The sequence below is a fragment of the Paenibacillus sp. FSL M7-0802 genome (genome assembly GCF_038004945.1).
Classification (GTDB): domain Bacteria; phylum Bacillota; class Bacilli; order Paenibacillales; family Paenibacillaceae; genus Paenibacillus; species Paenibacillus polymyxa_B.
Genome location: NZ_JBBOSD010000001.1, coordinates 4,638,529 through 5,561,274, shown reverse-complemented (window position 1 = coordinate 5,561,274; position 922,746 = coordinate 4,638,529). Strand labels below are relative to the sequence as shown.

The following is a 922,746-nucleotide window of genomic DNA, read 5'->3' as shown; positions in this document are numbered from 1 at the left end:
TCTGCACCCAATCCCCGTTCCTGCGCCTTATGTCTCAGTATCGCCTCCCCCATCGGAGAGCGGCAAATATTGCCCAAACATACAAACAAAACGTTAATCATTTCGTTCTCCTTCCTATTACACGTTACACTTCCTTTTTTCTGTTTCATTGTATCCGTGTCCTCCAAAATTGTGCAAGCCATATTTAACGCGGTATACTTAAAAACGATGGTATATATAGGATCGTATCAGAAAGAAAGGATGTTGATTATGACAAAAAAACGAGCGATTGTATTTTCAGGCGGTCGTCTTAATGAAGAAGATTTACATCAAATACAACCCGATGATTTTATTATAGGTGCAGATAAAGGTGCTCTTTTCCTGATCGAACACGGTATTACACCACATGTCTCTGTAGGAGATTTTGATTCGATCACACCAGAGGAAAAAGAAAAGGTAGAATTAGCAAGCCAACGTATGATTGCGTGTGATCCAGTACTTAAAGACTTAACAGATACTGAGCTTGCTTTGGAAATCGCTATGGACGAGCACGTAGATCATGTATTGTTGCTTGGTGTGACTGGCACCCGGATGGATCACACATTAGCTAATGTTCAAATATTGGTACGCGCAATGCAGCATCATATTAGCTGCGCTATTATGGACGCACATAATTATATTAAGCTCACCGGATCAACGCTTGAGATCCAGCCTATGGGCTATACATATACATCGCTGCTTCCTATGACTTCCGAAGTAACAGGTATACAACTGGAAGGATTTATGTATCCGCTACATAATGCCACCCTCAAAATGGGACAATCGCGTGCTGTCAGTAATAAGCTAACGGCTTCAAAAGGTACGATTTCCATCAAAAGCGGTCTACTACTCGTTATTCAAAGCAAGGATTAATTATGACATTGTTGTAACCATTGTTCAGATTGTTCTTTCACTCAAAACCCTTGATTAACAAGGGTTTTTCCGTTTATAGAGATCTATGAATCGATATATTTTTTACAAATTGTAATTTTTAATCGTTTTTTAATAAACGCTGTGTAAGTCTTGTCCCTCAAGCATTTGAGAGTTCTTTTCCAACTATTAGGCGGCTTCAAAACTGTTATACTCAACGCTGTCAGTTAGTTAGCAACTCAGCAAAATATTGCACAAATCAATTTCTGGAGGTACTTACAACATGAATATGCATAAAATCATAAAAAAGGTAATTATAGCAGGGGTCGCAGCCACTATCGGCTTTGGTACTTTTGCAATTGAGGGAACAAATACGGCACAAGCTGCCACTACTACTTCAGTAGGCCAAAAAGTAATTAACTACGGTGAAAAATATATGGGAACTCCTTATAAGTTTGGAGCTTCCACGAGCACTACACGTAATTTTGACTGTTCTTCTTTTATGAAGCACATATTCAAGAAATACGGAGTGGATTTGCCACGTACTTCTGTTCAACAGTCTAAAGTCGGACATGCCGTATCCAAGTCCAATTTGAAAAAAGGTGACTTAGTGTTCTTTTCAAGCGGTAGCCGTGCCACAGGACGCAACATTACCCACGTAGCAGTCTATATGGGCGGGGGGAAAATTTTACACACTTACGGCGGACCTGGCGTGACCATCTCCGATTTGAACTCCAGCAACTGGAAAAGAACATACATTAAAGCACGCCGCGTGCTGTAACTCATTTTGAAATATGCGAGCCGGGACGAAAAGTTCCGGCTTTTTTATATACCTTATGCTATTCTGATACGGTTGGTGTTCTGAGTGAATAACCAATACCTCGTTCCGTACGGATCATTTTAAACTTATACCCTTTATCTACTTTAACCCTCAAATGTCTGATATAGACGTCTACTACGTTCGTATCAACGATATAATCATGTTTCCAAACATCCTTCAGAATTTGCTGCCTGCTACAAACTTGGTTAAGATGTATCGCCAGATGAAGCAAAAGATCAAATTCTTTCGGAGTTAGTTCCAGCTTTTGTCCCCCTCTGCTCACCATTCTGCTTGCATTGTCTATATGTAAATCACCCGCTTCGATCGCCCTTTTCACATCACGTTCAATACCAAAAATCCGCAATAAATTAGCCACTCTTGCCTGAAAAACTCTAGGATAAAAGGGAAGAACGATCACATCATGTGCCCCTTGTTCAAAGCAGGAAACAATATGGTCCTCCTCATCTGATGAAGTCATTGCAAATAGCGGGACATGAGGATGGTTTTGCTGCAAAATGCGAATCAAGCCTTGTGTATCCGCCTGTTCATCTCCTATGTTCAGGAGTAGCAAATTCACCGGATTGTGGGCTGCATAAGAGCTTGCATCCGATGTATTGCTAACATGTACCACCTGATAACCTGCCTGCTCCAATGGAAGAACAATTACGGGAGACGCTTCATTTACATCCACAAGTAAAATTAACGGGCTCATCTTTTCACCCACCTGGTTTGGACATAGCATTACATTGGATACGAACAAGTTTGTTATAAGCCATTAAAGCATATTAATATTATTGTAACAAAAAAGCAGAAAATCATTCTCCAAAGAATGGCTTTCTGCTTTTATGGTTTAACCCAAATAGCGATGATACAGACTTCTTGCTTTTGCCACGTCCTTTGTCCCATGGATCAACGCTCTGCCATCTGCAAAAACAACCAAGCGATGCTCGCTTGTACTAAAGGAAACCAAAAACGGATTCTGCTCTACTTCTCCTTCTCCCAAAGAAGCAAATCTATCTGCTATTTCCGCAAGATTCAGATGTGTCGGGTTTGCTGGTCTAATTTGAACGGTATCCCTGCCGCACAAAACATCTGTTTTCTGCCGATGAGAGGCCGACAAGTAGGGATACGTCGGTTGGTTGCCGCAAGAAGGACAATTCTCCTTTTTAACGCTATCTACTGCTATCGCTACATACTCATTTTTCCACAAATCAAACGAAAGCAGCTTTCCTCTCAAATCTTCTGGATATCCACCCAGAAGTTTGAAAGCTTCCGTAGTTTGGTTAGCCGTGACCATCTGTACGGCCTGCGGAATAATCCCGGCGCTATCACAGGTTTCACCACCAAACGGCACAGTTCCCAGCAGACAGTGAAGACAAGGCGTTTGACCCGGTAAAATGGTGTAGGTTACACCATAGCTGCCCACACATCCCCCATAAATCCAAGGAATCCGATGCTTTAGTGCCATGTCATTCATAAGAAGTCGGGTATCGAAATTATCGGTTGCATCCATTATGAGATCTACCCCCTGGATCAACTCTTCCAGCTCTTCCACCCTAACATCCAGTACATGTGCATGTATACCCGTTTCCGAATTAATATCCTTTAATCTTCGCTGAGCAGCTACTGCTTTGGGACATCTTTGCGCAGCATCACTTTCCTGAAAAAGCTGTTGGCGCTGCAAATTGCTCCATTCCACATAGTCCCGGTCTACGAGGCTCACTGTACCTACGCCCCCGCGAACAAGTGTTTCCGCAATACCTGTGCCTAGCGCTCCAACACCTATGATTAATACGTGAGAGGAAGCAAGCCGACGTTGTCCTGTCGGTCCAAAGGGTGTGAATCTTTCTTGTCTGGAATAACGGTCACTTGGATGTGTTCCTCCTGCACCGGATTTGTCAGATACCTTCATGCCTGAATCATGCCTTCTGTCGGACTGCTCGCTGAAGCGTAACGTTTTACAGGAATCATCCCCGCCTCAAAACCATATCTTCCAGCACGAACAGCCAGTTTCATAGCCTCAGCCATTTTTACTGGGTTCTTCGCTCCTGATACGGCTGTGTTCAACAAAACAGCATCTGCCCCCAACTGCATCGCCATTGCCGCGTCACCGGGTGAGCGAATACCCGCATCGACAATAACCGGAACCTCCGCCTGTTCAATAATTAGTTCTAATGAAAACGGATTGAGCAAACCATGTCCTGTACCAATCGGTGAAGCTCCAGGCATAACGGCGTGTACTCCAAGCTCTTGTAGCCTCTTGGCTAGAATCACATCGTCCGATATGTAGGGCAGCACGATAAAGCCTTCTTCTAACAGCTTTTCACTAGCCTTCAACGTTTCAAAAGGGTCAGGCAGCAGTGTCTTGCTATCCCCAATGACTTCCACCTTAATCATATCGCACAAGCCGGAGGCTTTTGCCAATTGGGCAATACGAATGGCCTCCTCTGCTGTTGTAGCCCCTGCTGTGTTGGGAAGAAGTGTATATCGGCTCAAATCCAGCATATCGAGAAAATGCTGCTTATCCCGTTCCTCCAAGTTCAATCTCCGTACAGCAAACGTCAATATTTCCGTCTCAGCAGCCTCTACGGCTTGGGATTGGATATCTAGATCAGAGAATTTTCCTGTTCCCAACAACAACCTTGAGGTAAAAGATGCTTTTCCAATGGTTAACATGATCAACCGCCTCCCACAAAATGTACAATCTCTAGGCAATCTCCATCCTTCAGTACCGCTTCATCATGATCTTCACGGGTCAATATACGCCGATTCAGCTCTACCACTACGGTTTTCACCTTTACATCAAGCTCATGTAGCAATTGATCCACATGAGTGATTCGATTAGAAAAGGTCAGGCTCTGGCCGTTAATCGTCAGCTTCATAAGCTTTCCTCCTTGAGGAGCTCAGAAGAAAATCTACTTATCCCAAGTTCAGCTGCACCAGCCCCATTAAGCATAGCTGCCAGCGCACGCCCGGTAGCATCACTCAGCAGGACACCGTTGCGATAATGCCCGACGGCAGCATATACGCCCTCGACCCCAGGGACAGTGCCTATAAAAGGATGACCTGATGCGGCCTGCGGACGTAAGCCCGCCCAAGTGCGTATAAAAGAAGCTTCACGGACGCGCGGCAGCCAAGCAGAGGCACGTGCCAGCAACCCCTCCAAGCCTCCTACGGTCACCTCTTCATCATATTGATGCGGAAGGCTCGTTGCCCCAATCCAAAGCTCGTTATTCTGTTTAGGCACGAGGTAAATATCATCAGCATAAATGGTGTATTCTAACGGGTGATCCTTCAAGGAGACCGCTACCGCTTCACCCTTGACCGGATAAAGTGGATATTCAAATCCAACCTGCGCTAGCAATTTCATGCTATCCAAGCCTCCGGCAATAATGACCTGATCGCAGGAAAAAAAGCCACTATCTGTTCGAACACCGCAAACTCGACCATTCTGTATGACCAGTTGCTCTGCCTGTGTACCAGACCATACCGTTGCCCCCAGCACCGCAGCAGCACCTGCATAAGCATGGCAAAGCTGGACAGGAGCCACTTGTGTCTCCTTTGAACGATATATTGCCCCGATCGCTTGTTCATCCAAACCTGGAATTCGTCGGGCCAATTCCCTCGCATCCCACCAGATAGGACAATCATCCTCTCGCGTTTTAGCAGCTTTCCAGCGTTTTTGGCCTTCAGTTTCCGTACGGAAAGGAGTCACAAATCCTTCTGTACGGAATTCCACCGAAATACCTGACAAACGCTCCAGATCACAAACAAGCTCAGGGAATGCGTCTCGACTTATGCGAGCAAATCGTGCCAGCTCAGAGTCGGTGAACTCTTCACTTTCCGCTGCCAGCATTCCAACCGCTGCTCCTGAGGCTCCCTCACCCGGGATCAATCGTTCCAGCATGATCGTACTTCTTCCCTCCTTGGCCACATGATAAGCAATGGAACTGCCGATGACACCTCCACCTATGACCAAGCATTCAGCGTGTCCTATCGCTCTTGCCTCTATGTGTATCTTTGGCATTTGTTCCGTGTCTCCTCTCCATAAACCATTCTGCTTTCAGCTTGCCTCTACTCTCGTTTTCTCGCTACAGGTCGTGAACTACAAGATCTGCCATTCGCCTATATTCCAGCGCAGCTGCAACGGGCGACTCAGCCTCCCATATACCAGACATCACCGCAATTCCGCTTGCTCCGGCCCTATAAAGCTCCGGGATATGGTGCGGTTGTATGCCGCCCAGCGCGATCACCGGAATGTTCGACAGCCTGCAAATATGTTCAAGCTGAGCTAAACCCCGTGGTACAATACCGGGCTTACAATGGGTCTCATATATGTGACCATAAAGTACATAGTCCGCTCCTACCCGCTCGGCAGTCTGCGCCTCCTTCAAGGAATGCACAGATACTCCACAGCGTGTACCCTTTGGAAGTAGGCTTTTCACATCCGCTACAGGTAATCCATTAGCTGGTAGCTGGACGGCTCCAACCAAAGTAAGTAAAGCTACATCCACACGATCATTTACTACAATTTGTTGCAAAGGAACTCCCTGCTCCACCATGCTGCGAGTCAAAGATAGCAATGCAGAGGCACCATTCTGTTTTAAACGTGCGTGTACATAATGAACATACGGACAAATCACAGCAGCCACTTGGGCTGCTTGTGCAAAAGTGCCCTTTTCCATCGAAATTGCGTGTAATTCGATTTTGTCTTCACCTCACATTGGACTAAAAGATCTAAGCTTAGCCAGTCACGTCTACCAGCAGTAATGAAAGAGGATTGTATGTGAATCGTCTACGGAAGCTCGAACAACTTAAAGTGAACGAAACGCAAAAAAACCACTTCCCCAAGGAAGTGGTTTAACGAACGTCCAATAATCGAACGGACAATGATATCCGTATACGTGTATCGTCCCACGCACAAACAAAAATAAGATGGTGTTGCCTTGTTTGTACGGCGCTCACTTCCCTACGCTGGCATAACCCAGATCAGGTGCAAAGGGTCCGAAATCCATTTATTCCGTCTCAGCCGCATGGGCGGCTCCCCTAGTGTGACTATTTTATTGTATAAGCTAAAGATAGCTTAGCATATTTTCCTAATTCTGCAAACCCCACTTCGTGTGAAATATGCAGAATTGGATTTAGTTGATGTTAGTTAACTTTACTTGACCACTCTTCCACATTCCACGTTTTGGTTACCCAATCCTCGTAAAAGTCCGGTTCGTGAGATACAAGCAATACGGTCCCTTTGTATTCCTTCAAGGCACGTTTCAGCTCATCCTTAGCTTTAACATCCAAGTGGTTGGTAGGCTCATCGAACAGTACCCAGTTGCTTTCACGCATTAACAGTTTGCAAAGACGGACTTTAGCCTGTTCTCCACCACTGAGCGCAGATAGCGGACGCGTGATATGCTCATTCTTTAAACCGCAACGCGCCAAATGCGCTCGTACTTCATGCTGGTTCAAATGTGGGAATTCATTCCACACATCGTCAATCGGTGTAATTTTCTCCGCCTTTACTTCCTGCTCAAAATAAGCGGGCTGCAAAAAATCACCTTGATAGGTTTTTCCACTGATTGGCGGTATTTTTCCCAATATGGTTTTGAGCAATGTCGATTTACCGACACCGTTGTAGCCAACAATAGCAATCTTTTCGCCACGTTCAATCGTCATGGACATTTTAGGCAAAAGGGCATGCGTATAACCAATCTCAAAATCAATACCCTCAAATACCGTCTTTCCGCTTGCACGTGCTTCTTTGAATTGAAAGGTTGGCTTCGCAGCTTCTTCAGGCTTATCTATACGTTCGATCCGATCAAGTTGCTTTTCACGGCTCTTTGCTCGGCCTGATGTAGAGGCACGCGCTTTATTACGCTGAATAAAATCTTCCTGTTTCTTAATAAAGTCCTGTTGCTTCTCATAAGCATCAATATGCTGAGCTTTGTTCAGATCCGCCATTTCAAGAAACTTTTCATAGTTAGCTGAATAACGGGTCATCTTGGCAAATTCAAGATGGTAAATAACATTAACGACCTGGTTCATAAACTCAGTATCATGTGAAATAAGAATAAAAGCATAGGGATAATCCTTCAAATAGCGCGTAAGCCATTCAATATGCTCTACATCCAAATAGTTGGTAGGCTCATCCAGCAGCAGGACATTTGGCTTTTCCAACAGCAACTTAGCAAGAAGCACCTTTGTCCGTTGCCCACCGCTAAGTGCAGATACATCCCGGTCCAGTCCTATGGCCGACAGACCTAGTCCATTCGCCATTTCTTCAACCTTCACATCAATGAGGTAAAAATCCCCCATATCCAGTTGCTCCTGAATTTCACCCATCTGTTCCAGCAGCACTTCCAACTCTTCAGGAGAAGCATCCCCCATTTTGTCAGTAATCTGCATCATTTCCTTTTCCAATTCCAACAAAGGAAGAAAAGCGTCTTTCAAAACATCACGTACCGTTTTGCCCGGTGTCAGCTTGGTATGCTGATCCAGATAGCCGTAACGTACACGTGGAGTCCATTCCACTTTACCCTCATCCTTAAGCAATTTTCCAGTCAGAATGTTCATGAGTGTCGATTTACCGACACCGTTAGCTCCTACCAAACCTACACGTTCCCCCGCAAGCAATCGAAAGGAAACATTTTTAAATAATGCGCGGTCCCCAAAGTTGTGAGATACATTTTCTACAGTCAATAAACTCATAAGCTGTTTTTGGCTCCTTATTGTCATCGGCGCTGCCGACTGTTCTTATTTCATATGCATTTCGTTTCTTTCAAAGCTTTATTGTAGCACATTCTGCAACCATATCGGAATATGGAAAACAGCGATTTTTAAGGTTTTTGATATGGATCTGCCTAAAAAAAGAAAAACCACCCATGAAGGTGATTATTTTAAGCCATTATAACATTTGTACTCAAAGTATCCCGCAGCTGCTGCAGATTTTTCATCCGCAAAACGTTCACTCGCTTTAAAGGGAGCTGGACATGAATCTCTATAAAAATATTTCATCCCAGTATCTGGTTCTATGCCGCCTATAATGTCTTGCTTTCTAACGACTCTCCCACCACCAAATCCATAGTTATTGTAATACCTGTCTCCGACCGGAATGCCTTGGATAAACGCGATCAGACCCACATCATCTACTGTGTTGTACCACTCCTCTTGCGGAATGAGCGGTAGCGTGAACGTATAAGTTATGCCGTTACGTGCAGCTTTTTCGTTATGGACATTAATAATTCGCGCCAGGTCCTCTTGGACGCTGCGAACGATGGTGGAACGACGTATTTGCTCAAAAGTTTCTGAATTATTCAGTAAAGATATAGGGGTCTGGTCCTGAAGTTCCTTTTGAAAGCCCTCCACCCACCTGTGATTCCGCGCATCATATGCGTGCACATAATTATCCAAGGTGAACCCCACACTGTTGCCTACTGAATCAACATAGGCATATGGCTTTTTTTCGCTCCATTTGGGACCTATGGCAGCTTGTCCATGCTCGTCGGTATAGGCTTCTGAAGTGAACGCATAATAACCGTCATAATCTAGAATTACAATGGCTGGTATGTAATCCAATAATGCACGTTGTGCTACTATATCCCCATCAATGCCTACATTAAGAAAAAGGGTGTGCAGGAACGTGTGCAGCGCTGCTTCTTTATCTACACGAAAAAACTTATCCGATCCGTATCCGGCCTCGCGTTCTTGACGTTCATTCTGTGAGAGCATAACCCCCGCATCCTGAACTGCGGTACGGAGAGCCGACGTATATTTCATTTCTAGCTGCTGCACTTCACGCTGATTCTGGACCCGTAAGTCACTAACTACACCAAAGGGCAAAAACAAAAGTATAAATATGACTGCAAAATCAGTAATCTTCATTCAGAACCATGCCCCCGTAAGAAGCTGTAACTGCCGGCTTTCCGCTATCTGCCCCACCGAGAAGCCATGATTTGTACAAGTCCGCAGGAGTCCGATTCGTATTATGTAGCCGGACCGTAAAATAATCCCCGGCCATCAAGGTATACCGACGTGGCTGATCTGATTTTGGCTGCTGATTGTCAGGAAACAGTACAGGTAAGATTTGCGGATTATAGTACCCATCATATACAGTTTCATAATTGCCCAGAAAACTGTCTGGCTTCGCGGCATCTGCATAGTCCGGTACATACTTTTTGTGCATATGCTCCAAGTCAACTTTGTAGATATTGCCTGTCAATTCCAGATCACGCATAAAATCGTTATACATCGTCGGTGTAATGTAACCTTTGGTTCTTACCATATCAACAAAACGTACAGTTGAATGATATGTATTTAACCCGGATATATCTTCCTGCCGTTCAGCAGCTTGAGCTGCGGGTACGATGTACAAAAGCAATACAGCGATCAGCGCCCCCAACAGCTTGGATATTGTTTGAACCACTTCATTCCTCCCCCAATTTCTCAAAACGTACAGATGTTATGTCCCCATTCCCATTACGCTGTGGGTATATGGAATATAAAGAAGAAGCATCCAAGGTCGATACATCAGGCTCAAACGGTTCAGAATACGCATCGTACTCTGTCCCGTCGACATGAATCGAAATCCCCTCCTGTAAGTTCATGCGAATTGCCTGCATTACCTGAGTTCCTTTTATCCGTTCCGGCAACCCCACCCCAGCAGTACGGGCTATTCGCCCTTCAGAATGCTCTTCCTGCTGTGATCTTAATTCCAGTGCACCATCCAGCTGGCTGGACAAGTCTGCTGCCGTTACACATGCGGTTATGAACAGAATAACTGACACACCAAGCCGCAGCATGCTTGAAGCGTGATCAGACATACTCTCATCCCCCTTATGATTATTATCTTTACTGTAGTGCTTAGGACTGGGTAAACAACAATCCACGGACAACGTTCGATTTGTCCTTGACGATTTCAGCCTTGAATTTGCCACTTGGATTTACGTATTCATTCTCTTTCTCATTAAGCGTATTCGTGATTTTCCCAGTCTTATCACTGCCGCCATTCACGGCGCCATACTGTTCACTGTCTGGGCTAATGTTCAGAGCATTACCGTACCACTGGCCTGCCATATTTTTGCCGGTTTTAATCTGAATGCCGAATTGGTCCTTCCCCTGAAACTTCCGCAGCGCATTGGTCACCTGGGAACCGCTAATCGTTGTGCCGTCATATACCGTAAAAGAGGCCTGAGACAATTCGGTCTGGATATCAGCAAAATTGTTTTGTGCCGTTTTAGTCGCCTCCTGGGCTGAAATAAACAGTATAACTACAATCGTAATTAGAGCGATGGTCAAAAATATCCCAGCGGCTACCTTTAAAGCTGTTGATGCGTTATTCATTATTTTTCTCTCCTTAGCTTGTTATTTTGTATTAGTCATAATAGAACTTTTTCACTGAATTTTTTGTATTTGCTCATAATAGTTATCCATTTGAACAAAGCTCATACCGATCAACGGAATCACCAAATATAAAAAGATAAGACCATACATCGGGGCAAAACCAATCATCCTCCCCCAGATAGCCTTGCTGTCTATTATTTTTTCATACTCCTGTTTTCTTTGTTCGAAATAGTAGGACATATAGGATTCCAAATCATCGAAGGCCTCTCGAATCGTAATTTTACCCAAAGACAAATGGAGCTTGTCCACTAGACGTTGAAATTCCGGCAAAGGTGCCTCTTCTTTTAGCAAGTCGAGAGCTGCCTCTGGCCCGTGTTCATAATGAAGCAAACATTTTTGCAGAGGTCTTTTGAATATAACTGAAAATCTGTTCAGCCACTCCAATATCTCCTCGACAGACATTCGTTCCATAACCCGTAAAATGGAAATAACCGTTTGAAATTGATACACCTCATGCCTCATATCCAACCGACGCATTTTTCGTTGCAAATATAATAAAAGCATAGGCATTTGATAGGCTACATACCCAACAATCAAACTAATCAGTACTTCCCACCACTTGATGTATTCATCATTCCAATCTTTCAGCTTTTGGAGGATACGCCGAGTATTTGTGGATAGCTGTTCAGGAGTAGCAGTTCCATTAGCATTATGCTCTAAAACAACGTACGTTTGTTCGTATGTGCTGTTCGCCCTCATGTTCAGCGAATGCATGATTTTGCGATCAATCTCACTCTGCTTCGAAGCTTCTTTTTGCTCCACCGGACTTAAACGTCCAAACATTTGACCTGATTGTACTGGGGCGTGAAGGATATGCGTTTTCTCAGCTTCATGTAAAAAAAATATCGTACTGATGCTGAGCACCAATCCTACGATAAAAAGAGCCATTCTGCGTATGTAGAGCCACTCCAGCTTAACCTCCGCACCACTTTCCTTTAATAGACGGGTTATTTGGAAATAAGAAGACATATGCTGACGCGGAATTAAAGAATCCACCACATTACGAATGATGGGAAAACGGTATAGCTTCTGCTCCCAAACCCTCCGGCCTCTGCCCGCACGATATCCTGTCTCATCGGTCTGTTGCAGTTTCTGTAACAGGAAATAAGATACGATTATCACAATATAAACGGACAATTTCGTTATATAACCCAATTTTCCCTGATAAAACTCATCCATGGATGGAAAGCTGGATCTCGCCCATGTCTCGATTGGGGTCGTAAAGAAAACAGGTGCCAGTGCGATCACGTTTAGACTTTTTAACAGATAGTCCAGTTTATTTCTTCGCAGCAACTCCAACTGGATTTCGCGTGCGAGACTGCCGAGCCCCTTCAAATAAATGGAGCCCCCCTCATCAACCCGGTCACCAAACTCCATTACCATATATGAGATACCGGCAAAAGCTTTTAAAAATCGATTAGGAGCCGACTCATAGTATCTTTCCAATGCTTCGTGCGGATCAACATCTGTTAGCGCCTCATGGATGAGTCGTGCGTGTCTCCCAGCCTCTGCCTCCGCTAAATCGGCCGCTTCGGATATGGCTTCCTCCACCATACCGTGCTGATGGTAATAATGACGTACATTGGCGAATAATTCGATCATCTGTGCAAGTAGCCTTTTTTCCATCCGGCTAATGGCCATATCCAAAATAAGACTGTTGATTACCACTCCGCATAAAACAGCCAATATAGCAAACTCTATTCCTGGCTTCATCATGACCAGCACAACGCCACTGCAAGTAAAAGCCCCCCAGATGAACAGCGTCATCTTCATGGTCTGTAGGCGAAGCTTGTACTCATCGTAGGCATGCTGACCAGCTAGTCGCTTACGTACACTTGTGATGTATCCAGATAAAAAAGGCACCTTCATACACAGCGTGTACAACTTATGCAGTAAGGCTTGCAGCTCACGTTGAAGTACCGCTTTTCCTTTGCGACCTTCCTGAACAGAATGAATTCGTCCTCTGCGAACTGCATGACTACTTCGCTTACGCAACCCCCACAAAACTATATATAGAAGCGCAAAGCCCCCACCTGATATTAGTAAAATCCATAATAAAATTTCTTTAAGACTCATAGTCTTCCTCCCAATAGCGGGTCAAAAAACTGCGGAAATCTCTGGCATCCTTTACATTCATCTGCTCACACATTTCTTTTGCACTTTTGGCAGTAAGGGGCTCCATCGGTATATAGCTTCCGTTCCGATATTCCATAATGTGGCGATAACTATAGCTCGTTGAAACATTGGAGCCTGCATCCGTATGATCCGGGTCACGCGGCACACATTCTGTGATCCGTTCGATGTAGCGTCGCCCTTCCGCATCACGTTTGAGATGCACATCAAAGTTAATGACATGAACTACCTGTTCCTCAGCGATGCCTTCATGCTGAAATACTCCTGTTTTGAGCAATGAATTACGAAGTGAAAACACGAGATCACGAAATGTTTTGGCATGATGAGTAAAAATGGTGAACAGACTGGCAACCTGCGACATTTGAATCATCCAAGCAGCTACTTCATCACTTGCTACTTCGCCTAGGATATTAACGGTTCCATCTGTTTTTTTCTGCAAGTCAAGCCCTTGTTGTCCTGAAATATGGTCCGTTTCTCGAAAGGTAAGAATGTTACGGCGACTGTAAATGCTGCGTAGATGCAGTTCAAAGGCCATTTCTTGAACACGAAGCGTATACGAAGCATAAATATGCTTGACCATCGCCATTAACAACGTTGTCTTACCTGAACCCTGCGCGCCTGTAATAGCAGTAATCCGGCTGCCTTTCATTAAATAAGAAAGTAGCTGGATTGGAAAATCAGCATTCTGCCCCTTAATTAACTGTTCCAGCGATGCACTTTGAATATCGAATTTACGGATAAAGAAAGCCCACGATTCTGAGAAAGGAGGGCGCACCACCACTACCCGTGACCCATCCTTCATTTCGTTGACCTTATAACCATTCGCTTCGGAAAGCTGTCCCGGGTAATTGTATTTATAAATATTTTGGCACACCCTTTTAAGTTCACGCTCAGATCCGAAGGAAAGGAACGAAAGATGGATAGTTTTACCTTTATAAAAGATCCATACGCTCTCATAACCATTGGCAGTAGGCGCAGATGTTTGTTCAAATACATACCCATCCGAAGGCCAGTCTGATGATGCAGGAATCCCACCTTCCGGCATACCACTGACGCCCCCACTTACACCGTCGATCCGCTGGTCACGAATATCATCAATGACGGAAAAGCCTTTGTAATGCTGATAAATCCGCTGGACAATAATATCCACTTTCTCCAAAAAGGAAAGAGGGCGGTACTCACAGTCATAGATATAACGAATATCCTCTGCGGTAACGAGATAACTTCCATCTTCTTCACCTTGCTGTGAATACCTCATTTCGGCCAAGTCATAAGTATCCAGTAAACGTGATAGTGCATCAGCGCCAAACTTCTGCTGGTATTGGTAAAATATAATTTCGAATTGATCCTGTATGCTAAACAACTCAGGTCGGGAGAATGGCATAACAATATCGACAATTTTCTCGTTTAAGCCGTAACCGTTAATCAGAAGCTCAGCCATCAGATTTTTAACAAAACGTTTATCACCCATGCTGCCATTGGCACAGTCCTTTAACGCCCTGCGTAGTTCCGCCCTTTGATGGATACGCCGTCTATATTCCTCTTCATGCAATCCGGCATCCGCCATCTGGCTATGACTTAGTTCATGAAGTGCATTTTTGATATACTCTATTAATGTTTCGAATGTGGCATCTTCGTTCTTTTTTTCTACCCGAAGGGTTGAATGTCGCGAGTGAAGATTCCCTCGGTATTTAACAATAATCAGTACGATGCACATCAGTACTATACAGGTAAGAATCAATCCGTTGATCATTTGAGCGGACAGCATTTAAGCGCCCCTCTCCAAAGCCTTGAGCCGAAGATCGGACTCTGCCGCCTCCAGAATAGCTTTGCTGATATGCCGTATACTCTGCGCCCATCTCACGGGCATAAAAAGCTTGCGGTGCTGCTCTTTTCCACTTCGCACCTCACGCTGCACATGGCCGATCACATCCCTGCGGTTCCATGCGTCCATAAATCCGGTGCTATAAGGGACTGTATACAAAGCACCTTTGTAGCCATATCTCCTGCGAATATTCGTTTCATTCACTTGAGAATGCACATCATATTTCCCAAGTACAATCAATAAGGGTAACGATGAATAGGTAGATAACGGAGACACAGATTCAAAATAAGCGTCTAACTCTCGCATATTCTGAGTGAGTGAAAGAACGGCCAGTTTGGCTCGTGCACATGCTTCATGCTGTACAGCCCCCCACCCTGCTCCACTTCCTGCATCAATCAGCGTTAAATCATAATATTGATTCGCTGTATCTATTACTGCCCGTACAAGCCCTGGAGATAGTAACGGCGGTGCAGCTCCAAAGCTGGAGGTTCCCTCAAGTACATCCAAAGTATGTTCGAGTACAGGCGTCGTATAATTACGAATATTTTCTTTAGACAGTGTCCCTCGCAGAACTAAACGTGCGGCAGCATCCCAGCCCCCTTCCTGAAGCTGTAGGGTTGGATCGTCCATACCATACTCTTGTATAGGTAATCCTGATTCAATACCGGTATATTTACGACCCAAATGAGTCAATAATAGTCTTCCTCGATATAGATTGCCTATGGTAATTGCTATTGCTGCCGCCAAAGAGCTACTTCCACTAGCCCCCTTAATGGGGCTCCAAAACAAAATGGTACTCATGCTCTACTCCTTTCCGCACGCTTTAGCGCACGACGACTCACTTTTAATTCCCAACTCATCCATTCCCCAATACAACGGCATAATTGTTTCTTATACGTTCTGGATAGCGGTTTTAGTAGTAGCTGTTTTTTATGCTCATTTTCCAGTTTCAGAGCAAGCAGCCCCTCATCCCATGGCAGTACATATGGCTCTTGCTGCCAAAAAGCTGGGAAATGGTTCATGTATTCCCACAGGTACGGCTCCTCCACACCACAATCCACAGCCTGTAAAAAAAGCTTGTGAAATACAAGATCTTTAGGAAATTCAGGTTGACTGAATAAATGCTCAAGCCAATTCTGTCCGTTATGCATTAGCATGCGGCTATAATCACTGACCCAAACTCGGAGTTCTGCCCTTTTCCAAACAGAAATGGGGCAAAAATTAGGTAACTCTACATCCAAAATAACAATGTCATAAGCCTGCTCTGCCTTCTGATCAGCCGTCATACCTATATGCAGGTCTTCCCATGCTGTAAATCCAATTGCTACATCAAAACCACTAAACTGCGTAATGGGAAGTGGTTTGTCAAGCATCCCTATGCTATACCGATACCGTCCCCGCAGCGTAGCATCCACAAGCAGTACCTGTTGGCCGGAAGCTGCTAATATGCTGCTGATGTATAACAAGGTATCGCTTTTGTCACAAAGCCCGGCAAATATCCATGTTTTCATACTTCCGTTCCTTTTCTCTCATTTATTTGGCATACGGATCAGAGCTTCCGTCCTGCGTCAGAATCTTTGTTTGTTCTTGATGATCCTGCTCGTTCTCATATTCATTTCTTGTATCATCAATTCCGCTTGCTGGGTTTTCTATAGTAGCACCCGCATGCTGAGCTGCAATTTCCTCACTCAGACTCCTTTCCACAGGTGTTGAAATCACACTGTTTGATGAATTAATTGCATTTTCAAGGGAATCCCGCAGCTGCTTGGACAGCTTTTGTTCAGCAATGTGTATCAAATTTGGATCACTATTCATTAACGCTAACACCTGCGCATTAGGCGGATAGGTCGGGATTGCTTTGGGCTGAAATTGGGGATCGACATATGTCAGAGCATAAATGGATGCTTTATGCAGATAGGCATCAACAATCGCGCTCGAAAGCGATAATATTTCCTGCTCATTCAAAGTGACCCAGACAATTGGACCTTCCAGTCGGGAAATCTTCTTTTTAGATAATAGAATGTAATCCTGACCTGTTGGAAATTGAATGCGAATATCCACTTCGTCCCCCGACTTCAGGCTGTTGGGTAGTACCACCACCTTTAGCTCACGGTTGCGTAAATCTTTAGGTGTGGGTTCATCAGCAGTTATCATAGCCGATGTAAGCACAGATCCTTTTTTAAGCTCAATCTTGGCTGTGGTTCCGGAAACTTCACTTTTATCTGCCAGCAAATTTGATGGAGCCTGAGAACCGGGAACTTTAATTCCCTTCAAATCATTAGATGCAATCTGTTCACCTGGAGAAATGTCACGGACAACCACCCAGCCTTTTTTCGCGGTTCGTTGCTCCTGTTCATACACTTTCCATTTCAGTTCTGCCTCTACCTCAGCCTGTTTCCTGACCTCATTCATTTGATGGATATTAACCATAAGGTAGCCGGCAAAGATAATGCCAACAATCCCAGCGCCAATGCAACCGGCGTATAGTTTTTGTTTACTGCTTTTTCTTAGCTTAGACACACAACTTCTCCCCTGCCTCTTTTGATATATACCTTCTATCTAGCGCCGTCGCTTAAGGAATACGAAGCGTCTTCTCCGGGTATCTGGAATGACTCCGCGAAACAGTTCGTCCAACACCTGATCCATCTCATCATCCGGTTCGAAGGGGTCTGAGTGGAACGGTAGAGCAAATACTTTATTGTGATCCAGCTCCTTACGAAGCCTGCGGGCCGCCTCCGAGGTTGCCAATGGCAAGCAGTAATTCCATTTGTGCTGTGGATGGCGCTGAAGAGATCGGGCTAACCCTGCTATATCCTGAACTCTCCATTCGGCCCCTGAGCCAACGACGAGCGGATAATCGGCTCTCAAGAATTCTTCCAGTCGTTCATTGTCCTGCCCACTCCCCAGGTCCAGTACGATAAATCTATAGGAACCACCCAACAAAGAAATGACATCCGCACGAGATGTTTGTCGCCAGTAATGTACTCCATCGACTTCAAAACGCCGACTTGAACTCGATTGTCCAACAGATGTGCCTTCTACGACTTCTTGAAGTCGGGCAAATGCTTTGGCTGTGCTGTGCAGCTCAACCAAAGCTACGGAGCGGGACCTTCGAGCCAGATAGTGGCTCACCGCAATTGCTGTATGCGTAGCACCGGAGCCGGCAGATACACCCAGTACAGCCACTACCCTTGTACCTGCATAATCCAATGAGGCATCATTAACGGATATTCCTTGTTGAGCAGGCTGAAAATCAGCACTGTGCCGCAGTTCTCCAATGACCTCCCCGGCAGATTGAAATCGTTCCTCAGGATGCTGACGCAGCAGTTTTCGAATCACTGGGATCAAATGGCGGGGCAATTCTCCGCGAATATACCCTTCTACTCCCGCAGTCCACTCGCTATATTTGCCTCCTGTACAAAGATACAATAGCAGCGCTCCCAAACTGTATAAGTCTGAACGAGCATCCGTCTGACCAGCTCCATATTGCTCCGGAGCAGCGAAGCCCACTGTGCCCAGCTTTACCGTATCTTGATCCACCTCAGCCTTATAGCTCCTCGCTATTCCAAAATCAATCAGTATAAATTCCATTTCCGGTGTCAGCATAATATTCGTTGGTTTCAGATCCCGGTAAATGACTGGCGGTTGACGGGTATGCAAATAGTCCAACACATCCAGTACCTGCAAAGCGAATGGGACGATTTGCTCCTGTGGAATATAGCCTTGGTAGTCCTTCATGTATGCTTCCAGCGTAATTCCTTCGATGTAATCCATGACCAGATATACCGCACCAGATGGAGGATGCTCAAAAAAATCAACAATTCTCGGTAAACGTGGATGGCTTAGCGAAATCAGCATCTCTGCCTCCGTGCGTACAAGCTTCATCACTTGTGGCCCGGCAACCGACTCCTTCACCGCCCATTGCTTGCCTGGCAGTTTTAAATCCTCTGCCATGAACACGCGGCTCATTCCTCCCGAACCCAATGTGCGAACAATACGGTAACGCTCACCGATAATTGATCCGAATTCCAACTGTGATGGTTGCTTCATTATTCTCCTACCACCTTTCTCAAGCAGACAACGCAAAAAAGGGAAAGCTGCCGCAAAATCAAATTTCCATGTCGTCATGAAAACCGTTTTCGCGGGATGCTTTCCCTTGATTTAAACGTGATTATTATTTTTTAAGGAACAATTTGGATTTATTATATAGCATACCTGTATCCATTGTAAAGTATTATTTTCCATACTTGATCATGTACAGGGTGATCTCATCTCGGTTATGGAATAGCTGCTTAGCTCGTTGAATCTGCATGCCGGACTCTTCAAATGAAGCAATTACATCATGAATGAGCGCCAAAGGCTTTTTATGCATTAGCTTGACCGTAACGATAGCAGTACCACCACTTCGCAAACTATATAGTAAATCAGTAACGAGCCTTGCCATTTGCTTAGGACTCCAGCTCATATCACAAACCAGCAGATCGAACGAATTCTCTTTAAATTTGACTTCACTTGCATTTTTACGCAAAAAAGTCAGATTGGCGTACTTCATCAGTGATGGCTCCATCTTTGCCGGATCAACCGCTGTAACTTTCAGTCCCCGTTCCAGTAAGAAGGAAGTCCATCCACCCGGTGCTGCCCCAATATCCAGTCCCTGATGGAAAGCGGCAAAATCTATGCCGAACGTTGCTTCTGCTTCCAATAGCTTGAATTTGGCACGAGAAATTTGTCCATCTTCTTTTCGAAAACGAACCGCTCCTCCGCTCCAATCCGATAGATTGTCCTCAGGACGCGATACACCTGCATACCACGTATCTGTATCTGCAAAAACGGACACAATAAGATCGGCGCCTTGTACTGTCTGCTCCATAGGTAGATCACTTAATTGTTCACTCAAAGCCTGCTTGAGCGCACCTGCGCTTTCAATCCAACTGCTATTAGATCCTTTGCGCACTTGTAAAGAAACACGTTGATCCATCAGTTCCTTGCGGTTACGGATGAATGCAACCAGACGCTCCTGTACCTGAACCAGGTCCGTTCCTTCTTCCTGAAAATGAACAGGAAATAAGTGACGTAAAAACATCGGCGGCTGACCTGTAATTGTCCTCACTGCCTCAATTTCTTCCGCAGGTAGTGTAGCCAGAAAAATTTCACCAGGTAAAAGCATCGTGCTTTTAACAGAGCCAAATATTCTTCTAAGCTCCTCTTGAGCATAGGGTGCAAAACCGTGATTGGCTGTACAAACAAATCTTGATGATGACAAAGTAGATTCACTTTGTTCATCTGTACTGATATATAGTTCCTCCAAAATAACATTACCCTCCAGTGCACACCCGAATCCAGGGGCGTTCTCCATCCCAATCCAGCTCAACCGGAACTTCATATGTGTGCATAATCAATTCTTTCGTTAAAACTTCCTTTTTCGGGCCAGCTGCTGCGACCTTACCATCACGAATCAATGCAACATGCGTAAAGAGGGGGACAATCTCCTCAATGTGATGAGTCACATAGACCACTGATAACTCCCGCTTGCGGAGCCGATCAATCTCGACCAGCATTTTTTCCCGCTCAAATAGATCCAACCCGGCACAAGGCTCGTCCATAATTAGCAGACGAGGTTCTGCCATCAGTGAGCGGGCCAGCATCACCTTTTTACGTTCTCCTTGAGATAACGTCCCCAGCGGGTGATGAATCAAGTCGCCTAAATTCATACCCTCCAGCAAAGATATGGCCTTTTCTTTTGCCTCTGTCGGAATTTCCTGATAAAAGCGCAAAAAAGCATACGCACCTGTAGCGACCACTTCCCAAACGGGATCTTTTAGCGCCAGCTTTTCCAACAAAGTCTGGCTGATATATCCGATTTGTTTGCGAACTTCCCGCACATCACATTGACCATACATTTGCCCAAGGACTTCAACCGTACCACGACTTGGAAACATATACCCTGTCATCATTTCCAGCAATGTTGTTTTACCGGAACCATTGCGACCCAGAATAGCCCAATGTTCACCTTCTCGTATGTCCAGGCTTACATCGTCCAAAATCCGTCTTTCTTCCCGCTGCAACGTAATGCTCTTCATGGATATCATTCCATCACGCTCCTTATTTTGCTCAGCAAGTGTTCTACAGATTCCATTTTGTAGATGATTTCAGGATTTTTGTTTTCACCATTATATATAAGAAGCGCTGGAACACTGGATATCCGGTACTCCTGTACCAGTTCAGGAATATAGTTAATGTTGCTCTGCACCACTGCTTCTTCAGGGAGCAAATACTCTGCTACCTCCAGCATTTTACGGGCAGCCGCGCATGTTCCACACATGGGAGTGTACACAAACAAAGCCAGCTTGCATCCCTCCCATATGGCACGGCGCACCTCTTTTTGTCCGATCTCTTTCATCGTTCAGACCCTTTTCTGATCTCTCGCATACGTTCCTCTGGTATGGGCCCGTTATGCACGGTGACTCCCTCTGGCTTATTCGCATAGAGTAGCTCGTACATGGCTCGCCGCCCCTCTGGACTGGAGGAATGCAAGTAAATTTCAAGTGGATATAACCGTTTCCCTGCGATAGCAGCAGCCACATCCTTTCCCGTAGGCTGACCTGGACCCAAATCATAATCTAGCGATAGTATTGAAATAGGGTATTCATGAAGTAGCAGCAGACACTCATCCGCATCTCTTGCCAGCTTAAAGCCCGGAGGACAAGGCCGATAATCGTCCATAAACAAATACATCAACTTCTCCTCCTTTTTCCCATAAATGCAAGCTCACAAGCCTCAAAGATAGTTATTACCAATCAGACCGATTTACTCCCAGCTTAGAATCATTTGAATATCCTCCTGATGTGTCCCATCAGGTCCCGTCCCACTCTCCAAAACGATAGGAATACCTCTTACAGCCTCCTGATCTGTCATCCAACGCATTCCTTGAGTACCAATGTAGCCTTGGCCCACACGGGCATGTCTGTCTTTTTTAGAGCCATACGGGTATTTAGAATCGTTCAAATGAACTCCGCACAGAGCTGACCAATAGCCGAGACGATTCCCTTTTTCGATCAAAGCCTCGTCCATTCCACCGTTCCATAATCCCGCTGCATACGCATGACAAGTGTCAAAGCAAAAGCCGATACTGTCAGGATTCTGGCACAACTGACGGATTTGCACCAGTTCCTCAAGCGTGGTTCCCATGGGCCCGTGATCCCCCGCCTGATTTTCAATCAATATTTTAGCTTTTCCTTGCCAGCCTTCCAGCACATCATTAAAACAGTTAATAATGTTACGATAGCCCTCTAGTGGGTCTGACGAATGCAGATGCCCAAAATGAACGACGATCCCTTTTGACCCACAGGCTTCAGCAATATCCAGATCATTGCGTAATGAAGCAATCGTCAGCTCATAAAGTTCCTGACCACGCTCGGACCCATGAGCCGGATTAACAGGATATGGTGAATGAGCAATGGATTGAAGCTGGTGCTCTAAACAGTAAGCGTTGCAAGCAGCAGCATCAGTAGCACTCCATTCCTTCAGTCTAAGACTACGAGGATTTTTCGGGAAATATTGAAATGAACGTCCCCCCTGCTCTCGCGCACGCATAGCGGCTTTGGAAAAGCCACCACGCGTACTCACATGGGAGCCGATGAGCAATTTAGGCATCATGCTGCTGTACCGGGCAATAAAATGCTTTTTTCCCCGCCAGTTCAACCCTTACAATTTTTCCGCCACTTGGAGATTCTTCTCCTTCGCGGTCATATACTCGACACTGATGATCAAATCCACCTGTTAGCGTGTCCCCCTCCATTAGAGGCATTTCCATGTACCCGCCTTCCGCAGTAGCTTCACGTAGTACGGATTGAGTGGCATGATATAGCTTTTCCACTTTTTCTGGCGACTGCACAATGTTTTGTACTTTGGAACCCGGTGTAAATCCGGCGATATAAGCAATTTCGTCCGAATAACAATTGCCAATACCCGAAAAAATCTGCTGATTCACCAGCGTTGTTTTCAAAATCCCCCGGCGTCCCTTCAGCCGTGCTGTAAACTTTTCCAATGTCATGCGGCGGTCTAACGGATCAGGTCCCAGGTCTGACAAAGCCTCCTCTGTTTCTTTAGCCGTCAGCAAGTGCAGATAACCTAAGCGCAGTCCGATAAAATAAAGCTTTAATCCACTAAAATCTAATTCGATCTGAACTGTACGATCTGGACGCTGCTCCTCCGTTCCCAGATATAACAGTCCTCCCAACATCAGATGAAGTACGAGCCGCCCGCCCGTGTTTAAATGAAAAATCAAATGCTTGCCTCGACGCTCTAAATATACAACGGTCGTTCCCAGCAATTGCTTCTCAAACGTTTCCACTTCAGTATTAATGGACTTTTCACGACTAACCGTCACTCCAGTAATCGGAATGTCCAAAATTTGTTTTGATAATAAGATTCTGTAGTTTTCCATTTCAGGAAGTTCCGGCATATCAACATCTTTCCTTTCGTAGCTACATAGCTTTTAATTCTCGCAAGTTTTGTAAGACATATACTTTCTATTATTTCAGCTCTTCTTTCATCCAGTCCTGCAGTTCAGCGAGATTTTCAAACATCAGGTCAGGTTTCACTCCAACGGTACGCACATGTTCATCCATATTAGCGCGGGTCGTCACGCCCGACAGGATCAGAGCTGTTTTACAACCTGCTGCTGCACCTGCCGCAATATCTGTAAGCATATTATCGCCCACAACCAGAGCTTCATCCGCCCTAATGTTTAAGCGGTTCAGCGCATAGTTCATCAATACGCTTGAAGGCTTACCGATGACAATAGGCTTTACCTGTGAAGCCGCTTCAATTGCAGCTCCAATCGTACCTGCACCTGGCGTTAGCCCATCATGTGAAGGCAATTGGAGATCCGGGTTTGTCAAAATAAAAGTTGCTCCTTCCCGAATCCAACGCATGGCAGCGGCCAGCGCATCATATGTAAATTGACGATCTATCCCCTGCACCACATAATCAGGATGGTTCTCAACAAGCTGCAAACCGGCTCCTGTGAGTGCATCGCGTAATCCTGTTTCACCAATACAATAGACACGAGCTCCAGGACTTTGCTGTGCAACATATTGTGCAGCTGCTAACGCCGAAGTATATACTTCATGGCTGGCCGCTTCAATTCCCATACCAACCAAATGCTCAGCCACCGATTCGGGTGTACGTGAAGCATTGTTTGTAACATAAGCATAAGGTATCTGGTCTGTACGCAATCGGGATATGAACAGATCCGCACCCTTGATCATCCGATTTCCATGATAAAGTGTTCCATCCAGATCAATTAGTAACGATTTTATCGCAATCCCCTCCCCCACTTCAAATCCATTCACATCAGAGCATTGAAAATTATAATTCATCCCATGAACGATGTTCTCCTTCTTATTTAACCACCTTAATTATTCAGGTCATAAAATAATCGGCCGTCTCCATTCATCTCATCTATCTTAAGTCAAAAATGCTTATGAAGTCCATGAATTGCTGGTAAACCCTCCAAAATGGCGCCATTCCTCGCTAAAAGCCGTCGCTTTCACATGACATAAGTTCACTTCTTCGTCGAAATCCATCGAAGGAGCTATTTCCTCAAAGGAAATCTCCTGTATTTCCTGGTCATACTCAAGAAATAGAATCCTTTAAATTCGATATATAGAAACTCGAATATGACACGCCTCTATATGTGGTAGAACAAATTCATCCCCCACCACCGTGTACGGGTTCTCATCTCTTGTCGCATCCTGCGCTTTCCCGGAAAATAATTTGGGTGAAAAACAAAGGCACCGGGGCAAGCCCCGGCACCCATGAACATATCTTCTCCAATCGTTTATTAACCGATATCGGGTACCGGTAACAACACATGCTGCTCCGCAAGCAATGAATTGGGAAATATGCTTTGCGCTTCCTCCAGCAATGGCTGAAGCTGCTCCTGATCTTTATACCTAGAACTAAAATGCGTCATGATTAGCTGACCCGCACCTGCGGCTTTTGCAGCTTCCGCTGCTTGAAGCGCCGTACTATGATGATACTCGTATGCTGTATCTGACAGTTCATGCAGAAAAGTGGCTTCATGAACGACGACAGTTGCATCTTGAGCCAGCACTACCGTATTCGGACAAGGTCTCGTATCCCCTAAAATCGTGATAATACGCCCTTTTTTCGGCGAACCCAGTACATCCTGAGGATGCAAAATAACTCCACCTTCTACCTCCACGCTTTCCCCACGCTTTAACTTACCGTACACCGGGCCGGGCTTAATACCATATCGCTCCAACAGCTCTTGGTTAAGCTTACCGGGCTTATCCATCTCTACAACTCGGTAGCCATAGCTGTCGATCCGATGATCCAGCAAAGCTGACTCCACCCGGAATTGACCGTCATCAAACAGAACCCCGCCCGTATGCTCCACAATATGTAGTTGGTAATTGATACGCGATTGACTGATCCCTAAAGATAGCTCGATATATTGCTGGATTCCAGGCGGTCCATATACCGTCAGTGGTGTCGTTCCCCCCTGATACGCCCTGCTCGACAGCAGTCCCGGCAGACCGAAAAGATGATCCCCATGCAAATGGGTGATAAATATTTTTTCAAGTCTGCTTAGTTTGAGCGGCGAACGCAATACCTCTTGTTGAGTGCCTTCGCCACAGTCGAACAGCCACATGCTTCTTCGTTCTTCCAGCAAACGAAGAGCGATGGACGTTACATTTCGCTGAATCGTAGGCACCCCTGCATTTGTACCGAGAAAATAAAATTCCATAACATTAACCTTCTTCCTGCTGACCAGCAAAAAACCTCCGAAGCTCGGAGGATATTTGCTATCCTATCTGATAAAGGTGTTAAACCTTTTCGACGTTAAAATACTGCGCCTGAGGGTGGCTGAACACCATGGCTGATACAGAAGCCTCCGGTTCCATCATAAACCCTTCCGTCAGCTCAACGCCAATATCCTCAGGTTTTAACAACTGGAACAACGGCCCCTGATCCTCCAGATCTGGACATGCCGGATAGCCAAAGGATACCCGTATGCCTTGATATCTGGCACCGTGTCGCTGTTTCATTGTCATATCGGCAGGGTCTGGGAACCCCCAGCTATCCCTGATAATATGGTGAAGCCGTTCCGCTAACCCTTCTGCTACTTCGAGTGCTACCGCTTGAAGTGCATGCGAGCGCAGATAATCCCCTTTATCTTTCCACCGGGTAGATATCTGCTGAATCCCATGACCAGCTGTAACGACCATGAAACCTACATAGTCCATAACCCCGGATTCCACTGATTTCAAGAAATCAGCCAGACATAGATAAGGCTCTACCTGCTGGCGCGGGAATGTAAATGTGTGCAGTACCTTGCTCACATCCGACGGATCATAGATCAGAATTTGATTTCCTTGGGACTGCGCTGGAAAGAAACGATACATAGCATGTGCCTGGATGATTCCGTCCGTCACAGCTTCAAACATGATGCTGTCCACGGTTTCCTTCAACTGAATCGCTTTCGGATCTTCCGAAGCCAGCAGCTGCTCAACATTGCCTTTTAAACCAAGATGATGCCCCATTAGCATTTGCATATTCACGTAAGGCAAAATATAATTCAGTGGATAATTACGCAGTACATGACGATCCGTATCTGGTGGAATATAGACGGGCAGATCCTGAGCAATGTTAGAGCGCACAGCTCGAGTGAGCTTAGGGAGCGGCTTAGCTTCCACGACTATTGCCGCTTCAGCCTCCCGCTCAGCCTCCATGTCCTCAGCCATTTTTTTGCGGGACTCAGGATTCATAAGCTTGTTGGCAATATCCAGCCCATCCATAGCATCCTTTGCATAGGCAACCAGACCATCATACTCAGGACGGATACGATTTTTAGTGAACTTACGTGTTAAAGCAGCTCCACCAACCATTATTGGAATATCAATATTCGCATTTTTCAAATCCTGTGCGGTCAGCACCATTTGTTGTGCCGATTTAACAAGCAGTCCGGATAAGCCAATCATATCGGCCTTTTCTTCACGGTAAGCCTCAATAATGCGTTCTGGTGGTACTTTTATACCCAGATTCACGATATGGTAACCATTGTTGGATAGAATAATCTCCACCAGATTCTTACCAATGTCATGCACATCACCTTTGACTGTAGCCAACAAAATCTTACCTTTTACTGAGGATTCATTCTTCTCCATGAACGGCTCTAAATAGGCTACGGACGCCTTCATCACTTCAGCGCTTTGCAGCACCTCCGCAACAATCAGTTCATTATTGTTAAACAGTCGTCCTACTTCCTCCATCCCCTTCATCAGCGGGCCGTTAATAATCTCCAGCGAAGAATATTTCACGAGCGCTTGCTCCAGATCCGGAATGAGTCCCTCCTTACTTCCCTCGACTACATAGGAAGCCAGTCGTTCTTCGAGCGAAAGGTTTGATATCTTTTCTTTTTTCTCCACTTTCTTGTTACGGAAAGCTGCTACAAAAGCGGATAAAGTATCGTCATTTGTTTTATAGATCAAGTCTTCCGCAAGTTTCCGCTCATGCTCTGGAATGGATGCATAACGTTCAAGCTTCTCAGTGTTTACAATCGCATAGTCCAGACCTGCTTTGGTGCATTCATATAAATAGACGGAATTGAGCACTTCACGACCCGCTTCCGGCAAACCAAAAGATACGTTACTGATGCCCAGGATGGTATGCACCCCGGGAAGCGCTTCTTTAATAATGCGAATGCCCTCAATGGTTTCCTTAGCTGAACCGATATATTGCTCATCACCTGTTCCTACTGGGAATACGAGCGTATCAAAAATTAGATCCTCCGCTGCCAAACCGTAACGGTTCACCAACAGATCATAAGAACGTTTAGCTACCTCAAGCTTATCCTCACGTGAAATAGCCTGTCCGCGTTCATCAATTGTTCCAACAACAACAGCGGCGCCGTACTTATGAATAAGAGGAGCCATTTTCTCAAATTTCTCTTCACCATCCTCCAAATTAATGGAGTTAATTATTGCCTTGCCTTGCGAATATTGAAGTGCTTTATCAATGACTTTAATATCCGTGGTATCAATCACTAAAGGTACCTTTACCTTGTTTACAACCAGTTTCAAAAATGCTTCCATATCCGTCATTTCATCGCGATCCGGGTCCTGCACACAAATATCAATGACATGCGCTCCGCTTTTTACCTGAGCACGGGCAATTTCAGATGCCTCTTCATATTTGCCTTCCACGATCAAACGCTTGAATTTGCGGGAGCCCAGAACATTCGTTCGCTCACCAACCATATACGGACGATTGTCCTGTTCAATATATACAGGCTCAATGCCCGATACGGCAGGAGGATGATGACCTACCAGCGGACGCGGCTCAAACTGCGCCATACTTTCACTCATAACTCGAATATGCTCAGGCGTGGTACCACAACAACCCCCAGCAATATTCAACCAGCCTTTTTCAGCAAAAGCAGCCATTTTACGTGCTAATGAATCAGGCGATTCATGGTATTGGCCATTTTCATCGGGCAAGCCCGCATTTGGATAACAGCTAATAGCTGCAGAGGACATTTCAGACAGAGAGCGAATATGATCACGCATAAACTCTGGACCTGTAGCACAATTCAATCCAATCGAAATTGGGTGCAAGTGTTCCAGTGATATGCAAAAGGATTCGATATTTTGTCCGGCCAACGTCGTTCCCATAGGCTCAATCGTGCCTGAAATCATTAGCGGAAGCTCGATACCTGTCTGCTCAAAAGCTTGCCGAATTCCGATGCTTCCAGCTTTGACGTTAAGCGTATCCTGTGAGGTCTCCAAAAGGAGTACATCCACGCCGCCTTCAATAAGCGCCAAGGCCTGCTCTTGATAGCTTTCAATCAGCTCAGCAAATGTAACCCCACCTGTGACAGACAAGGTTTTCGTGGTTGGGCCCATAGCTCCTACTACAAAACGAGGCTTGTCCGCAGTGCTGTATTTATCCACCGCGTTACGCGCCAGTTTGGCCGCCACCAGATTAATTTCACGGGCACGTTCTGGTATATCGTAATCCGCCAAAACGACGGATGTTGCTCCAAATGTATTCGTTTCAATTAGATCTGCTCCGGCCTTCAAGTATGCTTCATGAATCCCTTGAATGACATCCGGTCTCGTTAAGACCAGCATTTCATTACAGCCCTCCAGCTCTTCCCCACCAAAATCATCGGGGGAAAGGTCTTCCTGTTGAATCATGGTGCCCATGGCCCCATCAAGAAGGAGTATTCTTCGTTGTAATGCATCCTGCAAGCTAACTTTATCCAAATTTCTTCACCCCCGCAAAACGTTAAATCCTAGTTTAGCAGAAACCGTATCATTTAGATAGATTGAAGTAAAAACATACGTTTTATACAGGTTGTTCTTTGTAAAAATGACTTCTCTTATCCATTTTTATAGTTTGTAGCATTATAGAGCGTACTTAACCCTGCATCCTTTAGCTATGGTCATTTGCATTATAAAATGTTGAAATCCTGTATTGTACAACGTTTCAAGACATGGTATTCTTTATACAACATTAATCCAAGTGGAAAAGAGGGAATATATATGGCCGAAATCTTAATACGTAATACGAATGAACGAATTAGCGGTGAAGAACAAGTACGTGAATTTCTGGAGAGTCACGAGATATTGTATGAACATTGGGATGCTTCCAAATTGTCTGGGGAGTTGCAAGAAAACTTTACCTTAACAGATAATCAAAAGGCCGCTGTTCTCAAAACATTTGAACCTGAAATCAAGGATTTAGCCGCACGTCGCGGATATAAAATATGGGACGTTATCACTTTATCTGAAGCAACGCCGAATTTGGACGAGCTGCTGGCCAAGTTTGAGCAAATTCACACCCACACCGAGGATGAAATCCGTGCCATTGTCGCTGGTAAAGGCATCTTCATCATTAAAGGCCCTGAAGAGATCGGCTATTTTAACGTAGAGCTTTCACCGGGGGACGTTATCTCTGTACCTGAAAATATACCTCACTTCTTCACTTTAATGGAGAATCAAAAGATCGTCGCAATCCGCTTGTTCATCGAAGAAAATGGCTGGATTGCCGAACCGTATGAAGATCCAACCTTCATTAAAGCATAATTACGAATTTATCCTTGTGTGAATAAAAAAACTCCCTCTGCTCTGTAACAATAGCGAAGGGAGTTTTCTTAATACTCGTTTCTAAAGACTATTGATTTCTTACTTTAACGATTGAATAATTCCGTCCAATTCAGACAGATGCTTGATTTGGAACTTCGGCTTGATCTCTGTGGTATTGGTTTTAGTGTTTCGGTTCACCCAGACCGAGTGTACACCTGCTGCCAACGCTCCTTGAATATCAGTCGTCAGTTTATCTCCTACCATTAAAGCATGTTCAGGCTCAATACCAAGAAGCCCCAAAGCATGCTGGAATATAGACGGATCAGGCTTGCCTCGACCAAATGAACCTGAAATGACAACATGATCAAAGAAAGGAGCTAATTGAGGAACTCCATCCAGTTTCTCCTGTTGTAGATCAGGGGAGCCATTTGTCAGCAATAACAGCTTGTAATGTCCCTTCAATTGTTCTAGAATCTCGAACGTTTCTTCATATACATGTGGACGCGCGCGTCTTTCCGAAGCAAATTGGGTAGCCAGCTTTTCCGCCAACTTCTCATTATCTATCCCTAGTTGCTGGAGTCCTCTGCGCCATGATTCCTTTCGATAAACAGGGGCCAACTGTTCCAATTGGCGGAATTCAGGTTGCTCACCTGCTGTAAAATTCGCCCACAATCCTTCAAACGGATTAATGCCGATCATTTGAGTAAAACTAAAGGTTTCATAGGATTCATACAAAGCGCGTGCTTCCTTACGTACGGCTTCCTCCAGAGTTTTTGGATCAACGCCTGCTTCACGGGAGCCTGTTTGACACGCTGCATCAAATGCCTCTTCTACACTACGTTCATCCCACAAAAGGGTATCATCAAGATCAAACATTACCGCCTGAATCGTCATCTGAATTATCCACTCTCTTTCCACAGTATATGTACGCCTATTTGCTTGATTAAGCATTTGAATCGTTATGTGTGCCCATATTAAGCAAGCGGCCGCAGCATGTTATATGAAATAACATCATACGGCCTTTGTTACAGAGCTACAGGCTAAATCAGTTATTTCTTGTCTACCTGTATCTGATTGGATAGCGCAAACTTCTCAAGTCGCTCTGCAATGGCATCCGTGTCATAGCGACCTAATGATTTTGTGAAAATAAAATTACCACCCTTACCTTTTCTTTCAACGGTTACGTAACCCTTTTCAATCTTGATGGCTTTCATGTCCCCTGCCGTCATTGGACGTTCTCTACCACCTTTCAGCATATAGAGAGTATCCTTTCCCACTTTCAAATAAGGACGACGGATGAAAAAGATAACAGCCAGCATCAAGTACAGGCCGAATACAAGCCAATCCATCCCTCGCATACCGGTCTTAGTCAAAAAGTAACTCATAAGCATGTACAATACAGAAAGACCAGCCAGCATAATTGGCACAGTAATGTTACGGCCACGGAAAATATCCATTGTAGAACCTGCGCCGCTAATGGTTTGAATGCCTTGCTTTTTGCGCGATTTATTTAAATGCGCTGTGTTTTTGCGTACTTTTCTTTCAAATGATCGGGCCATCTCTCAATTCCTTCCCAGATATATTACATTAAAACAATTGCCTCAAAGCTGATCTATATAGATACCATAAAAGGTACCTAAAACAAAAGGCAAATTGCAGGCTTGGGCACTTTAACAACATTAATGCTTCAGCCCGTCATTTCCTTTCGATGTATCATCGTCCACAAATTCAATCGTCTCAAGCTGCTGCCGAAAATTACGGCGAATGTTACCTAAATAAATTTCCCGAAGATTGGCGCGCTCTGTGGCTTCCTCTTCCGTCAAACCCTCGGATTTTGCTTTGCGCGCTAATTCATTAATGCGCTGTACCAAGCTGTCTATATCCAAATTGTGTCCCCTCCATAAAAGCAAAGATATAATACACTTTGACATGTAGAAAAGAGCTTGTCAAGGCTCCCGTATTACGCTCCCTGACAAGCTCTAATAGACTATAGATCAGAAGTTAGGAAGCTTGAGTACCTGACCTGCCTGCACTCCCCGATCCTCCAAACCGTTAATCCGCACAATTCCTTCTATATATACCCGTGTATCCATTCGTTCCGGTTTATGATTTGCGGCAATCTCCCACAACGTATCCCCAGGTTGTACGGTCAGTTTAGCCACTTCTTCCTTGGAAGCTGAAGGTGCCGCGAAAACTGTAAGTACACCTGCCCCTGCAATCCAAGCAACAATCACTATAATAAGAAGCTTAAGTAAAAGAGTATTGGTAATAATCTGCATAAAACGTGCCCTACCCTCTTTTCGAGTCTCCTGTAAATTTTCTAAATTCATCGGAAAAATACTTTGATAAGTGCTATATTTCATCATTGGCTGTGTCCTCCAAACGTTTGTTCTTATGTTTTCACAATATAACACGAACATTTGTTTTGTTCAATAGAAAAGAGAACAAAAGTTCGCAATTATTTTCAGGGATTATTTAGAACTTATGTTTGTACGAACGGAGGTTCTATGCTATAATTTTCCCAAACGTTACTAAATGGGGTTGATACGGTATGTCTAAGATTTCGAGCCGCCAGCAGGCCATTCTTGAATTTATCCGCAATGAAGTGCGTCTAAAGGGATACCCCCCTTCTGTACGCGAAATAGGCGAGGCTGTCGGATTAGCCTCCAGTTCTACGGTTCATGGTCATTTGGATCGTTTAGAGAAAAAAGGACTCATTCGCCGCGATCCTACAAAACCACGGGCTATTGAGTTACTCGGTCAAGACGAATCGGATAACAGCAACTTGATTAATTACTCCATTAGTCGTGTCCCCGTCGTCGGCAAAGTAACTGCTGGCCTTCCTATTACGGCGACAGAAAATATTGAAGATTACTTTCCTCTTCCCCAACACTTTGTTGGTGAGGATAAAATATTCATGTTATCTGTTGTAGGCGAAAGCATGATTGAAGCTGGTATTGCTAACGGAGACTATGTAATCGTACGTCAGCAGCAGACCGCTGATAATGGTGATATTGTTGTAGCTATGACAGATGAAGACGAAGCTACAGTTAAAACCTTCTACAAAGAAAAGGATCATATTCGGCTTCAACCTGAAAATCCAGCCTTTGAACCGCTTCGCCTGACACACGTCAGCATTTTGGGCAAGGTTGTAGGACTCTTCCGGGACTTCCACTGATTTCTCGTTCTTTCTTCCCCGTTATTCTATCCACTAATACAAAACCGGCTGCCTAGGGCAAGCCGGTTTTGTATTGCTATTATGTTTATTATGTATCTCACAACTATTTTTTCATTTCAGCAACCTATCCCTATTTTTTCTACTAAAAATCAGCCTCCTCATCTCAAATAATCCCCCACTGACCTTGAGCAGCTATACTGTCATGGGCAAAACTAATAGATCTTTCTTTGTTTTAGATAAATATGGTATATTAATTACTTATAGCTCTGTAGGAGGAATTAAATGAAAAAAATTATAATTTCAGCGTTTGTTGTGATATTTATCGCCATAAGCTGTGTAGTTCCAACAATGGATCATTTGTATGCAAAAGAGAACTCCCACATAACAACCTATGACCGTATTAAGTATATACAAATACTTATCCATTTCAGGTATTTAGAAAAGCAACTCGAAGCTGTAATTTTCGAAAGAAATAATTATCCAGAAGACAGCCAAGAATATAAACAGCTCTCTGAACAACTGAATCATATTCTTGCTCAAGAGGCGTACTACGAGAAGAAACTTAACACTCTTAATAGTAAATAATTTTCATACTAACTGCCTATTATCTTTATCTACACTATTAGACTCATGCCGACCTGCCTGTAACATTCTCCTGCAACGTAAAGTTGAAAAGGCGAAGACAGGTTCGCATGAGTTTTTTTATTATCCATTAGGAATATAGGTACTAGCTTCTTTTTGCTTTTAATAGATTTATGCTGATACATTACTATCACAATTGACATATGTATATAGCAGAACTAAGCAAAGGAGATATGCAGATGATCAGAAATAGAGTTAAAACGTATAAGCATCGCATCGGGAAAAACAGATATCTGGTCGTTAAAGTCTTTCAAGCCGCAGCTGCTAAAACAGGAAGCGGAAATGCACTAGCAACCAATGCCTTGAATATCAAAATTTCCAAGCGTAAGCATAAACGCCACTAAGATTTAACCGTACCTTCATTTCTTGAAGGGAGGTGATATTATGAGCAGAAGACATTGCAAACGTGATTTAAGAAGAAGAAGATTAAACATCCGTTCCACTCAAAGAGCCATTGCGCGTGCAAGAGGTAACGCACTGGCTGTTAATCTGTTTAGCGTAAATGATAGACAACGCAGACGTTAATAATCGTTTTCAAGCAAAAGCGGGAAGGATTCTTCCTGCTTTTTTTGTGTTAAACGATACACCCAACTCCTAAATCCCATAGAACTGCTAAATTCAGTTGCCTTCCTTTTAAATACCATACATATTCAACTATGCTTCCACTGGTTAAAACAGAAGCGAAATGGTACCCAGTCAAAAGCAGCAGCATTCTTGACTCAAATACTTTGTGTACAACTGACCACACCTATAGCCCTCAAACTTGCTTCAGCTTTTTTCACTTAAGTATTCCGGCTGTATATCCGTCCATGGTTTGTACGTTGCTGCATTGTTTGCTCAATTTTTTATTTTAAAACTTTATAAGGCCCCACTTGCCCACCACCGTATTCCACAAACTCCATCATATCCTACTCAACGGCTGGACTACAGATGCTCTTATCTGACTTAATGCAGCTGAAAACAATTCGATATTGGATCAACACTTCATATGTATGATTCATGTTGATCAACTCGACAATTCATTCTGGATAAGCGCTAAAAATCCTTCTCTAAATAATCATACCCTTACATGATTATTTAGAAAGCTAATATCCGACACATAAAGATAAAATACAACAAACAAAGACAAGAAAAAATTTCTCTTCACAACCAATGAACTATGTACAAATACATTACACATGTATAACATTAAATACAAATACTAGAAAGGTGGTAACAATTAATGAAAAAAGTATCTTTACTAGCATCAGTAGCAATGCTTATCTCATCTGTAGCTTTTGCTGCACCTTCTTTTGCAGATCAGGTCACAAGTGACACTTATAGTTCATTACAAGACTCAAATAGAAGTATAGAGTCTGTTACGCCTTTTGCTAATGTTGAATATGTCGTTACTGTAAATACGGCCAATCTCAAAGATGCCGGAACAGACTCGAACATCTCTATAACTCTGTATGGTTCTAATGGAGATTATGCTACCGCTACACTCAATGGTAGCTTTGAACAAGGAGATTCCGATACAACAAGAATCAGCACTAGTAACCTAGGTGACATCAGAAAAAATTACTATTAGAACTGATGGATCTGGGTATAAACCAGGTTGGAAAATCGCTAATGTCAAAATATCTGGAAACGAGAAAACTTTCTCATTTGCAGGTCCTAACCGTTGGCTTGGTGACGGCGGTTCCGCAGATTCCGAAACACTTTTTCCATCCTAAAACAAATATTCATACAAAAGACTCTGTCGATATTTGGATAGAGTCTTTTAGTTTTGGATGAATAATCCTACTAAAATTGTATCGCCGTAATTATAACCCCATCTCAAGAATCAATTTTAAGAATAAACTCACTAATGGGAAAATGTTATGTAATTTTGCTATATAAACAAAAGCTAAGAAATGGCCGCTGGAAAAATATATTGAATCTACTAAGAAAATCATAGCTTTAAAAAGAATTCAAGCATCAAATCACAACACCTAATTTTTTCGATTTAGCATGTCTCTTTTAGTCTCAATACTTTTAAGTTGATCATGTACATTTTCGAATATTGGATTATTATTTCCATCTACCTGACTTAGCGTAGCTGCGAACAGTTCGGTATTCTACTTTACCAATTTGTACTTATGATCAACAGTTACATTACTCTCTTGTATTTTCACAATAATCTCATCCCCAATAGCCGCCAGTGAAAGCAATTAACCCTCAAGCCAATTCTCTTATCATAGGATACCTCCAAAGTATAATAAATCTTCTAAATACTATACTGAAAGATGTGTCAAAGTATCGTGCGTATTATCGCAAATAAAAGACTCATACCAGTTATTGTTGCAAACTAATAAGGCCCTATCTGAGATTAAATTTAGGTATTAGGAAGGATTGTACCCATTCAATGAAACATTCCCCTTCTTACAAAATACAATAAGCGCAAATCTATTATGGCAGGAAATCCACCAAGTATTCGCCAAAAGAGAAGCGAATACTGTAGCTATTGCCAAATAGCTTATGCGCTCATTGAGTTCAACTATTTGCCATCCATGAGTGAAGTGGTATTATCCAACAGTTCTTTTCACGAATTAAACCCAAAGTGATTTAGTGATGATAACTAAGAGAATAAAGAGCACTAAAATTGCCGCTGTAGAAGTCCATACACCGCCGCCACCTGCACCTTCATATGCACCCATGTCTTAAACCTCCTTTATTTGTCGTTCACCTTAATATATGTATAAATACGTTCAGTGATAGGGCATGCAGGTAAACAAAACAAAGGCTCACACCCAGATAAACCGGTAGAGCCTAATAATCTTTATAAAAGAATTAATTTCAAGATGATTACCAACAAAATGAAGAGTGCCAAGACAGCAGCTATCGATGTCCAAATCTTCCCGGCCGTCTCTTCGTAACCTCTTTCTATTCCTCTCACACGTAACGCCTCCTTTGTTTACTCCACAGGCTATGCGAGGTCTTGTTTATGGGATGGACTTCTAGGAAAATAAAAACACTTTACCAGCGTATCCAGCAAGGTGCCACTGATGAAGAACTTTTACTATTGCCACAACTAAAGAACAACAAGAAGGACTCCTACAGCATTTAGCTGATAGAGTCCTTCTTTATATCTGCCTTAATTCAATTTAATTGCATTGAGTTATGGCTTCGAGTATATATTTTTCACTCCTCAAGACTCAATTAATGAATTCTACTATATTCCAAAACAATAAACATCCCGTCAGCGCATGCCAGTAGGGTATCACCCATTCTTTCGGATTATGCAACGGTTTGGTGATATTTCAAAAGAATTTATGTAAGGTCAAGCTACTCGCCTTACGATATTAAACGTTCTGTCCAGTTCCAAGTACCTTGGCTTGTTACTTTGATCTTATCCCCAACGATAAAAAAGGCCGTTTTTGTGGTGGAATCCCCGAAGAAGCCCTTGTACCACTCTTTGCCTGGCTAATCGATTAAACCCTTCGGCGCGTTCCAGTGCCACCCCACATATCTATATTTGCTCCTTCAAAAACTTCAAGAAAATTCCTCTTAACATTAGATGGAAAGTAGAACTAACGTTCCAGTTAGTTATAGGGTTCCCAGTTCGTATCGCGTATATCTTTATCTGAGGCTTTTCTCACAAACTCTATGCATTTTTCTTCGCAAGCGCCAAAAACTTTATAATTTTGCTGGCCCTGTCTTAAAGATACTATGTTTGCCCCGCCATCATAATCAGGATCTGCAAACTGAATACCATCATCTTCCCAAAAACAAATTTCACAAATATCATAGGTTCCAGGCGGTTCATCGTTTAAGGTTTTGTAACCACAGCAAGGACAAGTATATTTTCCCACCGCTATAAGACCTCTCCTTATTATGTATCTATTTTTTTGTTCCGTTAGCCAGTTAAGTGAGTCCTTCATTACTTGTAATTAAAGGAGATAGGAAGATATCTTTCGGATAAATCGCTTTAAACTTTAAACATCAATATATCGGTCTCTATATCCTGTCTGTATCTGTATCAATCACATAACCAACCTCTGTGTCATCTTCAAAACGCAATCGATTAAAATTATGAAGTCGACAAAATATATCAGGTAAATCTCTAATATTAAGAGTTATCATTTTTGCTTGTATATACTTTTGATATAGTTCTTCTTGTGTGCATTGGTGACCAGTAATCAAATTTTGAAAAAAGTAACCTTCAATTTTAATAATCATAAAATCACCACTGGTGGTTAACCATTTTTTATAAATTTAGAATACTTACATAACAATTACTCAACTAAAGCGCATATTAACTTAACCTTAGTGAACAAATTAAAGCTCCCTTTCTAACACATTTGCTATGATAACTTCTATTTTTCTATTAATTTATTGAATATTTCTCTATCTTTGGAAGTAAAGTCGGAAATCCGTTTCTTTTGCTCGTACGTGTTGGTACTTGAATCCAATTTAATGAAGCCATTCTCACCAACCACATATACGATATTTTTTTCTATTTTATAAGACAGAACGTTATCAATCACTGAATTTGGAGCTTCAATTTGATGAGTGTATAGTATTGGAGGCTCACCCGCTCCTCCTCCTCTGTAAATCTGAAAAGTCCCATCTCCAAAAAACTCTAACGTATCTTTGCCATATGGGTACTTCCTGATCGTGTCGTCTCCAGAATTTTCCAGAAAAATTAAAGTAGTAGCTATAACTAGTAGAGAGATCAAAATGTAGATGTATCTGCGCTTCATCTGCACTTCACACCTCACTTCCAAGCCTTTTTTGTATCAGTTACTGTAACATAAGATGTATACTCATTGAGTGTTCCCCATGATTCCATTAAATTTGTTAGGTTGGCCGCAGCCCAACCGAGCTTGTTGTCCCCAGTAAACATTTGTTTAAAATTATATTCAAAATTATATACATCATAATATATTGTAGTAATTTTCCATTGTCCTTTTACATATGTTCCATCTATTTTGTACTTCATTTTGTGAAAAGCGTTATACAAATCTCTGTCACTTTCAATTGCAATAGACCCCTCACTTGAAAAACTTTTAACTTTTTTGTCGTTAGCTTTTTGTACTGCTTTATCAATTACATACATATTATGTTCTTTGGATTTTTTAATTTGCTGCGCCTCATACGACCACTCATTAAAGTGTAAATGTCCTGGTTTGTAATCAAGTGAATGCTGAAGTAAATTTGCTGTGATGTCCCCGTACTTCTTTCGAGCTATAGGAACAGCTACTAATGTAAATGCTTTACGATCAGGATAATGTATTACAGTGTCTGTCGAATCTTTTACCTGCTCTACGCCTCGCACCCAAGTCTTTTCTAGTTCTACCATAGGATTTTCAAACGGAAAAGTATTATTTCCTGCATACACTAACATATTCTTACTATATGCGCCTTCTAGTATTTTTTGCGAGACATCAGGCTGATCCTGTTCTCTTGTTTCCTTAGGTTCTAACTGAGGAGTGTACTGAATTTTTCCCAATTGATCTTCTTTTTGTTTTAAAACAAGTTCAAACTCAAGAATCTTTTTGCTGGTATCAATCTGTTCTTGATACTTATCTACATAAGCGTGTGTAAACGTAATATCACGGATCGCGTTTTCATTTCTCACGACTTGGATGTTACATTTTCGATAGTAGCCCTCACTATCAGGTTTATATTCTGCGTTTGCCCATGTGTACAGCATGTTGGAATTATCCGCATTGTCTATAACTGAAGGAAGCGAATGAAGCGGAATTTTGCTTCGAATATGTGGCGAATGAGCCGAGTTTGTAGCCTTTGCTGAAAGGTTTATGGAACTATTATTCTTATAAGTAAAGCCAGTGATCTCACCCTTTACAAACTCGATTGGTTCAACACCGGATTTGCGTTCTATTCTTAATGAAATGCTCATTGAGATAATCTCCTCTATTAATTCAATCTATTTTCGCAGGAAAAATTTATGAAAAATAATTTCCAAATATTAATATATACGAAAAATATTAAATAGTAAACATATTTTAACTTGGTAAAGGACGTAAAAAAGACCCGGTTACCTAGGGCCTTTTATGTACTTGCAGAAATAATATCCTCCAACTTAATCCAGCTAAAATCATCCTCACCGCGTGACAGCCGTACGTGAGTTGTAGGAATCTATTAGCGCTTGCTCGATTAGCTGCACTTCCTGATCATCCAACTCTGGCTTGCCGCGCCGTTGACGGTCTTTCATGAGCTTTAGATACGCTTCCTTATGTTCCAGTATGAAGATGCAGCTGCTTTCCCATAATCCATTACCTTCGAGTCTTTTTGACATGTATGTAGCCTCCTGATGTGTTATGCACAAATTATATTCTGAGTACAAAAAATAAACTCCCGATCATTGGAGGTTTAATACCGTATAATGCCTATTTCCAGACGAGGAAAATGTAATGATCTTTTGGTCACCATCCCAGCCCTCTATGATTACAATATATAGCGCATATCGCTCTTGTTGTCCCCTTCTTCCCAAAGCCAGCAACCGCGCGCCTTTATGTCCACTACACTGCTACCTGTCTTTATCTCCAGTTCCATCATGTTGGGCACCCGTCTTCGCTCAGCAGAATTATTGTAGAGTATTGGAGTAGCGTTCGATATCAGGTAACAAAGCGTTCAACTTCTTTGTTACCCGGCGTTTCCGTATACTATACAGATCAGAACAATGAACGACGAAAGCGGACACAACTATTATGCAACAACAATAGCGGAATAGACGGTTGCCAAAGTTACACTAAACTTTTGCAGAAGTTTACGATGGCGCACGTAAAGCCATGGAAAGAATATGGGGGCGATATTCCTGAGCCAATAGGATAAGACAAGAACAGCAGTAAATTTAATGTGTGTATTCCTAAAAGCCTACTCGTCCATTGTCAAAAGGGGCTACTGCCGAAAATTCTCCATTGAACCAGCATTGCCTTTACAAATTGAGCAAATGAGGGATTTACAATAAAGTTCGGACCTCCCCCCCATTAACCCAGCCTAAACAGACGCATCGCAGTTCGTGCCAACCTCAAACGGCAGGTCATTCACCCCATTAGTGCCAAGATGCCAAAGGCTGAGGATAGCTGCGAGTTCCCAAAAAACAGTGTTCAATAAAGCGTACAATCGCAGCACGTTAGTTACAGTTAACTAATCAGGAAATTATCCAAGTAGGAGGAAATAACCATGGCATTTGAAGGTTATAGAGAAGACAAGCGAGAACATTGGTTTGACTGGCCATTCCCCTTGTCGGTATCAATACTGTATGTGGATGCGGATGTAGATCTAGATGTAGATGAAACAGAAACGAAATGGTACCTCATTGACGAACAAGAAAAACACTTGATCCGAATTAGGGATGAAAAACAAATTGAACTGCTTCATCACTGCATGTATGGAGTCTTGTTAAATGACGAGAAGATCAACTGGATTATTGATAAAAATGGCGGTAGATTTACCTATCATGATGGTGTGGAAGATTATATCAAATCCCAGAAAGAATACCTTGATACATTATAAGAGGCGTGAACAGTTAAAAGCTCTACCGACCAATTAAGGTTAGCAGAGCTTTTAAATTTATTTAGAATATTCACTTACTTCAAATGTTAGGATACGATCATATAGCATGTAATCCTTTCGGCTGCTGAATGGACCTTTATTATTATCGTGTTTATTAATGGCGTATGAAGCCTATCCAGAACCAGCCTGCTTGCCCTCATACCATGAGATAAAGTCATTGACCTCTTTCATGCTTAGGTCAAACTCCTTTTCCAAACCAGTTGTCATAGTAACCACCAGAATTGCACGGTCCCCAGTTGGTAGAGATGGATCAGTTGGTTCGGGAGTTGGTGCCGGCTCAGGTGTGGAACCGTCAATCTTCCCGAATATCTCTATAGTATTAACCGGAGAATTTGCCAATGTACTCTGACTTCCTCCAATAACGTAAATTTGTCCACCTAATGTTATAGCCCCTGCCCTACTTCTGGCTTGCTTTAAGCTAGCCTCAGGAGACCAGTTATTCTGTTCAAAATCAAAGGATTCTACTGCATTAAGTTCATAACTACGTCCACCTGCTTCAGTTTTTCCAGCAATAGCAAATATTTTATTGGAATAAATGACAGCTTGGGCCCCTCCACGTGCTGTCAAAAGATTGGGTTTAGTTGACCAGTTATCGTTATCAGGATCACATTCAAGAAATGTGTTTAGTGAGACATTTGAATTATTATCAATATGTCTACCTGCTACAAGATAGATTTTGTCCTTATGTACAACTGCAGAGGAACCATGAAGTGTATTCGGCATAGGTTTCTTCGTTGAACAGCTGTCGGAAGCCGGATCATATACTTGGACAGTAGCAACTGAACGCGTATTTGTTGTCATCCCACCAAACACATAAATCTTTTCCTTATACAAAACACTTGTCAACGAACCTAAAGCCAGCCTGCGGCATAGCTTTCCTAACACTCCATGTATCTGTCTGGGTATTGTAAACTTCAACATTATTTACTGAGGAGCCTCCTGTCCAGCTAAAGGCATTACCTGTATAGCCACCAATAACATAAATATCATTTCTATAAACAACGGAAGTTGCTGTAGAACGAGCCGTAGGCATGCTACTTCCTGAGGCCCATATATTATTTTTCGGCTCATAAATTTGAACATCCTAATATGGGTTTGATCCTGAAGAACCACCGAAAATATATATCTTGCCATTCAATTCAGAAACAGCACTTACCGCCTTAGGATTTTCTATAGTCGTTTTAATCGACCATTCATCGCTTACAGCTTCTGCTTTTACCTCTATAGCTGACATATTCAAGAACACTATCACTACAATTAAAATGCTCCATAATGCTTTAATTTTACTTATCACTCGATCTCCTCCTAGCAATATATTGAACTATTACCAATATAAATCATTCTTAAAAACCTGTCTAAACATAAACTTGCTGATCTATAAATATAATCTAAATATTTGCATATTTATTTTTTAATGGGTATAAAAAAGACTCATACCAGTTACCCAGTTGAGCCTTTCACATCTACTCTAATTCAAACTGGTCAACGAAAAATCTCTGCCGACCAATTGTGGTTAGCAGAGATTTCTGTTTTATTTGAGCATTCACTTACCTCAAACGTTAAGGATTTTTTAATATTTAATTATAGCTGATCCTGCTTTAGCCCACTCTTTTGATTCTAATTGAATCCATCCATATACTTTTGAATCAGAGTTGATCTTTTGTTTTATCAGAGAAAGGTTCTCATAGCTACTGGAACCGTAAAGACTCCCTGTTTTTGGTGCAATTTTTACTGATAACGTATTTTCTATACTCGGTGTATTTTCATCACTTGTCCAGACCAAACGATTATAATAATTAGCATTAAAAGGATTTTCCAAACCATTAATTGAAAATTTCACTCTTTTCCCTGTAACTGATACATCTGTATATGCCGTGTCATCTTTAAATATTACTGATTGTAATAAAACTATTTCTTGATTTGTGAAATTTTTGTAAGTGTCAAGCGTTACAGTTGCTGCATCTGCAGAAGCTGACAACGGAGCAATAACTGAAAACAAGAGAGCGATTGTGGAAAAACATAAAGTAGCTTTCCTTCCTAATTTCATTCTCATTTTTTTGTCCTCTCCTTCTTTTAATACTCATTAATAAACATACAGCTTAATGACTGTCAAAGTAAGGGGAGCTTTGTCTGACATGAAAAATACACATTTGATTAAGTCTCCTTTTTCGCGTCCACTCTAAATTCAAACTGCTCACGAAAGAAATAAGATCCGTTAATCTTAATTAACTCCGGTGTAATCTTCTCCAACTGCGCCGTAGTCCACAATATCTATCAAATCCTCGCCCAACGGTTGTATTACACCAAAGCCACTAAACTTGGTGATATAAACAAACAAATTCAATAAACAATATTTTTCACCCTAACTAAAGAAAAGAACATCAGTGTCTGATGCCCTTTCAATTTGCAGCAGTTTCAAAAATTTAAGATTATGCGGTCCATTACAGATAAAGTGATTATTTCTGAAAGTACTTTGTTCCATTACTCGCAATGACGTCTTTGTACCAATGAAAACTTTTCTTTCTAATTCTTCTAAGCGTGCCAGAACCGTCATTGTTTTTGTCCACATAGATGTAACCATACCGCTTCTTCATTTCGCCGGTACCGTTACTCACAAGATCAATCGGCCCCCAACTTGTGTACCCTATAATATCAACCCCATCTTTTATTGCTTCAGCAATCTCTGCAAAGTGAAGATCCAAATACGAGATGCGGTAATCGTCTTCAATGGTATCGTTGTCCATAAGAGTATCTTGCGCACCAAGTCCATTCTCAACGATAAACAATGGTTTGTTGTACCTTTCATGCAACTGGTTGCAGGTAATACGCATGCCTTTTGGATCAATCGTCCATCCCCACTCGGAAGTTTCCAAGTAAGGATTGATTACGGAACCAAACACATTCCCATCCGTAAAATTTTTCAGAATTTCAGGATCAGCACTGGTACAACGGCTCGAATAATAGCTGAAACCGATGTAATCCACAGTATATGTCTTCAAAATCTCCAAATCTTCAGACTCAAGCTCTAGCTGAATTCCATTCTCGATGAAAAAGCGTTTGGCATAACCGGGATACTCCCCTTTGGACTGCACATCAATCAAGAAGTATGAATCACGCTCCATTTTCATTACTTCCCAGTAATCTTCCGGATTGCTACTGTATGGATACACATTTCCAGCCGCCGACATACATCCCATCATGGCGTTAGGAATAATTTCATGACAAGCCTTGACTGCTAGTGCACTTGCAACCAGTTCATGATGCGCTGCTTGATACAGAACTTGTTGTTTGTCCTCGCCTTCTTCAAAAATAATGCCCGCTCCTGTATAAGGAAGATGCAATAACATATTAATTTCATTGAATGTCATCCAGTATTTCACTTTATTTTTATAGCGTTCAAACAGTGTTTTAGAGTATTTTTCAAATAGTTTAATCATGATTCGGTTTTTCCAGCCGCCATACGTTTTCGCCAAGTTCACGGGTAAATCAAAGTGACAAATCGTAACGACAGGCTCAATATTGTACTTCAGAAGTTCATCAAACACGTCATCGTAAAATTGCAATCCTGCTTCATTTGGAGTTATATCGTCACCATTGGGAAAGATACGGGCCCAGGAGATCGACATTCGAAATGATTTGAAACCCATTTCAGCAAAAAGCGCGATATCCTCTTTATAACGATGATAAAAATCGATAGCTTCATGTGAAGGATAAAACTCGCCTTCCTCGGGTACAAATGAATTTAAGTTGCCAGTCGAAACCTGATTACGTTTGGGCCCCGTCGGCATCAAATCAATGGTCGTCAGTCCCTTACCATCAGCCAGGTAAGCTCCCTCAATTTGATTCGCAGCTGTAGCTCCACCCCACCAGAAAATTATCCGGGAATTTAGTGATTTCATTAAACATTTCCACGTACCTCCCTATTTTTTATACATATACTTTGATTAAATGTTCTTTTTCATTAACCATGTCATTTTTGGTCCCTACAATGACATCACTGACCTGAACACGATCACCATCCTTAACAAATGCATTGAAATGCTGACCTTTTAACTGAACCGTATCTTGTCCGATATGAATGAGTATTTCTACCCCGTCATCACTAATGAGACCAATGGCATGTTTAGTACGGTAAATCGTTTGTACAATGCCGTTCACTGGGGAAACGACACGTCCATTCGTGGGGCGGATGGCTATCCCTTTCCCCATATGCTCTCCTGCAAAAGTCTCGTCTTTAATATCTTGGAGTCTAACAACAGTACCGGTCATCGGACTAACAATTTCAAATGGTTGGTCATTCAATTGACTTATGTTGGGAATGGGTTCTTGTTTGTCGCCCATATTTGTTGACATTGTTTCTGTTGGATCTTTAAAACCAATGAAGTAGGTCAAGACAATTGATACGTCCCAGATGTTTCAGTAATCCAACCGAAAGCAAAAACAGTTCATTGAATCCTTTAATCATTCCTGTCGCAGCCATTCCGTTTTGGACAATCCTTCGTCCTTCAATTGAAAGCGCAATCGTGTTACACAATGAATAACTATGGTAACGCTTTCAATACCGCCAACTCGAGACAAAATCTCCTTGGTCAACTGGTCATAATTCATGAATGCTCTTCCTCTCAGCTGTGACTTTGCATTAAAAAAAACTGAATAGCTGCCCCGTGCATAGATCTTAGGCAACATCACCATGCTGGAAGTTTAGCGATCCAGGTTTTGCCCTGCGACGGTTAAATCCTGTAAGGCTGTGTTAGCGATTTCCGATTTGTCACAGCCCTCAAATTTTGTGAAAGTTAGCTGAAGGTACGTCTTTTCTGGCCAGAAATGGTATTGCCTGATTGAACAGTCACAATCCAGTTGATGTACAAGCTCCCTTTGCGGACAATAATAAAACACTCTTTTTTGAAAATGCAAGGTTTTTTCCTCAGGAATTTAACTTGTAGAGAGAAATCCACATGAACATTCTTACATTTCACATATGAAGTAATTTTGGCCCAAATATTCAAAAAATAATTTGGGCTTGATTGCTATTTAATCACATTACTTTGTATTTAACTGTTACTGTCGCTTTGACCTACTTTAGATTTCATCCTGATTCTCTCCGAATCAGATTATTGACAAGAACAAACCTTTGCTTTTATACTGATACCGAAATGAACGAAATACTAAAACCCGATGGATGTGGATTTTTCTAGAGAGTCATCTCTATTTTCGCCACACGAATGCCTTTACGCATTTGTGTGGCTTTTTTGTATTCAAAAAAGGAGGATTGTTCATGAAGTTGTGGCATTATGCAGTTATTGTTTTCTTGGGAGGTTGTTGTTACGGCATACTTTCCACATTTGTTAAACTGGCATATAGCGCTGGTTTTTCAACACCAGAGGTAACTGGTGTGCAGTATTTCTTTGGTGCAGTTTTGAGCTGGATGTTTGTAATTTTTGTAAAAAAGAAAAACCTTACGTACAAGCAGGTTACAAAACTCCTTCTATCCGGAATTCCATTTGGACTGACAGGTATGTTTTATTATCAATCGCTACAGACCATAAATGCTTCCCTAGCTATCGTCCTTTTATTTCAGTTTGTTTGGATTGGGACACTATACGAATGGGTTCTCCAGAAGAAAAAACCAACCAGGGGTAAACTTATCTCGATTGGAATACTGCTCATCGGCTCGGTTTTGGCGGCAAACATTTTTTCTCAAGGTGATCTCTCACTCTCGTGGCAAGGAACGATTTGGGGGCTATTGGCTGCTTCAACATTCGCTTTATTTGTTTTCCTCAGTGGTGCTGTTGCGAAAGAAACTTCGCCCATACTGAAAAGCGCCCTTCTTTCAACCGGAGCTGTTACTACTGTTTTTGTGGTATTTCCGCCAACCTTCTTATTTAACCTCGATGTGCTGGCAGGATTGAGTCCTTTTGGATTAGTCCTCGGGGTGTTCGGAGTTGTGCTGCCTCCGCTTTTGTACTCCATAGGTATGCCACATATTGGTTCAGGAATGGGTACAATTATGACTGCATCTGAATTACCCATGGCCGTTATTATGTCTTCTCTTGTATTAGGAGAATTTGTAGGCTGGTCTCAATGGATCGGTGTTATCATCATTTTATGTGGCATCGCATTTAGCAACATAAGACACAGAGGATCAAAACCACAGACTTTAGTGAAGAAGAACACAGCATAACAAGATATCTATAATTTTAATAGGTTAGATGGACAATGATTTCAGAATAAGATTTGAAGCATTTACAACGCTGTGTAAAATGCGGGGGCTTATAACGCTCATCCCAGATTTCAAAATCATAGTCTTAGAAGATTCACCCGCTCTGTTCAAACAAAAAAGGACCTATCGGTCCTTTTTGAATATATGGCTAAACCTGTTTTTCATGTTTGAAAGGTTAAATTTTTTTTCGCAGGATTAGATTCCTCAGTTTCAAATATAGCTCCCCAAATTTTCCAAACTCGTATGTTTTCTGTTTTTATTATCAAGCATAATCAAATTATCTTTAGGCTGATTAAGCTCCTCTTTTAGACTCTTAGCCTCATTATTATGCTCAATGAAAGTTGCTTCGATGAAGTGAAGCTCGTTAAATATTTTGTTCTTGTCATTTTTGTAAACTTCAAAGATTTGTTCAATATTTGGAAAGTATACATCATCATTTTCTGTTAATCCGATAGTCCTTGGGATTCGCTTGTTTAAATCATGGATTGCTTCAGGTATACGCCAGATCCATGTATTCCTGCCGATCCCGGTTTCCTTTTCTAAGAGAAGATAAGTTAGTTAATGGTCTAGAGGAAAAACGAGGCAAAGCAAAAGGGCCAGGCATCGGCAGACCTCGAACACGACCCGAATATCCGGAGGTCAAGCTGAAACGCCTCGAAGCGAAAAATGAAATGCTAAAAAAGCTCTTGCAAATGTGAACGGAGGAATGGATGCTGTACCCAAGAGTAAAAAGTTTGCGGTGATCCAAGAATTGCTTAGTAAGGGACATAGCATCGTACTACTATGGCAAGAAAGTAGCCTACGTTGTTTCTGGCAATCATCTGAACCGGGAGTTTAAGACTGACCAGCCGAATCAAAAGTGGGTAACGGACATCACTTACCTCATGTTCAATGGACAGAGACTCTACCTTTCCGCGATTCAGGATCTTCTTAACAACGTAATGGTTGCCTACCAGATCAGCCGCAGAAAGATTTGAGCCTGGTGTTAGATACGGTGAAAAAGGCAAGGAAGCGACAGGACGCGCGAGGTGTTACTGCATAGCGACCAAGGATTTCAATATACCTCTCGCCTCAGCTCAACAGGTGGAGCATGCCATCCAGAAGTATATCCATTTCTACAACCATGAACGCTCTCATGAGAAACTAAACAACCTGACTCCTTATGAATACAGTACTCAGGCTGCTTAATTATTGCTTTTTGATAGCTGCCTGCTTGAAAGGGGTCACTTCATGATTGCGGAATTTGCGAAGAAACCAAGATCAGATAGCGACTTGACCTTCTTCGGCTTTTTATTTTCCACCTTACCACCGTGGAGAATGATTTCGAATTCCCGGTTTCTGTTCTTGGCCTTCTTTCGTCGTCAGGCTCATAATCTTCATCAGGTGGAAACGACTCCTTATAGAAATCGTTCTAAGAGGCCGTCCAACTCCTTAATGCCCTCTTCATCTACATTTTCGTATTCATCCTCCGTCAGTCCTTCTACCAACACAAGATTAAAGGCTTCCTTATGCAATGCCTAAACTTTAGGCCAATCGACCTCGGCCCGTTCTTCTGTAGCTTCCCATTTTTCGCGACCAATCGAAAAAGAAAATTTATATTGATTGCCGCTCATGAGTTGTCGTTTCTGACGGATCAAAGCAATAGTTCCTATTTTGTCACAACAAAAAAAGAAGGTAGGAAAAGTTTCCTGACCTTCTTAGCATCCATATTTCTATGTCTGAATAATATCATTGCTTTTTACCATGTTACTACGGATTTTCCATTTTAACTTTAAAGATAGGCTTTGGAGTAGTGGTAATGTTTAATGGATCTTATTACTACCACTACGTTCTCTTGCCATGCTACACAATCCCCCCCATAAATACGTCTGCTTACTATGAGTGTAATTAGACAAACTGACGATATGAAATCGTACAGTCTTTTCTAAAGCGGCTACATATAATGTTCTATATATCATTAAGAATGGCTTAAATAGTCAACTTTAATATAGTAAGAGTAGTATTGGTAAAGTTATGAAGTTGGGCTGGGGTTGCATTTGCATTTACTAATTGAATAGTTGTAGGAACGACCCCTACAGTAATAATGACTTCTGCCGAAGTTGGTCCGCCACCGTTACCCGTGAAAGGTACTGGGGTAACAGGGAATCCATTTACGGTAAGGTTAAAGTCAGCATTGCCTTGGTTATGAATTGTAAAATCTATTAGATAGCTCCCCGTTTCGTTGATTGTTATCGTTGGAGATGGAGGAGTAAAAGTAAATGCACCACCAACATTAGCCAAAACTCCAGTAAAGGTAATTGGTGAGTTACCCGGAACTGTGTCGGTTCCCGTACCAGGATCTGCTCGGAAAACACTTAAGAAGTCTGATATCCCGGCGCCAGCAGGCCCTGCTGCCCCCGTTGCTCCTGCTGGTCCTACCGTTCCCGCTGGTCCTGCTGGACCTATCGCTCCTGCCGGTCCCACTGGTCCTGCTGGACCTACTGCTCCTGCTGGTCCTGTTGGTCCAGGAATTCCTTGAAAACCTTGTAGCCCTTGCTGGCCTTGAGCGCCTGGAACTCCCTGTGGACCCGGCAGTCCCTGTGGTCCCTGAGGTCCTTGAGGTCCTTGAGGTCCTCGGATCCCTTTAACAATAACTTTCGGTAAAACTTTGACTTTTTTAACTACACATCTTCTAAATTTTCTCCGATGCATTTTCTTTTGCCAATAATAATGTCGAAACATATTTAATGATCACCTCCAAAGTCTAGTCAAAGTAGTTTATTGTGCAATTAACCAAAAAGATTGGGCTGTTGACTTCATCTTGGGAAAATAGGCATAGGTCTGACTCTATCGTGTTAGCATTATTACAGCTCATCCTTCTGAAGCTTATATCCAGTTCAATCAACCGATCCAGATTCTGCACTATCTGCATTTTTATATTTCTAGCCTGTAGGTCTTTGACCCACTGAGCTATACCAGCCTTAACAATCTTTCGGTACTATACCATTGATCAAGGATACCCTCTACGAACTCTATTTCGCGCTGTAGTAGTGTCTCTTGCTATTCGTTGTCTGTCCCATTGTCATTGGGGAGACGTTCACGCGTCTCCCTTTTTATTTATACTAGGCAGAATATACACAAACTTGTGAACCATCTGCGGTTACATTAATATAGTGAATGCTACGTTAAACAACGGTTTTATATATGGGGGAGAATAAATAACAATGGTTAACAAAGAAATATCTTCTGGTGACCAAAATTCTTGGACAGCATCTGATAAGATTCATACCGACCTGCTTGCCGCTAAAGTTTCAGTTTATAATCCATGCAATTTTAAATGTACTGGACCAATTCCAGAAAAACAAAACGCTGACTATGGGGCCTACTTCTTTAATTTAAATGCCCACTCTATACGATTCCGTATTGCAAAGACAACTCCAAAAAAGATCGGGCAATTTGTGACTATATATAAGAGAATTGGGGATGGACCAATACAACCCTATGACGTATCAGATCCAATCGACTTTTTGGTTATTAGTGCACGTAAAGACAGTAGCTTGGGGCAATTTGTATTCCCAAAATCCATTCTGATTAAACATAAAATATTATCTAACAAAGGTGAAGGTGGTAAAAGAGCAATACGTATTTATCCACCATGGGACACGCCTACAAGCCTTCAGGCTCAAAAAACTCAGACATGGCAGTTAAAGTATTTTCTTAACATACCTGTAAACGAACCAATAGACATTTCTCGTGCAAACGTACTTTACGATTTAGAATAATGTGTTGCAACATTAGAAAGACGTACCGGCTCCATGCCGGTTGCCTGCTGATATCGCATTTTAATCACATCACAAAATACCGGGTCCAGTTCCATGGTCCTGCAACAGCGGTCAAGCTAATCACAGGCCATAAGGGTAGAGCCGCTGCCGCCAAAGAAATTGACAACTACGCCACTAAGCTGGCTACTATTCATAATGGGAATAGCTAGTAGATCAAGGGGCATCTGAGTGGGGTGAACATACTTATTTACATTGCCCCGTGAAACTTCCCATACTGTCCTAGGCAGCGGTTCCTCAACAGGAAGACCAGCCTTCCATACCGTAGTCTGTGTTCCGATCACCGTATCGGGCTGGAGCCTTGCTTTTCAGATGAGCGTAAAAGATCGGCTCATGTTTAAAACGATACTGTGCCCAACCAAAGGAAGCAGCATTCATAGCATCCTCAAATTTTCTTTCTACAATAACAAAAGTATGTTTCTTAGTAGAAACAAAAGCCTGATGAACAAGTGTCATCAGGCTTTGCTAAAATCAGGACGGCTGCTTTGGTTTAAATAGAGAGCGGTATTATGGTAAAGAAATATTTGAAAAGTTAAAGACAGGAGAACATATTTATAAGGGTTTAACGTACATATTTTTAGAATATTAAAAAAAATATAAATCGCAAATATTGGATTTTGGTACACAACTTTATTGTATATCGCACAGGGGAAAATAATTGTAGTTGACTCGCTAGTACACAACTTTATTGTTCTAAGAAAACTCCATAAAATAAGTTTTAGACTGACCTTAGAAATTAGAACAGCGACAACCAAGGATGAAAAAATAAAGGTCCTAGACTGTCGCTGTTCCATTAAACTAACGTGTCCCGTTAGTTCAATACCAATCCCATTCCGAGTAATGGTGATTATTAGGCCCTGTTAGAGCCTCGCGAACGTGATGTAATCGACTTGGGCAGGCTCTGCCGATTCGATCCGAAGTGCCCGGTTGATCTGCCCCCGGTGATATTGCCCATGTAAGAGGACCTGCGACAGGATGTCCCGTACGGACGTTCGGAACGGAACCCCGCTCTGGTTCGCATAGTCGATCATCTCGTCCAACTCGGATTCCTCGAGCCCTTCGATATAGACGCGATATTGCTCGGCGTTTTCTTCGAACATCGTCCGGATCGCCTTCAGATCTTCCACTTCCTCCCACAACGAATATTGCGTGCTGCCCTTGCCCTGCAATCGGGACAGCCAGACTCGTTCCGCGACCGCGACGTGCCGAACCAGCTTCAGAAGGTCCTTGTTCTTCGTCTCACTCTCCTCAAGCACGTCCAAGATGCGCCCGTCCGCCCAGTACAGGTGGTCCATCATGCACTTGATCGTCTTCATTTCGGTTCCCCCCTCTTCGTTTCATCGATTACTTGAACCTACTGTTATTCGTTAGTTTAATCATTTGAATGAACTAAAACAACCTTTTTTGGATGAATTCCTTGTTGCTGTAACACTTCCAAGGAGAAACGTACATTTTCAAAGGTATTAGTTGCTTTATCTTCTTTAAGTAATGATTCTGAAGGTACTCCTAACGCTACCCCGACATTTTTTAGAAACTCCCATTCGGCTGTTTCTACATGAGGGATCGTACCACCAGAAGGTAGAATAAATTGAGCGATACCGCTATGGTACAATGTTGCAACTCTTTCCATTAATTGAGGATGACTTGCTCCTGGGAATTAATATAATGTCTGACTGTTCCAACTCTGTTTCGAAAAACATAAAATCACTAATACAATCAAAGGGGAATGACATATGTAGAACTCCTCAGTATTAACACCCTGGAATCCGGTATTTTCGAAGTATTCAAAGACTATCCATTCGCTATTTGGTTAAACTTTCCTGCCCGTTAGCTTCAGACTATTACTTTATTTTTCTGTCTAGAACTTTATTTTCTTCTGACACCTCAATAAAGACCGCAAAGGCTTAAGCCCTTACGGTCTAATTTACTTCTGGCATCCTAAGTCCGATTTCACCTTCCTTGTTGCGGCCCCGACCATAGTCAATAATCACAAAATCCAAAGTCCGATTAATTTTAAGACTGTTTGCTATATTTACAATCGCTCGTCGTCGTTTAACTGCAAATGTCGTAGCTGAGATACCAGGCACATCTTTTCTGTATCCCTTCTCCATATACTGCTGGGCCTTGAGGTATTTTTTACCGTCTATGAACAGCAGCTTAGCAGCAAGTCCCTCGTGTGGATCCCTCATGTTGTTTACGGCGAAGCGGACATTGTTTGTGATGAATTGATAGAATTTGTAATTCATATGCCCTTTGTCCTTTAGGATTACAGCGTTTGCTGTTACACCTGCCGTTAACTTCTGACCTGACTCTCGTTTTGCAATTGCCCCCTCGGCGGAAAGTAACTCATACGCAGACATTCCGTTTTCAATCTACTGGAGAGCAAACTCATAGTTTTTGATCACCTCGATCATATCAACATACTTACTAAGAAGCCACTTTGTTTTTCGAATATCTTCCTGCTCAATGTCCGAAAAAAAGTTTACCTGGATTATCTTTTGTGTATCAGAAGACTCATCTTCAAGACTATTAACTATACACATTTGATCGTCATTCATCGTTTATCATTCCTTTATATAATGTGATAATTTGGTGAAATCGTTATTTTTGGTAGATATATGTAAATCAAAACACTATAATTACCTTACACCATAGTTTGCATACGAAGAAAACAAACTAAGGAGGCTTTACTTTTGAGAAAATCTATTATTGCTTTGGCTGCTGGCACAGTTCTTCTTGGGGCATTGTCTGTACCGTCTTTAGGTTTTGCAGAACAAGCCCCAACTTCAGCAAATATTTCTTCTCAGTCACCATATGATCCGCCTCAAGGGAACAAAAAATGGGTAAGTGGCATCAGAGGTGCAACAGTTAAAGAGGATATGAAATCGACAGTTCCAACTCAAAAATTTTACATGACAGGAGGATTTGGAGGAAATATTAATTTATATAAATGGCAACAAAAAGGCAACAACAAAGTATGCCCATTATATCAAGGCTACATTTACAAAATATTCCCTTAATAATAAAACTAACTTTAAAGTAAGCACTTTTTTTCATAGGTGCTTACTTTTTTCATCGTTATTATTTTCCATATTTAATCCTCACCTCGCTTGCCGGCACAGTCTCAATCAACATATACCTATCTACTTGTACTACACCTATAAACAACAGTACAGCAGCTAATATAGTGGTATATGCGCGTATCATGTGGCATCCTCCTTGACCGCCGCATTCGCAAACACTTTAGATAACTCGATATTAATACACACTTTGCCCTCTGCGCTCGGTGCATTAAAATAATCAGTCCACAGCTGGAAGGCTTTCATGAGTGACCCGTTTAGTCTGGCTATCTCTGCATCCTTTGTTGTATTAGGGATTCAGATTCCTTTTGAGTATCGACGAGTACCTTTATGTTTCCTTTCAATAATTTCATTTTCGGTGTTCGAAAAATACAACCGTTTTTCTATATTATCTGCCCAACTTTTTTCTTTTTCGGCTTCCAGTATCCAGTAAACCATTCGCTTTTCCCAGTCTGGTTTATCTGTCATTGTTGTTCCTCCCCCAGCATTCGTCGTCTTCATCGTCTCCTATAAGACGTTCTGAGCAGCACGGACATAGACGATTGTAACAATCCTCGCATCGCCAAGTAGCCCGCGATTCAGGAGAATCCATCGCTTTTCACTCACTATAGGTTAATCTTCATCGCGATTGTTTCCCGTCGTATGAGTACCACAGTGTATGCATTCTCCTGTCACCCAATCGTCGTCTCGAAATTTCAGTTCTTCTTCTTTTCGATCAATCTCTATATGCAGTTCTGACCAAAAAAATCCTTCTGCCAAAATGCGAAAATCTTCTCCTTGCAAGTCTTCTGTGTCTTCTTGTTTTTCCTTTTCTGATTTGATCAAGTCCATGATCGAATATTCGTGTCCGTCTTGGAAGAAGCGACGCAGTCCGCTTCCTGCTCATTATTCACTACGATTTTCATCTATATATTCTCCCTTTGGTGCCGTGTGACCGACACCCTGTATAGGCTTAATATTCAAATCACGATATCTTATCCCATGTTCAATGGGGCTGCCTAATTCTTCATGTTCATCATCACATTCCCGACAGCAAGCAAACTCCCCATCGTATAACCTCCCTGTAAGTATTTCTCTAGCTTCGCTTATCGGCTTTCCGCAGTTGGCACATCTGGACTTACCATCTTGTTTAATAGCCGATATCGGCCACACATTCATATCTATCATCCTTCCAACGTTCCTGGGTGAGCGTATTGTATTGGTGGTTACTCCCTACCTCATCCACGTAAAACCGCTCTATGTAGCGTTTGAAGTGTATTACCCCACTGTGCTTATCGCTCATTATAGGTATATAGGGTAAGAGGCTGTTATGCCTCAATCCTCTTTGATTTGTCTAATATCTATGTCAATCAGTTCTAATCTCCCTAATTCTTATATTTCTTGTGGGGTTATGATCATATTGGGCTTTTCAGACCGAATCTGCGCTCCGATCTCACGCATTCTATTCCCTTCGTATTCTCCTAGATATACCAACTGTCTCACCGCTACTGTTTCATACACTTTGTATTTACTCACGGGTTATCTCTCCTTTGGTATAGGGGATGCATTGTGTCTCTCTCCTTTATGGAAAGTTGCCCCTCCTTCTTGTCCCCTATGGGTTCAAAACTTTTTAATGCAATGCTCCAAAATACTTTCATGGCATTGGCTTTGTATAAACGGTCTTCGCATCTTCATATGTCAGGCGAAAATATGCACTTTTCTCATCCCATCCGCCTCGTTTTGTAGCTAACCCTTTAGCAACAAGATCATTCCAAACCGATCGACCGTGTCACAGTAAAAATTGTTTTTGTCGGCTTCATGTTGTAGTTAAGCACAAAGCGTGCTCACACTCTCCAACTGTTTCTCGCTAAGTTCCATCTTGTATCCTTCCTCTCTACCCTTCGGGGCCGATAATGACGCAATACACCGCATTAGCTTAGAGGCATATCCACCAAGCCCTCAACACTGAATATCTTCTGCATAAACTATTAAAAAGGAGATGAGATAATGACTAGATTGTTAGATGCTCGAACATCTCAAAATGCAAGCTATGGTAATACAATCTCAATTCCCTTGCCAGCCAATACTCCTGTAGCCATCGCAGAGCTTGGCTTAGACGTGACGGGCGCTGGGGAAAATATGCGTGTACAATTATCAGGGATTGCTGAGCTTTCATTTCCCACTACTCCACCATTTGACTCCGTTATTGCTATTTCTATTGTTAGAGGCACTCTCGACTCTCCTGTTGCTTACGCCCTTTACTCTGTTAGTGTCTCCGAGGCAAATCCCAACGCTGTGCAGGTCGTCACCATTAATGCTTCCGATTACAATGTCCCTCTACCACCATCAAATGAATTGGTGTATACCTTATATCTATTTTGCACAGCGGATGCCACCCGAATAGGAATAGAAAGTTTTAACGCGGTTGCCTATTCAGATTAAAATTACACCTTCAGATGGAGGGCAAAGCCCTCTTATTTTTCTTCTATCCGTCCTTGAGGGACGATACTTTCCATCTGTCGTTCTTTTTTGGTATAGTTTACTTAAAGGGGCTGATCCAATGGGATTCATGCTTATTCTTATTGCGATTATTTTTTTCTCGCTTGGTATTTTAAGTAAACGAAATCCCACTTGGGGATGGCGTGCAAACGAAGCCTGGAAGATCAAAGGTGACTCAGAACCAAGTGATGCTTACATTGATGACATGAAATTTAGAGGCTCTGTATCGATTCTCTTTGGGTTCTTCTTTTTAACATGTGGACTTTTGGTTATATTCCTGTAAGTTCTACTATCTGTTTTCAATCCTCAAATTACCCACATCCATAAGGCACTTGCTGTTTGGCGGCGACTCCCAAAATGTCACTGCTCACGTTTTCAAAAACAGAAATCTGTCTCCTATCCATAGCTTTCAGCAATCGAACTTCCTTAATCTTCAAAGATCAGTCTGCCGCTGTAGTAAGTAGTAAAAATCATTTTTCTCGCATAGTAATTACTCATCTAACCAGCCACCTATAAGGAAGAACAATGTAGAAACTCGACTCGTCACTTTGGAGTGTGAGTAGCTTAGAAGAGCCAGTATACCCGAGTGTAATGACTTCATTTTCTAAGACTTTCAAGGCATCCAACACATATTTGCATTCAACGTTAGTTTGAAATTTTTTCACAGCCGACGTTTATGCACACTTCTACAAAAAAATAGAGATGAATAGCATGGAGAAATATGAGTCTTTTACCGGGAGTCTTCTTCAATAATATTTTTTTTATGGGGAGATTGTGGGGAGAACTAATTAGTCTCAAATGACGGATGGATTACACACACAAAAAAAAAAATCCCTCAACGCTTAGAGCGCCAAGGGATTCCCATTTTAGTAAAGAGTCAGATATTGATCACGTTCCCATTGATGCACTTGGGTGCGATACATATCCCATTCAATTTCCTTAAGCTCATAGAAGTAGGCCAGAGCATGGTCGCCCAGTGCGTCAGAGATAACTTCGCTCCGAATAAGCTCAGACAAAGCTTCTTTCAAGTCTGCAGGCAGACTTGGAATGCCTTCTTCAATCCGCTCTTCCTCAGACATCACGTAAATGTTACGATCAATCGGAGCTGGCAGAGCCAACTGACGTTTGATACCATCCAAACCGGCTCTCAGCATCACTGCCAAGGCCAAATAAGGATTCGCCGCCGGGTCAGGGTTACGAACTTCGACGCGAGTGCTCAGACCACGAGATGCGGGAATCCGAATCATTGGACTGCGATTGCTTGCAGACCAAGCCACATAACAAGGCGCTTCATAACCTGGTACGAGACGTTTGTAGGAATTTACCGTTGGATTCGTGATCGCTGCCATTGCACGTGCATGTTTAAGAATACCAGCCATATAGTGGCGGGCCGTCTGGCTTAATCCGAGTTCATCCGTTTCATCATAAAATACATTTTCATTATCCTTAAACAAGGATTGATTGCAGTGCATACCGGAGCCATTTACACCAAACAAAGGTTTTGGCATAAAGGTAGCATGCAAACCATGCTGACGAGCAATCGTCTTAACAACGAGCTTGAACGTTTGAATCTGGTCGGCAGCTTTAATTGCATCTGCATATTTAAAGTCAATCTCATGCTGACCAGGTGCAACTTCATGATGAGATGCTTCAATTTCGAAGCCCATCTCTTCAAGCTTAAGTACAATTTCACGACGGCAGTTTTCACCTAGATCCATCGGAGCCAGGTCAAAATACCCGCCTTGGTCATTCAGTTCTGTAGTTGGCTCGCCTTTTTCATCCGTTTTGAACAAGAAGAATTCAGGCTCTGGTCCGACATTCATCGAAGTATATCCCAACTCTTCTGCTTCCTTAAGTACACGTTTCAAGATACCCCGCGGGTCGCCTGCAAACGGAACTCCGTCCGGCTTGTAAATATCGCAGATCAAACGAGCTACACGATCCGAGGTTACCCAAGGGAATACAACCCAAGTGTCCAAATCCGGATATAAATACATATCAGATTCTTCAATACGCACATAACCTTCTATGGAAGAACCGTCAAACATCATTTTATTATCCAATGCTTTTTCCAGTTGACTAACCGGAATTTCAACGTTCTTAATAGTGCCCAGCAAATCTGTAAATTGCAAACGAATAAAACGAACATTTTCTTCTTTCGCAATCCGAAGGATATCTTCTCTGCTATAACTCACTCTAACCTCTCCCTTTCTGTAACGACTATATACGAATCGGCTGTTCTATAAATTACTTAAATGATGAGACCGGGTTTTAAAGTAAAGCGACCTTATACCAGGAGGTAAGTCAAAGCATTATCTCTTATTGAAGAACCGTGATAATTCGCCTTGGATCAGGGATACCTGTCCTGGTCTTTTGCCTGCAACAAGTTGTTGTTTCAGTAAGCGGTGAAGCTGAGTATCGGACATTTCACGGCGTTTGACTTCCGTATCTGCTGTAATAACCGTAGCTTCCTCCGATTCCTTGGTAACCGGATTCATGACTTGTTTAATTCCCGCAATGTTAACACCCTTCTCGATCAACGCCTTAATTTCAAGCAGACGCTCTACGTCATTAAAAGAAAAAAGACGTTGGTTTCCCGATGTACGGGCAGGAACTATCAAGTTATGCTGTTCATAATAACGAATCTGACGTGCTGACAAGTCCGTTAGCTTCATGACAATACCTATTGGAAATAAGGCCATATTTCTGCGAATTTCGTCGCCCATTTGTCATCAACCTTCCAGTGATCTATTATTCACCTTATTGTACATTTAGCTGATGCAAAGTGTCAATGACATGTTAGAAAAACTCACAATAATTTACGTTCTTTCATCGTTTGCAGAGCCATAAGCACTCCAAATTTAACATGAGAGTAGGTTAAGCCCCCTTGCATGTAACCAATATAAGGCTCACGAATCGGAGCATCCGCAGATAGTTCCAAACTTCCCCCTTGTATGAACGTACCTGCAGCCATGATAACTGGATGCTCATAACCCGGCATATCCCACGGCTCCGGCACCACATGGCTATCCACGGCAGCCGCACGCTGAATGCCCTGTACAAAAGCAATTAGATGCTCTGGTCCACTAAAAGAAATAGCCTGAATCAAATCTGTACGCTCTTCATGCCAGGCAGGTTTGGTCTCAAATCCCATCTCCTCAAAGACCGCAGCTGCGAATACGCTCCCTTTAACCGCTTGCCCAACCAGTGTTGGAGCAAGGAATAGTCCCTGAAATATGCCTCGTGTAGTACCTAGCATGGCACCTACTTCTCCACCGATTCCAGGTGCAGTTAATCGGTAGGCTGCTAGCTCTACATACTTTTGTTTGCCGGAGATATATCCACCCGTTTCTGCAATGCCACCACCGGGATTTTTAATCAACGAACCTGCCATCAAATCGACACCTACCTGAGTAGGTTCCAGCTTCTCGGTAAATTCACCGTAGCAATTGTCAACAAAGACAATGACGTCAGGTTTTATTTCCTTCACACGTGCTGTCATTTCTTCAATATCTGCTACACTAAACGAAGCTCTCCAATCATAACCGCGTGAACGCTGAATACCGATCACTTTGGTATTGGCATGGATCGCAGCCTCCACCGCTTCCCAGTCCACTTTACCTTCCTCTGTCAGTGCGGTTTCTCCATAAGTAACACCAAAATCCTGCAAAGATCCTGTTCCATCGCCGGGCTTACCAATCACTTTGTGGAGGGTATCATAAGGTCTCCCAGTAATGTACAACAGTTCATCCCCTGGACGCAGCACACCAAATAAAGCAGTGGCAATTGTATGAGTACCCGAGGCAAAATGCGGACGCACCAACGCTGCCTCCGCACCGAACACATCCGCATAGACTTCTTCCAGCACCTCACGTCCCCGGTCATTGTAAGCATATCCCGTAGAACCCGCAAAGTGAAAATCGCTCACTTGCTTCCGCTGGAATGCCTGAATTACCTTCCACTGATTTGAATCTACAATATGATCTATGTGCTGTATACGTTCTTGTATTTTATGTTCTGCCGTTTTCTGAATTTGCTGAATTTCTGGACTAAAAACTACCATTTACCTTCTTGACCCTCTCTCTTACGCAGCCTTAGGCTATTCATGTTATATTATTGTTCACTTTGAACGATGAGCATTATCATTTTATTGACCCAAAAACATCATTAGATGTTAACCTTCTGTGAACTCGCTGAGTGCATGACCGTACTTTTCGTACTCGCCTCTTTGAATCTCAACCTCATAAATGACATCATTGCCATCATACTCTGTCAGCAGTACATCTCCGATTCGATAAAGCACCGAGGTTAAATCTCCACGTTCCGCGGGAATGCGAAATCTCAGCGTATCCCCACTCAGATGCTCTTGAATCAGTTCACGAATGCGCAGCAAATCCCCTTCATCAAAAGCACTAATTTTCAAATAGCCCTCCCCAGAAGGAAGCATTTCCAGTTGCTCAGGGGTACAGGCATCTTTTTTGTTAAATAATACGATCTGAGGCTTGTCCGCAGCCCCTAGCTGCTGCAAGATCGTCTCTACAACTTTCATCTGTTCGTCTCGCATATCCGAGGAAGCGTCCACGACATGCAAAATGAGATGAGCCTCATTCGCCTCCTCCAAAGTAGCCCGGAAGGAAGCAACCAAATCATGAGGAAGATTTTGGATAAAACCGACCGTATCCGTAAGAATAATTTCTTTTCCACTCGGTAGCTCCATTGTTCTGGAGGTAGGATCCAGCGTCGCAAACAGTTGGTTCTCAATATATACATCGGCTGCTGTCAGTTGCTTCAACAGCGTCGATTTGCCCGCATTGGTATAGCCAACAAGTGCGACCTGAACAATACCACTCTTTTGTCTGCGCTCCCTGTGCAAATACCGGTGACGGGTCACTTCCTCCAGTTGGCGTTTCAGATCACTGATTCGGTCACGAATATGACGACGGTCTGTCTCCAGCTTGCTTTCACCAGGACCACGTGTTCCGATTCCGCCACCGAGACGCGAGAGATTTTTGCCATGTCCAGACAAACGGGGGAGTAAATATGACAACTGTGCCAGTTCAACCTGAATAATACCTTCCCGTGTTTTTGCACGTTGAGCAAAAATGTCCAGAATCAACTGTGTTCGGTCAATAATTTTGAGATCCAGACTTTCTTCCAGATTTCGTACCTGAGCTCCCGAGAGCTCCTGATCAAAAATAGCTGTATTCGCTCCCAATTCTTCAGCAACTGCACGCAATTCCTCTACTTTTCCTTTGCCAATAAACCATTTTGAATCCTTGGCTTCCTTATTCTGTGTCAGGACGCTCAGTACTTCAACTCCCGCTGTCTCAGCCAATTTCACCAGCTCATCCAACGAGTATTCCGTATTGATGCCAGATCGTTTGACTTCATCCGTAATCAGACTGACCAGTACCGCCTTGTCCTGCATTTCAGTTTGTGTATCATGAGTGGAGTTCGCCATATTGTTTGCTCCTTTATTTTCATGTCAACTCTCGAACAGAGACCGACCTGATGTTCAGGCCGGCCCCCGTTCGATGTCATACCATTCGATGTGATTCAGACTCCTATTATCGCCTATCTTTTGTCCATTTTCAAATCCTCTGGACGCAGCGTCATCAATTCCTGCTTGCCGGGTTGCCCGCTCCGGTACTGATTGAGCAACCTCACAGCTTGGTGCCGAATCGCTTTTTCAATCACGTTACGAACATAGCGTGCATTACTAAATGCATGAAGACTGTCATTACGCTCGTTTAGCAAATGCTCCTTCATTTTAATTATGGACTGAGGCATGAGAATATAATCCCGCTCCTTGGCCATCAGCTCGGAAATTTGGATAAGCTGATCTACAGTATAATCAGGAAAATCCAACTGGATTGGAAAGCGAGAAGGAAGACCAGGATTCGTTCGTAAAAAAAAGTCCATTTCCCCCGAGTATCCAGCGAGAATCAAAATAAATTGATTTTTTTGATCTTCCATGGACTTTACCAAGGTATCAATCGCTTCTTTTCCAAAATCCTTTTCCCCTCCGCGTGCCAAACTGTAAGCCTCATCAATGAACAACACGCCGCCAAGAGATTTCTTTACCAGATCTCGCGTTTTCTGTGCAGTGTGCCCAATATACTCACCGACCAGATCAGCCCTCTCCACCTCAATCAGATGACCTTTGCTCAGTACCCCCATTTTTTGCAGCATTTTAGCGATAATGCGGGCTACTGTCGTTTTCCCCGTACCTGGATTTCCTTTGAAAATCATGTGATATACGTGTGCATTGCTCAACAATCCCGCATCCGTGCGCATATGGGCGATTTGCAAAAAGGCATATACCTCAAATACCAGGTCTTTGATGTTATCCAAGCCGACGAGATGATCGAGTTCTTTCTGAATTTCCTGATAAAGACTGAGATACTGCGGTAGCGCCTGTGACTTGGTTGAAGCCACTGCTTCCGTCTCGTCCACAGTCACCGAAGCTATCGGCTCCGGGCTACGCAGCACGACATTAATTTGTCTGGAAGGTCTCTCCTCCGACCGCTTGCCCGCGGCGATTCCCCGTCCGTTCATGCATCCATCACCTCAACATTTCTTCAGGCACAGCTTACCCTATTAATGTATTCGGTCTGGCATGTCCTTATTAGCATAAAAGCAACGGGAACGTGCACAAAGCCTTTTCTTAAATTCAGGCAACCCAAGTTTGAGCGCTGATCCACCACCGTTGCAGCGTCCATTTAGCGTATGCCAATACTTCTCTTGATTGATGAATTGGCATATTGAGCACTTTGGATTCCGTCAGAGCCATCTGAGGATGATCAAAATTCAAGAATTGAGCAATCTCCATCGCCCGAGGGCCATGATAGCTATGTGTAATGATCACGGTGGAGGTCCATCCATATTCCTTCATAATGCGCTGGCTATAGAGCAGATTTTCGTAAGTACTGGTCGCATGGTTTTCCAACACAATATGCTGTACAGGGACCCCTTTATCTACCAAATAGCGTTGCATGCCCTCAGCCTCCGTATACGGAAAATCTGGTTTATCCAGTCCCCCACTTACAATTAGACGCTGTACCGTCCCGTTGCGGTATAAGTGCAGGGCTTCTTCCAGCCTTTCCTTCAATCCAGGACTGGGCTCAGCTCCCCACATAGAAGCACCTAGTACGATACCAATTTGCACTTGCTGGAGCGGAGTGGTAGAGGCAGCCGTATTCATGTTCCACACTCGGATACCTGCCCATACCAATCCGACCAAAATGAAAATCATCAAACAAAGTACAAGACGCTTGGATACCATAGATATTTTCTTAAGGCGACTCTGCCTGCTTTTCAACTCAGGACGTTTGGGCCCAGTGTCTTTAATCCACTGCAAAACTTTCACCGTTCTCTCTTGAAATCACCGTTGTGAAACCATTCTGCCCGGTGTTTCAGTGACATTTTAAAATAGGGGAACACGTGGGCATCTATCTGATGTAACACATCAGCCGCTGTACGGTTAGCCAATTCTGCCTCTTGCGTTGAGATATGCCCCCGTTGTAACGCCTCCTCCAATTCATCCTCATCCACTAGGAAGATTTCACCGTTTTTAAGCACCACAACATCTAAATACAAATCGTCAAACCAAGGGACTCCTTGATCGGTCACACCCTGATTTCGGCAGGTATCAATATACCATTCAACGATTTGCTCCCGATTATCAAACATAGCAGTCACCACGTAGTGCTCACCTTTTGGATAATATTGCAGCCAGGAATATCCTTTATCGGCTATGCAAAACGTATGACCACCGTAACTTTTCCATAACGGCTCCTTGAGACTCAAAATTGTATACAGGGTCACATATCCTGTAAACGCGTCACTTTCTACATACCGGCAAGCAAACTTGCGATTGGTGATTCTGCGCCAGTTGGCCCGGTCTCCGAATTTGCGCTTCATAAATGATGTTCCTCTCCAACATTGGTAAAACCAGCTTACCATATTTAAACTGTACACTCAAAAAGAACCCCTTTAAAACAGCAAAAAAGGTATTCTCAGACCAGTTCACGGACTGAGAATACCTTTGATTTGAAACAAATTCAACTTGCATAAAGCAATACTTGCTAATTCCGATTGTGACGTCCACGATTGGAGTTCGAATGACCGTTGGAATTGCCTTCTTGAGTTCCATCCGTTGTAACTTCAGTCGTAGATGCATCCGTGTTTTCTGGATTTACCATAGTATCTTCATCAGAAATGCCTGCATCCGGTGTAGTAGTCTGACCATTTCCCTGATTAGTATCGTTTCCATTGCCGGAATTTCCACTATTGTTACCTGTGCCGCCAGCACCATTCCCATTAGTATCCCCAGGAGATGCCGGAACCTGACCTGAGCCATTATTGTTATTGATACCGCCAGGAGATGTATTTCCCTGATCTGTACCGTTTTGTCCGTCTGTAGCCCCGCCATTATCCGGTAAGGTTCCATTCTCGTTTGGATCAGTCCCTGGCTGTGGATCAACCGGAGTAGTCTCTGCCGGAATTTCCACACGGATCGTATTAGAAGCCTCGGATTCTTTACCATCTGCCCCATAAGCTACTACATAATATTCATACGTGTTTCCAGCTATAGGAGACGTGTCTTCACCACTCGTGCCCTTCATGGCCTCCATGATTGCCGTAAAGCCTGTATCGGAAGTCCCCTTGCGATACACGCGGTATTGTACATTATCCCCCGTAGCCGCAGTCCAGGATAACGATACAATTTGGGTGTCCTGACTATAAGACCCGCTCAGTCCGCTCGGAGCGGTAGCCTGAACCGGCTCTTCTGGCTTCTGCTCAACTGGTGGTTCATATCCCTTCGGCTCGCTGAATTGCGTAACCGGGTGTCCCTTGAGAGCTTCACCCATGACCCTTCCGAAAAAGGCTGCCGACTGCCCACTGTAGTTTCTCAGCATATGCTTGCTGTCCGGCTTGTCATAACCCATCCATACCGCTCCGGTATATTCCGGTGTATAACCGACAAACCAGATGTCCCGGTTACCACTGTTACCGCTAATCCCACTTTGGGTCGTACCCGTTTTACCAGCTACAGGCCAGTCAATACGTGCTTTGCGACCTGTACCGCTATTGACTACATTTTGCATCATTTGTGTCATTTCATAAGCCGTTTTTTCACTCATTACAGATTTAGTTTCCTCTTCATGAGTATAAACAACTTGATCATCACTATTGTTAATTCGCTTAATAGAATAAGCTTTTTGGAATTGTCCTTTATTGGCAAAAGCGCTGTACGCCTGCGCCATTTCAAGGGTATTCGTTCCTTTGCTTAATCCACCCAATGCGATAGCAAGTGAGTGATCATTTTTGTCCATCGGAATTCCTACGCTCTCGGCAAATTGAACCCCTTTTTCCACACCGATTTGGTTCAGCAACCATACAGGCGGAATATTTTCAGATTTCGTAATGGCGTCGAGCATGCTGATGGTCGACGAGTAACCATGCAAGTTTTTCGGACTGTATCCGTTAAAACTCTGGCGTTCGTTACTCAAAGGGGTATCCATCGTAAACTTACCGGATTCAAGAGCTGGCGCATAGGCTACAATCGGCTTAAAGGCCGATCCTGGCTGTCTGCGGCTCTGTGTCGCACGATTGAAGGTTCCCTTTTTGTAATCCCGTCCGGGTGCCATCGCGGCAATTCCACCTGTCTGGTTGTTAATAATGACCATCGAGGCTTGAACAGGCTGATCGTCCGGACTTTTTTCGAACATGTCATCATCTGCCATCGCCTGATCCAGCGCATTTTGAGCCTGGGCATCCATTGTGGTATGAATTTTATAACCACCAATAATCAGATCATTACCGCTAACTCCTGGCAACGCATCCTCTGCCTCATCCATGACATATTCCATAAAATTTTGATACTTTTGAACTTTTTCCGGCTGTTTGTAATCGTAATTTACAGCTTTGGCCTCTTCCATCTCTTGCTTCCCAATCATCCCTTGCTCAAACATCAGCTGGAGAACCACAGCACGCCGGGCCTTTGAGTTTTCTGGGTTACTAATCGGATTATACTTGGATGGCCCTTTTGGAATAGCTGCCAGTGTAGCGACCTGCCACAATTTTAATTTATTCAAATCCGTTTGCCCAAAATAGCCTTCCGACGCTGCCTTAATTCCAGAATACGAGCGTCCAAACCAAATCCGGTTCAGGTAAAGTGTAATAATTTCATCTTTAGTCAAATTCCGCTCCAGCGCCATTGCGATGGATACCTCTGTCGCTTTACGGAAAAAGGTTTTGTCACGTGTCAAAAACAAGTTTTTGGCCAGCTGCTGAGTCAGCGTACTGCCGCCCTCCACTGCCGAACGGGCCACGATATCCTTAACGGCTGCCCGGCCGATAGACCAAATATCAACCCCTTGATGCTCCATAAAACGCTTATCCTCGGTTGCGATAAATGCTTTTTTGAGCAGCGGTGGAATTTCTTCACTTTTGACAGGATCGCTTTTTTGCACAGACAACTCACCCATGAGCACACCGTTGCGGTCATAAACCTTCGATGTCTCGTTCACTGTAATTTTGTCCTTGTTGGCTTTGTAAATTTTTTCGCCATTAACCATGACAAATAAGTATCCACCAAGTGCGCAAAATATGGCTAACGCCGCTGTAATAAATAGCGTCCACCCCACTCGCTTACCTGTTATTTTCTTTTTCTTGCCCTTCGGCTTCTCTTTAGATGTGTTTCTATTGCGATTGCCGGATCTGGACAATGAATCGTTTGGCATTCCCCTGACTCCCTTTCGCGAATAATCATATGATACCTAACATAAGCTTAAAGCTAGCTGTCGGCAGCATGAAAGTAAACGGAATGAAAAGAACAACCCTGATCAGGTTGCTCCCGGTCACATTCCTATACAGTTAGACGAGACGGGCGCCTGAAAAGTTTCATGAACCCGGGCGACCGTCAAGCCGTAATCAGTTATCGCTAGCGTTATCCTGTTGCTGTACAAGCGATACATTGCGTTGCGGTGTAAAGGTGGAGATGGCATGCTTGTAAATCAGCTGTTGCTTTCCATCCGAGTCGATAACAATCGTAAAATTGTCAAATGCTTTAATCGTCCCTCGCACCTGAAATCCATTGATGAGGTATACCGTTACAGGTATAGAATCCTTGCGCAATTGATTCAGAAACGTATCTTGGATATTAATGGACTTGTTCATTTTAGCCGTACCCCCAATAATCATTTGGATTGTTTTGAAGTATATTCAAGGTCTGTCCGGAACTTTCCTGCTATAATTTCGTGTATTCGGGCTGCATGAGCAGAAAAATTTCCGAAATCAGTGACATCTACCCACTGGATATCCTTCATATGGCGAAACCACGAGAGCTGTCGCTTCGCAAAATGACGCGTATCCCGTTTTAGCCAAGTCACCGCCTCTTCCAAAGACACTTCTCCCCGCAGGTAGGAGGATATCTCTTTATAGCCTAGACCTTGCATGGAGATGGCATCGCTTCGCACTCCCCGTTCCATTAAGGAGGTTACCTCAGCAACAAGCCCTTGATCGAGCATCCCGTCAATTCGGTCTTCAATACGTTTATATAGCATTTGCCTATCCATTGTCAAACCTACAATGCAGAGTTGGTAGGGAGATTCCTTTTTTTGACTGGCAAGTTGAGAGCTAAGTGTCGTTCCGCTAACATGGTAAATTTCGAGTGCCCGAACGACACGACGACGATCATTAGGATGCAAACGAAGTGCACTTTCGGGATCAACCGCCTGTAGTCGCGCATGAAGCGCCTCAGCTCCAAACTGTTCGGCATAGTCAAGCTGTTCCTGACGAAAAGCTTCGTCAGCCCCTACCTCGGAAAACTGGTATTCATAGCAGACTGATTCTACATATAAACCTGTTCCGCCTACGATAAACGGTAGCTTTCCTCTAGATTGAATATCAGGTATGAGACGACGACAGTCTTCCTGAAATTGGGCTACTGAATATGGGTATTCTGGCTCATGAATATCAATTAAATGGTGCTTGATTCCTTCCATTTCCTGTTCGGAAATTTTGGCGGTTCCAACGTCCATACGACGGTATACCTGCATGGAATCCCCGGAAATAATTTCTGCGTCAAATTGTCGAGCCATCTCGATGCTTAGTTTCGTCTTGCCAACCGCAGTCGGGCCAACAAGAACAAGTAGTTTAGGCTTAGGTGCCACTGTCAATATCAATCACTCCGTACACTGTTTTCGTTGTGCCCCGCTGCTCCACACGGAAGCCGAGGCGGGCAAATTCCCCGCTACCCCGTTTTTCTTTTAATACAATTGTTTTTCGTGCAATCCGTTTCGCATGAATAATACTTTCCTCACTCAACGCGTCTGGGTTAGCCAACCCTCTCAATGGACCGATTGCGCTGGAATCGAGCAACGGATCACGGAACATGGGGTCAAAATAAATAATATCTATACTGCGATCCGGCAAACTACGCAAATAGTCCAAATGATGACCAAAACGAACGTCAATGTTGGAAAAGGCCTGATCTACTTCAGCGTTGCCGGAACGGTAATGCCTCATTCCATCCTTGATTAAAGCGTAGACGGGGAAAGAACTCTCCACAGCAGTGACTTGTCCAGAGCTTCCCGTTCCAATTGAAAATAGAAGAGAATCCGTACCAAGTCCTGCGGTGCAATCCAGAACAGTATCACCCGGGACGATCCGGGCAGCCGTCAACATCGGGTCAGGTTCACCCTTTAATACCCGTTTGGCGCGAATGAAGCCCATACTCGGGTGAAAAACCATCGGTGATTGTTCTGGACTAATCAGCCTCACTTCGCTCTGCACCAGAACCAACGCTTGGCGGACTCTGTGAGCCGCAATTAGCTTAGCTACCGATATGCCACGACGAGGGGCGTACAGCACCCCTAACTCGGCTGCAAGCAGCTTCGCTCGCTCCATAACCTCAGCCGAAGGGGAATCCCCTGTCGTGACCAGTAATTCGACTTGCTTCTCCCGTAGCCTCGACCGCTCTTCTTCTTCATGGTTTTCCCGATCCTGCAACATATATATACTCCCTTACATTACTCTTTTAAACAGCTTCTCTAAATCATATGTGGAAAAGGAAACCACAATAGGTCGCCCATGAGGGCAAGTATATGGTTGTTTGCATGCTGCCAAACGCTCTAGCAGCACGATAGCCTGTCGGTCAGTCAGCTTCTGGTTTGCTTTAATCGAAGCCCGGCAGGAGCACATGATTGAGGCTGCTTCCCGCAGCTTAGCAAGATCAATGGCTCTTTCCTCCAGCACCCATCCGGCCATTTCCTCAATGACATCCGCTTCTTCCCCTTGGGGAAGCCAGTACGGGTAAGAGCTGACACGGAAGGTTTGACCGCCAAAATGCTCCAAATACACCCCTGCCTGTTCAAACCAGTGCAGCCTTGATTTCAACTTTTCCGTCTCGGAAGGCGTAAAATCCAGTGTAATTGGCAGTAGCAGTTCCTGCGATACTGACGCAGGATTGCCGAATTTTTCATAATAAAATTCATAATTCACCCGTTCATGCGCGGCATGTTGATCAATTAAATACAAGCCCTGGTCGTTCTGCGCAATCAGATATGTCCCATGGTGCTGACCGATTAAATTCAGTTCAGGAAAAGTGGGCAACTCTGGAACTTCTCCCGACACCGCTGCAAATTGCTCGGCATCTAGACGTTGCTGGCGCGGCTTCTGATCTGCGAAATGACGGGAGTCCATAGCGTGTCCCGCAATCGGCGGCATAGAAGATGGGTAAGCAGCAGAAGCAGCCGTTTCCCGTACCCCTCCACTGTATAAGGAAGATGTACCTATTGCGGCATTATCTCCTTCGGACGACTGTACAGTCGCTCCATCAGGGAGCGGCACGTCCCCTCTAACTTCACTCCCGCTGTTTTCTTCTACAAAATCTGCATCCAGTTCATCATCACTAATACTTTTACCTGAAAGGTTGTTTGCCCGTCCAATGACTGAGAGGCTATCCCTGCTCGGACGTTGCTCACGCTCCTGGCTACCTCTGTTATTCTCTTCGTTTCTGTTCAAGTAATTGGATTGGCGCGGTACCTGGCTCTCCGGCGAAGTCACGGAAAGTGGCAGTGCTCCCCCCCGGTCTTTGCCGGAAGGAGCATCCCCTTCCGCACCATTTCCCTTCGAGAAGTGAAACTGCTCCTGCACAAACGAGCCACTGTCCTTGCCACCGATCTCGCGCTTGACTGCCTTCGGAATCAGCACTTGCTGCCCTAAAACAGCTTTTACCGAATCTTCAACCAGCTGAAACAGTTCAGCTTCTTTGCTGAACCTTACCTCCAGCTTGGCAGGATGAACGTTAACATCCACCAAAGAAGGATGCATTTCCAGTTGGATCACAGCCAGCGGAAAACGATTGATCGGCAACAAGGTATGATACGCCTTGAGCAACGCCTGATTGAGCCCGTAGCTTCGCACAAAACGTCCATTCACTACCGTCGAGATCGCATTTCGATTTGATCTCGTCCACTCTGGACGGCTGACATAGCCGCTAATTCGATAATCGAGGCTCTCTCCTTCCAGCAGCAGCATGGATTTCGCCGCAGAAGTTCCGTAAATAGCAGCAATCACCTGCAGCAAATCACCATTACCCAGCGTTTGCAGCAATGTATTGCCATTATGCCGCAATGTGAAGGCTACTTCTGGATGCGAAAGCGCCATTCGATACAATACATCCGAAATGTGTCCCAGCTCGGTCTGGATTGTTTTCATATATTTCAGCCGTGCAGGTGTATTATAAAACAGCTCCCGTACGGTAAAATCCGTCCCTTGTCTACTAGCAGCATCCTCGTGAAGCAACAGCTTACCGCCCTCAATCACTAATTTACGGGCACGTCCGTCATCTCCGGCTGCTGTAAGCAACTCTACTTTCGATACAGCCGCAATACTTGGCAACGCCTCTCCTCGGAAGCCGAGACTTGTGATCTGAAACAGGTCGCGACCATGTCCAATTTTGCTTGTCGCGTGCCGATAGAATGCCGTCTCCACATCTTCAGGCTCAATGCCACTTCCATTATCCGTCACCCGGATACTTTGCAGGCCGCCCTCTTCTACCCATACGTCCACCCGCGTACCGCCTGCATCAATCGCATTTTCCACCAGCTCCTTCACGACGGAGGCTGGACGTTCTACGACCTCACCGGCAGCAATCTGGTTCGCAATATGTTCATCCAGTACCCGAATTTTAGACATCCTTTTAACCTCCTCCTGACTTCAAAGTGTGATGAAAAATAAGAATAATGTCACTTATTTTAACTACAGGCCATTGGCCTTGTTTTTAAGATCATTTAATAGCTGCATTGCCTGTAAAGGAGTCATATTCATGACATCAGCATTTTTCACCTTGCGCAAAATTTGGCGCACAATCGGATTAGCCTCTACTGTCTCTGCGTGTGGCTTGGAGGCGGCAAGCTCCTGCTCTCCGAAAATGGACAGCTGTACCACTTCGGTTGCTCCTTGCTCCAACGTGTTGGAAGTTTCCACCGTCTGCAGAGTATCTTCTTTTACCAGGGTGGCCTGCTGTGATAAAGACTGAGCTGATGATGCAGTTTCTCCGCTTTCTCGCAATGTCTGGCCTGAATTATATTCGGTCAAAGAAGAAATATTTTCTGTCCCTGAAACTGTACGAAGATCAGTCCCTTCCTTCCCTCCTACTACTGTCTCGGTACCTGCCGTTACTTGAGCCGCTGCCTGTTCAAAACCATTCAGCAGTCCATTCGCTCGCTCAATAATGTTATTGGGCAAGCCTGCAAGCCGAGCACAATAAATACCATAGCTACTGCTAGCCGCTCCCGGTATGAGCTTGCGCAAGAAATTCACCTTGTCGCCGCTTTCCTGCACGGCCATAGAGTAATTTCGCAGCGAAGACAGGCCTTGCTCCAAATGCGCCAGCTCATGGAAATGCGTGGATACCAGCGCCTTACAGCCGATCGTGTCATGGACAAATTCGATGACTGCCTGTGCAATTGCCATTCCTTCACTGGTGGATGTACCTCGTCCCAGTTCATCAATAATGATCAAGCTTCGCGGAGTTGCCTTGTCCGTCATTACTTGGATATCTGCCATTTCGACCATAAACGTACTCTGCCCGCCGATGAGATCATCCGCCGCGCCGATCCGTGTAAAAATACGATCCAGCATCGGCACCTTGGCACGTGCAGCAGGGACAAAGCAGCCAATTTGAGCCATAATTGCAATAAGTGCAGCCTGACGCATATACGTACTTTTCCCAGCCATATTCGGCCCAGTGATAAGTAGAATATGCGCATCGGCTTCCTCCAACACCGTGCTGTTTGCGATAAAACCGCCATCTTTCATTACGGCTTCCACCACGGGATGGCGCCCCTGCTCGACTACGAAATCATATCCTGTAGTCAGCTCAGGTTTCACAAATCCCCGTTCCGAGCTAACCGAAGCCAGCGACTGATACACGTCAATTTCAGCAACTTGTTCTGCCAGCTTTTGCAAACGTGGAATTTCAGCGTTCAGTTTACTGCGAAGCTCGGAGAAAAGCGTGTACTCCAGATCAACCATTTTATCCTCGGCTTCCAGAATTAGAGATTCCTTTTCCTTCAACTCCGGTGTAATATACCGTTCCGCATTCGCTAGCGTCTGTTTGCGTTCATATCGACCTTCTGGTAATGAAGCCAAATTGGATTTGGTCACTTCGATATAATAACCAAATACTTTGTTGTATCCAATCTTAAGTGACCGAATGCCGGTTGCTGCACGTTCCTTGGCCTCTAGCTCAGCGATCCAACGCTTACCGTTCACACTCGCCTCGCGCAGTTCGTCCAGACGCTGATGGTAGCCTTCCTTAATAAGACCTCCATCCCTTACGGAAATCGGCGGTTCATCCGCCACCGCTTCCTCAATCAACGCACACAGGTCTGTACAGCTATCCAGCGTTTGTGCAATTCGTCTCAGCGTCTTCGAAGGAGATTCAGCGCACAATTCGCGTAAAGACGGAATTCGGGCCAGCGACAGCTTGAGAGCGATCAGATCACGTGCATTAGCACTACCAAAGGCGATCCGCCCAACTAGACGCTCCAGATCGTAAATCTCTTTAAGCTGAGCACGTACATCCTCTCGGAAAATAAACTGGTGGTATAGCTTGTCCACCGCCTCCAAGCGCTCCTCAATAAGATTGCTGCTCAACAGCGGCTTGTCAATCCAACGACGCAACAGACGCGCTCCCATGGAAGTCTCTGTGCGATCCAACAGCCACAGCAGCGAGCCTTTCTTTGAGCGTTCACGTACCGTCTCCACCAGTTCCAGATTCCTGCGGGTAAATGGATCCAGAATCATAAAATGGTTTGGCTCATATACCGAGATTTGGGTCAATTGGCCTAACGATCTTTTTTGCGTTTCATTCAAATAGGAAATCAGGCGCGATACGCACCGTCTACGTTCCTCCGTAAGCCTTGCCCATGTGGCTTCGCCAAATTGATCCCGAACCAGATCATCCTTGGATTTGTCCCAAGCCGTATACACAACGCGCCGTCCAACGGGGGACATACGGGATGTCACAAAATCGAGCAGATGACCATCCCCCAACATTTCGGAAGGCTCATAAATGTTAATTTCATCTAGTAGCCATTCTTTCGAATCAGGCACAGAGGTCACATACAATTCACCTGTTGACAAGTCGCACGCCGCAAGTGCCAGCATCCCGTCCGTCTCTGTGACACATACCATATAGTTGTTGGATTTGTCACCCAGCACCTTGCCTTCCATTACCGTACCCGGGGTCACAACGCGGACAATATCCCGCCGCACCATCCCCTTCGTAGCTGAGGCTTCCTCCATTTGCTCACAGATGGCCACTTTATAACCCTTCTCAATGAGGCGCTGTATGTAATTTTCCGCTGAATGATAAGGCACGCCGCACATCGGAATTTTTTCCGTGGCGCCACCCTCACGACCCGTAAGTGTAATTTCCAGCTCCTTGGATGCAAGAATTGCATCATCGAAAAACATCTCGTAAAAATCTCCCAGGCGGAAAAACAAAAATGCATCTTTGGCCTGCTCTTTTATGGATAAATATTGCTCTATCATCGGTGTATATTTGGACATACCGTTTACTAACCCCCACACTTTGTTCCGTTTAAACTTATAATTATCTCTCATTATATCAAAAATGACAGTCGATAACATGAAACCATTCCTGGTGTCGACACTTGATTTTACGTAAGCTTCCAATACGGGCGCAAATCCCGTGATTCATCCCACTGTTTCCCCTTGCGGAGGCTGTCCAGCAATGGCGCTACATAAGCTTCATATTGCGAGTATATTTCCAGTGAAACCATGTCCAAAATAAGAGGTTCCATATACTCTTTAAGGACAAGTTGATTTCCTTCATAAAAGGCTCTGTGAGCCTCCTCCTCACCCAGCGGCCTACGTTGCAAACGCGGATATTGAGAGGCAATGAGAAACGCCATTCCAATCACACCTTTCGCCAGCTGTGGCGAGATAAGAAAACTGGGCAGTGTACGATATTCAAAGCCTCCATACGACTGACGGCGAAAATCACCTAAATTGCCATAATGCGGTCTGCGCCGAGTCGCACGCTTGTCTTCCAGTAGCGCCAAAGGCAGTGCCAAATAGTTATCTAGTGCCCGAAGCAAGGCACCGTTTAGCGAAACCCCGCTGAAATGCAGATGTCCGCCCAGCGGAAAACCCGGTTGTGGCATCCCCCCTGCCTGCCAGATGAGTGTGTGGTCGGCAATGCGCCGGGCTGCTGTTGCAAAAGCTTGACGCAGGTGCTTCAGCAGATGGGCCGGATCTCCACTCGGCGCAGGGCGAAGCTCAGCGACTGGATACAGTGTTCGTCCTCGACGAGTAACAGCATCGCAGCCGGCTATGCCGAGACGACCCAAATATCTTGAGGCCGGAACGACCCGTCCCTCGGGCATACGAACCAGCACAAATTCAGGGTCCATTCCGATGAGCAGTCGATCTCTTCCTCGTTGCGCTGAAAGATTCTCACTCTCAACATCCCCTTCGCGCGCAGCAATTTCATATAATGTGGCCAAACGTCTATCGTTCAGCCATGGCTGTGCCGAGATTTCGCGCACCTGACAGCTGCGCTCCCCCAGCGGCGTCAGTACCACCTCACCACTGTCCAAACCCAGTGTGTACAACGCTCGTACAGCCAGCCGCTCCATCCGGACATAGAGCGGTGAATGTTGATCTAGTTCAGACAGATCGTATGCGCGGACTTTGGAAGGGCCTTCGATGGCACGTCTACGAATTTCCAACACTCGCAGTAGATGGATTTGCACCGCGTAGCCTATCGCAAAATCTGCTATACTGCTATCCATCCACTGCACCGCTATGCCTGAACGCTCCAGTCTACGCTTTTTTTCATCATTTGGCATCTGTCTGAAGCGTATGAGCGCCTGTCCCGGCTGCTGCATCATATTCCCCCCTACGGACTACGTACGGATTTCAACCCAATTTCAACCCACAATAACAAAAAAGGAGGGCCTTTGCCCCCTGCGCAGAATCAGCCGGCGCAAAGAGTAAAGCGGCCCTCTTTTTGGTTACTTCTGTCAGAGCTCGTCGTCAATGAGGTCGGGGTCGAGCTCCTCATAGTCCCCCTCTTCCGCTCCAAAATCAAAGTCTTTGTCAAAATCATCGCTGCTACCATTCGGGAATACTTCTACAACAATCTTCGTTTCCGCCACCAGCTCCACCGCAAATTCCCGCTCGACCCGGATCATTACGCTGCCACCTCCAGAAGACACACTGGCCTCGACGCAACTCGGCTCCTGTGTAGCTTCGGCGGATACTTCCACTGTAGACGCCCGGTGCTTCGGATCAAGATACGAGAGCGGCACATTTTCCACGTACGACACCGTTTCCTTGGCCACATCGGTCTGCGAGTTTTTATCGTATGAGTACCAAATATTGATATCATACGTCCCGACGACCTCAATGCCGTCCCCCGCCGCCACAGCTTCATACTGGTGGTTAATAATCCATGCCCCTAAAATGCTCGTCGGATTATTCGGCGGAGTTACGGTATGGGTTACGGTAGAGAATCTGCGACCTTTACCACAGATCGCTTTGGTAATAATCTCTCTACGATTTTTATGACTTAATGCCATTCTTGAACCTCCTCCATACAATCAATCATTCCATACATATGTATGCAGGTTGTGGGCGAATGTTGAGTGAATAGGCGAAAAGGAAAAAATATTATTTGTATAAGCATATGCCGCGATGGCTTGAACTCATGCACGCCAATGTGTTACATGCTGCTCAACGATCTGTAAAAATTCACTAAGAGCCGGGGATTTCCACTTTTTCGTGTGATAGGCGACCTGAGTAGCCACCTGCTGTTCACTGTCATCCCAGGCTAAACGCGCCATTTTACCTTCTCGCAGCTCGTTTTGTACCGTTACCAGCGGAAGCAGCGCGATACCCAATCCAGCCATGACACACTGCTTGATGGCTTCAATACTCCAAAATTCCAGGCTAGGGTCTGAAAAAATACCGTGTTTATTCAAATACTGCTCAAAAAGGATACGGTACGTACATCCTGCCTCCGTATGCAAAATGGTTTCGTCCTTCAAGTCAGCAGGATCTACCCGGGTATAGGTAACCAGCGAATGCTTAAGTGGAGCAACCAAGGCCATCGGCTCATGAATAAGCGTGGTGACATTCAGTTCTCTATCCTCCGTCTCAGGCTGAAGCAAAAAAGCCAAATCCAGCTCACCGGAGCGGATCAAATCGCGTAATTCCCAGCATTCACCGGGTTTAAGGACAATTTTAACCTTCGGATACCGTTCTCTGTACTCACGGATCAGACTCGGTAGACGAAAAGCGGCCAGAGACTCTGGTGCTCCTATTTTCAGCGTGCCTGCCAATTCCGTTTCTGAACGAAGCGCATCCTTGGCCATAGCATGCATCTTGGAAATTTCCTGCGCATAGGGCAGCAAACGTCGTCCAGCATCCGTCAGCATGATTTTTTTGCCAATGCGATCAAAAAGCGGCGTACCCAACTCTGCCTCCAGCGTTTGAATTTGAGCAGTGATACTCGACTGTGCATAATCCAGTATACGCGCTGCTCGCGTAAAACTGCCTGCCTCAACTACATTTAAAAAGGTAAACAAATGCCGCGATTCCATAATCCGCTCCTTCAATCGGTTTTTCCGATGCAAGCAATCGTTATATTCCGTTTTTCCGATAGATTGATTATCTGATAAGCTGGAGAAAATAACAAGAGAAAGAAGGCTTTTCTGCATGACAAATGAAAGTAAACTTCAATCCACCATTGGTCTTCCACAGGCCATTGCACTCTATATCGGAGCTGTACTGGGTTCGGGGATATTGATTGTGCCTGGACTTGCCGCCCAAATGGCGGGACCGGCATCGCTGCTGGCATGGGGCTTTATGACCCTGCTCATCCTGCCAATGGCACTTTCCATGGGTCTTCTATCCGCCAAATTTCCGAATGCGGGAGGGGTATCGCATTTTGTCACGTTGGCCTTTTCACCACGTGCTGGTGCTTATATCGGGTGGTTTTTTCTCATGTCGGTTCCGATTGGGGCACCTGTTGCCGCACTCACTGGAGCTGGCTATATGACCGCAGCCATGGGGTGGGGAGAGGAAAGCCGCATGATGTTAGCCGCTGCTATGTTGGCGGTGGGCCTGATCATCAATTGGATCGGCATGAAGGTCGCGGGACGTATTCAGATCGTAGTCGTCATAGCTATCGTTGCCGTCCTTATATTCGCTATTGCCGCAGCACTTCCTCAGATGGAAACAGTCCATTTCACCCCGTTTGTTCCACATGGCTGGCTCTCCGTCGGTCAAGCGGCCGCGATTCTGTTTTGGTGTTTTATCGGTTGGGAGGCCGTGTCCCATATGTCAGAGGAATTCACCAATCCCCAGCGGGCGGCCGTTAGAGGTGTGACCATTGCAGCCGTCATTGTTGGTTTGCTTTATTTCTTAACTGCGCTGGCTACTGTGGGCACACAAAGTTACCTTGCAGGGGATTCGGATGCTTCGCTCGTATGGGTGATTAGTCGGGCTATCGGGCCATGGGGCGCGATAATTGCAGGCTTGACGGGTATCTTTATTTGTACCGCTACTATTATTGCTTATGTTGGTGCCGCTTCACGTGTCGCTTATGCTTTATCCCGGCAAGGACAGGCCTTTCGCTGGATGGGCATGTTATCCCAACGATTCCATACCCCTATTGGGGGCATTGCTTTTCTTAGCGTCTGCTTCGTGATCATTATGGTGTTGTACGGTAGTGGTACTGTTTCACTCACTAACCTGATCCAGTTCCCGAACGCCACCTTTATTCTGACCTATCTAGGCGGTTGTGCAGCAGGAATTAAGCTTCTGCGTGGTAGTCGCTGGGGCGTTGCCATTAGTTGGATATCGTTCATCTCTACGGCGATCGTTTTCCCCTTTGTCGGATGGGCTATGCTGTACCCTTGCCTGATCACCGCTGTCTTATGGATCACAGACCGAATTCGGCACAAACGGACTTTGAGTCATCCGACTTCTACCATCACTGAACAAGAAAAGGCTACTGTCCGTCATGGATAGTAGCCGCTTAAGGCCTTTACTCTAATTTTTCACTGGAGTAGGGGCCTTGTCCTTTTTCGCAATTTTCAAATACTGATGAAGCTCATGTGTAAGCTGCAATAATGCCGAACGAATCTCAAATTCCTCCCGGGTTGCGGGAAGCTCCATTGCTTTAAATTCTTCACGAACCTGCTCCAGCAGCTTCTCAGTCTGTCCCGTATAATGTCCAGCCAAAACGTCATTGCTAAGCTGGTCGAACAGCTCGGCCAGAAGCTTGGCCTGCGGCATATGCTGATACATTTGTGCGATCAACTGCATCATGTTTTGGATCGAATCCAGCTGCTCTTTTCGCATATAAAAATACACATTCCAGCCCTCTTGGGGACGAAGCATCTGATTTTCCAAGGAACGCCCCGCCTCAGTGACCCCTTTGGCTATCACGCTGTTCGCTTCAATAACTTCCTTGCCATCCCATATGTATGCTGGACTACGCAGCGTATTGGCCATATTTCTGAATATAACAGAAAATGTCCGATCCACTTCCTGCCGAATTTGTTGCATTGTATTATCAGAACCCGGCATATAGGCTAAATTGACAATCATCGCGGAACCCAGTCCAATCACTAGCAGAGCTAGCTGGGTCAGCAGTACCTCCATATCAATCACGCCGCCGCTGAATACACGAAAAACCACGACCGAGCCGGTGACGATCCCTTCTTTAAAGCCCACCCGTACAATGACTGGAAACGCCGTTAAAATATATAATGCTAGTACCCAATCATGAAATCCGAATACCACAAACAAAACACAAGCAAAAAGAAGCCCCACGACGGATGCAAAAAATCTCGCCGAAATGGTACGGAGACTTCTCTTGCGTGTGACATCCACCCCCAAAATCGCTAAAAGCCCTGCTGAGGTGGCTCCATGAATGCCAAAACCCTCCGCAATAAGTACGGCCATTAATGCGGCAATAGCCGTTTTAATCGTACGAAAGCCCATGAAAAAATTCTGTCCTCTCTAGATGAAATCTGTTTCCACATTTTCATAAATATTAAGTATTTCATTTTCATGGTACTTTATTTTCACGTTTTACACAAATGTTCAGAAATTTTATTATTACCGATGAGGACGACCGGAAAGCAGACGATGCTCCACATACACGACCGCCTGATACATCAGTGTAGCTACGACAGCAATGATCAACAAACTGGACATAACCAGCGTGAAATTGAACACCTGAAAACCATAGATAATCAAATAGCCTAAGCCGTTTTTGGCCACCAGAAATTCACCAACTATCACGCCAACCCATGCCATACCGACATTCACTTTCAGCGTAGAGACGATTGCAGGAAAGGATGCAGGTAAAATCACCTTTTGAAACGTATCCCGGCGTGATCCGCCAAACGTACGAACCACTTTGATCAGATTCGAATCAACTTCCTGAAAGCTGTTGTATACGACTAGTGTCGTAATAATGACCGTAATGGAGAGGGTTGTCATTAGGATAGCAGTAAATCCCGCCCCAAACATGACGATAAAAATTGGACCTAGCGCCACCTTAGGCATACTGTTGAACACGACCATATAGGGATCAAGCACCCTCGACAAAAACGGTGACCACCAAATAAGTACAGCCAGCAACGTACCTAACAGTGTACCGAGTAAAAACCCCGCCATCGTTTCTCCCACGGTGACACCTACATGTCCCCATAATTCACCACTGACCGCATCCTTACCGATCTGGGTGAAAATTTTGCTCGGATAGCTGAACAACAGTACATCAATCCACTTCAAACGGCCTGCAATTTCCCATAGCACAAACAAAAGCAGTAAAATAGCTGTCTGTACACCTGTCACTAACCATCGCTGCGAACGCCTGCTGCGTAAATACGCCTGATGTAGTCCTTGAATCCAACGTTGCTCAAGCTGATCCGCTTCGTCCTTCATACGTTAACTCACTCCTTTGCTCCCGAAGCCTCCAGTTCACCCCATATTTCATGAAAAAGCTCATTAAAACCCGGCTGCTCGCGTGCATAAAAAGGCTGAGCTTTTCGGATGCAATCCGGAATCTCGAAGGTACGTCGGACATGACCAGGATTTCGACCCATCACTATAATCCGGTCACTGACCGCAATGGCCTCGGCCAAATCATGTGTGACTAAAATAGCCGTCTTTCTCCGCTCGCGCAAGGTTTCCGCAATCAGATCTTCCAGCTGTAGCTTGGTTTGATAATCCAGCGCGGAGAAAGGCTCATCCAGCAGCAGCAGCCCCGGATTGGTCGCCAGCGTCCGTACCAGCGCCACGCGCTGACGCATTCCCCCAGACAGCTGGGACGGATGCAGATGCTCCTTCCCTCCTAGACCCATGCCTTCCAGCAACAGCCGTGTCCGCTCACGCGCAGCTTCATCCACTCTATTGCCTAGCTCCAAACCCAACAATGCGTTATCCATTATCGTCCGCCACGGGAACAGATAATCCTGCTGCAGCATGTAACCGACCTCTGGACTCGGACCACTTACCGGCTGACCTTGCAGCATGACTTGGCCTGCCGCTGGACGCAGTAGCCCCGCGATCATGGACAGGATCGTCGTTTTGCCGCAGCCGCTTGGACCAACCAAACTGACAAACTCCCCTGTCTCTACAGAAAAATCAATATTCTCAACCGCCAGCGAAGCTTCACGATCCGTTACATAGACATGCGTCACTTTCTCCATTCTCACCATCGGGATGGTCGCGTCCGAAGTGAGACCACTCCGTTCCTCCATCATGACGAACCTCCAGCATCGACACCTGCATCCGTAGATTCAGTTGTGTTCTTTTTCACAGGCGGTTCAGTATTCCCAGTAGAGTTTGATGAAATCGCTTGTTGTGCAAAGCTTGGGTTCACTAGCTTATCTAGTACAACGGGACTTTTAAGCTCCCCTGCCGAGGTCATGACATCCTGTAAGTTCTTCCATTCCTTTTCCTCAATCATCGGGTTCAAAGCATAGGTACTCTGTTCCTTATATCGTTTGATACTACTCGTCAAAACAGCTAAATCTGTATCTTTAAAATAGGGCGTGATTGCTTCAGCAATCTGTTCAGGTGAATGCGTAGCAATCCACTGTTGTGCCCGATATACAGCATTTGTAAATTTCTGTGCAGCCTCGCTATTTGTGTTCAGGTAGCTTTGCTTAGCCATATATACCGTATACGGCAACTCGCCGCTCTCCACACCGATAGAGGCAACTACCCGTCCACGGCCTTCCTTTTCAAAAATAGATGCCTGTGGCTCAAACAGCTGCACATAATCCCCTGTACCGGAGCCGAAAGCAGAGGCAACATTAGCAAAATCAATATTTTGAATCAGCTTCAGATCCTTATGAGGATCAATGCCGTGTTTGCGAAGCGTAAATTCAAGTGACATTTGCGGCATTCCGCCCTTGCGTTGCCCCAAAAAGTTTTGTCCTCTCAGCTTTTCCCATTCAAAGCTATCCTGCGTTTGACGGGCAAATAAAAAGGTACCATCCTTCTGTGTCAGTTGGGCAAAATTAATGATAGGGTCCTCTGCTCCTTGCTGATACACATAAATAGATGTTTCCGCGCCGATCAGCGCGATATCTGCCTGATTGGACAATAACGCCGTCATCGCCTTGTCACCCCCGGGAATCGTTGCGAGTTGGACATCCAGTCCCTCCTGAGCAAACATCCCCTGGCTCAAGGCTACATACTGCGGCGCATAAAAGACCGTACGGGCTACCTCGCCCAGTCTGATCTCAATCGTCTGCTCCCCTCCTTTAGGGGTGCACCCACTGAGCAACAGTAATCCGAGTAGTGCCGCAGCCACCACAGCCTTGAAACGAGCGCCGTTTTTCATCCTTGTTCCCTCCCCACCTTTTTACATCGGTTGACTTCATATATTGTTATGCGACTGTCGTTATAATGGTTAATCGCACAAAAAAAAACCGCGTTCGCCTAGGAACGCGGGGTAGATGCATATATGATTATTTTATAGTTTCTAAATTACAGCTTGTATATGGAGGTATATTTCTCTTCCAGATAGTCGGCGAGATAATCCGGGTTCAGCTCCTCACCTGTAATGGCTACAATCAACTCGGATGGCGTCCGACTCTTGCCGTAACGGTAAATACGTTCGGTCAGCCATTGCTTGATCGGCTCAAGTTCCCCAGCAGCAATTAATTCATCCAGATTGGGCAACTCTTTGCGTAATGTCGCCAAAATTTGCGCTGCATACATATTGCCAAGCGAGTAGGAAGCAAAATAACCAAAATCACCACCGGACCAGTGAACGTCTTGAAGTACGCCCAGTCCGTCATTCGGTGGTAGAAGCCCCAGGTAGTCCTTATATTTCGCATTCCACACCTCGGGGAGACGCTTCACATCCAGCTTTTCATTAAACAGCATTTTTTCAATTTCATAACGGATAATGATATGTAAATTATATGTTAGCTCATCCGCTTCAATACGAATCAGTGAATTTTCCACACGGTTGACTGCCCGGTAGAATTGCTCTGCCGTAACCTTCGCCAAACGATCAGGAAAATGCTGTTGCAAATCATCGTAATACCGATCCCAAAAAGCACGACTGCGTCCGATTTTATTTTCCCACAAGCGCGACTGGGATTCATGAATCCCCATAGAGGTTCCTCCAGACAGTAGTGATCCTGCCAGCTCTGGAGCAATATTTTGTTCGTACAGCGCATGGCCTCCTTCATGCAACGAACTGAAAATAGCGCTGGTTACATCATCTTGCAGATAATGAGTTGTTATACGCACATCACCTGGATTTAATCCTGTTGCGAAAGGATGTACACTCTCATCCAAACGACCTGCGTCAAAGTCATACCCCATCTGTCCTAAAATGAACAGGCTGAACTTCTCCTGCTGCTTCACATCAAACACACCATCTAAAAAGCTCTTATCCGGCTGGTTCGATGAAGCCTGAATTTTAGACAATAGGGGCACAAGGCGCTTTTTGAGACGATCAAACACAGCATCCAGCTTTTCAACCGTCATCCCCGGCTCATATTGATCCAAAAGCGTGTCATACTCTGTATCCTTAACACCCCAGTAGCCGATAAACTCACGCTTCATGTCGACGATTTTAGACAAGTACGGTTCAAATCCGGCAAAATCGCTATGTTCCTTTGCGTCCTCCCACTTGCTCTCTGCCTGTGCTGCAAGAATGCTATACTCCCGATATCGGTCTGCCGGAACCGAACGATTCAGTTCATAATTTTTACGGCATTCCTCCACCAATCTGCGATCATTATCCTCCAGTTGCTTCAGCTTGTCTTCTGGGGCAAAAAATTGCAGCAATTGTCCCATTTCATCCGAGATCATCAGCTTGAACATTTCAGTGGACAGCATACCTAACGTCTCCGACCGAATGTCAACGCCCTTTCGCGGGGCACCAGTCCGTAAATCCCAGTGCAGCAGACCTACTGCTTCGCCATAACTACTAATTTTGTGTGCAAGCTCCTTTAAAGCCGTCAATTGATCCAACGTCTGTTGCGCCATATTTGAGGTCACCTCTTTAACTTAAAATGGTTAAAACTTTACAATACCTATACTTGATGATACTTATATTAAAAAGTATAATCAACACACAACATGTACGACCAGCTCCTAAGACCTGAAATAAACGTTGGGCTGTACATATCAAACTTTATAAGAATCTGGAGGGAACAATCGTGGATCACATCAAAGACATTTTAGAGTACAATCGTGTTTTCGTAGAAAACAAAGAATACGAGGCCTATAGAACGGGCAAGTTCCCCAATAAAAAAATGGTCATTATCACCTGTATGGATACACGGCTAACAGAGTTACTCCCTAAAGCCATGAACCTGCGTAATGGTGATGTGAAAATCATCAAAAATGCGGGTGCGATTATTTCACAGCCCTTTGGAAGCGTAATGCGCAGTGTACTAGTCGCCCTGTATGAGCTGGGAGCAGACGAAGTAGTGGTCGTGGGCCATTATGAATGCGGCATGGCTGCATTAAATGCAGACCACATGGTCAATGAAATGCTCGATCGCGGAATTTCTCAGGAAGTGCTGAATACATTAGAAAATTCAGGAATTAAGCTAAATAAATGGTTGAAAGGTTTTGACAACATTGAAGAAGGGGTAAAAACTACCGTGAAGCTTATTAAAAATCACCCGCTTCTCCCCCCTAATGCCCCCGTTCACGGCATGGTTATTCATCCAGATACAGGAGCGTTAACGCTTGTCGTTGACGGGAATGAACAGTAAATAGGATACGCTTCGGCAGAAAGTTACCAGGTAGTTTAAGCTCGTACATACGAGCTTAAACTACCCTTTTTTATGAAAAAAAGCGCATATACGTGGAAAATGACAGGAGCCAATTTTGGCTAACCTGTGAACGACCTGTCTGAAAGTTGTCAAACCATACAGTTTCAGTGTACACTTTTCATGAAGCTGCAGAATACCTGCCGCAGTGCTGTTACAACCGTTACTATGATGGATGAAGGAGATAAGATCTATGAATTTACTATCGTATGGTCTGTTGGGGCTTCTCGCAAGAGAGGAATCCTCCGGCTATGATCTGATGTTGCGTATCCAGCCTTTTTGGCAGGCCAAGCACAGTCAGATCTATCCGCTACTGGCCCGTATGGAGGGCAAGGAACTACTAGCCTCCCGTTGGATTCAGCAGTCCGACAAGCCTGATAAGAAAATGTATACCATTACCGACAAGGGAATCCATATGCTTCAGCAATGGTCCCAGGAAGCGTTAGCTGCTCCGGTTACACGGGATGAATTAAGTCTTCGACTGTTCTGTCTTTGGTTGACAGACAAAAGTAGTGCCAATCGTATGCTGGAGGAACGCAAACGTCATTTTATTCAGAAAATCCAGCATCTAGAGGATATTCTGAACAACATTCCCGCAGAGAATTTACATTTTGGCAGTAAAAACTTTGGTGACTATATTTTAGTACAAAAAGGGCTTTTGAATGCTAAAGCAGGTCTGGAATGGTGCCAAATGGTTCTGCACATGCTGCTTGCCGGTGATGTCAGTGTGGACACTAATCCGTTTGCACTTAAGCCGCAAAGCTGAATGCTTTTGCTAATCCATGCATAGGATTTAAGGAACGTTATTATTTAATTTTTTAAAAATTAAAATTCTTTGAAACCCTTTTCCATGCCATTCGTATTACTAGTAAGCGGTTGTTTGACCTATAAAACAATTTACTAAGGGGGATTATATTTACATGAAAAAAACATTCACTTTGAAAAATATGATGATGCTGATGATGGCTTTTACCCTATTCATTGCTATGATCGCACCATCTACAGCTGACGCAAGGCGAGGCGGCGGGTTTAAATCCGGGCCTAAATCGTACCAATCTACACCAAGCAAGGCGAATGACAGCAATGGCATCAATAAGTCAGATAGCGGAACCAAGTCAGGGGCAACTGCTGGTAATACAAGCAGAACTGGTGGATTCCTTGGCGGTGGCGGCGGTTTCCTGAAAGGTATGATGCTGGGCGGATTGGCAGGTATGCTCTTCGGTGGATTGTTCGGCAACATGGGCGCATTGGGCAGCTTGCTTGGCCTTGCCGTTAACGTTCTCGCCATTTACGTCCTGATCATGGCCGGAGTAGGTATCTACCGTGCTATTAAAAATCGTCGCAGACCAGATGATTCCAGCGGAGGACGTTACTAAGCTATGATTTTGAGTATGGATGAGATTGTCAACGCTATTTGCTTGCATATGGCTGAACGCAAAGGTGTCCAGCCCACTGATGTGACAGTAGAATTAAGCTGGGAAGAGGATACAGGTTATTCAGCAGAAGTCCATGTACAGGGCCGCAGTCAATATCTGGTGGAAGCCAATATGATTGAAGCAATTCTGAGATACCTGCATTCCGAGTACAATATCCGTGCCTATCGCGAGCAGGTCAGACTGGATCTGGACGAAGAAATTACAGCCATTGTCCAGAACTAACTCTGCATTTCGCATAGATTAGTCGTGCTAAGCACGCTATACAACATCAGAACCGACCTTTGCTTGATGCAAGGGTCGGTTCTTTTTTTGACACCGTTTTTTGTTATAGCTTCTTCGAAATGTGGAAATATAGTGTGAAGTACGTAGCTCCAGTAAAGGCCCAGCCACATCCTTATTTATTGATCAGGCACTTAATGCGGTTGACACTTTAATTTAATTATTATATATTTCATTCAACGGACGGTTAATGAATATGAAAGAAGATGATGTATGTAGTGCATACTCCAAAAAACTCTCGACAGATCCAAGCTGCAGAAACACGTCGAAAAATTCTGCAACAAGCTAAAATACTGTTTTTTAGGGGAGGCTATCATAAAACTACAGTAAGAAGCATTCATAGAGCATTAAATATGGCAGATGGCATTTTGTATCATTATTTTCCTGGTGGGAAAAGAGAATTGCTGACTGTTCTTATTCAAGAAGGATTCGAAGAACAACTAGGAAAACTTAATTCATCTAATTCAGATTTAGAATCCCTTCCATTAAAGGAAGCATTGAAAAAGATATATGAATTGGGAAATGAATTGTTTACGGGGGACATAGAACTCATGCGTATTTTGTTCAGAGAAAGTGATGTGATGGAGCTTTCTGAAACCATTCACCTTTCAAATTTACTTCATGAGCGGCTCCAATGGTTCGCAGGTTTTTTGCAGAGAAGATATGAAAAAGGCGAAGTACGTAAAATGAACTTTGAAATCGCAGCTAGACAGTTCATGTCTATGAGTATACAGGATATTGTAAGCAAATTGATCAATATTGAATTATTAAGCGACCTTTCCAGAGATATTACCAGGGAACAAATTATTGATCATATGCTCGATTTATGGAACCCCTTGACATCATAATCGTGTCAAGGGGTTTAATAGGAAATTAAATTCAACAACCGGTTAATGAAATTTAAATTGCTGACGAAAGCTGAGGTTATTATAATGTCTGAAACGATTAAAATTCATGTACTGCACTGCGGCCAAGTTCAAACCGACATGGCTCTGCCATTTAACCAAAACACACTCAACCCTATTGCTTTTACAGGGATTTTCAGGTCAAAAAAATATCAGAATAAGCTGCCTGTTTCCGCTTATTTAATCGAACATCCTAAGGGCCTCGTATTAATTGATACCGGTTGGCACACCGATGTACGTAAAGATCAGCGCAAATACATGGGTAGAATTCATTACCAAATTAATAAAGCTATTCTTCCAGAAGGTCAGGCAATTGATGAACAACTTCAGAATTTGGGTGTGAAAATAAAGAATTTAGATTATGTCATTTTAAGCCATCTCGATATTGATCATGCGAGCGGTATTAAACTGGTAAGCAAAGCTAAGAATATTTTGACTAGTGACATTGAATGGGAAGCCGCGCCCAAAAGCAAACATCGCTACTTACAACATATGTGGGAAGGAGTCCCGATCAGGACCTTCTCTTTTAAACCATCAGAATATGGTCCACAACATCAGTCATTTGACTTATTTGGTGATGAATCTTTAATTTTTGTGCACACTCCTGGTCATTCCCATGGTTTGTCAGCTACTATTGTAAAAAATAACGGGAAATTTGTTCTCTTAACTAGCGATACAGGATATGCAAAAAAGTCTTGGGAGGAAATGATTCTTCAGGGTGTACTTGTTAATAAACAACAGGCCATTGAATCGTTGAAGTGGGTCAAACATATGAGTAATGAACCTAACTGTATAGAAGTGATCGCTAATCATGACCCAGACATTAAGCCGCATACGATTGTGTTATGATGAGTCATATCTTTGGGGGGCGTTAAGCAAAAGCCCATCCCGATGCCAATTGGAAATAAATCAACTTCCAAGCAATCGGTGATGGGCTCATTTGCATTAGTCAAATCGGTATACCACACTACAGTATTTTAGCTACCATTAGAAGTTTGAATTCATCTACCTTTGCGGCACCCTTTCGAGTAAGCCACTACCGTACATTTCCCGAAACGGCTGCTCTTCCATATGAATATAGCCTATATAGCAGCCGCATTCTTTCATTCGGCACGGACGTTTGCCACTCAGACCCTCAAGACCATCCCTGTATAAGTGTCCAAGCACCCGTCGATCCTGATAGCAGTGTTTTACTCTTCCGTCACCCTGGACATAAAATACATCTTCACCGGCGCGACATCCCCGCCCCTGACTGCTATAATCCTTTAAATTCCATTGAAAATAGTGGTCTATCGCAGTTAATTCAGCAACCTCAGCATCTGTATAATAATGTGGACGATCCTTGTAGGCGTTGATCCACAAATAAACATCCCTTGGAAGTTGCGATCGCAAGGAACGAATAGCCGGAAATGCCTGTCTTAACCCGACGGTACCGACACTATAGGAAATACCAAGTTCATATAGCTTTATAGCCTGCGATATAAAAACTTGCTCTTTCGTCTCTCCAGGGTGATATGTAGCCCACAGCGCAGCAGTCTCCGGGTTCAGTTCTTGCGTCCAATCCAGCTTAGTCGATAGATTCGTCTGTACCGCCACTTTTTCCACATGTGCCATGTGAGAAAACTCAATCATGGTCTTGCGATACCAGGAATGAATCAAGGCTTCTCCATACGGATTAAAAAAAATAGAGAGACGATGCCCCAAAGCGCCCTGTTCCCGTACCCAATCAGCAAAACGTTCCAACTGGGCCCGATCCTTGTTCAACGTTTCCCGACTATCAACGTTTTTACTGAACGGGCAGTAAGGGCAAGCATAGTTGCAAGAGGTCAACGAACCACGATAATATAAGGTCGCTCTCATGCGCCTACATATCCTTCCATGCGCTCACGTACTGACGTGGAGATCATCCAGTCCCCAATCGCATCGGAATAGGCCATTCCTTCCTCTGTAAGTCGCAGCGTACCCTCCTCGACGACAGCCATACCGGATTCCAGCAGCAACGACATTCCTGTAAAATCGTCCGACAGGGATACACCGAAGCGCTCTGCATAGGCCGATAGCTCCAAACCTTCACGATGAAGAAGCGCCTTTAAGATAAAGCGTCGCTTACTCTCATCCACATTTAAAATAAAGCCGTAGTCAGCCAGATCATGACGTTCCGCAGCAACATAATCTGCGATAATACTACGCGTAGCTGCTGCACTAACACCATAACGGCTAGCATAGTGGACATTGCGTGTATAGGAGCGTGCACCACACCCCAGACCGGCCATACCTTCCTCCTGACAACTGTAGGGCAAAAGCTCTTTGCTGGATATACCATCATTTTTAGCAAAACGGCGCATGGAATATTGTACATATCCTGCCTGTTTGAGCTGTTCACGCGCCACTTCATACAAAGTAAGGCGAATATCATGATCCAGCCCGGTGTAGCCTGGCTTTAAAATCGTATTTTCTCGAATATATAACGGGTAAAGAAAAATCTCTCCTGGCGAGTAAGACAGTGCTTCCTCTAAAGAATACAGCCAGGTTCCCACCGTTTGACCAGGCAGGCCATAGATCAGATCCACGTTCAGCAAAGGAAAGTTGTATTCCACCAGCCGCTCAAGTGCTTCTCTAACAAGTTTTGGCTTCTGAGGTCGGTATATGGCGGCACTTTCAGATTCCACAAAGCTCTGAATTCCCATGCTGACACGATCTGTCCCGCGGCGCTTGAGCACCTCCAACCTATCCTCAGTCACAGTATCGGGAGAGGTTTCCACCGAAATAGAAGCTCGTTTAGGGTCCAGTCCCATTATATTTTCCGCAATGTCAAACAAGCGCTCCACCAAAGGAGCCTCCAGTAAGGTCGGTGTACCGCCGCCAATCGCAAAACGCGAAAAAGGCCGACGGCCCATAATTGGTGCCCATTGCTTGGCTTGTCTTTCTAGCGCATCCACATACTCCTTATGTACATCCAGACGCTTGTCCGGCAAAGTGAAGAGGTTACAAAATCCACAGCGAGCCGCGCAAAATGGAATATGCATATACAAAAAATAGCTTTCTAACTCCTCCTTCTCCCACAACTCCTGCAATGAGAGCGGTGTATCAAACGGACGATAGGCCGTTTTATGTGGGTAAGAGTACAGATAGGAGCGATAGGGAGCTTCACGGATCGTGCGTGCCCATTCAACAGGAGTTTCAGGCCACTGAAACCTAGACGGTGTTAAGTTTGTATCTATCTCCGAGGCTGCCGCACCCGTTGGATGCGAGTGATTCAGATTCATGGCTTTCATTTCTGCTCCTCCCTCGCGCTGGATTGATTTCTTGATATTTTACCAGTGCAATCTATATTTCTATTTGCTCTATAATATAAATTCGCGGTAAGGCACATTCCAGACTACCTCATGCGCCAGACGATGTCCTTCATAGCCGTCTTCCCCATAAGCTGTACCATGATCGGAAAAAACCATACAAAACGTTTTACCCCGATTTCGTAAGGCATCAAACAAACGTCCAAGTTCACCATCCACATACCGTAAGGCTGCCCGTTGAGACTCCACTGAATCTTTAGCAGAGCCCTTCACAAAATAATGATTAGGCCCATGAATCGCTGATACATTCAGAAACAAAAACAAGCGCTGCGACGGGTCTGTATTCCCCAACAGTTTCAGAGCATGATTCACCTGATTCTCCGTCGAACGAGGGTTGGTAACGCCAAAGTTCATACGCCAGTAGCTTTCTTGAAAATATCCAGGCAGCACCTTCGCAAGCTTATTTTTCTTCGTGAAAAAAATAACGCCGCCGATACAGATGGTCCGATAACCTTCACCCTCTAGCCCGGACACAATATCTGGGGCATCGAACAGCCAGGTATGTGGATGCGTACGCAGTCCCGTATCCTTTGTGTGAAACAGTCGGATATGTGAAGTCTTATCCGTATTCGCCGGAGTCGGCAAAAATCCGCCAAAAAAAGCATGATGTGCAGCATAGGTAAAGCTACCCGGTGTATGGCGTTTTTCCCACGAGCCGGAGCCGCACAAATTCGGACAATTCTCTTCCTCCAGCTTTGCTACATCATAACGCAGGGTATCCAGCGTAATCATGACAATATCATGAGAGCCGACAATTTGGTTCATATCAGTCATATCTGTCTTTCCTTTCCCTAACCACGCTCCTATTAGCGAGGTGCTGCATTTCCCATTCATACGGATTCCAACCCTGATGTTCAACCCGGTACAGCAAATCACCGAACGGATTAACATCCAACACATAGGGACGACCCCCATGAGCCGGAACCAGCACATCCAGTCCAGCAACCATAGAGGCTGGAAAAACACTCATAGCAGCTTTCGCAGTAAGCTGGACCGATTCCACCGTACTCTGTGGTAATCCGGCTTCCTTCAGCGAGAGCCGCTCATTACGCAAATGCAAATTCGTAATGGGACTATGGCTCAAACGCAAAACCGCATGGCAAGCTTCTGATCCGCACACGAGTTGACGCACATCATAAACACGCCCGTTCAGGGTCGCTTTGGGAATCCAGCGCTCCACATGTACCCCTTCCAGGCATAGCCAGTTAAGGATAGCATGAATGTCCTGCTTATTCGTATAACGACGCAATCGTCCGGCATTATAATACACGCGCTGTCCGCGTATGATTTCCGTTCCAATCGTGGTCACCGCCAGTTCCCCGTGTGTATGGGGATGTACCTGATAGGCCATGACACCAGAAGCACCGGACCCACAAAATATTTTCACAAATACGCGGTGAAACCCGCTCTCCTTCATTGCCGTGTGCAGATCATCAACATCACGAAATGCACCACCTGAAGATGCAAGTACTGGCGGGACCCTTATGTCTGCCTTGCCTAAATCGGCGCTACAACGCCGTTTGTCGAACATTACGGCCACTTCCGCCGGATCATTCATCCAGTGTGACGAGGGCCAGAGCAGAGCCACTTCATCCCGCAGCCAGGCCAGCAGACGGCAATAGCCCCGGAACCATTGTGCCGGGTGCCAAATACGACCGTGCTGCTCCTGCAGACGTCGCGCTTCTGCCGCCGATATACCTGTGCCTCGTGTCCATTCGGGCCATGGCAACAGAGAATCGTCTCCCTCAACATCCGAGGCGCCCAGAGCAATCAACTCACGCTCTACCTCAAAGTTTTCGCCCGGTGCATCCAGACGAAGCAGCGGACCACTGTCCATCTGCCCCGCCAGTAACTGATCAATGCTCTCTTGCACAAAAGAACTGCCATTCACGCTATCCTGCGTAGCTCGTGCAGCTATTCGCAACATCAGCTCGCTCAGACCTTGTTTCTGCCGAATAGCTTCCAGCACATTCTTATAGGAAACCTCCAGAGCGGGCGGAAGCTTTAATCTGCTTCGCGCCTCCTGCAGCCCGGTAGTTCGACGATTCCCCGGATTACCGAACAAGATAAACGGCTCGCTGACATTACAGTCTGACATCCTAACCATAGAGCCGCCTCACTTTAGATCATTTTAATTTTGAAAACAGTCCGTTTTAGAAATCCATTTAACAAATTACTCAGTCAGTGATGGATAGCGCCAATCATCTTCCTCATCCGCTTCTTGTTGATCTTCCACGTTCACAGATAGACCCGAGCTTTTCCAACGTTGCATCATTTCACTAGACATATAATGATAGCTCAAATCCAGATGCTTCAGCCCTTTTATACTTTCACTAGCCAGCAGCGCTTCTGCACCTTTATCAGACAACGTACCTTGTGAGAGATCCAGCACTTCCAGCTGTCCAATCACAGGGGCATTAGCTGCTGCAATTGCAATTTCATCCTGTATTTCACTATCTTTGAGTCCCAAGTATGTAAGTTTGGGAAAAGGATTGCTGTCCAAGAACGGCAAAATATCATTGAGGTTACCGTCAAAACCATAGTCCTCGACACCCAAATACAGTTCCAGCTTGCGCAGTTCAGGCAGTTCGGCATTACGTATTTGCTGAAGAACCCTCGCAGGCAGGCCACCACAGATAATAACCAATTCCTGAAGATGGCTATGACGAAGCGGCTCCAAGCTCAGGTCCTGGCTTCCTTTGATATGAAAGGACTCCAATGCTGGAAACGCTTCTAACAACGGGGACAGATTCGTCTGGTTAATCCATGAAACCTCACACTCATCATATTCCATATCACCAATAAACAGTTTGCGTATCTTAGGGAATTGATCTTTGAGCTTCACTAACACTGGGATAAAATCCTCTGGTGAACTTTCATAGGCGCCGCCCCAATCTCCAATGATGAGATCAGTAATTTGCGCGCTCTCCGGCTTGGCTGCCAGTTCCTCAATAGATTTAGCCATCGTTTGGCCATTCTCATAAGCTTCATAATCCACTACCAATTTCACTTCCATCTTACAATTCCTCCGATCGCTTGTCTGAGATCTCGTAAACTATCTATTTCCAATTTAGTCTATCCTATTCTACCAATGTTCGTCAAAAATAGTCCTATATCGACATCAATCCTATGTAAAATGTGCTTAATGAAATAAAAACAAGACAGCCCGCTAAGCAGGCTGTCTTGCATATTCACAATAAACTTCTACTATTATATAGTACGTGAGTTTAGAGCCAAATTATTGGCTAATTGTAATCGGTGAGTTATCGGACAGCAATGCCAGATTATTCACGATCACATTCTCCTCATTGCTCAAACCACTGGTAACGAGTGTTTGGGAACCTGCCGTCTGAACAGTCTTCACTTCCTTGCGTTTCGCATGGTCTCCGTTTACAACATATACATATTCTTTACCTTGATCCTTTTGAACTGCCGCAGTAGGAACCACAATGCCTTCTTGTGCATTGGCAGCGACAAAGCTGATATCAGCCAACATACCGGATTTCAGTTTCGTGTCTGGATTCGCTACTGAGATTTTTACAGGATAGCCTTTTCCACTTGCATCCAACGGGCTTACATTTTTAACTGTACCTGTTGTTACAATGTTGGAAGCTGCAACACGAACCTGTACCTTGTCACCTGCTTTTACATTGTTGATCTGTTCGGCTGGAACATAGATCAAAGTATTGACTGTACTCAGATTAGCGATGACCAGTGCAGGAGACTGAGCGGATACCATTTCGCCCACTTCTGCATTTTTCGTACCCACAATACCATTGATCGGTGATGTAACAACGGTGTCATCCAATGCATCCTGAGCAATGTTCACATTCAGCTGAGCCTGCTTAAAAGATTGTTGGCTGGACTCGATAACCGCAGTATTTTGAGATACTTTGAGCTGATTTTGCGCATTACTGTAACCGCTATTGGCATTACTATAGCTATTTTTTGCTGAATCATAGCTGTTGCGAGCTGTAGTTAGGGCCTTCTGCGCAGCTACCAACTGATCTTGCGCATTAGCCTGAGCATTTTGTGCATTATTGTAAGCCGCTTCCGCATTCACAACTGCTGTTTTGGCTTGTTCTAATTGTGCTTGGGTACTCGCACCTGCATCAAATAGACTTTGTGTGCGTGTTACATTTTTCTGTGCATCTGCCAAAGCTTGCTGCGTTTGTTTCACCGTATTGGCTGCCGAGGAGACACCATGTGTTGCTTGTTCTACGGCTGTAGTGGCTTGATTAATAGCCCCCTGTGCCTGATTGATTGCGCTTTGGGATTGAATCACGCCGCTCTTGGACTGCACTAAGCCCGAGTTTGCTTGAACCATCGTAGATTCGTGGGATGCTTGAGCGGTGCTTACTCCGGCTGCTGCCGCAGCTGCTGCGGCGCGGGCTTTCGCAACATTATTCCGCATGTCCTTATCATCAAGCTTGAACAGTACTTGACCCTTTTTAACCTCGGTGCCAATATCCACAGGCAGTTCAACCACTTTGCCGCCCACTTTAGGCACGATGTTCACCGTCTCCGAAGGTGTTACGGTTCCTGTATAAATATTTCCCTGTCCGATAATTCCCTGCTGTGCTTGGCTGATTTTAACCGGAACGACCATATCCTGAGCCGCCCCGCTATTACTGGAGCAGCCTGCCAGCACTGCGCCGCCGAGCACTAAAGCCGCTAATGTACTTTCTACTCTCAATATTTTCATGATAATTCCCTTTCTTTCTGTCCGTGGAAATAATGTAAGCCATCCAGTCGTATTTTATAGTTCTTTGGTTATGCTTCCGGCTGTGTCTTTGCTTTCTTCCTCTGAATAAACAAAAAGATTAGTGGAATCGTGCAAAACAGCGGTATGGATGAAATGAGGAACGTATCCCCAATTCCTCTTGATGTAGCATCCAGTGTGATTAAACTACTTATGGATGACATCCATGAGCTGCCCAATGTCGCTTGTAGCGTATGAGCCGAGTCTGGTGTAATGGACTCCGAAATTTGCTGGGCATGAGCAGCCGAACGGCTTTGCATAATGGCGGTTAGCACCGCAATCGCCATAGATGCAGCCACAGTACGTACCAGATTGGACGCTGTAGACGCATTGGCTACCTTGCTCGGATGAACGGCATTCATGCCGACCGTGGACAATGGCATCATGCAAATACCAATTCCCAGACCCCGTAATGCCATTACGGTTTCCAACCAGGCATGCGAAGTATCTGGCGTAAGCTGGTGAAGATGATAGGTCATAAAGCTGGTTAGCGTCAGGCCCACAAGTCCCAAAGGCACAATGCCGAACTTATCGAACAGCTTCCCGGCAATAGGCATCATAGCCGCCATGGCAATGGCCTGTGGAATGAGGATAATACCGGTATCAATCGGTGACACACGCTGGATATTTTGCAAAAACAACGGTGTTAGGAACGTTCCTCCGTACATCCCCATCATGACCAGACTGGAAGCAATAACACTAATCGTATATTTTGAATTCTTGAATAATGAGATTTCAATTACCGCATTATCCTTCCCGCTTTCTACATAGATCAGAAAAACAAGTGCCCAGAAAGCAACAAACAGCAAGGATACAATTCCAAAAGAAGTCCAGCCATCACGCTGTCCGTTTGTCAGTGCGTACAAAAGTGTTCCGGCACAAGTTGCGGCCAGCAAAAAGCCCGGTAGATCAAACGGCTTCGGCTCTACTTTAGGCGGTTCTTTGATTAGAAGAATAACCATTAAAATTGCAAATAAAGCAACTGGCACACTGACAATAAACAAGAACCGCCAGTTAAACCACTCAATTAAATATCCGCTGAGCGTAGGCCCTACAGCCGGCGCTGCCATTGCGGCGATCCCCCATATACCAAGGGACATACCGATTTGTTCACGCGGCATAATTTTGTAAATAATCGTCATACTCAGCGGCATAATAACACCACCGCCCAGACCAGCCAGCACCCGTGCTGCGATCAGGGAAGAATCACTCCATGCAAAAATACATATTCCCGTTCCCAGCGAAAATACGCTGAGCGCAAGAATCAAAAACTTTTTGTATCCGAGGCGCTGCTCCATATATCCGGTAATCGGTACAATTACACCAGATGCAAGCGTGTAACCTGTAATAACCCACTGAATACGTGTCGTCGTAGATCCTAAATCCGTCGTCAATCTAGGAATGGCGACATTGATCAGACTGTTGTTCAGAATGGCGACAAAGGCGCCTAAAACGATAGCGAAAAAGGCAAGCCAGCGTTCTTTGGAAGAATCTGTCGAAGGAGCAGCAGCAATATCATTGGCAGCCACATGGACCCCTCCTTTTTAAGGTGTATGAATTTTTACTTCCACGTTCGTTCCAGGGATAAGCTTCATATCCTTCGGCTTGTTCACAGCAATCTCTACAGGCACACGCTGAGTCACCTTGTTAAAGTTACCACTTGTGTTCACTGCAGGAACGAGTGAGAACACGGCGTTGGAGGCTTCGCCCACTTTACGAACTTTACCCTGAATCACCTGGTCACCTGCTGCATCAAGCGTAATATCAACAAGCTGTCCTGGTTTAATACGGTTAATATCGGTTTCTTCAATGTTCGTGGATACGTACAAGCTGTTCATATCCACCATAGTTGCAACAGCACTACCCGGCGATCCGATTTCATGCTCTTTCGAATAAATCTTAATAACGGTTCCGTTGATCGGCGCGCGCAGTACGGACTTGCTGATCATACTCGCATCCAGCCCCGATACATCCTGCTCGGCAATCGGTTCATTACGCTGAACAACATCACCTTCTTCCACATCAATGTGGCTAATTTCTCCGGAGATTTGCGGCATTACCTTATATTGATCGGCTTGAATGCGCGCATCGTCACTTTTAACAAAGTGTGTTGCTTGATACCAATAATAGTAGCCAATAGCTCCACCGCTCAGAATGAGCAGTACAATGAGGATTGGCAATACAGTTTTCTTACTCACTTCTTCCACCCCTGTTGTCCAAAAAATTTTATTATTCAACGCTAATATTTTAAAATTGAAATATTAGGCCATTAAACCAAATAGAGAACGTAAATAAACACATGGCAACATTCCATGCAAAAGACAGGACTAACTTTATGTACATAGGACAATCTGATCCATGATCCACAAACCGTCTTTTTATATTTAAATATTTTCATATAACTATTGTACATTGAAATATTATAGATATATTTATCTATTCAGGCAACATAAATTTTCAGTTTTTTCATAATTTTTTTTCATAAAAAAGAGCCTTGTTTCCAAGGCTCTTTCACGAAAAGGGATAGTTTACAATTAAAGGGTTACACAGTAACGTTATGAGAAAGGTGTAGGTACAGCTGACCGTTGTTTGCAGTTTTTCGCCCCCTGCCCTTCCTTCGTGTTCCTATTCATTCTATTCCCTTGAGAAGCTTGCTTTTCCATGCAACCCCCGCAACGGCAGCGTTCTGTCGTCCCATGTACATCCTCTTTGGAATCCCGTAATAGCCGCACGTAATCCAGAGATTGCTGTAAAGAAGCAGGTCCCGGAATGAAACGGACCTTCTTGCCTTCTAGCAGACAATATACCTCAATAAGCTGAGGGAGAGCTCCAAATGCATAATAACAAAATGCATTTGTCATATGTTGGAACGTACTAATAACGTTAGGGTTATAGTCAACGATGTACTTTTGAATGAGCAGGGAATCTGCTTCTGCTGATAGTTGCCAAGCAGCCTGAACAATAAGCGAAATATTGACCTCTAACTCAGGCACAGACGTACAAAATTGTTCATACAGCATTACAGGTACCAGCAAGTCATTATTTAAGCCACAAATTTTTGACAACTCACCTGACACTTTATTTTTGACATCCCAATAATGGAACAAAGATTCAAAGTTGTCTGACTGCTTGGGCCACCATTTCTCCAGCACATACTGGACAGGGACTTCCCGCCGCACCTCTACTTCCATTCCAAAGTATTCGTTCAGCGCATGCCCTATTGCATATTGAACCCGTTGCCGCCAATTCCAACCCTCACGCCCTCTTTTCCTCTGTGATTGACGAATTGGCTGTGGAGTTCTCCACATCTCCTCAAGCTGATAGTCGTGCAGAAGAGGAAAGGCGCTTAAGCCATCGCTATTGCGCATACCTATCCCTCACTCTCTTCTCAGGACACCCCAATACCCGCCTGTGCAAATTGTCTTCCGTAAGCTCGGCAATTCTCCTTATCATCATCCAATGGATTAAATTCAATCTTCAGACTCTCCTGAATGACCGATGCGCCGCGTTCTTTGACTTTTTCCTCTACCAAGTCCACTGCGCCACAGAATTGCGTATAAGATGTATCTCCACTGCCAAATACTGCGGTCTTTTTACCAGACAAATCAAGCTCGTCTAGTTCCTCGTAAAAATCCAAAAATTCATCAGGAAGCTCACCATCTCCCCATGTATATACACCCAGTAGGAACCCGTCATATGCGAGCAGTTCTTGCGCGCTGCAATCATACGAAGCCTTCAACTCCGCCTCGTGCCCTGCCTGACGGACGCCCTCGGCGATCAATTCCGCGATTTCCTCTGTATTACCTGTCAAACTGGCATAAGCAATCATGATTTTACCCAAGTTCATCCCTCACCTTTATTTGAAATATGGGATGCTTTCACTCCCTGTTACTCAAATAATATTTGATAATGATTCTCATTGTCAAATGTTAATTTCAAAAACTAGGTTTAATCTTATGGAAATATACGCAAAACAGCCGCATTACATGCGGCTGTTGGCAGATAAACTCTATGGATAAACAAATTATTAGTTACAACATAGGTCATTACCTTATAATGCGCTCCGCCAACATGAATCCACGCTTCGGCAGAAGCTTCGAACGAAGGCTTCGTCTACCACAAAACGCTGGCTACAGGCAGTTTAGGCAGTTTGTGTTTAATTAAGTAGAACTTCAGCTGTGTTGATAAAAAAATATTATGTACGTACAATACAATCCGTTTTTCATTATTATGATAAAAAAAGGATGGTTGTACGTACAAGTGGGATTGATTTCATTTTAATATGGAAGCGCTATAATTACAAGTACATCCTAGAAAAAATATTTTGGACCATTTGACTACTTACTTATTTATGTAATCATTCGATTGTTGCTGAGGTTTGTTGTACAATAGACTCCATATGGGGATTTCTGTGCAGCTTGCTGCCTGAATCCTGAATTGACTGCTGAAGGATGGATTGTACATGTATGTAGCACAAGAATGGAAAGACTATGAAGTAATGGATACAGGCGGTGGTGAAAAACTGGAACGTTGGGGTGATATTGTCCTGCGTCGTCCCGATCCGCAAATCATATGGCCTTTGGCCCAGGAAACAGCCGAATGGCGTAATGTTCATGGACATTACCACCGTAGTTCCTCCGGTGGTGGCAACTGGGATATGAAAAAACCTATCCCCGAGCGCTGGACAATTAGCTATGGACCGCTTAAATTCCACATTAAACCGACCAGCTTCAAGCATACCGGTCTTTTTCCAGAGCAAGCAGCGAACTGGAGCTGGATGATGGATAAAATCAAAGGCGCAGGCAGACCAATTTCCGTACTGAACCTGTTTGCATACACGGGAGGAGCCACGACTGCTGCTGCGTATGCTGGAGCTAGTGTAGTTCACGTGGATGCCGCCAAAGGCATGGTGCAGTGGGCAAAGGAAAACGTTCAATTGTCCGGTCTGGCTGACCGTCCGGTACGCTTCATTACGGACGACGTATTCAAGTTCGTGCAACGAGAACAACGTCGGGGCAACCGTTATGATGCCATTATTATGGACCCTCCTTCTTACGGACGCGGACCAAACGGAGAAACTTGGAAGCTTGAAGAAAGCTTATACCCGTTTCTCGAATCCTGCATGAGCATTATTTCAGATCAACCGCTGTTCATGCTGATTAACTCTTATACTACAGGTATTTCGCCTACTGTATTGCGCAACATGCTGAGCATGACCATGCAACAAAAGTACGGCGGCCAAATTAGCGCTGGTGAAATTGGATTGCCGATCACACGCTCGGGATTGAATTTGCCTTGTGGTATTCTCGGACGCTGGGAGGCTTAAATTCCTCTTATGACTCAAAATGAACTTACCCGGCTTGAGCATGCACAGCCGAATATTCCTGTCCTCTATGAGGACAATCATGTTTTGGCGGTTGTAAAGCCTGTCAATGTTCCAACGCAAGAGGATGCCAGTGGTGATCCTGATCTGTTGTCTTTACTCAAGGAAGATCTAAAAATTAGACACAATAAGCCTGGTAACGTTTTTTTGGGTTTAGTTCACAGACTGGATCGGCCTGTAGGTGGAGCCATGATTTTTGCTAAGACGTCCAAAGCTGCTTCTCGCCTGTCTGAGTCGGTTCGAAGTCGTCATTTTCACAAACTGTATACAGCAGTTCTGAATGGCGTTCCTACGGCCCCACAGGGCCGTCTAACCCATTATCTGCTAAAGGATAGCCGTACCAACACGGTTCAAGCGGTTCGGCCTGGCACGGCTGGTGCGAAGGAAGCCATTTTGGAGTACCGCATGATCGGACAAGCAGATGGACTCAGTCTCGTGCAGATTAAGTTGCACACCGGACGCTCACACCAAATTCGTGTGCAAATGCAGGCGATCGGCTGTCCCCTCTACGGTGACCAAAAATATGGCGGTAATCTGAGCCGGCCCGGTCAACAGCTCGCGCTCTGGTCCTTACTCGCTGGAGCACCGCATCCGGTTAGCAAGGACGATATGAGATTTCACTCGTTACCTCCAGTCCAATTTCCATGGAATGAATGGCCCCGGTCGCTTTATGAGAACATGATTACGTCTGAAATTTGAACCGGAAAGCCCTGCCCTATCTGGATATCAACATCTTCAACCCCATTTGCACAAAGAACCTGCAACGCATGTAAACAAACATGCATTGCAGGTTCTTTTTTTTGCAGAAAATTAAATTAATGCGTCATCCCATCCTTTTATGACGAGGAAGCCACGGACTGCCCCTTCTTGCTGTTTACCAGCTGTTGACGGGGATGGGCGTTTTGTGCATTCGTATTTTTGATGAAAAACGCTAAAATCAGAGCGGCCACACTCAACACTGTTGCAATGATAAAAGCCGAGTTAATCCCATAAATTGTAGCTTGGTTGCCTGCAGCCAGCATCCCCGCTTTATCTGTCACGGTCAGTCCCTCAGATGTAACAATCGATGTCAAACGGTTGCTGCTCTGTGTTGACATCACTGTCACCAGAATTGCCGTCCCAATCGAGCCAGAAATCATACGCAGCGTGTTACTCATCGCCGTACCATGTGCATTCAATCGTTGCGGAAGCTGATTCAACCCGGCTGTTTGGATCGGCATCATCAGCAACGACATCCCGAACATCCGCACCGTATAATTAATTAACAGTGTCATATAGGTGGTTGTTTCGGTCAACCGTGTAAATTCCCAAGTCGTTATAGCCATGATCAGCAAGCCAATTACAGACAACCAGCGTGCTCCGATTCGGTCAAAAATAGCCCCCGTTACAGGAGACATGAGCCCCATCAGAATCGCTCCCGGTAACATTAGCATACCGGACTGGAGCGGTGTAAACCCCCGAATATTTTGCAAATAAATCGGAAGCAATATCATACCGGCGTACAAAGCCATCGTCACAATCACGTTAATGATTGTCGTCAAGCTGTACACATCGTATTTAAAGATACGGAACTCCAGCATAGGCTCATCTGCCTTCAGTTGGCGAACAATAAACAAAATAAGCGCAATAGTCCCAACGATAAGCGTAGACAGGACCGGAATACTTCCCCAACCCGATGTTCCTGCATCACTAAAGCCGTATAATATTCCACCGAAACCGAGCGTAGACAAAATGATGCCGGGAATGTCCAGCTTTGGCTTGGACTGCTCCGTTACATTTTTCAGAAAAATAAATCCGATCACAATCGAAATCACTGAAATCGGCAGGATGATCCAGAACAAAACCCGCCAGTCATAATGCTGTACTATATAACCGGATAAGGTTGGCCCAATGGCTGGAGCAAAACCCATCGCAATCCCCAAGGTTCCCATCGCCCGGCCACGACGCTCTATTGGGTAGATGTTCAAGATAACCACCATCATTAAGGGCATCATGATACCTGCTCCCGCGGCCTGAATAAGCCGACCGATCAGCAATATGCTGAAGCTTGGAGCTACAGCACATAACAGCGTGCCTATTGAAAAAATAGTCATCGCGCTAATAAACAATTTACGAGTGGAGAAACGGGCAATCAAGAACGCGGTCACCGGGATCAATACCCCATTCACGAGCATAAAGCCCGTACTAAGCCACTGAGCTATATTGGCATCTATATTCAAATCACTCATCATTTTCGGTAAAGCCACACTGATCAACGTCTGATTTAATATCGCTACAATCGCGCCAATCAACAGAGCGGCCACAATGGGTGCTCTGCGTACATTACCTGGTAGTGTCATTTGAGGACTGCTCAAGTTGATTCATTCCCTTCGGTGTTAATTTCATGATCATTTGTTTATGGATATCCAGGACCATCTCTAGCTGCTCCTTCGGGATGTCCAGAATGGGCAAGACGCGCTCCATCCACATGGCGTCTACTTTTTGCATGATATCTTTTCCTTCTGGCGTAAGCGTCAGCACTAAGGATCTACGGTCATGCTCATGCCGTCCGCGAGCAATATATCCCGCCTTGGTCAAGCGGTCAACTACCCCACTCATAGAGCTGCTTCCCACATGCGCTATGTCTGCCAGCTCGGATAATCCGATGTTGGGGCGTTTATTCAGAATTGCCAAAGCCATATGCTGAATGGCCGTCAGATCCAAATGCTGCTCCTCATTCCAGAAGGAATAAAATATCGTTTTGTTAACCTCCCTTACCGATTGAATAATCCGGTACACCTCAAGTCTGTCTTCCTCTCTATCACTCACTGGAACCATCCTTCTTTCTAATATCCAATTGACAATCCATATACATATACATATACATATACATATACATATACATATACATATACTAGAAACTATTTGCATACGAAATGTTATTTATTCATAACTATTATTTTATCATCTCTTATGTAAATGTCAACATTCACCCAAATATCACCTATACTTCAACACAAAAAAGCGCGGTATGAATACCACGATAGGTATTTACATCCGCGCACTCCTACTTACCTTAAAATGATAATCTGCTGCGTACAGCTACTTTTCATGTAGCCGCCATTCTAGTTATTCTGCTCGCTCTATTGGTTCCTTTACTCCCTCAGCCTCACTTGTCATTACTGAAGTTTTCGCCTTCGTTGTAATTTTCCCCAACAAATAAACCAGCAAATTTTGATTGTGCTGAGAAATTCGGTTTAGTGCAGAACCCAGAAAATCATCCCGGATTCGCAATCCACGCTCTACTTCTTCTCTCCCTTGATCCGAGATAACAATCCATACAATTCTACGATCCTTTACGTCTCTGAAACGGGTGACCAGTCGATTCCGCTCCATCCGATCCAGCAGCATCGTAACCGCGGCTGGTGTGGTGGCGAGATATGGGATTAGTTGAGACGGTTTCATACGGCCGTATTCGTTCAAAACCTCCAGCACCGTAAGTTGAGCTTCCGTTAGTGATGGAGCCAGCTGCTGCTCCATATGAACCTTATAATCCTTAGCCATTCTGGACCAGATTTTCGCAAATTCGGTCGTTTGCATTTTGCCTCACTCCTTTAAATAACAGGGTCAGTAAAAGCATCAAAGTTACCGTATGGGCCACCGTCCGGATTGTATTTCATCACATTAAATTTTCGCCATTCAGCCCCGGTTTCCTGCCGTTTTTGGAGCACGAAATGAAAAGGGGAAGGAAGTCTCACTTCGGTTTTGAAGGCTGGTCAGGGTTCGACAGCATGACAGCAAAAAGGTCCTCATTCGTGCCGGAATGGCACGAGAGGACCTCTCTTTTTCGAGCTAAAAAGCGCTTGACTTTCCTATTATTCTATGGACTGAGAAGCTTGCGGCTCACTACGCAGCAGCACATTCACAATTTCGTCCTTCTTCTCCACTGGAGCTAGCAGCTTGCCTGTATCCTTTCGGTCGGTCAAAGGGGCCTTTTCCGAAAGGAAGGACATCGTTTGTCCTTCTGCTGTGATTGCAAATAATTGAACAGCTTCACGGCAATAGAAGGCAGCCACGATTCGAGTTCCATTCGAACGTACTCGTTTGCCTTCCTTGAACTCAAAGGTGGTGATACCTTTGCCGCCTCTTCCCTGTGTAGGATAATCCAGCAGAAGCGTACGCTTACCATAACCGGACTCGGTCAGCACCAACACTTCTCCTTCATCCTCTTCTACCCACAACGCCGCGATAATTTCATCGCCTTCGGCTAGCTGTATACCTTTGACACCAGCCGAGACGCGCCCCATCGCATTAACCTCTTGCTCCTTGAAGCGTATACTCATACCCGCGCGGGTAATCAGCATAATATCCTGGGTACCCTCGCTTAACGTTACCGATAACACCTCATCGTCCCCTGCTACTTTGCAGGCGGCTACGGCACTGGAACGTTTTGTAGCATATTCTTTTAATTCTGTACGCTTTACTTGGCCCTTCTTTGTTACAAATACCAGGCTTTTTCCTATTTCCTCGATGTTTTTGAGCGGAATAACACTTACGATACGATCTTCCTTCGATAACGGAATAACGTTGACAATTGGTGTGCCCGGCTCTTTCCACTTATACTCTGGCACCTGATGTACAGGCAATAAAAAGTATTGTCCACGCTGGGTGAAGACGAGCAATATGTCCAGCGTATTCACATCAAGCAATTGGGTAACGTAATCCCCTTCTTTAACACCAGAACTTGAACGTTCCCCGCCTGAACGAGTGAATGACAACATACTTGTGCGTTTCACATAGCCATCTTTCGAGAGTGTCAGCAGCACATCCTCTGCTCCCACCATGACTTCCAGGTTCACCTTAATCTCTTCTACCTCGCCCTGGATATCTGAACGACGGTCAATGCCGTACTTTTCGCGAATTTCCAACAGTTCCTTGCGAATCAGGCTGACCAGCTTGCGATCACTTTCCAGAATAGAACGATATTGCGCGATTTTTTTCTGGATGTCCCCCAGTTCTTTTTCAAGCGTGGTGATTTCCAGATTGGTGAGACGGTACAACTGCAAAGTCAAAATAGAATCTGCCTGACGTTCGCTAAAACCAAACATCCATTGCAAATTATTTTGCGCGTCCTGGCGATTTTTGGAAGCTTTAATGGCTGCAATGACCTCATCCAGAATGTTCAGCGCCTTGACCAAACCTTCCAGCACATGGGCACGATCCTCTGCCTTTTCCAGTTCATACTGGATACGGTGAGTGACAACTTCGCGTTGATGGGCGATATACGCTTCCAAAATGGACTTTAGCCCAAGCTGATGTGGCGCTTTGTTCACAATAGCTACCATGTTGAAGTTATATGCCACCTGTAGGTCGGTTTTTTTCAGCAAATAAGCTAAAATCCCTTCCGCATCGGCTTCCTTCTTCAGCTCCACAACAATGCGCAAACCATTTCGTCCGCTTTCGTCACGAACCTCGGCAATCCCTTCCACCTTTTTCTCCAGACGGATATTCTCCATGGCGGTTACGAGCCTTGATTTGACGATCTGGTATGGGATTTCGGTAATGACTAGCTGCTGCTTACCTCCGCGCAAGGACTGAATTTCCGTTTTGGAACGAATATAAATACGTCCTTTTCCCGTACGGTAAGCGTCCTTGATGCCTTCGCCACCCATAATGAGTCCGCCAGTCGGGAAATCAGGACCTTTGATAAAGGTCATAATCTCTTCCAGCTCAATCTCTGGCTTTTCCATCACCGCAATGCTGGCATCAATAACTTCGCGTAAACTATGTGTAGGGATCTCTGTCGCAAATCCCGCCGAGATCCCACTGGAACCGTTCACCAACAAATTTGGATAACGAGACGGCAACACAACGGGCTCTTTGGCCGAGTTATCAAAATTGTCCTTGAACAAAACCGTACGCTTTTCAATATCGCGCAGCATTTCCATTGCGATCGGAGACAAGCGAGCCTCCGTATAACGCATAGCTGCCGCCGGATCATCATCCTGGGAGCCCCAGTTACCGTGACCGTCCACCAGCACGTGACTCATTTTCCAAGGCTGCGCCATCCGTACCATGCCGTCGTATATCGACGAGTCACCGTGGGGGTGGTAATTACCCATAACGTCCCCAACGGTTTTGGCCGATTTACGATATGCTTTATCCGGCGTATTGCCCGAATCGTACATTGCATAAAGAATACGACGTTGTACGGGTTTTAATCCGTCCCGTACGTCGGGTATCGCCCGATCCTGAATAATATATTTGGAATATCGGCCAAAGCGGTCACCGACCACTTCCTCCAGAAAAGCTGGCAAAAACTGCTCCGATAAGCTCATGTATACACCTCTTTTGATAGCACTACTCTACGTATTCCGTAAAATCTACGTTTTCCACGATCCAGCGCTTGCGCGGATCCACCTTATCACCCATCAAAGTGGACACCCTGCGTTCAGCCTTGGCTGCATCCTCTATCTGAACGCGTAGCAAGGTGCGTGAATCGGGATTCATCGTTGTTTCCCATAACTGATCAGGGTTCATTTCCCCAAGTCCTTTATAGCGCTGAAGCTCAAAATTTCGTCCAAATTCTTTTAAATAATTATCAAGCTGCTCGTCAGTCCAAGCATAACGCACCGTTTCGAGCTTACCCGACTTTCGAGTTATTTTATACAATGGCGGTTGAGCAATAAATATGCGTCCTGCATCAATAAGCTCTTTCATGTACCGATAAAAGAACGTCAACAACAGCACTTGAATGTGCGCACCATCTGTATCTGCATCGGTCATAATGATGATTTTGGAATAATTGCTGTCTTCCAGCGAAAACTCTGTTCCTACTCCCGCACCAATAGCTGCTGTAATAGCACGGTACTCATCATTCTTCATAATATCCGCCAGTTTGGATTTTTCCGGATTCATCGGCTTGCCCTTTAGCGGCAATATGGCCTGAATTTTGGAATCCCGTCCCTGCTTGGCTGATCCTCCAGCCGAATCGCCTTCCACAATAAACAACTCATTACGTGTAAAATCCTTGGACTGCGCAGGCGACAATTTACCATTCAAATTGGAACTTTCACTGCGTTTTTTGCCGGAACGCATTTCATCCCGAGCTTTACGTGCAGCTTCACGCGCTCTGGATGCTTGAACTGCCTTCTTGATCAAAGTTTGTGCTATCTGCGGATTTTCTTCCAAAAAACGCTGCATCTGCTCAGATACGATGGCATCCACTGTACTCCGTGCCGAAGCGCTTCCCAGCTGATCCTTTGTCTGGCCGACAAATTCAACTTCAGCCATCTTGACACTGATTACAGCCATCATGCCCTCACGTAGATCGTTGCCCTCCAAGTTTTTATCCTTTTCTTTCAACATCACCATTTTCCGGGCATAGTCGTTCATGACACGAGTGTAAGCGGTTTTGAATCCCGTTTCATGCGTACCTCCTCCACGTGTCGGAATGGAGTTAACGAACGAAGCAATCGTCTCTGTATAACCCGCATTGTACTGGATGGCAATCTCTACTTCAATGTCTTCTTTCTCGGCATTAAAGTGAATAACATCATGCAGCACATCCTTGCCCTCATTCAGAAAAGCAACAAACTGACTTGCGCCACCCTCATAAAAATACTCATCTGACTTTCCGCTGCGTTCGTCTTTAAGTTGAATACGAAGGCCCGAATTTAGAAAAGCAATTTCCTGAAGACGCTCAGCCAACGTATCGTAGTTAAAATGAATGCCTGCCTGAAAAACACGAATATCCGGTTTAAATGTAATTTTCGAGCCCGTCTTGTTAGTATTGCCCAGCACTTCAAGGCCTGTGGTCGGTTCCCCGACATGCTCCACGCCCTTCTTGTCCTGCCAATATTCAAACCGCTGACGGTGAATCTTGCCGTCCCGGTAAATTTCTACTTCAAGCCATTCCGAAAGAGCGTTCGTTACAGACGCACCTACACCGTGCAGACCCCCGGACTTTTTATATCCCGAACCGCCAAACTTACCTCCGGCGTGCAGAATGGTGAATACAACCTGAGGCGTAGGAATTCCCGTTTTGTGCATTCCTGTAGGAATACCGCGCCCGTTGTCTGATACTGTAACGGAACCGTCCTTATGCATTGTAATATCAATGCGAGAGCAAAACTTGGCGAGATGTTCATCCACCGCGTTGTCTACAATTTCCCATACCAAATGATGCAGCCCCGAAGAACTGGTGCTCCCGATGTACATGCCCGGCCGTTTGCGAACTGCCACAAGCCCTTCGAGCACTTGAATGTCGTCCGCGCCATATTCCGAAGCTCCGCTTTGTGTGCCGGACACTCCCGCAGACAAGTCGATTTTGTCGACCATTCATGCTCCCCCTTTGTCTAATCGTAACCGTGTTTTGCCTTATTCTTGATGATTTTCACCAAAAATGCAAACAGATGTTTTCTTTTACCTTGTCCATTTTAATTCAATATATCCCGTTTCGTAAAGACGGCGAATGAAACAATCAATGCCGCAGCCCCCCAAATGCCCAGTACAGCTAAAGAAAAGGGTAAGGTCATTCCCTCAATGGGGGCGGGGCTTCCAGATAAATAATCGGTTAATTCGAGGTTAACCATAAATAAATATTTAGCACTCTGCCAAGATGAAGCCATGTTTGTCAAAATAGTGCCCGAAATAAGTGCAGCCATCATGACCACGATACTTGCCGCCGTACTTCGTACCAGGACAGATACCATGAAGGCTAACGAAGCTACCACAAGACTGACGAACCAGATCAATCCGGCTTGCAGCATCAGATAATGCCATTGTGGAATCGCGTGTACAGCAGACAAATCCACCGTCGATCCAACAATTTGAAATCCGGTAAATACCGGAACATTAAAACCGCGAAAACCAAAAAACAAGCCTGATATCAGATAGCTAATTACAAATACAGCTAAAATGATGAGCGAGACGAACATATACAATGTCAGCAGCTTGCTCAGCAGTATTTTCCACCGCCTGACTGGGCGAGTCAGCAACATTTTTATCGTGCCTGTCGTCCGTTCTCCAGAAACCAAGTCGGAGGCAATGGCCATAATCAACAGCGGAACGAACAGATTAATGGAATTATCCATAAACTCTCTGGTAAAGGTGACACCACTCGGCTCATTAGGATTCACATCATTTTCCAAATAATATTGCATCTGCTGCACAAAGACCCGACGGTAGGTCTTCCATTCCTCGGGAACCCGGTCACTTCCCAGCGAGTTTTGATTATCGGTAATCGCCTGACGCAGTTCGAGTCGCCAATCATTGCCGAATTTTTCGCGATTGTTTTCTGCCACTTTCATCTGAGCGTACGTAAAAATCGGCACAAGCACAAGTAAAACAAGTAAAATGACATAAAATCGTTTCTTCTTGATAATTTTGAGCGTTTCATTTTGTACGAGCGGTAAAATGTTATTCAAGTATCTCACCTTCCGTCATTTTCAGGAATAGCTGCTCCAGTGTAGGATTGATTTTGGTTACACCTTTAACGGAAATACCGGAAGCCGTCATTTGTGTCACCAGCTCCGCAATATGCTCTTCATCCATTTCTGTAAAAATTGCATTGGCTCCGCTGCCTGCCACAATGCTGTCATCAATTAATTCATCGGCGTTCGTAATTATTTGCACATGCGGAGAATTTTGCAATATGGCAAGACCCTGATCACGAGGCTCCAGTTGCCATACGGCCATGTGCGAGTGCGTATCAACCAATTCCCGCACACCACCTACAGCTAGCACCTTTCCCCGACTTATAATTGCCACCCGATCACATAGCAGCTGGATTTCGCTGAGCAAATGGCTGGAAACAAATACAGCCATGCCTTCTGCCGCTAGCAAACGGATAAAAGCTCTCATTTCCTTGATCCCTTTGGGGTCTAACCCGTTCGTCGGTTCATCCAAAATGAGCAATTTCGGTCTACCAAGCAAGGCTTGGGCTATACCAAGACGCTGGCGCATTCCGAGAGAATACGTACTTACTTTATCATGGATACGGCGATCGAGCCGAACCAGCTCAACGACTTCGCGGATACGCGGCTCGTCTACACCAGGCTGCATACGGGCAAAATGCTCTAAATTCTCCCACCCTGTCAGGTAGCTGTACACCTCTGGATTTTCCACAATAGAACCAATATGCCGCAAAGCCTGCTCAGGGTCACGATTTACATTATGTCCACAGACAGTAATCGTCCCTTCCGTAGGCTTAATTAAATCGACCAGCATACGAATAGTCGTCGTTTTTCCAGCCCCATTAGGACCGAGAAATCCGAAAATTTCACCCGCACGAACGTCGAATGTTACATCATGAATGATCATTTTGCGTTTGATACGTTTCTTAACGTGCTGAACAGAGAGAACTGTTTCGTTATTGCTTCTGTCTCTGCCTGCGCTGCCAACCTGATTGGCGGAATGGAAACTGGACACTGCATCCCTTGATGTCGGATTTTGGGTTATTCCAGCCCCGGTCTTGTCAGCAGATTGGATGCTCATTACTTGTTCCCTCCCTTTTTCACTTCAGCGGGTTGGCTACTTGTAGACTGTTGTTCATTATCCACTTTATCGGCATCCTTCGTGGTTGCAACTGCAAACCCTTGCGCGATACGTTCAGCGATTGCCTGATAGCCCTGTCCGTTTGGATGAAAATGATCGGAAGATAAATAGACGGGCAAATTTTGCTGGAACAAATCGAAAGTTGGAACCAGAGTCATATTGCTGTTTTGGTTGGTAATTGCCATGGCAGCCAGATTCCATTCTGTGACCACAAGATTACCGGGAATTTTCATTTCCTGCAGATCACTGAATGGATTATATAATCCGACATAGATAATTTTAGCATTCGGATTGATTTTCCCTACCTTTGTCAGCACTTTTTGCAGACGTTTGGCGGCATCAGGCACAGCTTTACGCAAACCACTGAGTGTAGGCGGCTCTTTGCCAGTTTGGGCAGCCTGAGCCCCCTGAAATAAATCATTTCCGCCAATCGAGACAATAATGACGTTAGCCTTTTTTAACACATAAGAAACACCAGGCTCATCCAGCTTGGTCAATAGTCCTTGAGTCGTCAGTCCATTAATCCCCATATTATTTATGAGCTGTGCCTTATGGCCTTCCTGATTATTTAACAAGCTCACCGACCGACGCACAAAACCACTTCCGGAGTCATCCCCTGTGCCTTTGGCCAGCGAATCTCCAATGGCAGCTACCCGAAACTCTCCCGTCTGAGTAGTAGCTGATGGCGCAGTTTGTGTCTGCGATGAACCGGAATGTACAGGTTGAGTGCTAACCATTGGCTCTGGAGCCGTAATACTTTGTACTGCTGTAATAAATCCGTACAATAATAGCAATGTGGCGGCAATGGAAACGGAACCGACAGACCGCCAAATCCATTTTGATGAATTCACTCGTGTTCCCTCCTGATAGCTTAGTGAAATAAACATAAGGCTTCTCATATCATTTTGCAAATAAACCGTTCGGAATAAAAGCGCAATAAATGCTTAGAGTCACACATAATTTCCCATGAACATGCAAAAAAAGGATGGCAAATGGCCACCCTTATATTATACTTTCTTGTGCGAATAGTTTATCCTCACAACTCTAATCAGACGAACCAAACTATTTACTATCAGGGATGAAACTTTTGATCCATTGTCCAAAACTGCCCGGATTTCGACTTTGAATCAGTACCGTCCCTTCACCGCGAAAGCGGCATACAAGCGCTTCTCCACTCGTTACGCTGGACAACCAGCCTTTAGATGCTTTTTCAATTTTATAATCCATATAATCCGGCCATGCCACCAGATGAGCATTATCAATAATACGCTCCTCTCCTGGCGCGATGTAAATGGGATGAATGGCTCCATAAGAGGACAGGAATACCGTACCTCGACCACTGATTTCTACGATAAAAAAACCTTCACCGGAGAATAAACCTTTCATCAGGTTTTGCATTTTGGTGCTTACCTCAATGCCTTCCGTACAAGCCAGAAAACCGTCCTTTTGGACCAACAGTCTATACGTGCCATCCAGTTCCACCGCTTGTACATCACCTATACTGGCAGGGGCTAACAACACTTCAGCCGGTCCCCGGGCTGCCCTCAGTTCTTGAAAAAAGAATTTTTCTCCGCTCAGCATTCTGCCTAAACCACGTAACAGTCCACCGTCTACCGTCCCCTTTATATCTACACTGGAAGACATGGAAACCATCGCTCCCATTTCCGCTTTAATCATTTCCCCGGGGTTCAACTGCACCTTGAGCATAGCAAAGGCACCTTCATGCACGATTTCGTAGCTCATTTGTTCACCTGGCTTTCCATAAGTAGTCTGCAATCCATTCAACTTGCTGCTATCATACTATAAATACGTCCCTTATGTCTTTTCTGGTATAAAGCAATGGTTATGCCACTGGAGGAATAAGAGACACCAAAAGACCCGCTGAACGTGTCAGCGGGTCTCCAGATTAACGTCACATCACTATCTTTTCGTAGCAGCGACATAACGTTGGGAACGTATTTAATATATCTTAGTTACGTGTGAACTCTTGTACCCAATATCCATTGTAGTAAGCCACACCGATTTGTGTAAATTCTGCCTTCAAAATATTCTCACGATGTCCTTGGCTGTTCATCCAAGCTTTCATCACTTCTTGTGGCGTTTGTTGTCCCATAGCAATATTCTCACCCGCATACGTATAAGTTACACCGAATTTTTTCATCATATCAAATGGTGAGCCATAGGTCGGTGATGTATGGGAAAAGTAATTGTTCGTACTCATATCCTTCGCCTTGACTAAGGCAACTTCTGTAAGCTTCGCATTCGATGCGAGGGGCTTCAGACCTTTTTGGCTGCGCTCGTTATTTACAAGCTTTACAACCTCGGCTGCAAATTGGGACTTGCTCAGTTGTGCATCCGATCCTGCTGACTGGCCCGCGCCTGAGTTTGTGCTTTGTTTTTGGGTCTGTTGCTTGTTACTAGACTGCGAAGCCTTTTGGCTACCCTGTTTGGTTGTTGTTTGTTTACCGGATGAAGGATTTGCTGTTTTGTTTTTAGCCTTGTCCTTTTCAGAACCATCCTTAATTACGGTCTTTGTTATCGTAGTCGTCCCGTTGGACATATTGACGGTATATCCGTTATTTTGAAACCATTGTTGCAGTTGGGCAGTCAAATCGTCAGCTGGTGAAGCTGATGCCGGAACGATGAATCCTGCGGATAAAATGGCGCTTAGACTTCCCATCACCAGTGTTTTTTTCAACATATTCTTCATTTCGTCATCTCCTTGTTGTATAAATGCCTTGGTGTGAACGCGTCTGGTTACAACTTTGTAATCTTTACTCTAGCAGTATATCATGTTTTATAGCAGGATCAATGGTATAAAAGTTGGAAAAAAAATAGCCCCGCTCGGAATTGACCCATGCGGAACTAAGTTAAAAGTAGTGAGGCTTTAAGTATTAGATTGTCTTGTTATAGGCTGATTATCTAAGCTTTTTGCTGAAACGGTAGCCTTGCTTTTCAAAGCCGATTCGATTGTAGAATGCTCGGGCCTCTACTTGTTTGATGCGGTTATTCGCTCCGGTAATGAATAAATGATAGCATCCTTGCGCACGTCCCCACTCCTCACCACAAGCCACCAGGCGCTTGCCAATGCCCTCGCCGCGATACTCCCCGCTCACGACCAGCATGGTGATTTGTACGGCAGGATCAGGATAAGCCAAACTTTGAGCCGTATGCATGCCGATTACTCCGACAACACGACCATCCATTTCTGCAACCATCATATTCGCTTGACTGTCCTCCCGCGTTGTTCCCATAACTTCTTTCATTACACCACAAGTCATCGGGTACCCGACTTCTCTTAGTAGTCCAGTTACGGCTTCGCAATCGCCAAGCTCTACGGAACGAATTGTCAGTACTGGAATCATCACATTGTTAGACATGATTTACCTCCACTTTCAGCATATTAGCAGCTTCTTTGGCCGTCTTCCGTGCTGTTTCCACATCTTCTGCAGCGCTAAGCGCTACAGCCATCCGGCGTCCCGGCTTGGTTTCAGGCTTCCCGAACACTCGCACCTGTGTCCGGGGTAGCAATAATGCATCATGCAGACCGCTTATTACAAAATCCCGCGTAGCCACTTCTGCCTTCAAAGTAGCTGAAGCTCCTGGTGTAAGCAGCGTGACGGATGGCACCGGGAATCCGAGAATGGCCCGCACATGAAGCGCAAATTCCGACAAATCCTGCGTGATCATGGTCACCATTCCTGTATCATGCGGACGAGGGGATACTTCACTGAATATGACGCCATCAGCTGTTAAAAACAGCTCTACGCCAAACAATCCGTAACCACCCAGTTCATCCGTAATCGTACGGGCAATGTTCTCCGCCTCCGAAAGCTGCTTGTCCGTCATGCCATGAGGCTGCCAGGATTCGACATAATCCCCATCTTTCTGAATGTGGGCAATCGGTGGGCAAAAAGTCGTACCCGAAACCGATCTGACGGTCAATAAGGTAATTTCGCTCTCAAACGGGACAAAAGCTTCAACAATGACACGTGTTGTTTTGGCACGCGCGCCTTCCAGCGCCGTATTCCAGCAGGATTCTGCATCTTCGAGTGCCCGGCATACAGACTGCCCTTTACCCGACGAACTCATCAAAGGCTTGACCACACATGGCGTGCCCAGCTCATGAACCGCCGACCGCAACTGGTCAAAATTATCTGCAAAACGATAGGCAGCAGTCGGAAGCTGTAATTTCTCGGCAGCCAGCCTGCGGATACCTTCCCGGTCCATCGTAAGACGGGCGGCACGGGCCGTTGGTACTACGTAAAATCCTTCTTGCTCTAATTCTTCCAAAGCACCCGTAGCAATAGCTTCGATTTCAGGTACAATTATGTCGGGCTTTTCCTCACGAATTAGTGCCTTCAACGCCTCAGCATCCTGCATATCCAGACAGTGAGAGCGATGGGCCACCTGCATTGCTGGAGCCAGTTCATAGCGATCAACAGCAATACATTCCACGCCAAGCCGCTGAGCTTCAATAATGACTTCTTTTCCCAATTCGCCGCTACCCAGCAGCAGCATCTTCTTAGCTTTGGCAGAAAAAGGAGCACCCCACATCTTGAACTCTTCCCCCTCTGACGAAATTGCTCTGATCTCTTTTCATCTTTATTTTCAGGGTTTAGCTCCAAGAATGCAATAGTGCTCGGCATTTAAATTTACAAAAAACGCGATTTTTTGATCTTTTTTTTACAAAAATCTGAACTGTGCTTCCACCAGCCCCCGATATATTCCATGTTTTTTCATCAATTGTTCATGATTACCACTTTCTTGGATTTCCCCATGATCCAGTACAACGATATGATCAGCATTCCGGATGGTGGACAAACGGTGAGCGACCATAAACGAAGTTCTGCCTTCCAGTAAAACCTGAAGAGCCTCCTGAATTTTCAACTCCGTTTCCGTATCAATACTGGCTGTTGCTTCATCCAGGATAAGAATTCTCGGATTTGCCAGCAAGGCACGAGCAAAGGATAAGAGCTGTCGCTGGCCCATGGACAACATTCCCCCCCGCTCCTCTACCTCTGTTTCATAGCCAGCTGGCAAGTGAACAATGAATTCATGAGCATTGACCGCCTTCGCAGCCGCTTCAATTTCCTCATCCGTTGCATCCAAACGGCCAAATCGAATATTATCGCGAATCGTCCCCGAAAAAATAAATGTATCCTGAAGTACGATGCTAATCTGCCTACGCAAGCTCTCTACCGTGACATCACGCACATCATGACCATCAATCGTAAGCCGCCCTGACGTAATGTCATAAAAACGGCTTAGCAGATTAATAATTGTACTTTTACCTGATCCGGTATGACCCACAAGCGCTATAGATTGGCCCGCCTCGACAGAAAGATTAATACCTTTAAGCGCCTGACGTCCCTTTTCATATTCAAAAATGACCTTTTCAAATTGGATATCGCCCCGAATGGACGGCAAGGCTTTTGCTCCCGGTTTGTTTGCAATATTCGGCTGTTCATCCATAAACTCAAAAATTCGTTCTGACGAAGCCATCGCAACCAGTAACTGATTATACATTTGGCCCAGTCGATTAATCGGTTCCCAAAAGTTCCCAACATAGTTAGCAAACGCAACCAGTAATCCCACCGTAAGCTGATCTGTCTGAATTAAATGCGCTCCAAACCAGAACAGCACAAGCGTACCAAATCCTCCGGTAATATCAATAAGTGGGCCAAAGACCTGATTCATGGCAGAAGCCTTATCCCACGATTTTTTGCTAGAGCTGTTCATGTCGTCGAAATAAGCCATGTTTTCCTGCTCCTGCGTATACGCTTGTGTCACACGAATCCCCTGAATGGACTCATTCAAATGAGAGTTGATACGCGAGTTCTTCATACGGACTTCTTGCCAAGCGCGGCGGATACGTACGCGCAGCTTGGTCGAGATCAAAAACATGATCGGAACGGTCACAATTACCGCCAAACCGAGCTTCCAGTTAATAAGCAGCAAAATGACAATAATTCCGATAAGCTGTACGCAGTCAATCAGGACATTCACTGCACCGTTCGTAAAAAGATCCTGTAGCGAGTTAATGTCATTCGTCACGCGCACTAATACAGAACCTGCTGGTCTCTTATCAAAAAAGTTAAAGGATAGCTTTTGAATATGCTTGAATAAATCTTCACGCAAATCGTAAATAACCCGTTGACCGATAATATTGGTGAATTTAATGCGGTACGTGCTGGCTGCCCATTGAATTAAATATAACAAGAGCACGGCACCCGTGATGAGCAGCAGTAACTTTACGCTGGGCAGTGCAGGCCATGCGGGAGCAATTGCCTTATCAATGGCCAGACTGATCAAATAAGGAACGGTCAGCTTGGTAATGGTGCCGAGAATCATCATGACCAGAAGGATCGGCAGAATCTGACGGGCATAAGGCTTCATGTATGCCAGCAAACGTTTGAATTCTGACCAGTTAAACGGTTTGTCAATGACATCATCATCTTGATAGACAAAGCGTTCATTCGTTGGCTTTTTTAACGGTTTGACTTTTTCTGCGGGTATATTCATGGTCTCACCTGCCCTTCGGATACACCGTCTGGAGCCTGAGCTATGTAATCGGCGTATTGAATATGATACACATCCTGATATGGACCTGGAGTAGCAATGAGCTGTTCATGTGTTCCACGCTGGACGATTCGTCCTTCCTCAAGCACCACAATCTCATTGGCATGACGAAGTGAAGAGATTCGATGAGCAATTATAAATGTTGTTCGACCACGCATAACCTCTTGAAAACCGGTCTGTATTTCATGCTCTGTCTCCATATCAACCGCACTGGTAGCATCATCCAGTACCAGAATTTTCGGATTTTTGAGTAGTGCGCGCGCGATGGCGATCCGTTGTTTCTGCCCTCCGGACAGTCCCAATCCACGTTCTCCGACGACAGTGTCATATCCCAGCGGTAGTTCAGTTATGAATTCATGTGCCTGAGCCAGTTTGGAAACGCGTATGATGTCATCCATACTGACATGACTTAATCCATATGAAATATTGTTGCGTATAGAGGACGAAAACAAAAACGTCTCCTGAAACACGGAAGAAATTTGAGCACGTAAATCGCGAATCTTCAAGTGACGTATATCCTTGCCATCCAACTTGATACTTCCTGCATTCACATTATAAGCGCGCATGAGTAATTGAATAATGGTAGACTTCCCTGACCCCGTTCCGCCTAAAATTCCAATGACTGATCCCGGCGGTGCGTCTAAATTGATGTCAACAACAGCAGGGAGCTTATTTCCGTAAGCAAAGGTAACATGTTCAAACGTAACATGTCCTTCCACCTGATCGGCATCGAGTTTAAGTGCTCCGGCTCCATCGGTTACATCTATGGACTGATTTAGCAGTTCCAAGACCCTTTCACCAGAAGCTTTGGACTGCGTATAGTTATTGATATGAAAGCCAATGCTCCAGATGGGGCCGATAATATACCAAATTAAGCTAAAGAAAGCGACGAGCTGCCCCAAGGTCATTGACTTCTGAATGACCAGATACCCCCCCATGCCCAACAGCAGGACCACACTGACAGAAGCTATCAGTTCCATTGCGGGGAAAAACCGACTCCATAAGGAAGCAGCCTGAATTTGATTACTTTTGTATTGCTCATTACGTACTGAAAATTTCTCAACTTCATATGATTCGCGGGCAAAAGATTTGACGGTTCGCACACCTGTTATATTTTCTTGGACCGCTGTCGTCAAGGCGCTAAGGGCAATCCGCATTTCCTGAAAGGTGGGATGAATCCGGGATTCAAACTTGAATGTGACGAAGAGTAGCAATGGCATGCTGATCATCGTAATGAGGGTGAGCTGCCAGTTAATATACAGCATCATCATAGAGCCGAATACGACCATCAGTAGCACATTGAGGAGTTGGGCAAAACCAAACCCGATAAAGTTACGAATTGCCTCCAAATCACCAGTCAGTCGGGACATGAGATCCCCCGTTTTGGCAGTGTCATAATATCTGAAGGACAGAAATTGCAGCTTTTCGTAACAAGCATTGCGGAGTCGGTACGCCAAGTAGTTACCTAGCCGTCCACCAAAAAAACCATGTAAAAATTGCATGAACCCTTTGATGATGACTACTCCCAGCACAGTCAGAGCCAGCGCCGGGACTTTCCCGAAGTCACCGGGGATGATAGCGTTATCAATTAGCCTTTGGAGCAGGTTCGGATACACCAGTCCCAGGGCCGTCGCTATCGCAAGGCATAAAATAGAAAGAAACAGATAGTGTCTCCTCTCGCGAAAAAAAACTTGCAGTTGCCTGAGCACTTCCATGTCAATGTCCCTCCATTAGTTGCACGACGTTGTTATATGGCTTAGTGAAGTTTACCATTCGCTTTCCAAGGGGGCAAAGAGGATAACAAGCCGTATTCAGGCAGGTTATCAATTGGTGGGTGATTAGACAAATTAAATCGCTTTCTTATTATTGAATATGGCTATTTACTCAGTATTGCTTTCTTTTTGGAGCATGCATAAAACACCGGGTTGTCCCACAACCCGGTGTCCTGAACTTAAATAAATGGTGTACTTATTTATCTTTACTCCAAAGCCGCAATCTTGCCAGCAAGCTCTTCCCAAACCTGTGGCTGCTCACCGCCCATAAGGGCATGCTCCATGCCACGAGTCGTCTCCAGCATTTGCTCTCGAAGCTGAGCTTTCTGCCACATTTGTTCCTCCTGCATCAGCGTAACGTAAAAAGAAGACATTCGTTCTCGTTGCTGATCCACAGCTTCCCCGATTCGCTGGCGTAATATCGGCTCCAGTTTGGTTTGTAGATTCGCTCGCCCAGTTCCTTCAAAAAATAGCTTTGGATTTTTAAAGCTATTCCAATAGTCCTTCCAATGAATAGACTCCTGCAGGGAAATTTCATTCAGCTCGGGAACAGCCCAGTTTCTGGATTCAGGAATCGTACAATCTAGTCCTTGCAACTGGTGGTTCATGTGTTCTACGCACTGTTGTATAGTCTTGTGTACCAAAATTTGGCCCGTTTTTTCCAGCCGGAGTGTGGTTGCCAGCAATTCCTGAGACAGCTCCAGTTCGATTAAACGCATCAGCTCACGACCACAAGATGCAAAAGCCGAACGAAGATCACCTACTCCTTCACGCAGAACAGATGGATGAAAAGCCTCTGCCATAAATTCTCCAGTCCGATAGGACAGCCTTTGACGTACATGATACAGCAATTCATCGGTTTCACCCGATAACACAGATGCACCGTTGCTGTCAGTCAGGCCTAGGAGCATATGCTCCAATTCTCCACGGATGCGAGTTAATCGCTCTAATCGAATCTCACGTTCTTCCTCGCTATACCGGGCATCGGTTGCATGTTGCTCTATGCGGTTCCGCAGCCGACCCAGTTCCTGCATAGCAGAAGCAATGGACAAACCTGCCAGCTCTTCGGCTGCAAATGCTGAAAAATCATCTTCAAATGCATCAAAACGTGAAGCTGAACGCAGCGAAGCCTCTCCCTGTTCGGCAGCTTCCAACGCCAGCATACTGGAAAGCGGATAAATACGTGGTTTTCGGATTCCATTCGCCTGTAGTTGTTCCTGTACATGCCGGGTAACAGAATGCAGTTCTTCTTCAGAAGAAGCCAGATCTGATGCATTAACTATAAAAAACGTCTGATCCAGCGCCAAGGTCTCTTTAACTCGACCTAGTTGGTTCAGGAACTGGCGATCACCTTGCGTAAACGCATGGTTATAATAGGTGACAAATACAAGAGCGTCCGCATGCTTCATATAGTTGAAAGTCACGCCTGTGTGTCGTGCATTCACAGAATCCGCTCCTGGCGTATCCACTAGCACGATGCCCTGACGGGTCAGAGCGCAATCATAATAAAGGTCGATATGCTCCACAAAGCATGATTTGTGCTCAGACGCAACAAAATCCCGATACTGCTCTAAATCCACCTGAAGCTGTTCTCCCAGCAAGCTTTCAGCTTCTTCCCATCCGGCTGCAGCAGCCTTCAAAAAACTATAATGAGGCCTGCCCGCAGGATGGATGCCTTCCGGAGATAAAGCATGAACGGCTTCTTGCCAGCCCGCTGCCGCGGGTTCCCCCAATCCTAATAGCCGAAATGAGTATTTAAGATCTTCCCGCAACGCGTCCACTGATTTCATATGGACGTCGGCCGTGGCATGGCGCTCAGCACTTGCAGGCGCCATTATGCGGTTAATCGCCGCTGTCGTTGGATGCGGCGATACGGGCAACACAGCTTCACCCAGCAAAGCGTTGGCGAAGCTGGATTTCCCAGCGCTGAACGCTCCAAACAGCGCCAGCGTAAACTGCCCTCCCTCCAGCGCAGCGGCGCGGGCATGTAAACCCCGTACCGCCGCTTGCATGGCAGGGTACGGGCTTACCAGGGCAGCGGCAGCCTTCAATCGGGCCGCTGCTGCATCCAGCCGCGTGCGGCGGCCTCCGGCGGCAGGCTGTGCTGACGCCGTTCCTGCTAGCGGCTGCGCCGATGCGTTGCGCGGGCCAGCGATGTCAGAACGCGCAACGCCCGTTGGTGCCGCAGCTTGCGGGGCAGCAACGGCGGTATCGGACGCCGGTGCAGGCGCGTCCGCACGGGGCAAGCCGCCTGGCGCGGACGCCTGCGGCAGCAAGCTGCGCAGCAGGCTGGCGTGCGAAGCCGAGGCCTGCACGCGGGTGCTGTAGCGGCTCGCCGCGTCCGCCTGCGCCAGCAGCGCAGTGCGTGCATCCGCGAGAGCCGCGCGGCGGGCTTCGGCTCGCACTGCAAGCTGGGCCAGCAGGCGGTCTAGCAGCGTTAGCGCCTTACGGCGGCAATCGGCGGTCACAGCTGCGCGTAGATCCTTGCAATAGTTCAACGTATACTCCGGCGACAAGGCATTTTCCTTCACCGTTTGCTCTACCAGTTGCCGGTCCGTCACAGGGCGGATGTCATCCAGCTCCTGCTCCATCGCAGCGGACCACAAACCCTGACTGTCACCCCAAGACCTCAGTAGCTCCCGTACATGGGGAAGCAATTGTCCCTCCACCTGATCAGTCAGCATTCCTGTCAGCCGTTCCAAACGGCTTTCCTTTTCTCGCTCAGTCTTTCCTCCTGCAAACCATATTCCTGTTTTGAAGCCCGGCTTGCGGCTCTCTAAGTATTCGCCTGCGGCTTCACGTAGCTCCGCTGGCGTCAAATGTGCGTGTTCCAGTAAATGATCCAGCTCTTGACGCAGTCGTTTACGCTCCTGCTCCGGAAGCACCTTCCAGTGTTCATCTTCTTGCTGCAAGGTTTTCTGCTCTATATCCAGGCGCAAAATGGCTTCTTCTCCACCTGCTTCTTTTAACAGTGTGTTCAGTTCCTCTTCTTCAGCTGCCTGCACAGTCTCCACATGTTGCTCTACCAAATGATGCATAGAGGACACTAAACTGTATGCCAAAAGCTCTGTTTTTCGCTCCAGCAAATTCGGAATCAGGTACGTCAACTGTTTCCACTGGTTCCATGGATGATTCTGCTCCTTCAAGGAAGTAAAGAGGATATCCGTATAATGAACCTGCCAGGCATGAAAGCTGGTCTCCACCTCATTACGATAACGTGTAAATGAAAGCTCTCGCTCCCGGTGTTTATCGATTTGATTGATGATCAAATATAATGGCTTGCCCCAATCCGACAAACTTTTGGCAAAGGACAAATTATTTTCAGATTGGACATGATTGTAATCCATCACATAAAAAACAATATCTGCCCAATGTAAAGCAGAATGTGTCGCCAGCGCATGTCCGTGGTCTGTGGAATCTACGCCTGGTGTATCCAGCAGCACTCCTCCGCTAGATAATATCGGAACATCCTCCCACACTTGAACCGATTCATAGGCTCCACCATTTTTACAATACTCAGCAAGCTCGGACAGGGACGCTTCCATGCTTTCCGGCTCTGGATTTTCCGCTGATTTGGCTGGATGAATGAGCGCTCTCGGACGTCCATAACGGATGGACACTACATTAGCGCTCGTAGGCACCGGTCCAGACGGCAGCACAGTTTTACCACACAGGCTGTTAATCAAGCTCGATTTACCCGCTGAAAAATGTCCACAAAAGGCAATGGTCAGCTCCTGCGCATATGCTTTTTCCAGCAGATCACCTATCGCCTTCGCTCCCGCTTCATCCCCGGCTTTACGCAATGTACTCTGTATCTGTTCTATCGTATCCAACCACTTTCCCGCATCTCCTGTAATCGTTTGCATCATAAGCTACGGTTCCACTCCTTATCACTTGTCTGCACCAAATAGCTATATTGTAGCATTCCTAAGCCGTTGTGAGAATCATCACATCAAAAAAACTAAACAGCGCTCCCCGCCAGTACTTGGCATTAGGGAACGCTGTTTTCGTACATGATAATAATAAGTTCATTTTATTCTGTTCAAAACGGATCATTAAAAATAAATATTTAGGCAACCGAATGCAATTCATCAAAGCCCTCAAAGAGCACCGACGAAGCAAGATATGTATACAACGGGTGAGCCTGCTCATCACGTACATTCACCTTTTAGAACATGGGGAACGCGACACCATAATTCAGGGTCAAAATGTATGCACACTTCATTGGAACGAGGCTCTATCCATATCAGGATGGTCTGCAAGGTTCGTGTATATATGCGCCTTCGGGCTGGTTAAACCAGCCGAGCCGCCTACACCGGAACATGCAACGCATGTCGTCCGCGAATTGAACTTAATTGGCTGCAGTCTCAAGCACTGGCAGCAAAATTTCAAATACTTGACCATGCTGTAAAATCGTAATCCCACGGGATTTGTCCTTCATTACGACCACTTCTGGCTTTTGTGACATACGCTCCAGATAATGTTCAGGTACATCACCGGAATGACTAACTGTGATTCCCTCAAGCTCGCGCTCTTCGTTTTCAGCAAATTCTGTTGTTACAATTTGCTCAAAAATATCAGAGAACGCTTCAAAATTGTCTGTATATACCGAAATGCACTTCATACTCTTCATCCTTTTCTACACATAAATGGTTAAACCCTCTGTTACTCTGTGGGTCTTTAAGCTCTACGTTCCTTATCTTTTCTGATAAGAGACGTTTTCATACGTTTCTTGCCTTCCCTGCACACATCAAGTAACGGACATACCTGACATTGAGGATTTTGAGCTTTACAATGGTAGCGTCCGAAAAAAATAAGCCTGTGGTGGGTCAAAGACCATTCATCCCTAGGTACCCTCTTCATCAGCTTTTTTTCCACCTCAAGCACTGAATCATCCCACCCTGCAAAACCGAGCCGTTTGGAAATACGCTCTACATGCGTATCTACCGCAATAGCTGGTACATTAAAAGCAGTAGATACTACGACGTTAGCCGTCTTACGGCCAACACCCGGTAGCTTAACCAGTTGATCGTGCTCCGAAGGTATCTCTCCCCCGTACTGGTCTATTAAAATACGACAGAGGTTATGAATATGCTTGGCCTTGTTTCGGTACAAGCCGATTCTGCGAATATCCTGCTCCAGTTCCTCAAGAGGAACAGCCAAATAATCCTCAGGTGACTTGTATTTTTGAAACAGGTCTGCCGTTACTTTATTGACCATCTGATCGGAGCATTGAGCAGACAATAACACGGCGATCGTTAATTCAAAAGCATTGTCATGGTTCAACTCACAATGGGCATCCGGAAACATCGTACCGATGGTGTCCAATATATGACGTGCGGTTGCTGCATTCACGGAAATCCTACCTCCTACCAAAAAAAACGTCTTGATACGGGATAGCCCGCATCAAGACGGTCACTCTAAATAATCATCCGGAAAGAAACGAATACTATTTGTGCATGACTGCCTGCATAGGCGAGAAATACACTCCTATATTATCATTATCTGTCACAGATTGCACGTGAAAAGTGTGTAAATCTCCAAGAAATTTTCATACCGTCTGATCGGTTAGCGGCTCATGGGATGATCCAAATCTACATGTCCCATTAAGGACTCTAAAGATTGACCATCTACGAGCAAATCCAGCGTTTTGACTTCCTTGAATTGGAACATCGTTTTCTTCAAGGCATCGATAGCTAATTCCTCGCCGCCAGCTCCCAATCGAGCCTCGTCCGGCAGAGAAATATCAAAAGTCAATGCACCGTTATCTAATTTGATCTTATGCACGGAAATTTTCTCGGACCACAACGGGATAAGAGCAGAATCCCCACTCTTTTGCAGAGCTTCAAACGCTTTTTGCAATTTTTCCAGCTCGCTTGGATAGGTAATTTCCTTTTTCTGTTCTTTCAAGCCGTTCTCTTGTGTATCCGTATAGTACACCGTAATCTGCTGTGTTTGTCGATCTCCTGAATTTTCCGTGTCCGTCTTGGTCTTTGTAGGCTCTGTTGACGGAGATGCAGGTGTTTGACTCGCCCCATTATTTTCAGCAGATTGAGCCGAAGATTCAGGGGTCGTCTGTTCAGGTGTACTATTTTGTGCATTCGAAGTTTGTGTTTCCTGAGATGGAGTCGCAGGAGCCGTTGTTTGCTTAGAGGCACACCCTGCACCTGCAATGGCAAACAGTGCCAGCAGACCTGCAATTACGATTTTCTTGTTCATATGTCCCCCTCCTTGCTTGACGTTGACAAGCGATTTGTTGAAGATCTATTTTACGTCGAGATACTCTGTGATTCCATCTGCAATCCCTTGAGCTACCCGGTTTTGAAAATCTTCATCAAACAGTGTGGCTTCCTCTTTTGCATTACTCAGATATCCTACTTCAAGCAATACGGCTGGCATAGTCGTTTCCCGAATTACATGGAAATTGCCATAACGAATGCCTCGGTCTGTCAGACCCGTCGCAGGAGCAAAGTACTTATGCATAACGTTAGCGAACGCTTTGCTTGCACTACGCTGGTAATACGTCTCTGTACCGTTGGAAGCTGAGCTACCGCTGCTGTTAGCATGAATGGACACGAACACGTTAGCATTAAGGTTTTCAGCTACTTTTACGCGCTGTTTAAGCTCCAAGAATGTATCATCACTGCGTGTCAGCACAACCTCAAGCTTGGGGTTCTGCTTTAATATGCTTTCTACTTTCAGAGCCATAGCTAAGTTGAAGGTCTTTTCATAATTTTTTCTTGAAACACCAACTGCTCCAGAATCTTTTGCTCCATGGCCAGCATCAATAACAACGACCTTTTTACCATTGCTGTTAGTTGGTGATGTCTGCGTGTCATCCGGCTGTGAGCCATCTGGTAACGTTGCGTCTGGCGTGGTATTCACAGAATCTTTGGAAGCCAGATCGACGATAACACGATTCGAACCATCATTATATGCGGTATAATTCATGGCATGCTTCAAATCAATAACAACGCGCACCGTTGAAGGTTCCTTTTGGAATAAAGCATAACGGATACCGGACACATCCGCTTCATTCTCAATGTCCAGCGAACCATTTAAGTTGCTATCCAGCTTTTGCTGCTCTCCGAAATTGTCAGCAAACGCAGTCGCTGGCAAATCCACCACTACCCGATCAGGGCCTGCCATCGTAAACGCTTTCGGCTTGACGGCACTGGCTGTTGTGATGGTTAAACGGTTTTGGCTGAAACTAACTCCCTGCACCTGTGTAACACCTGAGTTCGCATTATTCGTTGGTGCAGTAACACTACCAGTACCTGTACTGTTATTTCCGGACTTGGGAGGTGTAAATTCCCCGTTTCCAGACCCGCTACTGCGGGTATATAATTTTACGGACTTGGAGCTGCTGTCCCATTTTACGTCCAGTCCCATTTGCTCGCCGATAAAACGAAGCGGTACAAGGGCATAATTGGAACGCAGCAGAGGCGAAGCATCCAGACTAATGTCGCTTCCATTGACAGTCGCCGTCTTACTTCCGATTATCATTCGGATCGAGGTACTGTCTTTCTCAATCGTTATGGTTCGCGCCTGCTGCTTCCATGTCACGTCATATCCCAAATTTTCAGAAATTACGCGTAGCGGGACCATTGTACTTCCGCCAATTACTTGTGCCTTAGCACCACTAGGGACACTTAACTGTTGATCGTCGAGATAGATTTGTGTTCCACTCGAAGCCGCATGTCCATAACCCGGAACCGCCCACATGAAGACAAATAATAACAACAAAAAACCAAATTTCTTCATTCGTCACCCTTCCATTCATAATTTTTTTGCCACATGCTCCGGTGCGGCGACCTGATATACGCGCTTATGTAATATCAGACAACCTTATAGACGTTATCTCACACCAAAAGTTGCGAATATATTCCATCATAACAGAAATATACGTGCCAAAGAACTATTTTTGTCGAATTTTGACTAAAAATATAGATCATTCGCTTTCCGTCAAAAGTCACAGCCAAAAAAACTAAAAAAGCTACTTTTCACCCCATGAATTTTCATTAAAAGGTGGAAAGTAGCTTTTATTGTAAACATCCTTAGTTAAGTGATTCAGTTGCTCCTGTGCCTGTTCCAAGATACTCCTTCAACCCATCGACAATACCTTCGGCGATCTTTTCCTGTGTTTCTTCTGTGAACATGGCTGCTTCATTTGATAGATTACTAAGGTAGCCACATTCCAGCAATACAGCGGGCATTTGTGATTTTCTCGTCACCACATGGTTTGCCACCCTGATGCCATTATCCTTAAATCCGGTAGCCGCTACAAGATATTTATGCATCGCCTTTGCCAGTGCCAAACTGTCCTGGCGTGCATAATAGGTTTCAGAGCCATTGGTTTTTCCTTTATCTGAAGCTAGCATACTATTACCATGAATGGATACAAACACGCTTGCCTGTTGACTATTAGCCAGTTGTGGTCGTTCATCCAGCGTGGGATACGTATCTCCATTGCGAGTCAATACGATTTGAATGTCAGGATCATTTTGTAGAAGCTGCTCGACCTTTAACGCTACCGCCAATGTAAATTCCTTTTCATGTCGCCCAGTCACACTACCTGCCCCAGGGTCCTTGCCACCATGTCCGGGATCAATGACGACGATTCGCCGTCCTTCGACATTCGTTGGTGTTACCACTACCGGATTCACACTACGCTCACGCAATTGAAGGGTGATATCGCCTAGGCCATTGGTTGAAAGATCGTAATCACGTGCTTGATTTAAAGCAATGACAATGCGTACACCCCCATTTTGTCCATCTGTGGGAGCAAATCTAATTTCCTGCACATCCTCGCCGTCACTATTCGTCAACGCCCGCGTGCCATCGGTGCGAATCGGGAACGGTTGAAGAAAATCAGTCGCCAGTGAAGCCCCGGGTAAATCTACAACAATACGATCATTCCCCGTCATTTTGGATACTTTAGGGGTAACATCTTTGTTCAGAGAAATCTTTAACGTTTCACCCTCAAAAGTAATATTTTGTACAAGCAACGCATTTGCTGTGGTCTGTTCTGTATTTTGCTGCTTGGCTGGTGAAGATGCGGCTTCAGTATGCTTGTCTGCTTCAACTGGATTTATTGTCGTCGCTGTTGCTGAAGACGTTTTATTGGTGCTTGTTGTACTCTGTGTTGACGTTTGCGACGATGGTTGGGATTGAGACTGTTTACTCGCTTGTTGAGTTACAGCCTTTTGACTGAGATTTACGGATTTACTTTTATTATTCCAATCTACTTTTAGCCCCATTTGCTCCCCAACAAAACGCAATGGGACCATGGTCGAGCTTCCCCGAAGCACAGGAGGTGCATCCAGACTAACTGTTTTTCCATTCACATCAGCCGATGTACGGCCTACATACATGGACATATCGGTACTATTTTTTTGAATTGAGATTTTATAGGATTGTGGTTCCCACTTGAATTGATATCCAAGCTGCTCCCCAACCACCCTTAGCGGTACCATGATTTTTCCATTGACCATTTCAGGCTTGGCATCTGCAGGCGCTTCCACCCTTTTGCCATCTAAAAACAAATCTGCTCCAGCCGCATTCGCATGAGGGGAGGACGGCCACAACCAAATCAAGATAGCCGCTAGTATCACCCAACCATATTTCTTCATTCTCATTCCCCTAACTTATATATGTATTTTTTGGTATTTCTCACAGACACAGTCCTTCAATCATTTTACATTTACAATACCATGCTGAGTCGAACCGTCAACCCCTTATTTTCCAATTTATTTTTTGAGCATGATAAAAGCCCGCAGGCAAAAGTAATGCCAGTACGGGCTTTCTGTCTAACAAATGAGCTAGCTATATGACTACGTATTGAAACTGAACTGGGAATTAACCCTATGCGCCTTGTTTCGCAGCACGTTTTTGTTCATAAGCCAGAATTTCAGATTCATGCTGGAGTGTCAGGCCAATATCGTCCAAGCCTTGCAGCAGGAACTGGCGGCGATGTTCATCCAAATCGAATTCAATTTTCAGACCATAATCGTCAGTGATCGTTTTATCATTCAGGTCGATGTTTAATTGGTAGTTATCATGCTGCGCCGTGCGCTGAAACAATTCCTCTACTTGCTCTTCAGACAGCTTGATCGGCAATATACCGTTTTTAAAACAGTTATTATAGAAGATATCCGCATAAGACGGAGCAATTACGCAACGAAACCCATAGTCCATAATCGCCCACGGCGCATGCTCACGTGAGGAGCCACAGCCAAAGTTAGCGCGAGAGATCAGCACAGACGCCCCTGCATAACGAGGCTTGTTCGGTTCAAATTCAGGATTGATATTGCCCGCTTCATCAAACCGCCACTCGTAGAACAGAAACTGTCCAAAGCCCGTACGTTCAATTCGTTTCAAAAACTGCTTAGGAATAATAGCATCTGTATCCACGTTCACCCGATCCACAGGTGCTACAATTCCTTTTAATGTTGTGAAAGCTTCCATCGTAATTCCTCCTCTGTATCCTAGCGGACTACTTCTTCCTGCTTGAATTTCCAATCCCGTACATCAACAAAATGTCCATGAATCGCCGCAGCGGCTGCCATTGCTGGAGATACCAGATGAGTCCGTCCTCCGCGTCCCTGACGACCTTCAAAGTTACGATTAGAAGTCGATGCACAACGCTGTCCCGGTTGCAGTACGTCTGGATTCATCGCAAGACACATACTGCATCCCGCTTCACGCCACTCAAATCCTGCTTCTGTAAAAATGACGTCCAGCCCTTCTTCTTCAGCCTGAATTTTCACACGCCCCGAACCTGGTACGACGATGGCCGTTACTTTGTCAGAAACCTTGTAACCTTTGGCAACCTCAGCGGCTGCACGCAAATCTTCAATCCGCCCATTGGTGCAGGAGCCGATAAACACATAATCAATCGCAATATCCGTAATCGGAGTACCTGGCTTCAAATCCATATATTCAAGCGCTTTTTCAGCTGCTTTACGTTCGTTTTCGGTTGGCAGTTCTGCCGGAATCGGTACAGTTGAGGAAATATCTGTACCCATCCCCGGGCTGGTGCCCCAGGTTACTTGCGGAATCAAAGCATCTACGTCAAACTCCAGCACGACATCAAACTCAGCGCCTTCATCTGTGACAAGCTCTTTCCACTCAGCAACCGCTTGCTCGAAAGCAGCTCCTTGTGCTACATGTTGACGTCCACGCAAGTAATTGAAGGTGGTTTCGTCCGGTGCAATCATTCCTGCTCTGGCTCCGCCTTCAATGGACATGTTACACACAGTCATGCGCTCTTCCATGCTCAATTCGCGGATAGATTCACCTGTGTACTCAATAACATAACCTGTGGCGAAATCTGTACCGTATTTGGCAATGACACCCAAAATCATGTCCTTTGCTGTCACACCAGGTTTGCGGCGGCCTACAAAGCGAACTTCCATCGTTTTGGCTTTAGCTTGCTGGAGACATTGTGTTGCCATTACGTGCTCTACCTCACTGGTTCCGATACCAAAAGCGAGTGCTCCGAACGCCCCGTGTGTGGAGGTATGGCTATCACCACAAACAATCGTTTTGCCCGGATGAGTCAGACCAAGTTCAGGCCCCATAACGTGAACGACACCTTGATCCACCGTATCCAGATCATACAGTGTAACACCGAAATCACGGCAATTTTGAGTTAATGTATCAATCTGCTGCTTGGAAATCGGGTCCGTAATATTGTAACGGTCCTTAGTCGGCACGTTATGATCCATCGTTGCAAACGTAAGCTCTGGACGACGCACCTGACGACCGCTAAGACGCAATCCTTCAAACGCCTGCGGCGATGTTACCTCATGTACGAGGTGAAGATCAATGTACAAAATACTCGGCTTTCCCGCTTCCTGATAGATGACATGGTTATCCCAAATTTTCTCGAACATGGTCTTTTTACTCATCATTATTCACCCCTGTGTTTTTCGAACCTAGTGGAGAGAAGCTAACGGCTCTCTCTTGAATGTCAATAATATACCACGGGATGTTTGATTGGTCTAAGATATGATATCTATAGAAGTGATAGGTTAAGGCTATAAGGATGGATACTATGAACTCTGTCGCCTTTTCTAAGGTACTGCCAGTTATTACATTAAGGATTTGTTTGAATATTCATACTGCGAAAGCTGAGTCAATTATATATTCTCAGATAATGTTGACAATATAAGGAATAAACTTGTACAATTAGGAAAATATTTTGTTTGGATTCCATTCTTCGTTGGTAACAAGGATATTGGAAATCGTAATAAGAATCATCTTAGCGATTGCTATAATGGTTCTTTTTTTCCTCTACTTTTGCAAAACTGTTCGTATTTGATTTTGTTAGCTCTCAATAACTATATAAAGTATAAAACGAAATATAGTTATATAATTTGATATAAATTACAGGCAATTAACAACGGAGCAAGAATTTTATGAATATCATCATGATGCGTTTTGTTGCAACAAATAGAAAACTGACTACGAGATTCAGCCGAAGATAACATTCACATCCTAAAAGGGAGTTGGAATGATGAAACAAAATGGAATATCCGTTGAAAACTACACTCCAATTTTGATTGTCGGTACGGGGATCTCAGGGCTTACTGCTGCTTATTATTTGTCGAAAAATAATATTAAGTACACGATTGTAACAAAAAAGAATGCACCCAAACAAAGCAACTCCTTTCTTTCAGCCGCAAATACTCGGGTTCCATCAGAGAATGAAGTTAACAATATTATTAATCTTACTATTGATAAATGTGGAGCAGATCGATCAGTAATTGAAGCGCTATATAGGAATTCCAACATAATTATAAATTTCTTCAAAGAATTAGGAATTCCTTATGAGAAAACATCCTTTGGTATCATGCCTGAATGTTTGATTAAATCACATGGGGGAAAGAAATTAATCAATTGTTTGTTACAACATATTGAACAACCGATGTGTAATAAAATTTTGATTCATTTGGAAAAGTACGATCAAGGAATTATCGCAATATTTTATGACACACAATCAGATCAATTTATCAGAATATTTACAAATTATTTGGTATTAGCTACGGGAGGATATGCAGGACAATTCTGTTTCAATGATAATTCGCCGGGTTCAACTGGTGAAACGCTTATCTTAGCTAAAAAAATAGGTGCAAGATTAAAGGGAATGTCTACAGTAATGTGTCATCCTTGGTCTATATATAACGGAAGGCAAATTTTATTGGGCGGGGTTGTATCTTTGAGTCAAGGGAAAATAATAGATGAGGATGGAGTTCAATTATTAAAAGATAAGTATATTTGTGATGCAATTGCTCGAGATGATTACCACGAAATGATTGATGAGATTTTAAAATTCCAACTTGAATGTATCAAACAAAAAAAAGACATGTACTTGGATATGAGCCATGCTGATGAAAATGTTTTAAATGAAAAATTCAAAAAATATGGATTTAGTCCTAAGGTAGTTAAAAATAAAAGAATTAAAATTACACCAACGATGCACTATTCTTCAGGAGGAATCGAAATCAATGCTAATGCTGAGGCTATAAACTTGAATCGTGTTTTTGCTACTGGAGAAGCTCAATTTAATGGTGATCTTGGTATAGGAAGAATCCCTGGGCAAGCATTCGCATCGGGGATCGTTTTTGGTAAATTAATTGCGGACAAAATAGCTAATGAAGGTGTTTTCAATACTCAATATCAAACTTCATTTAAAGATCCACCTGAAACGATGCATCTGTATTCAAAAGAAAATAATGACTTTCCGATTGAAGAGTTTCAGAAAAAGTTGTCAACTCTGATGATGGATTTGATCGCTTCCAATCCACCTGTGGTTTCTCTATCATTCCTTAGAAAAAAAATACAAGAAAGTCAAAACATCATATTAAGTAGAGCAAGAGGATCAGGAAAACGATACGAGGATATTTTAACATTGTCTTTTGGATATTTTGTTGCAATGGAAATTATAGAAGATCTTGAAGCAAAGTCAGGCTTGTTGAGTATCCAAAAATAGGATAAAAAGAGTCGCCTTTTTGGCTAATGGAAAGTACCACCCAACCATTCCAAAAAGAGGCGACCCTCATGGATTAGCCTAGGGCCGAACGGCGAACCTTATAGATTCCTCGGGAACTAATGTGGCTATGCTCAAGAAATTAAATTCAACACGCTTTAGTCATTATGACCAAAAGGATAAAAAGCACAGGGCTAAACAGCAATTCGAAAAAATGCCGGTGGAGCTTAAGAATCTTTATAAATGAATTAATTTTAAGATGATTACCAGCAAAATGAACAATGCCAATACAGCAGCTATCGATGTCCAAACTCTTCCGGTGATTCCCTCGTAGTCTCTTTTCATTTCCCCCACACGTAACGCCTCCTTTACTTTAGGGTACTATACTCCATAGGCTATGCGAGGTCTTGGTTAAAGGAAGGGCTTCTTAACAAAAAAAAGCTCCGCCGACCAATTAAGGTCAGCTGAGCTTTTTGATTTATTTAGAGTATTCACTTACATCGAACGTAAGGATACGATCAAACAGCATGTAGTCCTTGCGGCTGCTGAATGGGCCTTTATTGTTATCGTGCTTATTGATTGCGTATGAAGCTGATCCAGAACCAGCCTGTTTGTTTTCGTACCACGAGATAAAGTCATTAACCTCTTTCATGCTTAGGTCAAACTCTTTTTCCAAGCCTGTTGTCATAGTGACCACCAATATTGCACGATCTCCAGTAGTTGGCTCTGGATCAGGTTGACTGCCTCCTCCTCCTAGTGGAGTTGCTGAAGCTTCATTGGAGTATTCTGAATCCACACCATTTACTTTAGCACTCACAACAAAGTAGTATTTCGTTCCATTGGTCAGACTTGGAATGATGAAGTTTCCATAGGCATCTTTTGTTGCTGTAGCAGTTTCAGTGTATTTACCTGACTCCGTTCCGTATTTAACTGTATAGCTTTCTGCATTCTCTATTTGATCCCATTTTAAAGTAACCTTGCCGTCTCCAGCTTTTGCTGTAAGATTAGCGGCAGTATTAACATCTACTAATTTACCATTTTTATCAATATCAATTGCATCCAAATCATAGTGACCCCCGGTAAGCTGTGGTACAGTAATTGTTACATTATGTCTTCCTTCTGGTAGTCCTGTTTTTTCATATGATAGATTTTGTCTTAAAAGCGTTCCATTTTGAGAAAATACTTCATCAATATTATCTATTGTAATTTGCACATTAGTTGGTCTATCTAGGTATCTTGTACCAATCAGTCTCAGTTTTGTTCCATAGAATGAGAACTTAATCTGCGCTCCCGATTGGGTCGTATATTTTGAAGTGCTGTATAACAGATACTACGGTAATACATTCTTTAGAATGTGTCTAAACATAAACTTGCTAATCTATAAATATAATCAATATATTTGCATATTTATTTTTTATTGGGTATTAAAAAGGACTCATGCCAGCTTCTATACTGGTTGAGTCCTTGTTTTTTTTACAATAAACCTCACTTTAGTCCCGATCTTCATACTCATCTAACTGATGACTTACCCATGATCCTGCTCCCCGGTTATCACTAGGCTTTATGTATCTGATATCAGCACCTGCGCCACCTTCTGCACACATTGCCATTGGCGATTCATCGCGATCATATCCCTTTTTCGTCGGATAGCCCTTGAGCGATTCCTTCCTGTTTTCTTCGGCTCCATCCCGATCAATTGTACACACCGCAGAATGTCCGGCTGCTATTGCATCCCCTGTTTCTGGATAACGTGAGCTTGGGAACTCCAGCGTATACCCAACTGCTGCTTGTTGGTTGATTGCTGCCGGTTCAGCATAAACACCCTGTACGGAAAAGATAGCTGCCAGTAACAATACGATTAATCCTTTTGCGATTCCTTTTATCATACGACCCTCCATAGTATTTAATCTTCTCAATACTATATTGGGAGACATGTCGAAGTATCGCGTATATTGTCACATAATAAAAAGGACTCATACCAGTTTTCGGGCAGAGCTCATTACTCCAGAAATTAAAAACCACATTTAAACTTATTTTTGAATATATAGACATTAATGTTTAGACTCCCTTTTTCAATTTTGTATGATTACTGAGCAAATAAACAAAAAGGGGATTTATACATGAAAAGAAAGCTCAATTTAATTTTATGCTTCACTTTACTTATTACTATTTTCCTCCCATTGTCATCAGTGAGTGCCTATACGGGAGGTTATGCCAACGGAAAAAGTGTTGATGCAATGATACCTGACATATATTTTATAGGAAGACCCCATGCAAGCAAAGCAAGTACAACACTTATAACAGATAACAATGAAGAAACAAACTATTTACTTCCTAAAGATAAGATGGTTATGATTGATTTAGGTACAGATAGAACTATTGATTCTTACAAGCTTAAAAGTGATTCTAAAAATTTAAGAAATAGTTTCTACGACCGAGACACAGGTTATATAGGCATATTTGAAACCAACGTAGGAAATGGAGAACTGAAGAAGCTTCCAAATGAAAAAAAAGTAGAACGCGTTAGATTCGTCACTCTTTATTCACTTAGTGGTGAAGACATAAATATAAGCGAACTTGACTTTTTCAACAGTAAAGATACAGTACCAGCACCGGAACCTTCTCCAACACCAGATCCTAAACCGACACCTGAACCAACACCGACGCCAAATCCAACACCAAGTCCTGAGCCTAATCCGTCTGAACCTACTGAGCCGACCGAACCAGCACAACCAACTGGCGACCGAGCTATTCTGACTGTAACAATGGACAATGGATTTGATAAGGAATTCGATCTAAGTAAAAAAGAACTCAGTGCATTCATTGCTTGGTATGACGCTAAAGATGCTGGTAGAGGCCCTTCATTCTTTGCTATCGATAAACACAATAACAACAAAGGTCCATTCAGCAACCGTAAGGACTATGTAATATTCAATAAAATACTCACATTTGAAGTAAGCGAGTATTCAACAAAATAATAAACAACAAAGGACTTCATACTGGTTACATACCAGCGGAGTCCTTTTTCACATCTACTCTAAATTCAAATTGATTCGGAAGAAATAAGATTCGTTAATCGGAATCGATTCAGGTAAAAACTTCTCTACGGGGCCTCTATATAATCTAAAGTGTCATTTATGTTCTTCATTCGGTTGTTTTAGAACAAGTAAGAGTTTTTTAATCTCAATCAGTTCGCCTTCGATCCGATGAAGGTGGCTCTGCATATCGTCAATCTCTTGTTCGGCTTTGTAGTTGATCGCGAAGTCAATGATCGATTCATGCTTATCCCTTGCAGCTTGGCGGTTCTGACTCATCATAATGACCGGAGCCTGAAATGCTGCAATAAAGGACAAACACAAGTTCAACAAGATAAATGGAGGTTCATCGAAATGAAAGCGAGTAAACGGCAAGCTGTTCAAGAGTATCCAGAGGGTCAGAAAGATAGCGAAATAAGTAATAAATCTCCAGCTACCGCCGAATGATGCAATCCGATCTGCAAGACGATCTTGCCAGCTTGTCGTTCTTTGGTACGCTTCATCTAAATGAGAAAGAATGCTATTCTCGTAACTATCGACTAGCCGATCAATACGACGGGTATTTTCCTGATTCAATTCAATATCAAAGCCTTGAATATGAGCAGCACTTTTATTTTGCTGTTTTTTTTGAAAAAAATTCATTTTTGACATGTCAACTGCCTCCTTGTTTTAAGGCAGTCGGGCCCAATACTAACCCGTAGGGGAGGAATAGCAACCATACTCAATTATGGTATCTAGTTTTAACCCGACTGCCAATAGACTCCCTGGTTCTGGATCCGGTTCAGACGAACTTCGACTACTCATTGAATGGTTCAACCCCTCTCCCCTTAACATGTTGTGGGCTCCATATTTTACTGATCACACTGGAACCAAATCATTGCCAATACTACAACATTGAAATAAAAACGCCCCTCAGCTAACTGAAGGGCGTCGTTCTGCATGCAGGATAAAGCATACAAATATCCGATTCCCCCAAGTCGAGCTTTAGCACTATACGACGTAAAAGAACCAAAGTTCTTTAGCCACATTAAGAAGAGCCTTAATCCGGCAATTCCTGTTATACCCATTGGCATCTTTCGATGTTTCCGGGCAGTGGCTTATGTTCATATAGGAGCCTCACCTAACGAGGACATCAATATTTCCTTAGCAAGCATACTGCTGTCTAAATGTGCTGTCAAACCCAAATATATTTGCTATATTCCACATGTGTTTGTGCCTGGTGACAGCGACGCTGGCACTCCCCCTTATAACGCAAAAATAATAAGTCGTGGGGCCGCAGTTGCGGCAAACAGATGGTCTAAAACTTACATCATATCATCACCCAACGGTTTTACTACATATACTCTTACCTGGCTTAATGCAGCAGCAAATAGTTCTATATCCGACTTTAACACTTTATATGTATGGTTCAAGCTGATCACCTCAGATAGTTATTCTGCCGTGTGTGGTAATTCCTGCACTAAAGAAAGCTCTGCCGACCATCAGGTTAGCAGAGCTTTTTCTTTAAAATCCTCCAATGGTAACGTTAGGCTGAATACTATGGTGGTGGTTAAAGGCTTGGTCCGGCATAGTAACAATAAACAAAAAGCTAGCCGCGATGACTAAAAATACCATTTTTTTGAACATTGTTTTCCCACACCCTTTCAATAAAATTGAAATACTCAGCTTTAGTTTCAGGAACTGCATGGGCTTGAAAACGAACAAACAACCCCATACAGTTTATAAAGTAAGTTTCATTATTTATTATATGTGACTTTACCATTGCATTCATCAAATATTTAAAGCCATCAATGTACTTCCCTCGGTATAAATAATAAAAACCTAATTCGTAACCAAACCACGCGATATAATCCGGTATCACTTGTCGGGTATACATATCATCTGATGATGGTTGCTGTGAAAAAGTCGCAATTAGCGTTTCAAATCGTTTGAGTATATTGTCTACATCTATGCTAAACTGGTTTGCTGCGATTATAACATTCAGCAGTTTTGAAAGCTTTTCATTCTCGTTAGCGGCTGATGTTGTAGCAATATATTCAACATAATCGTTCAGCAGGCTTATTTCTCCTGACAACAGCTTATATACGTAAGTATTTCCTACCGCCCACTGACTGAACAGGTTTACCCAGTGTTTTGTATCCTCGTCATCCTCTTTAACCCAGTCTAAATCCGCATAGGCGTATGTATATTGTAGAGCTTGTTGATAATCGCCTTGGGCTTCACAAACACTAGCACACAACAAATCGGCGTAAGCAATGTATCCAAATAACGGATTTCTGGTTTCCTTTTCATGCTCCCTGTTCTTTCGATTCTTCTGCTGATGCTTTATGGAATATTGTACTTCAGCTTTCCCTCTCATTTGCCTTGCCATTTCCTCAACCTTGTCCCACTTACGCAAAGACCTGTACACATTAGCCAAATCCTTTAACGCATCAAGTTGTTCTAAATCATCTAGGCGCTCGACATAAGGCTCAAATAGTATAGCTGCCTTGTGGTTGCGGCTTTGGTCGTCACCAATCTGAATCGTGAATATACGATATTGACAGACTGCCAATCGTTCTGAATGTTGATATTTCTCCGCTTCAGCTACCCCCTCATAGAGCAGCAATGCAGCCGCATGTCTTCCCTGCGCCAACAATTCTTCTGCAATTTCAAATAGCTTGGGTGAATACAGTAGATTGTCCATGATGGCTCCCACCACTCGACGGATTGCATCCAACTTGTCCAACTCCGCACAGCGAAACAAAAATGGCTCGATTCGTCTCATATTCGGAGGATGGTCGATGATGTAGTTTTCTATGAACAAGACATAAAAGTGACCTTCCGGTAACCCCATAGCCTCGGTAATGCGATCTATCTGGTTAACAGACATAGATTTATTGCCTGACACTATGCTACTTACTATCCCCCTATTCATGCCCGCTATATGCCCAAACTCCATCATGCTCAAACCTTCTTGTTTTAGATATTGTTCCAATTCTGCTCTAATCGTGGGTGTAACTTTCATAGATAAACCACCCTCCATACAGAAGTACCAATATTTATATATTATTGCATTCTATTGTTGTCCATAATTTAACAGTTGTCAATAATTTTTATTTATTTGCATCGAATGTCGAAGTATATAAAATAAGCAGTTCCAAAGAGTCACTCTGCATTGAAGTCAAATAACCCTGCCACTGTTACCGGTGAGACTTATGTTAATGGAAATATAATCCTTCAAAAAGCAGACACTTACATTGATCTGACTGTACAAAAGTACGGAGGGTTACTTGCTGAGTGGGACTACAAATGATTGGTGATATTATGCTACTCTATAAATAAGCAAATAATTTAATCAAGAGGTGTAATAATGCGGTTTCATGAATTTTATATCGGACAAGTATTTAAAACCAAGTCTTTAAAATTAACTAAAGAGGATATTACCAGATTTGCAAGGGAGTTTGACCCGCAATATATGCATTTAGATGAAGAGAAAGCATTACAAGGTAGATTTAATGGAATTATCGCTTCAGGAATTCAAACATTAGCTGTTTCTTTTAAGCTTTGGGTTGAAACAGGCAGTTACGGTGATGAGGTTATTGCTGGAACTGCTATGAATAATATTAAATTTATTAAACCAGTATATCCAGGCGACGAATTGTACACCATTGTTGAAGTGATTGGAGTAAAAGAGATGAGGAATGGAACAGGACTCGTTACTGTATTGCTGTCGACTTTCAACAACAAAGAGGAGCAAGTTTTTGAAGGCGATTTATCCGTTCTGGTTAAACAGTAAAGTTTCATAAAAAATCAATTATTACAAGTTTGAAGAGGTCCATGCATTTTAGCACGAACCTCTTCTCTTTATTCTAACGTGGCTTGACTTGCGGCTTCATGTTCAGCCACACGTTGCAGTAATTCCTACTAAGTCTTCATTTGACGACCTTGACGTGCCCTTCTACAAACTGAATATCGCATAGATTCTACATCTTGAACCCGTACTTTTCCACCATTTTGGATAACATATCTATGCCTTCTGGAGTTCGACTAGCATTTCCGTCCAATGTAATAATAATAAATTGATATTGCAAATCATATAAATGAATAATTTACTATAAATCTCTGAGATTCGCACTGTGCTATTTTAGTATAGAGGGCTTTGAGAATGACATTTACTAATCTCAGCCCATAGTTTGTCATTCAACTGCTTTTGTATTGGATCTGGACAAACAACGCGATGGAACGAGAAGCATCATACAAACCATAGAGGTATAGTTGCTTCAAGAGCGGTCTAATCTATGTAAAATTTTGGTTCAGTGTAATGAATTTCACATCTTTCCGGGTCAACCTGTTCTACCATAGAAGGGTGATACGCCGTGCTGGGCAGACCACTTTGGTCGGGACGGTTACGTCTTGTTCTAAACCAGCTACACAGGCTGTCTGGCATGCGCGGCAAGTACGCCTTTATTTTGATTCGAAGCGGAGTGTCCAGATGTTGAATACCGAATTGGAATACCGTGAGCGCATCAGGAAGTTGGCCGTGTGTATTGTCAAGCACTACCGGGGAAAAGGACCGGACAACGTCAAGGTTTCACTGGATTCGCCGCTCCGGATTACGGTAGAAATTCGAGGTACATTGTCTAATTTGTCCGAAATTCTCGTTCATGAAGGGGCTGAGGACAAGGTCAGGGAATATTGGGACGTCCTTCGTCCCTATCTAGAAAAGGAGTTTATGAACGAAGCCGAAAAAACACTCGGCAGTCCCTTCACTTATACTTGGGAGGTCTGCCCCTCCGTCCATGGAGACGGACACATTATCATTACTCTAGAACTACAACACATACACCGGTTGGATTAGCGGGAAGGAGCTTGTCTCCTCGCTCGCGGATAAGCCAGTACAGGATGCAGCGTAAAGCGGCATTTTTGTATTGGCTTTTTTTATGTTACGAGTTTCATCTATTTCATATAAAAGAGGTGCTGCACTTATGGCAGACAAGGTATTGACCGTATGTCCCTACTGCGGGAGCGGTTGTCAGCTTCATTTGCTGGTGGAAAAAGGACAGGTAATTGGCGCAGAGCCGGCTGGTGGTCGTACGAATGAAGGAACACTGTGTCTGAAAGGACACTATGGATGGGATTTTTTGAATGACCCGCAAATTCTGACTGCACGCTTGCGCAAGCCCATGATTCGCAAAAATGGAGTTATGGAGGAAGTCGAGTGGAAGGAAGCCATTCAATATACTGCCGAACGGCTGTCAGCAATTAAGGAAAAATACGGACCCGACTCCATTATGGGAACGGGCTCCGCACGCGGTCCGGGTAATGAAGCCAATTATGTCATGCAAAAGTTCATGCGAGCGGTCATTGGCACGAACAATATTGACCATTGCGCTCGTGTATGCCACGGCCCTTCTGTAGCAGGTTTGACTTACTCGCTCGGAGATGGAGCTATGTCCAACTCTATTCCTGAAATTGAACACTCTGATCTCATTTTCGTGTTTGGATATAATGCACCCGAAACACATCCGATCGTCGCAAGACGCATTGTAGCTGCCAAGCAAAGAGGCGCCAAAATTATTGTATGCGATCCGCGCATGACCGAAACAGCTCGTATTTCGAATATGTGGCTACCCTTAAAGGGCGGTTCGAACATGGCTTTGGTGAACGCTTTTGGTCATGTACTTGTGCATGAAGGACTGTACGACAAACGATATGTTGAAGCAAACACAGAAGGCTTTGCCGAATACGTAGACAGCATTAAAAAATATACTCCCGAATATGCGGAAGGCATTACGGGGGTCAAGGCGGCCGATATCCGGGCGGCTATGAGGGAATATGCAAAGGCCCCTACCGCTACAATTTTGTACGGAATGGGCGTATGTCAATTTTCACAGGCCGTTGATGTGGTAAAGGGGCTCGCTTCCCTTGCACTGTTGACTGGAAATTTGGGCAAGCCGAATGTGGGTATCGGACCAGTACGGGGACAAAACAATGTACAGGGGTCCTGTGATATGGGCGCTTTGCCGAATGTGTATCCTGGCTATCAGGATGTAACAGATAACACAGCTCGCAAAAAGTTTGAAAAAGCATGGGGTGTTGAGCTGCCACGTAAAAAAGGCTATCCACTTACGGAGGTACCACACCTCATTCTGAAGGAGAACAAGCTGAAAGCTTATTACATTTTTGGCGAGGACCCTGTACAAAGCGATCCGAACGCCGCCGAGTTGCGTGAAGCCCTAGACCAATTGGAATTTGTCGTGGTTCAGGATATTTTCATGAACAAAACAGCGCTGCACGCCGATGTCATCCTCCCTTCTACTGCCTGGGGTGAGCATGACGGCGTATATTCTTCGGCAGATCGGGGCTTTCAGCGCATCCGTAAGGCCGTTGAGCCACAGGGTGATGTAAAGCCAGACTGGGCTATTATTAGCGAGGTTGCTACCGCCATGGGCTATCCTATGTCCTATGCAAACACAGAAGAAATTTGGGATGAAATGCGCAGTCTCAGCCCATTATTCTCCGGTGCCAGCTACCAAAAAATGGAGCAGCAAGGCGGCGTGCAATGGCCCTGCCCTACTGAGGATCATCCAGGTACACCGTATTTATATAAAGGAAATCAATTTTCGACACCTAGTGGCAAAGGCAGATTATTCGCCTGCGAATGGCGTCCACCACAAGAACAACCGGATGCAAAATACCCGCTTGTCTTGTCCACAGTCCGTGAGGTAGGTCACTATTCCGTTCGTACCATGACTGGCAATTGCCGCGCGCTGCGCCAGTTGTCTGATGAGCCTGGCTTTATTCAGATTAGCCCAGAAGACGGAGCAGATCTGAATATTCTGGATGGCGAAATTGTTGCTATATCCTCTCGCCGGGGACGCATCATGGCACGGGCACAAATCAGTGACCGTGTGCAACAAGGTGCGACCTACATGACCTATCACTGGTGGGTTGGAGCATGCAACGAGCTGACCGCTGATTTTCTCGATCCGGTATCCAAAACCCCGGAATTAAAATACTGTGCCATCCGTCTGGAACGGATCGCCGACCAAGCGCAGGCCGAACGTGATGTACATGAATCGTACCAACGGATTCGCAGACAGATGAACGTCCAGGAAGCTGTTTTGGCTAATAAGGTGACGAGATGAGCGGCACAGGGAATATGATGCACCGTCTGACAGATAACCGGTCAGCTTCGACGAGTAGAATGGGAGCAGCCAGTAGAACAAGCGCTGTTGCTTCTTCTTTTGTAGTCGCAGACGCCGGACAGTGCATCGGTTGCAAAGCCTGTGAACTGGCGTGCTTCGCCGTTCACAGTCAGGCTAACGGCATAGGAGCTTCGGTCGGAACCGTCAGCGTACCTGTTGTACCCAAGGTGTATGTTGTACGTACAGGGGAAATGTATGTGCCGGTGCAATGCCGGCATTGCGAAAATGCCCCCTGCGCACATGCTTGTCCGGTACAGGCCATTCGTCAGGAGGACGGCGTCGTCATGATAGATGAGGAACGATGTATCGGCTGTACCTCCTGTGTTTTGGCCTGCCCCTTCGGGGCAATTGAGGTGTCTCCGGTCTACCGGGCAGGACACGTTGTAACGCAGTCCGGCCTGACTCACCGTGCAAATCGAGTCGCCCTTCCCCGCACCGCAGCAAGCAAATGCGATCTGTGCGCGGAAACAGAGAACGGACAGCCTGCATGTGTAGAGGCCTGCCCGAATCATGTCCTACGGCTGGCCAAAGGTATATCCGACTCACCTCCAGAGCCTCGGCGGGAAGTCTTTTTCCCACGCCTATAAGGCCAAAATCAGCCGCAGAAAGGTAGAAAACCATGTCAACCACAATAGACAAGATCTCCTCGCCTCCTTGTATGAAGACGACTGATTGCACAGACCCTGTCATTCATATTGACCCTACGCTCTGCACAGGATGCAGACGTTGTGCTGGGGTTTGTCCAGTAGATGCCATAGAGGGATTGCCCGGAGAACCGCAAACCGTTAATGCAGACCGATGTGTTATTTGCGGTCAATGTGTACAAATATGCAGCGTATACGCATCTGACTGGGCAGGTTCATCTTCACAGGAAGGCGCCGCTAGACGGCTGGAACGTATCCAAGAACGCGATATGCCTGCCGACATCAGAGAGCCACTATTCGCTGCCTATTATAGCTACAACTTGAATAAGGTAGCCGATATGATGACCAAACCTGGACAGTTTCGGATCGTCCAATGTGCTCCAGCCATTCGTGTTTCACTCGCGGAGGAATTCGGAATGCCGTTCGGCACCTTGACGCCTGGGAAAATGGCTGCTGCTTTACGCCGCCTTGGCTTCGACCGGGTATACGACACCAACTTTGGAGCTGACGTGACCATCATGGAGGAAGGCACTGAATTGATTCGTCGCGTGACCGAAGGCGGTCCCTTACCCATGTTCACATCCTGCTGTCCAGCATGGGTCCGATTTGCAGAGATTGAATATCCCGATCTGCTAGACCATCTATCCAGCTGCAAATCTCCGATGCAAATGTTAGGAGCGCTAATCAAATCTTATGGCGCACAACTGGACGAGGTGGAACCTGCGAATATATACAGCGTTGCCATCATGCCCTGTACTTGTAAACAATTTGAATGCGATCGTCCCGAAATGGAATCTGACGGTTACCGTGATGTGGATGAGGTACTGACCACGCGTGAACTTGCATACTGGATCAAGCAGCGCGGAATTGATTTTGCGAACCTGCCTGATGAAGAATTCGATTCACCGTTAGGACAATATTCAGGTGCAGGCTCCATTTTTGGAGTCACTGGAGGAGTCATGGAAGCTGCCATCCGTACAGGTTACGAGCTGCTGACAAATGAAAAACTGCCGAAGCTCCAGCTCGATTTTGTACGTGGTGAGGAAGGCATTCGAGTAGCTGAGGTTCAGGTAGGCAAGCTGCAGCTCAAGGTAGCGGTCGTCGCCGGGCTACAACATGCCTATCAGCTACTGGATCGTGTCCAGGCGGGCGAATGTGATTATCATTTTATTGAGGTGATGGGCTGCCCTGCTGGATGTATCAGCGGAGGGGGACAACCTAAGCTCATGTTAGAAAAGCAACGAATTGAAGCTTATCGTGCACGTAAATCCTCCATTTATGGACATGATGCTGCACACCAGGTACGAAAATCGCATGAGAACCCTCACATCATCAAACTTTATGATGAATTTCTAGGTGAGCCGCTGGGTCATGTGTCGCATCATCTGCTGCACACCACCTTCCAACAACGGGGGCCCGGCAAGCAAAGCCGCAGCAACACTATTTCCACCAAAGGGGATGCGGATTACTCCATTCATTAATACATTAAGTTATTTTTATGCTGTATACATTATTTTTGTCGTAAGTTAGAGAGGAGTCGAATTGTATGAACCGTTTTGTTTTAGCTGATCCCGATCAATGTATCGGCTGTCGTACCTGTGAAATCGCATGTGTCATCGCACATTCAGCGGAGAACCCTTTTATCTCGCCGGATGATGAGTTTCATTTTCACCCTCGTCTGAAGGTTATCAAATCATTTGGGGTCACTGCACCCGTTCAGTGTCGTCACTGTGAGGATGCTCCATGCGCCAACGCTTGTCCGAACGGCTCTATTACGAACGCAGATGGCTGCATTCTCATTAATAGCGAAAGCTGCATTGGCTGTAAAACCTGCATGATCGCCTGCCCTTACGGCGCGATTAACATGGTACCCGAGTATCGAAACGGGCAGCCTGTCGTGCAGGATGGATTGTATACCAATATGTCAGGACGCTTGCAACCCAAAGAGCGCATGATTGCCAGCAAATGTGATTTATGCGAAGGCGTGGACGGCGGTCCGGCCTGTATTGGTAAATGTCCAACACAAGCCCTCAAGCTGGTCGAGCCAGATCTGGTTCATGCCCGGGTTGAAGAAAAACGCGCTGCAAGTGCACGTCAGCTACTGCATATGACACGCATTCCGGCAACGGGTCTATGACCGAAGGTTTCCCTCTGTCTACAAATACGCGAACCGAGCGGGATGCGCTAGGAGAGATGGAAATTCCCGCAGATGCCTTTTACGGTATTCACACCGCACGCGCGATGAACAATTTTGCGGTCAGTGGCAGACCCGTGAACCAAAACCTGATCCACGCTCTTGTGTTGGTAAAAAAAGTAGCCGCTCAAGTGAATGGTGAGCAGAAACGGCTCCCTGCCCAACGGGCCTCTGCCATTGTAAATGCCTGCGACGAAATACTCGCCGGGAGGCACCAACATATGTTTACCGTGGATGCCATGCAAGGCGGCGCAGGCACCAGTACCCATATGAATGTAAATGAGGTCATTGCTAATTTGGCCATCGTACAGCTAGGAGGCAGACCAGGGCAGTATGAGATTATACATCCTCTGGATGATGTGAACTGCTGCCAGTCTACGAATGATGTCTATCCCACAGCGCTACGAATTGCAGCAATACGGCTGCTTCGGCCTTTATGTGACACGATGTCTTCGTTACAGGATGCTTTACAGCACAAAGAAACGGAATATGCTGACCTGCTCAAACTAGGCCGCACTCAGCTAATGGATGCCCTGCCCATGATGGCCGGGCAGGGCTTTGGTGCCTACGCAAAGGCTATAGCGCGCGACCGCTGGCGTCTCTATAAAGCTGAAGAGCGGCTGCGGGAAATCCCTATTGGAGGCACGGCGATTGGCACAGGTATGAACGCGCCCCGCGCTTACAGCTATCGGATGGTCGAAAAGCTGGCGGATGAGACTGGTTTTGGACTGAGTCGCAGCGACCACCCGATGGACCCGATTCAAAATATGGATGTCTTTGTGGAGGTGTCCGGTCTACTCAAATCAGCCGCCGTGAATCTGTACAAAATATCTGGCGATTTTCGCCTACTGGCCTCTGGTCCTTTCGGTGGTATTGGCGAATACACGCTGCCTCCAGTTCAGGCCGGATCCTCTATTATGCCTGGCAAGGTCAATCCGGTAATAGCTGAAATGGCAGGACTAACAGCCATGCGTGTGATAGCCGAAGATGCGGCTATCACTATGGCCGCTGCCTCCGGTCAGTTGGAACTAAACGCATTCCTGCCGCTGATTGCCGAATCGCTGCTGGAATCGCTACATATTCTGAACAGCGCGGTTCGACTATTCGAGGAAAGATGCGTACGCGGCCTGATCGTGCGTGAGGAACGCTGCACTACAAATCTGCGTAACTCAGCCGTGATGGCTTCTGCGCTGGTCGCGGAGCTTGGCTATGATGAAGCTGCCTCCATTGCATCTGCAGCCATTGTGCAAGGTCGCACACCAGAGGATATTGCAGAAGATCGCGGCCTACTGACCCGTTCGAGGATTGACCAATTATGCCATCCCTATACAGTAACCAAACCCGGAATTCCGGGGCAGGAAGAAGGAACTCACCATGGGAATGAATGATACCCCTCGTAGCAACCGACCACATATTGTCCTGCTCGGTCGCCGCAACGCAGGCAAATCCAGCATTCTGAACACCCTGACGGGTCAGCCCGTCGCTGTGGTATCTCCTGTAGGAGGAACGACCACGGACCCCGTTTTCAAACCGATGGAGCTGCTCCCAGCGGGTCCCATTGTTCTGGTGGATACCGCCGGACTGGACGATGAGGGTGAGGTCGGGGAGCTGCGCCGCAACAAAACGCTAGAAATACTTAATAGTACAGACTTGGCCTTGCTCGTTATCGACGCCACCGTTGGAGTCGGACCATTCGAGCATGAGCTACTCGAAAAGCTCCGCAACAAAAAGATTCCTGTTATTGGGGTATTGAATAAGGTAGATACCCTTACTGAATCAGATAAAACGGCTACAAAGCTGGCAACTGAACTGGATCTCACCCTGATTCCTTTCAGTGCATCTTTGCTCCAGGGAGACACGGAACTGAAAAAATCTATCACTAATACACTCCCCCAAAATGAGGATCGTTTCCGTATCGTCGGTGACCTGTTGTCACCCGGCGATGTTGTTGTGCTGGTCGTTCCCATCGACAAAGCTGCACCAAAAGGCCGTTTGATCCTGCCACAGCAGCAAACAATCCGCGATACACTAGAGAGCGATGCCATCGCCGTTGTGACCAAAGAACATGAATTACGATTGACGCTGGAGAGATTGGGACGTAAGCCTCGCTTGGTCATTACCGATTCACAGGTTTTTATGAAAGTAGCGGCCGACACGCCCAAGGATGTGCCTCTTACCTCTTTTTCCATCCTGTTTGCCCGTCATAAAGGCGATCTGGACGAACTGGTACGAGGTGCAAGAGCCATTGATCGCCTCAAGGATGGAGACCGTGTACTCATTGCCGAAGCCTGCACTCACCAATGCCAATCTGACGATATTGGTCGAGTGAAAATTCCCCGCTGGCTCCGCCAAACGATAGGCAAACGTCTCATCATCGAGCATGCATCCGGCTCCAGCTTCCCTGATGATCTGAGCGAATATGCACTGGTTATTCATTGCGGTGCATGCATGCTCAATCGGCGTACGATGCTTCATCGAATGTCGGAAGCGAAAGCTGCCGGAGTGCCGATTGTGAACTATGGTATTTTCATCGCTTATGTACAGGGGGTCTTTCCCCGTGCTATTGAATGCTTCCCATCTGCTATGCTGGCATGGGAGCAAGCTGTAGAAGCCGGCAGTTATTCCTAAAAGACCTTATCTCGTCATTAATATTTTTTCCAGACACACAAAAGCAGTCGCGCTGATTCCAACGCGACTGCTTTTTATTTTCAAGTTCGATTATAAATCATGAGAATTTTCATAGCGTGAAATGATACTACGAATAATATAAATTGCTAAAAATACAAATCACGCTCGCCTGCTTCCAGTCGTTCCAGTCTGTCAAGCGTCAAACGGCGCGTCGATTCACGTGGTATACGCTCCAGATTCTCTCGCAGAGCGGCAGCTCCCAGTTCACGCGCCTCCTCATCCCCATAATCCAGCAGATATTCTTGGAAGGTCAGCAGCGAATTCGGCTGGCACACATTATGAATTTGTCCTGATTTGGCAAGCTCCATGAAACGATCTCCAGTTCGCCCCTCGCGGTAGCAAGCTGTGCAGTAGCTCGGCATATATCCGCCACGGCACAGACTTTTAATAATTTCCGATGGTGAGCGATGATCCCCCACCTCAAATTGAGGCTTATCATCAGTTTCCTGTTTTGCATATGCCCCTACGCCTGTAGCTGAACCTGCACTAATCTGCGACACACCTAGACCAATTACACGATCCCTATATTCCGGCTCCTCGCGTGTGGACAGGATCATACCAGCATAAGGAACAGCCAGTCGAAGAACGGATACAATTTTCATAAAATCCTCATCGTTGACCAGGTACGGATATCGCTCCAAGTCTACATTTTCAGCCGGACGCAATCGTGGAACTGAAACTGTATGAGGACCACAACCAAAGGCTTCTTCCAGGTGCTCGGCATGTTTCAGCATCGCTACGGTTTCATAGCGGAAATCATACAGACCGTACAACACACCAATCCCCACATCATCTATACCCGCACGCATGGCTCTGTCCATTGCGGTGGTGTGCCAATCAAAGTCCCGCTTTGGTCCCTGCAGGTGGAATTTACGATAGCTTTCCCGATGATACGTTTCCTGAAATAAAATATACGTACCAATGCCTACCTCTGCCAGCTTCCGATAGTCCTCCTCGGTTGTGGATGCAATATTCACATTGATCCGTCGAATGCTGCCGTTATCTACCTTGACCTCATAGATCTGGCGCAGACAATCGACGATATAGTCAATGGGACAATGGACTGGGTCTTCCCCCGCTTCCAGCACGAGCCGCTTGTGTCCCAGTTCTTGAAGCACTCTAACCTCCTGTACCAATTCCTCCGGTGTCAGACGGCTACGAGTAAAGCTGTCATTGGTATGTTTATAACCACAATATTCGCAGTTATTCACGCAGTGGTTGCTTACATATAAAGGGGCGAACAGTACAATTCGGTTGCCATAAATTTGTTCTTTGACTGCCCTCGAAGATTTGAACATCTCTTCCAATAATTCAGGATCATCCACATGCAAAAGAGCCGCCGCTTCACTCGCACTCAGTCCCCGGCAGGCTCTCCCCTTTTCTAAAATTTCTAAAATACGGTGTCGATCTGTTGCCTCTTGTTTCCCCTGCTCCACTGCTGCCATAATCTCTGCTTCATTAATAAAATCCGCCGACACTTTCTCCCGTACTCCACTCACGTATACCCATCTCCTTATTTATGGTTACTGCAATGTTTCCGTTATGGCCTCACAAAGTTTCCTGTCTCATAAGCTGTCGTTGCACCCTCAAACTATCGCCGCGCCCCATATCGACTTCAAATCCCGCTCCGCGAATCCGCAGCTCCAGGCAATGTCGACATTGGGCAGACTCATCGCCCAAACATATTTTATTCTCATAAATCGCATACTTAGGTCTCACCGCTAGTGGCGACAAATTGGGCATCACCACATTTGCCCCTGCCTGAAGCGCTTTCTCCCTGCCCTGGGGATGAATCGTTCCCATTGCCGTGGACGCCGGAATAAGAGCATCTGGAACGACCAATCGGGATAACGAAATAATATCGAGTGCCTTTTCCATGCTCCCCTGACGGGCATCCCGAAGCGGCGTGTTGCTATGCGGTAAAAAGGGGCCAATCCCGATCATATCTGGTGACAGGCTGTGCAGATAGACCAAATCGTCTGCTAATTCACTATTCGTTTGTCCTGGTAACCCCACCATACATCCGGCCCCGATCTGAAAGCCGATTCGTTGCAAAGCCAGCAGACGGCTGCGCCTGCTTTCCATCGTCATCGTCGGATGCAGCTTGGCGTACAAACGGGGGGAAGCTGTCTCATGCCGCAGCAAAAAACGGTCCGCGCCCGCCTCGTATAATTGCTCATAAGTTTCATCATCCCGTTCACCGATGGACAGTGTAACCGCCACATCCGCAAAACGGCTTTTAATTTCGCGAATCAATTTCGTCAGCCGTGCCGCTGTAAACCAGTAATCTTCCCCACTTTGCAGCACAAAGGTCCGATAACCGAGTTCATACCCCTCCGCACAACAGGCCAGAATTTCTTCTGGCTGCAAACGGTAACGATCTGCCTGTTTATTCGAAGCGCGCAGCCCACAGTACATGCAGTCCTGACGACATATACTGGAGAATTCAATTAATCCCCGTAAAAAAACACCTTTGCCATAGCGCTCCAATTTGGTGCGAGCTGCCAGGTGGCGCAGTTGAGCCCGAAGCGTTGGCTCATCATCCAGACGTGTCAGCAGCTCCATCATTTCCATATGCGTCCATTCCTTGCCGTCAGCCAGACGCAGTAATAATTCGTCCGTGACTCATCCCTTCTTCCCTCGTCCATCCGGACTTCACATCATCAGCGGCTTGTACCGTACATGTATTATTCTAGCAATATCGGAGAGGATGTAACGTGATTAGTTTCACAAAAAATCCCATTTTATAAAAACCTCCTCCAACTTCTGCCCCAAAAAATACACATTTATATCAACACACAAAAAAGCTGTCTCTTCCTCTAATGGAAGAAACAGCCCTTGTCGATGGTTCTGCTTATTACTGAATCAAATCAATCGCCTGCTGGGGTACAAAATAATCAACGCCGTTAAATACAACTACACCGTTGAGCGTGGTATTTTTACCATTCAGCGTAGCGACATTTTTGTATACCGGAAGCTCCAGCTTGTTACTGCCTTTGGTCACCGTAATGACTTTCGTGTCCGCAGTAAACTTGGCTCCTTTAGCTTCAAAAGCGGCTTTTGCAGGAACAAAAAGTTGCTTGCTGACCGTACCCAAATCCAGTCCAAGTACACGTGTCATATATTTATTAACATCTGTATTGTCGATTACACCGGTTGGACGGTCTCCGTTCGGCGCATACGTGTACAGCACGACATCGCCTCCTGTATGTCCGCCTGTAGTCCAGCCAATATTCGCACGTTTGCTAATGATCGGTCCAACAGCATAGTTCATGCTGCCTTCTTTGGCATCATTAATGGTTTTTACTTCTTCGTCTGTCAAATCGGTGATGCCAAAATATGTGGAAAGCACCTCTTTAATATTGCTGCGATCTGCATTCAGCTTGGCTTCCAAGCCCTCACCCGTCAGCTTCGCTTTTTTCAGCGGGCCTATAAAAGAAGCTAAAGGTGTTTTGTCATAATTGCTAGTTGTATCGCTGCTACCAATCGTCAATCCACCGTTTCCGTGGTCTGTCACTGCTACGACGACTGTATTTTGGTTTTGTTTGGCGTAATCCACAGCAACTTTCACTGCATCGTCAAACGAAAGCACGTCACTAATAATTCCGGTTGGATCATTTGCATGGGCGGCCCAATCCACCTTACTGCCTTCTACCATTAAGAAGAAGCCTTTATCGTTTTTGGACAACACATCAATGGCTTTCGATGTCATTTCTGCCAGACTAGGTTCCTTGGATGCATCGCGATCCAGGTTATACGCAAGGGCTTCAGGAGAAAAGCTGCCCCAGAGCTTGCTGGAGGTCGAATTTTTCAACCCTTCAGGTGTCGTGACAAAGTCATAACCCTGGTCTTTAATTTGGGCTACCAAATCTTGGCCATCTTTACGCCCTGCTGCGTCCAAAAACTTGCCGCCTCCACCTAACACTACATCAACCCCGTTGTAGGCTTGCTGCATGCTGAGTGCATCATAATTTTTACGATCAGGATAATGTGCGGTAAAATCAGCTGGTGTCGCATGCATAATCTCCGAAGTCGCAATAATTCCAGTCGATTTCCCTGCCAGCTTGGAAGCCTCAAGAATGGAAGCTACAGGCTTTTTGGCGTCACCCGCTGCAATGGGTTGTTGTCCGGGCATTGTCGCTTCATCAGGAAGGACACCTACATACCCAGTATGAGATTTATGTCCTGTGGCAAAAGCAGTACCCGCTGGAGCAGAATCGGCAATTGGAGCATCCGCAGAATGTGTACGCACCATGCCGCTTGCCATGCTGTCTAACGTTAAGGAAGATCCTTTGTACCATCTAGCCAGTGCAGTGGCGTCATTAGCCATACCGTCTGGAATCAAAATAATTACGTTTTTAATCGACGTGTCCTTTTCGACTGCCATCGCCGTCCCACCGCTTACTGCTAGCATCATAGCCGCTACGAGTGCTGCCACCGATTTTTTCGTATGTATCCCCCAACATTTTAGCATTCAATTTCCTCCCAGACACTTTATTGTACAATCAGAACTAAGTCTAATCATACTTTGTCAGGAGAATGTTAAGGGGATTGTCTAACTATATTAAAGATGCTCTCTGGAGTATTGGTCTCACTCAAATTGTCCCTGAATTACCGATACGATACTTTCACGGAGTGTTTTGGCGTTTTGTGACTTATACGGATCAGCATTAAAAAGGATTGTATCTGCTGTGTAGTTTTCTTTTATACGTCCCAATCTGTCCCCATATCCCAAAATTTCAGCGGCGAACTCCGTGGCAGCCTGCCAGGCCTCTTTTCGAGTTAATCCACAGTCTATGAGTGTGTCTAATTCCTCAAGGTTACGTCCATGTAACGAAGGTGTGGCAAAATCTGTACCGAACGCAATTCGTACGCCTGCTCTTTTGGCATAGCTAACGGCTTTAGGGTGGGCTTCGGCGGCGCGGGCGGCGCGATCACAAATTTCCCTATCGAGTGAAAGAACTCCAGAAGGGTCTGCAGCAATACGATAGATGGAAGCAGTAGGCACAAAGGCTGTCCTGGATTGCGCAAGCCGGTTGGCTTGATCCTCGGTCAAATACATTCCATGCTCTATAGATTCCACTCCAGCGTCAATAGACCAATCCACAGTAGGTCCACCCCAGGTGTGAACCATGACTTTTATGTTGCGTGCATGGGCGCTACGCACAATAAAAGAGAATTCTTCCTCAGAAAAAATCGGGTTCAGCACTGTATCTGGCGACGAGCCTAGTCCCCCCGTTGCAAGAATTTTAATCCAGCTTGCCCCGGAATCAATAATTTCTGTTACCCGCCGTTCCAAATGCTTAAGGCCTCGTGCGTCTCCGGCTCCAAGCATATCACCACTGGTATAAACTCTTAAAGGCTGGCTATAATGCTGACCTATATGCTTCACCGTACTTGGCAAAAGCCCACCTGCATCACGCACTGAAGTCACTCCAGCCTGGAAAGTAGCCTCAAAGGCTTGCGCCTGCATCACTTCGATCTCCAGTTCATCGCGCTTCTCCTGATCAGTATGATTAAAATCCGTCCATGCCAAATGCGTATGAAGATCAATTACGCCGGGGCTAATCCATAAGTCGCCATCTGGACCATTTTGTTGAGTATGCGAGGATAAGGACTCTGCAATGGACGAAAAACGACCATTGGTGATTGTTATATCGAATCGTTTCCCATCAATCCCCGCCACAAATATATTTTTATAGGTTAACTCTTTTTGAATTTTATTTTCCATCTTCATTCCCCCAAATTAACCTTTGGGCGGCAAGCGCATGATAAGGGTCTTGATGTACAAGCTCAGCAAGCGTTTGGATAGCTTCTTCAACGCTTTGTTGATTTGCCTTCGCCCCAAAATGGTTAATGCGTAAGAGTTTATTATGCAATTCTCCATCTCCGGGTGCGACAATGCCTATGGGCTGTTCGATATTGAAATTACCGCCTTGAGGAATCCGAACCGTTGTAGTCAACGTTGAGTAGCTATCTTTATTCCGCTGCCACGGTTCAAGGCCCAAGGCTTTAATGCCAGCAATTGCAGCAGATGTAGTTAAGCGATGGCGGCGGTTGACTGCTTCCAGACCTTCTTCTTCAATAAGCTTTAATGACTCTATAAGCGCACGGGCTTCCAAAACAGGGATGTTGGGAGGAACTCGCACGGGCGTCACATGATTAGGGGAACGCTTTAAGTCAAGCAAAGACAGTATGGAATTGCGCGGCGCATTTTTGTTGGAGGCCAGAAACTCCCAGCCACGGGGAGAAATCCCCACAGCGCTGATCCCGTTAGGCCCGGATAGTGCTTTTTGCGCCCCTACAGCTACAAAATCAATTCCCCACTCGTCCATGAGCACCGGTTCGCCCCCGATTGCAGAAACTGAATCTATCACGGTTATAATGTTTGATCTACGCGCAAGCTCCATGATTTCCCTTGTTGGATTAGAGCCTCCTGTGACCACTTCCGCCTGCACAAAAGAAAGCGCACATGGGTTATATCGCTCAATCGCTGCGGCGACTTCATCTACAGTTACCACATCATCAAAAGATGTTTTGAGTTCGATGACTTCTGCTCCGCCACGCGCAAGCCAGTTACCAAAAATCGTTCCATATGGACCTGTCACAATGTTTAGAATTTTACGGTCGGGCGCAGATATGCCTGCTGCTATGGCTTCAATTCCCAGGATCGCCTCGCCCGGTATGATTACCGGGGATTCTTGGGTGGACAGGAGTTTGGAGAGCAAGTTAGTTAGCGTATCAAACTCCGATATTGTAAGAGGTACAAATCCTTTATTATTTTGACTCATAAATACCTCCTGCAGAATGGGATATTGGCATTTTAGGAACAGCGGACAAAAGCTCACGGCTATAAGGCGTTTCAGGACGAGAAAAGAATTTCTCCTTGGGGTTGATCTCAACCAGCTTCCCCTGCCGCATTACAGCAACAATATCGCTTATGGCATTTATAACTCCCAAGTCATGAGAGATAAAAAGCATCGTAAGATTAAGCTCCGATTTGAGTGTGCTCAACAGTTCAAGCATACTCCGTTGTACCGAAACATCCAGTGCGCTCGTTGGTTCATCTGCGATAAGTATGCTTGGCTCAACGCTTAATGCGCGGGCAATTGCTATCCGCTGACGCTGACCGCCGGAAAATTCGTGAGGGAATCTGCCAAGGGCGCTTTCATCGATGTGAACACGTGTAAGCAGTTCCCTACATTTCTTGTCCACTTGAGCTCGGTCAACAATCTTGTGAAAAAGTAAGGCTTCGGCAAGGATTTGCCTGATCGTATGCTTTGGATTTAGCGAGGAATCCGGGTTTTGAAAAACCATTTGTATTCTTTTATGCTGCTCCCGGCTCCGTCGCTTGCCCAGAACCTGAGAACCCAGCATGATCCGGCCCTCATCCGGGGCGATCAGCCCGGCTATTACCCGCGCGAGGGTAGACTTTCCTGAACCCGATTCTCCCACAAGACCAAGCGTGGTACGCTCCTGCAGCTCCAGGCTTACTTGATCAAGCGCGGTGAACTTACCATAAGCAACCGTTATATTTTCTATCTGCAAGGCTGTTTTCATAAATCCGCGCTCCTTTCAAGATCCGGGAGAGGAAGCACTGAGCTTATCAGCAACTGTGTATACGGATTTTGCGGGTTTTGTAAAAGGGGCAAAGTGTCTCCCCGCTCTATGATTCTTCCCTCTTTCATAACGCAAAGCTTTGAGCACATCGAAGCAGCTACAGCAAGATTGTGCGTAACAAACACCATGGCAAAACCCAGCTCCTTTTGAAGACGTGAAATAACGTCAAGTATTTGCCGTTGAACCGTTACGTCAAGCGCAGTTGTTGGCTCATCACAAAGAAGGATGCCCGGCTTGCACGCCAAAGCCATCGCAATAACAACACGTTGACACTGGCCGCCTGAAAGCTGGCGGGGGTAACGGTCAGTATGCTTTAAGGAATCGGGAAGACCGAGCATTTCAAGCAGTTCCAAAGCTATTGTGCGCGCGACCTTCCGACTCACCTTCTGCCTGTAGTACACAACCTCGGCAAGCTGCCGGGCCACCGGGCAGAGAGGGTCAAGTGCCCTTATCGGGTCTTGAAAAATCATTGCGCATCTGCCATTGCTCCTAATATGCCCGCCAACTTGTTCAATACCGGAGGGAAGCAACCCTATGATGGAGCGAAGCGTGAGCGATTTTCCAGATCCGGATTCCCCCACAAGTCCTATACTTTCGCCCGCTTCAACTTTGAGACTCACATTGGTGACCAATTTATGATTCGATTGCGTCGCGAGCGACAAATTTTCCACTTCTAAAATTGGATTCATAGCATTCATTTTCTTCTCCATATATCTGCTAGCCCATCGCCCACAAGGGATAAGGCTATCCCTGTATATACTACCGCAAAGCCCGGGATTGCTGAAAGCCACCACTTAGTAGATATAAAGGGCTGCCCATCAGAAATCATAGTTCCCCAATCCGGAGTTGGCGGCGCAATGCCGATACCTAGATAGCCTAGCGTAACAATGGCTACAAGCAGAACAGCCATGTCCGTCATAAGCACTACCACCGCTTGCGGTAACACATTCGGCAGAAGATGGCGCAGTATGATTTTAATATCCGGGATTCCCAGAGTTTTTGCAGCGGCTATCCATTCCTGCTTGCGAAACGATGCGCTAAGACCCTTGACCACGCGCGCGTATACAATCCAGCCAACCAGGACAAATGTAATGTATATCCCCTGTTCACCCGTACCGCTTGCAAACGCCACTATAATTACAATCAAATAAAAAGGGAACGCAATAAACGTATCGGTCAAAAGCGTGATAACCGTATCTACCCATTTACCATAATACCCGGCAAGCATTCCCAGAAACACCCCCATACAAAAAGGGATGATCTCCGCCAGCACCATAATCTTCAAATCAGTCCGTGCGGCATAGATCAGCCGTGTAAACAAATCACGCCCCAGTTGATCGGTTCCCAGCCAGTGTTCGAAGGACGGGGGTTGTAAAGTTGCCGAAATATTTTGATCAGAAGGCTGGTAGGGGCTAATAACCGGTGCGAACACTGCAATACCTATGAGTAACGCAAACATAATACTGCCCCATAAAAGAGATGGAGTATTTAGTATTTTTCGCCAAGAGCGGTTGCTATGACCCGCCTTCTGAATCTGAAGATCTAATTGCGTGCGTTTCATTGTTCTCCTTTCGTCCTGGGATCAAGATACCCAGAAGCAACCTCAATCACGAAGCCGATGATGACCACAGATATCGCACAATAAAGAGCAATCCCCTGTATAACAGGAAAATCCCGGTTTGAAATGGCTGAAAATAACAGGCTTCCGATACCCTTGAGGCCAAAAACCTGTTCAATTACCAACGTGCCGCCCATCAGGTAGGCAATGTTTACGCCAAGCAGCATAAGAGCGGGAAGAGCGGAATTGCGCAGGACATGCTTTACCAATATAACCCGGTCGGGGATTCCCGCTGCCTTCAAGGTTACAACAAAATCAGATTCCAGCACTTCCAGCATCTGCGCTCTTAAAGAACGAACAAGCGAGGGAATTTGCGACAATCCGACAGTGATCGCAGGAAGGGCGAGACTGTACAAGATTCCAAGCCAGCCCTCGCCGACTCCCCCAACGGGGAACCAGCGAAGCCGAACGCTAAATACCAGAATCAGTAGCAGTCCAACCCAAAAAATCGGCATACCGAGCGTTACAGCAGGCAAGATGCGTATAATGTGGTCAAGCAGTCCGTCTTTATGTGTTGCCGCAAGGGTGGCCAGCACCAGCGAAACAATGATGGAAAAAAGACAGGTCATTGCAATGAGCAGCAGCGTCACAGGGGCCCGCTCTGCAATCAACTCTCTTGAAGAAGTCTCAAAAACAATCGAAACGCCGGTATCACCGTGTGTAAAGAAATTGTGCACAAAGCCTATAAACTGCTCCCAAAGAGAACGATCCAGCCCCAACCTATGGCGCATACTCTCAATAGCCTCAGCTGTGGCGTATTCCCCCAGAATCATTTTGGCGGGGTCTCCCGGCACCAGCCTTATGATGAAGAAGACTGCCACCACCACACAGATGACTACTGATGCCGCTCTTATCATAGCGCGCACAAGCCATTTGTGTGGGAAAGTTAGATTTGCAGACAATCCGGCAGACTTTTTAAATAAATTGTGGGCCGTCAAGGATCTAATTACCTTTCACACGTACATCTTCAAAACGAGCGCTGTTATTGGGAAGCACGACCAGGCCATCAATGGAAGAACGAACACCTTTCAGAATATCCGGATAATAAAGCGGGATGTAAGGTACCTCGTCTGCAAGGATTTGTTGAAGCTTGGCGTAAATTCCCGCACGTTCTTCCCCATCAGGTGTTTTTTGCCCCTCGTGCAGGAGCTTGGTAACTTCATTGTTCGTGTAATGAGTCCAGTACGACTTGCTAAAGCCTTCCGGATCTGTCTGGAAAGCGAGGATCGAGTTGGCTTCTGGAGAATCCGCCTGTCCGCTGTTGATCATTGCCGAAAAATCATAGACAAAGAAACGCTCGCGAAATGAGGCCAACTCAACAGATTCGATTTGAATGTCTATGCCGATCGTTTTGGCGGCCGCCTGAATAATCTGTGCCTCCTGAGTTCTTGAGTTGTTACCAGAGGCAATGAGCAATTTTGTAGAAAACCCATTAGGGAACTTTGATTTTGCAAGCTCTGCTTTGGCAGCGTTCGTATCAAAGCTGAGCGCTTTAATCGTATCGTTCGTGTTGTAGGGAATGGCTGGCGGCAAAAGCGAATTGGCTGGCTTTGCGAAACCAAAGGTAACCGCATTGGTCAATCCATTACGGTCAAGTGCCAACGCCAACGCACGGCGAACGTGCACATCCGAAAAATGCTCGTCCAGGGTATTGAAGAACAATTGCTCTGTCACCCAGCTTCCATTGGTTGCCACTTTGGTATCAGTTCCTTGTTTTAATTCATTTACATTTTCAAGAGCTACAGACTCAATAGCGTCTATCGCGCCAGCCTTCAGCTGGTTAATCGCTTGGCTGTCATCTTCAATGAGCTTGTAGACAAGTTCATCGATATATGGCTTGCCTTTCTGCCAATAGTATTTATTTTTGCTGAAAGTAAGATCACCGGCAAAATTCCATTTCTTAACGACGAAGGGACCGGTACCGACCGGATTCTTAAAGAATTCTTTTTCCGAGACACCGCCAAAATCCTTTGGAAGGATGCCATTGGAGAAATTCGAGAGTTCAGAAATAAACGGCGTATACGGCGCTTTAAGCTTAATTACAAGTGTTTTTTCATCTTGAGCCGAAAGCGAAGCCACCTGTGCCGCTATTGCAAGAGGACCTCCTACATTCAAATGACGCTGAATTGAAAAAACCGCGTCCTCGGCAGTAACTCCTTTGCCGTCTGAAAATTTCAAGCCATCGCGTAAAACAAAAGTATAGGTTAATCCATTCGCGCTAATATTGTGCGACGCCGCAAGCCAATCCACAATTTTTCCATCACCGTTAAAGGCAACCAGCGGCTCAAATACTTTGTCGATAGCAAAAGCATTATTTGATGTAATCTGATTATGCAAATCAAACGAGGTTACGGAAGCCGGGCGGCCATATGTAAAGGTTCCCCCTTCCGCGGGTTGATCAGCGGTTGTGCTTGGGTTAGTTGCGTTTGTATTTTTATCTGCATCATTTTTGGAGCCGGAGCATCCTGCCACGAGAACCAATAAAAGAAATGCTAAAGATCCAACCAAAAACGGTTTCCTAAAAGATACAATAAGTTTGGACATCCCATTTTCCCCTTTTCTCCAATAAAACATATTGTTTTAATATGAATAATATTATGGATGAACCCATTTGCCATGTCAAACAGAATTAAATACCATAATTTATAAAATCAAAGATAAAAGTAAACATAGGGATTTTCCAGCTTGTGAACACATGGAGTTCATATGGGATTGGGAATTTCATTATATTATTGTATAATCAGTCTATGAAGTAATAGGTAAAGCTTATAAGACGACAACCATTATAAAAGCGTATATAAAAGGGGTTTAAAACTCGATGGAATTCAGACAACTTCAATACACCCTGCAAATTGCAGCGGAAAAAAACTTCTCACGCGCAGCAGAAAAACTGCATATTGCTCAGCCCTCTTTGAGCCAACAATTGTCCAAACTGGAAAAAGAACTTGGGGTACTTCTATTTCAACGCAACACCAGCACGGTGGAATTAACACATGCAGGAGCAAGCTTTGTGGAAAAGGCAAAAAAAATAGTCGATGCAGTTGAGCAGCTCCGGCAGGAAATGGACGACATTTCTCAACTGCGAAAAGGGAAGGTTGTGGTTGGCAGTATGCCCATCACAGGTTCTCATTTGCTGCCGCATGTGCTGCCTGTATTCAAGAAAGCTCATCCGGACATTGAAATCGTGTTGGTCGAGGATTCATCCATGAATTTGGAGAAAAAAACTGCCAGTGGGGATACAGATCTCAGCCTGCTATCTCTTCCATTAGTAGAACCTACACTTTCCTATGTGCCGATCGGTGAAGAGTGGATTGATCTTGCCGTTCCTCCAGGTCACCCCCTAGCCCTGCGTAAAAACGGAGACCATCCGCAGCCTGTGCATATGGAAGAACTGAAAGATGAGCCTTTTGTCGTTCTGAAAAAAGGGCAAGGCTTTCGCAAGCTGACGATGGATTTGTGTCATCAAGCTGGCTTTGAACCCAATGTGGTGTTTGAGAGCACTAATATGGAGACGCTCCAATCGCTTGTAGCGACAGGTATGGGAGTGACACTCGTCCCCCGTTTTATCGCCCGGGCCGCCAGCAGCGAGTTTGTTCCAGCATTATTGCCACTCGCCGAACCTACCCCTAGCCGTACCCTAGCCATTGCCTACCGAAACGGACGTTATTTGTCTAAAGCTGCCGAAGCCTTTATTGATACCTTCCGAGAAACGGTCGAGCAACTTTCTCAAAAGTAGCTTCAAATGTGAAAAGGACCGTCTTCCTCCTCAGCCAAAGCCAGAGAAGAAGACGGTCCCGGGGCTTCGCCCCTATGCTTTCAATACTTCATTTATTTTACGGGTTCGATTACACTGTTGCGATGTTGCTTCCATCTGTCCTTAACGAACCACATTTCATGTTCATTTGAATTTCATGTCAGCCTCGCCTGATTACTTTACGCTTGCTCGGAAACTCCACTTTATCCATCCCGCATCACTTCTTTCCTTAAGGTCTCTAGCCTTGGTCTCCCAAGATGTCCTACCTCAGTTCCAATGTGCTGTGTGATCCCAAAGTGCCTGTCCTCGCCTTTTTGTGATCAGGGTCTCCCTAAATCTGGTGGACTTTTATCCTGATCATAGCCCATTTCATAATTGTTTCCGACAACCTGTCTATTTAAGCCTCTCGGCCGTGACAGGCCATCCCTATTCGCCAGTTCGGATCTACTTTGGTTATCCATCGTTATCAACCTCCTGGTGTCGGGATACTATTATAATACACCTATGGGCTGTATCTGAAACAGGTATCGGAAAACTTTTTTATTATCGAGAAGAACCAAATGCTTGCTGTACCTCGGCTTCACTCACTTGTGTTTTAAAGACCAATTTCGAAGGATCTTGAGGTGAATAAATGACCTCTATAATACTTCCCTGCTGCAGCTTGGATAGTTGGGAAGAAAAAACAACCTTTTGCGTGGTTACATTAAATGTATCGCCGTTGTTTTTCGTAACACTCAGCGTAAATTGAAGCTTAATTTTATTAGATCCTGCTTCCCCCATGGGTGTAACATCCAGCACCTTCGCATATGCCTGCTTACCGGTTTTGGCAATTTCCATCAGCTCAGGCGATACGCCCTGCTTGACCATTTGCTCATTCATTAACGCTTGCAAATCCGTCTGCGACACCTGCCCTTTCAGGTCAAGTCCTACTTTCAGTTTATCTTTCTCCGATACGACCAACGGAATGATCGAGCCTGGCTGAAATTGAGCCATGGAAGTCAAAGGAATAATCGTCGTCAAAGCAGTATCATATTTGTCTTCTCCATGTTTGGTTACGGTCAACCCGAGCTTTACCTGCGGCTGATTGTTTACATAAGTCCCTGTTAGCTGAACACTTGTAATAATCCCAACCCCAGGAACACCCTTCTTAACCTTACCGCCTTCAAAAAACACACCTAAAATTCCAGGTAGAAAAATAAGCGCAAAGCCTATATAAATTAACGGCCTATACCACGGGGCATCCATAATCACAAATGGATCATCCCATAAATAGTTAGCCAAAAATGGTGAGAAGCCTACACCAAACACCATAAGTACCCCGATAATACTCAAAAATCCTTTCATCCTCCAAAACCCCTTTTTCAATCATCTGTTCAAATTATATGTCAGCAAGAAAGGTGAAACGACCTGCTCATTTACACTGTCACCAGACCCATATAAATCAGCTCCGATGGATTTACCGGATTGCTCCCCAGACCCACCGTATCTCCAGGTCGCGGAATTTGCAGCTTGGATACGAGCGTTTCCAACGTTTTTGGATATCGATTACCGTTTACTTCTGTCACATCTAGCATTAGCACCACAATCGGATCAAAATTCACGAGCTTCCCGGTATCTGTTACCGAAATAACAACCGCAGTCGCTGCCATCGCCAAACCACCGTTAGCCGCCGTTTGAGCTTGTCTTGCCGAGTTTAGGCTTTGGTTAATCTGTTCCCGATGCTCTTTGGGTACCAAGCCTTTCATAAATAATCCTGACAGGCCTTTATTCATCAGTTGATCTGCTTGTTCTATCGCATCCTGCTGTTTTTTCTTATTCCCGAATAAGTTCATCATGTGGTTGCACCTCGTATTTTGTATTGTCGTTCCCTATGAATTCAGTATAAAAGAGGGTATATGGCATCACAATACGTTTTGGCGCATACAAAAAAACCGAAAAAACAGGAGCTTTAACCTGTACTTTTCCGGTTTATTTTGAACTCTGGGACGGTTTACACAAAATTTTGCACACTTTGGAGTATTCTTTCGCACGATCATCCGATAGTTTTGTGAAAAACGAGTGAATTCAGGCTATTTTTTACGCAAAAGATAGACCAATTTGCGATAATACGCCGATGATTCTTTATAACGACGACTGTCCTCGGACACAACTGCCAGCGTTTCATATAACTGTTCAAGCCGCGCTGGATGCTGGAGAGCTTCAAAATAAGGCAAGCATTGCAAGGCATGCATCCAAAAGGCGTCCTGATTCCCTTGGGCAAGCGCCAGTTGGCTTTCATAAAAATCAAGCCCCATTTGCTGATCTGTTGTCAGATTTGTTTTACGCAGTTGATCCAAATGCTGTGAGAGAAGCCCCCAATTTTTTCGCGCAAACGCAATCTCACAGCGATAAATTAGCGTAACGGGCAGCATCATCTGCTGCATTTCCTCCCGCTCCCGGCTCACCAGCGCTTCAAAACGCGCTACTTCTTCCAAAGCCTTGTCCAGCTCACCAATCGATGTCAGCATAATAATCCGGTTGTTCAGAATGGTCGTGAGCATATCTGCCGCATTTTCCAAATAGACCAAATTGGCCTCAGCCATAGACAACGTTAGCAGTGCTTCCTGTACAGAACCCATGGCAAAACAATATCCGCTGTAAGCCACATACAGGCCCGTCAAACGGTGAAAAAGCCGATCATCATATACTCTGCGCATCGTCTGCTCGAATACCTGCTTCGCCTGATCAAATTGCTTGACCTGAATACAGGCCTCCATCATAATGTTTTGCGCATTTAGCCAGTTTTCCGTCCCCTCTTCCACTAGACGGCTTAGCTGCGTAACGTTATTCAGCACATCATAATAATGATTTTTCGAGCGGAAATACTGGATTTTATAAAATAAAATTGCTTTTTTTAGCGGTGCGGGCAGCTCCACCTCATCCGAACGACCAAACTTCTCCAAATAAAAATTCAAATAGGTTTGATGTAAATATTCATAGGCCGTTGGGTCATTTAACTGCTGGTAATAAACGGCCTTCATCAAATAAGTCGTCATTTCCACCACAAGCGAATCGTTGCGATCCTCCAGTAGATCCACATAGCTTTCCGTGGCAGGATTAGCCAGCTTGGACAGCTCTGTGAAAATCTTATCCGCTGTAGTCAGCGTCTCTTCATCCTCTGCCGCTGCACGCAAGAGGTAGGAGGGATTTACACCTAAACGCCCAGCAATTTGCTCGGCCAAATCCTCTGCCAACGGGTAACGATCAGCCAGTATATTTGCAAAATGTGCGGGTGTCACCAGCCCGTCTACCAGCTCTTTACGGGACAGATTTTTCTTTTTACACAAAAATTCAATGCGTTCCTTAAGCATGGAGTATTCCTTTCTACACTGATTATCGGTCATACAGTGAGGGACGCCGATCTTCAAACACCGGAATACGACCACGTACGTCCTGCACCAAGGCAGACTCAATCGTTCCTGTGATGATCCCCTCCTGCTCTCCGCCCTCAGCAATGATTTCTCCCCATGGATCAATAATAAGCGAATGCCCGAAGAAATCAGTATCTCCGCTGCGACCTACCCGGTTACAAGCAATGACATACATTTGATTTTCTATAGCACGTGCGGTTAGCAAGGTGCGCCAGTGATGAAGCCGGGGATGAGGCCATTCTGCGGGTACGATCAGCAAATTTGCGCCCGACAGGGCCAAACTACGGGCTAGTTCAGGAAAACGAATATCATAGCAGATCGACGCACCTGCCCGAATCCCGCCATCCAGTGCGAATAAAACCTTTTCTTCGCCAGGCTGCAAATATTTTTCTTCATCCATAAGTCGGAATAGATGAATCTTGGAATACGAAGCAACCTCTCTGCCTGTTCGGTCAAAAACGAGCATCGTATTATACACATGACCGTCGCTTTTTCTCTCTGCGATCGACCCAGCTACTACGTTCACTTCATGGGTGGCAGCGAATGCTGCTATCCATGCCCGAGTCTCCGTCCCTTCCTTGTCCGCCAGTTCATGAATGCGATCTAAGGCATAGCCTGTGTTCCACATTTCCGGCAGGACAATCAGATCCGGCTTCAGTTCGACTTTCATCGCTTGTTCCATTAAAGCTCGGATATGACTGCGGTTTTCCGGGGGATTTCCTATCTCTATGTGAGCTTGTATGAGTGCAACACTGAACGGCTGAGCTTCCTGATACGTCAAAATCCTTCATCCTCCTTGTGAGCCAGAGCTTCCCGCGACCCATTGTCCGGTATTTTCCCCCATCATAGCCCGATCAGTCTGGATTACGCAACCATGCAAGCTTAATTCCCCCTATACAACTCGGTAAAATCGTGATAGATTATTTCTTAAACTATTCCAAAAGGTCGTGTGAATTGATGACTCATTTTTCTATTCCCTCCGCTGACGTCATGAAACAGTTACCCACTCAATTTTTTGCCACACTTGTACAAAATGTAAACCGTGAAATCGCGGCGGGGCATGATGTCATTAATCTCGGACAGGGGAACCCCGACACGCCCACTCCTTCTCATATTGTAAAAGCTTTGCAGGAATCAGCGGATAACCCGCTGTATCATAAATATTCGCCATTTCGCGGTTACAGCTTTCTTAAGGAAGCCGTTGCCCAGCGCTATCAGGAGGATTACGGTGTGACGCTCAACCCTGAAACCGAGGTCGCCATCCTGTTTGGCGGAAAAACGGGTTTGGTTCAGCTGCCGCAAGTCTTACTCAATCCCGGGGATGTGTGTCTCGTCCCTGATCCCGGCTACCCGGACTACTGGTCTGGTGTAGCCTTGGCTAAAGCGGAAATGTCTTTTCTCCCATTAAAAGAAGAGAACCGTTTTCTGCCCGATTATGAAGCCATTTCCGAGGAAGACCGCCGCCGCGCCAAGTTAATGTTCCTTAACTATCCGAATAATCCAACCTCGGCAACGGCTCCACTTTCCTTTTACGAGGATACAGTTGAATTCGCGCAACGTAACGGTATTGTAGTTGCCAGTGATTTCGCCTATGGCGCTATTGGATTTGATGGCGAACGTCCGGTAAGCTTCCTACAGGCTGAGGGTGCTAAAGAGGTGGGGATTGAGTTCTATACCTTGTCCAAAACGTACAATATGGCGGGCTGGCGTGTTGGTTTCGCGCTCGGTAATGCCGAAATCATCTCGATGATTAATCTCCTACAGGATCATATTTATGTAAGCTTGTTTGGCGGCATTCAGGCAGCGGCGGCGACAGCCTTGACGGCCTCGCAGAACTGCGTAGGCGAGCTGGTAGCCCGCTATGAATCACGCCGTAACGCTTTTTATGATGCACTTGGGCAAATAGGCTGGAAGGCGACGCGCCCAAGCGGCTCCTTTTTCAGTTGGTTGCCTGTGCCGCAGGGCTATACTTCCACTTCTTTTGCCGATCTGTTGTTGCGGGAAGCCAAGGTGGCTGTTGCTCCAGGGATCGGCTTCGGGAATGGCGGCGAAAGATATGTGCGAGCGGGACTGCTCAGCTCAGAAGCTCGACTGACCGAGGCGGCTGATCGAATTGGCAAGCTAAACCTGTTTGGTTAAGCCGTATTTTCCAGCTACAACTTCTTTGCCAAACCTGGTCTTTTCGTGGTATTCTGTATCCAATATCATTTAGCGCGTTGAAGGGACTATTAAGAGAGACTCGGTCCTGTTCAGAGAGTAAATTCCGATAGGCTGCAAGAATTTACCTGGACTCTCTCCCAACTCCTATCCCCGAGCGCCCTGCGCAATCAGGCGGTCCCTGCCGTTAACAGGTTTCAAGTGGGATGATCATGAATCATCAATGAAGGTGGTACCGCGGAAGCACAAACTTTCGTCCTTTGCATACAAAGGATGGAAGTTTTTTTGCATTAAAAAGAGTAAAATTAAGGAAGTGGACGTCTTGTCAACACGAATCGTCATTAAAATCGGAAGCAGCTCTCTAACTGGAGTGGAAGGTGGCTTGAATCGGGAAGCCATCGCTTATTTTGCCCGGGAAATCAGCTTGCTACGTGCAAAAGGTCATGAAGTGCTGCTGGTTACATCAGGTGCAGTAGCCGCCGGATTCAGAGAGATTGGGTACCCGTTTCGCCCTAAGCTATTACATGAAAAGCAAGCGGCAGCGGCTGTTGGCCAAGCCCTTCTCATGCAGGCCTATGAGCAGGCTTTTAAAGATTTTGACCTAGTGATCGCGCAGGTTCTACTGACCCGTAGTGACTTTTTGAGCCGCAAACGGATGAATAATGCCGGAATGACCGTAGAAGAATTGCTGCGCCAGCAGGTTATCCCGATCTTTAACGAAAATGATACTGTATCGATTGACGAATTGAAATTCGGCGATAATGATATGCTGTCCGCGCTGGTTGCCAATCTGGTCAAAGCTCAGCATCTAATTATCATTACGGACACCGATGGCGTATATACGGCAGATCCGCGCAAGCATCCGAATGCCGTACGTTTTGAACGTATCGAAGAAATTACAGAGGAGATTTATGCATTAGCTGGAGGTTCTGGATCGTCTGTAGGTACTGGCGGCATGCGATCCAAGATCGAAGCTGCCAAAGTCGCTACACGCGGCGGTGTGCCTGTATATGTGGGACGTGTAAGCGCGAATGGCGATCTAAACGCAGCCGTCGAAGGACACGGACCGGGAACTTATTTTGACACTCACCTCTCTTCACTTCCGATGAAAAAACAGTGGCTTGGATTTATGTCCACCCCTCTGGGCGCGGTGCATGTAGACGAAGGGGCCGAGGAAGCGTTGGTTCACGGAGGACACAGTCTACTTCCGGTTGGCGTACGACGTGTCGAAGGCAGCTTTCATGCCGGAGATGTCGTTGAGGTGCTCGGACCGGAAAATAAAGTTTTAGGACGCGGCATCGTCAATTATGACGATGAACAGCTCCGAATTGTACAAGGATTATCCAGCGGCGAGGTTGTGGGCAAAATCGGTCCCATTCACCGGCTTGAGGTGATCCACAGGGATGAATGGATTACATTATGTATGTAGGGAGGCCGTAACATGAGTGATTTAACGACTAACACAGCTACAACCGAGGAGAATCAGTTTAGCGAAGTACGAACCAAAGCCAATCTTGCCAAAAAAAGTGCCGGGGTCATGAACCGCCTGACTACAGCACAGAAAAACGAAGCATTGCTTGCTATGGCTGAAGCTCTAGTAAATCATACTGAAGAGCTGATTGCAGCAAACCATAATGACCTGAAACATGGACGGGAACAGGGAACATCCGAGTCGCTGCTCGACCGCCTCAAGCTGACCGAGGACCGAATCGGAGCTATTGCCGAAGGATTACGCCAAATTGTGGCACTGCCTGACCCGGTCGGCGACACCCTTGAGCAAATTGAACGTCCAAACGGTCTGAGAATTGAGAAGATACGTGTGCCGCTGGGTGTCATCGGCATTATATATGAAGCGCGTCCAAATGTAACCGTGGATGCCGCGGGCCTGTGCTTGAAAACAGGCAATCCGGTTGTGCTACGCGGTGGTTCGGCCGCCCTCTTCTCCAACCGCAAGATTATCGAAGTACTCCAGCAGGCACTAGACGCAACAGCTGTGCCACGCGAGGCGCTTCAACTTATTGAAGATTCAGACCGTGCCTCGGTCAACGAAATGCTCACCTTGAACGGCTTGCTGGATGTAATTATTCCACGCGGCGGGCGTTCACTCATTCAAAATGTTGTTCAGAACGCTACCGTACCTGTCATCGAAACCGGAGCTGGTGTATGCCATACCTTTTTGGACGCTACAGCGGATGCAGCAATGGCCGAAGCGATTACACTGAATGCCAAGGTGCAAAGACCGTCCGTGTGTAACTCGATGGAAACATTGCTCGTACACTCGGATTATGCAAAAGCACACTTAACAGGATTGGCAGAACGCTTTCGTGATGCGGGGGTTGAGCTACGCGGCTGTGCACGCACACGAGAATTGGCCCCTTGGGCTATTCCTGTTACAGAAGAGGATTACGGCACCGAGTATAATGATTACATTATGAACATCAAGGTCGTAAACAATTTGGACGAAGTACTAGAGCATATTGCCCGTTACGGTACGATGCATTCTGAGTGTATTGTCACCGAGGACAAAGCCCATGTCGAGCGTTTTCTGCAAGAAGTGGACGCGGCAGCCGTGTATCACAATGCATCCACTCGCTTCACGGATGGCTTCGAGTTTGGGTTTGGTGCCGAGATCGGAATCAGCACACAAAAATTACATGCCCGCGGCCCAATGGGATTGCCTGCCTTGACTTCAACCAAATATCGCGTGTACGGTACTGGACAAATCAGGGAATAATAACATAAATCAATCTGTATCCTTGGAGGTTATGAATCTATGTGTGAATCACAAACAAAGGTTTTAATTAATGAGCAAATTACATTTTTCGGGGCAGGATCAATGGCAGAGGCTATTATTCGCGGAATGACGGCTCGTTCTGTCGTCAAACGTAGTGGTATTACCGTCATCAACCGCAGTAATCAGGCTCGCCTTGAGGAACTTCAAAAGCAATATGGAGTCTTGTTCCAAACCGAGGATGCCGCCAAAACCGAGCTTCTGCGTCGTTCTCCGGTCATTGTGCTTGCCATGAAGCCCAAGGATGCTGCACAAGCACTTGGGCAACTCGGCCCACTTCTGTCTGATGAGCAGCTGATTATTTCGGTAATCGCAGGATTGTCCATTCGTACGATGCAAACGTTGCTGGGTCGCAAGCAGCCGATCGCACGGACGATGCCCAATACATCCAGCTCAATTGGGCTGGGAGCCACAGGCATTAGCTTTTCCAAGGAAATCAGCGAAAACCAGCGTAAAAACGTGCTTACGATGTTCGAATCTGTAGGGACGGTAACGGTTATAGAAGAAGAGAAAATGGATGTTTTGACCGGGATATCTGGAAGCGGCCCTGCTTATGTCTACTACCTGATGGAAGCCATGATTGCCGGGGGAATCCGTGGTGGCTTGACCCCTGAGCAAGCGCACGAACTAACGGTGCAAACCGCGCTTGGAGCGGCACGCATGGTGCAGCAAACCGGAGAGGAGCCTTCTGCCCTTCGCCACAAAATCATGTCTCCTAATGGCTCTACGGTAGCTGCATTGGAAATGCTGGACAAAGGTGACTTCTACGAAACGGTGATTGCGGCGGTGCAGCGGTGCGCTGAACGATCCCGCGAGATGGGAGCTGTACTCAAGGAGGGAATTGAATGAGCTATTGCTTGGCGACCTACCGGGTATACGATGACAAAGCCGATTTTAACCAAAAGGCCCAATCTATTGCCATCGGCATGACGGTGGGCAGCTGGACTGAGCTCCCGCAAGCCAAACGGGACGCGATGCAAAAGCATCTTGGCTCGGTTCATTCTGTGGATATTTACGATGGAGGTCCCGGTGAACGGTACGCGGACCTGACCATCGCTTACCCGGATGTCAACTTCAGCCGAGACATTCCTGCTCTGCTGGTCACAGTCTTCGGCAAAATTTCGATGGACGGCCGAATTAAGCTAACGAAGCTGGGTTTCTCGGAAGCATTCCGCTCTGCTTTTCCAGGACCGAAATTCGGTATCAGCGGCTTGCGCGAACAGCTTGGCGTGTATGATCGTCCCCTGCTCATGAGCATTTTCAAATCTGTAATTGGCCTCAATTTGGACGAACTTCGTGAACAGTTTACCCGGCAGGCTCTCGGTGGCGTTGATCTGATCAAGGACGACGAGATCTTGTTTGAAAACGCGCTGACGCCGATTGAAAAACGTGTCGAAGCCTGCATCAAAGCCGCCGAAGCGGCTGAGCGTGAAACCGGTAAAAAGCTGCTGTATGCCGCTAATTTAACGGGGCCGACCTCGCAGCTTAAGACGCAAGCTCTCAAGGCCATTGATGCGGGTGCCAACGCGTTACTGTTTAACGTGTTGGCCTACGGTTACGATGTGCTACATGAACTTAGTAGCGATCCTGCCGTCTCGGTGCCGATTGCAGCCCATCCTTCGTTGGCGGGAGCTGCTTATCCATCGCCGCATTATGGTATTTCGGCGTCCGTCCTACTCGGTCAGCTTATGCGGCTGGCTGGCGCTGACCTCGTCCTCTTCCCTTCTCCCTACGGCTCAGTGACGATGCCGCGTGAGGAAAACATGGCGATCCGCGATGAGCTGATCACCCCTGATCTACCGCTGAAGGCCAGTATGCCGGTCCCTTCCGCAGGGATTCACCCGGGCCTCGTGCCGTTAATTGTACGTGACTTTGGTACTGACGTTGTTGTCAACGCTGGGGGCGGGATTCACGGTCATCCGCTGGGTACAGACGCTGGTGGGCGCGCCTTTGTGCAGGCGATTGAAGCGGTACAGCAAAATGTCCCTCTGGCAGAATACGCCCGTACTCACCCCGAGCTGCAATCTGCGCTCGACACATGGGGAGGTGAACGATGAGCACAGCGAAGAAGCCCGTCATTTTTTGCGATTTTGACGGGACAATTACGAACAGCGACAATATTGTCGCCATTATGAAGCATTTTCAACCTACAGGCTGTGAGCCCATCATGCATCAGATCGTAAATGGGCATACATCCATTCGTGAAGGCGTAGGTGCGATGTTTGCCCTCATGCCTTCGGAGCAAAAGGACGAAATTATCTCATATGTACTTGGACAAGCTGGTATACGCGAGGGCTTTGCACGCTTTTTGGGCTATGTACGAGAGCAGCAGATTCAATTTTTCGTCACCAGTGGCGGCATTGATTTTTTTATTGATCCATTGCTAAAACCCTTCGATATTCCACACGACCACGTCTATTGCAACGGAGCGGATTTTTCCGGGGATCGCATCCAGATTACTTGGCCGCATCCATGTGAGGAACCGTGTACAAATGATTGTGGCATGTGTAAAACGACTGTGATTCGTCAATACCCTTCCGAACAATACGAACGGATTTTGATCGGCGACAGCCTGACCGATTTTGAAGGAGCTAAAATTGCCGATCTTGTGTACTCCCGTTCGCATCTGACTTTAAAGTGTCAAGAGCTTGGCGTACCACATGTACCCTTTGAAACATTTGATGACATTATCGAGGATTTAAAGCAAAAACAGGAGCAAGGGGTGCTGTAAATGAGTTTTAACTTGGCAGACATTTCATTGGAAGAAAAACGCCGCGCACTGGAAGAACTCGCTGATGTCAAAGAACTATTCGCATCTCGCAACTGGTTCCCCGGCACGAGCGGCAATTTGTCGATCCGAATTGGTGACTTTCATCCCGAACAATTTTATTTTGCAGTCACCGCCAGCGGCAAGGATAAAACCAAGCGTACTCCGGAAGATTTTCTATTCGTAGACCAGTACGGAAAAGCGGCAGAAGCGACAAACCTCAAGCCAAGCGCAGAGACGCTTATACATTGTGAAATTTACCGCCTAACAGGCTGCGGAGCCGTTTTTCATGTGCATACCGTGTTTAACAATCTGATTTCCGAATATTACGGTGAGCAAGGCGCTGTACCTATCCAAGGTATTGAGCTGATCAAGGCTTTTAACATTTGGAAAGAAAATGCTGCCATTGATATTCCTGTGCTGCCTAATTACGCGGATATTGCCTCGATTGCCAAGCTCGTACCTGGTGTGCTGAATGATCAGGTGCCTGGAATTTTATTGCGTAACCACGGCATTTATGCGTGGGGCCGTGATGTATTTGAGGCTAAAAAGCATTTGGAGGCGTTTGAATTTTTGTTTGAAACAACCTATCGCTCCCTGCTGCTGAAAACTTTGAAGTAAATAAACTCATAAATATCAAAGATGCGTATCCTTATTTGTAAAAGTGGTCATTGAATATCGAGAACGGAGCCTAAGCGATAGCACAGGAACGTTCTCTTTTTTTATAATAAGGGTATTTCTATTCTACTAGCGACATAAAAGGAAATATGATGAATAAGAATCCTCCTGATATAATTTTGGATATGCTGTAAAAAAACGCCCCCTATTGGGGACGCTCCAGCGTGAATTGCTCTCCTAGCTTCGCATAGTTGTTCCCAGCCAAACGACTTACTGGACGCAACTCCTTAGCAATCACATACGTATTTTGATACGCTTCCTCGGACAAATGATACTGCACTACGCGTCCGATTAACAGATCACAGGCAGGTGTGTCCTCCTGACCTCCCAACGGTATAACCTGTTCCAGAATACATTCCATACGTATTTTCGCTTCTGCCACACCGGGAACTTCGATTTTTGTACTTTTGACCGGGGTAAGGCCTGCCAGTGTAACCTCACTCTCCTGCGGCAACAGACGGGAAGCCGTCACATTCACCGCTCCCACATTGTCCTCGTCTGTGATATGTACGACAAAAGCCTTATGCTCCATCGCATTACGTGCTGTATCTTTGGGTACTCCATCAACACGTTGTACGGATACAGACAGCAGTGGCGGTTCAGAAGCTACGATGGAAAAATAACTGAACGGCGCACCATTCAGCACCCCTTCGCTGCTCAAAGTCGTTACAAAGGCTACCGGCCTTGGGATGATACTTCCGGTCAACAGCTTATAATTTTCACGCCCTGTAAGCGTGTCAGGATTCAACGAAATCATTTTTCTCCCTCATTTCCGATTACAATCGCTATTCGACTGCACATCATCAAGTTTCGCCTGATAAGCAAATGCACCATTAGTTAGCGACATGGATGACATCTCAGGCTTCCCTTTCAGTATCGCGTGAATGATACGAAATGTAAAGTTGGAGCCGGAAGATCTCCCTATTTTTCAATTATATTTCCTCGGCTATCGCGCACAGTAACCGTAATTCCCTCAGGTACAGCAATCGTAACATCAAGCTGCTGCTGAGTCTGCATAAACCGTGTCGGAATTTGACCCAGTAATACATACAAGGTATCGCCGATTTGCTTGGTCTGATATAAATCTTGCCCCTTTATTTCGTCCTCTTTGCCTGTGTATACATAACTCCCGAACACATGCACCTCCGGTGAGGTGGTTGCATCAATTTTGACCGCATAAGGATCTTCTCCCTGTACAATCACCTTGGTCACTCCGGCAGGCAGTTTTTCATGCCAGTCTGGGAGAAGCCTTGTTTCCTGAACCGAACTCATTATTTCTCTGACTTGCGGAGTGATCCCCAATGAACTGACCAAGGCAAATCCGATACAGCAAAAAACCAATACCGCCGTAATAAACATACTGAATAAATCATAACGAATGCGCTCACGCGTCCCTTTCCAAGCAGTATACATTAAAATTTCCAACCCCAGCAAAACAAAAACGACAGGCCACCAGGTCAAAGCCTGGTCCAGTATGCCCGCTCCCCAAAACTTGGAGGCAAACGTTATGCCCCCCAGCAGGACGAGGAAAAGTCCCATTGACAGCCTTCCGACTTTCCACACCCCTGCCGGAGCGTTTGACGCTTTAGAGGAACTATTTTTGTTAGACGATGTACCAAATATACCTGTGGAGCCTCCTCCATCGCCATGAGGATGATGGGCTCCCTTAAAGGGAGCCTCACTCTTTGAAAACTCAGTATCCATTCTATTGCTTCTCCTTTACTCGTTTAGATTTGGAATTCCCGATCATCATCCAAATACCACCGCCAATCAACAATAAGGATACGATAATCGTCCGTAGATACATGTCAACCAAATTATAAATCTCTCCATTCGGAAACAGACGATCCAGAGTAGGAACTAGTACGTTGATTAAGATGTAATAGGCGCCCAGCAATAGCAACCCCAAGCCCACCCAGCGGTGATATTGTGCAAACATACCGATCACAGGCTTGTCGATCAGCGGCTCCCGTCCATAACGGCTTACTTGCTGCAACGCATCAAAAAAGCTGTAAAACCAAACCACCGGAATCAGGAACAAAAAGAGTGAAAGATGTAGCACGTCCAGTACATAGATGCCTCCTAAAAACAGAAGCATAAGCTGGAGTCCACGCTTTTGCAAACCGATATACATATGTCCAGCACCGGGAAATACCGATAAAATGGTAGCCAGCATTTTACTCCGCCGTCCCTCGACTCTTCCATGCTCCAGTTCCTCAAACAAAGTCCGGTCCTGAAGCATTTCTCCCGCTTGTTTGCGATGTACATGCTGCACCGCATCAAACATGCAATACAGCCAAATGATCGGCAGCACGCCCGCAAACGCCAAAAATCCGGATTCGTTTGTAATGCTGGTAATAAAAACGAGGATCGCTCCAAAGCCAAAGAAAGATAGCAGAAAAGACAAACCACGCTGCATCAGCCCCAAATGAAGGTGTCCCAATCCAGGAATGAACGACAGCAAAATCGTAAAAAAGCGTTCATTCTCCGATCCTTTTTGAAAAGCAGGTGATCCTGCCATACCATAGTGTCCTTGTTGATAATGGTTATAGCCCGGGCCATATCCCATTCCTGCTCCCGGTGCATCCATATCCGCGTCTGTTGCCCCCTCCGGTACCTCTCCCGTTGAACCTGCATGTCCATAAGGCCCACTTTGCGAGTAATAACCATATGGATTGGGTCCTGCATGTGGGGGATATGGAACAGCACCTGCACGAGGATCATAACGTAATAAGCTAATAATGATATGCAGCATACTCAGCCCCCAAAAAAGAGCGGCAACAAACATACTGGCCAATAAAGGTAATTCGTCTCTTGAAACCACTGAAAAAAATAATCCTCCCGCCAGACATCCGAAAAACAAAATGGTGTATACAAACGCATTGGCTTTTCTGGTCCAGTAGTAGTGTCCCACACCGGGAATGATGTTCAATAGAAATGCCAAGAGCTTGCTTCTTTCCGCATAAGGCATCGCTACACTTCCTTTCTATTTATGGGATTTAATAAAGTCCCCATTTGAAGGTTGTTGTTTGAGTTTTTTCATCTCAGCCTTTATCCGATGATTTAGGGCTTTAATTTATCGAGCCAGGTTGTTGTAGCTCGCATGACCTCTTGACTGTAAGAAACGCGTTCTTTTGGAGGAATCGGCTTTTCATCTGTTTGCGGCATCATTTTGTCAAAGGCTCCACTGGACAACAAGATCAACGTTAGGCTTGCGGCGACAACGTAGTGAAACACAGGTTTTTCAAACCAGCGGCGTTTTTTAAACAGAACTTGATTCGGTTCAGCTTCTATCTCGGGAAGAACGGCCATTACCTGATCTGTGAAGCGCTCCGTATCCATCCAGGCAGAATAATCTTTCATAGTTGACTCCAGTTGCTCCAGTGCGACAAGATATAGCATCAGCGCCTGTTCGTCTTCCAGCAGGAGCTTTTCCAGCCGGGCAGACTCCTCTATCGTGCAAGTTCCTGCAATGTAAGCATGCCAGTCATTCGATTTCCCTTCAATCCACGGTTTATCCTGTTGGTCAGTCATTGCCATTCCTCCTCCTTCCAGTGGTTTCGAATCCATAGCCGCGCCCGATAGAGTCTCGACTCTACTGTTTTTAGAGCTACCTGCGTCTCTTCTGCAATTTGGTCGTAGGTTTTGCCCTGCATATAATAGGCTTGAATAATATCCCGATGTTGCTGGGGCAACTGGGCGATTTTTTGCGATAGTTCTTCAATTTGCTCCTCGCGGATGAGACGAGCCAGCACATCCTCATCCCGGGAAGGGAGCTGTACAAGGGATTGTGCGACGTCTATAAGCTCTGCGGGTCGTCTGTCCTGTTTGCGCTTAATATCCAGCGCTTTGTGGAGCGCAATTCGGCTCAGCCACGTTTTAAAACCTTCGTTCCGGTACTGGGGGAGAGACTTGTACACCTGAACGAATGCCTCCTGCGCGGCATCTTCTGCTTCCTTGCTGTCATGCAGTACCGAATAGGCGACATGAAATACATGCTTGCTGTACAACTCTACGATCTCACGGAACGCCTGCCGGTCACCGGACCGTATTCGTTCAATGATTCTCTCTATATCAATGACGCTCTCCCCCTTCCCAATACTATAGACGCCAGGAAATTTCCTTCCCCTGCATATTTCGAAAAAATATTTAAAAAGGACACACCCTCCTGACGGAATGGTGTGTCCTCTATCATTAAAGCCTATTTACTCGCTTTCATTTCGGCTTAGTTCACGCGCACAGGCGATATTCCAGATTGTTCTCATTGCACATTAGCCAATTTGCAGTGACAACCTCGATACATAAGTCTACTGCTTAGCCTAAAAGGCTTAGACCGATATATCAATTGCGTCCGCCACCACGGAATCGCTGGGCGTATTCTTTGGCATCCTGTGCATTACGAACACGGTTTCGGCTCCACTCCAGCAAAATACGGTCTATATACCGGAAATGAACCTTCCCTGCAAATACCGCTTCCTTCAAAGCCAGCAAAATCAGCTCCTCGGGATACCGATCCTGATCCACCCAGCTGGTGATCGTCTCGTATTCCATCGGTGATAATGGCCGCCCGAATTCTTTCTCAAAAATCGTAAACAAATTCCGTTCTTCTGTAAGCGGGGATTCTGATATTCCATTCAGTAAATCCGGCTTTCCGGCAAACAAAATGTCATCTTCATCATGCTGCTCGTTACGCTCGGCGATCATACATTCTGCCAACTTACGATACAGCCCCGTCAAATTGTAACGTTCGAATTGTACGGATGAACTGCGGTCTTCTACGGAATCGATTCTCAAAAATCCTTCTTTCATGAGCTTACTGAAATAGAGTGCGATTTCGTTCGCAGTACATCCGATACGGGTCTGCAATTGTTCCCATGTCGGAAATTCATTACGTTCCGCTTGTTTAAAGGCAAGCAACTGCATCAGTAGCAGCATTTCAGCATCTGTCAGCCGAAGTGTCCGATAATGCTTGAGCAGGGCATAGGGAATCTGGACCATTCCGGCTTCCATAGCAAAGGCTACTCCCTCCGCCCATTCTGCCGCTGATGTCTTGTCGAATGATCCGGTCATCGGTTACGGATACAAACGATACAGCATACGTGGGAACGGAATCGTTTCACGTACATGATCGAGTCCACAAATCCATGCTACTGTACGCTCCAGGCCCAGTCCAAAGCCGGAATGCGGAACGGTACCATAGGTGCGCAGGTCCATATACCATTGGTAGGCTTCACGAGCCAAGTTATGCTCGTTAAAACGTTCTTCCATCAATGCTGGATCATCAATCCGTTGGGAACCCCCGATAATTTCGCCATAGCCTTCAGGAGCGATCATATCGGCACACAGAACAACCTCTGGACGGGTTGGGTCTGGTTTCATATAGAATGCCTTAATGTGAGTTGGCCAATGTGTAATGAACACAGGTTTGTTATATCTTTCAGCAATCGCCGTTTCATGAGGAGCACCAAAGTCTTCGCCCCATGGGATATCGAAACCTTCACCTTGAAGGAAGGCAATCGCCTCATCATACGTAATACGTGGAAATTCGCCTTGAATTTGCTCCAGCTTCGAAACATCGCGTCCGATTGTTTCAAGCTCCTTCGCACAGTTTTTCAGAACAGATTGCACGATATGGCTTACAAACTGCTCCTGAACGCGCAAGGATTCTTCATGATCCACAAAAGCCATCTCAGGCTCGATCATCCAGAACTCAATCAGGTGACGACGTGTTTTGGACTTTTCCGCACGGAAAGTTGGACCAAAGGAATACACTTTGCCCAGCGCCATTGCCGCGGCTTCCATATACAACTGTCCGCTTTGTGTCAAATACGCATCTTCATCAAAATATTTAATGTGGAACAACTCTGTTGTACCTTCTGCAGAGGAAGGAGTCAAAATAGGTGGGTCCACCTTCGTAAAGCCGTTGCCGTTAAAGAATTCCTGTACAGCACGGATAATTTCCGCCCGTACGATCAGAACAGCACGTTGCTTGGCGGAACGCAGCCACAAGTGACGATGATCCATCAGGAAATCTACACCATGCTCTTTGGGTGTAATCGGGTAGTTTTCGGTCAAATGAATAATTTCAATGCCTGTAACCGTTAATTCAAAGCCCGATTGGCTACGCGGTTCTTCACGCACCACTCCAGTAACGTAAAGGGAGCTCTCTTGAGTCAAGGATTTGGCGTCATTCCAAATATCCTCGGACACTTCGCTTTTCACGATAACCCCTTGAATATACCCGCTACCATCGCGCAGTTGCAGGAACTGAATTTTACCACTAGATCGTTTATTGTTTACCCAAGCGCCGATTGTAACCGTTTCCCCTACATGGCGGCCCACTTGGGCAATCGTACTTTTATTCGTCATGACCGTCTCTCTCCTCTTAACCGAAAATCAAACAGCCCTTCCCCCTGGGTCAGGCTGTTTGCTCTCGCTGTTTGGTGCATGCGGAACTCAAACAATAGTCCGCATGCATAAAGTTTACACTTTCGAACCGAACTACTGAACCAAACGGAACGTGTCGCGGGCAATAACCAGTTCTTCGTTCGTTGGAATGATCAGTACTTCTACCTTTGAATTTGCAGTTGTAATCCGACGAGGCTCGCCAGAACGAATAGCATTCAACGATTCATCCAGCTCGATACCGAGGAATGTCAATTGCTCCAACACTCTCTTACGCAGAACGATGGAGTTCTCGCCTACACCTGCTGTAAATGCAATTACGTCTACTCCGTTCATTGCGGCAGCATACGATCCAATGTATTTGCGCAGACGGTATTCATACATTTCGAATGCCAATGTAGAATTAGCTTCGCCTTTTTCCATACCTTCTGTGATTTCACGCATGTCACTGCTGATACCGGAGATAGCTAAAAGTCCACTATGCTTGTTCAACATGGAATTGACTTCATTGACAGTCAATTCTTCTTTGTTCATGACATAAGGTACGATTGCTGGGTCCAAATCACCACTACGAGTACCCATCATAAGACCTTCCAATGGAGTCATACCCATGGAAGTATCAACAGACAAACCGCCTTGAACTGCTGTTACACTACCACCATTACCGATATGACAAGTGATAATCTTCAGGTCTTCCAAAGGACGACCAAGGAATTTGGCGGCTTCCTTACTTACAAAATCATGGGAAGTGCCGTGGGCACCGTAACGACGAACCTTATACTTATTGTACAACACTCTTGGAATGGCGTACATATAAGCTTTTTCAGGCATAGTTTGATGGAACGAGGTATCAAATACCACAACCTGTGGTACATCTGGCATATTCAATTCAGCCGCTTTAATCCCCATCATGGAAGCAGGGTTATGCAGTGGCGCCAGGTCAAACAAGCGACGGATTTCACTCTTCGCTTCAGGCGTTACAACTGCTGACTGTTTGAAGATTTCGCCTCCATGAACCACACGATGGCCCACAGCCTGAATTTCACTAGTACTGGAGATTACACCATGTTCAGCATCTGTGAGTACGTTCAGCACTTTACGGATGGCTGTAGTATGTTCCAAAATCTCGCTAACTTCAGTGTATTCTTCTTTATTGGTTGGCTTATGCGTCAGAATGGAGGAATCCATACCGATGCGCTCTACCAATCCTTTTGCCAGAACGGACTCGTCCGTCATATCATACAATTGGTATTTCAGGGAAGAACTCCCTGCATTGATTACGAGAATTTTCATATCCGGTCACCATCCTTGTCGTACTTAAAGAAGCCTTCGCCCGATTTCACGCCCAGATTACCTGCACGCACCATTTTCTTCAGTACGATGGACGGACGATATTTCAATTCGCCGAATTCACGGAACATACGCTCCAGAGCAGCCAAAACGGAATCCAGACCAAAGCGGTCAGCCATTTCCAAAGGGCCGCTTTGGAAGTTATATCCGATTCGCATAGCGTCATCGATATCATCAGCGGAAGCCACGCCTTCTTGAAGTACATGGGCCGCTTCGTTAATCAGCAGACAGATAATCCGGCTTGTTACGAATCCAGGAGATTCATAAATCATGACTCCTTTTTTCTCCACTATCTCTTCCACGAACATTTTAGTGTTTTCAAATGTATCGTCCGAAGTTTTCAAACCACGAATAATTTCTACAAGATCAATACGGGATACTGGATAAATAAAGTGCATACCAATAACACGCTCAGGATACTTGGTCGAGCTAGCAAGCTCGGTCAGGCTCAGCGTGGATGTATTACTTGCAAGAATAATATTGCTTGGACACACATGGTCTAGCTCTTGGAACACTGCTTTCTTCTCGTCCAGATTCTCTGTAATAGTCTCAATGACCATATCACAGCTGCCGAGCTCCGCTAAATGGATTACTTTTTGAATACGGGATAAGATCAATTTTTTCTCAGCTTGAGTAATTGCCCACTTTTCCAGTTGTTTGTCCAGACTCGTTTCAATCATATTGTAGGCGTAGTCTAGTTTCTCTGGTGTCTGCTCTACCAGCAGCACATCGATTCCTTTGGACGCGAGCATTTCAGAAATCCCCTGTCCCATGGTGCCGCCGCCGATGACGCCGATTTTTTTAAATTGCATGATTCTTTACTCCACCCTTTCCTGGTCACTCTCATATATTGTATCCTTCTTTGTCGAAAAATACATGTTTATGTCCCAATAGATAATAATATCTTAGCACGGACTAAAAGTAAAAAAAAATAACCAGCATAAAAAATTATGCTGGTAATAAAGCATTTTCACTAAATTGACATCTAAATTGGTCTCCAGACAGAGTTTCTTCCTTCATCAGGATGTCAAGTGAGTTGTCGAACACAGGACGATGCTTTTCCAGCAGCTCCAAAGTTCGGGTATGCAGGTCAGCCATTATCTCGCCATTTTCCCGCATGAGTTCTTCTTTGGTTACCATTTCCATGTTAATAATGCCAAGTGAAGTCAAACCGGAAGTCATCATCGTATGGACGATGTTCAGCGCCTGCTCAAAATCATTACTTGAGCCGGTACTGCGACCGCCATAGTACATTTCTTCCGCCGTAGCCCCTGCGAGCGAGATCATAATTTGCTCCTCCAGGAACTGCTTGGTGTATAAATAATGCTCTTGCTGTGGATTGTGGCGCACATAGCCAAGCGCTTTCCCACGAGGGCTAAGTGCTACCTGGCTTACGCTACCGGGACGAACAATTTCGGCCATAATAGCATGTCCTAGTTCATGAATCGCTACACGTTTTTTCTCTTCCAAGGTCGATTCTCGGTCTGTCTTTTCACCCATCATCACTTTGTCAATTGCCATCGACAGATGCTTCTGCGCAATCATTTTCTGATCCTGTCTCATCGCATAGATTGCTGCTTCATTCATCACGCTCTCCAGCTGTGCGCCGGAAAACCCGTAAGATTCCTCAGCAATTTTGTCCAGATTTGCATCTTCCTGAATCGGTTTGTTTTTGGCATGAATTTTTAGAATATGAAGACGGCCCTTCTTGTCAGGCAGATCCACTTGAATATGACGATCAAAACGCCCTGGACGCGTTAAGGCGCTGTCCAGCATTTCTTTACGGTTTGTTGCCGCAATGATCAAAATCCGCGGTGTATCTGCGGAATAAATACCATCCATTTCTGTCAGTAACTGATTCAAAGTCTGATCATATTCTCGTTGCTGTCCACCCTCACGTTTACCACCAATTACATCGATTTCGTCAATAAAAATAATTGCATTTTCCTTCTTTTCCTTGGCTGCACGAGTACGCGCCTCCCGAAACAACTCACGGACACGACCCGCTCCAACACCAACGTACATTTCAACAAATTCACTACCTGAGGCTGCAACAAATACAGAATTAGTGTAGTGTGCCGCTGCCTTCGCCATCAGCGTTTTTCCTGTTCCCGGAGGACCAGTGAGCAAAACGCCTTTTAATGGACGGATACCAAACTTGGAAATTTCATCATGTCGATTCAAAAAATCCAGGGCCTCGCGCAGTTCCTGCTTAGCGCTTTCTTGCCCACCGATTTCCTCAAAAGTCAGCTTGTCCGGACCATTTTTTTTACGTTTACGCTCTTGCCCAGCACCTACGGCCAAACCGCCACGCGCATGCATAAGCATTAACAAGCCGCTGAACATCACGCCAGCAACCAGAAGAGGGATAATATTTACCCCAATAAAAACGAGAAATATAATGGTTACCGGCACAATGCCGATTAATATTTCCTTAATCCATCTAGGCATTAGGCCATACCCCCATTTGCTGAGATTGACGTGGCAAAACGATAAACTTGGTCGCTTTACCTTCGCTGAGTCGGATATAGACATTGTTCGAATCCATATCGGTATCAGCTTTGATACCCGTCTTTTTCTTTTTCATCTGCTCAACTGTAGATGAAATTTGAGTATACTTTTTATTTTCCATCGCTTCGGCCACAGGAAACATAGCCTCAGACCACCATTGATTCAGTGCTGAATTGGAACGATCTGCGATATCCAACTTAATGGTGCGGCTGCCAATGATGGATTGTCCTTTTTGCTTAACCACATCGACCAATTTGGCCACATCCGCCTGCGGTTTGAGATCTAGTTTCAATACAACCTGATCCTGTTTAATATCTATTTGAGCGCTTGTCACGCCTGGATATTGAGATACCAGTTTTTCCAGAGGACTTTGCATTGTAACCTGACGGTAAATGAACCATCCCCCAAATAGCAGCAAAGCTGCCAAAACTGCCGCCACAACGATAGGAACTGCACGCAATTTCAAACAACATCCTCCTCTCAAAATGTAAAACTCAGAAGAAACGGGACGAATGTCAACAAACAACCAAATTGCATGATCTTATAGTGATCAGCAATTCTTTTTTCTATCATTTTTGTCTATCACTTATAAAATATAGTATATCATAACGTATATCTAATATCGAAGGCAATGTGTGGAGGAGTTGTGATGAGGCAAAATCTTTGGTTATGGTGGAGGCGAGACGCTGCGTGTAGGATTTGATCTTACGATCGCTGTTGCCCGCCATAAAGATGAATTTGACCTAGGAGAGAAGATGGATAGGTAAAGATGCTTCACTGGCTTTCAGCCAGCTTTACGGCATAGCAAAACTAAAAGACGTAAATACGATTTTTGTCGTATTTACGTCTTTTTCTTGAGTTTTTAATCATTTACTAGTCATTCATTCAACATTTGCCAATCCTCACACCAGCTCAGTTATTGGGCAAAGTATATTTCACACCCGTCGCTACCCCATCTGAGAAACGATAAAAGGTGTAGTAATGATGACTTCCATCATCGTAAAACAACTGCCACACATATTCGCCATTGAACACACTCGGCTGAAGCCTTACAATTTTTGCACCTGGAAGCTGCTGCTGAATTATTGCCGTCATTTTTTGCTCATCGACTCCGTTCTTCAGCAACTCGGTGTGAACACCGCTATTATCTGCGACAGGTACGTTAGGTTGTCCTTCCACTTTTTGAAAAGGAACCCACACCATTATATTTTCATTCTGTGCATTTTTCCCTTGAACCACCCAATATACCTGATCCCACACAGACTTCCATGTTTGAGTCGTGCTAACCAGACCACCTGATTGCTTGGCCTTAATGATAGCGGCATTTTTCTCAGCCACCTGGTCTTGAGTAACATAGGAATAATACCAGAAAATGCTGACCAGGATCAGTATCACGGCCAAAATGGCGACCGCTATCCATTTTTTCTTATTTTTCAAACCTGTGCTTCCTCTCTAAGGGGATGTGACACCTAAATTAGCGCGACAGCAGCCCTTCAAAGGCGGCTTGTGCCTCATGTTTGATACGTTCCTCGTCCATAGTCAGGCATTCGCCGTTTTTCACAACCTGGCGACCGTCTACCCACACATGAGCCACGTCCTTGGCGCTTGCAGAGTATACCGCATGGGAAATAAGATCTGTACGCGGCAAGAAATGTGCCTGATTCAGATCCAACGCGATAAAGTCAGCCTTGTTGCCTGCTGCCAACGCTCCTACTTCTTTTAAACCAATCGACTTTGCACCGTATTCTGTTGCCAGACGCAGCGCTTCACTTGCAGGAACTGCCGTAGGGTCACCGGATACACCCTTGTGAATAAGTGCCGCCAGACGCATTTCCTCGAACATATCCAGGTTATTATTGCTGGCAGGACCATCCGTTCCGAGAGAAACAGTAACCCCTGCACGCAGCAATTCAGGCACTCTGGCCACACCACTTGCCAGCTTCAAGTTGCTACCAGGATTATGTGAAACCGCTACACCACGTTCAGCCAGTAAAGCTATTTCTTCGTCGTTCAAATGAACGCCATGGGCAACAAGCGAAGGACGGGAGAAAAAGCCAAGCTTATCTAAGTGTGCAACTGGACGCAAACCGTAGTCGCGTACGTTTTGCTCCACTTCGGCGATCGTCTCAGACATGTGCGTATGCAGTGGCAAGTCCAGATCATGCGCAGCTTGTACGAATTTTTCAATAAACGCAGGTGGACATGTGTATGGCGCGTGCGGAGACATCATCGTTGTAATACGCCCGTCTGCTTTACCATGCCAGTTACGCGCAAAAGTCACGGCCTCAGCCAGCTTGATTCGCTGTTCTTCTTCCGAGCAAAGTCCAATTGCTCCACGCATCAGACTTGCACGAATACCTGACTCTTCAGCTACACGAGCCACCTCATCCATATGATCGTACATATCCAGGAAGGTCGTTGTTCCACCTTTCAGCATTTCCAGCACAGACAAGGACGTACCCCAGTACACGTCCGTAGATGTAAACTTGGCTTCCATAGGCCACATTTTCTCCTGAAGCCATACTTGAAGTGCCAAGTCATCTCCATGCCCACGCAGCAGAGACATCGCCGCATGACCATGAGTATTAATCAGACCAGGTAAAAACAATAGCCCCTTACCATCGATCGCTTCCGTCTCTTCCTCACCCGCAGGCAAAGTTTCGCCAATATAAGTAATACGGCTATCCTCCACAATCATAAAACCATGGACTACCCCAGCTTCTGATCCATTTACGGCAAAAGAGCCGTTTTTAATCATCCATTTATTCACTGTCATATTGTGTTTCTTCCTTTCCGTCCTCCAAATAATAAGCGAGGCTAAGCAAATCAGTTGTAAAGTCTGTGGCATGAATCCGAATGTTGGCCGGTGCCTTGAGAGTAGTCGGTGCAAAGTTCAGGATCGCTCCAATTCCGCTCTCAATAAGCCTGTCAGCCACGTGCTGTGCTTCAAAATCAGGTACGGTAATAATCCCGATTCGAATGTTTTTTTCTTTCACAGTCGCTTCCAGTTCATCCATCGGTTGAACGACCAATGTATTGATCTTGGTCCCTACCTTATCCGGAAACGCATCAAATACTGCGACAATCTTCATATTGTCTTTTAAATAAGCGTTATAATTCGAAAGGGCTTGCCCCAGATTACCCGCACCGACCAATACGACATTAATTTGCTGGTCGATTTTCAGGATATGGCGTATTTTCTCAATTAGATAAGAAACATCATAACCGATACCCTTCCGACCAAAATCTCCAAAATAGGCGAGATCTTTACGGATTTGGGCCGGGTTCAAATCTAGCCTCTGTCCCAACTCTTGAGAAGAGACCGTAGCCACCTCCCGTTTGTGAAGTGCATTCAGATAACGTAAATATACGGGTAACCTCCGTACGACAGCCTCTGAAATTTTATCTGATTTCATACTTGCTCCCCCTAATTGTAACGAACATACTTAGTGTCCGTCCGTTATGCCTCTGTCTCCGGGGCGGATTGGAGCCATTCGGCGATGCGGGGCACCATTTGCTCCGATGGCATATGCTCCATTTTTGGTCCCGGTAACGAGTACAAAAAGTGCTTTCCGTAATAGGATTCGATCACACGCGTATCGTAAACGATAACGACCCCGTGGTCGCTCGCTGTACGTACTAACCGACCAAATCCCTGTTTGAAGCGAATGACCGCTTGTGGTACAGACAGCTTCATAAATGGATTCTTCTTCTGCTGCTGAAGCAGCTCGCTTTTTGCCTCCAGCAACGGGTGATTCGGCGGTTGAAACGGCAAGCGAACAATGGCCAGACAAGTCAGAGCCTTTCCTGGAATATCGACGCCTTCCCAGAAGCTGCTGGTTCCCAGCAATACAGAAGCTTTGGCTTCCTGAAAACGGCGGGTTAGCTTGCTGCGACTCCCACTGTCCACACCTTGTCCCAGCACAGTAATTTCGCTGGATGCTAAGGCCTCTTTGAGCGGCTCATACACTTGCCGGAGCATCCGATAGGAAGTAAACAGAACGAGCATTCTCCCCCGCGTCGCCTGAGCAGTCGCTCCTAGAGAGCTAACGAGCATATCTACAAAATGTGCATCTCCTACACTGCCCTTCACACTTGGGAAATCCCGTGGAATGACCAGCAACACCTGATCCCTGTAATTAAAGGGTGACGGGAGCTGCGAAGTCATCAGCCGCTCTTGATCTGCGGCCTCCTGCAAGCCGAGCTGATCGATCATGTACTGAAACGACTTATCTACCGATAAGGTAGCAGACGTCAGAATAATGCTTCTTTTTTTGTCAAAAAACATTTCTTTCAACTGGCGGCTCACATCGACGGGCACCGCATAAAATTGCAATGATTTACTACGGAATTGCCCACTCGCTTCGAGCCAGTATACGGTTGTTTCATCATCGAGTCGGATAAAAAAGCGCAAATTTTCTCGGATTCCCGCCAAATCCTTGAGCAGACCCGTGATATCTGTAATAAGGCTATCTGCCGCATAATCGTCATGTTCTTCCTTGACGTCCAGCATCAGCTTGTCGCCCTTGCGCAAAATTTCGCTCATCGTTACATATAGCTGATTTTCCAAAGCCCCCGCCTGATCCCACTTTGCAGGCTTGGCCGAAGGTTTGAGACGGGAAGAAAACTGTCCTGTTTCACCCGGTGTCGCATCGCTTCGCTCTGGCAACATGCCAAACAGCTTGTCGCTTAGCAGGTCCCAAGTTTCCTTAACCTCTAACACGAGCGGATACAGCTGGTCGATGGTTGAGGCCCAATCCGCCGACTTCTCGTGCCCCGATTTCGCCAACTGTTGACGAAGTGAAGGCAGTTGTCCATTCTTGCTGTCTTTGAACAGTCGCGTCAGTGTATGCACGAGTGTGAAATATTTCATATGCATACCTAGGTGCTTACCAGCTACTTCCTCTAGGTGATGGGCTTCATCAATCACCAGATGTTCATAGCTCGGCAACAACTGGTGACTGGCTTTGACGTCTGTGAACAACTTAGAGTGATTCGTAATAACGACATCCGCTATTCCTGCTTCATGGCGTGCACGATGATAATAGCATTTGCGGAACCATGGACAAGAACGACCAAGACAGGACTCTGAATCACTCGCCACCGTTTCCCAGAAATCTCCTCCACGGTTGCTCAGATTCAGTTCTTCATCATCACCGGTTTCTGTTAGCGTCAACCAGACGATCATCTGAGCCGCTGTAATTAAGTCTTCCTTCGGTGTCGCGAAGTCTCTTCTGTTTATTTTATGTTCAAACTTACGCAGACACAAATAATGTCCCCGACCCTTGAAAATAGCAGCCCGGAACGGAAACGGAATCACCTTGGTCAGCATAGGAATGTCGCGCTCGCGTAATTGCTCCTGCAGGTTGATCGTATGTGTACTTACCATAACGCGCTGTCCTTTTTTTACACTGTGATACAGCGATGGGAGCAAATAACCGAGAGACTTTCCTGTTCCTGTACCTGCTTCGATCAGCAGATGCTTGTCTTCACTCAGTGCCTGATTTACACCCTCAATCATCTGTATCTGCGCCTCGCGCTCCTCATATTGGCTCAAGGATGAACGCAAATTGTCCCGCACATCATCCATGTACTCCTCAAAGGAAACACCTGAAAGTGGATTCGGGTCATCTTCTCTACGCGGTGCAGCTAGCTCCGTCCAATCTTCCACTTTTAGCGCAAGCTGACGAAAAAACTGATGTCCCTCCAAATCCTGAATAGGATCAAGCTCTTTCTCTTCACGCACCCCATCAAGAAACCATCCAAGGTCACTGTCTTCCTCTGCAAACAAATCACTAAGCCGCTGTATCGTTATCAGAGGTAATGCTTGAAGCTCACCCAGACACTTTAAAAACACCTCAGCCGTAGCCAACGCGTCGCTGTCTGCTTGGTGAGGGCGATCATGCGCCAGCCCGAACTCAGAAGACACAAAACCTAACTGATACGAAGATAGCGATGGAAACATAATTTTCAGAAAATCCATTGTATCCAAGATTCTTCCGCTAAACGGCAAATATCCGCACCGATCCAGAGCGTTTTGCAAAAAATTAAAATCAAACGCCACATTATGACCGACCAGCACAACATCGTCCAGCATAGGCACGAGCTCCATCATCATTTCTTCAAGTGCAGGAGCATCCTTGACGTCATCGTCTGTAATTCCGGTCAATCCAGTGATAAAAGGTGGAATAGATCTGCCAGGGTTCACATAAGAGCCGTAAACACGGGAAATGCTGTTATCATGATCTATAATTGCAAGTCCGACTTGAATGATGTCATCCGCGGACTGGGTGCCTGTCGTTTCAAAATCCAATACCGCAAATTTCATTCGGGCTTAATCCTTTCTTATGACACTTACAAAAATAATAACTCTATATATTAGCATAGCAGAAGATCGCCTGTTTGGAAATTAAGACAGCCAAAAAAGACGATGCACACGCCGCCTGAGGAGGTGGGCATGCATCGTCTTACTCGGTGTCTGACAACTACATCCAGGTCATCATGGAGCTGTCGTATCGAAGCATTTCGGTACCGGACAAACAGGCTTCCATATTGTGCAGCGGCTCGGGTAACGCAGGATCGAACTGATGTGCGAGAGCAAAACATTTTTGCGCCTCCTCTACGTCAGCCTGCTTTGCCAACAGACAGCCTAGCGCATTATAGATGACCGCCTTTAGTCCTGCCTGCTCAGTCAGGTCCAGCACCTTCTGAAAATGGCATACAGCCTCTGCTGGATCATCTAGTTGAAAATAGGCCATTCCCATATACATGCGACTCTGCCAGCTGTTCGGAAAATGCTGTAGTACCTGCTCAAATTGTTGGATCGCCTCAGGGTACATAAGTAATCGATAATACCCTTGCCCCCGATTAAAAGCTGGCAGCTCTTTTTCAGGCAGCTCAGTGTCAGACATATCGGTCTCTGCGGAAAATCCGGCCGCACGCAAGCAAACCATTTTTTCCTCAAAGGCCAGCCACTCATCCATAATTCCGTCACTCATTCTCCGCAGCAGACTCCAGTGCTGTAGCAGCTCCTGCCTGCGGGAGCCCTGGGCTGATGGGTAATGCTTCACGATATCATCTAACATGCTGTTCATTTCTGCGAATACATGCTGGAACATGTGCATCCCGCCCTTATGAAAGATGGATTAATACACTCACATTTTTCGCTTAAAAGACGGGTTTCATCCGCACTCCCATTCATTACATGATCGTCGCGTGCACTTCTTTGTTCATCGTTTGGGCTGGTTTATTATGTTCATCAACAAATACCACTGTTGGTTTGTATGTTTTGGCCTCTTCATTCGACATGGAAGCATAGGAAATAATAATGACTGTATCACCAGGCTGCACCAAACGGGCTGCCGCACCGTTGAGACAGATCACTCCGCTCCCACGCGGTCCGGGGATAACATAGGTTTCCAGTCGAGCTCCATTGTTATTGTTTACAATTTGAACCTTTTCATTCTCCAACAGATCCGATGTCTCCATGAGATCTTCATCTATAGTGATACTCCCCACATAGTTCAGGTTAGCTTCCGTAACGGTAGCGCGGTGAATTTTGGATTTCATCATGGTTCTAAACATGGGAAAGCACCTCCGCCTTCTGTATTCTTATATTGTCAATCAGTCGGGTATTGCCAAATTTCACAGCCAGCGCTACGATGACGTCTTCCTGAACATCACATAGCCGTTGCTCGGGAAGAAGGGGCTCCAGACCGGGAAAAGTTAATATTTCAATGTAATCAATGTCTGCTAAAGGAGAGGAAGTAATGGTGGACTCCACCATTTGATGTAGCTGACGAATCGTAATTGTGTTTGTTACAATATCTTCGCTCACTTCTTGCACCTTACGCAGTGACTGGGACAGCACCAACGCCTGCTCGCGCTGTTCTGCACTTAAATACACATTACGGGAGCTGAGGGCCAAACCATCCGCCTCTCTGACGATGGGACAAGGTACGATAGTCACGTTCATATTGAGATCAGTCACCATCTGCTGGAGCACAGCAACCTGCTGCGCGTCCTTCATTCCAAAAAAGGCCAAATCAGGACCTATCATGTTAAAAAGCTTGGCTACCACCGTAGTCACACCATCAAAATGGCCGGGACGGGAGGCACCGCACAAGCGATCTGTCAAAGCGGATACACGAATTTTGGTTTGGGTTGGTTGTGGATACATTTCTGCTACAGTTGGCAAAAATACAATATCCACGCCCTCGCGCCGTGCTACCTCCAAATCACGAGCTTCATCGCGGGGGTAGCTTTCCAGATCTTCATTCGGTCCAAATTGAATCGGATTTACGAAAATGCTAAGCACCACCGTATCTGCCATTTCACGCGCCTTGTGCATCAAGCTCGCATGTCCTTCATGCAGGTATCCCATTGTTGGTACAAAGCCGACTTTATGTTGCTGTAAAGAAGCAGAATCGTTTATTGTTTTTGCTCCGTTTGTCCCAAGCTGCCGACGTTCAGCAATAATCTTGCGCAGCTGAGCCACTTCTCTTACGATGATCATGACCGAGATTCCACCTTTTCCTTAGCTTGTTCCTGTGTCTGTCCTTTTGCCTTACCGTATAGGGATTCCACAACGCGGTCATCCGCGCTGAACACATGCTCTGCGGCCGGAAATGCCCGCCCTTTCACATCACTCACATACTGCTCAATGCTGCTGCGGATCAAGCCGCCTACATCGGCATAGGTTTTAACAAAGCGTTTGCTGAAATAAGGCGATGCGTACTGAATCAGATCGTGATAAACAAGTACCTGACCGTCACATCCACGTCCAGCACCAATTCCAATGGTTGGAATGGAAAGCTCTTTAGAAATCGCTGTTGCCACTTCCTCAGTTACCAATTCCAGTACAACGCCAAAAGCACCCGCCTGCTCCAGCGCCTTGGCGTCAGCCATCAACCGGCGTGCGTCCGCTTCGTCCTTGCCTTGAATGCGATAGCCGCCAATTTGATTAACCGATTGCGGAGTAAGCCCGATATGTCCCAATACAGGCACACCTGCCTGAACAGTTGCTTTTACGACATCGGCAATTTCAGCTCCGCCCTCCAATTTAACAGCATGCACATGTCCTTCCTGCATCAGACGGCGGATGCCCTGAAGACTTTCTGATACGCTGCTGTGATATGTCATAAAAGGCATGTCCGCTACGATAAATGTATGTTCCGCGCCTCTTGCGACTGCCCGGGAATGGTACACGATATCATCCAAGGTTACAGGGATGGTTGAATCGTAACCAAGAACTACGTTACCCAGCGAGTCACCTACGAGAATCATGTCAATTCCCGCCTCCTCGGCTATTTTAGCTGATGGATAATCATAGGCGGTCAGCATACTGAGCGGAATGCCCTCTTGCTTCATTTTTTTCATTTTCACAATATTCAGTGCTTGTTTTCCTGCCATTGCGAATGGCTCCCTTCCATCTTTTTTTGGCACAAAAAATAACCTTTTATGAACGCCTGTACATCTGCGTCATCAAAAGGTCCGAACAGCCAAAAAAGACACTCATTTTGAGATCGTCCCTTCTGTCTCGGTCCTGTTCGGCTCAGAGCAGAATCCAACGTAACCTTCAAATGAAGTTATGATGGTCTTACAAACTTGCTAAAGTAGAGCATGTGCCCCTGGAGTGCAGCTCGGACCGTCCGATGCCGCCTCCTGCACAGTATAACAAAAAACATCAGCTTTTTCACGTGAAGTTTTGCACAGAGAATAGAACGATTTCGGTCGTTTTCATAGCTAAGGTCGCTTCTATAATTGTATATCCCCTGAAATGACCTGAATTCGCTCTCCCTGATCCGTTTCTATCACGAGTGCCCCGGAAGGGTCCAAGCCAACAGCTGTACCTTCTACAGTTATCCCTTGTCCGGTATGTGCCCGTACACTACGGTTCATAGTCACGGACAAAGCCTCCCACAGCATGGCTATAGGCTGGAACCCCTGCTCGGCATACAACTTACTTAGCTGTTCCATCTCTTCCAGCACTGAGGCAATCAGCACAGTACGGTCAATTTCACGCCCTGCTTCTATTTTCAATGACGTTCCCACCTGCGATAACTCTTCCGGGTAATCTTCTTTATTCAAATTTACGTCAATGCCGATCCCTGCAATACAATAGCGAACCCGTTGATCCTCTGTTGCAGATTCCAACAGAATACCGGATACTTTGCGACCATGAATCAGCAGATCGTTTGGCCATTTGATACCAGCCTCCACACCCGTCAGCCGACGAATGGCTCTACACACTGCTACACCTGTAAGTAGCGTTAGCTGGGGGGTAAAAGCCAAAGGCTGGGTAGGGCGCAACACAATGCTCAACCAGACTCCTTTGCCACGAGGTGAATACCACTTCCGCCCCAGACGTCCCCGACCTGCCGTTTGTTCCTCTGCAAGCACTACTGTCCCCTCTGGCGCGCCCTCTTCTGCCAAACGCATGGCATCCTGCTGAGTGGATACCGTCGAATCCAGTACAACGATACGCTGGCCAAACGATTGGGTATTTAATATATCGGCCAATTTGGAGACTTCTAGCCGATCCGGTCGGGATATCAACCGATAGCCCCGACGCGAGGAGGCATCAATATTGTAGCCCAACTCACGCAGTTTGTTGATCTGCTTCCATACTGCTGTTCGGCTAACCGAGAGCCGTCGGCTGATTTCCTCCCCTGATACGTAATCGGATGTACCTTCCTCCAGTATGCCTAACAATCTTTCATGATTATTCACTACTCATCACCCGTTTCGCTTCCTGAAGCAATGTTTCTGTTTCATTCGGAATATCTCCACAGGCAACAGCTTGTAAAAGCTGTTCCATCATCTGACCCAGCCAAGGTCCGCCTGGTCGATTCATCGCCTGAACCAGTTCATTTCCTGTAATATTTAAATCTTTGATACGAACGACTACAGCCTGCTTTGTCCACAAGCTTGCCAGTTTGGCTGTTTTCGCCACATGCTTTTCTACCCATGGCGGTAATCCGCGGAATGAAGCAGGCAGTGTCTTGTAAAGATCAAGCCAGTCTGAAGCTGTATTCTTTCCCAGTCTAATTAGCAGTCGAATCCAGCTACGACGCAGTGCCTCATCGTTGATGATGTCAGACTCCTCCGTAACGGAGTCGCCAGCTATGACACCAGTACTGTAGATTAATTCGGTCTCCCATTCCAGCAAATGAACCAGCCGAAGCCGTACCGCATTGGAGAAGGTCCAAGCTCTTAGTAGCTCGTCCGCTACCTCTGAGGTAAGTCTACAAGACATTAAGAGCAGGCCCCACCGCAGTTCTTCTTGCAGTTGAACGATCCCCTTGAGCGCTTGTGCTTCACATTGCTCCCAGGGAACCGGAACCTTCGTACAGCCGAGCAATCCGCTACGCCCCAGCATCTCCAACCCACGTAAAGGGTCAGGGCCCGCCAGCATCTTTTCCAGCTCGACCCGCACACGTTCCATGGCTATGTAACGAAGTCCCTCTCTGCGCCGAATCATACCTTTCCAGGTGTTGAATGCAACGCGGAACCGAAAGACAGAGGCAAAACGGATGCAACGCAGCATCCGCAACCCGTCCTCCTCAAAGCGTTCCTCGGCTCGGCCTACACAACGAACGAGAGCAGCTCGTAAATCGGCTTCTCCCCCAAACGGGTCCACCCGCTCTCCGTGTTCTGCCATCGCAATCGCATTCATAGTAAAATCCCGTCGCATCAGATCCTCACGGATATCCTTCACGAAGGCAACTTCCGTTGGACGGCGGTGATCGGCATAACCGCTTTCCGTACGAAAAGTGGTCACCTCGAACGCATGACCACCCTGCATGACCGTAACCGTCCCATGCTGAATCCCTGTCGGAATGACGTGAGGGAATAGCGCTATGACCTGTTCAGGCTCAGCCGAAGTGGTCAAATCCATATCATGAATAGCTCGTCCTAATAGCTCATCCCGCACACAACCACCGACCCAGTAAGCTTCGTGTCCTGCTGCTGTTAGTGTATGTATGACCTCTCTACCATGAAGAGCCATCTCTTGGTCAGCATATTGCCAAGTATTTGTATTCACAGGGTTTCCCCCTTTGCAAGTATTCAATATAAAAAACGGACGCGAGTCCGCCCCCTTAAACGCTGATCGGTTTAAGATCCGGCACCTCGCGTCCCAACACACGGTAATATATCTCTTCATATTGACGGGTAATCAGCTTATCACAGAAAACGGTACGGGCGCGTGTCAGACACGCTTCACGGAAACGTTCCGCCATCGCTTCATCGGACAACAGCTCTACTGCATAATCAGCCATTGCCTCCGTATTACCGATTTCAGCAAGATACCCTGTAGTTCCATGCACAACGAGTTCAGGTACTCCCCCTGCCTGAGAACCGATTGTCGGCACTCCACAGGCCATTGCTTCCAGCGCAACCAGACCAAAACTTTCTTTTTCCGAGGGAAGCAGCAGTACATCCGCCATAGAAATCACTTCTGCGATCTGATCCTGCTTACCTAAAAAGAAGACCTTGTCTTGCAGACCTAAAGTCTCGATTTTGCAACGGATTTTTGGAAGATCCGGTCCTTCCCCCACCAACAGAAGCTTCGCAGGTACTTTACGTTGCACTCTTTCAAATATATCCAACACATCTCCCACCCTTTTGACAGGACGGAAATTGGAAATATGCATCATTATTTTTTCATGCGGTTGGGCAAAATCACTTCTAAGCGCAGCGGCATCTCGTGGATAATATACCCGTTTATCTACAAAATTGTAGGTTAAATCAATAGGCCGTGTAATTTCCAACGCATCTATCGTCTCCCGAATCAAATCCTTGGAAACTGCTGTCACAGCGTCACTTTTGTTAATAGCCAGCCGAATCAGGTCCTTCAACGACTCATCCTGTGCCAACACGGTAATGTCCGTACCATGCAAGGTGGTTACCACCTTCAGATGATCACCCACCATTTCCTTCGCCAAGTAAGCGCATACTGCATGTGGTACCGCATAATGAACATGGAGTACGTCCAAATTCTTCATTTGTGCGACTTGGGCCATTTTGGTCGCCAGTGACAAATCATATGGCGGATATCTAAACACGTAATAATCGTTAACTTCAACCTCATGATAAAAAATATTTTTTTGAAACGCCCCGCCTAATCTGAACGGAATGCTATTGGCAATAAAATGGACCTCGTGCCCTTTTTCTGCCAGCAACTTACCCAACTCAGTAGCCACTACGCCGGAGCCACCCAGCGACGGGTAACAGGTAATTCCAATTTTCAGTTTGTCATTCAAGCTAAGCTGCCTCCTTCCGCCCATCAGTGATAACTTTTCTGCCGATTTATTTTAACATTCTGCAAAATGCTCAAGTATAGAATTCTTATGTCAGGATTTTGCAAAATTCGATTCCAATCGCTCCGAAGTACAAGATATAGACAAACTAAACCATTTCGATCTATATCTTATCATTGGAAGTCGCTTATTGGATTTTTGCAAAATCCTTATGTGAATAGCTTAACCAGGTATGGCGTTTTGGACGCAAAGCCTTCTGCATACGAAATCAGTTTGCGCTGACCCAACAACGAGTCGCGAGCTTTTACGCGTTCTACATATCCCTGATTTAATGGTGTGGATACTGTATCCTTTCCAGGCGTTGCCTGAAATTGCGAAGCATAACTCAACAACGACTGTTCCTTGGCTTCATAATGCTCGGTAATATCCACAATCAAATCCGTTCTGCCAATATCATTAATAAAATAAAAATATAATTGCTCTACCTGTACCGCAGGATTTTCTGGCATAAAACGTCGCAACTTGGCGTTAAATACCGCTTCCTCCACCAACTTGCTGCACATGACATGGTCTGGATGCCGATCCTCCCAATAAGGAGCGAATACAACTTTCGGTGCATGGCGTCGAATTTCTGCTGTAACTGCAGCTACATGTTCAGGAGTCACATTTAATCCACGATCAGGCAGACCCAAATTCGTACGCACAGCAAGCCCGAGCACTTTCGAAGCATGTTCAGCTTCTGACATACGAGTATCCACATCACCATTGGATGACATTTCAGCCCGCGTCAAATCGCACACGCCCACCTTTAAACCAGCGGCTGTATGCTTGGCAATCGTGCCACCCATTCCTATTTCTGCATCGTCGGCATGGGCTCCGAAAATCAGGATGTCCAGCGTCATTTTACATCACCCTGCTGGTCAATGCCCGGTTTATATTTATGTACCAGCTCACGCCAAGCAAAATCGCCACGGTCTAGTGCTTTGACCAGTATTTCAGCAGTTGCAACGTTAGTTGCCAAAGGGATCCCCTGCACGTCACACAAACGTAACAAGGCGCTAATGTCCGGCTCATGCGGTTGTGCCATGAGCGGATCACGCAAGAATATAATCAAGTCCATGTCATTTTGCGCAACCATAGCCCCGATTTGCTGATCTCCTCCAAGCGGCCCGGACATGAAACGGTGAATTTGAAGCTTGGTTTGCTCCATAATGCGCAGACCTGTTGTACCTGTTGAAAATAATTGGTGATCTGTAAAAACATGCTCATAGGCCGTTATGAAATTCACCATTTCATCCTTTTTTCGGTCATGCGCTATAAATGCAATCTTTAACATTCAAAGTTCCTCCTGCCTCATTCTATAATTTCATTCGTCAAATCATTCGCGTATTCTTAATCGATGTAATGCTCAAATCCATATACAAGCCCTGGCTGCTCCATGACCTTCTGAATACCGATTTTAACACCAGGCATATAGCCCGCCCGTTCATAAGAATCCTGACGAATTTTCAGAGATTGTCCAAATCCTCCGAATATAACTTCTTGCTGTGCGAACACACCGGGAAGACGGACACTGTGGACACGGAACCCTTGATAGTAACCCCCCCGTGATCCTTCTAACGTTTCTTCCTCTTCCGGGTTACCCTGTCGTAGCTCTTCACGCTGTTCGGCGATCAGCTCTGCGGTCTTAATGGCTGTGCCCGATGGCGCGTCCAATTTTTGGTCACCATGATATTCGATGATTTCCAGATGTGGGAAGTATTTCGCTGCCTGAGCCGCAAAACGCATCATCAAAATGACCCCAATCGAAAAGTTTGGCGCGATCAGACCACCAATTTGCTGCTCACGACACTGCTTGTCCAGTTCATCAATCTGTTCGGGGGTAAACCCTGTCGTTCCGATAACCGGACGAACTCCATGCTTGATAGCAAGCGCTGTATGTGCGTACGCAAAACGCGGCCCCGTAAAATCGACCATGACATCCGCACGACTCTCCAGTAAAGCCTGCTCCACATCCTCCACAATAGCGATACCCGCTTCCGGTAGTCCGACGAGAAGGCCGGCATCACTGCCGGCATGTGTTCTGTTCACTGCGGCCACAAGCTGTAGTTCCTCATCCTGAAGAACCAATTTGATAACTTCACGGCCCATACGCCCTGCTGCTCCTACAACAGCCACTTTTATTGGTTCTGACATATCCCTACAACTCCTTATGCATCCATTTGTGTTAGATCTGTTTATTCATCTGCTGGCATAACTTCTTCATGAGGTTGGCAAGCTGCACATTGTGAGGAAACAGTGCAGCCGCCTCACGAGCAGCCTGCACAGCCAGCTTATACTCATTCAATTCGTCATAAATCAATGCAAGCAGCAAAAAAGCATCCCCACATAACGGATCGAGGGCTATTGCTCGTTCCAGTAGTAAAATCGCATCCTGACGCACCTGTGGCGTAGCTCTGTCAACATCCAGCATTTTTCTGGCCTTCTCCGTATGCTGCCTGGCTTCCTGCGCATGCAGATGGAGAATATATTCATCCTGCTGTGGAGCGAGACGAACCGCATGCTCTGCATATGCGAGAGCCTGCTCCAAACGACCACTGCGAGCATAGGTAACTGAGCACCGGAAATAATGCTCCGCATGATCAGGCTGGGCTGAAATTGCTTTTTCAAACCATTCCACGGCCTGCTCAAAATCGTTCTGCAAAATGCACTGATAAGCTTTCTGAACGTATTCCTCCGCCTTCATGACACTGCACCTCCGGGTAACCGGTTTGGTACAGCATATGTACAAAACGCCTAATCGGTGTCCTTTTTAGTCCAGCGATTCGCGTCACGCGTGTTAAATTTTTGCATGACCTTATCATGAGCCTCGGTCAAATTTATACCTAGTGAGTTCGCAAAGCAAACTGTGATGAACAAAATGTCCCCCAGCTCTAGCTCAATGGAATTGTCCGCCTCATCCGTTTTTTTCGGTTTCTCACCAAAGGAGTGATTGACTTCCCTCGCCAGTTCCCCGACTTCCTCAGACATCCGGGCCAACATCGCCAAAGGGCTAAAATACCCTTCCTTAAATTGAGATATATACTGGTCTACCTCACGTTGAATTTCATCTAATGATTTTTCCATGAAACACGCAATCCCCCCATGTGCAGGTTTATTCATATGTTATCGTAAAGCACATTTTAAAACAAATTTTTTTTAATTGTGTACTTATGATCCCAACTTACAGTCATCAGTCTTTTAAAGCTAGCGTAAAAAGGTATACTACATATAAGGAGCTGCGATTTAGCAAAATCAGCATGAAGTCGTTCTTCCTTAAACTGCTACTGCGAGGGATTATATGAAGATATCCAAGTCCATGGAACAGCTTAAAATGATTTTATCCATTGTGCTCGGGACCGCCATTTATGCATTCGGTCTGCTTTATTTTATTATACCCAGTAAACTGATGGAAGGTGGTATTACAGGGATCACCCTGCTGCTTAATTATGCTTTTTCGATTTCACCCTCTCTCTCCACATTACTTCTGAACATTCCTTTATTTTTAATTGGTTGGAAAATGCTTGGGGGCAAGCAAATTCTATATACAGGGGTAGGTATCGGGTCGCTCACTTTTTTTCTGTGGTTATTTGAAAAAATGATTCATTTCGGATGGATGGGAACGTTTCAGACTGAACACGATTTTATACTTTCTTCATTATATGCAGGGGTTACGCTTGGGGCCGGGTTAGGTATTGTGTTCCGCTTTGGCGGCACCACGGGCGGCTCGGATATTATCGCTCGTATTCTAAACCGGAAGTTTGGCTGGAGTATGGGAAGGATTCTGCTGGTCATTGATATTGTCATTATCGGTGCTTCACTACTTTACATACCAAAAGAAAAAATTCTATATACATTAGTCGCCGTGTTCATCGCGTCCAAGATTATTGATTTTATACAAGAAGGGGCCTATTCCGCCAGAGCCTTTATGATTATCAGCGACCACACGATGGACATTGCGGATATTATTATTAGGGACATGGATCGCGGAGTTACTATTATTCCGGCTGTAGGTGCATTTTCCAAGCAGGCCAAGCATGTTGCCTATTGTGTCGTGCCTCGTCAGGAAATACGACGTTTGCACCAAATTGTTAAATCGGTTGATCCACGGGCGTTTATTATCATACAGGATGTGCATGATGTACATGGAGAGGGGTTCAAAGAGGAATAGCCCGGAAATCCGGGCGATGGGCTAACCTATATGGATGGCTCAGCAGCCAACGACGCGAATGTTTGAATTTTGCATCGTTATCCAGAGAGACCAGCTCGATATTTACGATAACCTGCATAGACCAGCGCCAGCAGAACAATCATGCCGATTGCCAATTCTGCCCGGCGCTCACTTTCACGCGGGATAAATGGCGCCAGGGCAGTGGCGTCTTTTTCACGTCCAAACAAGGCATTAAACGTCGGATTCCCCTGATCCAACGCCCCTCTAATCGCTGAGGCATCTGCATTTTGCTGATCCCCCAAACCTTTGACGTAGGAAATCCATGAGTCAGCCCGGACAACTTCACTTGTTCTGCCATGAATCAATGCTGCTGTACGGATCGTCTCATAGTGGTCCTCCAGCACTGCGGCTCCAGCTTTGAAACCCTTCATGTTACCTTTAGCAAACTGGCTGTTCAAGCCACTAACATCTTCTTTTAAAATCTTATAATACTGCTGCCATAAAGGCTGACGCGGATGTGCAAGCGCATCGGTCGCAAGTCGTAAATTGGCCGCAGCCTTCACCCACTCATCCGGTGATGCTTGGACGGACTGTGTAGCTTGCTGCACCTCAAGGATGCTGCCGGACAAAGCATGAATGGCCTCTACAGATAACGCTGCCTGCACCTGTCCGGTGCCAAACCATCGACTCACCTCGGCTACATCCGCGCGCGCTTTTTCAATGTTCCCGTCCATGACATCCCGGTACAGTATCGCAGCTGCATGATCTAGTTCCTCAATTTCTTTTGTATTTCCTATGGGTTTTGACTGATCACGCGCTTCTGCCACACCTGGAGGGACGCAGACAGACAGCAGCAGGACCATAGATAAAACAACACTCGAAACAATACGTATCATAATTTGAAACGCCTGACCCCTAAACATGGGACATCCCTCCTCACCTTACTGTATGGCAAGGTTACCGGGACTAGAACTTGCTTTAGGACGAATCGTTTGAAGCCGGGTTATGCCCGGGACAAAATAGGAAACATTCGTTGGTTTTCTTTACATGTGTTTTGATCTTTAGTTTTATAAAATAGCGTCGTATCTTCCTGTTTCAACAGAGAAATATTGCAGCCTTCCTGTTCTCTTGGTGTAAAGCCAAAAACAACCTTCTTCGTTTCTTGTTTCGTTACCGCTGACAGTATGATATCCATAGGAATTTCGCCCGTTCCATAAATATCGTAACAATTCATCGTATCCCCTTCAAAATCTGCAACCACAATCGTATCGTATTGAGGTATATACCAAAATTTATCTTTAAAAAACGAGATGGCATAGAATAAGACCAGCCATTCACTACTTTTCGCAGCAAAAAGTGAATACGGATTTAATCTAGCACTTTTATTTTTGAGTAAATTTAAATCCGACTGCTCTTCCATGTTCAATTTCTCAACTTTAATGTCTACGTTGTTTGCGGTTACTTTCCGGTTTAATTGATATTCTTGTACCGAAACAAACCCGAATTTAGGGTAAAAATTCTTCACACTATCATTTGCGAACAAATACATAGCATCACAGTTGCCCTGCCAATCTTCTAATACACGTTCTATTAAAAACCGGCTCAACCCTTGATTTCTATAGTTGGTATCCGTCATTACAGTTCCGATTTGGATACACTTTCTCATTTCACTCGACAAACAAAAATCCATCAGACTTATAGATACATTAGCCACAACAACCTCCCCATCTAAAAGTACGTAAGGGATATATTTATCATTCCAAAAGCCCAATTGATACCAAGCCTCAAAATCAAAACCAAAGCTTTGTTTGGCTAATTGATTAAAGCTCTTTCTTATTTTAAGATCATCACGGATTCCTTTTTTAAATATATATTCTTTTTGGTTTATAACAATATTCATCTCTATTTCTCCACTTCTACTCCCTTTCGATTGCGCCCAAACATGGCAAGCCATGTCGCTATGATACTGACAAGGGTCAGCATATAGGTAAAAGCACGCACTTGCGGTACATCATCCGTTAGCGTCTTCGGAAGATACGGATATATGCCAAATGTATAATCCATCGTATCATTTAACAATGTCCAGAGTGCAGCTAGGCATAAAGCAGTCCATTTGCAGGTGAAAAAACGCACGAACAGTAACACTTCGACCGCCATTGCCGTGTGAGATGCCACCAGCATCCAATCCTGCCATATCATGTGTCCCCCCTGCGCGACTCCCCAAAAAATAATAGCCGAAGCCCAGATGCCATATTTTACACTCGTGACAACAGCCAACGCCTCCATGATCTGGCGAATGACCTTTAAGCTCTTGAGATGCGGAGAATAGAGCAAAAATGCTATAGAGATCGTAAAAAACAGACTCGCCGTCGGACTATCAGGCACAAATACAATCTGCCACAACGGGTGATAATTTAGTGTATATTCCAACTGCCCCCCATACCATATGTACCCATACACTGTTCCCACAAAATTACACCAGAACAGCAGCCACAAAAAAGGCCGGCTCGTCAAGAACGACCGGCTCCACAAATAAGATAACGACACGTCCTTCATCCTCCGTTCATACGACAGTTACCTTGTACAGGCTCCATCCTACAAAGACTATATCATATCCAAGCGTATCAAAAAAACCTGACCGCCGCTACAGTCAGGTTTGATGATTATAATCTCGAACTAACGATTTGTCTGAAATCCAACTTAGGGTTCCTAAAATTGTTCTAACTCATTGCTTTCAGCTCATCCGTAAGATGACGAAAAGCTACTTCATCTCCGGAGGCTAGCGCCTCATCAATATCCTTGTAGAGTTTTTCACTCCGGTGTTTACGTAATGCCTCGTCCAAAACCATCTCAGCAGACAGGCCCAACATTACTTCATAAGTAACCTTCATTTTATCCATAGGATGCACCTCCAACATGAGTTTAAGAGATCCTATATTCTTTTCCTTTCGCCACATAGCTGAGTGCCGTTCGTGACATCCGCTGCAAATCTGCATCTGTCAATTCGCGCACCACTTTGGCAGGTGTACCGAGAGAAAGAGTATAGGGTGGTATTTTGGTATTTTCCGTAACGACCGACCCTGCTCCTATTAAAGCATATTCACCAAGCTCCGCTCCGTTGAGTACAATGGCCCCCATACCGATTAAAGTGCCTTTGCCTACCGTACAACCGTGGATTATTGCAGCATGACCTACCGAAATGTCATCCGCCAGCAACAGGGGCTGATCCGTGTTCACATGTCCCACGACACCGTCCTGAATATTGCAGCGTTCACCGATGATGATAGGCGCCATATCTCCGCGCAGTACGGCATTAAACCATACAGAGGAATCTTGACCGATCGTTACTTTTCCGACAATTTTTGCTCCTTCTGCCACATAGACAGATGAATGGAGCTGTGGCATGTTTCCGTTATAGTGAATCAGCATCAACTTCACCCTCTCATTTTGGGTGAAATTCTATCAACATGTGTGCTGCTTGTCAATGGAGCCGTATACCCGAGTCGTTCCGCCCAATGCGGCACTCTCCCGCCAACTTCAGCCCCCAGGCCGTCATCTGTACAGATGGTCCTGTCGAATGTTCACCCTGACGAAGCATACCCAAGTGAAGCATCATTCGTATAATCCTCTGATCAAAGACCGAACGGGGCGTATCATAGTAAAACGGTCGAATCAGTGGGCCGATATGTACAAAAAGCGACTCTGAGGACGTCCAAGGCCTGGCACATTCTCCAATCCAGTAGACTAGAGAGAGCAAATTAGGAACGGCTCCTTTATACAATCTTAACCAAAACCTGAATAGCTGTATCATTTCCTGCTCAATTGTATGCTCCTGATGCGCTTCTCCCTTTGCCGTCAGCACAACTTGGTCCCCTTTCTCCTCAATGTACTTGGAGTGACGGGCATAATCATACAGTAGTGCCATTCGGTCTGGATAAAACTTAAAAGAGGAGCCATACCCGAAACGCCATCCTCCCTTACCCAAAAGCGGCTCCGCAATGTGCAAATGCTCCATCAGCTGCTGCTGATTGCGACGATACCAAGCTCCCTCGGGATTTAGCGGAACCTCATGCTGCCCCATGTATTGAAGGAAAAGCCGTAAATCCTCTGCCAGCAGATGCCCTTCATCCCGGTACGACGACGGTTCGCTCACCCGTGTCATTCCGCTTTGGAAGTCATGTACCATAACACGTCGAAAACGCTCCTTCATATCCAACGGAATTTGGAACAAATACCTCGTATTGTGCGTCGAACCATTGAACAACCAGCCACTAGAACGCAGACGGGTCACAATATCCCTTGGCCGCTCACCAGGACTTTCGTCCTCCTCAACAGACTGTTTGGCTATTGCAACCAATTCCTCCATGCTGAAATACGGTCGGTCATCGAACAGCAGCGCGTTCAAAAACCTTACCTCTGACAACCTCAGCTCCTTGACCTGCGTCTCAAAAAAACTACTGCTGCCGAGCTTCGTCAAAATCCCCTGGATCAACTCATGCTTGGAATTAGGTTTACAGTCACAATCGTAATACACCGCGATTCTGTTCAAATGCACAATATCCGCAAATGTCAGCATATCCGCCAGATTCATTGTTCCATCGCCTCGTCACTGGACTGTCATCCGGAATTGATTCTTACCTGTTGTACCCACAGCTTTGACGGATTGTTCAGACTCTAAACCTTTTTTTTGCAAAGCTATAATTAAAAAATAAAAAAGACCACGACTCCTACAATGAGTAGAAGCCATGGTCTTTTACTAACTTTTTGAGTTACAGTCACTTTTCTCTTGCAAATGCTTCGTGCAGTTATACAAAAGTGGTGCCCAATCCATATCCTCACGCTGGAGTACACTAAGTGACAAATTGCCGATTCGTTCCGTGAATTTTTCCTGATACAGAGCCTTATACAAATTAGCCAAAAAACCGCCGTGGGAAACGACCAGCAGATTCTTGTCCCGATTTCCCGTCCAAATGGCCTCCATAAAAGCTAGCCCACGAAGCTGAAGATCTGCATCGCTTTCCTGCCCGAGATCCAGCAGATGCCAGTCGACTCCCCACTTCTCTTCACGCTCGGCCTGCGTCATGCCCTCGACCTGACCATAAGCACGTTCTCTTAGTCGATCATCAGACTCTAACAACGGGAGATGCAGAGCAGAAGCAATAATCTCCCCGGTCTCTTTCGCTCTGGAGAGACTACTTGTAATAAGCCCGTCCCAATGATAAGGCTCTTCCTTTAATCGTTCTGCTAGCAAGCGTGCCTGTCGGCGCCCTTCCTCATTCAACGGAATATCACTGTGGCCCTGGATTTTCCCTACCGCATTCCAATCCGTCAATCCATGTCTGATCAAGCCAATAAGCATCGTGTCGTTTCCTCCGCTGTTTTGTTATTCAGTCATTGTTATGAATTCATATTGGACCAGCTGTCCTGCTAATTTCTGACCCTTCTCGCCCGATGGATCCAGCCCAGAGAAAATAAAGCAAGCGCAAGTGCCAATACAGACAACAGCATCCAGTATTGCGGATAAGTAGGAACAATGCTAGCAACCAGCGGGTCCATAATGCCACTATTCACATCTTTAATGTGGTATTGATATTGTGGAGATGTACTTGTAGTTTCCAACAGGCCTGTCGGTAAAATACCAGTGTCCATGACAGGAGCTGCTTGAGGGGGATTTTCCTGAGAGGAGCTTCCATTCCAGTTCAAAAACAAAAAGCTGCATAAAAATACGGCCAAGAAGCCGGCGATCCATACAGACATATACTTACGGGCTGCTGGGTTCACACGCGCACGTCGATGCTCGCCCGGAACAAGCCACGGTGATTCTTCATAAATTCGATCCATGACCCTGCGATTCATTGCCTCTAGCTTATCATCTGTTATTTCAAAGGAAATATCACGAATGGTGGATCGATTTTCTTTTGACAAATCCCACTCTTTTTCTTCCGAACCATGCTCCCACCCAGCAGACGAGCTTTTGGCCCGTCTGCGCTCCGAGTCTTGTTTCGATACATTTTTGCCTGTAGCGAACAAATCCTCAGTGTCCCTGGATTTCATTGGCTGCTCATCCCTTCGTTTTCCTCATAGAGAGGCTCAAAAAAATAAGGCTCCAACTGCGTCTTCACACTGGTTCTTGCCCGGAAAAGCAATGACTTCACCGCACTGACCGTCTGTCCTAAAATAGTCGCAATCTCCTGATAATCTAATTGCTCATATTCACGCAAAATCAGCGCAGATCGCTGCTTCTCAGGCAATCTATTGATCGCTTCACGAACCATCTCTACCTTCTCACCGCGAAGGACGGCCTGCTCCGGAATTACATCCGATGGAGCTACCGGTACATAACCGCTCTCCTCCAATGGAACCTGACCGCTACGGTGCTTGCGAAGCTCACTTAGCACCGTATTGCGTGCAATTGTATATAACCAAGTGGAGAACGATGCGTCTACCTCGCGAAAAGAGTGCAGGCTCCGATACGCTTTATAAAACGTCTCTGAGCATAAGTCCTCAGCAATCATTTCCAGGTTCGAACTTTTCAGCATATGATAAACAAAAGCTAAAATTTTACGTTGGTGCCGCCTCATTAATTCTGAATAAACCTCAACATTACCTTGTTTGATTTCCTGAATCATCTGGGAATCTGTCATCATCCGAGTGAGACCCTCCTCGCCCATACATGTGCTGTTTTCCCGTTCGATTCTGTCTATATATACCGAACAGGTCAAAAAAAGTTGCGCACTCTGCGCAAATGGATGAAACAGCATCATGGAACATTTGTTATTTTCTTACCCTATGTAGTGCCAACATTAACGGTGCTATCCCCAACAATATTCAACATCCAAAATGGACTTACCCATTGTACCACAAAATGACCGCCAGTAAAAAAGTCCAAAATCCCCACGATTTCCATCAATGCCTCCCTAACGCTGGCAACTAATTCATTTATACAGCTTTTCAATGGATTTTAAATTTTTTCAAGATTAAATGACTAACCGATTGAAAGTGTTCTTTTCAAATGCACCAATAAGGATAAATACACAAAAAGAAAACGCTTTAAAAAAATATTGACAAAATGAAAACGTATACATATAATAAAAGTACAGTATGGTTTCTCTCCACTCCTATCCTACTCAGCTACTTCACTAAAAGTAGCTACCACCCGGGGCTTTACCCGGGTGGTCTTTTTTTTATTCAAAAACAGGAGCTTTAAAAAAAGCGGACGAAGAAACCTTCGTCCGCTCTAGATCTTTTCTACTACTTCACTCCCAGAAAGTGTGTGTTGCTTTATAGGCGGTCAGTAGCGCAGAGGTTCATTTGAATCTGGAGAAGCGGAGCGTTCGCCTTTGCCGCCGGATTTTCCCATTAAAGAATCTGATCGAAAAAAATCCGGCGGCAACAGCGATCGTAAGATCAAATGAATCGCGAAGCGGCCTCCTTAACGAACATCTCACTTTCCTTCCTATACCACCACTTTATAGCCCATCGAATCCAGCAGAGTCTTAGCACGCTCCCAATCCTGCTCTTGACGGAAGGAAAGCCGCATGATGCCTGGGACATCCTCCCGGCTTTCAATGATTTGCATATTGCTCAGATTAATGCTGTGATTACCGAGTTCCATAGCAATTCGCCCGATAATCCCTGGGGTATCCGGTACATCAATATACAGATCAAACGTGGAGACGATGACTCCTTTGCGACGCTCTGGCAGTTCACTGCGGAAGTGCCCAGCTGTCAAAAACTCGTCAGCTATTCCCTCACCGTCTTGTATTCTCAGTAAATGGGTAAAACGCTCAATCTGTCCGTTCCATTCTTCCAACAGACCTAGTAAAACTTCACGATTGCTCAGTAAGATGTCCCGCCACACAACCGGATCACTAGAGGCTATCCGTGTAATATCACGGAACCCACCGGCGGCCAATGTACGGTACAACGGATTTTCATCATTGTGCTTTCGCACCTGATTCACCAGCGCCGCTGCAATAATGTGCGGAAGATGGCTAATCGCGCCGACAATGTCATCGTGCATATCAGGTTGGACACGCACAACATGAGCACTAGTATATTTTAACAAACGTTCCAGTGAACTGTATGCTTCCTCAGGCACACCCTCTGCCGGGGAAAGCACATAATATGCGTTTTCAAACAGCAACGCGGAAGCAGCCTTTACACCGGAACGCTCTGAACCGGCCATCGGATGACCACCGATAAAGTAAGCGTTGCGCAAAGAAATTTCTGATGCTTTCTTGGCAATTGCCGATTTCGTGCTGCCTACATCAGTGATAATACAACCCGCTTTAAGCGGTAACTTGCTTAACAGTTCGAGATAATGCTCCAGTAAGCCCACAGGTACGCATAAAAAAATAAAATCGGCATCCGCTGCCGCTTCTTCAACCGAGAGAGTCGCGGTGTCCACGACACCACGGCTTAACATCGGTTCCATCAGTTCAGGGAGATGAGCATGGCCGGCAACAGTAATATCTGGCTTCCCTTTAAAACAAAGTGCGAGGGACCCACCAATCAGTCCCACGCCGAAAATGGCAATCTTCATCAATTATCAAATCCCATCTGCGGAAATTATAGGCGTACTTTCGCCGCTTCCGCCCCCAGGACCTGTTCCAGCGCACGAATAAACAACTCATTTTGCGGCTGTGATCCAACCGACACCCTAATATATGTCGGATATTTGTGATGACCTGCGCGAATAATCACACCTTTACGAAGCAACTCCTGGAATACTTCACCGGATGGACGACGTACATCCAGCATAATAAAATTACCATGTGCCGGGAAAGACTCCAGTCCCAGACGCTTCAGCTCATTTTGCAAATAAGCTCTGCCCTCTGCATTACGATCCCGGCATTCTTGAACAAATTCCTGATCTTCCAAGGCAGCAATGGCCGCAGCCTGTGCTACCCGTGATGTATTAAACGGTTCACGAACCTGATTTATCAAGCGAATGATTGACTCAGCTCCCATACCATAACCAATGCGCAGCGAAGCAAGCCCATAGATTTTGGAGAAGGTGCGTAGTACAACCAGGTTTTCATACGCTGGCAACAAACGAATGCCGTCGGGATACGAGCGATCCGTCACAAACTCGGCGTAGGCTTCATCCAGTACAACCATGATATGCTTTGGTACTTGGTCCAAAAACGCAATCAGCTCTGCTTCGGGTACAATCGTGCCCGTCGGGTTATTTGGATTACAGATCCAAATAATTTTCGTACGGTCATTGATGTGGGACAGCATAGCATCCAGATCATGTACACCGTCACGCAAAGGCACCTCAACTGCAACCGCTCCCTCAATTTCTACGTTACTTTTGTATACGGAAAATGTCTGATCGGCCATAATGCTTTCTTCCCCGGGAAGGAGAAAAGCACGCGTAATCAACGCAATTATTTCGTCAGATCCGCAGCCATAGATAAACTGTTCCTCTTTTAAACCCGTCCGTTTAGCTAGTGCCTGTGTCAAAGCTACGGCACTTCCGTCAGGATATACACTAATGTTAGCAAACTCCTGCTGAATGGCCTGCAACACTTTGGGAGAGCTACCATACGGATTCTCGTTCGAGGCGAGCTTGATGACTTCATCGAGTCCCAGCTCACGTTTTACGTCTTCAATCGGTTTACCGGGCTGATATACTGGCAAATGTACAATATGCGGTTTAGGTTGCATGCCCCTACCTCCTCTATCCAATCAGAACATATTTATTACTTTCTATTTTGACAGCCATTACTGCTTTAATTGTGCCACAAAATTATGAATTTGCAAAAGACCTTCTTGCCTGCGCGCAGAATCATTCAGCAATGGAATGGCTTCTTCCACCTGACGTACAATAGCACTGCCGACCACAACTCCATCGCAAATGTTTGAAAACCGGGCTACCTGCTCTTGAGTAGAGATCCCAAAGCCGACCGCTACCGGAATATCCGTATGCCGTTTGACCTGCGCGATAAAGCCCTCTATACCTTCAAAAAAGGAAGCTCTTTCCCCGGTTACACCCAGCGAGGATACACAGTATACAAATCCTCGGGCCTGACGGACAATTCGCTCGATCCGCTGTTCAGAAGTTGGAGCCACCAGAGGAATCAGATGCACACCCACCTCTGCTGCCCGTCCTCCCAGCTCCTCCGCTTCCTCCAGCGGAAGGTCCGGAATAATCAGACCACTGATACCGTGCTCCTGCAAGCCTGCGAAGAAAGCATCCATACCCATCTGTAATACAGGGTTATAATACGTGAACAGAATAAAAGGCAGGCTTGAACCTGCCGCCCTAGCCAGAGAAGCTGTCTCCATGCACGTGCGGATGGAAATTTGCCGTTTCAGTGCACGCTCAGACGCGCGCTGAATTACAGGACCGTCAGCCAGCGGGTCGGAATAGGGTACACCCAGTTCCAATATGTCAGCTCCGGCCGACTCTAACTGCCGAATGATCTCTATTGTAGTATCCACATCCGGGTCACCTACCGTCAGAAAAGGAATTAATGCCGTTTTGCCTTCATTTTTAATGCGACCAAACGCCTGATCAATTAAATTCATGACGGATTTCCTCCCAAATACTTGATAATGGAGTCCACATCTTTATCCCCGCGTCCAGACAAACAAATGACGATAATATCATCTGCCGTCAACGTAGGTGCCAGCTTGACGACCTGTGCAACTGCATGTGCCGACTCTAATGCAGGAAGTATTCCTTCGGTACGGCAGAGAAGCTGAAGCGCATCCAGCGCTTCCTGATCGGTAATCGGAACATACTTGGCCCGCTCAATATCTTTCAGGTATGAATGCTCCGGTCCAACACCTGGATAATCCAGTCCAGCCGAGATGGAATGCGCAGGCTGCACTTGTCCGTACTCATCCTGAAGCAGATAACTCATAGAGCCTTGGAAGACCCCTTGTGTTCCCTTGGTCATCGTAGCTGCATGGAATTCCGTTTCGACACCTTTTCCAGCGGCCTCCACGCCAATCAAAGCGACACCCTGATCCTCAATAAAAGGATAAAACATGCCGATGGCATTGCTTCCGCCACCGATCGCTGCCACGATGACATCCGGAAGTCTGCCTTCCTTCTCTAGGATCTGGCGACGTGTTTCATCACCAATCACACGTTGGAAGTCCCGCACCATCATCGGATACGGATGCGGGCCGACAGCTGAACCCAAAATATAGAACGTATCATGGACATGGCTGACCCAGTAACGCAAAGCTTCATTCCCGGCATCCTTAAGTGTACGTGTACCCGATGTCACCGGAATGACCTCTGCACCCAAAAGCTGCATCCGAAAGACGTTCAGCTGCTGGCGCACAGTATCCTCTTCGCCCATAAACACCTTGCATTCCAATCCGAGCAACGCAGCCACAGTCGCTGTCGCGACACCATGCTGTCCTGCGCCTGTCTCAGCAATGACCTTCTGTTTACCCATACGCTTCGCCAACAAACCCTGAGCTAATGCATTATTGATTTTGTGGGCACCGGTATGATTTAAATCTTCGCGCTTCAAGTAAATTTTAGCCCCGCCCAAATGCTGACTCAGACGCTCCGCATGATAAAGTGGCGTTTCCCGACCAGAATAGTCCTTTAGGAGCCCGTTCAACTCTGCTTTAAACTCGGGATCATCCGCGTACTTACGGTAGGATTCCTCCAATTCAATCAGTGCGTTCATCAACGTTTCCGGTACAAAACGTCCTCCAAATGTTCCAAAACGTCCGTTGTTATCAGGTAATTGTGTCATGCCTGCTTCACCCTTTCTACGAATGCTGTGATTTTTGCAATGTCCTTGACTCCGTTCGTCTCTACACCGCTGGATACATCCAGCCCATCGGGATGATACTCATGAACTAGCTTTTCCGCATTATCGGCAGTCAGCCCGCCGGCTACAAACAAAGGGATTCCATGTTGATGAGTCCAAGCCTGATAGGCAGGAATTCGATCCCACGCAAACGTTTTTCCGGAGCCGCCACCATACAGGGGATCGTATGTATCCAGCAGTAAAGCGTCAATTGTCCCGACATAGGCATCCAATTCGTCCGCCGAGCGTTCTAGCTGCCCTTGACTGTCCACAGACCATGCCTTGAATACCTGTATACCAAAACGCTCCCTGATCTCCCGACAGCGCTGCGGACTTTCCTGCCCATGCAGCTGTATGACATCCAAGGGTGCTTTCTCCATCACATCATTTAACAGTGCATCACCAGGGTTCACAAATACACCCACGCTGCGCGGTCTGCTGCCTGAGGTCCATTCATCCAATACGCGAAGCAGCTCTCCAGCCTGTACGCCGTCAATCCGGCGCTTGCTGTCGGCAAACACAAAACCTATATAATCGACCGGTAAGTTTACCATAGATTTTAGCACTTCAACGCTTTGAAGTCCACAAATTTTTATGCCCGTTTTGTTCATGCTTTAACCCCGTCCATCAATTCGGCTACAGCCTGTCCTACATCTTCCTTGCGCATCAGATGCTCCCCGACCAGGATACCGTGTGCACCTACCGAATACAGATACTTAACATCTTCCGGTCCCGCAATTCCGCTCTCACTGATGAACGTAATCCCTTTAGGAATTAGTGAGATCAGCTCCTCTGTCGTCTGGAGACGAGTCTCGAATGTCCGCAGATTTCGGTTATTTACACCAATCAAGGTTGCTGTCCCCAGCTCCAGCACCGCTTTAAGCTCCTCGCTGTCATGCACCTCTACCAATGCGTCCAGCCCGAGGTCCTTGGCGATCTGTAAAAAGGACCCTAATACACGCGGTTCCAGGATAGCGGCAATCAACAGCACCGCATCCGCTCCCAGCAGACGAGCTTCATATATTTGCCGTTCATCAATGATAAAATCCTTTCGCAGCAGCGGAATCTTCACCTGATCGCGAATTTGCTGTAAATATTTAGGGCTCCCCTGAAAATACGTCACATCTGTCAGTACAGAAATGCAATCCGCTCCTGCTCCCTCATATGCACGTGCAATGTCCACAGGATGGAAATCCGGTCGAATCAACCCTTTGGATGGGGAAGCCTTCTTCACCTCAGCAATCAGTCCGAGCGGACGGTTGCGTCCGCTCGCGATCGCATTTTCGAATCCTCTCGTCGCAGGTAAATCAGCAATTAATCGTTCAGCTTCACTTATTTGAAAATGCTTCTTAAGCTGCTCCACTTCTTGTCGCTTCGTCACCACAATTTTATCAAGATACATATTGATATTCCCCCGTTGCCTGTATTAATTGATCCAGCTTGGAGAGTGCCAGTCCCGAGTCAATGGCTTCTGCCGCTCGTGCTACTCCGTCCGTCAAGGTGTCTGCTGCCCCTGATACATAAATGCACGCTCCTGCATTCGCTAGCACAACATCCCGATAAGCTCCATGCTCTCCGTTCAAAATTCGTCGTATGATATCTGCGTTAACCTGTGCGTCGCCACCCAGCACCTGATCGAGAGAATGCGTCTGCAAGCCCAGATCCGACGGATGAAGCTCGAACGTGTGAACCTTGCCGTCCTTCAACTCGGATACTCGTGTCGCAGCTGAAATACTAATTTCATCTAGCCCATCCAGACTACTGACAACCATGGCCCGTTTGGAGCCAAGCTGGTTCAATACCTCGGCAATGACTTCCGTTTTGTTGGCGTCATAAATGCCCAACAGCTGCCGATCCGCACCAGCCGGATTCGTCAATGGACCAAGCATATTAAATACCGTCCGTACACCCAGCTCGCGACGCGGCGCGGCGGCATGCTTCATAGACGGATGATACAGCTGCGCGAATAAAAAGCAGATGCCGATTCGGTCCAGACATGACCTAGCCTGATCACTCGTCAAATGAATGTTGACTCCCAATGCCTCCAGGACATCAGCGCTCCCAGCACGGCCACTTGCAGAACGATTGCCATGCTTTGCTACCCGCACTGACACCGAAGCTGCGATGATCGCGGATATCGTGGAAATATTAAACTTGTGAATACCCGAACCTCCAGTGCCACATGTGTCCAGCAAACGACCACTACCTTCTTCAGCTTGCACTGGACTAGCGTAGCTACGCATAGCCTCGGCAAAACCAGTGATTTCATCTACCGTTTCCCCTTTGAGGCGAAGAGCCGTCAGCAGCCCGCCAATTTGCGCCTGTGTAGCACTTCCACTCATAATCTGTTCCATTACGCTACGGGCCTCCGTACGCGAAAGATGCTGTCCCTCAATGATCCGGCTTAACCCCACTTGCATCATGTCATGTCGTTCCATTGTCGTCTCCTCCTCAAAATCAGATTTTTGTGTGTTACGGAGTATACAAATAATCCTGGTTGATGACGCTGTTATAGGGCTGTGTCGTTGCCGGGAACATCACTTCTGCCGTGCGGATTGCCTTCAGCAATGCCTTTGCTTTGTTTACCGTCTCCTGATACTCGCTTTCCGGAACCGAGTCCCACACAATTCCAGCGCCTGCCTGGACATAGGCCCGGTTCTTTTTAAACACAATCGTGCGAATCGTAATGCAAGCGTCCATATTGCCCGAGAAGCCCAAATATCCAATCGCCCCTGCATAGGGTCCGCGTGCTTCCCGCTCCAACTCAGCAATAATCTCCATGGCCCGTAGCTTCGGAGCCCCCGATACAGTGCCAGCTGGCAGACAAGACAGGAAGGCATCGAAGAAATCTTTGTCCTCACGTAGCTCACCCGACACATTGGAAACAATGTGCATGACATGGGAATAGCGTTCAATTTCCATAAACGTATCGCATTTGACTGTGCCAAACTGTGATACACGGCCCAAATCATTTCTTCCCAAATCGACCAGCATCAGATGTTCTGCACGCTCTTTTTCATCGTTTAACAGTTCTTCAGCAAGTGCCGCATCTTCTGTCTCCGTTACCCCACGTGGTCTCGTTCCTGCAATAGGACGGGTTTCTACCCGGCCGTTTTCCACCTTGACGAGTGCCTCAGGCGAGGTGCCTACGATGATCTCGTCATCCATTTTCAAATAATACATATATGGCGACGGGTTCATCGTGCGCAGCACGCGGTATACCTGTAAAGGAGAGGCCTCTGTATCAATGTGAAAACGCTGGGATAGTACAACCTGAAAAATATCACCGGAGCGGATATACTCCTTCGCCTGCTCTACGTTTGATATAAATTGTTCCTTCGTCATATTGGATTGGATCTCACCTAGTTCCACATCATCAGGAATGGAAGCCGATCCTAATCGCTCAGGCGGGGTCTGCTTGCGCAGATACTGCGCCGTTTCCTCCAACCTGCGTTCCACATCAGCATAAGCAGCACGAATGTCCTCATCGCGAAACCCTTCGCCTATATGAACATTGCCGACCAGCAAAATTTGCTGTTTCACATGATCAAAGACAATTACTTGATCGCAGAACATAAAACGAATATCATCCATATTCAAATCATCTACCGAATGCTCTGGCAGCTTTTCATAGTATTGAAGCAAGTCATATCCAAAAAATCCGATAGCCCCGCCTGTAAATGGAGGCATTTCTTTCAGTTTCGGACTACGGTATTTACGAAGCAATGCTTTGAGCGCTTCAATCGGCTTGTCGTTTAATATTTGCCGTTTACCGTGTTGCTCCAATATCAAACGTCCTTTTTTACCCGAGACCATTAGAAACGGGTCTGTACCGATGAATGAATGTCGCGCCCACTGTTCGCCTCCCTCAACACTCTCTAGCAGAAAGGCACGGTCCCGCTCGGCATACCGACGGAAAATCCGAATCGGCGTCTCCATATCAGCCAGCACTTTTTTGTACACAGGAATCAGGTTAAATTCACTCGCCATCGTTATCACTTGCTCCACATGCGGCGTTAACATGAGATCACTTCCTTTCCAAATTGGCGCAGAACCAAAGGAGAGAATATAAAAAAGCCTCTACCGGTAAGGTAGAGGCTGTCAGTTATCGAAATTATAAGAATGCTCCATATGTAAAATGACTACAGCAAATAGATAAGTATACACTCATCCCTTTTGTATAACCGCACAGGTTGCCTCAAATAAGCTTCTCTGTAGAAGAATATCTCTTCATAGACAAAAGCTTACCCGCTACCGCCGATCTCTGTAATCTCATATGGAATTGGCTAAGGCTGCACTCTTCTCATCTCAACTCTGTCTCTGGCTAACTCTACTCTACTTAACTCTGCTACACACACTATATCTCATGGGATGTTACTTTGGCAACCATCAACTTTAAAAACGGGCACTTATTTCCCTTGGGAAGCCAGATCCGGTCTTAACGCCTGTGCTCCGTTCAAATATACATGTTTAATTTCCCGCTGGGATTTATCGGTGTTCACCTGTACCATCAAACGGATGCACTTGGGTAAACTGCCTGCCACAGGAATTTCTAATGCACACATGAGCGGAACCATATCCCAGCCATCAAGCTGACGAATGGCCTTGGCTGGAAAGGCAGTATCCAGGTCATGGGTCACCGTAATCCATACGTTACTAATATCCTCCGGCTGAATTTCATTGTAGGATACAATTTCCTCCAGTAGTTGGCATGTTGCTTCCAAAATTTCGTTTTCTTCATTATTCACTACGGTCGTCGCGCCACGAATTCCCCGATTGTACATCGTTACGCCCCCTCTTTTAACTGTTCAATAACTCGTCGGATGTAAGAGACGGAAATATCCTTCACAACCTCCACGTGCCCGATGCTACGTGGGACGACAAAAGTAATGCTGCCTTCTTTGAACTTTTTGTCATGCATCATCGCGTCCAGCAGCCGATCTGTATCGAGATGTGACGGAAGGGAGGTCGGTAGCCGTAGCGAAGACAACATATCCTTCGTTTCATCTACCAAAGAAGGATCTGCCCCCAGCTTCACGCCCAAAAGTGCGGAGCCGACCATACCAATAGAAATGGCTTCCCCGTGTAAAAACTCACCATATCCCGCAATGGCTTCAATCGCATGACCAATCGTATGACCTAGGTTTAGAATAGCGCGTAAATCATTTTCTCGTTCATCGCGCGACACCACTTCGGCTTTTACGGAACATCCCTTTTCCAGACCGTACTCCAGAGCTGTCGCATCCAGCGCAAGTAAATCAGTCGCATGGTCACGGCACCACTGGGCGAAATCAGCATCCCAGATCAAACCATGCTTGATCATTTCAGCAAGCCCCGCAGATACCTCACGAGGAGGCAAGGTAGACAACGTATCTACGTCATATAACACAAGTTCCGGTTGATGGAAGGCTCCTATCATATTCTTCGCCAAAGGATGGTTGATGCCGACCTTACCACCCACGCTACTATCATGGGCAAGGATCGTAGTGGGGATCTGTACAAACTTGACACCTCTCATATAAGAAGCTGCCACAAATCCAGCCAAATCACCCACCACACCACCACCAAGTGCAATAACGGCTGAATTGCGATCCAAACCGCCCTCAATGGCTGCTGTTATGACCTGCTCAAATACAGCAAGCGACTTGGAGGTTTCACCTGGCTTAACGACAAAGGACACTGTCTTGTAGCCAGATGCCTGAAGATTGCTCTCCAATGTTGCCAAGTAGAATCCCGCTACATTTTCGTCAGAAACAATCAACAACGGGCTTTTTTGCGCAATTCCTCGTTCCTTCAACAACTCTCCGGCTCGATGTAACAGCCCTCGTCCGATATGAATAGGATAAGAACGTTCGCCAAGTTGTACCGTCAGCGTACTCATCTTAGTACCGCCCCAGTTGTTCTTCGTAGGATGCAATATTCGCGCGAATCTCTTCAATCGAATCCCCACCGAATTTTTCTAGCAAAGCTTTCGCAATCTCCCAAGCTACGACATGCTCCATGACTACGCTTGCCGCTGGCACTGCACATGCATCCGAACGCTCAACCTGTGCGGTGAACGCTTCCTTTGTATCAATGTCGACGCTTTGCAACGGCTTGTAGAGTGTGGGAATCGGCTTCATTACGCCACGAACCACAACTGGCATTCCATTCGTCATACCACCCTCAAAACCACCCAAACGATTGGTACGACGGTGATATCCACGTTCCTCATCATATAGAATCTCGTCATGCACCTGTGAACCGCGCAATTCCCCTGCTTCAAAGCCGATGCCAATCTCCACGCCTTTAAATGCATTAATCGACATGACGCCTTGTGCGATACGTGCATCCAGTTTCCGATCATACTGTACATGACTGCCCAGACCAATCGGAACACCTTCTACAATACACTCCACTACCCCACCGACTGAATCACCTTCTTGCTTGATCAGATCAATGTATGCTTCCATTTTCTTTTCGGTTTCTGGATCGGTTACTCTCACCGAGGAGGCTTCTGTCACGGCAATCAGCTCATCAATCGGCAAATCACGGTAAGGAGCTTCGATTTCCCCAATACGGATGACCTGACCTGCCACCTTGATTCCGAACTCAGCCAGCAATTGACGGGCCAAACCGCCGCATGCCACACGAATTGCTGTTTCACGTGCACTGGAGCGCTCCAGCACGTTACGAAGGTCCTTCAGGTTGTATTTCATTCCGCCATTCAAATCCGCATGACCCGGACGTGGCCGGTGAACCCGACGCTTGTCTTCATCACTGCCTTCAATAGGCTCAATATTCATAATGTTCTGCCAGTGCTTCCAATCGTTATTTTCCACAACCAGCGCAATCGGTGCACCTGTGGTATAGCCGTGACGTACGCCTCCGGCAATCTTCGCCGTATCTTTTTCAATCTGCATACGCCGACCCCGTCCATACCCTTTCTGACGACGGTGCAGCTGAAAATTCAATTCCTCAAAATCCAATTTTAAATTGCTCGGCATACCCTCTACAATGGCAGTTAGCTGGGGACCATGCGTTTCCCCCGCGGTTAAATAACGTAAACTCATGACGCGTTCCCCCTTTAAACTGTTAAACTGTGCATCGCTAAAATCTTTAACTGTGCTTCATTATAGTATACGCACCTTTCTTTGACAAGAAAAGCCACGTGTATGCAGATAAACAAAAACACGCCTCTTAGCCAAAGGGGCTAAAGGACGTGCTTTGCTGATAAGCCAACCATCAATTACTCAAGGATATAAATAAGTTCCTACAAACTTTGGATGATACATGCAGGCTTATGCTTTTTTGCGATAAAAAAAGGTTTCCGTCGATTCCAGACCATATTGGTTAGGAGAAAAGATTTGCTCTGTACTACCGACAAATAACACACCGCCGGGACGAAGACTGGCTGCAAACTTTTGATACAACGTATGTTTGGCCTCTTCTGTAAAATAAATCATTACATTTCGACAGATAATGAGATCATAACCATCCTCAAACCGATCCAGCAGCAAGTTTTGCTTTTGAAATTTCACGGCTTGTTTCAAACGGTCATCAATTCGATACATCGCACCATCCGGCTTAAAATATTTGCTAGCCACCTGCTCAGGTACATCCTTGAGCGAACGCTCCAAATATTTGCCTTCCTTGGCTTTTGCCAATGCACCGTCATCAATGTCGGAAGCTGTAATGGAACAATTCCCCAAAATCCCTTTACCGTCGAGAACCATAGCCAGGCTATAAGGCTCTTCACCAGTCGAGCAGGCAGCACTCCACAGCTTAAGCTTCTGCTTCCCCACAAGCAGCTGTGGCAAGATTGTATCTCGCAGCACTTCCCACCGATTGGGATTTCGCCAAAATTCCGAAACATTGATCGTCATTCGATCCAAAAATTCATAGAATAGAGGTTTTTCCTTCATCATGGCATCATAAAAAGAAACAAAACTGGGAAACCCGTTTTTGTTGCGAAGCGTAGTTAACCGCCTTTTCATCTGTGCTTCTTTGTATTGTGCAAGATCAATACCTGTGCTGTCCTTGATTTTGCGGATAAACGCTGTGTAATCGGGGTCCGTCTGACCCAGTTCCATATCCGTCATGCTACCATCCTTCTTCATACGTAATTTAACTTACATCCAGGTCGCCACACTTTTTTCATACCGAATGGATTCTTCCGGCATGAAAAAATTTGCAATCTCGCGCTCTGCGCTCTCCGGTGAATCTGAACCATGAATGAGGTTAAACGGTGTATGTGCTGCAAAGTCTCCACGAATTGTGCCCGGAAGAGCTTCAGTTACTTGTGTTTTACCAATCAACAAGCGGGAAAGCGTAACGATGTTATCCCCTTCCCATACCATAGCAAACACAGGGCTTGATGTGATAAAACCTACAAGCTCTTCAAAAAAAGGCTTGCCCACATGCTCCGCATAATGCCGTTCTGCCTGTTCTCTAGATACTTGCACAAGCTTGCCAGCCGTCATTTTGAAGCCTTTGTCTTCCAGTCGACTGATGATACGTCCAATCAATCCACGTTGTACACCATCCGGTTTAACCATCAAAAAAGTACGATCCATCGGCTCACTCCCAATCCAATCTAATGTATTTATACAGTACTAAACTGTATTGTAACAGAAAGCTTGGAACCGGTTAAAGCATTTTGTCACAGCAAACCCAAAACACAACTTTAGTAGGAGCGGCGTGTTACAAAATGAGCAATATCGCGTAGCGTCTTTTTTGTTTTGACATCTGGTAGTAAGTCCAGCGCGTTTAGCGCTTTATTAATATATCGGTCGGCGAGAATTTCAGCTTTAGCGATTCCTTCACTTTTTTTGATCATATCCACCGCTTTGCGTGCGTCTCCTTGCCCATCTCCATCCTGAATGCGGCGGATTTCAGCCAGTAGATCGGCACGCAACTCAGGCTGTTCAAGCGCATAAATCACCGGAAGCGTAATATTCCCCTGTCTCATATCGCTGCCCGGCGGCTTGCCAATCTTTTTTTCCGTGCCACACAGATCAAGCAGATCATCCTGAATTTGAAAAGCCATACCTACGTTATAGCCGTAGCTGTACAGCAGGGAATTGACACTTTCTCGTGCCCCTGCAGCCATAGCTCCCAGCTGGCAACTAACCGCAATCAACAATGCCGTTTTTCGCCGTATGCGAAGCAAATAATTCCGCACACTCTGATCCACATTAAAAAAATCACGAATTTGTTCCATTTCACCAATGGACATCTGCACCAGCGCTTTAGACAGTACCCGGTGAATGTCGGGATTCGGCAGTCCAGCAGCAATAGACAGCGCACGTGCATATATGTAGTCTCCGGTGTACATAGCCACCCGATTGTCCCATTTGGACTTCACGGTGGGTTGACCGCGTCTCATTTCCGCATCGTCAATCACATCGTCGTGAACGAGAGAGGCAGAATGAATCAGTTCCAGAGGTACCGCTATACGTTTGAGCTTGTCCAGATCATATTCCCCAAACTTGCCTCCCAGTAATACAAATACGGGACGCAAACGCTTGCCCCCTGCTTTAAGCAGATGAAGCGACGTATCATTAATCAACGGCTCCGTACTGTCGATACTGCGATACAACTCTTCTTCTATAAAGTTCATATCCTTCTTTAATAAACCGAACAAATCCAATCGTTTCATTCTTTCACCCGTGTCAGCGTATTGTCACTCCAGAGAAGCGGCTTCACTCGTCGGTCAAGCAGCCCCAGTTCATGCGCATACTGAAAATAAAGCTCTAAACCTTGTTGTTGCTTCTCTCCAAAATCATAACACAGATTAGTAAAGTAGCGCTCCCAATAATCTCGCAGACCTCCAATTTCCTCGCATGCTTCAGAAATAACAGGCGTCAGGTCCGACAGACTACGCTGCTTGCTTACGCGGAACGCACTTGCAATTTCAGCCACCGCCGCGGGATTTTGAGCAGCAACAGCACGTCGTACTGCCCATACAGCAAAAGTCATACTATAGCCCGTCCAGCGCTTCCACTCTTCTCCGAGGTCCGTAACATACAGACCTTCGCTTCGCCAAGATGCCTTAATCGCGTGATCTCCAATCAGCAGCCCTGCATCTGCCTGTTCCAGCATCAAGTCAAGATCCGGTTCACAGTCAAAATAGGAAGGCTGACCTTCCCATGCCTTTTGCATCAAAATTTTCAACAAATTCACGGATGTAGCAGACGTATTCGTTAGTGCAATGGTTCCGTTTTTGATTTCGTCAAGCGGCTTGCGTGAAAATAGTAAAATGGATTGCACAGGACCATCTGCACTGACGGATAAATCCGGCAACAATAGCATTTCCTCAGCACCCGATGCATACGCAAATGAGGACATCGCACTGATATCCAAACTCCCATTCAGCATACCTCGATTCAATTCAGCCGGAACTTTAGAAACCATCTCCGCCGAATGGAGAAGCTCAGAAGGATTAAAATAATGAAAAATAGGCCAAGCGTTTGTATATTTAATTTTTCCGATTGTGATTGTCTTGGTGTCCGGCGTCGGCATCGGAATCCCCCCATCTCGTAAACAGTTGATGTTCTATACGCAAGCTGTCCAATACTTTGCCTACGAGGAACAGCACAATATCATCCAGCGTCTTCGGATGAAAGTAAAAAGCCGGCATAGCCGGAATCATTTTGACGCCGAGTCTCGCAAGCTTAAGCATGTTTTCCAAATGAATGGCATGTAGAGGCGTTTCACGAGGCACAAGGATCAGCGGACGACCTTCCTTCATCATCACGTCCGCTGCTCTCGCCATGAGATTATCGGACGAACCGTGTGCTACTGCTGACAACGTCCCCATCGAGCATGGCATAATAATCATCGCATCCACCAAATAAGAGCCGCTCGCAATCGAAGCTCCAATATCTGTGAACGGATGGTATACAAGAGAACCGGGACGGCCTCCGAATTGTTCATTCAAAGCCCCTTCCCGGTCAGTCACATTCCAGCCCAACTCCTCTTTCAATACCCGCCAGCCAGCATTGGAAACGATCAGGTGAACTGTGTATTGCAAGTCCAGCAAAGTCTCTACCAGTCGCACACCATAAATGCTTCCGCTCGCGCCTGTAATGCCAATAACGATTCGTTTGCCTTGATGTCCGCTCACCTGATTATTCATTAGTATTGACGCACCACCAAATCAATCAGTGTAAAGGCAAACACGACAGTGCTAAGTACACCGTTCATAGTAAAGAATGCCGTCTGCAAACGACTCAAATCTTTTGGAGATACGATATAGTGTTCATAAAATAAAATAATGTACGAAATAATCATGCCCGCCAGATACCACCAGCTTAAATCTGCAATAAAGAACAGTACAATAAATCCGATTGCCGTAATGACGTGGAATGCCCGAGCGATGTTCAACGCACCTGCTACACCAAAACGGGCAGGAATAGAATAAACTCCTTCGTTTTGGTCAAAATCTATATCCTGACAAGCATAAATTACATCAAATCCCGCCGTCCAAAATGCAATCGTGAGATATAGTACGATAGCAGTCAAATCTATTTGTCCCGTTACTGCAACCCACGCGCCGAGTGGCGCCAAACCAATGGTCAGACCAAGCACAATATGGCAAAGCCAAGTGAAACGCTTGGTGTAAGAATAAAAAACGAGCATAAAAAAGGCCAGCGGGAACAGCTTGAACGCCAGCGGACTTAACTTGAATGATGCCCAGAATAACAACACCAAACTGACGATAATGAAAATCACCACTTCGCTCGATTTGAGCAACCCCGCCGGGATAGCGCGTCCTGCTGTGCGCGGATTTTTCCCGTCAATCACCCGGTCAATCATACGATTGAAGCCAAAAGCCGCGCTACGTGCGCCAACCATAGCTAGCAGAATCCAGCCGATCTGCGGCCAAGAGGGAAGGTTGCCTGTCACGATAACAGACCCCAATACAGCCCCCATGAATGCAAATGGGAGCGCAAATAACGTATGTTCAATTTTAATCATTTCCAAAAAAATAGCAATTTTCTTAAACATGCTGACTCTCCTTGATTCCAATGTGCAATGCCGCAATGCCTCCGGTGAGAGAATGAGCCTGAACATCCTTCAATCCGACTTCACGGAAGATGCCAGCCAACTCATCCCTTCCTGGAAAAAGCGCCAACGAATCAGGGAGCCATTTATACTGCTCATAACGTTTGGCGAACAATTTGCCGAGCATGGGCAAGATGTGTTGAAAATATGTGTAGTAAATTCCCTTGAACGGCTGCCAAGTAGGTTTGGACAATTCCAGACATACGACCTGCCCGCCAGGTTTGACGACTCGTTGCATCTCCTGTAACACGTGGCGCAGATCAGGCACGTTGCGCAGACCGAAACCAATCGTCGCATAATCAAATGAATTATCTTCAAAAGGTAGTTCCATCGCGTTGCCCTGAACAAGCTTAATTTGCTTTTCACGGGATTCTGATGTAATCTTACGCTCGCCAACATTGAGCATGTTCTGACTAAAATCGAGTCCTACGATGTGACCACTTTCACTTGCTCGTGCCATCGCAAGCGTCCAGTCACATGTACCACAGCAAAGATCAATTGCCGTATCGCCGCGATGCATGTTCATTTTTTTCATCGTAAATTTCCGCCAAGCCTTATGTCTGCGAAAGCTCAGTATATCGTTCATCAAATCGTATTTACCTGCTATGCTTTCAAACACGCCATGAACGAATTGCTCTTTCGGCTTGGTGTCGCTTGATCCCATCACGTTCACCTAACCTTCCCTCACAACTGGGTGCGGACTATTTAGCAGCTTCAGGAAAGGCTCAAGCATGCGTTCAAATTCCTCGATCCCCGTATTTTGATCATCTGACAGGATCTGCCGGATGTGTGTAACAGCCGTGCGAAGCTTGTCCAGTATCGCATCCTCGGCTTTGTATTTCAGAACAAGCTTACGCCATGCTTCAGTGTCAGTACCACTCTCTGAAAGCAATGCCTGCTCGTTCCGGTCCCCGTTACCATAAATATGCCAGAACATATATCCGAAACGGGACTTGTCCGGTTCTGTCCGCTTGCCCCATTCCTCCACCAAGGTGTCACAGAGGGCAAATTTGTTGAGAAGCTGCTTCCAAATTTCCTGATCCTGTTCTGCTACAAGTGAAGTGAATGATAAAAAAAGCTCCTTTTTGAAACGAACCATCTGAGTTAAATACTGAGTTGCATCCAATCGGAATTGCTTCATTCCCCAGTACAGATTCATTTTCCCTGCGTTCACTTCACATACAGCATCACTCAGCTTCGAAATGGCCGTGATGCGGCCTGCCAGTGCAAGCAGCTGATAAAAACGACTGCTAAAATAGTCCCCAGCTAACACTTTCAGCTGTCTGGAACGCATCTCCTCCGGGCTCCGTATACCGGATAAAGTATCAATCATATCATGCGTATCCAGCCCCATCTGCACAAGCGAGGTTACCAATGCGTACAGTTCGTCCTCACTGGCATGCAGCTCCTGCGCATTCCGGTTCAAAAACACAAACATCAAACGGGTACGGCTGTCAGGAAAAGCCGGCATTTCCGTATGTTGTTGAATCATGTCGTATTCCACATATTTCCTTGCTAATTGGGGTACGCGATACGGTTTCATCCTAAGCCTCCGAGACATGACTTTCTGCTATACTCAAATAATTGCAATGCCTTATATTATATCACAATTTAAAATGATTCGCGACTAAAGTACTGTAGGTCCACCGGCAGAAACATCTAATCTGTATATACACCGTTAAACCTGTTTTGCCACATGGGCGTTACCGTAATGCGGAAACGGGACCTCAAATCCTCTGGCAATTCCGCGCCTTCCCGGCTTCTCAGCTGTTCCAATGCCTCGTTCGTCCACTCGTTCCGGCGTATATCGGATGCAAGCAGCAAATGACGTTCTCCTGACCATTCATCCTGTGTCACCACCCGAAGCAGCAATTGCCGTACATTCGTCGTTCCGTAAAAGCTAAAAGCGGCAAGCTCCGCCATGTTTTGATAAATCTCTAGTGGGGCAGTTTCTTCCTTAGACAGCTTGACATCCAGGGTCAGGACTGAATGTTCCCAGCTTGCGCTTGCAATCGGTGTGGTCAACGGCAGCTCATTCAGCGTATCCACCAGATTGTCATCCGACAGCAGCACCCGTTGCTGAGGCGAAATCGTCGCCTGTGTCTCGCGAACTGCTGCGGTTCCTGAGTCCAGCACCTGTAAGGACGGCAGCAACACAGCTGCTGCGATGGTTATGAGAATGGAGCCACCGAATACAATCCAAGGTTTCATCAGAGCCTCCCCTGACCTCTACCTCATAATGTGGGTTTGCTACGGTAAAGGTCCTCACTCTCATTCTACAACAAAAAAAAGCAGGCTATGCCTGCATTTTAATCCTCCGTATCTACTACCCCGTGCTTGGTCATCACAACGGCTTTGCCGCGAATTTTAATAGCAGAAGTATGATCCGTAAATTGGACGATCAGTACTTCGCCCTTGTCCAATTTTTCTGAATGATGCAAGCGTGTATCCTGACCTCTGGTCAGACCAAAAACCTGACATCCGTTGCTTTTCGCTTTAATTACGACGTACTCACTACTACCCGTCACATTATCTTCCATGTCCTTTTCCTCCCTGAGAGCCGAAGCTATACTTTTTATGATGGAGATTCAAGCTTGTTTTGTCAACTACATGCTTCCTTCGCTACCTGCAACAATTAGCGTGTCCCGAGCCATACTATCCGTGCAGTCCCATCCATTAAAGAAAGGAACGGATCTGATGAAAAACTATCTTCCCGCCAATCTCAGTCCTGCCCAAATCGAACGACTTCAACAGCTGGAGCATGAATTTGCTGAGCTAACAGGTGAACCCCTAGTGCTGATCGCTTATGCCTCGCGAAACGGCAGAACAGCTTCCTCTTCTCCAGTCCATAGCACCTCTACCACGAAGTAAACAGGACAAAAAGAAAAGGCCGTGAATCAAATTCACGGTCTTTTCAGCGCATTGGGAATATGTAAGAAATCTTATTTAATTCCGTCTTTGAGCGCTTTACCCGGTTTAAATGCCGGAATTTTACTCGCAGGGATTTCGATTTCTTCTCCTGTTTGCGGGTTACGTCCTTTACGTGCGGAACGTTCACGAACCTCAAAGTTCCCGAAACCTACCAGTTGCACCTTATCTCCGCTTTGCAGCGCTCCAGAGATCGCCTCAAATACTGCATCGATTGCTTTGGTTACGTCCTTTTTGGACAATTCAGTGCTTTCAGAAACCTGATTGATCAAATCCGTTTTATTCATAATATTCACCTCCCAATTCAAGTGTAGTCCAGCATTAAGGTTATCGGTGTTAATGACCGATATGAGGTCGCCTGTATAAAATAACCCGGGCGGCGTACTGCCTTCCATAATGTTATCATCTGTTTCCGTTTCGTCGTTAAATATACATAGAATATACCTAACCTCCGCAATATAGGCCGAAACTGGCGTTTTATGGCACCCTTCTTGCGTGGAACAAGGTTTATAGTAATACAGTCCACAGACAATTTCAAGTACGACGACGGTTTAACACGTAAAAAGTAACGGCCAGCGCAAGTACCAGCACTACTCCTTTGACAATATCATGGGCAAAATATTGCACATTCATCATCGTTAGTCCATTAACCAACACACCGATCAACACTGCACCAATAAATGTACCAATGACATTGGGTTTACCAGCACCAAAGACCGAAAAACCGACGAATACTGCAGCTACCGCCTCCATGAGTAAGGGGGAACCCGCGTCAATTTGGCCTGAGCCTACTCGCGAGGCATACAAAATACCGGCAATCGCCGCAAATACGCCTGAAGCAACATAGGCCAGAGTACGGACTTTTTTTACCCGTATGCCCGACAGACGAGCAGCTTCCTCATTTCCACCCGTTACATACATTTGACGCCCATGCTTTGTATAGGTCAAGAAAACATGCACCGCTGCCACAGCCAGCAACAGTAAAATAACTGAAATCGGGATACCCAACCATTTACCTTGCCCCAGCAAAAGAAATGCAGGAGATATCTCCCCCGGCGCCTTGCTGCCATCGGGAAACTGCATATGATTGTATATGGTATAGCCCTGGGCGTACGTTTTGTGAATCCCGCTTACAATATACATGATTGCAAGGGTTGCGAGCAAATCAGGAATACGCAGTTTAATAATCAGTAATGAATTCAACAGTCCTACCAAAGCACCGACAACCAGAGACACAATAATGACCACCGCAACAGGCTGCTCATACCAGACCATCAAAGAAGCTGAAACGACCGTTGTCAAAGATACTGTAGCTCCCACCGATAGGTCAAAACCGTCCACAATAAGTGACAACGTCACACCAATGGCAACGAAAGTCACAATGGCAATTGAGCCAAGAATGTCCATTAAATTATCATACGTCCAGAAATAAGGTAATGTAGATGAAAAAAACGCTAACACACCTATAATGACAACTACGGCACCGTAACGAAATGAGACGTTTAACCATTTTTCCTTCATGAATGCACCTCTTCACCGCCGCTGGCATACAACAGAAGCTGTTCCTGTTCCACTTCGCCCCGCGCAAATTCCTTTATAATTTTGCCATCATACATCACTGCAATCCGATCACCAATACCAATCCCTTCAGCAAATTCACAGGTTAGATAAATGATCGCTTTTCCTTGCTCCGCCAACTCGCCAATGATACGGAAAATATCACTTTTTGCCCCTATATCTACACCTTTGGTTGGCTCGTCAAAAACAAATACATCCGCTCCAGAATGTAACCATTTTCCAATCGCAACTTTTTGCTGATTCCCACCACTTAAATATTTAACATTCTGGCGGAGCGATGGCGTCTTAATACCGAGAGAGGCGACAATCCCATTACCGTTATTTCGTTCTTTATGCCGACTGATGAAACCAAGGACACTCAGTTTGCCCAAAAGCGGAAGGCTGAGGTTTCTTTCCACACTCTCCTCAATTAGCACCCCCTGCTTACGCCGCTCCTCAGGTATCGACACAATTCCTTGAGCTACCGCGTCCGCTGGCTCTCTCAATCGAATGGAGCGACCTTTAAAGGTCAGCTCTCCCTTATCCGGCTTGTCTGCTCCTGTAAGAAGTCGTGACAGCTCTGTCTTGCCTGCACCAACCAAACCCACAATAGAGAGAATTTCACCACATCGGACCTGTAAATCAACGCCGTGCACTCGTAAGCCTTTGTAAAGCCCTTTCGCTTCCAATACCACTTCACCAATCGGTACCTCTGCTTTTGGGAACTCCTCTTCAAATGTTTTCCCAAGCATATGCGTAACGATATCGCCTACACTTAAATCAGAGGCAGGCCCCGTGAACACGCGCTCACCATCACGCATCACCGTAACATGGTCACTGTGTTCGATAACCTCCGGCAATCGGTGTGTGATGAGGATACATGCAACTCCCTCATCCTTGAGTGTATGGATTGTGCGGAACAAACGTCGCGTTTCTTCCTCGCTGAGCGGCGCCGTAGGCTCATCAAAAATGATGGTATTTGCTTGCTGTGTCAGAATGCGTGCAATAAGCACAAGCTGTTTTTCTGCCAACGTCAATTCAGACACATATCGTCTTACGTCAATATCTACCTCCAGACGTGCTAATGCCTCACGCGCTCGTCTGCGCATAGAACCCGGTGCAGCCCACCATCGACCATCAGGTGCAGATAAATCGTCCATTACAATATTTTCAGCGACACTTAACTGAGGTACAAGCGCTGAATCGACCTCCTGATACACACAGTGAATTCCCGCCCTTTTGGCCTCCCACGGTGAACTAATGTTCAGTTCCTTCCCACCAACTACGATAGCTCCCTGATCGGAACGATACGCACCGGACAAAATCTTCATCAATGTGCTTTTCCCTGCCCCGTTGGCGCCCAGCAGAGCGTGAATTTCGCCACCCTGCACCGTAAAATCCACAGCTCGCAGCGCATCTACACCAGCAAACTGTTTGCTGATTTTTTTCATTTCCAATGTATATACTTGTGAACTCATGGTGCCCCCTCACGCCTGCTTATGATAAAAGCGCGCCGAAGCGCGCCTTTGCGTTATGCAAACATTTTATTTGGACGTTTCATATTCCTTCATCCAATCCTTATAGCCCTGCTCGCTTTGGCCCCATCCCTTCACATATTGGGACAGCTCGGATGTGGAAATTTGCTTATCTGGCAGCGCTTCGCGTTGCACATATACAGCCTTCAGTACGACTTTCTCCTCCGGATTATCCCCATGCAGCTTCTGATATGCATAGCGCACTTGTACGCGCCCGATATCTGTTGGATCTACGGCTGCCGAGGCCACCCAAGGATTTTTCGGGTCCTGGATCATTTGCAAGTCCTCGTCGCTCATGTCAATGCCGTAGACTTTAATTTCCGTACGTCCCGCTTGTTGGATGGCACGGGCTGCACCTTTGGCAAACTCATCCCACGCCGCCCAGACGGCTGTAATTTCGCCCTTAGGATATTGCTTTAATACAGCTTCCATTTTGGCTTGCGTATCCAACGCAGGATTCTGAGCCGAACCAAAAGTCGCAATTTCTTTAATATCTGGATTGGATTTCAAAAATGCACCATAAGCAACCTGACGACGTTCCATCGGTGCAAATCCGGCAACCCATACTTTCACAATGTTGCCTTTGCCACCGATATCCTTTTTCATTTGCTCCAGCGTCAGCTCAGCCATGCTTTGGTCATCCTGTGAGAGCACTACCGCACCCGGAACATTGACGGCAGCATCGAACACGATAACCGGAATATTGCGGGAAATTGCTTTTTTCAGCCCTGTCTCCAGCAATGCATCACCATGATCAGTCAAAATGACATCAAACTGCTGGTTAATCGCACTATCAAGCAGAGAAGCCATTTTAGCCTTATCGTTATCTGCCACAAACTTAGTCAGCGTACCGCCGAATTTCTTAACTTCCTCTTCCACACCTTGAACATACTGTTGCGAAAATGTGCCCGTGTTAAACTCCATGATCAACGCAACCCGTTTACCCTTTAGATTTAAATTGTCCGGTTTTCCGTTTGTTGTATTCGATCCCTCAGTGCTTGTCCCTTGAGTGCCGCTCTCTGTTTTCGGCACGCCACATGCAGTGACCAGCAAAACCAGCACCAGTAGCATGATAGCCCCCAGCCCTAGCTTTTTGTTTCTTTGGAGCTCTTTTTGGATATTCATAATTTCATTTCCCCCTCGTTCAATCCACAAAATAATTCAAATTTGATACTTAATATATCGCTTTAAACCAAGTATGTAAATAGGTTTTATGAAATATTAAAAAAATCCCGACTACATATGACAAAATACGACAATTCCACAAAAAAAATTAAACAACCGCCCCGATTGAATAACGGGGAACGGTTGCTGCATAGAGGTGTCTTTTTAGTTCTCTACTTGACAGGGTACGCCACAGGGTCGATTTTTGCTTATGCTTAAAATGTGAACATCATGAGCGGAGACTAGCCTGGAGATACAATCTCCTTGTCATTTTCAATATGAGGACGCTCCCATCTAACTTATTTGGAGCACTGCTTTACCAGAAAACTTCCGATCTATCAGTTGTTGGGCAATAGTTCCAATTTCCTTCCACGATGCCTCCACTTCGATCCTTGGTACTAACTGGCCTTTTGAAACAAGCTCACCTAGTAATTTCAGATCTTCCGCTGGCGAATAGCGATTTATCTCCTCTCCTAGAAAGAAGCTGTACAAGGTCCTACCACCTAAGCCCCTGATATTAATCGTTGCGTAAGGTGAGGACGAATGTCCCATGGATACACAAATCCCTTCTGGCACAAGCTGAGGTAGTAATGCAGCTAGCGTATCACCACCTACTGAATCCAAAATTAGATGATAAGGTCCAAATGTATCAACCGATGAAATCGCCGTATCTCCAACGATAACCTCATTAGCACCAGCCTCTTGAACAAGTAGAGCTTTTTCCTTGGTTCTGGCTACACCTACTGTAAAAGCTCCTGATTGCGCTGCTAGCTGGTGTGCAAAAATCCCCACTCCGCCAGTCGAGCCAGTTACCAATATCCGCTTACCGAGCAGCATTCCTCCTTTTCTAAGCGTATAGAGCGCTGACAGACCGGCTACCGGTAAAGTAGCAGCCTGGGCGAAGGTAATATCATCGGGAAATTCAGCCAGTAATGAAGTAGGGGCAGCAACTTGTTCGGCCCATGCTCCCATTTGGAGAAGGCCTACCACACGGCTTCCTTGTTTCGGACCCGTGCCATCTTTGGCCTGCTCGATGACGATCCCAGCAAAATCCCAGCCTGGTCTGATCTGTCTTCCATTATTCCTTGCATCTACAACTTCACCCCGATTAAGAGAGAAGGCCTGTACTTGAACGATCGCTTCCCAAGGCTGGGCCTGTGGGGCGGCTACTTCCTTTATCGCGAAAAATCCTGAAGCAAACGGATCTGTTACAATTGCACGAACCATACGATCTCCTCCATGATTATCATTGAGAACCTCTTGTAAATAGCTCACCTTTTTCACAATGTAGTATACTGTAGGGAATCATCTGCACCAAGTGTAGAACTACACCTCATTATGAAAAGGATTGAAAAAGGATGACCATGCACAAGGACGAGGACTTCCAATATAAAACATTAAAAATCGTATTGGGAGAGATTGAAGCTGTTCGCATGAAACGTCAACGGGAATATACTGAGCTATCTCACCCGTTATTGAAACGATTTACTCAGCAGGAGCTTAATGATGAGGCATGTCCTACGTATAAAAATCTATTGGTTGGACGGTCTCGTCGAATACCGGATCGGCAAACGATGATCCATATTGCTGAGTATCTGGAGTGCACTTCAGATGAGCGCAATGATCTTCTTCTCGCCGCTGATTATCTTCCGATCCATTACGAATTGGAGGGACGGTCTCTGGAGCTGGCTCTGGAGCAAGCGCAGCAGATCATGAGTAATTTGCCATTTCCGGCAATGATCGTTACTCATACCTTAGATATCAAGGGGTTAAATGAGCCGTTTCGCCATTTATTTGATATCCCCTCCGATTCTTTTATGAATGGAAAACTGAATAAAGTTGATTTTCATTTTAACTCCGATTTTTCCATTCGTCCCCGTTCTACCTTCGATGCTGAGTCGTTCGAAGAGTGGGAGTCTCATGCTATTTACGGGATACAAGCTTTCAAAAGGTATAACATGTTTTCCCGATACGACCATTGGTATAAAAAGTTAATTGACAGATTTCGAAAATACGACGATCTTAATAAATATTGGAGTATGCAGCCAAAGGACTCATCAAATGAAGTTGAGCACTCTAAAATCATTTTGGCCAGAATGGGAGCCATGGCCGATTTAGCCCCCATTCGCTACAAGCAAATTCATCTTTCTGTAAGCAGCCACATGTATCCTGGAATTGAAGTGTACTTACCGATTGACGAACCTGGACGCAGAGTATTTGAATATTTGGGGTGTCCTGCCGAATGCCAGAACAACGCTTTTAATAAATAGCCAGTCAATTGCTATATCGATTATAAGAATCGTTCATTGCAAATTAAATAAGCCTCGGTGCTACGTTGAAAGAGACCAAATATGAAAATGACTACCAGGGTAATCACGTTGTGAAACTCATTAATCGGATTGTTACATTTGAACCTAAATCCCGCTAGGAGAAACGAAAAGCTCAATAAAAACAGAGGTAGTCTAGGACTTTATTTCGTATTATTAGGTCAACCAGAGATTTCTGGTTGGCCTTTTTTCTTAGGCGTCATATGATGGCGGTAGCCGAGAGAACGTGGACTTTATTGGGGTCAACCCCGTCGTGAAAACAGTTCTCTCACTGCCCCCAATGACCATGTTTGAGCTGGTTGAGACAGGGATCTCGTATCACAAGCGAAGCTATGGGTTTGGAACCATCGCGGGAGTGACGGCAACTTTAAAATTAGGGAGTGTGTTATGGAGCCGGTTGTAGGATTAGATGTGGCTAAAGGAGCCAGCGTCGTTCAGGCTTTTCTAGGAAGGAATGAACCTTACGGAATATTGGAGAGTATTACGCACGAGGAGAGCGGTTTTGAACGATTGGGAGAATTGCTTGATGAATTGAAGGTACTCTCGGGCAGGGAGCCCGTTATTATTTTGGAAGCAACCGGCCATTACCATCGAGGATTAGTTTCCTATTTAATACGTGAGGAGTACAAGTATTTTATAATCAATCCACTTCAATCTAAACGTGCGAGAAACACGCAACTGCGAAAAGTAAAAACCGACGCTGCAGATGCATGGCACTTGGCCGACATGTACTATCGGGGTGATGTAACGCCACATCGTACATGGGACGAGTTGTACACCGAGCTACAGCATGTGACGAGACAACATGAGTTTATAACCTCGATGTATGTTCAGGCAAAGCTAAACTCGAGAGCTTTACTGGATCAGGTATTTCCCGCGTTTGAGAAGGTGTTCAGTAATCTCTTCTCAGCTACTGCACTTAGAGTGCTGCAGAGTTGTCTGAACGACGAGTTTGAAAAGGTAGAATCTATCATTCAGGAACAAACCGGGAAGTCTCATTCGAAAGATTGGGTAGGAGAGAAGGCAAATCAGTTGAGACAAGCATTACTTGAATGGGCCAATAATAAAAGGAGCATAACGCAAAGCATGGCCCTTGTAGGGATGGTATCCCTCCTACTTGAGTTCCAGAAGCAATTAAGTAGGCTGGAAGAAACCCTGGAGGAAATTTCCGCGACATTACCAGAAGTGGAACTTTTAAAGACCATTCCGGGAATAGGCGACAAACTTGCTTCGGCGATCATAGCGGAGATCGGAGATGCCCGTCAATTTAGGAGTGCTAAACAGCTTGTTGCCTACGCAGGTCTTGATCCAAGTGTCTACAGTTCGGGTAAGTATACGGCCTCTAGAAATCGGATAACGAAGCGAGGATCCAAAAGACTTCGAAGAGCTCTATATTTAGCCGTTCAATGCGGACTACGTGGTGGAAGAAATAGCAGATTAAAGGATTATTATGATATGAAAAGAAAAGAGGGCAAGCCCTACAAGGTGGTTGTGATTGCTTGCGCCAACAAGCTACTCCATCACGTTTACGCCATCCTTAATAAAGACCAACCCTACCACATTTAATTCCCACAATTATCCACAACCCTTCACGCCAATGAAGGATTATTTGTTGTGCTCAAAAAAAAGTATATCAGTTTTTAAAATATTTTCCACACTGTAGCTTGACAACTATTAGCTGGTTTTCTCGTCCATGGCTACCCCTGTCTGGTTTTAGAGGTCAGTCTAATATTTTGTTTTTGCGAACCATAGAGAGCCAATTGCTCTCCACGGTATTTCTCTTATACATTTTTTTGGGTGTGGCTTAGCCTTAAAGAATAATAGCAATGAGACCGCCGGAGCCTTCATTAATGATACGCCCCAGCGTTTCCTGCAGCTTATAGCGTGCATTGTCCGGCATCATAGCGATTTTACCCTGAATGCCTTCCCGTACAATGGAATGCAGCGAACGTCCGAAAATGTCTGACTCCCAAATTTTGATTGGGTCATTCTCAAAATCCTGCATCAGATAGCGCATAAGCTCCTCACTTTGCTTCTCTGTTCCGATAATCGGAGCAAATTCCGATTCCACATCCACACGGATCATGTGTATGGAAGGTGCTGTTGCCTTGAGCCGCACACCAAACCTTGTGCCCTGACGAATCAACTGCGGATCGTCTAGTGCCATTTCGGACAATGACGGCGCTGCAATGCCATATCCCGTTGTCTTGACCATTTCCAGCGCCTCGGCGAAGCGGTCGTACTCCCGTTTGGCATGGGCAAAATCCTGCATCATTTGCAGCAAATGATCCTTGCCGCGAATCTCTACCCCGACGACTTCGACCAAAATCTGGTCATATAGCTCATCGGGAGCATACAGATCAATTTCAGCTACGCCCTGCCCCATATTCATCCCGCTCAATCCGGCCCTGTCGATGAATTCATATTCCATAAACTGGCCAACCACTCGATCTACATCACGCAGACGTCGAATATCTTTAACCGTATCGCGAACGGAATTTTCATAATTGCTACGCAGCCAGTGCTCTTCGTTCAGTACCATGACCCAGCTCGGCAGGTTTACATTCACCTCATGCACCGGAAATTCATACAATACTTCACGAAGTACGCCTGTAACATCATCTTCCGTCATAGTCGCCGCGCTGAGTGTCATAACTGGTATATCGTACTTGGCAGCCAGCTCACTGCGAAGCTGGAGTGTTTCATCACTGCGCGGATGCGTGGAGTTGATAACCAAAACAAATGGCTTGCCAACTTCCTTCAACTCCTCAATGACGCGTTCCTCCGACTCTACATAAGAGCTGCGAGGGATTTCCGCAATCGTGCCGTCTGTAGTGACTACCACACCGAGCGTCGAATGCTCCTGAATAACCTTGCGTGTACCAATTTCCGCCGCTTCCTGAAAAGGAATGGGTTCTTCGAACCATGGTGTGGAAATCATCCTCGGACCATTTTCATCCTCGTACCCTTTTGCTCCTTCTACTGCATATCCTACACAGTCAACCAGACGTACATTCACGTCCAGTCCTTCCGTTACTTTGATCTGGACGGCATTATTCGGTACGAATTTAGGCTCCGTCGTCATGATCGTCTTGCCTGCCGCACTTTGCGGCAACTCGTCTACGGCGCGGGCACGGTCCGCCTCACTTGTAATGTTCGGCAGAACAATCGTCTCCATAAACCGCTTGATAAACGTTGATTTTCCTGTTCGGACTGCGCCGACGACCCCAAGATAAATGTCTCCTCCGGTGCGTTCGGCAATGTCTTTAAAAATGTCCACTTTCTCCAATGAAATCCCCTCCTCAAAAGTCTCCGAAGGAAAAATGCTTAAAGAGCATCCGCTTCGTGTTCAACCAACTGCTTGATCCCAGATGCGGCAGAACAGCCTTTAAAATGCCCGGAAGTCGTCCGCCGCCGAGATTCAGGAGACTGATGGAATCGGCGAAACGGCGTAAACTCGTACATGCATTTGGACTGATACCATCATATGTATCCCCTCCGTAAAATATGTTTAGTTTTTTAAAAAATAGATTACGACACAGCGATCATTGCAGAAACGATATTTTACGTTTGGGTCCACTCACCTAATATATGCGGGGCAAGACTCTCCCATGACTTCGTCGCTAGATTAAATAAAAAAAGGATGTTTCTCCTGACCGTTTAGAGTCGTCGGAAACCATCCTTTTTTATTCTCCTGATATAATCGGCATTACCACAGTTCATCATCCATCGCCTGACGCTCCAGTTGCCGCCTGATAGCCGCCTTAAGCCTATCCTCCGGTACGGTTACCTGCATATCGCCTTGGACACGCGCCTGGCAGGATAAGCGTATTCCCTCATCCAGTAAAGGTCCCAGCTTACGCTGCTCTGCATCGCTGGGTTGGCCTGCGAATTCAGCCCATTCCGGTGATATCTGTACCTTACACATCAGACAGGCTGCTTTTCCGTCACAACGAGTGGGAATATATACACCCGCTTTACGGGCAGCCTGAAGCAATGACGTACCCTGACCGACCTGTACGCGCCTGCCTGACGGCTTGAACATAATCTGCACATTCATGAACGGTCCTCCAGTCGTCTTTCTCCTAACACACACAGCTTATACTTCATTGCCCATCAGGATGACGGAGTGCAACTCTGGCCAAGGCAGAAGTTCTGCAAGCTTGTCCAATTGCTCCTCATTCCAAATATTACTGACTAGTAGCTGCTTCAGTACAATGATATGACGTCGCGGGTCGCGCTTCATAACATCTGCAATCGCTTTATATCGGTCGGGTCGATTTCGCAATATATTGAATAAAAGTTCATGACTGAGCGGCATCAGACGCAGTGGAGCACTCCCCAGCTCAAGCTGAACCCCAGCCGACCAAAGTAGTCGCTCGATCTCTAAGCGGTATAACGCTCCGCCACATAATACCTCAAATCCCCCCACCAACTCGACTGGAAATCCCTCCAAGTCATAGTGGCTCAGCAATGAAACGTAAGAGCCGCTACGGTCAACCTGCTGTCGATCTATACTCATACCCAGGGGGTGCGCATGGAGCTGCTTTGCAGCATGAATATCCGCATAAATATCAATGTCCCGAGGCAGGCGATCCAGTTCAACTTCTTGCACAAGTAGTGAACAGCTCCCCCCCAGCATCCACGGAACCGACACTGTTGACCAGCTCTCAGCCAAGCTACTCAGCGCAACTGCCAGATTGTGAGGAAGCCTGTCTACTAACACTGATGATATTGCCTCCTTCAACATCGTTTCCTCCTTTGCTGTCTTTCCTTCCGTTTCCTGATGGGCATCATTATAACATGTTCGACAGGGCAGTTCGATATTTTGTGTACTGAAAAAGAGGTTAGCTGCTCCAAAATATAAAAAAAACCGCGAACCTTCCCGGTTCACGGTGAATAATACTAACCGGCGTGCGGCCAGCGGTCTATTTTTTCATCATCATTTTCATCAACGCTTCCATATTGGAAGGATTCATTCCGCTCTTTTTGACGGCACCAACGATATCCCTTACTGTATCTTCCGACACCGGAATGTTGGCCATCGCAGACACCTGCTTGATAAGCTGACGCAGTTGCGCTTCGCTTTGAAGCGTGTCCGCCTTTACCGTGCCTGCCAGCTTTTTCACTGCATTTTCGGATATGTTTTTGCCACCTTTTTTGTTAATGGCCTTCAATGCATCTTTCGGAAAGTTTTTATTCACAATCTCCCCTCCTCCGCCATTGCTCAACTCAGTCTATGAGTGGCGGAGACAAAAGGTGATTAAGCGTACATAAGACATGCCAAACGCCTAACTAAAAAAGGCTATCTCATTATAGAAAAAATCTACCATGAGACAGCCTTTATATTATTAAAGCTCATCCGACCCTTAAGAATGCCATTGCTCCCAAGTTTGAAGTGGCATGACTTCCATCTCGGTCTTAGGATCGCGACCCATCAGCGCCTCAACGGCCTTACGGACGTCACGTCCTTCAAACAGTACTCCATACAGCACCTCTGTAATAGGCATCTGAACACCTAATTTTTGAGAGATGGCGTATGCAGCTTTTGTCGTTCGAATACCTTCTACGACCATGCCCATCGATTCTAGCACAGCATCAAGCTGCTGGCCCTGTCCCAATAGGGACCCTGCACGCCAGTTGCGACTGTGACGACTCGTTGCAGTGACCACTAGATCGCCAATACCAGCCAGGCCGGCAAAGGTTAATGGATTAGCACCCATCTCAACTCCGGCACGGGTAATTTCAGCCAATCCACGAGTCAATAAAGCCGCTTTGGCATTATCACCGAAACCAAGTCCGTCTGACATTCCCGCACCCAATGCGATAATGTTTTTTAGCGCCCCGGACAGTTCCACGCCGAGCAAATCACGGTTTGTATAGACGCGGAAATAGGAGTTCATGAACAGCCCCTGTGCGGCCTGTGCAGCCTTCTCATTGGAGGAAGCTACAACGACCGTTGTAGGACACTTCTTCACCACTTCTTCCGCATGACTCGGACCAGACAGCACGGCAATATCGCCCTCCGCGACTTCCAGTTCTTCCGAGATCACCGTGGACATACGTTTAAGCGTTTCAGTTTCAAAACCTTTAATGGCATGCACTACCAGCATATCCTTGCTAAAATGAGCTTTCAGACTACGTGCTACCTGACGAGCAGCAGCCGAAGGAGATACGATAATCACTGCTCTAGCACCAGATACCGCAGTCTGCATGTCAGTTGTAGCTGAAATGCGATCAGACAAAATGGAGCCTGGTAAATAATGCTCATTCGTATGCTTCTCATTGATTTCAGCTGCTTGCTGCTCGTTTCTCGTCCAGACAGAGACATCGTTGTTATTGGCCGCAAGAACGGAAGCCAGGGCTGTTCCCCAACTCCCTGCGACCAGCACAGCTATTTTCTCAGACAAGACGATCTCCTCCTTTGGAGCCAAGCTTATTCTCATTCCCCCGTACCAGCTTGACTATGTTGGTACGGTGTCTCCACACAGCGAACAGACAAATGATTAGAGCCGTCCAGAATAACGGCCATGCATAACCAAGCACGAGTAATATCCAGGGGGTCAAAATGACAAAAATGAGCGATCCCAAGGATACGTAACGCGTCATTACGATTGCAAGTATCGCAATGATTCCGGCATATAGTGCGGGCAGTAAGGCAAGCGATGCCAATACACCAATAGCAGTCGCAATACCTTTTCCTCCACGGAAGTGAAAATATACCGGCCAGTTATGGCCCGCAATCGCCGCAATGCCGCACAAACCCGGTACCCAGGATGATTGTCCACCTAACCAGTGCCCTATTAGCACTGCAATAACCCCTTTAAGTACGTCCAGCAGCAGCACCAGAATAGCTGGGCCTTTTCCAAGCACACGCAGCGTATTCGTCGCACCGGCATTGCCGCTTCCATGCTGGCGAATGTCGATTCCTTTTAATTTTCCATACAGCAAACTAAAGCTGACAGAGCCAAGCAAGTAACTGAGTACGATGGCAACGATTTGTAAAATCAACCTATTCGCTCCTAACTTTCGTCAGACTTGCGCCGTGTAAAGATACGAATTGGAGTTCCTTCAAAATTGAAGGCGGCGCGAATTTTGTTCTCCAGATAACGCTCATATGAGAAGTGCATTATTTCTGGATCGTTTACGAATACAACCATCGTAGGCGGCTTAACAGCAACCTGGGTCACATAGTTAATGCGCAGACGACGTCCCTTGTCTGTTGGTGGAGGATTGATGGCAACCGCATCGGAAATTACATCATTCAGCAAATGTGTCTGAATACGCAACACATGCTGCTGCGCCACATGCTGTACAACAGGAAGCAGCTTTTGCAGGCGTTGCTTCGTTTTTGCAGACAAGAACACAATCGGAGCATATGTCATAAACAGAAAGTGATCGCGAATTTTCGTTTCAAACTGGTGCATCGTTTTATCGTCCTTGTCCACGACATCCCATTTGTTAACGACAAACAGCGATGCTTTACCCGCTTCATAAGCATAGCCAGCAATGTGCTTATCCTGCTCAATAATGCCTTCCTCGCCGTTAATAACGACCAGTACAACATCTGCACGCTCAATGGCACGCATGGCACGCATTACACTATATTTTTCGGTCGTTTCATAAACTTTACCACGTTTACGCATACCTGCCGTATCAATCAGCACATACTTTTGACCGTCTTTTTCAAAAGGTGTATCAATTGCATCACGCGTCGTGCCTGCAATGTCACTAACGATAACCCGTTCTTCTCCCAAAATGGCGTTAACCAGTGAAGATTTACCTACATTTGGGCGGCCGATCAAGGCAACACGAATAACGTCTTCATCATAGTGATCTTCTTCCAGCTCAGGCAAATTGGACGTAATGGCATCTAACAAGTCGCCTATCCCTGTTCCATGACTACCAGAAACAGCGATTGGATCACCAAATCCATAAGAATAAAACTCATAAATCAGATCGGCGCGACTGAGGTTGTCCACCTTGTTGACAGCTACGATGATCGGTTTACCCGAACGATATAGCATTTGAGCTACCTCTTCATCTGACTGTGTAATTCCTGCTTTCGCATCACTCATGAATACAATTACATCTGCTTCTTCTATTGCGAGTTCGGCCTGCATACGGATGGATTTTAAAATGACATCCTCACCATCAATCTCAATGCCGCCGGTGTCAATAATACTGAAGGATTTACCATTCCACTCCGATATACCGTATATACGGTCACGAGTGATTCCGGGTTTATCTTCCACGATGGACAAACGATCCCCGATAATCCGATTAAAAATAGTGGACTTACCCACATTCGGACGACCAACGATAGCCACAACGGGTCTTGCCATAAATTCACTCCTCCTGTCAATTCTTCCGCTATCATCATAGCAAAAAACATACCTATTGGCGATATGGTCACGTAACAACAATCGGCGAACCCTCTGGGTCCGCCGATGGTGTACGTTATGCTTATTATAAAATGTATTGATTTAAACTCATTTAAATTTGTTCAGCTTATCGCCAAAACGCTCGCCGAGCGTAATGCTCAGACCGGAATTATTGAGGGAAACGTTAGGATTATTCAGTTCCTCACGAGGTGCACGAGATGCACGTGGTGCTCTTTCTGCTTTAGGAGCAGCTTCAGGAGCTTCCTCAGTTTCTTTAATGCTCAGGCTAACACGTTTTTCGGAAGGATTCATTTCAAGAATTTTAACTTTCACTTCTTGTCCTTCTTCCAGAACTTCTTGTGGAGTTCCAATGTGTTTGTGGGAAATTTGGGAAATATGAACCAAACCTTCCACGCCAGGAGCGATTTCAACGAATGCGCCGAAGTTAACCAGACGTTTTACAACACCTGTTACGATGTCATTGTTGTTGAATTGTCCAGCAGCCGATTCCCAAGGACCAGGCTGTGCAGCTTTCATGCTCAAGCTGATTTTTCCTTTTTCAGGATCTACTTTCAAGACTTTCACTTTCACTTGATCTCCTTCAGAAACTGCATCAGAAGGCTTATCGACATGAGTCCAAGCAATTTCAGATACGTGAACCAGACCGTCCACGCCGCCAACATCTACGAAAGCACCGAACTGTGTAAGACGTTGAACCGTACCTACGATTTCTTGACCTTCTTTCAGCTCAGCCATTACTTTAAGCTTGTTGGCTTCGAATTCTGCTTCCAGAACGTCTTTTTGAGAAAGGATCACTTTGTTATTTTCACGATCCAGTTCTTTTACAACAACACGCAATGTGCGGCCTTTGTAATCACTGAAATCTTCAACGAAGTGACGTTCTACCATGGATGCAGGGATGAATCCGCGCAGACCTACGTCTACCACGATGCCACCTTTAACGACATCATTTACAACGACTTCAAATACTTCTTTGCTTTCGAACAGTTGCTCCAACTTTTCCCAAGCATTTTCACTGTCGATTGCACGTTTGGACAGAACAAGTTTTTCTTTGCCATCGTCGATGCTGATAATTCTAGCTTCAACCTCTTGGCCTACTTGTACTGCTTCTTCTGCGTTATCCAGACCAGAAGACAACTCGCGAATTGGAATAACTCCATCGTATTTATATCCAATGCTTACTACCGCTTGGTTATCTTCCAATTTCACGATTGTACCCTTAACGGTGTCACCTTTTTTCAGGGAGACGATTTGATCGAGCTCGTCTTGATTTGCCGCTTCAGCAGCTTCTTGATTTTTAATTTCTTCCGACATGTCAATACCCTCCTCAATTCAAAAAAAACCATTTATTTAAACCTGCGCATGGCAGAGTTCAAAACATAAATAAACTTTTGTTCTAGTTTTCCGAGCTTAGACACAATTCATGCAAGCCTTTCAGTTATTCGTAGGCTTACCCGTTTCCTTCATCGTGCGAATACGAGACATAATTGCTTCTGTTGCCAGTTCAAGCGGATCTCCTTCGATATCGGCACCCTTTTGGTAAGCGTCCAAATTGACAGGTTTACCGTATAACACTTTCGTTTTACGGAAAAGCTTGTAATCACCAATGATGGCGACCGGAACGGCAGCCGCTCCACTGCGTAGCGCAAAGCTTGCAGCACCCTTTTTACCGATTCCCCCAGCTCCTCTGGAGCCTTCGGGAAAGATCCCCATAACCTTACCGTCACGCAAAATGTTCAATGCCAGCTTAATGGATTCCTTACTTACACCACCGCGTTTGACTGGAAAAGCTCCCAGTTTCCCAATTAGCGGACCTAGTACAGGAACATTAAACAGCTCGGCTTTTGCCATAAAGTGAACCTTTCGCTTCAACAAAATACCGACTGTAGGAGGGTCAAGATTACTAATATGATTAGAACACAACAGTACTCCGCCCTCGGCAGGAACATTTTCCCTGCCTACCGCCTCAAGTCTAAACAGAACGCGGTAAATGAGACGCAAAATACTGGCGCATACAGTATATATCATTGGCTGATCTCTCCATCCTTCTCCGTTAAGCAATAAGATACGATCGTATCAACGACATCCTGAATGCCCATATGGGTCGTATCGAGCACGATGGCGTCCTCACTGCAACGAAGCGGGGATACCTCCCTCTCCTCGTCAAGCTTGTCACGTGCCGCAATGTCACGTTCTAGCTGCTCCAGAGTGATATCATCAGTTTCGCTCAGTTCTTTAAAACGGCGAGAGGCACGTTCCTGAACACTTGCGGTCATGAACACCTTGACTTCCGCATCGGGAAGTACAGTTGTTCCAATATCGCGACCATCCATAACGACACCCTTGCGTGCAGCCATTTCACGCTGGTTTTCAGTCAAACGTGTACGTAAACCAGCAATACTTGAATACTGTGACACGTTGCTAGTCACTTCCATCGAACGGATCACAGTGGTTACATCTTCCCCGTTACAATAAACCTTTTGGCCTGTGGGGTCCGGTACTAATTCAATCACCAGCTCAGGTACATGCTGAAGCACTTTTTGTACATTTTCTGCAGGAATTTCCTTACACATCATGTACCACGTTGCTGCTCGGTACATGGCGCCGGTATCTACATATACATAAGAAAGTGCTTTCGCCACCAGGCGGGCCACTGTACTTTTCCCTGCACCAGCAGGTCCATCAATGGCTACATTTATTTTGTTACTTGAAGATACATGTTGCCTTGCCAACAGGGAATTCCTCCTAACCTAACCTCAAGAAAAAAGCAGGCATTGCCTGCGACGTGAAAATTATACCACACATTTATAGGCGATGCAAAATAAGCGACAGGTTACTAAAAAAGAAAAATTTCGGATGATTAAGATTTTTCCCGGAATTCCAGCTGCCGTTCAAAACAATATTTAATCAGTTTTTGGCGCTCCTGATCAGCAATTTTCTCATATTTCAGCATAATGAGTCTGCGGCCGTTTTCCATCTGCTGAATACGTACAATTTCAGATTGGAACGGAACATGCTCTTGAGTTCCGTTTTTATAAGGGACCAAAATCCAGCAAGATAATGATTCTCCTTCTTCAAGATGATGAGCTCCCTGGGTCTGAAAAGAAACGCCTCCGCCTCCCACATCATGCGTCTCTGCTACAAATCTGGACTCGTTCTCACCATGCTTTACCGCAATTTCCAAGTTGGCCTTAACCCGAAGAAAGTTTCGGCGCTGAATTTTGCTGATGCTGTCTGGAGCAGGTTTGTGGATGCGAACCATCCGGAGGATATCCTCTTTAAAACCCGTAACGTGGGTATTGAAATAATTTTTAATACCTCCCTCGCTCATAAAAAATATAGACAGCTCTTCCCCTAGAAACAATTTTTTCAAGTGTCCACTTGTTTGTGACATAGGAATTTCAATTAGAAAGTTCTGTGACTCCTCTTCCGCAATACGAGACTTAAATTCAAAAATCTCGTCCTTATGGTCAGTACCAGCCACTTGTATGTATAACACATCATTAATTTTGGGAAACAAATGATCCACCATCCTTGTCCATTAAAAGCTCTAATTAAGGTATATAATACCACGACTTTATGCCTATATTAAGCATTATATTTGTTCGAGCTATGACTAAAGCACAAAAAACCTCCTTCATGAAGGAGGTTTAGAGTGACTATTGATTCATTTTCATGTAATCAACTACGCATTACTTGCAGTAACCTGAGGTTCATCTGAATCTTTAACCTCTTCAATCGTTTCTTCCATCCCTGTATTGGCGTTAATGTATATCCGGTAAACGGAACCATTGATTTTACCACCAAATTCATAACACAGAACTTCATTCGAAAGTTCATTTTCAATTAAGGCTTTACGGTGGTAAGTTTCACGAAACTCAGGATTCAATTTTGCTCGTGCTGCATTCAAATTCAATTTCGCTTGCGGAATGCGGCGGAGATGACTATGCTCATACACATAATCACTGGATTGAAAACCGATCACTTGTCCGTTATCAAGGCCTGATCTGACTGTGATTTTTTCTGGATAGATAATCACGTCCCCTTGTTGGCTCGCAAATGTAATGTTAGCTAAATTCCCGCTTTCATCATATGCAACTGGCTTCATTCCTTTGTAACCTTTTTGTTCAAGGTATTCACTAGCATAGCGAATCGCTTCATTACGTGTTGCTTTTTTAGGACCTACTGCCCTCATGTCATGATAAGAAATAAGCTTGCCGCCTTTTTTCGTGAAATCCATACTGGCCACGGGTTGCTTCTTATTTAGCAGGGTAGCTGTATAAGATGCCCATTCCGTTCCTTTACCGTTTTCGTTCACACGAATCTGACTTTCCGGTTTTCCTGTAAATTCAGCGGCATTTCGTTTAATTTGTTCTGCATTCACTGCCGGGAGACTCAATTTTTTCACAGAGCGTTTATCATAGATGCTGGCTACAGACGGTCCCCAATCCAGCTCCTTGTAGTTTTCCACCTTTTTGTCCACGGTTTTAAAGCCATCAATAATGGTATTGTCCTTCGGCCCAGTTTGAGAACCTGCCGCCATATCTACATCCATCCATCGCAAATTTTTGCTAAGGACCTTTTGCTGCACTTCCTGCATGTTTTTCGAAATTTCTTTGGAATTGTTATATAACGTTTTCAGGTTCGAAATTTCTTTCTCATTTAAAGGCTCGTGATCCAGATCACGAACAGCGGTCTGATACGAAAATGCAGATAGATGTGACAGCAAATCCTTGGCATGATTAAAAGGCATTACATTGAGAGGCAACTGATTAACCTCATTTTGGGCCTCACTTGCAATTCTCCACACGTTCATCAAACATTTGCGGTGCATCGAGTGTGAAGTGTTATGGACAGCAACCGCGTTACCGAGTTGAGAATGCAGCTGATCCATATGAAACGACAAATCGTGAAACGCACGCTGGTATTGATTTTCCGCTTTAATCGACATGTTATCTGCCTGAAGAGACACCTCTTTTCTCATCTGGCTTTGCTGATAACCCCACACAAATGCTCCTATCATCATCAGGGTAACCACCGGGAACAATACGGCACTAAGTCGCTTATACATATTGGGAGTCTCCTTTCTTCAAGTACACTACCGATAGTGTGACAAGAAGAAAGCTCTCTTATGCATGCTTTTCCATGACTTCAACAATAAACTCATAATTATCGCAAATGCAGCGTTTAAAGCCGGTCTGAATCTGTCCTTGCTCTATGCGTCCTCTTAGCACAAAGCGTTCCCCGCATCTTTTACAATGAATCCTTACTTTTATGCGCAAAAAAAGACACCTCTTTCTCTAACAGGTTTGTCAGATCAGTGTGTCCCATTTCGTTACATATTAACCTTTTCTTCCCGCTTTAACAAGCGAAAAGGAGAACGGTTATTGGCTCGACTAATCTTCGCCATTCCCCCATACCATAGAAATGCCATCAGTGGAATGATAAACCAGATCCAGTCATGCGAAAATTTCGTCAAAATCAAATCGTATACTCCGTGCCAGAACCATGGAAGCACCAATGACAGCAACAACATGTATTTGCTCCTCAAGCCCTTTGAAAACTTGGCCTTCCCCATGTAGTAGCCCATCATTACGCCAAACATCGCATGACCGGATACCGGTAGCAATGATCGCATCAGCATCATGCTAATCGAAGCATGCCCCGCCCAGGCATATAACAGATTTTCAACCGTTGCAAATCCGAGTGAGACTGCGGCTGCATACAAAATACCATCATAAGGCTCGTCGAACTCGGTATGATTATAGATGATGTGATACAACAGAAACCATTTAAAAAACTCTTCCACTCCGGCTGAAATGCCGAATACCTGGATTAACGTGTGATCCCCTAGCCAAAGCAGCAGCCCGCGTTGAAAAATCATGACAGGAAGAACCACCAAAAAGCCGAGCAAAAACACTTTAATAACCATGTGCAGTGGCTCCGAATCATACCTGTCCTTCAAGTAAAAATACATCAATAAGGCGAGACCCGGCGCTGTGGCTGCCGCTAAAACCGAAAACAGAAGCACCGATCATCATCCCTCCATAAAAATGAGTCGGCCCTGCTTTCAGCGCAGAGCCGACAAATTCACTTCGATATCACTTTCAATAGAACGAATCAAGAACGGCTGTCAAAATGAGTGCAGATGACAGCAACTGCCTGTTCAGGAATGACCAGCTTGCCGTACTCTTCCAACATAGCTGGTGTAACGGATGAGCCTTCTCCAAATTCAGCAAGAACCGCGATTAAAGCCGCAAGCTTGGACTCCTCTACTTCTTCTGGTTCCAAATGCAGAATCCATTTTCCTCTATAATGATACAGCTTACCTGCTTCCGTAGTGTTGCTACGAAGCATATGAGCCGCTTCTATGAGAACTTCGAAATCGCTAAACGCGTAAACGATGGAATCGCTATGCTCCAGCGTGACTTCCATTTCGTAGACTTCTTCTGGAAGCTCCTCATCGGGACCCGAACCATACTGTTGATGGTCATATTTTCCCCGGGTGACGATAACAACCATTCCTTGAGCAGGAAGCGCAAAGACTTCGACAGCTAACGGTCCCGTGGCGTCGAAGCCCAGTTCACTGTATGCCTGATCCATCATTTCGGTAAACAGCTCATGAACTCTTGGAATTTCTTGCCACATATCGTCTTTTTGAATACCGCGTTCGCTCAAATCGTCAAAGGTAAGGAAAATCCGTATCTTGTCCTGACTTAATCTTTCTATTTTCATACTGGACCCTCCTCCTGGCAGCCGAGTGTTATTAACAGATTATGATGCAATTATGATGCCTGTGATGAAAATGGTTCTATGTAATCATGTTATCATTTTATAATCGTAAATGCACGCAATAAAAAGATAAAAAAAAGAATCATTTGAACGGCTTTTACAAAAAAGCCGCAAAATGATTCGGAATAAAGGTTTCTGGGTTACAATCCCGGTACGGCTGTATGAGTTTCTTTCAAAATTTGCTCGACCTCACGTTTAACATCGGGACTTGTGCTGATGAAGTCTTTAATCAACTTCATATTCTCTTCTTTGTTCTTGGCAGTATGGGCGTTATGAGCGGTTTTATCTGTTTGTAAATGATGGTCTTGATCCTTATGGGTGTCTTCTTTATTGAGCGTTATCTCGCCCATTCCGGGAAATGCCGCGTCCATCATTTTAGTACGGGCTTTCTGCACTAAATTGCCGCCTTTTTTTCCACCCATGTCCATAGATAAGCCCAACATGTTGCGGTTGCGGGAGATCAAAGAGCTTGCGACAGCGCCCAAGACGATTCCCAGGAAAAATGAAGATGTTTTCACAATTAGAACCTCCCTTTGTGGTAGAATCAAGCATAGTGTTCGTCAGTAGTGACAAACTCATACGGTATAAAATACAGGAAGGTGAGATGAAATAATGGGTACAAAAACAGCAGCCATTTTGTTCACCGCATGTCTGCTGCTTAGTGCTTGCACTGCAACCAAGCCGGAATCTGCGGCAACAAGCAACCAGCAGGATTCGGCAGCGTCTGACTCAAGTAACAGCGCCAAAGATCAGAGCAACGTCTCTTCCCCAAAAAGCAGCAGTAAGCAAGCAGGCAGTGATGATCATAACTCAGCGGGTAAAACCAATGCACAAAATGATAAAACCAGCGAAAGCAACGAAACAGGAGCTGCGACATCTGCAACATCTGCAACTACCAATAACAAAATGTATCACTTGGACAAAGCCTACAATGTAATCCCTAACCAACAAGGTACCGAAAAAAAAGTCGTGTTACTGACCTTTGATGATGGTCCCAAGGAAGCAGCCATGATTAACAAAATCATAGATGTACTGGACAAACACAAAGCGAAAGCGATTTTCTTCGTAAACGGTTACCGTGTAAAAGAGCATCCTGAGTTACTCAAGCTTATCCATGACCGTGGGCAGCCCATCGGCAACCATAGCTGGGATCACATCGTGCTGAAGAATAAATCTGAGCCCGAGGTCAAAAAACAGATTGAAACAGTACAAAAAGCTGTTAAGGACATTACAGGGCAAGCCCCTGTATTCTTCCGTCCCCCTCATGGTGCAGGCGGAGACGTAGGTCGCAAGGTCGCTAAGGAAAACGGTCTCCTATACATGACATGGTCCGTCGGTTCTCTGGACTGGACAATGAAAAAGAATCAGCCTAATAAAACGGAGGCACTCCTCAAAAACGTAACAGAACAACTCCATCCAGGCAGCAATATTTTGATGCATGAACTGCCATGGACAGCTGAGGCTCTGGACAGTCTATTGACACGCCTTGAGCAAAAGGGTTATCAATTTGTCGATCCGCAAGGCATTGAGGTTCCTGCCAGCTAATAGACACTTGCGTATACTCCGGATTAACTATAGATGATGCAATAAAGGCCTCCATTCTCCGCTATTCATGCGGAGATGGAGGCCTTTACCGTATCATTACGCGCCTTGACCTAAGCACAGACGTCCATAATAACTTTATATTACCAAAGCATTTCACTGATGGGTGGTGCACCCTTGATGCCCCACCACAGTAACGCTGCAGTAATCAGCACAAAAAGAGTGCTCAAAAAATTTAAAAACCACTTGCTTACCCGAATACGGCGGGACGGAAACATTTCCGCCCGCGTTCGGTACTCACTGGCAGGAGTGTCATTCTCCATCGTCACAGCAACTTCTGGTGCAGCGGCAACGTGAGCCAATTCTGGCACGGGCCGTGAAGCACGGGAGCGAACTGGTTTAGATTTTGACCTGTCCTCCTCCTTGCCTTTGCGACCATTTCGACGGCTACCATAGGTCTGCACTCTGCTAAGTTCCTGATTCATTCTTCATACCTCCGAAAACGTAACGCTAAACCAGATATAAGGTCAATCACAAAATGACAAATGATCGGTGCCCACAGACTACCGGTCTGCACATATATGTAGCCCAATCCATAACTGCTAAGAAAAACCCAGCCAGTGGGAATCCAATGCCGTAAATATCGGATATGAATCACCGCAAACAAAATGCTTGTCCAATAAGGACCAAAGCTGTACTGAATCGCACCTCTGAACAAGAGTTCCTCACAGATGGAGACGATAGCTGCTATACAAATAATATGCCAAACCGGACGATTTTGAAACAGCATTTGGTTAATACCACCGTCATCCATAGCATCCTCAGGCATAATCCGGGATAGCAACAGATCCACAAGTAACATAGCGGCGGCCAAGCCCAATCCCCACCATAAGACGTGCAGAGTGTTCGGCAATGCAAATAGTTCTAACACATTTCTTTTCTGAAAAACAATCCAGATTGCACCAATCAGCAGGGTCAGCCCCTGAGTTAGATACAAATTGTAAAGCAGCAAGCGGTCATTCAATTCATGAATTTGCGCTCTTTTCCATTTCACTTTAAGCTTTTTCATAGTTAGTTAGTCCTCTGCATAGTCTTCTTTAGCATCATAGCCAAAAAGTCGGACGGATTCAAGAAGACTTAAATCTTAATTTTCCGCATTCTGTAGCTATATATCTAGCCGGCTATCCACACATGTCGCATGTCCTATTGACATGCCCATGTAAGCCATGATACATTATGAAAAAATTATTAGCGACAACAACAATGATGGAGAAAAGGTATTGATTTCGTCCTCAGAGAACCGGTGCTTGGGTGGAAGCCGGTGACGAAGTAACTACTTTCAGCGCTCCTGAGTTATTGCACCGAGGTCTGGGGAATATTTCCCGGCATTAGATGCAATCGGCAGAAAACCGTTATCCTTTCGGTCATTTTATGACCGCTGAAGGCAGTCCATTGCGAAATGGCTGCGAATTAGGGTGGTACCACGATAACTCTCGTCCCTTACTATGGAGATAGTATGTGATTCGGGAGTTTTTTTGATGCCCGAAAACCGCAAAGTGTCTCCGCATAAGACTTTTGGTCGTTAGTTTGGTGCATAATGCTATTCCATCCCTTTTCTGCGTCAATGCGTTATCACACTAGTATTTCACACCGCTCTCCTGTACTTTTAGAAGCATTTCAAGTTTTTTCATGTTCTTTATGGAATGTATTTCAGTTTGAAGTACATCCTGTCCATAAAAGAAGTTAACTTTGAGGAGGAAACCAAATGTTTAAAGTGTTAGTATCCGATCCGATCAGTGACCTGGGCATCCAGCAACTGATGGATGCAGACGATGTCACGGTGGACAAGAACACAGGTCTCAGCGAGGATGAATTGGTTCAAATTATTGGTGATTATGACGCGTTACTCGTTCGAAGCCAAACTCGGGTAACCGAACGCATCATGACGGCAGGTAAGAACCTCAAGGTTGTAGGGCGAGCTGGGGTCGGAGTGGACAATATCGACCTTGAAGCAGCAACACAGCGCGGGATTATCGTTATTAACGCCCCTGACGGCAACACGATTACGACATGTGAGCACACTTTTGCGATGATGATGGCTCTAGCACGTCATATTCCACAGGCGTATGCCAAAACCATTGGCGGTACATGGGATCGTAAAACATTCCTCGGTGTCGAACTGCGTAACAAAACACTTGGAGTCCTCGGCATGGGACGTATCGGCAGTGAGGTGGCTAAACGTGCCAAAGCATTTGGCATGAGCATCCTCGGCTATGATCCATTTCTAACGGAAGAACGCGCTGAGAAGCTGGGCATTAAGCTGGCGAGCGTGGACGAAATTATCCGCAACGCAGATTTTATGACCGTACACACACCATTAACACCAGAAACGAAACATATGATTGCTCGTCCACAGTTTGAAGTGATGAAAAAAGGAATGCGCATCATCAACTGTGCCCGGGGCGGAGTTATCGATGAAATGGCTCTTGTTGAAGCCATTGATGAAGGTATCGTTGCCGGTGCAGCCTTTGACGTATTCGAATCAGAGCCGCCAGCACAGGATCACCCATTCCTGAGTCATCCGAAAATTATCGTCACACCACATCTGGGTGCCTCAACTGTCGAAGCTCAGGAGAATGTAGCTATCGATGTGTCCGAGCAAGTGCTGCATATTTTGCGTGATGAGCCTTTTAAAAATGCGGTCAACATGCCTCCAGTACCATCCAACGTCATGACGCAATTGCAGCCATATTTCTCGCTTGGAGAGAAGCTGGGCAGCTTTGCCGCTCAGATCACGAATCAGGCTGTACGTGAAATTCAGGTAGATTACGCTGGTGATTTGTCCTCTGTGGATACACAGCCGCTGACACGTTATATTTTGAAAGGTGTACTTAGCCGTCATCTGGGCAGCGATGTGAACATTGTAAACTCTGTACATCTGGCCAAAACACGTGACATCCATCTTGTCGTGTCTCAGGCGCCCGCCACCAAGGGATTTACCAACCTGATTACCGTTACACTCAAAACCCAGAGCGGCGAAGAGCAACGTGTATCTGGCACCCTGCTGGCAGGCTATGGCGAACGTATTGTTCGGTTGAACCAGTTCCCAGTAGATGTGGCACCGGAAGCTCATTTCCTGCTCATCTCCCACAATGATAAACCAGGCATTATCGGTCGTGTCGGCACCTTGCTTGGGGAGAACGGCGTCAATATCGCTTCCATGCAAGTAGGGCGTAAAATTGTCGGCGGAGAAGCCATCATGATCTTGACCGTCGATAAAGCCGTGCCTAAAGATGTGCTGGTTCAACTCGTTGGTTTGCCAGAACTAAATACTGCCCAAGAAGTAGTGCTAGATTAGTTCCAGACAGTATTGAGAAGTCCAAGGTTTATAATAAAGAGAGGCGCCTGGCTACCCAGGCGTCTTTTTCTTATACCGTTATCTATCATGAGAGCAATTATCTTGAAACAGGATGTTCCACGTTGAACAAGATAAATGTTGATTTTTCAACAAAAAGCACCCTCTTCCGAGGATGCCTGCAAACCGGGGTATATCAGTTGGGGCTTATAAGCCTGTTACAGACCCAGCTTTGTTTTGTTGGAGATCGGCAGCAAAATAGTAAATTCCGTCCCTTCCCCCAATGCGCTGGCAGCAGAGACAGAGCCTCCGTGAGCCTCTACAATATTCTTGACAATAGCAAGCCCCAAACCAGTCCCTTTATCCTCACCACGTACTCTGGCCTTATCTGCCTTGTAGAAGCGGTCGAAAATATAAGGTAGATCCTCGCTGGCAATGCCTACACCTTCATCCTTAATCCGAATACGGATTAACTCATGCCGTTCTCCCAAAATTCGATCCGCCGCAATAGTAACCTTTTTCCCGCCGGGTGTATGTCTGAATGCATTATCCAGCAAATTGGTCAATACCTGCTCCAGTCGGTCTTCATCTGCCTCAGGCAGCAGCAAACGTTGGCCTTGCTCATGGTAATCGAGTGTCAGTCCCTGTTCCTTCGAACGTACCGTAAATTTACGATGAACACGCTCGATCAGCTCATTCACATCCACTTCCTGTCGGTGCATGTCTGTATGACCAGCCTCCATTCGGGCCAGATCAAGCAGATCTTTGACTAATCTTCCCATGCGTAATGATTCATCATGGATGACCTGTACCAGCTCCTCGGATTCTTCAGGTGAACCCGCCATACCATCCAGCAACGCCTCGCTGTAGCCCTGCATCATAGATAAAGGTGTACGGATTTCATGAGAGACGTTGGCCACAAAATCACTCCGCATCTTCTCAAGCTTCACTTCTTCCGTAATATCTCTAAGCACAGCTACTGCACCGCGGATTGCATTATCCGTATACAGAGGCGCCATCTGCACCGACCAGGAGCCCTTCTTGACATGGATATAGTCTCCGACATCCTCTCCCCTGTCCATAACGGTATGGAACAGAGACTGCAAAGGCTCAGGTACAGAAGCTCCAAACTCCTCCAGATCACGCTCCTGCCACTCCAGCTTTTTCCAGATATCCAACAGACTTTGTGCCGGCGGATTCGTCAAGATGATTTGTCCGCTTCTGTCGAAGGTGATTACTGCATCAGACATGCTTCGCAGTACACTGGATAAATGGTTTTTTTCCTCATTCAGACTGCGGATCGTTGCTTCCAGTTCCGTAGACATATGATTAAAAGTTTTCGCCAGTTCTCCAATTTCATCACTGGTCACCAGCGAAAGCCGAGTATCATACCTTCCCTCACGAATCGCATTCGCCGCCTGAATCAACAGCTGCATAGGCTGTGTGATTTTAGTAAAAAGGAATAGGGCAAAAAAGGTCGTCAATAAAAATCCGACAATGCATGTATAGGTGAACAAATGCTTGATTTCCGTCGATTCATACGCCGCAAAATTTCTGTTGATGTACGGCAATAAAAAAAGCCCTAGAAAAATAAGCACAGAGCCTACAAGACAAATGATGGTGATCCACAGCTTGCCTACCAGCGATCTCCAGAAGTTCACGTTATTTTGGAACCTCCAGCTTATAACCTACGCCCCACACGGTCGTAATCATAGCCGCTGCCTCTGGCGATACCTTATTCAGCTTTTCACGAAGCCGTTTCACATGCGTATCCACAGTGCGCAGATCACCAAAAAATTCGTAATTCCAAACGTCTTTCAGCAGTTCTTCGCGCGAGAAGACTTTATCTGGTGACACCGCCAAATAATGCAACAGCTCGTACTCTTTAGGCGTGAGACTGATTTCAATCCCGCCCGCAGTTACCCGGTGCGCATCATGCTCAATGATAAGATTCGGAAAAACAATACTATTGCTTGGTACCGCCTCTTTCGTTAAAAAGGCAGTTTCCGACGAACGGCGTAAAATCGCCTTCACCCGGTAAATGACTTCTCGCGGGCTAAAGGGCTTAACCACATAATCATCGGCCCCGACTTCAAAGCCTTGTACACGGTTCACTTCCTCACCTTTGGCAGTCAGCATAATCACAGGTGTAGCTTTGGTCTGACGCAGCCGTGTACATACCTCAATTCCATCCATCCCCGGAAGCATTACATCGAGCAAAATAATGCTGTAATCGCTTGCAGTCGCTTTTTGGAGGGCAATCTCACCATCCTCAGCTTCGTCAATTACATATCCTTCTTTTTCCAGATACATCCGCAGAAGGCGGCGAATGCGTTCTTCATCGTCTACAATTAATATGCGGTTGCTTTGTTCTGACATATTCCCAGCCCCTTCGCTAAAAAAAGCATTCTCTCTATTTTACTATTTTCCTGTGCTTGGTCAAACTTTACTCTCATCCAACAGTCTCTTTACACCAAAAAGGCCGGGGTTATGACCCCCGTCCTGTCCGTTTCTTTTTCGTGTTGTCTGATTTGGCAAGTTGAATGAGACGGTTGATTTCGTCCTTAGTTAGGGGTCTGGTCAGACCGCGCTTCAAGTTTTGTAGCAAAAGATCTCCGAAGGCAATCCGCTTGAGTCTGATGACTGGGTGTGAAATGGCCTCAAACATCCGTCTTACCTGGCGATTTCTGCCTTCATAAATGGTAATCTGGATCACAGACTCCTTACCATTCGGATCTACATCTTTATATTCTACCTCGGCTGGTGCAGTAATGCCATCTTCCAGCACGATTCCTTTTTTCAGCTTGTCCAGCTCAGTACCATGCGGAACGCCTTTGACTGTTGCCACATATGTCTTGGGCACATGATGCTTGGGATGGGTGAGCAGATTGGCGAACTCGCCATCATTGGTAAGCAACAGCAGCCCTTCGGTGTCGTAATCGAGACGTCCTACCGGATATACGCGTTCCTTAACGCCTTTCAGATAGTCTGACACGATTTTACGGCCTTCCGGATCGGAAGCACTCGTAATAACTCCTTTAGGTTTGTTCATCATCAGATAGATTTTTTTCTCGGTTTTGATCGGGCGTCCCTTTACCGTAATCATATCTTGATCAGGGTCTGCCTTCGTTCCCAGTTCAGTTACGATAACCCCGTTCACTTCCACGCTACCCGCCTGAATAAGCTCCTCACATTTACGTCTGGAAGCTACACCAGCTTGGGCCAATATTTTCTGCAATCTTTCCATGTTCGCTAATTCACCTCATGCTAATGATACCCATCCATGAGCAAAATCACAACCCCCGTTCAAAAAACGATGCAGAAATTAAAATATAAGCAGGCAAATCGCAATGGCTGCCACAAAACCAACCACATCTGAAAATAGTCCTACCTTCAAAGCATACCGTCCATTGCGGATACCTACCGCACCAAAATATACAGTTAGCACATACAGCGTCGTGTCTGTGCTGCCCTGAATCGTTGAAGCGATCCGACCGATCATGGAATCCGGGCCATAGGTGCGAATTAGATCCGTCGTAAACGCAAGTGAACCAGTGCCCGTCAATGGACGAAGCAAGCCTAAAGGCAATACCTCACCGGGGACGCCCCAGTGCTTAATCCATGGCGTTACCCAGGAGATCAAATAGTCCAAAGCGCCGGATGCTCGAAAAATGCTAATCGCCACCATCATGCCTACGAGATGAGGAATAATGCTGATGGCGGTAGAAAAGCCGTCTTTAGCTCCATCCACAAAAGAATCGTAGACAGGCACCTTTTTGGCATATGCATATAAAGGAATAAAAGCGAGAATAACCGGGATAGCCCAAGTTGATACGAGGTTAATAAAATAAAGCATGCCTCCCTCATCCTTTCCAAGTGGTGTCCCTGCCCTTGGCAGCCGTGATTCCCGTTCGCGGAACGGCAGGTGAAGATACGGACGACGTTGTTGAAGAGGCAGCAGATGTTGATGCTGGTGAGGTGAGTGGCGCCAAGGATGTCTGGGATGGCGGAATCGCTGGAGGACGGCGGCGCAATTCTCGACTACGGTACCAACGGTCCGCCGCAATTGCGGCAAAGGTGGCTATTGCGGTCGCTACCAGTGTTGTACCGACGATTTCTGCCGGATGTGCGGAATGAAAATTAAGCCGTATCGCGATCAACGTCGTAGGAATAAGCGTAATACTGGCTGTATTCAGGGCGAGCAGCGTACACATGGCTGGTGTGGCGGTTTGCTTATCTGGATTGAGCGTCTGCAACTCTTGCATCGCCTTGATTCCCATCGGTGTGGCTGCATTCCCCAGACCCAGCAGATTGGCGCTCATATTGGACAAAATGTAACCCATAGCGGGATGATTACGCGGAACATCAGGGAAGAGAAAGGCAACCAAAGGAGAAAGCAGCTTGGATATTTTCTGTAAGAGCCCGCCATCTTCAGCCAGCCTCATCATGCCCATCCAAAACACCAGCACACTTATCAGTCCAAAGCACACTGTAACCCCCGTAGTTGCCCCGTCAAAAGCCGCTTTCGTCACCACCTCAATATTTCCCTGCGCGGCAGCAAATACAAATCCAATACAAATCAAAGCCACCCATATGAGATGAATCATGGCTGATTCCTCCTTTACCCAATGATGTGACACGTGCAGCTCTATTTCCTGCTTGCCCTAGGCTCCAAACAAATTTTTAAGAATTTCGTTCCATCTGCTCGTCCAACCTCGTTGCTGAGTATTGTTCGCAGGATCTTGTGCAGTTGGAGCCTCCTGCCGTGGCCGTACGGTACTTTGAGCAGGCAGCTTACTCCCTTTTTCATACACAGGAACGGAACCAATAAGTTCACCATCCAATAGGAATTCGACCCGTCCTCGTAAGCCAAAAGATATGTCCGCTCTGTCTACAGAGGCGGAATTTTTATACAACACTAGTCTTTTGTGCAACTGGGTCTTCTCACTATCATGTAAAGGATATGCAAAGCTTGTACCTGTTAATAGTGGGTAACCATCGATAGGTTGCTGCTTGTCCGTAATCGGAATGAGCGGATAATATCGAAATCCGTAATCAAGCATACGGGCATGATCGTTCCAATCGTCCCCGTCATTCAAGGTAACAGCAGCGAGCTGGCGACCGTCCCGTGTGGCCGAACTGACCAGACAGCGAAACGCTTTTTTGGTAAAGCCTGTTTTCACCCCGTCAGCTCCCTCATACAGCCGCAGCATTTTGTTTTTGTTGTGCCATGAGTAGTCCCAAGAATCGTTGGGATTCGGTGCTTTTTTCAGTTCTGTTTTTACGATACGGGCAAAAGTTGGATTATGCAGCGCATAAGCAGTAAGCCGGGCCATATCATTGGCTGAGGAATAATGTCCCTCGGCATCCAGCCCGTGCGGATTAGCAAAATGTGTATGGCTTAGCCCAAGCTGAACCGCCTTGTCATTCATCAAATGGACAAATCCCTCTTCTGTCCCCCCCACATGCTCAGCAATGGCAGAAGCGGCATCATTACCAGAACGGAGCATTAAGCCGTACAGCATATTTTCCAGCGACATTTGTTCACCCATTTGTAGAAAAAGCGAGGACCCTTCTTTGGCATACGCCGTTGGACTCACCTTCACCCGGTCCTGCAAGCGTCCATGTTCAATGGCCACGATCGCTGTCATAATTTTGGTCAGGCTGGCAATACGTAGCTCCCGGTCACCCTCGGTAGAATAAATGATTCTTCCTGATGTGACATCAATTAAAGAAGCAGCCTGTGCATGGGTTCCTAATGCGGGCGGTGCTGCTTCTGTTTTTATCGCTCCCCGAACGGGCTGCGGACTTAGCAACGTAAGCGGCAATGACGAAATAAGCAGAAGTACCAGCGGCAAAACAAATGCGCGTGCCTTATTCAAGAAATGGCTGTGGTCCGCGTGGATGTGTTGCTTTTTTTTAAACATTTGGATTCCTCCGGTTTTGAGCAAGTCTTGTACCATTCTATGTCCAAGCTGTTCAAAGTATGTCCACCTTTATAACAGAAAATTCCTTTACAGGACAGCCATTAGCTGCTCCTTTTTCGCTTTCTTTCTACACAAACTAAGCAACATCCCTTCCTGAATACATATATATTAGTTACTAAACGTTAAATATGGATCGAGGGGTTATAACATGCAGCGACTACAGTTTGAAATGATTTTAAGATCGCGGATTGTAGAGTCCGCAGAAGCATTACACCGTAGTGGTGTATCCTTTGCCACGTTTTCTACCGCACGTTGCAACCAGCAATTTTGGGATTTAACGGAAAAAGGTGGCTTTCAGATCAAAGCAGGTGTCACACCGGCACAGGGGATCAGAGATATCTTTTTAAACGGACATCAATACGCTTTTGAATGTGCAACAGCTATGGTTATTGTGCTGTACAAAGGAGTGCTGGATTCCATTTTGGAAAGTGAGTTTAATCGGATTTTTGCAGATATGCTGCTGTATGACTGGCACTATGACAGCGACCTCAGGCTCATACAGCAGGAAGGAAGTCATAAAGCGGCTCCTGGCGATATTCTGTATTTCAACAATCCGGATGTGTCGTCTGAAACATTGGAATGGAAAGGAGAAAATGTCGTTAAGCTGAAGGAAGACTTGTTTTATGGACATGGGATTGGCATCTTGCCGGCGAAGGGTATAATCGATTCCCTGAATCAACATCGTCGACCGGAAGCCACGGTATCTGCTTATTTGACGGATGAAGTGATCTATCCGGACTTCATCTACCTATCCCAGTTTGCTGCCGAAGGAAATCGAAAAAATGAAATCTCGCTGCATACTTTGTATCAACAGGAATACAGTCACCATATACATACTGTCATTGGGAGAAGGCAGTATATTCGGGGATAGGGCCAAGTACAAGCAGAAAAGAAGGTATTCCTTAGCCTATACTCGGCTTTGGGATACCTTCCTGAGAGAACGCTTTTAATTTCAATAACTTTTACAAGTAAGCCGGGCCAGAATTACTGTGATCCGTAGCAACATCTACAGGTACCTGTGGGGGTGGAGTCTGCAAGTTGCCGCCTGCGTTCTGGAAGATAGACTGAACCTTATCAATCAGGTATGGCGTGGAGTCAATGAGCTTCTCAATCAGATGCGTTTGATTGTCCAATGGAACGATTTGTGCCCCCTGTTTGCCAACAACCAGAAAAGCAATGGGATGAATAGATACACCACCACCGCTACCGCCTCCAAAAGGATGCCCTTCCTTCCCGCTATGATTACCCGACGCCGAGGAAGTATGAAGTGCCTCTTCGTCTACGTTAAAATCACTTCCTCCGGCAGCGAAACCAAATCCTACCTTACTGATTGGCAAAATAACGGAACCATCGGGTGTTTCCACTGCGTCTCCTACAATCGTATTCACATCTACCATGGCTTTGATGTTTTCCATTGCGGTTTGCATGAGCCCTTGAATCGGGTGATCTGACATGATTTATTCCTCCTCTGCTTATCTCAAGCGTAGACTGCCTTTTCTTTCGCTATTGTGCGCAGGGGTTCAAGGAAATATGTATGTCATTCGATAGTTCAGAAAGGATTGAGTCTCACCTCACTCCACTGTTTAACTTTCACTGGTAGCTTGAGGATCCTCAGTTTTTTTGGAAAAAACCCGTTTCCACGCCTCCGGTCCACCCGGAACGCGCCATATGCGGTAAGCTAACATGAGCATAGAGAAAATCAAATAACCAAGCGACATATTTGCTTCACAGGTCAAGGTGGTAGTAAAACGCAAGCGATCCACCCAATAGGGCACGACAAACAGCTTCGGGATACAGTCCACACGTACAAAGCTGGTAGCAAAACCGATCAAGGTCGTTTTCAATCCCCATAAAATACCGGTTGAGGTAGCTGTATAAGCCGCATCAGCAAGACTTATATTGGTAGACCATTCCATTTTGGACAACGTCACATGCGCCAAGGTATGTCGCAACCATCGCTGTAAGGATTTCGTTCCCTTGAGCAAAACCCGGATATCATGTATAAATTGCTTGATTTTTTCTGTATCAATATTTCCGCTATCTACGGAAGCATCCGTTTTATGTATGTTTTTATTGCGGTCAAGCCGATAGAGAAGCCCTTTTTTTAAACCTGTTACGAGAATGGCCGGAATATCGTAATTCATTTTAATCATCCCGTATAGAAATCTGATCTCTAGATGCGCCCGATCATCATTGTCATGTTTGGCAATATCCAGCTTCAATCGAATACGAGAGAGCAGAATAGCCAGCACAAGTAATATAACGACGATGATGGCGATACTGATCCATTTCCACACTGGCGAGTCCTCCCTACCTTTTTGCTATAGATATCATGGCAAAAATAGTATGACCGTTCGCCGGAAAATCATGCATCTTAAAATACCAACAGCCAGCCCCCAACTACGTGAGGACTGGCTGTCTGTTTGAGCTTTACATAAGTGAGCCGCAAGATCCGGAGCAACTTTATTGGGATTCAAGATCTAGATCGTTGGCCGCAGGCTGGCTGCTCTCCAGACGCTCGAACAATAATTGAGTCTCTTCCTCCAAATTGTCCGAATCCTCGAACAACTCCGGTTGCGGTAGATCTGCCAAAGAGCCCAGACCGAAATAATCCAAAAATGATTTCGTCGTTCCGTACAATATTGGCCGTCCGATGGCTTCAGCTCGACCTTTCTCTTCAATGAGCTCCTTGTTGACCAGTGTATGTATGGCCCGCTCGGATTTGACACCCCGAATCTCTTCGATTTCAACTCTTGTAATGGGCTGGCGGTAGGCAACAATGGCCAGCGTCTCCAAAGCAGCTTGAGACAGTGAGGCACGTGCCGGAGAGTATGCGAGCTTTTCAAAGTAAGGTGCATGTTCGGATAAAGTTGCAAGCTGATAATGACCGGCAATACGGACAAGTTGCAAGCCCCTTACCCCCTGCTCCATGTCCTGCTTCATATCTTCCAAGCACTGTTCAACCAGCTCTTGCTGCTGCTCTACAATGTCGGCGATCTGCTTGGTGGACAACCCTTCCTCTCCTGCGAGAAACAGCAGTCCCTCAATAATTGATTTCAGCTTCAGATAATCCATTAACCCGTAAATCCCCTCTCCACTCCATTACAATATCATCGAAAAGCTTCTCCTGATAACAGAAAATTTGTTTCATTTTCATCAGTTCAAGGATAGCCAAAAAGGTCACAACCACCTCATGCCGATACATATCCTCATGCATCAGCTTGGAGAACAGCAGCCGTCCTCCGTTCCCCAGCATCTCTAACGCCCCGATAACTTGCCGGATACGGTCCTTGACTGAAATTTCGTCTCGATGAACACGGGTTACCGTCGTACGTCGTTCTGCTTTGCGCAAAGCACGCTGAAAGGCCGCGACCAAATCGCTTGCATGCAGCCCATGCACCGGATTTGCGGGTTCAGTGGGCAGGAATGCGCTTAGATCTTCTGGCTCCTTGCCATAAATTAGACTCCGCTCCCACTCACGTTCACTTAGATGGCGAGCAATCCCTTTATATTTACGATACTCCACCAGCTTGCGGACCAGTTCCTCACGTGGATCATAATCCTCTTCCTCATAAAAATCCAAATCGTCATATTCCATCACAGGTGGCTTGGGAAGCAACAATTTACTCTTAATAGATAAGAGCGTCGCCGCCATCACCAGAAACTCGCTCGTAATGTCCAGTTCCAGCTCCTGCATACTGTGCAAAAAAGCCATATACTGATCAGTAATATCGCTAATCGGGATATCCTGAATGTCGATCTCGGCTTTATCAATCAGATGCAACAGTAGATCCAGCGGACCCTCGAATGTTTCCAGCTTGTAGTTTACGACTGTCAATGTGCTTCCCCCTGCCTTACTCCAATCATCATTCAACAATACCTTTCCCTATAGCACTTATGCTCTACGTTATCAATCCCTCTTTCTGTAGTATATACGTCATCGCCTTGCTTAACAATCCAATCCCTTTTCACCTTGCAGTTTATACCGTTCTATTCAGCTATTCCTATAATTAAAATTGCTTGCCGAGATTGGCCATTTCAATCGCAGCCAATGCAGAATCCCAACCTTTATTACCAGCCTTCGTACCTGCTCGTTCAATAGCCTGTTCAATGTTTTCTGTCGTCACTACCCCAAAAATAACAGGTACTCCCGTTTTCAGACTGCTTGCTGCCACACCCTTGGCCACTTCATTGCAGACGATATCATAATGTGAAGTAGAACCACGGATGACCGTACCCAGCGTAATTACGGCATCATATTTGCCGCTTGCAGCCATTTTTTGTGCAATCAGTGAAATTTCAAATGCACCCGGAACCCAGGCTACATCAATTTCATCTTCCTGCGCACCATGTCGTTGAAGTGCGTCAATTGCGCCGCTTAACAGCTTGCTCGTAATAAACTCATTAAATCTGCCCACCACAATACCATATTTTAAACCGTTTGATACGAGATTACCTTCTAGAAAACGTGCCATGTTTAATCAACCTCTCATAGTTTAATTATTTAGGGACTTCGGATAATACTTCAGATTTACTTGGAACCGAGATGTATTTTTACAATGACAAACGACGACGGTAGTCCACCAAATGCTGAATACTGATCAGTTTCAATTGATGTCGCTTGGCGACCACTGCCAGATCAGGCAGGCGGGCCATTGAGCCATCTTCCTTTATAATTTCGCAAATGACCCCAGCAGGCTTGAAGCCACTGAGTCGGGCCAGATCAACAGCCGCTTCAGTGTGACCAGCACGCTGCAAGACACCACCATCGCGAGCAATCAGCGGGAACATGTGACCAGGCTTGCGGAAATCACTTCCTGTGACTGCTTCGTCTGCCAAGGCGCGTACAGTCAAGGAGCGCTCGGCCGCTGAAATACCCGTTGTTGTCTCCATATGATCTACCGATACCGTAAAGGCAGTACCGTGGAAATCTGTATTTTGCTCTACCATAGGATGCAATTCCAAAGCCTCAGCTCTTTGTCGTGTGATTGGCACACAGACCAACCCGCGACCTTCTGTAATCATGAAATTAATGACCTCAGGCGACGCTTTTTCAGCCAAAGCGATAAAATCGCCTTCATTTTCGCGCTGTTCATCATCCACTACAATAACGACTTTACCGTTTTTTAAATCCTCCAACGCTTCTTCGATGGAATCCAAACGAATCTCTTCGTCATGTTCCAACTCGCCATGCTCCATGACGTTTGCCATTGCACTTGTTTGGCTACCTCTATCCATAACACTTTCCTCCTTATGTCTTGTGCCACGAATGCTCCTAAACAGGCTTACCATTCAATATCAGGCAAAGCCGTGTTTCGCCAAATAGTCCAAACTGAGAGGAGCTTCTTCTACTCTCTCCGCCTCCGCTGCACCTCTGTAATTTAAAAGCTGTTCTACATATTTGCCCAAAATATCACATTCGATATTGACGGTATCCCCCTCACGTTTGGCTTGTAAGGCCGTTTCGGATAAAGTGTGGGGAATAATGGATACGGCAAAGGTATCTCCCGTACGCTGTGCGACTGTGAGGCTGATACCATCAATTGTGATTGACCCTTTGAGTAGAATATATTTAAATAATGTTTGATTTTTAGGCTCAACTTCGAACACAACTGCATTCTGGTCTGATGTCACCCCTCGAATCGTTCCCGTCCCGTCCACATGTCCTTGCACGATGTGTCCTCCGAACCTTCCACTCGCCGTCATCGCTCGCTCCAGATTGACTCTGCTGCCGGATCTCAACTCTTTCAGATTAGTGCTGCGAAAGGTTTCCGGCATCACATCAACCTTAAAGTCTTTCGAACCAATCCGTATCGCCGTCAGGCAAACGCCATTCACCGAGACACTGTCTCCTATTTTCAAATCGCCCAACACCACGGAACCCGAAATCCCCAGCACCATCGCTTCACCGCTTTTGGAAATAGTTTGAATGCGACCCACTTCCTCAACTAATCCGGTAAACATGCCTTCACTCCTTTCCACTACATTTCAGTTTATCCCTAATTCATCAGCTATAAGCGCAAAAAACCCCCAGTTCGGATTCAATCCGTCATGGGGGTGATGAGAGTCACATTTGTAGTATACAAGCGCAGTTCATATGCATCTTAAGACGACATGAAATCATAGGTTTGCCAATAGAAAGCATGACTGAGGATACAACCAAATACGCTCAGAACACCCATCAAAAAGAAAGCTTAAGAAAGCTATCGCACGATGCTATCCTACAACGAAATAAGTCGTACGCACAATTGGGTATGCTAAAAATCGGCACATGTCACGTCATGCACATGCGCTTCGTATCCTTCTCCCATCCAGACTATACTGTCGGTCCCGGATTTGCACCAGGTCCACCTTCTGCTGATCATTCAGCATCCGGGTCACGGACTAAGCCATGCTGTTTCTCACAAAAACGATCCACAAACATGTCATCACCGCCGGTGGGGAATTTCGCCCCGCCCCGAAGGATCTTGCTCTTATTTAATTGAATTAACATTAAACTTGTTACGTATATTAGCACCGACTTCTAAAAAAAGCAAGTTATCTAATAGAAGCTCCTGCTTTGGTTTTGACATATTGGCTGGAGAGTTCTTCAAACCAGGTTTTATCATTCATATGAAGCGCCAAGTCAATCAGATCGGCCAGCTCCTCGACTCCCAACTCTGTTGCATGATCAAAGGTAATTACGGCTGAAGCAACAGGTCCCCGCCCTTCCTCAGAACATGCTTCATAATCCAGTCGTACATCAACATGTCCGTCAATAAACTCGCATTTCAGAAAATAAATAATTTCGCACATTAAAATGGGGCGTACCTGTGTTTCTAACACGCAATCCATCACCTTGGCAGAATAGTGCTGGTTCGTCAGTGTGAATTTGTGTTCTGTCGCTGCCAGCGATGCCCGTCCAAAATCGTCCGTAAATTTTAGTTCTACTGGCTTGATGTTCATAACCTTAGGGATCTGCTTCTTTATAATTTCGATTATTTCAACTGTATTCAGCTTAATCATTACCTGCACCTCATTGCATCTTAAAATTCAGAAGAAAACTTTTTAACGTGCCTCTTATAGGCCTCCACTCCTATATCGGAAATCATTACCTGTTTTTTTATGCTTCAACCCATAAACGACAAAAAAGATTCTTTGCGCAATAAGCGCAAAGAATCTTGATCGAACCACTACAGTAACAGCGGCTAACAATGCTAATCGATGATTATGCAAAAAACAGAATTATAGCTCTGAAATTTCATGTTTCTTTTTCAGGGTAGTCCAGCGACGCTCAATCTCCTGCTCAAAGGTAGCCAGCGTAGCCTCCTCCTTGAGAAGATGCTTCGTTTTACCCATCAATTTCAACCATTCTGCAGCTGGAATCCGTTTTCCCTTGTCTTCCGGATTATACGTAATCGTCGTACTGCCTTGCTCTATTTCGTACAAAGGAAAGAAACAGGACTCGACTGCGGCGCCCACAATGCTGGTGCCCAGTCTGTCTTCGGATTTCCAATTCAGCGGGCAGGCGCACAGGATCTTACCATAGGCCGTACCCACGTTGTTCGCATACCATTGAGCCTTGGCTGCCTTGCGCAGCATATCCTGCGGATGACTTTCGGCTGCTGTAAAAGCATACGGAATGTTACAAGCAGCCATGATTTGTACGGTATCCTTGTGATGCCCTTGCTTTCCTTTTTGCATTTTCCCTACACCCGACGTACTGGTCATGTGACCGAGCGGAGTGGAGTACGATTGCTGTGAACCTGTATTCATGTACCCTTCGTTATCATATTCCAACATGATCAGCTTATGATTACGCAGAGCCGCACCAATCGCAGAACCCATACCAATATCCATCCCACCGTCACCACTGATCATGATAAAGGTCGGATCGTCCGACATCTCAATTTCATTGCGGCGCTTCATTTCCATATAAGCTTCCAGCGCTCCCGAAAGTGTAGCGGCCCCGTTTTGAAAAAGATTGTGGATCATCGGTTGTTTGTGTGATGTATATGGATACCCTGTCGTCGTCACATATACGCAGCCTGTCTGGAACAGCACGACAATATCCCCTTCAATACCTTTGAAAAACAGTTCCAGCGCAGACAATGCCCCACATCCTGGGCAAGCCCCGTGACCTGGTGTAAGACGGCGTGGTTTGGTTGTCAACGACCGCAGGGGTGGTACCTTGACTTTGAGCTTCCCGGTCGCCTCGTCCGGCGTAACCTGAATCAGACCCGTACGGTATGCATTGCCACGTGGCGGTTGCATAACTTGCGGCATCACCTTGTCCGGTGAACCCGGATTAATTCCGTAATAATCAAAGGGCTTCTCGGCTCGTCCGGCCTCTGCCGCCTCAATCGCAAGCTGGAAGAACGCCTCTGCATCTTCCGCATAAAAATCCTTGCCGCCCAAGCCAAATATACGACTCAACACGAGTGTCCGGTTCAGCGGGTCCTCCTGCAAGGCCGCTTTAATTTCATGCGTTAAATTACCGCCGTCTGCCCCATACGAATCTGCACGTTCACCTACCAGCAGCGCCTTGACATCGCGTAATGCTTCCCGCAGTTGTGCAGCTGGGAACGGTCTGATGATATTCGGACGTATCACACCAGCTTTAATCCCGCGCGCGCGGAGTTGATCCGCCACATCCTTGGCCGATTCAGCCGCCGAATTCAACAGGAATACCGCGACCTCAGCATCCTCCATATGATACAGATCCAAAATCGGGTATTCCCGACCGGATAAAGCGGCATATTCTGCTGCTACCTGCTCATATACTCCTTCTGACAGCTTCAGTGCTTCGGATAGCTGAACATGATTATTCGTCAGGTCATCACCGTTCATATGCGCACCCACGGTAACAGGATGATCAAAATCCGTAATATTCGGATAATTCAAGTTCGGGTTAGGACCTACAAAACCGCGCACGGTCTCAGCATCGGCAAAATATTGCACTTTACGTTTTTGATGGGACGTATAAAAACCGTCATATGCGACCATTACAGGCAGCCGAACATCGCTATGCTCTGCGATTTTTAGTGCCATGATGTTCATATCATACACAGCCTGTGGTGTACTTGCCGTCAAAATGACCCAGCCTGTATTCAAACCATAGTACAGGTCCGAATGATCCCCGCGAATATCCAGGGGACCACTAACAGCTCGTGTCACCAGATTCATAACCATTGGAAAACGGGTACCTGACTGAACAGGTAACTGCTCCAGCATGTACAGGAAACCTTGCGAACTAGTGGCGTTCACAACCCTCGCTCCCGCTGCGGCAGCTCCATAACAAATCCCTGCCGATCCGTGTTCTCCGTCTGCTGCAACCAGCTTAATATTATGCTGACCTCTCGTTCTCATCTGATCCAGATACTGCGCTACCTCGGTAGATGGAGTAATCGGGAAATATCCCATCATATGATAATTAATCTGCGCAGCCGCCGTAGCTGCCATTTCATTACCGGATTCGAACGTTGTCACTTGCGCGGCGCCTGTCTGTTTGAGTTCTTCCTCCAGTTTTACCATTACGCACGCCCTCCTTCATATGCCGGAAATTGGTGGGCAACTCGATTCTGTTCCGCCCATCCCCATTGTTCGCGACGCGAGCTTAATGCCCCCGACGGGCAAATATCTACACATTTCAGACATCCTTTGCAATACTGGTAATCAATTCCTTGCAAAAATGGCATCATTCTTCCGCGTTTGTCTGCTTGCTCTTCCCATACAAAACAGTAATCCGGGCAAATCGAATCACACTTGGCACAATGGGTACATTTATCAGCTTCATATTCAGGCACATACCCCTGACGTGAACCACTAACATCTCTCGTCATGCTGTTTCCCTGAGTTGCAATAACGCCCCCCAGTAGTTGGGTTTCGTATCCCAGCAATGGCTGCGGACGTTCAAAAACCCGATCCTCTGCGTTATCAGTAACTGGATATACGTGCAGTTCCATTTCATCATAACCACGGTTAAACGTACGCAGATTAGGTTCCACTAACAGTGGATTTTTCTTTTCAAAGGTACTGCGTATAACCGATCTCATCGCTTCCGGGTCCAGGAAATCACAGACACGGAACAAGGCACCGAGCATGGACGTATTTAGTTTGGTTCGCTCTTCCAGTGCGATGCCCATCGCATCCACCACCGCTAATGTACCGGATACCAGTCCCAAATCAGCCCGTATTTCTTCTGCTGGACGCGTGGAATTAACCACTACAATCCCATCCGCTGGCAGTCCGCTGATTACATTTACCGTTTTGTATAACGTTTCATGGAAAATGCCTACCACATGCGGTTGCTCAATCGGACTGTGATCCCGAATATCGACCTCCGGCTCACAGAAGCGGACGAAGCTTTTAACCGGAGTTCCCTTTTTTTCCGAACCATAGGACGAAAAATTTGAAGCATTCAGCCCCAGACCAAGCACCCCGGTTTCGGCCAACATTTTGCCAGCCAGATTAGCGCCGAGTCCACCAATGGATTCCAGCCGGATTTCAAAAAATCCGAGTCGATTTGTGCGCGTTAAAATAGACAATGTGATAAGCCCCCTTCTTTTCCAATCCTTACTGAGTTTGAATACTCATATAAAATAAATGGAAAATGCATTCTTATGAGAAGGCTATCACAACACTTACTTTTCGAATGTGATCTTACGCACTGTAATGCCTACGTGATTGCGAAAATCAATAAACCGTCAAACAAAAGACAACAAAAGCCGCCCTGTCCAAAGACAGAACGGCTTAGGTGCAACGCTATTTAAAAAAGATCATGTAATTAACGGTAAAATTACACGTCAAATACTTTAACCTCTTTCATTTTGTCGCCTTGTTTTACAGCATCAATGAATTCCATACCTTTGGTTACTTTACCAAATACAGTATGTACTCCATCTAAATGTGGTTGTGGAGCGTAGCAGATAAAGAATTGGCTGCCACCTGTGTTGCGACCTGCATGAGCCATGGACAGAACGCCTTTGGCATGCTTTGTTGTATTCGTAGCTGTTTCACAGTCAATCGTGTAACCAGGACCGCCTGTACCGTTACCGATTGGACAACCACCTTGAGCCACAAAGCCCGGAATGACACGGTGGAAGCTCAAACCGTTGTAATAACCGCTGTTTGCCAGCTTTTCAAAGTTAGCAACGGTGTTTGGAGCTTCTTCTGGGAAAAAGTCAATTTCGACGATACCGCCGTTTTCAAGATCTATTCTACCTTTTTTCATTGTTTGTATCTCCTTTTCAACCTGTTTTGAGAACTAAATAACATCAAGTTCCAGTTTACTATGAATTGCCGCGCTTAGCAAAGTCTTGTCCAAAAAAAAGGGCCATTGTCCCCGGTGTATTATTACCGACTCAATGGCCTGCTTGATCTTACAATGCTAAAATCAGGACGAAACCGTAATCTTGGCGTTAGGCTGAACCGCCGGACTGGCTTGATCACGAATCAAGCGCTGTGGCACAACATCGTTGCGTACGATATCCTCGTAGGTTTCCCGACGCACCACCAACTCGGCCTCACCGTTGTTGACAAATACAACTGCTGGTCGACGTATTCGGTTATAATTACTCGCCATGGAGTAATTGTAGGCTCCGGTTGAGGCAACAGCGAGCAAGTCGCCGCTATTTATACGAGGTAGTTCTACATCCCAAATAAGCATATCGCCGCTTTCGCAGCATTTGCCCGCAATGGACACCGTCTCTTCGTTCGTATCCTGCGCTCGATTAGCCAGCATCGCTTCATACTTGGCCTGATACAGTGCAGGACGTGGATTATCTGTCATCCCGCCATCTACCGAGACATATTTACGTACCTGCGGAATATCCTTGATGCTTCCTACCGTATATAAGGTCGTGCCTGAATCGCCTACAATACTGCGTCCCGGCTCAATCCAAATTTCTGGAAGTTCATCGTAAAGTCCTGAAAAATAGGTTTTCACCGCTTCGCCGATAGCCTGCACATAGGTGGATACTTTCAGCGGTGTGTCCTCCTCTGTGTAGCGAATGCCAAATCCCCCACCCAGATTAATCACTTTGAAAGAAAACTGAAGCTGTTCTTTAATTTCTCTGGAAAAAGCTGCAACCCGTTCAGCAGCCATTTGAAAGCCATTCACTTCGAAAATTTGCGAACCGATATGAGAATGTACCCCTAACAGGTTAAGATGGTCCAGCTCGATAGCCTGTTCCACTGCTTGGCGTGCTGTACCATTCCCAATGTCAAAGCCAAATTTCGAATCTTCTTGACCTGTGGCCATATATTCATGCGTATGCGCCTCAACCCCTGGTGTAACACGCAGTAAGATATTCACCTGCTGTTCTTTCTCGGAGGCAAGGGCCTGCAACAAATGCAACTCCATTTCGCTATCAACGACGAAGCAGCCAATTTGCGCATCTAACGCCATTTCAATTTCTTCCGGTGTTTTGTTATTGCCGTGAAAATGGATTCGCTCTGCCGGGAACCCTGCTTGTAGCGCAGTAAACAATTCTCCACTGGAAACTACGTCAAGCGACATTCCTTCTTCAGCAGCTAAAGCACACATCGCCATAACACAAAACGCTTTGCTTGCATAAGCAACTTGAAACTTCAATCCGGTTTCACGAAAAGCTTCTATGAATTCCCGGCAGCGCCGGCGGACTAACTGTTCGTCAACAATATATAGCGGCGTGCCAAAACGCTCTTTCAAAAGCGTTGTATCACAACCGCCGATCTCCAAATGTCCATTGCTGTTAATTTTACTGCTTCCATGCAAATACATGTTCTGGCGCCTCTCTTTCTGGAACAAGCTAGTCATATTCCATCGAATGTTTACACCAGTATAGCAAAAAAAACATCAAGAACAATGGATTTTTATGCAGATCATTTATATTAATGCTCCTGTCCATTGCCTGAGTTCGAATCTGTGTCGGCATCCGTATGGGGCATACGCGTATTGTCCCTCGTTTTGTTAGATGACGGGCGGTTAGGCGCATCTAGTACAGGCATACGGAACAAGATGGAAGCTAACGCTTTGGCATTAAAAGGAATGAACGGCCACAAATACGAAGAATTATATGACCGATGCAGCGTCAGCATCAAAATGATCAGTGTCGTACCCACGACAAAGCCCGGTACGTGAAAAATTGCAACAGCAACCAGCAGGAATAGTCGAATCAGTCTATTCGCTAACCCCAGCTCATAGCTCGGTGTTGCGAACATTCCTATGGCAGCGACAGCCATATACAGCACGACCTCATTCACGAAAAGTCCCGTCTTAACCGCTATATCACCGACCAGAATCGCTGCGATCAAGCCCATAGCGGAAGCCAGTGGTGTCGGAGTATGCACAGCCGCCATTCGCATTAGATCGACCCCTAGTTCTACAATGATAAACTGGGCAATCAGCGGAAGATGTGCTTCCTTTTGAGGACCAATAAAATCAAGAAACGCCGGTTTTAATTCTGGATTGATGACCATTAGCAGCCACATCGGAAGCAGAAACATCGAGGCGAATATACCTATAAAACGTACCCACCGCAAATAACTTCCCATAAAAGCGGTTTGCCGATTCTCTTCTGCATGCTGACACAAGTCAAAAAAAGTGGTAGGCAAAATCATCACGCTGGGTGAGGTATCGACGAAAATAACGAGCCTTCCTTCCATGATATGCGATGCCACGACATCTGGTCGCTCCGAATATCGTACTAATGGATATGGATTCCAACCTTTATTGATAATCGTCTCCTCTAATTGCTTGTCGGCCAGCGGAATACCATCCAAATTAACATTTTTAATTTTGTCTCGTACAGTATCCACCATCACCTTATCCACAATATCGTCAATGTAACCCAAACATACGTCTGTTCGGGTTCGACGTCCGACCTGCATAGCCTCAAATTTAAGCCCTGGGTCCCGCAAACGCCGGCGCACCAGACCTACATTTGTAAGCATTGTTTCAGTAAACCCGTCGCGAGCACCGCGCACAACCCGCTCCAAAGAAGGTTCCTCCGGATTACGCACCGGGTAATTACGAGTATCCAGAATAAGGGAAAAACGCTCGCCTTCCATGAAAAAGGCACTCAGTCCCGTCAGCACCTTGTTAATGACCACAGACATCTTATCCGTCTTCTCCACCTGAATATGTGGAATAAAATTTTCAAAATACGCTTGTAGTCCATCCGAAGAGAGATCATCCGGCGTCAGATAGGTGAGCCGCTTTAGCACTTCAAGCATGATCTGATCCTTCGCAAAGGAATTTAGGAACAGATATCCGGTATGACGCCCACCCAGTGTCATTTCCCTGAATACGACATCAAAGGTCTCCCCCAAACCTAATACTGTTTCAAGTGTATTCTTATTATCCTTCATCCTCGGCGATATATCATCTTCGGCCTGCCAGTAGCGAACGGACTCCTCTACGTTATCAGACCGCTCACTCTCTTTTTTGTGTTTAAAACGTGCTGATTCCTGCGCCTGCTTTTTCTGCCATGGACTCAACTCTTCTCCGCCGGTATGGTTTTCCTTTCCAATTCCCCCGTCTTCTTGATGCTGCTCCTGATGCTCTTGATCCGCTCTGTGATCCATATTCCTTGCCCCCTTCGCTTTCGTTGTTAACGGTTGTATACAAACCAGTCAAATAAGGAACCCGTCACCTTGCCAAGCACCATTGCCATCAACAGACCGAGCATATACACGGTCATGTGGAGTCGCTTGGCGAGTATAGGCAGGAGATTCAATACCTCCGTTAGAGCCGCGGCGAGCAAGCCAATAAACACTCCGCAAAATAACCCAGGTATCCATGTAAATATGCCCGGTAGTGGCAAGCAAATGTTCCAAAAATCGACCACAGTTCCCAGTACTGAGCCTACAATCATTGCCTTTTCGTATGCACGTGATTTTTTATACGTACGGGTGAGTTGTGCTAATCGCGGCATGATATCCAGCACAATAAAAAAAGCAATTACACCGCTACCCACCGCAAGGCCCCCAGCAATACCTAAAATAATCTGAAGTGCAGCCTGTACAAATATCATGGTTTCTTATCCTTTGTCTGCAGACGGGCCATCTTTTCATATTCCTCTGCCACAACATACTGATCCACATTTTCCTGGTACAGATACATCTCCACCTCCAGCGGCGTCGGCTCCTCGTTCCAATTTTTCTTGAACAAGTGATTAAAAAAAACGATCATGCCAAAGCCGATGCCGATCGAGTAAGCAATTTGAAACAGGTACGGATGCTCATCCTTACGTCCCGTAATCATCTCTACAATCCGAACCTGTACCTCCATCATGCTAACGTCAGCATGAAAATTCATAATTGTCAGCGCAGAGCCAAAAAACAGAAGCACCCATACCAAAACAAACAGTATTTTGGACGGCTTACGGGGTTTCTCCACAAGTTCCACAAGTACATGCGGCTTCCCGAGAGATTCAACTACGACCCCCGGAATATGATCTCTAATTTTTGCTATAATCTGCAGCATGTCTATCAGTATCAGATTACCGTCCTGGTGCTGCGGCCGCTTGAGAACAAGCTCAAGCAAATCCTTTTCCCATTCAGGATTAGTCAGCAGTTGGGCTACATCACCCAAATGTAAATCCTGCCCTTGTATCATGCGGACACGGCTGCGGAGCCGCAAGTAGACAATAGGAGCTACTGTAGGAGCCGGACTATGAGTCATCCGATCCCCTCCTTATCCTCGTAATTATCGATTAGTATGGAACGAAGCAAGGAAACCTATTCTGTGTATTGTCTTTTATCCCACGCAAAAAAGAGTACCCCTTGCCATTAAAATGGCTTTGGAATACCCTTTAGTAATACGTAAGCATAAGGATTTCACTAAGATCCTGACTGTTATTATTGGGCAATCTGATCGCGGATCAGTTGTAAAATCTTTTTTTCCAGCCGTGATACCTGCACCTGAGAAATACCAAGCCGACTTGCAACCTCTGATTGAGTCTGATCCCGGTAGTAGCGCAGGTACACAATCAACCGCTCCCGCTCAGATAGTCCGCCAATGGCCTCATTGAGTGCCAGCTTGTCGAACCATCTTTCCTGTGATTCGTCAGCAATCTGATCCATAAGTGTAATCGGATCACCGTCATTTTCGAAAACCGTTTCGTGAATTGAAGTAGGCGGCTTATTGGCCTCCTGCGCAAAAACAACATCCTCCGGTGTCACTCCCAGCTCATCAGCAACTTCCTTGACTGTAGGCAGGCGGTTGAGTCGTTTGGATAGCTCGTCCTTCATTTTGCGGACCTTATTGGCCGTTTCCTTCAAGGAACGGCTAACCTTGAGTGTACCGTCATCACGCAGAAACCGTTGAATCTCACCGATAATCATCGGTACTGCATATGTTGAAAATTTGACTTCGTAGCTGAGATCGAATTTATCCACCGATTTTAACAAGCCGATGCAACCAATTTGAAAAAGATCGTCAGGTTCATACCCCCGGTTCATAAAGCGCTGCACGACAGACCAGACGAGCCGGATATTACTATTGACCAGTGTCTCACGAGCCTCATTATCACCAGATTGACTCAGTGCAATAAGCCGCTTGACTTCCGCATCCTCCAAATAGCTGTGCGAAGTTTTTTTTCCTCCTGCTTCCATAGGATCAACTCCTAATTATATAAAGCTTTCTTGGATTCAATCCTTTTCTTCATCCGGACCGACGTGCCTCCGCCCGGCTCACTGACTGCTTCAAACTCATCCATGAAATTTTCCATAATCGTAAAGCCCATGCCGGAGCGTTCCAATTCAGGTTTGGACGTATATAGAGGTTGCTTGGCTAGCTCTATATCCTCAATTCCTCGCCCTGCGTCCTCAACAACCAACGTGATCACGTCCGCTTCAATCCCGACTTTGATCGTTACGACACCTGACGGATCGCTGTCATAACCGTGAATAATACTGTTTGTCACCGCTTCAGACACCACGGTTTTCAAATCGCTTAGCTCATCCATTGTGGGATCAAGCCTGGAAATAAAGGCCGCGACAGCCACACGAGCAAATGCTTCATTCTCCGATTTGGCAGCAAACTGCAAGCTCATGAAATTGTTTCCCGTGCCTTCTCTCATGACACAACCTCCAGTTCCGTGAGCGCATTTCCCTCGTTGTCATATATGGGCATGATTTTGAACAGCCCTGACATATCCAGCAGTCGGTGTACTGGCGGATTGACATCACAGACTGCCATTTTTCCGCCCTTTTGCTTGATCAGTTTGTACCGTCCCAAGATAACGCCAAGGCCGGAGCTATCCATAAACTGAAGATTCTTCAGGCTGAGCACAATATGCTCGCATTGCCGGCGCTGAATCGCCTCGTCCATTTGCATACGGACCATGTCCGACGTATGGTGATCAAGCTCACCAGACAGCCTTACAATCAGTACCCCCCGGTGATGCTCCATTTCAATTTGCAGGTTCATGCTTACTCACTCTCCTCCCGGTCTTGGACAAGGATTTCTACGTAGCCGCAGACGATTCCTGCCCTCCGACAAAACTAGAAGAAAACCCCGTAAAATCTACAAAGAAAATAGGTTCGACATGGTACGTTTAAACAATTTCCACCATCCGGCCTTTTCGATAGCCACAGGCGAAGTGATATTAAACTCCTTAAGCCGTTGTCCATCCTGATAGACGACCAGCTTACCGATTGGGTCACCAGCCCGGACAGGAGCTTTGAGGCTTGGGGCCAGTTGCAATTCATGACGCAACGTTTGTTTGTTGCCACCTTTTTTCACCAGTACACTGTAAGAACGGTCAGCCTGAATTTTCAGCTCTGGCAATACGCCTTTTTCAACTTTTACGCTGCCCAGCAATTCACCCGGCTTGTATATGGATTTCATTGTATATTGAGAAAATGCATAGTCGAACATGGAAGATACTTCATTGTTGCGTATCTTCGTATTTGGCTCCCCGAGCACCACAGCTACGACACGCAAGCCATCACGCTTCGCAGTAGCGGAAAGACAGAACTTTGCTTCTGCCGTATAGCCTGTTTTCAGCCCGTCTGCTCCAGTATAGAAACGGACAAGCTTATTCGTATTCACCAGCCAAAAGGGTTTGACTGAGGATTTGCGCAAATAGTCCTGATAGGCTCCCGTATATTTCGTAATTTGCGGGTATTTCAACAACTCTCGGCTCATAACCGCAATATCATGCGCAGAAGAATAGTGATTCTCTACGGGTAAACCGTTGCAATTGGCAAAATGCGTATCCTTGAGCCCGAGCTGCTGCACCTTCGCATTCATCATCTCGACAAAAGCCTGTTCAGATCCTGCAATTTTCTCAGCCATCGCCACAGAGGCGTCGTTGCCGGAAGCCATTGCAATTCCCTTCAGCATCTCATCGACCGTCATTTCTTCACCGGGCTCCAAGAAAATTTGCGAGCCTCCCATTGAAGACGCATATTCGCTGGCCCGAACTTTATCGGTCAGCTTGAGCTTGCCATCTTGAATAGCCTCCATTGTCAGCAACATCGTCATAATCTTGGTGATGCTCGCTGGAGGAAGCTTTTCACGACTGTTTTTTTCATAGATGACTGTGCCCGTATCTGCATCCATCAGGATCGCCGAGAGAGCCTCGGGAGCCAGCTCAGCCGCTGATCCCTCTTTGGTTTTGCCTTCAGGTCTGCTTTCTTCGGCCCAACCGCCGACAGGGACGGCAGTCAAGGCTACCAGACAAGCCAGGATGAACGCCACCACTTTTTTCTTCACAATCGGTTCCCTCCTCAACATATTGGCGTAAAGCACCGGAGCCCATTTACTTAACTCTCCGGCCTATTCGCGTGCTGCTAACCATTGTCGTCAGAATGAAAGAAAAATATTCCATATGAATAAAAACATCAAATAGCACCAAGCTGAGTCAGCATGGTGCGCATATTCCAATATATAAATGACAGAACATCTATCGTCTGTGAAATAATTGTTTAAATTCGGCTTATAGTGAGATATGTGATTCCTCCACCGGGTAGAATATCCATCGTATTTTGACTGAACACCCGTATATCAATAAAAGAATTCGCTTCCAATCTAAGTTCCATAGCTCCACTCAATGCACTATAGTTCAGTCCGCCAATTACCCTATCATCGAGATACGCATAGGCGGAACTTCCGGTAAGCTGCTCATCATTCAGGTGAAGTGCCAGCCGTGTGCGATTGCCATCCACTTGGGGATCGGTCGAAATGTAGACTTGTATTCTGTATTTCCCAGCTCGCTTGGCTCGCCATCGGCTATTCACCGCATCGAATTCGATCAGCTCATCATGGTTGATTTGATTAAACTTCACCTTCTGCCAGCTACCTGCGGGAAGATTTTGCCTTGCTCCCAGGTAGGCTTTAACAAAGGTTTCGTCCAAATGCTCAATCCCGTTGTTTGAGTATTTCTCGACAAGCAGCAAAGCCTGCCCTGTCCCATTATTCTCGTCATAACGATTATTGCTATAGCTAAAATCCAAATGTGAGCGAAGTGTCACCTGCTGTGTGGAAGAGCTACCAGAGAAAGAAATAAGCTTCTTTAGATTACGGGGATAACCTCCCACCTCGTCCACCAAAACTTTTTTGCCAATGACCACATCCACAAAATAGTTACATACGGATTGGGTGTCATCGAATTTGTCCGCTATCGCTAAAATAGAGTCACGCAAAGCCACATTTTTTGTTTCTTTGGTAGCCCCAATTTGAATAAAAGAAGGCACTGTCATCTTATGCTCTCTGCTTAGTCCCTCAAACCAGCAACCTATAAATTCAGCGTTCATAAAATCATTAATTAGAATGGGAATATCTTTGGAGCTTCCATCCTTAATGTGCTGGCTAGCCAAAAATCTGGCCCCATTGGAGCTATTCAGATCCAATGCCGTATCGTTCCCCAATGTAAAAAGCGCTATGCTAGTAAACTGTGAACTTCTGTTCTGCAAGTGAATCCCTGTTTTATTGTAATTAATCTCCGTGCATTTAAATAAATTCACATCACTTTCATAGCCCCAAAAAGCCGTTTCAAAATGCTCAATTAGGACGTTATCCAGGACAACTCCGCCACCCTTCCAATCCTGAATACCCAAAGTACCTTTGCCATAATATCCACGCTTCACTGACTGCGAAAACGGATTATTTAATGTGCCTATGTCAGCCCCCTCGTACCGGATCGATAAGTCATGAAACTGCACATTTTGATATCCGCTAAACGATGGTAAACTTTCATCTCCAATTTGAAAACAAGGACCCGTACCATAATATTCAATCGACGTAACACCTTTGCCTTGTCGGTATCTGCCCTTATGAATGCCAAAAATGCGCACACCCTGCTTGCGAATCTGTAAGGTAGAGGTTATTTTGTATCGTCCACTGGGGATGTGAAGAATGGAATAATCGGGGGTCTTATTAATCAATTCCTGCAAAGCTGCCGTGTCATCCTGAATACCATCACCAGCAGCTCCAAACCAGCTTACGTTTACACTGCGTTCAATGAATTCTTTTTCAATGGTTTTAAAATTTTCATTTAATTGCTGCGGCGTTAACTCTTTGCCCGTACCACTCAAATTCAACTTCAAACGGTCTGTAAAATGATCCGCCACCCGAACACCCCCATGTTTAAAAACGTAAATAGTTCCTTTTTTGACCAAGCCGAAGAATTCTTCATTTTCTTAGCATGGACTGAGTATATGCACAAGAGGGCTTGCTCTAGGCTTGAGAAAAATGAAAATAAATATTTTATTATTATTGTACAAGAAGATACGTTTTGTATATTATAGATACATAATGTATCCAGGTGGTGAAATCGTGAAACATGTACTTACAGTAGCTGGTTTACTGGCTTTTTCGATTCCTTATGCTTGTCAGGGTTTGTCCCCCAGAGTTATCACGATTTCCGTGCTTATCCTGTTGTTCAGCTATACCATGCTACTACCTTCACTCAAGTCATTGATCGCAACCTTAGCCGACAATCCGTTACTGACTCTACTCACGCTGTACATCGCTGCCTCCTGCTTATGGGCTGAACAAGAACAGACCTCTTCCTTGCTGATGGTTCTCAAATTCCTTGCCTTCTCTACCTTTGGGCTCTATTTGGTCACCCATTATACAACTCAGGGCTGCATTCGCCTCTTAGTCGTTACGTTAAGTATTTTGAGCATACTCAATCTACTCGCCGTTTTGCTCGTTCCCTCCTTTGCCATTCATGGTGGAGTAGAACATACTGGGCTATGGAAGGGCATCTCTGGTCATAAAAATACACTTGGAACTCTCTCTCTGTTAAGTTTTGTTTCACATGTCATTTATTTTTTCAGGGGTAAACGTAAAGTTTTGCATATTGGCTTTATCTTACTCAATGCCCTATTGCTCATCGAGTGCCAATCTACCACCTCTTTGGTACTGACATCTTCGCTCTTCGTATTTATATTGTTTATACTGCTATTCAAGAGAATCCGAAGCATTGCGTTGCGCGGTTTCTTCATTAGCTGTTCCTGCTTGCTCGTTCTTTTGGGTTTGGTACTCACCTTTACTTATGGAGATGCGATTGCGTCGGAATTCGGAAAAACAACGACCTTAACTGGAAGAACGGAAATCTGGCAGGGGATTGGTGGTGCTATTCAGAGCCATTACTGGTTCGGACATGGTTACGGCTCCTACTGGGCAGCCCGACCCAGTATCTATGCGAACGGCATCCGATTTGATCTGACAAGCAGCCATAGCGGTTTCCGTGATCTGTGGATCGATGTGGGCCTTACAGGACTACTGGCAACAATTACACTCGCCATAACAACTTTATTTAAATTCAGAATTGGCAAAGCAGATATGTATACATGGCTGACGGCAGTGGTTTTTTTCCTATTTATCGTATTGAACAATATAACGGACAGCCGTTTCCTGAACTCGCTAGCCATTTACTGGATCATTTTTATGGTTATTGTGATCAAGGTGCAAGAACGACATAAACTGGCTGTAGCAGAAAAGGCGAATTCAACTGCATTGAGCACACCCCCTCTTCATTAGGAGATCATACTCAGCTCAACCGTTGATGTAAAAAAGAACCCCATATCCACGCCATCAAAAGGCGATCGGATATGGGGTTCTTGGGATATATGTCCACCGCTTCGGTTGAACATGATCCCCAATCTACATTTGTGGAATAATCGCTAGCACAAGTTTTAAAAATTGCTCACGTACTTTCTCTGCCGTCTCCATCACTTCACCATGGGACAAAGGCTGATCCAGAATGCCTGCGGCCATATTCGTGATACAGGAGAAGCCCAGTACCTCAATACCTGCATGACGGGCTACAATAACCTCAGATACGGTCGACATACCCACCGCATCTGCACCCAGTGTACGCAGCATAACGATTTCAGCAGGCGTTTCATAGTTAGGCCCCAGCAATCCAGCATATACACCTTCTTGCAGACTGAAGCCCTGTTGGTTAGCCGTTTGCTTGGCAATTTCACGCAAGCGGCGGCTGTACGCCTCCGACATGTCTGGAAAACGAACGCCTAGACCAGCATCGTTCGGTCCGATCAATGGATTTTGTCCTGTCAGATTAAGATGATCCGAGATGACCATCAGATCGCCTGCTTCGTAGGAAGTGTTTACACCACCTGCTGCATTCGTCACCAGCAGACTTTGAATCCCCAATTGCTTCATCACCCGAACTGGGAAAGCCGTCAGCTGCGGGCCATATCCCTCATACATATGAAAGCGCCCTTTCATCATGACGACAGCGCGACCTTCAATCGTGCCTAACAGTAATTCTCCCTCGTGACCTTCTACCGTCGATACAGGAAAATGGGGAATATCCTGATAAGGAATACTAATTCCATCCTGAATTAAATCGGCCAGAATACCGAGACCTGATCCCAGAATAAGACCAATCTCTGGACGTATTCCGCTCTTGGCACGGATATAATCTGCTGCTTCCTGAATTGTAGATTGGTTGGCTGTTGACATTAATATCTCTCCTGACTTGTACAATCGTAAAGTTATAGTCATTATCACATTTTCTATGAAAGCAAAGTATCGTTACGTTCGATCTTTGCTTTCATGAGAAGTGCGGTTGCCGCCGTGCGGGTGATGCTTTTCATATACTTCCTTCATATTCCGTCTGGCCGTCTGCGCATATACCTGCGTCGTTGACAGATCAGCATGACCCAGCATTTCCTGTACAGAGCGTAAGTCCGCTCCGCCCTCCAGCATATGTACCGCAAAGGAATGCCGCAACGTGTGGGGCGTGATATCCTCGCTTATGCCTGCTTCCTGGCCGTACTTCTTAATCATTTTCCAGAAGCCCTGTCTACTGAGACGCTGACCAGATACGTTCAGGAACATGGCTTCCTGCTCTACCTGAGCTTCTTCACCCTGCCCGGATCTCAGCAATAGTAGACGCTGCTCGTCCATGTAGACTTGTGCCCACTGTGATGCCTCACGGCTGATCGGTACAACACGCTCCTTGCCTGCCTCGCCGCCACAGTGCACAAAGCGCAGATCGGTGCGGACATCACCCACGTTTAGGGCAATCAGCTCCGATACACGAATGCCCGTCGCATATAGCAACTCCAGCATCGCCTTGTCTCGCACCCCTTGCGGGGCAGTCACATCCGGCGCGTCCAGCAAACGCTCTATCTCATCCTGCGTTAGCACCGAGGGCTTCTTTTTAGTCGCTTTGGGCAGCTCCAGCAGAACGGACGGATCATGGATCGTAATTCCCTCCCGAATAAGAAAATGAAAAAAGGAGCGAATGGAGGCGACGCTACGTGATATCGTCGCCGCAGCTTTTCCCTGTTCCTTCAAACGGCCCAAATACAGTACCAGATGTGACCGTTGAACGTTATCCGGCTGCTCAATACCACAGCTTTCTGCAAACTCGGCAAACTGCTGTACGTCCCGTTGATACGCTTCCAATGTGCTGCGCGACAAGCCCTTTTCCTCTTCCATATATTGAACGAAAGGTTGAATGTACATTTTCATGAGTTCCAAAAGTCTCCTTGTTCTGCATACAGCGGTTCAGTCTCAGCCTCTGCTTCTTCGTGTGCTGCGTTCATATCATAAGCTCATCAAGACCGATTACTTAGACTATTCACCATACCAGTAAAAGAAACGTAAACGTTCCAACACTGCTATTCGATGCTCGGACCCTTCATTTACTTTTTGCCCGCCAAATACCTTAACTGCATGTCCTTCCGGTATTCGGTAATGATCTACAGGTGTTATCCAATCTGTAAACAGCCTGAGGCTATAAAAGAACATACATGCCAGCACCCCGAACAATATTACCAAACGCAGCCATTTTAGTCCTCTCCGCAACGATAGTACCATGTGAATCAGCCGCCTTTTCCCCAGAATATAGTCCCTATTAGGACTCTCTATGGAAGGGTATGACAAGCTATTCCTTTTTATACCACTTAATCTCGAACAACAGATTCCTAACCAAAAAAGCTCTCCCGAACGCATCTTCGTCGGTGAGAGCTTGGGTAGTCAGCTTTTAGTCCTGAGATTTGTGTTTTCTGGATTTGCCCAAAGATTTCTGAGCCGTCGTATCGTTCTTCGCCTTACAACGATAACAGATACCGTGGAAGTCCAAACGATGATCCACTACGGTAAAATTATATTCCCGTTCCAGACGCTCCTCCAATGGTCCAAGCCAATCTTCCAGTATTTCATCTACACTGCCACACTGCACACATATCAAATGGTGATGGTGATGTTTGGTTGTATCGCCGCGCAAATCATAACGCGCAACGCCATCACCAAAATTAATTTTCTCCACGACATGCAGTTCACTTAGCAGTTCTAGGGTACGGTATACGGTTGCCAGACCGATTTCGGGAGCTTTCTCTTTGACGAGCATAAATACATCTTCCGCACTCAGATGATCATCTTCGTTCTCAAGTAAAACTCTGACGGTGGCTTCCCGCTGAGGCGTTAGTTTGTAGCCCTGGGATTGCAGCTGCTGCTTAATTTTTTCGATCCGTGCTTCCATGTGTCTCCCTCCCCCTGCAAAGCTACTGCCTACTGCACTTTTTTCACTCCTATTATTATAGGGGGTCTATACAAATAAAGTCAAACATTTTGAAACGGATCAAGATGATACGGAAGCTGTCAGCATAGGAGTGACCCATTGCATCATAACCGGGGTGATCCAAGTTTCAAAGGACGCGCTACCGATAAGAAGCACCATCATCACAGCAGTCAATCCTGCATAAGACAGCAACGGACGCAGCATACCGTCTGACGGCCGGGTAGCGAGTATTTTGGTTTTGATCATATGGATGGAAAAAGTCATCGCAGCCACGCTGCAGACGAGCAGTACCGGAATGACGAGCAGGTTATGGGGAGCAACTGAAACCAAAGAAAATAGCAGTCCTTTCCACGAATATTGCCCCACCATATAACCTACTGAAAATCCGATTAGCACACCCTTGAGGAAATTCAATACAAGAATGCCCGGTAGACCAATAACCGAAAGGCCACACACCCAAATTAGGCCGACCCATTTCAGATGTAAAGATACGCTATCCCAAAAGGTCGAAGCCGCCTGCGAATCAGCGAAGCCCTGTTCGTTTTGATTGACTGTTACAAAAAAATCCTTCAGGTAACGGGACAAATCCTGTAACTGCTCCAGCGAGAGTGCGTTTACCATAAGTGCGCCAAAGACGACTCCCACCAGAAACAGCACAGCCAAGAAAACATAATACGGCGTCTGATCTTTTAACGTATGACGAAACCATTGCATCGGCGTCCTGCCCCTTTCATCTGCTTGTTTGTCCAAAAAACAACCGTAATCCGACGGCTGATGGCTAGAAATGGGGCAGCTTTCACTGCAGATCAAGCATCACGAATGATGTGCCAAGCCAGCGGCATAGATAATTTATGGTTATGAACAAGCAGACGCTGATATGCCTTTAGAGGGACAAGACTTTACTAGGACTTAGCTATTTTGCCGTATGTTCCACCACCACCGGATACAAGCGACAGTCTCCCCTCACGTGAAAGCACAATTTGCTCTGCCAGCACTTTTCCGACGACTGCTGCTAACTCCTCCTGTGTAACCTCATGTAAAATATTCATTTCTGTTCCAAATGCAGCCAATAGCTGGTTCAGCTTGGCTTTACCCAGACCTGGAATAAACTCCAGGGGAATCTGGTAAATGTACGGCGGACGATGGGAAGGAATCATAGGCTGTTCACGGTCAGCAATGCTCCATATTCGATCCAGCACACCTCTCACCAGCTTGGTATGACCACAGTCAGGACAACGTTCATCCGCCATCTGTTGCTCGTCAATAATCGTACCGCAGCTTTGACAGTAAGAACGATGGTATTTGCCCAGTTTCGGATTTAATCCGTAGTTGGCACGCACCCGTCGTCCTTCCCGCCGCTCCAAAGCCATTCTGAATTCATCAAAACACGGCTTTGCCAGTGATAATTTGTTGTATTCTCGTCCGATTTTCCCAAGTGAATGGGCATCTGAATTCGTGAGAAAGCTGAAGCGATCCAGTTCCGAAATCAAACCGGCCATAGATGAATCTGCGCTCAGCCCCAGCTCCACCCCGCTAACGAGCTCCATATCCAGCAGTTCCTCCATACGGGCCGCTGAGCTGCCGTATATGCCCTTATGAGGAGTAAACACGTGCGCAGGCACCATAATGCCTCCACGTCCGTAAATTTGCTGCTGCAACTCGCGTGGCGGCGCATAGATTCGTTGTGAGCTAAGATTAACATTTTTCATATGCCGGGCCAGCCATTGGGTAAAATCCTCCATCGCCGCCAGATCTGGAAAATAGGCCAGTACGTGCGCCTCAGGGCGACCTTCAGCACGTATTTCTAGCTCCGTGCCAAGGAGAATAACCGTATCCCGGTAAGCGATACCGCCGCCGCTGATTTCCTTCATTTCACCCGTATGTAAATAGGTACGAATATCCTCCTGTACATTAGGTGCATGGCAGTCAATGATACCGATCAGCCCAATTCCTTTACGACCGGAGGCTTCCTTAGCTATGTTAGCAAAGGTCAGATCGCGGCTGCCACTAATTTTGACCGGATTTCCCTTCTCTGTTCTGCCAATATGAATATGCAAGTCTGCAAAGTAGTCGTTAAGTTCTACTATATTTTCATCCATCCGATTAGAAGCTCCCTGTATGTTGGCGGTGTTGCCACGCATAGACGGCCAGAATCGTTTTGGCATCACTAATCCGTCCTTCACGAATGAGCGTCTGTGCTTCTTCCAGCGTCACCTCAAACAGCTCCAGAAATTCATCCTCATCCGGTTCCATCTCACCTAACTCCAGTTCTTCGGCCACATACAGATGGATGATTTCATCCGCAAAGCCAGGAGAGGTATAAAAGGAGTGCAGCAGCTTCAACGACTTGGCAGTATAACCTGTCTCTTCTCTCAGCTCACGCCCCGCTGCTTCCATCGGGTCTTCACCCCGCTCTAGCTTACCTGCAGGAATTTCTACCTCACAGCGCCCCATCGCCTGTCTGTACTGGTCCACGACCAGCATTTTCCCTTCATGTAGAGCCAAAACAGCCACCGCCCCTGGATGCTTTACGATCTCACGCTTTCCAGTGGAGCCGTCGGGAAGCTCTACCGTGTCTACCTGTAATGTAATGACCTTCCCCTCAAAGATAGGCTGTGTAGACACGGTCTTTTCCTCCAGCGCAGGATTGGAATAAGGCTTGCGATGTGCATCGTTTGTTGGTTTGTTTAATTGTCCGTTCGTTTGCTCGTTCATCGGTAAGTTTCCTCCTTCATATCTATCTTTCTTTATTAATTATCACCAAAGTTAGTCTAACTTGTCCACTTTGTACATATGCTGGTGGTAGAATAACAAACTTCCTGTCATGAGGAGATGCAGAAATGAAAAGCTACCATACTGAAAGCACCCTCCATATCGTTGGTAAAGCCTGGCAGATTCAAGCACTTTTGCGTCAGTGGCAAAAGGAACACGGACCTACCGCCACTATCGCTTCGCTAGCCGTTCCAAAAAAGGTTCAGATCTAAAGACGAAGGAACGCTGTTCCTGTCTTTAACCTGAACCTTTTTTCAGTATGTTGCAAGTGTATGATACAAGTTTATTTTGTGGTTTCTTGAATCAGAGCTATGACAACTTCAGCAACCTTCACGAGGTCATCGGCCTTAATCTTTTCCTCTGTTGTATGGATGTTCTGGTAGCCCACAGCCAAATTCACCGTTGGAATTCCAAGCCCGTTGAATACATTAGCATCTGAGCCACCACCGGAATGGAAGGTCGGCGTTGCCAGTCCCAGTCCTTGAATTGCACGCTGTGCAACCTGTACAACTTCGTCATGCTCCGTAAAGCTGAATGCCGGATAGATGACTTCACTGCGGAACTCTCCCTGTGCACCAAATTCGCGTGTGGTGGTTTCCAGCGCTTCACGCATATGCTGGATTTGATGATTAACCTTTTCCTGCACAATACTACGTGCCTCTGCACGGATCAATACAAAATCGCATACCACATTCGTCGCGCCGCCGCCCTCGAAACTGCCGATGTTAGCGGTCGTTTCCTTATCAATCCGTCCTAGTTTCATTTTAGAAATGGCTTTAGAAGCGACCTGAATGGCACTAATGCCATCTTCGGGATTTACCCCCGCATGAGCGGACTTCCCAGTTATCTTCATTTCAATACGTGCCTGCGTTGGGGCAGCTATACAAATAGAGCCAACTTCACCATTCGAATCCAAAGCATATCCGAAATCAGAATCTAGCACTTCTGGCTTCATCGCCCGTGCACCCATCAAACCAGATTCCTCGCCAGCCGTAATCACGAACTGGATTTGACCATGGGGAATATTCTGCTCGCGCACGACACGAATCGCCTCGAACAAAGCAGCAATTCCCGCCTTGTCGTCAGAACCCAGAATCGTTGAACCGTCACTACGAATCCAGCCATCCTCACCCAACTGTGGCTTAATGCCTTTACCCGGAGTAACGGTATCCATATGGCAGGTAAAAAATAATTTGGGTGCTTGCTCCACACCTTCCGCTTTCCAGGTGACGATCAGATTGCCTGAACCATGTCCGGTTCTTTCACGAGAATCGTCTTCCATTACTTCCAGCCCGAGTGCATTAAACTTTTCTTTTAGAACACGTGATATTTCCTGCTCATTTTTCGTTTCACTATCCACCTGTACGAGTTCCATAAATTCCTGTACAATTCGGTCTTTTACTACTTTTACTGTCATTAAACTTTCCTCTCTTTCCCGATTACGCTACAATACGGATAGATGTTCTTATCTATGACTTAAACCTATCCTAAAGGAGTTACACATGTCGAACAAAAAATGGGTTCGTTTTTTCGTCTACATTATGCTCGCAGCTATGATTGGTTCTACGCTGTTCATGGTAATTGAGCCGTTTATTATGCCACTATAATAACTATACCGCTCAAGGTATCCGGCTGCTCTAAGGCACTATTGAAGCCTTGAGTGGACGAGCTGTTACGTAAAGCAAACAGGCGGGCTTTCGTGTACATACACAATAGCCCGCCTTACCTTTATTGGAAAGAATGCGTTTGCCATTGCGCAGCAAATGAAAATTGCTGTTCAAAGAACGGTACAATTTCCTTCGCAATCTGCTCCACCGACATAGGCTTCTGTATGCAGTCCTCCAATGATGTCACACCGTATTCCTGAATTCCGCACGGGACAATGCCCTCAAAGCCCTCTTGCTGTATCCCTGATTTGATGTTAAAGGCAAAGCCATGGCTGGTTACGAAGCCCCGACGGTGCTTACACTTGTTGAATTTGACGCCAATGGCCGCAATTTTTAGATTCCCGATCCATACCCCCGTATATTCAGGCTTACGGCTTCCCTCAACCCCATAAGATGCCAACAACTGGATGATCACTTCTTCCAGACTTCGAAGGTATCCGTGCAGATTCAGCGCCTCCCGGTTGCCGAGCATAAGTAGAGGATATCCGACAAGCTGCCCCGGCCCATGATATGTAATGTCTCCCCCACGGTCAATCTGAAAGACGCTGATTCCCTGCTCCTTCAGTTGCTCTGGTGTGAGGAGCAAATGTTCAGGATGCCGCTGAGAACCAATCGTGTAGGTCGGTGGATGCTGGAGAAGCATAAGCGTTTCTCTTGCCTCTCCCGCATCCAGCTTTCCCACAATCTCCTTCTGGACATCCCATGCATGGGCATATTCCATCCTATTCGTATAGGTTACATCAAGCGGTCGTCTGTTCACGGCCTGTCACTTCCTCTCCGTACATTTCCCCCACTGTTCGGATGATTAGTACAGCTTCGTATCCAAAGTGTAGCCTTCTAGATTTTCTTTAACCCGTTGCAGGAATCGTCCGCAAATCACTCCGTCCAAAATGCGATGATCCAGCGACAAGCACAGATTAGCCATCGAGCGAACCGCAATCATATCATCAATAACCACTGGTCTTTTGACAATGGATTCAAAGGTAAGAATTGCAGCCTGCGGATAGTTAATTACCGGATAAGATAAAATCGAACCAAAGGAGCCTGTGTTGTTTACAGTGAACGTTCCGCCTTGCATGTCGTCCAGTTTGAGCGTGCCTTCCCGGGTTTTACGTGCCAAATCGTCAATTTCACGAGCTAATCCAGCAATATTTTTCTGGTCCGCTTTTTTAATAACAGGAGTAAGAACGGAGTCCTCTGTACCCACGGCTAGCGAAATATTGATATCTCTTTTGACGATAATTTTGTCCACAGCCCACACCGAATTCATGATCGGATATTCTTTGATTGCATTCACGACTGCTTTCATGAGGAAAGCCAGATACGTAATATTGATGCCTTCTTTTTGCTTGAACTCGTTTTTGATCTTGTTGCGGAGCATTACCAGGTTGGTCACATCCACCTCAATCGTCGTCCATGCATGTGGAATTTCGGAAACGCTTTGTCGCATATTGCGAGCAATTGCACTGCGAATGGGTGTAACATCAATAAAATACTCGGATCTGTTATTGTTGCCACCCTCAACTTCGATCACAGGAGCCTTTGGAGCCTCCGTCAAATGAATCCCACTGTTACGAACCGGAATAGCAGGGTCCATATTTTGAATCGGTGTGCTGTGCTGAGTGGCAGACTGCTGTCTTCCTGCAAAAGGAGAGCCTTGTCCTGATGTTGTCGCAGTCGGCTGTCCAGATACTCCAGTGGGAGCAGAGCCGCCCTGCTGCACATAATTCAGCACGTCTTTGCGGGTAATTCTTCCCCCCATGCCCGTGCCTGGTACTTGGCTTAAGTCGACATTATGCTCAGCAGCCAGGGTTTGCACCGCTGGGGAAAAACGTCCTCTCATGGACTGGTCCGATCCAGCACTCTGCTGAGATTGTGTTTGTACGGTACTTTGAGATGCTGGTGCAGCAGGTGTCGCTCCTGATGCCGCCGCAGGTGCAGCCGACTTCGTCTGGATACGGCAAATTAACTCGCCTACCGCTACTGTCTGACCTTCCTCTGCCAACAGATCACCCATAATGCCGTCCAATGTGGATGGGATTTCTGCATTCACTTTATCTGTAATAACCTCGCAAATCGGCTCGAATTGCTCTACCGTTTCACCAGGTTGTTTGAGCCATTTGGCAATTGTCGCCGATACGAGCGATTCTGCCAATTGTGGCATGGTCACGTCGTTCCATTGTGTTTGGTCTGACATTTTTTCAACTCCTTAACATCATAGGAGGGAGCGTTTTACCGCTGCCCCCGCTATACTTTTGGAATGCTTTCGTCCAATCTGCCTTTTATTAATACATTGCAAGACGGCGCATGGCTTCCTTAACTTTATCCTTGTTTAACATATAAAACTTCTCCATCGGTGGACTGATCGGCATGGCTGGTACATCAGGAGCACATAGACGCTCAATCGGCGCATCCAGCTCAAACAGACACTCCTCATTAATAATTGCCGATACCTCGGCACCGATGCCGCCCGTTTTGTTGTCCTCATGCACGATTAATACCTTACCTGTATGTCGTGCAGCCTCAATAATGGCTTCGCGGTCCAGCGGTTGGAGTGTGCGCAAATCCACAACATGTGCGGTAATGCCCTCTTCCTTCTCCAATTCCTCAGCAGCCTGCATGACAAAATGCAAAGGCTGGCTATATCCGATGACTGTAATATCGTCACCCTCACGTAATAGATTAGCCTTGCCAATCGGAACGATATAATCATCCTCAGGCACTTCACCCTTGATCAGCTTGTAGGATTTTTTATTTTCAAAAAACAGCACTGGATCAGGGTCACGAATGGCTGCTTTCAACAATCCTTTTGCGTCATAAGGTGTAAATGGAGCAACAATTTTCAAACCCGGCGTACCAAAAAAGATAGATTCTGGACACTGAGAGTGATACAAACCACCAAAGATACCACCACCGATTGGCGCGCGGATTACCACAGGACAGTTCCAATCGTTGTTAGAGCGGTAACGGATTTTAGCTGCTTCACTAATAATCTGATTCGTCGCCGGAAGCATGAAGTCCGAATATTGCATTTCGGCAATCGGCTTCATTCCGTACATGGCTGCACCAATCGCAACCCCGGCAATAGCCGACTCAGCTAATGGTGTATCCATGACACGTTGCTCACCGAATTGGTCCATAAGCCCCTTTGTCGTTGTAAAGACGCCGCCCTTCACCCCGACATCCTCACCTAATACAAAAACCGTTTCATCCTGCTCCATCTCTTCTTTCATGGCAAGACGAATCGCATCAATATATTCCATAATCGCCATCGTTACCGGCCCTCCCCATCGCTATCTGCATACACATGCAGCAGCGTATCTTCGGGCTTTGGAAAAGGCGCTTTATCTGCATATTCAATCGCTTCCTTGACTTCGAGCAGCAGCTCAGCCGACAGATCCGCATCCTTGGCCTCATCCCAAATGCCGCATTCAATCAAGTAGTTTTTCATACGGGCTACGCCATCCTTGGCCCAGTTCTCATCCACTTCCTCCTTGGTCCGGTAAGCCAGATCATTATCCGAGGTGGAGTGAGGAGACAGACGGTACATCATGGCTTCGATTAGTGTAGGACCTTCACCGCGGACAGCACGTTCCCGTGCTTCCTTCACCGCCGCATATACCGCCAACGCATCATTACCATCGACTCGAATCCCTGGAAAACCATATCCCAAAGCACGGTCGCTTACCTTGCCTGCCAACTGTTTATGAATCGGAACCGATATCGCATATTGATTGTTCTCGCACATAATGATGACTGGCAGCTTCTGTACACCAGCAAAGTTACAGCCTTCGTGAAAATCTCCCTGATTGCTGGAGCCTTCCCCAAACGTAACAAACGAAACAAAATCCTTTTTCTGCATTTTGGCAGCCAAAGCTACACCTACTGCATGCGGAACCTGTGTCGTTACTGGGCTGGAGCCTGTCACAATACGCAGCCGTTTACTACCAAAATGTCCTGGCATCTGGCGACCGCCGCTATTGGGATCATCTGCCTTGGCAAATGCCGACAGCATTAGTTCGCGCGGCGTCATTCCTACCGCAAGCACGAATCCATAATCCCGATAATAGGGAAGAAAATAGTCCTTTTCCCGGTCAAGGCCGAAAGCTGCACCTACTTGTGCCGCCTCCTGTCCAATGCCAGAAACGTGGAAATTAATTTTCCCTGCCCGTTGCAGGAGCATGTTGCGCTCGTCAAATCTTCTTGCGAGCAACATATATCTGTACATATCAATAACTTGTCCGTGAGTAAGTCCCAGCTGTTCATGTCTGAAGCCAGCGTCTACAGCGCCTTTAGAACTCATTGAGGCACCTCCTTAAGTGTCAAACATCCTACTTCCAGTACCTAGTACCATCTTGTCTTAAAACCTGGTACTAAACTCTGGCTAACCCCATTATAATCCTTTTCTCCCCAAAAAGAAAAGCACCGATTTATTTGAAACGTTTATATGCCAATCGCCTGTCCATCAACGGCCAACATCGCTTCTCCCAAAATCTCCGACAACGTCGGATGCGGATGAATAAGTTGTCCGACTTCCCATGGCGTAGCATCCAGCAGTTGCGCAAGAGCGGCCTCGCTGATCAGATCCGTCACATGCGTACCGATCATATGTACACCGAGAATATCATTGGTCTTCTCGTCGGCCACTACTTTGACGAAGCCGTCCCGACTGCCGTATACTAGCGATTTTCCGATAGCTTGAAAAGGGAACTTCCCTGTCTTCACCTGATGTCCACGCTCACGGGCTTCTTGCTCCGTTAAGCCGACGCTCGCGGCTTCAGGACGTGTATAAATACACCGCGGAATCAGATGGTTAGGTACACTGTGAAACTCTTCGCCCGCCATATGATGAACCGCCTGCAAACCTTCATGGCTCGCCGCATGCGCCAGTTGTAAGCCGCCGATGCAATCTCCAATGGCGTAAATATGCGGTTCATTCGTCTGCAAATGCTCATTAACCGAGATAAAGCCACGCTCTACGCGGATATCCGTATTTTCCAGCCCGATATTTTCCACATTTGCCTGACGCCCTACAGAAATGAGCAATTTGGAAGCGCTGAGGGTTTCGGTTTCTTCCCCTTTTTGCACGTCAATCTGTACGCCTTCCTCATCTTTGCCGTATGTTTTAGCCAGCACTTGTGAACCCGTCAGCACCTTGACACCACGCTTGGTTAACAAGCGCTGCATTTCACGCGAAACGTCTTCGTCTTCCGTGGGAATAAGTCGATTCGCGGCTTCTACCACCGTAACCTCCACGCCAAAATCATTTAGCATGGAAGCCCACTCTACGCCAATAACACCACCGCCCACGATAATCAGGGATGCTGGTAGCTCCTCCATAGTTAGCGCTTCGTCACTGCTCAGGATAAATTCGCCATCTGGCTCCAGTCCGGACAGCACACGCGGGCGTGATCCCGTTGCGATAATGAGATGTGTAGGAACAATCGTTTCCATCTCACCATTTTCTAGTTCCACAGCAACTGCCCCGCTTTTTGGAGAAAATATAGACGGCCCAATCACGCGTCCCTTACCGCTCAGCACCGTAATTTTATTTTTACGCATCAAAAATTGAACGCCTTGATGCAGTTGCTCCACAACGGCTTCCTTACGCTCCTGAACCTTAGGAAATACAAGCTGTGCTCCCGATGTCTCAATACCGTATTGTGCACTTTCCTTAATCGTCGCATATACTTCCGCACTGCGCAGCAAGGCTTTACTCGGAATGCAACCACGGTGCAGACAGGTTCCGCCAAGCTTGTCCTTTTCGATGATAACCACTTCCTTGCCTAGCTGGGCGGCACGAATGGCTGCTACATACCCCCCGGTTCCTCCACCCAAAATAGCGACATCACAATGTATAGTCATGTTTCTCCTCCATTAACAATTGATTATATATAGCTTATTGTACTCTCTTTATTTCACTGTACAAAATATAGCATTTAGGCATAGGCTACAAAAAAGATAACCCTTTAATCCAGATATCTTTCCATATCATTCATACAGCGCATCTCGTAATTTAGTAGACATCCTTGGACTTTGTGCTGATTTGGCTCGCAGCGCCTTGCGAAATGATTCATTTTGCTTGCGCAGAAAGTTCAGCTCTGTCTCCAGCTCAGTGATGAGTTCTAGAGCTTGCGGGCTGATCAGCCCTTGCTCCAGTAATGCTCCTTTTTTGGCACTATAATCCGTATTTTTTTCGTCCATGCCTTTCACTCTTCCCTTCATTCCACTACGCTTCACCATATCATGCCAGAGGCGGCAGAGCAATGACGACCACATTTACGTTTTAGGAATAGACATACAAAAACATGTCGAAAAACAATATATTTTCTCTAGTCTGTATGCGGCTGGTTATGGTAATCTATAATGGCGTTTTCTTTCGGAGAAGAAGTTTTACAGTGTTATGTACATGTTACAGAGAGGGGAATTCGCTTTGCCTACAGGACGAATTACGATTATTACAGGCCCCATGTTCAGTGAAAAATCCGGCGAATTGATTCGCCGCTGTCAAAAACTAATCCAATACGGGCATCGTAAAGTGGTCGCTTACAAACCCGCTGAAGATAACCGCTATGCCGAGGACGAAATAGTAAGCCGGATCGGATATCGGCTGCCCGCTATCTCTATCCCCAGAAAACTCACAGATGAGCTCGTTCAGCGTATTTTACAAGAAACAAAAGATGCCGACGTGGTTGCCTTTGACGAAGTCCAGTTTTTCAGTCGTCATATTATGTCGCTCGTACAAGAGTTAGCTTATTGCGGCAAGCATGTAATTGCCGATGGGCTGAATCTGGATTATCGGGGCAAGGAGTTCGGCTATGTCGGTGGTCTGCTCGCCATGGCGGATGACATCGAGAAGCTGACTTCCTTTTGCGCTGTATGCGGTAGCTCGGAAGCAGTATTTACGCAACGTATGGTAAATGGTAAACCTTCCACTGTAGGACCTATTGTGATGATCGGTGACTCTGAGGCTTATGAGCCTCGCTGTCGAAATTGCTTTATACCTCCTCATAAAGTGAACTGCGATTAGTAGACAGATAGATCGACAAGCTGCAATATGCCTACGTGAGTACCAGTTACTTTTTTCTTGCATTTTTTTGGAACGATTCGAACCATTGCCCCGTATATCCGGTTAAGCTGTACAAGTTTTTAGTTTTCGTTTGTATATCATGACCATGAGGTTATCTGGGGGGACGGAATAATGAGTTTTTTCAACAAAATCTTAGCAAGCGCAGGAATCGGTTCAGCTAAAGTCGATACACTGGTAGATCAAGCCGTATATGTGCCTGGGGAAGAACTTAGTGGCATCATGCGCATCAAAGGCGGCAAAATTGATCAGGAAATCGGCAAAATTGACATTGAGCTCAAGACTGAATATATCGTGGAGCACGATGATAAAAAAACTACCACCACCTGCTGCATTGCACGGATCAAGGTATCAGATGGCTTTCATCTACAGCAAGGACAGGAGCTTGAAATTCCTTTTTCCTTCAGATTGCCGTTGGAAACTCCTGTTACTCATGCCAAACAGCCCGTCTGGCTGGAAACAGCATTAGATATTGGCATGGCTTTGGACCCAACCGATCGTGATTCACTCAAAATCGAGCCACATCCCTATATGAATACAGTCTTTGAGGCGGTTCACCTGTTGGGCTTCCGATTCCGTTCCTCCACCTGCGAACGTCACCCTAAGCTGGGACGCGGTGTTCCGTACGTACAGGAATTTGAATTTACGCCCGGATCAGAGTATGCACGTGATATCGAGGAGCTGGAGCTGATTATGCAGTTGGAACCCGAGGGTGTGCATGTGCTTGTAGAAGTAGACCGCAGGGGCAGAGGGTTATCTGGTTGGCTGGAGACTGCCTTTGATATGGATGAGCGTCATGCCTGGTTGAGCTTAAGCCGGGAAGAGCTATCCTATGGACCAGATCACATAGCAGATGCGCTTGAGGAATTGATTGACAGGCAAATTAGATAACAATGTAAAGCACAAACAAAAAAACTCCTAACCAATTTACTGCATCGGTTGGGAGTTTTTATTAATTATAAGAATTTTTTAATGATGGTCCTCAATCGTCTGTATAGACTAAAGTGGCAACATATCCTGTCTTTCCGCCTTATGCTTACACTCTTTGCATACCCCATACAGCGATCCATTGTCATCCGCATAGAAGGTTAATTTGTCTTCTTTTTTACAAAAGGAGCATTTTTGCTTGCCTGTGCCCTGGATAGAGTCAGACAGTCCAAACCCAGTTTGCGCCTGAATACCTGCTGCTTTTTCATTCGCGCGTGAACCGGAAGACACTTTAGACTTAGATTCATTTCCTGTGCGGGATTGTCGAGCGGACTTACGAGGACGAAATTCAACGACATTACTGCCCCGCTGTTCATGCACTTGTTTGTTGCTGCTGCGACTACGCCTTGCTTTAACAATCCAACCCAACGCCACCAACAACACGCCGAAGAACACCCAAGTCAGACTATTCCACATGCTCTCATCCCCGCCTTTGCTTTAGAATCAATTGGGTTAATACCACTAGCCCGTTCAATGCGATGACTTAGCCTATAGCTTTATTCATTGAAATTATACCCGTTATACAGCCTCTGTGCTGTTCATCCGATTGTCTACCCATATAAAAAACGTACCCTCCAGTGCAATATCCGACTCGCCTCTAAGCAAGAAATTGAGCATATTAGGTAAATCATCTTTTCCTAAGGAGTACATTGCCCCGTTTTACAAATTGTACATCATCCTTTTGAAAAACGATAATATCCCCCCCATTGAATTCGTTCTCCTTATCAAAATGCTTACCTACTGCCCAATGGTGAGAACAAAAATGTCCCAGATGGCTACATTACTCCCCTTGATAATAAAAATCAATGAATCTTTTCGTCAAAGGATTAAACTTATCAAAGCGTTTGCGATGCGGTAAAAAGCCTGACTTATGTACTTGTTCTGCTAGTGTTTCTACATGTTCAAATCGCTTGAAAAAGGGCAACGCGAAAGTGTAGATATCTTCAATAATCTCTTGGATCACCCGTTCTCTTTCTGCTTCTGTGGACACAAGGTAATCCCTGTTTCCCGTATATTTCTTGGTGAGAGCAATCAGCTCACTGTGAAAACAAGCCCCAGTACTATACTTCTTTTTTATTCTTTTGGATTCCACGATAATATAAACTTTTAATGCACCATATTTCGTCGCACCAAAACAAATTCCAAATATAAATTCCTTGGTTTCTTTTTTCAAAACTTTTCTGCTTTTCAGATATTTAAAATCATTCAAAAATGGTGTAGCTATGATTTTTTCTATCGCTAACTGACGTAGGTCACTTGCTTTAAGTTCAGTCTTATAGTCCATGATGTCACTCCAACCCAAAGAATTTCCCACCATTATATCATATCTTTCCAATTACAGATTCCTCATATCTCCACCCTTTAATCACAATATATTAATAAAAAAAGAAAAAAGCCGCTCACAATAGAGCAGCTAGTTCCTCTGAAACATAAAAAGCAGTATACGAATTATACTTTGAATTTACCAATTTGCCCTTGCAGATCCTCTGCCATCGTAGACAGGTTTCTTGCAGATGAAGCAATTTCCTCCATGGACGCCAGCTGTTCCTGAGTTGCGGCAGATACGTGTTGTGTCCCTGCTGCGGCTTCCTCAGCAATCGCTGAAATTTGTCTGACAAAACCAACAATCTCATCTGTACTTGCAGACATTTGTTCTGATCCGGCAGAAACCTCTTCAATTTCACTGGCCACTTTATTTACGGTTTCCTGAATTAGTTCAAAGGATGCGCCTGCATTTTGTACAACTTCACGACCTGTCATGACATCCTTCCCGTTAGACGCTACCGCCTCAATAGCATGGGTAGTATCCTTTTGAATCAATCCCACTAGCTCCGTAATTTGTTGAGCTGAATGAGCCGATTGTTCAGCCAACTTGCGAACTTCGCCTGCAACTACAGCAAATCCGCGACCATGTTCTCCTGCACGGGCCGCTTCAATCGCAGCGTTCAAGGCAAGAAGGTTGGTCTGACTAGAAATATTGGTGATAACATCAATGATCTTGCCAATTTCGTCTGAGCGCTCTCCCAATCCAGCCATGAGATCTGCCAATCCATTCATCGAATCATTCACGGCATTCATCTGCGTAACTGCCTGTTGAATCATCTGGTTACCTTCAGCCGATTTATGGGCCGCATCTTGCGCAGATGCGAATACATTTTGCGCGCGGATGGCGATTTGCTCAACACCGATAGACATTTCCTCAATAGCTTGGGACGATTTCGTCACCATATCTACCTGGTCTCCTGTTCCAGTAGCTACTTCTTGCACCGTTTCGGTTATTTGTGCAGAAGCTTGGCTATTTTGCTCTGCGCTGGCCGTCAATTCTTCTGAGGAAGTGGTTACCAACTCAGTCGTCTTACTCACAGATTGAATCAGTTGACGAAGGTTCTCAACCATGACATTGAAGGAATGTGCCAACGTACTGATCTCGTCCTTGCCCTTCACAATGATAGCTTCACTTGTAAGATCACCCGATGCAATACTTTCAGCAGCACGACTGATCCGCAAGATAGGTTTAGAAATAATTTGGGCTATGATGATTGCCATGATCAATGCTAATATAACGGCTACTATACTCAAAACGATGACCAATTGTCTCCCTGAAATAAAATTGTCAACTGCTTCTTTCGTAGTCTGTTTAGATCCATCTGCATTCAATTTAATGAGCTGACTGATCATATCGTTTGAACTATACCACAACTTATAGGTCTCTTGATGAAGGATGCTTGATTGAGCATAATCATTGGCTTTACCTGCTTCGATCACTTCAGGCAACTTAGCCAAATACTCCGTATAATTTTTAGAGAATTCTTCGTACATTTCGCGTTCTTTAGGGGTAGCAATTAATTTTTCGTATGTTTTGCGGCCGTCCTCAACCTTTTTTAAAACCTTATCATATTCGGCCTGAACCTTCTCCATTTCCTCTGGGTCACGTTCTACAATAATGTTTAATGAAATCCGCTCTACATCAGATACATCACCATTTAGTGTTCCCAGTATGGTCACACTTGGCATCCAATGGCTATCAATTGCCATCGAAGTGTCACCTAGGTTTTTCATTTTTGAGATAGATACTGTACTAATCACGATCAAAAGGATTATTACCGCTAAAAAACCCAATATCAATTTTGTTCGAATGTTAAATTTCATATATACGCTCCTCAGTTCTCTTTATATTAGATACTATATCGACAAGAAACGACACTTTGTTTATATCAAAATTAAAGAGAATTTCAGAACTGTTTACAAAAGGAAAATTTCCCTTCGTGATGGTTGGTGCAACTGATTCAGGTTTATTTTATAACCTCGTGGAGAGCATTATGTTTTATAATCCCCAACAATTGTACCGTCATATAGGGAGGGAGATGCTGAAAATCTTTATTCACTTATTCCATCAAACTTATAAGTTTTAAAAAAAGGATACCCAGAAACGGGTATCCCTTTATGTTTTACTTCCTAGCAATCACCATAAATCGTTCTGAATTTGTCCTTATTCCTATTTCGGTTTGATTGTCTATAATAAATTGTTGGAGTATTTGAAAATCAATTTCTTTTTCTCCGAAGTTAGAAATAATCGGAGTGTGTTTCAAGAGGAATATTAAGTCAGCAGGAGTCTGATAATATTCGTTTGCATTGAATTCAAATGACTGTATATCGTTAAAGCCCGCATCACTTAATTCGGTAATATATTTAGCTTTTAACGAGTCTTTCTTAGCACCCCATGCCTGTCCTCTTCCAAACGCTTCTTTAATATTTAATTTGTCGTTTTCGCTTACTTGCTGTGTCAGGAACATGCCACCCTTTACTAACACCTTTGCTATTTCTTTTGCATAAAAACATGAATGTCGAGAAGAGATTACATTAAAGAAGTTCTCAGGAAAATTTAGATTTTCAGCATCCATCTGGAGAAAACGAACATTTGCTATGTCTGATTCAGCAGAATTCTTGGTTGCTGTTTCAATCATTCCGGTGGAATGGTCAATCCCAACTAGAAGTAATGCAGAATCTGCTATTGATAAAATTGCTTCCCCACCGCCAGTACCGATATCAAGCAATATATCCGACTTCTTGCATGTCTTCGCCACTTCATTGTAGAAGTCCCATTTTACTCCTTTGGAGATACATTTCACATTGCTGAAATCCCATCCGTTGATTTTTCCAACCTTATCATAAAACTCTTTATATTCTATTGAATTCATTTTTCTTCCACCTTCCAATTAAGGATAAAAACTACGAGTTAGCAGACCGATATCATTCAGAATTTTAGTTTTTGTAGCCAAAAGGATAGACTTCTCCCTTGACGGCTGGTACGCGTTTTTTCCAGCCCGGAAACTAAATACCTCGAACAATACGGAATGACATCCGATTCACCTCATTTGAAAGATTGTTTTAATTATATTTCTTATAGAGCTTGTCGATCAAGCAATAGTTCAATAACAATTCCAACTCTCTCCCTTGGTAGAACGACGACTGATAGCAATGAAATGACGATAATTGAAGAAAACTTTAAATTGTCCAGTTGAAATTGAAAATCGTTCATAAAAAATACCGCTCCTTTACTGGTTCTTGGAAGAACCAATAAAAAGGCGGTATTAGTTTTCTACTATTCAGAAGTTTATCGGTAATCTGGGCGGCTGTTTTGGAGATTAGAAGCCATCCCTGCAATTATCATTGATAAACAAAAATCCCTTGCTTCATCAATCATTCTGACTCTTTCAGGACACCTTATTTTCAATCCGCAGCTTATCTGCCACCATCGCTATGAACTCTGAATTAGTTGGTTTGGACTTGCTGATATTAATGGTGTAACCAAACAGATGTGAAATGCTGTCGATATTTCCTCGGGTCCATGCTACCTCGATAGCATGACGAATGGCGCGTTCTACGCGAGATGCCGTTGTTTTGAACTTTTCGGCGATTGCCGGATATAATGTTTTGGTGATGGCTCCCAAAATTTCGATATTATTGTACACCATCGTAATGGCTTCACGTAAATATTGATAGCCATTGATGTGAGCTGGTACACCAATTTCATGTATGATGGCTGTGATACTGGCATCCAGGTTTTTCGTCTTACCCATAGGTACTACGTTGGACCGCATGGATGAAATGGTCACCGGACTGCTGCTAACTAACTGCGGTCCCACCAATTGGCGAACACGGTTAGCCAGCACTTCCATGTCAAACGGCTTCAAAATATAATAAGATGCCCCGAGCTGTACGGCCCTTTGTGTAATATTTTCTTGACCGAATGCAGTCAGCATAATGATTTTCGGCTGTGGAGTCAGGTTCATTTCTCTCAAACGCTCCAACACACCGAGACCATCCAGGTGAGGCATAATAATATCTAAAATAAGTACATCAGGTATGTTGCGGGATTCTGCGATGCGTTGGAGCACTTCTTCGCCGTTATAGGCGATTCCTGTAACTTCCATATCCTCCTGATCGGAAATATATTCAGCAAGCAAATTCGTAAATTCCCGGTTGTCATCAGCCAACAATACCTCAATTTTTTGCAATGTACTTCCTCCTCATTGAGTGATATTCCATTGTGATATCTGTTTACAGTATATAAATATTTCTTGTCGGAGTATATGATTTCGACATCGAATTATGAATTCCTTCTGTCGAAAATTATTTTTATTTATTTTTTTTAGAGTTTCTATTATAATTGATTCTTTATCTTGCAATTATGAGTTATTCCCCTGCTTTTCGACAAAAAAATCTTAAGGCCACTAGCTCGCCTTAAGATTAGAAGATGATTTCAAGCTTACGTTATTCTGCATGATTCCAGCATCGCGCAGCATCCATTCGATAAAACAACCGTAACCTGATTTAGGATCATTCACAAATACATGTGTCACAGCCCCGATAAGCTTACCATTTTGGATGATCGGACTACCGCTCATTCCTTGCACGATTCCCCCGGTTTTATCCAGCAGTTTTGGATCTACAATGCGTATCACAAGTCCTTTGGTTGCCGGTTTGTCCTGCTGAGAAATGTGTACAATTTCCGCCTGAAACCGCTGAATTTGTTGACCTTCCAGTACAGTCAAAATTTCTGCAGGTCCTTCTTTTACTTCATTCGCAAGAGCCACCGGAATAGGAGTCGAATACAATCCATATTGCGGCTCATCTGACATTTTCCCAAAAATTCCGAAATTCGTATTTCGTTCAATATTTCCTAATACCCGATGATCTTTGAGAAAATGAGCGCGTTTTTCTCCTGGTTCCCCACTTTGGCTTTTCGCAATTGACGTCACATTGGACTGCACAATCTCTCCGCTCCCCACGACAATAGGGGTTTGGGTATTCATATCGGTAATTACGTGGCCCAAGGCCCCGTATACACCCTGGTCCGGTGCGTAAAACGTTAATGTACCTACACCTGCAGCCGAGTCTCTAATATACAACCCAAGCCGCCACGCTTTATCATCTTGATCATATGCTGGTGTTAACTTGGTGGAAATGGTCTGCTCCCCTCGACAAAGCGTGATGTCGAGCGGTTTTTTGTTCTTACCTGCTTCGTCTACTGCCTCAGCAACCCTTGCCAGGCTATTGAGTGGCTTGCCGTTCATGTGTGTAATTCGATCCCCTAGGCGAATCCCTGCTGTTTCACCAGGTGACACCTTACGATCATTACTTTCCTGAATGATATGGTGACCGACGACAAGCACTCCTGAAGATTTTACTTTGACCCCAATCGTCTGCCCCCCCGGGTATACTTTTAAATCGGGAACTACACTTTCTTGGGTTGTCCTCATGCTTTTAGAGCCGAACAAATCCAAAGAAGCTTGTGGAGGCAGCGCTGCTTGCACATACTGAGCGTTACCGATAGAACACATAAGAAAAACAAGCAAAAGACCGAGCAATTTGATCCTGGAGTAAAAATTCAATGGCTGTCACGCTCCCTTTGCTTCTTTCGCTTGACGAGTAAAGGTGGTCGCCAATTGCGTACCTATAAGGTAACCTTGCCCCCAGGCTTTTATAACTGTTAAACATTACGCCAGCCGCTCTTTTCAGGCTTTCTTTCCTTCCGCCAAATTCAGCATTTCCTGTGCGTGATGCAATGTTTTTTCGGTAATTTCCACGCCGCCCAGCATCCGTGCCAATTCCTTGACACGCCCGTCCTCCGTAAGTCCCTCAATTTGAGTCATGGTCCGTCCATCATGAACATTTTTCTCAATAAGGTACTGATGATCTGCCATACATGCCACCTGTGGCAAATGAGTAATGGAAAACACCTGACAAACGGAAGATAAACGATATAGCTTCTCGGCAATGGATTGAGCTGCACGACCACTCACCCCGGTATCCACCTCGTCAAAAATGAGTACTGGAATTTGATCATGACGCGCAAAAATACTTTTCATCGCCAACATGATACGTGATAGCTCACCGCCTGAAGCGATCTTACCAAGTGGACGTAGTGGCTCACCTGGATTGGGTGAAATAAGAAATTCCGCATTATCAATTCCTTGCTTGGTAGGCCTTACCTTCAGACCTTTATACTCATATCCGCGTGGATCTTCAATTGGATCAATGCGCACCTTGAGTGACGTTCTTTCCATCTGCAGGTCTTTTAACTCCTGCTCCACTTGCTCTGCAAGCTCTTCAGCACAAATTTCACGTGCTTCTGTAAGCTCTTCTGAAATCTCCAGCAAATCGGAAAGCAACTCATCCCGTTTTGCAATGAGCTGCTCCAGCCGCTCATCTTTATTTTCCAGCAGATCGGTTTCCTGCTCAATACGGCTATAGTATTCCAAAATCTGCTCTATACTATCACCATATTTTCGCTGTAATCCGGTAATTTGATTCAAACGTTGCTCCACTTCATGCAGCTTGCCTGGATTAAATTCAATATCCTCACGATAAGAACGTAATTGGAATGCTGCGTCCTCTAACTGGTAAAAAGCAGACTGAATCTGCTCCGCAATGGGCTGAAGGCTTTTGCTGTCATAGCTTTGGACATCGTTCAATCTAGACAATACGTTATTGATCGTATCCAGCCCACCTCTGCCGCTTAGCAGTTCGTATGCTCCTGATATCCCATCCATCATTTTCTCACTATGGGATAGCTTGACCCGTTCCTCTGCCAATAATTCATCTTCTCCCAATTTCAACTCCGCCGCAGCGATCTCTTCTAATTGAAATCGGTACATATCCAAAAGCTGATAAGCCTTTTGACTGGAGCTTTGCAGTTCTCTTACTTCTTTTTCCGCTTTGACAAAAGCATTGTAACGCTCACGGTAAAGCGTTTTGACTGGACCGATCACCGAATCACCGAACGTATCCAGCAGCGCCAGATGGCGATCTGCACGTAGCAGGCTTTGATGCTCATGTTGCCCGTGGATATTGACGAGCTGCTCACCTACCTCACGCAGCATCGTTAAATTAACCATCTGACCGTTAATTCGAGAAGAGCTTTTCCCCTGAACCGTAAGTTCGCGACGAATCAGCAAATGCTCCTCCGCATTGGCCTTAATCCCTTGTTCCTCAAGTGTTTTCCAAACTGGATGTTTTACCGGCAGCTCAAACAAGGCTTCCATCTCTGCTTTATCACAACCGTAACGCACTAGATCAGCAGAGCCCCTACCGCCTGCAATCAGGCCAAGCGCATCGATAATAATGGATTTACCAGCACCTGTTTCCCCGCTCAAGACATGAAACCCTTTATAAAAATGAACATCGACGGCCTCTACGACCGCCAAATTCCGTATAGACAAAGTGACCAGCATCGTTCTTTCACCTCTATGATGTACAAATTAAAACGCCTAATATGCGTAGCCATTATAATTAGGAAATGTAGCCCATAAGACGATTCACGATAGCTTCGCTGTTTTCTTCCGATCGGCAAATAATCAAAATGGTGTCATCTCCGCTAATCGTACCCATAATCTCGGACCATTCAATATTGTCCAATAAAGCAGCAATCGAGTTGGCTGTTCCCGGCAGACACTTCATCACAATCAGATTGGTTGTGTAGTCAATATGCAAAAAGTTATCGACCAACGTACGTTTCAGTTTCTGGGCCGGATTGTAGCGCTGATCTGAAGGCATTGAATATTTATATCTGCCATCGTCCATTGGAACCTTGATCAGCAGCAGCTCCTTGATATCACGCGATACGGTCGCCTGTGTGACCTGAAAACCAGCCTTACGCAATGCTTCAACCAGATCATCCTGCGTCTCAATCTCATGTTGTGAAATAATTTCCCTAATTTTAATATGTCGTTGACCCTTCATATAATCCTCCTATGGATTAACCTTCATATTCCTCTTCTTCGAGGTCTTCCACTAATGTAATAAGGCGAATACTTCGCTCGTCCGTATCAACGTACAATACACCCGCGCAACCCGGATAGAGCAACAAATACGGCATGAGCCTGTCCCGTAAATCAGGACCACTCCACTCCATTGGTTTCTTGCGGCGTGACGTTTTGACCATATATGTCGAACCGTTTCGTACAGCCACGTAGTCTAGAAACAAACGGCTATACACGGTATGTCCATTCACTTTAAAAGCAAGCGGTATTTTCATTTTCCCACCCACTACTTCATAACCTGCTTCTTCGAGTATATCTATAGCAGGCCCTTCATCCAAATCCTCGTTAATCGGTATTGTCTTTAGCACAAGCGGCCCTGGCTCCTTCAACCAGGCACGCAGGCTATATAAAGCCCATATCCCTAATATCACCCCGATTACAGCGATGATAATCGTATCATATCTTGTGTCCATGGACCGATCACCTCATGGACATATTCTAGGACAAGATGTAAAATTCCTTTTCCTTTGTACATCTCATTATAGGCGAACGTGAGTTCTATAATCAATCCCTCACACCAAAAAGAGGTTCCCTTAAGTTCACAGAACTCATGGAGAACCCCTGAATGTTACTTACGCGATGGACCATTATTAAAAGTCTGCCCTGCTTCCTGAACAGTACGTTCAATTAGTGGTCTGAAATCCATCTTCTCCAGCTGCGATTCTGCAGCAGGAAGCCCATCCAAACGCCAATGCGCTAAAAATTCAATATTGCCTTCTCCACCTGTAATAGGCGAATAAGCCAAACCTTGCAGCGTAAGTCCAAGCTCATGCGCAAACATCAGAATGGTCTGCAACACTTCTTTATGCGTAGCAGGATCACGGACCACACCGGATTTTCCGACCTTTTCGCGTCCAGCTTCGAATTGCGGCTTGATTAGAGCTACAATATCAGCAGGTTGATGCAATAAGGCAAGCAACGGGGGCAAAATAATACGTAATGAAATAAACGAAACGTCAATACTTGCGAAATTCGGGACAGAACCATTCAAATCCGCAGGTGTCATATATCTGAAATTCGTTTTTTCCATTACGCATACTCGTTCATCATTACGAAGCGACCAATCCAGCTGATTATAACCCACATCAATGGCGTATACGTATTCCGCTCCATGCTGAAGTGCACAATCCGTAAAACCTCCAGTGGACGAACCAATATCCAGCATTGTCCTGCCCTTCATATCCAGCTCAAATTGACGAATGGCCTTCTCTAGCTTTAATCCTCCACGGCTTACATACGGATGCACCGAACCCTTAACTTTAAGCTCGCTGGCGCGTGGTACCTTCATACCCGCTTTCTCTATCCGTTCGCTGTCCGCCAGCACTAGACCAGCCATAATCGCAGCTTTAGCTTTTTCACGGCTTTCAAAAAAGCCTTGTTCTACAAGTAATACATCAATGCGTTCCTTCGGAACAGACATGTTAATCTCCCTTTAGGCAGCCAGGCTGCTCTTGTCATACTTTTTATAAACGTCATGGTCTTCGCTTCAAGTTACCCTATACGGACTGTCCCATGCCATATGCTGGTTCAGCAGCCCATTTACGCAGCTTTAAGCATACATCTTCAATGGTAAGCCCTACTTCAGCACGCTGCTCTTTAATGGAGCCATGCTCCACGAACAGATCGGGAATCCCCATTAGGCGCACCTGCGCCTCTTGTATTTCGGCTTTGGCGTAAAATTCCAGTACAGCGCTACCCAAGCTTCCTGCTTCAGAAGCTTCTTCCAATACGATCAGCTTCGTATGCTGACGAGCCAGCTCACGCAACATATCCTCGTCCAAAGGCTTCAGGAAACGGGCATTCACTACGCCCACTTGCAACCCTTCACGTTTCATCGCCTCCGCAGCCTCTGTCGCCACCTGGAGCATCGGTCCTGATGCAATTACAGCAAAGCCCTCACCCTTACGCAGGAGCTCCCAACTGCCGATGGAAATAGCCTGTAATTCTTTATCCAACGGCACGCCAACCACATTAACACGCGGGTAACGATAAGCAATTGGACCGTCTTCATAATCGAGCGCTGTTTTCATCATATGGCGTAGCTCGTTCTCATCCTTTGGCATCATAAGCACAAGATTCGGGATATGACGTAAGAATGCCACATCAAACACGCCATGATGAGTTTCTCCGTCAGCCCCAACAAAACCTGCACGGTCAATCGCGAACATTACGTTCGCATTATGACGACAGATATCATGCACAATCTGGTCATAAGCACGCTGCATAAAAGTCGAATACACCGCAAACACCGGTTTCAGCCCTTCCATTGCCAACGCAGCACACATGGTAGCTGCATGCTGTTCAGCAATGCCGACGTCAATCATACGGCTAGGAAACTCTTTACTAAACGGTACCAGTCCTGATCCACCAGGCATAGCAGGCGTGACCGCAACGATGCGCTCATCCTGCTCAGCCAGCTCAATCAGCGTTCGGCCGAAAATTTCCGTATACATCGGATTACCTACAGCTTTGAGTACCTGACCCGATTCAATCTTGTAAGGGCTGATTCCGTGCCATTTGTGTGAATCTGCCTCTGCAGGTTTATAGCCCTTGCCCTTGGTGGTTACGACATGCACCAATACAGGGCCAGTGACATTATCAGCCTGCTGGAAGGTTTCGATTAGCTTCGGCAAATCATGCCCGTCCACTGGACCGAGATACGTAAGTCCCAGTTCCTCAAACAGTACACCAGGCACCATCATATATTTAAGACTGTCCTTGACACGGCCAGCCGATTTGGCAAGTTTACCGCCGATCGCGGGTATTTTTTTCAGCAAAACTTCCAGCTCATCTTTTGCTCGCAAATAATGACGGTCCGAGCGGATTTTACTCAAATAATTATGCATGGCCCCCACATTAGGTGCTATGGACATTTCGTTGTCATTCAGAATGACCATTAAATTTTTGCGCTCATGTCCGATATGATTCAACGCTTCGAAGGCCATCCCCCCAGTCAACGCGCCGTCTCCGATCATTGCAATGACTTTATTGTCCTCGCCCTTCAAATCTCGAGCCAAAGCCATTCCCATTGCGGCCGACAGAGAAGTGCTGCTATGACCGGCTTCCCAAACATCATGCTCACTCTCGCTTCTTTTTACAAAACCACAAAGTCCATCACGCTGACGAAGTGTATCAAAACGATCCATTCGCCCTGTCAATATTTTGTGTACGTAGGCTTGGTGCCCAACGTCATAAATCATCTTGTCCTTCGGACTGTTATAGCAATAATGCAGGGCGATCGTGAGCTCAACCACTCCCAGATTCGATGCCAGATGCCCCCCAGTCACGGACAGCTTCTCAATCAAAAAGCTCCTGATTTCCTCGGCCAGAGAAGCCAACTCCTCAACCGACAGTGATTTCAGATCGCCTGGTTGCTTTATGTGTGGAAGCAGCACGCATATCTCCCCGCTTTCCTTCAAGTTTGTGTGTAAAGTTAACAAGTATTATATCACACTTTTTGACTGTGCTTAAACGCAGACAAGTCAAAACAGCTCTAAGGCAACTAATGATCACGCTTCATCAGGTAATCGGCTATCTCCAGCAAACGAGAAGAATCGGGAATACCGCTCTCTGTTATCACTTTTTTAGCAGATGCGGTGAGTTTCTCCACCTGCTGCAAAGATGCGTCCATACCAATGAAATACGGATAGGTAACCTTCTCCTGTTCAACATCACTTTGCGTTTTCTTACCCATTTTGCTCTCATCGCCTATGAGGTCCAGTATATCGTCCTGTATCTGAAAAGCCAGCCCCAAGTCTCGTCCAAAACGGCGAAGCGCCTCTAATTGACTCTTGTCCGCCCCACCAATCCGTCCACCTGCCAAGAGCGAGAAAATAATCAAATCAGCAGTTTTATGAAGATGGATATATTCCAGTTCCTCGATCCCCGTCATTCCTTGCTCGCCTGACATATCGGCAACCTGTCCGCCTACCATGCCCCGCGCGCCACTCATTTCGGACAAATCCTCGACAATGGACAATAGCGCATCGGATGAAACACCGTGACGCCGTCCTGCTTGCACAATGCTGTAAAAGGCATGGGTCAACAAAGCATCACCCGCAAGGACAGCAACCGCCTCGCCGTATACCTTATGATTCGTCAGCTTACCTCGCCGATAATCATCATCATCCATGGCTGGCAAGTCGTCATGAATGAGGGAGTACGTATGTACCATTTCTACCGCACATGCCACTGGCAGCGCAGCTTCCCTACTTCCACCGAATGCTTCAGCAGCAGCGATCACAAGCAGAGGCCGCAGCCGTTTTCCGCCTGCGGTGAGTGAGTAATTCATGGATTCTCGAAGAACAGCGGGAATGTTCCAATCGACCGGGAACTGCTCGATCAGTGCGGATGAAACTACATCCGTCGTCCCGGTCAAATATTCCTTGAACGACGGTCTATTCAAGCCCTTCACCGCCGTTTTCATCCAATCCACCGCCAAAAGGCTTCTTGCGCAAATCTCCATCCTCTTCCACGATCATTTCAATTTTACGTTCAACCTGCTCCAGCTTCTGACTGCAAAGCTGAGACAGCTTCATCCCCCGCTGGAACAAATCAATGGCTTGCTCCAGAGGAACGTCTCCATGCTCCAGTTGTCCGACAATTTCTTCAAGAGCGGCCATAGCCGCTTCAAAATTCAATTCCGTTTCATTCGCCACCGTGCTTCGCGTCCTCCTTCATTCCCCATACTTGGCAGTCCAACTGCCCATCACTTACTTTAATCTTGATGGAATCTCCCGGCTGTACGTCTTTGAGCGACTTAATCAGCCGTTTCTCCTGCTCATCGTATACCAAGCTATAGCCTCGGGCCATGACTTTGAGTGGGCTCAGCGCATCCAGCTGACGAATTCCCGTGTGCAACTGCTGCCGTCCCGTTTTCGTAATAGCACGCATCGCAGACTCCAGCTGACGTTGCGCCATATCCGTCTGCTTGCGTGCCGAACGAATTTGTTCACGCGGATTAAACCGCTCTAGTACCTGACGCATACGTGCGTTCTTTTCTGCGTTCAAACGCGAACGGTTACCCGCTGCGCGAATCAGCCGCTGATGCAGCATGTCCATTCGCTCTGCATGCTGTAGCATATAACGGCGTGGGTGCAGCAGGACTGGCGAACGCTGAAGCCTCGCCAAGCGTTCACGGCTGGTTTCCAGCCGCTGCCGGAGGGCGTTGCGCAACCGTTGCTCACGTTGGAGCAGCTGATCCCGTAGCTCTGCCTGATTAGGCACAGCCAACTCGGCTGCTGCGGTTGGCGTTGCCGCACGCAAGTCAGCCACAAAATCGGCAATAGTAAAATCCGTTTCGTGTCCAACTGCCGAAATAACCGGAATGACCGATGCGTAAATGGCGCGCGCAACCGCTTCCTCATTAAAAGCCCACAGTTCTTCCAACGAGCCACCTCCCCGTCCGACGATCATCACCTGAACCTCTTGCATACGATTCATAGCTTCAATTGCCTTGATTATCGAGGGTGCGGCACCTTTTCCTTGTACGAGCACAGGATACAACACAATTCCAGCCTGCGGGTATCGCCGTTGAAGTGTCGTAATAATATCACGCACAGCCGCTCCGGTCGGTGACGTAATCACGCCAATGGTTGCCGGATGGGCAGGGAGATTACGCTTACGAGCAGTATCAAACAGTCCCTCTGCATCCAGCTTTTGCTTGAGCTGTTCGTAAGCCAGATAAAGGCTTCCTATGCCGTCAGGCTGCATTTGAGTTGCATAAAACTGATATTGTCCATCTCGTTCGTACACGGATACGTTTCCCCGGGCAATAACACGCGTACCTTCTTTCGGTACGAAAGGGAGCCGCTGATTATGGGTTGCAAACATAATCGAACGTATGCGACTCCCCTCATCCTTGAGCGTAAAGTACATGTGACCACTCGAATGATGCGTAAAATTAGAAATTTCCCCGCGTATCCATACATCAGATAGCACCTGATCCGATTCCAGTTTCATCCGGATATAACGATTCAGGTCCTTTATAGAGTAAATACGTTGTTCAGCCACAGGCAGCTGCCCTTATGCCAAACCGTGCGACCGCTTGGCCGCTACAAGCGTATTTTGCATCAGCATCGTAATTGTCATCGGGCCTACTCCGCCGGGAACAGGCGTAATCGGACCAGACACTTGCTTCACGCTCTCAAAATCAACGTCCCCCGCCAACTTTCCGTTCTCCAGACGGTTCATCCCCACATCTATCACTACCGCTCCGGGCTTCACGAACGAAGCATCAATAAAGTTGGCTTTGCCGATCGCAACGACTAAGATATCCGCTTGTCGACTTAGATCCGCGATATTCGCTGTACGGGAGTGGCACATCGTAACCGTAGCATTTTCACGCTGCAACAATAAAGACACTGGCTTGCCTACGATATTACTGCGACCAATAACTACCGCATGTTTACCAGCTATCTCCACTCCAGCACGCTTGATTAACTCAATGACTCCAGCAGGAGTACAAGGCAATAGACTATCGTCACCGATGACCAAATTTCCTACGTTCACCGGATGAAATCCATCCACATCCTTCTCCACTGCAATCGCGTCAATGACAGCTTTTTCATGAATATGCTTTGGCAACGGCAGTTGTACCAAAATTCCATGGATAGTACTTTGATGGTTCAGCTTGTCCACCAGTTCCAGCAATGCTTCCTGCGAAGTATCTGCTGTTAACCGGTGAACCTCTGAGTAATAGCCGAGATCATGGCATGCCTTTTCCTTGTTTTTAACATATACCTGCGAAGCGGGATCTTCGCCTACCAATACAACAGCCAGTCCCGGCTGAAACCGGTGCTCTTTCAGACGAATGACCTCTTGCTGAATGCTTGCGCGAATATCCTGAGAGATTTGTTTACCATCAATGATCGGTGCTGACATGTTTATCCACTCTCCAACCTGATTCAGTAGTCTCTACTTAAAAACGTGCTTTCAATTGCTCCAGTTCTTGAATCACTCGTCCCAGTACACCATTAACAAATTTACCGGATTCCTCGGTACCAAAGTGCTTCGACAATTCAATCGCTTCATTAACAGCTACCTTAGCTGGAACATCCTCACGGAAAATCATCTCATATGCCGCAAGTCTCAAAATTTGACGATCTACACGTGAAAGTCTGCTGATCTGCCAGCCTTTAAGATAATCCACCAACAGCCCATCAATGGCTTCCTTGTGCTCCCACGTACCCCGCACATGCTCCAAAACATACGCTCTTAAAACTGCCGCGTTTTTAACGACAACTTCCGCTTCGTTTTCCTCAGCGGCTTCCTGAAGCAACATGTCCACGGCTGCTGCCGCATCCACTTCATTCATTTCCATATGGTACATACTCTGTACCGCTAATTCCCTCGCCAGACGTCTTTTCATGCCCTGCCTCCTACGCTTGCCTATATCTATTTTTCATTCTAACCAATTTCCACAAAAAAACCTGTGAACGCATCCTCCAAAACGTTGGGCGCAAAGAAGCTACAGCTCTATTTTGGAGAACACGTATCACAGGGTTCATTTAAAAGGACGCCAACGCTGCGACAACCAATCGCCCCATTCCTTCCAAGGGAGGAATGAACCAAGCGCTGAATCGCTACGTCTTCCTAGCGTATATCCGATGAACACCATCAATGCAAAGAACAACATATTCCAAAAGCCTGCCCACAAATAAATAAAACCGAAAAAAATACCAGCCGTGATCCCCATGATCCGGCCCTTGTAACTTCCCCATATTTCTTTCCAGGGCATCAGGGAAAATCACCTCTATTCCACACGACTCTTAAAGCTGGGTGACTGAGAAACATTAGCGATGTACACCGACACATTGGACACAGGAATTCCTGTAATTTCTTCCACATGATCGTGTACCCCCTTCTGTACCTCGGAGGTTAACACCGGAATGGAGCTTTCCCCGTCTACAACCGCCCGAATCGTAATATCAAGTCCCGATTCTAACACGCGAACGCGTGCTTTCAAATCCTGCATCCCGCGAAATCGGGAAGCTGCTTTGAGGCACAAATTTTCAATGGTGTCCACTGAAATCTGAATGTCACCATATTCCGTTCGTTGATCAATAGAATGCTGTACGGTTTGGTTCCGTCGAATAGAGATATAAAAAAAACGAAGACTCAATAACAACAGAACCCCTGCAATAATCAGGCTGGTAAACCACACCACTCGCTCATCCTCAATACTTAAAACATACGGAATGGCCCCGCTCAGGAGGAGGATGGCGAGAATGGAAATAATTCCGATACTTAAGCTGTACAAGAACAGCAGAAGTCTGTCCATAACTTTAGCCACGAAACGCACAGCCTCCTTAAATTAGAGTAAACCCTCGACCCATAAGGGTCGGGGGTTTGTACAAAGTATCGCTCTATTTAACCCGTCCGGCGCCCAGCACTTCCGGCTCTTCTACTTTTTCGGCACTTTTGAATTGAACATCATGAATTTGCACGTTCACTTCAACAACGTTAAGACCTGTCATGTTCTCAATCGAACGCTTAACATTATGCTGAATAGCAGCAGCCACCTCAGGCAGACGGTTACCGTACTCAATAATGACGGAGACGTCTACAGCAGCTTCACGCTGTCCGACTTCCACTTTTACACCTTTAGATAAATTTTTGCGGCCTAGCAATTCGGCAAACCCACCAGCAAATCCGCCACTCATTCCCGCAACGCCCGGTACCTCAACGGTAGCCAGTCCGGCAATGACTTCAATAACTTCTGGGGCAATTTGAATCTCCCCAATTTCTGTACGTTCGAATTCGGTTGGCACTGTGCTCATACCTTCAACACCTTTCGGTCAAAATAAGTTTCATTCCAGCTTTGGATTTCAAAGCAGACATGCTCACTTATTATCCATACTATATCATTTGGCGTTCATTATGACAAACTGAGGAAATATACCGATTAAACTTCGTTTTCCTCCAAAAATTTAATATCAAAATCGCCTTTAATAAAGGTAGGATGCTCTAGCAAGCGCTGATGAAAAGAAATCGTTGTGGGTATGCCCTCAATAGCAAACTCAGACAAAGCCCGCTTCATTTTGGCAATTGCATCTTGCCGTGTAGGTGCCCACACAATCAGCTTGGCGATCATAGAGTCATAATAAGGAGGAATGCTATAACCTGGATATGCTGCGCTGTCTACCCGTACTCCAGGACCGCCTGGAGGCAGATAAAATCCGATTTTACCCGGTGCAGGCATAAAATTACGATCCGGATCCTCAGCATTAATACGACACTCTATCGCCCAGCCATTGATGGTGACTTCTTCCTGCGTAAAGGAAAGCGGATGTCCTTCAGCGACAGAAATCATTTCCTTAATCAGGTCTACACCAGTAATCATTTCTGTTACTGGATGTTCTACCTGAATACGTGTATTCATTTCCATGAAATAGAAATTATTGTCCGGGCCAAGCAAAAATTCGAGAGTACCTGCACCAGAGTATTGAACGGCCAAAGCTGCACGAACAGCTGCCTGACCCATTTCTTCACGAACATCCTGCGATAGTACAGGACATGGTGCTTCCTCCAATAACTTCTGACGACGACGCTGCACAGAGCAGTCCCGTTCGCCCAAATGGGCAACATTACCATGCTTGTCCGCTATGATCTGTATTTCCACGTGTTTCATACCGGTCAAGTATTTTTCCAGGTAGACACCCGCATTGCCAAATGCTTTTTGCGCCTCCTGCTGAGCGGTAGTGATTTGCTGAATGAGGTTATCCTCATCTTCGGCGATACGAATACCTTTACCTCCGCCACCTGCTGTGGCCTTGATAATTACCGGATATCCGATATCACGTGCGATGCTGATCGCATCCTGCAAATCCTCAACCAGCCCGTCTGAACCCGGAATAACCGGAACTCCGGCATCCTTCATGGTCTGTTTGGCTACGGCCTTATCTCCCATTTTGTTAATGGCTTCAGGAGAAGGACCAATAAACGTAATATTACACGATTCGCAAATTTCAGCGAAGTCTGCGTTTTCCGCCAAAAATCCGTAACCTGGATGAATGGCATCACATTCAGTCAATGTAGCAACGCTCATCAGATTCGTAAAATTAAGGTAGCTGTCCTTAGATAGCGTCGGTCCGATACAGTAAGCCTCATCTGCGAGACGCACATGTAACGAATCCTTGTCAGCTTCCGAATATACGGCAACTGTCGAAATATTCATTTCGCGGCAAGCGCGAATGATACGAACCGCAATTTCTCCACGATTCGCAATCAATACTTTTTGAAATGTCATGACTTTATCCTCCCTGGGAGTAGTCTTGCCGAACCCTCAAAAGAGGGTTCAAACAAGCTTTTTACTCCGGTTTCACAAGGAACAATGGCTGGCCATACTCGACCAACTGTCCGTTTTCGGCCAAAATTTCCACAATTTCGCCCTTCACTTCAGCTTCCAGCTCGTTCATCAGCTTCATCGCTTCAATGATACATACCGTTGTTTTTTCGCCCACTTTGCTGCCGATACTCACATACGGAGCCGTATCCGGAGATGAAGAACTATAGAAAGTGCCTACCATCGGAGATACGATTTTATGTAGATTGCTTGCATATTCCCTCGATTCCCCAGCAGTTGCAAGTCCAACATCGGACTGTACTTGTGGATTTGGAATAACAGCTTGTGGTGCGACTGCATAAGCAGGTGTTGCCACAGGAGCCTGTACCGTAACGATCTCGCTTTTGCCCGGTTTCCGGATCAACAGGCGAGTTCCTTCATTTTCAATTTCAAGCTCATGCACAGACGTTTCATCCACCAGCTTGATCAATTCCTTAATCTCGCTTAATTTAAACATCTCTATTAATCACTCCTTCAGCATTTTGCCGGTTGCTGATAACATTGTTGAAACAGCTTTATGTATTATATCACAATCATTAAAAATAGAAAGAGCCCGGAATAATGCAGAAATCCGGGCTTTTTCGCGTTTTTTGTCTTATTGTGTAACATACTGGACACTGATCTTATCCTGCGTTACATTCAGTTCCTTCATGACTTTATCGACAATTGTTACCGCTTGCTTAGCATCCAATTTTTCACTCAGAACCACTACTTTGTATTTATCAGCATCTTCCTCACGGACGACCGCATTGGCGAACTGCTGCTGAAGCTCTTCTTCAATTCCAGTAATTTTAGCCTGTTTATCTTCAAGTACATGTAATTCCTTTTGAGCCTCCGCAGCTTTCTTTGGTGTGCTGTCGTTCATTGCGGTAGTCAGTTCATCATTTTTCTTCTGATTTTCCACATCCCGTTCCAGCAAATAGTTGTCAATCACTGCTGCTGCTGTAGGTTGGGCAGCTTGATCGGTTGCCACTTGATCCAGTACCTGCTGGTCGGTTTTGGCTGTAGAGGTTGCTTTGTCGTCACTTTGTGCTGTCGCGTCCGTTTTAGTCGCAGTTGTGTTTTGATCGGATGTCGCCGGTTCAGTAGTAGGGGCAGCTGCCGTATCTTTATCGCCTTTTGAGTTTTCCGTTGCTGGGTCAGTTGTGGAAGCCGTATCCGATTTTGTGGAAGTTGCTGATGCTCCATCAGTTACTTCGCCATTCGTCACTACTTCATTTACCTTCAGTTCGTTCAATTGTTCCTCTGCCTTCGTCGTTGCTTCCTGTGCGGCATCCTGCTTAACCTTGCTCACTTGCTCACTATCGGCTACTGGTGGATTTGCAGGGCTCGAGTCCTCCGTAAACAAATAATACGCAGACAGCACGACCATTAAACTCAGCATGGACACCAGCCAAACGGTTTGTCTTTTATTATTCATGTTCCGTCCTCCATATTCATTAATGGTTTAAAATATAAACTTCTTTGTTCCTCAATTCCATATTATCCCTGCTTGCGCGGTACGACTGAAATTTTGTAGGAAGGTACATTTAGTCCCTTCTGTACAGCATCGACAATTAGCTGCTTCACTGTAGGGTTTTCTGCCCCCATAGCCACAACAAGCACTCCCCTCACCTGCGGTTTTACTTTTTTTGTCACAATCGGGGTGTGCTGACCACCTGATGACTCATAGGTGACAATCTCGCCATCACGTGTATATTGAGTAGTGTGCCGTTGTCCACCATTGGCGTCCGTCTCGTTGTTCTCTTCCTGCATATCTTTTACATTGCGTTGAACGATAACTTCTTCGGTGGAATCTACCGTAACCATGACATCGACGGTTCCTACGCCAACAATCTGCTCCAGCATCTGTTTCATATTGTCCTCAAAAACCTTCTCGATCCCGGCAAAGGAACTTTCTTCACCTGTTGTTGTCTCTAATGTAGGCTCATTTTTCATCACGCCAGGCGGCTCACGCCCTACGTTTTCTGGATCGACCTTTTTCACATTAACGAATGAATTAAAAAGCATGATCGCTACACCGATAAGGCCAAGTATAAGCAGCCAACGAAATGAGTTGAATCTTTTCGCCCCATCCGCCCCTCCACCCAGCCATCGCTCGAGCTTTTTCAGCCATTTGCTCATTTCTGCTCACCTCCTGTTACCATTCATGTGTTCCATCCTGCGAAGAAACCACCTGAACATTTTTGCTGTCTATCCCCCATTTTTCACGTAGAAGTCCTGTAATTAAGTCAAAAGCTTTCGTATCCGTTGGCTTTCCGTCCTCAGCAGTTTTATCAGGATTACGATCATCTTCTCGCGTTCCTTCATTAAAATCTGAAGTTTTTGTATGTGTCGGCTCCACACGAATATTCACTGTCTTTTCGGCCACAGGCTCCACCATAATCGGCTTAGCATCTGCACCAGGCGAGACGTCTGTGTTTTTCTTTTCTTTTTCTGGCTGCTGCTCCGCCAATTTGACCACTACCGACTGGACACCCGTTCCTGCCTCCAGCCCCGATTCCTTCTGTTGAATCTTTGCAAGGGTAACCTGGACCGACTGAATTGCTAACCCAGTATACTGTTCCAATTGTCCTTTCATTTCCTTAGCTACCTCTTTGCCAGCCCATTGCATGGAGCTTTGTTCTTGCTGTTGCTTTAACTGGCTGCCTTTTGCCAAAATCTCCTCCAATGTCGGTTCCCTCTTGCCTGTCTCAGCCTGACGTTGAAGATCCAATGCTCGCCCTAAAACCTCGGAGGGGCTGCTGCTCAGTAAGCGCACGACCGGAGACAGCAACGTCAGCAGAATAAGCAGGCTGAGAACGAGTTTGACATACCTTTCCATAGATCGGCTCGGTAAGATCATATCGACAAAAGAAGCCAGCAACACGATTAGCACCAGTTCCTTAAGCCAACCTCCCAGCCAGGTCACGTCACTCCCCTCCCCCCTTGTTGGTTTACGTACATTGGTTCACCTCATCATGACCGTCATATTTCCTGCTGCGAGCATGATTGTAATCGCAAGGAAGGACATTAACCCCACTGCCGCCAGTGCCGCGAAAACATAAATCATGCTCTTGCCGATCGCATCGAGACATTCCACGATAGGCGTATCACCCAAAGGCTGCATGATCGCTGCTGTCACTTTATAAATGAGAGCCAGTGTCAGAATCTTGAGAGCAGGAAATGCGCACAGGAACAAAATAATAATGACTCCTACCAGACCAATGGCATTTTTAACGATCAGCGAAGCCGAAATGACTGTATCTGTCGCATCTGCCAACGCCTTGCCGACCACCGGAACAAAGCTACCTGTAATATATTTGGCTGTGCGGATCGTTAATCCGTCAGTAACTGACGATGTCAAGCCTTGTACCGAAATGACTCCTAGAAATATGGTCAGCAACACTCCCAGCACTGCTACTCCAGCGTTCCGCAACAGATCGGCTAGCTGGGTCAGTTTGTATTTGCCTGTCAGCGAGTTGACCAAGTACAGCACAGCCGAGAAAAACAGTAGCGGGAAAACCAGCGTATGAATGACTGTTCCGACTGTGTTGATCATAAATACAATCAGCGGGTGGGTCACCGAAACTGTTACGACGTTACCCATCGAGGCTAACATGGTAAACAACAAAGGCAACATTGCCATCATGAAGTGAATCATGCTATCAATCGCTTCTTTGGCATAACCAATCGCTACACTAAAGCTATTAATCGCCAGAATGATAATGACCATGTATACGATAGCGTAGGCCACTTTGCTGACCTGTTTGCTTTCAAAAGCACTTTGCAGCGTTTCCAGCACCATACTCATAATGCTGAGCATAACGATGGTGACGAGCAACTTGGCGTTTACTCGGATTTCATGGATGAAAAAATCAGCTATAGCGCTCAATACACCCTTTATGCTGAACCCTTCACCGCCTGGAAGCAGCATGTCCATGAAGGAAGGCGTTTTCTGATCAGGGAAAAATCCGCCGTATTGCTGCATGAGCCCGTCCCAATAATGTTCTACTTCATCTTTGGGCATTTGCTCTGCCTGCTGTCTGATCCATTCGTTTGTCGGTGTATCTGCAAAGAGGACCGCAGCTGAGGCACACCAGAGACATAGCAGCAACATTGCAATTACTTTGAGATTCGGCATGCCCCCTAGCCTTTTCATGGCATCACCCCCTCAGGCGGGCATCAGCTTCAGAATGGTATCAATAATAATGCTGATAATCGGGATTGCGAGCACCATAATGAGTACCTTTCCGGTAAGCTCAATTTTGGAAGCAATCCCGTCTTGTCCTGCATCCCGAACGATTTGCGCTCCAAATTCAGCAATATAAGCGATACCGATTATTTTCAATACGGTTTTAAAATAGATCATATCCATGCCTGAAGACCGGGCCAGTCGCTCCAGTACAGCAACCACAGATCCGATCTTGCCAATCAGCAGCAAAAAAATGACGATTCCCGCAGCTGTTGCAATCAAAAAGGCAAACATCGGCTTCTGTTCCTTAATGACTAAAATGAGGACTGTGGCAATGAGGGCGAAGCCCACCACCTGAATGATTTCCATGTGTCCACCTACTGAAAAAGAAAGATAGATTTGATCTCTTGCAGAAGGTTATCCAGCATTCGCACCACCATGAACAGGACCACGACGAAACCAATGACCGTTACCCAGTGGGCCATGTCTTCTTTGCCCATTTGCTTTAATACGGTATGAATCATAGCGATAATAATGCCAATTCCGGCAATCTGGAAAATTGCGTTCACTTCTAAATTCATTCGAGCACCCCGCTAATAGATCAAAATGACGATCAATGCTCCGATCAGCAGTCCCAGGCTCCTGCTCATACGCTCGTACCTCACCTGATCTGCCTGCGCCTGCGCTTCCTCATGGGATAACTGTTGGATGGTCAGCGCAATGTGCTTGATCTGGTCTTCACGGTCGCTGGTTCCAAGACTGTAAGCAAGCTGCCGCATCGCTTCCTTCTCGGCTTGCTTCATAGAGGAACGGCTCCACGAGTCTTCAATAGCTTTATGCAAGCTTTCTCTGGCAGTCAGGCCAAAAGAGGGGTGCATCCAGCGTGAGGCTTGCTGAAACAGAGTGCGCAGCGGCTCTCGCAAGGGCTCTCCTGTCTTGGCGAAAGCATCTGGTAGCGGAGACACCCCGTAGGAAACCTCGGTGGTCAATCTTTGCAGCGCAAGAATCAACTCCCTGATTTGCCGCGGCCTCATCGCAAACTGCCTTGCCCGCTGCCAGCCTGCCAGCGTAGCGGCCAGTATAACCAAGGCTGCACCCAGCAGCTTAAGCATAGGAGATGCCCCCATTCTGCCCTTCTCCAGGCAGTGTAAGCCTGCGCTGCTTGGCATCTGCCAGCCGAAATGAGACGCCCCGGCTCGTCCGCTCCAGCATGACGTAGAGTTGAAACAGCTCTTGTCCTGTAGTTAATCCAGCAAACGCAGACCGGGTCGCCATTTCAGCCACATCGCGACCATGTGCGGAAGCAATGACTGCAATGCCTGCATGAAGCGCTTCGCGCACCGCCTCCGCATCTTCCGGTCGTCCGATTTCATCAACAATGAGGACATCCGGTGACATCGAGCGGATCATCATCATCATGCCTTCTGCTTTCGGACATCCGTCCAATACATCGGTGCGAGGCCCGACATCAAAACCGGGGATACCTTTGTGACTACCAGCGATCTCAGAGCGTTCGTCTATAATGCCTACCTTGAGTCCATTCCGTCGCCCCCCGTTGCTTTCCATCCCTCCGTAACTGAGTTGCCGAGCCAAGTCCCTAAGCAGTGTCGTTTTGCCATGCTGAGGAGGGGACAAAATGAGGGTGTGCCGGATTTTCCCGGACATTCGATCTGCTACATAAGGCAATATCCGATCAGCTATGCCGGGAATTGCACGAGCAATTCTTACATTAAAGCTGCTTATATCCCTCAAATGCTCCACTCGTCCTCGGTTGAGCACGGTTCTCCCTGCCAAGCCAATACGATGACCGCCAGGGATCGTAATAAACCCTTTACGAAGCTCCTCTTCCATGGTATACAGGGAATGATTGCTGATAAAATCCAGCAGTCGGTGGGCATCCTCACGGTCAGGCTTATAGGCTTCCACATGGTTCAAAGTCAGCCGACCAGCAGACGTTACAAAATGATGATCACCATTTGCATTAATTTCCAACGGCCTTCCTTCCCTGACCCGGATTTCTTCCAGTTGCTTAAATACCGTTTCTGGAAGCCTTCCGAGTATACCGTGCAACGGTTCGGGAAATAACTCCAGCCATTCCATACCGATGCCGCCCCCTCACAGTTGTCCTTTTTCTTTAAGACAAGTCTATGGTTGACTCTCGCTTTTTATGCCGAAAATATATTGAAAACCTAGGCAAACTTTTGCTAACTCCTATCAACACTCAACAGACCTTTCTCCCGCTTGTTTAAGCACCATTCTCTAATTCGCACAAATAAAAAAGGGCCTCTCAAAGCCTTGTCGGCTAAGGGATACCCTTGGGTAGAAAAGATAGATTCAGCAAAAAAAGAGGCTGCCCCTCAGTCTAACTCTCACTGATGGAACAACCTCTTATCCTACTGCTGTATTCTATGATTTATCAAACTATAAATAGAGGGCCTGTATCAACCTTTACCTATCATAAGCATCGTTCACATTAGACATATTCAGTGTCTAGATCTCACGTTGCAGTTATTAACGACGGTCCTGCGGTCCACCCACAAACGCTTGCTCCTCGGTGTCCAGGTTATAAGCTGTATGCAACGCCTGAATAACCTCATGAAGTTTACCCGCTTCAATTACACACGATACTTTGATCTCAGATGTGCTTACCATTTTAATGCTAACGCCTTGCTCTGCCAGTACGGCAAACATTTGCGCAGCAACACCCGGATGGCTAACCATTCCTGCACCTACAATGGACACCTTCACCAGGTTTTCCTCAGACGTTACTTCACGGTACGGAAGCTCTCCACGAATACCTTCCAGCGTCTTCAGTGCTGCTTCACGATCCGTCAGAGCTACTGTAAAGGAGAAATCCGCTTTACCAGCTTCAACCCCGCTCTGTACAATAATGTCTACATCAATTTTGGCTGCCGCCAGTGTTCCAAATACTTTCGCCAGTACACCGGGGATATCGGCGACGCCCAAAATACTGATTCTTGCTACATTTTTATCATATGCAATCCCACTGACTACAACGCCTTGTTCCATTACTGCATCCTCCTTTACGACCGTTCCTTCATTATGGTTAAAACTGGACCGCACAATCAGCGGTACCCGGTTATGTTTGGCATATTCTACCGCACGAGGATGCAATACAGCTGCACCCAGATTAGCTAATTCCAGCATTTCATCATAAGAAATTTCTTTTAGCTTACGAGCAACCTTCACGATCCGTGGATCTGTTGAATATATGCCGTCCACATCCGTGTAAATTTCACAGGCGTCCGCTTGAATCGCCGCCGCCAGCGCAACCGCCGTCGTATCAGATCCACCACGTCCCAGCGTCGTAATGTCTCCCTCTGCAGACATCCCTTGGAAACCAGCTACAACAACGATCTTGTTGCTGCTCAGTGCATCCAGCACACGCTGAGGTTGAATATCCGTAATCCGTGCTCGACCAAAGTCAGATTCAGTACGGAAACCAGCCTGCCATCCCGTAAACGATACCGCTTCATGACCCAACTGCTGAATAGCCATCGACAACAAGGCGATTGAAATTTGTTCACCTGTCGTCATCAACATATCCAACTCACGTGCAGGCAACTGCTCATTCAACAATTTGGCCTGGTCAATCAGTTCGTCTGTCGTGTCTCCCATTGCGGAAACAACCACTACACATTGATGCCCTTCACTCTGTTTCTCCACAACGCGTTTTGCCACGCGTTTCATGCGCTCCGTGTCACCGACGGAACTGCCTCCGAATTTCATGACATACAAAGACAACGATATTCACTCCCTCAGACTCAACAGTATGTAACCTTGAGATGGCACCAAACGACTTGAACGTGACATCCTGCGGCATAACTTTAGTACAGTATAATACGAAAGTGCTGTACGGAGCCATTGTTTTTTAATATTAGTGCTTATAAAAATATCCCCTGCCCTTAACAAGGACAGAGGAAATCTAAAAGCTGCAAAATTTATGCGCGGGAAATGTATTTACCATCGCGTGTATCAATCAGCAATACGTCGTCCTGGTTGATAAACAATGGAACCTGAACGTTCAGTCCTGTTTCAACTTTTGCATTTTTAGTAGCACCTGTAGCGGTGTTACCTTTAATACCCGGCTCAGTGTCAATAACCTTCAGCTCTACGCTGTTAGGCAGGTTAATCCCGAGAATTTCACCATTATAGCTAATGATGTTTACATTCATGTTTTCTTGCAGGAAGTTAAGTTCCCATTTCAGTTGATCGCTGGAAAGTGTGAATTGATCGTATGTTTCGTTATCCATGAATGTATGCTCGTCTGCGCTCGCATAGAGGTAAGACACACCACGGTTTTCAATTTGCGCGCGGCCGATCGTTTCACCCGCACGGAATGTACGTTCAACAGTGTTGCCGTTACGCAGGTTTTTAAGCTTGGAGCGCACGAATGCCGCACCTTTACCCGGTTTTACGTGTTGGAAATCCAGCACCGTAAAAATATCTCCGTCTACCTCGACGGTCAATCCTGTTTTAAAATCATTAACGTTAATCACTAAAATACCCCTCCTACAGGACTGTTATCGTTATTAAACGACTGTAAATTCTTTGCTCGAATGTGTTAATACCTTGATGCCGCTATCTGTAATAACGATATCATCCTCGATCCGTACACCGCCCAATCCAGGCACATAAATACCTGGCTCGACCGTTACCACCATACCCGGCTCCAGAATATCATCGCTTGCCTTAGACAGGCGTGTTGATTCATGTACTTCCAGACCCAGACCATGACCTGTGCTGTGACCGAAATTGTCTCCATAGCCATGGCCAGCAATAATATCCCGGGTCAGTGCATCCGCTTCACGGCCTGTCATGCCCGGCTTAATATGTTCGAGTGCGTGAAGCTGCGCCTTAAGCACAATATCGTAGATCTCACGCAACTGAGGCGCTAAATCCCCTTGTGTAGCCACTGTACGTGTCAAATCGGAGCAGTAGCCATCCAGCAACGCACCAAAATCAAACGTAATTAGCTCGCCTGCTTGTACTAACTTAGCACTGGCTACGCCATGAGGCAATGCCGAACGAACCCCGGAAGCCACAATTGTGTCAAATGAAGAGGATGTAGCTCCCTGCTTGCGCATGAAGAATTCCATTTCCAGATCCAGCTCACGCTCGCTGACACCCGGCTTGATGTAAGGTAAAATGTGTGCAAATGTAGCATCTGCCAAATCCGCTGCCCGCTGCATCACTTCCAGCTCTTCTGCATCCTTGTACACCCGTAGCTTCTCCACAATGCCCGACACCGGAACCAGTGAAATAGGTGACAAATCTTCGCTATAAGCTTTATGCGTCGCAACAGTTACAGCGTCTTGCTCGAAGCCTGTTTCGCTGATCTGATGGGAAGACAGTAATTCTTTCACCGTTTCCATGACCTGTGCAGCGTGCTGCACCACCGTGAAGCCTTCGGCTTGTTCGGTCGCTTGTGTCATATAGCGAAAGTCAGTCAGCAAATAGCTATGGGATTCCGTAATCAGCACATAACCCGCCGAACCTGTGAAGCCTGTCAAATATCGACGATTGACAGGGCTAGTAATCAGCATAGCCCGCAGATTATGCTCGCCCAGCGCCTGCCGCAGCTTTAACACCCGGTCATTCTTCATCTTTCATTCCGCTCCCCTCTGTCAAATAACCAAATGCTATTTTAACACAGGGGATAGGCGCTTGAGAAGTTTTTGTTACGTTCAGCCCTCAGCTTTCTCAGGCTCGCGCTTTCTTTCATCCGTATACTCGACAGCAACGGTATATCCGATAAATAGTCCCCACAGTATAAACACACAAATTTCCGTATATAAGGAATTCCATGTTAACCGATCAGGAGCATTCATCATTCCTAGCTTAGGACCTGTTAATACAAATAAAACAACCCACCAAATCAGACCATACACAATTCCGGGTATAGGACCCTTAAATCTGCGCAGCAACAGAGTGTACACCAGTGAAGCTACGACGGATAATCCAATAAAAAAAAGTAGCCCTACCAGATGTCCCGCCATGGTGTTCATAAACGAATGCTTGAAAAAAGGCTCCGCGAGAAAGCCAGGCGCTACTACCGTAAAATGCAACTTATAAAACAGCCAGCGCAGCAATCCCCAGAGTAAACCCGCAAAAAAACCCAACTCAAGTGCAAAAGGAATGAGAGGCGTATGTATTTTGCCTGACTGCTGCCTGCCTCTACCACTGTCGTTATGATGACGTTGATCCTGAGATCCGCGAGACTGCTCCTGTTCATGTCCTATCTTGGGTATAGAGTAGGTTTCACTCATGTTGTTTAATCCCCTTTCAATATGCAAACTTTTCCCATCGTAAAGACAATTGCAATCGGAAATGCATGTACGTCCATCGGATTCTGCATTCCATTTTGCTAGGTAGTATGCTCCAAGGGGGAATAGTTTAACAATGAACAGGAATGCTGAATAATGGCAGCTTTCCAATTGAGGGTACGGACCCGTTTTTTACATTGACAAAATTTCAATCCTCTATCATAATATAATGATGAAAATGATAATCATTATCATTTCCTAAAAACATATATACGGGAGAACGCTTCTATGAAAAAGGGATTAATCGGGATTTTATTGTTAATGGTTTTTACGCTCACTCTGGCAGGTTGCGGAGCAGCCGACAAAGCATCGGATAAAGATCAGGCAGCCACGTCGGGTAGCAAACCGACTGACACAGCGACTGGTCCTGTGACGGTAAAGCATAATCGTGGTGAGGTCACGCTCAACAAGCCCGCACAGCGTGTCGTAGTGCTGGAATGGACATTTACAGAGGATTTGATTGCGCTGGGCGTTCAGCCGGTTGGTAATGCAGACAATGCCAACTACAAGGTGTACGTGACACCGGAGGCGGCTCTCGATAGTAGCGTGGTCGATGTCGGCACGCGTAACGAGCCGAATCTGGAAGCGATTGCTGCATTGAAGCCGGATTTGATCATTTCCAATGTTGATGGAAATGAGGCTATCTATGAGCAACTCAAGGCCATCGCTCCGACGATCGAATATAATCTGAACGATGGTAACGGCTACGATCATGATAAAATGGTAGAAATTTTTAATAGCATCGCAGTTGCTCTTGGAAAAGAAGACAAAGCTAAGCAGGTGCTTGCCGAACTGGATCAGCATTATGCTGAAGCCAAAGAAAAGCTCACCGCTGCTGGCAAGTCGGATTATCATTATATACTGACACAGGCTTTCACTTCGCAAAATGCGGCCAGCCTTCGTATGTTTTCAGATAACTCAGTCGTCGTGGCAACACTGGCGAAGATCGGCATGATTAACGATTGGAAACCGAGCAAAGTTGAACAGTATGGCTTTTCAACCGTAGGCATTGAAGCTCTGTCTGCCGTTCAGGACAGCAACTTTATCTATATTGTTCAGCCGGACGATAATGTTTTCGGCGCACCCATGAAAAATAATTCGGTCTGGAACGGTCTGAATTTCGTTAAAGAAAAACGTACCTATTCACTGAGCGGTACGACATGGACATTTGGCGGCCCCCTCTCTTCAAAAGGGCTGGTTGACCAGGTTGTCGGGGCAATTACGCAATAAGTTGTCTCCAAATATTCATTCGGTTTTATAATGAGTAGCATTTATGTGAGCAGTCTGAGCTCCATAAATGCTTTTTTTATAAGCCTGTGGCATGAGCTTTCTCCACGATAAGAATTTCTACCTTCTCCGTTAAAAGCAGAATCTTAGCTTGGAGTGGCCTAATTACTACACTCAGTTTCATCTAACTAGATATTCCCTTCCAAATTCGATACAATATACAAAAAAGCATGTATTAAGAGAGGTGAGACGGTTGTCACAAGCATCCAAGCCTGTGAGCTACGGCGGTCAGGCAGTCATTGAAGGTGTCATGTTCGGCGGCAAGCGTGTCAATGTCACGGCAGTTCGCCGCAAAACTGGCGAAATCACATATTTGGAAGTACCACGCAAGGAGCAATCCTGGGTATCCAAATTCCGCAGAATTCCTTTATTGCGGGGGATTGTAAGCATCATCGACTCCAGCGCCAAGGGTACCAAGCATTTAAACTATTCAGCCGATGCGTATGCTGATGATGAAGTAGATCCGGAAGAACGCGCTGAGCAAAAGAAAAAAGAAGAATCTCGCTGGAGTCTGAGTATGATGATCGGTGTGGCGGCAGTCGGTATTTTGTCATTCCTGTTTGGCAAAATTGTATTGACTCTCGTTCCGGTTATTGTAGAGGATTTCCTATTCGGTAGCTTGTTTCACAGCCAAATTTTGCATAACCTCGCAGAAGGAGCTATTAAGCTGATTCTGCTACTGGCTTATTTGTGGGGTATTTCCCAAACTCCGTTAATTAAGCGACTGTTTCAATATCACGGCGCAGAGCATAAAGTAATTACAGCATTCGAAGCAGGGGAAGAACTAACCCCGGCCAATGTACAAAAATACAGCCGTCTGCATTACCGCTGCGGTAGTAGCTTTATTATGCTGACCGTGATCATCGGAGTACTTGTCTATTCCCTATTTACCTACGATAATCTGTGGGAGCGCATGGGGCAACGGCTTCTACTGCTTCCGATCGTACTGGGGCTTTCTTTTGAATTTCTCAAGCTGACCAATGCTCTTCGTGAAATTCCGGTACTTCGTTATTTAGGTTACCCCGGTCTGTGGCTGCAACTACTTACCACCAAAGAACCGACTGATGATCAAGTGGAGGTATCCATTGCCTCATTTAAGCGTATGCTTGAATTGGATGCTGAGTTGGAAAACGTACCTGTAAAGGAGACCTTCAACAGTCCGGTCCTTGATCCTGTGAAAGGATGAGTGAATAATGAACAGACATGCCGTTATTTTCTGGCTTACCCTTGCTTTGGGTGCATATGGGATTGTGGATATGCTATGGAGAGGAAGCTGGGGCTTTCTCATGAGTTTACTAATTCCCGTCCTTGTTTTTGCAGTTATATTTCTGCTATACAAATACCTGCCAGGGCAACGCAATCGTACTCCCAAAATCAAACCCTCTGTGCGCACCATGGCCAAAACAGCCAACGCACGTAAGCAGCAGACTACAGGCAAGCGCAAAGCGTATCCTTTTCATGTAATTGAAGGTTCCAAGGGCAAAAATGAAGAAGAACAACCTAAATATCATTAATGATAATCATCCTTTAAAATGTAGCACAAAGGAGCCATCACCCGCGTATTCAAATATGACCGGGAAGAGGCTCCTTTTTTACACCCTTTTAAATTAACTTTAACTGCGAGTTAGTGTTTATTTCATAGCGTACATGGTATCCTTCATCAATTGGTACTTGCTATACTGCTGCTGGTAAGAAGTGATGCTCCATTTGTGGAAAAAAGCATCCCCTGCCTGCACACCGGAAGCATACAACAAATCACTTTGCTCTGTAGAAATGTTAAATTGTGCAGTGCGGATACCCAATGTTGGAATTTTAATCGTCCGATACCGATTCTCCTGCTCAATATATCGTTCATCGTGTGCTGATAGCATGGTATCAAAAATAGCCTGCAGCATGGTCAATGGACCCCGTATATAAGAAACTTTGGTCTCCGTCCCCGTTTTGCCCACCATTTGAAACCCTACCGTTGGAATCGTTTTGGCCTCACGTTCATTTACAGGCTCATCAAAAAGCCACAACGGCAAATTGCTTAGTAAAGCCCCATCAACTACAAATACAAATTGCTGAGAAAAAGTCTTTCCCTTGGCAAGTGCAGAATCAAGCCTTAACATAACGGGATCAAAAAAATAAGGGATACTTGTGCTCATCCGAATGGCTTTAGCTACCTCCAGTGAAGAGGGATTGATACCAAAACGTTTGATATCCTCAGGAAGCACCAGAATGCGTCCATTCGTGATATCTGATGCAATAATGCGCAGTTTGCCAGGAGGTAAATCCGCGAACGTACGCACTCCCTTAGCTCGTAACAGCTCACGTACCCAGTGCTCCAGTGCCTCCCCTGAGTAGAGCCCTTTTTTAAGAAAGATACGAGCTGCTGGTCCAACCCACTTAATATTGAACACTGGAGAACGTCGTAACAACTTGACCAAGGGGGTTTTCTCAATTACGGCTTTCATTTCATCCGCAGAGTATCCCGCAGCCAATAAAGCAGCTACAATAGCACCTGATGATGTACCTGCCAAACGATTGAATACAATTCCATGCTCCTCCGCAGCCTTAACTGCACCCGCCAGCGAAATTCCCTTAACCCCTCCACCCTGGAACACAGCATTGATCAGCATAGATCAAAAAACCTCCGTTCTCTTGGGAGTAAGCAGTTCTACTGCTTATGTATGAGAACGGAGGCCCAAATAGAACCTATATGATCCAATTTATATCACATTTGATAATAATTTTGAAGAAGCTGAATGAGTCCGTATGGATTTTTACGCAAATGCTGTGCACTAAAGTAAATATCCCCTTTGACCTGTTTATAATCTTCGTTCAGTTCAAGCTGCTTAATTAGCTCTTGAGCCGTTTGCCAGCCCTTTTCAGGGGTGCCGATCTTATAAGGAGAATGACCGATATACAGCTTAACATCTGAGTTTTTGACCTCATTGGACCACCATGCGACAAGCTTGTCATATCCCGCCGCTGGGAAACCGATACTCCAGTAAATTTGTGGAGCTACATAATCAATCCATTCTTTGTTAATCCAGGTTCTTACATCCGCAAACGTCGTATCATACGCTGTAACGCCTGCCTTCGTGTCTGAACCCGTTAAGTCCTGAGATTTGTTACGCCATACCCCAAAAGGACTAATTCCGAATTGAACTTTAGACTTGCTGGCATGAATGCTTTTGCCCAAATCGCGAACAAAACTGTTCACATTATCTCTCCGCCAGTCGCCCTTGCTAGAGATTTTGTTGGTATTATATGCTTTGAAGGTCGCATCATCATCAAAAGTCCCGCTGTAAGGATAAAAATAATCGTCCAAATGGACGCCGTCAATGTCATATCCGTTCACGACCTCCATAATCGCCGTAATGACATGCTGACGTGCAGCCGGAATTCCTGGATTGATGTACAATTGGCTACCATTCTTAACAATCCAGTCTGGATGTTGATTAGCCACATGATTTGCAGCCAAGCCGCTGGTTGTTCCTGTAGAATTCGCACGGAACGGATTAAACCAGGCATGGAATTCCATCCCTCGCTTGTGCGATTCGCTAATCATAAATTTCAAGGGATCATAGCCTGGATTTTTACCTTGGGTGTTGGTCAAATACTTGCTCCATGGTACGAGACTCGACGGATAGAGCGCATCGCCGCTGGCACGAACCTGAACAAATACTGCATTGATGCCCATCCCCTGCAAATCATCGAGCATTTTAGTAAACTCCTGCTTTTGCTTCTCTGAGCTGCTTCGGGCAGCGGAAGAAGGCCAATCTCCGTTAATGGTAGAAATCCATGCTCCACGCATGGAAGTTGAAGCCTTTACCTGAACAACATTTGCCTGTGAAGAACTTGAACCGTCCTCACTAGTAGACGTTGACGGTGAAGTGACAACCGCCTGCTCATCATCGATGGCTCCCTGATCTGTACTTACACTCTCCTGATTGCCAGATGCAGGCGTATCTGATATAGAGCCGCTGCTTCCTGCAGAAGTGTTCCCGCCAGTAGAGACACCTTCCTTACCACTGCTTAACGTAATAACTCGCTCTGAAGCTTGCCAATCCACTTTTAATCCCAACTCTTCCCCAACAAAACGCAGAGGCACCATGACTCTCCCGCTTGTCATACGGGCAGATGCATCCAGTCGAACTGACTTGCCATTCACTGTAGCGCTTTGTGCACCGTTCTCCATAGATATATTTTTGTTCTGTGCTGTAATCGTTACCGTACCGGACGATTCCGACCAGTTGACCTGAGCGCCCAATCCCTCACTAATCACTCGCAAAGGAACCATCGTAACATTGGCTCCCTGTACAATATACGGTGACGCGTCACTTTGCAGGGACTGTCCGTCCAATATAATTTCAATATTACCAGTTGGAGCTGCTTGAACTCCAGGAACGATGGCAGTCTGCACTGCTAAGAGTAGGCCAGCAGCCAATGCCACTATTTTCTTTCGATTCATATTATTACAATCCTCCGCTAACCCTGTTAATTTTAACCCCTATCTTGTCCTGCTATATAATGGATAGACGCTAATAACCGGATATTTGTTGCGGTCGGGACAAATAAAAAAGCATCGTCCGTAAGGACAGATGCTTTTAGGAATCTCCACTCAATTCCTTGTGTATGTCATGAAGCTGGCGCAAGCGATCTTCATCCCGACGAAAATACTCAACCAATGTTTCGATACGGGTGATGGAATCCCAGCTCAAATGATGCTCAATACCTTCCACATCTTTATATATCAGGTCCTTGTCAACCCCAATCATATCCAGAAATTGCTCTAATAACTGATGGCGATCAACCAACCGTTTGCCGACCTTTTTCCCTTTCGGTGTCAAAATCAGTCCCCGATATTTCTCATATACAAGATAATCGTCCTTATCCAACTTCTGAATCATTTTGGTGACGGACGAAGGATGCACCTCTAACCCCTCTGCGATATCCGAGACACGAGCATAACCCTTCTCATCAATCAGTTGGTAAATGCGTTCCAAATAATCTTCCATGCTTGGCGTTGGCACTTGTTTCCCTCTTTTCTGTTATTGAACGGGCGCTTACCGCCTTCATTTCCTGCGTTAAACCTACTATGTAATGATACATGTTATCATTGCCCATTGGCAAGTCTCATCCCTCCACTCACAGCTATTGCCACGATTTGTTCAATTTAAGCGGGGCACACTAATATCGTCGTCCCTGTATCGTTTATTTCTGCGGCAATATGTTAAAGTTGGACACCAGAGCACTGTGGATTTATTTCGAAAGGAGCGTTAGTCATGTCTACGCTTGAGCGTACTCCTGTCCAAACCAGAGGAACCAAGCCATTTTTGCCTGATCTGGTGTTTTTTGAGCCAGACGCACTGAATTATCCTAAGGGCCAGCGTATTATGGATTGGGTTAAAGCCAAGGATATTCCGTATCGGATGACTACCTCTCACAACCGAATTACCAATTTACCAGGTGAAACTGAAGTTGAAAAGTACCGAATGGCAAAAAAAACTTTGGTTGTCGGTATCCGTAAAACGTTAACTTTTGACCAATCCAAGCCCTCTGCCGAATACGCCATCCCCATTTCGACTGGTTGTATGGGGCACTGTCACTACTGTTATTTACAAACAACCTTGGGAGCAAAGCCGTATATTCGTGTATATGTCAACACTGACGATATCTTATCAGCAGCTAAAGCTTATATCGAGGAGCGTGCGCCTGAAATTACCCGTTTTGAAGCAGCTTGCACCTCCGATCCAGTTGGTTTGGAGCATATCACCGGAACGCTTGAAGACTTGATTCGTTTCATGGCAGATGAAGAATTTGGTCGTCTGCGTTTTGTTACTAAATATCATCATGTTGATCCATTGCTGGATATTAAACATAATGGTCATACTCGCATCCGCTTTAGCATTAATTCCGATTATGTTATTAAACAGTTTGAACCTGCAACTTCACGCTTCGAGGAACGTATTGAAGCCGCTGGCAAAATCGCACGAGCCGGTTATCCACTGGGGTTCATCATCGCACCCATCATCTGGTATGACGGCTGGGAAGAAGGTTACGGCGAGTTGCTGCGAAAATTGGGAGAAACCTTGCCACAGCATGCTACAAAAGATTTGACGTTCGAATTAATTCAGCATCGCTTCACCAAAACATCCAAAGCTGTCATCGAGAAACGTTATCCGAAAACCAAACTGGAGATGGACATAGAGAAACGCAAGAAAAAATGGGGCCGCTGGGGACAAAACAAATATGTTTATCCCGATGAACAGCAAAATGCACTTCGAGAGTTTATCACAGAGCGCATTTTTGAACATTTCCCTTTAAGTCGTATTGAATATTTCACATAACTAGCATCCAATCTGGGGTAATCCGTTGTAAAAATAGCGTTACATCGGTCATATGATCCGTTACCAGTAAAATGCCCGTAATAACTAGTAGTATGCCACCTGTTTTGATGAGGATGGAGGTATAGCGAGAGGATAGTCGAACAGAGCCTACCAGCAAAGCTAATATAAAAAATGGAATCGCAAAGCCAAGCGCATAGCCTGTAATCAGTTTGAACCAAATGTGATGCTCTACTGCCGCCAAAGCGATAATAGCTGTTAGCATGGGACCGATACAGGGCGACCAGCCTGCCGCAAATCCAATTCCGATTACAAAGGAACCGGCGTACCCGGCAGGCTTCCATGTCCAGCGAAGCTTATGCTCCCTCATTAGAATCAAAGGGCGCACCACACCAAGAGATACCAGCCCCATTAGTAAAATAAGTGATCCCGCTACCACTCTTAGCGCATCCCCATAATTGGCAAACCATTCTCCAAGCAACCCGACACTTGCACCCAGTGAATAGAAAACCACCGAAAAGCCCAATACAAAAGCAAGCGTATGTCCCATCGTACGATAACGAACCTCAGTCTTGTGCCGTCCTTCAGCTAGTTCACGCGCAGACATCCCTGTCATATACGATAAATAAGATGGATACAGCGGTAAACAACACGGTGAAAAAAAAGAAACCAGTCCGGCTATGATCGCCAACCCAGCGTTGATATTTGTCATCATCATTTCCTCCCACCTGTCTTAAGTGAACACAAGCAAACAAGCCCTGCCTACTAAAACATACGTATAGCGGGAGCAAAATATGATGCAAGCCAAAAAGCGCATGCCCAGGAAGAATAATTCCCGGACATACGCTCATTACGCTCTTTTATTTTTACATAGCGTTCTACTTTACAACCGCACCATTCGGCATACCTTCCGGTACGGTGGCCAGCGTAAGCTGATCTCCATGTGATGCTGCCAAAATCATACCTTGCGACAACTCTCCCCGAAGTTTTACTGGCTTCAGATTGGTCACACAGATCACCTTGCGCCCAATGATATCTTCAGGTGTATAAAACTTCGCAATCCCTGATACTACTTGCCGCTGCTCATAACCAAGGTCAAGCTGAAGCTTCAATAGTTTATCGGCCTTCTTCACAGGCTCGCAGGCGACGACCTGAGCAACGCGCAGTTCCACCTTGGCAAAATCCTCAATGCCAATCTCTTCCTTTGCCTCCGGTGCTTCCTGACTCGTCTCAGATGCATTCTGCGGTTGAGCTTGTGTCGTAGCTTCCTCCGGCTTCTTACCTCCAGTCATCGCTTCCACGATAAAAGCAACCTCTTGCTCTGAATCCAGACGCGGGAAGATCGGATTACCTTTGACCAGCTGCGTTCCTTCCGGAATACGACCGAACTGTTTGCCGCTATCCCATGTAGTCAACTCACCTTGGCTAATACCGAGCTGCTCCCAAATTTTATGAGGAGCACGGGTTAAGAATGGCTGGAGTAAGATAGAAGCGATGCGCAAGCTTTCTACCAAATGCAACATAACAGATGACAATTCGCGACGTTTTGCCTCATCCTTAGCCAAATTCCATGGTTGCGTCTCGTCAATATACTTGTTGCTACGGCTAATAAATTGGCTAATCGCCGTTAATGCCACGGAAAACTCCATGTTTTCCATGGCTTCTTCTACTTTACTATAAGTCGATGTTGCCATGTCTTCCAAAGCTCCGTCGAATGCTGTTACATTCGCTTCATAAGCTGGAACCTTACCATCAAAATATTTATCTACCATCGCCACGGTACGATTCAACAAGTTGCCCAGATCATTTGCCAAATCCGAATTAACTCGATCTACAAAACTTTCTGGTGTAAATGTTCCGTCTGCCCCAAAAGGCACCTCGCGCAGTAAGTAGTATCGTAGTTGGTCCAGACCATAACGGTCAATCAACGTCACTGGGTCTACAACATTGCCTTTAGATTTCGACATTTTACCGTCTTTCATGAGCAGCCAACCATGTGCAAATACTTTTTTAGGCAACGGAAGATCCAGCGCCATCAGCATAATCGGCCAATATATCGTGTGGAACCGTACAATCTCTTTACCTACGATATGCACATTTGCAGGCCAGAATTTATCATACAGCTCGGTATTGGAAGAGCCATAACCCAAGGCTGTGATGTAGTTGGAAAGTGCATCAATCCACACATACACGACATGCTTCGGATCCCCCTTCACCTTAATGCCCCAATCGAAGGTAGTACGGGATACAGCCAAATCCTCCAGACCCGGCTTGATGAAGTTATTGATCATCTCTTTTTTACGTGATTCCGGCTGGATAAACTGCGGATTCTCTTCATAAAATTGCAGCAACCGATCAGCATACTTGCTCATACGGAAAAAGTAACACTCTTCCTTGACCAGTTCTACAGGGTGTCCACTATCCGGGCTTTTTCCTCCAGCCACATTGCCTTCGGCGTCCTTCACCACGTCAACCAGCTGAGTTTCTGTGTAGTACGTCTCGTCAGGGATGCTGTACCAGCCTTCGTATTCTCCCTTGTAAATATCGCCTTGCTTCAGCAAACGATCAAAAATTTCTTGTACAACAGCCTTATGGCGTTCCTCCGTAGTACGGATAAAATCGTCATTGGAAATGTCGAGCTTCCGCCACAGTTCTTGAATACCTGCCACAATATCATCTACGAAACGTTGCGGCGTTTTGCCTGCTGCACTTGCTTTCTGCTCAATCTTCTGACCATGCTCATCCGTTCCTGTCAAATAGCGCACTTCATAACCGCGTAGCCGCTTGTAACGGGCCATTGCATCTCCCGCAACCGTCGTGTAAGCATGACCTATATGTAGCTTGTCGCTCGGATAATAGATCGGTGTCGTAATGTAAAATGTGTTCTCATTGGACATGTGTGTTGCCTCCTGTTTTGTTCACGGCAGCTATAAGACCTGCTGACATGATGGTACTCCAATTCATGTATTTGGCACAAATTGGGCACAAAAAAGACCCCCGCCCCTATGGGACGAGAGTCACCTCACGCGTTACCACCCAATTTTCCTGTATCCTCGCAGACTACAGGCTTCACCGGTCACATCTGACCGCCCATTAACGCTGGAACACGCCTCCCCCTTACGATTGCCTCCCAAGCACTAATAACTGAGGCAAATACGCTCGAAAAAGGTTCCTCCAGGACCATATTCAGGCTTCGCTCCAGACCGGTTTGCAGCTAACCCCGGCTCTCTGTACTGGGCGTTTTACCCTACTCATCCCTTCGCAGGAAAACAATATTAACCAAAATATAACCAAATCCGCATAGCGCTGTCAAGTCAGACCCTTTTCAGAGTGGGTAGCCAAACGATCTTCGCTAGACCTATCTGTTCCCTTTTTTGCAGGAGGGACCAAATCTACGCCGCCCGGATGAAAGGGATGGCACTTGGCTATACGCTTAGCAGCAAGCCATGAACCTTTGAGCGCACCATGCATCTCTACCGCCTCCAACGCGTACGCCGAACACGTTGGATAGAATCGGCAGGTAGCCGGCTTTAACGGTGAAATATAGGAACGATAAAACTTAATCGGAGCCTGTACCACTCTGCGTGTGGTGATTTTCATTTCAGTAGCCCCCGTGGCTGTGAGTGTGACTGCTCGTCTGTCTGAATCCCCCATCCGAATTACTGTCAGTATGCCCATTCTTCTGTTGACAATCTTTGCAATAACCAAAAATTTCAAACTTGTGCTCGACGATTTGGAATTGATCCGTTGTATCCGTCATTTGCATTGGGCAAAAAGAAATCGGTAATGTTTTCTGACAGCTCAAGCAAATCATATGGTGATGGTGATGATGCTCATTACAGCTCACCTTGAACTTCATTCCATCCTCAAAAGATACCTGTTCCAGTACACCCAATTCCTGCATTACACGCAGATTACGATAAACCGTATCAAAACTAAGTCCACTGTACTTCTTACCCATATATTCATAAACGTCTTTGGGGGACAGATACCCTTCATTCTCGGAAAATAACGTGGCCAACGTCTTGCGCTGATCTGTAATACGCAGCCCCTGAGCGGACATTGTTGCAATAATTTCATCCTTTGTCAGCATGCGTTTCACCCTCCCCTGTCTGTAGTTTCAGGTTTTCTGATGCAGGCTTAGGCTTGCATCTATTTATTATACCACGATTAAAGTCAATATTATAAGAGATATTCGTATCTATACATAAGAAAAAGACGCTCTCCGGCGCTACGATTAAATTCGCAGCAGGAGAACGCCTATATTCTGCAAGTGACATCGACTTTTAAACGGTGAATGACGAGACCCAAGGTCTAAGCCGGTAAACAGCACCGGTTAATTCATATTAATTTTTAATAGCTGGTAAAGGCATGACTACTACGGAAACTGGCAAGTTACTTCCTGCAGCAGCAGTGAAATACATCTCTACACTTTCCTCGATATGCCCTGTGCGATACAGCACACTCATCTCATTTGGAGCCCATACCGCGCCGTTCGTCGGGATACCCACAACCTGATTGTTTACCATCGCATAACCGGAATATTCGCCTCCACGCGGGTTGAAGGTAATCAGTGAATACGGCGCTACATGATCCAATTTAACTTTATATACAACACCAAAATTACCGGCATTGGAAGCAGAAGAGCCATCCAGACCGTCCGTACCAATCAGGTTCGGATCTACCTTATTATCACCAAGAACGATACGTTGAGCTGTTTTACCAACCTCTTCGGTATAATTGAGCGAGATATCAGCATTAGCGTACGTTCCACGGTTGTGAATTCCGTCTTTCGGAAGTTTTGCCAGCGTGGGCAGTACGGTCATAGGATCTGCATTCGCATCCACCATAATGACCGTATATTGGATTGGTTGATCCGTGTATAGATCGGACAATAGAGAAATGACCTGCTTTTGCTTCATTTTTTTCTCGTTCAAATCCTGCAAAATAATACGGCTTTCACCCGGATTCAGAACTGTACTAGAACGCTTGCTTCCATCTATCATAGATTGAAAATATTTTTGAATTGAAACTTTACCCGCAGCCGTGGCAAAATCAGATGGACCGGCAAAACCGGAATTTTCGACATTTATATTGGCAGGAGTGATATTGTTGTTGGTCGCAATCACGTACATCTTCACATCTCTCCCCGTTTCATTGACATGATGGACGAGTATGCGCGTGCTGCCTGATCCGGTTTCCTGATACACAATTCCGTCCTGAAATACACGTTCCGGGCTGTTAGCACGGATCAAAAGACGCGGTGAAGATGTACTAGTCAAAGGAATGGTAGCCATGGTAGGCACCTGACTGCCGTCTACTGTATATTTATCACCATATGGTGTGAAGATTTTATTGAAATCATCTTCGTTGTACAGCAATTCATTCGTAATTTTAATTGTTTCACTTTTGGTACCTGTTGCGCCGTGCTTATCAGTCACGGTGAGTGTGATTGTTACATCACCTGGTTGGAAGAAGGCAAGTTTCTTATTCTCCCAATCACGCTTAGTGATAGCATTCTCATCATCTGTACTCAGGTCGGTAATGGTGATTTTCTCACCCATTTTGTACTCTTTTTTATCAGTTGTAAACAGAGCCACTGGCGGCTGATTTGGTGGTCTTACTGTAAGTGTAACTGAGTAAGGATCACTCCAGTTCCCAGCAGAGTCAAGAACAGAATAGGTAACTACATATGTACCTGGCTCCTGAAATACGTCCTGCTTCCCTTCCCAACGTTGGTTCACAATCGGAAGACCTGTAGGAGAAGATTCCTTCGTCAAATACGTAACTTGGGTTTCGCCCGCATAGATATCTTTTTGTTGAACCGTGAAGGAAGCTTTAGGCTTCTGATTCAAATCCATGATAACTTGTTTAGTCGTATTATTCACAGTATAAGGAATATTTAAGGCCTGTGTAATCGAGGTCAATGGCACCATAAATACGTTCTTTTGCTGAAAAGCCGGTCCCTTCATTTGTCTGGCTTCACCGTTAACCGTATAAACCTTGCTGTCTGTTTTGAAGCGCATGACATTTGTTCCTTGTGTGATTACGGTTTCTTTGGTGGCAGTGTCATAACTAAACTGCAATCCGACACGGCTGACAAGAGAACGGATAGCTACATAGGAAACTCCGTCCTTAACAGTCATCGGCTGAGTTGCTGTGTACACCTGTCCGTTTTGTTCCATTTTCGCGCTGTTTAAGTACAAAATCAATTGATTAGCACCCATGGATGTTGGAGCTCCACCAGGATTGGTGATAATTCCGTCTCCACCGTATACATCATTGGAAACGTTCGATCCGTTGGTTGTATCCGTAGGCAGGCCAGTCAATGGATCATTGGATACGCCTGTGTTATTAGGTGTAACCGTGTCATTTTGTGTGCTAGTTCCATCTTGATCTCCGATGCTATTCTGAACGCCTGAATCAGCAACATTGGCCTGAGCCTGCTGTGCGCTAACCGAATCGGTGGATTGAACGGTTGTTGATGCTGCTTCTGCTCCTACAGGGGCTACTGCGGCCACCTGAGCCACCGCAAGGGCGGTGAGCATGGTCCATTTCTTGAAATTCATTGTCTGTCTCCTTCTATCACCAAATTATTATCATTCCCGTAAAAAGTCATACTATTAGACGCGTCAGTTGTTAAAAAGTTTCTGGAAATTTTGCTGATCATGAAAAAAAGGGAACTTTCTCCTGTGACTGCAAAAAATTCAACAACAAAAAACCGCCGCCCATCTGACCTGATGTGGCGGCGGCTTCATTACTAGGAAATAGCTTTTGAACCATTTACATTATGATGGACGACAGACAGCATTCTTTCCTGCAGTCTCCAGACGACCCTCTTCAATGAGTCGGTAAGCACGTTGAACTTCTTCATCTGTAGGAGATGGAACTCCCTCCAACGGATACTCCTTACCGAGCATTTCCCACTTGTAAACACCCATTTGATGGTAAGGTAATATTTCGAATTTCTCGACTCCGTTCAACGTTCCGATAAACCGTCCCAAATTCAATAAATCTTGCTCGTCATCATGAATACCCGGTACAAATACGTGTCTAATCCACATTTTGCGCCCTTGCTCAGACAACCAGCGAGCCGTACTTAGCATACGGTCATTAGACTTGCCTGTAAGCTTAATATGCTTATCATTGTCAATATGCTTAATATCCAGTAGCACCAAGTCTGTTACGTCCAGCAGTTCATGGATACGGCCCGCGTCATTAAAGCCGTTACTGTCCAGTGTCGTGTGCAAATTCCACCGACGTTTCACTTCTTTGAACAGCTCTGCGACAAAATGAGCTTGCAGCGTCGGTTCTCCACCGGATACGGTCAATCCGCCTCCTGAAGAACGGTAATAGGCTAAATACGGCTCAATCTCAGCCAATACCTCCTCCAACGTCATCGGATTACCTTCATTCAAGGCCCAAGTGTCCGGGTTATGGCAATATTGACATTTCAACAAGCATCCTTGCATAAAGAGCACGAAGCGGATGCCGGGACCATCGACGGTCCCGAAGGTTTCCAATGAGTGTATGTGACCTTTCAACATGTTGCATCATCCTTCCCGCATCCGCTATGCGTGCGTCATTGTAATACTTATTTACATTGTACCGTGGAAAGTACGGTTAATAACATCCAATTGTTGTTCACGAGTCAGCTTGATAAAGTTAACGGCATAGCCGGAAACACGAATCGTCAGCTGTGGATAGTTTTCTGGGTGCTCCATTGCATCCAACAGTTGTTCACGAGCAAACACATTGACATTCAGATGATGTGCGTGGCTTCCAAAGTAGCCATCCATCATCGAAACAAGGTTTGTTTTGCGTGTTTCTTCTTCTTTACCCAGTGCTTTAGGCACGATGGAGAAGGTGTTCGAGATACCATCTAGACTGTGTTCATAAGGCAATTTGGCTACGGAACTCAGAGATGCCAAAGCACCTTTTTTATCACGGCCGTGCATTGGGTTTGCCCCTGGTGCAAACGGTTCGCCTGCTTTACGTCCATCCGGTGTTGTACCTGTTTTCTTACCGTACACTACGTTGGAAGTAATAGTCAGTACAGATTGAGTAGGAACCGCATTACGATAAGCTTTATGCTTGCGAATCATGCTCATGAAGCTTTCTACCAGTTCCACAGCGATGTTATCTACACGGTCATCGTTGTTACCGTAGCAAGGGTATTCGCCTTCGATTTCAAAGTCAACAGCAATCCCTTTTTCGTTACGGATTGGTTTAACTTTTGCAAATTTAATGGCACTCAAGGAGTCGGTAGCAACTGACAGACCCGCAATACCACAAGCCATGGTGCGGAGAATATCACGATCATGCAACGCCATTTCAATGCGTTCATAGCTATATTTATCATGCATGTAGTGAATAACATTCAAAGTGTTCATGTACAGTTTTGCCAACCATTCCATCATAGGTTTAAAGCGGCTCAACACTTCTTCATATTCCAGAACTTCGCCTGTAATGGCTGGGAATTCAGGCCCTACTTGGGCGCCAGATTTTTCATCTTTACCACCGTTAATTGCATACAGCAGAGCTTTAGCCAAGTTGGCACGAGCACCAAAGAATTGCATTTGTTTACCGATTTTCATTGCCGATACACAACAAGCAATACCATAATCGTCTCCATAAATCGGACGCATCAGATCGTCATTCTCGTACTGAATGGAGCTAGTTTCAATAGAAACTTTCGCACAATATTTTTTGAAGCCTTCAGGCAATTTTTCCGACCACAGTACAGTCAGATTCGGCTCCGGTGCAGGTCCCAGATTGTAGAGGGTGTGCAGGAAACGGAAGCTGTTTTTAGTTACCCGAGTTTCTCCAGTTACGGACATACCACCAATGGACTCAGTAACCCAAGTTGGATCTCCACTGAACAGTTCATTATAGTCAGGTGTGCGCAAGAACTTAACAATACGCAATTTCATAACAAAATGATCGACCAGTTCTTGAGCTTGTTCTTCTGTCATTGTACCCTCTTCCATATCACGTTGAGAGTAAATATCAAGGAAGGAAGATACACGTCCTAAGGACATTGCTGCACCATTTTGTTCTTTGATTGCTGCAAGATATCCAAAATATACCCATTGGAAAGCTTCTTTCGCATTGTTAGCAGGTTTTGAGATATCAAAACCGTGTTCAGCAGCCATTTGTTTCAGTTCATTCAAAGCACGAATTTGTTCGGAAATTTCCTCACGCAGACGAATTACGTCTTCTTCCATGGAATCAACTTCAAGGCTTTTCAGTTGCAGTTTTTTATCTTGGATCAAGAAGTCTGCACCATACAAAGCTACACGACGATAGTCACCGATAATACGACCACGACCGTATGCATCTGGGAGACCAGTAATGATACCAGCTTTACGAGCTGCTCTCATTTCATCTGTATAAGCGTCAAATACACCTTGGTTGTGAGTTTTACGAATATGAGTGAAGATATCAATGATACTTTCCGGTACTTCAAAACCATAGGCTTTGCAAGCGTCGATCATCATCCGAATTCCACCAAACGGCTGCAAAGAGCGTTTGAATGGAGCATCTGTTTGTACACCGACAATTTGCTCTTTATCCCGGTCTAGATAACCCGGTTTATGTGAAATAATAGTGGATGGCGTATTCACGTCTACATCAAGCACGCCGCCGTTTGCCAACTCTTTTTTGGTAAGATCGGATACAATATCCCACAATGCAGTTGTGTTGGCGGTAGGACCAACCAAAAATTCTTCATTGCCAACATAAGGTAAGATATTAGTTTCAATAAAATCGTTGACGTTGACTTCTTTAGTCCATTTGCCTTTTTTAAAACCTCTCCAGCCAGATTGTTGCTCTTGTAATTCTCTCTCAATCACCGACATGTAAATCCCTCCAAATTGTTTGGTCTTCCGGACTTGTGATTTTTTTCACGATAAAGCTATTTCTTGAGCCCGGCCTGTTCACCGATGCCTTACGCTCAGTGTCGGGACCTTTCTTACACCCTTATTGTAGAATAATGATAGAGTGTAGTATGTGATAAAAATCACAATATGAGTGATTTTTATCACTTTATTTTCCCTAGCTTCACGCCTATATCCTTAGCCTTGCCGTTCACCTCCCTTCCCAAACCAACAGGCCCTCTATATAGAGAGCCTGCATCGGTATTGAACGAGAAAATGCTTTTTCACAAGCCTCTTCGTACCTATTATATTATTGGTCAAAACGTCCGTAGAAGGCATTGCGATAGACATCAGCCAACTCAGTAACCAGCGGCAACTTCGGATTCGCAGTTGTACATTGATCTTCAAATGCGCGGTCAGCTAGATAGTCTACACGTGATTCGAAATCCTTCGCATCGAAACCGATTTGTTGGAACGATTCCTCGATACCGAGTGTTTTGTTCATCTTACGGATTGCTTCGATCAAGCTGTTAACCCCTTCTTCGGTGGTGCGTGCAGGCAGTCCCAGTATGCGCGCGATTTCTGCATAACGCTCATCCGCAACAAAGTGCGAATATTTAGGGAACGAAGCAAATTTTGTCGGTTTTTTCGCATTATAGCGAATAACGTGCGGCAGCAAAATGGCATTCGTGCGGCCATGCGCTGTATGGTATTGTCCACCCCATTTATGTGCAAGACTGTGGTTAATACCCAAGAATGCATTAGCAAACGCCATACCAGCAAGTGTGGAAGCATTATGCATTTTTTCACGAGCCAGCTTATCACCGATCAGAGCCGATTGTTCTAGGTATTGGAATACCAATTGAATGGCTTTAATTGCCAGACCATCTGTGTAATCATTAGCCATTACGGACACGTAAGCCTCGATAGCATGTGTCAGAACGTCCATACCTGTGTCCGCTACAGCTGTTTTAGGCAGCGAATATACAAACACTGGGTCAATAATTGCCACATCAGGAGTCAACTCATAGTCAGCCAGCGGGTACTTCGTGTTACCCAGGTTTTTGTCCGTAATTACTGCAAACGATGTAACTTCGGAACCTGTACCCGAGGTTGTAGGGATAGCTACAAATTGTGCTTTTTGGCCCAGACGTGGGTACTTGTAAATCCGTTTACGGATATCCATGAATTTTTGTTTTAAGTTATTGAAATCAGTATCTGGATATTCATAGAACATCCACATGCCTTTAGCCGCATCCATTGGCGAACCGCCGCCCAGTGCGATGATGCAATCCGGTTGGAAACGTCTCATCATTTCTGTACCACGTTCTACCGTAACTGTCGATGGATCTGGCTCTACTTCAGAGAACACTTCGATAGCTACCGGTGTTTGGCGTTGATGCAGATAATGAATAACACGATCCACATATCCCAGTTTTACCATCATAGGGTCCGTGATAATGGCTACACGTGTGATATCAGGCATTTTAGCAAGATACTGTGTCGAATTTTTTTCAAAATAGATTTTGGAAGGTACTTTGAACCATTGCATATTCACCGTCCGTTTCGCCACCCTTTTCACATTAATCAAATTGACTGCCGATACGTTCGACGAAGTCGAGTTACGACCGTACGAACCGCAACCGAGTGTCAACGAAGGAAGATTGGTGTTGTAAATGTCGCCAATCGCACCATGTGTGGAAGGTGCATTTACAATGATACGTCCTGTTTGCAGACGGTTTGCGAAGCGGGCGATAACGTCCTCATCGTTCGAATGAATAGCGGACGAGTGGCCCATGCCCCCGAATTCCACGACTTCAGCAGCGCGTTGAATACCTTGTTCCGCATTTTTTACTTTATAGCAAGCCAATACAGGACTCAATTTTTCCGCAGACAATGGGAATTTTGTTCCTACCCCTTCAATCTCAGCGACCAAAATTTTAGTTCCTGCTGGTACTGTGATACCACTCATTTCAGCAATTTTCACAGCAGACTGCCCGACGATTGCTGGGTTCACTGCACATTTCTCGACATTCATAGCTCCTTGAGTGAGCTTAGCTGCTTCTTCTTTATTTACAAAATAGCAGCCGTTAGCGATCATCAATTTTTTCACTTGTTCGAAGATTGGCTCTTCGATAATAACCGCTTGCTCGGAAGCACAAATCATACCGTTGTCAAAAGATTTAGAGAGGATAAGATCGTTCACGGCCTGCTTGATGTCTGCTGTTTTTTCAATAAAGCAAGGCACGTTACCTGGGCCTACACCCAGAGCAGGTTTACCGCAGCTATATGCCGCCTTAACCATGCCTGATCCACCAGTTGCCAGAATCAGAGCCACATCCGGGTGATTCATGAGTGAATTTGTCTTATCCATCGATGGAGCTTCAATCCATTGAATACAATCAGCTGGAGCACCATGTTTGACGGCTGCTTCGAGCAAGACGCGGGCTGCTTCCGCACTACACGATTGAGCAGATGGATGGAAACCGAAAATGATTGGGTTACGTGTTTTAATGGCAATCAACGCTTTGAACATCGTAGTCGAAGTCGGGTTTGTCACTGGAGTGATCCCCATGATAATGCCGACTGGCTCTGCTATCTTTTGAAAACTGTCAAAATCATTGTCTTCAATGACACCGACGGTTTTTTCATTTTTGATACTATGATAGACATATTCTGTTGCAAACATGTTTTTGGTGATTTTGTCCTCGTACACACCGCGTCCTGTTTCTTCAACAGCCAACTTCGCCAGGTACATGTGTTTATCCATCCCTGCGAGTGCCATAGCTTGTACGATTTCGTCAATCTGTTCCTGATTCATACTCATGAAAGCTTGCTGTGCCCGGTTCCCCCGGTCAATCAGCGTTTGAATATACTGCTCTGCGCTTTGCTCTTTTTGGATAACCTCGTTTTTAACAGCCATTTCCCTCATCCTCCTGTTATCTCGTGTACTATCTCTTGTTCACGCACTGATCGTAACACAGCTTTTCAAGATATATTGTGATTTTTTTCACAATCTATTTAAAATTTTATTTTATGAAGTGAATTAAATCACAAAGTTTGGAATTCTGCCACTTTTACCCCCTCTTCTTGCCCCAAAAACGCATTGCGCAGGTATATAATGAATTTGAATTGATCAAGTTGCAGATAAAAAACATAGGATACAAAGGGGAAATGGACGATGAGAAACCCTACAAATGTAATGGAAGCCCGCGGCAACACCTGTTGCTTCTCGGAGGCCAGCTTCAACCGGTTGCAAGTGATGATGAAAGATCGAGTTATGCCAGAAAGCTCGCATCTGTTCTGGGAAGGAGATACAGCGGATAAGCTGTTTTATATTAAGCGCGGACGCGTGAAAGTAACCAAAACAACGGATGAGGGTAAGGAACTTATTCTATATATGTATCAAAGCGGCGATCTTGTTGGTCAAGCCGATCCATTTTTCGGTACTAAGCATTCCTTTTCTGCTGAGGTTCTGGAAGACAGTGATATTGGCGTAATCGATCATACAGATCTGGAGCTACTTATTTGCCAGCATTGTGATTTTGCGATTGACTTTATGAAATGGATGGGTTCGCATCATCGCATTACTCAGACTAAGTTCCGCGATTTGATGATGTACGGCAAGCCTGGCGCTTTATGTTCAACACTCATCCGTCTATGCAATACCTATGGTGAGCCTCACGGCGAACATATCCTGATTCATAAAAAAATTACTCATACTGACTTATCAAATATGATCGGTGCGACTCGGGAAAGCGTAAACCGGATGCTTAGTGATCTACGTAAGAAAAATGCAGTTGAATATGATAATGGCATGATTGTTGTCAAGGATTTGGAAATGCTGCAAGGCGTATGTCATTGTGAATTGTGCCCTCGTGAGATTTGCCGCATATAATAAATCGTTTTTTACGTAAAAGGGAGTGTTATAAGCCATTATAGCTTATAACACTCCCTAATTTATTTCCACTCCTCTACTTATACAGAAGCAGTTGCGAAGCATTTTAACAATAGTCCTTCTTCTGGCAACACACTTTTTAAAACTGTAAGCATAGATAACTTAAATTCCCCATCTCATAGCTTCTATGGATGACCTTGGCTTTGTTTGCAGGATTACCACTCCCCATTGCAATAAACAACGGTACAAAGTGCTCTGCTCTTGGTACGGCCTGGCGAGCATACGGTGCTTCGCTTTCATAGTGATCCAAAGCCTCTATATCTCTACTTTGCACTTTTTCAATAATCCAATCATCAAAATCTATAGCCCAAGGTTCTGTTTTCGTTTCCCCCCATTTGACGATACGCAGATTATGAACAGTCACTCCACTGCCAATGACCAGAATATCTTGTTCTCCCAGTCCACGCAGCACTTCACCAATGGCATATTGTGCTTTGGGCGAAAGATATGGATTTACTGAGATCTGAACTACCGGAATGTCTGCCTCAGGATACATACGATGCAACAATGTCCAGGATCCATGATCCAGTCCCCTCACCCGGTCAGTTTGTACGTCAATGCCCTTTTGTTCATATAATTTTCCAGCTTATTGGCCAGTTCCACAGAACCATGTGCTGGATATTTCACCATGTACAGTTCCGGTGGGAAACCGCCAAAATCATAAATGGTATCGTACACGTCATCCATCGAACTGATCGTCAACGTTTGCGCTTCCCAATGAGCAGTAAAGATAACAACCGCTTTAGGGCGAATGCTTTTCCCCAGTTGCTCTAAAAATGAAGTATAGTCCGTCTGTTCAATAGCAAGCATCGGTGAGCCGTGGGCCAAAAATAAAGATGGCATCATATAAAGATCCCCTTATCATCAATAGTTTATTTTATTCATTAAGTAACTTTATGTAAGTAATAATACATAAGTAACAAAGTAATGTCAACACAGATTTCAACATACACTTAAAGATCAGAGATTCCATAAATAAAGATTGATATAGGTATAAGGTCATAGTAATATGTAACTAATAAATTTAAAATTTCACTATATTTCGATACAAAGGACTGGTTTCTATGGAGATACATACTTCTAATTGCCCAAAATGCGGTTCCGTTTTTCGTCAAAACCTTAGAAACCTGTGTAGTTCTTGTATTCAGGAAGAAAATATATTCTTGGACCGCTGTTCTAACTATCTATGGAAGCATCCTTCTACTCATACTCGCCAGCTCAGTGACGTAACCGGCACACCTATAGAATTGCTCACAGATTGGGTAAGAGCAGGCAAGTTTCCCTCCACATACAGTCAGCTTGATTATCCTTGTGAATCCTGCCGTTCCCCCATTTATGCAGGAAGACTATGCCATTCATGCTTGGGTACATTCCGTTCGGCCGCTCTGGATATTCAAACCCGTGTGCTCCGCCGTGCAACAGCAGGATTATTCTCAGTTGCAGGGAGCGTCAAAGGCTATTAAGCCGTGCTGCCTATGCACATCATTTCTGTAAAATGGATAAGTAGCCCTATACACAAAATAAAAAAACAGCCTTTTTCCTAGGAAAAGGCTGTTTTGCTATGAGAAACGCTTATTTAGTTTGGTGCTCATCTAATCCATTCCTCAGCCCAAAATTGAATCTGTTCCATAACCGGCTGAAGTGCACGGCCTTTGGTTGTTAGCTCGTATTCAATGCGGACAGGAGTTTCCGGATATACATGACGTGTAAGAATTCCTTCATTTTCCAAATCTTTCATCCGCTCTGATAACATTTTGTCACTCATTGTGGGAATCAGATTGGAAATATCCTTAAACCGCTTAGGACCGCTCATCATGGATTGAATAATTAATCCATTCCAACGCTTACCCAAACATGAAAAGGCGGTTTCAAAACGCGGACACATTTTTGTACATTGCGGTTGACTCTCCAAATTTTTCACCTTCTTTTGCATTTCGGTTTGATAAAGCTTTCCTTTTGTTAGTATATATCATTTTAGCATACTTTATCCCGAAAGAAAACACTTTCTTCTTAAATTAAATACCTGCGCTGATAAAGTTGCCATGACCAAAACTGATTATACAACAAACCAACACAACAGGTATATGTCTAAATCGTTAAATACAAAAAGGCGGAATCCCAAGAGGTTCCGCCTATCAATCTGTTCATTATACAGCTCATCAAAATGTGATGATTTTCATTATACCAACACTCCACCGAGAGGTCTTACAGGTTCACTTCTTCCATATATTGGTTTGTTAATATTTGTCGGAGAAGTCCAACGAATGCTGTTGGCGATAACTTTCAAAATATCAGGCTGGTAATAAGTCGGATAGGTCTCATGACCTGGGCGGAAATAGAATATCTTACCGCTACCTCGGCGGAAAGTACATCCGGTTCTAAATACTTCGCCGCCTTCAAAGTTACTAACAAATACCAATTCATCCGGCGCTGGAATATCAAAGAACTCGCCATACATCTCTTCCTGCTTCAACAAAATTTTGGCGTCTATGCCTTCTGCAATAGGATGTGACGGATTCACCGACCAAATAATCTCCTGTTCACCTGCCACCCTCCATTTCAGATCACAGCTAGTGCCCATTAGGGCTTTGAATGGCTTTGAAAAATGGCCCGAGTGCAGCACGATCAAGCCCATTCCTCCCTGCACTCGCTTTACAACACGCGCCGTAACTTCATCGCTCACCTGATCGTGGGCTTTATGCCCCCACCACAGCAGCACATCTGTGGAATTCAGGATCTCTTCTCCCAAACCATGCTCGGCATCATCACGAAGAGTAGCTGTTCGAATGGCAAATCCCTCTCCTGCCAGGCCGTCAGCCAACGCTTTGTGTATCCCGTCAGGATATATCTGTTTGGCTTCATCATTCAACTTTTCGTTCAAAAATTCATTCCAAATGGTGACGTTAATCATCAACATTTCCCCCTATTAGGTTAGACCCACCACATCTCGCTCAGCGGTTCTTCAATCAATACCTGGCGAAGATTGTGGACAGCCTTAGTAAAGCCTTCCTCCACGGACATCAGACCATCTTCATGCTCAATACTCACTACATAATCGTATCCCACCAGACGCAGAGCACTGATAATATCTGCCCAGGTTTTTACATCATGTCCATAACCCACAGTACGGAACTGCCAAGCGCGATCTAGCATTTTCGTATATTCCTGCATATCGGTAAGTCCATATTTATTTACATTGACCGGATCAATCGTCGTATCCTTGGCATGAAAATGGTGAATGGCTCCCTCTCGGCCCAAAATTTGAACCGCCTGCACTGGGTCAATTCCCTGCCACCACATGTGGCTCGGATCCAGATTAGCACCAATGACCTCTCCCGCAGCTTCACGCAAACGAAGCAAGGTCGCTGGTGTATGAACGGAGAAGCCTCCGTGTAGCTCCAGCCCAATTTTAACATGATGATCTGCTGCAAATTTTCCCGTCTCAGTCCAGTAAGGAATAATTTTATTCTCCCACTGCCACTTCAACACTTCCTGAAAATCATTAGGCCACGGAGCCACAGGCCAGTTTGGATATTTCGCATCCTCATGATCACCCGGACAGCCAGAGAAAGTGTTCACAACTGGAACTTCCAGCTTTTCTGCCAATCGAACGGTTTTAAGAAACGTTTCATGATCAGCTTGGGCCAAATGCTTTTGCGGATGAAGAGGATTGCCGTGACAGCTAAGCGCACTAATCGTTAGTCCGCGGGACTCTACTGCCTTTTTAAAATTTTTGAGCGCTGTATCATTCTCCAGCAACTCATCCGGCTTACAATGCTTATCTCCTGGGTTGCCGCCTGTACCGATTTCTACAGCATCCAATCCTTGAGAAGCCACATAATCCAGTGCCTCCTCCAGCGAACGTCCGCCAAACAACACCATAAATACTCCAAGTTTCAAAAGAAATCCCTCCCTGTATCATATGTGAAAAAAGCTGCTTTCATTATAATGATGGTCTATTCGGGATAATTACGTGCTTAGTCAAAATAGACAGCTTTCCCGGTACGGGCCGATTCATAGATAGCTTCCAAAATTTCAGTAACAACCAGTGCCTGTTCCGGCTTCACAAGAGGTTCTTTGTCGTCCAGAATAGATTCGATCCACAGACGGGCTTCGCGGTCTGCTTCATTTTCCGTTTCTCCAGAGTAAAAGGCAACACCGCCTGCATCCAGATCTATTTTCGTATCAAACAAGCGGCTGTTCTTTTCCCCGTTAATGCGCAATCCATCCTGCATATCGGCTCCGCCTTCGGTTCCGCATAACAGCGTCTTCGCTTCGCCAAACTCTACGACGTTCAATGCCCAGCTGGATTCCAGTACAATCGTAGCTCCATTTTGCATCGTAATAAAACCAAAAGCTGAGTCCTCTACCTTAAATTCCTCAGGATTCCAAGGCCCAAAGGCATTTGCCGCATCTTTACGATCCCCTAGCTTATGGAAGGTTGAACCTAGTACACTTTTAGGCTTGTAATTATCCATCAGCCAGAGTGTCAGGTCGAGTGCATGCGTGCCAATATCAATAAGAGGACCACCGCCCTGCTTCTCTTCATCCAAGAATACTCCCCAAGTCGGAACCGCGCGACGACGTAGAGCAATGGCTTTGCCCAGATAAATGTCTCCAAGCTCTCCTTGCTCAACCAATTGCTTCAGATACAAACTGTCATCACGATATCGGTTTTGATACGCAATAGACAGCTTCTTACCTGTGCGGTTGGCTGCATCGAGCATCTCCCGTGCTTGCTCAGCAGTTTTAGCCATCGGTTTTTCACACAGCACATGCTTACCTGCCTCAAGCGCCGCTACGGTAATTTCTGAGTGCGAGTCATTGGGTGTACACACATGTACGACTTCAATGTCTTTATTTTCTAGCAACTGACGGTAATCACTATAAACTTGCGACCCTTCAACTCCAAACTTTTCTGCTGCCTCTTCAGCGCGCTCCTGAATGATGTCACAGAATGCAACGATTTCTGCACGCTTCTGCTTGGCAAGACTCGGCAAATGTTTGCCGTTGGCAATGCCTCCACAACCAATAATCCCGATTTTGAGTGTTTTAGACATGAATATTTCCTCCCTGAGCTGCGTATTGTTGGAGCCATTTAATGCTGGTTTCAATGCTTTCGATTGGAGGGTTTGAGCAGAAATCCTGTTCCACGACGACCCAATCCACACCTGCCTGAATAGCGGCGTCTGTAATGGCCTGAAGCTGCACTTCGCCTTTGCCAAGCTCTACAGTCACTGCTTTTTGTTGCTCGTCACGTGCCATATCCTTTAAGTGAATGATAGGCAGGCGTCCATTATAACGTCCGATGTATTCCACTGGATCATAGCCCCCATAGTATACCCAACAAGTATCCATTTCGACCTGTAACAAATCATCGGAAACCGCATCATATAAAGCATCGAATACAGGGCGATCATTGATTTTTTCTGTCAATTCAAAATCATGATTATGATAAGCCAGTATCAAGCCCTGTTCTTTCACTTTTTCACCAATACGATTCAAATTAGCAAAAATTTCATCCCACTGTCGCTGTTCTTCGGTTAAATAAGGAACGATTAGGTACTTATTGCCCAATTCTTTGTGGTATGCAATCTCCTCATCCAAATGATCCAGCAAACGAGAATATTGTATATGAGTTCCGACAACTTCCAGATTTAGCTCATCCAAAAGCGCTCTGACATCCTTGGCATTGCGTCCGAAAAAGGTATGAAATTCTACCCCTTTATAGCCAAACTCAGCTACCTTGCGCAATGTACCTTCAAAATCCTGTTCAAGCTCTTCCCTTACTGTGTACAATTGCAATCCTACTTTAGCCATTACCCTTCACCTCTTTAATTAGGATGAATTTTCCATTATATCTGTTCCATAATACAAATCCTCGTCCGGCTTGAACGTGCTTTCCAGCGTAATGTGATTGCCTTCCAATGATGAGCGCTGAAAAGCATGCATGGCTTCTAACACATGGTAGGCCAGCTCAGCATTAGCACGATGGTCCGTGAATTTCAATGCGCCAAAGGCTTTTCACTGTACACATGCTTGCCTGCCTCTAGTATCGCCACATCTGTCAGTGCATGGCTGCCAGGCACGGTCAGATTAAATACAAGCTCAATCTCAGGCTGACGAAGCAATTCATCCACCTTGTATACGTTTTCAATGTTGAATTCATCGGCCCTCTCCTTGGCCCTCTCATCTAGTAAATCAGCGACGGCCACTACTTCAATAAGTGGGCTCTTTTGGAGATTTTCAAGATATACCGAGCTAATAGTACCGCATCCGATAATCCCGGCCTTCATTCGTTCCACGTCGTCACACTCCTTGGCCTCCAACATGTACTTTCTCATCTAACATGTAAGCTTTACAGTTCACATAGTATTCTATTTCTGTTTCGTTTAAAATGAATAATATGATTAAAACATGAACAATCTGGTCAATATTTGAAACAGCCATATGTCCAAAGGAGTCATCATCATGTCTATCGTCGAGCCTTGTCAGGTTCTTACCGCAGGCTATTCCTTCCATCGAAAGCCCTTTTATTCGAACCAGCCTGATGGGATTAAAAATTATTTATTCCGTTTGCAAACAGATGGACGCTGCCAGGCCCGCATTAACGGGGAAATGACACGGATTGAGGCGGGTGATCTACTGCTATTCAATCCTACCGAGCCTTATGAACTGGATATTCATAGTGAGTTGAATCCCATGGGAGATCTGGTCGTGGAAAGTGGAGATTATCACATTTTTTTCGGTGGTTCCTGGGTAGATGAGTGGTGGAACCATCATAAACGACCCAACAGAATTAAGGTTCAGCTCACAGAAGCCCTGCTTGGCCTATTTCGTCAGCTTGTGATGGAGCAACGACGTATTTCTAATCCTTACCCGGAAATATCAAGTTATTACATGCGCATTTTATGTTTGGAGTTTGACCGTATGCTATCCGATCATCCTATCGCTACTCATCATAACTATCTTGCTTATCAGATTAAAAATTATATTGAAGAAAATGCATCCTCTAACTTCAAGCTGGATGACGTGTCTTCACACGTAGGTATCAGCGTATCCCGAGCAGTACATCTGTTTAAGGAAACATTCGATACGAGCATTATGCAGTACACGCTGGACATCAGGCTTAACATGGCGAGAGAACGAATCATTTTCAGTCCCATGTCACTGGAACAAGCCGCCGAATCGTCAGGATTTGCAAATTACACGTATTTTCATCGCGTATTTCGTTCCCGCTTCGGTATGTCGCCCAAAGAATTCAGGGTGATTCACCGCGAGCAATTGTAGGTAAAAGAGAGCGTTCACCTGAACGCTCTCTTTGTTCATAACCAATAATAATGAAATTGTGCTTACATACCACAACCCAGCTTTTTTACGGAGCAATTGTCAGCATCACTACCGACATTGGTGGCAGTGTAACATCCAAATGCTGACCTTGCAGCTGATAGGATGTGAAAGCTTCCTTTTTCACACGCTCTGGCTGATCAAACTTATTATGTGCCTGCATATCGTCGCTGGCAAGAACAACACCGCTGATCTTTTTAACCTCTTCCAGTCCTCTTAGCTCCAAATTCAAGTTTGCCGACTCGCCCGGATGGATGTTGCAAAAGCTAATATGAATATTGTCATCCTGCGCCTTGGAGGCGGACACGCTTACTTGTGGGATGGAATCCCCATCATATTCATAATCGCCCACCTTTACATGAACAGCCAGTGCTTGTGCATCCTGATGCACCTTAAACATTTCAAATATATGGTATGTCGGCGTCAACAGCATAGCAGGGCCTTCGGTCAGAATCATTGCCTGTAAAACATTGACCATTTGAGCGATATTCGTCATCTGTACTCGGTCATGGTGATTATGGAAAATGTGTAGGTGCAGCCCAGCTACCAGCGCATCGCGCATCGTGTTTTGCTGATACAGGAAGCCCGGATTGGTCCCCGGCTCAGTCAGGAACCAGGTTCCCCATTCATCGACGATCAGTCCGACCCTTTTGTCAGGATCATATTGGTCCATAATGGCTGAATGACGAGTAATCAATTCATCCATATGCAATGATTTTTTCATCGTCTCGAACCATTCCGCTTCATCAAAGCCGAGTGCTTGCCGTTTCCCTTCCCAGTTTCCCGGGATCGTATAGTTATGCAGGCTCAAACCGTCCATAAGATGCCCAGCTTCACGCATCAACACTTCGGTCCAACGATAATCATCCACATTCGCCCCCCCTGCAATCCGATAAATGCGGTTCTCGCCATAGTTACGGACATATGTCTGATAGCGGCGATACAGGTCGGCATAATATTCTGGGCGCATGTTACCGCCACAACCCCAGTTTTCGTTACCCACTCCAAAATATTTGAGCTTCCATGGTTTCTCACGACCGTTTTCCTGACGCCATGCAGCCATAGGGGACTCTCCATCGAAGGTCATGTACTCTACCCACTCCGACATTTCCTGAACTGTACCACTGCCGACATTTCCACAAATATAAGGCTCTGCATCTAACAGTTCGCACAATTGAAAAAACTCATGTGTGCCAAAATGATTATTTTCAACCACACCGCCCCAATGCGTATTTACCATTCTCTTACGGTTTTCTTTTGGTCCGATACCATCTTTCCAATGATATTCATCGGCAAAACAGCCTCCCGGCCAGCGCAATACAGGAATGTTCAGCTTTTTCAGGGCTTCCACTACATCATTTCGAATTCCGTTTGTGTTTGGAATCGGTGAGTCCTCTCCAACCCATATGCCTTCATAAATGCAACGTCCAAGATGCTCAGCAAATTGTCCATAAATATTTTTATTAATAATGCCTTGTTTCCAATCGGTATTAACAACAATAGAACCCTTCACAACAAACCCTCCCCAAAATATTAAGATTGTTGGAACACCCTTACGAATGTTTGCGCTTTCATTTTTGGTCTAAATATCACTCATATTACCGATCTTCTTCCGATCTTAATTTTTACGCAACATCTCATCTAGAAAACATTAATATAAATATTAATAATTAAATAAAAACATTTCACGTGTTTAATATATTTTATTGCCTACTTTTTGTCAATCGTTAAGAAAAGGTCCAATCAAACCAAAAAGCCTGCCATTAGGGCAGACCAAGGTATGACTACTTTAACCCGTAATCCAGGTTCAGCCGAGCCTGAGCATTGTATCTTTTAGGCTGTTCCTATCCAGCGTGAACCATGGTAACTGGGACAATTTTGAGCTGCCGCCAAAGCACGTACACGAACAATACTTCCGCTGATGCCACATGTATGCCCGGACATTAACTCTTCACATTGTGAGCAGGCCAACAGTCTGGCTTCGTACACTTCATCGTTTACACATTCCATTTTGGGTCTCATGTTGGTTAGAATTCTGGTAATTTGCTCTTCCGATATCGAGATATCTCTTTCACAGCCTTTACAGGTACTTGGCATAGGTATATCTTCCATCGTAAGCTTACCCTCCCCATCAACAATGTCTTAAGTAAATACAGTGAGTCCATGATGCCATAAATGATAACAGTATATTGTTTATTCTGGCTAGCCCTATTTCCGTTCCGACGAAAGGCTGGCAGCCGCCTCAGATACGACCATCGCCAAGTCCTCATTTCCGAACATGGACAGTACCCCTAATACCGTATCCAGCGGAATATCACCCGCTTCTTCACGCGATACAGTCAACTTGCGTACTCGTAGCAGACGCTCGTTACTATCCTGATGCGGATACGCTACACGATATAATTCCTCTGGCTCCAACCCGTGATTGATACACCATTGCGCAAATACAAGGATCATCATATCTTCTTCTTGCTTATAATTTTCAATGATGGCTTCTTCTAGCTGTTTACCACGGTTATCTTCTTCCATTCATTCATTTCTCCTTCAACCTAATTCTTGATGTCTGTCTGGACTGTTAAGATCACGTTCGGACGTTCCATATTAAACACTCAAACGGCTGATCAGTTCGTCAGCCAGCATATGGCTTTCCAATACTTTTCCAGCCCGTACAGCACACTCCTCCGGACGATGAATATGCTCCAGAAAATGATTCACGACTCCGGTGAATCCCCGTCTTTCCAAAATCGTATCCCAGCTTCCAAATGTTTGCGTTAGTGGTGAATGATTTTTTTGCATAAAAACAGCCTGTTCCATATTTATTACTTCAACAGACCGTCCTGCCCCGTGAAGCTCCAGCTTCTCTATGTCAGCCCCTGCCCGTCTACTCATACTGTAGCTTCCGGTAGCATTCCCCAAACGTACGGTCCCGAACGCAGCATCCATATATCCATCACTCGTCGTATTCATACTACTATGCAGCAGCTCATAATCATCGCCACCCAACCACAAAAGCAAATCAAGCATGTGAATTAAATCATCATAAACCGTCTGTGCCGCCGGTCTTCGATCATATCCAGTACGGTGTTTAATGGCCGCACATTGACTGAATCCACCTGCTTCCTCTAACCATGCTTTAGCAGCTACATAATGCGGGGCAAAACGTCGATTAAAGCCTACCGCCAGCAGCACGGCCTGCGCTTCCGCAAAAGCGGTCATTTCCAGATTCTGACGAACATCATAGGACAACGGTTTATCCACATACACAGCAATCCCTTTTTCAATACACGCCATAACTAGATCAAAATGAGCTTCGGTCGCGGCATGTATAAATACAGCTTCCGGTTCCCATGCTAGCATCTCCTTCACATCAGTCGTTCCTCTTGGCAATCTATATTGCTCCATAATGGAACTCACCGGCTCCTGTGAACGGTTCATGACACCTACAATGTCTACACCTTGGTGTGCTGCCAGTAACGGTAAGTATACTTTTCGAGCAATACCACCCAGTCCTGCAATAGCTACCCTTGTCTTCGTTTGCTTGTCCATTTCGCTCCCACCTTTAATCACTCATTATCTGTTGTCTAGTTTACATGGAAGTCTGCTGACAAGCAAAGAAAAGAGACTGCTCCGGGTCCAGTTGGACCTAACAGAACAGCCTCTACGGCATGAATGTTCAGCTTCAGCTAAGTTTACTTAATGTAAGTTAGCTTAGGCGTGCTGCGCTTGCTTTCTTGTTTTTTCACTTTTAATTTTTTTAACACGCATCCCAATGGCTACAACCAGAACCACAACCAGAACCTCAAAGCCGTATTTAATGACCCCGTTCATAAACCAGTGTGCAATCAGCGGTTCCGCCACCACCATTTTGGCGGCAGTGTAAGCCAGTACAGCAGCACCAATCGTAATAACTACTGGGTAACGTTCAGTCAGCTTCAAGATAATCGTACTTCCCCACACCATGATTGGAACGGAGATTGCCAGACCCAGTATAACAAGCAGCATGTTTCCATGAGCTGCTCCCGCAACAGCAAGTACATTGTCGAGGCCCATCATCGTATCCGCGATAATAATCGTGCGGATCGCTGCCCACATTTGATTCGTAGCTGAAATTTCATGTTTTTTCTCTTCGACCAGCAGCTTATAGGCAATATAGATAAGTGCGAGTCCCCCAATCAAACGCAATCCATAAATTTGCAATAAATACGTGACCAGCACTGTAGCAATCACACGAATGATGACCGCTCCGACCGTCCCCCAAATAATGACCTTCTTTTGATTGGCCTTATCAACATTGCGAGCCGCCAAACCGATTACGATGGCATTGTCACCAGCTAGCACCAGATCAATGATAATGATGGATACTAATGCGGTTAAAAACTCAATTGACAAAAAATCCATACGTTTCTCCCACCTTTTTTATTTATTTGTTATACTGTACATAGTTCAGCGCTTTATACTAAAAAAGCGCCATTTCACGGAATCCGGAAACGGCGCTTGACCCAAATTTGGCATCAAAAAAAGACCATTTACCCGGATTCCTAAAATCCTGGCAAAGGTCTCGCTTACAACATTACGTTGCCAATAAAGCCGGGGATTAAAAATCCCGTAATGACGACTTTACTCGTTGAGCTACTCCCCTTTGGGAACTATTCTATTAGTGGCAGTATAGCACACATTATTGGGAATGTGAACCCTATTTTTTTCTGTATAAGCGATAAGCCGAACAGGGATATTGAAAGAGGTATGTAAATGAAAAAATGGCTACTCGTCGCGGCTTATGTTTCGCTGCTTTGCATCGCGTTTATCTACAGATATGATTGGCTCGCCTGGGCGGACAAGCAAACCTCCTTTCCAGTTCTGCTACTGCTCGCATTTTTATTCGCGTTAATACCGTTTGTGCCGTACAAGCTGATTATCGCTTCTATTGCTTATGCCGCAGGCCCCTGGCAAGGTGCTCTGATCTGCTGGCTGGGCACTACCTTGGCTGCGCTGGTCGTTTATAGTGCCGTACGTACCCTGTTCCGTGACAAAGGACGTGCCTATTTGGAGCGGGTTCCCGCATTGGAGCGCTTCAATCGGGTCATGGAGAGGGAGCCTTTTGCTGCTGTGCTGCTGGCTCGCCTGATTCCGGTCATCCCCCAGGCAGCGGTAAATGTATACGCTGGAGTAGCAGGGTTTCCGTTCTGGAGCTTTATCCTAGGTACAGCTATTGGCAAGCTTCCCGCAATTGCGGTGTATGCTTATGCAGGCGGCACCTTTGCAGAACATCCAATCACCGGTTTGCTCATTTTGGTGCTATATACTGCACTGGTGGGCGGCGGCTTTATACTCTACCGAAAAAGGCTTCAACGCGCCAATAGAATATAATGCGATAGTTTGCCACCGTCTCTGTAGGATGTTTCGTTGCGATTTTTGAGGACAGAGCCAGTTACACTGCTGTTTGGTTTCTGACGTTTCGTTGGATTTTGCAAAAATCTCGTATATAATTTAATTGTAAGCTATTTAAATAACAACTAATTAAACATTCTCAGATTGGAGTGAAAAATATGAGCACCAACAATCCACACACAGTAGAAAAAGCAACTTTTGCAGGTGGCTGCTTCTGGTGCATGGTTTCCCCTTTTGAGGAATTACCCGGTATTTTGAAGGTTAGATCTGGATACACAGGGGGACATACCGAAAATCCTACCTATGAAGAGGTGTGTTCTGAAACAACGGGGCATGTGGAAGCCGTACAGATTACATTTGACCCACAAGTTTTCCCGTATGAAAAACTGTTGGAGCTATTCTGGCAGCAGATTGATCCGACGGATGAAGGTGGACAGTTCCACGATAGGGGTTCATCCTACCAAACGGCTATTTTCTATCATAATGAAGAGCAACGAATCAAGGCAGAAGCGTCTAAAGAAGCTTTGGCTCAAAGTGGCCGCTTCGACAAGCCCATTGCTACACCGATCCTGCCTGCGGCCACTTTTTATGAAGCAGAAGAATATCATCAGGACTATCATAAGAAGAACCCCGCTCATTACAAGCGCTACCGCAAAGGTTCGGGACGTGAAGATTTTATCGAGCAAAATTGGTCCGGCAAGGTTGATAAATCCGATCTTAAAGATCGGCTGACGCCTATTCAATACGAAGTAACACAAAAAAACGCGACCGAGCGCCCTTTTCAAAATGAGTTTTGGGATCATGAAGGTGAAGGCATTTACGTGGATATCGTATCAGGAGAGCCTTTGTTCAGTTCATTGGACAAATTTGACGCAGGTTGCGGTTGGCCCAGCTTTACCCGTCCATTGCGCAGCTACAATGTCAAAGAAAAAACTGATCTCAGCCATTTTATGATCCGTACCGAGGTGCGAAGTCGTGAAGCTGACTCCCATTTAGGGCACGTATTCGATGATGGTCCTGGTCCAGATGGTTTGCGTTATTGCATAAATTCCGCCGCGCTCCGCTTTGTGCCTCAAGAAGACTTGGAACGTGAAGGATACGGAGCATATAAGTCATTATTTGAACAGTAAATAGCCATGGAATCATTGGGGCTGACCCGCGATCTATCTTTAATAGATGATCACGGGCCAGCCTTTTTTGGGATGTGGCAGCACATCATTACGTAAGCTAGCCATTTAACTCATTACCCATCCAAGCCAAATGGCTAGCGGTACTAGCAATAGCTGGGCTAATAAAGTACCTGCCAAGCGCGAGATGATCATCCAGCCGTACATGCTGTTCATCCGAGTTAAGGGTAGCTCCCCTCGTAGCGTTTTCTCCGACAGAACCGCCAATCTTGGATCAATTAACAAGGTTAATAATACCGTTGCGACGCCATTGATTAGACCTGACGACATTGACATTGCTGTACCTTGAGCAGGCCACAGGAATGATGCATATAAAGCAGATACTACTCCTGTTGTATAAATCGCAGTGACAGCTATATTCAGAATAATTAGACGCTTGGGTATCGCTCCACTAATCAGTGAAGTAAGCATTGACCAGGTGGGGCGCTTTATGTAGTAGCCTGCATGTTTCCAGCGACTTCGCAGCATTAAATGACGCACCAAAGCCGGAATAGATCCGGTATGCTCCAAATGCACAATCCATCTGGCTGACATGCGTACCACTGTTGGATACAGTAATATAGCAAGCATGGTTCCAACGGTTGCTGCCAGCAGTACCCCATGCATATATAGTTCCAGTCTAATATCCGTTCCGCCCACTTGTGTTGCAGCTTTAGCCTGATCGACCATCCCTCCAAGTAAAGGCCCCTGCGCCATGTTAGAGGTGCGTGAAACCAACAGCAGCATCCCCGCAACGGTTAACGCCAATCCAATCCGACTCGCTCGCAAACCACCAAGTCGAAGAGCATAGGACAAGCTATCTGTAGTATGAATGATGATAGTCAGCAAAAAAACAAAACCCCAGGCAAGCAAATGCTTCACTCCTTTTTCTGGTATTCTGCACACCATTATACGCTTTTTCTCAAGATACATTTTACAATATATTCATTTCTTTGATTTCCGTTTGTTTAAGCCGACAACGGGTAATACATAATACATCATCTGTTATAAGGAGTGTGCAACTATGCCTTGGAACAAACATGATTACCCTCCATCCATGAAAAACCTGGAGCCTCGTGTGCGAGAAAAAGCCGTCGATATTGCTAACGCCCTACTCCGTGACGGCTATGAAGAAGGGCGCTCGATTGCGATTGCCACTTCCCAAGCCGAGGAATGGAACGATAATCATCCAGCCGAGCAAGATGAGAAACCGACAAAACATGAAAAACAGCATTCAAGCGAAAATCTGCACAACCATCATTCCACTTCTTCCGATGCAAAGGAACCCATTCATGTGGTGCCGCACGAGGATCGCTGGGCAATCAAAGAAGAGGGACACAACCAGCCCATTTCAACCTTTAAACACAAAAATGAGGCGATTGACGAAGCTCAAAGTTTTGTAGAACACCAACAGATTTCTGCAATTATTCATGACCGGAATGGACGCATTCATTCAACTTTAAAGCCTTCCTGATAGAAGCTGAATACAGCGAAAGGGTGTTACGTAAGAAGATTTCTCTCCTGACGTAACACCCTTTCCTTATTGACGAAGGCTGTGGACGACCGGCACTGTTTTGGCAACCACCTTTTTAGCGGGAATAGCCGCTGGCAGTACCTTTTTCACAGGTCGGTGCAGTTGGAACGTGGTCGTCCATGTAATTATTTTTCCGGCAAGCCACACAGCCAGTATTGTAAACATTGTTTCCTTCATAGGCAGATACAACAATGATAATCCCAGTACGATGATGTCACTGACAATAAACACGTTGCCGATTTTCCACCCGCGCCACTCACTGATCAGCAGAGATAAGATATCATCGCCCCCGGTTGCTCCACCGAATCGCAGTACGATTCCGGCTCCCAAACCTGTAAGCACCCCACAAAGTAGAGCAGCTATCAGCAGATTTCCATGTAGATCTATAACCAGAGTCGAATACTTCTCAAATCCTGCATAAAACAGTGAAAAAGCGATGGCTCCGATTAACGCAAGCAGCATAAATCTTCTGCCCTTCAGTACCCATGCCAGCAATATGACGGGAATATCAAGCAGCAACATACTCCATGCTGGAGATATGCCAAACGCGTAATGTCCCAGCAGGGCCAAGCCTGCAAATCCGCCTTCTGACAAATGATTTTGAGCATTAATGTGATAATACGTAAAAGCTAAAATGCATGTTCCGAGCAACATGACAGCAATCTGTCTCAGTGCTCCATTGTTCACGATAGATTCGTAAGTTTTCCTCATACAGGCTCCCTCGGTTTCTCGTAAGTTTAGATGTGGATGAACCCACTCTTACGGAAGCTACCGGGTAAGATGTGCCTGGAGGACTTGGTCCTTCGCATGTACAATCCCCTCTTCCGCAGAGTTGGCTTTCGCAACTTGACGTTACTCCGCGGAAAAGCTAAGTATAAGACAGATCAAATCGTTTCCAAATCGTCCTTTGGGGAAGTATCCTTCGGGGACACATGGTATCCTGATCCTTTCTTTTGTGGAATAAAACTCCGACATTTCTGTGGTACATATAATTCTATAATTTATTATACCACACCTTGTCACCTGCTAAACAGCTTGCTTTTTTGCTGCACCATATTTTATTTTATGTGTGAGCATGCTTTATTGTATGTGCGAATTAACGCATTATACCGTAGGTTTGGCGAATGCACATTTAATATAATAACCAAAGCGTATTTTATTTCTGTTTAGATTATTATCCACTTAATTTGGCGGTTCTACGCTGGTTGGCCATAAACACGCCTCCAAGTATAAGGACCAGCCCGGTCAGAACGTTCCAGCCGATATGTTCATTCAAGAGCAAAAAGCCCCATACGATGGCACTTACTGGTACAAAATACGTCACCGAAGAAGCAAATTCCGCACTCCCCCGCAAAATCATGTAGTTGAACAAAATATATGCTACTCCTGATCCCAAAACTCCCAGTCCTATAAGAGAACCCAATACACCTGGGTCAGAAACAATCGACAAATCAGGTCTCTCCACAATTGCCATCATAATGCCACCCCCTACCGCAGCACCAAACAGTGTCGAAAAAGTAGCCTGATACATGGAAAGATTGGAGAGAAAACGTTTGGAGAGCTGTGTTCCAAATCCGTAGCAGAGAGTCGCAAGCAGCATACATCCAAAACCCACAGGATCAACAGAAATAATAGATGCAGGATTAATACCCAATAAAATAATGATTCCTACAAAAGCGAGACCCATTCCTAACCACTGCATTCGATGAAAAATAGCCCCGAAAAAAACAAGCCCCACCAACATGGTCCATATTGGCGTGGTGGCATTCAATACAGAAGCCATGCTGCTAGCTATTCTGGTCTCGCTAAAACCGATCAATGTCCATGGCAAAACCATGTTGACCAAAGCTACCAGAATAACCGATTTCCACGGAATGCTTTTGATTTCAAACGGCCTGCGCATAAGTAGCATTAATAAGACGATAAAAATAAATCCAAAGCTGGATCTGAGAAATACAATCGTCCACGGCCCTACTTGATGTAGCAACAACACCTTGATAAACATAAACGAACCGCCCCAAATGAGGCTCAACAATAATAAAGCTGCATATAACGAACGTGACAATATGTATACCTTCTTTCTCTACTTTCTTAAGTTAAATAGTAAAGGCTGACCGCAGCCAGAACGATCTCCCCTTTTATGTAAGTTTTTATCCAATAGCTTAACATAAACTCTGTTTGACTGTCATTGGCGATAAACGCATGAATTCTTTACACAAAGGCACATAGGATATCGCTCCCTACCACTTTTCCATTAATTGATGATTGCTTTAGTAATGGAAAAATTCCTATGATGGGGGAGGTATAAACAGAACGTATGTTCTATATACTGATTATATATTGTATTCTTACTCGGAGTAAAGGAGATTTTTATGCCAAACCAAAAGACACTAAACCACAAGAATAAAGCTCCTTTGCCTTCTGAAGAAGACGCAGGGCTGATCAAGATCTGTGTACTTCTAACTCTTGTGCTGGATGTGCTGGAACGAGACATTCGTATTATAAATACCTCTCCTCTAAAAATGCCCGATTTGTATGTTCGTAGCCTGACTGGAGTACAACAGCGCGTAGCTGTTCAATTAGCAGAGACAAAGGCGCGAATGAAAACACTAGGGGTTAAAATTTACAGCGAAATCCGAAATCATGAAGGCATAGAGGTTTTGTATGTATGCCGCGGCTATCAAAGGCGTTTTTTCATGCTTTCATCCTTTGCCCGCAGCGAGGTCCGACGGAAACTGGGACATTATCTGGGAATTGACCCCACCCAAGATTAAGCCCCCTTGTAATCTCGTCTCTGGTTCTTGCACGATTAATTTTCATTCCCTGCAAAATAACCAACCCACCTCCCATTTATCAACCTAAATTAAATTCTAGTATAAAACTATTGCGTTACGTGAAGTGAAGGTGATTCGAGAATGGATAAGTCACCATATCATGGATAAACTCAATCCATTTGACACACATTATGCCTATCTCATCCAAAAAGGAGGTGCTCTCTTGGCTGGACATGACGCAGCTTCCGTTGAATTAAGTAGGAATGTTTCCTTTATTGAGCAAGCCCTTTTTTATACGGATGATTTAAAAAAGCAGGCGATTTCCGTTGACGGCAAAGACGGTATGCTGCTCTATATTGATTCGCTCGTAGATCAGGAGATGATTCAAACTCATATCCTGAGTGCCTTATATGAGAAAACCGATGCAGTCTCTCATCAAATGTTCACCACCTTAAGCAGTCAAAAAGACACCGACCTTCAAAATGCTGCTGATTCGCTTATCCAGGGATATTGCATTTTTATGATAAATGGAGCGGAAGGATTTTTTATCCTTTCTTCCGAAAAAACGTATGCTCGCAGTACGGACGAACCAGAAAACGAAGGGATTATTCACGGACCGCACAATGGATTCATTGAGCAGTTATCCATCAATCTGAATCTGATTCGCAAACAAATTGTCACACCGTCACTGGTTGTACGCTACTTTTATGTGGGATCTAAAACCCGGACTAAAATCGCTATTGTCTATGTTCAAGACTTGGCTAATCCTGAGCTAGTGGAAGCAGTGAAAACGAGAATTAAAGCGATCTCCTCCGATATGGTGCTCCCCCCCGGTTTTATTCAAGAGTTTATTGAGGACAACCCTTTTTCCCTCTTCCCTCAACAGCTCAGCACGGAACGACCGGATCGTGTGACCGCCAATCTAATGGAGGGACGCATAGCGATTTTGGCTGAAGGTAGCCCAACTGCTCTAATAGCTCCCGTCTCTTTTTTTGCATTTTACCAAAGCCCAGATGATTATCACGGCCGTTGGATTATTAGTTCATTTCTAAGAACGATTCGAATGATGAGCTTTTTGATCGCTTTTACGCTACCTGCCATTTACATTGCGACGATTGCTTTTCATCCAGCTATTTTGCCATTAGAACTGGCGCATACCATCAAAAAATCACTGGAAAACGTTCCATTCCCAGCGATTGTGGAGGCTATGCTGCTTGAATTGATCTTTGAGGTGCTACGAGAAGCCGGGGTTCGTCTACCCAGTCGGGTTGGTCAAACTATTGGAATCGTTGGCGGTCTCGTCATCGGAGATGCTATCGTTCGGGCTGGTCTCGTGTCGTATACGATGATCATCGTCGTCTCGTTAACAGCCATTTCTTCTTTTTTAGTGCCTTCTCATGAAATGAGCTCAGCGGTTCGTATCCTTCGTTTTCCGATGATGATTGCTGCAGCCTTGTTTGGATACATTGGCATTGCTTTCGGTTTACTTTTTCTTACCATCCACCTTTGCAAGCTGGAGACCTTTGGTACGCCCTACTTTGCTCCTCTTGCACCATTCCGGCTCGGTGATATGAAAGATGTTTTTATCCGCTTTCCGATTTGGACATTCCATCAGCGACCATATGATTCCCAAGCCCAAAAATTGAAGCAGCAGAACGACTCTAGGAGCTGGAAAAGACGTGAATAAAGAAAGTACCATTGCATCGGGTCAACTGTTTTTTCTCATCATTAAGTTTGAGATTGGCGTAGATATTTTGTCACTTCCCTATCAGATGCACCTTTCAGCTAAAGGAGGGGGTTGGATATCTGTCATTATTGGTGGCCTTTTGATTCAACTCATTATTTTGATGTGCTGGCTCCTGCTAAGACGTTTTCCCTCCTCTTCGATTTATCAAATATTAACCCAGATTACTGGTTCCTGGATTGGAAAAGGATTGACTGTGGCTTACATTGCTTACTATCTGCTCATGGGTACCTCGGTTCTTGTGAACGCTTATGACGTCATTAACCGCTGGATGCTGCAATATACTCCCCGTTGGGCTATACTTGCCCTGTTTTTGTTCAGTAGCATATATCTGGTTCGCGAAAATTTAAGAACGATTGCCCGAGTACTTGTTTTAATTTCATTTCTGATTTTTCCCATGATGCTGTTAATTAGCTATGGTATAAAGCAGTCCAACCCGCTTTATCTGCTACCTCTGACTGAGGCGGGATGGCCCCGTATTATTGTCGGTTCAAAAGAAACGCTCCTAGCGATGTTTGGTTTTGAGTTCATTCTTGTCGTCTTTCCCATGGTTGAGGGCAAAAGTACAAGCAAGCTCAAGTCAATTCTGGCAGCTAACGCGATCGTGGTACTATTGTATTGTTTTACCGTATTTACCTGTAAACCGTATTCAGCCCCCAACAGCTTGAATTAATGCCGGAGCCAGTCATTTATTTGCTCAGATCCATTCCACTGGGAACGATGGATCGGGTCGATTTTATTTTTCTGCCGATTTGGCTCATTTCGATCTTTGGAGCTATAAGTGGTTATTATTATGCGGCGTCTTACGGAATAAGCTATCTATTCAAGCAAAAAAGTCACAAAAAGGCGGTTTCCTTTGTTGTGCTCGCCTCATGTTGTATTGCCTATTTGCCTCAACGAAGAGAAGATTTCGAGCTTATTGGTTCCATAGCCAATAATTCTGCTTATATTTTCCTAATTGCGTTCCCTTTTCTGCTGCTGATCCTCTCCTATCTCTTCAAAAAAAAGGAGGGACCTGAAACATGAAAAAAAAGAGCAGAGCGCTTGGAATGCTAACTCTACTCATTTTTATAACAGGCTGCTGGGATCAGGACAATTTGAAGGATGCCCGATTGGCAAATGCATCGGCTTATGATCTCACTCCTGAAGGCATGTTGTTGCAAACGCTAGAGGTTGTAGACGATTCTCAAAGCAATCAAGGTAAAAGCACCAATGAAATTCACTCAGGCACCGGCCATTCCGTTCGGCAAAGTACAGACAAAATCCGAGCCAAAGTAACCGGGGATATCCGCTTTTTCAAATACGGAGTTATTCTGTATGGTACAAGCTTGGCCCGAAAAGATTTATATCCCTATCTGGATGTGCTGTATCGTGAGCCTGACCATCCGACTTCCCATGTCAAGGTAGCTATTGTAGATGGATTAGCTGGGGAAATAATAGATCAAAAAAGCATAGGTAGCCTCTTGATTGGCGAATTTATAACCAAAAAAATCAGAAGCCTTGAGGAAATGTGTATGTTCCCGGAAATGACACTGGAGACACTGCTCCCCCCAATGCTTGATCCGGGTCAAGATTTTGTACTCCCCTATCTTTCCAAAGAAGGAGAAGATATTACAGCACGTGGAATTGCCTTATTTCACGGACAAAAATTCACAGGAAGCCTAAGTAGTGAGCAAGGTGTTTTATATGTCTTAATGACTGGAAAGTGGAAAAATACAGCTCGCTTTGTAAAAAGGATACATCCCGGACCTGTCGGTGATGTGCAAAACTTTATTACGTATCAGGCTAAAATCCAGAATGTCAAACGTAGCCTTAAAGTGAACGTTCAGCGCGATGGACAAATTGATGTGGAGCTTAACCTAAAATTGCCTGTCGATATTGTTGAATATGCACGAAACCATCTTCAAGATAAAGCTAACGTACAGCGTCTGAACCGTCAACTTTCCGAAATCATGACCCAGGATGCGGAACAAATTATCCGTACACTTCAGGAAAATGGATGTGATGCCTTTGGCGTAGGCAGACAGTTGATCGCTCATTATCCAGCAGTATGGAAAAGTGTAGATTGGAATAAAGAATACCCCAATATCCATTTTCATCCGCAGGTCACTGTAGACATTGTCGGGAACGGCATTTTAAACTAGGCCGTTCCTGTCGTTTAGTTTTTGGGTTGATCAGATATTATTTCAGGATAAACAACTTCGTCAGATTTGGTTTTTGGAGTCTCACTCTGGCTTTGTGATTCAGAAGGAGTCACCTGCTCGTTTTCAACAGAAGGTTGCGGAGTATCTGTAGATGGCAAATCTTCATTCTCATCAGGCATATCTATCTCTGTGCCTGCGTCAGGAACAGTAGGATCCGTTTCCTCTGGTGGAATTTTCTCTTGATCTATTGCAGGTACCTCAACCTCTGGGACTTCTTTTTCCTTGATATCTGGTTTAGACGGGACCACTGGTCTAGCAGAACGCGGAAGCTGTTCTCTTCCAACTTCGGTAGGCACATACTTTTGATTAAACCAGTCAGTCACGAGTTGACCCGATTGACGGGAATAACGCCCTGGCAGCTTACCTGTAAGGCTAGAAACCGTAACTCTTACAACACCTTCCGGCCGTATAAAGTGCTTTTTCTTAAAAAGCTCAGGCTGGTCCTTGACCGCCTCATTCATGATCAGTGCCCACACTGACTGTGCTCTGGAATGGCCTTCTTGAGATAATGTATTAACCTGTTGGCGGTAACCAGCCCAGACGCCTAGTGTAACGTCAGGTGTGTACCCCATAAACCACACATCACCAAAGTTTTGTGTCGTACCGGTTTTACCGGCGATATCAATGGCACCGTAGCTTTTAAAAGCATTTTGCAGGCGTTTGCCGGTTCCCCTCGGATCTGATATAACCGTTTTGAGCATATCCGTCATCAAAAATGCGGTTTGCTGCGAATATACACGCTTCGTCTGCGGTTTAAATTCATATACGATCTTCCCGTTGGCATCCGTAATTTTGCTGATCAGATGAGGTGCATTATATACACCCATATTGGGAATCGTTCCATATGCTGCGGTCAGTTCCTCGACGGATACCCCTTTGCTTAGTCCACCCAAAACCCCTGTCTGAGCATGTTCATCCTGCGGCTGAATCGTCGTAATTCCAAGAGAACGCACAAAATTCCAAGCATTTGGAATTTTAACTTCATATAGGAACAGCCTCAGCGCAGGGATGTTGATTGACCGATTGAGTGCTTCACGGGCTGTCATAAGCCCCTCGTACCGTCTGTTATAATTTTTAGGAATATGATAACCTTTACGCCCGTCTTTCAATATGATTTGTGAATCATCAATAAGACCGACTGGCTGAGTGTAGCCCTTTTCCAAAGCAGGTAAATAAGCAGCAATAGGCTTCATGGCAGAACCGGGCTGACGTGTCATTTGAGTTGCATAGTTCATTTGCTCGGTATTAAAATCCCTGCCCTCGATCATACCGAGTATAGCCCCTGTTTTATGATCAATCATGATTGCTGCAATCTGCTCTAATCCCTTCTTCTTACTGTATGGAGAAAAATTTTGTGGATTGGCTGCAATCTGCCGCATATTGTTATAAATTTTCTTATTTATCGTTGTATAAATTCGATAGCCGGACCGTTGCAACTCTTCTCGCGTATTTTGAAGAAGCTCGGCATGCTCAGGCTTGGAAATCTCGGCTGCCGTGATATCGGGATTTTGCTGGAGCGCTAACAATTGGGCGGCTTCCCGCTCTGTCTCCAGCATCAAATAAGGGAATGTATTATAACTTTTTTCGCGATGTGGCGCAAGAGTGGCTTTCACATCAAATTGAAGCGCCTCGTTATATTCGGATAGCGTAAGTTTACCTGTTGCCAGCATTCTTCCCAACACGACACGTTGGCGCTCCATCGCTTTATTGAAGCCTTCTTCATCGAAGTTCCCTTTACCATCAAAAGCGGAATAAACAGATGGCAGTTGCGGGAGACCTGCCAAATAAGCCGCCTGAGCAATATGAAGCTTATGTAGATCACTTACATTGAAAATCCCTAACGAAGCAGACTTGATTCCATATAAATTGTAACCAGCGGAACCATTACCAAAAGGCATTTTGTTTAAGTAAGCCGTTAATATTTTATCCTTGCCCATAAACCGCTCCATACGCAGTGCCAGTAGCATTTCCTTCACCTTGCGACTGTCCGTCTTATCCAGACTGAGAAAAACCCTTCGGGCTACCTGCTGCGTCAGTGTGCTGCCGCCTGTTTGGCGGTTTTCATTCAAAAGCTTCTGCTTAACGGCACGAGCAGTTCCCTTTAAATCCACACCACGATGCTCATAAAATTGGCTGTCTTCCGTTGAAATGAGGGCGTCCACAATAGACTGAGGAACATCCTTCAGATCAACGAGCTGTCGATCCTCCTCCATGCGCATTCTTCCAACCGGAGTTACCTGATCATTAAAAAATACAAAGCTGGTCAGAGCGTTCTCATTTACCTTTTCATATATCAACTGACGTGATCGTACAGGTTCATCATGAACCAGTGCCGCCACATAACCGGATATAAGACCTCCAGCAAACAGCACTCCAAGTACACCCGCAAACGAGAACCACTTGATATTAATCAGCAAAACTCTGCCAAAAATACGCCACCTACTGCGTTTTTGAGATGATGGTCGACGTTTTGGGTTCATAAAAATGGTTTTCTCCCCTCAATATTCATTCATTTCCACTTGTTTTTGCTCAAGATATTATGATACGCCATGTTAGGTTTTCCGTAAACTGTAACGTTCCAAAAAATACATTTGTATTAGGAACACTTGTTCTGTATATAATACTACTATAAGAGTATACATTCAAGAATATTTTGGAAGGATGACCCACACATATCAGGAGAGGAGGTCGGATTTTTGAAGGAAAGCAGAAATAGAACCATATTCTTATCGGACTGCCAAAGTTTTTATACCAGCATCGAAAAAGCAGATGATCCCAAATACCAACATAAGCCACTCGTTGTGGCCGGTGACCCTGCACTTCGTTCAGGCATTATTTTAGCTGCGTGTCCGCTGGCCAAAAAATACGGTATATCTACAGCAGAACGCCTGGGAGAAGCGGTGAAAAAATGTCCTGACCTTATCATTGTACGCCCACGTATGCAGCATTATATCGATGTCTCATTAAAAATAACAGAAATCTATAATGAATATACGGATTTGGTTGAGGTTTTCAGCATTGATGAACAGTTTCTGGATATGAGCGGAAGCCTCTCCCTGTTCGGGGATCCGGTGAGTATTGCAAGTGAAATTCAGCAAAAGGTACTGGCACAAACAGGAGTATGGATTCGAATTGGCATCAGCTCAAACAAAATGCTGGCTAAAACCGCAACAGATATATGGGCTAAAAAAAATGACAGTGGCATTTTCTTGTTGCCTACATCCGATATTGCAGCGTTGCTGTGGCCTCAGCCAGTACGTCTTATGTTCGGCATCGGTTCGCGCATGGAACGGCATTTGGAGAAGCTTGGACTACACACCATTGGAGATATTGCACGTACTCCCTTACCCCGGCTACAGGACAGATTCCGGTCTCATTTCGGCAAGCAGTCCGATATTCAGGCAGAGGTGATATGGCGAACTGCTAACGGGATCGATCACAGCCCGGTCAAGCCGGAAACATTTAATACACCTCCCAAATCCATCGGTCATATGATGACTCTTCCCCGCGACTATCTCCAGCCTGCGGAAGTGGAAACCATCCTGCTTGAACTAACAGAGGAGGTGTGTCGGGACGCCCGCCGCAAAGGATATATGGGCTCGGTTGTGACTGTTCATTGTATATGCAGTCCCTACGAGGCACCAACCGGATTCTCCCGACAAATGAAGATACCCGATCCTACAAACCATACCCAAAAGGTATATGAAACCGTTAAAAAAATCTTTTATACTTTTTGGAATCATATGCCCGTGAAGCGCGCAGGGGTTACTTTAAGCGGATTGGTGGATGATCAACTGTATCAGCTGGATTTTTTTGAGGATCTGGAGCGATCCCGTGCTTTGGAAAAGGTGACGGACACTTTAAAGGATCGGTACGGTCAGTCCATCATCATGCGCGCATCGTCGTTAACAGATGCCGGGCAGGCCATGGAACGGTCTATCAAAATTGGAGGTCATTACAAATAAAAGTCTCATGATAAGCACACACTAGCTATTGCCCGGGGAATGAACTAATACAAACCAAAAAGGATTGCCTGATATCAGGCAATCCTTTTTCATCTCTGCTTCACAAAAAAACATGGAGAGCGCTTTGAAGCACCTCTTCAAATAGCAATCAACGGAACATTCCCCACAGCTTGATTAGATGGAATGTATTGGACGGATCAATTTTTTGTGCCAATACGAAGGCGGTCAATTGCTCCTCCTGTGCAGCCGTCAAACGCTCGTTTAAAATAGCAGAAGTGGACTTCACAAGATGACGCACCTTAGCTTTATTTTGCAGGTCCGCTTTAGTCACACCTTCAATCTGCTGCTTAACCCGCTCCTTGAGCGCACGATTCTTCATTTTCAACTTAATCCGCTCCACCAGTTGCGGACTAATTCCATATTGCTGATAGCTCAATGTTGCCACACCTCCCATATCATTCGGTCATTCCCAAATATATGACGGCCAGCCTGTCCATTGTGCCTATCTGTTTAAAACGTTTAGAACAACCTCATGATTCATGGTGGATTAGTCGATGAGATCCCCCTGGAAAATCTGTTCTTTTTGCAAATAACCGCGCAGTGCTTCATACTGCGGAGATGTCCAAAAGGACGAATCCTTAATCAGATCGGTTGCATCCTCCCGCGCCTTTTCCAGCACCTCAAAATCCGCTACCATATCTGCTAAACGAAACTCGGGTAGCCCACTCTGCTTGGTGCCAAAAAAGTCACCCGGCCCTCTCAAATCCAGATCGCGTCTAGCCACCTCAAAACCATCGTCCGTATCGGTCATAACCTTCATCCGCTCCTGACCAACCTCCGACTTAGGATCAGCGATCAGTACACAATACGAGGCATGTGCTCCCCGTCCGACACGTCCACGTAATTGATGTAACTGGGACAGCCCAAAACGATCCGCGTCCATAATGATCATTAGCGTCGCATTGGGAACGTCTACCCCCACCTCCACAACCGTCGTTGAAACGAGTAACTGAACCTCATTCGCATAGAAAGAACGCATAACTTCTTCCTTTTCTGCGGGAGTCATTCGTCCATGTAATAGCCCAACGCGGTAATGTGGAAAAGCCTGTTGCATTTGAATATGCAAATCGATGGCATTCTGTACGTCCAGCTTCTCCGATTCTTCAATCAACGGGCAAATCAGATAAGCCTGCCGTCCCTGATCTACCTCGCGGGAAATAAAACCAAGTACCCGATCCATCAGTTCGTGCTTCACCCAATAGGTGGAAATTGGAATACGCCCCTTCGGCCGCTCTGACAACGTAGAAACATCCATATCGCCAAACGCAGTGATGGCCAGCGTACGGGGGATCGGTGTGGCCGTCATCGTCAGCACATCGGGATTATAGCCTTTGCGACGCAGTACACTACGCTGATTCACTCCGAATCTATGCTGCTCATCCGTTACAACAAGCCCAAGCTGGCGAAAATATACATCCTCCTGAATGAGAGCATGGGTGCCTACTACAATGTCCAGCAGACCCATTTGGAGAGCAGCTAGGAGCTCCTTACGCTTCTTCCCGGTTGTACTCCCAGTCAATAGGCCCACACTGATTCCAAAGGGCTCAAACAGCTTGTGAAGCGATCGCATATGCTGCTCGGCCAATATTTCGGTTGGCACCATCAGCGCTCCCTGAAAACCGGAACGTACTGTGGCAAATAAACCGATGGCAGCAACAACTGTTTTACCTGACCCAACATCTCCCTGAAGCAGACGGTTCATACAATAAGGTGAGCGTAGATCGTGCAGTATTTCAAGCTCTACCTTCTTCTGTGCATCCGTTAATTCAAAAGGCAAAGCCCTTACAAATTCACGAATCGTGGCGTTATCCACCGTATGTACCACCCCGTCCGCTCGACCACGATTTAACGCCCGGAATGCCTGCATTTTCAGCTGAAATAAAAATAGCTCCTCATACACCATCCGCCGACGAGCCTCTTGCCCCTCGCGGTTGTCCTGAGGCTGGTGTATACCCGCAATAGCCTGCTTGCGCGGCATCATACTATATTTACGCACAAGCAACTCAGGCAATATTTCGGGGATCATTTCACCAAACTGCTGGAGTGTCTGGCTCATTGTTTTTCGCATCCAGCTTTGCGTAATCTTACCGCCTATAGAGTACACCGGTTGAAGTGTCCCCGAGCGGGCTACTCCTTTATCAGGAAACTCAGAATCTGCAACAGTCATCTGCATCCGTTTGAGATCCCATTTACCAGTCACCACAATTTCACGACCTGAGGTTAGCTGCTCCTTCATGAAATGCCGATTAAACCACGTCGCGGTAAACATCCAATCCTCGGCCATCAATTTACAAGTCAACCTTGATTTGCGCCCGTAACGCTGAAGCACCGGAATGCCCATAATTTTGGCCTGTACTGTAATCTTATCTCCATCCTTCACTTCACTTAGCGAGCGCAGTCGGTAATCTTCATACCGAAACGGATAATATTCCAGCATGTCCTGTACGTTAGAAATACCAAAAGCGTGAAGCTCTCCCTCTTTGAGAGCACTCACGCCATGTATTTGTTTTAAAGGTATTTGATCCAATTGCAGCATATTACCTCTCATCTCCGGCCGGCCATACAAAAATGCCAATCGTACCTGGCCCTACATGGGTCCCAATCACAGCGCCAAGTTCAGTATATATTCGATCTCCCAGCTCAAAATGCTCTGCCAGCTGAGCCACGAACGCTTCTGCCGCTGAGCGATCTGCCGTATGACCCACAGCAATATTAATTTTTTGGCCTTTTAAATCCCGCTCCAGTAGTTCAATTATACGTGCTGTCGCTTTTTTATGCCCTCTCGCCTTATCAACCGAATAAATAGTGCCTTCTTTGTCAATCGAAAGAATCGGCTTAATGTTAAGTAACGTACCAACCATTGCCGCTGCCTTGCCAATACGTCCGCCTTTTTGTAAGTATTCCAGGGTATCCACCAGGAAATACAAACGACGGCGCTCCCCACGACGTTCCACAGCCCGAACGATATCAGCCGGGGAATGCCCGGCAGCCGCCAGCTCTGCCGCATAAACCACTAGCATGCCGTATCCGTATGAAGCTGATTTGGAATCCACCACAGTCACTCTATGTTCATGCTTCTCCAGCATGGATTTGCCCAGCAGAGCAGACTGATACGTTCCGCTCACACCCGAGGATAAATGGATAGAGATAACCTGGCTCTCGGGGTATTGCTCCAATAGCGTCGTGTATGTCTCCAAAAAACGGGCTGGTGAAGGCTGTGATGTCGTAGGTAGCTCATCAGCCCGTACTAGTTCGCTGTAAAACTGCGACGCTGACATCTCAATGCCGTCCAGGTAAGCTGTGCTGCCGAACATCACTGTCAATGGTACAACAACTATACCGAGACGGTCTGCTAATTCCGGTGGAATATCAGCCGTGCTATCCGTCAAAATGATGGTACTGCTCATCAGTCAGACCTCCTTTTGTTGTGGACTTCCATGGGCGTGCTAAAGCACATCAGGTTTCCACTGAGAACAAATAAGGATAAATCGGCTGACCACCTTCATGAACTTCCACTTCAGCATCCGCATAATTTTCTTTAAGCCATGCAACAAGCTGATCTGTGTCTTCTTGATTCGCGTCTGAACCTGTGAGAATCGTAACAATTTCATCGCCATTCACCAGCATTTTCGCTAGCAAAAGACGGGACGTTGCCATTAAGTGTTCCTCGGTCGCTACAATTTTGGAATCCTGAATACCGATGTAATGCCCGGCTGTAATATGCAGGTCATCCAGTGTCGTATCCCGTACCGCGTAGGTCACTTGCCCAGACTTCACCCGGGTGACTGCGTCACGCATATTGTCCTGATTTACCTGAAAAGCCTCTTCCTCCTGGAAGGCAAATGCTGCCGCAATGCCCTGAGGAATTGTTTTGCTCGGAATAACCGACACCATACGTTCCATCTCTAGCAGTTCACGTGCTTGTTCTGCCGCCAAAATAATATTGGAATTATTCGGAAGAATAAAAATATGTTGAGCCGCAATCGAGCGCGCCGCATTAACGAAGTCCTCTGTGCTCGGATTCATTGTCTGGCCGCCAGAAAGGACAACATCGACGCCTAAACTTCTGAAAATATCAGCAATTCCTTCACCGGAAGCCACAGCTATAAAACCAAAGGATGCCAGTTCATGAGCAGGGGGCTCAGACGGCTCTTCCTCACGTGCAGGCTCTGTTGGTATTTCAGCAAACCACTCAGGCTCAGGAGCAACATCCATACCCGCAGACAACAAATCACGATGCTGCTCGCGCATATTTAAAATACGAATCTGTGTAATTTCTCCGTAGCGCAGTGCCAAATTCAGCACTTCACCAGGAGCCTTAGAATGCACGTGAACCTTGATGACATCATCGTCTGAAATTACGATAATAGAATCACCATCTACTGCTAACGCTTTCCGGAAGGCTTCCTCATCAAAATCGGTACCTTGCGCTTCGCCCAATTGTCGATTAATAAAAAACTCCATATCATACAAAAATTCAATATTATCCGTTTCGAGCTTCGCTTGCGCAGAAATCGGCGCATCTGGGGAAGGAACAACTGCAGTAGCAGTAGGTCTCTCCGATACGTGAGGAGCAAAAACCGTGCGTACATTATCACTTTTTGCAGTTGAAGACGTCACCAAGCCGCTTCCAAGATGCTGCATAAAACCTTCATAAATGTACACAAGACCTTGCCCACCCGAATCTACAACTCCTACTTGCTTCAATACAGGGAGCATGTCCTGCGTCATGGCAAGCGTTTCCTTCGCTTTGGCAAGCACTTCTTCCATCAGTTCCGTGATGTCGTTCGTCCGGCGCGAGAAAAACACAGCATGCCTGGCCGCTTCCTTCGCCACGGTAAGAATTGTACCCTCCACCGGCTTAACAACCGCCTTGTAGGCCGCATCCACCCCGCTCTGCAATGCCGATGCGAACTGAAGGGTATTCAATTCCTCGTATGGGGCAGCGTAACGGCTGAAGCCACGAAACAACTGAGACAGGATAACCCCTGAATTGCCGCGGGCTCCCATCAGCAAACCTTTGGATAATATGCCGGACATGACACCGATGGAGGAAGAGTCCCCCCTCTTTAATTCCGTTACGCCCGCGCTCATCGTCAAATTCATGTTGGTTCCCGTATCACCGTCTGGCACTGGGAATACATTTAGTGAATTGACATGTTCCGCATGCTGCTGTAATTGTTCCGCCCCGGCTAAAACCATTGCGGTAAAATCTGTTCCATTCAAAGAACGATTACTCAAGAGAATTCCCCTTCCTAGCTTAATACACTTGTTTTTCTATCAACCTTCACAACACCTTATTCAACTGTGCGTACAGGTTCAATTGAATTATACTAAAGCCAGACGACGAATACGAATATCACACTTTCGTAAGCTTTTGTACTCACGTCTGGTCGTTCTTCTACAGGTCATATAAAATGAAAAACCAGTCAACTGCCTAACAATAAATCATCGGCTGGAATGATGACTATAGTCCCGCCTCTGAACTGCCGGCATGACTGGAATAAGAATTCACATTCCATTTTAATACAAAATAATCGCAGCAATAACTATCCCATATTGTACTATAATGCGAAAGAGAAATAAATAAAGTTTTTGAATCAGTTGACGGAGCTTTTTTGACTATGATATTATATTTAAGTATTGTTTTGTTCAGGTTAGTGACTTACAAAGTCCGGCTGACCCAGTCGGCCTGAAGAGAGACCCGTTCCATATGGAATTTGGTTATTTTCAGAATAGGAGGTGGAATCATGTCTCGTAAATGTTCTGTAACAGGCAAAAAGCCTGGCAGCGGTAACCACGTATCTCACGCTAACAACCGTAATCGCCGTACTTGGGGCGTCAACGTACAAAAAGTTCGCATTCTCGTTAACGGTAAACCGAAACGCGTTTATGTCAGCACTCGTGCATTGAAAGCCGGTAAAGTGACTCGCGTGTAGTCGTAAAAAAATATCGTTATAAACAAAAGGCACCTCGTTTTAAACGGGTGCTTTTTTGGTTATTCGAAAAGTAATATCCATCTGGTTCAGGAGAACAAAATGTCAGGCACCTTCCCGTGCGTTCCTATCTTTTACTGCCGAGCTACCTATCTGTTGTGCCCGGGAAGCATGCCCTGTGTACTGTGTACCTCCAGCTTTCATCCTACATCCTGTGTTTACATTACGTTGAATTCAGTTTTTCTGGAATGTATTCAAAATGGCTTTAACGAATCCACCCAGAAATTTTGGCAGCTTGATTGTGTAAAACTTCATGCCTCACCCTCCCCATCATCCTCCTGCATCCGTTCTCTGTAGTTTATGCAACCTGTCAAGGGTTGTTGCCCCACAAAAAAAGGCTACATGAGAATCCCGCTCATGTAACCATATTTATGCGCAACCATCCCAGGCTATACCATCAGACAAGTCCGCGAACATAGAGATATGCTGAGAGTATGAAAATAAACAGGATATAATAAAGTACGCTGCACACCACAAAACCTATTCGTAAACCACGCCGTTCATTTTTTCGAAAATAAAACAGTACAATTAGAACAGCCAAAAGTGAAAGAACAGCATTCCAAGGAGCCTTCACTAGCGAGAAACAGCTAAGGATCAACCCCGTCGCCATGCTCGCTACAGTCATCCACAATGCTTCAGTCAGCTTCACTTGGACAAACGAGCTGCACTGTCCCGAATCGCAGCAATAGCCGCTGCGCGGTCTGCTCTGCCAAATACCGCACTACCAGCCACCAACACGTCAGCCCCCGCTTCAAATACGGCTGGTGCCGTCTCCTCCGCAATACCTCCGTCTACCTCGATATGTACGTCTGGACGACCCAATTCGTTCAGCCAAGCACGGATTTGTCTAATTTTATTTAACGTCTCTGGAATGAAGGACTGACCTCCAAAGCCAGGATTGACCGTCATCACCAGAATCATATCCACATTTGGCAGCACTTCCTTGATCGCGTATGGTGAAGTACCCGGATTGAGAGCCACTCCAGCCAGAGCGCCTTGCTGCTTGATCAAGTGAAGGACACCATGCAAATGAACACAGGCCTCAGCATGAACAGTGATGATGTTGGCTCCTGCTTTTACGAAATCGCCAATATAGCGTTCAGGATGCTCAATCATCAGATGAACATCTAAGGGAAGAGTCGTATGCGGACGAATAGCCTGAACGATAGGTGGGCCCAGTGTAATATTGGATACAAAATGTCCATCCATTACATCCACATGAATCCAGTCTGCCCCTCCTGCCTCAGCTTCCGCAACTTCACTGCCCAAGCGAGCAAAATCAGCGGATAAAATCGACGGTGCTATTTTTAACATATACTCAGTACCTCCGCTTTTTTTCTTTTAATTCCTGATAGAACTGCAAATAGCTATCATATCGTCCCTGTGAAATATGGCCTTCTTCCAGGGCCTCTCTTACTTTACAGCTAGGCTCGTGAATATGGGTACACCCCCGAAATTTACATCCTTCCGCATACTGCTGGAATTCACGAAAACAGGGAGATAACTCATCCACACCTAGCTCCAGAAAATCCAGCTGGCTAAACCCCGGTGTATCTGCTACAAACCCTCCGTTGTCTAGAGGAATCAGCTCCACATGACGAGTTGTATGTTTTCCTCGGCCCAGCTTATTGCTTATGGCGCTCGTCTCCAGCGTTAACCCAGGCTCCAGAGCATTAAGCATGGAAGACTTTCCTACACCTGACTGCCCGGAAAACACGCTGATTTGACCAGCCAACAGCTTCTTAAGCTCAGCCGTCCCTTCTCCGGTACGGGCACTGGTTACCAGCACCTCATAACCGATCTTCCGGTACATTTCCTGAACGGCCAGCACGGTGTCATCCTCTGAAGGGCTGCCTTCATACAAATCGCGCTTAGTCAGACAGATAATCGTATCCAGTCCGGCGTGCTCAATATGGACTAAAAATTTGTCCAGTAAAGGCAGGTTTAAATCCGGCTCACGCAAGGAAAACAGTAGCACGGCTAGCGTGGTATTAGCTACTGGAGGACGAATTAGCTCTGTCGTACGCTTTCTAATCTCCTCGACCATACCTTCCCCGTTCTCAGTCAGTTCGTAAACGACCCGATCACCGACAAGAGGCGTAATCTCTTTTTTCTTAAAAATGCCGCGTGCTCTGCATTGTACCGTAGCTTCGCCAGATACCGGACGCCCATCCTGATCCAGGCTGGAGACATAATAATATCCGCTAAGCGCCTTGACGATCAGACCTTCAGGCATGTGTAAGATGTCCTCCTTCATAATGTTCAAGTTTCATTGCGTATAACAGGTTGAGCATCTTCCTATTGCAAGTTTACTGATGCTGAACAGCCTCAATCACTTTTTCCTTCTTTGCGTGGCCTGGGTTGTTTTTATGACTAACCGCCAACTCACTGCGCGTACTCCCCGTGGAATTCGTTCCAGGAACAAAGGCGGAAGGGTCACCATTACCTCCTGTGCCCTCCTGATTGTTCGAGTCGCCTCCACTATTGCCAGTATCATTAGAAGATCCCCCGCTATCACCTTCCTCGCCGTTTCCACTTCCATTCTGCGAGGAAGTACCATCAGGTGTATCCGTTGGTGAAGTTCCAGCAGGCGGAGCAATTTGGGGCATCGTCACCGTTCCATTTTTCGCCTCAATATAAGAGACTGGATACGTATCAATAAAGTCACCATCTCTAAATACTGAGACAACACTGTCTTTGTTCGGAGCCATTAGCAGATTGATAGTGAACATCTGTGTCGTATTAATCGTACGGCTTCCCCATTCCTGATTTTCTCCACGCGCATCCGTATAAGTGATACGAATTTTGCTGTTTTTGCCCTCTTCCTTCGGCGCAACAGGCACATTAAATGGTAGTGTAATCGCTTCTGGCGGGTAACCCGTGCTTACATAAAACGTAATTTCCGTATTTGGTGGCAACTCACTGCCTGCCTCTGACGGCCACTGTTTGGTTACTCTTCCTTTTTCCTGCTCATAGCTAAATTCTTCTTTAATCGAGCCAACCTTCAGCCCTGCCTTTTTAACCTCATTTTCTGCTTGGTTCTGCGTCTTCCCTATCAGGCTTGGCATTTTCACAGTATCAGCGCCCTTGCTGACTGTGAGCACAACCTGGACTGAGTCCTTATCAAATGGCTCATTTGCAGCGGGTGTCTGACTAAGGACGGTCCCCGCGGCCTGATCACTGAACTGCTCATTTTGCTGAATCTGCGTCTCCTTAATTTGCTGGGCGGTCAGCAGCTTAACAGCATTCTCGTAGCTTTGGCCTTTGACATCCGGCATCGGGGTGAGCGGCTTGGCAATCCCGACTTTCAGACTAATCTTGGTTCCTTCCTTGACTAAAGAATCTGCAGGATAGCTTTGATAAAATACAACTCCAGGCGCGATTCCCTCTTTGTATTCATGCTGGATTGGCTCCTCAATGAGTAATCCCGCTTTACTAAGATTAACCTTCGCTTGGTCTTCTGTTTGTGTCAATACACCTGGTACTTTTACCTCAGGCACGACAAGTACACTTTGCACATAGTACACCACTCCGCCCATGCACAGAAGTAACACCAACACTAGTGTTACCCACAAGATCGCTTTTTTTCTATTATTTTTGGACGATTGCTTGCTCGGAAGCTGTTCAGACTCACGCGGTTGAGCAGGTACATCATCGCCACTAGAAGACATCCCTAATTGTTGAGGCTTAATAGCCGGAATAACCCGTGTTTGATCCTCATCATCCAAATGTGTAAACTCCAGCTTGGATTCATTACGCCGTCCCGGCAGCAAACAGGTTTCCAGATCTTTTAGCATTTCGTCTGCCGATTGATAACGCTCTTCTGGATTTTTGCGCATGGATTTTAGAATGACATTTTCCACACTTTGCGGAATCAACGGATTAATTTTACGTGGTTCCTCAAATTCCTCTTGCAAGTGCTTGAGCGCTACACTAATTGGACTTTCTCCCAGGAAAGGGAGCTGCGCTGTCAGCATTTGATATAAGACAATACCTAAAGAATATAAGTCCGATTTTTCGCCGGTGACGACACCCTTTGCATGCTCAGGTGAAAAATAATGAACAGAACCCACAACAGAACCCGTCTGGGTAATGGTCGTTGACGTAACAGCTCTAGCAATCCCAAAATCAGTTACCTTAACCCGTCCATTACGTCCAATTAATATATTATGAGGCTTAATGTCTCGGTGAATGATCTGATTTTGGTGGGCATGCTCCAGCGCATCACAAATCTGGGAAGCAATCCGTACTGCTTCATCCACTTGCAATGGTGCACGTTCTTTAATAATCTCATTCAAATTTTTACCTTCTATGCACTCCATTACAATATAATGGATTTCATCCTCTTGGCCGACATCATAAATACTGACCACATTCGAATGCGAAAGCGAGGCCGCAGACTGCGCCTCACGCCGAAATCGGCGAATAAATTCCTCATCATGAACAAATTGCTGGCGCAACACTTTAACTGCGACATTGCGATTCAGCAAAATGTCTTGAGCCTTATACACCAGCGCCATACCGCCGCCACCGATACGCTCAATAATTTCGTATCTTCCCCCTAGCAGGTGCCCGATCATGCGTCACACCCCTTTTCACTCAATGAAACCGTGTCGTCGGGCAATTCAAACAAAGCTACAGTAATGTTATCGTCTCCTCCGGCAAGCAACGCCAGATGTAGCAGACGATCCGCGCGCTCCTCCAAAGGATTCTCTGCGGCACCTACTACTTTGCTGATTTGTTCTTCCGTTACCAAATTGCTTAATCCGTCGCTACACAGTAACAGTACATCGCCTTTTTCCAGCGCAATGGAGTCAATATCCACTTTCACCTCGGAATCAGTGCCCAGCGCCCGTGTCAGTACATTGCGACGAGGATGGTTCTCCCGTTCTTCCTTACTGATCTGACCGTTTTTGAACAGCTCATTAACCAAAGTATGGTCTTCTGTAAGCTGACGTACCGCTCCTTTGGAAATGACATAGGCACGACTGTCACCGATATGTCCGATAATTCCGGATGCGTCGTTTAATAAAACCGCAACAACTGTCGTTCCCATATTATGATACTTTTCATCGCGTGCAGCCGTCTGGAAGATGACTTCATTGGCATGCAAAATAGCGTCGCTGAGCGCCGCCGTCAAAGAATGTGCGGATAATCCGCTCTCCAGCGTCGCCAAATCAGCGGCAAGTGTCTCTACCGCAAGGCGGCTGGCCGTATCACCGGCCAAATGCCCCCCCATACCATCGGCAACAATCCCAAGGATATAGCCTTGCTCCAAGTGCCTGATCCAGGCAGAATCCTCATTCACCGAACGTACACGTCCGACATGGCTGACATGAACTGTTTTGATCAAATGGTTTCACCCCAACTCCATATGCTTTGCACGCAACTGACCGCAAGCAGCGGCAATATCGTGACCCTGTTCACGCCGGATCGTCACATTGACGCCTTTTTCGGCAAGAATACGTTGGAAATTAAAAATATCACTGCGTGATGTGCGTACATACTTGCGCTCAGGCACATGATTGACTGGAATCAAATTGACGTGACACAGCATGTCCTTTAACACATCCGCTAGCTCTTCAGCATGTTCTGCCTGATCGTTTACCCCACCAATCAGGGCATATTCAAACGAAATTCTCCGCCCCGTCTTAGCAAGATAGTAACGTAGAGAATCCATAACATCCTTAAAGGGATAACGCCGATTTACAGGCATCAGCTTCGAACGAAGCGCATCATTAGGCGCATGAATGGATATTGCCAGATTAATCTGGGTATCCTCGTCGGCAAATTTATAAATATTCGGTACAATACCGCTGGTCGACACTGTGATATGACGTTGACCAATGTTCAGACCTTTTTCATGAACCATTGTACGTAAAAACGTCATGGTCGCTTCATAGTTTTCAAAAGGCTCGCCCGAGCCCATAATCACGATGCTACTCACTCGTTCATTGGTTTTATCCAAAATTTTCTGAGCCTGCACCACCTGTGCAGTAATTTCACCAGCCGTCAGGTTCCGTTTAAGGCCTCCGAGCGTCGAAGCGCAGAAAGTACAACCAATCCGGCAACCCACTTGAGTCGTTACACAAATGCTGTTTCCGTAATTGTGTCTCATAATGACCGTTTCAATGGCATGATCATCGTGCAAACCGAACAGGAATTTTACTGTACCGTCCTTCGATTCCAACTTTGTAATTTCACTAAGCGTCACAAAACTAAATTGCTCCTCAAGCTTCTCTCTCAGCGCCTTGGACAAATTCGTCATCTCGCTGAAATCATTGACTCGCTTCACATACAGCCAGTCAAAAATTTGTCCTCCACGAAAAGCAGGCTCGCCATTGTTCTTGGCCCAGTCCTGAAGCTCCTCCAGAGTTAAATCATATATAAAAGGTTTCATCAATGTTTGCACCCGTTCCTTCTTCATTAAGTTCTGTTTGATCGCAGATAGTATTTTTCATTCTTCCTATTTTAGCACAAATCCCTGAGGGGGTAAAAATTTTTCGTCTTCATGCAAAAAACCGCCGGAAATGTTCCGGCGGAATGTGGAATTACTGGTGGAAAGCTGTCTGGAATTCTCTTCCGCGCTATTTCACCCGACGCAGGCGTGCGATATAAAATCCGTCGCTGTGGAAATGCTGCGGTAACAGCTGTACCGAGCCTCCCTGTATACTATCCTTTTCGCGGCTCACGTCCGGGAAGGAATGACCCTCTGCCAATTCATACTCTGGATGTTCGCTTAAAAATTGAGTCAATTGTCCTTCATTTTCGCCCGGTTCAATCGTGCATGTGCTGTATACCAGAATACCACCTGGCTTCAACAGTCCCGCCACACTATCCAGCAGCTCATGCTGAAGCTGTGTAATGTCGCGAACATCCTGCGCAGTTTTGCTCCAACGCAGGTCCGGTTTACGACGAATCACTCCAAAGCCAGAGCATGGCGCATCCAGCAAAATACGGTCAAAAGAAGCTGGAGCATATCGTTCCTTCAGTTCTAGCGCATCACCAGTGACTGTTTCCACGGCATCCAGGCCAAGTCGATTAGCCTGTTCACGAATTAATTGATGCTTATGGGCATGCAGATCATTCGCAACTATCCGTCCGTGATCCTTCATCAGCTCAGCCATATGAGCTGTTTTGCCACCTGGAGCGGCACAGCAATCCAGTACCAGCATGCCAGGCTCAGGAGCGACTGCTTCGGCAACGAGCATGGAGCTTTCATCCTGTACGGACAGCAAGCCGTCCGTATACCACGAGGTAAGCGCCATATTTCCACCGCTACGAACAACAATCCCATAGGAACTAACTGCCGAAGGAACAGCATCAATCCCTTTTGAGCGCATCTCGTCCAGCAGATGATCACGGCTGGTCATTGTCGTATTCACCCGTACGCTGACCGCAGGGGGTTCATTATTAGCCTGACAGATAGCCTCAGCAGTATCTGCACCGTATTGCTTAATCCAGCGCTTAACCAGCCACTGTGGATGGGAATGTTCTAATGAAATCCGTTCCTCCGGTGACAAATCGTCAGGAATACGCAGCTTGTCCGGCTCACGTAGCATGCTGCGGAGCACGCCGTTGACCATACCGGAAATCCCCTGATGCCCACGCCGCTTGGCAATGGTCACCGCTTCACTAACGACTGCATGATCCGGAACTCGATCCAGATACACCACCTGATACACACTCATCCGCAGCAACGAACGTACCCAAGCCTGAAGCTTGGCCGTTCCTTTTTGAACAAATTTATTCAAAAAATAATCTAGTGTATTTCGGCGTGCGACTGTACCGTATACAAGTTCCGTCGCCAAACCAGCATCACTTGCAGACAAACCTGCCTGCTGAAGCCGACGATTTAGCTCAAGATTGCTATACGCACCCTCTTGCTCCACACTGGTCAACACATCAAGTGCAACTTCCCGCGCCGTCTGATTGCGAGTCTTGCCGGTTCTGGCACCCACTCCCTTGCCTTGGCCTCCCTGGCGGGAGTGACTCCCGCTCATCCGAGCACCATGCCTGGCTTCATCTGTCCGCCGCGTGCAAAGGTTCCGGCATCCATAACCTTTTTGCCAGCCGGTTGAACCTGAGTCAGCCAGAGAGTTCCTTCGCCTGTCTGCACCTCAATGCCACGAGCGGTCAATTGAAGAACCGTCCCGGGTGCTGGGGCATTTGAGCCACTCACTTCATTATTTATGAAAGGCTGCTCAGCAGCCCATATTTTAAAAACATTTCCCTCCCAAAGCGTAAACGCGCCGGAAAAAGGAACAAGGCCGCGAATCCGGTTGTATATCTGCTGTGCATTGTCACTCCACGAAATACGCTCATCGTCGCGGTTCAGGTTAGGGGCATAGGTAGCCTCGTCCTCATTTTGCGGCGTACGGTCTGATTGGCCTGCCAGCAACTTAGGCAGCTCGTCCTGCAAAAGCTTTGCTCCAGCTACGCTTAACTTCTCAAAAATCGTACCGGAGGTATCCTCCGGCTCTATAGCAACCTCAACTCGCGATATCATATCGCCAGTATCCAGTCCTTCCGCCATATACATCAGCGTCACACCCGTCACGGTCTCACCGTTAATAATCGCACGCTGGATCGGTGCACCTCCCCGATAACGGGGAAGTAACGAACCATGCACATTCAGACAGCCGAACCGAGGCAAGTCTAGTACGGACTTAGGCAAAATTTGCCCATAGGCTGCGGTTACGATCAGATCAGGACGCAGCTCTGCCACCTGAGCCACCGCTTCTGGCTGGCGCAGGCGGGTCGGTTGCAGTACAGGTAATCCGCGTTTTTCTGCCGCTTCCTTGACTGGTGTAGGCGTCAATATTTTTTTTCGTCCCTGTGGCTTATCGGGCTGTGTAATCACACCAACCACGTTATAACCGTTGTCCAGTAACATGTTCAGCGATGGCACTGCAAACTCAGGCGTACCCATAAAGATAATACGAATGTCTTGAGTCATCGAACCTCACTCTCCTATCTGACGGTTCGGTCCTGGCTGTTCCAGCGCAACCTCATATACTTTTTCTGCAATATCCGTGAATAAAATTCCATTTAAATGGTCAATTTCATGCTGAAAAGCACGAGAAAGCAACCCTGTCGCTGTAATGGTAATGGCCTTACCCTCGCGGTCCAGTCCCTTGACTGTAACCTTCTCGGCACGACGCACATCCCCGTTCAACCCAGGTATACTCAGGCAGCCTTCAGGACCCAATTCCTCCCCTTCTTCGGCTACGATTTCTGGATTGATCATTTTAATCAATCCATGCTCATCTCCAGCATCTACAACAATGAGACGCTTCAAAATACCTACTTGCGGAGCAGCAAGACCTACTCCCTCCGCTTCATACATCGTATCTGCCATATCGTCGAGCAGCTTTTGCACGTTAGGCGTAATTTTAGTGACTTCCTTTGCTACTTTGTGCAATACGTCATCCGGCTCCAACACTATAATTCTAATTGACATGACAACAGAACACCTTCCTCTTTATGTTTCATTTAGGCTTAACTGTATTCATCACACACGCGACTGCTACATTATCCTATGTACGGACGGCTTGTCCGCATTAATTGTGATAATAACTTTTGTGGCAACACTCTACATAAGCATTTGCGGATCAACATCCAGACTAATCAGCAACTTTTGTGCCTGTGCGGATTCGGCCATTTCATCAGCTACTTGCTGAGCCAAACTAATCGCATCGATATTTCCACGCCATTTTATCATACATTGAAATCGGTATCTATTCTTGATTCTCGAAATGGGTGAAGCTACTGGCCCCAAAATGTCGAGTACATCCGATGTAAGACGATCCATATTCCCGAACCAGCCCCGTTGTCTGGCCCGTCCCTGTAGTGTTGCTGAATAATTCTCAGCCAGTCGGACCAGCACCGGGAGTTGTTCATGAGAAAAGGTCACCAAAATAAGACGACAATATGGTGGATAGTGCAAATTGCGGCGGTGTTTCAATTCTTCCCTCACAAAAGAAGCATAATCATGGCGACTTGCGTGAATCACCGAATAATGCTCTGGAGTATAGGATTGTACGAATACTTCCCCCGGCAATTGATGTCTCCCAGCCCGTCCAGCTACTTGTGTTAACAGCTGAAATGTCTTTTCCGCAGCCCGAAAATCCGGTAAATTGAGAGCCGAATCCGCAGTAATGACACCAACCAGTGTCACATCGGGAAAGTCCAGGCCTTTGGCAACCATTTGAGTACCGAGCAGCACGTCCGCTTTTTTATCACGAAATTGCTTGAGAAGCTTTTCGTGGGCATTTTTTTCTGTCGTTGTATCAACATCCATTCGAACAACACGTATACCGGGGAATAGCTTCGCCAGCTCTTCTTCCACTCGCTGGGTACCTGTACCGAAATAACGAATATGCTCACTACCGCACTCAGGGCAAGTCTGAGGCACGGGCTCGGAATAACCACAGTAATGGCAACGTAAATTGTTCGACCGCTGATGATACGTAAGCGAAATATCACAATGCGGACAACCCGCGACATAGCCACAGCTACGGCACATGACGAACGTGGAGTGCCCACGCCGATTCAACAGTAGTACCGTCTGCTCCTTACGCTCTAACCGCTCTGCAATTCCATTATGCAACGCACGGCTGAACATAGAGCGGTTACCAGCACGCAGTTCCTCACGCATATCCATGATATGTACTTCGGGTAACGTGTTCCCCAATGCGCGAGTTGGCATTTCAAGCAGCAACGGCGCAAACTCGTCGTTGCTTTGTGATCGAGCCGCATAGTAGCTTTCCAGCGACGGTGTTGCCGAGCCGAGAATAACGACAGCCCCATGCTGATGGGCTCTGCGAATGGCAACATCACGCGCATGGTATTTAGGTGTCTCTTCCTGCTTGTAGGACGTTTCGTGCTCCTCATCCATAATAATAAGACCTAACTCACGAAAAGGCGCAAATACTGCCGAGCGAGCACCAATCGCCACTTTCACACGGCCTTCGCGTATTTTGCGCCACTCATCGTACCGTTCCCCCCCGGACAACCTACTGTGCATCACTGCTACCTGATCGCCAAACCGGCCTTTAAAACGCTCAACCATTTGTGGGGTTAACGATATTTCAGGTACCAGCACAATGGCCTGACGATTCTGCTTGATACAGCGCTGAATCGTCTGCAGATAGATTTCCGTCTTACCGCTCCCTGTGACTCCATGCAACAAATAAGCCCCTTGCTCACGCGTGTCCAGCTGGCGAATAATCCGTTCATATACCGACTGCTGCTCTACTGTGAGAGGGAGTGGCTCTGTAGGCTTGAAGTGTCTGCCCCGGTACGGGTCGCGGAACACTTCGACATCCTCCAGCAACACATAGCCCTTATCTTCCAGCGCCTTAACCGTTGCAGCAGACACACTCAGTGAGGTCATGACTTCCTTCAGCGACAGAGGCAGAAACTCGCTACGTTCCAGCAAAAAAGCAAGTACCTCCCGCTGACGCTGCGCTTTGGTAGAAAATTGCTCCAGCGCCGTTGATGCCTCGTCTATGCCGATAGCCAGATCAACGGATTTCATGGTCTTTTTGCCAAGTTTGTCTTTAATAACTTGACTTTCCTGAAGCACACCCCGGCGTAACAGTGATTTAATAACCTCTGCTTCCTCAGGGAAATGTCGACTGAGTTGCTGCAATGGGACTTGCTCCTTCTCCTGAATGAAGCTAACAATCCGACGCTCCGTCGGATCACTCATACCATCGTCGGTCAGAAGTGCCCATTCGAGTTCATCGCCCTGATTCGGTTGTATAGTACGCTGTGGATGCGTTAACTCATGCTGTTCGGCAATTGAGATATAACGTTCTGCCTTGCCCTTGAGCGCGGTAGGAATCATCACTTGCAGTGCCATAATTTGATTACAAGCATAACGTTCGCTCATCCATTTGCCCAGTTCGACTAGGTCACCAGATAAGGGTGGTACCAAATCCAGCAACTCCTGGATCGCTCTCATCCTGTATTTCGGTGGATCATCAGCTGGGACTACCGAGATGACAAAAGCCTGCACCGTCCGTTTGCCAAATGGTACAGCTACCCGGCTACCCGGCTCAATCCAAGGTCTCATTGAGTCTGGTATCAGATAATCGAAGGTGCGGTCCGTATCCTTGGCAGGTACATCGACAATGACCTTGGCAACTAAATTGCCCGTCTCCATTAATGCAGCACCCCACCCATGCGTCCCGCGGCTATAGTAAGCAACTTACGCGCAACTTCTTCCTTTGACTGTACAGGAATACGCTCTACGATCCCGCTTCGGTCATAAATTTGAACAGCATTCGTATCGACGCCAAAACCAGCACCATTCACAGTTACATCGTTTGCCGCGATCAAATCACAATTTTTACGTTCTAATTTATCTATCGCATACGTCTCCAAATGTTCGGTTTCAGCTGCAAAGCCAATTAAAAATTGATGTTTCTTACTCTGTCCGAGTGATTCTAGAATATCGACGTTCTTCACTAGCTCTAGCGTAAATACACTATCTTTTTTCTTGATCTTGGTCTGTGCAATCTCACGTGGTCGATAATCTGCAACTGCAGCAGCCATAACGACCATATCGCTCGTTTCCCATTGCTTTAATACAGCGGCGTACATGTCTTCAGCTGACTGGACTCTTTCAAGCATAATACCAGCAGGCGGTTCCGCGCTGGTATTGGCAGCAATCAAGTGCACCTCTGCACCCATCTCCTGAGCCACTTTTGCAATGGCAAAGCCCATTTTGCCAGATGAATCATTTGTGATATAACGCACTGGATCAATTCGCTCTATCGTGCCTCCAGCCGTTACAATGACTTTTTTGCCTGAAAGCACCGATTCATTCTCATTCACAAGTGACTCAGGCACTTGAGCCTCCATAGATTCGCCACCAAACCATCGTGGTTCAGACTTGATGTTGGTTTTTTGTTCCTGAGCTTGCTGATCAAAAAAGCGCTCTATGGTTTGCACAATTGTGTCCGGCTCTTCCAAACGTCCTTTGCCAACGTAACCGCAAGCCAGTAATCCTTCACCAGGCTCAATCATCTTCACGCCACGTGATACAAGCGTCTCCATATTTTGCATGACTGCCGGATGAGTGTACATATGTACGTTCATCGCAGGGGCCACCATAATAGGCGCTGTTGTAGCCAGCAGCGTTGTAGACAGCATATCATCAGCAAGACCATGCGCCATTTTCCCGATAATATTCGCAGTTGCAGGAGCAACAAGCACCAAATCAGCCGCATCCGCCAGATGAATATGGGATACGACTGACGGCTCTCTTTCATCAAATGTGTCACTGTACACCGGATTACGAGAGAGCGACTGCAACGTAAGTTCGGTAATAAACTCCTTGGCAGAGGCCGTCATAATCACATGAACCTCGGCTCCCTTTTGCGTCAACCTACTGCACAGCGCAGCCCCTTTGTAAGCAGCAATTCCGCCAGTTATACCAAGAATAATAACTTTTCCCTTCAACATCGTTAACTCCCCCTGACCTAAAAAAATAACAACCTTGCGGTTGTCAAAGGAATTGGCATTGCGCCCGGTTATAATAGTTGTGTATAATTCTTACTCGTCTTCGCCGCTTTCAAGACGCAGATGATCCGCGTAAATCTCTTCCAACGCCACTCCAACCTGTTTGTGGGATTTAGGATTCTTGAGAGTCGTCTTTTCACCCTCGCGCAACTGTCTGGCACGACGTGAAGCCGCTACAACCAACGAATACTTACTATCTGCCTTTTTCATCATTTCATCAATGGAAGGATACAGCACGAATAGACACCTCTTCATGTAGTTTTGGGACTGTATAAGCTGAACTCCAGTGTACACCTTCAACCTCAGCTTATACAGTATTATTTCTCTTTAGGTACGCTTGGCATATGTAAAGCCCTCGTTTAAGGATGAACCTTACAATGTTCGGCGATAATAATGGATTCTATTCGTTTACAAGCGAAATCAATCTCATCATTGACGACCGCATAATCATAGTGACGCAACAAATTCATTTCATCCACAGCTACCGACATACGGTGGTCTATGGTCGCTTGAGTTTCTGTGCCCCGTCCCCGGATTCTATCCTTTAATTCGTCTAGCGAAGGCGGAAGCAGAAAGATGAATATGCCTTCTGGAAATTTTTCTTTAACCTTTAGCGCTCCCTGAACTTCAATCTCCAGAAAAATATCTTTTCCCTGCGCAAGCGTCTGATCTACAAAATCACGTGGAGTACCATAATAGTTCCCTACATACTCAGCATACTCCAGCATTTCATCTCGTTCAATCATACCCAAAAATTCTTCACGCGTTTTAAAAAAATAGGTCACTCCATCCTGTTCGCCTGAACGAGGTGTTCGAGTTGTAGCAGAAACGGAGTATGTTATCTCTGGTAGCTTATCACGCAATGCGTTGCCTACCGTCCCTTTACCGACACCCGAAGGTCCGGATATTACAAATAATAATCCCTTAGCCATAGTACACTCCATTTTTATTCGTCATTGTCATCATCTTTAGTGGATAGGCGATGAGCGACCGTCTCCGGCTGCACCGCAGACAGGATTACATGATCACTGTCTGTAATAATAACAGCCCGCGTCCGGCGGCCATAGGTAGCATCAATTAGCATATGACGGTCCCTGGCTTCCTGTATAATCCGCTTGATCGGAGCAGACTCCGGACTGACGATGGAGATAATTCGGTTGGCCGACACGATATTGCCGAAACCAATATTGATCAATTTGATTGCCATATTCAGGTCTTTCCCCCTATACATGTGACTCTTGCAGCCGTGCCGCTACCAGGTAGCTACTCAATATTTGCAGCCTGCTCACGAATTTTCTCGAGCTCTGCTTTCATCTCAACGACCAAATTAACCAATGTGAGATGATTAGCCTTGGAGCCGATCGTGTTGACTTCCCTGTTCATTTCCTGGATTAAAAAATCTAATTTGCGACCGGCCGGCTCGTCTGACAGCAGCAATCCCTTGCACTGTCCAAAGTGACTTTGAAGCCGGGTAAGTTCCTCATCAATATTGCTGCGATCCGCGAATAACGCAATCTCCATTCCGAACTTATGTTCATCAAGCGTAAATGAACCGTCCTGAAGCTCTTTAAGCCTGTGTTTCAGCCTGTTACGGTAGTCGCTCACAACATGAGGAGCCAGCACCGTCATTTCATGATGCAGGGATTCCAGCCGTAAAATACGGGATTCCACATCTTGCGCCAAATGCCCGCCTTCTCGCCTTCTCATCTCCAGTAAACCTTGCAAAGCTTCATTCAAAGCTCGCTGTAGTTGCTCTTCCCAGTCCTCTTCGTCTCCATGGCAAGCCTCTCCAGGCTCACCCAGAACGTCAGGCAAAGCAAGAATATCGCTTATCCCTAACGTTCCTTTCACTCCATAACGATCCGCCAGCTGCTCCGCTGCATGCAGGTAAGCCTGCACCACAGTGTCATTCAACCGCGCGGCGGGCATCTGTTCTTCATCACGTTCTCTGTGGATGAAGACATCGATACGACCGCGTTTAATCTGCTGTTGAACCGTTCTTCTCAAGCCATCTTCGTAACGAGTCCATTCGCGCGGAATTCTCATCATCACTTCGCAATAGCGGTGATTCACCGATTTCAATTCCAAGCGCACTTTATAGCCCTCATAATGAAGGATGGCTTGACCGTATCCGGTCATACTCAATGACATCGGCATCACATCCATTATACTATTGTAATTGATTATTATAGTCGAAACAAGGGGGCCTGTACGCGGCCTGATTTTTGCCATACGTAAGAAGTCAATTCAGCTGTCATTTCATAGAACATAAATGGAGTCATAAAATAGATACCATTAAAATGTTCCATTGCCGTATCGAGTAACTCCTTGGCAATAGACACGCCCATTGCTCGTCCTTCCGGACCCTCAAGACCAGACATACGTGCACGTACCTCATCGGATAACTGAATGCCTGGCACTTCATTGTGCAAGTATTCTGCATTGCGCCCACTAGCCAGCGGCATAATACCGATAAAAATCGGTACTTCCAAATGTCGTGTCGCTTCCGCGATGGCTGCAATGAGCTCGTGGTCGTAAACGGGCTGAGTCATAACATAATCAGCTCCGGAGGCAATTTTCTTCTCTAATCGCTGCACGGCTTTACCCAAATGCTTGACGTTAGGATTAAATGCGGCACCTACCACAAAATTAGCCTTCTGCTTCAGTGGCTTACCGGAAAATGCAACACCATCATTTAATTGCTTGATCATGCGTATGATTTCAAAAGAGGTCATATCATACACCGAACTGGCGCCTGGCAAATCACCAAACCGCGCCGGATCGCCAGTAACCGCCAGTACATGGTCAATACCGAGCGCGTCAAAACCCATCATGTGGGATTGAGTACCAATCAGATTGCGATCACGACAAGCTATATGAATTAATGGGCGCAAACCTGTTTCAATACTGACCAAATGTCCAAGCGCCATGTTGCTCATACGAGTAACTGCAAGCGAGTTGTCAGCCAGTGTAAGTGCGTCGGCCCCGGCTTTCTTCAACGCATGAGCACCTTGCATAAACCTCGTAATGTCCAGATCGCGCGGAGGATCCAGTTCTACAATGACCGTATGTCGTTCCTTAACCAGATCCACAATGTTGGGCTCGCTGGTATGTCTGCCATTTCCTCGTTCCCCTTCATCTGCAATCTGCTCCGCCACTTGAAAGGACTCTTTCGACAGAGCTTCTTTTGAAGCCAGCGGAGGCGGTTGCAAACGGTTCAAAGCTTTTGAGATAGCTGCAATATGGTCCGGTGTAGTTCCGCAGCAACCACCGAGCAGCCTCGTCCCCAGGTCTACAAAGGACTTGGCACATTCCCCAAAATACTCAGGTGATGCACCGTATACATAGTGACCGTCCACATAATCTGCTAGTCCCGCATTCGGATATACGGACAGCGGTACAGACAAAGGGCCATCCAGCTGCTCCATTACACTCATAATTCCCTGCGGACCCGAGTGACAGTTAAATCCAAGGATGTCTGCCCCCTCATTACGCAGCACCGAAAAAGCTTCCGCAACTAAAAAACCATCCTGGGTACGACCAACCTGATCAACTGCAAACTGACAAATTACCGGAATGTCACTGTATTTACGTACACTGTGAAGCGCAATGCGTATTTCATCCAGTGAATAAAACGTTTCGCACAGAATGCCGTCGACTCCTTCGGAGAGAAGGGCATCAATTTGCTGCTCATAGTTTCTTGCCAGCTCCAGCTTTGATATGTTAAGCCGTTTGCCCCCACATATGGAACCCACCGCACCTACCACATAATGTTCAGGTCCGGCCGCAGCTCTGGCAATTCTCACACCGGCACGATTGATCTCTTCTACCTTAGATTCCAGTCCAAAACGGGCTAACTTATAATCATTTGCAGAAAATGTATTAGTCTCCAGCAATCGAGCTCCTGCACTTAAATATTGACCATGCACGTCTGATATAACGTCAGGCGAAGTGATGTTCAGTTCTTCGAAAGACGTATTTACTGGAAATCCTAGCTGATATAAAAAAGTCCCCATTGCGCCGTCTCCGACAATAATTTCACGATTCAGCACAGTACGCAAATCCGGTTTCATGTCCTCTGCTCCACCCCGCTCTTTATTTTCATACTAATGTAACATAAAGAGACTATAAACATAAGCCAAAAACAAAAAAAGCCGCCCCACTCCCCGACAAAATGATATCAGGAGTGAAACGACTTGATTTATCTTTTCTATTTCCTACTACATTTTCATGGCATTTTCTCATCAGAAGAATGAAGAGAGTAAGCGTAAAAAGTCCCTTTTTTATTCACTTTAGCCACAATAGAATCCGTTCCCTTTTGCTGCTTCGAGAACGTATATTGATTCCCTTGAACTTTCACTTTATAGCCCGACACATTGATATTAAACAACATTTGAGCCTTGGGCTTGACTAGCTTCAAAGCTTCTGAGGCAGTATATTTCGGGCTTGCAAATGTTTTTTTGAAATCTGCGTCATCATTCCAGTCCACCCCATAGGTGGATACGGCCAGCACTTTACCGGTTACCGCGCTAATTTTGACCTCGCTCGCCTCGTTTGCATCCTCGAACGACCAATATGAAAGTCCCTTCGTCTCGTCCTTGTACCGTGAAGCGTGCTGTACCTTGATTCGCTGTCCACTCACACGCTTAAATGTGTTCATTGCACGGTTCAGTAACAAAGGGTCCACCTGCTTCAGCGCATAGTCCGCGTTGATGGTAATAGCGTTACCTCGATCCACATCCACATACAACGAGGAAGCTTGTTCTCCTGCGCCCCAAAATACCCAGTAATTTGAAGGCTTGTTGGACTGATAAGGGGATTTGACCCGCCAGAATGCTTCAAATTGCAAAGGACGCTTGCTGTCAAACGCTTTGGCGCTGTTTAGCACTTTCGTCTTGAGTGGCGCGTTCATCGCCTTTCCTAAGCTGCTTATTTTATATCGTATGGTTGTAGAATCCACTCTGTTTTTTTCTTTATTATATTCTGTCTGCAACGTAGCAGTTCCATCTTCCAGTTCGCCTTCTACAATCCAAGTTTTCCCCATATCTGTCACATCGTCAAATTGAAATGCTGTCTTTGAACCGATGAGTTCTTGCACCGCTTTTTCTAAACGGCTTACCACTGTCGGAGTTAGCGAGCCAACCTGCTTGTCCGTCGTTTCCGCGCCAGCAGGGATGGTCGCCGCCTGAACCGGAAGCGCGGTGGCTACAAATATGAGGACTGCAACTGCTGAAATCCAACGAAATTTCCGCACTATGAACGGCCTCCTTATTGTTTTCTCATTTTCTATATTATACATCGTTCAGGCGCCAAAAAAAGACAGAATGTTGCTTTGTTCATCGTATTCCTTGTATACAGTGGCATGTAAGTCCAAAAAAAGAAGACCTACTAAGGTCCTCTTTTCACTCACTTCTATACGATTCATAGGCCAGTTGCACGCTATTTTTAAAGTTCACATGATTTAGAACAGACGACCTTCGTACACGATCTCAGCCGGGCCCGTCATATATATGTGATTATCGTCCTCGCTCCATTCGATATCCAGGTCGCCGCCCTTCAGGCTTACAATGGCGTGACGGTCGCTGTATCCATTTAGTACAGAAGCAACAAGTGTAGCACAGGCTCCGGTTCCACAAGCTAGCGTTGGTCCGGCTCCCCTCTCCCATACTCTCATATCTATATGCTTCCGGCTACGTACCGTGGCGAACTCAACATTTGTCTTTTTAGGGAACAGCGGATGGCATTCCAGCTTCGACCCCCAGGCTTCCAGATCAAAGCTTGGCGCATCCTCCACATAAATGACACAGTGCGGATTCCCCATAGATACAGCCGTAAAACGAAAACCACTTCCGCCAGCTTCAATGGGCTCATTAATTACGCTAGACAGATCCAGTGTAGTTGGAATCTTCAAACCCTCAAGAATCGGCTCTCCCATATCCACCTTCACCATACGAACAAGTCCGTTCTCTACAGTTAGTTCGACCTGCTGTACCCCTGCACCCAGTGTCTCGATCGTGATCTGTTCACGGTTGATGTGCTTACGGTCATATACGTATTTAGCAGCACAACGGATAGCATTACCGCATTGCTCGGCCTCCGAGCCGTCCGAGTTAATGATACGCATGCAGAAATCCGCTTTTTCTGACGGCAATATATATACCAACCCATCGGCACCAATACCAAAATGTCGATCACATAGCCGAACAGCTAATTCCGAGGCGTCAGACGGCAAATCCTGATGCCCAAACCAAACGATAAAATCATTACCTAGACCGTTCATTTTTGTGAATTCCATAGCTTACCTCCGCCGTTGCTGCTGATATCATGTTCCTCATGAAGCTTTGATCCCATGATATCATACAGGGCAATAGTGGGAAAGCGATGCGGTATACATGACCTGATTTCTAGGCTGAAAACTTCGTACGTCCCGCTGAAAAGTGTGTATTTCCGCCGCGACGACGGTTGCGTCGACCGCCCCATACACTTCCCGCTCCCATAAGAAACGTAGGAATCCCAGCTGCCACAATGGATAGCGCCCACTCACGCAATCCAAGCGGTACCGTTTTGAAAATAGGTTGCAGCACAGGCACATACATAACCAGCAGCATTAACACTACGGAAGAGAGCACGGCAAGCACGAGATAACTATTTTGAAACGGATTACGATGGAAAATAGAACGGGAACTACGGCAATCAAATACATGAATTAACTGTGCCAGAACTAGCGTAGCAAAGGCAACGGACTGTGCTTTGATCAATTGTCCTGCGTCATCCGGTGCAATACGTAATGTCAGCCAGAAGGCCGCTAGCGTACATAAACCAATCAACAAGCCACGACTAATGATTTTCCAGCCCAGTCGACGAGCAAAAATATTTTCCTTTGCGCCACGAGGTTTGTGCTCCATGAGATCCTTTTCTGGCTGGTCCACCCCCAGAGCCATCGCTGGTAGGCCATCTGTCACCAGATTCACCCATAAAATCTGGATCGGTAACAAAGGTAATGGCAGCCCGGCCATCATGGCAAAGAACATCGTCAAAATCTCACCAACATTGGAGGCGAGTAGATAACGGATAAATTTACGGATATTCTCGTAAATATTCCGTCCTTCCTCAATTGCGGCTACAATCGTTGAGAAATTATCATCACTCAGTACAAGCGCAGCCGCTTCTTTGGTCACGTCCGTCCCGGTAATGCCCATCGCAATACCGATGTCCGACGCCTTTATCGCCGGAGCGTCATTGACGCCATCACCGGTCATGGCTACGACATGTCCGCGTCTTTGCAGTGACTTGACGATCCGTAGCTTGTGCTCCGGCGAAACCCGTGCATACACAGAGACGGTATCAACAGCTTTGTCCAGCGCCGCATCATCCATCACAGACAATTCCTGTCCTGTCAACACATGGGATCCGCGCTGAAGAATGCCCAACTGCTGTGCTATGGCTTCTGCAGTTGTACCGTGATCTCCGGTAATCATCACAGTGCGAATGCCAGCACGACGGCACTTGCCAATGGCTTCGCGAACCTCGCGACGTGGCGGATCAATCATGCCTGTCAGCCCGATAAAGATCAGCTGTGCTTCAGCCTCCTCAACCGTGGAGACACGCTCATGCGAGCGGATATCACGGTAAGCGACACCAAGTACACGCAGCGCCTCTGAGGCCATTCCTTCGTTAGCTGCCAGTACCTTTTGGCGCAGCGTGCCCGTTAACGGAACGACATTTCCTTCCCATAAAATGTAGGAGCACTGACCCAGCAGCACATCCGGCGCACCTTTGGCAAAGACGATGTGTCCTCCCTGGTGGCGTACGAGTACCGACATTCGCTTCCGATCCGAGTCAAAAGGGAATTCTCGCTCCCTTGTGTACAGCTCATATAGCCCTTGTCTCGTGACCCCGCCCTTGGCAGCTAACGTGACCAGTGCTCCTTCCGTCGGGTCACCCTTCAGCTCCCAAACGGCGGACGGCGTCGGCTCTTTGGTCTTCTTTTTCGAACGCAACTCCTCTGTATCAGCTTGAACAATTTCAGCATTGTTGCAAAGTACACTGGCTTGTAGCAGTCTACGCAGAGATTGTCCGTTTTTAAGATCAGCAGGAAGGTCTCTATCCATAATATGCCCGTGTGGGTCGTAGCCCTCTCCCGTAACTACCCAGAAGCGACCGTCCAGCCATAGCTTGGTGACTGTCATTTTATTTTGGGTCAGGGTGCCCGTTTTGTCGGAACAAATGATAGATGCACAGCCGAGCGTTTCAACAGAAGGCAGCTTACGCACAATCGCCTTTCGTTTAATCATACGCTGCACACCCAATGCGAGCGCAATCGTCACAATAGCCGGCAATCCTTCCGGTATAGCCGCCACAGCCAAGCTCACTCCGGCCAAGAACATGCTCATGGCTGGCTGTCCATGTAAAATGCCTGCTACGACAACGAGCACCGTTAGCGCCAACGCTACGATAATCAAGATTTTGCCCAATTGCTCCAATCTGTGCTGCAACGGTGTCTCCTGCGACTCCGTATTTTCAATCAAGTCTGCGATCTTACCCATTTCGGTACTCATACCTGTACGTATAACCATTCCTTGTGCGGTTCCTCTGGTCATCATCGTGCCCATAAAACCGATGTTTTTTTGATCCCCGAGTGGTACTTCGGCGGCATGAATAGGGCGGCAATGCTTACTCACCGGAACTGATTCCCCCGTCAGGGCAGACTCCTCTACATCACAGCCGTTCGTACTCAACCACCTTACATCTGCAGGAATGCGATCACCACTTTCCAGCAGCACAATATCACCCGGAACCAGCTCTCTGGCCTGAACTTGAATTCGTTTGCCGCCCCGCAACACTTTGGCGGTTGGAGCCGACAGTTGTCTCAAAGCTCGCAATGAACGCTCAGCTCTGAATTCCTGTACAAAGCCGAGAATTCCATTCAGTACAACAATAGCAATAATGGTAATCGCGTCCAAATATTCGCCAAGCAGGCCGGATATCAGGGTCGCTCCCATCAATACGAGCATCATAAAATCCTTGAACTGGTTGAGCAGCAGCAAGATTGCCGAAACTCGCTTCCCCTCGCTCAGCTCATTCCATCCTGACCTTTCTCTTCGTTCCGCAAGCTGTTCCTCCGAAAGACCCTGCTTCGGGTCGACTTCCAGACTTGTTGAAAGCTGTTCATTGCTTAATTGGTGCCAGTGTGCTTGTTCCATTCTCCCCAATTCCCTCCCGGTCAGATAGTCCGTTTCCGTCGGTTGTGCGTAGGATGGCTGCCCGTTATTATATTTTTGTGCCGCGATTGCTGATAAGCTGGACAGACTTTCTAGATTCAATCTATTCGGACAGGACCTGAAATATCACAAAGCCGCTTAAGTTTTGTCCCAAAGTTATGTATCATAGAAGGAAGGCGAAAATACATTTGCTTCAAAGGAGAACATAATTATGGCATTGGACGGAATCGTAACCCGCGCTATCGTACACGAACTGCAAGGCATCCGGGGCGGGCGCATTAATAAGATACATCAGCCAAATGATCGCGATATCGTGCTGAATCTGCGGGCACAAGGCGGAAGCGTAAAGCTGCTGCTGTCGGCTAATCCGACCTTCCCGCGTGTACATTTTACAGAACAAAGCTTTCTTAATCCGACAGAAGCCCCTATGTTTTGTATGCTCCTTCGCAAGCATTGCGAAGGAGGCGTTATTGAGAAAATCACGCAGGTGGGCATGGAGCGTATTATTCACATGGATATACGTCAACGTGATGAACTGGGAGATATTTCACTCAAACGAATTATCATTGAACTGATGGGTAGACACAGCAACATTATTTTGCTTGACCCGGAAACAGGCGTGATGCTGGATGGCATTCATCATGTCACACCGTCTATCAGCAGCTATCGGGTCATTATGCCTGGCTTTCAATACACGGAGCCTCCTGAACAAAACAAGCTGAATCCACTAGAAACGGAAGAGGCAGCCTTCATATCCTCGTATCAAACAGCGATCGAGGCCGAAGAAGCTCCCAAACGCTGGATCGTGAACACTTTTACTGGACTCAGTCCCCTCATTGCTGAAGAGATACTAGCTCGAGTAACTAATGAAGTATCTGGTGATAGTGATCGTTCACTATGGAGGACATTCAGTCACATCATGGATGACGTGCGGAATCATCGTTTTCAGCCGGTATCTGGACTAAACGCACAAGATAAAGTGATATTCTCAGCCATTCCACTGACGTTGATCCAAGAAGGACGTAAGGAGTACGCTACTATTAGTGAGTGTATGGAGGACTTCTTCGGTGAAAAAGCAGAAAGGGATACGGTTAAGCAAAAGGTCAGTGACCTACTGCGGTTTCTGCAAAACGAGCGGAGTAAAAACCTAAAAAAACTCGACTATCTCCATCAGGATTTGGCCGAGGCGGAAGATGCCGATCAATTTCGCATTTATGGAGAGTTGCTGTTCGCTTCGCTGCATGAGGTGAAAAAAGGGGACAAAGAAGTGACGCTCACTAACTTTTATGATGAGGAACAGCGTCCAATGACCATCCCACTGGACCCACTACTCAACCCGTCGGATAATGCACAACGGTATTTTAAAAAATACAACAAATATAAAAACAGCTTGGCTGTCATTGATGAACAACTGGAGAAAACGCACGAAGAAATCCGTTATATGGACAATCTTCTTCAGCAGCTAGCCCATGCCTCTATGAATGACATTGAGGAAATACGTGAAGAACTGGTTCAGCAGGGCTATCTCAGAGATCGGGTCAAAAAAGGAAAGAAAAAGAAGAAAAACGACCGTCCAACCCTGCACGTCTATACATCATCCGAAGGTATCGAGTTACTGGTCGGCAAAAACAACTTGCAAAATGAATATGTGACAAATCGACTGGCCGGACCAAATGACACCTGGTTGCACACAAAGGATATTCCGGGGTCACACGTCGTTATACGTGCTGAGCAATTCGGGGATACGACGCTAGAGGAAGCAGCTCAACTCGCTGCCTATTTTAGCCAGGCCAAGCAATCCAGCAGTGTACCTGTGGACGCCACCCTGATTCGGCATGTACGTAAGCCCAGCGGAGCCAAACCCGGCTTTGTCATCTACGACCATCAGCGTACGCTCTTCATTACACCCGACGAGGAGCTGATCAAAAAGCTGCCGAATCGCATCAAAAACGGCTAAGTATCACTAGCCTATTGAATCCACAAAAAAAGCCCTTTGTTCTTTGCACGGTACACTTCTTGTGTTCCATGCATAAGGCAAGGGGCTTTTTATTTACTTTTGTCCAACAGCAGCCTTCCTCAATTCCTCGACAACCTGACCTTCCACACTACGGCTACCCAGATCACCGTGGAAAATAACACCTTGGCGTGCGCCGTGAAAATCCGAGCCGCCAGTTGCAATAAGCCCATATTGCGCCGCCATCACAGTATATCGGCTCTCAGCCTCAGCATCATGGTCCGAATGTCGCACCTCCAAGCCCACAGGCTTCGCCTCCTCTATAATTGAGCGAACCAGCTCATCATTTCCGTACAAGCCAGGGTGGGCCACCACAGGTACCCCTCCTGCTTCACGAATCCAGTTTATGGCCTCCGCAGGCTCTACACGGGGTACAGACACATATCCGGGCGCTCCTTCCGCCAAGTAACGGTCAAACGCGTCTCGCATATCCTTCGCATATCCCTTTTGAACCAGCGTATCCGCCATATGCGGACGTCCAATGCTTTCATCTGGTGCCAGCGGTCTGCCCATCGTAGCCACCACTTCATCCAGTGTGATTTCCACGCCCAGACTACGCAATTGACTTAAAATCAAATCATTACGGGTATCCCGCGCCTGGCGAAGCTTTTCCAACCGCTCCAAAAACACTTTATTGCGGTAATCCATAAAATAACCGAGTATATGAATATCCTTACCGCCAGCTCGAGTACTAATTTCCACTCCTGGCACCACAGTAATTCCTATGCGTTTTCCCTCCTCCAGGGCTTCTTCCAGGCCAGCTACCGTATCATGATCTGTAATGGCCACACCTGCCAGTCCTTTTTCCTTGGCCCAGCGCACATTATCTACAGGTGGCTGCATACCGTCAGATGCTAGGGTGTGTGTATGTAAATCATATCGTTTTACGCTAATCTGCTCCTTCATTATGCATCCTCCTTCTCTTTCAGCTTTGCAAGCTCGTCCTGCGAGTCCCTCTGCACGTCCGTTCCCTGATCATGACGACGCAAGTAAGACAGGAAGGTTACTACCGGAATCGGCAACAACGCCGACTTCAAATGAATTGCATAAAATTCTCGTTTGAACGTGATATCTGAAATGTTTACAATTTTCAACAATCCGAGCGCAACTTCATGCTTCACCGAAGAAGGTGATAGCATGGTAATACCCAGTCCAGCCTCTACCGCCGATTTGACCGCTCCAGTGCTCCCCATCTCCATTACAATACCAAGTCGGGAGGCATCCACACCACGACTTTTCAGCTCATCTTCTATCACTTGACGTGTACCAGATCCCTTTTCTCTGGCTACAAAAGGATGCTTAAACACATCTTCCAGAACCACTTTTTTAGCCTTGGCCAGCGCATGTCCTGAAGGCACAATCAGTTTCAGTTCGTCCTGCATCACAGGTTCCACCACGATATCTGGATGCTGGACTGGGGCCTCAATCAGTCCTAAATTCAACTGATGTTTTAGTATATCATCCATAATTTGAGTCGTATTCATCACATTCATCGCCATACGTATATGAGGGTATTCCTGGCCAAACGGCCCCAACATTCTTGGTACAATATACTCACCAATCGTTAGGCTAGCGCCAATATGCAATCTTCCCTCCAGCATGTGAGTAAAAGCAGACATCGCCTCGTCAGCTTCCCTGATCAGTTGCATGCTTTTTTTCGCAAAAGGCAATAGTGTCGCTCCCGCCTCTGAAAGCTCGATTTTTTTAGTCGAACGTTGCAGCAGCTTCGTGCCGAAATAATCTTCTAAAGACTGAATTTGCATCGTCACCGCAGGTTGTGTCATATGCAGCGCTTGTGCCGCCGCCGAGAAGCTTCCGCGCTCCGCTACGGTATAAAAAATGTGCAACTGATGAAAGTTCATACTGACAGCCCTCTCCCCTCTGATCTCCCTATTTTAACATAAGAAAAACATCTGTCGAAGCATTTCCAAGTAAACTTACCGAATTGGAGAGTTATATTGTTGGAAATAAAAAAAAGCATGCAGCTAATAACTGCATACTTTCTACTTAAAGTTGACGGTAATCATAAGTTCGGAGATTTTTTCGCCTAGGGCCGACCGCCCAATCACCGTCTATTTTTGCTTACGAGTGCTTTTCATCAGTGTCATGCGCCGCGAATGGCGTAGCCATGAATAGTATGACTTCAAATCCCTTAATTCAATGGTCTCCGACATCCGGCCCAAAAAGGTAATGACAATCATCTTGTGCAGCGGATTCCCCGCAATATCCATCTCGCCGGGCAACTCTCCAAATTCGGCCACGACGACCAGATCACCATCAATTAAATATACATCCTCTTCGTTATGATAGTAGGACTCCATCCTGTTTTGCTTCAGGCATTCCCAAAGCCAGGCGGCGATATGATTCGTCTCGGACTGTTTCTGCTCTATCCGATCTAAGTAGCGAGTTTTCGCATGATTTGTAATCACGATATCGGCGACTTTTTTATCGCCCATCTCCACGTAGAACGGTTCGTATGTACTCCATCGCTGCATTGCTTTGTCACGCACGGGATCACTCTCCCCACCAGATAGGTCTTTATATCTACCAATATATTCATATGTTACCTCAACAGACCCGGGACTACAAGTTACAAAATTGAAGTTTATGGGTGATTTTTAAAGATTTTTTAGGTCTAACAGCATTAAGACCATTATGCAAAAGTCCTGGCTTTACAAAAAAAAGCCAGCCCGTAGGCTGACCTTTTAAGAATATTTTACAATTTATAGACATTAGAAGCTTATATTTCATATTCTTTCATCTTTTCCTTATCGTCGTTGTACTCCGTCCTAATCTCATTTCGAAAAGAGCGCTCGACCTTACGCACATAGGAAAGTCTGCGAATATTTTTAACGGTATCTTCTGCCCGATCCGCATTCATATATATAACTACATAATGCATACGCTTTGAAATAAAGTGGACATTTCCGTATTTCTCCAGATTGCGGGCAGCCTTGATATCGCTTACCCAAATGATGTACCCTGTCCGCTCGGCAAACATTCGCTTCATCTCCCCTCCACTCGGTATCATTCCTATGACCTATCCACAGGAGCATTTCCCTCCGCTGCCACATCCGTCCTTTTTCACATTCGGATCATTGCTCGGCACCTTAATGGTCTCGGACACGGAATATGCAATCGTTTCAGACATGGCATGAAGCATATCATCCAGCGCCTTTTCGGCTCGTTTGAACTCCTTAACATCCACGAATTGTTCCAGTTCCAGCTCAACGACCTGCACTGCATCCTTCGCTTCATGATAGTTCGGATGAAAATGCCCAAAACGCTCCGTTTCCGCGAATAGCTCCTTTTTGGCATCCAGCTTGCGTACACACGCCTGAATAGACGGGTTCAATTCCACACGCTGTTTCCAATATAAATAATCCGATACCTCAAAGGATCGGTTGACCATATCGCCCAATTCATAGGCGTTAATAAGCACTTCTGCCATATTGACCGTATTCAATTCGGCTACGCTCATGAATGTTCATCTCACTTTATATAAAGTTCTACCCTGTAAAAGTAGACTCATTTATCATACCACATCCTTCTTTTGAGAAGAAGGAGTTTCATGCACTTCCTGGCTCTACTATGTAAAAGGAACCAGCAGCCGCATGTCTGACCATTCACTTGGCTGTAAAGTCGCAGGAGAAGGTGCTTCGTCATCCATTCCTGAGGCGTACCAGCCTGTGACACTCCATGGTGCACCGGGAACCACCGCCTCCGGTATCCATTTAACCTCTTTCCCACCGATTCGCAGTCCCACAGCAGCCTGCCAACGAATCGCTTGCTCGATCAACTGCCGGGCAGTGGAAGTATGGTAACTCCTCCATTCTTTTGTCCATGAGGAGGGGACTGTAGATCTTTCTGGAAAATAGTCAGACGGATCAGGCAGCGTGTGCTCTTGTTCGTAAAAATGCAGCGTGCGCCCAGTATAAACAAAACCTGCTCTTCCCTCTTGGGAAAATATAGAACAGGCTTGAGTAGGGTCGGACTCCATTTCACTGTTGGGACTGCCTGAACTTATGTTCTCTGGTTCCAAAATCAATGGATAATGATGAGTCGGATCGTCCACACCTTTCAGTTCACGACGTGGACCTAATCCAACTGCAGCAAGCGTTTTTCGTATTTTGACAGCAGAGCTCGCCGGAATAATAAAGTCCCTGTCACCGAGCCGTTCCAGCAATCCTTCCAGCGCGGGATGGCGTGCAACCATGTCTGCATCCTCCTGTGTGCCACATCGCAAAAGTGTTACCGTTGCAAAAGCCGTCCGTCCGACATCGCCTGCCCACTGTTCTACCGTCATGCGTACATGATCAGGCACACCTGTCCGGCTGAACTTGTGCAGAAGAGCAGGAATTGCTTTGGCCTCCATTCCTAACTCGATTGCCTCTGTAACACTTTCTCTGGTGATCCGGTATACTACCATCCGATCTCCTGTCACACGTTCACAGCAGCATTCCAGTCGCCAGCGCACATCATATGCCACATCTGGTGGAACCAATATTTCAAAATCAGGTTGTACATAAAAAGTACCTTGTTCTTGATGTGTATCCTCGTAATTATTGGGACGAAGCATATCTATCACAGATACATCCCAGCGAAAACACAGTTCGCCCGATGCAGTCTGGCCCCAATCGCCCATTCCAAAAGCAGTCAGTGCCTTCAGCCAACCCTTCAATTCCTCCATGAAAGGTCCATTGAAATTAAAATCAGATACCGTTTCTCCCGCAAACCCTTCCGTATTTGAGATTGTAGGAACAAGGTCTAAAAGGGCACCGTTCTTGGGATCAGCTCCGTTCGTACTCTCCTGCTGGATCAGACCTACCTGAAGCATCCATTGCAGCAAACACTTGATAGATATCCACCCTTCTGATCCTACATACTGGGAGACGGCACACAGCATATAGCGAAAATGCTGCATAGACGCTTCGGCCTTGCCGTATCTTTCCATGAGTGTAGCAAAAATATGCTTGCGCATTTGCCAAGCAGACAAACGAATCCAAGTCTCCAGTTCCGTTTCCTGAACGCGAAAAGACACAGTTTCCTTCACTAACAGACCCAAACTGAGTAGCAAATCCATCATTACCACCGTTTGCACTGGATACAGCTCTGCATGCGCATAATGCAACCCAAGACCTATCAGGTCCTCTGGGCGAAAGGGGGTCAGTTCATTCAATTTTTGCAATGACCGCTTATGTATGGTTCCTTTGGCCGTCAAAGGAACGCCCTGTACCGCAATACGTGACAACGCATGCAGCAAATCCGACTCCAGGCCTGTCATTGATTCATGTACCATTATCGGATGATCCGAATGCATCATGTTCATTGGATTTTGCTCTAACAACATATCGTACAGATCCGGTAGCCGATGAACCGGAATATATAAAATTCGTTCGCCCCACGATTTGGTAACAGCCTCCAGCCAGCCCCGGGCACGTAATCCACGCAGTGCCAGTTTCGTTTCGACTCCGCTTAACGCTCCCCGGGTAAGCTGTATAGGTTCTTCTTCCTTCATGGGCTGTCCCGCGTACCGGATAAAGCATTGTCTAAGCACCAGCAGCTCATCTGATGAAAGCTCATTCCAGCTGTCTTGCGTGTTCGTTACGCCCATTCTTGATTAGGCCTCCTTTTTCTTTCCACGATCTCCAGGCTTATCATCCCGGCCTACGATAGCCTCTGTCACACTAAATCTGCGAACCGCATATTCATAGCCTTGCTCAATCAGAAACAGCTGACGACGAGCTGCAAAATCCGTCTCCTTGCTATTCTCCGTCACTAGCGCATAAAAATAAGCTTTATTCTCGCCCGACTTTGGTCGCAAAATGCGGCCCAGTCGCTGCGCTTCTTCCTGACGAGAGCCAAAGCTACCCGATACCTCTATGGCTACTGCCGCATCCGGCAGATCCACCGCAAAGTTTGCAACCTTGGATACCAATAGGGTCCGAATTGTACCCTTGCGGAACGCATCAAACCAACGCACCCGCTCCGTCTGGCTCATTGAACCCGTAATCAGTGGGACACCGAGCTCCTGAGCCAATATACGCAATTGGTCCAAATATTGACCAATAATAAGCGTGGGCAAGCCGCTATGCTGCTGCATCAGGCTACGTACCGCCTCCAGTTTGACCGGATTTTCGGCTGCAATTCGGTACTGCTGTCTACCCTCGGCACTCATACTGCACTCCAAAAGTTCAGCTGTCATTGGAAGCCGTAGCTCCACACAATCGACCTGAGCGATCCAGCCCTGTCGCTCCAGTTCCTTCCACGGCATATCATACCGTTTGGGTCCAATTAAAGAGAACACATCGCGTTCACAACCATCCTCTCGAACCAGCGTGGCTGTTAACCCCAAACGACGGGTAGCCTGAATGTCAGCCGTCGCCCGGAATACTGGCGCGGGCAGCAAATGAACCTCATCATATATAATAAGTCCCCACTTCCGCTCACTCAGCAGTTTCATATGCTCAAAATCCCCATCTTTGGTGCGACGGTGTGTCAATATTTGGTAGGTCGCCACCGTAATCGGACGCACCTCTTTTTTCTGACCACTATATTCCCCAATGGAATCGGGAGGAATATCCGTCTTTCGTTTTAACTCTTCTACCCATTGCCGTACAGAAGTAGTATTAGATGTTAGAATAAGCACCTCGCACTGAAACCGATTCATTACCGCCATACCTATCACTGTTTTTCCGGCTCCGCATGGAAGCACCAGTACACCACTACCCCCTAATCCGTCCGCTCCTTCAAACGCATCAGCGGCCTTTACTTGATAATCACGAAGCTGCAACTTTGTTTTTCCCTTTCCCAAGGTAAAACTAAGCTGATTCCCTTCAAGATAGCCTGCCGTATCCACAACGGGATATCCCAAGCGCGTTAATTCCTGCTTGAGCAAGCCCCGATTTTCGGACGGGACCGACGCGCTTACCTCATCAAGTCGAAGTAAACCAAGCTGTTTAAGCTCTTGCTTGGTCAGTAGCTCACCCAGTAAAGCGGGGGTCTCTGCTGCCAAGATCAAGCGATCACCCATTGTATAGCTGTTGGCTTTCCCTGTCTTTATACCTCCGTCTGGCTCATGCTCAGCACGGTATGCGCCAATCATATCTGTGCTATAAGTTCGCTCTTCTTCCGTACCCTCCCGTGAAAGCGTCAACGTCCCATAACGAGAAACGAGCTGTTCAATATCCTTCAACAAATCACGTGGAATATCCCAACGGGACATGGAGTGCAAACTATTTTGAATGTCCTCAGCACTCCATCCGAGGGCAGCTGCGTTCCACAAAGACAATGGAGTGATGTGGTATGTATGAAAAGCGGACGGGCTTTTAACCAGCTCCGCATAAATCTGCAACTGTGAACGAGCCCATTCTGAACCGGGCAAGCCCATCTCCAGCAGAACGGTAAAATCACGTTGTACAATACAAGGATGATCTGGATTCATAACTACCTCCTGATAATCTAACAATACATCATTTTAAACTTATATAATAAATAGCTTATCCGTTTATTGGCATATCAACCAGAATAGCAAGGAGCCCAACCCATATTCGGGTTGAACTCCTGATTAGAAGCTCGGGGTAAAGATCTCCCCAAACTAATGCTACCTTAATTATTCTTCTAGTGGACCTGCTCGGAAATATGACTAAGCGCCTCTCCAGCGTTGTCTGCAAAAATATTACGAACAGCCAAATCCCCGATCGAGACAATCCCGATCAGACGGTCTCCTTCCGTTACGGGCAAACGACGGATTTGCTGTTCTGCCATGAGTTCAGCTGCTTGGTCCACCGACATGTCCGCACTAGCTGTACGAATACCTGTCGTCATGACGGTATCGACCGAACCCGAACCCGAATTTTTAGCCGCATAACCGCGAACGACAAGATCACGGTCCGTTACTACACCGATCAACTTATCACTGCCTTCGCTTTCCACAACCGGAATAAAACCAGTATCATTGTCCTTCATTTTGACCGCAATTTCATAAATATTGTCCTGCGGGGTAACCGTTACGCATTTTTTAGTCATAACTTCCTGAACCTTTTTCATGGGTACTCCCTCCTTTTCAACAGTAGGGTACCCCATTTCATTAACCTCATACTCCAGATTGAACCGTTCCCAATTCAACTCATTTTAGCCCTTAATTGCCCCTGCGTTTCGTTCCGCAGCGTATCCCGTAGACATCGCAATAAACAAACGAACCGCGTTAATCATAGCATCCTCATCAAAATCAAATTTTGGATGATGGTGTGGATAAACTGCTCCTTTAACTGGGTTACCCGCTCCTACGAACATGAAGCAACCTGGCACACGTTCCAAATAATACGCAAAATCTTCAGCAGGCATCAGCTTCGACGCTTTCTGCACATTCTCCTCGCCGAAAACAGATTTTGCTTCATTAAAGAAACGAGATGCTTCATGTGTGTCATTGACAACTGGTGGGTACCCCATAATATAGCGAACCTGTGCTGTTGTACCGTATGTTGCGGCTGTAAGCTCGGTCACCTCATGCAGTCGCTCCTTCATTACCGTTCGTGTCTCCTCATCAAACGTACGAATCGTTCCACTCAAGCGACACGTTTCTGCGATCACATTTTGCGCAGAGCCCCCTTGGATGGTTCCCACCGTCAGCACGGCAGGTCGTAATGGGTCGACTGAACGGCTTACAACACTTTGCAGTTGCATAACAAGAGCTGAACCCGCCACGACACTATCATTAGTGGACTGGGGCATCCCACCATGCCCACCCTTACCTGTGATTTCAATATAAAAATCGTCTGCCGCCGCCATCAACGGCCCTGCGCAACTCGCGGCCGTCCCGACCGGAAAAGGTGTCCATAAATGGATGCCATAAATGACATCCTTACCTTCCAATATACCATCCTTTATTACACTGACCGCTCCGCCAGGCAGCAATTCCTCCGCAGGTTGGAACAACAAACGAATTTCTCCTTGCAGCTCGTCCCGATTCAGACTGAAATAGTAAGCCGTTCCAAGCAACGCGGATGTATGTCCGTCATGGCCGCAAGCATGCATGGCTCCGTCCACGCTGGAGCGATATTCACATTCCTTTTCATCCTGAATAGGAAGAGCATCCATATCGGCGCGCAGCAAGACGACAGGCCCGGGTTTAGCACCACGAATGGTGCCTACAACACCGTGTCCCCCTACCTGACGGCGAATCTCGATTCCCCAACTCTCCAACTTATCCGCTACAAAAGCTGCGGTTTTGCTTTCTTGAAAGGAAATTTCGGGATTCTTATGTAAATGTCTACGCCACTCCACCATGTTTTCTTGCAAACGATCAAACCAGATCTTATCTATCGCATGTTGTGTCATTCTGCTCCACCTCTCCTTTTAAAGCACCGGGCAAGTTCCCGAATTAATCATGCAGCGTCACCACGTATGCACCGCTGCTCTCAAGTCTTCATTTTCATCCTATTGTAGCAGATATGGAATTGTTGCGATATCTGTTGCTCCAGGGAGGTTGCAGAAGCCCAACAAACATAATATGATAAAATGGATAAACGATAAAATGATAACCGTCTGCGAGGAATATACCTTGTGGCGAATACCGGGGGAAGCTGATATGAGAAATACGAAGCCGGAGACTCGAAGAAGAGGCACACCGGATTTTCAATTGCTGATCCTCACTTTGTTATTGGTTGGATTCGGTGTAATTATGGTATTTAGCTCCAGCTCCAGCGTAGCTCTGCTGAATAAAGAATACAATTTTGACTCTTTATATTTTGTGAAGCGCCAATCTGCATTTGCTGTACTTGGACTTTTTATTATGTTGGTAGCTATGAATATTAAGATGGAAAAATATAAAAAGCTTTTTGTACCTTTATTTTTCATAACTATATTACTGCTAATCATCGTTCTTTTTACAGGCTCACTTAACGGCGCAAAAAGCTGGCTCAGGTTTGGTAGTGTTGGCTTCCAGCCAACGGAGCTTGCGAAAATTTCCATCATTCTTTACTTATCCGCACTTATTGTCAAAAAAGGAGATCGCTTTAGAGATCTGCGGACTGGCTACATACCTGTAACAGTCATTGTAGGCTGTGTTGCAGGACTCATCATGCTTCAACCTGATTTAGGCTCCTGCTTCATTTTGGTTGCTACCAGTGGTCTGATTATTTATGCCGGTGGAGCCAGTGTCAAGCATATTACAGCATCAATTGTTCTGCTCGTGCTAGGCGCTTCCATCGTATTTGGCATTGGGTCGTTGTTTGGAGGAGATTCTGGAACCACAGATGGACAAGCTGCTGCCAAGCAAGATTATAAAATCGGACGCTTTCAAGCCTTTCTCAATCCCGAAAAATATAGACAAGGAACAGGATACAATCTGGTACAGTCCTTGCAAGCTATAGGCGAAGGCGGTTTAAACGGGTCAGGATTTGGTAAAGGTATTATCAAGCTTCACTATCTTCCTAATTCATTTAATGATTTTATCTTTTCTGTAATTGGTGAAGAATTCGGATTTGTCGGAACAGCCATATTCCTGATGCTATATTTGTATTTCATTTGGCGAGGCATGATCATTGCTCTGCGTTGCCATGATCCGTTCGGAACGTTGGTAGGCACTGGCATCATGGGTTTGATCGCTATTCAGGCCTTCATTAATATCGGCGGTGTAACCCAAACGATTCCAATCACTGGCGTAACGCTTCCATTTATCAGCTTTGGTGGCTCCTCCCTACTTGTCATGATGTTTTCCATGGGCATTATGCTCAGTATTTCTCGTGAGAACACCAAACAAGCGGTGCAAGAACGCACCACAGGGGTAGCTGTCCGTAATGAAGTACCCAATCGCTTTCAAACGCGTAGAACCAACCGTTTTCGTTAAAAAAAGAACTTCCATGGACCACTTACAACGGTGGCTTTGGAAGTTCTTTTGGTTATGTATAAAATATGGGAACCCTCTGCAAAAATGGCTATACTGTTGATTCACAAAACGAAAACTGGCGATTCTATAACCACCAGTTTTCGTGTTTTTATTCGGGTTATCCCACGGAATTCCCGGCATGTATACAATTGGTGAAAAACGTCAATTTATCGGTTCCTAATTCTTTTACACTGCGTCGTCCTTGAACGCGACACCTTCCACTTTTACGTTCACTTCCACGACCCGCAAACCCGTCATACTTTCGACGGCTTCTCGCACATTTTGCTGAAGAATTCGGGACACCTCATGAATAGGTGTTTCGTAGAGCACGATAATACGTAGATCAATGGCAGCTTCCAGCTGTCCAACCTCCACTGATACGCCTTTTTGCACATTTTTACCGCTCAGCCTTTTGGCCCAGCCTTCCGATAAACCGCCTGACATTGCAGCAATGCCCGGTGTCTCTAATGCGGCCATCCCGGCAATTTTACCTACGACATCGTTGGAAATCTTGATGTTTCCTGCTTCCAGTTGTTGAATTTGCTCTGCCATGACCTATGTCCCCCTTCATCCATCCTTTATTTGTATTGTAAAGCCTCAGCCACTCCAAATGCAAACCCTACGTATGAAAAACAACTTTCGTTTACAACCTATATCATTTTGGGTATATTAATTTAGAAAATCCATACAAGTGACAGCTTTCACCAAACTTGTACACATCTATTGATATCGAGGTGCTCTTCATTGAAAAAATGGTTATCTCCCGCTTTGCTTATAGTGACATTTGCTCTTAGCGCAGTCGCTCATTACACGCATTGGAACGCTATAGCCCAATTTGTCATTTGCGCAATTTCTGTTGTATTCGTAGCCGGTTTTCTCGGCAGGGCGACCGAAAGTGTCGCGCATTATGCTGGCCAACGTTTAGGCGGATTCTTAAATGCCACCTTTGGTAACGCAGCCGAACTGATCATCGCCATCTTTCTTGTTAAAGAAGGTCTTTACGATATGGTAAAGGCCAGTCTTACCGGTTCCATCATCGGTAATCTGCTGCTGGTGCTCGGAGCAAGTCTGTTCGCTGGCGGTTTAAAGTACAAAGTGCAAAATTTCAATATATCGCTGGCTGGATTAAGTGGTTCTCTGATGATTGTGGCTGTTATTGCCTTGTTCGTTCCAGCTGTCTTTCTGAACACACACGTTATCACGGATAACGAATCAGATACGCTCAGCCTCATTGTCGCAGGCACGCTCATTGTCGCGTATATTGCGTGGCTTATTTTTTCTATGATTACGCATAAGGACTATTTAGCTGATGTGACCGAACAAAAAGATGAAGAATTGCCACATGAGCATGCCCCTGTGTGGTCCAGAAACAAATCCATTGCCTATTTGGTACTCGCTACTGTCATGGTCGCTTTTGTCAGCGAATGGCTGGTAGGTACACTGGAGGTATTTACGACCCAATTTGGGCTCAGCGAATTGTTTGTAGGTGCCTTCCTCGTCGCTATTATTGGTAATGCAGCCGAACACAGCGCTGCTATTTTACTGGCGATGAAAAACAAAATCGGTGCATCTGTCGAAATAGCTGTCGGCAGCAGTTTACAAATTGCACTATTTGTTGCCCCTGTGCTGATTTTTATCAGTTACTTTATGGGAAACACGATGAATATTGTTTTCACCACAATTGAGCTGGTCGCCATTGCTGTCGCTGTATTTATCGCCAAATCCATCACCCAGGATGGCTCAACCAACTGGTATGAGGGACTCATGCTACTGGTAGTGTATGTATTGTTAGGTGTATCCTTCTTCCTTGTGTAGCTTTTAAGGTTTTAAAATGTGCATTAGGATGGTGGAAGGGCGATGCGCTTTTACCATCCTTAAAGAACATTTTTTAAAAAAAGGCATCAAAAAAAGCATGCTCTCAAACTCCGCATGCTCTCATCAATTCAACCGTCTTCCTAATTGGCCTTATTATTCATGGCCTCATATAGAATAGCCAGATTGCGTTCCAGCTCACTGACCAGCTGTTTACCTACCATTTCCGGAAGAAGTCCAGCGCGAACCGCAAAATCCACTTCCTTGGAAAATCCGTACATCTGAGTATCCAGCACTTCCTCATAGAGAGGGCAATAACGGGTTGCCAGATTCTCCATCTGTACTTCAATAAGCTTCTTTATTTTATCTGCATCTTCCTGAAGCAGATTAATAGCCTTGATATTCAATTGTTCCTGCAAATCAGATGAAGTCATGGATTCTTCCCCCCTATGTCTCAATGTCGCACAAGACGTCCTATCCTTAATATTAGACCAAATTGCAGGCTAATACAAGAACCTGACAAAAAAAGCATCCCTACAGTTACAGGTAGGGATGCTTTTGCTTCAAGAATAAAGTTAGCTGGCTACTGAAATATGAAGTCCGTGCTTCTCGAACACCTCGATGATCGCTTTCTTAGCTTCCTCCGCATCTGGTCCATGAACGTGTAGTTCATAGCTATGGCTGCTGACTAGGGTCGTAAACAAGCCCAGTATACTTTTCACATCAATATACTTATTTTCGGAATGAAGGACGATGGAAGAGGTGAACTTGCTCGCCGTCTGTGCAATTTCAACAACAGCCGCGTTATTATTGGACATAGAGATCCCTCGCTTTACTGAATTGTCATGTATCGTTACTCATCCATAATAATACATTGAAATCGCTTTCTCAGCAAGAACGGATATCGTTATTTTAAATTTTCAGGGTTTAATGGCTCCAGCTCAGGCAGTACAAAGATGCCGTCTTTACGAATCAAAACATCGTCAAAATAAATTTCACCACCGCCATATTCTGGACGCTGAATCAACACCAAATCCCAGTGGATGGATGAACGATTACCGTTATCCGCTGTTTCATAAGCTTGACCTGGTGTAAAATGCAAGCTGCCAGCGATTTTCTCGTCAAACAAAATATCCTTCATTGGATGTAAAATGTGCGGATTAAACCCGATGGCAAACTCGCCAATATAACGTGCTCCCTCGTCAGAATCAAGAATATCATTCAGCCGCTTCGTATCGTTACTCGTCGCTTCCACGATCTTACCATTTTCAAAACGGAATTTAACATTTTCAAAAGTAATACCATTATACAGGGTTTGTGCATTGTAGCTGATAGTTCCGTTAACGGAATCACGTACAGGTGCGCTGTATACTTCGCCATCCGGGATATTGCATTGACCTGAACACTTGATAGCTCCGATTTGCTTAATAGAGAAATTCAAATCCGTACCCGGTCCGCTGATCCGTACCTTGTTCGTCCGATTCATCAGGTCTGCCAATGCATCTTGAGCTTTGTCCATTTTTGCATAATCCAGATTACACACATCGAAATAAAAATCTTCGAATGCTTCTGTGCTGATATTCGCCAATTGAGCCATGCTGTCATTCGGATAACGCAGCACTACCCATTTGGTGTGTTTCACCCGTTGTTCGCTATGTACCGCATGCTGATAAATGGAATTATACATTTTCATTTTATCTTCCGGCACATCTGACAGATCATTTACATTTTCCCCTGCACGAATTCCGATGTAGCAGTGCATTTGCTTCATCCGGTTAAGGTCAATCTCAGCCCAGGTCTCCAGCATTTCCTTTGTCGCGTGACGAAGCATGGCGCTCTGTACCTTACGGTCTGTAAGTTGTACAAAAACATTTCCACCTTTTTTACCAACTTCATGAATGATGGCGTTAAGCAAGTCACGCTCTGTACCAATCATTTCGATCAATACATTTTCTCCAGGCTGCACCTCAACAGAGTAACCTACCAAATTTTCCGCCAGCTTAAGTATTCTAGGATCTTTCATGTAGTGACTCTCCTTCTCTATTTCATTCTTTTTGAACAATGGTTAATTCAAAATTCATTGTATCACGCCCGCTCCTTTACTTGTAGTCCTCAAAAGTAACTCTGGTTATCAAAGCCTCTTGATGCAGCTCTTCATTCACTCCCTGTCGGGAAATCCTGCATTCCGATGAAAGCTTTAAGGGTAAACCTGTTTGGCGATCTATGGTCAGATGATACACAGTACGCACAATGGATTGCTCCAACTGGTTGCTCATATCCTCACAACTTTGTGACCATACTTGAGTCAGCTTCTTTTGCAGTTCTCGATTCGTTCCTGTATGCTGCGTTTTTAATATCCCGATTTGAGGGTTTAACGTATTCATTTCTTTTATTAAACGATCTTTCAACCAGCGCTTTGCCGAAGCAGATTCCGGTTCAATCCTCAACATCCAAGTTCCCCGGGCAGCTCCCGTTTCCATACGAATGCTCTTATTCAGTGTATTTAATTCCTCAAGCTCCTGAATCGGATTGAAGCGATTTAACATACCATTTCCACCCAGAGGGGGATAACCGGATGTCAGCGCAACCCATTTTCCACTCTGACGAAGAAAATGTTCTTGTGTAACATCATGCTCGGACTTACCTTGTTGCAGGGCTACGTAGCCACCTTGCTTACGAAAAGCTTCTGTAGAGCCCCAATGCATGATCAATTCATCGTGATTTCTTAGCCTACCGCGATATTCAAACTGCTTATTCGTTGGCAGACCACTGTCAGCTCTAATTGCAGTCCGTCCAGTAAACGTTACCATCTCTTTGCCAGCCATTCCTGCAACAGATCTCTTAAAAATCTGCTCAGGAGTATATTGTCGATCCAGTGCACAACCACTTAACACACCTATCACAAGGAACACACCACAAACCTGCATCACCCATTGCTTTCTCCAATGCATCCCATCATCCATCCTATCCTGAACATAACTGTACTCATGAGCAATAATCCTGCTTCAAGGCAGTTATGCTACCTGGTTCACTTTATCGTGTTTTCCCTATAGTTCAAACATACACACGATAAAGCTACGTTTAGGATTACCTGTCTGCAATGGGTTATGCAAGACAAAAAGAGAACATTCCCTAAGGAATATTCTCTACACATTGGCTACATGATCAACAACTATTCGATTGCGTCCTTCATTTTTCGCTTCGTACAAGGCCATATCAGCGCTATAAAATAAAGATTCAATACTGATCTGCTCGTCCAGCCAGTTCCATTCAGCAATCCCGCAAGAAACAGTCACCTGAGGCTCGGTTTCATGCTGTACACGGTAACGTATTTTTTCTGCATATCCGAGCGCCTGCTGTACCCCCAGCTGCGGTAAATAAATGGCAAGCTCCTCGCCGCCCCATCTGGCACATACATCCTCATCGCGAGTCGCCGAACGAACGATATTGCTGACGCTTTTCAGAATTTCGTCACCCGTCTGATGCCCATACGTATCGTTCACCTGTTTGAATTGATCAATATCTACCAAAATAAGAGATCCACAGAAATCCTTTTCCTGATGTTGCTGAATGATTTGGTCCACATAATGACGTACATACAGACCTGTTAACATATCCATATTAGCCAAACGTCGCACCTCAGCGTGCAGCATAGCATTGGTTACCGCCAACCCGATGTGAGGGGCTAGCATTTGCAGCATTTTGTAATTATCATAAGAGAAAAAGTGTGGAAGCTTGCTGGACAATAGTATAACCCCTCTAGGAGTACCGCTGGTCTTCATAGGTACAGCCATCAAAGACTGGGAGTCCGTCGCATCCATAAAATGAGAGGTTATCTTCCCATCCTTTCTATAGTCCGACACAATCACTGGTTCTCCTGTTTTGCGTATCAGTCCAGCAAATCCCTCTTCATGAGGGTAACTTTCTAATTTTAAGCTTTCCACATTACTCGACATGACCTTAAAACAGCTTCCATCCTGATCAAGCTGTACAATACAACAAAAGTCAGCCATGAACATTTTTAATAACTCCTGCACGGCAAATTCAAATATTTCATTTAACTTCAGGCTCTGATTCAAGCGCTGAACCAGTTCATTAATGAGACGCAATTCATGAATAAGTACATTAGATTGCTCAAGCAGCTTCGCATTTTCAAATGCAGTGCCAGCCGTATCCGCCATCATGGCAATCAGCTCTACATCCACTTTTTTCATACTATCCGCACCCGATGGAAGGATCATATGGAAAACACCGTATACACCCTGCTTGCCACGTAATGGGATGCCGATTTCAGTCATTTCATCTTGTGTACCGACAGGCTCATTCACAGCCATTTGCCCTTTCATAAATGCACGGACGCATACATCTTCGTCCCGTTCATGCAGCAGCAAAGGTTTGACCTGCGGATTGCGACTGTGTCGATCCTGACTCATATACAAGGTGATATCTACATGGGGAAACAAATAGGCGATGCTCCCGAATACCTCATCCAGCACGCCTTCCACGTCAATTTTGTCATGCATCCGTTTTACAATCTGAAATAAAATAGAACGGCGTCTACCTTCACGATCGCTTCGATTCTGCATCCCAAGGATATCTTCCATAAATATATACTCAAACTTCGAGTAAAAGCAGGATTTAAAATGTAAAGCAGCTGCTAACAATGTGTCCTGATTTGAGACAGAATGTTGAGCAGGCCGTGTAAAACGAAGAGCGGCAAAGGGCTCCCTCTTGTAATTACGGCATAGTATGGGAACCATATACACAAACGCAAGGCTTCCATCACGAAGTTTGCGCTGACTCACTTCCATCTCTCTAGATATGCAACAACGTTCGACCAAATCCAAATCCTCGTCATCATCTTCTTCCCTACCAGCAACACGAACACCTATAAAATTAAAAACACCAGTATATTCTTCGTTAATCCAGGATATACCATTGCTCTGCTGTAACCAACTCCGATATCCTTGGACAAGCAGCTGGTTAATATAGGGGAAATCATAGGGTGTCATATCCATGTTCTGGAGCCAGGCAAAAGACGTATATCCTTTATCATCAAACAGCGGAGCACCGCCAGCCTGGACTGTTTTACTGTCAAGCATTTGCTGATCCGTTGTTGAAAATTCCGACATATTAAGGCGCTCCTTCACAGCAAAATTAGCTGTACCAAGACAGCGGCTATACACCACTATAGCTCATAATATGATCTATTTTACTCTCAACTCTAGAAATTTGCATCCATTTTTCAGAAATTCGTCCCACTTTTTTAGTTCTTAAGCCCTATCGACAAATTCTGACGTTTTCATTCTTTTTCTTTTCTTGACATTGACCCACTCTTACATATAGTATATATTAATGAAAAAGACTGTACGGCAGAACTATCTACTGTGCGGATCTTAAATTTTGGGCGTAACAGTTTGTGTCACCCTCATCTTTTTTGTTGCTGACAGGACAGCGGCTGAACTTTTCTGTCAGTAGTGCGTCTTACCTTAATTGGTAGCGCCGAACAAATTGGAGCGCAAAGAGAGCCCCAACTCAAATTTTAATTATGAAGGAGTTAACTCTATAATGGCACGTTACACTGGTCCTAAATTTAAATTGAGCCGTCGTCTCGGTATTTCCCTGAGCGGCACAGGTAAAGAATTGAAACGCCCTTTCCCTCCGGGACAACATGGTGCAAACCAACGGAGAAAAATCAGCAACTACGGTATGCAGCTTCAAGAGAAACAAAAGCTGCGTCACATGTACGGCTTGGGTGAAAAACAATTCCGTACCCTGTTCAACAAAGCTCAACACATGCACGGTATCGCTGGTGAAAACTTTATGTTCTTGCTGGAAAGCCGCCTGGACAACCTTGTGTTCCGTCTTGGCTTTGCTAATTCCCGTGCAGGCGCACGTCAATTGGTAGCTCACGGTCACGTTACTGTGAACGGTAAAAAAGTTGACATCGCTTCTTACCAAGTAAGTCTTGGCGACGTGATCGGTCTTCGTGAAAGAAGTCGTTCCCTGTCTTCCATTAAAGAAGCTTTGGAAAACCGCAACCACTTGGCAGCTTACCTGGAGTACAATGACGCAGCTCTGGAAGGTAAATTCATTCGTTTGCCTGAGCGTGGCGAATTGTCCCAAGATATCGATGAAAAACAAATCGTCGAATTCTACAACCGCTAATCCTTGTATTAGCACCAAAAAGCACCCGAATTTATTCGGGTGCTTTTTTTTATATTCCCTATGCATCGAGCCTGAGGGTTTTATTCAATGGGGATGTATACCTTCATACTCAAGTGATCTGGATAGGAGGAATTCATCACGTCCGTAATTTCAAAATCAGGCCCCTCCCTCCGTTCAAAATTAGAATTAGGAAGCCATGTGCCATAGATAAAGTCTCGTATATTCTGAACCCGTCCATCTGAACCCGAAGCGTCAAACTCAGCATACTTCCCTGCTGGAATCTCCATATATACGAAACCCTCTGCCAGTTCTTTTGACTCTTCTTCAACTGCCTCGCCCACCACAAATGAAAATGCACCGTTGTCTTCAAATCGACAGGCAACCCCATATGACATTCCCGGTGCAATTTTGTTCGGGATAAACATAAAATATTCATTTGCTCCAAAGTGCCCATAAAACCCTGGGATTTCTTTATAGTGCTGCTCATTATTCAGATTTGTTTTATATTCATATCCTACAATTTTAACTGTTTCGAGCTGCAATATCACCGGCTTATTCACATCCAAATCCCCTATCGTATTTTTTTGGTAATCCAGAAAATTGATTTTACTTTGCGCAGGAAACTCGATATCACCGTTACGATACTTCCCAGGGGTGATCCCAAAATTCTTTTCAAAAGCGCGGGTAAAAGCTTCTTGTGAGTTGTACTGATACTCAATAGCAATGTCCAACACTTTTTGATTGGATTGTTTTAGCTGTTCAGCCGCCTCGGACAATCTTCTCCTTCTTATATATTGTTGAACCGTAAAACCCGAAATGGCCTGAAAAACCCGTTGGAAATGAAAAGCTGAAAAACAGGCCTGTGAAGCAATCTCGGCAATTTTTAAATCCTCCCGGAGATTCAATTCAATAAACTCAATCGCACACTGAATTCGTTTAAAATAGTCCATATAATCCTTCCCCGCACTTGTAATTGTTTTGGTTATCTATCCTACACCCAAATTGTGCAACCCACGTTTTCATTATGTATAACTCTTTACCTACATGTTTGATTATTTGTGCTAAGTTTACCATGACTTTTCACTTGTCAGAAATAAAAAAGCAGCGCTGAGATCGATACAATCTCAGCGCTGCTTTTGAAAATATTTTCATTATCCAAGCTTGATTTTAGCAAATTTCCGTTTACCTACCTGCACAATGTCGCCTTCCTTCGGCGTGTATGCTTCGTTCACATCGGTCCATTTCTCTTCGTTAATTTTGACCGAACCCTGCTGAATACTGCGCTTGGCTTCACCATTAGATGCTGCAAAGCCCAGATGAGTCAGCAACTGGATTACACGAATGCCACCTTCTTCTAACTGATCAGCCGTCAAGGTGAACTCTTCAATATCGTCAGGCAGCGCACGTTGCTGGAATACGGTCACAAAATGCTGCTTTGCTGCTTCCTCTGCTTCTTCACCGTGGTACATGCGCACTAACGTTCCAGCCAGCTTCATTTTGGCATCACGTGGATGTACTGAGCCGTCCTTAACACCTTTCGCCAGCTCTGCCAGCTCCTCGTTGTTGATATCCGTTGCAAGCTCAAAATATTTCAGCATCAGCTCGTCAGGAACGGACATGGATTTCCCGTATATTTCGTTCGGCTCCTCATCAACACCAATGTAGTTCCCCAAACTTTTGCTCATCTTCTGGACGCCATCCAGCCCTTCAAGCAATGGTAATGTAATAGTAGCCTGCGGCTCAACTCCGTATTCTTTTTGCAGGGTTCTGCCCATCAGCAGATTAAACTTCTGATCCGTCCCCCCCAATTCAATATCGCTTTGGAGAGCCACGGAATCCATGCCCTGCATCAGCGGGTAAAAGAACTCATGGATGCTGATCGGCAATCCGTTTTGGTACCTTTTTGTAAAATCATCTCGTTCCAACATACGGGCAACCGTTACTTTGGCCGACAGGGTTACTACATCAGCAAAAGACATTGGCCCTAACCATTCGGAATTGTAGAATACCTTTGTTTTTTCAGGATCGAGAATTTTAAAAATTTGTTCCTTGTACGTTTGTGCATTACGCTGTACATCTTCCTCAGTCAGTTGCTTACGAGTCTCCGATTTACCTGTCGGATCACCAATTCTGCCTGTAAAATCTCCGATAATCAGTTGCACTTGATGGCCTAATTCCTGGAACTGGCGCAGTTTGTGCATAACAACCGTATGTCCGATGTGAATGTCGGGCGCAGATGGATCAAGACCCAGCTTAATTTTGAGCGGCTCGCCGCTAACGACCGATTTGATTACCTTACGCTTCAGCTCATCCTCCGGTACAATTTCCGCCACACCCCGCTGTATCACCTCTAGCTGTCGCTCGACCTCTACCTGTTGCTCCGGCTTCAATTCTTCCCACTTCATCCTGTATACCTCCTATTTTTCATCCAAAATATTACATATTAGACAAACCAAAAAGCCCCTTTCATCCCAAGGGACGAGAAGGAGCTACTCGCGTTACCACCCTAATTAAAGAAACGCATGTCAAAGACAGACATTTCTTTCACTTCATTCCTATAACGGGCCTACACCCGGTACTGGATTACTATGGTAGCTTCGCAAACCTGCAAATGCTTTCCATTCATCCAGACAGCTCCAGACGGTAATTCAAAGGAGGGACGCTACCGATTCACACCACCCATCGGCTCTCTGTACAACGTGAATCCGCCTTCTACTGAAGTCTTTCTCTGCTTTTCACGATATTTACTTTGACCTATTTATAACACACTGCTTTTATGTAGTCAACGACACCAAAAGACAGGCTTTTTAGCATATGGGTTCATTTTGTAATTTTATGCTATAATAATGGCTGTTATAAAGGAGGAAGACTTAATGGTTGAAGAAAAAAACAATGTATCAGCGCCAAAGCCTTCCCGCTTGAGGACAACCATGCGAAGGCTCGGCCGTGTCATAAAGTGGGTCATCATCATCGGTTTTATGGGGGCACTATTTGCAGGGGGGGCCGCCGCTGGCTATGTCGCTTCTATTGTAAAAAGCGAACCCGTGCGTTCCAGATCCATGATCCTACAGGAAGTAGATAAGAATGCAATTACAGGCTTCGCTTATTTCAATGATGGCTCTCCCATCGGACAACTTCGGACAGAAGAAGATCGAAGACCTGTCACGTTTAAGGAGATTCCACAACTCGTCATTGACGCAGTCATTGCCATTGAAGATAATCATTTTTATGAGCATAAAGGTGTCGATTTGTCGGGAACGCTGCGTGCTGTGAAGCAAAAGGCGCTGCATGAATCCGTACAAACCGGGGGTAGTACCCTCACCCAGCAGCTTGCGCGTCGTGTCTTTCTAAATCTCGATCGCACGGATGACCGCAAGGTCAAAGAAATTTTGCTGTCTCTGCGCCTTGAGCGCTTCCTGAGCAAGCAGCAAATTATTACGGCCTATCTCAATAAAGTACCTTTTGGTAACGGTTCAAGCGGTTACAACGTCTTTGGCATTAAAGCAGCGGCCAAAGGTATTTTTAATGAGAATGATCTGAACGAGATTAATGTAGCCCAGGCCGCCTATCTGGCAGGTTTGCCACAGCTTCCTTCTTCTTATTCTGCTTACAACGGTAAGGGCGAGTTTAATGAAGCTGGCTTTAAAAGAGCCATCAACCGCCAGCACCTGGTGCTCAGTCGAATGCTGGAGGAGAACAAAATCAATAAAGCACAGTATGATGAAGCGATGGCTTTTGATATCAAAAAATCTCTCGCACCACGCACTGTTAAAGCTTATAACACCTATCCATACCTTATGATGGAAACAGAACGACAGGCTGCGCAGGCACTCATGTCTGTCACCAATCCGGGTCAAGCAGCTAATGCCAGTGCAGATGCCAAGACCAAGGACGATAACGATTTACTCAAAGAAGCTGAACAGCAGCTTCGCACAGGCGGTTATATGGTGTACACCACCATTGATAAGAGCGTCTACAAATCTATGCGTCAAATTGCAGAAAATAAAAACAACTTCTCTGCCACTAGTAAAACCAAGGGTGACGAACAAGCAGCGGCTATTCTGATTCAGCATAAAACAGGCGCCATTCTTGGAATGATGGAAGGTCGGGACTTCCAAAAGGAGCAGATGAATTATGCCACGCAGATGGTACGTCAGCCAGGTTCGGCAATGAAACCGATTGCTGCCTATCTCCCTGCATTGGACAGCGGTCTTGTGCAGCCTGGTAGTATCGTGGATGATGCCCCTATTATTTTGAAAGATGGCAGTAATGGATATCACATTCCGAAAAATGCTAACAACCGCTATCAAGGATTGGTTACGGCGCGTTATGCACTGAATCAATCGCTAAATACGATAGCACTCAAGCTGTTTAACGAAAAAGTAGGGATTAGCAACGCTTGGGCTTTTGCTAAAAAACTGGGTATCACCACCTTGGAATCCAGTGATAACAACGCTCAAACGGGTGTACTTGGCGGCTTGGCCCATGGGGTGACTGTCGAGGAACTCACGAATGCATATGGAGCCATTCCAAATGGCGGTGTGTTTAATGACGCCTATATGATCGAAAAGATTGTGGATTCGCAAGGCAATATTGTATATAAGCATCAGGCTAATCCTGTGCAGGCCTTCTCACCGCAAACCGCCTACCTGATGACGGATATGTTGCGTACAGCCGTGTCGGAAGGCACAGGCAGACTGGTGAAGCGGAACTTTGATCAATCCGGCAAGATTCCGATTGCCGGCAAGACAGGCACTACGCAATCCTACACTGATGTTTGGTTCGAGGGCTTTACGCCTGACGTCACGCTGGGTGTATGGGTTGGTTACAAGCAACCTGTCAATAAGCTTGAAACGAAAGTCCAAAAAGAGCGGGCTCGTCGCTTATGGGCTCTAATCATGAATGAAGTAACAGCTAAAGATGCCCAGCTGTTCCAAACGGACAGCTTCAAGAGACCTGACGGCATTGTAAGCCGTACAGCATCCGCGTATGGTTCGGACATTTATAACAGTAAGTATCCACCTAAAAACAGTGAAAATGGTGTGAGCCGTGCGAAATATATTACCTACCAAGGTGTGAATTATATTCCACGCGATGGTACACCGGATGATATGTTATATGAACGGACCGTTAGGAAACGGGAAAAGCCCATCTCAGAATTGATTAAAGAGCTTCAGCAAGCCTTTAAGGTGATGAGACGACATAATTCGTTGTCCTACTATCTGCCTCAGGATGCAGATAAGGAAGCTCCTACTCAGATTGATCCACGCAAGGACGATGGAGCAGCCCCTAACGCTCCATCTAGCATCAACGTAAGCTATAGTGACGGCAAAGCCATAATCAGCTTTAGCCCAAGCGGAAACAGCGACGTCGTAGGATACCGTCTGTATCGTTCTACAGATGGGGGCAGCTTCCAACGGCTTGGCAAGGTTGTTATGGCTGACGGCTCCAAGGTGTTCTCTGACAGCCCCGGGGGCAGCAGCTCCAGCTACTACGTGACCGCCGTTGATGTAGGCGGCCATGAGTCTGGGCCAAGCACGAAAGCAAGCGCAGCACCTGTGGTGCCACCTGCAGATTCTGAGTCTCCAGACGTTCCGGGCGAGGGAGATGGAACAGGTGCACAGCCTACAGAGGTTCCTACTGCCCCTGGACAGCCTCAAGCTAAAGCCGCTGGCTCATCCGTAGCGCTCCAATGGAGCGCAGGTAAGTCTGCGGACGCTATTACAGGCTATAACGTGTATTACAGCGAAAGCGGTGCGGAGCCTTTTACAAACATAGGCTCTACCGCATCTCCCAGCTTTGAATATAAGTCGGGGAAAAAGCCAAAAGGCTGGTTTCGTGTCACTTCCATGAATACCATAGGGGAATCGGCTCCTTCCGGAGCCGTCCGTCCATAACTGAAGACAAAAGCAGAAAGTGATAGGTTGGGTGAATATGAGATTCACCCTAACAAAAAGGGAGTCCCCTTAGCCATTAAGGCTTTGGAGACTCCCTTTTATAATTCTAATATGCACAGCACTTCAATCCTCTATGGTAGATAAGTCACCTATAGGAAGGTTAAGCTCCCAGGCTTTCAACACGCGTCTCATAATTTTACCGGAACGGGTTTTGGGTAGCTTTTCCTTAAACTCAATTTCGCGTGGAGCAGCATGAGCAGACAGCCCTTCCTTAACGAAGCGATAGATGTCCTGCTGTAAAGCTTCAGACGGTGCATAGCCTTCACGCAGTGCAACAAAAGCCTTGATAATCTCTCCCCGCACGGTATCTGGTTTTCCAATGACTCCGGCTTCCGCTACTGCAGGATGCTCCAGAAGCTTGCTCTCCACCTCAAAAGGGCCAATTCGCTCCCCGGAGGAGTTAATGACATCATCAATCCTACCCTGAAACCAGAAATATCCGTCCTCATCCATGTAAGCTGAATCACCCGATACATACCAACCGGGAAAGCGGAAATATTCCTGAAACTTGTTCGGATTGTTCCATATACGATTCATCATGGATGGCCATGGTGTACGGATCGCCAAGTGGCCCATCCGGTCAGGAGGCAACACCTGCCCTCTGTCGTCCAAAATAGCAGCCTGAATACCTGGGAGTGGCTTTCCCATCGAACCCGGCTTAATTGGCAGCTCAGGGTAATTACAGATCAACTGTGCTCCTGTTTCCGTCATCCACCAAGTATCATGAATGCGCTGTGTATACACTTGCCATCCCCATCGCACCACTTCTGGATTCAACGGTTCCCCAACGGATAATACATGCCGCAGACTGCTAAGATCATATTTGGAAACAACCTGCTCCCCTGCGCTCATCAGCATCCGAAACGCTGTAGGAGCACTATACCATATGGTCACTTCGTGACGCTCAATCGTGCGGTACCAGTCTTCCGGGCTGAAACGCCCCCCACGAATGACATTCGTCGCTCCATTTAGCCATGGAGCAAAAATACCGTATGATGTTCCCGTGACCCAGCCAGGATCAGCAGTACACCAATACACATCATCTTCCCGCAAATCCAGCACCATTTTGCCAGTATAGTAATGCTGAATCATCGCATTTTGCACATGATACACGCCTTTGGGCTTGCCTGTTGAGCCTGATGTATAGTGAATAATTAATCCATCTTCACGATTCAACCATTCTGGCTCAAGTTCCTCTGAGGACATAAGCATTTCTGTCTCGAAATCGATAATTCCCTGCTCGCGTGCATCCATATCACCAACCACAAAAATATGTCGCAGCTCAGGAAGCTCCTCACGTTTTACCCGTGACAGAAGCGCAGGTGTGGTCACTAATGCCACCGCCCCACTATCCTCCAATCGATCCTTAACCGCAGTTTCCATAAACGCCTCAAATAATGGACCGACAACAGCTCCAACCTTTAGAACACCAAGTAAACTAATAACCAGCTCGGGTGAACGTGGCATGAAAATAAACACCCGCTCCCCTTTACCAATACCGTATTTCCGCAGCACATTTCCGAACCTGTTAGAACTAGCACGAAGCTGAGAGAAGGTGTAGGTTTCGTGACGGTTTGCGTCACAATACAATAGTGCCGCTTTCTCACCTCGTCCTTCCTGTACATGTCGATCAATGGCTTCATGTGCCATATTGACCTTGCCTGTTTCATACCACGTAAAATGACGCTCTGCATCCTCCCACTGAAAGTTGTTGTAAGCTTGTTCATACGGGCCCATGTTGGATGTGGGAACTACAGTCTGGAGTTCTTCAATCTTCATGCGTTAAGCCTCCTCACAATGGATTAATGAGAATCACACAGAACAAGATAACGCTTACAAAATCAATAAAGCAGATGAAGTCCTTTGGTGTACTGGTTGATTTAAGCACTTAATTGTGAACATTTTATGTCTAAAACAGTATATCATAGGTCAGGATGTGACGACCATCCTTTTCATTTAATTGTTTTTTTGCTATAAGTAGGGGATATGAGGAACGAGCTCATGGCGAACAAGGAGGGCGTACACATGCAGCATTTAAAACTGTACCACTTGGACACGCTGGATCATAACGGACAAACAATCTATGTAGAAGGCCCCGTATCCGCGGATCAACTGCGTTCATTTCAAATGCACAAGCAATTAGATGCCTTTCGCAAACCAAAGGAACAGTTCGACGCGTTGGTGGATATTTCAGAACTGCCAGAAGGCAGAATTATCATTGCCCACAACGGGGAAACCCTTCTGGGATATGTTACTTTTCATTACCCAGATGAGATGGAGCGCTGGTCGGAAGCTGGCATGAAGGATTTACTGGAACTTGGAGCTGTTGAGGTAGCCGATGACTATCGTGGTCTGGGCCTGGGTAGCCGAATGATTCGGATTGCCTTTGAGGACAGACAACTTGAATCCTATATTATTTTTACCACCGAATACTATTGGCATTGGGATTTAAAAGGCAGCGGTCTCTCCGTATGGGAATACCGCCGCATGATGGAACGTCTGATGAAAACTGTAGATATGGTCTGGTACGCCACGGATGATCCTGAAATATGCTCACATCCTGCTAACTGTCTGATGGTACGAATGGGAAAGGATGTGCCCCTCGCATCACAGGAGCAGTTTGACCATATCCGGTTTGTCCGAAGATTCATGTATTAAAAAATTATACCCTTATCCCAAATGCTTGAGCATGAACTCCACAATACGATGCGAACGATGTGAAGCTTCTACCGTAAATTCAGCATAATTAACGTGAGCCGATCCATCAGCCTTATCTGACATAGATCGTAGGACAACATAAGGCACAGCGTTCATATGAGCTGTCTGAGCCACAGCTGCACCCTCCATTTCGGTACAAGCACCGTCCATTTCCTGATGCAATGCAGTCACTAACTCACGATTTGCAACAAATTGATCGCCAGAAAGTACCTTGCCGACAATATACCGATCGCCAAACGATTTGCAGGCTTGCTCAGCTAGACTTGCAAGCTCGGGATCTGCCACAAACTCTGAGGTGTCCTGATAAGGAATGACCCCTCTGGCATAGCCCAAAGGCGTTACATCCATATCATGCTGCATACATGTTGATGAGATGACAATATCCCCAATGTTTAAATCGGGATGAACTGCCCCTGCCACTCCCGTAAATATAATCTGTTCTACACCAAAATGATCAATCAGGATTTGTGTTGTTACCGCAGCATTAACCTTGCCTACACCGGATTTGCAGACAACGACTCTTTGCCCGTGAATGATTCCTGTGGTGTACGTGATTCCAGCCTTGACCGTCTTGCTCGCTTCCGTCATCGCTGCCAGCAGCAATTCAATTTCTTCATCCATAGCACCCATTAATCCATAAAGTCGGCTCATTACGCATCCCTCTATTCTTGGTTTGATGATGATGTCCATAAGAAGCTTTATATCCGCGAAAAAAGCTCCATCAAAGGAGCTTTCATCGAAGGTATATCCTATTCAGCACTGCGTCTAGTCTAAATAATTAACTGACAACCGCAAAATAGTTTCATGCGGCAAAATAACGCGAGGATTCTCCACGTTTTCCTTTTTCATCAGCTTGGTCAGCAAACGCATCGCTACCGCACCCAAATCGTACATCGGTTGCGCGACGGTTGTCAGCTGAGGACGAACCATAGAGGCCATACGAATATTGTCAACACTGATTACCGAAAAATCATCAGGAACTTTCAAACCCTCATCCTGAATACTGTGGATCGCACCAATTGCCATTTCATCCGTAGCAGCAAAAATCGCACTTGGCTTCTTCTTCAGGCCGAGAAAATATTTCATTGCTTCGACACCGGATTCATAACGGTAGTTCCCGATTCGCACGAGATCCTCCTGATAATCAATTCCGGCTGTTTCCAGTGCTCTCTTGTAACCTTGGAAACGTGCATAGCCGTTTGCAGGGTCTTGAAGCGTACCACTGATCATTGCGATTTGACGGTGTCCATGGCGGATCAACGTGTTTACTGCATCAAAAGCAGCGGCTTCATGGTCGATATCGACCGAAGGATAGCTTCCTTTTTCATCACTCGTTGCACATAGAACAATAGGGACCGCAGCTGTATGGAACGCCTGAATATGCTCGTCCGTTACTGTACCACCCATGAACAGAAGACCATCCACTTGCTTTTCAAGCAATGTGTTGATGACACGAATCTCTTTTTCTTTTCGCTTGTCGGCATTACACAAAATAATATTATAGTGATACATATTCGCTATATCCTCAATACCGCGCGCAATTTCTGCAAAAATTGAGTTCGATATATCCGGTATAACCACGCCGACGGTCGTTGTCTTCTTGCTGGCCAGACCTCTAGCGACCGCATTTGGGCGATATCCCAATTGTTCAATCGCTTCGTACACCTTCTTGCGGGTCTGAGGTTTCACATTAGGATTATTGTTAACTACGCGGGACACTGTGGCCATTGAGACACCAGCTTCGCGAGCTACATCATAGATCGTTACCGTCACATTCCTTCTCTCCATTGCCAATAAATTTTCAACCGAATCCTAGATCAACTAATTAGAACCATGATACGACAAAATACTACTTTATGCAACGACAGCACACATTCTATCTATGTGAGATGATCGTGGAGTGCACGGGCTGTAATATTCGAATGGGATGTATGCCAAACAGCCTCTCCGCCCTTGATTAAAATGGCCTGCGGGGATTCATGCTTCACCTGAAGCCTGTCCGCGGTTTCATTGGACACCGGCCGATCTTCTACTACATAAATGATACCGTATTCAATATTTTCGTTGGGAGCGCCATGCAAATAGGACTCCACTTCCTGATATGCGCCTGCACTTATCGGACAACGTGTGCTATGTTTAAAGAGAAGCAACGGCTTGTCTGATGACGCTTCCAGAGCCGTATTTAATTGTTGAACAGTAGTCATTTTTGTCATCGTCGCCATTGGATATACATTCCTTTCTGTGTCTTGTCGTATGGCCTATTCACATCGTAACAAAAAGAACATGTAAAATCCAATGGTGACCATGAAAATTTTCATATTTTTTAGTTTTTTGTATTCGTAAATACCGATTCACTGGTAAAACCGGATAATTGAACCAATTTTTTCTCTACATCATTCATCCAATCTTCGTCTCCCAGACTTCTCGCATAGCGATAAAGATCCAGTAAGAGATTAATTCGAAGCTCCATGCGCTCCTCCAAAGCAGATTGCCAATCCACATTGGGATTGTCCGCTTCCTCCAATACAAGCTTGCGAATTATTTCTGCCAGTTCATTGTTGCGAGCAAAAGATATTCTCCGTGCCGTAGGTTTGCTCCCTAGACTTTGTAATAGTGCCTTAATGTCCTTCGTCACATGCTGCAAAACCTCACTGGAAAAGCATGACGAGCATGAGAATACAGGGACGTGCAAAATTTCAACCTTGCCCGCATAGATTACCTTTCGCAGTTCCAGTCCCATCGGTTTGCCACATTGACATTGCTTCTGCATTTAACCACCTCATTACGTAGGATCAAACTATACGAGGATCTCATCAGAATCCAAATATATCTATCTACTAGTCTAATAAATATTTGTTAACTCCATTAAATCTATCATACCTTGTTTTATTTCGACTTTGGGACCTCAAATCCTTCCACAGATTGCAGCTATGAACAAATTACCAAAGCTTTGGCGGGTCAGAAAATGACGACAATTGCTGTCAAAGAGCAGACTACTAACATAAGAATCTGCGAAGGAATGGACTTCGAGCGTTCTTTTTCTTAAGATGTAAAAGTACAGATTACAAAACAGAGGTGTCATCATGTGACGCACGAAAGGATGGTTGGATGTCAAGACTTGCCGGAAAAAAGGTTATCGCCCTGGTGGATGAGGAATTCGAGGATCTGGAGCTGTGGTATCCGATTTACCGTGTTCGTGAAGAAGGCGCAGAAGTGCATTTAGCCGGTGCTGAAAAAGGTAAAAAATATATTGGAAAATATGGCGTACCTGCTGAAGCGGAATATGCCTTTGAGGAACTGAATAGCAGTGATTATGACGGGATTCTCGTCCCTGGCGGTTGGGCACCTGATAAACTGCGCCGCTATCCCAAGGTAATTCAACTCGTACAGGAGTTTCATGCTGCTCATAAGCCGATTGGACAAATCTGCCATGCAGGCTGGGTACTGATTTCTGCTAAAATTTTGGATGGTGTTACGGTAACCTCCACACCAGGTATTCGTGATGATATGGAGAATGCAGGAGCTATTTGGAAGGATGAGGCAGTTGTGACGGACGGACATATTGTATCTGCTCGTCGGCCGCCTGATCTTCCACCTTACGGAAAAGCGTTCTGCGATTTGTTAGCAGATAACACCCGGAAATAAGAGATTAAGTTAATTTTCCGTAATCTCAAGAGGCTGTCAACAAGATGAAAAAAAGAACCTTCAAAACCATGAATAAGTGGTTTTGAAGGTTCTTTTTCGTCCAAGCCGTGCTACGCCATTAAGGTTTGCTACGACAAGCTCAACAGTACGGGGTGTTGGCTGTGCAAAGCTTTGCGGACATTATATATTACTGCCGTCCAGGCCCGGCCGGAGTGCAGCTGACATTAGCTGCAGTCAGCTTGTCTTCGATCGCTGCACCAGTGGACATGCCAAAGCAAACCTGAGCGACTGTCGTTGCCTCAGATGCAGTCGTATTCAGCACACGATGCTTGACCCGCAACAAAGATTGGGGAGACATGCTGAGTTGATGTATCCCCAGTTCCAGCCAAAGAGGAACGGAACGTTCATCTCCAGCCATCTCACCACATACACTCACATCAATTCCTGCTTGATGTGCCGCTTGTGCAGTCATGCGCAGCATTCGAAGTACAGCTGGATGGTATGGATGGTACATATGTGCAATCTGCTCATTCATACGGTCTACAGCCAGCACATACTGAACCAGATCATTCGTTCCGATACTAAAAAAATCTGTTTCAGCTGCCAATAGATCAGCGATCATCGCTGCAGCCGGTACCTCAATCATAATTCCTCGCTGAATGTGTGGATTATAGGCAAGCCCTCTTGCATCCAAATCCGCCATAGCCTCCTTCAAAAGAGCATCTGCCTGGCGGACCTCCTCCACGGATGAGATCATCGGATACATTACCTTGATATTTCCCGTTGCACTGGCTCTTAAAATTGCAGTCAACTGGGTTTTAAACAATTCCTTCCAATCCAGACTGATCCGTATAGCACGGTAACCTAGAAAAGGATTTTCTTCCTCTGGTAGTTGAAGATAGTCCAACGGCTTATCTCCACCGATATCCAATGTACGGATGACTACAGAGTGGTTTCCTGCCTTTTCCGCTATCAGCCGATATACTTCATACTGCTCCTCTTCATCTGGAGCAGATTTGCGATCCATGTATAAAAACTCCGTGCGGAACAGTCCCACACCTTGAGCGCCATGCTTCAAAGCTGCCTCCAGCTCTTTAATCGAACTAATATTGGCCGCCAGCCTCAGGGTGGTTCCATCCTTGGTCACGGCATCTACAGAAGCAAGTACCTGAAGCTGCTCTTTTCTGCGTCGCTGCTCGTCACGCAAAATTTTATAATGATCAGTTACCGTTTTTTCCGGATTCACATAAACTTTGCCCAGGTCTCCGTCCACAACCATCATATCTCCCGTTTGAACGGGCAAATTCAGATTGCTCTCCAGTCCTGAAACGAGTGGAATACCAAGTGCGCGGGCCATGATCGCAGAATGTGATGTTTTACCACCATTCATAGTTACAATCCCTAAAACATAGCTAGGATTCAAGTGTGCCGATTGGGAGGGTGAGAGCTCCTTGGCTACCAGAATATAGGGCTGTGTATCCTTGGGAAGAGTCACTTCCGGTGCACCCAGCAAATGCTTGAGCAGCCGGTTTCCCACATCTTTGATATCAATTGCCCGCTCCTTCATATATTCATCATCCAGTAAATCAAACATTGTTACAAAATGATCAATGGCTTCCTTCACGGCCACCTCGGCCGCCTTATACTGACGCTCAATAATTCCGCGAATTTCATTCATGAATTCTGGATCTTCCAATATCGCAAGATGAGCATCAAAAATGCTGGATTCCTCCGGCCCCACCATCTCTCGAAACTCATCCTTAATAAACTGGATCTCACTTTTGGATGTGCGTATCCCTTCATACAACCGTTCAAATTCCTTTGCAAGATCTACCGCATCCATTTTTTGATCAGGTAAATCCCACTCCCAGCTCGGCAGGACAAATGCCTTCCCGATTGCCACACCTGCTGCGGCGCCGATGCCTTCTATCATGTTTCTACCCCTCCAACATTCCTGTCATGCAGCACAACGGACATTACCGAGGCCTGACCTTTTTTCACTGTTTTAAACGGAGCAAAGCTCCACGACTTGACGCGATCCGGATTCGTGATGACCATAGGAGTCACCAGCGATGGAGCTTGCTCGCGCAGCGCCTGCAAATCAAATTTGATCAGCAATTGCCCCGGTTCCACCGTATCGCCTGCTTCTACCATAGCAGTAAAATTTCCTTTTAGCTGTGAAGTATCAATCCCTATGTGGAGCAGAACCTCAAGTCCCTCTCGTGTGGAGATGCCTAAAGCGTGCATAGTCGGATACAAGTGCATCACAGTACCATACACTGGAGACACAAGTTCACCACGTTCAGGAACAAAAGCAACACCGTCCCCGACCAGCTTCGTCGCAAAAATTTTGTCAGGCACTTCATGAATCGGGAGCATTTTTCCATGTACAGGAGCGTTGAACAAAATTTGAGGGAGATCACGCTCCATCAGCTTCGCGATTTCCTCACGAATCAGTTCTGAATACGTTCCGAATACAACCTGCAAATTACCTCCACCCAGATTGATAAGCCCGGCCGATCCCAAAGCCTTCATCGCTCCGGTATCGATCAGTCTGTCATTGTGGACGGTCAGCCGCAAACGTGTGATGCAGGCCTCCACCTGCACAATATTTTCCTTCCCGCCAAGTGCTTCCAAAATAAGCGGAGCACTATAAGGAATATTGCCGGCCCAATCCTCCAGAACCGAACCTTCCTCGCGCCCAGGAGTTGGAATACGGAACCGCCGGATAGCCCATCGAAACAGTACATAATACACAAGCCCATACGCCACTCCCACTGGAATTAACAACCAGGCGTTACGTGAGAGATGAAAATTAAGGACATAATCTATAAAACCCGCCGAATAGGAAAATCCGTGATGAATATCCAGCTCAAAGGTAAGCCACATGGCCAGCCCAGACATAACCGCATGAACGAGGAACAAATAAGGTGCTGCAAACAAAAAGGCGAACTCGATCTGTTCCGACACTCCGGTAAAAAAGCAGACAAGCGCAGCCGTCAAAAATGTTTTTTGCACCTTTGGCTTCAAATCTTCACGTGCTTCCTGAATGATCGCCAGCGCAATGGCAGGGATCGCAAACATCATAATGGGGAACAACCCGGACATGAAATAGCCCGCTGTCGGATCGCCAGCAAAAAACCGGGGTAAATCTCCCTGCACAACGTTGCCAGACGGCGTTTTATATGTACCCAGTTGAAACCAAAAAATATTATTAAGCAGATGGTGCAGACCAAAGGCCGCCAGCAACCGATATAGAATACCGTAGATAAACAGTCCAAAGCCGCCCAAGCTCGATTCCAGACCTACTATAAATTGCAGCCCTCTCTGTATGAGTGGGGCAATAATTAGCATGAGTCCTGCAAACACAGCCGAGAAGAGGCCAATAAGCAGCAGAACAAATCGGGTACCCCCAAAAAACTGAAGCACCTCGGGCAATTTGATGCTTTTGAAGCGATTATAAGCCACCCCTGAAATGACCCCCAAAATGATACCAATGAGCGTCGCCGGTTGAATGAGTCCGTTTCCAAATCTCAATGTGACCTGATCATATATAGCCATACCAGCTAATGCTGCCAGTCCCGCCTGACCTGCCTGATTCGACATCCCCAGTGCAACACCAACCGCAAATAAATATGGCAAAAAATAAAAAATCCCATGTCCCGCCGCATTTGCCATATCAGACACCATAGGGAATCCCCATGTGGACCAAGGAAGGCTGCCGAGACTTAGCAATATTGCAGCGGCTGGTAGCACCATCGTCGGGAGCATGACAGCACGACCGAGCTGTTGTAAGGATCCGAGCCAATTCATGGCATTCCTCTCCTTTCTATCCCTGATGGTAAGCCGAATAAATACTTTTGTCAAAGCAATGATTCCATCTGCCAAAATATTTATTTACACTTCTACAGGTCAAAAAACTTTATCACCACAACAGATAACACTATGAATCCGTCTAGACCATTTTCATCATCAGGCATACATACATTATATGGATTGCTAAAAGTATAATATACTTTACCATATTCCTCATTTCGCACCAAAAACCTTCAACCCTGTGAAGCAAGGGAAGAAGGTTTTCATGTGCGTATAGCACGGGTCACTGATCCTTGTTTATCCTTTACGTACAGCCTGGGTCACTGAGTCCTCCACCTTAATGCAACGATCCATAATAACCGTCATTCCATGCTCCTGCGCAATGTCAGCGGCTTCCTGGCTTATAATCCCCTGTTGAAGCCATAAAATCTTAGCTCCAATAGCTGCTGCTTCACGCGCAACCTCTGCACAGTATTCACTGCGGCGGAATACATTGACCAGCTCCACAGGCTCAGGTACTTCAGCAAGACTGGCATAACAAGTCTCCCCAAGAATCGTTTGCCCTGCCGCCGCAGGGTTAACCGGAATAATCCGGTATCCCCGCTTCTGCATGGCATAAGAAACCATATAAGAGGTTCGATCTGATTTATCAGACAAACCAACAACCGCAATATTGCCTACTTGTTCCAAAATGGTTTTAATCTCTTCTCTCGACGGATTTTCAAAAGCCATCCTGTTCCCTCCTATTCGCATCTTCGTTTGCTTTTATTTTACCCATTCTACAGAAGCACCAAGCGTCGTTAGATGATCAAAATACTGCGGATACGATTTGGCGACATGATGTGCATCCTTGATCACTAACGGCTTCTGTGAACGCAAACCTACAATCGTCAAGGCCATAATAACACGGTGATCAAAATGCGCGTTAATTTCCACGCCACCTTCGACACCCTCCGGTCTGCCATGTACGATAATTTCCGCTTGGCGTTCTTCTACCCGAGCTCCAGCCTTGGTCAGCTCATTCAAATAATCGGTAATGCGGTCACATTCCTTATACCGTAAATTCTCCACGTTATAAAAGCGGGACGTGCCTTCAGCAAATACAGCCGCAGCCACCATTGCAAGCACAGCGTCTGTTGCAGCATCACCGTCAAACTCGACAGCTTTCAATCGGCCATTGCCCTTCACGACAACGGTATCGTTCTCGTGTGTCAGTGGCACTTCCATCATGCGCAGCACATCTACGATAGCGCGTTCTCCCTGTTTGCTCTGCTCTTTAAGACGATGAATGGTAACATCAGAATTCGTTACTGCAGCAGCCGCTAGCACCGCTGCACTCCCTGGATAGTCTCCCTGTACAGTATACGTACGTGGCTGATAGGATTGCCGCCCCGGGACACGGAAAGACATGTAATCATCGCTTGCATGAATGATAATACCAGCCTCTTGCAATACCTCCAGGGTCTGCCCAATGACCACCTTGGATTTCAAGTCATGCAGCACTTCGATTTCACTGTCTTCCTCCAGTAAAGGCGTAAGGAATAGCAAGGCGCTCAAATATTGTGAGCTAACCGAGCCGGACACCTGAATTTTACCGCCCTTCGCCTGACCACCCTGAATACGAATTGGCAACTTACCTTCACGATGATCTACTTCCACACCCAGTTGCCCCAGTGCATCGATTAGATCATCATGTGGTCTCTTACCCAATGAGTCGGGATATGTATTAACAAATGTAACATCCGGACATAGAGATGCAATACCCATCAAAAAACGGAGCACCGCTCCTGCGTTTCCCACATTCAATTCCTTCACAGCTTGAGGATGGCTACCAAAACCTGTAATAACTATTTTTTCATCATCCTCTTCCAGTACTGCACCCAGATCGGCGATACAACGACGCATAGCATCACTGTCTTCACTATGGGCTGGATAATAAATGGTACTTTGTCCCTCAGCAAGTGCCGCAGTGAGCAGATAACGGGTAGTGTAGTTTTTGGAGGATAGGGCCCCAATCTCTCCTTGCAAGGAAGGGGTAGGTCTAACGATAACATCCATAATGTACATGCTCCTTTTCGGTTCAAACCATCCTATTTTACGTTAATTATACAAGTTGTAGCATTCATTTCTCCACCCAAAAAATAAGAAATATTAATCTAGGTCGCCCGAGTGAATCCCGTCGGTTAATTAATCTATACCTGCCTTTAGGATTAAGCCGATTGACAGCCTAGAGATAGCTTAGCTATCATACATAGAGTGTGTGTGACATTTTGCACACGTCAAAAACATACGTAGCACCCATTATTTATCAGAAAAGAGGTCCGGCCATGACGCAAATCGCCCTGATTGAACCTTCTGAGTTGCGCGCACGTCTGCAAGCAGGAGAGCAATTGCAATTAATCGACGTCCGCGAAGCGGAAGAAGTAGCGGAAGGCATGATTGAAGGTGCCAAGCACATTCCGCTCGGACAACTTCCGGGTCGTCTTGAAGAAATTGAACGCACCGGTGAAATTATCTTTATTTGCCGGAGCGGTTATCGCAGTGAACGAGCCTGCGAATATCTACAGCAGCTAGGTTATGAAGGCTGTACTAACATGACCGGCGGCATGCTGCAATGGGCACAGGAGCAATAGAAAACCTACTTAACAAAAGAGACGGGAACTTCCCGTCTCTTTTGTTTTAACTCAAAGCTTAGACGCGGTAATGCATTAAAACGTTCTGTCCCTATCATACCATAGCCTCAAAAGATTACACAATCCTCTACTACCCTAGAATGATATCCATAATTAAAAATTAAAAAACGGAAGCTTCTTCTACCCATAGGGCAAAAAAGCTTCCGTTGTATTACATAATGCTATTCATGCATATCCGTCCGTTCATTAGAACCATTGATGATGGAATACGCCTTCTTTGTCCACACGTTTGAACGTATGGGCACCAAAGTAGTCACGTTGTGCTTGCAGCAGATTTGCTGGCAAACGCTCAGTCCGGTAGCTGTCATAGTATGCAAGCGCGCTGGAGAAGCCAGGCACTGGAATACCTTGAGATACAGCTACGGAAATCACTTGACGCCATGCATCTTGATACGTTTCAACTACATTTTTGAAGTAAGAATCCAGTAACAGGTTTTTCAAGGCAGGGTCGCGGTCATATGCATCCTTGATGTTTTGCAGGAATTGCGAGCGGATAATGCAACCGCCGCGGAAGATCATAGCGATTTTTCCGTATTTCAAATCCCAATCATATTCATCGGAAGCTGCACGCATTTGAGCGAAACCTTGAGCATAGGACACAATTTTACTTGCAAACAGTGCTTTACGTACGCTTTCGATAAATTCTTTTTTGTCGCCACTGAAGGACTCAGCATTAGGACCGCTCAGCACTTTGCTTGCCGCAATGCGCTCGTCTTTCATAGCAGACAAGAAGCGGGAGAATACGGATTCGGTAATCATGGACAATGGCACACCCAGATCCAAAGCGCTTTGGCTTGTCCATTTACCTGTACCTTTTTGACCAGCAGCATCCAAGATAACGTCTACCATTGGCTTGCCTGTTTCAGCATCGTATTGGGAGAAGATGTCAGCTGTAATTTCGATCAGGTAGCTGTCCAGTTCCCCTTTATTCCATTCCGTGAAGATTTCATGAAGCTCTTCCGCATTCACGTTCAGGACTGATTTTAACAGGTGATAAGCTTCACCGATCAATTGCATGTCGCCGTACTCGATACCGTTATGCACCATTTTCACATAGTGACCAGCACCGTCGGGACCGATATATGTACAGCATGGGTCGCCTTCCACTTTAGCAGAGATTGCCGTTAGAATCGGCTCTACCAGTTTATAGGCACTTTCTTGTCCACCTGGCATAATAGCAGGACCATTCAAGGCACCTTCTTCACCACCGGATACGCCTGTACCAATAAAGCGAAGTCCTTTTTCCTCCAGCTCCTTGCTGCGGCGCTGTGTATCAGGGAAGTAGGCATTGCCTCCGTCTATAATAATGTCGCCCTTGTCCAGATGAGGCACAAGCTGTTCAATCGTGGCATCTGTAGCTTTACCAGCTTGAACCATGATCAGGATTTTACGGGGTGACTCCAATGAGTTCACAAATTCTTCAATAGAGAAAGTACCCGTCAGTTTTTTACCTTCTGCTTCTTTGATAAGATCGTGCGTTTTTTCTGGAGAGCGATTAAAAACCGAGACGGTGAAGCCTCTGCTCTCAATATTAAGGGCTAAATTCTTACCCATTACCGCCAGGCCGATCACACCAATTTGCTGTTTTGCCATCTGGTTCCTCATCCTTTGCAACATATTTTGTCTTCTACATCGCCGCTTTACCGCATTACACTTTATGTGAATCGGAACACGTGCACTTCTATTTTAACGTTTTTGGTGTCAGAAGTGAACCCCTGTCTATTCACAGATCAAAACACCCCATTTTCATGAGGTGTTCAGATGTATTACACTTCCATCATCAACAGTTGGTGGGATAGCGTTTGCAGGCGTTCATGGCAATTCCCGATTTTAGCCTTATCTCCGTCTGTCATCGCTGTGAACAGTTTCTCCAATTCATCGTCTACTTCCATTTTGAGCAGCAGCAGCCGGGTTTCCCCTTCATTGGAAGCGTACATATCCTCCATTTCCTGTGCGGACAGCACCGGTCCTTTCTGATAAATGACACGCTGCTTAAAGCCAGTAACCTCGACCAGACGAATAACCTCACCGAACAAAATATTTTCTACTAAAATATGATGATCCTTAACTCTTTTGACAATGGCATGACCTCGGGTGCTTCCAATCAGCTTCTCCAACCACTCAGCCAGCTTGGCATCGCGGATTACATAATCTCCAGCCAACTTGTAGTGTCCTGTGCGCAGCTGTTGAAAACGGAGCTTCACCAGCTTGCGCCCGGTTCTCACCGACAAAACCAGGTACGACTCATCCTCGCTCCAGTACAGCGAATACCCTTCCGATATCAAATCCTTGATCAGATTATGGATATGCCGACGGCTAAACCGGAGCTCTAGATTGCAATATTCTACCTCACAGCCCTTGTTCACGGCATTCCCTCCTTTTTCAAGTCCGATTCAAGAAGTCCGGCTACAGCAAGCCTGCGGCTTTCCCGCTTGATCTTCCCTTGCTCTATTTTATACTTCATTTTATGTAAGGGTACTTGGTTATTTGACCTATTTTTATGAGTAACAGCGCACAATCCTACTTTTGCCTTATATGCTTGTTTCAAACCTGGTCTAAAGTCGGCCACGCCCGGCGGCATTATGCTATAATCGGACATATTACGCCACACGACATGGCCTAACCCAGTTACAGGAGGAAAAGGAATGACATTTAGTGGATTTACTGCAAAGGACTTCGATGTTTTTGAAATACCGGGGTTGGAGCCTCGTATGGAAGTGCTGATTCAGCAGGTTCGGCCCAAGCTGGAGGCAATTGGCGAGGAATTGGCCCCGTTCCTGACAGACTTATGTGGGGAGCCTATGCACGTTCACGTTGCCAAGCATGCACGACGGAAAGTCAATCCCCCCAAAGATACTTGGGTTGCCTGGGCGGCAAACAAGCGCGGATACAAGGCGCTGCCGCATTTTGAGGTAGGCATGTTCGCTTCCCATCTTTTCGTCATCTTCGCAATTATTTATGAAAGCCCGAACAAAGCTACATTTGCCCAGGCGCTCGAAGCCAACCTGAGTGATGTACGTTCTAACCTACCGGATCATTTTTACTGGTCCATGGATCATATGGCTCCAGAAGGCACAGAACAACAACACATGGATAATGAAGATTTTCAAACGATCATCCACAAGCTGCAACAGGTAAAAAAAGCGGAGGTCATGTGTGGAATCCGTATTGACCGAGAAGATCCACTCGCCAGCGACGGGGCTGCATTATTACAGGCTGTGCGTTCTACCTTTGAGCATTTACTGCCGCTGTACCGAATGTCTTTCTCGAAAGAGTAGCCCTCGCCGCTTTTCAAGGTGCTGTTCAGGCCTCCACAGTCTTCCTGCGTGGATTACGCGCCAGAGCCAGGTGGCAGCCAAACATGAGCAGCATCACGACCCCACTGATGATAAATGGTGCTGTGTGTCCGGCACGGTCCCATAGCACTCCTGAAACGAGCGGGCCTATAACCATGCCGGAGCCTTGAAGTGTTAAAAAAAAGCCCCATACCGTTGCTCGCTCGCTTTCCGGAATCAGTCGGGCAAGAAATGTGTTCCATGCAGGCAAAATGAGCGCATATCCCAAACCAATAAGCGCTACGGATACAAACACCAGCGGAATAGAGCGAACGATTGAAAAGAGAAACAGTGTAATTCCGGCTAGCAAAAAACCAACATGTAGAAAATACTCCGTTCCAAGTCGGTCGACCAACTTGCCGCAAGGGATCAGTGCCAGCACAGTCACCCCACCGCCTGCAATCAGGAGGACGCTGTACAGGTTTGGTGAAATCCCGAGGTCCGTCCGAGCGTATAGCGTCAGTACCGGGCTGATTAAACCGATAACAAAAGACTGCAAAAACAGCGCCGGGTAAATTAACGGATTGACGTTAAGCTTTGTTTTGAGCACGCCAATCGTCTCCTGGATTCCTTTCAGAACTCCCCGCTTCTGCTTTATGTGCCCATCAGACGACACTAGAGCGCTCTGTTCGAGGTCACCTTTGTTAGCAGACCTTTTCGGTCCTGGCAGCATGAGAGCAACCAACAACAATACAACACTGCATCCTATCAAAATCATGAACACCATGCCGTAAGAATGCCCATAGTGGGATATGGCGAAGTTCATAATGAGCGGACCCAATCCCGTTCCGCCCATAGACGCAATTTCCAGTGTGCCCATCGCCGCGCCATTGCTGTTATTAGGCCCGGACATTTCGGTCGTTCCGGTCATAACACAAGGCCAGAGCGGAGAAGTACCCAGACCGAGCAGCAGACACGCGACGACGAGCCACACGGGCTCTGACAGTACGCTCAGCATAATAATAGCTACAAGCGTAAACAACAGTGCGGTCGACATCGTTCCACGGTAACCAAGCCGTTCAGCCATCCAGCCCGCCGGTGCCCGGAACGCATTGTCTCCAAAATATTGAAGTGAAAAGGCTAAACCAATAATCCCGGCTGACAAACCAAGCGTTTCTCCCATATATACCGGAAGGATGGATACCAGAAGAGATCCTTTCATAAATTCGACTAGAAATACCAAAACCCACAATTTGCTAAAAAAAGGAGTCCACAGCCGCTGCGGAGCTTCTTTTCGTCCTTTTTGCCACATCTAATCCACATCCTCCACCTTCGTTTTTTGGCTATAAAGACCGGGTTCTCCGCCTACTCCACTCTTTCGCAAATAAATGCGCCCTCAATCGCTTGCATTCCTACTTCAAACTGCTATACTCAATTTTGTTCTATTATCACTTGCACAGGATTGTCGAAATCCTGCACGAAAGGTTGTGACAACACTAATGAATCAAAGCAACACCCCGCTTTTTACTGCTTTGAAGAAGCACGCTCAGAGCAACCCGGTTCAATTTCACATCCCAGGTCATAAAAAGGGAGTCGGAGCAGATCCGGAATTTCGCGAATTTATGGGGGATAATGCCTTTTCCATAGATATGATCAACATCGCTCCATTGGACGATCTGCATCAACCAACAGGTGTCATCGAAGAAGCCCAAAAGCTTGCAGCAGATGCCTTCGGAGCAGATTATACTTACTACAGTGTACAGGGGACAAGCGGAGCCATCATCACCATGATTATGTCCATTTGCTTGCCAGGTGATAAAATTATTGTACCCAGAAACGTACACAAATCTATAATGTCTGCCATTATCTTTGCTGGTGCAAAACCAGTATTCATTTCTCCAGTCAGTGATGAAAATCTCGGTATTCACCACGGGGTTACAACCAAGTCCGTACGCCGGGCATTGGAACGCCACCCTGACGCCAAGGGCGTCCTTGTTATCAACCCGACATATTACGGTGTGTGCGCCGACTTAAAAGAAATTGTAGATCTCGCTCACAGCTATAATGTGCCGGTCCTGGTCGATGAGGCTCACGGGGTACTGATTCATTTTCATCCTGATCTACCGATGTCCGCCATGGAGGCGGGAGCAGACATGTCAGCTACAAGTGTCCACAAGCTGGGCGGTTCCTTGACACAAAGCTCGATCTTGAATGTAAATACGAAAAACGGATACGTTAACCCACAACGTGTACAAACGATTTTCAGTATGCTGACAACGACATCCACTTCGTATCTCCTGTTGGCTTCCTTGGACACATCCCGACGCAACCTAGCACTTAACGGTCATGAAATAGCACAACGAGCCCTTGATTTGGCTGAATATTGCCGCTCAGAGGTTAACAAGATTGAAGGACTATATTGCTTTGGTAGTGAAATTCTCGGCACGGAAGCTACCTACGATTATGATCCAACCAAAATTACGGTTCATATCCGTCATTTAGGTCTTACCGGATACGATGTCGAAAATTGGCTGAGAGATCACTACAATATCGAGGTTGAGCTTAGCGATATGTACAATATTCTCTGTTTGGTGACCCCTGGTGATACCAAAGAGGAAATTGAAATTTTGTTGAAAGCTCTGCGTGAGCTGGCTTCTCTGCACTATTCCACAGGTCAGGAGCATGAACTGGTTGTAAAGATACCGGATATTCCTCAGCTCTCCCTTATTCCAAGAGACGCTTTTTATGGAGATACGGAAATCGTGCCTTTCAAGGAATCTGCTGGCCGCATTATTGCAGAATTCATTTATGTGTATCCACCTGGTATTCCGATCTTACTGCCAGGAGAAGTTATTTCGCAGGACAATATTGATTATATTGTTGATCATGTAGAAGTAGGCCTGCCTGTTAAAGGACCTGAGGACCGAACAGTACATCAGGTGAAGGTTATCGTCGAGACTGACGCTATTTCATAATATTGAACTGTCAACACATGCTTACAAAATATGTTGATAGCCAACAAAAAAAGCCCCCATTTGGGGGCTTTTTCTTAAAGAGCTATGCAGCTGCTACATCCAATTCTATTCGTATTGGGCAACAAGCTCGCTATATGCGGCTTCTACACGTTTCCACTCATCTTCGTCCTCAATATTGTAAAGCACCATTTCTTCGTTTTCTTCTTCCATACGAAGAATAATGCCATCCGCTTCGGGATTGCCTCGCTCAAGCAGAAGAGCATAAACGTGATCTTCTACGTCAAAGGTCTCTACCAGCACCATTTCTACATCTTTACCATTTTCATCAGTTAGCGTAAGAACCATTTCTTCATGTTCGTGGTCATGATCGTGGTTGCAGGCTTCACCGTGTTCATGTTTGTGATCACTCATGGAAATACCTACCTTCAAATTGTTTTATTTTCCCCCGTATCGTAACATGATCAAGGGTGCAGGTCAATTTGTGGTATGCCTAATTTATCGCTGTAATGACTTTTTCGGACACCAGGGTATAGCTGCCGTCTTTGCTCTCTTTAATGTAGAAACCAACCCGGTAATTCCCTGCTGTTTTGAAATCATACGTAAAGTCGTTCGTACGGAACCAGAAGTTATCCTTTTGCGCTCCTTTGATATCTTGGGACTGAATATCCTTCACGTTGCCTGAAGGGTCGGTGATCGCTACCTTCACTCCAGAGATATCTGTTTTCAAGGTATCAATTTGACTGAATACATTAAATTTCACTTTATTGCCTTTATTCACGTTACCAAACACCGTATCTCCCTTGAACAGGAACATATGCACGTTAGGCTGGTCGAAAACAACTTTTCCACCGGATGGATCAAAATTTACAAGTCCGTTAAAATCACGGATGGGCACATAGGTTTTCCCATCAATGACAACTGCGCCATCTTTTGACACTTCTCCATTAATAATCAACTGCACTTGGTCCTTGGCGGATTCCGCCGAAATGGCGGTCCCTCCCATTATTGAAAAGGCCATCACTAGGGCCATCACTTTTCTCCATTTCATCACTACTAATCCCTCCATCGTTATCTGTTTAAAACCTTCTGTCGTACATTTATACCTAGCTCAGCCGCACAAGTTGCGCTGTGTTTCACAAATTGTCCAAAGTTTTTACATAAGGAGCCAAATCTTTAGTTCCAGCAGCATAGGTGATAAAATACGACTGTAGAATGTCCTAGTACACAAAGTCCGGAGGGATAATCCATAATGAGCCTAACGATACAAATGCTTGGCACAGGCAGTGCCTTTGCCAAGCATTATTACAACAACAACGCGCTGCTGGACAGCGGAGAAGGTAAACTGCTGATCGATTGCGGTACAACCGCTTCTTTAGCATTACACCAAATGGGCGTCCCTTTGCCTGATATTGGCGCAATTTTAATCACACATATTCACGCAGATCATGTCGGAGGTTTGGAGGAATTCGGTTTTCAAATGAACATTCTCCATCGTCGCAAGCCTCTACTTTATATCGCCGAACCACTAATCCACCCTTTGTGGGAACATACGCTCAAGGGCGGAATGTCACAGCAAGGTATGATTGACAAGCTTGAAGATGTATTCGAGGTAAACGTAATAACGCCTGGTGTACCCACTACATTAGTATCGGGTATCCAGGTGGAGCTAATCCCTACAAGGCATATTCCGGGTAAAAACAGTTATTCAATATTCATTAATGACCACCTTTTTTATAGTGCAGATATGGTTTTTGACCCTGATTTGCTTCATCATCTGGTGCATGAACGAGGATGTCGGAGTATTCTGCACGAGGTTCAATTACAAGGCGCTGGAGAAGTCCATACGACGTTGGACGAGCTGCTAAGCTTGGCGCCATCTCTTCAAGAGCGGATTCATCTGATGCACTATAGTGATGATATGGAACAATTCAGGGAGAAAGCAGGAGTCATGTCCTTTCTGGAGCAGCAACGAGTATATCAACTTACAGAGTTGGAACGTGCAGAGTAGCATGCTAAATACAGTTTGAACAATTAACAAAAAGCCGCCTGGCTTTCCTACAAAGGATAGCCAGGCGGCTTGCTGTTCTTGAATATAATGATGAACTTGTATTCTAATGTTGTAAGGTCAGAACAATGGCAGTTGATCCAGGTTATTAGATGGATCTCCATCGGCATCTCCCCGAATTCGTTTGCTTCCATCCTTGGCCTTGAAAACGTTAACGCCTGCAATTGAGCCTGCTTCAATCTCGTTCAATGCTTGGTTATAATCTAAAACCCGACCGGTAGATGTCTGAAAAGACGTAAGGTCGCCATCCCCGTCTTTACGTACTGCTGTAATTTGCTCTCGTTCTGTATCAGCCATACTGTATCGCTCCTTATCCATAGTATTATAGTGGAGGAACTTTTACTAGCATGCACATTGTACAGATTTGTATGCACCTTACGCTGTCGACTACAACTTTTTGCGCATACGTACATGCGGTATTCCCGCATCGTCAAAAGGTTCATCGGAGATCGTCTCATAACCGAGCTTTTCGTAAAACCTCTCGGCTTGGCATTGGGCATCTAGCAGCGAGTATCTTAACCCCAATTCACGTGCACGTTCCTCCAGTGCTAGCAGTAATACACGTCCATAGCCTGCCGCACGATGCTCCTTGAGAACGGCAATACGTTGCATTTTAGCTGTATCTTCCTCATAGTATGTCAATCGACCAGTGGCCACCATTTCACCATGTTCACAAATTAGCAAATGATGGGCCGTATCTCCCAGCTTGTCATAATGGTCAATTTCTAAATCAAGAGGAACCTTTTGCTCCTCGACAAACACTTTGGTACGGATCGATATTGCCTCCTGTAGCTGTTCCTCTGTTGTTACACTTATAATTTCTGCGGCCATCATCTGTTCCCCCTATCATTAATTCCAAATTGCAAACTCGCTAAATTCGAATTATATATATAAATGATCATGAAGTACAGGCTGACTTCTATTTTTTCACTTTACATATATGGTTAATACATGATATTATCTAGTAACCGCAGGACGGTAGCTCAGCGGGAGAGCATTATCTTGACAGGGTAAGGGTCATGGGTTCGATCCCCATCCGTCCTATTCGTCAAAAGCCTTGATTCTCAAGGCTTTTTTTATTTGTCTAGAGATAAAGCGAGTTATCCTGAGAAAAGAAGATAGGTTATTGACTAAGATTTAGTCAATAACCTATTTTTTAATTTAAATCATACATATAAGATAAAAAAGCCGCCCGAAAAAATAGGGTCGACTTTTCTGTATACTGAGATCATTGCACTTTAACAGCACCACTTCTTCAACAAAGCCTTTCACCTTGATCCTTCTATTATATAGAAGAAAAAAAGCAGAACCATCAGCACAATACGTATAGAACTCTTAGATTACGATATAAACCGCCCCGCTCTCACTATCAATCTCCGTGGGGTAAGCAGTCACACATCCAGTATCCGGCTCTTGCACCCGGCCAGTGGAAAGGTTAACTTTCCAGTCATGGAGCGGACAATGGACCGCTGAGCCACATATCATTCCTTCGGATAACCGCCCCCCTTTGTGCGGACAACGATTCTCAAGCGCATGCACGCTGCCATCGCTCAGACGGAATACAGCTATCTCTGTATTATGAATGCGAACTGTCCTTGCTCCACGTCGGTCAATTTCGTTCAGATCAGCTATTCTGACTCTGTTGGTTGTCGTATTGGTCTCCATTTTGTCAGCCCCCTATTCCGTTACTGCCTTAAGTTCCGGCAACTGTACAAAATTTTTGCGCAGCTCTTCGTTGTGAATAATTTCGTGCCACGGATCAGTCGTCGTGCTTAACGTCTCTTCAATTCTGGTCACCAGTTGTTTCCTCGTCTCTGCATTCGCGAGTGCCTGTTTGATGGATTCAACTCCGACCCGTTCCACCCAATGGGCTGTGCGTTCGTTCCAATTGGCCTGCTCGCGATAATACTGCAGATAGGCACCGGTCCATTCCATTACTTCATCCTCGGTTTTAACGGTACAAAGCAGTTCAGCTGCCCGAACCTTAATACCGCCGTTACCTCCAACGTAGATCCCCCAGCCACCGTCAATAGCAACGACGCCTAAATCCTTGATCGTCGCTTCAGCGCAGTTACGCGGGCAACCAGATACAGCCAGTTTGACTTTGGATGGCGCATTCAGCCGTTCAAATGCCTTTTCCAACCGAATGCCCATACCCATAGCATCCTGAGTGCCAAAGCGGCAAAAGGTGTTACCTACGCACGTCTTAACCGTTCGCAGCGTCTTTCCATAGGCATATCCAGACGGCATATCCAACTCGGCCCAGATCCCCGGCAAATCCTCCTTTTTCACACCAAGCAGGTCAAGACGTTGGCCACCCGTAAATTTAACCAGAGGCACATTGTATTTTTCTGCGACAGCAGCAATTTTCTTCAGGTCGGCAGGTGAAGTAACTCCTCCATAAATGCGGGGCACGACAGAATATGTGCCATCTTTCTGTATATTGGCATGGTACCGTTCATTCGTGAATCTGGATTCCTTCTCATCCTCATAATCCATCGGCCATACCATACCTAGATAATAATTGAGGGCCGGCCGACATTTCGTGCAACCTTCCGGTTCGTTCCATCCCAGCACATTCATCACTTCTTTGACGCTCTTCAATCCCATCTCCCGAATGCCATCAATGATCGCTTCCCGGTCAAGCGTCGTACAACTACAAATCCCCTCTTTCAGCGTTTCTCCGGCTTCTGCGCCTGCGTATAGCTGTAAGAGTCCCTCCACTAATGGCTTGCAGCCGCCACATGATGCCGATGCCTTCGTACATGCCTTAATCTCCCCGACACTCCGGCAGCCAGCCGCAACCGCCTCTCCAATGTCACCCTTGGATACACCATTACATCCGCATACAATTTCGTCATCAGGCATCTGCTCCAGCATCATGGCGCCACTAGCTTCAGGTTGACCGGGATTGAAGCCAAGTAATAACTCTTTCTCTCGGCCAACCACCGACTCGCCACTTTTGATCAAAGAAAACAGCATGGCTCCGTCAGACGTATCCCCAAACAGAACGGCTCCGATCAGTTTTTCGTCCTTGATCACGATTTTTTTGTAGACGCCGCCAATATCATCCTGATACCGCAGGGAACGTGTTCCCGGTTCATCCTTGTAATGCCCTGCTGAAAACACGTCGACACCCGATACCTTCAACCTTGTAGAAGTGACGGAACCACTGTAGCCGGGAGTCTCCATTCCCGCGAGCCGCTGAGCCAGCACACCACCCTGCTCATATAATGGAGCTACCAGTCCGTAAGTGATTCCCTGGTGTTCTGCACATTCGCCAACGGCGTATATGCCAGGGACATTCGTTTCCATGTAATCATTTACGATGATGCCACGGTTTACAGGAATTCCCGCCGACACCGCCAGTTCAATGTCTGGTCTGATGCCTACCGCCATAACGATCAAGTCTGCTTCCAGCTCACTGCCATCGGCAAATTTCAATCCTTCCACGCGACGACGGCCCGTAATAGCCGCCGTTCGCTTATTGACCAGAAAAGTCATTCCCTGCTCCTCCAGCTCGCGCCGGAGCATAAGGGAAGCAGCCTCATCCAGCTGCCGATCCATAATATATCCGTTAATATGAATAACTGTGACGTCCATCCCCAAGTTAAGCAGCCCCCTAGCTGCCTCTAGCCCAAGCAATCCGCCGCCGATAACAGCTGCTTTTTTGTGCGTCTTTGCCGTCTCCATCATCGTTTCACAGTCACGAATATCCCTAAAACCGATAACACCCTCCTTGTCGGCCCCTGGAAGCGGCAGAATAAAGGCTTTAGAACCTGTTGCCAACAACAACAAATCATAAGAGATGCATACGCCGGAGCGCGACGTCACCTGCTGCTTTTCCGTATTGATGGCTGTGACAGGATCATCGGTATACAATCGAATATTGTTGTCTTCATACCAACTCCAGTCGTTAATGACAATATCCTGCAAACCAGCCCCTCCCGCCAGAACGGAGGACAGCATGATCCGGTTATAGTTTGGATGGGGCTCGGCCCCGAATACCGTAATCTCATAGCTACCTGGTGCAAGCTTCAGCAAATGTTCGAGAGTGCGTATCCCCGCCATTCCGTTGCCGATCAACACTAACTTTTGGATATCGTTCATCAGGTCACTTCCCTTCCATTTGTATCCTCAAAACATAAAAAGCCTGCTTCACATATGGGGATTCAAAATATCCCTCCACATGAGAAAACAGGCTCCATTGCCGTTTCATCGAATACGCCGTTGTATCCATCAGAGTATGGAATTAAAAAGTATTGTAGCTAATATATAATGCTTCAAATGATATGTCAACATTCCTTACGCATTAACTTATAAAAAATTATATTTTATCACCATGTAACATATCTATGACGTATAAAATATCACTCCCCTACAAAATTAGGATTGATTTTCAGTCCAAAACACGCCAAAATGGTTTAAAAGTCCGTTTTAGCTTGATGATGATAAAAAAAATAAGCAGGCAGACAAAATCTTATGTCATATTTGTTATCAATGATTACTATCCCCATCGCTAACTACCCTTCATGTTACAGAGAGGAGGAGCCCGCTTGCGTTCCTTGTTGGTAATTCACTTACATTCTGACTATGTATCTGAGCAGACACACGCCGTTTCCTCATGGCAGGCAGGACCTGAGCACCTTTTAGAGTCCAACGGATACCTAACCCTGCCCTGCCGCAATGAATCTGAAATCAAACAGCTAATTCTTAATGCAGACGCGGCGGTACTAAACATACCTGTCGGCACTATCAGCATATGGAGTGGCAGGCTGGAGCAAGCCAAAGCGATCCCATTGCTCTGGTGGTGCAGCGCAGAATCAGCGCTATCATCGACAGAGGCCTGTGAAGCTGATGTCACTGTCGATGGCATTCTAACCCCTTCTATGGCAGCCCATGAGCTGAATTGGGCTCTTCATTTTAGCGCCAAACGCTTTTTTGAACGCCAGCACTGGCAAAGTGAACGCAAGCAACTGACCGCTCGGCTGGAAGAACGCAAATGGATTGATATGGCGAAAGGAATACTTGGGGAAGTAAACGGTATCCCGGAAGCGGAAGCATATGATGTGCTACGCAAAAAAGCAATGAACGAACGCAAACGTATCGTTGATGTGGCCATCTCCATCGTCAAAGCACAGCAAATGCTAAAAGCATAAATCTGAAAGGGGCCCGAACATGAATATCATTGAAATATTAAAAGAAGTTGGTCGCGGCAAAAGGGGCGCCCGGGATCTGAATTACGCCGAAGCCGAAGCTGCTGCCGAACTTATTATGACCCAGTCAGCAACCCCTGCTCAAATCGGAGCTTTCTTTGCCGCGGAGCGCATTAAAATGGAGAGTGTTGCCGAGTTGGAAGCATTCGTAAACATCTGCCGTAAATATACCCATCGCTTTCCGATGCAGGAAGGGATTGATTTCGCCGGTCCGTACGATGGCAGAAAGTCTTCATTTATCGCCACCTTCGCAACGGCCTTTCTACTCGCCTCATGCGGAATTCCTGTAACGATGCATGGCAGTGCACCTCTCCCTCCCAAATGGGGTGTTACGCTCCCGCTTTTACTGCAGGAAATGGGGGTAACGTCCCGGAACATGACACGTGAAACCGCCATTCATGCCGCGAAGCTGACTGGTGTACTGTTCGTTGCCTCCGAACAGTGGTGCGCGCCCCTGCGAGATATGCGGCCCATTCGCGAAGAGCTGGGGCTTCGCACAGTGCTGAATACTGCCGAGAAACTGGTTGATTACGGTTCTTCCCCGTATATTGTATCCGGCGTTTTCCACAATACTGTGTTCGAGAAGACGGCAAAACTCATGCAAAATCTGAATTACCGCAGGGCTCTGATCGTCCAGGGGAGCGAAGGATCGGAGGATCTGTTCATCGATCGGCCGACCCGGACTTACCTGCTTGCTAACGGCGAGGTATCACTACAGGTTATTGATCCGGAAATGTACGGGCTGGATTCGGTGGTACCAGAGCATAACTGGACCCCCGCTGAACAACTGCGCATTACGGAGGAAGTGCTACAAGGCACAGCTTCTATAGCCTTTTCGAATCAAGTGTTACTCAACAGTGCGGTCCGACTGTTCGTTGCAGGGCGAGTCGACTCCATAGAGGAAGGTTTGTATACCTGCAAACCGCTGTTAGAAAACGGGGACGCCTGGGGTTTGTATTGTCACTGGCGGGAAGCTATGCTCAGAAAAGAAATAAAAACGGGAGCAAGCAGATCCGAAACCCGATTGCATTTATAATTATTGGCGTCACGCAGTCTAGGGATTGCGGGCCCTAAACTATCCAAGTCAAATAGGCCAGCCCCTCACTCATACAAAGGGGGCTGGCCTTTTATGCAAAGAAAAAGTCACTTACTCAGTCCTGCTCTAGAACTCAGACCATTCCCCATTATCTGCACTTGTTGCAACTGCAGCCAGATGAAGGGGACGGATACGCACAGCAGCCGTTTTGAAGCCAGGCATCCGGCAGAACGGATCAAGATCGGGTCGAGTCGCCCGATTTACATTTTGTATCCCACCCCAATGCATGGGCACGAAGAGCGTATCTTCGCGGATATGTGGTTTGATCCGGCTGCGGACAGTGAAGCTACCGCGCTGTGATGCTATTTCTACCCACTCCCCGTCCCTGATATGCCAGCGTCGCGCTGTCCGCGGATGAATTTCTACATAATTTTCAATCTCTCGTGCGGCCAGCGACGGACTTCTGCGCGTTTGTGCACCAGTCAAATAGTGAGCCAGCACGCGGCCGTTCGTCAAAATAAGCGGGTACTCCTCTGATATCTCCTCTCCTGCTCCACAGCTTTCAACCACCGTAAAAATAGCCTTTTGATCGGAATGGGCAAAGGTTTCCCGAAACATCGTATCCATACCGGCTCTGTCCGTAGACGGGCATGGCCAATATACCCCTTCTTCACGACGCAGCCTGTCATATGTGATCCCATAATAATCGGCAGGACCGCCCCGGCTGGCAAGCCGCAGTTCTTCAAAGATATGCTCAGCATCCCTGTACGAGAAATAGCTGCCCTTGTTTAGCTTTGCAGCTACCTGACACAAAATATTCCAGTCATCTCTAGCCTCGCCTGGTGCGGACCTCGCCGCTTCCCGTAGCAGAACGCGGCCCTCCAGATTGGTCATCGTCCCCGTATTCTCCAAATAAGACGTCACAGGCAAAACAACGTCGGCCATCCGCGCGGTTTCAGTGAGAAACATATCCGCCACAACCAGCAGATTCAGCTTTTTGAGGGCTTCCTCCACCAGCCGGACATTCGGGTTAGATACAACAGGATTAGAGCCCATCACGAACAAAGCTTGGATTTCTCTCTGATGGACAAGCTCCATCATTTCATAGGCGGACACTCCCTTACCCGGTAAACTGCTTGGTTTTACTCCCCACACGGACGCCACATAGGCTCGATCTTCTTCATCCTCAATTGATCTGTAACCAGGAAGCTGGTCAGCCTTTTGGCCGTGCTCTCGCCCCCCTTGCCCGTTTCCCTGACCTGTAATAGCTCCATAACCGCACCCTTCCCTTCCAATCTTGCCAGTGGCCAGCACCAGATTAAGAAATGCACGCACCGCCATATGTCCATCTGTCTGCTGTTCAACACCCCTGGCCGTAAAAACGATGCCGGTCTCCACACTGCCAAAGGCACGTGCTGCCTGCTGGATCATTTCTACCTCAATTCCGCACAACGCAGCCGATTCGCTCAGATCCACACCCTTCAAATGAGTCAACAGCTGATCATAGCCGTTGGTCCGCTTGCGGATAAACTCTTCATTCGCAAATCCTTCGTCCACGATGACCTTTAGCATGGCATTAGCCAGCACAGCATCCATACCTGGCTTGATTTGCAGGTGCAAATCGGCAGCCGCCGCCGTTGGTGTCGCGCGCGGGTCAATTACAATGACAAACGCGCCGTTTTCCTTCGCCTGATGAAAATAAGGCATTAAGGTCGGCTGGCATTCAGCGATATTCGTGCCTGCAAGCACAATACAACGAGCCCACGGAATATCAGCCAGTCTGCAGGTCAGTCCGCGATCAACGCCAAACACTTTACTGCCAGCGGATGCCGCTGCCGACATGCAGAAGCGCCCGTTATAATCGATATATCGTGTACCTACAGCCACTCTTGCAAATTTACCGAGTAAATAAGCCGTTTCATTGGAGAGTGAACCTCCACCGTAAATTCCGATTGCATCGGGACCCTGTGTGGACAGCAGCGTAGAGAAACTGCTAGCTATAGTATCCAACGCCTCCTCCCACTTGACGGGAACAAGTTTGCCCTCTTTGCGTATGAGGGGCTGTACCAGCCTTTCCGCATGAGTCGCATGCTGATGCGCATTCATTCCCTTGATGCACAGCCTACCCTGCGAGGCTGCATTAGGCTTCCCTTCCGCCTTATACACTGTACGGATGATACCCGCAAGTGTCTCCGTACCCGCACTAACGGTCATCTTACATTGCACGCTGCAAAACGGGCACTGCGTATCCATTACTGACGATACATGTAGCCCAGCTTCCGGTTTGCCTTCTCCTGACTGACACATCAAAGTCACCTCCCCTTCGCCATTTTTCGGAATTTTATTGTCTGCACACGATAGAATATCGCCACAACTGAACTCAACCCATCACATCATCCTGTCAGCATTGTGGTCCGCAGGCTACCCGCCAGTCCACTTCGAAGAGCAGCGTCAAGCACACTTTCCCGTAATGCCAGAACGCCAGTCCTTTCAATCCACTCCCACATTTTCTCCCCATACCGGGCACTATGTCGGTATATTTGCAAGCAGGCTACAGCCATCAGGACCGCTTCTGCCGGGTCTTCCTCCAATCCAAGCAGCTGCCCCTGGCGAACTGGATGCTCTGCATGGCCACCGGCATAAACCTCCCAGCCTACTGGAGATCGGGATATTCCAATATCGTGGACAAGTACACCTGCCGGATACGCCGATCCAGGACAAATAGCAACTGTAACCAACGCGGGCAATGCGAGACTTCCCCATAAAGTTACCAACCGCTCTCTGAGCCAGGCTACTTCTACAAATGCCTGATCCATCAGGTCCGACTCAACAAAAGCCCGATTCTCGGCATTTAGGTTCGTGAAGCGCAGACCCGCAGAGGGCGCTTCTCCTCCGTACTGCGGTGTGACCTGAACCACAACACCAGCACCTAATGGATTTGTCGCAGATCTGTCGCGCAACCCAAGGGATTCCAAATAATAAAGTACAGCCGGCCGACACAATTCACACCCCTGCTGTCTAGTCCAACCGAGACGGGACACTACTTCATCTGGAGTCTGACAGGCTGCGTCCACCATAGCTGTTTTAAGCGAATCATGATCGTAATGCGTACATCCACACACAGGGACTACTTCTTGGGCGGTCGGAGTAACTACAGGTCCGGAAACTGTCGATTGGGACAAACTATTTTTGACCAGTGCAGCCACCAGCGGCCGACAGCCCCCACAGGAACCGGATGCTTTGGTCCGGCTCTTCACCTCTTCCACCGTCTTCAGCTTATCCGTAGTGATCGCTCGCAAAATAGCCCCCTTACTCACGCCGTTGCACGCACATACCGTTTCCTCTTCCGGCAGTGCGGCTGCCGCATCCTCCGCTTTGCTTCCGCTGTTATCCCGGGATGTAAGCTCTGTAGCGGGCGCTCCGCGCTGTACCATTCCGAGCAGCGAGGTACTTTCCGCCGTATCTCCGAACAAAATGGCGCCAGTGACAGCACCGCCGTGCATCATCACTTTTTTATAAACCTCCAGCATCCCGTTATATTCCATGACTGCTGTCTCGTTTCCCTCATCACGAATGTCTCCTGCGGAAAACACATGGATTCCCGCTACCTTGAGCTGCGCATACGGAACCGTCCCTTCATAGGGAGCCGTTTCACGACCACAAATAACTTTTGCCAGCACTTTGCCCTGCTCATATAGCGGCGCCACTAGCCCGTATGAAATCCCGCGGTGCTCAGCACATTCGCCGACGGCATAAATACCAGGAATACTCGTGCGCATATAATCATCCACGACAATGGCACGGTTTACGGTCAGACCGCTGTCCTGAGCTAATTCGATATTCGGTCGGATACCAACCGCCAGCACAACCAAATCCGTTTCCAACCTGTCCCCGTCCGCAAACATCAATCCTTGCGCCCTGTTTCGGCCTATGATGTTGACCGTTTCCTTCGCCAAATGAAACCTCATGCCCTGTTGCTCCAGCTTTCGCTGCAGAAGCACAGCCGCCGTCCGGTCAAGCTGACGGTTCATAAGATACTGCGCATTATGAACAACCTCAGTTTCCATCCCTAGATTCAGTAGGCCTTGAGCGGCTTCAAGTCCTAACAACCCCCCTCCGATAACCGTGGCCTTGCGGTATGTTTTGGCATATCTCGCCATGGTTTCACAATCATTCACATCACGAAAAGCGATTACTCCCTGTTTTCGAGCTCCGGGAATGGGCGGCATGAAAGGCAATGAGCCCGTTGCCAATATGAGCATGTCATAAGGTTCTTTCATACCGGATTCCGTTTCCACCATCCCGGCTGCAACATCAATACGACAGACGCGTTCACCCGCGTACAACTTTACCCCGTTCTCTTCATACCAGTCCCAGTCATGGGTAACGATATGTTTAAATGAGCTCTCCTCCTGAAGCATTTTGGACAGGAGCACTCGGTTGTACCCGGGACGGGGCTCTGCACCAAATATCGTGATTTGGAACCGCTCTGGCTCCAAAACGAGTATTTCCTCCACACATTTGATGCCTGCCATACCGTTGCCGACGACGACCAGTTTTTTCATCATATTAAACCAGCCCCATTCTCCGAATAAAATAAGACAGAAAAAGCCCTTCTCCATTCAATGGAAAAGGGCACCGTTGCCGTAAATGTCGGCACATCGTTGTGCCGATATGTATCTAAGATTACTGAATCGTGAATGTTATGTCAATATTTAATACATGAATGCTATATTTTTCGCCTTATATTTAATTTTTTTGCGATTTCGTGTTACGTATATTGACATAAAACAGATTCTTTTTTATAATTTGATTAAAATCACTCCAACGTGATCATACCAAGTCGACTCACAATGAGGTGTGTCAACCACGGCAATGAAGCCGCAAACCGTTTCCTAGATACCATGTAGGGGCGATTTGCGGCTTTTTCATGTTCAAATTACATTTTGCAGACAAAGAACAACAATTAGAACAGGAGAGATGGAGAATGAACAAAAAAAATTTCTGGAAAAGCGGACACAAGCCCACCCTATTTGGCTCCTTTCTGTATTTTGATATCAGTTTTATGATATGGGGAATGATCGGACCGTTGGCCGTTGTAATTGCTAATGATTATCCAATGGACCCTGTACAAAAAGCCAATCTTGTCGCCCTACCCATACTCGGTGGTTCCCTGCTGCGGCTCGTGCTCGGATTCATGTCAGATTATATCGGTCCGAAGCTCACAGGACAGATTGGTATGCTTGTTACGATAATCCCTCTCTTGCTCGGCTGGCTGTGGGTTGATTCGCTGGAGCACTTGTACGTTGTTGCCCTGCTCCTGGGCGTAGCCGGAGCATCATTTGCAGCTGCGCTGCCGTTGGCAAGTCAATGGTACCCCAAAGAGCATCAAGGCTTGGCTATGGGAATTGCCGGTGCTGGTAATAGCGGTACCGTCCTTGCGACTTTGTTCGCCAACCGCATTGCTCAACATTTTGGCAGTTGGGAAGCCGTTTTCGGATTGGCTATCCTCCCCATCTTAACCGTCTTCATTCTGTTCAGTATTTTTGCCCGCAACAGCCCTCACCGCCCGGCACCAAAAAGTCTGTCGCAATATGCTTCGGTGCTCAAACAGAGGGATGCCTGGGTATTCTGTGCCTTTTACTGCGTGACGTTTGGCGGATTCGTTGGTCTTTCTAATTATTTGACTATTTTCTTCAATACCCAATATGGCCTCTCCGCGGTACATGCCGCCGATTTTGCGACCGTTTGTGTGATTGCCGGAAGCTTCTTTCGTCCTGTAGGCGGCTTTTTGTCCGATCGGATTGGTGGTTCACGCATGTTAATGTACTTGTATGCGGGAGCCGGGATTATGCTCGCCGGCATTGCGTTTTTACCGCCACTTACCGTGGTAGTTGTGCTGCTGTTCGTAGGCATGATGTGCCTTGGCGCTGGCAACGGCTCCGTATTCCAGCTCGTTCCGCAGCGGTTCGGCAACGAAATCGGGCTCATGACCGGCATTGTCGGCGCTGCTGGTGGCATAGGTGGGTACTTCCTCCCCCTTATACTGGGTCATCTGTACAAATCAACGGGTTCCTATATGCCGGGCTTTATCTCTCTGAGCCTAATCACGTTCTGTGCCTTTACCCTCGTCATCATAATGCAATTGAAATGGCGTAACAGCTGGATGCGACGCTCTGCTACAGTTACTGATGAAGCCGTCAATCGCATCGGAGAATTAAATGCCTGATGTTCATTAAACATTGAGCTGCGAAGCATTGAATTTTGTCCCTCAACCATCCCTATAGCCAAAAAATAGCTTAACTTCGTTTATATAAAATGAAGTTAAGCTATTTTTCATGCACACTTAATCGAACTGCGCCTATAAAACTATGATAATTATCACATTTAATAAATATTTTCCGAAAATATCATGAAAATTAAATGAAATTTTCATTCGAAAAACATTGAAAATCGCTTTCATTTTCATAATTTTTCTTATGTAAACACTTATATAACCATTTTTCACACAACATACTTGTTCACTTGGTTTAAAATAAGGCGTATACTTGTTCACGAATTGTTCAAGGATTAATTAAATGTAATTTTTTAGAAAGAAGGAATTGGAAATGCGTGCTTTTCATTTTACGGAAGACGGATCTATCGAAACTAAATTAACCGGAAAAGATCTACTTGCCAACCCACTGCTGAATAAAGGAGTAGCTTTTACCCTGGAAGAACGGAAACAGCTTGGACTTGACGGTCTCCTTCCTCCTACGATATTAACTATTGAGGAGCAGGTTCAGCGGGTTTACGAGCAATTTCAGAGCCAACCGGATAATTTGCGTAAAAATGTTGCGTTAAATGATCTTTTTAATCGGAATACCGTTCTTTATTATCGTTTGCTCTCTGAGCACCTAAGCGAAATGCTCCCGATTGTTTATACACCAACAGTAGGCCAGGCTATACAGGAATACAGTCATGAATATCACAAACCTGGTGGTATGTATTTATCTATTGATAATCTGGCGGGTATTGGAGAGGCTTTTAAGAATTTGAACCTAGACCCTGATGATATCGACCTGATCGTAGCCACAGATTCCGAGAGTATTTTGGGAATCGGGGACTGGGGAGTCGGAGGTATTAATATCTCTATTGGTAAGCTTGCTGTGTATACTGCTGCTGCTGGTATAGATCCTAGCCGAGTACTGGCAGTTGTTCTTGATGCAGGTACAAACAACGAGAAGCTATTGGAAGATCCTTTATATATGGGGAATCGTCATAAACGTGTACGTGGAGAACAATATGACCAATTTATTGACACTTATGTTCAAGCTGCACTTTCCTTTTTCCCGAATGCCCTGCTGCACTGGGAAGATCTGGGCAATGTCAACGCACGGAACATTATCAATAAGTACGGAAATAGTATTTTGACTTTTAATGACGATATTCAAGGTACTGGAGCGGTTACGCTCGCAGGTGTAATGTCCGGTGTTCAATTGTCCGGAATCCCACTGAGCAAGCATCGGGTTCTAGTCTTTGGCCCAGGAGCTGCTGGAATCGGCAATGCAGACCAAATTAGCGCAGCCATGATGCTGGAAGGACTGTCAGAAGCAGAAGCAAGACGTAACTTCTGGGCTTATGATTACCGTGGCCTGCTTACCAACGAAACAGAAGGACTTTTTCCATTCCAAGTCCCTTATGTGCGTGATGTTGCAGAATGCCGTGACTGGGAACATGCTGAGGATGGCAAAATCCCACTGCTTGAAGTCATTCGCCGCGTAAAACCGACGATTATGATTGGTACTTCCGGTGTTACTGGGGCATTTAGTGAGGAAATCGTTAAAGAAATGGCCAAACATACAGAACGTCCTATTATTATGCCTATGTCCAACCCGACTCCACTGGCAGAAGCAACTCCGCAAGATTTGATCCACTGGACCGAAGGAAAAGCCCTCATTGCAACAGGAAGTCCTTTTGAGCCGGTGATCTATAACAATATTAAGTTTGAAATTGGGCAATCCAACAATGCTTTCGTGTTCCCGGGTCTTGGTCTTGGCGCAATCGTGGTAAAATCCAAAATTATAACAGATAGCATGTTTGCAGCAGCTGCCCATGCAGTAGCTCAAATGGTTGATTTGTCGCAGCCTGGTGCTTCCCTGCTGCCAAAAATCAATGAATTACGCGAAGTATCTGAAGCGGTAGCCGTGGCTGTGGCCAAGGCAGCAGTTCAGGATGGAGTAGCCCGTCATCAACCGGACGATATCGCACAAGCGGTTCGAGATGCGATGTGGGACTGCAAATATAAACCAATCAAACAATATGGTCAGGAAGCGGTCCTGGTTTAAAAAATAGCGACAACATCAAATTTGTACTTGCATACGCAAAGAGATTATTTAACTGATGTCCGCCATTTTTGGCGGACATCTTCATTGGAGGCGACATCATGGCTACAGGTCATATTTTTATTATCTTAATTCCTATTTTCTTTGTCATTTTAATTGGTTATTTCGCAGGATTGTTTAAGGCTTTTAACCCTGCTTCTTCTAAGGGATTAAATACACTCGTGACGAAGTTTGCTCTACCTGCACACTTGTTTATTGGTATTACGACGACACCAAGAGAGACATTGATTCAAAAGTGGCCCTTTCTTGTGGCTTTGCTACTTGGTGTAATCGGCTTTTATATTGTATTGCTCATTGTTTATCGCTTAATTGCCAAAAAAGGCCTGACTGAATCCTCCATGTTCGCATTGAATTCAACACAGCCTTCTTTCGCATTCATGGGAATTCCGGTTCTGGGAAGCTTGTTCGGAAGTGCGGCAGTCGCCATCCCTATTGCGATTACTGGGATCGTCGTTAATGCCATTCTTGATCCGCTTGCAAGTATTTTGGGAACGGTCGGTCAGCGCAAAACAACAGAATCCGACGGCACTAAAGGCAACTTATTTAAAGTCACTATGAAATCAGTCCTTCATGGACTCAGCGAGCCGCTTGCCTGCGTACCCTTGTTTGGTGTCGTATTGACTCTATGTGGATTCCACGCTCCGAAACTTTTACAATCCATGTTTGATCAAATCGGCAATATTACTGCTGGTACAGCCCTATTTGCCATCGGGGTAACCATTGGTATCAAAAAGATTACGTTCAGTCCAAAAGCACTTAGCATCGCTGTACTGAAAGCCATCGTGATGCCTATTGTTATGCTCGGTATTGCTGTTCTGATAGGACTATCCCATGAGGATGTAACCAAAGCCGTACTGCTTGTCGCTTTTCCCGGCTCGGCTGTCGCCGCTATGATTGCTACCCGTTATGAAACACTGGAAACGGAAGCTGCATCTGCATTTGTTATTAGCTCAGTCTTATCGCTCATTTCACTACCCTTGCTCATTTCACTTCTTTTATAAGGGACAGAAACTTAAGAACCCTCAATGCAATCCAGGTATTTATAGGTATAAAGCATACCCGTTCGCTCTCATTTATCTTATTTTTTAAATATTGTTTGAACAATAAAATGATTTAGTAAGATTATTCGGAAAAACAACATAAAATCCAGTTTTGCCGACAAGCGGCGGTCCCATCGTTTCATTCTCTAGGGGGCCGCCGTTCTTTTTAAATAACCTTCTTCTCTCCCTTTTAATAAATACCTAACATTTAGAAAGCAAATTGTCGAAATATATATGGGGTAGGTTGTATATGAAACTAAATTGCTAATTCAAAGGAGAAGAAAACGTGAAAAACTTGAAGTGGAGAACTATGTCCTTTTTTGGTAAAAATCTATTAATCTCTTTTCTTAACATCGTATTAATAGGTGCTATTCTCATCACATCCAGCTATATACTTCAAAAAAACATTCTCACCACGCAGCTGCAAGACCAAGTTAAAGTATTGACTAAAAAATGGGCAGAAGATGTTGACAAAACAAAAGTACAACAAGCATTAAGCGAAAAAGATTATAACGGTTCTGCTCAACAGGATTTACGCAAATTCCTAGATTCTATCCACACATTTTATCCTAATGTTGCCCAAGCTTACATATTTGGCACAGAACTAACAGAAGGAAATCAAACTTCCATTATTGGCGTTCCCACAAATTTAGTCCAAGCTTTCCAAGACTTGAAGTTGGATATTGGGGATATGTACACTCTTCCTGACGAAAATGCACAAGCTGTAAATAAAATGCTTCAATCCAATAAATCATCATTGAGCAGCTTTTACTCGGACGAATATGGTACATGGACTACTATTGTTTACCCAATTACAGATGAAAGCGGTAAAATCACAAGTGCGATATACTTTGACGTAGACGCGAGCTCTGTACCTACCGGACTTCATAAATTGCTTGTATATGGTGTGTCATTGCTCATTCTGTTCCTTGCGATCTTCTTAACGATCCAATATTTATTGGTAAAACGGACCCTATCCCCGATTCGTAGCTTGATGAAGGGAATTGAGGAAGTCAGCGAGGGTAATCTGAATGTAAAAATCAAGACAGGCGAGGACGACCTTGGCATTATCAATCAAAAATTCAATTCTATGATCAAACGCCTTAACGATACAATGGTGAAAGTACAGGATACAACACAAGAAGTTACGGGATCTGCCCAGGAATTGTTAAGCATTAGCGAGAAAAACAGTACGAATACGAACGTCATTAACAGCAATATTCAGGAAATAACCCAGGGACTTGAAGCTCAGGATCACGCAGCACTTGAAAGTTCCAGATCTATGAATGAAATGTCGACAGTTATCCAAACGATTGCCGAAAGCTCCTCTTCCGTAGCGGATCAAGCTTATTCTATGGAAAAACGCTCCGTTGAAGGCAATCAGGTAGCCCAGAAGCTTTCCGCTCAAATGGACTCCATCTCCACTACAATGGAAAGTACAGCTGATTCCGTTAATGCGCTGCAGAACCGTTCTAACGAAATCAGTAATATCGTCAGCATCATTACAGGCATTGCCAGTCAAACGAATCTGCTTGCATTGAACGCTTCTATCGAAGCTGCCAGAGTCGGTGAAGAGGGCAAAGGTTTTGCAGTCGTAGCAGGAGAAGTGCGTAATTTGGCTGAACAGTCTCAAGAGTCTGCCAAACAAATTGCAGAGCTCATTGAAGAAATCCAAAGAGAAATTGAGCAGACTGTAAAAGGCATCAGCCTTGGTACAAAAGAAGTTCACATTGGGCTGGAAGTTACGAAGCAGACAGGCGAAATGTTCTCTGAAATTTTAGATGCGTCTAATAAAGTGTCGTCACAAATTCAGGAGGTATCCAGCGCAACGGAGCAGATCTCGGCCAGCACGCAGGAAATGTCAGCTACCTCTGACGAGCTGTCTTCGACAGTTAGCAAAACAGTCGGCAGCAGCAAACAAATCGAGCATACCATTGGAGAACAGGCTGAGTCTATGGCTTCTATTGTCCAAGCTTCTGACAAGCTTACATTGATGTCCGGGGAGCTGGAAGAGCTCATTTCGTTCTTCAAGGTGAACCGGGAAGCCTAATTTTATAACTTCCAAGTAACTCAAGATAACAATAAAGAACCTCTAGTCTGCATAGAAAGCGAACTAGAGGTTCTTTGATATACTCTTACATACTTCTTAATTTACAAATCCTTCCAAAGCTGAGGTTGGCTTACCGTCAGCCTGCCAAGCACCTTTGTTATAACCCTGATTGTAACCTGGAGTTGCAGCCGGCTCCCAATAAAATACCCCTGTACCTTTGCCGCCTCCGATGTTCCGAACCTTTGTTTTGATTGCAGAAATAAATGCCTTGGAAGCTGCAGGTTCGTTATATTCCATCCCGATTTCACTGATGACAATACCTTTACCGTATTTGGCAATGAGGTTATTGGCATTGGTAATCGTCTGATCCACCTTGCCCTGCCAGTCAGAAGGAGACGGATACAGAGACAGCCCGATGAGATCAAACTGAGCTCCATTATCAATCAGCCCGCCGATATTCCAGTTCAACACGGAACCGTTATCCCCGTTGGCTAAATGTACTATCGTTTTAGTACTGCTGCTTACCGATTTTACAGCATTATTACCTGTATTGACGAGCCAGGCATAGTTTTTCATGTTCACCGAAGCTTTGCCGTCTTCCCAGAGCATTCCATTGTTCGTCTCATTACCGATCTGCACCCAGTCCGGTGTTACCCCCTTGCTTTTCATCGTGTTCATAACATAGACCGTATGAGACCAGACTGCATCCATGAGTTGTGTAAATGTGAAATTGCGCCACGCATAAGGTTTGTTCTGTTGCCCTGGATCTGCCCAGGAATCACTATAATGTAGAGTCAGCATAACGCTCATACCCAATTTTTTAGCTCGCTGCGCTAGTTCTGCTGCCTTTTCGGCATTCATGTATCCGCTTGCATAATCTTTCATGTCAGGATTTACCCACACACGGATACGTACCGAGTTAATCTGATAGTCATCTCGCAAAATTTGCAGTATATCTCGACGAACACCCTTTTTATCCTTCCAAGTCATACCTTGCGCTTCCATTCCTGCTACCCAGCTTATATCTGCTCCTTTGGCGAAAGCAGGGGCGGCCGAAGCCGCACCCAACCCTACAGAGCCGAACGGATACAATAAGCTGGATAGCAAGATCAACATCGCAAATACCATCGTGCGGTTACCTGTTTTCATAAGTCATCTCCCATCCGAATTGTATACTTCTCATTGCCTCTGACCAATCTACCAGTTCCCTCACTCGGGAAAACGACAGAGATCACACTTTAATATCATGTTCTATTTATTGCGCTCTGTCTTTAAAACCTTAACAGCGTAGGCATCCAATTGAACGCTACCATCTTCTATCGCATGATTTTCAAGCATATCCGCATAAGTTCGCCCATCCAACGTAATCTTTTGCGACTCATGCGTGAAATTTAGTATAAAAATATAATCATGAACCCCATCGGTACGAATCGCCGTATTCACTCCATGAGGCAACTTCACATTGAGCGCTTTACTGATTCCTGCATCATCAATTAAACTTCTGTAAAAATGACTGTGAAACAGTCCGGTGTTGCGTGATGCGATGTAATAAGCCTTTCCCTCTCCCAAACGGTTCACCGTCAAAGCCGGGCGTCCTGCATAAAAGTCTGAGCCGTACACAGCCAGTACCTCTGCACCCTCCGTATGAATGAGATCACACAATTCTACAGCTTCATACTCCCCTTGCAGATCCAGCTCATTGCCTTCAACCGGCAAAATGTGATTACGGTCATGATCATGCAACCCGTCAATCTCTTCCGACCAGATCCCCAGCGTCTTACGAAGCGGCCCCGGAAAGCCTCCAAGGAAGCACAAATCATGTTCATCTACGATACCAGACCAATAGGTTGCTACGAAAACGCCACCGTTTTCAACAAACTTCTGTATACGCTCCCCCACACCGCTGCGGACCATATACAACATCGGAGCTACCAAAAGTTTGTATTTGGAGAAATCTGCATCCATATGAATGACATCTACAGGTACACCCTGCTCCCAAAGTGCCAAATAATGCGCTTCAGCTGTCTCTTCATATTTCACACCTTTGTTGCGTGGTCCCTGTGAATCGTTGATTCCCCAACGGTTCTCCCAGTCAAAAATGACTGCGGCCTCCGCCGGTACCGATGTACCGATAACCTCCTCCAGTTTTTCCAGCGCATTACCGACCTCTGTCACATCTCCAAATACACGAGTGTGCTCATGTCCGACATGATCGACAACCGCACCATGCAGCTTTTCACTCGAACCGCGGCTTTTCCGCCACTGAAAATATTGAACGGTGTCTGACCCGTGTGCCACAGCCTGTAAAGACGATAGCAGATGCATTCCTGGTCGCTTCAGCTTGCTTACGTCTTGCCAGTTCGTCAAACTCGGCGTACTCTCCATGAGCATCCAAGGCTTGCCTCCCTTGATTGAACGAATAATATCGTGCATCATGGCCACTTTAGCAGCCTGACGGCTATCATCTCCCTCACGGTCATGCCATGTTGGGTAACTATCCCAGGATATAACATCGAGCAGATCAGCAAACTTCCAGTAATTCAACCCTTCAAAAAACTCCATTAAATTGGTTGTGACCGGAATTGCTGGATTTGCAGCCTTGAGCGGCACAATCTCATGTTTGATAAAATCTGCGGTCTGATCGGTCACAAACCGTCTCCAGTCCAAATTCAGGGCATGGACCTGTGTTTCACCGTGAGGTGCTGGGGACTCAACTTGGCTCCAATCTGTAATCGTATGACTCCAAAAGGTTGTCCACCATGCGTGATTAAGCTTGTCCAGCGTACCGTATTTATCCTCGACCCAAGCACGAAATGCCTCCTGACAATAATCACAGTGGCAATCTCCACCAAATTCATTGGAAATATGCCAGCCAATCACAGCCGGATGGTTAGCATAACGCTCGGCCAGCTTCGTATTCATGATACGTACTTTTTCCCGGTAAACAGGCGATGTAGAACAGTGATTATGGCGAAACCCGTGCAGATTACGGACACGGTTAGCCTCCACACGCAGCACCTCAGGATATTTTTGTGACATCCAGGCTGGTCTTGCTCCACTAGGAGTGGCCAAAAAAGCATAGATTCCGTTCTCAGCAAACGAATCCAGAATACGATCCATCCACTCAAACGTAAATACACCTTCCTCAGGCTCCAATGAAACCCATGAGAAAATGCCGACAGACATCACGTTGCATTTGGCTAGTTTCATTAGACGGATATCCTCCGCTAACACTTCAGGGTAATGCTGCCATTGCTCCGGGTTATAGTCCGCGCCATGCAGCATACGTGGAACTCGCTCACTAATGGGAGGGTACTTGATTATGTTTTGCTTCGTCACTACAAATCATCTCCTTCTATGAATTCTGTTACTCTTTGACGGAACCTAGCGTCATACCTTTAACAAAATACTTTTGTAAAAATGGATATACAATGAGAATAGGCGCTGCACCAATGAAAATTTGCGCAGCATTAACCGTCGTTTGAGAAAGTAATTCCATCTCTTTGGGACTCATACTCATGGAACTCATGTCCTTCTGAATAATTACAGTTTGCAGGAACGTCGCCAGCGGATAGTCCTTTGCATTGCTCAAATAGAGCAGACCGTCAAACCAGGAGTTCCAATGAAATACCATACTAAACAGCGCAATCGTGGCAATGGAAGGCAGGGATATCGGTAAAAAGATACTAAACAATGTCCGAAAATGTCCTGCTCCGTCGATCAATGCGGCCTCTTCCATCTCTTTAGGAATTCCTCTAAAAAAGTTCAACATAAGGATGACCAAAAATGTGTTGACCGCTCCCGGCAAAACAAGTACCCAGAAGCTGTCCATAAGATGGATCTTTTGAATAACCATATAGAATGGAACCAGACCACCGTTAAAAATCATGCTGAATACGAACAACCATGAATATACGTTTCTGCTACGGAACACAGATGTTTCCTTTGAAAGTGGATAAGCAGCTAAAAAGGTAATAAGCAATGTTAAGCCGGTTCCCAATACAGTCCGACAGACAGAAATCCAGATAGAGTGCAGAAAAATTGGGTTATTCATCGTCTTCTTATAGGCTTCTAATGAAAATTGCACCGGCCACAGTCCAACCAGATTGGCATCTGCTGCTGATTTAGCACTAAATGATACCGCCAACACATGAATCAGCGGAACGATACACATGATGGACAAAATCACAAGCAAGCAAATGTTAAACACATTGAAGATGCGGTATGGCGTTGTTTTATGATACATGACTCTCCCTCTTTCAGCCTCGTGGAATCAAAATATGCGGTAACCTGCCCATTTGTAAGCAAGTCGATAAGATATCAGAATGAGAATCATACTGATAACGGATTTGAACAAGCCGATTGCGGTGGCAAAGCCCATTTCCCCATTGATTAACGCTGTCCGGTAGACGAATGTATCAATAATATCGCCTTTTTGGTAAACCAGCGGATTATAAAGGTTGAAAATCTGGTCAAAACCGGCATTCAGTACATTGCCAAGTGCAAGCGTTCCAACAACGACTACCATCGGAATTAACGAAGGTACAGTGATGTGCAGCGTCTGTCTCCAGCGGCTCGCTCCATCCATTTCAGAAGCCTCATACAACGAAGGATTAATACCCGCCAGTGCAGCAAGAAATACGATGGTGTTGTATCCGAACTCCTTCCATATATCCGATACAATGACAGTAAACCGAAACCAGTTATTTTCTCCCAGAAAAAAGATAGGCTGGATCCCGAAACTACCGAGAATACGATTCATAAATCCATCTGTAGCCAACAGGTCAATCAGAATTCCGCCCAAGATGACCCACGAAAGAAAGTGTGGCAGATAAACCAGTGTCTGAATGGATCGCTGAAGGCCGACCTTGCGAATTTCATTCAGCAGTATAGCAAAAACAAACGGAACCACCAGATTGAAAAACATCTTTAACACAGCAATAATTAGTGTATTCCAGACGACTTGAAGACTGTCCTCCCGTTGAAACAAAAAGCGGAAGTTATCCAGTCCAACCCACTCGGAACCAGTTATGCCTAGCCAAGGTTTGTAATTTTGAAAGGCCATCACGATGCCGCCCATCGGAATGTAGCTGAATACAATTAAGAAAATGATGGCTGGCAGCAGCATGATATGAAATGGCCACGTACGTTGCAGACTTCTCATTGCAGTTCCTCCTGTAACTCTCATGGTATACTTCAATTATAAAAGCGTTTTCGCTGTCCCAACAGTTCAAAAAACCAACATACATGGCACAAAAGCAATCATTTTTTAAGTTCGCCAAACGAATGAAAATTTTTTTTCACACACATCATAATAGCGCATTCATTTCTACTCAATCCTGATAAAGCTGTAGTAAAAAGGCTGTCCACCTTGGGACAGCCCTCCTAACTATTACAACATCATGATTTTACTTTTCGACGCTTTTATACCATTCGTTTACTTCATTTGTAATTTGTTCGCCACCAGCTGTTTTCCACGTCTGTACAAAGGTATCAAAAGCAGAGATCGGCTGCTTGCCATAAATAATTTCATTGAAGGTCTGACTTTCAATCTTATCCAGATAGTCCTTTTTAGCCTTCATGGTTGGCGTAGTAGGGCCCGTGAACTGATCTTTCATGGAGATATCCTTCTGTTCCATAAGCACTTTGGCAGCTGCAGGAGTATCTTTCCCGTAATTCACCATTACATCTTTCTCCAGACGGGTCTTCGGTTCTGCGCCGTTAGCCAAACTTAACAAAGCCTTCATTTGGGCATCAGGTATACGCGCGCCATCACGAACCAGCAAATAACGAAAAGAGTTTACATAACCGCCTGGTATTTTATCGATAGACATTAGCTTTCCGCCCGCATCCAAATCATAATCGTAGCCCTTAAACAGCCCATTCGACAAATCACCGTCCGGTTTAGCATTAGCATAATGGTCAAACAAATAATTTTGATAAGTGAAAAAAGCTTCAGGATGCTGCATTTGTTTGTTGATTAGTACAACACCATTGGTATATTGCGTTCCGTGGCGCATGGCTTTGTTGTCAGGACCCACTGGAATCTTGATCGGCTTCCACACGGCACCCGGCGCATTTTTGACTGTATCCTGAAGCGGCCAGCCGCTCATCCAATATGGTCCAGGAATCATACCGGCTGTTCCTGCGACTGTAGGTTTTGACGTTTTATTTTCATCCCACAATGCTGCTTCCTGAGGAATATATCCCTTTTTGAGCCACTCGCTCAGCTTTTGCAAACCCGGCTTCATGCCAGGCTGCACGGATCCATATTCCAAACTGCCATCTGTGCCTTTGTTCCACTGCTGAGGTAGAGTGCCATATGCCCCGAAAATCCAGGATGGGTCACCCATCCAAGTGTTCATGGATGTTTTGAAACCGATGCTGAGCGGAATCACTTTGTTCGGAGCCAGTCCGTCCGGATTTTTATTTTTAAAGGCGTCCATCACTTTTTCCAAGTCATCCATCGTCTCTGGAGCCTTCATACCCAGCTTATCCAACCAATCTTGTCGTACCCACAATACATAATCATGGTTATAGGCAAAATCAAGCACAGGAATGCCCATTTTTTTGCCATCTCGGCTATACTGATTCCATACGTTCGTATCCTGATTCATCGCCTGCTTCCAGGAATCCGAAGCGTACTTGTCAAACAACGGACCAGCCTCTGCAAACATACCGGAATCAATCATGTCCTGTGCCAGTTGCTCATTCTCCGTCCCCAATACAACCACGTCTGGCATCTCCTGACCGGAGGACATAGCCAATCGCAGCTTCGTAGCAAATGCACCATTCGTATCTGTGACGGACCAGAGTGATTTGATATTAATACCGAATTTCTCTTTAGCCCATTTTGTCGCAATGTTATTTTCGATAGATTCACCATTTTTAAATTTTAAGGCGGGATCTACACCCCATACCGTGGAAATTGTGACTTCTGGATTGTATTTTTCTTTGTATACGTTTTCAGTTTTAGCTGTGCTGTCCGCATTCCCATCATTTCCTGCTCCTGAGCAGCCCACAAGGCCAACTCCTAATACCATAGTTGCGGCGAGCAACGACAACAACTTTTTTTTCGAATGAACTCGCATATTGTTCCCCCTCTAAAAATCATTTTCTACTCTTTTATTATAAGAGGGCTTTTCTTCGCAGCCTATGTCACAAAATAAATATTTCTGCACCTTTCCCAACTGATCTTTGTTGGTTTCGTCCTTACTGGTCCCATCTTTACTGGTCCCGAAATTCATGCGGAGTCATTCCGTAATGCTTTTTGAACATCTTACTGAAATATTGGGGATTCTGATAGCCCAGTTCCGTCGTAATTTCGTATATTTTTTTGTTGGAATATTTAAGCAAATAAAGAGCCCGCTCCATTCTCATTCGGATAATATAGTCACCCAAACCTTCTCCGGTTTCAGCTTTATAAATTTTAGACAGATAGACTGGATGAAGATAAACCTGATCGGCAATCGTCTTAACAGACAGCTCCTGACCTTTATCCTGGGAGATGAGCTCCTGAACCTGCTTGACCACATAGCTTTTAGCGCTTTGCTCGCTTGCGGACCATTCAGATTTAAGTTTGTTCATCATGGAAAGTATCCACTCTTTGAGGTGAGGGAACGAATGAACCATTTTCTGCGCATGTAACGGATCGAAGCCTACTTGATCCATCTGTGTAATGAAACGTCCTTGTTTGTGCGCTGTATACATAAAGGCGCTCGTCACCGAAATAAACAGCTCATATAAATGCTCGCGTGTGTATCCCACCTCTTCCATTTTTCCAAATACACGGCTCACTTTCGCTTCGGCCTCTTCCCATTGCCTGGACTCTAGCAGATGAGTAAGCGTAGGGTGCATATAAAGCCCCTCCAGTGACTTAACTGAACTGTGTGGCTGTTCTGTCTGTTCTTCTATGAATAGCAGTGTATCCGTCTCCTCCTGATGGTTCCAGTATAAGGATCTAATTGCTGTCTGATATAGCTTAGGCAGTTCCTCTGGAAACTTAAACCATCCGGTTAATGCAACGTAAATTTCCCCTTTCAAGTAATTGCTCACATTTTTTCGAAAGGTCTCAATCGCCGCACTCAAAAAACGATTCTGCTCATCCGCACTCCGTTCAGGAAATGAATTCCAATTCCCTTCTATTAATACAATTAAACAATCATGCGGCGCTTTGCAATGCCAAACGTGAAAATCAGGTGCGAACACTTCTTCGGCAATATTTCCAATCGCATACTCAATTAAGGAGACTGAATGATAGTCCATATCAGAAAAATGCTTCCCTAGCTGAATAAGCAGCATACTGGCAGGATGTCCCGTGCGTAGCTTGATTTCGTACTCAGACATTTTGCTCTCTATTTTTGGTACTGGCAAATCACGCCCGAGTAGCAAATCATGCATCAAATGGGTCCGCAGTACACCAAAATCGTTTCTGCGGCTATATTGTAATTGATGAACCTTGTCAAATGCTTCCCATTCTTCCTTTAGCGAATCCATGGCAGCTGACACACATTTGATAAACTCTTCATCATCCACCGGCTTTAAAATGTAATCAAAAGCCTTAAGCTGGAGCGCTTTTTTAGCATATTCAAAATCGGCATAGCCTGTCAGTAACAAACTTCGGATATGTGGCCATCGTTCGTTTACCTCAACAATCAACTCCAGTCCCGTCATGCCAGGCATACGAATATCCGTAACCAGAATATCAATATCGTACGCTTCCAGCACATCCACCGCTGCTAATGCGGAAGCCGCTTGATGAACCCTCTCGATGCCTAGCGTCTCCCACGGAATGGTAGCTGCCAGACTTTCTGTTACATAACTCTCATCATCTACTAGTAATATCTGAACCATCTGGTCCCTCCGTTTTAACTATATTCGAATTTGGCGAAGGCTCAATTAAACCATTCGCATGCTCTCCTTCTGTTGAGATCGACCATTTTAAAACTGCACGCAATCCTCCCAATGGAGACAAAGAGAATTCCAGTCCTGCATCTTCCCCAAAATGTAATCGCATGCGTTGATGCACATTCCACAAACCGTATCCATGATCCTCTTCCACAGGCTTGTCAAGCGTTGACGTCAGGGCAGTTATAGCCTCTCTACTCAAACCGAGTCCGTTATCATCCACAATCAGGTACATATACGAGCCAACACGCTCGGTTAAAATATGAATTATACCATCCTCCGCTTGAGGCTCTATCCCGTGCAGCACCGCATTTTCCACCAGTGGCTGCACTACAAGCGGCGGAATCAGCAGACTGCTGGCTTGTGAAGAAACATGAATTAAAAACGTTAGCCTTGGCATACGCATCTGCTGTATGTTCAAATAATATTGAACAAACTCGACTTCCTCTGACAATGGAACCAAATCCCGCTCCTGTCTTGTCGTATACCGATAATACCTGGATAAATTTTGAGCCATGGCTACAACCGCCTCATGATTGCGCAGCTTTGCCATACTTGTAATAAACGAAAAACAATTATAAAAAAAATGCGGATTGATTTGTGACTGGAGCTGCTTTAGTCGCGCTTCCTTGACATGTAGCTGCTCAACATACACCTTCTCAAACAGCTCCTGAATCTGTTCGACCATCAGATTAAATTGACTAGACAGGAAAGCAAACTCGTGACTCCCCCTTAGACTTAATCGAACAGCATAGTCTCCATCCTTTAATCTCCGAAATGCCCGCACAAGCTGAAGAATCGGCACTTGTACCTGTGAATGAAGCAAGTAAGCACCAATCAAGCCTACCAGCAGCGAGCCAACAACAGTTATATAAAACAGTCGATTCGATGAGTAAATCGGAGACATCATATCGGACAAAGGCATGTAATCAATCAAATACCAACCAGTCGTTTGCGAAAGAACGGCATGAACCAGGTAGCTTTCTTCTCCAATTTTCACAGTCAGATTATCAACTTCATGGAGTCCCATTTTTTCCAATTTAGAAATCAGCTTTCCAGACAGCTCTTCATTTGCAGTACGATTAAAGATCACTCCTACGCCTTTCTTATAATAAAAAGGCTCCTTTCGACCATCACCTTTGAAACGGTCAAGCATGTCCTGAATATTACTGCTGTCAAATTCAACCTTAATAATCGTGTTAGCGGTTTCTGGATTACCAAGTGAAGAAAACGGGGATAATGTATACAATGAAAATATAAATTGGTCTTTCCCGTATGATCTTTTTTTGGATACCTGCCAGCCGTCTTTTATCAGCTGATTTAGTTTTTTCTGGTCATATAAACCTGCTCCATTCTCCGATACAACCCGTCCAAGCGAAGGAGAATAGATACTCAGCCCGGTTCTCCAATTAGAAGAGCTTTCCTGAAGCCCAAGCTTGGTTTGGATCCGTTTGACAAGGTTAATTCCATCCAGATTGAGAACCTTGTCCTTCAAAAAAATCGCTTGAAAACTGGCTACATCGGGATCATGAATCAGCAGATGCGGCCAGGAGGAAATCATTTCAATATTCGTATTCACCTGGTTTTGAAAAAAAGTCAGCTGATTATAATTAGATTGATTCAGCTCCTCACGTAATACACCTGTCGTTGTCTGATTAGAATAGACATACAGGATCAGCATAGGTATAAGCAATACGATAACGATGGAGACGATTTTAGTATAAAAATTAAATTTAAACATGAGTTCTACACATCCTCTGCACAAAAAACAAGCATACTTAAATGGTATGCCAGAGCCCTGACCTTCGTTGCCGTCAGTACATACTATACATTATCAATGGTTGGCGGTGATAATATGTTTGATGCTAAGCAAATGGAATGGTTTAACCAACTATCCGCTGAAGACTTGGCCATTTTAGGTGCCGGCTTCAATACACTAGGTGATTTTTTTGATTTTCTGGCGTTGATTAAGGCCAGACAGGAAACAGCGCAAGGTAATAAAAAGTAATAGCACTATTTCACAACAAATTTCACACGAGTTCCATCCTCATACTCATCCAATTGGTGACTGACCCATGATCCTGCCCCACGATTATCCTTAGGGGCTATGTATTTGATATTTGCACCTTTGCCACCTTCTGAGCACATAGCCATCGGCCATTCGTCACGATCGTATCCTTTACGAGTGGGAACACCTGCAAGCGAATGCTTGCGATTTTGCTCGGCTCCTTCACGGTCAATTGTGCATACCGGTGATTTTCCCGCCTGAATGGCTTCCTTAATATGCTGCGCCGTTTCAGGGTAACGACCTGACGGGAATTGCAGCGTAACCTGAGCCGATGAAGGCGGGTTCTCTCCTGTCATTTTTGTAAGAAGATTGCCTCCTTCAAACCAGTACGCGCCCAAAGCTAGCAGCACTAAAGCTATAAAACTTAGCAATTTTTTCTTCAATTTCCCTCTTCCCTTCAAGCTATTCCAGTAGATGCCTTCAACTAAGGTAATCCCTGGATTTTATTTTTTGTAACCCCTTACTGACTATAAAAAAAGGTTGAATATTCGACGACAAATAGTATAGAGAGGAGGTTGTACGAATGAACGATGAGATCAAACTGGCCGTGAGCCAAATGCAAGCCGTTGTAATCCGATTACTGAATGGAAGTACCGTAATTGGCTGGCCTAAGCTCCTATCTGACCAAGAAACTCAGCAATTCAAGCTCTATGATGACGAACACGTATATACGATTTCCGTTAATGACGTGGATACAGTCGCAAGAGTTATTGTATAAGATACAGGAAGCGACTTAATGAGACATCCAGCGGACAAGCCCAAACAAGGCACACCACAGGAGAAGACTGATCAGAATCCCCCAAAATAAACCTTTAAAAAGCTTCATACCATACTGACAACCTTTCCTACTGGGCTTTTCCCCCATTATAACATGTCAGAAAGACAGCTGTCGCAGCTTGCTCTTATATCATCTTCGTGTCATATATATTAAATTTTAAAATCACGACACAAAGGAAAGAATGAAATAATTCCGAAAATTAGGCCTGATCACCAGTGAAAATGCAATCATGACATAATAAAAGTCACATTTTAATCAAAATTTAATGAAAGTTTTCCGAAAATGATGTATAATTATTGACATAACAAAACGCACGAGGTGATCATCATGGCATTATTAAACAGAGTTCATGAATTAAAATTGCAACTGCCTAACGAGCATCATAGCATTTCCCAATACGTGGAGCATGCATTGCATTCGATTGACAGTTTTGTGGAGCAACATCGTCAATTTATAGCCGCTCAGGCTCTATATGGTGAAAAAATCAATGGTACGGAAGAAAGACTGTTCCGAGACACAATTTCTGAGATTAAAGCCCAACTGGTAGCTACTTTGGAAAAGACAGTTGAAGACTTCGCACACAAAGGCGATAAGCACTGGAAAAATCATTATCAGGACGGCGTAGAATAAGCTGAAAATAACCCCCGGTCTTTGGACCGGGGGTTATTTTGTATAAGTGGATGTGGCAATATGCGTAGACTATTTTAACACTCTGGCCGATGTCGCTACAGTCTTACCACCATAGACTACTTTGATACTGGAACTTCCGGTATCAATCGCCTTCACCTGACCGCCAGTAACCTGTACGATCGACGGTTTGGAAGATGTCCATACCGCTGAGCTTGTCACATTGGTAGTAGCGCCTGAATCATAAACTGCATTCACACTAAGCACTTGAGAGGAGCCTTTAGGCAGCTTCAGGTTTTTATTGCTCAATACCAGTTTGAGCAGCTTAGGTGTGACCTTGATCTCAACGTTAAACGACTTATCCTGATATGTGCCCGTAATCGTTGCTGTTCCAATTCCAACGGCTTTAATGGAAGAGCCTTTTACGATCGCTACGGAAGCATTCGATGATGTCCATTTCACTTTACTGCTCAGCGTAGCTTTTTTACCATCCGTATATATGCCGATGACTTTGAGGGACTTACTTCCTTTCAAATTCATATCAGCACTCGAAAAGCTTGGTGTCAATGTAGAAATGGCTCCTTCCACAATGACAGGTACTTTCACATATTTGTTCATATACATAGCCTTGATTCCAGAGTTACCGCCACTCACCGCTTTTACTTTACCATTTGCTACTGTAACTGCGGCTGTTGTACCTACCCAGCTTACCTGACTGGTAACATCCAGGATTCCGCCACCAGCCATGTGTGCTTTTACTGTCGGAATACTTGCTTCTTGGCCTGCAACCAATACATATTTTTTCTCAGAAGCGGTCAGCTTGAGCACTTTGTATTGCACAGTCACTGGAATATCCAGTTTGAGTGCACCTACCGTTGCTGTCAATGTTGCACTGCCTGGGTTCACTGCAATCAGCTTACCATTTGCTATTTTAACTGCACTTTCACTGCTTAAGCTCCATTTTACATCGGATTGAACTGCTTTTTTAGCCCCATTGACCAAATAAGCAGATATACTCGGAAGAGAAGTTTTGCCTCCTGTTTCGAGAGTCAGACTGGCTTTGCTTGAAACCAGTTTTTCAACCGTCGGAAGTACATTAATCTTCAGAGTCTTGCTCAAACCGTGATAGGACGCTGTAATCGTCGAATTGCCTGCATCCATCGGTGTGATTTTACCTTGCTCGACTGTGGCAACCAACGGATTGGAGGAAGTCCATTCTGCCGTGTTGGTCACATCTGTCTTGCCGCCAGTCAGGTTGACATCGGTTGCACTAACCTGAATTGGGGAGCTACCCAGAAAGACCGATTTGGACCCAGTTGCATTCAATACTAATGCCTGAGAAGAAGAACGCACATACACAATCGTTTGTGCTTTGAGTTCATCTTTGCTTGCTTTAATGTAAGTCACGCCTTTGGCAAGTGGACGAACCAGACCATCTTCAACGGTAGCAACAGCCGCATTCGAAGAAGTCCATTCGACACCGGATACATTTTCCGTCCCACCTCCAGTAAGTACACCTTGAGCAGTCAATTGCTTTGATTCTCCACCAATCGTCAAATTAATGGGACTAGACGGATTTAATTGCAGCTTGCTGTAAGGCGATTTTACTGTAATCGTTGTACTTACCGTTTGCTGCTCATATGTGGCAACAATCTTAATCTGCCCTTTTGACACAGGAGTAATGAGTCCCTTATCTACCTTTAAAATGCTTGAATCCCCAGAGATCCATTCTGCTTTTTGTGTAACATCTTCTTTGCCCTTTTCTGTCAATGACCACACTTTTAATTGAGCGGGGCTTCCACCCAGATTCAATGTAGTCGGATTTTGACTGTCCCACTGTACCGTGGAAGTCGTGCTCTCCTCAGCCCGGATCAAACCCGCTGGCCATGCTGCAAATACAAACATCAGCAAAGCAAGTAAGAAGGTACTCCGTTTGCTCATACGTTTCATACGCTCCATTCGTTTCTCTCCCTTAGTTTCATCTCTATAAAATAGGATATAATTAACAATCCCATTACTTTTATCGGTTAGCAGCTAACTAAATTGAACCCTTCATCAAAAAAAGGTGAATAATTACAGTTAAAGTTCTCCACGTAGTGACCTTACTACAAACAAATGCTCTTCTTTAGATAAGGTTTGTCCATCTTCAAGAATTACATCGTGTGCCGAGTGGCTAACCAGCTTTACATTATAAGCAATCAGCTGATCCTCTCTCCAAATCGTCACCGCCGACTGAAAATGAATGGCATTATCAAACTGTAACGGAACGCTCATTACATAACCGATAGCGTTCAGCTTCGCCGGATGGCGGCTTCTACGTTCACGCCCCGGAGGAAGCATGGTAATATGCGTAATATTTTCAAAAGGAATAGCCAGCATTTTCGGGCCTAAAATAACACACTTTCGTATATCATCCCATTTTTCAAGCGTGCCGCGCACCTTCTGGGTATGACCGTTGTTGCCGTGATATAAAATGACCTGACGTCCCTTCCACTGACGCATGTCCTCACCTCCAGTGCTAGCGGTTAGGAATCTCCCACCGAATAGGCTCCATTCCATGCTCCTGCAAAAATGCATTGGTACGCGAAAAAGGCTTGCTGCCAAAAAAGCCTCTGTGAGCCGCCAATGGACTTGGATGAACGGATTTCAGCACCAAATGCTTGCTGGTATTCACGAAGCTTGCTTTTTTCTGAGCATGGCTCCCCCACAAAATAAACACTGCTGGCTGCTCGCGTTCATTAATCGCTTCAACGACAGCATCCGTGAAACGTTCCCAACCTATTCCCTGGTGAGATTGCGGTTGTCCTTCACGCACGGTTAACACGTTGTTTAGCAGCAGCACACCTTGCTCAGCCCAAGGCACGAGGTATCCCTGATTCGGAATGGGAGTGCCGATATCATCGCGAAGCTCCTTGTATATATTTAGTAGAGATGGCGGTGTTCGCACACCAGGTCTAACAGAAAAGCTCAAACCGTGAGCTTGTCCCTCTCCATGATATGGATCCTGTCCCAATATAACCGCTTTGGTCAGATGAAATGGCGTTAATTTAAGTGCGGAAAACAAGTCTTCTTTTGGAGGATATACCTTATGTAACTTGTACTCTCTGGCTAACGTATACCTTAATTCATTAAAGTATGGCTTCTCGACCTCTTCTCGTAGTACATCATCCCAGTCATTCCCAAACATACCCCTGTCTCCTCTCAATATGTAGATCTGTGAAAACGGTAAGCTTTTTGATCCAAAAAAATAAGCTGAACTCCTCATCCGGAGCCAGCTTATTTATTCGTTACCTGTGTTATATGCCGAAGGACCAGGAAAATATCCTTACGGTAATCAGCTACCGCAGGTCTAAATTCGATTTCCTTATTATAACATTAACGATAATGATGTCAAGTAACTGAAAGCTTAATTCCCTCAGAAGAAAAGCTCTTAATTGCTGTATTTATGACGATTTTGTATGAGCATTCAGGTATTCCAATGCATTATATAACATAACAGCAGCTTCGGCACGTGTAATCTCGCTTTTTGGATGAAACTTTTCATTTGCATCCAAGGTATTGACCTTGTAGACTAGCGAGCGTTGAATGCTACCTTGGTAAGAAGGCTCCAGTTCGCTGTCATCCGCAATATTCGCAGGTGCGATTTTAATCATCGGAAGAGCGCCTGCTTTTTCCATGCCCTGAATCAGCATGTGGGTGAACTCTTCCTTAGTCAGGGTTTTTGAAGGAACGATATCTTTTGGAATCTCTACGCCATTATAATGCGCGTTGATAAAGGCTTCAGCATACCATGCAGTATCCTTAACATGGGTAAACAGTCCGCTGGCCTGTGGCGCCTTATTAAAATCAATAGCGGCCAAACTGAGCTGGAGTCCGCCGGAGATCAACTGAATGCCCTGGGCAGCGGTGACTTTAGATGACGGGAGAAACTGCGTGTCAGAGGCACCTTTGAGCAGACCCTGATCTTTAAGGGATATAATTTTTTCTTTGCCGCTTACGTTGTCCAAATCCTTGAATTGACGGTCTGCCGCAGACATTTGACCTCCAACGGAGAAGGACAAAATGGCTACAGTTGTAATGGCTGCAAATGCACTTTTTCTCATGTTCATGTCAAGTTCCACCTTGTAGTTGAATTAGGCCGCCTGGCCATTAACAACCTCTTTGACGTAGTTCAGGATGGAAAGGTTGCAAGCGATATCTAACAGAGATTTGGATGAAGATTGCCCGAACGCTCAATTCTTATCTTTAACGCCAATCACGATGACATCCCCCTCAAAATTATGCATATCAATAACCGTTACATTGCCCCGAAACGCTACCGAAGCTGCTGCAAATCGGCGGTATTCCAGGTCGATAATCGTAAAGTCATATTCTCTGAGATCGGCGTCTAGCTTCAGGACCGTGTTCACCGGCACATAAATAGCAATTTTTTCGAAGCCTCTGGTTGAGGCAACTCGAATCTCTTCCGTGTTTTTAAGTACTATGTTCCAAGGCTGCAAATCTACCAGTCCGTACATCTGGAACAGCCACTTCGCGAATCCATAATCCCACGCTCCCTCAAATTTAAGGGCAGCCTGCCATTCATAGGGGCTATCAAAACCTTCCCCGGTAACTCCAAAGCGTTTCCCTTTTTTGTGCCAGCTCCATATTCCATGTGCTCCGTAGGTTACGCCGGCTTCCGCACCGGACAAAAGACTTTGCCATGCAGCTTTACGCACGTCGGCACGGCCGAAACGACCGTATTCTCTCCGGCTGTATCCCATCATCTCGTAGCAAGGTTCCGAGTTTAGCACAGGCCGTGTTACCCGCTTGTTGTAGAAGTCCAACGCCAAGGTGTAGGCCTTGGACTGAAACTGCGAATTGTGACCTGATTGGTACATGTAAAAGTCCAAATTAGGATCGTTAATGAACTCATCCGGCAGATCCGCCAGTCTCCCCTGAATGTGGAGAGTAGTCAAACACTCCGGACTATGTGTCTTCACAACGTGAAGTGTGGTGCGGTAATACTCGTTCGCTCGCTCTGACGGGAAGTCGGTATCCCCGCTCACAATATAGATAGGGTGATACTTTGAGAATCGGTCTGCCGCGTAACGCACATACGGTTCTACCGCCTCCAGAGGCATCTTTTTCTCATCACGAAGCTTGGCCGCCCATGTATCCGGGATATAATTGCACCAAAGCAAAACAAGCGCGGGTACAAATCCCTTGCTCACCGCCATCTCGACCATTGTCTCCGCCCTGTCAAAATAGTCTGGATTCAGCGAATAAAAATCGTAGCTCCCGTCCTCAATCCGTTCGAACGGTTCGTAATCCAAATCACTGCCGCTGGCATCCCACTGCCGCAGCAAATTGATTTGCAGAACATTAAACCCCTGGCTACTTCTGTAGTCAAGATAATCAGCCCATTCCTCCAGTGAGATGTTGGTAAATGCGCTCCAGACGGTATCCGCCAGATAGAAAAATGGAACTCCTTCATTGACAAAGTAACGTTTATTCTCCGCTATGCCAAGCTTTATCATATGGCATCCCCCTTATTGCTGTAATGACAGAAAACGGCGAACAGTTCGCCGCTTTCCCTTTTATTGCTCATTTATGAAGTAACGATACTAGCTTGGGCTCCAGCCGTTCCCTCCTGCTCTGACTTCTCCTGTGCTTCGCGTTCCCTGTTCAACGCTTGTTTATCAAGCGTTCTAAAGAACGGATAGTAAATCAGCATACAAACGGGAATGAGCAAAAGCTGTGCAACTGCAAGTCTCCAGCTCCCCTCAATAAAGCCCAGAGCAAAAATCGGAGTGCCAAATGCCGGGTAAATTCCGATGGGCGCAGGCAGCAAGCCCGCAGTTGTCGCAAAATAACCGAGGACGGCGCAGACGATAGGAGAACTGATAAACGGAATAGCCAGGAGCGGATTCAAAACAACTGGAATTCCGAAATTGAGTGGCTCGTGAATCGAGAAGAAAGTCCCCGGAAGGCCGAGCTTGCCAATCGTGCGTAATTGCTTGCTCTTGGCCAAGAAGACCAGCAGGAGAGCGAAGCCCAGCATCGGCGCATAGTTTGAGAAGATATACCAGAAAGCCAGCCCGATAATGTTCGGTAGCGGAGCTCCCGCCTGGAAAGCGTCGAGATTGGCAAGATCCAGGCTCATCCAGATCGGTTTGACGATGGCAAGCGTTACGATTGCACCGTGGATTCCGAACATCCAGAGCACCTGCATAATGATGAGGGCGACAATCATAGCCCCCAGTGATCCACCCAGTCCTTCTAGCGGCACTTGCAGATAGGTATAAATAAACTCATGGACCGTACCGAATGACGTATGCATGAATAGACCGGAAACGATAACGAATACCATAGCTACGAGTATCGCCGGAATTAATCCTGAGAATGTTTTGACAACGGTAGGCGGTACTCCTTCGGGCATTTTAATGGTCCAGTTGCGATCGACAATCCAGATATACAATCGGGAAGCGAGCAAGCCAACCAACATGGCGACAAACAAACCCTGCGCACCGAGCCACTGAAGTGGAAGCGCCCGGACTTTATCGAATGTTTGGATCGGCGTCAAAATAAGAAACGAGAGCAGTGCCGTTGCTGCGGGAACCAGTGGGTCCTTGTCAAAAGCTTGTGCCAGTCTGTAGGCGATGAAGAAGACTGCATAGAGGGCGATGATGCCAGTTGTCATCGTCGATCCTAATCCTATAATACCCTTAATGGGTGCGATGAGGGTCTGGTAAGGCTCCCAGGCAAGTGCGGAGAAAAGCGTCGAAAATGCTCCAATAATCAAAAAAGGAAGGGTGGACATCAGTCCATTTGATATAGCGCTCATATAGCGATTTTGCTGAATTTTCCCAGCGTATCTTTGTAATTTATGCGATAGTTTTTTTTCGTTAGCCATATTCCTTCAACTCCTGCTTTAGAGTTTCATCTGTTGTACTATAATCTAGAGAACGCTTCCATTTGAGGAAATCACATTTTTGTACCAATGGAAGCTGTTCTTGCGAATCCGCCGCAATTGTCTCAGGTTGAACTCATCCCGGTCAACATAGACGAATCCGTAACGTTTACTTACTCCCTGGTGGGTGCTGACCAGATCAATTGCGGACCAAGGACAATAACCAAACAGCTCCACCCCGTCCGTAATAGCAAGCTGGCATTGCTTGATATGCTTGCGCAAGTAATCGATGCGGTAATCATCTCTTACGACATCGCCCTCTTCCAAGGAATCAAAAGCCCCCAGTCCATTCTCGGTAATGATCAGCGGTAGCTGATAGCGGTCATAGATCTTCCTAAGAGTAACACGCAAGCCTGCCGGATCAATTCCCCAGCCGAACTCTGTTCGTTCCAGGTACTCATTTCCACTCCCGGCAAAAACACCCACTTCTCCAACTGAGATTTGCTGATCCCCCATCCCGCCTTTTTCTGCCGAATTCTGGGTACTGGCTTTGACCGTTGCAGAGCTGTAATAATTAAAAGCGATAAAGTCTGGCTTTGCGGCGGACAGAATACTCATATCACCTTCTTGAATCTCAGGCGTATAGCCTTTTTCCTCGAAGTATCTCCAGACCAGCGTATTGTAACGGCCAAACACCGCCATATCAAGGTATAACCAATTGCGGATTGTGTTGAAGTTATCAGCCGCCAGCACATCTTCCGGACGCGAAGACGCTGGATATACGCACGAGATGTTAGGAGCCGGTGCCACTTTAGCTTCAGGTAACATTTCTTTGCACAGAATCATCGCCCTGGCTTGAGCCAGAAGCATATGATGATTTTGCTGATACAATTCCTTTTTCGGATTCTTCAGGTTCGGGTCCAACGTTCCCAAAGCGGAACCGTGCAAAATCATCATGTTTTGTTCGTTAATAGTTAACCAATATTTCACCCGGTCCCCAAAGTGTTCGAACAATGTCTTCGCATACGTTTCAAATGCGTTGATTGTACTACGGTTCGACCATCCGCCTTCTTTTTCCAAAGCTGCCGGAAGATCAAAATGATACATGGTCACGATCGGTTCGATCCCGTATTTTAATAACTCATCAATTAAATGGTTGTAAAACTGTATGCCTTTCGGATTCAATTCCCCTGTTCCCTGCGGATAAATGCGGGTCCAGGCCACCGAGAAGCGATAAGCCTTAAAGCCCATTTCCGCCAGTAAGGCAATGTCTTCCTTATAGTGATGGTAATGATCGCTTGCCACCTTATAATCAGTGATCTCTTCCCGGGGCGGACGGGTGTCAATAACAGACGGCCCTTTTCCGTCCTCGTTCCATGCTCCTTCAAACTGATAGGACGAGGTCGATCCACCCCATAGAAAATTGGAATCAAACGCTTTCAATTTATGATATTTCATTTAACACCTCCAATGAAAAAGTGTTGATCTATATGTACAGACGATTATAGATTTAAGGCTTCGGCAAGTACTTTTTCACCATTCATCATGCCATAATCCATTCTGTCGATTACGCTTACCTTGATGCCTTTAGGCTCGTATTTGGTTTTAAAATCGTCTTCCAAGTAGCCAACCTGCGGTCCTATCAGCAATACGTCCGTTTTGTCCGCATACTCTTTAAAAGAGCTTTCGGAAGTAGCTCTGATTTCAACCTCAACATTTTGAGCCTGTGCAGCCTTCTGCATCTTTTGTACCAACATACTTGTAGACATTCCTGCTGCGCATACAAGCGTAATTTGTTTCATTGGTTATTCCTCCCCGATAATGGTGTGATGGATACTGTTGCTTCGTAACGGTTCAATCTGCTGTAAAGTTCCACGATATGTCTCGCCAGATCCTTGGTCGTAATGGCAGACATGAGATGGTCTTGTGCATGCACCATTAGCAGTGTCACTTCATGAGCTGTCCCACCCGCTTCCTGCTGGATCAGTCGCGTCTGCGATTTATGCGCTTGGACCAGCTCGTTCTTGCATTCTTCAAGACATTCTGCTGCCTGCTCCGCATTACCCTTCTCGGCAAAGCTGATAGCTTCCATAGCTTTACTCTTCGCAATACCCGAATTTGTTATAAGTCCCATTATGATTTCCTGATACTCGTCCATTGAATTCACCTCATGCATTTCATCTCTTTAGCTTACAGATTCAGTGTATACGATTCTTGCCGACTTCTAAACGCAACCCTTTTCCACTAGAAGCGGAAATGCTTACAATGGAAAAAAATAGAGAAGCTCTGCACGATGCTTGTTCAAAATCCAAGCAGATGTCGTGCAGAGCTTTATTTTAATACAGTTTATGTTTGACAATAATTTGAGCAAAATCCCCGTAGGTTTTGCATTCCAGCATTTGCTGGATAATATCCGAGTCGTCGAGTAGTCCCATCAGATGCTTATACATTTTCGCCGGAGGCTCGTCGCCGTTTTTGTTAATACTGAGCAGGCAGACGAACTGCACGGGCTTGCCGGACCAATCTATGGGAGATTTCAGTGTACAGACCGCCCATACCGTCCGGTTGCTTTGCGGAATAATAGGATGAGGAATGGCTATCAGATTTCCGTAAGCCGTAGGAGCAGCATTTTCCCTTTCCATCACCAATCCGATGAATCCCTCGGAAGAGCGGATCAATCCGGAAGTATGCATTCTTTCTCCCAAAAAAGTAATAACCTCTTCTTTTGTAGTAAAGTTATGTCTCAGAAATACAAGCTCTTCCATAATGTAGCGGAAAGTAAATTCGTTTTCATCCGTCAGCAGCTCTTCAATCTTATCGATGTCACCGCCGCCAAGCAGAGTCTGAACCACCACGACCGGAACGGATAATGTCTGCGGGATTGGAACTGTGCTTACCACAAAATCAATGCCATGCAAAGGAACCTGCTGCAACTTGTAATACTCGGTCGTGCCAGCAACCTCAAGCCTTTCACCGAACTTGCTACGTAGCTTGTAATACAGCAAGCGGGCACTTCCAACACCCGAAGTGCATACGACAAGGCAGCGTTTAGGTCTGTTGTTCATCTGCTGCCTTTCCATGGCGGCCCCGATATGAATCGCCAAATAACCCATTTCTGTCTCTGGTATGGTCAAATTCAGTTTGCTCTCGATTAACTTGGCACCTATGACCCCCGCCTGAAAAGCCAAAGGATAATTATTCTTCACATGATCCAGCATCGGATTACGGATATTCATCCTATATTTTACGCGGTTTAGCGCCGATTTCAGATGAAGACATATGCCCATTAACAGTTCTTGATCCCGGCTGATATTCAGGTTAAAGCCCCTGTCAATTTCAGCCAGCATTTCTCTGCCAAGCTCATAAATTCCCCGATCCAAGAGCTTCTGAGGCCCTGTCTCTTCTGTCTGTTGCTCCGTAACTCCCTCAAACCACTTGTTCCCGGCCAGATGCATGGCGATATAAGCAACCTCATCCTCCGGAAAGGTCAAATCCATTTGCTTTTCAATGTGGCTAACAATATGTTCAGCGGCTCGAAATTCCTCGGTAGCCCGAAAATCTTCCCTTTCATCGGAAAGCATCGCGACCCTGTTCCCATCGCGAATACGCTTGCAAGCTATAGCGATATGAATGGACAGGTTGTTGAAGGCAACATCCGACAAAGTGACCCCGTGGTTCTGGATTTGCTCCAGAATAATACCTCGAATGAGTGTCATTTCCCAAGGGGTAACCATTCTCGATGCGGCCTCCACGCCCCCAGTCCTTTCTTCTTCAGAACGGTTGACGATGAATTCAGACATGCAGAAACGTAAGCGAACCTCGTCGCCCCTCAGCTTGACACCGTAATTCGGGCGCTTATCAATGCCGATTCCGTAAGCCTGTAGCATATGCTTAACCTCTTTGAAATCATTTTGTACGGTGGATTTGCTAATGTATAACTCATCCGCCAACTCTTCGAGCTTCAAATAATTTTCTGTAAGCAGGAGGCGCGAGATTAAATAACGCTGTCGGTATTCAGGAGAATTGGGATCATCCGGTTCGTTATACAGGAACAAATGCTGTAGGAGCGTACGAAAGCTGCGGTCGTCCGTGATTTTCAGTTCATACCCCCTTGAACGAACAGGCTGAATCGATGCTCCATGCTTGGCCAGAAATTCATCCAGTTCTCTGATATCGCTACGTACGGTACGTGAAGTAACCTGGATCAACTTTGCCAGATGCTCGCTGTTGACAGGAGTGTCCGCAGCCAGCAAATGCTGTAGAATCGAAACCATTCGCGTATTCATTCAAGGTGACCCCCCGTTCTTTTGTCAAAATCTATCCTCTACTCAGGCCTGCTCGGTTAGCTCGCCTTTAGGTACGAAAGTGGCAGGAGCAGCACAGGAATTGCGCTCTACAAATTTCGTATCCACTGTGATTTTTGCTGTAACCTGCGTTCCCTGCTCAATAGTATCGGTCAGGAGATCGACAGCCAGAACGGCCATTCTTTCTTTTTCTACATGAATGGTCGTTAGCTCCGGCGTAACAATGACCGATTCCGTAATGTTGTCAAAGCCGATAATTGAAGTATCCTGCGGCACCCGGATGCCAAGCTCGCTCATGGTCTTCATAGCGCTGATAGCAATATAGTCGCATTCGCAGAACCAGGCCGTCGGCAAAGTTTTCCCGCTCTCCAGATAAACGGTTAACTGCCGATTCAGATCCTCCTGCGAAGTAAGAATGGTTGGCGCTACAGCCAGCATTTGTGCCTCCGGAATCTTCAGCCCCCGTTCCATGAGTGCCGCCAAAAATCCGCGTTTACGTTCCTCAAAATTATGAATTCGTACATTTGAAGCAATATAACCGATTGAGGTATGACCCATGTCGCATAAATAAGCTCCTGCCTGATAAGCACCCATAACATTATTAATCTGGATAAATTGTACGGGAAGCGTATCAAAGCAGGTATCCAGCACAATCAGATTCGGCAGCTTGCCATGAATATCACTGATCTGCTCACGGGTCAGATTGGTTCCCAGAACAATGGTGCCTGCACTGCGTTTCTCCTCTGCAACCATCTGGATATCCCTCTGGAAAAATTCTACGTCGACCGTCGAGAAGATCAACGAATACCCTTTTTGTCGGCAACGTTCCTCAATAAACTGGATTAATTCTTTAAAAAATGGCTGTTGATAGTATTCCTCAAGGACAATGCCCGAATTTGTACACACGAGAAAAAGCAAGGACTTATCACTTCTTGAAGCCGTTATCGTCTTGCTTTTGGGACTGTATCCTGCCTCGTGGGCTACCTGGAGAATACGTTCACGCGTATCCGGGCCAATACCCGGCTTGCCGCTGAAGGCCAGTGAAACAGCTGATTTGGATACGTTGGCCAACTTGGCAATGTCTTCCATTTTCATGCCCTAATTCTCCATTCTAAATAAGATGAACACAGCAGTGAAGTGAATAAATGAAGTTTACACCGATTTGAGATGCGATGCAATAATTAGCTGAATTTATTTATATTTGTTTAGTTATTTTTTAGTTTTTATAACTAAATATCACTAAATAATTAATTGACACCGTTTTAATTCGATGTTACTATGGCCTCGACATAGAAATAGTCATTGAATTTAGTTTTTACAACTAAACTAATTTGGTTTTGTTTAGTTTATTTATTCTATTTTGTTCAGCAAATGTTGTTTATTCAAGTACAGAGGAGACATGATCATGAAGAAATTAAAGTTGGGTTATGCTCCGACGCGCCGATTTACGTTCAGCGCCGACGATGCCTTTAAGTACAAAGTGGAAATTCGCAAGAAAATTGAGAGTTTTGGCATGGATATCGACATTGTAGACCTGGAGGGCCTTAATGAGGAAGGCTTGCTGTATGACGACCATATAAACGCGGATTTAATTGCAAAGCGATTCAAAGAAGAAGAAGTCGACGCTGTTTTTTTCCCACATTGCAACTTTGGTACAGAAGATACTGTAGCTCGTGTAGGCAAGGCGCTCGGCAAGCCTGTCCTGCTGTGGGGACCGCGGGATGAAGCGCCGCTTGCGGACGGCATGCGCCTTCGCGACACCCAATGCGGTATTTTCGCCACAGGTAAAGTGCTGCGAAGATTCAACGTTCCCTTCACCTATGTAACGAACAGTTGGGTGAATGATCCGGTTTTCGAAAGAGGCTTTACCAACTTTGTGGCGGCTGCCAACGTCGTGCGCCAATTCAAGAGCTTACGCATTCTCCAGATTGGCCCCCGCCCCGCTTCATTCTGGACGATGATGTGCAATGAAGGCGAACTGCTGGAACGCTTCGGCATTGAGATTCATCCCATTACCATTGTCGACATTCAGCTTAGAACCAAAAAAATCGCCTCCAGCAATAGCTCAGAGCTTCTGGAAACGATGGATTACATTAAAGAAAAACTCGATTACAGTGAAGTGACCGAAGATGATGTAAGACGGATAGCCGCTTTAAAGGTCGCCATGAAATCCTTCGCCCGTGAGACGGGAAGCAGCGCTATCGCAATTCAGTGCTGGTCCTCTTTGCAGGATGCCATATCTATTATGCCGTGTCTGGCCAATGCAATCCTGACTGACGAACAAATTCCGGTTACTTGTGAAACAGATATCCATGGAGCCATTACTTCCATTATGGTGCAGGCTGCCTCCATGAACACATTGCCAACCTTCTTCGCAGATATTACTGTTCGACATCCTGAGAATGATAACGGCGAACTTCTCTTCCACTGTGGCAATTTCCCGGTCTCGCTCTCCGTAGAGAACAAACCGAAGTTACGCAAACATTTTCTCTTCGACGACCATTCTCCCGGAACTCATGAAGGCGAAATCCGCGGTGGCGGTATGACCATTGCCCGATTTGACGGCGACCACGGTGAGTACTCCATGTTCCTCGGGCGTGCCCGGGGTATTGAAGGTCCTTATACCCGCGGCTCCTACGTATGGGTGGAAGTAAACGATTGGCCGCTGTGGGAGGAAAAACTCGTAAAAGGGCCTTACGTCCATCATTCCGTAGGTATCCACGCCAATGTGATCCCGGCCATTTATGAGGCCTGCAATTATATACCCGGCCTGACGCCTGATCCGGTCGATCCCACGGAACAGGAAATTCAAAGCTGGCTTAGAGGATCCGATCTCGCCCGTAATAAGCGCCCGAACCTTCACGTTTGAGACGTCTAAAGCGACAAAGCCCATCCCTATAATACCTATCTTGAGGAGGACATTATGGAAATCCAGGAACTGAAAGTAAAAGCCGCACAAATCCGCATGGACCTGCTAACCATCATTCACCGCGCCAAAACGGGACATACGGGGGGATCGCTGAGCAATACAGACATTTTAACGGCTTTATATTATGAAATCATGAACGTTGACCCTGCTAATCCAAAATGGGATGACCGTGATCGCTTTATCGCCAGCAAAGGGCATTCCGTAGAATCTCTATGGTGTATTCTGGCCGACCGGGGCTTTTTCCCAAAAGAAGAGCTGGAGACCTATAGCCAGTTCGGCACCCGACTCATTGGCCACCCGAACAACAAGGTTCCAGGGATTGAAATGAACACCGGGGCCCTCGGCCACGGCCTGCCCATTTCCGTAGGCATGGCACTAGCTGCCAAGCGGGATGACCGTCCTTACCGTGTATTTTGTTTAATGGGAGACGGCGAACAGGCCGAAGGCTCCAACTGGGAAGCCGCTATGGCAGGCTCTCATTATAAGCTGGATAACCTGATCGGCATTATCGACCGCAACCGACTCCAGATCAGCGGTGCTACCGAAGAAGTCATGGGACTGGAGCCGCTGGAAGAGAAGTGGACTGCCTTCGGCTGGAACGTCGTCTCTATCAACGGCAACAATATGGAAGAATTGCTTAAGGCATTCAGGTCCGCCCCTGAAGTAGCCGGAAAGCCAACGTTAATTATGGCCAATACCACCAAGGGCAAAGGCGTATCGTTCGCCGAAAATGTCCCGGCATGGCATCACCATGTGCCTAATGATAAAGAGTTGGAGCTGGCTCTCACAGAGCTAAAGGCAACGATCGAAGAATTGACGCAGAAAGGGCAGGTGCATTAAGCATGAATAAAATTCCTAATCGCCAAGTAATCTGTGACACACTGCTGGAGTTGGCCAAAGACGACCGTGATATCATGGTACTGGCCAGCGATTCGCGCGGTTCTGCTGCAATGGCTCCCTTTGCCAATACGTTCCCGCAGCAGTTCGTCGAGGTCGGCATTGCCGAACAGAATATCGTAGGCATGTCTGCAGGCCTGGCCCACAGCGGCAAAAAACCGTTTGTGACTTCACCAGCCTGCTTCCTCAGTATGCGCAGTATTGAACAAGTCAAAGTTGACGTTGCTTATTCGCGGACAAATGTGAAGCTCATCGGCATTAGCGGAGGCGTCAGCTACGGGGCGCTTGGCATGTCACACCACTCCGTGCAAGATATCGCAGTAGCTCGGGCAATTCCGGGACTGGCGATTGTCCTGCCTGCTGATCGTCACGAAACGAAGAAACTGACCGAAGCGCTTGTAAAATATGACGGCGGCGTATACGTGCGAATCGGGCGTAATCCCGTTGAGGACGTTTACGAAACCGATGATTACCCATTCGAAATAGGCAAAGCTATAACTGTGAGAGAAGGCAACGACGTTACAATTATTGGTGTCGGTGAAACCGTGCGAATCGCACTCGATGCCGCCAAGGCACTCAACGACGAAGGCATATCCGCCCGGGTAATCAACATGCATACAATCAAGCCGCTGGATGAAGAGGCGATCATTACCGCTGCACGTGAAACTGGACGCATCATTACCGTTGAGGAACATAGCATTTACGGCGGTCTCGGCGCAGCCGTGGCAGAAGTTGTTGTGCAGAATCACCCGGTTCCTATGAGAATGCTCGGCATCCCGGATGAGCCGGCGATTGCCGGTAAATCGGCGGAAGTTTTCCACCACTACGGCATTACGGGTGACAATATCAAACAAATTGCATTCGAATTGATTAATAAGTAGAGGGCGAAGCATATGGAGCACAATCAACAATATATATTGGCCATCGACCAGAGTACTTCAGGCACCAAAGCACTCCTTGTAGACCATCAGGGTACAGTAATCGCCCGCAGCGGGATGGAGCATAGGCAATATTACCCCCATCCCGGCTGGGTAGAGCATGATCCGCTCGAAATTTATGAAAATGTCAAAATAACGGCCCGCAGCGTATTGGAGCAAGCCTGCGTCCACCCGTCCGCACTAGCTGCGCTGACAATCACCAATCAACGCGAAACGGCATTGGTGTGGGATAAGAGGACTGGTCAGCCAATATATAATGCTGTTGTCTGGCAATGCCAACGTACGGCGGACCTGTGCGCCGAGCTGAAGCAAGCTGGCCACGAAAGAACCATCCACGCCAAAACAGGGCTTATGCTTGACCCTTATTTCTCCGCTGCCAAGTTCAAATGGATCATTGAACATACGGAAGGAGCTGCCAACCTGCTGGCTGAAGGGAGGCTACTTGCAGGGAACATGGACAGTTGGCTGGTCTGGAAGCTTACCGGCGGTAAAAACCATGCAACCGACTTTACAAATGCCAGCCGTACATCGCTGTTCAATATCCACACGTTGGAGTGGGATGAAGAGCTTGCCCAGCTGTTCTCCGTTCCTTCTTCCCTGCTGCCTGAGGTTAAACCATCCGACGCTATTTTCGGATATACGGCAGATTGCGACCTTTTCAATGAGAAAATACCGATTTCGGGCGTCATTGGGGATTCACAAGGGGCATTGTATGGGCATCTGTGTTTCAAGCCCGGAACAGCCAAAGCAACCTTTGGCACGGGTACCTCTGTATTAATGAACGTAGGGAATCATCCGGTGGATGGCGGTGACGGACTTGTAACCGCTATCGCCTGGGGGGCCGGCGGAACTGTTACGTATGCGCTTGAAGCCATCATCCGGACAACAGGCGACAGCATCAAATGGACGCAGGACAACTTAGGACTGTTCTCTACCTTTGAGGAAATGCAGCGCTTAGTCGAAAGCGTTCCTGCAAACGATGGCGTCTATCTTGTGCCTGCCTTTGTCGGAATGGGCGCTCCCTATTGGAATCCCTACGCCCGGGCAGCAATTATCGGTATGAACCGTGGAACTGGCAAAGGACACATCGTCCGGGCTGCGCTGGAGAGCATCGCTTACCAAGTACGGGACGCTATAGAGTTTATTCAGGAACAGTCCGGGATTGAGTTGGTCGGCCTGCGCACGGACGGCGGGGCTTCCTCCAACACTTGGCTGATGCAATTTCAGGCCGATATTCTGGGCAACATTGTGACCCGATCCACATGTGCCGAGCTGTCGGCCATGGGTTCGGTCTATCTCGGTGGGCTCGGCACAGGCTTTTGGTCCGATCCAGAGCAAATCGCTTCCAATCTTAAAATGTATGAAGCATACGAACCAAAGATGGATGAGGCTACCAGAGAGAAATATTATACTGGCTGGCAGCGGGCTGTTCAGTCTGTATTGCAACAACAGCATGAATCTCCCGTTTTATAAATAATCTCTGTACTCCATTCCTCATATCTCCCCAATACAAACCAAACAAAAAGGGCCCTTGCTTTTACAAAGGCCCTTTTATTAAGTTACTCACTCGAACGATATAACTGACCCAACGCTTTTACAAACTCACGGGCTGCCGGGGTCGCTTCATCAAAAGAATGCGCGATAATTCCGATATCCCGCGAAATTTGGGGAATGATCTCTTTAACGATTAGTGTATGGGACACCGAGGAAAGCGTAAACTTCGATATAATGCCAATGCCCAACTTTTTTTGGACCATATGGACTAAGGTTTCAGCCGTTTGGACCGTGAGACTCTCCTGGAAAGGAATTTGCTGCTCATGCAAGGTGTTTAATACAGCAGATTCATGTCCTCCTTTACAGAAGATAAGGTCGTTCCTGTTCTGTTCCAGAGAAACCTCATGTTCTGCTTGCAATGGATGATTCTCCGGCATGATAGCAACCATGGAATCGTGTTCAAGAATATGGACGTCATAATGATCGAAAGGAGAAGCTACTATTCCAATTTCAACAGTGCGATCCTCCACCCATTGTTTAATTTGATTCGAGTTTCCTTCCATCAGTTCAATGGTGACATCGGGGTATTGGGAGCGGAATAAGCAGATCGCTTCTGGAAGCAAGTTCGTAGAGGCTGCCGGGAAGGAGCCTATTTTTACTTTACCGCGTAAAAGCTTATTCTCCTGACACGCAAGCTGAACCATTTTATCTTCGATTTCCTTCATTTGTCTGGCCAGACTCAGCATTTCTTTTCCCACTTCGGTCAGTACGAGTCCATTCTGCTTGTCGCGAATAAACAATTTCACCTGCAAAGTATTTTCAAATTGGATCAAAGCCTTGCTAACCGCAGGCTGGGAAATAAACAGCGCTTTGGAAGCCTCCGTCATATTCATTTTCTCCGCAACCTTCATAAACACTTCAAGATGATTCATATTCACAGACATACACCCGTTATAACCATGCGGTTATTCCCTCCATGAAATAATAGTATTTCAGTTATATCAAAATATACCTTTAACTGTCGTTTTAATTTGGGTGCTAGCGCATAATATTCTTTACACCTATATCGCTCCCTATCTAAATCAAGCTGGACTGGCTTCCCAAACAGATGTGGTGCTGCTTATTTTTGGAATAACTTCGGTTGCCGGAATCGGGTTGATCGGTGTATTCATTGACCGCTGGCTGCGTCTACTGGTACTTGTGAGTACCTTCGGCTTCGCTATCGCATCTTTGGCGCTGGGAATCGGAAGTCACCAACCTGCTGTTGTCTATTTAACTGTTGCCTTGTGAGAGCGCAGATGTGGCACAGTCTATGCTTGTAACCGCTTGGAATTTGGCCATTGGTGGAGGCGGTTTGCTTGGCGGAATTCTTCTGGAGACACTTGGAAGCAGCTCTTTCCCGTGGGCGTTACTGATTCTTATGCTACTTGCCTTCATAGTTTCGTGGCGTGCTAAGAATCACGAGTTCTCCCCCAAGAAATAGACCTATTGCCCTATAAAAACATTGACGGTTAGATGGCTGAGAATCACATCCACACTTGGCAAGAAGCTCAACGAATATGTAGATCAGGTTATAAAGAACCTTCCTGTCCATCTAACTTCATGGATTGGAAGGTTCTTTATCAGAAGTCATACAAGTTCTAAGATCCTTTTAATATAATACCTTCTCCAGACAGCGTGCCAACTCATCATCGGGAAGGGGCTTGCGATGCGTATTCTCCAGGTAGATATATTTCTCTGTTTCTGGCATTAAATATTGTTTGGACCACAGGAACATATCCGGACTGTCTCCCTGAAGACGAAGAAATCTCCGCACAGTGTCCGCATGAGAAATAGTGTTATCTAGATTGGTTAACCAATCTGCCCGGTAGAAATGCTCCCATCTTCCAGTTCCTGCGAGCGACAACGCTTCTTTACCCATCCGGTAGCTCCAAACGGCATGAGAAGCTTGTATAAATGCTCTTGGGTAATCTTTTTCAAGGAACAGCCCATAAGCGCTACATAAGCTTGCCAGTCCACGTGAACCACTCAGATGCAGTTCAATCTGCACAAGCAGTTGATTATACAGCCTGCGACATTCATCTTCAGACAACTGCTTCATTATTCGTAGACACCGCTCTCGTAGTTCAACCCAATCCGGGATTGCCGACTCGGCTTTTTCCTTGAACCAGCGTACCTGTTCAGGAAAAGGCCTTTCTCCAGTAGCCCAGTACAGCCGTTCATCACTGCTTTCTTTGCCTTGTAGCCAATACCCCATAATTTGCCGAGCCGGATGGTGATAGAATTCCTCCCCTGCTCGATCATCCTTATGCGGGCCATAAACGATAGTGCAACGGGAATAATCCCGGTATAATTGGGAAATCTCTTGAAGCTGACTACTGTACAGCCGCCCGATAAAATCAGTAAGCTGCTCTTCGGTATCCACGTTACCCTTCGTCCATAAATTTGCTACTAAATCCAGCGTATATACATGTGGCAAAATATTTCCTGAATTGACCAGCAGGTACTCGTCCGCCCCTGTAGTAAACGCTGCTGTCAATTCCTCTACAATCAAGCTGGCTGAGGAAGGAAATTGGGTAAGATGGTTCGACGCTTGCAAGTCGTGGAAGGTCACATGGTAATATACTCCATTCTTACCCCCATCCAGCGCCTCGGGCAATGCTGGTACACGATAATTGAGATTCCCATGGCGCCGAGATACCATTTTACCGTAACCATTGTCTGCCCATATTTTGATCACCCCTTCGGGTACTTCAATATGCCCCTGCTTGTATAACTCGGCAATCTCACCATACATCGCCATACAGCACACGGGCTGCTCCACAAATTCACAGATCATATTGTACTGCTTGCGAACCACATACGATATTAATTGTCCGCGTTTGTCCGGCGTATTAAAGGAAGGATCATCTTCCCAAAAAGGCTTGTCACCCTGCCCGCGAAAAGACAATACCCATACAATTTTCTCTTCCTTCTGCCGTTCAATCGCTTCCTGCCACAGCTGTTCAAACAACTCGGGATGCTCTCTGTAGCTAGCTTGTTTACCCGGAAAGGCGCGCAAAAACATTTCCGCCCCCAACGGCTCGGCATGATGATGTGTGATCCATAAGCCCATGTCTGCTGCAAGCTTATGATGGATACCTGTGCGTGGTAAATCGGTTCCGGGAATCACCATATTTCCACCGCACCGCAGTAACGCTTCAAAAACGGGCTGCCACACCTGCTCCGTTGGTGGATAATCTTCCTTCCAGCCAATCAAGCATACCTCATCATTGACAAACCATCCCCGATATCGGACCTTGGACGGTATACTGTCAACATTCTGACTTGGCAAAACGATGGTATCCCGCTTAGGCGGGAGAAGCTCCGCCCAGAACCAGAACGGCTCCACACCCAGAGCGAAACGGCTGTAATGAAGCAGTCCATAAATAATTCCTAATTCATCACGGCCAATAATATGGAGTACCGTTCCCTTGCTACCAGCAACAAAACGCAGACAATAGCCCTCTGGCCAATGCGGGCAGCTATCTCCTTCCTGCGCATAACGGATAATGATCGAGGGCTCTACTTCTGTTTGCAATGGCTTGCGGCCAAACACTTGCTTATGATCTCGCGCAATCATGTTCCAAGCGTGGGCAATGGGCACACTTTCATCGGTTTGAAGATTGTATCCGCTTTCAGATGAAATAGTTAGAGGTTCACAAGCTTTCATTTATTGTCATCTCCTATTTTTTTCAACTATGAGGATTCTTCTTGTCTTTATTTTATAGGTTGGCAACATACATATAAAGCTGTTCCAACGTAAATATAGCTTTTTTTCGGTAAATCACTTGAGAGTTGAAGCTTAATTCGAGAAAGAAAAAAGTAAGGAACAGGAGAGAAATAAGAAAGACTTGATTGCTACACTAAAAATGTTCCAAAAAACAGACTGCCCTTAAAGATTCAAGTGCAGCAAAAAGGAGACTTGATATGAAATTGAAAAAACGATTTGCCTCTTTGTTCCTGTTGGCATTGATGGCATTTATCCCGGTCCAGGCATATGCTTCTGGGTCCGTTCCAACCACGCCCTCTGGAATTCCGATTTCCGAAATCGAAAACAGAACAGATCAAATTATGAAAAAATATATAGGAACAGCGATTCCTGGTGCTGCGGTTTCCATAGTAAAGGACGGGAAAATTGTTTTTTCAAAAGGTTACGGATACTCAAACATCGAGAAAAAAACACCCATGAGTACGGAAACAACCTATATGGAGGCCGGTTCAGTATCGAAATTGTTCACCTGGACGGCAGTAATGCAACTGGTTGAGCAGGAAAAGCTGGATTTGAATACGGACATCCGCACATACTTGCCTGACGGCTTTCTCAAGCTTTCTTTTGATAAGCCTATTACCCTGAAATCACTGATGAGCCACACGGCAGGTTTTGAGGAGCACCTGGAAAAACTTTTGGTTCATGATCCTGCTGATCTTAGGTCTCTCAAGGAGCATATCGCACCCAGAAATCAGCCTGAACAGATTTATGAGCCTGGAACAGTGATTGCTTATTCCAACTATGGGACCAACCTGGCCGGTTATATTATAGAACGTGTATCCGGAATGCCTTTTGAAACCTATATTCAGAAACATATATTTGAGCCTCTAGACATGAAACATTCTTACTTTACACAACGATATGATCTTATCCCGGAGGTTATCGAACATAAAGCAACAGGCTACTCCAAGAAGGATGGAAACTGGGTGGCAAAGCCCAATGTTTTCTTTAATGATGTGCCGGCGGGTGCGTTAAACATTACTTCGGAGGACATGGCTCATTTTATGCTTGCTCATCTGAACATGGAGCATTCCTTAAAATATTCGCTATTCAACAAGAATGAAACCCTGCGAGAAATGCATGAGGCTTCATATACCCACTATCCCGAGCTTCCGGGGAATGCCCATGGCTTTTGGGAACGGTTCGCGGGAGATTATCGTGTTATCGAGCACGGTGGAAATACAGATTCATTCTCCTCTCTGGTCTCTATCGTGCCGGATCAAAACTTTGGGATCAGCATCCTGACCAATGTGGAAAATGAAATGTCCGGTGCAAGAAGCGAACTCATTGACCTGTTTGTTGGGGATTCCCACGCTACTCCGCAAGCGGATAGCACGTTGAAGCATAGCGCGGATGTGGCGGGAAAATACCGTTCTGCTCGTGCAGTATCATCTGGTATATTGAAGCTTATACCCGTATTATCCAATGCGGAAGAAGTGGTCACAGCCAACGGCAATGGCGGAATCACTCTGAGTATTCCATCCATGAATATTCATGTTGATTATGTAGAAACCAAACCCTATTTTTTTGAACGTGTGACTCCTGGGAGCACTTCTTATGATTACGCGGGCTTAAACATCAGTCGTCTTTTTTTCTTAACCAATGCCGATGGTAAAGTGACGCAGTTGTCATATGGAGTGATCGATGACCAATTGCCGATCTCCTTCCTGCAAACATCCATTTTCAGTTATATTCTAGTGGGGGCATGCGGCATTTGGTTTGCGCTTGGGTTTGTTTTTGGTATTACAGGGTGGCTGCGGAAGCTCAAGGACGCAAGAAAGCAGAAGAATACTTCGCGGCTTCCCTTCCCTGACAGTGTAACCGTAATACCATTGCTGGGTCTGCTTGTGATCGTCAATCTCATTGCTTCCAGCATCCAATTGATAGGCGACCCCTTTCAGCCTATGTCCAATTTCAATTTGAATATTATCTTTTTCTGGGTACTTGGGCTTGCCTTTGTACCGGCTGCCTATCTTGCTGTAAGAAAATGCAATGTTTCCAAAACAACATTGTTAAGAAAGGTATACACCGCGACGCTGATTCTTTCGTTTCTAGCTATTTCGATTTTCCTGTATTCCTATAATTTCTACTTTTTGGCATAGCTCCACTTGATAAGCCTGCCATACCTTCTAGTATACCGATGAAGATTGTCATCGTGAACAACCCCAATCTGAGCTAAATAAAAAAACTCTCCTCTGCATCTAGCAGGGAGAGTTTTTAACACACTCAATGAGATTCAAATACGTGCCGATTTCAGCCTTTGCTTTCAGTATGTTGTTGAATCTGTTTATTCTGTTTCTGGCTGAGTATTTACCAATTTTATATGAACATCTCTCAATTGTTTCTCAGTAACCTCCGAAGGTGCTCCCATTAATAGATCCTGCGCTTTGCTATTCATTGGAAAAGCAATAACCTCTCGGATATTCGATTCATTTGCAATGATCATAACAATCCTATCAATTCCAGGTGCTATACCTGCATGAGGCGGCGGCCCAAATTGAAAAGCATTAAAGAGTGCAGGAAATTTACTCTTGATATCTCCATATGTATAACCTGCAATCTCAAAGGCTTTTACCATAATCTCCGTATCATGGTTACGGACAGCACCCGAGGACAGTTCAATCCCATTACATACAATATCATATTGGTACGCTAGGATATCAAGAGGATTCATATTCAGCAGCGCATCCATACCACCTTGTGGCATCGAAAAAGGATTATGACTAAACCCAATTTTATGAGTATCAGGATCCAATTCAAACATAGGAAAATCAACTATCCAGCAAAATTTATATATATCCTTTTCCAGCAAATCCAGTCTTTTTCCTAATTGATTTCTGACAGCACCGGCTATTTTTTCGACATTTTCAAGTTGATCAGCAGCAAAAAACAGTGCATATCCTGAACTAGCTTGCGTAACATGTATTAATTCGTTTTTCACCTCTTCAGAAATGAATTTTGCAATAGAGCCACTAAGAGACATATCATCATTGAACTTAATCCATGAGAGGCCTTTCGCTCCAGCCTCAACAGCAAAGTTTACTATATCGTCATAAAAGCTTCTTGGCTGTGCTCCACAACCAGGAACAGCAATAACTCTTATCGTTTTATTTTTAAATACTTTAAAATCAGTCTCTGTAAACAGCTCTGTAACATCATGGATAATTAATGGATTTCTTAAATCAGGTTTATCGCTCCCGTATTTGAGCATGGCTTCTTGATATGGAATCCTGGTAAAAGGCTTTGAGATTTTAAAATTTGTAAATTCAGAGAAAACTTCATATAGCATATTTTCAACTACATTAAAGACATCTTCCTGTGTTGCAAAAGCCATTTCCAAATCCAGCTGATAAAACTCGCCGGGTGATCTGTCTGCCCTTGCATCCTCATCTCTAAAGCAAGGAGCAATTTGAAAATATTTATCAAAACCCGAAACCATTAATAATTGTTTAAATTGTTGAGGTGCCTGAGGCAAGGCATAAAATTGGCCTGGATGTACTCTACTAGGAACTAGATAGTCTCTGGCGCCTTCTGGAGATGAACTTGTCAGGATAGGTGTCTGGATCTCTAAAAAATTCAAATCGATCATCTTTCTTCTGATACTTTGAATTACTTTAGAACGAAGTATAATATTATTGTGTATTTTTTCATTCCGTAGATCCAAGAAACGATACTTTAATCTTAAATCTTCCCGAGCTTCATTTGCTAAAGATACTTCAAAAGGTAATGGATTCACTACCTTCCCTAAAACTTTTATCTCATTAGCAGCTAACTCAATATGCCCGGTTTTCATAGTGGGACTAATCGTATTTTCAGATCTGTTACATACAGTACCTGTAACAGAAATGGTTGACTCTCTGGTGATCTTTGATACAAAATCTTTCAATTCGTTATTATCAGAAACAACAACCTGCGTTACTCCATAATGATCCCTAAGGTCAATAAAAATAACCCCGCCATGGTCACGCATATTTTTTATCCATCCTGCAATTCTCACTACTTCGCCGACATGTTTTTGATCCAATTCTCCACAGTTATGAGTCCTATAACTATGCATGAAAAACCCCACTTTCTTTTATCCCTATCATCTTAATGATTTCTATTTTTCTCCACACATATACTCACATTATCGTTAAAGCTTTATACCTCTCATTCAGGTATTCCGCAGTTTCAACCATTATTTTTTGTCCTATTTCATCAACATGCCTGTTCTTCCAATTCTCAAAGACTGTTCCCTTGACCCATTGGTTAAAAGCGCCAAGGGCTGGTCCGCAGTGTACTTGATAATCAACCTTACTGTGTTTGTCTCCATTCATTGCAAGTCGTCTAGAATAAGTAAAGTACCATCTAAATATCAACGCCATCTTACGTTTAGGAATTCTTTCAGCTTTTTCAATGATCTCAGCCGGGTAATAAGCTTTAATATCTTCATATACTTGTTCAATACTCTTCTTAAAATACTTTTCTTCGATATATTTTTTGGTTCCGCTATCAATTTCATCTATGGAGTTATAATTACGGTAAAGATCATATAATTTATTCGCCCTGGCCGGGAAAAAAACTCCTTTTTTCATAACCTGAATTTTTGCTCCCATTTCAAACATATCTCCTGCGGGAGCGTAGTCTGTATCCTGTATATTTAACTGCTGGAGCAAATCCTTTACATCATCACTTGTCCCTGCTTCAACCGTACATTGGTTGATTGAGCCTGTCATGATAAAATCCGCACCCAGTATAAACGCTGCCGCAGCAGCTTGTGGAGTCCCTATCCCCCCGGCTGCCCCTACCCTTATACTTTTATTGTATTTATACTTAAGTAACGCTTCATCCCTCATTTTAAGCATTAACGGAACCAGTACATATGCAACAGCATGATCAGTATGCCCGCCTGAATCAGCCTCGACACACAGATCGTCTACCATAGGAATTTCCATCGCCATCCGGGCCTCATCCCGGCTTATCCTATTTTCCTCGAGCAGTTTATTTACGATATTCTGAGGCGCAGGACTCAAGAATGCCTCCACAACCTCGGGTCTTGATACTTTCGCTATAATCCTGTTCTGCGGTGTTACGATCCCCTTTTCATTTCGTTTCAAACCCTTCAATCTGTACCTTACCAAAGAAGGCGTTATACTCATGAACGCAGAGGCTTCAATAGTTCTAACACCGTATTTTATGTACAAATCAACGATGTTATTTTCTATTTCCAGGTGATCGGGAACATGAATAAGATTCATTCCGTAGGCTTCGCCTTGGTTCAATTCTTGCTGAATATACTTTATAGCTTCCTCAAGGGCCCCAATCTTGACTCCCCCTGCCCCAAAGAATCCCATCATTCCTGCCTTACCTGCTTTTACGACCATCTCTTTTGAAGATATTCCCTTATACATCGAACCCATAAGATACGCGTATTTAAGTCCATAATATTTTTTGAATTCGCTATGACCAAGAGACTCCGCCGTAAATCGTTGGCCGGATATACTATTCTTCGACTTTACTTCCTGTACCTGCTCGCTACGTTCCTCATCCTCCCTCACAATCAGCGGTTCTGCGTCTCGTTGTATTGCGTTAACCAACCCTGTTATGACTTTTCCAGGCCCAACCTGTATGAACTGGGTTACATTTTTACCCATTAGATATCTTATACTTTCCGACCATTTGACTGGACTTACGATCTGGTTGATCAGCGTACTCCTTACATCTTGCTGCCTGTAGGGTCTGGCATAGATATTTGAAATGACTGGTATTTTCAATTTTGAGAATTCGAACTGTGACGCATAGGCCTCAAATCTCTGTCTGGCATCTTCCAAATACCTGGAGTGAAATGCTCCACTTACATTTAAAATCACATAGTTTGTGGCTCCTGCATCCTCAAAAATTGGCTGCGCCTGCTCAATCATGTCCTTCGGTCCTGAGATGACAATCTGGCTTGGCGAATTAAAATTAGCAACATCAATCTCCCTTAAATTATTTTTCTCGATAACTTCTCTAAATACTTCCTCGTTCAAGCCTATGACCGCTGCCATACCACCACCGGTAGCCTTGACCATCAGTTCTCCTCTTTTTTTAACCAGCTTCAAGCCCGTTTCAAAGTCAAATGCCTCTGCGGCAAATAAGGCATTGTATTCACCTAGGCTATGTCCTGCAACATAATCGGGTTTTCTTCCAGTCTCTTTTAATTTATTAAGATAACTCAAAGCGTTTACGACAAATAGCGCCGGTTGGGTAAAATCCGTTTGTCCTAGTTGATTGGCAGGATCTTCAAGACACAGTTTCTTAATAGAATAACCAAGAATAGCATCCGCTTTTGCAACCAATTCCTGAAATTCGTCAAATAGTCCTACTCCCATGCCTTTGGCTTGAGCCCCTTGTCCAGGGAACAGATATGCGATCATTTGTGTCCTCCTTTTTGCTAGTGAATGCATATTAGTCGAATATTTCAAATAGACGATCCAAATTTTTCATATCGTTTTGAAAAGGTGAAAGAATAGAACAAATACTTGCCATTTTCTTGCTACCAAAATTGTACTTCACAAAATTAGCAAGAGTGCCCGAGGGGCCAAGGTCAATATAGATGACCCCGTCCCCGTCTCCCAGACATTTTAAAGCGTTCCGAAAACGGATAGGTTTTCTAGTGACATCCCAAAGAAAACGGTTGTCAAGGGATGTCGCCTTTCCTCCGAACATAGATGAAACCATATTTAGAGTCGGATTCCTTAGGGTCTTAAGCTTTAAATACGCTGTATATTCCAAGGCTATAGGGTCCATTAAGGAAGAGTGAAAAGCAAACTGAACCGGTAACCTTTGACATATAATCTCATTTGCTATCAAGTAGCGTTCAATTTCTTCCAGTTCCTCACAGCTTCCAGAAATGACAAAATGCGAGTCATAGTTGATTGATGCTAACTCTGAGTTGGCATTCAATACGGATATTTGGTCATACAGACTGAGGTCGCCAATTACGGCCAGCATGCCACCCTTTGGACAGTAGGTTTCTACCACTTCTGCTTGCTTGACAAGGCATTGAAGAGTATCTTCATAACTCATACAACCAGCCGCAGCAACAGATGCAAACTCACCGAGGCTGGAACCTAAAACATAATCAGGATAAATCCCCTTTTCCAGTAATACCTGTGTGAGGGCATACTCCACCATGAAAATTGCAGGGTGAGTATATAACAGGCTATCAAACACGTCTCCCCTCCCACGGTTGTCGTCGTACAGCATTTTTAATACGGACCTGCCTGTAATATCCGTATGAATCTCATCCAGCTTGGTCATCCATTTTCGGAAAACTGGATTTAACTTATATAATTCTCTTCCCATGCCGTAGTATTGTGAGCCTTGGCCTGAAAACATAAAAATCACAGATCTGTCCATTCTAACCTCCCACAACATACTCATTGATAAAATCCCAATAACACCATTTAAAATACATATTTCACAGTAAATTACGAACTAATTGCATTTGGGAAGCTGTGGGATTGCTTTCGTTAAGAACATTCTCCATATGTTGTCTTATTGCAGGTTTGAATTTCGGCTCTGTTATGATATATAGCTGCCCTTTTTTGATTCCCTCAAACATCTGATTTGCTACATCCTCTGGAAGTATTCCATTCTGGACAGCCTTGCGGGCCAATTGATTAATGACTTGTCTTTCCGGGGGAAGATTTCCTAGTCCGGTCTGCTTACTCAGCTCCGTCGGTCGGTTCCGTTCCGCATCCATAATTTGGGTGCGTACGAACCCGGGGCAGACAACCGAAACTCCTACATTGGAACCTATCAATCTGAGTTCTTGGTGTAGCGTTTCAGACAAGCTTAAAACGGCATGTTTTGACGCGCTATATATGCCATTACCAGGGCCGGACAATAGCCCGGCGATGGAAGCTGTATTCACAATATGACATGCGGTTTTCTGTTTCAGCATAATAGGAACAAAAATTTCAGTTGCAAAGAGAATCCCCCATATGTTTACGTTTATTACCCACTGCCAATCCGCCACCGTATTTTCCCATAATAAGCAGCCCGTGCCGGCGTCCACCCCTGCATTGTTGAACAAAAGATGCACAGCCCCAAATGTCTGAACCGTTTTTTGCGCTAATGCACGTATATCAGCTTCTTTGGAAATATCCGTCACCACGGATAACGTTTCTGCACCCATGTCTTTCAATTGTTTTTCGGCCCTTAGAAGGGCCTCCTCCTCAATATCCGCGAGGACGACCTTCATGCCCTCATTTACACATCGATCCGCAATAGCACGGCCAATCCCACTGGCGGCTCCCGTAACTACGGCTATCTTATCTTTAAATTCCCTCATGATTTACCTCCAGAATATTTTGTATTTTCCATCTGATAGTGATCGGTTCCCTGTTTATGTTTAAAACAGGGTTATCGGTAGGGGGATTCTGCGAACATCTTTATCCTCATGGAGTGCCTCCCATGAAATCCTGCCCCCCTGGCTCCAATACATCGCTATATTTTCCATATTTTTCTCCTCTAGCAGCAATTGAGAAACGGTCTCTCCTATTTTCCCTGAGAGAAGCGCACTCGTATTTGAGTCTTCTGCACTTTCTCCTATAAATAAAGGAATAGATGCCCCTTCGGGCCCGTTGCCGCTATCGGCTATTTCGAGAAGTTCCCTAAGACCCGTGAGTAGATCCTGCCGCGTATTCGCTACGATTGCCGCCCGGCATGTCATCGCTTCGCGGCCTGTCTGAAGTGTAAAGGCAATATCTTGTAAGGCATCATCGCTCTGCTGCTCCAGATATCCCAGTAATTGATTGGCAAGCGCCATCAGTCTCTCACGATTTATGTCCGAGAGAATCACCACTTGGGGCTGATCTGCCACTCGTAAATGAATGTTGTCTTTTTCTGAAGGGATATATTCTTCCAGAATGAAATGCACATTAGAGCCTCCCGCACCAAAGGAGCTTACGGTTGCCCGCAACGGGAATTCCCGTTCTTCTCCCTGAATCTCAATTACAGGCCGCTCCCATTCCTGAACCTCCCGTTGCAAATAAAATGGAGTATTACTGAAATTAATATTAGGGTTAAGCTTCTCGGCCTTAATGGTAGGAACCAGTTTTCGATGCCACAATTGCAATATGACCTTGGTTAGCTGTGATATTCCCGAAGCCGCTTCTGCATGCCCTATATTGGATTTGACTGAGCCAATGGCACAAAATTGCTGCTCAGTCGTAAATTTCTGGAATGCTTTATTCAAAGCAGCAAGTTCAATAGGGTCTCCCAATGTAGAACCATTTGCGGCTGCCTCTACATAACTGATCGTCCGGGGGTCTATACCGGCTTTCAAAAAGTTTTCTTCGACTAGTTGCGCCTGCGCATTTGGGTTAGGGATTGTATATCCATTGCTATGTCCCCCATGATTGGTTGCCGTGGATTTAATAACCGCTAAAATGCAATCTCCATCCTGTACAGCCTTATGAAGCGGTTTTAAGAGTACCGCTCCAACTCCTTCCGCTGGAAGGTACCCATCCCCATCTGCAAAGCTTCTGCTATCTTCATGACTTCCAATCAACTGATTTTGACTGGATTCAATATACTTTTTGGGACTGGTCAATAGATTCCCCCCGCCAGCTACCGCTATTTGACACTCTCCCCTGATCAGGCTTTCACATGCCATATGGACAGCTACAGCTGAGGAAGAGCTCATCGTATCAATGGATATGCTCGGTCCCTGGAAATTGAAATAATGCGACATGGGGTTTGCGACTGCAACAGACCCAAATGATGTTACCCGTTGGGCAGAGTCCGGTTCGATATCACAGGAGCAGTATTTATGATACGTAGCGCCCACATAGACGCCAACTTTATTCTGGTGTTTCTTCTGTATTGCCTCTCGCGTATATCCTGCACTTTCAAGCAAATTCCATATTATCCCCAGGAAGAGTTGCTCCATCGGGTCCATTAAACTGATCTCATAAGGGGTGAGATGAAAGAATGCTGGCTCTGACAAGCTTATTCGTTCCATGAAACCGCCCCACTTGCAGTAGGTTTTTCCCGGCTTGTTTCTCTCCTTGTCAAAATAAAGATCGTGCTCCCAACGGTCTTTTGGAACTTCGGTAATGCAGTCCTTGCTATCTTGGAGATTGCTCCAGAACTCCTGAAGATTTTCCGCCCCTGGATATTTCCCGGACACCCCGATGACAGCAATGTCCATCGCTCCTGTTTCTTGTTTCTTCTCCTCCTGAGGCTCTACCTCGGTTGCCGAAAATTGGGGACGACGGAATATCGGAGAAGGGGCTTTTACCTGCTCCATACCAAACCATTCAATCAATTCGCCTCGATGCGATTCCAGAAAATATTCTATTAAACTCTGGATATTCGGATATTCAAAAAGTAAGGTCCTCGATAGCGGTCCGAAGTTTTTTTCCAGCTCATCGGTTAATTCCATTGACTTTATGGAGTCAACACCGTAGTTTTCCAGATTTTTGTCCTCTTCAATGCGATGTTCCGGCAGTCCAGTGGACGAAGAGAGCAGGCTCTTTAGGTAACTTGTCATTTTTTCACGCAGCAGCTCTTCTTCCTGGCTGGACACTACCTTATTTGTTATAGAAGTTGTGTCGGCTTTTGCACCCGCTGCTGCTGCCTGACCTATGCCAAACAAAGCGATCAACTCGTCTCGATAGGCTTCCACAAAATATTCCGTCAAACTCCGAATATCTGGATATTCAAAAAATAGAGTCCTCGACACCTGATAGAACGTTTTCTCAAGCTGGTCGGTCAACTCCATAGACTTTATAGAGTCAACCCCATAATTCTCAAAAGGTGTATTCTCTTCGATTCGATATACGGGCAGGCCAATGGACGATGAAAGCAGAGTCTTCAAGTAATGGACCGTCTTTTCACGCAGCAGGTCCGCTTCTCTGCCGGACACTTCCTTGTTTGCTGCCACAGTTGTGTCAGCTTTCGCGCCTGCCACCGCTACCTGATCTATACCAAACAAAGCAATCAATTGGTCTCGATAGGCTTCCACAAAATAATCCGTTAAACTCCGGATATCCGGATATTCAAAAAATAGAGTCCTCGACACCTGATCGAACGTTTTCTCCAGCTGATCGGTCAACTCCATAGACTTTATAGAATCAACCCCATAATTTTCAAAAGGTGTATCCTCTTCGATTCGATATACGGGCAGGCCGATGGACGATGAAAGCAGAGTCTTCAAGTAATGGACCGTCTTTTCACGCAACAGGTCTTCTTCCTGGCCGGACTCTGTCTTGTTTGCTGTGAAGGGAACGATGTTAGCTTCTGACCCGAGCGCCTGATCCCGAGATGCTTTACCGCTTTCTTCAAGCTGTCCCTCCATGACCATCATTGTGCTGATTAGATCTACGTCTCCTTCGATCACCATGACCTGATCCGAAATACAGGCTATGCTTTGGTACAGGGCGCTCATTCCTGTCTCTGTCCTCATCGCATACATACCCACCTTCTGCATGGCCTTCTCCGTCTCCTGGTCAGGCCGCATTCCGCCATCTTTCCATAACGGCCAATTGATGGACAGCGTTTTGCCTGTACGCTCCATGGAGGATACCAAGGTATTGCGGTACCAGGCATATGCGTCCATAAAAGCATTCGCGGCAGCATAGTCAGACTGACCTGCATTACCACCCACTCCCGAACCTGACGAAAAAAGGATAAAGAAGTCAAGAGCAATGTCCTTACTGGCTTGGTCCAGATTTACCAGTCCCGCAACCTTGGGCGCCAGCACTGCCCTGAATTCCAGGCTAGTCTTTTTAATAATATAGTTATCCTGGATGATTCCAGCACTGTGCAGGATGCCGTTGATTCCGCCGTATGTCTGTTTGATATCTTCAATTAAGCCAACCACAGCTTCCTTCCGCGTGACATCCGCCTGCTTGTATTCTACCCGGGCGCCCAATGCCTTTAATTCCTCCAATGAAGTCTGCTTGTCCTGATCCAGTAGGGAACGTCCAGTAAGAATCAAAGTCACTTCCTTGGCCTGATGCGCAATCTCTTTAGCAAAAATAAGACCTAAACCCTTTGCTCCTCCAGTAATCAAATAAACCCCGCGGTCTTTCCATGGAATATCCGATGTCTCTGACGGCATTTCTGCTTTACTCCAGACAGGAATCCAACGTTTGCCTTCTGCAAACCGGATGCGGCTATCCGCAGGGTGTCGGCTGTTCGTCTTTAGTATTTCGATGAGCCCTTCCATTTTTTCTGTACCCTCAACTTCAATTAACTGACCATCGATCTTTGGATTTTCCTTTTGCGCAGTTTTGAGTATGCCGCACAGCCCAGCGAAGAGCAGCTTTTCATGCTGAGGCATCGTTACAATCTGCACCAGCACCTTGCCTTTGGGTTTGTCATTCAGGATACTTTTTATTTTTTCAAAAACCTGGACGGCATACTTTTCGAAGCGCCGATCAACCTCTTCCATACCGGATTGCAGAGTGATACATTCCATTCCTGCCAAGGAGAACTCGATATCTCCTGCAGCAATGGTATCTGTTTCGCAAAGCATTACCACATGTCGTTCGTAAGTGGGAACCATCGTGTCCTCCGCAACCGCCTGTTCTTTCCAGAAGGGTTGGAGCATCATTACACCAGGTGTTTTCTCACATGCGCCCACTACCTTGTAGGAGCATCCTTTTATACGCACGCAGACTTGGCCTGCCTCATCACACAAATCAATGTCATACTTCTGCGTATTATGACCAGCCCCGCTTCCTCTGCTATACCGGATCAACGCCCACATTTCACAGGGACATTCCCGAAAAATTTCGAGTCTCTCAATGGCAGTCGGCCGTATTTTCTGTAGAGGGTCAATGCCTGAAGGCCGCATGATATTTTCATCATTCGAAAACAAGTATGCCGGCGGCATTTGCAAAGCAGCATTTATTATAAAGGGATGCAAAACAAATAAGCCCTCAGTATTCCTAATACCGGAAGGCAACGATAGCTTGGTCAGCACTAACCCCTGTCCTATATGCACTTGTTCATTGGCCTGATGTTCCGGACTGTAGTCGGCTCCCATGCCCCACACTGCTCCATCGTCTATCCCAGGCGAAACATGCTGAAAGCACTCCATCTGCAAAGCCTGTATATCCCACGTTTCCGCTTCATTTAACATCTTCAGTTCGGCACTACCCTGGCTGTGTAAGACAGGGTCCCCGGCTTCTGTTAATCTGCTATAGATTTTGAAGCCAATCGCTCCTTGATCTCCCGGAAAGAGCCCTATATGTATTTCTAACGGCTGATCTCCTATAGCGGGAGCATGTGTCCATACAATATCTTTAATAATGATGTTTGCCTGACCCTTCTCCTGTACTGTTAACGACTGCTCCACCGCTGCCCGCACCATTTCAAGGCATGCCGCTTCTGACAGGACAAGCTTTCCGTCAACTACGGAGTCCTTCAGATAAAACTCCTGACCGCTAAAGGTTGAACTAAATCTTTGCTCAGAAAGTACGGAGGTGTTTTGATGCAGTAATGGATGTAGATGTGCAGCCACATTGGCGAACGGCTTTTCTTCATCTACATGTATCCAATATCGTTCTCTGGCAAAAGGATATGTGGGTAAAGGGATACGGCGGGGCTGGACATTACCGTAAAGTCTGCTCCAATCAATACGGACACCCTTGACCCACAAGTCTGAGATTCTGCCGTACTTTTCCGCTAGAATCTGTAAATCAACCGTTTCATCGAGCGTTTTCTCCTCTGAGGCCATGTTCAAGCTCTCCTTGTCCCGCTTGGCCTGTCCCCGGTAAAGGTGTGCAATACTCTGTCTTCCTCCAATAAAGTCCCGCAACTTGTTTTTAAGTTCCTCCACTGACTCAACGACCACAGCGAGGCGCTCTTCCATCGCCTCACGTCCTGTTTGCAAGGTATGAGCCACATTCACCAGATCGTGATCGGAAAACTCATTCCGATCCATTGCAGCAGCCAATTGGCTTACCTGCTCCTTCAATGCTCCGTCACTTTTTGCCGACAGAACTATGACGACCGGTCTTGGAGGAGTAAAGGGATTTTGAAAGTCATCCTGTTCCGCAGGGAGGTATTCCTCAAGGACAATATGGGCATTAGCCCCACCGGCTCCAAAGGAAGATATCCCGGCGATCCTCGGGTATTCCCGTTGCTCGCCATCCTCCTCCACTATCGGACGCTCCCATTCAGAAAGTCCCTGTTGGACTACAAATGGCGTTTTGGAAAAGTTTATATTAGGGTTCAGTTTTTGGGAATGCAGGCTAGGGGCAATTTTCCGGTTTTTCATTTGCAAGATGATTTTAGCGATGCCTGCAATCCCTGCGGCCGCCTCTAAATGGCCTATGTTTGATTTTACCGAGCCGATAGCACAAAACCCCGTGTCCTGCGTATCTTTCTTAAATGCCTGGGTAAGCCCGGTGACTTCAATAGGATCACCGAGCTCCGTTCCAGTACCGTGGGCCTCAATATAACTGACTGCCCGGGCATTTACGCCTGCTTTATCAAAAGCCTCTCTAATCAGTTCACCCTGTGCTACCGGGTTAGGCACGGTATACCCGTTTGTTTTTCCTCCATGGTTGATACGGGTTCCCCGAATAACCGCATAGATATGGTCCTTGTCTGCAATGGCTCGTGACAAAGGTTTGAGCAGCACAACCCCTGCACCTTCGCCAGGGACAAATCCATTCCCGCCTTCCCCAAAGCTTTTACACCGCCCCTCAGGCGATAGCATTCTCATCGTACTGAGAAAGATATAGCTTGAAGGATGAAGATATAAGTTGACTCCTCCAGCAACAGCCATTTCGCATTCACCGTTAAAGATATGCTCACAGGCCTCGTGGATTGCAGTTAATGAGGAAGAGCACATGGTATCAACCGGGATACTGGGCCCCTTTAAGTTCAAGAAATAGGATATTCTGTTGGCTACCGAGCTGAAGGAGGTTCGCGGAAATACGGGTTGTCCTTGTTCCCACAGCTTTGGTCCATATAGATTGAACCCCGTTCCGGTAATTCCTGCAAAGACGCCAATCCGGCCATTATACTGTTCGGCGAGCTGTTCCCTGCTATATCCTGCATCCTCGAAAACCTTCCAGCATTCTTCCAGGAATATTCGCTCCTGAGGATCCATACTCATTGCTTCCCGGGGAGATATATTAAAGAAGAGAGGATCAAAATCTGCAAAACCCTCCACGAATCCTCCATATTTACTATAGCTTTTGCCCTTCTCAACCGCTTCTTTGATGTCGGAACAGTAGAACCCTTCCCTCTTCCAGCGTTCCGCAGGGATTTCTGTTATACAGTCTTTGCCCTGTTCCAGGTTGCTCCAGTACTCTTCCATATTTTTGGCCTGCGGATATCGTCCGCTTATACCAATAATCGCTATTTGCTCGTGTTTCACACGGTCTCTGTTAGTAGCCGTGTTGCGGATACGATTGTTTTCTTCCTTTGGCAGGGTTGACAAAGAAAACTCGCTGGCAGCATGCAAGGTTGCGGAAATGGAGACGGATTTCTCTTCCGTCTTTATCGGGCTTCCGAGTCCTGTCCACCGTACGCATTCCTTGTGATAATCAGCAATAAAATATTCGGCCACTGCCTCCAACGTCTGATATTCATAAAACAAGGTCATTGATATTTCTCCAAAAATGCCCTGCAGCTTTTGATTAAGCCTTGTAATCATGATGGAGTCAATGCCATAGCTCTCCAAAGGCTCGCTGACATCAATCTTGTCAATGCTCAGCTTGGTAACTTCTCCAAACAATAGTTTTAGCTGATATAAGGTTTTTTCCAGAAGCAGTTCAAGATTCACCTCTGAAGAAGCTGACTCTTCAACATATTCTTTCTCCTGTGGTTGGGACGCCAGGAAATACTTTTGCAATTTGGATTGCTCACCTTCTATTACTAATAACTGATTCAGTCCGACGGCCAGACCGTTATATAAAGCCTGGATACCGTTTGAAGCTTGCATGGCTACCATGCCAATACTTTGCCAAGCCCTCTCCGTGTCATCGTCCACATGCATCCCTCCATCCTTCCAAAGAGGCCAATTGACAGATAGCGTCTGCCCTTTGCGCCCCTTTGAGGATACAAGGCTGTTTCGATACGCGGCATAGGCATCCATAAAGGCATTAGCGGCAGAATAGTCGGCTTGACCGGGGTTGCCCATAATCCCAGCTATTGAGGAGAAGAGAATAAAGAAATCCAGATGTAGCTCCTTGGTCTCCTGATCTAAGTTCACCAGTCCGGCAACCTTTGGTGCCATTACTTCCGCGAACTCTTCCTGTGATTTATTCATAATAAAACGATCCTGTATTACTCCAGCACTATGAAGGATACCATCAAGGCCTCCATACTCTTCCCTGATCTCAAGGATCAATTTGGAGACCTCTTCCTTCCGTGCTACATCTACCTGTCTGTACTCAACGCGGGTCCCCAGCGCCTTCAACTTCTCCAATATGGCCTGTTTGCCTTCGTCTAGATTTGAACGGCCTACAAGAACTAGCGTGGCTTCCCTGACTCGCTGGGCGATATCCTCCGCAAAAATAAGTCCTAAACCTCCTGCACCACCCGTAATCAAATAAGTCCCCCGATCCTTCCAGGGTACTCTTCCCGTTGTCTCAGTGGGTTTCATCTCGTTCCAGACGAGAACCAAACGTTTACCATCCTCATACCGTATCCTTTTATTCTTTGGATATTGACTGTTCTCTTTTAATTTCTCAATCACCTCTTCCAGACCTACAGATTCCAATTCTACGAGTTGCCCTACGATTTTCGGGTTTTCTTTCTCAGCTGTCTGCAGTAATCCCAATAGTCCTGCGAAAGGTTGCTGTGCGCTTTGTGCGGAAACTGCAATCTGTATCAGTACGCTACCCTTGGATTCCTCTGTGAGAACCATTTGCACTTCCGTGAGCAGCTGGAGGGCATACGCCTGAAAGCGTTCATCCATGCTGCTTTGGCTGGCATGCAGCTTGATGCAACGGGTTCCTTTCATGAGCGATTCAATGCTTCGCTCCGCGAAATGATCCAGTTCGCAAAGCATCACCAGATGCTGGCTAAATTCAGGGCGTGCCACTTTCTGATGAGCAACTTGCTCTTTCCAGAAAGGCTCAAGCATAAGGACTCCCGTATCCGCCAAGGACCCCGCAGTCCCTGTTCCGCTTTGCGGGGCCTCATGTGAAACCATTTGAGCTTGAAATTGGCGTATTTTTACAATGGCATCCTCTTTCTGTATCCGTCCGCTTTTTACCTCGCCTAGAATATATTGAAAAAAATCCTTCATCTTCTATTGCCTCCCAGCACGTAGAAACTTCTCATTTACGTATACATATATTGAGGATTTCACTGGCAGCCTCATCAACAGACAGGGTATCGTTCATCATTTCATCCAAGAGTCTGCCGCACAATATATCATCAAAGTCTACATCGCTCTCACCTTGCGAAAATAATGCATAGGCTTTTACTTGATCCTTGCTTTCAGAAGCCCAGTAATGCTCTTTAGCAAAAGGGTAGGTAGGCAGGCTGATACGGTGAGGCATCTTCCCTGTGTAAAGTTTTTCCCAATCCAAATTTATCCCTTTGGCCCACAGCTCCAAAAGCTTGGTATATTTCTTTTTGGAAATCCAAAGATCGATCATTTGTTGCAAGTCTTCGTCCCCCGAAAAAATAGACAACGATTCTCTGTTACGTTTAGCCTGTCCCCTATATAGGTTGAGCATGTTATGGCGTCCATCCACAAAATTCTTTAATTTTTCCTCAAGCTCTGCGGTAGATTCCACAAGTATGGCTAAACGCTCCTCCATCGCTTCGCGCCCCACCTGAAGCGTGTAAGCAATATCCGATAGGCTTGCGGAGAATAGCTGACCCTGAAGAGCATTCAGCAGCTGCCGTCCCTTTTCCTTAAGCTGCTCCTCGCTCTTGGCTGACAACACGATCATGACAGGTCCCTGAGAAGCGGATTCTGCTCCAGACTGTTCCTGATACTCGGGAATATACTCTTCAATCACGATATGGGCGTTTGCCCCGCCTGCACCAAAAGAAGATATTCCAGCCCGTCTTGGATATTCTTTTGTGATTCCATCAGTTGTAATTACCGGTCTCTTCCATTCCTCCAGGCTTTGCTGAACGATAAATGGAGTATTGTTGAAATTAATTTCAGGGTTCAACTTCCTTGAATGTAAGGATGGTACTAGCTGGCTGTGCTTTAGCTGCAACAATATTTTAGTCACTCCTGCAATGCCTGCTGCACTCTCACAATGGCCTATATTAGATTTGACCGCCCCTATGGCGCAGAACTGCTTATCCTTTGTGAATTTTTCGAAAGCCCTTGTCAGTCCTGCAATTTCAATAGGATCTCCCAGAGCTGTACCGGTTCCGTGGGCTTCAATATAACTGACTGTCCTTGCATCGACATCCGCACGCTGGAGCGCTTCTTCAATCAACCAGGATTGAGCTTGAGGGCTAGGTACTGTATAACCGCTGGTTTTACCTGAAGCATTAAGCATGCTCCCTTTGATTACTCCATAAATATGGTCGCCATCTGCAATCGCCTTCTCCAACGGCTTCAACACGATCGCGCCGACACCCTCTCCGTCGACGAATCCATCTGCCTGATCTCCGAATGACTTACATTCACCCGTTTTAGAAAGCATCGTCATAGCCGACAGCTTGATATAGTGGATAGGGTCTACAATCAAGTTGACTCCCCCGGCAATGGCACACTCGCTTGTACCGCTATACAGGCTTTCCAAAGCCAAATGGATCGCCGTCAATGAGGAAGAGCAAGCGGTATCTAAGGACATACTCGGACCTTGGAAATCCAAATGATAGGAAACCCGATTCGAGATGGAATTATATTGAGGTCCCAAACCGTAATTCCCGTTCATAACGCCTGCAAATACACCGACTCTTCTACTCTCACAAAGATTGGCAGGGGTATACCCAGCATCCTCTATGCTTGCATATGCTGCTTCCAGGAAAAGTCTTTCCTGCGGATCCATTGTTTCGGCTTCTGCGGGAGAAATCTTAAAAAATAGCGGATCGAATAAATCAATGCCTTCGATAAAACCGCCCGATTTCGTATAGATTGTGCCCCTTTTCCCTTTTTCTTGGTCAAAGTAGGTCTTCCAATCCCAACGGTCTTTCGGAATTACAGTTATGCAATTTTTACCTTCTCTTAGATTATTCCAATATTCCTCTATATCACGAGCTCCCGGATAGCGTCCTGACATCCCAACAATCGCAACATCCCTAATTTTGGAGGATCGTGTCGTTGGCTTTTCCTTTGTGCTGTCAGAAGGCTTAAGGAAACGCCCTCCCCGGTCAAACTTCATTGGGACAGTAGCGAGTAATTGTGAAGCAGGGACCTCTTCAACTCTGGAAGTCTCTTCGGTCAACTCCTGTTCCTTCATTCCTACCAGCTTCTTCAACGAGTCCTTTTGCGTTTGAAGAAGGTATGCTACTAGATCATCTATGGTGTTGTACTCAAAAAACAGCGTGCTGGCAAAATCCTCGATGACTTCACGCAAAACATTTGTGATTTGCACAACCAATATCGAGTCGATTCCATACTCTTCCAGGGCAACCGTTGAGTCGATACTTCCCGGTTCCATTTTTAGCGTCTCACCAAGCAAATGTTTAAAGTACGCCGTACTTTTTTCACGCAGCACATGTTCTACCTCTATTTTGGGTTGAGTTCGTTGCTTCACTGATACCGTTTCTACGGTTCTTTTCTCTATCAATATTGATCTTCGTTTGTGCTGTCGCTTTTGCCGAACCAAGCCATCGCTTTGGGCTGCAACAATCTGCTGGCCCCAATCATGCGCCTCTTGCGCCGGGAAGAACGCTGCATGGAAACCTTCTTTGTCCAGTACGGTTTCCCATATTTGAGGGTGAAGCCCTGGGCATCCAGGAATACGCCATTCCGGATCCTCATACGCCCACCAGCCATCTAGCAATCCGAAGGTAAGGTGGGTAAACACGCTACTACCTGTGATTTCATTGAGCAGGAGCAAGCCGTTGCTTTTCAAAACCGCTTTAGCATTACGTAACGCCTGGCGGATGTCTTTTGCGGTATGAAGTACATTAGCGGCAATGACAATATCATATTTACCCGTCTCAACACCTTGCCCAGCAATAGGTTCTTCAACATTAAAAATCTGGTAGCTGAGATACGGATTATGCGGCCCATACTCTTTTTCCGCGTGCATCAAAAAGGCTTTGGAAATATCGGTATAGCAATATTCCTGAATGTGTTTGCGGTATGGGCGCAATTTCAGGAATAGCGTGGCACTGGTTCCTCCGGTGCCCGCTCCGATTTCCAGAATTCTGATTTTCGCAGTGGAGTCGGCCATAATCCTCTCCTGAATATAAGCGGCAGTAGTATCGGCAAGTACTTCATTAAAGTAGTCCACCACCAGATTGTTCTTGTAAATTCCTTCCACTAGTTCCATTGAGGAATTGGGAAAGATGACTTCAGTCGCAGGCGATTTTCCGGTAAGCACTTCCGGTAAAGCCCGTAGCGTTGTCTCAACCAAATTAACCCTTGCTCTCATCTGCGGATATTGTAGCCATGTACGCTTGCGCTCTTCCCATTCCTGCCAGACATCATCTCGATCCGTCAAGCTGGAGTTTCTACCTGATAGGTCGTTATCCATCTGTGTCAAAATCTCCATGCTCTCTTTCAGCCATTTGCCATATAGCTCAGGTAGTCCGAGTTTATTTTTGAACTCGTCGACGGACTGACGATCTGTCCCTGATAACCCCATGGACAAGAGCTGCTCCCGCAACAACCTGCTTAGGAGATGTTCCATCTCCCTTTCCTGGAGGTCGCCCATATCGTCTGCAGCATAGTTTTCGATAAAATGGCTTCTTGATTGTATTGCTGTAGCAATATTTTCCTGTATATCCCTGAGATTCGGATCCGAATTAGGCGGGTAGAGATCAATCTCTTCCGTCGGATTAGTCCCTTCCATCTCCAAATGTCTTGTTGTTTTCATAAGCCCCATTTGGTCAACTGGTGAGGCAAGAAGCGTCTCAAGCGCCTCCATCCCCTCCTGCGGGTCAATGAGCCCAACACCTATTTGCGCCAGTCTGGAGTAATTTTCTACCTCCTGCCCTCCATTTTGAGAGGCATTGTTTTCGCCGCTCCCCCAGTATCCCCAGTTCATGACCTTCACCGGACAACGCCATTCCTGCGAAAGACGATGCGCAAACGCGTCTTTAAAGGTACTTCCGGCAGCATAGCTACTTTGTCCCGGATTCTTTACATAGGTAATCATGGAAGAGAAGAACAATACGAAATCCAACGGCTCATTTTGGAAGACCTGAGCCATGCGTACACTTACATCAACCTTTGCTGAAAGCCCTGACCGGAGCTCTTCCTCCGTCAAATCTTCCAAGCCCTTCTCCAAAAATGAAATGGCTGAGTGGACCACTCCGTTTATGTTGGAGTACCGCTGTTTTATTTCCTCATATGCCCGCTGCAGCTCCCTTTCGTCTGCTACATCCGCCGTGATATAGCATGGAACAGGTCCCAGGCCTTCAAATCCGTCCAGTTTGTCCTGGATAGAGGCATCCTTTTGCCTTCTGCCTAGCCACACCATCTGGGCCTGGTAGGTACAGGCCATATACTTGCTCCAAGCCTCTCCGATAGTGCCGGCGCCCCCGATGACCACATAGACGCCTCCGGTTTTATATAGCGTCTGTCCTTTTAAACCTGAAGTCTGTTTGAATGGGATCAAGTGCTGCCGGTACCACTGCCCATTTCTGTAAATCCACATCCGTCCTTGCCGATCCGAAGGCAGCGTAAACATATCAGATAGCGGCCAGTCATCATCGGATTGCAGGTCAAGGATACGGATTTTCCAGTTCGGATATTCTTTAGCCATGGTGCCTACCAGCCCATGAAGACTTGCGTGAGTCGGGTTGACTGTATCGTTCTGATCCATCGGCTGAGCTTGATTGGTTATCGTTGTCCAGCCTAGCTTTTTCGTCCCGTATCCCAATAGAAGCATCGCTTTGACCATTCTAAAGAAGAGAAGGACTCCCTGCTCCTGTTCCTTGATCAAGGATTCGGGAGTCACCGATTCGACGGAAGCACAGGGTGCAATCCACAGGATATGGTCAACGGCTCCATATTCTTCTACCTTTGAGGCAACTGTTTCAATGGAATCGTGCGCTTGAAGCTCCAAGAAATGCGCCCTAGGATAATACTCCCGGATGGCCTGTCTGACTTTGTCAGTACCACCTGCAATGACCAATCGGTCTGTCGGTGACGGGGAAACGACATCTTTTTTTACAGCAGCCGGGTCCCATTTCGGGATGAGCATTACGGATCCTACAAGCGGGTCGGCGGCACTTTCTCCTGCCGCTGCGCCTTGTGCATTTTCAATGCCGACTTCTCCTTCCAGCGCCCGGGTGGATAATCCTGTTATTCTGACGCAAATAGTTCCTTCCTCATCACACAAGTCAATATTAAGCTTCTGTACCTTGTCTTCTTTCTTGCTGCCCTCGCTGTATTGAATCAACGACCACATGGTCGGGGTGCATGCCCCATAAATCTCAAACTCTTGGAGGGCAAACGGCATGTGAGGCGTAGCTGGTACAGCGCTACCCGGTAGCCCTCCGTTCTCTTGGCCCATGATTAGCCCGATCGATGCATGCAAGGCCGAATCCAGCAAGCTGGGGTGAAGGACCAAGCTGTCCGTCATATTAGAAATAAAGGAAGGCAATGCCAGCTTGGCTAGCACCCTGCCCGGATGTGTATATACCTTCTCCACACATCTGTATGCCGGGCCATAATCCATTCCCATTTCCTCGAAGATTTCGTAACATTGCGATCCGTTAAACCTGTGTTGACCAAAATCTGCCTGTAACGCCTTAAGGTTTAGTGTCGGTTTTTGCTCTACGCAAACCTGCACCGCATCACCTTGGCTATGCACGGTATGCCCTCTTTCGCTTCCTACTTGCCCGCTATACACTTCAAAGCTGATTTTTCCGGTGTCTTCCAGAGAGAGCCTGGTGTGTACAGGAACTGGCTGGTTGTCCACCACAATGGGCCGAATCCAGTTTACATTTTTCAAACGGATTCCTGTTGTGCTGTTGTCCATATCTCCTGTGGAACGTTCTACAGCCGCCCGTACCATCTCAAGATAGGCTACGCCAGGCAGAACCTTTTGGCCTTTCACAACATGATCCTTGAGGAAAAATTCCTCGCCTGTAAACGTTGAACTGAACCGCTGCTCCAGAAAGTCTGAAGTGTTCTGATGCAGTAAAGGTGTCAAAAAGGATGATTGGGACGAAGCGGCTTCTGTTATTGCGGCGCTCTTTTCCTCATGTACGGGTATCCAATAGCTTTCTCTGGCAAAAGGATAGGTTGGCAGACTCATCCTGCGAGGCTTCACATCCTCATAAAGCTTGTTCCAATCCAAAATCAGTCCCGTAACCCAAAGTTCAGCGAGCTTTCCATACTTCCCTTTGTCCACCCATGCATCAATCATTTTAGCCATATCTTCATCGACTTCCTGAGTGACAAGCCCTCCTCTATTACGCTTTACCTGTCCTCTATACAATTCTTCTACGCCTTCCTTTTTTTGTAGGAAGCCTTCCAATTTCCAGTCAAGCTCTTGGATGGATTTTGCAATGATCGCCAGACGTTCGTCCATCGCTTCTCGCCCGATTTGCAGCGTGTAGGCGATATCTGAGAGACTTGTATGCGGGTCATTCAGTTCTCTGAGTGCAGACAGCAATCTTTGCACCTGCTCGTCCAGCCTTTCCTTATTTTTGGCCGACAACACGACTATGACAGGATTCAGGGATGCAGGAGCAGTTTGCTGCTGACTAGCTTCTTCTGGAATATATTCTTCGATGACCACATGAGCGTTAGAGCCCCCAGCACCAAAGGCCGATACTCCTGCTGCCCTTGGGTATTCTCTGGTTTCACCGTTGATAGCAATTACTGGTCTTTTCCACTCTTCTAACCCCTGCTGAACTTTAAAGGGACTATCGCTGAAGTCGATATTGGGATTTAAGGTACTTGCATGTAGCGAAGGCACGATTTGTTTATATTTCAACTGCATAAGCACCTTTGTCACCGCGGCGATACCAGCAGCACTCTCACAATGCCCGATATTAGACTTCGCCGACCCGATTGAACAGAACTGCTTATCGCCGGTATATTTCCGGAAGGCCTTCTGTAAGCCTGCAATTTCAATCGGGTCTCCCAGTGGAGTTCCTGTTCCATGGGCTTCTATATAGCTGATGGTTCTGGGGTTGATTCCTGCCTCCTTAATTGCCTGACCAATCACACGGGCCTGTGCGTTGGGGTTAGGTACGGTATAGCCGTTGGTTTTTCCCCCGTGGTTCACTGCAGTTCCTTTGATAACTCCATATATCCGGTCTCCGTCTGCTATGGCTTTGGCTAATGGCTTGAGCAGCAAAGCCCCGACTCCTTCTCCCGGTACATATCCGTCTCCCTGTCCGAAGCTTTCACATCTCCCATTGCTTGATGCAAAACTTCCCTGTCCCAACAATAGGTATTTGTTAGGATGGATGGAGACGTTGACCCCTCCTGCTACTGCCAGTTCGCATTCTCCATGCTGTAGTCCATGACAGGCCATATGAATTGATGTCAGTGACGAGGAGCACATGGTATCTACAGCGATACTTGGCCCTTGAAAATTACAAAAATACGATACCCGGTTGGCAACCGCCGAGGCATTCCCGAGAAGTCCAATCATCCTTCCCTTGGCTTGTTCCTGGGCTCCATAGAGTTGATACTCATGGTACATCACTCCGACGTAAACCCCGACATTGCCTTCTATGCCGCCAAGCTCCCGCTCTGCACAAAGGGTTTCTCTCGTATAACCTGCATCCTCTATCGTTTCATAAACGCATTCCAGGAATAAGCGCTCCTGCGGGTCCATCGTTTCCGCTTCCCTTGGCGAAATATTGAAAAACAACGGGTCAAACCAGTCCACTCCATCGATGAACCCTCCCCACTTGCTGTAGGTTTTTCCGGGCTTGCCTCTGTTTTCATTAAAGTACAGACTGTGATCCCAGCGTTCCTTAGGAATCTCTGTAATGCAATCCTTTCCATCCCTTAGGTTGTCCCAGAACTCTCGGATACCCAATGCTCCCGGATATCTCCCCGACACGCCGATAATTGCAATGTCTAATGCCTTCTTCTCCTGATGTGGCTGTATACCTGTCGGGAAAAGCCATGGACGCCTACGATTAGCCGATATCGAGACTAAAGGCTCTATGGTTGCTTTTATAGGTACTTTCGGGCCTGCATCAGGAGCCGTATTCTTCTCTGTCGCTTCTACAGCATCAATCAGCCGACCGCGATACGATTCAAGGAAATAACCCGTCAATGACCGGAGATTCTGGTATTCAAAAAATAATGTTTTCGGTAATGAGCCGAAAGTCTTTTCCAATTCATTGGTAAGCTGCATAACCAGTATGGAGTCAATCCCATACCTGTCCATTGGTGCATTTACATCTATACTTTCAGCGGGCAGCTTGATCACGGTTGAAAGTACCGTTTTCAAATAACCCTCCGCTTTTTCCCTTAGCCATTCTTCTCCGATAAGCGGTGCTCCTCCGCTTTCCATTACAGATCGGCCTGAGACATCAGTTTCCGAGAGCTGGCCTAAAATTGCCGCTTTAATCCTTTGGGGATACCCTTCGATCACCATAACCTGACTTCTGCCGGAAGACAGGCTTTGATACAAAGCTTTGATTCCATTCTCCGTTTGCATGGCAATCATGCCCAGGTCTTGCATCGCCCTTTCCGTTTCCAGGTCGACATGCATGCCTCCATCCTTCCACAGAGGCCAGTTTATCGACAGTGTTTGCCCCTGGCGCTGCTTTGCTGTCACCAAAGCATTTCGATAGGAGGCATACGCATCCATAAAGCCATTAGCAGCGGAGTAGTCAACCTGCCCTACATTGCCAAGGCTTCCTGCGCCAGAAGAAAATAAGATAAAGAAGTCCAGAGGCAGGTCTCTGCTGGCCTGGTCCAGATTCATCACTCCTGAGACCTTCGGAGCCAGCACTTCTCTAACCTCTTCTTTAGTCTTCTTGATGATGAAGTTGTCCCGAATCACTCCGGCTGTGTGCAAAATACCGTTAATGCCGCCAAATTGCTCGACGATGCCATGAATTAGCCCGGTAACCGATTCGTTGTGGCCCACATCCGCCTGTTGATACTCTATATGACCGCCCAGCACTCTCAGTTCGCTCAACAGAGCCTTTTGGTCCGCAGAAAGTGATGACCGACCCACCAATACGACGGTGGAGTTTTTCACATTGCGCACAATGTCTCTGGCAAAAATGAGCCCCAGGCCGCCTAAGCCACCAGTAATGAGATAGATCCCACCATCTCTCCACGGCAGGTCTGCATCTTCACGTAAGGCTTCAATTTCTTGCCACATTAAAGCCTGTCGTTTGTCCCCTTGGTACCGTATCCGTTCGTTATGCCGGTCACTTCGGTTCCCTTGTAGTTTCTCAATGATTCCTTCGAAATCATTCTCTACATCAAGCTCAAGCAACTGACCCATGACATTCGGATTTTCTTTTTGAGCGGTTTTCAGCATTGCAAAGAGCCCGGAATAAACCTGTTGGTCCTTCCGAGCGCGGGTTGCAAGCTGTATCAAAACTTTCTGTTTTGGGATGTCTAGCAGGATGCTTTGCAATTCTTCAAATATCTGAATGGTATAATCTTCAAACCGACTGTCCATATCCATGCTGGAGGACTGTAAAACAAGGCAGCGAGTACCATCCATGTGGGCTTCAATATCCTTCCCGGAGATACCATCCACTTCACACAGGATCACAACATGCTGGATATCTTCGTTAGCGTTCACCCCTGTGGTGACAGGCATCTCCTGCCAGATAGGCTCAAGCATCAGTGTACCCATGTCCTCAGTGATGCTGGCTTGCCGCACATCTCCTTCCAAAGCTCTGGATAAAAGCCCTTTGAGCTGCACGCAAATCTTCCCGGTCTCATCGCACAGATCAATATCCACCTTGCTTAATCCATTCGACGTCTCTTCACTCCCATGTTGCGAGATCCGGGCCCACATCACTGGAGTGCATTTTTCGGATATCTTCAGTTCCTCCAAAGCAAAGGGTAACGCTGGCTTGCCTACAGGCAAATTTTCTTCCGAACCCATTACCAAGCCGATTGTGGCCTGCAAAGTTGAATCCATCAAAGCTGGATGCAGTACAAATTCAGTTTGAGTATGGAGTACAGCGGATGGTAGGGACAGCTTGGCCAGCACGTAATCCTTTCCTCGAAAGATTGCCTCAATGCCACGGTGTGCGGGTCCATAGTCTATCCCCATGGCTTTGAAAGCTTCATAGCATTGGCTTGAAGAAAGTGGTGTGCGGGTACAGTCTGCCCGTAAGACATTCAGGTCCAGATACTGTAGCTCGCCAGCCCTCTCCAGCACAGCCATTCCCTGACTGTGTATAATGCCCTCAGCGTCGGTTCCTTCCATCCCGCTGCATACTTCAAACGCAATCTCTCCATTGTCCTGGGGATATAGACTGATGAGTACCCTGACCGGTCCGTCTGCTACAACCACAGGCCGAGCCCATACGATATTTTTCAGCTGAATATGGGTCCCGCCTTCTACTACGGCCCCCACTGCCTCTTCTACAGCTGCTCGCACCATTTCGAGGTAAGCCACCCCGGGTAATGTTTGTTGACCCTTGATTCTGTGGTCTGACAGGAAAAATTCCCGGCCTGTAAAAGTAGAGCTATAACGTTGTCCGGAGAGATCGGAAATATTCTGATGCAATAAAGGATGAATTTGGGCAGTCATAGCCAGATTTACACTGCCTTGTCCAGTGTCTGTTTCGGATAACCAATAGCGTGCCCTTTCGAAAGGATAGGTCGGCAGACTGATTCGTCTGGGCTTGATATCTCCATAAAGTGCGTTCCATTCAATGCTTGCGCCATTGGCCCACAATTTGGCTACCTTATCAAGTCTTTTCTTCTCAGTCCAGGCCCGAACCAGGGTTCCGGTGTCTTCGTCCGAATCCAAGAGTTCGATTCCGCCACCTGGATAGTTCACACGGCCGATCAGCACTTTTTCCGACGAGTTTCCGTTAATAAAATGTTCAAGTTCATCTATCAGATTTTCTCTTGAATCCGTCAAAAACGCGAGACGCCAGTCCATGGCCTCTCTTCCCACTTGCAAGGTATAGGCCAGGTCCGTGAGATTAACGCTTTCGTGCAACTTAACAAAATTCATCATATCTGCTGCATAGGTTTTCAAGGATTGTTCACTTTTAGCGGACAGCACAAATAGTCCCGGGTTGTCTTTACCCACTGGGGGTAGATTCACCGCAGAGACTACAGGAACATATTCTTCAATAACCATATGAGCGTTAGTGCCGCTAAATCCGAAAGAACTTACGCCCGCACGCCGGGGTACTCCCGGTTCGGGCTCCCAGCTTTGCAGGCTGGTGTTAATATAGAACGGACTATCCTCCAGAGAAATATGCTCATTTAAGGATTCGAAATGAATGGTAGGCGGCAATTGGTGGTGCTTCATGGCCAGCAGCACTTTCATCACACTGGCCACTCCGGCCGCAGTCATCATATGACCCATATTGCTTTTCAGTGACCCCAATGCGCAATAGCCCTTCTTGCTTGTATAGGATCGGAATGATTCCGTAAGTCCCTCCACCTCGATAGGATCACCCAGCTTTGTTCCTGTTCCGTGGGCCTCTATCATGGAGATGGTTTCGGGATGAATGTTAAACCGTCGATATACGTCTTTTTCCAGCGAGATTTGTGAATTTACACTTGGGGCAGTTATTCCGTTGGTTTTTCCATCCTGGTTCATTCCCCATCCCCGAATAACTCCATATATGGAGTCCTTGTCTCTGACTGCATCAGAGAGCCGTTTTAATAAAATGACCCCAACTCCTTCTCCGGGGACAAACCCGTTTGCACGGGCATCAAAGGTAAAGCACCGTCCATCCTTGGACAGCATTCCTGCCTTGCTAGTCATAACATGCATCCCCGGACCAGCCATAATCATGACTCCGCCTGCCAAAGCAAGGTCACTTGTTTCTAAAAGGAGACTGTTGCAGGCTTCAGCAATAGCCACCAGAGAGGAAGAGCATGCGGTATCAATAGCCAAAGAAGGACCTTTCAAATTTAGCAGATACGAAATCCGAGCGGATAGAATTGAAGGCGACCCTCCCATAAGAACCTGCGCATTTAGCCCCTGCCCACTCATGGACCTCCCATAATCACTGGCTGCACAACCTACAAAAACACCGCAACGGCTCTCCGACAGTGAGGCTGGATTTAATCCAGCATCTTCAATGCATTTCCAGCTGCTTTCAAGAAATAGGCGCTGTTGAGGATCCATCATCTCTGCTTCTGCAGGGGATATATTAAAGAACAACGGGTCAAATTTATCTACATCCTCTAAAACACCCATCCATTTGCTATAGGTTTTTCCCTGAGCCTTGGGATCGGTATCGTAATATTCATCGATTGACCATCGCGTTGAAGGGATTTCCGATATACAATCCCTGCCCTGAGCCAGATTGTCCCAAAATTCAGCCAAAGTCCTGGATTCGGGGAATTGCCCTGCCATACCAATAATTGCGATAGACTCCTTATGTTCCTGACCGCGCGGCATATCTGGCATAGCTTTTTTAGAATCAGCATGCTTGACCGTTTTGTGGGAATCATTGCTATTCGGCAGCTGTCCATAGGCGAATTGAATCCGTTCTTTAACTTCTTGCTGATTCACAAACGTCTTATCCTGCATTTTTATTTCTTTTTCAATAGTAGCCGCCAGCTTTTCTCTTATCGATTGGGCCATATGGTTTTTCAGCTCAATTAATGACTCCCTGGGAGACTCAGACAGTTTTCTTGCCAGCTGCATGGCGTGCGGCACCACTTCATTCCTCGGTACAACCGGAAAAGGAACCCCTTTGGTTTCCAGTTCCGAACCACTATATCTAGTACCTGTAAATAGAATTTCCTGTGCCATACTAACCCCGAATTTCTCAGGGAAAATCAGGGTCGAACCCGCTCCGGGAGTAAAGCCGTACTTCATAAAGTTAGTAGTATAGATGCTTTCCCGACTCATCACGATAAAATCGCAAAACATCCCCATGCACCAGCCAGCACCAATCCCATGTCCCTGCATAGCAGCGATGACGGGCAGCTTGCAATCCAAAGCAATCTTGTAAACATTGGTATCGCTATATTTCGCCTTTCCCTCATGGATAGCCAGCAACCCCTCTTGGGTGCCTCCTGTGGCAAAGTAGGTGTCATATCCCGTCAGAATCACAACTTTATAATTCTCGTTAGCCTGCACTGTCTCAAACGCCTGATTCAGGCCGATAATTAGTTCATCGGAAAATGTATTTTTGTGCGCCGTGTCCTTCATTTTCAACAAGACAATCCCGTGCTCAAATTCCTGCAATTCAACCACAGACTGTACCTTCATTTGGGAGGCGCTTATCTCCTGCCCATCCTCCGACGTGTGGAAGCTGTCCAATGGTTGCAACGTGAAAGCCCGTCCTTCTGATAATTCCTGTGGACTGGCTTCCAATGATTCATCCGGGAGCTCGCCAATAAATTGAAGCAATTGTTTTTCAGCATCTTCATAATTGATTTCCCCTGCTTGCACCGCACGAAAAATATCTTTTGAATCCATAAACATGTCCTCCTAGCTGTATGAAATAGGACAAATATCGTGTTGGCTGTCTACGAGTGTAATTGGTTGAATAACTGGTCGGCCTGTTCAAAATCTAACTCACCCTGCAGTACTTTCTGTAACAAGACTTGCATGGGCTGCTTAGGCTTCGGCTCTGTAGGAGCCTGATTTGTATCTCCCGCCGACTTGTTCAATTCCTTTGCCAAAAATTTGGAAAATTCTTTAATGTTAGGATAGTCGTACACTCTGGTTGCTGGAATAGCTGTTCCAAAGCGTTTATTCACAGCCTGCACCCACTCTACGCCTATAATGGAGTCCAGTCCCATATCAATAAATTGATCATCCCGGCCAATATCCATTTCATTCATACTCAAGGATTTCGCAAGACTTTCTACCAGTTCCTTCTCCAATGTTTCTATCCGTACAGCCGTTGGCGCATATGTCGACCGCTTTCCCTCATCCCTGGCAACAACGGGCGGCGGCGAAGAAGGCTTGGCCTCAGGTTGCGGCGGGGCAGGCTTGGATTCTGCCAGCACAGCTGACTTTTCTGGCTTATCTGCTACCATCTGGATGTTGGAAACGGAGCTTAGCAAAATGCCCTGCGGTTTTTCAGGTACTTTCGCCAAAGCCTGTCTCTGCACATTATCGTTGCTATGGTTAACTGCAGGAGGGCTGGAAACGAACTCTTGTACCGACACATCGACTACAGGAGTTTCCGCCTCGACGTCCCGGGATTCGCCCCCACGCGCGAAGATCCAATAGCTCTCCTTGGCAAATGGATAAGTTGGCAGACTAATCCGACGAGGGCTGGTATTCTCATAAAGTCTAGTCCAATCGAAGAGTAGCCCCTTCACCCAAAGCTCCGCCAGCTTTGTATACTTCCCCTTGCTTATCCAACTATCCACCATTTTTGCCATGTCTTCGTCTGCCTCAAGAACAGCTAGGATGTCTTTATTCTTCTTTGCCTGACCCAAATACAGCCCGTCAATATCCTCATTCCCCGCTAAAAAACTCTCCAGCTTTTCTGTAAGCTCACGGGTAGACTTAACTATGACTGCTAACCGTTCTTCCATGGCTTCCCGTCCCACCTGCAGAGTAAATGCTATATCCTCCAGGCTGGTTTGCGAGTATTCCGGCGCTTTGAGTTCAGCAAGCAGTCTTTGCACCTGTTCATCCAGTCGATCTTTATTCCTCGCCGACAGCACGATCATTGCCGGATTTTGCAGTGGAATGGTAACTTGTCTAGTCTCCTGCTCCTCAGGGATATATTCCTCAATGAGCACATGTGCGTTGGAGCCTCCGGCGCCAAATGAGGAAATACCTGCGATTCTTGGGTATTCAACTGTCTTCCCATTCATTGTGACGACGGGTCTTTTCCACTCTCCCAGCTCCTGCTGAACTATAAAAGGACTATCGCTAAAATCGATATTCGGGTTTAGTGTTTTTGAATGCAATGAAGGCACGATTTGTCCGTATTTGAGCTGAAGGAGCACCTTTGTAACTCCGGCGATCCCTGCCGCGCTCTCACAATGCCCAATATTTGATTTTGCCGATCCGATTGCGCAAAATTGCTTATCCTCCGTATATTCCTGGAAAACTTTTTGCAATCCGGCGATTTCAATGGGGTCACCTAAGGATGTCCCGGTGCCATGCGCTTCGATGTAACTAATGGTTCTGGGGTTAATTCCTGCTTTCTTAAAGGCCCTTCCAATTACACTGGCCTGCGCATTGGGATTAGGAACTGAGAATCCGTTTGTCTTCCCTCCATGATTCACCGAGGTCCCCTTTACGACCCCATATATATGGTCGCCATCTGCAATAGCTTTGGACAGTGGTTTGAGCAGTACGGCTCCTACGCCTTCTCCCGGCACATATCCATCTCCGCCTTGTCCAAAGCTTTCGCACCGTCCTTTACTCGATACAAACCTGCCTTGCCCAAGCATCAGGTATTTGTTCGGATGAATGGATACATTGACGCCGCCAGCAATGGCAAGCTCACACTCGCCTTGTTGCAAGCTTTGGCAGGCCAGATGAATGGTCGTCAATGAAGAAGAACACATGGTGTCCACAGCCATGCTCGGACCGTGGAAGTTACAGAAATAAGATACCCTATTTGCGATGGAAGCCGGATTGCCAGGAACGGCAATCATTCTGCCCCTAGCTTGTTCCTGTGCCCCATAAAGCTGGTATTCTTCATACATGACCCCGACAAAAACACCCACATTCCTATCCTGCCCAAGGCCCCGCTCTAGTCCAAGCGCTTCCCGGGTATAGCCTGCATCCTCTATCGTTTCATAGACGCATTTCAGGAATAGACGCTCCTGAGGATCGATTATCTGTGCTTCTCTAGGAGAGATATTGAAAAACATGGGGTCAAACTGATCCACACCTTTGATAAAGCCTCCCCACTTGCTGTAAGCTTTTCCGGACTGGTTCCTGTCCTCGTCAAAGTGCATGCTGTGATCCCAGCGATCTTTGGGAATTTCCGTAATGCAATCCTTCCCATCGCGCAGATTGTTCCAGAATTCCCGTATGTTTTCTGCATCGGGATACATGCCCGACAAACCGATAATGGCAATTTCCTCTGATTCGCCTGCTCTTTTCGGTTGCGGTTGGAAACTTGCCTGAACTGGCATGAAACGCGATTGCTTCCGACTATCAGAAAGTGACCTTCCCGGGTCGTTTTCCATCGTAGAAGGCTTGAATTCTTTCGCAGGGTTGACCTCTGTCTCGATTCCAAGCAATTTAATCAGCTGCTTCTGGTGGACTTTAAGGAAATATTGGGTCAATTCCCGGATATTCTGGTATTCAAAAAATAAAGTTTTGGGCAGTGTTCCAAACGTTTTCTCCAACTCACGGGTTAGCTGTTTAATCATAATGGAATCAATGCCATACTTCTCCATAGGGGCATTGGTTTCAATCTGCCTTGCCGGCAGCCTGATGGATGTAGCGAGTAATTGCTTTAAATAATTTGCCGCTTTTTCGGCAAGCAGGTCTTGTCCGATGACCGAACCCATCTCGCTTTCCCTTATCATAGAGGAGGCATCTCCAGCCTGATTCAGGGACGGTTGCTGCAGGAGCGTTTCTCTTAGCTGACTGGCATGCCCTTCCAACACCATGACTTGATTCTTTTCGGAAGCCAGGCTCTGATACAAAGCCCGAATTCCTGCACCAGTCTCCATTGCAAACATCCCCATCCCTTCCATGATCTTTTCTGTTTCCCCATCAATACGCATTCCGCCTTCTTTCCAGAGTGGCCAATTGACTGAAATCGTCCGCCCCTGGCGTTGTTCTCGCTCTACCAGCGTACTACGGTACTTGGCATAGGCGTCCATAAAGGCATTGGCAGCAGCATAGTCAGCCTGTCCTATATTCCCAAGGCTCCCTGCAACGGATGAAAAAAGGATGAAGAAGTCCAGCGGGATTTCCTTGCAAGCCTGATCCAGATTCACCAATCCCGTAACCTTTGGTGCCAAAACGTTTTGCAATTCCTCCCGTGTTTTTTTAATAATGAAATTATCGCTAACCATTCCTGCGCTGTGCACAATTCCGTCCAGCTTCCCAAACTTTTCCTGAATATCCCGAATCAAAACTTCAACGGCCCTTTTATCGGCGACATCGGCTTGTCGGAATACTACTCTTGCACCTAAAGCCTCTATCTCCTCAATCCTTGCTTTGGTGTCACCACGAAGCGGGGAGCGTCCGACAAGAATTAAAGCGGTATCCCTGGCCTGTCGTGTAATTTCTTCGGCAAAAATCAAACCGAGACTTCCGGTTCCGCCGGTAATTAAATATACTCCCCTGTCTTTCCACGGAATGCTGATCGCTTCCCCGGAGGCTTTAATTTCCGTCCATACGGCAACATGCCGTCTACCTGATTGATAGCGGATATGTGGTTCTATAGAACCGCGACTGTTTTCTTGCAGGATATTTATCATACCTGCTGGATCCTGCTCCACATCCATTTCTATCAGCTGGCCAACCAGTACTGGATTCTCCAGCCATGCTGTTTTTAAGAGTCCGGAAAGCCCCGAGAATACCTGTTGGTGATCCTGCACCGGAACGACAAGCTGAACCAATGTTTTGCCTTTGGATTCCGTTTTAAGAATATGTTGAATTGCCGCAAACACCTGTGTCGCATAAGTCCTAAACCGTGCATCAATGCTCTTCTCTTCGGATTGGAGAATGAGGCACTGCACCCCGTTCATTTGCGATTCAATAATTTCCCCGGAAATATATCCCGGTTCGCATAAAATTACCAGATGCTGTTGATAGTCAGGTGCTGTTCCTTCCAGAGCAATCGCTTGTTCTTCCCACACAGGCTCAAGCATCAAAGTCTCAGGTGCAGTCCATTCATCTGGGCCACCTGTTCCTCCTTCAGCAACTCGTGATAAAAATCCCTTCATCCTCACACAAACATTCCCCTGCTCGTCACACAAATCGATATCTAACTTTTGCAGCGGGCCATCTTGCCTGCTGTCTTCACTATTACGGATCCAGGCCCACATCTCTGATATGCATCTGTTAAATACCTCTAACTCTTCCAATGCAAATGGTAAAGCTGGCTTAATGGAAGCTTTGCGATCACCTGCACTCATAATCAAGCCTATCGTCGCCTGAAGAGCGGAGTCCATCAAACTGGGGTGCATCACATAATGTTCCATCGTATGGTAAACGGAAGAAGGCAAGGACAACTTGGCAAGCGCTTGACCCACTCCGATATATATTTTCTCAATTCCCTGATGTCCCGGCCCATAGGAAATCTGCATCGCCGCAAACGCCTCATAGCACTGACGGGATGAAACGGAGCCCAGACTGCACTGCTCCAGCAAGGTTTTAATATCTATAGCAGGGACCTCTGCCACCGGAACAATTACTGCCCTGCCTTCACTATGCACCACCAGCTCGGTGTCCGTTGCTCCAGACTTGCTGTAAATTTCATAGGCGATCTCCCCGCCATCTTGCGGATAGAGCCCAATACTGACATCAACCGACTCCTCCCCAACCACAACTGGACGGATCCAATCCACATCTTTTAACCGGATGGACGTCCACTTATCTTCTGGAGATCCTGCAACCTGCTCTACTGCCGCCCGCGCCATTTCAAGGTAGGCCACTCCAGGCAAGAGCTTCTGCCCCCTTATCACATGGTCAGACAGGAAAAATTCCTTCCCCGTAAAAATGGAGCTGAACTGCAGTCCATAAATATCGGACGTATTACGCTGAAGTAAGGGATGAATGCCGACTGCTGTCTCCCGTTCCAACACAACACCGCTTGCTCCCGTCCGTTTATTGATATCGGTTATACAATATCGTTCTTTGGCAAAGGGATAGGTTGGCAGACTGATACGGTTTGGTTTAGCCTCTCCGTACAACAGGGCCCAGTCAATTGCGACTCCTTTTACCCAAAGGTCTGCGATTTTTCCATAGCTGCCTTCGCTAACCAAAACATCAATCGTCGTGCCTGCACCCTCTCCGTCTTCACGAGCTCTAATTTCTTCTTTATGGCGTTTGGCGTGTCCCACGTGTAAGCCGTGGATACCATCCCGGCCTTCCACAAATCCTTTCAATTTCTCTTCAAGCTCCCGGAGAGAGCCTACAACGAAAGCCAAACGTTCTTCCATTGCTTCGCGCCCCACCTGAAGGGTATACGCTATATCTACCAGACTGCTGTCTGTGAACGGATGCTCCCCGATTGCAGCAAGTAATAGCTGCGCCTGCTCTAGCAGTTGTCCTTCACTCTTGGCTGACAGCACCACAATAGCCGATTTTGGGGTGGTAAGGGGAATAGAATTCTGCGCCTGCTTTCCAGGAATGTATTCTTCGATTATCAAATGGGCATTGGCACCCCCGAATCCAAAGGAGCTAACACCCGCTCTTCGAGGAATATTTTTCCCTTGAGTATCCCGCTGTGGCTTCCACTCCCGCGCCTCCTGAACGATATAGAACGGACTACCTTCAACTTTTATATAGGGATTAATTGCCTCGCAATGAAGGCTTTTGACCAGCTTTTTATGCTTTAACTGAAGCAGTACTTTTATGACACCCGCGATTCCAGAAGCCAGTTCCAGATGTCCGATATTGGTCTTCACCGAGCCCAATCCGCAATGGGATTCTGTGATCCCGGGTCCCTCTGTATTCTCATAAAGCTCTTTGAAAGCTGCTTTCAGTCCGTTAATTTCAATCGGATCGCCCAGCTCGGTGCCTGTCCCGTGGGCCTCAATGTAAGAGACAGTCCTTGGATCGATTCCGGCCTTTGTATATGCATTTACCAACACATCCGCCTGAGCCCTCGGATTAGGAGCTGTCAGGGAATTGGCCCGGCCTCCGTGATTGACGGCAGTACCCCGAATTACACCATAAATATGGTCTCCGTCCTTCTCTGCATCCTTCAGCTTTTTCAGGAAAAGCATGCCGGCCCCTTCACCACGCACGTAGCCATTGGCCTTATCGGAGAAGGTTTTGCACCGACCGTCCTCACACAGCATTCCTGCTTTGTTGAAGCTGATATGGAGTTCAGGCGTGATAATCACATTGACACCGCCTGCAATCGCCATCTCGCAGCTTCCATCCTCTATGGCTCTAACGGCTCGGTGAATGGCCACCAGCGAACTGGAGCAAGCCGTTTCGATAGGCTCACTCGGACCATGAATATTAAGGAAATAGCTCATTCGATTGGGCCCAACAGACGGTGCCATACCGCTGGAGGAATACGCCTCGACACCCACATTTCCCTGATAAATCATACCGCTGTAGCCGCTGTTCGCGGTACCTACAAAGATTCCTGTGCGGGTTCCCGACAGACTCCCTGCCTGAATGCCTGCATCTTCAATCGCCTTCCAGATATAGGTCATCAACAGACGCTGCTGCGGGTCCATGAGTGCGGCTTCCCGTGGTGAAATTCCAAAGAATAACGGGTCAAACTCATAGATCCCCTCAATAAACCCGCCCCACTTGATGTTTGTTTTATTGGCCTCCTGCTCAGGGTCACCGTAATACGTCTTCCAATCCCAGCGATCTTCAGGGATTTCAGTGATACAGTCCCTGCCTTCCTCAAGATTTTTCCAAAACTCATCCACATCCCGAGCCATGGGAAATACACCGCTCATTCCCACGATGGCAATAGGTTCAGGAACAGCCTGAGTCTGTTGCGGCATGGACAACACATTCCCGCCTGCAAACCGGAAACGCTGCCGTCTAACGTGGGTACTGTCTTCCCTATCATCCTCCACGGCCTGGACAGCAGGCTCAATCCGGGCATGCACGGCAAACTGCTCGCCAAGCACGGCATCATATTCGTCCACCAAATACCTGGTGAAGTCATGAATCGTTGTGTATTCAAAAAATATGTCCGGCGTCAGCTCAAGTCGGTATAAGTGATTGATGTTGTTGGTAAATTGTGTGAGCAGGATGGAATCGAAGCCATACTCACTTAGTTCTACGTGTTCATCAATATCTTCAAGTTTGACTTTCAGCAATTTTGACACGGCCTGTATCATAGCGGCCTGTACCTTGTCCAGCAGATCCGGTACGGCATTGCTTTTAGGGGAAGCTTCTGAAATTCCTGTCACCTTTTCAGGCTGCCTAATCTCTGGAGTCGTGATTAAACCCATGCTTTTCTTCATTTTTGCGAGATTGCCTTCCATCACCATAACCTGATCAACGCCCGCGATCATGCCACGATACAAGGCCTGAACGCCGGAAGAGGTTGACATGCCGCTCATGCCTGTACGCTGCCTTACCAGCTTCTCCGTTTCCTCATCAATACGCATCCCACCCTCTTTCCATAGCGGCCAATTGATGGATAGCGTTTGACCCTGGCGCTGCTTAGATGCTATCAGAGTGTTCCGATATCCGGCATAAGCATCCATAAACGCATTAGCTGCAGAATAGTCTGCCTGTCCCTGATTACCTAATCCTCCGGCTACAGACGAAAATAGAACAAAGAAGTCAAGCGGCAGATTCTTGCTTGCCTGATCCAGATTCACTGTCCCTATTACTTTGGGTGCGAGAACCTCCAGCATTTCCTCGCTATTTTTTTGGAGTATGCGGTTGTCGCGAATCACTCCTGCACTATGAATGATGCCATTGATGTTTCCGAATTCCTCCTGAATTTCCTGGATTAAATCGGTCACCGCCTGCTCCTGAGTCACATCGACCTGTCTGTATATGATTCGTGCCCCTAATGCCTCCATTTTCTTTATCTCAGCCCGTTTGCCCTCATCCAGCGTGGAACGCCCCGTTAAAATCAAGACAGCTTTATGGACTTTATCCGTAATCTCTCTGGCAAAAATGAGCCCCAATCCACCGGCACCGCCAGTAATCAGGTACACTCCCCCATCCTTCCAAGGGTTACCCGCCGCTTCCTGAGAGATGTGAACTTCGTTCCAGCAGGAAACCCACCGTGTCCCTTTCTCGTACCGAATCTGGATATCCTCGAGGCTACGGCTGTTTTCTTTTAAAATGTCTATGATTGCTCCCCAGTCCTCATCCTGTCCCAGTTCTATTAACTGACCTACCAGTTTTGAATGCTCAAGCCGGGCCGTTTTTAAAAGACCGGAAAGTCCCGAGAAAAGCTGCTGCTCCTCCTGTCCGCTTATGGCAATCTGGATCAGCACCTTACCATTGGGTTTTTCCCTGAAAATGCTTTGAATCTCTTCAACCACCTGGACGGCGTAACGCTGGAACTGTTCCGCGATTCCGTTTCGGTCGGGTTGCAGTACAATGCATTGCACGCCGTCCATCCGAGCTTCAACTTGTTCACGGGAAATCCCGGACGGCTGGCAGAGTAACACGACATGGCGATCATATGCAGGCATTTCGCCCTCTAGAGCAATCCCTTGCTCTTTCCATACGGGTTCAAGCATCAAGTTACTAGAATTAGACTGAACATCCGAGGAAATCGAGTCCCTATTCAGGATTCTTGATGAATATCCTTTTATCCTGACACAGATGGCTCCGGTTTCGTCGCTCAGGTCAATATCCAGCTTCTGTGCCTTTTCCTCAGCTAGACCGTCTGCATTATAGCGAATCAGCGCCCACATGATGGAGCTGCAATTTTTTATAATTTCAACTTCTTGAATGGCGTAAGGCAAAGAAGGTTTGATCTCGCCAGACCCCAGCGTCAAGCCTACGGTTGCCTGCAAGGCCGAATCTATCATACTTGGATGCAGGACAAATTTGCTTTGGTTGTCAGAAACGGAAGCCGGCAAGCATAACTTAGCCAGCACTTGACCCTCTCCCGCATACACCATCTCAATCCCTTGATGTCCAGGGCCATAATCCATTCCCATATCCCTGAAAACTCCATACAATTGTGTGGGGTCGAAGTTCCGACTGCATACATTCTGCAAGTCTTTAATATTCAGTGCTGGGACCTCCGCAGCCGATCTTCGTGTAGCACTGCCGTAGCTATATATCACAATCCCTGCATCAGCTTCTGCGCTCTCCCTATATATTTCATAGGAAATCTCTTCATGATCATCCAGGAAAAGTCCGATGTGTAGCTGTAGTGGCCCATCCTCTACGATAATAGGCCGTGCCCAAACCACGTTTTTAAGGCAAATCCCGGTTGGCCCGCCCTCATCAGATCCTGTTGCCTGATCCACGGCCGCCCGGACCATTTCAAGACAAGCAGCCCCGGATAGAACCTTGCGTCCATTCACCACATGATCCTTCAGGAAAAACTCCTGGCCTGTAAAAGTCGAACTGAACCGCTGCTCCGAGAAATCGGAGGTGTTTAGATGCAGTAAAGGATGGAGCGAAGCAGCAGTGACAGAAGTCATGCCTTTGCCTGCCTTGCTGTCAAGCTCAGGCGCCCAGCAGCGTTCTCTCGCAAAAGGATAGGTCGGTAGACTGATCCGGTAAGGTTTGATGTCCCCATACAGCTTGTTCCAGTCAATAGTTAGCCCCTTTACCCACAACTCCGCTATTTTTTTCAGTTTTCTCTTCTTGATCCAGGTTTCAAGCAACGATTTGGCATCTTCATCCGCCTCAAACATCACAATCCCGTCTTTGCTCTTTTTCACCTGCGCCGTTAGGACGCCAGAAACCAGATCATGATTCGCAAATCCTTCGAGCGCTTTTAGCAATGCCTCTTTTGAATCTGCCACAAAAGCCAGCCGGTAATCCATCGGCTCGCGGCTCACTTGCAGCGTATACCCCATATCCGAGAGGTTAAGATTTTCCCGGGATGCAATAAAGCTCCTCATTCTTTCGGCATACGTTTTTAGTTGCTTTTCACCTTTAGCAGACAAAACGAAGAGAACGGGATTATGGATATCGGCGGCTGCTGGTGATGTCGCAGATGTTCCAGTCCCGGGACGATATTCTTCAATAATAAGATGGGCGTTCGTACCGCTAAATCCGAAAGAGCTCACAGCGGCGCGCCTTTTGTTCCCGCGGGAAGGTTCCCAGGCGTTCAATTCTGTATTGACATAAAAAGGAGAATTATCAAAATCAAAATGCTCATTCGGGTTCTTGAAATTCAGTGTCGGTACTAGTTTTCTATGCTTCATGCATAGCAACACCTTTTGCACGCTTGCTATGCCCGCTGCTGCAGAAGTATGCCCGATATTGCTTTTTACCGAACCTATGGCACAGTAGTTCTTCTGATCGGTTTTCTCTTTAAAGGCGGTTGATAAAGCTTCCAATTCAATAGGGTCGCCCAGCTTGGTTCCTGTCCCATGCATTTCAACATAGCTAATGCTTTCAGGCTCAATCTGATATTTGTTGTATATTTCCCGCTCCAGCTCAATTTGGCTGTTTGTGCTTGGAGCGGTAATCCCGTTGGTTTTTCCATCTTGATTGATTCCGGACCCAATAATAACTCCGTATATATGATCCCGATCAGCCTCAGCATCCTTCAGCCGCTTCAGAACCAGCGCCCCTACTCCTTCCCCCGGAACAAAGCCGTTGGCGCTATTGTCAAACGTTTTACACCGGCCATCTGGCGACAACATTCCGGATGCAGACATGCCTACATACGATTCAGGAGTCAGATATAGCGACACCCCGCCAACCAACGCCATTTCTATCTCTCCGTTAGATAACGCCTGGCATGCCAGATGGCTTGCCACCAGCGATGAGGAGCATGCCGTATCTACGGATATGGCCGGACCCTTCAGATTGAGGAAATAAGAGATACGAGCCGCTGCAATAGCGTTACTGTTCCCAGTAGTATTGGTGAACTGCGCTTGATGCTTGTACCGCAGCATACTATATTCATTATTTAAAATTCCAAGGTAAACCCCGCATTTTTTATTTCCCAATTGTGAGCCACTATAGCCTGCATCCTCAATTGCCTTATATGCTTCCTGCATAAAAATGCGCTGCTGGGGATCCATCCCTTCCGCCTCGGTAGGAGAAATATTGAAAAATAACGGATCAAAATATTCCATATCCTCTAAAACACCCAGCCACTTGCAATTGATTTTCCCCTCTTGCGCTGGACGAGGATCGTAATATTGGCTTACATCCCAACGGTCCTTCGGGATTTCAATAATGGAATTTTTGCCTAGAGCGAGATTATCCCAATATTGCTGCACATCTTCCGCACCAGGATATCTTCCCGAAATCCCGACAATTGCAATTACTTCTTTATTTTCCGAAGGCATAGGCGATGAATCTTCTGCTACCTTTACCAGGTGGAATGGCTCGGAATCCTCCTTAGACGATAGCCTTGGGGAACATTGCAGCGTGTCAGGTCCCTTCGAATGGACTTTCGCAATAGGCTTATCCGTGTCCGGGACTGTGCTCAAGGACTGTTGATTGGAGCTTCCTCCACGCTTATTGATTTCTTGTGCCAAATATGCAGCGAATTGGCGAATGGTCGGATAGTCGTAGACCTTGGTCGCTGCTATAGATGTACCATATCGTTTATTAATGTTTCGAACCCACTCTACGCCTATAATGGAATCTAGTCCGGTATCTATAAAGTTTTTATCCGCCTCAATCTCGCTCCGTTCCATATACAAAGCCTCAGCCAGGCTCACCGTCAGTTCTTCCTGTAACAGCTCTGCAGAGGCGCTGCACTCAGCCATGCTGGCCTGCGCCTGCTTTTCAAACGAAATCGGCATCAAATTCACCTGAATGGAAGCCTCTGCCGATTTCTCCGGCTCTAATGCAACGGATGACGGTGAATACTCTGCTGGAGAATGATCCGAAATAGACTGGGCAGAGAATGGCGCAATTGATTTGCTCAACAATTCCTTCTCAACAAATTTGCTAAAATCCCGGATGGTTGGATAATCGTAGACTTTTGTCGCTGTTATGGCTGTATTGTAATGCTTATTAATGCTACGAACCCACTCTACGCCTATAATGGAATCCAATCCAAGATCAACAAAGTTTCTAACCGAATCGATATCGCTCCGATCTATATATAAAGCCTGCGCCAGGCTTGTTGTCAGCTCCTCCTGCAATATTTCCACCGATATTGCAGAAGGAATAGACGACAGCGCTTCCGTCTTCTTCTCATCCTCTAATGTGTGCGATGTCTCCTCCAGTGAAGTTAACATGATCGTTGTCCCCTCCTGGTTGGCAGACTTGCTTAGGTGCGGCTGATGGTCCAACAAATTCGGTAAGGATATGCCGCTTGGTTTTTCAGAACTATTCAAAAAACCGGGTTGTATTAGGGCTGTTGGCTGCATCGCATGAGTCTGGACGGGAATTGCCTTTTCCTGAGCTTCCGTAACAGCTCTTTCTACAGAAGAGACTCTTTCTACAGATGGACTCATAATATCCGTGATCCAGTACCGCTCCCTCGCAAAAGGATAGGCCGGCAGGCTAATTCGTCGCGGCTTGGCGTCCCCATAAAGCATGTTCCAATCCATTGCCAGTCCCTTGACCCAGAGATCAACAACCTTCGAATATTTCCTTTTCCCTATCCAGGCAGCAATCATTTTCTCCATGTCTTCATCTTCTACCAGCGCCGTCAGCGCCTCCTTATTCCGTTTGACCTGGCCCCGGTACAACTCAGGGATTCCGTCCCGTCCTTTCAGGAATCCTTCCAGCTTGTCCACCAGCTCCTGCATAGACCCTGCAATCACTGCCAGGCGCTCTTCCATGGCTTCGCGTCCCACCTGCAGCGTGTATGCCACATCGGCCAGACTGCTTTCGCTTAGCTTTCCTTCCCGCATAACAGCTAGCAATCTCTCAGCCTGCTTTTTCAGTCGTTCTTCATTTTTGGCCGACAATACGATGATCGCAGGCTTTTGAGCCGTAACGCTCATCGGCACCTTCTCTTCTGCAATGTACTCTTCGATGATGACATGTGCATTGGAGCCTCCTGCTCCAAACGATGAAATCCCGGCAATCCTCGGATATTCCCGCGTCTCTCCATCGATCTCAACCACCGGCCGCTTCCATTCCCCCAGCTCCTGCTGGACGACGAACGGCGTCTGACCGAAATGGATATTCGGATTCAATTCTTGGGCATGCAGGCTGGGAACCAGCGTCTGGTTTTTCATCTGCAAGATGATTTTCCCAACCCCGGCGATGCCCGCTGCCGCCTCCAGATGTCCGATGTTGGACTTCACAGAGCCTATGGCGCAGAATCCCGTATCCGGCGTATCCTTCCTGAATGCCTGGGTCAGACCCGTCACTTCAATCGGGTCTCCCAGCTCCGTGCCTGTCCCGTGGGCTTCAATATAGCTGACCGTCCGCGCATGGACCCCCGCTCGCTCCAATGCCGCCCGAATCAGTTCCCCTTGGGCTGTCGGATTCGGCACCGTATAGCCGTTGGTCTTGCCTCCATGGTTGATGCTCGTCCCCCGAATCACCGCATGGATGAGGTCCCCATCAGCGATCGCCTTGGACAGCGGCTTTAATAGGACGACCCCCGCGCCTTCTCCAGGGACAAATCCATTGCCTCCTTTGCCGAAGCTCTTGCACTGCCCGTCTGCTGACAGCATGTGGTTGGCGCAAAGTCCGACATAGCTGAGCGGATGGAGATACAGATTTACTCCGCCTGCAATAGCCATTTCGCATTCTCCACGGTACAGATGCTCACAGGCTTCATGAATCGCGGTCAACGAGGACGAACACATCGTATCGATCGGCATGCTTGGCCCTTGCAAATTAAAGAGATACGAAATCCTGTTGGCCACTGAACTAAAGGATGTGTGAGGGTATATTTGCGTTCCTTTTCTCCATAAATCAAGTCCGTATAGATCAAAACCCGTTTTGGTAATTCCGGCAAATACGCCTACCCGGCGGTTATGCCGCAACGCAAGCTGTTCCCGGGTGTAGCCCGCGTCCTCCAGCGCTTCCCAGCAGGCTTCAATGAACAACCTTTCCTGCGGGTCCATACCGAGTGCTTCCCGTGGCGCAATATTGAAAAAGCGCGGATCGAAATCCGCAAATCCTTCGATAAAGCCCCCCCACTTGCTGTAGCTTTTTCCATTCGCCACCGCTTCCTGTGAATCAGGATGGAAGAATCCTTCCATCGTCCAACGCTCACGCGGGATTTCGGTGACACAGTCCTTCCCTGCTTTTAGATTTTCCCAATATTCGTTCATGTCTCTGGACCAGGGATACTTTCCAGCCATCCCAATGATCGCTATCGGTTCACGCATTTCCGCAGGGGCAGACCCCGCCAAGCTTCGGACGGGCTTCGCTTCCGCCTTTGCCGCAGATGGCACGGCTTCTTCTTCGACATACAGCGGTGCCACAAGTGTTTCCTCCACAGGCTGTATGTCATGGCTCATCCCGGTCCACTGCATGCACTCCTGCGGGTATTCCGCTACAAAACATTCCGTCAAGGCGCGCAAGGTCTGGTACTCATAAAACAGCGTCTGGGACAGCTCTCCAAAGAAGCCCGCCAGCTTGGCATTGAGCTGGGTAATCATGATCGAGTCGATTCCATACCTCTCCAGCGGCTCATGGGCTTCGATGCTGCTGACGCTCAGCCGAGTCACCTCTCCCAATAGCACCTTGAGTCGATATAAGGTTTTATCGTAGAGCAAGTTCGAATCCAGCTTAGGCGCAGTTGCCTGGATAGCATGGACATCGGGCTGTGAAACGGCTTTTGCCAGGTAGGCCTCAATTTTCTCAGGTTCTCCTTCCATGACCATCACCTGCTTCTTGCCAGAGGCCAAGCTTTGGTACAACGCCCTCATTCCCGACCAGGTCTGCATGGCTGTAATACCCATGTTTTGCGTCATGATCTGTTCCGTGTCCGCATCGATCCGCATTCCGCCCTCTTTCCATAGCGGCCAGCGGATGGATAACGTCTGTCCCCGCCGTTGCGTGGCCCCTACCAGGGCATTCCGGTATTCGGCGTATGCGTCCATAAAGGCATTGGCGGTCGCATAGTCAGCCTGTCCCGGATTGCCTATGCTGCCCGATATGGAAGAAAAGAGCACAAAGAAGTCCAGGTTCTGGCCACTGCTTGCCTCATCCAGATGGACCAGTCCGCTTACCTTCGGTCCCAGCACCTCCATAAATTCTTCACTAGTTTTTTTAATGATAAAATTATCGTGAGTCACCCCTGCGCAGTGGATGATCCCATGGACACGTCCAAATTCCTGCTGAATGCTGTCCAATAAATCGATAACGGTGTTTCTATGGGTGATATCCGCTTGCCTGTACACCACGCTGGCGCCTGAAGACTCCAGCTCCTGTAGCCTCGTCTGCTTGTCTCGGTCCAGCGGCGACCGCCCCGTCAAAATGAAGGTCGCTGCTTGCGTCTGCCGGGCAATCTCTTCTGCAACCAGCAGTCCCAGACTGCCGGAGCCTCCAGTGATCAGATAGACCCCACCATCTCTCCATGGAAGCCCCTCTTCTTGCCCAGATGTTTCGAGCCTGCTCCAGCAAGCGATTGTCCGTTGTCCGTTCTCATAGCGAATCCAGCTATTCATCGGGCTACGGCTGTTGTCCTCCAGCTTCGCCATGATGCCTTCCGCCTGTTCTCCCTGATCCACTTCGATCAGCTGCCCGATGAATTTCGGGTTTTCCAGCCGGGCTGTCTTCAACAGTCCCGAAAGTCCCGAAAAGAGCCGTCCTTCCCCGGCGTTCCGCACCACAATTTGGACCAGCACCCTCCCCTCAGGCTTGTCTTTGAGTATGGTTTGAATGCTCTCAAAGGCCTGAATAGCATAGGCCTGGAACCGTTCATCAACCCGGCTCTTCCCGGATTGAAAGGCAAGCACCTGCACAGCTCCGTTCAAACTCGCTTCGAGGCGCTCGTGCAAAGCTTCGTCTGGCTCACAAAGCAAGACCATTCGCCGATCATAGGCAGGGACTTCGGCTTCCAGCGGTATCTCCTGCTTTTTCCATGTAGGCTCAAATAGCAGTGTACGGCTACTCGTAACGGCAGGCGCTTCCGCAGCTCTGGCGACCGTAAATTTTGGTTCACGCTCTGCCGCTCTGCCGCCTGTAATTTTGTCCTCACTCCTAGGCGCCCAATACTGCTCTTTTGCAAAAGGATAAGTTGGCAACGGAATCCTAGAGTACTGTTCATTTGAAAATAAACACTCAAAGTCTAACGAATATCCCTGAACATACAAATCTGCAATCGTAGTCAAAAGCTCCAAATACTCGCGGGTATCGCTTGCGTTTTGACAATTGTAAATACATTCATCCCCGTATCTTTTCAAAGATGTTTGTATGCGTTGATCTTTTTCATGCAGTTCAGAATGATAAACTTGAGAAGCACTGCCTTTTTCCAGCCACTTTTTAAGGGACATGGCAAGCTCGCCTTGATTACGGGCAACACAGGCAAGCCGATGATTACAGTGCTTTCTCCCAAGCAATAATGTATAACTCATATTACCGCAATCCGCCTTAGGCTCCTGTTCGCAATAGGCAAGCAGTTGCTCTACCTGCTGGCGCAATTGTTTTGAAGTCCGTGCCGACAGCGGAATGAAATAACCAGGCTTTTCGGAATGTGTCCGTTCCGTCTCTGGAGCCTCCTCTATGACCATATGAGCATTCGTACCGCTGGCACCAAAGGAGCTGACCGCAGCACAGCGTCTGGCTCCGGGCTCAACCTCCCAGTCCTGCAGATGCGTATTGACATAAAAAGGACTATCCGCAAACTGAATATTTGAATTGCCCGACCGGAAATGAAGTGTAGGAGGAATTTGCTTATTCTTTAATGACAATAAAAGTTTGATCATTCCCGTAATTCCTGCCGCAATTTGCGTATGGCCAATATTCGTCTTAATGGACCCTATGGCGCAATATTCCTTCTTGTCGGTATACTTTCTAAAGGTTCGAGTCAGTGCCTGATATTCAATGGGATCTCCCAATTTGGTGCCAGTTCCATGTGCTTCCACCATCTGGATTTGCTCTGGGTGGATATGAAATGTATCATATACATTTTGCTCGAGTCGCTCCTGAGATTTCTGGCTTGGCGCAGTAAGTCCATTCGTGGTGCCGTCCTGGTTGATCGCTGAGCCTGAAATCACTCCATAGATGTGGTCTCCATCAGCAACAGCTTCATGAAGACGCTTGAGCACAATCGCGCCAAGCGCCTCTCCCGGAACCATTCCATCTGCCCTGTCATCAAAGGTATAGCAGCGTCCCGAGCGAGACAGCATCCCTGCCCTGTCACCATACAAATAGCAGCGGGGGGTCGTATGAATATAGACACCACCCGCTAAAGCCATATCCGTTTCTCCGGTCCATAAGCTTTGGCAAGCCAGATGAACTGCAACTAACGAACTGGAACAAGCTGTATCTACAGCTATTGCTGGTCCGTGAAGATTCAAGTAGTAGGAAATTCTAGCGGGAATCACGGAACCCATATGACCCCAAAGCGCTTGTGGAGGCAGGTCTTCACCCAGCAATTGTTGGTAATCTCCCTCGGCACAACCCACATACACTCCACAGCGGCGACCCTCCATCCCTGTACCTGCATAGCCAGCATCCTCCAGAGCATGCCACGCTTCCTCCAGAAACAATCGCTGCTGCGGATCCATATAGGTCGCTTCCAGTCCCGAGATATTGAAAAAAAGCGGATCAAACTTATCAATATCCCCCAAAAAACTGCCGTGATTGCAATAGCTTGCATGTTTTTCCTGGTATTTCGAAAGATCCCACCGGGTTACCTCTTCCACTAAATCGTCACCGTTCTTAAGGTGATTCCAAAGCTCATGTACATTATCTGATCCAGCAAACCGCCCGCTCATTCCAATAATCGCAATGGGCTCCCTTGGTGTTAAAGCTCTCTCTTTATCCTTCTTATTGGGTCTCTCCTGCTCAAAGGATATACTTGCCGTTTCAACAGGATGAATCGTATAATCCGTGTCTTTAAGTTTTTGGATGTCGCGACTTGCATCTTCCATGTTGTCTATTGGATTAGCGCTCTGGTCCAAGACTTGTGAAACTTTATCTCCATATTGGCTTAAAATGTATAGCGTCAGTTGTTTTACCGAACTGTAATCGAAGATGTCGGTGGTTTGCAAATGAATCCCCAGCCCCTGATTGACAGCCTGCACAAAGTTGACGCCAAGAATGGAGTCCAGGCCATAATCTGCGAAAGACTCATGAATATCAATCATAGTAAAGTCCACATTCAAAGCCTCTACCAGCTTCCCTACGATAAGCTCCTGGACATACTCTTCAGCCATCTCGCTTGTTACATCAATATCTGATCGAATTCCTTCGTCACGCTGTTTCATTTGAGATTTGTCGTGTTCAGGCTCCTGTTTGTTCCGAATCAGACCATCGCTTTCCGCCACAATAATTTGTTGACCTATATCATGCGCTTCCTGAGCAGGGAAGAAAACGGACCGGAAACCTTCCATTTCCAATACCTTTCGCCAACTTTCGGGATATAGCCCGGGAGAGCCTGGAATGCGCAGCTCCGGATCATTATAAAGCCACCATCCCTCTAAAAGGCCAAAGGATAGATGGTTTAACAGAGAGTTACCGCTGATTTCATTTATAAGAATCAGACCGTTTTCTCGCAGCACCGCTTTGACATTGCGTAACGTTTGGCGAATGTTCCGGGTGGCGTGCAATACATTGGTGGCAATCACAATATCATATCCACCTGTATCAATATCTTGTCCCTGAGCCGACTCTTCCACATTAAAAATCTGATAAGTCAGGTAAGGATTTTTCGGACCGTACTCTTTTTGTGCATGTAATAAAAATGCTCTGGATTTGTCGGTATAGCAATATTCTTGAATATGCTCCCGATAAGGTTCGAGCTTCTGGAAGACCAAAGCGCTAGTACCTCCAGTGCCTGCGCCAATTTCAATGATTCGAATCGGTACCGACGGGTTATGCTTAATCCGCTCATTCAGATAGGAAACTACGATATCTCCCAGCACTTCATTAAAGTAATCCGCTGCAGGACTGTTCTTATATATACCTTCTACCAGTTTCATAGAGGAATTAGGAAAAATGATATCGGTGGCTGGTATTTTCCCGGTTAAAATTTCCGGCAGCTTGCGCAAGGTTGATTCTACCAAAAATACCCAGGCTGAGAGATCCGGATTTTTCAGCCATGCCCCTTTCTTCCATTCCCACTCCTTCCATACAGCCTGCAGATCGACCGAAGCGGTACCCGCTACGCTATATGACTCTCCATTGCAATACAAATACTGATTCCGTACCAAAATCTCTATGCTTTCTTCAAGCCAACGATCGTATAAATTCAGTAAGGCGGTTTTTGTTTTAAAATCTGCGATCATAGCTTTCTTTTCCATTTGCGCATATGGACATAATCCCATCAAGCGCAAATGGCTCCATAACAGCCTGCATAAGATATCATTCATTTCCTTCATCTGTAAGCCTCCATTCCCGTTCAGCCCCTCGTGTCGCTCCGTCCTGTTCCGAGTAAGCTTTGCTGTCGACTGTAGTCGAGGACATTGTCTCGTATGCAGCCGCTAGGTAAGAAAGATCTGGCATCTTCTTTATTTTTACACTGGCAGAAATATGACTCTGGATGTTTTGGATATACGAAGGAATAGCTTTGGCATTTGAAGCATCGATGTCTTCCTTATTCATTTCCGAAACATTTGCCATTTTGGCAAGTGTCTTTTGGGCAATGAACGAATCTGTTGGCTTTACAGCATCTGCAGATTCAATGGAAGCCAATTTAGTTTTAATATCCGTGATCCAGTACCGCTCTCTCGCAAAAGGATAGGCCGGCAGGCTGATTCGCCGCGGCTTGGCATCCCCATAAAGCATGTTCCAATCCATTGCCAGTCCCTTGACCCAGAGATCAACAACCTTCGAATATTTTCTTTTCCCTATCCAGGCAGCAATCATTTTCTCCATGTCTTCATCTTCTATCAGCGCCGTCAGCGCCTCCTTATTCCGTTTGACCTGGCCCCGGTACAACTCAGGGATTCCGTCCCGTCCTTCCAGGAATCCTTCCAGCTTGTCCACCAGCTCCTGCATAGACCCTGCAATCACTGCCAGCCGCTCTTCCATGGCCTCGCGTCCCACCTGCAGCGTGTATGCCACATCGGCCAGACTGCTTTCGCTGAGCTGTCCTTCCCGCATAACAGCTAGCAATCTTTCGGCCTGCTTTTTCAGTCGTTCTTCATTTTTGGCCGACAATACGATGATCGCAGGCTTTTGAGCCGTAACGCTCATTGGCATCTTCTCTTCTGCGATATACTCTTCGATGATGACATGTGCATTGGAGCCTCCCGCTCCAAACGATGAAATCCCAGCAATCCTCGGGTATTCCCGCGTCTCTCCATCGATCTCAACCACCGGCCGCTTCCATTCTCCCAGCTCCTGCTGGACGACGAACGGCGTCTGACCGAAATGGATGTTCGGATTCAATTCTTGGGCATGCAGGCTGGGAACCAGCGTCCGGTTTTTCATCTGCAAGATGATTTTCCCAACCCCGGCGATGCCCGCTGCCGCCTCCAGATGTCCGATGTTGGACTTCACAGAGCCTATGGCGCAGAATCCCGTATCCGGCGTATCCTTCCTGAATGCCTGGGTCAGACCCGTCACTTCTATCGGGTCTCCCAGCTCCGTGCCTGTCCCGTGAGCTTCAATATAGCTGACCGTCCGCGCATGTACCCCCGCTCGCTCCAGTGCCGCCCGGATGAGTTCCCCCTGGGCTGTCGGGTTCGGCACCGTATAGCCGTTGGTCTTGCCTCCATGGTTGATGCTTGTCCCCCGGATCACCGCATGGATGAGGTCCCCATCAGCGATCGCCTTGGACAGCGGCTTTAATAGGACGACCCCCGCGCCTTCTCCAGGGACAAATCCATTGCCTCCTTTGCCGAAGCTCTTGCACTGCCCGTCTGCTGACAGCATGTGGTTGGCGCAAAGTCCTACATAGCTGAGCGGATGGAGATACAGATTTACTCCGCCTGCAATAGCCATTTCGCATTCTCCGCGGTACAGATGCTCACAGGCTTCATGAATCGCAGTCAACGAGGACGAACACATCGTATCGATCGGCATGCTTGGCCCTTGCAAATTAAAGAGGTACGAAATCCTATTCGCTACCGAACTAAAGGATATTTGGGGAAATATTTGCGCTCCCTTCTTCCATAATTCCGGCCCATAGAGTTCGTAGCCCGTCTTAGTAATTCCGGCAAATACGCCTACCTGGCGGTTATGCCGCACCGCAAGCTGCTCCCGAGTATAGCCCGCGTCCTCCAGTGCTTCCCAGCAGGCTTCAATGAACAGCCTTTCCTGCGGGTCCATACCGAGTGCTTCCCGTGGCGAAATATTGAAAAACAGCGGATCGAATTCTGCAAATCCTTCGATAAAGCTCCCCCATTTGCTGTAGCTTTTTGCATTCACCACCGCTTCCTGTGGATCAGGATGGAAGAATCCTTCCATCGTCCAGCGCTCACGCGGGATTTCGGTGACACAGTCCTTCCCTGCTTTTAGATTTTCCCAATATTCGTTCATGTCCCTGGACCAGGGATACTTTCCAGCCATCCCAATGATCGCTATTGGTTCACGCATTTCCGCAGGAGCAGACCCGGCCAAGCTTCGGACAGGCTTCGCTGCCGTTTTTGCCGCAGATGACACGGCTTCTTCTTCGACATACAGCGGTGCCGCAAGTGTTTCCTCCACAGGCTGCATGTCATGGCTCATCCCGGCCCACTGCATACACTCCTGTGGGTATTCCGCCACAAAATATTCCGTCAAAGCACGCAAGGTTTGGTACTCATAAAACAGCGTCTGGGACAGTTCTCCAAAGAAGCCCGCCAGCTTGGCATTGAGCTGGGTAATCATGATCGAGTCGATTCCATAGGTTTCCAGCGGTTCATGGGTTTCAATGCTGCTGACGCTCAGCCGGGTCACCTCTCCAAACAGCACCTTGAGACAATGCAAGGTTTTGTCGTAGAGCAAGCCTGCATCCAGCATAGGTACGCTTGCCTGGTTAGGTACAGCTGCCTGGATGGCACGGATACCAGCCTGTGAGAAGGCTTTCGTCAGGTAGGTCTCGATCTTCTCGGGCTCCCCTTCCATGACCATCACCTGCTCCTTGCCGGAGGCCAAGCTTTGGTACAACGCCCTCATTCCCGACCAGGTCTGCATGGCTGTAATGCCCATGTTTTGCGTCATGATCTGTTCCGAATCCGCATCGATCCGCATTCCGCCCTCTTTCCATAACGGCCAGCGGATGGATAACGTCTGTCCCTGCCGTTGCTTGGCCCCTACCAGTGCGTTCCGGTATTCGGCGTATGCATCCATAAAGGCATTAGCGGTCGCATAATCAGCCTGTCCCGGATTGCCCAGGCTACCCGATATGGAAGAAAAGAGCACAAAGAAGTCCAGGTTCTGGCCACTGCTTGCCTCATCCAGATGGACCAGTCCGCTCACCTTCGGTCCCAGCACTTCTATAAATTCTTCCCTTGTTTTCTTGATGATGAAGTTATCTTGAATCACCCCTGCACAGTGGATGATCCCATGGACACGCCCATATTCCTGCTCGATGCTGTTCAGTAAATCGATAACCGTCTTCCTATCGGTGATATCGCCTTGCCTGTACACCACGCTGGCCCCTGAAGCCTCCAGCTCCTGCAGCCTCGTCTGCTTGTCTTGATCCAGCGGCGACCGCCCCGTCAAAATGAAGGTCGCTGCTCGCGTCTGCCGGGAAATCTCTTCTGTAATCAGTAGCCCCAGACTGCCGGAGCCGCCGGTGATCAGATAGACCCCACCATCTCTCCATAGAAGCTCCTCTTTTTGCCCAGATGTTTCGAGCCTGCTCCAAAAAGCGGTTTTCCGTTGACCTTCCTCATAGCGAATCCAGCCATCCATCGGGCTTCGACTGTTGTCCTCCAGCTTCGCCAGGATACCTTCCGCCTGTTCTCCCTGATCCACTTCGATCAGCTGCCCGATGAATTTCGGGTTTTCCAGACGGGCTGTCTTCAACAGTCCCGAAAGTCCCGAAAAGAGCCGTCCTTCCCCGGCGTTCCGCACCACAATTTGGACCAATACTCTTCCCTTCGGCTTGTCTTTGAGCATACTTTGGATGCTCTCAAAGGCCTGAACAGCATAGGCCTGGAACCGCTCATCGACCCGGCCTTTTCCGGATTGAAAGGCAAGCACCTGCGCAGCTCCATTCAAGCTCGCTTCGAGTCGCTCGTGCAAAGCTTCTTCCGGCTCACAAAGCAAGACCATTCGCCAATCATAGTCAGGGGCTTCGGCTTCCAGTGGTACGTCCTGCTCCTTCCAGGCAGGCTCAAATAGCAGTGTACGGCTAATCGCAGGCGCATCCACTGTTTCGGTTCTTACTGCTCCGGCCTCAACCTCAGGAGCCCAACAGCGCTCCTGAGCAAAAGGATACGTAGGTAGACTTATTCTTTTCGGTATGACATTGGAATATAGCAATCGCCAATCTATATAGAAGCCTTTGGTCCACAACTCTGCCAGCTTGTTCATTTCACGATTTGCAATCCATTTGCTCATTAATTCCTTGAAAACTTCTTCCTGTTCAAATAATTGCACTGAATCTTTTGACTGATTGTTTTCTCCCCTCCAGCAATTCTCGATAGATTCTTGTTCATTCGTGAACGATTGGAGCTTTTGTACCAGCTCGCTCGTATTCTTTACGATAAAAGCTGCCCGGTTTTTCATTGCCATTCGTCCTGTCTGAAGCGTAAAGGATACATCCGACAAATTAATGTCTTCAGAAGCTATCAAAAAATCTGAAAGCTCTTGTGCATACACTTTAAGACGATGATGATGCCTTGCAGATAATGGAATCAGATAGACAGCTTCTTTGTTCACAGAACTATCTTTAAATCGTTCTGATTCAGCATTGACTACAAATTGTTCGAAAATGGCATGAGCGTTAGTTCCGCCTATTCCAAAGGAGCTTAACGCCGCCCGATGAGGAGCCGACGCATTCTCCCATTTTTGGAGACTATCAACAACATAAAAGGGTGAATCAGGAAAATTGATATCAGAATTCGGTTTTTCGTAATTAAGTGAAGGAGGAATCTCATTATGGTATAAGCTTAAAGCAACTTTAATGCACCCCGCCAAACCTGCTGCAGTATCCAGATGCCCGATATTGGTTTTGACCGATCCAATACCGCAAAATTGTTTTTTGGTTGTATACTGCCTGTACGTTTCATTTAAGGCGGCAAATTCAACAGGATCGCCCAATTTGGTTCCAGTTCCATGCGTCTCGATATAACTGATGGATTCGGGATGAATTCGGGTTGATTCTATCGTCTTCTGAATAACCTCAGCCTGACCTTTGACACTTGGGGCATAAAACCCTAATTTGTCGGTTCCATCGTTGTTCACACCTACTCCCCGTAAAAGCGCATAAATATGGTCACCGTCTCTAATGGCATCTGGCGCTTTCTTCAGTAGAACAACCCCAACCCCTTCTCCGCCAATCATTCCATCTGCCGACTCGTCAAAGGCTTTAATATGTCCGTCACTGGAAAAATTCAAGCCGGGTTGATGCACATAGCCTAAACTGGTGAAAGGAAAGATCGTGGATGCTCCGACTAAAGCGTATTTGGCTTCACCGGATAACAGGCTTTGCGAAGCCAGACGCAATCCGACTAATGAGGAAGAGCAGTTCGAGTGCACAAACAGACTCGGACCTTTAAATCCCAATTTATGAGAGATCATGGTAGGAATTGTCCCACCCTGTGCTAAAATCCAGGTTACATATTCATCCGCGTTCTTCAGGACATTAGGTGATTGCGACGCCAAATTTGGGATAAATGCTTGATAGAAACTGCTGCTTGCCGACATATACACACTGGTTTCAGGAATTTCTTTGCTAATATAGCCAGCATCCTCAACGGCTTTCCATGAATGCTGCAACAGCAATTTCATTTGAGGATCCATAAACTCTGCATTTTTCTGTGATAAGCTGAAAAACTCAGGGTCGAAATACTCTTTTCCTTCAATCGTGCATCGTCCGGGAACATAGCCTCGATTCCCGACGATTTCTTTTTCCAGCCCTAATCCAACCAATTCTTCCTCGGAAAAGAAGCGGACACTCTCCACCCCTGCCCTCAAATTGCTCCAAAACTCGGCATGGTTTTTGGCCCCTGGAAAATGACATGAAATCCCTATAATTGCGAGACTATCCTCAAAGTAATCTGGGTAGGGTGGCTTGAGGTCATCTTCGCCTGAAACCATTTTCGGTAAGGCTGTATTTTCAGCTGTATCTGTTTGTTCCGGTGTATGTGATTGTTCCGTTTGAGAATCAACATTCTCGCTTCTTGTTTCTGTAATGTAGGCACTGAGTTCCTTAACTGTCGGATACTTGAACAATGCTGTCACCGAAATATCGCATTCCAACAATTCCTTGACCCTTCCGATCATCTCTGCTGCTGAAAAAGAATTCCCGCCTACGTCAAAGAAAGCATCATCTGTACTTAGATCATCAACATTCAGAAGTTTTTTCCACACCACTAGAACCTGATGTTCAACATCCGATTGTGGTAAATGGATCTTTCTTGTTGTTGCTAACTCGATCCTGCGATTCATTAATTCTTTTCGATCTATTTTCCCATTAGGGGTCAAAGGCAGCTTATCTAGCTCTATAAAAAATGCTGGTATCATATAAAAAGGCAAGAAAGTTTTTAAATAGTTTCGCACTTCCTTCGGATCGAGAGGAGGCTTACCGGACTCGGAATTGTTCAGCAAACAGTAGGCAACAAGCTGCTTATTTCCCTCCTGTTCCTTGGCAATCACGACACAATCATCGATTCCTGGATATGTTCTGACCTGACCTTCAACTTCACTCAGCTCGATCCGAAACCCGCGAATTTTCACTTGATAATCCATCCGTCCCACATACTCAATAGAGCCGTCCGAAAGCCACCTGCATAAATCTCCAGTTCTGTAGAGCTTGGTTTCCGGATTGAATGGGTTGTCTATGAACTTTTCAGCCGTAAGCTCTGGCTGGTTCCAATAGCCTCTGGCCAATCCGCTGCCCGAAATAAAAAGCTCTCCCGGAAGACCGACAGGCACAGGTCTAAGATGTTTGTCCAAAATGTAAATCTGGGTGTTTGCGATAGGCTTACCGATCGAAATAGGCTTATCTGCGTCGATCTTTTGAATTGTAGACCAAATTGTGGTTTCAGTCGGACCGAACATATTCCATGCGTCACAGCTGTTATGAACAAAATAAGATTTCAACGTTTCCGAAAGGGCTTCCCCTCCGCAGAGAACTTTCATGTTCTCTTCGTTCTTCCAGCCGGCTTGAAAGAGCAGAGTCCAAGTCACAGGAGTAGCTTGCATGATTGTCGGTTTTATTCTTTGAATTTCCCGCTTAAGTCTTTCGGCATCCTTTATGTTTTTGGAGCTGCAAATATAGCATTGAGCCCCCTTAATCAAAGGCAGATATAATTCCAGTCCCGCTATATCAAAGCAATACGTTGTCACCGCAAGTAGTTTGTCCTGCTCTGTTAAACCGGGCTGCTCTCCCATGGAAATAAGAAAGTTGGTCAACGCTTTATGTGAAATCATGACCCCCTTGGGTTTCCCTGTACTTCCAGAGGTATATATCACATATGCCAAATGGTGAGGTTGCACTTCCCGTTTGATTGTCTTTCTACCCTTCACATCACTTTTCAGATGATCCCAGTCTTTATCAAGGACAATACAGCTAACGTTGTTCCCTTCCAAGCGTGATACTTTCTCCAACAACCCCGATTGCGTAATAACCAGTGAAACATTGGAATCCTGAAGCATATACTCCAATCGGTCCTCCGGATATTCCGGATCGAGCGGTACGTAGGCTCCACCGGCCATCAGGATTCCTAACAGCCCAATCACCATATCTAAAGAACGTTCCATGCAAATCCCCACAAGAGTATCAGGAGTTACCCCATGTTTCTGCAAATATAAGGCCAGTAAAGTGCTCTTTTCTTTTAGTTCCCCATAGGTAAGCGATTCCTTTTCATATACAACTGCAATAGCTTCAGGTGTTTTTCTTGCCTGTTTTGCGAATAATTCAGGGAAGCACTTATCAGGATAACTTGTTCCGGTAGCATTCCAGTCATTAAGGATGATGTCCTTTTCCTCTGGTAAGAGTAAGGAATGCTCCTCCAAGGGCCAAGCGGGATTCTCCATAAGTGCTTCCGCTAATTCTATATAACGCTCTGCCATCTGTATGATGGTTGAATGATCGAACAAATTGGAGCGATATTTAATATTTAATATCATTTCCTCTTCCTGCTCTTGCAGTTCCAATACCAACTCGTATTCGCCTTCCTGGTGAATTTCTTCAACCAATTCGACGAAAAAGATATCTTTATATGGCTTGCAAAGCTGCTGAAAGCTTGAAGTTGGAAGGAAGTTTTGATAAGAAAAGGCTGCTTGGAAAACAGGTGAGCTCGTCTGCTTCCGCGGCACATTCAATTCTCGGACCAGAGCCGGAAAAGGATACGAGGCATGATCCATTCCATCGACTACTGTCAGCTGCAATTTTTTCATAAAATCCAGGAATGTCTCTGTTTCCGATATCTGACTCCGGATTGGAAGCATATTGACAAAATAGCCGATTAAATTATCAAAACGCTGCTCCGGGCGCACCATAACTGGCATTCCAACAATGATATCTTCCTGTCCCGAATACTGGTTAAGCAATACCGTATACATACCTAACAAGACTGTAGACAAGCTCGTATATTGCGCTTGGGCAAAAGACTTTACCCGTTTGACCCATTTAAGCGGAAGCGGCTTGGAATATGTTTGTGCTTCCATGCTTTGAGCCGGAAAAACAGAGCGGTCATATGGCAGCTCCAGGGTCGGTAAAGCACCTGACAGCTGTTGTGTCCAGTAGGAACGATACTTCTCCCCTTCTGCACTCGCTAACATCGTTTGCTCCCATTTAACAAAATCGCCGTAGCTCGCTGCGGGTGGAAACACTGTCGATGTCTTTCCCTGTACCACGTTTTTATAGGCATCTAAAAAGCTTTGTGTAAACATGCCGAAAGAACTTCCATCAAAAATAATATGGTGGATGACAACCAGTATGAAATGTTCCTGTTCAGATCTGGACATAACATAAATACGCATCAAAGGATCCTGTTCCAGCACGAATGGTTGCTTCGCTTTATCCCTAATAAATGGAATAATCTCATCTGCTTCCAAGGCTGAAATATCCTCCACTTGCACATGAAGCGGCTGCGTGGGCTGCAGCTTTTGATAAGGTATCCCATTTTCCTCTTCAATCACACTTTTTAAAATAGGATACTGTTCTAAAACGATGTGAAAAGCCCGTTTAATGCTCTCAATCTCAATCTTCGTATTAAACCGGAGGCATATTGGTATATTGTAAGCATTCATCTCAGGGGACATTTTATGTAATAGCCACAACCCTTTCTGAACTTCAGAAAGCGGATTCCTTCGGAAACTGAGCGAATTTTTCTCAGTATTGACCTGTACAGTGGATTTATCTTCTTCCACCTTTTGGGCTAAATATGCCGATAATAGTTGAATCGTCGGGTTCTCTAAAATTTCTCTTGCTTTGACCTTGATCGGATAGGACTTCTCAAGGCCGCGTATAAGCTTCATGACAAGAATAGAATCGATGCCATAACCATGAAGATTTGTATTCAAATTCATTTCCTCGTGCTTGAGATTCAGTTCCCAACACAAAAATTGCACTATATACTCCTGAATCTTCGATTGAACCAATGAAACGGCATTTATGGTACTGTCATGGTTTTCTGCGGCGGTTTCTTCCATATTCGAATGTGATAGTGAGAACGCACTCCGATATTGATAAAGTGCTTGAAGCTCTTGTTTGATATAAGCATTGCGGCAGATCTTTCTTTGAATTTTCCCACTTCCAGTTTTGGGTATACTTCCCTTAAGCAGCAAATAGATATCGTAAATTTCAAGTTGATGCGTATTGGATACGGCATTCAGTATGTTTTCGACCAGACGTTTATATTCCTGCTCATGAAGAGGCGCTTCAATTTCCTGTACGACGATTACTTTTTCCTGACCATTGATTTCAGAGGAAAATACAGCGATGGGCAAGGTCAACTCTGGCATATTTTTTTGGATGGTCCATTCAATATCGACGGGATGATGGTTTTTGCCGCGAATAATGATGACTTCCTTCTCTCTACCGATGACATAGATATGATTATCCGCAATAAAGCCAAGGTCCCCGGAACGAAAAAAGCCGCCTTCTTTTGTATCTGAAAGGGCTACCTCAAAAGTGCTATTCGTTTCTTCCTTCCTGTTTAAATATCCCTCTGCCATCCGTGCGGATTTAATCCAAATCTCGCCGACTTCCTCCGGTAAGCATTGTGTATGCCTTTCAGGATGAACAATTCGTATTTGCGTCGGATCTTCAATCTCCCCACAGCTCACTACGGACTTCGATTTATTCTTTTCATCCGTGTATTGGACTCTTCGTTGCTCCAAGCTAGGGATATCCAAGTTAAGGAATCTCATCGACTGACCTGGTTTTATACTGGCGACAGGGCACAGCTCCGATAAGCCAAGGAGGGGACAAAATATATCCTCTTGTAGCCCTAATTCCCGGAATTTATGGATGAAGTTCTCGTAAGTTTCCTTCCGGATGGGCTCACCTGCACATATAATCGCTTGGAGATGGCGAAGTGAATATTGCTTAATTGAAGCTATGTCCAGTGTGGAGCAGCAATAATCGAACGCAAAATTTGGCGCTGCCGTATGGGTAGCCTGATACTTGTCAATCATATGAATCCAATTTTCCGGATTTTTAGCGAAGCTTTCTGGCGGGAGAATAATGCTCGACGCCCCGTTTAAAAGTGGGACTAAAATATTGTTATGCAGTCCAAAAGCATGAAATTGCGGCGTCCAGGAAACGACACGACTATTCCGGTCAATTCTCCATTGCTCGGCCTTGGCCTGATTCATCACACAGCTGTGACTGAGGATTACGCCTTTTGGCAAGGATGTCGAGCCCGATGTATACATCAAAAGAGCAGTATCCTGCGGCGCTGGCATTCTCATCTCTATCTCAACGTCAACGGTGTCTTCTTGAAAGATTTCATCAATATTCAGGATACGGATTGAATTAAACTCCCTCCGTGTTTGGAGAAATGCTTTGAAGTCCGTATTGGTTATGATACATACGGCTTGGGAATCCCTATAGATAGGCATCATCTTCTCAAAGATTTTTTCATCCGGCTCCGAATCTGTAATAGGTGTAGGTATGGCCACGATATTTGCATAAAAACATGCCAGCATGCTGCTGATATATTCCAGACCCTGAGGAAATACAAGAAGTGCCCGTTCCTGCTCAGCCAGTTCTTTCAATAGGATATTGCCCAAAGCCTGTATTTGATGTAGAAGCGTATTTCCGGAAAGAATTTGAGGACTCTGGCCTTCTTTCTCAAACGTAAATAACTCTTTTTCAGGAAATTTCCGGCAAGTTTCAATAAAAGAAGCGATCGGAATATCAAGGTTCCATGTTTGGTCATGTTTTCGCATCATTCTCCACCAACTCCTCAAAACACAAAGTTTATATAACATGAGCTAAAGGCTTATCACCCTGTCCATTTTGAGCTATTATTCACGTTTGAAGCATTGCCAGGAGTTGCCTGCTAAAATATATCAAAGAAAAAACGAGTGATGAGGAAGGCTATATGCCTCTTTCACACTCGTTGCTGGTTCGCATGAACAACCGCAAAGGCGTTCAACGAATCTCTATTTGGTTATTTTCCAAACAAGTTGATAATTCGTTCTTTAACCTCCGCTTGATGAAAGGTCTTCTCATGCATGATAAGCTCTTGTTCTACGATTTTGGGAAGCTGTTCCCGGAGTGGAGCAACCAAATGATCCTTTAGCGTGATTAAAGAAAATCTGGGTTTCTCGGCTAGCTGCCGGGCAAGATCCATTACATAGCCCATCACTTCTTTGCGGGGCAGGGTCGGAAATGGAACTCCTCGTTTTTCCAGTTCAACACCTCGATAATTGCCCCCATTTAACAATAACTCTTCTCCCAAGCTGAACCCTAGTTTTTTAGGAATAATATACGTGGCACCCATTCCCGGTGTGAATCCGTATCTCATAAAATTAGTCGTGTACACACTTTCCCTGCTTAGGACTACAAAGTCAGAAAATAGCCCCATTACAAAGCCTCCGCCCACCGCATGTCCCTGCATAGCAGCTATCACTGGAACTTTACAGCCCAATGCAAGTGAGTAAATATTTTCATCGGTAAACTTCGAGATTCCTTCATGTAAAGCCAACAGTCCCTCTTGCGTCCCACCCGTGGCAAAGTAATTATCGTATCCTGTTAGAATTACGACTTTGCAGGTTGAATCTTCTTGGATCGTCTTGAACGCTTGTCTTAGTCCATGGGTCATTTCAAGCGTAAATGTATTTTTATGAACTCTATCTTGCATTTTCACTTGAATAATACCTCGTTCGATTTCAAGTAATTCAACCACGGATTGTGACATTATGATCTTCTTCCCTCCTACATCCCCATCTTGTGGCGTAGACCATCAGTCCATCCACGGAAATTGCCCCGTTTCAACGTATCGGAAAATGCCCTTAAGATTTTGAGCGTCTGAAAACACCTCTTGATTGGACGCCAACGCTAGTGGTTTACACTGACGCAAATCGTTGAGTTCATCCATAAAGCGCTTGTAGCGTAAGATCCCATGCTTGCTCAATCGTCTGAGGCGTAATAAATGCTTGCGTAGCACCATCTCGCTCTGAACATCGTACGCATCAACCAATCCCCATACATGGGCCTGTTGAACCGAAACGGGCTGCGTCATTAGTGTTAAATAATGCGCTTTTTGGAATCCAATCCTGCGGACTAAAAATGGTAGAACGCAAGCAGGGAAAAGTCCGAATAGCAATTCTGACAAGCTGAACTGTGCCGTCTCGTCGGCTATCACAATATCGCTGGCAGCAATAAATCCGACGCCACCAGCGTTTGCTTTTCCTCGCACATGAGAAATCGTGATATAGGGCCCAGTTGCTAATTTTAACCACAGATCATACATAGGCTCTGGACTCATTGCATGTTCTTGTCCACTTTCCACTTTTTCACGCATTCCCTCAAAATCCGCGCCAAAACAGAACACCTCCGGCAAACCTTCCAAAACTACGATCGTAACTGACTCCTCACACAGTGCAAGTACATGCAAGCACTCCTCGATGAGGGTATTATTAATCGTATTATTTGCCTCCGGTCGGTAAAAGCGAATATAACAAATCGATTCTTGAAACCGAACCTGAATCGTTTGATAACTCATGATTCCCACCTGTATTTACGGTGGAATTCATAGATTTCTTCCAAATACAACCGCTGTCTCCCTTTCCCGGAAGCTATCACCCCCGGAATCAATTGAAAATCCAGCTTGGCGTTGCGGGTTCCAAACCGTACAGCGCCACTGCCTTTTAGCAGGGATTCATATTCATCCATAGTTAACTGATAGCGATCATTCAAATTACGCTCAATTTCAAAACGCCGCAGATGTTCCTGGCTTTGCGGCATAACAACCCCGCTATAAAATTCAGAGCAGCAGCCTGACCCGTAGGAAAAACAGCCGATTCGCTTTGGAGCATCGAATGTACCCTGATCAATCGTACCTGCCAAGGAGAGGTACAAAGTCGCCCCCATAATATTACCGACTCGTTGGCAATACGCCAATCCGGGCTTAACACGTTGTAAATAATCTGCCTCAATCTCATTTGGTTTGGATTTAGTCAACCTTCGCATCATCGTGCGATGCGCTCCTTTTACCATTCCGCCAAAAGGAGTATGAAAGGCAAGATACTGAAAGGTATCTTTATAATCCACTCCTTGCACCCGTTTTTGGTATTCCAAAAACGCTTGCTCGCAACAGTCCAGATAGGACATTAAAGACATATCTGCATCCCCAGCCTCGCTATCTGGAATCGGCCGGCAAGTATCCATCACCTCATAGCCGTAATATCCATTAGCGCCTGCATCGATTTGAAAAACATGAGGATTTTCACTAATGAGCATTGCCACGGCCCCTGCGCCTCCACTTGGCTCAGCATAAGACCAATCCTCACTCAAGACATCCCCGCCTTCAGCAGCAATAAATCGTGAAATATCACTGGCAATTACAAGCGCTTTTGCTCCTGGCGAGACCTGAGAAAGAATAAAATTCACCGCCATTTGGAGTCCAGCAGTACCGGAATAGCAGGCTTGCTTGAGCTCGAATAATCTGCAATTCCGATTCAACCCCAAATAGTGGTGAATATATGTACTGATTGATTTCCCAAAATCAATACCTGATTCCGTACAGGTGATAAGCATTTCGATTCGGTTTTTTTCCGCTTCTGAAAGAGCGTCCACCAGCGGTTTTGCCGCATTTACTCCAAAGGTAACTGGATCTTCGTAAGGTAGGGCAACCGCCTTTTCTTTCATTAATAAATTTTCGAACCTTGCAGGATCCAATTGCCTGTGTTGGGCTAATTGCATAACATCCAGATAGGCAGAGCCACCAAAAACGTTCATTGCCTCAATTCCCACGACAACCATAATCGTCCCCCTCTCTCAAATACGCGACTCACATTTTTGCATACAAATGGCAGTATTGATTCCACCAAAGCCCATGCTCAGATTCATAGTATTGTGAATAATTGCTGGTACGGACTCATTCTTCACCCAATTGCAGTCCAATTGGATAGGCTCCTCCAAATTACGGGTAGGGTGAAGTCTCGACTCCGACATTTGTAAAAGAGTAGCAATAATTTCAACAGTTCCTGCCGCGCTCAAGCCGTGACCGATAATGGATTTAGTTGCATTGATATAGGCATGTGACAATTTACAATCCTGTAATGCCTTTATTTCTATCTCGTCTCCAACGACCGAGCCTGTCCCATGGGGATTAATATAATCAATCTCTTCCGGTAGCAGCTTTGCTTTCTCCAAAGCTCTTCTAATCACTCGGGCTTCGCCTTCGTAGGAGGGATTGGGATTCCGGTTTCGATCCATTCCCATATCCCATCCTGCAAGTTTGGCATAAGGTTTCTCCCGAAGCCTCACGGCAGAATCGGCCCGTTCTATGACTACAACCCCGCAAGATTCCCCATAGATGAACCCGTCCCGCGACTGATCAAATGGTCGACACGCCATTGCAGGTTCATCGGCATATCGGTCGCTTCCCATCGCTCCCAAGGATCGCAATGCCTGGCATTCCATATACGAAATATCCATCAATGCCCCCATTGCAATGCAAACATCAACACGATCTGCTTGAATGGCCTCAATTGCTTGAATGATTGCGACTTGTCCACTCGCGGATGCACCACCGACGGTATAAGCTAACCCCTGAATACCGAACTGTTCGGTACATAGTCCGCACAAATCAGTATCCATAAAGGAAACCCCATAGGTCGGCGGTACAAAGCACATTTTGTCCCGATAGGCCTCATAAGTCTGAAATAGCTCCCGTTGCTGAAAATTGGAGCCTCCAACCACCAGTCCAATACGGCTAGGATCAACGTTATCCAATTGAGCATCATCCCAGGCTTCTTGAAGGGTTACCATGGCCACCTGCCCCGAAAATGATGCTGTACGTAACATTCGTTTGGATAATGCCTTCGGATAAGACAAGGGTGGCAGCTCCGCACCTATAAATGAAGCTTCACCTCTTCTGCCCGGGCGTTGCATGACGCCAAATGCATGCTGCCCTTTGAACAACGCCGAGGCAAAAGCAGCCTTCCCCTGCCCAATCGCCGAAGTCACGCCAATCCCCGTAACGACTAACTCAGACTCTTCATAATTTTTCATAATTTCGCATAAAGTGCATCTGTCAATTCCCCTATATTTTTCACGCCGGACAATTCGACGCGCGGAATATTAAGAGATAATGTTTCCATCGTCTTGTTTACAATTTCAGCCCGATCTACTGAATCTGCACCCAAATCCACCAATCGATCGCCATACTCGAACGTGTGATCTTGTAATTCGGGAAGCACTTCACGAATACAACGTTTAACGATATCGAATACTTCTTCCTTATGCATAGGTATCCTCCTAAAAAATAAATGATTTAAAACTCAACAAACCTAGTGTTCAGTAAACATGATCTACAAACGGATTTCGATGAAAACTTGCATTGAATTTTTCATAAAGCCGAGAAGTATTCATACTCCATTCCGTCTTCCTCGGTGCTACAATCGTGCAGATATAGTCACCTAACTGGTAAGACTGGGCAGCATATTGTGGAAAATGTGAAAATGTACTTTGGAAGTATCCATCCACAAACCTGGTCTCATTCATTTCAAGTACATGCAGCGATGTTGTAAAACCTGTACGTAATATTTTCGACAGGGCCTCCTTCACTGTCCAAAAAACCGTCAATAAAGCTGAGTACTCCCCTACTCCCCGCACGACAGAGATTCTTTCCTTTTCTTCCACCGTCAGTTGGCTTTCAATTGTCTTATTTCGCTTAGAATCAATCCTCTCAATATCAATGCCCATGGGATGTGCTTCGGGAAAAACAACAGCCGCTCCGATATAGTCGCAGTGGGCAATGCTCACCTGATAGCTGTGGACACCATTGATTCGAAGCATGGGCTGGCCGAAGACACCTGACTCCACACTTACGTTGCGCAGGTCTGGCTCGCTTAACAGCACCGAAACTGCTTGTTTGGCACTTAGCCTGCCAAGCACAAAGTTGGATTTCCGCCGATGGAATACCAAACTCTCGAAGTAACTACACTCATCCGAATGAAAGACTTCTCGATCAAGGGGAGCGTCTGCGTTATAATCTGCATGGACAAAACTGACGGCCGCCTTCATCACGGCATCTTCCCGCTTCAACATTAGTTGTTCTGCATACGAGGCTACGCATATCCCCCCTAGTAAACTACTAACTTAGCAGTCCAAATCAAAAAAGGCCTTCAAATCCCTTAAGGGTTCTGAAAGCTTCCTCATGGAGTATGAACTCGTCACGAGTTCTCCACTTTAAACCTTACTTATAATTTCCAAAGCTACTCTCACTAACCTGATATCACCCATAAATTCTAACTGAATGACCGCTTGTCGTTTATGTCTATCTATTTTCTTAACTATACTCCCCCTTCCTTTAAGTGGGCCATCTAGGATACATATATTGTCTCCTTCAATAATTCCAGTTGATGATTCTATACAATAGCTATCATTGCATAGACTTTCTAACATTTGTTTCTCCGAATCTCTCATTGAAGCTTCAAACTTCGAGTATCTCAATAAACGAATGATATCACTAGAAGTGCAAATCATTGAATTTGTACTGGTTACGAACTGCAAGTCAGGTAAATTCGACTCAATAAATACATAGCTTGGGAACAAAGGAGCCCATTCTTTCTTTACTATTCCTGCTACTTTAAAGAGTCTCTCTTGGAGTGGTATAAAGGGTTTGTAGACTTCAGAATCCAACCACTCATTAATAAGCTGCTTGACCTGTTCTTCCCTACCCGTTCGCACAAAAAACACGTACCAGCTCACTTAACTCATCTCCTATAAAAACGTACTGCCAAATCATCTCCTATAATGTCTACTACCCATATACATAGCTTCGCCCTTTCACTTATCCTACTTGATAAGCTACAATCTCTCACGATATATCCCTCTTTGATGGTTAACGTGACCCGCCAGCGATTAACCACAGAAAAGTTCCTTTATTTTTCATATAATCATATAATTGGAATAATGTTTTTCCATTATAATCCTCTACTCAAACCCTGTCAATTCACAGTTGATTGGAAACGGCCAAGTTCAGATTGGATTCGCAAACCTTTCTGAAAATGCTTAATTTGAAGTCATTATTATCTTTCGAATACAGCTTCAACGTTTCTGGCGGCTTATAAAAGAACTGATCCGAGTGTTTTACTCTAGTTAACTTGAGCATCTGGGGCACAGACAAATGATAGATCGTTATGTATTATTTTTTATATTTAAGATTTTCTCTCACCATTAGAACTGGGCCACAATACAGACTCATTTGAAATCGAACAGGCCCTTTTGGTTCGGACGCATTCTAAATTTAATAAAAGATTCCTTACTCGTAAATTGAAAATAAATATTTTCATCCATGAGGTGATTGAGTGTAAAACCAGGCGCTTTACCAAATGAATGAGCAGGATAAATTTGAATAGAGTCATCAATTTCTCGCTTTATTTTTTGAACACTATTATATAATTCTATTGGATTTCCTCCATTTGGGTCACAAAAGCCACAACCTTCAATGAATATTGTATCCCCAGTAAATAAGCGATCTGATAAAAGATAGCATACACTTCCCGCGGTATGTCCAGGAGTCAAAAGACTTTTAATTTCTGTTTCACCGACCTGGATTGAATCCTTGTCTTTAATTGAATGTAAATTTCTACATCTAAAATGATAAAAATCGATTTCGTTTGTTGACATGAATACCTGCGGGTTATATTTTTCCAGGAGTGGATTTACCAAATTAATATGATCCCAATGTGAGTGAGTTAATAGTATCGCTTTGAGATCGCCATTCAAATGTTGAAGATAGGACTCTACCTTTAATAAATCCCATGATGGGTCAACAATAGCTATGTCTCTTGTTTTCTCATCCATTACAAAATATACATAATTGATGAAATTCATAAAACAGACTCTTAACTGTTCCATATGAAAAGTCAGATTCATATCAGCTTCACCGAACCACCTTCCCAATGGTTAATTAAAAACAACAACATTCTGATTTAAGGTTTTGGGCCACTTCACTTTTTAGAAATACTTACTATTTAATTATAAAGGCCTAATTTCGTTGTCCTATGATTATAACAATTGATGCAATAGAAAGGCTCCAACTCTCTGTTACAAGATCGCTTAATTTTTCCAAAACAAAAAACGCCTCTCCGTATGTTAACGGTGAGACGTTTTTTGTTGATCCTACATACCTGTTACGGAGTATTCCGCAGGTACACAGAACCTCGCGTTATTTTCGTTCAATTAACTTTGATGTGTCCATGGTAATTCAAGAATGCCGAGGACCGGGATCGAACCGGTACGGTAGTCACCTACCGCAGGATTTTAAGTCCCTTACGAATAGTAAGCGTGTGAAAACCGCGCTATATCAACGTTTTAGACCGATTATATACGTTAAATTGACGACAAGTACCCGAGGACCTCACCGTTCATTTATGCGTGATGTGATTTCGTAGGCTCCCGCTCCTGTGCGGTTGCTACCGTTATATTATACGGTAAATATTTCCGGTATACAAGCATCTCATAAACGAAGAAAAGCGCCCGCCCACGAATCATAACCGTAGACGAGCGCTTTATAATTCTCGGAAGTTTATTTTGATACGCCGATTTCTCACGCACCAGATTCCGGACCGACGCGCAGGGGCATTGGGGGTACGGCCCTCGCAATCTCCGAGCAAAAATACGCTTATTCATTCGCTTTTGATAGCGTAAATAAGCGTTAATTTCGATCGGACACACGCAGCCATACGTACCACCCGGTCGCCTTTTATGCAGCGGCTATTCACGGACATGTGCACAAAATCCATATTATGCGAATATGTCTGCGCCCGGAACCCGCGCCGCTATGCGGTTGATGCCGCGCTGTATAAACGTACCCTATGCACTGTATATACATTACCAGCGTATAATCCGTATAAATCCCGTAGCTGCGCGGGTTTACGCGTTATCCGCCCATCTACTCGCTGGTAACGTATGCAGTGAAATACGCTGGTTTCCACGCCCGTTATACACTGCGTATGCAGCCGGAATGTGTAGCGTAAATCCGCCATTACGGAAACCTCGCGCCAGTCAACCCCCGAGTTGTAAGGCGGACGTGCGTCGGAAGCTTCGTGTAGGTAAAACGGGCTATATGTCCGGAATCGTCGGATCATTCCGCCAACATTCGGTCCAACTCTTCGATATCTTTGCGGATAGCTTCGTCCGATCTACGTTTGTTCTCGACCTCTTCACGCATATCGACAACCTCCGTCCGATCCGTTAGCAATCCGTATCTACGCATGAACAAATCGATTGCCTTTACGGAAGGCATACCGTTATTGCCGCCCATAATCGCTTTCATTAACTGAGTGTACACGGTCGACCGCATCGAATCAAGTTGACGCTCGGCTAAGTAGTTGACGTAGGCAGCGAACGTCGTCTGCGCCTTCCACTCGTATAGTGTTGAGCGCGCTATGCCGAGTTCGTCCGCAAGCTCCTGCATTGTACGCTTCTTTCCAACGTCGGAAAGTAGTTCGCCCCACTCGTTGGATACGAGTAATTGCGCGGCCCGTTGCTGCTGCGGCGTAAGTTGTTCCTCAAGTCGTTTACGCTGTGAGCTCATTCGGTCTCCCCCTCTATACGTTTCTTCACGTCGGCTATTGCGGCTTGAAACGTTTCCTCATCGCTAAATGCTCCCGCCTTTTTCATTGTGTCCCTACTCGTCAACCACTTAAGCGCAATATGAAGACTCCGCACTTGAGCGTTAACATCGAGTGTATCCAGCTTATCTTCGTCTATTGCGTTGTTTACGCGGTTGATAACTCCGAGAGATAGCTCAACGCCCAAGCCCGGTACGCCGTAAAGTTTCTCCTCCGCGTGTTTCAGTAGCTTTGTATACTCAACGTATTGGGAAAGCCTGTCCGTATCAATACGCGTAACCTCGCCCTCGGCCAGTATTCGGGCGTATTTGACCACGATCGCGGTAAACGGTTTGAGTCGGCCGATTATAGCGAGAGCCAGCGGCGTGCTAACGAACTTAGGAACGGGCTTCGGGTACGCGTCTAATCCTTGTTCAATACGGAGTTTACGTATGCACTCCGTTAAACGTGTGACGCCGTTCATACAATCATGTCCCCTTTCGTAATAAAAGAGCGAGCCGCAGCCCGCCCGTTATTAAATCCGCCCCAACACGATATAACGTTGTCCCGCGCCAAACGACGCAACGGCCACTCGGTCGCCCGCCTTCAACTCGTCGTGAAACGTAATCTCGAACTCGCCGGACGTGAATGAACCGAAGTTAAACACGTCGCTGAACGCTTTGGACGTAACCGGTGCGGAGGACTCCGTTTCCTTCGTTACGCGCGTATATCGGTTGAGTTCGAGCGTAGTCGGCTCCACTGCTTTAACGGACACCTTGCGCGTGTGTTCACGTAGATGCTCCGGTATGATTACGTCGTCTCCGTCGAGTTCGATCTTCATGTTATCGACTTGCATGCGGAGAGCTGGCGGAGGAGCGAGGATTGTTGCGTATTCGATATCGACCTCTACGTTGTGTCCGAGTTGCTTGATGACATCGCGGAACTGTGATACGCCGTTACCTTCGATTAATTTAATCACTGAATTGTTCTCCTTTCGTTAGATAGCGAGACGACGCGCCAACATACTTGCGAACCGTTCAACGTCCATGTCGTTAGTGATCGTGACGTTCTGAATGACGATTGACGGTGCGTTGCTGCCTTTACCACGCTGCTGATCACGCCACTCGGACGCTTCATGCTTCGTGAGAACGGCCTCGTCCTTATGAAGACGCGCCGGATAACCGTTATAAGGTACGGTGTCGAGTCCGCCTGCGTGTCCGGTCGCAAAGTTACGGATGGCCGTACCTGTATCAACTACGGAACCCCACGCTTTCTCGCCCCAAGTCTTCTTAGGTGGGGCTTTGATCTCTCCACCTTCAATGAGCGGTTTGCCTGGCTTGTTCTTTGCATTCTCAACGGCCGAGTTTTTCAAAGAATCATAGCTGGAATACTGACGTTCGATCAATTCTTTCGCAGCATTGTTAGGATTCAGAGCTTGGACGAGGTTAAAGTGCTCTTTAATCCCTTTCATAACACCGTACGCGATTGCCTGGCCTACGCTCAATGCTGCGCTTGCGATTTGAGGTGCTGACGCTTCTACAACATCTATCATTACGCCCAATGCGCTTGACGTGATTGTCTCAAATCCTACGCGTCCGCTCTTGTTCCACCAGCCATTGAACGTCTCAAGGAGCGTATCAAAGACGAAGGTGACTTTACTCTCCAAGTCCGGAAGCTTGTTGAACTTCGGATTGTTGATGAAGTTTGATTTAATATAGGATTGCGCAGTCGTTACCGCCTTTTGTACGGCTGCTGTAATTTGCGGAGTGTACTTCGTTACAAACTGGGATGCAGCATTTGCCAGTTTAGCAATAATCGGCATTGTCGGAAGCAATGCGGAAATCTGCAACGTCTCTATGGCTCCTCTGAAATTTTCGAGACTTCCCGCTGCATTATTCATTTTCTCCTTGGCTACTTGAAGCGCTGTAACGTTGCTCATCTGGCGGTAAAACTCTTTGACACCCTTGGATCCCGCCTTATACAACGTAGTCGCCGCCTTCACACCGTCCGTACTAAACATGTCCAGCAACGTAGCGGTTCGGTCCTGCTCCGACATTTTACCGAGGGTCTTTTGCAGTACGTCAGCAACGCCCGCGAGGTCTTTGATCTTGCCCTTTTCGAAGAACTTATTCGCCTTGCCAACGCCGATACCGAGCTTTTCAAATAAGCGCGTAGCCTTCTTCGTCTGTGGCTGTAGGTACATCAGCATAGACTTGAAAGACGTACCTGCGTCTGAACCGGATTTCAAACCGTCATTGGACATGAGACCGATCGCTGTATTCAAGTCTTTAAATGACAGACCGACCATGTCCGCAACGCCGCCCGCGCTCGCAATCCCGTATCCTATATCTCTAACCCCGGTAGCCGCAGCGTTAGCCGTACCCGCGAGTATGTTTGCCGTCTGCGCCGCAGATAGCCCGTCTTTCTTGAACGCATTCATTGACGTTGCCATAGTTTCCGCAGCTTCCGCAAGCTCAAGACCGCCAGCCGTCGCGAGATTCAGGGAAGCGTTGAGACCGCCCGCTTGTACTTGAGCGGTGGACATTCCCGCCTTGAGTAATTCCTCGATCGCTTTTGATGCTTCAAGTGCTGAATATTTAGTTTCAGATCCTTGTTGTAACGCGAGCTGCTGCATCTGCTTCATTTGTGTATCAGTCGCACCGGTTAACGCCTTGATCGTGGACATTTGGCTTTCAAAATCCATTGCTTTTTTCAAAGAATCCCCGGCAATTGCGACCGCAGATACAGCCGTACCTAATCCCGCAGCCACGGCTCCAAACTTCATCATGCCGCCCATTGCCCTACTAAGCTTGCTAGATAGATCGTCCTTGAGGCGTAAATGCCCGATTAAATCGAAGCTCAATTACGGATCACCCACTCCCGATAACGGTCGATCGCACGCAGCAACTTACGCAGCGCATCGTGTACGGTTAACGTTTGACGTATTGCATTTCGACCGCGATCCACAGCCTCGTCCGCCTTCTCAAGCGCATCCGAAAGACGACGCATGTGGTAGCCGACGGTCTTAATCGAGTGAACCCCGGAAGCCTCAAATTGTGCGGCTGTCTCCGTCCACGTTGCGTACTGTTCTGCGTGGTTTGTCCGGAATGCATAGTTACCCGGGCGTGTATACGTAATGATCTCCGCCAGTAGCGTCGCGATCGGCACTACCCGCTCAAAAGCTACCGTAATATTGTCCGACATATTACTCCCCCTATCGTTGTTGCGCCGCCTTCGCTTCCTTCGGCCAACTTATAAGTACCAACTGCCAATAGCTTTCGGCTTCACTGGCTCTACTGGTGCAAATAAATAACCACTCCTAGTCCTAAGTGTTTCAATCGCGTCATCAACTCCCCACACCTTGCCGTTATCGTCAATGGATACGCCGGACAAGTCCGCCAGTGTGTACGCGGCGTCGAGTGCATCCGGAAGCACGCCAGCATTTCTTGACACGACCAGAAACTCCGCCCGGACAAGGCGTTTATTTGCGGTCTCTAAAACACCATCGCTCATTACTCCGCCGCCTTTCCTGCCCCAACGCTTAACGTCTGATTCTCATCGTCTTTATAAATCCAAGCCAAGTCCTCCTCAGTTTGGCGGATACGGTCCCCCTCTTCGTCCACAAACGGCTCTGGCGTGTATTCTGGATGTTTAACAAAAAACGAATCCGTATCGTTGATATAGCGCGCATAATCCGCCCCAAAAGTTTCTTCTGCCGCGCTGTTTACGATAACGCTACGGTGAATGCGTGAATCCTCAACGAGCATTTGCGCAATCTCAAGGACTTCGCTGGCCCCGCGAAAATCCTCGCTTTGAAACGGCCTCATCAAACCGTCGTACATCTCGCCGAGTTCTCTACGGACGGAAGTCGTTACCGCCGCAGCGCCAGTGCCTTTTTGGGAGTTACCGTCCCCTGGAGTAGCGAGGACTTTCGTTGTGAGCTCCGCAAAGTCGTCCCGGACAAGCTTCGCAAGGTACGGGTCATCCAACTTTTCGACGAAGCCGCGCAGCTTATCAAACGCCGACTTCTGCGACGTGGCGAACATTAATTCCGTTTTCAGTGACCGGAAAGCGTCCTCAAATCGGCCGAGTTTCGTCGCATCCGGCTTTCTCGGCGGCGTGTAAATCACCTTTTCGGCTTCCTGGATTGTCTTTTTGATGTCCGCGACGTACTTTTGTCTCATCGTGTGTGTTTTTTGCAAGAATTCAATCGCATACTTTTGTTTAGCTTCGGCTTTGACCTCCTGCTTGCCCTCTTCGGTGAGGCGGCGGTCCGATTCAATCTGTGAAATTTCAGCGGAGAGTTTCCTTTTATATTCCAGCATCATACCAGTTGAGGATTGTTCAATTTCGCGTGCTCTCTGTAAACTTGCCTTTGCTTTTGCGTAACTCATTTTCATTTCCCCTTTTAGTTTAGTTTGCTTGTACGTCCTTCGCCGCAGGCTTGCCGCCTCTACCCTCCGTTAATACGTAGCTCACGTGCAAGCCGACCGGCACCTCCGCCGCATCGAACGATTCGCAGTCGGATAGATGGAAGAATACGCGATCCTCACCGGACGAGATGAACCCGTAGCCCCGATCGCTAAAGTACGAAACTACACCGGATTTACGCTTTACTCTCGCCGGCTTATCCGACTCCTTCCGACTGATACCGAGTGACGGGCCGATGCTGGCGATCTCGTCGCCGGTACCGACGCCGCCTGTCCACGTTTTTGAGTTAATGAATTTGCTCACGTTGATTCCTCCCCTTCAAACTCTTTAACAAACTGGTCCACCGCTCCATTGACGTTCGACACCACGGCAACCGGATACTTCCCGAAAAGGTGACGCCGGTCTTGTACCTCGAAGTACCCGGACCATAGCGCATCAACTGCGCTTTCTAGCGGTGTCTTCTCTGCATTAACAGGCCAGGTCCCCGTCAGCATATCAACGCCGGACGCATCGTAAATTTTAACGATATCCTGGCCGCCCTCTTGCTTATGGATAACTTGCGTACATTGATCGCTCATTTCCGTCTCCCCTTTCGTCTACGTCTCCGTTCCTCTTCCGCGATCATAGGCGCAGCAAATCGAATCCATGCGCGGGATACGGAGTCACCGAATGTAATATTGATACCGTCAGCGAACGTTACGACTGTTTGATATTGCGGATTCACGTTTACTACCTCCTCGCTACTTGTGTGCTCAAATACCGACATTGTACGGAATCATCGCCGCGCCAGGCTTTACACCGCTTATCCGCTTTTGACATCGCGTGAAGTAATACGCAGCTCGAATCCAGCTTGTAATACGGACAGTATGTAGCCGCGTCCTCTCGTTCACTCACTAGCTCACCTCCCGTTAAAACCGTGCATAATCCGTACCCATTTCCGTGTTTTCGCTTGATTTCAGACGCGCAAAAATAAGCCGAGGGTCATAGTTCCTCCGCTTGTCTAATACGCTAATACCACGCTAACTCAACGTATAGGGTACTGTCCTCATTCGCGGATTTGGCAATTTAACAGCCGCTTGATTGACCGTTTCCGCGCTTCCGGTACACGATACTGAATCGCAATTAACTTGCCGAATCGGAAATACTCAGCCATGACGTGAAAATCCGAATAGCTACGCTTGATCTTCGCCATAACGGTAGCATCCTCTGTGTAAGCTGCGAGGTTGTCCGAGTCAATCCGCCATATCTTGTTACACACGTAAAGTCCTCCTTGCTTTTATGATTTAAAGCAATGAAGTGAAAAGACAAAAATAAAGACGCCTGTTAAAGCGCCAGTTTAGTTGATTCCTTTGCCCGCTGAATTGCAGCTAAAACGTCGTCTCCCGTTCCGAAAACCTGTGCGATCTTGATTCGCAGGTCACGGGAAACAGTTCGGCGACCGTTTTCGACGTCAGATATGCAGGACTGACTTACGTCTAAAGCCTCCGCAAAGCCTGCCTGCGTCATGCCGACCATAACACGAATGCCGCGAACTCCCGTTCCGTCCATTATCACAGACCCCCTTGTCCTATTTGTAATAACGCCTATCCCTTAAATAAAATTAACGGGAACGTTGGTTCCCTTCCCACCTTAGGCGGAAATGTGGACAGTACGGGGCTTGCGGCATTCTACAAACTCCTCTGTCAATGGTTGTTCGTACATGTTATACGTGACTACCGGCCCCCACCATATGGAATGTTCATTGCCCTTGTATTTGTTTCGGTTACTCGTCCACCTATATTCCCCATCCAGGTAACCCGCGTTCTCAGTTCCCTTCTTATCTACGAGCTGCACAGTATTCTTTCGACCGTGCCCTTCCTTCCGCTTCTTCGCATCAATCATATTCGCGATTTTCTTTGGGTTTCCAAATGACCGCTCAGAGCGTTCCTGTAGGTCCTCCATCTCCTGGGGATTGTAGAAACCATACTCTAATTGCGTGCGGTTTCGCTCACCCTCAAGTTTGACTGTTCCGTATCTGTCCTGGCGTTCCCACAGCGTCTTAGATACTCGGCGGCAACTTGGTCCGCAATCCACTTTACTCGAGCGGCCCTCGAAAGGATAACGGCATACGCGACATAGCTTGACGCCCATTTTCTCGGCGATATCCTCTGCGTCAGCCTCACAGTAAATCCGTACATTGTGCCTCCTCATGAAGTCTCGCGCGCCCTCACCTGGCGGAACATCAACGTCACGATCACGAGGTTTGTCGTATGGGTCGCGTAAAATTGACAACCCGTTAACGTGATCCTCAGCGAGAATATAATCCGCCAGCCGTTCCAAGCGCTGTTTATCGAGCCGTGTCCGAAACCTGCCGTCACCGCCTATGTGAGCATCGAAATAATAAGCGTCATATAATTCGACCATTGTCTCCGCTACCTTCAGTCTCAGCTCAAGCGGATGCTTGGCGTACGCCCTATAGTTGGTACGTGTCCAGTTCGGGAACAATTCGCAGGAGTCTCCAGAATAATCATATCTGTCTACGCCTGGCGTAACGATGAGCTCAAGTTGCGGACTATGTTGGTACTCAACTAACTTTTTGGCTGCTTCCAATAAATCCCCTCCTATAATGGAAACTTAATATTTTGATGTCCACGTATCTGTTGTTCTTCCTTAGTGGAAGTTCTCACGCAAAAATCTATATGTGACTATCCTAATGCGCGCATGATACTTCGCTAGGAATGAGCGTAAGCGAATGACGACGCGTGAGGGATAGTGGCCTTCTATCCCGAAACAGGTCTTATCTCCGGAATTATTTATTATTCTCTCTTGTTACTCTTTCTTCTTATTCTTTCTCTAGTTAAATAAGTGAATAACGGATACTAAACGTCTTAATCTTGGTTATTAAGTAATTTCACATCGACTAAAAAACATCGGTACCGGCTATCTGCTTTCGTTCAAATTCCTCCTGCTTCTCTGTGAGACGAGCGCGATCGGCTTCCAGTTCACTCTCTAGCCTGTCAAGTTCTCTAGCGAATCTCTCTATTTCCGCCTTGTGTAGTAGCCTAAATTCTGCCTCAGTTAATGGCTCTAGCGGTTCATATATTAATTTGTTTGCGGTTCGGGATGACTTCGTAACCCTGAGGAGACCGTGTTCTTGCAGGATGTCGACGTGTTTACGTATTCTATATGGTGACATACCGGTCTGTGCGGATATTTCTTTTTGATTCAACCAAGCTTTCCCGTACATACGGTGACTTGATTTATTCTGGCGCCATGATTTGAGATACCCGTATAAACCGACAGTTTCCAACGTAAACCCGTCCAATAGCGGGTACATTCGGTATACGATATTCGGTACACGTGGAAATCCCTCATCATGTGCGAGTGATTTCGTTGTATCAATTGCCATCGTGTTCCCTCCTGCATAAGATAATTGAGCGGCAGCCCACAACGGAGCCGCCGCGTTTTCGTTAGTTTTCACGCCCAGTTACAGTAGTAATAACCTTCTCCAAGGTCGTGCATATCAGAGGGAGCCCCCGAGCCTGTCGCAAAACGGCAGATGCCATAATACTCAAGTGCCTTCCGAGAGAATTCTAGTATTCCTACAGTTGCCTTAATTATGGAGCGGACGGCCTCCACATCACCGCGTTCTGCTAATACGTCAAATACTCTCTGCTCAATACCTGTTGCGATTGCAAGGAAGTCCGTATCTACCCTTAGAAGGTATTCACCTGTGAGTAACTCACCAGAAGCCACACATTCCACGACCGTCTTTAAAAATTCAGACTCGTGTAAAACCGTGCCTTCTGCCATTACTGGATAATCCAACGGTACGAAACGGTCAACACCAACCCATTCTGCATATTTCTCCAATTTATCTTGCTCCATCTGTGTTACCGCTTCTTGTCTAATGTTTGTCATAAAAAATCGCTCCCTTTTCGTTTGGTATTATGAGATGCGGTTTCCCGCGGTCTACCTAGTTAACCGAATGCGCGGCGTCGTTATGCACACTTTCACTACGTTTGTTTCCAGCGGAATGAGTTTCGCGCAGTTGAGCGTATTGTTTTCCGCCTTACATTTACTCCAACGACACTCAACGCCTCATGTCGTACTTTTGCGGAAATTTATTTTCGGACTCACTTACTACAACGTATACCGACGGCCGTTTCGCACATCGGATACAGTATTATCTACAGCGAATTTTGACTCCGCACAGGACTGCGAGAATTTTTCCCCCTATATATAAATAGGACACGGAATCGCAAAAACGGGACACGTGACTACCGCCGCACATTAACGAACAACTTTTTTCGCAATAAAGTGGAACCTACGTTCCCATTCTGCGTATTACTGGATATAACAAGCAGACGACCGGTGCCTGAACCGGATTTACCGGCCGATCGTCCGAGGATGAAAAATTTATATGAACTACGCCTGCCTGACGGATATTGCCGTATCCGGACGTAGGAATTATTGTAAGGAACCCGCCAGCCTACAGAGACGTTGGCGCGTCTGACGTAGCCTGACCGAAGAACCACCGAGCAGTTAGCGCTACTCAGCGTTAAAGAAGCGACCTGTTAGCGCAGGCCAAGCGTCCGCATGGCGAACCCTCCGATTGGCGTCGGAAAGTACGGACATTAGATTTGACCGCTCGTTGGCGCGAGGCAGTCTGATAATACACGCGCGTCTCCTCCCCATATTGGCGTTAGGTTCATCGGAGCGGCGTCATCCCTTCTTCTTAACGAGATTTAATTCGATATCACCGCGGTCGTCGAGCCATAACAACTCGTCGATTAGAAACGTCAATCCGTCCATACTGCGGAGCCGATCGAGTGTTTCCATGACTACTTCCAGTAAATCGCGCTGAACGTTTCCTGCAAGCTGAAGGCCGCCCGAGTCTCCGTCGATAAATAAGTGCGTGTGTTCCGGATGGTCAACTTTGCGGACGTGACGAAGCCATAAAATACCGTTCTCAAGGTGGAAAAAGTAGTGATCCGCGTATAAAACGCCCTCTACGACTTCATACATATGTGGCAGATCGTAAGGTCCGTAGGCCAGCGCTGCCCGTTCTAATTCGGTTGACTCGCCCATACTCAAACGCCTCCATTCGGAAATACGTTGTTAAACGCTGTATTTAGTTCTTTTAACGTCTCAATTCGTTCGGCATCGGTGAAGTGCGGACTTTCTAATACGTTGCCGACCGCGAGAACATAGAACCGAAACGCGATCATTAACGCCTCGCCCGTCGTTTCGGAACCAAGCCGATAATCCGTGAATATTTCCAAGTAAGACATTACGTCAACACCTCTCGCGCAATCAGTACGACAGTGTAGATAAACTTAAGAATTGCGACGATACGCTTGCGATTTTTACGTGATAATACGTTGTTACGCGTAGTTGATAAACTGCTTACTGCGTTCAACCTGGACGCCTCCCTTCCCGACGATGAATCCGAGTTCCTTCATTACATCCATTGACAGCGTTAAGCTACCGAGCGGCGATCGCCGACTGACTCCCGTTATCCTCCAGAATGCGCGCGGTTGTATGACGAGTTCCTGGCGCGTGCCGACGTACCGAACTATGTAGTTCCCTGTGATCGGATCGAGTACGTAGCGAACTTGAGCCGGAGTAACTAGCGGGCGTACAACACGGAAGACTTCGCGCTTCATTTCTGCGTCCAATTCAAAGCCGAGTTCGACGAGTTGTGCCGGAGTAGCTCGGACAATGTCACCGTAGAGATACGGATTAGCTTGCGGTATAATAGTGAAGAATAATTCCGATGTAACGCGGAGTTCTTGACGAGTGCGGCCGCTTCCGACAGTGAGGATGACGTTACTTTCGCGACGATTGCGGATGAAACCTAACGTGATTGACATATGATTGCGCCTCCTAGCGGGATCTATAGGATAAATTGCGTTGATGCTTCGTTACGGTACGATGTTGCGCAGGATAAAGATGAAACCTTCTACTAACTCAATACGTTATTAACCTAATAAGATAATAACCCGTCGAGTTAATATAGTCAACCCCTTTTATAATAAAATAAAATTAATAACAAGGAGGATCGCGAATGATTCGTTTTACACTTGAAGAGATGCTCAAGAAAAGAGAAATGAGTATGTACGCATTGTCTAAAAACTCAGGTATCCGTCCAAATACTATAAGCCAGTGGGTAACAAGCGAGGGTGCTGACGTAAAGTCTATAACTATCGAGACTCTAGATCGAGTTTGCTCCGTATTAGACTGTCAACCGGGGGATTTGATTAAATACATACCTCAGAATGCGAAAGAAAGTACCGAGCAAAAAGAATAAGACCGTTAATATCTCTTTCTTAAGAAAATAGTATAATTTAAAAGGAGTGGGTTTGTTTGAAATTAAACTCTCACGTATTAACTGAAATTAAAAATGCGCTTGATTACTCATGCTTTTCCAATGAAGACTTTATTCTTCAAAATGACAATGATCATATAGCCAGCCTTACTATTAAATACAGGTTTCATACTAATTTCTCATTCAAGTTAGATATTTATTCGAGTTCTTCTATAAAAGCTACCTTTTCCCCAGGCTCTCTTCTCGACATCGAAACCATAGGAATCCGAGACCAAGAAGATATTGTCTCATCAATAGTAGATTGGCTTGAGGCTATTGAAAAAGACATCGGCTCTTCCCCAATTCTCAGGAAGTTAAAAGACAAAAATTCAGAGTTCCAAGAAAAACTAAATAAACTCGAAGAGAACATTAACCAATTTAATTTGGATAGTCTTTTTACTAGAAATGAAAGTCAGGATATTAGTGAACGTTTAGATCAATTAGAAGAAGTATTCAAACAAAAGCTAGAGGAGGAACAAAAGACGCAAGAGACTCTATACCAAGAAATCAACAAGTTTTCTAAGGAAATAGATATTCTAAAAAAGCAACTTGATTTCCTAACTAAAGAAAATTGGCTCAAATCATTTTTCACCAAAACATTTAATTGGGGTAAAAGAAATCCTAAAACAGTCTTAGCTATTGGAAAAATGGCTTATGATCTGCTCCCGGAGGAAGTTAAAACACATATCCCTGAACAATTACTAGAATTAGAGGTAGGTGACGAAGCCCCAGGTACCGATTCATTAGGCGTGGCATCTGGAGAGTAATTATATATTTACCTACGATAACTGCGGAAATCAATGCATTCAAGCGCGTTGCAGGCGAAGCTATCTTCGAAATAGGACGCCTCCTCAAGTCCGTACGCGATGCGAAATTAGATAGTACGGACCGGGAACTAAGGAAACTCGCTCAACAACGTGAAGAAGCGGGCGGGTGGATACGCTGGCTTGAGGAACACGTAGACTTCGATCGTTCACACGCACACAGGTTCATTTCGGTTTTTGATGAGATGGGCGATGTTGGTACGTACCAACGTTTAGGGCTACGCGCACTCTACGAGATCGCAACGCTTCCGCCTGACGAACGTACTCGGGAATACACGCTGAAATCTGGTGTTACGAAGGGCCCGGACGAAATGACCGTCCGCGAGCTACGGGAAGTTAAGGCTGCGCTGAAGGCAGAACGTGAGGCACGAGAACAAGCGGAAGCACTATATAAACAACGAAAAACCCGTAATCCTCTGCGTTGAGGACACGGGCTTTTAACTTTAAATTAGGCGTTTATGGCGCTACCCTTACGTGGGTATTCAGAGCGAAGTGACGGCGCTTATTTACGGTGAAAATACGCTTAATAACTAGGTGTGCGCTTTGATTGAAACCCATCCATCGAATTATGTCCATACAATTTGAATAATTCTGTTATAAAAACATCAACGATTTCAGGGGCCACATTTGCCATTCTCTCAACGGTTTTATTACTGTAAATTTCTGATTTATACGAGGAGCTAAAATGTATAATTTTGTTTCTTATCTTTGTTAAATCACGGTACTTATTTTTGGTATTTCTCTCAAATTTTTTATCCATTAATCTCTCAATTGTATAAATTTTAGCTGGTATAGTTACAAAGTTTTCGGGTGTGTTACTACTTCCATTGAGTGCTTTTAGTAATTCAATATCTACATCCTCTTCAAGTGAGGATTCGTTCTTCATTAAGAATTTATGTACTATTGTTGACATAGCTGCTTCTCCAGATGTACAGAAATTTACAATTGCAGACCTATGGAATCTATTTCTTACAAATATATCTTCGGCTTCGTTTCCTTTATGTAAATAAAATAATCCGTCGTTAAACATTTCTGCCATATAACTCTGCCCAGCTACTGTAGCTAACTTTTCCGATAGCATAGTTTCACTCCTTTGTGTATGCCTTTTTATAAAGTGAAAATAACTCCAATCATAATACCCAAAAATCCGCAAGCAACTGATAGCGCCATGATTGCGACTCCCTGGACGTCCTTGCCAGACTTTTTCGCCAAATATCCGAATACAACTCCAGCAGCTCCGACAAGCAACGGGAAGAATATCAGCGATACGACAGCGCAAAGCCACCCGAGCACCGGATATACGTTAGGCTGCGTTTTCTTCTGTTCAAACCGCTCCTCGAACTTACCGCCTTCCAACCGAATCCCTCCGTATCTCACGTTACGTATATCCACATAATACCATCGGACTAGGTCCATGTCACTACGGATATTCGAAAAAGCGGACCCATCTCTGCATAAATGAGTCCGTTGTTATCTCCATTATTTCGGCATCCATACGTCAATCAACACGACGGACTGGTTCGCCTCTATTACGACGCTTACCAATCGAGAGGGTTCCGGAATATCGTCGCCATCCGCTTCCATTCCGTAGAGATGCAGCGCAAGGCAATCCTTCGCCATATATAGCGCTTCTTCGTCCGTGTCGCCGCATGTGTAGGCGCCTGGCAAGTCTGGGAAGCTGACGGAAATGCCATCGTCTGCATAATCGAATATGGCGGGGTATACGTATCGGTTTTTCATAAGTGACGCCTCCTACTGATCGTTAAGAATTGAATTTACCGGTGAATATTTCGTATGCTGTACGGAGATATCTGGCTGATACATCTCTGCGTAAAGCTTCACCATCTCTAGCGTTTTATGGCCCATGATCGACATAAGCGAAACAATATCACCACCGTTCATTAAGTAATTGCGCGCAAACGTATACCGAAGCGAATGGCATGATACGCGAACTCCCTTGATATTCGCCAGTTTTCCGTAATCGCTTATCTGCTCCTGTACATAGCGGCGTTTAAGCGGCTGTCCCTCCGCATTCACGAAGAAAATATCGTGTTCCTGTTCTCCGCGCATCTCCTGATATTCACGCAATCTTAGCGCCAAAGTTTCGCTGAATGGCACAACGCGTTCTGTGCGGCCCTTCCCGTAAATTTGAATCACTTGCTCCTGCCAGTAAACGTCATGGACACGAAAGGTCAGCGCCTCCTCCAAACGTATTCCCGTATCCAAGAGAACGAGTAGGAAGACGTATGCGCGGAAGCCGGCTATCGTACCTCTATCAGGCGCGTCCAATAACGCAACAACCTGTTCGCGACTTAGCGTGCGATTAATGCGCTTTTCTTCAACGAGTTTGTCGATCGGTTCCATTGGGTTCTCATTTAAGTAGCCTGAGCTATGCAAGTGATTAAAGAACGCGCGCAAACCTCTTATATATTTGTTGACTGTAGACGCTTTATTACCTATGTCTAATCTACGTTGTATAAATTCGTATACGTCCTCCGTAATCACGTCTATAGGGCGTGATACATCGTTTTCGGCCAGGAACTCTTTGAACTTACTCAAGGTTTGAAAGTAAAAATCATGTGTATTTTCGGTCAAATTTTTGAGTTTCCTTGACTGAAGGAACCCAGTTATAGCTTCGTCCATCTCCAATAGCTCCTTGTTCTGCTTTTGTTCAATGATTTTCTTTCTTTTCTCTTTGTAGTCCATATTCAAACTCCTCTCCTATTATTAAGAGAGTTTAATCTAATAGCTCATCGAATACAAAAACGGACTCACCTACGCAATATCGCGCAAATGAGCCCGCTTGTATAGACGCGTGTTCAAAGTGAACATGCGTTTTACATCGTTGTCTCTTCCGTCTTGAACGTCGAGTACACGCCAGTCCCGATTAACGCGTACGAAACGAAGTCGACTCTACACTTTTTAATTATCTAATCGATTAGACAATTGGGATGAGATTGTGTAAACTAAAAATGTAACGCATTACAAAAAGAAAAAGGCCGCTAATATCGCAAGACATAGCGCGGCCCTGTTTTGGTATTACTTATGGAAAATAGCCGTTATCTTTGCACGGATGGTCGGCTATTTTCTGTGTGTCATTACAAAAACAAGTGTTGCAAAATTTATCATAAGTGACAACGTTTCATAGACAGTCATAGGCGGTCACCTCCCCTCAGAGAGGACCGCTTTTTGCTATGCCTTGCTTTCTAAAATTATACATCATATCCCCTCTGACTGCCTACCATTTTATACTCATAGAAAAATAACGCCCACCTCCGAAGAGATGAGCGTTACGCACATACGTTTTATATTTTCGTATTTCGTTTCGCCTTCGTATTCTTAAACAGCCGATCCACCGGACTCGCCTTCGCATGTTCCGTTTTTAAATCATCGTTTACAAGCGATACATAACGCCGTGTCATTTCCATCGTAACGTGACCGAGAGCCCGCTGTGCCGCGAAAGCATTCGCCCCGTTACGCAAGAACTCCAACGCGAATACATGCCGCAAATCATACGGTCGAATATGCGTCCCGATCTTTTTGCAGTATATCTCCATTCGGTCGCCCCACGTATGGCGGTTGAGCGGCCGCCCTTCATACGAGCAGAATATCGGAACGTCATCGACCCATTCAGGCGCACGCACCGATATCAGTTTCCGCAGTGCCTTCGTTGTAGTCTCCGATATAGGAAGCGTCCGCGCAACACGACCCTTCGCCACCTTCGCCGGCACGTAAATTTCCCGCAAAGATGCGTTAAAATCCTGCGGTATTAGCTTCGTACCCTCCGACGGACGGATGCCTGTATCTAGCGTTAAAAGGATGAGCGTATAGTCGCGTAGGCCGACGAACGTGCTTTGATTAGGCGCGGCCAGCAACGCATTAAGTACGTCTACCTCGACCGCAACGGCTCGATTTTCTGTCTTGCGTTTCTTTACACTTGCGAGCGGATTCATGGATAGCTCGCCCTCTCTCATACAGTAGTTAAAGAATGTGCGTAAATAGACGAGTCGATTGTTAAACGTTGGCGGCGCGATGTCTTCCGCCAGATGCTCCATTACCGCGTCCCTTAGCGCTTGCTCCGTTTCCCATGCGTTGGGGAACCGTTTGAATAGAAGCTTAACGGTCCGATCGTAGTCGTGCAACGTATACTGACCAACTCCGTCCTCTAGCTTCTTATGCGCTAGGAACTCCGTGAGAAGCTGACGCCAGTCTGTCCGGTTGCCCGCCGTAGGTTTTATACTTCGTAATCTTGCCAAAACAAAAACGCCTCCTCCGCATATTAACGGTGAGGCGCTTCGTTGGTCCTGTGTACCTGCGGATTACTCCGTTACAGCTACACAGGACCTCGCGTTATTTTCGTCCATTTAACTTTGATGTGTCCGTTATAAATCAAGAATGCCGAGGACCGGGATCGAACCGGTACGGTAGTCACCTACCGCAGGATTTTAAGTCCTGTGCGTCTGCCAATTCCGCCACCCCGGCATAAATTTAGGAACGCTAATCTTCACACTTACTTGTCTTACAAGTATCTGAGAAACACGCATCTGATTAAGAAGTGTTCTCGTTATGTAAATGTCGTTCAATTGGGCACCAACATATAATACGATAATTTTATCGAATTGTAAAGTGTTTTTTTAAAAAAATAATAAAATTCTCTTTTTGTATAACTTGTGCACATTTGAATTACACTAATAAACGTCTTTCCAAACTACCAGAAGGGGTGTTACGAATGCGTGAAGGTATGATTCCAGCTGTTCTTGGAACGGTAGTATCGGCTTCAGGCGCTGTGTTGCTGAGCAGTAAGTACAAACTTGCAGCTACAGGCATTCTCGGTTTCGGACTGGCTCATGTTGTTCTGGGAGCGATTGATCTGATTGAGCATCGCTAGTTGTTTGGGAAGTACCGGGCGGGAGTTACTCCCTCCCGGTTTTATTTTTATCAACGTTTAGTCTGGAGCACAAGCGTTTATGTAAAGTATAGAAGCTGAATATGCCTAATAAAAGGAGCTGTGATGTGCTATGAGAGATAATAACTCTGAAAAGAATCGTACTGACGATCAAATCGAACATAAACAATCCCTGGACAAGCGCGAGCCAGGATTTAATCGCATTCCTGACACCGATGCAGATACACCTGCTGCTACTGATATGATTGATGAAGCCATAGGTCGCGGAATAGACAAGTTACGTAACGATTTCACAAAATAAAGCATGGGTAATAAGACACAGGTTTGTGAGCATTCCTTAATTCATTTGTTTTGATATGTACAGTGATTTCGTAAAATCACTTAAAGATCAGCATGATCCAGCCAATGATTGATATCCACAGCACGATGCTGATTAAGAGTCCACACATGATACCAAAAGAGAAATTACCTTCACTCTTCGGTACAGCACTACCAAATTTCAATCTAAGCTTCATTTGATTCCAGTTCATAGAACCCCCTCCTTAAGTTCTATTTCGGAATATGAAGCTTATTTTTGTAGACCTATAGTCATGTTTTCAAAAATAAAATAGGGTTTTTCGTCCTATCATCCTGATCGCGGAAATAGGATTACAGCTATACCGACCAAACAAATCAATCCACCAATGAAATCGTACAAGTCGGGTGTCTTTTTATCAATCCACCAGCCCCATGCAATGGAAAGAACAATAAAGACACCTCCGTATGCTGCATATACACGCCCAAAGGAGGAAAAAACCTGAAAGGTAGCAATGATTCCATACACAGCCAAGATTACTCCGCCGCAAAGTCCGACATACCATGTCTTTCCTTCACGCAGCCACTGCCAAATCAAATATCCTCCTCCAATTTCAGCGATGCCAGCCAATATAAAAAGTAAAGCTGCCTTTAACACCATTTCACATCCCTAATTCTTCAAATTCTTTTCGATTTTTTTGGATATCTCATTAGAGCACTCGACCTAAAAGGATAATCAATGCAATCACGCTAACCAGAATCAGCAGGTTGCTGACCTGACGCCATAAGCTAGGCACTCCCTCGGAGAGAAGCTTCCGCTGATTGGCATCAAAGTTCGCTTTGGCTCCTTCAGCATCTGCTGACCTAGAGAATGGTCTGTTTTCTTCATTCATAAGAGCACCTCCTTTTCAATCCACTTTAATCATACCAAACTTTTCCGTCGATTTCGCGTTGCTCTTATGCATATACTTCACATATATTTCTGATTGCATCTTCATATATGTGAAGTGTACATCCATATGTCAATATTTCGCTGAATATAAAGTATGATGTCGAATCAAGGTAGAGTGGGTATTTAGACGTCTTTCATTGCAGGACGGTAGTTATGGTATAATTTAGTCAACTTGTTCAAGATCGTAACCAGCGCTCAATTGTTTACTTAACTTGTAATTAAATTGACATCTAAGAATCCACATCCCGGTTACAACCTGCATATTCTGTTTGTAAACCCAGGAGGAGGATACCGATGTCCCCAATCTTTATAGCAAGTTTAATGATGATGGGCATATTTTTATTTCAGGCAGCCATCGTTTTCGGCATCATACATTGGATTTCAAAACGAACCCAACGTCCAGCACAAACCAAAATGTATCTTGCAATGGGTTTGCTCGTTGTAATTTTAGGTTTCCTTGTATGGGACAACTGGATACACTTACAGGAATTCAATGGATGGGCCACGATTAGTCTGTTGGTGATTATTATTAGCGCCTATATACAGCTTAGAAAGCAAAAAGAAAAATACTAATCCCATTACCATGCATCAAAGGAGGAGCGCCATGAAATCTCACTCAACACGCTTTTGGTTACAGAGGGTGCTACTGCTAATGCTTGTTTTACTCTTCAGCGGCTCTCAGCAATCATTCATTGTTGCCGATGCCGCCCCGCCAATTAATGTTCAGGCCTCTGCCAAAGCCAAGCAATTACTTGCCTACCTATCTAATGTACCGGATGATATGCTAATTTCCGGGCAGCATGATTACTTAGAGGCACCGGATGAACAAAATAACAAGCTACAACAAATCAGCGGACAATACGCAGGACTTCACGGCTATGAGTTTGGAGGATTGGCTAACCAGTCCCGTACGGCCCTACGAGAGCAACGTCAGCATGTTGTGAATAGTGCTATCCAATGGAGTCAGGACGGCGGAATCGTAGCTGTTACCTTCCATCAGGCGCTTCCTGGCAAACCCAAAACGTGGAAAAACGTACAAGCAAAAATTACTCAAGCTGAATTTAATCGTTACATCACGCCGGGTACCCCGCAATATAAACAACTGATCGCTGATCTGGATGAGGTGGCTTTGTCCCTTAAGACCTTACGAGACGCGGATGTACCTGTTTTATGGAGGCCCTATCATGAAATGAACGGCAACTGGTTTTGGTGGGGAAACAAGCAAAATTATGCTAAGTTGTGGAATCTAATGTATGATCGGTTCACTCATGTCCATCATCTGGATAACCTGTTGTGGGTGTGGAGTCCCAATGCTCCAAACGCATATAGCACTCCCTATAATTTGTCCTTCCCAGGTATTAACCGAGTAGATATTCTTGCAGCTGATATCTATAACAATGATTACAAACCCTCCTACTACACCGAATTGCTAAAGCTTGCGCAGGGCAAGCCTATGGGAATCGGAGAAAGTGATATTCTGCCAAGTGCGAAGGTGCTGCAAAATCAGCCAGCCTGGGCCTATGCCATGACATGGGGAAAGGAGCTGTCTGCAACCAATTCACAAGCAGCAATCAGACATTTTATGAACCAAAATAATATCATCACACGAGACCTTCTTCATGAGTCCCTACGCTGAAAGAAAAAAGCTTCCACTTCGCTCTAGGAGCAAAGTGGAAGCTTTTTTATACCAAATCCAAATAAAGCTCTCTAACTATTTCTAATAACCTCTTCTAGATCAATATCGGCATACGCCTCTTCACCAAGATGTACGGATACAATGGTGTAGATCCGCTTGGACAGTCTAGACATCAGCCGATCACCCGGTGCTACAGAATATTCTTCCCGATAATCTCCAATTTTGTGAAAACCGCTGGACATATGGATGTACAAGTTGCCCCTACGTGTTTTACCATGCACCAACATCAAATCTCCTCCTGCTGTGTAACCAACCTAATTTCCCTGTTACATGTATATCGGTCAGAACAAGATAGGATATAAGTCCCTGGTACCCTCTTTCGTTTCACATGTTAGTGCACGTAAACGAAACGGGTCTGCCAGTGATGTGACAGACCCGTTTTTGTAAACCCATTTTCGTGATTTAGGAAGAAACTATTCTTGATAGGATTCTGCTATTGCATTCGCTGCAATGATTGCATTGTACACGTCAGCAGGACTAACCGGGAACGGCATGTTGACCATTGTATCATTCGATGCACAAGCAGCTTCAGCCACTTGGCGCCATTCAGCCTCAACAAATTCCTCTACACCCAAGTCACGAAGCGTCAATGGAAGGCCTACATCCTTAACCAGTTTAATCACGGTTTCCAGTTCTTCTTTCGGTGCATTTTCCAGCACTAGCTGAGTTAACAAACCGAATGTAACTTTCTCACCATGCTGTGCTTTATGAAGCGAAGGAACAGCCGTCATGCCGTTATGAATGGCGTGTGCTGCTGCCAACCCACCTGATTCTGCACCAACACCGCTCAGATAAATGGTAGCTTCAATCGTATCCTCCACCGCACGAGTATATACTTTCCGATCCACAGCACGTTTGGCCTTCACAGCATTTTCCAGCAACGTATCATAACAAAGACGAGCAAGTCCCAATCCTGTAGTGGAAGGCTTGTTCAGAACCAGGTTATCCCCGTTAGCCTGATAGCAAGCACGAGCTTCAAAATAAGTGGCCAGTGCATCACCGATTCCAGCTGCAAAGAAACGTGCAGGCGCTGCTGCCAGAATGCCTGTATCCGCCAGTACAACGTCTGGATTAGTAGGCAGGAACAGATATTCATCAAAAGAGCCATCTTTTTTGTATATAACCGCAAGCGCGGTACAAGGAGCATCTGTAGAAGCAATCGTTGGGAAAATAACAACAGGCAGCTTTTCATAATAAGCGGTTGCCTTGGCGGTATCCAACGTTTTTCCCCCGCCAATCCCTATGATAATGTTCGAACCATGTTTACGCACCAATTCACGGTTACGATCAATCTCTTCTTTTGTACATTCATATTGGAATTTCTCGAAGACCACTTGGTTACCAGCTGCTTCAATTGAAGCACCTGCCTCCTTTTGGGCCCTTTCAAGTATGAACTCATCACAAATGACAAAGGCTTTATCGCCATAATCCTTAATATAGTCATTTAACGACGAGAGTAGATTTTGTCCAGAAATAAATTTCTTGGGTGAAGTAACGGACCTTACAACGTTTGCCATGTAAATTCCTCCTCAGCTTTGACTCATACTCAAATTAATAATGATTTGGGCATGTGACCCTTTAACTATAAACCTCTTTTCACGTTATTAAAAGGCTTATTATGGAATATTTTATGAACAAATTGTGTATCTATTATACTTGAACAGTCGAGCGCCATTCAGAATACAGGATACCCATCATGATACGATCATAACTGTTACCATCACGAAGAACAGCAGAACGAACTCTACCCTCAAGCTGGAACCCCGCCTTCTCATAAGTTCGGATCGCTTGTGTATTGTACTCAATCACATCCAAGCCGACCCGATTTAAATTGAGCTCATAAAACGCATAACGAAGAATGAGACCTACAGCTTCTGCCCCAAAGCCCTTGCCACGGTAGTCCGTATTACCTATACCTATTGCCAGCTGCCCGCTGCGATTATTCCACTCAATTCCGTGGATAGCAACAAATCCGATCAAGACATCATCTGCCAATGTTCTTAATCGAAAATAGACCTCGTTAGAGCTGGGAGATCCTTCTGACTCCATCTGTTTCAACGTGTAAGGGAGCGCCAAATCCGTATCTACATTTCGCAGATACTTCGCATCCTCACCCCATTTGAACATCACTTCGGCATCTTCTTCCCTGACTGCGGCCAATTTTATTCGTTCTCCATAAAATAAATTTTCGATCTTAATGCCCCTTCAGCTCCTATTATGAATTGTGTGCCATGTTTCTGTCATAATTGTCATGCTATCCGATGTCCGCAATATAAGCTCTCCCTTATGTACTCAATGTTTAAATTTTACAAAATAATCAAACATAACACAACCAAATCATTACAGTTGTCATTGTGTGATACACAAAAAGACCTTGCAGCTGCAAGGTCTTCATATTCCTAGTATTTAAATAACATAGCAACCAGTTGATATCCAGCTCCAATCGTCCAGAACAGTACATAATCACCGCGCCGGATACGACCCGATTCAATACCTTCATATAGAGCAATGAACGGGCTACTGGTACCTGTGTAACCATATCGATCACCCACATAAATCATTTGGGCATCCTCTAGCTCCAAGTGATCCTGAATCTTCAATACATTTGCTAACGAGAACTGAGACAGACAATAAGCCCGTACATCCCGAGGCGTCAGCCCATTCTTTTTTAAAATGCGTTCAAGCAGATCAAATGTAGGAGGCAAGGCCATATTGGCGTCGAACGGAAGCCACTGAATATATTTTCCGGGGGCGTTCCTTTGGAGTGTCGCCGCTAACCCCTGAGCCGGGTACAAAATTTTATCTATATTGACTGGGTCCGTAAAATACATAGAATCTATAAATCCGGTGTCTTCTTCTGTACGCTCCAAAATAGCCGCACATGCAGCATCTCCATAGTTCGCATAAGTAATCTCATCCTCCGGACCGGAAATGAGTGAATTATAATCCGAACCGATAATAAGCGCTGTCCGCACGTCAGGATTAGATAACATCGACCGACTGACTTGATCGACAGCGACTGTCATCCCTGCACAATTCGCGTTGGAATCCATCACGGCCACATCATGTCTGGCCCCAATCGCCTGGTGAACAAACAATGCATTCATCGGAAACAGTGACTCAGGAACTTGAGTGGAGAACACGATCATATCCACGTCACGGCCTGTCATACCAGCCTGTTCCAGAGCTTTTTGCGCAGCCGCAATTCCCATTGTTAGACCGTTTTCGTTCGGATCATCAATGATATAACGCTGTTTTCTACCCATATGCTCCATGAAGCGTCGAATATCTTTGCCCTGCTCGTCAAAATGGCGAACATAGTATTCGTTATCCAACGAATGGGACGGATGATACACACCCAGTGCTTTTATTTTGATATGGCTCATCAGGCTTCCCCCTTACACATACATCAGCGCATTATTGTACAACAATATCTACGTTGTTTAATCCTGCTTCGCGTGCTACTCGACCAAGCTGCATTTTAATAATGGTTTGTTGAAGGCTGATGCCAAAGATTACTTTGGTAAATCCAGTTTCTTTATAACGTACAAATGAGCCCTTCAATTTTTCCACTTCTCCCGGACCCAAAAGTGCCATCTGGGTACAATCTACCTTGAGTGTAAAGCTGGACGCCTGAATGGATGAGGTTTTGGCTACATAATCTTTTACAAAGCTATCATACTCCTCCTGGCTAAAAACTCCATTCACCGCCATATGTACCGTTTTCATGGCTTGATCTACTTCGATAGTGTAAGGATGTTGACTCATTTTAGAAGGACTCCTTTAATTTCATTTTTTTGTCTATTAAGAGTATCGGAATAATAGGTAGAATTTTTAATATTAAATCAGATAATTCACCACTAAAATATTACAAATTTGTGAATATAAAAAACCGTCACTGCTCCTAGAAGAAGCAACTGACGGCTAGAAATTTGCGTATTCTCATATGAAATTAATTCGTAAACGTATGGCGACCGAGTGAGATGACAGCCGGGCGACTTTTACTCCATTTGGCTGTAGCAATGGCCGGGTTGTAATAAAACAAGGACCCATTGGTCGGATCAGCACCATTAAGTGCCTGTCTGGCTGCACGGTACGCAGTCTTGTTGGGTTTCAGGCGGTATTGACCATCCTGTACAGCGGTGAATTGACCAGGCTGCAAAATAACGTCCGGGATCGAGCTTGGAAACTCACCGGACTGAACACGGTTTAATACGACAGCGCCGACAGCCACTTGACCTTCAAACGATTCCCCGCGAGCCTCAGAATAAATGATACGAGCCAGTTGATCCAGCGCGGTTACGCGCACCTCTCCGAAGGATTCCAGCTTGGCTTGTGTAGCCGCTCCGGCTACTCCATCAGGTGTCAGACCGTTATCCCGTTGAAAACGAGCCACCGCTTTACTGGTCAGAGAACCATAGTACCCAGTAAACCCAGCCTTGAAATAACCGAGCGAATGAAGCTGCTGTTGAAGCTCCAGCACCCGTTCGCTTTGAACCCCTTTCTTCAAAGCTGACGTTTGTGCTTGTGCTTGTCCTGGTGCGACTGACAATACAGTACCTAACATACATGCGCAGGACAGGATTAAAATAGATAACTTTTTCATATTCCAGACAACCTCCTCTTTCATGTTCTGTCCGGTGCAACCATTCCGGCCTGTACAACTCAGGGACGTTTATCCGATGATGTTTCTTATGACATAACTTATGCCTAGCTGCAGAAATGACGCGTGGCTACATACGGAATGGGACAATCATGCTTTCACACGTCCGTTGCAGTATACCATAAGCCGCATTTACGTATCATCCGGCTCTGGTCCTAAGACTACCCAAGCAAATAAAACGCCATCCCTAAAGGGATGACGTGTATTAAGAACAATGGATCATGTTCTGACCACACTTGAATACGTGACTTTTTTCGCTATTTTTCGCTTCAACTTGCCCGGGACCGGAGCCTGATTTCTACTAATTCAAATCACATATCCGCGCACACATACATGGGCGTATGCATAGGGTAGCGTACGATCATCAAATTTCGAATAATAGAAAGGCAGGAAACGACGCGTGGATTCATATATGGATTACACCTCCCCTACTGTACAATTTACCTATGATTTAAGAGACAATGTTTTGTTTCAGAAGGATGCTCAAAACTCGATCAACGAGCTGTCGATCCAGCAGCTGAATACATTGGCGAATGTATCGCTGCTGGATATTCGCCTTAGCACAGCTAATGTTGTGGAGCCTCACTATCACCAAAATGCCACAGAACTGGTATACTGCATCTCTGGAGCAGTAACCGTGTCACTGATTAACCCCTTCACCCTCGAGTTACGACATTTTCCGATCACACCTGGCCAAGTGGCTAACGTTCCTCAGGGATGGTGGCATTATCTGGTCGCCACGATGGACAACACTCATTTGTTGACCATTTTTAATGCTCCGACCCCTGAATTCATACTGGGCTCCGACATTTTGCGGCTAACGCCAAGTAACATTCTGGCTCATACTTACTGCCTGAATGAGAATAAGATTCAGGAAGCACTCGCCCCAATTAAAAAGCCTGTCATCATCGGTCCTCCCAATGACTGCAAGCAGCAGCCCCCCCGAAAACCTGGGATACATGTAAGGCTTGCCGATACTTCACCCCACCCTCAGGTCGCCCCCCAAAGAGGTTACGCCCATACCAATGGATATCCTGGCTTCTCTTTTAATCCCTATCAAGAATAGGCTAACTCTAGTCAGGCCTTAAGTTCGAGGGAATACCTTTTCCCTGTATGTTCGCCGTTACCATAAGACCGTCCCTCTCATAAAATGCCAATGTATAAGAGGGGGTGATGGAATGGACGCTTATTACAACTGTTTGAACTGCATGAATAAAAAAGTGCGTATTCTCACCGTTGACGGAAAACAGTACGAAGGAACCATTATGGATGTGGATCGTAATAATGTGTACTTAAAAAAAGAACGGAACGGACGTGTACAAACGTCTGCCTTTTATCCTGGCTACGGGTATGGGAATCAAATCTTAACTTTGAGCTTGTTCACCCTGCTGGCGATTGCGTTAATTTAATCTCTGTTCCATTGTCCGTTCCTGTCTATAGATGCCAATGTACCTCAAATGACAGCTGCCCAGCCCGGCACAGTTTGTGTAGGGCCTGTACGCTGTTATTTGAGGTGTTTTATCATACGTTCCATCCTCTAAAACACTTAACCCCCCATCGGTTATATACCGATGGGGGGTTAAGCTACTCATTTCAATTTAAACCCATAAAGACTTAGTAATGATAACGAGCAAAATGAACAGTACCAGGATAGCTCCTGTCGATGTCCATACTCCTGGGTAGCCCCCTACTGAACCGCCACCACAACCTCTTTCACATTCACTCATGGTCATTGCCTCCTTCAATTCAAGGTACAACATAGCTTATGTATTGAGCTTTCCTATGGACCGGGCTTTTCGGCAATGTTATGAATGTTTTCGCTGATGGGCATTAGCCTACACCTTTCCTAGGCAGGAGCATAGGATAACACAACTAATCTTGAAGGAGTGAAGCAATTGAATTCAAATCAAATGCTCAATTACAACGTTAATCAACCTTTTCCTCACCATCCTACCTCTCACCACGTCGTGGTGCACCCTGTAGATCCATACGTCGTAGAAACATTAAAATCGGTGATCGGCAAGTACGTTGTACTTGAGACAACACGTGGCAGAATTGATGGATGCGTAGTCGATTGTAAGCCCGACCATGTCATTTTAGATGTATACGGAAAAAAATTCTTTGTTCGAATCAGCGAAATCGTATGGATCATGCCCAACTAAACAAATCAGACATTAAAAATCCTCGCAGATCCCGTTCCGGATTCGCGAGGATTGATCATGATATGATTTGGCTAATCGAGCTCTCCTGCCAGTGAAGCCCGGAGTTCATCTATCGTTCCGTTGTATTCATCCAAATCGACTTGGCCTTGAATACCCGGAACACTGCCTGTGCTACTGTACTGCCAAGTCCACCAGTTATTCCAAGCTGGAACCGCGGTCGGCTTTTGCGTAGTGCTGTATCGGGCTACCCACAGTTTATACATAGAAAATGTAGGATCAAACTTGGAAGCAAAAACATTGCCCGTGTATACGATTGGCTGACGCCCGGTAAGCCTCTCCATTTCATCCAAAAAGGCATGAGCCACTTCACTAATTTGTGCAGGAGTAAGACCTTTGGGGTTATTTTCATAGTCCATCACAGGGGGCAGATCTAGCCTGCCTCCTGCTGAATCTATAGCCCTGGCAAAATTAGCTGCTTCCTGACGAGCTCCATCCGCGGTAGTAGCATTCAAAAAGTGGTAAGCGCCAACCAAGATGTTAGCATCTCTGGCACCCTGTACATTTATCAAAAATTGATTATCTTGATATTTTGTGCCCTCTGTAGCTTTAATAAAAGCAAATGTCTTACCTGCCGCTGCCACTTGCTGCCAATCAATATTGCCATTATAGTGTGAGACGTCAATTCCTTGCGCGTGTCCATCAGAAGAAATCGCAGGTACAACAGGTATGGTAGGTATAACGTCCTCGGTAGTTGATGGCTCCTCCGTTTCCTGATCCAACGCTATAACAACCTTACCATCATCCGCATTGAGTACATGAAAGGGTGTGCTGTGATTAAGATCAACCACAATACGTACCGATGCGGGGGTTGTACTAAACATGGAGTATCTTACTTGGGAAACATCTGGATCTTCAGTGACTGGAAAACTTCCTTGTCCACTACTGTCAAATGATTGCGATGCTAGAAATTCCTCAGAAAACGTTGAACTAGGTATGTCTACAACAATACGGTCTGCATGAGTCAACGTAGTTACTTTGGGGGTTGCTTTTCCATTAACAGCTATAGTCAATTGGTGATTAGCGAAGCTAATTTGGTTTATAGCTGTACGCGCACTCTCTTTAGGATTACTTACAGCTGAAGTAGCAGAATGATCATGAGTGGACTCGCTATTGTCGCTTGAAGTAGGCGGAGTCGTCAGGAACACAGTTTTAAGCTCGTTGTTCCAGGCCACATCAATCCCTGTCTGTTCGGACACAAAACGAAGCGGAACATAAGTCGTCCCCTCTCTAAGCAAAGGAGCTACAGCCAATCCCATTTGATGATCATTGACAGAGGCTATGGGATTGTTGACCTGAAGACTGAGGTTAAGATTTTGCTTATGTATAGTTATGGTCCCTGTCTTGGACTCCCAATTCACGCTATAACCCAATTCCTCTACAATGAGACGGAGTGGAACCAGTACATTCCCCTTTACTTCTTGAATCTGAACACCTTTGCCAACACTTATATCTTTACCATCCAACTGAAGATGTGAACTCGAAGATGCAGCATGACTTTCTCTTGGAAATGCTAGTAGAAACAGAAACAAAAAAGCAAATAAACAAATTTTCTTCATTATGTACCCTACCATTCTCTAAATTTTCGCTTATGAAATTCTTGCACTCTATGATTCTCAGGACCTCCATTTTGATAGACGCGAATCATATGTAAAAAGTTACGATTAATTCAGTATATATTTCAGTCTTATCATACAAAAGTACTAAAAAACTCTGCCAGCTATACAGCAAGCAGAGCTTTTTCCAGTTTTATTAATCTAGTTTACTAGCAATCTTATCACAAACGAATACTTCATGTTCACACTGTTAAAAATGTTAACCCTATAAGAATGATCGAAGTAACAGACAGTACCAGTAAGGGAAGCATTGCTTTCTCCCGCAAAGCCTTAAAGCTCACATTCAGCCCCATGCCTACCATAGCCATCGTTAACATAAAGGTGGTAACTTGAGAAATTCCGTTCGTCAGACTAGATGGAACTACAATATATTTTCCAAAAACATAGCTGCCCACAATACTTGTAGCCATAAAGCCGATGAGGAACCAGGGGAACTCCACTTTAGCGTCTGTACGAATTTTTCCAGTTCGTTTCATCCAAACCATTAAAACAAAGCTGAGCGGTATGAGTAAGAAAACACGCCCCAGTTTGGCTAATAAGCCCATTGCAAGTGCATCCTGTCCGGCAGGCGCTGCAGCTAAGGCCACATGTGCAATTTCATGTAAACTGATACCCGACCAGATTCCATATTGCATATCCGTCAAAGGAAGCCAGGGCCGAAGCACAGTAAACAAAATGGCAAATACCGTTCCAACCAAGGCAATGAGTCCTACCCCTATGGCTGTATCCTCATCTTTGGATTTTAACAAGGGAGAAACCGCTGCAATCGCTGCTGCACCGCAAACTCCTGTTCCAATACCAAGAAGAAGCGAAAGCGAAGCATCTGCCTTGAAACGTTTTGCCAACCAAACCGTAAAAAAGATGGAAAATACAACAGTGCCCACATCACGCAAAAGTAAACCAAGTCCATGATGAATGACAACATCCATGTTCAACTTCAGCCCAAATAACACAATAGCTCCACGTAGTATTTTCTTTGCTGAAAACTCAACTCCCAAGCGCACAGCTTCAGGGTATCCCCACAACTGTCGGTACAGAATAGCGAGAAACATGGCACAAGCCAATGGACCTACATAATGAAAGCCTGGCAATTCGTTCAGGCCATAGCCTGCCAAAGCAAATAACATCGTGAGGACAATGCCAAATATACGCTGGAATAATCGACCTCTGTTCGAAAATAATTTGGTGTGTTGTGTATGACTGTTCATGGTGAACCCCTCCAATTCTACATGCATCCAGCTTAATATGTTTTTTGTCATAAGAAAAATAAATCATTATAATAATGATAATAAGTAAATAGATATGATGAATTTGGAGGAATGGGCCTTGGACCAATCTTTAATCGTATTTGTTATGGTCGCGGAGAAACAAAATTTCACACGAGCTGCCGAGGTGTTACACATGACCCAACCTGCGGTAAGTCAATATATTCAAACGCTGGAACGTAGCGTAGGAACCCGCCTCCTGGAGCGTAGCAATAAGTATGTACGCTTAACCAAAGCAGGTGAAATTGTGTATCATCATGCTCAGGAGATTATCCGTCTCCATACACGGATGCAGTATTTGGTGGACGAGCTGATGCATACAGCAAAAGGAAACCTGTCGATCGGCGCAAGCTACACGTATGGCGAATATGTGCTGCCGCATGTGATCGCGCAAATGAGGGTCCGGTATCCACTCATTCAGCCCTCCATTACCATCGGCAACACCCAGGAAATTGAAAAACTCATGATCCATAATCAACTGGATGTAGGCATTATCGAAGGAGAATTTCAGCATGACCATTTACACATCGAATCATTTGCTGATGATAGAATGTATATCGTCGTTCCGCAAAATCACCGTTTGGCTGGTAAATCTCAAGTGGATGTAAGTGAGCTGCAAGAGGACATCTGGATTCTGCGGGAAGAAGGTTCTGGAACCCGGGAAGCGGCTGAAAAAATGTTTGCACGGTTTCAGTTCTCCCCTTCTCATATGATGAATTTTGGCAGTACACAGATCATCAAAGAGTCTGTAGAAGCAGGCTTGGGGATTTCTTTGCTGTCCCAATGGGTCATTCAGAAGGAACTTGCTCTGGGAACATTAAAAGTACTGGATATTCGTAATCTTCCGGTTATTCGAAAATTCTCCTTCCTAACTCCTTCTTCGACATTTGAAACGAAAGCAAGCACCGCTTTTTTGGAGATTTTGCGAAGTTATAATGTGAAAAGGTAAAGTGCAGAAACAACGAAAAAAGCACCCATTAAGGTGCTTTCAACATAATCATTATCATGTTTTTTTATGAGGAAAGATGATCCTTACCATGATAGAAGAAATGAGAAAAATCAGCGTAGCTTCCTTGGAATTGTTGCATATCATGAGCAGCAATACCTACAAAATTTCCTGTAAAACCCCCGGATAAAAAGCTGATATCCTGCATTTCAAAAAGCCGCTTCCAAGCAGGTTTGTCTCCGACTCCATAATAAAATTGCCCGTGGGATGCATGGACTTCCACAGCTAAATGTATAGGAAGATCGTCCTGAAGCGTAATTGCTTGAGGAACTAAGGTAAATGTATTGGCTTCACATCGCATCATGCGCAGTACCTTCCCTTGCCCCTCCTCATAGCTAATATAGGCATACAAATAATCTTCTTCATTAAGGTACAGTAGTAGCCCCGCCATTTGTAAATAGCTTGTCGGCTTATACTCCAATGCTGTTTCTACCCGGAAATGATGATCCGTTTGCCGAATGGCAAGCACGTGATGCTGGAACAGACTTTGAATGGATTCTCCAGCCAGAATGCGAAGGTAGCCTGGGCGCTGGCTTAATGAACACCAGCTATCGTCCGCCAGGATACGCAATGTGTTCCACGTTTTATCTAATGTGGGTCCCTCGAAAAAATCCTCAAAAACATAACTCTGCTGCTCTTGCTTAACCGAGAACATCCCTTGAGGTGCGGGTACCTCCAATTGAGGTGTATGGCCCCCAGCAGTTAATCGGAGCCAGCCTTCATCATTCCAGTACACTTGCTGCAAGGCTGTTTCCCGTCCTAAAATGGCATATTTCCCCTCTACTGGACGTGTGCATAAATGAGCCATGTACCATTCGCCGTCTGGTGTTTGTACAAGACTGCCATGTCCTGCGCATTGTAACGGGAAATCAAGTTGATCACGTGACGTAAGCATTGGGTTGTGCGGGTCTACTTCATATGGCCCGGATATCTGCTTCGAGCGTGCTACGGTAACGGCATGCCCCGTACCCGTTCCGCCTTCCGCTGTAACAAGATAATAATATCCGTTTTGCTTGTAGATGTGAGGCGCTTCTGTTTTCTTTAAAGGAGTACAATCAAAGATTTTAACAGGCTCGCCAATGAGCTGTTGTTGCTTGCTGTCATACTCCTGCATGACTATACCGGAAGATTTATTGCTTTCCAACATGCGGTAATCCCACAATGCGTTCAACAGCCATTTACGTCCGTCCTCATCATGAAATAAAGACGGATCAAATCCGCTACTGTTAAGATAAACGGGGTCCGACCACGGTCCTTGGATCGTAGGCGCCGTCATCACAAAATTATGAACATCCTTGAACGGACGTTTGGTGCTTTTCACATCCGTATAGAGCAGATAAAAAAGGTCATCTGCATAGCTAAGCTGCGGTGCCCAAATGCTACAATTTTTAGGATTACCTCTTAAGTCAACCTGATCGGTCAAAATATCTGTGCAATGCTCCCAATTTGCCAAATCTTTGGACTGGTACACCCGCACTCCAGGCAGCCACTCAAACGATGACACCACAATATAGTAAGTATCTTCGACACGTGTAATACACGGATCGGGATTAAAGCCTTTTAATATGGGATTTTGGATCATCATGAGACCTCACTTCTCCTTACTTCCAAAATGTAACTTCAGCAAAAAACTGTTCCTTGCTCCATGCTTCTGTTCCCGCTTCAAAACAATCCGCCCACGGAACACGCTGCTTACGTAACGCAGCAACTTCATCGTGTCCGTTATATTCCTGATAACAGACGGTTTTCTCGTTCGCAACATTGTCCCAATTGTCCCAGCCACGTGGGTCAATATGATCGCCCATTTTACAATCGACAAATACGGTCTTGGCATACTCCCGCCACGGACGCCCCAAAAAAACCGGGGTAATATCAGGCTCTGCAGTTAGGTAGCAATGGTTGAATACATAACCATACGCTTGTCCTTGCGGCGTAGAGGCAGCTGTAACGTAGCTCGTTTGGTTCTTATGATGGCGTAAACTGCGAATTTCGCAATCTTCAAAATACGCGGTAGCCCCACCAAAAATAAAGTCCACCGTACCCTCTATATAACAATGCTGATAGAGCTGCCGATAGTGCCTATGATGCTCCTTCAAATGGATTCCACCAAACTGGAGTCGTTCTTTCGGTGCAGGAGGTAGAGGGCCTGTAAATAAAGTATCCTGGTGCCCTTTAAAGGTACAGTTTCTAAAGACCGTTTCATCACAATGAGCGTATACCGCAACAGCCTGCCCAATGGCTTCTCCCTGTCCTGCCGTGTTGGAAATCGTGAGATTTTCCAAGATCAGATGGCTACCGCCTAAAAATAAAGTAGGTGTCGCAAAGGTCCCTATTTCCTCACCCGCTTCATCCCTCTCCTTGGCATACCGATCCATTCGAATCTCTACCTGCCCGATGCCTATAATATGAAGATATGAACGGTAAATTCGTACCTCTTCCTCATAAGTACCTGATAAAATAGTTAGCGTTTCCATTTCGTTGGAAGCCGACTGCTCCAATACAGCAATCGCCTCCTGAATCGTATGGAAATCACAAAAGGATTCTTTTCCAACTAGCATGGTTACCCCGATCCCTTCATTTGATTTACAGGTGTTCGGCTAAAAATAACTGCCACGCCGTTCGCATTTCCAACGTCTCCATATGTCCACCGCCCGCAATCACAGGCTGCCAATGCTCAGGGTGACCTGCCTCCTGGTAAGCTTCCAGCAGCCCTTTTGCCAAATGCTCGACTCCTTCAATAGGACACATCCGGTCATTTTGACCTGTTATACTCATCCGTGGACGAGGTACGATCCGCTTTTGAATATCCAAGGTGGTAAAATGCTTCAGCAAGCCGGGGACATAGGAGTAGAAGCCATGATGGTCCAATCCCCTTTTGGCGATCAGCGTATGGGCATCTACCTGTCCACAAATATCAACCGTGACCTGTATCCGTTCATCTAACGCAGCCATCCACCATGCCATGAGTCCACCCATCGACATACCGATTGTTCCGATACGAGAAGCATCAATGTCCTCACGCTGGCACATATAATCCACCAAACGACGGTTATCATACAGCATCATGCCCCACAGCACTTGGCCCTGCCAGAGCATTTCCTTTACCAGCTCGCTCTCGGTTTTGCCTCCACGTTCATTAAATCCCCACATGTCAATGCAGCATACACAGTACCCCATGTCTGTCAGAGTTGTAGCAAACGAGGGCTGCTGTAAGTAAGAACTGCTATGGATCAGTTCCTTGCGCCCGTTCGTATAATTGCCTCCATGCGAATGGTTAAAAACGACCAATGGGAACGGACCGTTCCCTTGTAAGGGTGTAGCTACATAAGCGGGTACAGACTCGATCCCGTTCAAGTCCAGCAGGAGACACTCCAGTCGATATCCCTCACGCTCTTCTTGATTCAGCAGAGTTGCCGTTACAGGGCGATCTGCCGGAAGGTCTCCCAACAATGCTTGCAACTTATCCACGTTGTACCTCCTTTCATGCCCTCCTAATTCATCATATTTTGTTCAGAAGGTTGTATCGTTACTTGTTCTATCAGCTTTTCGGGCTGAGCTGTATTCTTCGAATGGCAACGATTGATTTCAACGTCTTCCCCATTTTCAATATAAAAGGCAGGACCTTCATGATTCTCAATCGTCACATGTTGAAAACGAATATCCTTCACGTTACCTAGATAAAAACCACGGTTGTTCATATCTTCTATCCCTGTCATCATGGCCGGACGACCGGGAATTGCATTTTTAGCCATAGAAATATCAATATTGGAAAATGTAATTTCAGCAATATATTGTTCTGCAAGTCCGTATAAGAATCCAGCAGCCGCATGAACCTGTCGTGCCGTAATATCGGAAAAATGGATTCGTCTAAAGCACGGGGTTTCATCGGTAATCGGATAGGGATTTTTGTCCCACACATATTTGTCTTTGCCCCGAGGGCCGCAGAAATAATAAAGATTCAGAATAAATGGACAAATTACATCTTCCATCACAATGTTGCTGACGCGAATATCCTCGATGGTTCCGCCACGTCCTCGTCTGGATTTCAGACGTATGCCCCGATCCGTTTGCTTGAACACGCAATTGCTGATCGTAACATTACGAATGTCACCACTCATTTCGCTTCCTAGTACGACTGCGCCATGTCCATGCACCATCGTACAGTTGGTAATCGTAATATTTTCACATGGAATTCGCTCTTGTGTATCTTCGGTTCCTGCTTTGATCGCAATACAGTCATCGCCCACATCTATATTGCAGTTGCTAATACGAACATTGGAACAGGATTCAGGATTAATGCCATCCGTATTGGGGGAGTCCGCCGGGTTAAGAATGGACAAATTATCAATTGTAACGTTATAGCAAGCGATGGGGTTTACAGTCCAACTGGGGGAATTTTTTAACATAACATCTTTAATGGTAACCCGCTGACAACGGTCAAAGCTGATTAATTTGGGTCTCGGATACTGTAACTCCTCTGGATGATTGCGGTGCTTTTCCCACCACGGCTGACCATTTCCATCCAGCGTTCCGCTACCTGTAACTGAAATATTCTCAAGGTTCTGCCCATAAATGCATGACGCATGCACTTCCCGCTGAACGCCTTCCCATCTGGATTCTACTACAGGGTAATCAGCCAGTTCCGTACTAAAGGACAGAGTTGCGCCAGGGCTTACATGCAGCTCAATGTTACTTTTCAGAAAGATAGCACCTGTCAGATACGTCCCAGACGGAACAAAAACGGTTCCTCCTCCAGCATTGCTGGCCGCTTCAATCGCAGCCGCAATCGCTCCCGTAGCCAGCGTCGTGCCATCCTGAACTGCTCCATAATCTACAATGTTATACAATTGCATTTCGTTCTCTCCTGTCTTTATATTTTGTGAATGTTAGATCCATTTTGTATTGGGAAGAAAGCATAAGCTGCCCCCGGATTTCAACATCCAAGAAATCATTCAAGGAGTCAGGGGGCAACAGCCATGCTCAACTATTATTTTTTCGTTTTCTTATACGCTTCCTCGTACTCAGCAGTAATCCGTGATCCACCGGAGTTTTTCCAGTTTTCTACGGCTGCTTTAAATCCGGCTTCGTCAAGCTCACCCATAATAAATTTGAAGGAGGCGTCGGTAATGATTTTCTCCAGCTCTGTTCCTTGCTCATTAGCGGTGACTGAATCCAGTGGCACGGTTGGGTCCAGAACAGCAAATTCATTATTTTCTCGGACTAATTCATTAGCCAGTTCCTTCTCTGGATTGGCATCTTTTAAGTTGTAGGTCACTTCACTTGGTCTGGAGCTTGAAAACGGCTGAACATCTGCTTGCCACAAATCTGTATTCGTAATTTTGAAGGCTCCATCTTTTTCGATCTTATAATGAGTGCCTTCTATACCGCCGGTCATATACATATATACATCTTTGTCAATTAAATCATCTACAAATTGCAGCAGTCTCTTCAACTCAGCTTCTGTTTTTACTTCGGATTTCGGAAATGCCAGCAAACCTCCTACCCCGCTTCCCTCAGACCATACGTGGTATTTGCCATCTCCATTCGAAATCTTGTTAACCGGTACCAGCTTCAGTCCCTTTTGTAAGCCTTGGGACAAGGTTCTGAGGTTAGAGATATCGATCATGCCTGTATAAATACCTGCTTTACCTTGTGCAAATTGTTGCTGCTGGTCCGTTTTAGCGGTTACAGCAAAGTCTTTAGAGAGATATCCATTTTTGTATAATTTATTGGAATACTTTAAGGTCTCCAAATATTGAGGAGTATCAAATTCCGGCGTAAATTTTCCGCTTTCATCTACTTTCCAGCCATTAGGTGTGCCAAAGTAGGAACTTAAAGTTTTGAAGCTACTGTAGCGTAGATCCGATCTGTCAACAAACCCAGTCGTATCATTTTTTCCATTTCCATCCGGATCATCTTCTGTAAACGCTCTCGCAACTTCATACAACTCATCCAGTGTCGTCGGCACCTTCAGTCCCAAGCGATCCAGCCAATCCTGGCGAATGACCAGACCCGCCCGAGCCAGATTCTTCTGGAACGGAACGCCATACAGTACCCCTTCAATGGATGCGGCTTCCCGAACTTCAGGCGGGATTTTTTTCAAATTTTCATAATCATCCAAATACTTTCCTACATCCCAGAATAGCCCTGATTTCAAAGAGCTTCGTACTGAAGAATTTGTCATCATCGTCAGAGTCACCATATCGGCCAATTCGCCGGATGCAAGCGCGGTAGTGATTCTCTCTTCTTTGGAAGCGTCAGGCACCCAATTGAACGTGATTTTAGAATTGGTGTATTCTTCAATTTTGCTTTTGATCGTTTCTGTAGGCGGAGAAGCTGTATGCAATACGTTTAACCAGGTAAATTCCAGTTTGGACTTCGGATCATAGGTTTGGCCGCTTTGATCCTCAGCTCCCTTGTCACCGCAAGCAGCTAAAAAAACACTCATGACCATTAGTACAGCAAGAAGGCCCGATACTCCCTTTTTCGTCGTGATTCCCTTTTTCATCGTGTTTGCTCCTTTTCTGTTTATATATTTATGCCATATCTTCCTCTTTCACCAGAACCTCTCGCTCTATTTTGCTGAACACCTGATGCGTCATCCACATCACGAGATAACCCATAATACTTGCTCCGGCAAAAGTTAGAATTCCTGGGTACAAGCCTAGAATCAATGCAAAAAGCACGACAATGGCTACAAAAAGAACAAGCGTATATTGTAAATACGAAAATCCAATCACTATCGACATTTTGACCTTCAGTCTGATACCTTTCCAATCATAGTGAGCCAGCAGCGGGAAAATGTAGGCCAAAGAGATGAGATACAAAAAGGCTCCAATAAGCGTCACCACACGAACATACCAGGACGAGACGTTGACTATATCCACGTAGAGCACGTAACCCACAAGGCTGTAAAGCCCGCCAATGATTGCTGCTTCTTTAAAGCTTTCTCTAAAGTAACGTACAAACGTCGAGAAAATGGCGACTTCCTCATTGCCCCGAATCCACTGCCTTAAAATACTAAGCATAGCAACGGTTGCAGGCCCAACGCCTATAAAACCCAAGCCCAGAATCGTCGCAACCGTCCAAAGCAAGTTAAGGTAGACCAGGCGCAGCAGGCGCATGCACCATTTGTTCATGTTTTCTACAAACCGTACCATTTTGCATCCTTCCCGTCGTCATTAGTAAACGCCGTCTTCACCAAATTTCTTGGCCAGTCGATTGGAGCCCATAATCAGGATTAACCCTACTACACCTTTAAAAAGTCCTACCGTCGTACTGAAACTTAATTGTCCATTCTTTAAGCCCGCAGTATAAATGTAGGTGTCAAAGATTTCGGCAACCTCGCGGTTTAATGAGTTCAATAGCAGATACATATGCTCAAAGCCCAAATCCAACGTGCTACCGATCTTCAAAATTAATAATGTAATAATGACTGGGCGGATCGCAGGCAAGGTAACGTGCCATGTCTTTCTCAGGCGTCCAGCTCCGTCCATCTCTGCTGCCTCATACAATTGCGTATCTACCACTGTAATCGCAGATAGATAAATGATGGTAGACCAGCCAAGTTCCTTCCAAATCACTTGCCCGATGTAGACGGTTCGCAGCCATTGAGGAGAAGTTAAGAAGCTGATCTTCTCACCGCCCAGCGCGGCAATCATTTCATTCAGCACCCCACCGTCTACGGTTAGGAATACATAAGAAATCGAAACAATGATAACCCATGACATAAAGTGCGGGATGTAGATGATGGTTTGAATAATGTTTTTAAAAAACATCTTCCTAACCTCGTTCAACATGAGTGCCAAAATGATGGGCAATGGAAAAAAGATTACAATGTTCAGCGCAAACAAAACCAGTGTATTACGAAGCAGCATAAAAAACGTAGGCTCGGTAAACAAACGAATAAAATGCTTCATTCCTACCCATGGACTGCCCGTGATTCCCTGAAAAGCTTGATAATCCTGAAATGCAATCACCAATCCCCCCATAGGAAAGTACTTAAAAATAATGAAGTACACCAGTCCGGGTAAAACCATTAAATAGAGCAACTTGTGTTTCTGCATTCGTAAAAGGCTTTCTGTCGTTCTTTTGTTCTTTTTCATTTTCATGTTTGGTGCGGGGACACTTGAAACTTTCATTAGTTCGACCTCCTTCAAACGTTCCTGTATACGTTTTCAAGAGTACGCGATTATCAGCATTCCGCATATAATCATCAAATGATAGCGTTTACAAAATTGAGTATACAGCCTACTTTTCAACCTTTTCACCTTAGCTAATGATTACAACACAACCTAATGATCATCCGCTTTTCTCCATGATTAGAGAACACCTCAAGATTTGATTATATACGGAATTCTTTCCTCTTGATAAGGTTGACATGTAAACGATTACGAGGAGGTCAACCACATTGACGCAACCATTACGAAAACAAAAATTACGAAAAAAAGAATCGCTGGGCAGCCGTATTTTCAACATTGTAAACAGTACACTATTGATTCTCATTGCCCTCACTTGTCTCTTACCTTTTTTGAATATCATCGCCAGCTCTTTTGCCTCAACTGAAGAAGTGATAGCCAAGAAGTTCATTTTATTCCCAGTTACTTTTTCCTTGGATGCCTATCGCTATATTCTGTCGACTCCCACCATTTTTAGAGGTCTCGGGGTTTCGGTTGGAGTAACGGTCGTCGGTACAGTTGTAAGTATGATATTTACTGCTTTTATGGCTTATGGATTATCCCGAAGATATCTACTTGGCCGCAATACGATTAACTTCATTGTAGTGTTCTCTATGTTGTTTAGTGGGGGGATGATTCCGACATTTCTGGTTGTAAAAAGCATGGGGCTTATCAATTCGTATTGGTCCTTGATTCTTCCCGTGGCCATTAATGCGTTTAACCTGATTATCATGCGTAACTTTTTTCAGGCGCTGCCAGATGATTTGGAGGAATCAGCCAAGATGGACGGGTGCAACGATTTTGGTATCTTCTTTAAAATTATGTTGCCGTTAGCCCTGCCTTCTATTGCAACCATCTCTCTATTCTACGCTGTTGCCTACTGGAATACGTATATGCACGCCATTCTCTATATTAATGATTCTGCAAAATGGCCGATTCAAGTCTTGCTACGTCAAATTGTAATCGTTTCCAGTGGTATGCAGGCAGAAGGTACTGCTGTAGATGTCATCCCGCCTGCGCAGACGATTAAGATGGCAGTCATTGTCATTGCGACCGTTCCGATGTTAATCGTGTATCCATTTGTGCAAAAGCACTTTGTCAAAGGAGCTTTATTAGGAGCGGTTAAAGGCTAATTGGCTTGCTTCATCTTTCGGTAAGCTCCCGGTGTAACCTGTTCCTTTTTCCGAAAAGAGCGGATAAAGTTTTGCGAATTATGATATTGCAGTCGCTCAGCAATTTCTTTAATCGTCATATCGGTCTCAACAAGCCATTTCTTGCCCATTTGTAACCGGTAGCCCATTAGATATTCACTAAACGTCGTTCCGTATTCTTTTTTGAAAATACTGCTTAAATAATTCGGATTGTAATGAAGTCGGTCTCCAATGAGTTCTAATGATAATTCCTGGTCATATTCAGCACGGATAATAGCCGCAATTTTTTCCGAGAGACAGCGGAATTGCTGGTTGGTCTTCTCCTTCATGCTTTTTACCATGGGGAAAATAACTTGCTCTATCAGCATACGTTCTATCTCTTCCGGGTTACGGATGTCCAGCAAACGATGATACAAGGCATGATTGTCTTGCGTCAGCAGCACTTCAATCCCTAATAGCTGCTCCAATTGGATGAGGTTATTCACAAACCGTACCAACAGCACTTCAAAGTTCATGGAATGATTGTTTTTTATCATCATTTCCTCCAATAAAGAGTGCACGGTATGGTATACCTGCTCTTCGTCCCCTATTCGGATGGCATCAAACAGTTTTGATTCCAATTCCGTAGGATAATGAAGCAGCACCGGACCTGAAATGACCATGGAAATATCTTCATAAAAAATAATTGATTCTTTGCCTAAATTTAAACGGTGATGCAAAGCTTGCTTGCTCATCTCACAGGCTTCTTTACTTTCTAATAAGTTATCATACGCAGTACTAATGCCGATGCTGATGGATACATTCAAATACTCTTTTACGTTTCGAACCAAAAGGGTCGCATCATCTAGGACTTGCTTTCTCATTTCCTGTTCGCTCTTACCTGTCAAAATTAATATAGTGGCCTGAGTGTTATCGTTCAAAATGATGGGAAGCATTCGCTGCTGCTCTGGAATCGTTTCTTCTACGATTTTATTAATAGCCAGCAGCAAAACATCTTTATCCGAGGGCTCTCGATCTCCCAGATTATCCAGTTGGACTAACAAGGTAATATACATTTGATTCTCGATCTGCGGATAACCCAAGCGTGGCATTTTTCGTGCCAATTCCTCTGCAGAAATACGTTTGCGGAACAGGTTGAGAATCAATTGGGTCTCCAACTGTGGCATTTCGGACTGAATGAGACTTTCCAAGCTTTCCTTCTCGGTTACAATGTTATCGATTGAATTAATAATCCATTCAATTTCATTTTTAGAAGGTTCATTTTTGAAAGCGAAATTAGGATTTTTAGGCAAGCTTCGTTTTATTTGCTGAAATGGCTTTGTAAAGTAAATGGCAATGAAGTACGCCACTACCACCATTAAGAGCGTTAATACAAGTCCCATCATGATGATCCCAAATTTGGTCGTTTGAAAGGCATCCGCAATTTCTTTCTTATCTAATACCGTTAAGTAAGTCCAATTGTTGTAAGCAGATTTGGCATAAATGACTTGTCGTGCAGGCTGCTGATCCGTTTTCTCCAAAGTTAACATACCTGTGTTGTTCGGCTTCACTGCAGCTTCTGAAATATGCTGAAGCTGTTGGGTGGACAATAATTGTTCAGCAGGCTGGGTTTCATACATTAAATCGCCTTGTTTATTCAAAATAAAAACAGCCATATGATCCTCGGTTTGAATCGTATGATTTAACGTTTGCAGCGAAATATCCGACAAAGCAATGGCTTGCTTCTTCTTAGAGAATACAGGCAAGGTATTAACAAAACGAATTCCTTTATCTGTTTTAACCCAGAATAGTCCCTTCTCTTGGTGGTCGATATAGGTACTAATCAGCTTTTCTCGTTCCGTTTTCGTCAAATAGGACAGGCTTCCATTGGAGATTCTCCAATTCTGATTTAGACTGATTAGCGAATATTCCGTTCCCTCTAATCCCATCGTAGCAATATAATTGAGCTGAGTATTCACATTCCGATACGCTATAAAATCTTTTTCTGTAATGGGATTTTTCACAACATCATTAAAGGAACTGGTCGTGCTATACGTATTAAAAGCATATTCAATCGTTTGAATTTTCTGCTCCAGACTATTTCTGATCTGTGCCATGTAGCTTTGCTTGGTATTGGAAACTCTCTCCACAACGGAGCTAATTGTTGTAAAATAGATGTAGCTGCCAAAACTGGCCACCAATCCTATTCCCAAAACCAGAATCGTAATAAAAATAGTATAGAACATTCTTCCTTTTTTCATTGCGCTCCCCCTCTGGCTCTTTGCATCACAACAAAATTATAGCGCTTTCATAACAAGGTTTAAATCATTTTTTTCACGTGTGCATTATTTTTTACATCCGTATCATTCCAATTTAAGTCGATTTTGTTTGGTTTGCGGCAGTTAAAAAGAAATTTGGAGGAGTTATTTATGTTACATGTTGTTAGTCCTAAAGAACCGATTATAAAAGAAGAATTTCCGTCAGACACTTCCTTTCTCTCCCTCTATCCCGTAGCAGTTCGTGAAGCTCGTCCTTTTATATTGGTATTACCTGGCGGTGGCTACGAGCATTTGGCCTCACATGAAGGAGAGCCTATAGCTCGGTGGTTGAATGATCTAGGTATTCATGCGGGTGTGCTGGAGTATCAAGTCGGCGATTTCGAGATTATTTCCTTGTTGAAGGATGTAGAACATGCTCTGCAATGGATTCGCCAAACACCGCATGATTGGCTAGTCATCCCTGATCAAGTGGGGCTCATCGGTTTTTCAGCAGGCGGTCACTTGGCCTCCATTGTCTCCACTATAGGGATGGTAAAACCAGATCTTCTGTTGTTGGGATACCCTGTAATTTCATTTCATGAGCCTTATACACATATCGGAAGCCGTACACATTTTTTAGGGGAACAGCCGACGCTGGAGCAGCTCCAAGCCTTTTCATCCGATCGGCAAGTAACTTCACAGACACCTCCAACTTTGATGTGGACTACAGCCAATGATGGCGCTGTACCGGTAGAAAATAGTCTGTTGTTCGCTTTTTCATTATCCAGAGAACGTATTCCGTTTGAACTGCATGTATTTGAGGAAGGGCGACACGGCTTGGGACTGTCAGAGGACAACCATGAATGCCATCAATGGCTTAATCTGGCGGAAACTTGGCTTCAAAAACATGGATATGCTCAGGCAAGGCAACAGATGACAACTCGACTGTTTATCGCTGGGGACTCCACTGCAGCTCAAAAAGGGGCTACCGAAAAACCGATGACAGGCTGGGGCGAACACTTGCAAAGCTACTTGGCACCGTCTGTTCATGTGGACAATCGTGCCGTCAATGGACGAAGCACCAAATCTTTTATAGCAGAAGGCCGGTTAGCTGATATTGAAAAAGATATTCAAGCTGGAGATTATCTGTTTATTCAATTTGGACACAACGATGAGAAAAAAGAAGACCCCACTCGCTATACCGATCCTGATGGAGAGTATCGTCAAAACTTAATTCAATACATTCAGTCCGCTCGGGAGCGTGGTGGAATTCCAGTGCTATTGACCTCTGTAAGCCGCCGCCGCTTCAAAGCAGACGGTGAACCTGATCCGCTGGCTGTAGGAGCCTATCCTGCTGCCATGAGACAAGTAGCCGCGGAAACCAAGACACCCCTGCTCGATATTTTTGAAGCTTCTCAGCAGCTATATCGTTCAATGGGTGAAAAAGAGTCACAGCAGCTATTTATGCATTTGCCTGAAAAAGCGCATCCTAATTACCCCGCTGGTGTAACGGATAATACCCATTTTTCTGACGAAGGAGCCAAACAGGTCGCCCAGCTTGTAGCGGAAGCAATTCGACAGTGTGCGGAACTGTCTGCATTAAAACAGCGTATGGTAGAAAAGAATCTAGATAGCGATGAGAGGCTTGCACACCAGCTTGTCAACTGATATCAAGAACTAAATAGATACAAACACAAAACGGACTTGGAGCAAATCACTCTGACGTCCGTTTTTTATTTCGTGTGATCAAAGACTATACAGCTATGAAGAATAGTTCAAAAGTATGGTAAATAAAAAACTTAAATTGTTATATTTTAATTCTTTTGTATTTTATAGGACTTTAGAATCGTTTTGTTGTATTATTTTGACAACATTTGTCGAATGAAGTGAAATCAATAATTTTACATGGTATATTTTAGGAGTTAAAATCATACATCAGGAGGAATTCTTTATGAATACTAAGAAAATATTATTATCAACAGCTATGTCTCTGGGACTTATTGGGAGTATTATCGTCCCTAGCGCGTCCGCATCTGTAGGCCCTTCTCCGGTAATTACGCCTGTCGTAGAAGTTAACGGAGTATACTACAGAACGGCTACGTTGCCACGTAATTATTCCTATGCGTTGTCAAATTACCCAGGGGATACTTATAAAGTGGCGAGCGGAAATGTCACCGTCTCCGCTTCCGGGGTGGTAACAACTAGTACTGCAACGAATGCAAGAGTTGAGATTTACGGCGGTAACGGTAAATTGAGAATGGTGTACACTGTTAAGGTATCTTAAGATAAAAACGGTAAAAATAGCACTGTCCGTTTATTGGGCGGTGCTATTTTTATGGACGGGCTGATGTCAACCCCTATTCTCATAGCTATTCAATGTCCTGTTCTTTGAACTCTAAAGATCATGTTTAAACCGAATCCAATTAAAACGAGGCCCGTAGCTTTATCAATAACATTTTGTACTCTCGGAGACATTAACCATTTCCTTACATAACTCAACAATAATACGATTGTTGCAAACCAAACAATGGAAACAGCTGCACAAAGTAAAAAATGAAGGCTTGATTGTAGCCAGGCATAATAAATTTCGGTAAAAACGTGAGAAAAAATAGTGAAATTAGTTATTTGTAAATATTTATAGAAAAATAGATCTAGTTCTGATAGACTATTGCTACTATATTTTTATGCTGGAGGATATTGGGTTCATGAAAAATAAAGCTTTTTTCTCTCTTTTGTGTGCTTTTATTATTTTTATAATGGGATTAACAGCATGTGGAGTATCATCAAGTAAAGATCATTCATTATTATCTAAAGAAGAATTTGAACAAATGTACGTCAATGCTGATCAGTTTGAAGACCGCTCTATTGATTTTTATGGACAAATCACTAATGGTCCTAAGGAGGATAGAAATGGGATTTATGTTCAAGTGAATGCTGATCCGAAAAATAATAAAAAAAACACTTTTGTCTACGGCAATAGTTTTTCCAGCTTCTCTAATGCAAAAGAGAATGATTTTATCCACGTAACCGGTACTGTCATTGATAAATATCGCTATAGAACGACCTACGGCACCTACACCTCAGCTCCTGCCATCTCGGCAAATAAAATAGAAAAATCTATGTTTATTGATCCTACATTGAGCACTATAGAAGTAAATAAGTCAATAAAACAAAAGGGCTATATCATGACTCTTCAAAAAGTCGAGTTTGCTGAAGAGGAAACACGGATTTATATGGCAATCGAAAATAAATCTAAAAACACGATAAATTATTATGACTTTTATACTAAATTGGTTCAAGGAAACAAACAATACGAACCAACAACTGATAGTGTAAGTTATACTTATCCTGCGTTACAGTCTGAAATACTACCTGGTATGAAGACAGAAGGAATTCTGACATTCTCAAAAGTTGACTCTTCTACGGACTTAACCTTAATTGCAAAGGGGTCTGCGGAGGATTTTTCCATTGAATATAATCCGTTCAAGTTTAAAATCTCAAAAAAATAGTCTTTTGGGAGCTTCTCCTAGCCTATAGATTGCATCCCCTAGATTAGATATTGATCCCCACTGAGTAGTTTAATATATTCTAAGGGGGCATTCTTCATGGCAATGAAAGATTAAAAAAATTAAATCACATTTAGAAAAAGTGAAGAAAGAGAAGGTTCGCTGCAAATTATAATCGCTCCCTAATAAAGGGGCTATTTCCCTCCATTTTCTCACCCTCTATAAACAACAAAAAAACCCTTGCTACGCAAGGGTTTTTGAGGAAATGGGCCCTGAGGGACTCGAACCCCCGACCAATCGGTTATGAGCCGACCGCTCTAACCAACTGAGCTAAGGGCCCTCAAAAAAATTTGTATATTCACGTTACACATTCATAACAGCAACGTTAATTAATATACAACATTTTCTTGTGTTTCGTCAATAGTCTTTCGAAAATTTTCTTTTACAAAATTATTTTTGTGGACTTACGGAATAAATCGGACACCATAACGACCTTTGCGCGAGCGGTACACCTCCACTGCGCGGGGATCATTGTAGCCATACATCCAGCCGTCGTGCTCCAACCTTTTTGCCAGACATCCTGCCTGAAATTTAGTCGTGTACAGTCTGCCATAGTAAATCCAATACATCCGAACTCCCTCTTTTCACATGATGGTAGGAGTTAGTGTAACCGGATCGAATTCGATTTACACGGCCTGAGCCATAACAATCTACAATGGTTAGCACGAGTACGAATCGCTCTAATCATTAGCTCTGTTGGCCCCTATAGCTCATCTTATTTGCCAAAGGAAGTCGGATCCTGACGCCAGGAACGCAGCAGTTCCATCTCTTCTTCCTGAATAGTTCCTTCACGCAAGGCAACGTTCATCAGGGCTGTATAATTGGACAAGCTTTGCAGCTCCACACCTGCTTCTTCAAAGGCTTGAGTCGCTTTGTCTAGCTGGTAGCTGAAAATAGCTAGTACCGCTAACGGCTGAGCGCCTGCTTGTGCTACGGCCTGTGCTGCTTTAATGGAGCTGCCTCCTGTAGAAATGAGATCCTCGATGACCATAACCTTTTGTCCTGCGCCGATGCGGCCTTCAATTTGGTTCTCTTTCCCATGTCCTTTGGCTTTGTCCCTCACATAGGCCATTGGCAGATTTAGCTTTTGCGCCACCCAGGCCGCATGAGGAATCCCTGCTGTAGCTGTCCCTGCAATGACTTCGGTTTCGGGATATTGCTCACGAATGAGGGCAGCAAATGAGTCTGCGATCAGCTCGCGTACCTCCGGGTAGGACATGGTCAGACGATTGTCACAGTAGATTGGCGATTTAATGCCGGATGTCCATGTAAAAGGCTGTTGCGGGCGCAATGCCACCGCCTGAATACGTAACAGATGGGATGCGATTTGCTCGGGGATACTATTGAATGTGGTCATACTTGTATCATCTCCTCAATAATGTGTTCCGCTGCGGCACGTGGGTCTGCTGCTGCGGTGATAGGACGTCCAACAACAATGTAGCTGCTGCCTTGGGCAATGGCTTGCCCAGGTGTAAGCACACGCGACTGATCGCCTGCAGCACTACCTGCCGGGCGTATGCCAGGAGTTATCGTCTTAAAGTCTGATCCACATACAGCACGAATGGCAGGCACTTCCAAAGGTGAAGCTACCACACCATCCAGTCCCGCCTCACGGGTCAGTTGTGCGTAACGAACTACTGCATCCTGTACCGTACCAGGAATACCTAACTCCTTATTCATGGTCGTCTGATCCGTGCTGGTCAGCTGTGTGACTGCAATAATGAGCGGCATGGAAAGCGAACTGTCTGCGGAAATAGCTGCTTCTGCACCAGCTTTAGCGGCTGACATCATATTAACGCCTCCAGCAGCATGTACGTTGAACATATCCACACCTAGGCGGGTAATGCTCTCTGCCCCTCCCCGCACCGTGTTAGGGATATCATGCATTTTCAAATCCAGAAATACGGAGTATCCTCTGGACTTTAGCTGTTCTACAAAAGCTGGCCCTGCATTATAAAACAGTTGCATACCTACTTTTATATAACAGGGAATCCCCTCTAGCTGCCGAATTAACTGCTCAGCCTGTTGTGCATTGGGATAATCTAATGCAACCATCAGCCGTCCTGCCATCTGCTGAAATGCTCCATTCACCGTTCTACATCCCCTTTTCACGTCAATTCGGGTACATTTGCCCGTGATAAAGGACATCCGTCAGCCGAAGCTGATGAATGTCCTTCCCTGTGCTACTTATTTCCTCACATCTATTCGTAACGCATTAGTTGCTCAGGACCGGCATGGATTCGGATGTGAAATTGATCGTTTCCAGCATTCTTAGCAAAGCGCGTACTGTATCCAGTGAGGTCATGCAGACGATGCCATTCTCAACCGCTTCGCGGCGGATACGGAATCCATCACGCTCTGGCGTTTTGCCTTTGGTCAGCGTATTGAAGACAAAGTTGGCTTCACCCGTACGGATCATATCCAGGATGTTCGGGTTACCTTCGCTCAGCTTGTTGATCGTGTTCACCGGAATATTGGCCTGCTTCATAGCAGCCGCCGTTCCACCTGTTGCAATAATTTTATAGCCCAGTCTGTAAAAGCCCTGCATCAACTCGACAGCTTCTTCTTTGTCCTTATCTGCCACTGTAATGATGATTGCTCCAGTAGATGGAATTTTCATGCCAGCCCCCACAAGTCCTTTGTACAGTGCTTTGGCATACTGAATATCGCGTCCCATGACTTCACCTGTCGATTTCATTTCTGGGCCCAGCGTCGGCTCTACACGGCGCAGTTTGGCAAAGGAGAATACCGGAACCTTAACCGAGACATAATTACTTTCAGGCCAAAGGCCTTCTGAATAACCTGCATCTTTAAGCTTACCGCCCAAAATAGCCTGTGTAGCCAGATTCGCCATCGGGATATTCGTTACTTTACTCAAGAAAGGAACCGTCCGCGAGGAGCGAGGATTAACCTCGATCACGTACACCTGGTCTTGATGAATGACAAACTGGATATTTACCAGACCGATCGTTTTTAATTCTTTGGCGATACTGATTGTAATTTCCACAATTTTTTGTTTCAGCTCGGCAGACAAGTGCTGTGGTGGATACACCGCGATCGAGTCACCTGAGTGAACCCCGGCCCGTTCTACATGCTCCATAATGCCTGGTACCAATACTGTCTCGCCGTCGCAGATGGCGTCGACCTCAACTTCTTTACCCAGCATATAACGGTCGATGAGCACCGGATGCTCTGGATTGATTTTAACCGCTTCTTCCATGTACCGCAGCAATTCCGTATCTGAGTACACGATTTCCATAGCGCGCCCGCCCAGAACGTAGGATGGACGTACCAGGACCGGATAGCCTAGCGCCTGTGCGGTTCCTACTGCTTCATCTACCGATGTGACCGTGTTGCCTTTAGGCTGTGCGATAGCCAGACGAGACAAAAGTTGCTCGAACTTTTTCCGGTCTTCCGCTTCATCGATACTTTCCAGACTCGTACCCAAAATATTCACTCCTGCCGCACTCAGCGGAGCTGCGAGATTAATGGCCGTTTGACCACCGAACTGGACGATAACCCCGATCGGTTTTTCCTGCTCGATGACATTCATTACATCTTCGAAGAAGAGCGGTTCAAAGTAGAGGCGATCGGATGTGTTAAAGTCCGTAGATACCGTCTCCGGGTTGTTATTGATAATCACTGCTTCGTAGCCTGCTTTTTGAATAGCCCATACCGCATGTACGGTGGAGTAATCAAATTCAATCCCTTGCCCGATCCGAATCGGTCCGGAGCCGAGTACGATAACTTTCTCTTTGTTAGATGGAATCACTTCATTTTCCACCTCGTAAGAGGAGTAGTAGTACGGAGTTGTGGCTTCAAACTCGGCTGCGCACGTATCTACCATTTTGTAGACCGGACGCAGGTTTTGAGCTAGACGGAATTCACGTACCTCACGCTCGGTTGTCATACTGTCGTTTTGGCCCATACTGCGAATCTCGGCGATAGAGCGGTCGGTAAAACCTTTACGTTTGGCCTGATAGAGTGTTTCGTAGGTCAGCTCAGACTCTCCAGCGATGATGGCTTCGAACTTGACGATTCCCTCTACCTTATCGAGGAACCACCAGTCAATTTTCGTCAAATCTTGAATCTCCTGCTGCTGCCAGCCGCGACGGAACGCCTCGGCTACCAAGAACAAACGCTCATCATCTGCTTTAATCAGGCGATCCTTGAGCACGTCATCAGACAGCTGTTCGGCTCCCTTAAGATGCAGACGGTTTACACCGATTTCCAACGACCGTACCGCTTTATGGATGGACTCTTCGAATGTGCGTCCGATGGCCATGACTTCACCCGTTGCTTTCATTTGCGTGCCCAGCTTGCGGTTGGCAGAAATGAATTTGTCAAATGGCCAGCGTGGTATTTTGCTCACGATGTAATCCAGTGTTGGCTCAAAGCAAGCATACGTTTGTCCCGTTACCGGATTCACAATTTCATCCAACGTGTAGCCCAGTGCAATTTTGGCAGCCATTTTAGCAATCGGATATCCAGTTGCCTTGGAAGCCAGTGCCGAGGAGCGGCTTACGCGCGGATTTACTTCAATTACATAGTATTGATAGCTGTGCGGATCAAGCGCAAACTGTACATTGCAGCCGCCTTCGATATTGAGGGCGCGGATAATTTTCAGAGAAGCGGAGCGCAGCATCTGGTATTCGCGATCTGACAGCGTCTGACTCGGAGCTACGACGATACTGTCACCAGTATGCACGCCGACTGGATCAAAGTTCTCCATATTACAAACAACGATGCAGTTATCATTGCCGTCACGCATGACCTCATACTCGACTTCCTTCATACCTGCGATACTTTTTTCCACCAAACATTGTCCGATTGGACTGTATCTCAAGCCAGAGCTGACGGTTTCACGCAGTTCTTCTTCTGTAGAGCAGATACCACCGCCTGTTCCCCCTAGCGTATAAGCAGGGCGAACGATAATTGGATAACCGATTTCGTTAGCAAATTCTAACGATTCCTCTAAGGTTGTTACAATTACACTCTCCGGGACAGGCTGTTCCAACTCGCGCATCAAATCACGGAACAGATCACGATCTTCGGCTTGTTCTATCGAATTCAGTTGAGTTCCCAGCAGCTTGACGTTTTCACGCTCCAGCACTCCGGCGCGAGCCAGTTCCACTGCCATATTCAGACCTGTCTGTCCTCCCAGCGTAGGAAGCAGACCATCAGGACGCTCTTGACGGATAATCTGTGTTACAAAATCAAGTGTAATCGGCTCGATGTATACTTTGTCTGCCATGTTGGTGTCTGTCATGATGGTTGCCGGATTACTGTTGATCAGTACTACCTCGACGCCTTCTTCTTTGAGCGCTTGACAAGCTTGTGTACCAGCGTAATCAAATTCTGCTGCCTGACCAATGACGATAGGACCGGAACCGATCACAAGTATTTTTTTAAGTTCTGTATTTTTCGGCATATTAGCGCTCTCCTCTCACTGCGGCGGCGATAGCAGCCTGACGCGGTTGCTTTGGATGATTTCTTTTGTGCTCACGGATCATGTCCAGAAAACGGTCAAACAGGTAGCCATTGTCGTAAGGTCCTGGTGCAGCCTCTGGATGATATTGCACCGAAAACGCGGGATGCTTGGTATGTTTAAGACCTTCAATCGTTTTATCGTTGTTATTAATATGCGTCACTTCAAGCTCAGTTCCTTGGATCGAATCCTCATTTACCGTGTAGCCGTGATTTTGCGATGTGATAAAGCAGCGTCCGCTCTCCAGTTCTTTCACCGGATGGTTACCACCGCGATGTCCGAATTTCAGCTTTTCCGTATCCGCTCCCGAAGCTAAAGCGAACAACTGGTGTCCCAAGCAAATTCCGAAAATCGGATATTCCCCTAACAGTTCAGCTACCGTACGAACGGCATGGGGTACGTCTTTTGGATCTCCAGGGCCGTTAGACAGCTGGATACCGTCCGGGTCCAAGCGACGAATTTCCTCAGCCGTCGTATCATGTGGAACGACAACTACATCGCAGTCCCGTTTGTTCAGTTCGCGCAAAATGCCGCTTTTTGCACCGTAGTCAATCAATACGATCCGCTCTCCGTTGCCAGGACTGCTGTACGGATGAGGTGTGGAAGTCATAGGAACCTGATTACGCAATTCTTCAATGGTGAGGTCAGACATCATTTCTTTCAGTTCTTCCAGCGGCTGGGAACCAGTCGTCAAAATGCCCTTCATCGTGCCGTGATGGCGAATAATCCGGGTAAGCATGCGGGTGTCGATGTCGCTAATGCCAATGATGCCATATTCCTTCAGCAAATCGCCCACGCTGTATTGAGCACGCCAGTTACTTGGCGCCGGCTCGTAATGTCGAACAGCAAAGCCATGGACATAAGGCCGTACCGATTCAAAGTCATCCCGAGTAATTCCGTAATTGCCAATCAGCGGGTAAGTCATCGTTACGATTTGTCCGCAATAAGAGGGATCAGTCAGCACCTCTTGATAGCCTGTAATCCCTGTGTTGAAAACGACCTCGCCTGTTTTTTCACCTTCCGCACCAAATGATGTGCCTGTAAACAGCGTGCCGTCCTGAAGTAACAATCTTGCCTGCATCCCGTCTCACTCCTCTATATTGTTTCCTGCTATTAGGTTCTATTTATTTAGTGATTTCTATTTATTTTGCTTCGTCAGCAGACCATACCAGTTTGCCATCTACCCAAGTTTTCACAGGCCAGCCTTTGAGCTTCCAGCCTGTAAAAGGAGTGTTGCGTCCTTTGCTGGCAAACGTTTGCGGATCAACTGCCTGCTCCTGCTCCAGATCAATCATGGTCAGGTCAGCTGGAGCCCCTTCTTCCAGGCGTCCCGTATCAAGGCGGAAGACACGCGCTGGATCAGCAGTCATACGACGCACTAGAAAGTCCAGCGTCCACTGTCCGGTGGCTACGAATTTTGTGTACAACAGCGGGAAGGCTGTCTCAAATCCAACGATTCCGAATGGCGCCAGCTCCATACCTCTTGCCTTCTCTTCCTCACTGTGCGCTGCATGGTCGGTTACGACGATGTCAATCGTACCGTCTTCCAGTCCCTCGATGCATGCCTGCACATCACGTGGGGAGCGGAGCGGAGGATTCATTTTCCAGTTTGCATCCAGCCCAGGGATGTCCTCATCTGACAATACCAAGTGGTGTGGGCATACCTCAGCCGTTACCTTGATGCCAAAAGATTTCGCGTGGCGGATTAACCGCACTGACTGCTCCGTGCTGACATGGCATACATGATAGTGTGCCCCGGTTGCCTCGGATAGTAAAATGTCTCGTCCGACGTGAATGGCTTCGGATTCGTTCGGAATGCCTTTAAGTCCGTGGCGCTTGGCAAATTCTCCGTCCGTCACCGCCGCTCCTTCAACAAGCGTGTTATCCTCACAGTGTGCAATAACCGGCATATCCAGTGCTTTGGCCCGCGCCATGGCATCCTTCATCATTTGCGCGCTTTGCACCCCGACACCATCGTCAGTAAAGCCGATTGCACCCGCTGCTTTGAGCGCTTCAAAATCTGTCAGCTCACGCCCCAGTTCGTTTTTCGTAATGGCTGCGTAAGGAAGAACCTTGGCAAGCCCGGCTTCCTGTCCCTTTTTCAATACCAGCTGGACTGTGTCCACATTGTCAGTCACTGGACGTGTGTTTGGCATGCAGGCAATCGTCGTAAATCCGCCTTTCACCGCCGCACGGCTGCCTGTTTCAATCGTTTCTTTATATTCAAAGCCAGGTTCTCTCAGATGCACATGCATGTCGATTAAACCGGGAATGACCAGTTTTCCCTGGGCGTCGATTTTTTCAACTTCGCGCTCCTGCTCAGATGCCCCTTCTTCTATAAGTAGGCTGACTCCAGCATCTGCATTTGCGATAGCCAAAATTTTTCCGTCGGCGATTAGGATGGATTTCAATTCAGCCTCGCCCTGCTCGTTCAATACGCTTGCATTCATTATTAATTGTTTCATCTGAAATATTCCTCCGCTCAGTTTTCTGCAACTTTTTCCTACGATTCTACTGACAGCTTCTACAGCTTCATTGCCCGTTCCATAACCGCCATGCGGATCGGAACCCCGTTTGCCATTTGCGGAAAAATTCGCGATTGTTCGCTTTCCACAACTGCACTATCAATTTCCACATTCCGATTCACTGGAGCTGGATGCATGATAATCGTTCCGGGCTTCAGGTTCGCTGCTCTTTTTTCTGTCAAACCGTACTGCTCTCGGTACTCATCCGCTGAGCGCAACATCCCTTCAGCATGCCGTTCCAGCTGTACCCGAAGCATCATGACCACGTCCGCCTGTAGTGCCTCTTGCATCGGAACATAAGGCGCGTACGCCGCAAGATCAGGTGCTTGCATATTATCAGGAGCGCAGAAGCTAACCTTGGCTCCGAATTTTTGCAAGGCCCACAGATTCGAGCGAGCGACACGGCTGTGCAGAATGTCTCCTATGATGGATACTCTCAAGCCTTTAAGTTCACCGAAAGTTTTGCGCATGGTGTACAGGTCCAGCAGAGCCTGCGTTGGATGCTCATTGTTGCCGTCCCCCGCATTAACCAGTGGGACACTGACCTTCTCGGCGAGCTCTTGCAGCACACCGGCTGGCTTTAACCGAATGACTCCTGCATCAATGCCCATGGATTCGAGCGTACGTACTGTATCGTAAATGGACTCCCCTTTTTCCACACTGGAAGCCGCAGCGGAAAAGTTCAAAACCTGAGCGCCCAGCCGCTTCTCTGCCATTTCAAAAGAAAAGCGGGTGCGAGTGCTGTTTTCAAAAAACATGTTGGCCGCAAAGCGTGATTGCAGTACTGGAACCAGTTTTTCTGGTTGAGACTCCCAATAATGAGCGCGATCCAGAATGGACTCGATTTCATTTCGGCTAAGTTCCTTTAACCCGAGCAGGCTACGTTCTTTAAGTTGACTGGCTGTTGTGATCATAGCTGTTCCCCCCGGTTCTGAATGATTGTCACTTCGTCCTTACCGTCCGTCTCTTGAAGGGCTACTACGATTTCCTCAGATTTGGAGGTCGGGATGTTCTTGCCGATGTAATCCGGACGAATCGGAAGCTCACGGTGTCCGCGATCCGCTAGCACTGCCAGCTGGATCATTTGCGGTCGTCCGCAGTGCATCAATGCATCCATCGCCGCGCGGATGGTGCGGCCTGTATACAGCACATCGTCAAAGAGAATGACTTTCTTATCATGAACCGATACGTCAGCAGGATTCATCAAAAGCTCTTTTCCATTTCCTTTAGCTTCGGCTACGCTGCTCCGGTCATCCCGGTAGGCTGTAACATCCAGCTCTCCCCATGGAATTGGTGCGCCTTCAATCTCAGCAATTTTTTCAGCCAGACGTTGCGCCAGATGAACTCCACGTGTTCGAATACCTACTAGCACACAATCGTCAATACCTTTGTTTTTCTCCAAAATTTCATGTGCAATCCGTGTCAATGCCCGACGAATCGCAATTTCATCCATCAGTACATGTGTTTCATTACTCATGCTTCCAGCCTCCTCAGGTGATGTTCCCTTCAGACCTGGTCCCGTGTTCGGATACAAAAAAGACTCCTTGCCCAAGTTTGGCAAGGAGTCTCGTGTGAACAGTCTTCTACTGTTCTCCGATCTCTCGGACACACTGAAGACATACCGCCGCAGCGGATGCACTGATCAGTGATCCATTCACGTTACCTTGCCAGCCTCACGGGACTGATTTAAAGGTGCTATTCAGGATTTCCTTTGTCCTGCTTCTCATAGTGTGAGATGGTTAGCCATCTCTTGGACAAAGTTCATCGCAACTACGAGAAGTATGACAGATTGAAAATCGTGTGTCAACACCCGTTCAACCGGAACCACCGGAAGCACTCTAATAATTATACAACTTCATTGTATAATTATCCATAGTTGTTTTTACCCATACCTTATCCCACAATAAAAAAACCGCCATTTAGGCGGTTTAACTTAATAATTTATTCAGGTTTGTGAATAGGAATGCAAATTGTCATTGTTTTAGCGACTACGCAAGGATGCTAACACATCCTCCATATCAGGAGGGATCGGTCTGTTGAATTCCATGTACTCTCCAGTGGATGGATGCTTAAAACCCAGTACCGCCGCATGCAGCGCCTGACCATCCATACGAACCCCTTTGCTGCGTCCATACATAGGGTCGCCAACCAATGGGTGTCCAATAAATTTCATGTGAACACGAATTTGGTGTGTGCGTCCTGTTTCCAATTGAAGTTCAAGCAGGGTATAATCCCCCAACCGTTCAATGACGAGAAAATGGGTGACTGCATGCTTGCTGTTACGTTCCGTCACTGTGAACAATTTGCGATCACCCGAATCGCGGCCAATCGGAGCATCTACCGTTCCCTGATCGTGGCTCAAATGACCGTGAACTAAGGCTATATATTTCCGAGTCACACTATGGTCCTTAAGCTGTGCTGCAAGTGATGCGTGAGCCTGATCATTTTTAGCCGCCATCAGCAGTCCTGATGTATCCTTATCAATACGGTGAACAATACCAGGACGTAATTCCCCGTTGATGCCGGAAAGATCGTGACAGTGGTACATCAGTGCGTTAACCAATGTTCCCGAAGAGTGTCCCGGTGCAGGATGCACGACCAGACCACGTTGCTTGTTAATAACAATAACGTCCGAGTCCTCGTAAACGACATCCAACGGAATATTTTCCGGTACAATATCTACACTTTCTGGCTCCGGTACCGATAATACAATACGATCTCCTTCAGCCAGCTTGTAGTTCGCCTTGATCGCCGTACCGTTCACCAGCACGCGACCATTTCCGATCCACATCTGTATCTGAGAACGAGACACTTCCTTCATTTCTTCGGCGATATATTTGTCTATACGCGTCTTGGCATCCACGGCATCCGCTGTCCATTCCAGAGACTCACTCTCCAGTTCGTCCTCATAAGACAGACCTGCGGCTTCGCCGTTTTCATTCACTTCGCTCATGCTATGACTTCCCTTCAATGCTATCATTGCCACTTCCCTTTTCCCGACGCGATTCCAGCAATGTATCCAAAATAATCAGTGCTACACCGATGACAATCGCCGAATCTGCCACATTAAAAATGGGGAACGTATAGCTTCCAAAATTAAATTGTGCAAAATCAACTACTTCCCCTGAAATAGCTCGATCCAAAAAGTTACCGACTGCTCCCCCCAGCACCAAACTTAGCGCAACAGGAAGTAGCTTTTGTCCAGCCTTGACTGTTTTTCGCAGGTACCAGACGATACCGATCACCACTACAATTGTAATCACGATAAAAAGCCAACGTTGACCTTCCAAAATCCCAAAAGCGGCTCCACGATTACGATGGGAGGTGATTAAAAAGAAATTGCCGATGACTGGTATTTGCTCGTACAATTCCATCCGCGTAGCCACCAAATATTTTACTCCCTGATCAATCAAAAAAATAATTAGCGCAATACCAAAATAAATCACAGTCCTTCGTCACTCCGATCCGCTTATATCCGTTGTTGAACCCATTTATTGTAGCATAAGCGTTCTCAGATCGTCCACGAAACCCGCAAGCTATCAAGCACAGATCATCCATAAAATGAACTCCACTGCATTTGATTAGAATTTCCTATGTAAAAGAGGCCTTCCCGGTGCAAACTACAAGGAGCATACTCGACACAACGCATGCGCATGTAAACCTAGAACAAGGAGAGGATTCCATGTCCCCATTGACGGAGCAACAATTGCAGGGCTTGCGTAACGAACTACTGGAACGCAAAAAAGAAATTGAGCATCGTTTGCAGGACAACGGCCATTACGGACTCGGCGATTCCCAACGCGATCAAACCGGCGAGCTTTCTCCTATTGATAACCACCCAGGAGATCTGGCTACCGAAACCTACGAGCGAGCCAAGGATATTTCCTTACTGGAGCACGACGAATTCCAATTAGAACGCATCGAATCAGCTCTGATGGCCATGGAAAAGGGGACGTATGGCATTTGTGCCGCCAGCGGTAAACCCATTCCCTATGAGCGCCTGCTGGCTGTTCCCTATACCATTTACTGTAAAGAGTACAGTCCCGAAACAGAAGTGTCTAACCGCCGCCCAGTGGAGGAAGAATTTCTCGCTCCCTCGTTCGGCAGAACAAGTCTGGATGATCGTGATGATCAAAACGGCTTCGACGGTGAAGATGCCTGGCAGATCGTCGAAAATTGGGGTACCTCTAACACACCAGCCATGGCCGAAAGTGGAGACATCCACAGTTATGATGATATGGAAATTGAAGCAGGCGACGATAATATGGGCTTCGTAGAACCATACGAAAGCTTTGTTGCTACTGACATTTATGGACAAAATGTATCTGTTATTCGCAGCTCCATTTATCAGCGTTATATCGAAGATGGCGAGGGCGAAGGTCTACTGGAGCCGGATACGCACGAAGACGAATCGTGAACTTCAAAGTGGAGATCGCTGCCTAATAGGTAGTAAGCTCCAATTGTCGTTGTACAATTCGTACAATATCAGCGATATAATCACCGATAATCGGCAAATTCAACGCTCCGAGCACTTGCAGCACATAAATAATGGTAGCGGCAAAAAAAGTAAAACCTAGCGCGATGCCGATTCCCCTGGAAACGCCTGATATTAGATTTAGCCAAAGTAATCGCCAAGGCTTGTTCAGCAGCAAAGCATAATCTGCAATACGTGTCCGTTCCATCTGCTCTGACACAGCACGTATCAGCTTTTCAACACGACTTAATTGCTCTGCCTGATTACCTGTTTTGCTTTTATCTGCGGCTACGGCTGCTCCTTCTCCGTTCATCTCTCGGAGACTTCTCCCCTGTCTACGCCTTGATCGTGCCGTCATATGCACAATCCCCCTTTTCCCATGGCTGCCCTGAACGCAGCAAACGAGCCGAAGCACGTAACGGAGAAAAACCGTTTCCGATGCTTAGGCTCGTTTTTATATGCTGCCTGTTATTGTATTATGGGACAGGGGGCTTGTAATTATTCTCCAATATGAACGCCGATGGTTTTACCGTTCACATCCACATGTTCTGCCGGTTCGGCTTGACCAAATGTCACAGTAGTAACCAATACGTTCTCACGCAACACAGAATCGAAGCTTTCGATGGCCTGACGCAGCTCGTTATCTACATCCAACGTCAACGCCACATACTTTTCAATCGGCAGATCCAGTTTTTTACGATAATCCTGTACCGCACGAACCACTTCACGTACCCAACCCTCTTGCTCCAGCTCTGGCGTAATGTCTGTGTTCAACGCTACCGTTAAGCCATAACCGGAAGCAGAAGCGAAGCCTTCTTTCGCTTTTTTCTCCACCAGCAGTTCTTCGGCCGTAACTTGCAGCTCTTCACCTTCTGGAGAAGCGACGTTTAACACTCCTTTTTCTACAACAGAACGGGTATCCTCAGCAGACATTCCTTTGAAAAAGTTTTGTAGGAAACCGACATTTTTGCCGTATTTCTTGCCTGCTACTTTCAAATTCAGTTTCAGTGTAAAATCTACAAAGCCGCTATCGTCCGTCTCAACATGAATATGCTTCACGTTAATCTCATCTTTGATGATTTCCTCATAGCCACTCAGTTCAAAGTCCTGATCCATGGACAGAATCAACTCGGACAACGGTTGACGCGTTTTCAAACCCGTTTCGTTGCGGACGTTACGCGCCAATTCAACGACACGGCGTGCCGTTTCCATATCTCGTTCCAGTTCCAAATCGATCAAGGACTCATTGGCAGTCGGATAATCATCCAGATGAACACTTTCCCCGTTGCTTAGGTTGAGGTAAATATCCTCTGCAAGCAGTGGTGTAAACGGCGCAAGCAGTTTGGCAGTCGTTAACAACACTTCGGTCAGTGTACGGTATGCATCCAGCTTATCTTCTGTAAGACCATTGCCCCAGAATCGGTCGCGTGAACGACGGATATACCAGTTGCTCAGCTCATCAATAAACGATTCAATTGCTTTAGATGAGTTCAGGAAGTCATTTACAGCCAGCGCTTTGTCCACTACCAAAATGAGGCTGTTCAGACGGGACAAAATCCAACGATCCAACTTATGAGCCGATGGTTTGAACGGATGCTGTGCCGGATCAAATCCGTCGATATCCGCATACAAAGTCAGAAAAGCGTGTGTATTTACAAGCGTATCCACCAGCTTCGATTTAGCCTCACCTACAATGCCTTTGGAAAAACGTTTGCTATTCCATGGTGCACTATCAGACAGCAATGCCCAGCGGAAAGCATCTGTACCGTACTCGTCAATCACTTCCCACGGATCAATAACATTACCCTTGGATTTAGACATTTTCTGCCCCTGCTCATCCAGTACATGGCCTGTCGCCATGACAGCTTTATAAGGAGCTTTGCCAGTCAGCATAGTCGAAACCGCAAGCAAGCTATAGAACCAGCCACGAGTCTGGTCAATCCCTTCACAGATCATATCTGCCGGAAATTGCTGCTCGAACGTTTCATTATTTTCAAAAGGATAATGATGCTGTGCAAACGGCATGGAGCCACTATCGAACCATACGTCGATTACTTCCGGTGTACGAGTCATTTCGTATTTACCGCATTGGCTACGAACCTTAATATCATCTACATATGGTTTGTGCAGCTCGATGTCCGCTGGTACATCGCCAATCGCACGTTCCCTCAATTCAGCAATACTATGCGGAGCGAACTGTTCTCCAGTTTCCTCACAAACCCAGATGTTTAGTGGTGTACCCCAATAGCGATCGCGACTGATGTTCCAATCCACCAGTTCCTCCAAAAACTTGCCAAAACGTCCTTCACGTATATGCCCCGGGTACCATTCGACTTCGCTGTTGTTGGCAATCAATTGATCCTTGATCGCAGTTGTTTTGATAAACCAGCTGTCCATAGCATAGTACAATAATGGAGTATCGCAGCGCCAGCAGAACGGATAGCTATGCTCGTATTTTTCCTTGCTGTACAGCAAACCTTTTTCGGACAGCATTTTAACAATATCTACATCACAGTCTTTCACAAAACGGCCTGCAAAATCAGTGATTTCCTCTACATAGTTACCTTGAAGATCCACCACGTTGATGAATTCAACACCATTTTCACGACATACCCGGTAATCATCCTCACCATGCGCTGGAGCCATATGAACGATACCTGTACCACTGGAGTCTGTTACGAACTTCGCACCCAGAATCTGATTACCCTTCTCAACCTGAAAATACGTAAATGGCGGGGTATACGTTTGGCCAACCAGTTCTGAACCGGATAGTGTGCCAATCACTTCATGATCGCCTTTAATTACGTCCTCAACCAGATTTTTAGCAACGATGTATACACCGTCTTCCTGCTTCACACGTGCATATTCCAGTTCAGGGTTGACGGCGAGCGCCACGTGACTCGGCAAGGTCCAAGGTGTTGTCGTCCAAGCCAGTACATATTCACCACTGCTATGCAGCTTGAATTTCGCCGTGGCACTCAGATCCTTCACATCTTTGTAGCCCTGCGCTACTTCATGAGAACTTAGCGTCGTCTGACAATCCGGGCAATACGGACTCACACGATGACCACGATACAACAGATCTTTTTCATGAATTGTCGCCAAAATGTTCCATACGCTCTCGATGTAGTTATTATCCAAAGTAATGTACGGGTTATCGAGGTCTGTCCAGTATCCGATCGCTTCGGTTAGATCACGCCATTGTTGCTCATACTCAAACACGCTTGCCTTACATTTCTTAATAAACTTTTCAACGCCATATTCTTCAATTTCAGGCTTGTGGGAGATTCCCAGTTGCTTTTGTACACCCAATTCTACTGGCAAGCCATGCGTGTCCCAGCCTGCCTTACGTACGACGCGGTATCCCTTCATTGTCTGATAGCGGCCTACAAAATCCTTAATTACACGTCCCAGCACGTGACCGATATGCGGTTTACCGTTAGCTGTTGGTGGGCCCTCATAAAATACAAAATTTGGCTTTCCTTCACGATTTGTGATGGATTTACGGAATGTGTCCTCTTGTTTCCATTTGCTCAGGATGCGCAGGTCACGGGACCGTGCTTTTTCTTTAACATCCACTCTGTTCATACTGTCATACTCCCTCTCTGCTCATCATTGATTTCCCTAGCATTTCCTAAAAAAAGCAACAAAAAAAGCCCCATCCCTGTAAAGGGACGAGACTGTGCTCGCGTTACCACCCTGATTCCGTAAAAACAGACCATTCTAAAAATACAGTCTCATCACGGCTCTCTGAGCCCCACTCAACTACAGCAGGGCGCCATTATAACGCATGGCAAACGGTGATTGCTTACACACGCCATAAAAAATCTTAAGCGCTTCAGCTCACTTCTCCGGGAGGATCTTCGGTCATGTTCTGAACGTTGGCTTGCACCGGAAGGCCAACTCTCTGAGGGACAAATCATGACGTACTCGTTCCCATCAACGAATTAAACATGTTAAATTCATCGAATATTAAATCAGCAACATCGTTGCCTTGAATAACAACCATCAGCCGACGGACGGATAATCATTGAATTCAGTATAGTATTTACAGTTATAGCCTGTTTAAAGATAAAAGTCAACCCTAACAAAGCCTAATAAAAGCTTGTCAGAAATGAAATTAGTAAATTTCTTTCATCTCACGCTCGCGCTCCAGTACTTCGCGTTCCCGGTTTTCAAGGGCTTCCCAGCCGTCTTGGCTTAACAAATCAAGCTGTGCTTCCACCAGTGTACGAAACCGTGCTCGGTAAATTGATGCCTGCTTCTTCAGTTCTTCAACCTCCAACGCGATCTTGCGGGATTTAGACAATGCTTCGTTCACAATACGGTCCGCATTTTTTTCCGCTTCCTTCACGATCAGTTGGGATTCTTTCTTGGCGTTGTTACGAACTTCATCAGCCGCTTCCTGCGCCACGATAATCGTCTTACTCAGCGTATCCTCAATCGTCGCGAAATGATCGAGCTTCTCCTGTACGTTCAACAACTCGGTGCTCAGTTCTTTATTTTCACGAATAACGCCCTCGTAATCTTTGATCACCTGATCCAAAAATTCATTAACCTGATCCTCATCATAACCGCGAAGCCGGCGGGCAAATTCCTTGTTATGTATATCCAATGGCGTTAATGGCATGCCGTCCACCTCCTATAAGATTGACAAAAAATACATTTTCCGCGTCACGACGCTCACTATCATCTATCGGTCATCATACCCCGTTTTGTGAATACTGTACAGAGCAAAATCGTTCCAGTTCTTCGCTATAGCTTAATTCTTTCGACAGAAAGCTCGTGATTCCTGCCTACAGCTATACAAACTTACCAATTTTGACACGGAATCTTCCCTTTTTTGTCATCCCGTCTGTTTCAAGCACTTTGAAACGCCCAAAACCCTGCATGGAAATAACGTCCCCAGCTTTAAGTGGAGTGGATGGATTCTCCTCCACCTTCCAATTTACCCGGCACCGTCCCGCCCGAATCGGTGTTAATATTTTACTGCGGCTTAGCTTGTACACATCGCTGGCAATACCGTCCAGTCGTAAAGAAGCGACAGTCAGATCTAGCGCCTCTAATGCAACTTCCTTCGTTCGCAGACTCGCTACAGGCAACAGTTCTGTCCATACATGGACACGATGTACCTGCTGCAAATGCATCGTCATAAAATCGACAATCTCTGAAGCTACCAATACATGGCACCCATCATCAAGTACATGAATGTCCCCGATTTTCCCACGTTTGATTCCAAGTCCCAGTAGGGCACCTAGATAATCACCGTGCTCAAGGGTACCTATTTTATGATCGTCAGATGTGATGGAAAGGACCTGAATCCCCATCTCCTCACCGTCCAAATACGAATAATCGGGCGCAATAAGCGCCCGCTTTCGTTCCGAAGCCATGTATCCGCCATCTACCCTAATCGTGACCTTGTCTTCCTTCGAAGCAAGTGTCTCCAATATGTACTGTTGGCGCGGGTCCAAAAAATCAGTCAGCTTCTGCTCATGATAAGCTCCCGCATGACTGATCCATTCGGAAGCGCGATCCACATAATCCCGTTCATCCGGGTGAAAATGCTCATAAATCTCAGTTCGCATAACTCCTCCTAGACGAAATTACCAATTAAAGAAATCAAACCGTATGACGCAAAACGCAGAGCAATCAGCGCAACGATGGGTGAAATATCAATCATCCCGAAGATTGGCGGTATAAACCTGCGAAACGGAGACAAATACGGCTCCACAAACTTGGCAAGTAAATCACCAATTACACTCTCTCTGGCATTAGGAAGCCATGACAGCAGAACATATGCAATGATCATGTACGAATAAATCTGAAATAGCCAGTAAATTACCTCGATCAAGAAAAGTTCACCTCATTCTGTTAAGTTCTTGTTCAGTGTCAGCCAGTATTTCCGTAATAGAGCCTTGAATCTCAACCGTATCTGGTGTACACAGAAAAATATTGTTCCCGACCTTGGAGATACCACCACCCAGTGCATACACAGTACCACTCAAAAAATCAATAATGCGCAGCGCCTGATCCTTGCGAATTCGTTGCAAATTAACTACGACGGTGCGATGGGAACGGATATGGTCGGCAATTTCCTGTGCTTCATCATAAGAACGCGGCTCATACAGGACAACTTTCACATTTTTCTGTGAATGGATGCTGACAACATTAGTGCTCTTCTGGTTCTTACGTTTATCAAAGCTTGGGGTTTCAATTTCTTGATCTTCCGGCGTATTCATAACCTCTCGCTCTATAACTTCCTCTTCTTCCTGAAGCCCCAGAAAGTTCATGAACTTATTCATTACGCCCAATGGAAATCCTCCTCTCGTCCGACCAGTACGGAACCAAGCCGCAGCCAGGTCGCTCCCTCTTCAACCGCCACTTCAAAATCATTGGACATCCCCATAGACAAGTGAGCGATGGGTTCTCTGGTCAAGGCTTGTCCATTTAACCTATCCCGTAATTCACGTAATCCCCGAAACACAGGCCGAGTTTTTTCCGGGTCTTGCTCATGAGGAGCCATCGTCATCAAGCCAATCACGTCCACATGCTCCAACTCGCGAATTTGTTCCAAAAAGGGGACAACCGCCTCAGAGGACAAGCCATATTTGGATATTTCCCCAGAAATATTGACTTGCACAAAAGCTTTAACTCGCAGTCCCAGAGCGGCTGCCTTCTTGTCCAATTCCTGAGCGAGCGATAAGCGGTCAAGCGAATGTATAAATTTAAATTTTCCAATCACATCTTTAACCTTATTCGTTTGGAGATGACCAATAAAATGCCACGTTCCCCGGTCACCCAACTTGCTCCATTTATCCGCAGCATCCTGCCAGCGATTTTCGCCCACATGCTCTAAGTCGCTATCCAGTACCGATGTCATTGTCGCCGCCGAAACATATTTCGTGACAGCGATCACATTAACTTCATCACACGAACGTCCGCTTCGGGCACATGCCGCTTCTACACGGGCATTCACTTCTTTAATTCGTTCCTCCAAAGACACGGGAGGACTCACCTCTCTTCCAGACCAATCCAACTCGCCATTCTTCCTGTGACGCCGCCTTCTTTGCGATATGAAAAAAACAAATCGCTACGGCTACTCGTGCATAAGGTAGTACATTCGATATGGCTCGGCAATATTCCTGCTTTCATCATAATGTGTCGATTGCATTGTTTCAAGTCAAGTAGTGTTTTTCCGTCGGTTAAGGGGAAGTAAACAGAACCTTCCCATTTATCATTACCCGGGCAATCATGCTCCAAAACCCGAATTTGGCTCATCACATGCTCATCCACCTCATAGGATTCAGAACCAATGGAAGGACCAATAGCTGCTAGTATATCAGACGGCTGAGATCCATATTCGTTTTGCATGGTCTGTACCATTTTCAATGCGATTTCCGCAACGGTTCCCTTCCAGCCTGCATGCGCCAACCCAATCACACGGCGGACTGGATCACAAAAATATAATGGTACACAGTCTGCATAAAAGGACGTCAGCAAAATGCCAGGTACATTCGTCAAAAGTCCATCTGTGTCCTGAAAAGCGGATGCACGATCCATAAAGCCCCGCCCGCGATCAGCAGCCTTGACCACAGCAACATGATGACCATGAACCTGTTCACCGCACGTCCACGCTTCAGCAGCAAAGCCAAGCTGCTCAGCAATGAGCCGACGGTTACGAATAACTTGCTCGGGGTCATCCCCTACATGGAACGCACAGTTCAGACTAGCGTAGGGCACCTCACTGACACCGCCATGACGACCTGTAAAACCCGCTGTTAATCCCTGAACCTGCCGCTCCCAAGATTGAATATATAACAACTCCGGTACGGGACGTCCGCCATCTTTCATAAGCGCAGCCCCCGTAGCCTCGGTGTTCACTACAAATGGTTCCATTCATTCTCACCTCTACTGCCCAGTGTACCAAAAAGCCGCCGCCGTGTCTTCACAACACACTAAAATACGTAGATCTGCAAGTTCAGAAGCCCCGTCGGTCACTCCGCTCTTGACGTTCGATATACAACTTTTCCTCCCCTTCACCCGACGGCTCATGCAATCCTTCCAGTCGTACAAGCACAACATCCGAACCAATTTTCACAATGTTGCGCCACGGAATGACCAACTCGCTTCCGCCTCCAAACCAGCCCATAAAACGACTGCTGCCTGGAACCACAATGGCTTCAATTTTCCCCTGCCGCACGTCAATCTCCAAATCACTGATTTGTCCCAGACGTCGTCCATCTACAATGTTAATGACATCCTTGGTTTGAAACTCGGAAATTTTCATTGCTCTTACTGACGTTTCTGGTGCACTCACACGCATCACATCCTTTATTTCACTATATGAGCGGAAGAGCCCAAAAAATGTCCTGTAAACGCAAAAACGATCCGGGTAGGATCGTTTTTATCGCTGAATCATTCAAGCATTCATTTCATTAGGACTTTACATGTTTTTGCATTTGCTGTATAGCCGACTTCTCTAATCTTGAAACCTGGGCTTGAGAGATACCGATTTCGTCGGCAACCTCCATTTGCGTCTTTCCTTCATAAAAACGCATAGACAATATCATCTTTTCACGCTGGCCCAGGCGATGCATCGCTTCCCGCAGAGCGATTTCCTCAATCCATGAGACGTCTTTATTTCTGTCATCACTGATCTGATCCATCACATAGATTGGGTCGCCCCCGTCGTGATATATCGGCTCGAACAGCGAAACCGGATCCTGAATCGCATCCAACGCGAACACAACGTCTTCTTTGGGCACATTCAGTGCCTCTGAAATTTCAAAAATCGTTGGTTCTCGCGAGTTCAGATTCGTCAGACTGTCCCGCACCTGAAGCGCCTTATATGCAATATCCCGTAACGAACGAGATACACGGATCGGATTGTTATCCCGCAAATAACGGCGGATCTCTCCGATAATCATCGGCACCGCATAAGTGGAGAACTTTACGTTTTGCGAAAGGTCAAAATTATCAATCGCCTTCATTAGGCCGATACATCCTACCTGGAACAAATCGTCCACAAACTCTCCCCGATTGTTAAATCGTTGAATCACACTCAGGACGAGTCGGAGATTGCCGTTGACCAATTTTTCTCTGGCTGATCGTTCATTATTTTGCTGAAGTGATGTGAACAACTCGCGCATTTCTGCATTGGTTAATACCGGCAGTTTGGCGGTATCCACACCGCAAATTTCCACTTTATTTCGGGTCATCGTGTCTTACCTCCCAAGGAGCAACATTAATGTACATTATCTCCTGAGGGCATTTTTTTATTCGCCGTTTCCATCGCTTCCGGATATACCCATGCATTATACCATTTTATTAAATTCTTTTCGTAAGCGCTTTATAATTCGCTTTTCCAGACGCGAAATATACGATTGCGAGATACCCAACAGGTCAGCAACATCCTTCTGTGTCTTCTCTTCTCCGTCTTGTAAGCCGAAGCGCAGCTCCATAATCAAACGCTCTCGATCCGTCAACTTATCCAGTGCCTTATGCAATAATTTACGGTCCACCTGCTCCTCAATATTACGGTAAATGGTATCATTTTCCGTCCCCATCACATCGGAAAGCAATAATTCATTACCGTCCCAATCAATATTCAGAGGCTCATCAAAAGAAACTTCCGTTCTCGTTTTACTATTGCGACGCAAATACATCAAAATCTCATTCTCAATGCATCGAGACGCATATGTCGCAAGTTTGATTTTCTTCTCTGGATCAAAAGTGTTAACCGCTTTGATTAGTCCAATAGCACCAATGGATACGAGATCCTCAATGTTGATTCCCGTATTCTCAAATTTACGGGCAATATATACGACTAACCGCAAATTTCTTTCGATTAGCATCGACCGTACTGCTGCATCTCCAGAAGAAAGTTTCCCCAGCAAATATTCTTCTTCGTCTCTCGTCAGCGGTGGGGGGAGCGCCTCGCTGCCGCCAATATAATAAATTTCTTCACTTTTCAGCCCAAATAAAAATAAAATACGATAATATTGCAATTGCAACGCTAGCCTAATTTTCATCTTCAATTTCATCTGTTCCCACATATCATTCTCCCCCTTTTGAAAATAGTGCAATTCCAGCTGTGCTCCGCCCATTTCACCATTGGATATTTCTCGTCGCCTTCAAACATCATTTTGTGTTTATGCTCGTCATCCTGATTCCGTAAAATGCTCACTAAAATGTGCATCTCGTTTCTGGTTGGTATCAGCACTGCCCTCTTCTTGTGCCGTCACATCCGGGTGGATGATGGCACGATACTTACCCTCTGCTGACAATGTTCCCTCATCCAAGCCAATCAACACTCGATGATGTACAAAATGAGCCCCATTCATCACCACCTCTACTCGGTCTGGTTTGAGGGCGAGCATAAAGGAATGACTGCGGTTAATTCCACGATAGGGGACGAGACGAACACGATCCTGCCAGCTAAACGATTCGTCCCCCAGTTCCATCACCAGTTGGTCAGCATTACCCTCAGAACATTTTCGAAGCCAGGAGGCGGGCAAATACGATTCCCACAAGGCCGCCTCCATGACCATCACGGGGGTTCGGGTCAAAGGATCATAGAGCTGGTTACCTGTATCCAACAAGCCTGTACACTCAATATGATCCTGCCCAATCCACACCTGCACTTGTCCCAGAAACCCACTCATCCTTTCTGTGCGCTGCTTTGAGGACTGCACAATACGAAAGAAAAGCATCACTCCGCCAAATGCGCATAAAATAAACCAGAATGCGATTTTCAGTTCAAAAGACATTCCTCCCGAAGCGGTGTACCAGATACCATTAAACAATTCCCCCGTATTTTGGAGAAAATAATGCATCCCCAAAATACCACCTGCAGCTACAAAATTGATCATGTAAAAAGCACCCATTGTACGAAGATACTTTTGCATGCTGCCAAATCCAAAAGCCACCAGCAGCATTATGACCGATAATGCCAGTTTGATCAGGAATGTAAATAAAAAGGACAGTTCCGGCACAAACATCATGACCACGTACATTGCGCCGATTCCAGCTGAAGCCATCAACCTCCACCACACCGGACGAATTTTTCTCATCCAGGCGGTGACCATCAGCAGCACAGCATCAATGAACAAATTGGCCAAAAAAATCAAGTCGATATAAACAACCAAGGCTTCACCCGCCCAGCGTTTGCAGGATAGGCTTAAGTATAGTAGTCATGCTGTTCAAAGTCTGTCTAACGGTGGGGACGGTGACCGACTAATTTTGTCGGAAAGAGGAGAAGCGCCTGAACTGCAGGATACGGAAAACAGAAAGAAGCCCGCATCTCCAAGGAGAATGCGGGCAGTCTGAATTGAAACTAGTTATCGTTATTATTATTGCGCGAACGGTTACGTAAGAATGTAGGAATGTCTAATTGGTCACTGCTTTGAGTGTTACCAAATGGACGCAAGTTAGGAGAGCCTTTTTCCGCCGGTTCGGAAGTAGCCGGGTTGGCTGCCGGTTTACGTCCCGGTGCCGGTTGACTTGGCTTGCCTTCAAAGCCAGTGGCAATGACGGTAACCTTGATCTCTTCTTTCAACTCTTCGTCAATGATAGCACCGAAAATCATGTTTACTTCCGGATCGGAAGCCGATGTTACAATTTCAGCTGCCTCATTAACCTCATACAGAGACAGGTTGTTGCCACCAGTGATGTTCATAATCACACCACGAGCACCTTCAATGGATGTCTCCAACAACGGGCTCATGATAGCCTTGCGTGCTGCTTCAGCCGCACGATTTTCACCAGTTGCTTCACCAATCCCCATCAAAGCGGAGCCACGCTCCGTCATGATCGTCTTAACGTCAGCAAAGTCGAGGTTGATTAGACCCGGTACAGCGATCAAATCTGAAATACCTTGTACCGCCTGACGCAGAACATTGTCTGCTTCACGGAATGCTTCCAACATTGGGGTTTTCTTGTCCACAATTTCAAGCAAACGGTCATTCGGGATTACTATCAAAGTGTCTACTTTTTCTTTTAATCCCTCAATACCAAGTTCAGCTTGATTGGAACGCTTACGCCCTTCAAACGTGAATGGTCGGGTTACCACGCCTACAGTCAGCGCGCCGCATTCCTTGGCAATTTCAGCAATGACAGGAGCCGCTCCGGTTCCAGTACCGCCACCCATTCCCGCCGTTACGAATACCATATCCGCACCTTTGAGCGTATTCATAATGAGCTCACGCGATTCTTCAGCCGCTTTTTTACCCACATCGGGGTTAGCACCGGCACCCAGACCGCGGGTCAGCTTATCCCCAATTTGAAGCTTATGCTCAGACTTCGCTAAATGAAGTGCCTGGGCATCTGTATTGACTGTGATGAACTCCACACCCTGAACACCATTTTCGATCATTCGGTTAACCGCATTGCTGCCGCCGCCTCCGACGCCGATCACTTTAATTTGAGCCAAGCTCTCCATTTCAAAATCAAATTCCAACATACTATTCCATCTCCCCCTCAATGTGCATGGATGGCCCGTCCATGATTGGCATAATTAGCAATGAACGTTATATAAATTCACTGAACATATTTTTTAAGCGTTCAATCAACCCCTGCTTTTGCTCGCCTTCCGCAGCGGGACTACTGCTTTTGGTTCGGTTAGTCGGCTTCTTGGTACTTCCGCCACTGTTGCTAACGCTAGTCGATCTTCCGCGATAGTAACGAATAGCATTATGCAAGATTCCAACTCCGCTCGTGTAACCCGGATCCCTTACACCGATAAAATCAGGTACGGCGATCCTTACGGAAGCGGCCAGTTCGCTTTGTGCCACCTGAAGTACACCAGGCATGGAGACGGTGCCTCCGGTAAGTATATAACCTCCCGGAAGCTCTGTGTAACCCAAGCGCTTAACTTCCGCCTGAATGAGTTGAAAAATTTCCTGCACTCTCGGCTCAATAATAGCAGCCAAATCCTGCTGGTTGAACTCCTTATCCACGTTACTGCCGATACGCGTCACTTTAAAGACGACATCGGCTGCCGCATCATCATACCATGCGCAGCCGTACTTAAGCTTTACTTTTTCGGCTTGATCGGTAAGGGTTCTCAGTCCGTAGGCAATATCATTGGTTACAAATTCTCCACCAATCGGAAGTGTAGATGTGGCAACAATCGTTCCTTCCTGGAAAATGGCAACATTCGTAGATCCTGCACCAATATCCACCAGCACTGAACCCATCACCTTTTCATCCTTCGAAAGAGACAATTGTCCGGCTCCAAGAGGTAGCAACACCAGATCTTTAATCCTCAAGCCAGCTTTCTCAACGCAGCGCAACAGATTATGTATCGGGGTCTTGCCTCCAGTAACAATCGTAGCCTCTACTTCGAGACGAACTCCAATCATACCGCGAGGGTCCTGAATGCCTTCAAGGCCATCCACGACATACTGCTTGGCTACCACGTCAATAATTTCTCTCTCTGGTGGTACGGCAATAACCTCAGCTGCCTTCAGTACACGCTCAATGTCCTCCTCACCGATTTCACGGTCCTCGTTGGACACGGCTACTACGCCATGACTATTTTGCAGGCCAATATGATTGCCTGAAATCCCCACATACACTTCTGTTATTTGAATACCAACCATGCGTTCTGCGTGATCCACGGCGTTACGGATTGATTGCACGGTTTGATCAATGTCTACAATTGCACCTTTGCGAATCCCTTCCGAGTCGGCAGATCCAACTCCAATAATATTAAAGGTTCCATTATTCATTTCCCCAATAATAGCCCGAACTTTGGATGTACCGATGTCCAAACTAACAATGATGTCATTGTTGCTCAAGTCTGTGGCACCTCCTGACTCCAAAATGAATTTCGTTCTTTAAACACACTCTGTACATATTCAACAAACTCCATGCTTTCCCTCTTTTTTCTACAAATTTTTTAGAAGCCAATTTATGGTTGCAGTCACATAAAAATTTGAAGAAAAAAGAAGGAGGCAAGTCTATTACCCATAAAATCAATTCTAGCATTTTTTCACATCACTGAGTAGTATCTTTTTCTTGGCCCTCTTCACTCGTATCCGGTTTGAACGGAACGTAGGAATCCGCCTCCAACATGGTGATCAAACCTGGATCTTCTGTTTCTAGCACCTGGTTCAAATAGCTGATTTTAGAATTCAGTAGAGAAACGGTTGTAATAACCTCAAACTGGGAACGTGTGTACATTTTGATGCGGTCCGGAAAAGAAGGAATCGGCGCGGGAATAATTTCCGAAATATCGGCTGTCCATTCCCCCGGAATGCGTGATAAAGCATCACACAGCTTCGCTTTGTACGGATCATCAGATTTCCATTTGGTCAAAATAGGCTTCTCAACGGCTATTCCGCTACTCCCCACGCCCACGCTTGTCCCGTTCGCTAGAATAGCACGAAGGCTCCCGTCACTCTGCAACTCGTAAGCAACCGTAGCAAACTCTTTAATGTGAATAGCAATAATCCCCGGAAACTGCTTGTCCACTGTGACTTGCTGTATCGATTGAATTTCCCGCAGTTTCTCAGAGATGTCGGATGAACTGACTCCGAAATACTGATCTCCAACAGCCAGACCGCTTCGATTAAGAAGCTGATCTCGGGTCGAAAATACATTACCATCAAAACGAATTTCAGAAACCCGACTCAACGAAGAACGGAAAAAGAGAACAGCGAGCAGTACGATAAACAACAAAATGAGAAGAATAGCAATCTTCCGGCTTGTACTTTTTTTCGTTCTGTTCTTTTTAAGAACAGGTATTTGAGCATTTGGCATAGCTTCTCTCCACAAAAGCCTTTTGTCCCCCCGTTAACGGAGGGACATTACAGGCATTAATTTACGAAATCCAGCTGCTCCGGCACCGGAGACTGACGGCTCATTCGGGCACCCAGTCCCTGGAAAAGACGTTCGATTCGGTCATACCCTCTGTCAATATGATGAACCTGCTCGACAATGGTACGTCCTTGAGCCGCTAGACCCGCTATGACCAGCGCAGCCCCTGCCCGCAGATCGGTAGCCTCTACCGTAGCCCCGTACAGACGAGAAACTCCTCTTATAAAAGCAGCATTTGCATCAACCGTAATATCAGCACCCATTACATTTAGTTCATCTACATGTTTGAATCGGCTTTCGAAGACGGTCTCTTTCATGACACTGAATCCGTCCGCCAAGGAAAGCAGAACCATGACCTGAGATTGCAAATCCGTCGGAAAAGACGGGTAAGGGGAGGTAACGATCCTCTCCACTGCTTTGGGACGACTCATACAACTTACGGTCATTATATCATTCAAGATGCCGATTTGAACACCAGCCCGCCTGAGGACGTGAATCAGAGCAGACAAATGGGATGGATTGCAGTGGGTCAGCGACACACTTCCTCGTGTAGCTGCAGCTGCAATCATAACCGTTCCAGCTACTATGCGGTCAGGAATGACCTCATACGTACACGGATTGAGGCGACTGACCCCCGTAATTGTAATCGTGTCGGTTCCAGCACCGATAATGCGGGCTCCCATGGCATTCAAGAAGTTTTGTAGATCCTGAATTTCCGGTTCCCTCGCTGCATTGGTGATCGTTGTTCGTCCTTCAGCCAACGCAGCAGCCATCATAATATTTTCCGTTGCACCTACACTCGGGAAATCCATGTGGATGTCCGAGCCGATTAGCTTGTGGGCTCGAAATGTAATTTGCTCGTCTTTTTCCTCTATCTCTGCGCCAAGAGCTTTTAAGCCCTCTAGGTGAAGATCAATTTTGCGCTCGCCTATGGCGCAGCCTCCGGGCTGGTAAATGGAAACTTCTCCATATCTGGCGAGCAGCGGTCCCATCAGAAAGATAGATGAGCGCATTTGCTTCATCAAATCTTCTGGAATTTGGAACGTTCGGACGGACGACGTATCCACGTATACCGTTTCCTCTTCATGTCGGCATGTACAGCCGAGTCTTTCAAGGATGTGCAGCATGACCTTAATGTCTAAAAGATGGGGCACATTCCGAATTTCTACCTTACCTTGTGCTAGTAAGCTCGCTGCAAGAATAGGTAGTGCCGCATTTTTTGCCCCATGGATACGTATGGTGCCTGACAGGGGACGGCCTCCCTCAATCACCAATTTGTCCAATGTATCACCTCCGAGTTTACCGCTCACCCACTACGAAAACCTCCGGAACTAGCTTGATGCCGGTTTGAGATGATATTGTACTTTGAATATGCTTCATTAGGGTAAGCACGTCCTCTGCTGTCGCTTGACCGGTATTTACAATGAAATTGGCATGCTGTACAGATACCTCTGCGCCTCCCGCCTTCAAGCCCTTGAGACCTGCGCTCTCAATAAGACGAGCAGCATAGTCTCCTGGAGGATTACGAAATACGCTTCCTGCACAAGCTAACTGTAACGGCTGGGTCAGCCGGCGGCGGTCTTTAAAAGCCGCAAGTGCTGCTGAAATTTCCTCGCGGTCGCCCCGCTTCATCCGAAACACTGCCTCTGTCACCATTCCACGTTGCTCATGCAACACGGAGTGACGATAGCTGAAATGCATATTCTCGGCATCGTACACAACCAATTCCCCTGTATCCAGCACAATCTCAGCGGACTGGAATATTTGTGACACATCAGACCCATGGGCACCGGCGTTCATGTAGACAGCCCCACCGACTGATCCTGGGATACCACCAGCAAATTCAAGGCCGGACAGGCCCTGCTTGCTGGCCATAACGCACAGTTTGACTAGTGAAACGCCTCCTCCAGCAACGATCTGTTCATCTTCAAAATGAACATAATCAAATCCTGGCCCCAGCTTGATCACAAGTCCCCGTATCCCTTTGTCAGAGACGAGCATGTTGGAGCCCCGACCCAACTGCATCCAGGGAATTCCGTGCTCGCTAGCCAGCTTCAATACTCTTGCCAGCTGCTCTTTGGTATCCGGGATGACGAGTGCATCCGCAGGGCCTCCAATCCTCCATGTCGTATATTTGGACAGCGGCTCATGCTCCAGCACTTTTCCGATATCATGCTCCGCTAATAATGGCATCCATTGCTGCATTGTACTGAAACCTCCTTGTTGCTTGCCCCGCATGGTTATAAGGCTCTCACCTGACAACCGGCAGCCTGAGTGATGGTCACAATCTATAGGGTATCCTATGTAAATACCATCCGGTGTGTGACAACCGCCCAATTCTGCGCTGCAGACTACCTTTTATGGGCAAGACGTTCCATTTCTTTTACTAAAATATCTGCTGAGTCAGGCTTGCCAAGCGCAGACGCCGACTCTGCCATGCGACTCCGCCATGCCTCATCCTTCATAATTCCCGCTATAGATTGAAACAGGGCCGGGCCACTCAGTTCCTTTTCTACAATCATGACGGATGCGCCTGCCTTTTCAAGTGTACGAGCATTAGCCTCCTGATGGTTATTCGTCACATTAGGTGATGGGATCAGAATGGACGGAATGCCCAACGATGTGATCTCTGCCAAGAAGGACGCACCTGCGCGATTAACAATTAATGAGGTACAAGCCAGCACCTCTGGCATATTGTGAATATAGGGAAGCACGTGTAGATGATTGGGCAATGAGCCGATCTGATTCCGTATGCTATCCAGCGTTTGCTCATAATAAGATTCACCGGTTACATATACAAAATGGACGTCTTTCAGTTGCGAAAGTTGCGGAGCCATTGCAATCATGGCGTCATTAATGGCCTTCGCTCCCCTGCTGCCACCGACCACAAGGACGACCGAGCTGTTCATCGGTACCCCAATAGTAGCAAATCCCCGATCCCGGTTAGCCAAACGAACTGTTGTAGCACGCGGGTTCCCGGTGTACAGTACATTTTTAGCTTTGGGGAAAGCTCCTTCTGAGCCTTCAAAGCTAACAGCCACTGTATCCACATAGCGACTCAGAAATGTATTAGTCAGCCCTGGAATTGCATTTTGCTCATGAATAATGCTGGGAATTCCCAACTTGGAAGCTGCATAAACGACGGGGCCGCATACATATCCCCCGGTGCCAATAACGACATCTGGCTTAAATTTCTTTAATAATGCTTTGGATCTGCGAACCCCTTTGAAAAAGCGCATGATCGTTTTTATATTTTCCACAGACAAGCTGCGACGAAATCCTGTGATATCAATAGCCTCAAATGGAATTTTTTCCTGAGGAACCAACTTGCTTTCGAGTCCTCGTTGACCGCCAATGTATAAAAATTCAGCGTCCGAATCAATCTCTTCGCACTGTCTGGCTACGGCCAGCGCCGGATAAATATGCCCTCCGGTGCCGCCGCCGCTCAACACGACGCGCATAAACGTTCACCTCGCATAACGTGATAAATTTAGTAAAATGCCCAGAGCAGTTAGCATTAAGGTCAGAGAAGAACCTCCATAGCTGATTAAGGGCAGTGTTATTCCTGTCACCGGCATTAAACCGATAACGACACCAATATTAATGACGACCTGTACGGCGACCATTGCGACAATACCCACCGCAAGCAAACTACCATAGGTATCCGGAATGGTTATAGCGACACGCATTCCTCTCCACACGAGAACCAAAAAGAGCCCCAACACCGCCATTCCACCGATAAAGCCAAGCTCCTCCGCCAAAATGGAAAAAATAAAATCAGTCTGCGGCTCAGGAACGTAGCTATATTTTTGTCGACTCATGCCAAGCCCCAAGCCCGCCAGGCCGCCTGGACCAATCGCATATAGCGATTGAATAATTTGATAACCTGCGCCAAGCGGATCGGACCAAGGGTCCAGAAAAGCGGTGATGCGCTGAAGCCGATAAGGCGCAGCTGCAATCAGTGCAGCAAACCCTGCTGCTCCCGACAAAGCCAGCAGACCGAGATGCTTCATACGCGCGCCTGCCGTAAATACGATGAGCATGGACGCTCCCATCATTACCGTGCCAGTGCCCAAATCGGGCTGGAGCATAATAAGCCCAAAAGCCAGTCCCATGAGTCCAAGCGGGGGCAACAGGCCGCGCGTAAAAGAGCTAATATCATAGTCAGGACGACTGAGCCAACGAGCGAGAAAAAGAATCATACCCAACTTCATAAACTCGGAAGGCTGAATGCCGAAAGAGCTAATACCGAGCCAGCTTCGTGCCCCGCCTCTTACTACACCAATGCCGGGAATTAATACGGCAACCAGCAACGCAAGACAGATCAACAACACAACCTTGGCATATTTCTGCCAGATCCGGTAGTCCGTTCTGGCAGTAAAGTACATCGCTACAAGACCGAGCCCTGCAAATAGCAATTGCCGCTTTACAAAATAGTAGGAGTCCCCGTACTCGTGAAAAGCGAGGACGGCGCCCGCACTGTATACCATAACCATGCCGATGGCTAATAAGCTTACAATACAAACGAAAAGCCATAGATCCGGCGCTGGACGAGATTGCTTCATCAGGAGGCCACCCCTTGCATAAAAGTAGGGGCTTATCCAACCCCCCTACTTACAATTTATGCGCCGCCTCTTTAAAAATACGTCCACGCTCTTCATAGGATCGGAACATATCCCAGCTTGCACAGGCGGGTGAGAGTAATACTACATCTCCCGTCTCAGCAAATTCAGCAGCCTTGTTCACAGCCTCCACGAGCGTAGCGGCGGCATCCTCCCCATTATCGACGACCTTGACATGCTCTATTCCGGCCTGCTGGGCGCGCTCAGCCAACTTATGCCGTGTCTCACCCAAGAGCACAACGGCTTTCACACCTTCCTGCAAGGAAGGTACGAGCTCTGTATAATCAGAACCGCGATCCAATCCTCCGGCAATGAGTACAATGGGTTGCTTAAAGGAAGATAAGGCCATCATTGTTGCTTTCGAATTGGTTGCTTTGGAATTATTGTAATAAGCTACACCAGCGTGTTCTAAAACATATTCAAGCCGATGTTCGACGCCGCGAAAAGTACTTAATGGTTCCGCCAAATTCGCTGGTTCTGCGCCTGCAGCAATGGCGATTGCGCAAGCAGCAAGAGCATTTTCTACGTTAAAACGACCCGGAAGTCCAATCTCAGCTACGCCTATAATGGGATGCAGCACACCATTTCCATCGCGGTATACGATGCTACGTTCAATATCATCCGTCACATCCGGTATGTATGGCGGGTCAGCGAACAACCCTTCCTGCAAACGTTCTGTCATAGAGAACGGAAGCAGCTTCGCTTTTATATAGGGTACGAGCTCCCGGCAGACGGGGTCATCCCAGTTCACCACCGCAGTATCCGCCGCCGTTTGATTGGCAAATAGACGCGCCTTGGATGCAACGTAGTCCTCCATGCCTCCGTGGTAGTCCAAATGGGTCTCAGCTACATTGAGCAGGCAGGCCACAGCGGGCTTGAAATCCTTTGTTCCTTTTAACTGAAAGCTGCTCAGCTCCACAACCATCCACTCGTCCGACTTGGCGTCCACAGCCGCCTCACATAAGGGCGTACCGATATTACCAGCCACGATTGGATTCATGCCGGATGCCTCCAACAGCTTGCCTACCCAAGTGGTCGTGGTCGTCTTTCCGTTGGAGCCAGTAATTCCGATGATCGGAGCTTTACATAGATGGTAGGCGACCTCAACCTCGGTCACGACCTCAATGCCGAGCTCGACAGCTTTCTGTACGGGAGGAGCCGTATAAGGAATCCCTGGATTTTTGACAACCAGCTTCACTCCAGGATGAATTAGCCCCTCTGGGTGACTCCCGCATAAAACGGAAATTCCCAAAGCCTCTAATTCAGAAGCTTCGGGACATTGTTCCCTATCTTTTTTATCATTGACTGTCAGCTTGGCTCCGGCCTGGTGCAGCACCTTGGCAACTTGCACGCCGCTTTTGGCCAGCCCGATAATGACGACTTCCTGATCTCTGTATGCGTCTGGATGGTTCATTTGTCTACAACCCCTTGTTGAGATAAAGTCCGAGTCCTGCCAACAACAGTCCTACAGCCCAGAATGTAATAACTACGCGCCATTCGGACCAGCCGGACAGCTCGAAATGATGATGAATCGGGCTCATTTTGAAAATACGCTTGCCACGTGTTTTAAAAGAAGCTACTTGCAAGACCACGGACAGCATTTCAATTACGAATACACCACCGATAATGAGGAACAAAATTTCGCTTTTCGTAACGATGGCAATGGCACCTATGGCGCCGCCGATTCCCAGCGAGCCTGTGTCACCCATAAACACCTTGGCAGGATGAGCATTATACACGAGAAATCCGAGTACAGCGCCAATCATAGCCGCTGAGCATACTGCTGCCGGAAGCGAGGTCGCCTGAATCGCGACAATGGCATAAGCAGCAAAGGCAATGGCACTTGTACCGGACAGCAGCCCGTCCAGCCCATCCGTGAAATTGACAGCATTGCTAATCGCCAGCATCATGATAATGATGAACGGATAATAAAACCAGCCGCCCCAATCAAAAGACCATGACGTTCCAGGGATGCCGATCGCAGTACTATGATCATTACTAAGCAGAAGCCAGCACATGATCGCGCCAAACAATAATTGCCCAAACAGCTTTTGACGCGCCGTCAGACCTAACGAGCGTTTGAATACAATCTTGATATAGTCGTCCAAAAAGCCGATCAGCCCAAAACCCAGCGTAGCAACCAGCAGAACGTAAAAGTCCGTATTTTTGATAGCTGAAAACTTAAGAAAGGTCAGCGTAAAAGCCACCAGAATCACGATACCGCCCATTGTAGGCGTACCTATTTTTTTAAGATGGCTTTGTGGCCCGTCATCCCGGACCTGCTGGCCGAATTTCATTCGCCGCAGCAGCGGAATGAGCAGTGGAGCGGCAATGACCGCCAATATAAACGATACGACGATCGTCAGCAGTAATAATTGAATATCCATGGGAGTCTCCCTCTCGTCAACATCAGTTCTGTAGCGGACCGTTTTTCAGCGCATCCACAATTTCTTCTAGTCGCATCCCTCTGGATGCCTTAACCAGCACAATATCATTGGCGTGTAGATGATCCAGCAAATACTGGATCAGCTCTTGCTTATCTGTATAAGCGTGAACGTTAGCAGTTGGCATCAACTCTTGCGCACCCTGCGCAATCGAAGTGCCTAACGCACCGTAGGTAAACAGTACTTCTACGTCGTGCTTTGCCGCGAAAATTCCAATTTCCTCATGGAATTGCTTTTCCTCAGGTCCCAACTCCAGCATGTCACCAAGCACGGCGATTTTACGTCCGTCCGTTTTATACGCAGACAACGTCTGAATTGCTGCCTTCATTGAAGCCGGACTGGCATTATAAGCGTCGTTTAGCACGGTGAGTCCATTAGGACAGTTCACGACCTCAATGCGCATGCCCGTCAGCTTTAAAGACGACAACCCTTTACGTATATGGTCTGCATCGACATTGAAATGACGCGCTACCGCCAGTGCTGCCAAACCATTTACAACATTGTGCTGTCCAAGCAAGGGAAGCCGGAAAGCCTCTTTGCCATATTGGGCTGTTATAAATAAGCTGCCTTCTCCATCGGAAGTGATTTCAGTGGGATAGTCATCGTTACCTGCAACTAGCCCGAACGTAAACAATTTTAAACCTTCAGGCTTGACCGTTTCAGACTCCGCCAACACTTGTGAAAGCAGTGGTTCATCTCCGTTGTAGATCAGCAAACCACCAGCCTTAAGGCCACTTGTGATCTCCAACTTTGCACGAGCGATTTCCGCACGAGAACCAAGCTGCAGCAAGTGCGATTCGCCTATGTTCGTTATGATAGCTACATCTGGTTGGGCAATATTAGCCAGCAGACGAATCTCTCCACGTCCACTCATGCCCATCTCCAGAATGAGAATATCTGTATCCTGCGGCATGGACAGTACCGTTAAAGGCAAACCGATATGATTGTTATAATTCCCTTCGGTTTTGTGTACTTTAAAAGTCGTGCCCAGCAGAGCGTTTACGATGTCTTTCGTTGTCGTCTTGCCGTTGCTTCCCGTGATCCCAACGACAGAAACGCCGGTTTCGCGTAAGTATGCAGCTGCTAGATGCTGAAGGGCTTCTAGCGTATCCTCTACCTCAATAGCGTTCTCAGCCGGAGGTGCTCCATGATCCTTTTGCCATAAAAATGCAGCTGCACCTGCCTCGCTTACGATCTGCTGCACATAATTATGCCCATCAAACCGTTCGCCCACGAGTGGAACAAACAACCCTTGGCTCTGCGGCCTGCGAGAATCTGTAAAAACGCCTTCGACCATCTGTTCGGTGTCCGCTTCTCCGTGAAGTATTCCTCCACACATAGATGCAATCTGACCGATTGTTCTTTTCATCACTTGGATAAACCCCTTATCGCTTCTTTGGCTACGATGCGGTCATCGAATTCATGCACCGTTTTTCCGATCAACTGGTAAGTCTCATGACCTTTTCCCGCAATCAATACTACATCGTCAGGGCTTGCCATTTCAACAGCTTTATGAATTGCAGTTCTGCGATCCACGATCAATTCGTATCGTTCTGCGGGTACACCTTCGTCGATCAACCCTTGTTCGATGTCTTTCAAAATCACTTTCGGGTCCTCTGTTCGCGGATTGTCGGAAGTAATAAACGAGTGATCGCTGTAACGCGCAGCAATTTTCCCCATCAATGGGCGTTTCGTACGATCTCGGTCGCCGCCGCATCCAAATACACACCATACTTTACCGACCGCAAATTCCTTTACGGTGCGAAGGACATTTTCCAATCCGTCCGGTGTATGGGCATAATCTACAATAACAGCAAAGGGCTGACCCGCATCTACAGGCTCTACCCGCCCATCTACGCCTGCAATAGACTCTAGACTACGCTTGATATCCACCAACGAGATTCCTTCCAGCAAAGCAGCGGTAATGGCCGCCAGTGCGTTGTACACATTGAACTTGCCTACCATTCGAAGCTCAATATCGGTATCTCCTTTAAAAGTAGACACATGAAAGGAGGTTCCCTTGGAACCTATAGTGATACGAGATGCCTGCACATCAGACTCCTTTTCCACGCCGTATGTAATCACTTGGGCCGCAGTTTGAGCCTGCAAATAGGAAGAAGCCGGATCGTCTGCATTCAGAACAGCATATTTGCTATCGGATGCATCCCGCGAGAAAGCATTTCCCAACCTAGAGAATAAAAGTCCTTTTGCAGCACGGTACTCCTCCATTGTGTTGTGGTAGTCCAGGTGGTCCTGCGTCAGGTTTGTAAATATAGCGGTGCGAAAATCAGTTCCTTTGACGCGGCCCTGCTCCAACGCATGTGAGGATACTTCCATGACACAGCATTGAACCCCCTGCTCTGCCATATTTCCGAGATAACGTTGCAGTTCCACCGCTTCGGGCGTAGTGCCAGACATTGGGTAAGACTGACCACCGTAACGCATTTGAATCGTACCAATCAGTCCGGTGTTCACCCCCGCATCCTTCATGATCTTTTCAATCAGATAAGTTATCGTTGTTTTACCGTTGGTTCCGGTTATTCCGATCATGCGCATGCGTCGGCTCGGTGAATCAAACATATAATCTGCCAAAACAGCCATGGCATGTCGTGCATCCTTAACTACAAGCTGCGGAACAGGTACATCCAGTTCACGTTCAACGACCAAAGCTGCCGCCCCGGACGCAATTGCCTGCTCAGCATAGTCATGTCCGTCCACTGTAAAACCTGGCAAACACAGAAATAAATCCCTCTGTTGCACTCGACGTGAATCCGCCCCGATTCCTCGGCAATCCACTGTACCGTCACCCACCACACGGGAGACGGCCAGCAGTGAAGCCAATTGTTGAAGCTGCATCTTTCATTCCTCCATTGCTCTCTCGTTATTCATAGTATGGTATAAAATGAACCTATCAATCCCCCATGTAAATACGGATCGTTGATCCCCGCTCCAATCTGGAGCCCGGCTTCGGCGCCTGACTCACGACCGTCTTGCCTGACCCAGATTTCACGAGCATAAAGTTCATATTCATATCTTCGTACAAATCAGCTGCAGTAGCACCTACCAGATCAGGTACCGTTTCGATCGGATTTTCTCCATACTTGTACTCTTTGGCAATTTGATTGGTGCGAGGCGGTATTTTCAAGGCAATCAGCGCGTCCTTTAAAATATTTTGCACGATTGGCGCAGCAACCACCCCGCCGAATTGAATGCCCTTCGGGTTATCGACAGCGGTATAGACGACGATTTGCGGATCATCCGCCGGCGCAAAACCAATAAAGGATACAATATGCTCCGAGGAAGAATAACGTCCGTTAATCACTTTTTGTGCCGTCCCCGTTTTACCTCCTACCCGGTAGCCTTCAATAAAAGCAGGACGACCTGTACCTTTAGCAACGACGCTCTCCAGCGCTTCTCTTACCTGTCGGGAGGTGTCCTCTGAAATGACCCTACGTACTAGTTCTGGTTCTACTTTTTCCAGCACTTTTCCGGTTCCCGGCTGAACCCAACCTTTTGTAATGTGAGGCTTATAAAGATTACCGCCATTGATTGCCGCCGATACTGCTGTTACCTGCTGGATCGGAGTGACAGACACCCCTTGACCAAAAGCGGTTGTCGCCAGTTCTACAGGACCGACCTGAGGTAGCTTGAACAAAATGCCGTTGCCCTCACCAATCATGTCGATTCCCGTTTTGCTGCCGAAGCCGAAATTGCGAATGTACTTGAAAAGTGCTTCTTTACCTAACCGCTGCCCCAATGTTACAAAACCGGGGTTGCAAGAATTCTCCACCACTTGAAGGAACGTTTGGCTTCCATGTCCGCCTTTCTTCCAGCAACGCAGGCGTGCTCCACCGACTTCAATATATCCCGGATCAAAAAAACGGTCATTTTTGAGATTGACCTTCTTTTCTTCCAAGGCAGCCGCCAGTGTAATAATTTTGAAAGTAGACCCAGGTTCATATGTCATCCAGATAGGCAGATTTCGATTATAGATTTCAGGCGCATACTGCTTGTATAGTGCTGGCTCATAGCTTGGTCGTCCAGCCATGCCTAATATTTCACCCGTCTTGGGGTTCATAGCAATAGACAACGCGGACTTCGCCTGAAATTTGACCATGGCTTGGTCAAGCTCCCGTTCCATAATGGACTGCACAGACTTATCAATGGTTAATTGTAAATTCAGTCCATCCTTCGGTTCAATGTATTTTTCAGAAGAACCAGGCATCAGACGACCACCTGCATCTGATAAATACGCAATGCTTCCGTCGATTCCCCGAAGCTTACTGTTTTGCTGCTTCTCTACGCCTGTCAGCCCTTGATTATCAATTCCTGTAAACCCAAGAATATGAGCCGCTAGATCACCATAAGGATAATAACGTTTGTTGTCTTCAGCAACAACGATACCCGGCAGCTTCAAATCACGAATTTGCTGCGCTTTCTCCATCGTAATTTTTCGTCCGCCGGGCTGAAGTTTTTGGCTTGCTGTTCGTTTGGTAATCAGCTTGAGCACTTTATCCTCACTCATATCCAGCAAGGGCGCCAGCCTGCGTGCCGTTTCTTCCGGCTTCTTAATTTGCACTGGTATCGCCATGACTGTCGGCGAACTGACATTGTAGGTCAGCGCCGTACCCTGCCGATCCAAAATTTCGCCGCGCTTGGCGGCAAATGGAATATTGCGGCGCCACGAATCCTCAGCCTTGGCCGAGAGCTCGCCTCCTTTACCCAATTGAACATAGGCGAGCCGGATCGACAAGGCCGCAAACAGTACAAATAATCCCATTAGCCCCCATACCAGCCTCCGCCGCATGGTCACGTTAGATTTTTTCAAACGCGCTCCCTCCGTTCCTCAAATACTCATGACATGTCTTACCTCATGAATATTCAAAAGAACGGACATTAGAACAAGCTATCAGTTATCCTCGCCTTTAATCGCAGCAGCACTTTTCTCATCTGCAACAGCAGATATTCCTCCCTTAGGAGCTCCCGCGTCTGTTCCAGCATCAGCAGTAGTACTGGATTCGGTTTTAGTATCGACCTCCGTTTTTGTTGCGCTGCCGGTCTGGTTAGCTGCAACTCCATTGGTCGAGTCCTGTGTTTCCTCCGGTTTCACTCCGGTCACCGTTTCTTTGGCCGGCTGAAGCGTCACGCTGACGATCCGCTTTCCATTTACCATTTGCGCCTTTTGAGAGACAACATAACCTTCGCCGCTTACCTGCACACCAACCTTCATAAGGGTCAGAACTTGAAGTGTGTCACGCAACGAAACACCTGTAAAATCAGGAATAGTCATGTTGGCACTATCCTCAGTCAGCAAGTAAATGCGTTGTCCGGGTTTCATTTTGACGCCTGCTTCAGGATATTGGCGAACAATTTTGGAGCCTTTGCCTACCGTTTCATAGGCAATTCCCTGTTTGAGCAATGCATTTTGCGCATCTTTCTTCACCTGACCAGTTAATGTTGGTACCGTTGGCAAATTCACTGTTTTTACAACAGCGCCACCTGATTTATTCGTTTTAGTTCCTGTTTTTGGAACCCCCATATATTGCAACGATTGAGATACGATTTTTTTAAATACAGGCGCTGCTGCTGTACCGCCGCCTACTGATTTGTTAGGTTCATCCATAACAACCAAAACAGCTATTTTCGGATCATTTACTGGTGCAAAACCTATAAAGGACACGACATCCTTCGAATGGTCATATACTTTTCCGACGACCTTCGTCGCTGTACCTGTTTTACCAGCTACACGATATCCGTCAATATAAGCAAGGCGTCCCGTACCAATTTCTTGGTCAGATACGACCTGCTCCAGATAGCTGCTTGTCTGGACTGCCGATTCCCGAGTAATCACTTGGCGGACTTCCTTCGGTTGAATCGTCTGAACTTCGCCTGTATCTGGGTTCATGATTTCTTTCACCAGATGAGGTTGCATCAGCTTCCCCCCGTTAGCAATTGCCGAGATTGCAGCTACCTGCTGGATTGGCGTTACCTGAACACGTCCGTGTCCATACGAAGCCGTTGCCACCTCGGATTTGTACTGGGTATGGAAAGTAATAGCTCCGGTAGACTCACTCGGAAGATCAATGCCTGTTTTCACGCCGAATCCAAAGTTATTAATATATTTCTTCAGCCTTTCGCCACCCAACTTATCCAATCCCAGATGGACGAAACCGACGTTACTTGAACGCTTGACCCCCTGAAGATAGGTTAACGTTCCCCAGTTACGGCTTACGTCACGAATATCCCAGCCTCCGACCCGAATCATACCAGATTGGTAGGATTCATTTGGATTGAACACCTTTTCTTGAACCGCAGCTGCCAAGGTGACAATCTTAAACGTGGAGCCAGGCTCGTAGATAGATTGAGTAGCATTATTACGGAAATATTCCAAGGGTGTACTCCCATATGTATTGGGATTAAAATTCGGGTAAGTCGCCATACCGAGAACATCCATCGTTTGGGGATCAGCAGCTACTACAGTCATCGTTTTCGGGTTGTATTTTGCAATAGCTTCCTGCATGGCATCCTCTATATAATACTGAATCGTATCGTCAATCGTCAGCTTTAAATTTTTACCATTTTGTGCCGGCTCATAGACACTTTCCGATCCTTGAAGAGGAACTCCCTTCCGATCCCGCTGATACAGAAGCTTTCCAGCCGTCCCCGAGAGCTCTTTATTATAATAAGCTTCCAACCCCATACCTGCTGTGCCATCTTTTCTTTGATAGCCAAGAACATGGGAAGCCAGCTTATTTTCCGGATAATAGCGTTTGGATTCTTGAACGGTGTCCACAGCTCCAATTACTTCATACTTATCCTTCAAATACTCTTTGAACGTATCCACTTGTGCCTTGACCTCAGGATCTACCTTCCAGCCCCCATTACGAATCTCGCGATTTTTTAAGTAGTTCCCCTTTTTATCCTTTGCAGAAAGATGTCCTCTCAGCTCATCCTCAGGCGTTTTGAGTAACTGGTGCAGCTTAGCTACAACCTCATTCTCCAAATCATACTCCTGAATGATGCTAGGATTGACAACTACCGTATAAGCCGGTGCATCCGTAGCTAATACGTTTCCTTTACGGTCCGTAATGGTTCCACGCTTGGGCTGAATCACCTGATCTCTTTCCACTTGATTAACTACCAGGTTATGCCAGTACTCCCCACTCACAACTTGAATCCAAAATACCTTAAGTAGCAGAACAAGAAAAAAGAGGGTAATACATCCCCCTATTAGCAGTGTGCGAAGCTTTATTCTTTTGACCATAGCTCAAACCTCTCTGCAAAAAAATGTACGTCAGAGCATAGCTTGATGCTATGCCCTTAACTATTTGGCAGCCTGCTTTTCCACACGAATGGGCTCTCTTGTTGGTTCGATATATCCCTGTTGCTTTGCAGTCGGCACGATCTGATTTTCCAGACGCTCCTTTTGAATCTTCAGTTGGGCGATATTGGTCTGTAATTTGGAAATGTCCTTGCTTGCCGTATTAATCGAATAATTGATTTGATAAATGTGAGCGTACCTGCTAATCAACATACCAGCAATGACAATGCACGCTACAAGTGTCAATAGATACAGCAGCTTTTCTCGAATCGGCAGCTCTCTGCGGCGTGTAACGACTTTGGTGGTCTCACGATACCGTTGTTGCTGAACCTGTTCCTGACGGGCTCTTTCTTTTACAGCCAAATTACCGCGTGTATAAGCCATGTCGCCTCTCCTTCTCCATTAAATTTACAATTTCTCGGCAACTCTCAGCTTCGCTGACCGGGACCGTGGATTAAGCTCCAATTCCTGCTCTGACGCCACAATCGGCTTACGGTTCACCAGCTTCAGATCGCCTATCATTTTGTCCTCCAAAATAGGCAAATCAGATGGATAGATACTTTTCGCCAAATACTCCTTGAAAATATGCTTGCATATCCGATCCTCCAGAGAATGGAATGTAATGACCGAAATTCTGCCTCCTGGAGCCAGACATCTTATTGCCTGATGCAAAGTATCTTCCAGTGCACCCAACTCATCATTCACAGCAATCCGCAAAGCCTGGAAACTGCGTTTAGCCGGATGTCCCCCGGTTCTGCGTGCCGCAGCCGGAATTCCTTCTTTGATAATATCGACAAGTTCCCCTGTTGTGTGAATAGGCTTGTTCAATCGACGTTCAATCATGATCTTTGCGATCCGCCGTGAAAACTTCTCTTCTCCGTAATGAAACAAAATACGCGCAATCTCTGCTTCCGACCATTCATTGACAATTTCGTAAGCCGTAAGCGAGCTACTCTGATCCATCCGCATATCAAGCGGTGCATCATGATTGTAGCTAAATCCCCGTTCCCCCTCATCGAACTGGGGCGAGGATACACCCAGATCGAACAAAATACCCTGGACTTGCGGGACGCCGTCTTTTTCGGGCAATCCCAGCTCGGTCAGCTTGTCCTGCAAGTGGCGGAAGTTGGATTTCACTAAGGAAATCTTTCCTTCATAGGCTGACAGCTTCTCTCGCGCATTGTTCAATGCCCAGTCGTCCTGATCAAAGGCAATGAGCCTTCCCTCAGGGCCAAGCTGTGATGCAATGACGGAACTGTGTCCTGCCCCTCCCAACGTGCAGTCCACATAAATCCCGTCCTGCCTGATGTTTAGTGCCTGTGTTGCTTCTTCTTTGAGTACGGTAATGTGGTGAAACAAACGGCTGACCTCCTAAATTACAATTCAAAGTTGAAATCAACCAATTTCTCAGCAATGTCGTTAAATGCTTCTTCTGATTGGTTGAAATATTGCTCCCAAGTATGCTTGCTCCAAATCTCTACACGGGTGGACACTCCCAATACGACGCACTCTTTAGTAAGCTTGGCGTATTCGCACAAATTCCCCGGTAAATTTACCCTGCCCTGTTTGTCCAATTCGCATTCAGTCGCCCCCGAGAAAAAAAAACGGGTAAACGCCCGCGCATCGGCCTTCATCAGAGGCAGTGCTTTAAGTTTTTTCTCCATGACAGCCCACTCATCCATGGGATACACGAAGAGGCATTGGTCCAGCCCGCGGGTAACCACGAACGAGGCACCGAGAAGTTCACGAAACTTGGCCGGTACAGTAAGCCGACCCTTCTCATCAATGCTATGTTGGAACTCCCCCATAAACATTGGTTTCGTCACCCCTTACCCCATTCTCCCACTTTGGCCCACTTTCCACCACCTAAGCATAATAGATTCGCTTTAAAAAATCAAAGACCTCTTTTTCATTACCAAAAAGTGATAGAAGCCGGATCCATACCCTTATGTCTGTTATTGTAGCCCTGCGTCACAAGATGCAAAAAAGCCCCTTACCCCATGAAGCCGGCCCCCGACAATATGCATCAGGTTTCGAAACAACACGGAATAAAGGGCTTACTCTCTGTCCATTATGCCAACCTAAACAAACACTTGCATTAAAAACGCAACACTTTTGCAGCGAAAATCGTGATGAAATAATCCGATTACGCGTTCCAGCTGTCCAAATAGATCTTTTGGTCTTCAGTTAACGTGTCAATTTGGATTCCCAGACTATCAAGCTTGAATCGAGCTACCTGCTCATCAATTTCATAAGGTACATTAATAACAGCTTTGCCTAGCTCATTGTAACGATCATTCACATATTTCAAGCCAAGCGCCTGAAGCGCAAATGTCGTATCCATAATTTCCGCAGGATGACCATCAGCAGCAGCCAGATTCACGAGGCGTCCTTCTGCCAGCAAATACATTTTACGTCCATCTTTAAAGCGATATTCCTCGATATTGCGACGCACCGTACGAATGGATTCGGAACGTTTAGCAAGCTCAGGCTTACTAACCTCCACATCAAAATGCCCTGCGTTACACAGCACAGCTCCATCCTTCATCACATCAAAGTGTTCTCCTGTAATTACAGCCTTGTTTCCAGTTACTGTAATAAAGAAGTCGCCCAGTTTGGCAGCTTCTACCATCGGCAAGACATGGAAACCATCCATATGGGCTTCTACTGCCTTGATTGGATCAACTTCGGTTACAACAACGTTGGCTCCTAGCCCTTTCGCACGCATTGCAACCCCTTTGCCACACCAGCCATAACCTACCACAACCACTGTACTTCCGGCTACAACCAGATTAGTCGTACGAATAATGCCGTCGAAAGCTGACTGTCCTGTACCATAGCGGTTATCAAACAAATATTTGCAGTAAGCATCATTAACAGCCACCATCGGAAAGTGAAGTTGCCCTTCTTTTTCCAAAGCCTTCAAACGAATAATGCCAGTAGTTGTCTCCTCTGCTCCCCCACGGATCGTAGAAATCAGATCAGGCCGTTCGGATTGCAACAGAGTAACCAAGTCACCACCATCATCTATAATGAGATCCGGCTTTGTTTCCAGTGCCTTGATTTGCAAATTTTTGAATTCTTCCGGGTCCGGATTGTATTTAGCTAATACTGTAACGCCATCTTCAACTAATGCGGCGCAAACATCATCTTGTGTGGACAACGGATTACTACCCGTAATAGTTACCTGCGCTCCACCTGCTTGTACCACTTTAGCCAGATAAGCCGTTTTGGCCTCCAGATGTAGACAGATGGTTACCTTCAGACCAGCAAAAGGCTGCTCTTGCTCGAATTGTTGACGTATACGGTTCAATACTGGCATATGGGCTTCTACCCAATCAATTTTCAAATGACCTTCAGGGGCCAATTTAAGATCGTGAACTATGCTATTTTGCAGAGAATGGGAAGTCATACTTTGTTTCCTCCTTCATATTGGTTAAATTTGAACCATGATAAATCCTATATAAAATAATAAATCATACATAAATAACGCGATGCGTACCCGTCAGATCCAATGGTGCACTCATAATCATATCAATCAGGCTGAGACCATGACGGTTCAGAAAATGATAGATCGTATACGCCCGCTCCTGCGGCTGTCCAAATGGAAAAAGCGACCACTCAATACGATCCCACTGGCGAAGTGCTGTTTCATTTTGCCGAAGCAACGCTTCCTGAACTTTTGCCTCCAGATAGGCGATCTGTGCCAGAATCTTATCGCGGTTGGTTTCTCCGAGCGGTAGCAAACCTTTTTCAATCAAACCTGTCTGCTGCACAAGCGGTTCGTACATGCGGACAAAAGCTTCCTTAGCCCCGGAAAACTGATCCTGCATTCCAAGCTGATCTTGAGTGGCGATCCATTGCTTTTTCCGTTCCTCAAGTCCGTCTCTAACTTGACCAAAACTCAATTCATACTTAAGCATATGCTTCTCCACGCCTGGCTCTACCAACGTAAAAGACATTCGTGGCAGCAGTATCGGCATCTGCATCTCCAACACCCCGAAAGCATCCCGTGTAATCGCCCAGTAAGCAATCTCTCCTAGACCCAGCACAGATGCCAGCACCGGAAACAGTGAATCCTGCATTAGAGGACGAGTTAGCACATTGTTACTAAAACGTTCGGGATGTCTATCTATCTCTTCAAGCAGTTCATCCACAGTAAACACCACCAGACCGTGTCGATCCGTGAATAGTCCAGCTTTTTTGAAAAGCAGCAAGCGTTCATCTTCATGGATATAAAAGAGATTCGCGCCACCTTCATGCACATCCGCTTGTAAATGATATCCATAATCTACGATCCGCGCAGCAGTCGTCCGGTAAGCCTGCTCCAACTCATCATTGTGCTGAACCAGTTGCTTAAAAACGGATGCTTCCAGCTTGCGTAGCGAAGGATCTGCTGAATCCAAGAGTACTAATCCATAGGTGCCGAACAAAAGGCCCAGCAACTTGGCAAAGGCTTCACTCAGTCCATATGAATCCGTTAGCCCGTTCTCAATCATGCGCATTATTTCAGCCTTATGTTCTGAATCTGGCAAGCTTTGCTCTATATCCGCTATCGCTTGCTTCCACTCAACAGCCTCAACTTTAATGGCACTAACCGAAGAACGGCGTTCAGGTTGCTTATTCAGCTTGATTTTGACGGCTTGTGGGTCATTTGCCATTACGTATGTATGATTGACCTCGTCCCAGTCATGATCTTCGCCAGCAATCCAGAAGACGGGAATAACCGGACGTCCAAGCCGTTCCTCAGCTTCTCTCGCCGCCTTAATTAGGGTAGCAGCTTTGTAAATGACCAGCATCGGACCTGTGAACAATCCGCTTTGCTGCCCGCCAGCTACTACTAAGGCATCTGGACTTTCCAGACGGTCCAATGAAGCACGAACCGCCTCATACGAATTGTATTTCTCATTGTATATACGAAGACATGCTACGATATCCTTACGGTTTAATCGCAGATGCCCCGTCTTATCCAGCCACTTCGCCCGTTGGGCATAAGCATCGGCGTGCAGCACATTATATTCATACAAGTCGCTTGCGCGTCCTGTACCCTGTATATAATCTTCTGCCAAAGCCGACCCTACGCGAAGCGTTTCCGGAATTATCTTCATGGGTCTGCCTCCTGTCTCCACCAAAACCTTACTGCTTGATTGTACCGAAAGCCCATGTCCACGTCAAAGCTTCCTACAAAAAAAACCGCCGAATAACTCGGCGGTTGGTGCATAAAACAAGATCAGGCGTAAGGCTCAGCTACAAAATGTCCTTTAGACACTTCGATGAGCGTGGCATTTTCCAGGTTATAAGCCCCTGTCTTGCTACCAGATGCATCATGAATCGGGCCTGCTTGGTCGCCTGGCATAATAATCCGTTTTTTGTTGGCTTCTACTTCTGGATCAGGAAGTGGGATCGCCGACAAAAGCATTTTCGTATAAGGATGGATCGGGTTCGCATACAATTCAGCACTTTCTGCAAGCTCGACCATTCTACCCATATACATTACAGCTACCCGATCACTGATGTGCTTGACCATCGACAGATCATGCGCAATGAACAGGTATGTCAGACCCAAACGTTCTTGAAGCTCTTTTAACAGGTTGACAACCTGAGCCTGAATAGATACGTCAAGAGCTGAAATCGGCTCATCACAAATGATGAATTTAGGATTAACTGCTAGTGCGCGTGCAATACCGATCCGTTGACGTTGACCACCAGAAAACTCATGCGGATAGCGTGTTGCATGGTCAGGGTTCAAACCAACCAGATCAAGTAACTCTTCAATCCGTTTCTTACGTTCTGCACGGCTACCCGCCATGTTGTGAATATCCAGTGCCTCACCAATAATATCAGAAACGGTAAAACGCGGGTTCAATGATGCATACGGATCTTGAAAGATCATCTGCATATCACGGCGCATTGCTTTCATTTTACTCGGTGACAATTTGTAAATATCCGTACCGTTAAAACGTACGCTACCTGCTGTAGGTTCATACAAGCGCAAAATCGTACGACCCGCTGTAGACTTACCACAGCCGGATTCGCCAACCATACCCAGTGTTTCACCCTCGCGAATATAGAAATTCAGGTTGTCCACCGCTTTGAGCACACGGTTTTTGCCAACATTAAAATACTTTTTAAGACCTTCAACCTCAATTAAATTGTTGCTACTCACCATGATCTCACCTCCTATTTCTTCAACTTCGGATCAAGCGCATCACGCAAGCCGTCGCCAAAAAGGTTGAACGCAAGCATAATCAAACTGATCAAACCTGCTGGGAAAAGCATCCGCCACGGGTAATACATCCACCCAGTCAGAGCTGATTCAATCATTGAACCCAGCGACGCCTGAGGAGCCTGTACCCCTAATCCAAGGAAGCTCAGGAATGCCTCAGAGAAAATAGCACTTGGAACTGTCAAAGTCAGTGTGACAATGATTGGTCCTACCGCATTAGGCAACAAGTGACGGAACAGCAAACGACCTGCACCTGCACCCATTGAACGGGAAGCGAGTACGAATTCTCGGTTTTTAAGTTGTAACATCTCACCACGTACAATCCACGACATGTTAATCCACCCCGTTACACAGAGCGCAATAATAATTGTAGTGATACTTGGCTCCAGTACAACCAGCAACAGGATCGTAACAAGCAAGTAAGGAATGGAGTACAAGATTTCAGAAAATTTATTCATGATTTCATCAACGCGGCCACCAAAGTAACCCATAATTCCACCATAAATAACTCCAATCATCAAGTCAATCATTGCAGCAGCCAAACCAATAATCAAGGAAATCCGAGCGCCCATCCAAGTACGTACAAACATATCACGTCCCAGATCATCTGTTCCGAACCAATGTTCCGCCGAAGGAGGAAGATTGGTGCTCAACAAATCATTGGTGCGGTCATCGTATGGGGACAGCATCGGCCCAACAATTGAAGCAAGCACAATGAGAACCAACACACTCAAGCTCGTCATTGCCAGTTTATTTTTACGAAGTCGTTCCCAAGCATCTCGCCAAGCGGACAAGCTTTCGCGCTGAATAACTTCAGACTGCTTTTCATCCGCCCCGACCTTCTGGAAATCTTCCGGTTTTACCTGAAGCTTATCCAAGTTCACAGCATTATCTTTAACAGACATAAAGTTATCCCTCCTTCCCGCCAGTAAGCTTAATCCGCGGATCAATAAATCCATATGCAATATCTGTAATAAAACGCGCCACCATCAGCAAAATACCGTAAAAAATAGTAACTCCCATAATCATGGTATAATCGCGGGTTGTAATACTATCTACGAATACCTTACCAATACCGCCAATCCCGAAGATACGTTCAATAACAACTGAACCCGTAATAATATTGGCCGTCATGGGTCCCACATAGGTAACAACCGGCAAAATAGCATTACGTACAACGTGTTTGAACATAATTGTAATGGATTTCAAGCCTTTAGCTTTGGCAGTCTTAATGTAATCCGCATGAAGTACTTCCAGCATGCTGGAACGCGTTAGTCGAGCGATAAACGCAATTGGGGAAGCAGATAAAGCTGCAACAGGCAGAACGTAGTCCATCGGACCGTCAAAGCCCATAACATTAAACCAACCTAACTGTTGAGCGAAGAAAAATTGAATCAACGATGCTAGAACGAAGCTGGGAACCGCAATCCCCATGATAGCTAATACCATTGCAACGTTATCTATTAGCCTACGATGATACAAAGCTGCCAGCATACCTAGCAAGAGACCGACAATTATCGACACGATTATGGCAACAAAACCTAGTTTGAGGGAAACCGTAAAAGTTTGTCCGATAATGTCAGTTACACTTTGATTCAGCTTTTTCATAGAAATACCAAAATCACCTGAAGCAATATCACCTAAGTATTTAAAATATTGGACATATACAGGCTTATCCAGCCCATATTGCTCCATTAACCGGGCTTGAATCTCAGGAGAAGTCGCTTTTTCACTCATGAAGGGGTTACCCGGAATTGCTTTCATGAGAAAAAACGTCGCAGAGATCAGAATGAACAAAGATAGCAGCATATAGAAAAATTTACTGATCAAATAACGCGTCATTGCCCGTTTACACCCCCCATAAATTTTTTTCGACACCATTCGATTTTATCGAAATAGAATTGGACTGTCCAATCTACTTATTTGCATGGTTACATGATGATGGAAAAGACCATGACACACAAAAAAAACGGGATATATATGGTTCTATCCACATATATATCCCGAAGTAACTATCAAACTTCAGAATCGAGCTTCAGTTACTGTGTAATATACGCTCTTGTGAAATCAACTGCTCCACTAAAGTCAAGCCCAATGTCTTTTACATTCGGTTTCGTTAAAGAAACATTTGAGTAGTAGTAGATCGGAAGCATTACCATATCATCTTGAACCAGAATTTTCTCCGCTTTCGCAAAATCTTCCATGCGTTTTGCTGGATCAGTTTCTTTCTTAGCTGCTTCAATCAAAGCATCATATGCTGGGTTAGCATAACCTGCATTGTTGTTGCCATTGCCTGTTGTCCACATATCCAGGAATGTCATTGGATCATTATAGTCAGCAGACCATCCACCACGAGCGATTTGGAAATTCAGCTTGTTACGTGTTTGGATAAATACGCCCCACTCTTGGTTTTGAGTTTTGATGTCAACACCAAGGTTTTTCTTCCACATATCAGCAACTGCCAAAGCAATCTTTTGGTGACTCTCGCTGGAGTTATACAGCAATGTTACCGGAGGAAGTGTAGTTACGCCTTCTTCCTTCATACCTTCTTGAAGCAATTTTTTCGCTTCAGTGAAGTCTTCTTTGAAGTAATCATCTTTATTCTCAGTACGGAATTCTTGAGATACTCCTTTGATACCTGGAGGTACAAAGCCGTATGCAGGAATTTGACCGCCCAATGTTACTCTTTCAACGATTGGTTGGCGTTCAATAGCCATCGCAAACGCTTTACGGATTTTAACATTATTAAATGGTTTTTCAGTTACATTAAACAGATAGTAGTACGTACTTGCAATCCCTTTTGCCTTAAATTCGTTAGGCAGTTCTTTTTTCACAGCCGGAATTTGGTCGGTAGGAATTTCACCGTTTGGCATACCTGCGTAATCGAGTTGTCCACTTCTATAAGAAGCCAGCTCTGTTGCACCGCTATTTACAAGGGACATCGTAATTTTATTCAGCTTGATATCATCTTTACCCCAATAGTTTTCACTTTTGGTTACTTCGATCTTTTGACCGCTGTCCCAAGTCGTTAATGTGTAAGGTCCGTTAGTGATCATGCTATCTTTCTTAACAGCCCACTTATCATTACCTTTAACGGAAGGATTTACAGGGTAAAAAGTGTAGAAAGAAGTCAATCCCAAGAAGTAAGGAGTTGGGTGCTCCAGCTCTACTTGCAATGTATGGTCGTCAACAGCTTTAACACCTACATCTTTAAAGTCTGTAACTTTAGTGCCTTTAAAAGATTTCGAAGTGCTCAGGTTGTAACCCTCAGCATTTTTGATATAGTACAATTGGTAAGCATATGGAGGTGCAGGAGCCGTGGAAGGATCCAATACCCGTTGCCAAGCAAATACGAAATCGCTTGCTTTGACTGGGTCGCCATTACTCCATTTTGCAGTATCACGAAGCTTGAACGTATAGGTTTTGCCGTCATCGGAAATTTTCCAAGATTCAGCTACGCCAGGGATTTCTTTGCCGTCAGGACCCATACGTACGAGACCTTCATACAAAGTTTTCAGAACCGTGTTAGTTTGACTATCCTGAGCTTGTGCCGGATCGAAGGTTGGCGGCTCGGAAGCAAGGTTAATGCGCAAAATTTGCTTGTCGGCCGGAGCCGGCGTAGTCGAGGTGTTTTCTTGTGCGCCCTTACCATTATCGTTCTTGCTGGAGCCACAACCTGCGAGCAGTGCACCAACTGCAAGAATGAGTGTCAAAAGGACTAAAAAGCTTTTCCTTTTCATCTAGCGTTTTCCCCCTAGTTCTAAAGTGGTATATGTTTATAGATTATACAACCAGCGGTCAAAAAAATCTACATTACATTTCTTCAAATTGAGCTTTTTTTTCAAAAAAACATGATTAATTCATATTTTTTCACCTTTCCATGTCACCTTATATCACATGATGTTGAATATATTCTTAAATATACCAACAACAGTCAACAAAATATACGCCAATGTCATCGCTATAAAAGTTAATCTCCAGACCGCTCTACATAATCTTTTACCATCAACCTTCCCTTTTATTCGATTTTGAGCTCCTCCAATTAAACCCAAGGCCAGTAATAGGAGCAGTAGAATCAAATAAAAACCGAATCGAGATGTAAAAATGACGTTAAAGAGTGCTGCGACGGAAAATATCAGAAAAAACGTGGTAATATCCATAGAAGTAAGTAACGATTTCTTTTTTTCCATTTTAAGAATGTAGCGACAAACCGCAAACACGATCAAAAACGGAAAAAAGGGAAGAATACTGAAAGTGATAATAGTACCTTGTATAAGACTCAACTGATCACCCCTCTTTTAGCCGCATGCCTTCAATTAATTGCCACAATACCTCATGAGTTGGTGCAGTAACTCCAGCCCGATCTGCCATCTGCACCAGTTGTCCGTTAATTGAAGCAACTTCCGTCATGGACTGTGCAAGTACATCAGCTAGCATGGACGAGTGATTTTCTGCCGTTACCCGGCATACATTCATAATTTGCTCCCACCATGCGTTTTCCCAGTGGATACCATGAGCTTCATACACTTGAATGCCTTCATCGTACAGCCTGCGCATCATATGTATTCGAATAGGGTCCGAAAGCAGCTCGCCATTACGAACTCGCCATACCGCTGTCAGCGGATTGATCACAGCATTGATCAACAACTTGCGATACATACCGTTCTCGATTTCTTTCGACAAGCAAACGTCAAATCCTGCTGCAAGCAGCCGATTTAGCACACATTGATTAAAATTATTGTTCTTCGCCTCCTCCCCTTCCTCCGAACTACCAATTTCAGTAACACCCGATCCTGCATGTACAATAGATGCTACTCCCTGTCTCTTGGCTCCTTCAGTCGTCACAGCAGGGTATACCACAGCTTCAGGCCAAGCCTGTCTAATGCGTTCTATATGGCCGATTCCATTCTGCAAGCAAACAATTCCTGTATCTCTATCCATTTGAGCTGCAGGCTGGATCTGTTCTAATACTTCCTCAATCGCCCCCTGTTTGGTCATAAGCATTATCCATCGTGCTGGAGCCTGTGAATTTAACCGTTGCCAATCTGCCAATGGCGCTACCTTCAATTTATCCCCGGAAACATGTACTGCCGTCTGTCCCTCCTTATCAAACACAGTAATCCCTTCACGAGCAATGACGCGTGCCTGCTCAAGTGTACGCGTCCACAGCCTTACTTTTGTACCCGAAGCAGACAACCTCCCGGCAAACAACAATCCCAGCGAACCCGCTCCAATAATATCAATCACCTTTGTATCGTCTCGCTTCCATCTTTTTTTCTACTATATCATATGCACTCTAAAGAAATACAAAAAACGCCAACTACGGCAAAGCGCTAGTTGACGTTTTATTTCAATATTGCAGAAGTAATCTTGTTACTCAATGCGCTCCAGATTCCCATTGGCGTCCATTTTGAATCTGGATTTAAGCTCTTCCTCATCTTCAGTGATTAAAGCCAAGCGCCGAGCTCGGTCCATAATCTGAATCAGAGCTTTATAATCATCATTCACAACACGATAGTCGGTTTGTACATCATTCACTTCTTTGGACAGCCGGTCATTAATGGAGCGAAGCTGATTCAATTCTTCTTCCTTTTCCCGTAAATCTTTCTCCAGCATCTTAATCTGCCGATTCGTTTCCTGGACGGATCCCTTCCATTGGCGCAAGAAGCGAATTACTGCATCAATAGATAATGTATCCTCACTCGCACCATCCGTTCTGTATCCACCTTCGACTGTATCAAGCGAGGCAAAAGCCGCAACCTGTGATACACCCACCGGGTTCTGCTTACGGATATAACTGCGCTTCTGGCGCTGTGCTTTGGCAATACTAATCGCTTCATCGTAACGTTTACGCACGCAGCTATTCCAACGAAAGCCACATGCTGCAGAGGTTCTTCCTATTTTTTGTCCAACCTCCTCAAACGCAGCGAGCTGCGTTCCACCTTCACGGATATGCCGCAATGTCACCTCCGCCAATATCAAGTCATCTTCCACACTCCATGCATCTTGTCTTATTGCAGTCATGCCTCTAGCCCTCCTAACAACATCCTGAAATAACCGTCTTCATGAACCGATCTTGCCGGTATTTGAATAGGGTATAAAAGCTGTTTATTCATTCCTATGCCTCTCGTAGAGTTCATAGAATCTATTTGATACTAAATTGTATTTCCATTTCTGCAAGAACTCATACGTGAACGTAAACAGTTTCGGGTTTCAAGCATGCTCAGACTGCTGTACAATAAAATGAATGGTTAAAGAAACAGAAAGGATCATATACATTACCATTAGTTTTTTTCGGGAATACATAAAAGGGGAAACCAAATGAACAAACGAATAAAAATCACAATCAGCACCCTGCTGACCACCATTATGTTGCTAACTTTCATATATGTACGTCCTACCCTGGCCGCTCCCTCCCATGAAGAAAGTCAGATTTTACAAGATAGCCTGTCGATTGTAGAGATAGACCATGAAATTGAGCGAATCAGTCAGGAGCAGCATACCCTTTTGCAGCGTCAGCAGGAACTGCGAAGTAATCTCACCGTTCAGCAAGAGCAAATGACCATACAACGGAAGCGTGCAGGTTCTGTGCTGCGATCTTATTATATGGGGGAAAGGGACAAACTGTTGAGTGTGGTGCTAGGGGCGAAAAGTATAAGGCAACTTCTCTCTCTGTACGATTACTACTTATTATTGATTAGTCACGATCAGGATGTGCTTCAAGAATACGAATCCAATTATCAATCTATGCGAAAAACAGAACAACAAGTCACCCAAGCCTCAATGGAACTGGAGACTGTCAAAACAAACTTACTGGCACAACGTAAACGCATTGCCCTGCTTCAGTCGCGTGTAAATGACGGCGTTAACGCCAGTAATGACCCGGATACCCTACGTAAGCTAATTGGCGAAATGACAGCTTATTGGGAGAATGTAGGTGTCTACGAGGTAAATAAGCACTTTAAAGCATTAGCTCAAGCTATGCAGAATTTACCACAATTCATTCAACAACAACAAGGTGCCATGGTTACAAATGGAAAAGTCATTACGATAAGCATTCGTGAAGAGGACTTTAACCGTTTTTTAAAGTCAGAAAATGAATTGTTTAATCACTTCAACTTTACATTTGCGCAGGATCGAATTGTGGTAGAAGGTCAGCAGGGAACGATGAAATTAAGGGTAGAAGGTCACTACACGCTAGAGAATGAGCCGAAAAATGCAATTTTATTTCATGTGGATCGATTGGTATTTAATGGTCTGGAGCTACCTGATACGACCCGCAACAAGCTGGAAAAGGATTTTGATCTGGGTTTCTACCCACAGCAGCTTATTTCCTATGTCAAAGCCACAGAAGTACGCACTTTAGCAGGAATGCTTGAAGTTAAGCTCGAATTAAACTTTAAGTAAAATTTTGCTCACCTTTCATTGTTCTGAATTTTTACGTGTATAAAACAAGAGACCCCGGGAGATTCCCGAGGTCTTTATTATTGTAATAACGGTAGGGATTTTATAGTAGATCGGCTGCCAACTGCGCAAGCTTGGAGCGTTCTCCTTTTTCCAACATGATATGCCCACTAATCCCTTCTTGCTTAAACCGCTCCACCACATAGGTTAGACCGTTACTGGCTGCATCCAGATAAGGGTGATCAATCTGCTCCGGATCTCCCATCAAAATGATCTTGCTCCCCTCACCCACCCGGGACACAATCGTTTTGATCTCATGTCGGGATAAGTTTTGCGCCTCATCGACTATAATAAATTGCCCAGGTATCGAACGCCCACGAATATAAGTAAGTGCCTCCACCTGAATACTGCCCAAGCCCATCAAAATTTTGTCGATATCACCTGATTTTTTGGCATCAAACAGATACTCTAGATTATCGTAGATGGGTTGCATCCACGGGCGAAGTTTTTCATCCTTTTCTCCCGGTAAATAACCAATATCCTTACCCATAGGAACAACAGGCCGAGCAATCAGCAGTTTCTTGAAGCGATGTTCATCCTCTACCTTAAGCAAACCTGCCGCCAGCGCCAGCAGCGTTTTGCCCGTACCCGCTTTTCCTGTAATGGTCACGAGAGGGATATCGTCATTAAGCAAAAGCTCCAATGCCATCCGCTGTTGAGCATTACGCGCGCTGATTCCCCACACCGATTCGTTACTTAAGTACAGCGGCTCTAATCGCTCTGCCTCCTGATTCACTTTCAGCAAAGCTGATTTTCCAGTTCCCATTTCATCTTTCAGAATAACAAATTCATGCGGATACAGCGTATAAGGTAGTTCCAGTGGCTTGATTGGTAAAAAACGGTTAGAGTAAAATTCATCTATGATGGACGGGTGCACCTGTATTGCCGAGTATCCGGGATATAGCTCACTTAGATCGCCTGTTCTATCGGATAGGTAGTCTTCGGTCAGCAGTCCCAGTACATCTGCCTTGATCCTGACCAGCACGTCTTTACTGACCAAAACGACCGAACGTGGTTCAGGCTGCTCCTGCTCTTCCAGATGATAATTCAAGGCGACCGCCAAAATCCGGTTATCGTTCGAAACCTCCCCGAACATCTCCTGAACTTTCAAAAAACTTCGGTGGTTTAACTCAACCTTAAGCCTCCCACCCTGGGGAAGTGGAACGCCACTGTGCAGATGACCTACTTCTCTTAACCCGTCCAACAATCGCGATACATTGCGGGCATTCCGTCCAATCTCATCCGCGTTGCGTTTTTTGGAGTCGATTTCTTCCAGAACAACAGCTGGAATGACAACTTCATGTTCTTTGAAGGTAAAAATGGCTTTCGGATCATGCAGCAGCACATTCGTATCCAGCACAAAAATTTTCTTCATTAAATCCCCTCCAAAGCGGCGTGGACAATCTCGTGTTTCATACCTATACCTATTCACCGGGTACCCAATACTTGCTGATTCCCTGAAAAAAGAACCCCAAAGCAGATAAAGCAACGAAAAGTTGTAGTGAAGATAGCTCTGAGCCTGTACATTTTTAAAATTAGACACAAAAGGCCCAGTGATTGCTCACTGGACCTAGACTTGGTTCACTATAACTTTAGACATACCTCAACCCCCTTATGTTATATAAGAGCTTTACTCGCTGCGAGTATAACATAAGAGAGGAGAAAGATACATACTCAGGAATTGGAAGAAGCTGCAGTAGTGTCGCTTGCTTTTTTAGCTAATTCCTCTTGTAGCGCTTGTTTGGCCAAATCGAGCTGTTGCTCATCAATGTACACATACGGGCTACGCCACGTTCCTGCCACCGGATTGTATTTCACATTTTGCTTGGAAATATTCCAATAGGTTTGTACGATATTTTTCATTTGCTGTGACTCGATATCTGTCATCATATTCTTATCAACCGATTTAATAATTGCGCTAAACTTGGTCAAAGCGTTAAAGGATTGCATTTGGTCAATTAGGGAATGAAGCACCTGATTTTGTCGACGATTGCGATCAAAATCGTCAGATTCAGCTGTTCTTGGACGACAATTCGATTTGCGGTAGCGAACAAAATCAAGAGCCTGATCACCGTTCAAATGCTTGGCTCCAGCTGTCAGGTTAATATCGGTACCATCTGCACGGTCACGATAACACATGTTTTTATCAACCGTCACATCTACGCCACCCAAATTATCTACTACATCTCTAAAGCCCTGGAAGTTAATAACCGTCACATAATCGATATCAATGTTTAAATATTTGCCGATCATCTTCTTCATTTGCTCTTCAGCAACTTCACCAGATTCTTTCTCTCTAGCCTTAAACACTGGATAATACTCATTCAACTTGCGTGGTTTATATCCATCCATTTCTAGACGCGTATCGCGCGGTAAAGACACGATGGTAGACGATTTGGTATTGGGGTTTAATGTAGCTACCATAATAACGTCTGACAAATAAGTCGGATGATCAGGGCGGTAATCGGTTCCCAGCAATAAGATAGTCAAAGGCTTAGCTTCAGCCAATTGTGTTTTGGGTACTTCCTTGTTGATCCCCGTATCCAAAACTTCCTCTACCTGATTGTAAATATAGTAGGTATAACCACCTACTGCCAAAATACCTATAATGAGCAAAAACAAGACAAACTTCATAAACGATCTGAAAAAGCTTTTTTTCTTTTTCGTTTTTTTCGGTTTGGCGGATTTTTTCCCGCTTTGTGTCCGGGGAGGCAATCCGTTCGAAAGATTACTCATGCTTCAACACCTTTTCCTGCGTTTTGAGAAATATCGCTTTCTCCAAGTTTACAATCCTAAAACACATACAGCGGCGCATCCCGTTCCCGGGCGTCGCCGCTGTGGCCAAAGACCAATCCAATCAATTACGTATTTGCTTGTGCTGTTTTACGTTGTTTCTCCGCACGCTCGCGTTCACCTTTGTTCAAGATCTTTTTACGCAAACGGATGGCATTAGGCGTAATTTCGCAATACTCATCATCATTCAGATATTCGAGCGCCTGCTCCAGAGAGAAGATAACAGGTGTTTTCAGTTTAACTGTATCGTCTTTTGTTGCTGAACGAACGTTTGTCAATTGTTTTTCTTTACAAATGTTAACGACGATGTCGTTATCACGTGTGTGCTCCCCAACGATCATGCCCTCATAGATTTCAGTACCTGGCTCCAGGAACAAAATACCGCGATCTTCTACGCCCAGCATACCATAAAATGTAGAGCTGCCGTTTTCCGTTGACACGAGAACACCCTGATGACGTCCACCTACTTGACCGCCAACAAATGGTCCATAGCTGTCAAACGCATGGTTCATTACGCCGTAACCACGAGTCAAAGTCAGGAAGTTTGTAGTGTAACCGATCAGACCACGTGCAGGGATCAGGAATTCCAAGCGAACCTGTCCGGTGCCGTTATTAATCATGTTAACCATTTCGGCTTTACGGGAGCCCAAACTTTCCATAACCGCGCCCATGCTTTCTTCCGGAATATCAATGAGGAGACGTTCGATTGGCTCCATTTTCTTACCGTCAATTTCCTTGACGATAACTTCCGGTTTGGACACTTGCAGTTCGTAACCTTCACGACGCATGTTTTCAATCAGGATACCCAGATGCAACTCACCACGTCCGGATACAATAAAGGCGTCCGGGCTATCTGTTTCATCAACACGTAAGCTGACATCCGTTTCGAGTTCTTTCAGAAGACGCTCACGCAATTTACGGGATGTTACCCACTTACCATCGCGACCTGCGAATGGGCTGTTGTTAACCAGGAAGGTCATTTGCAGCGTTGGCTCATCAATCTTCAGTACAGGCAATGCTTCAGGATGATTTGGATCGGCAATGGTTTCACCGATGTTGATATCTTTAATTCCCGCAATCGCCACAATGTCACCAGCGCCCGCTTGGTCAGTTTCAATACGTTTCAGACCTTGGAAGCCGAACAGCTTCTCAATACGCGCTGATTTACTGCTACCATCACGCTGCATAACTGTGACTGCTTGCCCCTGTTTAATGATACCGCGGTTTACACGACCTACTGCAATTCGGCCAAGGTATTCGTTATAGTCCATCAGTGTTACGAGGAATTGAAGAGGCTCATCTACTTTCTCAGTTGGAGCCGGAATGTGCTCTACAACTGTTTCGTACAATGCTTGCATGTTGTCGTCTTGCTTTTCAGCATCCATGCTGGATGTTCCGTTCAGCGCCGAAGCGTACACAACAGGGAATTCCAGTTGCTCATCATTCGCACCCAGCTCGATGAACAGATCCAGTACTTCGTCAATGACTTCTGCCGGACGAGCTGCCGGACGGTCAATTTTGTTCACTACAACGATAGGCGTCAGATTTTGTTCCAGCGCTTTACGCAGTACGAATTTCGTTTGCGGCATGCAACCTTCGTAAGCATCAACGACGAGCAAAACACCGTCAACCATTTTCATAATCCGTTCCACTTCGCCACCAAAGTCGGCGTGTCCCGGTGTATCTACAATGTTAATCAGGTAATCTTTGTAAGTGATTGCTGTATTTTTAGCCAAAATCGTAATACCGCGTTCACGCTCCAGATCGTTGGAGTCCATGGCGCGCTCCTGAACAGCCTCGTGTTCTCTAAATGTTCCGGACTGTTGAAGCAGCTTGTCGACAAGCGTCGTTTTTCCGTGGTCGACGTGGGCAATAATCGCAATATTGCGAATGTTTTCTCTTGCATGCATGGTTTGTATCCATATCCTTTCCGTATATCAAAATAGTGTCTCTATCCTGAAGCAGTGCTGATTCAAGGCTAACAATCGTTCTTTAGGCCCACTCCCTGCCAGCCTTCTATATGTTTCAGGCTTTGTACAGACAGCTTCTCTCTCCGATTCGCGTGAAAACCTTAAAATAAGCGTCAGAAATCTCCGACGCTCTTATCATATCCATTATATTATAGTTGAAATATGTCATAAAGCAAGACATTATTGCCTGTTCCGTAATTTACCGCCATAAAATCTCACAGCTTGTCGTTTTACCTTTTGCGTTTGCCACGGTTGTTTAGGACCAACCAGATTCCAGCTCCGATCAGTAAAACTGCAATAACATATATGATGCCCGTTCTTAGCAGGGTAATGACCAATAAAAACACCGATATCAACCCCAATATCACGCCCCCTGTATAAACATTACGAGAAAGCGAAATATCATTAATGGCGTACTGCCATAATCCAATCGCCACACCTAGAAGTAGCAAAGGCCATAAATAGGCCATTAAATTCCAGCCCCAAATATTGCAGAGCAAAAATAAGAAGCCATAAACCGACAAAATCCCTGCCGGCAGCAACATAAAGGGTGAAACTTTACGCTTCATGTACATTGCATGCAGTACGATTCCAGGTATTAAAAACAGCAAAGGCCAAAAGTTTCGTCCCAAGAAGGAGAACGTCCCCAGTTTCCCCAACAAAATAATCAGTCCTACGGCAACAATGCCCACTCCGATCATACGCTCTTTTCCGGAATTCATCGTGGTCTCCTTTGTTTGCTGAATTTGTTTTTAGGTCTTTTAATGTGATTGTTTTTAAGTATATTTTAGCCGATGTTTTCCAAAAAAACTACGTTCAAATATGGCGAGCTCGTAACTGACGATATATTCCTACAATGACAACTGCTGCGGCCAAAAGTCCCGGTAACCATGCATGTATTAGCTCCCCCGCACCTGCTAACCACACACCCAATCGGGGATCACGGAGTAGCATTTCTCCTGCCGTAAAAGCCAGGATTGCAGATCCAAGCAAAACAAGTACAGGGAACCGATGAAGCCAGATCGCAATCACGTTGCTGCCCCAGACGACAATCGGAATGCTAATTGCAATACCAATGACGATAATGGCGATATCCCCATCTGCTAGGGCTGCAATAGCTAATACGTTATCTAGACTCATCACAAAGTCCGCTACCAGAATCACCTGTATAGCCTTCCATATGGTTGTTTCTGCTCTGACTCCCACATGATCCTCATTCTCATAAAGCAGCTTAAACGCAATCCATAACAGAAGTAGACCGCCTGCCGCCTGAATAAAGGGTATGCCCAGCAAAATGACAGCTACAAAAGTCAAAACACAGCGCAGGAGGACTGCACCGACTGCCCCCCACCATATAGCTTGACTCCGCTGCCTTGCAGGCAAGTTTTTGCTCGCCATGGCTATAACAACTGCATTATCACCGCTTAATACCAAATTAATCATTAATATTTTCAACAGCAAAATGATATGCTCCATGTGTACAAACACCCCCATCCTACTTGTATGCGAAATAGGACGAGGCTATGCTTATAAGCCTTGTCAAATAAGTCATCATTTATTAAAAATTGATGTCAAATTTGTTGAGTAAAGACCTTGAAATCAATAACAAACAGCAATATAATGAATCGTATTTCCGAAAAACGGGTATTAAAATAAACAACATACAATGATTTTAGGATGTTTAATCAGGGAGATGAGAACGATTGATATGTCCGGACTTCAGTTCTTTTGGCTACTGCTTAATGTGATATTTATTGATCTTCTGCTCGCAGGAGATAATGCGATTGTAATTGGACTTGCCGCCAGAAAGCTGCCTCCTGCCACGCAAAAAAAAGCGATACTGTACGGTACCGGTGGTGCCCTGCTCATTCGCATAGCAGCCACCATTGTGGTACTCTGGTTGCTTCAAGTACCGTGGTTGTTACTCATCGGGGGTGTCATGTTAGTCTGGATCGCGTATAAGTTACTCGTAGACCAGGAGGACCATACCGAAGTCAAAGCGGGAACAACGTTATGGGGTGCTATCCGCACGATTGTTGTAGCCGATGCGGCTATGGGTCTGGACAACGTGATTGCGGTTGCTGGCGCGGCCCAGCAGCATTTGCTACTTGTAGTGCTTGGCCTGTTAATTAGCGTACCGATCGTTGTATGGGGTAGCACTCTTTTTATCAAACTGATCAATAAATTTCCCTGGATTATCTATTTGGGATCGGCTGTTCTTGGTTATACAGCCTCTAATATGATTACTGAAGAACGTAAGCTGGAACCCTATTTTACCGAGCACCCTGCGCTGCGTATCTTGTTTATTGCCGCAGTTATGGCTGGTATTTTGCTCACAGGATATCTTCAAAATCGCAGAGCAGTATCCAGTCGAGAAAAAGCCGTCTAAAATGATTCAAAAACTGTTTTAACTAAAATAAAAAGGCAGACCCAAATTAGCTGGTGGGTCTGCCTTTTTAAATTAAAACCAATCTTCCTGTATAACTTCCTCTTTACGCCCCTCTATAGCTCCACCTGCCTCCAGGACAAGTGTCTCCGTTGCAGCCACAGCCTGTTCAATCAAGGCATTTAAATCCCGAATAGAGGCTTCAATCTTTTGAACAACCCACAAATTCGGATTGGTGGTTGGGGATTTGGGAACAAACAATGTGCAGCAATCCTCATATGGAAGGATGGATAGATCGTAGGTGCCAATTTGCTTTGCGATTTCCGTGATTTCCTGCTTATCCATCATTACGAGAGGTCGCAGCAATGGTAATTCTGTCGAACGGCCAATCACATTCATGCTGGATAACGTTTGACTAGCGACTTGCCCCAGACTGTCGCCCGTCACGAGTGCCAGTGCTCCTTCACGCTCAGCCAGCATCGTTGCAATTCGTAACATAGACCGTCTCATTAGCGTAATAATCAGATTATCCTGTCCAGTACGCGTAAAGGCCGTCTGCACCTCTGTAAACGGCACAAGGTGGATTTTAATCCGACCCGCATAGCCTGCTAAGACCCTTGCCAATTCAATGACCTTTTCTTTCGCACGCTCACTTGTAAACGGATAGCTATAAAAATGCACACATTCAATTTCCAATCCTCTACGCATGGAAGACCACCCTGCTACCGGGCTGTCAATTCCACCAGACAGCAGCAGCATAGCTTTACCGTTCGTTCCTAACGGAAAGCCCCCTACAGCCATAATAACATCGCTGAATATATAGGCCGCCTGCTCTCTAACCTCCACACGTAACTCAATATCTGGTTGATGTACATCGACCCTCAACGCTTGAAACTCTCGCAAAATAGGAGAACCAATTAAATGGTTCATCTCTTGTGAAGAATGAGCAAATTCCTTCCACACTCTGCGGGCATTTACCTTGAATGTCGTTCCCTCGTCCACATTCAGCTCACGCATCAAAGCTACAGCGGTCTCAATTATAGCACCAAGCTCGACAGGAGCCATTTTGACAGGACTTATTGTCGTGATGCCAAACACTTTTTGTAACACTTGAATGATCTGTTCATAAGGCTCTCCTCCGAGAACCACATAAATCCGTCCAAATTCCTTCCGCAAAGAAGCACCAGGAAACGGTTTGAGTAGCAGCTTCACGTGATTCAGTACTGCCTTTTCAAAACGAGTCCGATTCTTCCCTTTTAATGTAAATTCACCGAAGCGAAGTAACAACATATCATAGTGCATTTTAACGTTTCCACCTTTCAAGGGATTCCAGCTTGGCTACAGCCTGTCGCAGTGCAAGTATAAGCTCATCGATATCCTGTTCCGTATGCTCATCACCGAAGCTGATACGAATGCCGCCAGACGCTTCCGCCTCATTGCATCCCATCGCCAGCAGCACCCGACTGGGTTCAGCCAATTTCGAAGAGCAAGCCGATTTGGTGGATACTACCACACCCAATTGCTCCAGCGTATGCAGCATTACCTCGGCCTTCATGCCCGGATACGAAAAGTGGACAATATGCGGCGCTTCTTCCCCGCTGTTCAGCCGCAGTTGACGGATTGTCTTCACTTCTGAGACCACCCGTTCTCTCCACTCGGTCATACGGCGTGCTGTCTCTACTTGCCGTTCGCCCGCCAACCGTACCGCCTTAGACATACCGACTAGCAGCGGTACATTTTCCGTACCTGCACGAAAACCCTGCTCCTGAGAGCCGCCACTATGCAGTGGGAAAAGCTCCACACCTTCCCGAACGAATAGTAATCCAGCACCTTTGGGTCCACGTAGCTTATGCGCAGAGAGGCTGTACAGATCAGCCTGCCAGCCCCGGATATCAACCGGTAGCTTTCCAAACCCCTGTACACCGTCAATATGAAATAGCACACGGGGGAACTGTTTCTTCAACACAGCTCCGATATCATGCAACGGTTGCACCCTTCCCGTCTCATTATTGACATGCATAATACTGACTAAAATCGTATCTTTACGGACAGCGGCACAAACCTGTTCGGTGCTCACATGCCCCTCCGCATCGACAGGTAAAAATGTAACCTCAAAGCCCAGATTTGTCAGTTGTCTGCAAGCTTCGTACACAGACGGGTGCTCTGTCGATACAGTAACAATATGCTTGCCTCTGGTCTGATACTGCAAAGCTGCTCCCTTAATAGCAAGATTGTTGCTTTCCGTTGCTCCGGATGTAAAGACAATCTCTGATGGATACACTCCCAAAGCCGCAGCACATACTTCGCGCGAACGCTTAAGCAACTTATCCGCGTCCTCTCCATACCGATGCATTGAAGATGGATTCCCATAGTGGCGTCTCATGACCTCGGCAACTGTTGTAATCACCTCTTCAAAAGGTGGAGTTGTCGCCGCATAATCAAAATATTTCATTGCACTCCCCTTTTCCGCCCTATAACTACTGCAACAAAAAAAGACCAAAACAGGGAAAGGCTGCTACATTATAGCGACACGCTTTCCCCATATTGATCCTGTCTGCGGACCTAATCTAATTGAAATTACGCACTTTTTTTCGTTATAAGCTATAGGGCTTAGATCGTATATTTTTCACGTGCATTTTGAATTTTGGTAATATATCTTTGCGTTTCCAGCGGAAGCTTGTCCAGTACAGCCATTAACTGTTCATCACTATTTACACCAAGCCGCTGCACCCGTCCGGGACCTGCATTATATGCAGCCAGCGCCATATTTTCTTGTCCGTTAAACCGTTTAATCTGGTAAGACAAATAACGAACACCTGCATCAATATTTTGAACAGGATCATATGGGTCACTGACTCCCAGACCTTGAGCCGTAGCATCCATAAGCTGCATAAGCCCTTTGGCTCCGGCCGAAGAAGTGACCGACGGATTGAATGAAGATTCCGTATCAATAACTGCTTTAATCAACGCTACTGGAATGCCGTATTTCTGACTAGCCTCGTTAATCAAATCATCATATGCTGTAGGTGTTGTGGGTCCGTCTGTTGCTGTACTGGAAGGAGCGGGATACAGTGACGAAGCCGTTCCCCTGGAAGGTCCCAATTGAAGCCATAGTAAACCGTTTTCGTCTCTGGTAACATCACTTGAATTTTCTCGAGTCACAGCACCATCTGTTTCCAACTGACCTACTTGTTCCAGTAATCCGGAAAAAGCGTCCGTTGTACCCGTCTGGGTTGTAGCACTCATATTATTTAACAGCTGCATGTCTAACATGGACTTGGACACGCGCGGATCAATTTGCATGTGGTGTTCCCAACTTTCTATAGTTGTTGTATCCCAAATAGCTTGTCATTACTGCTATGATACAACTTTTTACTATGTACTTCCATACCTTTTAATGAAAAAAAGCTCCGTTTCTGTCGAAAAGACAGCGGAGCTTTATAGATCAGCTTTAATGTAATTATATCACTAAGATGATTTTTCTCGGATATACAAAAGAAAACTGAGCTTTTTCCTCCAGTAGGCTCAACGAACGAACGGGATAAAAGCAAAATAACTCAATGTTGCCAGCGCCCCAAGACCAATCGACCAAATGCCGGTCGTTTTGCTGCCATTCACATAAGCAAAAAAACCTAAAACTGCAGCAATAGGCCCCAGCACAATTGACCACATAAACAATGAGGCAATTCCTGCAGCCAGACCAATATAGCCAGAAATACGACCACTATTGTTTATAACCTGCTCTTCACCCTTGACCTCATGTCGAGTCACAACTGATCCGGGAGCAACCTCTGCTGCATATTCTTCACGATCATTACGGCGCTTGGCAGATCGTTCATGAATGTGACGGGGGTAATCTACACGTTTGCGGCTAACATGCTCTTCATTCTGATGCTTGTCGTTTTCATGATCTTCCATAATAAACTGCACCTCCAAATGCGAAATGAATCGCGTAATAAAATTCACACGGACTTCGGCTTAAAAGTGTGGCAACAGGTTGCGGCTGACGTGGCAGCCTTATCACGTTCTTCTGAACTGAAGCTTTCCCCCGCATATTCTTCTTTAAATTTCTTTCCGGCATGACCATCAACTTCAATCATGATCAAATCTGCCTTGCACAAGTTATTTTCTCCCCAATAATGGCAATTGGCTACGCTACACTTAACGATTGGCTTGGCCTCTTGGCTCATGATCATCACCTCGGATTCATTGTCCCCCCGCTACCCTGCACCTATGCGTTCATGGTATATGGCAGTTGGTGACATACGAAAAAAGCCGCTTCCTTCACCTCCTCCAAAATGGCAGGAAGCAAGTAGAAAACGGCTTGCTTGTCTTGTTTTAGTTTTTGATTAGAAATGATCTTCCCCGTTGAATGCTTTAGGCATGAGTACGTCGAGTCTGCATCCGGCGCTGAGTCAAATAGTCACTTTCATAATAAGTCAGATCATCACGCAATTCTTCAAAATTTTTCGTAATGTCCATGATCACTTCGCGAGCGGCTGGCACTGGCGTTTTACGGAAGCGGATAGCATCTTGTCCCGTATACGCATAGCGTCCATCCTCTGCGTAAGATTCATTTTTGGGATAAAAAAAGCTGTTCACGCAGTCATGGTAAACGTTATACAATGCCTTTTCCGCAAAATCGACGTCAAAATTGGCACGGCGTAAAGCCACACCCAGCTTTTCATAAGATACTTCGGAAAAAACAAGGACATGACGGAGATCCGACAAAAAGCCTTTGTAAAAAAGTACGGACTCCTCATTGCCATCTGTAGCCAGTTGCGGCAGAGCATGCTCATTGAGGAATGTTTCCACCCGTTTCACGGCAGTTTTCAGTCTCTCCTGCGCCGACTCACATAATTTTTGTACGTTGACTGCTGACATCAAGGCAGCTCCCCCTTATTTGTTGCTTGTTCATCAATTTGGTTACCCGAAAATAGTCCCTTCTAACCGAAAGAGCTGTAATTTTCAGTATTTATCCTACCACAAATGAGCATTGAAAGGTATAAAAACATGCCAACCTCCTCACGCTAAACCATAAATTTATGAATACTCAAGGAGGACGGTCCCATGTCTCGGCGAAAATGGTTAAAACCCCTGCTAGGAGCAGCTGCCGGGGTGCTTCTCATCACACTGATGCTGCCTTCCCGTGATCATCGCCCTACACCGCAACCCGAATATACGGCCAAGATGGTGCCACAGCAAGAGAAGCAGCTCAAAAAAGGAATGTTGGCTTTGGACCTGTCCGCTACGGATACCCTCACACGCATGGATGCAAGGCAGGATATTCAATACGTGATGCGGGAGCTTGATGGTAAAACTGCTGATCAGAAAAGACAGTTTACTCGCACGCTACAGCAATCGCACAGTCATCTTCATACGTTACTGTGGATTCACACACGCGACGGGAACACGAGCACCTACACGGGCAGCAAAGCACAAACTCGTCTGCTCAGTCATCCTCAAATCAACAGCAGCTTGGCTGCGGCTCGTCGTTCCGTCATGCAAAATAAATCCTACGAATCTGCTGCATTTCAGGCTGAAGGCGGTAAATATTTTGTCATGGCAGAACCATCGGCTGACGGAACATGCGGCGTTGCTGCCCTGGTCAGTCAGCAAGTATTGCGTGACGTGGAGAAGCATCAGCGGAAGAATTTACGTTTGATTCCCTATCCAAAAGAAGGCAGCTACAAAATCGAATCCGTACATCCCGACACATTGCACGATATTACTGTCAAGACGGGCCATGACAACGAAAATGCAAGCCATTATTTCGAAAACGAAATTGTCGTTCGCTTCCGTCACAATCCTGATTCACGACAGCTGCAGGAAATTGCAGCAGATTTACACTGTGCGCCAGGCCGCAAGCTTGGTTATACCTATGTATTTCATTCGGATAAGATGAACTTCAAGGAACTAAAGCAATATTTTTCAAGAAAGTGGAACCCGCTTTATACTGAGCCTCACTATATGTATCTAACCAATGAGAAAACACCTATCAAAGCGGACAGCTCTATCCCCAATGATTTGCTCTTTTCCCGCTATCAATGGAATCTGCCGGCTACTGAAACCAACCGGGGTTGGAAATTAAGCAAAGGCAGCAAGGACGTAATTGTCGCTGTCGTAGATACGGGAGTAGATTTGGATCACCCCGACCTAAAAGGTCAAATCCTTTCAGGTCATAACGTGGTAAATCCGTCTGAAAAGCCTTATGATGACGTCGGTCACGGAACGCACGTCGCTGGCATCATTTCTGCCCTCGTGAATAATGGTGAGGGGGTCGCTGGCATGACATGGTACAACAAAGTCATGCCGATTAAGGTACTTGACCAATCCGGCTCCGGTACGACTTACTCGGTTGCAGAAGGTATTATATGGGCAGCTGATCATGGGGCCAAGGTCATCAATTTGAGTCTGGGCAATTACGCACAAGCTGAATTTTTGCATGATGCGATCAAATACGCCTATGATAAAGATGTCGTATTAGTTGCAGCTACAGGTAATGACAATACGGAACGACCCGGCTATCCAGCAGCGTATCCTGAAGTATTTGCCGTTTCCGCTACAGATTCTTCTATGCACCGTGCATCCTTTTCTAACTATGGAGATTATGTAGACGTCATGGCTCCAGGTGCAAGTATTGCCAGTACGTACCCAGGGAACCAATATGCTGCACTGTCGGGTACTTCAATGGCCAGTCCCCATGTATCAGCGCTTGCTGCACTGATTCGATCCATTAACCCCGATCTGACCAACAAAGAGGTTATGGATTTAATGAGAAGCAGCGTAATTGACTTGGGCACACCCGGGCATGACAAATATTTCGGATATGGTCAAATTGACGTGTATAAAGCGTTGAAAGCAGCACAACGTCCATATGTTCCTTTGCAATTCTATCCACAGCATTTAAGTGACAAGTTAAAATCAATATTAAAGAAACTGGAAACGTAAGATTCCTTATTGGAAAAAAGCAGCCATGTTGCTCCATGGCTGCTTTTTTGGGCTTTATTAACGCTTGGAACTGCTTCGAACAGGACGCTTGCCATGGCTGCGAGTATGACAGCAAGGTTCTCCAGGGTCCTTTATACTCACCGGAAATACGTGATGAGGTACAGGTACAATGTGCGTCTGATTAACAATTTCAATCGGATGAACCACAGGCACGACTTGTGGGAAAAATTGATGATTTACAAATTGGATCGGCGGGCACACGATCGGGTCGTAGGGGCAATGACTCATAATGTGCAACTCCTTTCGGTGAATTAGTACAGCATATTAAGAAGGCGTGTGCTGTGCTTGGATGTTTACCCCCTAATACAAATATCCCTTATAAAATAGGCTTCCGTTCAACAATGACCGAATGATCAAGCAGTTCGCCCAACAAACGGCACAGTTTGTGAAGACCTGTTTTAAGTGTTTCCTTGTCCGCATACGAAAAAGAAATACGGATATGATTACTGTCCATACCACCTGCATAGCATACTGCACCAGGTAAAAAGGAAACTCCTTCTCGGTCAGCCAGCCGCTCCAATTCTGGAATATCAACATTAGGTGGAAGCTTAATCCACACATTTAAGCCGCCTTCGGGAGCATACCAGCTGACCTCTGGCGGAGCATAGCGCTGGAGCGTATGCAACGCGACTGTCAACCGATCCCGCATTTGTTCCCGCAACCAAACAAGATGCTGATCAAGTCGATTCTTGATAAAGGGCAGTAGCGCTTTTTGCGTTAATAGAGGGCTCCCCAAATCCGTAGTAGACTTGGCAGCCACCAAACGATCCATTACACTGCCAGTGGCCGCTACACAAGCTATACGGCAGCCGGGAGCAACGGTTTTGCTAAAGCTTTTGATATATATCACATGTCCGGACTGATCATGCGCCTTGATAGAGAGTGGCGGCTTTGTTTTATAGTATAGGTCGGAAAATGGATCATCCTCAACAATGAGGCAATGATAACTTTGAGCTAGATCCAGTAATTGTGTGCGTCTGGCCATCGTTAAAGTTACTCCTGTAGGATTATGAAAGGTGGGTATCGTGTAGATCAGTTTTGGGGGATGAGTGTCACAGAGACGCGTGAGGATATCGATCCTCATGCCCTGCTCATCCATCGGAATCATAATTACTTTGGCACCACGACTGGTAAACACATCAATGGCCCCCGTATATGTAGGAGCCTCCATGTAGACAACATCACCAGAACCAACAAAGGTCCGTGCCACCAAGTCAATGCCCTGTTGGGCACCACTAGTCACGAGCAGCTGTTCTGCCACTGTGCATATACCGCGTTCGTTCAGGTGATCTGCAAACACTTCCCTCAGCGCTAAATCACCTTCAAAAGTCCCGTATGCTGCCATTGCATCGGGATTTCCAGAGGATAGACGTTGAGTATCAGCGATGATTTCGCGTGTAGGAAGAAGCTCCGGTTGAATTGCTGCTATATGAAAAGAATAAGGAAACTGTCTGCTATGGTTAAAGTTTCTCCATAACTGTGCGCGCGGCAAATAATCGATCAGCGACATTTGCCATGACAAGTCCTGTGCTCCCTCACGTTGAACAGCTACCGAAGGCTCCGCTACATAGCAACCTTTTCCCTGTGTACAGGTAACCAAATGAATAGACTCCAACTCAGCATACGCCTTGCTTACAGTTACGGGACTTACCGCAAGCAGACTGGACAAATGACGGACAGAGGGAAGCTTTGTGCCCTGAGGCAGCAATCCAGACTGGATGCGATCTGCTAATGTTTTGGCAATCTGTAAATATAATTTGACACTGCTATTGCGGCTGAGATCAATATGCATCGGAACCGTCCCCTCCAAAAATCAACTGTTACATTTAGACGTTTACTGTTATACTTCATTATCGATATAATACAACAAATTTCATAGTACAGTATAGAACACAGGAGATGATTGGATTGGAACACAAATTTTCGGGTATGGCTCGTACTCAGGGCTCGTCCATGGTAAGGGACATTTTAAAGCTGACACAGGGAACAGATGTGTTATCTCTGGCAGGCGGCCTTCCGGCCGATGCCTTTTTCCCCATCGAAGCTGTTGCTAAAGCCTATGAGCGGGTATTTCGTCTCGGCGGTACTACCGCTCTTCAATACGGCCTAACCGAGGGCTACATTCCTCTACGGGAACGTCTTGCAGCAATCATGTCATCCCAAGGCATCTCCGTCACCAGAGATAATATCATCATGACGACGGGCTCACAGCAGACCATTGATCTGGTTTCGCGTGTGTTGCTCGATCCGCAGGATACTGTATTGGTGGAGTCCCCTACTTATTTGGCAGCTCTTCAGGTATTTAATTCCTATGGTGCCAACATTGTAAGTGTAGATACAGACTCTAACGGTATGCGATTAGAAGATCTTGAAGCCAAGCTCAAAAAACATCAGCCTAAATTCGTGTATGTCATCCCCACCTTCTCCAACCCGGCAGGAAGTGTTTGGAGTATGGAACGCAGAACGGGCGTTGTTGAACTATGCCGTAAATACGGCACTTTGATTTTTGAAGATGATCCTTACGGACGTCTTAAATTTGACGAAAACCTTAACTTTCCATCCCTTTTCTCAATTGATCAACAACTAGGTGGAGACGGTCATGTGATGTACACTTCTACATTCTCTAAAACCGTTGCTCCTGGTGTTCGCTCTGGATGGTTGGTAGCCGATCAAGCTATCGTCGTTAAAGTCGCGAATGCCAAACAATCTGCCGATCTGCACTCCAGCAGTATTGATCAACGTGCTTTGAATGAGTTATTGGACTTTTTTGACTTGGACGGACATATTCGTACCGTGTCCGCCGAGTACTACACTCGTATGCTACGTCTCACATCGCTGATGAAAGAACGTCAATGGGAAGGAATCACCTGGAATGATGCACTCGGCGGTATGTTTATGTGGGTTACTCTACCCGAGGGCTTCCGTTCTGATCGGTTGCTGCAACTCGCAATTCAGGAAGGAGTCGCATTTGTCCCCGGACAAGTCTTCTATGCTGACCTAAGTGGCAGCAACCACATGCGGATCAACTTCACGCATACGGATCCTTCCCTGCTGCCTAAAGCGGTTGACCGATTGGATCGAGCACTGAAGATGTACACAGAGGAAAGTGTGGTAAAAAGCGTGCGATGATGGAGTTGGCAGGATATGTACGTGAGGCCGCTTCACCAATCATTTGATTTACGATCGCTGTTACCCCTGATTCGTTTGGAATTTGAATAGTATGGTGGAATCTGGGACAAAGGTGCAGGCCTCGCTTCTACAGATTCAAATGCGTTGCTACACTAACTACGTGCCTCATCCTCGAACGGTTTTACGGTAGAGGAAGTAAAAATTAAAATGAAAGCCCCAGTAATTATGCTGGGGGCTTCATTCTAAGAAGGCACTATTTCTGCGTAAATACGGTATGTTAAAAAGGGTGTGCCATGATTCCCGTTGGAATATGACACACCCTTTTTAATTCAATAAATACATTTGGATTAAAAGCTTTCATGCAAACAGGTCATTTACAAAAGTTAAATTTATACATTTTAAGGTGTTGCAGTGGGGAAAGTTTTCCGTAAGCCGGGTTCTGTGCTATTCGTGGTACAGACGGGAACTACCCTCCCACTACAAGCGACAATCATCTATCTAGGCCGAACATTGCTATCCAGCTCCAGCGACCAACCTAGACACGCCTCGGGCTAAGGCTGCTTCGCGAAGAAGCTGTGTCCCATTAGGTCTTGCTCCAGATGGGGTTTACCAGGAACGAAGTCACCAGCGTTCCTCGGGGTCTCTTACACCTCGGTTCCATCCTTGCCTGTGCCGCAAGCGGCCATCGGCGGTCCATTTCTGTGGCACTATCCTTCAACTCGCGCTGACTGGACGTTATCCAGCATCCTGCCCTATGGAGCCCGGACTTTCCTCTCGCGGCTCACGCCGCCAGCGATTGTCTGTCAAACTTTCCGAACAACATTACATAGTATACAGGGAACGCGCGTATGATACAACCCTGAAAATATTGTAAAAAGTAGAAAGCTCCCTTTATTTTCTCATAGGCGTTGATTTTACAAAAATTGAAAAGGCTCGGTTTCTACCTGAGATACATGTACTTCCGTTGAATAACGACCTTCTGCCAAGCGTTTGCGCATCCATTCTACGGTTTTAGGCTTCATAATCTTTTCAGCGTTATGTCCAGGGTCAATAATAGCAATCCCCGCCATAAGGGCATCCTGAGCCGTGTGATAGTCAATATCCCCCGTGACTAATACGTCAGCTCCCTTAAAGAGCGACTTGTTCACATAACGGCTACCAGAGCCCCCAAGCACGGCTGCCTTTTTGATCGTACGATCTAAGTCGCCCACCACACGTACATGCTCGACGTTGAGACCGTTTTTTACAACATCGACAAACTCCCGTAACGTGCAGGTTTCCTTGAGCTTGCCGACCCGCCCCAAACCAAAGCTACGGCCTTGCAAATCCATATGGTACAGGTCATAAGCCACCTCTTCATAAGGATGAGCCTTCAGCATCGCTTGAACAACTTTACTTCGTACACCCTGCGGTACAATGGTCTCGATACGAACCTCTTCACTACGTTCCATTTTACCCGGCTCACCCAAAAACGGCTGTGTGCCTTCACCCGGCACAAAAGTTCCGTAGCCGTCAATGTTAAAGCTGCAATGGCTGTAGTTGCCGATATGTCCAGCTCCCGCCCCTAATACGGCATCAAGTACCCGTTGATGATGTGTTTTGGGTACGAAAACAACAAGCTTGAATAATTGCTCGGTGTGAACATCCTCCAGCGTACCTTCACTTTGAATACCCAGAGCTTCCGCCATCCAGTCATTCATGCCGTCCTCAGCCGTATCCAGATTCGTATGACTGATGTAGACAGCAATATCATTCTTGATCAGCTTTTCATACAATCTGCCCGCAGGCTGATCCGTGTTCAATGCTTTAAGTGGGCGGAATATAATCGCATGATGTGCAATAATGAGATCAGCTTTTATGCGGATTGCCTCTTCGACAACCTCATCATTAACATCCAGGGCTACTAATATGTTTTTGATTTCCTTTTGCAGACTACCCAGCTGAAGCCCGATTCTATCGTCCGGAACTGCCAAGTATTTCGGAGCCAGCTGCTCCATGTAGCTAATCACTGTCTGTCCTTTGGCAAACATGCAAGTACCTCCTCTAGCTGTTCAATTTGCTTGCGCAATTGCTCCCGCTTATGCTGTGCGGATTCCTGATCTGATCGTGCCACTTGTGCCAGCACATCCTCAAGCTTGCGAATCTCCAATTTCCATTTATAAAAAAAGATTTCATTCGGTGCTTTGACCAATAGCGGTCCAAGTTGCATTAACAAATCCTGTGTCAGTACCAGCGAACTATCGGGAAGTTTCCATGGTTGATACAGCTCATCCTGTTTCAGTGGGCTTATCGAATCAGGTACGGCCGTCAGAATTTCATATATTTTTCCGTCTTCTTCCATAATATGTTCACTTGTTAGTACCCATTGATGTTCGATGAGCCAACGGCGTAAGATATCCTCGCCTACGTTAGGCTGTAGAACAAGCTGTTTCACTGAAACAAGCTTGTCTTTCCCTTGCTCTAAAATGGAAGCGATCAAGGCACCACCCATGCCGGCTATCGTAATAACATCAACCTCATTGGCCTTAATTACAGCCAAGCCATCTCCCTTTCTAACCGCAATGCGATCAGTAAGACCTGCTTCGGCCACCTGCTTTTGAGCCGCACGTAACGGACCATCGTTAACCTCACCCGCCACGGCTTGCGGTACTCTGCCACTACGCACTGCAGCCACAGGGAGTAGTCCATGATCCGAGCCAATATCCGCAAGTCTGCTCCCGGCAGGAATTTGTTCCATAATATATTGTAATCGTTGAGAAAGTTTCATGACGTCACCCACGTAATCCATTTTTTTCGAGTCCAAAATAAAATTCCTACAACAAATGCCAACTTCAGTATGCTGTAAAATACCACATCACCCGCCGCTTGATGGCGCAGGATAATCATGTCTGCTTCAGCCATGAATGCTAGTGTCATGCCTATAGCGAAATAAATCAAAGCGAGACGCGGAAAGCGGCGATGTACCCACCAGCTTAGCCAGATCAACAATACTGCGTGCAAAATCCAAAATGCCTCAAGCATCACTAAAGTTGCTGTAGGCCAGTAGCGGCCTATAAGGACCGCGTACACTAAAAGCAGCCCAGCAAGACCACAGTAATGAAGTAAGCTGATCCGCAAAGTTAATCCCACAAGACACCATACTACACCGCATAGGCCTACGAGCAAAAGAAACCAAACCCTAGCTTCACCTTGATGGAGCTGAATGATCCACACACCCGAACCCAACATAATCGCACTGCCTAAAGTGCTCAACATCGCACTCATACTCTTTTCGGAAGACCGCCAAAATGCGGCCACTCCATAGCAAATCGCAGTAACTGCACTTGCCGAGAATATTTGCATTGCCAACGGAAAAGCGGTAAAATAAAAACCGATCAAACAAATGCAGGAAATAATGACAAAACCAAGAAGCCAGGCGATCCCATGCCCGTGTCTAAGATATGTAAGCAGCCCGGTGTTGTTACGGTTCTGGCTCTGCGACGGATCTTCGTCCTCCCGATACAGGTTAGACAAAAAATCGCAATATTGCTCAGGGAGCAGCCGACTTCGCCGCCAATGCTCAATTTCATGTAACAGTATTGCCCGTTTTTTCTCCTGGTCCAAGCTTCTTCCCCTCCACCAAGGCTGCCATGAGATAAAAAAAGACCTCCTGCGCGCTTCAAGCCGCAGAAGGTCCGCAATGTTACGCTTCTATTCGAGGAAATCCTTCAGTCGCTTACTGCGGCTTGGATGGCGCAACTTACGCAGCGCTTTGGCCTCAATCTGACGAATACGTTCACGTGTAACACCGAACACTTTACCCACTTCTTCAAGGGTTCTGGTTCTTCCGTCGTCCAAACCAAAGCGGAGACGCAAAACATTCTCTTCCCGTTCGGTTAACGTATCCAGTACATCCTCGAGCTGTTCCTTCAGAAGTTCATAGGCAGCCGCATCTGCAGGCGCCAATGCTTCTTGATCCTCAATGAAATCCCCCAGATGTGAGTCATCCTCTTCACCAATTGGTGTTTCCAATGAAACAGGTTCTTGGGCAATTTTCATAATTTCCCGTACTTTTTCCACGCTCAGCTCCATCTCGGCAGCCACTTCCTCCGGCGTAGGTTCGCGCCCCAACTCTTGCAACAGTTGACGCGATACGCGAATCAGCTTGTTGATCGTTTCCACCATATGCACCGGAATACGGATTGTTCTCGCCTGATCGGCTATTGCGCGCGTAATGGCCTGACGAATCCACCAGGTTGCATACGTACTGAATTTAAAGCCTTTTTCGTAATCAAATTTTTCTACTGCCTTAATCAAACCCATATTACCTTCCTGAATCAGATCCAGGAAAAGCATTCCGCGACCAACATAACGTTTGGCAATACTTACAACCAGACGCAAGTTCGCTTCTGCCAACCGACGCTTAGCTTCTTCATCGCCGTTATTGATCCGTTTGGCAAGCTCCACCTCATCATCAGCAGAAAGCAACGGTACACGACCGATTTCCTTCAAGTACATCCGGACCGGGTCATTAATTTTAATACCGGGAGGCAGGCTCAGATCGTCATCGAAATTAAAATCATCCCCATCATTGTTTTCCGGGTCGTCATTTTGACGCAATCTGGTAACTTCTTCGTCGTTGTCATTCACAACTTCAATCCCCAAGTCACCCAGTTGCTCATAAAACTCATCCATTTGCTCGGGGTCCTGATCAAACGGCGACAGTTTTTCCATGATATCTTTGTAGTTCAGAGAAGAACTTTTTTTACCCAACTCAATCAGTTGATCTTTGACCTGATCCAGTGTTAGTTCCGTCTCCAGTTCAGTATGCTGATCATTCGCCATCTTTCGACTCCCTCCTCCCTAGAAACATCCGACCTCTGTGTGTTCATTGTCTCTCTAGGGCTATAATCTCACTTGCAATTTGTGCTGCGCGCAAAAAGTCACCCAAGCGCTCAGCGGCTCTCATTTCTTCCCTTTTCAAATCCAGTTGCTCCTGCAATGGAAATTTTCGCACCTGATGAATATAATCATCCAAAATGTGCGGTGCCCATACGCCTGGAGCATCCATCATCATGATCGAACTTACGTTCTTCTCCAGCCGGTCGTCTTGCAAAGATGAAATAAAACGGCTTGTATCTGGTAACTTCCCTTGCGCGTAATAGGCATATAGATAAGCAGCAATTGCTGCATGATCCTCAATATTAAAGGCGTCGCCCAGATGCTTTTCTACATACTCTGCAGCTTCTAAATCCTGCATCATCCAGTGAAGCAGCCTGCGCTCAGCCACATGGTAAGCCGGCAACAGATTAGGTGTGGAGACCTGCCCTTTTTTATGCCTACCATTATTCCACCCATTTTCGTTATTATCCCCAAAGTTCTGTTTTTTTTGCAGGGATTGACGCAGTAAATTGCATTCTTGCTTCAAGGTTTCAAAATCCACCTTGACTTCGGCTGATACTTCGCGCAGATACACTTCCCGCTCAGTCGGGGATGACAGAGGTGCAATGACATTTAATGCTTCGCGGGAATACGCGATTCTTCCTTCTTCCTCTTGCAGTATATGGTTTTTTTTCAGATATATAAGCTTAAATTTCACCGTTGAAACAGCACTTTCAATAATTTGACGCTGGAATCGTTCGCCGCCGTATTGCCGGATAAAATCATCCGGGTCCATACCGTCACTGACCAGCGCTACTTTCACGTGAAGTCCCGCATTTTCCAACAGCGGAAAATTTTTAAGCGCAGCAGCTTGTCCTGCCCGGTCACCATCATAACAAATAATGACCTCATCGCACAGTCCTTTTAACATCGTAGCATGGTGCTCCGTTAGAGCAGTGCCCATGGCGGCCACCCCATTTTGTACGCCCGCTTCCCATGCCGAGATGACATCACCGTAGCCTTCAAAAAGAACACTCTGGCGGAGCTTGCGAATTGAGGTTTTAGCATGATGAAGATTGTACAGCGTTCGGCTCTTGTTGAATAGCTTGGTCTCCGGTGAATTCAAATACTTCGGCTGTCCCTCACCAAGTATACGGCCTGCAAAGGCAATAACTTTTCCGTTGCGATTCCAAATGGGAAACATGATACGATCTCTGAACCGATCCACATATCCATCACCCTCATGCCGGGGAGAAATAAGCCCTCCCTTTTCCATCTCCACGGGATCAAAAGAACGCTTCTCCAGAAACTGAACGATCGTATCCCATCGGTTGGGTGCATAGCCAATTTGAAATTGATCAATGATCTTGTCACTGAATCCCCGTGAACGCAAGTACTCCATCGCTGGTTTGCCGTGCTCCGTATTTTTAAGCAAAAAATGGTACATCTTAGAAGTTAACTCATACGCTTGCAACAGCCTGTCCAACTCAGGATGCTGATGCGATGAATCACGTCCCTGCCATTCGCCGAGCGGGATATGACTTTCTTCTGCCATTGTCCTGACAGCTTCGGGAAAGGATAGTCCTTCGATTTCCATCATAAACTTGATGGCATTGCCTCCCGCGCCGCAGCCGTAGCAGTAAAAAATCTGACGATCCGGTGTCACGGTGAATGAAGGGGTTTTTTCGGAATGAAAAGGACAGAGGCCTTTCATATACTTCCCCTGCTTGGTCAAATGCACGTACTTGCTTACCGTATCTACAATATCATGATGTTGTAAAACCGACTCAATGATATCGTCCGGTATGTTACCTTGTCCGGCACTCATATTAACCACCTTCATCTCTTTAGCACGTAAATATAATTCGATACCGTTACTCATTCTCCTGCAAGCGAAGTAAAAGTTTTGTCAGTTTATGTTGAAAAACTTCACGATCCTCTAATGTAAACGGTTTAGGACCTTTTCCATAACGTCCTTTTTTCCGTTCTTTGGCAGAAGTATGACGTCGGTCAAGCATGAAATCTATCGAATCGTTTCGATACATAGCTCCGCGAAAAGACATCACTTCACAACCTTTTGCCAAGGCAAGTGCAGCAAGACCATAATCATTGGTGGTTACAATATCGCCGCGGCGGATATGATTGGCAATATAGAGATCGGCACTTTGGTCGCTTCGGTCTACTTTAACGATGCTTACGCCTTTGCTGCCCTGAATGAGATGATCATATGAAGATACCATAATAACCTCAATATGAAAACGGGAAGCTATCTCCGCAATTTCACTTTTAACAGGACAAGCGTCCCCGTCAACAACGATCCGCACATCCAGTAAAGTTCCGGTTCCCTCCATGAGCATCCCCCATCTCCATCCGCATTCGAGTAAAATACGGAACGGCTGCAAGATTACTCTTACACCGTTCCGTATATTTATACCCATTTTTTCAAGTTGTTCATACTACCACAACTGACGTTTAAACTACAAGCTTGGAAAAATCGGCAAAACGCTTCAGTTCTGAGTCAATAGCAGCCAGCAATGCCAAACGATTATTACGAACAGCATCATCCTCAGCCATAACCATAACGGAATCAAAGAACGCCGTCACCGCAGGGGTAATGGATGAAGCAAGCGCTAACGCCCGTGTCGCATCACCTTCCTGTAAAGCTACGCTATAAGATTCATAAGCGCTATACCATGCTTCGTAAAGCGTTTTTTCGCCTTGCTCCGTAAACTCACCCGTATTAACTGACTTATGAACTGCTTTAGCAGCCAGATTACCTACACGATTAAAGGACTCAACTGTTGCTTTGAATACCTCACCTGTTTGTACGGCAGTCATTAACGCAGTTCCGCGGTTAACAACGGAAGCAACATCGTCATATCCAGCTGCAAGTACAGCATCCACAACGTCATAACGAAGTGTCTCAGACAATAGTTTCTTCACGCGTAATCCGAAAAACTCATGTAATTCTTTACGTATTTCATCAGCGGAACGTTTCATATTTCCAAGGTTGCCATGCACCTCGAGCGCGATATTGAACACATCAGACAACGTAGCCGAAAGCTTACGATCCAACAATATCTGCACAATACCTGCTGCCTGGCGACGAAGCGCGTAAGGGTCCTGTGAACCTGTTGGAATAATACCGATGGAGAAGCAGCCTGTAATGGTATCTATCTTGTCTGCGATACTTACAATCGCTCCAGCATTCGTTGAAGGAACTGTTTCTCCTGCAAAACGCGGCTGGTAATGCTCAAACACCGCTCTTGCCACTTCTTCCTTCTCTCCAGCCTTACGAGCATAATCCTCACCCATCACACCTTGCAGTTCCGGGAACTCATATACCATTTGTGTTACCAGGTCAAATTTACAAATATCCGCTGCACGACTAACCGATTCCTGTGTATCTGGGGAAACGCGAAGCTTCTCTGCCAGAGCATCAGCAATACGGCGAATCCGGCGCACTTTGTCTCCAACCGTTCCCAGCTCTTCGTGGAAAACGATACTTTCCAATTTGGAGAGTGCATCCTTAATTTCCAGCTTCTGATCTTCTTCATAAAAGAATTTGGCATCAGACAGCCGCGCACGCAATACTTTTTCATTCCCTTTAGCAATGACTTCCAGCGATTGACTTCCTCCGTTACGTACCGTAACAAAGTATGGCAATAGCTCTCCTGTGTGATCCAGCACTGGGAAATAGCGTTGATGTTCGCGCATGGAAGTAATGAGTACATCCTTCGGAATGTTCAGGAACGCAGGATCAAAACCTCCGAACAGTACTGTTGGGGTTTCCACCAAATACAGCACTTCTTCCAGCAAATCATCCTTGACCGCAATCGTCCAATCTTTTTCGGCAGCCAGCGCTTCAATCTGCTTTACAATAAGCGATTGACGTTCCTCAATGTCCACAATGACATGCTGCTTGCGAAGCACTTCAACATAGTCAGCTGGACTTTCTACTACCGCATCCTGTCCCAGGAAACGATGCCCTCTTGTCACATTTCCTGACTGCACGCCGGCAATCTCCAAATTAACAATATCGCTACCAAACAAGGCAATCAACCAGCGGATCGGACGAACAAATTTAAAGTCATAACTTGCCCAGCGCATGAATTTAGGGAATGTCATGGCATGTAAAATGTGCAATAAACCTTCGGACAGTACATCCGCTGTTGGTACACCTATGCTGCTCTTAGTTGCGTAAATATATTCCACGCCTCCAAGCTCCTTGAACGTGAACTGTTCAGGATCAACACCTTGGCTGCGAGCAAAGCCTAGTGCAGCCTTGCTCCAGTTACCAGCCTCGTCGAGTGCGATTTTGCGGGAAGGACCTTTAACTTCTTCGTTAATATCTTCTTGCTTCTCCGCTACTTCCTTGACAAGTACCGCCAAACGGCGAGGTGTAGCATAAACCTCTACAGCACCATAAGCAATACGCGAACTGTCAAGCCACGCCGTCATACGCTGCTTCAACTGCTGAATTGCATTCGGGATAAAACGTGCAGGGACTTCTTCCAACCCGATCTCAAACAATAAATCCTTAGACATTTGCCGCACCTCCTTTCTTCAACAGCGGGAAGCCCAGCTTCTCGCGCTCCTCCAGATAGGTCGCAGCCACCTGACGCGCCAAATTACGCACTCGTATAATAAACCCAGTCCGTTCCGTCACACTGATCGCTCCGCGAGCGTCCAGCAAGTTGAACGCATGAGAACATTTCAGCACATAATCATAGGCTGGAAATACAAGATGCTGCGCCATCGCTTTATTTGCCTCTTCTTCGTACATATTAAAAAGAGTAAAGAGCATTTTGACGTCAGATACTTCGAACGTATACTTGGAATGCTCAAATTCAGGCTGGTGGAAGACATCACCGTACGTAATTCCATTGACCCACTCCAAATCGAACACATTCTCCTTGTCCTGGATGTAGGAAGCAAGACGCTCCATACCGTACGTGATTTCTACGGCAACCGGACTGGCATCAATACCGCCCACTTGCTGGAAATAGGTGAATTGGGTAATTTCCATACCGTCCAGCCATACTTCCCAACCTAAGCCCCACGCTCCCAGCGTTGGTGCTTCCCAGTTGTCTTCAACGAAACGAATATCATGCTCCAAAGGGTTAATGCCCAAACGGCTCAAACTCTCCAAATACAATTCCTGAATGTTATCCGGTGAAGGCTTCAAAACTACTTGAAACTGATGATGCTGATACAGGCGGTTCGGGTTCTCACCATAACGTCCGTCTGACGGACGACGAGAAGGCTCAACATAAGCTACGTTCCACGGCTCAGGTCCGATCGAACGTAAATACGTCATCGGGTTCATCGTGCCTGCCCCTTTTTCCGTGTCATACGGCTGTACAATAATACAGTTGTGTTCAGCCCAAAATTGTTGCAGCGTTAAAATCATCTGCTGAAAATTCATTGGTACACGCTCCCTTTCCAATTCCCTCAAATGTTGGTGATTTCTTCTCATTAAGCTCGTATGTACAGGGCTATTTTATCCCAAAAGCCTTGCTAGAGACAGCAAAAAACCCCCGCCTCTACGCCTGTACAGACGTAGGGACGAGAGCTGACTCCCGCGGTTCCACCCTACTTGATTGCGATCCTACATCACCAATCAGATCGTAATCCTCTTTTCCGTGTCCATTCAGACGCTCCCGAGTGCCTTGTTCACGAAGAATTCCCACTGGGCTTACACCGTCCCCAACTCGCTAATTACAGAGAATACATCCCGCTACTTTCTCGTTCAATGCATCTGCTCCCGAAGGAGATATATAGTAGGATATTACACGTTTTCAGCAATACAGTCAAGAGAATAGGGCGTTTCACATATCGTACTTGTCGAGCTGATCCAAGAAATTGCGGGATTTCAGCTTGACCTCCAACTGCATATCCATGAACTGACGCATGACATGTTTGATCTCCAGCTTTGTGGAGTCCTTTACGTCAATGTTGCCGAGCCGATTCAAATCCATTCTGGCGAACAAGCGCAGCAACTTCAATGTACGTGGAGTCACGCTCAATGCAGCTGGATCATAATGCTTGTAGCTCCGACACAAAACTCCGCCCAGCCTCGGACTGACAAACATATCTTCATCAGCACATTGTTGACCACTTGAAATACATGCATCAAGCTGAGGAGCATATCCGGCCGCCTGCAATATTTTAAATTCATAAATACTCATGACGATCAGCGGATCTTTGCCACTCTCCAGCGCCTCCAAACATGCTTTAAGCTGCTTAAACCAGAACGCGCCTGTTTCCTCATCCTGTAGCACCCGATCGAGTAATTCACAAGCATAAGAAGCGTAAGCAGCTTTAGTAATATCCTCGCGTAATGTATGGTGGGATTGGATGATTTCACCGGCATTCAACGTGCCTAAACCTGTGTTTCGAAAAAAAACGAATTCACCGTACGTAAACGGCTGCGTTAAAGCAGCGTGACGGCTTTTGGACTTTTTTGCACCTCTGACCAGCACGCCTGCTTTGCCTCCGCTTTCGGTGCAAAGCGTAATAATTTTGTTCCCCTCACCGTAATCCATGCTGCGGATGACGATTCCTTCCACCCTGTAAAGCATGCCTCTTCCCCCAAACATTCGCGAAGAAGCCAGTGGCTTGTACTATTCACGGGCTTCTTCATGCTCGTCCGACTCTCCCTCATCCGTGTCTTGCTCCATTGTCACGGCGCTCTCCCGATATAACAGATACGCACCGACATCTCCAGTCATCGCAAAATACTTCCACGAAAAATCTCGCAATCGTATTCATCCTTTCTTCGGAAATGACGTTTGCATCTCAAAAATAGGATGATGCGAAGAGGGGAGAAGTATGCGATGAAATTAATGGATTACGTTGAAAAAGGCTACTGTATGAGGGTTATAACACCGCTCCGCTACAATGTGCACACAGTTACAATAACTCTTTTAAAAGCACTCCTTATTTCATCACTGGAAGAAAGGGGTAAAAAGAGCAAGAGTTAAGCGCCGCATATGCGCGGCGCTTTGAATGACGAAAAAACTGTTACTTATCTCAGTCATAGAGATCGGGACGGCCTTTTTATGATGCTTACAACAACTATACATATTTATTTAATATCAATTTTTTTAGCCTCAATAAACCCTTGAACTAAAGTGACGTAGAATCAAGTTCTGTTTTTAAGCGTCGCGATGGAAGCCAAGGTCACGAAGGACGCGTTCCTGGTTGCGCCAGTCTTTTTTGACCTTAACCCAAAGTTCCAGGAAAATCTTGGAGCCTAGCAGGTTTTGGATATCCTGGCGGGCCTGTTTGCCCACTTCTTTGAGCATGGCTCCCTGTTTGCCGATAATGATCCCCTTCTGGGAGTCACGCTCTACAAAAATAACAGCCATAATATGCACTACCCCATTATCCTGCACTTTCATGTCTTCAATCATAACCGCAATAGAATGGGGTACTTCCTCACGTGTCATATGCAGAATTTTTTCCCGAACCAGTTCGGAGATGACAAACTGTTCTGGATGGTCGGTAATTTGATCATCCGGATAATATTGCGGACCTTCTGGCAAGTATTTTTGCACCTGCTCCAGCAGGGTGTTTACATTGTTGCCCATTTTGGCCGAGATCGGTATGATTTCTGCAAAGTCGTACAACTTGCGATACTGCTCAATCAGTGGCAACAACGCTTCCGGCTCAATGCGATCAATTTTATTCAGCACCAAGATAACTGGCGTTTTTACTTGTTTAAGCTGTTCCGCAATAAAACGGTCGCCACCGCCTAGACCCTCAGCAGCGTCAATAAGAAAAAGCACCGCTTCTACTTCACCCAACGTATTAAAAGCAGTCTGATTCATGTAATCGCCTAATTTTGACTGGCGCTTATGAATCCCCGGTGTATCCAAAAATACAATTTGTGTGTCCTCTGTAGTAAATACGCCGTGAATTTTGTTGCGTGTAGTTTGCGGCTTGTCCGACATAATGGCAATCTTCTGCCCAATGACATGGTTCATCAGTGTTGATTTTCCGACATTGGGTCTGCCAACAATTGCGACAAAGCCTGATTTAAAGTGTTTCTTAGCCATTTCATTTCCTCCAGCGCGATTAAGCACCTATTTTATTTTGGTTTTTCCATTAAAACAGCGAACTAATTAACGTTAACATAGGCCTATAAAACACAAATATACCAATAATTACAGCAAAAACCGCTGCCAGGAGCACGGCTCCGGCGGCGGTGTCTTTAGCCGCTTTGGCCAGCGGATGAATATCAGGTGAGATGAGATCCACCGCTGCTTCAACAGCGGTGTTGAACAGTTCGGCTACAATGACTATAGCGATAGCCACGCAGACGAATAACCAGTCGAGCCGGGAGATGTGCAGAGTTAAGCCTGCTACAATGACAAAGAGCGCCATGGCCACATGTATCCGCATATTTACTTGCGTACGCAGAGCGTACATCACGCCTTCTGCCGCATAGCGAAAGGTCATTCTCCAAGGCTGACGTCTCATTACCTTGTCAACCCCGCTTGAGCCAGTACAGCTTCCTGTTTGCCCATCATTTCAGCTTCACTCACATCATCCTGATGATCATAGCCTAACAGATGCAGAAAGCCGTGAACAAACAAAAAACCGATTTCACGCTCAATCGAATGTCCGTATTCTTCGCTCTGAGCTTGCGCTGTCTGTACAGAGATTATAATATCCCCCAGAACATCCGGTACATCATTCATTGAAGTTTCTTCATTCGGTTCGTAAATAATTTCAAGCTCTTCATCCAGTGTCTCCTTCATAGCAAAAGACAACACGTCGGTGGGACGATCAATTCCCCGATAGTCCCTGTTCAACTCATGAATTTGCTCATCATTAACGAAGGTAAGGGCTACCTCACCGTCTGTGACTCCTTCCACTTTGCCTGCCTCCTCCAATAAGGTGTTCAGCAACGTAATCAAGGATTCGTTAATTACCATATCGTTTTGTTCATTATTCCAAGCTAATTGAAGGCCCATGCCAACCGCTCCTTTTAATTCTAGTGCTCTAACCGTGCTTCGTGCACAAGTTATATTAAGCTTTTCCGTTTTCAGACTTGGGCCTTTCCTCTGGATACTCAATACGGGAATGGAAAATCCCCATTACTGTTTCCTTGAGGGTTTGAGCCACGATATCAAGCTCCCGCATGGTCAGCTCACAGTCGTTAAATTGGTGATCATCAAGACGGCTCTTAATAATTTTCTCAATCATGGATTCTACCTGTTCCACCGTCGGCTTCCGTAAGGAACGAACTGCTGCCTCCACACTATCAGCAATTCCCACCACAGCAGACTCTTTAGACTGAGCCTTCGGTCCCGGATAACGGAAATCATCCTCCGTGAAGTCAGGCTCTACCCCTCGCTCTTCAGCCTCACGCAACGCCTTGTGATAAAAATAGTGCAAGAATGTCGTTCCGTGGTGCTGCTCGGCAATATCGCGAATTGGCTTGGGTAGCTTGTAATCCAATTGCATTTCCACCCCGTCACGAGCATGGGCGATAATGATGGATTTGCTCAGCTTGGGCTCTATTGTATCATGTGGATTTTCCAACCCATTTTGATTTTCAATGAAGTACGAAGGCCTCTTGGTTTTACCAATATCATGATAATACGAACCAACCCGGCACAACAAGCCGTTTGCTCCTATAGCCTCCGCTGCGGCCTCTGACAGATTGCCCACCATTACACTATGATGATACGTTCCCGGTGTCTCCGTAAGCAGCTTGCGGAGCAAGGGATGGTTGGGATTCGACAGCTCAACAAGCTTCAGTGCCGACAAGATACCAAAGGTAGACTCAAAAAATGGCATTAGCCCAATAACAAGTATTGCTGTTATCAGACCGCCTGCAAAAGCAAAAGCTACCCCATAGAGCGTCGTCGTTTGAGTCCAATTCCCTTGGTCAATCAGTGCCAGAGAAAAAACAGACAGGGCCCCGAACAGGCATACCATGATCGCCCCTTTGAACAGTGTTGAACGCTGGCTGGCTCGATGGGTAGAGAAAATCGCCGCCAGACAGACCACAAGAGCAAAAAACCCAAAATTAAAGTCAAAAATTTGTCCCTGACGGACATTCAAAATAACACTAGCCAATATACTGAATATAACGGCACATATGAAAGCCAGCGACATATCAAGCAACAGCGTTACGAGCATAGCTCCAAGCGCGATAGGCGCCAGATAGCCGAGATAGGAACGTTCACTGTTCTGCAGTATGGAAATTAACATCATTGCCCCCACTGTAATCACAATGATTAATACTAGCATGAGCAACTGCGCATTATTATACTTGAAGTTTCGTGTTCGTGATTGGAATTGACGAATATACATAAACAGGCCCAACGCAAGCATCATAGACAGCATCAGTAGGCCAAATTGTGGCCAATAATTGATTTTATCCTTGAGCAATTCATTTTCATCAAGCAGTGTGTAGATTTCCTGGGTAATAATCTCACCCTTCTTGACGAGTACTTCACCCTGTTTAATGTAAACTGTCGGTGTATCTTCACGAGCCTGTACCTTGGCGTCCTTCGTAGCTGTATCATCATAAAACTTGTTGGCGGTAATCACAAGCCTTGCAAGTTCCTGAACAACCTCCCGTGAAGTACGCTTGGTAAGCGAGCTTGTACTAACCCGCTCCGCTACCTTCGCTCGGGCTGTCTGGGCATCCGTAATTTGATCATTCATCAACCCTGTCACAATCTCACGGGCGACAGGCCGCATTTCAGCAATATCCTCAGATGTAAGGCGCGGAATTTTAATGAATGTCTCCTCTGGAATTCGGTACGTTTGCTCTTTCGTTTTTTCCAGCACTTCATCCAGCAACTTATCTGGGTAGGCATCCGCATTACGGCTGTTATTCACAAAATTTTGCACAAATTCCCGTGCACGTTGCGGAATCTCATCCTTATAAATCGAAATCTTATCTGCTCTGGAAACCTGATCATCCTGATTGAGCCGTTCAATTCGATCCAAAATACCAGTAATCAGGTTATCGTTGCGAACTGGCACAATGGTATACATGGGCTGCACACGTTCAGCTGATTCCTCTTGAGCCTTCAAAGTCGCCTTACTGTTAGGAAGCTGCATCGGGGCGACAATTTCCTTTTCACTCGGTTGATTTACCCGAATGTCATAACGCTCGGGAAGCAGCTTGGATGCAAAGCCTACATAAAAAAGAACCACCAAAAATAAAAACAGAAGATAGCGTGTCGCCACGCTATACTTCCATCCATTCATTCTATGCTGGAACGTTTTCCCTTTAGATAATTCCTTCGAGGTCATCTAAAACAATCCCTCTCCATCATCTTTTTCAAGGCAGCTACACTGCTCATTTTATACTTTTTCTGATCGTACACACCATACTCGTGATTGAATGGCTATCCATGATTTTCGGCAATACGGTCATAAGCAACAATGATTTTTTGAACTAGGGAATGACGGACAACATCCTCTTCTGCAAACTGGACAAAGCCTATTTCTTCAATCCCTTGTAAAATCGCATTCGCTTCAATCAGACCGGATTTTTTGCCACGAGGCAAATCAATTTGCGTAACATCGCCGGTAATGACCATTTTGGAGCCGAAACCAAGTCGAGTCAAAAACATTTTCATTTGCTCGGGTGTGGTGTTTTGCGCTTCGTCCAAAATAATAAATGAATCATCCAGCGTACGTCCCCGCATATAAGCCAAAGGAGCAATTTCTATTAACCCGCGCTCCAGTGCCTTTGCAGTCTGCTCTGGGCCCATCACATCGTATAGGGCATCATACAATGGGCGTAAATACGGATCAACCTTTTCCTGCAAATCCCCTGGTAAAAAACCTAAATTCTCCCCTGCTTCGACCGCAGGACGAGTCAGTACAATGCGCTTGACTGAACCTTCCTTCAGGGCAGCTACAGCCAGCACTACAGCCAGATAGGTTTTACCCGTACCCGCCGGGCCAATTCCAAATACAATATCGCGTTTCTTAATCGTGGTTACATAGTGCTTTTGTCCAATCGTTTTGACGCGAATCGGTTTCCCCCGGAACGTCGTCGTAATTTCACCCTTGAACAAATCGAGCAGCTGATCAGCACGCAAATCTTTTGCCAATTCAATCGCATAATGGACGTCCCTTTCGGTCAGTATATACCCATTGCGAATTAACTGGAGTAATACATCGAACAATTGTTCGAGCACTTCCACCTCGTGAGCATTACCAAAAACATTAACTTCTGCCTCACGAGATGCTATTTTTGCTGGAATAGCGGCTTCGATTAATTTTAAAAAGGAATCCTGCGGGCCAAATAACGCCTGTCCTTCTCCCGCATTGTTCAATGCAATTTGTATGCTGCGTTGTTGTTCTGCCAAATAGCCTCATTCTCCTTGGTTATGAACTAACGGAAGTTCTTCCGCAATATCCTGCTCCACTTCAAAAAGCACTTTCATATAAACTTTACCATTCTCTCTCTTCTCATGCAAAATTTTTTGGCTCATTATTTTCGTTCCTTTGCCGTATTTAGCTAAAATATCAGCTCGCGCGCCTTCTATTCCTGACATTTTCGCTTCTGCTTCCGTAAGCTTCTGCTCTTGTATCTTTGTCTCCCTCACACTTTCAGTCATCCAACCCATCGGAAGTTTGAAGGAACGCCAAGTTAACGGATCATGTTCAACTGTTGTTTTATGTGTAGAATAAGGTATTTTCCCATATCCCCACAATTGTATCGCACGATTGCCTAACACCAGATACAAGCGGTCGTGACTGTTACCTGTATACGTGCTGCTGCGTTGCACCGTAGGACTGCTAATTTCGTATTCATGCCATACAAGACCCTTAACCTCTCCTTTGGCTACGACCTGCTGCTGATTCTCCTCATCTCCAAGCGTTCCCGAGATGAGGATGGCTCCTTTTTTGACACGTGTATTTTTATGCACGACAGGACGACCCTGCTCGGCAAAAATCTCAGTGACTACCGCGTCTGCCTTACTGATGATATGACGTGGGCTGTAGAGCGGCGCAGGGGTAGGCTGTGAAGCTTCAACAACCTGAATCGTTACCAAAGTACCCTGCTTTTCCACACCGATCCAGGATGCCTCTGGAAGCTTCAGCATGAGCGCACGGGAAAGCTTGTCTTGACTGGAAAGACGAAAGCTCCATTGAAACGGATACAGCCCCTCCTGTCGGGCGGCTTTGAGAACGGAGTCCGTCGAGAGCTTATCATTCCCCTTCACTTCAATGTCCCAGATAAGCGAAGACATCAGCAGGAGACCTATCCAGAACAAAGCCAATCCAGCCATAAAAAATTTACGTTTGGCAAGCCGTATAACAGTAAAGGGAAGCCCTTGCCGCTTCAGAACATGCATTTTACAGCCTGTCCTTCTCAAAAGCGGGCGTAGGAGGAAGACGTGCGGCAGCAGAAGGTTCATTTCTGCATGTCTAGTACCCATCGGCCGCACGTTCCAAACAGGTATATGGTGATCGGTGAGTAAATTAATGAAAGCTTCCACACTTTCGCCCTTGACAGCAAGGGTAACCGTGCCACGCAGCATTGCTAAAGCAGGATGTTTCACGAGCCTTCCTCCGTTCCTTCCATTTGGATATCTGTTATATGTCCCTCCACACTTACCTGCTCTGGCAGAATAGACGTAATGACTAAATCATGGCCGGACACCCTCAGCCTGCCTTTCTCAAGTGCAAGTACGAGCTGATTCGGTGTGAAATCCACCACGCCCCGGTGATTCTCCACATAAAGCTGGCGGCTGCCGATGAGGGTTAACCGCGGCAGGTCAAATAGAATGTCCTGCGGAAGCTCCAGCGTCTCGCTGGCCCACTTTCGCAGTTTGCGGCTCATCCGGCTCATACGGCGAAATCTCCTTTCCTGTCATCAAAACATCTGTTATCCAACGGCTAATGTTGTTTTGATGACAGCACGCTGCTATTTTTTCATCTTCTGTTATTGCCATTCGGTACCCATAGATGTTTCATGGCAGCTACGCTGCTAGCTTTTCATCTTATATTCTTATTATCAGTGAACGCCATTACACCAGCGCCACAGATATCTGTACTGTACATTTTATGATCCAGTCCCCGCATTTATGAGGCTAAACTTACAATTCGCAGCAGCTGCTATATTGCAGAGGAAAAAGATGTGTCCTTTTAAAATTCAAACAAAAAAGACAGCCTCGTTTTCATATCGAAAACAAGGTTGTCTTTTTTTGATTTTCATTAGATGACACGGTTATTTTTCGGTATCTCGATTCAAAAGAGAGTTTTTTCTAGAGTATAAGAAGTAAACAGCCATACCAATGACAAGCCAAATAATAAAGCGAATAAATGTCTGACCATTCAAATTAAGAATGAGCACCCCACATGAAACGATAGCCAGGATCGGAATATACGGAACTCCAGGACATCGGAAGGCCCTTGGCAAGTCAGGTTGTGTTTTTCTCATAACGATGACGGCGACCGAAATCAGAATAAATGCTGACAAGGTTCCAATGTTCACTAAACTTGCTAACTCATCCAGCGGGATCAGCCCACCCATTAATGCAGATAAAGTACCAAAAAACAACGTGTTAATGTAGGGCGTTTTATATTTGGAATGAACCTTGGATAATATTTTGGGGACTAAGCCGTCACGTGACATAGCAAACATAATACGGGTTTGACCATAGAGCATAACCAGCATGACCGTTGTCATCCCTAAGATGGCTCCTATATCTACAATACCCGCAACCCAGTTCTGGCCCGCAACCTGCAATACCAATGACACTGGATGAGAGATACCTTCAAATTGCATAAACGGTACTATACCCGTCATAATCGCGCTAACAATGACATACAAAAACGTACAAATAACGAGTGAGAAAATAATGCCTCGCGGTAAATCACGGGCGGGATTTTTGGTTTCTTCAGCCGCTGATGAAACAGCATCAAAACCAATAAAAGCAAAAAACACAAGAGCTGCGGCTCCAAACACCCCACTGAACCCAAACGGCATAAATGGTGTCCAATTATCTGGCTTCACATATTTAAAAGCAACGATGATAAATAATAAAATAACAATAATCTTTACAATTACCATGATGTTGTTTATCCGTTTTGATTCTTTTATCCCAAAATAAAGCAAGAACGTGATACCCATCAAAATTAAAAAAGCTGGGAGATTAAAATAAGTAGTTTGGTCTTTTAAAGTCCCCGGTGCGGCAGTGAATTCAAGCGGAATGTGAAGGCCAATTCCATTCAAAAATGATACAAAGTAACCCGACCAACCTGCGGAAACGGCGCTGGCTGCCAGCATGTATTCCAAAATTAAATCCCATCCAATAATAAAGGCCAACAGCTCCCCCATCGTAGCATATGTAAAAGTGTAAACAGAACCGGATACTGGAACGGTGGATGCAAACTCCGCATAAGCCAATGCCGCGAATAAACAGGCGAGTCCCGCAATCACAAAAGAAAGTACCAAGCCTGGACCAGCCGTAACTGCTCCCGTACCTGTCAACACAAATATCCCCGTTCCGATAATGGCTCCAATCCCAAGCATCGTTAAATCAAACGCACCCAGTTCCTTTTTGAGTGCTTTTTCCCCCCGCGTAGCGGCAATCAACTGATCAATGCTCTTCTTTCTGAACAAGCTATTTCCCATCTATCCCATCCTCCTAGAAATTAATTTTCCATTTTTATAATCTTGTTTTATCACCTCGATACAAATCAAATTTTAGCTAAATTTGGAGTAAATTTCATAAGTATCTATCATTGAGAACATTATATATAAAAAAGAAAAAATGAAAACTGCTTTTGGAAAGCTCCATTCATATTGTTACATTTGATCATTTTTCACGAATATATTTTCATAAACGAGACCCTAAATTAGACAAAATGCCACCATTTTAGATGACAACAAATGTGAGAAACCTAGGGCGCACAAGGGATTATCACATTCGTTGTCAGGTAATTAGAGCATTTGTCGTTAATTCATTTTTTATTCTGAGCATGCTTATGTATTCCTAAAGCTCACAAAAAAAGATCCGCCACAGCCAAAGCCGTGACGGATCCACTATCATTTTAACGTCCTCCTCCACCCATATAGCGCTTGGAACGCGGAGGACCTAATATTTCTGCCCAAATCACACCTCTGCGCAGATCAGCCGTATCCACCGTATTACGGTCTTGCGAAGCTATCTCTGGCGCATCTGTAATTTCCCCTGACTCCCTCGCGTTGGATATACGATCGAGACGGGCTAAAACCAATCTGCGTTCTTCTTCCATAGCACGGATCCGATCCTCTAGAGTCGAACCGTTATCTAATGAATCCCGGTCCATCCGTTCTTCCGTTTCTGACCGATCGCCCACTTCTTCTATACGACGAGCTTCCATAACCACCCGTCGTTCATTAGGAAATTGACGTTGCAACTCCCCAGTAACATCCTGTTGGCGCTGCTCTTGTCCATGTTCCGTTGTGAAGGGTCTGGATGACGTCGAGGGCCCACGAGAACCATGATCACCACCAAAGGTGGGCATACCTTTTCGTGGCGGAGATTTCCGCCCTGTGCCTTGGATGCTTTTCCCCAAAAAGGACACCAAAGCAAAGCCAATCACGATCAGGATATACAAATGCTCAAAGATCCAGCTGATAAAGTTCATTACTCACCACCTAGCTGCCGTAATTCATCGGCTATGTCCCGTTATTAATCCCGGTTCTTGTTATCATTCCCCGAGTTCTCATTCGGTTTGCCTAAGGAGCCACGCATTTGCGTATCCGCCTCAATATTTTTCAAATTCATATAGTCCATGACGCCAAGTTTCCCGCCACGCAGTGCTTCAGCCATTGCCAGCGGCACTTCGGATTCGGATTCCACCACGCGTGCTCTCATTTCTACGACACGTGCCTTCATTTCCTGTTCCTGCGCTACAGCCATCGCACGCCGCTCTTCTGCTTTTGCCTGCGCAATACGTTTGTCGGCTTCCGCCTGCTCTGTTTGCAGAAAAGCACCGATGTTTTTACCTACATCAACGTCCGCAATATCAATGGACAGGATTTCAAATGCTGTCCCAGCATCCAAACCTTTGGACAATACAGTTCTCGAAATTGAATCCGGATTCTCCAGCACGTCCTTATGCGAATTACTGGAACCTACGGTTGTAACGATACCTTCACCGACCCGTGCAATAATCGTTTCTTCTCCGGCACCCCCGACGAGTCGATCAATGTTGGCACGCACGGTAACACGAGCTTTAACCTTCACTTCGATACCATCCTTGGCGACCGCTGCAACAGTAGGTGTCTCAATAACACGCGGATTAACGCTCATTTGGACCGCTTGCAGAACATCCCGTCCCGCAAGGTCAATCGCAGCCGCACGTTCAAATTCAAGCGGAATGTTAGCACGCTGGGCAGCAATCAACGCATTGATCACTCGGTCTACATTCCCTCCTGCGAGAAAATGGCTTTCCAGCTGGTTGATGTTCAAGCCCAGACCCGCCTTGGTTGCCTTAATGAGCGGATTGACAATTCGGCTTGGCGTGACGCGCCGTAACCGCATAGCTACCAGCGTAATGATGCCAATACGCACACCCGAAGCCAATGCTGAAATCCACAGCATCACCGGGAAGAAACTGAAAAATACGCTCAATACAATAATCACTACAACGGCAATCAGCAAAACGCTGACAATACCCGATTCGAACACTCGCATCATCCTCCATTAATCTAATTCTTTGTTATTTACTTGTTTAGACGCTAGTGTCAGCCTTGACCACAATTCGCCCACCTTCTACTTTGGATACTATAATCGGCATATCTGTAGCAATAAACTCGCCGTTCGTTACAACATCGACTCGCTCATCAGCGATCAGCACCGTTCCGGCTGGACGAAGTGGTGTCAGACTGACACCCCGTTGACCTAATAGCATTTCCCGGTTCACAACTGAAGAAAAGCCTTGTTCAGCCGTTAAACTTTCTTTAAGTATAAAACGGTTCCATATCCCTCGGTCCTTGAATACAACCGCGATAATCGCCACAACAGCAACCGCAGCTGCAAAGGCAATGCCCAAAGATATAAACGCATGCTGCATGTTGTATGCTGCCCGAACAACTCCGGCGACAAGGCTGACTGAACCCAAAATGCCCAAAATACCAAAGCTTGGGATGAACATTTCAAGTATAAGCAGAGCCAGACCGATAATAAACAACAACCACGTCTCCGAGCCTGCAAAACCAGCGATATAATTGCCGAAAAAATACAAACCAAATCCGAGTATGCCCAAAATTCCCGGTACACCAAAACCGGGTACGAGCAGCTCAATAACGACACCCGCGATACCGATAAATAAAAGCAACGTCTGCACAATTGGGTTAGTCAATATCTCGGCTGCTTTTTCAGCCCATGTTCGCTCCACATGAATTACATCATCCGTGCTGTAACCCATCCACTGGATAACTTCTTGTTCGGAAGACGCGATGTGATCCGCATAACCCAACTTCAGCGCTTCCTCACTGGTTAAAGAAATGATCTGACCATTTTCCTTATTAAAGTTCATCTCTGGAATAGATACGGTCGTTTTGGAGTCAACCATACCTCTGGCAATATCTGGATTACGTCCACCAGCTTCTGCGGCAGATGCCATGCTACTCTTCCACCAAGCTACCGTTTTTGGATCTGTGATAGCCTGCCCCCTACCATCTACTAACGCTGCTGCTCCGATAATACTCCCCGGTTTCATAACAATCTTGTTTGCGCTCAACGCAATATAGCTACCCGCTGAGGCCGCTTCGCCCCTTATATAGGCTACGGTCGGAATTGGACTGTCTTTAATCAGTTTACCCAGCTTCTCCGCTGTATCTACCCGTCCACCGGGAGTGTTAATATCCAGTAAAATCAGACCTGCTTTGGAATCGGCTGCTTCTGCAAATCCACGTTCCATAAATTTGCCTAGACCTTGCTCAATTTCCTGATCAACTGGTATAACAAACACAGCTCCACCTTTAGTTTGGGCCGCCGCTGATTCAGAATGAACTAAGGGTAACAGCAAAACGGATACCATAATCCACAACGTTAAAAAGATCAATTTGCGACTGGAGTGGTGATGTTCTCTATGCATTTCTCTCCCCCCTTTCGACCTTTCTATGTTACAGCATACCAAACTTTGTTAGACAAACTATACAGTTTTCAGGATTTAATGTGAAATTATTGGGTATATTGCTAATCCTGACGGCTGTCAGATACTTTACGCACCCAACGGACATCACGTTTCATACAATTAACGATAGCGCTTACATATAAGAATCTTCTCACCATTACATTCTATGGTAGGCATCGCATATATAGAAATAACACCCTCTGTAAACAGAGGGTGTTGTGTTTTCCTGTTTGTCGCAGGTTTATTGCAGAAATTGCTGAACCGCTTGGTTCACGAGCTTACCGTCAGCGCGGCCTTTTACCTTAGGCATCAAGGCCGTCATTACTTTCCCCATCTCGGCTTTCGAAGAAGCACCGGTTTCCTGGATGGTCTGCTGTACAATAACTTTAATTTCTTCCTCAGAAAGTTGTTCGGGAAGGTACTGAGCGATGATCTCTATTTCTGCTTTAGTGCTTGTCGCAAGTTCATCACGACCGGCTTTTTCAAATTCATGGAGGGCATCTTTTCGCTGTTTGATCTCACGACTCAGAATATCAAGCACTTCGTTGTCGTCCAAATCCCGTTTCAAATCTATTTCAAGATTTTTAATCGTAGAACGAACCATTCGAATGGTGGAGAGTTTGAACTTGTCCTTACTCTTCATTGCTTGCTTCATATCTTCGTTCAATCGTTCGCTCAAATTCATGATTGCTTAGATCCTCCTAGAACTTTCTCTTACGAGCAGCCTCGGACTTTTTCTTGCGCTTTACGCTTGGCTTTTCATAATGCTTGCGTTTCTTCACCTCAGCCAATACGCCATCCTTAGCAATGGAGCGTTTAAAGCGACGAAGTGCAGCATCAATTGTCTCGTTTTTGCGAACTTTAGTTTCAGACACCAGTTTTCCCTCCCTCCGACCAGACCGTCCAAGAGCAATAACACGGTTCATCAAATTTTATTATAGGTGAAACGGAAACCAGGTGTCAACCTATAAGAAAAAATGAATACATAAAGGGCCATTTTTCTCCATTCACATCCGTATTACTGAAAAGACAAGCTCTGTCATTTTTTTAAGAATGTGAGTCCGAAATACCTGTCAAGGCACCCAATTTGGCGCCGCCCAGTAAGTGATAATGCAGATGCCCCACCGCTTGTCCACTATCTGGGCCACAGTTGTTAATCAACCGATAGCCAGACTCGGCAATTCCTAACTTTTTCGCAACCTCAACCGCAACACGATGAATCTCCGCGATAAGAGGAAGATCCTCCTCTGTCACAGCGTTCATCGAAGGAATATATTTTTTTGGAATAATGAGCACGTGTACTGGCGCCGCAGGCTGGATGTCATGAAATGCGAGCACATTGTCGGTTTCCAACACCTTCTTACTGGGGATGGTTCCATCCACAATTTTCAAAAACAGATCGTCCATTCAAAACCCTCCTTTGGCAGTGAGCCGATCATAAGCAAATAGACAAAAACAGCCCTTGCTCTCGGCATTCAAAGTTATGTATTTCCCACACTGAATAGAAACATATACAGCCATGTTTGGTTATACTTATGTTTCTTTATGTATCATAACGGAAAAAGGGTCTTAATACCAGTTTCCCTTACTAACTTCCTCTATAATAGCTTTCACCCCTGCATCAATTTGATCCAACTGTGCGCGCGAAATACTTATGCGCAAAAATTTCTCTTGTTCCCTATAGCCTGATAAATAAAAGCCTTTGCCAGATACAACCTGGATGTTCCTCGCGGAAAGACACTGTACCAAGCGTTCCAAATTCACCGTCCGAGGCAGTTTAAACTGCATATAAACTCCTGAAGTTACAGCTGAAGTCTGAACGTATCCGGCCTGATTGTATCGTTCCACAGCCTTGTTAAGAGCACGAACGCGCTCCGAATACAGTTTATATATCGTGTGCTTGTGGCGTTCATACATTCCATTTTTAATATAAATATCAAGCGCCGCCTGAGACAAAATAGATGTGTCGACATATCTTTTATAAGTGTTAAACGTCTTCAATAGGACTTCTGGCAATACCGCAACTCCTAATCGCAAGCCGGGGAAAATGATTTTCGAGAAGCTTTTCAAATAAATAACATGGTCCGTCTGGTCGTATGCATAAATGGGATCAAAAAGATGATCGGCCCCCAAATCTGCCATATAGTCATCTTCTACGATGTACACGTCATATTTGGCGGCTAAGGCAGCTATCGCTTTTCGCTCCTCTGTGTTGTAAGAGACTCCTAATGGATTATGATATCTTGACATGGTATAAAAAAACTTGATGCTCTCGTTCTTAAATTGATTCTCCAATTCGTGAAAATCCATACCTTCCGCTGTCCGGACGATGGTACTGACGGGTATGTTCTCTTCCTCCAGAAAACGCAAATATATATCGTAACTTGGCTGCTCGACCAAAACCTTTTCTTTGCCATTGGGAAACGGCATTTTAGCGAGTATCTCCAATGCCTGCTGAACACCCGAAGTAACGATAATCCGATCCATTTTTGCAAACACCTGAGTATCAGCCAAATGGGAAACCAACGTATGACGCAGTGTTTCCAGTCCTTGCGAATCGCCATAAGTGAACAGATGATATTTGTAGGTGTCAATAGCCTGATTCAAACAATGTTGGAAATCCAGATAAGGGAATACATTCAAATCCGGGGAGGCCGAAGCAAAATTAACGGAGTCTTGAATATGGCTATGGTGTAAATCGCCCGAATTTTCCACTACATAGTATCCACTTTGCGGTATGGAATAGATGGCGTGTTTCTTTTCAAGTTCAGCATATGCCCGCAGAATCGTGCTTTTGCTGCACCTGTATAATTCAGAAGCCTCACGGACCGACGGCAACTTGTAACCTGATTTATATTGTCCCTCACGAATTTTAAGTTCTATATCCAATAAAATTGAAACGTATTTTTTCACAATATCCTCCCACCTGCTCTTTACATACTCATTACATGCTTATTCCGTCTTATGTTTCTTTACACGCTAGATGTTACCATGGTTTATGAATAAACAGGATACCTCATTTCATTGAACTGTACTAATACAGTTTCAATCATTGAATCATATTCGGGATGTTTTACGTGAAAAAGAGGCTGTTTCTTCATAATGGAAGAAGCAGCCTTGCATGGTGATAATGTATGGATGCGCCTTAAAGTCACTTGTACTGCACAAGAACTGTAGGCGGGAGAGAGCAGGAATTCACTATGTCTGACGACTAAGAAAATAGGATTAGTAATAAGGCAGCAAGCTAATCGCTGTCAACGCTGCAAGTGGCAGAATCAAACGATTAAAGCGACGGCGTCCGTATGGGAACCCATATGCATAAGCGGGTGCTGGATACGGGTACGGGTACGGGTACGGATACGGATACGGAGGATAAGACGCATAGCCACCATAAGCACGGGAGCCGCAGCCACAATTATTAGGCGGATATGGGAGATTAACATTGACATTCTCCATTTCGTCTCCACCCATAGGAACGGCTAAGTATATCTTTTCATCATCCACATGCTCTACAATGCCGTCATACATTGTCCCGTCCTTCACCCATACGCATACATAACGATGCATATGCTTTTGACATAGTGTTTTAGCATCCGTCTGTTCCGGTGCTGTAACTTTTTCGGTTGTCATGCTTTTTTCCATGGTTGTTTCCTCCTAGGCTCTTGCATGTATACCGTATGTTATTCAAAAACGGGCTATTTGCTACATCAAATTGGGCGAATTCCGGCTTGCAAAAAAAGAAGCACCCCGGGAGCTCTTGGCAGAGCCCCTCTGAACGGACGTATGATGGGAAGATTTCTTCCGCAGCATACGTCCGCCGGGGTGCTGTATGATTAACTTGTCGGCTTGGCTGTATTATAACAATAGTTTGAAACTGTATCTGTGACCTGTATCACATTGCTTCAAAAAGTTTCCATAACCACACGTGAGCCGCCTCCAGCCTGCTCTGCTGGCAGAACAACTAGCTTGCGCGGAAGACGGGCCCGTAGTTCAGGCACATGACTAATCACACCAACAGACAATTGATCATGGTGCAGCTTTTCCAGTGAGGTGATCACTGTGTCAAGCAACTCAGGGTCCAACGTTCCAAAGCCTTCATCCAGAAAGAAAAATTGCAGAGGGTATTGGCCCCGCAATTGAATTTGAGCCGACAGCGCAAGCGCAAGCGACAAGGAGGTCAGGAACGTTTCGCCACCGGACAAGGTCGATACCGGACGTTTGACCCCACCGTTGGCATCGTCACTAATGACAAATCCACCGCTGGAATCTACCTCTAGCGCGTAACGCTGCTTGGTCAGAAAACGCAGGCGGCGTGAAGCCGACTGACTGACCTGCATGAGCTGCTCCTCGGCAATATATTCAACAAAGGCATTGCCGCGAAAAACAGACTGGAGCTTGGACATTTTTTCCGCTTCGCTACGCAAATGTATACGATTGGACTCCAGCTCCATCCAGCGGACATGTCGATGCTGCAAGTCCTCTAAATCACGCTCAGCCTTCGCGCGATTCTGAAGCGCCTCTTCGTCGCGTGCACGGCAATCACGTAGCTGTGCAGTGGCCGTTTCCCACTGTTCCTCTGTTACCGTTGCTCCATTCAGCTGCTCTTCGACATGTTTTAAGCGGGAAGACAGCTCTTTTTCCCGTTCTCGATGCAAACTCACTTCACGCTCATAGCGTGCGGCTTCTTCCGGTCCCAGGCAGCATTCCATGACCTCTGCTTCCGTAGCGAAGGAGGATGCTTCCAGACGGCTGCCCCAACGGGACTCTGCCATCTGACGTCTTTCTTCTGCCGAGTCGGAGGCCTGCCGGGCAATCAGTGAAGCATGAACGGCTTGCTGCTTGCGTTCTTCCGCTTCGGTACGGCGGCGTGCCGCGGCTTCGGCTCCGTTTTTAAGTCCCAACAGTCGCGAGGTCGCTTCTTCCAGCAATGAAGCCGCTTGGCCATCTCCAACCCACTTTCGGAGCTGTGCTAGCTTTTCACGAAGCGAATCATCTTTGCTTTGGAGCCCTGTACGGCGGGCAATAATGATTTTGTCCTCCTCGATGATACTCTGCTGTATCTGTTGAACACGCGCCGCCTTTCCTTCGAGGAAGGTCACACTCGTCTCCAGCCGGGACCGCAGCTCTTCCGCACGCCCGTCGCGCTCCTGCATGGCGCGGTAACGCTCCGCGGCTTCGCCAGGAGCGACATCCGTTAGCTGCGCCGCCCATTCGGCGCGCAGCCCCTCGCTGCGCGTGGTGCATGCCTCGCGCTTGCTGCGTGCCTGCGTCAGCGCTGCAGCTGCTGCCTCCTGCTCGGCGGCAGCACGGATACGCCGCTGCTGTCCGGCGGCGTCTGCCTCGCGCAGCGCCTGTGCCTCGGCAGGCAGCATATGCGCACGTGCGGCTAGCTCTGCCGCAGCACGCTCCAGCGCCGTGCAGCGCTCCGCCCAAGCGGCGGCACCGCGCGACTCTGCTGGTGCTGCCGCAGGCGTGAAAGGCTCGCCTGTGGCAGCAGCGCCGCTGTCTGCGGTGGCGGGCTGGGCCAGCAAGCTGCGCTGCTCGTGCAACTGCTGGCGCAGTGTGAGGCGCAGCTCCTGCAAACCAAGCCGCAGGCGGTGCAGCTCATCTGGCGCAGCGGCATCCGCGCTATGCGCCGCGACGACGGCAGGCGCGGGGTGATGCAGCGAGCCGCACACTGCGCACGGCTCGCCTTCGCGCAACTCGGCAGCGAGATGCTGAGCAAGACGGCCCAGCTCCTCGGCACGGAGCTCGTGGCGCAGTTGCTCTTCCTCGGAGGCCAGTGACGACATATCGACGGTGATCTCTGCCTCCAACGTCAGCAATGCCTCAATGCCATCAGCTGCCTGTGCAGCAAGGGCAGAACGCCGTGCCTCTGTCTCCTGTGTCTCCTGGTCCGTCAGCTGTAAACGTTCGTCAGCTTGCGCAAGCCGATTCTCCTGAGCGGTGTACTCCAGTTCAGCTTCACGCAATTGCTCATTCGCGACTTCCAGCTGTTGCAGCCGTTGCACAGCCTCTTGCAGCATACGCCGCTCATCTGCCCGCACTTCATTTTGCTTTAGCTCCTGTTGAAGCTCTTGCTGTCGCTTCAAGCCTCGCGTCTGTAGCTCTTGTTCCTTTGCGAGTCCTTTTGCATGTTCAGCAAGGGTTTGTTCGCTTTGCACAAGCTCGGCCGCCAGACGTTCCCGTTCGGTCCGCAACGCTTCCGTATCACGCTCCAGTTGAAGCGCCTGCTCTAGTTGGTCGATCCGAAGCAATAGCTTCGGTTCTTCGGCACTGAGTGCTTGCCGGGCCTGCTCATCTGCTTGCGCAGACACAAGCGCAGCCTCCTGCGCGGTAGCGGCCAGGACTTCCATTTCTTCGGCAGTCTTTTGCCGTTTTTCCGCTTCAGCAATGGCTTCCTTCCAATCCGTCAGCGCAGGCAGCAATGCCTCGGCTGCAGTTGCTTGTCGAAGCTTGCGCTCCAGCAAAGCAATGCCCGGCTCCTGTGCTGCCAACTGCTCCAGCTCGTTCGATCTTTGGCTGAGCTCGATGACCAGCTCACGGGTTTTGTTTAGCGCCTCCGATTCACGTGAGACACGCTCTAGCTCGCGACGCGAAGCTTCTGCATTGGCAATCGCCTCTTTGAGACGCAACTCTACATGTTCAAGCGCTTCAGCACTCGCATCCCCCAGCCCTTGCTGCTCCGCCTCTAACGCTTTCAGTGCGCTATCGTTATCTTTCACACGACGGCTTAGCTTCTGTGCAAGTTGATCTCCGTACTTCTCCAGATGGAATAAACGCTGTAGCATCTGTCTACGTTCACTGCCTTTTAAGGACAAGAATTCCGCAAACTTTCCCTGCGGCAATACAACAGCTCGTGTAAAATCGTCCATTTTCAGGCCGATATACTCCTCTACACAGCGCGTCACATCCTGCACCTTATCGGCAAGCACTTCCTCGCCATCCTCTGTTAACGCAATAAAACGGCTAAGCGTATTATTAACCGATACGCCTCCAGCACGTTTGAAACGTCGTTCTACACGGTAACGACGAGGCCCTTGAGCTGACATTAATTCAAACGTAAACGCAACAGACAACGTATCCTCAGCATGATTCATAATGCCTTGTGTACCATTCACTGCCCGCTCCACTTTACCGTACATAGCCAACGTAATGGCATCCAGCAGCGTTGATTTTCCACTACCCGTTGGGCCAAAAATTCCAAACAGTCCAGTTTCGGTCAAATCGTCAAAGCGAATTTCCTGTGACTCCCGGTAGCTTTGCAACCCCGCCAGTTTTAGAAGGATTGGTTTCATGCGTCATCCTCCTCAGCGTGCTCTCTTGCATCATCCTGTTCCACCAGTTCCAGAAACAACTGCACTAATCCGTCATCCGGCTTTGCTCCACCTGTCTGCCGCTGATAGAATGCCCGGAACAACTCATGCACTGGCAGTTCTGATCGTTGGTGCTCCAGCTGTGCGGCAGCCATTTCTGGATACATTGGGCGAATATGAATGATGCCTTCACGGCTTTTGCGCAGCCGCTGAATATCTCCCATCGACATCGCTTCATCCAGCGTAATTTCCAGATCAATAAAGGCATCGGCATCCAGTCCTTCGTCCAGCCAGCGATATACTTCCTCCAGACCTCCCCGTGCACGCCACCTCACTAATGGGCGTCCACTGGTAATATACAGTTCCTCGACCTGAGCAGGCTTGCCAGCAACCACGTCAATTAACGTAACCGATTTGGCTTGTCCGGCTTCGGAAAAGCTATAAGCCAGCGGCGAGCCACTGTAACGCATCAGCCCGTCTCCCTTCACATATTGGGGACGATGCAAATGTCCTAGAGCCGTATACTGTGCCCCAATGCTCAAAGCAGACGGATCTACGGTATACGCCCCCCCGACCTGAATCGGACGTTCCGAGTCCGATTCCAGCCCGCCGAGCACATAAATATGGCTCATCGACAAATTAACGGTGTCAGGCCGAAATGCTGTACCCAGCTGTGACATCAGCAAGCCCACACGGCGGCTGTATGCCTCGCGCAATACTGTTTCATCTCCGTCTTCAGACAATAGCTCGTTCAGACGAGACTCGGAGGGATATGGCAAGGCTGCAATGCATGCCATTTCACCCGTTCGCGGTGTATGAACGCGTACCGCTTCCCCATGGGGCAGTCCCAGCAATGTAATTCCGCGCCCGCTCACCAGCGGTGTGACCGAGGATACCCTTTCCGGCTGATCATGATTGCCCGCAATGACGACTAGTGGTCTTCCTCCAGCCGTAAGACGGGCAGACGTTTCATAAAACAATTGCTCGGCTGCGGCCGATGGATTGACTGAGTCGTATACGTCTCCAGCCATCATAATCAAATCGGCCTGCTGATCGTCAGCCATTTTCGCCAATTCTTCCAAAAACGCCTCCTGCTCCTTTAAACGGCTGCGTCCTTCCAACGTGCGGCCCAAATGCCAATCACCTGTATGCAAAATCCGCATGCTATTCCTCCTCTCCCTATCTATATAACTACAGCCGTACACTCTCTCCAGCTTCTAAAAAATACAGCCACTTCTCAGCAACCTTTTTGCCTGTAATCTCTTCGATCACACGGGCATACAGCTCCAATTGAAATCGATATTGGTCTGTTAAATGGGACAGTGTACGATATTCAGATATCCGATCTGTTTTATAATCTACCAGTACGAGTCCTTCAGGAGTTTCAAATAGACAGTCAATAATCCCGTTCATCAGCACCTTATCGCCGTCCTGTCTACCTTCCGAATCTGTTTCTTGTCCTGGTGACATCGATGGTAAGCTGTGGTTCCAGTAATCGTTTGCCCGCATGGTATAAGTAAACGGAAGCTCTCTTTGAACATGGGATGCTCCCAGCATTCTGCTACCCAGCTCACTAGTGAAAAAGCGTAATATTTTATCCGTATCTAGCGCCTCTGCATGAACATCCAGTAACATACGCTGATTGAGCAAACGAGCCTTGGTTTCCTCAATAACTTCGGCGCTCATCCCCCCATCTAGTGGCAAATGCAGCATCAACATATGATAGACTGTTCCTCGTTCCGTTGGAGTCAGACGCTGATTCCCCATAAACTTAGGTCTGCGCAAGTGTAATTGACTTCCCCCAGTGTGAGAATCCTCCCGATCCTCCGGTAACTCTGCTAGTAGGGAGGTAGATAGATTCAGCCAATCGTCCGAACCCATCTCCTGCATTTCCAGCCATCTTTTCATCTCAGTAACCGATGTATTGGCTGCCGTCTTGCCAGCCCGTTCATACGGATAAATCCAGGAAAGAGCAGCTTCAATATCCGTTTCACTCTCTTCGTTCAAATCGATTAGCTCCGCATTTCTCAGTGCTTCTGTCTTCTTTTGGCGCTCTTCTCCCGACACCTCTTCCTCATGATCTGAGTTCACACGAGAGCCGGAAAGTGTTTCCGAGGCCACGATTTTAAATAACCAGTCTGTTCCCGGCATATGTTCCAGCCTGTGATAGTACCCATCCTGATCACCTGCGGCTTCCCTCAACAAAGTAGCAGAAGGATGCCGAATCAAAGCGGGACCTACCCAGTCCAGATAGCTGCGGCCTGCCGCCAGCATATAGTCTGGTAAGACAATTTCCGTATGTTCTTTGGCACGTGCCCAACCCGCTGCGCGCGAAGCGAGATCCTTCACGGTTCCGGTCATAATCAGCTTTTCGCGCGGACGTGTAAGCGCCACGTATAACACCCGCATTTCCTCAGCCAATAGCTCCAGCTGTGAGCGTCGGCGGATCGCTAAATTAGGCAGCGTAGGGTAGCTGACACGATTTTGTTCCTCCACATATTTAGGACCAAACCCCAACTCCTTGTGCATAAGAAACGGCGCATTGAGATCCTGTTGATTGAACATTTTTGCTGTCCCGGCAATAAACACGATAGGGAATTCAAGTCCTTTACTTTTATGAATGGTCATAATGCGGACAGCCTGATCGGGTTCAGTCCCTCCGCTAATTGATCCTAAATCACCGCCTCGCTCCCGTAGACGGGAAATGAAGGTCAGAAATCGGAACAATCCTCGGTTGGACGTAGAAGTCTCATACTGTCTCGCTCGGTCATATAGCGCCCGCAAATTGCTTTGACGCTGTGAGCCGCCAGGCAGTCCACCGACCCAATCCAGATATCCTGTTTCCTCCAGCACATTCCAAATCAATGCACTTAAGCTGCCTTGTCTGGCTTCCTGCCGCCAGGCTTCCAAATTACGCAAAAATGAACGTAGTCGGGCAGACAACGTATTCCCGTCATTTCTATTACCAAAGTCAGATGAAGATAAAGAGTCCTCTGGGAAAATATCCAACTCCATAATCTCAGCTGAAATCCCTTTTTCGCTTTCTTCCAGTGGGTCAGCCTCAGCCGCCGCCAGCAATGCGCCATAAAACAATCCATCCGGCTTCTCCAACCGAATTTGTGCCAGTTCATCTTCGGTCAAGCCGACAATCGGCGAACGAAGCACTGATGCAAGCGGGATGTCCTGCTGCGGATTATCAATAATATGCAGCAGAGACAACATTACCTCAACTTCCGTTGCTTTAAAAAAGCCTGTCGTCTGCTCCCCGGAGGCCGGAATGCCCTCAAGCCGCAGTTCCTCCACAATTAGGGGGGCCCACACGCTTGCGGAACGAAGCAAAATGACGATATCGCCGTAGACTGCCGGACGCACCGCTTTTAATCCTCTGTCGTAAATCAACAGTGGTTGTCCAGTGTCTCCGGTCAGTTCTTTAATCCGTTGCGCGATCGCACGAGCCTCTAACTGTGCCGTTTCCAGCTCCGCAAGCTCAGCCAGCTCACTTTCCTGTAGAGCAGATTCGTTCTCCATTTCGGACAGCTCCGAAGCCTCGGAAAGACCATGTCCACCCTTATCAACTAACAGCAGCTCAGGTGCGTATACAGATGCGGCGTCTTGATCCGACTGGTCGGGATAGGATGCGCCGTGTACCAGCCACGCTCGTTCATCGTACTCAATTTCCGCCACATCCACACTCATAATCTGGCGGAACACCAAATTGACCGCATCGACAACTTCCTCCCGACTGCGGAAATTACGCGCCAGATCAATTAAAAAGCCATCTTCCTGCTCCTGCATGCCGTACCGTTGATACTTATTCAAAAACAGACCCGGCTCCGCCAGCCGAAACCGATAAATACTCTGTTTCACGTCGCCCACCATAAAACGGTTACCCGGTTCCTCCCGTGATACCAGCCTAACGATATCTTCCTGTACGGTATTCGTATCCTGATACTCATCCAACAGCACCTCGTCGAATTGCGCCTTATATTCGAGCGCAGCGTCGGAAGGTAGTAGCTTGTACGGAGTAGAATCGGGATGTCGTAATATTTTCAGACAATAATGTTCCAAATCCCCGAAGTCCACCAACCCTTTTGACTGCTTGTGTTGTTGAAATCGTTCCCCGAATACAATCACGGTTTCTATCAATTCGTCCATCAGCGGAGCCGCGGCGTGCAGCTCCTCCCAATAGGCTTCTGCTCTCCTGCCAAACAGGGAAGCCTTCATATCTGTAATCATTTTTTTGGCTGCTTCACGAAGCGTTTTAACCCGTTCCTGCAATGCAGGCTCGGTCTGATCTTTTTTGACGGGCTTGAGCTTACCGAAGGAAGCTGTCTGAAAATGATCATATAGAGATGCCCACGGCTGTGTCTCCAGCTCCTGTAACAATCCCTTCACCATCGCCGCATCCTCTTGCAGCGTCACGGCATAAGGTGCAGGACCGCCGGGCTGCATAGCTGTTTCATGCGCCTGTTCCAGCAAGCTCGCTGCTCCGCGCAATGAAAGTGCAGCATCCGCCAAAATGCTGCGAACCCAGGGAGTCTCTCCCAAAGCGGCTACATCCTGTACACGAAATGCTGCCGCTGTCTCCCGCAGCCAATGTTCTGGCCAAGGATGACTTTGAGAAAAATCATACAGCCGCTGAACAAGCACGTACATTGCATCATCGGTGCGTTCTCCACTGAACCAGTCGACCAGTCTGCGGAATGTACTGCCTTCATCATGAGCCTCATATTTCTCCTCAAACAGTTCTTCTAGAAGCTCCTGACGCAGCAATTCTGTCTCATGCTCATTCATAATCCGAAAACCGGGATCAAGGGGAATGGCCTGATAATGCCTGCGGATGACCTCCATACAAAATGAGTGAAGCGTCGTAATCGAGGCCCGATTCAGCAACGATAGCTGGCGGCGTACATGCTCACTTTCCGGTTCCTGCTCCAGTACACGTTCCAACGCTTCGCGTATCCGTTGACGCATTTCGGCGGCGGCAGCCTTCGTAAAGGTCGCTACCAGTAACCGATCCACACTGAAGCCGAGCTGGGGATCGACGATTTTACGAATAATACGCTCTACGAGCACCGCTGTTTTACCAGACCCTGCCGCTGCCGCGACCAGCATGTTGTTACCAGATTCCGAAATTGCACGCCACTGGTCATCGCTCCACATACTGCCTTCCGGCTTCGGCATGCCTTTAGTGTTTGACGTGCCTATCATTGGTCCATTCCTCCTTTCCCTTCCTGTGTATGACCCAGCAGATTCCAGATCTGATCCTTACCGGGTTTACCCCATTGATTGTAGCCACTACCGTCCAGACTGTCGTCAAATTGACAAACAGGCTTAAAAGAACAGAAGGTACAAGCCGTCTCTTGCTGGATTCGATAAGGTTCAATGGCCACATCGCCCTCTGTCATCCGTGTGCCAATCGTCCGAATATTATGACGTACCGAAGCTAGCAGGCTGTCCCACTGTTCCGGCGAAGCAACCGAAGCACTGCTATAAAAACTGCCGTCTGCTTTCACCGCAACAGGTAAAATAGAGGAATATCCCTTGTCCAATGCTGTATCCATTTGCCCAACTACATCCCGATCCGCGAGCAATAATCCCTTCATCTTAAAACGTTTTAAAAGCTCCTGACGGGCCTGTTCTGCGCTAAGACCGTTAGGCGACTGCAACATCGGATTGTGGACGTGAAAATACAGTGTACCCGCTGGATAAGCTGTCTCGCCCAACCATTCCTCCGCCGCATTCAGCAGCACATCCAGGTAGGTGAGCATCTGCAAGGACAGGCCATAGTACACTTCATGCAGCTTGAGATCCTTTTGGCTAGATTTGTAATCGATGACACGCAAAAGTAACCCCTTTTCTCCCTCTGCCACATCTACACGGTCAATCCGTCCGACAATTTCCATCACAACGCCGTTATCTAACCGGAAGCTTAACGGAGGAAGCTGCTGACCCGGCCCAAAGTCCAACTCCAGCCCAATCGGCTCAAAGCTACCTCTTCGCGCATGTTCACCTAAAATCAACGAGGCACGGCTCACGATGTCTTTCAATTTACGCAAAATGTAGCCATACCGCTTGGAGCTCATTAAAATCTCGCCTTGCAGACGAGGAGCCAAACGCTCCACTGTACTTTCCGCCTCTTGGCGGCATTCCTCCGTGCTGAGACTGCCCCAGCTGACATTGCGTTTACGCAAATTGATCGCCATCTCTCCAAGCGCTGCATGAAATAATTGTCCGATATCCGGGGCCTTCAGGCGATACATTTGACGTTCCTTCAAACGAAGACCGTGAGAGGCAAAGTGCGAAAATGGACATGCCACAAAACGTTCCATACGAGATACGCTGGTACGCAGCTTGCTGCCGTACAGACGGCGGCTCGTTTCCTTCTGCATTTCGGCATGGTTCTCGTAAAAAAGTGAGGTCAACAGCTGACGCAGCTTGTCCTTCTCACGCCCTTGCTGGCTTGCGTACCAGTTATATACCTCCCACCAAGGGGATAAAATGTCACCGCCACGCCGCCAATGCCGTAATTGCGCAATGAGCTGCGGTAAAGCCTCGGACGGATGAGAAGCATACTCCCATTGCGTCGTCCAAGCATCCCCAGGCAAAGGGTATCCAGCCAGTGGACGCTCGTCCAGACTAGGAAACAGGTGCCGCACATGTCGTACTAACTCAGACGGCAGCAACGACTTCCCTTCTTCATCAGTCACTGCATAGCTCATCCACAGGCTTTTACCGGCTGAGGTAAGGGCCGTATAAGCGAGAAAACGTTCGTCCAACAGACGTCTTGTCATATCCGGCGCCAGCTCTACGCCTCGTTCGTTTAATGCCATACGCTCCTGCTCATTCAGCACACCGTCCTCATGGAACACAGCCGGCATCACACCTTCGTTCATACCTAGCACAAAGGCATGTTGAATACCGGACACACGTGTACGGTCCGTGTTTCCGACTAGAACCTGATCCAGAGCTGGCGGAACAAGTCCCATACGGAACTCAGCCAATCCCGTTTCCAGCACACCCGCAAACAAAGAGGTATCCAGCCTCTCGTCACCCATCATTTCGACAATTTGATCCAGTAGTTCAAGCACCGCATCCCATACTTGACGATGCTCCTTCGCCTGCTCAGGTTTTCCTGCTTCCCCTGCCTGATGAATGAAGGCGTCCAGCTTGTGGCCAATCTCTGCATCCTCCAGTAACAGATATACCGCTTCACACTTCTCAAGTGCAGTTCGTGCCTTGCCCACACGTTTCTCAAACGCACGTAAAGGCGTCACGATCACATCCCGGCACAGCTCCATCAAATCCAACGTTTCATCCCGCCTACGGCTCCGTTCCTGCTCCTCCAGCTCCAGTGACAAGCTGGGCACAGCCTGCCACGGGCGACCGTCTGTCCAACGGCTGCCTTGTATTCCGCAGGCTAGTACATAGTTTTCCAAACGGTCCATCTCCTCACGGCTCACCCGACCATCCAGCGGCAGGAGAAGGTCTGTTTTGACCGCACGGAATACATCCTCATATCGCCAACGACGCTGCACGATATCCAGCGAAGCCCGAATCAATTCCACTAAGGGATGATGCAAAACACTTCTCCGCTGATCCAGAAATACTGGAACCTCATATTGTTTGAATATCGGTTCCACCCATGGCTCATAATCTTCAATATGACGTACAAACAGGGCCATCTCCCGATAACGAGCGCCCTCATCTCGGGCCAGACGACGCATTTCGCGTGCAGCCCCTTCCAGCTCTGCACGGCGATTAGCCGCAGTGTACAGTTTTATGCCTTCCGGCTGTTCTTCTGTCCACTGCTCTCGTAGCTGCTGCAGCCGCATCCATTGTTCCTGATTCCGTAACCCTGTACGATGTTCAAAGTTAGCCTCCAAATACGCCAACGCCGGACGCTCCTTAAATCTCGGCAGCGGATCAGGGCGCAGTAATTGTGTCTGCGTCTCTATCATCAGCTCGTCTGCCATTCCTTTGAGCTTTACATACGCAGCCGCTGAGGGATGAAACAAATCCAGCTCATGCGGAAGCTGTCCGCTCTCGTAGCTGCGGTTGCAAGTCAGCGCCACCGTCAACGAAGAAGCGTGCAGCATAAGCTGCTCCACCACCTTGTATTCATGTGGTGTAAACCTGCGGTAGCCATCCATCCAAATATCTGCCCCACGCACAAGGGAAGACTCAGCAATCTGTTCTGCCAGCATGCGCAGCGTATCTTCACCGTCAATATATTTAAGCGTCAGCTCTCGTTCAAAATCCTCATAGATTAGACTGATATCTTTGAGCTTGCCACGCAAAATCGGAGTTGACTCTCCAGCAGCGTTCATTCGCTCCAGTTGCTCCGGTACAGACCGAGTATCATTTCCATACTGCTTTAGCTCTGTAAACAATGTATTCAACCGATCCACAAAGCCGAGCTGGTCTCCCGAATCCTTAAACAAACTCAGTTCATCCTTGCGACGACGAATAATTTTATATAAAAGCATCTTCTTGCCTTCTTCCGTTACAGGCACCAGTGCTGAACCCCCGGTTTCCTGCATAACTAAATAGGCAAGACGATGAAATCCCATCACTTGGGCGCGCACCGACCCCTGAATACCGTCTCCGGCTTCTGTAAGTAACGCATGCTCAGAAGCAAATGACGATTGCTCCGGTACAAGTAACAGCATAGGCTTACCTAGCGGCTCCTCGCGTAACATAGACGTCATTTCATTGCGGATTAACGTACTTTTACCACTCCCAGAGCGGCCAATCAACAAGCGGACCGACATGATGCGGCCTCCTTTCCAACGAACAACATTCTATTAAACAGTATAGCATATCAGGCAAGGGAGAAAAGAACGTACGTTTGCCATGTTGTAGCAATTCTTCCTCCCTCTAAAAAAACAAATCAGTCCCGCAGATTGGCTTGGTGCACGCCTTCTCTACAGGACTGATTTATACCTAAACGAGTCTATTTTACCTATTTAATCACCAAAAAGGCGATTGACTTTGACCTTGTATGAAACCTACAGCTGTGTCCGGCTGCGCACCTCAAAGATGGCGAATTTCAAGTAATGGCCTTCCTCCACACCCAAAATTTGAGGATGGTCCTTACCAGCCGCTCTCCAGTCTACCAGACGAAGGATTTTGCCGGCATCTGCCGCCGCTTCCTTAATGGTATCTAAAAACAACTCTGGCCGCATATGGAATGAGCAGCTCGCTGTCACCAGATAGCCGCCCTCATTGACCAGCTTCATCCCGTGCAGGTTGATATCTTTATATCCACGTGTAGCTCCTTTGACAGCGTTCTTCGTTTTGGCAAAGGCTGGCGGATCAAGAATGACCACGTCAAAGGTGCGTCCGCCACCTGCTGTCAGCGGCTTGGATGTATCTCCTTTGCCCCCGGCTCGTGCATTGCGTTCCTCTACACCTTTCACTTGATTGCGCAAATATTGAAAAGCATCGTCGACGACAAACTCAACGCGTTCCTCAAAACCGTTCAGCTTGACATTATCCCGCGCACTTTCAATCGCATGCTCAGAAATATCAAGACAAGTTACTTTTTTAGCACCATGTTTACATGCATTGAGCGTAAAGCTTCCCGTGTGCGAAAAACATTCCAATACGGTTGCGCCATCCCAGAATGGGAATTCAACAACCTTACCACTTTTATTCACTGGCTTCATGACCGTTGTGCCCGCATCCCCTGAGTCTGCAGCTACTTCTTGTAGCGTAATTCCACTACGTGCTCCCCAACCTGTCATCAACGGTGCTATGGCCGCACGATTTTCACGCTGGTCAAAGAAATAACCCGTCTTCTGGCCCTCTACGATATCAACCTTGATTTGCAGGCCATTTTCCGTCACTACCACATGACGCGGGCAATCACCGTACAAAGGACCCTTCGTTTGTTCCAATCCTTCCAGCTCACGGATGGATACATCACTTCGCTCATATATACCAACAGGACCCACTACTTCAACGAGCGCATCCCTGATTTCTTCCCTGCGCCGATCCATGCCAAGCGTTAACAACTGCACGACTAACACATCACCAAATCGATCTACAATCAGTCCAGGCAAAAAATCAGCCTCGCCGTACACCAACCGATAAGCGTTTCCCCCGGTCACAAAACGTTCGCGGTGCTCCAGACATTTGCGAAAGCGTTGGGCAAAAAAGTTTTGATCCATTGCTTCCAGCGGCTCGTAGGACATCACACGCACTGTAATTTGTGAAGCTGGATTATAGTAACCTGTCGCCAAATAACGCCCCTGATGGTTAACGATACTGACCAAATCGCCTGCCTCTGGGTTCCCTTCGATCTTGGCTATTTCGTTTTTAAACACCCAAGGGTGTGCGTGCTCCAGCCTTTTTTTACGGCTGCGTTCTAATATTACTGAAGGCAAAATCCTTCACTCCCATTCTTGGATTACTCAAAGTCCTTAATATCGTTCCGTAAAAAAGAGCTCAGCCATGCTTGTCATGGCTGTCCCCGACAGATCATAGGCTGTTACATAAGTATTTTCACCTAGAAAAGGGGGCTATGCCCGTGTTTATACATGTTATACTCCCACTGTGCGGTGGGCTGTTTATTTTTTTGGGCGGGATGAAGCTGATGGAAGCAGCCCTCCGGCATTTGGCCGGTCCCTTCCTCACCCGCTGGCTGAACCGCGCCACAGTTTCACCTTGGCGGGGCATGCTGTTCAGCTCAGGCATTACGGCCCTGCTGCAAAGCAGCACCGCCGTAACGGTGCTGACGATCGGACTGGTCAACGCCGGGCTGTTGACCTACGGCCGCACGCTCGGCATCATTCTCGGCACCAATATCGGCACCTGCCTGACCACTGAGCTGATGGGGCTCCAGCTTGGCATGCTGGCTGTTCCGCTGCTCTGCGGCTCACTGCTATGCTGGAGCACTGCCGTCCTGTGGGGTGAAGCTGTCCCCAATCGCCAGTATGCGTCCGCCGGAGCTTCACCCGGCTCCAATGGGCTTAGCCGTCCGCAGGCTGTACAATATATCAGCCTCGTCTTTGCTGGATTTTCGCTGATTCTGGCAGGTATCCGCGTAATGCAAACAGTCGGCCCCTGGATTGAGCAGGCCGGACTATTCCGCTGGTTTCTTGATCACGCTGCGGCCAACATGTGGTGGGCCTTCGCTGCTGGAGCCTGCCTGACCGCGCTGGTTCACAGTAGCGCAGCCGTCATTGGCATGGCGATTAGCCTTGCCGCTGCGGGAGCCTTGCCAGCCGATGTGGGGATCGCCATCGTCATCGGCTCCAATGTAGGCACCTGCGTAACCGCCCTCATTGCCGCTGTTGGCGGCAGCGTGTCCGGCAAATTTGTGGCCTGGTCCCACGTGCTGCTGAACGTAGGCGGAGCCTTGCTCTTTATGCCGTTGATCCCTGGTCTGGAGATGGCCGCTGCCTGGATATCTACCGAGCCCGGAGCTAAAGTAGCCCATGCCCAAACTCTGTTTAACGTTATTAGCTCTCTGCTGGTTTTGCCTCTCTGCTATCTACCTGTGTGGACGCGTTTAGAGGATCGTATATCTCCCCACAGAATCAAACGTTAATTCCTAGCATGGACAGCGCCTTGCTTAAAATGACATCATTATTGTCATATCCACCCTGGCGCTGGAGACGCCATGCTTCCTCAGGCGTATGCCACGCAACTCCTTTAATTTCTTCAATCTGTGCCTGTAAATCCCCATCCAGTGCCTCTACGAGATAATAGTGTACTTCTTTATCTACTTCCCCAAATTCTGGATGATGATACGTATAAGCAATCATATCTACATGCTGGATAATCCGCCCGTTCAACCCTGTTTCCTCGCGAATTTCACGTAAAGCCGTCTGTTCGATTGTTTCTCCCAACTCCATTTTCCCTTTAGCCAAGGATACCTTGCCATATCGGTCAGTAATGAGCTGAATTTCAAGTTGCTCCCCCTGTTTGCGAAACACAACGCCGCCTGCGGAAATTTCCTTTTTTGCTGCCATCCTGTAATCTCCCTTCCTTGCGCAACAAGGATTCCGTCCTCTCTGTAAGGAAAGGCGAAATCCTTGTTTGCCATCTCTATTGCCTGTTCAGGCTTTTTTTGTTCTTACAGAGCTGTTTGCAGCCCATTCTCTAGTACGCGAACCAATTGGCCTTCACTTTCATTAATGCCCGCCTTCGTCAGCTTCACGCGGCATACCTTGCCAACCAGATCCTCAGTACCTTCAAACGCCAGTTGAATATAATTGTCACTATATCCATGGAGTATGCCGCTATCTTCGGTCCCTTTCGGTGCAACTTCCGGAATGACCTCCAGCACCTGACCTACAAACTTCTCAGCATACGCCAATTGCATTTGCTCTGACAGTTGTATCAGCTCATGCACTCGTGCATTTTTCACGTCTTCGTCCACCTGATCCTCCATACGCGCCGCAGGAGTTCCACTGCGCTTGGAGTACGGGAACACGTGCATTTCTGAAAAATCGATTTTTTTCATCAGCTCATAGCCATTGCGGAACATTTCATCCGTCTCCCCAGGGAAGCCGACAATCACATCCGTAGTAATCGCTACATCTGGCATTGCCTTGCGAATCATAAGCATTTTGTTATAAAACTCTTCTGTCGTGTACTTGCGACGCATCCGTTTCAACACGGTGTCGTCCCCCGCCTGAAGCGGTATGTGAAAATGACGAACCAGCTTGGTGGAACGGTTCAGTACATCAAGCATTTTTTCATCAATCTGGCTGGCTTCAATCGAACTGATACGGATACGCTCCAGCCCTTCCACCTTCTCCAGATCCCACAACAGATCAGATAGGTCATAATTATCCATGTCGTCACCATAACCGCCAGTGTGGATACCTGTGAGTACAATTTCCTTGTAGCCTGCGTGTACCAGTTGACGCGCCTGTGCAATAATACTCGCAGCATCACGACTACGGGATAGACCCCGCGACCACGGAATGATGCAGAAGGTACAGAAGTTATTGCACCCATGCTGAATTTTCAAAAAGGCCCGAGTATGATTAGCAAAATCAGGCACATCCATTTCCTCAAATACACGCGTTTTCATAATATTGCGCACGGCGTTCACCGGTTGACGCGTTTCTTGAATTTCCTGCACGAACGGAATGATTTTGTCCCGATCCTGAGTCCCGATAACGAGATCTACGCCAGGAATATCCATAATTTCGGCAGGAGAAGTTTGGGCGTAACAGCCCGTCACTGCCACAATGGCATCTGGATTCCGGCGAATCGCGCGGCGAATGATCTGACGACTCTTTTTATCACCGGTATTCGTAACGGTACATGTATTGATAAGATAGACATCAGCAGTCTGCTCATCAAAGTCCACCTGTTCATAACCTTCATTTTTAAACAGCTGCCAGATCGCTTCTGTATCATAAAAGTTTACCTTACAGCCCAATGTGTAAAATGCCACTGACGGCATATTAAACCCCTCCCATTTCTCCTGTCTCATATAAAATGCATGCCAATGCAGCCATTCCTGCGGTCTCCGCACGCAAAATACGTCTTCCCAGTCCTGTAGACTGTGCCCCGGCCTGCTCGGCCTCCAGGCTTTCCGCTTCAGTAAAGCCGCCTTCCGGGCCTACCACCAGCAGAACTCGCGGCATGTCCGTCGACGCCCATTGTCCTGCCAAAGGCTGGATTACATCCCGTAGCTGTTTACCCTGCTCTTTTTCATAACAATAACATATCAAATCATACCCAGCAAAAGAAGCCAGAAGTTCTTTCCACGTCATGGGCGCGCTAATTTCTGGAATCCGGTTACGGTGGCTTTGTTCAGCCGCTTCCTTCACAATCTTGCGCCAACGCTCCAGTCGCTTGCCTTCTTTTTTGGCATCATACTGCACGACCGTACGCTCGGACAAAAACGGTACAAACCCGGTTGCTCCGATTTCTGTACATTTTTGCATCACCGTCTCCATCTTGTCTCCTTTAGGAAGACTCTGAGCGATAGTGACCTGCACATGCGGTTCAGAGGTCATCTTCAGCGGCTCAATAATCGTCGCCGTAACATGATCCTGCTCAATCGTATCCAATGCAACCAGCGCTTCCCTAGATATCCCGTCACTAACTATAATTTTGTCACCACTACGGCCCCGCATGACTTTAGCGATATGTCGCGCGTCCTCACCCGCGACAATCACGTGATCTTCTAGAAATTGCTCTGCCGGAATAAAATAACGCTGCATTCTCTCTCACACCTATTCCTGGATTTTGCAAAATCCTCATTCTAAAAATAACTGTTATCCACTAACGTTCCGTACAAAATCCGAATAAATCACCAAGCAACATCATATCATCTTTTGCGCCTGTATGACCAGTCTGTTCCCTCTTCTATTCAGGTTATACCTACCTATTCTCGTAAAAAAAGGAGCCCTTAGGCTCCAAACAATCCAGTGATATAAAAAGAGAACTGCAAAAACTGTATATAAATCATCTGGGCCAGCGTGTAAAGAGGTTCAATTGTTACAGCTCGAACCTGCGGAATGACCAGGATAAGCAGAAAAATAAAGATCGACCACTGTTCAAATTGCTGAAGCTTACGGCGTACAGGAGTGGGGGCCACATCTTCCACAATCCGGTATCCATCCAGTGGAGGCAGTGGGATCAAATTAAAGATAAACAAAAATAGATTTAAATTGATCAGAGCATTGATAAACAAATAGATTGCTTGAGCTACCCGTTGGTTCTCCATCCCCGGCAATACTTGAAAATGAAGGAGCACGGCATAGATCAAAGTAGTAACAAATGCAAGCAGCAGATTGCTCAGCGGACCCGCAGCCGATACGATAATGCCCATGAGGCGCGGACGGCTAAAATTGTCACGATTAACCGGAACTGGCTTGGCCCAGCCAAAGCCTCCGATCAACAGCAGCAGCGTACCCAGCAGGTCAATATGCACTGCCGGATTTAAAGTCACGCGCCCAAGTAGCTTGGCCGTAGGGTCACCAAATTTATTGGCATAATACGCATGTGCAAACTCATGAACCGTGAACGATATGATCACAGCCAGTAAATAAAAGGGAAGAACATTTAAATTTACACGAAAAATATTTTGTAGAAAATCCATACTTACCTCTTTCTCGCCACAAACGCCAGCCAATCTTCATCCCGGCTTATTTCGGCAATCTCAAAGCCAGCTGCTTTCAAAGCAGTTTCGACAACCTCTTCTTTGTTCTTCCAAATCCCTGAAGCAATATAAATACCACCTGGTTCCAGGGCTTTATATACATCATCAATGAACAGCAGAATAATCTCTGCCAATATATTAGCTACCACTAGCTTGACCGGTAACTGGATACCCAGCGTTGGATCGCTTGCATTAAGCACGGATAGCAAATCACTTTCTTTAATGGTAATGCGTTCCTCCAGTCCGTTCAAACGCGTATTTTCCCGCGCACTGGATACTGCCACCGGGTCCAAATCCAAGGCAAGTACATGCTTCGCTCCCAGCTTTACAGCTCCAATGGCCAAAATACCGGAACCCGTGCCGACATCAATAACTTCTTCTCCACCCTTAATCACAGACTCCAGCGTTCTCAGACAAAGGGATGTCGTAGGATGTGTTCCCGTCCCAAAGGCCATACCAGGGTCCAGCTCAATGATTTTTTCGTCTTCACTCGCAGGCTCATAGTCTTCCCAAGTGGGTTTAATCGTCAGACGGTCCGACACACGCAAAGGCTTGAAATATTGCTTCCAAGCATTTGCCCAGTCATCCTCATCAACTGTTTTCAGCTCATACTGAACCTCACCAGGATCAATATCGAAAGTTCTCAATTCTTCGACGCGCGGCTCAATCTGCGAACGAATACGATCCATATCCACTTCTTCGGCAAAATAGCCTTTGATGATCGCTTGTCCTTCAGGTATGTCGTTCAAAGGCCGATCATACCACTGTCCATAGGACGTATCCCGCGGCTTGTTGAGCGAACCGGATTCTTCAATGGAAACCCCTCCTGCACCTGCTTCGTGCAGAAAATTCGAAATCATTTCGATGGCTTCTTCGGTTGTATGTATTGTAATTTCATTCCACAACATGGTTTTCATTTCCTCCTCATTTCACATGCATACATTACATTGTACTATATACATGCACAGGAGTTCAAAAAAGCTAATATTATCGAAGTTCAAAATATTTTTTGTAGAGCTTGTATATATTGTCCACTCTTTTAGTCCAAGCACCCTTAACTCTAGTACATACAATACAATATACTAGAAAAGGAGTGATTTAGTATGGCAAAGACGGTGTTAGATTATAATGCCAGTGTTATTACACCTATCACTAATGGTATAAATCTTCCTGTTCCGATTTCTCCAGCCGGACTTGGAATTGCTACGACGTCTGTATTTATTGATCCTGCTATTTCTGGAGCTGTCAACAACCGAGTAGAGTTAAAAGCCTCGATTGGACTACGTTTTGTCGGTGCCGGCAACATTAGAGTGCTTGTACGGATTTGGAGAGCCGGCAAGGAAATTTATTACGGACTGGAATCCAATGTCTTCGATAACAATATTATTCTTAATGTCGAAACGGTAGACGTTGCGCCTCTGGGCGTACAAAACTACCAACTGATTATTGAAAATCAAACGCCTGCGACTACTGCTTTCGTCGCCGGTCCTCTTGTTTTTAGTGCAACAGCATACAGCGGATAATGAATAGAAAAAGGAAAGAACACAAATAAGACGGGCTATCCCACAAATCATCCTTATTAATGGAGATAACCCGTCTTATTAAATTCTACTCATTGTCGATTATGATACGCTGCTGACGACGGTCAGCTACTTCGCTACGCCGGATCGCTTCTAGATCCTCAGCATCTGCCTGATCTGCCGAGAACTCTACATCTTCATTTTTAGCAGATTGCATGCGTTTGATTTTCTCCGTTTTGGTCAGCACTTTATCAAACCGTTTGTTTTTGGACATCGGTCACTACTCCTTCCAAACTTTTCACAGCATTCCACCCGCTTGTTCCACGATGGACATCGCCTGATGATGAATGGATTCATCCACCACAGCAGTCAACAAAATATCACGGCCCGTCGGTCCGCCCTGTCCTCCATCACTCATGCCACTGGCGGACGGATCAGCTGCAGCCAGTATTGCTGGAGTTGCATCTGTAAAGTCCACGCCCTGTGTCAGTGAGGACAAGCTGCTAATCTGTCCTGAAAATACAGGCAATCCGGCGTTGCCAGTAGACTGCCGCGGATACCGGCTAAATCGGTCTATCGACACATCGGCTACCCGGAGAGCTTCCAGTTTTCTAGCGGCTCCCTGTGCTTCCTCAGGACTTTTGAAATACGCCAAAATATTTTTTTCGCCCATCTCAAAATCTCCCTGTGTAGTATTGAGCGCAACTGCTCTTCAAGAGCATAGAGCGTTACGCTTTGTTATATCCTGCTCATTGGCACGATTTTATATTCCCTACGAAGGCTAGACGGATCAGGCGGTATCGAGAACAGCAGGCCAAGACTGTGAACCATAGTTTGTGAAGAATATAACTTTTACGGGTGTAAAGTAGCAGCCGGAGCTTCACCTGACTTGGCCACTCCTGTCTCCCATGCAGCACGAATGACAGCATCCCGTACCTTTTGAACCACCTTCGGATTAAAAACATTCGGTATGATATAAGTTTCACTTAGCTCCTCAGGACAGATCGCATCAGCGATGGCAAGTCCGGCAGCCAGTTTCATTTCCTCATTAATCGTCGTAGCATGGCAATCTAGAGCACCCCGGAAAATTCCCGGGAAGCACAGCACATTGTTAATCTGATTTGGAAAATCGGAGCGGCCAGTAGCAAGCACACGTACATGAGGTGCGGCTACAACCGGATCAATTTCCGGCTTCGGATTCGCCATGGCGAACACGATAGGATCAGTTGCCATGCTCTGTATATCCTCCACAGTCAGTATATTCGGGCCTGACACACCGATGAATACATCAGCTCCCACAATCACATCGGATAAACTTCCACTTAAATTGTGCGGATTAGTCATGTTCGCATACTCTGTCCAATGCGGGTTACTGTACTCCACGTCACGATGAATAGCTCCCTGTCGATCAACGCCAATCAGATTGCGTACACCTGCCTTAAGCAGCATACGGGAGCAGGCCATACCCGCCGCACCGATCCCTGCAAATACAACTTTGACATCCTCCATTTTTTTGCCACATACCTTTAATGCATTGACCAGACCCGCTAATACAACGACTGCCGTACCATGCTGATCATCATGAAATACTGGAATGTCCAGTTCCTGCTTCAACCGTCTCTCGATTTCAAAACAGCGTGGCGAAGATATATCTTCCAAATTAATGCCGCCAAAGGCAGGAGCAATCATTTTGACAATTTGAACAATTTCATCAGCGTCCTTTGTGTTGAGACAGATCGGGAAGGCGTCAACACCTGCAAATTGTTTGAACAACACTGCTTTACCCTCCATCACAGGCATAGCGGCCTCCGGTCCGATATCTCCTAATCCAAGTACCGCAGTTCCGTCTGATACGACTGCTACTGTATTCTTTTTGATTGTTAATTGATACGCTTTGGCTGGGTCATTGGCGATTTCCATACAGATTTCAGCTACACCCGGCGTATAAACTTTGGACAGCCCCTCCATCGTTTCAATTGGCTTCTTTGGTAAGGTCTCCATTTTGCCACCTGCGTGTAATTCTCTAATTTCATCTATTAAACTGCTCATATTTTTCTCCGTCCTTCCATGTCTCTATTTGGAATGAATCTCAGTCCTGTGTATAAAACTCATCAGCTCCATAATTGGAGTAACAAAGTTGCTAAAATGACCGTGCCTGCCCCTCCAATACGTGTTGCAATTTGCGCAAAAGGCATCAGTTCCATCCGATTGGACGCAGACAGAATGGCTACATCTCCCGTGCCCCCTAATCCACCGCGACAGCTAGTCACTAAAGCAGCTTCTACGGGATACATGTGAATCCATTTTCCTGTGAAGTATCCGGTAACAATCAATGCAACTACAACAGATGCGCAGGTGATGGCATAAGGAACCGTTAAAATCCCAACTACACTATCCAAAGGTACATACAAAATACCCAATCCCACCATCAAGGGCCACGTCAGACTTGCCGTTATACATTTGTACAAGTGAAAAGCTCCCTGCTCCAATGTGTTCGGCATGATCTGAATACACTTAATTAATGCCGCCGCCAGAATCATGAGGATCGGGCCTGGAATATGGAGATACGGCTCCAGCAACTTACCCACAATAAAGAAAGTGCAAGCTAACAGCAGACCTCCTCCCATCAATGGAAAAGAAATCGATTGCTCCAAACTTGCCGGAGCTAACTTATCTGCATCTTTCTCCAGTTTTAATAACCTCCCGTTACCTGAAGTTTTCGGATTTTTCTCTGCTAATCTCTTCAGAACACCCGCACCTATGATTGCAACAATGTTCCCGATAATTGCAGCCGGGATAAACTGGGATACGAATACTGCGGAATCCTTGCCCAGCACCAATCCATACGAAATGGACAACGGTAAAATGCCTTCCCCAATCCCACCGGAGATAATCGGAATGATGATGAAAAAAAATGTATGATAGGCGCTATAGCCAAAAGCCATCCCCACCACCATCCCCACGGCAACAGCTGCAATAGATCCTATAATAATGGGGGCAAAAATTTTGACAATTCCGTTCATCAGCATTTTCCGATCCATGCCAAGAATACTTCCCGTTACTAGACATGCGATGTAGAAGTAAAGAAAATTCGAGGTTTTCATAAGCGTGTGTACAGCACCCATCGCAGATGGACTGAACATATTCCAAAATACCATTAACGATGGAACCATAAGAGATAAAATGGCCGGCCCGCCAATATGCTTAAGCAACGGAAGTTTGGCCCCTAGATCACTGAGAAGTATACCTAAAATCATGATGACGGCAAACCCGCCCAAAAGATCGTTCGGAAGTCTTTCAGTAATTGCAGCTGCATAAACAATTAGCGCGATCACGGCATAGAGTGGAAGAGGAATAACCCCCACCTTTACCCTACCCAGCATTCTGATGCCATCTACAAAATTTTTACTCCATCTTTGCCCCTTTTGAATGACAGGCTGATTCGTAGCATTTTCCATAAATCTCCCTCCATAAAGTGAAGAATGATGACCATGTTTCCATTCTACACCTTGGAAAACGCTTTATTTGGTTTTAAAACTAATCATTCACTTTTGTAATTAAAGTAATCAGAAAGAAGATTTAAATAAAACTATTCATGATGCCTTCTGCCTGTGGCAATATTCGGTATTGGTAAACAGGACGCCCTATGGTACCGTATATGGTTTCCATGGAAAGAGCCTCAATCTCTGTCATAAAAGCCAGGTACTTGCGCATAGACACCCTGGATATCCCTGCGCTCTCCGCAATATCCTCGGTGGAAAATAGCACCTTATTATGCCGCTGGATACAATTCCATATCATAGCCAGCGTGGATTTAGTTATGCCTTTGGGCAAACGTGCCAATTCTTTAGTCAAGCTTTTATGATAAATCAGTCGGTCCAGTTCTTCCTGCGAAAGTAGGCTGCGCTCACGCACGATGCTAATGTGCTCTCGGTACCCCGTGAGGGCCTCCAAAAAACGGTTAAAGTGGAACGGCTTAATCAAGTAATCCACCGCACCGAAGTTCATCGCTTTTTTGACACTGTTCATGTCACTTGCAGCCGAGATGACAATGACATCTATATTTACACCTGTCTCCCGTATGAATGACAGTAAATCGAGGCCATTGCTTTCCTGCATATACACATCTAGCAATATCAAATCAATGGCTTGTTCAGCTATATATTTCTTAGCCTCTTCCACAGAAGAAGCCCAACCCCCACATCGAAAACCTTCTACCTGCTCCATATATTTGCGGTTAAATTCCGCAACCATCGGATCATCTTCTACAATCAGGACATTAATCATGTTCATCATTCCCCGCTATAATGTATGGAATCGTAATCTGAAAACAGCACCCTTGCTCGGCTGGGATCAACTTTATACTTCCCTGTAATCTTTTCACGCTTTGCGTCACCAGATAAAGACCCATCCCTCGTGACTCTCCCTTGGTCGAAAAACCTTTTTCAAATATAGCCTTCACAAGCCCTTCCGGTATACCCGGACCATTATCGCACATGATACAGGTCAGATAGCCGTTCTTCTGGCTTTCCTCAAAATAAAGTGAAAGGGTAATCCGTTTGTGCTCCAAAGATTCCATCGCCTCCACCGCATTATCAAACAGATTGCCAAGAATAGTAATCAGTTCATGCGTCGTTTGAGTTTGACTGGATTCGGGCAAGTAACTACCTGGAGTCAGTTCAAAATTCACCCCTACTTCTCTGGCCCGGCTTAATTTCCCCAGCACAAACCCTGCCATAACTGGGTCCCTGATCTGCCGGGTGATGGAGCCAATCTCCACTTGATGATGCTCGACGGCATCCATAATGTAATGCTCCAGTTTATCGTACATTCGCAAGTGTACCATCCCCATAATGACATGCAGCTTGTTCATAAATTCATGAGCCTGCGCACGTAGTGCTTCCGTGTACAGGGACACTCCTGTCAAACGTTCCGCAAGCTGGTTCATCTCCGTTTTATCCCGAAAGGTTACAATTGCTCCCACAATTTCCCCTTTGACCCGTATCGGAACACTGGTGGTCAGCAAGGTTATTCCACCCAGCTCCATTTCCTCATCCATCTGTGGAGTACTCGCTTCCAAGACCTCTTGCAATCGAAAAGCGGATAAATAAACGGTAATCTCCTGTCCGGAGAATGAGAAATCTTCAATCCCCGCTTGCGTAAGCAGACGTATCGCTTCTGCATTCATCAGCATGACGCGACCGAATTCATCTACCGCAATAACCCCTTCCTTGATGGATTGCAACATGGCGCTGCGTTCCTCCAGCAAGCGTGCGATTTCCGGCGGCTCCAGACCGACTAGCATATTTTTGATTTTACGAGCCAGCACAACCGCACCTCCAGTGCCAATCAACATTCCAGTGCCAATGGCGATAGCAATAAGACGGTTGTTGCCTTCCTGAGCCATCTGTACATCTTGCATGGATATACCCACAACAATCGCCCCTACCTGTTTCCCCGTTAAACTGAACACGGGGGAAAAGGCTCGCATGGACAAGCCCAATGTTCCCTTCGCAACGGACACGCTCTCATGGCCATGAAGTGCAGTATACTCGTCTCCGCCGACAAAAGCTTTGCCTATCATCCTAGCATCCGGGTGCGTTTTACGAATTCCCTTCATATCCATAGCCACGATAAACTGGATGTGATTTGCTGCTGAAACCCTCTTCACATACTCCTGCATAGAAGGAGACGAACCCGTCCCTTGCAATTGCTCGACAATAAGCGGCGTATGGGCGAGTGTACGCGCGATGGACATTGCCTTTTCTTCCAGTCCCTTCTCAGTTTCATGTTCCACTCTCTCAGCAAATAACAGGGTTACAGGCAGAAGCACAAGTGCCATAACTAGACATACTAGCAGTGTAATTAGGCCTCTGAGCTTTAATAGTGGTTTACCCCGACGTAGCTTGAGCTGTACATTTCCGATGGAACTCACCCCTTTCTACTTGATATTAAGTCTCAACAGTTCAACATGCCTATACAAAAATGGTTATGTATGTGTTTACGTGAAATAAAAAAAGGAACTATCCCGCAATTGCGGAATAGTTTCCTTTGATTCATGGTTGAAGCTCCGCGATTCCTAATTGGGCTTAGTCGCCTCGGAAGGCGCGCTTCACACGGTCAAAAAAAGACTGCTCATTCTCATGTGTCTGCTCTCCGCTAAGCGAAGAGAATTGACGCAGCAAATCCTTTTGTTCCTCACTCAGCTTACTAGGCGTTACCACAACGACCTTAATATGCTGGTCACCCTGACCTACGCCACGCAGTTTTGGCACACCTTTTCCTTTAAGACGGAAGTAAGTACCTGTTTGCGTACCTGCTGGAACTTTCAGCTTCACTTTCTCGGTCAACGTTGGGATCTCGACTTCATCTCCCAATGCTGCCTGTGAGAACGTCAGCGGAATTTCACAGTAGATATCGTCTCCCTCACGCTCAAAGAAGTCGTGCGATTTCACACGGAACACAACGTACAAGTCACCTGCTGGTCCTCCGTTGACACCGCCTTCGCCTTCACCGTTAATACGCATTTGCGCGCCGTCATCCACACCCGCTGGAATACGAATATGAATTTTACGTTGCTTGCGTACACGACCCGAACCGCTACAAGTCGTACATTTTTCTTTAATGATTTTACCGGAACCGCCGCAATTGGAGCAGGCGCGTCGATTAACCATACGACCAAACGGTGTATTCTGCACCACTTCTTCCTGTCCGCTGCCGTGGCAGACGGAGCAGGTTTGTGGTTGAGTACCCGCTTTGGCTCCCGTACCGTGACACGTATCACATGTTTCCGTACGTTCAATATGAATGTCGGTTTCTTTACCGAACACCGCTTCCTTGAATTCAATCGTCATCGTATATTGAAGATCGTTCCCACGCTGCGGTGCATTCGGATCACGTCGACCATTGCCGCCGCCACCAAAGAACATATCAAAAATATCGCCAAACCCGCCACCGAAGTCGGCGCCACCACCGAAGCCGCCTCCCATGCCCTGGTTCGGGTCTACATGACCATACTGATCGTATCTTGCCCGCTTCTGACCATCGCTGAGAACATCGTAAGCTTCTTTCACTTCTTTAAATTTAGTTTCCGCGTCCGCAGCCTTGTTCACGTCCGGATGATACTGACGCGCAAGCTTACGGTAAGCCTTTTTGACTTCTTCATCCGAAGCGCCCTTCGCGACGCCCAGCACCTCATAATAATCACGCTTATCAGCCAATGTTCCACCCCCATGCCTACAACGTGTCTGCACTACATATAAAAGGAAAGCCAAAGGCACGGGATGACCCGGCTTTGACCTTCCCATCATTTCAAGGCAGTACAACCCGTAATATGCTTATTTATCTTGGAAATAACTGTTACCCTTCGGCTAATTGTTATTTATCAAGGCAGCTACGCTGCAATTACTATTCAGTATATCATAACGCATCGGTGTACCGTAAAGCTACCACTACCCGATCCGTAGCTTAGTCTTTCTTCTGTTCTTCGTCAACAACTTCATAGTCCGCGTCAACCACATTGTCGCGGCCTTTGCTGTCTGCTGCGCCATCTTGAGCTTGTTGAGCCTGTGCTTCTTGAGCAGCTTGCTCATACAACTTCACAGACAATTGCTGAACGATTTCAGTCAGTTCTTCAGTAGCTTTTTTGATGTCTTCCAGGTTGTCGGTTTCCAGCGTTTTTTGCAGATTTTCTTTAGCTGCATTTGCTTTTTCGACTTCGCCTGCATCCGCTTTTTCGCCCAGATCTTTAATCGTTTTGTCTACAGAGTAGATCAGTTGATCCGCAGCATTTTTCGCTTCTACCAAATCTTTGCGTTTTTTATCTTCTTCCGCATGCAACTCGGCATCCTTCATCATACGTTCTACTTCCTCGTCGCTCAAGCCGCTGGAAGATGTGATCGTAATTTTTTGGCTTTTGCCTGTGCCTTTATCTGTAGCGGATACGTTCACGATACCGTTCGCATCCAGATCAAAGGTAACTTCGATTTGTGGTACACCACGTGGTGCTGGAGGGATATCTCCCAATTGGAAACGACCCAGTGTTTTGTTGCCTGCTGCCATTTCACGTTCACCTTGCAACACGTGAATTTCTACGCTAGGCTGATTGTCGGCATATGTCGAGAATACCTGCGATTTGCTCGTAGGGATCGTCGTGTTACGATCAATCATTTTAGTAAACACGCCACCTGCGGTTTCAATACCGAGGGACAGTGGAGTTACGTCAAGGAGAACGACGTCTTTCACATCACCAGTCAGTACACCCGCTTGAACTGCCGCGCCCAAAGCTACCACTTCATCAGGGTTTACGCCTTTGTGTGGCTCTTTACCTGTCAGCTTTTTGATTGCTTCTTGTACAGCCGGAATACGTGTGGAACCGCCGACCAGAACGATTTTGTCGATGTCGCTGGCACTCATTCCTGCATCTTTCATTGCTTGACGAGTAGGTCCCAATGTACGTTCTACCAGACCTTCAGACAATTCTTCAAATTTCGCACGAGTCAGGTTCAACTCCAAATGCTGTGGAACGCCATCAGCTACTGTGATAAACGGCAAAGAAATCGTCGTTGTCAGTACGCCGGACAGTTCTTTTTTCGCTTTTTCCGCTGCATCTTTCAGACGTTGTACAGCAGCTTTATCTTTGCTCAGGTCGATGCCTTGATCTTTTTTGAACTCATTTACGAGGTAATCAATAATCACTTGGTCAAAGTCATCGCCACCCAGCTTGTTATCGCCGCTTGTTGCTTTAACTTCGAAGAAACCGTCGCCCAGTTCCAGAATGGATACGTCAAATGTACCGCCACCCAAGTCATACACGAGGATCGTTTGGTCTTCGGATTTTTCCATACCGTATGCCAATGCAGCTGCGGTTGGCTCGTTGACAATCCGCAGAACTTCCAGACCGGCAATTTTACCTGCATCCTTGGTTGCTTGACGTTGACCGTCATTGAAGTAAGCTGGAACAGTAATAACAGCTTGAGTAACCGTTTGTCCCAGGTAAGCTTCAGCATCGGATTTCAGCTTTTGCAAAATCATAGCGGAAATTTCCTGTGCGGAATATTCCTTGCCGTCAATGCTTTCTTTATGGTTTGTACCCATGTGACGTTTGATGGACATGATTGTACGATCCGGGTTCGTAATTGCTTGGCGTTTTGCCGTTTCCCCTACAGTACGTTCTCCATCTTTTTTGAAACCAACAACGGAAGGGGTTGTGCGTGCGCCTTCCGGATTTGGAATAACGACCGCTTCGCCGCCCTCCATAACAGCCACACAAGAGTTGGTTGTACCTAAGTCAATACCGATTACTTTGCTCATCGGACAATTCCTCCTTCTGTATATACGAGGCCCGCAGGCCAGAATGGTTGAATCAAAATGATGTATTTCTAATGTATATTGAAAAAGCTACATGCTCACTTTTACCATCGCTGGACGAAGCACCTTGTCCTTCAGCATGTATCCTTTTTGTACCTCTTCAACGACGATGCCTTCCTCATGCTCTTCGCTCTCCACCTGCATAATAGCCTGATGGAAATCCGGATTAAACGGTTGTCCCACCGAATTCATGGCCGTTACACCCTCTGCCTGAAGCACACTCTCAAACTGGCGGAAAATCATTTCCACGCCTTTGCTGAATGACTCAGACTCCGCTCCTTGCGGTGCTGTTGCCAGCGCACGCTCGAAGTTATCCAAAACAGGCACCAACTCGGTAACCAGCTTCATAGATGCATATTTGGCAAGGTCTTCTTTTTCTTTCAGCGTACGACGGCGAAAATTATCAAAATCCGCCTGAGCGCGTAAAAACCGCTGTTGATGCTCTTCCGCCTGGGCGCGAAGCTTAGTCAGCTCTGTTTCGCTTTCTTGGTCTTCCAGTGCTGCCGCTTCATTAACCGGCTCTTCCTGCTGGCTCGTTTCGGCGGCTTCCTCTGTGCTTACATTTTGTTGTTTTTCTTCTTGGAACGCTTGTTCTTCCTTCAAAATGTTTCACCTCCTTCAAGTCATAACTACCTTTACAAAAACACGCAACAATGCACCCGCGCAGGATACAAACCGTATCCCGGCGCGGAACATATAGTACCGCAACCTATGCGGTCTTGTTCTATTTAAACCGTTGCGTTAGCATTGCGGTCAAATCCTTAGACAGGATACCCAAAATATTAATAACTCTCGCATATTCCATCCGTGTCGGACCCAGTATGCCTATAGTGCCCAACGCTTCTCCGTCTACTGCATACGTAGCAGTAATCAGGCTGCAATTGGCAAACGCCTCATGATCATTTTCAGTGCCGATGCGGACTTGAATTTCAGGTGCCCCGGCAACAGGTGTCATTAGTTTAAGCAGCGTTGGTGTTTCCTCCAGCAGATCGAGAATATGTTTAACCTTTTCTACATCTTTAAATTCAGGTTGATTGAGCATGTTCGTCGCACCGCTCAAATACAAGCGCTGATCCGATTCATTATCCAGTGCTTTATCCAGCACCTTCATAGCGTCCTCAAAATGAGACACATGCTTCTCCATCTCCTGACCAAGTGCGGTGTAAAGGCGCGATTTAAGCTGATAAATCGGCACACCGACCAGCTTGCTGTTCAGTAAATTCACAACCTTCTCCATCTCGGAAATCGAAATTCCCGGTGGAATATCTACCGTTTTATTCTCCACCTGACCGGTATTGGTCACGATTATCGCCACAGCCGTCGTTTCGTTGAGCGGCAGCAGCTGAAAATGACGCAATGAAGTATGAAAAACCTCCGGCCCAAGCAGGATGGAAGTATAATTGGTCATATGGGACAAAATGCCTGACGCATGCTGGATCACTTGCTCCATTACATTCAGCTTTTCGGCGTAAAAGGCTTTCAGTTCCCGCATTTCCATAGGCTTCAGCGTATTCAGTGGCACCAGATGGTCCACATAATAACGATAACCTTTATGAGACGGGATGCGTCCCGCTGAAGTATGGGGTTGCTCCAGATAGCCCTGTTCCTCCAAATCCGACATTTCATTACGGATCGTGGCCGGGCTGAATCCGACATCCTGCCTTTTGGATATGCTGCGGGAACCCACTGGCTCAGCCGAACGAATGTAGTCATCAATAATCGCATTCAGAATGAGTCTCTGACGTTCGGTTAACAAGCGAATCCCCCCTTGTTGTTTATCCATAATAGCATGATTGTTAAATGGAATCATTAGCACTCGTTCGCGATGAGTGCTAACCGTTAATACAAAAATACCAAACCGACCTGATCATTGTCAAGTCAGTTCAGTATTTTCAATAAACAAGATTTATCACAACAGTTTAGTTTACTGGAATGAATCCACAACGTTTACACTTTTTCACGAAAAATCTCAATATCCAGCGTATAAAAACCGTATTTATGTATAGTGACACAGAAAATAGAAAAATTCGAGACTATGTCTCCATACCATTATAGCTTCTTTGTCCTTGAGGAGGAATTAAATTTGAGAACTAATCGCCGCAATCTTTTATACGCATCGATCGCACTTTTACCTACAATTTGTATGTTTCAGATTTTAATTGAGTTGTTTCCGTATACAGGACTAGGAAGAATAGTTGCTTTGCCATTGGTTTTCATCCTGAATGCAGCCCTTATTATTTCAGTCATCCATCTAATTCGTAAATTAAGCCCCCTGTGTTGTGCCTTAATCTTGGTTCCTACAATACTTTTAAGCATATGGAATACCATTTTGTTTTACCCTCAAGAATTCAGTCCAAGTATTCCCAAGCAAATAAAATACAGTATATCGGCATTACAACATTACGATGATTTAACACTAGCCGATTGGGAAGGATATACATATAGTCCAAGCAGAAGCGGAGCGTCTGAAAGATATGTTGTCGCCTTGTATAAATATAAACACCGAGTTCCATTAGACGGCACTTCATACTTTTATAATGATACTGATTATCATAAGGACCATCCCATAAGAAGCCTGAATGGAATACCTTCCGAACTGGAGCCTCATCATCAATTCATTTGGTGGTTGCTCAAAGCATATGAGAAATGAACCAGGATTAAACAATGTAGGCTGTATAACAAACGCACGATTATGGCCTGATGAAAAAAGAACTGACCTCATTATTGACAGGTCAGTTCAGTACTTTCAACACTGCGATTTCATCACAATTGTTTTGTTTACTACAGTGAATGCAGTCGGTCCATACCTTTTCAGGGAAAATCTCTTTACTTACTACATCAAAACCGTTTTTTATAAAAAAGGAGACCTCGTAGGTCAATGCCATAATTTTAGGAATACGTTGCCGCCGTGCTTCTATAATAAGGCCCTCCACGAGCTTGGAGCCAATACCCATACCTTTATGTCCCTCAGAGATGCCAAGGGAGCGAATCTCTACCAGATCAGCGCCCAATTTGCATAAAGAACCACAACCAACAACTTCGCCGTCCACCTCTGCAACAATAAATAGCTCCAGTTGGCGCGTAAGCACTTCCCTCGAACGTGGCAGCATAATCCCCCGCTCTGCATAGCCGCTAATCATTTGATATAAAGGCTCCACATCCTCAGGAACCGCACTTCTGCACAATACATCTTTACACACTGAAGCCATCTTGCTCTCCTCCTGCCGCATATAATGAATAAATATACAACATCACGCATAGAATCGCAATACTCCATTTACCCTGCTGTGACAGAATAGTGTTATAAAATGATTGTCCCAGCTTACGAAGTTGAAACGTACTGTATTGAAGCCTACGACTTACGACTTATGAATTTACCGTGATTGAACCGATGAACTCTGCAAATACATCATTTCCGAATAAAATGCCGCGTTCACTCAAACGATAACCGTCCTCAATTGATTCGATTAACCCCGCATTGAGCATTTTTCCGAGAGGAGCAGTAAACGTATCCTCCAATGCCTGACCGAATTGAGCTTCAAAGCGGGACTTGGATACGCCCTCTAGCATTCTCAAACCGACCATAAGAAAATCCTCCATGGCTTCCGCCGCCGGCACCTCAAAGCTATCCAGACGTGGTAAGCCATTACGACTAGCCTCCACATAAGGGTTAATGCCTTTAATGTTCATATGACGCTCTCTGCCAACATATCCATGTGCCCCAGCGCCGAGACCGTAATAGTCCTCATTTCGCCAATAGGTCATGTTGTGCTTGCTCCCCAAGCCTGGTTTTGCGAAATTACTAATCTCATACTGCTCATACCCCGCTTCTTTCATGCGACGCATGAGGAGTAAATACATTTCCAGTTCGTCATCCTCATGTGGAAGTGGCAGCTGATTTTTCTGGTACAGCGTATGGAAGAGTGTGTTTTCTTCAACCTTCAAGCTGTAGATAGAGTAATGAGGAAGCTCCAGCTCTAGCGCTCTACTGACGCTTTCATGCAGCATCTCCACCGTTTGGTTCGGCAAACCGAACATCAGGTCAATCGACAGGTTGTCCAAGCCAACCTTACGGGCGTTTTCCAAACTGCGATATACGTCATCTGTACTGTGAATACGACCTATGCCTGTGAGTAGCTCATTCTGAAAAGCCTGTACACCAAAGCTGAGTCGATTGACGCCGCCTTCTTTCATCACAGAGAGTTTTTCAAAATCAGTGGTGCCTGGATTGGCTTCCATGGAAAACTCAATATCTTCCGCCCAATTTGGGAAATAGGTTCGGACGCTCTTCAGGAAATATTCCATTTCTTTCGGGTTTAGGGTAGTTGGTGTTCCGCCCCCGACAAAAATGGTTTTAATCTCTCCTGGCGGGTGAAGCTTGACTGTATGTTCCATCTCCCGTTCCAGTGCATACAGATATTCCATAACAGGTTGATCCTTGAGCACATAAGAGTTGAAATCACAGTAAAAGCATTTATTCGTGCAAAAAGGTATATGCAGGTAAACCGCTTGAGGCGCGGATGAATGTTCATGTTTTTGTATGGATGCGGTCATACCGATCCTCCTTGTCAATTCAGTGTGTGGTGATTGAAAAAAAATGGCGAAGAGGGGGGAGAACGCTCCGTGGATGGATCATTCTTCCGATCGCTGTTACCCTCGGATTTTTTCTTTGTAAATAAACTTAATAGGGTAAAATCCGGGGATAAAGGCGAACGCTAACGCTTCTTCAGAACGATTCCATCCACTCTGCTGCTGCCCACCACCATCGGTCATTTTTTGTGATGTAGGTGTTGCAGTAAGAGTAAAGTATCTTTAGAAATACGCTAAAGATACTGTTGTTATACTATTTTTGCAACTGAGATAACAAATACTCCATCTCTGGATAGCTTGCTCAAATAAATAACGTCCATTCTCCATGCACGGCAAATGCCCCATGAAAGAATGGACGAATACTTCAAGCAGCTTTACTCATCTATTTTCAGTACCGCCATAAATGCTTCCTGTGGTACTTCTACGTTACCGACCTGCTTCATACGCTTCTTGCCCTCTTTTTGCTTTTCAAGCAGCTTCCGTTTACGGGAAATATCGCCGCCGTAGCATTTGGCCAAGACGTTTTTACGCATCGCCTTAACGGTTTCACGCGCCACGACCTTTGTTCCCACAGATGCCTGGATTGGCACCTCGAACATTTGACGCGGGATTAGCTCGCGCAGCTTCTCACAGATAATACGTCCGCGATGATAAGCCCGATCTCTATGCACGATGAACGACAGCGCATCGACCTGCTCGCCATTCAACAAGATATCCATTTTCACCAGGTTGGACTGGCGATAGCCTGAAATCTCATAATCAAAGGAAGCATAACCTTTGGTACTTGATTTAAGCTGATCGAAGAAATCATATACGATTTCAGACAGCGGAATTTGATACGTAATGGTTACCCGTGTCGTATCCAAGTATTCCATATTTACGTACTCACCACGTTTGGTTTGACAAAGCTCCATCACCGTACCTACGTAATCATTAGGGACGATAATACCTGCTCTTACATAGGGCTCTTCCACATGTTCAATCCGTCCGATTTCCGGATAATTCGATGGATTGTCGATCTGGATCGTTTCCCCATTCGTCAACTTTATGCGGTAAATAACGCTTGGTGCCGTTGTAATCAGTGGAATGTTAAATTCACGTTCAATCCGTTCCTGAATAACGTCCATATGAAGCAGACCAAGGAATCCACAACGGAAGCCAAAACCCAACGCGCTTGATGTTTCTGGCTCAAAGCTGAGCGAAGCATCGTTCAGTTGTAGCTTTTCAAGCGCCTCACGCAGATCGTTATACTCCGATGTTTCGATTGGATACAGACCGCAATATACCATCGGATTAATTTTCCGATAGCCTGGCATCGGTTCTAATGTTGGATTTTTTGCATCTGTCACCGTATCCCCGACACGCGTATCACCCACATGCTTGATACCAGCAACGATAAAACCAACATCACCGATGTTCAGCTCGTCCACGATGCTCATACGTGGCATGAAAGCACCAACTTCAATAACCTCAAACGTTTTGTCAGTTGCCATCATTTTAATTTTGGAACCTGCCTTGATGCTACCATCTACGACGCGGACATACACAATAACGCCTTTATATGGATCATAATGCGAATCGAAAATAAGCGCCTTCAGCGGATTATTCGGATTCCCTTGCGGAGCAGGTACGCTTCTGACCACCTGTTCCAAAATTTCCTTGATACCGATTCCAGCTTTGGCCGATGCGTGGACAGTCTCGCTCGTATCCAAGCCGATAACATCCTCGATTTCCTGCTTCACCCGTTCAGGATCGGCACTTGGCAAATCAATTTTGTTAAGCACCGGCAGAATTTCCAGATTGTTGTCCAACGCCAAATATACGTTAGCCAATGTCTGTGCTTCAATACCCTGTGCCGCGTCTACAACTAGCAAGGCCCCTTCACAGGCCGCCAAGCTTCGGGAAACCTCATAGGTAAAATCGACGTGTCCCGGTGTATCAATCAGATTCAAAATGTACTCTTCGCCGTCATCGGCCTTATAAGTGAGTCGCACTGCCTGGAGCTTGATTGTAATCCCGCGCTCCCGTTCCAGATCCATCTGATCAAGCACTTGCTCCTGCATTTCACGGGATGTGAGTGCACCGGTGTATTCCAAAATCCGGTCAGCCAGCGTGGATTTACCGTGGTCTATATGTGCAATGATACTAAAGTTCCGAATTTTACGTTGTCTTGCCAATATGTCAGTCATGCCTTACCCCCACACAATGCCTAGTGTCAATCAGCTTATTATAGCAGTTGTATAGGGGGTCAGCAATATTTCTATTCTGTCACTCCGTCAAAAACAGACACAACCCATCGAATCCCCTGTCTTGATAGGTTTTGCAGCAGCCCAGCCGTTTTGTCCGCCATGGTATCCACCGAAGCTTTTTGTCCCTTGACGGCTAATAGTTCACGCGGTGTCTCCAGGTCCTGAGTATTGACATGCTGCGCAGTCGTCGAATACCACCTGGATGCCCCGAGTTCCGTCTGCTCCTCATTTTCTTCCCTTCCACTAGCTTCATTTATACCCGCTCCCGTTTTCGGCTCAACCTTAACATTTCCACTTGTGCTATACGTACCGCTATATGCACGAGCGTTAGCTGCGGGTGTATCCTCAATAACCGTCTGTTCATATCCGACTTTCTGTTGATTTACCGATTGAATCGTATCCCCGTTCCATTCCGGTCCATACACTGAACGCAGGCCAGATCCTGCCAGTTGCATACCCAGTAGAATACCTGCCCCCATGAGCAATACAAATCCAAGTGCTTTATTACGAAAATGTCCAGACATTACCTTCCCCCCTTACCGCTACCTCATTTAATTGCCGCTGTTGCTCTTTTTTGTATCCGATACGTTAGTGCCCGCTTTCTGAGCTTTCTGATCTTCCCAATACACTTCACCGATCATGTCCGCCAAAACGTCTGAGGTGCGTTTCAACTCCTCCTCGGTGTTGTCAATACCCCCGATTTCAATTAAAATGCTATGCGAAGATAAGCTTTGATTGTATTCACCGTTGTTGCCTTTGCCACCATCTTTCCCCCATACACCACGTGATACGCCATGATACGATTTTTCCAGCTTTTCATGAATACGAGCAGCAAAAGCTTCATTTTCGCGCCAATTTTTGTTGTCATGTCCGATAATAAAATACACCTTGGCATAAGAGAGTCCATTAATGGTTGCTGTTGTTTTTCCGTGACGTTGTGAATCTCGATGAATATCAAGCAAATAAGTTAAACCTTTATTTCCAGCTAAAGCTTCCTTGACTGTTTCGCGTGAATATTTATAGGAATAGTTCCAATTGTAATTTTGAACTGTAGTGGCATAATCCTTGTTTACATGCAGTGTGGATATCCCTTGCTTTTCCAGCCTCTTCTTTACGAAGTCCCCTACCCTTGACACATTGGCTGATTTAGAACCTGAATTGGGGTTGGAACTGGTTTTGCTGAGTAGTGGGTTATATGCTTCTCTGGGATGAGAATGGTAGATTAATATACGCTTGTCCCCTTTGACCGTATCACCTGGATGATCCTCACGTACCGGATCTGTTTGCGGTGTTGTCGGAATATCCGGCGTAGTAGTCGGTGGGTTCTCAGATGCATCTGAGCCACCAGGGGCATCCGTCGTTCCCTGATCGGGCTGATAATCCGTAGGACCCTCTACCTTTGTGTTCCCCGAACCCTTGCGCAGCAAGACAGGCGCTCCCGCAGACATGCCAGGAATTTCACGAGAAATGAGACTTTTGGGATCCTGCGGATTAATACCTGTAAGCATCTGAAAAACAAAAGGCGACCATTGTTCACCCGACAACGAAGATTGCTGCTTCTTTTGTGCCAAATGAGGTACTTCCATACCTAGCATATCCGCAAAAAAACCGCTAGACACCGAACCTGCCAATCCTTTCATCGAAGAAACAGGAGATGTTTGTAGACGATTTTCTGCCAATCCCCCTAGCCCCAAAACGACAAATAAAAGCGCCGAGCCCATGATCAGCAGCACAAGCGTATGTCCCATCGCCAAAATTTCGATACCTTTTCTTCTCCATCTTCCGACGTTCCAGGTCTGAATTTTTTTCATGTGAGCCTTGTCCTCCTTCGTCCCGTCGAAACCCGCTTTATATTCGGAACATAGGGTTCCTATCTGCTGCGGAAATCTCTTATACTTCAACTCTATGAACGGAGAACAATTGCTAGAACACAAAAAATCTCTACTACAGGTATATCACCTCCCTTTTTGAAAGAGATTAGATTCCTGTTAAATAGAGACTTTTGGTATGAAATACGATTTTACCAACCCTTGATTAATGCGTATACGCGGCGACATTGCCAGGATCAACAGCTTCGTGCAGAGCAGCGTTCAATCCAGTAGCAATGATGTTCGCGATATCTTCAATAAATTCATCGATCTCTTTAGGAGTCACAATCAGATCATGCCCCAGCGGCTGCAGTACCTCTCTCACCAGCCCAAGTCTCTCAGGTTCTGAAATATCGTCCAACATCCCCAGAATTGCTTTTGTAGAAGCCTTTTCTTTGGTAAAATGTGTTTTCATCAGTTCGATTACGTTATTGACAATGGTAGAAGCGTAGCATACCGTCGGAACGCCGATAGCGATACACGGAACACCCATAATATCCTTGGTGATACCGCGCCGCTTGTTGCCAATACCTGAACCTGGATGTATCCCGATATCGGCCACCTGAATGGTCGTATTGACGCGCTCCAGTGAACGTGACGCCAGAGCGTCAATGGCAATAATCAGTTCTGGCTTTGTGCGATCCACGATGCCTTGAACGATTTCACTGGACTCGATCCCCGTAATACCCAGGACACCCGGTGCAATTGCGCTCACATCTCGATAGCCCGGGTTGATTTGATCAGGTGTCAGTTCAAAAAATTGACGAGTCACCATCAAATTTTCAACGACAAGCGGACCCAACGAATCGGGAGTGACGTTCCAGTTGCCCAGACCTACCACCAGTACCTTTGCCGTATTAGAGATCCCTATTTTTTGTATAAAATGTTCCATTTCTTTTGCAAATGCAATAGCTACACGTTGCTGGAGCCCCGTGTCGCCTTCACGCAAGCCGGGTACTTCCAATGTGACGTAATGCCCTTGTACCCGCCCAATACGGTTGGCTCCTTCTTCATTCAGTACGTCCAGCCGTGTGATTTTGATTCCGTTATCTTCCTCCACGTTCTCACTTATGCCCGACAGAGGTACAGGCTGATCCCGTTCGGCCAGTTCTCTTGCCTCTAATGCCAAATCCGTGCGTACCGCATACTTCTGCAAATCCAGATCCATCTTTTAAGCCTCCTTGGATACCATCTTTGACTATAGTGTGCGAGACACCCAACAGGTTTATGCACATCCATTTTCATCCTGTAATTCGCATCGCCTCAGAATGTTTTCTTATTGCAATTTGAGGTGTGGCATGCTAAAATATTTTAAGTTGTGAAACGTTTGTGTTCATAAGTAATGCCTTTACAGGAGGTGAATGTAATGCCAAACATCAAATCCGCTATCAAACGCGTTAAAACTAGCGACAAACGCCGTGCGTTGAACGCTTCCCAAAAATCCGCGCTTCGTACAGCAGTAAAAGCTGCCGATACAGCGTTGGTAGGTAACGAAGCTGAAACTGCTGCTGCTGCTTTCAAAGTAGCTTCCCAAAAGCTGGACAAGGCTGTAACTAAAGGTCTGATCCACAAAAATGCAGCTGCTCGCAAGAAATCCCGCTTGGCGAAAAAACTTAACGCTCTTACAGCTCAAGCGTAAGCAAGAGCTACTTTCATACGTTAATGAAAAAAACCTGACCAGCCTTGGCTGATCAGGTTTTTTTAGTTTATAACTTTTATTAATTTATAGAGTCAGCTTTCCACGCTACATGAGCTGACTCTACAACAGCACATGGGAGATTAGATTGAAGCCCCTGCACCCATTTTCATCAAAAATAGCTCCAGTCCCAGTACCTTGTCAACGACACCTGTTTTCATATGATAATCGAGCTCGCCCAATTCGTAGAGAAGCTGACGAAGCTGCTCAGGACGGAACCTCCGCGCTTGGTCCCCTGCAACTTTCACCCCATAAGGATGCAAACTAAGCTGACTCGCAATTTGTTGCTGGGAATAGCTTTGACCTGCCAGCTCTTTGACCTGCAACATAATACGGAACTGTCGCGTGATCAAAGCGGCAATCTTAATCGGTTCCTCTTTTTGCTTAAGCAACTCATAAAAAATACTGAGCGCCTTATCCAGCCGCAAATTAGCCAGATCCTCAACCATCGCAAATACGTTTTGCTCTGTGTTACGAGGCACCAGGGATTCTATATCAGCGGATGAGATCGTTCCCTGTGCTCCTGCGTACAAGCAGAGCTTGTCTATCTCGGCAGCCAAGGATTGCAGCCCGGTACCTGTGAATTGAATGAGGCTTTCAGCAGCTCCTGCAGCCAATTGCACTTCTCTTTCTCCTGCACGCTTATGGATCCAAGCTATAAGATCATCTCCACCCATTGGAGCAAAAGCAATAACCGAAGCATCACTTTTCAGCTTTTTGACAATCTTTTTCCGTTCATCCAACTTTTCAGCCTGAACCGTAAAAACGATGACGCTATAGTCAGTCGGGTTATCCATATAAGTCAACAGCGTCTCAAGCCGGTGCTCTATCTTACCGCTATCTTTGCCTGCTGCAAATACACTGGTATCCCGTACAATAATCAGCTTCTTTGGCACCAGAAAAGGCGCTGTTTCCGCCTCCTCCACGACCACCTCAATTGGCGTTTCGGTTAAATCATAAGGAATGATGGCGAAGTCACGATGCTCCTCTTCCACCACTTTCTCTTTAAGCATCTCAACAAACTGCTTCATTTGATATTTTTCACTGCCGTATAGCAAATACACTGGCGAAATGTCGCCTTTGCGAATAGCCTTAGTGGCTGATTTTACATCCATTTTCCGTTCCCCCCACCCACTGATCGTACCCGACATCCGACCGGAAGGCAAGTCATGATACAAACGAAGGGACCCTGCCTATAGACAGGATCCCTTCACCACCATCTATATCAACACGGCAGCAGAAAGCTCTAGAAACTTTCGGCCGTCGGGATACGACGTCGGTTCATATAGTATATTCTCTGTTTTTAAAAGTGTGCCAACTTACGGAAACTATTTTCCAGTGCTGCGCGGGACGGTGTACGTATATTTACTTGCTGTCCCATCCTGCTCCGTCTCATACATAAAGGTCTGGCTGTCTTCTGACCAGCTTCCTTTGACCCAGGCACCTTTTAGAGTACGGACTTCCAGTGTTGTTCGGTCTACACCGTTATCGGAAAGCTTATACACTTTCAGCTTTTTGCCCTCAATAGCCACCGCATAGCTACCATCTGGCGAGTTGAGCTGATCTGTAGAGCCAGATTGGGCACTATAGCTGGAAGCATTATTGTTGTCCGGAGAGACCAGTGAATTAGATACAAATCCTTCTTTACGAACCGGGTCTTGCGACACGGATGATTGCTGATCATCAGAAGCTGCATTGCTGCTATCCGTTCCCAAGGCATTGCCCGAATCCTTGGTGATGCTTTTGGAAGTCGTTTCTTTCGACGTTTCATTTGACGCAATTCGATCCTGTACCTTCAAATCCTGACTAAGCGACGAAGAAGAATCATTCGTACTTGTGTTACCATTATTATCGTCCTGAGCGGTACCCGTACCCGCTAGGGGTGCTTTTTCCATTTTCGGTTCCAACTGTTCAGCAGGAGCAATCGTGGATGGATCAGATTTTTCCTGACTTAACTGTTTGTCCTCAGATTTAGGAGCATCTCCAGCAGACGGATTTTCCTTTGTCACCTGACGATCCGTACGTAGCTGCCCCTGCCCTTCATCCTGACGAGAAGAATGTTCAGCTGGTGCAGACTTCGTCGAATCTTCCTCCCCAGCTCGCTGATCTTCACGTTTCCCAGCATCCCGTTTGGAAGAGTTCTTTTCATCGTCTGCATTGGTTGCACCTTGTTTGCTCAGGTCAGGATCTTTATCCGCAGGTAGCTGAGATGCATCCGTTCCTTGCCCCTGCTCTGACGGCTGCTGTGTAGAATCCGAACCAATGGCTGCATCACGGCCTCCACTGCCATTGGCTGTACCTGGAAGAATTTCCGTCTGATTCTGCGGATTCGTCACTTCGGGCGTCTGGGTTGTAAGTATGCCTTCCGCATCCTGCACTGTTTTAGGCTCGAAGTTAAACACTACAATCCCCAGTACAACAGCAGCGGCAGCCACGCCCATGGCAGCGCGCCCAGCCATTCGGTTCCACCAAGGTGTAGGCTGGGTACTTTGTCTAGGCACTGGTCCAGGTTTTACAGCCACAGGCTGCATTTCCTGAAGCGCACTTCCCTGCTCTTCACGTGCGCGGTCAATGGCATCAAGCTGAGGCATGATGGAATCCACCAGGCTGAACGCCGGGGAAACCGTAGGCAATTCCTCCAGCTCGCGAGAGAGTGTCTGAAGAATAAGAAATTTTTCCGCACAGTCCGGGCAAGTCGCAATATGGTTCATTAATTGGGACGTCTCTTCTTCGCCCAGCTCATGATCCACATAACGCTGCATCCAATCCATCACCTCTTCCCCACACTTCATCCTGATACACCACCTTTCTGATATTCCTGAAGTAGCCCTTGCAATTGCTGTCTTGCACGATATAAGTATGACTTGACCGTATTTAGCGGCAAATCCAGAGAATCTGCAATCTCGTTATAGGAGAAATCCTGCAAATATCTTAAGACAATTACCGTCCGGTGGTGCTCCGGAAGTTGTTGTATAGCCTCACGAACATCCTGTGCCATGTAAGAGGTCAACACCTCGACCTCCACGTTTTGGGGATCGTTGAATATCATGTCGTGCTCGTCAATGGAAACCGAGGGCTTCGTTCTTCTGAATTTGTCAATGCATATATTCGTTACAATGCGTTGGACCCAAGTTTTAAACTGCGCTTTTTCCTCATAAGAGTTAATTTTGGAATAGATCCGTATGAGGGCTTCTTGTGAAGCATCCATGGCGTCCTGCTCATTGTTTAGAATGTAATATGCCGTACGGTACACATGCTGTTCTATCTCTCTTAATAGGGTAATGAGAGCGTCGCGATCGCCCGATTGAGCGGCTCGAATGAGTCCCTGCTCTACCACAAAGGATCCCCCTCTCCCTGCAATATTACAGACGTATCCCTTTTGCAAATTGTTGCAGGATAGACGTCTGACACTAATTTTATTTTTTTAACAAAAAAAAATTATACCAAAAAGCCCAGATTCCCCAGCGTATCCTCCCTTAGAATAACAGAAAAAGGGAAGGTAGTCACCTTCCCCTAGCTCCTACATACATCTAAATGCTAGCCTATCGAGCTGCAAGATCATATTGTTACTTCTTGGAAACCAAAAAATCAGATATGAGTTCTAATTGATAAGTCAGAGCAATCGGATCTTGAAAATAAAAATCGTCGATTGAGTATTGATATACTTTACCTGATTTAACGGCAGAAAGGTTCTTCCACACACTTTTAGATAAAATATCTTTTCCTTGGTCTGTTCCGTCGCCTCTAATACCCAACATTAAATAATCGGCATCGCCCAGCATCTCCGGTAAAGCCTCTATTGAAATGCTGGCCCATCCCTTCTCGAACGCTGCCTTTTCTACCTTCTCAGGAGCATGAAGTCCCAGCTCATCATAAAGTATGGCTCCTCCACGTCCATAAGATTTTCCATATAGATATAATTCTTTTCCTGTAATCTCAAAAATAGCGATTTTTTTGCCCGAATCAATGACGTCAGACAAAGCCTGTTTCTTCTCAGCAATCTTGGTTGCAAAATCAGCCAGGCAATTCTTCGCTTCCTGCTCCTTGTTTAACACTTTGCCCAGCTCCATCAGACGATCCTTATATTGATATTTACCATATGGAATATATACTGTAGGTGCTATTTTTTTCAGATTTTCATACGCTTTCTCATCATAGGTAATGATCAAATCCGGCTTCAGGGTGATTACCTTTTCAAGGGACAATGCGGAGCTGTCACCGATATTTGCAACACCATTCAAATATTTTTTATAGTATGGAGCATCAAATACAGTGTCTGGAGCCCCTACAGGTGTAATACCAAGTGCTAGCACATCACCTACATAATCATCGACTGCCACTACGACACGCTGGGGATGCTCAGGAAGAGTAATTGTACCTTTATCACTTTCATATGTACGTGTGGCAGCTTCATCTCCAGTTGATGTGGTCTTGAGAGCAGTCGATTGACCGCTTTCTGTTACAGTCCCACCCCCACTTGTAGCGCATGCGCTCAATACCAGCATTAACGAAATGATGAACAAACAAGCTGATGCTCTGAATTTAAAATAACTCACAATATTCCTCCCATTAATAATGATTCTCATTTTCATCACTCATATGATTCTATCAAAGCTTACAGCTACTGTCCATGCAGATTGGATTCAAAGCAAACAGCCCACTCCTGAGAGTGAGCACCCGTTTTAGTGTGTTGTTGTACTGATAAAAAAGGATTGAAAAAACTATTTGCGTTGGTACCGCACACTCAGTTTTCCTTGCTGTGCTCGAATCTGTATCTCTCCCATCGTATCTGTTCGATATATAGCAGAATTAACTGCCGATAAACGTTCCAATACCGCTTCATTCGGATGTCCGTAAGTATTGGTCGCACCGACCGAAATAACAGATACTTTCGGTCGCCAGTAGGATAACCACTCTTCCGAGGTGGAGTACTTGCTGCCGTGATGTGCTATTTTCATGACATCTATAGCTTTCCTTACTTCCCCCGTTGCTCCCTCATCTTTCACACTTGATGAAAAACGAGTTAATTCAGAGAGCAACGACGACTCTGCTGCATCATCCATATCTCCTGTGAACAAAAAAGAGGCTCCCTCCATCTCCAATATCATGGCAACAGAGTAATGATTCTGTTCCTTCATAACAGGCAACTGCTCAGATTCGTTCTCCGGTAGTGTAAACGGATAGAGAAAGCGGATTTTCGTAGCCTGGTCTGGTTCCCATTCCATACTATGATGTGCACCATACAGCTTGATCTGCTTGTCTAAAGCCGTGTTCAACAGCTTACGGAATGGGGTTTTATCTGTCAGGGTACCGTTAAAAAACAAGGTAGATACAGGAATCTGGTCAAGCACAGCCTGTAGTCCTCCGGCATGATCATGATCTCCATGCGTTAAAATGACAGCGTCCAGGCGATGCACACCTCGTTGCTTTAGCAAGGGTACAATCGTATCTTCACCTACCTCGTAGGGATCTGCACGCTTGCGCCAAGCATTTTTCCCTGTCGCAAAATCCATTGTACCCCCGCCATCAACCAAGATATGTTTCCCGCCCGGCGTTGTAATTAAAATGCTGTCACCTTGGCCCACATCCAGATATTGAACAATTCCCGTATTTCCCTCACCAGGAGATTGGTAACCTGTATACAATATTCCAAGCCAAGCAATAACACTTAGAGCCAGTGCCAAATGACGATAACCATTCCACTGTCGACTTGCAAATTTCCCTGCTCCCTCAGGTTCAGGAGCCGTATGCAATATAGCCGCCCATTCTGGAGAAGCTGCTAATCCTGTATATATAGGTGATGAAATGGCAGTAGAATTCAAGACGGTAATGTCGTTCGTTTGCCTGCGGGATGTCAGCCACCTTTTGAGCCAGTACAAAACACTGTACAGAGCTGCGTAATACGCCATGACCCACAGGATGGAAGAAGACGGCCAAATACTCACATAAGCATCATCTACATTCAGCCATTTCACTAGTAAAAAGGTCAAATCGTTCAATTGCTCTGCCGGCCACGCAAGAATACGAGCCCCATCCCCCCACAAAAAGGAAAGCCCCATCGCCACCGTACCTAATGGAAGCACGATATATGTAATAAGGGGTACAAGCACAAAATTGGCCGCAAATGATAACAACGAAAATTGATTAAAGTAGAATACCGTCATTGGAAACGAAACAAGCTGTGCCGTAATTGTAATCGCAACTTCACCGCCGATTAGGAAAGGCCATTTGGCGAAAAACGGCTTCATAAGCGGCATATAAATGAGCAACCCACCTGTCACCAAAAAGGAAAGCTGAAAGCTGACGCTAAGTAGATAATATGGATTCCAAATCAGCATGAGCAACGCGGATATACTTAGAATATTAAGTCCGTCTTTGAGCATACCTCGTCGGGCTGCAAACAAGCCGATCATCGCCATAATTCCCGCCCTCACAACAGAGGGAGAAGCACCTGTCAGCAGGACATAAGCCGGAATGAGTATCATCACGACCGTAAGAGATGTCTCGCGGCTAACTCTTAGTAGCTTGAGTAAATATAATAGTGTAGCTGCATATACCGCCACATGCATGCCCGATATTGCTAAAATATGCGTTAAACCAAGCTGCGTAAACTCGTTATACGTTGCTGGGTCCAACTCATCTGTTACCCCAAGTACCAGTCCTTTCATATATCCTGCGTGATGAAGTGATGTAAATGCCGATTCCATTCTCTGCCCTAGCTGCTCCCTAAGCTGATCATTCCATCTGAACAAAGTGTAGCGGTTCCACAGTGAAGCTTCCTGCTTCTGTAGCGAGGCTGCCCCATCGCCTTTGAAAAGCCAGTGGATTTCCTGTGTGTGCAGGTATTCACTGTAATCAAAGCCACCAAAGTTCCCCGCTTTTGCAGGAGCCTTTAAGGTGCCACGCAGTAGGATTGCATCTCCACGTTGCCACGCTGCCGAAAGTTGCTGTTCCTGCTTGGCAGCCAACTTGATATGAACAATGACCTGTTCAGAAATTAGTGCACGATTCTCGTCCTTTTTCGAATGACTTCCGTAGTGATTGATTGAGGTGACTCTCATCTCAAACTGTGTTCGATCACCATCTACCTGTACTTCAGAAGCGATAAGCCCTGCTACTTGAACAGGCATGTCTTCCAACATAGAAGACGATACATGAAGAGCATCGGGAATACTGCTAACATTATGCGTATCATGCCAATACCAATGAAATCCACCCCCGCTGATTGCAAGCCAAAGTAATACCATATGCCGGATGGGGATTTTCATCCATAAAGCTATAAGCGGAAAGATCAGGGTAACCCCCGCCCAGAGCAACAAAAGCATCCGTCCAGAATACAGACATGCTCCCGCACTTCCTGTAATCCAACAAACAGTAAGGGTCAATATAGGTCTAGTTAACACAAGCTTAGCTTGAATACAATCACCTTCCGGTAGCAAACATTGCTTTTTGTCCAAAATAAGCAAAACAAAAAGAACCTCTGACAAAATAGCATTCGTCAGAGGTTCTTCCTCGTTTACTTTTTAATTCATTACATCCATCAGCGTTTCTTTCGGTGGATGATAGGTCTTCAGCATACGAAAGGCGATTCCCTTTTCCTCCATCATAGCACGAACCTTGTCGGCATCTTTGGGATAAGGTCTGTGGTATACAATCTCCACAATACCGCTGTTCGCCAACATATTGGCACACGTCCAGCATGGCTGGTCAGTGACATATACTGAAGAGCCTTCACGATCAATTCGGTCAGTAAACAGTAGCAGGTTCTGCTCCGCATGAATAGTGCGAATACAACGCTGCTTCTTAACCATTTCCTCGCGCCCATCACGGTGAACGACCTCATACTCCTCTGAGATCATACAGCCTGCCTCAGAACAGTCAGGCACCCCGGATGGTGCTCCATTATAGGCCGTCCCCAAGAGCTTTTTACCTTGTACAAGTACGGCTCCAACATGACGCCGCGCACAGCGCGAACGGGTGGATACCATATAAGCGATATCCATGAAATAGGTGTCCCAGTCCTTGCGTACATCTGCACTCATTTCCATCTCTCCCGTATAAACAAGTTAAAACGTAAACCATATCCGCTACCGCCGTTCTCAGGGCCTGTACATTGTAATCTTATATAAGTTACAAGCTGACATACGGCTTCATTTTCGCCAACATTTTAGCTCCGATTCCCTTTACATGATCCAAATCGTTCACACGTTTGAACGCCCCATGCTGATTACGGTAGTTCAAAATAGCCTCGGCTTTTTTAGCCCCAACCCCTGGTAGCTCCATTAACTCGGCAGCAGTCGCCGTGTTGATGTTTACCTTTTTTTCGCCGGAAACGGGTGTAGTAACCGAATCACTTACCGTATTGGTCCTACTCGTCGTTGCACCACTCGAACTAACAATACCTGTGTCTGAGCTCGGATTCGCAACACCTGACTGCCTTACGGTACTTGAATTTCCCGCAATAGAGTTTTCGCTCACAGCAGCAGATACACCAGTAGAAATCTGCACAGTATCACGTTTCACATTGGCAGCGGCTTCGGTATTCGTACTGCGCTCAGCTTTGTCTGAAGGTTCTTTTACAGCAGGCTTTTCCTGGGTATAGTCACTGCTGCGCTGCGACTCATTTGGCTCTGAATCCATCGCCACAGCCTGCTCCACCTTATGGTTAAGTAAAGTCCACTCTTCTTGCGGCTCAGAGCGCTGTCCTCCGGCAAATAAAATAAGTCCACTCCCGATTACAGCAAGCGTTATCGCTGTTCCTGTCCATACGCGTTTCATTTCCGTATCGTCCCCTACTCCACATGGATTTCGGGAAATTGAGCCGACTGAAAACACCGTCTCAATCAAACAGAGCAAGTCTGTCCAATTCCCGTTAAACCGGAGGGTGCAAACAACCTCCATACGGTTTCGCTGTGAGCATTTTCACAAATAAGTGGTACGACCCCGGGCACGATCTAACATGCTCAGACATAAAATTCGTCATGTCGGCCAAGACCAGGCGCATACACTAAGAAGAATGACAGCTGACAGCACAGCGTCTATACCGCAAAGTATGAAAGGAGGACGTTGAACAATGAAAGTTGGATTTATCGGGACTGGCAGCATGGGAAGTCTGCTAATTGAGTCTTTTATTAATTCTAACGCACTCAAGCCGCAGCAAATATCAGCAAGCAATCGAACGCATTCCAAGGTAACCGAGCTAGCCCGTCGTTATCCAGGTTTGCATGCAGCCCAAAGCAACCGTGAAACGGCAGCGGAAAGCGATGTTTTGTTTATCTGTGTGAAGCCGCTGGAATCAAAAGCCGTAACGGATGAAATACGCAACGTCATTACAGAAGAGCAAATCGTCGTATCTATCACAAGCCCGGTGCAGATTCGTATTTTGGAGCATGCACTGAAAGCCAAAGTGTCCAAAATTATTCCCAGTATCACCCACCAAGTGGGCAGCGGAGCCTCACTATGCATCCATGGAAGCCGGATTACAGAGGAGGACCGCACCCTTCTGGAAGAGCTTATGTCCCACATCAGCAGGCCGATTCGGGTTAAAGAATCTTATACTCGAATCACGTCGGATTTTTCGAGTTGCGGTCCTGCTTTCTTGGCCTTTTTTATGGACCAGTGGATTCAAGCCGCAGTTCAAGCTACAGGTATAGACCGTACGGAGCTATGCGCCCTGGCCGGTGAAATGATCATCGGCACTGGAAAGCTGCTCACGGAAGGCGGGATGACACCAGCCGAGTTACAGGCCAGAGTAGCGGTTCCCGGAGGTATTACTGCCGAAGCTCTCGCACTGTTGGACATCAGCCTGCATAGTGTCTTTCCCGAGCTGATACAGGCCACGCACAACAAGTATGAAGAAGACATGCAAAAGGTGGATGTCTCCTTCGGCTTAAAGCCAATTAACCGGCAACAATATTAACCAGCTTACCTGGAACAGCAATTACCTTGCGGATCGTTTTGCCGGCCAGTGCCTGCTGAACATTGTCCAACGACACAGCGAATGCTTCCATCGCTTTAGCATCAAGATCCTTGGCAATCGTTGCACGCTGCACAATTTTACCATTCACTTGCACAACAATTTCCACTTCGGCGTCCACCGTCCATGCTTCATCATAAGCAGGCCAGGCCGCGTAGGTAATGCTATCATTGTGCCCCAGCAGCTGCCACAATTCCTCGGCCAGATGGGGTGCAAGCGGCGACAGCATTTGCACGAAGTTTTCCATTGCTGCACGCGGCAGAAGGTCTGCTTTGTATGCATCGTTGGTGAAGATCATCAGCTGGCTGATCGCTGTATTGAAGCGCAGTGCATCCAGATCTTCGGTTACTTTTTTCAGCGTTTTGTGCCAAGTACGATTGAACTCATCGCTACCGCCGTCATTTGTAATTTTATCGTTCAGGCTACCATCCTCGGAAACAAACAGGCGCCATACGCGGGACAGAAAACGATGTGCTCCCTCTACCCCATTCTCATTCCATGGCTTGGTCGCTTCCAGCGGCCCCATAAACATCTCATAAATACGCAGCGTATCGGCGCCAAACGTATTGACAATATCATCAGGATTAATGACATTACCGCGTGATTTACTCATTTTTTCATTGTTGTTGCCCAAAATCATACCCTGGTTGACCAGCTTATAAAAAGGCTCTTTCGTTTCCACTACGCCGATATCATACAGTACCTTATGCCAGAAACGGGCATACAGCAAGTGAAGAACCGCATGTTCCGCTCCGCCAATATACAAATCAACAGGCATCCATTCACGTTGTTTCTCTTTGGATACAAGCTCTTTGTCATTTTTCGGATCAATAAAGCGCAGGTAATACCAGCAACTGCCTGCCCATTGCGGCATTGTATTTGTCTCGCGGCGTGCTTTCATACCTGTCTCAGGATCAATGGTTTCGATCCAATCTGTTGCGTTCGCCAGCGGGGATTCACCTGTACCCGAAGGCTTGATATTGTCCATCTCCGGCAGTACGAGCGGAAGTTGGTCCTCAGGAACCGTTTTGATCGTTCCATCTTCCAGATGAATTACCGGAATCGGCTCGCCCCAATAGCGTTGACGGCTGAATAGCCAGTCACGCAGGCGATAGGTGACTTTGCCGTGTCCTTTGCCCTCGGCTTCCAGCCATTCAATCATCTTCGGAATCGCTTCCTCGTTGGTAAGTCCATTCAGCGGGCCGGAATTGACGTGCGGTCCATCCTCAGTATATGGCTCATTAGCCACATCTCCACCTTGGACAACCTCAATGATATTCAATCCGAATTGCTTGGCAAATTCCCAGTCACGCGCATCGTGAGCAGGTACAGCCATAATCGCTCCAGTTCCGTAGCCTGCAAGTACATAGTCAGCAATCCAGATCGGCAGCTTTTCGCCGTTCACCGGGTTCACTGCATAAGCTCCTGTGAATACGCCTGTTTTATCCTTGGCCAGATCCGTACGCTCCAGATCGCTTTTACGAGCAGCTTGTTCACGGTACTGTTGTACAGCATCCTTTTGCTCAGGCGTAGTGATAATATCTACCAATTCCTGCTCTGGTGCCAGCACACAGTAGCTTGCGCCGAACAGTGTATCTGGACGGGTTGTAAATACTGTGAGTTGCTCGTCATAGCCTTCAATTGGAAAACGAACCTCTGCCCCGGTAGACTTACCGATCCAGTTCCGCTGCATATCCTTAATACTCTCAGACCAATCCAGTTCCTCCAGATCCTCCAGCAGACGATCCGCGTATTCCGTAATTTTCAGCATCCATTGACGCATTGGTTTACGGACGACCGGATGACCGCCACGCTCACTCTTACCGTCAATAACTTCTTCATTCGCTAGCACCGTTCCCAGCGCCGGGCACCAGTTCACAGGTACTTCAGCTACATATGCAAGACCGCGCTTGTACAGCTGGATGAAGATCCACTGTGTCCATTTGTAATAATCAGGATCCGTCGTGCTGATTTCACGATCCCAGTCGTAGGAGAAGCCGAGCGATTTGATTTGACGGCGGAAGTTATTTACATTTTTCACCGTAATTTCGCGTGGGTGCTCCCCTGTATCCAGCGCATGCTGCTCGGCAGGCAGACCGAAGGCGTCCCAACCCATCGGATGCAGTACGTTGTAGCCGCGCATTCTTTTATATCGTGAAACAATATCCGTAGCTGTGTAGCCCTCTGGGTGGCCTACATGTAGGCCGGCTCCAGATGGGTACGGAAACATATCCAAAGCATAAAACTTCGGTTTGCCCGGCTCTTCCCCGGTACGGAACGTCTTGTTCTCATCCCAATATTTCTGCCATTTTGGTTCAATACTTTGCGGTTGATAGCCGTGCTTCGGCTGTGTGTCTGTCATTGTCTTTTCCTCCTCAAACGGTATGCAACAAAAAAACCTCTGCATCCCGTAGCGTGTCAGCGCTAGGGACGAGAGGTTATATTCCCGTGGTACCACCCTAGTTAGCAGAAAGCGTTCTTCGCGTTCTACTCCCTTTGCACCTGATAACGGAGGTGATCCGATGCGGGTTAATAACAGGATACAAGCACCTGTATAGGGCATTCCTGCGTTGGACGCATATCTCCGAGGCGAGTTCACTTTGCACTGTCAACCGGCTTGCACCACCCGCCAGCTCTCTACATGTCCAGACAAAGCTACTATTCCTCATCAGCGATTGTTTAACCGTTAATAATGGCACTATTATATTGAAAACCGCGAAAAAAGTCAAATAAGGACTACCTTTGGTGTTAAAGACCCTCTTCATACTAATTGTTCATGACACATGCATACGAATGTTTTATAATGATTTCGAATTAAATCGCTTCAAGTTGAGATGAGTTGAGATAAGAAAGGTGAGCTGAGAAATGGCACAGATTAAAATTTACGGAATAAAAGAAACTCTAAATCCAATCAAAAAGCAACTTTCAGAGGTGATTCATTCTGCTGTGGTGGATGCGTTCAAATATCCTCCTGACAAGAGGTTTCAACGTTTTTTTCCTATGGATCAGGAAGACTTTATATATGCCGATGGTCGCTCTGAGGCGTACACCATTATTGAAATCAGTATCTTTGAAGGCAGAACGACAGAAGCTAAGAAGCAACTCATTAACCTGTTATTCCAAAGAATTAACGATCTTTTGGGTATTTCTCCACAGGATCTTGAGATTACTATATTTGAAACACCCAAACAGAACTGGGGCATTCGGGGTGTACCGGGTGATGAGCTTCAGCTGAGCTATAAAGTGAATATATGAGTGCAAAAAGACGCCCTTCATGTCATCATGAAAAGCGTCTTTCTTTTCCCATACTCGCTAAATGAAGCCTTGCTATTTTACAGCAACATAAAACAGTCTCGCCGCGTCATCTTCTGCTTCTACCCATTCAAAATCCGCATATACCTTCACATCACGAAAACCCGCTTTGGACAATTCTGCCTTCATCCAGTCTGGGTCATAGGCACGTTGAACATGTATTTCCTCGAAACGCTGGTATAGATCGCGTCCTTCTTGTTCTGCTTTCGCAAAGATACTAAGATGATGCTCAATTTCACAACGGGGAGTGTCCAACGCACATGTCCAGATATACGAGATAGAGCGTTCGTCCAGTACGAAAGGCTGCTCTTCATCATAACGTAAAAACGTCTGGGGATGATGTACATCGAACAAGAAGGTTCCGCCAGGCTTCAGACCAGCATGCGTTCTGCGAAAAGTAGAAATTATATCTTCTTCCTCCAACAAGTAATTCAGACAATCGCAAAAAGAAATTACAGAATCCACAGGCTCGGGTAAAATCCATTCTCTCATATCCTGCTGTATCCAGCGAACGCTTCCCTCACGAAACAATCGCTGTCCCTGTGGAGTGGTTTCCATTTTGCGGCGGGCTACTGCCAGCATGTCAGAGGATAAGTCGATTCCAGTCACCTCGAAGCCCGAGTTAACTAGAGGAATCGTAATCGAACCCGTTCCGCAGCCCAGCTCGGCCACCGTATGCGGCATCCCGTACTGATCCCAAGCCTGCCGTGCAAAGCGCAACCAGTCCGGGTACGGCATGTCCTGCATCAGCTCATCATACACATAGGCAAACTTCCGGTAAGAAGCCATTTTTTATTCCCCATTCCCGTCCTTCGGTTCAGGTATATTCTCCACCAGGTAGGTCCAGTTTTCCTTTTGTGTAACCAGTCCTTCCTTCATCAGCTTGCCCATCGCACGCTTGAAGGCGGATTTACTGATACCGAACCGTTGTTTGATAATATCCGGCGGCGTTGCGTCGGAGTAAGGCATGCCGCCACCCGGACGCTCTTTCAGAAAAGCAATCAACCGCTCCGCATCCTCATCACGGCCTACTTCCTTGCGTGGTGACATCGCCAGATTGACCCGACCGTCTTCCCGAACAAGCGTGACCCGTACCTTGACCTCTTCGCCCAAGCGAAGCATCCGGTTACGCTCCGAGGAATGAATCATTCCAATCGCGCCAAAACCAAGCACACCTCCGTCCACCAGGACGAATGTGCCCATCTGAAGCGGCTTGTACACAGTCGCCTGCACCCACGTATTCAGCCACGAATCAGGGGCGTGGAAGCACAACGGAGCCAGCTCCTGTTCCCCTGCCAGCTTAGCTCGCAATCTGCCTTGCTTGTCATGCTCCATAATGGCATACACGTAGTCGCCCACCCGAGGATGCAAATCTCGGTTTTCTGGCAACTCACGAATCGGCAGCAAAAGCTGACGACCCAATCCCATCTCCAGGAAACAACCCAAACGCGGATGCACATCAGCCACTTCAAGCTTTGCCATTTCGCCCAACGACAAGAACGGCTTTTTCATAGTTGCGGCCAAGCGGTCCTCTGTATCGTGAAAAATAAATACCTCCAACCGTTCACCAACTTCGATTTCACGTGTCAGCTCCGTATAATGCAGCAGCACATCCTGCTCACCAACAGTGAGAAAGTAACCGAAAGGAGATACCTCACGATCCACCATAATGGTGACATAAGTACCGGCGATCAAACTCATACCTTTTCCACAACCTTAGCATCCGACCAGAGTCGTTCAATGTTATAGTATTCGCGCTCGTCGCGATGGAAGACATGCACTACGACATCCCCCAAATCCATTAGAACCCAACGGGCGGAATCCATTCCTTCGATTCCTTTGATGGTTACACCTTCATCATGAGCGCGTTTGCGAATTTCTGTTGCAATCGCCTGTACCTGTGTATCCGAATTACCGTGGCAGATGACAAAATAATCAGCTACTAGTGATATTCCCCGCAAATCCAGTGCGACAATATTCATTGCCTTTTTATCATTTGCAGCATCAACCGCTGTTTGCATTAATTGCTCATTAGTTAGGGTCATTCATGAACCTCCGTTTTTCTCTGTTTTAGTTGTTGAATCAAGTCATTGCGCGACAAGACTGTCAGTGGAAAAATAACCTTTTTCTTTTCCAGCAGCAATGTAATCGTGGAGTCAAATCCAGCGATAAGGCCCTGCTCCAAGCTTTTCTTTGCCTGTTTACGGATATGCTCAACCCCCGGAAAATCCCGTCCCGGTTCGATGTAATCAGCGAGACACACGACTTTATCCAGCAGGCTCATATCTACGCGTCCTGACGTATGCCAGCGGATCGCATTCCTTATTTCCGGATCATCCACTCCGTAATCTCTTGCTGCAACGCAGTATCCTACCTCTGAATGCCAGAGCTGCTTGTCATGTTCCAAAAGCTCCTGATCACATTCGGGATGACTGCGAATCACCTCTTCCATCTGCTGGACAGGCCAATATTTCGCTACATCATGCAAAATAGCCGCCAGTTCGGCCTTATCCGGATCTGCTCCATATCGCTGCGCAAGCTCAACTGAGGTATGCATAACACCTAGTGTGTGCTTCCAGCGCTTTTCAGGCATTTGACCAGATACGGCTTCCATTAATTGCTCACGGCTGTACTTCATACAAACCGCCCCTTGTAATATAGTCATGCACACGATCAGGCACAAGATAACGGATGGTACGCCCTTCCGCAGCACGCTCTCGAATATCCGTCGACGAAATGTCCACCACTGGCATATCCGCCAGCAGTACCTTGTCCTGCAAATAATGCGGCAACTCATCCAACGCAAGCTGGAACCCTGGGCGCCGAACACCAATAAAATAAATTCGCTGCGCCAGTTCCTCAATTCCCTGCCAATGAGGCAAGTAGTTCACCATATCCGCACCAATAATAAAATAAAAATCCACAGCAGAGTGCAACTCCTGAAGCTCCTTGATCGTGTCAATGGTATAGGATACTCCCCCGCGAAGCACTTCAATATCCAGCACTTCAAAAGCAGGATGACCCGCTACCGCTTCACTCGTCATCTCCAGACGCTCCTTACCGCTCGCCCCCGCCTGATGCTTGTGCGGAGGAATATGAGAAGGCATAAACCATACTTGATCCAGATCATAGGCATCTCTTGCCGCTTCTCCAGCCAGCAGATGTCCAATATGAATTGGGTCAAATGTACCACCCATAATACCGATTTTCATAATTTTCTCCCCGCGTGTTATCCTCTAGGCAACTCGATTTCCTTATGATCACGGGATTCTTTGTACAAAATAATAGTGCTCCCGATGATCTGAACAAGCTCAGAACCTGTCTCCGCGGCCAGTTCTTCCGCAATTTCATGTTTGTCGTCCAAACAGTTGTTCAAAATTTGCACTTTCATCAGCTCACGCTTTTCAATCGCATCGTTGATGTGACGCATAAGATGCTCATTCGTACCGTTTTTGCCTACTTGAAAAACCGGGTCCAAATGATGCGCCATTGAACGCAAATATCTTTTTTGTTTACCTGTTAACATGTATATTTAACCCCTTCGTCGCCACATATGCAATGCAGCATTTCCATAATTTTAATGTACAATCTTACTTACGACAGGCTACTCAGCACAGCCGCTCTCATTTGCTCTACAGCAGGGACAACCCCTGTAAAATACTCAAAAGCCACAGCCCCCTGGTACACGAACATGCCCAAGCCCCCATGTACAGTGCAGCCGCGCTGTTCACGGCTTTCCCGTAAAAGTCTCGTTTCCAGCGGATTGTAGATCAAATCACTCACAATGATTCCCTCCGGAATCAAGCTCGTTTCCAGTGGAAGTTCATCCGATAAAGGGGACATTCCCACCGAGGTTGTGTTAATCAACACATTCACTGTGGCGAGCACGCTCTTGGCATCCTCGTTAGAATAACCCCTCACTGGGATCGCCTCCGTCGTCCACTCTAATGCCAGTTGCTCAGCTTTGTCACGTGTTCGGTTCAAAATAATAACCGATTCCGGTTGCTCCTCCAATAGAGCATGAATTACGCCACGAGCAGCCCCTCCGGCTCCAAGAACAGCAATTCTTGCGCCCTTCAAATCGACAGAAGTCTCTTCTTTGAGGGAACGTACGTAGCCAATTCCGTCCGTGTTATAGCCCTTGAGCCGTCCATTGTCGTTCACTATCGTATTGACAGCGCCAATGAGTCTGGCCCCTTCATCAATCTCATCCAGATATTTCATAACCTCGACTTTATGGGGAATCGTCACATTGACTCCGCGGAAATGCATAGCGCGAATCCCCTTCATGGCATCTTCCAGCTGATCCGGTTTGACATGAAGAGGTACAAAATCTCCTTCAATCCCCGCTGCCTGTAAAGCTATTTTATGCATAAGAGGCGATTTGGAGTGCTTGATCGGATCACCCAATACGCCCAATAGTACAAGACCTTGTTCGGTCGCTTCAGACTCCCCGCTGTTCATCGTTGCTCTCCCCCATATTGCAAAATATTAGGCCGCACAAATACATGAATGGCGGCAGGAACCAGTACCTGTTCCTTGCCGCCCTATAACATGGTTACAGCAACGTTATATCAACGCAGGCCGCAAAAGCACACGGACTCCCCGAGGAGCATGAACCGCAACCAGAGCTCCGTTCTCGCTATTCACTCTGATCCATCCCAAACCGGAAATGTAGATGTCCGATGGAGATTTGCGTGGAACGCGGAACTCATGTCTTGTCCATTCCGGCATTTCTGCCAATTGATCGCGTGTTGGCGGAGATAACAATTCCCCGGCATGATCAGCGAACAACTGATCAGCCCGCTCCAGCTTCGTGCGATGTATTTTAAGACCACCGTTAATATAGCAGGTAAATGATTGGTGCTGACCCTCCACAAAATCAAATCGGGCCATACCGCCGAAAAACAATGTTTGTCCGGCATCAAGCTGATACGCAGCAGGCTTCAGCGGCTTGTCCGGCATAATAGCACTCAAGTCCTGACGGGAGACAATCTCACTGAATCGCCAAGGGTATACAATACCCGGAGTATCAATAATGTGCTTGCCGTCGTCGAGCGGAATATTCACCATATCGAGTGTAGTCCCCGGGTAACGGGACGTTGTGAGTTCCTGCTCCATATCGCTATAATCACGAATCAAGCGGTTAATAAGCGTCGATTTACCCACATTTGTCGCTCCGACTACATATACATCACGGTTACCACGGAGCTCAGATACCACATCCAACAGACGGTCAAAGCCCTGATTTTTTTTAGCAGAGCACAGTACGATTTCTTCTGTGCGTAGTCCTTGCTCCTTCGCTTGCTTTTGTACCCAGTTACGCACCTTGTTCCAATTCGTTACCTTAGGCAGCAAATCGGTCTTGTTCACAGCCAGTATAACCGGATTGGAGCCTACAAAGCGTTGCAGACCGGAAATCAAGCTACCTTCAAAATCAAAAATATCTACAATGTGGATGACGAGCGCATCCTTGTCCCCAATCTGGCTGAGCAGCTTCAAGAACTCATCTTGATTCACCGTCACTGAAGACGTCTCATTATAGTTTTTGATCCGGAAGCAACGCTGACATATGACAGGTTCGCGAGTAAGCAATTTTTCAGGAATATATCCCGGAAGCTCCGGGCTAGTGGTCTGCACGGTGATACCGCAACCACTACATTTGACGGCAGTGCCGCCGTCAGGTCTTTCAGTCATTCTTCTTTTCCTCCTCAAGCCATAAGCCTTTCTTACGTAACCTTGTGAGCGCGATTCGCTCCAACCTCCGATTAAATCGGGTCATGACTCCTTCATCATGAATGGATATCGGTAGCACCAACACCGTATGCAATCCCAATCGGTTACCTCCCAATACGTCCGTCAACATTTGGTCTCCGACCATAATAGTCTCTTCCGGAGTCAGCCCCATCATACGGATGGCTCTACGAAAAGACGAGTTGGAAGGCTTCCGTGCGGCATGTATAAATTCAATGTCCAAAGGCGTAGCAAACACGGATACACGGTCCATATTGTTGTTAGACACGATGACAAGCTTAAAACCCGCCTGTTTGACCTTCTCAAACCAGGCCACCAGCTCGGGAGTCGCATTCGGCGCTTTTGCGCCGACCAGCGTGTTATCCAGATCCGTAATAATGCCGCGATATCCTTGAGCATACAAGCCTTCAAGATCAATATCAAAGACGGTATTCACCCGTAATTTGGGCATCAGCATTTCAAACAACGTCGGTCACCTCAGTTTCATACGACAAACTATACCATATTACTATGGCTTAGTAAAAAGCTATCCGCAACAAACGGACAGCTTTTTCACTAAATATATAGCTAAAGATTAAAATAGACGGCAAATTGAACCAAATCAAAAATAGACTAGTCTTGATCCTTCTGATCCGTCGCAGCTTTTCGTCCAGCCCATCGTTTTATCCATCCTTCTTTGTGTAACAGAGAGGCTTGCTGGCGAACCATATGCCAATCTTCTGCGGTTACGGATGAGGGACTATAACGCGCTTGTTCAAATCGTCCAAGCAACTGATGTAAAATAGAAGCTTGTTCCGGTACTTCTAGCGACCATCTATCAACTGATTCCCTCAGCGTCTCGTGACTGGCGCGGACAAATCCCTTTCTTCGCATGTACCTTAACCAGTGCTCAGTTTCGACGACCACCTTTTCATCCGGGGTCAGCGGCTTACCTCTGCGTAAACGCAGCAGATAAAAGTGAATGTCTGCCCGATTACGCCAGACGATATAAGCAGCCCACAGCAGCAGAATTGCAGCAGCAGAACCTATAATTACAGGATGAATCTTTGAACCTTCCTCCGGATCAGTCTGCGGGTTCTGCTCAGGCTGTTCTGGTTCAGGCTGATCTTTAACCTCTGGGGCTTCTGGAGTCTTTGAATCCTCCTGTTCCGTAAGCAGCGGCATATCAAAGCCAGGCGTAGCTTCTACAGGAACCCAACCGTATTCACCTAAATATACTTCCGCCCAGGAATGAGCATCCGCATTTGTCACGGAGTAAGAGGACATATTTTCGTCACCTTCGCCCGTTGTTGCATCATCTGAAAACGTCTGCTGACCAGGTGCATACCCTTTAACCCAACGGGCTGGAACCCCAACAGAGCGAGCCATCATGACTAATGAGGTGGAATAATAATCGCAATAGCCCTCCCGAATCTCAAACAGAAAGGCATCCACAAAATCTCTGCTTCTTTTCCGTGAGAGGTCCGGATTGTTCGTATATGCATAATTTTGCTGCAAATACTGCTGTAGTAATCCGACTTTTTCATATGGCGTTTTCGCCGTTGACGTTACGTTCTGAGCCAAATCACGAACCCGCCGTGGTAACTCATCTGGAATTTGTAGATAGGCTTCCTGTTTGTTTTTTCTGTACAACTCATTAAAAGTTTTTGTGCGTAGCTCTTTCTCAGGGATCACAGGGACATGTGATACCAGAGTATACGTTTTAGGATAAGCAGTTCTTCGGGAGGATGGATTCCAAAGCAGTTCCGCCTGTTCCGGGTTCCAACGTAACCCCTCTGCCCGTGAATCTCTGTCCACCGATTGAACACGCTGCACCGAATAGGCGCCAAACAGAACAGGATAGCTCTGGTCATTTTGCATCGTAATGGTCTGAACGACCTGCTCAGTCGAATGCCGCGTTTCTTGTGTGTTTTCAAGCTCTGCGGTCATCGGCACATCATTTAGCGTTTGATCATCGTTTCCCCCGTCACTCCAGCCTGTACCGGAATAGGTTCGTTTCGTTTCCCCCCGCCAATAGCTTCGTTGAGTGGTCGTGATGGTCATGACAGGAGAATAATCAAAATTAAAACCTCCACCCAACCGATTATCCTGGCGACTATACCCTGATGCGGTGTTCATCCGCTGATTCAGTGCCCCAGATCCATTGCTAATCCCGGCGGTGGTTGAGCTATTTCTCTGGGTCCACGCTGTATAGGGATCCGTCAAAGCTGGCTGTACCTCGGGCATATTGACACCAGCCATAATAATGAGCGCAAAAATGACCGCAATATTGGCTGCTATTTTATATGGATAGCGTCGAATATGCTTCCACCCTTGAGGATAATGCTGCCGAAAATACTGCAGATGCTGTGTCACTAGCCAACCCATACCAGCAAAGACGATCCAGGCAACCTCCTCCCACAACACAGTTGGCGTAAAGGAATCAAGCACTGCCAGCGCGGCGATATTAATACCCACAAAAACAAGAATCCGCTGTTTCGTTGTAACGATGAGCGGCACCATTTCAATAACTAGCCAAGCGATGAGGGAAAACCAAATATAAGGAGACATATTGGATATAAATTGGTCCAGGCGATTGGCTACCCCTCCGAAGGGGATAATGATGGAGTAAGACACCAATGTCCGATACAAAATAAAAAACAGCGCCGCCGCCTTAACAATAAATTCAATCCAAGGACGAAATGGTAGTACAATCTTCACAAGAGCCAGCATTGTAATGGTCATCAGTACAAGTGCTCTCGTCTCTTCCAGCCATAATTCGGAAGCAAAAGAAACCCATTGCATGGCAATAATAATAATCCATAAAAATGTAAAAGCGGGGGCCCAGGAACCCTTTAACGATTGTAACCAGCTCTTCATAGTGTCCCTCCCCCCATTACAGCCGGGAGCTCTTCAAGGCTCTCAACATCGTAGCCCTTGATTCCCCTTGCACGAAGCATGCTCATCCATTCTTCAGCTTCTCCCTCAGCAGAACCTTCTCCGATATAGACATGGCACGGAGTCATCCCTCGGGTATCGGCCCAACGAAGAAGCTCCATCGCCTGATAATCATTCAGCGGACTAATCAGTATAAAATAACAGCCTTGCGGAAACTGGCGCACACTGCTTTCTACAGCGGATTTCAAGCTACCTTGTGAAGTTGTGTGTATGTCTACCAAGTGATGCATCATTCGTTGTCGTTCCATTGTCTGCTCACTTGGCTGAAAGACAGTGCCTTTTTCTCCAGCTGTGCACAATCCAACCCCCATTCGCTCCCGTCCACCATATTCCAGCAATGAAGCGGTAGAGGATACAGCTAGCTCAAACTGTTCGGCGTTTACATAATGCTTCATGTGTACGTCCAGCACAAGCATCGTTTTTGGAACGGTCTCATGCTCGAATTCCTTGGATTTCCAGCTACCTGTACGAGCCGTCGCATTCCAATGGATGCGCGAAAACCGATCTCCATATACATAGTCCCGTACACCGTTAATTTGTGTCGTCTCACGCCGCGTTCGAGTTTGAACGGTCTGCGGTCCAGACATCCTTGAGCGACGGTCATTCATCTGCCAATACGGAATGAATACCGTTCGGGGCAGCACCCGAAATTCACCGCGTGCGTTCAAGCTGCCTTTGTGCTCCAACAGACCGAAGATGTCCTCACTCACACATTCAGTTTCCTCAAAGTGGTAGCTTCCTCGCTCTAAAGCGGGAGTCTGAAATGTAAGCTGACCGCCCCCTTTTAGACTAGGAATGACACTGTCCTCAAACGACCAGGATTCACCTGTATGCCGCTTGAGGACCTCACGGACAATGACATAGGGTAACGGAAGAAAACCAGGAATGCTGAGGCTCAGCTTTACATGCACCTGATCTCCCGCATGCAGCAGTTCTCCAAACTCCGAGCCTTGCGAAAGCTGCCGGGAGCCTTGCACACGGCGAACTCCACTCAGACCAACGATCCATAAATAAACGATTAACAGCGTAACCATAGACAACAGCATGACCGACGTCTTGCCGCCCTGAAACAACAAATATAGCAGGCACACCACCCATATGACCACCAGAAGCCAGATGCGGCCTGACAGCCGGGGAAGCCTGCGCTTCCTTTTGACCATATTCATTCCCTAAGGACGCTCCATTCGTACGGGTACATGAACCTGCCGAAGGACAGCTTGGAGCACGGACTGGGCATTGGAACTGTCCAGACGCGCCTCGGGACGCAGCAACAAACGATGCGTTAGCACATAAGGTGCCAGCGCCTTCACATCATCAGGCAGCACATAGTCACGGTTGTCCAGAAAAGCGTATGCCTTCGCAGCCATTACAAAAGCAAGCGCCGCCCGGGGGCTAGCTCCCAGCAGCACGGATGGATGTTCTCTTGTCGCACGCACGATATCAAGTAAATAGGACGTCACTGCTTCGTCCATATAAATTCCTCTAATTTCCTGCTGGATGTCAGCAACCTGCTCCATATGAGCTACAGCCTCCAGACGGTCTGCTGGCTGGCCTGCCTGATGATGAAGCAGCATGTTTCGCTCCGTCTCCATGTCAGGATAACCCAAGCTGATTTTGAGCATAAAACGATCTAACTGTGCTTCCGGCAGCATATAAGTGCCTTCAAAATCAATCGGATTTTGTGTCGCACACAGCATAAAAGGATGAGGCAACATATGAGTGTCCCCATCCACTGTCACACTGCGTTCCTCCATAACCTCCAGCAGAGCCGACTGGGTTTTCGTCGTCGCTCGGTTAATTTCGTCCGCCAGCAAAATATTAGTCATCACAGGACCCGGACGGAAATAAAAACGCTCGTCCCGTGGATGAAATATGGATACCCCTGTAATATCACTCGGGAGAATATCAGGATTACATTGAACACGGCGGTAATCACCGCGCATGGATTTGGCAAGCGCCTTGATCATTTGCGTTTTCCCCGTACCCGGAACGTCCTCGATCAGAATGTGTCCACCCGCCAGCATAGCCGTAAGCAGTAATTTTATTTCAAAGGATTTACCTAATATACATGATTCCAGATTAGAACGGATTGCAGATACAATCTGCACAGATTCTTGACGTACGGGCATAGCTCTGTAAACCTCCTAGATAGCAACATGTTTCCTATTATTGTACATGAAGGCGGGCACAGAGTACACTTAACCCCCTGCCCGTATTATTCAAACTCCATCCTTCTTTCGATCTTTCATGTGCAGAACAATTAAAAACCCTTCGGTCATTAGATCCGAAGGGCACATGTATATAATCATTTATTTTTATGTCATTTCTAAAGTACGCTGCTTTTATATGCTTCCTTTTGGACGAACAAACAAGCATGCCAGAAAAGAGAAAATAATCGCAGAGGAAATTCCTGCACTTGTCAGACTAAAGATCCCTGTAATGACACCCAACCATCCGTCCTTCTCCAATTCGGTTAATGCGCCGTGTACAAGTGAGTTACCAAAACTGGTAATTGGAATGGTCGCACCCGCCCCTGCAAATTTAATAAGCGGATCGTATATCCCAACAGCATCAGCAATTGCACCTGCAACTACCAACGTACTCATCGTATGTGCCGGCGTCATTTTGAACACATCCATCATCAACTGGCCCACGACACAAATGGCACCACCCACTAAAAAAGCCCATAGAAATATCATACCGTTCCTCCCGCTTCAAAAGCTACAGCATGTGCAACACAAGGAATGCTTTCACCCTGCTGTGTAGTCAAAGGAGATAATAACGCTCCGGTCGCCACGACCAGTACCTTTTGCAGCTCTCCTTTTTCGATCCGCTTCAACAAATGCCCGTAGGTTACAACAGCCGAGCAGCCACAACCACTGCCTCCTGCAATGACTTTCTTTTGCTTATTAATATCGTAAATCAGTAAACCACAATCATTAAATTCCGTCTGATTCATATCGAATCCATCTTTTTTGAGCAGCTCCTTGGCAATCGGTAGCCCCACTGAGGCTAAATCGCCCGTTACAATGAGATCATAGTAACCAGGGTCACGGCCAGTATCTCGAAAATGAGACAACAACGTATCCGCAGCCGCGGGAGCCATGGCTCCCCCCATATTAAAGGGATCTTTAATACCCATGTCCATTACACGTCCAATGGTAGCACAATCCACCACCGTCCCTGACTTGGCATGTCCTACAATTGCGGCGCCTGAGCCGGTAACAGTATACTGAGCCGTAGGGGGCTTCTGTGATCCGTATTCATTAGGATAGCGGAATTGTTTTTCTACAGTACAGTTATGGCTGGTCGTACCCGCCATCACGTAGTCACCGGCCTCTGAGTCCACAATAAGTGCGGCTAAGGCTAAGCTTTCCATTGATGTTGAGCAGGCTCCAAAAACACCCAAATAGGGAATGGCCAGCTTGCTAGCCGAGAAGGAGCTACTGATAATCTGATTCATCAGATCACCACTAATAAAAAACTGCACTTCTTCTTTGTTCAAATTGGCATTAATTAGCGCCAGCTCTGTAGAATGCTCAATCAATCTACGTTCCGCTTTTTCCCACGTTTTCTCGTTGATTTCTATATTGTCATAAATATAATCAAAATCTGTGGATAACGGTCCCTCTCCTTCATCCGGGCCCACAACGGTGGCACTTCCAATGATGCGCGGTCTTGATTCAAACTTCCAGGTTTGTCCTCCCTGTCTTCTCATAAGTGATTGCCTCCCACACCAAGGATGGCATATATAACGCCTACGATAAATGCGGCCACCACCCCGAATACGATAACTGAGCCTGCCAGCTTGAACATATTCGCGCCCACTCCGAGCACCAGTCCCTCAGAACGATATTCCAATGCAGCCGAACACATGGAGTTAGCAAAGCCTGTAATTGGCACAGCGGTTCCCGCGCCCGCCCATTGGGCAACCTTATCGTAAACCCCGATACAGGTTAATATGACCGCCAGCAAGATCATCATGGATGAGGTTGGCGGGGCGGCCTCCTTGGCTGATATGTGCATTCCTGCCATAAAAGCCTCTTGAATCGCCTGTCCAATCACACAGATCCCGCCTCCAACCAGAAAAGCGCGCACACAATTGGCAAATACTTTTCTCGAGGGTTCATGCTTTTGTGAAATATTCTGATAGTCCTTCTCATTTATGGACAGCGGCGACGTATTGGTACGAAAACCGCGCTGCCCTGATTTAGCTGGCATCATTCACCACCCCTTGTCTGTAAGTTTTCGCGCTTGGCGGTTCGAATTGCTTGGGTCTTTTTCATTATGAGCTTTTTGGAGAAATGTTATGTCAGGAAAATGATATCGTGGACATTCGATACAAATCCATTCATACTGAATACATGACGACCACTGGTTAATTAATAAGGAGTGAGGTATACATCATGGAATCAAAAACATTGGAATTGTTTAAAACCTTAACGGAGTTTCCTTCCATTCCTGGACATGAGCGTGAGTTGCGGGCATGGGTTAAGGAACGGATATCCGGTTATACCGATGAAATCGTGCAAGATCGATTGGGGAGTCTTTTTGGGGTGCTACGCGGTCAAGAGAGTGGACCACGAGTAATGGTGGCAGGCCATCTGGATGAAGTCGGTTTTATCGTGAATGGTATTACGGAAAATGGAATGATTCGTTTTCAGCCGGTTGGAGGCTGGTGGAGCCAAGCCATTATGTCACAACGTCTTCAAGTATTAACTCCAAAAGGCCCAGTTATCGGTGTAGTTGGCTCTGTCTCGCCTCATTTGCTGGATGAATCGCAACGCAGCAAACCTATGGACATCAAGCATATGTATCTGGATATTGGCGTAGACAGCAGACAAGAAGCGCAAGATCTGGGGATCGTACCAGGAACGGCCATTGCGCCGATCTGTGATTTCACTCCACTGGCAAATCCTAAAAAAATCATGGCTAAAGCGTGGGATAACCGCTACGGTGTAGGCTTGGCTATTGAACTACTTGAAGCGTTACATAAAGAAAAAGAAAAGCTTCCCAATACATTGTATGCGGGGGCCACTGTTCAAGAGGAAGTGGGACTGCGTGGTGCACGCACAGCGGCCAATCTGATTCAGCCGGATATATTCTTTGCACTGGATTGCAGTGCGGCTAACGATATGGGCGGCGACCCGAATGCTTACGGGCACCTCGGTAAAGGCGCACTGCTGCGGGTATTTGATCCGGGTATGATTACACATCGCGGAATTGTGGAATACGTGCAAGACATGGCGGAAACTCACAAAATCAAGTATCAATATTTCATCTCCACAGGGGGAACCGATGCAGGCCAAGTACACTTGAGCGGAATTGGCGTGCCATCCACCGTCATAGGCATCTGTGGACGATACATCCATACTTCCTCGTCCATTATTCACACTGATGATTATGATGCAGCCAAAGAGCTGATCATCAAGCTGGTTCAAAATCTGGATCGTACAACGCTGAATACCATTATTGAACGAGCCTAAGGTGTAACAGAGAATCGCAATCTATAAAAAAACAGTCAAGACACGTACAACGTGCATTGACTGTTTTTTTAATTTAATAGAAACAAAAGATAGAACATATCAAATCAAATGCTTATAACGAAGCAAAGCAATCACTACAAGTACAGCAGTTAAAGCAACGCAGACGTTTTCTACCTTAGCTCCCTTCCGGGTTCCAGTACTCATCAATTTAAATCGCAGCTTCCATTTAAACGGCGGCAAAGGTTTAATTCCATTATTCGTCAAGGAATCTGCCAGTAAATGCAGCAAGTACGCCATACCTCCAGCCAACCATATGCTGTCACCGTGCAAACGTGTCGTACCATAAAGCAGCGCAGTCCATGCGACGGTTCCGTATACCGTATGTGTCAGCCCCCGGTGTGGGACTAACGTACAAATGATCAGCAGACACCCGGCGATATAATTCCAAGGTGCATATGATTCTCCATACCAGGCTAGGCCGATACCAATTAAAAAGATAATAACCTTGCGCATGGATCGTGAAGGCATAAAAGAAGCACTGATCATCAGCAAAGCCAACACAAGATTCCATGGCGGTGGAGCCAAACGGGTGAAAAACACCCAACCAGCAGCCCCAATCATTAGAAGCTGTACGAGCCTAAGCATTTTGGTTGGTAGCGCTCGGCTCACGAGCATGGAGTTAGGCTCGTCAATATCCGGCAACAGTGAACCGACCACAGCAGCTGCCACGGCAGCCGGGGTCACTTCGTATCCACTTAGAGCTAATACCGACAGGGAGACCCCGGTTCCAATAATCAAATGGGCTCTTCCCATCATGGTGCAAAACATCCTTTCGTTGCAGCATACAACAGAGTTCAACATCACTCCATTTGAATCAGCATGATTCGATTGTATACGACAAACAAAAGGAGAACAATAGTTCGCTTATTCTATTTAAAAGACTTCATTCAAAAGTCCTAGTTTCGTCCCCATTATTAAACCCCTCCTCTGTGCTTACTCTCCAGTCAGCCCTGCCCTCTGTTATAAGGCTACATCTTCCTGACCTTATCGCGGCTGCCCTGCAAACTTTCTGCGAAAAAGAGCAAGTTCAACCATTTCCCAAAAAACAAGACATATGGCCTATGAGTATGTTGACAAACATCTTCAATATTTTCTTTTTGCCTCAAAGTCCTATTGTACAATTTGAAATATTAGGTAATATAGTGTTTATATTTACTATATGAATCTATTAAATGAATAAGGAGGAAATGATTATGCAAAAAAAATCGACGTTTCGAAAGTTCAAAACCATCGGTCTGACATCGTTGCTAAGTCTTGTATTATTCGCCCTTCCCGCTTCAGCTGCTTGGAATGATACATACACGGGGTACGCCACATATACGGGATCAGGATACTCTGGAGGGGCATTACTGCTTGATCCCATCCCTTCGGATGCCAAAATTACAGCGCTTAACCGCACACAACTGAATTATAACGGAATCAAAGCTGCATTAGCTGGAGCCTATTTGGAAGTTCAAGGTCCCAAAGGGAAAACAACCGTATATGTAACTGATCTTTACCCTGAAGGTCCAAGTGGCGCGCTCGATCTGTCCCCAAACGCGTTCAACCTGATTGGAAATCAAATAGACGGAAAAATCAATATTTCATGGAAAGTTGTCAAAGCTCCGGTTAACGGCAATGTCTCCTACCGCATTAAAGAAGGCAGCAGCCAATGGTGGGCAGCCATTCAAGTACGCAATCATAAATATCCGGTCTTGAAGATGGAAGTCCAACAAAACGGACAATGGCTCAATCTCGAAAAACAGGATTACAACCACTTTCTAGGTACTAACTTAGGAAAACAACCTCTGAAAATACGGATTACGGACATTCGTGGTGTCGTGCTGAACGATACAATCCCAGCTCTAGCGGAAAATGGTACAGGCGGAGCCTATATCGTTAAAGGTAACGTTCAATTTCCTGACTAATTGTAGTACCGTCATCTTTCTTCTTTTATTTGAATAGACAAACCCGGCCGGGAACCGACGCAATCCAATGCGTATAAGTGTTCCTGGCCTTTTTACGAAAAAACATTATTTTTCACAAAGAATCGGTTTGTTCACTGTCCTGTTCACAAGATCACACGTATAATGAATACATAAATAGGGTGTACTTTACAGCTACGTGCACACAGACAGGAGGCCTGTTCATATGAGCAATTTCAAAAAGCATCACAAGCTTCACAGCAAATTGCTGGTCAGCATTACGTTATGTATTACGCTAACGTTGCTGGTATCCACCACTGTGTATTATTTTTACTATATTCGCGTGGAAAAGGAGCAGGCATTCGAGGCCAATCACAACAGCTTGACGTTGAGAAGCAGAGAGGTTATTAACATGACATCTATTGCTCAATCGTTGGCATTCCAAATGTATCGCAGCAGTACCCTGTCCAAGTTGTTGTATTATCCAAAACCTAATGTATATGATGTAACCGCTGCCATGACCGAATTGAACAATTATCTTAACTCCATGCCGTATATCGAATCCATCTACGTGTTTAACCCTAAAAGCGGCACCTTCTACATTGCGTCCTCACAAGGTCAAAACGGGTTATTCAGCAAACATGAACTAGCTGATACAGATATCATTCGCGTGCTGGATCATTATCAGGACTATAAACCCTTTACGCCTATTCCACGCACGTATCCGCTGCTGTCTGCCTCAGACTCCAGAGCTGGAGTAGAGCAAGCAAGCCCAGATATCGCAGCCTATACGTATTTATGTTATGACGCAATTAACTCGAACGAAGCGATAAATTCGGCTGTGATTGTGAATGTGTCGGCGGCCTGGATGAACAAGGAAATGGCTGCGAATCCAATCTCAGGCGGGACCGCTTATATTTTAGACGATCAGGGCAGACTGTTGTCTGGTACAACATTGACAGACGAAACTTTGAACGAAAAAGAACAGCTATGGCTGCACACGAGAGTCAAAAAACAAGAAACAGGCTATTTTGTAGAAGACTTTCATGGTAAAAGATCACTCATTTCCTACACCTCTCCGGATGGACTAGGTTGGCAGTATATTAGTGTAACACCATATGAAAGCGTTATCAAAATGGCAAGTGTTATTCGTAATGCGATGTTACTGATAGCCGCCATCATTGCATTGGCAGGATTCGTGGCTTCGTGGCTGCTGTCCAAAATGCTGTATACGCCTATTGGCCAAATTGTTGTGCATATGAATTCACTGGAATCAGAGAAACGAAACAGTATGTACACGATCCGGCAAAACATTTTAAGAAATGTGATCCGGGGAATCCGAAATCTTCCTGCTGGGGAAGAACCGGAACGATTGCGCGAGCTTGGGATTACGTTCCAGTTCGACAAAGACTACCGCCTTGTGCTGCTGCGCATAGATGAATATACCCGATGGCAAAGCGAACGTGGACCTGATCTGCTACCCTATAAGTTTGCAATCATGAACATTGCTTCTGAAATATGCGGACAGACGTACCAGGTGGAGACCGTTGATATGGATGAGGACAGTGTACTGCTGATGCTTAACATTCTCGATCCCGCAGAACATACAGACACTGTACTGCTAGAAACTTTATTACGCCAAATACGTGAAGCTTGCTTTGAATATTTGAAGCTGAGCGTTTCACTGACTTACAGTGCCATCACAAGTCAACCAGAACGGCTGCATCGGCTGTACCGCCAGGTACAAGACGCATCTATGCACCGATTTTTTCAGGGGCACAGATGCATTATTAATGCGCAAAACACTACAGAGGAGGATATCCAAAATACTTACGTATATCCAGCCGATAAAGAGAAAAAAATGTTAGATATGCTACTGTCTGGTCATACGGAGGATGCACACAGTATGTTCAAAGAATTATTGATGCATATGGAAAAAAATCCTTTTTCCTCTGTTCAAGTGGCGATATCCCGGCTCATCATGAGTGTGAATAATGCTGTTCGGCATATCAGTGAGCTCAATGGATTTGCTATAGAATCTAAACCTGAATTACCATCCGCTGATCGGTTAGAGACCGCTGAGAATCTTATTGATCATTATCAATTGGTCTTTGATCATATTCGCTCCAGTCTATCGGAAAAACGAAACACGAAACAGGAACGACTGGTACGGCAAATTAATGAACGAATGGAGCAAGCCTATACGGATCCCAATTTTTGTCTCAATCAGATTGCGGAAGAGCTGGATATGTCGCCGATCTACGTCAGCAGGCTATATAAGCAACAGACCATGTCAACTATCGTGGACGTCATCCAACAACTTCGTATTCGCAAGGCCTGTGAGCTGCTGGAACAGACCGACTGGTCCGTAGCTGACGTAGCAGAACAAACCGGATTTGCAAGTAGCTCTTATTTCCATCGTATGTTCAAACGTAGCTTGGGCGTAACACCGACAGATTTTCGCCGTTCTAAAGCAAATGCGCAATAAGTAAACTGCTCTACACGCCTGCTCCGAGAACGGAACATTTCTCCCAAAAAATAGACTGACTTAAAAAAAGCAAGCCTCCAACATTCTGGAGACTTGCTTTTTTCTTTATCACAATTCTTTATGTTTTATTTAATCCCCTTCTCCTTTACATAGGCTTCCCATTGTTTTGTATATTCGGTTTGAATTTTCTCCAAACCAGCTTGGTTTGCCTTTTGCAAGAAGGTCTGCAAGCCTTGATCTACATTGTCGATCAGTCCAGCTTGGAGCGGATACAGATATTGCTTCTCAACCTGTTCTAGAGCTGCTTTTTCTGCTTGATATGTCGTGTAGTCTTCTGCAAAGCCGGTAAACAGGTCAGGCTTCTGGATTTTATCCAGCTCGGCAAAAATTTTCTTCACACGGTCAAAGCCAGAATCAAACAGCATGTATTCCGGGTTACGCCAAGCCCAACTATTCATACCTTCGCGTGAAAATCCATTAGTACTGCCGCTACCTATCATTTGGTAGTAACCATCTTTGACTTCGTAGTTTTTGCCTTCAATACCATATTGCGTGAGCAGGTTATAGCGTTTGTCCGTCACCAGCTTTTCATAAAAGGCCAATGCGCGCGCTGGATTCGGGCTGCTTTTTGGAATCGCAAAGCCGTTATGAATCGGATGCACTGGAGTTGCATAACCTGTCGTCAAAGGGAATGGGTAGTACTCGAGCTTCCAGTCCGGGTGAGATGCTTTGAGCTTAATGACCATATCATTAAACCGGGTTGGATTGTCACCGAAAATACTCGCTGCTTTACCAGAAGTCACTTGATCCTGAAGCGTATCTTTTACGTTTAATACGTTTTTGGGAATGAATCCTTTATCGGCCCAGCGTTTGTAAGTGTTCAGCTCTTCCTTTTGTTCATCCGAGCCCCAAAATTTATATACCTCTGTTGGTTTTTCGTATTTAATACCGATACCGTAAGGCAGTGTGCCCACACTCTTCGTTACTAATTCGGTATATCGATCATGCAGATTTCCCTTGATATCGCTGTTCAGAGATACGGTTTTCATATTTGGCTCATGCTGACGTATCCCATCCATATAAGCCTCATAACTTTTCATATCTGTCGGTTTAGGCAAATTGTACTTCTCACGTAAATCCTCACGCCATACAAAACCGTTTGTGACATATTCTTTATACGTGCCAGGCACGGTATAAATTTTGCCTCCGATTTTAACTCCATCCCACATGTCCTGAGGCACAAATTTTTGCAAGGCAGGTGCAGCCTTAGGCAGCAGATCGTCTAGCGGCAGGAATGCGCCCTTTTTGGCATAGGCCTGATACTGCGTCCAATCTGCAGTGAAGATCAGGTCGATAGGCTGACCCGAAGACAATAACAGCTTATATTTTTGATCCCAGTCTGTCCACGTCGTATAGTTAAATTTGACGGTGGCATTCAGATCTTTTTCCGCCAACTTATTGATCTCTGTCTCAATGGTAGGCAAGTCCTTAGGAGCATCCCCCAGCATATAAAATTGCAGCTGTACTTTCTGGGATTTATCATCCTCTCCATTTGCTTTTTGAGCGCTGTTTCCACTACCTCCTCCACATCCGGCTAATAGCGCCGTGATGACCATTACTGCAATCAGGATGGACATGCGTTGTTTTCTTTTCTTTGTGAATGTCATGTGAATCCTCCCTTTGAAATGGTAGTCTGATTAAATAAAACGCTTACAAAGAGTGCTATTTAGATGGCACAACGTCAGCACGTCATGCCATCACAGTCCTTGAGTGCCACTTTAGCCTTTTACCGCACCAATGGTCAATCCCTTAACAAAATAGCGCTGTACGAACGGGTACAGCAGCAAAATAGGTCCGGTAACCACGATAGCCATTGCCATTTTGGTCGACTCTGTCGGCATATCGTTGGAAAGGGTTACGCCAGTACCTGCACCCATTTGAGCGATAAATTGCATGGAGTTAATTACATTATACAGATAATATTGCAACTGGTATTTATGCGGATCGTTAATAAAGAGTGAGGATGAGAACCAGTCATTCCAGTAAGCCAAGGCCAGAAACAGTCCCACAGTGGCAATACCCGGTGTAGATAAAGGCAACACAATTCGATAGTAAATTTTAAAATCACCCGCACCGTCAATTTTAGCGGACTCGAACAGCTCTTCCGGCATGGAGGAACGAATGAAGTTTTTCATTAAAATGATCAGAAACGGAGTCATCAATCCCGGGAAAATAAGCACTGTATACGTATCAAGCAATCCTAAATACTTCGTCAGCATAATGTACCAAGGTACCAAACCGCCTCCGAACAGCGTCGTAAAGTAAATATAGAATGAAAACGCATTACGGTATTTAAAATCTTTGCGTGCCAGCACATATCCTGCCATCGTCATCAGGAACAGGCCCAACGTCGTACCTACAACCGTGGTAAAAATCGTCACCCCGTATGCCCTTAACACCTCTTCAGGAAAGGTGAACACCGTCCGGTAACCTTCCAGTGAGAATTGCTGTGGTATAAAGTGATATCCATCCCTGATAATCGATTCATTACTGGTCAGTGAAGCCGAAATAATAAGTAGAAACGGGAGTAAACAAGCAATGGAAGCAATAATGATAATCACATAAGAGATAATTTTAAAAATTCGAGTGTATACATCCTCTTTGATCGCCATCCGTTTGGGTCCTCCTTTCTAGAATAAGGCATACTCGTCGTTCAACTTGCGGATGATATAGTTCACGGTCATGATCAGTACAAAGCCGAATAATGATTGGTATACGCCTGCCGCCGAAGCCATCCCCACATCAAAAGTCACTTTCAGCGAACGGTACACATAAGTGTCCAAAATATCCGTCGTATTGTACAGCACCCCATTGTTGCCGATTAACTGATAAAAAAGATCAAATTGTCCTTTCATAATACTACCAAGCGCAAACAACAGCAGCACAACGAATGTCGATTTAAGCATAGGAACGGTAATGTACCAGATTCGTTGAAAAATGTTGGCCCCATCCATTTTAGCTGCCTCATAATATTCGTCACTGATACCTGTAATCGCTGCCAGATAGATCACCATACTGTAGCCGAGATTTTTCCATAAATAGAACAGGATAATCAGGAAAATCCATACCCATGGTTTGTTGTATACATCCACGCGTTCACCACCAAATTGCAGCAGCAGCGTATTCAGGAAACCATTATCATAATTAAATATGTTATACACGATAACACTTAGAATAACGAAAGAAACAAAATAAGGCAGGAACATCACGGATTGAGCGATCTTTTTAAAGTAGCGGCCTCGCAGCTCATTCAGCAAAATAGCGAGAACAATCGCTAGCACGTTACCGAGTAAAATAAACGCTGCATTGTATCCGACCGTATTCAATGTCAGTTTTGTCAGCGTGCCGGATTGCCATAGAAAGCGAAAATTTTGGAGTCCGACGAACTTGGCATCAAACAGGCTGGTATTAAAGTCGAACTGGGTAAATGCATAATAAATACCCACCATAGGAATGTAGGAATTAATGAAGAAAAAAATTAAAGTGGGCAACAACATCAAAAATAATACCCGATTGCGGAACAGTTCATAGAAGAACCCGTGTTTCCTACCCGTTCCCAGCCTCTTACCGTTCAGGCGGGAATCCGTTGTAAGCATTGCAGAATTTTTGGGCATAGGCTGATTCAATGTGAGTCACTCCCCCTCTGTATACGTTACCGACAGCAAGGTTTGTAGCACCGCCGCCGTATAACTATATATTATGTAAGCGCATTCAAAATGAAAAGTGAAGCCTCTCATGCTTCATGAACAAAGGAGTGTCCTGAGGAGTGAACAATTCGGATATTTGTGAAGTTTTGTGTAATATGAGGCGTCTAATCGACGCCTTAAGCCTATTCATAAAGCATATTTGAACGATCTATTCTACTCCTTTTGCCCACCCTGGAATGTGGTTTCATCCTGTTTTACCCGAAATCCGATTTTCTTGGCCTGCTCCAGCAGCTCAGCGGCATTATCCTGCGGCTTATATCCGATTAGTTCTTCCAAGTAGCCAATGTCATAATAATTATCCGTATTGGCTGACGTACCGTACAAATTAAGATAGCTCATCTCCGGACGAGCTTCGATACAGCAGACAGTCAGACGGATCATATCGCGCTCGGAGATCCAAATATGAGCGGCGCGCTCCGAATGGGGCCGATCATCTCCAGGAAAATTTCCGATACGGATATTCATTGAAGATATTTTGCCCTGATCGGCATACAGCCGTCCCAACAGTTCAATGTAGCACTTGCTCAATCCATAAAAACTGTCTGGTCGGTAGGGATCTTCTACATCTATGCTTTCACCTACTTTATAAAACCCTGTGGCATGATTGGAACTGGCAAAAACAATGCGTTTTACCCCATTTTTCACCGCAGCTTCATACAGCTTGTAGGCTCCACTAACATTGCCAGACAGCACTTTGCCGAGGAAATCCCCTTCATCCTTGATCCATGCAAAATGCAGTACCGTATCCACTCCGCGTGTAAGCTCAGCCAGTCGTGCAGCATCATGTATATCCATTTCCACAATCCCTGCCTCTTCATCCCTCTTCACATCAGCAGCGATTATTTCATATTTACCTTCCGCTTTTAGCCCTTCATACAATACTTTCCCAATTGTACCTGCTGCACCTGTAATCAACAATTTTCGTGCCATCGTCCGCATCTCCCTTCTTTGCTTGGTTGTATGCTGTCATCCATATCATAATCTTAACCAACTCCCCAGGGAGGAAACCCCTTAAACTCTCGAATTAGGCAGGTCAAAGCCCACGTAGCTGTGTCTCCTGTCGGCATATAAAAAGGGACCCTGCTACTGTGCAAGAGTCCCTTGTTGTTACTATAGTTTCAAGTTCTATCTTTCAATCTCTTGGTTTCAACTACTACGCTCAAGCTTGTCGTACTACTCTCGCTCTGCGATTAACCAAATAAATGCTAAGCCCGATTAAGATTAACCCGATAAGCAGGAAAGCCGTAATCGCTTCGCCCAGCACCAACGAGCTGACAAACACCGAGATCACAGGCACCAAAAACGTATAAGACGCAACTTTACTCGCATCCCCTGAATTAACAAGTGTGAAATACAGCAACCAGGAAAGTGAAATTCCCAACACCGTGCCGAATATCAGCCCTGACACATACGGGACATTCCATACGATATCCGACCAGTTTTCCGTCACCGTTCCAGCTCCCGTCAGCACGATGCCTCCCAGTGTACATTGGAATGCAACCAGCCACAGCGAATCCACACGCTGGTTTACCTTTTTCACATATACCGTTCCCAATGCCCAGCTCACGGCTGTAATAATGGCGATGATTACACCTGCCACAGCCACATGCCCTGAAAATCCGCCCACACTGACAGCTGCAACACCCAAAAATCCGATGATCAATCCAATCACCTTGAGTCTGGACATCGCTTCCCCTAGCCACATCCATGCAAAAATACCGACCAACACAGGCTGGAGATATACCAGCACAGAAAACAAGCCGGAGGGGACGTACATCAGTCCCACTGTTTGCAGGCCATAAAACAGTACCACGTTAAAAATACCTGAAATAGCATACACCCGCCAATTTTCTTTCCAACGAATGCGATTCCATCTCGGTACTAAAATCACTCCCAACAGTAGTCCACCCAGCAGTGTACGTAGTCCCGCAAACAACAGTGGAGGTGTGAATTCCAATGCGACTTTATAAATGGGCCAAGAAATGCCCCATAATACAACCAGCAGCGCGATCATCATCATCCGCTTGGCTGTCGTTAACTCTCCCATGACGCTATCGCTCCTCTATGAAAAAAATCACTAGACTTTATATACTACGCCTACAGAACAACTTTATCAAACAAAAAATATGTATTGGAAAGCTCCACCTTTCATGCCCGCTTGTTCATCGAGGTATGTCTTCGGACAGAGGAATCCAGTCATTTTCCTATGTTACAATATACCAAAAAGATAGATAAAGCTTATAAGGATAGGAGGTTGTCTGCACTTGATTTATATCATCAAATTTTTGTACAGCTTTGTGCTCCCTCCCGGTTTGTTCATCCTGGTGATGGCAGGGCTCGTGATCTGGCTATGGAAAAGGGCACGTATACCTGCGGTCGTACTGCTTCTTGTCACATTGCTGCTGTATGTTTCCTCGACCAATCTGGCTGGAGATTTGTTAATCAGTAGCCTGGAAAAACAGTACCCACAACCCCGTACCGTTCAAGGCGATGTCATTGTCGTACTTGGGGGCGGAGCCACACAGGGAACCCCCGACATCAATGGACAAGGCAATCTGCTAGGATCTGCGGCTAATCGACTGCTCACTGCGGCCCGACTGCACGAAGCAACAGGCTTACCTATTCTTTTCTCCGGCGGGCAAGTGTTTGGAGACAGTGGTAATGAAGCCAATATTGCGCAAAGGCAGCTACTAGGACTCGGTATTCCGGCAAAGGACATTCTGATCGAAAACCGTTCTTTGAACACACAGCAAAATGCCGTATATACATCGCAAATTTTGGGAAAACATCAACTCACTAGACCTGTTCTGGTGACCTCCGCTTTCCATATGCCACGTGCTGCACTGGAATTTCAGCGTGCAGGCATGCAGGTCATAGCTTATCCTACCGACTATCTGGCAAGTGAAAAGCTGGCACTGTATGCTGGCAAGCTCTCGCCGTCTGCTGGGGCCATGTCTACAACCGGAACAGCCCTCAAGGAATACCTAGGAATTCTTGCATTAAAGCTTAAATAATGTGATGTCTAATTGTATAGCGGCACACAGCACAAACAAGCGTCTTGCGCTCGCAGGTATAAGCCTGTAAGCTAGCAAGGCGCTTGATCTACCATTTCATATTTAATCCAAGAAAATATCCGATATTTGTTCTTCCGATATGACCTTAAAGCCTTCCTTTTTTAACAAAGCCGAGGTTACCCCGTTACCTGCTATTTTACGGTTTTCGAATGACCCATTATATATTGCTGCTGATCCGCAGGACGGGCTATTTTCTTTTAAAACAACAAATTTTGCGTTAACCTCTCTGGCTATATTCAGGGCTTCGTACGCACCTCTAATGTACATATCGCTGACATCGTTGCCTGAAAACTCGACCACCTTGGCTGTGCCGTTCAGCACATCCTCCCCTGTCCCTCCAACAATCTCAGCAGGCTCTCTCGGAGTCACAAAGCCCCCCAAAAGCTCAGGACAGATTGTCATAGCCTTCTTTTCCTCTACCAACTTCTGAATATGTACATCCAGGCTATCCGTCCCGTTATATCGTACCTTCATGCCCGCCAAACACGAACTTACCAGAATCATTAGTTCCACCTCATATCCATTGCATTCACTATTAAGTAGTTAAAGTATAAACAAATTTTCTCGTAGAGTCATCGTGCGAAAATTTAGACTCGCCACTACGTCCGCGTTCCGTAAGGTTATTCGTCCAGCTGATGTCATAATCATGATCCTGCGCTCTACCCATACCCTTTTGAATTCTGTTCGAAATACAAGTAATGAAAAAAGGCCCTGATTAGGGCCTTCAAATACTGCGGGAGTTCAACGGATCTCCTTTGTCATTTATCCCTTCTGTTTGACTTTCAATGGCCTTGATCAGTCCGATGGTACCGAAGGATATGAGGTCCTCCAAATCTTCACTGGTTTATCAAATTTAAGGAAGGCGGAACGTGTACTCATCCAAAATAACCTGATAAAAACAAGCCGGAGGCGCATGTTGGGCAGCACTACGGCTTAATTTTATTGTTGAGGTTCACCCTGCTCGTAAGTAAGATAAATTCACTCTTGCTATAAGTCGTAATTTAAGATATATTATTAATTAAATAATCAATCATTTAATTAATAAAAGTTTAGTTTAGAGAGAGGGGAATACATTTGGCAAGACCCATCAATGAAGAAAAAAGACTGGAGCGGCGTAAACGTATCCTAGAAGAAGCTGTTGTCCTGTTCGCAGAAAGTGGATATTCTAATACCACAACGGCAATCATTGCGCAGAGTGTAGGAGTGACTCCTGGAACCATTTTTCAATATTTCCCTAGCAAAGAAGCTTTATACTACGCCGCTGTTCTTGAGCCGCTTGCTGATATTCAGGCGAAATCGCTTGCTTGTCTACAACAAGAGGAGACGCCGGGCGTATTGATTAAGAACATGGTGGCAGAACAATTCAACCATATCTACTTCTATATAAATGAATTGCGGCTTGTTCAATCTGTCTTAGGACAACGAATAAGATTCCCTGAACTTACACAGAAGGTCCTTGAAAGTATAAAGGTAATGACAGATGCGATCGAATGCGTCTATGCCAAGGGACAGTTAATGGGAGAATTCAACAAAAGCTTTTCTCCAGCAATGATCTCTCGTGCCTATATCTCTTTCTTAAATGGAGTGGGCTTAACTCTTGCAGAAAGTATTATTCATCATCCCGAGTGGGAAAATCTGAAGGGGCATGCCTTTTATTTGTTCGCACCCATACAACCTAAAGAAAAACTGGAGGAGTCTGAATGAGTCAGGCATCATTACAACCCGATCTGACATTTAACGTTCGTGTAAAAAAACGAAAGAAAATTTTATGGAGCCTAGGGATCGTGCTTTTGCTTGTGATGGCTCTTATATTTTTTATATCTTATAAAGTAGTAGACACCTTGTTGCACCATCCTAGAGACACTAATGTCAGCTACGGATTGAATATCGATAAAACTCCCTACGAAGAGGTCGAGTTCAAGAGTTTGAAAAATGATAATACGATTAGAGGCTCCTTCTTTCCTGCAAGTGGTCTTTCTAGTAAAGAAAGTAATAAGACGATTATTGTCGTCCATGGATATACGAGCAATCGTTTAGTCAAAGGGCGGACCCAAAAGTTAGTAGAGCATTTCGTTCCGAAAGGCTACAATGTATTGGCATTTGACCTCAGCTCACAAGGTAAATCCGATGGTGATTTGATTACACTGGGCCTCAATGAAAAATACGATTTGCTAGGAGCTGTAAGCTATTTAAAATCGAGAGACCATACGGGTGATAACATTGGAGTTATTGGCTTTTCAATGGGTGCTGCTACTACTTTGCTGGCCGCAAATGAAAATGATGACATCAAAGCCGTAATTGCAGATAGTCCTTTTCGTAATGCTGGTCTATTTCTGAGAGAGGGTTTGCCCTTCTTTTCAGGTTTACCTGCGTTTCCATTCAGTTATACATCGACATGGATGGCAAATTGGGCCTTTAAGGTTGATCTTGATTCCATATCTCCTATGGATGCGGTAAAAAAGATGCAAGACAAGCCAGTTATGCTTATTCATGGTACTGGAGATCAGCAAATTAGTTATAAAAATACAGAAATTATTTACGAGTCCTTAAAAGATAACCCAAAAGCAGAAGTATGGTACCCGCAAAATACGGAGCACATCGATGCCATCAACCATTACCCCACTGAATATTTCAAAAGAGTAGATCGCTTTTTGGATGAGTATGTAGGAAAATAAATTCAATCCAAGAGAGCCAACTAGCGAAGGAGCTTGTCCTGATGAAGTGAAAATACCCAATAATATCAAGCATTTTTATCCTGTAGTGTAGAAAAACACTACAGGCTTTTATTTGCGTTTTAAATGAAAATACATAGCAAAATAGTTATTATTTAAGCGAAAAAAAACAGTGTACGAGTACTGAGCATGTTGATAAAAACAAAAAGACAAGCGTATGCTGTTCACTGGTCAGGAGAAGATCCTTTTTAGAGATCATTTGAACAAAGACCCGGAATCGAATTAATGAACTAGAAAACAACGCGTTCTCTACATGAGCAACAAAGAATAGTTCATCTGATATTTCCCATCTTGACAGTATTAAAGATATTCGGGAATTAAAGCTTATTGAACGAGTAACCACACTTATAGAAAAATTGCCTAGCGCTTTTCAGCGTAAAGGAGCAGTTGTTTTTATAGGATAACCTTATATAAGAATATTGGATGGGCAGAGGGGGATGCAATTTAAACACGCCTCTGAAAAGAAGCAAGTAATTGAACTATGAAAAAGACCTAAAAAGGCCCTGTTAAGGGCCTCAAGCGGCTTCATATATCTCCTTATCCATTACCCCTTCTGCTTGTAAAATTCATGGTACAGCTTCATTAATGCACGCTTTTCAATGCGGGACACATACGAACGCGAAATCCCCAGCTCTCTGGCAATTTCCCGCTGTGTTCGTTCCTCTCCTCCGGCTTCCAGGCCGAAACGGCCAATCACCACTTCTTTTTCACGCTCATCTAAAATATCCAGGTTGCGATAGATTTTACTCTTCTCGATTTTAAGTTGTACTTTATCTACAATATCGTCCGCCTCGGTGCCGAGGATATCAATCAAAGTAATTTCGTTTCCTTCCTTATCAGTCCCTATAGGATCGTGGAGAGATACGTCTTTGCGTGTTTTTTTCAGAGATCGCAAATGCATCAGGATTTCATTTTCTATACAACGGGCTGCAAATGTTGCCAGCTTGGTGCCTTTCCCGGTCTGAAAGCTTTCAATGGCCTTGATCAGTCCGATGGTGCCGATGGATATAAGATCCTCCAAATCTTCGCCGGTGTTATCGAATTTTTTCACAATATGGGCCACCAGCCGTAGGTTATGCTCAATGAGTGTGTTACGGGAGTGTGCATTGCCTTCGGCAAACAGCTTTAGGTGTCGAGCTTCCTCTTTCTCAGTCAATGGCTGCGGAAAGGCGTTGTTTTTCACGTAGGAAACGAGTAGCGTCAATTCCTTGATGAACAGAGCGATAGCGCTAAATAGTCCGGGCACGGATGACACCTCCTGAGGTAGTTGCGAACTTACCGGCCTTTGTTACTTACCGGGCTTGCGGTCTGTTTATTGTATGTAGGCAGGTGCCCATCCGTGCCTGTACTCCGAAAACTGCTCCGTAACAATTTGCCGGATATCTTTCTGGAGCAACCTCCAATACTTAATTCGAAGCATAGAGATCTCTTCGACACAAATCAACGCACTCCATATAGCCAGAGGAAAACCCGGGATACGCTTTACATTATTCATCACTTGGTTTCCCCATTTTCTTTCAGTAGAGTATTAACTTCTTTCTAGATATGACAATGGAAGTGGCGAATAGACCATTGTATCTCCATCTTCATCTCGTTTTAAAATAATAGCAAACTCAGCACCATTACTTTCATCGCCTCTTGGCAACGGAAATATCATAGCCGGACAACGCAACTCATAATTATGAGGAAATTCTTTTCGAAAGTTCTCTAAAGCATAATTCAGAATCGCATCTATTTTGTCGGTAAGCACATTAAATCCACCTATTACAAAATCATTATATTCTTGGGAAGCGGTGTACTTCTCAAATAATTTTCTTTTATATTCCTCAACAGTACTAAAACAAACTTCCCAATCCAAAGGGAAAATGCCATCTCCCAAATAATAAGTGTATAACTAGTATACATTCCATCATCAAGGAATATATTCATAGAGAGTTTCATATAAATGATATGAATCAACCTTTTCGACACATTCAAAAATTAAACTTAAGGAGGAATTTCAACATGGCAAAATTCAGTCAAAATCCAGACGACTATACTTTTTCCGTGGATCCTGTTGTTATAGCAGAGGAAAATGTTTCAACGAACGGAGATTCTAAAAATACTTTTCCGAAAAATGTTTTAATCGATAATAATCTATATTGGGAAAGTAGTTTAAGCGGTAAAGGTGGAGAAATCATCTTCAAATTAGATACAGGTAAGACGATCAATGATATTCTTTTAGCTCAGCCATCTTCTCGAGCTTTTATACTTTCATTTTCTTTTCACGGCTCTAATGACGGAGAAAACTGGTTTAGGTTAGGTGAAGTCGAAGCTTTGCCAACCATTGCAAAAACAACCTATCAATTTAGTAATGAGATTCCTTTTTCATATTATAAAATAACTGTACTTTCATCTGGGATGAGTAGTACAACCTCCTATTATGGTATACGATATATTCAGCTAAAAACCGCACTCATTAATGGTGTTCCTGCCTACAGAGCATCCAATATAAACCCCGCTATTGCGGAATAAGTTAAGTTAGTACACACAAAAAAAGGGGCTGGCCAACGCCGCCCCTTGATTCGTTCTATTTCATTTGAAGCATGTTATAAATCATCTCAGCCGCTTCCGCACGTGTGACCTCCTGCTTGGCCCGAAAGCTACCATCTGGATATCCTTGTACTAAATTTATCTCCGTTAGACCAAGTACATCCTTTCTGGCCCACTCGACAATTTGAGAGGAATCCGAGTATGCACTGCTTTCTTGCTGTGGTGTAGCCTTGATAATGTTATTCACCATTTTAGCCGCCTGCTCACGGTTAATGACCCGATCTGGGCCAAATTCTCTATTACTAAACCCGCGAGCGACCTGATCTTTAATCGCCGTTTTGAGAAGATCAACGTACCACGCCGATGGATTGATATCCTCGAAACCTAAAGTCACATCTGTTTCGAGCGGTAATTTCAAGGAACGGACCAGCATAGAAGTGAACTCCATACGCGTTACAGGTCTGTTCGGCTCAAACAGCGTGTGGGTTATTCCCTTTACTATACCCAAATCGGCAAGCACATTTATTTTTTCTTTATTAAATATCCGATCAATGTCACTAAAATGATTTGGCTTCTTCTCAACGGTTGAATCCTGAATGTGCTCTGTTTCTATCGGTTCCTTTATAACAGGCTGAATCGGTTTTACACTCTCCGCCCCTCCTGCTCCGCCACCTACGTCCACAGTATTACCCGTTGTTTTTCCATGCGCTTGTTTTGCCTCTGTGCGTTTTCCTTGACTATTTTCTGCCCAAAGTTGAACTGTATACAACTGCTTCTCTTTAAGTTGTCTCCAGATATAGCTTCGATCCTTACCACGATATAGCTCTGTTCCTCCTTCACTGGCAAGGACGAAAATATCATTCTCATGGTCTGATTCCCAATGGATGATAAATTCACTATTCGTTGTTTCCGTCTTCAAAAACGCAAACGCTGGAGACGGCAGCGTCTCGACCTGACCTTCTGTCTGCTTACCTTCACCACTTGTGTTCACTGGCTTAATGGTAATACGATACACTGTAGAACTGTCCAATCCATCTACTTTAAATTCATGGGTGGTCGTATGACCGATAAGCACCTCGTTTTGGTAGACATTGTAAGCATCTGCACCCGAAGCTTCTTTCCACGTAACAACCAAATCGGTATCTGTTACTTCTTTCACTGTCAATCTATTGTCTGGTATTTGACCTGGTAAAGCGCGATACGTGAAGGGAGCTGTATTACCTTCCCCCGTTGTATTCACAGCCTGTATACCAAACGAGTAAATCATACCAGGCTGGATATCTGAAAGTTTAATATGAGCATCTCTGGTGTTAAAAACTTCCCCCGTATCTTTACGGGTTACAGTATATTGATAAGCGCTCTTGATTTCTTCCCAGCTCAGTGAAATCTGGCCACCCTCAAGTGCTGTAACATTAACATTTTGTACTTCAGGAGGAAGTGTCAGCAGGTCACCCAACGCTGGCTGGCTGAAACCACTACTGTTCCCACTGCTCACTTGAAAATCATAGTTTCTCCCACCTGTTAAACCAGAAACAACCACACGTGGTTCCGTACTATAATAATTTTGACCGTTGATCGTTACCTTATATTGAGTTGCCCCATCAACCGGGGCCCATATCAATGTGGCATCGTGCTCGCGAACATCTTCAGCTGCAAGTTGTATAGCCGAATCAGGTAGTGTTAATGCGTTGATAGATGTATCTTCACCCGTGCCACTTCGATTGTAGGCTCGTATTTTAATATTGGCAGATCTACCAGCAGGCAAGCCCTCAAACGTATAAGAATGGATACCACGCGCAACCCGCACCTTCGGTTCATCGTTAACATTCAAGATGTATCCTTCAGCCCCCTGCACATCCTGCCACGAAACACCGATAGCATACACATCCTTCGTCACACTCGATAATGTCGTTACTCGATCAGGTAAAGTGATAACTCCCAGATGGGCATAGTCTCCGAATCCTGTTGCATTTTCAGCGGAAACGTTATAACCATACTCTGTTCCCGCCTGAAGATCAGTATCGGTGAATTCTGTATACACATCGTTATAAACCGATACTTCGTCACGTTCTAGGGCGTAGTAGGTGGCAGTGATTACAGAATTCCACTTCAAGTCGATTCCATCTTCTCTTACAGTTACATTCCGAAATCCGTTCGGGCTGTCTGGTAGACTTAAAAAAGATACATGCTTTGCTGTACCCTCTCCAGTGTCATTAATAGCTGATACAGAAACATCGTAATATTTACCAGGCTTCATTCCCGTAATTGGATTATACACATCCTGTGTAACCGTATCCTTAAATATGATTTCTCCCGTACTTACGTCTGCTGCTGTAATATTATATTTGTTAGCTGATGAGACTGGCGTAAAGTCAGCCATGATTTCTGCAGAATGACGAGAGACAGGTCGTAACTGGACATGCTCAGGGGCATCAGGTAACGTTAATATATGGACTCGATTGGAATAGGCATTGCCTCCTACATGATTACTAGAACGGACTTCATATTCGTATTGCCGTCCTCCTTGTAGCCCTCTATCTGTAAAAGAATTTGTCGGATGCGTAACATCCCAAACCTCATTAGTTGTTAGATTTCGGACTGTATAAACGTAACCATTATCAAGACCAGACGGGAGAGTCCACTGCAAATCAGCTTCTGTATTTCGTATGGATGTCGCAGAGAGCACAACCGACTGGGGCTGCCTTTGAATGCGAAGTGCACTGCTGACCGTTTCATAAATGTTACCCACCCTGTCTTTGACCTTGGCATGAACATACCATTCACCTTCATCTGAAAGATCCATCTGGATTGTTGTATCGGCTGCAACATCCCAGTTTTCTGGTGAATCAGGGCTGTTCGTGATTTTATACTGCATTGTGGATGACTCAATCCCCGAATGCTGATCGGCATATCGTATCCTCACATGAATATGGGTATCTTTCCATTCACGCGAATCCGGCATCAGTTGGATCGTCGGTGGTTCCAAATCAATATAAGATATTGCGGATACTGGATCACTTCGATTCCCAGCTGAATCTACAGCTTGAGCAGTCAATTTTACGATACCCGAACCATTTAATATTCCAGACGAACCAGACACATAGGTGCCAGAACCCAATTGATATTCATAATGTACTGCTGTAGTATCCGTCGCACCCGATAGAGTAAACTGCACTGGCTTATTGGTATATCCGGTAGGTATCGTCACCTCGGAAAACGTAACTTTCGGAGGCGTTGGCTTGGTTCGATCAATCATGACCGATTGAGTCACGATTGGACTAGACACGTTGAGATTATTGATCGTCCGCGCTGATAATTCGTAAATCCCTTCTGCGTTTAATGTAAAAGTGCCATTGTATGTCTGCCATTCCCCTAATGGGCCCAAGCGATACTGTGTCATCTTAATTCCATTTGTAAGGTCACTTCCTGAATCAATGGTAATATTCACATCATGGTTCGTTGGGCCTGTTTCACTAGCCCGGATGACAGGAGCAGTCGGTCCCTTTTTATCAATGGTGACTTCTTTGCTTACTTCTTGGCTCACATTACCGACGCCGTCAATGGAGCGTGCATGTACCGTGCTTTTGCCATCTTTATTCACATGAAACACTCCATCATAGTCCTGCCAATCTTGATTCACAACGCCCGTCAAACGAAATTGAGTATGGGCTAGTCCAGAATAATCGTCTGTTCCCGGTTGTAATGAAATCGTATAGTCATTACTGTTTCCCGTTGCGTTTAGGATGGGTGGAGTTGGTGACATCTTGTCTATTCGGACATTCCCGGAAGAAAGACCACTATACTGGTTATTCACGTCTACTGTCCGGGCATAGATCGTATTTACACCGTGATCATATACAGTAAAGGGACCTGTGTATGGCTGGAATGCTCCTCCATTCAGGCTATATTCATAGTATTTTAGCCCTTCAGGAGCCACGTCCCCATTTATCCACACGGTTACGGGTTCTTTGGTCCATCCTGTAATCGCTTGTCCCTCTGTACCTGCATGGATCTGAGGTGGTTTAGGCATTAGGTCCGATTTGGGAATAACACGGATTCCAAACTTGGATATTTCATTGCTTGTCTGTTGGTTAGTTCCCATCGCTCTGAAATATCGAACATCCCTTAATGTAATAGAGTCGGTGATATCTATCCATTTTCCCTGGTAAAATCTATCGGCATAGAATTTCGTTACATTAGTCCATGTGTATAAGTTCGTTCCGTTAGGCCTCCAACTGTCGCCTGCTGCGTTATTAGATGTATATATATCAGTATGATACGACCCTTCAATGTAAACAAAAATTCTATAATCAGAAGTCTTAATAGATCTTCCAATATCAATAAAACGATTTGTCGGCTGCGTAGTACCATCACATTTATACCTGGCCGAACCCATGCCAGTGTATACTTCCGTTGCTCCTATCCCACTTCCTGACCAAGAGCCCCAACTGTCGCCTCCACCCGGCAAATTGTTTTGGCAAAAAGGTCCTCCCATGATCTCCTGAGTAGCAGCTGATACCCTTTCCGGAAATATGGGAATTATCGTTAATAGTAGGACTACAGCCAAAAATCCGTACACCCACTTCCTATACTTCCTTACCTTTCGCTTATTTTTTCGATACATACACTTCTCCTTACTTTATTTTATTTTCAAAGAGTTTTACAAACTCGCTTCGGATAAAATAGAAAAAGCACCTCAAACGAAGGCGTTAATGCCTAAGTTTGAGGTGCTTCCTCTATATCACGAGTATGTTTTGAAGCTATTATACTTCGTTCCAAGCAAGTTGTAAACAGAACTGACAAATTATTTGAAAGTGTTAATGGACCTGAACGCCTAAGTTCCGAAAAAATCCTCGCATATTCTGCATGTAAGAATCCTGAGTAGCGGAAGATTCCTTAAGAAGATTTTGCATACTGTTCATAAAAGCAGAAGCTGATGTCGTATCCGCTTTGTCAAACCGATTGTTTAGCGGTGTGTTATTGAGCAACTCTGCGTTCTGTCCCGTACGTTCCTTGTATTTCTCAATCCAATCGGGATGTTGAGGAACCTTTTGCGCAAAATTTAACAGTTGGCTCAGCCCATTTCCTCCACCTTTAATATCATTCATGTACGCAGTATATTTTTGAGGATCAACCTGCTTCATCACTTCCGACAGCTTGACATAATCCTCAGGAGCACCTGACGGACGATCTATTGGAGTCGTGTAGCTAATATCTCCGGTCTCTGGATCAGTGGATCGTGTCAAAGCAATACTAGCAATCTGGTTCATGGTTTCCAGAAACTCTTTGGCCTTGTCGCCTTCCATGTAATGATCGGCAATATACTTGGATTGAGTAACTCCCATCTCCAGCAGCACAGCTCGTTGACTCTCATCCGTTACTGTTCCGTCGACGATAAAATTAGATTCAATCATACTGTACACTGCATTAGACACTTCTTCTGGCTGACCTTCCAAAACCCGGTTTAATGAATCATTGATCTGTGTTGTACCGAAATACTTGGCAGCCTGTGATACAATAGCTCCTTCCGCCAACTGTCTACCGGCTTCACTAATCTCCACGGAGTCTTGAACTACCACTCTGGAGACCTGTTCTTCATGAAGCTGGGGTGGTGGAGCTTGCTTGCTTGTCGGATTGATCCGTAAGCTACTTGCATTAAGAATCGCTTGCTGTGCTCTAAGAGGTCCAAAATTCATTCTATTTCCTCCTGTCATGTTTGTAACAGGCAATCTAAGGCGTATGTATAGTGTAATGTGACCCTGTTTCTATATATATCGGACAAAGCATATATGGAATGAACATATGCTTTGTCCTAAAATTGAACAAATATTGAAACGAACTACTTTTGTTTCAGATATAAAATATTCAAGCAACAAGTTACCTTAAGTGTTAGCTTAACCCGTCCATCAGCCGCCATAAATACTATAGGCAAAGTGATATACAATATCTGTGTCTATAATCGAAGTACCTGACACCTGAACGGCTACCCCTGATAGATCATAGTAGTGTGTAAAACTGATGGCTCCAGACAGGTATTCCGCTATACTTCCAGTGGAAGATGGCAGGGAAAGAGTCACACTAAAGGCTCCATTCTGGTCCGTATAAGCTGTGCCTGTACGAGTACGATTTCCGCTGCTTTCAGTCCAGTTCTGATTCAACCAAGTCACATCAACAGGCGCATTTGCCACTGGATAACCATCAGTTGTCTTAACTACCCCCTTCACGGTAAGGTTGCTGCGTTGATTAACCCGATAATGACGACCATATGAGTAGTTCGGATAATCATTAGGACCATTAACAGAATCATAGCCGGTAATTTCAATTTTGCCAGCCCGAAGCACTGGCTTCAGTGTAAGTGTGTATAAATGATTGGGTGAATACTGATTGGTTGTGTACACTCGCACATAGTAGGTTCCTGTATTTAAGCTGACATTATGGTTCGTTTGCGGCAAAAGCGCCATTTGGTTTCCTGTAAGAGCTCCGTAGACTTCCGCTTTGTAGCCATAACCGTCCGAAACACTATCAAGCTTTACGTTCAAAGCATCATAATTGCGGCTGGCAGGGATCGTAACTTGGTACCAGTCATTATCAATGCCTGAATGAATGGAGCGTGAATTAAGCGATGAACCGCCCGTACTAAAGGTAAAGTTATAGGCATGGAAAGCACTCTCATCTGGTTCATATGCATCGTAGCTGGAGCTTGTATCGACCGTTAGATAGAAAGGATCATTGATGCTGGAACCCTTTTTGGCATGAACAGCAATCGCATATGCCTTTTCATATCCGGTAGCGTTACGGGTTCCTACGTTCTCAGGAAGTGAGGCAGCCCCCTGTTCATAATTGTTAAAATAAGTACCATAGGTGGATGCGTCAATGGCATTAGGATTAATGTCACCTGTCGTCATATCAAACTCATATAAGTATAAGTCATAGTCAAGCTGGGCTGAAAATGGACCATCCAACTGGGACTGCAACAATTCACCAGGCTGCAAATAGATCGGATATAAAAATTGTGTGCCTCCCTCTTGCGTAATCGTACCGGAATACGTAGCAGAGGAAACTGTGGCTGATGCAGCCATTGGGTTTGCCTTCAGCGAAGAAATGGGTTCCCTTTTCAATGATGTTGTCTCTGGTGTCTTGAAGTTGAGATTTTCTTGCATGACATAAACCGAAGACGTAACGTTGTCTGGCTTGTCTGCTCGCGTTAAACGCTTAATCACGTCTTCATTTCCAGTTGTTAGCTGAATCTCGGATTCCGCCTTAATCGCTTGATCCGATGCAGCCTCCGTGCTTTCACTCGCATTCGCAGTCATTCCGAAAGCAAACAGGAGCATCATGCTTAACATCACTGCAATAGCCTTTTTGAACCTCTTCATACTGAAATCCCCTCTCAAATAGTTTAAGGAATTCCCGCTATCCCCGGATAAACCAGGGTGATTTCTAGGCTGTATGGCTCTATCATAAATCATCTTTGGTTCTATTGGAATATATTATGCAAAACAATTTCTATTTGTAATCTATGAAAACAAGACCATTTTCTTATTCTTGGTGAATAAACATGAAAAGTCGCTCTTTCAGAAATGGAAAGCCTCAGCTAACCATTCAAAAAAAGCGACTCTCATGAATCAAAACTACATTAAAGCATATCTTAATTTCTCAAGCTATAAGCAAACAGATAAACAATGTCCGTCGCACTAATCGAAGTTCCATCGACCTGAGCGGCAACTCCTGTAAGATCATAGTAGTGTGTGGAACCAATTTCACTTATATAATCTACATTTTTTCCTGTCGATTGTGGAAGAGAAAGGGTCACACTGAATTTACCGCTATCATCGGTGTACGTAGAAGCCGTTCTCGTACGGTTACCGCTGCTCTCGCTCCAGTTCTTATCCAGCCATACGACCGTGACAGGAGCATTGGGAACCAGTTGACCATCTGTTGTTTTCACAACACCGTTCACGATCAGACTGCTGCCTCCGTTAATACGATAATGACGACCGTAAGAATATGTCGGATAATCATAATAGCCATTGGAGTTATAGCCGGTAATTTCAATTTTGCCAGCTCGAAGCACTGGTTTAATCGATAGTGTATACAAATGGTCGGCTGAATACTGACTTGTGCTGTGCACTCGTACATAGTAGATCCCTGTGTTTAGGGTAACATTATGATTGGTTTGCGGTAGAAGCACCATTTGATTGCCAGTAAGAGCTGCATATACTTCCGCTTTGTACCCATAGCTTTCCGAAGTGCTGTCCAGCTTCACATTTAATGCATCATAATTACGACTGGCCGGCACTGTAACTTGATACCAATCGTTGTCTTTAGCGGAATGGATGGTGCGGAAGTTAATCGAGGAGCCTTTGTCGTTAACCGTAAAATTATAAGCATGAAAGGCACTGTCATCGGGCTCATAGGCATCATAGTTGGAGCTTACAGCTACAGTTAAATAGAAAAGGTCATTGATGCTAGCCCCCTTCTTGGCATGAACCGCAAGCGCGTAAGCCTTTTCAGCTCCGATCGAGTTGCGAGCTCCTACGTTTTCAGGAAGAGAAGCAGCTCCTTGCTCATAATTGTTAACATAATTCCCGTAGTTGGAAACGTCTATGGGATTGGAATTAATATCGCCTGTCGCCATATCAAACTCATACAGGTATAAGTCATAGTCAAGCTGGGCTGAAAATGGACCATCCAACTGAGCCTGTAACAATTCACCCGGCTGCAAATAGATCGGATATAAAAACTGTGTGCCTCCCTCTTCTGTAATCGTACCGGAATATGTAGCAGTGGACGCCGTCGCTACGGTCGCTGCGGCTTTAGATGATACTGAGTTTGCACTGGCTTTGAGCGAAGGGGTAACTCTCTTTTTCAATACAGATTTCTGTGGTGTCGCCAAGTTAATATTTTCTGTAATGGTGTACACCGAATCTGTGATACTGGCAGGCTTGTCCGCGCGTGTTAATTGTTCAATAACACTTTCCTTATCAGTTGTTAGCTGCACATTGGAAACTGTTTGAATCGTTTGATCCGTCTTCACCTCTGGGCTTGCACTCGCGTTCGCCGTCATACCGAATGAAAGCAGGAGCATTGAGCTTAGTGTAACTGAAACCACCTTTTTAAATCTTTGCATACTGAAATCTCCTCTCAAATGTATTAAAAAAATCAACCATTCCCCAAATATATACAGGGAAATTCTAGGATGTCCTTTTCTATCATAAAGTAATTCTGGTTCAAATGGAATATACTTCTTAAAAAATTCTTATTTGTAATTCCATGTGAATAGGTTTAGGTTAATCAACTTAATTTTGACACTATTTTACCATAAAAATCCTACCATTCTCTTATTTATACGATATAATCAAATAATATGGATAGTTCTTTAAGACTATTAAATAAATCGAATTACCCATAACATACATAAAAAAGGGGAATACAGATGAAAAAACTTAGCGTGTTTATGTTAGTATTATGTTGCTTCTCCATTTTGGCAGCCTGCTCTACCGATCCGATAAAAAAAGATTTAATCACGTATGTAAATGATGGAATGCTTCCTTTGGCACAAGATGAAAAAGCAGTTACTGATAAGTATGAAGCTGTGACTGGAGATAACTTTACAGATGATGTTACACTATATAATGCTTTAAAAGACGATATCATCCCGGAATACACCAAATTTGTTGATAAGTTAGAAGCTGTAAAGACGGAAACTCCTGAGGTAAGAGCCGTCCACGAAACCTACATCAAGGCCGCTAGTACTCAAAAGGAAGCCTTCATTAAGATGCTCGATGCGTTGGATAAACAGGATCTGAACTTAGTCAATGAAAGTAACACCAAGCTCAGCGAAGGTAGAAAGCTATTCAGAGATTTTGGTGAACAAGTCAACACACTTGCTAAAGAGCATGATGTGGAGATGAATAAGAAATAAATAAAAACTCCCTTTATGGGAGTTTTTTTTATACTTCAGGATTTTGCAAAATTCTCACTTATGAATATTCGAAGCAAATTACCGCTTTACTTAATTCTTGGTCGTAAAATAAATAGACGGTATCCGCCCCACACGCTTGAAAATAATACCCGGTAATGGAACCGATATAGGCAAAAGTCTCACCATTGGGACATTTAGGCACATGAAGCAGATTGGTTTGCTCGAACTGGAGCATCTCTTCCAGAGATTCGTCATATTCCTTGATATAACTTTGAGCCTTGTCAGACTGAAAAGCGATATCATCCAAAATTCCGTTAACTTCAGGGAAACTCAGCCCCCAACCGCTGGATTGCTTTTCCTCAAAATCACGGGTGAGCTCTTCCACAGGCTTTTGGGCCTCCCCAAAGGAGGAATATGGATAAATTTTATTGTTTTCCAGGAAAAATGCTTTGCGAGCTTGGTAGTCTTGTTCATTAGCCATATACACCTGTTCCAGTCCGTCCAACGCCATAACTTCTCTCTTCATACGTAGGTACGCTTTATCCCCGGTAGATTTCAGCGCTTCATAGGTGGCTTCCAATTGCTCTTTCTGATGAAGGCTAAAATAATTCCAGTCCGCTTCAAATTTGTATTTGCCGTCAATTACATCGAAACCCAGCATATCTTCCTTGGTATATGAGGTATGAAATTGCTGAGTATTTTCACCCACACAGCCTTCGTGTATTTCTTTTACGGAAACAAAATGCAGCCACTCGTCCTGCTCCGGGAATAAAAACTGAAGATTAATCGAGCAAATCGGCAGAAAGTGCTTGCGATGATGTTCAAGATCGCTGGCAAATACGTCCTCGTATGCTGGAAAACGTTTGATGAATCTCTCAGGTATGTTCATGGTACTCCCCCTATATTGAATGGTTTTCCGGCAGCCTTCTGATCTGAAACGTTCCTTCATTGGAAATCACACTATAGAGTTCATCAAATCCTTCTTCGTAGCTTGGGATCTCTAGTTTACTCATTACACTTTTAATACCGATTTCAGGAATATACTCTTTGCCTGTGCGCTGCTCATTACGCTTAATAGATTCTGCAAAATCGGGCTCAAAATAGTAGCCAATAATTTTAAATCCCTTATTTATACAAGCATCTATATATTTCTTCCGTTCTATAACAGTGGCATTTGTATTATCTACAACAAAGCGCTGCATTGTTTCGATGGAGGCATGTAGATAAATATTTTCCCTATTCCGTGTTTTAAGCATATCAAGGTTTATTCGCATATGTGTTTTGAAGAAATGTTCTTTATAAAATGTCGACTTGCCCGAAGCCTGAATTCCTATAAAAATGACACATTCCAAATCTACACATCCTTGTCCAAGTATACATATTGGTTAATATAATCTCTATTCTGTGAAAAAATCGGTGTCTCATGATCAACATCCCACTTGCTTCTGACGGCTTCGCCTTTGTTGTACTGTTGTTTGGTAATGCAAATTCCCCGCTTTTGCCAGACTGGAATATCGTTCCAGTTTAGCCCTTTTCCACAAAAAGCTTGTCTTGTAGCTGATTTCCGTTCAATCCTTCTAATTCTGAATGCCTGAAATGGGCTTGAGCCACCATAGAAATGCTGTTTTTAGTAGCATCTTGCTGTCTCCATAGAAAGTAGTTTGTAACCTCATCCTGGGGCAAGACCCATGCTCTTGCATCAAAAGTGGCTAAAGGCTGACCTGGGTAAACCTTTTGGATTTCCTCATTAAATTTGGCTGTAGCCAGAGAAGCAGATATGGACACCATCTTTTGAAGATTATTTTCAAACCAGGATTGCGTCGTTAATTTGTCATAATTCGTAAGAAGCAATGAAATTTCATCGCTCTGATGATACACCAGTTTACATCCCATAATGTTATAGGCCAAATATTTACACGTCTCCCATAATGCAAAAATTAGTTTCTCATCAAAAGGTTTCGTCATCCCACGTGTAAAGGTATGAAAATGCGCACCATCAATTCTGATGATTACGGGTAAACGGCGTGGTAGGCTTAATCTATAGGCATTTTCATATTCCTTCATCCTATTTCCAAAATCATTTCTTTTCATAAACTATGTAGGTTCCTTTCATGATCCGTGATTTGCGCATAGAGTAAAACAATGTCTATCTTCCCCAATTGACATATATAAGAATTGTAACAAATTGGCTGATACATCGCTAGGAATTAAGAAAGACAAAAAAACTTAGCAGATGGACTTGCAGAGTCTTTCATTTTTTCTTGGTATCTATTCTCCAAATGTTAGGCTATAATAATTTCAGTTTTTACTTTATTCCGATATGAAAAGGATGATATATATGAGCCAAAATCCATCTTCCATTCCGCGTCCGTTAGTCAGGGCTAATCAATGGGTAATTGTTTTATCTGTAGTTTTTACTTGGATTACAGGGGGATATGGGGTGCTAGTTATTCCTCTTATCGCGGGGTTGCTCGGCGTCCTTTTTAACTTCAATCCAGTAATGCGGATAGCCAAGCTTTTCTTGAAGAAAAGCCCCTCCTCGTATGTGCAGGAGGACCGAGAGCAGCAAAGGTTTAATCAGCTTCTTGCCGTCTTTTTTCTGTTGGTCGCTTGGGTAGGATTTATGCTCCAGTGGAGTATTGTCGCTTATGTATTCTCGGCCATGGTCCTGGTGGCGGCCTTGGTGGCTATCCTTGGTTTTTGCATAGGATGTTTTGTTCTCTACCAATGGTCCCAATATCAATATCGAAGAAGAAAAAACGTGTAAACAGAAACAGCTCTCTTTTCATTCCATTAGGACATCGTTAATTAAATCGAAGGTGCAGCCGAACTCTCCGACAATATGGATGCTATGTCGGTTCCGCCTTCTTTTTATTTTGCAGTAATATTATCTTCAAATACAAAAACGGAGATGGCTATATCTTCCTCCACTTTAATATCTGAAAAGAGGTGCAGCAGCCGGGAATCCATGTAATCCTCCAGTTCTTTATTGAAGTGTGTGGGATATATTTTTTGAACCATTTTGGTTCGGGCTGCATGCACCATCTCTTTCCCGGATTCTTCTTGTGCTAGAAACTTTTCAGATGGGGTTAAATTTCCATACAGCATCGTGATAGCCATATTATCTACAAAGGTCGTATGTATGCGTTCCGGGCCTTTCCCAAACAGCTCTTTACGTACTTTTCGAATAATTTCGTTAAAACCCGTTTCCCTTCTCATATCGCACCGCTCTCCTAAAATCTACTAAAATCCCTATTACTATTTCCATCATAACCGATTCCTATCATATAAAACAGAGACTAGCGAAAGTGATTTTTGGAACATGATTTTATCTGCAATTATAAGCGTTCATTAATTTTGATTAACATTTCCTCTAAAATTCGCTTCTCCTCTTCGGTCAGGGCTTGAACAATTTCGTCCTCCACCTTTTGGAAAGAGTCACTAAAAGCTTCAATCAATTCAATGGCTTTTGGTAAAACATAAATATTTTTTTGCCGTTCATTATTGGCCGGGATTTTGCGCTCGATGAATCCTTTTTGCTCAAGACCTTGAAGTATGCTTGTAATGCTGGCTCCGCGCAGATGAAACCGATCGGCAAGATCCTTCTGAATTAAATCATTTTCTTGATTCTCGTAGATATATTTAATCATTTTTCCTTGTTGAGCATTTAATCCCAACTCTTTTATGCTCTCGTCCGCTCTTTTCTTTAACTTAAGACCAATAATCTGAAACAAATCCAGATAAACCGTATCCTTTTGGGTTTTCATAATCATATCTCCTCAAATTATTAGAAGTCTAATTGTCAGTAAATAAACTATATAAATCTCTAAACTGTTTGTCAAATGAAAATTAGTTTATTGACAGTTATAAAACTAATAGTTAGAATTCTAAGTGTTTAAGATTGAACACTAAGGAGGAACGACATGAAGAATGTAACTCAAAGCTCTACGGTAGAAAAAGTTACAGCGATTACGAATGTACGTATTTTCGATGGTGAAAAAGTTATTGAGCCCAGAAATGTTGTCATCCATGGGGAAACCATTATTTCGGTAGGCGGAGACCTTCCGACACATGCAACGATCATCGATGGGGAAAATGCGACATTATTGCCCGGCCTGATTGATGCGCATGTCCACACTTCAATCGGTGGGTTACGAGATGCTTTAAAATTCGGCGTCACGACAGAACTCGAAATGAACGGCAGTTTTACAGAAAGAGGGCGCAAGATCCAGTTGAAAAACGTGAATGACGTCGCCGAAGTCCGTTCTGCCGGCACAGCGATCACTGCTCCAGGTGGTCATCCGGATGAATTATTGCAGGATGAGGATGAAATTCCGGAGTTCGTATTAAAGGAATTGGAGAAGTTACCTAAGGAAGACCGGGAAGCTATGCTAGCCGCCTACGCTCACGATCACGAAGAGGTGCCCCAAGTGACGACAGTGGAAGAAGCGATCAAACATGTGCATACCCAGGTGGAGAGTGGCGCCGACTATATTAAAATCATGATTGAAGAAGGGACGGTCTTGGGTGCCCCTGGACTACCTATTTTAAGCGACGAGATTTTAAAAGCAGCCGTGGCAGAAGCCCATAAATTCGATAAAATTGTCATAGCCCACGTCTTGACGGCTGATTCTTCGCAAACCGCCATCGATATGGGAGTCGACGGATTGGGTCACTTATTTCTCGACAGGCCCGAATGCACATCCGAGTTGGTGAAATCCATAGCGGATTCAGGCGCATTTGTTATACCGTGCTTAGTATTGAACTCATCCATTCTGGGAAATCCGGCATCAGAATTGGCGAATGATTCACGTGTTTATTCCAAATTAAGTCCAGAATGGATCGATATTTTGAACTCAAGCTTCCATACTTTCCCGCAAGGCAATTTGGAGAATAGCTTTAAAAATGTGATGGATCTTCACCGTGCCGGTGTGGATATTCTGGTCGGGACGGATGTCGCCCCCGTTCCTGTTCCCAATCTTGGCGGTCTTGCTCATGGAGCCAGCGTTCATCATGAAATGCAATTGCTGGTTGAGGCCGGATTTACTCCCATAGAAGCGCTTCAGTCGGCTACTGCGAAACCGGCCCGTTGCTTTGGGCTTTACGATCGCGGCTGTATTACCGAAGGTGCGCTCGCTGACCTTATACTAGTAAACGGTGATCCGACAACCAACATCTCGGATACCTTGTCGATCAAGTCCGTATGGTTCAAAGGTGTACAACAACTATGTTAATCAGAGCCTCTCGAACAGAAACAACCATCTAATCTCATTTGTACGACTTCCATTTTTACTTTCCGAGGATAGCTTAATCTTGTTGCCAACGCAAAAACACCTCCAAAGTTTATCCTCATATCTTACGACATGGGGATTCTCTTTGAAGGTGTTTTAATTGCAAGGAACATTGTAAAAACGTACAAGCAGCGGCCCCACATAGATTCGCTATGCACTAGTCATAAAATATAAGGCTTACTCGTAGGCACCGATGTTCACCGCGGCTCCCTGTACTCTGGGCTTCCCGTCAATATCCAGTGTTCCAATGATGGCACGGTCCGTGTTCCCGGCATCGATCGCCGGTGACGAAGACTGCAAATGGAAGTCGCTGTTCGCGGCATTCACGAATTTAGGATCGGCAAACAGAGAATGCGTATCGTTGCCGGTCCCCGATTTGTACGCGGAGAATCCCGTATACTCTTTATTTTTCCAGATCCAGTTAGCTTCCGAACTGCCGCTCGGAGCAAAGTATAAGTTATAATCCACAACATTGCCGGAATTTTTGGTGTATCCATTGGAGATCAGCATATCTGTGGAGCTGGCCACGAAAATATTGTTTTTGATCACATTGTTTCGCGTATCGTACTGAACCAAAAGCTGGCCGCTTCCGTCGTCAAATGTATCGTTCTTGTATAGCGTATTGTTCACGATCTTGCAGTTTACCGTTGAGCCGCGCTCCTCATTGTAACCGCCCATGGCAATACCAGTCAGCCGGTTGTTATATATCACGTTGCTGCGGACTGTAATATTGCTGGTGGCTTTGCCGGCATGCTCAGAGGCCATTTCGACGCCGATGTCGTTGTTGTAGCTGTAATTCTGCTCGATAATACTGTCCTTGCCTCCATCCACATAAATACCACCGGCCGAGTTGTCATCGCTCTTGTAAGATGGGTTATTTTGAACAGAATTATTGTACACCCGGTTGCCCTTCACTAGCCCGTTTCGCGCCTGATCGTAAGCAGTATTCGGCGCAGTTCCCTCAAAACCGATCAGATCAATCCCGATGTTGTCATTATCGTGAATGAGGTTGTCGGTCACCGCAAAGCCGTCCACGTTGCCGTTTAAAACGAGCGATTCGCTGGAGCCCAGCACGAGATTGTACAGCTCATTACCGCTGATCGTAAGGTCGTGAATCGAAGCCGGAGCTTTCGTGCCATAAACAGCGATACCGTGAGCGTCCCGGCCCAGCCGATCTTTGCCGGTCGGGGTGACCGTGTTTTTGATGTCATGGATTTTGTTGTTGGACAGATTAATGAAGCCGCCCGAACCGTGGACATAAATACCTACGGGCACCGTGTTCTTGGAAGCAGTGGTAAAATTACGGATTTCAAACCCCTGAACGGTAACGTGATTGACATCGGCCAGTTCGATCAGCCCTTCGTTCCCGCTGACCGAAAGTCCGCTGCCATCAATAATGGCGGTCTCTGTCCCATAGTTGGTGAACACAATTGGACCCTGCGAAGCGGAGCCAGAGCGGGTAATCTTTAATTTCTGCTTGTACACGCCGCCTCGGACGTAAACCGTGCTGCCCGCAGGAGCCACGTCAGCCGCGTGCTGCAACGTCTTCCACGGCGCATCGTTCGTTCCGGCATTAGAGTCGCTGCCGCTCGTGGCCACATAATATTCTGTACCGGCCGCGGAAGCGACGGGAGGTTGCACATTTCCGGCCACCAGACCAAGCCCGAAAACCATGGCTAAACCTACCAGAAACATTTGCCCGAATTTCTTCATGTTCCTCATCCCCCTTTATTTTTCTTGTAAATTGTACCATAATTCCACTAAATCTGTTCTATAGCATCGGCCATTAGTGCAACCTAATGCGCCATACCAAGGACCGGGAGGTCACCGTAATCGCTGTCGAAAGAAACAAGAAACCCTGCGTTTTAGTAATCGCAGGGTTTCTTGGTGATCTAAGCTGCTGACGTTGCCGCAGCTGCCCTATCGGCAGACTACGCATGTTCTTACTCCAACGGACTAATCCTTTACCAGTCGATTAGAAAGCATCAACATAATAAAAGAGAATAAAATGATGACAGCTACCCAGCTCCAAGAGAGTGTCATATTTCCGACCTCGGACGCGGTGTAAATCGCTGTAGGCAGGGTTTGGGTCTGTTCAGGAATATTACCTGCAAGCATCAGCGTAGCGCCAAATTCCCCTAACCCTCGGGCAAATCCGAGAATGTATCCTGAAATGAGCGGTCGGTAGGCAAGGGGCATCGTAATGTGGCGAAACACTTGCCATTCGTTGGCACCTTGCGCACGTGCAGCCTCCTCTACCTCTGGGTCTACAGCTTCAAAACCTGCTTTAATGGTACGGTAAGCCAGTGGAAAAGCAACAACTACGGCCGCCACCACTGCAGCTCCCCATGTAAATACAATCGTCTGCTGGAACAAGCTTTCGAAGGCAGTGCCAATCCAGCTTTTCCTTCCCAGCAAGATGAGCAAAATAAAGCCGACAACAGTGGGAGGCAAAACGAGCGGAAGAAGTAGGACGGTCTCAATCACGCTGGTTCCCCTCCGCGGCGTGCAGTTCGCCATCATCCGCGCTACCACAGTAGCTAATAAAAAGACGATGATGCTGGCGACGACAGCAACTTTAACAGATACGATAACCGGAGGAAGAAAAGCTGACCAATCCAACGGAACCCCCTCCTTTATCTGTGAATTCTATTTTCCCGCCATTTCTGTAGGGGCTGAAAATCCATCTTTACTGAACACACTCATAGCTTCATCTGTCCGTAGAAAATTAAGAAACTCGCCTGCTTCCTGGCTGTGTTTGGTTGCTTTTACAATGCCTTCAGGATACAGGATGGGTGCATGCAATTCCTCAGGCACTTCCAGTGCTATGACCGTTTTATCAGATGATTTGGCATCCGTCAGATAGACGAGTCCTGCATCGGCGTTGCCTGTTTCAACATAATTTAATACCTGTCTTACGTCCTTGGCGAATACCATCTTAGGTTCCAGCTTGTCCCATAGTCCAGCCTTCGTTAACGATTCTTTGGAATACTGTCCGGCGGGAACGGTAGTAGGCTCCCCAACAGCCACTTTCAGGTAAGAAGGACCCATCAAGTCATTGAGCGTAATGCTTTTGTTATCTGTGCTTTTCGCCTTATCTTGTGGAACAACCACAACCAGTTTATTTTGAAGCAACACGTTATCCTTTTCCACCAATGAAGCATCCGTTAATGCCTTCATTTGCTTCATGCCCGCCGAAATAAATACGTCAGCGGGTGCGCCTTGTTCAATTTGTTTTTGTAATGTACCAGATGAAGCGTAGTTAAAGGTAAGTTTGATATCTGGGTGCTGTTTCTCATACTGGTCCTTGAGCGTATTCAGACTATCTTGAAGACTTGCAGCGGCAGATACGACTAGTTCTGTCTTGGGTGCAGACTGTGCCGACTGTACAGCAGCCGGAGACGAGCACCCCGCCAGAACCCATGACAACAATCCAACGAACGTGAATATGTACCCAAATTTCTTTTTCAATTTGTTCTTCCCCTATCCTATAAATTCCAAAATGAGATGACGAAAATGTGATGGCGAAAATAAGAAAACATTGTACATCTCATAACGGTTCGAATCTATTGGGTCAACCCAAATATTTGTGATAAATCGATCTCGCCTCAGCGATGTCCTTCGTGCCATGAATTAAGACGCGTCCATCCTGAAAAAGAACAATTCGATGCGTTCCGATAACAACGGATACCAGGTATGGATTATGCTCCACTTTGCCCCCCTGACGGGATAACAAACGTGCCGCTTCATTCAGATCACGTACAGTACCCGGGGCCGGGCGGATTTGAACCGTATCTCGTCCGCACAAGACAGCCGTTTTAGCCTGATGCTCCGATTGTAAAAAAGGATACACAGGGTACTCACCACATGTTGGACAATCAGCTTTCTTCATGGCGCTGATTTGGATCGCCTGATGCTGATTGTTCCACAGATCGAAGGAAATCAGCTTACCCTGTAAGGCTGATTCGTTCCCGGTGAGCAGCTTCAATGCCTCGCCGCTTTGATAAGCCGCCACCATCTGTACAGCCGGGCTAATCACACCGACCGTATCACAGGTCGCACCGCCGAGCGGTACGGTTCCGAGCAGGCAATGCAGGCACGGTGTCTGCCCTGGCACGATGGTAAAGGTTGTCCCATAGCTGCCCACACACGCCCCGTAAATCCAAGGGATTCGATGCTTGACCGCATAATCGTTCATAAGCATACGTGTATCGAAATTGTCGGTGGCATCTACGATGAGATCCACCCCTGCTGCGATATCGTCGATTTCATCTAGCGAGACGTCCCGGACTAGCGCACGAATGTCCACGTCCGAATTGATTTGCTGCAATCGCTTCTGCGCGGCCACTGCCTTGGGGATCTGATCACGGGCATCCGCTTCGTCATAGAGCTGTTGGCGCTGCAAATTGCTCCAATCTACATAATCGCGGTCTACCAACGTCAGCCGTCCGATGCCCGCTCGCACCAGCATGTCAGCATTGGCAGTGCCCAGTGCGCCGGCCCCCACCATCAGCACGTGCTTACTACGGATATTTTGCTGGCCTGTCGGTCCAATTTTCGAGAATAATTCCTGTCTAGAATAACGGGCATGAGACGCATGCGCATGTGCTTGTGCAGCAACTTCTATTTTCTGGATTTTGTCCATTTCTGACATCGTTGGTTTACCCTCCATACTTATCCATTGATAGCTACAAGTTGATCAGACAAGCTAAAAGCTCAGATGTCCTCGTCCTTATTCGAAAGCTTTGGGGTATTTTGAGGATTCCAGCCACCCAGCTGATGCCCCTTCCATTCTGAGCCGTCCTCCCACACTTCCTTTTTCCAAATCGGTACGATTTGCTTTAACTGTTCAATGGCATGGCGGCTGGCTTCGTAGCAAGTATCGCGGTGTGCAGCAGAGACAGCAATCACCACACTCGTCTCTCCAATTCTGACCGTGCCAAGCCGATGTGTAATCGCAGTACGTGTAGAAGGCCAACGCTCTGCAATTTCGTCACCAATCTGCTTCATCGTGTTCATGGCCATCGGGACATACGCCTCATATTCAAGCAGCACCGTTCGCTGACCTTGCGTGAATTCCCGAGTCGTACCATTAAAGGTCAGCGAGGCGCCATGAGAAGGGTCGAGCACCTTTGAGGTTACTTCATCGGCATCAATCGGGTCGTACGTAATGGCAAATAAACCACATTTTGAAACGACCGTCTCCATCCCGGGTGCTGACTGATGAAGAGCAATTGCATCTGATGGAAGCACAAGTTCATCTGGAGAAGCCAGCTTTTTATGATGGGTAAAAAAAGAACCTGGCAGTTGTGAAGTCACTTCCGGGTACAGCTCATTCAGCCTTTTTCGAATGTCTGCCATGGTCACCGTTTCATGTGAAAGTTCTACCGTGATCACATCACCAAGTTGCTCCGCCATACCTGCGAATAGCTGAATACGGTATTGCATATGATCTGCCCCCTTGCACCTATTCTATCGAATTCATCTATCTATATAATAGAATTTACCCTCCTGAAACCGGAGGAATAATCGCAATCTCATCATATATACTCACGAGGTCCTCAGGAGCGGCGTAGGCTTGATTTCTGGCAACAAAAGAACCCTGCAACTGAGCTGCCGATTCAGGGAAACACTCGGATAGCAAGTCTTTTAACGCGGCAACGGTCATCGTTTCTTGCTCAGTAGGCACCATAATTATAGGCCCTCCCATCTGTTCCGCAAGTCCGGCAAATACTTGAATATGATAGTTCATTTAACATGCCCTCCTTTTCAGTACAGTGAATGTCCACCACATATGTACCAAGAAAAACCAACATGAATGAATACCCCGAAAGGTTTTATTCCATGCTGGTTAACTATGACGGTGTACATTGAAAATTTTTATATTATATTTTAGATTCGACCAGTTCATCAATCCGTTCAGTATGCGTATACACATTCAGAGAACGACTGCGTATAAAGCCGACGGTCGTAATTCCCAGATCCTCAGCCAACTCAAGTGCAAGCTCTGTGGGAGCTGATTTGGACAAAACAACTTCACAGCCAATCTTCGCAACCTTCAACAAAATTTCAGACGAAATGCGTCCGCTGAATACTATGATTTTGTCTTGCAATACAATATCATGTTTTAAGCAATGTCCATAGATTTTATCCAGCGCATTGTGTCGGCCGATATCTATTCTGGACAGGATCATGCCGTCTTTATCGCACAACGCTGCATTATGAACACCACCGGTCTGTTGGAACGTAAGTGCCGAGCTTTGCATTAAATTCATCAAGCGGAAGCAATCGTCAAAGGACAGTGTAACATGGGTGTCATTCATTCTTTTTGCCACTTTGGCATCATTCATAAAATAAAAGCCCTGTCTACTTTTTCCGCAGCAGGAGGTAATGTACCGTTTGGAATGAAAGTTTTGATAAAACTCATTCATTCGACGGGTTTTAATATGAACAAAACCTTCTTTTTCCTGAACCCAAATATCTTCAATATCATCGTACCGTTGAATGACGCCTTCAGAGGCCAAAAAACCTACCGCCATATCCTCCACATACTCCGGTGTACAAACCATGGTAGCAAATTCCTGCTGATTAATTTTGATGGTCACCGGATACTCCGTCACCACAGTGTCTTCAAAACGCTTGATCTGACCGTCACGATAACGTAGAATCTCACGTTTTACCTCAGCTGGCTTTTCCATGTGCTCCACTCCCTTGTTTCTGACAGGCTGGCTCTTCGGCTCACCCGCCGATGTGTGACATTTCAATTTTAGATGTTGCTTGCTGTGTATGATTCAGCCGTTCCTCTGAATAGCGATCGGTACGTTCTCTCCAAACACGCTCAATGTAAGCTCTAATCTCGTCATCGGACTGTTCGGAACGCAGCATCGCGCGAAGCTTGTACCCTTGCGAGGCAAACAGGCACGTGTACAAGGAGCCTTCAGCAGAAATTCTCGCTCGTGTACATGTGGAGCAGAAGGCGTCCGTAACAGACGAAATAATGCCGATTTCCCCCTCTCTGTCCTGATACCTGTAGCGCGTCGCCACCTCACCTTTGTACTGGGGTGGGACAGGCTCTAACGGCATATGCTCGTGAATGGCTTCGATGATCTGCTGCTTGGAAACGACCTGATCCAATTTCCAGCCATTGGTGTTGCCTACATCCATAAACTCAACAAAACGTAAAATATGCTTTCTCTTTTGGAAATAATCGGCCATGGGAACAATATCCTGATCGTTAAAGCCCTTTTGCACGACCATATTTATTTTCACCTGCATCCCTGCTTGAGCCGCAGCCTCAATACCATCCAGCACCGCCTTTACACTGCTTCTGCCCCCGTTCATTTGGCGGAACCGATCATCATCGAGCGAATCCAGACTAACCGTCACTCTCTTTAGTCCCGCCTCTCGCAGTGCTACAGCATATTTAGGCAAAAATACGCCGTTTGTCGTCATTGCAATATCCTCAACCCCATCGAGTTGAGTTAACGAATGAATAAGCGAGGATAAATTTTTCCTCAGCAACGGCTCACCACCAGTAATGCGCAGCTTCGTAACACCCAGCGAGACAAAAATACGGGAAAGGCGCGTAATTTCCTCAAAGGTCAATATTTTTTCTTTTGGCAAAAACGGATAGTCATGGCCAAATATTTCTTCCGGCATACAATATCGGCACCGAAAATTACATCGGTCTATGACGGATATTCTTAAGTCCCGTAACGGACGATTCCATTGATCGTCGCTCCGGTTCGCCATCCTGTTCACCTCAATCCGTCTTCATTAATAAAACTCTTTACACTCTAAATTGGAACGGTATTTCCATTCATTTTATACTGAACCAAAAAAACCGGCATCACAACAACTTCTTCGCTTATGAATATCGAAGAATCTGCTAAATGCCGGTTAATTTATCTACATCAGGATTTTACGAATCCCACATCATGTGATATAGAAAAATCAAACTAACAAGCGCTGCGACAAATAAAATATACGCGATTCCCACGTACACTCCATTTACGATTGCTCTGAAATAGGTTACATTCCTATTGTTAGCAATCCTGGAACGTTTGTCAATGATTTTTCGATTTCTCAGACGATAATCATTATCAATTAAAAAATTAATAATGTACCGTTGAACTATCTTAAATTTTACGTTATAGTTACACGAGATGACATGCAGAAAATGACATATCTAAGTTATTCAGAAGTTATTGATATACAGACGGTGCGTACTGTTTGTTATTAATACATATTCAAATGGCGGATTGGCCTCCAGGACCTAGAGCTTGGTCACTACTCCACCATAAACACAAGTGCTGGAACACGAGCACTTGTGTTTATGGTGGAGTTTTTTTATTCCTAATTTTTAAATTTAAAATCTGAAAGGAGCCTGAACCGTGACTGATAGTGCGATCAAAATTACATTAAACGGACAGGAACTGAAAACGAAGAACAGCGCAACGATTCTTGAAGTGATTAACGAAAATAACATCGCCCATCCCCAGCTGTGTTACGTTCCAGAAGTCGATCCGATCCGTACCTGTGACACATGTATCGTGGAAGTGGACGGAAAACTTATGCGTTCCTGCTCGACACTGGCTTCCGATGGAATGAATATTCATTTACATTCGGATCGCGCGAAAGCAGCTCAAACCGAGGCTATGGACCGATTGCTGGAAAATCATCTCCTCTACTGCACAGTGTGCGATAACAACAACGGTAATTGCACTTTGCATAATACAGCAGAGCTAATGGAAATTGAACATCAAAAATATCCGTATCAACCGAAAGTTGGCCCGACAGAAGTAGATATGTCTCATCCTTTCTACCGATATGACCCCAATCAATGTATTGCATGCGGCCAATGCGTAGAGGTATGCCAAAACCTTCAGGTCAATGAAACGCTGTCCCTCGACTGGGAAGCTGAACGCCCTCGCGTCATATGGGATGACAGGGTTGCGATTAACGATTCCTCCTGCGTTAGCTGTGGTCAGTGTGTAACCGTCTGCCCATGCAATGCCTTGATGGAGAAATCCATGCTGGGAGAAGCAGGCTTCATGAGTGGCATGAACAAGGATTTATTAAATCCGATGGTGGATTTAATAAAGGAAGTGGAGCCGGGCTATAGTGGGATTTTTGCTATTTCCGAAGCCGAAGCAGCGATGCGTGAAACCCGTACGAAAAAAACGAAAACCGTCTGTACGTTTTGCGGTGTAGGTTGCAGCTTTGAGGTTTGGACCAAAGGCCGCAAAATTTTGAAGGTACAACCTACCTCTGAGGGACCTGTTAACGGTATCTCGACATGCGTAAAAGGGAAATTTGGCTGGGATTTTGTGAACAGCGATCAGCGTTTGACCTCCCCTTTAATTCGTCAAGGGGACGAATTTGTGGAAGCTACCTGGGAAGAAGCCTTGAGCCTGATGGCCAGCAAAATGGGAGCTATTCAAGAAACTTACGGTGGCGAAGCACTCGGCTTTATTTCTTCGTCCAAATTTACCAATGAAGAAAACTATTTGATGCAGAAGTTGGCTCGTCAGGTCTTCCAAACGAATAACGTCGATAATTGCTCACGGTATTGCCAATCTCCTGCGTCATGGGGGCTGCAATACACCGGAGGCATCGGTGGGGACAGCGGTACGATTAAAGACATTGCCAAAGCAGGTTTGGTCATGCTGGTCGGTTGCGCGCCGGGAGAAGGACATCCAGTGCTGGCTACTCGTATCAAACGTGCGCATAAGCTGCACGGTCAAAAGTTGATCTCGGTCGACCTGCGCAAGCATGAAATGGCAGAACGCGCAGATCTGTTCATTCGTCCGAAGCAAGGTACTGATTATGTATGGTTATCCGCTGTAGCCAAATACATCATTGAGCAAAACTGGCATGATGCAAAATTCATTGAAGAGCATGTAAACTTCTATCCTGAATATTTGAAGTTGCTAGAGCGTTTCACCCTGGAATTTGCCGAACAGGAAACTGGTATTTCCAAAGAGACACTGATTGAGGTAGCGACTTTGATTCACGAAGCCGACGGCACTGCCATTTGTTGGGGCATGGGTGTGACGCAAAACATCGCAGGCTCTTACACTTCGATTGCAATTGCCAACCTGCTGCTGGTGACTGGAAACTTTATGCGTCCGGGTGCAGGCGCATATCCGCTTCGCGGACATAACAATGTGCAGGGTGCTGCCGATATGGGTACGATGCCGGATATTTTCCCGGGCTATCAGCCCGTGACGAACGATGTCGTTCGTGCCAAGTTCGAAGCGGCCTACGGCGTACAAATTCCAGGTCAACGCGGACTAGACAACATTCAGATGCTGGAAGCTATTGAAACAGGTAAGCTCAAAGCGATGTATATCGCTGGAGAAGAGATGGCATGGGTGGATGCCGACTCCAACCATACCCAAGAAATGCTGGCGAACTTGGATTTCCTTGTCGTTCAGGATGTATTTCTAAGCAAGACAGCTGAATTCGCTGACGTTATTTTGCCAGCCGTACCTTCACTCGAAAAAGATGGAACCTTTACGAACACCGAACGTCGTGTTCAGCGTTTATATGAAGCACTCCGCCCTCTAGGAGACAGCAAACCAGATTGGTGGATTTTCAGCCAATTTGCCAAGCACATGGGATTTGATTGGGATTACAGCCATCCAAGTGAAATTTTTGAGGAAATGGCGTCGCTCACTCCATTTTTCTCCCAATGTAATTATGACGTTTTGGAAGGCTGGAATAGCTTCCACTGGGGATCGCCGGATGGTAGCAATACACCGTTGCTGCACACCAACGGCTTTAACTTTCCGGATAAAAAAGCGCGTTTGGGACTTTTCGAATATGTACCACCGAAAGAGTACCCCGTTGAATTCGATTTGACCTTAAATAATGGTCGACTGCTCGAACAGTTTCATGAAGGAAATATGACGACCAAATCAGCGGGTATTCAGCTCAAACTTCCAAAAGTATTTGTGGAAGTGTCACCTGAATTGGCTGAGGAGCGCGGAATCACTAATGGATCGCTGGTTCGATTGGAATCCCCTTATGGTGCGGTCAAGCTACGCGTTCTGGTTACAGACCGCGTGCAGGGAACTGAAATTTATGTGCCAATGCACTCTACCAGCCATGATGGTGCGGTCAATCTGTTAACTGGTGGAGCGTTCGATGTGGTCACCCGTACACCGGCCTATAAACAAGCCAAAGTACGGATGCAAATTTTGGAGGTAGACGGTCAAAATCCACTACCACGTATCAATCCGCGTTACAAAAAACGTCATCCGCAAAATGGGGTTGAAGTGGACCGTAAGTGGAACCGTCCCGGTTATGTCGATTTAGTGGATCAAAAATAAGGAGGTCAAGCCGTGGCTAAGCCTATTTCAATTGTGAGAAAACGCGTTCTGACAGAAGAAGAACGGCAAAAACAATCGCTGGATCAGCTTACTGCTGATCTGGCGGACAATGGGGCGGCATTGCAGAAGACGCTTGAAATCGTACGCGAGCTGCACGACAGTGGTCTTCTCGAAGCAGCTCAGTCTATGCTAAAAGCCAAAGAAAGCATCGTCAAAATCGCTGTAGGACAAGCGACGCGTAAGCCTGTGACGAACATCATCAATAATCTCATGGGAGCAGCAGGGATGCTGTCTGAGGTAGACCCCGAGCTGATGAAAAAGCTGACAAATAGCGTTACCAATGGCCTGAACGAAGCCGAAGAACATCTAAAGCAGAATAAAAAGACTCGTCTGCGCGATCTTATGAAGGCAATGAATGATCCAGATGTAAACCGGGCAATGGGATTTGGCATTCATTTTCTCAAAGGAGTGGGAAAAAGTTTGTCTGATAAATAACTCATAGAGCGTGAAGTTGGAAGACTAGTAACAACAGACAATAAAAAGAGCTGGCTCCGAAAACGGGGGCAGCTCTTTTTATTTATTTTTTATCCACCTGCAATAGCGTCACCGTTTTAAGAGAAACGGCATCTTTTATTTGCTCCTCTGCGATGACCTTGAGCTTAAGCAAACTGGCAATCTTCGACGTATCCGGCTTGGAAAACAAGCGCCATAGCTGCGGATCAGGCAGTGAATCATACAGCTTTGTATGATCGTATTCCTTGCGGTGCTGCTGTATAATCTTGACTCGGTAGTTGCCAATTTCCCAATCTGATACTTCCTGCTGTGCACAATGAGCGGTAATGTCATTACGCAAATCAGTCAGTTCACCTTCAATTTCTTTTTGCTTTTGCTTTAACTGGTAGTAGCGACGCACCTTGTTTTCCAATCCCATCACGCTCCTCTGCTTACATATGTATGTTTGCAGAAGCGTTTTAGGACAAGTTTTGTAATGTTAGGATTGAAGGTATAACTGCAAAAGCATTTCCCGGGTAATGGAAAGGTCCATAAGTTGAGATCATTATCATCCAAACTTTATTTAGGTATATTCGCCCCTGGATTTACAGGCCCCGCTTCTTGGGATTTCCCCTTACGCTTCATATAATTGGCCCAGTATGCCGTCAGAATAGGTACCAAAATCGAGGTCACAATGACCGAAGCAGCAACTAAGGCCGTTGCAGATTGCGCAACAGGCAGGAACTCAGGCTTGATATTGGCGACAATGACTGGATTGGCTACTGCTGCTCCTGCTGTACTAGAGGCTGCAATTCCTGCTGTACCGTTGCCACCACCGATATATTTGTCCGCCAAAATCAGTGGAATACCTGTAATGATAATTACAAAAATACCCAATAAGATACCAAGCATACCTGTCTGGACAATGACACTCAGGTCAATGGAACAACCAAGTGCAAAACCGAAAAATGGAATCAAAGCTTGCGTTGCGTTCCCAAAATATTTTCGGAAATCATGATCCAGATTGCCCAACATAAAGCCGACCAAAAATGGTAATACCGCCCCCACAAATGTCTGCGGTTCAAAAACGGCCAGCCCGGTGCTACCCAAAATAATCATGGTCACCAACGGACCCGATTCCAGTGACATCAGTACAAATGCTCCTGCCTCTTCCTTGGAGCCATACTGCTGCATAATGGAGGCGTATAACCCGCCGTTCGTCATATCCATAGCCGAGATCAGCGCCAGCACTGACAAACCTGCAAATAGTCCACTTTCTACACCACCAACAGGCAGCAATCTGGATGCAATGATCGCCACTACCCACGCGACCGCGATTTTAGTCAATACGAGCGTTCCTGATTTACGCAATACAGTACCCGTCGCTCGCACATCTATAGAAGCACCCATACAAAAAAACCACACTGCTAAAATGGGTACCGTACCTGTCATCAGCCCCTTGGTAAAAGATCCAAAATAGTCGCCTGCCCATGGAGTAAATGTATGAAAAAGTGCGCCAATAAACAGCGGCACCAGCATAATGCCCCCTGGAATTTTATCAATGTTTTGTTTGATTTTCATTACTTCGTTCAACCCTTTCGTTTTTGCCAATGCAAAAACAAGGCCGTATTACTTGCGGCTCAAGCCGAGCTCGGGAATCAGTCTTGCGAAGGTATCATGACTCTCCTTCAGTTGCTGCGCGAATGCCTCTGCATCCTGGACACGCAATCCCAATCCATGCTTGCGCATTTCCTCCCTGAATTCCTCGTCTTTCGTCCCCTTGATCAGTGCATCCGTCAGCGTTTGAGCAACTTCATCCGGTGTATCCTTGGGTACAGCCAGCCCTCTCCAAGTGCCAATAAAATGTACACGCAGCCCAGTGGCTTGCTGTAGTGACGGCACTTTTGGAAACGCTTCCGAAATAGTGTCTGCCTGGATCGCCAGTATGCGAAGTTTCCCTTCGTCCACGTATTTCTTCACTTCTGCGGGACTGACGGGTACAGCATCCACAAATCCGCTCATCAAAGCGGAGACGGCTGGGCCTGCTCCCTCATAAGGGATATGGGTAAAGCGGACTCCGCTTTTCTGCTCCAGCATTGCGGCAGCAAGGTGCCATATGCTCCCCGTGCCTGCATTCCCCATTTTGAGCTTGCCGGGATGGGCCCCAGCATCCTCCAGAAATGCCTCCGCTGTCTTCCATGGTGCATCCGCCCGGACCGTAATGGCGGAAGGGTCCATATTGGTTTGAAGCAGCGGCTTAAATCGCTCATAGGTGAGCGGTAGCAGTCCCAAATGAGGCAACGTAGTCAGCTCAGCGACCAGATACGTTACAGTATAACCGTCCGCCTGCGCCTCAGCCCCTTCCATCAGCCCGACAGAACCGCCTCCTCCCGTTCGATTAACGACGATTATCGGCTGACCGAGATGCTTTTCGGCGGCTTTCGCCAACGCTCTCGCGGTAATATCTGTACCGCCTCCGGCCGCATAAGGAACGACGAGTGTTATTGGCTTCGTAGGAAATATACGGCTGTGATCCTGCAGGGTGCGGTGATCCACATATTCACTGATACTCAAGGCAGAAAGCATAGCTACTCCAGCCGCAACCAGCACATATTTTTGCCATGGCTTTTTCTTCATTATGTTTCCTCTTCTCCAAAAATGAACTGGGCCCGTCATGCGCCCGTTTTCACCTCCAACGTTTTCGGTCTTGTTGTTTGCGTTTACATGAAGTCAATGTACCGCAACGTGGAGGGCTACAGCTATCGCTTAATCTTCGTATTTATCTTCTATTTCGCCAAAGTATCGGCCTTTTGACCGATCTGCATATTCATTGGAAGATTTGCTGATTTGTCTGAATTTCCCTGGGGTCACTTGTTTGTGCTTGCGGAATACCCGAATAAAGCTGTTCTCATTTCGGTATCCGACCTGTTCTGCAATTTCACCGATTTTCAAATGGGTTTCACATAGTAATGTGCATGCCTTTTTTACGCGTAATCCAGTCAAATAATCGTAAACGGTGGTCCCCGTTTCTTCCTTGAACATGCTGCTCACCGAGGACACGCTCATGTGAACATGATCCGCAATTTCCTGAAGCCCGATGTTCAAATGCAAATGATGTTCCATATATTCGATCATCTCTTGTACACGCACAAAATCTTTGGACTGAATGCGACCGTGCCATTTTTCTTCGATATCAGTCAACATAATGACCAGCAATACCTCAATGTCTTGAAGGTCTAGTGTCAGAATCTGATTCCAGTGGTAATCAGCAAGCTGATCCGGCGGCGTCACACTCTGAGTGGTACACCATTTTAGCAAATCTTCCAGCAATTCATGAACAAACAAGTAGACCTGGGCTGGGGATGTTCTGTGGAGTCGAAGTTCTTCTACCCAGTGGCTGATTAACTTTACACTTGCACCAGGTTCCTGTGACTCCAGGGCACGAATCATTTCCACACGCCGATTGTCCAGCAATGTTGAATCCTGAATCTGCTCCTTTGACTGTTCATCCACTGTGTTATCCTTTTTCACACTTATGCTGCTGTCTATATTCGTATATGAACGTCCATACCCCTCATACAAACGCAAATTAAGGGCCTCTTTTCCTTTTATAAAAGACGCCCGTGCCTCTTGAATATCCGTGACCATATGACCAATCCCTATAGAAATAGTCAAAGGAAGATACTCACCGACAACCTGAATCAGCCTATCCACACTTTTCTGAAGCAAAATGCTCTCTTGGAGGTCAGTCTCTGTACCAACTTCATTCGAACTCTCACTGAACTGTAACAGCACAGTAAAACCACTTTCCTCCTCCGGCGAGCATACTGCTTTCCAGTGAGGTTCGAGCATCTCTAGCAAAATATTGTTCAGCGCATACTTGAGCAGCATTTTATCTTCTTCTGGAAAGCTTGCAGCCCACGCAGAATACCGGTCGATGGACACGATCATGACAAACAAAGAATGGCCGTCCCAATCGGAAAAATACTGTTCCCATTTCATACGCATTTCCTGTATGCCCATTCTACGCTGGATGACATCTTCCATATATTTGGAACGCAGCTCCGGCAGGCTTCGCTCTACCACCAATGATTTGCGGTGAAACTCTCCAACCAGTTTGCTAATCACAGGTTCCAGGTCATACAATCCTCCTTGGCGCGTTCCCTTATTGCCCGAATTTAATAGGCTATTAATTTTTTTCATGGGGCGAAAAGCTGCATAATTGTAATAGTAAACTGCTGAGCACCCAGCCAGTATGGAGATAAAGGCAAGCCACAGCATCATATTGCGCGCCAGCTTTACATTTTTCAGCAGCTTGTCCATCGGAACGAGCGATACTAGACGCCAGCCCGTTACATCTGAAAAGGTTTGGTTGGCCATATATTCCATGTCCCCTATCTCCACATAAGCATAGGGGCTCACATCCAGCTCTTTCAAAATCCTGCCCATATCATTTAAGGGTAAGGACGATTTCAGCTTGGGATAGATCAACTCGCCGTCCAGATCATACACGTATTGCGAGTTGGATAAATGAATATATAGTTTGGAAAAAAAACGATCGTAATCCAGATTGATTAGCACCGCACCCATGACCCGACCATTCTTTACTATGGGCCTGGCCAGCGAAAGCAACTCTATCGTCCCCTGCTCACGATCAGTGCCATACCATCGCCGCTTAATCAACAACGGCTTTTTTTGAATGTCCTGAATCCAGGGAACCCATGTGGTATCCGGTGCCTGCTTCCAATCAGGCATGTAACCATAATTGCTGGATACGAGAGCATGATTGTCCAAAGAAATAACTTCAACCGAATAAATTTCTTCGTGCGAAGAAAGGGTTTTCAAGTATTTCTGAAGCCGATCTATGACGGAGGCGTTGTCTTCCAGCGATTTCCCGTCCGTTTGGACACGTACAAAAGCCTCTACATCCGGATGATAGGCTGCGTCCAGCGCCTTGTTATCAGACTCACGAAAAGCCCGATTGGTCACATCCAGATTGATTTGCAATAATTCTATATTGGGTGTGTTCAGCTCGGTATCCAAACCTTCACGGTATCCTGAATACGATAGCAAGCCGATCACGCTAATCACAAGCGACACGCACAGAGTAAGCAGTAGAATCAATCTTGTCTGTTTATTTTTCAGTATCAATCGAAGCTTAAGTCGCAGCATTCCCGTAACTTCATCCTTCCGGACTTCGTTGTCCATCTTCCTCTGACCCATATACTGGTTACATATTCTCCCTATTACTATTTGACGCAAGAGTCGGAATTCCCTGCCTATGTAATTCAAACTTAATATAAGGAACAACATTCATATAAAAAAGAAGAAGTCTCCCTGTACAAGGTAGAACTTCTTCTTTGGCACTGCTTGTATTCATTATTCAGCAAAAACAGATACTTGCTTCACAGGTTTTAGCTTGTCTTTTCCACCTGAAAACGATCTAGCTCCCGCTGCATTTCCTCGCGAATCTGACGAAGCTCTTTTACCTTCTCAGCCGATTCCTCAAATGAACGCTTCTGCTCTACCGTGGAAGCCGTAATCTCTTCACTGCCTGCGGCGGATTGCTGAGTGATTGCGCTGATATTTTCGATAGCTTGCTGTACCTGTACGCTCAGTTCTCGCGATACATTCATGTCCGTTGATAACTTGCTGACTTGGCCGGCAATTTGCTGCACTTTGCCACTAATCTCTGTAAACGATTCGCCGGTTGAGGAGGTTGCCTTCTCCTGCTCACGGAACAGCTCCTGACTTTGCGCCACAGAAATCTTCACCTTATCCATAGCCTGCGTGATACCGTCAACTGCGGTATAAATTTTCTTTACAGCAGACTCTGATTGATTCGCCAGCTTTTTCACTTCATTGGCAACAACAGCAAAACCTTTTCCTGCTTCACCTGCACGTGCAGCCTCAATAGAAGCATTCAAGGACAACAGCGATGTTTGGCTGGCAATTTCGGAGACATATCCAGTCATGGTTGTAATCTCGACTGCATTAGCCTCCAGCTCCTTGACCGTCTGCTCCACTTCGGACATGGCTGAACGATTTTCTGCAACAATACGCAGTTGATCGCTCATGACCCGCGTACCCTGCTCAATGACACGCAAAGCATCCTCACTATACGCGGTCGATTGTGTGGTTTCCAGTAGATTCGATTCAAACTTCTGCTGCATCTCGTCCACAACGCCAACTGTCGACGACAGATCCTCAGCAATTTTCTGACTGCCTATTGCCAGTTCCTCTGTTGACGTGCTGACTTGTGTCACAATTTCCTTCATGGCCTCATTATGCTGATCAATATCCCGAGCCATCAGATCGACACGATTACCCGCCTGATCAATGGAGAGTACAATGCTGCGCAAGTTCCCGATCATCACCCGGAAAGATTCATTGAGCTCGTCCAGCTCATCGCGTCCCTTGGTTTGGGCAAGCTGCACTGTCAGATTTCCCTCAGCAATTTGCTTTGCGGCATCCGTTAATTTGCGTGTTCTAAGGGCAAGCTGCCTGGATGTATATGTATTATATAGCCCAACCGCCACCAGAAGTATAACTGCACCTGCCAAGGCCAATTGCCATGTAAAACGAATGCTCTTGGTCAAATCTTCTGTGTATTGGTCATAACGTGCCTTGGTCAGCAGATCCAGCATAAATACATCGTTCTGAATCCCTTGGGCACGCATGGCCTCCCGCTTGGACTCCGGGCTGTTTTGGGTACTCATGGCTTTCTCCGTTGCTACTTTCAATTGGCTGAATTTTGTTTTAATCGTATTCAGTCGCTTTTGCTGCGCTTCGGTTTGCAACATGCCCTGTGAAAGCAAAGCAATCGTCTTTTCAGACTGAGTCAGTTGATTTTGCACATCGGCTTTGTTGCTCTCCGTCATGGAAGCTGAATAATTTTGCAGTGCCTGCCCTGACTGAATCAAATAGGCATTGAGCTGCTGTACATTCAACATAGCCGGAACCAGATTACTACTTTGCGAGTTAATACGAATTAATTCAAAAATGATATAAGCCACTAAAGCCAGGCAAGCGATCAAGGAAATCATCGCGTTCAGCACCAGTTTACCTTGCAGTTTCATCAGCTTTCATCCTCCGTTTGCGAAAATTTATTGGGTGGGAACAGTCAGTGTGCCGGATTTGATTTTTTCCTTTAAATCATCCAACAACTTTTGCTGATCCGGACTCAGTGTCACGACACGAATAGGCGCTAAACCTACACCATCTTCCGCAAGACCAAACACCATATCCTTCTCCGTAAATTTTCTTTGATGATCTGCAAAGCCTTTGACTGCTGTATAAATTGCAATGTCTACATTTTTAAACATCGAGGTCACTACCGCTTTTTCCGCAATAAAAAACTGGTCGCTATCGACCCCGATGGCGAATTTATGCTGCTTTTGCGCTTCCTGCAGCGCACCTACACCCGTAAGACCTGCGGCTGCAAAGATGACATCAATCTGATCCTGATTAATCATGTCATCTGCAATTTCCGTACCCAGTTCCGGCTTTCCAAAATCTCCTGCATACGTTGCAGTAACTTTGGCATTTGGCTTGACTGATTGCACCCCTGCGCGATACCCAATTTCAAATTTTTTCAACAAAGGAGATTCCGCACCTCCGAGAAAACCTACCTGTTCGGTTCGACTCGTCAAACCCGCAACGACCCCAGCCATAAAACTGCCCTCTTCTGCTTTGAAGCTAATAGAGGCCACATTCGGTAAATCTGATTTCTCATCCACGATTAAAAATTTACGGTCTGGATATTTTTTAGCAATGGATTCCAAGCTGTCCTTCACCATGTAACCCAGCCCAATGATTAAATCCGCTTTTTCTTGAGCAAGCTGTTCAAAAGCCGCATCATACGTCTTGGTCTCCGTTATTTCTCGGTATTCAAAAACAATTTTCCCCTCATCCCGTGCTTTGACCAAACCTCGAAAAGCAGCGTCGCTGTAAGATTGGTCACCCAGACCAATATCTGACAGTACGATTCCCACCTTAATGGGCTGAGCCTTGGTTTGTGCTGCCGATTGCCCACATGCACTTAGCAATAATGCAAAGATTGTGACAATGGGAATCCACCTAAAATTTAATAATTCAGCTCGCTTTTTCATGACATATCACCTCAGCATAATTTGGAAATCCCCAACATCTTTATATCGGTTATAAAAGCATATTTTTTCATAAGAGTTTCTGTAAATTCATTGTAAATAGAACATGATAAATAAGATTATTTTTCTCTATATGTAAAAAATGTATATTTTTATGCTTCTTTTATTATACGAACTGTCCAAATTCACTTATTTTCGTTTATATCGTAAGAATAAAGTGTAATTTGGAAAACATAGGTACTCTGAAACCATCACTCTATTTCAATTCGAAAGGAGCAACATTAAAAATGACTTCGACAGATTTAATTCCACAGCCCAAAACTTATGGTCCCTTAGGTAATCTGCCCTTGATCGATACACATGCCCCTGTCCAGTCTCTGGTTAAGCTTTCTTATGAGTACGGTCCAATTTTTCGCATGGATCTGCCTGAAGGAACGAACATTTATATTTCCGGTCATAAGTTGGTCGCAGATGCTTGTGATGAATCCCGTTTCGACAAACAAGTGTGGGCTCCATTACAAAAAGTACGAGCTTTTGCAGGAGACGGACTATTCACAAGCTGGACTGAGGAACCGAACTGGCGCAAGGCCCACCAAATTTTGCTGCCAAGCTTCAGTCAGAGGGCTATGAAGGGTTACCACAATATGATGCTTGATCTTGCTGTTCAGCTGATACAAAAATGGTCTCGGCTCAATCCCGATGAAAGTGTAGAGGTTCCGGAAGATATGACCCGGCTGACTTTGGATACGATCGGATTATGCGGCTTTAATTATCGTTTTAACAGTTTCTACCGCGATCAGCCCCATCCGTTCGTGACCAGTATGACACGCGCATTAGATGAAGCGATGGGTCAGCTGCAACGCCTCAATCTGCAAAACAAGCTGATGTTATCGAAGAAAAAGCAGTTTAAACACGATATCGAAACGATGTTTTCGCTGGTAGACAGCATTATTCAAGAACGCAAAACCCTTGGCAACCAAGGAGAAGAGGATTTACTGGCACGTATGCTGGAAGGCAAGGACCCGGAAACTGGTGAGACGCTGGATGATGAAAATATCCGCTATCAGATCATCACTTTTCTCATCGCCGGTCATGAAACGACCAGTGGGCTTTTATCCTTTGCTATTTACTATTTGCTTAAGAATCCGCGAACGCTAACCAAGGCCTATGAAGAAGTGGATCGCGTGCTCACCGATTCGCTGCCTTCTTATACTCAGGTTCGTGAACTCAAGTACATAAGGATGATACTGAATGAAGCTCTGCGACTATGGCCGACAGCGCCCGCCTTCTCTCTCTTTGCCAAAGAAGATACGTTGCTCGACGGAACCTACCCACTTAAAAAAGGTGACAGCGTCAATGTACTCATTCCAAAACTGCACCGTGATACCGAGGCTTGGGGCGAAGATGTTGAGGAATTTCGACCGGAGCGCTTCGAGGACCCATCCGCCATTCCGCAAGATGCCTACAAACCGTTTGGCAACGGTCAACGCGCCTGCATTGGACAGCAGTTTGCCTTACAGGAGGCCACTCTTGTGCTGGGTATGGTACTGAAACATTTTGAGCTGATTGATCATACTCATTATGAGTTGAAAGTCAAAGAAACGCTCACACTCAAGCCGGAGGGCTTCACCATTCAAGTACGCCCGCGCAGCACACAGACTGCCGTTATGCTGCCAGGTGCCGCTCAAGAACTTCATGAACAAGAGGAACAAAAGGTTGCACCCCCCCATGCCGAAAAGCATGATACTTCTTTGCTGTCTTTGTACGGCTCGAATCTGGGTACAGCTGAGGGACTTGCAGGTGAACTAGCCGATTTAGGTCGAAATTGGGGTTTCAACAGTAGCATAGCAACTCTGAATGATCGTGTGGACAATTTGCCTAAAGAAGGCGTGGTACTTATTACAACCGCATCTTATAACGGGCGTCCACCGGATAATGCTGATGCCTTTGTACAATGGTTGGAGCAGGCAGGCGAAGGGCAACTGGCAGGCGTAAGGTATGCTGTATTCGGCTGCGGCGACCGCAATTGGGCCAGCACGTATCAGCGTATTCCAAGGCTGATCGACGAGCTGATGTATGCCAAAGGGGCGAAGCGACTGTATGACCGGGGTGAGGGCGATGCCAGCGGTGACTTTGAGAAGGATTGGGAAGCCTGGAACCACGGCTTATGGCCGGATTTGTTGAATGCTTTCGGGGTAGAGCACAATGATACAGAACCACAGGACAGCAGCAGTCTGAGCATAGAGTTCGTCAGCGCCATACTCAGTACACCTCTTGCAGACAACTACGGAGCAGTTACTGCCGTCGTTACAGCGAATCGTGAGCTGCTTGCTGCTGAAAGTGAACGCAGTACACGACATCTGGAGCTCAAATTACCAACCGGATTGTCCTATCGCGAAGGTGACCACCTTGGTGTGTTGCCGCGTAATCCTGCTTCGCTGGTCAAAAGGGTGATGCAACGCTTTAAATTACAGGAACAGGATTACATCGTATTGAGAGGCAGTGACCGGGATGCGGCGCATCTCCCCTTAGATCGGCCTGTCAGCATAGAAGATTTGCTCACTCTCAGTGTGGAACTGCAAGAACCGGCAACGAGAGCCCAGCTACGGCAACTGGCATCCTTTACAGTGTGTCCACCGCACAAGAAAGAAATTGAAGCTTTGCTGGAGGATACTACCTTTGATCGAGAGATACGACAGAAGCGCGTCACGATGCTGGATATTCTGGAGAAGTATCCAGCCTGCGAGCTGCCATTTGAAAACTTTATCTCGCTGTTACCACCACTCAAGCCTAGGTACTACTCCATCTCAAGCTCTCCGCTTGAATCGGATAATTCGGCGAGTATAACAGTGGGCGTCGTGCGTGGACCAGCCCGTAGCGGACAAGGTGAATACCTAGGAATTGCCTCCAATTATTTAGCACAGCTCCAACCAGATGATTCAATTGTCATTTTTGTGCGTAAGCCTCAGTCGGGCTTCCGATTGCCAGAAGACCCGACCGTGCCTGTCATCATGGTCGGTCCGGGCACTGGAGTGGCACCATTCCGCGGATTCCTCCAGACACGCCATGTACTTAAGGAGAGAGGAGAACAGCTCGGCGAGGCTCATCTATACTATGGCTGCCGTAATCCTAAGCTCGACTATCTGTACAAGCAAGAGCTGCAAGCCTGGGAGCAAGAGGGAATCATTACGCTTCATACAGCCTTTTCACGTCTGCCCGATCAACCCAAAAGATACGTGCAGCATGTCATGAAGGAAAATGCGGACGCTCTGATTCACTTGCTTGATGAAGGAGCGCATCTGTATGTATGCGGTGATGGTAGCCGGATGGCTCCCGATGTAGAAGACACCCTTTGTGCTGCTTACGCGGAAGCACACCATACCAGTAAAGAAGAAGCACAGCAATGGTTGGATCGTCTCCAACAGGAAAAACGCTATGCCAAGGATGTCTGGACAGGCATCTAATGTTAACAATATAAGAGCAAGCATCATGTTAAAAAATAAAAGGGACTGATTACTGGGCTTCGATCTCGTCGCAGTAGTTCAGTCCCTTTTATGATTATCTTTCACTCCATTTGGAAGCAATCACATCTACTTTGCTTTCTATTAGGTCCATAACCTCCTCGCGCTGCCTAGCCTTGAATAAATCAATCATGTCGATCAAGTCGTTGCGGTCTAATAATTTAACCCCGTTGACAGCAGCAAGTGTTTTACAGGATTCCGTATAACGGCCGGAGGTGATGACGAGGGACTTGTCAGCTGCATAATAACGCATAGAGGTATAAATCTCCTGCACTGCTCCCAAGCCTACCGGATGTTGTACCCCATAACGTTTGGCCTGTATGACAACTCTGACGCCTTCACGGTCTGTAAAAACCAGATCCGCTCCAAAATCCCGGCTACTGGTTGTTTTATAGATGTCCTTATAGCCAAGCGCGGATAATAACCGTTGCAAATAAAGTTCAAATTCCGAGCCATCCTCCATACGATCTATATCCTGAATTCCAATTTTGCGTGGGTCCAGATCACGTAAAATCCGATTTCTGCGACTACGTATCAGTCCTCTGATGATGAGCGCAAACAACACTAAAAGTACAATGAGTCCTATTCCTAATTCCTTGTATGCCAATAATTTCTCTAGCAACATCCAACTCTCCCTTTTCTACCATAAGCGTAGCCATATCATCCTTGACAGGACACTCCCCTATGCACGCTGGCACCCGTATTACATCTGTGTTATCACATAACAATAGCCCCGCCAGATTCGACGGGGCTATCTTCGTCTTGCCTCAAAGCTGTCTAAACTCCATACTCCGCATCATTATTCGCGATTCAGCAAAGATTCTCCGGCAATACCAGGCTGAGTCATTTGGTACGGGTCCAATATAATGTCCAGCTCCTCCTCGGTCAGTACATTGTACAGCAAGCACAACTCACGCACCGATTTCCCAGTCGTAATTGCTTCGCGAGCAATACGTGATACCACCTCATATCCAAGATGCGGATTAAGCGCTGTAATAATGCCTACACTGTTCTCTACATATTCACGACAACGCTCCACATTCGCTTCAATCCCTTCCACACAATGAATGCGGAAGACGTGGAAGCCCTGCTTCATAATTTCCAGCGATTGCAGCAGATTGTAGACCAGTACAGGCTCCATCACATTCAGCTCGAGCTGACCAGCCTCAGAAGCCAAGCAGATTGTATGATCATTACCAATGACTTGGAAAGCAATTTGGTTAATAACCTCACACATCACCGGATTTACCTTGCCCGGCATAATGGATGACCCTGGCTGACGAGCAGGCAGACTCAGTTCTCCCAGACCTGCACGAGGTCCGGAAGCCATTAACCGGATGTCATTTGCCACCTTAGACATATTCATCATACAAATTTTCAAGGCAGCAGACACTTCAGTATAAGCATCTGTATTTTGTGTAGCATCTACAAGATTTTCGTCAGCTTCCACAGGGAAGCCACTGACTTCTGCCAGTACCTCTGCGACACGCTGAATATAACGACGGTCTGCATTCAGGCCAGTACCCACCGCAGTTGCACCCATATTAATCGTTAGCAGGTGCTGCTTGGTCGCACGGACGCGTCCGATATCACGACCCAGCACACGCGCATAAGCCTGAAACTCCTGCCCTAATCGTATGGGCACTGCATCCTGCAAGTGAGTCCGGCCCATTTTAATCACACTATCAAACTCATTTGCCTTCCGGGAAAATGCTTCCTGAAGCTCACTCATGGTAGCTAACAGCTTATCAATCATACTTAATACAGCCAAGTGTACGGCTGTAGGAAAAGCATCGTTCGTCGATTGCGCCATATTAACATGATTATTAGGACTGATCTCCTGATAATCTCCGCGTTGCTTGCCAATCAGCTCCAACGCGCGGTTCGCAATCACTTCATTTGTATTCATATTAATGGACGTGCCTGCGCCGCCCTGAATCGGATCGACGATGAAATGATCATGCAACTGTCCTTGTATAATCTCATCAGCAGCCTGAATAATGGCCTCTGCTTTGGGGCGATGTAAACGGGTTAGTTCCATATTTACCGTCGCTGCTCCCTTTTTCACGATCGCCATGGCTTTAATCAACTCAGGGTGCAGTCTTTGGCCTGTAATTGGAAAATTTTCTTTTGCTCTCAGCGTTTGTACACCGTAATAGGCATCTGATGGCACTTCCTTGGTACCTAAAAAATCATGCTCCAACCTCATATTCTCTGATTCCTCCGCTGTGTTTGCTACGTTTTTCAATTCAGTACAGCCAAATTGACATAAAAAGACCTTTTCTGATCCCCTCTTTATTATACGTTTCTATTCCCGAGCTTTTCCAGTCGAATAAACGCGGAAAAAGCTATGTAATCCTCGGACAAGTTATGATTACCCGTATATACCACACTTATTCGGTAAATGCTCAGCTATGACTAGAATACAGATTTAATGGCTTATAATAATATCGAGTGGCATGAAGCTGACCATCGGCTGATTGAGCATAACCCGGAATAACACCAGCTTCTATGAACCCGATCGACTCGTATAGTCCATTGGAGGGATCACCCACCCGCGTATCGAGCACCAGTAACGTTCTATCCTGACTTAGTGCCTCTTCTTCCGCTACCTTCATTAACTGTCGTGCGATCCCCAGTCTGCGTCCGGACGGATGCACCATAAGCTTTGCAATTTCCGCACGATGAATAGCGTTAGCTTTTTGAGCCAAATGCAGCTGGACCGTCCCTACAGGTACTCCGTCCTTCTCAGCAATCCACAGAACTACACCGTCCTCAAGTACATTGTTCCAATAAGTTGCTGCTTCCTCATAACCTAATGGGGGTAAGAAACCTATAGATGCACCGTCTGCAACCACGTCGATTAACAGTCGACTCAGTGAATCTGCCAGGGCTTCGCTCAGAGCTTGAACAGGGTAGACTCTCATTTCGTTAGACATTGTGATTCCTCCCGGTGAGTTCAATAACACACAATAAAGAAAGCAAACTATCTTTTGAGGATAGCTTACTTTCCATAATACTTCGTTTACTTCATCATTCTTATTTCTATTACTGCTCTGCCATATAAAAGAACTCCCACAAATGACCATCCAAATCCTGAAAGCTCCATCCATACATAAAACCATGATCTTGAGGTTCGTTCGAGGGCTTGCCGCCTGCTTCCAAAGCCTTGTGGACGATCTCGTCCACCTTTTCTCGGCTCTCTACCGATAAGGCAACAATCGCTTCTGTACTTTTTGTGGCATCTGAAATTTCTTTTGTCGTGAACGCTTTAAAACGTTCTTCAACCAATAACATGACAAAAATATGCTCACTAACAACCATACAGGTTGCATGTTCATCAGTGAACTGAGCGCTGAATTCAAATCCGATGGTAGTGAAAAAATCAATGGACTGTTGCAGGTTTTTAACTGGTAAATTCACAAAAATTTGTTTAGCTGTTACTCCCACGACATTTCACCTCTTCATTCGTAATTCATTCTACTTTATCATACTACCTCTCCACAAAAGATAACTTAACTATCGTATAAAGTCAATCAATCTGACATTTGTGTAGTGAAGTCTCCTATTCCCAATGTAGCTTATCCAGTGTGCGTGATAATACAATCGCTGCTTCTGCCCTCGTCACAGATGTATCCGGGCCAAAACGGCCTTTCTCGTCTCCCTTCATAATACCTAGTCCAGACAAAGTCTTCACAGCCGGAGCTGCCCATGTAGAGATCTCCTGCGCATCCGATAATGATACAGATATACTTTCACTCACTTCTCCTGTATGTTCTTCTGTGTTCCCAGCGAAGCGCAAGGCTCTCTCTATGATCACAGCCAGTTCCTCCCTCGATACCGGTGTATTAGGACGGAAGCTTCCGTCAGCATAGCCGTTGATCAGCCCGGCTGCTGCTGTGGTACGTACGGAATCCGCATACCACGATTCGGTTTGAACGTCGTCAAAGCTCGTCAGCGTGCGATCTGTACGCTCCAGTCCAAGCACACGAACCAGCATCGCTGCCAGTTCAGAGCGTCGCATCTGGCCTTCAGGCTCAAAATGCATGTTCGCTAAGTCCCTTTCACGAGTCGCACTAGCTGTAGACGCTGTTGAATCGGTCCCCGTCACAAGCAGGCGAGTCGCCAGCCGTGTAATGTCTTGCTGCGCCCAATGGCCGGATATATCCATGAACGTTCTGACTTCACCAGAAGCCCCGCCATCAAGCACAGCGTAAGTCCCTCCCGAACGTCCATACACGGTTATTTCCTCACTCGCAGCGTGAAAAGGAACAGGTTGATAGGACAGCTGTCCGGCTTGGTTGGTCGATACCTTCACTACAGCAAGCTGGTCTGCATCAACCGTTGCAGGAACACGTAACAGATAACGTTCATACCCACTACCAGAGTCTCCGTTACCTGCCAAAAGCTGTTTCCGTCCATCCTCACTTCTCAGTTCAGCTGTGATATCCAAAGCCTGTAACAGTTTGCGCCCTGTCGGAACATCCAAGCGTTTAGCCAATTCTTCGTTCAAAGCGACGGAAACATTCAAGGAAATTTGTTTTACAGGCACCTGCCAGGTATCAGCCAGTTTCTGAAGAGACAAACGACTTGTTGCTACTTCATATCCACCCTGTGGCGTTTCCACTCGAAGAGTACGAATACGGTCGTTCAAGACGGCTCCCAAAGCTTCACCGTTTAAATGAACCTCGTACGTCCTCGCTTCTACTTGCTCCCCTGCACGGATCACAAGCGTACCCTTCGCGCCATTTTGAATGGCCTTTTGTATTTCAGCAGCTGTTACTTGAGCAACTGCCTTTTTCAGTCCGTTTTGCTCCACTCCGATCATTACAGACTTGACTTGCACCACATTTGTACCAGACAGGCTGCTTCCATTGGGTTCACTACTGGCAGTCTGACCCTGCCCATTTACCGTTCCATTCATGTTACTGCTACTGCTATTCCCAGCGTTGGCGTTTCCAACGTTATCCTGCTGATCCTCATCGTCATCGTCATCGTCATTTCGGCCACTCCCACCATCTGTTGGTGGTTCTTCCGTTTTGCGCGGCAAATCTATTTGCGCAACCAACGGATCATGATCGCTGACCCGCCCGTCTGCCGTACTAAAGTCTGCATTCATATGAACGATATCCAGCACGGATGTTTTGCTTAGTGACGGGCTGATCAGCATATGATCCAATGTTTGCGAATTACCTTCATAAATATAGGAGTACCGTTCCTTTTCATCCAAATTGTCAATCAGATTGGTCAATTCATGCCCCCGTAGCAAAGCCAGCGTTTCAGAAAATTGAAAATCATTCAGGTCACCGAGCACCACCATATTGGCCTTGGGGTTTACTTGCAGTACCGACTTTACAAAGCCATTCACAATCGTTGCAATCTTCGCACGCTGTATTTCGCTGCTTCGCACAGGCGGCTGAATTCCTCCAAATGGCGCTTGATCGCCCCCTTTGGAATTAAAATGGTTAGAGACCACAATCACCTGCTGGCCTTCAAACTCAAATTCAGCGGCCAACGGCTTGCGCGAGTCTTCAAATGACGCATTCAGGGGATCAATCCGACCCGGGTTGAGAGAGAGTCCCTGCACTCCATAAGTGACAGACGTAACTGAATCCCCCTTGGGCTTGTCGGTCAGCGTAACACGTTGCGGATTGTACAAGAAGCCAACACGGATATTGCCACCGGGGGCACCGCCATCCTTATTATTTTCAGGGGCAATATCTGTAAAAGCGTACTCCGGGCCTCCATGAGCTCGAATCGCCTCTATGAGCACGCGGAAGCTTTCGGAAGCGTCTGTGGTCCCATCGTCTTTCTCACCGTTATTATCCTGCACTTCCAGCAATCCTATGATATCCGGATGATTCAAATTTACGGCAATAGCCTGCCCCAGCTGATCTATTCGTTTTCCATCACCGGGATCAAAGTTTTCCACATTAAAAGAAGCTACTGTCAGCTTACGATCATCGCGTATCAAACGCGTGTTGGTTGGCTGGAGGCCACCTGATACAATACCAGGCAGACGTTCTGGCAACAGCTTATAATTGCTAAAGCTATAGCTCACCACACCTGTGATAGGACCCGCAAAACGATCGCCTGTTTTCAAAGGAGCCGAAGGCTTCGCATCAATCAGAATCCGTTGCGGGTTCAGACTTCTTTCTGTCAGCATGAGTCCGCCTGCCTCCGTTACAACCTCACCTGTGTTTGGACCGTTATCAATTCGGACTGGAATTTCATAACCATAAGGACCAATCACAGTGGCATCCTTCAACTCTACACGCATGCCTTCCAGGCTTTCGAAAAAGTCCAAGCCATCCTCCTGTGGATCAAACACCGTCATTCCGTCATGATCCACAACAGATGTCGGCATCACACGTCTCTGTTCACCTAGCAAAATTGGAGATGGCAATGGACGGTCATTGGCAATTACCTTAACCAAAGAAGCCACAATTTCTGTGGTCGTCAAGTCGATTGGCTTACTTGCATATGTTCTTTCCGTGTATTCCTTCACCGAACCGCTAACCCTTACCTCATCCCCTACCTGTGCACCGTGACTAGGCTTGTACACTAAAATGGCCTCGGATGTTTTTTCATCCTGATCCACTTGATCATCCAACTCTTGGATATAGAAGCTGCTCCCCTTCACCATCGTGACAACGCCTTCAATATCCGCTACTTTTTGTCCTTCATATGGTGAACGGTGTGCTGCCCCCTGTATATCGTGGATGCGAAGCTTTTTAGGAAAATAGACATCTGCATATACACTTGCCCCTACAGTTACGGGTGAAGGTTGCACCTCTTCTCCTGCAAAAGATGCAGGCTCTGCCGAAGCTTTTCCACTGGACAACCCTACCGGCCCTCCAGCTGAAAGCACCAGTATGACACTGAGCCATGTGATCCCGAACCTTTTTAATTTCGTGGGTAATATTTTTACTATGTATTCTTGTTTCATCAAAAGATACTCCCCTCCCCATTTTTACTATGATTACGCTTACAAATATATTCTTCTTTTAAGATACCATAAATTAGTCAATTTAGTACCTTAATTATGTAAGGATTTTGCAAAATTCGATTCCAGTCGCTCCAAAGTGCAATATATAGACGCACTAGACCACTTCGGTCTATATATTGTTCATTGGAAGTCGCTTATTGGATTTTTGCAAAACCATCATATAAAAATGAATTCTTCTTGCCGTAGCATATTCAGATCAAATTATTGTAAACTTGTTCTAATACAGAAAAAGGTGGCACATACGCTATGGAGCATTTGCTTAACGATCAGGTTAAAAACATTCAAATCAGCGGCATCCGCAAAATCGCCAACAAAGTTGCGGCATTACCCGGAACCCTGTCATTAACGATCGGACAGCCGGATTTCCCTACCCCTGCGCATATTATGGAAGCTGCCCATCGGGCGATTAACGAAGGACGCACCTCCTATACACCTAATCCGGGACTGCCGGAATTAAGAGAAGCCGCAGCGGCGTTTGTAGCTCGTAAATACGGCCTAAATTACCGTGGACAGGATGAGGTTATCGTAACGAACGGAGCCAGTGAAGCGCTGGATATTACCTTACGCACGATTTTGTCACCTGGCGATGAAGTCATTCTGCCAGTGCCGATCTACCCAGGGTACGAGCCATTGATCCGTTTGTCAGGCGGCATTCCTGTGTTTGCCGATACCCGCAGTAGCGGCTTCAAGCTCACGGCCGAGGTGCTGGAGCCTTATCTGACCGAACGGACAAAAGCAGTCATTCTCGGATATCCTTCGAATCCAACCGGACGAGTGATGAGCCGTGAAGAACTGGAAGCGGTCGCGGATTTACTGAAGGAGCGTGATCTGTTTATCATTTCGGATGAAATATACAGTGAACTGATTTACGATACCCCCCACGTGTCCATTGCAACTCTGCCAGGTATGCGTGAGCGCACCATCGTCATTAACGGTCTGTCTAAATCACATTCCATGACGGGATGGCGCATTGGTTTTACACTTGCACCCGCTGAAATTACACAGCACATGGTCAAAGTCCATCAGTACAACGTAACCTGTGCCAGCTCGATTAGCCAATATGCTGCCCTGGAAGCCTTGACCACTGGTGTCGATGATGCACTTCCGATGCGTGAGGAATACCGCAAGCGTCGTGATTATGTACATGGAAGGCTGACAGACATGGGTATCCCGCTGGAGAAACCCGAGGGAGCCTTTTACCTTTTCCCTTCCATCGCGCATTTTGGATTAAGCTCTATGGATTTTACCTTGAAGCTGCTGGAAGAGCATGGAGTGGCTGTCGTACCTGGAGATGCCTTTTCTTCCTATGGCGAAGGATACATTCGCTTGTCTTATGCTTACGGGCAGGATGTGCTGGAGCAAGGGTTGGATAAAATAGAGAGGTTTGTTAAAGGGTTATAGGGAGTTAAGGCGGGAGAAGGCGCTACGCAGTCCATTTGATCTTCCGATCGCCGTTGCGGTGGGATTCTTGAATTGGATAAAACATTTATAGGTAAGAATCCCACAGCAAAAGCGAACACTACCGCTTCTCCAGATTCAAATGGCCCGCTTCGCTCACTGCCCGCCTTAAAATCCCACAATTCTCTAACGTGTGTGTGGAGTATGGGGAAAAGAAGTACAATACTCACCCGCTTTTACACGGTGAATAAACAAAACAGGCCCTTGAACCACCTGTACGGATGGTTCAAGGGCCTGTTCGCTCTTCCTCTACTCCCTCATCTGGTGTGGGATTAATGGGTGCGTACCTTTAAGCACGGTGCAGCGGAGGGGGCGGAATGGTGCTGGACAAGCGAAGCGGTCGCCTTTAAATTGAGATTTTAACCTTTAAATATTCAATCATAAAAATCGGAATTTAACAGCGATGGTAAGCACCATCCGCCACCGCAGCGACCTTTAAAGCACCAACCCCTAATCTCAACGCCACTCCCCTACTTTAAATGCATTTTGAATTGCAGGAACAATTCATTGTAATGAGCGAGCATACGCTTGCCTAGATTGTTGTATACTTCAAGCTTATCTGTAATTTCGGACGGAGGGTAAAAACGCTCGTCGCCAGAGATATCTTCAGGCAACAACTTCTTTCCATCCTCGTTGGGTGTGGAGTATCCTACAAACTCGGCATTTTGAGCGGCTACATCGGGCTGCATCATGAAATTGATGAACTTATGGGCCGCATCCACATGCGTAGCAGTTTTTGGAATAACCATATTATCAAACCACAAGTTGGAGCCTTCATCCGGCACGATGTAATCGAGCTTCTCGTTCTCATCCATGATTTCAGACGCATCACCGGACCATACAACCCCGGCAGCAGCTTCCTCGTTTGCCAGCAGCATTTTAATCTCGTCACCGACAACCGCCTTGACATTGGGCGCTAATTTCTCCAACTTCGTCAAAGCCTGCTGTAAATGTGCCTCATTCGTATCGTTCAAGGAATAGTGAAGGCTGTTCAGTGACATCCCTACGACTTCCCTCGCACCATCAACCAACAGTAGGTTATTACGCAGCTTCGGATTCCACAGACCGTTCCAGCTATGAAAATCAATGCCTTTCGTCAGCTCCGGGTTAAACACAATCCCGACTGTACCCCAAAAATACGGTACCGAGTATTCATTATTCGGGTCAAACGACAGGTTTAGAAAATGAGAATCCACATGCTTCAAATTCGGCAGCTTACTGTGGTCCAACGGGAGCAACAAGTGCTCCTGCTTCATTTTAGCCAAAGCATATTCTGAGGGAACCGCTACATCAAACGAAGTTCCTCCCTGTTCGATTTTCGTCAGCATCGCCTCATTGGAATCAAAGGTCTGATAAATGACAGTAATCCCCGTCTCCTTCTGAAACCGTTCCAACAGCTCGGGGTCAATGTAGTCTCCCCAGTTGTACACCGTCAGTGTGTTGCCACCGGAGTAGCCTTGACTGGAATTAAGCCATGCTGCAACCCCCATCAGACCAAACGAGATGATGAAAATGGACAGAAACACGCGCACAAGTGACTTCATCTAGGCACCCCCATTTCTGCCGCAGGCTCTTTTTTACCATTACGATTCGCCTTGCGCATAATAAAGTAGTAACCCACCACCAGCAGCACAGTAAACAGGAAAATGAGCGTGGATAGCGCATTGATGGACAAGGAAACCCCTTGACGGGCACGTGAGTATATTTCCACCGATAAGGTCGAATAGCCACTACCTGTCACAAAAAAGGTCACCGCAAAATCATCCAGCGAGTATGTTAACGCCATAAAGAAGCCCGCATAAATCCCTGGCTTGATAAAGGGTAGAATCACCTTGGTCAGCACATCCATTCGGCTGGCACCCAAATCACGCGCGGCATCGACCAGAGATGGACTCATTTCCTGCAACCTCGGCAAAATCATAATGACCGCAATCGGTACACTAAATGCAATATGGGATAATAAAACGGAGTAGAAACCCAGCTTAATCCCGACCATCGTGAACAAAATGAGGAAGGAAGCGCCAATAATGACGTCCGGGTTCACGATCAATACATTATTGAGCGACAGCATCGTGTTTTTGACTCGACGGTTCTGCATCTGATGAATAGCCAGCGCCCCCATAATGCCAATAATCGTAGCCAACGCAGACGACAGCAAAGCAATCACCAAGGTGTTAATGACAATAATGATCAAACGGGTGTCTGCAAACACCTCTTTGTAATATTGGAGTGTAAAACCTTCAAACTCATGCATCGTCCCGCCACTGTTGAAGGAATAGTACATCAAATACAAAATAGGTGCGTACAACACGAGAAAAACAATCACCAAATAAATATTCCCGAATCGGTTTTTATTTACCATGCCGCACCCTCCGTTTCGTTCCCGAGGTGAGCAGCATAATGATCCCCATCGCCAAAATCAGGAACACGGCAACCGTAGAGCCCATACCCCAATCCTGAGTAACCAGAAAATGCTGCTCTATCGCCGTCCCCAGTGTAATCACACGGTTACCTGCAATCAGGCGGGTAATCATAAACAGCGACAACGCTGGAATAAACACAGCCATGCAACCGGATCGCACACCCGCAAGCGTTAACGGGAAAATAACCCTGCGAAACGCGGTCCATTTGGAGGCTCCCAAATCACGGGCTGCGTCCAGCAATGACGGGTTTAACCCTTCCAGCGCGTTATAGATGGGCAAAATCATAAAAGGCACAAAAATATAAACCGACACAAACACAAAGCTGGAGCTGGTAAACAATAATTGCTGACCACCCAACCCAACCATACCTAACACCGCATTCACCGGGCCATAGGTACCAAAGATCCCGATAAAAGCATACGTTTTGAGTAGCAAGTTAATCCAGGTCGGCAAAATAATGAGCAACAGCCACAGTTGCTTATGCTTGGTGCGTGTGAGCAAATATGCTGCCGGGTAAGCAACTAACAGTGAAAATACAGTGATCAGAAATGCATACCAGAACGAGCTAAGCGTCATGCTCAAATAAACAGGTGTCAGAAACTGAGCGTAGTTGTTGAAGGTGAGATGACCATCCACATCAAATAATGAATAGTAAAACACAAGTACAACCGGAGCTGCCACGAACAGCACAATCCATAAATAGTAAGGCAGCAGATACGCTGCTCTTGTATTACCGGACATGCTGATCCACCTCTTCATAGGCTTCCAGACGCCGATCAAATTCTTCCTCTGTTTCCCCGAACCGCATCACATGGATCGCTTCCTGGTCAAATCGCAGACCGATTTCACTGCCCAGCTCCGCCTTTTTGGTAGAATGTACGAGCCACTCCTGACCCGAATCATCATAGCAGCTTATTTCATAGTGAACACCTCGGAACAATTGGGTATCCACTTTTACACGTAGCTTGCCTTCAGCCACACTCGTAATCTCCAAGTCCTCTGGCCGGATCACAATTTCAATGGGCTCGTTCGGACGTAATCCTCCGTCAACACATTCAAACTGTCGACCGTTAAATTCCACTTGGTAATCCGCAATCATCCGTCCTGGGACAATATTGGATTCGCCGATGAAATCAGCAACAAACCGATTAATCGGCTCATCATAAATATCATTAGGCGTACCACTCTGCTCAATCTTACCTTTATTCATAACAAAAATTTCGTCCGACATGGCCAGCGCTTCCTCCTGATCATGCGTAACGAAAATAAAGGTAATTCCAAGACGCTGCTGCATTTCGCGCAAAATGTACTGCATTTCTGTACGCAGCTTTAAATCCAGTGCAGACAACGGTTCATCCAACAACAGAACATCAGGCTCATTGACGATAGCCCGTGCGATGGCTACACGCTGACGCTGTCCCCCGGACATCTCAGAAATTTCTCGCTCACCGTAGCCTTCCAGATTGACAAAGGACAACGCCTGTGTCACCTTCTCCTGAATGTCCTTTTTGTTCATCTTTTTGATGCGCAGACCAAAGGCTACATTTTCAAACACATTCAGATGCGGAAATAGCGCATAATCTTGAAAAACCGTATTGACCTGCCGCTCATTGGCTGGAACACGATTAATGAGTTTTCCATTTAAATAAATAGAGCCTTCTGTCGGCTCCGCAAAACCTGCAATCATACGCAGAATCGTTGTTTTACCACAGCCGGAAGGACCCAGCAGTGTATAAAATTTACCACGCTCAATCTCAAAGCTGACGTCCGCCAGCACTGGGGGATCGTTGTCATATTGCTTGGTCACCCGTTCAAATCGGATGATGGTTTGCTCTCCCATAACACCCTCCTTCAAAAATTCGACTTCATTCCATTTCATTCTTTTCATTAAACATAATTATTCAGGGCGTATCATTTACCCTTGAGACTTCCATGTAAAATAGTCTGTCAGCACACGAATGGCTACACCAATCGCTTCCTCCGCAGGTTCCAGCTTCGCATGATGCAAACCATAAGGCGTATCAACACCAAGCCAGAACATCAGACCGGGAATTCGCTCCAGAAAATACCCAAAGTCTTCTCCCGTCATCGCTTCTCCGCATTCAATAAGCTGCACATCCTGCCGATTACGGACCCAGTTCATAAATTCCTCGGTCACCTGAGCTTCATTGTACACTTGCAAATAGTTTGAGCCATAGTGAATCTCTGCATGGCATTCAAATCCAGCTTCAACACCGCGTACCAGCGCTTCAATCCGTGATTTAACCAGCATCATTGTATCGGCTGACAACGTTCGAATCGTACCCTCCAAACGGGCGGTTTCCGCGATAATATTTTGCTTCGTGCCTCCGCTAACCTTACCCACGGTAATGACCGCTGCATCGAGTGGATTCACATTACGGGCTACAACCGTCTGTAATTGTCCCACCAGTTGGCAAGCAGCTACTACCATATCATTCGCCTTGTGTGGATACGCAGCATGCCCGCCCATACCCTTCAGGTCGATGAAAAGCTCCGACGTATTGGCAAATAGGATGCCCGGGCGAGTCGCAATTGTACCGACAGGATATTCAGGTGCAACATGCAGCGCGACAATTTCATCGGGTATCCAGTCTGCCAGCTCCATGCTGTCCCGCATAGGCAAGGCTCCGCCCGGCCCTTCCTCAGCAGGTTGAAACAGCACAACCAGGTCATCCTTAATCGGATGGCTTGCAAAGTGAGTAACAATTCCCAATCCAATCGTCATATGTAAATCGTGTCCACAAGCATGCATATAGCCGGGATGGTTCGAACGAAAATCGTACCCTGTCTCTTCTTCAATCGGTAAACCATCCATATCACAACGATATCCATAGCGGCGTTCAGGAGCTGTTCCATGAATGAACACTAACACGCCCGTACGCCATGTACGAATTTCCAACCGCTCCTGAGGGAGCGTTTCCAAATAATCCAGCAAATATTGCTGTGTTTTGTATTCCTCAAAACCTGGCTCGGGAATTTGGTGTAAATCTCTTCGTATTTGGACAAAAGAACGATAGTCGACCGTACTCATTACCGCTACGCCTCCTCTTTATAGCTCATCAGCTCTTATCTGGCAAAAGAACAAAAGGACAAAAGCCCGGCGCAGCCGCCGAGCCTTGTCCGTTGTGCTTCGTCCCTAAGTTATGCTGTCAGTGCATCATGCTTCTGACAAGGAATCGTTCACCTTTGGTACATAAAAAACTTTTGCCTTCTTACAGAACGCGCAGTTCTTTCAAAATCTCAGTTTTAGATTTGGTCTTATCGTCGACCTGTTTGATCACACGTGCAGGTGTACCCGCCACTACGGAGTATTCAGGCACATCTTCAGTTACGACAGCTCCGGCTGCAACAACTGCACCTTTACCAATTCGCACGCCTTCCAATACAACCGAATTCGCACCGATCAATACATCGTCTTCTACTACAACTGGCTGTGCAGATGGTGGTTCAATGACACCCGCCAGGACAACGCCTGCACCGATGTGACACATGTTACCTACTTTAACACGACCGCCCAGCACAGCATTCATATCAATCATCGTGCCTTCACCAATGGTGACACCGATGTTAATCACTGCACCCATCATGATGACTGCGTTGTTACCGATGCCAACCATATCACGAATATATGCGCCTGGCTCAATGCGGGCATTGATGCCTTTCAGATCGAGCATAGGAACAGCAGAGTTACGGCGGTCATTTTCCACCACGTAGTCTTCTTCTTTCGCGTTTGCGCTATCCAGTACAGGCTTGATATCAGCCCAATCCCCAAATACAACACCACTGTCTCCAGAAATAAAAGCTTGAACATTCTCGCCAAAAGATGCGGAAGCCAAAGCTCCTTTTACATATACTTTAACAGGCGTCTTTTTCTTGCTGTTTTTAATCACGTTGATGACTTCTTGTGTATTCATTTCGATGGACATAGTAAATCTAACAACTCCTTCATCGCTTCATACGACTTCGCAAGCCGGAATGATCTTATTCTCTCATCCTTTATAGCACAAAAGTGCAGGTCTCGCAATTATAGATTAGACCCTTATAGCTCTAACCTAGCCCTTAAAATAACTATTTTCAGCGGCATGACTGCCTTAAATTCATAATTGTAAGCCGCCGACCACCCCACACCAAAGTAGGGTTATTTATTAGCTTGCAGGCTCTCCAGCGATGTATAAATGAAGGATTCGAATCCTTCAGCAGGTTCACCTTGTGGAATGTTCACTTTCACGATGAAACCGCCTGTTTTATTTTCTACAACAATATATTGTTGTGTCATCTTCGAACTGCTCGCTTGTAAGAACAGACGGCTACTGGACAGCGCTTGAGGGACGGATGCTTTGTCCAGCTTTTGCACCTTGCCGATGGAAGCTAGATCCTTTTCGCCTTCTTTTTGAAGCTCATCCAGATTAAAATCGGAGGGCAGCTTTGTAATTTCAGCATAATAGTTATCATCTACAGCCAAGGCAACACGGTTTTGATCGGGAAACAGGGACATCGGATCAAACACATACAGTGAATATCCCTCTCCTTTTGCCAATGTTGCTGTCTGCTTTTCCTTTTTTCCTTCAAGGGTAAGCTCAAAAGCTTGAGTTTTCGAGCGTTCCCCGCCTACTGCTTGACTGGAACTTCCGTTTTGACTGCTATCTGTTGCAGCCTCTGTTTTTTGTATTTTCGTTAAAGTCAGTTGCTTCGCCGTCGCGTCGCCCTCTACTGCTTTCTCGTTATATTCAAACGCTACTGTATCGCCTTCTTTAAGACCAGCTATTACCGTGTCCAGTCCCTCCCCCAATTGGAAGGATTGGGCTTCGCCATTGGTTTCAATCTCTACCGTATGCGGGTCAGCAGCTCCATTGTATACACCTGTGCCTTTTTTAACCTCCGGCTCAGCGACTGGCTCCGGTTTAACTTGCGGCTGCTGTTGCGTTTGCGGTTGGTCTGCCCCTTGAGGTGCGTTGTTATTGGTTTGCGGTTTCGTTCCACAGGCTGACAGAGCCAGCACTGCTACTACAGTCAGTAGTATGATTGAAAATGTGTTTTGTTTTTTCATAAAATCCACCTCCACTATGATAGACGAGCTTGTGCAGCAAAAGTTCTACGCAACGTCTCACTTAAAATCCTACCTCCTGCTCCCGTTTATAATATTCTCAGGATTTTGCAAAATCCTAATACCACGGGAATGTCAGGTACGGTATAATGGGCTGTATTAAACCTATTTTTCGAGATACCGCTTGGAAGGAACATAGACGTATTTACTTTCTTCCATACGGATGGAGCTGCCACATGAATCAAGCACACAAACCGTCGTTTTCCTTTGAATTATTGTACATCATAGGTATTATCGCTATTTCGTTCTCCTCGATCTTCGTAAGATGGTCTGAAGCCGAGGTGTCCGTCATCGCTATGTACCGTTTGTACCTAACCAATCTGATCATGCTGCCTTTGGTCTGGAAATACCGCACTGAGCTGTTTAGCCTGACCCGCAAGCAGTGGATGCTGATCCTCTGGTCCGGCATTGCGCTAGGGCTGCATTTCTTGCTCTGGATGGGCTCACTGCGACTAACCACCGTTGCAAGCTCTACCGTTATTATGACATTGGAGCCGATCCTTGTCATGCTCGGTTCTTTTTTGTTTTTCCGGACGGGCACGAATCGCGCTATGCTCATCGGAATGGGTATGGCTTTTATCGGCTCACTGGCCATCGGAGCTGGAGACTTCCACGTATCGGGACAAGCCCTGCTCGGGGATGCACTGTCCTTCTTGGGTATGGTAGCCGTGTCCATCCATATGCTGATGGGCAAGCATCTGCGCGAGCATTTGAGCGCGTTTGTGTATAATTTTTGGGTTTTCGCCATCGCAGCCACCTCACTTGCGCTGTATAATGTGGTCAATGCCATTCCTTTTACCGGATACGCTCCACGGGAATGGGGACTGTTCCTGCTGCTTGCCATTGTGCCTACGCTGTTCGGACATTACCTGTTTAACTGGCTGCTCAAATACATTAACGCCACCGCGGTGTCGATGGCGGTACTCGGCGAACCCGTTATTTCTTCCCTGCTAGCTTGGGTGCTGCTCGGGGAAAGGTTGTCTACTTTACAATTTGGTGCAGGCTTTTTCATCCTGTTCGGGGTATGGATTTTTATCCGATACGGAGCGGATTTTAAAAAGAAAGTCATCCACCAAAGTGAGTTGCCCGACACTGAGCATCCCCTGAAGGTCAGCTCTTAACTTATTTACCCCATTTTCATAAACCATACTCAACGGATTAAATTTACTGTTAAATAAAGGAAGGCGGAATCCTCTATGAAATCCATCGTATCCAAACGCTGGCTGCTGGCCCGATTGTATGAGCCGGACATGATCATTGCTGACTGCCGTTCCCTGCTCGGACAAGCCGGGGCTGGACGGACTCAATTTAATGAAGACCATATTCCAGGGGCGGTTCACTTCGATTTGGAAGAAGACCTTACTGCTCCTCTTGGTGAGCATGGTGGTCGCCATCCATTACCTGATGCGGATACACTTGCCGCACGTCTGAGTCTTGCCGGGATCAACGCATCTTCACGCATCGTCGCTTATGATGACCAAGGCGGTATGATGGCTTCCCGCTTCTGGTGGCTCCTGCGCTATCTCGGGCATGAGCAGGTGTATGTGCTGGAAGAGGGCTACAGCGCTTGGAAGGAAGCAAAGTTTCCCGTTACGGCAGACCAGCCGATTCGCATTCCAAGTACATTCACACCGAATGTACAGCCGCAAATGCTCACAAATATGCAAGAAGTGCAACGTGTATCCGAAGATTCTGTTCCTGTTGGCTCCTATATCGGTTTTTCACCTATATTGATCGACTCCAGAGAGCGGCTGCGTTACCTGGGACTGGAAGAGCCCATAGATCAAGCTGCGGGGCATATCCCCGGTGCGGTGAATTACTTTTGGAAAGAAGTATTGGACGAAAAAGGCAGCTTTAAAAATGCGGAACAATTGCAGCAGCACTTTGCCGACCTTGATCCAAACGCAGAAATTATCGTGTATTGCGGTTCTGGCGTATCCGCCTGTCCCAATGTACTGGCCCTGAATGAAGCTGGATTTAGTAAGGTCCGTTTATATCCGGGAAGCTGGAGCGACTGGATCAGCTATGAGGAGAATCCGGTGGCGACCGGAGAGGAATAAAAAGTTTTCAACGGATATACAGGTTCTAAAGACAAATACACTGTCCTAAGCGATTAGGCTTACGGCAGTGTATTTGCTTTGTTCAAAAAGCACAAAAAATCAACTTGAGCTGAGTGAAGCAATAAAACGATGTAGTTGAAGTTGCTTGCTTCTTAGAATAGCTATCAAATCTTTTGAACAAATATATATCTTAATTCATATTTTTTCTGTTGTTTTTCTGCATATATCAGAGTCTCTCTTATGGAACCCGTTTCTAATATATTCAAATCATTAAAATGTCCTTTTAAATCTTCTTCAGTAAAGAAGTGAGCATATTTCCCTTTCTTGTATTCATATGTTCCTTCTTCAATTTCCCTACCCACACCATTATTAAAATCACAATCAGAAAAACATGTGAAATACATTACTCCCAATTCCTTCAAATGCTTCACGCAATTCTGTATCAGTTTTTTTCGATCTTCTAACAAAAATAAATGCAATAAATCATAACAATATATTCCATCATACCTTTGGCATGTACTAAACTCTAATACCGATTCTTGAATAAAATTCGTTTTTAAGTCCCATTCTTTTGCTAGATCTATAGCTGAACTAGATATCTCAATTCCATCAACCTGAAAATAAGAAGAGAACGCCTTTGTATTTCTTCCATATCCAGCACCAGGAACCAAAATATCATGTACATTATTCTTTTTGAACAAATCTATAGCTTGGGTTACAGTTTGACTTGGTTCACAACCCCAAATCATCCCTTCTTCAGTAAATCTTTTGTTCCAATAATCCCCCACATGATTCACCCGCCTATATACTCACATAGCTTTTCTTTTAAGTTCATCAATCTGTCTGATATGATGTTGATCATGCCAGATAAAATCTCTTAAATATGATATTACAGTAAACTTCCCGTTAGCATATTCTTTAGTAAACTTATCGTCTTCAAAACTCTCTATACTCTCCAATATCATGTTACGGTACTGAATAGTCATTTTAATTAATTCTTCTTTCGTTTTTGTTTTTCCATATTCAATAGCATCCTGATTAAATTGTTCAAAATCCATATGTGTTAATGTCAAAGGTTTATTGTTTAATATCGGATTTATTGCTGCTTCAAAAAAGTATTTATCCCACAGCAGTATATGACTTACGACATCCTGAACTGACCATTTACCTTCAGCAATCGTTATTTGCCAATCCATTTCACGAATCTCAGAAACAAAACTGATCCATTCTTTGAACTCCTCTAGTAACCGTGACTTCTCATTCATGGTATCACGCTCCTTTTTTCAAATTGCAATTATTTAGGATAACGTTTTTGTATTCACGCTCCCCCAAAGGGGTTGTCTGCTGAAAATCCTTTTTCGAGACTCCTTCTCGCAGACCTAGGCTCCGTAAGGAGATGCAGTTGAATATTAAGTATAGGATATCCACCACATTTTTTTGAGCTACTAACATCTTCTAATCCCACATAACTCACCTGATAAATAAGACGAATATTCTGTCCTAACCAAACCAGAAAATCACTCTTACATCTTCAGCATTCCCTAATTTCAATAATTTTGGAATTGTTTCATTGATGAAGTTCGAACATGTATTCATAATATTTCTGTATTCCATAAATTGATCACAATAATAATTTTCATCCCATTTAAAATTAATTAAATCCTTCAATAATAGCCAACTGTGGTCATAAAAATCATCTTTATCCTCGAATGCAACTTCACTCAATGGAGGGGAAATATCCACTGGAAGACCTCTTGGCAAAGATATAAACTTTAGATTATGATCATTCCTAGTATTCGATAGAATACTAAATAAATCATAGTTTCTATCCCCACTGTAAAATTCATAAGGATCACTTGGTTTCAATTTAGAAGTCTTGTGTTCTGGATACAGATAGTAATAAGGGTTAACAGTCCACTTATCTACACTTAACCAAGTAGCAGTATCATTTAATTCTTGCTTACTCTTTTTGATTTTTCTCCAAGTACCATCAATCTGTTCACATTCGTCTCTGAAGTACCTTTTCTCTACAAAAAACCAAATGTCTGTACCCACATATAGCCTCCCACAATGTTTTTTGCATACACCCTACTTTAAAAGTCTCTGTACCGTACCAAAGGAAATCTTCATATTAGGTGTTATACTAACCAAGATTTATCACTGAACTCTTTAGAAAAAGTTGCTTCTGCTTCATATTGTTTTTGATATTTTATTGGCTTGCTTAATTAATTCCATGCCTTTGTCAATGCCAGTATATGTTGATCCATTTGGTAGCAATGGAAGAAGCTTTAGTCCTAAATATCCAAAATCGCATCCATAATCTATGATCTTTACAGGTTTATTTATCTTCCAAACCCTTTGTATAAGAAATTCCAAGTAATCATCGTTATAGTACAACCAGCGGGTATTTCTTAGATAATCAATTTTATTGTCCCAGTAATATCAGACATAAAAATCCCCCTTGTTATTTAATTTGGCGATTTTCAGCTAACGTTTATGTATTTATCCCCCGAAAGGATTAAGGTGCTTCAGCACCGAGTCAAATACTTAGCCTTGCAAGGTTGATCGCCTGAGCCCCAGAGAGATAGCTTGGAGAAGTATAAATTTCCGAATTTTCAATTCGAAGATGTACATCTGCCCAACCAATATTACTTAGTGTATAAGTAAATTTCATGTATACTCTCCTTTTCAATATTACGGTTATTTCGGCTAACGTTTGTGTATTCACGAACATGAGAACCTTAAGGCTCTGAAGGAGCTGCCCGCTACATGGTTAAGTTCTCAGACGGTCCACTGAATTTGCTTCTTGAGCCGCATCTAGTGGACCAAGGAAGCGAAAGCGACTACAGTGTGAATACGATGTTAGGTGGAATGCACTGAAATACTCACATAATTAATTCAATTTTCCCTTTAGGCTCTACTCGAACTAATACCTCTTCTATAGTCATTTCTGGAGTTATAATTATCGTTTTGTTTAGGTTCCGACTTAAATCTTTTAGAAAGTTCATGAGTACATCTATTTTTTTCTCTGAGTCTATCTGTATTGGTGAAATATCAAATTCAATAACGCTTCCTTCATAAAAATGCCCACAAATATCAATTTCACTATATTCAATAGTTATCCCAATACTTGCTTCTTTTTTAATTCTTAACAATTCAGCAATATCCCTAATTCTAGTTAGTAGCCCATCTATAGTTACCTGATAATTAATCTCACTACTTTCTAGGTAATTAAAAATTAAAGCCCATACTTGGATGTCTGTATCCAATATATAAATATCCCTTAGACTTCCATCTTTAAAGAATACTTCATTTAATACTTCATCGTAATTCATTCAAGCCTCCTAACACTTCGCATTTCACCTAAACGTTCTTGTATCTACGAACCCTCACCACCTTAAAGGAACGTTAGCGTCTGGCGCATCATGGTTAGATGGTGCAGGTTGTCTGCTTGATTCCGCTTCCTCGGGCAGAACAAGAAGCGCCCTCAACGCAGCGTCAGATACTGTGTTAGGTGATGTATGTTCTTCGTAAAACTACTATCCCCTTCTATTCTTTATTAATTCTATCCGCTCGTATCCAATCCATCTCTTGAATGTTTAATAATTCTTTAAACTCTTCTACTAACTGATGCTTAGATTCCAGTTGTGTATAGTAATTATTATTCAAAATATCGTCTAATTGTTTTATTCGCTCATTATCTAGTTCAAAAAATCTAAATGTTTTTAGATTGCAATTTGTAAACTGTTTTGCTATTTTCTCATTGTATTCATTAGATCTCAGAACTTCTTCAATTAATTCAGTTCTGATTTTGTCCCCTCTAGGGTCTACATATAAAAATTCAATGTGATCTTCCTCTGGATATCTTTCTTCTGCAAGCTTAATAATTGAAGTATCTAATAACACATATGATATATGAAGACTTGCTATCTCTTGTGAATTGTAAACTACACGGTATCCCCAACAGTGATCTTCAAAATTATAAAAATATAACACTGGGATTTTTTCTGAAATTTGAAATAGACTTTCTGGAATTTCTTCACTTTCTTCTGTATCTTTGGTTACGAAAACAAACCATTTGTCATTTAAATCCTCCGCGTATATAGGATCATGCTCAAGAATTGCTTCTTTATATTTCAATAGTGATAAGCTTCCTGAAGTCAATTCACTCATTGTTTTGGCTCCTTTTTGTTTTTTTAGTCATATTTCAGCTAACGTTCTTGTATTCATGAACCTCTAAGGGGTTGTCTGCTGAAATTCCTCTCCGAAATCCACCTCGCAGACCCATACTCCGTAAGGAGCCGCTGCTTGGATATGATGTTAGGCGATACCCTTGATTTCTTTTGAGTTCCTTAAAATAGTCTTATTACTACTGTATTTTAACTTCTCAAATCGACAACCATCGTGATTGATGAATCAACTTTCCCAACTTCTTTAAATCCGAATCTCTCGTAGAGTTTCATTGCGGCTGCATTGCTCGGATCAACACTGAGGGATAATTTTTTTATATTCCTCTTCCTAGCTTCTTTAAATAATTCATCCATTAAGGCCATTCCGATTTTTCTTCCCCTGTATTCTTTTAACAAAGCCATTCCTAGTTCGGGTACATCATTATCAATAAATCCAAATCCCTTATTATCCTCGTTAAAATATCGAACTGTTATTGATCCGACGGGTTCACCCTCATGGTTCATTGCTATAAATCCAAAATCCCCCTCTCTTCCCCAACCTTCAATATACTTTGATATATAAGGGTCTTTTATTATCGCTTTATCGAATGGCTCTTGACCTTCTGGGACAAATAATGATTCATATAACATCTCCCATAAAAAAAACACATCATCTTCTATTATTGGTCGGATTCTGTATTGCATCATTAAAGTTACCTCATTTCTAGATTCTCAAAGGTTTCACCTAACGTTTCTGTATTCATGAACCCCAAAGGGGTTGTCTGCTGAAATCCCTCTTCGAAATTCAACTCCCAGACCTAGGCTCAATTGTGGACGCAGCTTGAATATAATGTTATGCGATTCCTCTATCCTCTCCGAATCAACGTTCCAAAGATTTGCTTGCTTCTGTTAATTCATCATTTACCTCTAAATATTTCAATGTTTTTTCAATATCGTCGTGGTCCATTGTATTCGTTATAATTAGATGTTTAATATTAAATCCTGGTATTTCCATTTCTTTTTTAAAGTGATTTACTAATTTTTGAGGGGTTGTCACCAAACTCCACCGTTCACTTCCATCCGAAAAGGTAAGGGTCACCTCCACCAAATCAAACTCCTTTGGATCATCATCAAACTTCCATGTTTCTAAATAAGGCACTTCTATATTTCCTTCAATAAAAAATGCTTTTGATATCCAAACTGCTTTCCCGTGGTTTCCAATGATTCTATACTTATCCCTGTCCTCATTTTTTACGATGTATTTATTACCTCTTGTAAGTGCATGAGCATAAACGCCTATACTCATACAAGTTATGATTGGTCCCTCCATCAATTCACTTCCATACCGTATTTAATTTACTGAGGTTTCGCATAACGTTCCTGTATTCATGAACCCCAAAGGGGGTGTCTGCTGAAATTCCTCTTCGAAATCGACCTATCAGGCCAAGGCTCCGTCAGTAGCTGCTGCTTGAATATGATGTTAAGCAATGTCATTGCCTTCCATGATTATTCTGACACATCTGTTCCAGTCTTTATCATCTGTATTGATTTCTCTTGTAGGCACTTTCGATTGTTTGGCTTGTTCTCTTAACATATTTTGTGTTTCCAATAATTCGTTTACTGACATTTTTACTGCTTCAGGCTTGTTTATCCATTCACTTGGATTTCTGCTTATAATTCTTTCTTCAGCCATTTCAGGAGAAATAGTTAGCAATATGCACTCTGCACCTAGAGATACGAGTTTTTCTTCAATTGTCATGACTTCAATGTGGTCTGAGTTGGAGAAAGCTACCCTGTGATTAAGGTGGAATCTTTCTAAAACGTAAAATAGTCCTCTGGCCCTTCTTGATGCAGGCCCTAACTGTACAGCCCATTCATTGAGCTTTGTTAACATTTCTGTTCTTTCCTTCAGTAAGGTTAAATGCTCTTCTTGAGATAATCTTAAAAACTTCCCATGCTTGTTATTCAATATTTGTGTGTAATGTTCACCAAGAATAACTACACTTCTCTCTGCCGATTCATCCTGTGATTGGTACTGCTTAATAGCCCTCAATACCGATGTCTTACCCGCATTAGAAAATCCCTCAAGAATTACTCCTTTGATATGCATGCTTTTCCCTCTCTATACCCAGCAATGACTTCGCTTAACGTTCCTGAAATCATGAACCCCTCAAGAGGTTGTCTTTGTCTGCCTGATCAAACCTCCCCGGAATGCCTCTTGCAGACCAAGGCCGTCAGGCTTGCAGCAATAATAGTTTGTTATGAGAATTTACATTGAGTTACCTACACATTATCTACTCAAATCTTCTAAAAGCCCTCTGATATTCTTTCTAAAATCTTCAACCTTCATTTTGTTTCCATAATGGTCTAATATGTCTTTAAATATCCCACTTTCGACACATAACTCAAAATCATTCAGTTGGTCAATTAATTCATTAATGACTTCACCTGATTCCATTTGTTTATAGAGCTCTGTATATTCTTTCAACATTTTTATATCTGAATCATAATTGCTATAAAACATTGCGAAAAAATGCTCTAATGTAACGTACTCTTCATCCGTTGTATTCAATGTTTGTCACCTCATAAAATGTAGTGTAACTCCTATTTGTTTTGATTTTTAATGTCCTTCGCAATTTCTCATAACGTTTCCGCATTCATGAACCCCAAAGGGGTTGTCTGCTGAAAACACCTCCCCAAAATCCTCCTCGGTTAGGCAGTAAAGGGTTATCGGCGAATATACTCTCCTGCTAATAAATCTACTTCTTCGAAACCGCTACTTTAAACTTCGCTCCGGACCAAGAAGTCATAGCCACACAGCGTTGAATATGTTGTTATAGGATAGGGACGCCTACTGATATACTTACTAATATTCTTCAAATTTGTATTTTGTTAATTTATTTATTTCAATTACTTGTTCTTTATTAAAATAGCCCATTAGGCAACCTTGATCTAAAATTGAAATATACAATTTCATGGATTGTTCAGTCTTTATTAGTTCGTTAAATTTCTTGAATATCTCCATATCCAACCAATCATCATCTACTTTCATTTCCCATCTGATAAGTTCATTCATATATTCAAAAGAAACCCATGCAGTACCATTCTGAATATCTACGTAATCCGTTATATTATTTAAATTAAGTTTTGTTATATTCTCTAATCGTATTATTATTCTTGCATAGTCTCCATGGTCCTCAATACATTCAGTATCTAAATACCAAATTTCCTCAGATACATTTATAAATTCACCATTCACTTCAACTTCTCCACCTAAAGTAAGTAGTAGCAAGTTGTAGGGATCTTCTTCATATTCATTTCTCGAAAATTCTTCCAAAAGTAATTCTTTCTTTAAATCTGCACTCATGAAGATGCCCAATTCAGAAAGTTTGTTTAGTTGATTTTCAAATATTGTTTTCTTTTTCTTAAATAAACCAAACAACTTAAACACCTTCTTTTTATGGTTTGCGTCCCTTTTCTATAACGCTTGTATTCATGAGCTCCGTCAGGGGTTGTCTGCTGAAATGCCTTCTCGAAATCTATCTCGCAGACTAAGGCACCGTAAAAGTCGCTGCTTGAATATGATGTTAAGTGATGTCTTTGCCTTCTACAAATCAGTGTACATTATTATTTTTCTATTATTCTAAAAGTATTATTAATAACTCTTTCATAGTTTTCCCATTCAAAATAAAAGGGACCTAGATTTATTGATTTGTTCTCATGCTCCAACTTGAAATCCTTCCATATTACAATTTCTTCTTCCCTGTCAATTTTCACTGAGATATAACCACACTCTTCATCTCCACACCAAGGACATACAAGTATTGGATATCTATAATACATATGCTCATGTGGTTTCTTTAGCAAAAAGTATTGAATCATTTCTTTTTGATGATCTTCGCTTCCCCATCCTAAGGATGGAACCATATCGTGCTTCTTGAGCATTTGGCAAAGTGATCTTCCATCAATAATTAAATCTGCAAATTTTGTGTTCTTATTCCCATCTTGCTCTGGGTCAAATTCATCATATCGGCTGGAAAGTTTAGTTTGTAGAGTATTTATCGTTGTCATTGGTTTCTCCTTGTTGATTATCATATATAGATTTCACTTAACGTTGATGTATTCACAACCCTCACCGACTTAAAGGCCGAAGGCCTGGCGTGATGCGCTTAGTCGGTGCAGGCTTGTCCTATCAGTCACTTCCTCGCCTAATGCTTCTTGGACCAATGGTCGACTTGCCTCGGCCCTTAGCGTTGAATGTAATGTTAGCTGAAGCATTGTAACTTCTTTGAATCTGCTTTAATTATTATTTTTCTGATTTGCTCGCTCTTTTATCGTTTTAATTACTCCTCTATATCTTTCTACATCATATTGAAAATTCAAGCCATGCGTAATCATTATGCTCTTTAGATCATCAAATTTATGTATTAATTCTTCTAAAAAATCTATTATTTGGTCCCAAGAGAAAGCAAATTTATTAGAAGTCTTAACGAATTGTTCCTTAAAAGGCGATTGCTCAGTTAACCAAAACAATCTATCATCCTCATGACTGACTTCAACATTGTATCCCCCACAACCAAATATACCGCAAGTACAAGTGAACATAGGATACTTTCCTGGACAAATTAATGATTTTAAAAATTCGTCTTCAACAAACACTTCATCTTCGTGCAACTTATTTCCGTTTATATATAAAGCTATCCTCCAATCAATAACATGGACCATTCGCCCATTGTGTCTTGTTATATTTTTGTATTCTTTTCTTATGTCAATTTCCATATTTACTGACAGTACATCAAGTTTATTTTCATCTACTTTTTTTAAGAAAATCTTCATCGCTCTCCCCGAACTTCATTGTATGATCACAATATTTCGCCCAACGTTTCTGTATTCATGACTCCCTCAGGGATTGTCTGTCTGCTCCTGCCTCTTCGAAATCCCTCTGGCAGACCAAGGCCATTGCAAGACCCGAAGCATGAATATTATGTCATATGATCATTACATCTTCTATGGAATACCTACAGTCCTTAATTCAGCTTCCATTATTGCAAAGTATACATCCATGGCAATTTAAATAGATGTTATGCTTTTCGCATTTGGGATACCCTCTTGGAATTGTAGGATTATCATCCTCCTCTTCAATTTCTGACCATTCTATATAATTGTCCATGTCAACATCTTCTTTATTAAATACTTTAATCATTAAGCCAAATTGATTCAAACAATTAACAACCCAATCTTGACGTGGTTTATAGCTTAATTTGTCCCACCCTAAGCCATCTGCTGCATTTGAAATCGTATCTAGTATAAAATTTTTCTCGCTTTCAAAAGAGTCTATAGTCCAAGGCATTTCATCAATATCAAAACCAACTGTTCCTATTCCAACTACAGACTGATCCCTTTGTGCTAGCCAAATAATTATTTCTTTTTCTCGATTCGTTTTAGCTAGTATTGATCCACTAATAGCTAGAACTTCAATAAAAACTGAGTTTATCCGTTTGACATACCTATGGGTTCAACTACATCATTTAATTCTTTTGGTAATGAAATGGTGTTCGCCATACTATGCTCCCCACTTTTCAACTTGGTTTATATGGTGATTTTCATCTAACGCTTCTGTATTCATGAACCTCAAAGGGGTTGTCTGCTAGAATGCTCTGCGAAATCCATCTCGCAGACCAAGGCTCCATTCAGAGCCGCAGCTTGAATATTATGTTATATGATGTATCTGCCTTCTTGAACTGCTGGCATAATACCTATATGGTGTTATAATAGATGTTCTTTATGTATATATGATCCCCATAAGGAATCTCTTTTGGATAATCTTCACTGTTGATATCCAACTTCAGTAAATCATCATCACTCTCATTTATTTTACTTTTAATCTCTGCCCTTAAGTGAATATTATTGAAGATATCCCTTATTCGCTTATCATGATTAATTTCACAGCGTACTCCTAATTTCACCATGTTATGCTGATCAGTAAAGTCATTGAACAAATCTATTAATATAAAAATATTCTTATCAATATTTCGTGAAAAACACAAAAACATCTCCCTTCCCTACTCTGGAAACACCCTCTCCATATGATAAATACTGGTTATATAATTCCATAATATTAAATCTTATATTTAGTTGTCTCATTAATTCCTCTAAACTAAACACCCCATCTGTATCATCTATCAAATCAAAAAACGGTAAATAGAAAGAAAATTCAATATATCTCTTCATTCTTGCTTCCTTTCATTATTTCACAAAGTTAACTTTTGCATATATTTCATATAACATGATATATGTTATCTGATGTACGGCCTTCTTCGAGTGCTTTCTCTAATATTGTGTTCTCTGTGTTGTGGACTCCTTTAACCATTCATTTAATCCATCTGTACTTATATAAATATCAGTTCCAATTCTAATAAGGGGAAACATCTTACCAGAATATGAACCAGTGGTCTCTAACATATTTTCCTCACTAGAAATGATTGTCCTTACTTGGGGTTCAGTTATATTTAAGTAACCAGCTGTTTCTTTGATTGTCATTAGTGGTTTATATTCTTTATGATTTGTTCCGTTTTTGTTCAGTTCTCTGTCTCCGGAATGACTAATAAACAAGCCAGTAATAACAATAGAGAGACCTAATATGAAAGAACTAATTATTGTACTTAGATTTAGTCGATTCATTGCTCTTGCCTCCTATAAATAAATCAATTGTCGTATTTCAGATAACACTTCTTTATTCATGGGCCCCGTCAGGGGTTGTCTGCAAAAACCCTCTTCGAAATCCAACCAGACCTAGGCTCCATTGGAGACGCAGCTTGAATATTATGTTGTCAGATGTCAGTACCTGCCTTGATTTACTCAACGTCAATTTTTGTTTAAATCCTTTTTCAGTATTATTTCCAGAGGTTCATTCTCAAACATTAAACATCCAGCATCTCTATATCCAAGCTTTCTATAAAAATGCTGAGCTCCTTCATTCGACTGTGTTGAGGTCATGACCATTTCAAATCCTTTTTGTTTCATTAATTCTTCCCAATAGTGGACAACTTTTTTACCAATACCTGTTCCTCTATACTCCTCATCTATCCATATCATATTCATAAATGGTGTGTTGTCCCAAAAAAATCCATATCTCATCCAACCTATTTCTTGATTGGATTCTCTAATTATTAGAATTTCATTTTCTTTTATTTTTGGTCTTATCAATGTCTTATGTATGTGCTTGTCTCTTAACGAGATATACTCATAATCTGATTCAATCGCAAAATCAATCTTCATTGTAGATCCTCCCATTTCACTTTCATTGAATATCTTCTTGGTAACACATAGTACTGATGTCTCATAACGTTTGTACATTACATAAGTTTATAAAGTCTTTTTAAAAATGTATAAGTCACCTTCTTCTCTAACTTTAGTAAACCCACACTTTGAGTAGAAGTGATGATTCTTCACACTCCAGCTAGGAGTATCCAGCCACCATTCAGTGCTGTCTGGAAATTTATTTTCAATTTTCTCCATCACCTTCGTTCCGATTCCTTGATTTTTAAAATTTGGATCAATAAAGATTCTTCCTAGATTATGCACTTGATTACATTCTACGAATATCAAAGCTCCCCCGATTATTTCTCCATTAAAGAGCACCTTGAAATATTCGCAATTTTGCATCATCTCTTCTTGCCAACTTATGGAGTCATATCCTATTGGCCCAACGGTTTCGTTGTTATTAAAATGCTTTGACTCATCCTCAAAACTGGCCTTTTGTATTTCAGCAAGTTTTTGTGCATCATTTTTTCTAGCTTTTTCTAGTGTCAGCACCAAACATACCTCCATTTTCTTTTTACTTTTTTCCTTACACAGGTTTCGCCTAACCTTCCCGTACTCATGAATTCCAAAGGGGTTGTCTGCTGAAATCCCTCTTCGAACTCCATCCCAACAGGCCAAAGCTCCGTGAGAATTCGATGCTTGAATATTATGTTATCAGAAGTTACCGAACTTCTTCACTATGCATTCAAAATCAATCTGCAAATTTTTTTATCAGCGAATTTTCTTATATGGTCTTTTTCCATTTTGTAGTTTGATTATTAGTTCATATGCATCTTTTCGAATTATATTAATTCCAATTGGCAAAGAGTGTATCCATAAAGTGACCTCCAGTTCTTTCGCGTTCTTTATACTATAGCTTTTAGTACTTTTGAGATCTTATTATTATGTTTTAGTAATTCAAGAATTTCTGATAACGTTTGTGTATAAAACCTCTAAATTAGAGACTCAAATGGACGATGTTCGTTCGTGTCCCTCGACACCACGGTTCAGCAAATTCCAAAATTGTTCAACCATGACCGATGCCGGATATGGCATCGAACGAGTAATCCACCATTCCACTACCCCCACCGCTGCTGAAATTAAAAATTGCACCGTAATGTCCCTGTTCATTTCCTGATCGAGGTTGATCGAATCCAGATGCTCGCTCAGACTTTGCCGAAACATTGTCTCCATTTGGTTCCGAAAAACCGTACTTCCCTTGTTCGTTAGCATTCTAGAGTAGAATGAAGCATGCTGCTCCAAATATTCAAACGTGCGCAGTAGTGCGGTTTTGGAAGGGAGATGAAAGAAATTATCTTCAGACATACAATTGCGCAGTAACTCGTTAATTTGAGCTTCCATGCATTGATCGCGTAGATCGTACTTGTCAGCGAAATGCAAATAAACCGTTCCGCGATTGACATTCGCTTCCTCCGCAATTTGATTGATCGTAATTCTCTCGAATTCCTTTTCTGACATCAGCCTCATAAAAGCATCAATAATGGCTTGCCTCGATTTTTGAATACGCCTGTCCATATCCTTCTCCCCTTTGTACCATCCGAAAAAATGAACATTTCGAAGTCCTCTGTTGAAAAATCAACAACCACGCTTGTTTTAACCATTGAACCCCATATACCGCTCTGTTACATTCACTTTATAAAATTTATGTTGATGATTCAACATATGTTCAATTTTAGAGGAGCTGTAATCATGAAATCTATTGTTTTACAATGTTTGGATAATTTAATTTACATTGAATTAGGAGGGTTTAAAAATTGAAACTTACAGGAAACACGATTTTTATTACAGGCGGCGGTTCGGGAATTGGACGTGCGTTAGCAGAAGCTCTCCACAATCTTGGAAACAAGGTTATTATCTCCGGTCGACGTAAAGAGCGTCTGGAGGAGACGATCAAAGCGAATCCCGGCATGTCCGCAGTGGAATTGAATGTACAAGATCCTGCCAGCATAGAGGCGGCCGCCAAGCAGCTAATCGAAGAATACCCGGATGTGAATGTCTTGATTAACAACGCCGGCATCATACAGTCCGATGACGCGGCGGGCATGATCGATGAGGATGTTTTGATTTCGACTGTCACTACAAACTTGCTAGGTCCCATTCGGTTGACTTCTGCATTCATCGAGCATTTGAAGTCCAAAGAAGAAGCGGTTGTCATCAACACGACTTCAATACTTGGATTTGTACCATTAGCGACAACTGCTGTATACTCCGCGACGAAGGCAGCACTTCATACCTATACGCTGTCCCAAAGGTACATGCTTAAAGACACATCGGTAAAAGTAATAGAAATTGTGCCCCCATGGGTTCAAAGCAACAACGATGAACCACGGGCGATGCCACTTACTTCATTCATTGATGCAACAATAAAGATACTTGGTACGGATACAGACGAAGTTCTGGTGGAAGAAGCGAAAATGTTTCGAAATAACCCCGGCCGGAACGAAGGTGATTTTGTGACGCAGCTTAACGATAGGATGAATTCTGAACCTCCAAAGATCCATTGATCCACCTGTAATTCAATTTTCAAAAGTTTAGGCGAACATGAAGTAGACACTCAGCTCTATCTACTTCATGTTCATTTTATTGCAACTTGCTCGTGGAGTAAGAAAAAGCGCCAAGCGGTCACACCTATGTTTGTCTCTTAAATAATCCCGTTGATTTCACATAGCGTTTGGGTATTCCTGAAGTTCAAGCAGTATAAGGTGACCATTAGGAATACTCTTCAGACTTAACAGGTCGAATGTGTCCGGTGAATCGGCTCCTCCGAAACACCTCTTCCAGACCAAGCGAAGAGCTTGTCCTACTCGGATGCGTTTAATTCGATGTTAGATGATGTTGTCCACTTCTTCGAGTTGCATTCAAAGTAATTATTATTCTTGTTTCCATTTATGTGTTTCGAGTAGTTTTCCAGTTTCATAATAATACTTTATTACTTCAATCATAGGAATTAATTCTATACAAATGTTATCGCAATAATTGCTTAACTGACCACCAGCAACTAGAAGAATTTCATTGTTTCCCTGTTTATCGTTCATAAGAGTATATATATTACCATCAATTGTAATAGACACTATGAAATATTCCGTTCCGCCTCCAACTAATGCTGAATCTGTGTCTGGTACCTCAAAAAAACTAATGTAAATTTATCTCCATCGAGTTTTCTTAAAAAACTTAAAATGTCTGCCCATGTAGGATTCATAACTATTTCTTCATTGAATGTGGTCCCAATCCATTCATCAATGCTAATAGATTTTATCATTTTTTCTTTTCACCCTTTTTAGATGGTTTTATTTATTTGGGTGATTTCATCTAACGGTTCTGTATTCACGACCCCAGCGAATGCTAGGGTGTCCTGCAACTATCTCCTTTTCCGAAATCCTTCTGCCGGGCCGAGGGCGTATGTCCGATGCGTGATACTATGTTATCAGATGGACTATGACAATTTTGAGGGTATTTACAAAATTTCTTCTCCCTTTAATATTTCATTTGAGAACTGGTCCACAGCCAACCACGTTGAAACATCCTCTTTGATATTCTTATTCCAAGCAATTAAAAAATGTACTTGGCATATCTCATTAGAATCAATTAGTGTCATAGGAATTTTAATGCCTTTATCAGAACTTAAGATAAAACCGTACTTTTCAAAGTCAGAGTTCAAACATAGCGATTTAGGAATCATATCTCCTTGATTTCTTCTTGCCATTAACATATCCCCGTCTTGTGTTCCCAAGTGTAAACGGTATACCTGATTCTCGTATTCGACAGCTTCAAGATCTTCCCCAGTATTAGATCCATAATCTGTCCAACTGTAACCCTCTTTCCAAGAAGCAGAAAAGCTGCACGTACTTATCTGAGCATTCATATAAGGCTTTATTCTAAATACTGCTCCCCAACACTCTTCTACTGTCAAATGTAAAGCGTGATTGAGCTGGGGTCTACAGACAACTAGCTCACAATCAAATGAATCATAATAATATTTATATAATGACCCACCATTTTTGAGTTTATAACTTTGTTCTGGATGATAGAAGTTATCAGAGACTGTGAGTGAAAATTCAATTATTCCAAGAGGAGTATGTATTTGTGGCTGTAAGAGATTGTTTTCTTTAATTAAGACTTGTTCTCCATGAAATAGCTTCATTATATTCCTCCTCGTAGTCTTTCTGATAACATTTCTGTATTCATGAACTTAAAGGGGCAATCCCTATTCGAAACCTAGGCTCCGAAGGAGACGCAGCTTGGATATTTATGTTATATGATGAGGATGTCTTCTTCGAACTTCCTACAGTCTATTTTAGTATTCTCCATTGTATTCAATAAAACTGGTTTGTTTAAAGAGTGTAATATGATATGGGGTATAAACATACTTTGAATTCGGACTTAAGACTTCAATAAAACTAATTGCTGCATCTATATAGTCTTCTGATGAGAAAACATCTTCATCTAGGAATCCACTTAAGAGTGCTGCATCTCCTTTATATTTCAAACAAAGATAGCCATACCCAGGGTCAACTATAACTAAATTTATTATGTCATCTTCTTCTTGTTCTTTGGAGCTATCGAAAAATCTAACTATTATGTCCTTATCTTTGTAATAAATCTCGGTGTCACAGGAGAAATTCTTATAGCTAAACTTCATTGTACTATCTCTCCTTCTTTTAGATTTTTTTAGCTGTTTTAAAAACTAATTTTTGCATCCCACATAACGTTCCTGTATTCATGAACCCCGAAGAGTTGTCTGCTGAAATACTTCCCTGAACTCCTTCTCGCAGACCAAGGCTCCGAAAGGGGCCGCTGCTTGAATACTATGTTATCTGCTGTTGCTACTACTTAGAATCAGCATCTAATATATTAATCTGTTGTGTATTTTCTATTCTTAGTTTTTCTATGTGTTCATTAATCATACTTTGCCCTTCAATTGAATTGAATTGAGAAATTCTCTGACTTCATTATTTATTGTCTTTCTCCTATTCTCAATATTGCTTTTAAATGCGGCGGGGATGATTGCAGCAGTTTTCTTTCTATCATTTCAATATACCCCTCTGGGTACTCTAATAGAAGAGACACTTCATCGAAACTTATAGAGAGTTGTACCATTGAATCATCTTCGAGAAATATAATTTTAAATATCCATACTACATCTTCTAGCTTCACAGTACTGTTATATTCATTGATAATATTTGAAAATTGAATTATTGACAGTAATGCTAGCTGAACTACTTTCAAACGCTCATCATAATTACTCTCAAACTCAACTTCGAGATATGATTCATTTCCCTCTTTATAAGACTTATCTTCAATCATAATTGAATCTTTTAATTCAAACGCTCTTATTCTTGAATCAAATTGCTCATAATAAGTATTAAGATCAAATACAACAGTTTCAGGAACATACCTCAATTCTCTTTTGTATTTTGAAAATCGTATTAGTAATATATCGAGTGTTAGGTTTGTAATTAACTTTACAAATAGTCTCAAACTATAAATTTCTGCAATAACTTTATCTAGCTCTTCCAATGTAATTACTTTTCTTTTATTGTTGCTATAAGTGAAATCAATTTTTTCATTGCTACACTCATAAGAAGAATGTGCTGCAATGTTTCTCCATTGATTTATTGAGATATTCTTAAGATTTTTTGAATCAATATTCTTAAAGTATTCAAATGGAAGCATAAGCAGAGTTTCAATAATTTCGTTTAATTTCACATCTTTCACTATGTCTTTTTCATTTGATACTTGAAACGCAGAGTATAATAGATATGCTTCACGTTTCAACATGTGCTCTAAAATTTGGTGAATCATAGTAAACCTATAGGCAGTTTTCTTCCTAAAAGATAAATTTTCATCTCTTATCAGCTTTACTGTACAAATGTACTCCCAGAAAAAGTATAGTGCTTCATCACGCTTTTTAAATGAATCAGCTACTAAATCATTCATAGTTGCTAATTTTAAATCATGTGTCTCTATAATAAATTTAACTGATTCTATTAGCGATTCAATCAATATATTACTTTTATGTGGAGCTAAACAAAAGAGAAGTCTTAACAACTTATAATTGTGAAAAGATGACTTCATGTCAATTTTATATAGGGACTGAAAATAGTCTAAAATTTTCCTTGTCGTATCTTGTGATATATCAGTTAATTCTTTTGGAAAATTATCTTCTTCATATTCAAAGACTGCTTTCATTACTTGCCTCCTTATTAAAACGACACCTAACTTCTCTGGATTACGACCCAAGAATCAACTTTAGCTTCCGAGAGTTAGGTTCTTAGGTTATCAGCTGAATCAACTTCTCGAAAATTCTTCTTATTGACCAAACGTTGTTAGTCCAAATACATGAAATCTATGTTCGATGATTTCTTCTCCTTAGAGAATACTTGTATGCAATTATATTGATTTTTCCCCCCTTTATCTCCTACTCAAGTCACTATGCATGATTGTATCTCCTAATTGTATATGATCAGTTTTAGATAACGTTCCTGTATTCACGACGCTTGGCGAATGCCAAGTGTGTCCGGCTCCTGCCGGACCGAGGACGAATGTCCGGTGCGTGAATATTATGTTAGATGCTGCCTGCGTCCTTCCAAATTCTCTTAATCTTATTAATTTTTTACCACCTTTAATTTTATGTCTTCTCTCTATCTATCCACAATGCTTTTTCATCCTTTCTTCTATCTTTAAATATTTTTTCCAATCGTTATTTTTAATTTTCTCGATCCGAAGCGTCTTCCATCTTTTCTTCCCAAATTTTTATTTCTACTAGACGGAGAGCATATTTCTACAACGCGAATGGATGTTACAAGTTGCTTACATCTCAGACCCTCTCCACCTCTTTATCTTGTTCTTGTCGCTTTTCATAAATGTCAATTACGCAATTAATTCCTTCAATAAATTTATTTAACAATTCCTCTAGCAGTTCATACTTTTGTTCATTACCTAAAGAATAGATAAAACTTCCGTTATGTACAATATCATTCCTTAATTTGTGTAATACCCATAGTGCATTAAAAATTTCTGTAGAAGATTCTTTTAAACCTTTATCCATCTCCATTACTTCTTTAAGAGCAAAATTATAATAAATATCAGTGAAACCTCCATTTTTTTCATTATTATTTTTAATCTCTTTTTTGTATTTTTTCTCAACTTCTCTACGACTTAAACCAAATTCTTCAATAATTCTTACTAAAAAATATTCGCTAGTCATAGCCATATTTAATACAGACATCTCAAAGTTTCCTACTCTAAAGTAATGTAAAGCTTGTCTATATCTATGTTGGAGTATATCTTCAAGTTCCATTTCTTTATTAAAAAATCTTTTTGTATCTTGAATAGCTTGTTCAATATTCTCTAGTTTAAGAGTAAAAAATTCAGGGTTAGGATACGTTGCTTGCCAATTAAATGTTTCAACTTCAAAAGGGATTATGAAGTCTTCTCCATTAAAGATGTTATAAATCCCCCCCCCTCTAAGTGAGGAGCCAAGAATTCTACAAATGCTTGCATCACTATTCCTACATGTTTAACTACTTGATTGTATTCTTCATGGAAGTCATGAACCCCCCTGTTATCAGCAGTATAATTTACTTGTATGATTTTAGAACAGGAAGAATTCTCATTTAAAACAAATCTTATTTTAACGTCGTCTAAATGTATGATTCGATTAGATTTGAAATCTATATTGAATTTAAAGGGCATTTTAAGCTTCCATTGATAATCAGTTTTCATTTTCATTATCCTTTCGCTGGTTATTTACCTTTACTATAAATCATCAATCATTTAAGCAACAGGGCAAAAGTATTACAACACCTATCTCTGTTACAAATAATACATTTATAAATTTATCTATTCTCCAAAATTTAATTCTTATTTGGATTATTCAAACTCAATAAAGTAGAGAGTCAACCATGAATATAAATATTCAAGATCATATAGAAGAAACCTAGCGTTTAGGCACTCGCTATGGTTTTATGTTTCCTTTCTTTCAGGTTGCATATAACGTATGTACATTCCTGAAATGCCTCCGGCGACCAAGGGGCGAATGCCCCGCAGTAGAAATGTGATGTTAGGCGATGCGGACAGTTATACCCGAAAAATTCCTGACTTCAGTCTTACGATCTCATAGTTATTAGATCTTATATATTCCCATACCGGTTCTCTAAATACTTTATAAGAACTTATTACTTTACTCTTCGGATGTATAGTACATATTCGTTGATTTCCCATATCACAGACGTAAAGAAGTTCATCGTAAAAGTATATACTTTCAGGTAAGTTAAATAAGGTTCCTTCAATGTCTCCTATAGAATACAATTCTTTGTATGTTTTAAGGTTATAACATTTTATTATATTCCTTGTTGGGTAAACAACCCAAATCAGATCCTCAGAAACAGCAAAACCATAGACTGTATCAAACATATCTTGATGGATAAATTCTAGATTTCCGTTACTATCAAACTTATGAATGTCTGATTGTTGGTAGTTTGATACATAGACGGAGCCATCTAATGACCTGCATGAATCAGTTAGATTGTCCTGAAAGTAATTCATAATTTCAACATAGTATGGACCGTACTTATGATAAAAGTATTCTTGTTTAGAAATAGTATTCACCTGTGAATTGGACCACTTAGCATAACCGAGCTCTTCACCTTTTTCACCCATTAGGTGAAAATAAACCTCTTCTTCATCCTCGAATATTCCCCAGCCTCTTCTATGTATTAACTGCATTATATTCCTTCTTCCTTAAGCTCAGTTTCGCCTAACGTTTCTGTATTCATGAACCCCAAAGGGGTTGTCTGCTGAAATGCCTCTCCGAAATCCTTCTCACAGACCTAGGCTCCAACGGAGCCGCAGCTCGAATATTATGTTATGTGTAGTTATCACTCCATTGATTGACATTCTAATTTTACGCCTTCCAACCCATCTCTTTATACAATTTTCTAATCTGTTTTATAAAACTATCATCTTCTCTTCCCTTATTTATAATCTCTTCATCTGTGGTTACAGCCCACCTAAAAATTTGTTCAATGCTCCCGTAGCTACGTTTAAATCCTTTGGCCAACTTCAGTATGTTTTCTTTAGTTGGTGCAAATGATAATACTACTTTTAACTCTTCATCTGTCCAAGGTCTCCCCTTATTTTCTGTACTATACGCTTGTTTTTTCTCATATTCAAAAATCAATAATTTCGTTTTGTGGATTACTTGGTCTGTTGTTAGTTCTTCAATTCCTTCATTAATTAATTCAATTAATCTATCTTTATATTCTTTCTTTTTCATAGATTTCCCCTCCATGATCTTTTCAATAATTACACATAACGTTCCTGTATTCATGAACCCCGAAGGGGTTGTCTGCTGAAATGCTTCTCTGGAATCCTTCCCGCAGACCAAGGCTCCTTAGGAGCCGACGCTTGAGTATTATGTTAGACGCAGTTGCATTTGCTTCTTCGAGTCATAAATAAAAGCCATAGAATTCACTTCCCAATTCCTTACTTATAGCTTCTATTATTTCCTCTGTAAACTCAGTTTTCATCCTAGACAACAATATTTTATTTATCTTTTTAGAAAAATTACTTCTGATCTTTATTATGTCCCTTTCGTCTTTCGAAAGCATATGATCTGAAATTTTATTCATGTCAAGAATTAGATTTTGGTACTCCAATATCTGCTTTGCAAAAAGGTATTCCAATTCAAATCTATTATATTTTTTAAGTTTATCCAAAGGAACTGGAGTAATGTTATCTAGAAAAAAACTACTACCCAATGTTCTATCCTGAAAGTATATTTTCCCCTTTCCATTATTTATATCGAGAGTGTTATCACTAACGTAACGAGTCATATACTCAGTATTAAGCATAGATTTATCTAGTATCGGCTGATATAACTCAACCGGGGAGCCAAAAACACGCTTCCTTAACAAAGGAAACATAATTCTTTCAATACCTTTTTGTAACTCTCCAACAACCATACCCGCATAAATTTCTTCATCTGAATAACTATGATTCGTTATGTAGGGAAATCCAATTCTTCTTGAAAATAATGAGTGAGTTGAGATATTGAGAAAATAATAATTGTTAATAATTAATCCAAAACACGAAGGTTGATAATGAAATGCAGGAAGATTTACTCCTCTAAAACCTATCCCTTTCTGCGAATCATTAACTTTATATATGGCGACCATTCTATCAGCGTTTGAAACCCTTGTTGAAATAAAATGATGGGGTTGTACCTCAAAAAAGTCTGAAGTTAATGTTATATATGCAAGCCATAAACCAACTCTGACTTTATCTAACCAATCAAGAAAAATATCAATATCCATCTGGTTCAAACTCTCATCATTATCAATTTTAAGATATATTTGTTTTACTTTCCCTTCGAGCAAACTAAATTTAGAATTGCAATCATAACATGCAGGGAATACAAATGAGTCAAATGAGTAAGATAGTGCCTTTTTAGTTCTCCAGTTCACTCCTACATTAATATTTCTTTTTAAGTCCCCTGTCTCTGATATTAACCATTTGGGTATAATATGTTCTTTATTTTTATCTACTGGCTTTTCCCCACAGAATACACAGAATTTATACATAAAGATCTTCCTTTCGTGGTGTTTATTCTTTCAATGCAATTGCGTCTAACGTTCCTGTATTCGTGACGCCCAGCATATGCTGGGTGTGTCTGCTGGAATTCCTCCCTGAAATCCATCCGCAGACCAAGGCTCCCTTGGGAGCCGTAGCATGAATATTATGTTATACGAAGGATCATTTTTCTTTGATAGACTCTCTACCTTAAAACTTAAATCTTTCTTTTATCATTTCAGCTACCTGATTTGCTTCCAACCCACTGTTGTTAATCCTTATATAATTTTGTTTAGTAATCTCTCCGGGTAATGAATTCAACCTATGTTTTTCATGAGTTTCAATCAACTCAGCCTCCGACCACTCCACATTTCGTTTAGTTGGTTTATGTATCAATCTATTCTCAGTCGTATTTCGTTTTTTTCGTTCTTCCAAGTCGGCCTCTAGTTCAACCAAGTACACGGTTCCTCCTCTCGATTCAAATAGGTTTGAAACCTGCTCAATGTAGTTCCAATCACTTTGAAGATCAAATGCCCATACAAACGTAAATATGAGTCCTTCCAGTTCACTTTTGGACACTTCTTCAAAAATCTCTTGCCTGATTAGACTAACCAGACGCTTTCCGGCAGGTGTGCCGTAATCAAAAAATAGAGACACAAAATCAATAGACATGTGATTATGAAATAGTTTTAAATCTGTTGTTGCTTCTAAACATTGCCCTACTGTCATTTTCCCCACTGCTTGGGGGCCAAAGATTATAACCAACTTCATTTAAATAACCTCCATCATAAATTTCACTCTGATGATCTTTCGTATAACGTTCCTGTATTCACGACCCAGCGTATGCTGGGTGTCCGGCGTATGCCGGGCCAAGGGCGTATGCCCGCAGCGTGAATATTATGTTAGGTGATGTTCACCCCCCAACGGGTATACTTACAAGATTGGTATAGTATCTAAATTTTCATACTTGTTAAAAATAGTATAAAAACAGCTTTCATAATAATTATATGCTTCATTAAAAGTTAGTTTTAGATGTTCATAATCAATACCGTAATTGTGTTCTTTATCTCCTATCATTTGTGCTTTCTCATATTTATCATCAAAAGGGTATCTAAACATCATAGAAGACGAATCAATGCTGTCCAAGTCTTCAATAACAGTCTTCATCAATACAAGTGGGGATTTATCTTTTTTAATAGCTTTACTCAAATATTCATGAAGTATGTTTTCTGTTTTATTCCACAAAGATTTTAAACTGTGTCCTTTTAATTTTTCTTGAATTTTCTCTCTTTTCATACTCTGATCCATTAAATAATGTGTCAAAAGAATAGCCTTCAAAATCAACTCCGTTGAATGACGATACAGAAAAATGCTTGGAATAATCGCTTCATCAGCTTGCTTTGTAATATTACTTCCAATAGAACTTATTAGTAGATCACCACATTTTTTATACATCTCAGAATAAGTTTTGAATTCCCAACTTGAATAATCGCTTCTTCTCCAGTTAGGATAAGCATTTTTGTTAATGTCCGAATTTCTTTTAAATAATTCTCCCATGAAATTGCCTCCAACATATAGTTTTTTTGTGAATTTTACCTAACGTTCCTGTATTCACGACTCAGCGTATGCTGAGTGTCCGGCGAATGCCGGACCAAGGGCGTATGCCCGCAGCGTGAATATTATGTTATGCGATGCAGTTACCATCTTTGAATCAGCCTTCAAATCTGTATGTAATTCCTCTTCCAAAGTGCTTCTAATACATCTAGTTGATAGTTATGAGACATTCCATTTCCTTCTGTTACTTGATTCCAAAGTTCCTTTTTATCGTTCAATAAATCAGGCTGTTTCTGTATTATACTTACAGCCTTTATTGCATATCCTTTATTCTTTGAGTCTTTTCTTGAATTATAGATTCCTGTAGAAACACCTTTTACATAACCTTCTTCGCATAAGCCTAGAAACGCATTCTTAGGGCATCCTTTTTTTTGCTCCCCAAGTTTCCTCACCAAATACTTCTGCCGTGGCAATTTCCCATGCTTTAACAGGCGAAATACTAATGTTTTGATGTATCAATTCTACGGCTCTAATAGCCGCTTGGTTATACTTACTCATACGATTCCCTCCTTAATACTTTCTAATCTACTTCTGTAACTGTTTCGCATAACGTTCCTTTATTCACGACGCCCAGCGAATGCTGGGTGTGTCCGGCTGTTCCTGCCTCCAGAAATCCCTCTGCCGGACCGAGGGCGCATGCCCGATGCGTGAATATTATGTTAAGTTGAAGTTACCGACCTCTTTGAAATTCTATCTAAGTACTTATTATCTTTACATACGTCCTTACTGAGTCAGACCCAGCCTCAATATTTTTATCATTTGTTTTATTCTCAATTATTTCTAGCCCATTAAAACATGCGTTTTCTTTGTACCATTCAATTAATTCAATTAGGGGTATACTTTGTTCTACCACACTCGTATCTTCATAGTAAGAAGCTAATGTAATTATAAATGTCGGCGCCAGAGCGTCGGCACTTAAGTAAAATACAAATTCCTTATCTGTATAATGCTTTTTAAGATATAACTCTACTTCTTGCTCAAGAAAAGAAAACGCTTCTAATAATTTATCTGATGGTACTCTATCCTTCTTTATAAGCCTATTAAATCCATGAATATAAATAAAATTATGACTTTCTTCAATGCCAATTAACTTAGGATCATTTGAAAATAAAAAAACTGGCGAAGTTATTATTTTAGTGATTTCTCGGTATGCCTTCTCAGCATGTTTTTTTAAGTAATCTAGAATCAAGTTCTTACCCTCTCTTTGGTAATTTCACTTAACGTTCTCGTATTTACGACGCCCAGCGAGTGCTGGGTGTGTCCGGCTGCCTCTGCTTCCCTGAGATCCCCCTGCCGGACCGAGGGCGTATGCCCGATGCGTGAATATTATGTTATATGCTGCCTGTGTCCTTCCAAATTCTCTTAATCTTGCACGTTTGTTCCTTATCTTAATTTTATGCTTTCTCTCTGTTTTTTCACAACCTCTTTTTTAGCACTGCTCTATGTTTTCCTATCTTTAGTCCTGTTTGAAAATCTTCTTTCTGTCCTTTCTTCTTCTACATTTACCTTGGCCAAAGCGTCTTCGTGCTTCCTGTTTCCCAGATCGAATCTTATACTTAATTTTTCCTCTGTTTTTAACCTTCTTTTATCTTGTTTCTTAGACGTCTTTTCCCTTTGCGCCTTAAACAAAAAGCGCCGAAATGGCACTCGGCGCCCACTCATTTGTTCTTCTCTATGTTTCCCCTGTCTTTCAGGTTGCATATAACGTTCTTGTATTCACGAACCCTCACTGGCTTAAGGAGCGAACGCGCCGGGTCCGACGGACTTAGCCAGTGCAGGGTTGTCCGGCAGCTTCCACTCCCCCAAAATGTCTCTGCCGGACCGAGGGCGAATGGCCCGATGCGTGAATATTTTGTTATCTGATGCCAATGCCTTCTTGATTAACTTTCAAATGTTGCTTTGACTCGTTTTGAGTTTTTAAAATACAAAATCCATATTGATCCAAAAATAATTGTAGAGATTAAACTTGGGAGTTCATCTATTTTGTTAATTGTGAGAATGAAGTTTAAAAATCCAAATATTATAGTGATTATTTCAATTTGAATTATTATATTTGGTCCTTTCCTTTTCTTCTTCAATATAAGCACTAGAGAAACAATAATTAAGACTTCAGAAAATAAATATATTCCGACAGAAATAGTTCTAGCAAGATTCCAACCAATTGTTCCAACTAACATATAAATATAAAATTCGAAATAAAGACCTATTAAATTACTTATAAGTAGATAAAAAGAATAGATCACAAAGAAAAGCAGCCCGCCTTTAATTCCACTCATACTATTCTGAGATAATTGCATTATTGGCTCCTTAATTTTTGTCTTTTATTTGCATTGAGCATTGGTTTCAGAAAACGTTTCTGTATTCATGAGCCCCAATAGGGTTGTCTGCTGAAATGCCTCTTCGAAATCCATCCCGCAGACCAAGGCTCCAACGGAGCCGCAGCTTGAATATTATGTTATACGACGGAATCGCTTCTAGACTCTGCCCTCACTATTGATTTTCTCTAGGTACATATTCAATCAGATCATATAATTTGCAGTTAAATGTACCCCATAACTTTACTTATAAGCTATTTTCATGGTCTATATCCAATTCTAGCCCAATGATGCCTTAGATATTTAATATTTATTGGTATTTTAGAATCTTTAATAGCTTGACCATTAGATTCTATTATCTGATTTATTGGACTATGATAATAAGATAGTCTTTCAATATCTATAGAAACAGATAAGTTATCATCTAAAGTAAATAAGCCAATTTCAAATGCTTTATCATGAAATAAGCAAAGGCACAATCCATTGGATGTATCTCCTCTTGATTCTGAATTATCAGACCATCTAGCAATATGAGCTCCAATCAGAAAACTGCTATCAGCAACTTCACAATTTGGAAAACAACAAATATGATTAAAATTATCGCGAACATTTTTAGAAAAATTACTTTGCCCTATTCTAATAGGTAGAGTTTTTTGACTTTCATATGTATTGGACTGATCAATTACCAATCTTTCTCTAACAGTAGTATTAATATTACTGTTACTAAATAAAATGTTGTATAATTCTGAATCCACTTCAGATAGATATGCCCCATTTTGTCTACGTAAATTTCCGTTTTGAATTACATAAAATAAGAGTTTCTTTTCGTCTGAACTCTTAGCTTTATTTACATTGAAATAATACATCAATTGATTTTCTTTTTGAGTAAAAAGTGTACTTAATTCGATTGTCTGATCAAATGGTTCAAATTTTTTCAAATTCACTCTATAAAAAGTATCAGCGTAACTCCAATTTGGTCCAGGATCAGGTGGTCTTAGTGTTGTGGTAAAGCCATCTGTTTCAGCAATTGAATGTCCGATGAATTTAGAATTTGAGTCTCCTCTTAAATGTAAGATAATATCCCCTTCTTTTACTCGCATTAAACTATCCCAATATGCCCATATACGTCTGGTATCACCTACTATTTTATATGCTGGTGACCAAAGGCATTTTGTAAATCCCCATTCTCCTCCCCCATGTACTTCGTCCTTTGACATCTCTATCCAAATCATAACCCTAGCTCCTTTATGAAATATTCTCAGGTTGTAATTCATGCGCCCTCGCTAGCTTTAGGGGAAAAAATTAACGTAATACATGCAGTCAGCAAACCGTACATCTGTTTTGCTCTGCTTCTCTAAACCAGAGTACTCAGAACTTTGATGTACAATAAAATTACTCGGTTCTTTCGGATAACGTTTCTGCATTCATGTACCCAATGGAGTGGTCTACTGAAATACCTCTCCAAATCCTAATTCGCTGACCAAGGCTCCAAAGGAGCCGCTGAATATTGTGTTATACGATGAAATTGCTTCTCGAATCTGCCTTCACTATTGGTTTTCTTTCGGTACATACTCAATTAAATCTGATAATTTGCAGTTAAATGTATCGCATAGTTTGAATAAGGTTTCCAGCTTTGTTGTTTCTATATTCGTTCCCCTATACAACTTGTTGATTGAATTCCGACTTAAGCCCGATTTCGCCATCAATTCTGTTATATCATCTATTCGATGTTGTGCCATGAGTTCTCGTATATTGCACTTGATTACGTTCATCTTTTCCCCTCCATAGTTCTATCTTATCTTCCAAATTAGCAATCATCAACGAAAAGCGAAGTTTTAACTCTATAAAGTCAAATATTCACCTTGTAATTAACTTTATAAGGTTATATAATAACTCTATAGAGTTAATCAAAGGAGGAATAACATATGATTAATACATTAGAATCATTAACAGAGCCGCTTATAAGAATACGTTTAGAATTACTCTATACTGAGCTTCTGGAGTGTCATAAGGAGTACACTCAGCTTTCTTCGGAGACAGATCAATATTTCAAAACGCTTCGTGATGCTTTGCCCGATCAACTTCAACATACGGTTTTTCTTTACGAAGACGCCCAAATTTCTCTCCAATCCATCCTAGAAAGAAGTATCTACATACAAGGTTTCAAAGATGCTCTACAACTATTCAGTGAATTGCAAAATTCTAGTATTTAGAGGGCCATATGACCCTCTTTTTCTATTGTTTTTGATTCTGTCGTCTAACGTTCCTGTATTCACGACTCGACGCATGTCGGGTGTCCGGTGAATGCCGGACCAAGGGCGTAATGCCCGCAGCGTGAATATTATGTTATATGAAGTCCCTTACTTCTTTGAAATACTACCGTATCTTTGATGCTGATGGTTTATTAGTTCTCCTAGCATCAATAATAATTGTATTAATTATAAATTTGAAATTACTACTTATTTCATCAACTTTTTCTATCAACTTATCTATGTTTTTCTGTTCTTCATCGTGCATTAATATAACAAGATAATACGCGTGATCAACTTTTTCTGATTTCATATATTGAACTGTTTGATTTTTCAATCCTTTAATAAGGTCATTGGAAGCTAATTTAATTTCTACTAAAGCTCTAAAATCATTACCAAAAGAAAATTTAAAATCAACTGGTCCTCTCCCCGTTTCAGCTTCTGGAGTTATATCAATATTATTATCTTCACAATATATTCCACTCATAAAGTGGAAAAGTTGCTGTGCACTTTTTTCTTTCTTTGCAAGATCATTATCATTCCATAATAGTTTATAAGCATCTTTAAGAGTAATTGAATGCACATAATAGTTAACAATACTTTCAATATGATCTAAAAAATCTTCTTGTGAATGAATAGTTTTTCTATTTAAAACTTTAATATTGGCAGGGTAAAGAGAGTTTTTAATGCTGCGATATCCTTCTCTAATATCAGTCGGCATTAAATCAAGATACTCATCAAGATCAACATCTCGATTTTCCACAAAGTTTATAGGGTTTTCAAAAAATTCGTTCAGATAATCTGCTACCCATAAAAAATCATGATCTTGAAATAAAATGTCTAAATAGAATTCTATATTGTCTGGATTGCTCAATATATACTCGTCTTCAGTTATATCTTCCTCATGAGTTTCTTGCACTACTTTTCCTCTTTCAGTTAATTCAATATTGGTCTGGTGTAAAACTCGATACAATGCAAATTCATGAATCGGTTTAAGATGGTGTAAGTATTCATCTCTTGTCCACGCATCTAGTTCTATCATTGTTTTTATACATTTCCCTTCATCCTCAATCCATATCATCGGTGGGAATAATGAACGAAATCCTTGTTCAGGTCCTAGATCTCTATAAAAAGTCATATAAATATCTAAATAGTCGTTAATTCTTTGATTTACTATAATTCTTGTGTTTTTCTCTAACTCACAAAAAATATTAATCATTTTGTTCTCCTTATACTATTTAATTAGGGATTTCATATAACGTTCCTGTATTCACGACCCGACGTATGTCGGGTGTCCGGCGAACGCCGGACCAAGGACGAATGTCCGCAGCGTGAATATTATGTTATCTGTTGTCGAATTTTCTTTGCGAATAAATTTGTTTAGTTTGCTAATCTTTTTAGTTATTCGTTTCTTCCCATGGTTCTGGTTGATTACCTAAAACTAGCAAGTTAACATATTGTCCTCCGTATTCATCTGTCATTTGTCCGATCGCTTTTCTTTCTACCCACTCATTACTAAACAAAAGCTTTTCTTTGCTCTTAATTTTAATTATTTGACTTTTTTCAACTTCTGCAATTCCTCTTATTTCCCTAAAATACCTGCTTAATTTAGGGTTATTGAAATCACTTAGAAATCCTTCATAAATCATTTGGACGAAGTATTCTCTATCAAATAACTCAATTTGCTGGCTTTTTAATTGCTGTTCATAATGCGACACTATCATTGGCTCTGGATATAAAGATTTTATTAAGGCTGTAGGAGAAATTCTTATTAAATACATTACAATTTCTAATATATCATCAGTTATCTTTAGTCCTTTTTGTATTTCCTCAATTTTTGGAATAACTTGATGCGTTATCAATCCATCATAGTATTCACAACCTAATGCGCCGGTCATTATAATATCATTCAGTAAAAAACGAAATAGTTCAACAAATATATCATCAGTATTTTTATTAATGTAAAATAAAACGTCCTTACAACATACAAATTTCTTTTCAATTAATAATTGAATCTCTTTATTAAACTCTGTTTCTTCACAAGGCACATACTTATCATTTATACTTTTTGTTAATTTTTCTTTGTCCACTTCTCCGTTTTCTAACATGAGTTCTGTCAAAATTGCTTTTTGAATAAATATAGATCTTCTTTTTGCTTTTTGTTCTTCTTCTATATTCACATAAGAACCTGTAGAGAGAGACTCTTCTATCATTGAAAGAATGTGAGCGTCACTTGGCTTTAATATCCCACCATTTGAGTCAAGCAATGTGTATTCATCATTATTGAATGCAATAACGAAATAAACAGAATTTCTATAATAACAAATATCAATCATTCGAATTGGTCTATCTGTAAAATTGCTAGTAATATGAGTAATACTCTCAATATCAGCAAGACTGTAAAGTTCTCTAGTAGTTTCTAAGAGATTCTCTCCAGTAATTAAAGTTATATTATTTCTATGTTTCAATAGTTCATCATAATTTCCTGACACATTGCCATTTACACCTGATAAAGCTATAAAACATCCCAGTACCTCACTTTTGTTTCTAACTTCCTCCATAAAAACTTTTCCTAAAAATTTCATCCAACTTGTTGTATCAATTACTGACTTGTACGCTTTACATTCGCAAATCAAACGATTAGTATGATTTCCTACAATTCCCGGTCTTGAAAAATCTGCAGAAACATCAATCTCTGCACCACCTGGACCTATATGATTTGTAACTATGTTGTTATAGCCTTTGCTTACTAAGATACGTTTTGTAAGCTCTTCAAGTTGAGTTCCTCTATCATCAGAACTTTCCCCTAAAATAATCATCAATGATTAACCTCCCATAAAATTCGATTACAGATAACGTTCCAGTATTCACGACCCGACGTATGTCGGGTGTCCGGCGACTGCCGGGCCAAGGAGAATGTCCGCAGCGTGAATATTATGTTATAGGATGTCAGCAGCTTCTTCGAATCACTTATCCCTCTTGTACCATTCCCTTTATATCAACTATATTTTTCTTTTAATATTTCTATATATTTGAGTGGGATTTCTGTGATTTTCAAGATGTCTGATACTTCAAATCCCAGTTTTAAAGCGCTTCTTGCAGTCTTCAAATTATACTTTACTTTAATCATCCGATCTTTAAGTAATACGTCTCCAAAATCCAGGTAATCATCAGCGATCTCACCGTTCAAAAAGAACTCTATATCATAAGTTCCTATTTGCTCTTCTATGTAAAAGATATTAATCGAGCAAAATACCACTGCTTCTGTTGTATTAAAACTATATTTTAGGTATATAGCACGCTCTTCAAGACTTATAAATTCATCATATAACTTTCCCATAAAAGTATCATGATAATCGCTTTTGTCCTCGTCACGCCACTTCCTATAGGTTTTCCAGTAATTTTCTTTGGTGCGTTTCATCGCACTATGCTTACTGTCCCATTCAAGTAGAATGTCTTTATTCACTCAATCACTTCTCCTCAAAAAAAATATGTTAAATAAAACAAGTTCTCTTTGTGTGTTTGCTGATATCCTATAACGTTCCTGTATTCACGACCCGACGTATGTCGGGTGTCCGGCGAATGCCGTACCCAGGGCGTATGCCCGCAGCGTGAATATTATGTTATGTGGTGTACCGGGCTTCTTGAATCTACTTACAAATGATCGCTTCTGTATTTACTTATGTGCTCTTCTAATGTCTTTCTCGCTTCTTCATAGGTTCTAATCACTTCATCCAATTCGTTCTTCAACTCTTTATGTTCTTTCCAATATTCTTTCTCCACTTTGAGTATCGAACAAAATAAATCTCCGATATATAAATCTCCTGATCCGAATGGGTTCTGTATTAATTGCTCTAAGGCTAGAGGTAAAAGAAAATCTAGATTCATTTGTTGCCCAATCAAAAGTCTTAAATCTTCATTATTCAATTCACAAAGAGGTTTCTTCCTTAATCGATGTACTTGGATCACTAATGAAGAAGCAAAATTCGGTTCGCCCCAATATTTTCCTTCAAGTTCTTCAAGGGTTTTGGTTAGATCTATTTTTTGCATGGCTTCACCCTCTTAAATAAATGGTTTCCGGTATGTCACATAACGTTTTTGTATTCACGACCCAGCGTATGCTGGGTGTCCGGCGAATGCCGGGTCAAGGACGAATGTCCGCAGCGTGAATATTTTGTTAAGTGAAGTCATTAATGATTAACTAAAAAATCTTTCAAATATATCGTTTGCTATGTTAATTTCAGGCCATAAATCTTTTACAACTTTTTCTAGCTCTGTCTCAAGTTCTTTAATAGTTGTGATAATTGATGAGACGTCAAATGATTGAACAACGCTATTTAGCTTTTGATAACTTCCGCTATTCGTGTCTATTATTTCTGGCACTGCCTGAAAATGAACAACTTTATTTCTTAAAGAAATTATTTCAAGTATTTTATTTACAAGTTCTTTAGGTAAACCTACTTTTGTAGTAATTTTGTAAAACCACCCAATTTTATCTGGAAGTTTTAGCGAACCAATCACTTTATTTATTTCTCCTTGATCTAAGTCAAAAAGAAGAGGCAACACATCTTGATAAAAGTGATTCATTATATGTTCTATACAAGTTCCACCAAGCACTACAGCAGTCTTCAACCTTGATTGATCTATTTCCGATTTCATTCCTTCAATAAATGAATGATACTCTGTTACCTGTATTTTCATCTCATCTATCAAGTGTAAGTTCTCAGATATTACTTTCCGAATATATTCTTTATCATCTAGCCGAGCTGTATCAATAAGGTCGTTAATTAATAAATTACTAATTAAATTTGGATACAAAATATCTAAGATTTTTTTTTCCAGTTGTTCTGAATCTTCATTATCATACATTTAATTAGCCCTCACTTGTTATGATTTCACTTAACGTCTTATTTACGAACTTCAGAAAAAATGTTCTCTTCGTCATATTCACGAACTTCGTGAATCCTGCACTTTTCTCCTTATTCCGGCACTTTCTGCGTTTCAATCCTCCTGCCCGCTCATCCGATCCAACGGACTTTGAATCCGCCCAATGTCCCGCCTGCTCACATGTGTATACCGCTCCGTCGTTCGCACACTCTGATGCCCTAGCAGTTCCTGAATATAGCGAAGATCAATCCCATTCTCCAGCAAGTGGGTCGCAAAGGAATGCCTTAGCGAATGGATACTCACCTGTTTGCGAATGCCCGCCTCAGCCAGCGCTTTTTCAAACACTTTCTGCGCTGAACGTTCCGTCAGGTGGCGGCCTTCCCTCTGCCCAGGAAACAGCCAGTCTGCTGGCTGCTCCACCCCTATATACTGCTCGACCACCGCAAAAGCCGCTTCGGATAGCAGCGTTTGCCGATCCTTTCTGCCCTTTCCCTGACGAACTTTCAGTACTTTCCGTTCACGGTCGCAGTCTTCAAGACGCAACCTCACCACTTCGCTTACCCGCAGCCCGGATGTATACGTCAGGTACAGAATAGCCTTATGCTTTAGATTTTTCACTACTTTCAACAGACGCATGACCTCATTCAGGGTTAGCACATCCGGTAGTTTACTCTCCTTTTTCGGACGAACATAGGCGGAGGATTTGGGCTGCTTTAGCACATGGCGAAAATAAAATTTCAACGCACTGATCGCTTGGTTAACATAAGCGTGCGAAAGACCTTTTTCGAGCAGCACCAGCGCATATTTTTGCACCACCGCATCATTTATGCTTGCTTCGGTCCCTTGCAATCCGGCAAAAAAGCGTTCCGTTTGCGATATGTATGCTTTTATCGTCTTGCTGCTGTAGCCCCTTGCTACCAATGCATCGCGCAATTCTTTCCGCTGATCCGGATTCCATTCACCTCGTTCCGAAGAAGAGGGAACCGCAATAGCCTGCGTGTCCCGCCGATCCAGCCATTCCCGGATGAACGGCAGCTCTTTATTCAAGCGCTCGTCGCACTCGAACTTGCAGCTCCGATACGCTTCCAACATGCTTTCTACAGCCGAGATACTGTAAGGAATGGTCCATATTTTTTCGTCTGGAACCCATTTCCTGCTCGGTATGGATCGAATCCCTTCTCGCTCCTTGACTCCGTATCGCTCCAACCGTACGCCGATCGTTTTTTCATCCCGATAAAGTAGGTTTATCTTCATCTCACTTGCCTCCTTAGTATATCAGCCGTTCAAAAAATTGGAAATCCAATTTTGTACAAAAAAAAGGACTTAAGATGGATATTCATCTTAAGCCCCTGATTCTTTCAGAGTAATTTATTGATCCATTAAGTCCAATTTACATTATCATAAAATGTCTTACCTTTACTTGTCCAGTTCCTCCGTCACATCATACCATAGCATCGCCTCCACCTACCATGTTACTCAACCTTGAACTGTTTTAATTCGTCTTGAAGCTTATTGGACAATTGGTTTAATTGTTTGGATAGTTCAGCAACCTGTCCGAAGCTTTCCAATTGTTCCTGCGTGCTGGCGCTAACCTCTTCGGTTGAAGCGGAATTCTCTTCTGTGGTAGAAGAGATGATCTCCAACGCCTGTAAAATCTCATCTTTGTGCTTGTGGACTTTGGAAGTGTTCGTGCTGATCTGGATCATTCGCAATTTCAAATCTTCCAAATCCTTGTTAATGCTAAAGAATACTTGCTTCGTGTCCTCCACCGATCTCGCGTTTTCTTCTGCAATTTTCAGACCGTGAACCGTATGCTCAACTGATACACTGGTTTTTTCTTCGATGACACGGACCTTCTTGTAGATTTCCTGTGTCGCCAGTGCAGTCTGCTCAGCCAGCTTGCGAACCTCCCCGGCAACAACAGCAAACCCTTTGCCCTGTTCTCCTGCACGTGCAGCTTCAATGGAAGCATTGAGCGCCAGCAGGTTGGTCTGCGTTGCAATTTGGTTGACCGTATCGACGATGCTGGAAATCTCATGACGGCTCAGATCAATCTCCTGAATAATAGACGACATCGCTTGTGTGGAATTGTGATTTTCTTCCGCCCATCTGGATAACTGATCTACTACCGCAAGCCCCTGTCCGCTTTGCTCAGCAGAGATTTGTACCATCGTTTCAATGGCTTTGGCATCATTGGCAATTTCGTCAATTTGGCCGGATAATGCACCAGTTTTTTGTAAAATGTTATCCGTTTCGATGGATTGGTAGTTCGTTGCATTGGCAATTTCATTAATTGCTGTCGCAGTATCATTCATCGTGATCGCGGTTCTGGAAGAAATGGATTGCAAATCATGAGAAGACTGATTCAAGACTTGAGCTGAGCCGCCCACCATTTGGAGCATGCCTTGAATTTTTTGAACCATATTGTAAATCCCTTGAGAAATTTGCCCGATTTCATTGTTGGATTGCGTATCAAACTGAACGGTCAAATCTCCATTTTCAATCAGCTTGATTTTTGCAAGCAATTTCGGGATTGATCTCAACAGATAACGGAGCGTTATATAACAAATCACAACAAGCAGGATGGTGGCTGCCGCAAAACCGCCAATGGTAAGCCAGGTAAAGGTTTTTAATTCTGTGAGCACCTCTTCTTCAGAAATGGTTAAGCCTACAGACCACCCCGTATCTTTACTGGTTGCATACCCAATATAACGAGGTTCCCCATTATCATTAATTAGCTGTACTCCGGACTCACCAGCAATCATTTTCTTTCCAATCTCCCCAAGATCACCTGTGCTTTCGTTAATCTTTTCTTTCAGCACTTTATTTTGATCGGGGTGATACAAAATATCACCTGTTTTGGACGCAAGAATCGAATAACCTGTGCTTCCAAGCGAATAGCTTTGCATAACGGCAGGGATGTCTTTGAAAGCAATATCGACAGCAGCAAATCCGATTAATTGGTTACTGCTATCTTTAATCGGATAGAAAATGCCCATGAGCACATTACCCGAATTGACGTCCTTATAGGGTTCTGAGTAGTATAAACCGTCTGCTTCAACAGCTGGCTTGAAGTATGGGCGTGTATGAATATCAAAATCCGGTTTAGAAGCAACACCATCATTCTGAAGAAAGAAGCCTTTACCAGATATTCCTGCAATCCAGGCGTCGGCAAAAGATGGCTCTGCCTTTACAATGGCTGCCAGAATCGCTACTGTTTCCGCAGCATAAGGAGAAGTTTTCACCATTTCTGCCGATGGGGTGGTTTCTAAATATTGCTTAAAAAGATTGTTCGTTGACATTTGTTTGACAAGCGATCCCTTTTCCTTAAACAACGCATCGAATTGAGTGACAACGGCCTGCGTCTTGGTCTGGAGCATGGCCTCTTGCTGCTTGACAAGTATGCTTTGCGTGCTTGCAAACATGAACGTCCCCAAGGTTGCAAAGACGACAACGATAATGACTAACAAGACCATGGCCAATGTGTTGGCGATGCTGGATGATCTAACTACGCGCTTCTTAATATTTTGTGACATGCTGCCATCTCCCCGAGGAATATTGAGCGAAAAGCTCTTAGATAATATGTCGGAAGTTTGCAGTTGTTTTAATAGGTTTTTAGTATACACAATTTAAAGTTTCGCTATCTGATTCCTCATAGATTCCCTCCCAACCTGTTCGGTAACTCCAGCAAAAGATTAGGACAGCACAAAGAGCCTCCGTCAGACGTAGGCTCTTTACTAAAAGCTGTATATGAGAACGCAGAGTTTTGCGGATTTAGAGCGTTTCAGCGATCCGTAAGCTCAACCCTCATCCTCCGTCGTTAACCCAACTGCATCGTTGTGATACACGTATCGTTTTTCTCATATGTAGAGAATTCAGTTTCAGCCGTTTTACCTTCATGATTCACGCTAATGCGGTATGTTTTATCCCTCGGTAGCCATAGATCAATAAAACCATTGGATTGTGATTTCATGGCGGCATTCTCCATGATGACTTTCCCTTCGGAGTCGTGAACGGTCACATTGAACGCTCCGTTTTTTATTTCGCCTTGGCAGCCCGTTAGACTATGAGTTGCACAAGGGTGGGTCTGTTCCACATATGGTGCAATCGAAACAAAAAACTCGTTGTCAGGCAAATCATAATTCATGGTCTGAGTATCGTCCCCTGTGACAATCAACTGACTGGAATTAATGGAAGCGGACTGGGCTGTTGCCTTGCCTGCACTGATATCATGCACCAATTGCTTGATATCTGTTGTCCCGAGCTTTTCCGCTCCTTCTCTCTGAATATTTCCTGCAATTAGGTACGTCCCCAATGCGGCAACAACCAACCCTGAAGCGACCAAGATTCCTTTTTTCATCTGGAGTTCATCTCCTCGTCTATTTTGTATTATTATAAGGGAGAATGCACCATAATGGGCAAAATGGGGTGCTGAAGTCACCAGATATTCACATTCAACGTAAAAATACCCTATTACTCTTGTGGAGCATTGGGGTACACTCGTTTTTAACGGTCCCTGTTCACGACATAATGTATTAAGTGCTTCAGAAAAGCAATATTACGTGGGATTTCTTCCAATGCTTCCATCGCGAGGCAATAGTGTTCCCACATCTCTTTACTGGCACCTTCAAGACCAAGGATGGACACGAAATTCGAATTGTTATTATCAGAATCTTGGCCAACAGGTTTTCCGAGTAAGAGCATATCTCCTTCCACATCAAGCAAATCATCTTTAATCTGAAAAGCAATCCCCATATGATAGGCAAATTTCTTCAAAGCAGCAATTTCCGACTCCTTGACCTGTGCAAGCATGGCTGGCATAACCAGACAAGCCTCAAACGCCACTCCTGTTTTGTAAAAGCACACCATATTCAGCTGCTTCAAGGTCAGTGCCTTTCCTTTGGAATCCAGATCCATCGCCTGCCCCATACACATATCTTCTGCTTTCTGGGCCGAGTATTGTATCAAAGCAAGCACCGTTTCAGCATTGAACTGGTCAAGTGACGATTGTTCCCCAATCGCCTTCTGGATCAGATACAGACCGGTTAATTCCGCGGTAGCGCTATTGTGCACCTGATGCAAGGTCTGACGCCCTCTACGAGTAGACGCATTATCCTGGGAAGGAAGATCATCAAAGATCAGGGATGCGGTATGCATATACTCCAGTGATCTCAGAAGAGGCACGATTGCCGATGCATCTAATCCATATTCGTTCACGCCCATGACCCAAGTCAATATAGGCCGTATCCGCTTCCCGTCCCCTTCGAGACTGTAATTTGCAGCCTCAATAAGCTGTTCTTTCATGGCCGGAATCCCTTGAGGCTTGGTAATTTTCAATTGGTTGTTAATCTGCTCACGGACCATTTTGACCGTATTGAAAAAGTCTTCCTTTTCCCTCGCATCGTTTTTCAGATGGGTAATCATCTGGTCCCGAAGCAGCTTATCTAAGAAATCTACATCATCCGCTTTTTGTACCATCTTCTGAATGAGATTATTAAATTCCGGATTTCCGGATGCAAAGATCTCCATCGTTTCATTATACTTTTCAATACCTACACGTTCTTTATAACGTTTGAGTCCATTCATTGCACGATCCAGTATCACCTCACGAGCCATGGTATCGGAGTCATATACGTTATGGATCAAATAGGAAATAACCGCCCAGTATAATTCAAAGGGATTGATAAGATCAGGTCTCTGATGATGATATTTTAAATAGTAGGTATAGGGTGTTACCGCACCGTCTCTCATATCGTCAACCATATCCGCAAAATCATCAGCAAGCTGGTTATAGATGCCATAAAAGAATGTTCGTTGCTCAAAACCCTCATCCGCAGGAACACTAATCACGGAACGGACAATCAATCGGGACGAAGAGGACTTCAAAATAACGGGTATATAAAGCTCTTCATTGGTATAAGTAACTCGCGTTAGGTCCTTAACACGGTCAATATCTTGAGCATGAAAAAAAACATAGGACTGCTCGAAAAATGTTTGCTGTGTGTCTGGCCGCTGATGTTCCTTAATATACTCAAATGCATCCGAGAGCTCCGAATGTATGTATTGAATCAACTCCATATGATTTCCGGTCCAATCGCCCAACTCAGGCACAGATCCACTAAGAAGCGCGGCACGTATCATACGGGAATATTGTTCTTTTTCTTCAACCGTCAAAACCTGGGAATCGAGAAGATCATCAATGAAAGGATAGGTTAGACCATAGGAGTACCCAAGCCTGATGGCTTCATCAAGTCTGCGAGCACGTTCCACAGGCAACACTGTATCGTCCATTTCTTCCATCACATGCAGAATAACCCCGATAATGATCTTAATCAGTTTGCGCTGGGCTTGCTCGGCATCCATCTCCATGGGAATATGGGAGGATACGGACCTAAGTTTGTTGATCACCCAAATTATCGCGGTTTCTATACCTTCCCTCTGGGCCCACCGATACACCCCGGCCAAATTCATAAATTCCGGTTGGTCTCCCCCGTTTGCACTGGTGGATTGGATCAAGTGTTTTTTTACGTCTGCAATGACACGCTGAATCCGGGTATGTGTGTCAGGAGAATTCAGAGCTTTGCCTAGGTCCCTCATATAAATATAGGAGACACTTCGGTCCAGATAATCATCCAATTTGCCTGTATAATTCAGCCATTGAATGTATCTATTATAGTCCCGAGTATCAGGTTTTCTCTTTCTCCGTGAAAAAAAGGATAACCATGAGGAATGATGAATATGATTTTTTTTCCACTTTTGAATGTCTTCTGTCAGGGTGGTCACATAAGATTTGTCTAAGACCTGATCATACAGTAATGCAAAATACTGAATCGCCTTCCGCTCAGCCAGCTGATATCCTGTATTGGCTTGTAATTTTTCATTCATATAATGCATTACCTCAACTTCTCATTTTGTTAAACATGGTTGCATTTCTCCCTGAGGGAACGAACTTGGATCATGTTTTTATCTTTATACGGAAAAAAAACTGTAAGGTTACGAAATTATCATGTTGCTTATCGATACCCCCTCTTTGGCAATATCCATGAATTTAAAACAAGAATATAGGCTCAAATTACTTCCAATCAACAAAAAAACCCACGTCTGACGTGGGTTTTTATAATAACTCTTCTATCGCCACCTGGTACAACAGAGAACCTTCACGGAGCAGCAGGCGGTTTTTTCTGAAATCCTGTTCGTGCGGCTGAAGAAACTCTTGATCGTCATTTAAAAAACGGATGTTTTGCCCTTTGCTCAAACTACCTGGCTTCACATTCTTTTTCAGGACATATTGTCCACTCTTTCCATACCCGCCATCGAATAAAAAGTGATATCCATCTGTAGCCACCCCAGAGCAGCCAGAAATCCTCGGATTCATTAACGTAATATTCGTGTGGTCACTACCGGAAATACGTCCTAATGAAAAGTCTGAATAGTAATAAAACCAGATTTCCTGTTCGCTGACTACGTTTAATGCATAGCAATCATCAATGGCTGCTGCTTGGTTCTCATATATTTTATCTCCCTTTTCATTCCAGGCGACAAGACCGGAGGACCCAACAGGCTCAACCCAACCATAATTGCCAAATATACCTTCGTCAAAATAACTGGTCCAGATCGTACCTTCTTCTGTTACCTGAACACTCTGGATGCCGTCTCCAAGCAACATCTCATTGACGGTATGACCTTCATAATCAAGGATTTTACCATTTAGATCGTATTGACCAGGTCCGTAATAATGGCACCGTGCTCCGACGAGTAACAAATGATTTTTTAGAGGCTGTACATAATGATAGTTGAACTGCTGCCCCTCCACACACACTTCTTCGATGTGATCGTCTAGGATGAGTACCTTGTAAGTATGTCTGTCTTTAAGAGAGGCAGGCGTGAACATCCCCCGCACTCGTTCTGGGGCTTTATCAATCAGCAAAATATACACGCGCCCATCAGGGCCAAATTGAGTCGAAACGATCTCAAATCCTTTTATGTCGTTGGAAATATCAACAAATGAATGAAGCTGTTTATGTGGATGTGACAAGGTAGTTCCTCCTCTGAAAGGTCAATAAAGTGAAGTGTTATTTGTATTGAACTCATTTTGTCATAACGGCATGTTGCTGAGTAGGGCGGAAGTATGGCGATATAGCAAACAAAAAAACAAGCTGGGCTCTGCTTCATAAGAAAAGCAGCCCAGCTTGATCTTTATAGATGTTCCCCTTGGAGTGTTTGATCCTTCTCGACCTTATGCCATAAAGCCTCAGTCAGCTCATCTATCGTCTCCTTCATCGCCAGCTTCTCGCGCCAGTGACTCGGGATACCGCTTAGCCCGTAATAAGCTCCTGCAATCTGCCCGTACACCGCCCCGGTTGTATCGGCGTCATCCCCCAGATTCACCGCCAGCAGTGCCCCCTCTTCAAATGAATTCGAATGGTGGAATGCCCACAACGCAGCCTCAAGGGAACGAATGACATACCCGGTTCCTTGTATTTCAGGCGGCTCTTTATGCTGGTAAGATCCCTGAATGATTTCTTCAATAGCTGTCGAATAAGCTGGCTGTTCCTGCCGCCGCCACTTATAGCAAACGTCGGGTGATAACATGGTTTCTTTGTCCTCTCCCCGCAGACCTGCCACAAGGATTGGAGCAAGCACAGCACAGGCCTCCACACTTTCGACTGCTCCATGGGTGGTTCGTGAGCTCATCTCAGCATACATCACCGCCTCTTCCGGACGGTTCGCATAGGCCATAGCTACAGGTGCAAGCCTCATAATAGAGCCATTGCCGGCAGTCATGGGGTCAACGGACCCACTGTACGGATCTCCGGTAGCTTCGAAGCGATGCAGTGCTGCTCTCGTTGCACCACCGATATCAAAGCACGTTCCCGTGCTGCTCATATATCCCAAGTGGTACCAATTGGTGTATCGGCGCATTTGATCTGCCGGATCAAAGCCATCTTTTCGCACCATACTCTCGGCCAAGCAGAGCGCCATCGACGTATCGTCCGTCCACTGGCCCGGCTTTAACCCAAAGACACCGCCGCCCACGATATCCGTTACAGGTTCAAATGTACCTGGACTGCTGAATTCCACAGTGGTTCCCAAAGCATCGCCCACGGCCAGCCCAACCAGGCATCCCAAAAAACGATCCTTGATAAGTGCCATTTTGGTTTTACGCCCCTTTTCAAATGTAATAACTACCGCATATTTTCCCATCTCGCCAGGAAGGAAGCCCGACACTGCCATTTATTCGTAGCTTAAGGCTTTACAGCGGCTATCCGGTTTCAATTCAATGAAAATTCCTGCTTCTTGATGGTAAACGAGTGGAAACCGCTCCGTATCTACATATTCCCGCACACCGCTTGAAAGCCGCCATACCTGAAGCGAGACTCCTTTTCCCCATAAGAATAATCGGTCACCACAAATGGCCATATCCGCTTGGGGAAAAGGAAAAGTCCCGTCTTCAACAGGCTCACAATTTAGAGATGGAATCGCTGGAAGCACACGTCGGTACCCTGGCTGGGTCATATCGAATAGGACAACAGCCGGTTCAACTCCTTCCTCTCCCCAATCTTCCTCCTCCAGTAAATCAGCATCCATCTGTCCCCAAACCGCCAATGTATCGGGTCCTGTCCAGCACACTGGCCCATCCCAATCTATGGTTTGCCAAAGATCGCGAACCGACGGCCCCTTCTCCGATTCCCATGGATTCAGCAGCCAATCCGATAACGACCAAGTTCGGACCACTCCAATCGGAGCCCACACCCATCCCGTATCCGCAATCCACTTTCCCCCTGGTGAAATCAGCAGCCTCCCATGAAAATAATCTAGATAATGTTCATTTTTGCTGTCGCTGTTATAAACAGGGGTAGGCCTTGCTGTCAAAAGCATGCCTGTTTCTATATCCGTCAGGTCAAGCCGGTTCCATTCCGTCCCATGAACAAGAATGCATGCACCATCTTGGTGTACAAATGCCAGGGGAAACATACTTTTATCGTAGTGATATTCGTCCCGTGATAATTGCATTTTTTCTTGAGCATGGACTAAATCATAAACTGCCGCATGCCGTCCAAAACGATTGGAGATAGCTACGTAGCTGCCGTCAGAACTGGTAACCATTTGGACAGGTTGCATGGGATTAAAATCAGGAATACAAATACGTGTGCACAATTCTGCGCTGCCAGAGCGAAGTTCTAGTCTCCACAGTTCTGCTTGTGTGTTTAGTGCCAGCAGGGTTATGCTTTCCTGAGAGTCGCCCTGTAGTGGATGAATGGCTGTAAGGCGTCCGATAGACGGTGGTAAATCAGGTAAAGAAACGTGATGGAATGGCATCATTAAACCCCTTTTATTCTTGATAAATAATAATCTATACCCGCATTTGTGAAGCTTGCTTTATCGACAAAAAATCTGATTTCAAGCAATGCAGTTAATATTTTCATAAAAACTCCCGGTTTTTTCTTGCAAAACAACTTAAGATATGTAATTTCGCTAGGATTACTTTTGAGAACAAAATAGGAGTAATTCATCAAGATCAAGTTGGAAATGAACTGCTCTGTTGGAGATTGATGCTCATTTATACAGTCGATCAGCACCTCTAATACCCTATTTTTATTAGAGTTATAGGCTTGTATAAACATCGTTGCTTCTACAAACGGCTTGTTGAAATCATCGAATGGAAAATCATATACATCATGACTACCCAGTATGAAGTTAACCCATTGGCCTTGTAAAAATTTTATTTTTTCCAGCGCTGCTTGTGTATCCATATCCATCTTACTTTTGTTAATATGTTCATGCAAAATGTTAATAAGAATGTGCAGATCATAATATTGTGCGTCTTCCATTCTGTACATGATCCTATTATTTTCAATCGTTAGACGATCATAAATGTCGTCACCTAAACCCAGTTCAAATAAAAGATGTTGGAGGAAAAGTAGTCTGTCCTGAGCAAACGTGAATTCATTGCCTCTCTCTCTTAGATGTGAAACTTGATATTGATAATAAAAACAAAATACGTTTTTTCTCCTATAAGCAACATCTTTATGTATATCAAAAACATTAAAAATGAACGAAAGCAATCGAATCAGGCGTTCAGCATCCAGTTCGCTTCGAATGACATCATCCATTTTTGTTAATAGCGACCTGTCAAACAGATCATGCCATCGCACTAGAGAAACATAATCCAGCTCGTTTATATTCAGGGTTAATATTCTTAAATTTTGTTCTTGATCGGGATAAGAATAAAATAGATATTCATGACTTAAATCAGAAATACGCTCATTAAAATAAGCTCTTAATTTGTAATCGTATATTTTAGAAAATGACATGCTTATCCTCCTTACAAGTAAGCCTGAGCATATTAAACTAAGTACAAAACATTTTCGAACTCCTATATTGTAAAATTAATCTGGATAGACTGGCAAGGCGGCACAATTACAGAAACATATGTTCTCCATATCTATATTATGATATCTTTACGATAGAAGTAAAACGTGATGTCGGAAATCATAGCCTACGATTAGAAAGGAATGACAACCTATGAAACAGCTAAGCGAAGCTCTGGCCCGTTTTGTACAACAACAAAACTTATATAATGAAGCCTACGGGCTGTTCCAAAACCACGACATCCAGCCCCGGATGGAGAAACTAGCAGATTGCTGGGACAGTCAGATTCCTGTATCCCCTGAGCTTAAGTACCTGTATAGCCATTATGAAATGATCGATGCCAAGGCAGCGGGAACACACAAATTAAAAAATGCAGCAGTTGAAATCGGGGATGCCGCGGTTCTCTTTTTTGCCGCACCAGAACATCTGTATCGCCAACAGCTGGGCTATCGCTGGATTACATCTGGTGAGCTTGTCCAAGAATCTTCTTCGTGGCCGCCCCATCATGTCGTGATTGCCACTTTTAATGACGATCCAGTCATTGTCGATACTAGCGCACTCGGTTCCCCTGTATATGCTGCATTCGAAGGCGGTGTCCCGCAGCAGATTGCTGACTCTTTAGCTAACTTCTTTACGGCTCTCTCCATCCTGATTGAAGGTGCCTGTACCTTTAAGGGAGAATTGAAAGATGAGGAGACCTACGAAACCAAAGCAGAATATATCGAGCACGTAAAACCGCTGCTGCATCCGCTGTTGAGCGAAAATCAAACCACGTATTTAATGGAATACCTATCCCTTTGTTAGAAATCCTTTTTTTTGAAGAGAGGTGGGACTTTTTATGATCTATATCGCATTACTGCGGGGCATCAATGTTGGCGGCAACAACAAGATCGAGATGAAGAGGCTCAAGCAAACGTTTGAAAATGCAGGTATGGGGCATGTGACAACTTACATTAATTCTGGAAACATTATTTTTTCTAGTCAGACCCAGTCTAACCAGGAGCTTTCACTCATATTGGAACAGGCGATTCTGGAGGATTTTAGCTTACCCATCCGCGTCATCGTCCGTAATATGAAAGAGATTCAGAGCATTATGGAGGCACTGCCGAATGAATGGTCTAATGATACACAGATGAAAAGTGATGTAATGTTTCTGTGGGATGAAATTAACGATATTTCCGTTCTGGACAAGCTTCCTTTGAAACCGGGAATAGGCCATGTAATATATACGACCGGGGCCGTTCTGTACTCTGTCAGCAAAGAACAAGTCACAAAAAGCGGGTTAACGAAATTAGTCGGAACCAAGCTGTATCAGCAAATGACGGTGCGGAATGTGAACACAACTCGTCAGATTTATAAGCTGATGCAAATGGCTGAACAGGAAGAGTTGCAGGATACGAGTTCTTGACTGTAATCCAAAAGCAACGTTGGAAGGGTAAACTTAAAAAGGAGCCTTTTTAGGGCTCCCCAACTGTTTTTCTTCGATGTAAAGTTTTCCCTAGTCTTTATATATTGTCTCGTTAAATTTTAAAGCCTTCGACCAGTTCATTCAGTCGGGCAGCGCTTCCCTTCACCTGATCAGACTGGTGTGCCACTTCAAGAGATTTCTCCGTCGATGAAACCATATTCTCTGCAATGTGCTGAGTGGATATAGCGGACTGTTCGCTGGCTGTTGCAATCTCATGAATCGCTCTCACCATCGTTTGGATGGTTGCATTCACCTGCTTAGAGGTGGCGTTCAAATCATTGACCGTGTTCGTATGCTCCACGGCATCATTGTAATATTGTCCTGCTGTATCCTCAAGCAGCTGATAATCCTTGCCTACCTGGGCTTGCAGGAAGTGCAGTAATTCTTCGGCATTAGTAGTTAAATTCTCTACCGATTGCACAACTTCTTGAGTAACACTCTGAATTTGGTCTACCGCGTGTTTGGAGCCGTCTGCCAACTTGCGAATCTCGTTAGCCACAACCGCAAACCCTCGACCTGACTCACCCGCACGAGCCGCTTCAATGGATGCATTTAGAGCCAGCAAATTGGTTTGTGCCGTAATTTCTAAGATGGACTGAGAAAGTAAACGAATTTGGTCTACGGCCTTGGCTCGTTCTAGCGCTTCCTTCATCTTTTCATTGGCCTTCCGGTAAATTTCCTTGGCCGCTTTATTGGATTCACTTGCCGCATGCTTCAATGTTTCGGCTTTTACACTTGTATCATGGGCAGACTGAGCTCTTTCTTGAGTTTTGACCGAAATGTACTCTGCTGCCCGCTGCATTTCTTCCGCCGAATGGTTCATATTTTCGGTGTATGCCGAAGTCTCTTCCATAGCTGCTGACAGCTGTTCGACCGTGGCAGATACATCTCTAATCCGCTCATTGAGATCTGTCATATTATGATTCGTCTGATCACTCAGTTGGTTAATTTGGCGTGACTCTTTGATAACCCCCGTAATGACCATTGAGGTTGAATCTGTCATTTGTTGAATGGCACGCGCAATCACAGCGATCTCATTATTTCCTTTAAGCAAGGCAGGATCAAGTGCTGCCGTTAAATTTCCTTGGGTAATCTCCTCACAGTATTTCGTAATTGTACTCATCCGGAAACGGATATTTCGAATGGCCGCAAAGGAGATGGTGATAAGAATAGCCAGCACGAGGGCCAGAACTGTGATCAAAACAATTGTACGCATTTTAATCTCATTTTGCGTATTTTGATATAAGTTGGCGGATTGCTCATTGTTATAATCTGAAATCGTAGTCAGCATCGTAACAATTGCCGTACTGGATTTATTAATCCGGCCTCTCTCTTCCGTGTCATACGTTCCGCTATTTTTTTTGACTGCCATGATTTGCTCAATATCCTGATAATATGTGTCTATACTCCCCCGTAGTTCCTCGTACATTTTCTGTTCCTTAGCATCCAAATTCCTTTGTGAGAATTCATTTAGTCCGGTTGTAACGCTATCTTTTCCTTTCTGCACCTGCTTATACTGTTTATCTGTGTACTCCTTATTGTCGAGTATTTTTGTATAATTAGCCCGCATATTATAGAAATCACTTTTGACTTCAAGAATATTCGTTTGGTGTTGAAAGCGATCCACATACAAAATACCTTGACCCTCTTTAGCTTGATACATACCGATAACCCCTACCAACGATACAATGAGTAAACCCACTAAGCTGATTACAATCATGGAGATCATCGTTGTCGTAACCTTTAAATCTCTAAAACCCTTCCCTTTTTTAGTCCTGTCTGATAGCTTGTTACTCATCCAAACCCCTCCAGATCGTCTATGGATAATAGTTCACGCTGCTCTCAACTTTCACGAGTTTCCGCTCGGTCTCCTTGACATTGCCCTCCAAACAACACAATGAAGCAGATCACAGAACGTGATGATATCTATATTTATATATATCGGTAGAAAGCGCTTAAATTTATAAGTAAGATAACAGTGATGCAAAAATAAAGAATATTATAATAGGCAACTTCATAGTTGGACTTGCTATGTAACTCAAAAATTTTGATGCTCATGGGCTTAAAGAATTTGCTAAACCTATCTACTATTTACTTTTAGCCATATGATAACAAGCCCCGATGATAAGTTATTCCATCGGGGTATATTATCCTATTGCTATGGCCTTCTTCTCTTTATTATTAAGTCTTCAATTTAAAACCTAGTGTGATAATTTCATGCGGCTTTACAGACTGAAGTAACTCATCAGAAGAATCCATTACGATGTCTTCTCCTTGTTCTTCGAGGATATTACTTTTATAAAAATCGTACTGTTGCGTCCTGGGCTTGATAATTAATTCGGCCATACTATGACTCATATTGTACCAGCGTAACAGCACATCCCCCGACAGCTCATTCATTTTCATAGAGGAAAAGGCAAGCTCCGTGCTTTTCCAATCAAACGGCGCATAATCTGGAGCAACTGTACCCTCATGAATCCCCGTTTGTTTTACAATCCAAGGAATTTGGTATTGATAGGCTTCTCTATACGCGCCGGACTGAATACCGTCGCCATCATGTGGAATGATTTCCAGACGGGCGGTATGCTCACTTGGACATTGCGCTTCCGGCGTCGGGAACCATCCCCAATCACCCAGCTCGCCAACTGAGCGAAGCAGCGTTACTGCAATCGTGTTACGTCCATCACGCAGCACTTCATATTCATTCAACCCGAGATTGGCCACGGTCAGACCGGTTTGTTCCCCGCTTACATCCACAAACGCCTGCTGATGCTGTGTGTTGCTTGGGTTTTCCCACTCAGGTGAGGGTTCATTGTCCCGGATTGCAATTTCAAACATGGAGTCCACCCGATGCTGACCAGAGTGTATTTCTGTCGGAAACAGCGCGCGTAGTCGGTGATCCTTGGCTTGGTTGTTGAAGGTGGTTTCCATGGAAACACCCCTGCTGTTCCGAGATAAAGAAATGACAGTCCGTATCGTCAGCGGAACAGTCTGTCGGGAGCGCTGAGCCTGACGATACGGATAATAAACTAGCTCTCGCTGCTCCTGCCCCAGCGTTTCATCCGCAGAGGCCGGTATTTCCCAATGATGGATAATCTCCAAGGATGCGAGAAAAGGTGTATCTTCAAGCACACGGATGTCAGCGATCAAATCTTCGGTGGTCAGCGCCTGCTCTCCCTCGGGCTGTCTGAACATATACTCGTTGCCGATATCACCAACATTTTCATATACGCCAAGGTCTTTGTAGCTGCAGCCTGTACGCTTATCCCTCAGGGTAAAAGAGCCGTTATCCGCAATTTCGACGTGAAGCAAATCATTTTCCATACTTCGACTGCCTTGAAAAAGTGAAGAGGAGTCAGTCTCGACATTGCTTCTCAGCCAAGCATAGGTTTTTAAGCCTAGCAGGGGCACACGTTCTACCTCAAAGGTAAGGCGAACCCGACGAGACATGTAAGGCTGGCGGAATCGATCATCCGGCAAATCATAACCGAACTGTAGCCCGAGGTCCTCCACCTTGCATGCCACCGGACACCCTTCACTGTCCACCAGTACGCGCCCGGAAAGATCCACTTTCTTCGCTCGATGAGAGGCCTCCTCAAGCGTGTATCCTTCACGGAAGTACAGACGCACCACTTCCAGTTCTGCCGACACTATACCACTGCGTTCCCATCCTGACGTATTAAAAATCACGAGTGGCAACGCATCTTCTCCAAAGCGACTGAAGCCCGTCGTATCCACTGCTTGCGCAATGACTTCAATGCTTTCATCCACAATGCTCTCGGCTACATGACGGCTCTTATCAAACCGGGTCACCATCTCACGGTGCACCTCGTCCACACTACAGCCGCAAATACTGTCATGCGGATGGTTCTGCATCAGTGTTTTCCAGGCATAGGTGAACAAATGGTGAGGGTAAGCCTGCCCCAACAGATGCGCGAAGGTTGCAAGCGGCTCAGCCACTTTTTCCAGCATCACTTGTCCCAACTGGTTCATCTGTTTCAAATACACCCGGGCAGAAGCCGTATTCACCAGCGTTCCCCAGCCGTCCGTGCGCTGACTGCGAAACTCTCCCTTCACTGACGAGAGTTGCCTTTGGGAAGCCCGTTTCAGAGAGGTCAGATAATCGTTGAAATTGGAATGAATAAACTCCATATCCGGATAAAGCTTCTGTGCCGTACGGATTGCTTCCGGTAAATCAAGCTGCAAAGGCTGATGATCGCATCCGTTCATGAACAGCAGCTCGCCAGTTGAAGCATATTTTTGCGCATCATCCAGTTTACGCTTCCAATAAACCTTGGCTTCCGCCTCATCTACCGGAACCTCATTGCCGTTAGAATACCAGTTAGCGAATAAAATACCGAGTACCTCCGATCCGTCTGGCCCCGTCCATAACAGTTCCGAAAAGGAGGACTCGTAGCCTCTATCCGACACTGTATTGTTAAACCCTGTGGGCTTTACGCCCCTTCCGAAGAAAACATTCGTAATCCCCGACTGTAGCATTAACTGCGGAGTCTGCCCAACCAGACCAAACGTATCGGGGAAGTATCCGATCTTGGACGGATTGCCGTAACGTTCAGCATCGCGGTGCCCGATCTGCATATTACGTACATTGGCTTCGCCGCTGGTCAGAAAAGCATCCTGCAAAATGTACCAGGGTCCGATAAAAATACGACCATTGCGAATATGCTGCTCCAGCCGTTCCTTATGCTCGGGGCGAACCTGTAGATAATCCTCCAGAATGATCGTCTGCCCGTCCAGATAAAAGCTTTTATAATCCGGGTCCTGCTCCAGCTTATCCAGTAGAGAATCCATCAGGCTAATCAGGCGCATATGGTGCTTCTCATAAGGTAAATACCACTCCCGATCCCAGTGGGTATGCGAAATAATATGTGCTGTCGTCTTGCTACCCGTGTATGTGTCTACTTCCCTGCTTATCGCTTGATTGTTGGTTGATTCATCCCTTTGCTCGCTCATTGTATATCCCCTCACCGTATATCTTGACCTGCCATTGTTCACTGCATCACTTCAATATTCACTTCCTCGGGACGATATACCGCTAGCAACTGACCTTCTCGATCCACAGCAAACAAGACAGAACGGCTCCTTGGCAACAGAAAAGCGTAGGATAATCCAGTCGCCTTATCTTGAACACGCACTTGCGTATCCCGGGAAAACTCCGATACGAAAATATACAAGCCTCCATTCTCGAAATTCAGCTTACGTCCATATAGTCCCGGCTGATCGCCACCGTCTATCCACTCCAGTTCTCGCTCCACCCCGGCGGCAGTGAGGGCGTAGCAATATAGCTCAGCAATCGGCTCATCCCTGCCATTCAACTCCAGTGGAAGCGGACTCCAGATCAAGCGCCCCTTGCCAAGCGGCAGGTTCACGACTTCATCCCCCATCGCTCCATCCGCTTTTGGTGACAGTTGTTCCTCCTTAGCCACCTCAGCAATTCGCCGCTGACCGAATGAGACAGGGAAGGTTTGACCCTCCAGACTCATCACTTCCTCCCGTTGGACGTTCCCCAGCGTACGCTGCCCAATAATATCATCGACTCGGTCGCTCACTTTCCAGTAAGGATCAAGGCCCAACGGTCCGGTGACTAGTAAAGTCACACCGAAGGAGCGCACCATTTCGAGAAGATGTTCCAGCGATGTACTGTCGAAATTGTGCGCGCTAGGGATCATAATCAGTTTCGGTAACTGCCGCTTGAGCGAGTCCAGATGATACTCGGAGACGGCACGGAATGGCTGCTTGAGATCATAGGACATCACCCGGGTAAGCCGTGTCGTGGCATCAAAGGCAAGCGATCGGTTGGAGAAATCATTCGAGTACGGGAATACAACAGCCGTTTCCTCCAGTTTTCGGTCTGTAAACAGATCGCGAATATCATTCATAAAACGCCCAAAATCGTAAGATACCTCTGCTTCCGGCTTCTCGGTCCCATCCGCACGTAACGCACCGATGTGAGATTCATTGGCATTATCCATATAAAAGTTCGTATTCCATATCCAATGAATCGCACCCGCTCCGCCAGTCGAAAAGGCATACGCATACTTGCGCTCCAGCATGTCGCGCAGCTCCGCCTCTGAACGCTTGGCTCGACCATCCGGCGTCTCAACATACATCATTCCGGTTTCCTGCACGAGATTCGGTTTGTCTGGTGTTTTGGCAAAAATACCGTCCCACACCAAATGGTCATTCAGCCACCATGAATGCACCGTCGTATAATCCACCACAGCCTCATAAAAAAACGGAGACGGCCGCTGCGCGCCCATTGCCTCGTCCTGTCCTACAGTTACCAAATGCCCGGGACAAAGCTCTCGAATCGTAGTCGCCAATTGCTCGGCCCACAGATTGTGCATATCCATTGAAAACAGACAGTAATCCAGCCACTTGGCTCCCTTTTTGGCCTGATGCATATCCTGAACGTCGAAGTTTATCTCCTCCGGCTCGGGAATTGTGGCAGAAGCAAAACAGGGAAGCTGCTGTGGCGTCATATTCCATGCTTCCTGCAAACCCTCAATGCTGCCGTGCCGTTGCCCCAGCCATGTGCTGAATGCCTCCTGTTCCCATGAGTTCCTCGCAGAACGCGGACCATCCGCGAAAATGCGCGACGGATCAAACATGGAAGGCTCGTTAATCAGATCCCAGTCTACATGGGTTGTAGTCGTGTGACGGCTGACAATACTGCGAATGAACCGCTTTTGTGCTTCCACGCTTTGCGGATCGAGATAAGGGTTAACCCCTTCCCATGTTTCCGGTGTAAAAGAAAAGAACGTGAACGTCACCTGCAATCCATGCCTTTTGGCTGTCAGCAAAAAAGCATCAATTGCGCGAAGCGCCTCTTCCGAGGCGTGCCCGTCTATCTGCATCATGTTGCGATAAGCCGTCCATACCCCTGTACGAATCCAGTTGATGCCCGCTTTGGCCATCTGGGCCATATCCCGGTCCCAAATTGCTGCATTGGGCAAAAACAGAAACTTCCGTGCTACATCTGAGGTCATATAGGTCATGCCGACAACAGGCAACGGGCGCCCATCCTTTATAAAATAGTCCCGACTGCGCATGATGATCTGTCCTTCAGCCAGCAGTTCGGCATCCTGCCCCCAAAAGCCCTGTCGCAATATACGCACTTCACCATCCGATGACTCGGCTCGGCAAATGACCCGATATAAACCGCTTAGGATGGAAAAGGAAAGGGGAATACGTACAAAGTCCTGTTCTCTGCTAACTTCAATTTGCAAGCGCTTGCTCCATACCTGCTGACTGTGATCATCCAATATTTGCTCCACCGTCAGGTCAAAGCTCCATATCTCGTGATATCTGGGCGTGGCTCCTCCTCGCTGCAATCTTTGGGTTTGAAGTGTCAGTACGGCTCGTTCCCCAGGCTCATAAGCAGCATAGTTTGGCTTGATAGATAGCTCCGTCATCCCCTTGGCGCAAAAACGTGCCCATTGGGCAAGCAACTGCTCCCCATCCTGTTCCCAAAAGGAAGCTATCAACGGCAATTGGACAAACATCCAGCGTGCGCCGGCAAACAGACCTCGGGCATGCTCCCATAGCACCACTGGGGCGGCAATGTCCCGTCCGTCCTTACTTACTCCCTTGAGCAAAGGATAAATTCGCGTATTCATCGGCCCGGCAGAGCCCATTTGGTGCGGCAGATCGCTGCTTTTGGTCGTATGTGGAACGAGATTCCACGTATCCGTCACCTGGAACAGAGACTCCTGACCACACAGCACAGGAATATCCTCTGGTGCGACCAGGGAAGTCACCTTCGACGCGTCTACTCTCAGCACCTCATGAATATGCAATTCCTGATGATATGCAGTCTGCTCAGTCTCAATTACCCAGTCTCCATGCTCATCAGCAGGATCGCGGACCGGATTCTTAAAGGGTGCTCCCCCGACGTTAAGCAGCCCCCCTCCCCTGTGGAGAAATGCCACGATTTCGGTCCAGGCGGACTTGGGGAAGTACGGTGCATGCAGATTGACAAAGCAGCCGTTGTCCATATGCTTTAGCGTTTCAGCCAGTTCATCGGCTCGTACGACCACCACGTCTGCAACTCCCTGAAATGCCTCGTCTGGCAACAGGCTCCCTATAGCGGGAAAGCCTTGCTCACTGAAAACAACGATGGATGGGTTTACTATGGATTCATTCATAACAAGCCATCCTTCATGGCCTTATACACAAGCTGGGCAAACAGACTGTTGGACCAGGCGAACCATTTTCTCGTATAAACCGTGGGATCATCTGCATGAAAGCCTTCATGCATATATCCGGTGTCGCCATCGGTCGCTTCCAGCATCCGGATCATCTCCAGCTTTTCTTCTGTGGTCTGGGCCGTTAACCCTTGCATAGACAGGGACATATGCCAGATGTAACCCGGCAGAGTGTGCGGACTTCCGATGCCTTTAGCCGCCTTGCCTTCATAGTAAAACGGATTCTCCTGACTTAAAGCGAAGAGTCTCGTATTTTGATAGATAGGATCGTCCGCCGTCGTATAGCCCAAATACGGAATGGACATCAATCCTGGCGTACCTGCGTCATCCATCAGGCAGTAGTTGCCAAATCCGTCCGTTTCATAAGCATATATAGGCCCGAATACCGGGTGGCGGTAAATACCGTACAAGCGGATACCGTGCTCCACCTCAGCCTCCAGCTCCTTCAGCTCGTTCAGAAAGTCCATATCACGAAATACCCACTCCGCAAACTCCTGCATCTGCCGTAGAGCAACTACGGCAAACATATTACCGGGTATATTGTAGTGGAAATCGCAAGCATCATCACTGGAACGGAAGCCCGACCAAATCATCCCTGTATAATTTACAGGCATACCGAGTCCCAGATTGCGCAAGGAATCGGTGAAAATGCCGTTATTACGCGTAAACCGATACGCAGATTGCTCTTGGTGATGCTGCTCCGTTTTGAACACATCCACCATTTTACGCAGAGCCATCTTGAATTTTGAATCAAAAATATCGGTAAGCTCCGTTTCCTTCCAGTACATATAAGCCAGCCGAATGACAAAGCAAAGCGAGTCGATTTCAAATTTTCGTTCCCACACCCATGGCGACATTTCCGTCTCATCAGCCGCGTTCCAGTGCCAGTCATTCGCCGTCTCATTGAACGCATTCGCATACGGGTCTATGAGGACATAATGAATATGGCGCTTGATCAGACCACCAATGATACGCTGTAAATCAGCATCCTCCCTGGCTAACGGCACATAATGAATGACCTGCTCTACGGAATCCCGCAACCAAAGAGCCGGAATATCACCTGTAATGAGAAACGTTGTCCCATCATCCATTAGTTTGGTCGTCGTCTCCAGCGAATTCGGAAAACAGTTTTTAAACAGCTTCAGCAGCTTCGGCCTGTGAGCCAGTGCTTGCTCCGCTTCCTTAAGTACGTCCTGAACAGCCTGCGGCAAGTCAAGGTCGGGCATCGGTATTTTGGGAAGTCTGAATTGTTCCAATAGCTTTTTCGCTCCTTTATCAATATCTATTGCAAGCGTATCGTTTTAATTTCATAAGGTGTAAAAGACAATGTGAGACAGCTACCTTCCAGCTCAAGCGGCTGAAGGGGTTCCTCCAGCGCATTCGACACGTAGGCTGCGTTGAACGTGTAAGGCCAGATCAACTTGATCGTTTCCCGTCCCCCAGAAGATTCGTACAAACGAAGAATCGTCCCCAGTCCATCTTCGGCCGGCTTGATCGTATCCAGCACAACGTGACGGCTATCAAAGTTAATGAACGATCCGCTGCTCGGCAGCACTCCAGTGCTGCGCTTTTGCTGTTGCACAACAGGCATATCTTGGTTCAGCTCAGCCGCATGACGCAAGGTATGGGCGCTGCGCCAGTCTCCCACATGCGGATATAGCGAATACGTAAAATCGTGCTCGCCCAGATCGGCATCTTTATCCGGCCATTTGGGTGCACGCAGCAGAGACAGACGGATGGTGCTGTCTTGAATGTCGTAGCCATATTTGCAATCATTGAGCAGACTCACGCCATACCCGTGCTCGGAAACATCCGCAAATCGGTGTCCACACACTTCATACTGCGCCTGCTCCCAGCTCGTATTCCGATGGGTCGGCCGCTCCAAAGCACCAAAAGGAATTTCATATGTCGCCTTGTCCGTAACCACATCTATAGGAAAGCCTACCTTTAGCAACTTGTGCGCTTCATTCCAGCTCACATGCGTCCTGAAATCAATTCGCCGCTCATGATGATAAAAAATCACATCCTGTGTCATTTCAGATTGATGGATTCGCCATCGGAAGCGCAGCACATCCTTCGTTTTCCCCTGGAGCACTACTTGTTTTTCCAGCAACTCGGCTTCTCCTGCTACCTGTTCCTCATAGCGGTCATCCAAGTCCCATGCATCCCACAAGGTCGGACGGTCATGGAAAAAATGAAAACGGTTTGCCCGTGCCCCGTGCTTCAAGATTTCACGGTTTGCCGCTTTATCCAGCAGACGAATCATTTCGCCCCGCTCATTAAATTGCACCTTATAAAATCCCGTCTCCCAGATATCCCCCAGCGATCCAGATATCACATCTAGCTCGGGCTTCTCACCTGTTTGAGCCTGTTCTCGCTCCAACCAAATCGTTTTGTAGCCCAGTGCAGGAACATCCGGAATACGGACCGAAATGCCGCCTTCCTCCATATCGATGTCCAGCCGCTCGGCTTCATCATTAGCGTAGTGGTAGGCATACAATCCCTTTGCCGATTCCGTAGCAATATGGATCACGGCACTACGGCTCCAGCCCAGGCTGTTAAACACAAGATACGGCATTCCTGTTCTCGAGCCTTCCGTGTTCACTTGAGCCGCCAGCGTCGTAATCCCCTGTTGAAGCCCGACATGTCCCCATTCGAAAATTTGCTGATACTCCTTATCCGAAGTGCCGTAAACCTCGGTAATCGCAGAGCCGGGGATAATATCGTGGAACTGATTCAACAAAATCAGCTTCCAGCCCTCATGCAATGCCGAACAGATGTCCTGCACCTGCTTCGGCTCCAGCTTTGGTAATGCCAGCGTGCTCCATAGCTCTGCCTCGCGGTAGACTCCCTCCGCTTTCCGGTTATTACGTTTGTTGCGAGCATGGGTCGTGTAGGTTCCCCGGTGCAACTCAAGGTACAAGTCACCATGCCATTGGGGAAGCTTCGGATGCGCCTGATCTATGCCTGCGAAAAACTGCCCCGCCGTGCTGAACCGACTCGCAGGCAGTCCCACCATTAGCGGAGAACGCTCTATATATTCCAGCATTTCACGCGTAACTCCACCGCCGCCGTCTCCATGTCCATAGAGCAACATGTGCTCAGGATGAGCCGATTTTTCACGATAGGACTGCCAATGGTCATGAATGTCCTGTGGCCGTGTATTTTCATTCACGCCATGATTGAGGTAGGACAACATCGAAGTACCATCGATGCCCACCCAGTGGAACAAATCGTAAGGAAACACATTCGTATCATTCCAGCCGAGCTTGGTCGTCATAAAATAGTCTATCTTCCCATGCTTTAAAATCTGCGGCAGGGACGCACAGTAGCCGAACGTATCCGGTAGCCATTCGATATGAGAGGTTTTGCCGAATTCCTGTTGGTAAAAACGCTGACCATACAGCATTTGGCGGATGAGTGATTCGCCACTGGGCAGGTTCAAATCAGGCTCTACCCACATCCCCCCAACCAGCTCCCACCGTCCTTCGGCGACTCTCGCTTTGACCCGTTCATACAGCTCTGGATCATTTTCTTTTACAAAAGAGAACAGCAGCGGCTGGCTCTGTGCATATTGATATGCCGGGTATTCATCCATCAGCGCATCCACCGTTGAGAAGGTTCGGCTTGTTTTCCGTACGGTCTCGCGCATCGGCCACAGCCAGGCAATGTCAATGTGCGACTGTCCTACCATGTGCTCCAAACCTTGCGCATTCCCACCGATCTCCTGAACTTGCTGAATGAGCTCCTTTTCTGTCGCTGAGATCGCTCCCCCTTCTCGAATGGCGTCTTCCTCCAAATTCGCAAAGCAATCCATCACCCCATACAGAGCTTTCAGCAGGCGTATTCTGCGGATATCGCCCTCAGGCAGCAGTAGAGCGGCTTCGCTAATAACGGTAACGGTATACATCAGACTCTGCACGGGCTTGTTTAGCCGTACAAGATAGCTTGTAATAGAAGAAATCGGAGGTTGAATGACAGCCTGCCGATTAAGTGGATCAACGGGTTCGGGTACAGGATCAAACAGTTCTATATCCAATACCGGTGAAGGCCCGATGACCTGCGGATTAAGCGTGACATAGGTATGATTGCGATCAAGCCCGTGATAGGCAGCACCATTGACCCGCAGCAATCCTTCTCCCCCGGACTCAAACACCAATCCAAAAGGTTTTCTCAACCACGCTGTCGGTACATCCAACTGCGTTTGAAAAAAATAAGTCGTCCCCTGACTGCTGGGGAATCGCTTGAGGTCCAGTCCTTCCGATAAAGGTGCGTCGTCTTCGTATTGACCTGGTGTTTGGTAAGTGGAGCGTGTAATGTTCCAGCTTCGCAAATCCAGCTTCTCCAGCCATTGGCATTCCGACAATTCCCGAATCAGGCGTTTGATACGCTCCATTATTCATCCTCCCGTACGATCAACTCGGCACACAGGGTATCTTTGGAGTGCCTGCCTACTTGAATAGAAAATCGCCCTGCCTCAACGACCGGCTGTAGATCACGCCCTATATATTGCAGCTTGTCGGAGCCTACAACAAACTCAACCGTCCGTGTTTCTCCCGGCTTTAATACAACTTTGCAAAAGCCCTTGAGCTCCCTGATTGGGCGGGTCACCAAACTCACCGTGTCCGAGATATAAAGCTGTACTACCTCAGCTCCTTCCCGTTCACCCGTGTTGGTTACATCGACTGTAACCGTAACGGATTCGTCCGCTCGGATCGAGTTGGTGCTTAATGTAAGCCTTTCATAGCTAAATGTCGTGTAGCTGAGACCGTAGCCAAACGGATAGCAAGGCTCGGAATCGTCCTCCAGATACCGCTTGCCCCGGGAACGCTTGCCATTGTAATATACCGGCAACTGGCCGACATGCTTAGGGATGGAGAGGGTCAAACGTCCCGAAGGATTTACATCCCCAAATAAAATATCCGCGATTGCATGTCCCCCCTCCTGACCGGGATACCATGCTTCCACAATGGCGTGCGCATGCTGCTCCACCCACGGCTCAGCAATCGGTCGCCCGTTCATATAAACGACGACAAGTTCCTTTCCCAGCCTGTAGACTTCCTGCATGAGTTGGAGTTGTACCCCCGCAAGCCCCAACGTCATCCGGTCGATGCCTTCGCCGCATTCCATGTCGTTCCAATCGTGATCCGATACCTTCGATGCGCCGGTTTTAAGATCAATCGTCCCTTCCCCGAAATCGCGGGCGCTGGATCCTCCAACCACCATCACCACTGTATCGGCCTCAGCCGCACATGCCAGTGCATTTTCAAAGCCTTCCCGGGATTCTCCCTTGATCCGGCAGCCAGGTGCGTACAGAACGCTAACCTGATCCTTGCCCAGCTTGCCACGGATACCATCAAGTACAGTTATCACGCGGGATCTAGGCTGCGGTGATGTATAATCTCCCAACTGATTGTAGACCTGATCCGCATTCGGGCCG

823 protein-coding genes, 3 tRNA genes, 1 other RNA gene, 13 pseudogenes, 3 riboswitches and 4 other annotated features (2 of these 847 cut by a window edge) are annotated in these 922,746 nt (G+C 45.7%); of the genes and pseudogenes, 146 read left to right on the top strand and 694 right to left on the bottom strand.

The genetic code is table 11. From position 1 onward, the window contains the following. Positions 1-101: the start of a low molecular weight protein-tyrosine-phosphatase gene (locus MHB54_RS25485; protein ID WP_023988973.1), read on the bottom strand. It extends 364 nt beyond the left edge of the window; only the first 101 of its 465 coding nucleotides appear in the window; its start codon is at positions 99-101; its stop codon lies beyond the left edge, outside the window. Positions 102-249: 148 nt separating this feature from the next. Here MHB54_RS25485 and MHB54_RS25480 point away from each other — a divergent pair, with 148 nt between their 5' ends. Together MHB54_RS25480 and MHB54_RS25475 are read left to right on the top strand one after the other, a co-directional pair. Next, positions 250-891 (top strand): thiamine diphosphokinase, encoded by a 642-nt coding sequence (locus MHB54_RS25480; protein ID WP_264453694.1) that lies wholly within the window; start codon positions 250-252, stop codon positions 889-891. Between the two features lie 280 nt (positions 892-1,171). Further along, positions 1,172-1,669, top strand: coding sequence for a C40 family peptidase (locus tag MHB54_RS25475; protein ID WP_023988975.1), 498 nt, complete (start codon positions 1,172-1,174; stop codon positions 1,667-1,669). A gap of 58 nt (positions 1,670-1,727) precedes the next feature. Here MHB54_RS25475 and MHB54_RS25470 read toward each other — a convergent pair whose 3' ends face one another. The 26 genes from MHB54_RS25470 to metH all read right to left on the bottom strand — a co-directional run bounded on the left by MHB54_RS25470 (position 1,728) and on the right by metH (position 29,359). Beyond that, positions 1,728-2,420 carry a response regulator transcription factor gene (locus MHB54_RS25470; RefSeq protein WP_023988976.1) on the bottom strand — a complete coding sequence of 231 codons (693 nt, stop codon included), beginning with the start codon at positions 2,418-2,420 and terminating at the stop codon, positions 1,728-1,730. Between the two features lie 138 nt (positions 2,421-2,558). Further along, positions 2,559-3,620 (bottom strand): ThiF family adenylyltransferase, encoded by a 1,062-nt coding sequence (locus tag MHB54_RS25465; RefSeq protein WP_264453693.1) that lies wholly within the window; start codon positions 3,618-3,620, stop codon positions 2,559-2,561. Continuing rightward, positions 3,617-4,384, bottom strand: coding sequence for a thiazole synthase (locus MHB54_RS25460; RefSeq protein ID WP_023988978.1), 768 nt, complete (start codon positions 4,382-4,384; stop codon positions 3,617-3,619). Before MHB54_RS25460 ends, MHB54_RS25465 begins: the two co-directional genes overlap by 4 nt. A gap of 2 nt (positions 4,385-4,386) precedes the next feature. Further along, a complete protein-coding gene (gene thiS, locus MHB54_RS25455) occupies positions 4,387-4,590 on the bottom strand; it encodes a sulfur carrier protein ThiS (RefSeq protein ID WP_013310519.1) in 204 nt (67 codons plus the stop codon). Further along, a complete protein-coding gene (thiO, locus tag MHB54_RS25450) occupies positions 4,587-5,735 on the bottom strand; it encodes a glycine oxidase ThiO (protein WP_071558660.1) in 1,149 nt (382 codons plus the stop codon). Before thiO ends, thiS begins: the two co-directional genes overlap by 4 nt. 64 nt (positions 5,736-5,799) lie before the next feature. Next, positions 5,800-6,393 (bottom strand): thiamine phosphate synthase, encoded by a 594-nt coding sequence (locus tag MHB54_RS25445; RefSeq protein WP_081391172.1) that lies wholly within the window; start codon positions 6,391-6,393, stop codon positions 5,800-5,802. A gap of 264 nt (positions 6,394-6,657) precedes the next feature. Beyond that, a riboswitch (TPP riboswitch) is annotated at positions 6,658-6,766 on the bottom strand. A gap of 93 nt (positions 6,767-6,859) precedes the next feature. After that, positions 6,860-8,413: an ABC-F family ATP-binding cassette domain-containing protein gene (locus MHB54_RS25440; RefSeq protein WP_023988981.1), complete on the bottom strand. Its 1,554-nt coding sequence runs from the start codon at positions 8,411-8,413 to the stop codon at positions 6,860-6,862. A 183-nt stretch (positions 8,414-8,596) separates the two neighbouring features. After that, positions 8,597-9,586 (bottom strand): hypothetical protein, encoded by a 990-nt coding sequence (locus MHB54_RS25435; RefSeq protein WP_053325603.1) that lies wholly within the window; start codon positions 9,584-9,586, stop codon positions 8,597-8,599. Beyond that, complete coding sequence (locus tag MHB54_RS25430; protein ID WP_028541716.1) at positions 9,573-10,127, bottom strand: hypothetical protein; 555 nt, start codon at positions 10,125-10,127, stop codon at positions 9,573-9,575. Before MHB54_RS25430 ends, MHB54_RS25435 begins: the two co-directional genes overlap by 14 nt. A 1-nt stretch (position 10,128) precedes the next feature. Continuing rightward, entirely contained in the window at positions 10,129-10,524 is a 396-nt protein-coding gene (locus MHB54_RS25425; RefSeq protein ID WP_071558656.1) for a hypothetical protein, read from the bottom strand. A gap of 40 nt (positions 10,525-10,564) precedes the next feature. After that, a complete protein-coding gene (locus MHB54_RS25420) occupies positions 10,565-11,044 on the bottom strand; it encodes a hypothetical protein (protein ID WP_023988985.1) in 480 nt (159 codons plus the stop codon). Between the two features lie 51 nt (positions 11,045-11,095). Continuing rightward, the gene (locus tag MHB54_RS25415; protein WP_071558655.1) at positions 11,096-13,180 is read right to left on the bottom strand and encodes a hypothetical protein; all 2,085 of its coding nucleotides are present in this window, start codon (positions 13,178-13,180) and stop codon (positions 11,096-11,098) included. Further along, positions 13,170-15,005: an ATPase, T2SS/T4P/T4SS family gene (locus MHB54_RS25410; protein WP_053325607.1), complete on the bottom strand. Its 1,836-nt coding sequence runs from the start codon at positions 15,003-15,005 to the stop codon at positions 13,170-13,172. The genes MHB54_RS25415 and MHB54_RS25410 overlap by 11 nt, the downstream gene beginning before the upstream one ends. Then, entirely contained in the window at positions 15,006-15,863 is an 858-nt protein-coding gene (locus tag MHB54_RS25405; RefSeq protein WP_023988988.1) for a hypothetical protein, read from the bottom strand. Next, positions 15,860-16,573, bottom strand: a complete 714-nt coding sequence (locus tag MHB54_RS25400; protein ID WP_023988989.1) for a hypothetical protein — start codon at positions 16,571-16,573, stop codon at positions 15,860-15,862. The genes MHB54_RS25405 and MHB54_RS25400 overlap by 4 nt, the downstream gene beginning before the upstream one ends. A 22-nt stretch (positions 16,574-16,595) precedes the next feature. After that, positions 16,596-17,582: an SAF domain-containing protein gene (locus tag MHB54_RS25395; RefSeq protein ID WP_023988990.1), complete on the bottom strand. Its 987-nt coding sequence runs from the start codon at positions 17,580-17,582 to the stop codon at positions 16,596-16,598. Positions 17,583-17,621: 39 nt separating this feature from the next. After that, positions 17,622-19,115, bottom strand: coding sequence for a serine/threonine-protein kinase (locus MHB54_RS25390; RefSeq protein WP_080751676.1), 1,494 nt, complete (start codon positions 19,113-19,115; stop codon positions 17,622-17,624). A gap of 181 nt (positions 19,116-19,296) precedes the next feature. Next, complete coding sequence (locus MHB54_RS25385) at positions 19,297-20,355, bottom strand: SAM-dependent methyltransferase (RefSeq protein WP_053326575.1); 1,059 nt, start codon at positions 20,353-20,355, stop codon at positions 19,297-19,299. 22 nt (positions 20,356-20,377) lie between these two features. Beyond that, on the bottom strand, positions 20,378-21,151 hold the full coding sequence (locus MHB54_RS25380; protein WP_023988993.1) for an ABC transporter ATP-binding protein: 774 nt from the start codon (positions 21,149-21,151) through the stop codon (positions 20,378-20,380). Beyond that, on the bottom strand, positions 21,148-21,462 hold the full coding sequence (locus tag MHB54_RS25375) for a thioredoxin family protein (protein ID WP_023988994.1): 315 nt from the start codon (positions 21,460-21,462) through the stop codon (positions 21,148-21,150). The genes MHB54_RS25380 and MHB54_RS25375 overlap by 4 nt, the downstream gene beginning before the upstream one ends. Next, positions 21,459-21,797: a cyclic-phosphate processing receiver domain-containing protein gene (locus MHB54_RS25370; RefSeq protein WP_264453691.1), complete on the bottom strand. Its 339-nt coding sequence runs from the start codon at positions 21,795-21,797 to the stop codon at positions 21,459-21,461. Before MHB54_RS25370 ends, MHB54_RS25375 begins: the two co-directional genes overlap by 4 nt. 72 nt (positions 21,798-21,869) lie before the next feature. Beyond that, a complete protein-coding gene (locus tag MHB54_RS25365; protein WP_264454829.1) occupies positions 21,870-22,718 on the bottom strand; it encodes a deoxyribonuclease IV in 849 nt (282 codons plus the stop codon). Continuing rightward, positions 22,708-23,526 carry an Fpg/Nei family DNA glycosylase gene (locus MHB54_RS25360; RefSeq protein ID WP_028541727.1) on the bottom strand — a complete coding sequence of 273 codons (819 nt, stop codon included), beginning with the start codon at positions 23,524-23,526 and terminating at the stop codon, positions 22,708-22,710. Before MHB54_RS25360 ends, MHB54_RS25365 begins: the two co-directional genes overlap by 11 nt. A gap of 70 nt (positions 23,527-23,596) precedes the next feature. Continuing rightward, positions 23,597-24,445 carry a TIGR01457 family HAD-type hydrolase gene (locus MHB54_RS25355; RefSeq protein ID WP_081047481.1) on the bottom strand — a complete coding sequence of 283 codons (849 nt, stop codon included), beginning with the start codon at positions 24,443-24,445 and terminating at the stop codon, positions 23,597-23,599. Positions 24,446-24,909: 464 nt separating this feature from the next. Then, on the bottom strand, positions 24,910-25,839 hold the full coding sequence (gene rnz, locus MHB54_RS25350; RefSeq protein ID WP_053325610.1) for a ribonuclease Z: 930 nt from the start codon (positions 25,837-25,839) through the stop codon (positions 24,910-24,912). A 79-nt stretch (positions 25,840-25,918) separates the two neighbouring features. Continuing rightward, on the bottom strand, positions 25,919-29,359 hold the full coding sequence (gene metH, locus MHB54_RS25345) for a methionine synthase (protein ID WP_068942630.1): 3,441 nt from the start codon (positions 29,357-29,359) through the stop codon (positions 25,919-25,921). 279 nt (positions 29,360-29,638) lie between these two features. On the opposite strand from metH, the gene MHB54_RS25340 reads away from it, so the two are divergent. Further along, on the top strand, positions 29,639-30,181 hold the full coding sequence (locus MHB54_RS25340; protein ID WP_264453688.1) for a 1,2-dihydroxy-3-keto-5-methylthiopentene dioxygenase: 543 nt from the start codon (positions 29,639-29,641) through the stop codon (positions 30,179-30,181). Between the two features lie 99 nt (positions 30,182-30,280). Here the strand turns inward: MHB54_RS25340 and MHB54_RS25335 are convergent, their stop codons facing one another. The 4 genes from MHB54_RS25335 to MHB54_RS25320 all read right to left on the bottom strand — a co-directional run bounded on the left by MHB54_RS25335 (position 30,281) and on the right by MHB54_RS25320 (position 32,544). Continuing rightward, a complete protein-coding gene (locus tag MHB54_RS25335) occupies positions 30,281-31,075 on the bottom strand; it encodes an HAD family hydrolase (RefSeq protein ID WP_023989002.1) in 795 nt (264 codons plus the stop codon). Positions 31,076-31,230: 155 nt separating this feature from the next. Beyond that, entirely contained in the window at positions 31,231-31,740 is a 510-nt protein-coding gene (locus MHB54_RS25330) for a hypothetical protein (protein WP_023989003.1), read from the bottom strand. Between the two features lie 120 nt (positions 31,741-31,860). Beyond that, positions 31,861-32,067 carry a DUF896 domain-containing protein gene (locus MHB54_RS25325; RefSeq protein WP_013310543.1) on the bottom strand — a complete coding sequence of 69 codons (207 nt, stop codon included), beginning with the start codon at positions 32,065-32,067 and terminating at the stop codon, positions 31,861-31,863. Positions 32,068-32,175: 108 nt separating this feature from the next. After that, on the bottom strand, positions 32,176-32,544 hold the full coding sequence (locus tag MHB54_RS25320; protein WP_264454828.1) for a LysM peptidoglycan-binding domain-containing protein: 369 nt from the start codon (positions 32,542-32,544) through the stop codon (positions 32,176-32,178). Between the two features lie 188 nt (positions 32,545-32,732). On the opposite strand from MHB54_RS25320, the gene lexA reads away from it, so the two are divergent. The 5 genes from lexA to MHB54_RS25295 all read left to right on the top strand — a co-directional run bounded on the left by lexA (position 32,733) and on the right by MHB54_RS25295 (position 35,571). Beyond that, positions 32,733-33,359: a transcriptional repressor LexA gene (lexA, locus tag MHB54_RS25315; RefSeq protein ID WP_013310545.1), complete on the top strand. Its 627-nt coding sequence runs from the start codon at positions 32,733-32,735 to the stop codon at positions 33,357-33,359. A 282-nt stretch (positions 33,360-33,641) separates the two neighbouring features. Then, entirely contained in the window at positions 33,642-33,944 is a 303-nt protein-coding gene (locus tag MHB54_RS25310) for a hypothetical protein (protein WP_028541732.1), read from the top strand. 236 nt (positions 33,945-34,180) lie between these two features. After that, positions 34,181-34,345, top strand: a complete 165-nt coding sequence (locus MHB54_RS25305; RefSeq protein WP_013310546.1) for a hypothetical protein — start codon at positions 34,181-34,183, stop codon at positions 34,343-34,345. 40 nt (positions 34,346-34,385) lie between these two features. Continuing rightward, a complete protein-coding gene (locus MHB54_RS25300) occupies positions 34,386-34,526 on the top strand; it encodes a hypothetical protein (protein WP_167348633.1) in 141 nt (46 codons plus the stop codon). Between the two features lie 697 nt (positions 34,527-35,223). Beyond that, positions 35,224-35,571: a PLAT/LH2 domain-containing protein gene (locus tag MHB54_RS25295; RefSeq protein ID WP_264453687.1), complete on the top strand. Its 348-nt coding sequence runs from the start codon at positions 35,224-35,226 to the stop codon at positions 35,569-35,571. A 1,000-nt stretch (positions 35,572-36,571) separates the two neighbouring features. Here the strand turns inward: MHB54_RS25295 and MHB54_RS25290 are convergent. The 6 genes and pseudogenes from MHB54_RS25290 to MHB54_RS25260 form a co-directional block, all read right to left on the bottom strand. Then, positions 36,572-36,679 (bottom strand): hypothetical protein, encoded by a 108-nt coding sequence (locus tag MHB54_RS25290; protein ID WP_023989007.1) that lies wholly within the window; start codon positions 36,677-36,679, stop codon positions 36,572-36,574. 885 nt (positions 36,680-37,564) lie between these two features. Then, positions 37,565-37,834: a CPCC family cysteine-rich protein gene (locus MHB54_RS25280; RefSeq protein WP_023989009.1), complete on the bottom strand. Its 270-nt coding sequence runs from the start codon at positions 37,832-37,834 to the stop codon at positions 37,565-37,567. 145 nt (positions 37,835-37,979) lie between these two features. Beyond that, positions 37,980-38,201, bottom strand: a complete 222-nt coding sequence (locus MHB54_RS25275; RefSeq protein WP_264453686.1) for a hypothetical protein — start codon at positions 38,199-38,201, stop codon at positions 37,980-37,982. A gap of 137 nt (positions 38,202-38,338) precedes the next feature. Continuing rightward, positions 38,339-38,725: a hypothetical protein gene (locus tag MHB54_RS25270; protein ID WP_264453685.1), complete on the bottom strand. Its 387-nt coding sequence runs from the start codon at positions 38,723-38,725 to the stop codon at positions 38,339-38,341. Between the two features lie 14 nt (positions 38,726-38,739). After that, a complete protein-coding gene (locus MHB54_RS25265) occupies positions 38,740-39,885 on the bottom strand; it encodes a hypothetical protein (protein ID WP_264453684.1) in 1,146 nt (381 codons plus the stop codon). 152 nt (positions 39,886-40,037) lie between these two features. After that, a pseudogene (locus tag MHB54_RS25260) lies at positions 40,038-40,284 on the bottom strand (YolD-like family protein). An 887-nt stretch (positions 40,285-41,171) separates the two neighbouring features. On the opposite strand from MHB54_RS25260, the gene MHB54_RS25255 reads away from it, so the two are divergent. Next, positions 41,172-41,504 carry a hypothetical protein gene (locus MHB54_RS25255; protein ID WP_023989013.1) on the top strand — a complete coding sequence of 111 codons (333 nt, stop codon included), beginning with the start codon at positions 41,172-41,174 and terminating at the stop codon, positions 41,502-41,504. A gap of 57 nt (positions 41,505-41,561) precedes the next feature. Here MHB54_RS25255 and MHB54_RS28790 read toward each other — a convergent pair. From MHB54_RS28790 to MHB54_RS25215, 9 genes and pseudogenes are all read right to left on the bottom strand, one after another. After that, positions 41,562-41,807 (bottom strand): annotated as a pseudogene (locus tag MHB54_RS28790) (fibronectin type III domain-containing protein); the annotation flags it as partial. Between the two features lie 72 nt (positions 41,808-41,879). After that, positions 41,880-42,485: pseudogene (locus MHB54_RS25245) on the bottom strand (Kelch repeat-containing protein); the annotation flags it as partial. Beyond that, positions 42,391-42,597, bottom strand: coding sequence for a kelch repeat-containing protein (locus tag MHB54_RS28785; protein ID WP_413630573.1), 207 nt, complete (start codon positions 42,595-42,597; stop codon positions 42,391-42,393). The gene MHB54_RS28785 and the pseudogene MHB54_RS25245, both read right to left, overlap by 95 nt. Positions 42,598-42,648: 51 nt before the next feature. Continuing rightward, positions 42,649-42,858 (bottom strand): hypothetical protein, encoded by a 210-nt coding sequence (locus MHB54_RS25240; protein WP_068942639.1) that lies wholly within the window; start codon positions 42,856-42,858, stop codon positions 42,649-42,651. Between the two features lie 276 nt (positions 42,859-43,134). Continuing rightward, positions 43,135-43,617, bottom strand: a complete 483-nt coding sequence (locus tag MHB54_RS25235; protein ID WP_264453682.1) for a hypothetical protein — start codon at positions 43,615-43,617, stop codon at positions 43,135-43,137. A gap of 168 nt (positions 43,618-43,785) precedes the next feature. After that, positions 43,786-43,908, bottom strand: a complete 123-nt coding sequence (locus MHB54_RS25230; RefSeq protein ID WP_256026491.1) for a hypothetical protein — start codon at positions 43,906-43,908, stop codon at positions 43,786-43,788. A 112-nt stretch (positions 43,909-44,020) separates the two neighbouring features. Next, positions 44,021-45,463, bottom strand: coding sequence for a 6-phospho-beta-glucosidase (locus MHB54_RS25225; protein WP_264453680.1), 1,443 nt, complete (start codon positions 45,461-45,463; stop codon positions 44,021-44,023). A gap of 28 nt (positions 45,464-45,491) precedes the next feature. Beyond that, the gene (locus MHB54_RS25220) at positions 45,492-45,917 is read right to left on the bottom strand and encodes a PTS sugar transporter subunit IIA (RefSeq protein ID WP_264453679.1); all 426 of its coding nucleotides are present in this window, start codon (positions 45,915-45,917) and stop codon (positions 45,492-45,494) included. 117 nt (positions 45,918-46,034) lie between these two features. After that, a pseudogene (locus MHB54_RS25215) lies at positions 46,035-46,172 on the bottom strand (PTS transporter subunit EIIB); the annotation flags it as partial. 667 nt (positions 46,173-46,839) lie between these two features. Between MHB54_RS25215 and MHB54_RS25210 the strand changes: the two are divergent. Further along, a complete protein-coding gene (locus MHB54_RS25210; protein WP_076159201.1) occupies positions 46,840-47,745 on the top strand; it encodes an EamA family transporter in 906 nt (301 codons plus the stop codon). Between the two features lie 984 nt (positions 47,746-48,729). Next, complete coding sequence (locus tag MHB54_RS28780) at positions 48,730-48,972, top strand: IS3 family transposase (protein WP_143758222.1); 243 nt, start codon at positions 48,730-48,732, stop codon at positions 48,970-48,972. A 780-nt stretch (positions 48,973-49,752) separates the two neighbouring features. On the opposite strand, the gene MHB54_RS25205 is transcribed toward MHB54_RS28780, so the two are convergent. Continuing rightward, positions 49,753-50,505 (bottom strand): collagen-like protein, encoded by a 753-nt coding sequence (locus tag MHB54_RS25205; RefSeq protein WP_264453677.1) that lies wholly within the window; start codon positions 50,503-50,505, stop codon positions 49,753-49,755. A gap of 482 nt (positions 50,506-50,987) precedes the next feature. Between MHB54_RS25205 and MHB54_RS25200 the strand changes: the two genes are divergently transcribed. After that, positions 50,988-51,545 carry a MepB family protein gene (locus MHB54_RS25200; RefSeq protein WP_049828348.1) on the top strand — a complete coding sequence of 186 codons (558 nt, stop codon included), beginning with the start codon at positions 50,988-50,990 and terminating at the stop codon, positions 51,543-51,545. Positions 51,546-51,661: 116 nt separating this feature from the next. Here MHB54_RS25200 and MHB54_RS28775 read toward each other — a convergent pair whose 3' ends face one another. The 5 genes and pseudogenes from MHB54_RS28775 to MHB54_RS25180 all read right to left on the bottom strand — a co-directional run bounded on the left by MHB54_RS28775 (position 51,662) and on the right by MHB54_RS25180 (position 54,160). After that, the gene (locus tag MHB54_RS28775) at positions 51,662-51,886 is read right to left on the bottom strand and encodes a DNA methyltransferase (RefSeq protein WP_370671133.1); all 225 of its coding nucleotides are present in this window, start codon (positions 51,884-51,886) and stop codon (positions 51,662-51,664) included. After that, on the bottom strand, positions 51,840-52,058 hold the full coding sequence (locus tag MHB54_RS28770) for a hypothetical protein (RefSeq protein WP_023989025.1): 219 nt from the start codon (positions 52,056-52,058) through the stop codon (positions 51,840-51,842). The genes MHB54_RS28775 and MHB54_RS28770 overlap by 47 nt, the downstream gene beginning before the upstream one ends. A gap of 404 nt (positions 52,059-52,462) precedes the next feature. After that, the gene (locus tag MHB54_RS25190; protein ID WP_071558644.1) at positions 52,463-52,918 is read right to left on the bottom strand and encodes a DinB family protein; all 456 of its coding nucleotides are present in this window, start codon (positions 52,916-52,918) and stop codon (positions 52,463-52,465) included. Between the two features lie 56 nt (positions 52,919-52,974). Further along, positions 52,975-53,232: a YdcF family protein gene (locus MHB54_RS25185; RefSeq protein ID WP_071558643.1), complete on the bottom strand. Its 258-nt coding sequence runs from the start codon at positions 53,230-53,232 to the stop codon at positions 52,975-52,977. Between the two features lie 289 nt (positions 53,233-53,521). Then, positions 53,522-54,160 (bottom strand): annotated as a pseudogene (locus MHB54_RS25180) (hypothetical protein). A 135-nt stretch (positions 54,161-54,295) separates the two neighbouring features. Here MHB54_RS25180 and MHB54_RS25175 point away from each other — a divergent pair. Further along, entirely contained in the window at positions 54,296-54,622 is a 327-nt protein-coding gene (locus MHB54_RS25175; protein ID WP_023989029.1) for a hypothetical protein, read from the top strand. Positions 54,623-54,683: 61 nt separating this feature from the next. Here the strand turns inward: MHB54_RS25175 and MHB54_RS25170 are convergent, their stop codons facing one another. From MHB54_RS25170 to MHB54_RS25150, 5 genes are all read right to left on the bottom strand, one after another. After that, complete coding sequence (locus tag MHB54_RS25170) at positions 54,684-54,809, bottom strand: hypothetical protein (RefSeq protein WP_023989030.1); 126 nt, start codon at positions 54,807-54,809, stop codon at positions 54,684-54,686. A gap of 170 nt (positions 54,810-54,979) precedes the next feature. After that, the gene (locus MHB54_RS25165; RefSeq protein ID WP_023989032.1) at positions 54,980-55,150 is read right to left on the bottom strand and encodes a hypothetical protein; all 171 of its coding nucleotides are present in this window, start codon (positions 55,148-55,150) and stop codon (positions 54,980-54,982) included. A 144-nt stretch (positions 55,151-55,294) separates the two neighbouring features. Then, entirely contained in the window at positions 55,295-55,513 is a 219-nt protein-coding gene (locus MHB54_RS25160) for a hypothetical protein (protein ID WP_264453675.1), read from the bottom strand. 54 nt (positions 55,514-55,567) lie between these two features. After that, positions 55,568-55,840 carry a hypothetical protein gene (locus MHB54_RS25155; protein ID WP_071653168.1) on the bottom strand — a complete coding sequence of 91 codons (273 nt, stop codon included), beginning with the start codon at positions 55,838-55,840 and terminating at the stop codon, positions 55,568-55,570. Between the two features lie 213 nt (positions 55,841-56,053). Continuing rightward, entirely contained in the window at positions 56,054-56,197 is a 144-nt protein-coding gene (locus MHB54_RS25150) for a hypothetical protein (protein WP_155613685.1), read from the bottom strand. A 471-nt stretch (positions 56,198-56,668) separates the two neighbouring features. Between MHB54_RS25150 and MHB54_RS25145 the strand changes: the two genes are divergently transcribed. Together MHB54_RS25145 and MHB54_RS25140 are read left to right on the top strand one after the other, a co-directional pair. Continuing rightward, the gene (locus MHB54_RS25145; protein ID WP_023989036.1) at positions 56,669-57,103 is read left to right on the top strand and encodes a hypothetical protein; all 435 of its coding nucleotides are present in this window, start codon (positions 56,669-56,671) and stop codon (positions 57,101-57,103) included. Next, positions 57,087-57,443 (top strand): DUF6199 family natural product biosynthesis protein, encoded by a 357-nt coding sequence (locus MHB54_RS25140; RefSeq protein ID WP_254664506.1) that lies wholly within the window; start codon positions 57,087-57,089, stop codon positions 57,441-57,443. Before MHB54_RS25145 ends, MHB54_RS25140 begins: the two co-directional genes overlap by 17 nt. Positions 57,444-58,026: 583 nt before the next feature. Here MHB54_RS25140 and glnA read toward each other — a convergent pair. From glnA to MHB54_RS25060, 16 genes are all read right to left on the bottom strand, one after another. Beyond that, complete coding sequence (gene glnA / locus MHB54_RS25135; RefSeq protein ID WP_013310575.1) at positions 58,027-59,355, bottom strand: type I glutamate--ammonia ligase; 1,329 nt, start codon at positions 59,353-59,355, stop codon at positions 58,027-58,029. A 117-nt stretch (positions 59,356-59,472) separates the two neighbouring features. Further along, entirely contained in the window at positions 59,473-59,886 is a 414-nt protein-coding gene (locus tag MHB54_RS25130; RefSeq protein ID WP_007430683.1) for a MerR family transcriptional regulator, read from the bottom strand. 83 nt (positions 59,887-59,969) lie between these two features. After that, positions 59,970-61,223: a methionine gamma-lyase family protein gene (locus MHB54_RS25125; protein ID WP_264453673.1), complete on the bottom strand. Its 1,254-nt coding sequence runs from the start codon at positions 61,221-61,223 to the stop codon at positions 59,970-59,972. A gap of 111 nt (positions 61,224-61,334) precedes the next feature. Next, entirely contained in the window at positions 61,335-62,621 is a 1,287-nt protein-coding gene (gene hflX, locus MHB54_RS25120; protein WP_264453672.1) for a GTPase HflX, read from the bottom strand. Between the two features lie 113 nt (positions 62,622-62,734). Beyond that, positions 62,735-63,718 carry an AAA family ATPase gene (locus MHB54_RS25115; RefSeq protein ID WP_071558585.1) on the bottom strand — a complete coding sequence of 328 codons (984 nt, stop codon included), beginning with the start codon at positions 63,716-63,718 and terminating at the stop codon, positions 62,735-62,737. A gap of 115 nt (positions 63,719-63,833) precedes the next feature. Next, the gene (locus MHB54_RS25110) at positions 63,834-64,529 is read right to left on the bottom strand and encodes a YdcF family protein (protein WP_023989041.1); all 696 of its coding nucleotides are present in this window, start codon (positions 64,527-64,529) and stop codon (positions 63,834-63,836) included. Then, positions 64,526-65,083 (bottom strand): DUF402 domain-containing protein, encoded by a 558-nt coding sequence (locus MHB54_RS25105; protein WP_013310580.1) that lies wholly within the window; start codon positions 65,081-65,083, stop codon positions 64,526-64,528. Before MHB54_RS25105 ends, MHB54_RS25110 begins: the two co-directional genes overlap by 4 nt. 164 nt (positions 65,084-65,247) lie before the next feature. Continuing rightward, positions 65,248-67,908: a PBP1A family penicillin-binding protein gene (locus MHB54_RS25100; RefSeq protein WP_264453670.1), complete on the bottom strand. Its 2,661-nt coding sequence runs from the start codon at positions 67,906-67,908 to the stop codon at positions 65,248-65,250. A gap of 190 nt (positions 67,909-68,098) precedes the next feature. Continuing rightward, complete coding sequence (hfq, locus tag MHB54_RS25095) at positions 68,099-68,344, bottom strand: RNA chaperone Hfq (RefSeq protein ID WP_023989043.1); 246 nt, start codon at positions 68,342-68,344, stop codon at positions 68,099-68,101. 20 nt (positions 68,345-68,364) lie between these two features. Next, positions 68,365-69,345, bottom strand: a complete 981-nt coding sequence (gene miaA, locus MHB54_RS25090; RefSeq protein WP_023989044.1) for a tRNA (adenosine(37)-N6)-dimethylallyltransferase MiaA — start codon at positions 69,343-69,345, stop codon at positions 68,365-68,367. Then, complete coding sequence (locus MHB54_RS25085) at positions 69,329-70,180, bottom strand: class I SAM-dependent methyltransferase (protein ID WP_076264858.1); 852 nt, start codon at positions 70,178-70,180, stop codon at positions 69,329-69,331. The genes miaA and MHB54_RS25085 overlap by 17 nt, the downstream gene beginning before the upstream one ends. 12 nt (positions 70,181-70,192) lie before the next feature. Further along, positions 70,193-72,367, bottom strand: a complete 2,175-nt coding sequence (mutL, locus tag MHB54_RS25080) for a DNA mismatch repair endonuclease MutL (protein WP_264453669.1) — start codon at positions 72,365-72,367, stop codon at positions 70,193-70,195. A 63-nt stretch (positions 72,368-72,430) separates the two neighbouring features. Then, the gene (gene mutS / locus MHB54_RS25075; protein WP_264453668.1) at positions 72,431-75,250 is read right to left on the bottom strand and encodes a DNA mismatch repair protein MutS; all 2,820 of its coding nucleotides are present in this window, start codon (positions 75,248-75,250) and stop codon (positions 72,431-72,433) included. 110 nt (positions 75,251-75,360) lie between these two features. Beyond that, positions 75,361-76,596, bottom strand: coding sequence for a putative amidoligase domain-containing protein (locus MHB54_RS25070; protein ID WP_023989047.1), 1,236 nt, complete (start codon positions 76,594-76,596; stop codon positions 75,361-75,363). A gap of 132 nt (positions 76,597-76,728) precedes the next feature. Next, positions 76,729-77,286 carry an outer spore coat protein CotE gene (locus MHB54_RS25065; RefSeq protein ID WP_013310588.1) on the bottom strand — a complete coding sequence of 186 codons (558 nt, stop codon included), beginning with the start codon at positions 77,284-77,286 and terminating at the stop codon, positions 76,729-76,731. Between the two features lie 126 nt (positions 77,287-77,412). Continuing rightward, on the bottom strand, positions 77,413-78,309 hold the full coding sequence (locus tag MHB54_RS25060; RefSeq protein ID WP_023989048.1) for a LysR family transcriptional regulator: 897 nt from the start codon (positions 78,307-78,309) through the stop codon (positions 77,413-77,415). Positions 78,310-78,424: 115 nt separating this feature from the next. Here MHB54_RS25060 and MHB54_RS25055 point away from each other — a divergent pair, with 115 nt between their 5' ends. Further along, positions 78,425-79,741, top strand: a complete 1,317-nt coding sequence (locus MHB54_RS25055) for an amino acid permease (protein WP_264453666.1) — start codon at positions 78,425-78,427, stop codon at positions 79,739-79,741. A gap of 21 nt (positions 79,742-79,762) precedes the next feature. Here the strand turns inward: MHB54_RS25055 and MHB54_RS25050 are convergent, their stop codons facing one another. The 5 genes from MHB54_RS25050 to MHB54_RS25030 form a co-directional block, all read right to left on the bottom strand. Beyond that, the gene (locus MHB54_RS25050; protein ID WP_023989050.1) at positions 79,763-80,719 is read right to left on the bottom strand and encodes an aromatic acid exporter family protein; all 957 of its coding nucleotides are present in this window, start codon (positions 80,717-80,719) and stop codon (positions 79,763-79,765) included. Positions 80,720-80,836: 117 nt separating this feature from the next. Then, on the bottom strand, positions 80,837-81,670 hold the full coding sequence (locus tag MHB54_RS25045; protein WP_013310592.1) for an ABC transporter permease: 834 nt from the start codon (positions 81,668-81,670) through the stop codon (positions 80,837-80,839). Between the two features lie 8 nt (positions 81,671-81,678). Beyond that, entirely contained in the window at positions 81,679-82,491 is an 813-nt protein-coding gene (locus MHB54_RS25040) for an ABC transporter ATP-binding protein (RefSeq protein ID WP_023989052.1), read from the bottom strand. Next, positions 82,488-83,579 (bottom strand): ABC transporter substrate-binding protein, encoded by a 1,092-nt coding sequence (locus tag MHB54_RS25035; protein WP_264453665.1) that lies wholly within the window; start codon positions 83,577-83,579, stop codon positions 82,488-82,490. Before MHB54_RS25035 ends, MHB54_RS25040 begins: the two co-directional genes overlap by 4 nt. Before the next feature lie 146 nt (positions 83,580-83,725). Further along, entirely contained in the window at positions 83,726-85,243 is a 1,518-nt protein-coding gene (locus MHB54_RS25030; protein ID WP_068942662.1) for a carboxypeptidase M32, read from the bottom strand. A gap of 173 nt (positions 85,244-85,416) precedes the next feature. Between MHB54_RS25030 and MHB54_RS25025 the strand changes: the two genes are divergently transcribed. The 6 genes from MHB54_RS25025 to MHB54_RS25000 all read left to right on the top strand — a co-directional run bounded on the left by MHB54_RS25025 (position 85,417) and on the right by MHB54_RS25000 (position 89,506). Beyond that, positions 85,417-85,980: a beta-class carbonic anhydrase gene (locus tag MHB54_RS25025; protein ID WP_023989055.1), complete on the top strand. Its 564-nt coding sequence runs from the start codon at positions 85,417-85,419 to the stop codon at positions 85,978-85,980. 250 nt (positions 85,981-86,230) lie between these two features. Next, entirely contained in the window at positions 86,231-86,803 is a 573-nt protein-coding gene (locus MHB54_RS25020) for a PadR family transcriptional regulator (RefSeq protein WP_028540701.1), read from the top strand. A gap of 154 nt (positions 86,804-86,957) precedes the next feature. After that, positions 86,958-87,413, top strand: a complete 456-nt coding sequence (locus tag MHB54_RS25015) for a hypothetical protein (RefSeq protein WP_068942664.1) — start codon at positions 86,958-86,960, stop codon at positions 87,411-87,413. Between the two features lie 3 nt (positions 87,414-87,416). Continuing rightward, on the top strand, positions 87,417-87,695 hold the full coding sequence (locus tag MHB54_RS25010) for a YxcD family protein (RefSeq protein ID WP_044647775.1): 279 nt from the start codon (positions 87,417-87,419) through the stop codon (positions 87,693-87,695). 275 nt (positions 87,696-87,970) lie between these two features. Continuing rightward, entirely contained in the window at positions 87,971-88,600 is a 630-nt protein-coding gene (locus tag MHB54_RS25005) for a TetR/AcrR family transcriptional regulator (RefSeq protein ID WP_175405308.1), read from the top strand. A gap of 84 nt (positions 88,601-88,684) precedes the next feature. Continuing rightward, entirely contained in the window at positions 88,685-89,506 is an 822-nt protein-coding gene (locus MHB54_RS25000; protein ID WP_044647803.1) for an N-acyl homoserine lactonase family protein, read from the top strand. A 156-nt stretch (positions 89,507-89,662) separates the two neighbouring features. Here the strand turns inward: MHB54_RS25000 and MHB54_RS24995 are convergent, their stop codons facing one another. From MHB54_RS24995 to MHB54_RS24945, 11 genes and pseudogenes are all read right to left on the bottom strand, one after another. After that, positions 89,663-90,517, bottom strand: a complete 855-nt coding sequence (locus MHB54_RS24995; RefSeq protein WP_068942668.1) for an STM4011 family radical SAM protein — start codon at positions 90,515-90,517, stop codon at positions 89,663-89,665. Then, positions 90,514-91,932 (bottom strand): STM4012 family radical SAM protein, encoded by a 1,419-nt coding sequence (locus MHB54_RS24990; RefSeq protein ID WP_264453664.1) that lies wholly within the window; start codon positions 91,930-91,932, stop codon positions 90,514-90,516. The genes MHB54_RS24995 and MHB54_RS24990 overlap by 4 nt, the downstream gene beginning before the upstream one ends. A gap of 69 nt (positions 91,933-92,001) precedes the next feature. After that, the gene (locus MHB54_RS24985; RefSeq protein ID WP_023989060.1) at positions 92,002-92,784 is read right to left on the bottom strand and encodes an STM4013/SEN3800 family hydrolase; all 783 of its coding nucleotides are present in this window, start codon (positions 92,782-92,784) and stop codon (positions 92,002-92,004) included. After that, positions 92,777-94,117 (bottom strand): STM4014 family protein, encoded by a 1,341-nt coding sequence (locus tag MHB54_RS24980; RefSeq protein ID WP_264453663.1) that lies wholly within the window; start codon positions 94,115-94,117, stop codon positions 92,777-92,779. The genes MHB54_RS24985 and MHB54_RS24980 overlap by 8 nt, the downstream gene beginning before the upstream one ends. Positions 94,118-94,183: 66 nt before the next feature. Beyond that, positions 94,184-95,026, bottom strand: a complete 843-nt coding sequence (locus MHB54_RS24975) for an STM4015 family protein (protein ID WP_023989062.1) — start codon at positions 95,024-95,026, stop codon at positions 94,184-94,186. Positions 95,027-95,248: 222 nt separating this feature from the next. Continuing rightward, complete coding sequence (locus MHB54_RS24970; RefSeq protein WP_023989063.1) at positions 95,249-96,715, bottom strand: efflux RND transporter periplasmic adaptor subunit; 1,467 nt, start codon at positions 96,713-96,715, stop codon at positions 95,249-95,251. A gap of 68 nt (positions 96,716-96,783) precedes the next feature. Further along, positions 96,784-98,301, bottom strand: coding sequence for a DHA2 family efflux MFS transporter permease subunit (locus MHB54_RS24965; protein WP_023989064.1), 1,518 nt, complete (start codon positions 98,299-98,301; stop codon positions 96,784-96,786). A 15-nt stretch (positions 98,302-98,316) separates the two neighbouring features. Further along, positions 98,317-98,970: an HlyD family secretion protein gene (locus MHB54_RS24960; RefSeq protein ID WP_023989065.1), complete on the bottom strand. Its 654-nt coding sequence runs from the start codon at positions 98,968-98,970 to the stop codon at positions 98,317-98,319. A 357-nt stretch (positions 98,971-99,327) separates the two neighbouring features. After that, positions 99,328-100,140: a hypothetical protein gene (locus MHB54_RS24955; RefSeq protein WP_340982053.1), complete on the bottom strand. Its 813-nt coding sequence runs from the start codon at positions 100,138-100,140 to the stop codon at positions 99,328-99,330. A 20-nt stretch (positions 100,141-100,160) separates the two neighbouring features. Next, positions 100,161-100,619, bottom strand: a complete 459-nt coding sequence (locus tag MHB54_RS24950; RefSeq protein WP_034095047.1) for a flavodoxin — start codon at positions 100,617-100,619, stop codon at positions 100,161-100,163. A 107-nt stretch (positions 100,620-100,726) separates the two neighbouring features. Then, positions 100,727-100,870, bottom strand: a pseudogene (locus tag MHB54_RS24945) (hypothetical protein); the annotation flags it as partial. A 364-nt stretch (positions 100,871-101,234) separates the two neighbouring features. On the opposite strand from MHB54_RS24945, the gene MHB54_RS24940 reads away from it, so the two are divergent. Next, positions 101,235-102,098: a class I SAM-dependent methyltransferase gene (locus MHB54_RS24940; protein ID WP_028540694.1), complete on the top strand. Its 864-nt coding sequence runs from the start codon at positions 101,235-101,237 to the stop codon at positions 102,096-102,098. 9 nt (positions 102,099-102,107) lie between these two features. Next, positions 102,108-102,854: an RluA family pseudouridine synthase gene (locus tag MHB54_RS24935; RefSeq protein ID WP_340982052.1), complete on the top strand. Its 747-nt coding sequence runs from the start codon at positions 102,108-102,110 to the stop codon at positions 102,852-102,854. A gap of 137 nt (positions 102,855-102,991) precedes the next feature. Here the strand turns inward: MHB54_RS24935 and MHB54_RS24930 are convergent, their stop codons facing one another. The 22 genes from MHB54_RS24930 to leuC form a co-directional block, all read right to left on the bottom strand. Then, positions 102,992-104,494, bottom strand: coding sequence for a DHA2 family efflux MFS transporter permease subunit (locus tag MHB54_RS24930; RefSeq protein WP_028540693.1), 1,503 nt, complete (start codon positions 104,492-104,494; stop codon positions 102,992-102,994). After that, positions 104,478-104,963, bottom strand: coding sequence for a MarR family winged helix-turn-helix transcriptional regulator (locus MHB54_RS24925; protein ID WP_023989070.1), 486 nt, complete (start codon positions 104,961-104,963; stop codon positions 104,478-104,480). Before MHB54_RS24925 ends, MHB54_RS24930 begins: the two co-directional genes overlap by 17 nt. 300 nt (positions 104,964-105,263) lie before the next feature. Next, positions 105,264-105,734, bottom strand: a complete 471-nt coding sequence (locus MHB54_RS24920) for a MarR family winged helix-turn-helix transcriptional regulator (protein WP_013310615.1) — start codon at positions 105,732-105,734, stop codon at positions 105,264-105,266. Between the two features lie 275 nt (positions 105,735-106,009). Further along, on the bottom strand, positions 106,010-108,472 hold the full coding sequence (gene gyrA, locus MHB54_RS24915; protein WP_340982051.1) for a DNA gyrase subunit A: 2,463 nt from the start codon (positions 108,470-108,472) through the stop codon (positions 106,010-106,012). Positions 108,473-108,494: 22 nt separating this feature from the next. Next, complete coding sequence (gene parE / locus MHB54_RS24910; RefSeq protein WP_209942629.1) at positions 108,495-110,474, bottom strand: DNA topoisomerase IV subunit B; 1,980 nt, start codon at positions 110,472-110,474, stop codon at positions 108,495-108,497. Positions 110,475-110,572: 98 nt separating this feature from the next. Next, the gene (locus MHB54_RS24905; protein WP_023989072.1) at positions 110,573-111,562 is read right to left on the bottom strand and encodes an ABC transporter permease; all 990 of its coding nucleotides are present in this window, start codon (positions 111,560-111,562) and stop codon (positions 110,573-110,575) included. Further along, positions 111,555-112,631 (bottom strand): ABC transporter ATP-binding protein, encoded by a 1,077-nt coding sequence (locus MHB54_RS24900; protein ID WP_340982050.1) that lies wholly within the window; start codon positions 112,629-112,631, stop codon positions 111,555-111,557. Before MHB54_RS24900 ends, MHB54_RS24905 begins: the two co-directional genes overlap by 8 nt. Then, positions 112,631-113,578, bottom strand: coding sequence for a GDSL-type esterase/lipase family protein (locus MHB54_RS24895; protein WP_049827654.1), 948 nt, complete (start codon positions 113,576-113,578; stop codon positions 112,631-112,633). Before MHB54_RS24895 ends, MHB54_RS24900 begins: the two co-directional genes overlap by 1 nt. A 175-nt stretch (positions 113,579-113,753) precedes the next feature. Further along, positions 113,754-114,434, bottom strand: a complete 681-nt coding sequence (locus MHB54_RS24890) for a TIGR00266 family protein (RefSeq protein WP_076159244.1) — start codon at positions 114,432-114,434, stop codon at positions 113,754-113,756. A 226-nt stretch (positions 114,435-114,660) separates the two neighbouring features. Beyond that, positions 114,661-115,401 carry a CAP domain-containing protein gene (locus MHB54_RS24885; RefSeq protein WP_340982049.1) on the bottom strand — a complete coding sequence of 247 codons (741 nt, stop codon included), beginning with the start codon at positions 115,399-115,401 and terminating at the stop codon, positions 114,661-114,663. A 208-nt stretch (positions 115,402-115,609) separates the two neighbouring features. Next, complete coding sequence (locus MHB54_RS24880) at positions 115,610-116,071, bottom strand: GNAT family N-acetyltransferase (RefSeq protein WP_013310623.1); 462 nt, start codon at positions 116,069-116,071, stop codon at positions 115,610-115,612. Beyond that, entirely contained in the window at positions 116,064-117,248 is a 1,185-nt protein-coding gene (gene purT, locus MHB54_RS24875) for a formate-dependent phosphoribosylglycinamide formyltransferase (protein WP_340982048.1), read from the bottom strand. Before purT ends, MHB54_RS24880 begins: the two co-directional genes overlap by 8 nt. Positions 117,249-117,377: 129 nt before the next feature. Continuing rightward, positions 117,378-119,216 carry an ABC transporter ATP-binding protein gene (locus MHB54_RS24870; protein WP_340982047.1) on the bottom strand — a complete coding sequence of 613 codons (1,839 nt, stop codon included), beginning with the start codon at positions 119,214-119,216 and terminating at the stop codon, positions 117,378-117,380. Further along, positions 119,213-120,988: an ABC transporter ATP-binding protein gene (locus MHB54_RS24865; RefSeq protein WP_340982046.1), complete on the bottom strand. Its 1,776-nt coding sequence runs from the start codon at positions 120,986-120,988 to the stop codon at positions 119,213-119,215. Before MHB54_RS24865 ends, MHB54_RS24870 begins: the two co-directional genes overlap by 4 nt. A 263-nt stretch (positions 120,989-121,251) precedes the next feature. After that, positions 121,252-124,914, bottom strand: a complete 3,663-nt coding sequence (locus MHB54_RS24860) for a dynamin family protein (RefSeq protein WP_340982045.1) — start codon at positions 124,912-124,914, stop codon at positions 121,252-121,254. A gap of 482 nt (positions 124,915-125,396) precedes the next feature. Continuing rightward, positions 125,397-125,669, bottom strand: coding sequence for a hypothetical protein (locus MHB54_RS24850; protein ID WP_013310628.1), 273 nt, complete (start codon positions 125,667-125,669; stop codon positions 125,397-125,399). A 56-nt stretch (positions 125,670-125,725) separates the two neighbouring features. Beyond that, positions 125,726-126,400: an endonuclease III gene (gene nth, locus MHB54_RS24845; protein WP_023989081.1), complete on the bottom strand. Its 675-nt coding sequence runs from the start codon at positions 126,398-126,400 to the stop codon at positions 125,726-125,728. A 213-nt stretch (positions 126,401-126,613) separates the two neighbouring features. Further along, positions 126,614-127,264 (bottom strand): GerMN domain-containing protein, encoded by a 651-nt coding sequence (locus tag MHB54_RS24840; protein WP_264453655.1) that lies wholly within the window; start codon positions 127,262-127,264, stop codon positions 126,614-126,616. A gap of 45 nt (positions 127,265-127,309) precedes the next feature. Further along, on the bottom strand, positions 127,310-128,809 hold the full coding sequence (locus MHB54_RS24835; RefSeq protein WP_023989083.1) for an N-acetylmuramoyl-L-alanine amidase family protein: 1,500 nt from the start codon (positions 128,807-128,809) through the stop codon (positions 127,310-127,312). A gap of 293 nt (positions 128,810-129,102) precedes the next feature. Beyond that, entirely contained in the window at positions 129,103-130,677 is a 1,575-nt protein-coding gene (locus tag MHB54_RS24830; protein WP_075154373.1) for an N-acetylmuramoyl-L-alanine amidase, read from the bottom strand. A gap of 232 nt (positions 130,678-130,909) precedes the next feature. Then, a complete protein-coding gene (gene leuD, locus MHB54_RS24825) occupies positions 130,910-131,512 on the bottom strand; it encodes a 3-isopropylmalate dehydratase small subunit (RefSeq protein ID WP_013310633.1) in 603 nt (200 codons plus the stop codon). A 20-nt stretch (positions 131,513-131,532) separates the two neighbouring features. Then, positions 131,533-132,957, bottom strand: coding sequence for a 3-isopropylmalate dehydratase large subunit (leuC, locus tag MHB54_RS24820; RefSeq protein ID WP_013310634.1), 1,425 nt, complete (start codon positions 132,955-132,957; stop codon positions 131,533-131,535). A 605-nt stretch (positions 132,958-133,562) separates the two neighbouring features. On the opposite strand from leuC, the gene MHB54_RS24815 reads away from it, so the two are divergent. Continuing rightward, entirely contained in the window at positions 133,563-135,041 is a 1,479-nt protein-coding gene (locus tag MHB54_RS24815; RefSeq protein ID WP_226887761.1) for an FAD-binding protein, read from the top strand. A gap of 475 nt (positions 135,042-135,516) precedes the next feature. On the opposite strand, the gene MHB54_RS24805 is transcribed toward MHB54_RS24815, so the two are convergent. Both MHB54_RS24805 and MHB54_RS24800 read right to left on the bottom strand, forming a co-directional pair. After that, complete coding sequence (locus MHB54_RS24805; protein ID WP_226887760.1) at positions 135,517-136,251, bottom strand: fibronectin type III domain-containing protein; 735 nt, start codon at positions 136,249-136,251, stop codon at positions 135,517-135,519. Positions 136,252-136,485: 234 nt separating this feature from the next. Beyond that, positions 136,486-136,924, bottom strand: a pseudogene (locus MHB54_RS24800) (NucA/NucB deoxyribonuclease domain-containing protein). A 234-nt stretch (positions 136,925-137,158) separates the two neighbouring features. Between MHB54_RS24800 and MHB54_RS24795 the strand changes: the two are divergent. Further along, entirely contained in the window at positions 137,159-138,016 is an 858-nt protein-coding gene (locus MHB54_RS24795) for a hypothetical protein (protein WP_254347433.1), read from the top strand. A gap of 153 nt (positions 138,017-138,169) precedes the next feature. On the opposite strand, the gene MHB54_RS24790 is transcribed toward MHB54_RS24795, so the two are convergent. Together MHB54_RS24790 and MHB54_RS24785 are read right to left on the bottom strand one after the other, a co-directional pair. Then, positions 138,170-138,724 (bottom strand): DUF1003 domain-containing protein, encoded by a 555-nt coding sequence (locus MHB54_RS24790; protein ID WP_049828342.1) that lies wholly within the window; start codon positions 138,722-138,724, stop codon positions 138,170-138,172. Positions 138,725-139,035: 311 nt separating this feature from the next. Continuing rightward, positions 139,036-139,208: riboswitch (M-box (ykoK) riboswitch) on the bottom strand. Between the two features lie 453 nt (positions 139,209-139,661). Further along, positions 139,662-141,080 (bottom strand): helix-turn-helix domain-containing protein, encoded by a 1,419-nt coding sequence (locus tag MHB54_RS24785; protein ID WP_068941642.1) that lies wholly within the window; start codon positions 141,078-141,080, stop codon positions 139,662-139,664. Positions 141,081-141,425: 345 nt separating this feature from the next. Between MHB54_RS24785 and MHB54_RS24780 the strand changes: the two genes are divergently transcribed. The 8 genes from MHB54_RS24780 (at position 141,426) to hydF (ending at position 150,729) form a co-directional block, all read left to right on the top strand. Beyond that, complete coding sequence (locus tag MHB54_RS24780) at positions 141,426-141,851, top strand: MaoC family dehydratase (protein WP_028540679.1); 426 nt, start codon at positions 141,426-141,428, stop codon at positions 141,849-141,851. A gap of 696 nt (positions 141,852-142,547) precedes the next feature. Beyond that, positions 142,548-142,913 carry a hypothetical protein gene (locus MHB54_RS24775; protein WP_013310644.1) on the top strand — a complete coding sequence of 122 codons (366 nt, stop codon included), beginning with the start codon at positions 142,548-142,550 and terminating at the stop codon, positions 142,911-142,913. A gap of 127 nt (positions 142,914-143,040) precedes the next feature. Then, positions 143,041-145,203 carry a formate dehydrogenase subunit alpha gene (gene fdhF, locus MHB54_RS24770; RefSeq protein WP_076295295.1) on the top strand — a complete coding sequence of 721 codons (2,163 nt, stop codon included), beginning with the start codon at positions 143,041-143,043 and terminating at the stop codon, positions 145,201-145,203. Further along, the gene (locus MHB54_RS24765) at positions 145,200-145,850 is read left to right on the top strand and encodes a 4Fe-4S dicluster domain-containing protein (protein WP_076295294.1); all 651 of its coding nucleotides are present in this window, start codon (positions 145,200-145,202) and stop codon (positions 145,848-145,850) included. The genes fdhF (MHB54_RS24770) and MHB54_RS24765 overlap by 4 nt, the downstream gene beginning before the upstream one ends. 32 nt (positions 145,851-145,882) lie before the next feature. Continuing rightward, the gene (locus tag MHB54_RS24760; protein ID WP_023989099.1) at positions 145,883-147,388 is read left to right on the top strand and encodes a [FeFe] hydrogenase, group A; all 1,506 of its coding nucleotides are present in this window, start codon (positions 145,883-145,885) and stop codon (positions 147,386-147,388) included. A gap of 65 nt (positions 147,389-147,453) precedes the next feature. Next, complete coding sequence (locus MHB54_RS24755) at positions 147,454-148,044, top strand: 4Fe-4S dicluster domain-containing protein (RefSeq protein ID WP_028540676.1); 591 nt, start codon at positions 147,454-147,456, stop codon at positions 148,042-148,044. After that, positions 148,041-149,489, top strand: coding sequence for an aspartate ammonia-lyase (locus tag MHB54_RS24750; RefSeq protein WP_076159271.1), 1,449 nt, complete (start codon positions 148,041-148,043; stop codon positions 149,487-149,489). The genes MHB54_RS24755 and MHB54_RS24750 overlap by 4 nt, the downstream gene beginning before the upstream one ends. Then, on the top strand, positions 149,476-150,729 hold the full coding sequence (hydF, locus tag MHB54_RS24745; RefSeq protein ID WP_264453652.1) for a [FeFe] hydrogenase H-cluster maturation GTPase HydF: 1,254 nt from the start codon (positions 149,476-149,478) through the stop codon (positions 150,727-150,729). The genes MHB54_RS24750 and hydF overlap by 14 nt, the downstream gene beginning before the upstream one ends. A gap of 146 nt (positions 150,730-150,875) precedes the next feature. Here the strand turns inward: hydF and hydG are convergent, their stop codons facing one another. From hydG to MHB54_RS24695, 10 genes are all read right to left on the bottom strand, one after another. Further along, a complete protein-coding gene (gene hydG, locus MHB54_RS24740; protein ID WP_264453651.1) occupies positions 150,876-152,288 on the bottom strand; it encodes a [FeFe] hydrogenase H-cluster radical SAM maturase HydG in 1,413 nt (470 codons plus the stop codon). A gap of 49 nt (positions 152,289-152,337) precedes the next feature. Then, on the bottom strand, positions 152,338-153,390 hold the full coding sequence (gene hydE / locus MHB54_RS24735; RefSeq protein WP_340982146.1) for a [FeFe] hydrogenase H-cluster radical SAM maturase HydE: 1,053 nt from the start codon (positions 153,388-153,390) through the stop codon (positions 152,338-152,340). A gap of 256 nt (positions 153,391-153,646) precedes the next feature. Continuing rightward, on the bottom strand, positions 153,647-155,263 hold the full coding sequence (locus tag MHB54_RS24730) for an alkaline phosphatase (RefSeq protein ID WP_264453650.1): 1,617 nt from the start codon (positions 155,261-155,263) through the stop codon (positions 153,647-153,649). Positions 155,264-155,380: 117 nt separating this feature from the next. Further along, complete coding sequence (locus tag MHB54_RS24725; RefSeq protein ID WP_069079748.1) at positions 155,381-156,520, bottom strand: amidohydrolase family protein; 1,140 nt, start codon at positions 156,518-156,520, stop codon at positions 155,381-155,383. Further along, positions 156,510-157,580, bottom strand: a complete 1,071-nt coding sequence (locus MHB54_RS24720) for a pyridoxal-phosphate-dependent aminotransferase family protein (RefSeq protein ID WP_069079749.1) — start codon at positions 157,578-157,580, stop codon at positions 156,510-156,512. The genes MHB54_RS24725 and MHB54_RS24720 overlap by 11 nt, the downstream gene beginning before the upstream one ends. After that, positions 157,567-158,349, bottom strand: coding sequence for an ABC transporter ATP-binding protein (locus MHB54_RS24715; protein ID WP_023989106.1), 783 nt, complete (start codon positions 158,347-158,349; stop codon positions 157,567-157,569). The genes MHB54_RS24720 and MHB54_RS24715 overlap by 14 nt, the downstream gene beginning before the upstream one ends. Continuing rightward, the gene (locus tag MHB54_RS24710; RefSeq protein WP_028540670.1) at positions 158,346-159,119 is read right to left on the bottom strand and encodes an ABC transporter ATP-binding protein; all 774 of its coding nucleotides are present in this window, start codon (positions 159,117-159,119) and stop codon (positions 158,346-158,348) included. The genes MHB54_RS24715 and MHB54_RS24710 overlap by 4 nt, the downstream gene beginning before the upstream one ends. Continuing rightward, positions 159,104-159,970 carry an ABC transporter permease gene (locus MHB54_RS24705; RefSeq protein ID WP_028540669.1) on the bottom strand — a complete coding sequence of 289 codons (867 nt, stop codon included), beginning with the start codon at positions 159,968-159,970 and terminating at the stop codon, positions 159,104-159,106. Before MHB54_RS24705 ends, MHB54_RS24710 begins: the two co-directional genes overlap by 16 nt. Continuing rightward, complete coding sequence (locus tag MHB54_RS24700) at positions 159,967-160,965, bottom strand: ABC transporter permease (RefSeq protein ID WP_023989109.1); 999 nt, start codon at positions 160,963-160,965, stop codon at positions 159,967-159,969. The genes MHB54_RS24705 and MHB54_RS24700 overlap by 4 nt, the downstream gene beginning before the upstream one ends. A gap of 4 nt (positions 160,966-160,969) precedes the next feature. Next, positions 160,970-162,571 carry an ABC transporter substrate-binding protein gene (locus MHB54_RS24695; RefSeq protein ID WP_264453649.1) on the bottom strand — a complete coding sequence of 534 codons (1,602 nt, stop codon included), beginning with the start codon at positions 162,569-162,571 and terminating at the stop codon, positions 160,970-160,972. A 274-nt stretch (positions 162,572-162,845) separates the two neighbouring features. On the opposite strand from MHB54_RS24695, the gene MHB54_RS24690 reads away from it, so the two are divergent. Then, positions 162,846-163,763: a LysR family transcriptional regulator gene (locus tag MHB54_RS24690; protein ID WP_025723122.1), complete on the top strand. Its 918-nt coding sequence runs from the start codon at positions 162,846-162,848 to the stop codon at positions 163,761-163,763. A gap of 338 nt (positions 163,764-164,101) precedes the next feature. Here the strand turns inward: MHB54_RS24690 and MHB54_RS24685 are convergent, their stop codons facing one another. The 5 genes from MHB54_RS24685 to MHB54_RS24665 all read right to left on the bottom strand — a co-directional run bounded on the left by MHB54_RS24685 (position 164,102) and on the right by MHB54_RS24665 (position 167,972). Further along, the gene (locus MHB54_RS24685) at positions 164,102-164,242 is read right to left on the bottom strand and encodes a hypothetical protein (RefSeq protein WP_023989112.1); all 141 of its coding nucleotides are present in this window, start codon (positions 164,240-164,242) and stop codon (positions 164,102-164,104) included. Positions 164,243-164,324: 82 nt separating this feature from the next. Continuing rightward, complete coding sequence (locus tag MHB54_RS24680) at positions 164,325-165,125, bottom strand: DUF3592 domain-containing protein (protein WP_264453648.1); 801 nt, start codon at positions 165,123-165,125, stop codon at positions 164,325-164,327. Positions 165,126-165,196: 71 nt separating this feature from the next. After that, on the bottom strand, positions 165,197-165,616 hold the full coding sequence (locus MHB54_RS24675; RefSeq protein WP_264453647.1) for a hypothetical protein: 420 nt from the start codon (positions 165,614-165,616) through the stop codon (positions 165,197-165,199). Between the two features lie 234 nt (positions 165,617-165,850). Beyond that, entirely contained in the window at positions 165,851-167,131 is a 1,281-nt protein-coding gene (locus MHB54_RS24670; RefSeq protein WP_254347437.1) for a helix-turn-helix domain-containing protein, read from the bottom strand. 22 nt (positions 167,132-167,153) lie between these two features. Next, positions 167,154-167,972: a carbon-nitrogen family hydrolase gene (locus MHB54_RS24665; RefSeq protein ID WP_264453646.1), complete on the bottom strand. Its 819-nt coding sequence runs from the start codon at positions 167,970-167,972 to the stop codon at positions 167,154-167,156. 176 nt (positions 167,973-168,148) lie between these two features. Between MHB54_RS24665 and MHB54_RS24660 the strand changes: the two genes are divergently transcribed. The 7 genes from MHB54_RS24660 to MHB54_RS24630 all read left to right on the top strand — a co-directional run bounded on the left by MHB54_RS24660 (position 168,149) and on the right by MHB54_RS24630 (position 175,527). After that, complete coding sequence (locus tag MHB54_RS24660; RefSeq protein WP_264453645.1) at positions 168,149-169,330, top strand: pyridoxal phosphate-dependent aminotransferase; 1,182 nt, start codon at positions 168,149-168,151, stop codon at positions 169,328-169,330. Between the two features lie 241 nt (positions 169,331-169,571). After that, positions 169,572-170,777, top strand: a complete 1,206-nt coding sequence (gene proB, locus MHB54_RS24655; protein WP_028540662.1) for a glutamate 5-kinase — start codon at positions 169,572-169,574, stop codon at positions 170,775-170,777. A 12-nt stretch (positions 170,778-170,789) separates the two neighbouring features. Then, positions 170,790-172,082, top strand: a complete 1,293-nt coding sequence (locus tag MHB54_RS24650) for a glutamate-5-semialdehyde dehydrogenase (protein ID WP_028540661.1) — start codon at positions 170,790-170,792, stop codon at positions 172,080-172,082. Positions 172,083-172,121: 39 nt separating this feature from the next. Next, entirely contained in the window at positions 172,122-172,988 is an 867-nt protein-coding gene (proC, locus tag MHB54_RS24645; RefSeq protein WP_023989119.1) for a pyrroline-5-carboxylate reductase, read from the top strand. Next, entirely contained in the window at positions 172,985-174,196 is a 1,212-nt protein-coding gene (locus MHB54_RS24640) for a 2,3-diketo-5-methylthiopentyl-1-phosphate enolase (RefSeq protein WP_264453644.1), read from the top strand. The genes proC and MHB54_RS24640 overlap by 4 nt, the downstream gene beginning before the upstream one ends. After that, positions 174,193-174,870, top strand: a complete 678-nt coding sequence (locus tag MHB54_RS24635) for a 2-hydroxy-3-keto-5-methylthiopentenyl-1-phosphate phosphatase (RefSeq protein WP_028540658.1) — start codon at positions 174,193-174,195, stop codon at positions 174,868-174,870. Before MHB54_RS24640 ends, MHB54_RS24635 begins: the two co-directional genes overlap by 4 nt. After that, positions 174,871-175,527, top strand: coding sequence for a methylthioribulose 1-phosphate dehydratase (locus MHB54_RS24630; protein ID WP_023989122.1), 657 nt, complete (start codon positions 174,871-174,873; stop codon positions 175,525-175,527). It abuts the gene before it with no gap. Positions 175,528-175,729: 202 nt separating this feature from the next. Here the strand turns inward: MHB54_RS24630 and MHB54_RS24625 are convergent, their stop codons facing one another. The 27 genes from MHB54_RS24625 to MHB54_RS24495 form a co-directional block, all read right to left on the bottom strand. Continuing rightward, positions 175,730-176,341, bottom strand: coding sequence for a flavin reductase family protein (locus tag MHB54_RS24625; protein WP_028540656.1), 612 nt, complete (start codon positions 176,339-176,341; stop codon positions 175,730-175,732). 164 nt (positions 176,342-176,505) lie between these two features. Then, entirely contained in the window at positions 176,506-177,288 is a 783-nt protein-coding gene (locus MHB54_RS24620; RefSeq protein WP_028540655.1) for a hypothetical protein, read from the bottom strand. 1 nt (position 177,289) lies between these two features. Continuing rightward, positions 177,290-178,555, bottom strand: coding sequence for a multi-tm2 domain protein (locus tag MHB54_RS24615; RefSeq protein ID WP_340982044.1), 1,266 nt, complete (start codon positions 178,553-178,555; stop codon positions 177,290-177,292). Between the two features lie 92 nt (positions 178,556-178,647). Beyond that, positions 178,648-179,118, bottom strand: a complete 471-nt coding sequence (locus tag MHB54_RS24610; protein ID WP_264453643.1) for a hypothetical protein — start codon at positions 179,116-179,118, stop codon at positions 178,648-178,650. Then, complete coding sequence (locus MHB54_RS24605) at positions 179,115-179,636, bottom strand: RNA polymerase sigma factor (RefSeq protein ID WP_264454825.1); 522 nt, start codon at positions 179,634-179,636, stop codon at positions 179,115-179,117. The genes MHB54_RS24610 and MHB54_RS24605 overlap by 4 nt, the downstream gene beginning before the upstream one ends. Before the next feature lie 289 nt (positions 179,637-179,925). Continuing rightward, positions 179,926-180,654: a DnaD domain-containing protein gene (locus tag MHB54_RS24600; protein ID WP_071558556.1), complete on the bottom strand. Its 729-nt coding sequence runs from the start codon at positions 180,652-180,654 to the stop codon at positions 179,926-179,928. Between the two features lie 3 nt (positions 180,655-180,657). Further along, a complete protein-coding gene (asnS, locus tag MHB54_RS24595) occupies positions 180,658-181,953 on the bottom strand; it encodes an asparagine--tRNA ligase (RefSeq protein ID WP_013310674.1) in 1,296 nt (431 codons plus the stop codon). 132 nt (positions 181,954-182,085) lie between these two features. Then, positions 182,086-183,282 (bottom strand): acetate/propionate family kinase, encoded by a 1,197-nt coding sequence (locus MHB54_RS24590; RefSeq protein WP_023989129.1) that lies wholly within the window; start codon positions 183,280-183,282, stop codon positions 182,086-182,088. Beyond that, positions 183,279-184,151, bottom strand: coding sequence for a 3-hydroxyacyl-CoA dehydrogenase family protein (locus tag MHB54_RS24585; RefSeq protein WP_023989130.1), 873 nt, complete (start codon positions 184,149-184,151; stop codon positions 183,279-183,281). The genes MHB54_RS24590 and MHB54_RS24585 overlap by 4 nt, the downstream gene beginning before the upstream one ends. 136 nt (positions 184,152-184,287) lie before the next feature. After that, positions 184,288-185,790 (bottom strand): AAA family ATPase, encoded by a 1,503-nt coding sequence (locus MHB54_RS24580; RefSeq protein ID WP_069079759.1) that lies wholly within the window; start codon positions 185,788-185,790, stop codon positions 184,288-184,290. Next, positions 185,783-186,316, bottom strand: coding sequence for a hypothetical protein (locus tag MHB54_RS24575; protein WP_220025323.1), 534 nt, complete (start codon positions 186,314-186,316; stop codon positions 185,783-185,785). Before MHB54_RS24575 ends, MHB54_RS24580 begins: the two co-directional genes overlap by 8 nt. Positions 186,317-186,762: 446 nt before the next feature. Beyond that, a complete protein-coding gene (locus MHB54_RS24570; RefSeq protein WP_069079760.1) occupies positions 186,763-187,287 on the bottom strand; it encodes a cell wall elongation regulator TseB-like domain-containing protein in 525 nt (174 codons plus the stop codon). A 37-nt stretch (positions 187,288-187,324) separates the two neighbouring features. After that, entirely contained in the window at positions 187,325-188,626 is a 1,302-nt protein-coding gene (locus tag MHB54_RS24565) for an amidohydrolase (RefSeq protein ID WP_023989134.1), read from the bottom strand. Continuing rightward, a complete protein-coding gene (locus MHB54_RS24560; protein WP_013310684.1) occupies positions 188,613-189,266 on the bottom strand; it encodes a redox-sensing transcriptional repressor Rex in 654 nt (217 codons plus the stop codon). The genes MHB54_RS24565 and MHB54_RS24560 overlap by 14 nt, the downstream gene beginning before the upstream one ends. Before the next feature lie 44 nt (positions 189,267-189,310). Further along, positions 189,311-192,178, bottom strand: a complete 2,868-nt coding sequence (dinG, locus tag MHB54_RS24555; RefSeq protein ID WP_023989136.1) for an ATP-dependent DNA helicase DinG — start codon at positions 192,176-192,178, stop codon at positions 189,311-189,313. Between the two features lie 157 nt (positions 192,179-192,335). Beyond that, a complete protein-coding gene (locus MHB54_RS24550; RefSeq protein ID WP_023989137.1) occupies positions 192,336-192,968 on the bottom strand; it encodes a tetratricopeptide repeat protein in 633 nt (210 codons plus the stop codon). A gap of 82 nt (positions 192,969-193,050) precedes the next feature. Further along, the gene (panD, locus tag MHB54_RS24545; protein ID WP_013371641.1) at positions 193,051-193,434 is read right to left on the bottom strand and encodes an aspartate 1-decarboxylase; all 384 of its coding nucleotides are present in this window, start codon (positions 193,432-193,434) and stop codon (positions 193,051-193,053) included. After that, complete coding sequence (panC, locus tag MHB54_RS24540; protein ID WP_023989138.1) at positions 193,427-194,365, bottom strand: pantoate--beta-alanine ligase; 939 nt, start codon at positions 194,363-194,365, stop codon at positions 193,427-193,429. Before panC ends, panD begins: the two co-directional genes overlap by 8 nt. After that, positions 194,362-195,261: a 3-methyl-2-oxobutanoate hydroxymethyltransferase gene (panB, locus tag MHB54_RS24535; protein WP_023989139.1), complete on the bottom strand. Its 900-nt coding sequence runs from the start codon at positions 195,259-195,261 to the stop codon at positions 194,362-194,364. Before panB ends, panC begins: the two co-directional genes overlap by 4 nt. 345 nt (positions 195,262-195,606) lie before the next feature. Continuing rightward, positions 195,607-196,581: a biotin--[acetyl-CoA-carboxylase] ligase gene (locus MHB54_RS24530; RefSeq protein ID WP_028540649.1), complete on the bottom strand. Its 975-nt coding sequence runs from the start codon at positions 196,579-196,581 to the stop codon at positions 195,607-195,609. Next, the gene (locus MHB54_RS24525) at positions 196,574-197,896 is read right to left on the bottom strand and encodes a CCA tRNA nucleotidyltransferase (protein ID WP_264453642.1); all 1,323 of its coding nucleotides are present in this window, start codon (positions 197,894-197,896) and stop codon (positions 196,574-196,576) included. Before MHB54_RS24525 ends, MHB54_RS24530 begins: the two co-directional genes overlap by 8 nt. Positions 197,897-197,951: 55 nt before the next feature. Next, positions 197,952-199,115, bottom strand: a complete 1,164-nt coding sequence (bshA, locus tag MHB54_RS24520) for an N-acetyl-alpha-D-glucosaminyl L-malate synthase BshA (protein ID WP_023989143.1) — start codon at positions 199,113-199,115, stop codon at positions 197,952-197,954. A gap of 206 nt (positions 199,116-199,321) precedes the next feature. Beyond that, positions 199,322-200,014, bottom strand: coding sequence for a bacillithiol biosynthesis deacetylase BshB1 (gene bshB1 / locus MHB54_RS24515; RefSeq protein ID WP_023989144.1), 693 nt, complete (start codon positions 200,012-200,014; stop codon positions 199,322-199,324). After that, complete coding sequence (mgsA, locus tag MHB54_RS24510) at positions 200,011-200,448, bottom strand: methylglyoxal synthase (protein WP_023989145.1); 438 nt, start codon at positions 200,446-200,448, stop codon at positions 200,011-200,013. The genes bshB1 and mgsA overlap by 4 nt, the downstream gene beginning before the upstream one ends. 56 nt (positions 200,449-200,504) lie before the next feature. Beyond that, the gene (dapB, locus tag MHB54_RS24505; RefSeq protein ID WP_023989146.1) at positions 200,505-201,308 is read right to left on the bottom strand and encodes a 4-hydroxy-tetrahydrodipicolinate reductase; all 804 of its coding nucleotides are present in this window, start codon (positions 201,306-201,308) and stop codon (positions 200,505-200,507) included. 31 nt (positions 201,309-201,339) lie between these two features. Beyond that, positions 201,340-201,858 carry a tetratricopeptide repeat protein gene (locus MHB54_RS24500; RefSeq protein WP_340982043.1) on the bottom strand — a complete coding sequence of 173 codons (519 nt, stop codon included), beginning with the start codon at positions 201,856-201,858 and terminating at the stop codon, positions 201,340-201,342. A gap of 50 nt (positions 201,859-201,908) precedes the next feature. Next, positions 201,909-202,238 (bottom strand): nucleotide pyrophosphohydrolase, encoded by a 330-nt coding sequence (locus tag MHB54_RS24495; protein ID WP_023989148.1) that lies wholly within the window; start codon positions 202,236-202,238, stop codon positions 201,909-201,911. A 214-nt stretch (positions 202,239-202,452) separates the two neighbouring features. On the opposite strand from MHB54_RS24495, the gene MHB54_RS24490 reads away from it, so the two are divergent. Next, complete coding sequence (locus tag MHB54_RS24490; protein WP_023989149.1) at positions 202,453-203,322, top strand: YitT family protein; 870 nt, start codon at positions 202,453-202,455, stop codon at positions 203,320-203,322. A gap of 77 nt (positions 203,323-203,399) precedes the next feature. Here the strand turns inward: MHB54_RS24490 and MHB54_RS24485 are convergent, their stop codons facing one another. The 30 genes from MHB54_RS24485 to mtrB form a co-directional block, all read right to left on the bottom strand. Further along, a complete protein-coding gene (locus MHB54_RS24485; RefSeq protein ID WP_023989150.1) occupies positions 203,400-204,245 on the bottom strand; it encodes a sporulation protein YpjB in 846 nt (281 codons plus the stop codon). 80 nt (positions 204,246-204,325) lie between these two features. Further along, entirely contained in the window at positions 204,326-205,222 is an 897-nt protein-coding gene (locus MHB54_RS24480; RefSeq protein WP_264453641.1) for a GNAT family N-acetyltransferase, read from the bottom strand. Between the two features lie 2 nt (positions 205,223-205,224). After that, a complete protein-coding gene (locus MHB54_RS24475; protein ID WP_264453640.1) occupies positions 205,225-205,869 on the bottom strand; it encodes a DUF1405 domain-containing protein in 645 nt (214 codons plus the stop codon). A gap of 173 nt (positions 205,870-206,042) precedes the next feature. Continuing rightward, on the bottom strand, positions 206,043-206,222 hold the full coding sequence (locus MHB54_RS24470) for an IDEAL domain-containing protein (protein ID WP_013371655.1): 180 nt from the start codon (positions 206,220-206,222) through the stop codon (positions 206,043-206,045). Between the two features lie 22 nt (positions 206,223-206,244). Next, entirely contained in the window at positions 206,245-206,751 is a 507-nt protein-coding gene (locus MHB54_RS24465; RefSeq protein ID WP_025723088.1) for a gamma carbonic anhydrase family protein, read from the bottom strand. A 52-nt stretch (positions 206,752-206,803) separates the two neighbouring features. Then, entirely contained in the window at positions 206,804-207,913 is a 1,110-nt protein-coding gene (locus MHB54_RS24460; protein WP_053325667.1) for a hypothetical protein, read from the bottom strand. Between the two features lie 165 nt (positions 207,914-208,078). After that, complete coding sequence (locus MHB54_RS24455) at positions 208,079-208,681, bottom strand: histidine phosphatase family protein (protein ID WP_264453639.1); 603 nt, start codon at positions 208,679-208,681, stop codon at positions 208,079-208,081. 68 nt (positions 208,682-208,749) lie between these two features. Further along, positions 208,750-209,376, bottom strand: coding sequence for an anti-sigma factor (locus tag MHB54_RS24450; protein WP_071558551.1), 627 nt, complete (start codon positions 209,374-209,376; stop codon positions 208,750-208,752). Continuing rightward, positions 209,373-209,969 (bottom strand): RNA polymerase sigma factor, encoded by a 597-nt coding sequence (locus MHB54_RS24445; protein WP_013310707.1) that lies wholly within the window; start codon positions 209,967-209,969, stop codon positions 209,373-209,375. Before MHB54_RS24445 ends, MHB54_RS24450 begins: the two co-directional genes overlap by 4 nt. A gap of 809 nt (positions 209,970-210,778) precedes the next feature. Then, entirely contained in the window at positions 210,779-211,867 is a 1,089-nt protein-coding gene (locus MHB54_RS24440) for a prephenate dehydrogenase (RefSeq protein ID WP_071558550.1), read from the bottom strand. Between the two features lie 26 nt (positions 211,868-211,893). Then, positions 211,894-212,997: a histidinol-phosphate transaminase gene (gene hisC, locus MHB54_RS24435; RefSeq protein ID WP_023989160.1), complete on the bottom strand. Its 1,104-nt coding sequence runs from the start codon at positions 212,995-212,997 to the stop codon at positions 211,894-211,896. Positions 212,998-213,054: 57 nt separating this feature from the next. Then, entirely contained in the window at positions 213,055-213,861 is an 807-nt protein-coding gene (trpA, locus tag MHB54_RS24430; RefSeq protein WP_264453638.1) for a tryptophan synthase subunit alpha, read from the bottom strand. Next, positions 213,858-215,054 carry a tryptophan synthase subunit beta gene (gene trpB / locus MHB54_RS24425; RefSeq protein ID WP_013310713.1) on the bottom strand — a complete coding sequence of 399 codons (1,197 nt, stop codon included), beginning with the start codon at positions 215,052-215,054 and terminating at the stop codon, positions 213,858-213,860. Before trpB ends, trpA begins: the two co-directional genes overlap by 4 nt. Next, positions 215,051-215,722 carry a phosphoribosylanthranilate isomerase gene (locus MHB54_RS24420; protein WP_028540642.1) on the bottom strand — a complete coding sequence of 224 codons (672 nt, stop codon included), beginning with the start codon at positions 215,720-215,722 and terminating at the stop codon, positions 215,051-215,053. The genes trpB and MHB54_RS24420 overlap by 4 nt, the downstream gene beginning before the upstream one ends. Beyond that, entirely contained in the window at positions 215,719-216,513 is a 795-nt protein-coding gene (gene trpC / locus MHB54_RS24415) for an indole-3-glycerol phosphate synthase TrpC (protein WP_028540641.1), read from the bottom strand. Before trpC ends, MHB54_RS24420 begins: the two co-directional genes overlap by 4 nt. Then, the gene (trpD, locus tag MHB54_RS24410; protein ID WP_028540640.1) at positions 216,503-217,549 is read right to left on the bottom strand and encodes an anthranilate phosphoribosyltransferase; all 1,047 of its coding nucleotides are present in this window, start codon (positions 217,547-217,549) and stop codon (positions 216,503-216,505) included. The genes trpC and trpD overlap by 11 nt, the downstream gene beginning before the upstream one ends. 34 nt (positions 217,550-217,583) lie before the next feature. Continuing rightward, positions 217,584-219,134 carry an anthranilate synthase component I gene (trpE, locus tag MHB54_RS24405; RefSeq protein WP_028540639.1) on the bottom strand — a complete coding sequence of 517 codons (1,551 nt, stop codon included), beginning with the start codon at positions 219,132-219,134 and terminating at the stop codon, positions 217,584-217,586. A gap of 386 nt (positions 219,135-219,520) precedes the next feature. Beyond that, complete coding sequence (gene aroH, locus MHB54_RS24400) at positions 219,521-219,895, bottom strand: chorismate mutase (protein ID WP_013310718.1); 375 nt, start codon at positions 219,893-219,895, stop codon at positions 219,521-219,523. 2 nt (positions 219,896-219,897) lie between these two features. Beyond that, on the bottom strand, positions 219,898-220,992 hold the full coding sequence (gene aroB, locus MHB54_RS24395; protein WP_023989167.1) for a 3-dehydroquinate synthase: 1,095 nt from the start codon (positions 220,990-220,992) through the stop codon (positions 219,898-219,900). Between the two features lies 1 nt (position 220,993). Continuing rightward, on the bottom strand, positions 220,994-222,163 hold the full coding sequence (gene aroC / locus MHB54_RS24390; RefSeq protein WP_028540638.1) for a chorismate synthase: 1,170 nt from the start codon (positions 222,161-222,163) through the stop codon (positions 220,994-220,996). A 228-nt stretch (positions 222,164-222,391) separates the two neighbouring features. Then, the gene (locus tag MHB54_RS24385) at positions 222,392-223,192 is read right to left on the bottom strand and encodes a CheR family methyltransferase (RefSeq protein ID WP_023989169.1); all 801 of its coding nucleotides are present in this window, start codon (positions 223,190-223,192) and stop codon (positions 222,392-222,394) included. 30 nt (positions 223,193-223,222) lie between these two features. Beyond that, the gene (gene ndk, locus MHB54_RS24380) at positions 223,223-223,666 is read right to left on the bottom strand and encodes a nucleoside-diphosphate kinase (RefSeq protein WP_028540637.1); all 444 of its coding nucleotides are present in this window, start codon (positions 223,664-223,666) and stop codon (positions 223,223-223,225) included. 110 nt (positions 223,667-223,776) lie between these two features. Continuing rightward, positions 223,777-224,751, bottom strand: coding sequence for a polyprenyl synthetase family protein (locus MHB54_RS24375; protein ID WP_013310723.1), 975 nt, complete (start codon positions 224,749-224,751; stop codon positions 223,777-223,779). Beyond that, on the bottom strand, positions 224,748-225,614 hold the full coding sequence (locus tag MHB54_RS24370) for a menaquinone biosynthetic enzyme MqnA/MqnD family protein (RefSeq protein WP_028540636.1): 867 nt from the start codon (positions 225,612-225,614) through the stop codon (positions 224,748-224,750). Before MHB54_RS24370 ends, MHB54_RS24375 begins: the two co-directional genes overlap by 4 nt. Continuing rightward, positions 225,571-226,230 carry a UbiX family flavin prenyltransferase gene (locus tag MHB54_RS24365; RefSeq protein ID WP_013310725.1) on the bottom strand — a complete coding sequence of 220 codons (660 nt, stop codon included), beginning with the start codon at positions 226,228-226,230 and terminating at the stop codon, positions 225,571-225,573. Before MHB54_RS24365 ends, MHB54_RS24370 begins: the two co-directional genes overlap by 44 nt. After that, positions 226,230-227,102 (bottom strand): UbiA-like polyprenyltransferase, encoded by an 873-nt coding sequence (locus MHB54_RS24360; protein ID WP_028540635.1) that lies wholly within the window; start codon positions 227,100-227,102, stop codon positions 226,230-226,232. The genes MHB54_RS24365 and MHB54_RS24360 overlap by 1 nt, the downstream gene beginning before the upstream one ends. Continuing rightward, a complete protein-coding gene (locus MHB54_RS24355) occupies positions 227,095-227,823 on the bottom strand; it encodes a demethylmenaquinone methyltransferase (protein ID WP_023989173.1) in 729 nt (242 codons plus the stop codon). The genes MHB54_RS24360 and MHB54_RS24355 overlap by 8 nt, the downstream gene beginning before the upstream one ends. 9 nt (positions 227,824-227,832) lie before the next feature. Beyond that, the gene (locus tag MHB54_RS24350) at positions 227,833-228,702 is read right to left on the bottom strand and encodes a heptaprenyl diphosphate synthase component 1 (RefSeq protein ID WP_076295286.1); all 870 of its coding nucleotides are present in this window, start codon (positions 228,700-228,702) and stop codon (positions 227,833-227,835) included. A gap of 116 nt (positions 228,703-228,818) precedes the next feature. Beyond that, positions 228,819-229,370, bottom strand: coding sequence for a hypothetical protein (locus MHB54_RS24345; protein ID WP_254347449.1), 552 nt, complete (start codon positions 229,368-229,370; stop codon positions 228,819-228,821). Positions 229,371-229,468: 98 nt separating this feature from the next. Continuing rightward, positions 229,469-229,699 (bottom strand): trp RNA-binding attenuation protein MtrB, encoded by a 231-nt coding sequence (gene mtrB, locus MHB54_RS24340; RefSeq protein WP_013310730.1) that lies wholly within the window; start codon positions 229,697-229,699, stop codon positions 229,469-229,471. Positions 229,700-229,736: 37 nt separating this feature from the next. On the opposite strand from mtrB, the gene MHB54_RS24335 reads away from it, so the two are divergent. Beyond that, positions 229,737-230,030: a hypothetical protein gene (locus MHB54_RS24335; RefSeq protein ID WP_034095056.1), complete on the top strand. Its 294-nt coding sequence runs from the start codon at positions 229,737-229,739 to the stop codon at positions 230,028-230,030. 71 nt (positions 230,031-230,101) lie between these two features. Here MHB54_RS24335 and MHB54_RS24330 read toward each other — a convergent pair whose 3' ends face one another. From MHB54_RS24330 to MHB54_RS24310, 5 genes are all read right to left on the bottom strand, one after another. Beyond that, a complete protein-coding gene (locus tag MHB54_RS24330; protein ID WP_013310732.1) occupies positions 230,102-230,374 on the bottom strand; it encodes an HU family DNA-binding protein in 273 nt (90 codons plus the stop codon). A gap of 247 nt (positions 230,375-230,621) precedes the next feature. Further along, a complete protein-coding gene (locus MHB54_RS24325; RefSeq protein ID WP_013310733.1) occupies positions 230,622-231,608 on the bottom strand; it encodes an ABC transporter permease in 987 nt (328 codons plus the stop codon). Beyond that, on the bottom strand, positions 231,605-233,122 hold the full coding sequence (locus tag MHB54_RS24320) for a sugar ABC transporter ATP-binding protein (protein ID WP_023989177.1): 1,518 nt from the start codon (positions 233,120-233,122) through the stop codon (positions 231,605-231,607). Before MHB54_RS24320 ends, MHB54_RS24325 begins: the two co-directional genes overlap by 4 nt. Positions 233,123-233,188: 66 nt before the next feature. Next, entirely contained in the window at positions 233,189-234,304 is a 1,116-nt protein-coding gene (locus tag MHB54_RS24315) for a sugar ABC transporter substrate-binding protein (RefSeq protein WP_023989178.1), read from the bottom strand. Between the two features lie 333 nt (positions 234,305-234,637). Beyond that, on the bottom strand, positions 234,638-235,570 hold the full coding sequence (locus tag MHB54_RS24310) for a zinc-binding dehydrogenase (RefSeq protein ID WP_023989179.1): 933 nt from the start codon (positions 235,568-235,570) through the stop codon (positions 234,638-234,640). A gap of 131 nt (positions 235,571-235,701) precedes the next feature. On the opposite strand from MHB54_RS24310, the gene MHB54_RS24305 reads away from it, so the two are divergent. Together MHB54_RS24305 and MHB54_RS24300 are read left to right on the top strand one after the other, a co-directional pair. Beyond that, complete coding sequence (locus MHB54_RS24305) at positions 235,702-236,613, top strand: MmyB family transcriptional regulator (protein ID WP_023989180.1); 912 nt, start codon at positions 235,702-235,704, stop codon at positions 236,611-236,613. A 444-nt stretch (positions 236,614-237,057) separates the two neighbouring features. Further along, complete coding sequence (locus MHB54_RS24300; protein ID WP_023989181.1) at positions 237,058-238,236, top strand: IS110 family transposase; 1,179 nt, start codon at positions 237,058-237,060, stop codon at positions 238,234-238,236. A gap of 244 nt (positions 238,237-238,480) precedes the next feature. Here the strand turns inward: MHB54_RS24300 and spoIVA are convergent, their stop codons facing one another. The 15 genes from spoIVA to MHB54_RS24225 form a co-directional block, all read right to left on the bottom strand. Beyond that, the gene (gene spoIVA / locus MHB54_RS24295; RefSeq protein WP_023989182.1) at positions 238,481-239,959 is read right to left on the bottom strand and encodes a stage IV sporulation protein A; all 1,479 of its coding nucleotides are present in this window, start codon (positions 239,957-239,959) and stop codon (positions 238,481-238,483) included. A gap of 420 nt (positions 239,960-240,379) precedes the next feature. Beyond that, complete coding sequence (locus MHB54_RS24290) at positions 240,380-240,730, bottom strand: 2Fe-2S iron-sulfur cluster-binding protein (RefSeq protein WP_028540631.1); 351 nt, start codon at positions 240,728-240,730, stop codon at positions 240,380-240,382. Between the two features lie 39 nt (positions 240,731-240,769). Next, complete coding sequence (locus MHB54_RS24285; protein WP_264453634.1) at positions 240,770-241,420, bottom strand: hypothetical protein; 651 nt, start codon at positions 241,418-241,420, stop codon at positions 240,770-240,772. Positions 241,421-241,598: 178 nt separating this feature from the next. Then, the gene (locus MHB54_RS24280; RefSeq protein ID WP_013310741.1) at positions 241,599-241,874 is read right to left on the bottom strand and encodes a stage VI sporulation protein F; all 276 of its coding nucleotides are present in this window, start codon (positions 241,872-241,874) and stop codon (positions 241,599-241,601) included. Between the two features lie 165 nt (positions 241,875-242,039). Continuing rightward, positions 242,040-243,080, bottom strand: coding sequence for an NAD(P)H-dependent glycerol-3-phosphate dehydrogenase (locus MHB54_RS24275; protein ID WP_028540629.1), 1,041 nt, complete (start codon positions 243,078-243,080; stop codon positions 242,040-242,042). Continuing rightward, positions 243,073-243,681 carry a glycerol-3-phosphate 1-O-acyltransferase PlsY gene (gene plsY / locus MHB54_RS24270; protein ID WP_025723065.1) on the bottom strand — a complete coding sequence of 203 codons (609 nt, stop codon included), beginning with the start codon at positions 243,679-243,681 and terminating at the stop codon, positions 243,073-243,075. The genes MHB54_RS24275 and plsY overlap by 8 nt, the downstream gene beginning before the upstream one ends. A gap of 11 nt (positions 243,682-243,692) precedes the next feature. Further along, entirely contained in the window at positions 243,693-245,015 is a 1,323-nt protein-coding gene (gene der / locus MHB54_RS24265; RefSeq protein WP_013310744.1) for a ribosome biogenesis GTPase Der, read from the bottom strand. Between the two features lie 147 nt (positions 245,016-245,162). Next, positions 245,163-246,389, bottom strand: coding sequence for a 30S ribosomal protein S1 (gene rpsA / locus MHB54_RS24260; RefSeq protein WP_013371699.1), 1,227 nt, complete (start codon positions 246,387-246,389; stop codon positions 245,163-245,165). A gap of 120 nt (positions 246,390-246,509) precedes the next feature. Further along, positions 246,510-247,103 (bottom strand): lysophospholipid acyltransferase family protein, encoded by a 594-nt coding sequence (locus MHB54_RS24255; RefSeq protein WP_013310746.1) that lies wholly within the window; start codon positions 247,101-247,103, stop codon positions 246,510-246,512. Next, complete coding sequence (gene cmk / locus MHB54_RS24250; protein ID WP_023989187.1) at positions 247,100-247,807, bottom strand: (d)CMP kinase; 708 nt, start codon at positions 247,805-247,807, stop codon at positions 247,100-247,102. The genes MHB54_RS24255 and cmk overlap by 4 nt, the downstream gene beginning before the upstream one ends. 128 nt (positions 247,808-247,935) lie before the next feature. Further along, positions 247,936-248,595, bottom strand: coding sequence for a flagellar brake protein (locus MHB54_RS24245; RefSeq protein WP_023989188.1), 660 nt, complete (start codon positions 248,593-248,595; stop codon positions 247,936-247,938). A gap of 165 nt (positions 248,596-248,760) precedes the next feature. Further along, positions 248,761-250,146 carry a germination protein YpeB gene (gene ypeB / locus MHB54_RS24240; protein ID WP_023989189.1) on the bottom strand — a complete coding sequence of 462 codons (1,386 nt, stop codon included), beginning with the start codon at positions 250,144-250,146 and terminating at the stop codon, positions 248,761-248,763. A 264-nt stretch (positions 250,147-250,410) separates the two neighbouring features. Beyond that, on the bottom strand, positions 250,411-251,106 hold the full coding sequence (prsW, locus tag MHB54_RS24235; RefSeq protein WP_023989190.1) for a glutamic-type intramembrane protease PrsW: 696 nt from the start codon (positions 251,104-251,106) through the stop codon (positions 250,411-250,413). An 89-nt stretch (positions 251,107-251,195) separates the two neighbouring features. After that, on the bottom strand, positions 251,196-251,810 hold the full coding sequence (locus MHB54_RS24230; RefSeq protein WP_013310751.1) for a genetic competence negative regulator: 615 nt from the start codon (positions 251,808-251,810) through the stop codon (positions 251,196-251,198). Between the two features lie 197 nt (positions 251,811-252,007). Continuing rightward, complete coding sequence (locus MHB54_RS24225) at positions 252,008-252,385, bottom strand: hypothetical protein (protein WP_023989191.1); 378 nt, start codon at positions 252,383-252,385, stop codon at positions 252,008-252,010. Positions 252,386-252,479: 94 nt separating this feature from the next. Between MHB54_RS24225 and MHB54_RS24220 the strand changes: the two genes are divergently transcribed. Beyond that, positions 252,480-253,412, top strand: a complete 933-nt coding sequence (locus MHB54_RS24220) for a polysaccharide deacetylase family protein (RefSeq protein WP_264453632.1) — start codon at positions 252,480-252,482, stop codon at positions 253,410-253,412. A 140-nt stretch (positions 253,413-253,552) separates the two neighbouring features. Here the strand turns inward: MHB54_RS24220 and MHB54_RS24215 are convergent, their stop codons facing one another. Both MHB54_RS24215 and MHB54_RS24210 read right to left on the bottom strand, forming a co-directional pair. Next, positions 253,553-253,894, bottom strand: coding sequence for a hypothetical protein (locus MHB54_RS24215; protein ID WP_023989193.1), 342 nt, complete (start codon positions 253,892-253,894; stop codon positions 253,553-253,555). After that, complete coding sequence (locus MHB54_RS24210; protein ID WP_264453631.1) at positions 253,891-254,478, bottom strand: type II CAAX endopeptidase family protein; 588 nt, start codon at positions 254,476-254,478, stop codon at positions 253,891-253,893. The genes MHB54_RS24215 and MHB54_RS24210 overlap by 4 nt, the downstream gene beginning before the upstream one ends. Before the next feature lie 185 nt (positions 254,479-254,663). Beyond that, positions 254,664-254,913, top strand: a binding site (T-box leader). A 261-nt stretch (positions 254,914-255,174) separates the two neighbouring features. Here MHB54_RS24210 and serA point away from each other — a divergent pair. Beyond that, the gene (gene serA, locus MHB54_RS24205) at positions 255,175-256,767 is read left to right on the top strand and encodes a phosphoglycerate dehydrogenase (protein WP_028540623.1); all 1,593 of its coding nucleotides are present in this window, start codon (positions 255,175-255,177) and stop codon (positions 256,765-256,767) included. A gap of 215 nt (positions 256,768-256,982) precedes the next feature. Here the strand turns inward: serA and MHB54_RS24200 are convergent, their stop codons facing one another. The 6 genes from MHB54_RS24200 to MHB54_RS24175 all read right to left on the bottom strand — a co-directional run bounded on the left by MHB54_RS24200 (position 256,983) and on the right by MHB54_RS24175 (position 262,691). Beyond that, positions 256,983-258,425, bottom strand: coding sequence for an ATP-binding protein (locus MHB54_RS24200; RefSeq protein WP_023989196.1), 1,443 nt, complete (start codon positions 258,423-258,425; stop codon positions 256,983-256,985). Position 258,426: 1 nt separating this feature from the next. Continuing rightward, positions 258,427-259,143 carry a response regulator transcription factor gene (locus MHB54_RS24195; RefSeq protein ID WP_013310758.1) on the bottom strand — a complete coding sequence of 239 codons (717 nt, stop codon included), beginning with the start codon at positions 259,141-259,143 and terminating at the stop codon, positions 258,427-258,429. A gap of 109 nt (positions 259,144-259,252) precedes the next feature. Beyond that, positions 259,253-260,011, bottom strand: coding sequence for a pseudouridine synthase (locus tag MHB54_RS24190; RefSeq protein ID WP_013310759.1), 759 nt, complete (start codon positions 260,009-260,011; stop codon positions 259,253-259,255). A gap of 78 nt (positions 260,012-260,089) precedes the next feature. Then, a complete protein-coding gene (locus MHB54_RS24185; RefSeq protein WP_023989198.1) occupies positions 260,090-260,620 on the bottom strand; it encodes a spore maturation protein in 531 nt (176 codons plus the stop codon). A 7-nt stretch (positions 260,621-260,627) separates the two neighbouring features. Continuing rightward, on the bottom strand, positions 260,628-261,371 hold the full coding sequence (locus MHB54_RS24180; RefSeq protein ID WP_068941584.1) for a nucleoside recognition domain-containing protein: 744 nt from the start codon (positions 261,369-261,371) through the stop codon (positions 260,628-260,630). A 57-nt stretch (positions 261,372-261,428) separates the two neighbouring features. Then, positions 261,429-262,691, bottom strand: coding sequence for a D-alanyl-D-alanine carboxypeptidase family protein (locus MHB54_RS24175; RefSeq protein WP_075154397.1), 1,263 nt, complete (start codon positions 262,689-262,691; stop codon positions 261,429-261,431). A gap of 208 nt (positions 262,692-262,899) precedes the next feature. Between MHB54_RS24175 and MHB54_RS24170 the strand changes: the two genes are divergently transcribed. Next, entirely contained in the window at positions 262,900-263,622 is a 723-nt protein-coding gene (locus MHB54_RS24170) for a protein-glutamine gamma-glutamyltransferase (protein WP_023989201.1), read from the top strand. Between the two features lie 91 nt (positions 263,623-263,713). Here the strand turns inward: MHB54_RS24170 and ytfJ are convergent, their stop codons facing one another. From ytfJ to MHB54_RS24070, 20 genes are all read right to left on the bottom strand, one after another. Beyond that, positions 263,714-264,205: a GerW family sporulation protein gene (gene ytfJ, locus MHB54_RS24165; protein WP_023989202.1), complete on the bottom strand. Its 492-nt coding sequence runs from the start codon at positions 264,203-264,205 to the stop codon at positions 263,714-263,716. A 129-nt stretch (positions 264,206-264,334) separates the two neighbouring features. Further along, on the bottom strand, positions 264,335-265,048 hold the full coding sequence (locus MHB54_RS24160) for a DUF2953 domain-containing protein (protein ID WP_023989203.1): 714 nt from the start codon (positions 265,046-265,048) through the stop codon (positions 264,335-264,337). Between the two features lie 166 nt (positions 265,049-265,214). Next, positions 265,215-265,826, bottom strand: a complete 612-nt coding sequence (gene scpB, locus MHB54_RS24155; protein ID WP_264453629.1) for an SMC-Scp complex subunit ScpB — start codon at positions 265,824-265,826, stop codon at positions 265,215-265,217. Continuing rightward, positions 265,795-266,589, bottom strand: coding sequence for a segregation and condensation protein A (locus MHB54_RS24150; protein WP_034095057.1), 795 nt, complete (start codon positions 266,587-266,589; stop codon positions 265,795-265,797). Before MHB54_RS24150 ends, scpB begins: the two co-directional genes overlap by 32 nt. Positions 266,590-266,761: 172 nt before the next feature. Further along, the gene (gene ribH, locus MHB54_RS24145) at positions 266,762-267,226 is read right to left on the bottom strand and encodes a 6,7-dimethyl-8-ribityllumazine synthase (RefSeq protein ID WP_023989205.1); all 465 of its coding nucleotides are present in this window, start codon (positions 267,224-267,226) and stop codon (positions 266,762-266,764) included. A gap of 79 nt (positions 267,227-267,305) precedes the next feature. Further along, positions 267,306-267,989, bottom strand: a complete 684-nt coding sequence (gene ribB, locus MHB54_RS24140) for a 3,4-dihydroxy-2-butanone-4-phosphate synthase (RefSeq protein WP_081819194.1) — start codon at positions 267,987-267,989, stop codon at positions 267,306-267,308. Between the two features lie 60 nt (positions 267,990-268,049). Next, positions 268,050-268,715: a riboflavin synthase gene (gene ribE, locus MHB54_RS24135; protein ID WP_053325682.1), complete on the bottom strand. Its 666-nt coding sequence runs from the start codon at positions 268,713-268,715 to the stop codon at positions 268,050-268,052. Positions 268,716-269,046: 331 nt separating this feature from the next. Next, positions 269,047-269,220: riboswitch (FMN riboswitch) on the bottom strand. A 68-nt stretch (positions 269,221-269,288) separates the two neighbouring features. Then, entirely contained in the window at positions 269,289-269,756 is a 468-nt protein-coding gene (locus MHB54_RS24130; protein WP_013310772.1) for an IDEAL domain-containing protein, read from the bottom strand. 219 nt (positions 269,757-269,975) lie between these two features. Next, on the bottom strand, positions 269,976-272,264 hold the full coding sequence (locus tag MHB54_RS24125; RefSeq protein ID WP_264453627.1) for a thiamine pyrophosphate-dependent enzyme: 2,289 nt from the start codon (positions 272,262-272,264) through the stop codon (positions 269,976-269,978). Then, the gene (locus MHB54_RS24120; RefSeq protein WP_071558544.1) at positions 272,264-273,277 is read right to left on the bottom strand and encodes a 2-oxoacid:acceptor oxidoreductase family protein; all 1,014 of its coding nucleotides are present in this window, start codon (positions 273,275-273,277) and stop codon (positions 272,264-272,266) included. The genes MHB54_RS24125 and MHB54_RS24120 overlap by 1 nt, the downstream gene beginning before the upstream one ends. Before the next feature lie 251 nt (positions 273,278-273,528). Beyond that, the gene (locus MHB54_RS24115; RefSeq protein ID WP_013310775.1) at positions 273,529-273,963 is read right to left on the bottom strand and encodes a peptidylprolyl isomerase; all 435 of its coding nucleotides are present in this window, start codon (positions 273,961-273,963) and stop codon (positions 273,529-273,531) included. A gap of 162 nt (positions 273,964-274,125) precedes the next feature. Continuing rightward, the gene (gene lysA, locus MHB54_RS24110) at positions 274,126-275,493 is read right to left on the bottom strand and encodes a diaminopimelate decarboxylase (protein WP_013310776.1); all 1,368 of its coding nucleotides are present in this window, start codon (positions 275,491-275,493) and stop codon (positions 274,126-274,128) included. 110 nt (positions 275,494-275,603) lie between these two features. Next, the gene (locus MHB54_RS24105; protein ID WP_028540616.1) at positions 275,604-277,298 is read right to left on the bottom strand and encodes a spore germination protein; all 1,695 of its coding nucleotides are present in this window, start codon (positions 277,296-277,298) and stop codon (positions 275,604-275,606) included. Between the two features lie 26 nt (positions 277,299-277,324). Then, positions 277,325-277,747: a stage V sporulation protein AB gene (locus MHB54_RS24100; RefSeq protein WP_023989211.1), complete on the bottom strand. Its 423-nt coding sequence runs from the start codon at positions 277,745-277,747 to the stop codon at positions 277,325-277,327. Beyond that, on the bottom strand, positions 277,744-278,397 hold the full coding sequence (locus MHB54_RS24095) for a stage V sporulation protein AA (RefSeq protein WP_023989212.1): 654 nt from the start codon (positions 278,395-278,397) through the stop codon (positions 277,744-277,746). Before MHB54_RS24095 ends, MHB54_RS24100 begins: the two co-directional genes overlap by 4 nt. A 176-nt stretch (positions 278,398-278,573) precedes the next feature. Continuing rightward, on the bottom strand, positions 278,574-279,329 hold the full coding sequence (gene sigF, locus MHB54_RS24090; RefSeq protein WP_023989213.1) for an RNA polymerase sporulation sigma factor SigF: 756 nt from the start codon (positions 279,327-279,329) through the stop codon (positions 278,574-278,576). Positions 279,330-279,340: 11 nt separating this feature from the next. Beyond that, entirely contained in the window at positions 279,341-279,796 is a 456-nt protein-coding gene (gene spoIIAB / locus MHB54_RS24085) for an anti-sigma F factor (protein WP_023989214.1), read from the bottom strand. Beyond that, positions 279,793-280,146 (bottom strand): anti-sigma F factor antagonist, encoded by a 354-nt coding sequence (gene spoIIAA, locus MHB54_RS24080; protein WP_013310782.1) that lies wholly within the window; start codon positions 280,144-280,146, stop codon positions 279,793-279,795. The genes spoIIAB and spoIIAA overlap by 4 nt, the downstream gene beginning before the upstream one ends. Before the next feature lie 96 nt (positions 280,147-280,242). Next, on the bottom strand, positions 280,243-281,436 hold the full coding sequence (locus MHB54_RS24075) for a D-alanyl-D-alanine carboxypeptidase family protein (protein ID WP_023989215.1): 1,194 nt from the start codon (positions 281,434-281,436) through the stop codon (positions 280,243-280,245). A gap of 212 nt (positions 281,437-281,648) precedes the next feature. Continuing rightward, positions 281,649-283,292, bottom strand: coding sequence for a glycosyl hydrolase family 28-related protein (locus tag MHB54_RS24070; RefSeq protein ID WP_023989216.1), 1,644 nt, complete (start codon positions 283,290-283,292; stop codon positions 281,649-281,651). Positions 283,293-283,497: 205 nt separating this feature from the next. Between MHB54_RS24070 and MHB54_RS24065 the strand changes: the two genes are divergently transcribed. Next, positions 283,498-284,709 (top strand): O-antigen ligase family protein, encoded by a 1,212-nt coding sequence (locus MHB54_RS24065; RefSeq protein WP_028540613.1) that lies wholly within the window; start codon positions 283,498-283,500, stop codon positions 284,707-284,709. A 123-nt stretch (positions 284,710-284,832) separates the two neighbouring features. Here MHB54_RS24065 and MHB54_RS24060 read toward each other — a convergent pair whose 3' ends face one another. From MHB54_RS24060 to MHB54_RS24030, 7 genes are all read right to left on the bottom strand, one after another. Beyond that, a complete protein-coding gene (locus tag MHB54_RS24060) occupies positions 284,833-285,657 on the bottom strand; it encodes a purine-nucleoside phosphorylase (protein ID WP_023989218.1) in 825 nt (274 codons plus the stop codon). A gap of 72 nt (positions 285,658-285,729) precedes the next feature. Further along, positions 285,730-286,674, bottom strand: a complete 945-nt coding sequence (xerD, locus tag MHB54_RS24055) for a site-specific tyrosine recombinase XerD (protein WP_023989219.1) — start codon at positions 286,672-286,674, stop codon at positions 285,730-285,732. Positions 286,675-286,779: 105 nt separating this feature from the next. Then, positions 286,780-287,022 (bottom strand): YqzK family protein, encoded by a 243-nt coding sequence (locus tag MHB54_RS24050; protein ID WP_023989220.1) that lies wholly within the window; start codon positions 287,020-287,022, stop codon positions 286,780-286,782. Between the two features lie 166 nt (positions 287,023-287,188). Continuing rightward, complete coding sequence (fur, locus tag MHB54_RS24045; RefSeq protein WP_023989221.1) at positions 287,189-287,686, bottom strand: ferric iron uptake transcriptional regulator; 498 nt, start codon at positions 287,684-287,686, stop codon at positions 287,189-287,191. Positions 287,687-287,785: 99 nt separating this feature from the next. Beyond that, a complete protein-coding gene (gene spoIIM, locus MHB54_RS24040; RefSeq protein WP_023989222.1) occupies positions 287,786-288,439 on the bottom strand; it encodes a stage II sporulation protein M in 654 nt (217 codons plus the stop codon). A 188-nt stretch (positions 288,440-288,627) separates the two neighbouring features. After that, on the bottom strand, positions 288,628-289,824 hold the full coding sequence (locus tag MHB54_RS24035) for an endonuclease Q family protein (protein ID WP_075154400.1): 1,197 nt from the start codon (positions 289,822-289,824) through the stop codon (positions 288,628-288,630). Positions 289,825-289,828: 4 nt separating this feature from the next. Then, the gene (locus MHB54_RS24030; protein ID WP_023989223.1) at positions 289,829-290,440 is read right to left on the bottom strand and encodes an NUDIX domain-containing protein; all 612 of its coding nucleotides are present in this window, start codon (positions 290,438-290,440) and stop codon (positions 289,829-289,831) included. A gap of 125 nt (positions 290,441-290,565) precedes the next feature. Between MHB54_RS24030 and mciZ the strand changes: the two genes are divergently transcribed. After that, positions 290,566-290,709, top strand: a complete 144-nt coding sequence (mciZ, locus tag MHB54_RS24025) for a Z-ring formation inhibitor MciZ (RefSeq protein WP_023989224.1) — start codon at positions 290,566-290,568, stop codon at positions 290,707-290,709. Positions 290,710-290,780: 71 nt separating this feature from the next. Here the strand turns inward: mciZ and MHB54_RS24020 are convergent, their stop codons facing one another. Continuing rightward, a complete protein-coding gene (locus MHB54_RS24020; protein ID WP_023989225.1) occupies positions 290,781-291,914 on the bottom strand; it encodes a tripeptidase T in 1,134 nt (377 codons plus the stop codon). Positions 291,915-291,999: 85 nt separating this feature from the next. Here MHB54_RS24020 and prli42 point away from each other — a divergent pair, with 85 nt between their 5' ends. Next, a complete protein-coding gene (gene prli42 / locus MHB54_RS24015; protein WP_023989226.1) occupies positions 292,000-292,104 on the top strand; it encodes a stressosome-associated protein Prli42 in 105 nt (34 codons plus the stop codon). 121 nt (positions 292,105-292,225) lie between these two features. Here the strand turns inward: prli42 and lipB are convergent, their stop codons facing one another. From lipB to MHB54_RS23985, 6 genes are all read right to left on the bottom strand, one after another. Beyond that, positions 292,226-292,924: a lipoyl(octanoyl) transferase LipB gene (lipB, locus tag MHB54_RS24010; RefSeq protein ID WP_023989227.1), complete on the bottom strand. Its 699-nt coding sequence runs from the start codon at positions 292,922-292,924 to the stop codon at positions 292,226-292,228. Between the two features lie 45 nt (positions 292,925-292,969). Continuing rightward, positions 292,970-294,361 (bottom strand): dihydrolipoamide acetyltransferase family protein, encoded by a 1,392-nt coding sequence (locus MHB54_RS24005; protein WP_023989228.1) that lies wholly within the window; start codon positions 294,359-294,361, stop codon positions 292,970-292,972. A gap of 88 nt (positions 294,362-294,449) precedes the next feature. Continuing rightward, a complete protein-coding gene (locus MHB54_RS24000; RefSeq protein WP_013310796.1) occupies positions 294,450-295,436 on the bottom strand; it encodes an alpha-ketoacid dehydrogenase subunit beta in 987 nt (328 codons plus the stop codon). Between the two features lie 2 nt (positions 295,437-295,438). Continuing rightward, on the bottom strand, positions 295,439-296,467 hold the full coding sequence (locus tag MHB54_RS23995) for a thiamine pyrophosphate-dependent dehydrogenase E1 component subunit alpha (protein ID WP_023989229.1): 1,029 nt from the start codon (positions 296,465-296,467) through the stop codon (positions 295,439-295,441). 140 nt (positions 296,468-296,607) lie between these two features. Beyond that, complete coding sequence (gene lpdA, locus MHB54_RS23990) at positions 296,608-298,029, bottom strand: dihydrolipoyl dehydrogenase (protein WP_023989230.1); 1,422 nt, start codon at positions 298,027-298,029, stop codon at positions 296,608-296,610. Between the two features lie 126 nt (positions 298,030-298,155). Further along, positions 298,156-298,389 (bottom strand): hypothetical protein, encoded by a 234-nt coding sequence (locus tag MHB54_RS23985; RefSeq protein ID WP_013310799.1) that lies wholly within the window; start codon positions 298,387-298,389, stop codon positions 298,156-298,158. Between the two features lie 208 nt (positions 298,390-298,597). Between MHB54_RS23985 and MHB54_RS23980 the strand changes: the two genes are divergently transcribed. Both MHB54_RS23980 and MHB54_RS23975 read left to right on the top strand, forming a co-directional pair. Then, positions 298,598-299,194: a thymidine kinase gene (locus MHB54_RS23980; RefSeq protein ID WP_023989232.1), complete on the top strand. Its 597-nt coding sequence runs from the start codon at positions 298,598-298,600 to the stop codon at positions 299,192-299,194. A gap of 171 nt (positions 299,195-299,365) precedes the next feature. Continuing rightward, positions 299,366-300,142 (top strand): sporulation protein, encoded by a 777-nt coding sequence (locus tag MHB54_RS23975; protein WP_023989233.1) that lies wholly within the window; start codon positions 299,366-299,368, stop codon positions 300,140-300,142. A gap of 108 nt (positions 300,143-300,250) precedes the next feature. On the opposite strand, the gene MHB54_RS23970 is transcribed toward MHB54_RS23975, so the two are convergent. The 33 genes from MHB54_RS23970 to MHB54_RS23810 form a co-directional block, all read right to left on the bottom strand. Further along, entirely contained in the window at positions 300,251-300,655 is a 405-nt protein-coding gene (locus tag MHB54_RS23970) for a hypothetical protein (protein ID WP_023989234.1), read from the bottom strand. 364 nt (positions 300,656-301,019) lie between these two features. After that, positions 301,020-301,574 carry a hypothetical protein gene (locus MHB54_RS23965; protein ID WP_235322285.1) on the bottom strand — a complete coding sequence of 185 codons (555 nt, stop codon included), beginning with the start codon at positions 301,572-301,574 and terminating at the stop codon, positions 301,020-301,022. A gap of 113 nt (positions 301,575-301,687) precedes the next feature. Beyond that, positions 301,688-303,388, bottom strand: coding sequence for a methyl-accepting chemotaxis protein (locus MHB54_RS23960; protein WP_023989236.1), 1,701 nt, complete (start codon positions 303,386-303,388; stop codon positions 301,688-301,690). 299 nt (positions 303,389-303,687) lie between these two features. Then, positions 303,688-304,437 (bottom strand): class I SAM-dependent methyltransferase, encoded by a 750-nt coding sequence (locus MHB54_RS23955; RefSeq protein WP_023989237.1) that lies wholly within the window; start codon positions 304,435-304,437, stop codon positions 303,688-303,690. A 516-nt stretch (positions 304,438-304,953) separates the two neighbouring features. Beyond that, positions 304,954-305,757 (bottom strand): sporulation transcription factor Spo0A, encoded by an 804-nt coding sequence (gene spo0A, locus MHB54_RS23950; RefSeq protein WP_340982042.1) that lies wholly within the window; start codon positions 305,755-305,757, stop codon positions 304,954-304,956. A 216-nt stretch (positions 305,758-305,973) separates the two neighbouring features. Next, positions 305,974-307,134, bottom strand: coding sequence for a SpoIVB peptidase (gene spoIVB / locus MHB54_RS23945; protein WP_023989240.1), 1,161 nt, complete (start codon positions 307,132-307,134; stop codon positions 305,974-305,976). 123 nt (positions 307,135-307,257) lie between these two features. After that, positions 307,258-308,976: a DNA repair protein RecN gene (gene recN / locus MHB54_RS23940; protein WP_023989241.1), complete on the bottom strand. Its 1,719-nt coding sequence runs from the start codon at positions 308,974-308,976 to the stop codon at positions 307,258-307,260. Positions 308,977-309,034: 58 nt separating this feature from the next. Then, complete coding sequence (gene ahrC, locus MHB54_RS23935; protein WP_013310809.1) at positions 309,035-309,484, bottom strand: transcriptional regulator AhrC/ArgR; 450 nt, start codon at positions 309,482-309,484, stop codon at positions 309,035-309,037. 16 nt (positions 309,485-309,500) lie between these two features. Continuing rightward, positions 309,501-309,977, bottom strand: a complete 477-nt coding sequence (locus MHB54_RS23930) for a hypothetical protein (protein WP_071558535.1) — start codon at positions 309,975-309,977, stop codon at positions 309,501-309,503. Between the two features lie 155 nt (positions 309,978-310,132). Next, the gene (locus MHB54_RS23925) at positions 310,133-310,984 is read right to left on the bottom strand and encodes a TlyA family RNA methyltransferase (RefSeq protein WP_023989243.1); all 852 of its coding nucleotides are present in this window, start codon (positions 310,982-310,984) and stop codon (positions 310,133-310,135) included. A gap of 76 nt (positions 310,985-311,060) precedes the next feature. Further along, positions 311,061-312,959, bottom strand: a complete 1,899-nt coding sequence (dxs, locus tag MHB54_RS23920) for a 1-deoxy-D-xylulose-5-phosphate synthase (RefSeq protein WP_023989244.1) — start codon at positions 312,957-312,959, stop codon at positions 311,061-311,063. A 107-nt stretch (positions 312,960-313,066) separates the two neighbouring features. Then, positions 313,067-313,990 carry a polyprenyl synthetase family protein gene (locus MHB54_RS23915; RefSeq protein WP_068941553.1) on the bottom strand — a complete coding sequence of 308 codons (924 nt, stop codon included), beginning with the start codon at positions 313,988-313,990 and terminating at the stop codon, positions 313,067-313,069. Continuing rightward, the gene (gene xseB / locus MHB54_RS23910; RefSeq protein ID WP_013310814.1) at positions 313,962-314,222 is read right to left on the bottom strand and encodes an exodeoxyribonuclease VII small subunit; all 261 of its coding nucleotides are present in this window, start codon (positions 314,220-314,222) and stop codon (positions 313,962-313,964) included. The genes MHB54_RS23915 and xseB overlap by 29 nt, the downstream gene beginning before the upstream one ends. After that, on the bottom strand, positions 314,212-315,576 hold the full coding sequence (gene xseA, locus MHB54_RS23905; protein ID WP_023989246.1) for an exodeoxyribonuclease VII large subunit: 1,365 nt from the start codon (positions 315,574-315,576) through the stop codon (positions 314,212-314,214). Before xseA ends, xseB begins: the two co-directional genes overlap by 11 nt. Positions 315,577-315,588: 12 nt before the next feature. Then, a complete protein-coding gene (gene folD / locus MHB54_RS23900; RefSeq protein ID WP_071558532.1) occupies positions 315,589-316,446 on the bottom strand; it encodes a bifunctional methylenetetrahydrofolate dehydrogenase/methenyltetrahydrofolate cyclohydrolase FolD in 858 nt (285 codons plus the stop codon). Positions 316,447-316,483: 37 nt separating this feature from the next. Beyond that, positions 316,484-316,933, bottom strand: a complete 450-nt coding sequence (gene nusB, locus MHB54_RS23895; protein ID WP_013310817.1) for a transcription antitermination factor NusB — start codon at positions 316,931-316,933, stop codon at positions 316,484-316,486. A gap of 135 nt (positions 316,934-317,068) precedes the next feature. Next, positions 317,069-317,302 carry a DUF2273 domain-containing protein gene (locus MHB54_RS23890; RefSeq protein WP_023989248.1) on the bottom strand — a complete coding sequence of 78 codons (234 nt, stop codon included), beginning with the start codon at positions 317,300-317,302 and terminating at the stop codon, positions 317,069-317,071. A gap of 15 nt (positions 317,303-317,317) precedes the next feature. Beyond that, positions 317,318-317,857: an alkaline shock response membrane anchor protein AmaP gene (amaP, locus tag MHB54_RS23885; RefSeq protein ID WP_013310819.1), complete on the bottom strand. Its 540-nt coding sequence runs from the start codon at positions 317,855-317,857 to the stop codon at positions 317,318-317,320. A 73-nt stretch (positions 317,858-317,930) separates the two neighbouring features. Then, on the bottom strand, positions 317,931-318,344 hold the full coding sequence (locus MHB54_RS23880; RefSeq protein ID WP_028540595.1) for an Asp23/Gls24 family envelope stress response protein: 414 nt from the start codon (positions 318,342-318,344) through the stop codon (positions 317,931-317,933). Between the two features lie 125 nt (positions 318,345-318,469). Next, a complete protein-coding gene (gene accC, locus MHB54_RS23875; RefSeq protein WP_023989250.1) occupies positions 318,470-319,813 on the bottom strand; it encodes an acetyl-CoA carboxylase biotin carboxylase subunit in 1,344 nt (447 codons plus the stop codon). Positions 319,814-319,874: 61 nt separating this feature from the next. Next, a complete protein-coding gene (gene accB, locus MHB54_RS23870) occupies positions 319,875-320,366 on the bottom strand; it encodes an acetyl-CoA carboxylase biotin carboxyl carrier protein (RefSeq protein WP_023989251.1) in 492 nt (163 codons plus the stop codon). Positions 320,367-320,504: 138 nt separating this feature from the next. After that, positions 320,505-321,329: a SpoIIIAH-like family protein gene (locus tag MHB54_RS23865; RefSeq protein ID WP_053325695.1), complete on the bottom strand. Its 825-nt coding sequence runs from the start codon at positions 321,327-321,329 to the stop codon at positions 320,505-320,507. 62 nt (positions 321,330-321,391) lie between these two features. Beyond that, positions 321,392-322,033 (bottom strand): stage III sporulation protein AG, encoded by a 642-nt coding sequence (spoIIIAG, locus tag MHB54_RS23860; protein WP_023989253.1) that lies wholly within the window; start codon positions 322,031-322,033, stop codon positions 321,392-321,394. 16 nt (positions 322,034-322,049) lie between these two features. After that, complete coding sequence (gene spoIIIAF, locus MHB54_RS23855) at positions 322,050-322,820, bottom strand: stage III sporulation protein AF (protein WP_023989254.1); 771 nt, start codon at positions 322,818-322,820, stop codon at positions 322,050-322,052. A 39-nt stretch (positions 322,821-322,859) separates the two neighbouring features. Next, positions 322,860-324,050, bottom strand: a complete 1,191-nt coding sequence (spoIIIAE, locus tag MHB54_RS23850; RefSeq protein ID WP_264453624.1) for a stage III sporulation protein AE — start codon at positions 324,048-324,050, stop codon at positions 322,860-322,862. Between the two features lie 12 nt (positions 324,051-324,062). Further along, the gene (gene spoIIIAD, locus MHB54_RS23845) at positions 324,063-324,452 is read right to left on the bottom strand and encodes a stage III sporulation protein AD (RefSeq protein ID WP_013310826.1); all 390 of its coding nucleotides are present in this window, start codon (positions 324,450-324,452) and stop codon (positions 324,063-324,065) included. Between the two features lie 8 nt (positions 324,453-324,460). Continuing rightward, on the bottom strand, positions 324,461-324,664 hold the full coding sequence (gene spoIIIAC, locus MHB54_RS23840) for a stage III sporulation protein AC (RefSeq protein WP_010345636.1): 204 nt from the start codon (positions 324,662-324,664) through the stop codon (positions 324,461-324,463). Between the two features lie 12 nt (positions 324,665-324,676). Next, on the bottom strand, positions 324,677-325,195 hold the full coding sequence (gene spoIIIAB / locus MHB54_RS23835; protein ID WP_029517252.1) for a stage III sporulation protein SpoIIIAB: 519 nt from the start codon (positions 325,193-325,195) through the stop codon (positions 324,677-324,679). Next, positions 325,188-326,183 carry a stage III sporulation protein AA gene (spoIIIAA, locus tag MHB54_RS23830; protein WP_023989257.1) on the bottom strand — a complete coding sequence of 332 codons (996 nt, stop codon included), beginning with the start codon at positions 326,181-326,183 and terminating at the stop codon, positions 325,188-325,190. Before spoIIIAA ends, spoIIIAB begins: the two co-directional genes overlap by 8 nt. A gap of 411 nt (positions 326,184-326,594) precedes the next feature. Then, a complete protein-coding gene (locus MHB54_RS23825) occupies positions 326,595-327,848 on the bottom strand; it encodes an aspartate kinase (protein WP_028540593.1) in 1,254 nt (417 codons plus the stop codon). Positions 327,849-328,045: 197 nt separating this feature from the next. Then, positions 328,046-328,603 (bottom strand): elongation factor P, encoded by a 558-nt coding sequence (gene efp / locus MHB54_RS23820; RefSeq protein WP_023989259.1) that lies wholly within the window; start codon positions 328,601-328,603, stop codon positions 328,046-328,048. Positions 328,604-328,636: 33 nt separating this feature from the next. Beyond that, complete coding sequence (locus MHB54_RS23815) at positions 328,637-329,710, bottom strand: M24 family metallopeptidase (protein ID WP_053325698.1); 1,074 nt, start codon at positions 329,708-329,710, stop codon at positions 328,637-328,639. A gap of 81 nt (positions 329,711-329,791) precedes the next feature. Further along, a complete protein-coding gene (locus MHB54_RS23810) occupies positions 329,792-330,373 on the bottom strand; it encodes a YqhR family membrane protein (RefSeq protein WP_023989261.1) in 582 nt (193 codons plus the stop codon). Positions 330,374-330,658: 285 nt separating this feature from the next. On the opposite strand from MHB54_RS23810, the gene MHB54_RS23805 reads away from it, so the two are divergent. The 3 genes from MHB54_RS23805 (at position 330,659) to MHB54_RS23795 (ending at position 333,231) form a co-directional block, all read left to right on the top strand. After that, entirely contained in the window at positions 330,659-331,660 is a 1,002-nt protein-coding gene (locus MHB54_RS23805) for an ABC transporter substrate-binding protein (RefSeq protein WP_264453622.1), read from the top strand. 250 nt (positions 331,661-331,910) lie between these two features. Beyond that, on the top strand, positions 331,911-332,903 hold the full coding sequence (locus MHB54_RS23800) for a DUF1385 domain-containing protein (RefSeq protein ID WP_028540591.1): 993 nt from the start codon (positions 331,911-331,913) through the stop codon (positions 332,901-332,903). A gap of 7 nt (positions 332,904-332,910) precedes the next feature. Beyond that, positions 332,911-333,231: a hypothetical protein gene (locus tag MHB54_RS23795; RefSeq protein WP_023989265.1), complete on the top strand. Its 321-nt coding sequence runs from the start codon at positions 332,911-332,913 to the stop codon at positions 333,229-333,231. A 117-nt stretch (positions 333,232-333,348) separates the two neighbouring features. Here MHB54_RS23795 and MHB54_RS23790 read toward each other — a convergent pair whose 3' ends face one another. The 3 genes from MHB54_RS23790 to mntR all read right to left on the bottom strand — a co-directional run bounded on the left by MHB54_RS23790 (position 333,349) and on the right by mntR (position 336,738). After that, entirely contained in the window at positions 333,349-334,338 is a 990-nt protein-coding gene (locus tag MHB54_RS23790) for a patatin-like phospholipase family protein (RefSeq protein ID WP_023989266.1), read from the bottom strand. A gap of 95 nt (positions 334,339-334,433) precedes the next feature. Further along, positions 334,434-336,176 carry a family 10 glycosylhydrolase gene (locus tag MHB54_RS23785; protein WP_023989267.1) on the bottom strand — a complete coding sequence of 581 codons (1,743 nt, stop codon included), beginning with the start codon at positions 336,174-336,176 and terminating at the stop codon, positions 334,434-334,436. A gap of 136 nt (positions 336,177-336,312) precedes the next feature. Beyond that, positions 336,313-336,738, bottom strand: a complete 426-nt coding sequence (gene mntR, locus MHB54_RS23780) for a transcriptional regulator MntR (protein ID WP_007430946.1) — start codon at positions 336,736-336,738, stop codon at positions 336,313-336,315. A 252-nt stretch (positions 336,739-336,990) separates the two neighbouring features. Between mntR and splB the strand changes: the two genes are divergently transcribed. Continuing rightward, the gene (gene splB, locus MHB54_RS23775; protein ID WP_264453621.1) at positions 336,991-338,055 is read left to right on the top strand and encodes a spore photoproduct lyase; all 1,065 of its coding nucleotides are present in this window, start codon (positions 336,991-336,993) and stop codon (positions 338,053-338,055) included. Here the strand turns inward: splB and MHB54_RS23770 are convergent. The 8 genes from MHB54_RS23770 to adhE all read right to left on the bottom strand — a co-directional run bounded on the left by MHB54_RS23770 (position 338,048) and on the right by adhE (position 350,853). Beyond that, positions 338,048-338,764: a cytochrome c biogenesis CcdA family protein gene (locus MHB54_RS23770; RefSeq protein ID WP_340982145.1), complete on the bottom strand. Its 717-nt coding sequence runs from the start codon at positions 338,762-338,764 to the stop codon at positions 338,048-338,050. The genes splB and MHB54_RS23770 overlap by 8 nt on opposite strands. 166 nt (positions 338,765-338,930) lie before the next feature. Next, the gene (metG, locus tag MHB54_RS23765; protein WP_023989270.1) at positions 338,931-340,949 is read right to left on the bottom strand and encodes a methionine--tRNA ligase; all 2,019 of its coding nucleotides are present in this window, start codon (positions 340,947-340,949) and stop codon (positions 338,931-338,933) included. A gap of 412 nt (positions 340,950-341,361) precedes the next feature. After that, the gene (gene yidD, locus MHB54_RS23760) at positions 341,362-341,652 is read right to left on the bottom strand and encodes a membrane protein insertion efficiency factor YidD (protein WP_023989271.1); all 291 of its coding nucleotides are present in this window, start codon (positions 341,650-341,652) and stop codon (positions 341,362-341,364) included. Between the two features lies 1 nt (position 341,653). Beyond that, positions 341,654-342,145, bottom strand: a complete 492-nt coding sequence (locus MHB54_RS23755) for a Fur family transcriptional regulator (RefSeq protein WP_013310843.1) — start codon at positions 342,143-342,145, stop codon at positions 341,654-341,656. Positions 342,146-342,398: 253 nt separating this feature from the next. Further along, on the bottom strand, positions 342,399-344,621 hold the full coding sequence (locus tag MHB54_RS23750) for a copper amine oxidase N-terminal domain-containing protein (RefSeq protein ID WP_264453620.1): 2,223 nt from the start codon (positions 344,619-344,621) through the stop codon (positions 342,399-342,401). 219 nt (positions 344,622-344,840) lie between these two features. Next, positions 344,841-345,599: a pyruvate formate-lyase-activating protein gene (gene pflA, locus MHB54_RS23745; protein ID WP_013310845.1), complete on the bottom strand. Its 759-nt coding sequence runs from the start codon at positions 345,597-345,599 to the stop codon at positions 344,841-344,843. Positions 345,600-345,650: 51 nt separating this feature from the next. Then, positions 345,651-347,912, bottom strand: a complete 2,262-nt coding sequence (pflB, locus tag MHB54_RS23740) for a formate C-acetyltransferase (RefSeq protein ID WP_023989273.1) — start codon at positions 347,910-347,912, stop codon at positions 345,651-345,653. A gap of 328 nt (positions 347,913-348,240) precedes the next feature. Next, positions 348,241-350,853, bottom strand: coding sequence for a bifunctional acetaldehyde-CoA/alcohol dehydrogenase (gene adhE, locus MHB54_RS23735; protein ID WP_023989274.1), 2,613 nt, complete (start codon positions 350,851-350,853; stop codon positions 348,241-348,243). Between the two features lie 258 nt (positions 350,854-351,111). Between adhE and MHB54_RS23730 the strand changes: the two genes are divergently transcribed. Continuing rightward, positions 351,112-351,828 (top strand): Crp/Fnr family transcriptional regulator, encoded by a 717-nt coding sequence (locus tag MHB54_RS23730; protein WP_013310849.1) that lies wholly within the window; start codon positions 351,112-351,114, stop codon positions 351,826-351,828. A 139-nt stretch (positions 351,829-351,967) separates the two neighbouring features. On the opposite strand, the pseudogene MHB54_RS23725 reads toward MHB54_RS23730, so the two are convergent. Further along, positions 351,968-352,734 (bottom strand): annotated as a pseudogene (locus tag MHB54_RS23725) (DODA-type extradiol aromatic ring-opening family dioxygenase). A gap of 317 nt (positions 352,735-353,051) precedes the next feature. On the opposite strand from MHB54_RS23725, the gene MHB54_RS23720 reads away from it, so the two are divergent. Further along, complete coding sequence (locus tag MHB54_RS23720; RefSeq protein ID WP_235322287.1) at positions 353,052-353,351, top strand: hypothetical protein; 300 nt, start codon at positions 353,052-353,054, stop codon at positions 353,349-353,351. A gap of 125 nt (positions 353,352-353,476) precedes the next feature. On the opposite strand, the gene MHB54_RS23715 is transcribed toward MHB54_RS23720, so the two are convergent. The 7 genes and pseudogenes from MHB54_RS23715 to MHB54_RS23685 form a co-directional block, all read right to left on the bottom strand. Next, positions 353,477-353,821 carry a winged helix-turn-helix transcriptional regulator gene (locus MHB54_RS23715; RefSeq protein WP_034095058.1) on the bottom strand — a complete coding sequence of 115 codons (345 nt, stop codon included), beginning with the start codon at positions 353,819-353,821 and terminating at the stop codon, positions 353,477-353,479. 246 nt (positions 353,822-354,067) lie between these two features. After that, complete coding sequence (locus MHB54_RS23710) at positions 354,068-354,799, bottom strand: ThuA domain-containing protein (protein ID WP_023989276.1); 732 nt, start codon at positions 354,797-354,799, stop codon at positions 354,068-354,070. A 20-nt stretch (positions 354,800-354,819) separates the two neighbouring features. Continuing rightward, positions 354,820-355,788 carry a sugar phosphate isomerase/epimerase family protein gene (locus tag MHB54_RS23705; RefSeq protein WP_013310854.1) on the bottom strand — a complete coding sequence of 323 codons (969 nt, stop codon included), beginning with the start codon at positions 355,786-355,788 and terminating at the stop codon, positions 354,820-354,822. 77 nt (positions 355,789-355,865) lie between these two features. Continuing rightward, positions 355,866-356,948: a Gfo/Idh/MocA family protein gene (locus MHB54_RS23700; protein ID WP_013310855.1), complete on the bottom strand. Its 1,083-nt coding sequence runs from the start codon at positions 356,946-356,948 to the stop codon at positions 355,866-355,868. Next, a complete protein-coding gene (locus tag MHB54_RS23695) occupies positions 356,941-357,708 on the bottom strand; it encodes a sugar phosphate isomerase/epimerase family protein (protein ID WP_023989277.1) in 768 nt (255 codons plus the stop codon). Before MHB54_RS23695 ends, MHB54_RS23700 begins: the two co-directional genes overlap by 8 nt. 18 nt (positions 357,709-357,726) lie before the next feature. Beyond that, positions 357,727-357,897 (bottom strand): hypothetical protein, encoded by a 171-nt coding sequence (locus MHB54_RS23690; protein ID WP_023989278.1) that lies wholly within the window; start codon positions 357,895-357,897, stop codon positions 357,727-357,729. Positions 357,898-357,899: 2 nt separating this feature from the next. After that, positions 357,900-358,193, bottom strand: a pseudogene (locus tag MHB54_RS23685) (Gfo/Idh/MocA family protein); the annotation flags it as partial. Between the two features lie 166 nt (positions 358,194-358,359). Between MHB54_RS23685 and MHB54_RS23680 the strand changes: the two are divergent. Further along, positions 358,360-359,178: an AraC family transcriptional regulator gene (locus tag MHB54_RS23680; RefSeq protein ID WP_023989280.1), complete on the top strand. Its 819-nt coding sequence runs from the start codon at positions 358,360-358,362 to the stop codon at positions 359,176-359,178. 85 nt (positions 359,179-359,263) lie between these two features. Here MHB54_RS23680 and MHB54_RS23675 read toward each other — a convergent pair whose 3' ends face one another. The 5 genes from MHB54_RS23675 to MHB54_RS23655 form a co-directional block, all read right to left on the bottom strand. Next, the gene (locus tag MHB54_RS23675) at positions 359,264-360,748 is read right to left on the bottom strand and encodes an alpha-N-arabinofuranosidase (protein WP_264453619.1); all 1,485 of its coding nucleotides are present in this window, start codon (positions 360,746-360,748) and stop codon (positions 359,264-359,266) included. 320 nt (positions 360,749-361,068) lie between these two features. Next, complete coding sequence (locus MHB54_RS23670) at positions 361,069-361,347, bottom strand: hypothetical protein (protein WP_023989282.1); 279 nt, start codon at positions 361,345-361,347, stop codon at positions 361,069-361,071. A 96-nt stretch (positions 361,348-361,443) separates the two neighbouring features. Then, entirely contained in the window at positions 361,444-361,764 is a 321-nt protein-coding gene (locus MHB54_RS23665) for a hypothetical protein (RefSeq protein ID WP_023989283.1), read from the bottom strand. Positions 361,765-361,836: 72 nt separating this feature from the next. Further along, positions 361,837-362,781 (bottom strand): Gfo/Idh/MocA family protein, encoded by a 945-nt coding sequence (locus MHB54_RS23660; protein ID WP_028540579.1) that lies wholly within the window; start codon positions 362,779-362,781, stop codon positions 361,837-361,839. A gap of 162 nt (positions 362,782-362,943) precedes the next feature. Continuing rightward, entirely contained in the window at positions 362,944-363,633 is a 690-nt protein-coding gene (locus MHB54_RS23655) for a TerC family protein (protein WP_023989285.1), read from the bottom strand. Positions 363,634-363,984: 351 nt separating this feature from the next. Between MHB54_RS23655 and MHB54_RS23650 the strand changes: the two genes are divergently transcribed. Further along, a complete protein-coding gene (locus MHB54_RS23650) occupies positions 363,985-364,602 on the top strand; it encodes a TVP38/TMEM64 family protein (RefSeq protein ID WP_023989286.1) in 618 nt (205 codons plus the stop codon). A 179-nt stretch (positions 364,603-364,781) separates the two neighbouring features. Continuing rightward, entirely contained in the window at positions 364,782-365,753 is a 972-nt protein-coding gene (msrA, locus tag MHB54_RS23645; RefSeq protein ID WP_023989287.1) for a peptide-methionine (S)-S-oxide reductase MsrA, read from the top strand. 105 nt (positions 365,754-365,858) lie between these two features. On the opposite strand, the gene MHB54_RS23640 is transcribed toward msrA, so the two are convergent. Beyond that, positions 365,859-366,662, bottom strand: coding sequence for a lipid II flippase Amj family protein (locus tag MHB54_RS23640; RefSeq protein WP_028540576.1), 804 nt, complete (start codon positions 366,660-366,662; stop codon positions 365,859-365,861). A gap of 151 nt (positions 366,663-366,813) precedes the next feature. On the opposite strand from MHB54_RS23640, the gene MHB54_RS23635 reads away from it, so the two are divergent. Next, on the top strand, positions 366,814-367,263 hold the full coding sequence (locus MHB54_RS23635) for a DUF2188 domain-containing protein (RefSeq protein WP_264453618.1): 450 nt from the start codon (positions 366,814-366,816) through the stop codon (positions 367,261-367,263). A 66-nt stretch (positions 367,264-367,329) separates the two neighbouring features. Here the strand turns inward: MHB54_RS23635 and MHB54_RS23630 are convergent, their stop codons facing one another. Beyond that, complete coding sequence (locus MHB54_RS23630; RefSeq protein ID WP_023989290.1) at positions 367,330-368,034, bottom strand: YitT family protein; 705 nt, start codon at positions 368,032-368,034, stop codon at positions 367,330-367,332. Positions 368,035-368,497: 463 nt separating this feature from the next. Beyond that, positions 368,498-369,388 (bottom strand): DMT family transporter, encoded by an 891-nt coding sequence (locus MHB54_RS23625; protein ID WP_076159477.1) that lies wholly within the window; start codon positions 369,386-369,388, stop codon positions 368,498-368,500. Between the two features lie 307 nt (positions 369,389-369,695). On the opposite strand from MHB54_RS23625, the gene MHB54_RS23620 reads away from it, so the two are divergent. The 5 genes from MHB54_RS23620 (at position 369,696) to MHB54_RS23600 (ending at position 373,985) form a co-directional block, all read left to right on the top strand. Further along, on the top strand, positions 369,696-370,097 hold the full coding sequence (locus MHB54_RS23620; RefSeq protein WP_023989292.1) for a hypothetical protein: 402 nt from the start codon (positions 369,696-369,698) through the stop codon (positions 370,095-370,097). Between the two features lie 223 nt (positions 370,098-370,320). Further along, positions 370,321-371,784 (top strand): spore germination protein, encoded by a 1,464-nt coding sequence (locus MHB54_RS23615; RefSeq protein WP_264453617.1) that lies wholly within the window; start codon positions 370,321-370,323, stop codon positions 371,782-371,784. Beyond that, entirely contained in the window at positions 371,777-372,514 is a 738-nt protein-coding gene (locus tag MHB54_RS23610) for a GerAB/ArcD/ProY family transporter (protein ID WP_264453616.1), read from the top strand. The genes MHB54_RS23615 and MHB54_RS23610 overlap by 8 nt, the downstream gene beginning before the upstream one ends. Positions 372,515-372,534: 20 nt before the next feature. Further along, positions 372,535-372,867, top strand: a complete 333-nt coding sequence (locus MHB54_RS23605; RefSeq protein ID WP_254347463.1) for a GerAB/ArcD/ProY family transporter — start codon at positions 372,535-372,537, stop codon at positions 372,865-372,867. Continuing rightward, positions 372,864-373,985: a Ger(x)C family spore germination protein gene (locus MHB54_RS23600; protein WP_076264819.1), complete on the top strand. Its 1,122-nt coding sequence runs from the start codon at positions 372,864-372,866 to the stop codon at positions 373,983-373,985. Before MHB54_RS23605 ends, MHB54_RS23600 begins: the two co-directional genes overlap by 4 nt. Before the next feature lie 14 nt (positions 373,986-373,999). Here MHB54_RS23600 and MHB54_RS23595 read toward each other — a convergent pair whose 3' ends face one another. After that, positions 374,000-376,525 (bottom strand): transglycosylase domain-containing protein, encoded by a 2,526-nt coding sequence (locus MHB54_RS23595; RefSeq protein WP_340982041.1) that lies wholly within the window; start codon positions 376,523-376,525, stop codon positions 374,000-374,002. Positions 376,526-376,741: 216 nt separating this feature from the next. Between MHB54_RS23595 and MHB54_RS23590 the strand changes: the two genes are divergently transcribed. After that, on the top strand, positions 376,742-378,010 hold the full coding sequence (locus MHB54_RS23590) for a DNA polymerase IV (protein WP_069080002.1): 1,269 nt from the start codon (positions 376,742-376,744) through the stop codon (positions 378,008-378,010). 148 nt (positions 378,011-378,158) lie between these two features. Here MHB54_RS23590 and MHB54_RS23585 read toward each other — a convergent pair whose 3' ends face one another. From MHB54_RS23585 to MHB54_RS23570, 4 genes are all read right to left on the bottom strand, one after another. After that, entirely contained in the window at positions 378,159-378,446 is a 288-nt protein-coding gene (locus MHB54_RS23585) for a stage VI sporulation protein F (protein ID WP_013310877.1), read from the bottom strand. Positions 378,447-378,557: 111 nt separating this feature from the next. Then, positions 378,558-380,606 carry an ATP-dependent DNA helicase RecG gene (recG, locus tag MHB54_RS23580; RefSeq protein ID WP_069080003.1) on the bottom strand — a complete coding sequence of 683 codons (2,049 nt, stop codon included), beginning with the start codon at positions 380,604-380,606 and terminating at the stop codon, positions 378,558-378,560. Position 380,607: 1 nt separating this feature from the next. Further along, positions 380,608-381,477 carry a DegV family protein gene (locus MHB54_RS23575; RefSeq protein ID WP_023989297.1) on the bottom strand — a complete coding sequence of 290 codons (870 nt, stop codon included), beginning with the start codon at positions 381,475-381,477 and terminating at the stop codon, positions 380,608-380,610. Positions 381,478-381,526: 49 nt separating this feature from the next. After that, on the bottom strand, positions 381,527-383,311 hold the full coding sequence (locus tag MHB54_RS23570) for a DAK2 domain-containing protein (protein WP_076159465.1): 1,785 nt from the start codon (positions 383,309-383,311) through the stop codon (positions 381,527-381,529). A gap of 509 nt (positions 383,312-383,820) precedes the next feature. On the opposite strand from MHB54_RS23570, the gene rpmB reads away from it, so the two are divergent. Then, complete coding sequence (gene rpmB, locus MHB54_RS23565) at positions 383,821-384,009, top strand: 50S ribosomal protein L28 (RefSeq protein WP_013310881.1); 189 nt, start codon at positions 383,821-383,823, stop codon at positions 384,007-384,009. Between the two features lie 231 nt (positions 384,010-384,240). On the opposite strand, the gene spoVM is transcribed toward rpmB, so the two are convergent. From spoVM to MHB54_RS23470, 19 genes are all read right to left on the bottom strand, one after another. Then, positions 384,241-384,321: a stage V sporulation protein SpoVM gene (gene spoVM, locus MHB54_RS23560; RefSeq protein WP_010345573.1), complete on the bottom strand. Its 81-nt coding sequence runs from the start codon at positions 384,319-384,321 to the stop codon at positions 384,241-384,243. 390 nt (positions 384,322-384,711) lie between these two features. After that, positions 384,712-385,380, bottom strand: coding sequence for a ribulose-phosphate 3-epimerase (gene rpe / locus MHB54_RS23555; protein ID WP_023989299.1), 669 nt, complete (start codon positions 385,378-385,380; stop codon positions 384,712-384,714). A 4-nt stretch (positions 385,381-385,384) separates the two neighbouring features. Next, positions 385,385-386,302 (bottom strand): ribosome small subunit-dependent GTPase A, encoded by a 918-nt coding sequence (gene rsgA / locus MHB54_RS23550; protein WP_023989300.1) that lies wholly within the window; start codon positions 386,300-386,302, stop codon positions 385,385-385,387. Positions 386,303-386,375: 73 nt separating this feature from the next. After that, a complete protein-coding gene (pknB, locus tag MHB54_RS23545; protein ID WP_028540564.1) occupies positions 386,376-388,646 on the bottom strand; it encodes a Stk1 family PASTA domain-containing Ser/Thr kinase in 2,271 nt (756 codons plus the stop codon). Beyond that, complete coding sequence (locus MHB54_RS23540) at positions 388,643-389,419, bottom strand: Stp1/IreP family PP2C-type Ser/Thr phosphatase (protein WP_025723490.1); 777 nt, start codon at positions 389,417-389,419, stop codon at positions 388,643-388,645. The genes pknB and MHB54_RS23540 overlap by 4 nt, the downstream gene beginning before the upstream one ends. Positions 389,420-389,425: 6 nt before the next feature. Then, positions 389,426-390,466, bottom strand: coding sequence for a 23S rRNA (adenine(2503)-C(2))-methyltransferase RlmN (gene rlmN / locus MHB54_RS23535; protein WP_013310887.1), 1,041 nt, complete (start codon positions 390,464-390,466; stop codon positions 389,426-389,428). 187 nt (positions 390,467-390,653) lie between these two features. Continuing rightward, on the bottom strand, positions 390,654-392,069 hold the full coding sequence (rsmB, locus tag MHB54_RS23530) for a 16S rRNA (cytosine(967)-C(5))-methyltransferase RsmB (protein WP_023989303.1): 1,416 nt from the start codon (positions 392,067-392,069) through the stop codon (positions 390,654-390,656). Continuing rightward, positions 392,066-393,025, bottom strand: a complete 960-nt coding sequence (gene fmt, locus MHB54_RS23525; RefSeq protein WP_023989304.1) for a methionyl-tRNA formyltransferase — start codon at positions 393,023-393,025, stop codon at positions 392,066-392,068. The genes rsmB and fmt overlap by 4 nt, the downstream gene beginning before the upstream one ends. A 6-nt stretch (positions 393,026-393,031) precedes the next feature. Continuing rightward, positions 393,032-393,529 carry a peptide deformylase gene (gene def, locus MHB54_RS23520; RefSeq protein ID WP_023989305.1) on the bottom strand — a complete coding sequence of 166 codons (498 nt, stop codon included), beginning with the start codon at positions 393,527-393,529 and terminating at the stop codon, positions 393,032-393,034. Positions 393,530-393,661: 132 nt separating this feature from the next. Beyond that, positions 393,662-396,238, bottom strand: a complete 2,577-nt coding sequence (gene priA, locus MHB54_RS23515) for a primosomal protein N' (RefSeq protein WP_264453611.1) — start codon at positions 396,236-396,238, stop codon at positions 393,662-393,664. Further along, on the bottom strand, positions 396,238-397,542 hold the full coding sequence (coaBC, locus tag MHB54_RS23510; protein ID WP_023989307.1) for a bifunctional phosphopantothenoylcysteine decarboxylase/phosphopantothenate--cysteine ligase CoaBC: 1,305 nt from the start codon (positions 397,540-397,542) through the stop codon (positions 396,238-396,240). Before coaBC ends, priA begins: the two co-directional genes overlap by 1 nt. Before the next feature lie 90 nt (positions 397,543-397,632). Then, positions 397,633-397,836 carry a DNA-directed RNA polymerase subunit omega gene (gene rpoZ / locus MHB54_RS23505; protein WP_013310893.1) on the bottom strand — a complete coding sequence of 68 codons (204 nt, stop codon included), beginning with the start codon at positions 397,834-397,836 and terminating at the stop codon, positions 397,633-397,635. A gap of 122 nt (positions 397,837-397,958) precedes the next feature. After that, positions 397,959-398,531, bottom strand: a complete 573-nt coding sequence (gene gmk / locus MHB54_RS23500; protein ID WP_013310894.1) for a guanylate kinase — start codon at positions 398,529-398,531, stop codon at positions 397,959-397,961. Positions 398,532-398,545: 14 nt separating this feature from the next. Continuing rightward, complete coding sequence (remA, locus tag MHB54_RS23495) at positions 398,546-398,806, bottom strand: extracellular matrix/biofilm regulator RemA (protein WP_005548256.1); 261 nt, start codon at positions 398,804-398,806, stop codon at positions 398,546-398,548. Positions 398,807-398,862: 56 nt separating this feature from the next. After that, complete coding sequence (locus MHB54_RS23490; RefSeq protein ID WP_013310895.1) at positions 398,863-399,750, bottom strand: YicC/YloC family endoribonuclease; 888 nt, start codon at positions 399,748-399,750, stop codon at positions 398,863-398,865. A gap of 35 nt (positions 399,751-399,785) precedes the next feature. Continuing rightward, the gene (locus MHB54_RS23485; RefSeq protein WP_028540559.1) at positions 399,786-401,672 is read right to left on the bottom strand and encodes a bifunctional homocysteine S-methyltransferase/methylenetetrahydrofolate reductase; all 1,887 of its coding nucleotides are present in this window, start codon (positions 401,670-401,672) and stop codon (positions 399,786-399,788) included. A 155-nt stretch (positions 401,673-401,827) separates the two neighbouring features. Next, positions 401,828-402,853, bottom strand: coding sequence for a hypothetical protein (locus MHB54_RS23480; protein ID WP_264453609.1), 1,026 nt, complete (start codon positions 402,851-402,853; stop codon positions 401,828-401,830). A 207-nt stretch (positions 402,854-403,060) separates the two neighbouring features. Then, complete coding sequence (dapF, locus tag MHB54_RS23475; protein ID WP_023989311.1) at positions 403,061-403,894, bottom strand: diaminopimelate epimerase; 834 nt, start codon at positions 403,892-403,894, stop codon at positions 403,061-403,063. A 109-nt stretch (positions 403,895-404,003) separates the two neighbouring features. Further along, positions 404,004-406,802: a calcium-translocating P-type ATPase, SERCA-type gene (locus MHB54_RS23470; protein WP_068941507.1), complete on the bottom strand. Its 2,799-nt coding sequence runs from the start codon at positions 406,800-406,802 to the stop codon at positions 404,004-404,006. Between the two features lie 229 nt (positions 406,803-407,031). Between MHB54_RS23470 and MHB54_RS23465 the strand changes: the two genes are divergently transcribed. Further along, a complete protein-coding gene (locus tag MHB54_RS23465; RefSeq protein WP_068941505.1) occupies positions 407,032-408,777 on the top strand; it encodes an Rqc2 family fibronectin-binding protein in 1,746 nt (581 codons plus the stop codon). Between the two features lie 93 nt (positions 408,778-408,870). Here the strand turns inward: MHB54_RS23465 and MHB54_RS23460 are convergent, their stop codons facing one another. The 9 genes from MHB54_RS23460 to MHB54_RS23420 form a co-directional block, all read right to left on the bottom strand. Continuing rightward, positions 408,871-409,740, bottom strand: coding sequence for a PHP domain-containing protein (locus MHB54_RS23460; protein ID WP_053325719.1), 870 nt, complete (start codon positions 409,738-409,740; stop codon positions 408,871-408,873). Continuing rightward, a complete protein-coding gene (locus tag MHB54_RS23455) occupies positions 409,740-410,696 on the bottom strand; it encodes a selenium metabolism-associated LysR family transcriptional regulator (RefSeq protein WP_049828338.1) in 957 nt (318 codons plus the stop codon). Before MHB54_RS23455 ends, MHB54_RS23460 begins: the two co-directional genes overlap by 1 nt. 210 nt (positions 410,697-410,906) lie before the next feature. Further along, positions 410,907-411,344 (bottom strand): hypothetical protein, encoded by a 438-nt coding sequence (locus MHB54_RS23450; RefSeq protein ID WP_023989315.1) that lies wholly within the window; start codon positions 411,342-411,344, stop codon positions 410,907-410,909. A gap of 230 nt (positions 411,345-411,574) precedes the next feature. Further along, a complete protein-coding gene (locus MHB54_RS23445; RefSeq protein WP_023989316.1) occupies positions 411,575-411,835 on the bottom strand; it encodes a YlbG family protein in 261 nt (86 codons plus the stop codon). A gap of 39 nt (positions 411,836-411,874) precedes the next feature. Beyond that, positions 411,875-412,315 (bottom strand): YlbF family regulator, encoded by a 441-nt coding sequence (locus tag MHB54_RS23440; protein WP_264453608.1) that lies wholly within the window; start codon positions 412,313-412,315, stop codon positions 411,875-411,877. Between the two features lie 108 nt (positions 412,316-412,423). Then, a complete protein-coding gene (locus MHB54_RS23435) occupies positions 412,424-414,448 on the bottom strand; it encodes a helicase-associated domain-containing protein (RefSeq protein ID WP_264453607.1) in 2,025 nt (674 codons plus the stop codon). Positions 414,449-414,454: 6 nt separating this feature from the next. Then, on the bottom strand, positions 414,455-416,278 hold the full coding sequence (locus MHB54_RS23430; protein WP_264453606.1) for a DNA repair helicase XPB: 1,824 nt from the start codon (positions 416,276-416,278) through the stop codon (positions 414,455-414,457). A gap of 176 nt (positions 416,279-416,454) precedes the next feature. Then, complete coding sequence (locus tag MHB54_RS23425) at positions 416,455-416,883, bottom strand: CBS domain-containing protein (RefSeq protein WP_023989320.1); 429 nt, start codon at positions 416,881-416,883, stop codon at positions 416,455-416,457. Positions 416,884-416,967: 84 nt separating this feature from the next. Next, positions 416,968-418,173: a M20 metallopeptidase family protein gene (locus tag MHB54_RS23420; RefSeq protein WP_340982040.1), complete on the bottom strand. Its 1,206-nt coding sequence runs from the start codon at positions 418,171-418,173 to the stop codon at positions 416,968-416,970. 250 nt (positions 418,174-418,423) lie between these two features. Here MHB54_RS23420 and ftsW point away from each other — a divergent pair, with 250 nt between their 5' ends. Beyond that, positions 418,424-419,683 carry a putative lipid II flippase FtsW gene (gene ftsW, locus MHB54_RS23415; protein ID WP_025723472.1) on the top strand — a complete coding sequence of 420 codons (1,260 nt, stop codon included), beginning with the start codon at positions 418,424-418,426 and terminating at the stop codon, positions 419,681-419,683. Between the two features lie 225 nt (positions 419,684-419,908). On the opposite strand, the gene MHB54_RS23410 is transcribed toward ftsW, so the two are convergent. Further along, positions 419,909-420,274, bottom strand: a complete 366-nt coding sequence (locus tag MHB54_RS23410; RefSeq protein WP_013310912.1) for an Asp23/Gls24 family envelope stress response protein — start codon at positions 420,272-420,274, stop codon at positions 419,909-419,911. Between the two features lie 192 nt (positions 420,275-420,466). Between MHB54_RS23410 and cax the strand changes: the two genes are divergently transcribed. Further along, on the top strand, positions 420,467-421,537 hold the full coding sequence (gene cax, locus MHB54_RS23405) for a calcium/proton exchanger (RefSeq protein WP_068941497.1): 1,071 nt from the start codon (positions 420,467-420,469) through the stop codon (positions 421,535-421,537). A gap of 140 nt (positions 421,538-421,677) precedes the next feature. Here the strand turns inward: cax and MHB54_RS23400 are convergent, their stop codons facing one another. The 5 genes from MHB54_RS23400 to MHB54_RS23380 form a co-directional block, all read right to left on the bottom strand. Then, positions 421,678-421,968 (bottom strand): YlaN family protein, encoded by a 291-nt coding sequence (locus MHB54_RS23400; protein ID WP_007431028.1) that lies wholly within the window; start codon positions 421,966-421,968, stop codon positions 421,678-421,680. A 141-nt stretch (positions 421,969-422,109) separates the two neighbouring features. Next, entirely contained in the window at positions 422,110-422,352 is a 243-nt protein-coding gene (locus MHB54_RS23395) for an HPr family phosphocarrier protein (RefSeq protein ID WP_013310915.1), read from the bottom strand. A gap of 89 nt (positions 422,353-422,441) precedes the next feature. Beyond that, a complete protein-coding gene (locus MHB54_RS23390; RefSeq protein ID WP_264453604.1) occupies positions 422,442-423,557 on the bottom strand; it encodes an aminopeptidase in 1,116 nt (371 codons plus the stop codon). A gap of 76 nt (positions 423,558-423,633) precedes the next feature. Then, positions 423,634-424,485 (bottom strand): hypothetical protein, encoded by an 852-nt coding sequence (locus tag MHB54_RS23385; RefSeq protein WP_023989325.1) that lies wholly within the window; start codon positions 424,483-424,485, stop codon positions 423,634-423,636. 195 nt (positions 424,486-424,680) lie between these two features. After that, positions 424,681-426,666: a sensor domain-containing diguanylate cyclase gene (locus MHB54_RS23380; protein WP_264453603.1), complete on the bottom strand. Its 1,986-nt coding sequence runs from the start codon at positions 426,664-426,666 to the stop codon at positions 424,681-424,683. Positions 426,667-427,102: 436 nt separating this feature from the next. Here MHB54_RS23380 and rpsD point away from each other — a divergent pair, with 436 nt between their 5' ends. Continuing rightward, positions 427,103-427,702 (top strand): 30S ribosomal protein S4, encoded by a 600-nt coding sequence (gene rpsD / locus MHB54_RS23375; RefSeq protein WP_025723468.1) that lies wholly within the window; start codon positions 427,103-427,105, stop codon positions 427,700-427,702. Positions 427,703-427,782: 80 nt separating this feature from the next. Here the strand turns inward: rpsD and MHB54_RS23370 are convergent, their stop codons facing one another. Together MHB54_RS23370 and tyrS are read right to left on the bottom strand one after the other, a co-directional pair. Next, positions 427,783-428,652: an AraC family transcriptional regulator gene (locus MHB54_RS23370; protein WP_069080012.1), complete on the bottom strand. Its 870-nt coding sequence runs from the start codon at positions 428,650-428,652 to the stop codon at positions 427,783-427,785. Between the two features lie 201 nt (positions 428,653-428,853). Then, positions 428,854-430,107, bottom strand: coding sequence for a tyrosine--tRNA ligase (tyrS, locus tag MHB54_RS23365; protein ID WP_013310921.1), 1,254 nt, complete (start codon positions 430,105-430,107; stop codon positions 428,854-428,856). A gap of 66 nt (positions 430,108-430,173) precedes the next feature. Beyond that, positions 430,174-430,440, bottom strand: a binding site (T-box leader). Between the two features lie 135 nt (positions 430,441-430,575). Here tyrS and MHB54_RS23360 point away from each other — a divergent pair. After that, positions 430,576-433,599, top strand: a complete 3,024-nt coding sequence (locus tag MHB54_RS23360) for a penicillin-binding protein 1A (RefSeq protein ID WP_023989330.1) — start codon at positions 430,576-430,578, stop codon at positions 433,597-433,599. Between the two features lie 123 nt (positions 433,600-433,722). Here MHB54_RS23360 and acsA read toward each other — a convergent pair whose 3' ends face one another. Further along, positions 433,723-435,438 carry an acetate--CoA ligase gene (gene acsA / locus MHB54_RS23355; RefSeq protein WP_023989331.1) on the bottom strand — a complete coding sequence of 572 codons (1,716 nt, stop codon included), beginning with the start codon at positions 435,436-435,438 and terminating at the stop codon, positions 433,723-433,725. Positions 435,439-435,684: 246 nt separating this feature from the next. On the opposite strand from acsA, the gene MHB54_RS23350 reads away from it, so the two are divergent. After that, on the top strand, positions 435,685-436,317 hold the full coding sequence (locus tag MHB54_RS23350) for a GNAT family N-acetyltransferase (RefSeq protein ID WP_023989332.1): 633 nt from the start codon (positions 435,685-435,687) through the stop codon (positions 436,315-436,317). 12 nt (positions 436,318-436,329) lie between these two features. Here MHB54_RS23350 and MHB54_RS23345 read toward each other — a convergent pair whose 3' ends face one another. The 4 genes from MHB54_RS23345 to MHB54_RS23330 form a co-directional block, all read right to left on the bottom strand. Further along, the gene (locus tag MHB54_RS23345) at positions 436,330-437,028 is read right to left on the bottom strand and encodes a 5'-methylthioadenosine/adenosylhomocysteine nucleosidase (protein WP_068941485.1); all 699 of its coding nucleotides are present in this window, start codon (positions 437,026-437,028) and stop codon (positions 436,330-436,332) included. 114 nt (positions 437,029-437,142) lie between these two features. Next, the gene (ccpA, locus tag MHB54_RS23340; RefSeq protein WP_023989333.1) at positions 437,143-438,150 is read right to left on the bottom strand and encodes a catabolite control protein A; all 1,008 of its coding nucleotides are present in this window, start codon (positions 438,148-438,150) and stop codon (positions 437,143-437,145) included. 107 nt (positions 438,151-438,257) lie between these two features. Beyond that, positions 438,258-438,599 (bottom strand): bacillithiol system redox-active protein YtxJ, encoded by a 342-nt coding sequence (gene ytxJ, locus MHB54_RS23335; RefSeq protein ID WP_013310927.1) that lies wholly within the window; start codon positions 438,597-438,599, stop codon positions 438,258-438,260. A 101-nt stretch (positions 438,600-438,700) separates the two neighbouring features. Next, the gene (locus MHB54_RS23330) at positions 438,701-439,147 is read right to left on the bottom strand and encodes a hypothetical protein (protein WP_023989334.1); all 447 of its coding nucleotides are present in this window, start codon (positions 439,145-439,147) and stop codon (positions 438,701-438,703) included. Positions 439,148-439,485: 338 nt separating this feature from the next. On the opposite strand from MHB54_RS23330, the gene MHB54_RS23325 reads away from it, so the two are divergent. Then, entirely contained in the window at positions 439,486-440,022 is a 537-nt protein-coding gene (locus MHB54_RS23325; RefSeq protein WP_023989335.1) for a type 1 glutamine amidotransferase domain-containing protein, read from the top strand. Positions 440,023-440,209: 187 nt separating this feature from the next. Here MHB54_RS23325 and ptsP read toward each other — a convergent pair whose 3' ends face one another. From ptsP to aroA, 4 genes are all read right to left on the bottom strand, one after another. Beyond that, positions 440,210-441,955, bottom strand: coding sequence for a phosphoenolpyruvate--protein phosphotransferase (ptsP, locus tag MHB54_RS23320; protein WP_264453602.1), 1,746 nt, complete (start codon positions 441,953-441,955; stop codon positions 440,210-440,212). After that, positions 441,952-443,835 carry a glucose PTS transporter subunit IIA gene (locus MHB54_RS23315; RefSeq protein WP_264453600.1) on the bottom strand — a complete coding sequence of 628 codons (1,884 nt, stop codon included), beginning with the start codon at positions 443,833-443,835 and terminating at the stop codon, positions 441,952-441,954. Before MHB54_RS23315 ends, ptsP begins: the two co-directional genes overlap by 4 nt. A 300-nt stretch (positions 443,836-444,135) precedes the next feature. After that, on the bottom strand, positions 444,136-444,570 hold the full coding sequence (locus tag MHB54_RS23310; protein WP_013310932.1) for a CoA-binding protein: 435 nt from the start codon (positions 444,568-444,570) through the stop codon (positions 444,136-444,138). A gap of 33 nt (positions 444,571-444,603) precedes the next feature. Further along, positions 444,604-445,896 (bottom strand): 3-phosphoshikimate 1-carboxyvinyltransferase, encoded by a 1,293-nt coding sequence (gene aroA / locus MHB54_RS23305; protein WP_264453599.1) that lies wholly within the window; start codon positions 445,894-445,896, stop codon positions 444,604-444,606. 269 nt (positions 445,897-446,165) lie between these two features. Between aroA and MHB54_RS23300 the strand changes: the two genes are divergently transcribed. Then, on the top strand, positions 446,166-446,471 hold the full coding sequence (locus tag MHB54_RS23300) for a rhodanese-like domain-containing protein (protein WP_160790156.1): 306 nt from the start codon (positions 446,166-446,168) through the stop codon (positions 446,469-446,471). A gap of 246 nt (positions 446,472-446,717) precedes the next feature. Here the strand turns inward: MHB54_RS23300 and gndA are convergent, their stop codons facing one another. Together gndA and MHB54_RS23290 are read right to left on the bottom strand one after the other, a co-directional pair. Further along, positions 446,718-448,124 (bottom strand): NADP-dependent phosphogluconate dehydrogenase, encoded by a 1,407-nt coding sequence (gndA, locus tag MHB54_RS23295; protein ID WP_013310934.1) that lies wholly within the window; start codon positions 448,122-448,124, stop codon positions 446,718-446,720. A gap of 173 nt (positions 448,125-448,297) precedes the next feature. Next, complete coding sequence (locus MHB54_RS23290; protein WP_023989339.1) at positions 448,298-448,897, bottom strand: hypothetical protein; 600 nt, start codon at positions 448,895-448,897, stop codon at positions 448,298-448,300. A gap of 279 nt (positions 448,898-449,176) precedes the next feature. On the opposite strand from MHB54_RS23290, the gene MHB54_RS23285 reads away from it, so the two are divergent. Continuing rightward, entirely contained in the window at positions 449,177-449,809 is a 633-nt protein-coding gene (locus MHB54_RS23285; protein ID WP_025724011.1) for a YktB family protein, read from the top strand. 25 nt (positions 449,810-449,834) lie between these two features. Here MHB54_RS23285 and MHB54_RS23280 read toward each other — a convergent pair whose 3' ends face one another. Next, a complete protein-coding gene (locus tag MHB54_RS23280) occupies positions 449,835-451,118 on the bottom strand; it encodes an MFS transporter (RefSeq protein ID WP_023989342.1) in 1,284 nt (427 codons plus the stop codon). Positions 451,119-451,305: 187 nt separating this feature from the next. Here MHB54_RS23280 and MHB54_RS23275 point away from each other — a divergent pair, with 187 nt between their 5' ends. Continuing rightward, positions 451,306-452,781, top strand: a complete 1,476-nt coding sequence (locus tag MHB54_RS23275; protein WP_013310938.1) for an aminotransferase class I/II-fold pyridoxal phosphate-dependent enzyme — start codon at positions 451,306-451,308, stop codon at positions 452,779-452,781. Between the two features lie 105 nt (positions 452,782-452,886). Here MHB54_RS23275 and MHB54_RS23270 read toward each other — a convergent pair whose 3' ends face one another. Together MHB54_RS23270 and MHB54_RS23265 are read right to left on the bottom strand one after the other, a co-directional pair. After that, a complete protein-coding gene (locus MHB54_RS23270) occupies positions 452,887-453,192 on the bottom strand; it encodes a DUF1292 domain-containing protein (RefSeq protein ID WP_007431055.1) in 306 nt (101 codons plus the stop codon). Between the two features lie 79 nt (positions 453,193-453,271). After that, on the bottom strand, positions 453,272-453,829 hold the full coding sequence (locus MHB54_RS23265; RefSeq protein ID WP_023989343.1) for a hypothetical protein: 558 nt from the start codon (positions 453,827-453,829) through the stop codon (positions 453,272-453,274). A gap of 201 nt (positions 453,830-454,030) precedes the next feature. Between MHB54_RS23265 and MHB54_RS23260 the strand changes: the two genes are divergently transcribed. Next, positions 454,031-454,789 (top strand): MBL fold metallo-hydrolase, encoded by a 759-nt coding sequence (locus MHB54_RS23260; RefSeq protein WP_340982039.1) that lies wholly within the window; start codon positions 454,031-454,033, stop codon positions 454,787-454,789. A gap of 117 nt (positions 454,790-454,906) precedes the next feature. Here the strand turns inward: MHB54_RS23260 and MHB54_RS23255 are convergent, their stop codons facing one another. Both MHB54_RS23255 and MHB54_RS23250 read right to left on the bottom strand, forming a co-directional pair. Continuing rightward, a complete protein-coding gene (locus MHB54_RS23255; protein WP_023989345.1) occupies positions 454,907-455,143 on the bottom strand; it encodes a DUF3892 domain-containing protein in 237 nt (78 codons plus the stop codon). A gap of 90 nt (positions 455,144-455,233) precedes the next feature. Continuing rightward, entirely contained in the window at positions 455,234-455,677 is a 444-nt protein-coding gene (locus MHB54_RS23250) for a GNAT family N-acetyltransferase (RefSeq protein WP_023989346.1), read from the bottom strand. Positions 455,678-455,818: 141 nt separating this feature from the next. Between MHB54_RS23250 and MHB54_RS23245 the strand changes: the two genes are divergently transcribed. Further along, a tRNA-Val gene (locus MHB54_RS23245) sits at positions 455,819-455,890 on the top strand. A gap of 291 nt (positions 455,891-456,181) precedes the next feature. Here the strand turns inward: MHB54_RS23245 and nirD are convergent. Together nirD and nirB (MHB54_RS23235) are read right to left on the bottom strand one after the other, a co-directional pair. Further along, entirely contained in the window at positions 456,182-456,511 is a 330-nt protein-coding gene (nirD, locus tag MHB54_RS23240) for a nitrite reductase small subunit NirD (RefSeq protein ID WP_264453597.1), read from the bottom strand. A 12-nt stretch (positions 456,512-456,523) separates the two neighbouring features. Next, positions 456,524-458,956, bottom strand: coding sequence for a nitrite reductase large subunit NirB (nirB, locus tag MHB54_RS23235; RefSeq protein ID WP_264453596.1), 2,433 nt, complete (start codon positions 458,954-458,956; stop codon positions 456,524-456,526). Between the two features lie 446 nt (positions 458,957-459,402). Here nirB (MHB54_RS23235) and MHB54_RS23230 point away from each other — a divergent pair, with 446 nt between their 5' ends. Both MHB54_RS23230 and MHB54_RS23225 read left to right on the top strand, forming a co-directional pair. Further along, the gene (locus MHB54_RS23230; RefSeq protein ID WP_023989349.1) at positions 459,403-460,005 is read left to right on the top strand and encodes an ANTAR domain-containing response regulator; all 603 of its coding nucleotides are present in this window, start codon (positions 459,403-459,405) and stop codon (positions 460,003-460,005) included. A gap of 19 nt (positions 460,006-460,024) precedes the next feature. After that, positions 460,025-461,098, top strand: a complete 1,074-nt coding sequence (locus MHB54_RS23225) for an anthranilate phosphoribosyltransferase (protein WP_264453595.1) — start codon at positions 460,025-460,027, stop codon at positions 461,096-461,098. Between the two features lie 126 nt (positions 461,099-461,224). Here MHB54_RS23225 and nasC read toward each other — a convergent pair whose 3' ends face one another. Both nasC and nirB (MHB54_RS23215) read right to left on the bottom strand, forming a co-directional pair. Beyond that, positions 461,225-463,405: an assimilatory nitrate reductase catalytic subunit NasC gene (gene nasC / locus MHB54_RS23220; RefSeq protein ID WP_264453594.1), complete on the bottom strand. Its 2,181-nt coding sequence runs from the start codon at positions 463,403-463,405 to the stop codon at positions 461,225-461,227. Positions 463,406-463,491: 86 nt separating this feature from the next. Further along, positions 463,492-465,666, bottom strand: coding sequence for a nitrite reductase large subunit NirB (gene nirB / locus MHB54_RS23215; RefSeq protein ID WP_264453592.1), 2,175 nt, complete (start codon positions 465,664-465,666; stop codon positions 463,492-463,494). A 419-nt stretch (positions 465,667-466,085) separates the two neighbouring features. Here nirB (MHB54_RS23215) and MHB54_RS23210 point away from each other — a divergent pair, with 419 nt between their 5' ends. From MHB54_RS23210 to MHB54_RS23195, 4 genes are all read left to right on the top strand, one after another. Beyond that, the gene (locus MHB54_RS23210) at positions 466,086-467,327 is read left to right on the top strand and encodes a nitrate/nitrite transporter (RefSeq protein ID WP_076159425.1); all 1,242 of its coding nucleotides are present in this window, start codon (positions 466,086-466,088) and stop codon (positions 467,325-467,327) included. 379 nt (positions 467,328-467,706) lie between these two features. Further along, a complete protein-coding gene (locus tag MHB54_RS23205) occupies positions 467,707-469,425 on the top strand; it encodes an NAD-dependent malic enzyme (protein WP_023989354.1) in 1,719 nt (572 codons plus the stop codon). A 98-nt stretch (positions 469,426-469,523) separates the two neighbouring features. Further along, a complete protein-coding gene (locus tag MHB54_RS23200) occupies positions 469,524-470,483 on the top strand; it encodes an AEC family transporter (RefSeq protein WP_025718424.1) in 960 nt (319 codons plus the stop codon). Between the two features lie 325 nt (positions 470,484-470,808). Then, positions 470,809-472,572, top strand: a complete 1,764-nt coding sequence (locus MHB54_RS23195; protein ID WP_023989356.1) for a methyl-accepting chemotaxis protein — start codon at positions 470,809-470,811, stop codon at positions 472,570-472,572. A 96-nt stretch (positions 472,573-472,668) separates the two neighbouring features. On the opposite strand, the gene MHB54_RS23190 is transcribed toward MHB54_RS23195, so the two are convergent. The 7 genes from MHB54_RS23190 to MHB54_RS23160 form a co-directional block, all read right to left on the bottom strand. After that, entirely contained in the window at positions 472,669-473,721 is a 1,053-nt protein-coding gene (locus MHB54_RS23190; protein ID WP_068941472.1) for a glycoside hydrolase family 53 protein, read from the bottom strand. A gap of 102 nt (positions 473,722-473,823) precedes the next feature. Continuing rightward, positions 473,824-475,911 (bottom strand): beta-galactosidase, encoded by a 2,088-nt coding sequence (locus MHB54_RS23185; protein ID WP_319640855.1) that lies wholly within the window; start codon positions 475,909-475,911, stop codon positions 473,824-473,826. Between the two features lie 28 nt (positions 475,912-475,939). Next, positions 475,940-476,818, bottom strand: a complete 879-nt coding sequence (locus tag MHB54_RS23180; RefSeq protein ID WP_023989359.1) for a carbohydrate ABC transporter permease — start codon at positions 476,816-476,818, stop codon at positions 475,940-475,942. A 27-nt stretch (positions 476,819-476,845) separates the two neighbouring features. Further along, positions 476,846-477,736 (bottom strand): ABC transporter permease, encoded by an 891-nt coding sequence (locus MHB54_RS23175; RefSeq protein ID WP_025718416.1) that lies wholly within the window; start codon positions 477,734-477,736, stop codon positions 476,846-476,848. Positions 477,737-477,980: 244 nt separating this feature from the next. After that, complete coding sequence (locus tag MHB54_RS23170; RefSeq protein ID WP_264453591.1) at positions 477,981-479,663, bottom strand: extracellular solute-binding protein; 1,683 nt, start codon at positions 479,661-479,663, stop codon at positions 477,981-477,983. A 136-nt stretch (positions 479,664-479,799) separates the two neighbouring features. Continuing rightward, positions 479,800-481,425 (bottom strand): response regulator transcription factor, encoded by a 1,626-nt coding sequence (locus MHB54_RS23165; protein ID WP_023989361.1) that lies wholly within the window; start codon positions 481,423-481,425, stop codon positions 479,800-479,802. After that, positions 481,400-483,220 carry a sensor histidine kinase gene (locus MHB54_RS23160; protein ID WP_023989362.1) on the bottom strand — a complete coding sequence of 607 codons (1,821 nt, stop codon included), beginning with the start codon at positions 483,218-483,220 and terminating at the stop codon, positions 481,400-481,402. The genes MHB54_RS23165 and MHB54_RS23160 overlap by 26 nt, the downstream gene beginning before the upstream one ends. Positions 483,221-483,334: 114 nt before the next feature. On the opposite strand from MHB54_RS23160, the gene MHB54_RS23155 reads away from it, so the two are divergent. Beyond that, the gene (locus MHB54_RS23155) at positions 483,335-483,487 is read left to right on the top strand and encodes a hypothetical protein (RefSeq protein ID WP_023989363.1); all 153 of its coding nucleotides are present in this window, start codon (positions 483,335-483,337) and stop codon (positions 483,485-483,487) included. 5 nt (positions 483,488-483,492) lie between these two features. Here MHB54_RS23155 and MHB54_RS23150 read toward each other — a convergent pair whose 3' ends face one another. Next, on the bottom strand, positions 483,493-483,930 hold the full coding sequence (locus MHB54_RS23150; RefSeq protein ID WP_023989364.1) for a NucA/NucB deoxyribonuclease domain-containing protein: 438 nt from the start codon (positions 483,928-483,930) through the stop codon (positions 483,493-483,495). 140 nt (positions 483,931-484,070) lie between these two features. Between MHB54_RS23150 and MHB54_RS23145 the strand changes: the two genes are divergently transcribed. Both MHB54_RS23145 and MHB54_RS23140 read left to right on the top strand, forming a co-directional pair. Next, complete coding sequence (locus MHB54_RS23145) at positions 484,071-484,265, top strand: hypothetical protein (protein WP_013310963.1); 195 nt, start codon at positions 484,071-484,073, stop codon at positions 484,263-484,265. 387 nt (positions 484,266-484,652) lie between these two features. Then, a complete protein-coding gene (locus tag MHB54_RS23140; protein ID WP_013310964.1) occupies positions 484,653-484,955 on the top strand; it encodes a hypothetical protein in 303 nt (100 codons plus the stop codon). Positions 484,956-485,024: 69 nt separating this feature from the next. Here the strand turns inward: MHB54_RS23140 and MHB54_RS23135 are convergent, their stop codons facing one another. From MHB54_RS23135 to MHB54_RS23085, 11 genes are all read right to left on the bottom strand, one after another. Continuing rightward, positions 485,025-486,911, bottom strand: coding sequence for an Ig-like domain-containing protein (locus MHB54_RS23135; protein WP_023989365.1), 1,887 nt, complete (start codon positions 486,909-486,911; stop codon positions 485,025-485,027). Between the two features lie 120 nt (positions 486,912-487,031). After that, the gene (locus MHB54_RS23130) at positions 487,032-487,454 is read right to left on the bottom strand and encodes a hypothetical protein (RefSeq protein ID WP_023989366.1); all 423 of its coding nucleotides are present in this window, start codon (positions 487,452-487,454) and stop codon (positions 487,032-487,034) included. Between the two features lie 16 nt (positions 487,455-487,470). Next, complete coding sequence (locus MHB54_RS23125; RefSeq protein ID WP_264453590.1) at positions 487,471-488,139, bottom strand: uracil-DNA glycosylase; 669 nt, start codon at positions 488,137-488,139, stop codon at positions 487,471-487,473. A 256-nt stretch (positions 488,140-488,395) separates the two neighbouring features. Beyond that, complete coding sequence (locus tag MHB54_RS23120) at positions 488,396-489,061, bottom strand: S-layer homology domain-containing protein (protein ID WP_028540524.1); 666 nt, start codon at positions 489,059-489,061, stop codon at positions 488,396-488,398. A 123-nt stretch (positions 489,062-489,184) separates the two neighbouring features. Beyond that, positions 489,185-490,471 carry an apiosidase-like domain-containing protein gene (locus MHB54_RS23115; RefSeq protein ID WP_071558502.1) on the bottom strand — a complete coding sequence of 429 codons (1,287 nt, stop codon included), beginning with the start codon at positions 490,469-490,471 and terminating at the stop codon, positions 489,185-489,187. Between the two features lie 71 nt (positions 490,472-490,542). Beyond that, complete coding sequence (locus tag MHB54_RS23110) at positions 490,543-491,847, bottom strand: PTS sugar transporter subunit IIC (RefSeq protein WP_264453589.1); 1,305 nt, start codon at positions 491,845-491,847, stop codon at positions 490,543-490,545. Positions 491,848-491,892: 45 nt separating this feature from the next. Then, the gene (locus MHB54_RS23105; RefSeq protein ID WP_264453587.1) at positions 491,893-493,302 is read right to left on the bottom strand and encodes a glycoside hydrolase family 1 protein; all 1,410 of its coding nucleotides are present in this window, start codon (positions 493,300-493,302) and stop codon (positions 491,893-491,895) included. Positions 493,303-493,346: 44 nt separating this feature from the next. After that, the gene (locus MHB54_RS23100; RefSeq protein WP_023989371.1) at positions 493,347-493,646 is read right to left on the bottom strand and encodes a PTS sugar transporter subunit IIB; all 300 of its coding nucleotides are present in this window, start codon (positions 493,644-493,646) and stop codon (positions 493,347-493,349) included. Then, positions 493,643-494,002: a PTS lactose/cellobiose transporter subunit IIA gene (locus MHB54_RS23095; protein WP_023989372.1), complete on the bottom strand. Its 360-nt coding sequence runs from the start codon at positions 494,000-494,002 to the stop codon at positions 493,643-493,645. Before MHB54_RS23095 ends, MHB54_RS23100 begins: the two co-directional genes overlap by 4 nt. A 178-nt stretch (positions 494,003-494,180) precedes the next feature. Next, positions 494,181-496,130 (bottom strand): BglG family transcription antiterminator, encoded by a 1,950-nt coding sequence (locus tag MHB54_RS23090; RefSeq protein ID WP_209942808.1) that lies wholly within the window; start codon positions 496,128-496,130, stop codon positions 494,181-494,183. Positions 496,131-496,172: 42 nt separating this feature from the next. Further along, entirely contained in the window at positions 496,173-497,243 is a 1,071-nt protein-coding gene (locus tag MHB54_RS23085) for a LacI family DNA-binding transcriptional regulator (protein ID WP_023989374.1), read from the bottom strand. A 310-nt stretch (positions 497,244-497,553) separates the two neighbouring features. Here MHB54_RS23085 and MHB54_RS23080 point away from each other — a divergent pair, with 310 nt between their 5' ends. Genes MHB54_RS23080 through glpK form a run of 4 tightly spaced genes read left to right on the top strand, consistent with a single transcriptional unit; the run spans position 497,554 to position 502,385 of the window. Continuing rightward, positions 497,554-499,017: an L-fucose/L-arabinose isomerase family protein gene (locus tag MHB54_RS23080; RefSeq protein ID WP_023989375.1), complete on the top strand. Its 1,464-nt coding sequence runs from the start codon at positions 497,554-497,556 to the stop codon at positions 499,015-499,017. 54 nt (positions 499,018-499,071) lie between these two features. Further along, positions 499,072-499,917, top strand: a complete 846-nt coding sequence (locus MHB54_RS23075) for a transketolase (RefSeq protein ID WP_023989376.1) — start codon at positions 499,072-499,074, stop codon at positions 499,915-499,917. Positions 499,918-499,919: 2 nt separating this feature from the next. Beyond that, on the top strand, positions 499,920-500,855 hold the full coding sequence (locus MHB54_RS23070; RefSeq protein ID WP_264453586.1) for a transketolase family protein: 936 nt from the start codon (positions 499,920-499,922) through the stop codon (positions 500,853-500,855). Between the two features lie 12 nt (positions 500,856-500,867). Further along, positions 500,868-502,385 carry a glycerol kinase GlpK gene (gene glpK / locus MHB54_RS23065; protein WP_264453585.1) on the top strand — a complete coding sequence of 506 codons (1,518 nt, stop codon included), beginning with the start codon at positions 500,868-500,870 and terminating at the stop codon, positions 502,383-502,385. Between the two features lie 86 nt (positions 502,386-502,471). On the opposite strand, the gene MHB54_RS23060 is transcribed toward glpK, so the two are convergent. Further along, positions 502,472-503,350, bottom strand: coding sequence for a LysR family transcriptional regulator (locus MHB54_RS23060; RefSeq protein WP_068941452.1), 879 nt, complete (start codon positions 503,348-503,350; stop codon positions 502,472-502,474). Between the two features lie 91 nt (positions 503,351-503,441). Here MHB54_RS23060 and MHB54_RS23055 point away from each other — a divergent pair, with 91 nt between their 5' ends. Continuing rightward, a complete protein-coding gene (locus tag MHB54_RS23055; RefSeq protein WP_068941449.1) occupies positions 503,442-503,696 on the top strand; it encodes an MFS transporter in 255 nt (84 codons plus the stop codon). Between the two features lie 10 nt (positions 503,697-503,706). After that, entirely contained in the window at positions 503,707-503,889 is a 183-nt protein-coding gene (locus MHB54_RS23050; RefSeq protein ID WP_175405281.1) for a hypothetical protein, read from the top strand. A gap of 168 nt (positions 503,890-504,057) precedes the next feature. On the opposite strand, the gene MHB54_RS23045 is transcribed toward MHB54_RS23050, so the two are convergent. After that, positions 504,058-506,118, bottom strand: a complete 2,061-nt coding sequence (locus MHB54_RS23045; RefSeq protein ID WP_081326415.1) for a glycosyl hydrolase 115 family protein — start codon at positions 506,116-506,118, stop codon at positions 504,058-504,060. A gap of 257 nt (positions 506,119-506,375) precedes the next feature. Here MHB54_RS23045 and MHB54_RS23040 point away from each other — a divergent pair, with 257 nt between their 5' ends. After that, positions 506,376-508,319, top strand: a complete 1,944-nt coding sequence (locus tag MHB54_RS23040) for a serine hydrolase domain-containing protein (protein ID WP_264453584.1) — start codon at positions 506,376-506,378, stop codon at positions 508,317-508,319. A gap of 185 nt (positions 508,320-508,504) precedes the next feature. On the opposite strand, the gene aspS is transcribed toward MHB54_RS23040, so the two are convergent. From aspS to MHB54_RS22865, 35 genes are all read right to left on the bottom strand, one after another. Further along, on the bottom strand, positions 508,505-510,274 hold the full coding sequence (gene aspS / locus MHB54_RS23035) for an aspartate--tRNA ligase (RefSeq protein WP_264453583.1): 1,770 nt from the start codon (positions 510,272-510,274) through the stop codon (positions 508,505-508,507). Positions 510,275-510,338: 64 nt separating this feature from the next. Then, the gene (fabD, locus tag MHB54_RS23030; RefSeq protein ID WP_264453582.1) at positions 510,339-512,612 is read right to left on the bottom strand and encodes an ACP S-malonyltransferase; all 2,274 of its coding nucleotides are present in this window, start codon (positions 512,610-512,612) and stop codon (positions 510,339-510,341) included. Between the two features lie 31 nt (positions 512,613-512,643). After that, complete coding sequence (locus tag MHB54_RS23025; protein ID WP_340982144.1) at positions 512,644-513,543, bottom strand: acyltransferase domain-containing protein; 900 nt, start codon at positions 513,541-513,543, stop codon at positions 512,644-512,646. A gap of 115 nt (positions 513,544-513,658) precedes the next feature. Beyond that, the gene (locus MHB54_RS23020) at positions 513,659-514,534 is read right to left on the bottom strand and encodes an SDR family NAD(P)-dependent oxidoreductase (protein ID WP_023989386.1); all 876 of its coding nucleotides are present in this window, start codon (positions 514,532-514,534) and stop codon (positions 513,659-513,661) included. 60 nt (positions 514,535-514,594) lie between these two features. After that, a complete protein-coding gene (locus MHB54_RS23015) occupies positions 514,595-523,465 on the bottom strand; it encodes a type I polyketide synthase (protein WP_340982038.1) in 8,871 nt (2,956 codons plus the stop codon). A 31-nt stretch (positions 523,466-523,496) separates the two neighbouring features. Further along, a complete protein-coding gene (locus MHB54_RS23010; RefSeq protein ID WP_340982037.1) occupies positions 523,497-536,882 on the bottom strand; it encodes an SDR family NAD(P)-dependent oxidoreductase in 13,386 nt (4,461 codons plus the stop codon). Positions 536,883-536,932: 50 nt separating this feature from the next. Next, on the bottom strand, positions 536,933-556,621 hold the full coding sequence (locus tag MHB54_RS23005) for an SDR family NAD(P)-dependent oxidoreductase (RefSeq protein WP_340982036.1): 19,689 nt from the start codon (positions 556,619-556,621) through the stop codon (positions 536,933-536,935). Further along, positions 556,605-567,743, bottom strand: a complete 11,139-nt coding sequence (locus MHB54_RS23000) for an amino acid adenylation domain-containing protein (RefSeq protein WP_340982035.1) — start codon at positions 567,741-567,743, stop codon at positions 556,605-556,607. The genes MHB54_RS23005 and MHB54_RS23000 overlap by 17 nt, the downstream gene beginning before the upstream one ends. 221 nt (positions 567,744-567,964) lie before the next feature. Next, on the bottom strand, positions 567,965-568,714 hold the full coding sequence (locus tag MHB54_RS22995) for a polyketide synthase (protein ID WP_023989389.1): 750 nt from the start codon (positions 568,712-568,714) through the stop codon (positions 567,965-567,967). 45 nt (positions 568,715-568,759) lie between these two features. Beyond that, positions 568,760-569,521 carry an enoyl-CoA hydratase/isomerase gene (locus MHB54_RS22990; RefSeq protein ID WP_264453577.1) on the bottom strand — a complete coding sequence of 254 codons (762 nt, stop codon included), beginning with the start codon at positions 569,519-569,521 and terminating at the stop codon, positions 568,760-568,762. After that, complete coding sequence (locus MHB54_RS22985; protein WP_264453576.1) at positions 569,518-570,780, bottom strand: hydroxymethylglutaryl-CoA synthase family protein; 1,263 nt, start codon at positions 570,778-570,780, stop codon at positions 569,518-569,520. The genes MHB54_RS22990 and MHB54_RS22985 overlap by 4 nt, the downstream gene beginning before the upstream one ends. 15 nt (positions 570,781-570,795) lie before the next feature. After that, the gene (locus tag MHB54_RS22980) at positions 570,796-572,034 is read right to left on the bottom strand and encodes a beta-ketoacyl synthase N-terminal-like domain-containing protein (RefSeq protein WP_023989392.1); all 1,239 of its coding nucleotides are present in this window, start codon (positions 572,032-572,034) and stop codon (positions 570,796-570,798) included. Then, positions 572,031-572,270, bottom strand: a complete 240-nt coding sequence (locus MHB54_RS22975) for an acyl carrier protein (RefSeq protein WP_013310983.1) — start codon at positions 572,268-572,270, stop codon at positions 572,031-572,033. The genes MHB54_RS22980 and MHB54_RS22975 overlap by 4 nt, the downstream gene beginning before the upstream one ends. Positions 572,271-572,319: 49 nt before the next feature. After that, on the bottom strand, positions 572,320-573,072 hold the full coding sequence (locus tag MHB54_RS22970; protein WP_023989393.1) for a 4'-phosphopantetheinyl transferase family protein: 753 nt from the start codon (positions 573,070-573,072) through the stop codon (positions 572,320-572,322). Positions 573,073-573,213: 141 nt separating this feature from the next. Next, positions 573,214-573,735 carry an antiterminator LoaP gene (gene loaP / locus MHB54_RS22965; protein WP_023989394.1) on the bottom strand — a complete coding sequence of 174 codons (522 nt, stop codon included), beginning with the start codon at positions 573,733-573,735 and terminating at the stop codon, positions 573,214-573,216. A gap of 492 nt (positions 573,736-574,227) precedes the next feature. After that, positions 574,228-574,905: an MBL fold metallo-hydrolase gene (locus tag MHB54_RS22960; protein WP_023989395.1), complete on the bottom strand. Its 678-nt coding sequence runs from the start codon at positions 574,903-574,905 to the stop codon at positions 574,228-574,230. A gap of 1,210 nt (positions 574,906-576,115) precedes the next feature. Further along, positions 576,116-576,568, bottom strand: coding sequence for a phBC6A51 family helix-turn-helix protein (locus tag MHB54_RS22955; protein ID WP_264453574.1), 453 nt, complete (start codon positions 576,566-576,568; stop codon positions 576,116-576,118). Continuing rightward, positions 576,565-577,068 (bottom strand): hypothetical protein, encoded by a 504-nt coding sequence (locus tag MHB54_RS22950; protein ID WP_264453573.1) that lies wholly within the window; start codon positions 577,066-577,068, stop codon positions 576,565-576,567. The genes MHB54_RS22955 and MHB54_RS22950 overlap by 4 nt, the downstream gene beginning before the upstream one ends. A 51-nt stretch (positions 577,069-577,119) precedes the next feature. Further along, complete coding sequence (locus MHB54_RS22945) at positions 577,120-577,563, bottom strand: DUF2577 domain-containing protein (RefSeq protein ID WP_264453572.1); 444 nt, start codon at positions 577,561-577,563, stop codon at positions 577,120-577,122. A gap of 18 nt (positions 577,564-577,581) precedes the next feature. Next, a complete protein-coding gene (locus MHB54_RS22940) occupies positions 577,582-579,447 on the bottom strand; it encodes a phage tail tape measure protein (RefSeq protein WP_264453571.1) in 1,866 nt (621 codons plus the stop codon). Continuing rightward, positions 579,444-579,788 carry a hypothetical protein gene (locus MHB54_RS22935; RefSeq protein WP_264453570.1) on the bottom strand — a complete coding sequence of 115 codons (345 nt, stop codon included), beginning with the start codon at positions 579,786-579,788 and terminating at the stop codon, positions 579,444-579,446. Before MHB54_RS22935 ends, MHB54_RS22940 begins: the two co-directional genes overlap by 4 nt. 48 nt (positions 579,789-579,836) lie before the next feature. Further along, the gene (locus tag MHB54_RS22930; RefSeq protein WP_264453569.1) at positions 579,837-580,037 is read right to left on the bottom strand and encodes a phage scaffolding protein; all 201 of its coding nucleotides are present in this window, start codon (positions 580,035-580,037) and stop codon (positions 579,837-579,839) included. 59 nt (positions 580,038-580,096) lie between these two features. After that, complete coding sequence (locus MHB54_RS22925; protein ID WP_264453568.1) at positions 580,097-580,978, bottom strand: hypothetical protein; 882 nt, start codon at positions 580,976-580,978, stop codon at positions 580,097-580,099. 19 nt (positions 580,979-580,997) lie between these two features. Next, positions 580,998-581,318, bottom strand: a complete 321-nt coding sequence (locus MHB54_RS22920) for a cold-shock protein (RefSeq protein ID WP_264453567.1) — start codon at positions 581,316-581,318, stop codon at positions 580,998-581,000. Beyond that, positions 581,315-581,593, bottom strand: a complete 279-nt coding sequence (locus MHB54_RS22915; protein WP_264453566.1) for a hypothetical protein — start codon at positions 581,591-581,593, stop codon at positions 581,315-581,317. Before MHB54_RS22915 ends, MHB54_RS22920 begins: the two co-directional genes overlap by 4 nt. Next, positions 581,590-581,739 (bottom strand): hypothetical protein, encoded by a 150-nt coding sequence (locus MHB54_RS22910; RefSeq protein WP_264453565.1) that lies wholly within the window; start codon positions 581,737-581,739, stop codon positions 581,590-581,592. Before MHB54_RS22910 ends, MHB54_RS22915 begins: the two co-directional genes overlap by 4 nt. Before the next feature lie 28 nt (positions 581,740-581,767). Next, on the bottom strand, positions 581,768-581,905 hold the full coding sequence (locus tag MHB54_RS22905) for a hypothetical protein (RefSeq protein ID WP_340982034.1): 138 nt from the start codon (positions 581,903-581,905) through the stop codon (positions 581,768-581,770). Positions 581,906-582,060: 155 nt separating this feature from the next. Continuing rightward, complete coding sequence (locus MHB54_RS22900; RefSeq protein ID WP_264453563.1) at positions 582,061-582,273, bottom strand: hypothetical protein; 213 nt, start codon at positions 582,271-582,273, stop codon at positions 582,061-582,063. Positions 582,274-582,338: 65 nt separating this feature from the next. Then, positions 582,339-582,563: a helix-turn-helix transcriptional regulator gene (locus tag MHB54_RS22895; RefSeq protein WP_264453562.1), complete on the bottom strand. Its 225-nt coding sequence runs from the start codon at positions 582,561-582,563 to the stop codon at positions 582,339-582,341. An 81-nt stretch (positions 582,564-582,644) separates the two neighbouring features. Then, positions 582,645-583,604 (bottom strand): hypothetical protein, encoded by a 960-nt coding sequence (locus MHB54_RS22890; RefSeq protein ID WP_264453561.1) that lies wholly within the window; start codon positions 583,602-583,604, stop codon positions 582,645-582,647. 310 nt (positions 583,605-583,914) lie between these two features. Beyond that, positions 583,915-584,403 (bottom strand): hypothetical protein, encoded by a 489-nt coding sequence (locus tag MHB54_RS22885; protein ID WP_264453560.1) that lies wholly within the window; start codon positions 584,401-584,403, stop codon positions 583,915-583,917. A 68-nt stretch (positions 584,404-584,471) separates the two neighbouring features. After that, positions 584,472-584,915: a hypothetical protein gene (locus MHB54_RS22880; protein WP_264453559.1), complete on the bottom strand. Its 444-nt coding sequence runs from the start codon at positions 584,913-584,915 to the stop codon at positions 584,472-584,474. Between the two features lie 804 nt (positions 584,916-585,719). Next, positions 585,720-586,085, bottom strand: coding sequence for a hypothetical protein (locus MHB54_RS22875; RefSeq protein ID WP_264453558.1), 366 nt, complete (start codon positions 586,083-586,085; stop codon positions 585,720-585,722). A gap of 2 nt (positions 586,086-586,087) precedes the next feature. Further along, positions 586,088-586,288, bottom strand: coding sequence for a hypothetical protein (locus MHB54_RS22870; protein ID WP_264453557.1), 201 nt, complete (start codon positions 586,286-586,288; stop codon positions 586,088-586,090). A gap of 93 nt (positions 586,289-586,381) precedes the next feature. Next, the gene (locus MHB54_RS22865) at positions 586,382-586,870 is read right to left on the bottom strand and encodes a hypothetical protein (RefSeq protein WP_264453556.1); all 489 of its coding nucleotides are present in this window, start codon (positions 586,868-586,870) and stop codon (positions 586,382-586,384) included. Positions 586,871-587,064: 194 nt separating this feature from the next. Here MHB54_RS22865 and MHB54_RS22860 point away from each other — a divergent pair, with 194 nt between their 5' ends. Genes MHB54_RS22860 through MHB54_RS28765 form a run of 3 tightly spaced genes read left to right on the top strand, consistent with a single transcriptional unit; the run spans position 587,065 to position 588,613 of the window. Then, positions 587,065-587,307 carry a helix-turn-helix domain-containing protein gene (locus tag MHB54_RS22860; RefSeq protein ID WP_264453555.1) on the top strand — a complete coding sequence of 81 codons (243 nt, stop codon included), beginning with the start codon at positions 587,065-587,067 and terminating at the stop codon, positions 587,305-587,307. Between the two features lie 56 nt (positions 587,308-587,363). Further along, a complete protein-coding gene (locus MHB54_RS22855) occupies positions 587,364-588,131 on the top strand; it encodes a hypothetical protein (protein WP_264453554.1) in 768 nt (255 codons plus the stop codon). Continuing rightward, complete coding sequence (locus MHB54_RS28765; protein ID WP_413630615.1) at positions 588,107-588,613, top strand: DUF3102 domain-containing protein; 507 nt, start codon at positions 588,107-588,109, stop codon at positions 588,611-588,613. The genes MHB54_RS22855 and MHB54_RS28765 overlap by 25 nt, the downstream gene beginning before the upstream one ends. 98 nt (positions 588,614-588,711) lie before the next feature. Here the strand turns inward: MHB54_RS28765 and MHB54_RS22845 are convergent, their stop codons facing one another. From MHB54_RS22845 to MHB54_RS22820, 7 genes are all read right to left on the bottom strand, one after another. Further along, complete coding sequence (locus MHB54_RS22845; protein WP_264453552.1) at positions 588,712-589,269, bottom strand: hypothetical protein; 558 nt, start codon at positions 589,267-589,269, stop codon at positions 588,712-588,714. A 26-nt stretch (positions 589,270-589,295) separates the two neighbouring features. After that, the gene (locus MHB54_RS22840) at positions 589,296-589,565 is read right to left on the bottom strand and encodes a hypothetical protein (protein WP_340982033.1); all 270 of its coding nucleotides are present in this window, start codon (positions 589,563-589,565) and stop codon (positions 589,296-589,298) included. 102 nt (positions 589,566-589,667) lie between these two features. Next, positions 589,668-589,928, bottom strand: coding sequence for a type II toxin-antitoxin system HicB family antitoxin (locus tag MHB54_RS22835; RefSeq protein WP_264453550.1), 261 nt, complete (start codon positions 589,926-589,928; stop codon positions 589,668-589,670). A gap of 12 nt (positions 589,929-589,940) precedes the next feature. Next, positions 589,941-590,894, bottom strand: coding sequence for a tyrosine-type recombinase/integrase (locus MHB54_RS22830; protein ID WP_264453549.1), 954 nt, complete (start codon positions 590,892-590,894; stop codon positions 589,941-589,943). 375 nt (positions 590,895-591,269) lie between these two features. Continuing rightward, entirely contained in the window at positions 591,270-591,344 is a 75-nt protein-coding gene (locus tag MHB54_RS28760) for a putative holin-like toxin (protein ID WP_226888764.1), read from the bottom strand. 149 nt (positions 591,345-591,493) lie between these two features. Continuing rightward, the gene (locus MHB54_RS22825; RefSeq protein ID WP_264453548.1) at positions 591,494-592,444 is read right to left on the bottom strand and encodes a tyrosine-type recombinase/integrase; all 951 of its coding nucleotides are present in this window, start codon (positions 592,442-592,444) and stop codon (positions 591,494-591,496) included. Between the two features lie 140 nt (positions 592,445-592,584). Further along, positions 592,585-592,670 (bottom strand) — tRNA-Leu (locus MHB54_RS22820). 247 nt (positions 592,671-592,917) lie between these two features. Here MHB54_RS22820 and MHB54_RS22815 point away from each other — a divergent pair. Both MHB54_RS22815 and MHB54_RS22810 read left to right on the top strand, forming a co-directional pair. Continuing rightward, entirely contained in the window at positions 592,918-593,076 is a 159-nt protein-coding gene (locus MHB54_RS22815; RefSeq protein WP_013311032.1) for a hypothetical protein, read from the top strand. Between the two features lie 130 nt (positions 593,077-593,206). Then, the gene (locus MHB54_RS22810) at positions 593,207-593,395 is read left to right on the top strand and encodes a hypothetical protein (protein WP_023989396.1); all 189 of its coding nucleotides are present in this window, start codon (positions 593,207-593,209) and stop codon (positions 593,393-593,395) included. Between the two features lie 76 nt (positions 593,396-593,471). Here the strand turns inward: MHB54_RS22810 and MHB54_RS22805 are convergent, their stop codons facing one another. The 3 genes from MHB54_RS22805 to MHB54_RS22795 form a co-directional block, all read right to left on the bottom strand. After that, positions 593,472-593,624 carry a hypothetical protein gene (locus MHB54_RS22805; protein ID WP_023989397.1) on the bottom strand — a complete coding sequence of 51 codons (153 nt, stop codon included), beginning with the start codon at positions 593,622-593,624 and terminating at the stop codon, positions 593,472-593,474. Positions 593,625-593,719: 95 nt separating this feature from the next. Next, positions 593,720-594,046 carry a YnfA family protein gene (locus MHB54_RS22800; RefSeq protein ID WP_023989398.1) on the bottom strand — a complete coding sequence of 109 codons (327 nt, stop codon included), beginning with the start codon at positions 594,044-594,046 and terminating at the stop codon, positions 593,720-593,722. A 52-nt stretch (positions 594,047-594,098) separates the two neighbouring features. Then, positions 594,099-594,281 carry a hypothetical protein gene (locus tag MHB54_RS22795; protein WP_053325752.1) on the bottom strand — a complete coding sequence of 61 codons (183 nt, stop codon included), beginning with the start codon at positions 594,279-594,281 and terminating at the stop codon, positions 594,099-594,101. A gap of 353 nt (positions 594,282-594,634) precedes the next feature. Here MHB54_RS22795 and MHB54_RS22790 point away from each other — a divergent pair, with 353 nt between their 5' ends. Beyond that, positions 594,635-594,913 carry a hypothetical protein gene (locus MHB54_RS22790; RefSeq protein WP_023989400.1) on the top strand — a complete coding sequence of 93 codons (279 nt, stop codon included), beginning with the start codon at positions 594,635-594,637 and terminating at the stop codon, positions 594,911-594,913. 31 nt (positions 594,914-594,944) lie between these two features. Then, positions 594,945-595,976: a glycosyl hydrolase gene (locus MHB54_RS22785; RefSeq protein ID WP_023989401.1), complete on the top strand. Its 1,032-nt coding sequence runs from the start codon at positions 594,945-594,947 to the stop codon at positions 595,974-595,976. Between the two features lie 71 nt (positions 595,977-596,047). Here the strand turns inward: MHB54_RS22785 and MHB54_RS22780 are convergent, their stop codons facing one another. The 6 genes from MHB54_RS22780 to MHB54_RS22755 form a co-directional block, all read right to left on the bottom strand. Beyond that, complete coding sequence (locus tag MHB54_RS22780; RefSeq protein ID WP_013311038.1) at positions 596,048-596,263, bottom strand: hypothetical protein; 216 nt, start codon at positions 596,261-596,263, stop codon at positions 596,048-596,050. Positions 596,264-596,449: 186 nt separating this feature from the next. Continuing rightward, positions 596,450-597,553 carry a glycerol dehydrogenase gene (locus tag MHB54_RS22775; RefSeq protein ID WP_023989402.1) on the bottom strand — a complete coding sequence of 368 codons (1,104 nt, stop codon included), beginning with the start codon at positions 597,551-597,553 and terminating at the stop codon, positions 596,450-596,452. A 133-nt stretch (positions 597,554-597,686) separates the two neighbouring features. After that, on the bottom strand, positions 597,687-598,235 hold the full coding sequence (locus MHB54_RS22770) for a GNAT family N-acetyltransferase (protein WP_023989403.1): 549 nt from the start codon (positions 598,233-598,235) through the stop codon (positions 597,687-597,689). Between the two features lie 200 nt (positions 598,236-598,435). Next, complete coding sequence (locus MHB54_RS22765; protein ID WP_023989404.1) at positions 598,436-599,422, bottom strand: ketoacyl-ACP synthase III; 987 nt, start codon at positions 599,420-599,422, stop codon at positions 598,436-598,438. Between the two features lie 31 nt (positions 599,423-599,453). Beyond that, positions 599,454-599,804 carry a hypothetical protein gene (locus MHB54_RS22760; RefSeq protein ID WP_013311042.1) on the bottom strand — a complete coding sequence of 117 codons (351 nt, stop codon included), beginning with the start codon at positions 599,802-599,804 and terminating at the stop codon, positions 599,454-599,456. 184 nt (positions 599,805-599,988) lie between these two features. Continuing rightward, on the bottom strand, positions 599,989-600,642 hold the full coding sequence (locus MHB54_RS22755; RefSeq protein WP_023989405.1) for a cell wall hydrolase: 654 nt from the start codon (positions 600,640-600,642) through the stop codon (positions 599,989-599,991). A gap of 457 nt (positions 600,643-601,099) precedes the next feature. Here MHB54_RS22755 and MHB54_RS22750 point away from each other — a divergent pair, with 457 nt between their 5' ends. Then, positions 601,100-601,765, top strand: a complete 666-nt coding sequence (locus tag MHB54_RS22750) for a cupin domain-containing protein (protein WP_023989406.1) — start codon at positions 601,100-601,102, stop codon at positions 601,763-601,765. 112 nt (positions 601,766-601,877) lie between these two features. Continuing rightward, the gene (locus MHB54_RS22745; protein ID WP_023989407.1) at positions 601,878-602,108 is read left to right on the top strand and encodes a hypothetical protein; all 231 of its coding nucleotides are present in this window, start codon (positions 601,878-601,880) and stop codon (positions 602,106-602,108) included. Positions 602,109-602,297: 189 nt separating this feature from the next. On the opposite strand, the gene MHB54_RS22740 is transcribed toward MHB54_RS22745, so the two are convergent. Further along, positions 602,298-602,426: a hypothetical protein gene (locus tag MHB54_RS22740; RefSeq protein WP_013371969.1), complete on the bottom strand. Its 129-nt coding sequence runs from the start codon at positions 602,424-602,426 to the stop codon at positions 602,298-602,300. 168 nt (positions 602,427-602,594) lie between these two features. Between MHB54_RS22740 and MHB54_RS22735 the strand changes: the two genes are divergently transcribed. Continuing rightward, on the top strand, positions 602,595-602,861 hold the full coding sequence (locus MHB54_RS22735; protein ID WP_025719729.1) for a DUF2642 domain-containing protein: 267 nt from the start codon (positions 602,595-602,597) through the stop codon (positions 602,859-602,861). A gap of 71 nt (positions 602,862-602,932) precedes the next feature. Here MHB54_RS22735 and MHB54_RS22730 read toward each other — a convergent pair whose 3' ends face one another. After that, complete coding sequence (locus MHB54_RS22730) at positions 602,933-604,477, bottom strand: GH25 family lysozyme (protein ID WP_075154441.1); 1,545 nt, start codon at positions 604,475-604,477, stop codon at positions 602,933-602,935. Positions 604,478-604,716: 239 nt separating this feature from the next. Continuing rightward, positions 604,717-605,742: a YeiH family protein gene (locus MHB54_RS22725; RefSeq protein ID WP_053325755.1), complete on the bottom strand. Its 1,026-nt coding sequence runs from the start codon at positions 605,740-605,742 to the stop codon at positions 604,717-604,719. Positions 605,743-605,860: 118 nt separating this feature from the next. Here MHB54_RS22725 and MHB54_RS22720 point away from each other — a divergent pair, with 118 nt between their 5' ends. Beyond that, the gene (locus tag MHB54_RS22720) at positions 605,861-606,748 is read left to right on the top strand and encodes a LysR family transcriptional regulator (RefSeq protein ID WP_023989411.1); all 888 of its coding nucleotides are present in this window, start codon (positions 605,861-605,863) and stop codon (positions 606,746-606,748) included. 64 nt (positions 606,749-606,812) lie between these two features. Here MHB54_RS22720 and MHB54_RS22715 read toward each other — a convergent pair whose 3' ends face one another. From MHB54_RS22715 to MHB54_RS22685, 7 genes are all read right to left on the bottom strand, one after another. Next, positions 606,813-608,390: a glycoside hydrolase family 43 protein gene (locus MHB54_RS22715; RefSeq protein ID WP_028540502.1), complete on the bottom strand. Its 1,578-nt coding sequence runs from the start codon at positions 608,388-608,390 to the stop codon at positions 606,813-606,815. Positions 608,391-608,406: 16 nt separating this feature from the next. Continuing rightward, on the bottom strand, positions 608,407-609,363 hold the full coding sequence (locus MHB54_RS22710) for a pectinesterase family protein (protein ID WP_069080404.1): 957 nt from the start codon (positions 609,361-609,363) through the stop codon (positions 608,407-608,409). 25 nt (positions 609,364-609,388) lie between these two features. Beyond that, positions 609,389-610,273 carry a dienelactone hydrolase family protein gene (locus MHB54_RS22705; RefSeq protein ID WP_069080403.1) on the bottom strand — a complete coding sequence of 295 codons (885 nt, stop codon included), beginning with the start codon at positions 610,271-610,273 and terminating at the stop codon, positions 609,389-609,391. 23 nt (positions 610,274-610,296) lie between these two features. Beyond that, positions 610,297-611,658 (bottom strand): glycoside hydrolase family 28 protein, encoded by a 1,362-nt coding sequence (locus tag MHB54_RS22700; protein WP_028540500.1) that lies wholly within the window; start codon positions 611,656-611,658, stop codon positions 610,297-610,299. Positions 611,659-611,792: 134 nt separating this feature from the next. After that, positions 611,793-613,313, bottom strand: coding sequence for an extracellular solute-binding protein (locus MHB54_RS22695; protein WP_028540499.1), 1,521 nt, complete (start codon positions 613,311-613,313; stop codon positions 611,793-611,795). A gap of 28 nt (positions 613,314-613,341) precedes the next feature. Further along, entirely contained in the window at positions 613,342-613,965 is a 624-nt protein-coding gene (locus MHB54_RS22690) for a YesL family protein (RefSeq protein ID WP_013311055.1), read from the bottom strand. 21 nt (positions 613,966-613,986) lie between these two features. After that, the gene (locus MHB54_RS22685) at positions 613,987-614,946 is read right to left on the bottom strand and encodes an ABC transporter permease (protein WP_023989418.1); all 960 of its coding nucleotides are present in this window, start codon (positions 614,944-614,946) and stop codon (positions 613,987-613,989) included. A gap of 269 nt (positions 614,947-615,215) precedes the next feature. Between MHB54_RS22685 and MHB54_RS22680 the strand changes: the two genes are divergently transcribed. Further along, on the top strand, positions 615,216-616,115 hold the full coding sequence (locus tag MHB54_RS22680) for a carbohydrate ABC transporter permease (RefSeq protein WP_028540498.1): 900 nt from the start codon (positions 615,216-615,218) through the stop codon (positions 616,113-616,115). On the opposite strand, the gene MHB54_RS22675 is transcribed toward MHB54_RS22680, so the two are convergent. Beyond that, positions 616,112-618,373: an AraC family transcriptional regulator gene (locus MHB54_RS22675; protein ID WP_264454772.1), complete on the bottom strand. Its 2,262-nt coding sequence runs from the start codon at positions 618,371-618,373 to the stop codon at positions 616,112-616,114. The two genes, MHB54_RS22680 and MHB54_RS22675, sit on opposite strands and share 4 nt — an antisense overlap. A 168-nt stretch (positions 618,374-618,541) precedes the next feature. Between MHB54_RS22675 and MHB54_RS22670 the strand changes: the two genes are divergently transcribed. Both MHB54_RS22670 and MHB54_RS22665 read left to right on the top strand, forming a co-directional pair. Continuing rightward, entirely contained in the window at positions 618,542-620,038 is a 1,497-nt protein-coding gene (locus MHB54_RS22670; RefSeq protein WP_076295456.1) for a GDSL-type esterase/lipase family protein, read from the top strand. A 283-nt stretch (positions 620,039-620,321) separates the two neighbouring features. Then, positions 620,322-620,654 carry a hypothetical protein gene (locus MHB54_RS22665; protein ID WP_053325760.1) on the top strand — a complete coding sequence of 111 codons (333 nt, stop codon included), beginning with the start codon at positions 620,322-620,324 and terminating at the stop codon, positions 620,652-620,654. An 89-nt stretch (positions 620,655-620,743) separates the two neighbouring features. On the opposite strand, the gene MHB54_RS22660 is transcribed toward MHB54_RS22665, so the two are convergent. Further along, positions 620,744-620,956: a LysE family transporter gene (locus tag MHB54_RS22660; RefSeq protein ID WP_231517130.1), complete on the bottom strand. Its 213-nt coding sequence runs from the start codon at positions 620,954-620,956 to the stop codon at positions 620,744-620,746. A 119-nt stretch (positions 620,957-621,075) separates the two neighbouring features. On the opposite strand from MHB54_RS22660, the gene MHB54_RS22655 reads away from it, so the two are divergent. Beyond that, positions 621,076-621,879 (top strand): DUF4352 domain-containing protein, encoded by an 804-nt coding sequence (locus MHB54_RS22655; protein WP_053325761.1) that lies wholly within the window; start codon positions 621,076-621,078, stop codon positions 621,877-621,879. A gap of 263 nt (positions 621,880-622,142) precedes the next feature. On the opposite strand, the gene MHB54_RS22650 is transcribed toward MHB54_RS22655, so the two are convergent. From MHB54_RS22650 to lspA, 11 genes are all read right to left on the bottom strand, one after another. Further along, positions 622,143-622,216, bottom strand: a tRNA-Ile gene (locus MHB54_RS22650). A gap of 124 nt (positions 622,217-622,340) precedes the next feature. Further along, the gene (locus tag MHB54_RS22645) at positions 622,341-622,505 is read right to left on the bottom strand and encodes a hypothetical protein (RefSeq protein WP_014282411.1); all 165 of its coding nucleotides are present in this window, start codon (positions 622,503-622,505) and stop codon (positions 622,341-622,343) included. 146 nt (positions 622,506-622,651) lie between these two features. Further along, entirely contained in the window at positions 622,652-623,293 is a 642-nt protein-coding gene (gene pyrE, locus MHB54_RS22640) for an orotate phosphoribosyltransferase (protein ID WP_071558489.1), read from the bottom strand. After that, on the bottom strand, positions 623,290-624,084 hold the full coding sequence (gene pyrF / locus MHB54_RS22635) for an orotidine-5'-phosphate decarboxylase (RefSeq protein WP_081047489.1): 795 nt from the start codon (positions 624,082-624,084) through the stop codon (positions 623,290-623,292). Before pyrF ends, pyrE begins: the two co-directional genes overlap by 4 nt. Positions 624,085-624,151: 67 nt before the next feature. Next, positions 624,152-627,367: a carbamoyl-phosphate synthase large subunit gene (gene carB / locus MHB54_RS22630; RefSeq protein ID WP_023989424.1), complete on the bottom strand. Its 3,216-nt coding sequence runs from the start codon at positions 627,365-627,367 to the stop codon at positions 624,152-624,154. A gap of 1 nt (position 627,368) precedes the next feature. After that, the gene (gene carA, locus MHB54_RS22625) at positions 627,369-628,505 is read right to left on the bottom strand and encodes a glutamine-hydrolyzing carbamoyl-phosphate synthase small subunit (protein WP_023989425.1); all 1,137 of its coding nucleotides are present in this window, start codon (positions 628,503-628,505) and stop codon (positions 627,369-627,371) included. Between the two features lie 61 nt (positions 628,506-628,566). Beyond that, positions 628,567-629,889, bottom strand: coding sequence for a dihydroorotase (locus tag MHB54_RS22620; protein WP_028540490.1), 1,323 nt, complete (start codon positions 629,887-629,889; stop codon positions 628,567-628,569). 59 nt (positions 629,890-629,948) lie between these two features. Beyond that, positions 629,949-630,863, bottom strand: coding sequence for an aspartate carbamoyltransferase catalytic subunit (locus MHB54_RS22615; RefSeq protein WP_023989427.1), 915 nt, complete (start codon positions 630,861-630,863; stop codon positions 629,949-629,951). Next, positions 630,860-631,426, bottom strand: coding sequence for a bifunctional pyr operon transcriptional regulator/uracil phosphoribosyltransferase PyrR (pyrR, locus tag MHB54_RS22610; RefSeq protein ID WP_043882258.1), 567 nt, complete (start codon positions 631,424-631,426; stop codon positions 630,860-630,862). Before pyrR ends, MHB54_RS22615 begins: the two co-directional genes overlap by 4 nt. Before the next feature lie 504 nt (positions 631,427-631,930). Beyond that, positions 631,931-632,902, bottom strand: coding sequence for an RluA family pseudouridine synthase (locus MHB54_RS22605; RefSeq protein WP_264454769.1), 972 nt, complete (start codon positions 632,900-632,902; stop codon positions 631,931-631,933). A gap of 1 nt (position 632,903) precedes the next feature. Then, positions 632,904-633,395 carry a signal peptidase II gene (gene lspA, locus MHB54_RS22600; protein WP_264454768.1) on the bottom strand — a complete coding sequence of 164 codons (492 nt, stop codon included), beginning with the start codon at positions 633,393-633,395 and terminating at the stop codon, positions 632,904-632,906. Between the two features lie 236 nt (positions 633,396-633,631). Here lspA and MHB54_RS22595 point away from each other — a divergent pair, with 236 nt between their 5' ends. After that, entirely contained in the window at positions 633,632-634,366 is a 735-nt protein-coding gene (locus MHB54_RS22595) for a TraR/DksA C4-type zinc finger protein (protein ID WP_264454767.1), read from the top strand. Between the two features lie 22 nt (positions 634,367-634,388). On the opposite strand, the gene MHB54_RS22590 is transcribed toward MHB54_RS22595, so the two are convergent. The 37 genes from MHB54_RS22590 to MHB54_RS22410 form a co-directional block, all read right to left on the bottom strand. After that, the gene (locus MHB54_RS22590; RefSeq protein WP_226887732.1) at positions 634,389-634,781 is read right to left on the bottom strand and encodes a DUF5665 domain-containing protein; all 393 of its coding nucleotides are present in this window, start codon (positions 634,779-634,781) and stop codon (positions 634,389-634,391) included. 140 nt (positions 634,782-634,921) lie between these two features. Beyond that, positions 634,922-638,011, bottom strand: a complete 3,090-nt coding sequence (ileS, locus tag MHB54_RS22585; protein ID WP_340982032.1) for an isoleucine--tRNA ligase — start codon at positions 638,009-638,011, stop codon at positions 634,922-634,924. Positions 638,012-638,090: 79 nt separating this feature from the next. Beyond that, positions 638,091-638,375: a binding site (T-box leader), on the bottom strand. A gap of 168 nt (positions 638,376-638,543) precedes the next feature. Continuing rightward, on the bottom strand, positions 638,544-639,053 hold the full coding sequence (locus MHB54_RS22580; protein WP_023989434.1) for a DivIVA domain-containing protein: 510 nt from the start codon (positions 639,051-639,053) through the stop codon (positions 638,544-638,546). Positions 639,054-639,225: 172 nt separating this feature from the next. Then, positions 639,226-640,008 (bottom strand): YlmH family RNA-binding protein, encoded by a 783-nt coding sequence (locus MHB54_RS22575; protein ID WP_028540488.1) that lies wholly within the window; start codon positions 640,006-640,008, stop codon positions 639,226-639,228. An 8-nt stretch (positions 640,009-640,016) separates the two neighbouring features. Continuing rightward, a complete protein-coding gene (locus tag MHB54_RS22570; RefSeq protein WP_023989436.1) occupies positions 640,017-640,274 on the bottom strand; it encodes a YggT family protein in 258 nt (85 codons plus the stop codon). Between the two features lie 7 nt (positions 640,275-640,281). Then, a complete protein-coding gene (locus MHB54_RS22565) occupies positions 640,282-640,734 on the bottom strand; it encodes a cell division protein SepF (protein ID WP_023989437.1) in 453 nt (150 codons plus the stop codon). Continuing rightward, positions 640,725-641,426, bottom strand: a complete 702-nt coding sequence (locus MHB54_RS22560) for a YggS family pyridoxal phosphate-dependent enzyme (protein ID WP_103744839.1) — start codon at positions 641,424-641,426, stop codon at positions 640,725-640,727. The genes MHB54_RS22565 and MHB54_RS22560 overlap by 10 nt, the downstream gene beginning before the upstream one ends. A gap of 8 nt (positions 641,427-641,434) precedes the next feature. Then, entirely contained in the window at positions 641,435-642,319 is an 885-nt protein-coding gene (gene pgeF / locus MHB54_RS22555) for a peptidoglycan editing factor PgeF (RefSeq protein WP_081327468.1), read from the bottom strand. Positions 642,320-642,401: 82 nt separating this feature from the next. After that, positions 642,402-642,740, bottom strand: coding sequence for a YlmC/YmxH family sporulation protein (locus tag MHB54_RS22550; RefSeq protein WP_028540485.1), 339 nt, complete (start codon positions 642,738-642,740; stop codon positions 642,402-642,404). Positions 642,741-642,858: 118 nt separating this feature from the next. After that, positions 642,859-643,641 (bottom strand): RNA polymerase sporulation sigma factor SigG, encoded by a 783-nt coding sequence (gene sigG / locus MHB54_RS22545; RefSeq protein WP_007431182.1) that lies wholly within the window; start codon positions 643,639-643,641, stop codon positions 642,859-642,861. 96 nt (positions 643,642-643,737) lie between these two features. Beyond that, positions 643,738-644,478 carry an RNA polymerase sporulation sigma factor SigE gene (gene sigE, locus MHB54_RS22540; RefSeq protein ID WP_175405300.1) on the bottom strand — a complete coding sequence of 247 codons (741 nt, stop codon included), beginning with the start codon at positions 644,476-644,478 and terminating at the stop codon, positions 643,738-643,740. Positions 644,479-644,583: 105 nt separating this feature from the next. Further along, the gene (gene spoIIGA, locus MHB54_RS22535; RefSeq protein ID WP_071558484.1) at positions 644,584-645,570 is read right to left on the bottom strand and encodes a sigma-E processing peptidase SpoIIGA; all 987 of its coding nucleotides are present in this window, start codon (positions 645,568-645,570) and stop codon (positions 644,584-644,586) included. Between the two features lie 188 nt (positions 645,571-645,758). Further along, the gene (gene ftsZ, locus MHB54_RS22530) at positions 645,759-646,883 is read right to left on the bottom strand and encodes a cell division protein FtsZ (protein ID WP_071558483.1); all 1,125 of its coding nucleotides are present in this window, start codon (positions 646,881-646,883) and stop codon (positions 645,759-645,761) included. A 67-nt stretch (positions 646,884-646,950) separates the two neighbouring features. Beyond that, positions 646,951-648,222 (bottom strand): cell division protein FtsA, encoded by a 1,272-nt coding sequence (ftsA, locus tag MHB54_RS22525; RefSeq protein ID WP_013311085.1) that lies wholly within the window; start codon positions 648,220-648,222, stop codon positions 646,951-646,953. Between the two features lie 199 nt (positions 648,223-648,421). Then, the gene (locus MHB54_RS22520; RefSeq protein WP_023989444.1) at positions 648,422-649,186 is read right to left on the bottom strand and encodes a cell division protein FtsQ/DivIB; all 765 of its coding nucleotides are present in this window, start codon (positions 649,184-649,186) and stop codon (positions 648,422-648,424) included. A gap of 56 nt (positions 649,187-649,242) precedes the next feature. Beyond that, a complete protein-coding gene (gene murA, locus MHB54_RS22515; RefSeq protein ID WP_177235814.1) occupies positions 649,243-650,553 on the bottom strand; it encodes a UDP-N-acetylglucosamine 1-carboxyvinyltransferase in 1,311 nt (436 codons plus the stop codon). Next, positions 650,543-651,448 carry a UDP-N-acetylmuramate dehydrogenase gene (murB, locus tag MHB54_RS22510; protein WP_023989446.1) on the bottom strand — a complete coding sequence of 302 codons (906 nt, stop codon included), beginning with the start codon at positions 651,446-651,448 and terminating at the stop codon, positions 650,543-650,545. The genes murA and murB overlap by 11 nt, the downstream gene beginning before the upstream one ends. Positions 651,449-651,594: 146 nt before the next feature. Beyond that, the gene (murG, locus tag MHB54_RS22505; RefSeq protein ID WP_028540482.1) at positions 651,595-652,704 is read right to left on the bottom strand and encodes an undecaprenyldiphospho-muramoylpentapeptide beta-N-acetylglucosaminyltransferase; all 1,110 of its coding nucleotides are present in this window, start codon (positions 652,702-652,704) and stop codon (positions 651,595-651,597) included. A gap of 6 nt (positions 652,705-652,710) precedes the next feature. Further along, complete coding sequence (gene spoVE, locus MHB54_RS22500) at positions 652,711-653,808, bottom strand: stage V sporulation protein E (RefSeq protein ID WP_023989448.1); 1,098 nt, start codon at positions 653,806-653,808, stop codon at positions 652,711-652,713. Positions 653,809-653,857: 49 nt separating this feature from the next. Then, positions 653,858-655,279 carry a UDP-N-acetylmuramoyl-L-alanine--D-glutamate ligase gene (murD, locus tag MHB54_RS22495; protein ID WP_023989449.1) on the bottom strand — a complete coding sequence of 474 codons (1,422 nt, stop codon included), beginning with the start codon at positions 655,277-655,279 and terminating at the stop codon, positions 653,858-653,860. 4 nt (positions 655,280-655,283) lie between these two features. After that, positions 655,284-656,252: a phospho-N-acetylmuramoyl-pentapeptide-transferase gene (gene mraY, locus MHB54_RS22490; RefSeq protein ID WP_013311092.1), complete on the bottom strand. Its 969-nt coding sequence runs from the start codon at positions 656,250-656,252 to the stop codon at positions 655,284-655,286. Between the two features lie 22 nt (positions 656,253-656,274). Beyond that, positions 656,275-657,678 carry a UDP-N-acetylmuramoyl-tripeptide--D-alanyl-D-alanine ligase gene (locus MHB54_RS22485; RefSeq protein ID WP_340982143.1) on the bottom strand — a complete coding sequence of 468 codons (1,404 nt, stop codon included), beginning with the start codon at positions 657,676-657,678 and terminating at the stop codon, positions 656,275-656,277. Next, positions 657,678-659,165 (bottom strand): UDP-N-acetylmuramoyl-L-alanyl-D-glutamate--2,6-diaminopimelate ligase, encoded by a 1,488-nt coding sequence (locus MHB54_RS22480; RefSeq protein ID WP_023989451.1) that lies wholly within the window; start codon positions 659,163-659,165, stop codon positions 657,678-657,680. Before MHB54_RS22480 ends, MHB54_RS22485 begins: the two co-directional genes overlap by 1 nt. A 55-nt stretch (positions 659,166-659,220) precedes the next feature. Beyond that, a complete protein-coding gene (locus tag MHB54_RS22475; RefSeq protein ID WP_023989452.1) occupies positions 659,221-661,137 on the bottom strand; it encodes a stage V sporulation protein D in 1,917 nt (638 codons plus the stop codon). Between the two features lie 81 nt (positions 661,138-661,218). Then, on the bottom strand, positions 661,219-663,573 hold the full coding sequence (locus MHB54_RS22470) for a penicillin-binding transpeptidase domain-containing protein (protein WP_023989453.1): 2,355 nt from the start codon (positions 663,571-663,573) through the stop codon (positions 661,219-661,221). Between the two features lie 60 nt (positions 663,574-663,633). Then, entirely contained in the window at positions 663,634-664,014 is a 381-nt protein-coding gene (locus MHB54_RS22465) for a hypothetical protein (RefSeq protein WP_025721604.1), read from the bottom strand. 24 nt (positions 664,015-664,038) lie between these two features. Next, positions 664,039-664,989, bottom strand: a complete 951-nt coding sequence (rsmH, locus tag MHB54_RS22460) for a 16S rRNA (cytosine(1402)-N(4))-methyltransferase RsmH (protein ID WP_023989455.1) — start codon at positions 664,987-664,989, stop codon at positions 664,039-664,041. A 17-nt stretch (positions 664,990-665,006) separates the two neighbouring features. Then, positions 665,007-665,444 (bottom strand): division/cell wall cluster transcriptional repressor MraZ, encoded by a 438-nt coding sequence (gene mraZ, locus MHB54_RS22455; RefSeq protein WP_013311099.1) that lies wholly within the window; start codon positions 665,442-665,444, stop codon positions 665,007-665,009. Between the two features lie 332 nt (positions 665,445-665,776). Then, on the bottom strand, positions 665,777-667,042 hold the full coding sequence (locus MHB54_RS22450; RefSeq protein ID WP_013311100.1) for an adenosylhomocysteinase: 1,266 nt from the start codon (positions 667,040-667,042) through the stop codon (positions 665,777-665,779). Positions 667,043-667,106: 64 nt separating this feature from the next. After that, positions 667,107-668,738, bottom strand: coding sequence for a bacillithiol biosynthesis cysteine-adding enzyme BshC (gene bshC, locus MHB54_RS22445; protein ID WP_071558479.1), 1,632 nt, complete (start codon positions 668,736-668,738; stop codon positions 667,107-667,109). Between the two features lie 122 nt (positions 668,739-668,860). After that, positions 668,861-669,799 (bottom strand): ABC transporter ATP-binding protein, encoded by a 939-nt coding sequence (locus tag MHB54_RS22440; protein ID WP_013311102.1) that lies wholly within the window; start codon positions 669,797-669,799, stop codon positions 668,861-668,863. A gap of 11 nt (positions 669,800-669,810) precedes the next feature. Then, entirely contained in the window at positions 669,811-670,761 is a 951-nt protein-coding gene (locus MHB54_RS22435; protein WP_013311103.1) for an ABC transporter permease, read from the bottom strand. Positions 670,762-670,765: 4 nt separating this feature from the next. Continuing rightward, positions 670,766-671,698, bottom strand: coding sequence for an ABC transporter permease (locus MHB54_RS22430; protein WP_023989458.1), 933 nt, complete (start codon positions 671,696-671,698; stop codon positions 670,766-670,768). Positions 671,699-671,895: 197 nt separating this feature from the next. Continuing rightward, entirely contained in the window at positions 671,896-673,596 is a 1,701-nt protein-coding gene (locus tag MHB54_RS22425) for a peptide ABC transporter substrate-binding protein (RefSeq protein ID WP_023989459.1), read from the bottom strand. Positions 673,597-673,749: 153 nt separating this feature from the next. Further along, the gene (locus MHB54_RS22420; RefSeq protein ID WP_013311106.1) at positions 673,750-674,139 is read right to left on the bottom strand and encodes a DUF3397 domain-containing protein; all 390 of its coding nucleotides are present in this window, start codon (positions 674,137-674,139) and stop codon (positions 673,750-673,752) included. A gap of 4 nt (positions 674,140-674,143) precedes the next feature. Next, a complete protein-coding gene (locus tag MHB54_RS22415) occupies positions 674,144-675,103 on the bottom strand; it encodes a ketopantoate reductase family protein (RefSeq protein WP_071558478.1) in 960 nt (319 codons plus the stop codon). Between the two features lie 126 nt (positions 675,104-675,229). After that, positions 675,230-675,880 (bottom strand): RsfA family transcriptional regulator, encoded by a 651-nt coding sequence (locus MHB54_RS22410; protein WP_013311108.1) that lies wholly within the window; start codon positions 675,878-675,880, stop codon positions 675,230-675,232. 297 nt (positions 675,881-676,177) lie between these two features. Here MHB54_RS22410 and MHB54_RS22405 point away from each other — a divergent pair, with 297 nt between their 5' ends. Continuing rightward, positions 676,178-677,263 carry a hypothetical protein gene (locus MHB54_RS22405; protein ID WP_071558477.1) on the top strand — a complete coding sequence of 362 codons (1,086 nt, stop codon included), beginning with the start codon at positions 676,178-676,180 and terminating at the stop codon, positions 677,261-677,263. Between the two features lie 100 nt (positions 677,264-677,363). Here the strand turns inward: MHB54_RS22405 and MHB54_RS22400 are convergent, their stop codons facing one another. The 5 genes from MHB54_RS22400 to MHB54_RS22380 all read right to left on the bottom strand — a co-directional run bounded on the left by MHB54_RS22400 (position 677,364) and on the right by MHB54_RS22380 (position 683,559). After that, complete coding sequence (locus MHB54_RS22400) at positions 677,364-678,695, bottom strand: PhoH family protein (protein ID WP_023989462.1); 1,332 nt, start codon at positions 678,693-678,695, stop codon at positions 677,364-677,366. Positions 678,696-678,994: 299 nt separating this feature from the next. Further along, positions 678,995-680,056 (bottom strand): LCP family protein, encoded by a 1,062-nt coding sequence (locus MHB54_RS22395; RefSeq protein WP_023989463.1) that lies wholly within the window; start codon positions 680,054-680,056, stop codon positions 678,995-678,997. A gap of 125 nt (positions 680,057-680,181) precedes the next feature. Beyond that, complete coding sequence (gene typA / locus MHB54_RS22390; RefSeq protein WP_013311112.1) at positions 680,182-682,023, bottom strand: translational GTPase TypA; 1,842 nt, start codon at positions 682,021-682,023, stop codon at positions 680,182-680,184. Positions 682,024-682,313: 290 nt separating this feature from the next. Further along, entirely contained in the window at positions 682,314-682,805 is a 492-nt protein-coding gene (locus MHB54_RS22385) for a LiaF transmembrane domain-containing protein (protein WP_028540472.1), read from the bottom strand. 94 nt (positions 682,806-682,899) lie between these two features. Next, positions 682,900-683,559: a TerC family protein gene (locus MHB54_RS22380; RefSeq protein ID WP_023989465.1), complete on the bottom strand. Its 660-nt coding sequence runs from the start codon at positions 683,557-683,559 to the stop codon at positions 682,900-682,902. Between the two features lie 217 nt (positions 683,560-683,776). Here MHB54_RS22380 and MHB54_RS22375 point away from each other — a divergent pair, with 217 nt between their 5' ends. Further along, positions 683,777-684,472, top strand: coding sequence for a TerC family protein (locus MHB54_RS22375; RefSeq protein WP_025722107.1), 696 nt, complete (start codon positions 683,777-683,779; stop codon positions 684,470-684,472). Between the two features lie 72 nt (positions 684,473-684,544). Here MHB54_RS22375 and thiI read toward each other — a convergent pair whose 3' ends face one another. The 6 genes from thiI to MHB54_RS22345 all read right to left on the bottom strand — a co-directional run bounded on the left by thiI (position 684,545) and on the right by MHB54_RS22345 (position 689,353). Next, a complete protein-coding gene (gene thiI, locus MHB54_RS22370) occupies positions 684,545-685,771 on the bottom strand; it encodes a tRNA uracil 4-sulfurtransferase ThiI (protein WP_068942357.1) in 1,227 nt (408 codons plus the stop codon). 1 nt (position 685,772) lies between these two features. Next, positions 685,773-686,921: a cysteine desulfurase family protein gene (locus MHB54_RS22365; RefSeq protein ID WP_254347506.1), complete on the bottom strand. Its 1,149-nt coding sequence runs from the start codon at positions 686,919-686,921 to the stop codon at positions 685,773-685,775. Positions 686,922-687,079: 158 nt separating this feature from the next. Then, positions 687,080-687,772, bottom strand: coding sequence for a lytic transglycosylase domain-containing protein (locus MHB54_RS22360; RefSeq protein ID WP_023989469.1), 693 nt, complete (start codon positions 687,770-687,772; stop codon positions 687,080-687,082). Positions 687,773-687,994: 222 nt separating this feature from the next. Beyond that, positions 687,995-688,387 carry a hypothetical protein gene (locus tag MHB54_RS22355; RefSeq protein ID WP_023989470.1) on the bottom strand — a complete coding sequence of 131 codons (393 nt, stop codon included), beginning with the start codon at positions 688,385-688,387 and terminating at the stop codon, positions 687,995-687,997. A gap of 44 nt (positions 688,388-688,431) precedes the next feature. Then, entirely contained in the window at positions 688,432-688,659 is a 228-nt protein-coding gene (locus MHB54_RS22350; protein ID WP_013311120.1) for a DUF1540 domain-containing protein, read from the bottom strand. Positions 688,660-688,846: 187 nt separating this feature from the next. Beyond that, positions 688,847-689,353 carry a YpuI family protein gene (locus MHB54_RS22345; protein ID WP_023989471.1) on the bottom strand — a complete coding sequence of 169 codons (507 nt, stop codon included), beginning with the start codon at positions 689,351-689,353 and terminating at the stop codon, positions 688,847-688,849. 186 nt (positions 689,354-689,539) lie between these two features. Here MHB54_RS22345 and MHB54_RS22340 point away from each other — a divergent pair, with 186 nt between their 5' ends. Next, positions 689,540-691,420, top strand: coding sequence for a S8 family peptidase (locus tag MHB54_RS22340; RefSeq protein ID WP_209942897.1), 1,881 nt, complete (start codon positions 689,540-689,542; stop codon positions 691,418-691,420). A 57-nt stretch (positions 691,421-691,477) separates the two neighbouring features. Here MHB54_RS22340 and MHB54_RS22335 read toward each other — a convergent pair whose 3' ends face one another. Both MHB54_RS22335 and pdxR read right to left on the bottom strand, forming a co-directional pair. Next, positions 691,478-691,708: a hypothetical protein gene (locus MHB54_RS22335; protein WP_071558470.1), complete on the bottom strand. Its 231-nt coding sequence runs from the start codon at positions 691,706-691,708 to the stop codon at positions 691,478-691,480. A gap of 88 nt (positions 691,709-691,796) precedes the next feature. Beyond that, positions 691,797-693,272, bottom strand: coding sequence for a MocR-like pyridoxine biosynthesis transcription factor PdxR (gene pdxR, locus MHB54_RS22330; protein WP_264454763.1), 1,476 nt, complete (start codon positions 693,270-693,272; stop codon positions 691,797-691,799). Between the two features lie 116 nt (positions 693,273-693,388). Between pdxR and MHB54_RS22325 the strand changes: the two genes are divergently transcribed. Continuing rightward, positions 693,389-694,609: an aminotransferase-like domain-containing protein gene (locus MHB54_RS22325; protein ID WP_264454762.1), complete on the top strand. Its 1,221-nt coding sequence runs from the start codon at positions 693,389-693,391 to the stop codon at positions 694,607-694,609. Positions 694,610-695,022: 413 nt separating this feature from the next. On the opposite strand, the gene rnpB is transcribed toward MHB54_RS22325, so the two are convergent. The 12 genes from rnpB to MHB54_RS22265 all read right to left on the bottom strand — a co-directional run bounded on the left by rnpB (position 695,023) and on the right by MHB54_RS22265 (position 706,233). Continuing rightward, an RNA gene (gene rnpB / locus MHB54_RS22320) (RNase P RNA component class A) lies at positions 695,023-695,421 on the bottom strand. 102 nt (positions 695,422-695,523) lie between these two features. Continuing rightward, entirely contained in the window at positions 695,524-696,639 is a 1,116-nt protein-coding gene (locus MHB54_RS22315; protein ID WP_068942365.1) for a Nif3-like dinuclear metal center hexameric protein, read from the bottom strand. Continuing rightward, on the bottom strand, positions 696,615-697,376 hold the full coding sequence (locus MHB54_RS22310; RefSeq protein WP_053325780.1) for a tRNA (adenine(22)-N(1))-methyltransferase: 762 nt from the start codon (positions 697,374-697,376) through the stop codon (positions 696,615-696,617). The genes MHB54_RS22315 and MHB54_RS22310 overlap by 25 nt, the downstream gene beginning before the upstream one ends. Further along, complete coding sequence (locus MHB54_RS22305) at positions 697,373-698,212, bottom strand: hypothetical protein (RefSeq protein ID WP_069080385.1); 840 nt, start codon at positions 698,210-698,212, stop codon at positions 697,373-697,375. Before MHB54_RS22305 ends, MHB54_RS22310 begins: the two co-directional genes overlap by 4 nt. A gap of 87 nt (positions 698,213-698,299) precedes the next feature. After that, entirely contained in the window at positions 698,300-699,433 is a 1,134-nt protein-coding gene (gene rpoD / locus MHB54_RS22300; RefSeq protein WP_007431230.1) for an RNA polymerase sigma factor RpoD, read from the bottom strand. A gap of 43 nt (positions 699,434-699,476) precedes the next feature. Then, a complete protein-coding gene (dnaG, locus tag MHB54_RS22295) occupies positions 699,477-701,351 on the bottom strand; it encodes a DNA primase (RefSeq protein ID WP_025722118.1) in 1,875 nt (624 codons plus the stop codon). Continuing rightward, positions 701,344-701,820 carry a YaiI/YqxD family protein gene (locus MHB54_RS22290; RefSeq protein WP_013311130.1) on the bottom strand — a complete coding sequence of 159 codons (477 nt, stop codon included), beginning with the start codon at positions 701,818-701,820 and terminating at the stop codon, positions 701,344-701,346. The genes dnaG and MHB54_RS22290 overlap by 8 nt, the downstream gene beginning before the upstream one ends. Before the next feature lie 121 nt (positions 701,821-701,941). After that, on the bottom strand, positions 701,942-704,017 hold the full coding sequence (gene glyS, locus MHB54_RS22285; protein WP_068942370.1) for a glycine--tRNA ligase subunit beta: 2,076 nt from the start codon (positions 704,015-704,017) through the stop codon (positions 701,942-701,944). Next, the gene (glyQ, locus tag MHB54_RS22280; protein WP_023989480.1) at positions 704,010-704,897 is read right to left on the bottom strand and encodes a glycine--tRNA ligase subunit alpha; all 888 of its coding nucleotides are present in this window, start codon (positions 704,895-704,897) and stop codon (positions 704,010-704,012) included. The genes glyS and glyQ overlap by 8 nt, the downstream gene beginning before the upstream one ends. 118 nt (positions 704,898-705,015) lie before the next feature. Then, positions 705,016-705,162: a hypothetical protein gene (locus MHB54_RS22275; RefSeq protein WP_155613687.1), complete on the bottom strand. Its 147-nt coding sequence runs from the start codon at positions 705,160-705,162 to the stop codon at positions 705,016-705,018. A 138-nt stretch (positions 705,163-705,300) separates the two neighbouring features. After that, complete coding sequence (recO, locus tag MHB54_RS22270) at positions 705,301-706,053, bottom strand: DNA repair protein RecO (protein WP_023989481.1); 753 nt, start codon at positions 706,051-706,053, stop codon at positions 705,301-705,303. Between the two features lie 42 nt (positions 706,054-706,095). Then, positions 706,096-706,233 carry a YqzL family protein gene (locus MHB54_RS22265; protein ID WP_023989482.1) on the bottom strand — a complete coding sequence of 46 codons (138 nt, stop codon included), beginning with the start codon at positions 706,231-706,233 and terminating at the stop codon, positions 706,096-706,098. A 75-nt stretch (positions 706,234-706,308) separates the two neighbouring features. Here MHB54_RS22265 and MHB54_RS22260 point away from each other — a divergent pair, with 75 nt between their 5' ends. After that, positions 706,309-706,455 carry a hypothetical protein gene (locus tag MHB54_RS22260; RefSeq protein ID WP_023989483.1) on the top strand — a complete coding sequence of 49 codons (147 nt, stop codon included), beginning with the start codon at positions 706,309-706,311 and terminating at the stop codon, positions 706,453-706,455. 174 nt (positions 706,456-706,629) lie between these two features. On the opposite strand, the gene era is transcribed toward MHB54_RS22260, so the two are convergent. From era to MHB54_RS22155, 21 genes are all read right to left on the bottom strand, one after another. Further along, the gene (gene era / locus MHB54_RS22255; RefSeq protein WP_013311134.1) at positions 706,630-707,532 is read right to left on the bottom strand and encodes a GTPase Era; all 903 of its coding nucleotides are present in this window, start codon (positions 707,530-707,532) and stop codon (positions 706,630-706,632) included. A gap of 49 nt (positions 707,533-707,581) precedes the next feature. Continuing rightward, the gene (locus tag MHB54_RS22250; protein ID WP_023989484.1) at positions 707,582-707,956 is read right to left on the bottom strand and encodes a diacylglycerol kinase family protein; all 375 of its coding nucleotides are present in this window, start codon (positions 707,954-707,956) and stop codon (positions 707,582-707,584) included. Next, the gene (ybeY, locus tag MHB54_RS22245) at positions 707,956-708,453 is read right to left on the bottom strand and encodes an rRNA maturation RNase YbeY (protein ID WP_023989485.1); all 498 of its coding nucleotides are present in this window, start codon (positions 708,451-708,453) and stop codon (positions 707,956-707,958) included. Before ybeY ends, MHB54_RS22250 begins: the two co-directional genes overlap by 1 nt. A gap of 55 nt (positions 708,454-708,508) precedes the next feature. Continuing rightward, positions 708,509-710,755 carry an HD family phosphohydrolase gene (locus MHB54_RS22240; RefSeq protein WP_023989486.1) on the bottom strand — a complete coding sequence of 749 codons (2,247 nt, stop codon included), beginning with the start codon at positions 710,753-710,755 and terminating at the stop codon, positions 708,509-708,511. Positions 710,756-710,850: 95 nt separating this feature from the next. After that, entirely contained in the window at positions 710,851-711,822 is a 972-nt protein-coding gene (locus tag MHB54_RS22235) for a PhoH family protein (protein ID WP_013311138.1), read from the bottom strand. 6 nt (positions 711,823-711,828) lie between these two features. Next, positions 711,829-713,022 (bottom strand): sporulation protein YqfD, encoded by a 1,194-nt coding sequence (yqfD, locus tag MHB54_RS22230; protein WP_264454761.1) that lies wholly within the window; start codon positions 713,020-713,022, stop codon positions 711,829-711,831. Then, entirely contained in the window at positions 713,019-713,312 is a 294-nt protein-coding gene (gene yqfC / locus MHB54_RS22225; protein WP_023989488.1) for a sporulation protein YqfC, read from the bottom strand. The genes yqfD and yqfC overlap by 4 nt, the downstream gene beginning before the upstream one ends. Positions 713,313-713,690: 378 nt before the next feature. Continuing rightward, entirely contained in the window at positions 713,691-715,100 is a 1,410-nt protein-coding gene (locus tag MHB54_RS22220) for an amino acid permease (RefSeq protein ID WP_264454760.1), read from the bottom strand. Between the two features lie 419 nt (positions 715,101-715,519). After that, entirely contained in the window at positions 715,520-716,098 is a 579-nt protein-coding gene (locus MHB54_RS22215) for a hypothetical protein (protein ID WP_264454759.1), read from the bottom strand. A 44-nt stretch (positions 716,099-716,142) separates the two neighbouring features. Next, a complete protein-coding gene (gene floA / locus MHB54_RS22210) occupies positions 716,143-717,150 on the bottom strand; it encodes a flotillin-like protein FloA (RefSeq protein ID WP_043922497.1) in 1,008 nt (335 codons plus the stop codon). A gap of 37 nt (positions 717,151-717,187) precedes the next feature. Further along, positions 717,188-718,555 (bottom strand): NfeD family protein, encoded by a 1,368-nt coding sequence (locus tag MHB54_RS22205; RefSeq protein ID WP_071558467.1) that lies wholly within the window; start codon positions 718,553-718,555, stop codon positions 717,188-717,190. A gap of 280 nt (positions 718,556-718,835) precedes the next feature. Beyond that, entirely contained in the window at positions 718,836-719,279 is a 444-nt protein-coding gene (locus MHB54_RS22200) for a GatB/YqeY domain-containing protein (protein WP_013311146.1), read from the bottom strand. Between the two features lie 16 nt (positions 719,280-719,295). Then, positions 719,296-719,469 (bottom strand): 30S ribosomal protein S21, encoded by a 174-nt coding sequence (gene rpsU, locus MHB54_RS22195; RefSeq protein WP_005547957.1) that lies wholly within the window; start codon positions 719,467-719,469, stop codon positions 719,296-719,298. A 172-nt stretch (positions 719,470-719,641) separates the two neighbouring features. Continuing rightward, on the bottom strand, positions 719,642-720,001 hold the full coding sequence (locus tag MHB54_RS22190) for a histidine triad nucleotide-binding protein (protein ID WP_025722131.1): 360 nt from the start codon (positions 719,999-720,001) through the stop codon (positions 719,642-719,644). A 162-nt stretch (positions 720,002-720,163) separates the two neighbouring features. Next, positions 720,164-721,507 (bottom strand): aminotransferase-like domain-containing protein, encoded by a 1,344-nt coding sequence (locus MHB54_RS22185; protein WP_340982031.1) that lies wholly within the window; start codon positions 721,505-721,507, stop codon positions 720,164-720,166. 312 nt (positions 721,508-721,819) lie between these two features. Further along, complete coding sequence (locus MHB54_RS22180) at positions 721,820-722,236, bottom strand: hypothetical protein (RefSeq protein WP_071558466.1); 417 nt, start codon at positions 722,234-722,236, stop codon at positions 721,820-721,822. Between the two features lie 260 nt (positions 722,237-722,496). After that, the gene (locus tag MHB54_RS22175) at positions 722,497-725,892 is read right to left on the bottom strand and encodes an SMC family ATPase (RefSeq protein ID WP_340982030.1); all 3,396 of its coding nucleotides are present in this window, start codon (positions 725,890-725,892) and stop codon (positions 722,497-722,499) included. Further along, positions 725,889-727,073, bottom strand: a complete 1,185-nt coding sequence (locus MHB54_RS22170) for an exonuclease SbcCD subunit D (protein WP_028540452.1) — start codon at positions 727,071-727,073, stop codon at positions 725,889-725,891. Before MHB54_RS22170 ends, MHB54_RS22175 begins: the two co-directional genes overlap by 4 nt. A gap of 28 nt (positions 727,074-727,101) precedes the next feature. Continuing rightward, positions 727,102-731,121: a helicase-exonuclease AddAB subunit AddA gene (gene addA / locus MHB54_RS22165; protein ID WP_264454754.1), complete on the bottom strand. Its 4,020-nt coding sequence runs from the start codon at positions 731,119-731,121 to the stop codon at positions 727,102-727,104. Beyond that, on the bottom strand, positions 731,118-734,684 hold the full coding sequence (addB, locus tag MHB54_RS22160) for a helicase-exonuclease AddAB subunit AddB (protein ID WP_264454753.1): 3,567 nt from the start codon (positions 734,682-734,684) through the stop codon (positions 731,118-731,120). The genes addA and addB overlap by 4 nt, the downstream gene beginning before the upstream one ends. Before the next feature lie 237 nt (positions 734,685-734,921). After that, positions 734,922-736,301, bottom strand: a complete 1,380-nt coding sequence (locus MHB54_RS22155) for a class I SAM-dependent rRNA methyltransferase (protein WP_023989499.1) — start codon at positions 736,299-736,301, stop codon at positions 734,922-734,924. Positions 736,302-736,444: 143 nt separating this feature from the next. On the opposite strand from MHB54_RS22155, the gene MHB54_RS22150 reads away from it, so the two are divergent. Then, positions 736,445-737,467 carry a Na/Pi cotransporter family protein gene (locus MHB54_RS22150; protein ID WP_023989500.1) on the top strand — a complete coding sequence of 341 codons (1,023 nt, stop codon included), beginning with the start codon at positions 736,445-736,447 and terminating at the stop codon, positions 737,465-737,467. On the opposite strand, the gene MHB54_RS22145 is transcribed toward MHB54_RS22150, so the two are convergent. The 5 genes from MHB54_RS22145 to prmA all read right to left on the bottom strand — a co-directional run bounded on the left by MHB54_RS22145 (position 737,457) and on the right by prmA (position 741,954). Further along, positions 737,457-737,891: an NUDIX hydrolase gene (locus MHB54_RS22145; protein WP_023989501.1), complete on the bottom strand. Its 435-nt coding sequence runs from the start codon at positions 737,889-737,891 to the stop codon at positions 737,457-737,459. The two genes, MHB54_RS22150 and MHB54_RS22145, sit on opposite strands and share 11 nt — an antisense overlap. A 104-nt stretch (positions 737,892-737,995) precedes the next feature. Further along, positions 737,996-739,339, bottom strand: coding sequence for a tRNA (N(6)-L-threonylcarbamoyladenosine(37)-C(2))-methylthiotransferase MtaB (gene mtaB / locus MHB54_RS22140; protein ID WP_340982029.1), 1,344 nt, complete (start codon positions 739,337-739,339; stop codon positions 737,996-737,998). Position 739,340: 1 nt separating this feature from the next. Beyond that, positions 739,341-740,105, bottom strand: a complete 765-nt coding sequence (locus MHB54_RS22135) for a 16S rRNA (uracil(1498)-N(3))-methyltransferase (RefSeq protein WP_264454752.1) — start codon at positions 740,103-740,105, stop codon at positions 739,341-739,343. 188 nt (positions 740,106-740,293) lie between these two features. Next, entirely contained in the window at positions 740,294-740,986 is a 693-nt protein-coding gene (locus MHB54_RS22130) for a site-2 protease family protein (protein WP_023989504.1), read from the bottom strand. A 2-nt stretch (positions 740,987-740,988) separates the two neighbouring features. Beyond that, complete coding sequence (gene prmA, locus MHB54_RS22125) at positions 740,989-741,954, bottom strand: 50S ribosomal protein L11 methyltransferase (protein ID WP_264454751.1); 966 nt, start codon at positions 741,952-741,954, stop codon at positions 740,989-740,991. A gap of 195 nt (positions 741,955-742,149) precedes the next feature. Here prmA and MHB54_RS22120 point away from each other — a divergent pair, with 195 nt between their 5' ends. Then, positions 742,150-742,569 (top strand): hypothetical protein, encoded by a 420-nt coding sequence (locus MHB54_RS22120; protein ID WP_023989506.1) that lies wholly within the window; start codon positions 742,150-742,152, stop codon positions 742,567-742,569. Positions 742,570-742,654: 85 nt separating this feature from the next. On the opposite strand, the gene MHB54_RS22115 is transcribed toward MHB54_RS22120, so the two are convergent. The 10 genes from MHB54_RS22115 to hrcA all read right to left on the bottom strand — a co-directional run bounded on the left by MHB54_RS22115 (position 742,655) and on the right by hrcA (position 753,691). After that, entirely contained in the window at positions 742,655-742,840 is a 186-nt protein-coding gene (locus MHB54_RS22115) for a YfhD family protein (RefSeq protein ID WP_023989507.1), read from the bottom strand. 24 nt (positions 742,841-742,864) lie between these two features. After that, entirely contained in the window at positions 742,865-743,239 is a 375-nt protein-coding gene (locus MHB54_RS22110) for a hypothetical protein (RefSeq protein ID WP_013311164.1), read from the bottom strand. A gap of 179 nt (positions 743,240-743,418) precedes the next feature. Next, positions 743,419-744,615 carry an NAD(P)-dependent malic enzyme gene (locus MHB54_RS22105; RefSeq protein ID WP_071558462.1) on the bottom strand — a complete coding sequence of 399 codons (1,197 nt, stop codon included), beginning with the start codon at positions 744,613-744,615 and terminating at the stop codon, positions 743,419-743,421. A 62-nt stretch (positions 744,616-744,677) separates the two neighbouring features. After that, positions 744,678-746,024 (bottom strand): 2-hydroxycarboxylate transporter family protein, encoded by a 1,347-nt coding sequence (locus MHB54_RS22100; RefSeq protein ID WP_023989508.1) that lies wholly within the window; start codon positions 746,022-746,024, stop codon positions 744,678-744,680. 121 nt (positions 746,025-746,145) lie between these two features. After that, the gene (gene dcuR, locus MHB54_RS22095; RefSeq protein ID WP_053325797.1) at positions 746,146-746,853 is read right to left on the bottom strand and encodes a two-component system response regulator DcuR; all 708 of its coding nucleotides are present in this window, start codon (positions 746,851-746,853) and stop codon (positions 746,146-746,148) included. Next, a complete protein-coding gene (gene dcuS, locus MHB54_RS22090) occupies positions 746,846-748,501 on the bottom strand; it encodes a DcuS/MalK family sensor histidine kinase (protein ID WP_081327467.1) in 1,656 nt (551 codons plus the stop codon). Before dcuS ends, dcuR begins: the two co-directional genes overlap by 8 nt. Before the next feature lie 154 nt (positions 748,502-748,655). Continuing rightward, positions 748,656-749,786 (bottom strand): molecular chaperone DnaJ, encoded by a 1,131-nt coding sequence (gene dnaJ / locus MHB54_RS22085; protein WP_023989511.1) that lies wholly within the window; start codon positions 749,784-749,786, stop codon positions 748,656-748,658. Between the two features lie 247 nt (positions 749,787-750,033). Then, entirely contained in the window at positions 750,034-751,878 is a 1,845-nt protein-coding gene (gene dnaK / locus MHB54_RS22080) for a molecular chaperone DnaK (RefSeq protein ID WP_069080376.1), read from the bottom strand. An 87-nt stretch (positions 751,879-751,965) separates the two neighbouring features. Beyond that, complete coding sequence (grpE, locus tag MHB54_RS22075; protein ID WP_013311172.1) at positions 751,966-752,538, bottom strand: nucleotide exchange factor GrpE; 573 nt, start codon at positions 752,536-752,538, stop codon at positions 751,966-751,968. Between the two features lie 121 nt (positions 752,539-752,659). Then, positions 752,660-753,691, bottom strand: coding sequence for a heat-inducible transcriptional repressor HrcA (gene hrcA / locus MHB54_RS22070; protein WP_013372178.1), 1,032 nt, complete (start codon positions 753,689-753,691; stop codon positions 752,660-752,662). 327 nt (positions 753,692-754,018) lie between these two features. Between hrcA and MHB54_RS22065 the strand changes: the two genes are divergently transcribed. After that, a complete protein-coding gene (locus tag MHB54_RS22065) occupies positions 754,019-754,585 on the top strand; it encodes a hypothetical protein (protein WP_338532653.1) in 567 nt (188 codons plus the stop codon). An 82-nt stretch (positions 754,586-754,667) separates the two neighbouring features. On the opposite strand, the gene MHB54_RS22060 is transcribed toward MHB54_RS22065, so the two are convergent. The 6 genes from MHB54_RS22060 to gpr all read right to left on the bottom strand — a co-directional run bounded on the left by MHB54_RS22060 (position 754,668) and on the right by gpr (position 761,810). Beyond that, positions 754,668-755,144, bottom strand: coding sequence for an N-acetyltransferase (locus MHB54_RS22060; protein WP_013311174.1), 477 nt, complete (start codon positions 755,142-755,144; stop codon positions 754,668-754,670). Between the two features lie 157 nt (positions 755,145-755,301). Further along, positions 755,302-756,489 carry a radical SAM family heme chaperone HemW gene (hemW, locus tag MHB54_RS22055; RefSeq protein WP_025723343.1) on the bottom strand — a complete coding sequence of 396 codons (1,188 nt, stop codon included), beginning with the start codon at positions 756,487-756,489 and terminating at the stop codon, positions 755,302-755,304. 410 nt (positions 756,490-756,899) lie between these two features. Then, positions 756,900-758,714 carry a translation elongation factor 4 gene (gene lepA / locus MHB54_RS22050; RefSeq protein ID WP_023989515.1) on the bottom strand — a complete coding sequence of 605 codons (1,815 nt, stop codon included), beginning with the start codon at positions 758,712-758,714 and terminating at the stop codon, positions 756,900-756,902. A 71-nt stretch (positions 758,715-758,785) separates the two neighbouring features. After that, positions 758,786-759,298, bottom strand: a complete 513-nt coding sequence (locus tag MHB54_RS22045; protein WP_340982028.1) for a hypothetical protein — start codon at positions 759,296-759,298, stop codon at positions 758,786-758,788. 27 nt (positions 759,299-759,325) lie between these two features. Then, entirely contained in the window at positions 759,326-760,585 is a 1,260-nt protein-coding gene (locus MHB54_RS22040; RefSeq protein ID WP_340982027.1) for a stage II sporulation protein P, read from the bottom strand. A 223-nt stretch (positions 760,586-760,808) separates the two neighbouring features. After that, positions 760,809-761,810 (bottom strand): GPR endopeptidase, encoded by a 1,002-nt coding sequence (gene gpr, locus MHB54_RS22035; RefSeq protein ID WP_023989518.1) that lies wholly within the window; start codon positions 761,808-761,810, stop codon positions 760,809-760,811. Positions 761,811-762,008: 198 nt separating this feature from the next. On the opposite strand from gpr, the gene rpsT reads away from it, so the two are divergent. After that, positions 762,009-762,281 carry a 30S ribosomal protein S20 gene (rpsT, locus tag MHB54_RS22030; protein WP_013311181.1) on the top strand — a complete coding sequence of 91 codons (273 nt, stop codon included), beginning with the start codon at positions 762,009-762,011 and terminating at the stop codon, positions 762,279-762,281. Between the two features lie 140 nt (positions 762,282-762,421). On the opposite strand, the gene holA is transcribed toward rpsT, so the two are convergent. From holA to MHB54_RS21990, 8 genes are all read right to left on the bottom strand, one after another. After that, positions 762,422-763,453, bottom strand: coding sequence for a DNA polymerase III subunit delta (gene holA / locus MHB54_RS22025; protein ID WP_338532655.1), 1,032 nt, complete (start codon positions 763,451-763,453; stop codon positions 762,422-762,424). 213 nt (positions 763,454-763,666) lie between these two features. Next, positions 763,667-765,130, bottom strand: coding sequence for an anti-sigma factor family protein (locus MHB54_RS22020; protein ID WP_340982026.1), 1,464 nt, complete (start codon positions 765,128-765,130; stop codon positions 763,667-763,669). Next, complete coding sequence (locus tag MHB54_RS22015; RefSeq protein WP_013311184.1) at positions 765,127-765,675, bottom strand: RNA polymerase sigma factor; 549 nt, start codon at positions 765,673-765,675, stop codon at positions 765,127-765,129. Before MHB54_RS22015 ends, MHB54_RS22020 begins: the two co-directional genes overlap by 4 nt. 229 nt (positions 765,676-765,904) lie before the next feature. Next, positions 765,905-766,894, bottom strand: coding sequence for an iron-hydroxamate ABC transporter substrate-binding protein (locus tag MHB54_RS22010; protein WP_340982025.1), 990 nt, complete (start codon positions 766,892-766,894; stop codon positions 765,905-765,907). Between the two features lie 165 nt (positions 766,895-767,059). Beyond that, on the bottom strand, positions 767,060-769,600 hold the full coding sequence (locus MHB54_RS22005; protein WP_226887750.1) for a DNA internalization-related competence protein ComEC/Rec2: 2,541 nt from the start codon (positions 769,598-769,600) through the stop codon (positions 767,060-767,062). Beyond that, positions 769,530-769,682 carry a hypothetical protein gene (locus MHB54_RS22000; RefSeq protein ID WP_226887754.1) on the bottom strand — a complete coding sequence of 51 codons (153 nt, stop codon included), beginning with the start codon at positions 769,680-769,682 and terminating at the stop codon, positions 769,530-769,532. Before MHB54_RS22000 ends, MHB54_RS22005 begins: the two co-directional genes overlap by 71 nt. Positions 769,683-769,861: 179 nt before the next feature. Continuing rightward, complete coding sequence (locus MHB54_RS21995) at positions 769,862-770,380, bottom strand: deoxycytidylate deaminase (RefSeq protein WP_025723414.1); 519 nt, start codon at positions 770,378-770,380, stop codon at positions 769,862-769,864. Between the two features lie 88 nt (positions 770,381-770,468). Continuing rightward, complete coding sequence (locus tag MHB54_RS21990) at positions 770,469-771,116, bottom strand: ComEA family DNA-binding protein (protein WP_068942399.1); 648 nt, start codon at positions 771,114-771,116, stop codon at positions 770,469-770,471. A 295-nt stretch (positions 771,117-771,411) separates the two neighbouring features. Here MHB54_RS21990 and comER point away from each other — a divergent pair, with 295 nt between their 5' ends. After that, positions 771,412-772,257, top strand: coding sequence for a late competence protein ComER (gene comER, locus MHB54_RS21985; protein WP_028540440.1), 846 nt, complete (start codon positions 771,412-771,414; stop codon positions 772,255-772,257). Here the strand turns inward: comER and leuS are convergent. Next, positions 772,238-774,676: a leucine--tRNA ligase gene (leuS, locus tag MHB54_RS21980; protein WP_023989526.1), complete on the bottom strand. Its 2,439-nt coding sequence runs from the start codon at positions 774,674-774,676 to the stop codon at positions 772,238-772,240. The genes comER and leuS overlap by 20 nt on opposite strands. A 61-nt stretch (positions 774,677-774,737) precedes the next feature. Then, positions 774,738-774,995, bottom strand: a binding site (T-box leader). Positions 774,996-775,179: 184 nt separating this feature from the next. Here leuS and MHB54_RS21975 point away from each other — a divergent pair. Then, on the top strand, positions 775,180-775,569 hold the full coding sequence (locus MHB54_RS21975; protein WP_028540439.1) for a tautomerase family protein: 390 nt from the start codon (positions 775,180-775,182) through the stop codon (positions 775,567-775,569). A 72-nt stretch (positions 775,570-775,641) separates the two neighbouring features. On the opposite strand, the gene MHB54_RS21970 is transcribed toward MHB54_RS21975, so the two are convergent. From MHB54_RS21970 to spoVAC, 15 genes are all read right to left on the bottom strand, one after another. After that, a complete protein-coding gene (locus MHB54_RS21970; RefSeq protein WP_075154474.1) occupies positions 775,642-776,415 on the bottom strand; it encodes a class I SAM-dependent DNA methyltransferase in 774 nt (257 codons plus the stop codon). A 3-nt stretch (positions 776,416-776,418) separates the two neighbouring features. Then, a complete protein-coding gene (locus tag MHB54_RS21965) occupies positions 776,419-777,327 on the bottom strand; it encodes a CvfB family protein (protein WP_053325801.1) in 909 nt (302 codons plus the stop codon). Then, a complete protein-coding gene (rsfS, locus tag MHB54_RS21960; RefSeq protein ID WP_013311194.1) occupies positions 777,324-777,671 on the bottom strand; it encodes a ribosome silencing factor in 348 nt (115 codons plus the stop codon). The genes MHB54_RS21965 and rsfS overlap by 4 nt, the downstream gene beginning before the upstream one ends. Further along, entirely contained in the window at positions 777,668-778,264 is a 597-nt protein-coding gene (yqeK, locus tag MHB54_RS21955) for a bis(5'-nucleosyl)-tetraphosphatase (symmetrical) YqeK (RefSeq protein WP_069080371.1), read from the bottom strand. Before yqeK ends, rsfS begins: the two co-directional genes overlap by 4 nt. Continuing rightward, positions 778,248-778,838, bottom strand: coding sequence for a nicotinate-nucleotide adenylyltransferase (gene nadD / locus MHB54_RS21950; protein WP_023989531.1), 591 nt, complete (start codon positions 778,836-778,838; stop codon positions 778,248-778,250). Before nadD ends, yqeK begins: the two co-directional genes overlap by 17 nt. Before the next feature lie 17 nt (positions 778,839-778,855). Beyond that, complete coding sequence (yhbY, locus tag MHB54_RS21945; protein WP_013311197.1) at positions 778,856-779,152, bottom strand: ribosome assembly RNA-binding protein YhbY; 297 nt, start codon at positions 779,150-779,152, stop codon at positions 778,856-778,858. A 68-nt stretch (positions 779,153-779,220) separates the two neighbouring features. Further along, a complete protein-coding gene (aroE, locus tag MHB54_RS21940) occupies positions 779,221-780,090 on the bottom strand; it encodes a shikimate dehydrogenase (protein WP_075154475.1) in 870 nt (289 codons plus the stop codon). A gap of 105 nt (positions 780,091-780,195) precedes the next feature. Beyond that, positions 780,196-781,323, bottom strand: coding sequence for a ribosome biogenesis GTPase YqeH (yqeH, locus tag MHB54_RS21935; RefSeq protein ID WP_028540435.1), 1,128 nt, complete (start codon positions 781,321-781,323; stop codon positions 780,196-780,198). Next, positions 781,316-781,846 (bottom strand): YqeG family HAD IIIA-type phosphatase, encoded by a 531-nt coding sequence (locus tag MHB54_RS21930; protein WP_013311200.1) that lies wholly within the window; start codon positions 781,844-781,846, stop codon positions 781,316-781,318. Before MHB54_RS21930 ends, yqeH begins: the two co-directional genes overlap by 8 nt. A gap of 146 nt (positions 781,847-781,992) precedes the next feature. Further along, positions 781,993-784,239: a transglutaminase TgpA family protein gene (locus MHB54_RS21925; RefSeq protein WP_053325803.1), complete on the bottom strand. Its 2,247-nt coding sequence runs from the start codon at positions 784,237-784,239 to the stop codon at positions 781,993-781,995. Further along, complete coding sequence (locus tag MHB54_RS21920; RefSeq protein WP_023989535.1) at positions 784,236-785,483, bottom strand: DUF58 domain-containing protein; 1,248 nt, start codon at positions 785,481-785,483, stop codon at positions 784,236-784,238. The genes MHB54_RS21925 and MHB54_RS21920 overlap by 4 nt, the downstream gene beginning before the upstream one ends. 3 nt (positions 785,484-785,486) lie before the next feature. Next, positions 785,487-786,446, bottom strand: a complete 960-nt coding sequence (locus MHB54_RS21915) for an AAA family ATPase (RefSeq protein ID WP_028540432.1) — start codon at positions 786,444-786,446, stop codon at positions 785,487-785,489. Positions 786,447-786,659: 213 nt separating this feature from the next. Next, positions 786,660-787,016 carry a stage V sporulation protein AE gene (gene spoVAE / locus MHB54_RS21910; protein WP_013311204.1) on the bottom strand — a complete coding sequence of 119 codons (357 nt, stop codon included), beginning with the start codon at positions 787,014-787,016 and terminating at the stop codon, positions 786,660-786,662. Continuing rightward, positions 787,013-788,035 (bottom strand): stage V sporulation protein AD, encoded by a 1,023-nt coding sequence (gene spoVAD, locus MHB54_RS21905; protein WP_023989537.1) that lies wholly within the window; start codon positions 788,033-788,035, stop codon positions 787,013-787,015. Before spoVAD ends, spoVAE begins: the two co-directional genes overlap by 4 nt. Then, positions 788,032-788,538: a stage V sporulation protein AC gene (gene spoVAC / locus MHB54_RS21900; RefSeq protein ID WP_023989538.1), complete on the bottom strand. Its 507-nt coding sequence runs from the start codon at positions 788,536-788,538 to the stop codon at positions 788,032-788,034. The genes spoVAD and spoVAC overlap by 4 nt, the downstream gene beginning before the upstream one ends. Before the next feature lie 185 nt (positions 788,539-788,723). On the opposite strand from spoVAC, the gene MHB54_RS21895 reads away from it, so the two are divergent. Beyond that, positions 788,724-789,803, top strand: a complete 1,080-nt coding sequence (locus MHB54_RS21895; protein ID WP_023989539.1) for a M42 family metallopeptidase — start codon at positions 788,724-788,726, stop codon at positions 789,801-789,803. Between the two features lie 99 nt (positions 789,804-789,902). Here MHB54_RS21895 and MHB54_RS21890 read toward each other — a convergent pair whose 3' ends face one another. Continuing rightward, the gene (locus MHB54_RS21890; protein WP_069080368.1) at positions 789,903-790,619 is read right to left on the bottom strand and encodes a metal-dependent hydrolase; all 717 of its coding nucleotides are present in this window, start codon (positions 790,617-790,619) and stop codon (positions 789,903-789,905) included. A gap of 437 nt (positions 790,620-791,056) precedes the next feature. Between MHB54_RS21890 and MHB54_RS21885 the strand changes: the two genes are divergently transcribed. Beyond that, positions 791,057-791,770 carry an expansin EXLX1 family cellulose-binding protein gene (locus MHB54_RS21885; RefSeq protein ID WP_023989541.1) on the top strand — a complete coding sequence of 238 codons (714 nt, stop codon included), beginning with the start codon at positions 791,057-791,059 and terminating at the stop codon, positions 791,768-791,770. A gap of 223 nt (positions 791,771-791,993) precedes the next feature. Next, a complete protein-coding gene (locus MHB54_RS21880) occupies positions 791,994-794,255 on the top strand; it encodes an AraC family transcriptional regulator (protein WP_264454748.1) in 2,262 nt (753 codons plus the stop codon). A gap of 125 nt (positions 794,256-794,380) precedes the next feature. Here MHB54_RS21880 and MHB54_RS21875 read toward each other — a convergent pair whose 3' ends face one another. The 5 genes from MHB54_RS21875 to MHB54_RS21855 all read right to left on the bottom strand — a co-directional run bounded on the left by MHB54_RS21875 (position 794,381) and on the right by MHB54_RS21855 (position 800,069). After that, the gene (locus MHB54_RS21875) at positions 794,381-795,922 is read right to left on the bottom strand and encodes an extracellular solute-binding protein (RefSeq protein WP_023989543.1); all 1,542 of its coding nucleotides are present in this window, start codon (positions 795,920-795,922) and stop codon (positions 794,381-794,383) included. A 111-nt stretch (positions 795,923-796,033) separates the two neighbouring features. After that, the gene (locus tag MHB54_RS21870) at positions 796,034-796,927 is read right to left on the bottom strand and encodes a carbohydrate ABC transporter permease (RefSeq protein WP_013311212.1); all 894 of its coding nucleotides are present in this window, start codon (positions 796,925-796,927) and stop codon (positions 796,034-796,036) included. Positions 796,928-796,945: 18 nt separating this feature from the next. Next, the gene (locus MHB54_RS21865; protein WP_023989544.1) at positions 796,946-797,941 is read right to left on the bottom strand and encodes an ABC transporter permease; all 996 of its coding nucleotides are present in this window, start codon (positions 797,939-797,941) and stop codon (positions 796,946-796,948) included. Between the two features lie 234 nt (positions 797,942-798,175). Beyond that, a complete protein-coding gene (locus MHB54_RS21860; protein ID WP_264454747.1) occupies positions 798,176-798,952 on the bottom strand; it encodes an NAD-dependent epimerase/dehydratase family protein in 777 nt (258 codons plus the stop codon). A gap of 229 nt (positions 798,953-799,181) precedes the next feature. Further along, complete coding sequence (locus MHB54_RS21855) at positions 799,182-800,069, bottom strand: DMT family transporter (protein WP_209942958.1); 888 nt, start codon at positions 800,067-800,069, stop codon at positions 799,182-799,184. A 217-nt stretch (positions 800,070-800,286) separates the two neighbouring features. On the opposite strand from MHB54_RS21855, the gene MHB54_RS21850 reads away from it, so the two are divergent. Next, entirely contained in the window at positions 800,287-801,036 is a 750-nt protein-coding gene (locus tag MHB54_RS21850) for a YdcF family protein (protein WP_028540426.1), read from the top strand. Between the two features lie 102 nt (positions 801,037-801,138). Here the strand turns inward: MHB54_RS21850 and MHB54_RS21845 are convergent, their stop codons facing one another. Together MHB54_RS21845 and MHB54_RS21840 are read right to left on the bottom strand one after the other, a co-directional pair. Beyond that, a complete protein-coding gene (locus tag MHB54_RS21845) occupies positions 801,139-801,600 on the bottom strand; it encodes a DUF523 domain-containing protein (RefSeq protein ID WP_023989548.1) in 462 nt (153 codons plus the stop codon). 250 nt (positions 801,601-801,850) lie between these two features. Next, positions 801,851-801,940 (bottom strand): annotated as a pseudogene (locus MHB54_RS21840) (RNA polymerase subunit sigma-70); the annotation flags it as partial. A 230-nt stretch (positions 801,941-802,170) separates the two neighbouring features. On the opposite strand from MHB54_RS21840, the gene MHB54_RS21835 reads away from it, so the two are divergent. Together MHB54_RS21835 and MHB54_RS21830 are read left to right on the top strand one after the other, a co-directional pair. Next, positions 802,171-802,800, top strand: a complete 630-nt coding sequence (locus tag MHB54_RS21835) for a TetR/AcrR family transcriptional regulator (protein ID WP_023989549.1) — start codon at positions 802,171-802,173, stop codon at positions 802,798-802,800. Continuing rightward, entirely contained in the window at positions 802,797-803,771 is a 975-nt protein-coding gene (locus tag MHB54_RS21830; RefSeq protein ID WP_264454746.1) for an alpha/beta hydrolase, read from the top strand. Before MHB54_RS21835 ends, MHB54_RS21830 begins: the two co-directional genes overlap by 4 nt. Before the next feature lie 601 nt (positions 803,772-804,372). Here the strand turns inward: MHB54_RS21830 and sigK are convergent. Then, positions 804,373-805,074 carry an RNA polymerase sporulation sigma factor SigK gene (gene sigK / locus MHB54_RS21825; protein WP_013311218.1) on the bottom strand — a complete coding sequence of 234 codons (702 nt, stop codon included), beginning with the start codon at positions 805,072-805,074 and terminating at the stop codon, positions 804,373-804,375. A gap of 282 nt (positions 805,075-805,356) precedes the next feature. After that, a complete protein-coding gene (locus MHB54_RS21820; protein ID WP_226887735.1) occupies positions 805,357-805,686 on the bottom strand; it encodes a hypothetical protein in 330 nt (109 codons plus the stop codon). Between the two features lie 146 nt (positions 805,687-805,832). Between MHB54_RS21820 and MHB54_RS21815 the strand changes: the two genes are divergently transcribed. Beyond that, positions 805,833-806,342: a discoidin domain-containing protein gene (locus tag MHB54_RS21815; protein WP_264454745.1), complete on the top strand. Its 510-nt coding sequence runs from the start codon at positions 805,833-805,835 to the stop codon at positions 806,340-806,342. 55 nt (positions 806,343-806,397) lie between these two features. Here the strand turns inward: MHB54_RS21815 and MHB54_RS21810 are convergent, their stop codons facing one another. The 4 genes from MHB54_RS21810 to MHB54_RS21795 all read right to left on the bottom strand — a co-directional run bounded on the left by MHB54_RS21810 (position 806,398) and on the right by MHB54_RS21795 (position 815,490). Next, positions 806,398-810,984: a fibronectin type III domain-containing protein gene (locus MHB54_RS21810; protein ID WP_023989554.1), complete on the bottom strand. Its 4,587-nt coding sequence runs from the start codon at positions 810,982-810,984 to the stop codon at positions 806,398-806,400. Between the two features lie 193 nt (positions 810,985-811,177). After that, the gene (locus MHB54_RS21805; RefSeq protein WP_023989555.1) at positions 811,178-812,056 is read right to left on the bottom strand and encodes a hypothetical protein; all 879 of its coding nucleotides are present in this window, start codon (positions 812,054-812,056) and stop codon (positions 811,178-811,180) included. A gap of 210 nt (positions 812,057-812,266) precedes the next feature. Beyond that, positions 812,267-813,736, bottom strand: coding sequence for a hypothetical protein (locus MHB54_RS21800; protein WP_076295478.1), 1,470 nt, complete (start codon positions 813,734-813,736; stop codon positions 812,267-812,269). 272 nt (positions 813,737-814,008) lie between these two features. Next, a complete protein-coding gene (locus MHB54_RS21795) occupies positions 814,009-815,490 on the bottom strand; it encodes an Ig-like domain-containing protein (RefSeq protein WP_264454744.1) in 1,482 nt (493 codons plus the stop codon). Positions 815,491-815,796: 306 nt separating this feature from the next. On the opposite strand from MHB54_RS21795, the gene MHB54_RS21790 reads away from it, so the two are divergent. Continuing rightward, positions 815,797-816,285, top strand: a complete 489-nt coding sequence (locus MHB54_RS21790; RefSeq protein ID WP_023989558.1) for a hypothetical protein — start codon at positions 815,797-815,799, stop codon at positions 816,283-816,285. Positions 816,286-816,343: 58 nt separating this feature from the next. Here MHB54_RS21790 and MHB54_RS21785 read toward each other — a convergent pair whose 3' ends face one another. The 3 genes and pseudogenes from MHB54_RS21785 to MHB54_RS21775 form a co-directional block, all read right to left on the bottom strand. Continuing rightward, entirely contained in the window at positions 816,344-817,174 is an 831-nt protein-coding gene (locus MHB54_RS21785; RefSeq protein ID WP_023989559.1) for a hypothetical protein, read from the bottom strand. A 10-nt stretch (positions 817,175-817,184) separates the two neighbouring features. After that, positions 817,185-817,637 (bottom strand): AAA family ATPase, encoded by a 453-nt coding sequence (locus MHB54_RS21780; protein ID WP_023989560.1) that lies wholly within the window; start codon positions 817,635-817,637, stop codon positions 817,185-817,187. 2 nt (positions 817,638-817,639) lie between these two features. Next, positions 817,640-818,376, bottom strand: a pseudogene (locus tag MHB54_RS21775) (tRNA(His) guanylyltransferase Thg1 family protein). Positions 818,377-818,623: 247 nt separating this feature from the next. Between MHB54_RS21775 and MHB54_RS21770 the strand changes: the two are divergent. After that, entirely contained in the window at positions 818,624-819,052 is a 429-nt protein-coding gene (locus MHB54_RS21770) for a DUF4395 domain-containing protein (RefSeq protein WP_023989561.1), read from the top strand. Between the two features lie 104 nt (positions 819,053-819,156). Here the strand turns inward: MHB54_RS21770 and MHB54_RS21765 are convergent, their stop codons facing one another. Together MHB54_RS21765 and MHB54_RS21760 are read right to left on the bottom strand one after the other, a co-directional pair. Then, positions 819,157-819,504: a DUF2294 domain-containing protein gene (locus tag MHB54_RS21765; protein ID WP_013311231.1), complete on the bottom strand. Its 348-nt coding sequence runs from the start codon at positions 819,502-819,504 to the stop codon at positions 819,157-819,159. A gap of 119 nt (positions 819,505-819,623) precedes the next feature. Next, positions 819,624-820,052 carry a MarR family winged helix-turn-helix transcriptional regulator gene (locus MHB54_RS21760; protein WP_023989562.1) on the bottom strand — a complete coding sequence of 143 codons (429 nt, stop codon included), beginning with the start codon at positions 820,050-820,052 and terminating at the stop codon, positions 819,624-819,626. Between the two features lie 156 nt (positions 820,053-820,208). Between MHB54_RS21760 and MHB54_RS21755 the strand changes: the two genes are divergently transcribed. Next, positions 820,209-821,519 (top strand): amidohydrolase family protein, encoded by a 1,311-nt coding sequence (locus MHB54_RS21755; protein WP_023989563.1) that lies wholly within the window; start codon positions 820,209-820,211, stop codon positions 821,517-821,519. Positions 821,520-821,753: 234 nt separating this feature from the next. On the opposite strand, the gene MHB54_RS21750 is transcribed toward MHB54_RS21755, so the two are convergent. The 8 genes from MHB54_RS21750 to moaA form a co-directional block, all read right to left on the bottom strand. Beyond that, positions 821,754-823,289, bottom strand: coding sequence for a right-handed parallel beta-helix repeat-containing protein (locus MHB54_RS21750; protein WP_264454743.1), 1,536 nt, complete (start codon positions 823,287-823,289; stop codon positions 821,754-821,756). A gap of 243 nt (positions 823,290-823,532) precedes the next feature. Next, positions 823,533-824,198, bottom strand: a complete 666-nt coding sequence (gene modB, locus MHB54_RS21745) for a molybdate ABC transporter permease subunit (protein ID WP_023989564.1) — start codon at positions 824,196-824,198, stop codon at positions 823,533-823,535. 27 nt (positions 824,199-824,225) lie between these two features. Continuing rightward, positions 824,226-825,047, bottom strand: a complete 822-nt coding sequence (gene modA / locus MHB54_RS21740; RefSeq protein ID WP_264454742.1) for a molybdate ABC transporter substrate-binding protein — start codon at positions 825,045-825,047, stop codon at positions 824,226-824,228. Between the two features lie 103 nt (positions 825,048-825,150). Next, positions 825,151-826,230, bottom strand: a complete 1,080-nt coding sequence (locus MHB54_RS21735) for a thiazole biosynthesis adenylyltransferase ThiF (RefSeq protein WP_319640938.1) — start codon at positions 826,228-826,230, stop codon at positions 825,151-825,153. A gap of 62 nt (positions 826,231-826,292) precedes the next feature. Next, positions 826,293-827,024 carry a molybdenum cofactor biosynthesis protein MoaE gene (locus tag MHB54_RS21730; protein ID WP_075154520.1) on the bottom strand — a complete coding sequence of 244 codons (732 nt, stop codon included), beginning with the start codon at positions 827,022-827,024 and terminating at the stop codon, positions 826,293-826,295. Between the two features lie 55 nt (positions 827,025-827,079). Continuing rightward, positions 827,080-827,328, bottom strand: coding sequence for a MoaD/ThiS family protein (locus MHB54_RS21725; protein WP_028542528.1), 249 nt, complete (start codon positions 827,326-827,328; stop codon positions 827,080-827,082). A gap of 133 nt (positions 827,329-827,461) precedes the next feature. Then, positions 827,462-828,274: a formate dehydrogenase accessory sulfurtransferase FdhD gene (fdhD, locus tag MHB54_RS21720; RefSeq protein WP_254347522.1), complete on the bottom strand. Its 813-nt coding sequence runs from the start codon at positions 828,272-828,274 to the stop codon at positions 827,462-827,464. Positions 828,275-828,314: 40 nt separating this feature from the next. Beyond that, the gene (gene moaA / locus MHB54_RS21715; RefSeq protein WP_264454741.1) at positions 828,315-829,328 is read right to left on the bottom strand and encodes a GTP 3',8-cyclase MoaA; all 1,014 of its coding nucleotides are present in this window, start codon (positions 829,326-829,328) and stop codon (positions 828,315-828,317) included. 641 nt (positions 829,329-829,969) lie between these two features. Between moaA and fdhF (MHB54_RS21710) the strand changes: the two genes are divergently transcribed. Further along, positions 829,970-832,912, top strand: coding sequence for a formate dehydrogenase subunit alpha (gene fdhF, locus MHB54_RS21710; protein WP_264454740.1), 2,943 nt, complete (start codon positions 829,970-829,972; stop codon positions 832,910-832,912). Positions 832,913-832,924: 12 nt separating this feature from the next. Further along, positions 832,925-833,407 carry a DUF1641 domain-containing protein gene (locus tag MHB54_RS21705; protein WP_053325823.1) on the top strand — a complete coding sequence of 161 codons (483 nt, stop codon included), beginning with the start codon at positions 832,925-832,927 and terminating at the stop codon, positions 833,405-833,407. An 82-nt stretch (positions 833,408-833,489) separates the two neighbouring features. On the opposite strand, the gene MHB54_RS21700 is transcribed toward MHB54_RS21705, so the two are convergent. The 6 genes from MHB54_RS21700 to MHB54_RS21675 form a co-directional block, all read right to left on the bottom strand. Then, complete coding sequence (locus tag MHB54_RS21700; RefSeq protein ID WP_013311244.1) at positions 833,490-833,843, bottom strand: hypothetical protein; 354 nt, start codon at positions 833,841-833,843, stop codon at positions 833,490-833,492. Positions 833,844-833,983: 140 nt separating this feature from the next. Beyond that, the gene (gene kdgT / locus MHB54_RS21695) at positions 833,984-834,985 is read right to left on the bottom strand and encodes a 2-keto-3-deoxygluconate transporter (RefSeq protein WP_264454739.1); all 1,002 of its coding nucleotides are present in this window, start codon (positions 834,983-834,985) and stop codon (positions 833,984-833,986) included. A 48-nt stretch (positions 834,986-835,033) separates the two neighbouring features. Beyond that, positions 835,034-836,041, bottom strand: a complete 1,008-nt coding sequence (locus MHB54_RS21690; protein ID WP_264454738.1) for a tripartite tricarboxylate transporter substrate binding protein — start codon at positions 836,039-836,041, stop codon at positions 835,034-835,036. 129 nt (positions 836,042-836,170) lie between these two features. Then, on the bottom strand, positions 836,171-838,612 hold the full coding sequence (locus MHB54_RS21685) for an AraC family transcriptional regulator (protein ID WP_081327465.1): 2,442 nt from the start codon (positions 838,610-838,612) through the stop codon (positions 836,171-836,173). A 206-nt stretch (positions 838,613-838,818) separates the two neighbouring features. Then, positions 838,819-840,483 carry a methyl-accepting chemotaxis protein gene (locus MHB54_RS21680; RefSeq protein ID WP_069080351.1) on the bottom strand — a complete coding sequence of 555 codons (1,665 nt, stop codon included), beginning with the start codon at positions 840,481-840,483 and terminating at the stop codon, positions 838,819-838,821. A 27-nt stretch (positions 840,484-840,510) separates the two neighbouring features. After that, entirely contained in the window at positions 840,511-841,515 is a 1,005-nt protein-coding gene (locus MHB54_RS21675) for a BMP family lipoprotein (protein WP_069080350.1), read from the bottom strand. A 284-nt stretch (positions 841,516-841,799) separates the two neighbouring features. Between MHB54_RS21675 and MHB54_RS21670 the strand changes: the two genes are divergently transcribed. Further along, the gene (locus MHB54_RS21670) at positions 841,800-844,976 is read left to right on the top strand and encodes a bifunctional cytochrome P450/NADPH--P450 reductase (RefSeq protein WP_340982006.1); all 3,177 of its coding nucleotides are present in this window, start codon (positions 841,800-841,802) and stop codon (positions 844,974-844,976) included. Positions 844,977-845,070: 94 nt separating this feature from the next. Here MHB54_RS21670 and MHB54_RS21665 read toward each other — a convergent pair whose 3' ends face one another. The 5 genes from MHB54_RS21665 to MHB54_RS21645 form a co-directional block, all read right to left on the bottom strand. After that, the gene (locus tag MHB54_RS21665) at positions 845,071-845,658 is read right to left on the bottom strand and encodes a restriction endonuclease (RefSeq protein ID WP_023989579.1); all 588 of its coding nucleotides are present in this window, start codon (positions 845,656-845,658) and stop codon (positions 845,071-845,073) included. A gap of 174 nt (positions 845,659-845,832) precedes the next feature. After that, the gene (aspA, locus tag MHB54_RS21660) at positions 845,833-847,242 is read right to left on the bottom strand and encodes an aspartate ammonia-lyase (RefSeq protein WP_013311251.1); all 1,410 of its coding nucleotides are present in this window, start codon (positions 847,240-847,242) and stop codon (positions 845,833-845,835) included. A 199-nt stretch (positions 847,243-847,441) separates the two neighbouring features. Further along, a complete protein-coding gene (locus tag MHB54_RS21655) occupies positions 847,442-847,972 on the bottom strand; it encodes a GNAT family N-acetyltransferase (RefSeq protein WP_340982005.1) in 531 nt (176 codons plus the stop codon). A 109-nt stretch (positions 847,973-848,081) separates the two neighbouring features. Continuing rightward, positions 848,082-848,483 (bottom strand): VOC family protein, encoded by a 402-nt coding sequence (locus MHB54_RS21650; RefSeq protein WP_023989581.1) that lies wholly within the window; start codon positions 848,481-848,483, stop codon positions 848,082-848,084. Between the two features lie 115 nt (positions 848,484-848,598). Then, positions 848,599-851,982 (bottom strand): S-layer homology domain-containing protein, encoded by a 3,384-nt coding sequence (locus MHB54_RS21645; protein ID WP_340982142.1) that lies wholly within the window; start codon positions 851,980-851,982, stop codon positions 848,599-848,601. Between the two features lie 306 nt (positions 851,983-852,288). On the opposite strand from MHB54_RS21645, the gene MHB54_RS21640 reads away from it, so the two are divergent. Continuing rightward, positions 852,289-853,443, top strand: a complete 1,155-nt coding sequence (locus tag MHB54_RS21640; RefSeq protein WP_340982003.1) for an aminotransferase A — start codon at positions 852,289-852,291, stop codon at positions 853,441-853,443. Between the two features lie 527 nt (positions 853,444-853,970). On the opposite strand, the gene MHB54_RS21635 is transcribed toward MHB54_RS21640, so the two are convergent. The 7 genes from MHB54_RS21635 to MHB54_RS21605 all read right to left on the bottom strand — a co-directional run bounded on the left by MHB54_RS21635 (position 853,971) and on the right by MHB54_RS21605 (position 860,991). Continuing rightward, complete coding sequence (locus tag MHB54_RS21635) at positions 853,971-855,044, bottom strand: ABC transporter substrate-binding protein (RefSeq protein WP_028542540.1); 1,074 nt, start codon at positions 855,042-855,044, stop codon at positions 853,971-853,973. Continuing rightward, positions 855,041-855,862, bottom strand: coding sequence for an ABC transporter permease (locus MHB54_RS21630; RefSeq protein ID WP_023989585.1), 822 nt, complete (start codon positions 855,860-855,862; stop codon positions 855,041-855,043). Before MHB54_RS21630 ends, MHB54_RS21635 begins: the two co-directional genes overlap by 4 nt. Then, on the bottom strand, positions 855,852-856,664 hold the full coding sequence (locus tag MHB54_RS21625) for an ABC transporter permease (RefSeq protein ID WP_023989586.1): 813 nt from the start codon (positions 856,662-856,664) through the stop codon (positions 855,852-855,854). Before MHB54_RS21625 ends, MHB54_RS21630 begins: the two co-directional genes overlap by 11 nt. Further along, positions 856,654-857,763, bottom strand: a complete 1,110-nt coding sequence (locus MHB54_RS21620; RefSeq protein ID WP_023989587.1) for an ABC transporter ATP-binding protein — start codon at positions 857,761-857,763, stop codon at positions 856,654-856,656. Before MHB54_RS21620 ends, MHB54_RS21625 begins: the two co-directional genes overlap by 11 nt. A 75-nt stretch (positions 857,764-857,838) precedes the next feature. After that, positions 857,839-858,975 (bottom strand): N-acetyldiaminopimelate deacetylase, encoded by a 1,137-nt coding sequence (locus MHB54_RS21615; protein ID WP_023989588.1) that lies wholly within the window; start codon positions 858,973-858,975, stop codon positions 857,839-857,841. 181 nt (positions 858,976-859,156) lie between these two features. Then, positions 859,157-859,870: a 2,3,4,5-tetrahydropyridine-2,6-dicarboxylate N-acetyltransferase gene (dapD, locus tag MHB54_RS21610; RefSeq protein WP_013311259.1), complete on the bottom strand. Its 714-nt coding sequence runs from the start codon at positions 859,868-859,870 to the stop codon at positions 859,157-859,159. Positions 859,871-860,082: 212 nt separating this feature from the next. After that, a complete protein-coding gene (locus MHB54_RS21605) occupies positions 860,083-860,991 on the bottom strand; it encodes a hypothetical protein (protein WP_264454733.1) in 909 nt (302 codons plus the stop codon). Between the two features lie 233 nt (positions 860,992-861,224). Here MHB54_RS21605 and MHB54_RS21600 point away from each other — a divergent pair, with 233 nt between their 5' ends. Together MHB54_RS21600 and MHB54_RS21595 are read left to right on the top strand one after the other, a co-directional pair. Then, complete coding sequence (locus MHB54_RS21600) at positions 861,225-862,169, top strand: DMT family transporter (protein WP_254347534.1); 945 nt, start codon at positions 861,225-861,227, stop codon at positions 862,167-862,169. A 75-nt stretch (positions 862,170-862,244) separates the two neighbouring features. After that, positions 862,245-863,108 (top strand): sulfurtransferase, encoded by an 864-nt coding sequence (locus tag MHB54_RS21595; protein WP_264454732.1) that lies wholly within the window; start codon positions 862,245-862,247, stop codon positions 863,106-863,108. A 164-nt stretch (positions 863,109-863,272) separates the two neighbouring features. Here MHB54_RS21595 and MHB54_RS21590 read toward each other — a convergent pair whose 3' ends face one another. From MHB54_RS21590 to MHB54_RS21495, 20 genes and pseudogenes are all read right to left on the bottom strand, one after another. After that, a complete protein-coding gene (locus MHB54_RS21590) occupies positions 863,273-863,896 on the bottom strand; it encodes a class I SAM-dependent methyltransferase (RefSeq protein ID WP_165178531.1) in 624 nt (207 codons plus the stop codon). Between the two features lie 21 nt (positions 863,897-863,917). Then, positions 863,918-864,373, bottom strand: a complete 456-nt coding sequence (locus MHB54_RS21585; RefSeq protein WP_061829686.1) for a DinB family protein — start codon at positions 864,371-864,373, stop codon at positions 863,918-863,920. Positions 864,374-864,608: 235 nt separating this feature from the next. Next, positions 864,609-865,163: a hypothetical protein gene (locus tag MHB54_RS21580; protein WP_264454731.1), complete on the bottom strand. Its 555-nt coding sequence runs from the start codon at positions 865,161-865,163 to the stop codon at positions 864,609-864,611. Positions 865,164-865,301: 138 nt separating this feature from the next. Then, positions 865,302-865,532, bottom strand: a pseudogene (locus MHB54_RS21575) (methyltransferase); the annotation flags it as partial. 115 nt (positions 865,533-865,647) lie between these two features. After that, positions 865,648-865,782, bottom strand: a complete 135-nt coding sequence (locus MHB54_RS21570; RefSeq protein ID WP_256703474.1) for a hypothetical protein — start codon at positions 865,780-865,782, stop codon at positions 865,648-865,650. A 211-nt stretch (positions 865,783-865,993) separates the two neighbouring features. Further along, complete coding sequence (locus MHB54_RS21565; RefSeq protein ID WP_068942469.1) at positions 865,994-866,443, bottom strand: protein export chaperone secb; 450 nt, start codon at positions 866,441-866,443, stop codon at positions 865,994-865,996. Between the two features lie 214 nt (positions 866,444-866,657). Beyond that, complete coding sequence (locus tag MHB54_RS21560) at positions 866,658-867,281, bottom strand: hypothetical protein (RefSeq protein ID WP_068942470.1); 624 nt, start codon at positions 867,279-867,281, stop codon at positions 866,658-866,660. A gap of 206 nt (positions 867,282-867,487) precedes the next feature. Continuing rightward, positions 867,488-867,985 carry a GNAT family N-acetyltransferase gene (locus MHB54_RS21555; RefSeq protein WP_028542549.1) on the bottom strand — a complete coding sequence of 166 codons (498 nt, stop codon included), beginning with the start codon at positions 867,983-867,985 and terminating at the stop codon, positions 867,488-867,490. Between the two features lie 172 nt (positions 867,986-868,157). After that, on the bottom strand, positions 868,158-868,607 hold the full coding sequence (locus MHB54_RS21550) for a hypothetical protein (RefSeq protein WP_034095065.1): 450 nt from the start codon (positions 868,605-868,607) through the stop codon (positions 868,158-868,160). A gap of 150 nt (positions 868,608-868,757) precedes the next feature. Continuing rightward, positions 868,758-869,387: a hypothetical protein gene (locus tag MHB54_RS21545; RefSeq protein WP_068942471.1), complete on the bottom strand. Its 630-nt coding sequence runs from the start codon at positions 869,385-869,387 to the stop codon at positions 868,758-868,760. Between the two features lie 180 nt (positions 869,388-869,567). Then, on the bottom strand, positions 869,568-869,849 hold the full coding sequence (locus MHB54_RS21540; protein ID WP_068942473.1) for a hypothetical protein: 282 nt from the start codon (positions 869,847-869,849) through the stop codon (positions 869,568-869,570). Positions 869,850-870,143: 294 nt separating this feature from the next. Next, the gene (locus MHB54_RS21535; protein WP_264454730.1) at positions 870,144-870,728 is read right to left on the bottom strand and encodes a hypothetical protein; all 585 of its coding nucleotides are present in this window, start codon (positions 870,726-870,728) and stop codon (positions 870,144-870,146) included. Positions 870,729-870,904: 176 nt separating this feature from the next. Beyond that, positions 870,905-871,348, bottom strand: a complete 444-nt coding sequence (locus tag MHB54_RS21530) for an oxidoreductase (protein WP_258296607.1) — start codon at positions 871,346-871,348, stop codon at positions 870,905-870,907. Positions 871,349-871,576: 228 nt separating this feature from the next. Further along, positions 871,577-872,113 carry a hypothetical protein gene (locus MHB54_RS21525; protein ID WP_075154541.1) on the bottom strand — a complete coding sequence of 179 codons (537 nt, stop codon included), beginning with the start codon at positions 872,111-872,113 and terminating at the stop codon, positions 871,577-871,579. Positions 872,114-872,309: 196 nt separating this feature from the next. Beyond that, positions 872,310-872,627 carry a hypothetical protein gene (locus MHB54_RS21520; protein WP_264454729.1) on the bottom strand — a complete coding sequence of 106 codons (318 nt, stop codon included), beginning with the start codon at positions 872,625-872,627 and terminating at the stop codon, positions 872,310-872,312. A 406-nt stretch (positions 872,628-873,033) separates the two neighbouring features. Beyond that, a pseudogene (locus MHB54_RS21515) lies at positions 873,034-873,508 on the bottom strand (hypothetical protein). A 99-nt stretch (positions 873,509-873,607) separates the two neighbouring features. Beyond that, a complete protein-coding gene (locus MHB54_RS21510; RefSeq protein WP_023989601.1) occupies positions 873,608-873,958 on the bottom strand; it encodes a helix-turn-helix domain-containing protein in 351 nt (116 codons plus the stop codon). A 183-nt stretch (positions 873,959-874,141) separates the two neighbouring features. Further along, entirely contained in the window at positions 874,142-874,555 is a 414-nt protein-coding gene (locus tag MHB54_RS21505) for a GNAT family N-acetyltransferase (protein WP_340981991.1), read from the bottom strand. 87 nt (positions 874,556-874,642) lie between these two features. Further along, positions 874,643-875,092 (bottom strand): GNAT family N-acetyltransferase, encoded by a 450-nt coding sequence (locus MHB54_RS21500; protein ID WP_340981990.1) that lies wholly within the window; start codon positions 875,090-875,092, stop codon positions 874,643-874,645. Positions 875,093-875,545: 453 nt separating this feature from the next. Further along, on the bottom strand, positions 875,546-876,115 hold the full coding sequence (locus tag MHB54_RS21495) for a TetR/AcrR family transcriptional regulator (protein ID WP_340981989.1): 570 nt from the start codon (positions 876,113-876,115) through the stop codon (positions 875,546-875,548). A 239-nt stretch (positions 876,116-876,354) separates the two neighbouring features. On the opposite strand from MHB54_RS21495, the gene MHB54_RS21490 reads away from it, so the two are divergent. Next, positions 876,355-877,104, top strand: coding sequence for an SDR family oxidoreductase (locus MHB54_RS21490; RefSeq protein WP_340981988.1), 750 nt, complete (start codon positions 876,355-876,357; stop codon positions 877,102-877,104). Positions 877,105-877,470: 366 nt separating this feature from the next. On the opposite strand, the gene MHB54_RS21485 is transcribed toward MHB54_RS21490, so the two are convergent. The 17 genes from MHB54_RS21485 to MHB54_RS21405 all read right to left on the bottom strand — a co-directional run bounded on the left by MHB54_RS21485 (position 877,471) and on the right by MHB54_RS21405 (position 890,873). Then, positions 877,471-877,671 (bottom strand): hypothetical protein, encoded by a 201-nt coding sequence (locus MHB54_RS21485; RefSeq protein ID WP_160789279.1) that lies wholly within the window; start codon positions 877,669-877,671, stop codon positions 877,471-877,473. A gap of 383 nt (positions 877,672-878,054) precedes the next feature. After that, on the bottom strand, positions 878,055-878,741 hold the full coding sequence (locus MHB54_RS21480; protein ID WP_069080340.1) for a hypothetical protein: 687 nt from the start codon (positions 878,739-878,741) through the stop codon (positions 878,055-878,057). Positions 878,742-878,894: 153 nt separating this feature from the next. Continuing rightward, positions 878,895-879,239 carry a hypothetical protein gene (locus MHB54_RS21475; protein ID WP_340981985.1) on the bottom strand — a complete coding sequence of 115 codons (345 nt, stop codon included), beginning with the start codon at positions 879,237-879,239 and terminating at the stop codon, positions 878,895-878,897. Positions 879,240-879,553: 314 nt separating this feature from the next. Continuing rightward, on the bottom strand, positions 879,554-880,789 hold the full coding sequence (locus MHB54_RS21470; RefSeq protein WP_340981983.1) for a hypothetical protein: 1,236 nt from the start codon (positions 880,787-880,789) through the stop codon (positions 879,554-879,556). Positions 880,790-881,417: 628 nt separating this feature from the next. Further along, positions 881,418-881,828 (bottom strand): hypothetical protein, encoded by a 411-nt coding sequence (locus MHB54_RS21465; RefSeq protein WP_076157300.1) that lies wholly within the window; start codon positions 881,826-881,828, stop codon positions 881,418-881,420. A gap of 194 nt (positions 881,829-882,022) precedes the next feature. Further along, positions 882,023-882,325: a hypothetical protein gene (locus MHB54_RS21460; protein ID WP_340981981.1), complete on the bottom strand. Its 303-nt coding sequence runs from the start codon at positions 882,323-882,325 to the stop codon at positions 882,023-882,025. A 354-nt stretch (positions 882,326-882,679) separates the two neighbouring features. Next, complete coding sequence (locus MHB54_RS21455) at positions 882,680-883,327, bottom strand: hypothetical protein (RefSeq protein WP_076157306.1); 648 nt, start codon at positions 883,325-883,327, stop codon at positions 882,680-882,682. 178 nt (positions 883,328-883,505) lie between these two features. Beyond that, positions 883,506-883,877 (bottom strand): hypothetical protein, encoded by a 372-nt coding sequence (locus MHB54_RS21450; protein WP_076157310.1) that lies wholly within the window; start codon positions 883,875-883,877, stop codon positions 883,506-883,508. Between the two features lie 172 nt (positions 883,878-884,049). Further along, positions 884,050-885,183 (bottom strand): hypothetical protein, encoded by a 1,134-nt coding sequence (locus tag MHB54_RS21445; RefSeq protein WP_076157313.1) that lies wholly within the window; start codon positions 885,181-885,183, stop codon positions 884,050-884,052. A 199-nt stretch (positions 885,184-885,382) separates the two neighbouring features. Continuing rightward, complete coding sequence (locus MHB54_RS21440; RefSeq protein WP_076157317.1) at positions 885,383-885,943, bottom strand: AAA family ATPase; 561 nt, start codon at positions 885,941-885,943, stop codon at positions 885,383-885,385. Positions 885,944-886,105: 162 nt separating this feature from the next. Continuing rightward, a complete protein-coding gene (locus MHB54_RS21435; RefSeq protein ID WP_076157320.1) occupies positions 886,106-886,729 on the bottom strand; it encodes a hypothetical protein in 624 nt (207 codons plus the stop codon). A gap of 161 nt (positions 886,730-886,890) precedes the next feature. After that, positions 886,891-887,178, bottom strand: a complete 288-nt coding sequence (locus tag MHB54_RS21430) for a DUF6979 family protein (protein WP_218639110.1) — start codon at positions 887,176-887,178, stop codon at positions 886,891-886,893. Beyond that, positions 887,141-887,284 (bottom strand): DUF6979 family protein, encoded by a 144-nt coding sequence (locus tag MHB54_RS21425; protein WP_218639111.1) that lies wholly within the window; start codon positions 887,282-887,284, stop codon positions 887,141-887,143. Before MHB54_RS21425 ends, MHB54_RS21430 begins: the two co-directional genes overlap by 38 nt. A 196-nt stretch (positions 887,285-887,480) precedes the next feature. Further along, entirely contained in the window at positions 887,481-887,975 is a 495-nt protein-coding gene (locus tag MHB54_RS21420; protein ID WP_340981972.1) for a hypothetical protein, read from the bottom strand. Positions 887,976-888,666: 691 nt separating this feature from the next. Next, a complete protein-coding gene (locus MHB54_RS21415; RefSeq protein ID WP_075154548.1) occupies positions 888,667-889,083 on the bottom strand; it encodes a DUF2569 family protein in 417 nt (138 codons plus the stop codon). 278 nt (positions 889,084-889,361) lie between these two features. Further along, positions 889,362-890,333, bottom strand: a complete 972-nt coding sequence (locus tag MHB54_RS21410; protein ID WP_254347551.1) for an HNH endonuclease — start codon at positions 890,331-890,333, stop codon at positions 889,362-889,364. A 315-nt stretch (positions 890,334-890,648) separates the two neighbouring features. Further along, the gene (locus tag MHB54_RS21405) at positions 890,649-890,873 is read right to left on the bottom strand and encodes a helix-turn-helix domain-containing protein (protein ID WP_029515467.1); all 225 of its coding nucleotides are present in this window, start codon (positions 890,871-890,873) and stop codon (positions 890,649-890,651) included. A gap of 153 nt (positions 890,874-891,026) precedes the next feature. Between MHB54_RS21405 and MHB54_RS21400 the strand changes: the two genes are divergently transcribed. Then, positions 891,027-891,314 carry a DUF6809 family protein gene (locus MHB54_RS21400; RefSeq protein WP_029515468.1) on the top strand — a complete coding sequence of 96 codons (288 nt, stop codon included), beginning with the start codon at positions 891,027-891,029 and terminating at the stop codon, positions 891,312-891,314. Between the two features lie 163 nt (positions 891,315-891,477). Here MHB54_RS21400 and MHB54_RS21395 read toward each other — a convergent pair whose 3' ends face one another. From MHB54_RS21395 to MHB54_RS21335, 13 genes are all read right to left on the bottom strand, one after another. Beyond that, positions 891,478-892,569 carry a hypothetical protein gene (locus MHB54_RS21395; protein WP_340981965.1) on the bottom strand — a complete coding sequence of 364 codons (1,092 nt, stop codon included), beginning with the start codon at positions 892,567-892,569 and terminating at the stop codon, positions 891,478-891,480. A 178-nt stretch (positions 892,570-892,747) separates the two neighbouring features. Next, a complete protein-coding gene (locus tag MHB54_RS21390; RefSeq protein ID WP_340982141.1) occupies positions 892,748-894,169 on the bottom strand; it encodes a restriction endonuclease in 1,422 nt (473 codons plus the stop codon). A gap of 179 nt (positions 894,170-894,348) precedes the next feature. After that, complete coding sequence (locus tag MHB54_RS21385) at positions 894,349-894,816, bottom strand: hypothetical protein (RefSeq protein WP_076157324.1); 468 nt, start codon at positions 894,814-894,816, stop codon at positions 894,349-894,351. Positions 894,817-895,004: 188 nt separating this feature from the next. Next, positions 895,005-895,400 (bottom strand): contact-dependent growth inhibition system immunity protein, encoded by a 396-nt coding sequence (locus MHB54_RS21380; protein WP_340981962.1) that lies wholly within the window; start codon positions 895,398-895,400, stop codon positions 895,005-895,007. A 147-nt stretch (positions 895,401-895,547) separates the two neighbouring features. Beyond that, positions 895,548-896,219 (bottom strand): hypothetical protein, encoded by a 672-nt coding sequence (locus MHB54_RS21375; protein ID WP_338532679.1) that lies wholly within the window; start codon positions 896,217-896,219, stop codon positions 895,548-895,550. A 132-nt stretch (positions 896,220-896,351) separates the two neighbouring features. Next, positions 896,352-897,491, bottom strand: coding sequence for a tyrosine-type recombinase/integrase (locus tag MHB54_RS21370; protein ID WP_076157328.1), 1,140 nt, complete (start codon positions 897,489-897,491; stop codon positions 896,352-896,354). Positions 897,492-897,709: 218 nt separating this feature from the next. Continuing rightward, on the bottom strand, positions 897,710-899,773 hold the full coding sequence (locus MHB54_RS21365; RefSeq protein ID WP_076157332.1) for a methyl-accepting chemotaxis protein: 2,064 nt from the start codon (positions 899,771-899,773) through the stop codon (positions 897,710-897,712). A 284-nt stretch (positions 899,774-900,057) separates the two neighbouring features. Further along, on the bottom strand, positions 900,058-900,597 hold the full coding sequence (locus MHB54_RS21360) for a CueP family metal-binding protein (RefSeq protein ID WP_053325849.1): 540 nt from the start codon (positions 900,595-900,597) through the stop codon (positions 900,058-900,060). A gap of 146 nt (positions 900,598-900,743) precedes the next feature. Beyond that, positions 900,744-903,131 (bottom strand): polyprenyl synthetase family protein, encoded by a 2,388-nt coding sequence (locus MHB54_RS21355; RefSeq protein WP_076157336.1) that lies wholly within the window; start codon positions 903,129-903,131, stop codon positions 900,744-900,746. Between the two features lie 220 nt (positions 903,132-903,351). Further along, positions 903,352-904,272: a hypothetical protein gene (locus tag MHB54_RS21350; protein ID WP_076157340.1), complete on the bottom strand. Its 921-nt coding sequence runs from the start codon at positions 904,270-904,272 to the stop codon at positions 903,352-903,354. 161 nt (positions 904,273-904,433) lie between these two features. Further along, entirely contained in the window at positions 904,434-905,390 is a 957-nt protein-coding gene (locus MHB54_RS21345) for an ADP-ribosylglycohydrolase family protein (RefSeq protein ID WP_076157659.1), read from the bottom strand. Positions 905,391-905,471: 81 nt separating this feature from the next. Continuing rightward, positions 905,472-906,557 carry a hypothetical protein gene (locus tag MHB54_RS21340; protein WP_076157343.1) on the bottom strand — a complete coding sequence of 362 codons (1,086 nt, stop codon included), beginning with the start codon at positions 906,555-906,557 and terminating at the stop codon, positions 905,472-905,474. A 2-nt stretch (positions 906,558-906,559) separates the two neighbouring features. After that, the gene (locus MHB54_RS21335) at positions 906,560-907,552 is read right to left on the bottom strand and encodes a hypothetical protein (protein WP_340981952.1); all 993 of its coding nucleotides are present in this window, start codon (positions 907,550-907,552) and stop codon (positions 906,560-906,562) included. 211 nt (positions 907,553-907,763) lie between these two features. Here MHB54_RS21335 and MHB54_RS21330 point away from each other — a divergent pair, with 211 nt between their 5' ends. Together MHB54_RS21330 and MHB54_RS21325 are read left to right on the top strand one after the other, a co-directional pair. Next, a complete protein-coding gene (locus tag MHB54_RS21330) occupies positions 907,764-908,414 on the top strand; it encodes a hypothetical protein (RefSeq protein WP_076157350.1) in 651 nt (216 codons plus the stop codon). Between the two features lie 34 nt (positions 908,415-908,448). Beyond that, entirely contained in the window at positions 908,449-909,018 is a 570-nt protein-coding gene (locus MHB54_RS21325) for a DUF1697 domain-containing protein (RefSeq protein WP_023989662.1), read from the top strand. 112 nt (positions 909,019-909,130) lie between these two features. Here the strand turns inward: MHB54_RS21325 and MHB54_RS21320 are convergent, their stop codons facing one another. The 6 genes from MHB54_RS21320 to MHB54_RS21295 form a co-directional block, all read right to left on the bottom strand. Beyond that, positions 909,131-910,876: a methyl-accepting chemotaxis protein gene (locus tag MHB54_RS21320; RefSeq protein WP_053325855.1), complete on the bottom strand. Its 1,746-nt coding sequence runs from the start codon at positions 910,874-910,876 to the stop codon at positions 909,131-909,133. 383 nt (positions 910,877-911,259) lie between these two features. After that, positions 911,260-914,052 carry an alpha-mannosidase gene (locus MHB54_RS21315; RefSeq protein WP_340981948.1) on the bottom strand — a complete coding sequence of 931 codons (2,793 nt, stop codon included), beginning with the start codon at positions 914,050-914,052 and terminating at the stop codon, positions 911,260-911,262. 38 nt (positions 914,053-914,090) lie between these two features. Further along, positions 914,091-917,246 carry a beta-galactosidase gene (locus MHB54_RS21310; protein ID WP_076157354.1) on the bottom strand — a complete coding sequence of 1,052 codons (3,156 nt, stop codon included), beginning with the start codon at positions 917,244-917,246 and terminating at the stop codon, positions 914,091-914,093. Further along, positions 917,243-918,562 (bottom strand): glycoside hydrolase family 125 protein, encoded by a 1,320-nt coding sequence (locus MHB54_RS21305; RefSeq protein ID WP_069081136.1) that lies wholly within the window; start codon positions 918,560-918,562, stop codon positions 917,243-917,245. The genes MHB54_RS21310 and MHB54_RS21305 overlap by 4 nt, the downstream gene beginning before the upstream one ends. 26 nt (positions 918,563-918,588) lie before the next feature. Then, the gene (locus MHB54_RS21300) at positions 918,589-921,702 is read right to left on the bottom strand and encodes an alpha-mannosidase (protein ID WP_069081137.1); all 3,114 of its coding nucleotides are present in this window, start codon (positions 921,700-921,702) and stop codon (positions 918,589-918,591) included. Further along, on the bottom strand, positions 921,702-922,746 hold the 3' portion of the coding sequence (locus MHB54_RS21295) for a glycoside hydrolase family 3 N-terminal domain-containing protein (protein WP_069081181.1). 1,259 nt of this gene lie beyond the right edge of the window; 1,045 of the gene's 2,304 nt are visible here — the last part of the coding sequence; its start codon lies off the right edge, out of view — the gene reads right to left on this strand; the stop codon is at positions 921,702-921,704. Before MHB54_RS21295 ends, MHB54_RS21300 begins: the two co-directional genes overlap by 1 nt.

Bases quoted from the DNA above. Each gene is read 5' to 3' on its own strand.
- MHB54_RS23125 (WP_264453590.1), bottom strand. From the start codon at position 488,139: ATGTTTGGGAATGACTGGGATGATGTACTACGAGAAGAGGTCGAGAAG.
- hflX (WP_264453672.1), bottom strand. From the start codon at position 62,621: ATGGCGAACTCCACTCATGATACACAAACTGAAATGCAGGACAAGGCG.
- MHB54_RS25225 (WP_264453680.1), bottom strand. From the start codon at position 45,463: ATGAAATCACTAAATTCCCGGATAATTTTCTGGTGGGGTGGAGCTACA.
- MHB54_RS25440 (WP_023988981.1), bottom strand. From the start codon at position 8,413: ATGAGTTTATTGACTGTAGAAAATGTATCTCACAACTTTGGGGACCGC.
- MHB54_RS22670 (WP_076295456.1), top strand. From the start codon at position 618,542: ATGTTACATGTTGTTAGTCCTAAAGAACCGATTATAAAAGAAGAATTT.
- yidD (WP_023989271.1), bottom strand. From the start codon at position 341,652: ATGAAAATCACCACACGCAGAGTGGTACAGGCTCCGATTAAGTTTTAT.
- MHB54_RS25185 (WP_071558643.1), bottom strand. From the start codon at position 53,232: ATGGAAAGAGTTGCAACATTGTACCATAGCGGTATCGCTCAATTTATT.
- MHB54_RS23140 (WP_013310964.1), top strand. From the start codon at position 484,653: ATGGCATTATTAAACAGAGTTCATGAATTAAAATTGCAACTGCCTAAC.
- MHB54_RS22830 (WP_264453549.1), bottom strand. From the start codon at position 590,894: ATGGACTACAAAGAGAAAAGAAAGAAAATCATTGAACAAAAGCAGAAC.
- MHB54_RS21640 (WP_340982003.1), top strand. From the start codon at position 852,289: ATGGAGCATTTGCTTAACGATCAGGTTAAAAACATTCAAATCAGCGGC.
- MHB54_RS23265 (WP_023989343.1), bottom strand. From the start codon at position 453,829: ATGAAATGGAGAAAAGTGATGGCCCTAGTGATGGCCTTTTCAATAATG.
- MHB54_RS24500 (WP_340982043.1), bottom strand. From the start codon at position 201,858: ATGAAGGCGGAGGAATACGTTCAGAAAGCTTATCAGTGCATTTTGCAG.
- MHB54_RS21445 (WP_076157313.1), bottom strand. From the start codon at position 885,183: ATGTATAAATTCTGTGTATTCTGTGGGGAAAAGCCAGTAGATAAAAAT.
- MHB54_RS23925 (WP_023989243.1), bottom strand. From the start codon at position 310,984: ATGTCTGTTCCGAAGGAACGCATTGATGTATTACTTGTAGAACAAGGC.
- MHB54_RS22405 (WP_071558477.1), top strand. From the start codon at position 676,178: ATGAACAAACGAATAAAAATCACAATCAGCACCCTGCTGACCACCATT.
- MHB54_RS24615 (WP_340982044.1), bottom strand. From the start codon at position 178,555: ATGCCTTATGCGGAAAGAAGCAAGCTCTTGGCATTTCTATTGAACATC.
- MHB54_RS25435 (WP_053325603.1), bottom strand. From the start codon at position 9,586: ATGAAGATTACTGATTTTGCAGTCATATTTATACTTTTGTTTTTGCCC.
- MHB54_RS24670 (WP_254347437.1), bottom strand. From the start codon at position 167,131: ATGCTTAAGGAACGCATTGAATTTTTGTGTAAAAAGAAAAATCTGTCC.
- MHB54_RS23485 (WP_028540559.1), bottom strand. From the start codon at position 401,672: ATGAAACCGGATTTGCGTACTGTGCTGAATCGTGAAATTATTGTCGGA.
- carA (WP_023989425.1), bottom strand. From the start codon at position 628,505: ATGCAGGCAAGATTGTTACTTCAGGACGGCACGCTGTTTACAGGCACA.
- MHB54_RS21415 (WP_075154548.1), bottom strand. From the start codon at position 889,083: ATGCAATTATCTCAGAATAGTATGAGTGGAATTAAAGGCGGGCTGCTT.
- MHB54_RS23005 (WP_340982036.1), bottom strand. From the start codon at position 556,621: ATGAAGGAAATGAATGATATCTTATGCAGGCTGTTATGGAGCCATTTG.
- MHB54_RS25125 (WP_264453673.1), bottom strand. From the start codon at position 61,223: ATGGTAGTTTTTAGTCCAGAAATTCAGCAAATTCAGAAAACGGCAGAA.
- MHB54_RS23815 (WP_053325698.1), bottom strand. From the start codon at position 329,710: ATGAAGAATGACCGGGTGTTAAAGCTGCGGCAGGCGCTGGGCGAGCAT.
- MHB54_RS23620 (WP_023989292.1), top strand. From the start codon at position 369,696: ATGCCAAACCAAAAGACACTAAACCACAAGAATAAAGCTCCTTTGCCT.
- MHB54_RS24355 (WP_023989173.1), bottom strand. From the start codon at position 227,823: ATGGGATCAAGCGACACCAAGCCGAAAGAGCAATTCGTTCATGGCGTG.
- MHB54_RS24490 (WP_023989149.1), top strand. From the start codon at position 202,453: ATGAAGATATCCAAGTCCATGGAACAGCTTAAAATGATTTTATCCATT.
- MHB54_RS24550 (WP_023989137.1), bottom strand. From the start codon at position 192,968: ATGTTCCAGCATGTATTCGCAGAAATGAACAGCATGTTAGATGATATC.
- MHB54_RS22425 (WP_023989459.1), bottom strand. From the start codon at position 673,596: ATGAAAAGGAAAAGCTTTTTAGTCCTTTTGACACTCATTCTTGCAGTT.
- MHB54_RS23730 (WP_013310849.1), top strand. From the start codon at position 351,112: ATGAGAAACCCTACAAATGTAATGGAAGCCCGCGGCAACACCTGTTGC.
- MHB54_RS24450 (WP_071558551.1), bottom strand. From the start codon at position 209,376: ATGAAATCCAGGGACACTGAGGATTTGTTCGCTACAGGCAAAAATGTA.
- MHB54_RS25415 (WP_071558655.1), bottom strand. From the start codon at position 13,180: ATGAGTCTTAAAGAAATTTTATTATGGATTTTACTAATATCAGGTGGG.
- MHB54_RS22410 (WP_013311108.1), bottom strand. From the start codon at position 675,880: ATGACTGCAATAAGACAAGATGCATGGAGTGTGGAAGATGACTTGATA.
- MHB54_RS23400 (WP_007431028.1), bottom strand. From the start codon at position 421,968: ATGACTTCATCTGATTTGCAGGAACAATTGAATATCAAGGCTATTAAT.
- MHB54_RS22335 (WP_071558470.1), bottom strand. From the start codon at position 691,708: ATGAGTCATTGCCCCTACGACCCGATCGTGTGCCCGCCGATCCAATTT.
- MHB54_RS22740 (WP_013371969.1), bottom strand. From the start codon at position 602,426: ATGAGTGAATGTGAAAGAGGTTGTGGTGGCGGTTCAGTAGGGGGCTAC.
- MHB54_RS23960 (WP_023989236.1), bottom strand. From the start codon at position 303,388: ATGAAATTTAACATTCGAACAAAATTGATATTGGGTTTTTTAGCGGTA.
- MHB54_RS21600 (WP_254347534.1), top strand. From the start codon at position 861,225: ATGAATCAAGCACACAAACCGTCGTTTTCCTTTGAATTATTGTACATC.
- trpE (WP_028540639.1), bottom strand. From the start codon at position 219,134: ATGTTAACGCCGCATGTGGAGCAAGTGATAACGATGGCGAGTGAATTT.
- MHB54_RS24980 (WP_264453663.1), bottom strand. From the start codon at position 94,117: ATGGTTAGGATGTCAGACTGTAATGTCAGCGAGCCGTTTATCTTGTTC.
- MHB54_RS22340 (WP_209942897.1), top strand. From the start codon at position 689,540: ATGTCTCGGCGAAAATGGTTAAAACCCCTGCTAGGAGCAGCTGCCGGG.
- MHB54_RS21920 (WP_023989535.1), bottom strand. From the start codon at position 785,483: ATGAATATGGTCAAAAGGAAGCGCAGGCTTCCCCGGCTGTCAGGCCGC.
- MHB54_RS24195 (WP_013310758.1), bottom strand. From the start codon at position 259,143: ATGTCAGAACAAAGCAACCGCATATTAATTGTAGACGATGAAGAACGC.
- MHB54_RS21880 (WP_264454748.1), top strand. From the start codon at position 791,994: ATGAGCAATTTCAAAAAGCATCACAAGCTTCACAGCAAATTGCTGGTC.
- MHB54_RS24495 (WP_023989148.1), bottom strand. From the start codon at position 202,238: ATGGAAAAATCATTAGATGAAATTCAACGTGAGGTAGACCAGTATATA.
- MHB54_RS25425 (WP_071558656.1), bottom strand. From the start codon at position 10,524: ATGTCTGATCACGCTTCAAGCATGCTGCGGCTTGGTGTGTCAGTTATT.
- MHB54_RS22955 (WP_264453574.1), bottom strand. From the start codon at position 576,568: ATGAGCTCACAGCGTAAACGACTTGAGGAACAACTTACGCCGCAGCAG.
- MHB54_RS21760 (WP_023989562.1), bottom strand. From the start codon at position 820,052: ATGAAAACCCAAAAGGATACGGTTTATCTGGATTTGTTTCAGATTATT.
- MHB54_RS24050 (WP_023989220.1), bottom strand. From the start codon at position 287,022: ATGGTACTATCGTTGCGGAGAGGACTAAAATGGCTGCGTTTGGTAATA.
- MHB54_RS25320 (WP_264454828.1), bottom strand. From the start codon at position 32,544: ATGAAATATAGCACTTATCAAAGTATTTTTCCGATGAATTTAGAAAAT.
- pyrF (WP_081047489.1), bottom strand. From the start codon at position 624,084: ATGTCCTTTATCACGGGCAAATGTACCCGAATTGACGTGAAAAGGGGA.
- MHB54_RS24715 (WP_023989106.1), bottom strand. From the start codon at position 158,349: ATGAAAACAGCCTTGCAGATAGAAAATATAACGGTTGCTTATGGTAAG.
- MHB54_RS21700 (WP_013311244.1), bottom strand. From the start codon at position 833,843: ATGGGATTGGAAAACAAGGTGCGTCGCTACTACCAGTTAAAGCAAAAG.
- MHB54_RS24100 (WP_023989211.1), bottom strand. From the start codon at position 277,747: ATGATATTTGTACAGGCTGCACTTCAGATTATTTTAGGTATTGCTGGG.
- MHB54_RS24710 (WP_028540670.1), bottom strand. From the start codon at position 159,119: ATGGAGAAGAAAATGAATGCTATGAATCCAATTTTAGAAGTGGAAAAT.
- MHB54_RS23330 (WP_023989334.1), bottom strand. From the start codon at position 439,147: ATGCAGAAGCAATGTCAATGTGGCAAACCGATGGGACTGGAACTGCGA.
- MHB54_RS21330 (WP_076157350.1), top strand. From the start codon at position 907,764: ATGAAACAGCTAAGCGAAGCTCTGGCCCGTTTTGTACAACAACAAAAC.
- spoVM (WP_010345573.1), bottom strand. From the start codon at position 384,321: ATGAAGTTTTACACAATCAAGCTGCCAAAATTTCTGGGTGGATTCGTT.
- MHB54_RS21480 (WP_069080340.1), bottom strand. From the start codon at position 878,741: ATGAAGCTATTTCATGGAGAACAAGTCTTAATTAAAGAAAACAATCTC.
- MHB54_RS21585 (WP_061829686.1), bottom strand. From the start codon at position 864,373: ATGAATGAGAAGTCACGGTTACTAGAGGAGTTCAAAGAATGGATCAGT.
- mutL (WP_264453669.1), bottom strand. From the start codon at position 72,367: ATGTCTAAAATTCGGGTACTGGATGAACATATTGCGAACCAGATTGCT.
- ypeB (WP_023989189.1), bottom strand. From the start codon at position 250,146: ATGTATAAGCGACTTAGTGCCGTATTGTTCCCGGTGGTTACCCTGATG.
- rpe (WP_023989299.1), bottom strand. From the start codon at position 385,380: ATGTTAAAAATAGCACCGTCGATTTTATCCGCTGATTTTGCTCGCTTG.
- MHB54_RS22130 (WP_023989504.1), bottom strand. From the start codon at position 740,986: ATGGATTTTCTACAAAATATTTTTCGTGTAAATTTAAATGTTCTTCCC.
- MHB54_RS24335 (WP_034095056.1), top strand. From the start codon at position 229,737: ATGATGGAGATTCAAGCTTGTTTTGTCAACTACATGCTTCCTTCGCTA.
- MHB54_RS22205 (WP_071558467.1), bottom strand. From the start codon at position 718,555: ATGCATAGAGAACATCACCACTCCAGTCGCAAATTGATCTTTTTAACG.
- spoVAE (WP_013311204.1), bottom strand. From the start codon at position 787,016: ATGATATTTCTATGGGCTTTTTTAGTGGGTGGTGCCATTTGTGTCGTG.
- MHB54_RS22440 (WP_013311102.1), bottom strand. From the start codon at position 669,799: ATGGTGAGTAGCAACAATTTAATTGAGGTTGAAGGTCTTAAAAAGTAT.
- MHB54_RS23985 (WP_013310799.1), bottom strand. From the start codon at position 298,389: ATGAAGGGAAGAGTGAAAGGCATGGACGAAAAAAATACGGATTATAGT.
- lysA (WP_013310776.1), bottom strand. From the start codon at position 275,493: ATGTATTTGCATGGAAGCAGTAAAATTAACAGCAATGGACATTTGGAG.
- dnaK (WP_069080376.1), bottom strand. From the start codon at position 751,878: ATGAGCAAAGTAATCGGTATTGACTTAGGTACAACCAACTCTTGTGTG.
- MHB54_RS23395 (WP_013310915.1), bottom strand. From the start codon at position 422,352: ATGTCCAATAATAACGCGGCTGTTGTTGAAATTGCACAGACGGCGAGC.
- MHB54_RS23165 (WP_023989361.1), bottom strand. From the start codon at position 481,425: ATGGTTCAGATATTACTAGTAGATGATGAGAGTTATGTAACAGAAAGT.
- MHB54_RS21570 (WP_256703474.1), bottom strand. From the start codon at position 865,782: ATGAAATTTACTTATACACTAAGTAATATTGGTTGGGCAGATGTACAT.
- MHB54_RS25105 (WP_013310580.1), bottom strand. From the start codon at position 65,083: ATGAAGCGCAAATTCGGAGACCGGGCCAACTGGCGCAGAATCACCAAT.
- MHB54_RS24345 (WP_254347449.1), bottom strand. From the start codon at position 229,370: ATGAAACCTTGGATTGTATTCGGTGGCTCCATTCTCATAACCATCGCA.
- spoIIAB (WP_023989214.1), bottom strand. From the start codon at position 279,796: ATGAGAGAAGGCACGGGAAACAATTTCATGAGCTTGCAGTTTGCTGCC.
- MHB54_RS24790 (WP_049828342.1), bottom strand. From the start codon at position 138,724: ATGTCAAAAATGAATTTTTTTCAAAAAAAACAGCAAAATAAAAGTGCT.
- MHB54_RS23255 (WP_023989345.1), bottom strand. From the start codon at position 455,143: ATGGCTGATACAGAACGAGAGCAAATTACAGCAGTACGTAAAGACGGG.
- asnS (WP_013310674.1), bottom strand. From the start codon at position 181,953: ATGACGAATAAAAGTACGATTGCCCAAGTGGGCCGCCATGTAGGGGAA.
- bshC (WP_071558479.1), bottom strand. From the start codon at position 668,738: ATGAAGATAATTCCGGAAACGCTTCGCGTAGGGTCGGCTTTGGCAGAA.
- nirD (WP_264453597.1), bottom strand. From the start codon at position 456,511: ATGGAGACCAATACGACAACCAACAGAGTCAGAATAGCTGATCTGAAC.
- xerD (WP_023989219.1), bottom strand. From the start codon at position 286,674: ATGAAAATGTACATTCAACCTTTCGTTCAATATATGGAAGAGGAAAAG.
- MHB54_RS24320 (WP_023989177.1), bottom strand. From the start codon at position 233,122: ATGAGTTCACAAGTATATACATTGGAAATGAAAAAAATCAGCAAACAG.
- MHB54_RS28785 (WP_413630573.1), bottom strand. From the start codon at position 42,597: ATGCCTACGGCTCGTTCTACAGCAACTTCCGTTGTTTATAGAAATGAT.
- MHB54_RS24620 (WP_028540655.1), bottom strand. From the start codon at position 177,288: ATGGATACTGAGTTTTCAAAGAGTGAGGCTCCCTTTAAGGGAGCCCAT.
- MHB54_RS22220 (WP_264454760.1), bottom strand. From the start codon at position 715,100: ATGGGAAATAGCTTGTTCAGAAAGAAGAGCATTGATCAGTTGATTGCC.
- sigG (WP_007431182.1), bottom strand. From the start codon at position 643,641: ATGACCCGAAATAAAGTGGAAATTTGCGGTGTGGATACCGCCAAACTG.
- thiS (WP_013310519.1), bottom strand. From the start codon at position 4,590: ATGAAGCTGACGATTAACGGCCAGAGCCTGACCTTTTCTAATCGAATC.
- yqeH (WP_028540435.1), bottom strand. From the start codon at position 781,323: ATGACTGAAAGACCTGACGGCGGCACTGCCGTCAAATGTAGTGGTTGC.
- MHB54_RS25170 (WP_023989030.1), bottom strand. From the start codon at position 54,809: ATGATACGCGCATATACCACTATATTAGCTGCTGTACTGTTGTTTATA.
- MHB54_RS21925 (WP_053325803.1), bottom strand. From the start codon at position 784,239: ATGAAGAGCTGGTTACAATCGTTAAAGGGTTCCTGGGCCCCCGCTTTT.
- MHB54_RS22590 (WP_226887732.1), bottom strand. From the start codon at position 634,781: ATGACGGCACGATCAAGGCGTAGACAGGGGAGAAGTCTCCGAGAGATG.
- MHB54_RS24470 (WP_013371655.1), bottom strand. From the start codon at position 206,222: ATGGATAAAATGAAGGTTACTTATGAAGTAATGTTGGGCCTGTCTGCT.
- splB (WP_264453621.1), top strand. From the start codon at position 336,991: ATGTCTACGCTTGAGCGTACTCCTGTCCAAACCAGAGGAACCAAGCCA.
- MHB54_RS24215 (WP_023989193.1), bottom strand. From the start codon at position 253,894: ATGAATCAGGAACTTAGCAGAGTGCAGACCTATGGTAGCCGTCGAAAT.
- MHB54_RS23660 (WP_028540579.1), bottom strand. From the start codon at position 362,781: ATGGACAAGCAAACGAAGACAAGGGTAGCTATTGCAGGACTGGGTGGT.
- MHB54_RS21340 (WP_076157343.1), bottom strand. From the start codon at position 906,557: ATGCCATTCCATCACGTTTCTTTACCTGATTTACCACCGTCTATCGGA.
- MHB54_RS21970 (WP_075154474.1), bottom strand. From the start codon at position 776,415: ATGGCTTCTTACCGGAAGTTTGCCTATGTGTATGATGAGCTGATGCAG.
- MHB54_RS24690 (WP_025723122.1), top strand. From the start codon at position 162,846: ATGGAATTCAGACAACTTCAATACACCCTGCAAATTGCAGCGGAAAAA.
- MHB54_RS22725 (WP_053325755.1), bottom strand. From the start codon at position 605,742: ATGAACAGTCATACACAACACACCAAATTATTTTCGAACAGAGGTCGA.
- metG (WP_023989270.1), bottom strand. From the start codon at position 340,949: ATGTCCAATGAGAACACATTTTACATTACGACACCGATCTATTATCCG.
- rsmB (WP_023989303.1), bottom strand. From the start codon at position 392,069: ATGAGCGGGAGTCACTCCCGCCAGGGAGGCCAAGGCAAGGGAGTGGGT.
- parE (WP_209942629.1), bottom strand. From the start codon at position 110,474: ATGGTCGACAAAATCGACTTGTCTGCGGGAGTGTCCGGCACACAAAGC.
- murB (WP_023989446.1), bottom strand. From the start codon at position 651,448: ATGCAGCAATGGATGCCATTATTAGCGGAGCATGATATCGGAAAAGTG.
- MHB54_RS23420 (WP_340982040.1), bottom strand. From the start codon at position 418,173: ATGACACAACATGCGATAGATAAGATCTGGTTTGATCGTTTGCAAGAA.
- rpmB (WP_013310881.1), top strand. From the start codon at position 383,821: ATGTCTCGTAAATGTTCTGTAACAGGCAAAAAGCCTGGCAGCGGTAAC.
- MHB54_RS22105 (WP_071558462.1), bottom strand. From the start codon at position 744,615: ATGAGCAGTTTAATAGATGAAATTAGAGAATTACACGCAGGTGGCAAA.
- nasC (WP_264453594.1), bottom strand. From the start codon at position 463,405: ATGTGTCAGTCAGGAGAAGGCAAACCGGAAGCTGGGCTACATGTATCG.
- MHB54_RS22745 (WP_023989407.1), top strand. From the start codon at position 601,878: ATGGACGCTTATTACAACTGTTTGAACTGCATGAATAAAAAAGTGCGT.
- MHB54_RS22730 (WP_075154441.1), bottom strand. From the start codon at position 604,477: ATGAAGAAAATTTGTTTATTTGCTTTTTTGTTTCTGTTTCTACTAGCA.
- MHB54_RS22215 (WP_264454759.1), bottom strand. From the start codon at position 716,098: ATGAACTTTATCAGCTGGATCTTTGAGCATTTGTATATCCTGATCGTG.
- MHB54_RS25100 (WP_264453670.1), bottom strand. From the start codon at position 67,908: ATGCCAAACGATTCATTGTCCAGATCCGGCAATCGCAATAGAAACACA.
- MHB54_RS22875 (WP_264453558.1), bottom strand. From the start codon at position 586,085: ATGGGCGAGTCAACCGAATTAGAACGGGCAGCGCTGGCCTACGGACCT.
- ribH (WP_023989205.1), bottom strand. From the start codon at position 267,226: ATGGCACGTTTTCTAGAAGGTAATCTCGTATCAAACGGTTTAAAATAT.
- spoIIIAB (WP_029517252.1), bottom strand. From the start codon at position 325,195: ATGCTTAAGCTGCTGGGTGCAGCCTTGGTTATACTGGCCGCTACGCTG.
- MHB54_RS23170 (WP_264453591.1), bottom strand. From the start codon at position 479,663: ATGCGAGTTCATTCGAAAAAAAAGTTGTTGTCGTTGCTCGCCGCAACT.
- MHB54_RS23160 (WP_023989362.1), bottom strand. From the start codon at position 483,220: ATGTTTAAATTTAATTTTTATACTAAAATCGTCTCCATCGTTATCGTA.
- MHB54_RS24370 (WP_028540636.1), bottom strand. From the start codon at position 225,614: ATGCCGACGCCGGACACCAAGACAATCACAATCGGAAAAATTAAATAT.
- pflB (WP_023989273.1), bottom strand. From the start codon at position 347,912: ATGTCGGTGATTGAGAGAGAATTACAAGAGCAACAATCTGGCTGGAGA.
- MHB54_RS22780 (WP_013311038.1), bottom strand. From the start codon at position 596,263: ATGTTGGTGCATGGTAAAACACGTAGGGGCAACTTGTACATCCATATG.
- MHB54_RS24730 (WP_264453650.1), bottom strand. From the start codon at position 155,263: ATGCTAAAATGTTGGGGGATACATACGAAAAAATCGGTGGCAGCACTC.
- MHB54_RS25335 (WP_023989002.1), bottom strand. From the start codon at position 31,075: ATGACGATTCAGGCGGTAATGTTTGATCTTGATGATACCCTTTTGTGG.
- MHB54_RS23930 (WP_071558535.1), bottom strand. From the start codon at position 309,977: ATGGACACAAGATATGATACGATTATCATCGCTGTAATCGGGGTGATA.
- prli42 (WP_023989226.1), top strand. From the start codon at position 292,000: ATGTCGAACAAAAAATGGGTTCGTTTTTTCGTCTACATTATGCTCGCA.
- MHB54_RS25145 (WP_023989036.1), top strand. From the start codon at position 56,669: ATGACTAGATTGTTAGATGCTCGAACATCTCAAAATGCAAGCTATGGT.
- MHB54_RS23105 (WP_264453587.1), bottom strand. From the start codon at position 493,302: ATGAAATATCATAAATTGAAAGCGTTTGATTCCAATTTTCTATGGGGT.
- MHB54_RS24780 (WP_028540679.1), top strand. From the start codon at position 141,426: ATGCGGTTTCATGAATTTTATATCGGACAAGTATTTAAAACCAAGTCT.
- MHB54_RS22485 (WP_340982143.1), bottom strand. From the start codon at position 657,678: ATGAAAAGAACAATCGGTCAGATTGCATCTATGTGTGGAGGAATACTT.
- MHB54_RS24455 (WP_264453639.1), bottom strand. From the start codon at position 208,681: ATGCTTATTGGCTTGATCAGACATGGATTGACGGATTGGAATGCGGTA.
- purT (WP_340982048.1), bottom strand. From the start codon at position 117,248: ATGTGGGGTGCTCCTTTTTCTGCCAAAGCTAAGAAGATGCTGCTGCTG.
- thiI (WP_068942357.1), bottom strand. From the start codon at position 685,771: ATGCACTATGATATGTTGTTACTTCGCTTCGGTGAATTTACATTAAAA.
- MHB54_RS21890 (WP_069080368.1), bottom strand. From the start codon at position 790,619: ATGATGGGAAGAGCCCATTTGATTATTGGAACCGGGGTCTCCCTGTCG.
- spoIIM (WP_023989222.1), bottom strand. From the start codon at position 288,439: ATGCAATGGTTTCGTCATACGTTAAAAGATCAGACGCCGTATTATGTT.
- MHB54_RS22605 (WP_264454769.1), bottom strand. From the start codon at position 632,902: ATGAGCGAAGTGAATGAAAACGGCGAAGCCGCAGGTCTGTCTTATGAG.
- lexA (WP_013310545.1), top strand. From the start codon at position 32,733: ATGTCTAAGATTTCGAGCCGCCAGCAGGCCATTCTTGAATTTATCCGC.
- MHB54_RS24955 (WP_340982053.1), bottom strand. From the start codon at position 100,140: ATGCGCAATAGCGATGGCTTAAGCGCCTTTCCTCTTCTGCACGACTAT.
- MHB54_RS23630 (WP_023989290.1), bottom strand. From the start codon at position 368,034: ATGAGGAAAACTTACGAATCTATCGTGAACAATGGAGCACTGAGACAG.
- glyS (WP_068942370.1), bottom strand. From the start codon at position 704,017: ATGTCTAAGGATTTATTGTTTGAGATCGGGTTGGAAGAAGTCCCTGCA.
- MHB54_RS23180 (WP_023989359.1), bottom strand. From the start codon at position 476,818: ATGTATCATAAAACAACGCCATACCGCATCTTCAATGTGTTTAACATT.
- MHB54_RS23890 (WP_023989248.1), bottom strand. From the start codon at position 317,302: ATGCCCTGGAAAGAAATATGGGGAAGTTACAAGGGCCGGATCATGGGG.
- MHB54_RS22870 (WP_264453557.1), bottom strand. From the start codon at position 586,288: ATGTCTTACTTGGAAATATTCACGGATTATCGGCTTGGTTCCGAAACG.
- MHB54_RS24285 (WP_264453634.1), bottom strand. From the start codon at position 241,420: ATGTTGAAGGAGGCAATATCATCAGTGTTAGTAGACAGGCTTCCTCAC.
- glyQ (WP_023989480.1), bottom strand. From the start codon at position 704,897: ATGAATTTTCAGCAGATGATTTTAACGCTGCAACAATTTTGGGCTGAA.
- MHB54_RS21750 (WP_264454743.1), bottom strand. From the start codon at position 823,289: ATGAAGAAATTCGGGCAAATGTTTCTGGTAGGTTTAGCCATGGTTTTC.
- MHB54_RS22860 (WP_264453555.1), top strand. From the start codon at position 587,065: ATGATTCGTTTTACACTTGAAGAGATGCTCAAGAAAAGAGAAATGAGT.
- MHB54_RS25015 (WP_068942664.1), top strand. From the start codon at position 86,958: ATGAAAAAAACATTCACTTTGAAAAATATGATGATGCTGATGATGGCT.
- MHB54_RS24590 (WP_023989129.1), bottom strand. From the start codon at position 183,282: ATGAAAATTCTCGTAATCAATGCAGGGAGTTCTTCCCTGAAATACCAA.
- MHB54_RS23380 (WP_264453603.1), bottom strand. From the start codon at position 426,666: ATGTCGGAATTTTCAACAACGGATCAGCAAATGCTTGACAGTAAAACA.
- MHB54_RS21615 (WP_023989588.1), bottom strand. From the start codon at position 858,975: ATGAGTACGGTCGACTATCGTTCTTTTGTCCAAATACGAAGAGATTTA.
- MHB54_RS23175 (WP_025718416.1), bottom strand. From the start codon at position 477,736: ATGAGAAGTCTGCAACGTACGTGGCCATTTCATATCATGCTGCTGCCA.
- MHB54_RS23015 (WP_340982038.1), bottom strand. From the start codon at position 523,465: ATGAAGGATTTTTTTCAATATATTCTAGGCGAGGTAAAAAGCGGACGG.
- MHB54_RS22895 (WP_264453562.1), bottom strand. From the start codon at position 582,563: ATGGACGGAACGGGAGTTCGCGGCATTCGTGTTATGGTCGGCATGACG.
- MHB54_RS21505 (WP_340981991.1), bottom strand. From the start codon at position 874,555: ATGAAGATTGATTTTGCGATTGAATCAGATTATGAGTATATCTCGTTA.
- MHB54_RS21975 (WP_028540439.1), top strand. From the start codon at position 775,180: ATGGCACAGATTAAAATTTACGGAATAAAAGAAACTCTAAATCCAATC.
- MHB54_RS21670 (WP_340982006.1), top strand. From the start codon at position 841,800: ATGACTTCGACAGATTTAATTCCACAGCCCAAAACTTATGGTCCCTTA.
- rsgA (WP_023989300.1), bottom strand. From the start codon at position 386,302: ATGCCTGAAGGTCTGATCGTCAAGGCGCTTAGCGGATATTATTATGTC.
- MHB54_RS24060 (WP_023989218.1), bottom strand. From the start codon at position 285,657: ATGTCAACAGCCAACCAATCTACAATTCAGGAAGCAGCAGATTATATC.
- MHB54_RS21690 (WP_264454738.1), bottom strand. From the start codon at position 836,041: ATGAAGAAAAAGCCATGGCAAAAATATGTGCTGGTTGCGGCTGGAGTA.
- MHB54_RS23410 (WP_013310912.1), bottom strand. From the start codon at position 420,274: ATGGCAGAGCAAATTCAACAACTGGAAGCAGGAAACATCAAGATTTCC.
- typA (WP_013311112.1), bottom strand. From the start codon at position 682,023: ATGCATGCAAGAGAAAACATTCGCAATATTGCGATTATTGCCCACGTC.
- MHB54_RS23680 (WP_023989280.1), top strand. From the start codon at position 358,360: ATGTCTATCGTCGAGCCTTGTCAGGTTCTTACCGCAGGCTATTCCTTC.
- MHB54_RS23385 (WP_023989325.1), bottom strand. From the start codon at position 424,485: ATGCATTGGAGAAAGCAATGGGTGATGCAGGTTTGTGGTGTGTTCCTT.
- MHB54_RS25115 (WP_071558585.1), bottom strand. From the start codon at position 63,718: ATGAACGGACGGGGAATCGCCGCGGGCAAGCGGTCGGAGGAGAGACCT.
- MHB54_RS21845 (WP_023989548.1), bottom strand. From the start codon at position 801,600: ATGATTCTGGTAAGTTCGTGTTTGGCGGGCATGAAGGTACGATATAAC.
- MHB54_RS22135 (WP_264454752.1), bottom strand. From the start codon at position 740,105: ATGCAGCGTTATTTTATTCCGGCAGAGCAATTTCTAGAAGATCACGTG.
- MHB54_RS21675 (WP_069080350.1), bottom strand. From the start codon at position 841,515: ATGAAAAAGCGAGCTGAATTATTAAATTTTAGGTGGATTCCCATTGTC.
- MHB54_RS23795 (WP_023989265.1), top strand. From the start codon at position 332,911: ATGAACAGACATGCCGTTATTTTCTGGCTTACCCTTGCTTTGGGTGCA.
- MHB54_RS22000 (WP_226887754.1), bottom strand. From the start codon at position 769,682: ATGTCTGTATTCTGGACGGATGCTTTTGTTGCTCTGGGCGGGGGTTAC.
- MHB54_RS22170 (WP_028540452.1), bottom strand. From the start codon at position 727,073: ATGCGGATTTTGCATACAGGTGATTGGCATTTGGGCCGCACGTTGGAA.
- MHB54_RS24315 (WP_023989178.1), bottom strand. From the start codon at position 234,304: ATGAATATCCAAAAAGAGCTCCAAAGAAACAAAAAGCTAGGGCTGGGG.
- MHB54_RS21885 (WP_023989541.1), top strand. From the start codon at position 791,057: ATGCAAAAAAAATCGACGTTTCGAAAGTTCAAAACCATCGGTCTGACA.
- MHB54_RS22985 (WP_264453576.1), bottom strand. From the start codon at position 570,780: ATGGTTGTCGTGGGAATTGAGGCAATGAACGTTTTTGGTGGCTCTGCC.
- MHB54_RS25330 (WP_023989003.1), bottom strand. From the start codon at position 31,740: ATGGCCCGATCATTTGAAAGAAAAGTACGCAAAAACACAGCGCATTTA.
- MHB54_RS24970 (WP_023989063.1), bottom strand. From the start codon at position 96,715: ATGAAAATATTGAGAGTAGAAAGTACATTAGCGGCTTTAGTGCTCGGC.
- MHB54_RS21665 (WP_023989579.1), bottom strand. From the start codon at position 845,658: ATGTTGCTAGAGAAATTATTGGCATACAAGGAATTAGGAATAGGACTC.
- MHB54_RS23205 (WP_023989354.1), top strand. From the start codon at position 467,707: ATGCGTGCTTTTCATTTTACGGAAGACGGATCTATCGAAACTAAATTA.
- MHB54_RS21325 (WP_023989662.1), top strand. From the start codon at position 908,449: ATGATCTATATCGCATTACTGCGGGGCATCAATGTTGGCGGCAACAAC.
- spoIIIAA (WP_023989257.1), bottom strand. From the start codon at position 326,183: ATGGAATGGCTGGAGTTATTTCCCGAACCGTTGCACGGTATACTCGGA.
- era (WP_013311134.1), bottom strand. From the start codon at position 707,532: ATGGCTAAGAAACACTTTAAATCAGGCTTTGTCGCAATTGTTGGCAGA.
- remA (WP_005548256.1), bottom strand. From the start codon at position 398,806: ATGGCAATCAAATTGATCAATATTGGTTTCGGCAATATCGTGTCGGCC.
- MHB54_RS21810 (WP_023989554.1), bottom strand. From the start codon at position 810,984: ATGTATCGAAAAAATAAGCGAAAGGTAAGGAAGTATAGGAAGTGGGTG.
- MHB54_RS21360 (WP_053325849.1), bottom strand. From the start codon at position 900,597: ATGAAAAAAGGAATCTTGGTCGCTTCAGGGTTGGTTGTTGCCGCATTG.
- MHB54_RS24190 (WP_013310759.1), bottom strand. From the start codon at position 260,011: ATGGAAAGATTGCAGAAAATATTGGCCCAAGCTGGTGTAGCTTCCAGA.
- MHB54_RS22755 (WP_023989405.1), bottom strand. From the start codon at position 600,642: ATGAAAAAGTTATCTATTTTAATCCTGTCCTGCGCATGTATGTTAGGT.
- MHB54_RS21795 (WP_264454744.1), bottom strand. From the start codon at position 815,490: ATGCAAAGATTTAAAAAGGTGGTTTCAGTTACACTAAGCTCAATGCTC.
- yqfC (WP_023989488.1), bottom strand. From the start codon at position 713,312: ATGAGCCGGATGAGCCGCAAACTGCGAAAGTGGGCCAGCGAGACGCTG.
- recO (WP_023989481.1), bottom strand. From the start codon at position 706,053: ATGCTTTACAGGGTGGAAGGAATCGTCATCCGCAGCATGGATTACGGT.
- MHB54_RS21815 (WP_264454745.1), top strand. From the start codon at position 805,833: ATGGCAAAATTCAGTCAAAATCCAGACGACTATACTTTTTCCGTGGAT.
- fdhF (WP_076295295.1), top strand. From the start codon at position 143,041: ATGGCAGACAAGGTATTGACCGTATGTCCCTACTGCGGGAGCGGTTGT.
- MHB54_RS21560 (WP_068942470.1), bottom strand. From the start codon at position 867,281: ATGAGTGAATTGACTTCAGGAAGCTTATCACTATTGAAATATAAAGAA.
- MHB54_RS25405 (WP_023988988.1), bottom strand. From the start codon at position 15,863: ATGAGTACCATTTTGTTTTGGAGCCCCATTAAGGGGGCTAGTGGAAGT.
- MHB54_RS22190 (WP_025722131.1), bottom strand. From the start codon at position 720,001: ATGGACGATCTGTTTTTGAAAATTGTGGATGGAACCATCCCCAGTAAG.
- MHB54_RS22665 (WP_053325760.1), top strand. From the start codon at position 620,322: ATGAATACTAAGAAAATATTATTATCAACAGCTATGTCTCTGGGACTT.
- MHB54_RS23915 (WP_068941553.1), bottom strand. From the start codon at position 313,990: ATGAAAACGGCGGTGAAGGGCTTGAATAGACCGTCGTTCAAGGAATAT.
- MHB54_RS21405 (WP_029515467.1), bottom strand. From the start codon at position 890,873: ATGAACGTAATCAAGTGCAATATACGAGAACTCATGGCACAACATCGA.
- MHB54_RS24445 (WP_013310707.1), bottom strand. From the start codon at position 209,969: ATGATGACAGATTCCCAGATGATTCAGGAAATCAAACAAGGTAATGTT.
- MHB54_RS22435 (WP_013311103.1), bottom strand. From the start codon at position 670,761: ATGTCTGTTAAAGATAATGCTGTGAACTTGGATAAGCTTCAGGTAAAA.
- rpsD (WP_025723468.1), top strand. From the start codon at position 427,103: ATGGCACGTTACACTGGTCCTAAATTTAAATTGAGCCGTCGTCTCGGT.
- MHB54_RS22200 (WP_013311146.1), bottom strand. From the start codon at position 719,279: ATGAATTTGAGCGAACGATTGAACGAAGATATGAAGCAAGCAATGAAG.
- gpr (WP_023989518.1), bottom strand. From the start codon at position 761,810: ATGGATCTGGATTTGCAGAAGTATGCGGTACGCACGGATTTGGCATTA.
- MHB54_RS25295 (WP_264453687.1), top strand. From the start codon at position 35,224: ATGAAAAAAGTATCTTTACTAGCATCAGTAGCAATGCTTATCTCATCT.
- ybeY (WP_023989485.1), bottom strand. From the start codon at position 708,453: ATGGGCCTTCAATTAGCTTGGAATAATGAACAAAACGATATGGTAATT.
- MHB54_RS24725 (WP_069079748.1), bottom strand. From the start codon at position 156,520: ATGGAAAATAAAATTCAAAAAGAGTTAACCTATAAAAATATATTTGTG.
- MHB54_RS22575 (WP_028540488.1), bottom strand. From the start codon at position 640,008: ATGCGAACTGAGATTTATGAGCATTTTCACCCGGATGAACGGGATTAT.
- recG (WP_069080003.1), bottom strand. From the start codon at position 380,606: ATGCTGCAATTGGATCAAATACCTTTAAAACAAATACATGGCGTGAGT.
- MHB54_RS23075 (WP_023989376.1), top strand. From the start codon at position 499,072: ATGGAAATCCAGGAACTGAAAGTAAAAGCCGCACAAATCCGCATGGAC.
- aroE (WP_075154475.1), bottom strand. From the start codon at position 780,090: ATGAACAGCGGGGAGTCTGAAGCGACCGAACAAGGTCTTGTACTATTG.
- ytfJ (WP_023989202.1), bottom strand. From the start codon at position 264,205: ATGTCAGATCACCCGATTCAAGGGCTCATGCAAACCGCAATGGAAAAC.
- MHB54_RS24330 (WP_013310732.1), bottom strand. From the start codon at position 230,374: ATGAATAAAACGGATTTGATCAATCAGGTTTCTGAAAGCACTGAATTG.
- MHB54_RS23425 (WP_023989320.1), bottom strand. From the start codon at position 416,883: ATGAAAAAGGTTCAGGAAGTTATGACTAAAAAATGCGTAACGGTTACC.
- MHB54_RS24035 (WP_075154400.1), bottom strand. From the start codon at position 289,824: ATGGATGAAAATATAGTAGAACTTAACGACTACTTTGCAGACTTGCAT.
- MHB54_RS23865 (WP_053325695.1), bottom strand. From the start codon at position 321,329: ATGAATAATAAAAGACAAACCGTTTGGCTGGTGTCCATGCTGAGTTTA.
- MHB54_RS22960 (WP_023989395.1), bottom strand. From the start codon at position 574,905: ATGAATCTGACTTTTCATATGGAACAGTTAAGAGTCTGTTTTATGAAT.
- MHB54_RS21635 (WP_028542540.1), bottom strand. From the start codon at position 855,044: ATGAAGTCACTTGTGCGCGTGTTTCTGTCCATTTTCATCATCTCGTTT.
- MHB54_RS21860 (WP_264454747.1), bottom strand. From the start codon at position 798,952: ATGGCACGAAAATTGTTGATTACAGGTGCAGCAGGTACAATTGGGAAA.
- fdhD (WP_254347522.1), bottom strand. From the start codon at position 828,274: ATGGAAAAGCCAGCTGAGGTAAAACGTGAGATTCTACGTTATCGTGAC.
- carB (WP_023989424.1), bottom strand. From the start codon at position 627,367: ATGCCGAAAAATACAGAACTTAAAAAAATACTTGTGATCGGTTCCGGT.
- MHB54_RS23110 (WP_264453589.1), bottom strand. From the start codon at position 491,847: ATGGCTAACGAAAAAAAACTATCGCATAAATTACAAAGATACGCTGGG.
- MHB54_RS23070 (WP_264453586.1), top strand. From the start codon at position 499,920: ATGAATAAAATTCCTAATCGCCAAGTAATCTGTGACACACTGCTGGAG.
- MHB54_RS25290 (WP_023989007.1), bottom strand. From the start codon at position 36,679: ATGGGTGCATATGAAGGTGCAGGTGGCGGCGGTGTATGGACTTCTACA.
- MHB54_RS24950 (WP_034095047.1), bottom strand. From the start codon at position 100,619: ATGAACTTGGGTAAAATCATGATTGCTTATGCCAGTTTGACAGGTAAT.
- MHB54_RS21470 (WP_340981983.1), bottom strand. From the start codon at position 880,789: ATGAAAGCAGTCTTTGAATATGAAGAAGATAATTTTCCAAAAGAATTA.
- MHB54_RS23975 (WP_023989233.1), top strand. From the start codon at position 299,366: ATGAGTTTTTTCAACAAAATCTTAGCAAGCGCAGGAATCGGTTCAGCT.
- MHB54_RS22385 (WP_028540472.1), bottom strand. From the start codon at position 682,805: ATGAATTCCGGAAAAGAGCGTATGATCGGAGTGGGCATTGTTGCCGTA.
- fmt (WP_023989304.1), bottom strand. From the start codon at position 393,025: ATGACTCAAGACATTCGTATTATCTTTATGGGTACGCCTGAGTTTGCA.
- MHB54_RS24095 (WP_023989212.1), bottom strand. From the start codon at position 278,397: ATGACTCATAGTCCGGCTCCTACAGTAGCTCCTATTGTCTACTTGCGG.
- MHB54_RS24900 (WP_340982050.1), bottom strand. From the start codon at position 112,631: ATGAGCATCCAATCTGCTGACAAGACCGGGGCTGGAATAACCCAAAAT.
- MHB54_RS24840 (WP_264453655.1), bottom strand. From the start codon at position 127,264: ATGAACAAGAAAATCGTAATTGCAGGTCTGCTGGCACTGTTTGCCATT.
- MHB54_RS21525 (WP_075154541.1), bottom strand. From the start codon at position 872,113: ATGAAGATTTTCTTAAAAAAAGTAGATGAAAATAAACTTGATGTACTG.
- MHB54_RS24755 (WP_028540676.1), top strand. From the start codon at position 147,454: ATGAACCGTTTTGTTTTAGCTGATCCCGATCAATGTATCGGCTGTCGT.
- mciZ (WP_023989224.1), top strand. From the start codon at position 290,566: ATGAAAAGCTACCATACTGAAAGCACCCTCCATATCGTTGGTAAAGCC.
- MHB54_RS22110 (WP_013311164.1), bottom strand. From the start codon at position 743,239: ATGGGCGAAAAAAATATTTTGGCGTATTTCAAAAGTCCTGAGGAAGCA.
- MHB54_RS24460 (WP_053325667.1), bottom strand. From the start codon at position 207,913: ATGAATCTGGCGGATATGCTGACATTTGCGGATATTGTGCATTTGAAC.
- MHB54_RS21790 (WP_023989558.1), top strand. From the start codon at position 815,797: ATGAAAAAACTTAGCGTGTTTATGTTAGTATTATGTTGCTTCTCCATT.
- MHB54_RS21395 (WP_340981965.1), bottom strand. From the start codon at position 892,569: ATGATTAATATTTTTTGTGAGTTAGAGAAAAACACAAGAATTATAGTA.
- MHB54_RS24650 (WP_028540661.1), top strand. From the start codon at position 170,790: ATGAGTGATTTAACGACTAACACAGCTACAACCGAGGAGAATCAGTTT.
- MHB54_RS24660 (WP_264453645.1), top strand. From the start codon at position 168,149: ATGACTCATTTTTCTATTCCCTCCGCTGACGTCATGAAACAGTTACCC.
- MHB54_RS24785 (WP_068941642.1), bottom strand. From the start codon at position 141,080: ATGAAAGTTACACCCACGATTAGAGCAGAATTGGAACAATATCTAAAA.
- MHB54_RS23650 (WP_023989286.1), top strand. From the start codon at position 363,985: ATGAAAAAATGGCTACTCGTCGCGGCTTATGTTTCGCTGCTTTGCATC.
- aspA (WP_013311251.1), bottom strand. From the start codon at position 847,242: ATGAGGTTGGAGCATGATTTTTTAGGTACCAAGGAAGTGCCATCAGAT.
- MHB54_RS25020 (WP_028540701.1), top strand. From the start codon at position 86,231: ATGAATTTACTATCGTATGGTCTGTTGGGGCTTCTCGCAAGAGAGGAA.
- murG (WP_028540482.1), bottom strand. From the start codon at position 652,704: ATGCGCGTCGTGTTGAGCGGCGGCGGCACCGGAGGGCATATTTATCCG.
- trpB (WP_013310713.1), bottom strand. From the start codon at position 215,054: ATGACACAATTACCTGATAACAACGGACGTTTTGGAACATTTGGAGGA.
- MHB54_RS21530 (WP_258296607.1), bottom strand. From the start codon at position 871,348: ATGACAACGATAAATACTCTACAAACTAAACTTTCCAGCCGATATGAT.
- MHB54_RS24030 (WP_023989223.1), bottom strand. From the start codon at position 290,440: ATGAACGAGCAAACGAACGGACAATTAAACAAACCAACAAACGATGCA.
- MHB54_RS24105 (WP_028540616.1), bottom strand. From the start codon at position 277,298: ATGGATCACAGAGCGGATCAAGAGCATCAGGAGCAGCATCAAGAAGAC.
- MHB54_RS23010 (WP_340982037.1), bottom strand. From the start codon at position 536,882: ATGGATTCAAAAGATATTTTTCGTGCGGTGCAAGCAGGGGAAATCAAT.
- yhbY (WP_013311197.1), bottom strand. From the start codon at position 779,152: ATGTTAACAGGTAAACAAAAAAGATATTTGCGTTCAATGGCGCATCAT.
- MHB54_RS24020 (WP_023989225.1), bottom strand. From the start codon at position 291,914: ATGACAGTAAAAGTAGTAAAAGACCGAATTGTACAGGAATTTATGGAA.
- addA (WP_264454754.1), bottom strand. From the start codon at position 731,121: ATGATAGGCACGTCAAACACTAAAGGCATGCCGAAGCCGGAAGGCAGT.
- MHB54_RS24130 (WP_013310772.1), bottom strand. From the start codon at position 269,756: ATGATTAAGCTGAATACAGTTGAAATAATCGAAATTATAAAGAAGCAG.
- panD (WP_013371641.1), bottom strand. From the start codon at position 193,434: ATGTTTAGAACCATGATGAAATCCAAAATTCACCGCGCTACCGTTACG.
- MHB54_RS21755 (WP_023989563.1), top strand. From the start codon at position 820,209: ATGAAGAATGTAACTCAAAGCTCTACGGTAGAAAAAGTTACAGCGATT.
- MHB54_RS24635 (WP_028540658.1), top strand. From the start codon at position 174,193: ATGAGCACAGCGAAGAAGCCCGTCATTTTTTGCGATTTTGACGGGACA.
- MHB54_RS24310 (WP_023989179.1), bottom strand. From the start codon at position 235,570: ATGGTTCGTGCAATTGTAACAGATCCGTTTGCTTCAGGATTTTTCGCG.
- MHB54_RS24305 (WP_023989180.1), top strand. From the start codon at position 235,702: ATGACCATGCACAAGGACGAGGACTTCCAATATAAAACATTAAAAATC.
- MHB54_RS24125 (WP_264453627.1), bottom strand. From the start codon at position 272,264: ATGGTAAAACTGGAGGAAGAACTCAAACAGACAGGCGCCGCGCAAGTG.
- MHB54_RS21400 (WP_029515468.1), top strand. From the start codon at position 891,027: ATGATTAATACATTAGAATCATTAACAGAGCCGCTTATAAGAATACGT.
- MHB54_RS21735 (WP_319640938.1), bottom strand. From the start codon at position 826,230: ATGTCAGAAATGGACAAAATCCAGAAAATAGAAGTTGCTGCACAAGCA.
- adhE (WP_023989274.1), bottom strand. From the start codon at position 350,853: ATGGCTGTTAAAAACGAGGTTATCCAAAAAGAGCAAAGCGCAGAGCAG.
- MHB54_RS24325 (WP_013310733.1), bottom strand. From the start codon at position 231,608: ATGAAGGAAAAATGGTTAAACGTCTCATTTCGTTACGGTGCCGTAGTT.
- panB (WP_023989139.1), bottom strand. From the start codon at position 195,261: ATGGCAGGAAAACAAGCACTGAATATTGTGAAAATGAAAAAAATGAAG.
- msrA (WP_023989287.1), top strand. From the start codon at position 364,782: ATGAGCACCAACAATCCACACACAGTAGAAAAAGCAACTTTTGCAGGT.
- MHB54_RS24210 (WP_264453631.1), bottom strand. From the start codon at position 254,478: ATGAAAAAGCTTAAAGTGAAATGGAAAAGAGCGCAAATTCATGAATTG.
- bshB1 (WP_023989144.1), bottom strand. From the start codon at position 200,014: ATGACGCTGGACATCCTGATTTTCGGAGCCCATGCCGACGATGCAGAA.
- MHB54_RS22595 (WP_264454767.1), top strand. From the start codon at position 633,632: ATGTCCCCATTGACGGAGCAACAATTGCAGGGCTTGCGTAACGAACTA.
- MHB54_RS22400 (WP_023989462.1), bottom strand. From the start codon at position 678,695: ATGAAGAAAATTTTTGTGCTGGATACGAATGTGCTGCTGCATGATCCG.
- spoIIAA (WP_013310782.1), bottom strand. From the start codon at position 280,146: ATGAACCTGCAAATTGAAATGGAGCATCACCGGGGGGTACTGATTGTA.
- MHB54_RS24180 (WP_068941584.1), bottom strand. From the start codon at position 261,371: ATGATTCATCTCATATGGGTGGCTTTGATTTGTATTGGATTTGTATTT.
- MHB54_RS24350 (WP_076295286.1), bottom strand. From the start codon at position 228,702: ATGAAACCGTATCGCGTACCCCAATTAGCAAGGAAATATGTGGAATAC.
- MHB54_RS22615 (WP_023989427.1), bottom strand. From the start codon at position 630,863: ATGATCACAACAGCCAGTCAACTTAAAGAACGTAGCCTGCTCGGGTTA.
- MHB54_RS21370 (WP_076157328.1), bottom strand. From the start codon at position 897,491: ATGAAGATAAACCTACTTTATCGGGATGAAAAAACGATCGGCGTACGG.
- ftsZ (WP_071558483.1), bottom strand. From the start codon at position 646,883: ATGTTGGAATTTGATTTTGAAATGGAGAGCTTGGCTCAAATTAAAGTG.
- MHB54_RS25255 (WP_023989013.1), top strand. From the start codon at position 41,172: ATGGCATTTGAAGGTTATAGAGAAGACAAGCGAGAACATTGGTTTGAC.
- MHB54_RS24365 (WP_013310725.1), bottom strand. From the start codon at position 226,230: ATGAATAATCAGGTGAGCGGACATCAAGGCAAACGAATCGTTATTGGC.
- MHB54_RS21655 (WP_340982005.1), bottom strand. From the start codon at position 847,972: ATGTCTAACGAAATGAGAGTCTACCCTGTTCAAGCTCTGAGCGAAGCC.
- aspS (WP_264453583.1), bottom strand. From the start codon at position 510,274: ATGCATAGTTATAGGACTCATAACTGTGGAGAATTGGATCAAAAACAT.
- glpK (WP_264453585.1), top strand. From the start codon at position 500,868: ATGGAGCACAATCAACAATATATATTGGCCATCGACCAGAGTACTTCA.
- MHB54_RS22645 (WP_014282411.1), bottom strand. From the start codon at position 622,505: ATGTATTGGATTTACTATGGCAGACTGTACACGACTAAATTTCAGGCA.
- MHB54_RS25265 (WP_264453684.1), bottom strand. From the start codon at position 39,885: ATGAGCATTTCATTAAGAATAGAACGCAAATCCGGTGTTGAACCAATC.
- MHB54_RS23225 (WP_264453595.1), top strand. From the start codon at position 460,025: ATGAATATCATTGAAATATTAAAAGAAGTTGGTCGCGGCAAAAGGGGC.
- MHB54_RS25035 (WP_264453665.1), bottom strand. From the start codon at position 83,579: ATGAAAAACGGCGCTCGTTTCAAGGCTGTGGTGGCTGCGGCACTACTC.
- MHB54_RS25045 (WP_013310592.1), bottom strand. From the start codon at position 81,670: ATGAAGGACGAAGCGGATCAGCTTGAGCAACGTTGGATTCAAGGACTA.
- MHB54_RS22655 (WP_053325761.1), top strand. From the start codon at position 621,076: ATGAAAAATAAAGCTTTTTTCTCTCTTTTGTGTGCTTTTATTATTTTT.
- MHB54_RS24185 (WP_023989198.1), bottom strand. From the start codon at position 260,620: ATGCTTTATTTTATTAACCTCGTATCAACTTGGGCTATCCCGGTTATT.
- aroA (WP_264453599.1), bottom strand. From the start codon at position 445,896: ATGGATGTTATCGTTAGACCTACCCCTTCCTTGCAAGGAGAGATTGGG.
- MHB54_RS23470 (WP_068941507.1), bottom strand. From the start codon at position 406,802: ATGGAACAAGCACACTGGCACCAATTAAGCAATGAACAGCTTTCAACA.
- MHB54_RS21550 (WP_034095065.1), bottom strand. From the start codon at position 868,607: ATGGAGGGACCAATCATAACTTGTATGAGTATAGGCGTTTATGCTCAT.
- MHB54_RS21915 (WP_028540432.1), bottom strand. From the start codon at position 786,446: ATGCCCGTACGTCAAGAATCTGTGCAGATTGTATCTGCAATCCGTTCT.
- MHB54_RS23025 (WP_340982144.1), bottom strand. From the start codon at position 513,543: ATGGGAAGAGAATTATATAAGTTAAATCCAGTTTTCCGAAAATGGATG.
- MHB54_RS24675 (WP_264453647.1), bottom strand. From the start codon at position 165,616: ATGATGAACTTATTCGGGAATAAGAAAAAACAGCAGGATGCGATAGAA.
- MHB54_RS22950 (WP_264453573.1), bottom strand. From the start codon at position 577,068: ATGAACGGCGTCACACGTTTAACGGAGTGCATACGTAAACTCCGTATT.
- MHB54_RS23600 (WP_076264819.1), top strand. From the start codon at position 372,864: ATGAAAAAAAAGAGCAGAGCGCTTGGAATGCTAACTCTACTCATTTTT.
- MHB54_RS21320 (WP_053325855.1), bottom strand. From the start codon at position 910,876: ATGAGTAACAAGCTATCAGACAGGACTAAAAAAGGGAAGGGTTTTAGA.
- MHB54_RS24815 (WP_226887761.1), top strand. From the start codon at position 133,563: ATGATGAAACAAAATGGAATATCCGTTGAAAACTACACTCCAATTTTG.
- MHB54_RS23155 (WP_023989363.1), top strand. From the start codon at position 483,335: ATGTTTGATGCTAAGCAAATGGAATGGTTTAACCAACTATCCGCTGAA.
- MHB54_RS23750 (WP_264453620.1), bottom strand. From the start codon at position 344,621: ATGAATTTCAAGAAATGGACCATGCTCACCGCCCTTGCGGTGGCTCAG.
- MHB54_RS25220 (WP_264453679.1), bottom strand. From the start codon at position 45,917: ATGTCAACAAATATGGGCGACAAACAAGAACCCATTCCCAACATAAGT.
- MHB54_RS23045 (WP_081326415.1), bottom strand. From the start codon at position 506,118: ATGAAAGCTTGTGAACCTCTAACTATTTCATCTGAAAGCGGATACAAT.
- MHB54_RS23430 (WP_264453606.1), bottom strand. From the start codon at position 416,278: ATGAATCCAGATCATCCTTGTATTGTACAACGTGATTTTACCGTTCTG.
- MHB54_RS21390 (WP_340982141.1), bottom strand. From the start codon at position 894,169: ATGATTATTTTAGGGGAAAGTTCTGATGATAGAGGAACTCAACTTGAA.
- trpD (WP_028540640.1), bottom strand. From the start codon at position 217,549: ATGGAACGACATGACATGATGCAAGTGGGGTTAAGCCGGATCATTGAG.
- MHB54_RS25480 (WP_264453694.1), top strand. From the start codon at position 250: ATGACAAAAAAACGAGCGATTGTATTTTCAGGCGGTCGTCTTAATGAA.
- MHB54_RS22845 (WP_264453552.1), bottom strand. From the start codon at position 589,269: ATGCTATCGGAAAAGTTAGCTACAGTAGCTGGGCAGAGTTATATGGCA.
- dnaG (WP_025722118.1), bottom strand. From the start codon at position 701,351: ATGAGTAACGGTATCGAATTATATTTACGTGCTAAAGAGATGAAGGTG.
- MHB54_RS24850 (WP_013310628.1), bottom strand. From the start codon at position 125,669: ATGAAGTGCATTTCGGTATATACAGACAATTTTGAAGCGTTCTCTGAT.
- MHB54_RS25410 (WP_053325607.1), bottom strand. From the start codon at position 15,005: ATGCTGTCCGCTCAAATGATCAACGGATTGATTCTTACCTGTATAGTA.
- nirB (WP_264453592.1), bottom strand. From the start codon at position 465,666: ATGATGAAAAAACTGGTCGTCGTCGGCAACGGTATGGCAGGCATCAAA.
- MHB54_RS22620 (WP_028540490.1), bottom strand. From the start codon at position 629,889: ATGAAACAATTAATAATGAATGCAAGCGTATTGAACGAGCAGGGCGAG.
- floA (WP_043922497.1), bottom strand. From the start codon at position 717,150: ATGCGAGTGTTCGAATCGGGTATTGTCAGCGTTTTGCTGATTGCCGTT.
- MHB54_RS23790 (WP_023989266.1), bottom strand. From the start codon at position 334,338: ATGCTGATCAATGCTGTGTTCCAGGGTGGAGGGGTTAAGGGAATTTCG.
- MHB54_RS23310 (WP_013310932.1), bottom strand. From the start codon at position 444,570: ATGGCTTTTGAAAATCCGTCGAGAGAAGAGATTAAAACCATTTTGGAA.
- MHB54_RS24290 (WP_028540631.1), bottom strand. From the start codon at position 240,730: ATGAATGTGCAGATTATGTTCAAGCCGTCAGGCAGGCGCGTACAGGTC.
- hydF (WP_264453652.1), top strand. From the start codon at position 149,476: ATGGGAATGAATGATACCCCTCGTAGCAACCGACCACATATTGTCCTG.
- hemW (WP_025723343.1), bottom strand. From the start codon at position 756,489: ATGACCGCATCCATACAAAAACATGAACATTCATCCGCGCCTCAAGCG.
- MHB54_RS24985 (WP_023989060.1), bottom strand. From the start codon at position 92,784: ATGACTGATATGAACCAAATTGTCGGCTCTCATGATATTGTCATGATT.
- MHB54_RS24695 (WP_264453649.1), bottom strand. From the start codon at position 162,571: ATGTCCAAACTTATTGTATCTTTTAGGAAACCGTTTTTGGTTGGATCT.
- MHB54_RS22395 (WP_023989463.1), bottom strand. From the start codon at position 680,056: ATGAGTAATCTTTCGAACGGATTGCCTCCCCGGACACAAAGCGGGAAA.
- MHB54_RS23115 (WP_071558502.1), bottom strand. From the start codon at position 490,471: ATGATAAAGCTTGGCATAGCGGAGAATAAACGTTACTTTGTCAATGAA.
- MHB54_RS23345 (WP_068941485.1), bottom strand. From the start codon at position 437,028: ATGAGCCGACTTTATGGATTAATGGGTGCTATGGATGAAGAAATTGAA.
- MHB54_RS22470 (WP_023989453.1), bottom strand. From the start codon at position 663,573: ATGGTCAAAAGAATAAAGCTTCGCACACTGCTAATAGGGGGATGTATT.
- MHB54_RS22260 (WP_023989483.1), top strand. From the start codon at position 706,309: ATGAAATTAATGGATTACGTTGAAAAAGGCTACTGTATGAGGGTTATA.
- rnz (WP_053325610.1), bottom strand. From the start codon at position 25,839: ATGGAATTTTATTTTCTCGGTACAAATGCAGGGGTGCCTACGATTCAG.
- tyrS (WP_013310921.1), bottom strand. From the start codon at position 430,107: ATGAAGTGGGAAGAATTGAAGCCGGAGCAACAGGTAGAGGTCGAGCGA.
- nusB (WP_013310817.1), bottom strand. From the start codon at position 316,933: ATGAAAAGACGTCTGGCGAGGGAATTAGCGGTACAGAGTATGTACCAT.
- MHB54_RS25205 (WP_264453677.1), bottom strand. From the start codon at position 50,505: ATGTTTCGACATTATTATTGGCAAAAGAAAATGCATCGGAGAAAATTT.
- MHB54_RS24005 (WP_023989228.1), bottom strand. From the start codon at position 294,361: ATGTCAGACCAAACACAATGGAACGACGTGACCATGCCACAATTGGCA.
- def (WP_023989305.1), bottom strand. From the start codon at position 393,529: ATGTCAATTAGAATTATAGTGTTGGAGCCGGATGACGTATTGCACAAA.
- MHB54_RS24885 (WP_340982049.1), bottom strand. From the start codon at position 115,401: ATGAAGAATATGTTGAAAAAAACACTGGTGATGGGAAGTCTAAGCGCC.
- MHB54_RS22350 (WP_013311120.1), bottom strand. From the start codon at position 688,659: ATGAGCCAAGAGGCCAAGCCAATCGTTAAGTGTAGCGTAGCCAATTGC.
- gndA (WP_013310934.1), bottom strand. From the start codon at position 448,124: ATGGCAAAACAGCAAATTGGTGTGATCGGCCTGGCGGTAATGGGTAAG.
- MHB54_RS23635 (WP_264453618.1), top strand. From the start codon at position 366,814: ATGCCTTGGAACAAACATGATTACCCTCCATCCATGAAAAACCTGGAG.
- MHB54_RS22480 (WP_023989451.1), bottom strand. From the start codon at position 659,165: ATGCAGCTTCAACAATTGGCTTCACTGCTGGCCGTCTCCCGTGTGGTG.
- MHB54_RS24600 (WP_071558556.1), bottom strand. From the start codon at position 180,654: ATGACCGGATCATTCGACAAGACATCAGCGGCAGAATGGGCGGAGGGA.
- spoVAC (WP_023989538.1), bottom strand. From the start codon at position 788,538: ATGCCAGCTAAATCAGGGCAGCGCGGTTTTCGTACCAATACGTCGCCG.
- MHB54_RS23880 (WP_028540595.1), bottom strand. From the start codon at position 318,344: ATGAGCACAGTGCCAACCGAATTCGAACGTACAGAAATTGGGGAGATT.
- MHB54_RS22345 (WP_023989471.1), bottom strand. From the start codon at position 689,353: ATGTCAGCAGTCAACGTACAAAAATTATGTGAGTCGGCGCAGGAGAGA.
- MHB54_RS22710 (WP_069080404.1), bottom strand. From the start codon at position 609,363: ATGCTAGTTGGAAAAGAATCCTTTTGTGATTTCCATACGATTCAGGAG.
- MHB54_RS21685 (WP_081327465.1), bottom strand. From the start codon at position 838,612: ATGGACAACGAAGTCCGGAAGGATGAAGTTACGGGAATGCTGCGACTT.
- MHB54_RS24765 (WP_076295294.1), top strand. From the start codon at position 145,200: ATGAGCGGCACAGGGAATATGATGCACCGTCTGACAGATAACCGGTCA.
- MHB54_RS21565 (WP_068942469.1), bottom strand. From the start codon at position 866,443: ATGAATTACGATGAAGTATTAAATGAAGTATTCTTTAAAGATGGAAGT.
- MHB54_RS21410 (WP_254347551.1), bottom strand. From the start codon at position 890,333: ATGATTTGGATAGAGATGTCAAAGGACGAAGTACATGGGGGAGGAGAA.
- MHB54_RS25275 (WP_264453686.1), bottom strand. From the start codon at position 38,201: ATGATTATTAAAATTGAAGGTTACTTTTTTCAAAATTTGATTACTGGT.
- MHB54_RS24000 (WP_013310796.1), bottom strand. From the start codon at position 295,436: ATGGCGATTATGGAATATATTGATGCGATTCGTCTTGCCATGAAAGAA.
- MHB54_RS21645 (WP_340982142.1), bottom strand. From the start codon at position 851,982: ATGAAACAAGAATACATAGTAAAAATATTACCCACGAAATTAAAAAGG.
- MHB54_RS25000 (WP_044647803.1), top strand. From the start codon at position 88,685: ATGTCTGAAACGATTAAAATTCATGTACTGCACTGCGGCCAAGTTCAA.
- MHB54_RS24175 (WP_075154397.1), bottom strand. From the start codon at position 262,691: ATGTTTAAAAAAAAGCAACACATCCACGCGGACCACAGCCATTTCTTG.
- MHB54_RS23785 (WP_023989267.1), bottom strand. From the start codon at position 336,176: ATGAATCGAAAGAAAATAGTGGCATTGGCTGCTGGCCTACTCTTAGCA.
- leuS (WP_023989526.1), bottom strand. From the start codon at position 774,676: ATGACAGACACACAGCCGAAGCACGGCTATCAACCGCAAAGTATTGAA.
- yqeK (WP_069080371.1), bottom strand. From the start codon at position 778,264: ATGAAGTACAGCCGTGAGCAATTAATGGAAGCCGTATCTGGTCAAATG.
- MHB54_RS24775 (WP_013310644.1), top strand. From the start codon at position 142,548: ATGTTGAATACCGAATTGGAATACCGTGAGCGCATCAGGAAGTTGGCC.
- MHB54_RS21765 (WP_013311231.1), bottom strand. From the start codon at position 819,504: ATGAGAAGGGAAACGGGTTTTAACGAAATTATTCGAAAAGTACGTAAA.
- MHB54_RS21895 (WP_023989539.1), top strand. From the start codon at position 788,724: ATGGAATCAAAAACATTGGAATTGTTTAAAACCTTAACGGAGTTTCCT.
- MHB54_RS23095 (WP_023989372.1), bottom strand. From the start codon at position 494,002: ATGGACGAGTATCAGGAAATCATAATGGGACTTATAACAAATTCGGGT.
- ribB (WP_081819194.1), bottom strand. From the start codon at position 267,989: ATGGATAGAGGTAGCCAAACAAGTGCAATGGCAAACGTCATGGAGCAT.
- MHB54_RS22580 (WP_023989434.1), bottom strand. From the start codon at position 639,053: ATGCCATTAACGCCATTGGATATACATAACAAGGAATTTGCCCGCCGG.
- MHB54_RS21450 (WP_076157310.1), bottom strand. From the start codon at position 883,877: ATGAAAAAGAAAGAATATAAAGATAGATTAATTGAATTAATTAATGAA.
- MHB54_RS23575 (WP_023989297.1), bottom strand. From the start codon at position 381,477: ATGAGCAGTACCATCATTTTGACGGATAGCACGGCTGATATTCCACCG.
- MHB54_RS24630 (WP_023989122.1), top strand. From the start codon at position 174,871: ATGAGTTTTAACTTGGCAGACATTTCATTGGAAGAAAAACGCCGCGCA.
- hisC (WP_023989160.1), bottom strand. From the start codon at position 212,997: ATGCAACCTAAACCGCATATTGTACATTTGCCAGTATATCAGCCCGGT.
- MHB54_RS24560 (WP_013310684.1), bottom strand. From the start codon at position 189,266: ATGAAATCAGATAAAATTTCAGAGGCTGTCGTACGGAGGTTACCCGTA.
- aroB (WP_023989167.1), bottom strand. From the start codon at position 220,992: ATGAGTACGCTGACGGTACAACTTGGCGAACGTTCTTATCCTATTCAT.
- lepA (WP_023989515.1), bottom strand. From the start codon at position 758,714: ATGACTGACATATTGGCAAGACAACGTAAAATTCGGAACTTTAGTATC.
- MHB54_RS25200 (WP_049828348.1), top strand. From the start codon at position 50,988: ATGGTTAACAAAGAAATATCTTCTGGTGACCAAAATTCTTGGACAGCA.
- ahrC (WP_013310809.1), bottom strand. From the start codon at position 309,484: ATGAAGGGTCAACGACATATTAAAATTAGGGAAATTATTTCACAACAT.
- MHB54_RS23300 (WP_160790156.1), top strand. From the start codon at position 446,166: ATGACGCAAATCGCCCTGATTGAACCTTCTGAGTTGCGCGCACGTCTG.
- MHB54_RS25460 (WP_023988978.1), bottom strand. From the start codon at position 4,384: ATGTTAACCATTGGAAAAGCATCTTTTACCTCAAGGTTGTTGTTGGGA.
- MHB54_RS21495 (WP_340981989.1), bottom strand. From the start codon at position 876,115: ATGGACAGGCGTATTCAAAAATCGAGGCAAGCCATTATTGATGCTTTT.
- pknB (WP_028540564.1), bottom strand. From the start codon at position 388,646: ATGATCGGGCACCTGCTAGGGGGAAGATACGAAATTATTGAGCGTATC.
- MHB54_RS22520 (WP_023989444.1), bottom strand. From the start codon at position 649,186: ATGCCAAATGCTCAAATACCTGTTCTTAAAAAGAACAGAACGAAAAAA.
- MHB54_RS25470 (WP_023988976.1), bottom strand. From the start codon at position 2,420: ATGAGCCCGTTAATTTTACTTGTGGATGTAAATGAAGCGTCTCCCGTA.
- MHB54_RS25380 (WP_023988993.1), bottom strand. From the start codon at position 21,151: ATGATATCCATGAAGAGCATTACGTTGCAGCGGGAAGAAAGACGGATT.
- MHB54_RS22980 (WP_023989392.1), bottom strand. From the start codon at position 572,034: ATGAAAAATTATGAAGAGTCTGAGTTAGTCGTTACGGGGATTGGCGTG.
- MHB54_RS24220 (WP_264453632.1), top strand. From the start codon at position 252,480: ATGGGTACAAAAACAGCAGCCATTTTGTTCACCGCATGTCTGCTGCTT.
- MHB54_RS25060 (WP_023989048.1), bottom strand. From the start codon at position 78,309: ATGGAATCGCGGCATTTGTTTACCTTTTTAAATGTAGTTGAGGCAGGC.
- pflA (WP_013310845.1), bottom strand. From the start codon at position 345,599: ATGTTGAAAGGTCACATACACTCATTGGAAACCTTCGGGACCGTCGAT.
- MHB54_RS24610 (WP_264453643.1), bottom strand. From the start codon at position 179,118: ATGACTGACCAACAGGATAAACCGTGGATTGAAGGGAAATCGAATGAC.
- MHB54_RS22375 (WP_025722107.1), top strand. From the start codon at position 683,777: ATGAGAACGATTGATATGTCCGGACTTCAGTTCTTTTGGCTACTGCTT.
- MHB54_RS25030 (WP_068942662.1), bottom strand. From the start codon at position 85,243: ATGGCGCAACAGACGTTGGATCAATTGACGGCTTTAAAGGAGCTTGCA.
- ytxJ (WP_013310927.1), bottom strand. From the start codon at position 438,599: ATGGCGACGATGACAAAAATGACTACTGTTCAACAATTAAATACGGCT.
- MHB54_RS23490 (WP_013310895.1), bottom strand. From the start codon at position 399,750: ATGTCATTGAGTATGACCGGATACGGTCAAGCCATCCTTCATTATGAG.
- MHB54_RS24995 (WP_068942668.1), bottom strand. From the start codon at position 90,517: ATGAGAGCGACCTTATATTATCGTGGTTCGTTGACCTCTTGCAACTAT.
- MHB54_RS21990 (WP_068942399.1), bottom strand. From the start codon at position 771,116: ATGAAACGCGTATGGACAGGAACAGCGATAACGCTTGCTGTAATCGGG.
- MHB54_RS23120 (WP_028540524.1), bottom strand. From the start codon at position 489,061: ATGAACATGAGAAAAAGTGCATTTGCAGCCATTACAACTGTAGCCATT.
- MHB54_RS23250 (WP_023989346.1), bottom strand. From the start codon at position 455,677: ATGGCCGCAGAAATTATAAGTGTAACAACAGAGGAACAGCTACAGGAG.
- MHB54_RS24930 (WP_028540693.1), bottom strand. From the start codon at position 104,494: ATGACACTACCAGGTAATGTACGCAGAGCACCCATTGTGGCCGCTCTG.
- MHB54_RS24890 (WP_076159244.1), bottom strand. From the start codon at position 114,434: ATGAGCTACGAAATCGTGCATGAAGGTGCCTTTGCTATGCTCAAGGTG.
- pgeF (WP_081327468.1), bottom strand. From the start codon at position 642,319: ATGGAACCATTTGTAGTGAACACCGAGGCTACGGGGGCTGCGCTTATG.
- MHB54_RS23695 (WP_023989277.1), bottom strand. From the start codon at position 357,708: ATGGCTAAAGTAGGATTGCAATTGTACACAGTAAGGGAAGAGCTTGAA.
- MHB54_RS23460 (WP_053325719.1), bottom strand. From the start codon at position 409,740: ATGAAGGAGCAGATTAGCGTAAAACGATATGATTTACATACACACACC.
- MHB54_RS25155 (WP_071653168.1), bottom strand. From the start codon at position 55,840: ATGAATGTGTGGCCGATATCGGCTATTAAACAAGATGGTAAGTCCAGA.
- dinG (WP_023989136.1), bottom strand. From the start codon at position 192,178: ATGAAATTTGCGGTATTGGATTTTGAAACGACAGGCACCCAGTCCGCG.
- MHB54_RS25310 (WP_028541732.1), top strand. From the start codon at position 33,642: ATGAAAAAAATTATAATTTCAGCGTTTGTTGTGATATTTATCGCCATA.
- MHB54_RS23670 (WP_023989282.1), bottom strand. From the start codon at position 361,347: ATGGAAGATATACCTATGCCAAGTACCTGTAAAGGCTGTGAAAGAGAT.
- proC (WP_023989119.1), top strand. From the start codon at position 172,122: ATGTGTGAATCACAAACAAAGGTTTTAATTAATGAGCAAATTACATTT.
- MHB54_RS21595 (WP_264454732.1), top strand. From the start codon at position 862,245: ATGAAATCCATCGTATCCAAACGCTGGCTGCTGGCCCGATTGTATGAG.
- spoIIIAC (WP_010345636.1), bottom strand. From the start codon at position 324,664: ATGAATTTAGAAGTGAACGCAATTTTCCAGATTGCCGGAATTGGCATT.
- MHB54_RS21520 (WP_264454729.1), bottom strand. From the start codon at position 872,627: ATGCCTTGGACTATAGACTCTTTTGAAAGCGAGAAAAATTTTATACTA.
- MHB54_RS25055 (WP_264453666.1), top strand. From the start codon at position 78,425: ATGACAAATGAAAGTAAACTTCAATCCACCATTGGTCTTCCACAGGCC.
- MHB54_RS23595 (WP_340982041.1), bottom strand. From the start codon at position 376,525: ATGAACCCAAAACGTCGACCATCATCTCAAAAACGCAGTAGGTGGCGT.
- MHB54_RS23755 (WP_013310843.1), bottom strand. From the start codon at position 342,145: ATGCTGACAAAGGATGAAATTATTGCAACAATGTCCGCTCAGGGGCTG.
- MHB54_RS21620 (WP_023989587.1), bottom strand. From the start codon at position 857,763: ATGGGAGAGCAAACCATCATCCGATTTGAACGGGTGACCAAGCAATAT.
- MHB54_RS24880 (WP_013310623.1), bottom strand. From the start codon at position 116,071: ATGTCTAACAATGTGATGATTCCAGTACTGACAATTCGTTCCGTAGAG.
- mraZ (WP_013311099.1), bottom strand. From the start codon at position 665,444: ATGTTTATGGGGGAGTTCCAACATAGCATTGATGAGAAGGGTCGGCTT.
- MHB54_RS24230 (WP_013310751.1), bottom strand. From the start codon at position 251,810: ATGAAAATAGAAAGATTAAGTCAGGACAAGATACGGATTTTCCTTACC.
- MHB54_RS21315 (WP_340981948.1), bottom strand. From the start codon at position 914,052: ATGAGCGAGCAAAGGGATGAATCAACCAACAATCAAGCGATAAGCAGG.
- MHB54_RS24750 (WP_076159271.1), top strand. From the start codon at position 148,041: ATGACCGAAGGTTTCCCTCTGTCTACAAATACGCGAACCGAGCGGGAT.
- MHB54_RS23020 (WP_023989386.1), bottom strand. From the start codon at position 514,534: ATGAGGGAATTTAAAGATAAGATAGCCGTAGTTACGGGAGCCGCCAGT.
- MHB54_RS21375 (WP_338532679.1), bottom strand. From the start codon at position 896,219: ATGTATGATAATGAAGATTCAGAACAACTGGAAAAAAAAATCTTAGAT.
- MHB54_RS21365 (WP_076157332.1), bottom strand. From the start codon at position 899,773: ATGTCACAAAATATTAAGAAGCGCGTAGTTAGATCATCCAGCATCGCC.
- MHB54_RS24300 (WP_023989181.1), top strand. From the start codon at position 237,058: ATGGAGCCGGTTGTAGGATTAGATGTGGCTAAAGGAGCCAGCGTCGTT.
- MHB54_RS23000 (WP_340982035.1), bottom strand. From the start codon at position 567,743: ATGATGCGAAAACATGACCAAACATGGAACCTTGATATTCCGATCGCT.
- MHB54_RS24360 (WP_028540635.1), bottom strand. From the start codon at position 227,102: ATGTTTAAGAAAATTGCTATTTTTTTGGAAATGATTAAAATTGAACAT.
- MHB54_RS22835 (WP_264453550.1), bottom strand. From the start codon at position 589,928: ATGAAAAACCGATACGTATACCCCGCCATATTCGATTATGCAGACGAT.
- MHB54_RS22925 (WP_264453568.1), bottom strand. From the start codon at position 580,978: ATGAGTTACGCAAAAGCAAAGGCAAGTTTACAGAGAGCACGCGAAATT.
- gyrA (WP_340982051.1), bottom strand. From the start codon at position 108,472: ATGAGCTTATCGGAGCAGTTTTTGCCAGCTTTTCTGGAGGAAGTGGTC.
- MHB54_RS22915 (WP_264453566.1), bottom strand. From the start codon at position 581,593: ATGAGCGATCAATGTACGCAAGTTATCCATAAGCAAGAGGGCGGCCAG.
- MHB54_RS21425 (WP_218639111.1), bottom strand. From the start codon at position 887,284: ATGAGTAAGTATAACCAAGCGGCTATTAGAGCCGTAGAATTGATACAT.
- aroC (WP_028540638.1), bottom strand. From the start codon at position 222,163: ATGAGTTTACGTTATTTAACCGCGGGGGAAACGCATGGTCCCCAGCTA.
- MHB54_RS23995 (WP_023989229.1), bottom strand. From the start codon at position 296,467: ATGAGTTCTAAAGGCGCTGTAGACGCTGGCTTCAGACATGAACAGCTG.
- MHB54_RS25445 (WP_081391172.1), bottom strand. From the start codon at position 6,393: ATGGAAAAGGGCACTTTTGCACAAGCAGCCCAAGTGGCTGCTGTGATT.
- spoIIIAD (WP_013310826.1), bottom strand. From the start codon at position 324,452: ATGGAAATCATTCAGGTGGTGGGCTTCGCCCTCATTGCCACAGTCCTC.
- MHB54_RS22935 (WP_264453570.1), bottom strand. From the start codon at position 579,788: ATGTCGGACAATATTACGGTAGCTTTTGAGCGGGTAGTGCCGATCGCG.
- MHB54_RS21300 (WP_069081137.1), bottom strand. From the start codon at position 921,702: ATGGAGCGTATCAAACGCCTGATTCGGGAATTGTCGGAATGCCAATGG.
- MHB54_RS25130 (WP_007430683.1), bottom strand. From the start codon at position 59,886: ATGGGCGACGAAATTCGCAGAAATATGGCCTTATTTCCAATAGGTATT.
- MHB54_RS22180 (WP_071558466.1), bottom strand. From the start codon at position 722,236: ATGGAAAAAAGCATGACAACCGAAAAAGTTACAGCACCGGAACAGACG.
- MHB54_RS22765 (WP_023989404.1), bottom strand. From the start codon at position 599,422: ATGAGCCATATCAAAATAAAAGCACTGGGTGTGTATCATCCGTCCCAT.
- MHB54_RS25040 (WP_023989052.1), bottom strand. From the start codon at position 82,491: ATGATGGAGGAACGGAGTGGTCTCACTTCGGACGCGACCATCCCGATG.
- MHB54_RS24255 (WP_013310746.1), bottom strand. From the start codon at position 247,103: ATGATATATACTGTATGCGCCAGTATTTTGCGTCTCATTTACCGCGTT.
- MHB54_RS22465 (WP_025721604.1), bottom strand. From the start codon at position 664,014: ATGGCTTATACACGCGGTAATTTGGCTGTAAAAGAAAGAGCCCGTCAG.
- MHB54_RS23135 (WP_023989365.1), bottom strand. From the start codon at position 486,911: ATGGAGCGTATGAAACGTATGAGCAAACGGAGTACCTTCTTACTTGCT.
- ptsP (WP_264453602.1), bottom strand. From the start codon at position 441,955: ATGATAGAAGGCATCGGCGCCGCAGCAGGTGTGGCAATCGGGAAGGCA.
- mraY (WP_013311092.1), bottom strand. From the start codon at position 656,252: ATGGATATTCAATTATTACTGCTGACGATCGTCGTATCGTTTATATTG.
- MHB54_RS25050 (WP_023989050.1), bottom strand. From the start codon at position 80,719: ATGGGCTTTCGTACGATTAAAACGGCTATTGCCGCATTAATGGCCGTA.
- MHB54_RS23040 (WP_264453584.1), top strand. From the start codon at position 506,376: ATGAAATTGAAAAAACGATTTGCCTCTTTGTTCCTGTTGGCATTGATG.
- MHB54_RS23325 (WP_023989335.1), top strand. From the start codon at position 439,486: ATGTCAAGACTTGCCGGAAAAAAGGTTATCGCCCTGGTGGATGAGGAA.
- MHB54_RS23315 (WP_264453600.1), bottom strand. From the start codon at position 443,835: ATGAATTGGCTCGGATCCTTACAACAGCTCGGTCGTGCTGTCATGCTC.
- comER (WP_028540440.1), top strand. From the start codon at position 771,412: ATGAAAGTTGGATTTATCGGGACTGGCAGCATGGGAAGTCTGCTAATT.
- MHB54_RS22865 (WP_264453556.1), bottom strand. From the start codon at position 586,870: ATGTCAATCACGTTAGGTTTCATCCGCAATCGTCGCGAAAGTAACGTC.
- MHB54_RS22675 (WP_264454772.1), bottom strand. From the start codon at position 618,373: ATGAAAAAAGGAAGAATGTTCTATACTATTTTTATTACGATTCTGGTT.
- MHB54_RS24895 (WP_049827654.1), bottom strand. From the start codon at position 113,578: ATGTTTATTTCACTAAGCTATCAGGAGGGAACACGAGTGAATTCATCA.
- MHB54_RS23260 (WP_340982039.1), top strand. From the start codon at position 454,031: ATGAGCCTAACGATACAAATGCTTGGCACAGGCAGTGCCTTTGCCAAG.
- pdxR (WP_264454763.1), bottom strand. From the start codon at position 693,272: ATGCATATTGATCTCAGCCGCAATAGCAGTGTCAAATTATATTTACAG.
- MHB54_RS25420 (WP_023988985.1), bottom strand. From the start codon at position 11,044: ATGAATAACGCATCAACAGCTTTAAAGGTAGCCGCTGGGATATTTTTG.
- MHB54_RS23060 (WP_068941452.1), bottom strand. From the start codon at position 503,350: ATGTCTGTGAATATGAATCATCTTGAAGTGTTTATGAAGGTTGCGGAG.
- dapB (WP_023989146.1), bottom strand. From the start codon at position 201,308: ATGTCAGAACCAATAAAAGTGGCTGTTGTAGGAGCAGCAGGGCGTATG.
- MHB54_RS22775 (WP_023989402.1), bottom strand. From the start codon at position 597,553: ATGGCAAACGTTGTAAGGTCCGTTACTTCACCCAAGAAATTTATTTCT.
- MHB54_RS22315 (WP_068942365.1), bottom strand. From the start codon at position 696,639: ATGTTTGCCAAAGGACAGACAGTGATTAGCTACATGGAGCAGCTGGCT.
- MHB54_RS22430 (WP_023989458.1), bottom strand. From the start codon at position 671,698: ATGACGCGTTATTTGATCAGTAAATTTTTCTATATGCTGCTATCTTTG.
- MHB54_RS22365 (WP_254347506.1), bottom strand. From the start codon at position 686,921: ATGAAATATTTTGATTATGCGGCGACAACTCCACCTTTTGAAGAGGTG.
- mtaB (WP_340982029.1), bottom strand. From the start codon at position 739,339: ATGCCGTCAGTGGCATTTTACACATTGGGCTGTAAGGTAAACTTTTAT.
- MHB54_RS21440 (WP_076157317.1), bottom strand. From the start codon at position 885,943: ATGAAGTTGGTTATAATCTTTGGCCCCCAAGCAGTGGGGAAAATGACA.
- rpoD (WP_007431230.1), bottom strand. From the start codon at position 699,433: ATGGCGAATGATCAGCATACTGAACTGGAGACGGAACTAACACTGGAT.
- MHB54_RS25190 (WP_071558644.1), bottom strand. From the start codon at position 52,918: ATGAAGACGATCAAGTGCATGATGGACCACCTGTACTGGGCGGACGGG.
- MHB54_RS21680 (WP_069080351.1), bottom strand. From the start codon at position 840,483: ATGAAACTGCAAGGTAAACTGGTGCTGAACGCGATGATTTCCTTGATC.
- MHB54_RS24940 (WP_028540694.1), top strand. From the start codon at position 101,235: ATGTATGTAGCACAAGAATGGAAAGACTATGAAGTAATGGATACAGGC.
- MHB54_RS23970 (WP_023989234.1), bottom strand. From the start codon at position 300,655: ATGTGGAATAGTCTGACTTGGGTGTTCTTCGGCGTGTTGTTGGTGGCG.
- MHB54_RS24860 (WP_340982045.1), bottom strand. From the start codon at position 124,914: ATGATGCAAACGATTACAGGAGATGCGGGAAAGTGGTTGGATACGATA.
- MHB54_RS24480 (WP_264453641.1), bottom strand. From the start codon at position 205,222: ATGAATATTGTTATAAACCAAAAAGAATATATATTTAAAAAAGGAATC.
- MHB54_RS21460 (WP_340981981.1), bottom strand. From the start codon at position 882,325: ATGAAAACTGATTATCAATGGAAGCTTAAAATGCCCTTTAAATTCAAT.
- prmA (WP_264454751.1), bottom strand. From the start codon at position 741,954: ATGTTGTGGAATGAAATTACAATACATACAACCGAAGAAGCCATCGAA.
- MHB54_RS23350 (WP_023989332.1), top strand. From the start codon at position 435,685: ATGCAGCATTTAAAACTGTACCACTTGGACACGCTGGATCATAACGGA.
- MHB54_RS25085 (WP_076264858.1), bottom strand. From the start codon at position 70,180: ATGTTGCAGGATCGGGAAAACCATGAAGAAGAAGAGCGGTCGAGGCTA.
- MHB54_RS24465 (WP_025723088.1), bottom strand. From the start codon at position 206,751: ATGCTGATTCACTATAACGGAAACATGCCACAGCTCCATTCATCTGTC.
- fabD (WP_264453582.1), bottom strand. From the start codon at position 512,612: ATGATCGCATATCTGTTCCCTGGACAAGGGGCTCAAGCCAAAGGCATG.
- rlmN (WP_013310887.1), bottom strand. From the start codon at position 390,466: ATGAAACCTTTTATATATGATTTAACTCTGGAGGAGCTTCAGGACTGG.
- MHB54_RS24720 (WP_069079749.1), bottom strand. From the start codon at position 157,580: ATGAGTCAAAATAATAAAGGATTTGTACCTCTTACAATATCGGAGTTT.
- MHB54_RS24440 (WP_071558550.1), bottom strand. From the start codon at position 211,867: ATGAAGATTGCCATTTTCGGCGTGGGACTGATTGGTGGGTCCCTCGCA.
- MHB54_RS22450 (WP_013311100.1), bottom strand. From the start codon at position 667,042: ATGACTTCCCATTCTCTGCAAAATAGCATAGTTCACGATCTTAAATTG.
- MHB54_RS24625 (WP_028540656.1), bottom strand. From the start codon at position 176,341: ATGATTTCGTTGAATCCTGACACGCTTACAGGGCGTGAAAATTATAAG.
- MHB54_RS24865 (WP_340982046.1), bottom strand. From the start codon at position 120,988: ATGGAAGTGCTCAGGCAACTGCAAGTTTTTTTTCGCGAGAGGAGACAC.
- MHB54_RS21995 (WP_025723414.1), bottom strand. From the start codon at position 770,380: ATGAGTGCAGATGTACGCAAGGACTGGGACACCTATTTCATGGATATC.
- MHB54_RS23130 (WP_023989366.1), bottom strand. From the start codon at position 487,454: ATGCGTCAGTGGAAGGGACGTCAGGTCATTTTATATCACGGCAACAAC.
- MHB54_RS25210 (WP_076159201.1), top strand. From the start codon at position 46,840: ATGAAGTTGTGGCATTATGCAGTTATTGTTTTCTTGGGAGGTTGTTGT.
- MHB54_RS24585 (WP_023989130.1), bottom strand. From the start codon at position 184,151: ATGCAATTTAAAAAAATCGGCGTCATCGGCGGCGGCACCATGGGACAG.
- MHB54_RS21335 (WP_340981952.1), bottom strand. From the start codon at position 907,552: ATGTCATTTTCTAAAATATACGATTACAAATTAAGAGCTTATTTTAAT.
- leuD (WP_013310633.1), bottom strand. From the start codon at position 131,512: ATGGAAGCTTTCACAACATTAAAAGGAATTGTAGCACCTGTGGATCGG.
- MHB54_RS23665 (WP_023989283.1), bottom strand. From the start codon at position 361,764: ATGGAAGAAGATAACCGTGGTAAACAGCTAGAAGAAGCCATCATTGAA.
- MHB54_RS22795 (WP_053325752.1), bottom strand. From the start codon at position 594,281: ATGAATGAAGAAAACAGACCATTCTCTAGGTCAGCAGATGCTGAAGGA.
- MHB54_RS23190 (WP_068941472.1), bottom strand. From the start codon at position 473,721: ATGAAAACAGGTAACCGCACGATGGTATTTGCGATGTTGATCTTGCTA.
- MHB54_RS25300 (WP_167348633.1), top strand. From the start codon at position 34,386: ATGAGCAGAAGACATTGCAAACGTGATTTAAGAAGAAGAAGATTAAAC.
- MHB54_RS23145 (WP_013310963.1), top strand. From the start codon at position 484,071: ATGAACGATGAGATCAAACTGGCCGTGAGCCAAATGCAAGCCGTTGTA.
- nadD (WP_023989531.1), bottom strand. From the start codon at position 778,838: ATGAAAATCGGTATTATGGGTGGTACATTTGACCCAATTCATATTGGA.
- MHB54_RS25465 (WP_264453693.1), bottom strand. From the start codon at position 3,620: ATGAAGGTATCTGACAAATCCGGTGCAGGAGGAACACATCCAAGTGAC.
- MHB54_RS22995 (WP_023989389.1), bottom strand. From the start codon at position 568,714: ATGTCACAATCCGTGGTTGAATTACTTGAAATCGAACGAGGTATTATT.
- trpC (WP_028540641.1), bottom strand. From the start codon at position 216,513: ATGTATCTTGATAAAATTGTGGTGACGAAGCGACAAGAAGTGGAGCAG.
- MHB54_RS23100 (WP_023989371.1), bottom strand. From the start codon at position 493,646: ATGAAACAAATTACGCTTGTATGCGCAGCAGGAATGTCTACAAGTATG.
- MHB54_RS22380 (WP_023989465.1), bottom strand. From the start codon at position 683,559: ATGGAGCATATCATTTTGCTGTTGAAAATATTAATGATTAATTTGGTA.
- MHB54_RS21730 (WP_075154520.1), bottom strand. From the start codon at position 827,024: ATGCAATACCGTATTCAGCTATTCGCAGGTATGGCGGAGCAACTTGGT.
- MHB54_RS22115 (WP_023989507.1), bottom strand. From the start codon at position 742,840: ATGTCCAAAAACAAACGGTTTGATAAAGTGCTGACCAAAACGGAGAAA.
- MHB54_RS24795 (WP_254347433.1), top strand. From the start codon at position 137,159: ATGAAAAGAAAGCTCAATTTAATTTTATGCTTCACTTTACTTATTACT.
- MHB54_RS22310 (WP_053325780.1), bottom strand. From the start codon at position 697,376: ATGAAACTTTCTCAACGATTACAATATATTATGGAACAAATTCCTGCC.
- der (WP_013310744.1), bottom strand. From the start codon at position 245,015: ATGGCAAGACCCGTTGTGGCTATCGTTGGTCGTCCGAATGTGGGTAAG.
- ileS (WP_340982032.1), bottom strand. From the start codon at position 638,011: ATGAACAGAGTGGATGTTAAAGAAAAAGCACGGTCCCGTGACCTGCGC.
- MHB54_RS23440 (WP_264453608.1), bottom strand. From the start codon at position 412,315: ATGAGCGTAGCCGAATTGAATACGGTCAATATGGCAGAAGTGCTTATT.
- MHB54_RS22885 (WP_264453560.1), bottom strand. From the start codon at position 584,403: ATGGCAATTGATACAACGAAATCACTCGCACATGATGAGGGATTTCCA.
- dapD (WP_013311259.1), bottom strand. From the start codon at position 859,870: ATGTCCATCGAAATGAATACACAAGAAGTCATCAACGTGATTAAAAAC.
- MHB54_RS25340 (WP_264453688.1), top strand. From the start codon at position 29,639: ATGGCCGAAATCTTAATACGTAATACGAATGAACGAATTAGCGGTGAA.
- MHB54_RS21725 (WP_028542528.1), bottom strand. From the start codon at position 827,328: ATGAACTATCATATTCAAGTATTTGCCGGACTTGCGGAACAGATGGGA.
- pyrR (WP_043882258.1), bottom strand. From the start codon at position 631,426: ATGAGTAATGAAACACATGTACTGATGGATGAAATTGCGATTCGTCGG.
- MHB54_RS22715 (WP_028540502.1), bottom strand. From the start codon at position 608,390: ATGATGATCCAAAATCCCATATTAAAAGGCTTTAATCCCGATCCGTGT.
- panC (WP_023989138.1), bottom strand. From the start codon at position 194,365: ATGATCATCGTAAGAGAAGTGGCTCAGCTGCGCAAGATTATTGCTGAA.
- MHB54_RS23200 (WP_025718424.1), top strand. From the start codon at position 469,524: ATGGCTACAGGTCATATTTTTATTATCTTAATTCCTATTTTCTTTGTC.
- MHB54_RS21310 (WP_076157354.1), bottom strand. From the start codon at position 917,246: ATGAATGAATCCATAGTAAACCCATCCATCGTTGTTTTCAGTGAGCAA.
- MHB54_RS21545 (WP_068942471.1), bottom strand. From the start codon at position 869,387: ATGCATATCAAAGGAGTAATTCTTGAGGGATTTTCTAATGCGGGTAAG.
- MHB54_RS23270 (WP_007431055.1), bottom strand. From the start codon at position 453,192: ATGAGTGATCACAAACATGAACACGGTGAAGCCTGCAACCACGATCAT.
- MHB54_RS21435 (WP_076157320.1), bottom strand. From the start codon at position 886,729: ATGGGAGAATTATTTAAAAGAAATTCGGACATTAACAAAAATGCTTAT.
- MHB54_RS25355 (WP_081047481.1), bottom strand. From the start codon at position 24,445: ATGAATTATAATTTTCAATGCTCTGATGTGAATGGATTTGAAGTGGGG.
- MHB54_RS22040 (WP_340982027.1), bottom strand. From the start codon at position 760,585: ATGAAAAAAATTCAGACCTGGAACGTCGGAAGATGGAGAAGAAAAGGT.
- MHB54_RS22815 (WP_013311032.1), top strand. From the start codon at position 592,918: ATGCGTGAAGGTATGATTCCAGCTGTTCTTGGAACGGTAGTATCGGCT.
- MHB54_RS21770 (WP_023989561.1), top strand. From the start codon at position 818,624: ATGAGCCAAAATCCATCTTCCATTCCGCGTCCGTTAGTCAGGGCTAAT.
- MHB54_RS22810 (WP_023989396.1), top strand. From the start codon at position 593,207: ATGAGAGATAATAACTCTGAAAAGAATCGTACTGACGATCAAATCGAA.
- mutS (WP_264453668.1), bottom strand. From the start codon at position 75,250: ATGTCCAAATATACACCGATGATAGAGCAATATTTATCCATAAAAGAG.
- MHB54_RS24115 (WP_013310775.1), bottom strand. From the start codon at position 273,963: ATGAAAAAAGGTAGAATAGATCTTGAAAACGGCGGTATCGTCGAAATT.
- MHB54_RS24920 (WP_013310615.1), bottom strand. From the start codon at position 105,734: ATGCAAACGACCGAATTTGCGAAAATCTGGTCCAGAATGGCTAAGGAT.
- fur (WP_023989221.1), bottom strand. From the start codon at position 287,686: ATGGAAGCACGGATCGAAAAAATTAAGCAGCAGCTGCAATCCCAGGGC.
- leuC (WP_013310634.1), bottom strand. From the start codon at position 132,957: ATGAGTAAAAAGACCATGTTCGAGAAAATTTGGGATAACCATGTCATC.
- sigF (WP_023989213.1), bottom strand. From the start codon at position 279,329: ATGGAAGCAGGAGGAAAAAAAACTTCGCACAGCTATTTGGAGGATGCG.
- MHB54_RS21475 (WP_340981985.1), bottom strand. From the start codon at position 879,239: ATGAAGTTTAGCTATAAGAATTTCTCCTGTGACACCGAGATTTATTAC.
- rpsA (WP_013371699.1), bottom strand. From the start codon at position 246,389: ATGTCGGAAGAAATTAAAAATCAAGAAGCTGCTGAAGCGGCAAATCAA.
- MHB54_RS21380 (WP_340981962.1), bottom strand. From the start codon at position 895,400: ATGCAAAAAATAGATCTAACCAAAACCCTTGAAGAACTTGAAGGAAAA.
- MHB54_RS21345 (WP_076157659.1), bottom strand. From the start codon at position 905,390: ATGGCACTTATCAAGGATCGTTTTTTGGGATGCCTGGTTGGGCTGGCC.
- MHB54_RS24685 (WP_023989112.1), bottom strand. From the start codon at position 164,242: ATGGATAACCAAAGTAGATCCGAACTGGCGAATAGGGATGGCCTGTCA.
- MHB54_RS22880 (WP_264453559.1), bottom strand. From the start codon at position 584,915: ATGACAAACATTAGACAAGAAGCGGTAACACAGATGGAGCAAGATAAA.
- MHB54_RS21555 (WP_028542549.1), bottom strand. From the start codon at position 867,985: ATGATGCAATACAGAATCCGACCAATAATAGAAGATGATGTGTTTTTT.
- MHB54_RS22785 (WP_023989401.1), top strand. From the start codon at position 594,945: ATGAAATCTCACTCAACACGCTTTTGGTTACAGAGGGTGCTACTGCTA.
- MHB54_RS23805 (WP_264453622.1), top strand. From the start codon at position 330,659: ATGAAAAAGGGATTAATCGGGATTTTATTGTTAATGGTTTTTACGCTC.
- dapF (WP_023989311.1), bottom strand. From the start codon at position 403,894: ATGGAATTCACAAAAATGAACGGTCTAGGTAATGATTTTATCGTTTGG.
- MHB54_RS21805 (WP_023989555.1), bottom strand. From the start codon at position 812,056: ATGAATTTTGGACCTCTTAGAGCACAGCAAGCGATTCTTAATGCAAGT.
- MHB54_RS23285 (WP_025724011.1), top strand. From the start codon at position 449,177: ATGACATTTAGTGGATTTACTGCAAAGGACTTCGATGTTTTTGAAATA.
- MHB54_RS24375 (WP_013310723.1), bottom strand. From the start codon at position 224,751: ATGAAACGATTGGATTTGTTCGGTTTATTAAAGAAGGATATGAACTTT.
- MHB54_RS22805 (WP_023989397.1), bottom strand. From the start codon at position 593,624: ATGAACTGGAATCAAATGAAGCTTAGATTGAAATTTGGTAGTGCTGTA.
- MHB54_RS23655 (WP_023989285.1), bottom strand. From the start codon at position 363,633: ATGGATTTTTTGTCAATTGAGTTTTTAACCGCATTAGTATCCATCATT.
- MHB54_RS24830 (WP_075154373.1), bottom strand. From the start codon at position 130,677: ATGAAGAAATATGGTTGGGTGATACTAGCGGCTATCTTGATTTGGTTG.
- MHB54_RS22760 (WP_013311042.1), bottom strand. From the start codon at position 599,804: ATGAGTCAACATCCTTACACTATCGAAGTAGATCAAGCCATGAAAACG.
- MHB54_RS23710 (WP_023989276.1), bottom strand. From the start codon at position 354,799: ATGATTAACGTCACCATTTGGAATGAATTTTTGAACGAAAAGTTGAAT.
- MHB54_RS23280 (WP_023989342.1), bottom strand. From the start codon at position 451,118: ATGTGGCAAAAAGGACGAAAAGAAGCTCCGCAGCGGCTGTGGACTCCT.
- MHB54_RS23360 (WP_023989330.1), top strand. From the start codon at position 430,576: ATGGTTGAAGAAAAAAACAATGTATCAGCGCCAAAGCCTTCCCGCTTG.
- MHB54_RS24870 (WP_340982047.1), bottom strand. From the start codon at position 119,216: ATGAATATACCCGCAGAAAAAGTCAAACCGTTAAAAAAGCCAACGAAT.
- MHB54_RS21625 (WP_023989586.1), bottom strand. From the start codon at position 856,664: ATGTCCGGTAATACAAGAGCAGCGTATCTGCTGCCTTACTATTTATGG.
- MHB54_RS22970 (WP_023989393.1), bottom strand. From the start codon at position 573,072: ATGTTGAAGCGGGAAGATGCCGTGATGAAGGCGGCCGTCAGTTTTGTC.
- MHB54_RS24565 (WP_023989134.1), bottom strand. From the start codon at position 188,626: ATGACAGTGAATAAATGGATGATTAAAAACGGCTCTTTTGCCGTAAAT.
- MHB54_RS25270 (WP_264453685.1), bottom strand. From the start codon at position 38,725: ATGAAGCGCAGATACATCTACATTTTGATCTCTCTACTAGTTATAGCT.
- mtrB (WP_013310730.1), bottom strand. From the start codon at position 229,699: ATGGAAGATAATGTGACGGGTAGTAGTGAGTACGTCGTAATTAAAGCG.
- priA (WP_264453611.1), bottom strand. From the start codon at position 396,238: ATGGAGACGGGCAATTTAGTTGCCAAGGTCATTGTCGATGTACCTGCC.
- MHB54_RS22045 (WP_340982028.1), bottom strand. From the start codon at position 759,298: ATGTCTGGACATTTTCGTAATAAAGCACTTGGATTTGTATTGCTCATG.
- MHB54_RS24990 (WP_264453664.1), bottom strand. From the start codon at position 91,932: ATGAAAGCCATGAATCTGAATCACTCGCATCCAACGGGTGCGGCAGCC.
- dcuR (WP_053325797.1), bottom strand. From the start codon at position 746,853: ATGATTAATGTCCTGATTGTAGAAGATGATCCGATGGTTGCGGAATTT.
- sigE (WP_175405300.1), bottom strand. From the start codon at position 644,478: ATGTGGGAACAGATGAAATTGAAGATGAAAATTAGGCTAGCGTTGCAA.
- MHB54_RS22975 (WP_013310983.1), bottom strand. From the start codon at position 572,270: ATGCATAAGGAAGAAGTATTCGATATCGTTAAACGTTGTATTCGTGAA.
- MHB54_RS22290 (WP_013311130.1), bottom strand. From the start codon at position 701,820: ATGGAGGGAACCGGAACTTTACTGGATGTGCGGATCGTTGTTGACGGG.
- accB (WP_023989251.1), bottom strand. From the start codon at position 320,366: ATGTTTAAATTAAGCGAGATTAAGGAATTGATCAAGCTGGTGGATGAA.
- MHB54_RS24835 (WP_023989083.1), bottom strand. From the start codon at position 128,809: ATGAAGAAATTTGGTTTTTTGTTGTTATTATTTGTCTTCATGTGGGCG.
- pyrE (WP_071558489.1), bottom strand. From the start codon at position 623,293: ATGACCACATTCAATAGTATCCCCGAGCAAATCGCATCCCATCTGTTA.
- MHB54_RS25305 (WP_013310546.1), top strand. From the start codon at position 34,181: ATGATCAGAAATAGAGTTAAAACGTATAAGCATCGCATCGGGAAAAAC.
- MHB54_RS22175 (WP_340982030.1), bottom strand. From the start codon at position 725,892: ATGAAACCAATCCTTCTAAAACTGGCGGGGTTGCAAAGCTACCGGGAG.
- MHB54_RS23275 (WP_013310938.1), top strand. From the start codon at position 451,306: ATGAATCAAAGCAACACCCCGCTTTTTACTGCTTTGAAGAAGCACGCT.
- MHB54_RS22250 (WP_023989484.1), bottom strand. From the start codon at position 707,956: ATGAGACGTCAGCCTTGGAGAATGACCTTTCGCTATGCGGCAGAAGGC.
- nirB (WP_264453596.1), bottom strand. From the start codon at position 458,956: ATGAACGATATCCAAAAGTTAGTGTTGATCGGCAACGGAATGGCGGGG.
- moaA (WP_264454741.1), bottom strand. From the start codon at position 829,328: ATGGCGAACCGGAGCGACGATCAATGGAATCGTCCGTTACGGGACTTA.
- holA (WP_338532655.1), bottom strand. From the start codon at position 763,453: ATGGATGTAAAATCAGCCACTAAGGCTATTCGCAAAGGCGACATTTCG.
- MHB54_RS25070 (WP_023989047.1), bottom strand. From the start codon at position 76,596: ATGATGCAGCAGCCGGGACAGGCGCTCATACGCTTCAGACAGATGCCA.
- spoVAD (WP_023989537.1), bottom strand. From the start codon at position 788,035: ATGAGAAGACAGGGAGGACAAACCTGGAAGTTTGAATCAAGACCGCGC.
- proB (WP_028540662.1), top strand. From the start codon at position 169,572: ATGAAGGTGGTACCGCGGAAGCACAAACTTTCGTCCTTTGCATACAAA.
- MHB54_RS22360 (WP_023989469.1), bottom strand. From the start codon at position 687,772: ATGCAAATTGATCCGCGCGTGTCCAAGTCCATGTTAGACATGCAGCTG.
- MHB54_RS23370 (WP_069080012.1), bottom strand. From the start codon at position 428,652: ATGGACTATTTTAAACGAATTCAGTGTGCGATTGAGTTTATTGAATTG.
- MHB54_RS23770 (WP_340982145.1), bottom strand. From the start codon at position 338,764: ATGACAAATATCAACGCTGGGTTGGCGATCATAGCCGGACTGGTTTCT.
- MHB54_RS24485 (WP_023989150.1), bottom strand. From the start codon at position 204,245: ATGTTTAGGGGTCAGGCGTTTCAAATTATGATACGTATTGTTTCGAGT.
- serA (WP_028540623.1), top strand. From the start codon at position 255,175: ATGTTTAAAGTGTTAGTATCCGATCCGATCAGTGACCTGGGCATCCAG.
- kdgT (WP_264454739.1), bottom strand. From the start codon at position 834,985: ATGAAAATCAAACAAAACATTGATAAAATTCCAGGGGGCATTATGCTG.
- MHB54_RS25370 (WP_264453691.1), bottom strand. From the start codon at position 21,797: ATGTATTTGTTTATGGACGATTATCGGCCTTGTCCTCCGGGCTTTAAG.
- MHB54_RS24170 (WP_023989201.1), top strand. From the start codon at position 262,900: ATGCAGCGACTACAGTTTGAAATGATTTTAAGATCGCGGATTGTAGAG.
- MHB54_RS25065 (WP_013310588.1), bottom strand. From the start codon at position 77,286: ATGGCATTAAGTCATAAAAATCGTAGAGAGATTATTACCAAAGCGATC.
- MHB54_RS24975 (WP_023989062.1), bottom strand. From the start codon at position 95,026: ATGGAAGTGAAATTGGTAGTGGATTATGAAGCTTATGAGAATGGCCAA.
- MHB54_RS24580 (WP_069079759.1), bottom strand. From the start codon at position 185,790: ATGCCTAGATGGATTAAGGAAATATTAATCGGCATTGTGCCGGTAACC.
- spoIIIAG (WP_023989253.1), bottom strand. From the start codon at position 322,033: ATGAGCAAATGGCTGAAAAAGCTCGAGCGATGGCTGGGTGGAGGGGCG.
- spoIIIAE (WP_264453624.1), bottom strand. From the start codon at position 324,050: ATGAAAAGGCTAGGGGGCATGCCGAATCTCAAAGTAATTGCAATGTTG.
- MHB54_RS24705 (WP_028540669.1), bottom strand. From the start codon at position 159,970: ATGAAACGCACGCAATTAGATCTTCAGATTCAGAAGGCGGGTCATAGC.
- MHB54_RS23715 (WP_034095058.1), bottom strand. From the start codon at position 353,821: ATGCAAAAGAAGGTGAAAAATTTGGAGAGTCAACCGCAATGTACAAAA.
- MHB54_RS22120 (WP_023989506.1), top strand. From the start codon at position 742,150: ATGGCAAAGACGGTGTTAGATTATAATGCCAGTGTTATTACACCTATC.
- MHB54_RS21785 (WP_023989559.1), bottom strand. From the start codon at position 817,174: ATGAACATACCTGAGAGATTCATCAAACGTTTTCCAGCATACGAGGAC.
- MHB54_RS22990 (WP_264453577.1), bottom strand. From the start codon at position 569,521: ATGAGTTATCAAACGATTCAGGTTCGGTTTCAAGAATCGATTTGTTAT.
- MHB54_RS22690 (WP_013311055.1), bottom strand. From the start codon at position 613,965: ATGGTACGGTTTGTAGAAAACATGAACAAATGGTGCATGCGCCTGCTG.
- ftsW (WP_025723472.1), top strand. From the start codon at position 418,424: ATGAGAAATACGAAGCCGGAGACTCGAAGAAGAGGCACACCGGATTTT.
- MHB54_RS21510 (WP_023989601.1), bottom strand. From the start codon at position 873,958: ATGAATCGACTAAATCTAAGTACAATAATTAGTTCTTTCATATTAGGT.
- MHB54_RS22145 (WP_023989501.1), bottom strand. From the start codon at position 737,891: ATGGCAGCAAAAAAGGAAATTTCCGCAGGCGGCGTTGTGTTTCGCAAA.
- MHB54_RS22240 (WP_023989486.1), bottom strand. From the start codon at position 710,755: ATGACCTCGAAGGAATTATCTAAAGGGAAAACGTTCCAGCATAGAATG.
- MHB54_RS23445 (WP_023989316.1), bottom strand. From the start codon at position 411,835: ATGTTTGCCGAGCGGACAGGGTACATCATTTGGGTAAGCGATATCAAG.
- MHB54_RS23080 (WP_023989375.1), top strand. From the start codon at position 497,554: ATGAAGAAATTAAAGTTGGGTTATGCTCCGACGCGCCGATTTACGTTC.
- spoVE (WP_023989448.1), bottom strand. From the start codon at position 653,808: ATGAAGCAATCTCGTCCAGCGCCGGATCTATGGCTTTTCGTTTGTATT.
- MHB54_RS23455 (WP_049828338.1), bottom strand. From the start codon at position 410,696: ATGAACTTTCATCAGTTGCACATTTTTTATACCGTAGCGGAGCGCGGA.
- aroH (WP_013310718.1), bottom strand. From the start codon at position 219,895: ATGTACAATCGGGGAATTCGTGGCGCGACGACCGTAGTGAATAATGAA.
- MHB54_RS25165 (WP_023989032.1), bottom strand. From the start codon at position 55,150: ATGACAGATAAACCAGACTGGGAAAAGCGAATGGTTTACTGGATACTG.
- hfq (WP_023989043.1), bottom strand. From the start codon at position 68,344: ATGAACAAGTCCATTAATATCCAAGATACGTTTCTGAATCAATTGCGC.
- MHB54_RS23700 (WP_013310855.1), bottom strand. From the start codon at position 356,948: ATGTCTAAAACACTCAAAATCGGGATTATTGGTTGTGGAGGCATTGCC.
- addB (WP_264454753.1), bottom strand. From the start codon at position 734,684: ATGTCGGTCCGCTTGTTGATTGGCCGCTCTGGGAGTGGTAAAAGTACG.
- ribE (WP_053325682.1), bottom strand. From the start codon at position 268,715: ATGTTTACCGGATTAGTTGAGGAAGTGGGTCGCATTCAAACTATTTCC.
- MHB54_RS25160 (WP_264453675.1), bottom strand. From the start codon at position 55,513: ATGGACTTGATCAAATCAGAAAAGGAAAAACAAGAAGACACAGAAGAC.
- folD (WP_071558532.1), bottom strand. From the start codon at position 316,446: ATGTCAGCACCGATCATTGATGGTAAACAAATCTCTCAGGATATTCGC.
- ndk (WP_028540637.1), bottom strand. From the start codon at position 223,666: ATGGATCGTACTTTTTTGATGGTTAAACCGGATGGTGTACAACGTGGA.
- MHB54_RS21800 (WP_076295478.1), bottom strand. From the start codon at position 813,736: ATGAAGAGGTTCAAAAAGGCTATTGCAGTGATGTTAAGCATGATGCTC.
- MHB54_RS25010 (WP_044647775.1), top strand. From the start codon at position 87,417: ATGATTTTGAGTATGGATGAGATTGTCAACGCTATTTGCTTGCATATG.
- murD (WP_023989449.1), bottom strand. From the start codon at position 655,279: ATGAACCATCCAGACGCATACAGAGATCAGGAAGTCGTCATTATCGGG.
- recN (WP_023989241.1), bottom strand. From the start codon at position 308,976: ATGCTGGTCACTTTGTCTATACGGAATTTGGCGGTCGTAGAGGCCGTC.
- accC (WP_023989250.1), bottom strand. From the start codon at position 319,813: ATGACATTTCAAAAAGTATTGATTGCGAATCGTGGAGAAATTGCGGTT.
- scpB (WP_264453629.1), bottom strand. From the start codon at position 265,826: ATGGATTATCTGAAGCTGAAATCAATTATTGAGGGACTGCTGTTTCTC.
- MHB54_RS23085 (WP_023989374.1), bottom strand. From the start codon at position 497,243: ATGAAAATGGAAGACATTGCCAAGTTGGCCAACGTATCCAAATCAGCT.
- MHB54_RS25375 (WP_023988994.1), bottom strand. From the start codon at position 21,462: ATGAAAGAGATCGGACAAAAAGAGGTGCGCCGTGCCATATGGGAGGGA.
- MHB54_RS23090 (WP_209942808.1), bottom strand. From the start codon at position 496,130: ATGAATACGCGAATGGTTTCGATTCTACAGCATTTGCTGGCTGCGGAC.
- MHB54_RS23810 (WP_023989261.1), bottom strand. From the start codon at position 330,373: ATGAGTGAAACCTACTCTATACCCAAGATAGGACATGAACAGGAGCAG.
- MHB54_RS22020 (WP_340982026.1), bottom strand. From the start codon at position 765,130: ATGAAGTGTGGGGAAGAGGTGATGGATTGGATGCAGCGTTATGTGGAT.
- MHB54_RS22790 (WP_023989400.1), top strand. From the start codon at position 594,635: ATGTCCCCAATCTTTATAGCAAGTTTAATGATGATGGGCATATTTTTA.
- MHB54_RS24640 (WP_264453644.1), top strand. From the start codon at position 172,985: ATGAGCTATTGCTTGGCGACCTACCGGGTATACGATGACAAAGCCGAT.
- MHB54_RS23390 (WP_264453604.1), bottom strand. From the start codon at position 423,557: ATGAAAGATCCTAGAATACTTAAGCTGGCGGAAAATTTGGTAGGTTAC.
- MHB54_RS23210 (WP_076159425.1), top strand. From the start codon at position 466,086: ATGAACAAAAAAAATTTCTGGAAAAGCGGACACAAGCCCACCCTATTT.
- thiO (WP_071558660.1), bottom strand. From the start codon at position 5,735: ATGCCAAAGATACACATAGAGGCAAGAGCGATAGGACACGCTGAATGC.
- coaBC (WP_023989307.1), bottom strand. From the start codon at position 397,542: ATGTTGAAGGGAAAAGTTATTATTCTTGGTATAACTGGCGGAATTGCT.
- MHB54_RS23465 (WP_068941505.1), top strand. From the start codon at position 407,032: ATGGCATTGGACGGAATCGTAACCCGCGCTATCGTACACGAACTGCAA.
- MHB54_RS25475 (WP_023988975.1), top strand. From the start codon at position 1,172: ATGAATATGCATAAAATCATAAAAAAGGTAATTATAGCAGGGGTCGCA.
- MHB54_RS21965 (WP_053325801.1), bottom strand. From the start codon at position 777,327: ATGAGTTTGATCGCCGGTACTTATGTCACCATTATGGTGGATCGTGAG.
- gmk (WP_013310894.1), bottom strand. From the start codon at position 398,531: ATGGCTAAGGGATTATTATTTGTAATATCCGGACCTTCGGGTGTCGGT.
- MHB54_RS24385 (WP_023989169.1), bottom strand. From the start codon at position 223,192: ATGACGGATATGGAACTGGGTCAGACGGACCCCGATTACACAGCGTTT.
- MHB54_RS25365 (WP_264454829.1), bottom strand. From the start codon at position 22,718: ATGATGCCTAAATTGCTCATCGGCTCCCATGTGAGTACGCGTGGTGGC.
- MHB54_RS21605 (WP_264454733.1), bottom strand. From the start codon at position 860,991: ATGAAAAAACAAAACACATTTTCAATCATACTACTGACTGTAGTAGCA.
- lpdA (WP_023989230.1), bottom strand. From the start codon at position 298,029: ATGACTATACATTGTGATGTCGCTATTTTGGGTGGAGGAACCGGGGGG.
- MHB54_RS24680 (WP_264453648.1), bottom strand. From the start codon at position 165,125: ATGAAAGGATTTTTGAGTATTATCGGGGTACTTATGGTGTTTGGTGTA.
- MHB54_RS25400 (WP_023988989.1), bottom strand. From the start codon at position 16,573: ATGAAAACATGGATATTTGCCGGGCTTTGTGACAAAAGCGATACCTTG.
- MHB54_RS25235 (WP_264453682.1), bottom strand. From the start codon at position 43,617: ATGAGAATGAAATTAGGAAGGAAAGCTACTTTATGTTTTTCCACAATC.
- MHB54_RS23435 (WP_264453607.1), bottom strand. From the start codon at position 414,448: ATGGGCGTAACGAACACGCAAGACAGCTGGAATGAGCTTTCATCAGAT.
- trpA (WP_264453638.1), bottom strand. From the start codon at position 213,861: ATGAATTTAATTGATCAGGCGTTTGGTCGCATTAAAAATGAAGGCAAA.
- MHB54_RS22100 (WP_023989508.1), bottom strand. From the start codon at position 746,024: ATGGAAAATGCTACGAATCAGCCTGTCATTCAAAAGGGGCAAAGATGG.
- rsfS (WP_013311194.1), bottom strand. From the start codon at position 777,671: ATGACCCTAACTAATGAGCAATTAATGCAAACAGCGGTTGATGCTGCA.
- MHB54_RS21870 (WP_013311212.1), bottom strand. From the start codon at position 796,927: ATGGCGATCAAAGAGGATGTATACACTCGAATTTTTAAAATTATCTCT.
- MHB54_RS22355 (WP_023989470.1), bottom strand. From the start codon at position 688,387: ATGGAAGATCATGAAAACGACAAGCATCAGAATGAAGAGCATGTTAGC.
- MHB54_RS28770 (WP_023989025.1), bottom strand. From the start codon at position 52,058: ATGACACTTGTTCATCAGGCTTTTGTTTCTACTAAGAAACATACTTTT.
- mgsA (WP_023989145.1), bottom strand. From the start codon at position 200,448: ATGTTAAAGATTGCATTTATAGCGCATGACCGAAAAAAGGATGAAATG.
- MHB54_RS21830 (WP_264454746.1), top strand. From the start codon at position 802,797: ATGAGTCAGGCATCATTACAACCCGATCTGACATTTAACGTTCGTGTA.
- rpsT (WP_013311181.1), top strand. From the start codon at position 762,009: ATGCCAAACATCAAATCCGCTATCAAACGCGTTAAAACTAGCGACAAA.
- MHB54_RS21465 (WP_076157300.1), bottom strand. From the start codon at position 881,828: ATGTCTGTATTAAATATGGCTATGACTAGCGAATATTTTTTAGTAAGA.
- MHB54_RS22695 (WP_028540499.1), bottom strand. From the start codon at position 613,313: ATGAAAAAGGGAATCACGACGAAAAAGGGAGTATCGGGCCTTCTTGCT.
- MHB54_RS23955 (WP_023989237.1), bottom strand. From the start codon at position 304,437: ATGAATTCAATAGAATATAAAGAGTTTTATGATAAGGTTGGAAAAATC.
- acsA (WP_023989331.1), bottom strand. From the start codon at position 435,438: ATGAAGATTGAAGAACTCCAGACTGTAGTTCCCACATCCAACATGGGC.
- MHB54_RS24760 (WP_023989099.1), top strand. From the start codon at position 145,883: ATGTCAACCACAATAGACAAGATCTCCTCGCCTCCTTGTATGAAGACG.
- MHB54_RS22700 (WP_028540500.1), bottom strand. From the start codon at position 611,658: ATGCAATTGTATAACATTGTAGATTATGGAGCAGTTCAGGATGGCACG.
- MHB54_RS25360 (WP_028541727.1), bottom strand. From the start codon at position 23,526: ATGCCGGAACTTCCTGAAATGGAAAACTACAGAATCTTATTATCAAAA.
- MHB54_RS21355 (WP_076157336.1), bottom strand. From the start codon at position 903,131: ATGCATTATATGAATGAAAAATTACAAGCCAATACAGGATATCAGCTG.
- MHB54_RS22060 (WP_013311174.1), bottom strand. From the start codon at position 755,144: ATGGCTTCAGTGTGTAAAGATGTATTGTGCAGAAGTGCGGTTCCTGAG.
- MHB54_RS24935 (WP_340982052.1), top strand. From the start codon at position 102,108: ATGACTCAAAATGAACTTACCCGGCTTGAGCATGCACAGCCGAATATT.
- MHB54_RS21630 (WP_023989585.1), bottom strand. From the start codon at position 855,862: ATGGTAAATAAAAACCGATTCGGGAATATTTATTTGGTGATTGTTTTT.
- MHB54_RS24420 (WP_028540642.1), bottom strand. From the start codon at position 215,722: ATGAACAAAACGGGCATAAAAATTTGTGGACTTCAAAGCGTTGAAGTG.
- MHB54_RS21855 (WP_209942958.1), bottom strand. From the start codon at position 800,069: ATGGGAGAGTTAACGACAGCCAAGCGGATGATGATGATCGCGCTGCTG.
- MHB54_RS21875 (WP_023989543.1), bottom strand. From the start codon at position 795,922: ATGACATTCACAAAGAAAAGAAAACAACGCATGTCCATCCTGATTGCA.
- MHB54_RS21455 (WP_076157306.1), bottom strand. From the start codon at position 883,327: ATGCAGTTAATACATAGAAGAGGCTGGGGAATATTCGAGGATGAAGAA.
- MHB54_RS22685 (WP_023989418.1), bottom strand. From the start codon at position 614,946: ATGAAAGTTTCAAGTGTCCCCGCACCAAACATGAAAATGAAAAAGAAC.